Below are 896,011 nucleotides of genomic sequence, written 5' to 3'. Positions count from 1 at the left end.
TGTCATGAAGCTCGATGGTATGCTCAAGGAGCGCATCGAACGCTCGCAGACCGAGGTCGCGATCGCTGAGGAGGCAGTCCGTCGGTCGAGGCGAAAACTGACAGATCGTCCCGGCATTTCGCCCGAAATGATCGTGCAGTTCTCTGACATGTTTCGTCAGCGCGTCACCAAGGGTGCAGTGACCCTGCGCAAAGCCTACCTGCGATCAGTAGTTGATCGAATCGTTGTTTCCGAAGACGCTATTCGGATTGTAGGACCGACGTCGCGACTCCGTGACGAGGTACTCGCCACAGGTCAACAATCAGTGCCCAGTTCTGTTCATGATTGGCGCACCCGACAGGATTCGAACCTGTGACCTCTGCCTTCGGAGGGCAGCACTCTATCCAGCTGAGCTACGGGTGCGCGCCGCGAGAACGTGGTTCCCGCATCGGCCCGGGCCGCGAGGAAGCGACTTGGGCAAGGGCTTCATAGCCGAAGCGGCGCGCCGCTTCAACAGCCGATGTCGGTTCTAGCTCACCGGGCGGCCGGCGCGTTCGGGGGAGACGCCGCGGGGTACTGCCGGGCGGTCGGCGAAGCCGAAGGCCAGCCGCAGCGGCCAGGGCAGGCGTTCGGCGGCCACCGCGATGGCCAGCGAGACGGCGACGGTGATGGCGACGACGAGGCCGAATTTCGTCCAGGCGCCGGCCTCGATGGGCAGCACGTGATAGAGCGCCCAGACGATGACGGTCTGGTGGACGATGTAGAGCGCGAAGACCTTGCCGTTCAGCCAGGCGAGTGCGGCGCTGCGGCGGTCGAGATGGCGGGCGGCGAAGCCGATGCAGGCCAGGATCATCGTCCAGGCGAGCGCGAAGTCGAGCGCCTTGAAGGCCGGCGTCTGATTCTCCCAGGAGCCGAGCGAGGCGGCCGCATCGGCGGCAGGCAGGAAGCAGAAGGCGTAGAGCGCGGCGGTGAGGCCCGCCGCCAGCACGGCGCTGGTCCAGCGGCGGGCGACGACGGAGCCGATGATCTCCGCATGGTGGCGGGCAAACAGGAAGCCGAAGCCGAACCAGGACGCCCAGACCGCGAACCAGGCGCCGTCATTGTAGAGCGCGTTGGTCTGGCGCGGGAAGACGGGCGTCAGCGCCAGGTTGAGCGCCAGCGGCACCAGGAAGAGCAGGAAGACGAAGGGCGAGCGCACGAAGGCGGCGAAGGCGCGCGACAGGACCACGCCCCGCGGCGACTGCAGGAAGCGGAAGACCGGGAACAGGCCGACGGCCATGACCAGCAGATAGGCCACGAACCACATGTGGGCCCAGGTGATGTTGCCGGACGGGTATTTTCCCTCGGTGAAGTAGCGCTCGATCCAGAAGGTGACGAGCGAGCCCTGGTAGCCCTCCTCCATCACCCGCTCGAGCCAGACCTGCGGCACCACCACGACGGCCATGGCGAAGAGCAGCGGCACCAGCAGCCGCAGCGTGCGGTCGCGCAGGAAGGTCAAGCCCGGCGCGGAGCGGAAGGCGAACCAGGTGCCCATGCCGGAGACGAAGAAGAGCAGCGCCAGCCGCCAGGCACGCGGGAAATCCATCGCCCATGACAGGACCTGGCTCGTCTCGCCGCTCTTCACCAGCCAGGACATGTCGGGGAAGAAGGCGACCGAGCAGTGGTAGACAATGAGCAGGCCGAAGGCCAGAACCCGGAGCCAGTCGACGTAATGGAGCCTGCCTGTCGTCACGATCATGATCCCGTTCGACGCCGCCGCGCGACGCCCGCGGGAAGAAGGCTAGCATGACAACCTTAACGACCCTGCCTCCCGCCACGGAAAGTCTTATCGATCGGCAGGTTCGACTGCCGGCTGCCCTCCTGCCGTGCAGGCCGGCCGCCGGCGGCCGTGGCGCGGACGGTCAGTTGCCGCCCGTCGGCGGGGACGGCGCCGCGCCGGGATTCATCACCTGGCCGGGCTTCCTCGGCTGTGACAGCGGGGCGGGCGTCGGGGCGTTGCCCTTGAGGAGGCCGGTGCCGGCATACATGCCTCCGGTGAGCTGCATCTCCAGCCGCTCGGCGTCGCGCCGGCGCACGTCCTGCATGATCTCGGCGGCCTCGGCCTCGTCGAGGCCGAGCGTCTTCAGCGTGGTCTCGCCGAAGGCGAAGGCGGATTCCACCGTCTCGCGGATCTGGAAGTCGACGCCGGCGTGGATCAGGTCGAGCGCGGTACCGCGGTCCCAGGCGCGTGCCAGCACCGGCACCAGCGGGAACTCGGCCTTCAGGTGCTCGACGATGCGGATGGCCGCCTCGGCCTTGTCGACGCAGACCAGCACCGCGCGCGCCCGCCCGGCGCCGGCGGCATGCAGGATGTCGAGCCGGGCGCCGTCGCCGTAATAGACCTTGAAGCCGAAGGTGGCGGCGACCTTGATCATCTCGACGTCGTTGTCGATGATCGACACGTCGATGCCGCGCAGCAGCAGCGGCTGGGCGGCGACCTGGCCGAAGCGGCCGAAGCCGATGACCAGGACGCTGCCGTCGAGCCCGTCGGCCAGATCGACGCCGTCCATGTCTTCCGCCGGGCGCGGCATCATCCGGCGCAGGCCGAGAATGGCGAGCGGCGTCAGCACCATGGAGATGATGACGATGGCGGTGAGGACGGCGTTGGTGGTGCCGTCGATCAGGCCGACGCCCGCCGCCGCCGAATAGAGCACGAAGGCGAACTCGCCGCCCTGTGCCATCACCACGGCGCGCTCCAGCGCCTGACCGTGGCCGTGGCGCAGCAGGCGCGCCACCGCATAGATGCCGGCCGCCTTGACGGCCATGTAGACCACGACCGACAGCGCGACGATCGCCCAGTTCCCGGCCACCACGGCGAGATCGAGCGACATGCCGACGGCAAGGAAGAACAGGCCGAGCAGGATGCCGCGGAAGGGCTCGACATCGGCCTCGAGCTGGTGGCGGAAGCTCGATTCCGACAGGAGAACGCCGGCGAGGAAGGCCCCCATGGCCATCGACAGGCCGCCGAGCTGCATGGCGAGCGCGGAGCCCAGCACGACGAGCAGGGCGGCGGCCGTCATCACCTCGCGCGCATGGGCGTCGGCCAGGATGCGAAACATCGGATTGAGCAGCCAGCGCCCGGCGACGAGCAGGCCGAGAATCGCGCCGACGCCGATGCCGACGTCGGCGAGGCGGCCGGCGAGCGTGGCCTCCTCGCCGCCCGGCGCCAGGAAGGCGATGAGCGCCAGCAGCGGCACGATCATCAGGTCCTCGAACAGCAGGATCGAGACCATGCGCTGGCCGGCCGCGGTGGCGATGTCGCCGCGCTCCTCGAGCAGCTGCATGACGATCGCGGTCGAGGTGAGCACGAAGCCGGAGCCGGCGACGAAGGCGACCATGGGGGAAAGGCCGAGCGCGACGCCGACGCCGGTCAGAAGTGCGGCGCAGGCCGCGACCTGCAGCAGGCCGAGACCGAAGATCTCCCTGCGCAGACCCCAGAGCCGGGACGGCCGCATCTCCAGCCCGATGATGAAGAGGAACATGACGACGCCGAGTTCGGCGACGTGCAGGATCGCTTCCGGATCGTCGAAGAGGCCGAAGCCGAAGGGGCCGATGGTCAGGCCGGCGGCGAGATAGCCGAGGATCGAGCCGAGGCCGAGGCGCTTGAAGATCGGCACGGCCACGACGCCCGCGGCCAGCAGCGCCACCACCTGGACCAGTTCGTTGCCGCCCGCCTCTGCCGCCATGCCGGTTCCCCTGCTCTGAGCCCTCGATACACCACAGTTGCGCGACGGGCGGTAGCACCCCGCCGCGCGGCAGGCATCACGAAGCGGTCAGAGTGTGTGGATCGACCGAGGATGCGAAAGAACGCTCCCTGAAATCCTGGCGCTTCCCGGCCTGGGCAGGCATACGGGCATTCCGTCCCATCCCCTCAGCCGCCGTCGGCCGTGGCGATCGCGCCGTAGAGATCGGGGCGGCGGTCGCGGAACAGGCCCCAGGCGGCGCGCTGGCGGGCGAGTGCGGCGCGGTCGAAACGCGCGGTCAGAACCGCCTCGCCGTCGCGGCCGGCCTCGGCCAGGAGTTCGCCCGCAGCACCCGCGATGAAGGAGGAGCCGTAATAGGTCTGGGTCTTGCCGCCGACGGTCTCGGCGCCGATGCGGTTGGCGGCGGCCACGGGCATCAGGTTGGCCGCCGCATGGCCGCGCATGGTGATGCGCCAGTGCTCCATGGAATCGAAGTCCGGCCGGCCGGGCTCGGAGCCGATGGCGGTCGGATAGAGCAGCATCTCCGCACCCGTCAGCGCCATCGCGCGGGCCGCCTCGGGAAACCACTGATCCCAGCAGATGCCGACGCCGATGGCGCCGAAGCGGGTCTGCCAGACCCTGAAGCCGGTGTCGCCGGGCCTGAAGTAGAATTTCTCCTCGTAGCCCGGACCGTCGGGAATGTGCGACTTGCGGTAGACGCCGAGCACTGTTCCCGTGTCGTCGACCATGGCGACGGAGTTGAAGAAGGCCTGGTTGCGGCGCTCGAAGAAGGAGACCGGGATCACCACCCCGAGTTCGCGCGCGAGATCCGCGAAGGCGGCGATCGTCAAATGCCCCTCCAGCGGCCGGGCGCGGTCGAAATGGACGGCCTCCTCCTCCTGGCAGAAATAGAGGCCCTCGAAGAGTTCCTGCACCAGCACGACATTGGCGCCGCGCGCGGCCGCGTCGCGCACCAGACGCGAGGCGGTCGCGACGTTTTCGGCCACGTCGTCCGAACAGGCGAACTGGACGACGCCGAGGGTGACGATCCCGCTCACGCGTTGCCCTCCTCGAAGCCCGTGAGCACGCCGACCGCGTTGACGCCGATCTCCTCGACGGCGTAGCCGCCCTCCATGACGAACAGCGTCGGCAGGCCGAGCGCCGCGATGCGGCGGCCGATCCTGGGATAGTCCTCGGTGACGAGCTTGAACTTGGAGATCGGGTCGCGCTCGAACGTGTCCACGCCGAGCGACACGACGACCACGTCGGGACCGAACGCCACCAGCTTCAGGCAGGCGTCGACCAGAGCCGCGCCCCAGCCGTCCCAGCCGGTGCCCCAGGGCAGCGGGTAGTTGTGGTTGAAGCCTTCGCCCTCCCCCTCCCCGCGCTCGTCGGCATAGCCGAGGAAGTAGGGGTACTCCATCTTCGGGTCGCCGTGGAGGTTGAGCACCTGGACGTCGCTCCGCGCGTAGAAGATCTCCTGCGTGCCGTTGCCGTGATGGTAGTCGACGTCGAGAATCGAGACCTTCTGGGCGCCGTTGTCGAGCAGCCATTGCGCGGCGATGGAGGCGTTGTTCAGGTAGCAGTAGCCGCCCATGAAGGCACGGCCGGCGTGATGGCCGGGCGGCCGGCAGAGCGCGAAGGCGGCGCGTTCGCCGCCGGAGACGAGGCTGGCGGCCGTCAACGCCACGTCGTGCGACGATTTGATGGCCTCCCAGGTGCCTTCGACGAAGCCGGCGCCGGCGTCGATCGAATAGTAGCCGAGCTGGGCCTCGATGACGTCCGGCACGACGTCACCGCGCAGGCCGCGGGTCGGCCAGGTGTAGGGCAGCGCGGTGCCGTCGAAGCCCGCCGCGGTCCAGCGCTCCCAGACCGTCGGCATGAAGTCGACGAAGGCCGGATCGTGGACCCGCCGGGCAGTGTCGAGGTCGAACGGGTCGGGCGGCAGGATCGGGCCGAGGCCGACCTCCTGCGCCCGCGCGCGGATGAACTCGGCGCGCGAGGGCATCTCGAAGGCCGGCATGATCCTGCCCGTCATCAGCTCGACATTGCCGGCATGGCCGGCGTGCTTCGGCGAATAGATGGTCTTCATGCGTCCCCCGCTGCGCGATCGTCTCTCCGGAAGAAACCCTAAAGCAGACTTGCGCGGCTCCGCCAACGCCGGACTCGACGCAAGTCCCGAAGACACCGGGGTTTTCGGGAGGAAAACCCGCGCTACCGTTCTGCGGAAATCCCCGGGCGCCTGCCAGTGAGGCAGGCGGAGAATCGGCTGGGCCAAAAAAAAGCGCCGGCGGGCGGGTCTGGCGCCGCTTCGCTGGTCGGTGCTAGCCTTGCTTCCAAACAGGAGAACGAGATCCATCATGCCGATGCCTGCCGACCTCATCGTCACCAATGCCCGCGTGCTGACCATGGACGAGGCGAACCCTCGCGCCGAAGCGCTGGCCTCGAAGGATGGCGAGATCGTCTTCGTCGGCAGCGCGTCCGACGCGGCGGCCTGGGCGGGGCCGGACACGCGGACGATCGACGCCAGGGGCGGCTCGGTGCTGCCGGGCTTCATCGAGAGCCACGTCCACCTGTTCATGGGGGCGGCGGAACTCGTTCACCTGCAGCTCTTCGGCGTGCATGGCTTCGAGGCGCTGAGCGCGGCGCTCAAGGCCTATGCCGCGCAGCGGCCCGGCGACAAGGTGCTGTTCGGCCAGTCCTGCGACTACACGATCCTCGGCGTGGGCGCGCCGCTGACGCGCCACCACCTCGACCGCATCGTCGCAGACCGGCCGGTGGCGCTGGTGGCGCCCGACCACCACACGATGTGGGCGAACACGAAGGCGCTGGAGATGGCCGGGCTGTTGAACGGCAAGGAGTGCAATCCGGGCAACGAGGTGGTCATGGGCGCCGACGGGCTCGCCACGGGCGAACTGCGCGAATCCGAGGCGATGACGCCGGTGGTGCATCTCGCGGGCGAAAGCCGGGTCCGCCTCGGCATCCAGACCGGCGGCGAGCCGGAACGCCGGCCGACGCCGGAAGAATGGGAGGCCGACAAGGCGATCATGCGCCGCGGCCTGGACTATGCCGCGAGCCACGGCATCACTTCGTTCCAGAACATGGACGGAAATCTCTACCAGCTCGAGATCCTGGCCGAGATCGAGAAGGAGGGAGGGCTGCTCTGCCGCGCGCAGGTTCCCTTCCACTTCAAGCCGTTCATGACGCTGGCCGACCTCGAGAAGGCCTCGCGGATGGCCGAGACCTACCGGTCCGAATGGGTGTCGTCGGGCATGGTCAAGGTGTTCATGGACGGCGTGCTCGATTCGGGCACTGCCCACATGATCGAGCCCTATGGCGACACGCCGGACTGGCGCGGCGAGCCCTATTTTTCGGATGCCGAATTCGCCGCACTCGCCACCGAGATCGACCGGCGGGGGCTGCAGATCGCGGTCCATGCGATCGGCGACGCGGCGGTGCGGACGGTGCTCGACGGCTACGAGGCGGCGCGGGACGCGAACGGGCCGCGCGACAGCCGGCACCGCATCGAGCATATCGAGGTGACGACCGACGCCGACATTCCGCGTTTCGCCGACCTCGGCGTCATCGCCTCGATGCAGCCGCCGCACCCCCCGGGGTCGATGGGCTTGCCGCTCGAACCCACGGTGTCGAAGATCGGGCGCGACCGCTGGCGGCTGTCCTATGCCTGGCGGACGATCAAGGAGACCGGGGCGCACGTCGTCTTCGCATCCGACTGGCCGGTGTCGCCGATCGACCCGATCGCGGGCATTCAGGCGGCGGTGGTGCGCAAGCGATGGGCAGACGACCTGCCGGACCAGGCCTTCACCCTGCACGAAGCCATCGCCGGCTATACCGTGGAAGGCGCCTATGCCGAGTTCATGGAGCACCGCAAGGGCCGGCTGAAGCCGGGCTACATGGCCGACATCGTGGTGCTGTCGGGCGACGTCGAGGCCGTTCCCGCGGAAAGCCTGCACGAGATCCGGCCGGTGGCCACGATCTGCGGCGGTCGCGTCACCTACCGGGCCTGACGCCGGCCAGCGGACCGGCACGCTCCTTGCGTCGCAAGCGCGACAGCGCGCGGCGCAGCGGACAGGTTGCCAAGGCCCCGGCCATGTGGTGACATCAGCAGATCGGTGCGAGACCGGTCGCCGCATGGCGGGCGGAGCAGCTGAGAGAGGTGCAGATTGCCGGACACACCGGATCAGGTCGCCATCGACGTCAGGCACGTCACGAAAGTGTTCGGCTTCGGACCGGATCGGGTCTTCGCTCTCAAAGACGTCTCCGTGGCCATCCGCGAGAACGAGTTCTTCACGCTGCTCGGCCCCTCCGGCTGCGGCAAGACCACGCTGCTGCGGCTGATCGCCGGGTTCGATTTTCCGACCGATGGCGAAATCCTGCTGCACGGACAGGACATCGCACCGCTGCCGCCCTACAGGCGACCGGTCAACACCGTCTTCCAGAGCTATGCCCTGTTCCCGCACCTGACGGTGGCGCAGAACATCGCCTTCGGGCTCGAGATGCTCGGCCGGCCGAAGGCGGAAATCGACGCGCGCGTGACCCAGATGCTGAAGCTCGTGCGCATGGAAGAGCTGCGCAACCGCTCGACGGCGCAGATCTCGGGCGGCCAGCAGCAGCGCGTCGCGCTCGCCCGCGCGCTGGCGCCGCAGCCAAAGGTGCTCCTGCTCGACGAGCCGCTCTCGGCGCTCGACTACAAGCTGCGCAAGGAAATGCAGATCGAGCTGAAGCGCCTGCAGCACGAGACCGGCATCACCTTCATCTTCGTCACGCACGACCAGGAAGAAGCGCTGACGATGTCGGACCGGATCGCCGTGATGTCGGCGGGCGACATCCTGCAGGTGGGGTCGCCCTCTGACATCTACGACAAGCCCGCGGTCCGCTTCGTGGCCGATTTCATCGGCGAGACGAACTTCCTGACGGCCGGCATCAGCGCCGTCGCCGAAGGAAGGGCGACCGCGACACTGTCGTCGGGAAAAACCCTGCCGGCGACCGTCGCCGACGGCCTTGCGCCGTCCGACCGCGCCACCATCGTGGTGCGCCCGGAGCATGCCCGCCTGCAGACCGGGTCGGGGCATCTCGACGGAAAGATCGAGAACATCGTCTATTTCGGCACGGACACCAACATCCACGTCCGCCTCGACGACGGGGATCTGTTCATCGTGCGCCAGCAGAACCGGCGCAGCGCCGACTGCGGCTTCCAGACCGGAGACAGGGTCGGCGTCGTCATCGCGGACGACGCCGCCCAGGTGCTGAGGGACTGACCGGATGGCCGGCGCCGCAGAGACCGCCCGCAGGGCCGAGCGCGCCGACATCCGCAGACGATGGCTGCTGTCGGCTCCCGCGCTGCTGATCATCTTCTTCGCCGCGGTCGGTCCGCTCGGCATCGTGGTGATCTACTCGTTCCTCGAGCCGGGCTCGTACGGCGACGTGCGCTGGACCTTCTCGACCGACGCCTGGGTAAGCGTCATCCTGCAGCGCGACATCTTCGACGAGACGCTGTCGATCGCGGATGCCCATGTGGCGATCTTCTGGCGGTCGGTCGTGCTGTCGCTCGCGACCACGGTCTTTGCCTTCCTCTTCGGCTTTCCCACGGCCTATTTCATCGCCACGCGGCCGGAGCGCACGCGGGCGCTCTGGCTGTTCCTGATCACGATTCCGTTCTGGACCAACCTCCTGATCCGCACCTTCGCGATCCAGGAGGTGATCCGCAACGAAGGCCTGCTCAACGTCGCGCTGATGAAGCTCGGGCTGATCTCGAGCCCGATCCAGATCATCTACACCGACACCGCCATCATGATCGGCATGCTCTACGTCTACCTGCCGCTGATGGTCCTGCCGCTCTACGCCTCGATGGAGAAGCTGGACTTCCGGCTGGTCGAGGCCGGCTACGACCTCTACGCCACCCGCTTCCAGGTGCTGCGGCGGATCATCCTGCCGATGGTGAAGCCCGGCATCGTCGCCGGCTCGATCCTGGTCTTCATCCCCTCGCTCGGCGCCTACGTCACGCCGCGCATCCTCGGCGGCGGGCGCAACCTCATGCTGGGCAACCTGATCGAGCTGCAGTTCGGACAGGGACGGAACTGGCCGCTCGGCGCGTCGCTGTCGATCACCCTCCTCGTCATCGTGATGGCGGCGCTGCTCGTCTACATCCGCTATGCCGGCACCGGAGGGCGCAACCATGGCTAGCCGGTTCGACGTCCGCCGCCAGACCGGTTTCCCGACGGTGGCGCTGTTCTGCTTCTTCCTGCTCTACCTGCCGCTGTCGGTGGTGGTGATCTTCGCCTTCAACGCCGGCACGTCGATCGCGGTGTGGGAAGGCTTCTCGTTGCGCTGGTTCGTCCAGGCCTGGAGCAACCAGCAGGTGGTCGACGCATCGATCCGGTCGGTGCAGATCGCAGCCGTGGCTGCCGTGTTGGCGACCGTGGCGGCCACGATGGCGGCACTCGCCACCACCCGGACACGGCCCTATCGCGGGCTCACCTTCAAATACGCCTTCATCAACCAGCCGCTGATGGTGCCGGAGATCGTCACCGCGGTGGCGCTCCTGATCTTCTTCTCGCGCATCAAGATCGCCACCGGCTATTCGGGCCTCGGCTACCTGATGATCGCGCATGCGGCCTTCTGCATCCCCTTCGCCTACCTGCCGATCCGGGCACGGCTCGAGAGCATGGACACCGCTCTGGAGACGGCCGCCGCCGACCTCTACGCTACGCCGTGGCAGGCCTTCCGGCGCGTGACGCTGCCCCTGCTCTGGCCCGGCATCATCGCCGGCCTGATGCTGGCCTTCGTGATCTCGCTCGACGACGTCGTCATCACCGAGTTCGTGAAATCGGCCGGTCAGGATACACTGCCCACCTACATGCTCGGGCAACTGCGTCGCGTCGTGACGCCCGAGATCAACGCGATATCGACCGCCTTCCTCGTGATCTCGGTCGCCATCGTCACCGTCTTCTTCCTGATCAGCCGGAGGAAGACATGAACGACAACGCAACGACGCAGGACAATGGGAGAACGACGATGCACTGGAAACTGACAGCGACCGCCGTCAGCCTCGCGATGCTGGCAACCACCGGCCTCGCCAGCGCCGCAGGCGAACTCAACATCTACAACTGGGGCAACTACACCAGTCCCGAGCTGATCAAGAAGTTCGAGGAGACACACGACGTCAAGGTGACGCTCACCGACTATGACTCGAACGACACGGCACTGGCCAAGATCCGCCAGGGCGGGCACGGGTTCGACATCGTCGTGCCGTCCGCCAGCGTGATCCCGATCTGGATCAACGAGGGGCTGCTGCTCGAAACCAACCCGAACGCGATGGAGAACTTCAAGAACGTCGCGGAACGCTGGAAGGACGTGCCGTTCGATCCGGGCCGCAAGTACACCGTGCCGTGGCAGTGGGGCACGGTCGGCCTGTCGGTGAACACCGCCGACTACAAGGGCGACATCAACACCTCGGCCATCTTCCTCGATCCGCCGCCGGAGCTCGAAGGCAAGATCAACGTCATCCCGGAAATGGCCGACGTGATGCACCTCGCCATCACCTACATGGGCGGCGAGCCCTGCACGGCTGACAAGACGATCCTGAAGAAGGTGCGCGACAAGCTGCTGGAAGCCAAGCCGAAGTGGATCTCGATGAACTACGGCAACATCGAAGCCATGACCAAGCGCGACTTCCTGGCGACGGTGAACTGGAACGGCGCGTCGCTGCGCATGCGCGAGCAGGACCCGAACATCAAGTACGGCTATCCGAAGGAAGGCTACCCGATCTGGATGGACAACGTCGCGGTGCTGAAGGACGCCAAGAACGTCGAGAACGCCAAGCTGTTCATGAACTTCATCATGGATCCGGAGAACGCGGCCATGATCTCGGCCTTCGCGAAATATGCGAACGGTATCGACGGCTCGGAAGCGTTCATGCCAGCCAGCATGAGCGATGCGCCGGAGATCGTGGTTCCGGAGGACCTGCAGGCTGCCGGCACCGTCGCCCAGACCTGCCCGGAAGAAGCCCGCAACCTCTACACCGCGATCTGGACCGAACTGCAGAAGTAGCAGCCGGATCAAGGCCAGACGGGAGCCCCGGCGCGCCGCGCCGGGGTTTTTTCGCACTCAAACCATTTGAATTCCACCTGTGTACGGTATCGTTCATATTTGATTAAGCATCGTTAAACCTTTGTCCCCGATGCTGCGGATCGTGCGGCGATTCGCAAGGCGGACGCGATGCCTCGCGACCGGGATCTGCCGCAAGGCACCAAGGGGGTGGAACATGAAGATTCTTGCAGCGTCGGCCTTGTCGGCCGTCATCTGGGCGAGCGCGTTCGGCGGACAGGCCCTGGCACAGGATCACGTCGGCCCGATCACCGACTACGTGAAGGCGAACGTGGCGACATGGCTGTCCGATCCGGTGGTGATCGGCGCGATCAACGAGCAGAACGCAGCCCATGCCGGCTTGTCTCAGGCCGACATCGACACGCTCGACAAGCAGTGGCGCGCCGAGGTCGAGGCCGGAAGCAAGCCGATGATCGACAAGGTGCTCGGCAACGCCCTGTCGAAGTTCCTCGCCGCCCGACAGGCAGAAGCCGGCGGGATGATCACCGAAGCCTTCGTCATGGACAACAAGGGCCTCAACGTCGGCCAGAGCGACATCACGTCCGACTACTGGCAGGGCGACGAGGCGAAATGGCAGAAATCCTTCGGCGCGGGCGCCGGCGCCATCTTCGTCGACGAGGTTGAGAAGGACGAATCCACCCAGACGCTGCAGTCGCAGGTGAGCGTGGCGATCAGCGATCCGGCCACGGGCCAGGTCATCGGCGCCATCACGCTCGGCATCGACGTCGAAGGCCTCTGAGGCCTTCGCGGGACGCGTCGCATCGAGCAATGAGTACGGGGGTGGTGTCTGGAATGTTCGGGAAAAGGTCGATCACGTTCAAGCTCGTCGTGGCGGCGCTCGGCGTCAGCCTCGCCGGGCTCGGCGCCTCCGTGGCCCTCATCGACAGGACGGCGCAGGCCAGCCTCTACGATCTCGCAACCGACGCCTGGGTGATCCAGACCGGCCAGATCGCCACCGCCGCAGCCGGCGGCATCAAATGGAAGAAGCCGGAGGTCGTGGCGGACGCCTGGGCGGGTTACCTCGACAACGAGGACCGGATCCTGTCGCGCGCCATCGCCTTCGATCCCACGGGCAACGTGATCGCCGAGTTCACGGCGCCGGGCGTCGCCGCCGGCGGGATCGACGCCTCTCTTCGCCGCCTGCTCGCCGCGCCGCGCGACGGCACGGCGGTCGAGGCGATCGACGGCAACGTGCTCATGGTCGCGCCGTCCGGGACGAGTGCCGAGGGCAAGCCGCTCGGCTACGTCGCCGTCGCCTGGAACACCGGGCCGGTCGAGGATGCCCGGTCCTCGCTGCGGCTGGGCGCGTCCGGCGTGCAGGCCGTCTCGGCGCTGCTTCTCATGGCCCTGCTCTTCCTCAGCATCCGCTTCGTGATCGGCCGTCCCATGGAGGCCATCACGTCGCGCATCGAGAAGCTCTCGAACGGCGACCTGCAGTCGGCCGTGCCGCACCTCGACCGCTCCGACGAGGTCGGGATCATCGCACGGTCGCTGGAGGGCTTCCGCACCGCCTCGCTGGAAAAGCTCGAGGCCGACCGCGAACTCGACGCACAGCGGCGCCAGATGGAGGAGCAGCGCGACGAGAACGACGCCTCGCGCGCCTCCGCCGCCAAGCTGCAGGCCGCCGTCGTGAAGCTGATCGGCGCCGCGCTCGCGCGTCTCGCCGACGGGGACCTGACGACGCGCCTCAAGGTCGACTTCCCGCCGGACTACCGCAAGATCAAGGAAGACTTCAACACGGCGATGGACCGTCTGCAGGACGCCATGCAGCAGATCGCCGCGACGGGCCGGCAGCTCGAACTGGGCACGGACGAGATCAGCCGTGCCGCAGACGAACTGGCCCGCCGAAGCGAAAGGCAGGCCGCGACGATCGAGGAAACCGTGGCAGCCGTCGGCGAGATCACGCGTTCCGTCTCGGCGACCGCCGCCGGTGCCGGACAGGCCCGAGCCGCAGTGGTGGAGATGACCACCGACACCGGCCACAGCGACAAGGTGGTGGGCGCGGCGATCGCCGCCATGGGCGGCATCGAGAAATCGTCGGAGGAAATCTCCAAGATCATCGGCGTCATCGACGAGATCGCCTTCCAGACCAACCTGCTGGCGCTCAACGCGGGCGTGGAGGCGGCGCGCGCGGGCGAGGCCGGCCGCGGCTTCGCGGTCGTCGCCCAGGAGGTGCGCGGCCTGGCGCAGCGGTCGGCCGATGCCGCGCGCGAGATCAAGCAGCTCATCCAGGCCTCCGCGACCCAGGTCAAGACCGGCGCCAAGCTCGTCGGCGAAACCGGCGACGTCATCGGGCGGATCGCGGCGCGGGTGGAGAGCATCAGCGGGTTCGTGACCGAGATCGCGCGCGGCGCCGAGGAACAGGCCGCGACGCTGCGGGGAATCAACTCCGCCATGAACGGCATCGACACCGCCACCCAGCAGGGCGCGGCGATGGCGCAGCAGTTCACGTCGACGAGCCGCAGCCTCGCCCGCGACGGCGAGGAGCTCAATCGGCTGATGGCGCATTTCCGCGGGGCCGAGAGCCGTGACGGTGATCGTGCCGCCGCTCCGCCCGCTCCCGTCCGCCGTGCGCCGTCGCTTGCGGCCGTCGCAACCGCGCGCCGGCCCGAACCGGCGAATGCCTGGCGGGAGCCGGCGCGTGCGCGTGCGGCCACCCATGGCGCCACCGCGCTCGACATAGAGGCAGAGGCCGACGGCTGGGAAGAGTTCTGAGGCGCGAGCCGGCGGGTCAGAACCCCTCGGCTGCGTCCTCGACGATCTCTTCGAGCAGGGCGTTGACGTCGTCGCGCCCCGAACCGGCCGGCAGGCGCCGGAAACCGACCACCACAATGCCTGGTTCCGCTTCCGCCTCGTAGGCGAAAAGGACATAGGGACAGAAGGCGATGTTGCCGATATCGGCTTCCATGGCCCTGCGCGAGACGACCGCCGAACAGAACTGCAGGAACTCCGCCTCCCGGTAGAGAGGCCCCGCAGCGCCGACATCGCCTGCCGTCCGCTTCAGCATCTCGCCGATATGGCCGTGATAGTCGATCTTGTAGCCACGGTTCACCGCCGCGTCTTCGAGATCGGCGATCACGTCGGCAAAGGGCGCCGCCGTCTCCCGCGTGGTGACGGCTTCTTCCGCCAGCGCCGGGCCCGGCAGCCAGACGAGTGCGGCCAGAGCCGCCGGCAATCCGCATCCGCGCATCTTTTCCTCCCTTCGGGCTCAATGCCCCTCGACAAGCATAGCCGAGTTCTCATAAATATGCAAAAAATAATATGTTTGCATGGGAGGACGACATGCCTGCAAGGCGCGTTTCACTGCCGGCCCTCGACCGCCGGCGATTTCTCGCGGCGAGCGGCTCGACCGCCCTCGTCGCGCTTGCCGGCGGGCTCGCCGGGACACGCGCCGTCCGCGCGCAGACGCTGTCGACCGGCGCCGCGGAGATGATTGTCGTCAGCGACGGCCATCTCGTGCTGCCGATGGGCTTCGCCTATCCGGAGGCGCCGGCGGACGACCTGGCGGCGCTTCTCGCCGAGAACGCCATGCCCGCCGATGCGCTCCTGCCCGACTGCAACGTGACGCTGGCGAGGATCGGCGACCGTCTGGTCATCTTCGACGTCGGGGCCGGCGCCAATTTCATGCCGACCGCCGGCAAGCTCGCCGACGGCCTCGCCGCGGCGGGGATCGATCCCGCCGACGTGACCGACGTCGTGTTCACGCATGCACATCCCGATCATCTTTGGGGACTGACCGACGATTTCGACGAACTGGTGTTCGCCAACGCGCAGTACCGGATCGGCCGGGCGGAATGGGACTTCTGGTCGGCGCCGGACGCGCTCTCCAAGGTTCCCGCGGACCGCCAGACCTTCGTGATCGGGGCACAGAACCGCTTCGCGGCAATCGAGGACCGCGTGATCTTCATCGACGACGGGCAGGAGGTGCTGCCGGGCATCGAGGCAGTGGCGACGCCGGGCCACACGCCGGGACACCTGTCGTTCATGATCCAGGGCGCGGAGCCGGTTCTGATCGTCGGCGACGCGATCTCCAATGCGGTGATCTCGTTCGCGCGGCCCGACTGGCCGTCGGGCAGCGACCAGGATGCGACGCTCGGCGCGCGGACGCGGCTGGCGCTGCTCGACCGGCTGGCCGGCGACCGGGCCCGCGCGATCGGCTTCCACTTCCCGCATCCGGGCGCGGGGCACGTCGAACGCAAGGACGGCGGCTACCGCTACGTTCCGGTCTGATCACTCGGCGGGAGCGCTCGCGGCGCGGAAGGCGCCGAAGGGCGAGCCCTCGATGAGATAGGCCAGCCCCATGCGCGCGCCGAGGAAGATCGAGGCCAGAACGACCGGCGCCGAGATCGCCAGCGCCGAGACGGCGGTGACGCCCTGGCCGATGGTGCAGCCCATGGCGAAGACGCCGCCCACCCCCATCAGCAGGCCGCCCGCCAGATGGCGGCCGAGTTCGCGGGCGTCGTCGCAGGCCTCCCAGCGCACGTCACGCTTCCACAGGGCGCAGCCGGCGGCGCCGAGCACCACGCCGACGACGAGCCCGACGCCATAGTCCGGCAGGACGCCGGTGAAGGTGACGAACTGCAGGATCGTGTCGGAGACCGGGACGACGAAGGACCCCGCCTCGATCTGGACGATCTCGAAGGATTGTGCCGCCGCGAGGCTGGTCGCCCACCAGCCGAAGGCGATGACGAGGCCGACGGTGGCGCCCGTCGCCATCGATCCGAAGCGGCGGCGATAGTCGGCCGAGGCGAAGATCCACGCCAGCATGGCAAGGGCGACGAGCGCGGTGACGGCCAGGGTGAGGTCCGTGCCGGCCAAATGTCCGGCGATGGCGCCGAGCGACTGGCCGCCGACGCCGGAGAGATCGATGGCGAAATCGTCGGACAGCGCCACCCTGCCCTGGGCGATGACGCCCTTCTGCGCCGACATGGCGGAGAGACCGAGCACGATCAGCACGATCAGCGAACGGAGGCTGCCGCCGCCGAGCCGCACCAGCGCGCCGAAACCGCAGGTGCCGACGAGCGCCATGCCGAAACCGAAGGCGATTCCGCCGGCGATGGCGCCGATCCAGGCGAAATCGGAGCGGATGTAGAAGCTGTCGGCCGTCTCGACATGGCCGGTCGCCTGGAGCGTCTGGGTCGCGACCAGCGCGACCACGGCCGCCAGCATCCAGGTTCGCAGCCCGCGCCCGTCACCGGCGTACCAGTAGCGTTCGAGCCCGGACATGGTGCAGAAATGATTGGCCCGGGCGGCGAAGCCGAGCACAGCGCCGGCGCACAGGCCGGCCGCCGGAAGAAACCACGCATAGGTGGCCAGGCTCATCTTTCCCTCCCGCGGGCTCGCGCCCGACGGCAGGTCTCCAGCCTGCCGCCTTCAGTCGGCGCCGTTTGCCGCCGTCTGTCGGCGCCGTTTGCCGCCGTCAGTCGGCGCCGTTTGCCGACGCGACGCCCTTGTCGTTTCCCTCCGGTTTCCGCACCGGAGCGCAGAAGAGATTGTACAGGGTTTCGATCACGGAGGACACTTCCTTGCTGGCGATCGAATAGTAGATGACGCGGCCGTCACGGCGCGTGTTCACCAGCCGGTCGAAGCGCAGGCGCGCCAGCTGCTGCGACACCGCCGCCTGCGGCAGGCGCATCGCCTCCTCGAGCTCGGAAACCGACTTCTCGCCTTCCGAAAGCAGGCACAGGATCAGCAGGCGTCCTTCATGGGCGAGCGCCTTCAAGAGTTCGCTGGCTTCGCGCGCCTGCGCCAGCAGTTCGTCGAACTGCTCAGGCGTCTGCGCATCCTTGATGTTGGGCAAGCTCATGAGAACGGACAGCACCCTTGGTCTCTTCGGCGTCGTTGGACATGGCGCGAAGCGTGCCAAATGTCCAGATCGTGCAGCATGATCCAGGTCAAGCGATCAGCAATTCCCGGCCCCAAGGGCGGAAATCAGGGACGGACCGGCAGCAGCGCCAGCAACTCTCCGATACGATACCAGAAGAATTCGTCGCCGACATAGCCCCGGATGCGGCCGATCTCGCGGCCGTCGTCCATCAGGACGAAGGTAGGCGTGAACCGCTCCTTCGCAACCCCCGCGAGGTCGGAGGGCCACGGCCTGGTGATGTCGACGCGCCTGAGCGGCGCCAGGCGTCCCTCCGGCGTCTTCGGCCAGGCGGGCGCGATCTGCGCGTCGAACTGCGCGCACCAGACGCAGCCCGGCTGTTCCAGCATCAGCAGTTCCGCCGCCTGCGCTCTTGCCGACAGTGCCAGGATTCCCGCCGCGACGAGGCCCCACCGGGCCAATCCTGCACGCTTCATGGTCCAATGCTCCCTCATCGCATATAAATATAGCATTCTTTGAATGCTTCTGCCAAGGTGATGCCGGACCGGGTGGCGTTGGGAGGAACGATGCTGGATGTCAGTCTTGGGGGAGCGCTGCTGGCGGGGCTCCTGTCCTTCGTCTCGCCCTGCATCCTGCCGATCGTGCCGCCCTACCTGGCGTGGCTGGCGGGGGTCAGCTTCGACGAGCTGAAGGACACGGAGCCGGGCGCCGAACAGCGCCGCCGCGTGGTCGTCGCCGCCATCGCCTTCGTGCTCGGCTTCGCCACGGTGTTCATCGCGCTCGGCGCGACGGCGAGCGTCGTCGGCAAGACCATCGCGCAGTATTTCGACACGCTGTCGGTCGTCGCCGGCATCATCATCATCGTCATGGGCCTGCACTTCCTCGGCGTCTTCCGGATCGGCATGCTGTATCGCGAAGCCCGCGTCCAGGTGGCGAGAAAGCCGGCCGGCATGGTCGGCGCCTATGTCATCGGGCTCGCCTTCGCCTTCGGCTGGACGCCCTGCGTCGGGCCCGTGCTCGCGGCCATCCTGTTCATCGCCGGCAGCGAGGGAAGTGCGGCGCAGGGCGCGCTGCTGCTTGCCGCCTATTCGCTGGGGATCGGCATTCCCTTCGTGCTCGCCGCGGTCTTCGCCAGCCGCTTCCTCGGCTGGGCCTCGCGCTTCAAGCGCCACATGCACAAGGTGGAGATGGCGATGGGCGGGCTGCTGGTGGTGACCGGCATCCTGTTCATCACCGGCCAGATGTCCATCATCTCGTTCTGGCTCCTCGAAACGTTCCCGATCTTCCATACCATCGGATAGGAGGTCATCATGTCCCGGATCGCATCGTTCGTTATCGCCGTTCTTGCCGTCTTCATCGCCCTGCCCGCCATGGCCGTCGAGGTGGGCGAGGACGGGCTCCACAAGCAGGCCTGGTTCACGATGACCTTCCGCGACATGGCGGAGGACATCGAACAGGCCCGCAGCGAGGGCAAGCGGCTGGCCATCACCTTCGAGCAGCGCGGCTGCATCTATTGCCGCGCGATGCACGAGAAGCTTCTCTCCGACCCGGAGGTGCGCGACTACATCCGCGAGCATTTCATGGTCGTGCAGTACAACATGTTCGGCGACGAGGAGGTCACCGATCTCGACGGAGAGGTGCTGACGGAGAAGACGGCGGCCCGGAAATGGGGTTACGTCTTCACGCCGACCATCGTGTTCCTCCCGGACGTGGCACCCGAAAGCGGCACGGTGGCGCAGGCCGCGGTGGCGACGATGCCGGGGGCCTTCGGCAAGTGGACCTTCCTCAACATGTTCCGATGGGTCAACGAGAAGGGCTACGAGAGCGGCGAGCACTTCCAGCACTACCACGCCCGGATCATCGCCGAACTGCGCGCGCAAGGCCGGCTCGGCGAGGCGGAGGACTGACCGCCGCCGGTCCGGGCGAAGCCCCTCAGCGGTTGGCTGCGGGCTCGCCAAACCAATATATGCAGAAATTCATATTTTTGTATTGATTAGCGCAGCGTGCCGATCTATCGTCGCAAATGGAGGAACGGAGCGCCCCGGCGATCCGACAGGTTGGAGGGAAGACACCATGAGGCGCATCATCGCGGGCGCGGCCTGTGCCGCAGCGCTGACCGTCCATCCGCTGGCGGCAATGGCGGGCGAGATCGCCCCGGGCGACGTCGCCTTCGAGGACATGAAGGTGACGACTTCGCTGACGGGCGTACCCGGCAATCCCGACGAAGGCGCCAAGACGCTCGCCAACCGCGGCCTCGGCAACTGCCTCGCCTGCCATGCCGTCACGGCGCTCTCGAAGGAGCAGTTCCACGGCGACGTGGCGCCTGCCCTCGACGGCGCGGCGGACCGCTGGTCGGTCGAGGAGCTGCGCGCCATCGTCGTGGATTCGAAGCAGGTCTTCACGAAGGACACCATGATGCCGGCCTTCTACAGCCTGAACGTCGGCATCAACGTGCGCAAGGATCTGGTCGGCAAGACGATCCTGACGGCGCAGCAGGTCGAGGACGTCGTGGCCTTCCTGGCCACGCTCAAGGAATAGCACGAGAGGAGGTTCGCATGACACTGTCCAGGCGTCGTGTGCTGATGCTGGCCGCCGGAGCGGCGGCCATTCCCGCATTGCAGCTGTTTCCGGGCGCGGCCTTCGCCGCGGCCGAGGACGTTGCCAAGATGATGGCGGACTTTTCGGGCGGCAAGGAGCCGCAGACCGGCAAGATCACGCTGACGGCCCCCGAGATCGCCGAGAACGGCAATACGGTTCCGATCTCGGTCGACGTCGACAGCGCCATGGACGGCGCCGACATGGTGGACGCGGTGATGATCCTGGCCGACGGCAATCCGAGGCCGGAGGTCGCCACCTTCCACTTCACCGCGATGAGCGGGAGTGCGGCCGCGACCACGCGCATGCGCCTCGCCCGGACCCAGAACGTGATCGCGCTGGCCCGGATGGCGGACGGTTCGGTCTACATGGACAAGAAGGAAGTGAAGGTCACCATCGGCGGCTGCGGCGGCTGAGGCGGCGAACTCCGGAGGAACGACGACATGGCATCTGCTCCCAAGCCTCGGGTCAAGGTACCCAAGACCGCATCCGCCGGCGAGGTGATCGTCATCAAGACGCTCATCAGCCACGAGATGGAGTCCGGTCAGCGCAAGGACAAGGACGGCAACCCGATCCCGCGCAAGATCATCAACAAGTTCTCGTGCGCATTCAACGGCCAGCCGGTCTTTTCCTGCGACCTCGACCCGGCCGTTTCGGCCAACCCCTATTTCGAGTTCAGCTCCAGGGTGCCCGAAAGCGGAACCTTCACGTTCACCTGGGTGGACGACGACGGCTCCGTCTACACCGACGAGCAATCCATCAAGGTCGAATAGGCCAGAACCGCGGCGCAGCGGCCGCGGTGCAGCGGGAGGACGAACGTGGACAGGATTTCACTGGCGGCCGGTACGGCCCTGTGTCTGCTCTTGACCGGACTGGCCGTCGGGAAGGCCTTCGGTGACCCGGTGGACGACACGCTCGAGATCGACGGCGTGCCGATGATCACCCGGGCACCGGCGCCGGAGGGGCATCCCTTCGACGAGGTGCTGTCGGGCTGGCTGTTCCGCGAGGCGGAAACGCGGGCGACGGAAGCCGATTCCTTCGAGAACCCCGGCATGCTCGCCGTGGAGCGCGGCGCCGAGATCTGGGAGACGGTCGAGGGAACGGCGGGCAAGTCCTGCGCGTCCTGCCACGACGACGCGGCTGTTTCGATGAAGGGCGTCGGGGCGGCCTATCCCAAATGGGATGCGGACGCGAAGCGGCCGATCAACGTCGAACTGCAGATCGACAAGTGCCGCGTCGAGAACATGGGCGCGGAGGCCTACAAGTTCGACGACGAAGACCAGAAGGCGCTCACCACCTTCATCAAGCACCAGTCGCTCGGCGCGCCGATGAGCGTCGACCTCTCGCAGGGCGACCTGCAGGCGTGGTGGGACAAGGGCAAGGACCTGTACTACACGCGCACCGGCCAGCTCGATTTCGCCTGCGCCTCGTGCCACGAGGCCTCGATGGGCAAGTACATCCGGGCCGATCATCTGAGCCAGGGCCAGGTGAACGGCTTCCCGACCTACCGCTTCAACACCGCCGGCATGGTGTCGCTGCACAACCGTTTCCGCGGCTGCATCCGCGACACCCGCGCGGAGATGCCGAAGGCGTTCTCGGACGAACTGATGGCGCTCGAGGTCTACGTGACCTGGCGCGGCACCGGCCTGTCGGTCGAGACGCCGGCCGTCCGCCAGTAGGCGCGCGGCCCCGCACCGGCCGCACCCGGCGGGATCCGTCCGCCGGGCCTGAAACGCACATCCCGGCGCCGGCCACAGGACTGACGATGAGCCACACAAGACGCGACTTCCTCCAGTTCGCCCTCAATGCGAGCGTCGCGCTCGGCGCGGCCGGCTATGCGGCCAACCCGCTGCGGGCACTCGCCCAGCAGAAGCTGACGCAGGACGACCTGCTGCGCTTTGACGCGAAGGGCCAGGTGACGCTGCTGCACTTCACCGACGTGCACGCCCAGCTGCTGCCGGTCTATTTCCGCCCGCCGGACACCAACATCGGCGTCGGCGCCTTCGCCGGCATTCCGCCGCATCTGGTCGGCGAGGCCTTCCTGAAGGAATTCGGCATCGCGCGCGGCAGCGCCTATGCCTATGCGCACACCTTCCTCGACTATGTCGATCTCGCGCGCAGCTACGGCCGGCTCGGCGGCCTCGACCGCACGGCCACCCTCGTCAAGGCGATCCGCGCCGACCGGGGCGACGACAAGGTGCTGTTCCTCGACGGCGGCGACACCTGGCAGGGCTCCTACACCTCGCTCAGGACCGCCGGCCAGGACATGGTCGACTGCATGGCGCTGCTGAAGCCGGACGCGATGACCGGCCACTGGGAGTTCACCTTCGGCGAGGACCGCTTCACCGAGATCGTCGAGAGCCAGTCCTACCCGTTCCTCGCCTCCAACATCTTCGATGCCGAATGGGACGAGCCGGTGTTCGAGCACACGAAGATGGTCGAGAAGGGCGGCGTGCAGGTCGCGGTCATCGGCCAGGCGATGCCCTACACGCCGATCGCCAATCCGCGCTGGATGTTCCCGCGATGGTCGTTCGGCATCCGCCCCGACGTGCTGCAGGCCAATGTCGACGCCGCCCGCGCGGCGGGCGCCGAGGTCGTGGTGCTGATCTCGCACAACGGCTTCGACGTCGACCGCAAGCTCGCCACCGTTGTCTCCGGTATCGACGTGATCCTGACCGGGCACACGCATGACGCCGTGCCGGAGGCCGTGCGGGTGGGCGGGACGCTGATCCTGTCGTCGGGCTCGCACGGAAAATATCTCGGCCGCGTCGACCTCGAAGTGTCCGACGGGAAGGTCACGGGATCGAGCTCGAAGCTGATCCCGGTCTTTTCCGACGTCGTCGCATCGGATCCCGAAATGGCGGCGAAGATCGCCGAGGTGCGGGCGCCCTACGCGGCCGAGACCGCCGAGGTGCTGGGCCGCACCGAAACGCTGCTCTACCGGCGCGGCAATTTCAACGGCACCTGGGACGACCTGATCTGCCAGGGGATCATCGAGCAGCGCGACACGCAGATCGCTCTGTCGCCCGGCTTCCGCTGGGGTACGACGCTGCTTCCCGGACAGGACATCACCCGCGACGACCTCTACACCGAGACGTCGATGAGCTACCCGGCGGTCTATCGCAACGAGATGACCGGCCAGCAGCTGAAGGAGGTGCTGGAGGACGTCTGCGACAACCTCTTCAATCCCGATCCCTTCCTGCAGCAGGGCGGCGACATGGTGCGCGTCGGCGGCATGACCTACAGCTGCGCCGTCAACGGCACGATCGGAAACCGCATCTCCGACATGCGGCTTTCGGCGACCGGGGAGCCGATCGACCCCACCCGGACCTATGTCGTGGGCGGCTGGGCCTCGGTGAACGAGGGCGTCGAGGGCCCGGCCATCTACGACCTGATGGAAGACCATATCCGTGGCAAGGGAACGGTGCGCGTTCCCGACGAGAGGACCGTCAGGATCGTGATGTGACGGATCCGGGCGCGGCCGCACAAGTCGCGGCGGCGGATCGTCCGGCAGGTGCCGAACAAACCGATTGACTGTCGCGCCAATACATATAAAAATTCATATGTAACTATCTTCTGGTATCTGGGAGGAGCCGATGACATCGAATGCGCGTCCGGGCGCGTCGCGCCGCGCCGTTCTGAAGGGCGGGCTCATGGGCGCAGCCGCATTGGCGGGCGGTGCAGCAGCCAGCCGCGCGGCCGCCGGCGAAAGCGTGATCACCGAGATCCAGGACTGGAACCGCTATCCCGGCGACGGCGTCGATGCGCGGCCCTATGGCACGCCGTCGCAGTTCGAGGCGCATGTGGTGCGCAAGAACGTGCCCTGGCTGACGTCGGACACGATCTCCTCGATCAACTTCACGCCGCTGCACGAACTGGACGGCATCATCACCCCGAGCGGGCTCTGCTTCGAGCGCCATCACTCGGGTGTCGCCGAGATCGCCCCGGCCGATCATCGCCTGATGATCCATGGGCTGGTGGAACGGCCCCTGGTCTTCACCATGGCCGACCTGAAGCGCTTCCCGCGCGAGAACCGGGTCTATTTCCTCGAATGCGCGGCCAACACCGGCATGGAATGGCGCGGCGCGCAGCTCAACGGCTGCCAGTTCACGCATGGCATGCTGCACTGCCTGATGTACACCGGCGTGCGGCTGAAGCACCTGCTGGACGAGGCAGGCGTGAAGACGGAGGGCAAGTGGCTGCTGGCCGAAGGCGCGGATGCGTCCGGCATGAGCCGGTCGATCCCGCTCGACAAGGCGATGGACGACTGCCTGGTGGCCTTCGGCATGAACGGCGAGGCGCTGCGGCCCGAACAGGGCTATCCGATCCGCCTGGTGGTTCCCGGCTGGGAAGGCAACATGTGGGTCAAGTGGCTGCGCCGGCTCGAGATCGGCGACCAGCCCTGGCAGCACCGCGAGGAGACCTCGAAATACACCGACCTGATGGCCAACGGGAAGGCGCGGCGCTTCACCTTCGAGATGGACGTGAAGTCGGTGATCACCAATCCGAGCCCGCAGGCGCCGATCCTGCACGGACGCGGACCGCTGGTGCTGTCGGGCCTGGCCTGGTCGGGCAAGGGGCGCATCAGCCGCGTCGACGTGACGACCGACGGCGGACGCAACTGGACGACGGCGCGGCTCGACGGACCGAGCCTGCCCAAGGCGCTGCACCGCTTCTACCACGAGTTCGACTGGGACGGTTCGGAGCTGTTCCTGCAGTCGCGGGCGATCGACGAACACGGTTTCTTGCAGCCGACGAAGGACCAGCTGCGCTCCGTGCGCGGCGCGAATTCGATCTATCACAACAACGGCATCCAGACCTGGCACGTCAATTCCGACGGAGTGATCGAGAATGTGGAAATCTCCTAAATCCATCCTTCTGGCCGCATCCGTCGTCGCCGGCGCCGTCGGCGGGGCCGAGGCGCAGGACATTGCCGCAGGCGAGAAGGTGTTCGGCAAGTGCAAGGCCTGCCACATGGTCGGCGACGCCGCGAAGAACCGCGTCGGACCCGTCCTGAACGGCATCGTCGGCCGCGCCGCCGGGAGCGTCGAAGGCTTCAAGTACTCGCCCGCCATGACCAAGGCGGGAGCCGAGGGCCTCGTCTGGGACGAGGCCAGCCTGACCGGCTATCTGCACGACCCGAAAGGCTACCTGAAGGGCAACAAGATGGCCTTCGCGGGGCTCAAGAAGGACGAGGACGTCGTCAACGTCATCGCCTATCTCGCGAGCTTCGACGCCGACGGGAAGCCGGCCGTCCCGGGCAAGCAGTCGGCTGCGCCCGCACCCGATGCGACGCAGACGGCAACGGCCGAACCCGCCGCGCCCTCGCCGGAGACGACGGGGAGCGTCGCCGACGGCGGGCTGGGGCTCGGTCGTGCGGCCACGCCCGAGGAGATCGCCGCCTGGGACACCGACGTGCGGCCGGATGGCGTGGGGCTTCCCGAAGGGTCGGGCACCGTGGCACACGGCATGGAGATCTACGACGAGCGCTGCGCCACCTGCCATGGCGATTTCGGCGAGGCGGTCGGCCGCTGGCCCGTGCTCGCCGGCGGCCAGGGCACGCTGCAGGCCGAGCGGCCGGAAAAGACCATCGGCTCCTACTGGCCCTACCTGTCCACCGTCTTCGACTACGTGCACCGGGCCATGCCGTTCGGCGACGCGCGCTCGCTGAGCAATGACGACGTCTACGCGCTGACCGCCTACCTGCTCTATCTGAACGACATCGTCGACGACGAGGATTTCGAGCTGTCGAAGGACAATTTCACCTCGATCCGGCTGCCGAACGAGGAGAATTTCTTCGACGACGACCGGGCGCAGGAGCCGTTCTACGCCGACAAGTCGGAGCCCTGCATGACCGACTGCAAGCCGGGCGCTGCCGCCATCACCATGCATGCAGCCGTGCTGGACGTGACGCCGGAGGACGGCGGCGAAGAGAACGCATCCGGGGGCGGCATCGACTGACGATCCCGCCGGCCCGGGCCTTTGGGAGGAGCGCCTGGTGAACCGACACGGCATGCCGGCCCGGCCGGGCAGCGCCATCGCCCGGATGGCCTGGCGCCGCGCGACCGTCGTCGCTGCCGTCGCGGTTCTGGCGTTGCCTGCATCGGCGAGGGCTTCCGACGATGCGGCGCTGGCGCTCGAGGTCGAGCACGCGGTGACGCGGGTCCTCGCCATCAATGGCGATGCGGCCTACGGGGAGTATCTCGGCGGCGCGTGCGTGACCTGCCACCAGGCGTCGGGTGCCGCGAGCGGCATTCCGCCGATCCGCGGGCTGCCGTTCGACTACGCCGTGCAGGCGATGGTCGAGTACAAGCTCGGCGCCCGTCCAAACCCCGTCATGAAGCTGATGACCGCCCGGCTCTCCGACGAGGAGATCGCGGCATTGGCCGTCTACATCGCCGGCATGGAAGACTGATCCGAAACGGCTCACCCGGGAGGAAACCATGAGCACGACAAGAACGGGCCCGATCTCGAGACGGAGCTTCGGACGGCTCGCGGGCGCGGGGGTCGCGTCGCTTGCCCTGCCCACCTATCTGCGCGCGCAGGGCAAGCCGCGCGTCGTCATCGTCGGCGGCGGCGCCGGCGGCGCGACCGCGGCCAAATATGTCGCGAAGGATTCGAAGGGCGCGATCGACGTGACGCTGATCGAGGACAGCGACACGTTCACGACCTGCTTCTTCTCCAATCTCTATCTCGGCGGCTACCGCGACTTCGCCTCGATCACCCACGGCTACGACACGCTCGTCTCCGCCTATGGCGTCCGCAAGATCACCGGCATGGCGATGGCGGTCGACCGCGCGGCCAGGACCGTCACCATGGCCGACGGCGCCGTCGTGCCCTACGACCGGCTGGTGCTCTCCCCCGGCATCGACATCGTCTACGACTCGGTGCCTGGCTATTCCGAAGAGGCAGCGCAGATTGCGCCGCATGCCTGGAAGGCCGGGCCGCAGACCGAACTCCTGAAGGCCAGGCTCGATGCGCTGACGGACGGGCAGACCATCGTCATGATCGCTCCGCCCAACCCCTATCGCTGCCCGCCCGGCCCCTACGAACGGGTGTCGATGATGGCGCATGTGCTGAAAGCGAAGGGGTTCGCGAATTCGAAGATCTTCGTCATCGACCCCAAGGACAAGTTCTCCAAGCAGGGCCTGTTCCAGGAGGGCTGGGACAGGCACTACCCCGGCATGGTCGAATGGTACGGCCCCGACGTCCATGGCGGCATCAAGTCCGTGGACGTCGCGGCCGGCACGGTGGAAACGGACCTCGACACCTTCGCGGGCGCGCTTCTCAACGTCATCCCCGCCCAGAAGGCCGGCGCGATCGCCGCGGCGGCAGGCGTCGCGGGCGACAGCGGCTTCTGCCCGATCGACGCGGCCTCGATGCGCTCGACCATGGACGAGGCGATCTTCGTCATCGGCGATGCGTCGATCGCCGGCGACATGCCGAAGTCCGGCTTCTCGGCCAACAGCCAGGCCAAGGTGGCGGCCATGATCATCCGGGCCGACCTGACCGGGTCGAAGGCCTTCCCGGCGAAATACGCTAACACCTGCTGGTCGCTGATCGACACGGACGACGGTGTCAAGGTCGGCGCGCAGTACGAGCCGAAGGACGGCAGGATCGCCTCCGTCGAAGGCTTCGTCTCGCAGACGGGCGAGGACGCGGCGCTGCGCAAGGCGACCTACGAGGAATCGATCGGCTGGTACGACGGCATCGTGGCCGACATGTTCGGCTGACACCAGCCCATGATCGGAGCCGGGCGGCTGCGCCGCCCGGAAGCCCTCACAGCCGGGCCAGCCACACCGAGATCGGCGGGAAGGCGACGAGGATGGCGAGCGCCACGACCATGGCGAAGACGAAGGGCAGCGTGCCGCGGAAGATCTCGCCGACCTTCAGCGTCGGATCGTCGATCGCCGACTTGATGGTGTAGACCGACAGGCCGAAGGGGGGTGTCAGCAGGCCGATCTCGACCGCGACCACGGTCAGCACGCCGAACCAGATCAGGTCGAATCCCGCCGCCTTCGCCACCGGCAGCGCGATCGGCAAGAGGATCAGCATGATCGAGATGGAATCGATCAGGCAGCCCATCAGGATGATCAGGCCGATGAATATCACCAGGAAGCCGTAAGGCCCGATCGAACTGTCGAGCAGGGTCTCCGCCAGCATCGCCGGCAGGCCGGACATGGCCAGCATCCGCGAGAAGAAGGTCGCGGCCATGATCAGGAACAGCACCGAGACGGTGACCTGACCGGTCTCGACCAGCAGCGACCACATCCTGCCGCCGCCGAGCGACCGGCGCGCCAGCGCGATGACGAGGGCCCCCAGCGCGCCGATGGCGCCGGCCTCGGTCGGATTGAGAAAACCGCCATAGAGCCCGCCCAGCACCAGGGCCACCAGCGCGATGATCGGCGTTCCCTTCGACAGGACGAAGACGCCCAGCGGACGATCGTCCGCCACGGGGGCGTCGACGTCGGGCGATCGTTCGAAGACGCTGTCCTTCCGGAAGGTCGCCATGATGACGATGGTGGCCGAGAAGAGCAAAGCGAGCAGGATGCCGGGCCCGATTCCGGCCAGGAACATGCGCCCCACCGATTCTTCCGCCAGCACCGCATAGACGATCATCAGCAGCGACGGCGGGATGAGCATGCCGAGCACCGAGCTGCCCGCGACGACGCCGGTGGAGAAGCTGCGCCGGTAGCCGTGGCGGGTCATCTCGGGCACCGCAACGCGCGAGAAGACCGATGCGGAGGCGATCGAGATGCCGGTGATGGAGGCGAAGACGGCGTTGGCGAAGACGGTCGCGACGCCGAGCCCGGCGCGGACGCGCCGTAGCAGCCGCTCGAAGAGGTCGAACGTGTCCTTGCCGACGCCGGATACCGTGACGAGCAGCCCCATCAGCACGAACAGCGGCACCACCGCGAAGAGATATTCCTCCAGGCTGTCGTTGGCGACCGATCCCATCATGCGCATGGCGACGGTCTCGTTGCGGATCAGGGTCACGCCGGCGAAGGAGACGACGATCATGCCGATACCGATCGGCATGCCGAGCGAGATCAGCAGGATCAGGGCTGCCACGCAGATCATGCCGATCTCGATGCCGGTCATGCCCGTTCCCCCGGCCGGCGTGCGGCGGTCGCGAAGGAGCGCGCTGCCTGGACGGTGAACTGAACGGCGGCGACGGCCGCACCGATCAGGATCAGGGCCCGGAAGGGCCAGGTCTGCAGAGTGGCCACGCCGGTGACGCCGATATACTCGCCGTGGTCGAAATCCTTGGCGAGAATGCCCCAGGTCGACCAGGCGATCCCGGCGCAGACGGCGATGCCGAACAGGTCCCACAGGCCGGAGACGAAAGCGGCCATGCGCGGACTGCGCCCTTCCATGAGCGTGAAGAAGAAGTCGGTCCGCGCCAGCCGCTCGTTGCGGATGGTCGTGCCGAGCTGGAGATAGACGATCATCACGAGCGTGAGCGCGCCGAGCTCGGAGACCAGCGGCAGCGACGCGCCCATCATGTTCCGCGCGACGACGTCGCAGGCGATCATGGCCATGAGCACGAGGATCATCACCGTGCCCAGCGCCGCAAGGCCGTCCACCGAGCGGCCCCAGAGCCGTGCGACCGCGGAGGGCGGGCGCCGCCCGGCGGCGGCGCCTCCCTTGTTCCTGCCCTCGTCCATGGCGATCGCCCCGTCGTCGACGACTTACTGCTTGTCCCAGTCGCGGGCGGGCTTTTCGCCGCGCGCACGCAGGCCTTCCATGTAGGCCGCCAGGAAGGCCTTGCCGGGCAGGCCGCGCGCTTCGGCATCGGCCGCCCATTCGCCGGCGATGTCCGGCAGGCCGTCGACCCAGGCCTGACGATCGGCCGCCGACATCTGCGAGATGGTGACGGGCGGGTTCTGGCCGGCGCCGATCTCCTGCATCTTGGCGAAGGCCGCCTCGTGCCGCTCGAGCAGGTCCTTGCCGTGCGCCTCGGTGTAGAACTTGCCGGCCGCGACCATGGCGTTCTGCACTTCTTCGGGCAGATCGTTCCAGGAGTCGCGGTTGATCGCCACCGCGCCGGAGAAGGCCGTGCCGATGTCGACGCGGGTGATGTAGGGCGCGACCTCGTAGAGCTTGGCCGGCAGCACACCGAGGGCCAGGGACAGGACGCCGTCGGAGACGCCGGTCTGGATGTCGGTGTAGAAGGTGGTCAGCGCCCCGTCGACCGCGTTGGCGCCCGTGCCGCGCAGCCAGTTGGCGAGAACGCCCGGTGCCGACAGCTTCATGCCGTTCAGGTCCGCCAGGCCGGCGATCGGCTTCTTGGTGTAGACGTCGTAGCTGTCGGTGCCGGTCAGGCCGAGAACCTTGAGATTGTACTGCTCCCACTCCTTCTTGAAGGACTCATTGGTCTCGAGCAGTTCGCCCATCACGGCCAGCTGGACCGGCGGATTGGCGGTGGCGAAGGGCGCGTAGCTCGACACCTGGCTCAGCGGCAGCTTGGCGGCTTCCAGGAAGGAGAACACCCAGCCGATGTCGGTGACGCCTTCCTCGACGGAGGTCAGCGTGGCATTGGCCTTGTAGAGCTGGCCGCCGAAGGCCTCCTGCCATTCGATCTTGTAGTTGCCCTTCTCGGCCAGGAGACGGTCGGTCTCCGCCATGAAGTGCGACTTGATCATGCCGACCCACGGAATGACGAGCGGGTGGCTCGAGGCGACCGTGAGTTTGATCGTCTCCTGGGCGAACGCGGCGCCCGGAAAGGCGATGGCGCCGGCAAGCAGCAGTCCGGTAAGCGTCTTCATGTCGTTTCCTCCCTTGAAACCTAGACTATCGAAAAGGTCTGGCTCGACATGTCGAGCCGGACCGTCACCGTTCCCTCGTTGATCATCCACGGCCTGACCGTGAATGCGCGCGCGCCGCTGCGATGCATCGGGTCGCGCTCGGCTATGGCGATCGCCTCGCTGCGCGAGCCGGCGCGGACCACCACGAGACCCTCGCCGTCCCAGCTCTTCTCGTCGTCGGACCACATCGGACCGGCGGCATAGAGGATGCCCTCCTTCTCAAGCGAGACCTGGAAGGCCAGATGCTCCTCCATCCCGGCCAGGATCGCCTCGATGGCACCCGTCGGACGGGTGAAGATGGCGTAGAGCTGTTTCTGCAGCATGGCGCTGCTGGCCTGCATCACGCCTTCGACGGGTATGCCCATGGTCTCCTCCCCCCTTCGCCGGCGTCAGCCGGCCCTGCGCCGTGACAGTTCGGCCCTGATCTCGTCGCCATGCTCGTCGAGCGTGGGCGGCGGAAGGACGTCGAGATCCGGCTCACCGTCGAAGCTGTAGGGTGCACGCACGGTCCTGAAGGCGCCCATCGTCGGGTGCTCGGCATCCACCGCGATGTGGAGATGGCGGGCCTGCGGATCCTCCAGCGCCTCGTTGGAATCATAGGCGGGAGAGTGGGGCACCTCGTTGGCGAGCAGGATCGCGCACCAGTCGTCGCGGGTCTTTCCGGCGAAGATCGGCGTCATGATGTCGATCAGATCCTGCTGGTGCCGGATCCGGTCGAGCCTGTCCTCGAAACGCGGGTCGAAGCGCAGTTCCTCGCGGCCGATCGACTTGGTGAGCCCCTCCCAGAACTTCTGCGGCGAGGACAGATGGATCGCGATCCATTTTTCGTCCGAACAGGGGAAGGTGTAGGATTGCGAGACCATCGGCCGGCTCAGCGGCCCCATCACTTCGCCCATCGAGAAGTAGTGGGTAAAGGAATCGAGGTTGAAGTGGCACATCGCCTCGAGCATCGAGATGTCGAGCCGGCGCCCCTTGCCGGTGGTCGACCGCTCCAGCAGGGCCGCCACGATGCCGAGGGCGGCATAATGGCCGGTCACGGAATCGGCGATGGCCGGGCCGATGACACGGGGATTGGTCGGCGGGGTGAGAAGCCGCAGGTAGCCGCTGGCGGCCTGCGCGACCGTGTCGAAGGCCGGCCGGTCGCGGGCCGGTCCCGTCTGGCCGAAACCGGTGATGGCGCAGTAGACGAGGCGCGGATTGATGCGCTGCAGTTCCTCGGCGCCGGCGCCCAGACGGTCGGCGACGCCGGGGCGGAAATTCTGGATGAAGACGTCCGCGCCCGCGATCAGCTCGTGGAAGACGGCGCGGTCGCCGCCTTTCGCGGTGTCGAGGGCGATCGAGCGCTTGTTGCGGTTGTAGGTCTGGAAGTGCGGCGAGTAGAGACCGCCCTTGAAGGCGCGGAACGGGTCGCCGCCGTCCGGCCGCTCGACCTTCACGACGTCGGCACCGAGATCGGCCAGATGCATCCCGGCCGCAGGCCCGGTGATGTAGGTCCCCATCTCGATGACGCGAATGTCCTTGAGTATCTTGGTCATAGGGCGATCCTCACGCGGTCTTTCCACCGGCCCCATGCGCGGCGGGTCCGTCGTAGGCGATCGCCTGGTCCGCCTTGTGGGACATGATGAAGCCGATGGAGCGCTGCGATTCCTCGTAGAGATGCGCGACGAGGCCTGCTGCGCGCGCGAGCAGCGGGATGCCTTTCATCGCCTCGATCGGCCAGCCGGCGTCGAGCATCAGCGCCGGGATCGCGCCGGAGACGTTGATCGGCAGCGGCAGGTTCATGATGCCCGGCGCCTCCGCGCCGAGCGCCCGCAGGCAGGCGACGTGGTCGCCCGAGACGCCGCGTTCGTCGGCGAAGGCGAGAAGCACGTTGGCGCGCGGGTCGCCGGCGCTGTGCTGCGGATGGCCGAGGCCCGGCACCTTGGCGCGCTGCGCCTTCAGCCCTTCGAGGCTGCGGCGGGCGGCAGAGTTCAGGTCGACGCCGTCGCGGCGGGCGTCCGCGACCACCTCGACGAGGTATCGCCCGGCGATCTCCGAACTGCCGGCGACCACGCTGCCCATGCCGAGAAGTCCCGCCGCCATGGCGCCCTGCCAGGCCTCGGGCGCGGCGGCCAGCGTCATCCGCGCGGCCTGGACGCTCGGCACGAGCCCATGCTCGGCGATGGCCACCATGCAGGCATCGGCAACCGCGCGCTGGGTGTCGGTCGGCCTGCGTCCAAGAACGAGAAGCCAGAAATAGTCGGTGAAATCGATCTTGCCGATCAGGTCGGCGCAGAGGTCATGCCCCCTCACCGTGATCGAATGCGCGTCGGAGGTCGCTATCGCGGTGAACGCGCCCTCCTGCTTGCCGATCCGCATCGTGCCTCCCAGATGATTTTTCGCATTCCGAAAATTTTTTCTCTTGTCGGAAAGTACGGGCGGCCTTACGCTTCTGTCAAGTGCCGGCGTCCCGTTGCGGACGCCGCGCGTCCGTCGAAGATGAGGGGAGGACCAGCGCCGATGGCCGACATCAACCAGTTCACGATCACCGAGGCCGTGAAGAAGAGCTTCCGGACGCAGGAGGGATCGCGCTTCGAGTTCCTGCTGCGGTCGCTGATCGACCACGTGCACGACTTCGCGCGCGAAACGAACATGACGCACGAGGAATGGATGCGGATGCTGACCTTCCTCTACGACTGCGGCAAGATCTCCACGCCGGAGCGGCACGAGTTCATCCTGCTGTCGGACGTGCTCGGGCTGTCGGCGCTGGTCGACATGATCAACACGCGCGGCGGGGCGACGGAGGGCAGCAATCTCGGGCCGTTCTATCTCGACAATGCGCCGCGCAAGGCGCTGGGTGCCGATCTCGCCGGGCCGCGCGAGGGCGTGTCGGTGCTGTGCCACGGCATCGTGCGCGATTCGCTCGGCCATCCGCTGCCGGGCGCCATCGTCGACACCTGGCAGGCCGACGGGTCGGGCACCTATCCGATCCAGGAGGCCGGCCAGGACAAGTACGACCTGCGCGGCATCTTCGAGGCCGACGACCAGGGCCGCTACTACTATACGACCGTCTTGCCCAAGCCGTACACCGTGCCCTATGACGGCCCGGTCGGCGAACTGCTCAGGGCGGGCGACCGGCATGCCTGGCGTCCGGCGCACCTGCACTACATGATCCGGTCCCCCGGCATGCGGTCGATCACGACGGAAGTCTTCTTCGCGAACACCGAATATGTCGACAATGACGCTGTCTTCGGTGTCCGCAAGTCGCTGCTTGCCAAGATCGTGCCCTACAAGGCAGAGATGGCAGGCGACCTGCCTCTGGAACGCAAGCCGGACGCGATGCTGAAGTTCGACTTCGTACTGGCCCCCGGGGACTGAGAAGACATTCGATGCTCGAAGACAATCCGGACGCGGCCCGGCCGGCGGAGTTCGTCGAGGCGCTGGCCAAGGGGCTGTCGATCCTCGAAAGCTTCGATTCCGAGCATCCCGAGATGACGCTGAGCGACGTCGCGCGGCGCGTGGGGCTCAGCCCCGCCGCCGCCCGGCGCAGCCTGATCACGCTGCAGGCGCTGGGCTATGTCGGCCAGACCAACAAGCGCTTCCACCTGCGGCCGAAGGTTATGAGCCTCGGCTCTGCCTTCTATTTCTCGGCGCGCGTGGACGAGATCCTGCAGCCGGAACTGCGTCATCTCGTGGGGACCTTCGGGGACGCGTCGTCGGTGGCGACGCTCGAAGGCCACGACGTGCTCTACATCGCGCACTATTCGGAGCAGCGGGCGCGGCGGCCGACCGCCGTCGTCGGCGCGCGCTATCCCGCGCATGCCACCTCGCTCGGCCGGGTGCTTCTGGCGGGGCTTCCCGATGCCGCCTTCGATCGCTACCTGCGCGAGGTGGAGCCCGTGGCGCTCACCAAGAAGACGGTCGTCGACAAGGCGGCGCTGAAGGACATCGTCCTCGAGGTGCGCGAGAAGAACTACTCGACCTCGACGGACCAACTCGACTACGGCATCACGGCACTCGCCGTGCCGATCCGCGGCGCGTCGGGCCGTCCGATCGCCGCGCTCAACACCTCCGGCTATACCGGCCTCGTGACCGCCGAGGACCTCGTCGAGAAGCGGCTCCAGCCGCTGCGGGCATCGGCCGCCCGCCTCGCGCATACGCTGTCGCGCTACCCGGTGCTGGAATCGATCATCGGCACGCGCTGAAGTCGGCGTCATCCAAACCATCACCGCGGCCGAAACGGTCGTTGACAGAAGTTCACGCTGCGGCATACACTTTCCGAAAATATTTTCGCATAGCGAAAATTCGACGCAGGACCGCCAGCCCGAGGGGGAGAAGCGCCGCCTGCCACTGAAACGGTTTCGTCTCGGGAGGAGAGAACATGTGCAGGATGTGTGATCAGGGCCGTCCGCCGGTCGACTGCGAGTCGCGGCGCGACTTCCTCAAGGCGTCGCTGGTGGCGGGCGCCGCGGCCGCAGGCGTGTTCGCGGCGACCGGCGTCGCGTCCGCGCAGGAGACGCCGCAAGGCACCGGCGAGGAGGGGCGGCGCGTCCTCATCCGGGGCGGCCACGTGCTGAGCATGGACCCGGAGGTAGGGGACTTCGCCGAGGCCGACGTTCTGGTGGTCGGCAAGCGGATCGAAGGCATCGGCCCGAACCTCGACGCCGGGGACGCGGAGATCATCGACGCCAGCGGCATGATCGTCATGCCGGGCTTCATCGACACCCACCATCACCAGTTCGAGACGGCGCTGCGGAGCTTCCTGGCGGACGGCATTCTCGTCAACGACGGCAAGCCCGAGAACGCCATCAACTACTACGAATACATCCTGCAGAAGTTCTCCATGGTCTACCGGCCGGAGGACGTCTACATCAACGAGCTGTTCGGCGGCATCGCCCAGCTCGACGCGGGCGTGACCACGGTGATGGACGTCTCGCAGATCCACCACTCGCCCGAGCATTCGGACGCGGTGGTGAAGGCGCTGCAGGACGCCGGGCGCCGCGCCGTCTTCGGCTATTTCGAGGGCTGGGGCGACCGGGCGAAGTATCCGGCCGACGCGCGCCGCCTGAAAGAGCAGTACTTCTCCTCCGACGACCAGCTGCTGACGATGGTCATGGGTGGAGAGATCTACATTCCGGGCTACGAGGAGTCCTGGAAGATCGGCCGCGAACTCGGCATTCCGGTCGCGCTGCACGTGGTCGGGACCTTCGGCATGCGCCCGACCTTCGACCAGATGGCGGAGGCCGGCATGTTCGGCCCCGACAACATCTTCATCCACATGACCGGCATGTCCGACATGGCCTGGCAGAAGGCGGCGGACGCGGGCAGCCACGTGTCGCTCGCGGTGCCGATCGAGATGGCGATGCGCCACGGCATGCCGCCGATCCAGAAGGCGCTCGACCTGGGCATGCAGCCGTCGCTGTCGTCGGACGTCGAATGCACCATGACGGCCGATCCGTTCACCCAGATGCGCTCGGCCTTCACCCTGCAGCGCGCCTTCGCCAACGAGAAGGCGCTCGCCGGCGACACCGACGTGCCGCGGCTCCTGACTTCGCGCGACGTGATCCGCTTCGCCACGCTGGAGGGCGCGAAGGGTCTGAAGCTCGGTTCCCGCACGGGGTCGTTGACGCCGGGCAAGGAAGCCGACATCGTGCTGCTCGACGCAGGCGCCATCAACGTGACGCCGCTGAACCACGTGCCGGGTGCCGTCGTGACCCTCATGGAGCGGTCGAACGTCGACAGCGTCATGGTGGCCGGCAAGCTGCGCAAGTGGAAGGGAAAACTGCTCGACGTCGACCTGCCGAAGCTGAAGCGCGAGCTGGAGGCCAGCCGCGACCATCTCTTCTCGGCGGCGGGCGTGGAGCAGGATCTCTTCCGAGCCTGATCGCTACCCGGCGGCGCGAGGAGGCGCCGCCGGCACGGCCTTTGCAAGGGAGGACTTCGATGGCCCGGACTCTGCCGCTTCTGCCGACGTCGCTCGTCGGTTCCTACGCCCAGCCCGAATGGCTGATCGACCGCGGCAAACTCGCCGGGCGTTTTCCCCCGCGGGTGCGGGCGCGCGAACTCTGGCGCGTCGCGCCGGAGTTCCTGGAGGAGGCGCAGAACGACGCGACGCTGCTTGCGATCCGCGACCAGGAGCGTGCCGGGCTCGACATCATCACCGACGGCGAGATGCGGCGCGAGAGCTATTCGAACCGCTTCGCCACCGCGCTCGACGGCGTCGACATCGACAATCCCGGTTCCGCGCTCGACCGCTCCGGGCACCCGAACCCGGTGCCGCGCGTGGTGGGCAAGATCGCGCGGCGCCATGCCGTGGAGGCGGGCGACGTGAGGTTCCTGCGGGCCAACACCGACCGGACGATCAAGATCACCGTGCCCGGCCCCTTCACCATGTCGCAGCAGGCGCAGAACGACTATTATGACGACCCGGCCGAGATGGCGCTCGACTACGCGGCGGCGGTGAACGCGGAGATCCGCGACCTCTTCGCCGCGGGCGCCGACATCGTCCAGATCGACGAGCCCTACATGCAGGCGCGGCCGGAGCCGGCGCGGCAGTACGGGCTGGCCGCGCTGAACCGGGCGCTGGACGGGATCGAGGGCGAGACGGCCGTGCACATCTGCTTCGGCTATGCCGCCATCATCCACCATCGGCCGGAAGGCTATTCCTTCCTGCCGGAATTCTCGGGCTGCTCGTGCAAGGCGGTGTCGATCGAGACGGCGCAGTCGAACCTCGACACCTCGGTGCTGAAGACCCTGCCGGACAAGAAGATCATCCTCGGCGTGCTCGATCTCTCCACGCACGAGATCGAGACGCCGGAGATCGTGGCGGCGCGCATCCGCCGCGCGCTGCCGAACGTCGATGCGGCGCGGATCGTGATCGCGCCGGACTGCGGCCTGAAATACCTGCCGCGCGAGGTCGCCTTCGGCAAGATGAAGGCGATGGCCGACGGTGCGGCGATCGTAAGGCGCGAGCTGCAATAGGCCCCGTACCCCGACGGTACGGCTACCGGCGGAGGCCCGGACGGCCTCCCTCCCGACTCCTGCGTATCGCCGCTCGCCTGGCGCAGCGACGCCGCGGCTAGGCCTGTGGCGTGTCTGCGGGAGCCTTCGCCTTGCGCGAGAACATCCTCACTAGCCCACCCGGCTGCAGGATGATGAACAGCACCAGCAGCAGGCCGAGGCCGATGTTGCGGTAGTCGGACAGTTCCTTCATGCCCTCGTCGGCCAGCATCAGCACCGCGGCGCCGAGCAGCGGTCCCCAGATGGTGCCGAGCCCGCCGACCACGATCATCGCGATCAGGAACAGGAGCAGCTGGAACGAGAACACCGTCGGGCCGACGACGCGGAACTGCACGGCGTAGAAGCCGCCGGCGACGCCCGTCAGGAAGGCCGAGACCGCGAAGATCCAGAGCTGGTACTTGAAGCGGCTGATGCCGCGCGAGACGGCGTAGCCCGGATTGTCGCGCAGCGCGCGGAAGGCGAGGCCGAGCGGGCCGCGGATGATGACGATCGACGTCGCCACCGCCACGACCAGAAGGCCGAGCGCGACGAAATAATGCGCGACGTGCCAGGTCTTCGGCATCAGCGCGCGGAAGCCGAGGTCGCCGAACTGGCCGATGCCGCGCACGCCGCCGAAGAGCGGCATGCAGCCGCCGGTCGTGGTGAAGCAGGCGGTGTCGTTGACGATCAGCACGTACATGACCTGCGCGATGGCGAGCGTCAGGAGCGCGACGTAGGGGCCGCGCAGGCGCAGGCAGGCGAGCCCGATCAGCATGCCGACGGCCACCGTGACGACGCCGGAAAGCGGGATCGCCGCCAGCATCGGCACCTTCCAGTAGAAGCCCATCATCGCGGTGGCGTAGGCGCCGGTGGCAAACAGCGCCATCTGCGCCAGCGAGAAGATACCGCCGACGCCGAGCACCAGGTTCCACTGCACCACGACGACCGCCCAGACGAAGAACAGCGTCGCCTGGGTGACGACGTAGCGCCCCGGAAACAGGAAGGGCAGCGCGCAGGCGGCCGCGACGAGGACGAGGCCGACGAGGATGTCGCGTTTCACGGGAGTCACAGCCGCACCACCTGGGTCCGCCCGAAGAGCCCGTAGGGCCGCCAGATGAGAACGAGGATGACGATGAGGAGCAGTGTCGCGAAGCTCCAGCGGACGCCGAGGATGTACTGCGTGGCGGCTTCCAGCAGACCGAGCGCGATGGCGGCGACCACCGCGCCGTAGACGTTGCCGAGGCCGGCGACGACGCAGACGATGAAGGCCTTCAGCATCGGGTCGCCGCCCATCACTGGCGAGAGCGTGGCGATCGACGAGATCATGACGCCCGAGACTGCCGCCAGCGCGCCGGAGACGGCGAGCACCTGGGCATAGACGCGGCCGACCCGGACGCCCATCAGTTGCGCGGCTTCGCGGTTCATCGAGGTGGCTCGGATGGCGCGGCCGGTGCGGGTGCGCTCCAGCACGAAGGCGACGGCCGCCATCAGCACGACCGCGACGCCGAGGATGAAGAGGTTCTGCAACGGAACGTGGACGTTGCCGAGGACGACGTGGCCCGGCACCGCGAGCGGCTGCGGGATCGGGTAGGGACCGAAGCCCTTGAGCATCAGGTTCTCGAGGATCGAACCGATGCCGATGGTGGCGATGAAGACGTTGGTCTCGAAGCCCTCGGCGCGCAGCAGCGGCAGCGCCGCACCGAGATAGATCAGAAGCCCGACCACCGCGCAGAGCGCCGCCGCGCCGGCCAGCGCCAGGGCCGGGTGCAGCCCGAGGTGCTGGATGCCGGCATAGCAGAGATAGCCGCCGAGCGTCAGGATCGCACCATGCGCCATGTTGAGCATGTTGAGCGAGCCATAGACCAGGGACAGGCCGACGGTGGCCACCGCGTACATGGCGCCGAGGGTGAGGCCGGAAGCGACGATCTGGATGAAGACGTCCAACGGTCAGGCTCCGAGATAGGCTTCGACGATCTCGGGACGCGCCATCAATTCGGCGCCGATCCCGGACCAGACGAAACGGCCATTGTCGAGAAGGTGGATGCTGTCGGCGCGCTCGGTGATGCGCTGCGCGTTCTCCTCGACGAGCAGGATGGTGCGGCCGGCGGCGCAGAGGTCGAAGATGACGTCGTAGATCTGGTCGATGACGATGGGCGCGAGACCGAGCGACGGCTCGTCGAGCATCAGGAGCCCGTCGCCCGCCATCAGTCCGCGGCCGATGCCGCACATGCGCCGCTCGCCGCCCGACAGCGTGCCGGCGATCTGCCGGCGACGCTCCTTCAGCTTGGGCAGGAGGGAGAACACGGTTTCGAGACGGGCGGCTGCGTCGCGTGCGGCATCCCGCCGGTAGGCACCCATCAGGAGGTTGTCGAGCACGGTCATGCCGGGGAAGAGCAGGTCGCCCTGCGGCACCTGGATGACGCCGCGCTCGACGATCTGGTCGGGCCGCAGACCGTCGATCCGCTCGCCGCGCAGGGCGATCGTTCCGCCGGAGATGCGGACGAGGCCTGAGATGGCCTTGAGCAGCGTCGACTTGCCGTGGCCGTTGGGGCCGATGATGGCGGTCAGCCTGCCGGCCGGGACCACGAGGTCGACCCCGTCGAGGACGCGCCGCCCGTCATAGCCCGCAGCGAGACCGCGGATCGCCAGCACCGGCTCAGCCATGCGCCGTCTCCCGCGATCCCATGAAGCTCTTCAGCCGGTCGGAAGCCCCCTGCCCCAGGTAGACGTCGATGACCGTGCGGTCCTCGACCAGCCTGGAGGGCTCGCCCTCGAAGATCTTCTCGCCGTGATGCATGATGAGGACGCGGTCGGAGAGCTGGACGAGAAAGCGCATGACGTGCTCGATCAGGATGATGGTCACGCCCGTCGCCCTGATCGCCCGTACGGCCTCCATGACGCGGTCGACTTCCTTCGCGGTCAGCCCGCCGACCGGCTCGTCCATCAGGAGGAGCTTCGGCCGCGTCGCCAGCGCGCTCGCCATCATCAGGAGCTTGCGGTCGAGCACGGGCAGCTGGCCGGTGATCCGGTCGGCCCTGTCTGCGATACCGAGCAGGGCCATGGCCTCGTCGGCGGCGCGCTGCGTCTCGCGGCCGGCCCGGAGGGTAGGCATTCCCCGGTTCTCGCGGCCGAAATAGGCGCCGACCAGCACGTTCTCGCGCGCCGTCATCGTCTCGAAGCCGGCGTTGAGCTGGAAGGTGCGGGCGATGCCGGCATGGCAGATGCGTTCGGGCGCCATGCGGGTGATGTCGGTCCCGTCGAGCAGGATCGAGCCCGCCGTCGCGGGGTTGAGACCCGAGATCACCTCGAACAGCGTCGTCTTGCCGGCGCCGTTGGGGCCTCCGATGCCGAGCACCTCGCCGGGCTCGACATCGAAGGTGAGGTCATGGACGGCCGTCAGGGCGCCGAACGACTTGCCGACACCGCGGCACGACAGGAGCGGCATCGTTCGGCGTCCCCTGTCCGTCAGGCCTTGATCCAGGGCGGCATCATGAACTTCGTGGTGCCGTAGGGCGCGGGCGCGATCAGGCCCGGACCTTTGGTGTAGTCCTGGATCTGCAGGAACTGGTGCGGCATTCCGAGCGAGGAGTCGTTGGTCTCGGTCGGGTAGGTGTAGGCGGCGTTCTCCAGCGGCTTGAAGCGGGTGGTGCCGGTGACGCCGCGCCAGATCATCGCGCTCATCCGGGCCGCGACCTTGCGGTTCTGGTCGAACTCGCCGGGCTCCGCGGTCCCGCCCGCTAGCGCCGCCGCGGTCGCCCAGACATAGGCGCCGTCATAGGGCTGCGCGCCGGAATTGTGCCCGGCATTCTCGCCGAAGCGCGCCTTGTAGCGCTGCTCGAAGGCGGTGCCGATCTCGTCCTGCAGGGCGCCGACGAGGGTGGCGTAGATGATGCCGTTGGCGGCTTCTTTCGCGATGTCGCGGAAGGCGGGGATCGACGGGCCGTACTGCATGTAGATCAGGCTCGGCGTCGGGTTCGGCGCGAACTGGACGCAGAACTGGCCGAGGTCGGCGGGCAGGAAGTGGGTGATGCAGATCACCGCCGGCGGGTCCTGGCGGATCTTGGCCAGCGTCGGCCCCCATTCCGAGGCCGGCACGCTCACCGTCTCGAACAGGCTGATCTCCCAGCCATAGGTCGCGGCCTGCTCCTTGACCGCGTTGGCGATGTTGGAGGCGTAGACGCCGGCGGACAGGATGACCGCCATCTTGTTGTTCGGCCGCGTCCAGTCCTTGTTCGCCTCGAGATCCTGCAGGAACTTCAGGAAGCCGGGGCCGTACCAGTACTCGGCCGGATCGCCCTGGAAGGAGCCCCAGTAGCGGTCGGGATTGGATTTGACGAGATCGTTGTGGCCGATCGTGGTGTCGTAGTGGACGTAGACGATGCCGGCATCGGCGGCGACCTCCTGGATCGCGGCGCCCGAGCCGATGTTGTATCCGTTGATGATCGCGTGAACGCCGTAGCGGTCGACGAGGCGCTGCGCCGCCTGGACGTTGGTGGCGTCGCCCATCTGGGCGGTATCCTCGAAGGAGGGTTCGAGCGGACGGCCGAGGATGCCGCCGAGGGCGTTGATCTCCTCGCAGGCGAGCGTCAGCCCGTTCTTGAACTCGATGCCGTCGGGTGCGGCGAAATCGGTCGTCGGGCCGCACTGGCCGACGGGGATCGGCTCGCCCTGGGCGCGGGCCTCGCCGTTCATCGACAGAAGCATCGCCGGCATGCCGGTGAGCGCGGCGGCGCTGGTGAGACCGCCCTTGATCAGGAAATTGCGCCGGGTTCCGGCGATGACGTTCGGCTTTTGCAGTTTCTGGTCACGATCCATTGCTGTTCCCCTTGTCGTTATGGCTGGCGAATGTTCTGGACGAGTCTCGCGGCGCGGTCGATGACCGCGGTCTGGTGCGGCTGGACGTCCATGCCGCCCCATTGCTGCATCAGCCGGTCCCACGGATCGGGTATGGCGGTGTAGTGCCCGCACATCTCCTCGATAACCGCAAGGCCGCAATAGGGCACGTACATCTCCGAGTAGCCGCCTTCGTGCGTCATCACGATCCTGCCCCCGGTCAGCTCCTTCGCCGCGCCGAGCAGCATCTTGGTCAGCGCCCGGTAGCCCGAGGAATTGACCATCATGCGGCCCATCGGGTCTACGCCCGAGCCGTCGAAGCCGGACGGAACCACGATGAGGTCCGGCCGGTAGCGGTGGAGCGCGGGCAGCACGACCTTCTCGAAGGCTTCGACATAGGCGCCGGGACCGGAGCCGGGCGGCAGCGGCACGTTGATGTTGTAGCCTTCGCCGGCGCCCGCGCCGTTCTCCTCGACGGCGCCCGAGGCTGCCGGAAAGAGGTTGTCCTGGTGCAGCGACATCGTCAGCACGCTCGGATCGTCGTAGAAGATCGACTGCGTGCCGTTGCCATGGTGGACGTCCCAGTCGACGGTGGCGACCCGGCCGACGCCGAGCGCCTGCTGGGCGTGGCGGATGGCCACCGCCGCGTTGGAAAACAGGCAGAAGCCCATGCCGACGTCGGCCGTCGCATGGTGCCCCGGCGGGCGTACCAGAGCATAGGCATTGTCGACCTTTCCGGCCATCACGGCAGCGACCGCCTCGATGGCGCCGCCGGCCGCCAGCAGCGCGATCTCGTAGCTGCCGGCGCCCATCGGCGTCAGCGTGCTGGCGTCGCCATAGCCGCGGTCGCTGATCTCCCTGATCCTGGCGACATGGCCGGGCGTGTGGACGCGCAGGAGCTCGTCCACGGTCGCCGGCCGCGGCTTGATGGGGACGAGGTGATCGAGGATGCCGCTCACCTCCATGAGGTTGCGCAGGCGCCGCTTGGTCTCGGGATTCTCGGCGTGGGTGCCGGGCTGGATGGTCAGGCCGGGCGGAAACACCTGGTTCCAGTTCCAGGTGTTGTGCCACAGATAGAGTTCATGGAAGACGAAACCCGTCGTCATCACGCCTCACGCCCCATTGCCGCGATGCCGGGAATGTTCGCGCAGCCGGGCGCCCCTGTCCCGCCACTTTCGGGTAAGGGGTAGTCTTTTTCACCCTACCCGTTCGGGTGGGGTCGTCGCATGCCTGGGCGGGGGTGGCATCGGCGCGGGGTCGATGCCGATCTCGCGCAGCCGCAGCACCGCCTCGGTGCGGTTCGCGACGCCGAGCTTGCCGAAGATGTTCTTCAGGTGCCACTTCACCGTGTCCGGCGCCATCGCCAGGGTCTCTGCCAGCTGACGGTTGGTGCAGGCGCACATCAGCAGCGTCGCCACCTCCATTTCCTTGCGGCTCAAAAGGTCGCGTCCCGGGCGGGGAAAGAGAGCACCGCCCAGCGACCGGTCGATGCCGCAGCGACCGAAGGCGCGGAACAGCGTCTCGACGAAGACGGCGGTTTCAGAGGTACCCGACCAGGCCGGGATACGGGTACGGGCGAAATCGAGCACCTGCAGCATCGGCGCGCCCTCGTCGACCAGCGAGCGCACGGCCTGCTGCTGCTGCGCCAGCGTGACCGTATCGACCGCGGCGGCGAGCGCCAGCAGCGGCTCGCCTGCCCGACGCGCGGCGACCGCCACCAGAGCGCGGACCTGCATGAAGCCGCGCATGCGGCCGTCGCTGCGCATGCGCGCGGCAACCCGCTCCAGCAGCGCCACCGCCTCCTTCGGCCGATCCTCGGCGATCAGCAGGCGGGCGGCGCCGATGCGCAGGTTCTCCTCCATCGGATGGATCGGCCCCGACAGCGCTCCCGGCGAGACCTCGATGCCGCGCGAGCGCAGGGCGAGCCGCGCCGCGCGAACGTCGCCCAGCGCCAGCAGCATGCGCACGCGCTCGTTGAGCGCACTGGCCGTCAGCCGCCTGTAGCGCTTCTCGATGCCGAGCCGCTCGGCCGCTTCGAGGTGGATCAGCGCGTCATCGTGGCGTCCGCGCGCCGCGGCGAGCCGCGCCAGGTGCAGCTTGCAGGCCATCTCGTGCACGACGAGGCCGCACTCCTCGATCAGCTGGCGATGCTGGTGCAGGATGCGCTCGGCGCCCTGCAGATCGTTCCATTCATAGGCGAGTTCGACGAGGAAGATCGCCGACATGGCTTCCGCGTAGGAGCCCTGGCCGAGCCGCTCGCGGGCGAGGCGGCAGGCACGGTCGAGATGCTCGTGCGCACCGCACAGGTCTCCGGCGGCGATGTCCACCAGCCCGAGCAGCAGGTCTGAATAGACGACGCCGAAGACCGAGCCCGACATGGAATGGTAGTCGCGCGCCTTGAGGCTGAGCAAGCGGGACGCATCGAGTTCGCCGAGCGAGTAGTGCGAGAAGGCGGCGATGTTGGCGAGCGTCCCGCGCGCGAAAGGCTCGTCCTCGGGAAAATCCGGCAGCCAGCGCGCCGCTGCGCGGGTGGCCGAACGCGAGCGGTCGCTGGCGCTGATGACACCGGCCGTCAGGGTGCGCAGTTCCGCCTTGAGCGACCGGGCGACCGCCGGTCCGAGCCGGTCGTCGGCAGCCAGCCGCTCGATCAGGTCCTTGGCCTGCTTGAGGATGCGCACGGCCTGTCGCGGCCGGCTCATGTGGAACTGCGCCCAGACGCGCGCGAGAAGAAGGCGGGGGCGTCCGGAGACGAGTTCCTCCGGCAGCTGGTTCAGCCATTCGGTCAGGCGCGGGATGTGCCCCTGCATGATGAGCGGCATGGCGCAGGTCTCGACCAGCCTCGCCGCGAAATCCGTATCCCCGGCCATGAGCGCGTGGCCGACGGCATCCGATACGTGATCATGGGCCGCGAGCCACGACGCGGCCGCCGCATGCAGCCGCGCACGGTCTCCCGCCGCGCGGGCGTCGAGCTTGTTGCGCAGGAATTCGCCGAACAGATGGTGGTAGCGGAACCACTGGCCCGAATTGTCGAGCGCGATCAGGAACAGGTTCGACCGTTCGACCGTCTCCAGCGCCGCCGCACAGTCGATGTCGGGGCAGAGCGCGCGGGAAAGCCCCAGGCAGAAGCGGTCGAGAACCGACGTCCGAAGCAGGAACTCCTGGATCTCGGGTCTCTGGCGCGCCAGCACGTCATGCGCGAGGAAGGTCGCGACGTCGCGCTGGCTGCCGGAGAACTCGGCGATGAAGGCCTCCGGCGAGGCTTCGTGGGCCAGCGCCAGCGCCGCGAGCTGCAGGCCGGCCGGCCAGCCCTCCGTCTTGCGGTGCAGCGACACGATCGCCGGGATCGCCAGATCGAGGCCGCAGACGTTGAGAAGATAGTCCTCGCTCTCCTCCAGCGAAAAGCGGAGATCGCCATCGCCGAGACTGACCACCTGACCCTTCATCTTCATGCCCGCCAGTTCGATCGGCAGGTCGCCGCGGGTGGCGAGCACCACGTGGAACGCCGGAGGCGCATAGGCGACGAGAGCGTTGAGAAAGGCCGCGATTTCCTGCGACACGATCAGGTGCGCGTCGTCGAGCACGAGGAAGATCGGCTCCGCGGCGCGGGAAAGATCGTTGATGATGCTGGTGAGCAGCGAGTCGACCGGCGTCACGGGGCTGGAATCGATCAGGGATCCCGCATTCTCGGCGATTTCGGGATCCACCCGGTGGAGGGTGCCGGCCAGATACTTCAGGAAGCGCGCGAGATCGTTGTCGAGCCGGTCGATCGACAGCCAGGCGACGCGGCCGCCCTCGACCGACTGCGCCCATTGCGCAAGCAGCGTCGACTTGCCGAAGCCAGCCGGCGAGGAGACGATGGTGAGCTTTCCTTCGGCGGCCTGGCCGAGCAGCCGCAGGAGGCGCGCCCGCTCGATCAGTGCGGCGCGCAGATGGGGCGGATGCATCTTCGTGCCGATCATGGAAGCGCCATCCCGTCGAGGCATGCGGTCGAACCCGGCGGAACCGCGCTCAGGCGGGCGAGCCGGACGGCCGTCGGTGCAGTGTGACCGAAAGCCGGAGGCTCGCGCAAGGGAAGACGCGACGCCCGTCCCTGCGGCGGCCGGCGTCGCTGCGTCTGCAACCCTTGATGGCGCCGTCCGCCGATCGACGTGATAAATTTTCCTGATTGCGCCGATCTTGCGATTGAATTGGACCAACTCCCCGTTTTCTGTTCCTATTTGTCGATCAACAGGGAGTAAGGACCTATGTCCGAGCGCAAGCTCTACATCAAGTTTCTCGAAGCCAACGTGACCGGCATCATCTCTCTTTATGAGGACGTGGCGCCGAAGACGTGCGACGCGATCTGGGGGGCGCTGCACCAGCCGATCCAGTGGCCGGCGCTGCATGCGTCCTTCACCGGACCGGAGATCATGATGGGCCTGCCCGAGAGCGCCCAGACCTTCGACCCCCGCTCGCTCGGACCGGAGAACATCACCAGCTTCCCGGCCGCAGGCGAGCTCCTTTGGTTCTACCAGCCCAAGAACTACTTCAAGATGGATCCGGACGAGTTTTGGGAAATCGGCCTCGTCTACGGCGAGGGCGCCCGTACCGCAGGCCCGACCGGATGGACCGCGCCGAACTTCTGGGGCAAGGTCACCGAGAACTTCGACGCCGTCGTCGAGCAGTGCCGTGTGATCCGCCGCAAGGGCGAGCGCATGGTCGAACTGGGCCGGGTGAAGTAGCCGGCCTGCGCCTCGCGCCGCCCGGAACATTGAGACGCAAGAGTCGCTTCAACGAAAAATCAGAACGAGGGAACCGAGATGTCCGCTACTGCTCGTATTGCAATTGCAGCCTCGCTCTGCGCCGTCGCCGCTCCGGCGCTGGCGCAGGAGATCACCATCAACTCCTTCGGCGGTGCCTATGAAGAGGCCCACCGCAAGTGCGTCATCGACCCGTTCACGGCCGAAACCGGCGCGAAGGTGAACATCGTCACCGCCTATTCGGCCGACGCCTTCGCACAGCTGCGTGCCCAGAAGGACGCGCCGCAGTACGACGTGATCCACTTCTCCGGCGGCCAGGAGATCGTCGCGGCATCCGAGGGCCTGCTCGTTCCGGTCACCGAGGAACTCGTGCCGGCCCTGGCCGACCTCTACGACTTCGCCAAGGCGGGTGTCGCCAAGGGCGAGGGACCGGCCTACCAGATCGCCGCCGTCGGCCTGGTCGTCGCGTCCGACAAGGTCCCCAGCGAGCCCACCAAGTGGGCCGACCTGATGAAGCCCGAATATGCCGAGCATCTGGTGCTGACCGACATCAGCAACGGCTACGGCATGATCGGCCTGCTGATGCTCAACCAGGTCGCGGGCGGCACGCTGGAGAACATCCAGCCCGGCCTCGACGCCGTCGGCAAGCTGCTCGACGCCGGCGCGGTGGTCGTCTCGAAGTCGCCCGAGATCCAGGCCGAGTTCGCGCAGAACGACGCGTGGATCGCGCCCTACGCCTCCGACTACGCCTTCACGCTGAAGAAGGCCGGGCTGAACGTGAAGTTCATCCAGGGCGAGGAAGGCACGCCGGCGAGCTTCATCACGGCGAACCTCGTGGCCGGCCGCGACAATGTCGAGCTGGCGTCGAAGTTCATCGCCAAGGAGCTTTCGCCGGAAGCCCAGGCCTGCTTCTCCGAAGCGCTGCGCTACACGCCGACCAACGCCAAGACCGAGCTGTCGGACGAGGTCGCGGCCGACGTGGTCTACGGTGCGGACGCCGCCAAGGGCCTGATGCGCTTCGATCCGCGCGTGATCGAGGCCAATCGTTCGGCCTGGACCGAAGCCTTCGCCAAGACGATCGCCCGCTGATCGAGGCGACCGGCCCGCGCCATCCGCGCGGGCCGGGGCCGCAGCGCGATTGCACCACATGACAGACCGCCGCGAAACCTGGCTCCTCCTGCTTCCCGGGCTTGCTCTCCTGGTCCTGGGCTTCGTCCTGCCCATCGCCCGCATGCTGGTCCTGTCGGCACAGGGTCCGGATGGCTACACCACCGAGCATTTCGCGCGGTTCTTCCAGGACTCCTTCTATCCCTCCGTGCTCTGGCGGACCGTCTATCTGTCGGCGCTCATCACCGCCGTCTGCGCGGTCGTCGGTTTCCCGCTGGCCTACATCATGGCGCGCAGCGGGCCGCGCGTCCGGCTATGGCTGGTGATCATGGTCATCCTGCCGCTGATGACCTCCGTCGTGGTGCGCACCTTCGGCTGGATGGTGCTCCTGGCGCGCAGCGGACCGATATCCTCGACGCTGCGCGATTTCGGCCTCGTCGGCCGCAGCTTCCAGCTCATGCACACCGAGACCGCCATCGTCCTCGGCATGGTGCAGGTGCTGCTGCCCTTCATGGTGCTGTCCCTGCTCGGCGTCATCATCCGCCTCGACCCCAGGCTGGAAGAGGCAGCCCGCACGATGGGATGCAGCTTCCTCCAGACGATGCGCAGGGTGGTGCTGCCGCTCGCCGCACCCGGCCTGCTTGCCGGCTCCATCCTCGTCTTCACGCTCTCGGCCTCGTCCTTCGTGACGCCGGCGCTTCTCGGCGGCCCGCGGATCGAGATGCTGGCGGGATCGATCTACAAGAACGTCACGCAGACGCTGGACTGGAACTTCGCGGCGGCGCAGGCGGTGATCCTGTTCGCCGGCATCGCGCTTCTGCTGATCCCCTACCTCCGGCTGGGGAGGCGCGCGCATGGTTAGGGCGGTTCCCGGCTGGCTGCGGATCGCGGCTTTCGTCTTCGTCCTGCTGGCGGCGGTCTTCATGCTGGCGCCGCTCGTGGTCGTCATGGGCGTCTCGGTGTCGGAGAGCCAGTTCGTCGCCTTCCCGCCGCAGGGCTTCACGTTCCGCTGGTACGGGAACGCGCTGGGTTCCCCGGCCTATCTCGGCGCCTTCTGGCTGTCGCTGAACCTCGCCGTCCTGGTGACCGTCTCGGCCACGCTGATCGGCGGTGCGGCCGCGATCGGGCTCTCGCGCGGCCGGCGATCGGGCGGAGCGGCCGAGACCTTCTTCCTCTCGCCCCTCGTGCTGCCCTCCATCGTCTTCGCCATCGGCCTTCTGATGCTGTGGAGCGCCGTCTTCGGTGCCACTTCGTTCAACGCGCTCTGGCTTGCGCACACCGTGGTAGCCATCCCCTACGTGATCCGCACGACGCTCGCCGTTCTGGCGGAGCGCGACCCGTTCCTGGAGGAGGCTGCCCGCACCATGGGTGCCACGCGGCTGAAGCGGCTCTGGTTCGTCACCCTGCCGCAATGCCGGCCGGGGCTGCTGGCCGGGGCCTTCTTCGCCTTCAACATCTCGTTCGACGAGGCGGTGCTGTCGCTCTTCCTGCGCAATCCCAACCTCACCACCCTGCCCGTGCAGATCTACGGCCAGCTCGAGTTCTCGCCCGATCCGACGGTCGCGGCCGTCTCGACGCTGATGATCCTGATCACGGTCGCGCTCATGCTGATCCTTGAGCGGATGCTGGGCCTCACCCGTTTCGCGAGTGGCTGAATGTCCGATCTGACGCTGACCAACATCACCAAGTTCTTCGGCAAGGTCGAGGTCCTGCGCGGCATCGACCTGACGATCCGCTCCGGCGAGTTCGTGTCGCTGCTCGGCGCGTCGGGCTGCGGCAAGACCACCCTGCTGCGGATCGTCGCCGGACTGGAGGGCGTCAGTTCAGGCAAGGTCGAGATCGCGGGAACGGACGTCACCGGCCTGCCGCCGGAGAAGCGCGACATCGCGATGATGTTCCAGAGCTACGCGCTGCTGCCGCACATGAGCGTGGCGGAGAACGTGCGCTTTCCGCTCCGGATGCGCCGCGTCGGCACGCGCGAGGAGCAGGACGCCAGGGTGAAGGCCGCGCTGGAGACGGTGCAGCTCACGCATCTGGCCGACCGCGCGCCGCGCCAGCTGTCGGGCGGACAGCAGCAGCGCGTCGCACTCGCCCGCGCCATCGTCTCCAAACCGAAGGTGCTGCTGCTCGACGAGCCGCTGTCCAACCTCGACGCCCGCCTGCGCGAGGAGATGCAGGTGGAACTGATCGAGATCCACCGCCGGATCGGACTGACCACGCTCTTCGTCACCCATGACCAGGACGAGGCGCTGTCGCTGTCGGACCGGGTGGTGCTGATGAATGCCGGCGCGATCGAGCAGCAGGCGCCGCCGCGCGAGATCTACGACGCGCCGGCGACGGCCTATGCGTCGTCCTTCCTGGGCGCCGCCAACCTCGTGCCGGCCCGGATCACGGACGGCACGGCGCGGCTTGCCGACGGACAGGCGCTTCCGGTCGCGGCCGGTTCACCCCACGGCAAGGCCACGCTCGCGCTTCGGCAGGAGAATGTCGACTTCCTCGACGAGGGCGGCCTGATCGCGACGGTGATCACCCGGGTCTATCTCGGATCGCGCAACCGCTACATCCTCGATCTCGCCGGCCAGACGATCAGCGTGCTGGCGCCGGCGTCGGTGATGCTGGAGCCGGGATCCCAGGCCCGCATCGGCATCGCGCCCGATCGCATCCGGATCCTGCCGGGATGAGCGAGGAGGAGCGGCCGCCCACCCGTGCCGGCCGCGGCCTGCAGGTCCGCAGCGTCGACCTGCGCAGCTTCGTCGTCCTGTCGCGGACACGGCATTTCCGCCGGGCGGCGGAGGAACTGGCCACCAGCCAGCCCGCGATCTCCGCCCGTATCGCCGCCCTGGAGGAGGAGCTGGGCTGCCGGCTGATCGAACGCGGCGACGGCGCGTTCCGGCTGACGGAGGCCGGCGAGCGGGCGCTGGAAACCTTCGAGACCGTGCTCGCAGAGCTCGACCGGCTGGCGGCACGGCTGCGGCGCGAACCGGAACCGGTGGCGGCGACCCTGCGCATCGGCGCGATCGACACCGTGGCGGCGACGTGGCTGCCCGGCCTCATTGAGACTCTGCACGCCCGCTACCCGCACCTGCGGGTGGAACTGACGGTCGACGGCACCAAAGCCCTGGCGCTAGGGCTGAAGAAGGGCTTCTTCGACATCATCTTCGCCATTCAGCCCGTGGTCGACGAGGGGTTCCGCAGCTTCACGGCCTGCGTGCTGCAGATGGGCTGGGTCGGCTCGCCGCGGCTGATCAACCCCGACCGCACCTACACGCCGCAGGATCTCGCGGCGATGCCGATCATCTCCTTCCCGAAGGACTCGCCGCCGTTCCAGATGGTGGCGCCGTATTTCCACGACGAGCAGGTGCTGGCGTCGAAGCTGACCTCCTGCAACTCGCTCTACGCCATCGTCAGCCTGATCCTCGACGGCTTCGGCGTGGCTGCGCTGCCGTCGGTGGCGATCCGCCGCGAACTCGCCAACGGCCGGCTGGTGTCGATGAAGGTGACGAAGCACTTCCCGTCGATGCCGGTGGTCGCGAGCTATCAGGCACTGACGCACCACCAGTTCATCCGCGCCGTCGTCGACGAGAGCCGGCGCGCGGCCGCGCTCTTCTGCGCGGCGGCGAAACCCGGCACGGCCTGGGTGGAGTGAATCCGGCGGCCAGACCGGCCCGCCGTGTCAGCCGACCGCGCCGCGCTCCGCCGCGGCAGCAACCAGCGCCTCCCCGGTCTGCTCGGGAGACACGCCCCAGCCATAGATGCGGCCGAAGATCTCGTGGCCGACCAGGCGCGTGCGCATTGCCCCGTCCGCCGCGCAAAGGCCGACGATCCGCTCCGTCTCGGCCCGGCTCCAGGCCATCAGATCCCGCAATGCGCCGCTCCTCAACGTCGATTCGGTTCCCGCGAAATAGTCGCTCGACACCGGGAAGCCCTTTTTCCGCGCCAGGATGTTCTCGCGCGGAAGGTATTTCGAGGCCACCTCCTTCAGCAGCCATTTGCCCCGACCCTGCCTGCGCTTGAAGTCCGGATGGAGGTTGAGGGCGAAGTCGATGACGGCGTTCTCCAGGAACGGCACCCGCAGTTCGACGGAGGAGGCCATGGAGATCCGGTCATGGCGGTGGATGATGCACCCCATGTGCCCATAGAGGTCGAAGATCCCGTTGCCGGCGAACACCTGCGCATAGACCGGAGACACCGTCGAGAGCGCCTCGAGGATCGCCTCGGGCGCCAGGATGTGCTGCGCGAAGAGCGAGGCCGACAGGATCCGATGCTCGACCGTGCCGGAACCGGCGAAGGCGTTGGCGAACGGCATCGTGGCGATCCGCCTCCTGCGGCGTTCGCGGGCGCGGCGCGTCGGACCGAAGGCGGCGAGGACGTTCGCCCACCGGGCACGGCCGGCGGAGACGGCATGCCAGCCGTATCCGCCGAAGAGTTCGTCGGATCCCTCGCCCGTCAGCAGCACCTTGACGCCGTCCTGCCTGCATTGCCGCGTCATGGCCAGCAACGCCGCGGTGGAGTTGCTGAGGTTCCCGTTCTCGACGTGGTAGATGGCCGTCGCGAGATTGCGCAGGTAGGTCTCGCGGTCGAAACCGACCCGCTGCAGGGGAACTCGGAGGCGGTCGCACGTCCGCTGCGCGCCCTGCGCTTCGCTCACGCCCGTGTCGGGCGCCACGACATAGGCGTGGAAGGGATCGACGAATTCCCGGCTCAGTGCCGTGACGAGCCCCGAATCGACCCCGCTGGAGCAGGCGGTGGCGAGCCTGACGTCGGAGACGCAGTGAAGCCCGACGCTGGCGCGCAGGAGGTTCTCCAGTTCCACCTTCGCCTCTGCGACGGGCCGATGCCGGTCGCCGAGGCGTTCCGTCTCGATGGCGGCGAGGGCATTCCAGAAGCTGCCCTCGCGAATACCCTCGCCGTCGACGCGCCAGCAGGCGCCCGGCGGCAGCCGGCGGACGTCGGCGAAGGACGAGAGGTGCGCGTCGACGTCCTGGAGCGCAAGCGACAGCGTGACCGTCCGCGTGTCGATCCGCGTGCCCACTCCGGATGCGCGCAGCAGCGCCTTGTCTTCCGAGGCAAACAGCAACCGGTCGCCCCTGCGGACGACGGAGAGGCCCTTGATTCCCAGCCGGTCCCTGCACAGCCAGAGCACCCGTTCGCGGCGGTCGAAATAGGCGAAGGCGAACATGCCGGTGAACCGCCGGACGGCCGTTTCCACGCCCCATTCGTGCAGCGCCCGCAGCACCACCTCCGTATCGGTCCCGCTGAGGAAGCGGCCGCCGGCGTCCTCGAGTTCCCGGCGAAGTTCCCGGAAGTTGTAGACCTCGCCATTGTAGGCGAGCACGCCGGAGCCGTCGGCGGTGACGGCCGGCTGGAGACCGCGGTCGGAGGTGTCGATGATCGCGAGACGGCAGTGCCCGAGCATAAGGCTGTCGCCCGACCAGTAGCCCTCGCCATCCGGGCCGCGGTGCCGGATCGCCGCGATCATGGTCCGAACGTCGTCGTCGTCGACATCCTGCGTTCGCTCGGCAAAGCGCCAGACGCCGGCAATCCCGCACATCGATGCTCTCCCCCGTGTCCAATCGTCAAAACATCCGCATTTCCGTCAGGATTGCGCGCTTGGCTTCCGTGTCCAGCAGCGGCACCGCGCTCTGGAGAACGTCGATACCGGGAAGCGTATTGATCTCGACCACGGTGATCCCATCGTCGCGGATCGCGACGTCCCATCCGGCGATGCCTGCGCACGGGAGGATCGCGGCGAGACCGGCGACCGTATCGCGCAGCAGGCCCCAGTGAGGCAGCGTCTCGCCCGCCACCGGTGCTCCGCTCTCCGGGTGGCGGTCGCTGAGCGTGCGTTCGAACCGGTCCTCGTCGAAGCCGACGCAGGGGCCGACCGTCCCCGTGGTGAGATCGATCGACGATGTCGTTCCGCCGCGACCGCTCTGAAAATTGTCGGTCGGCGCCGTCCGGCTGGTGGCGCATTTCAGGACCGCGCCGAGGACGACCGCCCTGCGGTCGACGAAGGAGGTCGCGGTCATGATGCGAACGGTGCTGACGGCACCCGGAAAGATCCGGCGCGTCCAGGCCGACTGCTCGATCACGCCCGACACCGTGAACGCGATCGGCTGTTCCGCCAGCCAGGCCCGGAAGCCTTCGTGATCGACCCGCACCCCGTTGATCATCACGCCGTCGCCATCCTGGGCGAGATGGAAGGCGCCCACTCCCTGTCCGGCATCGGCTGGCTTGACGAAGAGCGGCCGGCCCGGCTGCAGCAGGGACGGGATTTCTGCACGCGTCCGCTGGGGCCGATCCGGGCCGCCGATCTGCACCAGCCGCTCGCCGGCGACGTAGTGGGTCATCGGCGGGGCAGCCTCGGGACAGACCCTGTCCAGCCAGAGCTTCTGCGAGATCTTGTTGTGGAGCGCGGCGTAGAGCATGCGGTTGTAGTAGGCGCGCCGGCGATAGAAGCGCGTCTGGCGCAGATAGGCTCCCGACGCGCGAACCTCGGGCGGGAGCAGCGCGATCGATCGCGATGGGTGACCGCTCGCCAGCGCGCGCAGGCGCCAGAGGGGACCGGGGACCGTCCGCCGGAACTCCTCCGCCACCAGATCCGACAACGAACGAAGTCGCCCCGCTATCCCCATGGCGGCATCTGATCACAACGGCTGAAACCCCGCAATCATCGCCGGGCGCCGCGAACCCTTCCCGGAATGGTGATTGGTGGAACTGCCCCGACATAGTATCAGGGTCATCGCACCTGGAGGATCGTCATCCGGCCGCCGCATGAGAAGCACCCGTACCCTGACCCTTGCCTATGCTGCGCCCTCTCCCGCAGCTGCGATCGATGGCTCGGCGCTCGCCGTGCGGCTGAGATGCGGGGGATACGACGCGGCGATCCGCTTCGAGGCGGCCGGCGCGAGGCTCGCGGCGTCGGGGGACGCCCTCCTGTGCCTCGGCCTCGTTCCGGCGATGGAACTCGGCGTCGACCTGCGCATCGACGACGAGGTCGACGAGGAACTCCTCGACCACGCCAGCGAGATCCAGTCGCTGTTGTGCACCTGGTATCCCGGCTACGGCAGGATCGCGGTGGACGCCCGGCCGGTCCGGCGATCCCATCCCGCCGGTCGCGAAACCGGGCTGTTCTTCTCGGGCGGCGTCGATTCGGGCTATTCGCTCGCCACCGCGCGCGAGCGGATCTCGGCACTGGTGACGCTTGTCGGAGCAGACGTCGACCCGGCGGACCAGCCCCGCGTCACGCGACTGAAGACGGTCGTCACGGACGTCGCAGACCAATTCGGTATGGGTCGCATCGTCGTCACCACCGACATCCGCTCGGTGTCCGATCGGCTGATAGGCTGGGTCGAGTATCACGGTGCGGTGCTGGCGGCGGTGCGGCACATGCTGGCGCACCGGTTCGAGAACCAGATCATCGCCTCCTCGGCCGACGAGTCCTCCTGGACCCGGCGCTGGGGCTCTCATCCGGCACTGGACGTCCTGTGGGGCACCGCCGGGGCGCGCGTGGAGCATCACGGCCTCGTGCACCGGCTCGCCAAGGTGCAACGGATCGCATGCGAGCCCGTCCTGATGGAGCATCTGCGCGTCTGCAACCGCCGCTTCGAGCATTGCGGCGTCTGCCACAGCTGCCAGTTCATGCTCGCCGCACTCGACGTGCTCGACATGCGCGACAGGGCGCCGACCTACCGGCACCTGACGTCGAGGAAGCGGTCGCTGAAGGTGACGGGCGAAGGCTCGCAGTCCGACATGCGCAACTTGAGGGCAGCGGCGCAAACTCATGGCGACGACGACATCGTCGCGGCCATCGACGGGGCACTGAAGCGGTACCGTCGCGAAAAGCTGCTCAACCGGATCCTCCCGCTGACCGAAATCGCCCGCCGGTTCAAGCGGTTCAAGCGGCAGCGGCGATTCATGGCGCGGGTGGGCCGCCCGTCCCCATGACACCGCCGACGCTCGATGCGCTCTTCCCGCCCGGCACCTTCCTCGCCCCCCGACGCGAGGACGACGGCCCGGCATGGGCGCCGGTCGAGCCGCACATGACGGAGTTCATGACGGCAAATCTCGTCGCCTGCGCGGGCGGGCTGCCGATGCTGGTCCAGAAAGCCGCCATGTCGCCCACCGGACTTGCGGCCATGGAGCGCTGCGGCGTGCGCGTCGGCTCGGCCATCGAGGTCTACGGCTCGCCGGACGACTACCGGCGTGCCGTCGGACGGCGCCAGCGGCGCGGCGAGACCGCCGCCTACGTGCATGGTCCGGCAGGCGGACCAACCCAGGAGGGGCCGACGCTCGTGGCGCCCGAACTGCTCGCGTTCCTGAACGACAAGCGCAACGTCGCGCAGCTGGCCGGTCCGGAAAACGTTCCTGCACGCAGGCTCGTCGATCTGACCGATCCGGTCGCGCGCGCGGGGCTCAGGCGCCCGATCGTGCTGAAGGTGGCGACGGGCGGCCCGAGTGCGGGCGGGACGGACGTCGCCATCTGCCGGAGCCGGCGGCATCTGCGGCGCGGGCTGTCGCGCTTCGCCGGCGCCGAGGCCGCCATCGCCGAAAGCCTCGTCGACGCTGCCCAGAACTGGTGCCTCCAATATGCGGTGATGGCCGACGGGACCGTGCTCGACATCGGGGCCTCGGAGCAGATCTGCCTGCGCAACGGCGTCCACGCCGGCAATCTCCTCGACGGCGACGTCTCCCCTCCGCCCGCAGCGACGGCGCTCGGGCGGGCGATCGCGGCGAAGGGAAGCCAGCTCGGATTCCGCGGCATCTGCGGCTTCGACATTCTGGTCGATCGTGGCGGGAAGCCGTTCGCTATCGATCTCAACTTCCGGCCGGTGTCCAGCACGGCCTTCGTCCACGAGATGCTCCGCCGGAAGGAGCACCCGGGCGCGGAGCGCATCGCCCGGCTTGCCTTCTGCAGGGCGAACACGTCGCTCGCGACCATGATGGAGCGGTGCGAACCGGGATTGCGCGACGGCTGGCTGGTGCCGCTCGCCACGTTCGATCCGGAGCATGGCGGACTGGGCCCTGGGCCTGCACGGCTGCGCGTGGCGATCATGGCTGCCGACAGGCGCACGCTGCACGGCCGCGAGGCCTCGCTGGCCGCCTGCGGGATCGAGTTCTTCCGCACGCCTGCTCGCCTGGACGGGTTCCTGGCGAGACTTCGCGCACTCTTCTGACATGGAAAGCGGCATGCGCGTTCCCGGGGGCATCGGGTGGGAGATCGTCAGCGACGAAGGGGGGCTCGACCGGCTCGCCGCCGAATGGGAGGCCCTCGACGCCCGGTGCGCGTCGGAAGGCTTCTTCACGCGGATGGAAATACTGCGCGCGAACTGGGAGAGGTACAGGAAGGATGGCCGCACCGCCCTGCACGTCGCCGCCATCCGCGACCGCGGGCGCCTTGTCATGGGAATGCCCATGATCAGGCGCCGCGAGCTGTTCGGCACGCATTCGCTGCTCTGGCTGGATTCCAGGACGCCCTTCTATGACGGGCTGCTTCTCGATCCCGCGATGGAGACGGCCGCCGCGGCCGCGGTGCTGCTCGATGTCCTCCATGCGTCGCTCGCGACGCGGATCTTCAAGGTCGGCTTCGTCCACGAGGGCACGGCGCTCCACCGCGTCCTCGACGCGGCCGGCATGCCCCTGGTCCGCAAGGCGGAAGCGGCCAGCCTCGACATCGCCGGCTACCCGACCTTCGAGGCCCATCTTGCCGCGATGCCCGCCAGGCGCCGCCAGCAGATCGGCAATTTCGGCCGCCGCCTGAGGAAGGCAGGTGCCGGACCGGTCCATGCGGTCACCGACCCGCAGGAGCGGTCGGCCGAGATCGCGCGCCTGTTCGCGCGCAAGCGGCAGTGGGTCGAGGAGGAGGGATTGTCGGACTGGATCGTGCCGGCCGCGACCGAAGCCTGGTTCCAGCGCATCGCTGCCCGGGAGGACGCACGCAACCGGACCCACCTCCTGCGACTGGCTTCCGGGGAAGACTGGATCGCGAGCATCCTCGCCTTCGAGCGCGACGGGACGCTCTACCTGTCGAAGATGGCACACAACCCCGCCTGGGAGCGGTTCTCCCCCGGCTGGGTCCTGCTCGCCGAGGTGGTGCGCTTCGCGATCGAACGGAGGCTGGGCAGCATCGACTTCATGATCGGCAGCAGCGCCTGGAAGAACCGGCTGGCAGACCGGCATCGCGCCGTCTTCGGCTGCCGCGCGAACCTCCTGCCCTGGCGCCGGCGCCGCGGTTGAAGCAAGTCTCCCGACAGCGGGCACCGGTTTCGGGCGAAAGACATGCGCGAACACCAGGATCTGACGCCTGCGGAGCGAATCCGAAAGAGCGCGAAATGCTTCATACCAGCGGTCTTTTCGATTGACCCACGGCGCTGCCCCTCATCCGCCTGCCGGCACCTTCTCCCCCCAAGCGGGGAGAAGGAGGCACGGCCGCGACATCGGCACCAGGTAGGCGACCTTTGCGACCCGCGAAGCCGTCGGTGACGGCGTTCTTCTCCCCGTGTTACGGGGAGAAGGTGCCGGCAGGCGGATGAGGGGCGGCGCGAGGGTCGAAGGTAAAGGCCAGTAGTATCAGGTGGAGCCCCGCGGCGACCCGAACATGCTGCGGCCGAGATTGCCCATCACCAGGTATTGTTCAGGCGCGCGGCGGACGTGCTCGAAGAGATGGTCGCGGGCGGTCAGCGCCAGTGCGGCCATGCGGGCGTAGTCCCGCTTCGCCGCGCTGCTTCGGGCGCCGTCGGACGTGCCGTCGGAGATCGGCCGGATGGCTGCTTCGAACCGGCCGAAGGGTTCGGTCTCCACGATGGCCATCGAGAAGAACGGCGTGGCGCGGCGCGCGACGATCGAAAGCGGCGCAGTCGGCATGCTGACGTGGCCGCGGGCGCCGATCGGCATCTCGAGGAACATCGCTCCGGCGTGGACGTTGTTGGTCAGGAGGATCAGCTCGCCCTGGTCGAGAAGCCCGACGATCTTGCGCGTGACGGCCGCGCCGCTCTCGCGGTCGAAGATGATCCGGCCCTTGAGATAGCGGTCCTCGGCGCGCCTCAGCACCGGATTGTGGGTGAGGTTGCCGACACGGGTGCTGGTGAAGCCGTGATAGGGATCGCTGATCTGGATCGCTTTGAAACCCTGCTCCCACAGCGCGCGCTTGCCGGCAAGCGTCTGGAACGCGAATTGAGACGCCCAGACGATCGCCCCCCTCCCTCGGTCGAGCGCCTGGCGGAGTTGCTCGCTGCCCGACACGTCGATCGGCGAATTCCTCCGCGGCGCGACATGATCGAGCGCCAAGCCGAAGCGGCGTCGCGCCATCACGTCGAGGTGCGATCGGAAGGAAGCCTCGACGATCGCGTCGTCGTCCACTCTGAGGACCGCGGCCATGGCACGGGCGTAGTCGGCATAGTGCTTCCTGCGCTTGCGCTCGTAGCGGAGCCCCGATGAGAAGCGGCAGATCGAGGGCCAGGATCGTGCCGGAAGTAGTGCGGCCGCTGCAGCGGCACCGAGCCCGAGGAGTTCCCGGACGTCCTGTTCCGAAAACCGGCGGATCCCTGCATCCTCCAGACGCGTTCTCTTGTAGAAAACCACCTGCGATCCATGTTCGCCGGACTGGATTTCTTCCATGGCTTCGTAGGAGAAATAGCGATCCGCCATCGTTACTGGCCTGGCAGCTTCTTCTGGTTTCAACTACTCGTCGTTTCGGATCGGTGTTGCAAGAAACGGTCTGTCTCGAATGGACATGGACATGATGCGAGACATGAGCGAAGCCATCGTCTGCCCTTTCCTGCCTGCGATCACGGACGCGACCGCTTCCAAGACGGCACTGCTTTCGCCGGGCCGTCAAGCCTGCTCGCACCAGCATCTCGCAGCCGCGGTCGCCGGCACGGCGGCACGCCTTGCCGCAGCCGGCGTGAAACGCGGCGACGTCGTGGCACTGTCCATGCCCAACGGACCCGAAACGGCGATCCTCTTCCTGGCTGTCGCCACCATCGCGACTGCGGCGCCGCTGAACCCCGCCTATCGGGAAGCGGAACTCGCCTTCTTTCTCGACGATCTCGGCGCGAAGCTCCTCATCTGCCCGCGTGAGGGTTTCGAGGCTGCCAAATCCGTGGCGCAGGCCCGCGGGATAGGGATCGCGGAAGTCGTGTTCGACGGCGGCGCCTGCGACGCGCTCTCCGTCGATCTGCCTCCGGCGACGCCGGGCACGACCGCGGACCGCAACGGGACGGATGACGTCGTTCTCCTTCTGCATACGTCGGGGACGACGGCCCGGCCCAAGCTCGTCGGGCTGACCCGTGCCAACATCGAGGCGTCGATCCGCAACATCGTGGCGACGCTGCGCCTCGGCGAAGACGACGTCGGCCTGTCGATCCTGCCGCTGTTCCACATCCACGGGCTCGTCGCCACGCTCTGCGCGCCGCTCAGGGCCGGTGGCGCAGTCGTCTGCACCGAGGGATTCGACGCCATGAAGTTCTTCCGCTGGCTCGGCGACTTCTCTCCGACCTGGTATTCCGCCGTGCCGTCCATGCACCAGGCGATCCTGCAGCGCGCACGACGCAACGCCGCGGTCGCTTCGGCGACGCGCCTGCGCTTCGTGCGATCGTCTTCGGCCGCACTCGCGCCGGCCACGCTGGAGGGGCTGGAGCAGACCTTCGGCTGCCCGGTGGTCGAGGCCTACGGGATGACGGAGGCTGCGCACCAGATCACCAGCAACGGCCTCGACCATCGCAGGCCGGGCTCGGTGGGAAACATGACGGGAACTGGGGTGCGGATCGTCGACGCGGCATGGGAGGACCTTCCCGCCGGATCGGTGGGCGCGATCGTCATCCGCGGCGACAACGTGCACCGCGCCTACATGAACGCACCCGCCGCCAACGAGGCGTCGTTCCGCAACGGCTGGTTCGACACGGGCGACCAGGGCTTTCTCGACGCCTCGGGGTGCCTGACCATCACCGGCCGGACCAAGGAGATCATAAACCGCGGCGGCGAGAAGATCGCGCCGCTGGAAATCGACGCCGTGCTGGCGCGCGACCGGCGCATCGCCGAGGCGATCGCCTTCGCGGTGCCGCACCGGTCGCTGGGAGAGGACGTCGCCGTGGCGGTGGTTCCGGCGGAGGGAGAGACGCTGAACGCGCAGGATGTCCGGTCGGCGCTCGGCGAGGTGCTGGCGCCGCACAAGGTGCCGCGTACGGTCGTCTTCCTCGATGCCATCCCGAAGGGTCCGACCGGGAAGATCCAGCGCCTGAAGCTCGCCGAGCTGCTCGGCCTCGCCGGCGATCCTGCCGCCACTCCGGACGGCGGCGAGGCGGACCCCGCTCCGGCGGTGTCCCGGTGACCCGTCAGCAGCGCTATCGCGGCCGGACCGACGGCATCCTCGCAACGCTCGTCCCGCGCGATGCTGCGGTTCGGCGCGCCATCCGTTTCGTGCGGACGAAATGGCGGCTTCCGCTGGCAAACCTGCTGCGGCGGAGAGCCCGGTTCGACGCGGTGATCGGCGTGACCGGCAGCGCGGGCAAGTCGACGACGTGCCGTCTGGTCGCTTCGGTGCTGGCAAAGGCCGACACCGTTCACCTCGGCGTCGGCATCAACACCCCCGACGGCATCCGCCGGCGCTTCCTCCAGGCCCCTTCCGGGGCGCGATACTGGGTGCAGGAGATCAGCGGCCACGAGCACGAGGCCATGCGTTCCTCGCTCGCCTTCGTGCGCCCGACCCTCGGTGTCGTCACGACGATCGGCATGGACCACATCGCCCACCACAAGTCGATCGAGGCCATCGCCGAGGCCAAGGTGCAACTGGTCGAGGTCCTGCCGCCCGACGGCATCGCGATCCTGAACGCCGACGATCCGCTGGTCGCGGCCATGGCGGCGCGCACGAGGGCCAGGGTGATCACCTACGGGCGGCGGGAGGGGGCCGACGTCCGGCTCGTGTCGCGTTCGAGCGGCTATCCGAGGCGCCTCGCCATGCAGCTGCGCGTCGACGGCGAGGACATCCAGGTTCCGACGCGGTTCGTCGGTGCGCGCTGGGAGACGAGCGTGCTGGCCGCGATGGCTGCGGCGCATGCGCTCGGCGTCGACCTGCAGGCGGCGGCCGCGGCGATCGGCGCGGTGGAGCCTGAACCCTTCAAGGATCAGGTGGAGGTTCATGCGGGGGTGACCTACATCGTCGACGCGCTCAAGGCCCCCTACTGGACGATCGCGTCGAGCATCGAAATCCTCGCATCGGCCGAGGCGGAGCGGAAGCTCATGCTCTTCGGCACGATCTCCGACTATCGCGGCACGGCCCGGACGAAATACGTCACGGCTGCGAAGGAGGCGCTGGCCGAGGCCGAGATCGTGATCTTCTACGGTCCCCATGCCGAACGCGTGAGCCGCCTGAAGCCGACCTATCCCGGCCGGCTGTTCACCTTCGATGACTTCAACGTCCTGATGGCCTTCCTGGACGAGACCCTGCGTCCGGGCGATCTGCTCTCGATCAAGTCGTCCGGCGCGGACCATCTCGAGCGCGTCGCGCTCGATCGGTCGAAGCCGGTCGCCTGCCGCCTGTCGGATTGCCGGCGACTGTTTTCGTGCGGTCACTGCAAGCACCTCTACCGGGAGCCGCGCCGCAATGTCTTCTGACCGGACGACGTGGCGCGCGTCCCGCCCGGGCGGGAGAGTTCATTCCACCCGGCCGGTTGCGGCGACGCCCGCCGCCGATCCGCGATCGCCTGTCGAAACGGCGGGGAGACCCGGTCCGGCATGCGGGAGGTCGCTTCCATGAAGACGCCGGCCGCCCCCGCCTACTTCATCAACCTCGATCGCCATCCCGAGCGGCGCGAGGCGACCGCAGCGCAGCTTCGGGCGGTGGGGATCCGTCACACTCGGATCTCGGGGATCGACTATCGCGACCTCGACGGCGAGACGATCCGCCGGGCGGTCGATCCGGCTCCGCCGCTGCCGTTCAAGCGGGTGCTCAGTCCGGGAGAAGTCGCCTGCTTCCTGTCGCACCTGAAGGTCTGGCGCCTGATCGCAGACGGGACCGACGAGCTGGCCTTCGTCTTCGAGGACGACGTGTCGTTCACCGCGGGTGCGTCGGATGCCCTGGTGGCGATCGAGGAGGGACCGCGCGACTGGGACATGGTGCGGCTGTTCTGTCCCAGGCCGGTCCGGTCCGAGGACGTCCGGACGCTGCACGGCCGGTTCAGGACGGTGCTGTCGCGCAAGTACCCGATGTCGACAATCGCCTACGCCGTCACCCGGCAGGCTGCAGCGCGTCTCGCTGCGACCATGGTTCCCTTCGGTCAGCCGGTGGACATGGCGCTCAAGTGCTGGTGGGTGCACGGCCTGTGCACGCGCATCGTCGTTCCCTCCGCCTGCGAACCGCGGACCGACCCTTTCTCCGCCAGCACGCTGGACAGCAACCGCGAGACGCACAGCCGGACGGGTCCGGTCGCCCGATTCGCGGCGAACCTGCGCTACCAGTTCGCCATTGCACGGATGCGACGGCTGCATGCGGGCGACTTCCCGCGGCGCAGCCGACTGCAGCGATGAACGGTCAGGCCCGATCGGCGCCGATCGAGACCCGCGGCAGGATTTCCGCCCACGTCTCGACATAGGAGCCGACCTTGCCGGTGGCATTGTCGCGGGCAAGGACGGTCCGGCCCATCGTGGAGGCGAGAATGACGCCGTGCAGCCGATCGGTCACGACGGTCCTGCCGCGTCCGAGCAGATCGCAGGCCAGGACGACCTTGCGGCGGGCGATGCCGTCGAAAGCGGCGAGCCGCAGCCGGTGAAACGGAATGATGGGCGCAGCCTTGCCGATCCGGTTGATCCACCGCAGCGACCCGTCGTCGCTCCAGTCGAACGATGGTTCCCCGGCGGGCTGGCCGTCGGACGCGCCGCGGCGGGCCTCGCCGTCGCGGCGCCTCAGCGCGATGGTCTCCCGAACCGGCTGGACGGCGGGCGGCGTCAGGCCATGGGCGGTGTCCGGGCACAGGCCTGCCTCGATGCCGTACGCCTGCGCCAGCACCGTCCGGCTGTGATGCTCCCGCGCGAGGACCGTCAGACGCGCGCAGCGCCGCAATACGCTCCCCGCCTGCGCCGACAGGTCTCGATCCGCCGCCGGGTCGGCAGCATCGGCGACGCTCAGCGGCAGGAGGACGATCGTTTCGTCCCGCAGTGCGTCGAGAGCGCGCAGCCGCAGGCGGTGGTGGCGCGCATAGAGCGATCCGAAATTGCCGCCGCCCAGGAAGAAGATCGTGCCGCCCGCGACGGCCTCGCGGCAGCGGGCGGCGTCGAGATGGCGCAAGGTGGAGACGTAGGACGGCGGGCGACCCGTGAGTTCCGCGAGCAGCGTACGCGCGCCGCACCAGATCGCGGCGTCGCCGGGATTGGCATAGCCGGGATAGTCGACGATGGCATAGCGGCCGTCCGGGACGTGATCGCCGAGCACTCGTCGAAGAACGTCCTTCGCGGACTCCGTCATCGGCTCATCCGTTCCCCGGCGACGGCTTCGCGGGCCTCTCCTGCGGGTCGACGGATTTTGTCGGTCTGCTCGTGATCCGGTTTAATGGTGGAGCCAAGGGGAGTCGAACCCCTGACCTCTTGAATGCCATTCAAGCGCTCTCCCAACTGAGCTATGGCCCCACGCTCCGGCTTTCGCCGGGACCCGCCCTTTCGGGGGGAAGACTGCGCCGGAAGGGACCGGCGCCGAACGTGTTGGCGGCTTCTATATCCGCCCGTTTGCAAGATCAAGCCCGTACCGTTCGCTTTTTTTCGGTCGGGCTCGAAAGGGTCGATCAGACCTCGTCGTCGTCCTCACCGCCGACGCCGATGATGTCGGCGACGTCGTCGTCCTCTTCCTCGTCGTCGGCCAGGAAGGTGTCGTCGTCATCGCCGAGATCGACGTCCTCGTCGTCGTCGAGATCCGGGAGGTCGCCGCCCTTGGTTTCCTCGTCGGCATCCTCCAGCGACACGATCTCGGCGCCCTCCTCGGCATCGAGCTCCTTCGTCTCGACTTCCTCTTCCTCCTCGCGGACGGCCGAGCCACCCTCGAAATAGGACCGCGCATAGGTCATTCCCGTGTAGGGCGACACGATCGGGTCCTTGTTGAGGTCGTAGAACTTCCGCCCGGTCTCGGGGCAGATTCGCTTGGTGCCAAGTTCGGGTTTCGCCACGGCCTAGCCTCGTCGGGTGGTGGAGCCGTACCGACCGGCGGGCGCGCCGCAAGCCGCCGGGTACGGGCGTTGCTTCCTTGAAAGATCGGTCCCCATAAACACAGATCATCGTCCTGTCAAAGGCTAATCAGAAGTCTTCCGCAGCGTGTTTTCGGGCTCGAAGCAAGCAAGATGCGGCACGGGTGACCATGGGCGGAAGCCGTGCTAGGGAAGCCCGCGACACGCTGGCGCGGCGCGGTGCGGATCGCGACCGGCGGAACGCCCGGAGGGAGACGCTGCCATGTCCGCCAAAGTCGCCATGATCGTCGCCGGCGGGTCCGGCATGGGGGCCGCCGCCGCGCGCAGGCTCGCCGCAGACGGTTACGCCGTCGCCATCCTGTCCTCGTCGGGCAGGGGAGAGGCGCTGGCGGCCGAACTCGGCGGGCTCGGCTTTACCGGCTCCAACCGCGAGCCCGACGACCTGAAGCGTTTCGTCGACCTGACGCTCGACCGCTTCGGCCGGATCGACGCCGTGGTCAACGGCGCCGGGCACGGGCCCAAGGGGCCGCTGCTCGACATCTCCGACGCCGACTGGCAGCTGGGCATGGAATACTACCTGCTCAACGTGATCCGCATGACGCGACTGGTGACGCCTGTGATGCAGGCGCAGAAGACCGGCGCGATCGTCAACATCGCCACCTATGCGCTTTTCGAGCCCGAGGCGCTGTTTCCCACCTCCGGCGTCTTCCGCGCCGGCCTCGCCGCCTTCACCAAGCTCTTCGCCGACCGGTACGCCGCCGACAACGTCCGGATGAACAACGTGCTCCCCGGCTTCATCGATTCCCTGCCCGAGAAGGAAGACCGCCGCGCCCGCATTCCGATGGGCCGCTACGGGACGGTGGACGAGGTGGCCGAACTGATCCTGTTCCTGGCGACGGAGCGGTCGAGCTACATCACCGGGCAGAACCTGCGGATCGACGGGGGGATCACGCGGAGCGTATGAACGCCGATCCGGTGACGACGGTCCGCGACGACGTGCAGCCCTCGGAAGGCCGCACGCGGCGCGGTTTCACCGATCGCGCACGCGGCCGGAGAGCCGCGGCACGGGCGTCAGCCTGGGCTCATCGGATCTTGTCGCTGCATCGGAAGAACAGGTCGAGCGCCCGGTTGGTGCCATCGAGCGGCGTCTCGAGGATGATGTTGTCACCGACGAACGCGACCTGAGGCGCATTGGGAATGGCATCGTCCAGGAAGCCCGGCCCGTCGCTGCGGCCTTCGGAGATGCGGGCCCACTTGTCGCCGTCCCGGCCCTCGATGATCTCGACCTCCGTTTCGCTCCACGAACTGCCCGGCCCGAACAGAAGCCGGATCGGTTTGCGCTCGCCGAGATCGCCCATGTACCCGCCATCCCGGAAATCGATGTAGGAGTTGTCGCGATCGATCTCGAAACGGAGATTCGGATTCTGTGACGGGTCGAGGGCTTCGCACGCGACTGTCTGCCGGCCGTCCCGGATCTCGTTGACGACCCAGCTGCCGGCCTTGCCGAAACGGACGGTGTCGCTGGCGCCCGGCTCCGGCTGTGGCGCCGCGGCCGGTCCCCCACCGCCCGCCTGCTCCACGCATTCCTGGACCTTCAGCGTGGCCGCCGTCGCGCCGGACAAGGAGAAATCGTAGTCGCGCTTGCCGACCCCGAGGACGGCGTCGCCCCCCCGGCGGATGCCGTCGAGTTCGGCCTCCCCGAGCCAGGCGATGGTCCACTCGGCGTTCGCGGTGCCGGAAATTGAATCGCCCCCCTTGCCATAGCCCTGCCCGGATCCGGCACCGTCGATCTGGAGGGTACCCTCCCAGTCCGGCCGCGTCCGGAGCGGCACCGCGAGCTGCCACTGCATGCCGTCCCAGCCGAGCCGGTGGGACGTCCCGTTGCTCTGATCCGTATCGGCAAAGCAGTAGGCGAATGCCGCACCATCCCTGGCCGCGAAGATGCGCCATCCGCGGGTATCGGCGTAGAAATATTCGCCTTGGCGCTGGCTGACGATGTCGTAGCCGCCATAGTCGTTCGTCTGGGCGAGAGCCGGCAGAGCCGCGGCCGTCGCGAGCGTGGCGAAAGCGACGATGCGCAAGTTCGACATGGTGTTCCCCTCATGATTCAGGTGCAGAGTAACGGAAGATCGAAATCCGGAAGTTCCCGGCCCGTCCGAACTCTCCGGTCTAGGCGCGTGCCGGAAGCGGGAAGGCGACGGCCGGCGTCAGCAGGGAGACGCCGCAGGCCAGCACACCGATGGACCTGTTCGTCATGAGGCTCCCGCCGCCCATCGTCCAGCTGCATCCTTTCATTGCGCTCGACGTCTTCTGCCGTTCCGGCGCGGCCGGTTCCGTCTGGGCGCTCCCCCGAGAAAACGAGGGCGTTCGCCGGCGGCACGGGAACCGAAGCATGGTGAGGCGCGCGTCACCGATGAAAGTCGTCGTCGGTCCTCTGCTGCCTCAACGAACATCATCCCTAAGCTATTCCATCTCGTGCCATGATCGCAACGAATATCCCTCCCGTCGCGGGAGGCACGCTAAGGATTTCCGAGTATTCGCGCATACCCAAATTTGGGTATGCGTCGTCGTTTGCTGCATCCGGCATTCCTTTCCGTCACAACCTCCATACGGTTCTTGGATGAGCCCGACCGGGTCTCTGATGACCGCCCCCGTTCGACGTCGTCGATGGTTTCGATGGTTTCGATGGACGATCCTGCAGCGGAGATCGATCGGCGAGATTTCCCGAAACACGGCAGCAGTCGGGAGTTCGGGCATTGCCCTGCGCGAAACGCATTTTCCAGGCAGGACCGCGAACGGGTGGACGGTGCTTCGTGTGACCTGATCCGCCGCGCCCGGACGATGCGGCGACCGACCTCCTCCCTGCCCAGTTCACGGAGTCTCGCCGGACAGGAACCGCTCGACCGGCGGAAGGGATCCCCGTGGGTCCTCCTCGAACGGAAGATGACCTGCATCCGGCAGGCGCACCAGGACGGCATTCGGCATCAGCCGCAGGTAGTCGGCCGCATTCGAGATCGGGATCATCCGGTCCATCTCGCCCCACAGGAGAAGGGTCGGCGTCCGGATGCTCGAGAGTGCCGGCCCGGGGTCGAACAGGATCGTCTGCTCCAGGCGGGCAAGGATCGCCTTTCGGACGCCTGGTGCCAGCATCATGTCGCGATAGCGGGTCACCACCCGCTCGCTCAGCGCTTCCGGCCGGGCGTAGGCGGCCGCCAGATTGGCCTTCAGCAGGCCGCGCGGCGCGACGTAGGGCAGAGCCCGCATCACCACGGGCACGCCGGCGGCCTCGCCGTAGGCGAAGCCCGGGCTGGCGAAACCGTCCGGCGAGATCAGGACGAGGCGCGAGACACGATCGGGATGACGGGCAGCGAAGCTCCAGGCGATGCGTCCGCCGAGCGAACTGCCGACGATTCCGGCGCGATCGATGCCGAGGTCATCCAGCAGACCGAGCAGGATCCTGATCGCCCTCGCGTCGGAATAGTCGCCTGTCGGGTCGGGGCCGGTCAGGCCGAAGCCCGGCAGATCGAACCGGACCACCCGGAAACGCGACGACAGGCCTTGCGCCCAGGCGTCCCAGGTGTCGAGACTGGCGCCGAACCCGTGCAGCAGGATCACCGCCGGAGCGTCACGCGGACCGGTGTCCCGCAAACGCAGCCGCACCCCCTCCACCGTGCGGTAGTCGGCAGGGTAGGCCACGTCCAGCACGGCGCGGGACTTGTCGGGCGCATGGAGGAGGACGGCCGACACGACGATCGCAAGTGCGGCCAGGCCCGCCAGCCAGGCAAGGATTCTCGTCGTCCTCTTCATTCTCCCGGCCAACTCCGTCACCGCGTCCGATCGATTGGTTTCGCAAAGGGGCAACGCCAGCCTGGCGTCCGGCGAAGCGATCGCAGGCAGGCCCCCGTCCCCGCGGCGCTCGTCGCTTCCGCGCCTCCTCAGAAGACGGCGTGGTCCCCCCGGTCCGGCATGCGGCCGCCGCCAAGCACCGCGCGGTAGAAGTCGAACAGCGTCTCGGTTCCCGTCGAGGGCGTGGCGTCGGCATCGTACGAGCCCGTCCGCGGGTTCAGCACCAGCATGGATTCCGTCGCATAATATCGCCCGATGCGGGCGAGTTCGGCTTTCGCGGCCAGCGGGGGCAGGATGCGGCCCACCGCCCCGAGCCCGGCCACAATGACGTCGAGCAGTTGCGGGGGAACCGACCGGAACCGTGCCGGGCGCCCCAGCAGTTGAAACAGCGTTTCGCCCTGCTGCCGCGGCGTGATCGCCGGTCCCGGCCCACCGATCGGCAGGATGCGGTTCCAGCGGCTCTCCTCGTCGAGGCAGCCCGCGATGTATTCGGCCAGATCGGCGTCACTGATCGGCTTGCACGCCGTCAGCGTCCCGTCCCCGAAAATCAGGTAGGGGCGGCCGCCGCGGACACGCTCGATCTGACCCGACAGCGACTTGAAGAAGGCGGTCGGCCGGACGATGGAATAGCGCATACCCGATGTGGTCAGCGCCTCCTCGAAGGCCAGCTTGGCATGCTGGAAGGCGAGGAGCGGCTTCTGCACGCAGATGGCGGAGAGCAGCACGAAGTGCCCGACGCCCGACTGCTTCGCCGCGTCGAGTATGTTCATATGCGCGCGAAAATCGACTGCCCAGGCGTCCTTCGGCGCGCCGGTGCGGGAGGCCATGCATGACAGGACGGCGTCGAAACGCCCGCCATCGAAGACGCCGCGGCGCAGCGACGCGGGATCGGCAGGGTCCACGACCCTGACGGCGGCGCCGTGGAGGAGGTGTACGGTGTCTGCCGGCGCCGACGATCCGCCGATGCCCGCGCGGGCTCTGACGAGACAGACCACTTCATGTCCCCGCTGCACGAGTGCACCGACCGTGGCGCGGCCAATGGTCCCCGTGGCGCCCAGCACGCAGATCCGCCTGCGCGAAGGACCTCTTGTGGATGACGGATCGGTTGCGGCCGGAGAATGCATGAGGATCAGGACCCCTGGTCAGGATTGCCCTGAACAGATGCTCAGGCATTTGCGCATGGCGGCGGGTACGGACATTCCTTGCGGCATAGGATGCAATCCCCGGGAACCCGATCATGGAACGGATGACCAGACAGTTCCAGTTCTTTGCGCCACCGATGTCGCGCGTCACTCCGTGATCGGGTCGGCATCCCGGCCGGGTCGAAAGCGGCCGGGCTCGTCCGGGCCCCGAACTGCGATGCCCGCGCGCGTCAAAGCGCGCAACGCGCGTCCTGCCTCCCCTCGCCCCTTGCCTCCCCGCCCGAATCCCGCTTCAACGCCGGCCATGAGCAAACCCATCGTCATCGCCGTCGACGGACCGGCCGCTTCGGGCAAGGGCACGCTGTCGCGGCGGCTCGCCACGCAGTACGGGCTGCGCCATCTCGACACCGGGCTGTCCTACCGGGCGGTGGCGCAGGCGCTGATGGCAGCGGGCCGGCCTCTCGACGACGAGGCACTGGCAACGGAGGCGGCCAGGGCGGTCGATTTCTCCGCCTTCGATGCCGCGGCGTTGTCTGCCCACGCCGTGGGCGACGCGGCGTCGCGGGTCAGCGTCTTTCCGCCGGTGCGCCGGGTGCTCGTGGAGAAGCAGCGTGCCTTCGCGTCGCAGCCGCCGGGGGCGGTGCTCGACGGCCGGGACATCGGTACGGTGGTCTGCCCGCACGCCGACGTGAAGCTCTACGTGACCGCGAGCCCCGCTGTCCGCGCGGGCCGGCGGCACCGCGAGATCCTGCGGCTCGGCGGCCAGGCCGACTACGCGGCGATCCTCGCCGACATCGAGCGGCGCGACGCGCGCGACATGGAGCGGGCGGATTCGCCGCTCAGGCCGGCGGCCGACGCACACTTGCTCGACACGTCGCAAATGAGTATAGAAGCCGCGTTCCTCGCCGCCTGCGCGATCATCGACGATGCGCTGGGGGGGCGGAACTGACCGGAAGCAGCGGCGGCGGACCTTTCCTTTCGCGAGCGAATGGAAGTCCCTCCGCCCTTTTGCGTTCCGGGTGAACGATGCCTGCCCGCATTCAGACTGCACCGGACCGGCCGCCACAGCGGCCAAACGCTCGAGACGAGCGGATTGCGGGTCCAGGCGAACCGAAACACGAACCACCGGTGCCGCCCCGCCGCCCGCGAGGCCGGGGCATCCAGGAGAACCAATGTCGCAATTCAATCCATCCCGTGACGATTTCGCGAGCCTGCTCGAAGAGTCCTTCTCCGAAAGCCATTCCGCCGAGGGCTCGGTCGTCAAGGGCGTCATCACGGCCATCGAAAAGGACATGGCCATCATCGACGTCGGCCTGAAGGTCGAGGGCCGCGTGCCGCTGAAGGAATTCGGCGCCAAGGCCAAGGACGGCCAGATGAAGGTCGGCGACACCGTCGAGGTCTATGTCGAGCGCATCGAGAACGCGCTGGGCGAGGCCATGCTGTCGCGCGAGAAGGCTCGCCGCGAGGAGAGCTGGGTCCGCCTCGAGGAGAAGTTCTCCAAGGGCGAGCGCGTGGAAGGCGTCATCTTCAACCAGGTCAAGGGCGGCTTCACGGTCGATCTCGACGGCGCCGTGGCGTTCCTGCCGCGCAGCCAGGTCGACATCCGCCCGATCCGCGACGTCACGCCGCTGATGCACAATCCGCAGCCCTTCGAGATCCTCAAGATGGATCGCCGCCGCGGCAACATCGTCGTGTCGCGCCGCACCGTGCTGGAAGAGAGCCGCGCCGAGCAGCGTTCGGAGATCGTCCAGAACCTCGAGGAGGGCCAGGTGGTCGAAGGCGTGGTCAAGAACATCACCGACTACGGTGCGTTCGTCGACCTCGGCGGCATCGACGGCCTGCTGCACGTCACCGACATGGCCTGGCGCCGCGTCAACCATCCGACCGAGATCCTCAACATCGGCCAGACGGTCAAGGTGCAGATCATCCGCATCAACCAGGAAACGCACCGCATCTCGCTCGGCATGAAGCAGCTCGAGGCGGATCCGTGGTCGGAAATCGGCACCAAGTTCCCGCTCGGCAAGAAGATCACCGGCACGGTCACCAACATCACCGACTACGGCGCGTTCGTCGAGCTGGAGCCGGGCATCGAGGGCCTCATCCACGTTTCGGAAATGTCGTGGACCAAGAAGAACGTGCATCCGGGCAAGATCCTGTCGACCACCCAGCAGGTGGACGTCGTGGTGCTCGAGGTGGACCCGCAGAAGCGCCGCATCTCGCTCGGCCTCAAGCAGACGCTCGAGAACCCGTGGGAGGCCTTCGCCCGCAACCATCCGACCGGTTCGGTGGTCGAGGGCGAGGTCAAGAACAAGACCGAGTTCGGTCTGTTCATCGGCCTCGAGGGCGACGTCGACGGCATGGTGCACCTCTCCGACCTCGACTGGAACCGTCCGGGCGAGCAGGTCATCGAGGAGTTCAACCGCGGCGACGTGGTGAAGGCCCAGGTGCTCGACGTCGACATCGACAAGGAGCGCATCTCGCTCGGCATCAAGCAGCTCGGCCGCGACGCGGTCGGCGAGGCGGCTGCCTCGGGCGATCTGCGCAAGAACGCGGTCGTCACCTGCGAGGTCACGGCGGTCAAGGATGGCGGCCTGGAAGTGCGTCTCGTCGACCACGACATGGACACCTTCATCCGCCGCTCGGACCTGTCGCGCGACCGCGACGAGCAGCGCCCCGAGCGTTTCTCGGTCGGCCAGAAGGTCGATGCCCGCGTGACGCAGTTCGACAAGAAGACCCGCCGCATCAACGTCTCCATCAAGGCGCTCGAAATCGCCGAGGAGAAGGAAGCGGTGGCGCAGTTCGGGTCGACCGACTCCGGCGCCTCGCTGGGCGACATCCTGGGTGCCGCGCTGAAGAAGCAGGGCAACTCCTGAGCCCGCCCGGCCCTGCGGGCCGGACGCTAAGACCGGCCGGAGCGATCCGGCAGACCCCGCCGGAGCGATCCGGCGGGGTTTTTCTTGGCCTTCCGCAACGTCATTGCGGAAGCGGAACCCGGCGGCGGCGAACGGCGTTTTCATCTGGAACGGACGACAGACCGTCGTCTGCCAACCAAGGAGATCCGCCATGAACCGCAATCAGATCGAAGGCAACTGGGAGCAGATCAAGGGCAAGGTGCAGTCGCAGTGGGGCAAGCTCACCGACGACGACCTGCAGGTGATCGAGGGCGATCGCAAGCAGCTTTCGGGCCGTCTCCAGGAGCGCTACGGCAAGGCCCAGGACGAGGCCGACCGCGAGATCGACGAGTGGCTCGGCCGCTGAGCGGCAGCCTTCGTCCCGCAGAAGAAGGGCGCGGCCGGCGAGGCCGCGCCCTTCTTCGCATCTGAAGACCGGGTGGTGCGTCGCGACCAGCCCGCATGCCCGCAGATACGCGACCATTGCCCCGTCATACTCACGACGTTCTTGACCCGCACTGTCTATACCGTCAGGCTCAGTCACTTCCGGCCAACTCGTCATGTGGGCGCGCGGCATGTTCAACATCTCGACTCGACGTGCAGCGGATGGACTTCGCCTCGCCGCCGCGGCTGCGCTTGCCGCATTCGTCGCGGCCGCGCCGCTGCCCGCCTCCGCGGCCGATCCGTTGCTGGGCGTCGCCCTGTCGCAGAGGCTCGCCGCCGACGATCCCGACGGCGCAATCGCGCTGCTGTCGGCCGCGCTCGCCGAGGAGGCTGACACCCGCAACCGCCGCGACCTGCTGGAGCAGAAGGCCGAAATCGAGGCCGAGGCCGGGCGGCCTGCGCAGGCCGCCGCGACCCGGCTGTCACTCGCCGAACTGATCGCTGCCGAAGACGGGAAGAATGCGCCCGACCTCATCCTGGTGCTGGACGCCGCGGCGGGCGACCTGATCGCGGCGGGCCGCGCAGGCGAGGCCGTCGACGCGCTGGAACGGGCGCTCGCCGTCGCGCGGGCGGCCGGCCTCGCCGGCACGGTCCAGCCGCTCCTCGACAGGCTCGCCGCGATCGGCGACCCGGAGGCGGCCGAGCGCGCCCGTGCGGTCGCCGAGGACCATGCCCGGGAGACCGACCGCCTCGCGGAGACGGGCCGCAGCTTCGACCTCGACCCGGACGCCGGCTATTCGACCGTCAGGATCTTCTACGCGACCGACCGGGCGCGCACCGGGGAAACGCTGCCGGCGAAGGTCTATGGCGGGGAGCGCGGCGAGCTGGAGCTCGGGACTGCGACAGTCAGCATTCCCGAGGCTCACAAGCCGGGTCGGATCGAGAAGCCGTCGATATGGACCTTCGACTTCCGCGAGGATCCGGAGCGCCACATCGTGCTGCTGTCGGTGACGCCGGCGGCGGACGAGGCGGTGTTCGCCGAGATGCGCGCACAGGTCGCGGAGACCGGCAAGGCGGAGGCCTTCGTCTTCGTCCACGGCTTCAACGTGCCGTTCCACGAGGCAGCTCAACGCACGGCGCAGATGGCCTACGACATGAATTTCGACGGCCTGCCGATCCTCTACTCCTGGCCGTCCCGCTCCTCGCTGCTGTCCTACATCGCCGACACGGCGGTGGTGAACCTCAGCGGCCGCCGGCTCAGCCGGTTCCTGGAGGACGTGGTGGCGAAGTCGGGCGCGCAGCGCATCCATCTGATCGCGCACTCGATGGGCAACCGGGCCCTGACCGACGCGCTGGAGCTCTTCGCGCTGCGCTACAAAGGCGCGCAGCCCGCCTTCGACCAGGTGCTGTTCACCGCGCCCGACCTCGATGCCGGGCTCTTCGCCGAGATGATGAAGACCATCCGTGTGGCGGCGCGCCGCATCACGCTCTATGCTTCCAACAAGGACTGGGCGCTTGCGGTGTCGCGGCGGCTGCATGGCGATTCGCCGCGCGCCGGACAGGGTGGACGCGGCATCCTGCACGTGGCCGATGTGGACAGCATCGACATGACCGAGATTGGCGAAGACATGCTGAAGCACAGCTACTACGCCAACAACCCTTCGGCGCTGACGGACATCCTGTCGCTGTTCTGGCGGGACGCACCGCCCGGCCAGCGCTGCGGGATGAAGCAGGCGCAGGGCGAGCAGGGGTCATACTGGCAGTATTCCCCCGCGGAATGCGACGGCGACGCGCTGCTGTCGACGCTGTCGCTGCTGCGGCAGGGCGCGGTCACCTCCGCCAGCGACGCCCGGCTGTTCATGAACCGCTTCATCATGCCGCCGACGATCGACCGCGAGGAGCGGAGCAGGCTCGAGGCCGCGCTGCAGAAGCTGTTCGGCGGCAACTGACGGTCCGGCCTGCGCCGGACCGCACCCTCGCCCCCGGACCTTCAGGGACGGGCGGGAATGTTCAGCGCCGCCTGGCTCGCGGGACGCGCCATGCAGCGCTCGAGCCAGGCGAGCACGTTGACCGAGGTGTCGAGCCCGGTGACTGCGCCGGCCCCGTAGAACTCCTTGACCGTCCGAACCCAGGGGAAGATCGCCAGGTCGGCGATCGTATAGTCGTCGCCCATGATCCAGGTCCGGCCGTCCAGCCGCGTCTCGAGCACGCCCATCAGGCGCTTGCTCTCGGCGACGTACCGCTCCAGCGGGCGCTTGTCCTCGATGGCGGTGCCGGCGAACTTGAAGAAGTAGCCGAGCTGGCCGAACATCGGCCCCAGGCCGCCCATCTGGAAAAACACCCACTGCATGGTCTCGTAGCGGCCGGCCGGGTCCTGCGGCATCAGCCTGCCGGTTTTCTCGGCCAGATAGACCAGGATCGCACCGGACTCGAACAAAGGCAGCGGCTTGCCGCCCGGACCGGCGGGATCGATGATCGCGGGGATCTTGCCGTTGGGGTTGAGCGCCAGGAAGTCGGGCGTCCAGGTCTCGTTCTTCATGATGTTGACGAGGTGCGGCTCGTACGGGAGGCCGATCTCCTCCAGCATGGCCGAAACCTTGATGCCGTTCGGGGTCGGGAAGGAGTAGAGTTGCAGTCGATCAGGATGCTGCGCGGGATAGGCGCGGGAGATCGCGAACGCAGACAGGTCGGTCATGAGGGTCTCCGGAAAGAGAAAGGGGACGTCGGCCGTCGATGGCGGAGATCATGCCCGGGTGCGTGCGCCGGAGCAATGACGGCCGCGGCGCCCGTTGATGAACAGTCCGGCACCGCCGTGCCGGTCAGCCGCCGAAGGCCTTTACCGCCACGACGGCATTGGTGCCGCCGAAGGCAAAGGAATTGCTGACCGCCGCACGGACCGGCCGGCGGCGCGCCTCGTTCGGCGTCACGTCGAGCGGACAGTCGGGATCGGCGACACGGTAGCCCATGGTGGGCGGGATGACGCCTTCGCGGACGGCGTTGACGCAGGCGATCAGCTCGAGAGCGCCCGAGGCCCCAAGACAATGTGCGTGCATGGACTTGGTCGACGAGACCGCGATTGCGGGAAGGTGATCGCCGAAGACTGTCTGAAGAGCCTTCGTCTCCGTCGCGTCGTTCATCCTGGTGGCCGTGCCATGCGCGTTGATGTAGTCGACGTCCTGCGGCGCCAGCCCGGCATCGTCGAGGCAGGAGCGGATGGCGAAGGCCTGTCCGTCGACCGTCGGCGAGACGATGTCGGAGGCGTCGGCCGACATGCCGCCGCCGGCGAGTTCGGCCAGGATCGTGGCGCCGCGCGCCTGCGCATGCTCGAGCGTCTCCAGGACGGCGATCGCCGAGCCTTCGCCGAGCACCAGACCGTCGCGATCGGCCGAGAACGGCCGGCAGGCCTCCTTCGCCAGCACGCGGAGCGATTCCCAGGCCTTCATGACGCCCCAGATGATGGGCGCGTCGGTACCGCCGGCCAGCATGACGTCGGCACGGCCGGAGCGGAGCTGGTCCATCGCGGCGATGAAGGCGTGGTTTGACGAGGAGCAGGCCGACGTCACGCCGAACACCGGTCCGCGCATGCCGTGAACCAGCGACACCTGCCCCGCCGGCGCGCCCGGCATCACCCGCGGCACGGTGAAGATGCCGGCGCGGGGCTTGTTCTCGAGCAGCAGCGCCCGGTAGTTCTCCTCGATGGCCTCCCAGCCGCAGACGCCGGTCCCGACGACCGCGCCGATCCGCGTCGCGTTCTGCGCGGTGACCTCGAGCCCGGACTGGCGGATGGCTTCGCCCGCCGCGATGGCCGCCAGCAGGCTGAAGCGGTCCATCGTCGTCATCTGCCGGTGGTCGATGCCGTGGTACGGCAGAGCCTTGATCTCGGCTCCGATCGTGACCTTGAGATCGCGCATCGGCACCGTGGTGATCGGCCCGATGCCGACGACGCCCTGCTTCATGGCCGTCCAGATGGACGCTGCGTCGGTTCCCAGCGAGCAGAGCCCGCCAAGGCCGGTGATGACGATGCGCGGCCTGCTCATGCTGTCTTTTTTGCCTCGACGAGGCCGCGGACCGCTTCGACGATGTCGCCGACGTTGCGCAGGTTGCTCCATGCATCGGCCGTGTTCATCTCGACCTCGATTCCGTAGTCGTCCTCGATGTCGAAAATGATTTCCGTCAGTTCGAGCGAATGAATGCCGAGCGCGGAAAGCTCCGTGTCCAGCGTGATCTCGCCCGCATCCGGCTGCGCATGCGAGGCAATGCGGCCGATGATGCGGCTGGAAATATCGTCACTCATTGGCTCCATCCCGTTTTCCATACCCCGATCCTCCTCGCTCCCGGTCGAGTTCTAGCCGCTCGACACGGCATGTACAACGCCGCAGCTTCCGGAAGCCGCGCCTGGAACATCCGGCGACCCGGCTCGACAGGCCCGGCGCAATCGCTATCGTGCGTTCCGACGGAGGGGCCGGATGTCGTTCGAAGGCGCAATCGGGGCCGCACTGGCCGAACAGAGGGTCGATGCCCGCGGGGCGCTGCACGTGCGCCGGCGCGTCGGCCGCACGCGCATCGAACGGCTGTTCCAGGAGGGTGCCGCCAAGATCAGGCTGCCGCAGGGCGCCGGCGACCCGCTCGAGGCCGTGCTCATCAACACGGCCGGCGGTCTGACGGGCGGTGACCGTCTGGCGTGGACGGTCACGGTGGCAGACGGAGCGCATGCGTCGGTGACCACGCAGGCCTGCGAGAAGGTGTACCGCTCCTGTGGCGGCGATGCCACCTCGACCATCGCGCTCGACGTCGGCGCCGGGGCGAGCCTCGCCTGGCTGCCGCAGGAAACGATCCTGTTCGACGGCTCGGCCTTCCGGCGCACGATCTCTGCCGACTTCGCCGTCGGCGCGCGCGGGCTGATCGTGGAATCGACACTGTTCGGCCGTCTCACCATGGGAGAGACGCTGCGGCGCGGCCTGTTTCGCGACCGCTGGCGCATCCGCAGCGGCGGGCGTCTCGTCCATGCCGAGGACTTCGCCATCGGCCCCGACGTGCCCGGCCGGCTGGCGCCGCACGCGGGGACCGGCGGGGCCTGCGCCGTCGCGACCGTGCTGGTGCTGCGCGACGATGCCGAAGACCTCCTCGACCGGGTCCGCACCCTCGTCGGCCCGACGGGCGGGGCCAGCGCCTGGCGGGTGGGCGAGACTGGCAAGCTTCTTGCGAGACTGATCGCCGAGGACGGATACGGCCTTCGCAAGCGGCTGATACCGCTGCTCCATATGCTCAACGGAGCGGCAGGGCTGCCCAAAGTGTGGTCAATCTAGGGACGGATGCATGATTCTGACGCCGCGTGAAAAGGACAAGCTTCTCGTTTCGATGGCGGCGATGGTGGCGCGCCGACGCCTCGAGCGCGGCGTCAAGCTCAACCATCCCGAAGCCATCGCGCTGATCACCGACTTCGTCGTGGAAGGCGCGCGGGACGGGCGTTCGGTCGCCGAGCTGATGGAGGCCGGCGCCCACGTCGTCACCCGGGAGCAGGTGATGGAGGGCATCGCCGAGATGATCCACGACGTGCAGGTGGAGGCGACGTTCCCGGACGGCACCAAGCTCGTCACCGTGCACGAGCCCATTCGGTAGGACCGCCGGCCGACAGGAGCGCGCGATGCTGGAACTGAGACCCAACTGCGAATGCTGCGACCGGGATCTGCCGCCCGATGCCGCCGACGCCATGATCTGCAGCTTCGAATGCACCTTCTGTGCCGACTGCGCTCATGGCGTTCTCGCGGACGCCTGCCCCAACTGCGGCGGCGGCTTCGTGCCGCGGCCGATCCGGCCGGCCCGGCTCCTGTCGAAATACCCGCCATCCGCCGCCCGCATTCTCAAGGCCGAAGGCTGCGCGCCTGCCGGCCGCGCCGCCTGACGCCACCGACCAGACCGAAGAGGGACCCATGATCCGGAAACTTGCCGCAACCGCCGCCCTGCTCGGCCTGACCGCCTCGCCGGCCTTCGCTCACCTCGATCCTGTGGCCCACGGCTCCTTCGCCGCCGGTTTCTCGCATCCCCTGTTCGGGACCGATCACATCCTGGCGATGGTAGCGGTCGGCCTGTGGGCGGCGCTGCTCGCGCAGGCGACCGACCGGCGCGCGCTCTGGCTGGTGCCTTCCGCCTTCGTCGGCACGATGATCCTGGGATTCGCCGCCGCGATGCTGGACCTGCCGCTGCCCTTCGTGGAACCAGTGATCCTGGCGTCCGTCGTCGTGATCGGACTGCTCGCCGCCGTCGCGCTGAACGTCCGGACGGTGCTGGCGATGGCCATGGTCGGCTTCTTCGCCTTCTTCCACGGCCATGCCCATGGCGGCGAGATCGGCGAGGCCGGCGCCTGGTCCTACGCCGTGGGCTTCGCCGTCGCCACGGCGCTGCTGCACGCGGCGGGCGTGGCCGCCGGTCTGCTGCTGGGCAAGGCCTTCGGCACGGCGAGCGGGCGTCTGGCGACCCGGCTTGCCGGCGGTGCCGCCGCTCTGGGCGGCATCTGGCTGGCGCTGGCCGGCTGAGGAGTGGCGCCATGATCCCCGGAGAGATCATCACCGCCGCCGGCGAGATCGAACTCAACGCCGGCCGGCCGACCGTGACGCTGAAGGTCGCCAACACCGGCGACCGGCCGATCCAGGTCGGCAGCCACTATCATTTCTTCGAGACGAATGAAGGCCTGCGCTTCGACCGCGAGAAGGCGCGCGGGATGCGGCTCGACATCGCATCGGGCACAGCGGTGCGGTTCGAGCCCGGACAAGAGCGCGACGTCACGCTGGTGCCCCTGTCGGGCGGACGCACCGTGTACGGCTTCCAGCAGAAGGTGATGGGGAAGCTCTGAATGGGGCAGGCGGGCGCAGCCAGCGGCGGTCACGCCCGAGACCCGTCAGCTGGCGGGCCTCGCGGCGGCGTAGATCACCGCACCGCGGTCGTCGTCGAACTCGATGCCCAGCACGTCCTGGGGAAGGATGTTCCGCGAATCGATGGCATGGAACAGCATGGCGTTGCCGGTAAGCTCGCGCCGCAGCGTCTCGATATCTTCGCCATGCTCGGCCAGCTTCTCGGCGATCTCGGGCGGCGGCCCGCCTTCGGTCGCCGCGGCGTCCGCCAGAAAGACGATGTCGAGCCGGTCGAGCACGGTCACCTTGCGCACGTCGCTGGCCGACTGCCCCGCCTTCTCGATCGCCGCGATCACCTTGGCGGCATCGGCGCCGGCCTCGGCCTCTTCCTCGTGAACGTCGGACTGGACGATCGAATCGATTGCCTCGGGCGCGTCGAGCCCCTGGGCTGCGGCCGGGAACGTCGTCAGCCCGGCCGCAAGCGATGCCGCAAGCGCCATCCGCGCAAAGCGCGTTCCTGGATCGTATCGGGTCAAGCCGTTCTCCTTCGCTGGGACGGTCGAGAGATCCCGCGAGCACAGGGCACGGGAGCCTCGGACCCGAACGAGGGAACCCGCCGGATGGTTCCCGGCGGGTCCGGAAGCGACCCGAAGACCGGACTACTGCGCGTCGGGCAGCGGCGGCAGGCTGCGCAGATAGAGCACGATGGCGTCGAGATCCTCCGCCGACATGCGGGCGAGCAGGCCGTAGGGCATGGGCGGGAACATCGGCGTGCCGTCGGGCCGCACGCCCTTGGTGATCATCGCCTTCAGTTCATCGTCGGAGTAGCCGGCGATACCGTCCTCGTGGGGCGTGATGTTGGCCGCCACGGACGTACCCCACGGACCATGGAACTCGAAGCCGCCCTGGCCGAGCGAGGTCTCGAGCAGCAGGCCCTGCGGACCCATCGGCGTGTGGCACTCCATGCAGTGGGCAACCGGACCAGCCAGATATTCGCCATAGGCGGCCGTGACGCCGCGTTCCGGCGCGGTCACGCTTTCGACCGGAGGACCATAGGCCGGGGGCAGCGGGATGCGGTAGGTGGATGCGGGAACGGTATTGTCGACGGCCGGCAGCGTGCGCAGGAACGCCACGATGGCATTGAGATCGTCGTCGCCGAGCCCGCGATACATGGTGAACGGCATCGGCGGGCCGATCAGGCTGCCATCCGGGCGGATGCCCTCGCGGATCGCGCGGGCCAGTTCCTCGTCCGACCAGTGCGCGATGCGGCCGGCGGGCGTGATGTTCGGGGCGTAGGCGGTGAAGAGCGGGTTGTCCTCGACGAGTCGGCCGGCGAGTTCCTGCTGCATGACGAAGCCGTCCGGTCCCATCGGCGTGTGGCAGTTGCCGCAACCGGCGATGCCTCGGACCAGGTATTCGCCGCGTTCCACCGGGGTCTCGGCCTGCGCGGCCGCGGCGCCGCCGATCGCGATCAGTATCGCGGTGATTGTCCTCGTGTACACTTTTTCCTCCGGTGGCTTGAACGCGCGGCGGGATTTCCCGCATTACGTGCATTTCTGGCTGCTGACGTGCGCAACTATGCCGCACCTTACCTCTGCGTCAATCGGACCGGGAGAAATCTCTCCGGCTCCTCACCGTTCTGAAGGGACCGACCATGCCCGCACGCATCATCCGTTCCGCCTATGCCCAGATGTTCGGCCCCACCACGGGCGACAGGGTGCGGCTGGCCGACACCGAACTGTTCATCGAAGTCGAGAAGGATCTGACCGTCTACGGCGAGGAGGTGAAGTTCGGCGGCGGCAAGGTGATCCGCGACGGGATGGGCCAGAGCCAGGTGACGCGCGCGGCGGGCGCCGTCGACACCGTCATCACCAACGCGCTGATCTTCGACCACACCGGGATCTACAAGGCCGACATCGGCCTGCGCGACGGCCGCATCCACGCCATCGGCAAGGCCGGCAACCCCGACACCCAGCCGGGCGTCAGCATCATCGTCGGTCCGGGCACGGAGGCCATTGCCGGCGAGGGCAAGATCGTCACGGCCGGCGGCTTCGACGCGCACATCCACTTCATCTGCCCGCAGCAGATCGAGGAGGCGCTGATGGCGGGACTGACCACCATGCTCGGCGGCGGCACCGGCCCGGCCCATGGCACGCTCGCCACCACCTGCACGCCCGGCCCCTGGCACATCGGCCGCATGATCCAGTCCTTCGACGCCTTCCCGATGAACATCGGTCTGTCGGCCAAGGGCAATGCCTCCCTGCCTGCGGCGCTGGAGGAGATGGTGCTCGGCGGCGCCTGCGCCCTGAAGCTGCACGAAGACTGGGGCACGACGCCGGCCGCCATCGACTGCTGCCTGTCGGTGGCCGACGCCTACGACGTGCAGGTCATGATCCACACCGACACGCTGAACGAAAGCGGCTTCGTGGAGAATACGGTGGCCGCCATCAAGGGCCGCACCATCCACGCCTTCCACACCGAAGGTGCCGGCGGCGGCCACGCGCCCGACATCATCAAGGTCTGCGGGCTGCCCAACGTCATTCCGTCCTCGACCAATCCGACGCGGCCCTACACGGTCAACACCATCGCCGAGCATCTCGACATGCTGATGGTCTGCCACCACCTGTCGCCGTCGATCCCCGAGGACATCGCCTTCGCCGAAAGCCGCATCCGCAAGGAGACGATCGCAGCGGAAGACATCCTGCACGACATGGGCGCCTTCTCCATCATCTCGTCGGACAGCCAGGCCATGGGCCGCATCGGCGAGGTGATCATCCGCACATGGCAGACCGCCGACAAGATGAAGCGCCAGCGCGGGCGGCTGAAGGAGGAGACCGGAGAAAACGACAATCTCCGCGCCCGCCGCTACATTGCCAAGTATACGATCAATCCGGCCATCGCGCACGGCCTGTCCAAGGAGATCGGCTCCCTCGAGGTCGGCAAGCGTGCCGACATCGTCATCTGGAACCCGGCCTTCTTCGGCGTGAAGCCCGACATGGTGCTGATCGGCGGGTCGATCGCGGCTGCCCCCATGGGCGACCCCAACGCCTCGATCCCCACCCCGCAGCCCGTCCACATGCGGCCGATGTTCGGCGCCTTCGGCAAGGCGATCACCAACTCCTCCGTCACCTTCGTCTCGAAGGCCGCGCTCGACGCCGGTCTGAAGCAGCGGCTCGGCGTCGACAAGGCCATGGTCGCGGTCGAAAACACCCGCGGCGGCATCGGCAAGCGCTCGATGATCCTCAACGACGCCATGCCGCACATCGAAGTGGATTCGGAAACCTACGAGGTGCGCGCCGACGGCGAACTGCTGACCTGCCCGCCGGCAACCGTGCTGCCGATGGCGCAGCGGTATTTCCTGTTCTAAGGTAATCTTGGAACCGTGAGGTCGGCTTGGATAGTTTCGAGAACCTAACCTCAGCTGTGCTGGCGGCGCTGGCGCGAGGACCCGTCTACAATATACGGGATCGCGGCAAGAACCTGTACGAAGGCGGTGAGGTAGCACGGTCCCTTCAGTTCTGGATCGACGACAATAAAATAACGACGTCGGAGGCCGCAAAACGGCTTGGAATGAGCCCCAGCACTATCAAAGCGATCCTCGCGGGCGAACGGATAAGTGACAGTATGTTGGCACGAATGCTGGCTCCATTCGGAGACAGCATTCGGCTGAGGTCACGATGGAGAGACGTTACTGCCGAAGATGTTCAGGAAACGATTTCACAAGTTTCTACTCGCCTTATCCGACTGAGAGACCTGATACGCGGCAGCAACTCGCTAAATGGTGAAAATTCGCCACTTGATCCCATCATAACTTCTCAAATAATCGCTCTACTTGAAGCCACTTTAGCCTCGATAAAAGCTCCGTATGTCGAGGAACCACAAACTAAAGGATTTTTTTCTTGGTTGAAACGAGTCGGGAAAAAAGCAGTAGAGAAAGGCGTCGAGAAAGAGATTACCGACGCCATAGGGAGTGCCGGAGATTCAGGAGCCGAATTGCTCAAGAAACTGTCCGATTTGCCCGGCATCAGCGATCTCGACAAAATTCTTTGATATTCAGCCGAATCAAGTTGAGAGGACAGCTCCATGATCTACGTCGTCGCCACGCTCACCATCAAGCCGGGCTCGCTGGAGGCGCTGCGCGCGCCGGCCGCTGCCTGCATCGCCGAGACCGTTAAGGAGAACGGGTGCATCGCCTACGAGCTGTTCGAAAGCCTGTCGGATCCGCAGAAGCTGATCTTCGTGGAGAAATGGGAGACGCGCGAGGACCTGACGGCGCATTCGAAGCAGCCGCATCTGGCGGTGTGGCGCGAGGCGAGCGGTCCGCACCTCGTCTCGCGGACGATCGAGATCGTGCATCCGGACAAGGTGGAGACCTATTGACCATGGCGCGCCGCCCCGCTTCGTACTAGATTTCGAGGATGGGCAAGACACTCGCCAAGACCCCCGACACGCTCTACGAGCGGGATTTCCACGCCTGGCTGATGGACCAGGCGGAGAACCTGCGCGCGCGCTCCCACAACGACATCGACTGGGACAACCTCGCAGAGGAGGTCGAAAGCGTGGGACGCAGCCAGAAGCGCGAAATCGTGAACAGGCTCGCCCTGCTTATCCAGCATCTACTGGAATGGCAGTTCCAACCGGGGCGCAGGAGCGAAAGCTGGCGGATCACGATCAGCGAGCAGAGAACGTTCATTCCCGGTATCCTGAAGGACAGCCCAAGCCTGAAGCGCTATCCGGGTCAGGTCTTCAAGAATGCCTACGAGGACGGTCGCCGCCGTGCGATCGACGAAACGGGCCTTCAGCCAAGTGCATTCCCTGCCGAGCCGCCGTTCACGGTCGAGCAAGCGCTGGATTCGCGCTTTTTCCCGGGAGAGCCTTTCGAGCAGTGGATGATTATCCGCGACTAAATAGCCTGGGAAGAGATCGCATGTACCAAGCCGTCGGATCGCCCGGCTCTCGCCTGACCCGCGTCACCTGGATGCTGGAGGAACTCGGAGAGCCCTACGAGATCGTCAAGACAAAGCAGCATTCGCAGACGATGCGGCGCTACAACCCGACCGGCAAGATGCCGGCGCTGGTCGACGGCGACTTCGTCCTGACGGATTCGGCGGCGATCTGCAGCTATCTGGCGAAGAAGCATGCCGACAAGGGGTTCGGCCCGCAGCCCGGCCTGCGCGGCGAGGCCGAGATGGAGGCCTGGATGCAGTTCGCCCAGTCGGAGTTCGAGGCGCCGCTGTGGAACAAGCTGCGCCACAGGTTCATCCTGCCGGAGCCCTGCCGGGCCGACGTCGGCGCCGCCACCGCGCATGATTTCGCAAGCGAGGTCACGGCGCTGGAGGCCAAGCTCGGCGATCGGCTCTATGCCCTCGGCGACCGTTTCACCGCCGTCGACGTGATCCTCGGCCATTGCGGCCAGTGGGCGCGCGGCAGCAAGTTCGCCATCGAATCGGAAGCGGTGAACGCCTACATGGATCGCGTGCTGTCGCGGCCCGCCCTGGCGCGGGCCCGCGAACGGGAAAAGGAAGCCGCCGCCGCATGAAGCTCAATCTCAACACCGATTTCACCAAGCTGCCGCGCGCCGGGCGCATCCTGCGCGCCGCCGAACTGGAGCCCGCGGCCGACCGGCCGCAACCCTTCGACCTCGTCGTGCTCGCCCATGACGAGCGCCATCTGCGCCGCCGCGTCCTGACGCTGGTGCATGGCGACAAGGTGCTGGTCGACCTGCCCGAACCCGTCTCGCTCGACCATGGCGACGTGCTGGTGCTCGACGACGGCCGCCGCGCCGAGATCATCGCGGCCGAGGAAGAGGTCTACGACATCCGCGCCCGCGGACCGGTGCACCTGTCCGAACTCGCCTGGCACATCGGCAACCGCCACCTCGCCGCGCAGATCGAGGCGGACCGCATCCTCATCCTGCGCGACCACGTCATCCGGGACATGCTGGAGGGCCTCGGCGCGGCGGTGACGGAGGTGTCCGAGCCGTTCCAGCCGGTGCGCGGCGCCTATTCCGGCCACGGACATGCGCATGGTCATGACCACGGGCATGGGCATGGGCATGGGCATCATCACGACGACGGCCACCACCACGGCGACCGCGACCGCTTCGGGCGCCTGCCGGGCGATCCGCACTACGGACACAACCATGCCTGAGCGGCGCGACGGCCATGCCGCGCTGCTGCGCCTGATGGCATGGCTGTCGCCCGCCTTCCCGGTCGGCTCGTTCACCTACAGCCATGGCCTGGAACGGGCGGTTCATGACGGGCTCGTCGAGGGACGCGAGGGACTGAAGGCCTGGATCGAGGCGCTTCTCGACCATGGCTCGGCCTGGAACGACGCGGTGCTGTTTGCCGAGAGCTGGCGGCGCGGCACGGCGGCCGAAGACGCCGGGGACATGGCCGAACTCGCCGAAGCCATGGCCGGCTCGCGCGAGCGGCACATGGAATCGACGCTGCAGGGGGAGGCCTTCATGACCGCTGCCGGCGCCTGGGGCGCGGATGCGGCCGCCCTGCCCTACTGCGTCGCCGTCGGCTCCACTGCCGGCCGTCACGGCGTTTCGCTGGAAGCCGCGCTCGGCGCCTGGCTCCAGGCCTTCGCCTCCAATCAGCTGCAGGCAGCGATCCGGCTCTCCGTGATCGGCCAGACCGGCGCGGTCGGCCTGCTCGCCGCACTGGAGCCGCTGGTGCTCGAGACCGCCGCCCGCGCCGCCCGCTCGACGCCCGACGATCTCGGCTCCTGCACGGTCGCCGCAGAGATCGCCGCCATGAACCACGAAACGCAATATTCGAGGCTGTTCAGATCATGACCAAGGGCACGGGACCGCTGCGCGTCGGCATCGGAGGACCGGTCGGCTCCGGCAAGACGACGCTGACCGAAAAGCTCTGCAAGGCGATGCGCGAGGATTTCTCCATCGCCGTCGTCACCAACGACATCTACACCAAGGAAGACGCGATGATCCTCGCCCGTCTCCAGGCGCTGCCGGAGGAGCGCATCATGGGGGTGGAGACCGGCGGCTGCCCGCACACCGCCATCCGCGAGGATGCCTCGATCAATCTCCAGGCGATCGCCGAGATGAACCGCAAGTTCCCCGATCTCGACATCGTCTTCATCGAATCGGGCGGCGACAACCTCGCCGCCACCTTCTCACCCGACCTCGCCGACCTGACGCTCTATGTCATCTCCGTCTGCCAGGGCGAGGAGATCCCGCGCAAGGGCGGTCCCGGCATCACGCGCTCGGACTTCCTCGTCATCAACAAGTCCGACCTCGCGCCCTACGTCAACGTCAACCTGGACGTGATGGAGCGCGATGCTGCCCGCCAGCGCGGCCAGCGCCCCTTCGGCTTCACCGACCTGTCGCGCGGCAAGGGCCTGGACGAGGTGGTGCGCTATATCGTCGAAATGGGTGGGCTGGCCTCCAGCCGCCCGGCCGCGTGAGGCGCAGCGATGGCCGCGACGACGCTGACCGGACCCTATCGGGTCCACAATCGGTCTCATCTGGAAAAACGGGCAAGGAAGACGGCCGATCCGCGATACGTGTTCTATGTCGGCCTGCTTCGCAACACGTCCTATGACGCCTATCTCGCCGAGTTGGGGACAAGGCTCATCGACGTTCCCGGGTTCAAGAACAGCCCGGTCAGCGGTCGCACAGAGATTCTCTACTGTCGCCGCAGTGGCTGGATCGCGGACGGGCCGTAGGCACCTGCGACTTCGCCGCCGTGGCCGGCGCGGCTTGACCGCGCGCGTCCGCGGGAGGATATCGCGGACTCGCGCCCTCCCCTTCCGGATTCGCTGAGACATGACCGCCACAGGCCGCCACTACCACGCCATCCCCGGTCCTTCGGTCATTCCCGACCGCGTCCTCAACGCCATGCACCGCGCCTCGCCCGACATCTATGGTGGCGAACTGCACGAGATGATGACCGGCCTCTACGAGGATCTGAAACGGCTGGCGCGGACGAAGCACCATGTCGCCGTCTACATCGCCAACGGCCACGGCGCCTGGGAGGCGGCCACCACCAATCTCTTCAGTCCCGGCGACCACGCGCTGGCGCTGGTCACCGGCCGCTTCGGCGAAGGCTGGGCACAGGCGGCCGAGGCGCTCGGCGTGACGGTGCAGCGCCTCGACTTCGGCCGCCGCGACCCGGTCGATCCCGATGCCGTGGCGAAGGCCCTGGCCGAAGACCGTGGCGGGACGATCAAGGTCGTGCTGATGTCGCATGTCGACACCACCACCTCGGTGCGCAACGACCCGGCTGCCGTCAGGGCCGCGATCGACCGGGTCGGGCATCCGGCCATTCTCGCCGTCGACTGCATCGCCTCGCTCGGCTGCGACGTCTTCGAGATGGACGCCTGGGGCGTCGACGTGATGGTCTGCGCCAGCCAGAAGGGCATGATGACGCCGCCGGGGCTCGGCTTCGTCTGGCTCAACGACCGCGCGCTGCAGGCCGGCGCCGGTGCGCGCTGGCGCACGCCCTACTGGGACTGGACGCTACGGATCGAGGCGAAGCAGTTCTACCACCGCTTCGGCGGCACCGCCCCGACGCACCATCTGTTCGGGCTGCGCGCGGCGCTCGACATGCTGATCCACGAGGAGGGCATCGAGGCGGCCTGGCGGCGGCACGAGCGGCTGGCGCGCGCCGTCTGGACCGCCTTCGACGCCTGGGGCGAGGACGCCGGCAAGGCGTCGGGCATCGGGCTCAACGTCGCCGACCCGGCGTGCCGCTCGCATGCGGTCACCAGCGTGCGCTTCGCCGCTCCGCTCGCCACCGACATCCGCCGCTGGACGCAGGCCCATGCCGGCGTGACGCTGGGCATCGGGCTCGGCATGGCGCCCGAGGGCGATCCGGCAGCCGACGGCTTCATGCGCGTCGCGCACATGGGCCACGTCAACACGCACATGACGCTCGGCGTGCTGGGCGCGATCGAAACCGCCATGGCCGCCCTCGCCATCCCGCACGGGACCGGAGCGTTGTCGCGCGCGGCCGCCGTCCTCGCCTGACGGGGCGCGGCCGGCCGTCCTGGAGCCGCTTCGCAGGCACGATTCCTCGCGCCTTGCACATCGGGGCGCGTCGGGTCAGGATGATCCGCCGCAGGAGGATCCCATGACCGTCACAGCGCTCGCAGACCGCCGCCCCAACCTCCCCCACTACGAAGAGCGGGTCGACCTCGCCGCCGCCTTCCGCTGGACGGCGCGGCTCAACATGCACGAGGCCGTGGCCAACCACTTCTCGCTCGCCGTCGACGAGGCGGGCACGCGGTTCCTCATCAACCCCAACATGATGCATTTCTCGCGCATCCGGGCGAGCGACCTCCTGCTGATCGACGCCGACGACCCGACGACGATGGAGCGGCCCGACGCGCCCGACCCCACGGCCTGGGGCCTGCACGGAGCGCTGCACCGCCGCGTGCCGCATGCGCGCTGCGCCATGCACGTCCATTCCATCCATGCCACCGTGCTCGCCTCGCTCGCCGATTCCACCCTGCCGCCGATCGACCAGAACTCGGCGATGTTCTTCGAGCGGGTGGTGATCGACGACGGCTATGGCGGCCTCGCTTTCGAGGAGGAGGGCGAGCGCTGCGCGTCGCTGTTCGCAGACCCGAAGGTCAAGGTCATGGTGATGGGCAATCACGGCGTGCTGGTCATCGGCCAGAGCGTCGCCGACACGTTCGACCGGCTCTATTACTTCGAGCGGGCCTGCGAGACCTACATCAAGGCGTTGTGGACCGGACAGCCGCTGCGCCGCCTCTCCGACGAGGTGGCGCGGACGGTGGCGCGGCAGATCGACGACTATCCCGTCTCGATGGGCGGCCGGCATCTCGCGGAGCTCAAGGCGATCCTCGACGAGGAGGGGTCGACGTTCCGGAACTGACCGAGCCGATTTCAGCCGCGGCTGCATCGATTGCCGCGGCGCGCCGCGCAGGCTAGGAATGCACGGTGCGGCGACGGGGGCGTTGCCGCGGGGGCCTTCCATGAGCAGTCTGCGCGCTCGCGCCTACCGGAACCTGGAGCCGACGGCCTGGCCGCACCGGGGCCTGTCGCCGCTGAACAAGGCGCTGGCCGCGCTGATCGTGGTCGCCGTTTTCTTCGCCGTGATCGAGACGGAACCGACCATCGTCGAGCGCCGCTTCGCCTTCCTGACCGCCATCGAGGCGGTCTTCACGCTGGTCTTCCTCGCCGAGTATCTGGTCCGGATCTGGATCGCGCCCGAGAAACCCCGCTATGCCGGCCGCTTCGGGCGGCTGCGCTACATGGTCTCCGTGCCGGCGCTGATCGACCTCCTGGCCATCCTGCCCGGCCTCTTCGTCTTCATCGGCAGCGAGGCCTTCGTCGTGCGGCTGTTCCGGCTGCTGCGCATCCTGCGGCTGGCGCGCCTCGGGCGCTTCTCGCGGGCGATCGATGCCATCACGACGGCGGTGAACTCGCGCCGCTACGAACTGCTGATGAGCCTGACGATCGCCGGCATCCTGCTTCTGGTCTCCTCGACGCTGCTCTACCTGATCGAGGGCACCGTCCAGCCTGACCGGTTCGGCAGCATCCCGCGCGCCATGTGGTGGTCGATCGCCACGCTGACGACCGTCGGCTATGGCGACGTCTTCCCGGTCACCCCGCTCGGCCGCATCCTCGCCGGCATCACCGCCATCACCGGCATCGGCCTCATCGCCATGCCCACCGGCATCCTCGCCGCCGCCTTCTCCGACGCCATCCAGATGCAGCGCAAGGCCGAGGAAGAGGGGCAGGCGCGGAGCGAGGCGGAGTAGGCGATGGGGAGGTCCGCTTCCGCCTAGGGTCGGACCAAGCTATCGAAGGAGAGATCGAAGCGGGCCAGGTACTTCCGCAGTCGATCGGCATCGTTGCTGCTGGATTTTTGAAGCCGGGATACGGCAAACAGCTCGCGCCCTGCCGAACTGAGCGAGTTGGATCGCCTGCAAACCGCCACGACGGTGGCGAGTTGTGCCCGGTCGAACGGATCGATCTCCTTCAGCCTTTCAGCGCCGAAGAGACCGGCGAGCATGGCTTCCGGCTCGTCGGCGGCAAGCGAGCCCGCCCAGAGCCGCCGCAACCTCGCGATCTCCTCGCGGACCGTTTCCTCGTTGATTCGGCCTTGCGGCGCCAGAGTCGCCATTCGGGTCACGGAGGCCGAGAGGTCACGGAAATTGGCGCGCCACGCTGCCTCCGGTGCCATGGAGAACCGGATGTAGGTCTCCCGCGCTTCCCTGTTGAACGTGACGTTGCGTCCCTCCTTCTCGCTGAAGCGGCGCAGTTCGAATTCGAGGTTCGGCTCGATGTCCTCCTTCCGATCCCTCAGGGCCGGGAGGGTGAAGGTCCAGAGATTCAGCCGGGCGAACAGGTCCTCGCGGAACCGGCCTTCCCTGACGCTGGCGGAGAGGTCGCGATTCGTGCCGGCCAGCAGCTGGAAGTCCGACGTCGTGTCGCGGTCGGCGCCCACCGGCAGGAATCGCCGTTCCTCGATGGCACGCAGACACATCGCCTGCTCGTCCAGTCCCAGTTCGCCGATCTCGTCAAGAAACAAAACGCCCTTGTCGGCCGACCTCATCAGGCCAGCGCGCTCGGACTGCGCGCCGGTGAAGGCCCCCTTCACATGGCCGAACAGGGTCGACATCGCCTGATCGCCGCGCAGCGTCGCGCAGTTCACCTCGATGAAATCGCCGGAGATCTGGCGCTGCGCCTTCTTGAGTTCGTAGATGCGCCTGGCGAGTTGCGACTTGCCGGCGCCAGTCGGCCCGGTCAGCAGGACGGGCGCGCGCGAGCGGATCGCAACTTTCTCGATCTGATCGATCATCCGGTTGAAAGCCGGGTTCTTCGTTTCGATGCCGGACTTCAGAAACGACGTCGCCTCGTCGCGCTCGGCGGCGAAGCGCGTGGCGATGGCGTCGTATCGGGACAGGTCGAGATCGATAATGGAATGGCTGCCGGTGACGTCGATCGGATCGTCCGGCGATCTCCGCCGCGGCGGCGGCGAGAGCTGCAGCAGCCGGGCAGGAATGAAGCGGGCCTCGGTCAGCAGGAACCAGCAGATCTGAGCGACATGCGTGCCGGTGGTGATATTGACGAGATAGTCCTCGCGCTCCGTGTCGAACTCATATGCCCGGGCGAAGTCACGCAGGCTGGTATAGACCTCACTGAAATCCCAGTGGTCGCGCATGTTCATGACGTTCTGACGCACCTCGGTGCCTGGCGATACCTCCTCGATGTCGCGAATGATCTGCTTTGCCAGTCCCGTCGCGGCCGCTCCGTGAATAAGTTCGAGCCGGTCGATGAAGAGGTTCGGCTGCAGGCAAAGCGAGACAGTCGGACGCCAGCGCTTCCAGCGATCGTCGCGACCTCCGACATCCAGGGTGGTTCCGAGAATGCTGATGGCCACACACCGCTTCATTCTTATCTCATTCGATATGAATCTATACCGTGGGATTATTTCACCTGTCTCCACCCAACGTCAACATTCCCCGCAACATCGTTGGTCGGAAGATTTGTATGCAATGATATCAGAGGCTTGAAGGAAGAGAGGGACGCCTCCCTCTGCCTGGAACTCGACTTGGCATGCCTCTTGAAAGGCTTGTCGCGGGAACGAGAAGGAAGACAGAGATGGCAAACAAATCCGTGTTTGCGGCGATCAGGGGAAAGCTGCTCCCGCGTACCGACGCGACGAACCACGAGGGCGCTCCGGCCTACCGGCTGGCGCCGCATCAGGCTCTCGCGCAGCTGGCCGCGACGGGAACGTTCAACGCCACCTTCTACGCGGATGCGCGGGAGCAGCTCGACGAGGTGCTGAAGCTTGCCTGGCAGGTCGAACCGGAATTCCTGGCCAAGACCGCCGTGCATGCTTTCGAGCAGGGCTACATGAAGGATATGCCGGCATTCCTGCTGGCGATCCTCTCGCAGATGCAGGGCGACCAGTTCGAGCGAGCGTTCAGCCGGGTCGTGAAGAACGGCAAGATGCTGCGCACCTTCGTGCAGGTCATGCGGTCGGGCGCCACGGGGCGCAAGTCGCTGGGGACGCGTCCCAAGCGGCTGGTACTCGGATGGCTGGAGAAGGCCTCGGACGTCGAACTCATGCGGGCGGCGGTCGGCAACGACCCCTCGCTGGCGGATGTCGTGAAGATGGTTCACCCGAAGCCGGTCTCGGCGTCGCGTGAGGCGCTTTACGGCTATCTGCTCGGCAAACCGCACGATGTGAACGCCCTGCCGGTGCAGGTTACGGCGTTCGAGGCGTTCAAGCGCGACCCGTCGCTGCCGGTGCCGAACGTGCCGTTCCAGATGCTCACCGCACTGCCCCTGACGAAGGAGCATTGGGCAGAGATCGCCGAGACGGCCGGCTGGCAGATGCTGCGGCAGAACCTGAACACCTTCGCACGCCACGGCGTGTTCGAGGTGGAGGGATTTGCCGAGCGGCTTGCCCGTCGCCTGGCCGACCCCGCCGAGGTGAAGCGCTCGCGCGTTTTCCCCTACCAGCTGTTGGTGGCGTACATGAACGTCGATCCAGCCGTGCCGCCGGTGGTCCGGGACTCGTTGCAGGATGCGATGGAGGTGGCACTCGCCAACGTGCCGTCCTTCGGCAGAAACGTCGTCGTCTGCCCGGACGTTTCGGGGTCGATGGGGTCGTCGGTGACCGGCCACCGCAAGGGGTCGACGTCGACGGTCCGCTGTATCGACGTCGCTGCGCTCGTGGCGGCGTCGGTTCTGCGGCGCAACCCGACGGCGCGGGTCCTGCCGTTCGAGAACGACGTGGTGGAAGTCCACCTCAACGCCCGCGACACGGTGATGACCAATGCGGCGAAGCTGGCCGCGATCGGTGGCGGCGGAACGAACTGTTCGGCTCCGCTGGCGCGGCTGGTGAAGGAGCGGGCAAAGGTCGACCTGGTTCTGTTCGTTTCGGACAACCAGTCCTGGTTGGACGCTACGGCGCATCCGCATCAGGGGACCGGAACGATGCAGGAGTGGCGGAAGCTGAAGGCGTTGAACCCGAAGGCGAAGCTGGTCTGCGTCGACATCCAGCCCCATGCGACGACGCAGGCGAAGGGCGACGGCGACGTGCTGAACGTCGGCGGCTTCTCGGACCGTGTGTTCGACGTGGTGGCAAGCTTCGTTTCGAGCGGCAACGACCCGGATCACTGGGTCCGCGCCATCGATGCGACAGCGCTTTGAAGACGGCTCCCGGCGGTGCACCCGCCGGGAGCCACACCGAAAGCGCATGACGAATGCCGATGGAACTACAGGCTGTCACCCTCCAGGTCGCGGGTTCGAATCCCGCCGGGTCCACCACTGCGGGCCCGTAGCTCAGCGGTAGAGCAGGTGTCCGCCGCAAGGCGGGCGACGTTTCATCACCCTTGTCGTCATGACGACGTCGGGTGCCAACAGGACTGAAAGAAGGAGTAGCGAGAAGAGCGTGACGAATGACAGCGGAACTACATCCAACCTTCGTGTCGCGGGTTCAAGTCCCGCCGGTCCCGCCAATCGGGGCCGTAGCTCAGCGGTTAGAGCAGAAGAACGTTTCGCGACGAAATTGTCGTCACACCCCAATACGATCGCGGCGAATGCCGACGGAACTACAGCACAATACAGGGATGACCCGTGGGGTTCGACTCCTCACCCTTGCGGGCGCTCACTGGCACGAGCGGGGCTTCCGGGGTTTCGTCATTTCTGGCGCCGCGATCATCGATGCCTGGCGAATGCGGGCAGGACTACAGGTAGCGCGCTCGCCCCAAGGCGAGAGGTCGGGTGTTCAAATCACTCCATCGCCGCAAGGCGATGTGGCGCAGTCAAAGCTGTCCTGCCAACCCTTGCCGCCAAGCATCGAGGGCGAATGCAGTCGGGACTACAGGATAGAGCACCCGGCACATGTCGGGAGGTCGGGCGTTCAAGTCGCCCCTCGCACCCGCAAGGACGCGAAGTAGCTCAGAAACGTCCTGGCGCGTTTTGTCGCCAGACCGGAAGGACGAATGAATGCAGGACTACATCGGTACTGGCGGTTCGAATCCGCCCGATGGACCGGAAGGTTCGTCGATGGTCTTGCAGCCCCTTGTCGTCCGACCGCCGAACCCGGCGCCGCAAGCCGGCTGAACAATTGGCAGACGCAGCCCCAATGGGTTCGCGAAGAGATGAATAGGGATGGACGACATGGTCGACGTACTGAGCGGACAGGATCTCATCGACGCCGGACTGGCGCAGGGAAAGTGGTTTCGCGACGCGCTCGCCGCCGGCAACACGGTGCTCGCGCGCGGCGGGTCGCATGCGGACGCGGTCGCGGCCGCGCGCGCTTTCGAGCCGCCGCCAGCGGTGCCGCTGCTGGCGCAGGATACGATTCCGTTCCACGTCAACATCAAGGCGGAGAACGAGCACGAGGCCTCGAATGTCGAAGCGGTGAGCAACTCGATGCGGATGCTGATGCGCACGCCGGTGGTGCGCGCCGGCGCGATCATGCCCGACGCGTGCCCGGCGGGCCCGTCTGGCACGATCCCGGTCGGCGGCGTGGTGGTTTCCGAGGCGATCCATCCCGACATGCATTCGGCCGACATCTGCTGCTCGATGGCGATCTCGACCTTCCCGGGCGTATCGCCGGCCGCGTTGCTCGACGCGGTCCATGCGGTGACGCATTTCGGACCGGGCGGGCGCCCGCGCGGGCAACAGATCCGCCCGCCGGCAGAAGTCGCCGCGCGCATCGACGCCAATCCCTGTCTGCGCGACAATATGAGCGCGGCGATCGAGCACTTCGGCACGCAGGGCGACGGCAACCACTTCGCCTTCGTCGGCACGCTGAAATCGACCGGCGAGACGGCGCTCGTGACCCATCACGGGTCGCGCGCGCCGGGCGCCCGGCTCTATTCCCGCGGCATGAAGATCGCCGAGAGTTTCCGCAAACGGCTGTCGCCGGCGACGCTGCCCCAGAACGCCTGGATCCCCGCCGACACGCGGGAAGGCGACGACTATTGGGACGCGCTGCAGACCATCCGCGCCTGGACGAAGGCGAACCACGAACTCATCCACGACCTCACGGCGGAACGCCTCTCCGCCAAGGTGGGCGACCGGTTCTGGAACGAGCACAACTTCGTCTTCCGGCGCTCGGACGGTCTGTTTTATCACGGCAAGGGAGCGACGCCCGCCTTCGACGACTGGGCGGACGACGCAACCGACCTGACGCTGATTCCGCTCAACATGGCGGAACCGGTGCTGATTGCGCGCGGCAGGAACGCGGCTCACGGGCTGGGCTTCTCGCCGCATGGCGCGGGGCGCAACTTCTCACGCACTCAGCACAAGCGGCTCAAGGGCGATCGTCCCGTCGAGGACATCGTCGCCGAGGAGACGAAGGGTATCGACGCGCGGTTCTTCTCGGGTGTCACGGACATCTCGGAACTGCCGAGCGCCTACAAGAGCGCATCCACCGTCCGCCGCCAGATCGAGGATTTCGGCCTCGCCGAGATCGTCGACGAGGTGCTGCCCTACGGCTGCATCATGGCTGGCGACTGGGAAGCCAACGCGCCCTGGCGGAAGAAGCGGCAGGGCCGCGTCTGAGCCGGCGACGGAAGGCGCCGAAGGAGGCGCTCCGGGTAGGCCTCCTCCGCTGCCCGTCGCCGGCCGCCACGCCTCCCGCGAATGCGGGCGACGAAGCGGCCGCCCCTCAGATATCCAGGTTCGCCACGGAGAGCGCGTTGTCCTGGATGAACTCGCGGCGCGGTTCCACTTCGTCGCCCATCAGGCGCGAGAACAGGGAGTCGGCGTCGGTGGCGTCGGCCACCTTCACCTGCAGCAGCGAGCGGACGTTCGGGTCGAGCGTCGTCTCCCAGAGCTGCTCGGCGTTCATTTCGCCGAGGCCCTTGTAGCGCTGCATCGACAGGCCGCGGCGGCCGGTGGCGAAGACGCCTTCGAGAAGCTGCATCGGACCGGCGATCGGCTCTGACTTGTCCTTGCGGCGCAGCAGCGGCGGCTCGCCGTAGATCTCGGCCAGCCGGGAGGCGTAGCGGTCGAGCTGGCGCGCGTCGGCCGAGCCGATCAGGCCGGCGTCCAGCGTCACGCTCTCCTTCACGCCGCGCACCGTGCGCTCCAGCACGTAGCCGCCGGGACCCTCGTTGGAGATCGCGGTGCGGCCGGTCCAGCCGCGTTCGGTCTCCTCGGCGATGATGTCGAGCCGCTCGGCGATGCTCTGCGCCATGGCATTGGCGCGGCCGAGGTCGTCGAAGGCGTTGGCCGTCAGCGCGCCGGCGATCGCCGCCTGCTCCACCACGGACCGGTCGTAGCGCGTGTGCAGGCCGGAAATCAGCGTGCGCACGGCCAGCGCGTCGTCGATGACGGCGCGCAGGTCCTGCCCGGCGCGGACCTCGCCGGAGGCGAGCTGCAGCGAGGCCTCGTCCAGGCCAGAATTGATCAGGTATTCCTCGAAGGCCTGCTCGTCCTTCAGGTACTGGGAGCTCTTGCCGCGCGTCACCTTGTAGAGCGGCGGCTGAGCGATGTAGAGGTGCCCGCGCTCGATCAGTTCCGGCATCTGGCGGAAGAAGAAGGTGAGCAGCAGGGTGCGGATGTGGGCGCCGTCGACGTCGGCGTCCGTCATGATGATGATCTTGTGGTAGCGCAGCTTGTCGGCGTTGAACTCGTCCTTGCCGATCGAGGTGCCGAGCGCCGTGATCAGCGTGCCGATCATGTCGGACGAGAGCATGCGATCGAAGCGGGCACGCTCGACGTTCAGGATCTTGCCGCGCAGCGGCAGGATCGCCTGGTTCTGGCGCGAGCGCCCGCCCTTGGCCGAGCCGCCGGCCGAGTCGCCCTCGACGATGAAGATCTCGGACTTCGCGGGATCGCGTTCCTGGCAGTCGGCGAGCTTGCCGGGCAGCGAGGTGATGTCGAGCACGCCCTTGCGGCGGGTCAGCTCGCGCGCCTTGCGGGCCGCCTCGCGCGCGGCGGCGGCCTCCACGACCTTGGCGACGAGGACCTTCGATTCGGCAGGATGCTCCTCGAACCAGGTGCCGAGCGCCTCGTTGACGAGACCCTCGACGACCGGACGCACCTCCGAGGAGACCAGCTTGTCCTTGGTCTGGGAGGAGAATTTCGGGTCCGGCACCTTGACCGAGAGAACCGCCGTCAGGCCCTCACGGCAGTCGTCGCCGGTCAGCGTCACCTTCTCCTTCTTGGTCACGCCGGAGGCTTCGGCATAGCCCGTCACCTGGCGCGTCAGCGCGCCGCGGAAGCCGGCGAGATGGGTGCCGCCGTCGCGCTGCGGGATGTTGTTGGTGAAGGCGAGCACGTTCTCGTGGTAGCTGTCGTTCCACCACATCGCCACCTCGACCGTGATGCCGTCGCGCTCGGCGCTGATGGCGATCGGCTTGTCGATCAGGGGCTTCTTGGCGCGGTCGAGATACTTCACGAACTCCTCGAGCCCGCCCTCGTAGAGCAGTTCCACCTGCTTGACGTCGGCGGGGCGCCGGTCGGTCAGGATGATGCGCACGCCCGAATTGAGGAAGGCGAGTTCGCGCAGACGATGCTCCAGCGTGCCATAGTCGAAATTGACCATGGTGAAGGTGTCCGACGATGGCAGGAAGGTGACCTCGGTGCCGGTCTCGCTGCCGGCGTCGCCGGTCTCCACCAGCGGCCCGTCGGCGACGCCGTGGGTGAAGGACATCTCGTGGATGCGGCCCTTGCGGCGGATCTTCAGCTTCAGCCAGACGGAGAGCGCGTTGACGACGGAGACGCCGACGCCGTGCAGGCCGCCGGAGACCTTGTAGGAGTTCTGGTCGAACTTGCCGCCCGCATGCAGCTGGGTCATGATGACCTCGGCCGCCGAGACGCCCTCGCCCTTGTGGATGTCGGTCGGGATGCCGCGACCGTTGTCGGTCACCGTGCAGGAACCGTCGGCGTTCAGCGTGACCGTCACCCTGGTGGCATGTCCGGCCAGCGCCTCGTCGATGGCGTTGTCCACCACCTCGTAGACCATGTGGTGCAGGCCCGAGCCGTCGTCGGTGTCGCCGATATACATGCCCGGCCGCTTGCGCACGGCGTCCAACCCCTTGAGAACCCTGATGGACTCGGCGCCGTACTCGGCCTGTTCGCCGGGGATCGGTTCGGGCGTTTCGGTCATGGAGTTCCGTTCTTTCAAACTGTCTCGCGGCGCCACGCGGGAGGGCGGCGAATCGCATCGGCCACAGGCTTCCTTCATATAGGTTTTCAAGCCGCCATTCCAAAGGAATGGGCCGATTTATCCACCTTTGCGCGGTCGCCGGGGCAGCAATCCGCTGCAATGGGGCCGCGCGGCTCCACCAGCGGGGTGCCCTTGCGGCCCGATGGCCGACTGCGGGGAACGGCGCCCGCGCATGCCGCGTTGCCGCACGCAGCCCCTGCCCCGCAAGCCGCCTGTGCGACGGGAGTCTTGAGCTGTATGATCGCGTCAACAGGACCACCGCCCATGGACGCCCAACCTGCCCCTTTCGTCCCGCCCGCCCCGAAGCCGCGCACACGGCCGCCCTCGGCACTGCAGATGCTGCGGATCGTCTATCGCAATCCGCTCGAACTGTGGGGCGAGCCATCCTACAACGAGCCATGGGTCTCGCTGAAGGGCGGCATCGGCGGGCCGCTGCTCGTTGCCAACGATCCGGGCCTCATCCGCCACGTGCTCGTCGACAACGTCCGCAACTACCGCATGGGCCGGGTACGGCAGAAGATCCTGCGGCCGATCCTGCGCGACGGGCTGCTGACGGCCGAGGGCGAGACCTGGAAGCGTTCCCGCAAGGCGATGGCGCCCGTCTTCACGCCGCGCCACATTCACGGCTTCGCGGAGCCGATGCTGAAGAGCGCGCAGGCGTTCGCGGATCGATATGCCGGGCACACCGGAGCGATCGATCTGGCGCACGACATGACGATGCTCACCTACGACATCCTCGCCGAAACGCTGTTCTCGGGCGAGATCGCCGGCGAGCCCGGAACCTTCGCACGGCAGGTCGATCATCTCTTCGAGACCATGGGACGGGTCGATCCGCTCGACCTCCTCGGCGCGCCGGACTGGCTGCCGCGCTTCACCCGCATCCGCGGACGCAAGACCATGGCCTTCTTCCGCAGGCTGGTCGACGACACGGCGCAGCTGCGGCGAGGGAAGCTGGCGCGCGATCCCGACGGCGCGCCGAACGACTTCCTGACGCTGCTCCTCAGGGCGGAGGGGCCGCAGGGACTTTCCGGCGACGAGATCGCCGACAACATCATCACCTTCATCGGTGCCGGCCACGAGACGACGGCGCGGGCGCTCGGCTGGACGCTCTACTGCCTGGCCGAAGCGCCCTGGGAACGCGTGAAGGTCGAGCAGGAGATCGATACGGTCCTGCCGGCAGAGCCCGACCCCGTGAAATGGCTCGACGCCATGCCGGTCACCCGCGCCGCTTTCGAGGAGGCGATGCGGCTCTATCCGCCGGCGGCTTCGATCAGCCGCGAGGCGATCGAGGACGACGCCTACGGCGACCTCGTCATTCAGAAGGGTACCCAGGTCCAGATCATGCCCTGGACGGTGCACCGCCATCGCAAGCTGTGGGACAATCCGGAAGCTTTCCTTCCGGCGCGGTTCCTGCCCGGCAACCGCGACCGGATCGACCGCTACCAGTACCTGCCCTTCGGCGCCGGGCCGCGCATCTGCATCGGCGCGAGCTTCGCCATGCAGGAGGCGGTCATCGCGCTCGGAACGCTGATGTCGCGCTTCCGCTTCGACACGCTGCCGACGACGAAACCCTGGCCGGTGCAGAAGCTCACGACGCAGCCGGGCGGCGGCCTGCCGATGACGGTGACGCCGCGCGGCTGAGCGCGGGCCGTCTGGAGATACGGGGACAGTTACCGAGTTCGGCCTCTCGGCGCCGCGATGAGGGTTACACCAGCGGTCTTTTCGATTGACCCACGGCGCTGCCCCTCATCCGCCTGCCGGCACCTTCTCCCCGCAAGCGGGGAGAAGGGGGCACGGCCGCGACATCGGCACCAGGTAGGCGACCTTTGCGACCGGCGAAGCCGTCGGTGACGGCGTCCTTCTCCCCGTGTTACGGGGAGAAGGTGCCGGCAGGCGGATGAGGGGCGGCGCGAAGGTCGAAGGTAAAGGCCAGTCGTATTGCAGGGCGACCGAATTCGGGAAACTGTCCCCGTACTTCCCGTTCGCCCGCGTCAGGCCGCCGTCCGGATCAGCTCCGCCGCCTTCTCCGCGATCATGATCGTCGGCGCATTGGTGTTGCCGCCGATCAGCGTCGGCATCACCGAGGCGTCGACCACGCGCAGGCCGTCGATGCCGCGCACGCGCAGCTGCGGATCGGTGACGGCCTCGTCGTCGACGCCCATCCGGCAGGTGCCGACCGGGTGGTAGATCGTGTCGGCGCGGGCGCGGATGTGCTGCATCAGTTCGGCGTCGGAGACCGGCCCGTCCAGGTAGAGCTCCTTGTGGCGGAACGGCGCCAATGGCTCGGCGGCGAGGATCGCGCGCATCAGCCGGGCGCCGTTCAGGAGCAGCTCGGCATCGCGCTCGTCCGACAGGAAGGCCGGATCGATACGCGGGGCCGACAGCGGGTCTGCGTCGAGGAGCCCGACGGTGCCGCGCGAGAAGGGCCTGAGCACGCAAACGTGGCTGGAGAAGCCGAAGCCGAGACGGATCTTGCGCGTGTGGTCGTCGACGATACCGGCGCAGAAATGCAGCTGCAGGTCGGGCCGGTCGAGATCGGGCCGCGACTTCACGAAGGCGCCCGCCTCGGCGATGGGCGAGGCGAGAGGACCCGAGCCGTCGCGGCGCCAGGCGCCGACCTGTCCGGCGAGTGCCAGGCCGCCGCGCAGCCCGATGCCGAAGAGATCGGTCCGGCGCGATTTCCACGTCAGCACGAAGTCGAGATGGTCCTGCAGGTTGCGGCCGACGCCCGGCAGCTCGTGCACGACCGGCAGGCCATGGCTCTTCAGCTCGTCGGCCGGGCCGATGCCGGAAAGAAGAAGCAGCTGCGGCGAACCGAAGGCGCCGGCCGAGACGATCACCTCGCGCGAAGCCTCCACGACGTGCTCCTCCCTGCCCCGCCGGTAGCGAAGGCCGGTCGCCCGCCGTCCGTCGAGGGCGATCTTCGTGACGTGCGCGCCGGTGATCACGGTCAGGTTCGGCCGGTCCATGACCGGATGGAGATAGGCGGCCGCCGCCGAACAGCGTTCGCCGCGATGCGGGCCGTCGAAGAACTGCGTGACCTGGTAGAGCCCGGCACCCTCCTGTTCGGGTCCATTGAAGTCGTCGTTGCGGCGGATCTGCAGGCGCCCGCAGGCTTCAACGAAGGCCTCGCTGACCGCGCGCGGGCTCGCCTGATCACGCACCTTCAGCGGCCCGTCGGCGCCATGGCGGTCGTCGGCGCCGCGGCTGTTGCCCTCGGATTTCCGGAAGAACGGAAGGACGTCGTTCCAGCTCCAGCCCTCGCAGCCGAGATTGGCCCACTCGTCATAGTCGGATGGATGGCCGCGCACGTAGAGCATGGCGTTGATGGCGCTCGATCCGCCGAGCGCCTTGCCGCGGGGCTGGTAGCCCCTGCGGCCGCCGAGCCCCGGCTGCGGCACGGTCTCGAAGCACCAGTTGTTGATCTTCGCCGGCCGTCCCGGCAGCATCGCCGCCACGCCGACGGGCACGCGCACCAGGAGGTCGCGCCCCTCGCCCCCGGCCTCGATCAGGCAGACGCTGACGGACGGGTCTTCGGACAGGCGCGCGGCGAGCGTCGAACCGGCCGATCCGCCGCCGGCGATCACATAGTCGAACGTCATCCTCGTTCCCCCCGCCGCGGCCTCCCTGCGGCAGGGAAAGACAAGCGCCCCGCGAGGCGCTTGTCCAGAGGGATCGTCGGCGTCAGGCCATGCCGAAGACGCGCGACGGCCCGCCCGTACCGCCACGCACCTTGGGCGCGCCGACGACGATCGTTCCGCCAGAAGCCGGCATGGATTCGAGGTTGGCGATGCACTCCAGGCCCCAGCGTCCGGACGGCAGCCAAGCGTAGTGCACCGCGAAGTCGGGCGACATGCCGAAGTCCAGCGAGAGCGTGTCGACGGCGATGCCCTTCACCCCGGAGGCGGACTCCATCAGCATCTGCGCGGCCTCGATGTGGAAGCCGGGGAAATGCATGGTCTTGCCGTCGGCGCCGACGTTGCGGAACTTCTCCGTCGCGACATGCTGGCCCCAGCCCGACAGCATGGCCACGCAGGCACCGGCCGGCAGGTCGCCGTTCGCCGCCGTCCAGGCCTTGATGTCGTCCGGCGTCACCTGCGCGTCAGCGTCGGCCGCCGCCTTTTCCCGGATGTCGATGACGACGAGCGGGCAGACCAGATCGACCACCGGGATCTCGGCCACCGACTTGCCGTCCGCCGAGAAATGCAGCGGCGCGTCGATGTGGGTGCCGGTGTGCTCGTTCACGCGCAGTTCGAAAAGATTGAACTTGTGCTGCGCATAGTTGAACTTCTGGTCGTAGAAGAGCTGCTGCTCGCCGAAGAAGGTCGGGAACATGTCGTAGAGTTCGTGGGTGAGGTCCTCGGCCCGGGTCGGCTTCGCCGCCTGGGCGAACAGCGGCTGCGGCGCAGCCGCGGCACCGATCGCCGCAGCGCCGGCGGCGACCGCCGCACCCCGGAACAGGTCACGCCGCGACAGCATGCTCTTCTTCACGCCGTCGATCACGCAATGATGGCACATCTCGAATACTCCGCAGGTTATTGATTAGCCGCATCAGGAGCAGCATGAGCCTGTGCGAAACTGTGCGCAAGGCTCAGCTTCGTCCCTGGAAGGCGTTCTCGACATGCACCGGCCAGCGCCGCGGCAGCACCGCGACGATGTCGAAGCGCAGAGACAGGCGGGCGTGGTCGCGCTGCTTCGAAAGCCAGAGGTCGGCCGCGCCTTCGATGCGGCGCTGCGCCTCGTGGCCGACGGCATCCATGGCCTGGACGAGCGTCGGCCGTGCCTTCACCTCGACGATGGCGACAAGATCGCCGCGCCGGGCGATCAGATCGATCTCGCCGAGCTTCGTGCGATGGCGCCGGGCGACGATGCGGTAGCCCTTGAGCATCAGGGCGAGCGCGGCCAGCCACTCGCCGCGGTGGCCCTTGCGATAGGCGCGGAAGCGCCGGTCGCGCGCTTCAGCCGGCACCGCCCTCCTCCTTCAGCTCCAGAAGCCGCCGGTAGAGCGCCTGCTTGGGCTGGCCAGTCATGCGGGCGGCTTCGCCCGCGGCCTTCGACGTCGGCATCTCGGCGGCGAGCGACAGGAGCAGCCGGTCGACGTCCTCCGGCGAGTCCTCCCCCGCTTCGCCGGGCGGCGCGACGCAGACGACGATCTCGCCCTTCGGCGTCGGCGCCGCCTCGTAATGGTCTGCCAGCGCGACGAGGCTGCCGCGCCGCATCTCCTCGAAGGTCTTGGTCAGTTCGCGGCCGACGGCGGCCTCGCGCTCGCCGCCCAGCACGTCGCGCATGGCGGCGAGGCTGTCGGCCACCCGGTTCGGCGATTCGTAGAAGATCAGCGTGCCCGGCACCGCCTTCACCGCCTCGAGCCGCGTGCGCCGCTGCCCGTCCTTCACCGGCAGGAAGCCCGCGAAGAAGAAGGCGTCGGACGGCAGGCCGCTCGCCGTCAGCGCCGCGAGCACCGCCGAGGCGCCGGGGATCGGCACGACGCGGTGGCCTGCGGCGATCGCCTCGCCGACCAGCCGGTAGCCGGGATCGGAGACCAGCGGCGTGCCGGCGTCGGAGATCAGCGCCACCGCCTTTCCATCGGCGAGATCGGCCAGCAGCCGCGGCCCCGCCGCCTGCGCATTGTGCTCGTGATAGGCGGTCAGCTTCTGGCGGATGCCGTAGCGATCCAGCAGCACGCGGCTGACGCGGGTGTCCTCGCAGGCGACGACGTCGACGGCCGCCAGCGTCTCCAGCGCCCGAAGCGTGACGTCGCCCAGATTGCCGATCGGCGTCGCCACGAGATAGAGCGCCGGCTCCAGCGGACGGGCGGGGATGGCGGTCTGGTGGACGAGGAAGGTGGGATGGCGCGGCTCTGTCACGGGGTTCCCCACGGGTTGACGACACGGTCCCCCAGAAAGGCGAAATCACGGATGTTTCTCGTCACGACCGTCAAACCGCGAACGAGCGCCGTCGCTGCCAGGAACCCGTCCATGACGCCGAGCCCACGGCCTTCGGAACGGCGGGCAACCATGATATCGGACCAGCGATCGGCCACCTCGGCGTCGACGGGAATGATCCGGCCCGCGAACCGGTCCCGCAGTTCCCCGTCGATCCAGGACATGAGCGAGTCGCGGCGACGTCCCGGCGCGAGAATCAACGCTCCGCGACGCAGTTCGGCGACCGTGATGACGCTTACGAAGCCGCGGTCCTCGTCCAGCTCGGCAAGCCATCGCATGACGTCGGGCGACGGCTGCGGCCGAGATGATTCCGACAGGACGTTGGTGTCCAGCAGATAGTTCAAAGGTCGAGTTCGCGAGGCGGTTCGTCCACGCGCTCGACGTCGAGATCGAGCCCCCGGAGCGGCGAGGCAAGAAGGAACTCGGCCAGGTTGCCCTTCCGGTCCGTCTTCCGCTTCCATTCTTCGGCCGAGACGATCACCACCGCGGGTCTGCCGTTCCGGGTGACCATCTGTGGAACGTCCTGCGCGCGATCCACGACTTCCGACAGGCGGGCCTTGGCATTGGCCAGCGTCCAGACGTCCAGATCCTTGTTCGCAGACTTGCTCACTCGATCGCCCACGGCTCCCGCACCGCCGGTACGCCGGCATGACCATACTGACTATAGTGACCATTCCGGGTGGCCGCAACGCTCCCCCTCACCGCGCCAGGTCCGCCACCACCGCGTCGAGCACGATCATGCCGGCGGGCGTCGCGCGCAGGCGGGAATTGCCGATCGGGGCGACGAGGCCCTCCTGCTGCAGGATCGCGATGCGGTCCTGCGGCAGCGGGCGGCCGGCGAGTTCGGCGTAGCGCACGAGGTCGAGGCCTTCGACGAGCCGGAGACCCATCAGCAGGAACTCGTCGGCCTCCTGGTCGCGCGTCAGTTCCTCGCCGTCGGCCACGCCGTGTCCCTGCTGCTCGACCAGCGCCAGCCAGCGCTCGGGATGGCGCTCGGCCATCGTGACGGTGCGCGTGCCCTCGGTGATGAAGCGGCCATGCGCGCCGGGACCGACGCCGACGTATTCGCCGTAGCGCCAGTAGGTCAGGTTGTGGCGGCTCTCCGCTCCCGGCCGGGCGTGGTTGGAAATCTCGTAGGCCGGCAGCCCGTGCGCCGCCGTCACCTCCTGCGTCAGCTGGTAGAGGTCGGCCGCGAGATCGGCATCCGGGATGGCGAACTTTTTGGCGGCATGCAGCGCGAAGAAGGGCGTGCCCTCCTCGATGGTCAGCTGGTAGAGCGACAGATGGTCGGCGGCATGGCCGATCGCCTGGCGCAGTTCGGCCTCCCAGCCCTCCGGAGTCTGGCCGGGACGGGCGTAGATCAGGTCGAAGGAGAGGCGCGGGAAGGTCGCGCGGGCAAGCTCGATCGCCTTCAGCGCTTCCTCGACATTGTGCAGCCGACCGAGGAACTTGAGGTCACGATCGTTCAGCGCCTGGACGCCGAGCGAGACGCGGTTGACGCCGGCCGCGCGATAGCCGCGAAAGCGCTCCGCCTCGACCGACGACGGATTGGCCTCCAGCGTCACCTCGATGCCGGCCGGCACCGTCCAGTTCGCTGCGATCGCGTCGAGGATGGTGCCGACCGTTCCGGGCTCCATCAGCGACGGCGTGCCGCCGCCGAGGAAGACGCTGGTGACCGTGCGCGGCCCGGACTGCGCGCGCATCGAGGCGAGTTCGGTCTCGAAGGCGCGGGCGAAGCGCACCTGGTCCGGCGGCTGGTGGCGGACATGCGAGTTGAAGTCGCAATAGGGGCACTTGGCCGCGCAGAAGGGCCAGTGCACGTAGATGCCGAAGCCGGGCGACCGGTCGTCCGCGAGCAACGTTCCGCCGTCCGGCGTGGCACGAAAGCCCAGCACCGTCATGCCGACCCCAGCTTCGCCCGGGCGAACTTCTGGAAGGCGCGGGCGCGGTGCGAGAGCGCCGTCTCCTGCCCGGGTTTCCAGCCATGCTTCTCTTCGGCCGTCATCTCGCCGAAGGTGATCTCGAAGCCGTGCGGCTGGAAAACGGGATCATAACCGAAGCCGTCGCTGCCGCGCGGCGGCCAGACCAGCGTCCCTTCCGCCTCGCCGCGGAAATATTCGGCCGTTCCGTCGGGCTCGCACAGGCACAGCACCGCCACGAAGCGGCCGGTCCGCTGCGCGGGCTCCATGGCGCCCTTCGCGGCCAGCAGCGACTGCGTCTTCTCCATCGCCATCATGAAGTCGCGCGTACCGTCGGGGCGGGTCGCCCAGTCGGCGGTGTAGACCCCCGGCGCGCCGTCCAGCGCGTCGACGCAGAGCCCGGAATCGTCCGACATCGCCGGCAGGCCGGTCGCCTTCGCCGCAGCGAAGGCCTTGAGGTAGGCGTTTTCCTCGAACGTCGTGCCAGTCTCCTCCGGCTCGGGCAGGCCGTAGTCCTTTGCCGATTTCGCCTCGATGCCGAAGGGCGCCATCAGATCCGCGAATTCGCGCAGCTTGCCGGCATTGTGGCTGGCGACGACGATCTTCCGCCCTGCGAGAGAATTCATGCGATGCCCCAGATGCGCGGTTCGGCGAATTCCAGCGAATTGCCGGACGGATCGCGGAAATAGATGGACCGGCCGCCCTGCGGCCATTCGAAATCGGCCTCGACGGCTATGCCGCGGGCCAGGAGATGCGCCTTCCAGCCGTCGATCTCGCCCGCCGAGGCAGAGAAGCAGAGGTGGCCCCGGCCGCGTGCGCCATGCGGCGGCACCGGCAGCCTGGCATCCGGCGCCGGCGGAATGACCGTCGCCTCCGGCTGGAAGAGCAGCAGGACGCCCGGGCCGCAACGAAAGAAGACATGACGCCCGTCCACCTTCGCGATCCGCTCCAGTCCCAGGACCTCGGCGTAGAAGGCCTCGGCCGCGTCGAGATCGGCCACGTAGAGCGCGGATTCGAGGATCGACGCTGGCGTCATGTCCGGTTTCCCGACTGTTCGCGGCCGCGGCCGGCCTCAGGCGACCGCCATCTTCTGCAGGTCGACGAGGCGCGCGATGCCTTTCCTGGCCAGTGCCATCAGCTCGGCGAACTGCGCCTCCGAGAAGGCGTCGCCCTCGGCCGTGCCCTGGATCTCGACGATGCCGCCCTTGCCGGTCATGACGAAGTTGGCGTCGGCGCCGGCGGACGAATCTTCGACATAGTCGAGGTCGATAACGCAGGTGCCGCCATGGATGCCGCAGGAGATCGCCGCGACGTGGTCCTTGAGCACCTTGCTCACCGTCAGCATCTTGCGCGCTTCCATCCAGGCCAGGCAGTCGTAGAGCGCGACGAAGCCGCCTGTGATGGAGGCCGTGCGCGTGCCGCCGTCGGCCTGGATCACGTCGCAGTCGACCGTGATCTGCACCTCGCCCAGCGCTTCCAGATCGACGACCGCGCGCAGCGAGCGGCCGATCAGCCGCTGGATCTCCAGGGTGCGGCCGCCCTGCTTGCCGGCGGAGGCTTCGCGGCGCATCCGGTCGCCGGTGGCGCGCGGCAGCATGCCGTATTCGGCCGTCACCCAGCCCTTGCCGCTGTTGCGCAGCCATGGCGGCACGCGCTCCTCGAGGCTTGCCGTGCAGAGCACGTGCGTGTCGCCGAACTTGACGAGGCAGGAGCCCTCGGCATGCTTGGAGACGCCGCGTTCGAAGCTGACGGCGCGCATCTCGTCTGGCTGGCGCTTGGAAGGACGCATCGGGGTTCCTCGGTCTCTGTAAAGGGCGGCTTTTAGCCCCTGCCGGGCAGCGACGCAAAGGGAAAGGAGCCGTGATCGGCGTTGTGTTCGTGCCGCTCCGGATTATATGGTTCTTTCCGGAGTTCCGCCCCCATGACGAAGCCGATCACCGACCCGACCCTTCAGTCCCTCGACGTCCGTTCCCGCGAGATCTTCAGGCTCATCGCCGATTCCTACATGCGCGACGGCGAGCCGGTGGGCTCGCGCAACCTCGCCCGCCTGCTACCCTCGTCGCTGTCGCCGGCCACGGTGCGCAACGTGATGAGCGACCTCGAGCATCTCGGCCTGATCTATTCGCCGCACGTGTCGGCCGGCCGGCTGCCGACGCAGAAGGGGCTGCGCTTCTTCGTGGACGCCTTCATGGAGATCGGCGACCTGTCGGAAGAGGAGCGCCGCAGCATCGACGCGCAGGTCAGGGCCTCGGGCCGCGGCGCCTCGCTGGAGCACATGCTGACCGAGGCGAGCACCATGCTGTCGGGCATGTCGCGCGGCGCGGGCGTCGTGCTCGCCGGCAAGACGGAGACGGCGCTGAAGCACATCGAGTTCATCCAGCTCGAGCCGGACAAGGCGCTGGCGGTTCTGGTGTCGCATTCGGGCGATGTCGAGAACCGCGTCATCGACCTGCCGGCCGGCGTCACGCTCTCGCAGCTGCACGAGGCCTCCAACTACCTGAACGCCCATATCCGCGGCCGGACGCTGGCCGAGGCGCGTGCCGAGATCGCCCGGCTGCGCGAGGAGACCCGCCAGGCACTCGACAGCCTGTCGCAGGACCTCGTCGAGAAGGGCCTCGCCGTCTGGGGCGGCACCGAGACCGGGACGCCGTCGCGCCTCATCGTGCGCGGCCGCGCCAACCTGCTCGAGAACGTCACCGCGCAGGCCGACATCGAGATGCTCAAGCACCTTTTCGAGGATCTCGAGACCAAGGAGGGCCTGATCCAGCTGCTCGAACTCGCCGAGCAGGGGCCGGGCGTGCGCATCTTCATCGGCTCCGAGAACAAGCTCTTTTCCCTGTCGGGCTCCTCTCTGGTCGTCGCCCCCTACCGCGACAAGGACGCACGCGTCATCGGCGCGCTCGGCGTCATCGGCCCGACGCGGCTCAACTATGCCCGCATCGTGCCGATGGTCGACTACACCGCCCAGATGATCTCGCGGATGCTTGGGTGAGTTGCCGGCCCCTTGATTTTTGCCCCCCGAGCCTCGATATCGGGCGCAACCCACCGACCGGAATTCGAGCATACGGGATCAAGCGATGAGCGACCATCCGAACCAGGAACGCGCCCCCGACATGGATGCGGCGAAGCCCGAGGCCGGCAGCCCGGCCACCGACGGCCAGCCGGCCGATGCGCAAGCCGGCGAAGCCGCCCAGGCAGCCGATTTCGAAGCCTTCATGCGGCTGGCGAAGGAAAACGAGGAGCTGAAGGACAAGGCGCTCAGGCTTGCCGCCGAGATGGAGAACCTGCGCCGCCGCACCGCCCGCGACGTTCACGACGCCCGCGCCTACGCGATCGCCAACTTCGCCCGCGACATGCTGACCGTCTCCGACAACCTCCAGCGCGCGCTGGCCGCCGTGCCCGCCGAGGCGAAGGAGAAGGGCGAAGCCGGATTCGCGGCGCTGCTCGAAGGCGTCGAGATGACCGAACGCGGCATGCTGTCGACGCTGGAACGCCACGGCGTGAAGAAGATCGAACCCGAGGGCGAGCGCTTCGACCCGAACTTCCACCAGGCGATGTTCGAGGTGCCGAACCCGGATCTGCCGGCCAACACCGTGGTCCAGGTCGTGCAGACCGGCTACGTCATCGGCGAACGCATGCTGCGCCCCGCCATGGTCGGCGTGTCGAAGGGTGGCCCCAAGGGCGCACCGGCCGCCGAAGCTGCTCCGGCGGAAGACGCGAAGGGCTGAGCGGGAGGCATCCCGGCGCTTTGCCCCTCGGCGGCCTGCTCGGCCGCCGGTGCCTTGCAAGCTCGCGCTCCACGACACCCCCCTCTGCCTGCCGGCATCTCCCCCTCAAGGGGGGAGATCGGCGGTTTCGTCCTGCAACGCAGGCAATGTGCGCGCGAAGCCCGCGGAGCGTGTGCTCCGCAAGTCTTCGACGTGGCAGGGAGAGCGGCGCCGCCGACGCTGCCGATCTCCCCCCGTGAGGGGGAGATGCCGGCAGGCAGAGGGGGGTGCCGCAGAGCGCGACCTTCAGACGGGCGGCGGGATCGACGCTGCAGACGATCCGATCCCCTCTCCGATCCCCCGTCTGGCGCAGCCGCCTCCATCCGCGCTAAGCCTGTCGCAGGAGGCCCGCCATGATCCCGATCCTCGCATTCGACTATGCCGGCGTGGCCGTGTTCGCCGCGACCGGCGCGCTGGCGGCCTCGCGCAAGGAGCTCGACATCATCGGCTTCGTCTTCATGGCCTGCGTGACGGGCACCGGCGGCGGCACGCTGCGCGACCTGATCCTCGGCGTGCCGGTGTTCTGGACCGTCAACCAGGACTACATCCTGGTCTGCGCGGCGGTCGCCGTCATCGTCTACTTCACCGCCCATCTGCTGGAGTCGCGCTACAAGCTGCTGCTCTGGCTCGACGCCGTCGGGCTCGCCGCCTACTGCGTCTTCGGCGCCTACAAGGGCCTGATCGTCACCGGCTCGGCCACCATCGCCATCGTCATGGGCGTGATGACCGCGACCTTCGGCGGCATCGTCCGCGACATCGCCGCACAGGAACCCTCGGTGCTGCTGCGCCCCGAAATCTACGTCACCGCCGCGCTCTCCGGCGCCGCCACCTTCACGCTGCTCGCCATCCTCGGCCTGACCATGCCGCTCGCCGCGGTCCTCGGGGCGCTGGCCGCCTTCGCGGTGCGCGGCGGCGCATTGTGGTTCGGCTGGACCTTCCCGCCCTACCGGAGCCGGCCGGGGCGGCGGCCGGAGGACATCGTCTGAAAGGCTGCGGCGGGATGCCGTCCTTCGTCTTCCGCAGCGATGCAAGTGGAAGACCGTCCCGCCCCGCGACTTCGCACAAATTCGCGTCAAATGTCGCAACCCTCATCATTCTTGTCTTAATTTGCCTCGGGCAAAGAATGTTTCGGGACAAGATTGTTCAAGGGGGTACCCGAATGTTCAACACTGCCACGGTGCGCGCTGCGGCCGCGCTCGCCACCTCGCTCGCCCTGATCTCGACCGCCACAGCGGGCGAAGTCTGTGCCGGTTACGGCCCGCAGGCCCCACGCGACATTTCAAGCCTTGCCGGGACCAATTCTCGCGTCTTCGCCGCCGCACCGGCGCCGGAGGCGATGAACCTCTGCAACATCCACACCCATGCCAATGCCGAGCACAAGGGGCCGGGCTTCTCGATCAGCGCCGGTGCCGGCGAGCATGGCGGCTTCCGCTGCAACGATGCGGACAGCCTGACGCCCGCCGAACGCGAGAAGCCCGAACATGTCGAGCACGGCTTCCACGGCGTGGAGCCCGGCGACACGATCGAGGTCCACTGGGTCTACAGCTCCTGCGACGTCGCGCCCGGCGAGGGCCTCGGCGCCTGCATGAGCGAGACCTGCACCAACCCGCAGCTGCGGGTGGAATCGCAGGTGTTCCTGCTGGTGAACGACGCGCGTGCGCTCGACTTCGCCGATTTCGCCGAAACCGTGCGCCAGGGCGACGGCCACCATCAGCCGAAGGCGCTGCCGCGCGGCACCGGCACGCCGGTCGTCTTCGCCGGCTCCACGACCGGCCCGAAATACACCGAGAGCGCCTGCTCGCCGCTCCAGGTGACCTGGAGCGTCCGCCCCGACTGCGCCCGCCTCGACATCGGCTCGCTGCATGCCTGGGCGGCAAAGGGCAACGTCTTCAAGGAAGAGCACGCCCACGGCGTGCGGCAGCTGGTCACGACCTCCGAACTGCTCGCCCCCATCCGCTGAGCAAGCCCCCGGAGCCGCGACCGCCAAGCGCTCGCGGCGCCGTTGCCCTGTCCGTCGGGCCCGGGGATGGCGGCGGCGCGACGCCGGCGTGACGGGCGCCATGACATCGACCATCGGCGGCCTCGTCCGCGCATCGCCGCGCATGAGGCCGCCGCGCTTCTTCGCTCCAGAACGCGTTTCACCGTCGTCCTCGGAGCACGCGCGGTTTCGGCTGGACGTTTCCGACGCCCGACCTCACCAGCCAGAAGGCGACCGCCGGCACGCTCCGCACCGTGCGACATCTTGAGGCCGTGACGTTGGCGAGGCGTGCCCCATATCCCGGGTCATGGCCACGCTCACCATCTGGTTCGACGGTTCCTGCCCGCTCTGCACGCGCGAGATCATGCTGATGAAGCGCCTCGACCGCCGCGGCGCCATCGACTTCATCGACGTCGCGGCATCCAGCGTCGCGGACTGCCCCATCGACCGCGCCGAACTGCTCGCCCGGTTTCACGCCCGGGAGAACGGCGTGCTCGTGTCGGGCGCCGGCGCCTTCGCAGCCATGTGGCGGGCAATCCCGCTTCTGCGCCCCCTCGGCGTGCTGGCCCGCATCCCGCTCGTGCTGGCCGTGCTGGAGCGCTGCTACGTGGCCTTCCTGCGCGTCCGGCCGCGGCTGCAGCGCCTCGCCCGCCGGTCGGCGCCGGCATGATGCGCCGCGGCGATCCGGTCGGGCCCGGCCAGGAAAGCGTGTGGTCCTATCCGCGCCCGGCCATCGCCGAGCCGAGCCCCTGCCACATCGTCATCGAACATGGCGGGCGACGGATCGCCGAGACCCGGTCGGCCGTGCGGACGCTCGAGACCAGCCACCCGCCATCCTGGTACATCCCGCCGGCCGACATCGCGCCGGGCGTGCTGCGCAGGGCGGCGGGAACCTCGCTCTGCGAATGGAAAGGCACTGCCGTCTACTGGGACGTCCTAGTGGGAGACACCGTGCTGCCCCGGGTCGGCTGGAGCTACCCCAACCCGACGCCGGCCTTCGCGCTCCTGCGCGACCACGTCGCCTTCTATGCCGGGCCCTTCGACCGGTGCACGGTGGACGGCGAAACCGTGACGCCCCAGCCCGGCCGCTTCTACGGCGGATGGATCACCAGCCGGGTCGTCGGCCCGTTCAAGGGCGGGCCGGGGACGATGGGATGGTAGGCCGCAGGCAGGAGAAGCGGCCTCCGGAATGGTACTGAGACGTCGTCCGCAGATCAGCCCGCGATGAAGGTGGGGTACGCGGCACTGAAAGCGGCGCCCCCTCACCCCAACCCCACCTGCTCCGCCGCCTCGCGCAAACTCCGCATCGGCCGCGGCCCCACCTGCTGGATGACGATGCCGGCCGCCAGCGAGCCGAGCTTGCCGCAGTCGGCGAGCGAGCGGCCGGTGGTGTAGCCGTGGAGGAAGCCGGCGGCGTAGAGGTCGCCGGCGCCGGTGGTGTCGACGAGCTCGGCGATCTCGATGGCGTCGACCTGCACCGTCTCGTGCCCGCGCACGATCACCGAGCCGCGCTCGGAGCGGGTGATGGCGGCGAGCCGGCAGTCCTTGCGGATCGCCTCGAGGCCGGCCTCGAAGGACGAGGTCTGGTAGAGCGACTTCATCTCGCTCTCGTTGGCGAAGACGATGTCGACCGTGCCCGAGCGCATCAGGTCGAGGAATTCGTCGCGGTAGCGGTCGACGCAGAAGGGGTCGGAGAGCGTCATCGACACCTCGCGCCCGGCGGCGTGCGCCAGTGCGGCCGTACGGCGGATCGCCTGCTTGGCCAGCGGCGGGTCCCAGAGATAGCCCTCGAAATAGGTGACCTTGGCGCCCTGCGCCTTTTCTTCCTCGACGTCGTCCGGCCCCAGTTCCACGCACGCGCCGAGATAGGTGTTCATGGAGCGCTCGCCGTCGGGCGTGACGAAGATCATCGAGCGGGCGGTGGGCGGAAAGCCCGTCAGCGGCTGCGTGTCGAAGGCCACCCCTTGAGCGCGGATGTCGTGGGCGAAGAGGCCGCCGAGCGGGTCGTTCGAGACCTTGCCGAAATAGGCGGCGCGGCCGCCGAAGCTCGCGACGCCCGCCGCGGTGTTGCCGGCGCTGCCGCCGGACGCCTCCACGGCCGGCCCCATGCGGGCATAGAGGAGTTCCGCGCGCTCGGCGTCGATCAGGTTCATCGCACCCTTGATGATGCCGTTGTCGACGAGGAAGGCCTCGTCGCAGCGCGCGATGATGTCGACGATGGCGTTGCCGATGCACAGGACATCGTAGGTCGGATCGGTTGGCACGGGGAGGAGAGCCTTTGTTGCGAGCGGGCGGTGCGACCGGTTTAGCCGATCCGCCCGACTTTGCAACGGCGCGGCGCGCGGCACGGTCGGGCTGGCCGGTGCGGCGGCGCGGCGGCGGCGGCACGCTTGTTTCGCCGCGCGGCCGTGCCTATCTGCGCGCCGACAAGGAAAGACCCAGCGATGATCCTCGACGCCGCCGGCCGCGCCGCCGGCCAGCTCCTCTCCCCCGCCTTCCGAACCGTCTTCTTCAAGACGCTGGGGCTGACGCTGCTCGCGCTGGTGGCGCTGTGGTTCGCCCTGACGCAGGGCTTCGCCTGGCTCGCCCTGCCGGTGCTGGAAGGCTTCGTGCCCGCGATGCCCGACTGGGCCGGGTGGCTCGGGCTGATCGCCGCCATCGTCGCCGGCCTGGCGCTGGCACTGGGGCTGGCGCTGCTCGTCGCGCCGGTTTCGGCGCTGATCGCCGGCCTGTTCCTCGACGACGTCGCCGAACTGGTCGAGAAGAGCGACTATCCTGCCGATCCGCCCGGCCGCGCCATGCCGCCGGTGCAGGCGCTGTGGCTGTCGCTTAAGTTCTTCGCCATCGTCATCCTCGGCAATCTCGTCGCGCTGCTGCTGCTGCTGGTCCCCGGCGTCAACCTCGTCGCCTTCTTCGTCGTCAACGGCTACCTGCTCGGCCGCGAGTTCTTCGAGTTCGCCGCCATGCGCTTCCGCGACGAGGCGGAGGCCAAGGCCCTGCGGCGGCGGCATGCCGGCACCGTGTTCCTCGCCGGCCTCGTGATCGCCGGTTTCCTGGCGATCCCGCTGGTCAACCTTCTGACGCCGCTGTTCGCGGCCGCCATGATGGTGCATCTGCACAAGGCGATCTCGCTGCGCCACGGCGCCGCCGCGCGCATGCGCTGACGGTCATGCCCGACGGTCTGGCGTCCGCGCCGCGGGACTGGTATTGAAGATCGTGGCGGCCTGAGCCGTCGAGAGGCTTCGTTGAACATCCTCAACCGTTTCACGGCACGCTGGCTGGTCGGGCTCCTGGTGGTCCTGACGGTGCTGTCGCACGTCTCGGATGCCGGCCGCGTCGCGCGGTCCGGTTTCGACCTCGGACACCCTGTCCTGTCGTCGGGAGACCTGCAGCAGCCGGCGCTGGCGTCGGAAGCGCCGCAGGGCGAGATCCGCTTCGCCGCCGGCGACCGCCAGCCGCATGTCGGCGGCAAGCCGGCCGGCGATGCCATCCTTCCGTCCGCGCGGCTGCCCCTGCCGCAGGGCGCGGTGCTGGCCGCCGCAGCCCGCGAGGTACCCGCCTCCGTCCGCAGCGCCACCTTCGCGCCGGGCCAGCGCGCGCCGCCGACCCTTTCCCGGAACGTCTGATCCCCGCCAGCCGCGGACGCTCGCGCGCCGTGCCGGAAATTCCGACGCGCGCGATCGCCGGCCGGCCATCCGGAATCCCCCATCCTGGAGAACTCCCATGGAACTGGTCATGGGTCTCGTGCTTCTCGCCGTCTGCTTCGCGCTGGTCCGCTATGCACGGCCGAACGCCGCCGGCATCGTCCGTGCGCCTTTCGACAACGAGTTTGCGGCGACGGCGGCCATCATGGTCGTCACGGTGCTCGGCTCCTTCGGCATCCTGCTGATGATCTTCGAAGTGACCGGCATCCGCTTCGGCGGCTGACGCCCCCATCCGCCATCCCCCTCTTCCCCGCCCCGGTGCCAGGCACCGTTCGGGCGCATTCTTCTATGGAAAGACATATGAAACAGATAGATCAAACCCTCTCCGCCCCGTCCCGGCGTATCGTCACGCCCGCCACGCTGCTCGGCATGGCGGCGGTGTCGACGCTGATCGCCAGCCAGTTCGTCACCGTCGGGGGCGTCTTCGTCTATTCGCTGATCGTGCTCCTGCACCTGTCGCAGACCGTCGCCACCGTGCTCTACGGCATCTTCGGCATCGCCGCCCTCTGGGGCATCGCGGTCATCCTGCGCCTCGCCTACGAGGCGGAGACCGATCCCGCGAACAACTGAACCGGCTGCGGCCGGTCCGTCGCGCGCCGCGGCGCGGCGGGACGGCCGCGGAGCCATCGGCCGGATCTGCCGTGCGCCGGCCGTCACTGGCAATCGTCGCCTGCTCGCCTATATGAGGCCTCGGCATTCGCCGTCCCTCCTCCATCGAGCCACCGGAGCCGATCGCTTGACAACCTTCCTCCTGCTGCTCGGCGGCCTCGTCCTGCTCGTCCTCGGCGGCGAACTGCTCGTTCGCGGGTCGGTCAACGTCGCCAGCCGCCTCGGCGTGTCGCCGCTGGTGATCGGCCTCACGCTGGTCGGCTTCGGCACCTCGACGCCCGAACTCGTGACCTCGGTACAGGCGGCGCTGGCCGGCGCGCCGGGCATCGCCTACGGCAACATCGTCGGCTCCAACATCGCCAACATCCTGCTGATTCTCGGCGTCGCGACGATCATCCTGCCGATCGCCGTCGAATCGAGCACGCTGAAGCGTGACGGCGTGGTGATGATCGGCGTCACGCTGGCTTTCGCCGCCATGGCAGCCACCATGCCGGCCGGCCGTCTGGTCGGGGCGGTCTTCGTGGCCGCACTGTGCCTCTACATCTACGTCGCCTTCCGGCAGGAAAGCCGGGCCGGCGCCGAGCATGGCGCGGTCTATGACAAGAGCCTCGCCGCGCAGGAGGCCGATGCCGGCCTGGTGCCTGCCGCCCGGTCGAAGGGCTCGCTGCTCTGGCCGCTGCTGATGGCGCTGGCCGGTCTCGGCATCGTCGTCTACGGCGGCAACCTTCTCGTCACCGGCGCGGTCGGCCTCGCCCGCTCCTTCGGCATCTCGGAGACGGTGATCGGCCTCACCATCGTGGCGGTCGGAACCTCGATGCCGGAACTGGTCACCTCGGTCATGGCCGCGCTGCGCAGGCAGACCGACGTCGCCTTCGGCAACATCGTCGGCTCCAACATCTACAACATCCTCGGCATCGGCGGCGCCACCGCGCTGATGTCGCCCACCACGGTGCCGCAGGAGATCGTCTCCTTCGACAATCTCGTGATGATCGGCGTGTCGCTGCTGGTGCTCGTCTTCGCCTGGACCGGCCGCCGGATCAGCCGCTGGGAAGGCGCCGTCCTGCTCACGGGCTACGGCGTCTACGTCTGGTCGATCTGGCCGTAGGCGGGCGGCGGTCGGGAGTTGGGCAGCCGAGGCTGAGGATCGTGGGTGTGATCGCCCTCCTGGACGATCGCACTCCATGGCGCCCGCAGGTGCGACCCTGAAAGCCTCGCAAATTCTGTTTCCATATTTCCCGAAATACCGTTTGACCTCCGCGCGGGCCCGGCCTAAGCCGTGCCCATGACGATCGAAACCGTCGCCCGCCAGTTGGAGGCGCTCGGCAGTCCGATGCGGCTCAGGATCTACCGGATCCTGGTGCGCGCCGGTGCCGAGGGGCTTGCCGTGGGGCGCATCCAGGAGAAGCTCGACATTCCTGCCTCGACCCTGTCGCACCATTGCCGACGTCTGGTGGAGACCGGACTCGTCAGCCAGGAGCGGCAGGGCACGACGCTGATCTGTCGCGCGGTCTATGCCGAGATGGAGGCGCTGATCGGGTTCCTCTCCGAAGAGTGCTGCGCCGACGGCTCGTTTCCGCCGGGCGAAGCGTCGCCGCCCGGCTAGGCTCGCGTCGCCCGCCGGCCTCAGCCTTCCCGCCCGCCGATCCTTGCCCCCACCCGGACCCGCCGATGCCGCATTCCGATTCCAAGGCGCCTCCCGCCGTCATCTGGGGGCTGGGGCTGACGCAGGTGGTGGGATACGGCACGCTGTTCTATTCCTTCCCCATCCTCGCGCCGGCCATCGCCGCGGAATTTGCGGTGCCGGAACACCTCGCTTTCGCGGCGCTGTCGGCGGCGCTGTTCTTCGGCAGCCTGTTTGCCCCGCTGGCGGGGCGGCTGGCCGACAGGCACGGCGCCGGCCGCGTCATGTCGGCGGGCTCGGCGATTGCCGCACTCGCGCTCGTCGCCTGCGCGCTGGCGCCGGGACGGGCAAGCTTCGTCATCGCGCTTCTGGCGATGGAATTCGCGGCCTGCTTCGTCCTCTATTCGACCGCCTTCGTGGCGATCGTCCAGACCGGCACGGTCGGGGCGCAGCGGTCGATCACGCTGCTCACGCTGATCGCGGGCTTCGCCTCGACGCTGTTCTGGCCGCTGACCTCGGCACTGCATGCGACGCTGACCTGGCGCGAGGTCTATCTCGTCTTCGCCGGCATGAACCTGATGCTCTGCCTGCCCGTGCATGGCTGGATCGCGCGGCTCGCGAAGCGCCGCGCGCTCGCTGCGCCGGCGGCCGTCGCGGCCACGGTCGCGGCTGCCGACGGCATCGGCCTTGCGCCCATCCGGCTGCGCGCCGTGTTCCTGCTGATGCTCGCCGGTTTCGCCTTCGCCGGCTTCGTGCAGGCGGCCATCCTGCTGCACATGGTGCCGCTGCTCACCGGCATGGGCCTCGGCACCGCGGGCGTTCTGGTCTCGACCTTCTTCGGGCCGGCGCAGGTGGCCAGCCGGCTGATCAACATGGTCTTCGGCGGGAGGCTGAGGCAGTCCTGGCTCGCCATCCTCGCAGGCCTGTTCCTGACGTCCGGCGTCGTGCTGCTTGCGCTCGTCGCCCCCAGCGTGCCGGGCATCGCGGCGGCCGTCATCCTCTTCGGCCTCGGCTCGGGCCTGTTCTCGATCGTCGGCGGCACGCTGCCGCTCGAGGTGTTCGGGCGGGCGGCCTACGGCGCGCATGTCGGCTGGATGAGCGCGGCGCGGCAGGTCTCGACGGCGATCGCCCCCTTCGCCTTCGCGCTGGTCATGGCGCGCGCCTCGTCGATGACCGCGCTGGCGATGGTGGCTGTGGTGGGCGCGGCAGCCGTCGCGGGCTATTGCGCGGTCGCACTGATGGCGCGCGGTTCGCGTCCCGCCGCGCCGCCGGCCTGACGCGGGTCTCTCACTCCGCCGGCTTGCGACGCCAGGAGTACTTGCCCTCGGCCTCCCCGCCCTTCGCCGCCGGCTGGTAGTAGAGCGGCAGCCCGCCGGCGCGGCCTTCCTCCAGCCGCTTCAGCGCGACCGGATGGGACACTTCCAGCTCGTCGAAGCCGGTGCGGATCATATGCGGAATCTGGTCGGGCAGCACCTGGCCGCAGGCGCGCACGGCGCCCGTATAGCCGTGGCGGCTGCGCAGCAGCTCGGCCTTGGAGAAGCTGCGGCCGTCGTTGAAGGCCGGGAAGGACAGCGCCACCAGCGGCAGGCCGGGCAACGCCTCGACGATGGCGTCGAGCGGCTCGCCCGGCGCCAGAAGCACGCCGATGCGGTCACGGTTGGCGGCCTTCGTGTCCGCATCCAGCGCCTGCCAGACGGGCAGCGGCAGGATGACGGCGGCGTTGCCCTCCAGCGCCTCGGCGCTCTCGGCATGGGTCCAGGTATCCTCGCGGAAACCGTCCGGGGTCCAGAGCCGTGGTGCGTCGGGGGTGGATTGGGTCATGATCGCCTGTCGAATGGTCGCGGAAAACCGTCGGCCGCGGCGGTCCTGCCGCCGCGGCCGACGGGCGCAGTGTCTATATCAGAGCGAGGAGGCCGTGAGCGAGTCGTCGAGGCCCGAAAGATGGATGCCGCACTCGGTCTTCGCCTGGCCCGCCCAGCGGCCGGCGCGCGGGTCGTCGCCCTCCTTCACCGGCTGCGTGCAGGGGAAGCAGCCGATCGACAGATAGCCGTAGGCCACGAGCGGGTTCTCGCGCAGCTGATGCTCGCGCATGTAGGCGGCGAGATCGGCGGTCGTCCATTTGGCAAGGGGGTTGATGCGGATGCGCTCGCCCACCGCCTCGAACACCGGCAGGCCGGCCCGCGTCGCCGCCTGGTGGCGCTTGCGGCCGGTGAACCAGGCCTCGAAGGGCGCCACGGCGCGCGCCATCGGCTCGACCTTGCGCACGTCGCAGCAGCCGTCCGTGTCGCGCTGGTGCAGCGTCCCGTCCGGATCGCGGACCGCCAGGAGTTCCGGGCGCGGCGCGACGATACGCAGGTCGCGCAGGCCGAAATCGGCGACCAGCGCGTCGCGATATTGCAGCGTCTCGCCGAAATGCTTGCCCGTCTCCAGGAAGAGCACCGGCAGCGCCGGATCGATGCGCGCGATCATGTGCAGAAGCACGGCCGAATCCGCCCCGAAGGACGAGACCGCCGCGATCGCACCCGGCCGGAACCGCCCGATCGACAGCGCGATCAGGTCACGCGCGTCGAGATCGCCGAAACGCTCCTCCAGCGCGGCGGCTTCCGCCTCCGCGTCGTGCGCCGCCTCAAGCGGCCTTAGCTTCGCCAGCATAGAGCGCCTCCTTGAAGGGTGCCGCGCCCAGCCTGCGATAGGCGTCGATGAAACGCTCCGAGGCGTCGAGGCGCAGTGCCAGGTAGGTGTCGACGATCGTCTCGATCGCGTCGGTCAGTTCCTCCGGCGGAAAACCGCGACCAACGATCTCGCCGATCGAGGTGTTCTCGTCGCCCGAGCCGCCGAGCGTGATCTGGTAGAGCTCGGCGCCCTTCTTCTCGACGCCGAGGATGCCGATATGGCCGACGTGGTGGTGGCCGCAGGCATTGATGCAGCCGGAGATCTTGAGCTTCAGCTCGCCGATCTCGCGCTGCCGCTCCAGCGAGGCGAAGCGGCGCGAGATGTCCTGCGCCACCGGGATGGAGCGGGCATTGGCGAGCGCGCAGTAGTCGAGGCCCGGGCAGGCGATGATGTCGCTGATCAGGTTCGAGTTCGCCGTGGCCAGCCCGATCTCCACCAGCCGGTCGTAGACCGCCTTCAGGTCGGCGCGCGCGACATGCGGCAGGATCAGGTTCTGCTCGTGGCTGACGCGGATCTCGTCGAAGGCGTAGCGCTCGGCGAGATCGGCGACGGCATCCATCTGCGCATCGGTCGCGTCGCCGGGCACCTCGCCGATCCCCTTGAGCGAGATCGTCACCGCGGCGTAGTCGGGGTGACGGTGCGTGGTCACGTTCTGGCCGAGCCAGTCGGCGAAGCCGCGCGAGTCGAGCCGCGCCTGCGTGACCGACGCGTCGCCCTCCGGCCGCGCGACCAGCGCGGGCGGGGCGAAATAGGCCTGGATGGCAGCGATGTCGGCCTCGGGCAGCGTCAGCGCGCCATCCTTCAGATGCGCGAACTCCGCCTCCACCTGGCGCGTCAGCTCCTCGGTGCCGGTCTCGTGGACGAGGATCTTGATGCGCGCCTTGTACTTGTTGTCGCGCCGGCCGTTGAGATTGTAGACGCGCAGGATCGCCGTGCAGTAGGCGAGGAGATCGGCCTCCGGCAGGAAGTCGCGGATCTTCTTGGCGATCATCGGCGTGCGCCCCTGGCCGCCGCCGACGTAGACGGCAAAGCCCAGGGCGCCCGAGGCATCCTTCTTCAGATGCAGGCCGATGTCGTGCACCTGGATCGCGGCGCGGTCGCGCTCCGCCCCCGTCACGGCGATCTTGAACTTGCGCGGGAGGTAGGAGAACTCGGGATGCACCGAGGACCACTGCCGCAGGATCTCGGCATAGGGCCGCGGATCGGCGACCTCGTCGGCGGCAGCGCCCGCGAAATGGTCGGCCGTCACGTTGCGGATGCAGTTGCCGCTCGTCTGGATGGCGTGCATCTCGACGCTCGCCAGGTCATCCAGGATCGCCGGAATGTCGGCCAGCGCCGGCCAGTTGTACTGGATGTTCTGGCGCGTGGTGAAATGGCCGTAGCCCTTGTCGTAGGTGCGGGCGATGTGGGCGAGCATCCGCATCTGGCGGCCGCTCAGCGTGCCGTAGGGGATCGCCACCCGCAGCATGTACGCATGCAGCTGCAGATAGACGCCGTTCATCAGCCGCAGCGGCTTGAACTGGTCCTCGGTAATCTCGCCGGCCAGCCGGCGCTCCACCTGATCGCGCAGCTCGGCCACGCGGGCCTGCACGAAGGTGTGGTCGAATTCGTCGTAGCGGTACATTCTCGTCTTCCCTGCTCGTACGGCGTGTCTTGCTGTGCCGGTTCAGGCGGCCGGCGCGAAATCGGGCCGCGCCTGCTTGCCGTGGTGGCGGTGGTTCGTCGGCCCAGCGGCGCGGATACGCTCGCGCAGGCGCGTCGGCACGATGCGGTCGCCCGCGAGCTCGACGTCGATCAGGTCGACGTCGACGACGAGGTTGGCGGCCAGCGCCGCCTTGCCGATCGCCTGCAGCATCTCCTCGCCGGCCTTGTCGCGGGCGATGCGGGCGCCGTCGATCAGCTCGATCCAGGCCTCGCCCGTCCCGTACCAGACCACTTCGCCGTCGATCAGCCGGTTGGCGGTAAGCACTTTCATGATATGGCCCTCCTCAGGCCGCGACCGGCAGCCGCGCATGCACGGCGAGCGGGGTGGACAAGGCGAAATTGGCGCCGGCGACGGCGTCGCCGATGATGGTCATCACCGGACCGTCGAGCTCGCTGCGGTCTTCCAGCGCCGGCAGGTCGGCCAGCGTGCCGTGGAACAGGCGTCGCGCCACGAGGCTTGCATTCTCCACCACGGCGACGCCGGTATCGGGCGACAGGCCCGCCTCGATCAGACGTCCCGCCACCTGCGCGGCGATGGTGCGGCCCATGTAGACGGCGACGGTCGCGCCCGAAACGGCGAGCCGCGCCCAGTCGGGCAGCGCGCCGCCCTTCAGGTCGTGGCCGGTGGTGAAGACCATCGACGAGGCGACGCCGCGCAGCGTCAGCGGCAGCTCGAAATCGGCGGCGGCGGCGAAGGCGGCGGTCACGCCCGGGACGATCTCGTAGGAAATGCCGGCCTCGCGCAGCGCCGCGATCTCCTCGCCGGCGCGGCCGTAGACCAGCGGATCGCCCGACTTCAGCCGCACCACGCGCTTGCCCTCGCGGGCGAGCTCGACGATCAGGCCGTTGATCTCTTCCTGCTTCTTCGAATGGCAGCCCTTGCGCTTGCCGACGGAGATCCGCTCGGCGTCGCGGCGGCCCATGGCGACGACCGCCTCGGGCACCAGCGCGTCGAACAGGATCACGTCGGCCTGCATCAGGAGCCGCTGCGCGCGGATGGTGATCAGGTCCTCCGCGCCCGGCCCAGCGCCGACGAGAGCCACATGGCCGCGCGCCTCGGTGCGGCGCTGCATCAGTTCGGCCGCCGCCTCGCGCGCCTCCTCGATGTGGCCGATCTCCATGGCTCGCGCCGGCGCGCCCTCGAAGAAGTCGCTCCAGAAGGCGCGGCGGGCATTGCCGCGCGGAACCAGCCGCTCGACCGTGTCGCGCAGGCTGGCAGCGAGGCTGGCCAGGGGCCCGAGTGCGGGCGACAGCATACGGTCGACCCTGGCGCGGATCATCTGGGCGAGCACGGGCCCGGCACCCTCCGTGCCGATCGCGACGGCGACCGGCGCGCGGTTGACCAGCGCGGGCGTGAAGAAGTCGCAGAGATGCGGGCGGTCGACGGCGTTGGCCGGAATGCCGCGCGCCTTGGCGTCGGCGACGACGCGACCGTCGAGCGCCTCCTCCCCGGTGGCGGCGAAGACGAGGCAGGCGCCGTCGATCAGATCCGGCCGGTAGGCCTGCTCGACCAGCTCCATGCCCGCCTCGCGGGCATAGGCGGCGAGTTCGGCCTCCGGCTCGTCGGCGACGATGCGGATCTCGGCCGAGGACTGGCCGATCAGGCGCGCCTTGGCCAGCGCCTCGTCGCCAGAGCCGACGATCACGACGGTCCGCTTCTCCACCTTCATGAAGACCGGGAAAGCGTTCAGTTTTGCAGTTGCGGCAGCCATGGGCGCACGTCTCCACCTTTGGGCTGCATTGTCGGTCCGTTGCTCGGCGATCTGAAGGCACACCGTCCTGCCGGGTCGGGGTGGCCGCAACGGGTTTTCCGCGGCGTCGGCGCAGGACGGAAAACCATTCCGATCGCCGTCGGACCGCCCGCCCGCGTGGTCCGCCACGCGGCGCCTGGCGCCGCCGTCCGCTCCGGAACGGCCGGCCACGCGGGACGTTCTCCCACCGATGACGGCCGCGGGCCGGCCTTGATCCCGATCAAGGCGATCGGCGCCGCCCGGGCGTGTCATCCAGTGGAACAGGATTGGAGTTCGAAATGTCCGCCATCAAGCTCGAACACGACATGTGGGTTCTCGTCGCCGACGGCGAGAAGGCGCTCTTCCTTCGCAACGAAGGCGACGCGCAATATCCGAACCTGCAGGTGATGCGCGAGGACCATCACGACAACCCGCCGACGCGCGAGCAGGGCACCGATCGGCCGGGCCGTCTCCACGACGCTTCCGACAACCACCGCAGCGCGGTCGCCGACACGGACTGGCACCGGATCGAGAAGGACCGCTTCGCCGACGAGATCGCCGCGCAGCTCTACAAGATGGCGCACAAGGGCACCTTCAAGAAGCTCGTCCTGGTGGCGCAGCCCCAGGTGCTCGGCGAGATGCGCAAGAAGCTGCACAAGGAGGTGGCCGACAAGGTCACCGGCGAGGTGGCGAAGACGCTGACCAACCACAGCGTCTCGGAGATCGAGAAGGTGCTGGCAGGAAGCTAGGACCTGCGGCCGGCGCGGCAGGACGGTCCGAGAGGATCACTCCGCCGCGTCGGGCACCCGGGCAGGACGCGGGGCGTCGCGCCAGGCGCCTGCACACGACCCCGCGCCTCTGAGACCGAACGACTTTGAACGTGCGAATCTGCTGATGGCGTAAGCGGGAAAGAGGCGATCGCGCGCGTTGAGTGTTGGAAGAACCCCCACCCCTCCCCTCAAGGGGGAGGGGGCCGCCGACGTCTCACGTCCCCCTCCCCCTTGAGGGGAGGGGTAAGGGGTGGGGGTCCCCGCACCGACCTTGCGAAGGCGACCTCGCGAAACCGAACCGCGCCGCCGCTACCCCAGAAACTCCCGCAGCATCTTGATCTCGCCCGCGCTGGCCAGCGTCGGCGCATGGCCGCAGCCGGGCATCGTCACCAGCTTCGGTTTCGGGCCGCGGCGGGTCATCGCCTCGGCGGTCGAGGCGGAGAGCACGTCGGAAGCCTCGCCGCGCAGCAGCAGCGTCTTCGCCGTCACCGCGTCATACTTGTCCCAGACGTCGAGGTCGCCCTTGTGCAGGGTGAACTGGGTGACGATCAGCGGGTCGTAATGCACCGTCACCTTGCCGGCGTCGGTGCGACGCGCCGAGGTGTCGGCCATGCGGCGCCAGAAGGCCTCGCTGTTCTGCCCGAAGGGCGCATAGTTCGTCCGCAGCCAGCCCTCCAGCTCGGCCACCGTGTCGTAGACCGGCGGGTTGCCGACATAGGAGGCGATGCGGCCGGTACCGGCCTCGGGGATGTCGGGGCCGATGTCGTTGATGACGAGATGGGTGATGCGGTCCTTGAGCGCCCCGGCCGCCAGCGTCACGCCGAGCAGTCCGCCCATCGAGGTGCCGATCCAGCGCAGATCGCCGATGCCGTAGAAGTCGAGGATGGCGAGTGCGGTCTCCCCGAAGCTCGCATAGGAATAGTCGGCCCCGCCGGGGGCCGACCAGCTCGACAGGCCGCGCCCCAGCGTGTCGGGGCAGATCACGAAATAGCTGTCCGCAAGGGCTGCCGCCGCCTCGTCGAAATCGCGCCCCGTGCGCGCCAGGCCGTGCCACATCACCAGCGCCGGCCGGCCCCGCTCGCCCCATTCGGTGACGTGCATCTCGTGCCGCCCGGCGGGCACATAGGTCGAGCGCGGGATCATTTGTGGCTTCCCTTGTTCATGAGCGTGCCCGCGATGCCGGCGGGGAAGAAATAGACGAGCAGGATGAAGAGCACGCCGAGCCAGAGCAGCCAGCGGTCCGGATTGAGCAGGTCCGGCAGCAGCGGGATGCCGGCGGTGGCCTCGGCCGCCACCTCCATCAGGTCCTTCAGGTAGAACTGGGCGAGGCTCATCACCACGACGCCGATGACGGCGCCGACGATGGTGCCCATGCCGCCGATCACCACCATCAGCAGGATGTCGATCATGATGTGGAAGGACAGCGCCACTTCCGGCCCGGTGTATTTCAGCCAGACCGCGCGCACCACGCCGATCGTGGCCGCGATGACCGCCGCGATGCAGAAGATCGCGGTGCGGTAGGCGACCACCTTGTAGCCGATCGCCTCGGCCCGCATCTCGTTCTCGCGGATTGCCTCCAGCACCGTGCCCATCGGCGAGGCGACGATGCGCAGCATCAGGAGGAACAGCACGAGGCTCGACAGGAAGACGAAGTAATAGGCCGCCACCTTGCCGTTCAGCGCCACGTCGAACAGCCGCAGCACCTTGCCGTCGGCGTCCTCGAACAGCTTGAAGGCCGGAGAGAAGAGCCGCGGCGCCTGGTAGGTGAAGCCGTCCTCGCCGCCGGTGATGTCGGAGAGCTGGCTCGCCAGCACCAGCATCACGGAAGCCGCCGCCAGCGTCACCATGGCGAAAAAGATCGCCTTGACCCTGAGTGACAGGAGCCCGATCAGCACCGCCAGCACCAGCGCGGCGAGGATCCCCGCGCCGCCGCCGATCAGGATCGCATCCCAGCCCGGTCCCCAGGCCTTCAGCGCGATCGCCGCGCCGTAGGCGCCGAGGCCGAAGAACATCGTGTGGGCGAAGGAGACGATGCCGGTGTAGCCGATCAAAAGGTCGTAGCTCGCCACCAGCACGATGAAGATGCAGATCCGCGCCGCCACCTCTGCCGCCCGCACGTCGGTGAAGAGAAACGGCGCGAAGGCGAGGCAGAGTCCGATGGCGAAGACGATGCCGTAGACGGCGAGGCGCCCGGCGGGAACGCGGCGGGCGGGGGTGGAGGGGATGGAGGAAGCGGTCATCGGCGGACGTCCCCGGCACGCCGGCAGGCTGGTTTGCGACGCAAGCCACCACGGACGCCGTCATCCTCGGGCTTGTCCCGAGGATCTGCTGCCGCCCGAGCGAAGAGCGTCACCGGCTGCCACATACCGTCATCGACGCCGAGCCTCGATCGCGAAGCGAAGCAGATCCTCGGGACAAGCCCGAGGATGACGGCGGAGCTGGGGGTATCACACGCGCCATGCATCCCCATCACCCCTTCACCGCCGGCCGCAGCCCATAGGGCCGCCAGAGCAGCACCGCCATCATCAAGAGCATGTTGGAGGCCAGCGCCAGCTTGGGAAACAGGAAGGCGACGTAGTTGGTCATCAGCCCGACCAGGATGGCGCCGAGCAGCGAGCCCTGGATCGATCCCAGCCCGCCGATGATGACGACGATGAAGACGATGATCATCAGTTCCTGGCCGAGTGCCGGCGTGATCAGGCTCTGGTAGCCCGCCCACATCGCCCCGCCCATGGCCGCCAGCGCGGAACCCGCCATGAAGACGCCGATGAACAGCCGGTCGACGCGGAAGCCGAGCGATTCCACCATTTCGCGGTTCTCGACGCCGGCCCGGATCAGCAGACCGATGCGGGTGCGGTTGAGCGCGAGATACATGGCGACGTAGACCGCCAGACCGAGCAGCAGCGCGAAGATGCGATAGGCCTCGATCGCCACGTCGCCGATGATGATCGATCCGGTCAGGAAGGCCGGCCGCGCCACCGCCATCGGCGTGCCGCCCCAGATGGCGAGCAGCAGCTGTTCGGCCACGATCAGCGCGCCCATGGTGATCAGGATCTGGCGCAGATGGTCCCTGTAGACCGGCTTGACGATCACCCGCTCGAAGCCCCAGCCGGCCAGCGCCCCGAAGGCGGTCGCAGCCGCGATGGCGGCCATCAGCGCGGCGATGTTGAGAAGCACGCTGTCGGCCGCGAGCCAGACGCCGAGAGCGGCCAGCACCGAGGCGGCGATGAAGGCGCCGAAGGAGACGAAGGCCGAGTGGCCGAAATTCAGGACGTCCATCAGCCCGAAGATCAGCGACAGGCCCGACGCCATCAGGAAGATCATCATCCCCATCGCCAGGCCCGCCGCCGTCAGCGTCACCCAGGTCGAGGTGGAGCCGATGGCCGCGAAGGCGAGGATCGCGAGGATCACCGGCAGGGCATAGACGCCGCCGACGCGGTCGAGGGCGGCGTTCATGGACGGGCTCCGGGGTGGGTGCGCGCGCCTTCCTGGACGGTCGGTGCTCTATGGCGCCCCCCTCTGGCCTGCCGGCCATCTCCCCCACGAGGGGGGAGATCGGCAGCTTCGGCGCGCGATCTCCCCCTGCGCCGCTGGCGATGGGCCGAGACGGCGGCGACGGCCGATCTCCCCCCTCGTGGGGGAGATGCCGGCAGGCAGAGGGGGGCGCCGTAGAGCGCGACGGCCATGTCGATCTCCTACTGATGATCCGCCAGCGACAGGCTCAAGAGCCGCGTCTGCAGCGCTTCATCCGCCGCCAGCGCCGCCATGTCGCCGTGATGCACGATGCGGCCGTCGTCGATCACCGCCACGCCGCGGCCGAGCGAGCGGGCGAAGAGGAAGTTCTGCTCGACGAGCAGGATCGTCGTCTCCTGCGCGATCTCGCGGAAGGCGCCGATCATGGCGCGGATGATGGCGGGTGCCAGGCCCTTGGTCGGTTCGTCGATCAGGATCAGCTCGCGCCGCTCGACGATGGCGCGCGAGATGGCGAGCATCTGCTTCTGGCCGCCGGAAAGCCCGCTCGCCTGGCGGGTCCAGAACTTCTCCATCGCCGGGAACAGCGCGAAGATGCGCCCCAGCCGGTCGTCGTCGAAACGGCCGGTGGTGGAAGCGAGCCGCATGTTCTCCTCCACCGTCAGACCGCCGAAGATGCCCATGTTCTCGGGCACGTAGGCGATGCCGAGGCGGGCGATGTCGGGGGTGGGCATGGCCGTGATGTCGTGGTGGCGGAAGACGATCGCGCCCTTGCGCGCCCGCCACAGGCCCATGATGGTCCGGAGCGTCGTCGTCTTGCCTGCGCCGTTGCGGCCGAGCAGCACGTGGACGCCGCCCTCGGGCACGTTCAGCGAGATGCCGTGCAGGATGTGGTACTGGCCGATGTCGGTGTGGACGTCGTCGAGCCTCAGGATGGCGCCGCTCATGCGTCCTCCTCCGCGCCGACGCCGAGATAGATCTCGCGCACCGTGGGCAGCGCCATCACCTCGTCGGGGCGGCCGTCGGCGACCATCTCGCCATTGTGCAGAACGACGATCCGGTCGGCCAGCGCCCGCACCACGTCCATCTTGTGCTCGACCAGCAGGATCGTCTTCGACGCATCCTTCTTGATGCCGGCGATCAGGTCGAGGATCACCGGCGCCTCGTCCACCGACATGCCGGCGGTCGGCTCGTCGAACATGAAGACGTCCGGCTGCATGGCGATCAGCATGGCGACCTCCAGCTTGCGCTGGTCGCCATGCGGCAGCGCCGACGCCGGATAGGCAGAGACGTCGGCCAGGCGGGCGCGTTCGAGATGGCCCATCGCCTCGTCGCGGATGCCGGTCAGCGCCGCCGCACGCGACAGGGTCCGCGGCCCGGCGCCGCTGCGCGCCTGGACCACCAGCCGTACGTTCTCCAGCACCGAGAGCTTGGGAAAAAGATTGGTCAGCTGGAAGGCGCGGCCGATGCCCGCCTTCGCACGCGCCGAGGGAGACAGGCCGGTGATGTCGCGCCCGTCCTTGAACACCTTGCCCTCGCTCGGCCGCAACTGTCCCGAGACGAGGTTGAACCACGTCGTCTTGCCCGCCCCGTTCGGCCCGACGATCACCGTCAGCTCGCCCGGCCGGAAAGCGCAGGTCACCCGGTTCACCGCCACGTGGCCGCCGAAGCGGATGGTCAGGTTCTCGGTGCGGAGGGAGGGGGTCATGGGCGGAGCGGTTCGGTTTTTGTAGTGGAGGCAGTGGGCAGTGGGCAGTCGGGATCAGGCAGCGGCGAAGGACGACGAGGCCATCACGAAAGCCCCCGCCATTCCACCCCGACTGCCGACTGCCGACTGCCTACTCCCGCAACCTCACTGCTGGTTGTTCCGCCCCACCGGAATGTCCATCTCCTCCGGCTTGATCTCGCGCACCAGCTCCGGAACGGCCCAGTCGACGCCCTCCTTCACCGCAATCTTGAAGTGGTACATGGACTGCAGCGCCTGGTGGTCCTCCGGACGGAAGGTCATGGTGCCCTTCGGGGTCTCCCAGGACATGCCCTCCATGGTCTTGATCAGCGTCTCGGTCTCCCAGTCGTCGGCCGTCTCCAGCGCCTTGACGATGGCGAGAGCCGCGGCCATGCCGCCGGCGGTGAAGAAGTCGGGCGGCGAGCCGTACTTCTCCTGGTGCTTCTCGACCAGCCAGTCGTTGATCTCGTTCTTCGGGGCCTCGTAGTAGTAGTAGATGGCGCCTTCCATGCCCGGCACCTTCTTGTAGGACGCCATCGCCGGCAGGATGTTGCCGCCGGTGGAGAGCTCGATGCCGTAGCGGGCCGGGTCGGCGGCGGCCAGCGGCGTCATGGCGTCGATGCCGGCGACGTACATGACGATGACCTTGCGGCCTTCCTTGTCCTTCAGCGCGCCGAACAGACGCTCGATGGTGGCGGTGAAGTCGGTCGTCTGCTGCGGCACGTATTCCTCGGCGACGAGGTTGGCGCCGGTGCCCTCGAGCGCCTTCTTGAAGGCGGCGATGCCGTCGCGGCCGAAGGCATAGTCCTGCGCCAGGGTGGCGACGAAGAGCTTGTCGTCGGGCTGCAGCGCCAGCGCCTGCGCCTGCATGTCCATGGAGGAGTTGCGCGAGGTCTTGAAGACGTAGCGGTTGGAATCCGGGCCGGTGAGCGAATCCGCCACGGCGGGTTCGACGAGCAGGATCTTCTCGTATTCCGCGGCGATCGGCAGCATGGCGGTGGTGACGCCCGACGACGTGCCGCCGACGGCGATCAGCACCTCGTCGTCGCCATAGGCCTCGGCCAGCACCGAGCGGGCGACGTCGGGCTTGAACTGGGTGTCCTTCTCGATCACCTCGATCTTGCGGCCCTTGATCTCCATCGTGCCCTTGGTGGCGTATTCGAGGCCGAGGTTGAAGCCGGCGGTGGTCTGCTTGGAATAGGCTTCCAGCGGCGAGCCGGAAAGGCCGTGCACCAGCGCGATCTTGACCGGGTCCTCCTGCGTGAAGCCCGTCGAGAGGCCGCCTGCCGCGAGAACCGCAGCGATGGCGACCGTCGAGATCAGTCTCTTCATGTCGTCTCCTCCTTCTTGAGCGTGTCGTTCACTGGGCGGTCCAGCCGCCATCCACCGGGATCGCGGTCCCGGTGACGTTGTGGGCCGGTCTCTGGCAGAGCCAGACGGCAAGCGCGCCGATCTCGGCCGGATCCGACGTCCGACGGCTCGGCTGCTTCTCCGACAGCAGACTGGCGATGCCGGCGTCGCGATCGCCGCCATGGGCCGCGGCGCGGGCATCGACCTGCGGGCCGATGATCGCCGTCTCGGTCCAGCCGGGACAGATGCAGTTGACGGTGACGCCGCCCGTCTCGCGCGAGCCGCAGGCCGCATATTCGAGCGCGGCGACCTTGCTCAGCCCGACGAGGCCGAACTTGGACGCGACGTAGGGCGACTTGTCCCTGGAGGCGACCAGCCCGTGGACGGAAGCGATGTTGATCACCCGGCCGAAGCCGCGCTCGCCCATGCCGGGCATGGCGAGCCGCATGGTGTGGAAGGCGGCCGACAGGTTGACTGCCAGGATGTCGTTCCAGGTCGCCGCCGTCGCCTCGGACAGCGGTGCCGTGCGCTGGATGCCGGCATTGTTGACGAGCACGTCGACCGGTCCCCAGACGGCGGCGCGTGCCATCATGGCCTCGATCGCGTCGACGTCGCGCAGGTCGGCGTCGAGGAACACCGTGTCCGGCGCGCCGTCCGACCGCAGCTGCGCCTCGACGGCGGCGGCCTGCCCGGGCGCCGCCAGCCCGTGCACCGCGACGCGGGCGCCTTCGGCGGCCAGAGAACGCGCGATCGCGAGCCCGATGCCCTGCACGGAGCCGGTGACGAGCGCGGCCCGGCCGCTCAGCGTCGCTCCGCTCATCGTGCGGTCTCGCCGGACGCGGCCGCGACGGACGCCATGTGCGCGCGAACGGTGGCGTGGAAGCCCGACCATGCGGGCCCATCGGACAATGCGGTGCCACCGGGACGCGAGCCCGCGACGATGGCCAACCCCTCGGCCAGCTTCATGAAAGCAGTCCTCCCGCGCGCAAGGAATGTTTTCGAGGATTCTTGTGTTGCGATCCTGCGCGCCTTGGTACTATCCGTCCCGGGCACTTTCTCATCAATATCGTACAAATACGCATGGATGACCGGGACACGACGCTAGAGGCACTGGCCTTCGAACACGCTCCGGTCGGGATCGTGCTGACGGAGAACCGGATCATCAGGGCCTGCAACCTGACCTTCGCGCTGATCTTCCGCTACGACAGGGCGGAGCTGATCGACCAGTCCTTCGCCTTCCTCTATCCCACCTACGAGGAGTTCGAGCGGATCCGCGACGTCGGCGTCGAGCCGCTCCGACGTTCCAACGAGTATTCCGACGAACGCATCATGGCGCGCAAGGACGGGGCGCTGTTCTGGTGCCGCGTGCGCGGCCATTCCTTCACCCGCGACAATCCGCTGGCGCGGGCGGTGTGGTCCTTCGCCGACCTGTCGGCCTATCGGCCGGTGATGCAGCTCACCACGCGCGAGCGACAGATCGTGATGCATCTCGGGGAAGGCCGCACGAGCAAGGAGATCGCCCGCCTGCTCGACCTCTCGCCGCGCACGGTGGAAGCGCACCGCGCCCGCCTTCTCAAGAAATACTGCGCCAGCAACGTGGCCGAACTGCTCGCCTCGCTGTCGGGCATGCCCGGCTAAGCCGGCGGGGGCGATCGTCGCCCGCTCAGACGTGCTGGCCGCCATTGATGTGGATTTCGGAGCCGGAGACGTAGGAGGCCTGCGGGGAGCAGAGGAAATAGATGATGTCGGCCACCTCCGCCGTTTCGCCGAGCCGGCGCAGCGGAATGGCCTCGACGATCTTGTCGGTGCCGGGCGACAGGATGGCGGTGTCGATCTCGCCGGGCGCGATGGCGTTGACGCGGATGCCGTGCGGGCCGAAGTCGGCGGCCATCTCCCGCGTCAGCGAGCCGAGCGCGGCCTTCGACGTGGCATAGGCGGTGCCCGCGAAAGGGTGCACCCGGGTGCCGGCGATGGAGGTGACGTTGACGATCGAGCCGCGGGCGGCGGCAAGCTCCTTGAACAGGCCGCGCGCCAGCATGATCGGCGCGAAGAAGTTGACCTGGAACACGTCGCGCCACACGTGCATCGGCGTGTCGATCGAATTCATCCGGCCGCCCTCGGCGAGCTTCGGCGATATGCCCGCGTTGTTGACCAGCGCCTCCAGCCTGCCGCCGAGCGCCTGCAGCCGGTGGCGGATCTCGGAGACCGCCTGGCCGACGTCCTCCGGATCGGTAAGGTCGACGCGGATGTGGTCCTCCGCGCCCTGCGGCCAGGGACAATCCTCCGAAAAGGCCTGCCTGGAGCAGGTGATGACACGCCAGCCCTCGCGCGAGAAGCGCTTCACGGTCGCGTGGCCGATGCCGCGGCTCGCGCCCGTCAGCACGATGGTCTTGCGGGAATCTGGATTCGTCATGGGGGGGTCTCCGGCTGCCTATGTAGGCGCGCGGGACCGTCCTGGCGAGGGGCGGCGTCCGATCATGGGCCGGAAGGCGGGCTGAAGCATGTCTCCCGAACGTGGGCACCGGTTTCGGGCGACGGACATGCGTGAAAACGAAGGGCCGAAGCGTTCGGAGCGAAGCCGAACGTTCGCGGCACGCTTCAGCGTCCGAGGATGATGTCCATGATGGAGCCGCGCGGCCCCGAATCCTCCCCGACGTCCGCGCTCGGGCGCCGAATCGAGGCGGTGGTCTCGTCGCGCCGGATCGGCGCGCCCGAAATCGCCGGAGCCTCGTCCTCCGGCGAGCCGACGGGGAGCGACGGCCTGCGCACGGGCTCGTCGGCGGGCAGGGTGCGGCGCCAGCCGGCGCCGGGCAGCGCCACCACGGGCACGCCCTCATGCGCCGCCGTCATGAAGTCCTTCCAGGCCAGCGCCGGCAGGGAGCCGCCGGTCACGCCCTTCATCGGGGTCGCGTCGTCGTTTCCGAACCAGACCGCGGTGGTCAGATTCGCGGTGAAGCCGACGAACCAGGCGTCGCGCGCGTTCTGGCTGGTCCCCGTCTTGCCTGCGGCCGGCCAGCCGAAGTCGGCCTTGCGGGCGGTGCCGGTGCGGATCGTCTCGGCCATCATCGCATTCATCATGGCCACGATCTGCGGATTGATGACGCGCGGAATGCCGCCCTGCGGGTGCTCGTAGAGCACCTTGCCGGAGGCGGCACTCTTCACCCGCTGCACGAAATGCGTCTGCGGCCGGTAACCGCCATTGGCGAAGGGCACGTAGGCGGCCGTCAGCTCGAGCGGCGTCACCTCAGACGTGCCCAGCGCGATCGACGTGTTGGCAGCGAGCGGGGATTCGATGCCGAGCCGGTGCGCCACCTCCACCACCGCCTTCGGCCCCGCCTCCATGGCGAGCTGCGCGGCGACGGAATTGAGCGATTTCGACAGGGCGGCGGTCAGCGTCACCTCGCCGTAGTACTTGCCGTTGTAGTTTTCCGGCGTCCATTTGCCGATCCTGACCGGGGCGTCGTTGCGGATGCTCTCGGGCGTCCGGCCCTGCTCGAGGGCTGCGAGGAACACGAAGGGCTTGAAGGCCGAACCCGGCTGGCGGCGGGCTTCCGAGGCGCGATCGAACTGGCTGTTGGCATAGTCGGCGCCACCGATCATCGCACGCACCGCGCCCGAACCGTCGATCGACACCAGGGCGCCCTGGGTCACGGCGAGCTTCTCCCGGTTCTCGGCGATCAGCCTGCGGATCGAGGCCTCGCCGAGCTTCTGCAGCGTCAGGTCGATCGTCGTCTCCACCACCACGTCGCCGCGGACGTCGCCGATCAGGCCGGGCAGCTCCTCCATCACGCGGTCGGCGACGTAGTGCTCCGAACCGGTCCAGTAGGCGGCGGCGCGGGTGGCCGGGGCACTGATGGCGGCGGTCATCTCGCTGCCGCCGATCATGCCCTGCTCGGCCATGGCCGACAGGACCAGCTGCGCCCGCGCCTCGGCAGCCTTTGGATCGCGTGCCGGCGACAGCCGCGACGGCGCCTTCAGCAGGCCCGCCAGCAGCGCCGCCTCCGACAGGGTCACGTCACGTGCGGACTTGCCGAAATAGCGCCGCGAGGCGGCTTCGACGCCATAGGCGCCCGAGCCGAAATAGACGCGGTTGAGATACATCTCGAGAATCTGGGCCTTGGTGTGCTTCTGCTCCAGCCAGAGCGACAGAAGCACCTCCTGCACCTTGCGCTCGATCGTGCGGTCGGCGTTGAGGAACAGGTTCTTGGCCAGCTGCTGCGTCAGCGTCGACCCCCCCTGCACCAGCCGCCCCTCGAAGAGGTTCGCGGCCATGGCGCGCGCGAGCCCGATCGGGTCGACGCCGAAATGGGAGTAGAACCGCCGGTCCTCGATGGCGATGACGGCCTGCGGGATGTGCGGCGACATCTCGTGCAGTCCGATCGCCTCGCCGCCGGTCATGCCGCGGTTGGCGAGCAGCTGGCCGTCGGCCGAGACGATGCGCACGTTGGGGGGGCGGTCGGGTACGGACCAGGTGGTGGCCGACGGCATGCGCGCGCCGTAGAAGGCGATCATCACCGCGCCGGCGATGCCGATCCAGATCGAGGCCACCAGTGCCCAGTACGCACCGCCGCGCAGGAGACCGAAGACGGAGAAGCCGCTTCGGCGCGGCGCGCGCCTGCGGCCCGCGGCGGGCTTCCGCCCTGTGCCGCGGGAGGCCTTGCTGCCGCCCGGTGCCGCGCGTCGCCCCGGCTGGACGACGCGGTCCTCCTCGCTCGCCGTCAGGTCGCCCGCGCTGCGCGCCGGACGCGCATCATCGAAGCGCGGCTCGATCCGGACGTTCCTGTTGCGCTTGGCCATCGTGCTGCCTGTCGTCGGGGGCCTCGACCGGCCGTCCCCCTGGAGGCTAAAGATGGCGGTTTAAAGGGAGATTAATTTCAAGTGACTGATATCTTTAGGAAGCGTTAGCGTCTGGCGGTGCCACGAGCAGGCAGAAGACAAGACCGCTGCCGAAGCGTCGATCAAGCTCGGCGCCAGTGCATCCGCCGGACTGCCGTGGTCGTCGACCGGATGCGGATCAGGAACGACCGGCCGCCGGCTCTCCGAAAGACCAGTTCCGGTGGCGCAGCGCCGCGTCCCCGGCATACCGGTACACCCCGGAATGGCTGGCGGCCGAGCGCCGGTGTATCTCGGCGAAGTACGGCTCCAGCAGGGCATTGCGCTGCTCCACCAGCCCGTGGGCCTCCAGATAGGCAGGCACCCTGTCGCGGATCTCGGCGAACAGGGCGTCCTCGTCGAAGCGCGTCATGCGCCGATCGCGCATCACCACCTCGCCCGCCACGATCGCGGTCCGCACGTTCGAACCGTTGGCGGCATAGACGAGGTGCCGGGCGACGTCGTTCAGCGGCAGGAAGGCGCAGTCGTCGAGATCGATCAGGATCATGTCGGCGGCCTTGCCGGGTTCCAGCGAACCGCAGACGTCGTCGAGCATGGCGCTGCGCGCGCCGCCGAGAGTCGCCGCGCGCAGCAGTTCGGCCGCGGAGAGCCAGGTGCCGGCATCGGGCCCGCTGGCGCCGTGCAGGAGACCCGCGACCCGCATGACGTCGAAAATGCTCGCCGTGTCGTTGGACGAGACGCCGTCGGTGCCCAGCGCCAGGGTGACGCCGGCCTCGATCAGCCTTCGCACGGGTGCTACGCCTGCACCGAGCTTGAGGTTGGAGACCGCGTTGTGCACCACGCTGACGCCGGCCCTTCCCATCAGCGCCATGTCGGCATCGTCCACCCAGACGGAGTGGGCGATCGTGGTGTTGCGCCCCAGCACGCCGAGGTCGCCCATGTAGCGGACGAGGCTGCCGCCGTAGAGCTCCCGCCCTGTCACGGCCTGCGTCACGGTCTCCAGGACATGGCAGTGGAACGGCAGCCCGTGCGTTCGCGCCAGGTCGAAGCAGCCCGTCAGCAGATCGGGCGTGCAGCGCTGCGGGGCGGACGGCGCGATCTGGAAGTTCAGCCGGCCGGCGCGGCCGTGGAAGGCCGCGATGGCGGCCCGGCAGAAGTCGAGATAGGCCGGCGCGCCGATCATCGGCCCGAAGTCGATCAGCTGCCGGATGTCCGGGGGAAAGACGTCACCGGCGAAGGGCAGTGCCTCCAGCGTCGGGATGTTGATGACGTCGCTCGACACGGTGGCGCGGATCCCCGCGAGCTCGTAGGCGGAAAACACGATGCCGAGCCGGTCGAGGTCGTGCGCCGGCGGGTCGAAGAAGCAGTCGGTCATCGCGGTGACGCCGGCCTTCAGCGATTCCGTCGCCAGCAGCAGCGAGCGCATGTGCAGGAGCTCGCCGTCGATGACCGGCCCCATCAGCAGCGGGTAGGCGTAGAGCAGCCAGACTTCGAGCGGCATCTTCTCGTAGCGCCCGCGAAAGAAGGTCTCGCTGGAGTGCGTGTGCGCATTGACGAGGCCCGGCATGAGGAGCTTGCCCCGTCCGTCGATCACCTCCACCCCCGGTCCGGCCTCCAGCCCGACGCCGACGGCGGCGATACGGGTCCCCTCGACCAGCACGTCTCCCTGGAACGGCGTGGTCCCCCGGCGCGGATCCAGGGTCAGGATCATGGCGTCGCGAACGAGCAGGCCGCTCATGGCAGGCGTCCCAGGCATTCGAGGAGAAGCGAATAGTAGCGGTCGGGATCGCCGTCGCGCACCCAGAACGCGTTCTTCCGACGGTCGGTGATGCCCCACCAGTCCACGACGGTCATGCCCTGCGTCAGCGTGCCGGCCCGTTCGACCGACACGTTGACCTCCCGGCCCGAGAAGATGCCCGGGTCGAGCATGAAGGCCGGAACGCAGGGGCCATGCAGCGGCGCGCCGTCCCAGCCGTACTTCCGGAGGTCGAAGCTCTCGGAGAATTCGAGCATCTGCGCGGTCGCGATCCCGCAGCGATTGGCGAGCCCCCGCATCGCATCCAGCCGCTGTCGCGTCGACAGCATGCGATGGGTGACGTCCAGCGGCAGCAGCGTGGTCGGGATGCCGGCGCCGAGCACGATCTCGGCCGCCTCCGGATCGACGTAGACGTTGAATTCGGCGGAGGGGGTGATGTTGCCGACCTCGAAATAGGCTCCCGCCATCGCCACGATCTCCCGGATGCGCGGCGCGATGTCCGGCGCCTTGACCAGCGCCATGGCGAGGTTGGTGAGAGGCGAGAGGGAGCAGATCGTCACCGAGCCGGGCTCCGACGATCGTATCGTGTCCACGATGAAGTCGACCCCGTGCACTGTCGACGCGGCGATCCGCGGCTCCGTGAGGTCGGGACCGTCGAGGCCCGTCGGGCCGTGGACATGCACGGCCGTGACGAGATCGCGCGTCATCGGCCGCGGACATCCCGCAAAGACCGGGATGTCGGGCCGCCCGGCCAGTTCCAGCAGCTTCAGGCAGTTGGCGACGGTGTGGCGCAGGTCGATGTTGCCGGCGGTGGCGACGAGGCCCAGCACCTCGAAGGCGTCGGCCGCGCCGAGAATCATCAGGATCGCCGCCGCCTGGTCCTGGCCGGGATCGGTGAGGATGATCAGTTTTCGCTTCATCGGTTCAGTTGTCCCGCAGTTCGCCGAAGCCGCCGGCCGCCGCCTTGGCGCCGCCGCGCAGGCGCGCCGACAGCCAGACGCCGAACACCGTGGCGATGTAGGGCAGGCCGAGCAGCAGGTCGTGCGGGACCCGGTCGCCGAAGACGAGCTGGGCGCGGATGCCGAGTGCGCCGACGACGGCGAAGAACAATGCGGCACAGGTCGCCCACAGCGGGTGGCCGGCGCCGAAGATCACGGCGGCGAAGCCCATGAAACCCCGACCCGCGGTCATGTTCTGCGAGAATATCTGCAGGCTGCCGGCCGCGAGTTCGGCGCCCGCCAGCGCGCAGAGCACGCCGCCGATCATCAGGGCGGCGAGCCGCATGGCGGACGGGTTCACGCCGACGCTGCGGGCAGCGAAGGGATGTTCGCCCGAGGCGGAGAGCCTGAGGCCGAAGCGGCTGCGGCACAGAAGCAGCCAGCACAGGAAGACGGCGAGCGGCATCAAGAGCACGAGCACCGACAGCACCCCGTAGGCTCCGAATGCCGCACCGATGCGCGGCAGGCCGGCGGGAGCGCTGACCGCCGCCTGGCTTCCGAAGATCGACTGGATGGCGAGCGACGTGCCACCGAGGCCGAGGCCGGTCAGGCCGAGGCCGGCGATGATCTGGTTGGCCCTGAGCTTCTCCACCACGAACCAGAACAGGATCGAACCGACCACGCAGATCAGGACCGCGATGGACAGAGCCGTCCCCACGGAGCCGGTCAGCACCGTGCCGACCACGGTGGCGCAGGCGCCGGTGATCATCAGGCCTTCGAGGCCGAGATGCCAGATGCCCGCGCGCTGGGCGATCACGCCGGCGAGCGTCACGTAGACCAGCGGCGTTCCCGAACGCAGGATGGCGATTACGACGTCGTCCATGGTCGCCTCCAGACCTTCGTCACCGTATCGATGAAACGCGAGCGGGCCGTGATGAAGAGTGCGATCGCCGCGTTGATGATGTCGATGGCCGCCGAGGGCAGGCCGGCCATGACGGGGAGGTAGAGTGCCGCGGAAGCGAGGCCGCCGAAGAAGAAGGCGACGATCGCCGCCCCCGTGATCGACAGTCCGGCCACCAGCGCGATGAGGATGGCGGTGAAACCGTGAGCGGGCAGGAAGCCGCCGGCCAGTCTGCCGTTCGGCCCCATCAGTTCGATGGTGCCGGCGAGACCGGCGAGTGCGCCGCTGACGAGGAAGCTCGCAAGGCCGATCTTCCAGGTGCTGGCGCCCTGCCACCGGACCATGGTGGGGTTGCGTCCGCTGAGCCCCGACAGCACGCCGAAGGCGGTGCGGTTGACGAGCCACCACAGGGCGACGCCGACGAGGACGGCGATGCCGATGATGGTCGGCGAGACCCCGCTCGACGTGCTGATCCGATAGGCCGCCTCCAGCGGACGGCTCGACGCCTGCTGGCCGGAGCCGGAAGGATCCTTCAGGGGACCCGCCGTCACGTAGACGAGCAGCAGGCCGGCGAGGAAGTTGCCCATCAGCGTGGTGATCACCTCGTCGGCGCCCGACCGAAGCCGCAGGAGACCGGGCCAGAGCGCCCAGAGAGCGCCGCCCGTCATGCCTGCCGCGAAGCACAGCGGGATCACCATCGCGGCCGGATATCCGCGAAGCCATTCGGCGACGAAGGCCGCGCAGATGGCTCCGACGTAGAACTGGCCCTGCGCGCCGATGTTGAAGTAGCCGGCGCGGAAGGAGATGACCACGCCCGTGGCCGTGATGAAGAGCGGCAGCGCCCAGCGCAGCGCATGTTCCAGCGCGTTGCGGCGCAGGAAGGCGCCGTCGACGATGGACTGGAACATCTGCGGCGCGGAATAGCCCGCGAACTCGAAGATGACCCCGCACATGGCAAGCGCCAGCAGGATGAAGAGGATCGCGCGAACGATCGCGGCCAGGCTGTCGCTCATGCGCGTGCTCCCGTCATCGCCGCTCCGACACGTTCGAGATCGAAAGGCGGGCGGAACTCGGCGACGATGCGACCGGAGAGCATGACGACCACGCGGTCGGCAAGGTCGAAGATCTCGTCCAGATCGGACGACACGAAGATCACGCCGCATCCCCGCCCGCGCGCCTTGCGCAGCGCCTCCCACACGAAGGCGGTCGCGCCGATGTCGAGGCCGCGCGTTGGCTGCGCGGCGATGACCAGCCGTCCGGCTTCGTCCATCTCCCGCGACAGGATGACCTTCTGTGCGTTGCCGCCGGACAGCGAGCCTGCCGGCTGCCCGACATGGGCGTAGCGCACGTCCCAGGCATCGAGCGCGGTCTTGCAATCGCGCCGCAGGCCGGCCGGACTGATGGCGGAAAGGAGCGGCCGGGCGAGCAGCCTCCCGGCGGACCAGTTCTCCCAGAGGGGGCTCGTCAGGCTCAGACCCTCGACGTTGCGCTCGAACGGGATCACCCGAAGTCCTGCCTCGCGCCGCTCTGCCAGCGTGGCGCGCGAGACGTCGGCGCCGTCGAGTTCCACCGAACCGGCATCGACCTCCGCGAGGCCGCAGATGGCGCGCACCAGCGTGCGCTGGCCATTTCCTTCCACGCCGGCGATGCCGACGATCTCGCCCTGGCGGACCACGAGATCGACCGACTGCAGCGCCATGCCGTCCTCGTCCGGACGGGTATTCACGCTTTGCAGCCTTGCCACCGGCTGCCGCTCGGCCGCCGCGGCCTGGGCTTCGCCAGACGGAACCGCCGTGCCCGTCAACGCCGCGCGATCCTCGCCCGCGAGCGTCCGCGCGGACGATCCGATGATCATGGAGGCGAGCCTGTCGCCGTCCATTCCCTCCGTCGACAGCGGCCCGTCGACCAGCCGTCCGCCGCGCAGCACCGAAACCGTGTCGGCGACGGCCAGGACCTCCCGTATCTTGTGCAGGATGAGCAGCACGGTCACGCCCCGCTCCTTGAGCCTGCGGACGCGCTCGAACAGCTTGCTCGCTCCCTCGGGCGACAGGACCGCCGTCGGCTCGTCGAGAATGAGCAGACGGGCATCGCTCACCAGCGCGCGCGCGATCTCCACCGCCTGCTGCTGCTCCACCGTCAGCGTGCGGATCCGGGCCTGCGCCGAGACCTTGACGTCGAGAGCGTCGAGATGCGCCTGCCAGCGGCGCTCCAGCCTGCCGCGGGTGTAGAGCGTGCCGCCGGAGGCGCCGAACTGCATCGCTTCCGCCACCGTGAAGGATGGCGGAAGCGCGAAGCTCTGGTGGACGAGTTCGACGCCCGCCTGGCGGGCGTCGTTGACGCTGCCGCCCGCGAGCCGGGCGCCGCCGATCTCGACCGACCCCTTCTGCGCCCGGACGAGACCCGAGACGACACGGGCGAACGTGGTCTTGCCCGCGCCGTTCTGCCCGACGACGGCGTGGATCAGGCCGCGCCGGAAAGAGATCGAGACGTCATCGAGCGCCACCACGTCGCCGTAACGCACGGCGACGTCCTGGCAGGCGAGGATGATGTTGTCGTTTCCCTTCATCGTGGCATGCCCCGTCCGCCGCCCTCGCTCAGAGCGTCGTATTGAACGGCACCTTGATCGATCCGTCGAGGATGCCGGCCTTCGCCTTCTCGATCTCGGCCCAGGCCTCCTTCGACTTCGCGACCGTTTCCGCGTCCCCTTCCTGCTGGAAGAGCGGCGACAGGATGAAGTCGATCACGCCGGTGCCGAGGCCCGTGTTGACGTGGGAGCCGCCGGCCCAGCCGTCGCCGAGCGCCTTGGAGGTCTCGTTGTAGAGCGAGACGCCGAAGTCGAGGCCGACGATCGAGATCAGCGACTTCGGTCCGAGCTTGAACTGCGCCGGGTCGAGCGCGCTGACATGGCGGCCCGGGGCCTCGTTGGCTGCGGCGATGATGCCGAAATCGGTCGCGGCGGCGTCCGTCTGGATGTAGTCGATGCCGTCGGAGAACATCTGCGTGGCGATCTCCTGGCCCTTGGCGGGGTCCTGGAAGGAACCCGCGAAGGCCGCCGTCACGGTGGCGTCGGGGCGCACGGACAGCACGCCCGCCTTGAGCGCATTGAAGTCGGCGTTGAGCGGCGGGATCGAGATGCCGCCGATGAAGCCGATCTTGCCGGTCTTGCTGATGCGCCCGGCGAAGATGCCGGACAGGTAGCAGCCGAGATAGTAGTCGTAGGAGACCGTCACAACGTTCGGAATCGCCGGTTCGAACGGATCCCCGAACAGCTGGATCCATTTGGTATCCGGATAGGACGGCGCCACCGCCTTGAAGGGTTCGGCCACCTCGTTGAACGTCGACACCACCACCGCGGCGCCCGCGTCGCCCAGGGTCCGGAAGATCGTTTCGTAGGTCGCGGGGTCCTGCGCATAGATGGCGCGGTGCTCCAGCCCCTTCTCCTCGGACAGCTGCTTGAGCTTGGCGATCATGGAATCGACCGGTCCGGCATCGCCGGCCGCCTGCGTGTGGACGAGGGCGATCAGTCCGCCCTGCGCCTGCGCGACCGCCGCCGTCAGGGCGCCGGTCATGGTGATCGCGGCCGTTCCGGCCGCCGTCTTCAGGAAGGATCGGCGGTCGAAGGACGACCGCAGGAACGAGAGAGTGGTCTGCTTGCTGGTCATGTGTCTTTTCTCCTCTGGATGTTGCCGTTGGCCGGTCTTGTCGATGGGTTGCTCGGACTGCTGCGTTCGATCAGGCTCCAGGCGAAAACGAGGCCGGGTTCATGATCATCACGTTCTGGCTCTGGATCGCGTTCAGCGACCAGACGCCGGAAATGAAGGACTGCCATTCGGGATCGGCATACATGGCCGCGCGCCGCGCCTCGCGGTCGGCGAGGCTGTCGTAGCTCCAGATCAGCACGGTGGTGTGCAGCGCGCCGATCTCGCTGACGAAGAGACCGATGAAGCGACCGAGATGGCGCTTCTGGATCGGGAGCCCCTCGGTCTCGTATTTCCTCAGCCAGCCGTCGACCGTGCCGGGCCGGAAGGTGTAGGTGCGGTGCTCCACGATCATGCGCTGGTCTCCCCGAGGATGAAGTCCGACGCCCGCTCGCCGATCATGATGGCGGGCGCGTTGGTGTTGCCGCTGGAAATGATCGGCATGATCGAGGCGTCGGCGACGCGCAGTCCCTCGATGCCGCGCACCCTGAGCCGCGGGTCGACGACGGCCATCGCGTCGATGCCCATCTTGCAGGTGCCGACCGGGTGGAACGTCGTCATCGCCGTCGCCCGCAGCCACGTCTCCAGCTCGGCATCGCTGCCGACACCCGGGCCGGGAGCGAGTTCCTTGCCGCGGAAGGGGTCGAACGCCTTCTGGGCGATGATCTCGCGCGTCATGCGAATGCCGGAGATCATGGTGCGGAGGTCGAAGTCCGACTGAAGGTAATTGGCGCGGATACGCGGCTTTTCGGCGGGATCGGCCGACGCCAGCGTGATCTCGCCGCGGCTCTCCGGGTTCACCGGCCCGACCCTGAGCGTGAAGCCGTGGTCGGCCTCGATCGCGCGCCGGCGCCGGAACGGATTGGGGAAGTGCAGGTTCGCCGTCTTCTCCAGGGCCGGCATGAAATGCAGCTGGATGTCGGGCGCCAGCAGGTCCGGCCGCGACTTGAGGAAAGCCCCCGCCTCGTAGGGGAAGGTGGTGACGACGCCGGTTCCGAACAGCATCCCCTGCACGACCGACCAGACCAGCTTGTCGGCGCGCAGATCGCCATGCAGCGTGACCGGCTGCCGGCATTCCCAGGACATCACGCAGTCGACATGGTCCTGCAGGTTCTTGCCGACGCCCGGCAGGTCGTGGACCACCTCGATGCCGTGCGCGGCGAGTTGGTCCGCCGGTCCGATGCCCGACAGCATGAGGATCTGCGGCGAATTGACGGTGCCGCAGGCCAGCACGACCTCCCGCTCGGCCCGCACCTCGTGCACCGCCCCGCCCTTGCTATAGCGGACGCCCACGGCGCGGCCGTTCTCGATGAGCACGCGTTCGGTCAGCGCCTCGGTCTCGACCGACAGGTTCGGGCGCGACAGCACCGGGCGCAGGAACGCGAAGGAGGTGGACCAGCGCTTGCCGTCCCTGATGGTGAAGTCGAACTTGCCGACGCCGTCCTGCTCGGCCCCGTTGAAGTCGTCGTTGGCGGCGTGGCCCGCCTGCGTGCCCGCCTCGACGAAGACGTCGTGCAGCGGACTCGTGCTGCGGGCCCGGCAGACCGTGAGCTCGCCTTGCGAACCGTGGAAATCATCCCGGCGCTGGATGTGTCCCTCGGAGCGGCGGAACGCAGGCAGCACGTCCTCGTAGGACCAGCCCGGCGAGCCGAGCTGCGCCCAGCGATCGTAGTCGTGGCGATTGCCGCGCACGTAGATCATGCCGTTGATGGTGGAGGAGCCGCCCAGCACCTTGCCGCGCGGCCAGTAGAGCGACCGTCCGTCGAGGTGCGGCTCGGGCTCGGTGTGGTAGTGCCAGTTGTAGATCCCGGACTGGAAGAGCTTCCCCATCAGCATGGGGAGGCGAAACAGCGGATTGCGGTCGCGGCCGCCGGCCTCCAGCAGGAGCACCCGGTTGTTCCGGTCGGCCGAGAGCCGGTTGGCGAGCACGCAGCCGGCGGAGCCGGCGCCGACGATGATGTAGTCCCAGGTCTTTGTCTTCGTCTTCGTCATGGCGTCACCAGCCGATGGGCCGCAGGCCGGCAGCCGCCAGATGGCGGTTGCAGGCGACGAACGGGTTTTCGAGGGAGAACAGATCGTCGGCGAAGGCCGGATGGGGGCGCTGGAACGTCGCCTGCGGATCCCGCGGCGTGTCGAGGCCCGCGAGCCGCAGGTTCTCCGCGGCGGCGTCGCCGAAGCCGAGATAGACGATCGGCCGGCCGGATGCCGCGAGATGGCGCAGGACCGCCTGGATCAGCGGACGCCAGACCGGCAGGTGGCCGCGCGACTGGTGGGGATCGACCTCGACCCGGAAGCGCGAGAGGGTGAGCGAGGAGTTGAGCAGCAGCACGCCTTCCCTCACCCACCGGTCCGCGATCTCGCCCGGCGGCTCGATCCGCACCGAGCCGGCTTCGATCTCGCTCAAGAGTCCCGGCCAGTCGCCGAAGGAGCGCGCGAGTTCGGGACGCCCGGTCCGCGCGGCGCAGATCTGCTGCATGTAGGCGCGCACGCTTCTGGAAAACATCTTGTCGAGCTCCCGCCAGGCCGCGACGTTGCCTGCCTCGAAGGCGCGGCCGGTCGCGAAGCCCGGCTCCGGATAGGGATCCTGCCCGAGGACCACGCAGCGCACCGCGTCCGGATCGATGCCGTCGAAGGCGCGCAGCATGTGGGCCCCGGCGGGAGCGCCGGGAAACCCGCGCGCCCTGCGGGACGGGAAGATCGGCTCCCAGGCCTCGAAGTCGAGCGAGGGGTCGCATCCGTCGAAGCCGAGTTCCACCTGGCGAAGCACCGGGATCCACGACGCGGGAACGTCGTCCTGCCAGCCGGCGAGGACGTCACGCAGTGCATCGACCAATCTTGCAGCCATGTCCGCCGACGCTCCCCTCACGCTCCGCAATGAATCCAAAAGTTGACCAGAAAGTCAACTTCCTGGAACGCATTTCCTGACCGGAACGTCAGATTCTTGGGATAGGCCGGAGAAGGCCGTTGGAAGCGCGTCCGGCGGGATGTAAGACGGGGATCAAGGAGGATCAGGAATGGAGCAGAGCAGCGCGACGCCGAAGCGCAGGGCCACCAGGGCGCCGGAGGAGCGGATCCGCGCGCGCAACGAGGCCAGAATCCTGAAGGCCGCGGTCGAGCTGTTCGCGCGCAAGGGATTCGACGGGACGCGGATCGCGGAGATCGCCGAGGCGAGCGGCCTGCCCAAGGCGAACGTGTACTACTATTTCGAGACCAAGGAATCGATCTACGGCGTCCTGATCGAACGCCTGCTGCAGGGCTGGGATCAGGCGCTGGAGCACATCCGGGCAGACCGGGAGCCGAGCGAGGCGATCGCCGGCTACATCGCGGCGAAGCTCGACTACTCCCGGCGCCATCCGACCCAGTCGCGCTTCTTCGCCAACGAGATGATGCGCGGCGGCGGCTTCCTGTCGCGGGCGCAGCGCCGTCACATGCAGGACATCACCCGCGAGCGGGTGGAGGTGGTGGAAGACTGGATCCGGCAGGGGAAGTTGCGCCCGCTGGCGGCGAAGCACTTCTTCATCATGCTGTGGGCCTCGACGCAGTTCTACGCGGATTTCGCGGAGGTCGCCGCCATGACGCTCGAAAAGCCGAAGCTCCGGCCTGCCGACTACGTCGAAGCGCGCGACACGATCGTGAAGCTGATCCTGGACGGATGCCTTCCTGCGACGACGGATGCCGAGGCCGGCGGCCGATAGCCGCCTCGACGTCCCGCGGACGGGTTCCATCGCGCATGATCTGCACGCGATGATGACGGGTGCGGCGAAGACCGGCTCTCCCCCGGCGGCGTGCCGCTCCTGACGAGCCGAGGACGCCCGTGCCTTGTTCCACCCCACGTCGCCGGCGGCCGGCGCCGGATCACGCTTGCGTGAGCAGCGCTGGGCTTAAGCCTTTGGTTGCACCGTCGGCGTAGGGGTGTGCCCGGGGCCGGCCGAGCCGGCGAAGGGATGCGACGGAATGACGGAGAGGGAACGGGCGGAGGGCCGGGTCGACTGGGTGGACGCCGCCAAGGGGCTGTGCATCATCCTGGTGGTGATGGTGCATGCCACGATCGGCGTCGAGATCGCCATGGCCGAAGAAGGCTTCATGCACGCCGTCGTCGCCTTCGCGCGGCCGTTCCGCATGCCCGACTTCTTCCTCATCTCCGGTCTCTTCCTGGCGCTCACCATCGACCGGCCCTGGCGGCGCTATCTCGACCGAAAGGTGGTGCATTTCCTCTACTTCTACCTTCTGTGGCTGACCATCCAGTTCGCCTTCAAGGCGCCGGAGATGGCGGCCGCGGCCGGCGGCTGGAACGCGCCGCTGTCGGGCTGGCTGCAGGCGCTGTGGCAGCCCTTCGGCACGCTGTGGTTCATCTACGTGCTGCCGGTGTTCTTCCTGTTCACGCGCCTGGTGCGCGGGCTGCCCGTCTGGTTCGTGCTCGCCTGGGCGGCGGTGCTGGAAGCGCTGCCGGTGCATACCGGATGGGTGGTGTTCGACGAGTTCGCGCAGCGCTACGTCTTCTTCTTCGCCGGCTACGCCTTGGCCCCGCATGTCTTCGCCTTCGCTGCGGCGGCGGCCCGGCGGCAGGGCCTGGCACTCGCGGGGCTCGTGGCCTTCGGACTCGTCAACGGGCTCCTCGTCTTCACGCCGACACCCGAAGCGCTCGGCTTCCTGATCCAGGGCGAGAGCGGCGACACGGGGGCGACCGGCGGCCTGTCGGAACTGCCGGGCGTCTCGCTCGCGCTCGGCCTCGCCGGCGCGCTCGGCATCGTCGCCGTCGCCGCGCTGCTGGCCCGCGCGCCATGGGCCTCCTGGCTGCGCTGGCTTGGCGCGCACTCGATCGTCGTCTACCTCGCCTTCTTCCTGCCCATGGCAGCGACCCGCGTCGCGCTCGTCTCGACCGGGCTGATCCCCGACGTCGGCCTGATGGCGCTGATCACCACCATCGCCGGGATCGCCGGACCGGTGGTGCTCTACGGGATCGTGCAGTGGAGCGGCCGCGGGCGCTTCCTGTTCGAACGGCCGGCCTGGGCCTCGATCGACCGGATGCAGCCGACGTCCCGGGCGCGTCGAACGGCGTGACCGCGGCCGCGAAGCAACCGGCGATCGCGGCATAAGATCATCCGCAGCGCCGGTGATCAGTCGCCTGAAGGAGCCGCCTGCCCGATTCTCGAAAGCAGGCTGACGAGTTGCGGCTGCCGGTTGGTACCGGTCTTGCGGAAGATTGCGCGGAGATGACTGCGGACGGTCTCCCGCCCCACGCGCAGATCGATCGCCACGGCGTCGATGCTCTTTCCGGCCGACAGTGCCGCAGCGACCCTCGTCTCGACCGGCGTGAGATCGAACAGACCGGACAGGAGCCCGAGATCGGGCGGGCTTCCTTCGCCGACGGGGGTGACGACCAGGATCGCGGCGCATCGCGCCAGGACGTCCCTGGCACGGCGCCGGACCGGGACCACGTGGAGGATGAGCGGGGGGATGACGCCCTCCTCCGTCCCATCGGCGGACGGGATGGGTATGGACTGCACCGGTGCGCCGCGGTTGCCGAGCGTCCGCTTCAACGCCTCGGAGAACAGTTGCGAGGCTTGTCTGCTTGCGATGTGCACGCGGTCGAACGCCTTGATCTCGATCTGCGGAGAAAGCGCATCGAACATCTCGTTGCATGCCAGGACGTTCCCGCGGTCGCCGAGAACGGCCCCCGGCAGGCCCACGAGCGCCAAGGCATTGGCCACCGTCTGAGCATGCCGCTGGCTGAGCCGCGCCGTCATGAAGGCGGCGCGCGCGAGATCGGGCTTGAGGGCGTTCATGCGGTCGACCGCACGCGGGTCGAACGGCCCGTCTTCGGAGCGTCGCAACTGGCTGAAGACGAACATCGAACCTGACGGCTCGCGAAATACGGCTCCCATCTCCCAGGCCAAGCCGAGCGGCTTCAGCAGTTCATTGTAGATCGGGCACGAAGCGATTTCTTCCGGCGAGAGAAAATCGATGTCCCGCATGAACGCGCCCGGTGCGATCGTGAGGGCGATCTGCGGTCGCCTGGCGCGGCCGGCCAGCCCGCTCCTTTCGTAGATTTCCATGGACTCCGTGACGTGGGGGCTCGACGTCCAGCGCATGGACTCACCCGGGGCGAAGGTTATCAGCGCCGTCGAGTAGCCGTCGATCATGCCGCTTATCGCATCACATGCACGGGGCCAGAGATCGGGCACGATCGCAGCCTCGTAGACGAGGTCGACAAGTTCGGAAGTCTCCATTCCGCCCCCATGATCCAGGCGCCGCGGCACCCGCATTCCACCTCGGACTCCGGAACGGCAAGCCCTGCGGCGCGCCGTCGTTCCACGGTGATCGCCGATCGCATGGAACCTGCCCCTCGGCCGCCGCGCCCGCGCAGGCCGTCCGCGAGCACCCGCCTCCTTCCGTCTCACCCGAACGGGTGAAGACGCTGCCCTGATTTTGGATCTAGTTGACCGTGTAGATTTTGTGAAGGGCATCCAATGAACGGCAGTTTTCACGCAGCTTCGAAGCACGTCGGCGCTTTCGATGATCTGGGTTTCGACCCAAAGTTGCTGGACGGAGAGGGACTCGCGCAGCATCTCGAGAAGCGGGTCCAGCAGACGCTGGAAGAAGTTCTGTCGTCGAACGTCTGGCGGACGCTCTCGGACCCCGCCAGCGACCTGCGGCTGATCACGGAAATCCTGAAGGAAGTCTACCTCGAGATCTCCATGTACCAGCCCGATTCCATCGAGGCTGCGATCGCCTCGATCGGCCAGTTCCCGCGCTCCATGCCGGTCGCACTCATCGAGGAGATGCTGCACCACCAGGTCGAGGAGTTCGACCATGGCGAGATGGCCTTGCGGGACTATCTCAAATTCGGTGGAGACGAAGCCTACGCCCGATCGAGGACGCAGTCGCCCAGTGCCTTCGCGGTCGCTGCCATGTGGCGAAACATCACCCACAAGCGGGATCCGTTTCTCTACCTCGGCGCCGTCTATCTGTTCGACGGTCTCACGCCGATCGCGACGAAGATCGTCATGGACATGATGGCGCAGCGCAGCGGCGCCGGTGAGGGACTGGAGTTCATACGCCACCACGCGACCGCCGATCTCGAACACACCCGCCAGATCCGGGCGCTGATCGTGGAGGTCGCCGACCTCTACCCCCACTCGAAGGCCGCGATCGCCTACGGCTACGAGTACTTCAAACACGTCTACCCGCTCCCGGTCTGGGAAGCGGCCTGCACGCGGGCCGTGCGACGCTTGGGCCGGGAAGAATCCGCGGCGGCCGCGTAGGAGCAGGTTCTGTGTCTCCGGTGACCATCATTCTCGCCGACAGCGACGTGCTGCTAGAGTGCGCGTACCGGTTCCGCTACGACGTCTATGTCAAAGGGATGGGCCGGCGCCAGATCTACGCCGACCATGCCGGCGAGCGTATCGTCGAGCCGCAGGACGAGCACGGTCGAACCCACATCGCCCTCGACCAACACGGGCACGTCGTGGCCACCGTGCGCAGCAATCGCGCCGATGATCCCGCCATGCTCTACTACCGCAGCGTCTACAAGCTGGGCCTGTTCGACTTCCCCGACCTGTCGAAGATACAGATCACGACCAAGCTCATCGTGCATCCCGACCACAGGAACACGCCGATAACGTACCGGCTCATCCGGGATTTCGCGGTGGACGGGTACAGGCGGGGCGTCCAGGTCAATTTCATCGACTGCAACCGGCACCTGATCCCGTTCTTCGAGCGGCTGGGATACTTCTCCTACTGCGGGTGGCGCTTCCACAAGGAGTACGGCAGCGTGATGCCGATGTTCCATGCCGTCGATGCGGTGTCCTATCTGGAGCAGACGGGATCCTTCCTGTGGAAGGCGGCGGCCGAGCATCTGAAGGACAACCAGTTCGGCGGGTACGACCTGATCAGGCGTTTCGCCACGCGCCCGAAAGCCCTCTGCACCCGGGTTTCGTCCGTTCCCGACAGGGTCGCCTCGTGATCGTCATCCTCTACGCGTCGACCTCAGGTGCGACCAGGACCGTTGCGCAGGCTTTTTCCGCCCGTCTGGGCGGAGCGGTGACCGTCGACATCGGTGGAGACGCCAGGGTCGACGCGATGCATCATGGGGCCGACCTGCTCCTCATGGGCAGCCCGACCTACGGACACGGTGACTGGCACCACGCATGGAGCAGTCGCTTCGAGGCCCTGCTGCCGGTCCTGGGGAGTGCGCGCGCGATCGCGCTTTTCGGCCTTGGCGACGCGAGGTTCCATTCCGACACCTTCTGCGGAGCGCTCGGCCGGCTCCACGACGCCCTCGACCAGACGGGCTTGCGGCCCATCGGCACCTCGCAAGCCGGCTGCTACCCCTACCGATCGACTCCTTCACTGCGGCAGGGAGCGTTCCCGGGCTTCGTGCTCGACTACCGCCAGGATCGCCGTTCCATCGACGGCAGGATCGCCGAATGGCTTCTGCACCTCCGCGACTGCCGACCCGAGCCGCGGAATGACAGCCCTCCGGCGGTTGCAGTCTGACCGATCGCGCGGGGCTCGCCGGCTTTCGCGGCGGCTGCCGCTCAGGGTTCGATCTCGATCGTCTCGCCCTTGCCCGGGCCGAGGGCGCAGATGTGGCAGCAGTCGCGGCATTCGAGGTCGCGGTCGGGGCCGACGCCCCACACGGTGCGGTCGTCGCCGTTGCGCCAGGCACCGTAGCAGATGCGCGCGCCGCCGGTGCAGTCGATCGCCACCGACTTGCTCTCGCCCTTCTCCAGAAGATAGATCCGCTCGCCGCCCGGCCAGACCTTGCCCGACGCGACATCGGAGAACTCGATCACCACGCCGTAGGGCGCCCGGTTCATGACGAAGAACGTCATTTCCTCCGCCCGCGCCGGGAGGGCGGCTGCGAGCATGGCGAGCGCGAGGAGGAGGCCGCGAATCATGGCCGCGATACTCGGGCCGCGCGGCGCGCGGATCAAGAGGGCGCATGCGGTCCGGGAACCGGGCGGAAAGGGCCGCCGTTCACCCCCTGTCGCTGTCGAGCCAGATCGTCACCGGCCCGTCATTGACCAGCGACACCGCCATGTCGGCACCGAAGACGCCGGTCGAGACGGGAACGCCATGGGCGGCGAGCGCGGCGGCGACCTGCTCGTAGAGCCGGCGACCCTCGTCGGGGGGCGCGGCGGAGGAGAAGCCCGGCCGGTTGCCCTTGGTCTCGGCCGCCAGCGTGAACTGGCTGACAACCAGCGCCGCCCCGCCGACATCGACGAGCGATCTGTTCATCCGGCCGGCGTCGTCCCTGAAGATGCGCAGATTGGCGATCTTCCGCGCCATCCACCCCGCCTGCGCCTCCCCGTCGCCCTGCATGGCGCAGACGAGCACGACCAGGCCCGGACCGATGGCCGCGACGGTGGTGCCGTCGACGGTGACGGAGGCGGCGGTGGTGCGTTGGATGAGGGCGCGCATGAGACGAGGTCTAGGCGATCGGCGACGGTGGGAAAAGCCCCGGCCTTGGTCATCGGTTCTGCTGTATAGGTATGTCGCCAAGTTCGTCGAGGCTCCCCTTCGACAAGCTCAGGGCCGCGTCCGAATGGGGACCGTCAGGGTAACGGCACCGCTTGGCCATGCCCCCCGCCCTACCTTCGTCATCCCGGAACGGCGTCGGAGCGAAGCGAAGGACGACGTATCCGGGATCCATGCCTCGCCGTCCATGCCCGCAGTCCGGTGCAGGAGGAACCACGGGCCGCCGCCATGCGACCACAGCGGCCATCTTCTTCTGTACCGTCCCGCCTTCGTCCCCTGCCGAGGCATGGATCCCGGGTCTGCGCCTGCGCTCCGCTCCGGCTTCGCCCGGGATGACGAAGGTGAAGGGTCTGAAGCAGAGGCGAAGCAGGCGGACGCAACGCGTCCCGGGCGCTCCCCATCCCCGCCCCGTCATCCGCGTAAGAGCCTCAGTCGGAGCAGGACTGTGCGGATCAGGCGGCCTTGCCGAGGGCGTCGGAGGGAAGCTGGGCGCGGGCGTCGAGTAGCTCGATGCCGACGATGCGACCTTCGGCGTCGTAGTCGAAGACGACGTCGGGAGAGACTTCCTCGCTCTCCAGCACCTTTGCGCTGGAGAGCCGGATGTAGGCGGCGTTGTCCTCGGGTCGATACGTTATGCTCGGCGTCATGACGGCGGTCGTGCCCTGCGGTCGAAAAACACGGTCAGTATACGGATTTCGAACGGGGTTTCAAAGCAGGCCACCCGCAGCACCCGATCGCCGAACTCCGGGATGGCCCGAAAGCGGCGTTCCACGCCCGCGCGGTGCGGGTCCGGATGTCGCCACTCGGGCGCGCGCACCGCACGTTCGATCCAGCCGTGGTCGATCTCGCGTTCCTCCACCGCGTCCCGCGCATGCTGCGTCAGGACGAGCGGCTTCGGGACGGTCATGGGACCCTCAGCTCTCGCCCATCTTCAGCGCCTCGATGAAGGCGGCCTGCGGGATTTCGACCTTGCCGAACTGCCGCATGCGCTTCTTGCCCTCCTTCTGCTTCTCGAGCAGCTTGCGCTTGCGGGTGGCGTCGCCGCCGTAGCATTTGGCTGTGACGTCCTTGCGCAGCGCCGAGATGGTCTCGCGGGCGATGACCTTGCCGCCGATGGCGGCCTGGATCGGAATCTTGAACATGTGCTTGGGGATCAGGTCCTTCAGCTTCTCGCACATGGCGCGGCCGCGCTTGTCGGCGGCCGAGCGGTGGACCAGCATCGACAGCGCGTCGACCGGCTCGTCGTTGACGAGGATCGACATCTTGACGAGGTCGCCCTCCTTGTAGTCCCTCAGCTGGTAGTCGAACGAGGCGTAGCCCTTGGAGATGGACTTCAGCCGGTCGTAGAAGTCGAACACCACCTCGTTGAGCGGCAGCTCATACGTCGCCATGGCGCGCTTGCCGACATAGGAGAGGTCGATCTGCACGCCGCGGCGCTCCTGGCAGAGCTTCAGGATCGCACCGAGATAGTCGTCCGGCGTCAGGATGGTGGCGCGGATCCACGGCTCCTCGATCTCGGCGATCTTCACCACGTCGGGCATGTCGGCCGGGTTGTGCAGTTCCTTCATCGTGCCGTCGGTCATCTTCAGGTGGTAGACGACCGAGGGTGCCGTGGCGATCAGGTCGAGGTCGAACTCGCGCTCGAGCCGCTCCTGGATGATCTCGAGATGCAAGAGCCCCAGGAAGCCGCAGCGGAAGCCGAAGCCGAGCGCGGCCGAGGTCTCCATCTCGAAGGAGAAGGAGGCGTCGTTGAGGCGAAGCTTGCCCATGGCCGCCCGCAGGTCCTCGAAGTCGGCGGCGTCGACCGGGAACAGGCCGCAGAACACGACCGGCTGCGCCGGCTTGAAGCCCGGCAGCATCTCGGCGGTCGGGCGCCTGTCCTCGGTGATGGTATCGCCGACGCGGGTGTCGGCCACCTCCTTGATCGAGGCGGTGATGAAGCCGATCTCGCCCGGCCCGAGCGCCTCGACCGTCACCATCTTGGGCGTGATGACGCCGACGCGATCCACGGAGTATTTCGCCCCGGTGCCCATCATGCGGATGTTCTGGCCGCGCTTCAGCTCGCCGTCGATGACCCGCACCAGCACGATGACGCCGAGATAGGCGTCGTACCACGAGTCCACCAGCATGGCCTTCAGCGGCGCGTCGCGGTCGCCCTCCTTGGGGGCCGGCAGGCGCTTGACGATCGCTTCCAGCACCTCGTCGACGCCGAGCCCCGTCTTGGCCGAGATCAGCACGGCGTCGGAGGCGTCGAGGCCGATCACCTCCTCCACCTGCTCGCGGATGCGGTCGGGCTCGGCGGCCGGCAGGTCCACCTTGTTCAGAACCACGACGATCTCGTGGTCGGCGTCGAGCGCCTGGTAGACGTTGGCGAGCGTCTGCGCCTCCACGCCCTGGGAGGCGTCGACGACCAGCAGCGACCCTTCGCAAGCGCGCAGCGACCGCGACACCTCGTAGGCGAAGTCGACGTGGCCGGGCGTGTCGATCAGGTTCAGCACGTAGTCGACCCCGTCCCGGCCCTTGTACTCGAGCCGGACGGTGTTGGCCTTGATGGTGATGCCGCGCTCGCGCTCGATGTCCATGGCATCGAGCACCTGCTCCTTCATCTCGCGCTCCTCCAGGGAGCCGGTCATCTGGATCAGGCGGTCGGCGAGCGTCGACTTGCCATGGTCGATATGGGCGACGATCGAGAAGTTGCGGATGTTCTTCAAAGGGGTCATGGGCCGGCCGTATAGAGCATTCCGGTGCAAAACGCCAAACCGGATTTCAGCGCCGAACATGCCGCGCGGGCCGCGGAATTCAAGCGGCCGTGGCCGTTCAGCCGGCCCGAGCGCGCCATCCCGCGCGCCTCTCCCCCAGGATCAACCCCCGGTGGAAGTTCAGGTGGTCGGCGCCCCCTTCTTGACTTATGGTTGCATTTCATACACGATGCTCTCGGAGGTTGCGACATGCCGACGGAGCCGATCGAGACGGGAGCAGTTCGCCGTATCACCGTGGCGGTTCTGGACGGCCCGGTCGATCTCGGGCACCCCTGCTTCTCGGGCGCGTCGATCGAATTGCCTCACGGACAGCCGGCACCCGATCCCGCTTCGCCGGCGACGCGGCACGGCACGCATGTGGCGAGCCTGCTGTTCGGCCAGCCTGGCAGCGAGGTGGAAGGACTGGCGGCCCATTGCCGCGGCCTCGTCATACCGATCTTCCAGGACCGCGGCGGCCGGCTCGCCGCCTCCCAGCTCGATCTCGCGCGCGCGATCCTCGCGGCGGTGGAGAACGGTGCGGACTTCATCAACATCAGCGGCGGCCAGCTCTCGCCGTCCGGCGCACCGGAGCCATTTCTCGCGGATGCGATCGCACGGTGCGCGACGCGCAACGTTCTCATCGTGGCGGCAGCGGGAAACGACGGCTGCGAATGCCTGCACGTACCGGCTGCGGCTCCCGGCGTGCTCGCCGTCGGCGCGATGGACGAGACCGGCACGCCGCTGCCGTCCAGCAACTGGGGCGCCCTCTACGGGCGGCAGGGCCTTCTGGCCCCCGGCAAGGACATCATGGGGGCGCTCGCCGGCGGCGGAACCGCCAGCCGAAGCGGAACCAGCTACGCGGCGCCCCACGTGACCGGCCATGCGGCGCGGCTCGCGGCCCTGCAGGTCGGCGCGGGCCGGGCGCCCGATCCGCACGGCATCGCCGGCGCGCTGCTGGCTACGGCCGCTCCATGTCCCGACCAGGCACAGGAGGGCTGCGCGCGGTTCCTCGCCGGTCGCATCGACGTCATTGCAGCAACCGCCAAGGTCCAAGGGGGACTCGTCATGTCGGAATACCTCGAGCAGCCAAGCCCCGATCCCATCGTCCGCGCGGATCAGGCAGCTCCTTTCCTCTCCGTGCGAGGGGCGGCCGGCGGCGAGCCGCGCGCATCCATCCATCCGCCACAGGGTGATGGGTCGACGATCCCGACCGGCACCCGTGCGGCGAGGTCCGGTGCCGATCCCGTCCGTTCCGTCCTGGCCGCGGGCATCGAACCTTCCGACTGCGGGTGCGGTTGCGGCGGCAAGGGCAAGAGCGAAGCAGGATGCGGATGCGGTGGCAGCGGTGGACCGGCGAAGCCGCAGCTCGTCTATGCGCTGGGCCGGATCGGCTACGACTTCGGCTCCGAGGCACGCCGCGACTCGATCGCCCAGGCCATGGGCGGAAATCCGATGGCCGCCGAGCCCTGGCTCGGATATCTCGACGGGGCGCCCTACGAGGCCCCCTCCGCGATCTGGACGCTCAGCCTCGACGCGACGCCGATCTATGCCGTACAGCCCGCCGGCCCTTATGCGGAGAAGGGGTACGAGATGCTGCGCGATGCCCTGGCAGCGCAGGAGCGCGAGGGCGCGGATCTCGTCTCGGTCCCGGGACTGATCGCCGGGACGCGCACTCTGGAATCCGGTCAGGTGGTGCCGCTGATCGTCCCCGCGCTGCGCGGGATCTACTGCTGGAAGCCGGCCGCGCTCGTGCAGAGCGTGCTCGGTGCCCGGCCGCAGGCCGCAGCGGAGCAGGAAACCTACGACAGGTTCTCGAGCGGGCTCGGGAACTTCCTCAGTCGGGTCTATTACGATCTGCGCAACCTCGGCGTCACCGGCGAGGAGCGTGCGCTGAACTATTCGGCCACCAATGCGGTCCAGATCGCCGCAGTAATCGAAAACACCACCCGGCAGTCGCTCGATCTCGACACCATCATGGTCAAGAAGAGCCCCGTCTGCCGCCCGGACTCCGACTGCTACGACGTCGAGATCGCGTTCTTCAACCCCGACAACACCAACGTCGCCAGCCGTATCTACCGCTTCACGGTCGACGTGAGCGACGTCGTGCCCGTCACGATCGGCACGGTGCGCAGCTGGACCCGGAGGGTGTGACGATGGCCGCGCGATCGAAACGTGGCCGGCCCCGGAGCCTGCTTCGCCTGCCGAACCAGGCCGAGCCCCTGCCCCGCACCGTGTCGTCGAGCCGCATGCGCGCGCGGCCCGGCCTGTCGCAGCAGGACTGCGCGGGTTGCCTTTCCGGCTGCGATCGTCTGAGCGGGCATCTGCGCGAGGCCTGTCGAACGCTCTGTGCCCAGACCTGCAGACGCTGACCACCCTTTGCCGGAGGCGGCAAGGGACCGCGCCCGGCCAACCAGAAGGAACACCGGATCATGAGACTTCCCGTCCAGAGCCCGTCCATCGCCCGCCGGTCGGGCACCGCAGCCCTCGCACCGGGGGTGACGCCGTCCGGCTGCAACGTCTTCAAGAAGGTCGCCTGTGCCGCGGCGGTGGCGGCCTGTGCCGCGACGTGCCTTGCCGGACCGGCCGCCTGCATCTCGTGCTTCGGCGCGCTCGGCGCCGGTTCCTGCATCGACTGCCTGTGAAGGACTTCGCCGCCTCGGGGGCGGCGGGCCGTGGCCGGCGGCTCCACCGGCTGCCTCGAGACCGCGCGTCCCGGGCCGGTCGCATGAAAGGAAAGCGAAGATGAGACTTCCAACCCCGTCCCTCCCCGTCACGCGTGGCCACGCCAGGGGAATCGACCGCAGCGCCGTGCTGGCGCCTTCCGAGTGCTGTCCCGGCGGGACCTGTATCGGCGCCTGTCTCCCCATCGTCGGCTGCGTGGGCGTGTGTCTGCCCATCGCACTCTGACGGCCGGAGAGGCGAGCCGCCCGGCTCGGCCGCACCACCGGATCCGCCCATCGGGCGCAGGATGCGTCGCCAGCCGTCCGTCTGACGGACTCCCGAATTGACCGCGCCGCCGCGGGGGCGGCGCGTGCCGACCGCCTCGCCAGCGAGACGGCCCTCTCACACCGTGCGTCCCGGGCCGGTTCCGCAAAAGGAAACGAACATGAGACTCCCGACCATGTCCCTCCCCGTCGCCCGCGGCCACGCGAGGAGCCCCGACCGCAGCGCCGTGCTGGCGCCTTCGGACTGCTGCGGCGCCGGCCGATGCTGCGTCGGCGCCTGCCTGCCCTTCGGCGGCGGCTGCGCCGGCATCTGCGTCCCCAACATCGGCCAGTGCTGAAACAGGCACCGGCCGAACATCCCGGCGCCGGTGCCCGGAGCCGGGCGACGTCGCCGGGGCGGACCCCGGCTCAGATCGCCCGCGCCGCCCAGACGATGAGCCAGGCTGCCGGCAGGAGCAGCGCCTGCGCCAGCAGCGTGCCGGCCAGGCGGCTTGCGACCATCCAGATGATGGCGCGGCGGAAGTCGGCTTCGCTGGCGCGGCCGTCCACCACGTCGTCGGTCAGTCCCGACAGGTAGGGGTCGATGACGACGAACATCAGGATCGTCGCCACGCCGTTGACGAGCGCCGAGAGCGTGGCGGCGGTGACGCGGAAATCGGGCTCGAGCGCGCCGGCATGGATCGACGCCAGGACACCGACCGTCCAGAGCGCGGTTGCGGCGACGTTGAGGAGAACGATGCCCGCCGGAACCGCGCCGCCGAGGCGCAGCTGCCCGACATTGGCGAGCCGCGGGACGCTCGCCGACTCCACCAGCACCGAGAGGCCGCGCGGCGTCGCGGCCCGCAGCATCAGCCGCGGCACCGATCGCCGGCGGCGGAAGGCGGCGACCGCGACCGTCGAATAGCGCTGGAAGGTCGGGATCAGCAGACCGCCGAGCAGGGTGGCCAGCGACGCCGCGGCCAGCACCAGCGAGAAGTCGCGCGCCAGGTGATGCAGCGCCGGTTCGAGGATCGCCGTCTCGACCCGCTTGGCGAGGAAAGGTCCCTGGAAGGCGTTGGAGATGCGGGAGACGAGCACGAGCACGTTGAACAGGGAGAAGGCGATGGCGACGTTGCCGGTGCGAATGCCGGCGATCCGGAAGGCATAGGCCAGCGTGCCGATGAGGTGGATGACGAAGGTGAAGCCGAGAATCAGGGCAAGCTGGATGTCCATGGGTCTCTCCCGGCGGTCGACCGGCCCGCGCGCACCTGCTCTACGCCCGCAGCGCCGCGAAGGCGAGCCCCGAAGACGGCTGCGGTCCGCAGGGTCCAGCGGACGGGTCTGGACGGCGCGCGCGCGGCGCCGTATCCCGGACGGATGAAAGCGACCAGCTCCGCCGAGACCGACCGCTTCGACCGTCTCCGCGAAATCCTGCGCGGGCTCTATTACGGGCGCAGCCGGGCAGCGCTGCGGTTCCAGATTTCCGTGCTCGCGGTCGATCTCGCCATCATCGCCTTCTTCGTCGCCTCGCCGGTGCTGCGCGACCGCCCGGGCTTCCTGTGGGTGGACTACGGCATCGCCGCCCTGCTGGCAGCCGACGTCGCGGCGCGCGGACTGGCGAGCACCAGCCTCGCCGGCTGGGCGCGGCGGCCGACCGTGTGGGTCGACATCTTCATCCTCGTCACCCTGCTGTTCCCGCTATGGCTCGCCAATCTGGGCTTCCTGCGCATCCTGCGGCTCTGGTCGCTGTCGCGCAGCGGCTTCATCTGGCAGCCGCTGGAGCGCCGCGGCCGGGGCGAGTGGCGGGAAGTGCTGGAGGACATCGTCAACCTCGTGACCTTCCTCCTGGTCACGACCGGCTTCGTCTACACCTTCTTCTTCCGCGCCGGCTCGGGCATCGAAGGCTATGTCGACGCCTTCTACTTCACCGTCGCGACGGTGACGACGACGGGCTTCGGCGACATCGTGCTGCCGGGCATCTGGGGCAAGCTCACCTCGATCGCCATCATGATCGTCGGCATCTCGCTGTTCGTGAAGCTGGCGCAGGCGCTGTTCAAGCAGCACAAGGTGCTGTTTCCCTGCCCGCGCTGCGCGCTCCAGCGGCACGACCCGGACGCCGTGCACTGCAAGGCCTGCGGGTATCTCCTGAAGATTCCCGACGATGGCGACTGAGGCGATGCGGCGCCTGCCTTGACCGCGCAATGGTTCGGGCCGACAAGCGCGTTCTGCTTCCCCGTCTCAAGGACATCCGCTTGACCGTCTTCGGCTTCGCCCAGCTCTGCGCCTCGACCGTGATCTTCATCCTCGCCGCCAGCGCCGCCAAGGCGTGGACCGTGGCGCCGGGCTACGGCAAGCTCGCCCTGACGCTCGCGCTCTACACGCTGGGCAACCTGATCATGCTGCGGCTGATCCGCGATTTCGGCCTGGGCGTGGCGATCTCGCTGTCGGCGGTGATCCAGCTCATCGCGGTCAACCTCGTCGCCTTCGCCTTCTTCGGCGAACGCGTGGATCTCGTGCAGGGCGCGGGCATTCTCATCGCCATTCTCGCCGTGGTGCTGGTGACGGCGGGGCCCTACATCGCGGGCCGCGGGTGACGACATACGGGCAGAGCATCATTCATGATGCTTGAAACATGAATTTCTATCGTCTATCCTTGCACCATGCCCTCTGAAGCGAGGCTCTCTTGATCACAGCGGCCCAGATGCGCGCCGCGCGCGCGCTCGCCGGCATCGACCAGAAGACGCTGGCGGAACGCGCCGGCGTGTCGCTGCCCACCATCCAGCGGATGGAGGCGAGCGACGGGCAGGTGCGCGGCGTCGTCGACACGCTGGTCAAGGTGATCCAGGCGCTCGAGCAGTCCGGCGTCGAGCTGATCGGCGAGGATCAGGCGAGCGAGCGCGGCGGCCGCGGCGTGCGGCTGAAGTCTTCGGGAGGCTGAAACCGCATCGGCGTTCCACGACGCCGGGGCAGATCGAACGAGCGTGACCGACGGCATGCCGGGGCGCGCGCAGCAACCGTGTCGCGACGGCGACCGCCGACCTTCGGACCCTGCCCTCCTCCCGGGCACCGTCCCGCCGACGATCCCGCCGCCTTCGCAAAGGGGATGTTCCCCGGGAGGCCAGGCCAGAATGCAATCCAAGACCGCCCCGCTGCCGGCGCCCGGACCCGGTTTCGCCGAACTCTACACGCCCAAGCTCGTGACCGTCCTGCGCGAGGGCTACGGCCTTGCCGGCCTCAGGGCCGACGCGATCGCCGGACTGACGGTGGCGATCGTGGCGCTGCCCCTGTCGATGGCCATCGCCATCGCTTCGGGCGTGTCGCCGGAACGCGGCCTGTTCACCGCGGTCGTCGGCGGCTTTCTCGTCTCGCTGCTCGGCGGCAGCCGCTTCCAGATCGGCGGCCCGGCGGGCGCCTTCATCGTTCTGGTGGCCGCGACCGTCGGCCGCCACGGCCTCGACGGGCTGCTGCTCGCCACCATGATGTCGGGCGTCTTCCTGCTCGCCATCGGCTATCTGCGGCTCGGCACCTACATCAAGTACATCCCCTTCCCCGTCACCGTGGGCTTCACCGCGGGCATCGCCGTCATCATCTTCTCCAGCCAGATCCGCGACCTGTTCGGCCTGACGCCGACGGGTCCGGAGCCGGGCGATCTCATCGAGAAGCTGCCGTTCCTGTGGGAGGCTGCCGGCACGGCGAGCGCTGCGGCGATGGCCATCGCGGGCGCGACGATCGCTCTCATCGTGGGGCTGAAGCGCTACCGGCCCGGATGGCCAGGCATGCTGTTCGCCGTGGTGCTGACCTCGGCGCTCGTGGTGGCGCTGGACCTGCCGGTGGAGACGATCGGCACGCGCTTCGGCGGCATTCCGCGCACGCTGCCGCTGCCGGCGCTGCCGTCGGTCAGCCGGGAACTGGCGATCGCGGTGCTGCCCGACGCCATCGCCTTCGCCCTGCTCGGCTCGATCGAATCGCTGCTTTCGGCGGTGGTGGCCGACGGGATGACCGGGCGGCGGCACCGCTCCAACTGCGAACTGGTGGCGCAGGGCTTCGCCAATATCGGCTCGGCGCTGTTCGGCGGCATCTGCGTCACCGGCACGATCGCCCGCACGGCGACCAACGTCCGGGCCGGCGCGCGCGGGCCCGTGGCAGGCATGCTGCACTCGGTGTTCCTGCTCGCCTTCATGCTGCTGGCCGCGCCACTGGCCGCCTACATTCCGCTTGCGGCGCTTGCCGGCGTGCTGGCGACGGTGGCCTGGAACATGATCGAGAAGCCCGCCTTCGCCGCCATCCTGCGCACCTCGCGCGCCGACACGGCCGTCCTCCTCGTGACGCTGGCACTGGTGATCTTCCGCGACCTGACGGAAGGCATCGTCGTCGGCTTCCTGCTCGGCGCGATCCTGTTCATCGACCGGATGGCGAAGTCCGTCGCCACGGAGGCGCATGCACCGCTGGTGGAAGAGGACGTGGCCGACGCCGTCGGCGGCAAGGCCTACGACCCGACCATGGCCAGCGACCCCGATACCGTGGTCTACCGCATCTCCGGCGCCTTCTTCTTCGGGACGGCGGCGACGGTCGGCGCCGTGCTCGACCGCATCGCCGACCAGCGGAAGAACTTCATCCTCGACTGCTCGGCCGTGCCCTTCCTGGATTCCACCGCCGCCAACGTCATCGAAGGCGCGGCGCGCAAGGCGCATCGCGCCGGCGTGCGCTTCGTCGTCGCGGGCGCGTCTCCCGAGGTGCGGCGCAGCCTGGAGGGCCACGGGGTACGGGCGCCGGAGGTGGACTATGCGGTGAGCGTGGCGGAGGCGCGGGGGTCGGTTGCGAAGAGGTAGAGCGGGTCAACAGTCGGGCGTCAACCAGACGCTGTCAGACAGGCCTGCGATCACGGAAGAGCAGGTGGGTCGAAAGCAGCAACCGCGAGGAACGGTCGAGGGCATCGAGCGCTGATACCGTCCGACGCGCCTGCGCGAGAAGCTGCTGCGCTTCCTCGACGGGAAACATGACCGCGTCCGGCGGCATGTCGTCGGCTCTGTGCCGTTCCTGCTGCAATCTGACGACAGCAGTCCCGATCTCCTCGAATTTCCCGCCATCCTTCAACGGACTCTGTCCGAAGGCAGCGCGCAACGGACCGTGATCGAGTGCTCGATAGATTTTGGCATAACCCTGCGGATCCTTCGACCATCCGCCAGGCAGCAGGCACTCCGCGCAAAGCTTCGCCAATGCATGGAACACCGCATAGTAGGCGGTGCTGACGGCCCGCCTGCGAAAGGCTGCGCTTCTGGGTCTCGATCGCATGAGTTGATCGGCCGCATCGAGCATCCGATCGACCATGGCCGCCGAACCCATGATCAGCCCTCGTCATCCTGATCGTCGTCGCCGGGAGCAGCGGGAAGCCGTGTGACAAGGAACACGAACCGATCCTCGCCTTTAGGACGCAGCAGCGCCCTCAGTTCCGCGTTGGTGTCAGCGAGATATTCGGCCGGCACCCTGCTTTCTAGGTCTGCGACGATGCGTATGGCGGTACCGCCGTAGAACAATTCCTCGTTGATGACGGTGGCCCCTTTGAATCCATACCGGCCAAGGCGCTTTCGAAGCACGGGAACGGCGAGAGCACGAACTTCGTCTGGATGCAGAACCTCGGCCTGAAGACTGGTCATCAGAATGCTCCTTGCGGCTCCGCGTGAAGATTGCTGCTACGCCATGCGGAATTCAAGTGCTCATCCGATCAATGCAGCCAAGTCCACGAGACACAGGTCCGAGCGCAGGCCCGTGCCAGTCGTTCAAGCCTCTCGCGAAGGTAGCTCTTGACCGCCTTTTTGCCGACCACATCAGCAGCGTCGGTATCGCCTCAGCTGCTCAGCCCTCCGAACAGCGTGGGCAGGTCCAGCGGGCGGAAGCCGTAGTGCTGGAGCCAGCGGACGTCGGCGTCGAAGAAGGCGCGCAGGTCGGGCATGCCGTATTTCAGCATGGCGATGCGGTCGATGCCCATCCCCCAGGCGAAGCCCTGGTACTCGTCGGGATCGAGGCCGGACATGCGCAGCACGTTCGGGTGCACCATGCCGCAGCCGAGGATCTCCATCCAGTCCCTGCCCTCGCCGAAGCGCACCTCGCCCGGGCGCGAGCGGTCGCACTGGATGTCGACCTCGAGGCTCGGCTCCGTGAACGGGAAGAAGGACGGGCGGAAGCGCATGTCGACCTTCGGCACCTCGAAGAAGGCCTTGCAGAATTCCTCCAGCACCCACTTCATGTTGGCGACGTTGGCCGTCCTGTCGATGACGAGACCCTCGAGCTGGTGGAACATCGGCGAGTGGGTAGCGTCGGAATCCTGGCGGTAGGTTTTCCCCGGGATGACGATGCGGATGGGCGGCTTCTGGCTCTGCATGGTGCGCACCTGCACCGGCGAGGTGTGGGTGCGCAGGAGCTTGCGCTCGCCGTCCGGACCGGGGCGGAAGAAGAAGGTATCGTGCATCTCGCGGGCGGGGTGGCCGACCGGGAAGTTGAGCGCCGTAAAATTGTAGTAGTCGGTCTCGATGTCCGGCCCTTCCGCGATCGCGAAGCCGAGATCGCCGAAGATGGCGGCGATCTCGTCGATGACCTGGCTGATGGGATGGATGCGGCCGCGCTCGGCGGGGGCGGCGCGCACCGGCAGCGTCACGTCGAGCCTCTCGGCGGCGAGGCGGGCATCGATGGCGGCATCGCGCAGCGCGGTTCGGCGCGCGCCCAGCGCATCCGTCACGCGGGTCTTCAGGCCGTTGATCGCCGGGCCCATGGTCTGGCGCTCTTCCGGCGTCATCGATCCCAGGGTCTTCAGCCGCTCCGAGACCGAGCCCTTCTTGCCGAGAGCCGCTATGCGCACGGCCTCCAGGGCGGCCTCGTCGCCTGCTGCCGCGATGTCGGCGAGGAGGGTCTGTTCCAGTTGGTCGAGATTGTCGGTCACTGCCTGACTCCGGAGCTTGCGATACCCCCACCCCTGGCCCCTCCCCACCGCGGGGAGGAGGACCCGGAGACGCTCGCGCCCGGCCGGGCGAGACGGCGCCGGGGCCGACGTCCCCCTCCCCCTTGTGGGGAGGGGTAAGGGGTGGGGGTCGCAGGCAAAATGCTCATCGCTGTTTCATGTGTAAGAGAAAACCCGCGCCAGCAAGGCCGGCGCGGGTTTCCCAAATCAGAAAATCGAACGATTGGGAAGCGCCGGCCTCAGGCCACGGCCGCTTCGAACTCGTTCGGCATGCCGTCCTTCAGGTAGACGAGCGCGTCCTTGGCCTTGGCGACCAGCACGGCGAAGGCCTGCGGCTCGTGGATGGCCATGTCGGAGAGAACCTTGCGGTCGATCTCGATGCCCGCCTTGTTCAGGCCGTCGATGAAGCGGCCATAGGTCAGGCCGTGCTCGCGGGCGGCGGCATTGATGCGCTGCACCCACAGGGCGCGGAAGTTGCGCTTGCGGTTCTTGCGGTCGCGGTAGGCGTACTGCAGCGACTTCTCGACCGCCTGCTTGGCGATGCGGATGGTGTTCTTGCGGCGGCCGTAGAAGCCCTTGGCGGCCTTCAGGACCTTCTTGTGCTTGGCGTGGGCGGTGACGCCTCTCTTGACGCGTGCCATGTCATGATCTCCTTAGATTGTCGGGCGCTTGTCGTCGGGCGCGGCTCAGAGGCCGCCGCCGTTCGGCAGGAAGTTCTTGACGACCTTCTTGGCATCGGCCTCGTGCAGGACCATGGTGCCGCGAGCGTCGCGGATGAACTTGTTGGAGCGCTTGATCATGCCGTGGCGCTTGCCGGCCGCAGCCGACAGGACCTTGCCCGTCGCAGTGATCTTGAACCGCTTCTTGGCGGCAGACTTGGTCTTCATCTTGGGCATTTTGCTTCTCCTTCTGTCGTTGCGCTCGCGCCGGCCGCCTGCGCGACCGGTCCCGCAGGAGCCGGGTGTCCGGCGTCACGGCCGACAGGCCGCGTCCCGCAGTCCTCGAAGACCATTCGAGTGAGCTGTCAGCATTGGAAACCGCCACGGCATGCCCTGCCGGGCGGTTCTCTGAACGCCGCGTCTATACAGGCGCAGCGCGGCCGGCGCAACGGGTGTTTTCGGGACGGCCCCAGGTAAACGGAAGAGAAGGTTCGGGCGATCCGGCGAATTGCCGCCATGCCGCGGCGGTTCACGCCCTGGCTCGCCCAACGCAGAACCCCCGTGCGTTGACGCAGCGGGGGTTCGAAACGACGTGCGGCCCTTGACGTGCCGATCGTGTCCCGCGTTACGTCCGGCAGGGACCGTCGACGCGGGATTCGTCAATCTGGAGCCGTCCGCCCTCCGCCTCAGCGCGGCGCCAGCACCATCATCATCTGGCGGCCTTCGAGCTTCGGCTCGGCTTCGACCTTGGCGATCGTCGACACTTCATCGCGCACGCGATTGAGCAACGCCATGCCGAGTTCCATGTGCGCCATCTCGCGACCGCGGAAGCGCAGCGTCAGCTTGACCTTGTCGCCTTCCTCGAAGAAGCGCCGCACGGCCTTCATCTTGGTCTCGTAGTCGTGCGTGTCGATGTTCGGGCGCATCTTGATCTCCTTGATCTCGATGACCTTCTGATTCTTGCGTGCCTCGGCGGCCTTCTTCTGGCTCTGGTACTTGAGCTTCCCGAGATCGGTGATCTTGCAGACCGGCGGCTCGGCGTTGGGCGAGATCTCGACGAGATCGAGGCCCTTGTCCTCCGCGATCTGCAAAGCCTCCTGAATGGCGACGACGCCGCGGTTCGAGCCGTCGAAATCGATCAACTGCACCCGGGGCGCCCGGATCTCGTTGTTTGCGCGCGGCCCTTCCTTCACGGGCGCTGCGGCTTTGAACGGTCTGCGAATGGTCGTGTACTCCTTGTTCCGATGACGTTCGGGGTGATTTGCGTGCTTCCTCCCGGCCGCCTATGTCGGGTCGGCAGGAATTCTGTCAATAGCACGAAGCCGCGCGGAAATCACGTCATACGAACGGTTTTACGCGAAGAACGACGCCGGGTTCCATTCCGCCGGCTCAATGCGGCGACGGCGATCGCGAAGGAGGACGACATGGACGAAGAAGCACCGGTCGAGTTCGTCGACGTCGCGGGTGCGCCGATCGCCGTGCGGCAGCAGTCGGGGCGCGCGCCGGGTGTCGTCTGGCTGGGCGGCTACAGGTCCGACATGGCCGGCACCAAGGCGGAGCGACTGGCCGGGTGGGCGCGGCAGCACGGCAATGCCTGCCTGCGGCACGACTACTCCGGACACGGTCTCTCGGGCGGCGCCTTCGCCGACGGCACGATCTCGCGATGGCTCGGGGAGAGCCTGGCGGTGTTCGACCGCTTCTGCGATGGCCCGCAGATTCTCGTCGGCTCGTCCATGGGCGCATGGATCGCGCTGCGGATGGCGCAGGAGCTTTCCCGCGACGGCAGGCGCGGCCGGATCGCGGGGATGGTGCTGATCGCACCCGCGCCCGATTTCACGGTCGACCTCATCGAACCGTCGCTGACGCCGGCCCAGAAGCGCGATCTGGAAACGAAGGGACATTTCGAGGAGCCGTCGCAATACGGTCCCGAGCCCAATGTCTACACCCGCGCCCTGATCGAGGACGGGAGGCGCAATCGTGTTCTGAACGGGCTGATCGAGACCCATTGTCCGGTGATCGTCCTGCAGGGCATGAAGGATCCCGACGTTCCCTACGCGCATGCGCAGAAGCTGGTGGAGCACCTGCCTGCCGACGATGTGACGCTGACGCTGATCCCCGACGGCGACCACCGCCTGTCGCGGGAAGAAGACATCGCGCTGATGCTGAGGGCGGTGCAGGAACTGGTGGCGCGCGCGCGCTAGCGCCGAAGGCCCGGCCCGGTCGGCTTCGCACAACTTTACATTTCGGATGCTTGAATCGCCCATTTCCTGTTCCCATTTCGAAGCCATGCAGCCCGGTTCGGCTGCCCCCTACGGAAGGAACGGGAAACGATGAACACGACTGCACTGATCCGTCCGGCCTGGACGCCGGCGACGATTGCGCTGATGGTGATCGGCTTCATGGTGTTCTGGCCGCTCGGCCTGGCCATGCTGGCCTACATCATCTGGGGCGACCGGCTTGACGGGTTCAAGCGCGACGTCAACCAGGCCACGGACGGCTTCTTCGCCTCCTGCAAGGGCCGGGGCCGCCAGGCGCGCGGCCGTCACCGCGGCTTCGGCCGTACCGGCAACGTCGCCTTCGACGACTGGCGCGACGCCGAGATGACCCGCATCGAGGAAGAGCGCCGCAAGCTCGACGAGATGCGCGAGGAGTTCGACGGCTACCTGCGCGAACTGCGCCGCGCCAAGGACCAGGAAGAATTCGACCGCTTCATGTCCGAGCGCAAGCGCCAGCGTGACGCCGGCGAGCCGACCAACGGCGCGCCGAAGAGCGGGCCGACCCTGCTCGACGACTGACGCGACCGCTCCAAGGGGTCCATTCCGGCGGCGCCGTGGCGACACGGCGCCGCTTCCGTTTGCGGCATCCCGCAGACGGGTCGACGAAGGAGCCGGTCAGACGGGCGGCGTCCCGTTCTCGCGGAGAACGTCGCCCATCAGATAGAGCGAACCGCAGATCAGGATGCGCGGCGCAGGCTCGTCGCCGTGCCACGTGTCGCGCAGCAGCGCGAGCGCGTCGGCGACCGAGCTGATCGGCTCCGCCGACAATCCAGCCTCGGCTGCACGGTTGGCGAGCTGGTCGGGGGGAACGCCCGCATCGCTTCCCGCCACCGGCACCGTGAAGACATGGCGGGCCATGCCCTGGAAGGCGGCGAAGAAGCCGGTCTGGTCCTTGGTCGAGATCATGCCGCAGATCAGGAACAGCGGCCGCGCGAAACGATCCTCCTGCTCCCCCAGCGCTTCGGCGATGACGGCACCGGCGCCCGGATTGTGGCCGCCGTCGATCCAGATCTCCGCGCCCTCCGGTGCGAGTGCCGCCAGTCGTCCATGGCTCAGGCGCTGCATGCGGCCCGGCCACTCCACAGTCGTCATGGCCTTCTCGGCCGCCCGCATGGGGAGGGCGAAGCCCGCGGCCTTGATCGCCGCGATGGCGGCGGCGGCATTGGCGAGCTGATGGCGGCCGGGCAGGCGCGGCAGCGGCAGATCCAGAAGCCCGTCGTCGTCCTGATAGGTCATGCGGCCGTTTTCGGAAAACGACAGGAAGTCCTGCCCGTAGACGAGCGCCGGGCACTCCAGCCGATCAGCCGTGTCGATCAGGACGTCGCGGGCTACGTCGGACTCCTGCTGGCCGATGACGACCGGAGCACCCCGCTTCATGATGCCCGCCTTCTCGGCCGCGATCAGCTCGACGCGGTCGCCGAGATAGGCCTGATGGTCGAGCGAGATCGGCATGACGACCGCAACCGCAGGCCGGGCGATCACGTTGGTGGCGTCGAAGCGGCCGCCGAGGCCGACTTCGAGGATCACAGCGTCGGCGGGATGCTCGGAAAACAGCACGAAGCCGACGGCAGTCAGGATCTCGAAGACCGTGATCGTCTCGCCGCGGTTCGCCTCCGCCACACGGCCGATCGCATCGGCGAAGACCTCGTCGCTGACGAAACGTCCGCCGCCGGGCGCCGCCATGCGGTAGCGTTCGTGCCAGGAGACGAGGTGCGGCGAGGTGTGGACGTGCACGGCATGTCCCGCAGCCTCCAGCAGCGCCCGCGAGAAGGCGGCCGTCGAGCCCTTGCCGTTCGTTCCGGCGATGTGGATGACGGGCGGCAGCCGATCCTGCGGATCGCCCAGCCGGGCCAGCAGCCGCCGGATCCGATCCAGCGACAGGTCGAAGCCCTTGGGATGCAGCGTCATCAACCGCGCGATCTCGCGGTCGGCCCTTGAAGTCGTCACGAACATGCCCCTGTGCCCGCCTCCGTGCCGTTGCTGCCCGGTCGAGCCCGGTTGTCTACGCCGGCTGATGCGATTCGGCCTCTTCGGCCTGCGTCTCCGGCGTTTCCGTTTGCGCCGCGGCGGGCAGCGGCAGCGGGGTGTTCAGGAAGATCTTCATCAATCGGGCGATGGTGGATTTGAGTTCGGTGCGCGGCACCACCATGTCGACCATGCCGTGCTCCATCAGGTACTCGGCGCGCTGGAACCCTTCCGGCAGCTTCTCGCGGATGGTCTGCTCGATGACGCGCGGGCCGGCGAAGCCGATCAGCGCCCCCGGCTCGGCGATGTGGACGTCGCCCAGCATGGCGTAGGAGGCCGTCACGCCGCCCGTCGTCGGGTTGGTGAGGACCACGAAATAGGGCAGGCCGGCCTCCTTCAGCCGGTCGACGCCGACCGTGGTGCGCGGCAGCTGCATCAGCGACAGGATGCCTTCCTGCATGCGCGCCCCGCCGGAGGCAGCGAAAAGGACGAGCGGCAGGCGCCGCTTCAGCGCGGTCTCGAAGGCGTGCACGATGGCCTCGCCGGCGGCGAGGCCGAGCGAGCCGCCCATGAAGGCGAAGTCCTGGACGGTCGCCATCACCTCCAGCCCGTCGATCGTGCCGACGGCGTTGAGGATCGCGTCCTCCATCCCGGTCTTCGTGCGGGCGTCGCGCAGGCGGTCGGTGTAGCGCTTCTCGTCGCGGAACTTCAGCGGGTCGATCGCGACCTTCGGGTTCTCCAGAAGCTCGTAGCGGCCCTCGTCGAAGAAGAAGCGCAGCCGGTCCTTGCCGGAGATACGCATGTGGTGGCCCGACGCCGGGATGACCCACTGGTTCTCCTCGAGATCCTTGTGGAACACCATCTCGCCGGTCTCGGGACACTTGATCCAGAGATTTTCCGGCATGTCGCGCCGGCCGAGCATGGAATTGATCTTCGGGCGAACGTAGTTCGTGATCCAGTTCATCGGAGGGTCTCCTTCCGCGGGGGCTCGGGGCGGCCCCTTGTCCCCTAGATGGGGCGATTATTCGGCGGCAGCAAGGCGGGCCTGACGCACGCCCTGGGCGAGGCCGGCGACCAGCGTGGCGACGGCCTCGGCCGGATCGGCCGTCATTTCGCCCTTCGGTCCCAGCACATTGGCGACCGCGTTGACGATGGCGGTGCCGACAACAACCCCGTCGGCCGAGGCGCCGATGGCGCGGGCCTGTTCCGCGGTCTTGACGCCGAAGCCGACGCAGACCGGCAGGTCGGTGTGGCCCTTGATGCGGCGGACCGCCTCGCCGACCTTGCCCGTGTCGGCGAGCGCAGAGCCGGTGATGCCGGTCATCGAGACGTAGTAGACGAAGCCCGAGGTGTTCTCGAGCACCTTGGGCAGGCGCCTGTCGTCGGTGGTCGGCGTGGCGAGCCGGATGAAGTTGATGCCGGCGCGCACGGCCGGGATGCAGAGCTCCTCGTCCATCTCCGGCGGCAGGTCGACGACGATCAGGCCGTCGATGCCGGACGCGATGGCATCGGCGAGAAAGCGCTCGACGCCGTAGACGTAGATCGGGTTGTAGTAGCCCATCATGACGATCGGCGTCTCGTCGTCGGTCCTGCGGAAGTCTGCTGCCATGGCGAGCGTCTTCTTCAGCGTCTGGCCGGATTTCAGCGCGCGCAGGCCGGCGGCCTGGATCGCCGGGCCGTCGGCCATGGGGTCGGAGAACGGCATGCCCAGCTCGATCACGTCGCTGCCGGCTTTCGGCAGCGCCTTCATGATCGACAGCGACGTGTCGTAGTCCGGGTCGCCGCCCATGAAATAGGTGACGAGGGCGGGCCGGCCTTCGGCCTTGAGCTTCGCCATGCGGCGGTCGATGCGGGTGTCGGTCATTCTAGGACGGCAGCCTCTTCGTGTAGTTCGAGCAGTTCGGGGTCTGCGCGTTGATCCCATATCCGGATGATTTCAACGCGATCATCGAAAACCTCGTAGACGATCGCGAAGGGCGTCTTGCGGACCGGGAATTTCCGCAAACCCTCCATCCCGACCTGCCGGCCGATGTACGGGTTGAAGACGATGTTGTCGATGGCCTTCACATATTGTCGGCGCGCCGCGCCGGCCCCCTCGGGGAATATCTTTTCGTAGTAGGTTCGAAACCACTCCAGGTCGGGCTTCGTCGACGCCAGGAAGACGAGTTTCATCGGCGTCGTGGCGGAAGGAAGACATCCGGTTCAGGCGGCGGCAGCTCTTCGTCGGTATCCCAACTCTCCATCCAGCGCATCATCGCCTCGCTCGAGATGAAGACCCCCTTGTCGGCCTCGGCGAGCCTCTCCTTGAGGATCGCGCGCTCGCGGGCGGGGATTTCGAGGTAGGAGGCGATCGCCCGCTCGGCGATCTCGGCGACCGAGACGTTCAGCTGCCGCGCATGCTCCTCGAGTTCCCGCTTGGTCTCTGCGGTCACGTGAAGCGAAAGCGGTACCTCGCCCATCGGTTCGTCTCCGTCAGTGCTGAAGCCGCAGTCTACCACGACCGGCGCACGTCCCCAATCCGGATGGCTACAGTTCCACACCCAGGATCTTGCCCACCGTGAAGATGTCCTTGTCGCCGCGGCCGCAGAGGTTCATCACGATGATCTGGTCCTTCCCCATGGTCGGCGCGCGCTTGATCACCTCGGCCAGCGCGTGGGCTGGCTCCAGCGCCGGGATGATGCCTTCGAGCTTCGTCAGCAGCTGGAACGCCTCCAGCGCCTCCTGGTCCATGATCGGCACGTATTCGACGCGTCCGCTGTCCTTCAGCCAGGAATGCTCCGGACCGATGCCGGGATAGTCGAGGCCGGCAGAGATGGAATGGCCGTCCTTGATCTGGCCGTCCGCATTCTGCAGCAGATAGGTGCGGTTGCCGTGCAGCACGCCGGGCGAGCCGGCCGTCAGCGAGGCGCAGTGCTCCTCGCCCGACAGGCCCTTGCCGCCGGCCTCGACGCCGACGATCCGCACGTCCTTGTCGTCGAGGAAGGGATGGAACAGGCCGATCGCGTTCGAGCCGCCGCCGACGGCGGCCACCAGCATGTCGGGCAGGCGGCCTTCGGCGGCCAGCATCTGCTCCTTCGTCTCCCGGCCGATGACGGACTGGAATTCGCGCACCAGCTCCGGATAGGGGTGCGGGCCGGCGGCGGTGCCGATGATGTAGTAGGTGTCCTCGACGTTGGTGACCCAATCCCGAAGTGCTTCGTTCATCGCGTCCTTCAGCGTGCCATGGCCCGAGGTCACCGGCCGCACCTCCGCGCCGAGCAGCTTCATGCGGAAGACGTTCGGCGCCTGACGCTGCACGTCGGTGGCGCCCATGTACACGATGCAGGGGAAGCCGAAGCGCGCCGCCACCGTGGCCGAGGCGACGCCGTGCTGGCCCGCTCCGGTCTCGGCGATGATGCGCGTCTTGCCCATGCGCTTGGCGAGCAGGATCTGGCCGAGGCAGTTGTTGATCTTGTGCGAGCCGGTGTGGTTCAGTTCGTCGCGCTTGAAATAGATCTTGGCGCCGCCGAGATGCTCGGTCAGCCGTTCCGCGAAGTAGAGCGGCGAGGGCCGGCCGGTGTAGTGGGTGTTGAGGTTCTCCAGCTCCGCCTTGAAGGCCGGGTCGTTTCGCGCCTCGGTCCAGTGCTTCTCGAGGTCGAGGATCAGCGGCATCAGCGTCTCGGCGACGAAGCGTCCGCCGAAGATGCCGAACATGCCCTGCTCGTCGGGTCCCGTGCGGAACGAATTCGGTGCGGCCTGCTGGTTCATTGCGCTCTCCTCGCCTGCCGGGCCAAGCCGGCGGCCTCCGTTGGCTTCCGCATATCGCGTCGGAGCGCCGAAAGGCAACGGGGAAGCGCTCGGAGTGCGCGAATCAGTCGAGGATGCGAAAGAATTCCCACTGAAACCCTTGAGGTTTCTGGCTTCAGCCGCGCGGAAGCGGGTATTCTTTCACATCCTCTCAGGCGCCGCGCACCGCGCGGAAGAAATCGGCCATCATCCGGACGTCCTTCACCCCCGGCGCGCTCTCGACACCCGAAGAGACGTCGAGGCCGGGCGGCGCGACGAGGCGGAGCGCCTCGGCGACGTTGCCCGCGTTGAGCCCCCCCGAGAGCATGTAGTCGATCGAGGGATCGAGCCCGGCGAGCACCGTCCAGTCGAAGGAGACGCCGTTGCCGCCGGGAAGCTCCGCGCCCTTCGGCGGCTTGGCGTCGAACAGGAAGCGATCGGCCACGCCGCGAAACGGCGCGATCTTCTCGAGATCGGCCTTCTCGGCGACCGAAAACGCCTTCATCACCGGCAGGCCGTGGCGCGCCTTGACCTCGGCAACGCGCGCGGGCGTCTCCTTGCCGTGAAGTTGCAGCATGTCGGGAGCCATCTCGGCGACGATCGCGTCGAGAAAAGCGCCGTCGGCATCGACGGTCACGGCCACCGCCTGCGCCCTCCCCTGCGCCGCCTGCCGCAGCCGGCCGGCTTCGGCGGGCATCAGGTTGCGCGGGCTTTTGGCAAAGAAGATGAAACCGACATGCGTCGCCCCACCGTCGAGCGCGGCGGACAGGGTGTCTGGCGTGGAGAGGCCGCAGATCTTGATGTCGAGGGGCATGGGTGCCGAAATCGCACGGAACGGCGGCGATGTCGAGGCGAGCGTCCTTGCAGCGTCGGCGGGCACGTATTACTCTCCCAAGGATAGTATTACCTCAGGCCCCCCCATGAGCACCGTCACCGTGAAGGGTCAGGTGACGATCCCGAAGGCCGTGCGCGATCATCTCGGATTGAAGCCAGGGAGCCAGATGCGGTTCCGGCGCGCTACCGACGGCAGCATCGTCCTCGAAGCGGCCACGAAAACGGCGCACGCCGGTCGTTTCGAGAGGCTACGCGGCCACGCCGGCAAGGGCCTGTCCACCGACGAGATCATGGCGCTGACGCGCGGCGACACGTGACGCTCGTCGATTCGAACGTTCTGCTCGACCTCGCCACGGACGATCCCATGTGGGCATCGTGGTCGTTGGCCGCGCTCCAGGACGCTTCGCTGCAAGGCGAACTGATCATCATCGACGCGGTTTATGCGGAGATTTCGACCCGGTATGGCCGGATCGAGGATGTCGACACCTTCGTTACCGCTGCCGGGCTCCGTCACGTCGCGATTCCTCCATCCGCGCTTTTTTCATCGCGGCAAAGGCATTCACAAGCTACCGGCGCCACGGCGGACAGCGCGGCGGCGTGCTGCCCGACTTCTTCATCGGGGCGCATGCCGCCGTTCTCGACTGCGCCCTTCTGACGTGCGACACGGGCCGGTATCGCACCTACTTTCCGACTGTCCGGCTCATGACGCCCGGTGAGACCTGATCAGAACCCGATCGCGTGCAGCGCCGCGCCGTTGCGCTTGAGCCAGGCCTTGGCCTCGTCGGTGCGGGGGTTGAGCGTGCGGCAGAGCTTCCAGAATTTCGGCCCGTGGTTCATCTCCTTCAGATGCGCCACCTCGTGGGCGACGAGGTAGTCGATCACCACCGGCGGGGCCATCATGATGCGCCAGGAGAAGGAGAGGTTGCCGTCGGACGAACACGAGCCCCAGCGGCTGGTGGTGTCCTTGAAGCGAACGGCCTTGGCCTTGCGGCCGACGGCGGCCGTATGCTTCGCCACCAGCGGCTCGATGTCGCGTTTCGCCTCTCGCTTGAGGAAGTCGGCGAGGCGGCGCGGCAGATGGGCGCGGTCGCCATGGACGATCAGCGCCGGCATCCCGTCGACCGTGTCGACCGAGACGCTGCCGCGCGCCGAAGGCTCGTGCACGATCAGGTGCGGCACGCCGCGCAGCGGCAGCTTCGCGCCGGGGCGCAGCTGCGGCCGGTCGGGCAGCTTGCCGAGCTTCTCCTCCAGCCAGCCGTGGTGCCGGTCGAGGAAGCGGTCGACCTCGCGCTCCGGCAGGCCCGGCGGCACGGTGACCCGCAGGCCGCGTCCCCCGACGTCGATCCGGAGCGTCAGCCGCTTCGCCCGGGCGTTCTCGACGACGCGCAGCGGCAGTTCGCGTCCGGCGACGACATGCGTCCGCTCCTCCGGCTCGGCGGGCGGCGGCGGAAGGCGGACGGGTCGCTTGAGGAAACCGGGCAGCATGGGTGAGAAGGATAGACGATTCGGGGTGGGGATGAAGCGGGGATGCAACGACAAGGAAATGTCGGCGCTCCGCGATACCCCCCTCTGCCTGCCGGCATCTCCCCCTCAAGGGGGGAGATCGGCAGCTTCGTCTTGGCGCCCGTTCTGCAACGATGGCACTTGGGCGCAATCGGCGGTGACATCGATCTCCCCCCTTGAGGGGGAGATGCCGGCAGGCAGAGGGGGGTGTGAAGGAACGCGGACACTCAATTCTATGCAAATGTCACACCTCAACGAAAAAGCCCGGCGCGAAGGCCGGGCTCGTCTCGATGCTGCGATCAGCCGATCAGACGTTGCCGCCGATCCAGGCCGAGAGCGCGGTTTTGGGCGAGGCGCCGACCTTCATGTCGGCGACCTGACCGCCCTTGAACAGCATCAGCGTCGGGATGGAGCGGATGCCGTACTGGGCGGCGATCTCGGGGTTCTCGTCGATGTTGACCTTGGCGATCTTCACCTTGCCGGCCATCTCGTTGGAAATCTCCTCGAGCGACGGGGCGATCATCTTGCAGGGGCCGCACCACTCGGCCCAGAAATCGACGACCACCGGCTCGGCTGCGTCGAGCACTTCGGCCTGGAAGCTGTTCTTGTCGGCTTTGACGGTGGACATCCGGTGTCTCCTCGGCGGGGGCTGCGGCACTCGGCCGGTCCCGCAACAGATTACGTTCCGCGCATATGTGGTCGGCCGGGCGGCCGCGTTCAAGGCGTGTTCTGTCACGCTGCCGTGAGTCGGACAAGGGCGGCGTCGAGCAGCGTCTGCGGCAGCACGACGAGATGCGGCCCCTCGGTGAAGAGCAGCGCCGCCTCAACCCGCTTCCCAGGATAGAGCGGGACGAGCAGCGCCTGGTAGAGCGCGAGCTGGGCGACATATGTGTCGGGCACCGCATCGAGGTCTCGCGGCGGCGGGCGGTTGGTCTTGTAGTCGACGATCAGAACCGCGTCGCCGGTGACGGCAAGGCGGTCGATCTTGCCGGAGACCGCGCGCGGGCGCCCGGCCACCTCCAGCGTGCCCATGACCGAGACCTCGGCGCGCGAGCCCGGCGAAAAGACCGGCGCGAAGGCGGGCTCACGCAGCACGGCGTCGACCGATTGCCACAGCGCCTCGCGCTCGACCGCGCTCCAGCCATTGCACGCACGGTCGAGGTAGCGGCCGGCAGCCGCCTCGCGATCGGCCGGCGTCACATCGGGCAGGCTCTGTAGCAGCCGGTGGACGGCGGTGCCGCGCGCCGCCGCGAAGGAGGTGCCCGAGACGGCGGCGAGCACGGGTGAGGCCGAGAGCGGGCCGATGTCCTCGCCCTCGCCGATCAGCGCGCCGGCGCCGGAGGGCGCCAGCGGCCGCGGGAAGGCGCGGGAGCGCGCGAGCCGTTCCGTCAGGCGCGGCGGCAGGGCGTCCGGCGCGGGTTGAACGGCCGCCCCGTCTTCCGCCGGCGCCAGCGGCCGGTCGGGCGTGATGCGGAAGCGGCGGATGCGCAGGCCGGTCTGCGGATGGCGGACCTCTTCCACCGCGGCCCTCGAGAAGCCCGCTTCGACGAGGCGATGCCAGATGCCCTCCTGCGGCTCGCGCATGCCGCGATAGCCGCAGACGATCAGCCTGTCCTCCGCCCGCGTCATGCCGACGTAGAGCAGGCGGCGGTACTCCTCCTTCGCCTTTTCGCCGATCGCCCGGCCGATGCCGCGCGACAGGCGGTTCTGGACGTCGGAGGACGACCGCCAGACGAAGCCGTCGCCGGGCCACAGACCCTTCCTCGACGGGATCGGCAGGAGGCGCGGCAGGTGCGTGTCGGAAAAGGGCGCGCTGCCATTGTCGACGAGGAAGACCAGCGGCGCCTCAAGTCCTTTCGACGCATGCACGGTCATGATGCGCACCTCGTCGCGCGTCTGGTCCATCTCGCGCTTGATGTCCGGCCCCGCGTTTTCCAGCGCGGCCAGGAAAGACTCGAGCCCGGCCGGGCCCGCCTTTTCGGCGGCGAGGCAGAAGCCGAGGAACTCGTCGAGGATTTCTCCGGCCTCGTGGCCGAGCCGGGCGATCATCGCGCGGCGCACGCCGTCGCGGCCGAGGATGGCGGCGTAGAACTCGAACACCGGGCGGCCGTCGGCCTCGTCGCGCCATCGATGCAGAGCGTCCGCCACGGGCCGCCAGAGCGGATCGCCGGTCGCGGCGCGGCCCTCCAGCACGTCCCACAGCGACCGGCGGCCACGCGCATGGGCGAGCGCGTACAGGTCGTCCTCCGACCGGCCGAAGACCGGGCTCTTCAGCAGGGCGGCCAGCGACAGGTCGTCATTGGGCTGCAGCACGAAGCGGCCGAGCGCGATCAGGTCCTTCACCGCGATGTGGGCGCGCAGGTTGAGCCGGTCGGCGCCCGCCACCGGAATGCCCCGGTTCTTGAGGCCGCGGGCGAGCGCGTGGATGAAGCGGTCGCGCTTGCGCACCAGCACCAGCACGTCGCCCGGTCGCACCAGCCGGCCCTTGCCGGGCAGAGGCTCGCCCGCCTTCAGCCAGCCGTCGATGGTGCGCGCCATGGTCTCGGCCAGCTGGACCGCGGGTGCGGAGGCATGGTCCACCGGCTCGGTCCAGTCCTCGGGCGCCTCGACGGCTTCCGGTGCGATCTGGTCCCAGAGTTCGACCACCCCAGGCTCGCCCGCGCGGATCGCCCTGTGCTCGATGCCCTCGGGATCGACGGTCAGCCCCGCGCGCGCCTCGTCGCCGGAGAAGACGAGGTCGACGGCCCTGAGCACGTCCTCGGTCGAGCGGAAGGAATGGGTGAGGCGCACACGGGCGAAACTCGCCTGCGCCGCCTCGACCTTCTCCCGGAAGACATGGCCATGATCGCCGAAGGCCCGGGGCTCGGCGCCCTGGAAGGAGTAGATCGACTGCTTCTCGTCGCCGACGGCGAAGATGGTGCGATGGGCATTGTCACGCGCGCCGGCACCGGTGAAGAACTCCTCGGCCAGCCGCGCCACGACCTGCCACTGGTCGGGGCTGGTGTCCTGCGCCTCGTCGACCAGGATGTGGTCGATCCCCTGGTCGAGCTTGTACTGGATCCACGGCCCGACATCCGCACGCGACAGGAGCCGCACGGTGCGGGTGATCAGGTCGTTGAAGTCGAGGAATCCGCGCGCGCTCTTCAGCCTCTCGTAGCGTGCGATCAGCCAGTCGGCGATGGTCAGCGCGGCACGCGTCGCCTTGAGCATGCGGAAGGCGGCGAGCCGGTCGCAGGCGTCGATGAGGGCCGTGCAGGCGCGGGCATGCTCGTCGGCAAAGGCGGGAAAGTGTTCGGCAACGCCCTTCGAGAGCACCTGCTTGACCGTTTTCGGCTCCCAGTCGGGCTTGCCCTTCTTCAGGAAGAGGTCGCGGGCGGCGATGAGGGCGGCGGCCGGGTCGGGAGTGCCGCAGGCGGCAGCCAGTTCGGCTGCGAACTCGGCCGCCTTCGCCTTGCCGGCCGCGTCGGCGCGCTCGCCGAGGGTCCGCGCCAGCGCCGCGGTGAAATAGGCATCGGGCCAGGCCGTCCGGGCGATCGCCGCCTCGGTCTCGTCGCCGGAAAAGCCGAACTCCTCGAAGAGTGCAGCGAAGCCGGAGGAGACGCCGCCGACATGGTCGATGAAGGCGCGCAGCCGGTCGCGCTTGCCGACGATCTCCGACAAGAGCGCGTCCAGTCCCGCCTCGCCACCCGCCTGCAGCACCGAGGCGAAGGCATCGGCGAGCACCGCGTCGCGCCCTTCCGAAGCGCCCGAGAGAAGGTCCCGTCGGGCCTCGGCGACGAGCGCCTGTTCCATCTGGCCGTCGAGCATCTCGAAATGGCCGGCGATGTTGGCCTCCAGGGGGAAGCGGTGCAGCACGGCCTCGCAGAAGGCGTGGATGGTCTGGATCTTCAGCCCGCCAGGCGTTTCCAGCGCGCGGGCGAAGAGCCGGCGGGCGAGGTCGCGCTTGGCACGCGAGGGCCGGCCGCCCTCGATCTTCGCGATCTCGGAAGACAGCGTCTCGTCGTCGAGGGTCGCCCAGCGGCCGAGGTCGCGGAAGACGCGGGTGGCCATGTTGGCGGCGGCGGCCTTGGTGTAGGTGAGGCAGAGGATGCGGGCGGGGTCGGCGCCGTCCAGCAGCAGCCGCACCACGCGCAGCGACAGGACGTGGGTCTTGCCGGAACCGGCATTGGCCGACACCCAGGCCGACGTCTGCGGGTCGGAGGCCCGCGCCTGGCTGCGCTGCGTTTCCTCGGGGACGAAGAACGGCTTCTTCATGCCTCGCCCTCCCCGCCGCCGGCCTCGTCGGCGCCCGCCGACCATTCGAGCACGCGGGCGAGATGATCGTAGTCGCCGTCCGTGTCCCCCTCGCGAAAGGGCAGCGCGCGCGACAGGTAGCCGGTCGAGGGGCGCTGGTAGTGCGCGACCAGCTTCTCCAGCCGTGCCCAGGCTTCCTCGGAAAGCTCGGCGGCAGAGCGGAGTTCGCGCTTGAACTCCAGAATCGAATCGGGGACCACCTGCCCGTCCGGCTTCAGGCGGACGTAGAGCAGGTCGGCCGGCTCGGCCTTGCCGGCGCCGGCGAAGGCGCCGCGGCGGAGCAGGGCGCCTTCGAGGGCGAGCTGCGGCGACAGCAAGGTATGCGCCTGACCCTTCGAGGGGTTGGAGCCCGTCTTGTAGTCGAGGATGTCGGCGAGCCCGCCGCCGCGCAGGTCGATGCGGTCGGCGTAGCCCGAAAGCGTCACGCCCGTCGCGCCGATGGCCGTGGCACCGGCGCGATCCTCGGCGTGGCGCGCTCGGATGCCGGGTGCACGCTCGCGCTCGAAGGCCAGGATGTGCGGCGCCATGGCCATGAATCGCGGCCACCACACCGCCTCGACGTCGACGGGCAGCGCCAGCGCGTCGAAGGCCGCGCGGGCGATGTCGACCAGCACGCCCAGCGCAGAGTCGGCCGCCGGATCGACGCCGGACACCGTGAAGCGGTGCAGGATGTCGTGGAACAGCGTGCCGCGCTCGGCGGCACCCGGATCGCGCACCAGCGGGTCGAGCGGCTTCAGATCGAGGATGCGGCGCGCATAGATCGCGTAGGGGTCGCGGCGCAGCGTCTCGACCTCTGTGACGGAAAATCCCGTCGGCCGCGACTCCAGGGGCGGCACGGGGCGCGGCCGTTCGACGAAGGGAACGTCCGGGCCGGCGTCGAGCTGGCGCGCCCAGGCGAGATAGCGGTCGCCGCGCGCCCGCATCGCCTTGGCCGGCGCCTCGCCCACCAGGGTCGTCAGGCGCTGCAGCCAGCGGGACGGGACGGCCGGCGCATCGCCCGCACGAGCGGCGCGGGTGAGGACCAGGCGCGCCGCCCCCATCGCCATCATGAAGTCATGGGCGGCCAGGCCGATGCGGCGTTCCGGCGGCTCGAGATCGATACCGGTCTTCATCATGCGCGACATGAAGCGATCGGCCTCGGCCTTGCGCGGCCAGGTACCTTCGTTGAGGCCGCCGACGACCAGCAGGTCGGCGCTCAGCAGGCGGGCTTCCAGCGCGCCCCAGATCGAGACGCGCGGGTCGCTGCCGGCCGACGGCTTGACGGTGTCGCCGGAGAGCAGCGCCGCGACGATGGCTTCCCATTCGCGCGGCTCGACGACCATGTCGCCGGCGGCCGCGGCGAGGTTGCGCAGGAAGCCGACCAGCCCCTCTCCCGCATCGCCGTCATAGAGCCTGCCGAGCCCGCCGTCGTCGGCCCGGCCGATCGCTTCCAGAGCGGTGACGGTGGCGGCGACCAGGTCGGCCATCGGCACCCCCGAGCGGCTGCGCAGCACGATCAGCGGCGCGGTCGCCTCGCCGAACGCGGCGATCAGGTCGCGGCAGGCGGCGATATCGTTCTCCGTCAGGCGCCTCAGCCAGAAGGGCTTGCGCTGCTCGTCGGCGAGCTCGGCCAGCCTGCGGTCGAAAAGTTCGCCGAGCGCGGCGACGTCGGGCCGCCCGGTGCCGCCGCGCAGCGCGACGAGTTCGATCCATTCGACGGTGTCACGGACGAGGGCGCGCCTGCGGCCGAGGCAGAACAGCGGATGCTTCAGCAACGCGAGCAGCGGTACGGGATCGCCGGGCGTGAAGACGGCGGCCAGCAGTTGAACGAGCAGCAGGCCCGGTCGCGTGCGGGCGAGCGGCGTGCCGCCGGAATCGTCGGCGTGAATGCCGAAGCGCAGCAGTTCGGAGGCGACGCGGCGGGCGAGTTCGCGGTCGGACGTGACGAGCGCCACGTGGCTGTCGTCGCCCGCGATGGCGTCGCGCAGCGCCACCGCGATGGCGATGGCCTCCTCGCGCTCGTTGGCCGCTTCCACCAGGGCGACGCCGTCGAGCGCGCCGACGGCCAGAGCATCGCCGACATCGGCCGAAGCCTCTACCCAGCGCTCGGTCGTCTCGGCCGGGCGCAAGGCTTCCGAGACGACGAGGCTGCGCGCCGACAGGGGCGCCGGCGGCAGTGCCAGATCCTGGATGTCGGCACGGGCGATGCCGAGGGTGGCGATCAGCTTCTTCAGTCCATATTGCGGATGGCCGAAGGCCGAGGCCGGCTGCGTCGAATGGCCGATCAGGTCCCATGACGGCTCGTCGAGCCGCCGGTCCAGGCCAGGCAGGATCACCGCGCCCGAAGGCAGGCGGGCGATGGCCGCGAGAAGCCGCGCGGTGGCGGGAATCGAGCCCGTCGAGCCGGCGGCGATCACGGGGCCGGACGGCGGATGCCGGGCGAGCCGCGCCGCCTCGGCGTCGATCATGGCCGAGCGGTGGGCGGCCGGATTCGACCGGTCGATCGCCTCCAGCACCTGCGGCCAGACGGTGGTGACGATCGACAGGAACTCCAGCGTCACCTGCCACCAGTTGGCGAGATCCTCCCGGACGAGCCCCTGCAGGCCGGCCCAGCCGACGCCCTCGGTCTCGATCTCGTCCATCAGGGCGGCGAGGTCGCGGGCGAGCCAGATCGCGTCGGCGAGCGAGGACGGCACCACCACCTCCTCGGCGAAGAGCTGCGCGACATGGGCGGGCAGCCTTCGCTTCCAGGCCTGCACCAGCGGCGCCAGCGCCATCAGCCGCTCCATCGGCGCGATCGGCGGCGCGAGGTCGAGCGAGGCGGGCGCGCCGTCCTGGAACAGCACGGCATCCTCGTCGAAATCGCCGAGCGGCCGGATCACCGGCAGGATGGCGGATGCGGCACCGGCCTTGCTGCCGACCCGGGCGGCGAAGACGGCGCGCAGTTCGCGCGCGGAGCGGCGGGTCGGCACGAAGATCGTCGCGTCGGCGAGCGTCAGCGGATCGCCGTTCCAGGCGTAGCCGGGCACGAGCCGTCCGGCCAGCAGGGCATCTGCGAGCGTTTCGAGGAAGGGGGCGCCCGCCGGGATCGAAAACACCCGGGGCGCGGCATGGGCGCTCATGGCCGTCCTGCCGCGGCCCTCGCGACGGCGTCCTCGGCGGCAGGGATCGCGTCGGGCGTGCCCACGGTGATCCAGGAGCCGCGCATCCGGTGGCCGAACAGCCGGCCGGCGGCGATGGCGCGGTCGAAATAGAGGTTCAGCGAATGCGGCTCAGGCTTCGCGCCGTCGAAGATGCGCGGGTGCAGGATGATGGCGCCGGCATAGATGACGCCGTCGGCGGCGCCCTTCGCGCGGGCGAGCCGGCCCTCTGCGTCGACCGTGAAATCGATCCCGCCGGAATGGCCGGTGGCATCCGCGAGACCGGCGGTGAGCAGCAGCATGTCCATGGCCGCAGGATCCCATGCGTCGGCCATCGCGGCAAGGTTGTGCGTGTCCGCCGCGTCGATCCAGAACGTGTCGGCGTTGAGCACGAGGAAAGGTTCTGCGCCGAGCAGCGGCAGCGCCCTGACGATGCCGCCGGCCGAATCGAGCAGGCCGGCCGTCTCGTCGGAGATCGTGATCGCCGGGCTCGCGCGGCTCGCGACGTGGCGCACGATCTGGTCCGCCAGATGATGGACGTTGACGACGGCGCGCTTTACGCCCGCGCGCTCCAGCGTGTCGAGACCGCGGTCGAGCAGGGTCCGCCCCGCGATCTCGACCAGCGGCTTCGGCCTCGTGTCGGTGATTGGCCGCATGCGCGTGCCGAGCCCGGCGGCGAGCACCATTGCGGTTTCCGGAACCGCACTCATGGCGTTGCGTGGTCGAGCAGGCCGGCATCCCGGCAGAAGGCGGCGACCGGCTCGAGCGCCGGATGCGCGAGCGCCCGGGCGAAATAGGCGCGGATGCGCGGCAGGTGCTTGAGGTAGGCCGGCTTGCCGTCGCGCCTGTCGAGCCGCACGAAGATGCCGAGGATCTTGGCGTTCCGCTGCGCGGCCATGATGGCATAGGCAGCGTCGAAGCCGGCTCGGTCGAAGGCGCCGACCGCCGTCCGCGCCTCGGCATAGGCCTCGATCGTCGCACGCTCCATCTGCGGCGGGACGGTGACGCGGGCGTCCATCGCCAGCGAGGCGAGGTCGTAGGCGGCGGGGCCGATCATGGCGTCCTGGAAATCGACGAGGCCGAGCCGGTCGAGCCCCTGCCGCTCGTCGCGCCAGACGATGTTGGGCGAGTGGTAGTCGCGCAGGACGAGGCTCTTCTCGGCAGTCTCCAGCCGGTCGAAGACACGGTTCCAGGCCGCCACATAGGCCGCCTTCGCTTCGGCGGACACCGGCCTGCCGGTCGTGTAGGGCATGTACCAGTCGGTCAGGAGCTCGACCTCGATCGTCATCGCGCCGCGATCATAGGCCGGCACGCGATGCACGACACCCTGGCTGGTGGTGATGGTCTGCGGCCAGACCTGGCCATGCAGCGCCGCCAGCAGGCGCCCGGCCTCGGCATAGCGCTCGGCGACGGGCGAGCCGTCGTCGGCGAGGAAATTGCCGGTCCCGAGGTGCTCGACCAGCAGGAGGCCGGCTTCGATATCGACGGCGAGGATTTCGGGTGCCGCGAAGCCCGCACCCTTCAGCACCTCGCCGATCGCCACGAAGGGCAGAACGTCCTCGGCGAGATGGGCGATCTGGCTGTAGGGCTTGCCGTCGCGGATGATCGGGCCGTCCGGCTGGCGCGGCGCGTTCATCAGGACGCGCCGCGTGCCGGCCTTTTCGACGATCTCGTAGGCGCGGGTCGAGGCGTCGCCGAACATGAAGCGGCGCGTGGCGTCGCCCCAGCCCGCTCCCGCCAGGAAGGCGCGGACGGCGCGCGAGCGGGCCAGTCGCGCCAGCGCCGGCGCCGCGCCCGCAATTTGGGCCCGCCGGCCCTCTCCCTCGTGCTCCAGCCTCAGCGTCAGGGCGGCGGGCGGCAGGCGATCGGCGGCCCGTTCCGGCCACTCGACCAGCACGATGCCCGACGCGGCCATCTCCTCGACCCCCAGTTCGTCGATCTCGTCCGCGGTGCCGAGACGGTAGAGGTCGAGATGATGCACGGGGATGCGAAGCTCGTAGCTCTGGACGAGCGTGAAAGTGGGGCTCGGCACCTCGAGGTCCGGGTCGCCGGCCATGGCGCGGACCAGGGCGCGGGCGAGCGTCGTCTTGCCCGCCCCGAGGTCACCCTCCAGCCGCACGAGATCGCCCGGCCGCAGCGCGAGCGCGAGGTCCTCGCCCAGCTGCCGGGTCGCGGCCTCGTCGGCCAGACCGATGTCGAAGGATCCGTCGTGCATCGAGCCCGTTCCTACTCCGCCGCCTTGGCCTCGCGCGGCGCGGCGGGAAAGCGGCAGAGCACGGTGGTGCCGCGGGACCGGCCGGAGTCGATTTCGACCGTTCCGCCATGCAGTTCCACGAAGCTCTTCACGATGGCGAGGCCGAGGCCGGCGCCCCGCTTGCGTCCGCCATTGGCCCGCGGCTCGAACCGCTTGAAGGCGGCGTCGAGGATTTCGGGCGGCATTCCGGGTCCGTCGTCGTGGACGAGGAACTCGATGCGGTCGTCCTTCTGCCGGCAGGACAGGACGATGGTCGAGTGCTCGGGCGCGTAGTTGGCGGCGTTGCTCAGAAGGTTGAACAGGATCTGCCGCAGCCGCTGCCCGTCGGCCTGGAAGGCGGCCGGGGCGGCGGCGAGGTCGATCCGCAGCGCGATGTCGTGCTCGCGCAGCTTCTCGGCGACGAGTTCGGCGGTCTCGTTGACGGTCCGCGCAACGGGCACTTCGCCGATCTCCAGTTCCATGATGCCGGCATCGACGGTGGCGAGATCCAGGATGTCGTTGACGATGGTCAGCAGCACCGAGGAGGACGAGGCGATGTGGTCGAGATAGTCCTGCTGGCGGGGGCTCATGGGGCCGGTGTCGGGCTGCTGCAGCAGCTCGGTAAAGCCGATGATGTTGGTCAGCGGCGAGCGCAGTTCGTAGGAGACGTGCTGCACGAAGTCGTTCTTCAGCTGGTCGGCCTTCTGCAGCGCCTCGTTCTTCTCCTGCAGGGCGCGCTCGAAGTTCACGCTGTCGGTGACGTCGACGAAGGTCGTCATCACCTGGCCGTTGGGCAGCGGGATCACGGCGTGGCTGAGGATCGAGCCGTCGACGAGCTCGACCTTCCCGTGCGTCTCGCGGCGCTCCTCGTCGAAGCCGGTGACGGCGGCGACGAAATCCGGCCAGGGGCTCTGCACGCAGGCGCGCTCGCAGGCCTTGCGGATGACGGCGATGTGGATGCCGACGCCGACCTCGTCGCCGCCGAGCCGCCACAGCCGGGCGAAGGCGGGGTTGAAGAGCCGCACCCGGCCGTCCGGACCGAACACGGCCACGCCTTCGGCGAGATTGTCCAGCGTCTCCCCCTGGACGCGGACGGCGGTGTTGTAGCGGCTTTCGAGGTCGAAGCGCTCCGTCAGGTTCTCGAACACCCAGGTGACGCCGCCGCGCGGGCTCGGATTGCCGACGACGCGGATCGTGCGCCCGTCCGGTAGGTGCCACCAATGCTCCTGCGGGTCGACGGAACGGTAGGCAGAGAGGAGGTTCTCCTTCCAGCGGCGCCATTCGGGCTGCTCGGCCAGTTTGCCGGCGCTGCGCAGGCGGTCGAGCATCAGCGTGTTGTCGGGAGCGCTCTCCAGGAAGCCGGGCTCGAACTGCCAGAGCTTCTGGAAGGCCTGGTTGAAGAAGCGCAGCTTCTGCTCCGCGTCGAAGGTGGCGACGGCGGTGTTGAGCTGGTCGAGCGTCTCGGAGTGGCTGCGCATCATCCGCTCGAACTCGCCGCGCAGCGTCTCGACTTCGCTGCGGTCGACGGCCAGCCCGGCCGCGCCGAAACCGGTTGCCACGTCGGTGACCGCAAACAGCCTTCGGTCGCCGCCGATGACCGCCGAAACGGTCTGTTGGTATACCGGATCGGTGGCGTGGTGGCGCGTGACCGCCTCTCGCGCCTGGGTGCCCAGAAGCTCGCGGCCTTCGGCGATGGCCTGGCCCGGCGTCTCCGCCTCGACGGCGATCGCATAGGCCTCGTTGGCGTGCTGAAGCCGGCCGGCGGAGTCGCGCACCCAGAAGGGCATTTCGAGCGCGTTCAGCAGCTTCAGGACGAGGTCGTGCTCCGCAGCGACGGAGGCATGCTCGGCGCGCAGCCGGGCATGCTCGCGCTGCCGCTCGGTGAGCGACTGGAAGCGAACGATCGAATGGCTCCCTGCCTTCCGGCCCTGAACCTCGAGCACGATACCGCTGCGGGTCTCGGCGACCAGATCGAACGGCTCGCCGGCGTTGCGCAGGGACGAGATCGCGTTCTCGATCGCCGTGGCGGAGCCCGCCGTGAGCCAGCGCCCGAAGGCGAGGAATGCGCTGCGCTCGTCCGGCACGCCGGGCGACGTCGGCAGGGAGCCCAGGATCTCCGGCCGCCGGTGCTCGCTCGACCAGACCACGGTGCGCTGGTCGCGCACGCTGGCCAGCGCATCCGACCGCTGCACGGACGCATTGAGCTCGGCGATGCGCTCGCGCAGCTGCAGGTTCTCGGCGGCGATGCGACCGCGCTCGCGGATCAGCCAGACTGCGGAGACGAGGGCCGCGCCGAGCACGCCGGCGAAGGTGGCGAACTGGATCACCTCGAATGCGCCGAAGCCGCCCAGGACGCGGGCGCCCGCGACGCCGACGCGCTCCTGCGCGGCGCCAGGCGTGGCGAGGCAGAGCGATCCTGCAAGCGAAGCGACGCCGGCAGCGCCCGCGCGAAGCGTCTCGCGAACGGCCTTCGTCCGCGCCGCGCGGGTCGCAAAACACGACCCGCCGATCCCCGAATCCCGCGGGCGCACCAACTGCATCCTTCCGTCCTCTCCGCCGCTCGACAGCCGGCCGCCCCGGCCGCGCTCCCGATTACGCATCCCCGCTCCGAGACCGCATCCCATGGCGAATCAGGTCACTGTACCGGTCGAGGGAATCGACGTGAAGAAGCCAGCCGGACAAAAAAAAGGCCGGGCGGAAATGGCTCCGCCCAGCCTCAAGATGTTGTGTCCGGCAGTAGAAAGATCAGTAGCGGTAGTGTTCCGGTTTGAACGGCCCCTGCGGCGTGACGCCGATGTAGGCGGCCTGTTCACTCGACAGTTCGGTCAGCCGCGCATTGAGCTTGCCGAGATGCAGGCGCGCGACCTTCTCGTCGAGATGCTTGGGCAGGACGTAGACCTCGTTCTTGTAGCTCGAGCCCTTCGTGTAGAGCTCGATCTGGGCCAGCACCTGGTTGGTGAACGAGGCCGACATGACGAAGCTCGGATGTCCGGTCGCGTTGCCGAGGTTGAGCAGCCGGCCTTCCGACAGGAGCAGGATGCGCTTGCCGTCCGGGAACCGGACCATGTCGACCTGCGGCTTGACGTTGGTCCATTTCAGGTTGCGCATCGCCGCGACCTGGATCTCGTTGTCGAAGTGGCCGATGTTGCCCAGGATCACCATGTCCTTCATGGCGCGCATGTGGTCGAGCGTGACCACGTCCTTGTTGCCGGTCGCGGTGATGATGATGTCGGCGGTCGGCGCCGCCTCGTCGAGGGTGACGACCTCGAAGCCGTCCATGGCGGCCTGCAGCGCGCAGATCGGATCGGCCTCGGTGACCTTGACGCGGGCGCCGGCGCCGGCGAGCGAGGCGGCCGAGCCCTTGCCGACGTCGCCATAGCCGCAGATGACCGCGACCTTGCCGGCCATCATGACGTCGGTGGCGCGGCGGATGCCGTCGACCAGCGATTCCTTGCAGCCGTACTTGTTGTCGAACTTCGACTTGGTGACGCTGTCGTTGACGTTGATGGCCGGGAAGGGCAGCAGACCCTTCTTCTGCAGCTGGTAGAGCCGGTTCACGCCGGTGGTGGTCTCTTCGGACACGCCGCGGATGGCGTCCTTCTGGCGCTTGAAGAAGCCGGGCGTCGCGGCGAGGCGCTTCTTGATCTGCGCGAAGAGGATTTCCTCTTCCTCGCTGCCCGGATTCGACAGCACGTCCTCGCCCGCCTCGGCGCGCGCGCCGATCAGGATGTACATGGTGGCGTCGCCGCCATCGTCGAGGATCATGTTGGACGGCTGGCCGTCCGGCCACTGGAAGATCCGGTCGGTGTAGTCCCAGTAGTCCTCGAGCGTCTCGCCCTTGACGGCGAAGACGGCGGTGCCGGAGGCCGCGATGGCGGCGGCGGCATGGTCCTGCGTGGAGAAGATGTTGCACGACGCCCAGCGGACGTCGGCGCCGAGCGCCTTCAGCGTCTCGATCAGGACCGCGGTCTGGATCGTCATGTGCAGCGAGCCGGTGATGCGCGCGCCCGAGAGCGGCTTCGTCTCGCCGAACTCCTCGCGGCAGGCCATCAGCCCCGGCATCTCGGTTTCGGCGATCTCGATCTCCTTGCGGCCCCAGTCCGCAAGAGCGATGTCCCTGACGACGTAGTCCTGGCTGGCGGCCATTGCGCATCTCCATGTCATGACGAAGGACCGGAGCGGCACGTCGGCCGCCCGGTCGGATCGCGCGTCCCTAGCAGATCGCGCCATCGGTCACAATGGGATATAAAGAAATCCTTATCCGTCTATGTCGACAGCGTTAAGGCCTCATTACACGCCCTCGCCGAAACGGTCGGCGACGAGTGCGGCGATGGCCTCGACCGCGGCGGCCGCGTCCGGTCCGGCAGCGGAGACGCGGATACAGCAGCCGGGGCTCGCTGCCAGCATCATCAGGCCCATGATCGAGGTGCCACCGACGGTCATGCCGTCCTTCTCGACCGTGATCTCGGCCTCGAAAGCACCGGCGACCTGAACGAACCTGGCGGAAGCACGGGCGTGGAGGCCGCGCTGGTTGACGATCTCGAGGTCGCGCACCACCGCGTTCCCGGCCCTGCCGTCCATGCTCATTTCGCGGTCAGGACCTGGCTGGCGACGTTGATGTACTTGCGGCCCGCATTCTGCGCGCCTTCGAGTGCGGCCGCCATGTCGTCGCCGGAGCGGACGCTGGTCAGCTTGATCAGCATCGGCAGGTTCATGCCGGCGATCACCTCCACGCGGCCCGTCTCCATCACGGAGATCGCGAGGTTGGAGGGCGTGCCGCCGAACATGTCGGTCAGGATGATCACGCCGGCGCCGCCATCGGCGCGCGCCACGGCGTCGACGATCTCGCGGCGACGTTCTTCCATATCGTCGTCGGCGCCGATCGAGACCGTCTCAAAGCTCTGCTGGGGGCCGACCACGTGCTCCACCGCGTGGCGGAATTCCTCGGCCAGCCGACCGTGCGTGACGAGCACGAGTCCGATCATGAATGACTTACTCCCGACATCGCCCGGCTCGGCGTTCCTGTCCGTCCTGCCGCTGGGGCCCCGGCCGGCAGGAGCGCTATCTTGTCGAGCCGGATCGCCTTGACAAGCCCAAATCGAACCGGGCGCCGGTCATTTCGCCGCGCCCGTCGTCGCATGCGCATGGCGGCCGGGCGCCATCCAGGCGAGCACGGCATGGGCGGCAGCGTCGGCGCCACGCTCCGGAAGGTCCAGCCGCGCAAGGCTCACGCCTTCGATCGAAACCGCCTCGCCGGCCGAAATCCGCGGCGCCTCGCCCGCCGGCACGAGGCGCACCACGAGATCGACCGTCATCGCCGGCTCGGACGCGACGACGGACGGGCCGAGGCCCGCGACCTCCACCAGTCCCGCGATCGCGGGCGCGGCGCGGGCGAGCAGCCGCCCGCCCCTCGCCTCCACCAGCACCTGGTCGTCGCAGACGAGCCGGGCGAAGCCGCCGGCCGCGTCGGCACGGGCGAGCAGTTCGAGCGCCAGCGTGGTCTTGCCGCTGCCCGAACGCCCCGTCAGCAGGACACCCCGGTCGCCGAGGATCACGCCGGTGGCGTGGATGTTGCGCAATCGCGTCAGGCCTCTGCGGGCAGCTTCATGACGAAGCGTGCACCGCGGACGTCGCCGGGCTTGCCGCCCACGATGTTCTCCGCCGTCAGCTGGCCGCCATGCGCCTCGACGATCTGCCGGCTGATCGACAGGCCGAGGCCGGAATTCTGTCCGAAAGCCTCCGAGGACGGGCGGTCCGTATAGAAGCGCTCGAAGATCCGCTCGATGTTCTCGGCACGGATGCCCGGCCCGTTGTCCTCCACCGTCACCAGGACGTGGTTGGTGGTGCGGCCGACGCCCACGACGATGCGGCCGCCTTCGTCGGGCACGAAGGACCGCGCATTGTCGACCAGGTTGGTGATGACCTGGCCGAGCCGCAGGTCGTAGCCCGAAACGCGGAAGCCGCGGCCGTTGTCCTTGCCCACCTTCATGTCGATGGCGACGGTCTTCTTGTAGCGTGTCTGCTCGCGCGACAGGTCGACGATGTCGGCGACGAGCTTCTTCAGGTCGACCGGCGAGGCATCCTCGCGGGCAAGCTCGGCATCCAGGCGCGAGGCGTCGGAGATGTCGGTGATGAGCCGGTCGAGGCGGTGCACGTCGTGCATGATGATCTCGAGCAGGCGGGCGCGGTTGGCCTCGTTGCGGGCGAGCGGCAAGGTCTCCACGGCGCTCCGCAGCGAGGTCAGCGGGTTCTTCAGCTCGTGCGAGACGTCGGCCGCGAAGCTCTCGATGGCATCGATGCGGGCGTAGAGGGCGTTGGTCATGTCGCGCAGCGCGACCGACAGGTTGCCGATCTCGTCCTGACGGTCCGAGAAGTCCGGGATCTCCTCGCGGCTGCGCACGCCGCGCCGGACGCGGACGGCCGCGGCCGACAGCCGGCGCAGCGGATTGGCGATGGTGGAGGCGAGCAGGAGCGACAGTGTGGCGGTGACGAGGGCCGCCACGCCGAAGACGCGGAAGATGGCCTTGCGCTCGTCGGCGACGATCTTGTCGATGTCGCCGCCCTGGGTGGACAGCAGCAGCACGCCCAGCACGGCGCGGAACCGCTGCACGGGCACGGCCACGGAGACGATCATGTCGCCCTGTTCGGAGATGCGCACGATGAAGCCCGGGCTGCCGATGAGCGCGTTGACGACCTCCGGATAGGCCGCGCCGTTGCCGCCGGGCTGTTCGCGGTAGAGCGGAAGGTCCTTGCGCTGGAAGAAGCCGTAGACGAAGTCCTCCACCCGGTCGAGAAAGTCGGGCTCCGCCTCGTCGAGCGGCGGCAGGTCGTAGCGCAGGATCTGGCCGCGCGAATAGAGATGGCGGGAGTCGAGCAGCAGGTTGGCGTCGCGGTCGTAGATGCGCGCGCGCGTGCGGGTCGGCGAGATCAGCCGGCGCAGCAGCGGCGCGACGCGCTCCGGATTGATCGGGAAGTCGAGGCTGTCGAGCTGATCGGACCCCGGTGCCAGGCTCTCGCCGGCCTGCAGCTCGAGCAGCTTCTCGGGATCGATGGTGATGGCGTCCGTCTCGACCGTGGCCGATGCCGCGATGGCCGCCGCGATGATCTCGCCCTGCGTCATCAGGCTCTCGACGCGCGCCTCGATGAGCCCGTCGCGGAACTGGTTCAGGTAGAGGATGCCGAGCACCAGCACGCCCAGCCCCGCGAGGTTGAGATACAGGATCCGGCGGGTGAGCGAGGAGAAGACGTGGTGGCCGAAGAAGCGGCGCAGCGGCAGCGTGAACCAGCGCAGCGCGGCCGGCATGCGCCGCCCCGTCGTCGTCCTCGTCTCGGCGGGAGTCGTTTCGGCTACCATGTCCTGCCGGGCTCCACTCCGCCACGAGGCCGAAGCGTCGAGCGCCTAGATCTCGCGGAAGCGATAGCCCACCCCGTAGAGCGTTTCGATCATGTCGAAGTCGTCGTCGACGGCCTTGAACTTCTTTCTCAGCCGCTTGATGTGGCTGTCGATCGTCCGGTCGTCAACGTAAACCTGCTCGTCATAGGCCGAGTCCATCAGCGAATCGCGGCTCTTGACGACCCCCGGCCGCTGCGCGAGCGAATGCAGGATCAGGAATTCCGTCACGGTGAGCGTCACCGGTTCGCCCTTCCAGGTGCAGGTGTGGCGCTCCTGGTCCATGACCAGCTGGCCGCGCTCGAGGGATCGCGACTGCGGCGTCGGCGACTTGGCCGCCGCCTCGCGGGCATTGGCCCGGCGCAGCACCGCCTTGACGCGCTCGACGAGCAGGCGCTGGGAGAACGGCTTGCGGATGAAATCGTCGGCGCCCATCTTGAGACCGAAGAGTTCGTCGATCTCGTCGTCCTTCGAGGTCAGGAAAATGACCGGAAGGTCGCTCTTCTGACGCAGGCGGCGCAGCAGTTCCATGCCGTCCATCCGCGGCATCTTGATGTCGAGCACGGCCAGGGTCGGCGGGCGGGCGGCGAAGCCCTCGAGCGCGGAAGCCCCGTCGGTATAGGTCTCGACCCGGTAGCCCTCCGATTCCAGAGCGATGGAGACGGAGGTCAGGATGTTGCGGTCATCGTCGACGAGCGCGATCGTTGCCATATCGAGCGTATCCCTCATGAGCGGGCGTCCCTTCCTGCTGCGAGAGAAGGGTATAGGCGGACAAATTGGGTACAAAATGTGGCACAGCCACCGCGCCATAGCACACTCGCGCGCGCCATGACACCGCCGGCAGGTCGAAACCTCCGCACCCGGTTTCGATGGAACGCGCGAGCGCGGTTCGGGTTCGTTTGGTTTTCGGGATCGGTTCTTTAAACGATTTAAAAAAATTTCAAATCTTTAAATCGATTAATGATTTGAAATCATAGAACTTTTCTGTTTCTCCCCTGTTCGGGCGTCAGCGAGGGTCGATCCGATCGCGCCTGCCGTCGGTCGTGCGAGCGCGTAGCGAGATGCAGGGAGTGATTGGAATGCAGGAAATCGGCGAGCGTAATCCCGCGTGCGGGATCGAGGTTGCGGGACTGACGGGCACCGGCAAGGTGTTTTACAACCTCGGCGCGGCCGACCTCTACGAGGAGTCGATTCGGCGGGGCGAGGCGAGGCTGACGGCGCAGGGCGCGCTGGTCGCGCTCACCGGGCAGCACACCGGACGCTCGCCAAAGGACAAGTTCATCGTGCGCGACGCCAACACCGAGGCGCGGGTGTGGTGGGACAACAACAAGCCGATGACGCCGCAGCACTTCGACAACCTGCTGGCCGACTTCCTCGAGCACGCCAGGGGGCGCGAACTGTTCGTGCAGGATCTGATCGGCGGCGCGGACCCCGAGAACAGCCTGCCGTCGCGTGTCATCACCGAATATGCCTGGCACTCGCTGTTCATCCGCAACCTGCTGATCCGGCCCGAGCGCAGCGCGCTGCCGGCCTTCGAGCCGAAGCTGACGATCATCGACCTGCCGTCGTTCAAGGCCGACACCGGCCGCCACGGCGCGCGCACCGAAACCATCATCGCCGTCGACTTCACCCGGATGATCGTGCTGATCGGCGGCACGTCCTATGCCGGCGAGATGAAGAAGTCGGTCTTCACGGCGCTGAACTACCTGCTGCCCGAGAACAGGGTCATGCCGATGCACTGCTCGGCCAATGTCGGCCCGTCCGGCGACGCCGCGGTGTTCTTCGGCCTGTCTGGCACCGGAAAGACGACGCTGTCGGCCGATCCCTCGCGCACGCTGGTGGGCGACGACGAGCATGGCTGGGGCGAGGACGGCATCTTCAACTTCGAGGGCGGCTGCTACGCCAAGACGATCCGCCTGTCGGCCGAGGCCGAGCCGGAAATCTTCGCAACCACGCAGCGCTTCGGCACGGTGCTGGAGAACGTCGTGCTCGACGAGAACCGCGAGCCCGACTTCGACGACGGCTCGCTGACGGAGAACACGCGCTGCGCCTATCCGCTGCATTTCATTCCAAACGCGAGCGATACCGGGCTCGCGCCGCATCCGCAGAACATCATCATGCTGACGGCCGATGCCTTCGGCGTCATGCCGCCCATCGCCAAGCTGACGCCGGCGCAGGCCATGTACCACTTCCTGTCGGGCTATACCGCCAAGGTGGCGGGCACCGAGAAGGGCGTGACCGAGCCGGAAGCGACGTTTTCGACCTGCTTCGGCGCGCCTTTCATGCCGCGGCATCCGTCGGAATACGGCAATCTGCTGCGCGAGCTGATCGCGCGCCACGGCGTCGACTGCTGGCTGGTCAACACCGGCTGGACAGGAGGCGCCTACGGCACGGGCCGGCGCATGCCGATCAAGGCGACGCGCGCGCTCCTGACGGCGGCGCTCGACGGCTCGCTGAACCAGGCGGAGTTCCGCACCGATCCGAACTTCGGCTTCGCCGTGCCGGTGGCCGTGCCGGGTGTCGACGCTTCCATCCTCGACCCGCGCTCGACCTGGGCCGACAGGGCGGCCTACGACGCGCAGGCGCGCCGGCTGGTCGGCATGTTCGTCGACAATTTCGGCAAGTTCGAAACCCATGTCGATTCCGCCGTGATGGGTGCGGCGCCGCGGGTGCAGGAGGCCGCCGAGTAGGCCACCGCTTCGAAACGACAGGCCGTTGCGAGGCCCGGCGAACCCGCCGGGCCTTTTCCTTTGGCGCCCGCCGGGGCATAGAAGCCGGATGGTGCCGCCGCCGGAGGCGGCCGCCGGACCGCGGCCGGCGAGGAGGATGCATGGACCAGAGAGCAGAGATACCGCTCGCCTTCCGACCGCTGCCGGAGGACGAGATGCAGTCCCGCGCCGCATCTTTCCGGGCGCTCATGGCAGCGCGCCGCACGGTCCGGGACTTCTCCGACCGGCCGGTGCCCCGCGCGCTGATCGAGGACTGCGTGATGGCGGCCGCGAGCGCCCCGTCCGGCGCGAACCAGCAGCCCTGGACCTTCGCCTGCATCAGCAATCCCGACGTCAAGCGCCGGATCCGCGCGGCGGCCGAGGAGGAGGAACGCAGCTTCTATGCCGGACGCGCCTCCGACGAGTGGCTGCGGGCGCTGGCGCCGCTCGGCACGGACGCCGACAAGCCGTTCCTCGAGACCGCCCCCTGGCTGATCGCGGTCTTCGGCCAGCGATGGGGCGTGGCGCCCGACGGCAGCCGGGTGAAGCACTACTACATGCCCGAGTCCGTCGGCATCGCCACCGGCTTCCTGATCGCCGCGCTGCACGGGGCGGGGCTGGCCACGCTCACCCATACGCCCTCCCCCATGGGGTTCCTGAATGCCATCTGCGGACGGCCCGACAACGAGAAGGCGCTGATCCTGCTGGTCGCCGGCTATCCCGCGGAGGGAGCGACGGTGCCCGACATCCGCCGCAAGGCCCTCGACGACGTGACGGTCTGGATCTGATGGCCGCCGTCACCTTCGACATCGCTCCTGGGGCGCGCATCGGCGAGGGAGAACTCGAGGAGAGTTTCATCCGCGCCTCGGGGCCGGGCGGCCAGAACGTCAACAAGGTCGCGACGGCGGTGCAGTTGCGCTTCGACGCGGCGCGGTCGCCCGGATTGTCCGAGCGCGTGCGCGAGCGGACGATCAAGCTCGCCGGGCAGCGCGCGACCAAGGACGGCGTGATCGTGATCGAGGCCGGCCGCTTCCGCACGCAGGAGCGCAACCGCCAGGATGCGCGCGAGCGGCTCTTCGCCCTCGTCGCCAGGGCAGCCGAGCCGCCGCCGCCGCCGCGCAAGAAGACGAAGCCCTCGCGCGGCGCCGTCGAGCGGAGGCTGAAGGAGAAGTCCGGCCGTGCCACCGTCAAGAAGATGCGCGGCAGGATCGAGCGCGAGTGACGCGGCATCGGCGCCGGGCCGGCCGGCTGCCTGCCGCCGGGCAGCCCGCCGTCGCAGCTGGCCGGCCCGGTCCCCTCTTGCGCCTTGGGAGCGCCGCGATCCGGCCTTGACGATCTGCGGGACGCGCCGATTTCCCCTCCGTGACGGAATTGTGTCGTCAGGGGCACGGCGGTAACCATAAATCCTTCCCGTCGGGCATTGCCGATTGACACGAATCGGTATCGCACTTTAACTTTTTGTTAACGACGAGACGCCGTGGCGGGGTGCAGTGCGAATGGTTTCCAAGTTCAGGCTGGCGGGCGCGACCCTCGCACTCGCAGCGTTCACCGGCCTCGGCATCGCGCAGTCCGGCGTCGCATCCGCCCAGTCGCTCGGCACAGGCGGGCTGACGTCGCAGCCGATCGGCCACTACGAGTTCTGCAAGTCCAGCCCGTCCGAATGCAGCACGGCCACTCCCGACAGGGGTCCCGTCCGGATGACGAGCGCCCTGTGGACCCGCATCACCGGCATCAACGCCAAGGTGAACGGCGACATCCGGCCGATGTCCGACATCGACGTCTTCGGCAAGGACGAGGTCTGGGCCTACCCGACCGACGGGGTGGGCGACTGCGAGGACTACGTTCTCGAGAAGCGCCGCCAGCTCTCGCGGTCCATCCCGCTCTCCAACCTGCTCATCACCGTGGTGCGCAAGAAGAACGGCGAGGGCCATGCGGTGCTGACGGTGCGTGCGGACCAGGGCGACTTCATCCTCGACAACCTCACCGACGAGGTGAAGACCTGGGACAAGACCGGCTATCGCTTCCTCAAACGGCAGGCGAGCAGCCACACCGGCCGCTGGGTCAGCCTCGTCGACGACCAGAACATGATGGTCGGATCGGTCCAGCAGTAGCAGGGCCGGAAGACGGAGCCGTCCGCGAAGATCGCGACTCCTTCCCGAGGCGGCATTCTTGCGGCATGAGTCGCGCGGCGGCGGGCACCCGCTTCAGGCCGCGGCGGGACAAGAATGCGTGAGCCTGCGGCCAGCGAGGGACCGCAGCGAACGAACGCCTGACCCGCAGACGTTTCCTCTCAACGCAGCATGCCCAACCTCATGGTGCCCGCACGCCGTTCTTCACGGCAGCGTCCGGCCAGACGACAGGCGTCGTCAGCGCACCGGAGCCGTCGGCACCGAGCGGCGCGGACCCATGCGTCACCGGCCCAGCCTCCATGACTGCCCCAAACGGCAGCGCCCGGCCAAGCGACAGGCGTCGTCAGCGCGCCGGAGCCGTCGGCACTGGGCAGCGCGGACCCAATGCGTCACCGGCCCAGCCTCCATGACTGCCCCAGTTTGCAGAATTTGGCGCACACGACCCCGCCGCATCGGCTGATCGCCAGAAGCCGAAGCGGTCACATCGCGGAGTGGCGGAGAAACGCCGCTCCGCGCGCTCGGCGCACCTCTCCCCCGGCACACCCAGGCCGTCGGCGCCCGCCTGCGCCCGCCCCATGCGCCACCGGCCCAGCACGACCCGTCCACCGGCACAACCGGCCGGACCGCCGAAGCGAAGCCGGTCTGGCGGCGAGGCGGACCACGCCGCCCGCCGCGTCGGCCGCATAGCCAGGAACCGGAGCAGCCACACCCCGGACTGGCGGGGAAACGTCGCGCTGCAAGCGCGGCGGATCTTTCCCTCGGCACTCCGGCGCGTCGGTGCCGGCCTGCGCCCCGTCCCATGCGCCACCGGCCCACGTACAGCCGGCCGGGCCGCCGCAGCGAGGCCCCATCTGCCGGTCATGCGAACGGGGCAGCCCGCCGCCTCGACCCCATCGCCAGGCGCCGGCGCGGTTGCACCACCGACCGGCGGGCATCCCCGCCCGGTGGCGCGCACATTCCCCTGACGGCCGCGATCGCGCGCCATGCTGCTCATCGCCGCCGCGCGTCGGATTGCCGTCTCGGCCCCGCGTCAGGCGGCCTGTCGCAGCCGCGGCGCGTCAGGCGGCCTGTCGCAGCGGCCCCGCGTCAGGCGGCCTGACGCGCGGCGGCGTGTCAGGCCGCCTGTCGCGCCTGCATGTCCGCGCCCATGCGGTAGGAAATGGCCTCCGCAAGATGGATGCGTCCCACGGTCTCGACGCCGTCGAGATCGGCGAGCGTGCGCGCCACCTTGAGGACGCGGTGATAGGCCCGCGCCGAAAAGCCCATCTTCTCCGATGCTTCCCGGAGCAGGGCGAGGCCCGCCGCGTCCGGCGCGGCGATCTCCTCGATCAGCGACGGCCCGCACTGGGCATTGGTGCCGATCCCCGGCATGCCGCGCTCGTCGAAGCGGTCCCGCTGGATACGCCGTGCGGCGGCGACGCGCGCGGCGACTTCCGCGCTGGTCTCGGCGCGGCCGGGGCGGATCAGGTCGGCGGCCGACACCGAGGGCACCTCGATCCGCAGGTCGATGCGGTCGAGCAGCGGGCCGGAAATGCGGGCCTGGTAGTCGGACTGGCAGCGCGGGCCGCGCGCGCAGCGGTGGCCGGGCTCGCCGGCCATGCCGCAGCGGCACGGGTTCATCGCCGCGACGAGCTGGACCCGCGCCGGGTAGGTGACGCGCGCATTGGCCCTGGCGATCACGCATTCGCCGGTTTCGAGCGGCTGGCGCAGCGAATCGAGCACCGGCGCGCCGAATTCGGGCAGTTCGTCGAGGAACAGCACGCCGTGATGGGCGAGCGAGGCCTCGCCCGGCTTCACCCGCAGTCCGCCACCCACCAGCGCGGCGATCGAAGCGGAGTGGTGCGGCGCGCGGAAGGGACGGCGGTCGGACAGCTTGCCGCCGGCCAGTTCGCCGGCGATCGAGGCGATCATCGACACTTCGAGCAGTTCGCGCGGCGACAGCGGCGGCAGGATCGACGGCAGGCGCTGCGCGAGCATCGACTTTCCCGAGCCCGGCGGTCCGCTCATCAGAAGGTTGTGTCCGCCGGCCGCTGCAACCTCCAGCGCCCGCTTGGCGCTCTCCTGGCCCTTGATGTCGGCGAGATCGGGCAGGTTCGACGCCGGCGGGCGGATCTGCGCCTGCGGCCGCGACAGCACCTGCGTGCCGCGGAAATGGTTGGCGATGGCGATCAGGCTGCGCGGCGCGAGGATCTCCACCTCAGCGCCCGCCCAGGCGGCTTCCGGACCCGAGGCATGCGGGCAGATCAGCCCCTTGCCGAGGGCATTGGCGCCGATGGCCGCCGGCAGCGCGCCGTCCACGGGCGTCGTCGTCCCGTCGAGCGACAGTTCCCCGAGCACGACGAAGCCCGCCAGCGCGTCGCCCGGCACCGCCCCGAGCGCCGCCATCAGGCCGAGCGCGATCGGCAGGTCGTAATGGCTGCCTTCCTTCGGCAGGTCGGCCGGGGCGAGGTTCACCGTCACCTTCTTGGCCGGCAGCGACAGGCCCGATGCGTGCAGCGCGGCCTGCACGCGCTCCCGGCTCTCGGCGACGGCCTTGTCCGGGAGTCCGACGATCTGCATGCCGACCTTGCCCGGCGCGATCATCACCTGCACGTCCACCGGCACCGCCTCTATCCCCTGGAAGGCGACCGTGCTCACACGTGAAACCATCGGACCATCCCCGCGCGCTGGCCGCGGCGGGAGCGTTCGCATCGCCGTCCCGCCGACGATGCGCCATTCATGCACGGATCAAGGAACATTACAAGAACGTTCTGCAGCCTATCCGCGCATTCCGGTCGATACCCGCCTGACGGGCAGCGACCATGCCGGCCGGAGACGCTCCGGGCGCTAGCTCGAGCGCTTCGTCTCCACCGCGTCCCAGAACAGCGCCGCGATGTCGGCGCCGCCGAACTTCTGCACCTCGCGCACGCCGGTGGGGGACGTCACGTTGATCTCCGTCAGGTAGCCGCCGATCACGTCGATGCCGACGAGCAGGAAGCCGCGCTCGCGCAGCGCCGGCCCGATGCGGGCGCAGATCTCGTGCTCGCGGTTGGTCAGTTCGGTCGCCTCGGCGCGGCCGCCGACATGCATGTTCGATCGGGAGTCGGTCTCCGACGGCACGCGGTTGATGGCGCCCACGGGCTCGCCGTCGATCAGGATGATCCGCTTGTCGCCCTTGCGCACGTCCTTCAGGTAGCGCTGGACGATGTAGGGCTCGCGGAACATCTGGCCGAACATCTCCAGCAGCGAGGCGAGGTTCCGGTCCGCCTCGGCCAGATGGAAGATGCCGGCGCCGCCGTTGCCGTAGAGCGGCTTGACGATGATGTCGCCGAATTCCCTGCGGAAGGCGGCGACCTCGCGCGGGTCCTTCGTGATCAGCGTCTCCGGCATCAGGTCGGGGAACTCGGTGACGAAGATCTTTTCGGGGCTGTTCCTCACCCAGGCGGGGTCGTTGACGACCAGCGTCCTGGGGTGGATGCGCTCCAGGATGTGGGTGGTGGTGATGTAGTTCATGTCGAAGGGCGGGTCCTGGCGCAGCAGGACCACGTCCACCTCGGTCAGGTCGAGGCGCTCCTGTTCGCCGAGCGTGTAGTGGTCGCCGCGGACGTCGCGCACCTGCATCGGTTCGGCCCAGGCGAAGGCCCTGCCGTCGCGCAGCGAGAGCTTGTCGGGCGTGTAGTGGAACAGCTCGTGGCCGCGCCGCTGCGCTTCCAGCGACAGGGCGAAGGTGGTGTCGCCCGCGATCGAGACGGTTGCGACATGGTCCATCTGCACGGCTATTCTGAGCGACATGGAGCATCCTCCGACAGGGGCTTCAGGGTCTGCCATGTAGACAAATGCCGCGGGGATGCCAATGCGCAAGCGGCGCTGGTCCAAAGGGTAGCGCGCGGGCCGGTGCGCTACACGCTTCCTAAACGGTTCTCGTCCATCCTTCGCCCCAGTCGCGGAACGGCCCCTGATCGGATGAGAACGGCAGCACTTGGCATCGCAAGACCGGAGGAGACGTCGGAGGCCGGGCTGACGGACCTGCTGACGGGTCTCGGCAACAGCCGGCGCTTCCTGGCGAAGATCCGGCGGCTCATCGCCGACCGCGCATCGGATCCGGCGCCCTTCGTCGTCGGTATCGTCGACCTCGACGGCTTCAAGCCGGTGAACGATCTCTTCGGGATGGCGTCGGGCGACGAGATCCTGTGCCAGGCGGCGATGCGGCTCAGGGCAGCGCTCGATCCGCGCTGCACCATCGTGCGGCTGGGCGCCGACGAGTTCGGCTTCCTGCTGCCCCTGACGTTCAGCGAGGCGGCGGCGGGCGAGCAGGCGCGGATCCTGATCGAGGTGCTGTCGGCGCCCTACGATCTCGGCGAGCGCAGCGCGCGCCTCTCGGCCTCGGTCGGCTGCGCGCTGTACTTCACCGCCGCCGAAGGGGCCGAGGACCTGATCCGCAAGGCCGAGACGGCGCTCTACGACGCCAAGCGGGCCGGCCGCGGCAGGGTGGTGGTCTATTCACAGGAGATCGAGGACAAGGCGCGGCGCGTCACCCTGATCGAACAGGCGCTGCGGCGCGCGGTGGCGGCAGGCGAGGTGGAGCCGTGGTTCCAGCCGATCGTCTGCCTTTCCTCCCGGCGGGTGCTCGGCTGCGAGGCGCTGGCACGCTGGACCGACCGCGACCTCGGCGTCGTCTCGCCGGGCGAGTTCATCCCGATCGCCGAGGAGCGCGGGATCATCGGGCAGCTCTCGCAGGTGCTGCTGCGCAAGGCGGCACTTGCCGCGGCGGACTGGCCGGAGGAGGTCTACCTGTCCTTCAACCTCTCGCCGTCGCAACTCGTCGACCAGAACACCAGCGACCACGTCCTGTCGATCCTGGCGGAGACCGGACTGCCGCCCGGCCGCCTGCAGATCGAGATCACCGAAACCGGCATGATGTGCGAGCCGGCATCGGCCGAGCGGATCGTCGAAGACCTGCGCTCGGCCGGCATCCGCACCGCGCTCGACGATTTCGGCACGGGTCAGTCGAGCCTCGGGCGGCTGCGGCAGCTGCATTTCGACACGATCAAGATCGACCAGTCCTTCGTCGCCGCCATGCTCACCGACCCGCCCACGCAGCACATCGTGCGCGCCATCCTGGCGATGTGCGACGGGCTGGAGAAGGACGTCGTGGCCGAAGGCATCGAGTGCGAGGAACAGGCCGCGCGGCTCGCCTTCTTCGGCTGCCAGAAGGGCCAGGGCTACTTCTTCGGGCGGCCGATGCGGGCCGAGGCCACCGCCGCCCATGTCCACGGCTATGCCGCGAGCGCCCGGCCGGCCGGCACATAGCGTCGGCGCAGGGTCCGGCCGGCGCGGTGCCGGCGACCCGGGAAGCCGATCGTGCAAGCGGGTCGGCGCGGTGCCGGCCCCCTCGGCGCGCCGCAAGCTTGTCGCGGTTGTGGTTCCCGCCGGGCCGGAGCAGCCTCGTCCGTCAGCGCGAAAGAGCTTCGGGAAGGAGGATTCGCCGGACGACGTCGCGCGCCCCGACGACCAGGCCGGGAGGGGCGCCCGCCGCTGTCCGCCGCCTCCCGCGCGCCGGCCGGCCCGCGCCCTCACCGCCCCCTTCCGCACCGCGCCGGTCGCGCCTGCGGAAGGGAGCGAAGCCCGAACGGAGAGTGAACGAATGATGGCTTTTTTTCACAAAAATCGTGGCGAAAAAAATCTTTGGAATCGCCCCTTGCAAGCTGCTGAAAACATGAGGATAAATCGAGGGGATCAGTCTGGGCTTTTCCCCGTTTGAGAGGGGATTGAAACCTCACCGCGCAGAATACCCTTCAGCCCGCGTCTGGGCTTTTCCCCGTTTGAGAGGGGATTGAAACCCTGCTCGGTCTCGGTGCGGTTCCAGAAGTAGGTCTGGGCTTTTCCCCGTTTGAGAGGGGATTGAAACCTTGGCGCCACGAGGTGATCGCAGGACCCGTCTGGGCTTTTCCCCGTTTGAGAGGGGATTGAAACAACGTCCGCACATCCTCAATCGAGATCGGCGGTCTGGGCTTTTCCCCGTTTGAGAGGGGATTGAAACTCGAAGGGGACGCTGCTCGTCCGTTCCGCTGGGTCTGGGCTTTTCCCCGTTTGAGAGGGGATTGAAACCGTTGCCCGAGGCGGAGTAGGAGAAAAATCCGTCTGGGCTTTTCCCCGTTTGAGAGGGGATTGAAACGGCGCCCCAGGCGGCCGTTACCGTCGCGAGCGTCTGGGCTTTTCCCCGTTTGAGAGGGGATTGAAACTGGGGCGTCGAGGGCTTCGAGGAACTGACGATGTCTGGGCTTTTCCCCGTTTGAGAGGGGATTGAAACTCCGAAGGGCAGCCCCAGCCCGTCTTGTAGGTGTCTGGGCTTTTCCCCGTTTGAGAGGGGATTGAAACACGGCCCGCGAAGAACCCCGGCCGCCGGAGGGGTCTGGGCTTTTCCCCGTTTGAGAGGGGATTGAAACTTCATGGAGATTTCCTTTCTTTTCCATGATGGTCTGGGCTTTTCCCCGTTTGAGAGGGGATTGAAACCAGCGCATGCCGGTAATGCGCGGCCGGATTCGTCTGGGCTTTTCCCCGTTTGAGAGGGGATTGAAACGGCGGCGATGAGCAGGATGACGGCCATAAGGTCTGGGCTTTTCCCCGTTTGAGAGGGGATTGAAACGCGGCGAGCTTGGTCAACGTCATTTTTTCAGCCCGTCTGGGCTTTTCCCCGTTTGAGAGGGGATTGAAACGGCCAGACGATGGCATCCTTGGAGTTCGCGGTCTGGGCTTTTCCCCGTTTGAGAGGGGATTGAAACCACCACGTCAGTGCGATATCGCACCCTGTCAGTGTCTGGGCTTTTCCCCGTTTGAGAGGGGATTGAAACTCGTAGAGCGGCGTACCGCCGCCCATGTGCAGGTCTGGGCTTTTCCCCGTTTGAGAGGGGATTGAAACTCGTGGGTGGGGTAGCCGCCCCAGTACGCCGTCTAGGCTTTTCCCCGTTTGAGAGGGGATTGAAACGCTGGCGCACCATGCCCCATCGCTTGGTGTAGGTCTGGGCTTTTCCCCGTTTGAGAGGGGATTGAAACACGCCGTTGGCACCGACCTGCTCGTGCGGCTGGGTCTGGGCTTTTCCCCGTTTGAGAGGGGATTGAAACCCAGCCTCCGCATCCCCACCGCCATGCACGCGTCTGGGCTTTTCCCCGTTTGAGGGGGGATTGAAACCGCACCGGGGCCGACGGCGACGGCCCCGGCGACCGATCCCCGCAGCCGGTTCGGCGGGGCACGGTCGCGCGGGGTCTTGCCGCTGCGGCCGCGATCCCGCATAGGATTGCGGCAGGCAGGCGGGAGGAGGCCGGCATGACGGCGGACGTGCGTTTTCCGGACCTTTCGGACGCGTCGGTCCTGATCACGGGCGGCGGCACCGGAATCGGCGCCTGCCTGACGGAGGGATTCCTGCGCCAGGGCGCGCGGGTCGCCTTCATCGACATCGCCGACGGTCCCAGCCGCGACCTCTGCCGCCGCCTGGAGGCCGAGACCGGACGCGAACCGCTGTTCCTGCAGGCCGATCTGCGGGATGCCGAAGCCCTGCGGCAGGCCGCCGGGACCGCGGCCCGGCGGAACGGGCCGGTGGGCGTGCTGGTCAACAACGCCGCGCTCGACACCCGCCATGCCATCGAGGACGTGACGCCGCAGTTCTGGGACGACAACCAGGCGATCAACCTGCGCCACCAGTTCTTCGCCGTGCAGGCCGTGACGCCGGCCATGAAGGCGGCCGGCAGGGGCGCCATCGTCAACTTCACGTCGACCGCCTTCATGATCAATGGCGGCGGGTTCCCGTCCTACACGGCCGCCAAGGGCGGCGTGGTGGGGTTGACGAAGGGTCTCGCCGGCGCGCTCGGCCCATTCGGCATCCGCGTCAACGCCATCGCACCCGGCTGGGTGCTGACCGAGCGGCAGCGCGCGCTCTGGGTCACGGAGGAAGCGCTGAAGGCCCATATCGACCGGCAGTGCCTGAAGATCGAGATCCAGCCGGAGGACATGGTCGGCCCCTGCCTCTTCCTCGCGTCGGACGCGTCGCGGGCGATGACGGCGCAGACCCTGATCGTCGACGCCGGAAGCGTCTGACGGCAGGCCGGCGCAAGAGGCGGGACACCATGACGGAGGAGGACGAGCATTCCATGGACGACGGCGGCTACTCCGTCCTGTGCGACATCGCCTGCACGCTCGGCGAAGGACCATCCTTCGATCCGGCGAGCGGCAGGCTCTTCTGGTTCGACATCGAGGGCCGCAGGCTTCTCGAAAGGGCCTTTCCCGACGGGCCCACGGTGGTCCACGCCCTGCCCTTCATGGCCAGCGCGATCGGCTTCGTCGGCGACGGGCGGCAACTCATCGTCGCCGAGGACGGGCTCTACCTGCGCGAAGGGGACGGCGGAGCGCTGACGCTGCACACGCCGCTCGAGGCCGGGGACGAGACGACGCGGTCGAACGATTCGCGCGTCCATCCGTCAGGCGCCTTCTGGATCGGCACCATGTCGAAGCGCGAGGAGAAGGGCGCCGGTGCGATCTACTGGTTCTTCAGGGGCGAGCTCCGCCGGCTCTATGGCGGCATCACGGTGCCGAACTCGATCTGCTTCTCGCCCGACGGGACGATCGCCCATTTCATCGACACGCCGACCGGGCTCCTGATGAAGGTCGCCTGCGATCCAGCCAACGGCCTGCCGTGCGGCGAGCCGGAAGTCTTCATCGACTGGCGCGGCCGCGACGGCTACATCGACGGGTCCGTGATCGATGCCGACGGCGTGTTGTGGAACGCCCGCTGGGCGGCGGGTGCGGTCGACGCCTGGAGCCCGCGCGGCGAGCGGCTGAAGACCATCGCCCTGCCCGCGCGGCAGTCCACCTGCCCGGCCTTCGCCGGCCCGAAGGGCGAGCGGATGATCGTCACCTCCGCGGCCCGGGGCCGCGACCTCGCCCGCGAGCCGCTGGCCGGACAGACGTTCCTGCTCGATCTGCCGGTGCGCGGCCGGTTCGATCCGCGTGTGGTGCTGGCCTGACCGCCACCGGCGGACGGACCCGTGGAAGATGGTTTTTCTTGCTGTGGCACCCTCGCCGGAATTGCGCATCCGTGCGCTTTGTCGATAGTCTCCGGCGACCGGTCTCGCCGCCTCGCGCGGTCCGGTCGTCCGACCAGACACATCGAAGGCTTCGGGCGGCGCCGGCCACCCGAGCGGGGGTTCCATGCGCAAGACGCCGATCCTGAAACTCGTCTATGAACCCGAGCAGGCCTGCCGCTCGCGGCTCGAGGCGCAGGGCTTCCCGCCGCAGCGGGCGCTCGAGATCTCGTCCTACCTGGCGCAGGCGACCGACATCGCGCCGGAGTTCGACGCGATCGAGTCCGCCTGCCGGCTGCGCGGGATCGGCTTCGTTCCCCTCGCGCTCGACGACCTGCCGCGACTGATGGGCGCCTGCGACATCGATGCCACTCTCGTCTGGACGCTCACCGACGGCATAGCCTATTTCCGCGGCGGTGCCGCACCCGCGCTGGCCCGTCTGGAGAGCCTGCAGGTGTTCGGTGCCGACGACTCCCTCTTCGGCCTTTGCCAGGACAAGTTCAGGTCCGGCGCGGTGCTGCGGGCGCTCGGCATGCCGGTTCCGGAGGCCGGACTGGCCCGGAACGGCACCTGGGTCGTGCCGCCGCCGGCAGCCGGGGGCGGCGGCTACTTCGTCAAGCCGAACCGGCTCGGCGCCAAGATCGGCATCTGGCCGGATTCGCATTGCCGCTCGCAGGAGGAGGCGCTGGAGATCAGCCGGCGCATCCACGACCACTACCGCGACGATGCGATCGTGCAGCGCTACGTGGCGGGACGCAACGTGCGGGCGAGTTTCCTGGCGGTCGAGCCGGGGGCCGGCGCGGAGGCCGTCGGCGTGGTCTTCGTCGATTCCGGCGGCGACTTCCAGACGATGACGGACAGTCTCGCGCTCTATGGCGACACCGGCAGCGCCGCGCGCGCCGACGGGCGCTACGTCGAGCCGCGACTCGTCGGGGTCGCCAGCCGACAGCCCGGTGCGGACGCCGCGATCCGCGCCATCTGCACGCGGCTGACGGGTCACCTCGGATTGCGCGACGTGTTCTCCGCCGATTTCCGCGTCGAGGCGGACGACACCGTCCACCTGCTGGAATTCGAGGTCTGCCCCGGCCTGCCCTGCTTCGACTTCAGGGATTATTGCGGCCGGCAGTGGAACCTGTCGCTTGCGGAGGCGATCGCCGAGACGGCCGCCCGGCGCTTCAGCTGACCTTGGCGATGCAGACGGGCGTGTGACCCGACCGGATGAAGCCGAGCTTCTGCGCGGCGGCTTTCGACAGGTCGAGCACCCGGCCCCGCGCGAAGGGTCCGCGGTCGTTGATGCGCACGACCACGGACTTGCCGTTGGCCTTGTTCACGACCTTGATCTTGGTGCCGAAGGGAAGGGAGCGGTGGGCGGCGGTCATGGCCGCGGGGTTCATGCGCTCGCCCGACGCGGTCTTGGACGTCAGCGCATACCAGGAAGCGGCGCCGCACTGGGCGGAAGCGGTTCCGGTGGAGAAAGACAAGGCGAGGGATGCCGCAATCATGGCTGCGGCGGCGTTCAGTCGATGTCCCATGCGTCGGGGATGCTCCGGTCGTTTCGATGGGTCGGCTCGCTATAGCCTGATTGTGGCCGACGATGGCCGAGCGGCAGACCTGTCGGTCACTCTTGGAGTCTTCACGTAATACTACGTCCCGTCATCCGTCTCTTTTCGCGCCGAATCGGCACACCCGGGCGGCGAACGGGCAATGCTTTAGCGGCAAGGAAAACAACCTCGGGATGCGCCCCGCGCCGCTCCCGGCGGATGGGAAAATTCATCATACGACTTTGTGAACTTGTATTGACACCTTGCCGCCGCCTGCCCTACCAAGGGCGGCAAGAGGCGCCGGCGACAGGCGCCCGAGACGTCCAGGGAGGACCGTCAACCGTGGCAGCGCTGCTCGACGACGACCGGCTGTTCCCGCTCGATTCCGCTGCACGGGATCTGGCGCGCGCGCTCTACGGAAGCGTCCGCGATCTGCCGATCGTCAGCCCGCATGGCCATACCGATCCGCGCTGGTTCGCCGAGAACGCGGCCTTTTCCGACCCCGCCCAGCTTCTCGTCGTTCCCGACCACTACATCTTCCGCATGCTGGTCAGCCAGGGCGTCGGGCTCGACGCGCTCGGCGTGCCGCGCGCCGACGGCAGCGTTGTGCAGACCGACGGGCGGGCGATCTGGCGTCTCTTCGCCGCGAACTATCACCTGTTCCGGGGCACGCCGACGCGGCTGTGGCTCGACCACACCTTCGAGACCCTGTTCGGGATGGAGGTCCGGCTGTCCTCCCAGACCGCCGATCTCTACTACGACCGCATCGCCGAGTGCCTGGCGACGGATGCCTACCGGCCCCGCGCCCTCTTCGAGCGCTTCAACATCGAAACCATCGCCACCACCGAAGGCGCGCTCGATCCGCTCGACTGGCACCGGCAGATCCGGGAGTCGGGCTGGACCGGCCGCGTGATCACGACCTACCGTCCGGACGCGGTGGTCGACCCGGACTTCGAGGGCTTCGGGGCGAACCTCGTCCGGCTCGGCGAAATCACCGGCTGCGACACCGCCACGTGGTCCGGCTACCTCGAGGCGCACCGGCGCCGGCGCGCCTTCTTCCGCGAGCTCGGGGCCACCGCGACCGATCACGGCCACCCCAGCGCCGACACCGCCAGCCTGTCGCGGGCCGAGGCCGCAGCCCTGTTCGCCCGCGTGGCGAAGGGCGGCGCGAGCCCGGCCGACGCCAACCTGTTCCGCGCCCAGATGCTGACCGAGATGGCCAGGATGAGCGTCGAGGACGGCATGGTCATGCAGATCCATGCCGGGTCCTGGCGCAACCATTCGGCTTCGGTCTTCGCCAGCCACGGCCGCGACAAGGGCTTCGACATCCCGCGCCGCACCTCCTATGTCGACGCGCTGAAGCCGATGCTCGACGTGGTGGGCATGGAGCCCGGCCTCACGATCATCCTCTTCACGCTCGACGAGACGGTCTATTCGCGCGAGCTCGCGCCGCTCGCCGGCGTCTATCCCTGCCTGCGGCTCGGGCCTGCCTGGTGGTTCTTCGACAGCGTGGAGGGCATGAAGCGCTTCCGCGCCGCCGCCACCGAGACCGCCGGCTTCTACAACACCGTCGGCTTCAACGACGACACGCGAGCCTTCCCGTCCATTCCCGCGCGCCACGACGTGGCGCGGCGGGTGGACTGCGGTTTCCTCGCCGAGCAGGTCCGCGCGGGCCTGCTCGTGGAGGAGGAGGCGGCCGAACTCGCGCACGATCTCGCATACCGGCTGGCGAAGACCGCCTACCGGCTCTGAGGAAACGTCAGGAAACAGGGAGGAAACCATGAACCTGATGAGGACACTGACCGCTGCGGCGGCCTTCTCCGTCGCCATGCTCGGCGCGGCCCATGCCCAGGTGGTGCTGAAGTCGTCCGACACGCACCCCGACGGCTATCCGACGGTCGAGGGCGTCAAGTACTTCGGCGAACTGGTCAAGCAGCGCACCGACGGCCGCTATTCCGTGGAGGTCTACCATTCCGCGCAGCTCGGCCAGGAGAAGGACACGATCGAGCAGGTGCGCTCCGGCGTCATCGAGCTCAACCGCGTCTCCATGGCGCCCTTCAACGGCACCGTGAAGGAGACCATCGTTCCGGCGCTGCCCTACATCTTCCGCTCGGAAGACCACATGCACAAGGTCATGGACGGCCCGATCGGCGACCAGATCAAGGCGGCCTTCGAGCCGGCCGGCCTCGTCGCTCTCGCCTTCTACGACGCCGGTGCGCGCTCCTTCTACAATTCCAAGAAGCCGATCAATTCGGTCGAGGACCTGAAGGGGATGAAGTTCCGCGTCATCCAGTCCGACATCTTCGTCGACATGGTCGCCGCGCTCGGCGCCAACGCCACGCCGATGCCGTATGGCGAGGTCTATTCCGGCATCGAGACGGGCGTCATCGACGGCGCGGAGAACAATTACCCGAGCTACGACACCGCCAAGCACTTCGAGGTGGCCAAGCACTACTCGCTCGACGAGCACACCATCCTCCCCGAGGTCTTCGTGATGAACAAGGCCGCCTGGGACAAGCTGACGCCGGAAGACCAGGCGATCTTCAAGGAAGCCGCCAAGGAGAGCGTGGCCAAGCAGCGCGAGCTGTGGTCGGCCAAGGTCGAGGAGTCCAAGGCCAAGGTCGTCGCGGCCGGTTCCATGATCACCACGCCGGAGAAGCAGGGCTTCATCGACGCCATGGCGCCCGTCTACGCCAAGCACGTCACCGATCCGGTGCTGCAGAAGATGGTCGAGGACGTCAAGGCCACCAAGTAGGCCGGAGCCGTCGATCCCGCCCGGCGCACGGCCGGGCGGGCATTCCCGCATCCATGGGGGGCCGCCGTGTCCGCTTCATCCCACGAAAGACTGGCAGGCGTGGCGCGCCTTCTCGGACTGCTCAGCAAGGCCGCGCTCTGGGCCGCAGGCGCCGGGCTGGTCGCCATGACCGGTTTCGTGGCCTGGCAGGTCTACTGTCGCTACGTGCTCAACGATTCGCCCAGCTGGACGGAGCCGGGCGCGGTCATGATCATGAGCTGGTTCATCTTCCTCGGCGCGGCCGTCGGCGTGCGCGAGAACTTCCACCTCGGCTTCGACGTGCTGCTCTACGTGCTGCCGAAGGGCGGCAAGCGCGTGCTGCGCATGATCTCGGACGTCGTCATCCTCACCTTCGGCATCGGCATGGTCTGGTACGGCTCGCAGCTCGTGGCGCTGACCTGGAACACCACCCTGCCCTCGCTCGGCATCACCGGCGCGCACGACTATTTCCCGGTCGTCGGCGGCGGCATCCTGATCGTCATCTTCGCGGCCGAGCGCATCGCGAAGCGGCTGGCGGGCGTGCCGCTGGACGATATCGACGAGGTGCCGGCGGAGGTCGCCGCCGAGATCGACAACGCCGACATTTCCGCAAGCACCAGGGCCTGAGACGATGGAACTGTGGATCCTCTTCGGCGTCTTCGCCACGCTGATGCTGACCGGCACGCCGATCGCGTTCTGCCTCGGCGTCGCCAGCTTCGCGACCGTGCTCTACATGGGCCTGCCGCCGCTGGTCGTCTTCCAGCGCCTGAATTCCGGCATGAGCGTCTTCTCGCTGCTCGCCATCCCCTTCTTCATCTATGCCGGCGACCTGATGGTGCGCGGCGGCATCGCCCAGAAGATCGTCGCCTTCGCGGCGTCCCTGATCGGCCACGTCCGCGGCGGTCTCGGCCAGGTCAACATCGTGACGGCGACGCTTTTCGGCGGCATCTCCGGATCGGCGGTCGCCGAGGCGGCGGCGGTCGGCGGGCTGATGATCCCGCAGATGAAGGCGCGCGGCTACGGCGCCGACTACGCCGTCAACGTCACCTCGATGTCGGCCCTGATCGCGCTGCTCATCCCGCCCTCGCACAACATGATCATCTATTCGATCTCGGCCGGCGGCCAGATCTCGATCGCCGACCTGTTCACGGCCGGCATCATCCCCGGCATGCTGCTGGCGCTGGCGCTGATGCTGACCGCCTATGTCGTGGCGCGGCGGCGCGGCTATCCGACGGAACCCTTCCCCGGCTTCGCGATGGCGCTGCATCTCTTCGCCGTCGCCCTGCCCGGACTGCTGCTCATCGCGATCATCTTCGGCGGCGTCCGCTCGGGCGTCTTCACCGCCACCGAGAGTTCGTGCATCGCAGTGCTCTATGCGCTGCTGGTCACCGTGCTGGTCTACAGGCAGATGACCTGGGAAGGCTTCGTCCACGCCACGATGGGCGCCGTGCGCACCACCGCGATGGTGCTGGTGATCATCGGCATGGCCGCCGCCTTCTCCTGGCTCATGGCCTTCCTGCGCGTGCCGGCTGCGCTCGTCGCCTCGATGAACGCGGTCTCGGAGAACCCGCTGATCATCCTGCTGCTGCTCAACCTGATCCTGCTCGTCCTCGGCACCTTCATGGACATGGGGCCGACCATCATCATCGTCACGCCGATCTTCCTGCCGGTCGCGCAGGCCTACGGCATCGACCCGGTGCATTTCGGCGTCATCCTGATCCTCAACCTCGGCATCGGCCTGAACACACCACCCGTAGGCGCGGTGCAGTTCGTGGCCTGCGCCGTCGGCAAGATCAGCGTGTGGGAGGCGATGCGCTCGATCTGGCCGTTCTACGGCGCCGGGCTCGTCGTGCTCGGTCTCGTCACCTACGTCCCGGCGCTGTCGCTGTGGCTGCCCGCCGTGTTCAAGTGAGGGGGCGATGAGCGAGCCCCTCCTCCAGGACGGCCGGCCGGAGAGAAGGCCAAAACTCGCCGACCGGGTGGTGGCCGAACTGCGCCAGCAGCTCATCGCCGGCGCGCTGGCGCCGGGCCAGAAACTTCCCACGGAAAGCCGTCTGACACAGACCTACGGCGTCAGCCGGACCGTCGTGCGCGAGGCGATCGCCGCGCTCGCGGCCGACGGGCTGGTCGAGCCGCGCCAGGGCGCCGGCGTCTTCGTCGTGGAACAGCCGGCGAGCGCCTTCAGCCTGATCTCGGCGGAGGTCGGCAACAAGATCAGCCATGCGCTCAACGTGCTGGAAGTGCGCATGGGTATCGAGATCGAGTCCGCCGGGCTCGCCGCGCAGCGCCGCAACAGCGCGCAGGAGGCCCGCATCTACGAGGCCTATGCCGAGTTCGACCGGCAGCTCGCAGCGCGGCTGGCGACCGGCAAGTCGGACTTCGCCATCCACCGCGCCATCGCGGCCGCCACCAACAACCCCTTCTACGTCGAGGTGCTGGACGCACTCGGCAGCCGCACCATCCCCTGCGACGTCGCCTCGCCCTGGGGCACCGAAAGCGTGCTCACCGTGGAGTATCAGGTCGGACTGCAGCGCGAGCACTGGAAGATCATCAAGGCCATCTCCGCCGGAGACGGCCAGGCGGCCCGCGACGCCATGCGCGCGCACCTGACCGCCAGCCAGCAACGCTACCGGGAGCGTCTCGCCGGCTTCGATCCGGCGACGATCGCCTCCGCCGCCCGCCCCCGCCGGTCGTGACTCACGCGACCCGGCCAGCACGAGAGAGTTCATGACACAGTCCCTCCGCAACACCGAGTTTTCGTCGCGCTTCGCGATCGACCCCGCCACGGGCGCCGCGATGGGCACCGACGAGCTGCGGCACAATTTCCACATCTCCGACCTGTTCAGGCCCGGCCTCGTGTCGCTGACCTACACCCACTACGACCGGATGATCGTCGGCGGCGCGCTGCCGACGGACACGTCGCTCGTCCTGGAGGCCATCAAGCCGACCGGCACGAAGGCCTTCCTCGACCGGCGCGAGCTGATCGCCGTCAACATCGGCGGTGCCGGCACGGTCACCGTCGACGGCGAGCGTTTCGCGCTCGGCGCGCGCGACATGATCTATGTCGGCATGGGCGCACAGGACGTCGCCTTCGCCTCGGACGACGCGAACGCGCCCGCGAAATATTACCTGCTCAGCGCGCCGGCGCACCAGACGCATCCCACCCGGACGATCCAGATCGGCGACGCCAGGCGGCTCGACCTCGGCAGCCGCGAGACCTCCAACGAACGCTCGATCTTCCAGTTCGTGCATCCGGAGGGCGCGAAGACCTGCCAGCTCGTCGTCGGCATGACGCAGCTCGCGACCGGCTCGGTCTGGAACACCATGCCCTGCCACGTGCACGACCGGCGCTCCGAGGCCTATCTCTATTTCGGCCTGGCCGAGAACGCCTGCGTCTTCCACTTCATGGGCGAGCCGGACGAGACGCGGCACCTCGTGGTGCGCAACGAGGAGGCGATCCTGTCGCCCGGCTGGTCGATCCATTCCGGCGCCGGCACATCCAATTATGCCTTCATCTGGGCGATGGCCGGCGACAATGTCGACTACACCGACGTCGACCCCGTCGGCATGGGAGACCTCCGTTGACGAACGTCTTCGACCTGACGGGGCGCCGGGCCATGGTGACCGGTGCCAACACCGGCATCGGCCAGGGCATCGCGATCTCGCTGGCAAAGGCGGGCGCGGAGATCCTGGCGGTCGGCCGGTCCTCGATGGCGGGCACCCGGGCAGCGGTGGAGGCCGCGGGCGGGACGCTGTCTGAGATTTCCGCCGATCTCGCCGAGACGGCCGGAGTGGCAACGATGTTCGACACGGCCTGGGACGCGCAGGGGCCGATCGACATCCTGGTCAACAATGCCGGCATCATCCGCCGCGCCGACGCCGTCGATTTCACCGAGGCCGACTGGGACGCGGTGATGGACGTCAACCTGAAGTCGGTCTTCCTGCTCTGCCAGGCCTTCGCGCGGAAAACCTTCGCCGCCGGGCGGTCGGGACGCATCGTCAACGTCGCCTCGCTGCTCTCCTTCCAGGGCGGCATCCGCGTCGCGTCCTACACGGCGTCGAAGAGCGGGCTGGCCGGCCTGACGAAGCTGCTCGCCAACGAATGGGCGGCGAAAGGCATCAACGTCAACGCCATCGCGCCCGGCTACATCGAGACCAACAACACCGAAGCGCTGCGCGCCGACCCGGTGCGGCGCGAGGACATCCTCAAACGCATCCCCGCCGGCCGCTGGGGCCAGCCGTCCGACATCGGCGGGACGGCCGTGTTCCTCGCCAGCGACGCCGCGACATACATCCACGGCGCCGTGATCCCGGTCGATGGCGGCTGGCTGGCACGATAGGAGACACAGGACGATGGACAGCGACCTCTTCATCCGCCCGACCGACGACCAGTGGACGCCGACCGATCCCGGCGTGCGCCGGCGCATCCTCACCCACAACGACCAGCTGATGATCGTGGAATTCGCCTTCGAGACGGATGCGGTGGGCAAGCTTCACAACCACCCGCACATCCAGGCCTCCTACGTCGCCGAGGGCCGCTTCGAGGTGACGATCGCGGGCGTGACGGAGGTGCTGTCGAAGGGCCAGAGCTTCATCGTGCCGTCGAACGCGGTCCACGGGGTGCGGGCGCTGGAGCCGGGGCTCCTGATCGACAGTTTCACGCCTGCCCGCCAGGACTTCCTCCCGGCGACCTCGTGACCCTCTTGCGGCGGAACAATGGGACGGCCCGGGAATTTGAACTCCGGCAACCACGAGTGCCGCGACGGCCGACGGACCGGGCTCCAGCCCGGTTCCGTCGGACGCAGCGGGACGGCGCGGGCCAGCACTCCAGTCCGGGATGAGACGACATGCCTGCGAGGGCCGAGGCAGCAGCGAGCGCGGAACGCAAGACAGGCGAGCCGGGGCATGCGCGGCTGCTCGCACGCGCCTTCGCGGACGGTTCCACGGGAGAGATCGCCCATGCGCTGGGCATCATCGCGCGGGCACGCGGGATGACCGAGGTGGCGCGGCGATCCGGCCTCGCGCGCGAGGCTCTCTACCGGACGCTGAGCCGGGAGGGCGATCCCAAGCTGTCGACGCTGCTGCGCGTCACCCAGGCCCTCGACATCCGGCTGGACGTGGAGATCGGCGAAGGCGGCAAGACCGGCAGCGGGCTCGGCCGCATCCGTTGACCGCGTAGCGGGACCGGTCCATCATTTCGATCTGTCGCCCGACCTCCCACCACTCCCGGACCAGACACGCATCATGCAGCAGGCGGAAATCGGACTGATCGGGCTCGGCGTCATGGGCTCGAATCTCGCCCTCAACATCGCCGAGCATGGCTACCGCATCGCGGTCTGGAACCGCACGACGGAGAAGACGCAGGCCTTCGCCGCGACCGCAGGCGCGCTTTCCGACCATGTGGTGCCCTGCGAGACGCTCGAAGACCTCGTCGCGGCGATCCGGCCGCCGCGGCCGATCATCCTGATGGTGCAGGCCGGGGCTGCCGTCGACGAGCAGATCGCGGCGCTGCGGCCGCTGCTGTCGGCCGAGGACATCGTCATCGACGCCGGCAACGCCAATTTCCGCGACACGATGCGCCGCTTCGCCGCGCTGGAAGGCTCGAGCCTGACCTTCATCGGCATGGGTGTCTCGGGCGGCGAGGAAGGCGCCCGGCACGGGCCGTCCATCATGGTCGGCGGGACGCAGGCCTCCTGGCTGCGCGTCAGGGACGTGCTGGTCGCGATCTCGGCGAAATACCGCGACGAGCCCTGCGTGGCCTGGCTCGGCCGCAACGGTGCCGGCCATTTCGTCAAGACCATCCACAACGGCATCGAATATGCCGACATGCAGATGATCGCGGAGATCTACGGTATCCTGCGCGACGGCGCGCGGCTCGACACGGCCGCCATGGCGCGGCTGTTCGAGCAGTGGAACGGCGGGCGGCTCGAATCCTACCTGATCGAGATCACGGCCAAGGTTCTCGCGGCGACCGACCCCGACACCGGCCGACCCATGGTGGACGTGATCGTCGACAGCGCCGGCCAGAAGGGCACCGGCCGCTGGTCGGTCATTGAGGCCCAGATGATGGGCGTACCGGCGACCGCGATCGAGGCCGCGGTGGCCGCGCGCGGATTGTCGGCGCTGAAGGCCGAGCGCGAGGCTGCGCAAGGGCTCTACGGCGTCCCGGTGACAGCCTTCGACCGGGCTGATCTTCGCGACGCCGTCGACGACCTGGAACTGGCGCTCTTCGCCGGCAAGATCGCCGCCTACGCCCAGGGCTTCGCCGTGATGCAGGCCGCCTCGAAGGAGTTCGACTGGAACCTGCCGATGGCCACCATCGCACGCATCTGGCGCGCCGGCTGCATCATCCGCTCGCAGTTCCTGGACAGGATCGCCGAGGCCTTCGAGGACGGAGCGCCTGCGAACCTTCTGGCCGCGCCCCGCTTCGTCGGCCTGATGACCGAGGCCGTGCCGGCGCTCCGCCGCACCGTGGCGCGCGCCGCGCTCGCCGGCATCGCGGTGCCGGCGCTGTCGGCCGCACTCGGCTATTTCGAGGCCTACCGCGCCGCGCGCGGCACGGCGAACCTGGTGCAGGCGCAGCGCGACTTCTTCGGCGCGCACGGGTTCGAACGGATCGACCGGCCGGGTGCGCATCACGGCCCGTGGGGCGGCTGAGCCGCCCGGCCCTTTTCGCAGATCTGAGGGAGGAGGCCGCATGGCCCAGTGGACACCGGCGGACGACCGCTACGAGACGATGACCTACAACCGCTGCGGCCGCTCCGGGCTGAAACTGCCGGCGCTGTCGCTCGGGCTGTGGCACAATTTCGGCGAGGACACGCCGCACGCGACGAAGCGGGCGATCTGCCGCAAGGCCTTCGACCTCGGCATCACCCATTTCGACCTCGCCAACAATTACGGCCCGCCGCCCGGTGCCGCCGAGACCGCCTTCGGCGAGATCCTGCGCACAGACTTTGCCCGCTGGCGCGACGAACTGGTCATCTCGACCAAGGCCGGCTACGGCATGTGGCCCGGACCCTATGGCGAGTGGGGCAGCCGCAAGTACCTGCTCTCCTCGCTCGACCGGAGCCTGCAGCGCCTCGGCGTCGACTATGTCGACATCTTCTATTCGCATCGCTTCGATCCGGAGACGCCGCTGGAGGAGACCATGGGGGCGCTCGACCAGGCGGTGCGCTCCGGCAAGGCGCTCTATGCCGGCATCTCCTCCTACAATTCGCAACGCACGCGGCAGGCTGCCGCGATCCTGAAGGACCTCGGCACGCCCTGCCTGATCCACCAGCCGAGCTATTCGATGATCAACCGCTGGGTGGAGGAGGACGGGCTGCTCGACACCGTCCACGAACTCGGCATCGGCACCATCGTGTTCTCGCCGCTGGCGCAGGGCATGCTGACGTCGAAATATCTCGACGGCATTCCCGAGGGCAGCCGGGCGACCCAGGGTAAGTCGCTGCGCCAGGCCTTCCTCAACGAGCAGACGATTGAGAACATCCGCGCGCTCGACGCCATCGCGAAGCGGCGTGGCCAGACGCTGGCGCAGATGGCCGTCGCCTGGGTGTTGCGCGCCCAGAACTCGGGGAGCCGCGTGACGACGGCGCTCATCGGCGCCAGCCGTCCCGAGCAGGTGGAGGACAGCGTCGGCGCGCTGAAGAACCCGCATTTCAGCGAAGCGGAACTGGCCGAGATCGACCTCTATGCGCGCGAGGGCGACATCAACATCTGGGCCGCTTCGGCGGAGCGGCAGGGGCCGGCGCGAAAGTAACGGGCCAAGCCGTCGCTCACCTTTCCCTTTTTCGTCCCGTTTCTGTAACGTTACAGGAAATCGTCCGGCCTTCTGGAGGAGAAGCCTTTTCATGATCCGCAACCCGATCCTGCCGGGCTTCAACCCGGATCCGTCGATCTGCCGCGTCGGCAACGACGTCTACATCGCCACTTCCACCTTCGAGTGGTATCCGGGCGTGCAGATCCACCATTCGACCGACCTCGTGAACTGGCGGCTGGTCGCGCGACCGCTGACGCGCGCGAGCCAGCTCGACATGCGCGGCAACCCGGATTCCGGCGGCATCTGGGCGCCCTGCCTCAGCCATGCCGATGGGCTGTTCTGGCTGGTCTACACCGACGTGAAGCGGCTGGAGGGCAACTTCAAGGACGCGCACAACTACATCGTCACCGCGCCGTCGATCGATGGGCCGTGGTCGGACCCGATCTACGTCAATTCGAGCGGCTTCGATCCCTCGCTGTTCCACGACGAGGACGGCCGCAAGTGGTTCCTCAACATGCAGTGGTGCCACGTCTCGTCGGGCGTCGGCGGCAGCCCGAAGCACCCGTCCTTCGACGGCATCCTGCTGCAGGAGTGGGACGCGGCCTCCGGCAGGCTCGTCGGGCCGATCCGCAACGTCTTCGCCGGCAGCCCGCACGGGCTGGTCGAGGGCCCGCATCTCTTCAAGCGCGACGGCTGGTACTATCTCACCACCGCCGAGGGCGGCACCGGCTACGACCACGCGGTCACCATGGCGCGGTCGCGCGACATCGCCGGTCCCTACGAACTTCATCCCGACACCCACCTGATGACGTCGAAGGACGCGCCCGACGCGCCGCTGCAGCGGGCCGGACACGGCCAGATCGTCGAGATGCCGGACGGCACGGTCTATCACACCCATCTCTGCTCGCGGCCGCTGCCCGGCACCCGCCGGTCGCCGCTCGGGCGCGAGACCGCGATCCAGAAATGCGTCTGGGGCGAGGACGGCTGGCTGCGGCTCGCCCATGGCGGCCCGGTTCCCGCCCTCGAGGTCGAGGCGCCCGCCGGTGCCGCGGCCCCGCATCCGCCGGAGGCCGTCCGCTACGCCTTCGACGAGCCGGCCCTGCCGCTCGATTTCCAGTGGCTGCGCACGCCGCTGCGCGAGCGGCTGTTCTCGCTCGCGGATCGGCCAGGGCACCTGCGCCTGTTCGGCCGCGAATCCATCGGCAGCTGGTTCGAGCAGGCGCTCGTCGCGCGCCGCCAGGAGCACTGGGACTTCGACGCCGAGACCGTCGTCGATTTTTCGCCCGAAACCTACCAGCAGGCGGCCGGCCTCGTGCACTACTACAACCGCCACAAGTTCCATTTCCTCGCGGTGACATGGCATCCGGGCAAGGGTCGCGTGCTGCAGGTCATGTCCTGCCTCGGCGACTGGCAGAACGGCCGCCTCACCTTCGGGCTGGACGAACCGCTGGCGATCGGCGACGACGGGCCGCTCGGCCTCGCCGCCGAGGTGCGCGGGGCGGAACTGCGCTTCCGCTGGCGCCTCGCCGGCGGCGCCTGGACCGACATCGGCGACGTCCTCGACGCCAGCCTGATCTCCGACGAGGGCGGGCGCGGCGAGCACGCCTCCTTCACCGGCGCCTTCGTCGGCATGGCGGCCTTCGACACCAGCGGCCGGGGCAAGGCGTCCGATTTCGACGGCTTCCTCTACGCGCCACGATAGGTTGATTCACCGCGCCGGGCACTTCCGCTTGAACTGTCGCACGATCGGGGTAACCTGTCGTCGTACGAGTTGGGAGGCATCGCGTTGAAACGGATCATCCTGGCAGCCTGGCTGGCGATCGCCTTCGCCGGCCCGACATTCGCCCAGCTGGCGGACGAGATGACCTGCAAGCAGGCCATCGCCTATTACGAGAAGCACGGAGTCATCCAGGTGCTTGCCAACGGCAAGTTCGCCGTGCCGGTCCGTGTCGGCGTGCCCGTCTCCAAAGCCTCCACGCTGCAGTGCGAAGGCGAGGGCCAGCAGCCGCGGGCCTATACCGTCAGCACGAAGGACGCCTGGCGCTGCGCCATTTCCGTGACCTGCTGAACCGGCCGCCGACCGGCGCGCCGTCGGCAGGACCTTGCCGGCGCGGTTGATAGTTACATTTTCGATGGTTACGAACGCAACGAATTGATCGACAGGCGACCCCGGTCGCATGCCGGGGACCCGGTCGCCATACCGGCGACCCGGTCGCCATGCCGGCGACCCGTCCGCCCACGAGGGAGGCCATCGTGACCTATGCCTACATGCCCGGCTTCGGGAACGATTTCGAGACGGAGACGCTGGCCGGCGCACTGCCGCAGGGCCGCAACTCGCCGCAGCGCCCCGCCTACGGGCTCTATGCCGAACAGCTGTCCGGCTCGCCCTTCACCGCGCCGCGCGGCACCAACGAACGCTCCTGGCTCTACCGCATCCGCCCATCGGTGAAACATCACGGCCGCTTCGCCGCGGCGAGCTATCCGCTCTGGAAATCCGCGCCGAACGCCGGCGACCACGACCTGCCGCTCGGCCAGCTGCGCTGGAACCCGGTGCCGATGCCGACCGAGCCGACCGACTTCATCGCCGGGGTCCGCACCATGACGACGGCGGGCGACGTGTTCGGCCAGGCCGGCATGGCGGCCCATGTCTATGTCGCCAATGTCGACATGGTCGACGACCACTTCTTCAATGCCGACGGCGAACTGATGGTCGTGCCGCAGGTGGGCGGCTTGCGCTTCGTCACCGAGATGGGCGTGATGGAGGTGTTGCCGGGCGAGATCTGCGTCCTGCCGCGCGGGCTGACCTTCAAGGTCGAGCTGATGGACGGTCCGGTGCGCGGTTACATGTGCGAGAATTACGGCGCCAAGTTCACCTTGCCCGACCGCGGCCCGATCGGCGCCAACTGCCTCGCCAACCCGCGCGACTTCAAGACGCCGGTCGCCTGGTACGAGGAGAAGGAGACGCCCTGCCGGCTAATCGTGAAATGGTGCGGCGGCTTCCATGTCACCGGGATGGGTCATTCGCCGCTCGACGTGGTGGCCTGGCACGGCAACTACGCGCCCTACAAATACGACCTGTCGACCTTCTCGCCGGTCGGCGCGATCCTGTTCGACCATCCCGATCCGTCGATCTTCACCGTGCTCACCGCGCCGTCGGGCGAGGAAGGCACCGCCAACATCGACTTCGTCATCTTCCCGCCGCGCTGGATGGTGGCGGAGAACACCTTCCGCCCGCCCTGGTACCACCGCAACATCATGAGCGAGTTCATGGGGCTGATCCACGGCAAGTACGACGCCAAGGAGGAAGGCTTCGTGCCCGGCGGCATGAGCCTGCACAACATGATGCTGGCGCACGGCCCCGACGCCGACGGCTTCGACAAGGCCTCGCGCGCCGAGCTGAAGCCGGTGAAGCTCGACCACACGATGGCCTTCATGTTCGAGACGCGCTACCCGCAGCTGCTGACCCGGTATGCGGCCGAACTCGACACGCTGCAGGACAATTACGTCGACTGCTGGGACGGGCTGAAGAAGCGCTTCAACGGCACGATCGAGGGCGACTGGAGCTGATCCGCCGAGATGCGGTGTGCCCGCACCTCGGGCTGAGGACCGCCGGGCGCCGCCGCCACGAAAGACGAACGGCGGTGCCGGCAGCGGAGCGGCCGCGGACACGAAACGCGGGAGGTCGGCACCGACCTCCCTCCTCCTGGGGTGCGAGCCCGCACGACGCCTGCCATCGGGCGCCGAACATTCGAAGGGCGAGCCTCGAAGGGGGCACGACCCGAACGACAACAAGGGAAGAGACATGGCCAAGCAGTTCGCCTCCGCCGGAGACATGACCGAGAAGGAGATCTCGTTCACCGAGATCGGCCGCGACCTCTGGGCCTTCACGGCCCAGGGCGACCCCAACACCGGCGTCGTCATCGGCGACGACTCGGTGATGATCGTCGATGCGCAGGCGACGCCGCGGTTGGCAAACAAGGTGATCGAGAAGATCCGCTCCGTCACCGACAAGCCGATCAAATACGTGGTGCTGACGCATTACCATGCCGTGCGCGTGCTCGGCGCCTCGGCCTATGGCGCGTCGGAGACGATCATGTCGGCCAGGGCGCGCGCCATGGTGGTGGAGCGCGGGCAGGAGGACTGGGATTCGGAATTCGGCCGATTCCCGCGCCTGTTCCAGGGTCATGAATCGATCCCGGGCCTGACCTGGCCGACCATGACCTTCGGCGACTCGATGACGCTCTACATGGGCAAGCGGCGCGTCGACCTGAGATTCCTCGGCCGCGGCCACACCGCCGGCGACATCGTCGCCCACGTTCCGGACGCCAACGTCATGTTTACCGGCGACCTCGTCGAATACCACTCGGCCTGCTACTGCGGCGACGCGCATTTCGCCGACTGGCCGGCGACGCTGGAGGCGATTCGCGGCTACGGTCTCGACGCCATCGCGCCCGGCCGCGGCGACGCGCTGGTCGGCGAAGAGATGGTCAACGCGGCGCTCGACAACACCGCCGACTTCGTCGCCTCGACCTACCGGCCGATCGCGCGCGTCGCGCAGGGCGGCGGCTCGATGAAGGAGGCCTGGGACGCCTGCCGCGCCGCCTGCGACCCGAAATTCGCCTCCTATGCGATCTACGAGCACTGCCTGCCCTTCAACGTGGCCCGCGCCTATGACGAGGCGCTCGGCATCGACACGCCGCGCATCTGGACCGCCGAGCGCGACCGCGACATGTGGGAGCGCCTGCAGGGCTGAGGCTCGCTCGGGGAGGAGGCGGGATGGGCGGGGGATCGCACTGCGGAACGTTGGGTGACGGGGTCGGCAGGACCGACCGCGTCGGCAGGACTGGCAGCGTCGGCAAGACTCAGTGCGGCGTCATTCCACCCCGCACCGTCATCCTCGGGCTTGTCCCGAGGATCTACCGCCCGTCGCCACCAGCATCCGTCTTCCGGCGCGTCGCCCGCCCTGGACGTCCGCTGCGCGGTGACGCCTCGACCTACCTTGGCTCGTCGGCAGATCCTCGGGACAAGCCCGAGGATGACGGCGCGGACGGTTGGGGCAAGTACTCAGCCCATTCGGGATCGATTTCGTCGAAATCCGGTGCGATCCAGATTTCGCCCTCCATGGCGCATCACATCTGCCCGCGCGCAGCGAGCCCTTCCGCCGCCGCCAGCTCAACCGCCGGCCTGCCGTCGTACTCGTCCCATTCGGGACCGAGTTCATCCCAATCGTCCGACATGGTCAGCTTCACATGGCTGAACGCGCCCACCCGCGGCAGCTTCGGCGCAGCGGGCACCTCGGCCGCAGCCAGTTCCACCACCGGCCTGCCGTCGCGCGTGACCTCGATGTGCTCGCCGGCCTCGGCGCGGCGCAGCAGTTCGCCGATCCGCGCCTCCGCTTCCTCCACCGTCACGCGGACCGCGCCTGCCTGCCGTGCATGCTCGTTCATGGCGGATACCCCGTTTCCGGACAGTCTAAGCCAATCGGGACCGGCCGACAAATCCGCCGCCCTCCAGCCAGGATGCCTTTCATGACCCGCATCTTCGAGACGCCGCTCTATCCCTACAGGCGTTCGCCCGACCAGGACGCGGCCTCGCCCGTGCGCCATCCGGTGATCGTCGTCGGCGCCGGCCCGGTCGGGCTCGCGGCCGCCATCGACCTCGCGATGAAGGACGTGCCGGTGGTCGTGCTCGACGACAACGACAAGGTCTCGTTCGGCTCGCGCGCCATCTGCTTTTCCAAGCGCACGCTGGAAATCCTCGACCGGCTGGGCGTCGATCCGGGCATCGTCGACAAGGGCGTGACCTGGAACCTCGGCAAGGTGTTCTTCGGCGACCGCCAGGTCTACGGCTTCAACCTGCTACCCGAGGCGGGCCACCGGCGGCCGGCCTTCATCAATCTGCAGCAGTACCATTTCGAGAAATATCTGGTCGATCGGGTCGCCGAACTGGCCGCCGAGGGCAGGCCGATCGAGATCCGCGGCCGCAGCCGGGTGACGGCGGTCGTGCCGACGCAGAACGGCGTGTCGCTGTCGGTCGAGACGCCGGACGGCCCCTACCGGCTGGAGGCCGACTGGCTGATCGCCTGCGACGGCGCCAATTCGCCGATCCGGGCGATGCTCGGGCTCGATTTCGTCGGCCGGGTGTTCGAGGACAACTTCCTGATCGCCGACGTGAAGATGGAGGCGGAGTTTCCGACCGAGCGCTGGTTCTGGTTCGACCCGCCCTTCAACAAGGGCCAGTCGGCGCTCCTCCACAAGCAGCCCGACGGCGTCTGGCGCATCGATCTCCAGCTCGGCTGGAACATCGACAAGGACGAGGAGAAGAAGCCGGAGAACGTCATCCCGCGGCTGAAGGCGATGCTCGGCGACGACGTCGCCTTCGAGCTCGAATGGGTGTCGATCTACACCTTCCAGTGCCGGCGCATGGAGCGCTTCCGCCACGGACACGTGCTGTTCGCCGGCGATTCGGCCCACCAGGTGTCGCCCTTCGGCGCGCGCGGCGCGAATTCCGGCATCCAGGACACGGACAACCTCGCCTGGAAGCTGAAGCTCGTCATCGACGGCGCAGCCCCCGCGAGCCTGCTCGACAGCTACGACGCCGAGCGCGTGCACGGCGCCGACGAGAACATCCTCAACTCCTCGCGCTCGACCGATTTCATCACGCCGAAATCGGACACCAGCCGGCTGTTCCGCGACGCCGTGCTCGACCTGTCGGAGCGCTATGAATTCGCCCGCCCGCTGGTGAATTCGGGTCGACTGTCGGTGCCCTGCGCCTATGACGGCCTGCCGCTCAACGGGCCGGACGCCGAGGGCCTGCCCGCGCGCACGCGGCCGGGCACGCCTGCCGCCGACGCGCCGGTCGGCGGGGGCTGGCTCCTCGACCGCCTGAACGGCGGCTTCCGGTTGATGACGATCGACGCGGATGCGCCGGACCGGCTGGAGATCGGCGGCGTCGCCGTCGAGCGGCTCGCCCTGTCGGCGGCCGACGACCCGAGCGGCATGCTCGCCGCGCGCTATCTCGGCGACGCCGCCGGCGCGGTCTACCTGATGCGGCCCGACCAGCACGTCGCCGCCCGCTGGACAGCCTTCGACGAAGCCGCCGTTTCGGCAGCGCTGGCCCGCGCCACCGGACGCGCCTGAGGACCATGGACATGACCACGCTCGTCACCACCCCCAACATCCCCCGCCCGGACGATTTCTATGCCGAGCTGCTTTCCCTGCACGAGGGCCTGACGAAGGCGCAGAGCGACGCGGTCAACGCGCGGCTGATCCTGCTGCTCGCCAACCACATCGGCGACCGCGCCGTCCTGTCGGAAGCGATGGCCGCGGCGAAGGCCGGCTGACCGTCTCCACGTGGCCGCCTGCGAGACCCTTCGCCGCGCTTTGCCTTTGCGGCGAAACGGATTATGAGGACGCAGGCATCCGGCCCCGGCGCGGCGCGTCGGCGCGGGCAGAGTGAGACGAGGAAGGTTCGATGGCGCTGATCGCATCCACGCCCAGGCTGGTCACCGTGTTCGGAGGCTCCGGCTTCGTCGGCCGGCACATCGTGCGGGCGCTGGCCAAGCGCGGCTACCTCGTGCGCGTCGCCTGCCGTCGCCCCGATCTCGCCGGCCATCTCCAGCCGCTCGGCAATGTCGGCCAGATCCAGCCGATCCAGGCCAATCTGCGCTATCGCTGGTCGATCGAGCGGGCTCTCGACGGGGCCGACTACGCGATCAACTGCGTCGGCATCCTGCACGAGGGCGGGCGCCAGCGCTTCTCGTCCGTTCAGGCCTTCGGCGCCCAGGCGATCGCCGAGGTCTGCCGCGCCAACGGCATCTCGATGACCCAGATCAGCGCGATCGGCGCGGACGCTCAGTCGCAGTCCGAATACGCCCGCAGCAAGGCCGCCGGCGTCGCGGCCGTGCTCGACGCCGTCCCCGACGCGGTGATCCTGCGCCCCTCGATCGTCTTCGGACCCGAGGATTCCTTCTTCAACCGCTTCGCCGAGATGGCGCGCTTCTCGCCCGTGCTGCCGCTGATCGGCGGCGGCACGACGAAGTTCCAGCCGGTCTATGTCGGCGACGTCGCCGAAGTGGCCGCGCGTGCGGCCGACGGAAAGATCGCCGGCGGCGCGAGCTACGATCTCGGCGGCCCGCAGGTGCTCACCTTCCGCGAATGCATGGAGACGATGCTCGAGGTCATCGAGCGCAAGCGCTGGCTGGTCAGCGTTCCCTGGCCCGTGGCGCGCCTGCAGGCGTCGGTGCTCGAGATGCTGCCGAACCCGCTCCTGACCACCGACCAGCTGAAGCAGCTCGCCGTCGACAACGTCGTCTCGGAGGCAGCGATCCGCGACGGCCGCACGCTGCAGGGCCTCGGCATCCGGCCGCAGTCGCTGGAGGCGATCCTGCCGACCTATCTCTGGCGCTTCCGCCGCACCGGCCAGTATTCGACCGGCACCGTCACGCACTGACCGCCGACCGCTGCCGCTCCCGCGCCGTCATCCCGGGCCTGTCCCGAGGATCTGCTGCGCTTGCGGGTCGCGCAGCTCCCGTGGGCACATCGACGGTTCGAAAGCGCCAACTTTTCAGGACGGAGCAGATCCTCGGGACAAGCCCGAGGATGACGGCGGTTCGACGTTCCAACCGCCTCCTCGGTGCTGAAACGCGGGCGAAGATGCGTCCGGGGGCCTGACGAAGCCACACGCCGTCATCCTCGGGCTTGTCCCGAGGATCTGCTGCGCATCCCGGTCGCGCAGCTCCCGTGGTCGCATCGACGGTTCGGACGCCAACTTTTCAGGGCGATGCAGATCCTCGGGACAAGCCCGAGGATGACGGCGGTTCGACGTTCCAACCGCCTGTTCGGTGCTGAAAAGCGGGCGAAGATGCGACCGGAGAGGCCGGACGTCGCCCTCCCGCCTCAGCCCCAGATCATCAGCGCTGCAAGCCCGACCGTGCCGACCACGAGGCGCCACCAGCCGAACAGCGCGTAGCCGCGCTTCGACACGAAGTCGAGCAGCGAGCGGACCACGAACACCGCCACGACGAAGGAGGCCACGAAGCCGACGCCGATGAGCAGCAGGTCGTCGGTGGAGAGGATGTCGCGGTTCTTGTAGAGGTCGTAGGCGAAGGCGCCGGCCATGGTGGGCATGGCGAGGAAGAACGAGAACTCCGCCGCCGAGCGCTTGTCGGTCCCCATCAGGAGCGCGCCGACGATGGTGGCGCCGGAGCGCGAGGTGCCGGGGATCATCGCCAGGCACTGGAACAGGCCGATCTTCAGGCACAGTCCGAGCGGATAGTCCATCACGTCGGTGTAGCGCGGCTTCAGCGCCCAGCGGTCCACCCACAGGAGGATGATGCCGCCGAGGATCAGCATGACGCAGATCAGCATCGGCGTCTCGAACAGCACCGCCTTGATGAAGCCGTGCGCCATCGCGCCGATGACGGCGGCGGGCAGGAAGGCGATCAGGATGCCGAGGACGAAGCGCCGCGCCCGCGCATCGGCGGGCAGCGCGATCAGCAGGTTCCACAGCCGGCCGAAATAGACCGTCAGGATGGCGAGGATCGCGCCGAGCTGGATCAGCACCTCGAAGGACTTGCCGGCCGATTCGAAGCCGAGGAAGTGGCCGGCGAGCAGGATGTGGCCGGTCGAGGAGACGGGGATGAACTCCGTCAGCCCCTCCAGCAGGCCGAGAAGGAGGGCTCCGACGATGCTCTGGCTGTCCATCCGGGAATTCCGTTCGAGTGTGCGATTGAACGCGGCTTGCTTGTCATGATGCCCGCATGCCCCTATAGCACGGGCCTTGCTCGCGACCGGGCTGCGGGACGCTTCGGAGCGCCGGTCGCTCTTAGCGCCGCAGCCGCGAAAACGCCACAGGGTTGTATCCAGTCCGCCTCATGCTGACTTTGTTCCATCATCCGCTCGACGCCTCCTGCCGCTTCGTCCGCCTCGCCTTCGGCGAATACGGCGAGGAACTGGCCCTCATCGAGGAGAAGCCCTGGGTCCGGCGCAAGGAGTTCCTGGCGCTGAACCCGGCCGGCAGCCTGCCGGTGCTGCTGGCCGAAGGCGACGCCGCGATCGTCGGGGCGACCGTGATCGCCGAATACATCGACGAGACGCGCGGCGCCATCAAGCGCGAACGGCGGCTCTTCGCCGAAAACCCCTTCGCGCGGGCCGAAGCCCGCCGGCTGGTCGACTGGTATCTCGGCAAGACGGAGGCCGAGGTGACGAAGCACCTCGCCCGCGAGCGCGCCTTCAAGCCGCTGATGCCGCGCGAGCAGGGCGGCGGTTCGCCGGACGCGCAGGCGATCCGGGTGGCCCGGTCCAACCTGAAGCCGCACATGAAATACACCAACTGGCTGGCCGGCACCCGCGACTGGCTGGCGGGCGACACGATGAGCTATGCCGATCTCGCCGCCGCCGGGTCGCTGTCGGTGCTCGACTATCTGGGCGAGATCGACTGGAGCGACTATCCCGCGGCCCGCGACTGGTACGTCCGCATCAAGTCGCGGCCCTCGTTCCGGCCGCTGCTGGCCGACCGGATGTCAGGCCTGCCGCCGGTGTCGCACTACGCGGATCTCGACTTCTGATGAGCGGCGGCGCCGCACGGCCCGACGGGAGCCGGCTGCGGGCCTTTCTCGACGCGGCCGCCCGCGACGCCGGCTTCGACGTGCTGCGGGTGACGACCCCCGATGCCGCCCCCCATGCCGCTGCAAGGCTGGCCGAATTCGTCCGCCAGGGGCGTCACGGCACCATGGACTGGATCCCCGAGACCCTGGAGCGGCGGAGTTCGCCGCGCCGGCTCTGGGGCGAGGTGCGCAGCGTCGTCATGCTCGGCATGAATTACGGGCCGGAGCACGACCCGCTGGCGGTGCTTCAGCAGCGCTCCCGCGCGGCGATTTCGGTCTATGCGCAGAACCGCGACTATCACGACGTCATGAAGGGCCGGCTCAAGATTGTCGCCGGCCGGTTCGCGGCCCGCGCCGGCGCGGACGTGAAGGTGTTCGTCGACACCGCCCCGGTGATGGAAAAGCCGCTCGCCGCCGCGGCCGGCCTCGGCTGGCAGGGCAGGCACACCAACCTCGTCAGCCGCGACTTCGGCTCCTGGCTGTTCCTGGGCTCGATCTTCACGACGGCCGACCTTGCCCCCGACGAGCCCGAGCGGGACCATTGCGGCTCGTGCCGCGCCTGCCTCGACATCTGCCCGACCGACGCCTTCCCGGCGCCCTACCAGCTCGATGCGCGGCGCTGCATCTCCTACCTGACCATCGAGCACAAGGGACCGATCCCGCTCGAATTCCGCGGGAGGATCGGCAACCGCATCTATGGCTGCGACGACTGCCTGGCCGCCTGCCCCTGGAACAAGTTCGCCCGCACCGCCTCCGAAGCCAGGCTCGCCGCGCGCGACGACCGCCGCGCGCCGCCGCTCGCCGACCTGCTCGGCCTCGACGACGCGGGCTTCCGCGAAGCCTTCTCCGGCTCGCCGATCAAGCGCATCGGCCGCGACCGCTTCCTCCGCAACGTGCTGATCGCGGCCGGAAACTCCGGCGACGCCGCGCTCGGCCGGCGCTGCGCCGATCTCGTCGGCGACCCCTCGCCGCTGGTGCGCGGCGCAGCGATCTGGGCTGCAGCCCGTCTCCTGGGACCGGACGACCTGCGCCGCCTGCACGCCGCGCACGGCACAGATCCCGAGACCGCCGACGAATGGCGCGCCGCGCTCGCAACCACCGACCAGCACGAGGACGTCACCGCATGAGGATCTTCATCTTCGGCGCCGGCTATTCCGGCCGGGCCTTCGCGAGGCGCATGGCCGGCAGGGCCGAATGGATCGCCGGCACCACCCGTTCGGAGGGCAAGCTCGACGCGCTGTCGCGCGACGGCATGCGGCCGGTGCTCTTCGACGGCGCGGCGCCGTCGCCCGAGGCGCAGGCGCTTCTCGCCGGGACCACGCATCTCGTCGTGTCGGCCGGCCCGCAGAACGGCGAGGACCCCGTGCTGGCCGCGGCGCGGGAGACGATTCTCGCCGCCATGCCGGCGCTCGAATGGATCGGCTATCTCTCGACCGTCGGCGTCTATGGCGACCATGACGGCGCCTGGGTGACCGAGGACGGCGAATGCCGGCCGAGCGCCCAGCGCTCCACCGAACGGCTGAAGGCGGAGGCCGGCTGGCTCGACCTCGGCCGCGAACGCGGCGTGCCGGTGGCCGTGCTGCGGCTGTCGGGCATCTACGGCCCCGGCCGCAATGCGCTGGTGAACCTTGCCGGCGGCACGGCGAAGCGGGTCATCCGCGAGGGCCAGGTGTTCAACCGCATCCACGTCGCCGACATCGCCGCGGCGCTCGAGCATCTCGGCACGCGCGGTCTCGGCGGCATCTACAACGTCACCGACGACCGCCCCTGCCCGCCGCAGGACGTGATCACCTTCGCCGCGTCGCTGATGGGCGTCGCGCCGCCGCCGGAAGTCCCCTTCGAGGAGGCGGCGCTGTCGCCGATGGCCCTGTCCTTCTGGGGCGAGAACAAGCGCGTCTCCAACGCGAAGATCCGCCAGACCGGCTTCGACTTCGGCTATCCCGACTACGAGACGGCGCTGACGCGCATGTGGCGCGAGGACGACTGGCGCGGCGAACCGGACGAGATTCGGACGACGCGGCGAAAGCTGGTATGATTCGCATTCGAGCGGCCGCGTTAAGGTTTCGGTAACCGGAGCGCCACAGGCTGCGGCCATGGAGAGACCGGCGGAAACGACCCGGCGCGGTCTCGAAAAGGCCACCAACGGCGGAGATCGTCCGGCGATGAGACAGACGGCTTACCTGATGCGTGCCGCGGCGCTCGCGGCAGCCCTTGCCGGAGCGATCCTCTCGCCGGCACCGGCCGTCGCCGCCGAGCCGCTGGCCAAGACGCTGTTCGGCGCGCAGAAGCTGCCGGCGGCCACGGCGCCCGAATCCTACGGCTTCTATTCCAAGGGCTGCTTCGCCGGCGGCATGGCGATCGCCGTCGACGGCCCCAACTGGCAGGCCATGCGCCTGTCGCGCAACCGCCGCTGGGGCCACCCCGCGATGATCTCGCTGCTCGAACGCTTCGCGCGCGACGCGGCGAAGGACGGCTGGAACGGGCTGCTCGTCGGCGACATCTCGCAGCCGCGCGGCGGACCGATGCTGTCGGGCCATGCCTCGCACCAGATCGGCCTCGACGCCGACATCTGGTTCACGCCGATGCCGGACCGGCGGCTCTCCGAACAGGAGCGCGAGACCGTGTCCTCCCGCTCGATGATCAAGGACGGCACGCTGCTGGTCGACGACAGGGCCTGGACCCCGGCGCATGTCGCGGTGCTGAAGCGCGCGGCGAGCTATGGCGAGGTCGAGCGCATCCTCGTCCATCCGGGCATCAAGAAGAAGCTCTGCGACACCGTGAAGGGCGACCGCACCTGGCTTCGCAAGGTGCGGCCGTTCTGGGGCCATGATTCGCATTTCCACATCCGCATCGGCTGCCAGCCGGGCTCGGAAGGCTGCAAGGGCCAGCAGGCCGTGCCGGCGAGCGAGGGCTGCGACAAGTCGCTCGCCTGGTGGTTCACCGAGGAACCGTGGCGGCCCAACAAGAACCCCGACGCGCCGAAGGCACGCGACATCATGACGATGGCCGCCCTGCCCGCGGCCTGCCGCGCCGTGCTGAAGGCGCCCTCGCCGCCGTCGGAGGCCGCCGTGACGGTCGACGGTTCCGGCCGGCCGGCGGTGGCCTCGGTCTCCGTCACGGTCGCCGCCAGCGCTGCGGCACCCGTGCCGTCTGGAGACATTCCCGTTCCGACGCCCCGTCCGCAGCCCTGACGCCCAGGGCAGACGGGGTCCACTTCGTTGCAATCGGTGCTAAATCGGTTTAGGTGCAGGCGATGGCCCGACCGGAGAGGACCAGAGGACCGTGGCGGAAAGACTGCGTCTCGCGCTGATCGCGCACGACCAGAAGAAGGACGACCTCGTCGCCTTCGCGCAGGCGCATGCCGGTTTCCTCGCCGGCTGCGACCTCGTGGCCACGGGCACGACCGGCGGCCGGATCGTCGAGGCCTGCCCGGCGCTGACGGTGACCCGCATGAAGAGCGGTCCGCTCGGCGGCGACCAGCAGATCGGCGCGCTGATCGCGGAGGGCCGGATCGACGTGCTGGTCTTCTTCGTCGATCCGCTCACCCCGCTGCCGCACGACGTCGACGTAAAGGCGCTGATGCGGCTCGCCACGGTCTATGATATCCCGATGGCGCTGAACCGGGCGACGGCCGAGATCGTTCTGTCGGCGGCAAACACTCTCAGGCGGACCGGAGCCGGCGCTCCGGGCCAGAACGGTTGAAGACGAAATGGCCCAGTCGATCGACACCACCCACGTGCTGAAGTTCCCGGTGCTGATCGGCGACATCGGCGGGACCAACGCGCGCTTCGCGCTGCTGGTCGATTCCTATGCCGAGCCGAAGGAATTCCCCATCGTCCAGACGGCGGATTTCGCCAACATCGACGAGGCCATCCAGGCCTCGATCCTCGACCGCACCTCGATCATGCCGCGCTCGGCGGTGCTCGCCGTCGCCGGGCCGATCGACGGCGACGAGGTCGACCTGACCAATTGCGACTGGGTCGTGCGGCCGCTGGAGATGCGCCGGACGCTCGGGCTCGAGGACATCGTCCTCCTCAACGATTTCGAGGCGCAGGCGCTTGCCGTGGTGGCGCTGGGCGAGGAGCACATGGTCAAGATCGGCGCCGGCGAGGCCGAGCCGGACGCCAGCCGCGTCGTGCTCGGACCCGGCACCGGCCTCGGCGTGGCAGGGCTGATCCATGCCTGCCGCACCTGGATCCCGGTTCCGGGCGAAGGCGGCCACATGGACATGGGTCCGCGCACCCCGCGCGACTTCGAGGTCTTCCCGCACATCGAGCGGATCGAGGGGCGGATCTCCGGCGAGCAGCTGCTCTGCGGCCGCGGCCTCGTCAACGTCTACCGCGCCATCGCCCGCGCGGACGCGAAGGAAGCGCCCTTCACGACGCCGGCCGAGATCACCACCGCCGGCCTCGCCGGCAGCGACGCGATCGCCGTCGAGGCGCTCGAGATGTTCGTGACCTGCCTCGGGCGCATCGCCGGCGATCTCGCGCTGGTGTTCATGAGCCGCGGCGGCGTCTATCTCACCGGCGGCATCGCGCAGAAGATCGTCGCGGCGCTGAAGCATCCCCGCTTCCGCGAGGCCTTCGAGGACAAGGCGCCGCACAGCGCGCTTCTGAAGGCGATCCCGATCTACGTCATCACCCATCCGCTGGCGGCGCTGACCGGGCTCGCCGCCTATGCCCGCACGCCCGCCCGTTTCGGCGTCGAGACGCGCGGCCGGCGCTGGCCGGCGCGCTGACGCGCCGTGGCCGGGCGCGATCCGGTGCGGCCGCCGCGACCGCAGGCCGCGCGGGGCGTGGAACAGGGCGGTTCCCAACGCCGGGGAAAGGCTCTAAAGGGAGCCGGACTTTTTGGTTCCCGTCCGCCGCTCGCCGCGCCGCGGGACAATGCGAGGATCGGATCCCACTTTGGCTCTTGACGAGACCGCGACCCGGCGGGTGAGGCAGGACGAGATCGTCTCGCTGCTCGTCCGCATCTTCCGCGAGAACGGGCGGGAATATGTCGGCACCTATTCGATCGCGGTGGCCTGCCTGCTCGCCGTCGCCGCCACGACCGCCTTCTCCGCCTGGATCATGAACGACGTCGTCAACTCGATCTTCTACGAGCGGCGCTACGACCTCATCATGATCATCTCGGGCTCGATCGCGGCGGCCTTCGTCGTGCGCGGTTTCGCCACCTATCTGCAGTCGGTCCTGCTGGCGAAGGTCGGCAACAACCTCGTCGCGCGCTACCAGCGGCGGATGTTCGACCATCTGATGCGGCTCGGCATCGACTTCTTCGCCGACACCCGCTCGGCCGAACTCGCGGCGCGGATCAACCAGAACGTCGGCGGCATCCGCGATCTGCTCAACATGACCATCACTTCGATCGCCCGCGACGCGATCTCGCTGATCGCGCTGGTGGGCGTCATGGTGTTCCAGGATCCGCTGCTGTCGCTGTTCGCGCTGCTGATCGGCCCGCCGATGATCTTCGCCGTCAACTACCTGATGCGGCGCGTGCGCGTCATCACGCGCGAATCGATCGAGTACAATTCGCGGCTGATCGGCGCCGTGCAGGAGGCCACGCAGGGCATCGCCATCGTCAAGGCCTTCACGATGGAGGACCAGCTGCGCGGCAAGCTCGACCAGCTGATCACCATCGCCGAGCACAAGGCCAACAAGATCGCCCGCGTGTCGGAGCGCATGACGCCGATCTCGGAGGTGCTGGCGGGCTTCGCCATCGCCGGCGTCATCGCCTATGCCGGCTACCGCGCGTCGGTGGCGGGCGAGCCGCCCGGCGCCGTCTTCTCCTTCATCGCCGCGCTGCTGCTCGCCTACGATCCGGCGCGGCGGCTGGCGCGGGTGCAGGTCAACCTCGAGCGCTCGCTCGTCAATGCGCGCATGATCTACGAGATCCTCGACGTCGAGCCGCTGCAGCGCGACGCCGCCGACGCCGCCGAGCTTTCGCCCGCAGCCGGCGAGATCCGCTTCGACCGCGTCGTGTTCGGCTATGCACCGGGCCAGCCGGTGCTGAACGGGGTGAGCTTCACGGCGGCCGCCGGCCGCACCACCGCCATCGTCGGCACCTCGGGGGCCGGCAAGTCCACCATCATCGCGCTGATGCAGCGCTTCTACGACGTGTGGGACGGCGCCATCACCATCGACGGGCAGAACATCGCCGGCGTCACCAAGCAGTCGCTGCGCCGCTCCATCGCCTATGTCTCGCAGCAGCCCTATCTCTTCGAAGGCACGATCCGCGACAACATCCGCTACGGCCGTCCCGACGCCACCGACGCGGAGGTGGAGGAAGCGGCACGGCTGGCCCAGGCCGACGACTTCGTGCGCGCCCTGCCGCGCGGCTACGACACGCCGGTCGGCGAGAACGGCATGACCTTCTCGGGCGGCCAGCGCCAGCGCCTGTCGATCGCCCGCGCCATCGTGCGCAAGGCGCCGATCCTGCTGCTCGACGAGGCGACCTCGGCGCTCGACAACGAATCCGAAGCGAAGGTGCAGAAGGCGCTGGAGACGGTGATGGTGGGCCGCACCACGATCGTCATCGCGCACCGGCTGTCGACCGTGGTCAATGCCGACCGCATCCTGGTGCTGGAGGCCGGCCACCTGATCGAGGAAGGCACCCACGAGGAATTGCTGGCCGACGAGTTCGGCATCTATCATCGCTTCTACCAGATGCAGAGCCGGGTGAACTTCGACATCGTGCGCGACATTCCCGCGCCGGAGCCGGTCACCCTCGGCCGGCGGGGCAGGCGGAGGAAGGCATGAGCGACATGAGGCTGGTGGTGGTCGGCGCCGGCGGGCGCATGGGCCAGGCGCTGGTGCGGGCCATCCACGCCATCGACGGCGTTTCGGTGGCAGCCGCGGTCGAGCGTCCCGGCTCGCCGCATCTCGGCCGCGACGCCGGCGAACTGGCGGGCGTCGGCCCGCTCGGGGTCCCGATCGGCGACGACCCGCTGCCCGCCTTCGCGGCGGCCGACGGCGTGCTCGACTTCACCTCGCCGAAGGCCTCCGTCGAGTTCGCCGGCTATGCCGCGCAGGCGCGCATCGTCCACGTCATCGGCACCACCGGCTGCGGACCGGACGAGGACGCGGCCATCGCGGCGGCCGCCCGCCACGCCACCATCGTCAAGTCGGGCAACATGAGCCTCGGCGTCAACCTGCTCGGCGCGCTGGTGCGCCAGGCGGCGCGCGCGCTCGGCCCCGATTTCGACATCGAGATCCTCGAGATGCACCACCGCCACAAGGTCGACGCGCCCTCGGGCACCGCGCTGCTGCTCGGCGCGCAGGCTGCCGAAGGGCGCGGCATCGATCTCGCCGAACACGCCGTGCGCAGCCGCGACGGCCACACGGGGCCGCGGCCGGAAGGCTCGATCGGCTTCGCCACGCTGCGCGGCGGCTCGGTGATCGGCGAGCATTCGGTGGTCTTCGCGGGCGAGGGCGAACGCATCGTGCTCTCCCACATCGCCGAGAACCGCACCATCTTCGCCCGCGGCGCCGTGCGCGCGGCACTCTGGGCACGCGGCCGCAAGCCCGGCCTGTTCTCGATGCTCGACGTGCTCGGGATCGCCTGACCATGGCCCCCTGCCCGGCCGCCGGGCGCCGCGCCCGCCCCGCCTCTTCCCTCAAGAACCTGCAAGCATAGGAGCCGCCCATGTCCGGAACGCTGGTGCTCGTCCGTCACGGCCAGAGCGAATGGAACCTGAAGAACCTGTTCACGGGCTGGCGCGACCCGGGCCTGACCGAGAAGGGCCACGAGGAGGCGAAGGCCGCCGGCCGGGCGCTGAAGGCGCGCGGCCTCTCCTTCGACATCGCCTATACCTCCGCGCTCTCGCGCGCCCAGGTCACCTGCGCCCACATCCTGGACGCCGTCGGCCAGCCCGGCCTCGAGACCATCCGCGACCAGGCGCTGAACGAGCGCGACTATGGCGACCTGTCGGGCCTCAACAAGGACGACGCGCGGGCGAAATGGGGCGAGGAGCAGGTCCATGTCTGGCGCCGCTCCTACGACATCGCGCCGCCCGGCGGCGAGAGCCTGAAGGACACCGGCGCCCGCGTCTGGCCCTATTACCTGCACGACATCCAGCCGCACGTGCTGCGCGGGCAGACCGTGCTCGTCGCCGCCCACGGCAATTCGCTGCGCGCCCTGATCATGGCGCTCGACGGCCTGTCGAAGGACGAGGTGGTGAAGATGGAACTCGGCACCGGCGTGCCGGTGATCTACCGCCTCAACGCCGATTCCACCGTGGCCTCGAAGGACATCCTCGGCTGAGGCAAGGCGCGGGCGGCAGCGCGCGACGGCAAGACTTGGCGGCGCCGGCGGGGGCTGACGGCCGCCGGCCTCCTCCCTTCCCGATCCGCATCCCCCCGAAGAACCTCCCCGGCCCGCCAACGGCGGGCCGATCGACGGTCGGCGCCAATCGCGGCGATAGGCACGGGCACCCGTCGGCGGTCGCCGCCGGCCGCCTTCCGCAGCGACACCCGCCCCGCCCGCACGCCCCCGCGCACGACGTTGAAAATAAGCTCGATTTCTCCCCACTCCCGCATTGACACCACCCGGCGCCCCGCATAAACGAAGCCTCGCACCTGCCCAGGTGGCGGAATTGGTAGACGCGCACGGTTCAGGTCCGTGTGCCGCAAGGCGTGGAGGTTCGAGTCCTCTCCTGGGCACCAAGGCTTCCCTAAGCCATTGAAACCCTGATATCTAAGGATTTTCAGCCCGCGCACTGGGTCACAGGAGCGGGTCACAATGGTACTTCGGATGCCGAGACCGACGACGCGGGAAAATTCGTCCTTCCTTCAGTTCAGGTGCCGCGTCCCGGCGGATATCGCGCAAGTCGCTCGCGGCAAGCTGGTCCTTGTCGAGCTACCGGCGGCAAGTACCGAACCGCCGGTCACGGTGTCTGCGACGGCCGGCACTTTCATCAAGTTCAGCCTCCGCACCCGCGACCCGAACGTCGCGAAGGTCCGCAGCGCCGCCGCGAACACTCAGGTGAACCAGCAGTTCGCAGCGTGGAGAAGCGGTCCCGCGTCGCTGTCGCAGCGGCAGCTCGTGGGCTTGTCGGGCGAGGTCTATCGGCTGGTCGTCGAGAAGTTCGAGGAGAACCCCGGCACTCCCGAAAACTGGGCCGCGTTCAAGGCGTTCAATCGCGCGGCCAAGGAAGGGCGGCTGCTCAATGTTCCGCTGTTCGACGCCGCCCGCCTTCCGGCTCCCGGCGATGCGTACGCCGCATTCGGCGAAGAGCTGACTTCGGGGGTGAACACGCTGCCGAGGACGGTCGAACCGATCGAGGCGCTGGAACGGCGCTTCGGGTGGCTGACCAACTGGGTCCTCCAGAAGCACGGCCTTGCAGTCGATCCGGAGACCCGCGCCCGCCTCCTGGCGCAGGTCGAGCAGGCCGCGACGGACGCCGGCTGGGCTCTGAAGCGGAATGCTTCCGGTGACTACTCTCCCGACCCCAAGGCGAGCCGGTTCCCTCCCGTGGCCGTTGGTTCGATAGGCACGGCCATTTCGCTGGACGATCTCTTCGACCGCTGGAGCAAGGAGGCGATGCCTGCCGCCAGCACGCGCTCGACGTGGTCGGGTAACGTGCGTTTCCTGAAGGAGCATCTTGGCTCCAAGGCGAACGACATCCGGCGCATAACCAGCGACGATATCGTGGCGTGGAAGGACGCGGCAGTGGCGCGGGGCCGCAGCGCCAAGACGATCAACGACAGCTACCTCGGTTCGGCCAAGGCGCTGCTCAACTACGCGGTCAGCAACAAGCTGCTCACGGACAATCCCGCCGAAGGCGTCCGCGTGATCGTCCGGAACCGCGCCGGCACCGGGCAGCAGCCCTACAGCGATCAGGAGGTCGCCCGGCTGCTTGCCCTAGCTGATAAGGAGAGCGACCAGGCCCGTCGCTGGCTGCCGTGGCTCCTTGCCGGGACAGGTGCCCGCGTGGGCGAGATCGTGCAGCTCTGGGGAAGCCGCATCAGGGAAGTCGAGGGGCATTGGGTTATGGTCATCGCCCCGGCAGAGGACGGCGGAAGCCTGAAGAACGAGGGCAGCGAACGAACCGTGCCGCTGCACCCCGCACTTGTCGAAGCCGGGTTTCTGGACTTCGTCCGGGAGCGCGGGCAAGGTCCGCTCTTCTACCGCCGATCATCCGGGAGGGCGTCCCGGCGACACGCCAGCAAGGGTGTTTCGAACCGGCTGTCGACGTGGATACGCGCGGCGGGCTTCACCGACCCGCGCAAAGCCCCTGCCCACGCCTTCCGCCACTGGTTCAAGAGCGCCGCCTCCCGGCGAGGCGTCTCGGACAGCCTAGCGGATGCCATCCAAGGACACGCCGCCGCATCCGTCGCCGCGCGGTACCGGCATTTCGACGTGAAAGATATGGCAGCGGCCATCGCCGCGATCCCGCTGCCGCCGTTGGCGGTGTGACGTTCATTCCCGCACTTGTTCTTGTGCGGGAGCTAGCTGAGCCGGTCAGCACGTAGCGATTCGCTGCAATGGGCAAGGTGGCACGGAAAAGCAGCCTCCGCGTTGTCGGCGCGAGAAGGACTCTCTCGGTCGCGCCCGCAGCGATCGTGCCGGGGATGACTTAGAGCATGATGGAATGCGGACATTCTGCCGCTGGGCGAGCTTAGTAGAAAGCATACGGGCCTACTTCGGCGCTTTCGGCGCCGGCAACAGAATTTTGCTGATTTCCTTCTTGGGGGAATCGAAAGCGAAACTTGTGTGTAACACGGCGCGGCTCTTGTCTGCTCCCGATTCTGGATGCTCTAATTTCGGTGGAGGATTTCATGGCGCGGCTTTCTGAATATCAAGATCAGCTTAATCGGCTACTGGATCTTGCGCATCATCAAGTGCATTTTGCGGAGGCGAAGAACGGTGCTCTGATAACTCTAAACTTCGCCCTCATAGTGGGCATGGCGGCGATATCGGGCGAAGAAATTGCATGGCAATGGCGTGTCTATATGTTTAGCGTTGGCGCCACTCTGGGCTTGGCGGGCATTGTAGCTATGTTATCCTTCTTGCCCCGACTGACCCCTATCCCGGATGAGGTTCGCAAAATTGGGGGCAACGTCGCTTTTACTGGCGACATTGCGATGATGGGTTCAGGATCTCTGCTTCTGGCGCTGAAATCGAAGATGGTGCTGACAGATGACCCGACGCCTTACTGCCGTGACCTCGCCGAACAAACCTACGTAAACGCTCGCATTGCTGCGACGAAGTTTCGTCGGTTCCGCCTTGCTATGTGGCTGACTGTTGGGGGGTTCTTGTTTCCGACGGTGTGGATTGCTTCACAAGCCGTAACCGGCGCATTGACCCTCTGGAGTTGAGATGGCTTGGAAGGAAGACTTGGAGATTTGGGTAGATGGTCATTTTGGTTCATCATTCGATGTTCGCGACGGAACGGTCGTACCGACCACGGACAGTGTCAGCAAAAATCAAGCAGTTAACCTTGATGCCTCTTTTTTGTACGCAGATTTAGCAGGATCTTCAGAGCTAGCCCGTCATTGCCCATGGGAGACAACCGCAAAGATAATACGGGCATTCTTAGATACCTCAACTCGTCTAATTCGGGCATATCGAGGCGAGATACGTAGCTTTGATGGCGACCGCGTTATGGGCGTTTTTGTCGGGGACATGTCGCAGACAAACGCCACCAAATGCGCAAGAGAAATATTTTACACGGTGGAAAATATACTCGGGCCAAAGGCTTATAAAAAGTTCACATCAATCTCAAAAAACGGAATTAAGCTCAAGTGCGGCGTCGGAGTCGACTATGGAACAAGTAGAACAGTTCGAGCTGGAATCCGAAACAACAACGACCTAATTTGGATAGGCAGACCACCAAACATGGCTGCGAAATTGTCTGACGTTCGAAAATATCCTTATTCCGTTATGATACACAAGGACGTCTACACATCACTTCCGGATATTGAGAAATACAATGATGGGAAAGATATTTGGGAGTCTCGAAGCTTCAAGCTTTCTGGCGCAACCCACACTATCTATCGAACAAGGTGGCCGAAATACCCATAGCTATTCGGAAACCATCAAACATCCAAGTGTGCCCCTCTTAGGTGCCATCAAGTCCGGCACTCCAGAAAACCTTACCGTCTGAGGCACATGTCTGGGGGGCTGCAACCGCTCCAGCCGTGGCGGCTCCCGGTTATGTGAAATGCCTTGAAGGGCCGTAATGGGCAACTTATTCAACGGTCCGACCGCATAGCAGTGAGGATTGTGGGCAGCTTAGAGCCGCCGGGACCCGTGCAAAATGCACCCCCATGGGCTGCACAGGTCCCGGCTTAGAAGCCGCCTAGAAGTCTGTGTCCTCGTCCTCGTCCTGATCCGCGCTCATTGAGCCGGCTGTCCGGGGAGGATCGAAGTCCGTCCACTCATCGACGTCGCCATAGAGGTACTCGGCCATGTTCCGCAGGCGTCTGCCGAACGCGGCCTGAAGAATTTCCGCAACGAGGTTTTCGTCGTGCCGGGCGGTCCGCCCGACAACGTCGAGAATGGCTTTGGACAGCTCCTTTATCTTCCTGTCCCTCGCGGCGCCCTCCAGCTCCCTTTCCGGGGTCCAGTCGGCCGTGAGGTCTCGTCGGTCTCTACCCCAGCTTCCGGTCGGTTCTCGTCCTTCCTCCTTCATCTGCCGCCAGCGGCTCCGCATGGTCGCCACGGTGCGGAGCGAGACCGTCGTGGCCGAAGCAATCTCCGGCTTCGAGTAACGGGCGTCGTCCTGCCGCACCAGCCGCCAAGCCATGTCCGCCTTCTCGGAGTAGTGCAGCGGAAGCTTGTCCTTGGAGTTCGCCGCCGCCGCGATCAGCAACGCTGTCCGCCGATCACACAGCGCGACACGGACGAGGATGCCTCCCTCCCGCTTGACGGCCCAGTACGCCCCCAGTCGGTGCGCCCCATCGAGCAGCACGAGGGCACCGTCGGTGCGCGAAGGGTCCTGCCAGACGCAGAGCGGGTCGAGCTGCCCCCCGCCGGTCAAAGCGCTCGCGAGAACCCGCACATGAGCCCGGTCCAGGTCGCCCTGACGAGCGCGGAAGAGTTCGTCGACGATGATCTCCCCGCGCCCCACCGATCGATCTTCCCAGACTGCCGCCCAGTGTCCTGCCTTCACGTCCATCCTCATCAGCGGTTGTCCCTTGCGACGGCGTCCGCGATCATGCGGTCGAGGATTGCCGCCTCGCGCCGCCGCGTGGCCCAGCCGCGCTTTGCAGCCTTCCTATTGTCGGCCTTCATGCGCTCCCGTACCTCCCTCGCCTCCTTCGTAGAGCCGAGCGGCCGGCCCGGACGCGGGTCGTATCCGAGGTCGTTCTCCATCGTCTTCCTCGTGGTCTTCGTGTCGTGGTTCATTTCAGTTCCTTGATCGCTTGGTTGATGTCTTCGACGGTCTGGCGTACTCGCTCCCGCTCCCGTTCCTCCAGCATGGCGAGCTGAAGGCCGGCACCGCCGAATGCGAGTGCGAGCTTGTGGCCGAGGATCGCCCCGGCCTTCGGGGTCATCTCCCGATAGACGCGCTTCTGTGTCCCCGTCTGGTGGTCGTAGCGGAGCCCGGAATGCCGCCCCGAAAGCGCCCTGACCCGCCGCGCCAGTTGCAGGCGGAAGGCTCTGTCGGAGCGGAAGCAGGTCGGCCGTTCCCGCCACAGGATGAACATCGCCAGGACGACGACGACGATTTCCTGCGCGGAGCAGTCGGCGTCGATGTTCATCACTTCGGCCGCTGCAGCGCGTTCATGCCGGCTGCACACGGCGCTGAAGGCGACCGCCCTCGCCTCCTCCGCGATAACCCTCCAGCGGTCCTCCAGGTGCCCCCAGAGCGGACTGTCGGGGTTTCTGACGATCCTCCGCCGGACGAGCCGGACGAAGGGCGCCAGTTCGGTGATCCGGATGGCCGCTTGATCCGGATCGCCCTGACGCCGAAGCACGCTCTTGTGCCGGCGACAGTGAGGCGAGTACCGGGACGCGGCCGGTGCGCCGCAGTCGCGGACCTTGCAGATGCGCGTCATCCGGCCGGAGACACTTCCGGGTCCCAGACCATGCACGTCTCCTCCCGGAGAAGGTCGACCGTGTCGAATGCCGCGATCAGCCGAGGGAGCGTATCGACGTGGCCGATCGGTGTGCCCGTTGCGGCCTTGCGGGCGAACAGGAGCAGGTCCTGCGCCGCCGTCAGCGCCGTCTGGATCAGATGGACTTTCCCCTCGTCATCTTCGGCCGTAGTCAGCCATGCATCCGTCATGACTTCCTGTTCGATCAATTCGACCTTCTCAACGAACGCGGCCTCTTCCTTCTCGGCGGCCGTCAGCAGCTTCTTGTCGGTGGTGTTGTTCATGTCATTTGTCCTTTCTGTATCCGCCCCAAGGCACGCAGGGACGGAACCATGATCTGTGAATCGGCATGCAATTTTGACCCCCTAGACGGGAGGATCGGCGTCCAATTTTGACCCCCCTCGTGAAGTCGATCTGCGACCATCCGTTCGTTTTGGCGAGCGGGTGGAGAGGGGATGAAGACAGTGGACACGATTGCCCGGGTTCGGCGTGCCTTTCATGTGCAGGGGTGGTCGCTCAAGCGGATCTGCCGCGAGCTGCACGTGTCGCGCAACACGGTCCGCAAGATCCTCAGGTCCGACGAGACCTCGTTCTCCTACGAGCGCGAGCTGCAACCGAAGCCGAAGATCGGACCGTGGAAGGATCAACTCGACGGGCTCCTGAACGGCAATCTCGGCAAGGCGGCGCGCGAGCAACTGACGCTGATCCGGATCTATGAGGAACTGCGCGCGCTTGGTTATGAGGGCGGCTACGACGCGGTGCGCCGGTATGCGAAGAGCTGGGCGAAGACGAGAGGATCGGCGACGGCCGAGGCCTACGTGCCGCTGCTCTTCGCGCCGGGCGAAGCCTACCAGTTCGACTGGAGCCACGAGATCGTCCTGCTCGCCGGCGTGACGGTGACCGTGAAGGTCGCCCACGTCCGGCTCTGCCACAGCCGCATGATGTTCGTGCGGGCCTATCCGCGCGAGACGCAGGAGATGGTGTTCGACGCCCACGACCGGGCCTTCGCCTTCTTCGGCGGCGCCTGCACGCGCGGCATCTACGACAACATGAAGACGGCGGTGGAGACGGTCTTCGTCGGCAAGGAGCGGCAGTACAACCGTCGCTTCCTGCAGATGTGCAGCCACTATCTGGTCCAGCCGGTTGCCTGCACGCCGGCCTCGGGCTGGGAGAAGGGGCAGGTCGAGAACCAAGTTGGCCTGGTGAGGGAGCGCTTCTTCACGCCTCGGCTGCGCTTCAGGAGCTACGAGGAGCTGAACGCCTGGTTGCTCGACAAGTGCGTGGCCTACGCCAAGGCCCATCGCCATGTCGACCAGCCGGAGCGCACCATCTGGGACGTGTTCGAGGAGGAGCGCGGCAAGCTGGTCGAGTATCGCGGCCGTTTCGACGGCTTCCACACGGTTCCCGCCTCGGTCACGAAGACCTGCACCGTGCGGTTCGACAACAACAAATACTCGGTGCTCTCGACCGCAGTCGGCCGCCCAGTCGAGATCCAGGCCTATGCCGATCGCATCGTCGTGCGCCAGGACGGCACGATCGTGGGCGAGCATGCCCGTTCGTTCGGTCGCAACCAGACGGTCTACGATCCGTGGCACTACGTCCCTGTGCTGGCGCGCAAGCCCGGCGCGCTGCGCAACGGTGCGCCGTTCCAGGGCTGGGAACTGCCATCGGCGATGGAGCGGGTCAGGCGCCGGCTGAAGGCTGCCGACGACGGCGACCGGCAGATGGTGTCGATCCTGACGGCGGTGCTGTCGGATGGGCTCGATGCCGTCGAGATCGCCTGCCAGCAGGCGCTTGCCGAGAACGTCTGCTCGTCCGCCGTCATTCTCAACATCCTGGCCCGCCGGCGCGATCCGGCGCCGGCCGTGACCATCCTCACACCCGACGCGCTGCGCTTGGCGATCGAGCCGCAGGCCGACTGCGCCCGTTACGACAGCCTCAGGAGGGCAAGCTGATGGAACGCACCCAGGTTCTGGACCTGATGGGAACGCTGAAGCTCTACGGCATGCGCAGCGCCTACGATGAGATCATGACGACCGCCATCAAGCGTCAGCACGAGCCGCCGAGGGTCGTCGGCGATCTGCTGTCGGTCGAGATCGCCGAGAAGCAGGCGCGCTCCATCAAGTACCAGCTCACCGTCGCCAAGCTGCCGCTGGCCAAGGACATCGACGACTTCGACTTCGCCGGCACGCCCGTCAACGAGACGCTCGTGCGCGACCTCGCCACCGGCGCCTTCGTCGCCGACCAGCGCAACGCCGTGCTCATCGGCGGCACCGGCACGGGCAAGTCGCATCTGGCCATCGCGATCGCCCGCGCCCTCATACGCAGTGGCGCCCGCGGCCGCTTCTTCAACGTCGTCGATCTGGTCAACCGGCTGGAGACCGAGCACCGCTCCGGCAAGCAGGGACGCATCGCCGACTACCTCACCCGGCTCGACTTCGTTGTGCTCGACGAACTCGGCTATCTCCCCTTCGCCCAGGCGGGCGGCCAGCTCCTCTTCCACCTGATCAGCCGGCTCTACGAGCGGACCTCCATCATCGTGACCACCAACCTCGCCTTCGGGGAATGGCCTGCCGTCTTTGGCGACGCCAAGATGACCACCGCTCTGCTCGACCGCCTCACCCACCACTGCGAGATCATCGAGACCGGCAACGAATCCTGGCGCTTCAAGAACCGCACTCAAAGCTAAAGCCGGAAAGCCTCTCCGACACGCCCGACCGGGCTGCGCAACCCAGACCAGCTCCACCCGGTCGGGCGCTCACCGTCGCGCACTACGAGGGGGTCAATATTGGACGCCGATCCGGGGTCAACTTTGCGCGCCGATTGACAGGCACTCGACACTGGGATACCTGAGCCCCGTCGAGTTCGAGGAACAAGCTATGTTAGCTTAACCTCGTGTCCGAAAAACCGGCAGCAGGCCACCATGCTCTTTTCCGGCAAGTCGGAGCGCCTCGCCCTGCATGCGGATCTTGCCCACGACGAGCTTCTGCCAGAGCTGCTTGACCAGCGGGCGGTTCGCAGAAAGCTGCGCGCGCATACGCGCTGCCTGGGCATGATGACCTTCGAGCGGCCAGACGCAGGCGACAGGGCGGTGGTTGCTGCCGCAGACCACGATCGGCACGGCGCGCTCGGAGAGACGCACCATCACCGAGTTCGACCAGGTCGTGCCATGTGCATGAACGATCAGGGCTCCGATGTCGTCCAGCGCAACGCGACCGCGTTCCTCACCCGCCTCACTCACGGTCAAAAAACCGCGATGAACAGCGAGATGAAGTCCATCGGACGTAATGTCGACAATGCGTTCCATCTGCACATTGTCGCTTTATACAGAGATTCTACAAAGTAGAATTACGTATTAACATTAACGAGGTTCATTTCGCGGACTTTTTTTATTTTTGTCGCGAGGGCCGGGATCAAAGATACGTCCGGCTTCATCGACCCGAACCTGTCTTAAGCCGATCTTCCTCAACCCCCCGGCGGTCGGAGAGTAGTATTTGAACGGATCGAATGCCACCCGGCCATCCTGATCCGGCTCGGCGCCCCGCGCCAGTGCCTCCTCTGCACTGTTGGGAAGCGCGTCGCGGTTCTTGAGTTCACCGGCCTCTTTATGCGCCACCAGCGTTATTTGGCCGTTCTGGCCGAACTTGACCACGATGCCGATGGTCGGGCCGCCGCGCGGATCGTCATAGGCGACCATGTCGTTCTGCTTGAGCGACAGCACCTTGCGGGCGGCAGGGTGAGGGCGACGCTTCTGCCAGTCGATGTCCGGCCGATGGGCGTCGAACATGGTGATCACGTCGGCGATCCATCTGCCGTCAGGAAGTTCCCAGACGTCGTATCGGAAGTTGGCGTCACCCTTGTAACCCTTGTAGGCGCGGCCATCCTTGTCCCGGATGGAAATGACCGAAAGGCCCTCCACCACGCGCACACGGCGAATTCCGCGATAGTGATGGCCCGCCGCCTGGCGAAACTTTATCAGGGCTGCCGTGAAGTCCCTTCCGCCGAAGCCGTGAGTGGCGTTCTCCAGCGCCGCCCTCAGTCTCAGATCGCGGACGGCATGCAGGTCCTTCGGCTGTAGCGACAGGAAGGGCTTGCGCCGGACGACGATCGGATTGCCACGCGCGTCGACCTCGCCGGTCAGGCCATAGGCGGTATCGTTGTGCAGCTGCCCCGCCGAACGCCCGGTCTCGCCCGGCTTCGGCAAGGTGCCGTGGTCTGGCTTGTGGCTGACCACGATGCGATCGACCACGACCTTGAGATCGTCCCGGAACGAGAGCCAGGGCGGCGACAGCGTCCGGATCGCGTCTTCCGCGCCCTGCGTCTCGCCGTCGCGGGCAGCATCGGCAACGCGCTTCAGGAGGCTGCGCGAGGTCACCCCGATGACGGCAGCGTCGATCGCGTGATGACGATGGTCTTTCCGGTTCTTGGTCTTGGTCGGGTCGGCGAAATTGTGATCGGGCAGAATTCCGTTCAATCCCCACTTGCGGCGCAGCATCTCCGTCATCCGGCCCGTCACAACGACGACGTGATTGCGCTTCTTCACCACCCCGTCGCCGTCCGCCTCCTCGTCCGGAAACAGCGCGCCAAGATAATCGTGCGCCAGCCGAGCCAGATACTGCGTGTCGGTCAACTGACGGTCGAGAAAGTCGCGATCCTTCTCGAAGCGCTCCATCGCATCGAGAGCGAAACGCCACCGCTTGTTCGGCGGCAGCCGCTGCGCCCGTTCCAGAATGTCGTCATAGTGGTCCCCCCACGCGGGAACTTCGGCCGGAGCAAAGTTCCGCTTCTCGCGGTTGGCCTCGCGGGTGCAGAGAATGCGGTTGGTCGCGCCGTCATCGAGCGTGCGAGACCAGGGCAGGATGTGGTCGATGTCGACGGCACCGGAGAAGAGCATGGTCGGCGTGATCACCGTGCCGGAGTAGATGCAGCGCCGGTCGAGCGGATCTCCCGGATTGAGTTCCTCCCACTGTTTCAGGAGCTGTCGGTTGAAGCCGTTGTCGGGCTGCCCGAATTCCGTCAGAATGGCGGATCGCCGTTCGGCGTCGCGCCGGTTTCTGGCGTTGCGGGCCGTCGCCTCGCGTTTCTGGTCCTCGCTCTGGTTCAGTTCGCGCGCGAGCTCGATGTGGATGCGCTCGGGCCTGCCGTGGCGGGCGATCAGGCGGTTGGTGACCACCTGCAGCTGGTTGAGGGCGATGTGGACGGTGGGATTGGTGATGCGCCCCTTTTGGATGTCGTACTCGTCGTCGAGGTCGCCGGTGCCCGGGGGAATGCGGCGCTCCAGGATTTCCTGGTACTTGGGCAACCTCTCGACGGCTTCGCCATGGCGCGCAAGGGCGTGGTCGTAGCCGGCACGGCGCGCGGCCTCGGCCTCCGTGATGACGTCTGCCTTCAGCTCTTCCAACATAGTCGCAAGAGCGGTTCGTCCGAGTCGCCCGTAACCTTCGGGGAGCTTCGCATCCGCCGCCTTTTCGGCCGCCTCGTCGGACAGTCCGGCTTGCTCGACGAGCCACCGATGAAGGGCGAGAGGATCGTTCTCCTCGCGCAGCCTTTCGACGGTTTCCCACTGTCGGTCCATCGGCATCGCAGCCCATCGATTGCCGAAAAGCGCCTTATCGGACATGGCCGCGTGGATCTCGTCGCCGAGGAGCTTCTCGCGACCTTCGTGCTCCTTGTTGAAGCGGGTCCCCCGTTCGGAGAGTTTCAGCGTCTTGCGCAAAGCCGGAAAGCCCGCGCTGCGGACGCCGCGCAAATGGATCACGAGGGCGTCGCGCTCGTCCTTCGTCAGTTTCCGCTGTGACTGGTCCGGCATCACCAGTTCGAGTTCGTTCACCTCCTTGTAGAGGCGAAACGTCTGGAAGAGCGGGTGCGCCTTCGCCAGCCGCATTTCGGACGGATTGAAGCTGCATTTGCCGACGACCGGCGGCTTCAGCGGCCGCTGGTAGAACATGACGCGGAACAGATGCCGTCTGCGATCGTCCGTCAGGACTTCGGGCCAGAACTCGGCCTGCCTGGCCCATATCTGGTCGAACTCGTCTTCCAGCATCGCACGAACAGGATAGAAATCGTAGCCGGGCTTTTCGCGCCGTCCTTCTCCTTCCGACGAAGCAGCAGCGTCGATGCGCACGCGCACACCGCCTCGCCCGAGCGGATCGGTTCCGCGCCGCCCGGCCAGGAATTCGCCCAGGGTGCGCGCGCCGGCTTCATGCATGGCGGTGCGCAGGCGATCCTCGCCGATCGCGATGGCGCCCTTCTCGTTGTCATTCGACCGGCGATCGGCCTTGCGGTTGCTCTTGAACCCGCGCCGCTGCTGAAGGTGAAACAAGGCGCGGCCGAGATGGTGGAGCGGCAGTCTCTCGTCCAGCCCACGCGCACGCAGCGCATAGACGTCGTTCGCCGGCCGATCCCGTCGCGCATCATTGGTCTCGGCCACCAGCGCCGCACGCGCCCCCGGATCCGACGGCATCAGACCGTACTCCGTCAACGTCCGCAGCACGGCCTTTCGGCGGCGCTTGTAGCGGTCGCGCCGGCGGGCCATGCCGCGCACCATCCGGCGACCCTCCGCCAACGAGTTTCCCGATTTGGGCTCGCGACCATCGGAGAAGATGCGGACACCCGCATCGACGATCGCGATCGGCTCATTGCTCGGACCAAGATTGAAGACGCACCAGCCGATACTGTTGGTGCCCATGTCGAACGAGAACAGCTTCTTCCGCATCCCGGTGCCTCCCCATCGTTTGTTGGCCACACCAGTGACTATAAATCAAGAGGACTGCCGCTCCATTAGGAGCAGCTGTCCTTTCGCGCAATTCAGAAACGCGGTCCAGCGGCAACTACGGGACTAACATTTTTCAACGCGAATGCGATGTCCGTAGTGCGCAAAAACGCGATACTGGTTTGGGCCACAGCATCTCTGCTAGACTGCTATCCGTCTCACCGGAACGCGCCACCATCGACGTTCAATCGCATGTCGGTCCCTGCGGGACAGAGTGTCAGATTCTGTATGCACACCGGAAAGCCTTGCTCATTCGCTTCCGGGACGGTATATTAGACGGATAGCAGCAGTTCAGAAAACGCGGTCTGGCTGTTAACAAGCCTCGACGGCACCAAATAAGGCCCTCGCCACGGCGGGGGCTTTTCTGTTGGGAGCTGCTTCAGAACAACCCGCTGCTCAGTCTTTGGTCCTGGCCAACGGTTCGCTCGGTGAAGCGAGAAGCCTCCTTCTGAATGAAATCAGTGGGGAGCTTTTTCATCCTCTTGTCGGCGCGAACGGCAGCTCCTTGGTGAAGGAAAGGCTGCGGCTCCCGCGCGGCCATTGGCTTGCACTCGCATTCCACTCGTACCCCTGTGGAAACTCCGGCGGCATCACCACCCGACCGACTGCAAGGCGTTCCCGACCTCTCTTCTTTTGACCAGGTTCTGATTGAGAAACACTGCCAGAGAGGGTGCAGCGTGAAAAACGCCATTGATTCAAGGAATCCGCTGCTTGTGGGTGAAGCACTTTCCATTGACAGTGTATTGCAGGATTTCCCCACGGCTGGAAAACCTCATCCACCGCGTCTTCGGTGCCGCCCCGCCTGGAGTTCGAGATTGAGGATCGATTCGGCCAGCCGGTCATCCCATGTGAGTGGTTCCTCGTCCCGCTCTTCGTGTTGCGCGAAGCGATCGACCGCATCAAGAACCGGGCTTTTTATTGTCTGGCCTCAGGAGAGGTCGAGGATCGGTCGTCGGGTGGGGGCGTCGATGTGGTGCGGAAGCGCTGTGGTCGAGCTGGAGGTCTCCGCCGTTTCGGCGCGGACCTTGCCGCCGCGGGGACGTTGGTGCGCCCGTTTCTTCGCCATTGCGTTCCGCGCACCAACGGCTAGGGTCGCCCCATGGGGGACAGGATCACAGACGAGCGGGCGGCGGACGCGCTCATCGCGGAGGCCTCGCCATCCGGGGGACCGGAAGCCGCGCACGACCGGCTCGTCCTGATCGGGCGGGAGGTAGCGGTCAGGCGCGGCAGGCACGGACCGGGCAGAAAGCCGAAGACACGGCGCACCGGAGCCGGGGCGGCCCCGGCGGCCCGGACCGGTCCCGCAGGGCGGGTCCGATCGACGGCCACCGGGAAGCGCGAAGACGTCGGGCGGGGCCGGACGGGCCTGCAGCGGTGGGGTTTCTCACGCTTCGCCGTTCGCGAGGCACCCCTGGGACGCGGCGGGGAGAGGCCGGCATGAGCGACGGCCGGCAGGCGCCTGGGAGACGCAGCCGTCGTCCGCTTCTCGTCCGGGCCGTGCTGGCCGGCTTGGCGGCGGCAGCGATCGGCGGGAGCCGGCCCGCGGGGGCACAGGCCCGGCAGGTCGACGGGAACCTCGCGGTCATTCTCGTGCGGGATGCGATCGCCGCGTTGAACCAGGCGAATCTGACGGGCAACTATACCGTGCTCCGCGACTACGCGTCGCCCAACTTCGCCGCCGTCAACGATCCGGCGAAGCTTGCCGGGATCTTCGCGCCCCTTCGCAGCCAGGATCTCAACCTCGCCCCCACGTTGATCCTCGCGCCGCAGTTCACGCGGGCGGAAATGACCGACGACGGCAGCAAGCTCAGGCTCACCGGCATTTTTCCGAGCCGGCCGAAACAGGTCAACTTCGATCTGGTCTTCGAGCCGATCGGCGGACGCTGGCGCCTGTTCGGGATCTCGGTCGCAGCCCCCGAGCCGAGGCAGGAGGTCATCCAGGTTCCGGCGCCGGCGGCGCCCCCGACCGCCGCCGCGCCCGCGCCGTCGACCGTTCCGATCCCCATGCCCCGCCCGCTCGACTGACGGTCCGGCCGTTCCGCAAGACGACCGCCGATCCCGGCTCCAGAGCCCGACGGGCCGGCAAGGCGCGAGGGAAAGCCCTGGCTCCGCCGACGCGCGCGACGGGGCTTGTCATCCGTTAACCAAAGTGTAAGCTGTTCGTGAACCCGGCTCGAACAGTTTCCATCGAAAGCCGGGCAAGAGGCCGGAATACGACCGGCCCGCGTAACAGTAATCACCTGCAATACAAGGTTTAGTCGCTCGAAACGCAGCCGTGAGCTGGGGGCTCGATGCACGATCGGAATTGGATTCCCGGCATTGCCGGCGCGGTCTTTTCTTTTGCGGCCCTGAGCCAGGCCACGACACCCGCGTCGGCGCAGTACATCGCGTCGACCCCCGGCAAACCGGATGTCGATCCGCCGTCCTTCGTCGTGACGTCCGTGCTGGGCGGCTCGCCCACGCTCGATCTCTCGACTGAACTCGACGCCTACAAGGCTGCGGCGGAGACCGAGACGAATCTGCGCCAGAATCCGCCGGACGACGGCAGCGGCGGTTCGCCGTGCGACCCCGACGCCCCCACCTGCGTCTGGGATGCGAACTATCCCACGCAGGTGGCCAATGCGAAGGCGGCCCGCGAGGCCGCGCTGAACGCCATCCAGACCTCGGTCGACAATGCCGGCGATCCCAACACGCTGGCCGCGACCGCGTCCTGTGCCGAACAGCTGGAGCCTTTCCGCTACGCGTTCGACGCGGCGGGCGTCGCCACCGAAGCGGCCGGCGTGACGTCGGAAATCCTCACGTCGCTGGATTTCACGGGGCTGAGCGAATCGGCGTCGAACGCCGTCCAGGCCGTGGGCGTCGGCCTGCAGGCGGGCAGCCTGATCTTCGACGGCGTCCAGACGTTCGCCTTGCCGAGCTGCGAGGGCGAGTTCACCGGCAGCCTGATGACCCATGCGAACGTGATCGCGCAGATGGGCGTGTCGGCGCATGACGGACGCGTCACGCTCGGCTATTTCGGCAACCCCGATTTCGATGCCGATGCGGACGTGCCCGTCGAATACTCCTTCGACGGCATCACCATCGGCGGCGGCGGGGTCGGAGGCGCCGGCTTCGGCGGAGCCAATGCCTTCACGGCCCACGTCAGCGCGATCGCCATCGGAAACGGCGCGCAGGCGCTCTCCCCGGACGCGATCGCGATCGGCGACGCCGCCTATGCGGAGGGCACGAATGCGACGGCGGTCGGCGCCGACTCGCGGGCTGCGGGCACCAACACCACGGCCTTCGGCGCCGACGCGCGCGCCACCGGTACCAATGCGTCGGCGCTCGGCCAGAATGCCCTTGCCGACGGGACGAACGTGACCGCCGTCGGGACCGATGCGCAGGCGCAAGGGAGCCAGACCGCCGCGTTCGGTTCAGGCGCGATCGCCGCCGGGACCCGGAACACGGCAATCGGCGACGGCGCGCAGGCATTCGACCCCACCACCGGCAATTTCCTGAATGGCGAGAACATGACCGCCGTCGGGCAGCTCGCCTCGGCAGTCGCCGACGACACGACGGCCGTCGGGCAGGGCGCGCTGGCGTTCGACGAGGGAGCGAGCGCGTTCGGTCAGTTCGCGGTGGCCTATGGTGCCTCGTCCACGGCGCTGGGCAGGGACTCCTATGCCGAGCTGGATGCTTCGACAGCGATCGGCGAGTCCGCCCTTGCGCTCGGTTCACGGTCGACGGCCACCGGCCAGAACGCAATGGCATCCGGGACCAGTGCCACCGCGATGGGCCAGGCGTCCGTCGCCTCCGGCAATTCCGCAACCGCCGTGGGCGCACAGGCCCAGGCGGCTCACGCAGGCTCGGCGGCGTTCGGTGCCGGGGCCACGACGACCCTGGAGCGCCAGCAGGTCTTCGGCGTCGCATCCAACACCTACACCATGCCCGGCTTGACCTCCTACACGAGCACGATGCGGCAGGTCGGTCCGAAATCGCTCGTGACGACCGACGCGAGCGGGAACCTGGCTGCCGATCGCGGGCTCTACGACCAGATCGGGGAGAACCGGCAGGGCGTGGCCATGGCCCTCGCGCTCGGGAACTTCTGGGTTCCGGACGGCAAGACGTTCGCCGTCGGCATGAACACCTCGAGCTTCGACGGCACCTATGCGATGGGGTTCAACATGGGAGGCAAACTGAACGAGAGCCTCCATGTGACCGGAGGCATGGCGGTCAGCGCCACGGGCATGATCAGCGCGCGCGCCGGCGGAATCCTCGCCTGGTAGGCGGGCACGCGGCCGTCGCCCGCGGCGGCCGGTTCCGACGCATCCGGCGGCCGGCAGTGGCGCGGAGCGACGGCGCCGGCGTCCCGGCCGAAGCGGCCTGCCGACCGGACCGGTGCGTTCGAGGACGCCATCCTCTTCCTGGCCTGCGGTTCTGCGGTGTGCAGCAGGTTCCCTTCGTCGAGAGTGTCTTGCCTTGCGTGGTGCCCTTGCCCTGCTGCTGTCGGTCGCCGTTCACGCGGTCATCGTGGGAATGGTGGTTTTCGCCGGTGTCGCCGGCACCGGCTGGAGCGTGACCGGGCGGCTGGAGGAGATGCTGGCATCGAGGCGCGACCAGATCGTCCCTGCCCCGCCGCCCGGGAGCCCGGGGCCGGACGCCGGTGCTGGCCGTTCGGCGGCGGCCGCGCAGCCGTCGGCCTCGGCATCGGCATCGGCCGGGGAGCCGGCTGCGGATCGCTTCACCAGCTTCGGCGACTGGCGCTATGGCTGCTCCCGGGAGGAGGCCGGCAAGCCGTCCGTCTGTTCCATATCGCAGCGTCTGGTCGGTGCCGGTTCGAAGACGCCCCTGCTCGTCTGGCAACTCCTCCAGGACGGGAAAGGCGGTATCGTTTCGCTCATCCGGACGCCGACGGACATCGCCTTCGATCGCGGCGTCGTGCTGGTGCTCACGCCCGGCACCGAACACGTCGTCCCCTATTCCGCCTGCTTCACCGGCGGCTGCATCGCGCGGGCCGATCTGGCTCCGGAAACGCGGAAGGCCCTCTCGCAGGCCGAGCACATCGCGCTGATGGTCTTCTCCGCCGATGGACGGGGCGTCCCGTTCGCCATCAGCACGAAGGGACTGGCGGAGGGCCTGGCGGCGCTTCCGGACCGGACCGGCGGCGGGACGTGACGTCGCGGACCCGTCTCGCGGTTCGGCTGCAGCCCGACCGGGATCGCGGGACTGCAGGCCATCGCCGCCCGACCCGCGGCCGGGAGCGTCCTGCTGCGGCCCGCGTCGACGAGAGGTTGCCGACCGACCGCGATGCGGCCGGCATCCCGGTTCCGCGGCGGGCGCTCACGATCCGGCGCGTCGGGCGCCGGCGTCTCCTGCGGCCAGCCGCGCCTCCATCGCGGCGGCGTCGACCGGCCTGCCCAGGAGGTAGCCCTGGCCGAAGCGGCAGCCGAGCGAGCGGATGATGTCGCGCTGCGCGGGCGTCTCGATGCCTTCGGCCACCACCTCCAGGTCGAGCGAGCGCGCCAGCTCGATGACAGAGGCGGTGATCGCCTTCTTGCGGCTCTGCCGGTCGAGCCCCGTCACGAAGCTGCGATCGATCTTGATGATGTCGACGGGAAAGTCGCACAGATGGGTCAGCGACGCGTAACCCGTGCCGAAGTCGTCGAAGGCGACCTTGACGCCCGCCCGGCGCAGCGTGTCGATCGATTCGACCGCGCGGGAGAACCTGTTCGACAGCAGCACCTCCTCGGTGATTTCCACCTGCAGGCAGCGCGCCGGAATGCCGGCCTCGCCGATGCCGTGCAGGATGACGTCCGCCAGGTCCTGGTCGCGAAACTGCAGCGCGCTGAGGTTGATGGCGATCGAGCCGAAGGGAAGCCCGCACGCATGCCATCGCGACGCGGCCGCCAGGGCCTGCGTCAGCACGTGGGTGCCGATCCGGTCGGACAGCGCGGTGTCGTGAAACGCATCCTTGAAGGCACCGGGGCCCAGAACCGTGCCGTCCGCGCGCTGCCAGCGCAGCAGGGCCTCCAGCCCGGCGATCCGCCCGGTCCGGAGATCGACCTTCGGCTGGTAGTGGAGCACGACGTCGCCGCCGGCGCGCAGCGCACGGCGGAAGTCGTGCAGCACCTCCATGCGGCGGTCGGCCTCCTCGCGCATGGTCTCGTCATAGAAGCGATAGCCGTTGCGGCCCGACTGCTTGGCGGCATAGAGGGCGAGGTCCGCGTAGCGGATCAGATCGTCCAGCCCGGCCGGAGCGCCCTCGAGATGCGCGATCCCGACGGAGGTCGTCAGTTCGAAGGTCCGTGCACCCCAGAGCCAGGGGCGCCGGATCTCCGCGCACAGCCATTCCGCGAGAATCGCCATCTCGAGACGGTCGGTGTGCGGCAGGCAGAGCGCGAACTCGTCTCCGCCCAGGCGTGCGGCCACGACGGAATCGAGGGGGAACCGCCGGAGCCGCCGCGCGATCTCCACCAGGAAGGCGTCTCCCAGCGCGTGGCCGTAGCTGTCGTTGATGTCCTTGAAGCCGTCGAGGTCGAACAGCACCACGGCCGGATTCACTCCCGCCGCCAGCTGCTCGGCGACGTGGTCCTTGAAGCGGTTGCGGTTGAGGAGGCCGGTCAGCGGATCCCGCTCCGCCAGGTCGATCAGCTTCTGCCGCGCCGCATGTTCCTCCGTGATGTCCTGCTTCCAGCCGTAGCGGCGGACAGGCACCCCGTTCGCCAGTTCCACGCGGCTCAGGATGCGGACGACCTTACGCGTTCCGTCGGCGGCATCCATCTGCCCCTCGAACTTGAACTCGCCGTTCGTCCGGGTGGCATGCTCGATCGCGTCCTGCAGCCGCCGGCGCTCGTGCTCGGGGTACAGGCGGTGCACGCTCTCCAGCGTCAGCGGATGGTCCCGCGGCAATCCGTGGAGGACGTACATGCTGTCGCTCCAGCTGTACTGGCCGGTCTGGAGGTCGAACTCCCATGCGCCCATGTTCGCCAGCTGGCTGCCCGCGTCGACCACCCGCTTCTGCAGTTCGAGCCGTTCCTTCTGGCGCTCGATCTCGGCGTGGCGCGCGCGCAGTTCCTCCGCCACCTTCTCCATCTTGCGCGCGTTCATGTGGCCGAGCAGCAGCATGCGGGCGACGTCGGCGAGGCGGCGCAGCGTCGACCGGCCGATCGCGGACAGGCGGCGCGGCTTGTCGTCGAGGACGCACAGAGAGCCGACGGCAACGCCCGGCCGCACCGACAGCGGCACGCCCGCATAGAACCGGATGAAGGGCCGTCCGCGCACGAGCGGGTTGTCGCGGAAGCGCTCGTCCAGCAGCGCGTCTTCCACCACCAGCGGGTCGTCGCTCATGATCGCGTGGCTGCAGAAGGCGTCCGCGCGCGACGTCTCCTGCATGTCGGTGCCGCAGCCGGCCTTGATCCACTGCCTGTCCCGGTCGACGATGGACAGGAGGCCCATCTTCATTCCGAGCATTTCGACGGCCAGTTCGACGAGCGCGTCGAAGGACGGCTCCCGCGGCGAGTCCAGAATGTCCAGTTCGACGACCTCCGCCAGCCGCTCGGCCTCGTTCAGGGGAATTGGACGTGTCATGGCGCCACCGGCTGCACGAGGAGGTCGTACCCGGTCACGGCTATCATAGAACTTCCTAATATAATATTTCGGGCAACCCGGGGCTGCCGGAGGCCGGCGCCCGCCACCGTCCGGACCATGCGGCGGCCGGTGATCCCGCCGCGCCGTGACGTCAGGCCGGATCCGAGGCCGCACCGGCGATCAGCGTCTCCAGCCGGAAGAAGGCCAGGTTCCGCTCTTCGCAGGTGATCGCCAGGATGGTGCCGGTGGCGTCGATGTCCAACCCCTTGGGACCTCCCTCGGCGGGGTTCGAGCGCCCTCTCATGTAGGTCTCGTCGTCGAGCACGCGCATGACGGCCGCTGGTTCCTGCTCGCCCTGCCAGCGTCCCGCCGCGCGGCGGTAGAGCAGGACCACCGGCCGGCCGGCATCGGCCACGACCAGGAAGCGGCCGTCCGGCGTGAAACGCAGACCGTGCGGATAGGCCGTCCCCCGCAGGATCGCCGCCGGTTCCGACTCCGGCGACAAGGCCACCGTGTTGTCGAAGATGAAGACGGACCCTGTGCCGTGGTTGCTGACCGCGAGCCAGGCGCGATCCTGGCTGATCGCAATTCCGTCGGGAATGGACATCCCCTTCTTCAGCAGGACCGAATTGCGGGGAAGACCGAAAGATCCGCCGGCCGAAACGTCGTGGCGCGAGACGAGATCGGCATAATTGTTGCACACGTAGAGCGTCGCGCGCCGCCCGTCCGCCTTCGCGACGCAGAGCGAGCCCGGTGACCGAACCTTCCCGCGCAACCCGATGCGCCGGATCGTCCGGACCGGATCGAGCCGGTGCAGCCGCTCGCCCGTGCCGGCGGCGGGAAGCCGGAAGATGGTGACGTCGCCGGCGCGGTTGGCGACCGCCAGCGTCTGCTCGTCGATGAAGTCGAAGCCGTGCGGCTCCTTCAGCGAGGAGGAGCGGATCTCCAGATGGTCCGTCAGCGTCACGGCCGGCCCGGCCCCGCCCCGTCCGATCGCCACGTCGAAGACGAAGCAGGAATTCTCCAGATAGCCGGCGATGGCGATCCTCCGGTTCGCCGGCGAGAAGCGGACGTCCTCGGTCCTGCCGAGCCGCGGCAACGCCTCGGCCGCCGCATCCAGCACCTGCACGTCGAGTCTCGCCGCCAGACCGTCGATCATCGTCCCTCCCTGGCCTGACGGCCGCAAGCGCCCCCGTTCGCCGACGTCCTCGTCACGTCCGCGCGCGCCGGATCGCGGTTCTCCGCAGAAGACCGGCGGGGTCGCGACGCAGAGCCTCTCGCGGATCAGCAGGGCCGACGATGCCTCAACATATTAGTGAACTACGAATTAGTGACACACGAACCATCCGCATGATAACCCTTGCCGGCAGTTGCGACGCCGGTCGTCGTCGCAAAAGTTGTGAAGAAGTGCGACATGAAGGCCTGCGCGGGTGCTCGAGCGGTCGATCCCGCCGGTCGACAGGGGGTTGCGGTGCCGGTGCGCGTGAAACGGAATTGCCGGAATCGCTCCCGGGCGGTCGACGTGCCGCCGGATGATCCGCCCCCGGCGGGCGCATGTCGGCGGGCGGAGGCGGGGCGGCGACACCGGCGCCGGAGACACCATGATTGAGTGGCTGCGCTACGTCTACGACATCTGCACGAGTGCCCCTCCTCCCGCCCACTGGCGCGAGATCACCGTTCTGGCGAATCTCGGCACCGCGCTCGCCTATTTCTGGATTCCCGCCGTCATGGCTGCGGTCTTCACCCGCTGGCGCGAGGAACTGCCCTATCGCTGGCTCTGGATCGGGTTCGTCCTCTTCATCACGGCCTGCGGGCTCAGCCACGTGGTCCATGCCCTGCATGCCCTGACGGATGCGAGCCCGCATGGCTGGTTGGGGCTCGCCGTCGTCGTCGGCACCGCGATCGTCTCGCTCGCCACGGCAGCGGGCTTCACCTACCTGTTGCCGACCATCCTCCAGCTGGCGTCGCCGGCGGCGGCCCGGCGCACGCTGGAGGAGGCCGTGGAGCGGGCCACCGCCGATCTGCAGCAGGCGCTGGAGCACGAGCGGCTGCTGCTGCTCGAGGTGCACCACCGCGTGAAGAACAATCTCCAGGTGACCGCGAGCCTCGTCAATCTCCACGTCCGGCGATCGGCCGGCCCCGTCGGAGAGCTCGAAGCCCTCAGGGACCGCATCACCGCCATGGCCGCCGTCCACGAGCAGCTGCAGGAGGTCGGCAGCACGACGCTGCGGGCGCGGCCCTTCGTGGAATCGCTCGTCCGCTCCATGAAGGACGCGAAGGGCGTTCCGGACGTCGTGGTCGAGGTCACCGGCCCGGATTTCGAGGTGCAGCTGGATCACGCGGCCTCCTTCGCCCTCATCCTTCACGAGGTGCTCGCGAACGCGCTGCAGCATGCGTTTCCGGAGCGGCGGGACGGCGTGCTGACCATCGCGCTCGCCCGGGACGGGGCCGGGAAGTCGGTGACCGTCTCGGACGACGGAATGGGGATGGCGGACGGGCCCGACGGTGTCGGGAAGACCCTGATCAAGGCGCTCGCCGTCCAGCTGCATGGACAGGTCTCCTGGCAGCCCCGCGCGGGCGGAGGCGTCGTCTTCCGGATGGCGTTCGGCCAACCCGCCGACCGCGAAGCGGCGGTCGCGCAGCCAGCCGGGCCGGCGGTCGCCGCCGCGGACCCGCGGAGCGGGCGGGACGGAACGGCGGACGCGGAGATGGCGGCCGGGCGGGCCTGAACCGCCTGCTCGCGGGCTCGCAGGGCAGTGGCATCCGCTCGCCATGCGCGCCCTCCGCCCCGCGTCGCGTGGTCCCCTTCCCCCGCGACGGAGGGGAGGATCCAAGGCCGCGGCGCCGACATCCTCCCCTGCGAAGCGCGGGGCCGCAGGCCCGGCGAGACCGGCGGCTGGCCCCGGCAGGGGACCACGGAGTGGCGGAGGGGGCGCAGCCGGTCCGAAAGCGACGGCCCTGCGCGGGATCGGCCGCCCGGCGGTTGCGGACGCCGGGGGTCCTCGCCGTCGCTGCCGAAGGGAAGCCGCCGGCTCGCCGTGCGGGAAGTCACCGCGGGCCAAGCCTTGTGCCACCGGCCGTTCGGGGAAGACGGGGCGAGCCTGCTCGGCTATCCCCTCCCAGGCCCTGCTTCGGCGGCGGCCGGGCAGTGGCGCCGGAAGACGCCGGCGAAGCGACCAGGGAGGACGAGGCGTGGAGGAAACGCGGCAGAACAGGCTGACCGGCATCGTCCTGATGATCCTCGGCGTCGCCTGTCTCAGCGTTAACGACGCGCTCGCCAAGGCGCTGACGGCGAGCTATTCGCCCGTGCAGGTCCTCTTCCTGCGCAACATGATCGCCCTGCCCTTCGCGGTGGCGCTCGCCTGGAGGATGGGAGGGGCGGGCGCCCTGCGCTCCCGCCGGCCGGTCGCCCACCTGGCGCGCGGCGTGCTCTGGCTCGGCGCCGCCGTCCTGTTCTTCACCAGCATCATGCATCTGCAGCTCGCCGAGGCCACCGCGCTCATCTTCGTGGCCCCGCTCTTCATCACCGCCTTGTCGGCGGCGTTTCTCGCCGAGCAGGTCGGCTGGCGCCGCTGGGCGGCGGTGCTCGCCGGCTTCGCGGGCGTGCTCATCGTCATCCGCCCCGGCGGGGCGAGCTTCCAGGCGGTCTCGCTGCTGCCGGTCGCCACCGCCTTCGTCTATGCGCTGCTGATGCTGAGCGCACGCTGGCTCGATCCGCGCGAGAGCGTGTGGACGCTGCTGCTCTGGCTGACCGGCGCCGGCGCCCTGCTGTCGGCGCTTGCCGCCCCCTTCGTCTGGCGCGAGGTCCAGGCGGACCATCTCTGGCTCTTCGTCGCGATCTCGATCGCGGGAACGGCGGGCATGACCATGATGACCCAGGCCTTCCGCTTCGCCCCCGCCGCCCTGGTGGCCCCGCTCGACTACACCGCTCTCGTCTGGGCGACCGCCCTCGGCTGGCTGGTCTGGAACGAAATCCCCGACACCGCCACCTTCGTCGGCGCTGCAATCATCATCGCCAGCGGCGTCGTCGTCATCCTGCGGGAGTACGCGGCGAAGGAGTGACGGAGACGTCCGCATCCGCCTCCGGCCCCGGCGGCTCAGACGCCCTCACCGCGCCGCGCTGCAGATCCGGCATCACCGCGTTGCCGGCAGGTCGCGGCAAACCGCGACATGACGATCGCAGGCAGGATCCGGGCGGGAACGACGGGCAAGGCGGGCTCCTTCGCCTGGCGCTGCGCCCCGGGCAGCGCGGCGCGGACGCCGAGGCAGGAGGCAAGGCGCGGAGCGTCCCGGGCGGCGGCGAGGTAGCGCGGGTCGAGCAGCCGAAAAAGCCTCGAAGCGATACGACCCGGCAGATATCTGCAGCAGCAGACAGCCAAGATCACCGCCGCGTCGACGGCGCGCAGCCAGGTCCGTCCGAGGCGGTGCGGTGCACCCAAGGCCGCGCCGCGGCCCTCCCCGCCTGCGCCCACCTCACCGGTCGAACACGATCTCCGGAAGCACCGCTTCCCAGACGTCCCGCTGAAGGTGCGGCCGGAATTCTTCCGTGCTGTCGGCCCTGCGCCGGCGCATGATGGCGCCGATCTCGGCACGGCGGATGGCGAGGCCGTCCGGCGGCGACCAGCTTCTGGCCATGCGGCCGAGCGCCCGGCCCTGTGCGTCCCGCATCATCCAGGCGTCGCCCTCAGCAACGATGCGCAGCGGGTCGCCGGCCTTCGCTTCCCCGATGGCGCCGAGCGATGCGTGGCCCGGCCTCAGGCGGCCGGCCCAGGACAGGTCGACGACCCTGAGGTTCGGCACCTGATAGAGCGCGGTCGAACGAACGCTCCCGGCCGCGGCCGGCGGCGTGGCCCGGCGCAGCATATGGTCTCCGCCGGCCGGCACGAGCGGATGCGGCCCGGCGGCAAGGATCGTCAGGCTGCGCCGCGCACGCGTCATGGCGACGTAGAACAGGCGGCGCGGCGCGTCGGGGTCCTCGCCCTGCGAGGCCCTGTCCCAGCCGCCGTTCAGGATGACGACGTCGTCAAACTCTAGTCCCTTCGACCGGTGCGCGGTCGACAGCAGCAGCCCGCGCTGGTCGCCGCGGGCATCCTGCGCCCACTCGGCGAACCATTCGATCAGGTCCGGCACGGGCATGGTCTTGCTGGCGAGTTCTCGCGCCAGCGCGGCGATGCCTTCGGCGACGAGTTCTGTCCAGCGGCTGGACGGGATCGTGTTCAGCACGTCGATCAGGTCGCGCACGCCGAGCAGGCGGCCCGCGTCGCTTCGCAGCGCGTCGACGAAGCGCTGCATCTCGCGCAGACGCCAGATGCTGGGGAGGCTCTCGTTGGCCATCTCGACCGGGATACCCAGCGTCTCGGCATAGGCCCGCACGGGCGCCAGCCGGCGCCAGTCGCGGGCGATGATGGCGGTGCGGGTCCAGCTCCACTCTGGATCGAGGTGCGAGAGCCGGACCAACTCGTCGACCGCCGCGACTGCCTGATCCACGTCGCCGGGCGCCGCGTCGAGCACCTGCACCCGGCCCTGGCCGACGGGATCGAGCGATGCGAGATCGCCGCCGGCCGGGTCCTTGCCGCGCCTGCGGTCGATGCGGATGTCGTGGCGGGCCTTCATGCGGTCGGCGGCCGGCGCGATCACTGCGTTGCCTGCGGCGATGATGTGTGCCGTCGAGCGGTAGTTCTCGACCAGATATTCCGGCCGCGCGCCGTAGTCTGTCTCGAACTGGCGGATGAAGCGGATCGAGGCGCCGGTGAAGGCGTAGATGTTCTGGTCGTCGTCGCCTACTGCAAACAGGCTGAGCCGCGCATCCCGATCGGCGAGCGAGCGGCCGGCGATGGCCGAGATCAGCGCATATTCCTCCGGGCCGATATCCTGGTACTCGTCCACCAGCATCCAGCGATAGCCCTGGATCAGCGTCTCGCGCTGCGCTTCCGCCTCCAGGCGGCTCAGGCCCTCGCCGTTCAGTTGCCGCACCGCCTCGAGGAGAATCCCGTCGAAATCGTGCTTCGTCTCGCTGGCGACACCAGCGAAGCTCGCGCCGACCAGCCGCATCGCCAGCGCATGGCAGGTCGAGATGGTGACGGCATTGGCCGCCTCACCGATCAGGTGGCGCAGCCGAATGCGGATTTCGGCGGCGGCGTGGCGGTTGTAGGTCAGGACGAGGATGCCGCGCGGATCCTCCCGCCGGACGCGGATCAGATAGGCGATGCGGTGGACGAGCACCCGCGTCTTGCCCGAACCGGGACCGGCCAGCACCAGCACGCTGGTCTGCTCGCGGTCGTCCGCGACGATCTTCTGCTGGACCGGGTTGTCCAGCACCTCGACGATCTTCTTCCAGGAGGCACCCGTCGTCTGGCGCCGCAGTTCCGCGCCGCGCCCCGGCAGCCACCGGCGCAGGAAGGCGTCCCGGGCAAGCACGAAGTAGTCCTCCGACAGCCGCAGCGCCTGGTCCATCGCCGCCAGGCCCCGCTCGGCATAAGCCGCCATCACGTGAGTCTGGACGGTCTGCTCGGCGTAGTGCTCCTCGAGTGGCACGAAGTCCTTCGTCGTGAACTGGCCGCCCGTGGGGTTGAGGTGGATCGTCATCGCCTGACGGAACACCGTCAAGCCCTTGCCCAGTGTCACAACCCCCTGCTCGTGCAGCCACAGCAGCGCACGGTCCATCAGCTTCGTCATGTCCTGGATGCCGCTGCCGCGCAACAACGCATCACCGTTCAGGGCGGCGAGCAGATCGCCGATCGTCGTCTCGACCTGGATGTCCTTGCCGCGGCTTCCCTTGGGCAGCCTGCCGAGGAGATGCGACAGCAGCAGCTCGGCACCCTGCCGCCTCAGCCCGGCGGTCTGCTCGAGCGCCTGCCAGGACCGCTGCAGCGAGACGGCCAGCGTGTTCCGCGACGCCTTGCGCAGCCTGAGATTTCCCTTGCCACCGTCCTGGTCGCGGCCGTCGCGGCCCATTCCGCGCAGGAGCTTTTCCACGACGTCGGGGCTCACGGCGCCATGGCCCTGGTTGCGCAGCACCTGGCAGGTTTCGGCGAGATGGAGCGGAATGTGCCCGGCGCCCTCCGCGTCCGGGGCAAGCTCGCGCATCGCAGCGATCAGCGCCGTCTCGAGCGCGGCAGCCTGTGCCAGGCGCTGCTGCGAATGGCCTTCGACGGCGGCGTGGACGAAGACGGTGACGGCGACGTCGTTGCGGGCGATGCCGAGCGTCTCGAGATCGGCCAGTGCCTTCAGCAGCAGACGGCCGGTCAATCCGCTGGCGCCTGCCAGTTCGTCGGTGGAGATGCCCTGGTCGGGCGGGGCATTCATCAGGTGACGTGTGATGTCGATCAGCTGGCTGCGGTGCGTGCCGGTGATCGCGGCCCTGGCCAGCATCGCCTCTGCCTCGTCGAGGGTGCGGATCCTGAGCGAGGAGGGGAAGACCTGAACACGGTTTTCCTCGCGGCTGAGCAGCTTCGCCTCCTCCAGCCAGGAGACGGCGGTCTTCACTCGCGTGTCGTCGGTGGCGCTGTCGCGCTCGAAATCCCGTTCCTGTTCCGCTTTCACCACCTCACCCGGGGTTGCGACCACCGGGCCTGACTTCTTCATCCGCTCGTCCAGCCGCCGCAGCGCCTTCAGGATGGCGCCGATTTCGTGCCGGGCGAGCCGCGAGCGCGCCGACAGCGCGAACTGCCGCTCGACGTCGTCGGCGCAGAAGAGGAGCACGCAGTCGGCGCTGGCCCGGTCGCGGCCCGCCCGCCCGGCTTCCTGCAGGTAATTCTCGAGCGATCCCGGGATGTCGCCATGCACCACCAGCCGGATGTCGGGCTTGTCGATGCCCATGCCGAAGGCGTTGGTCGCGGCGATGACGCGCAGCTCGCCGGTACGGAACGCCTCCTGTATCCCCCGCTTCTCCTCCGACGTCAGTCCGGCATGGAAGCGATCGGCCGCGAGACCCTGCTGCCGCAGGAATTCGGCCACGCGCTCGGTCTCGCCGCGCGTCGCGCAATAGACCACCGCACCCGAGGCGCCCTCCTTTGGCAGCCTGGCCTCGATCACGTCGAGGATGTCGACGAGCTTGGTCGCGCGCTGCGTGGCGCGCACCTCGAAGCGGAGGTTTCCCCGGGTTGCGCCGCCGTCGAGCAGGATCAGTTCGCGGTCGAGGCGCGACCTGAAGTGGTCGCTGATGTCGCGCACCACCTCGGGCCGGGCGGTCGCCGTGAGGCAGAGCAGCGGCGGGGCCTGCTCGTCTCCCGCGGTCTCCTTGATGAAGCGGCTGACGTATCGGTAGTCCGGCCGGAAATCATGGCCCCATTTCGAGACGCAATGCGCCTCGTCCAGCACCCAGAGCCCGATCTCGCGCTGCGCGAGGACCGAGCGGACGGAATTGCTGCGCAGCTGTTCGGGCGAGATCAGCAGCATCGCCGCCTCGCCCAACCGCACGCGGTCCAGCGCATCCTGCCGTTCGGGCATCGACAGCATGCCGTTGACGGTGACGGAGGAGGCGATCCCTGCCCGTTCCATGCCCTGCACCTGATCGGCCATCAGCGCGACCAGTGGCGAGATCACCACCGTCAGCGCGCCGGTCTTGTCGAACCTCGACAATGCAGGCACCTGGTAGCAGACGGACTTGCCGGTGCCGGTCGGCAGAATGCCGAGGACTGAGGCGCCGCGCATCGCCTCCTCGACGATCCGCTCCTGAAGCGGGCGGCCCTCGTCGTCCACCGGCTCGGCGCGGAAGGCCGGAAAGCCAAACCAGCGCGACAAGGCGCGGACCGGATCGTTTCGCTCGGTGCACCAGGCGCAGCCGGAATTGTCGCAATTGGTGTCGCGCAAGTGCCGGACGATGAGCGAGGCCTCGCGAAACTGCGCCCGAACCCAGGGCGGCATGACCGAATCGCCGCCGGCCACCAGGATCCAGGACAAAGCATAGGCCATGGGCCATCCGAGCTGCGGGCTGGCGAGACGGTCGAGCGTCTGCTCGAGGCGCAGATCGCAGGCGCGGACGGCCAGCAGCCGGACGATCGCGTCCCTGGCCGCCGGCGCATCGGGCGCCCCGGCCCTTCGCACCGCACGGAACACCGCGTCGAACCCGTCCGGGTTCTCCATCCGCGTGGTGAGAAAGTGAAAGGCGGCCAGCGCGTCCGGTTGCGCGGCGTTCTGCTCGGAGAAGGCGGCGAGCTGGTTGCGCAGCACCTGGAACACCAGCCGCGCATCGCGTTCGGGATCGTTGACGTGGCCGGCCTGCAGGCGCCCGTCCTGATAGTGCTTGACCAGATGGTGATAGGGGTTGCGCGGGAAGGCCAGCGGATTGAGCCACAAGGTGTCGATCGGCGACTGAAACAGTTTCGCCAGCCCGAGCCGCGTCGCGGCGAGATGCGGCAGGTCGTGACGGAGGATGTTGTGGCCGAGGACATGGCCGACGCCGGTCGCCTGGGCCTCCAGCCGATCCAGCGCGGCAACGAGATCCCGCTTCCCCGCCAGGATCGGCGGGCGGGTATCGTCGCGCACCGCCGCGAAAGCGAAGATCGTGGCGGTCGCCGGATCCACTTCCAGATCGAGCGAAACACATCGCTGCAGCAGATCTTGAAACGGCTCGGTCATGCAGCGGCGACATCAGGCACGGGATGAAAAGCTCTGCAACGAAGATCCCGCGCCGGAGAAACGAACAACAACTGCGGCGACACTGAACAATCCCGGTCGCCAGTTTACAAGCCCGCACCTCCGAAAAAACAGTTCCGGATGGACTTGCCAACAGCCCCGCCCGCTGCTGTGCGGCGATCGGCGCCGCAATCCCCCGCCCCGCGCGCCTGCTGCCCTCTTTGCCGGCGGACCCGGCGCATCATCGCGAAAGAGCCAGCTTACCAATCACACGCAAGGGTTTCAGTCGCCCGCGGCTCCTGATATCGTTGCTTGGAGGGATGGTCTTCGTCAGACGAGATCAAAGAGTTGCTGCCGACATTATTTGTAGTTCGCGTCATTCCACTGATGTGGAGAACCGGGGGGACACTTCATGCGCGAAGCCGAGTTCCGTGCCTGGCTGGGAGCACGGCAGTGGAAAGGCATACCCCTGGCACATAAGGCCAGGAACAGCCGATACCGGCGGTGCCAGAGGGTCGAGCGCGGCCTGCCCGGACTGGGCTTCGCAGAAAGGACGCTCGAAGAGGTGTTCCATGCGGGACGGTGGCCCGATCTCCTGTCGCGCCTGGCGGACCTGAGGAGGGATCCCGCTGCTGATCCCGAGGCGGTCCGGTCGGTCGTTCCGCAGTCCGAAAACCCGAAGGGTCAACTCGGCAACCTGCACGCAGCGCTCACCCAGTACGGCTACTTTCTGGCCGACCGCGATCCGAACTACGGGGCAGCCGACGACCCCGCAGCCGACGATGACGACGGTGACGACGAGGACCTGCTCGCCCGGTTCGACGGCGACCCCGAATTCTATGACGCGCGCAAGATCTGGTCCGAAGACCAGCGTGCCGCATTCTGCCGGATGGCGCGTGCCGTGCATGATGCCGGTCTCGACTGGTACCATACCAAAATTCCGGAGATCCGTTTCGGCCGGAAGAGGCCCGAGGATGACAGGGCACCAGGCACACTCGGCAATCTCGAGATCGGACGGGATGGCGCCTTCCTCAAGTTCAGCCATCAGAACAAACGTGTAGGTCTTGAAGGCAGCTATCCGTTCGATTCCGGATCCGCCGATGCGTTCGTGGCAGCCATCGACCGTGCGCAGGACACCATCCGCTCATGGCGGCCGCCGCAGCCGCCACGCCCCGGCTACTGGCCGGACGAAGGGGGCGCCGGTGCGTCCGAGGCGCAGCCATCTGTAGGATCGGCAGGAGCAAACGAAGTGCCCGGGACAAAACCAGATCCGAAGAACATCATCCTTTATGGCCCGCCCGGTACGGGAAAAACCTATCGCACCGCGTACGAAGCCGTGTTGCTCTGCGACCTCGGCACAGACGTTCCGGACACGGTCGAAGGGAGGGCGGCGCTGATGAAGCGCTACCGCGAACTGGTCGACCAGAAGCGGATTGCCTTCGTCACCTTCCATCAGAACTACGATTACGAGACCTTCGTCGAAGGCCTTCGACCCGAAACGGGCGAGAGCGAAGGCGCGTCGGCCGGCTTCCGGCTCGAAGCCCGCGCCGGGCTCTTCCGCGAAATCTGCGCGCTCGCCGATCTGGCCCGCACGCGAAACGTTCCTCCTCCCGGAGCACCTGCATTCGATTTCTCGGGTCGCCGCTTCTGGAAGATGGGACAGGGGGCCATCGGCACGGAAGACGACGTCTACGAAGCCGCTGTCGCCGGCAACTACGTCGCCCTCGGCTGGGGTGGCTCCATCGACTGGAGCCCGGCGCGCTTTTCCACGCCCGAAGCGATCAAGGCGGAATGGATGGCACGGAACCCGGGCGACGCCACGCCGAGCAACTGGACCCAGACGGCGCAGTTTCGCTGTGACATGCGGGTGGGCGACATCGTCATCGTGCCTCACGGCAACACGGCCTTCAGGGCCATCGCCGAGGTGACGGGCGAGTATCAGTTCGAACCTTCGGCCGCGGGCTACTACGCGCATCGCCGCGATGTCCGCTGGCTCCTGACGCTCGACGAACCATTGCCCCTCGACACCATCATCGACGGCAGGTTCACCATGCGCACGCTGTACCAGCTCCAGGCGAATCGCCTGAAACTGCCCGCACTCGGCCGACTGGTCGCCGGCAGCGCCGATGGTGACGGCGACACCGGCACCGTCCGCGCTGGCCTGCCCGACCAGCACGTGCTCGTCATCGACGAGATCAACCGCGCCAACATCTCCAAGGTCTTCGGCGAACTCATCACTCTCATCGAGCCGGACAAGCGGCTCGGAATGCCCAACGAACTGACTCTGACGCTGCCCTATTCGAAGAAGCCGAACTTCGGCGTTCCGGCCAATCTCCACATCATCGGCACGATGAACACCGCGGACCGCTCCATCGCACTGCTCGACACCGCGCTGCGCCGGCGTTTCGTCTTCCGGGAGATGGAGCCGATACCCGATCTTCTCGCGGATGCGAGCAAACGGACCGGGGTCGATCTCGTCGGCGTCCTGACGGCCATCAACCGGCGCATCGAATACCTGATCGATCGCGAACACCGCATCGGCCACGCCTTCTTCATGGGCTGCGCGACCGTCGCGGACGTCGATGCCGTCATGCGGGACAAGGTCATCCCGCTGCTCCAGGAATACTTCTTCGAGGACTGGAGCCGGCTCCATGCGGTGCTCGGGGACGGCTTCATCCGGAAGACAGAGATCGACCCGCCTCCCGGTATCGACGGTGATCGGTTGCCGAGCTGGTCTGTCCGCACGCCGTTCGAGCCGGGAGCCTATGCCCGATTGACCGGGAAGGCGGCTGTCGCGGTGGAGCCAGGCGCGTGATCGGGCACTCGCTCCCGACCGTGCGCCTCCGGCCATGACGCATCTGACGGTCCGCGAGTGGGGGCGCGTCGGCGTGCATGGCGGCGCCGGCCCCCAGCCTGAGAACACCTACTCCCGAAGCGAGGCGGACGCCCTCCTGCGCGCCGCCTGGCGGCATCCACTGGCCACCGGACAGGGGACGAACATCCTCGTCCACGGTCGCAACGAACTGATCGCGCAGCAGGTCGTCGGCGTCATCGCAGCACCGGGGTGCAGTCTCGAAATCCTGCCCAAGATCGACAATGCCGCCGACGACAAGGACGAGACGATCCGCGCCCGCCTCGTCTCCATGCTCGACGTCGCGCTCGGCCTCGAGCTCGGACATGGACCGGCACTGGCGATGGCGCGCCAGAAGGAAACCCTGCTCGACATCCTGATCCGTCTCTTCGCCGACCGGCTCCTGGCTGAATCCCGCCGCGGCCTTCCCCGCGCCTATCAGGCCCGGCAGGAGGACCTGCTCACGCTCCGCGGCCGGCTCGACGTCGTCCGGCAGTTCACCCATCACGCGGTGCGCCCGGACCGACTTGCCTGCCGTTTCGATTCCCTGGCGCCGGACACCCCTCTCCTGCGCATCATGAAGGCCTGCGTCTCGATGCTGCGCCGCCATGCCCGCGCAGTGGAAACCCAGCGCCGCCTCGACGAACTGCGGTTTCTCCTGGCGGACGTGAGCGACGTTCCCGCAGGCGCCCTTCCCTGGAGCGACGTTCGCATCGACCGGACCAATCGTCGCTGGGAAAGGCTCCTGGATCTGGCGAGGCTCTTCCTGAAGCGCGAATGGCAGCGCACCGACCACCATGCGAAGGGCGGAGAGGGAATCACCTTGCTCTTTGCCATGAACGACCTGTTCGAGGCCTACATCGCCACCCTCGCGCGTCGGGCGCTGCGAGACACGCCCATGACAGTGCGCGCGCAGAGCGGTCTTCGCTCCTGTCTCGTGGAGGAGGGGTCCGGCAGCGAGCGCTTCCGCACGAGGCCCGACATTCTCGTCACGCGGAATGGCGAGACGGTCATGCTGATCGACACGAAGTGGAAGCTGGTCGGGCGAAATCCCGAAGACGGGAAGCGCGGTGTGTCGCAGGCCGACGTCTATCAGATGATGGCCTATGCCCGGTTGTACGATTGCCGGGACGTGATGCTGCTCTATCCCCATCATGCCGGACTCGGGCCTGAGGCGCTGGAGGTCGGATACACGATCCAGAGCGGCGGCGAACGGCTGCGGGTCGCCAGCGTCGATCTCCTGCCGGGCACGGCGGCGGTCGTGCAGAGACTAACCGACCTGACGGCGCCGTCAGCCGCGCGTCGTGGTGCCGGCGCCTGATCCGCCGCTGGGTCCTCCACCGGTCGCGACGCGTCGACGCCCTCCCGCTTGTGGACCGTCTGCCGGCGCGGCTTGATCGTCCGGCGGGCATCGGCGAACCTGCAACCTGGTAGCGCGCCGGGAGCGGCGACCTATTCTCATGCGGGAAAGCACGCGGGTCGTGCGGGGGCGGGAGGCGTCTGGCGCGATGGATGTTCTGGATCAGGGCCGCGGCCCCCGGCGGAGCGCGGTCGCGGCCGAGCGGCTGGAGCGGCTGCGCACCAAGCTGCTCGACCTGTCGACGACCAACAAGATGCTGAGCTTCCGGCATCCGCGCGCCTCGTGCCTGCGGGTCGTCGACGAGCTTCCGGAGGTGCTCTTCGCGGGCCTGCTCGACGGTGATCCCTTCACCTTCGAGGCGGTTCCGGAGCCCTCGCGGCGGGAACTCGACGAGTGGCACGCGCGGCACGACGCGGTTCCCCGCGCCGGCGAGGCGCCGGAGCCGAAACGCCCGGAGGCTGCGGTCTGGGCACGCCATCTCGGGATCGGCACCGACCACGACCTGCCGGTCGAGACCGACAGTTTCCTCCGGTCCGAGCGGCACGCCGACCGGAAGATCCAGACCCTGCACTATCCCGACGAGCTCGACGCGCGGCTGCGCAAGATCCGCTCCTCCGCCCGCACGGCCATCGAGGAGAGCGGCGCCAACATGCTCTACATGGCGTTCGGCTTCCTCGAATGGCGCGACCAGGCGACGTCGAAGGCCCACCAGGCGCCGCTCCTCCTGCTGCCGGTCGAGCTCGAACGCGAGCAGACGCGTGGCGGCCGCTACCGCACGCGCGTCCGCTGGACCGGGGAAGAGCTGCAGCCCAACCTGTCGCTGCAGAAGAAGCTCGACGAGTTCGCCATCAGCCTGCCCGCCCTCCGGGACGGCCAGACGATCGCGGACTTCCTTGCCGAGGTGGGGCGCGCCGTCCGCCACAGGTCGGACTGGATCGTTCGCCGCTACGTCACGCTCGGCCTGTTCGAGTTCGGCAAGATCCTGCTCTATCTCGACCTCGATCCGGAGCGGTGGCCCGGGCACGCGCCGATCGACGGCCATCCGCTGGTGCGCACCATCCTGGAGGGCGACGAGGCCGAGACGGGCGCGCCGCCGCGGTCCTTCGCCGGGGTCGACCCGTCGCCCGAGGCGGCGCAGGCGCGCGATCTGGCGCTCGACCTCGTCGACCGGGCGGACGGATCGCAGTGCGAGGCGCTGCAGACCGCGCTCGCCGGGCGCAACCTCGTCATCGAGGGACCGCCCGGCACCGGCAAGTCGCAGACCATCACCAATCTCGTCGCCGCGGCGCTCGCCGACGGCAGGACGGTGCTCTTCGTGGCGGAGAAGCTGGCGGCGCTGGAGGTCGTGCGCCGCAGGCTGCGCGAGCTCGGGCTCGGCGACTTCTGCCTCGAGCTGCACAGCCACAAGACCCGCAAGACGGAGGTGCTGGACGACATCGGCGACCGCGTGAAGCTCGCGGGACGGACCCGCCCGTCGCGGGACCTCGAGGCGGCGCTGTCGCGCCTTGCCGACCGGCGCCGGAAGCTGTCGGATTATGTCGAGACCATCGGCGGTCCCGCCGGCGCGTTCCGTGACCTGACCGTGGGCGAGGCCCTGATGCGGGCGGGCCGGGCGCGGCGCCGGCTCGGGCCGAGCCTCGCGGCGCTGGAAGCGAGCGGCAGCCAGGTCGAGAAGCCGGAGGCGCTCGGCTGGGCCGACCTCGCCGACGCCAGGGGGCGGCTCGGCCACCTCGCCTCCGCCTACCGGGATCTCGGCGTCGCGGGTGCGGCGCACGAACATCCCTGGGCCGGGGTCTCCGCCCTGGCGGTGCTGCCGCACGACCGCGACCGCGTCGCCGCGCTGGTCTCGGGCTGGGCCGATGCGGCCCACTCCTGCGCCTCTGCCCTCAGCGGCGCGGGGCTGCCCGAGATGGAGCCCTCAGCCATCGTCGTGGCGCCCGACCGCCTGCAGGCTCTCGATGCGCTGCGCGTACCCGCGCTGCAGGCCGAGGCGGTCGCGGCGGAGGTGGAGGCCGTGACGGGCAAGGCCCTCCCTCGGTCCGCGACGGGCCTGGCGGTTCTCGCAACCCTGCTGCCGGCGGCCCGCGCCGTTCCGTCCGAGGGGCTCGCGCGGCGCAACGCGTTCCTCCTGTCGCCGGAGGCCGTGGCTTGGGTCCGGGCGCAGGCCGAGCGGATGTCGCGCCTCGACCGGACGCAGACCGGGCTGCGCGAGGTCTTCCGGAGCGACGCCTTCTCGGCCGCCCCCGACGATCTCGAGGAATGGTCGGCCGCGCTCGGCCAGAGGGGCTTCTTCGCCCGCTTCGGCCGGCGCTGGCGTGCGGCCGCCGCGCGGTGGGAACAGCTCGCGCGCCCGGCGCATCTCAGGGCGAAGGCGGCGGAGCGGTCGGCGCGGCTGGCGGAGCTGCGGACGCTCCTGCTCGACCTGGAGGCCCTGCGGGCCGACCGCATCGTGGACGAGCGGCTGGGCGACGGCGCGCGCGAGGCCTCCTTCGACTTCCGCCCCGTCCTGGCGGTTGCCGAATGGGCGGCCAGCGTCCGCTCGGCCCTGCCCGGACCGATCGGCGGCGTCCTCGTGCGCCTCGGCGAGGACGCGCTGGCGCGCCTCGGCCGGCTGTGCACCGACGAGACCATGGCGGCGCTCGACGAACTGCGCCGGTCTCCGCCCGGATCGAGGAGCGGCCCGACCTTCTGGGAGTCGCTGGTGGCCGCGGCGGAGCTCGGCTCGCTGGAGGCGCTCGCGGCCGCGGCAGCCGAGGACGGCGCCTGGACCCGCCTGCGCTCGCAGGTCGGTGCCTGCGCCGATGCCGCGCAGGCCTGCATGGCGGCGGAAGCGGCAGTCGTGGCCGACACCGGCCTCGACGCGGCGCTCTGGTTCGGCGGTCCGGCACCGGCGCTTGCGGACGTGGCGGCGCGGGCACGCCGGGCGGCCGCACGCCCGGAACTCCTGCCGCAATGGCTCGATTTCGACCGGTTCCGCCGCGCCTGCGAACAGGGGCCCGAACGCGACCTGGCGCGCGCGGCGGGGGCCGGATCGCTCGACGCCGGGCTTCTGCCGCTGTGCCTCGACTTCCTCGTCTTCGACGCGCTGGCGCGCCGGGCCTTCGCGGAGGCGCCGTCCCTCCACGCCGCCTCCGGCAAGACCCTCGACGCGCTGCGCGACGAGTACCGCGCGATCGACGCGCAGGTCATGGAACTGCGCCGCTCCGCCATCGCCGCCCGGCTCGTCGAACGGCAGCCGCCGGCGGGAAAGTCGTCGGGACGCGTTTCGGAGCGGACCGACATGGCGCTGGTCACCCACGAGATCGGCAAGCAGAAGGGCCACATCCCGATCCGCCAGCTCGTCCATCGCGCGGGACGGGCCGTCCAGGCCCTGAAGCCCTGCTTCATGATGGGGCCGCTGTCGGTCGCCCAGTACATCGCGCCGGGCACGCTGACGTTCGATCTGGTGATCATGGACGAGGCCTCGCAGATGCGGCCGGAAGATGCCATCGGCGCGCTCGCGCGCGGCGGCCAGGCCATCGTCGTCGGCGACCCGAAGCAGTTGCCTCCCACCTCCTTCTTCGACCGGATCGCCGACCGCGCCGACGAGGAGGAGGACGAGGAGGTCACGCTGGCCGAGGACAGCAAGAGCATCCTCGAACTCGCATCCGCCATCTTCGAGCGGCGCATGCTGAAATGGCACTACCGTTCGCGCCACGAGGCGCTGATCGCCTTCTCCAACCGGCAGTTCTACAAGGACGAGCTGATCGTCTTCCCGTCGCCCGCCGGCCAGGCCGGGCGCTTCGGCATCGGCTGGACCTTCCTCCCCGACGGCGTGACGACGAAGGGCGTGAACGCGCAGGAGGCGCGTGCCGTGGCGCAGGCGGCGGCGCGCTTCCTCGTGGAGAACCGGAGCCGCAGCCTCGGCGTCGTGGCGATGAACATCAAGCAGACGCAGCGCATCGCCGACGAACTCGCCGCGCTGGCCGATGCCGATCCGAACCTCGCCAAGGTGCTCGCCGAGGCCGAGAGCGGGTCGGGCGCCGAGCCGTTCTTCGTCAAGAACCTCGAGAACGTCCAGGGCGACGAGCGAGACGTCATCATGATCTCCATGACCTACGGCCCCGCTTCGGCCGGCGGCCGGACGCCGCAGCGTTTCGGGCCGATAAACCAGGAGACGGGCTGGCGCCGTCTCAACGTGCTCTTCACCCGCGCCAAGGAAAGGATGGAGATCTTCAGCTCGATGCGCGCCTCCGACGTGGTGCCGAAGGAAGGCGCCGACCGTGGCCTGCGCGCGCTGAAGCAGTTCCTCGACTATGCCGAGACCGGCCGGCTCGGCGGCGAGCCCCGCGTCGCGCCGAAGGACCCCGACAGCGATTTCGAGGACGCCGTCCTCGAAGGCCTTCGCGAGAGGGGCTGGGACTGCGTGCCGCAAGTGGGCGTCGCCAACTTCTTCATCGACATCGGCGTGCGCGACCCCGACGTTCCCGGCGAGTTCGTCGCGGCGGTGGAATGCGACGGCGCGGCCTACCACTCCGAGATGTCGGCCCGCGACCGCGACCGCCTGCGCCAGGAAATCCTGGAGAACCTCGGCTGGAACATGATCCGGGTCTGGTCGACCGACTGGTTCCGCGATCCCGACGCGGAACTCGCCCGTGTCTGCCGAGAGCTGGAGCGGCTCGTGGCGGCGCGGCGGCAGGCCCGGGACAGACGGCTCGGAAAGAGGCCGGACGCGCCGGCCGGCGAGCCGGAGGCCGCCGGCCCATCCCGCGACGAGGTCGCGGCGGAAGCGGCCGCGGCGGTGACGGGCGAGGCAGGCGAGGCCGGACCGTCCGACCAGCCGGCCGGCCCTGCCCAGGGCACGCTCTTCGGTGACGAAGCGCCGGCGGCACCGGCGTCGGGTGGCATTTCGGTCGATCAGGCCCGCGCCCGGCTCATCGACCTGCGCGAGCGCAGGATCAAGCTCCTTTTTCCGGACGCCGATCCGACGACCGGCCTGCTGCGCAAGAGCATGCTGGACGAACTCCTGAAGAAGCGGCCCACGGACATGGACGAGTTCCGGGCGCTGGTTCGCCTCGACCTGCGGCAGAACACCGATGGCGCCCAGCTCAAGGAGTTCGGCAGCCGGGTCTTCGACATCCTAACCGAGATCGAACCCTGACCGGCGGCCGGTCGCTCAAGGCAGCCGTGTGGAGAAGACGTAGGGACGGGTCGCGATCTGCAGGTGCCGCGTCGAACGGTCGTCGCGGACGAGGTCCAGCCGGCCGAGACGGATCCGCGTCAGCGTCGCGAGCGCCACCGCGCCGATCCGCGCATGCGCCCGCAGGGACGCCGTGTTGCGCGTCTCGACGACGCTGACCATGCGCACGTAGCCCTGGTCGAGAAAGGCGCGGGCGGCGAAGCCCTTGATGTCGGCAAGCAGATGCCGGCCGCGATGCTCCGGCACCACCAGGCCGCCCATCGCCAGGACCTCCCGGCCCTGCGCCAGTTCGACGGTGAGCCATGGGTAGACCCGGAGCGCGCCGGCGGCCAGATAGACGTTCTGCCCGATGACCCGCCCGTCCTCCTCCGCGACGGCCACCCGGGCGATGGCGCTTTCCCTGAACGCGCTGTCCACCATCGCAGGCCCGGCTCCCGCGGCGACGAGGGCGTCGCGGTCGGCCGGGCCGCCCCAGCGAATCCCGCCCGTCGCCCGGGTCGTCGCGGCGATCACGGTCAGTTCGGCGGAGAAGACGACGATCCGGGCCATCGCGGCAGGATAGCGGCGGCACCCGGGCCGCTCAACGGCAGGCCCCCGGCACGGCGGGAACCCGGGCGGCGGGCGCGCCGGCAGGGCCGAAATCGTCGTTGACGCCGCGCCTCCGGCACGCCCATGCTGGGCCGCGACGACGTGGAGGAGACGATGGAGAGCGAGACCGAGGCTGGCGAAACCCTGCGCCTGCCTGCGAACGACGGCGTCGCCGTGACGGTGCGGCCTGCCGCCTCGGGGGCGCGGCCGAAACCAGGGCGGCCAGGACATGGATCGATCCCCATCCGGATCGGAGCCGCGACGTGACGACGCCCCGTTTCGCGGCCCGGCTCAACGCCTTCCGGATCGGCATCGCGGACAAGTGGCCCGGCCGCAACCGCATCACCACGCTCGACCTTCTCGAGCGCGCGAGCCTCGTGCCCGGCCTCAACGCCGCTGACCTGAACTATCCCGACCATGTCGACGGTCTCGATCCGGCCGACGTCGCCGCGGCGCTCGAGCGGCACGGGATCGCGCTGAACGGGCTCGCCATGCGCTACTACACCGAGCCGGAGTTCAAGCTGGGCGCCTTTACCCATCCGGACCCGCGCATCCGCCGCGCCGCCATCGACGTGACGAAACGCGGCATCGATGCCGGCCGCGCGCTCGGCAGCCGGCTGATGACCCTCTGGATGGGCCAGGACGGCTTCGACACCTCCTTCCAGGCCGACTACGGACGGCTGTGGGACTGGACGATCGAGGCCCTGCGGGAAGTCGCCGCGCACGACCCGGAAACAGACGTCGCCATCGAGTACAAGCCGAACGAGCCGCGCGCCTTCGCGCTGATGCCCGACGTCGGCACGACGCTGCTGGCCATCCGCGAGGCGGGCTGCGCCAATCTGGGCGTCACGCTGGACTTCGCGCACGTCCTCTATGCCGACGAGATGCCGGCGCATGCCGCCCATCTCGTCGCCCGCCATTCGAGGCTGCTCGGCGTGCACCTGAACGACGGCTATGGCAAACGCGACGACGGGCTGATGGTGGGCACGGTGCATCCGGTGCAGACGGTCGAGCTGCTGGTCGAGCTGAAGCGCCAGCGCTATGGCGGGGCGATCTACTTCGACACCTTCCCCGACCATTCCGGCATCGACCCGGAGGCGGAGTGCGCCGCCAACATCGCGGTGGTCCGGCGGCTCGGGGAGGTCGCGTCGCTGCTGGTGGACGACCCGGCGCTGGCCGCGGCCGTCGCCCGCCAGGATTCGCCCGCCTCCCACCGCATCGTCTCCCGCGCCCTGTTCGGAGCCTGAGGCATGGGGTCGGTGCTGGTGGTCGGCGCGCTGCATCACGACGTCATCGTCACCGCGCAGCGCCTGCCCGTGCTCGACGAGACGCTGCCCGGGACCGGCGTGACCTATGCGCTCGGCGGCAAGGGCGGCAACCAGGCGCTCGCCGCCGCGCGCCTCGGGGCGTCCGTCGCCTTCGCCGGGCGAGTCGGCCGCGACGAGGCGGGAGCCGCCATGACCGCGCAGCTTGCCGCCGGCGGCGTCGACGTGAGCCGCATCGCGGTCGACCCGGCGCTCGCCTCCGGCATGAGCGTGGCGATCGTCACGCAGGGCGGCGACTACGGCGCCGTCATCGTGTCGGCGGCGAACGGGGCGATCGACGGCGGTTCCATCGCGCTGCCTCACGACTGCGGCCTCGTCCTGCTGCAGAACGAAGTGCCGGAGGCCGCCAATCTCGCCGTGGCGCGCAAGGCCGCCGCTACGGGTGCGCGCGTCGTTCTCAACGCCGCGCCCGCGCGCGCGGTCCCACGGGAACTGCTGTCGCTGACGGACGTGCTCGTCGTCAACCGCGTCGAAGCGGAGATGATCGGGCGCGGCCTCGACGGCTTCCGCGGTACACTGATCGAGACGCGCGGCGATGAGGGCTGCATCCTGCGAAGCCCGGGCGAAGCCACGCGCCATGTCGCGGCCTTTCCGGTCGGCGTCGTCTCCACCCACGGCGCCGGCGACTGCTTCACGGGGGCGCTGGCGGCCCGGCTGGCGGCCGGCGGCGATCTCGGCGGAGCGGTCTCCTTCGCCGCCGCCGCAGCCGCGCTCCACGTCTCGATGCCGGTCGCGCGCCGCGGCACCCTCACGGCCGCCGACGTCACCCGTCTTTCGGAGAGCGGCCCGGCCGGCCGGACGCTGCCATAGTCCGCAGGACGCCGGTCTAAGACCTATTGCGCCATCAGCGTCTTCGTCCGTGCATAGAGGTCCCGGAAGATCCGGTTCCTGCCGGCATGGAGGTCCGCCACGGCCGGATCGGGCACGATCTCGCCCTCCACGGGATTCCAGCGCCGGATGTCGTCCGGCTTCACGTCGCCCACGGCGAGCGCGGCCAGGAAGGCGTTGCCATAGGATGCGCCGATGGACTTCGCGCACAGGCTCTGCGTCACCTGGCAGGCATCGGACGTCGCCTGCGCCCAGAGCGCGTTCTTCGTGCCGCCGCCGACGGCGCGGATGGCGCGGGGTGGGGCTCCCGCCTCGCGGAAGGTGTCGATCACATGCGCCGTGCCGAGCGCGATGCCCTCGATCACGGCGCGGTAGACGTCGCCGCGGGTATGGGTGAGGTTCAGCCCGAAGATGACTCCTTTCGCGTCGGGGTCGTGGATGGGCGTCCGCTCGCCGGAGAAGTAGGGCAGCACGATCAGACCCCTCGCGCCTGGCGGAGAGGCCTGCGCCTCCTCTGCCAGCGCGGCGAAGGCGGTCTCGGGGTCGAGGTCGCGGGCGAACTGGTCGCGGAACCAGTGGGTCAGCGTGCCGGAGGTGGCGAGTCCCGCCATCGCCGCGCTCCGGCCCGGAAACAGCCACGGCGCATGCCAGAGCCGGGAATCGGCGACGCGGCCTTCCGTCGGCATGATGATGAAGATGGTCGAACCATACATCATCATCATCTCGCCCGGCTCCAGCACGCCGACGGAGACGGCCTCGGCCGCCGCGTCGATCGTGCCGCAGGTCACCGGCGTGCCTTCGGCGAGGCCGGTCTCGGCGGCCGCGGCGGCCGTCACATGGCCCGCGATCTCCGTCGACCACATCAGTTCGGGCATCTGCTCGCGGCGGACGACGTCGGGCGCGAGGTCGAAGCACCAGTCGAGCGCGGCGACGTCGTAGAAGGGCGTCGCGTTGGACGCGGTGTAGTGGTCGATGACCCTGCGGCCGGTCAGCTTCATGACGAGGAAGCTCGTCGACGTCATGAAGGTGGCGGTCCGGGCGAAGACCTCCGGCCGCTGGTTCCTCGTCCACAGGATCTTCGGCCCGACCGACTGCGAGGTCAGCGTGTTGCCGCAGCGCGCCAGGATGCGGTCGGCACCTGCGAGCGCGTTCAGTTCCTCGATCTCGCGCGCGGCCCGCGTGTCGACGCCGTATAGCACGCCGTTCATCAGCGCGCGGCCCCCGGCATCCACCGGCAGCATGCAGGGGCCGATGGCGGAGGCGGCGACGGCGCGGATCGAGCGCGGATCGATGCGGCTCTCGGCCAGCATCGTGCGGGTGACGTGCACGAAGTCGCCCCACCAGTCTTCGTCGGGGCGATGCTCGGCCCAGCCGGGCTGCGGCACCAGCATGCGGTGCGGCCGCGCGGCCTGCGCCACGATGCGTCCGTCCGCGTCGGCGATGACGCCCTTGGTCTCGAAGGTGCCGACGTCGATGCCGAGCGTGTGTCTCATCCCGTTGCGTCCGGATCGAGCGGGAAGCCGGGGCCGATGCCGTGCAGGGCTGCGACGATCAGCCGGGCGAGCGCGTCGAGGTCGGCGGGGTCGACCACTTCGTTCGCCGAATGCGAGGCCCGCATCGGGAAGCCGACGTCGAGGCAGGCGACGCCCGTCCCGGCGATCTGGACGTAGCTGGTCTCGGTCAGCGCCCCGATATGGACCGAGCGCTGCAGCGGCAGTCCCGCCGCGGCGGCCGTCCGCTCGAACAGCCCGGTCAGGGCCGGATGCGGGATGAGGCCGTTCAGCGTGCCCCGCCCATGGAACGAGTAGAGCCCCATCGCCGGACCGCCGCCCAGGCGCACGTCGCCGCGCGCGGCCATGTCGGGCGTGTCGGTCGCGAGCACCAGGTCGATCTGGATGGCGATGGCGGGCTTCAGCGCATGGACGGCCGGCAGCACGCCGCGCAGGTTGAACTCCTCCTGCACCGAGAAGGCGAGATGGACCGTGGGCCGCCGCCCCTCCCCCGTCGCGAGCGCGCGCGCCACGGCGAGCATGACGGCACAGCCGGCGCGGTCGTCGACGGACGTGCCGGCAAGCAGCCCGTTGGCGAGGCGCCGCACGGCGGGCGCGTAGACCACCGGCGTACCGATGCGGATGCCGGCCGCCTCCACCTCGTCGGCCGAGCGGAAGCCGGCGTCGAGATAGATCTCAGGATAGGGCACGACCGCGTATTTCTCGTCCGGCGTGGTGGCGTGATGGGCCTTGTTGGCGACGATCCCGGTCACGTCCCGGCCTTCGCCGACGCAGATCAGCATCGGCTGCGCCGCCAGCGCCCGCTCGGGCACGCCGCCGACGCGTTCGAGCCGGAGGAAGCCGTCCTTCTCGATCCGGCGGACCATGAAGCCCAGCTGGTCCATGTGGGCGATCAGCATGACCGACGGCGCCTCCGGATCCCCGGGCAGGGTCGTGGTCAGGTTGCCGAGCACGTCGGTCGCATGCGCAAGGCCGATCGCGTCGAGCTCCCGCCGGATGCGGGCGCGCACGCGGCCCTCGTGGCCGCACAGGCCCGGGATCGTCATCAGCTCGGCGGTCAGCGCGGCGACGTCCACGGCTCAGCGACCCTTCGCCAGGGCGACGAACTCGCGGGCGCGGTCCGCATCGACGGCGTTCCAGGTGTCGCCGTCCACCTTCAGCGCGGAACCGACGATGCAGCCGTCGGCCACCGCCAGCACGTCGCGCACGGTCGCATGCCTGACGCCGGTGTTGGCCAGCACCGGCATCGCCGGAAGCGCCGCCTTGACGCTTTCCAGATGGTGCATCGGCGCCGCCTCGCCGGTGATCGGCCCCGAAACGAGGATGGCGTCGGGGATCGACGAGAACACCGCCGAGCGCGCGCGCTCGGCCAGCGGCCGCGCGTCGAGCGAATGGGCGAACTCGGCCGAGACGTTGTAGAGCAGCGGCATGTCGCTGCGGCCGAGCCGGTCGCGGTAGCGCATCGCCTTGCCGGCATCCGGCGTCCAGGGACCCATGTCGGAGGCGTAGGTGCCGGTGAAGATCTCGCGCACGAAGGACGCGCCGGTCGCCGCGGCGACCGCGATCGAGCTCATCGGGTCCCAGAGCACGTTGACGCCGAAGGGGACGGTGATGCGCGCACGCAGCCGCCCGATCACATAGGCCATGGCCGCGCTCGACGCCGTGTCGACCGAAAACTCGTAAGGGCGGTCGTTCTCGTTGCCGAACATCACCGCGTCGAAGCCGGCCGCGCAGAGCGCGTCGAGATCGCGTCCGGCCGCCTCGACGAGCCCCTCGACGCCCGCATCATCGTCGAAGAGCGGGCTGCCGGGCAGTGCCCCCAGATGCACCATGGCGATCAGCGGCTTGCCGTCGCCGAACACACGGCGGAACTTCGCGGTCATGTCGATGCAGGCCCTCCCAAGCGCTGCCGTCCAAGCTAGCCAGCCCCGTGGCCGGGTGCAATCCGTCGACCGGCCGGCACGACGGATTCCGTCTCCGTCACACGTGAAACCGCAGAGGCAGGAAGGGCGAACGCGTCGCCTCCGCCCGAAGACGCCTCCCCAACCGCCCGATCCATGCTAGTCTGCCGTGCGATCGGCGTTGGGAGGCGCGGCGTTCAGCCATGAAGACACGGCATTTCGACCGCCTGGGAAATGGCGGCATCACCTTCACCGAACTCGGCTTCGGCACGGCGCCGATGGCCAATCTCTACCGCGCGGTCAGCGAGCCGGAGGCGCAGGGTGCGCTCGAAGCCGCCTGGGAGACCGGCTGCCGCTACTTCGACACCGCGCCGCTCTACGGGCTCGGCCTCGCCGAGACGCGGCTCAACACCTTCCTGCGCGGGCGCCGCCGCGACGACTACGTGCTATCCACCAAGGTCGGCCGCCTGCTGCAGCGCTGCGCTCCGGAAGAGCGCACCGGCATCGGCAAGTTCTTCGACGTGCCGAGCCGCCGCGAGGTCTACGATTTCACCCATGACGGCGTGATGCGCTCCTTCGAGGCCTCGCTGGAGCGCCTCGGCATCGACCGGGTCGACATCCTCTTCGCCCACGACCTCGACATCTTCAACCACGGCACGCAGGAGACGCTCGACCATTATCTGTCCCAGTTCATGGCCGGCGGCTACCATGCGCTCCTGTCGCTGCGCGACCAGGGCGTGATCAGGGCCTTCGGCGCCGGCGTCAACGAGTGGCAGCCGTGCCAGTGGCTGCTGGAACGGGGCGATTTCGACCTCTTCCTGCTCGCCGGCCGCTACACGCTGCTCGAGCAGGACTCGCTCGCCTCCTTCCTGCCGCTGTGCGAGGCGCGCGGCGTCGGCATCGTGCTCGGCGGACCCTACAATTCCGGCATCCTGGCGACCGGGCCGAAGCCCGGCGCCTGGTACAACTACAATCCCGCGCCGCCGGAGGTGCTCGACCGGGTCGCGCGCATCGAGGCGGTCTGCGTCCGCCACGGCGTGCGGCTGATCGAGGCGGCGCTGAACTTCCCGCTCACCCACCCGGCCGTCGTATCGCTCATTCCCGGCGGACAGGTCGCCGCCGAGGTCAGGGCCAATCTCGACATCCTGTCGGCCGGAATTCCCGCAGCGCTCTGGGCCGACCTCAAGCGCGAGGGTCTGATGCGCGACGACGCGCCGACGCCCGCGTGAGGCCGGCCATGCTCGTCGATGCCCATCAGCATTACTGGAACCCGGCGCGCGGTGACTATTTCTGGATGCCGAAGGGAGACCCGGTTCTCGACCGGATCTACAGGCCGCACGATCTCGATCCGCAGCTGAAGGCCGCGGGCATCGACAAGACCGTGCTCGTACAGGCGGCGCCGACGGTCGCCGAGACGGAATACCTGCTCGGCATCGCCGACGCGTCCGACAGCGTCGCCAAGGTCGTCGGCTGGGTGGATTTCGAGAACCGCGCCGACCTGCGCCACCTCGAGCGGCTGAAGGCGCATCCGAAGTTCGCCGGGGTCCGCCCGATGATCCAGGACATCCCGGATGTCGACTGGATGCTGCGCCCCGACGTGCGGTGGGCCTTCGACGCCCTCGTCGACCTCGACCTGACCTTCGACGCGCTCGGCTTCTCGCGCCATCTCGACAATTTCCTCACGCTGTTCGCCCGCCACCCGGGGCTGCGCGTCGTCGTCGACCACTGCATGAAGCCGCAGATCCGCGACCACGCGACGGCGGCGGACGAGTTCGCGCGCTGGTCGGCCGGGATGAGGCGCATCGCCCGGGAGACGCCGGCGCTCTGCAAGCTCTCCGGGCTCGTCACCGAGGACGGCGAGGGCTGGACAGCCGCGCGGCTGCGGCCCTATGCCGAGCTCGTCCTCGACGCCTTCGGCCCGCGGCGCGTGATGTGGGGCTCGGACTGGCCGGTGTGCCGGCTGCGCTGCGAGCACGGCACCTGGCTCGCCACGGCCCGGACGCTTACGGCCGACCTCGCGCCCGCCGAGCGGGCGGACATCTTCGGCGGCACGGCGGCGCGCTTCTACGGCATGACCTGACCGCCCGTCACTTCACCGCGCCGGCCGTCATGCCCTTGATGATGTAGCGTTCCAGCGCGATCGCCACGACGATCAGCGGCAGGATCGCCGCCGTCGACAGCGCCGCCATGGACCACCAGGAGATGCCTTGGCTGCCGGTCTGGCTCGCCACCATCACCGGCAGGGTGGAGGAGTTGGTGGAAGCGAGCAACGCGGCGAAGAAATACTCGTTCCAGCACAGGATCATCGACAAGACGAAGGCCGCCACCATGCCCGGCAGCGCGATCGGCAGCACGATGGCGAAGAAGGCCCCCCAGGTCGACAGCCCGTCGACCAGCGCCGCCTCCTCCAGCTCCACGGGAATCGCGTCGAACTGGTCGCGCATGATCCAGATGACGATCGGCAGCACCATCAGCGTGTAGAGCATGACGAGCCCCGCCAGCGTGTCGCGCAGGTCGAGCTCCCGGTAGAGCACCAGGAACGGCAGCGCCAGCACGACCGGCGGCAGGATCATCTGCGACAGGAAGAAGAACGAGATGTCGGCGTTGCGCAGCCACAGCCAGCGGTACCGGAAGCGCGTCAGGCCGTAGGCGGCGAGCGAGCCGATGACGATCGCCAGCGCCGAGGCGCCGAGCGACACGACGAGCGAGTTCATGAACCGCTTCATGAACTCGTCGCGCACCGTCGACGTCTGGAAGATCGTGTCCGGCGACAGGCCGATCGAGCGCCAGCCGCGCCAGTCGATGGCATAGTCGAGCCACGGGACGAGGTCGCCCCGCATCACGTTCGGCGCCGCCTTGAACGAGGTCGTCAGCGTCCAGTAGATCGGAAACAGGCAGACGACGGTCCAGACGATCAGGGCCGTGTAGATCGCCGTGCGCCCGAGCCACCAGCGGGCGCGCTCGCCGGCCGGCATGGCGGGCGCCTCGGGGCCGGCGGCGTTTCGCGCGGCGGTCATGCGAAGCTCCTGCGCCAGCGGTTCACGAGCTTCAGCAGCAGCGTGATGAACAGGATGATGAGGATGAGATAGGTCATCGCCAGCATGGTGCCGTAGCCGACGTTGGAGCGGTCGCGATACTCGCGGAAGATGAAGCTCGTGACGCTGTCGGTCGCGCCGCCCGGCCCGCCCGCGGTGACGTTGATGATGATGTCGGCGATCTTCAGCTTGAAGATGATGCGCAGCACGATGGCGGTGATGGAGACCGGGATCATCAGCGGGAAGGTGACGCCCCAGAAGGTCTGCCAGGCGTTGGCGCCGTCCACCTGCGCCGCTTCGGTGACGTCCTTGGGCAGCGCCTGCAGTCCCGCCAGAAGCATGATCATCATGAAGGGGATGAAGGTCCAGGCGTCCATGGCCTGGATCGACAGCTTGGCGATCCAGGGACTGCCGAAGAAGGACGGCGACTCGACCCCGAGCCACTTCAGGAAATTGGCGAGCGGGCCGAAGCGGACCTCCATCATCGACTTGCCGATCATCCAGGACACCGCGACCGGCGACAGCATCAGCGGCAGCAGGAAGGCGACGCGGAAGAACTTGCGGGCGCGGATCTGGGCGTTGAGCAGCAGCGCCAGGCCGAAGGCGATCACGTATTCGACGAGCACCATGGCGACGTAGAACACCATGTTGCCGAGCGCGTTGCGGAAGAAGGGGTCGGCGAGCATCTGCCGGACATTGGCGAGCCCGTTGAACCGCATGCCGTCCTGGCTGGCGAGGTTCCAGTCGGTGAGCGCGATGTAGAAGCCGAACAGGGTCGGGAAGATGACCATGGCGACGGTGAACAGCACCGCCGGCAGGATGAACAGCGCGCGCTTGCCCTGCTCGCCATGGGCCACGACCTGGGCCACGCCGAGTGCCACGCCCCACAGGCCGTAGGCGTAGAGCACCGGGCGCCACGACGCGAAGCCCGAACTCGTGGCGCCGAGCGCGAAGAGGGTCTGGTAGAGCGCCGTGAGCGTAAGCAGCGCGGTCGCGCCCCAGACGATGGAACGGCCGAGCCGCCTGCGGCCGGGCGTCGTCTCGCCGTAGTTGAGGACAGGGTTCTCGGCCACCGGTCACCATTTTCGAAGGCATGCGGGACCGGCGGCGCTGGGCGCCGCCGGCAGTGCTGTCGAGCGTCCCGGCTCACATGCCGAGCGAGGCCTTGTAGAGCGCGATCTGGCTGTCGCGGCCGATCTGGTCGGTCAGCTTCTCCCAGGCCGCCGCGATCGCGTCGGCGGTCTCCTGCGCCGACTTGTACTGGCCCGCATAGCCCTTCGCCAGTTCGTCCTCGGCGATCGAGTAGTACTGGAAGATGCCGGGGATGCGCGGCTCGATGGCGGCGTTCGGGTGGTTGTAGCTGTCGGCGTTCGAGCCGAGATAGTCCTCGACATAGGCACGGTCGTAGCCGGCCGCCTCCCACTCCGCGAAGTCGAAATGCGAATTGCGGTAGGGCTGGAAGCCGGACGGATAGGCAGCCGTCCACAAGGAGAGGTCCTTGCCGCCGAGATGCGCGGCGGCCGACCAGGCGGCCTTGCGCCTCTTCTCGTCACCGGAGACCCGCGACGTCACGTAGATGCCCCAGCCGATATAGGCCATGTTCGGGGCCTCGTTGTACTTGTCCTCCCAGGCGCCGGTCCTGGAATTGTAGACCTGGTTGGCGCCAGGCAGGATGCCGAAGCCGGTGACGTCGCCCACCACCGAGGTGTCGGAGGTGCGGGCCGACGAGCCGACGTCGCCCCACCAGGTCAGCATCGAGCCGGTGCCGGCGAGGAACTGCGAGAAGGCGGTCGTGCCCGGATCGGCGTTGATCTGGTCGGCCGGATAGGCGCCCGGCGTCGCGATCAGGTCCATGACCTCCTGGATGGCGCGGACGAAGGCCGGGTTGTTGACGCGCGGCTTCATCGTCTCGGGATCGAACAGCCAGGCCGGATCGTCCGGATGCTTGGCATAGGCGGTCGCGCGATCCTCCAGGAAGTAGAAGCCGAAGCCGCCCCAGCCCTTCAGCGGGTCGAGGAAGCCGTGCGCGGGCTGGCCGGTCAGCGGGTCGGTCTTGCCGACGAGCGCCTTCGAGGCGGCGTTGACCTCCTCCCAGGTCTTGGGCGGATTGGCCATGCCCGAGATCGAGCCCTCGCCGAAATAGTCCTTGCGGTAGGCGAAGGTGTGGCAGTCGCCGTCGATGGTGATGCGGTAGCTCTTGCCCGCCCAGGTGCCGACCGGCGCCTTGAGGTAGTTCACGAGGTCGTCGGCCTCGATCAGGGCCGGCACCCAGTCGGGCATCTCGTCGAGCAGGCCCTTGCCGGCGGTGTCGCCCTCGAAGGGCGCGCCCATCTCCAGGATGTCGAAATCGACCGTGCCGGTCGCGATCGACTGCTGCAGGCGCGCATTGTAGTCGGCCTGGGCGAGGTCGATCCAGTTGATCTTGGCGCCGGTATAGGCCTCCCAAGGCCGCAGGAAGCCGCGGAACAGGAAATTGTGCAGGTTCTGGTTGTTGAGCCCCATGAAGGTCAGCTCGACGCCCGCGAACTCACCTTCCTTCACCGACGCCTTGGTGGCGGCGAGGCAGAGCTCGCCGACCTTCTGCCAGTCCGCGTCCGTCGGCGAGCCCTTGCCGACGCCGGGAATGGCGAGAATCTGCTTGCGGAGATCGGCCTGGGCGCGCGCCTGCGGCGTCGTCGCCGCAAGCATCGACGGCGACAGGGCCGCCACGGCGGCCGTGCTGGCCAGGCCGCGAAGGATCGACCGACGGCTCGCGTGGCGCGCCATCAGCTCGGCATAGACTTCCACTCTCATTGATCTTCCTCCCATGTGCGCCCGGCGGGCGCGCGCAAGCGCCGGGAATGCGAGGGCGATCATGCCGGACGTTGCGAACGACCGCAGGCCGGACCCCGGCCTCTCTCCCGTGCGGAACCGCTCGCGCCGGACACGAAACCGTTCGAATTCGGAGCGCGCGAGAGCCTAGGGCCGACGAAGGATGGCTGTCAATCGGACGGAAAAAACACTTCGCCGTCCTCATGGACAGTCCCTTCGGCGTCCGATACGTCTGTCGCGGGAGAAGCATTCCGCGGCTTGGGAGGGCCGATGGCCAAGGTTGTCGTCCGCGACGTTCGCAAGGCGTACGAGGCACTCGAAGTCCTCCACGGCGTGTCCATCGACATCCCCGACGGCGAGTTCGTCGTCCTCGTCGGTCCGTCGGGCTGCGGCAAGTCCACGCTCCTGCGCATGATCGCGGGGCTGGAGGGCATCACCTCCGGCACCATCGAGATCGGCGGCCGCGTGGTCAACCATCTCGCGCCGGCCGAGCGCGACATCGCGATGGTGTTCCAGAACTACGCGCTCTACCCGCACAAGACCGTGCGCCAGAACATGGCCTTCGCCCTGAAGCTGCGCCGGCTCGACCGCGCCGAGATCGCCGCGCGGGTGAACCGGGCGGCGGCGATCCTCGGCCTCGAGCCGTATCTCGACCGCTATCCGCGCCAGCTGTCGGGCGGCCAGCGCCAGCGCGTGGCCATGGGCCGCGCCATCGTGCGCGACCCGCAGGTGTTCCTGTTCGACGAGCCGCTGTCGAACCTCGACGCCAAGCTGCGCGTCAACATGCGCACCGAGATCAAGGAACTGCACCAGCGGCTCAAGGTCACCACCGTCTACGTGACGCACGACCAGGTCGAGGCCATGACCATGGCCGACCGGATCGTCGTCATGCAGGGCGGCCATGTCGAGCAGATCGGCGCGCCGCTCGACCTGTTCGACCGTCCCGTCAACACCTTCGTCGCCGGCTTCCTCGGCTCGCCCGCCATGAACCTGCTCGACGGCGTGGCCTCGGGCGCGGGCGTGACGGTCGGCGACCTCGCGCTGCCGGTGCCGGCGGGGACCGCACTCGCGGCGGGCCGCAAGGTCACCTGCGGCGTCCGTCCCGAACATTTCGACCTTTCGCCGGACGGCTTCGAGGCGACGGTCTCCGTGGTCGAGCCGACCGGCTCGGAGACGCTCGTCTTCGTGCGCCACGGCGCGACCGAACTCACGGCCCTGTTCCGCGAGCGCCACGTCATCCGTCCGGGCGACGTGATCCGCCTCAGGCCGCGGGCCGAGCTGGTGCACGTGTTCGATCGCGAGACGGGCCGGCGCATCTGAGGCACCCATCGAAAGCCATGCCGGAGGACAGACCATGCTGAAGGGTATCGACCCGCTTCTCAATGCCGACGTGCTTCGCGCCCTGCGCGCGATGGGGCACGGCGACGACCTGATCGTCGCCGACACCAACTTCCCCTCCGATTCCGTCGCGCGGCAGACGGTCCTCGGCACGGTGCTGCGCATCGACGCGCCGGCCGCCCGCGCCGTGCGGGCGATCCTGTCGGTCTATCCGCTCGACACCTTCGTCGACGATGCCGCCGCCCGCATGGAGGTGGTCGGCGCGCCGGCCGAGATCCTGCCCGTCGCCGCCGAGGTCCAGGCCGAGATCGACGCCGCCGAGGGCAGGTCCTGGCCGATGATCTCGGTCGAGCGCTACGCCTTCTACGAACGGGCCAAGAAGGCCTACTGCGTCATCCAGACCCACGAACGCCGCTTCTACGGCTGCTTCGCCTTCCGCAAGGGCGTGATCGCGCCGGACGCCTGAGAGGATGTGAAAGAATGCCCGCTTCCGCGCAGCTTGAGCCAGGATTCTCGAGGATTTCCGTGGGCACGATTTCGCATCCTCGATTGATCCACACGGTCTGAGGTCGGACGCCATGAAACCCATCGTCGTCCTCGGCGTCTTCGTCGCCGACACCGCCTACCGCGCCGCCCGCCAGCCGCGCCTGGGCGAGACCATCCTCGGCAGCGGCTTCTCGCTCGGGCCCGGCGGCAAGGGCTCCAACCAGGCCGTGGCCATCGGCAAGCTCGGGGCTCCCGTCACGATGCTGACGCGCCTCGGCGCCGACGATTTCGCGGCCATGGCGATGAACACCTGGGAGGCGGCCGGCGTCACGCCGCGCGTCATCGTCACGCCGGAGAGCTACACCGGCGCCGCCTACATCTTCCTGGAGGAGGCGACCGGCAACAACGCCATCATCGTCAGCCCCGGCGCCGCGCGGCTGATCTCGCCGGCCGACATCGCGGCCAACCGCGACCTGATCGAGGGCGCGTCCGTCTTCGTCACCCAGCTCGAGCAGCCCATCGAGGCGGCGCATGCCGCACTCGCCGTCGCGAAGGGCGCGGGCGTCGTCACCATCCTCAACACCGCGCCCGCCGCGCCGCTGCCCGATGCGATCTACCCGCTCTGCGACTACATGACCCCCAACGAGACCGAGGCCGGGGACATGACGGGCATCGCGGTCGTCACGCTCGACGATGCGCGCCGGGCCGGCGACGTGCTCCTGGCGCGCGGCGTCGGCATGGCGGCGATCACGCTCGGCGAGCGCGGCGCGCTCGTGCACGGCAAGGGCGTTTCCGAAGTCGTCCCGGCCTATTCCGCAGGGCCGGTGCTGGAGACGACCGGGGCGGGCGACGCCTTCAACGGCGGCTTCGCCGTCGGTCTGGCGCGCGGCCTGCCGCCGGTCGAGGCCGCCCGCTTCGGCTGCGCCGTTGCCGGCATCTCCGTCACCCGCCGTGGGACGGCACCCGCCATGCCGTCTCTCGACGAGGCCGAAGCGCTCTACGGGTCCCGCCTGCCCCGCTGAGCCTGCCCGGACCGGCGTCCGCTCCCCTGGGCGGGGAAACACCCGGCTTCGGCGCGAAGCGACGCTGCGGGAACGGGCGCGGCTCCGACAACCGCGCTCCGGTCAGGGCCGGTCCCCGGCCGGAGCGCGGTCGTCCGTGCCGCTCGCCGGCCCGGCCGCCGCATCGACGCCGACCAGTTCCCGCATGGCCGTGATCGCGATGCCATAGCCGCTCGGTCCCAGCCCGGCGATCACGGCGGTGGCGACACGGGAGACCAGCGAGCGGTGGTAGATCTCCTCACGGCGGTGGATGTTGGAGATGTGCAGCTCGATGATCGGGCGCGGAAACATCTTCAGCGCATCGAGGATGGCGATCGAGGTAAAGCTGAACGCCGCCGGGTTGATGACGATGCCGGCCGCGGGGCGGTCGATCGCCTCATGCACCCAGTCGATGATGTCGCCTTCCCGGTTCGACTGCCGGAATTCCACGGGCATGCCACCCGCCGCCGCGCGGCACATGGCCTCGACCTGCGCCAGCGTTGTCCTGCCGTAGATCTCGGGCTCGCGGGTGCCCAGGCGGTTGAGGTTGGGGCCGTTGAGGACGAAGACTGGTGCGGTCGTCATGTTCGGCCCCTTGCTTGCGGCGGCATGCCGGACGGGTTGAGACGCCCCGTTCCGACAAAAGACTGGCCCGGCATCGCGGACTGCGGTAAACGCGAAAACTAACATACAGTACCCTAGATTTCACCGCGACGGCAAGGAGATGTCATGGCGCTTTTGGGTGACGGCTTTCTGGTGATGTGGCACGACATCGTCCCGGACATGCAGAGTGAGTACACCGAGTGGCACACGCGCGAGCATATGCCGGAGCGCCTCTCGATCCCGGGCTTCCTGGTCGGCAAGCGCCTCATGAACCACGACCTCGACCGCTATCGGTACGGAACGATCTATACCGGTCGCGATGTCGAGGTGTTTCGCTCACCGGCCTATCTGGCGCGGCTCAACGACCCGACGCCCTGGAGCAACAGGCTGCAGCCGGCCTTCCGCAACTTCCTGCGCGTGGCGTGCGAACGCGTCGCCTCGGCAGGGCGCGGTGACGGGGGGGCCGTCGCCACGACGCGGCTCGTCTTCGCGGAGGGAGCGGGCGATCCGGTCGCGCGCGGCGGTGCGCAGGCGCTGGTCGAGAGCATCCTCGCGATCAAGGGCGTCTGCGGAGCCCATGTCGGCCTGGCGCGCACCGAGGTTTCGGGCGTGCGAACCCGCGAGACGGAACTGAGGCCCGAGATGGCCGAGCGCGGTTTCGATGCGGTGGTCATCACCGAGGGCAGCGGCCGGATGGAGCTCGAATCGGCGATCGGCGGGATCGAGGCTGCGATCGCGGCGAGTGCCTGCGGCTTCATCGAGCCGCGCAGCATCACCTACAGCCTTGCCTACGAGTTGACGTCGCACGACATGGGCCAGGCCTGACGGTGCTGTCCGGACGGGGCAGGCCGGCGCGTGAGGTCTATGCGCCAGCGCGGTTCCAGCCGCGATGAGCGTCGCCGAAGCCTTCGCACCCCTCCGGCGTCACCGCGACGGTGTCCTCGAGCTTCAGGAAGCCGAGGCGCGGATGCTGCCATATGGTCTCGATCGACAGCACCATGCCTGCCGCCAGCGGCCGGTCGCGATGCGCCGCGGGATAGGGAATCGGCCCGTCGGCCATCAGGCGCGGCGCCTCGTGGCTGACGAGGCCCATGCCATGCGCAACGAAGCTCAGCGCGCCCTCTCGCGGTGTCGCCAGGCGGCCGGCGACCGCGGCGAAGACGTCCGCGCCCTGCCGGCCGGCGGCGACCGCGGCGCGCGCCGCCTGCTGGATGTCGTCGATACGGTCCAGCGCGTCGACGAGCTCCGCCGTCGGCTCGCCGAGGATGCCCATGCGGCAGATGTCGCCGATGTAGCCGCCGAGATTGCCGCCCGAATCGAGCGACAGGATGTCGCCGTCGCCGATCGTGTCGGCCGAAGGCGCGCGGTTCAGGCTGCGGCCCGTGGTGATCAGGCAGTAGTCGAACACCAGCCCGTTCGCCACCTCGCGCTGCCGCAGGGTCTCGGCGATCCGTGCCTTGGTCTGTCCCGGCGCGACGGACGCGAACGTCTCCAGCATCGACCGCTCGATGCGCTCGGACGCCGATCGGAGAAGGGCGAGCTCGGCGGGCGTCTTGACCGCGCGCAGGCTCTCCATCACCTCCACGCAGTCGCCGAGCGTCGCGGAACCGAGGTCGCGCGCCATCAGCGCCCAGGCGTCGGCCGGCAGGAAGCCGGCCTCGACGCCGATGCGGCCCCGGTCCGCCCCGATGGCGCGCAGATGGTCGATGCAGAAACGCATCGCGTCGGTCGTGCCGCGCGCCCGGGCAATGATCGTCGCAGGCCAGAAGCCGCGGCTTTCCTGCTCGTAGCGCTCGTTCGGATTGGCGATGTAGGCGGCCTTGTCGGGCGCGCCCCTGGGGTAGACCAGGATGGGGAGATAGCGGCTGAGTCCGATGGCATCCATGGTGTCGAACATGAAGAAGCGGTAGCCGCCGAGCAGATACTGCACATTGTGCTTCGACGTCACGACGAGCACGTCGAGCCTGGCATCGTCCATCAGCGCGTCGAGCAGCGCGGCGTCGAAGGGCAGCCGCGTCGGCGCCACGACCGGGTTGGTCTCCATGAGCAGGCTCCCTCGCAGTCCCTCCGGATCTAGGCCGGATGCCGTGCTGGCTGTTGGCGGGCGGCATCGAAACGCCTCATCGCGTCGCGCGAGACGTCGAGCGTGCGGCGCGCCCATTCCCGTGCACCGAGAGAAGCGATGCGGGCGTGGCTCGGAATCTCGACGCTGACGATCAGCCCCGCCGGCAGGGCCGCGACCTGCTCCTCGATGTCGACGCCGCCCTCGCCGGGCAGCAGGCGCTCCTGCCGGGCGGTGAACAGCAGTTCCTCGCGGCTTGCCGGAATACCGGCCGGCGCGTCGCATATCTGGACGTAGCTCATGCGCGAGGCCGGGATGGCCCGAAGGTCGGCGAGCGTCGTCGCGGAGCGGGCGACGTGGATGGTGTCGATCAGCACCTCCGCATTGTCCGCGCCGGACGCCTCGACCACCTCGAGCGCCATCCGCGCGTCGCACAGCGCCGTCCAGGGCGTGAATTCCAGGTTCACCGTCAGCCCGAAGCGCGCCGCCGCGGCGCAGAGCACGGCGAAGGTGTCGGTCATGCGCGAACGCTGCGGATCGTCGCCGGCCGCGATCACGGTCCGGGCACCGACGCGGGCCGCGGCCTCGAGCATCGGCAGCCAGTCCTCCACGCTGTTGCGCCCGTCGATGCGCGCGATCTCGACGTCCAGGATGCCGACGCCGGTGTCGCGGGATCGTGCGATCGTGTCGGACAGCAACCCCGGTTCGGCAAACAGCGGGAACGCGCGGCCGCCGTCCACGGCCGGGATCATCCGGACCCCGGCGAGGTCGTACCCCGCCGCCGCGGCATGCTCGACCGTCTCGACCGGACCGCACTCAAGCGTAAGATAGGAAAGGGAAAAAAGTCTCTTCATCGGCCATTCACCGCCTGCGTCCCGGATCGGTCCTGTCGAACCTTATTGACATACAGTACCTCATTTGCCAAGCATGGGGACGGGATTGTGCCGCGAGTGAGGCAGCAGACCGGTCGTCGCGTCGACGGCGGGCAGACGCAATCCGACCCGCACTGGAGGAGAGACATGCGTTCCATTTCGAGAAGAGTTTTCGTGGCTGCCCTGTCGGCAGGCATCGCGCTTGCGGCCGGTTCCGCCATGGCGCAGGACAAGATCGTCATGCGCATCGCGCACAATATGCCGGAGGCGCACAGCTACGCGCTCTGGCTCGGCAAGTTCAAGGAAGTGCTCGAGGAGAAGCTGCCGGGCCGGTTCGACGTCAAGGTGTTCCCCGCGGCCCAGCTGGGCACGGAAACCGAGTATCTCGAATCCATGCAGATCGGCACGCTGGACGGCGCGATCCTGGGTCGCCACGGCCAGATCGACCAGCGCCTCGACGTCCTGAACCTGCCGATGATCTATCGCGACGACGCGCATGTCGACGCCGTGCTGCACAGCGGCAGCGACGTGCAGAAGCGCCTCGACGACATCCTGTTCGAGCGCGGCTACAAGGTCCTCGCCTGGGGCGAACTCGGTTTCCGCTACATCACCACCAACGGCAAGGAAATCCGCAACGCCTCCGACCTGCAGGGCCTCGACATCCGCGTGCCCAACGTCCAGCCCTGGCTGACCGCCTTCAAGGCCTGGGGCGCCAACCCGACCCCGCTGCCGTTCGAGGAGGTCTACTCCGCGCTGCAGCAGGGCGTCGTCAGCGCTCAGGAGAATCCGCCGGAGAACATCTGGACCTCGAAGTTCTACGAGGTGCAGAAGACGATGAGCCTCACCGGCCACGCCAACATCCCGACCGAGTTCGTGCTGGCGCGCAGCTACTGGGAAAAACTGCCGGAAGACACCCGCGAAATCGTGCTCGAGGCGGCACGGGCGGGAAGCCTGATCCAGGTCGCCGCGGCACGCCAGGCCAACGCGGATCTGGTCGGCAAGCTCGAGGCCAGCGGTCTGAAGATCATCCGCGACATCGACAAGGAATCGTTCCGCGCCGGCGCCGAGGAGTCCTACAAGGCCTCCGAAGCCACCATCGGACGCGACCTGATCGACGCCGTTCTGCAGGCGAAGTAATCACGTGCGGCGCGTCAACACGATCCTGCGCGCGGTCATTGGACTGCTCATCGCCACGCTGGTCTCCAGCGTGGCGCTGGGCGTCTTCTACCGCTACGTCCTCAAGGAATCGCTGTACTGGGCAACCGAGGTGCCCAACGTGCTGCTCATCTGGATCGTCTTCCTGGGCAGCGTGGTGGCCTTCTACGAGAAGCGGCACATCGCCTTCTCGGTGCTCGCCGAAGCACTGCCCGCGCCGCTGTCGCGCATCCTGTGCATCGTCGCGGAAATCATCGTCCTCGGCTTCTTCGTCGTCATGATCGTCTATGGCTGGCAGATCGTCACCCAGGCGATGAACAGCCTGTCCGACGCGCTGAAGATCCCGCGCGGCTACTTCTATCTCTGCCTGCCGATCTCGGCGGCGCTGATGGCGGCCTGCAGCGTCGAGAACCTCTTCAGGCTCATCAGGCCCACCGCATCCGGACGCCCGTCATGATCCTCACGATCTTCGTCGTCTTCTTCATCTGCCTGTTCATCGGCGTGCCGATCGCCATCGCGATCGGTTCGGCGGCGGTGGCCGCCTTCTATTTCGACGGCACCTTCCCGATCGCCCAGATCCCGCACAAGATGGTCAACGGCGTCTACTCCTTCCCGCTGGTCGCGGTGCCGCTGTTCATCCTCGCGGGGTCGCTCGCCGGAGAAACCTCCATCGCGCAGCGTCTGGTGCGGCTGGCCTCGGCGCTGGTCGGCCACATCCGCGGCGGCCTCGGACACGTCAACGTCGCCTCGTCGATGTTCTTCGGCGGCATTTCGGGATCGGCGGTCGCGGATACGGCCGCGGTCGGCAGCCTGATGATCCCGGCCATGGAAAAGCAGGGCTACTCGCGCGAGGACGCGGGCGCCATCACCATCTGCTCCTCGACCATCGGCATCCTCATCCCGCCCAGCATTCCCATGGTGCTCTATGGCGTCACCGTCGGCACGTCCATCGGCGCGCTGTTCCTCGCAGGTCTCGTGCCGGGCATCCTGGTCGGCCTCCTGCTGATGGTGACGGTCTACGTCATGGCGAAGCGAAAGGGCTGGCCGCAATCGGAACGGCGGGCTCCCGTGGGCGAATTGTGGGCTGCCTTCAAGGGCGCCATCCTGTCGCTGCTGCTGCCGGTCTTCCTGCTCGGCGCCATCGTCACGGGCCTGACGACCGCCACCGAGGCCGGCGTCATCGGCGTCGTCTACGCGCTGTTTCTCGCAGGCGTCGTCTACCGCGAGTACTCGTTCCGCCAGCTGTTCTGGATCACGGTCGAATCGGCGGTGAACACCGCCGTGCCCCTTTTCGTGGTGGCGACCACATCGGTCGTCGCGTGGGTGGTGGCGATCGAACAGTTTCCAGCCGCGCTCGTCTCCTTCTTTACCGAACTCGACATCGGACCCGTCTTCGTCCTTCTGTTGATGAACCTGTTCCTGCTGGTGGTCGGGATGTTCATCGATCTCGTTCCGGCGCTGATCCTGTTCGCGCCGATCCTGCTGCCCGTCGCGGTGGCGTCGGGGATGGATCCGATCCAGTTCGGCACCATGATGGTGGTCAATCTCGGTGTCGGTCTCGTCACCCCGCCCGTCGGCAACTGCCTCTATGTCGGCGCGGCCATCGCCAAGGTGGATCTCTGGAAGCTGGTGCGCGCATCGTTGCCCTTCCTGCTGGTCAACGTGTTCGTGCTCATGCTGGTGACCTACGTGCCGGCCGTCAGCACCTTCCTGCCGTCGCTGTTCTTCTAGGCCGAGAGAATCCACGCATGAAAGCGCTCGTCTACCTGGGCAAGGAGTCGCTCGATTATCGCGATTTCCCGGAGCCGGTCGCGGGTCCGGGCGAAGCGGTGGTCCGGGTCGACAGCTGCGGCATCTGCGGCTCGGACATGCACGGCTATCACGGCCATGATCCGCGCCGCGTCCCGCCGATGGTCATGGGCCACGAGGCGGCCGGCGTGGTCGAGACGGGCGCCCTTGCCGGACGCCGCGTCGCGGTCAACCCGTTCCTGTTCTGCGGCCGCTGCGCCAATTGCCAGACCGGCGCCCAGCACCTGTGCCTGAACCAGCGCAACATCGGCCTGCCGCCGCATGCCGGCGCCTTCGCCGACCGGGTCGTGGTGCCCGAGGAAAACCTGGTCGAGATCCCGGATTCGATGGCGATGGAGACGGCCGCGCTCGCCGAGCCGCTGGCGGTCTCCTATCACGCGGTGCAACTGGCCGCCCGCCTGATGCGCCGTCCGCTGCCCGCCGCGCGCGCCGTCGTGCTGGGCGGCGGCGCGATCGGCCTCGGCACCGCGCTGGCGCTCGCCATTTCCGGGACGGGACGCATCGCCATCGCCGAGCCGCATCCGGGACGCCGCGCCACGGCGGCGCGGGCCGATCCCGCCTTCCACGTCTACGATCCCGCCGCGGAGGAACCGCAGGCCCAGAGCGTCGACGTCGTCTTCGACGCCGTCGGTGCCCGCAGCACGCGCGAGGCCGCCTTCCGGATGGCCGCGCGCGGCGCCGTCGTCATCCATCTCGGCCTGCTGCCCGGCTCCGAAGGGGTCGACGTCCGGCGCATGACGCTCGGCGAGATCATCTTCGCCGGCTCCTACTGCTACTCGATGCCCGATTTCCGCGAGACGGTCGCGCTCCTCGCCCACGGCCGCTTCGGCGACCTCTCCTGGACCGAGCAGCGCCCCATGCGCGAGGGCGCGCAGGCCTTCGGCGATCTCGACACCGGGCGCACCGCCTCCGCCAAGATCATCCTCAGGAACTGAAACCGGAGCCGGACGATGAAGAACAGGATGATCAAGGGCGTGTCCGTGCCCGCCATCGGCCTCGGAACCTTCGAGCTGACGGGGGCCGACGGCATCCGCGCGATCCGGGCCGCAATCGAGGCCGGCTATCGCCACATCGATACCGCGATCCGCTACGGCAACGAGCGCGAGGTCGGCCAGGCGATCCGCGACAGCGGCATCGCGCGCGACGAGCTCTTCGTGACGACGAAAATCTGGTTCGACAACCTCGCGCCGGAGAAGGTCGCCGCCCGCACCGCCGAAAGCCTGGAGCGCCTCCAGCTTGATCATGTCGACCTGCTTCTCGTGCACTGGCCGAGCCGCGAGACGCCGCTCGGCGAGACGCTCGCAGCCTTCGCGGAGCAACGCGCCGGAGGCCGCACCCGGCTGATCGGCGTCAGCAATTTCACCACGGCGCTGCTCGACGAGGCGATCCGGATCCACGGCGCCGACCTCTTCGCCAATCAGGTCGAGTACCATCCGTTCATGGCCCAGCCCCGGGTCATGAAGGCGGTCCGCGACGCCGGCATGCTGATGACGGCCTACCTCCCGCTCGCCCGCGGCGCCGTCTTCCAGTCGGAGCTGCTGCGCGCCATCGGCGCCCGCCACGGCAAGTCCGCCGGGCAGGTGGCGCTGCGCTGGCTGATCCAGCAGGACGGAGTCGCCGCGATCCCGCGCTCCTCCAGGATCGAGAACATCCGGGCCAATCTCGACGTGTTCGACTTCGAGCTCGATCCCGAGGAGATGCGCCGCATCGCGGGCCTCGACGAGCATCGGCGGCTCTGCGACTTCGCCTGGTCGCCCGCCTGGGACCCGGCCTGATCCGTCAGGCCCGGTTCTCGCGCCACCAGACGTAGAGGCCGCTGGCCATCAGGATCGCGGTGCCGGCCACCATCGTCGGGGCGAGCGGGTCGCCGAACCAGTACCAGCTGTAGAGAGCGGCAAAGACCACCTGGCCGTAGAGGAAGGGCGACAGCAGCGACGCCGAGGCGTGGGCGAAGCCGCGCAGCAGCATGAAATGCCCGACGGTCGCCAGCGCGCCGAGAAGCACCAGCAGTGCGGCATCGACGAGGCCGGGCGTGACCCAGGACGGGATCACCACCAGCGTCAGGATCACCGCCCCTGCCGCGGTGGTGTGGAACTGCGCCGCCTCGCGTTCGCCGGGCTCGGCCAGCTGGCGCGTCAGCAGGATGTAGACCGCGTTCGCGACGGCGGCCGCGAGCGCCAGGACATGATGGATGCCCGTGTCGCCGAAACCCGGCCGGATGATCAGCATCACGCCCGCCATGCCGCAGACCAGGGCGGCGATGCGGTGCAGGCCGATGCGCTCCTTCAGGAAGATCACCGACAGCAGCGTGATGACGAAGGGCGAGAAGAAGACGATCGAGGTGACGTCGGCGATCGGAACATGCGCCAGCGCGGCGTAGGCGCAGACGCTCGCGGTCAGCAGCGCCATTCCGCGCAGGACGTGCAGCAGCGGCCGGCGCGTCCGCAGGAAGCGAGGCCCCGTGATCGCGACCAGATAGCCGGTCGAAAGCAGCGTGTGCACGGCATAGCGCGCCCAGAGCACCTGCAGCACGGGAAGCGTCGCCATCATCTGCTTGCCGAGGCTGTCCAGCGTGGCGAAGGTGAGGCCGGCGGCGAGGATCAGCACGATGCCGGTCGTCAGCGACCCGCCCTGTCCCGTCTTCATCGTTTCACCGCCGCCGCCATGGGTTCGTCCCTGTTCTCGCCGACGCGCCCGTCCGGTCTCCTCAATAGGTCGCCCGGCCGCCGGAGACGTCGAAGGTGAAGCCGGTCGCGAAGGAGCATTCGGGGCTGGCCGCGAAGGCAGCCGCGGTCGCGACCTCCTCCGCCGTGATGAAGCGTCCGAGCGGGATCCTGTTCCGGCTCTCCTCGACGAAGCGTGGCGTCATCTGCTTCAGGAGATCGGTCTCCACCATGGCCGGCGCGATGCAGTTTGCCAATACGCCGCTGCCGGCGAGTTCGCGCGCGATGGACTTGGTGAAGCCGATCACGCCAGCCTTGGCCGCGCCGTAGGCGCAGATACCCGGCACCGGCTCCTTGCCGCCGATCGAGGCGACGTTGACGATGCGGCCGTAGCCGCGTTCCTTCATGGGCGGGATGCAGGCGCGGCAGCACAGGAAGACGGCGGTGAGATCGAGCTCCAGGACGCGCATCCAGTCCTCGAGTTCGTAGTGCTCGACGGGAACCACCGGCCCGGTGATGCCGGCATTGTTGACCATGATGTCGAGCTGCCCGAACCTCGACACGAGGTCTGCCATCGCCGCCGCCACTGCCGCGGGCTGGGTCACGTCGACGGTGACGGCCGCGGTCGGCCGGAAGCCCGCATCCCGGGGATCGAGCGCCCCGACGTCCACGTCCCAGACGATCACGGAGGCGCCTTCGCAGGCAAGCCGGCGGGAGATCGCCAGGCCGAGCCCCCGCGCGCCGCCGGTCACCACCGCGACCTGCCCGGCGAAGCGGCCGGTCATCATTCCTGCCCGCGATAGAAGTCGATCGTCGCGCGAAGACCGTCCTCGACGCTGATCGGGCGCCAGTCCGGAAAGAGCCGGTCGAGAGTCGCGTCGCTGGTTGGGCAGGCGATCGGCAGCGGATCGCCGGCACGGTCGATCCGCGCGCCCGGCACGGCCCGCCCGATCGCCGCGACGACGTCGTCCGCCGTCGTCGGGTGCCCCAGAAGGTTGACGACATGCGCATCGTCGAGCGGCATCCGCACTGCCGCCAGGAAGGCGGCCGCCACGTCGGCGACGTGGATCATGTCGAACGGTCCGGTGATCGGCATCGTGTAGGCCTCGCCGCGCGCCGCCGCGCGACAGGCAAGCGTCGGCCCGGCCGAAAGCCCGCCGTCGCGGCCGGGACCGTAGACGACATAGGGCCGGAAGCCGATCGAAGCGATGCCGTGGTCCTCGCGAAACGCGCGGGCGGAATGTTCCGACGCCAGCTTGTAGGCGCCGTAGAGCGTGGTCGGGTGCGGTTCCGGGCCGCCGTCCGGGCCGAAGACGCCCGCGCTGCTCATGTAGATCACCGACGGCATGCCGTGTGCGCGCGCCGCCAGGAAGGCGTTCAGCGTGCCGATCAGATTGACCTGCGCGCCGAGCACCGGGTCGGCCTTGCAGGCCGGCGTCAGCAGTCCGGCGAGGTGGACGATCCGCTCGCAGCCGCGCGCGGCATCGACCACGGCGCGGGTGTCGGCGATGTCGGCCGTCACCCATTCCAGGCTGTCCGCGAAATCGCGGCCGGCGATCTCGCGGACCTTCGATCTGTCCTCGGCGCGGTCGAGCACGACGGGCGTGAATCCCTCCTGCGCCAGCGCCCGGAGGATCCAGGCGCCGATGAAGCCGCCGCCGCCGGTGACGAGTGTTCTCATGGACTGTCTCCTCCCCTGCGCCCGATGCCGCCGGCTACCGGGCGTCGTCCGGCACGATGACGTGCTGGACCTGGTAGAGCGTGGCGATCGCGCCCGTCGCCGCCGCGCCGAGCCGGTCGAGCGTCGCTGCGAGCGCGATGCCGGCCGCGCGATGATCGTAGGCATCGATCAGGATGGCTGCCGCCACCGTGCGGTCGGCCGCGCCGCGGCTCTCGCGGAATGCCTTCTCCGCCGTCGGCTGCTGGCCGAGGTTCGTGTCGCCGTCGAGGACATGGGCTCCGAGGACCCCTTGGATCCCGGCGATCGCCGGCAGCCAGTCGACCGGCCCGAGCGGGGCGGCGAACTGCACGGTCGCGTTCCAGCCTCCGACCCCGCGTCCGATGCTCTGCCGCACCCGGCAGACCGTGCGCGACGGCGCCACGTAGGCCGACAGGATTCGCCGCGTCCACGGCGTCGGATCGTTCAGCCGCGCCAGATAGGGCGGCGAGACGAAGACGTCCGCCGATTCGGCCTCGTACATCATGAAGTACTTCTGGTCGTCGCTGGTGCCGTCCACGCCGATCGCGCGCCGGCCGCGCCTGAACCCGGGCACGGAAAGGCGCTCCGGCATGTGCTCCATGCTGTGCCATGCATTGTAGTCGTCTTCCTGCTCGGCGACGACGCCGCCCCAGTTCACCAGCACCCCAAGTCCCAGCAGTCCCGTCACGCAAGCCTCCGTCCGATCATCCTCCGCTATTTGCCTTTTGAGGTACTGTATGTCAATCATCGGGCGCGGGACACGGAGGCTGGACCATGGGGCGAATTCATCTAGAGTCTGCATCTGGTATGTCAGACGGAGGGGACACGGACGATGCTGTTGAAGGCGAACAAGAACGTCAACCCGATGAAGAAGAGCCCGATCAACCGGCCGCAGTCGCTGGCCATGACGGTCGCCGAGCGATTGAAGGCCGCCATCCTCAAGCGCGAGCTTTCGCTGGGCGAGGCCCTGTCGGAGGAAAAGATCGCCGCGGCGATGGACGTCAGCCGCACGCCCGTGCGCGAGGCGCTGACGATCCTGCAGCTGCAGGGCCTGATCACCATCCTGCCGCGCCGCGGCAGCTTCGTCTTCCGGCCCGAGAAGGAGGACCTGCACGCGATCGTGGAATACCGGCTGCGGCTGGAGCTCCTGGCCGGCGAACTGGCGCTGGAACGGGCGCCCGACGCCCTGCTCAGGTCGCTGACCAGAACCATCGAGACGATGGAGAAGGCGCGCGACAATGACGACACGCTGGCCTACGCCAATGCCGACACGCGTTTCCACAACGCCTTCTTCGACCATTGCGGCAACCACTTCTTCGTCGAGGCCTACGACATCGTCGCCGGCCGGATCGCCGCGCTGCGCGCCCACATGTCGGCCCAGCTCGGGCTGCATCGGCAGCGGACGTTCCAGGAGCATCTGGAGATCGTCGAGGCGGTGGAGAAGCGCGACCTCGCGGCGCTGCAGGCCGTCCTCCGGACCCACATCGCGGAGATGGAGCCCAATTACGCGAACGCGCTGCAGCTGGTCTGACGCGCACCGGCCGACCACCCGGACCCGGGTCGGCAGCCCGACGAGCCACGCCCTCCCCGCCCGCGGGGCAGGCGGCGCACGTCTGGGCGGGCGGAGGATCGGATGATGCGCAGCGACCGTTTCGTCGCCGCGATGGCCGACGATGCCGTCTACGACGTCGCGGTGCTGGGCGCCGGCGCTGCCGGCCTCGCCTGCGCGGCGACAGCGGCGCGTCTGGGCTGCCGCGTCCTCCTCGTCGAGCGCACCGCCCATGTCGGCGGCACGTCGGCCTATTCGGCAGGCACGCTGTGGGTGCCGAACACGCGCCACGCGCAGGCGCTGAACGCCGACGACGACACCGCCAGGGCCGCCGGCTACCTCGACCGAGCCGTCGGCAACCGTTCGCCCAGGGCCCTGCGCGACCGCTTCCTGGCGGCGGGTCCGGAGGCGGTCGCGTTCCTCGAGGACGAGGCCGGCGTGCGGCTGCGTGCGCGGCCGTTCCACCCCGACTATCTCTCCGACATCGAGGGCTCGACGCGTTTCGGCCGCGCGCTGGAGCCGGTTCCGTTCGACGGCCGGCTGCTCGGCGCCGACTTCGACCTCGTCCGGCCGCCGATCCCCGAATTCACCCTCCTCGGCGGCATGATGGTCGACCGCGACGACATCGCCAGCCTGTTGACGATGACGCGCTCCGCCCGGGCCTTCGCGCACGCGCTGAAGCTCGTCGGGCGCCACGCCGCCGACCGGCTGCGCCATCGTCGCGGCACGCGGCTGGTGATGGGCAACGCGCTCGTCGGCCACCTGCTGCTGGCCGCGCGCCGGGCCGGGGTCGACATCGCCACCGACGCGCGCGTCGACGAGATCCTCGCGACGGACGGCACGGTCGACGGCCTCGTCGTCACGCAGGGCGACGCGACGCGCCGCGTCCGCGTGACGCGCGGCGTCGTCCTGGCCAGCGGCGGTTTCGCCGGAAACGAGGCGATGCGCGCGCGCTATGTCCCGGCGTCGGTCCCGGGCTTCGGCCCGGGCGCACCGGGGCCGAAGGGCGAGTTGCACGCGATGGCGATGGAACTCGGCGGGTTCCACGGCCGCGACGCCTGGCAGTCCTGCTTCTGGGCGCCCTGTTCGGTGAACCGCCGCGCCGACGGGTCGCTGGCGGTATTCCCGCATTTCGTCTTCGACCGCGCCAAACCGGGGACGGTCTGCGTCGGGCGAGACGGTCGGCGCTTCGTCAACGAGAGCATCTCGTATCATCTGTTCGGAGCGACGATGATCGAGCGCGACGAAAACGGCTCCACCATCCCGGCCTTCCTGATCGCCGACAGCACCGCCATGCGGAAATATGGTCTCGGCATGGTGCGGCCCGGCGCGCGCGGGCTGAAACGCTACCTCGCCTCGGGCTATGTCGTGGCGGGCCGCACGCCGCGCGAGTTGGCGGAGCGCCTGGGCATCGACGCCGCGACCCTCGAGCAGACCCTGGCGCGGATGAAGGACCATGCGGCGAGCGGCGTCGACAGCGAATTCGGCCGCGGCTCGACCGTCTACCAGCGCGCCAACGGCGACGCCTCGCATGGCCCCAACCCGACGCTGGGTCCCATCGAGACGCCGCCCTTCTACGCCGTCAGGCTCTATCCCTGCGACATCGGCAGCGCCCAGGGCTTCGTCACCGATGCCGAGGCGCGGGTGCTGCGCGAGGACGGCACGCCGGTGGAGAACCTCTATGCCGTCGGCAACGACATGCAGTCGATCATGGGCGGCGTCTATCCGGGGCCAGGCATCACGATCGGCCCGGGCATCGTCTTCGGCTACGTCGCGGCCACCCATGCGGCGCGCAAGGCTCCGCCCGGCTCCGGTCGTATTCTGCCGCCAGCGCCGCGGCCGGCGTCTCAGGACACGGCGTAGACGTCGATGACGATCCGCCCGGCAGCGGGGTCCGGCGCGAGGCTCGCCACGAACAGGCGGTCGCGCAGCCAGGCGTGCGGTCCGTCGGGCACGTCGAATCGCGGAGCCGAGCGGAAGTAGTACTCTTCGGGTCCGACGGCCTCGCCGGCCCGCAGCCGCGCCAGCACCTCCGGCGCCGAGGCCCGCAGCCCGGCGTTGCGCACCAGGATCGGCGTGCCGTCGTCGGCCACGACCGTGTAGGTCGCCTCGATCTCGCTCGTCCCGTCCGGCCGGATCAGCGGCCAGTCGGAGCCGCCGGGCCGGATGGTGCCGGAAAGCTTGGGCCCGGCCACCGTGCCGCCGAGGATCGGGATGTGCAGCCGCTCCCCCGCGGCGGACCGGCCGCCGGAGAGCGGCTTGCCGATCTCCGCCGCGATGGTGAAGACGTGTTCCAGCGCGGGCGTCGCGGGCGTCATCGCGTCAGGCCCGGTTGCGCGCGTCGAGCCAGGCGCACATGGCCGCGAGGGCGTCGCGGCTGGCGGTGCAATAGTCCATCGCCCGCAGGTAGCCGTGGATCAGGCCCGTGCCGCGGTGCAGGACGACCGGCACGCCCGCCGCCTCCAGCGCTTCGGCGTAGGCGACGCCGTCGTCGCGCAGCGGGTCGTGCTCGGCCACCGCCACGAAGGCCGGCGGCAGGCCCGAATGGTCCTTCGCCTTCAGGGGTGCCGCGAGCGGGTCGACCCGGTCGGCCGCGTTGGGCATGTACATGGCGTTCACGGCCGGCATGCCGGCCGTCGTCAGCAGCGGACCGTTCGCGTTTTCCGTGAAGGACGGCCGCGCCTGTTCGAACTCGACGGCCGGGTAGATCAGCAGCTGCGCATGCAGCGGGCAGTCCGAGCCGCGGAACTTGAGCGCCGTGGCCGCGGCGAGGTTGCCGCCGGCGCTGTCGCCGCCGATGGCGATGCGCGATGCGTCGAGACCGAGCGCGCCGGCGTTGGCGAAGGCCCATTCCACCACCGCGCCGCACTGCACGACGGCGGCGGGAAAGGGATGCTCGGGCGCGAGCGCATAGTCGACGCTGATCACCGTCTGGCGGTTGGCGGCGGCGATGCGGGCGGTGATGTCCCAGTGCGTCTCGGGGCTGCCCTGCATCCAGGCGCCGCCATGCATGTAGATCAGGCAGGGCTGCGGGCCGTCGCCGTCGTGGCGGAAGATGCGCACGCGAACGGCGCCGGCGGGCGTTTCGATCCACTCCACGTGGTCGGTCGAGACGCCGTCGGGCGTCGGCAGCCGCATTTCGGCGGCCACCACCTCGAAATGCGCGCGGCGGTCCTGCGGCGTCGCGTTCGGCGGCAGTTTCGCCCATTGCCGCTGCCATTCGTCGAGAAACGGCTTCAGTTCGGGATCGAGCATCGATCGTCCTTTCGCATTCCGGTTTTCGGTCAGGCCCTGACGAAGCGCATGACCATTTCGACGGCGTGGCCGCGCAGCGTCTTCTGGCCCGCGGCGCCGAACAGCGCCGGGCCGAAGATGCGCGAGAAGGTCGGCCGGTTGGAGACGTTGAAGAAGGAGAGCGCGCTGATCATCCAGTGCAGTTCCAGCGGCTCGATCTCCGAGCGGAACAGCCCCGCCGCGCGGCCGCGGGCGCAGATGTCCTCCAGCTTGCGGATCGCCCCCTCGTTGAGGGTCGCGATCAGGTCGGACTGCTCGAGATAGGCGCCGTGATGGATGTTCTCGATCATCACGATGCGGATGAAGTCGGGATTGGAACTGTGATGGTCGAAGGTGAACTCGACCAGCCTCGCCAGCGCGGCGTCCGGGGCCAGATGCTCGAGGTCGAGCGCCTGCTCGCCGCTGCGGACCTTGCGGTAGGCTTCCTCCAGGACAGTGCGGTAGAGCCCCTCCTTGTCGCCGAAATAGTAGTAGATCATCCGCTTGGAGGTCAGCGTCTTGGCCGCGATCTCGTCGATGCGCGCGCCCGACAGCCCGTTCTGCGCGAACTCCGCCATCGCCACCGCGACGATGTTGCTGCGCACGCCCTCCGGGTCCTGCTTCCACCCGCCGCGGCCGGGTTTCTCCACCGGACCGATGCCCTCGCCCATGCCTGTCTCCTCCCGTCGCAGCAGACGCATACACCAATTAACCGCCTCGTACAAAGCCCTTGACAGAATTAACCGTCCCGTACATTGTCTACGCACAATCACCCGGCGGCGGACGATGGAGGTCGTCCGCGACGTGCCGGATCAGGGAGGATTTGCGTGGGTCATCGCGTCGGGAACGCCGTCGACACCGGTCCGGTCGCTGCCGAAGCGTCAGGGCGGACGGTCCTCGTCGGCCTTCTCGGCAAAGGCATCCAGCTCTCGCGCACGCCGGCCATGCACGAGGCCGAGGGCAAGGCGCTGGGCATTCCCTACGTCTACCGGCTGCTCGACACCGACCGGATGGGTGGAGCGACGGGCGACGTGACGTCGATCGTCCGCTTCGCCGAGGATTTCGGCTTCTCCGGCCTGAACGTCACCTTCCCTTACAAGCAGGTCGTCCTGCCGCTGCTCGACGAACTGTCGCCGGCAGCGCGGTCGATCGGCGCGGTCAACACGATCGTCTTCCGCGACGGCCGGCGCTTCGGCCACAATACCGACATGTGGGGCTTCGCCGAAAGCTTCCGGCGCGGCCTGCCCGGCGCCGCGCGCGGGCACGTCCTGCTGCTGGGCGCGGGCGGGGCCGGCGCAGCCGTCGCGCACGCGCTGCTGGAGAATGGCGTCGAGCGCCTGTCGATCGCCGATCCCGAAGCCGAACGGGCGCAGGCGCTCGCCGGCCGGCTCTGCGGCTTCTTCGGCGAAGAACGCTGTGTCGCGGCAGAGGCGTCGTCCGCGGCCGGGACGGCCGACGGCATCGTCAACGCGACGCCGGTCGGCATGGCCAAGCTTCCCGGCACGCCGATCGATCCCGCGCTGATCCGCTCCGGCAGCTGGGTGGCCGACATCATCTATTTCCCGCTGGAGACGGAGCTCCTGCGCCTGGCGCGGCAGAAGGGCTGCCGCACGCTGCCGGGCGACGGCATGGCGCTGTTCCAGGCGGTGCGGGCCTTCGAACTCTTCTCCGGCGTCAGGCCCGACACCAATCGAATGAGGGCGGCGTTCGTCGCCTTCGGCGAGGCAGCCGGCGGGTGAGCCGCCGCGGCAGACGGACCGGCGCAGGCCGGGAGGACACAGACCCGTGCGGCCGCGGCCGCCCGGAACAACGCGAAAGGGAGGAACTCACATGCATTCGTTGACGACACGGCTCATGGGCGGCGCGGCCGCACTCGCCATCGCGCTCTCCGCCACGGCGGCGGTCGCGCAGGACAAGGTGCAGCTCGTCTATTCCGACACAGTCCAGGACGCCGACATCCGCTCGAAGCTGCTCCGCGAGGAGTTCGGGGGCTGCCTCGGCGACCAGTTCGACTTCAAGCCCTATCACGGCGCCACCCTGTTCAAGCAGGGCACCGAGCTGACCGCCATGCAGCGCGGCAATCTCGACATGGCGAACCTCGCCATCTTCGATTTCTACAACCAGGTGCCGCAGACCAGCATCCTGGGCACCGCCTACCTGTTCCGCGACTATGCTCACATGCGCAAGGTCATGAGCCCCGAGCCGCTCGCCGATCTCTGGAAGCAGGTCGAGGAGCAGGCGAAGGTCAAGGTGCTGGCCAATCCCTACATCGGCACGCGCCACCTGAACCTGCGCGGCGACAAGAAGATCATGGAGCCGGCGGACCTCGCTGGCGTGAAGCTGCGCATGCCGGGCGGCGAGGGCTGGCAGTTCGTCGGCGAGGCGCTGGGCGCCAATCCCACCCCGATGGCCTTCACCGAGGTCTATACCGGCCTGCAGACTGGCGCGATCGACGCGCAGGACAATCCCCTGCCCGCCAACAAGTCGATGAAGTTCTACGAGGTCACCGACCAGATCGTGCTGACCGGACACCTGATCGCCAACAACCAGTTCACGATCTCGATGTCGAAGTGGGAAAGCATGACGGCCGAGCAGCAGGCCAAGGTGCAGGAATGCGCCCTGAACTTCCAGGCGGCGCTGGACGAGGAGACGCTGCGCCAGGAAGCCGAACTCGTCGCCTTCTTCAAGGGCGAAGGCCTCGAGGTCTACGAGCCCAACAAGGAAGCGTTCCGCAACCACGTGCTCGAGAAGTACAAGGCTTCCAAGTTCTCGGCCGACTGGCCCGAAGGCCTGCTCGACAAGATCAACGCACTCTGACGCGGCGGACCACGACCGCACCGGCTCCCTGTTGCCGGTGCGGTCGCGAGCGGGGACACGAGATGGACAAGCTCCAGGGCATCGGACGGTGGCTCGCACGGCGCGCGGAGAACATCCTCGCGCTGCTGCTCGGCAGCATGTTCGCCGCCTTCATCGTGCAGATCGTCTTCCGCTATTTCCTGAACCTGCCGCTCGGCTGGACGGTCGAATACGTCACCATCGCCTGGCTGTGGGGCATCTTCTTCGGCTACACTTTCGTGGTGAAGGCCGACGACGCGATCCGGCTCGACATCGTCTACCAGCTGCTTCCGCTGCCTGCGCGACGCGTCATGGACGTCGTGGCCGGGCTCGCCTGTGCCGGCATCTTCGCCTGGTCGATCCCGAAGGCCTGGGACTTCGTCACCTTCATGGCGATCGAGCGGACCTCCTTCCTGCGCATCCGCTTCGACATCGTCTTCGCGGTCTACATTCCCTTTGCCGTCGCCGTGGTTCTGCGCTCGCTCCTGTCGGTCTGGCGGGCACTGTCGGGCCGTCCGGGCCATCACGACCCTCTCGAGGCACCGGTGTCCGATGAGCATGCTTGACCCGCTGGGCGCCTCGCTCGCGCTGATCCTCGTGCTGGCCGTCTTCGCCCTGCCCATCGGCGAGGCGATGATCTGCGGCACGATCCTCTATCTGGCGCTCGCCGGCTTCGACACCTCGATCGCCGCCGAGACCATGCTGCAGGGCCTGTTCAACAGCTACACGCTGCTGGCCATCCCGCTGTTCATCCTCGCCGCCGACATCATGAACGTCGGCAGCCTCGCCGACCGCCTGCTGCGGTTCTCGCAGGCACTGGTCGGCCGGTTCCGCGGCGGGCTCGGCCACGTCAACGTGGTCTCCAGCCTGATCTTTTCGGGCATGTCCGGATCGGCGCTCGCAGACGCCGTCGGCATGGGCCGCATCATCATCAACATGATGACCAAGGATGGCAAATACACGCCGAGCTACGCGGCGGCCATCACGGCGGCCTCCGCCACGATCGGCCCGATCATTCCGCCCTCGATCCCGATGGTGCTCTACGCCCTCGTCTCCGACACCTCGATCGGCTATCTCTTCGCGGGCGGCATGATCCCGGGGCTGCTGATCGGCCTCGTGCTCATCCTCATGAACGCCTGGCTCGCGCGCCGGCGGGCCTTCCCGGTCGACGAAGCCGTGCCGCTCAGCGACTTCCCCCGCATCACCTTCCGCGCCTTTCCGGCGCTGATGCTGCCCGTCATCCTGCTCGGCGGCATCTACGGCGGCGTCATGACGCCGACGGAGGCGGCCGCCGCGGCCGCGGCCTATGCGCTGCTCGTCTCGGTGATCTTCTACCGCTCCGTCAATTTCGGCCAGTTCTACGGCGCGCTGCTGTCCAGCGGCCGGTCGACCGCCAACATCGGCATCCTGATCGCCGGCTCGCTCGCCTTCAACTACGTGATCACGCGCGAGAACGTGCCCGAAATGCTGGCAGGCTGGCTGCAGCAGTTCGAGCTGTCGCAGATCGGCTTCCTGATCGTCATCAATCTCCTGCTTCTCGCGCTCGGATGCGTGCTGGAGGGCGGCGCGATCCTCCTGATCATCGTGCCGATCTTCATCCCGACCGTCCAGGCGCTCGGCATCGACCCGGTGCATTTCGGCGTCGTCGTCGTGGTCAATTCGATGATCGGCCTCGTGACCCCGCCCTACGGACTGCTGCTCTTCGTCGTCCAGAACATCACGAAGGCGCCGCTGTCCTCGATCATCCGCGACCTGATGCCGTTCCTCTACGCCCTGTTCGCCGCACTGGCGATCATCACCTTCGTCCCGGACCTCGTGCTCTTCCTGCCGCGGCTGCTGGGCTATCAGGGATAGGCGGGCGATGAAGGATCGGACGGTCACCATCGACGTGGCGGTCGCCGGGCAGGACCAGCTCGGCGAGACGCCGCTCTGGTGCGACCGCACGCAGAAACTCTGGTGGGTCGACATCGAGCGCCCCAGACTGCGCTGGTTCGATCCCGCCACCGGAGCCGACGGGCAGTCTCCGCTGCCGGGCACCTTCGCCGGCACGCAGGCGCTGGCGGCCGACGGGCGGCGGCTGCTGGCCGAGGACCTCGTCCTCTACGCGCTCGACCTCGAGACCGGTGCGCGCGCCGACATCGCCTCGGTCGAACCCGGCCTCGACAACCGGCTGAACGACGGCCGCGTCGACGCGCGCGGCCGCTTCTGGGTCGGCACGATGGACAACCAGCTGCATCGCCCGGCCGGCAGCCTCTACCGGATCGATCCCGACGGCACCACGACCGCGATGGCGGGCGACGTCATCGTCTCCAACGGCATCGCGTTTTCGCCCGACGGGCGCACGCTCTACTTCACCGACACCCGCCGGCACCTGAGCTTCGCCTACGATCTCGACCTCGACGACGGGACCATCGGCAGCCGGCGCGTCCTTGCCGACCACACCGCCACCGGCGACCGCCCGGACGGCGCCTGCGTCGACGTCGACGGCTGCGTCTGGATGGCCTTCTTCGCCGGCGGCCGGATCGTGCGGCATCGTCCCGACGGGCGCATCGACCGGACGATCCCGCTGCCGGTCACCAATCCGACCTGCCTGTGCTTCGGCGGCGACGACCTGAAGACGCTCTTCGTCACGAGCGCGACGAAGTTCCTCACGCCGGCGCAACGCGCCGCCGAGCCGATGGCCGGCGCGCTGTTTGCCATCCACGGCGCGGGACAGGGGCTGCCGGAACACCGGTTCGGCCCGACCAACGACATCGCAACGACACCACCATCGGGAGGAAAGACATGACGTTCCACGCCATCAGGTCCATCGCCACGGGCGCGCTGCTGCTCGCCGGCGTAGCCGCCGCCTCGGCACAATCGAAGATCGAGCTGATCTTCCCGGACGTGAATTCGCCCGACGTGCCGCGTTCGGTCGCCATGACCGAGATCTTCGCCAAGGAGATCGGCGACGCCTTCGACTTCAAGCCCTATTTCAACGGCACGCTGTTCAAGCAGGGCACGGAACTCACCGCCGTGCAGCGGGGCAACGCGCAGATGGCGCTGCTGCCGCCGTCGGACTTTGCCAAGCAGGCGCCGGAATTCGACATCCTCGGCGCAGCCTACGTGATCCGCGACGCGGCGCACCTGAAGGCTGTCTTCGAGAGCGAGGTCGGCGACCAGTTCCGTCAGATCGCGCGCGAGAAGCTCGGCGTCGAGCTCCTGGCGCCCGCCTATTACGGCACGCGCCACCTCAACCTGCGCGGCGACAAGCGGATCGACACGCCAGCCGACATGGCCGGCATCAAGCTGCGCATGCCGGGCGGCGAGAGCTGGCAGTTCCTCGGCGCGGCCCTCGGCGCCAATCCGGTGCCGATCGCCTACAGCGAACTCTACACCTCGCTGCAGACGGGCGTGGTCGATGCGCAGGACAATCCGCTGCCCAACAACAAGGCGATGAAGTTCCACGAGGTCACCGACCAGATCGTCCTGACCGGTCACAATGTCGGCTTCGGCATCCTGATCGTCAGCTCGAAGGTCTTCGACAGCCTGACGCCGGAACAGCAGGAGAGCATGCGCATGGCGGCGGCGAAGGCCTTCGATTCGAGCAATGCCGAGTATCTGAAGCAGGAAGCCGAGCTCGTCGCCTTCTTCGAGGGCGAAGGCCTCGAGGTCTATACGCCGAACGTCAAGGCCTTCCAGGAGTTCGCCCAGAAGAAGTACAGGGAATCGCCGCTGTCGGCCTCCTGGCCCGAGGGCGCACTCGACAGGATCAACGCGCTCTGAGCGTTTCGGGCTGCACCGGCTCGCGCGGCAGCCGATCGGGCAGGAGGGGATGGTGTTCCTGCGCGGATCAGGGCGCGATGCCTCCGGCGGCGCTGGCGGCGACGGTTCTCTCCCCTTCCGGAAGGACCGCATGCGCGCGCCGCGGCGCGAAGGCCGAATGGGGCGACGGCCAGGAGCCGACGAGAGACGTCGCGGCCACCAGCCGGGTGGTCGTGCGGCCGTCGGCGAGGGCGCCGAACGGGCTGACGTCGTCGCATGGCCGGCCCTCGGCGATGGGGCTGCCGAGGAAGAGCGACCGTGCCGTCCGGCGGGCCGGGCCGGCCCGCGCGACCAGATCGACCGCCGGCGCGGCGGACGGAGCGGGCTTTTCCACCTCCTGACGGAACGTCGCCGACGACTGGAGGTGCATCGTGTCCGGCCAGTAGTCGGCACTGAACGCATGGCTTCCCTCGGCCAGTCCCCCGACGGTCAGCGTCGCCTTTCCGCCGGCCAGGGGCAGGAGGCGGTCGATCGTCGCCGAGCGCAGGCGGACATGGCCGAGCGGAACCGCCGAGGCGCCCTGCGAGGCCACCGTCACCGTCAGTTCGACGTCGGCGCCCGGGCGGCTCGGCGACCCGCTCGAGGTCACCGACACGGAGCTGGCAAACAGCAGCATCCCGGCGTCGTGCGCGGTCCCGCCCAGATGCGCCGCGTCGCCGGCATAGACGGCCTCGACGGCGAAGGGGCCGGGAACCGCGGGGAAACCGACGCGCGCCGTGGCAGACGAGCCGGTTCCCGCCGCCGGCGACAGCCTCAGGCTCTGTTCGACGACGCTTTCGCCCGCCATGCGGATCGTCAGATCCACCGTGCCGCTCGGTGCGGCCCCGCCGTCGTCGGACTGGACCGCGACGGTGAGGAACTGCGTGCTGCCGGCGCGCAGCATGGACCCGGGGGTCACGATCGACACCGTCACCGGCGCCTGTCCGGCGGCATCCGCGCCGGTGGGCGGGTGACCGGCCGCTGCGAACCCCAGGGCGAAGACGAGCAGGATACGCATCGCGCGCGCTGGCAGGCGCATGGCGGCAAACGTCTTCATTCCCTACTCCTGCGGTTGCAGCACGGGGCATTCCCCCACGGCGCCCCCTCGGCGACGATACAACCTGGACGGGTTTTCATGCATCCCCGGATTTGGGTATGTCCCCGATTTTTTTCGAGGCTTCGCGACGACCGGCCTCCGCCCGCGGCCGGCGGGCCGCAGGCGGACGTGACCGGAGGACGAAGCGTCAGGGCTTGGGGCGATAGCCCAGGTTGCGCGAGATCTGCTCGGCTGCGGCCACCACCTCGCGCACCTGCTCGGGCGTCGGCGATTCCGGGATGAACTGGACGGAATCGGTGATCGCCACGGCCCCGACATAGGCGCCGAGTGCGTCGAAGATCGGCGCGGCCAGCGCGCTCAGCCCGATCACCGCCTCGTTGCAGGCCGTCGCCCAGCCCCTCCGGCGGATCGCGGCGATCTCGGCGCGCAGGCGTTCGGGGTCGGAGATGGTGTAGGCGGTCAGCATGGGGATGCCGTCGTCGATCAGCTTCGGCAGCAGGCTCTGGTCGCCGAAGGCGAGCGTCAGCTTGCCCTGCGCGCTCGACGCGAAGCCGAGGATCGAGCCCGGCTTGACGCTGATGTCGATGTTCGAGCGGTTGGGCATGATCAGCAGGATGCGGTTGCCGTCGCGCTCGGGCTGGCTGATGGCCACGGCGTGGCCGAGCCTGTCGCGCAGTTCGCGCGCGCTCTGCCGTGCCGCCGAGGCGAGTTCGAAGCTTTCGGAAACCGCATGCCCCAGCACCATCAGGCGGGCGCTGATCGAATAGCGTTCGCTTTCGTCGTTGCGCAGCAGATAGCCGGCCGAGACCAAGGTCTGCAGGTGCCGGTGGATCCGGCTCTTCGGCGTGCCGAAGGCACGGGCGAGTTCGCTCACCCCCACCGACGTCTGGCACTGGGCCACGTATTCGAGGATTTCGAGCGCGAAGACGACCGCCTGGACGCCGCCTTCGCCACGCCGCGCAGCCGGGGCGGCCGCCGCGCCTTTCGCCTCGATCCCGTCCTGCCCGCTCGGCATGCCCGCTCCCGCTCGTCCCGTTCCCGGCCCAATATAGGGGCCGGATCGCCTCGTTTCAGTCCTGTACCACGAGCGGCGGCGTCAGGCGTCGGCCGGCATCGGGTATTCGTCGGCATTCAGCACCCAGCCCGGCTGGCGCGAGAAGTCGAAGCGCGGCGGCGCGAAGAGATCGACCAGCTGGTTCAGCCCCGCCTCCATGCCGCGCGAGGTGTGGATAGCGGGCGGCGGAATGACGATCAGCGACGGCGAGGCGAGATGCGGATGCTCGTCCTCGCGCCAGACGTTGAGGTTGGTCGTCCAGGGCCAGCGCAGATGATGGGTGAAGGAGCCGTCGAGCGCGAGCGACCCCTGCTCGAAATCGTCGTGATGGTGCGGCGACAGTTTTTCGATGTCGCGCGGCCCGTGCTGCGGGTCGAGATAGTTCACCATCACCGTGGTGCAGCGGAAGATGCGGCCGAAGCGGCCCGTCTGCGGCGGCACGTCGAGGCCGTAGGCGCGGATCCTGAAGCCGCCGACCGGGTCCGGCCATTGCCTGAACGGCGGGATGCGCGGATGCTCGGCCGCGAACGAGGAGGCATTGGCGCAGGCGGCGTTGAGGTCTGGGGACTGCGCCGAGAACACCCGCGTGACGCGCCCGCCCGCCGGCAGCACGATACGGCTGTCGCCCGGCGGCAGGATGACCAGCGAGAAGCCGGCGACCGACATATGCTCCCCGTTCGCCTCGACCTCCGCGCCCTTGTCGCGGTCCGGCAGCAGCAGCACGTATTCGTCGACCTGGCCGTTGCGCTCCAGCACGGCGCCCGGTTCGGCTTCGCTGTAGGCCACCACCATGGCCTGGCCGCGGGTCATCCACGTCTTCGACCGTTCCGCCACCAGTTGCGGCGCGTCCTCGTAGTAGCGGCCGATCTCGGCCGGCGTGAAGGCACCTGCCGCCGTCACCGTCGGCACCGCCGCGGCGAGGCGGGATCTGGGGTCGCTCGTGTCGTACATGGTGGGCCTCCTCCGGTCCAGTATATACGTTCCGTATGACGGAACAGCGTTCTGCAATTTCAGGATTCGCCCGCGGGAATGTCAAGCCAAGAATTCCTGACGTGCGTTCTTGACAGCAGCGATCGGTCATCGGATCATTATCAGAACGTCGTTCTGCACTACGAAACAGACGTGGGAGGAGAGGAAATGCCTATGGTTACCCGACGGGACGTCTTCGGTTACGCGGCCGGCATCGGCGCATCGCTGGCGATGCCCGCCATCGCGCGCGCCGCGCCGGTCAACATGCGGCTCGCCCATGCCGCCAACGAGATCCACCCCGGCCACATCGCCGCCCTGGAGTTCAAGAAGGCGATCGAGGCGCTGCTGCCCGGCGCGACCAACATCACCATCTTCCCGAACCGGCAGCTCGGCGACGACAAGCAGAACCTCGAATCGGCTGTCGCCGGCACCAACGAGCTGTGCGGCACCTCGGGCGTGCTGTTCCCGCTCGTCACGGGGCGCCCCGCGCTCGACGCCTATCAGCTGCCTTTCCTGATCCGGGACTACGACCACTTCCAGAAGCTCGCCACCAGCGACATCGGCCAGAAGGTCCTCGACGACCTCGCCCCCGGCGGGCTGGTCGGGCTGCAGACCACCGACATCGGCCAGAGGCACTTCCTCTCCGCCGGCAAGCCGGTGACCTCGGTGGCGGACTTCGCGGGCCTGAAGACGCGCATCGTGCCCGTGCCGCTGCACAAGGCGATCTGGGAGACGGTCGGCACCGCGCCCGTCGGCCTGCCCTACGGCGAGGTCTACGGCGCGCTGGAGACCAAGGTCATCGACGCGGTGGAGATCAACGTCTCCTCGATGCTCGGCGAAAATCTCTGGGAGGTCGGCAAGAACTTCACGCTGACCGGCCACTACCCGTGGCACAACGTCATTGCCGTCAACAAGGCCTTCTTCGACGGGCTGCCGGCCGAGATCCAGCAGGCGATGCGCCAGGCCGGCCGCGACTCGATCGCGCCGACCCTTGCCTACACCAAGAACCAGGATCTCACCGGCCGCGACGAACTGCGCGCCAAGGGCGTCGAGATCCACGAGCTGGCGAGCCTCGCCGAGATGCAGGACAAGGTCGCGCCGATCGTCGAGCAGTGGAGCGCCAAGTCTCCTCTCATCGCCGAGTTCGTGGCGGCGGCACGCGCCTCCGCCTAGCCGTACCGCCGACCGCACCCGACCCGTTGGCCGGCGCTTCAGCGCCGGCCGCTCCGTCCCGCGCGCCCAGGAACAGGTCCAGGAACAGGCATGACCGAGCACCCCGCCGCCGCGCGTACCGGCCCCGTCGGCTGGTACATGCGCGCCATGCGCTTCCTCGCGGGCACGTCCATGCTGACGATCGTCGTCATCATGACGGCGCAGGTTGCCGCACGTTACCTCTTCAACGCCTCGCTGATCTGGGCGGAAGAACTCTGCCGCGTGCTTCTGGTCTGGCAGACCTTCCTCTTCGTCGGGCTGGCCTACCAGCGCGGCGAACTCGTCGCCGTCGACGTCCTGCCCGAACTGCTCACGCCGAAGCTGCGCCTCGCCCTGAAGATCCTGGTCAGCATCCCGGTGCTCGCCTTTCTCGGGCTGATGGCCGTCAACGGCTACGACTATGCCTCGCGCTTCCAGAACCAGGTGATCCCGGCGGTGGATTTCATCTGGATGTCGGTCACCGGCGACGGGCTCGGCGTCTCGGTCTTCTGGGTCTACGTCTCCGTCTGCGTCGGCTCGGCGCTGCTTGGCCTGCACGTGGTCGCCTCGATCGTCGGCGACGCGCTCGACATCCGGGCCGGCCGTGCGGCGCCCTCCACCCTTCATCCGCACGGGGAGTAGCGCCATGGGCAGCTTTTTCGGCGCTTTCTTCCTGCTCCTCGTCACCGGTGTTCCCATCGCGCTGGCGCTCGGCATCGGGGGCGTCGGCTATCTCTATCTTTCCGGCAATGGCGGCGTGATCCTCGCGCTGCCGCAGCGCATGATGGCCGGCGTCGACCAGTTCATCCTGCTGACGATCCCGCTCTTCCTGCTCGCCGGCATGCTGATGAACGTCGGCGGCATCACCGACCGCATCGTCGGCTTCGCCCGCGCCATGGTCGGGCACCGCAAGGGCGGCATGTCGTCGGTGACGGTTCTGTCGGCCGGCTTCTTCGCCGGCATCTCGGGCAGCGCGACGGCGGAAGCCTCGGCGCTCGGTTCCATCCTCATCCCCGCCATGCGGCGCCAGGGCATCCCGCCCGCCTACGCGGCCGCGCTCATCGGCGTCAGCGCCGTGGTCGGCCCGATCATCCCGCCCTCGATCACCATGATCGTCTACGGCGTGCTGTCGGGCGCCTCGATCGGCCAGCTCTTCCTGGCCGGCGTCGCGCCGGGCATCCTCATCGTGCTCGGCCTGCTGATCTATGCCAGCTGGCGCGCCCGGCGCGACGGGTTCCCGGTGACGGAAAAGATGGACTGGGCGGAGCGGCGCGCTGCGACGCTGCGGACGTTGCCCGCGCTCATCCTGCCGCTGATCATCGTCGTCGGCATCAAGGCCGGCATCTTCACACCGACCGAGGCGGCCGCGGTCGCCGTCATCTACGCGCTCCTGATCGGCTTCATCTACCGCGATCTCACCGTCTCGCGGGTCTGGGAGGCGATGATCGCCACCACGATCGCCAGTTCCGCGATCCTGTTCATCACCGCGATGGCCAGCATCGTCGCCTTCGTCTTCACGCTCGAGCAGGTTCCGACGACGATCGCCTCCGCGGTGCTGTCGATCAGCGACGATCCGATCGTCATCCTGATCCTGCTGAACATCGTGCTCCTGATCCTCGGCATGTTCCTCGAGCCGATCTCGATCCTCATCCTGACCATGCCGATCCTGATGCAGTTCCTGAAGATCATCGGCATGGACCCCGTGCAGTTCGGCGTGATGGTGGTGCTCAACGTGGTGATCGGCATGGCGACGCCGCCGGTCGGCATCCTGCTGTTCATCGTCTGCGCCACCTCGGGGCAGCCGCTGACGGCGGTGGCGAAGGAGGCGATGCCGCTGATCGGCATCTGCCTGTTCGTGCTCTTCCTCGTCGCCGCCATCCCCATGATCTCGCTCGCCCTGCCGCACGCCATGCTGCCGTGAGCCTCCAATGACCGTCCGAACCGCGAAAGACATGCCATGACCGCCGCCCCCGCCCCGAACCCGAGCTTCCGCCAGCGCTTCCTCGCCGGCGAACTGCTGGTCGGCACCTTCATCAAGACGCCCGCGACCCATCCGGTCGAAATCCTCGGCCAGATCGGCTTCGAATTCGTCATCCTCGACGAGGAGCATGCGCCCTGGGACCGGGTGACGATCGACGGCGCGCTGCTGGCCGCGCGCGCCTCCGGCACCGCCGGCATCGTGCGGGTGGCCGAGCCGACGCCGTCGAAGATCCTCGCCGTCCTCGACGACGGCGCCACCGGCGTGATGGTGCCGCACGTCTCGTCCGCCGCCAAGGCGCGCGAGATCGCCGCCGCATGCCGCTATCGCGGCGGGAAGCGCGGCTTCTCCAACACCACGCGGGCGGGCGGCTTCGGCGCCGTCGGCCTGTGGGACCATGTCGACCGGCAGGACCGGTCCGTCACCTTCATCGCCATGATCGAGGATCGGGAGGCGCTCGACGACATCGACGCGATCGTCGGCACCGAAGGCCTCGACGGCGTCTTCATCGGGCGCGGCGACCTGACCGTGGCGCTGGGCGCCGCGTCGATGGATGCGCCGGACGTCCGCGATGCCTGCGACCGGATTCTCGCCGCGGCGAAGAAGGCCGGCAAGCCGGTCGCCGTGATGGTGGCCAGTCCGCAGGAAGCCGCCGGCTTCCGCGAGCGCGGCGCGACCACCTTCATCGTCGCCTCCGACCAGGGTTTCATGCGCCAGGCCGCATCGCGCCTCTATGGCGACATGCGGGCGCTCGGCGCCTGACGAGAACGACACGAGGAAAGGAACTCAGACCATGGCCGACAGCACCACCGCCTATCCCACGATCGTCCCGCTCGAGCCGATGGCGCCTGCACGTGCGGCGGAAGTCGCCGAACTTCTCGTCGACGCCGTCGACCTGCACTGCCACTCCGGCCCCGCCGCCATGCCGCGCATCCTCGGCCACCACGAGGCCTTCCAGATGGCGCTCGACGCGGGCTTCAAGGCGCTTCTCTACAAGGACCATTACTACGTCGGCATGCCGCATTGCGCGGTGCTGAAGGAGATCTATCCCGACGCGCCGATCGAGCTCTATTCCGGCGTGGCCTTGAACAACGCCTCGGGCGGCATCAATCCGCATGCCGTCGACCATTCCATCAAGCTCGGCGGCAAGATCGTCTGGTTCCCAACCTTCGCGGCGAAGAACCACATCGAGGCCTATGCGGCCAAGAGTTTCCCGAAGACCGCCAAGCCGATGCTGCCGCCGATCCCGCTCAGCGTGCTCGACGCCAACGGCCGGCTGATCGACGAGGCCAAGCAGATCTGCGACCTGATCGCCGAGGGCGACATCATCCTGGCCGGCGGCCATCTGCACGTCTCGGAACTCTTCATCCTGTTCGAGGAGGCGAAGCGGCGCGGCGTCACCAAGATGCTGGTCAACCATCCGAGCTACATCATCGGCTGTTCCGACGAAGACATCCGCGGCCTGGTCTCGCTCGGCGCCTACATGGAGCATTCGATCTGCATGTTCGTGCCGAGCCGCGCCAAGCAGCACGAGACCGCCGACCTGATCCACATGATGGAAGTCGCCGGCGTCGACCGCACCGTGCTCGGCTCCGATCTCGGCCTCACCCAGGCGCCGAAGCCGGTCGACGGCTATCGCCAGATCGTCTCCGACCTGCTCGACCACCAGGTGCCGAAGGCCGACATCAAGACGATCATCTCCACCAACGCGTCGAAGCTGCTCAACCTCGCGGCCTGAGCCGCGAACCCAAGGAGGCCCGCCATGGCGAGACGCAAGGTCATCATCACCTGCGCGGTGACGGGATCGATCCACACCCCGTCGATGTCGCCGCACCTGCCGGTCACCGCGCAGGAGATCGCCGATGCGGCGATCGGCGCGGCGGAGGCGGGCGCGGCCATCGTGCACCTGCACGCGCGCGACCCCGAAACCGGCCTGCCGGACCAGTCGCCGGCCGCCTTCGAGCCGTTCCTCAAGGTGATCAAGCAGCGCTCCGACTGCGTGGTGAACATCACCACCGGCGGCGCCTCGACGATGACGATCGAGGAGCGGCTGCAGCCGGTCGCCAGCTTCAAGCCGGAGGTGGCCTCGCTCAACATGGGCTCGATGAACTTCGGCCTCTACCCGATGCTCGGCCGCTTCACGGAATTCCGGCACGACTGGGAGCGGCCCTACCTGGAAGGCTCGCGCGACCGCATCTTCAGGAACACCTTCGCCGACATCGAGAACATCCTGACCACCTGCGCGGAGAACGGCACCCGCTTCGAGATCGAGTGCTACGACATCGGCCACCTCTATACGCTCGCCCATTTCGTCGACCGCGGCCTGGTGAAGCCGCCCTTCTTCGTCCAGAGCGTGTTCGGCATCCTCGGCGGCATCGGCGCCCATGCCGAGGACGTGGCGCACATGAAGCGCACGGCCGACCGGCTGTTCGGCGACCAGTATTCCTGGTCGGTGCTGGGCGCCGGTGCCAACCAGATGCGGATCGCGGCGCAGTCCATCGCCATGGGCGGCAACGTGCGCGTCGGGCTGGAGGATTCGCTGTGGGCCGGTCCCGGCCGCATGGCCACCTCGAACGCCGAGCAGGTGCGCATCGTGCGCGGCCTCGTCGAAGGGCTCGGACTGGAGGTCGCGACGCCGGCGGACGCGCGCGACATCCTCCAGCTCAAGGGCGCCGACAAGGTCGCGTTCTAGCAGGCAGGCCCGGGAAACCCGCATGACCAACGTCCTGATCGTCTACGCCCATCCGGAGCCGACATCCTTCAACGCCGCGCTGTGCGCCCGCGCAGCCTCCGCGCTGACGGCGGCCGGCCACGACGTGACCGTGTCGGATCTCTATGCCGACGGCTTCAATCCCGTGGCCGGCCGGCACGATTTCACCGCCGTCGCCGACGCCGGCCGCTTCCACTACCAGACCGAACAGGCGCATGCCGCGCGCCATGGCGGCTTCTGCGCCGAGCTCGCGCGGGAACAGGCCCGCGTCGACGCCGCCGATCTCGTCATCCTGCAGTTCCCGCTCTGGTGGGGCGGCGTGCCGGCGATCCTGAAGGGCTGGGGCGAGCGGGTCTTCGCCTACGGCGTCGGCTATGCCGACGGGCTGCGCTTCGAGACCGGCGTGTTCCGCGGCCGGCGCGCCATGGTGTCGATGACCACCGGCGGAACGACCGCCCGCTTCGGCGCCGGCGCGGTCTATGGCGATCTGGAGCGCCAGGTGCTGTGGCAGATCCAGCATCTCGGGCTCGAATACATGGGCTACGAGGTCGAGGAGCCTTTCGTCGCCTATGGCGCGCCGCGCGTCGACGCGGCCGGGCGCGCCGCCTATCTCGACGACCTCGAGCGGCGCGTGCTGGCGGCGGCGGCGAAGCCGGTGGACCGAAGCCTCAAGACCGCCGATCCGCTCGCCGTCGTTCCGGGCAACGCATGGGCGGGCGCACGATGAATTCCGGGAGAGCATCCGCATGAGCGAACGATCCTTCGAAGGCAAGGCCGTGCTCGTCACCGGCGGGTCGCGCGGCATCGGCGCGGCGGTCGCGCGGCGCTTCGGCAGCCTCGGCGCGCATGTGGCGGTCGGCTACCGCTCCGGCAGGGACGCCGCCGAGGCGCTGTGCGCGGAGATCGGGGCGGCGGGCGGAACGGCCGTGGCGGTGGCCGGCGACGTCGCGGTCCCGGCGCAGGCGCAGGCGATGGTCGGCCGCGCGCATGATGCCTTCGGCCGGCTCGACGTCCTGGTCAACGCCGCGGGCGTCGGCCCCTATTTGCCGCTGGCCGAAATCGACGAGGCGCACTGCCGCGCGATCTTCGACACCAACGTGCTCGGCACCATCATGCTGACGCAGGCGGCAGCGCCCCTCCTGCCCTCGCCCGGCGGGCGCATCGTCCACTTCGCCTCGCGGCTGGCCTTCAACCCGCTCCCGACGAGTTCGGTCTATTCGGCCTCGAAGGCGGCCGTCGTGACGCTGGTGCACGGCTTCGCCCGCGAGCTCGGCCCGCGCGGCATCACCGTCAACGCGGTGGCGCCCGGCGTCATCGAGACCGACATGACGGCCGACATCCTGCGCGAGCGCGGCGAGCAGATCCTCGCCGCCACGCCGCTGCGCCGCATCGGCCAGCCCGACGACGTCGCCGGCGTGGTCACCTTCCTCGCCTCGGCGGACGCCGGCTGGGTGACGGGCCGCACCATCATCGCCGATGGCGGGCTGAACTGACGATCCCGGTCCCCGCCCGGGGCTATCCCCGCGGCATGCCCTTCGGGCGCATGCGGCGCTTCTGCGCGGCGATGCGGAAGGGCGCATTGGGGCCGCCATAGCCGTCATAGACGCTGCGCCGTTCCACGATCTCGAAGAAGAACCCTTCGCCGACGATCGGGCTGTAGATCTGGAAGTACTCTCCCGTCTCGTCGCGGTCGTAGAGGATGTTCTCGTCGCGCAGCCGGTCGGCGAAGTCGGGATCGAGGCCGAAGCGCGCCTCGAGGTCGTCGTAATAGTTCTGCGAGATCGCCAGCGGCTCGAGCCCGTTGGCGCGCAGGGCGGCGGCGGCGGCGAAGATGTCGCCGGTGGCGAAGGCGATGTGCTGGATCGCCGAGCCGAAGGTCTCGGCGATGAAATGGCCGGCCAGCGTGCGGCGGTTCTCCGCCCCGTTCAGCGTCAGCCGCAGCGAACCCTCGGCATTGCCGATCGCCTGGCTGCGCACCAGCCCGGCCGGATCGACGATGTCCACCATCGGCGTCTTCTTCATCCGGAAGATGGAGGTGTAGAACAGCCCCCAGCTCAGCATCTCGTCATAGTCCATGGTCTGCGCCACGTGGTCCACGCGCGTCAGCCCGACGTCGGCGGCAGGCGGATCGCCGGCGACCGGATCGAACTCGATGTCCCAGACCCGCGCGAGATCCGACGTGCCGTCGATGAAGTAGAGGATGCCGCCGCCGAGGCCGTGGATGGCCGGAATGGCGAGTTCGCCCGGCCCCGGCGCCTGCTCGAAGATCTCCGCTCCCAGCGCCTTCGCGCGCGCCACGGTCGCACTGGCGTCGCCGACCTTCAGCCCGAGCGCATAGGCCGAGGTGCCGCGCACGAGGAAGGAGGAATGGGCGAACCCCTCGCGCTCGGTGTTGACGACGAGGTTGATGCCGCCCTGCCGGTACAGCGTGACCGCCTTGGACTTGTGCCTGCCCGCGACGCGGAAGCCGAGCGCGGAAAAGAGCGCGCCGAGGCGCGCCGCCTCGTCGGCATCGGCGGCGAACTCGACGAACTCGACGCCTTCGGCCGCGATGCGGTCGGGGATGTCGGGCGTCGCGATGGCGACATCGGGCTCCAGCCGCCGCACCTGGTCCATCAGCGCGACGAGGGAGCGCCGGCCGTCGACGGCGATCGAGCGCGGCGAGCCGCCGCGGAACTGGTCGTTGAAGACCTCGAGCGACAGCGTGCCCGCATAGCCGGTCGCAGCCACCGCGCGCATGAAGTCGGTGACCGGCAGGTCGCCCTCGCCCGGCATGTTGCGGAAATGCCGGCTCCAGTAGAGCAGGTCCATCTCGATCTGCGGCGCGTCGGCCAGCTGGACGATGAAGATGCGGTCGCCGGGGATGGAACGGATCGAATTCGGATCGATGCGGCGGGCGAGCGTGTGGAAGGAATCGAGGATCAGGCCGATGTTGCGGTGGTCGGCGCGGCGCACGATCTCCCAGGCGTCGCGATGGTCGCTGACGTGGCGGCCCCAGGCCAGCGCCTCGTAGCCGACGCGCAGGCCCCGCTTCGCCGCCCGCTCGCCGAGTTCGCGGAAATCGGCCGCGGCCCGGTCGATGCCGCCCAGCGAAAGGGGCGAGACGTTGGAGCAGACCAGCATCAGGTCGGTGCCGAGCTCGGCCATCAGGTCGAACTTGCGCTCGGCCCGGTCGAAGGTGCGCGTCCGCTGCGGCTCCGGCATGCCCTCGAAGTCGCGGAACGGCTGGAACAGCGTGATCTCCAGCCCGTGGTCGCGCACCATGCGTCCGACGTCGGCCGGCGAGCCGTCGAAGGCGAGGAAATCGTTCTCGAAGATCTCGACCCCGTCGAAGCCGGCAGCGGCGATGGCGGCGAGCTTCTCGCGCAGGTCGCCGCTGATCGAAACGGTGGCGATGGAGGTCTTCATGTCGGGTCTCCTTCCGGCGCACGGGTCTGGTCCGCCCTCAGGCCGGGACGGCTCGTCTGCAACGGAAGCCGCAGACCCGCCATGCCGTTGCCTGTCCGTACCGCGGTCCCGGCCGGATCCGGCGAAAGCGGGCAGCTGCGTCGGCGACATCGGCGCGGGCGCCGGTCCGCGCAAACCGCATGGGCGGAAATCGCAGGTTCGCAATCATAACGCAAATACCAAGGATGCGATGGGAGATAACGGGATGTTATGTTCCAGCCTGGTCGGCGGAAAGACGTGCTCCGGCTCGGGCGACGCTCGCGGCTATGGCGGGATTGGCCATCCCGCGGAGCGCGGCGCCGTGCCTGTTCCGCCGCTGCAGCGATGACGCGTCACCACCCATGGAGGACCGCTGCCGTTCCTCGTGCCGACTGTTCTGCAAAGGTGCTCAGTCGAGCGCGAGCCGCACCAGCGTGATGTGGGAGCGACCGCCGGCGGCAGCGGTCGAGCCCGCCAGCACCAGGCGCCCGTCGCCGTCGAACACCATGCCGTTCGCCTCGTCGCCGCCCGCGCCGAGCGAGACGTCGAGGACGGCGGCGGGCGCGCCGGCAGCCGTGTAGCGAACCACCGCCATGCCGGTGCGGTCGCCGTCCTGACGGTAGCCCCCGACGAAGACGGTGCCGTCGGCTCCCAGCGCCAGCGCGGTCGCCAGGTCGTCGACGCCGCCGAGCGGGGTGGTGACGAACCCGTCCGCCGTGCCGTCGGCGCCTTCGCCGGCGCCGAATCCGATGTCCGGCGTGCCGTCGGCATTCAGCCGCGCCACGACGAGGCTGGAGCTCCCGTCCCCGGCGACGGTGGTGCCGGCAACGACGATCTTTCCGTCCGGAGCGATGGCGATGGCGCTGGCCGTCTTGTCGCCGTCGCCCGCCGGTACCGCGACCACACCGGCTGAATTGCCGTCCCGCGCCGTTCCGAAGCCCGCATCCAGGGCGCCCGACGCCGTCAGGCGAGCGACGACGATGCCGGCGCCGTCGTCGGCGACATGCGACCCCGCCACGAGGATCGATCCGTCGGGCGCGAGCGCCAGCGCGTCGGCGCGGTCGTCGCCGGCGCCGAGATCGATGGCGACGAATCCGTCCGGCATGCCGTCGGCGTCGCCATCGGCACCGAAGCCTGCGTCGGGCGTACCGTCGGAGGCGAAGCGGGCCACGACGATGTCGGCGTCGTCGCCGCGCAGGCTGTCGCCGGCGACCACGATGGTGCCGTCGGCCGCCACGGCCACGCCGCGCAGCACGTCGTCGCCTTCTCCCAGCGAGACGGAGAGGACGCCATTGCCTGCCGCGCCGAAACCGGCGTCCGGCAGGCCTGCGGCATCGAGCCGGAGAAGGAACATGTCGCTGCTGGCGCGTTCGACGTGATGACCGGCGACCAGGATCTTTCCGTCCGGCTGCACCGCGACCGCCGTGGCGACATCGTCACCATCGCCCAGCGAGACGTCGACCACGCCGTCGGGCGTGCCGTCCGCGTCGCCATCGGCCCCGAAGGCGCGGTCGGGCGTGCCGTCGGGCTCGTAGCGGAGAACGACGATGTGCTGCGCGCCGCCGGCATCATGGTTGCCGACCACGACCAGCTTGCCGTCGGCGGTCCGGGCGATCGCCGCCGCCATGGCATTGCCTTCGCCGAGCGACGGAGAGACCGTACCGACACCGAAGCGGACGCCGATCCAGCCCTGTCCCTGCAGCGCGCTGGCCGGGCCCGATGGGCAGGCGGAGACGAGTGCCGCGGCGCATGCGCCGGCCAGCACGACCCGGCGGGCCGGCAGGCGGAGCGGACGCCGGCGCGTGTGGCGCCCCGCCGCCGGGCACTCCGCCGCCGCGTCGCCGCATCCGATGATTGCACGTCCGTCGACCATTGGCGGGGGTCCCCGTATTCGCTAGGATCGGCGGGGCAGGTACTTCGGGCAGGCGAAGCAGGCGACACAAATAACATACGGGATTATAAGCGGAATCTCCGGACCATGGATGATGCTTCCCTTGCGGCTCGACTTCGCAGATGGCGCCGCGCCAACGGCATCAAGCAAACTGCACTCGCCGCAACCCTGAATGTATCGCAGGCTGCCGTTTCTCGCTGGGAGAACGGCATCGACTGTCCCTCCATGGCCGTCCTGCACAAGATTACTGATCTGATCGCCGACGGCATCCGTGACGAACTGGCGACCGAGCGCCGTTTCATCGAGAGACTGTCCTCCGCCGAAGCCATCTTCGATCTGGACGGGATCCGCCTGGAGGCCACCTCCGCCGGACTGAAGCGCCTCTGGCCGGAGTTTTCGCGGCTGGTCGGCCTCAGGATCGCCGACCGGCTGATCGCGGAGACCAGAATCATCCTCGACGATACGAGCCTGCGAAGGGACATCCTGCGCGGCGAGGTCACCATCGTGTCCGGCATCACCACCCGGCACACCGACATCGAGCTCGACCACGTGGCCCGGCATCGCTGGATGTCGCGCATCTGCATCGACGGCCCCCGGGCCTACGCCAGGATGGTCTTCGAACCCTGCGATCCTGACCTTCCGGATGGAATCGCGGATATCTTCCGCCCGGACGACGTCGCGGCGCGGTAGAACGACAGGGCTCAGGGCCCGGGCCGGCCGCCGGCTACCGCCCGTCACGCCCGCGCCACGGTCTCCACCATGATCCGGCGCAGCGAGGCGATCAGGCTTTCGGCGAAGCTGGACAGGGCGACGTCGCTGCGGCGGGCGATGTAGGTCTGGAACTCCGTCTGCTCGGCGATCGGCACCACGGCGACGTCGCGCCGGTCGACGTCGGCCACGGTGAAGACGTCGATCACCGCGGTGCCGAGCTTCTGCTTGACCAGCGCCACCACCGTGGTGCCGAAGCGGGCGCGGATGGCGATCTGGTAGGGGAGCTTGTCGCGCGCGAAGATGCCCGCCATGATGCCGCCATAGGGGTCGGCCGGATCGATGCCGATCAGCGGACAGGCGGCGATTTCTTCTGCCGTCACGAAGGGCCGGGCCGCGAAGGGATGGTCGGGCGCCACGATGCAGACCAGGTGTCCCTTCGCCAGCGGCTCGAACAGGATCGAGGGGTGGTCGAAGCGATAGCTCATCACCACGAACTCGCCGCGACCGAGCATCACGTAGTCGACGGCGTCCTCGATCTTGAGGATGTCGATGTCGAGGCGGATGTCGGGATAGCGCCGCTTGATGTCGGCCACCGCGCGCGGCACCATCACGTTGGCGATGCTCGGCACGGAGCCGAAGGACAGTTCGACGCCCCGCCCGCGCTCCAGCTGGCCGAGGGAGAACTGCAGGTCCTCGATCTTCTTGTGCACCTCGTGGATCTGCTCGAAGATGCCGACCGCCTCCGGCGACGGCACGTAGCGGCCGCCCTTGCGCAGGAAGAGCTTGATCCCGAGCTGGTCCTCCAGGTGCTTCATCGTGCGGCTGATGCCCGGCTGCGCGACGGCGAGCAGCCGCGCCGCGCCGGCGATGCTGCCGGCCACCATCACCGCGCGAACGACTTCGATCTGCCTGAGCGTCAGCATTCCGGCCGGCCCTCCCGTCGCGCAGAGGGCCATGCCGGCGCGACACGGTCAATGGATCTCGTCGCGCCGTTTCGCGGTCCTTGACCTTCCAGCGACGGGAAGCCCTACATGGTGACCAACAGGATCGGAGATCCCCATGGCTCACCATCATCACCCCCACTCCGGCGACGGCGGCTGCTGTGCCGGCACGGGCGCCGCGCAGGCACCGGCGCTGCTGCGCGACCCCGTCTGCGGCATGACCGTCGACCCGTCGAAGAACAAGCCGACCGCGGAGCACGATGGCCACACCATCCACTTCTGCTGCGAGGGCTGCCGCACCAAGTTCCTCGCCGATCCCGCGGCCTACGCGACCGCGACCGATCCGGTCTGCGGCATGAACGTCCGCCGCGCCGACGCGCCGCATTTCGCCCGCCACGAGGGGCAGAAGTTCTGGTTCTGCTCGGCCCGCTGCAAGGAGAAGTTCGAGGCCGATCCGCAGACCTGTCTGGATGGCGTTCCGGCACCCGAGCCCATGCCCGAAGGCACGAAGTACACCTGCCCGATGCATCCGGAGGTGATCAGCGACAAGCCGGACTCCTGCCCCAAATGCGGCATGGCGCTCGAACCGATGGGCGTACCGACGGGCGAAGAAGGCCCCAATCCGGAACTCGTCGACTTCACGCGCCGCTTCTTCATCAGCGCCGCGCTGGCGCTGCCCCTCCTCGTCATCGCCATGGGGCCGATGGTCGGCCTGCCGGTGCGCTCGTGGATCGGCGAGCCGGCCGCCACCTGGATCGAGATGCTGCTGGCGGCCCCGGTCGTGCTGTGGGCGGCGATTCCGTTCTTCCACCGCGGCTGGCAGTCGCTCGTCCATCGCAGCCCGAACATGTGGACGCTGATCGCCATCGGCGTCGGCGCGGCCTTCCTGTACAGCGTCGCGGCAACGGTGGCGCCGGGCCTGTTCCCGCCGCAGTTCCGTGGCCATCACGGCACCGTCCCGGTCTATTTCGAGGCCTCGGCGGTGATCGTGGCGCTGGTCTTCCTCGGACAGGTGCTGGAACTGAAGGCGCGCGAGCGCACCGGCTCGGCCATCCGCGCGCTGCTCGACCTGGCGCCGAAGACCGCGCGGCGCATCGCGGCCGACGGCGCGGAGGAAGACGTGCCGCTTTCCGAGGTGAAGACCGGCGACCGGCTGCGCATCCGGCCGGGCGAATCCGTGCCGGTCGACGGCACCGTCGTCGAGGGCCGCTCCTCGGTCGACGAATCCATGATCACCGGCGAGCCGCTGCCGATCGAGAAGATCGAGGGCGCCCCCCTCACCGGCGGCACGCTCAACCGCAACGGCTCGCTGGTCATGCGCGCCGAAACCGTCGGTGCCGACACCGTGCTGTCGCGCATCGTCGCGATGGTGGCCACCGCGCAGCGCTCCCGCGCACCGATCCAGGGGCTGGCCGACCGTGTCGCGGCCTGGTTCGTGCCCGCCGTCGTGGCTTCCGCGATCCTCGCCTTCGTCGTCTGGTCGCTGGTCGGCCCGCAGCCGGCGATGGTCTTCGCCCTCGTCTCGGCGGTGTCCGTGCTGATCATCGCCTGCCCCTGCGCACTCGGGCTCGCCACGCCGATGTCGATCATGACGGCGACGGGACGCGGCGCGCAGGCCGGCGTCCTGATCCGCGACGCCGAGGCACTGGAGCGCTTCGCCGGCGTCGATACGCTGATCGTCGACAAGACCGGCACCCTGACGGAAGGCAGGCCGACGCTCACGGACGTCCTCCCCGCCCCCGGCTTCGGCGAGGACGAGGTTCTCTCGCTCGCAGCCAGCCTCGAGCGCGGCTCGGAGCATCCGCTCGCCGAGGCGATCGTCGGCGGTGCTTCCGCGCGAGGCATCGCGCTTCCGCCGGCCGGAAACTTCGAGGCCGTCACCGGCAAGGGCGTGTCCGGCACCGTCGGTGGTCGGCGGGTGCTGCTCGGCAATGCGGCCATGATGGCCGATGCCGGCATCGAGGTCTCGGCGCTCGCGGCCCGCGCCGACGCGCTGGCCGGTGAGGGAAAGACCGCGATGTTCGTCGCCGTCGACGGCCGGGCCGCCGGCCTCGTCGCCGTCGCCGACGCCATCAAGCCCACCACCGCCGAAGCGATCCGCGCGCTGCACGCCAGCGGGCTTTCGATCATCATGGCGACCGGCGACAGCGAACGCACCGCCCGCGCCGTGGCCGCCCGCCTCGGCATCGACGACGTGCGCGCCGGCCTCCTGCCCGAGGGCAAGCAGGCGCTGATCGCCGAACTGCAGGCGCGCGGCGCGAAGGTCGCCATGGCCGGCGACGGCGTCAACGACGCGCCGGCGCTGGCCGCAGCCGACGTCGGCATCGCCATGGGCACGGGCGCCGACGTTGCCATGGAGAGTGCCGGCATCACCCTGGTCAAGGGCGACCTCGGCGGCATCGTGCGGGCGCGCCGGCTCGCCCGGGCGACGATCCGCAACATCCGGCAGAACCTGTTCTTCGCCTTCGTCTACAACGCGCTCGGCGTGCCGATCGCCGCGGGCGTGCTCTACCCCGTCTTCGGCACGCTGCTCTCGCCCATGTTCGCCGCCGCCGCGATGAGCCTGTCGTCGGTCTCGGTGATCGGCAACGCGCTCAGGCTGCGCTCGCTGAAGCTCTGAGCCGGAAGGGGGAACGACGCCATGAACATCGGAACCGCCGCGGATCGCTCCGGCCTGCCGGCCAAGACGATCCGCTACTACGAGGAGATCGGGCTGCTCAAGCCCGACCGCACCGGCAACGGCTACCGCGACTATTCCGCCGCCGACATCCACAAGCTGCGCTTCCTGCAGCGCTCGCGCAGCCTCGGCTTCTCGGTCGAGGAATGCCGCCAGCTGCTGTCGCTCTACGACGACAAGCAGCGCGAGAGCGCCGACGTGAAGGCCATCGCGCAGGCCAAGCTCGCCGAGATCGACCGCAAGCTCGCCGAACTCGCCGGCCTGCGCGACATGCTGCGCCACCTCGTCGCCAACTGCCACGGCGACGACCGCCCCGACTGCCCGATCATCGACGGGCTGTCGGGCGAAGCCGTGCTCGCCCCGGTGGGCGACTGCCACCATAAGGAGGAACCACGATGATGAACGACATGATGTCGGGCGGCGGCCTGTGGGGCATGGGGATCGGCGGGCTCGCGATGCTGCTGATCGTTGTGCTCGTGATCGCCGCCCTCGTGAAATACGTCTTCTTCCGATAGGAGCCGGACCATGACGAAAAACCGATCCTTCTCCCTGCGCGGCGCGGCCTTCGCGCTGGGGATGCTCGCCGCCGGCGCCGCGCAGGCCGCCGGCCCCATCGAGGTGCTGAAGACGGCGAGCTGCGGCTGCTGTCATGCCTGGGTCGAGTACATGGCCGGGAACGGCTTCGACGTTTCGGCCCGCGACCTGCCGATGGCGGCGCTGATGAGCCGCAAGGCCGAGGCGGGCCTGAGGCCCGGCCAGACCTCCTGCCACACCGCCTTCGTCGAGGGCTACGTGATCGAGGGCCACGTGCCGGCCCGCGAAGTCCGCCGCCTGCTTTCGGAGCGCCCGGACGCGATCGGCCTGTCGGTGCCCGACATGCCCTACGGCTCTCCCGGCATGGGCGAGCCCGGCCCGGACGCCGACCCCTACGACGTCCTGCTCATCCGGCGCGACGGCACCACGGACGTCTTCGCCCGCTATCCATAGCGGACGACCCGCCGTCGGGCCGTGGCGGCCGATAGGGTCCTTACAGGGCAGCCTCGCCCGGCTTGGCACCCTCCTCCTTCGTCATCCCCGAACGACGTCCGAGCGCAGCGAAGGACGCCGTGTCCGGGATCCATGCCTCGCCATCCGTCCCCGCGATCCGGTCCACGACGAGACACGCGCCGCCGGTCATCGCCGTCCAATCGGCCGGCCGTGCCCGCCGCCGGCCGTCGGCGCTCCCCCCTCCTTCGTCATCCCGGAACGACGTCCGAGCGCAGCGCAGGACGCCGTATCCGGGATCCATGCCGCGCCGTCCATGCCCGCGATCCGGTGCACAACGAGGCCTGCCGCCAGCGTCGCCGACGTCCCTGTCGCCTCCACCATCTCCGCCGTCTCCGCCTTATTCCGCGCCGCCGTCCTTCCGCCGCCCCCGCTTCACCGTCGCCTCCGCATCCTCCACCGTCGTGCCCCCCCTCCGTCGTCGCTTCGCGACGCCACCTCCGCCCCCACTTCGTGGGGTGGAGGACAGAGCGCCCCAAGCGCCGACGCCCATCCTCCACCCCACGCAGTGGGGGGAGGTGCCGAGCGCAGCGAGGCGGAGGGGGGGATCCCGCCGCCCCGAGACGGTAACCCCACAGGCCTGCCTCGCCCGGCTTGGCACCCTCCGCCTTCGTCATCAACTCTGAGCCGATTGTGCGTCTCTGAGCCTTGCATTGAGGGTGACGATGATCTTTCGCATGACTGCGGCGATTGCGACGATGGGGCGTTTTCCGTTGTCGACGAGGCGTTTGTAGAAGGATGCGAACTCGCCTCTGCCGGCGGCTGCGCGCAGTGCCGGCATGAACAGGGCTGTTCTGATCTGCGGCCTGCCGCCGCGTTGCCGCCGCCGGCCGGTTGCGGTTCCGCTCTCGTTGGGGTGGGGAGCTGTCCCGGCCAGGGCGGCGGCCTGCCTGCGCTGGAGGGAGCCGAGTTCGGGCATCTGGGCGATGAGGGTTGCGGCGCATGTGAGGCCGATGCCGTTCATGGCGGTGCACACGGCGATGCGTTGGCGCAGGCTCTGGCTGCGTGCGACGAGGGCGGCGATCGCCGCGTCGAGCTTGTCGATCTGTTGCTCGATGGCGGCCAGCATGGCCTTGAAGGAGGCTGCGAGTGCCTTGGCGCCGGGCGCCCTGGAGCGGTTGCGCTCGGCGACCCTGAAGGCGACGAGGTCGGCCCTACGCCGCACCAGGACCTGCAACTGCCTCTCGTCGGCGTCTTGCGCCTGCCACAAAGACAGCTTGGCCCAGCGCTCGCGCGCATAGGCGGCCATTTGGGCGGCGTCGATGGCATCGCTCTTGCCGAGCGTGCCAAAGGAGCGGATGAAGCTCTTGAGCTTCAGGGTGTCGGCACGGTGGCAGGCGATTCCGGCCTTGAGGCATTCCTCCAGAAGCAGCAGTTCGTAGCCGCCGGTAGGCTCGCAGACGACGAGGTCGGGCCGGGCTTTCTTGAGCATGGCGCGAATGGCGGATCGGCTGTTGTCGATGGTCGCGGCGGCCTGGCGGCCGTTGCTGACGGTGAGACTGTCCTTGGCGACATCGACGCCGAGGCAGCAGGCGGGCGGGTGGTGCAGAAAGGCCATGAGGGTGCTATCCTTTGCGGGCTTCGGATTGTTTGCGGGCGTGACGGCGCGTCAGGGGCCCGATCAACTCTCCAAGCGGTGGTGCAAAGGCGGCAGGGAGCCTTGATGACGTCGGGTGTCGGCCCGATCCCGGAAACGGTCGCCTGCCGCCGAGGCTGCGGGTGTTCGAGCCCGCAGCCTCATCCAACACTACCCCGTTCGGCTCAAACAATCCCGGAACGACGTCCGAGCGCAGCGAAGGACGACGTATCCGGGATCCATGCCTCGCCGGACATGCCCGCGATCCGGTCCACGACGAGGCCCGTGGCGCCGCCGCCCCTGCCGTCGTCCGCCGCCCCTTCCCCCCTCCGTCGTCGCTGCGCGACGCCACCCGACGTGGAAGGAGCGCCGCCGCCGCCATGGCCGATCTCCCCCCTTGAGGGGGAGATGCCGACAGGCAGAGGGGGGTGTCGCAGGGCGCTGCCGCCGAATGGTTGGCCCATCGCCCCAGTGTTCCGCGCAGAAAAACCGAAAGGCGGCCCTTCGCTCCGACAGTGGACCGCGCCGGGAGGCTGCGGCAAACTCTCCGGGACGCCATTGCCGAGGAGAAGTCCATGGCCCAGCCCGACCCCCGCATCGAAGACTTCTTCGCGGATGCGCCCCGGTGGCGCGCGGAGCTCGCGGCGCTGCGGGCGATCCTGCTCGGTGCCGGCCTGACCGAAGAATGGAAATGGCGGTCGCCCTGCTACACCGCGGGCGGCGCCAACGTCGCGCTGCTCTGGGGGTTCAAGGAGGAGTGCCGGCTCGGCTTCTTCAAGGGCGTGCTGCTGCAGGACCCCAGGGGCATCCTCGTCGCGCCGGGCGAGAATTCGCGCTCCTCGCGGACCCTGAATTTCACCAGCCTCGCCGAGATCCGGCAGCTGGAGGGCGTGATCCGCGACTATGTCGGGGAAGCGATCGACCTGGAGAAGGCCGGCCGCAAGGTCGAACTGCCGAAGGACGACCTCGCCCCGCCGCCCGAACTCGTCGCCATCCTCGAAGTGGACGCCACGCTCAAGCAGGCCTTCGAGGCCCTGACGCCCGGCCGGCGGCGCGGCTGGATCCTGCATTTCGCGCAGCCGAAACAGCCGGCCACGCGCAGGTCGCGCATCGAGAAGGCGGCGCCGCGGATCCTCGCCGGCAAGGGCATGCACGACCGCTGAACGGCGGGACGCGCGGCGGACCGCCGCGCCGGGAGGACCGCCGCGCCTGCCTGCCGGACGAGCGGCTACTTCCGGATGATCCCCTTCTGCATCTCCTCCATCGCGTCCTTGATGCGGCCGCGCAGGATCTCGATGGCTTCGGTGGAGGACCGGCTGATCACCTCGCCGATGTCGGACGCGTTCTTCACCGCCGTCTCGAACGAGCGCCTGGCGAGCTCGGCCTGGCGGTCCATCAGTTCCTTCGGCGTGCCGGGCACCACCATCTTCGCAGCCATGTCGCGCACGTCGCTGAGCGTCTGCTCGAGGATCTCGCGCTGCCTTGCGAAGACGTCGGTGGCGCCGCTGGCGGCCGAGCGCGAGGCCTTTTCCAGCGCCTCGAGGTTCTTGCGGTGGTGGTCGAGAATGCGGTCGACGTCGACCTGCGGCATCTTCAGGTCGCGTCCGAGGCTGGCGAACATGTCGACGAAGTGATCGGCTTCCGGTTTCCTGGCCATGATGTTCCTCTCGCTGGTCCGGCTCGTCCTGTCCGGTTGCGGAAGAGAGTAGTGTGTTTCGCCCGGCGGACAAGCAGGGCCGTGCGGCCTGCGTCACTCGCCAAGGATCAGCACGCTGCCGGTGTGCAGCAGAAGCCCGGCGATGCCGCCGATGATCATGCCGTTGAAGCGGATGTACTGCAGGTCGCGGCCGACATTGAGTTCGATCAGCCGGGTCAGCTGGCCGAGGTCCCAGCTCTTGACCTGGTCGGCGATGAAGGCCGAGACGCCGCTCTTCTGGCGTTCGACGAAGGCGGCGAGCGCCACGACGAAGCCCTGGTTCATGTCGGCGCGCACTCGGGGATCCTCCGCGAGCTGGCGGCCGATGTCGACGAACAGGCCGGCCAGGTGAGTGCGGATCGCCGAATCGGGCGACCGCGCGTCCTGCTCCACGAAGGCGCCGACGCTCTCCCACATGTTGGCGATCATGGTCGCCAGTTCGGGGCGGGCGAGGAAGTCGCGCTTCAGCGTCTCGGCCCGCTCGGCATAGTCGGGCGAGGCGCGCAGCTTGTCGATGAAGCCGGCGACGAAGCCGTCGAACTCCGCCCGCAGCGGGTGGTCGGGGTCGGCCCGCACCTCCTCCAGCAGTGATCCGGCCGAGGAGACGATCCGCTTCAGCAGATAGGCGTCGGCGCGGAAGAAGCGGGCGAGCGAGGGCAGCTCGTCGCGGATCCGGTCGCGCATCATGGCCAGCGCCTGCTCGTCGTTGAGGAGCTTGCCCAGGGTGCGGATCAGCTCGTCGAACAGCCGCTGGTGGCGCCGGTCATGCGTGAAGGAGGAGAGCAGGTCGGCCGCGAGCGGCGCGATCTTCACCTTGTCCATCTGCTCGGCAAAGCGCTGGCCGGCGAAGTCCCTGAGGCCCGAATCGCCGATCGCCTTCAGCGCCTGCGGCACCAGCCTCACGACGAAGCCGGACAGGCCGGCCGCGCGGCGCGGCTCCGACAGCCAGTCGGCCACCAGCGCGGCGAAATCCACCTCGCGCAGCTTCTCGCGCACCGGGCCGGCGGCCAGGAAGTTGACCTCGATGAAGCGGCCGAGATTGTCGGCGATGCGGGCCTGGTTGGCGGGGATGATCGCCGTGTGCGGGATCGGCAGGCCGAGCGGCCGGCGAAACAGCGCCACCACCGCATACCAGTCGGCGATGCCGCCGATGGCGGCCGCCTCGGCGAAGGCGGCCACGAAGGCCAGCACCGGATAGTCGCCCTTGAAGATCGTCGCCACGGCATAGACCGCGATGCAGGCCACCAGCGCGCCGGTGGCCACCGCCTTGACGCGGTCGAGCGAGGCCTGCTTGGCCGCATCCTCGGGCGTCATCGCGGCCGGGCCTGGTGCTGCGCCGTGCCTCTCGTCTGTCGCTGCCATGGATCGGCTCCGGTTGGATCGGTCGACCGCCCTGATATCGGGCCGCCGGGCGACGGGCGCCAGTCCCCGCAACGATGGTCCGGCGATTGCGTTGCGCGATCGTCGGTCGGTGGTCCTGACTTGCGGAGCGGAGGAAAGCCCCTCGATGTGCAATGCACCATTCGTCTATGTTGCACTGCACAATATTCGTTCCTATATGTCGGTCATGCCCCGGGCCGAGCGGACGGGGCGCACCATGGCTTCGAAACGAGAATGGAGAACCCGACATGACTGCCAAGTCCAGCAAGACCGCCACTCCCGAGATGCCCGACGTCTTCGCCCCCTTCGCCAAGGGCTTCGAGGAGCTTCAGGCACGCTTCGGCTTTCAATCCAGCGGCCGCGACATCGCGCTCAAGGGCATCGCCACGACGCGCGAGCACGTCGACAGTGCCCGCAAGGCTTTCGGCGAGACGGCGGGCAACGCCGAGAAGATCGCGGGCGAGGCCGGCATGGCCTTTGCCGGCGCCGCCCGCCAGATGGCCGAGGCCGGCTTCGCGAATGCCGATCTGGCGCTCGACGCCTTCGAGAGGATGCTGACGGCCGCGACGCCCGCCGAGGCCTTCAAGGCGCAGACGGACTATGTCCAGACCGCCGCGGCGGCCAATGCCGACCGCCTGCGCAAGGCCGCCGAGACCGCGACCCAGACCATGTCGGCCGGTGTCGAGCAGATCCGCGGCGAGTTCGAGAAGCTCAGCCCGCTCGGCCGCAAGGCCGCCTGAGCGTCGGTCCCGTATGAATGGAAAGGCCCGGTCATGCGCCGGGCCTTTCGCTGTCTGCCTTCGCCCGGCCGGCGGCACGATCTCAGCGGCGCGCCAGCCCCGCAGCGCCGCGCTCTGCCGACAGGTCCGGCCTCGCCAGCGCCTCGACCATGATCTGCGCGGCCGGCGGCAGCGCACCCGAAAGATCGATCACCCCGGCAGCGTCGATGCTGGCGAAGCAGAGCGTCGCGCCGAACTTGCGCGCGAGCGCCTTCATCGCGACGTTCTGCGCATGCGTCGTCACGTGCAGCACCCGGCAGCCCGCCGCGCGGGCGCGCGCGATCAGGCTGGCGAAGAGCGTGGCGCCGACGCCGCGCTGCTGCAGCCCGTCCTCGACGCTGAAGGCGATCTCGGCGGCTGCATGGCTGCCCGGCCGGCAATCATGCAGTTCGGCCGCACCGCGAACGACGCCGTCGACGACATAGGCAAGCACCACCGCGCCGCCCGAAAAGCACCGTGCGGCGTAGGAGGCCAGGAAGGCGTCATCGGTGAAGCCGTTGAAGCGGTCGTGGCGGCTGGCGGGGCTCAGCCTGAGCAGGTGATCGCGGAAAAGCGCGAGATCGGTTGCCGTCAGTTCCCGGACGTCGCCCGCCGGCGGGGGAAACAAGCGCTCTGCAGTACCCATTCGTCAAACAGTCTCGGTTCGTCCTCCCCGAGTCGTCGACCCTTGCGGTTGCGCATATTGTGCATTGCAGCATGACAATCAACCGTGAACGGGCTTCGATCCGGTCGTCCGCGTGCATTGCAGCTTTGTCCGGAACGCAGGGCTGCCGCAAACGGCGCTCAGGCTCCGAAAGCCCGCGCGGGCACGCGCCGCTCGTTCCGCCGGGCGCCGCAGGCAAAGCGCCGGACCGGAACCGGAGGCGTCCGTCAGAACTCGAACTTCAGGCTCGATCCCGCAAACAGGCGGCGGAAGGGATCATGCGGCGGATCTGAATGCAGCGCGCCGTGGAAGGGCGAGCCGTCGGCCTGGCCCTGACGGTCGCGCCTGTCGGCCTTGCGACCGGCGGCGACGCCCTCGCCCGTCGCGTCGCGGCGGCCGGTATCCTTCTCGCGGTCAGGCATCGCATTCTCCGAACTCGTCTCGCCGCGCGACGAATCGCTGCGCGGTCCGGTTGCGGAACCTAGTCGAACTGGCCGGTCGATGGCGTCACGATTGGTGACCGCGCGTTACGCCCCGTCCGCCCGGCCGACGGCCGGCACCGCCTCGATCAGACGCCTGGCATCCTCGCTGTGCCATTCGGCGGGGCCGTTCATGTTGGCGAGCAGGCAGCCGTCGCCGTCGATCAGCAGCGTCACCGGCAGGCCGAGCGCCAGCCCGCGCTTCTTCAGATCGTTGAAGAGCCGCAGCGTGCTGTCCCGGTAGTAGCCCAGCGCCGCCACCTCGATCTCGGCGAGGAACGCCTTCGGCTTGGTGTCGTCGCCGGTGTCGACATTGACCGCCACGACCTCGAAATCCGCGCCGCCCATCTCCTTCTGCAGCGCGTCGAGCGCCGGCATCTCGGCGCGGCAGGGCGCGCACCAGGTGGCCCACAGGTTCATCAGCACCGTCCTGCCCGACAGGTCGCGCAGCGTCATCGGCTGGCCGTCGGGACCGTTGAAGGCGAGGTCCGACAGCGACTGCGGAGGACTGGCCGCCATCATGGCAGCCACTTCGCCGCTCGCGGCCGCGCCGACGGCGTCGGCCGCTTCCTGGCGCGCCTGGCACGTCGCGGCCTCCGCGGCGGCGACCTCGGATTCGCCATTGTTGCCATCGGCGCCGTTCGTCACGTATACGGCGAGCGCTCCGACGAGAATGCCCGCGGCCGCGGCCAGAGCGATCAGACGCGACGCCGGCAGGTGCATGTTCTTGGGTGCCATTCTTCTACTCCAGCGTCCGGTTACCACCATGAGCGATGAAAAGACCAGCAACCAGATGTGGGGCGGACGTTTTGCCTCGGGTCCGGCCGCGGTCATGGAAGCGATCAACGCCTCGATCGGCTTCGACAGGAAGCTCTATTCCCAGGATATCCGCGGATCGATCGCGCACAGCGAGATGCTGGCGGAGAAAGGCATAATTTCGGCCGAGGATCAAAAGGCGATCGCTCACGGCCTGAACACGATCCTGCGAGAGATCGAGGACGGCAGCTTCGCCTTCTCCACCCGGCTGGAAGACATCCACATGAACGTGGAGGCAAGGCTGGCCGCGCTGATCGGCCCGGCCGCCGGGCGGTTGCACACCGCCCGCTCGCGCAACGACCAGGTGGCGGTCGACTTCCGCCTCTGGGTCAAGGAGGAGGCGCAGCGCACCGCGCAGGCGCTGAAGCGGCTGATCGGCGTCTTCCTCGACCGCGCAGAGGAGCATTCCGCAACGGTGATGCCCGGCTTCACCCATCTCCAGAGCGCCCAGCCCGTCACCTTCGGCCATCACTGCATGGCCTATGTCGAGATGTTCTCGCGCGACCTGTCGCGGGTGAACGACGCGATCGAGCGCATGGACGAGAGCCCGCTCGGTGCCGCGGCGCTCGCCGGCACCGGCTTCCCGATCGACCGCCACATGACGGCGGCAGCCCTCGGCTTCCGCGAGCCGACGCGCAATTCCATCGACAGCGTGTCCGACCGCGATTTCGCGCTGGAGTTCCTCTCCGTCGCGTCGATCTGCGGCATCCATCTGTCGCGGCTGGCCGAGGAGATCGTCATCTGGTCGACGCCGCAGTTCGGCTTCGTGCGGCTTTCGGACCAGTTCTCAACCGGCTCCTCGATCATGCCGCAGAAGAAGAACCCGGATGCGGCCGAGCTGATCCGCGCCAAGACGGGCCGCGTCAACGGCCACCTGATCGGCCTGCTCACCGTCATGAAGGGCCTGCCGCTCGCCTATTCCAAGGACATGCAGGAAGACAAGGAAGCGGTGTTCGACGCCGCCGAATCGCTCGACCTGATGCTCGCCGCCATGACCGGCATGATGGCCGACATGACGATCAACGCCGAGGCGATGAAGAAGGCCGCCGGCTCCGGCTATTCCACGGCGACCGACCTCGCCGACTGGCTGGTGCGGGTGCTCGGCCTGCCCTTCCGCGAGGCGCACCACGTGACGGGCCGCGCGGTGGCGATGGCGGAGGACCGCAAGGTGGCGCTGGAGAAGCTGTCGCTGGAGGATCTCCGCTCGATCCATCCCGGCATCACCGACGACGTGTTCTCCGTGCTGACGGTGCAGAAGTCGGTGCGCAGCCGCACGTCCTTCGGCGGCACGGCGCCGGCAGAGGTTCGCCGGCAGATCCGCGCCTGGCGCAGGCGGCTTGCGAAGGCGTGACGGAAACGGGTGCAAGACGCGGAAAACTCCGCTAAAGACATGCCTCAGAGAACGGGGATTTCAATGAGCGTCCGCAAGTTTGCCGTCCTGCTGGTCCTCCTGGTGAGCGCCGGATCCGTCCTGTCGGGCTGCGGCCGGCGCGGCGATCCGATCTCGCCGTCCCAGGCCGCGCGCGACATGCGCGCCGACCGCCAGAAGATGGGCGGAACCGTGCCGGCCGAGCCGGAAAAACCGGTCGAGGACAAGCCCTTCATCCTCGATGGCCTCCTCTGACCAATCCCGCACCGACGCGGGCGGTCCATTCCGGTAAAGCGACGTGAACCATTTCCAGTACCGCGACGGCGTGCTCTTCGCCGAGGACGTGTCCGTACCCGAGATCGCCCGGGCGGTCGGCACGCCCTTCTACTGCTATTCCACGGCCACCCTGGTGCGCCATTTCCGCGTCTTCTCGCAGGCCTTCGCCGGCATGGACGCGCTGGTCTGCTACGCCATGAAGGCGAACTCGAACCAGGCGGTGCTGAAGACGCTCGCCGCCGAGGGCGCCGGCGCCGACGTGGTGTCGGAAGGCGAACTGCGCCGGGCGCTCGCCGCCGGCATCCCGGCATCGAAGATCGTGTTCTCAGGCGTCGGCAAGACGGCGGCGGAGATGGACTTCGCGCTCGCCGCCGGCATCCACTGCTTCAACGTCGAGTCCGAACCCGAGCTCGAACTCTTGTCCGCCCGCGCAGTCGCGGCGGGCAGGACGGCGCCGGTGTCGCTGCGCATCAATCCCGACGTCGACGCGAAGACGCACCGCAAGATCTCCACCGGCAAGGCCGAGAACAAGTTCGGCATCGCCTGGCAGCGCGCGCGCGCCGTCTACCGCCGTGCCGCCGAGCTTCCGGGCCTGCGCGCCGTCGGCATCGACATGCACATCGGCAGCCAGATCACCGAGCTGCAGCCCTTCGACGACGCCTTCCTGCTTCTGGCGGAACTCACCGAGACGCTGCGTGCGGACGGGCATGCCATCGAGCATGTCGATCTCGGCGGCGGTCTCGGCATTCCCTATCGCGAGGACAACAACCCGCCGCCCGACCCGCAGGCCTATGCCGCCATCGTGCGCAAGCACATGGAAAAGCTCGGGCTGAAGGCGATCTTCGAGCCGGGCCGGCTTCTCGTCGGCAATGCCGGCATCCTGGTCACCTCGGTCGTCTACCTCAAGGAGGGCGACGCCAAGAACTTCGTCATCGTCGACGCGGCGATGAACGACCTGATCCGCCCGACGCTCTACGACGCCTTCCACACCATCAAGCCGGTGGTGATCGGCGCCGAAGGCGGGCCGCGCATCACGGCAGACATCGTCGGCCCGGTCTGCGAGACCGGCGACTATCTCGGCCACGACCGCGAACTGCCGCGCCTGTCGCGCGGCGACCTCTTGTCGGTCGGCACCGCCGGCGCCTATGGCGCCGTGCAGGCGGGCACCTACAACACCCGCCTGCTGGTGCCCGAAGTGCTGGTCAACGGCGATCGCTTCCACGTCGTGCGACCCCGGCCGACCTACGAGGAACTGATCGGGCTGGATTCGATCCCGGACTGGCTGGACTGACCGCTCGTCAATCCTGAATTTCGATGCGATCACGATTTGGTTGATCGCCTCGCCTTCGCCTGCTTTTCCGCTATCCTGCGTCGGATACCGTGATCGTCGCGCAGCCGCGCGGATCGGGCCAGCATCGGGATTGAGACATGGCGGCATCCGGACCGGGCAGACTGGAACGACTGGCGGGAACCCGCTTCGCGACCCGGCTGGCGATGGTCGCCGAGCGGCTCTGGCCGCTGGTTCTGCCGGTCCTGCTGGTCGCGGGGCTCTTCCTCGCCGCCTCCTGGTTCGGCCTGTTCCGACTGCTTCCGGACACCGTGCGCCTCGGCGCGCTCTCCGCCTTCGGGCTGGCCGCGCTGGCCGCACTCTATCCGCTGCGGTTCTTCCGGCTGCCCACGGACCGGCAGGTCGACCGCCGCATCGAGACCGCCAACACGCTCCAGCATGCGCCGGTCTCCACCCAGACCGACCGGCTCGTCGGCGCGGATGACGCCTTCTCCGGCGCGCTGTGGCGCGAGCACCAGCGGCGGATGGCCGCAAAGCTCGGGCACCTCGCGTCCGACATGCCGCGCGCCCGCGTTCCGGAGCGCGATCCGTGGGGACTGCGTGCGGTCGTGCCGCTGCTCCTGGTCGTTGCCTTCGCCTTCTCGTCGAGCCCCTATGGCGGCAGCGTTTCGGACGGCTTCCGTTCGCATGCCGCAAGCGACGTGCCGCCGGTGCGCATCGACGCCTGGGTGACGCCGCCGGCCTATACCGGCCGGGCGCCGATCTTCCTGACCGCCGAGGCCAACCGCGACCAGACCGCCTTCTCCGTTCCCGAGGGCAGCGCGGTGTCGCTGCGCGTCACCGGTGGTCATGGCGACGAGGCGCTCACCTTCACCGGTGAGGACGGCGTGGCCGCCGCGATCGATCCGGAAGGAACCGTGGCGGCGACCACCGAGCAAGCGGGCGCCGCGCCGCTGCGGCCGGCCGGCACCCGCCAGTTCGCGCACACGCTTGACGGTAATGGCGCGCTGGTGCTGAGGTCGGGCGAGTCCGAACTCGGCGGCTGGACCTTCTCGGTCACCCCCGACAACCCGCCCGTCATCGCCTTTGCCGACGAGCCGAAGCGCGCCGTCAACGGCACGCTGGAACTCGCCTACACGATCGAGGACGACTACGGCGCCGCCTCCGCGCGCGCCGTCATCGAAAGGCGCGACGATCCCGCCCCCGACGCGCGGCCGCTCTATCCGGCACCCGAGATGGGCCTGTCGCTGCCGCGGCGCAATGCGCGCGAGGCCAGGACCTCGCAGGACCTGACCGAACATCCCTGGGCGGGCGTCGACACGGGGCTCCGGCTCGCCGCGGTGGACGCCGCCGGCCAGGAGGCGTTCAGCGAGGAGAAGCGGCTGAAGCTCCCGGAGCGGCCGTTCTCGAACCCGCTCGCCCGCGCGGTCGTCGAGCAGCGGCGGGTGCTGGCGCTCGACGCCAACCGCAAGCCGCGCGTGCTCGACCTGATGGACGCCATCACCATCCGGCCCGAAGACACCTTCACCAACATGAGCCACTATCTGGCGATCCGCAGCGCCCGCAGCCGGCTCGCGCAGGCCGAGAGCGACGAGCAGCTGCGCGGGGTGGTGGACTATCTGTGGGAAATCGCACTCGGCATCGAGGAAGGCGACCTCTCGGATGCCGAGAAGCGCCTGCGGGCCGCGCAGGAGGCGTTGAAGAACGCCATCGAGAACGGCGCGTCCGACGAGGAGATCGAACGGCTGATGGCGGAGCTGCGCGAGGCGATGCAGGAGTTCCTGCGCGAATTCGCCGAGCGCGCCGCGCGCGATCCGAACATGGCCATGCAGCAGATGCCGATGGACGGCCAGGAACTGCGCCAGAGCGACATCGACCGCATGCTCGACCAGATCGAGGAGATGGCGAAGTCGGGCATGCGCGACCAGGCGCAGCAGCTGCTGTCGCAACTGCAGGACATGATGAACAACCTGCAGGCCGGCCGCCAGCAACAGCAGCAGCAGGGCGGCCAGCAGAGCGAGATGCGCCAGCAGATGGACCAGCTCGGCGAGCTGATGCGGCGCCAGCAGGAGATGATGAACGAGACGCACCGGCTCGACCAGATGCAGCGCGGCCAGCGCCAGCGCGGGCAAAACCGCGGCGAACAGCGTGGCGAGCAGGGCCAGGGCCAGCAGCCCGGGCAAGGCCAGCAGCCCGGCCAGGGCCAGGGCATGAGCCCGCAGGAATTCGCGGAGGCGCTGCGGCAGCTCCAGGAAGGGCAGGGACAGCTGCAGGGCCAGCTCGAACAGCTGATGGAAGGCCTGCGCGGCATGGGCATCGAGCCCGGCGAGGGTTTCGGCGAGGCGGGCGACGCCATGGGCGAGGCCGGCAGCGCGCTCGGCCAGGCGCAGGGCGAGCGGGCCGTCGGCGAGCAGGGCCGTGCTCTGGAGGCGCTGCGCCGCGGCGCGCAGGACATGATGCAGCAGATGCAGCAGGCCCAGCAGGGCGACCAGGGCGGCTCCGGCGAGGGCGGCCGGCAGCAGAGCTCCGAGCGCGACCCGCTCGGCCGGCCGAAGGCGACCACGGGTCCGGATTTCGGCGAGTCGGTGCAGGTGCCGGACGAGATCGACGTGCAGCGCGCCCGCGAGATCCTGGAGGCGATCCGCAAGCGGCTGGGCGACGCGCTCAGCCCGGATCTCGAGCGCCAGTATCTGGAGCGGCTGCTCGACATCCAGTGATACGACTGGGCTTTACCTTCGACCCTCGCGCCGCCCCTCATCCGCCTGCCGGCACCTTCTCCCCGTAACACGGGGAGAAGAACGCTGTCACCGACGGCTTCGCCGGTCGCAAAGGTCGCCTACCTGGTGCCGATGTCGCGGCCGTGCACCCTTCTCCCCGCTTGCGGGGCGAAGGTGCCGGCAGGCGGATGAGGGGCAGCGCCGTGGGTCAATCGAAAAGACCGCTGGTATGACGCGGGTTCGTCCGCGCGGCGGCGCGGTGCTGCCGTGCCACGGAGCGCTGCTGCTCAGGCTCTCAGGAAGGTCAGGTAGGCCGGGGTGCGGCCCTCGCGCAGCGCCTTGGCCTCGTAGCGGGTGCCGGGCCAGGCCTCGTAGGGTGTGCGCCAGTCGTCGGCGGACGCAGCCTGCCAGTCGAAAGCGCCGTGGGCGCGGCAGGCGAGCAGGGTCCAGTTGACGTAGTGCTCGATGTCGGACGCGAAGCGGAAGCGGCCGCCCGGCCGCAGCACGCGGGCAAAGCGATCGAGATTGGCCCGGTTCACGAAGCGCCGCTTCCAGTGCCGCTTCTTCGGCCAGGGATCGGGATAGAACAGGTCGATGCCGGCGAGGCTCGCATCGGGCAGCCAGTCGAGAAGCTGCGTGGCGTCGTCGTCATGAATGCGGATGTTGCGAGGCGCCGTCTCGGCCAGCGCCATGACGAACTTCGCCATGCCCGCCACGAAGGGCTCCACCCCGATGAAGCCCGTCGCGGGAAAGCGGGCGCACTCGTGCAGCAGATGCTCGCCGCCGCCGAAGCCGATCTCGACGCGGACATCCTCGACCGGCGCCGCAAACAGGCTGCGCAGGTCGGACGGCGCGGGCTGCGTCAGGTCGACGGCGAAGGCCGGCCGCGTCTCGTCCATGGCCGCGGACTGGCGCGGTCGCAGCGGCTTGCCGCGCCGGCGTCCGAAAAAGGCTTCCGTGGCCCGCGAGGGGCGATCGTCAGACATGATGGGCCCGCCGGGGCCGCCGCGATCAGGCCGCGACGGCCTCCTTGATTGCCTTCACGAGGTCGGTGCGCTCCCAGGAGAAGCCGCCGTCGCGGCCGGCCTTGCGGCCGAAATGGCCGTAAGAGGACGTCCGCGCATAGATCGGCTTGTTCAGGTCGAGATGCCTGCGGATGCCCGAGGGCGACAGGTCCATCACCTTGCGCAGCGCGTTCTCGACCGCAGCCTCGTCCACCTTGCCCGTGCCGTGCAGGTCCACATAGACGGACAGCGGCTGCGCGACGCCGATGGCGTAGGAGAGCTGGATGGTGCAGCGGTCGGCGAGCTTGGCCGCGACGACGTTCTTGGCGAGGTAGCGCGCGGCATAGGCGGCCGAGCGGTCGACCTTGGTGGTGTCCTTGCCCGAGAAGGCGCCGCCGCCATGCGGGGCGGCCCCGCCATAGGTGTCGACGATGATCTTGCGCCCGGTGAGGCCCGCATCGCCGTCCGGACCGCCGATGACGAACTTGCCGGTGGGGTTGATGTACCAGTTGCAGTCGGCCGCGACCGGCAGGTCGCCGAGGGCCTCGCGGATATAGGGCTCGACCACCTCGCGCACCTTGGCCGACGTCCAGGACGCGTCCATGTGCTGGGTGGAGAGCACGATCTGGGTCACCTCGGCGGCCTTGCCGTCGACATACTTCACCGTGACCTGGCTCTTGGCGTCCGGGCCGAGCCGCCCGGCCTCGCCTTCGCCCTTGTGGCGGGCGGCGGCCAGCAGTTCGAGGATCTTGTGGCTGTAGTAGATCGGCGCCGGCATCAGGTCGGGCGTCTCGCGGCAGGCATAGCCGAACATGATGCCCTGGTCGCCGGCACCTTCCTCGCCCTGCCGGTCGGCGGCGTTGTCGACACCCTGGCCGATGTCGGGGGACTGGCCGTGCAGCAGGACGTCGATCCTGGCCGTCTTCCAGTGAAAGCCGTCCTGCTCGTAGCCGATCGCGCGGATCGCCTTGCGGGCCACCGACTTGAATTTGGCAGGATTGACCACCGGGGCGCCGGACTTGTCGATGAGGACGTTGCCGTCCTTGTCCTTCTTCAGAAGCGTGTGCGGCACGCGCACCTCGCCGGCGATGACGACACGGTTGGTGGTGGCGAGCGTCTCGCAGGCCACGCGCACCTTCCAGGGATCGGAGACCGCCACCGCGGCGTAGCGGGCGGCGTCTTCGGCCGAGACCTTGCGCGTCTCGCGGTAGACGAGATCGACGATCTCGTCGGAGATGCGGTCGCAGACCTTGTCGGGATGGCCTTCCGAAACGGATTCGCTGGTAAACAGATAGTTCTGCCGCGCCACGGGTGTCCCCTCAAGAAAAACGCGAAACGACACGATCGCCGCTTCGCGCGCGCCCTTGTTACCGAAGCGGCCGGAGGCGCGTCAAGCGGCAGGTTCGCGCCGCCGGTTGCCCCACCGGCGGCGGCCGCCCGACACGCGGGAACGGAGGATCGGCGGGCCGCGCTCCGGCTCAGCTCTCGTCGTCGGCCAGCGCCTTGACGAGGTCGACGACGCGGCGGCGGACCTTGGCGTCGGCAATCCTGACGAAGGCGCGATTGAGCTGCAGGCCTTCCGCGCTGTTGAGGAAGTCGACCACGTAGGACGTGGCGTTGTCCTCGCGGAAGCCGCCGGCAGCGGCGGACGGCATATCCGGCGCATCCTCGAAGAAGAAGGAAACGGGCACGCCCAGGATCGTGGCGATCGCCTGGAGGCGGCTGGCGCCGACGCGGTTCGTCCCCTTCTCGTACTTCTGGATCTGCTGGAACGTGATGCCCAGGCTCTCCCCCAGTTTTTCCTGGCTCATGCCAAGCATGTTGCGGCGCAGGCGGACGCGGCTGCCTACGTGGATGTCGATCGGGTTCGGTTTTTTCTTGTTTTCGGTCATGATTTCCTCGCCACTCGAAACGGGCGCTCGATGATTGGTTCCGTTCCTCTCCCCCACCCTCGCCCCTTAACGCTGCGGGTGCGGGATGACGACGGCGCGTCTCGCCTGCGCGTAAACGGCCGCCGTCTCAGCTGGAACGTAGCCTCGCGAGGACGGTCATACCACACGCGATGATTGCAAGCAGCAACATTGTTAAAACGCCAATCATTTTAGGCGCCACAGAAATGTGAGTTTTCTCGACAGGTATTTGAAGTTCCACATCGAGGGCCCCGATCGCGTCGAGGGCGAAGGCATCGATAACCCGCCCTTTCCGGTCGACGAATCCGGATATGCCATTGTTGGCGCTGCGCACCAGCGGCAGCCCCGCCTCGACCGCCCGCAGCTGCGCCTGGCGGAAGTGCTGGTAGGGTCCCGGGGTGTTCCCGAACCACGCGTCGTTGGTCAGGTTGAGAATGAGGTCCGCCTCCGGGAGTGCAACCTCACCGGGAAAGATCACCTCGTAGCAGATCATCGGATCGGCCTTGATGCCGGAGGTCAGCAGGAGCGTTCGCCTCTGCACGCCAGACGAGAATCCGCCAACTGTATCCGCAACCGCACGTAGTCCGACCCGCCGAAAGAGCCATTCGAACGGCAAGTATTCGCCGAACGGTACAAGATGTACCTTGTCGATCGCGTCGACGATTTCGCCACGGTCGTCGATCGCAACCGTTGCGTTGTAATACCGGATGGGCTCGCCCTCCGCGCTTCCCGTCTCGGACCGCACCGCGCCGAGCACCAGCAACTGGCCCTCGGAAAGCATCGCACCGATCGCGGCGAGCGCATCGGGCCGCTCGGTCAGGAGAAAGGGCAAGGCGGTCTCCGGCCAGACGATCAATTCCGGCGTTCCGCCCTTGGTCGTAGGACGTCTGGACAAATCGATCAGTCGCGCGAGGATTTCGTCCCGCATGGCGGGGTCCCACTTGCCGCCTTGGGGTACCGACGGTTGGACGATCCGAATCGACAACCCCCGCGTGTTTTCGTCGGGAGTTGCAAGCGTCCAGGCGCCGTAGCCGGCATGGGCAGCGGCCAGGAGAGCGGCGGCAGACAGGGTAACGCGGCGGTGCCGGCCTGACCCCAGGACGGCTGGCGCAGCGAAGACGAAGACGGCGAGCGCATTGATCCCGAAGAGGCCGACGAGATGGGCCGACTGCATCAGCAGAGGGATCGGCATGGCGGCGTAGCCGATGGCGTTCCAGGGGAAGCCCGTGAGGACGGTCGCGCGCAACCACTCGGCGAGTCCGAAACCGCAGCCAAGTGCGACAATTCGTCCCACCCCGTCCGACCAGCACGATCGCGCAACGGCGCAGGCCACTCCATAGAAGACGGCGAGGCCCGCGGGCAGGCCGAGCATCGCCAGCGGAAGCGCCCAGGCGAACGAATCGGCGTCCACGAGCAGTGCCTGTCCGACCCACCACAGGCCGAACAGAAAGTAGCCGAAACCGAACCACCAGCCGATGCCGAAGACGGTGGCGTACCGTCGGAGCAGACCGTCGCCCCGCTCGCCCGAGGCGCCGTCGAGAAGCCAGACGAGGACCGGGAAGGAGACGAGACAGACGGGAAAGAAATCGTAGGGCGCCTGCGACAGCACGGCGAGCGCCCCCGCGAGGAACGCGACGAGCGACCGCCTCCAACCCCAGAGCAGAATGATTCTGGCGGCAAGGCTTTGCATGGAATCCTTTCGAAGCCGAATCACGACGGGATCGTCACGCCCAAGCCTTAGTCGGATTCGGCCCCGAGAGCACCGAAGCTGCGACGTCCGGCAGGCCCGCGTGGCCGGCGCGGGGCATCCGGACGGCGCTGTCTCGCGAAGAATGACGACGAAGGGAGCCGGAGGCCACCCGCCTCCCGCACGACGCCGACGCGATCAGCCGGCGACGTATCGGCGCCAGTCGTGCCGTTCGGCGAACCCGAGCACCTGCCGAATCTTGCGGTTGGAGAACAGCGCCTCGTTCTCGCCCATCGGGCGGGTCACCGGCACGCCGGGGAAGAAGCGTGCGGCGAGTTCCGCGGTGGGGATGTTCATCCCGTTGGTGTCGTTGCCGGCGTTGAACACCTGGTAGCCGAGACCGTCCTTCTCCAGGCATAGATCGACGATCTGGCCGAGATCGCGCGCGTCGATGTAGCAGAAGGCGTTGCGGCGGCGGGTCTCGGGCCGCTCGAACCAGCGCGGAAACAGCGTCGCATATTCGTGCGGTTCGATGACGTTGCCGATACGCAGCGCGTAGATGTCGAAGCCGGACCGCTTCTGGAAGGCTCGCGCGGTCCGTTCGTTGACCACCTTCGACAGGCCGTAGCTGTCCATTGGATCGACGTCGCAGTCCTCGTCGAGCGGCAGCGAGGCGGGATCGGCACGGCCGTCGGCGAAGCAGATGCCGTAGGTCGTCTCCGACGACGCGATGACGATCTTGCGGATGCCGAGCTTCACCGCCGCCTCGATGACGTTGTAGGTGCCGACGGCATTCACGCGGAAGGTCTCGTTGTCCGGCTCGATCAGGATCCGCGGGATGGCAGCGAAATGCACCACCGCGTCGAAGCGCGGCACGCCGGTCCCGGGCTCCATCTCGTCGAAGCCGGCATAGGACGTCATGGCGTTGAACATCTGGCCGGAATCGGTGATGTCGGCGCGCAGGTTGTCGACGCCGGGGTGATCGAGCGGCTTCAAGTCGACGTTGACGACCCTGTGGCCACGGTCGAGCAGCCAGGGAATCACATGACGCCCGGCCTTGCCGGCGCCGCCCGTGAACAGCACGCGCTTGTTTCTGGCCATGATCGGTCCTCCATCAGTGCATGCGGCGGCGCCGTCTTCGGAAAGCGGCGGGCGGCGCCGTCAGGCCGCCTTGTCCTTGGGCGGGCGACCGCGGCGCGCCGGGGAGCGCCCCTGGACGATGCGCACCCGCTTCACGCGGCGCGGATCGGCGTCGAGGACGTGGAACTCGAAGCCGGGTATCGCCTGCACCACTTCTCCCCTGGCCGGCACGCGGCCGAGCGCGTTGAAGATGATGCCGCCGATGGTGTCGACATACTCGCCGTGCTCGCCGGCGGCGAAGCCTTCGCCGATGACCTTCGCCACTTCCTCGATCTCGGCCTTGGCGTCGACGATGAAGATGCCGTCGCCGACCTTGGTGATCAGCGGTTCGTCCTCGTCGTGCTCGTCCTCGATGTCGCCGACGACCATCTCCACGATGTCCTCGAGCGAGACCAGTCCGTCGGTGCCGCCATATTCGTCGATCACCAGAGCCATCTGGATGCGTCCGGCCTGCATGCGGCTCATGAGGTCCGACGCCAGCATCGACGGCGGCACGAACAGCACCGGCCGCATCAGGTTCAGGTCCTCCACCGTCCGGTCGAGATCGACGTTGGAGAGGTCGAGACCCGCGGGCTTCGGCGCAGGCGCAGGCACGGGGGCTTCGGCGCCGGCCGCCGCCTTGCGGAGGCTGCGGCGCCTGCGCGAGCGCGCGGTGCGGGTGATGTGGGCGACCACGTCCCGGATATGGACCATGCCGCGCGGGTCGTCGAGGGATTCGGCATAGACCGGCATGCGCGAATGGCCGGATTCCTCGAACAGCGTCAGCAGGTCGCCGAGCTTCGTGGAGATGTCGATGGCCTCGATGTCGGCACGCGGAATCATCACGTCTTCGACGCGAACCTCGCGCAGACGCAGGATGTTGTTGAGCATCGCCCGCTCGCCTGGCGAGAAGGTCGCGCCGTGCTCCTCGCCGCCGGCCAGCGCATCGGCGAGATCCTCGCGCAGCGTCGAGCCGTTGCGGAAGCGGAACAGGCCCTGGACGCGGCTGATCAGCGAAGGACGGGGCGCCTGGAGGCGTTGCGGGGGCGTGCCGGGCTCGGTGGCCGGCGCGGGACTACTCTGGCCTTCGTCGGCGGATGCGGACGTCTCGACCGGAGCGCCGGCGTCATGGGCCGGAGGCGTGGTCGGGGCGGCTGTCGGGGTGTCGTTCATCGTCTCGTTGCTGGTTCAGGATCTTCAGATAGCGCATAGGGGTCGGGAATCGCAAGCGATGCGAGAACACGCCTCTCCGCCCCTTCCATCTCCTCCGCCTCGTCGTCGGTCTCGTGATCGTAGCCGAGAAGGTGAAGGAGCCCGTGCGCCACCAGATGCGTCAGATGGTGATCGAAGGGCTTTCCGTCCAGTGCGGCCTCGCGTTCGATCGTCTCGCGGGCGAGCACGATGTCGCCCAGCATCGGCGGAACGGCCTCGCCGCCTTCGGGAAAGGCCGGAAAGGACAGGACGTTGGTGGGCTTGTCCTGCCCCCGCCATTGCGCGTTCAGCGCCCGGATCGCGGCGTCGTCGGTGAAGGTGACGCCGAGTTCGGTGGGATCGGACGATTGCAGCGCAAGCTCGGCCACGACCGCCTCCACGGCGCGGCGCACGAGACGGTCGAGTTCGGCCTCGTCCGGCCAGCCGGGCGCTTCGACCGCCAGCGCGATCTCGACGGCGAGGGCTTTCGCGCTCATGGCGCCGGCCAGGCGAGGCTCATACCTTCGCCTCGTTGCGGCCGCCGCTGCCGAAGCGGTCGTAGGCGCGCACGATCTCGGCCACCAGCGGATGGCGCACGACGTCCTTGTCCTCGAAGCGGACGGTGACGATGCCCGGCACGCCTTCGAGCACGTGCAGCGCTTCCACCAGACCGGACTTGACGTTGTGCGGCAGGTCGATCTGCGTCGGATCGCCGGTGACGATCATGCGCGCGTTCTCGCCGAGCCGGGTCAGGAACATCTTCATCTGCATGGCGGTGGTGTTCTGCGCCTCGTCGAGGATCACCGCCGAATGCGCCAGCGTCCGGCCGCGCATGAAGGCCAGCGGCGCGACCTCGATGACGCCCGCCGCCAGCGCGCGCTCGACCTTGTCGGCCGGGATCATGTCGTAGAGCGCGTCGTAGAGCGGCCGCAGGTAGGGATCGACCTTCTCCTTCATGTCGCCGGGCAGGAAGCCGAGCCGCTCGCCCGCCTCGACCGCCGGGCGCGACAGGATGATGCGCTCGACGAGACCGCGCTCCAGGAGCATGGCCGCGTGAGCCACGGCCAGGTAGGTCTTGCCGGTACCGGCCGGCCCGATGCCGAAGACGAGCTCCGCCCGGTCCAGCGCGCGCATGTAGGCGTCCTGGTTGGGCGTGCGGGCGAAGATGGTGCGCTTGCGCGTCGAGATCTGGGCAGCGGCCATGCGGCCCTTCTTTTCGAGGGTGGGCAGCGTCAGCTGGTCGTCGGCGGCGACCGCCATCCGCACCGCGCCGTCGACCTCCGAGCCCGAGAGAACGGCGCCCTTGCGGGCGAGGTCGTAGAGATAGTCGAGTGCCCGGCGGGTCTGCTCGGCGGCCTGCGGCGTGCCCTTGATGGAGAGCTGGTTGCCCTTGGAGCGGATGTCGACGCCGAGCTGCTGCTCCACACGGGCGAGATTCTCGTCGAACTGGCCGTAGACGGCGCTGGCATGCTTGTTGTTGTCGAAGGTCAGGACGATGTGGGCCATGTCGGACGCCCCGGAGGGGCTGAGTTTCACATCTGTCGCCGCGTTCAACCTCGTCTCCCGATCCTGCCCGCCGCCGACGTCATAGCGCTTCGGCGTGGAGGCTGTTGGTTCCCGTCCGCGTGATTCGAACGTCGACAATGTCGCCGATTTCCCCGGGCTTTTCATCCAGAATCACCGGCATCAGCCAAGGCGATCGGCCGACCCACTGGCCCGGTCCGCGGCCCGGCTTCTCGATCAGCACGTCGGTGCGGCGGCCGACGAGGCCGTCGGCGAAATTCCGCTGCTGTCGCACCAGAAGAGCCTGCAAGCGCTGGAGCCTCTCGTCCTTGACGCCTTCCTCGACGTGAAACGCCATCTCGGCACCCGGTGTTCCTGGGCGCGGAGAATATTTGAACGAGTAAGCCTGCACGAATGTGACGTCGCGGACGATGCGCAGCGTTTCCTCGAAATCGGCGTCGGTCTCGCCGGGGAAACCGACGATGAAGTCGCCCGACAGCGCGATGTCGGGCCGCGCGGCGCGGATGCGGTCGACGAGCCGTCGATAGTCGTCGGCGCTGTGGCGGCGGTTCATCGCCTTGAGGATCGCGTCGGAACCCGCCTGCACGGGCAGGTGCAGGTAGGGCATGAGGGCGGGAAGATCGCGATGGGCGGCGATCAGCGCGTCGTTCATGTCGCGCGGGTGGCTCGTCGTGTAGCGCAGGCGTCCGATGCCGGGGATCTCGGCCAGGCGAAACAAAAGCTCGCCGAGGCCCCAGGTCCGGCCATCCGGGCCGTCGCCATGCCAGGCGTTGACGTTCTGGCCGAGCAGCGTCAGCTCGCGCACGCCGGACGCCGCCAGCCGCTCGGCCTCGGCGACGATCTGCGCCACGGGGCGCGAGACTTCGGAGCCGCGGGTGTAGGGCACCACGCAGAAGGTGCAGAACTTGTCGCAGCCCTCCTGCACGGTCAGGAAGGCGGTGACGCCGCGGCTCCTCACGGCACCCGGCTTCGGCTGCGGCAGGTGCTCGAACTTGTCCTCCAGCGCATAGTCGGTCTCGATCACGCGGCCGCCGGCGCGGGCCTTGCGCACCGCGTCCGGCAGACGGTGGTACGTCTGCGGCCCGATGACGATGTCGACCGCGGGCGCGCGGCGCATGATCTCCTCGCCCTCGGCCTGCGCCACGCAGCCGGCGACGCCGATCACCATCTCGCGCCCGCGGCCGGCGCGCTCGGCCTTGATGGCGCGAATCCGTCCGAGCTCGGAATAGACCTTTTCGGCCGCCTTCTCGCGAATGTGGCAGGTGTTGAGGAGCACGAGGTCGGCGTCTGCGATCTCGGCCGTCGGCGCGTAGCCGTCGGCGGCCAGCGCATCGGCCATGCGCTGGGAATCGTAGACGTTCATCTGGCAGCCATAGGTCTTGACGAAGACCTTCTTCGTCTGCGCCTGGCCATCCTGCGGCGTCAGGGCGGTCTCGCCGCCCAGCAGTGCGGTCTCGGTCATTCCCGGCTCTTAGCGGTTTTGGCCGAGGCCTGACAAGGGCAAGCTGCGGCTCGCGGCGTCGCCGCCCGCTGCGAAGCCGGTCCGCCGCCGGGTCGGCGGGTCTAGAATTCCTCCCAGCCGCCGGCGTCGGCCGAGGGCGCGGCGGCGGCGGACTGGCCCCGGCCGCCGGCGGTGCGCAGCTGCGTGACGGGCGCCGCGGGACGCCGCGCCGGCTGGGCGCTTCGATAGGAGGGCGCGGCGGCGCCGCGCGCCTCGCCGGTGCGGAAGCGGGAGACGAGCACGGCCAGCTGCTCGGCCTCGCGGGCGAGCGAGTGGCTGGCGGCGGTGGATTCCTCCACCATGGCGGCGTTCTGCTGGGTGACCTGGTCCATCTGGCCGACGGCGGTGTTGACCTCGGCGAGCCCGGTCGACTGCTCCTGCGCGGATTCCGCGATTCTCTGCACGAGGCCCGACATCTCGGCGACCTGCCCCGCGATCAGTTCGAGGACCTCGCCGGTCTGCCCGACCAGCCCCACACCCTCGTTGACCTGCGCGGTCGACGTCGAGATCAGGGCCTTGATCTCCTTGGCCGCCTCCGCCGAGCGCTGCGCGAGCGCCCGCACTTCCTGGGCGACCACGGCGAAGCCCTTGCCGGCCTCGCCGGCGCGGGCCGCCTCGACGCCGGCGTTGAGCGCGAGCAGGTTGGTCTGGAAGGCGATCTCGTCGATGACGCCGATGATCTGGCCGATCTCCTCGGACGACTTCTCGATCTGCGACATGGCGCGGACCGCCTGGCGCACGACCTCCGACGAGCGGTCGGCGCCGCCCTTGGCATCGCGCGAGACCTCGGCTGCCTTGCGGGCGCCTGCGGCCGTCTTGCGCACGGTCGTGGTGATCTCGTCGAGCGCGGCGGCGGTCTCCTCGAGCGAGGCCGCCTGCTGTTCGGTGCGGCGCGCCAGATCGTCGGCCGCCTGGCTGATCTCGGACGTTCCGGTGCGCATCGCCGCGATCGCGCCGGCGATGCCCGACATCGTATCCTGCAGCTGCGCCATGGCGGCGTTGAAGTCGTCCTTCAGCTGCTGCGTCTTCGGCGCGAACTGCACCTCGATGCGGTGCGTCAGGTCGCCCCGGGCGAGGCTGGCCAGGCCGGAGGCCAGCGCGGTGACGGCGGCGTGGTCCTCCTGCGCCTCGCGCGCCTTCTCCGCCTCGCTCCTGGCGCGGTCGGCCTCGGCGCTGTCGCGCATGTCGACCGCCTGCGCCTCCAGCCGGATCTTCTCCAGCGCGGCGTCCTTGAACACCTGCACCGCCTGCGCCATCTGGCCGATCTCGTCGCCGCGATCGATGGACGGGATGGCGACGGAGTTGTCGCCGGCCGCGAGCCTTCCCATGGTTCCGGTCAGCTCGCCGACGGGTCGCGCGATGCTGCGGGCAATCAGGAAGCTGAGCGGCACGAGGATGCAGAGACCGATCAGGAGGACGATGCCGTATTCGAGCATGTTGCTCATGAACAGGGCGTCGAGATCGTCGACGTAGACGCCCGTGCCGACGAACCACCCCCACGGCGCGAAAGCCTTGACGTGGGCGAATTTCTCCGCCGGTACGTCCGCACCCGGTTTCGGCCACTCGTAGTCGACGAAGCCGGCCCCGTCCTCCTTCACCTTCTTCAGCATCTCGACGGCGACCAGCCGTCCCTGGCTGTCCTTCAGTCCGGACTGATCGGTTCCGTTCAGCGATGGCGCGATCGGATGCATGAGCATGATCAGGTCCATGTTCTGGATGAAGAAGTAGCCGTTGCCCTGGTAGCGCATGGCGCCGATCGCGCTCATTGCCCGGGACTGCGCCTCCTTCTGCGAGAGCTCGCCGCTCAGTTCGAGCTTGTGGTAGGCGTCGAAGACGCTGACGGCGTTCTCGTTCATGGCGGCGAGCATCGCTCGGCGCTCGTTCTCCACCTGGTCCTGGGTCTTGAAGAGCATCGCCGCGGTCAGCGCGACGGAGAGCAGGAAGCCTAGTCCGACGAGCGCATAGAGACGCGCCGAAATGCTGAGGTTCTTCATCTGGTGGCCTTCGAGGAACGCCGGCCCGTCCCGCGTCCATCCGCGCATGACCGTCCTGCTGGAGACGGGCATGTCACGGCAGCGTGTCGAGACGGTCGGACTTCATTGCCGGAAATTGCTCTATTGTATAATCTTGAGAAATTAAACCGAAGTTAAGCGATCTTTACTGGGCTCACATCTGCACTGCGTCCCGGCCGGGCGGCGGTCGACGTCGGTCGCGCGCGGCCCGGCCTGGACATGACGGGAGCCTCATCGAAAAAGGCCGCACCCTTGCGGATGCGGCCTTTCTTCCCGATGCGTGTCGGACAGTCGCGCTCAGAATTCTTCCCAGCCGTCTGCGTCGGCAGCCGGAGCCCGTGCGGCGGACTGGCCGCGGCCTCCGACGGTGCGCATCTGCGCCACCGGCGCCGGAGACGGGCGATGGGCCGGTGCGGCGTGGGCCGGCCGGGCGGCCGATCCGCGCGACGAGCCGAGATTGAAGCGGGAGATCAGCCCGGCCAGCTGCTCGGCCTCGCGGGCGAGCGAGTGGCTGGCGGCGGTCGATTCCTCCACCATGGCGGCGTTCTGCTGGGTGACCTGGTCCATCTGGCCGACCGCGGTGTTGACCTCGGCGAGGCCGGTCGACTGTTCCTGCGCGGATTCGGAGATCTTCTGCACCAGCCCGGACATTTCGGTGACCTGGCTGGCGATCAGCTCGAGCACCTCGCCGGTCTGGCCCACGAGGCCCACGCCTTCGTTCACCTGCACCGTGGAGGTCGAGATGAGCGACTTGATCTCCTTGGCGGCTTCGGCAGAACGCTGCGCCAGCGCCCGCACTTCCTGGGCCACGACCGCGAAGCCGCGTCCCGCCTCGCCGGCACGCGCCGCCTCGACGCCCGCATTCAGCGCGAGCAGGTTGGTCTGGAAGGCGATCTCGTCGATGACGCCGATGATCTGGCCGATCTCGTCGGACGACTTCTCGATCTGCGACATGGCGCGGACCGCCTGACGCACGACCTCCGACGACTTCTCCGCGCCGGAGCGGGCCTGCTTCGACACGTCGGCGGCCTTGCGGGCGCCTTCGGCGGTCTGGCGCACGGTGGACGTGATCTCGTCCAGCGCGGCCGCGGTCTCTTCCAGCGAGGCGGCCTGCTGCTCGGTGCGGCGCGACAGGTCGTCTGCCGCCTGGCTGATCTCGCCGGTGCCGGTCTTCATCGCGGCGATGGCCGAGGAGATGCCGGTCATGGTGTCCTGCAGCTGTGCCATCGCGGCGTTGAAGTCGTCCTTCAGCTGCTGCGTCTTCGGCGCGAACTGCGCCTCGATGCGGTGCGTCAGGTCGCCCTTGGCGAGGCTGGCGAGGCCGGAGGCCAGCGCGGTGACGGCGATGTGGTCCTCTTCGGCCATGCGCTGCTTCTCGGCTTCGACCCGCGCCCGTTCAGCCTCGCTCGAAGAGCGCAGGTCCAGCGCCTGCGCCTCGACGCGGAGCTTCTCGATGGCGGCGTTCTTGAACACCTGGACGGCCTGCGCCATCTGGCCGATCTCGTCGCGGCGCTCCACGGCCGGGATGTCGACGGAGTTGTCGCCGGCCGCCAGCTTGCCCATCGTCCCGGTGAGGGAGCGGATCGGGGTGGCGATCATGCGCGACAGCAGGACGCCGAGGCCGGCCGCCATGACGACGGCAATGGCGAGCCCGATCCAGAGCGCGGTCTGGGCCAGGCCGACGTCGTCACTCAGGACGGCGGAGGCCTGCGAGTTCGCCGCGGTCTCCTCGGCGATCATGGCGTCGATGCCGTCCTCGATCGGGGTGATCAGCTCGTCGGCGAGGCCGTCCGGCCCGACCATGCGGATGGCTTCGTTGCGGCGCATCGGATCGGCCGCGAGCGGCTTGCCGGCCTCGATGACCTCCGCGCGATAGCGCGACATGGCTGACAGGATCGCATCCACTTCGGCGACCTTGGCGGTGTTGGCTGCCTCGATCTGCCGCAGCTCGTTCATCCGGTCGCGCATCGCGCCTTCGTGCTTGTCGACGCGTCCGAGATAGTAGTCGTCGTTGGACAGGAGGAAGCCGCGCCAGGAGTTCTCGACACGGGCGAGGCTCAGCCGCGCACTCATCGCGATGGCGGCCCGTCCCTTGGTCGCTTCCGCCTGGGTGTTCTCATGGTCGATCCGTGCAAGGTTCCAGAGCGCTGCCGCGCTCATCGCCACGATGATCAGGACGACCGTCGCGAAAGCGGTCGCGAGCTTGGTCGAGATCGATAGGTTCTTCAAGTTCATGTCGTACCCCTCGGCGGCGCCGGCCGCCCCCCAAAGTAACCGGAGGTTGCTCCGCGATTCCTACTTTGACGGGAATCGTGGAGACCCAAAATGGTTGGCTCATCAACAGCTATCGCGGGGAAATGAAAAACGGGTTAAGGTCGTCGCCCGGAAGCACCGGTTCGGCGCCGCCGGGTCACCGCGCGGAGGACGGGCGCGGCCGGCGCAGGGACAGCGACATGCTGCGGCGGACCTCGGCCTCGGTCAGGCGGGCGATCTCCTTGCGATTGCTGCCGCGGTTGAAGGGGATCGGGTCGCCGAAGCGCACCTCCACATCCATCCCGCCCTCGCGCAGCAGCCCGCCGATGTGCGGCACGAGGTCCATGTCGCCGATCCAGGCGGCATGGGTGCGGTGAAAGCGGCCCATCGGCATGCCGTGCAGACGCGTGTAGGCGATCGAGACCGGCTGGACGTGGACGGTCTCCAGGCCCGGCTGGCCGGCCAGCGCCGCCTGCGCGGCGCCGAAGAGCGTGCTCTTGAAGGGGCCGACCGCGTTGCCGTCATAGGTCGTGCCCTCGGCGAACAGAACCAGCGCCTCGCCGGCGCCGAGCCGGTCGCCGAGTTCCCTGGCCTGGAGGTGGGAGGCGCGCGTGCGCTCGCGCTCGACGAAGACCGAGCGCTGCAGGCGGGCGAGCAGGCCGAAGACAGGCCATGCCGCCATGTCTGCCTTCGCCACGAAGGAAAAGGCGCCGAGCGAGCCGAGCACGCAGATATCGCTCCACGAGACGTGGTTGGCCACGATCAGCAGCGGCCGGCCGGCGGCCGGAACGCCCTCGACATGGACGCGGATGCCGAGCAGCCGCAGCGCGAAGCGGTGCCAGAGCCTCGGCAGCGTGCCGGGATGCATGAGGCGGGTGCGCAGGACGGCCATCTGCAGCAGGATCGCGCCCGGCGTCACCGCGACCACCAGCGCCAGCATCACCGCGATCCGCAACCGGCCGATCATGCCTCTGTCCATTCCCCCGGCGAGCGCGGCCTCGCGCCCTGCGACCGCAGCGGCTAGCGAAGATCGCGGCGCATGACAAGCGCGGCGGTCGGTCGGGTCCCGGCATGCTCGTAATAGGCGGGGCGGCGCCCGACCTCGCGGAAGCCGAGCCGGCGGTAGAGCGTCAGCGCCGGCAGGTTGGTCTCGTCGACCTCCAGGAACAGCGCCTCGGCCCGTTCGGCATAGAGTTCGCGCAGCACCGCGTCCATCAGCGCCCAGCCGAGGCCGCCGCGGCGGGCCGCCCGCGCCACCGCGATGGTCAGGATCTCGCCTTCGCCGGCCGCCTGGCGGGCGAGCACGAAGCCCGACGGCTGGACGCCGGGCCGGCCGACCTCGCGCGCGGCGAAGCCGAACACCGGCTCCTGGTCGAGCAGGCTCGCGAATTCGACATGGCTCCAGGGCCGCGCGAAATCCTCCCTGTGCAGCGTCTCGAGCGCCATCACGTCGCCCGCACCGAGGCGGTCGACGACGAAGTCGCGCTTGCGGCCGGAGAGGAAGGGAACCCGCATCAGGCGCCGCTCCGCGGCAGCGCGAAGCCGTCCTGCGGCCGCGCGTCAGGCCCCCGCAGATAGAGCGGGCGCGGCCTCTCGCCGCCGAAGCCGATCCGGGCGGCGAGCCGCGCGAAACTCTCGATGCCGGCGGTGCGCCGGTCGGTCAGCGCGGTGGCGTCCGGGTCGAGGCCGGCCGCCTCTGCGGCCTGTCGCGCGCCGGAACCGACGATCAGCGGCTTCATCAGCCCCGCGAGCGCGGCGACGGCCCTGAGGTCGAGGATCGCCGGCGCCGCATGCACCGCCCCGCCCGGGCCGTAGAGCGCGGCGTAGAATTCCTCGCGCCGGGCGTCCAGCACGGCCAGCACCGGCCGTCCCCGCGCCAGCGGCTCGGCTTCGAAGGCAAGAGCGTCCAACGTGCCGACGCCGGTCGCGGGTACCTTCAGCGCCAGAGCGAGGCCGCGCGCGGTGGCGACGCCGATCCGCACGCCGGTGAAGGAGCCGGGTCCGACCGAGACGGCGATGGCCCCGACGTCAGGATAAGAAGCGCCTGCCCGGTCGAGCGCCGCGCCGATCACGCCCATCAGCGCCTCGGCGTGCCCCTTGCCGATGTCGCGCGCCTCGGAGCCGAGGAGGCGGCCGGAGCCGTCGTCCCAGAGGCAGGCGGCGCACCATTCGGCCGCCGTGTCGATGGCGAGAATCTTCATCGCACGAGGCATAGGCAATGCCGGGCGCGGCGACAAGCGACGCCGCCGCGCGCCGTGCCGGTGTCTCAGCCGGCGCGGTCGCGCGCCTTCAGTTCCAGCCGGCGGGCATGCAGCACCGGCTCGGTGTAGCCGTTCGGCTGCTGGCGGCCCTTGAAGACGAGGTCGCAGGCGGCCTGGAAGGCGATCGAGCCGTCATAGTCGGCGGCCATCGGCCGGTAGAGCGGGTCGCCGGCGTTCTGCCGGTCGACGATCGCGGCCATGCGCTTCATCGTCTCCATCACCTGCTCCTGGCTGCAGACGCCGTGGCGCAGCCAGTTGGCGATGTGCTGCGAGGAGATGCGCAGCGTGGCGCGGTCCTCCATCAGGCCGACGTCGTTGATGTCGGGCACCTTGGAGCAGCCGACGCCCTGGTCGATCCAGCGCACGACGTAGCCGAGGATCCCCTGCGCGTTGTTGTCGAGCTCCTTCTGGACGTCCTGCGGCGACCAGTTCGGCCGCGTCGCCACCGGCACCGACAGGATGTCGTCGAGCTTCGCCCGCGGCCGGCTCTTCAGCGTCGCCTGCACCGCCGTCACGTCCACCGTGTGATAATGCGTGGCATGCAGGGTCGCCGCCGTCGGCGAGGGCACCCAGGCGGTGTTGGCGCCGGCCTTGGGATGGCCGATCTTCTGCTCCAGCATGGCCGCCATCAGGTCGGGCATGGCCCACATGCCCTTGCCGATCTGCGCGTGGCCGGCGAGCCCGCATTCCAGCCCGATGTCGACGTTCCAGTTCTCGTAGGCCTGGATCCAGGCGGCCTGCTTCATGTCGCCCTTGCGGATCATCGGGCCCGCCTCCATCGAGGTGTGCATCTCGTCCCCGGTGCGGTCGAGGAAGCCCGTGTTGATGAAGACGACGCGCTCGCGGGCGGCGCGGATGCATTCCTTGAGGTTCACCGTGGTGCGGCGCTCCTCGTCCATGATGCCCATCTTGATCGTGTTGCGGGCCATGCCGATCGCGTCCTCGACGCGCGAGAACAGCTCCACCGCGAAGGCCACTTCCTCGGGGCCGTGCATCTTCGGCTTGACGACGTACATCGAGCCGGCGCGGCTGTTCCTGCGCCGGCCGCCCGCGCCGACGTCGTGCAGCGCGATCGCCGCCGTCAGCATCGCGTCCATGATGCCCTCGGGGATCTCCCTGCCGTCCGACAGCAGGATGGCCGGGTTGGTCATCAGGTGGCCGACGTTGCGGACCAGCATCAGCGAGCGGCCCGGCAGGACGAGCGCCGCGCCGTCGGCCGCCACGTATTCGCGGTCGGGGTTGAGCCTGCGGGTGAAGGTCGAGCCGCCCTTGGCCACCTCCTCGGTCAGGTCGCCCTTCATCAGGCCGAGCCAGTTGCGATAGACGACCACCTTGTCCTCGGCGTCCACCGCCGCGATCGAATCCTCGCAGTCCATGATCGCGGTGAGCGCCGATTCCAGCCAGACGTCGGAGATTTGCGCCGGGTCGTCGCGGCCGATCGCCGAGGTGGCGTCGATCACGATCTCGACATGCAGGCCGTTCTTCTTCAGCAGGATCTTCGACGGCGCAGCCGCGTCGCCGACATGGCCGGCGAACTGCGTGCCGTCGGCGAGGCCGGTCATCGTCCCGTCGGCGAGCGTCACCACGAGGCGGCCATGCGCCACGTCGAAGCCCTTCGCATCGCTCCACGAGGCGCGGTCGAGCGGCGCGCTCTCGTCGAGGAAGCGGCGTGCCCAGGCGATCACCTTCGCCCCGCGCTTCGGATTGTAGCCTTTGCCCTTCTCCGCCCCGTCGGCCTCCGCGATCGCGTCGGTGCCGTAGAGCGCGTCGTAGAGCGAGCCCCAGCGGGCATTCGCCGCGTTCAGCGCATAGCGCGCGTTCATCACCGGGACCACGAGCTGCGGCCCCGCGACGGTGGCGATCTCGGGATCGACGTTCCCGGTCGTCACCGAAAAGGCTTCGCCCTCGGGCAGCAGGTAGCCGATCTCCGACAGGAACGCCTTGTAGGCGGCAAGGTCCGATGGCGCGCCATTCTGGCGATGCCATGCATCGATCTTGTCCTGCATTTCGTCGCGCGTCGCGAGCAGCGCGCGGTTCTTCGGCGCCAGATCGTGCGCGATGGCGGCGAAGGCGGACCAGAACGCGGCCGCGTCGAGCCCGGTCCCCGGCAGCGCCTCCGCGACCACGAAGTCGTGCAGTTCGCGCGCGATGCTCAGGCCGTCGATCTCGATGCGGTCGGTCATGAAAGGTCTCTCCCGGTTGGTCGCGTCGCGCGCTTGGCCGCGCATCGTCCTCGCAGAGCGTTCACCACAGGGGAACCGGCGCGTCAATCGCACGAAGGTCGTGCAGATCGATTCGTCCTGGCCGCTATTCGGGAGAAGGCAGGGGCACGCGGTCGCGTCATTCCGGAAGACGCGCCGCGCGGAGCGCGGAGCGTCTGTCCGGAACGACGCGCCGCGGGCGTGCCGGCCGCCACGCCCGCCGCGGGCCGTGGCGGTTGACCTCCGCCCTTCCCGCGCCTACTTTAGAACTATTCTAAACAAGAGGCATCCGCTCATGTTGACCAGCGTCTTCGGCCTGTCGCGCCGCTCCTTCGATTCGCTGTCGGAGCAGGAGATCCTGGCGCTCGCCATCTCCTCGGAGGAAGACGACGCCCGCATCTACCGCGCCTATGCCGACGGGCTGCACGAGGCGTTCCCGCGCTCGGCGAAGGTGTTCGAGGGCATGGCGGAGGAGGAGGACGGCCACCGCGCCGCGCTGATCGAGCTGCACCGCGCCCGTTTCGGCGAGCGCATCCCGCTGATCCGGCGCGAGCACGTGCGCGGCTTCTACCAGCGCAGGCCCGACTGGCTGGTGCGGCCGCTCGGCATCGACAAGGTGCGCGGACAGGCCGAGGAGATGGAGCGGCAGGCCGAGCGCTTCTACCGCGAGGCGATGAAGCGCACCTCCGACGCCGGCACGCGCAAGCTGCTCGGCGACCTCGCGGCGGCGGAATCCGGCCATGGCGAACGGGCGCACGAGCTCGAGGCCGAGCATGTGCCCGACAGCGCCAAGCGCGAGGAAGTGTCGACCGAGCGGCGCCAGTTCATCCTCACCTACGTCCAGCCGGGGCTCGCCGGGCTGATGGACGGCTCGGTCTCGACGCTGGCGCCGATCTTCGCCGCCGCCTTCGCCACCGGCGACACCTGGCAGACCTTCCTCGTCGGCCTCTCCGCCTCGGTCGGCGCCGGCATCTCGATGGGCTTCACCGAGGCCGCGCATGACGACGGCAAGCTGTCGGGCCGTGGATCGCCGGTCAAGCGCGGGCTCGCCTCCGGCATCATGACGGCTGTCGGCGGCCTCGGCCACGCCCTGCCCTACCTGATCCCGCATTTCTGGACCGCGACCGTCATCGCCGCCATCGTCGTCTTCGTCGAGCTCTGGGCCATCGCCTTCATCCAGAACCGCTACATGGAAACGCCCTTCCTGCGCGCGGCCCTGCAGGTGGTGCTCGGCGGCTCGCTCGTGCTCGCGGCAGGCGTGCTGATCGGCAATGCCTGACCATCCACGGAAAAAGGCCGGCCCGGCGATACCGGACCGGCCTTTCCCTGGCCCAAACCGGGCTTGCGGCCCGGCCGGTGGCCGCTCTATTCGGCGGCGGCCTTCCTGTTGACGCCGCTCTCGGCGAGCCGCGTCAGCTTCTCGTCGGTGGCCCGCTCCTCATCGAGCGTCTGCTGCAGCACGGCGGCGCAATCCTCCCGTCCGAGCTGGCGCGCCCAGGCGACCAGCGTGCCGTAGCGCGTCATCTCGTAATGTTCGACGGCCTGCGCGGAGGCGATCAGCGCGGCGTCCAGCACCTGCTTGTCGGCGATCTCGCCGGCGACCTCGTTGGTCTCCTTGACGATGCCGTCGATGGCCGGGCAGTCCACCGCCTTCGGCTCGGCGCCATGCATCCTGAAGACCCGCTCCAGGCGCTCCACCTGGCCTTCCGTCTCGGTCAGATGCTGCTTGAACCCGGCCTTCAGTTCGGGGCTGGTCGCCTTGTCGATCATCTTCGGCAGCGCCTTCAGGATCTGCTTCTCGGCATAGTAGACGTCCTGCAGCTGGTGCACGAACAGATCGTCCATGGTCTTGATGTCACGGGTGAAGAGTCCCATCGGATTCTCCCTTCCTGGTTGGTGTTGCGGACGGCGGTACGTCCCGCCGTGTCTGCGAACAACTCCGCCGGAAGCCGTGTGTTCCTGGAAAAGCGACGATCCCCCGCCGCCCTTTCGGCGCCCCCCGCCGCAAGCGCACCGGCGCTCGGCGGGGCCGCGACCTCCGTCCTCCTCGCGCCGGCCCTCCGCCTTCGTCATCAACTCTGCCTTGCCGGAGCGTCTGCAGGCTGGCATCGAAGGTCAGCCGTGCGGTCTCGATCATCGGCGTCATTCCGGGGCCGCGCGGCGGAACCCGGAAACCAGAGCGTCGGCGCCCCAAGGCAGGGGCTCGATCGCCGCGCATATCCGCCTCGGTAGCCATTCTGGATTCCGGGTTCCGCTGCGCGGCGCCGGAATGACGTGGCGCGCGGGGTGGCCACATCGAGACGGTGGCCGAGGCCTCAAGGGCTGAAGATCGCCACCCACACCTTCGTCATCCCGGAACGGCGTCCAAGCGCAGCGCAGGACGACGTGTCCGGAATCCATGCCTCGCCGGACATGCCTGCGATCCGGTGCAGGACGAGGCTCAATCCGCCAACCGTCGGCGCAGTCGTCGCCGGCGCCGTCCCTCCGCCGCCGCCGTCGTCACGGTCGTCGTCGTATCCTCCAGCGTCGTCCCCCCCTCCGTCGTCGCTGCGCGACGCCACCTCCGCCCCCACTGCGTGGGGTGGAGGATAGCCCGCCACCCTCGCGCCGCCTCCCTTCCTTCGTCATCCCGGAACGGCGTCCAAGCGCAGCGCAGGACGCCGTATCCGGGATCCATGCCTCGCCGGCCGCGCCCCGCGATCCGGCGCACGACGAGGCACGCGCCGCCGACCGCCGGCGCCGTCCCTCTGTCGGCGCCGTCCACGGTCGTCGCCGTGGTCACGATCGCCGCCGCATCCACCAGCGTCGCCGCCCCCCCTCCGTCGTCGCTTCGCGACGCCACCTCCGCCCCCACTGCGTGGGGTGGAGGACCGACCGCCGCCAGCGCTGCCGCCCATCCTCCAACCCCACGCAGTGGGGGGGAGGTGCCGAGCGCAGCGAGGCGGAGGGGGGGACCCCGCCGGACCAGTCCGGGACGGTCGACGTCCGGCACGACGGACGTGGCGTGCAGGAAGAAACGTCCGCGTCACCGCCAGCGAAATCAACCGCTTGCACGAAATTTCGCCGTCTCTTTCCACACCCCCGATCCCCGGCTCCATACTGCCCCTCGGTCGAAGGAGGACGAGAGCGTGGGCGGGTCGCGGGGGGATGGACGGAAGCTGAGGAGGATCATCGCGACGCTGGTCGCGCTGGCCGGCCTCGCCGATGCCGCCGCCTGCCGCGCCCATCCGGTGCGCTGGCTGGTGCTGTTCTTCCTGCGCCGCGGCGAACGCGTCGCGCTCGACCACGTCGCCTGGGAACTCGGCATCAAGCCGGCTGTTCTGGCGGCCGAACTCGCGCCCGCGGCCGGCCCCGGCGACGCCGGCCCGATGGATGCCGTCCTGATGGCCTGGCGCCTGCGCTGGCTCGCCATGGTGCTCGGCGCCGTGCTGGAACGCTCCGGCGGCCGCGACCGGGTGCCCGACAGGACCGCCTGCGGCCCGGGTACCGGCGCGCTCACGCTCGAACGCGCCCCCGTCCTGCCGCCGCGGGCGCCCGACACGTCGTAAGGCGAGCCGTGCCGCCGCGGGCGCCCGACACGTCCTTGCGCCGGCCGCGCCGCGGCCGTGGCCATGACCGTCCCTGCGCCGGCAGCCCCGCAGATCCCCGCACCCCGACAGGCCGGGCGGCAGAGCCGCCTCCCGGCCCGCAGGTGTTGGCGCTGAACGACAGGACGCTGGCGGAAATACGGGGACGGTTTACCCAGTTCGGGGGCCCTCCGGTCGACACGGCGGAGCGGGTCACCCGAATTCGGGGCCGCTCTGGTCGAAATGGCAGCACCCTTCGCCAGAATTCGGGAAACCGTCCCTGCGTTTCCCCGTCGGTTCAGCGCCGCCCGGAACGCCCGGGCAGCGCCGGGCGAAGCGCCCGCACCCTTCGCCGGAATTCGGTCAACCGTCCCCGCATTTCCCGGCGGTTCGGTGTCGTCCGAGTTCAGGCGCTGCGCCCGCCGCAATCCCGGCAGGCCGTGTCGCCCGTGCCGTTGGCGCGGCTCGGGCGAGGCGCTATGGATCGGCGACGCGATCTCTCTGCAGGACGGGCGGCATCCACCGGCCATCCCGCATCCTCCCGACCCGAACCCATCCGGCATCCATGGCACCCGACCCGCAGACGCTCTTCCTCGGCATCGACACCGGCGGCACCTACACCGACGCGGTGCTGTGGTCGCCCTCCGCAGGCGTGGTGGCCAAGGCGAAGGCGCTGACGACGCGACACGACCTCGCCGAAGGCATCTCGGGCGCGGTCGACGCGGTGCTGGCGCAGGCGGCGGTCGATCCGGCCGCGATCAAGCTCGTCTCCATGTCGACGACGCTCGCCACCAATGCGCTGGTGGAGGGCCAGGGCGGGCGGGTGGCGCTAGTGATGATCGGCTTCAGGCCGGAGGATCTGGCGCGCGACGGGCTTTCGGCCGCGCTCGGAGGCGACCCGCTGGTCGAGTGCCCGGGCGGACACGACGTGCACGGCAATGCGGCGCGGCTCGACCTGTCGGAGCTCGAGGCGCGGCTGCCCGACCTCGCGGGCAGCGTGTCGGGCTTCGCGGTCGCCGCCTATTTCTCCACCCGCAATCCCGCCCACGAGATCGCCGCGCGCGACATGATCCGCGCCCGCACCGGGCTGCCGGTGACGGCGAGCCACGAACTGTCGTCGAAGCTCGGCGGGCCGCGCCGGGCGCTGACGACGCTGCTCAACGCCCGCCTGATCTCGATGATCGACCGGCTGGTGGCCGCGACCGAGGGCTTTCTCGCCCGCCGCGGCATCGCGGCGCCGCTGATGGTGGTGCGCGGCGACGGTGCGCTGGTCTCGGCCGCCTTCGCCCGCACGCGGCCGATCGAGACCATCCTCTCCGGTCCGGCGGCGAGCCTCGTCGGCGCGCGGCACATGACCGGGCTCGACGAAGCGGTCGTCTCCGACATCGGCGGCACCACCACCGACGTCGCGGTGCTCGACCGCGGCCGGCCGCGGCTGGACCCGGAGGGCGCCACCGTCGGCGGCTTCCGCACCATGGTGGAGGCCGTGGCGATGCGCACCTTCGGCCTCGGCGGCGATTCGGAGATCGCCTTGGAGGACGGCGGGCTGGAACCGGCGCTGAAGCTCGGGCCGCGCCGGCTGGTACCGCTCTCGCTCGCCGGCATGCGGCACGGCGCGGTCGTGCGCGAGCATCTGGAGCGGCAGCTGCGGGCGCCGAACCCCGGCCGCCTGGACGGCCGCTTCGCGCTGCGCACCGGCGTGCCGGCGCATCTGGAGGCGGGGCTGTCGGCGCCGGAGGCCAAGCTCTTCGCCACCATCACCGCCGAGCCGCAGCCGCTCGACCGGCTGCTCGCCTCGACCGCGCAGGCGGCGACGCTGAACCGGCTGGTGGCGCGCGGCCTCGTCCATGTCTGCGGCTTCACGCCGTCGGACGCCGCCCACGTGCTTTCGCTGCAGTCGAACTGGGACGCAGCGACCGCCCGCATGGGCGCCGAGCTCTTCGCGCGGCGGCGCGACGGGCGCGGCCAGCCGATCGCCGCCTCGCCCGAGGCGATGGCGCAGCGCGTGCTGTCGGCGCTCACCCGGCGCTCGGCCGAGGTGATCCTGGAGACCGGCTTCGCCGAGGACGGGCTCGATGGGGCGGCGACCGTCGCCCATCCGCTGGTGCAGCGCGCGATGGACGCCAGGGGTGGCATCTCGGGGATCGCGGTGGCGCTCGACCGGCCGGTGGTCGGGCTCGGCGCCTCGGCGTCGCTGCACTATGCCGGCCTGCCGCCGCTGGTCGGCAACGACTGCGTGCTGCCGCCCGATGCCGACGTCGCCAATGCCCTCGGCGCCGTGGTCGGCCAGGTGCGGGTGACGGCGGAGGCCCGCGTCAGCCAGCCGAAGGAAGGGCTGTTCAGGATGAGTGCCGGCGAGACGATGCGCGACTTCCTGTCGGAAGAAGAGGCCATGGCCGCCGCCGAAGTGGAGATCGCACGGCTCGCCGCCGAGCGGGCGGAAGCGGCCGGCGCGCAGGACGCGCAGGTGACGATCGAGCGCGAGGTGAAGGCGGCGACGGTCGAGGGCAGCCGCAGCTTCGTCGAGGCGCTGCTCGTCGCCACCGCCAGCGGCCGCCCGCGGGTCGCGGCCTGAGTCAGTCCAGCGTGCGCCGGAAGCGGGCGAGCGCCAGCCCGCCGAAGACGACCACGAAGCCGGCGAGCCAGGCGACCTCGGTCGCGATGGCGGCGAAGTCCGCGCCCTTCAGCATGACGGCGCGGATGACGCGCAGGAAATGGGTGAGCGGCAGGATCTCGCCGAGCACCTGCGCCCAGTCCGGCATGCCGCGATAGGGGAACATGAAGCCCGAGAGCAGGATCGACGGCAGGAAGAAGAAGAAGGTCAGCTGCATGGCCTGCATCTGCGTCCGCGCCACGGTGGAGATGGTGTAGCCGAGCAGCACCAGCGCCAGCACGAAGACGAGGATGGCGGCGAGCAGCAGCGGCATCGAGCCGACGAAGGGGACGCCGAAAAGGCCCTTGGCCGCGACCAGCACGACCGTCACCTGCACCGAACCCACGGCGAGGAAGGGCAGCACCTTGCCCAGCATGATCTCGACCGGGCTCGCCGGCATGGCGAGCAGGTTCTCCATGGTGCCGCGCTCGGTCTCGCGGGTGAGCGCCATCGAGGTCATCATCACCATGGTCATCTGCAGGATGACGCCGAGCAGGCCCGGCACGATGTTGTATTGCGAGATGCCTTCCGGATTGTAGCGGCGGTGGACGACGACCTCGAGGTTCGCCTTCGCGCTCTCGGCCGCATGATGCTCCAGCCCGCGCTCGCGCAGCAGGGCGCGCGCCGCCAGCGTCGACAGGGTGGAGATCGCGCCGGAGGAGGCGGAGGGGTCGGTGGCGTCGGCCTCGACCAGGATCTGCGGGCTCTCGCCGCGGTCGACGCGGCGGGCGAAATCGGCCGGGATGGTCACCACGAAGGAGACCTTGCCCGCGGCCATCAGCGCCTCGGCCTCCGCGGCGCTGCCCGCCACGTGGTCGAAGCGGTAGTAGTCCGTGACCTGCAGCGCCGAGACGATGGCGCGGGTGTAGCGGTCGCCCGACATCGCCACCAGCGCGGCGGGCAGGCTCCTCGGATCGTTGTTGATGGCGTAGCCGAACAGGACGAGCTGCATCAGCGGCACGCCCAGCATCATGGCGAAGGTCAGCCGGTCGCGCCGCATCTGGATGAACTCCTTGGCGAGCAGCGCACCCAGCCGGCCGAAGGAGAAGACCGCGTTCATGCCATGTTGTCCTTCGAGCCGGCCATGAACTGGATGAAGACGTCCTCGAGGCTGGTCTCGCCGCGCGTGATGGTCACCGCACTGCCGGCAGCGACGTCGTCGAGCGTGGCCCGCAGCGCGGCGGCGTCCCGGCCGACGACGTGCAGCATGGCGCCGAAGGGGGCGACCTGCTCGACGCCGGACTTCCCGCGCAGGGCTTCCGCCACGCGGTGGAGATCGGGACCCGAGACGAGGAAGGTCGTCAGCCCGGCATCGCGCACCACGTCGGCCACCGTGCCGGCGGCGAGCATCCGGCCGTAGGAGATATAGGCGATGCGGTGGCAGCGCTCGGCCTCGTCCATGTAGTGGGTGGAGACCAGCACGGTGAGCCCGCCGCGGGCGAGCCGGTGGATCTCGTCCCAGAACTCGCGGCGGGCCTTCGGGTCGACGCCGGCCGTCGGCTCGTCGAGCAGCAGCAGCTTCGGCTGGTGCATGATGCAGGCGGCGAGCGCCAGCCGCTGCTTCCACCCACCCGACAGGGTGCCGGCGAGCTGGTCGCGGCGCGAGGCGAGGCCGAGTTCGTCGAGCGTGCGGCCGACATGCTCGCTGACGGGCCGCAGGCCGTAGAGGCGGGCGACGAATTCGAGGTTCTCGGCGATCGTCAGGTCCTCGTAGAAGGAGAACTTCTGCGTCATGTAGCCGACCTGCCGCTTGATCTTCAGGCCCTCGGTGCGGATGTCGTGGCCGAGCACGCGGCCCTCGCCCGCGTCGGGCGTGAGCAGGCCGCACATGATGCGGATCGTGGTGGTCTTGCCGGAACCGTTGGGGCCGAGGAAGCCGACGATTTCTCCTTCGGCGACCGTCATCGAAACGTGGTCGACGACGGTCTTCGACCCGAAGCGCTTGACGAGACCCGAGACCTCGATGGCGTTCATGGCGCTCCGCCTCCCCCCGCCGCGGCTAGCGCGCCAGCTCGACGTCGACGATCTGACCCGGCTGGAGACGGTCGGCGCCGTCCTCCGGCCGCGCCTCGACGAGGTAGACCAGCTTCTGGCGGGTCTCGAGCGAATAAATGACCGGCGGGGTGAACTCCGGGTCCGGCGAGACGTAGGAGACGCGCGCCGTCAGTCCGTCGGGACAGCCGTCGCAGCGGACGGCGAGGCGGTCGCCGACGCTCACGGCGTGGAAGGCGGGCTCGGGCAGGTAGACCTTCAGCCTGACCGCGCCGTCCGGCAGCATCGCGACGACGGGCGCGGACGGGCCGGCTATGTCGCCGGGATTGCGGATGACGTCGGAGACGCGGCCCGCGGCCGGCGCCCCGATGGTCCGCTGGGAGAGGCGCCAGCGCGCATCGTCGAGTGCGGCCTGCGCCTGGCTGACCTGGCCCTCGGCCGCCCGGATCGCCTCCGGCCGGGCGGCGAGGCCGGCGACGGCGAGGTTGGCCTCGGCCTGTCCGCGTGCCGCCTCGGCGATCTCGGCTGCGGTGGAGGCTTCGTCGAGCTGCGCCTGCGTGGCGATGCCGCGGGCGAAGAGATCGCGGACGCGGGCAAGGCCGCGCGCGGCTTCGGCGACCTCGGCGCGCGCCGACCGAAGGGCCGCCTCGAGCACCGCGACCTCTTCGGGGCGCTTGCCGAGCCGCAGGTCGGCGAGCTGCGCGTCGGCCTGCGCCAGCGCGGCTTCGGCCTGCGCGACCGCGATGGTCGCGTCGGCGTCCTCCAGCCGCGCGATCGGCGTTCCGGCCGCGACACGGTCGCCGCGGCGGACCGCCAGGCCCTTGACCTGCGCCACCTCGATCGGCGCCAGCATGACGTATTCGCCCTCGACGTAGCCGACCGCCAGCGGCGCGGGCGCGGCACAGGCGCCGAGGAGCTGCGCGGCGAAGGGAAGGGCGCAGAACCAGGGCATGAGCGATCACTCCTTACGGGCTGCCGCCACCATGGCGTCGATGTTGGCGCAGACGGCCGCGGCGATGGCCTTGCCCTCGGCCGCGCCGATGTCGGCCCAGCCCATGCGCCGCGTGACCGCTTCGCGGGCGATGCGGAAATACATGACCTGGCCGACGATGGTGAACACGGTGAGCATCGTCTGCCGCGAATCGGCCGGCTGGCCGGTCGCCTTCTCCCACAGCAGGCAGAAGCGCTTGTGGTTGGGCTCAAAGACGCCGTCGTAGATCCGCTCGAGGGCGATCGTCGGCTGCGACAGTTCGCGCAGCACGAACTGGACGAAGGGGACGGCCTGCGGGTTGCCGACGACGGTCATGACGAAGCGCTCGGCGACGGCATGCAGGATGGCGCGCGCCGTCTCGCGGTCCATAGGTCCCGCCAGAGCGCCGGCGGCCGGACCGATCGCCTGCGCGGCGATGGCGCCCACCGCCTCGACGATGTGCTCGGCGCAGGCGGAGCGAAGCCCTTCCTTGCCGCCGAAATGATAGGCGATCGAACCGATGTTGGCCCGGGCGGCCGTCGCGATCTCCCGCGTCGAGGTGCCGTCGAAGCCCTTCTCGCCGAACAGCTTCAGCGCCGCCTGGATCAGCGCGAAACGCGTCTGGTCGGCCCCGCTGGGGTCGCGGCTGGCTTCGGAGGCGGCGGAGGACATGATCATCTTCATAATTTAATCATTCGTTTGATTATCGTCAACGGTGCGGGCCGCGACGTCGGACCGGGCGCGCGACACCCTCGTGCCGCCAGGCTCTGACCGCGTGCCGGGCTCCCGGGCGCGACAGGCGCCGTCACGTCGCGGGGCGCTTCCGGAAAAGCGATTCGGAGATGAAAAGATGCACCGTCGCGAGCAGAACCGCGAGCATTCCCGCCAGTCCCAGCCAGTCGAGCCCGAGATTCTCGGCGACGACGCCGCCGAGGGCCGAGCCGAGCGAGGCGCCGACATAGATGCAGGCCGCGTTGAGGGACAGCACCACCGCCTGGCGCTGCGGCGCCTGACGCATGAGGCGGGTCTGCTGCGGCACGAGGAAGGACCAGCCGAACATGGCCCAGAGGAAGGTGACGAGCAGCAGCACGGGCAGCGGAACAGGAAGGAAAGAGAAGACCGGCATCAGAAGCACCTGCGCGGCCAGGACCCCGTAGATGGTGCCGAGCGGACCGAAGCGATCCGTCCAGATGCCGGCCGCCCAGCTTCCCGCCACGGCCCCGGCGCCGTAGGCCAGCAGCACGAGCGCGACGCCGTCGCGCCCGAATCCCATCCGCGCCTCGAGCAGCGGCGTGACGAAGGTGTAGACGAAGTAGGGTGCGGCCATGATGGTGGCCGTCACCAGGATCGAGACGAGGCTGCGCCAGTCGGCCAGCGCCTCGACCAGCGTGCGCAGGGAGTTGGGCTGGAACGCCACGCGGCGCGGCACGGTGCGCAGCACGAGCAGCAGGGTCGCGAGGCTGAGCACCAGGACGATGGCGAAGGCGGCGCGCCAGCCGAAGGTGTAGCCGACGAAGCTGCCGAGCGGGATTCCCAGCGCCTGGGCGAGCGTCATGCCGAGGAAGACGCGGGCGAGCGCCCTGCCCCGCGCTTCCGGTGGGCTGGCCGAGAAGGCGACGCTCGCGGCCACGGGCGTGAACAGGCCGCCGCCGACGGCTGCAAGGATGCGCGCCGCATAGAGAGCCGGCCCGTTCCAGGCGACGACCGCGAGCAGCGCGGACAGGGCGAAGATCGCGAGCCCGAGGGCGAGCACGGCGCGGCGGCCGAGGCGACCGGTGGCGGCGACCAGCAGGGGCGACAGCACGGCATAGGCGACGGCGTAGATGGTCATGACCAGGCCGGCGCCGGTCTTCGAGAGGCCGAGGTCGGCGGCGAGCGGCGACAGGACGCCGATGACCACGAAGGCGCCCATGCCGATGGCGAAATTGCCGGCGGCGAGCGTGGCGATCATCAGCCAGTGCCCCGCCGTGCCGGGTGGTGGCGCCGCTGGCGCGACGGTCGTCAAGCTTGTGCCCGGGTGGCGAGGATGCGCGGTGCGGCGTCGATGCGGTTCATGCGGTCCTTGTCTTCTCCGGCCGGCGCGACGACGCCGGGCCCGGTCGTCACCTTAGGCTTCCCGTGCGGGCGGGCAAGACTGCGGCCGGGTCGCAAGACAGGTGAGCCAAGCGAAGGCCGCCGCTGGGCCAGTGGGGGCCGGCGGCGCCGGGAACCGGCAGGCGGGGGCTTGCGCGAAGACCCCGCAGAGCCGAAGACCGTTTCGACCGCATGCCGCTCCCCCGAGAGGGGAAAACGAGACGCCGATGAAACGATATCCGCCGCAACGCATCGTCTGCCTGACCGAGGAGACGGTCGAGACGCTCTATCTGCTCGGCGAGGACGCCCGCATCGTCGGCGTGTCCGGCTATGCGGTGCGGCCGGCCCGGGTGCGCCGGGAGAAGCCGCGCGTGTCGGCCTTCACCTCGGCCGACATCCCGAAGATCCTGGCGCTGGAGCCGGATCTCGTCTTCACCTTCTCGGACCTGCAGGCCGACATCGCCGCGGAACTGATCCGCGCCGGCATCGCGGTGCATGCCTTCAACCAGCGCGACGTCGCCGGCATCCTGGCCATGATCCGCACCGTCGGCGCCCTCGTCGGCGCGGCGGAGAAGGCCGAGGCGCTGGCGAGGCGCTACGAGGCGCGGCTGGCCGACATCGCCCGGGCAGCCGCCGGTCGTGCCCGACCGCGCGTCTTCTTCGAGGAATGGGACGAGCCGCTGATCAGCGGCATCGGCTGGGTGTCGGAACTGGTCTCGATCGCCGGCGGCGACGACGTCTTTCCCGGGCTGGCCGGGGAAAAGGCGGCGAAGGACCGCCTCGTCGCGCCGGAGCTTGTGATCGCGGCCGCACCGGACGTGATCCTGGCCTCCTGGTGCGGCAAGAAGGTGCGTCCGGAGAAGATCGCTGCGCGGCCGGGCTGGCAGGAGATCCCCGCCGTGCGCGACGGGCGCATCGTCGAGATCAAGTCGCCACTGATCCTGCAGCCGGGTCCCGCCGCCCTGACCGACGGGCTCGACGCGATCGTGGCGGCGCTGCGGGGCTGAGCAGGTGCGGCGCCGCAGGACGTTTTTTGCATTGCAGCGAAACGCGGAACGCGCAAACTAGCGGCGCATGAAGCCCGCCGCCCTCCGCATCCTGATCATCGACGAGAACCGCATCCGCGCGGCGGTGATCGAGGAGGGACTGCGCGAGGCCGGGCACACGGCCGTGACCCTGGTACACGACGTCAGCGGGATCGCGCGGCGGATCACCGAGGTGAACCCCGACGTCATCGTGATCGACCTGGAAAACCCCAACCGCGACATGCTGGAGAACATGTTCCAGCTGTCGCGCGCGGTGAAGCGGCCGATCGCCATGTTCGTCGACCGCGCCGACACGGCCTCGATCGAGGCCGCGGTCGATGCCGGCGTCTCGGCCTATATCGTCGACGGGCTGCGCAAGGAGCGCGTCAAGCCGATCCTGCAGATGGCGATCAGCCGGTTCAACGCCTTCTCGCGCATGGCGCGGGAACTGGAGGAGGCGCGCGGCGAACTGGAGGGCCGCAAGCTGATCGAGCGGGCCAAGGGCATTCTCATGAAGTCGCGCGGGATGAGCGAGGAGGACGCCTACGCCTTGCTGCGCAAGACGGCCATGAACCAGAACCGCAAGCTCGCCGACGTGGCGCAGAGCCTCGTGACGGCCGCCGACCTGCTCGGGCCAGGAGGTCCATGACGATGAACGAGCACCAGATCGACGCCGGCTTCATGCCGCTCTTCGACTGCGCGATCCTGATCGTCGCCCGCGAGCTGGGCTTTGCCGAACGCGAGGGCGTCGAACTGCGGCTGTTCCGCGAGACGTCGTGGGCCAACATCCGCGACCGCATCGCGATCGGCCATTTCGACGTGGCGCACATGCTGGGGCCGATGCCGCTGGCCTGCAACCTCGGGCTGACGCCGCTTGACTCGAACACGATCGTGCCGTTCTCCTTCGGGCTCGGCGGCAACTGCGTGACCGTGTCGAACATGGTCTGGGAGGGCATGGCCGCGCACGGCGCGCTGCCCGATCTCGACCCGACGCGCAACGGCGGCGCGCTGCGCGCCTTCATCCGGGCGCGCGGGGCGGCGGGCGCGCCGATGCTGCGCTTCGCGGTGACCCACCCGCATTCGGGGCACAATTACGAACTGCGCTACTGGCTCGCCGGCTGCGGTATCGACCCTTCCCGCGAGATCGAGATCGTCATCGTGCCGCCGCCCTTCATGGCGGATGCGCTCGCGGCCGGCCGCATCGACGGCTATTGCGTCGGCGAGCCGTGGAACAGCGTCTCGGTGGTCGCGGGCACCGGCCATATCGCCACCGTCAAGGCGGCGATCTGGCGCAACAGCCCCGAGAAGGTGCTGGGCGTGCGCGCCGCCTGGGCGAAGGACCATCCCGAGGCGCTGGCGGCGCTGCTACGCGCCATGCACCACGCGGCGCGCTGGTGCCAGGACCCCATGAACCACCCGGCGCTCACCGAGCTGATGGCGCAGCCCGTCTATCTCGGCCAGCCGGCGGACATCCAGATGCGGGCGCTGACCGGCCGGCTCGATCCCGGCGCAGGGACGATCCGGCAGATCGAGGATTTCTACCTGCCCTTCGACAAGGCGGCGAACTTCCCGTGGAAGAGCCATTCGCTGTGGTTCTATACCCAGATGGTGCGCTGGGGCGACGTCGCGCACACGCCGGCCAACGTGGCGATCGCGCTCGACTGCTATCGCCCCGACCTCTACCGCAGCGCGCTGAAGCCGCTCGGCGTCGCGCTCCCGGGCGCCAATGCGAAGGTCGAAGGCGCGCTGACGGCGGCCACCCCGGTCGGCTCGGCGGGCGCCAGCCTCGTGCTCGGCCCGGACGGCTTCTTCGACGGCCGGATCTTCGACCCGCATGCGCTCGACGCCTATGTGGAGGCGCAGGCGGGCGCCTGAGGGGCTGCGCATGCGAGCCCACGGATTGTGCAATGCACAAGTTTTAGGCCGACTCCTGCCCGGCATTTGACGCGCGCGCGCCCGTCAGCCACGCCAGCTTTACCGAACGAACCGGCATCGAGCCAAGGATAACAACGGTTTGGGCGAGTTTGCCCAAATTGGCACGGTTCCTGCTTCTTCCTGAGCGAGGCCATTCGTGGCCAAGACATCATGGCGTCCAAGGACGGGCGCCCCAGGCAAAGCTGCCGATCAGGACTGCCGCGATCCCGGATGGACGGACGCGGTGGACCGGATCGGCAGTTTTTTTTTGGCCAACCGACGGCGCGGGCCGTCACCACTGGAGACGACGATGAGCGAAAAATCCGATCCGACCACCCTCCTCCCGGCGACGCGCCGAAGCTTCATCAAGGGCGTGGCCGCCACGACCGCCCTGCTGGGCGCGGCGAAGACCCTGCTGCCCTACGGCGCCCATGCCGCGCCGGCACAGCCGGAAGTGACCGGCGCCAAGCTCGGCTATATCGCGCTCACCGATGCCGGTCCGCTGTTCGTGGCCAAGGAGAAGGGCTTCTTCGCCAAGCACGGCATGCCGGACGTCGAGGTTCTCAAGCAGTCGTCCTGGGGTACCACGCGCGACAACCTGGTGCTCGGCGCGGCCGGCAACGGCATCGACGGCGCCCACATCCTGACGCCGATGCCCTACCTGATCTCGTCCGGCGCGATGACCCAGAACAACCAGCCGACGCCGATCATGATCCTCGCCCGGCTGAACGTGGCCGGCCAGTGCATCTCCGTCGGCCAGGAATATGCCGACCTGAAGCTCGGCACCGACGCGGCGCCGTTCAAGGCCGCGCTCGCCGCCAAGAAGGCGTCCGGCAAGGAGGTCAAGGCCGCGATGACCTTCCCGGGCGGCACGCACGACCTGTGGATCCGCTACTGGCTGGCGGCCGGCGGCATCGATCCGAACTCCGACATTTCCACCATCGTGGTGCCGCCGGCGCAGATGGTGGCCAACATGAAGGTCGGCACCATGGACTGCTTCTGCGTCTGCGAGCCGTGGAACGAGCAGCTGAAGAACCAGCAGATCGGCTACACCGCGCTCACCACCGGCGAGCTCTGGGACAAGCATCCCGAGAAGGCCTTCGCGATGCGCGCCGACTTCGTCGAGGCCTATCCCAACGCCACCAAGGCGCTGCTGATGGCGGTGATGGAAGCCCAGCAATGGTGCGAGGACATGGCCAACAAGGAGGAGCTCGCGCAGATCTGCGCCAAGCGCAACTGGATCAACGCTCCCTTCACCGACGTCGTCGAACGGATGCGCGGCAATTTCGACTACGGCAACGGCAAGGTGGTCGAGAACAGCCCGTTCATCATGCACTACTGGGCGCACCACGCCTCCTACCCGTTCCGCAGCCACGACCTGTGGTTCCTGACCGAGGACATCCGCTGGGGCTACCTGCCCGAAACCACCGACACGAAGGCGCTGATCGACAAGGTCAACCGCGAGGACCTGTGGCGCGCGGCGGCGGCCGAACTGGGCGTCACCGACATTCCGACCTCCACCTCGCGCGGCCCCGAGACCTTCTTCGACGGCAAGGTCTTCGACCCCGAAAACCCCTCCGCCTACCTCGAGAGCCTGACCATCAAGCGCATGGCGTGAGCCGGACGCCGCCGTCCCGCCGACCGGCGCGGCGGACGGCGGCGCCCCGACCATCCATCGGACAGAAAGGAACGACGACATGACAGCCACGGCGGCAAAGACGCTCCAGCCCGCGACGACACCGGCCCGGCCGGCCGCGACGATCCTCACGCTTCCCGTGCAGGCCAGACCGAATCCGGGGCGGCTGGCCGACATGGCGCGCGGCGCCGCTGCCACGCTGCTGCCGCCGCTGGTCGTGCTGGCGATGCTGGTCGGGCTGTGGGAGGTGCTGTGCTCCAGCCCGACCTCCGCGCTGCCGCCGCCCTCGCAGGTGGTCACCGACACCTGGGAACTCATCGTCAGCCCGTTCTACGACAATGGCGGCAACGACAAGGGCATGGGCTGGCAATTGCTGGCGAGCCTGCAGCGCGTGGCGCTCGGCTATCTGCTGGCGGCGGTGGCCGGGATCGGCCTCGGCGTGCTGGTGGGCCAGTCGAGCCTCGCCATGCGCGGCCTCGACCCGATCTTCCAGGTGCTGCGCACCGTGCCGCCGCTGGCCTGGCTGCCGCTGTCGCTGGCGGCGTTCCGCGACGGCGAGCCGTCGGCGATCTTCGTCATCTTCATCACCGCCATCTGGCCGATCATCATCAACACGGCCGTCGGCATCCGCAACATCCCGTCGGACTATCGCAACGTCGCGCGGGTGCTCCGGCTCAACGGCTTCGAATACTTCGCCAAGATCATGCTGCCGGCGGCGGCACCCTACATCTTCACGGGCCTCAGGATCGGCATCGGCCTGTCCTGGCTGGCGATCGTGGCCGCCGAGATGCTGATCGGCGGCGTCGGCATCGGCTTCTTCATCTGGGACGCGTGGAACTCGTCCCTGATCAGCGACATCATCCTGGCCCTGATCTATGTCGGCCTCGTCGGCTTCGTGCTCGACAGGATCGTGGCCTTCATCGGCAACCGCGTCACCCGCGGCACCGCGGCATCCTGAGGAGCGGGACCATGGCCAACCACTATCTCTCCATCGAGGGCATCGGAAAGACCTTCACCCGCGACCGTGCCACCACCGAGGTGCTGCGCGACGTGACGCTCGGCGTCGAGAAGGGCGAGTACATCTCCATCATCGGCCATTCCGGCTGCGGAAAGTCGACGCTGCTCAACATCGTCGCCGGCCTGACGCCGTCGACCGTCGGCGCGGTGCTGCTCGACGGCAAGGCGGTCGACGATCCGGGGCCGGACCGGGCGGTGGTGTTCCAGAACCACTCGCTGCTGCCCTGGCTGACCGTCTACGAGAACGTCGCGCTGGCGGTCGACAAGGTGTTCGGCGCCACGAAGTCGGCCGCCGAGCGGGCCGAGTGGACGAAGTACAATCTCGACCTCGTCCACATGGGGCACGCCCGCGACAAGCGGCCCTCGGAAATCTCGGGCGGCATGAAGCAGCGCGTCGGCATCGCACGCGCGCTGTCGATGGAGCCCAAGGTGCTGCTGCTCGACGAGCCGTTCGGCGCGCTCGACGCGCTGACGCGGGCGCATCTGCAGGACCAGGTGATGCAGATCCACCAGGCGCTCGGCAATACGGTGCTGATGATCACGCACGACGTCGACGAGGCGGTGCTTCTGTCCGACCGGATCGTGATGATGACCAACGGGCCGGCGGCGCGGATCGGCGAGGTGCTCGACGTGCCGCTGGAGCGGCCGCGCAACCGGATCGCGCTGGCCTCGGACCGCACCTATCTGCGCTGCCGCGAGGCGGTGCTGAAGTTCCTCTACGAGCGGCATCGCTTCGTGGAAGCGGCGGAGTAGGCGCGATGGCCGAAAGACTCGTCATCGTCGGCAACGGCATGGCGCCCGGGCGGATGCTGGAGCATCTTCTGGACGCCGCGCCGGACCGCTACGCCGTCACGATCTTCAACGCCGAGCCGCGGGTCAACTACGACCGCATCATGCTGTCGCCGGTGCTGTCGGGCGAGAAGAGCTTCGAGGAGATCGTCATCCATGGCGACGGCTGGTATGCCGCCAACGGCATCACGCTGCACAAGGGCCACAGGATCGTCGCGATCGACCGCGACGCGAAGACGGTCACGTCGGACCGCGGCGTGACGGCACCCTACGACAGGCTCGTCGTCGCCACCGGCTCGGTGCCGTTCGTCATTCCGGTGCCCGGCAGGGACCTGACCGGCGTCGTGAGCTACCGCGATCTCGACGACGTCGACGCCATGCTCGCGGCGGCGCGATCGGGGAAGAAGGCGGTGGTGATCGGCGGCGGGCTGCTCGGCCTCGAAGCCGCGGCCGGGCTGAAGCAGCAGGGCATGGACGTGACGGTGCTGCACGTCATGCCGACGCTGATGGAACGCCAGCTCGATCCCGCCGCCGGCTATCTGCTGCAGCGAGCGATCGAGGCGCGCGGGATCAAGGTCCGGACGAAGGCCAACACGAAGCGGATCGTCGGCGAGAGCAGGGTCGAGAGCGTCGAGCTGGACGACGGGACCGCCATACCGGCGACGCTGGTGGTCATGGCGGTCGGGATCCGTCCCAACGTCGCGCTGGCCAGGGAGGCCGGTCTCACGGTCAATCGCGGCATCGTCACCGACGAACGCATGGTCACCTCCGATCCGGACATTCTGGCCGTCGGCGAATGCGCCGAGGTGGGCGGCATGGTCTACGGTCTCGTCGCGCCGCTCTACCAGATGGCGAAGGTCGCCGCCGACACGCTGGCCGGCACGGGCGCGGCGCGCTTCGTCCATGCCGAGACGCCGACCAAGCTGAAGGTGACCGGCATCGACCTCTATTCGCTGGGCGACTTCGCCGACGGCGACGACCGCGAGGAAATCGTGCTGCGCGACGCGTCGGCGGGCGTCTACAAGCGCCTGGTGCTGAAGGGCGACCGCATCGTCGGAACGGTGCTGTTCGGCGAGACGGCCGACGGTGCCTGGTTCGCCGACCTGCAGAGGAAGCAGGCCGACATCGCGGCCATGCGCGACACGCTGATCTTCGGCCAGGCCTATCAGGGAGGCGCCTCCGCGGACCCTCTGGCGGCCGTTGCAGCGCTGGCGGATGACGCCGAAATCTGCGGCTGCAACGGCGTCTGCAAGGGCAGGATCGTCTCGACCATCACCGCCAAGGGTCTGACGACGCTGGACGGCGTGCGCGCCCACACCAAGGCGTCGGCGTCGTGCGGCACCTGCACCGGGCTGGTGGAGAAGCTGATGACGCTGACCATCGGCGACAGCTACAATCCGGCCGCCATCCAGCCGATGTGCACCTGCACCGACCTCGGCCACGATGAGGTTCGCCGCCTGATCAAGGCGAAGTCGCTGAAGACCATTCCCGCCGTCATGCAGGAACTGGAGTGGAAGACCTCCTGCGGCTGCTCGAAGTGCCGGCCGGCGCTCAATTACTATCTCGTCGCCGACTGGCCCAACGAATATGCCGACGACTACCAGTCGCGCTTCGTCAACGAGCGCGTGCACGCCAACATCCAGCGGGACGGCACCTATTCGGTGGTGCCGCGCATGTGGGGCGGGATGACCAATGCGAAGGAGCTGCGCGCCATCGCCGACGTGGTCGACAAGTTCGCCATCCCCGCCGTGAAGGTGACGGGCGGGCAGCGCATCGACATGCTGGGCGTGAAGAAGGAGGACCTGCCGGCGGTCTGGGCCGACCTCGGCAAGGCCGGCTTCGTCTCGGGCCACGCCTATGCCAAGGGCCTGCGCACGGTGAAGACCTGCGTGGGCACCGACTGGTGCCGCTTCGGCACCCAGGATTCCACCGGCCTCGGCATCCGCATCGAGAAGTTCATGTGGGGATCCTGGACGCCTGCCAAGGTGAAGATGGGCGTCTCGGGCTGCCCGCGCAATTGTGCGGAAGCGACCTGCAAGGACGTCGGCGTGATCTGCGTGGACTCGGGCTACGAGATTCACTTCGCGGGTGCCGCCGGCCTCGACATCAAGGGCACCGAAGTGCTCGGCCTGTTGAAGACCGAGGACGAGGCGCTGGAGGTGATCGTGGCGCTGACGCAGATGTATCGCGAGCAGGCCCGATACCTCGAGCGCATCTACAAATGGGCCAAACGCATCGGCGTGGCCGAGATCAGACGGCAGGTGCTCGACGACCGCGACCGCCGGAAGGCCTATTTCGACCGCTTCGTGTTCAGCCAGAGATTCGCGCAGGTGGACCCGTGGTCGGAGCGGGTGTCGGGCAAGGACAAGCACGAGTTCCGGCCGATGGCGGCCCTTCCCTTCCGACAAGCTGCGGAGTGACGCGATGAAGTGGCACGACATCGGCACGATCGACGACATTCCGCCGCGCGGCGCGCGGTGCGTGGCGACGCCGCAGGGCAGGATCGGCGTGTTTCGCACCGTCGACGACCGGATCTATGCGATCGAGGATCATTGTCCGCATCGCGGCGGACCGCTGAGCGAAGGGATCGTGCACGGCACGGCCGTGACCTGCCCGCTGCACAACTGGGTGTTCTCGCTGGAGACCGGGCTGGCGCAGGGTGCCGACGAGGGCGCGGTGAAGACCATCCCGGTCCGGGTGATCGACCGGCGGATCGCGCTCGGCCTCGATCTCGCGCTCATGGCGGCCGAGTGACCGCGATGGGGGACGCGCCGGCGACCGGGGTGCGGACGGCCTGCCCCTATTGCGGCGTCGGCTGCGGCGTCGTGGCAAACGTCGCCGACGACGGCGCGGTGACCGTACGCGGCGACGCGGACCATCCGGCGAATTTCGGCCGGCTCTGCTCCAAGGGCGCGGCGCTCGGCGAGACGACGGGGCTCGACGGGCGGCTGCTCGCGCCCGAGATCGGCGGACGGCAGGCGTCGTGGGACGAGGCTCTCGACCTGGTGGCGCGCCGCTTCGAGCAGACCATCGCGACGCACGGTCCCGATTCGGTGGCCTTCTATGTGTCCGGGCAGCTGCTGACCGAGGATTACTACGTCGCCAACAAGCTGATGAAGGGCTTCATCGGCTCGGGCAACATCGACACCAATTCGCGCCTCTGCATGGCCTCGTCGGTGGCAGGGCACCGGCGCGCCTTCGGCGAGGACATCGTGCCGGGGGTGTACGCGGACCTGGAGCAGGCCGAACTCGTGGTGCTCACCGGCTCGAACCTCGCCTGGTGCCATCCGATCCTGCACCAGCGGCTGCTTGCGGCGCGCCACACGCGCGGCACGCGGATCGTGGTCGTCGACCCGCGCCGCACGGCGACGGCCGACGACTGCGACCTGCATCTGGCGATCGATCCGGGCACGGACTTGACGCTGTTCAACGGCCTGCTGGCGCATCTGGAACGCGCCGGCGCGGTAGATCGCGGCTTCGTCACAGCCTCGACGGCAGGGTTCGCCGAGGCGGTCGTGGCCGCCCGCGCGGATGCGCCATCGACGGCCGCGGTGGCGACCGCCTGCGGCGTCGCGGAAGTGGATCTGCGCCTGTTCTACGATCTCTTCGCCGCCACGGAGCGCAGCGTCACGGTCTACAGCCAGGGCGTCAACCAGTCGACGCAGGGCACCGACAAGGTCAACGCCATCGTCAACTGCCATCTGGCGACGGGTCGCATCGGCCGGCCCGGCATGGGGCCGCTCTCGGTGACCGGTCAGCCGAACGCCATGGGCGGCCGCGAGGTGGGCGGGCTCGCCAACCAGCTCGCCGCGCATATGGGCTTCGACGTCCCGGACGACGTCGACCGCGTCGCCCGGTTCTGGAATGCGCCGTCCATCGCAAGAAGGCCGGGGCTGAAGGCGGTCGACCTGTTCCGCGCCGTCGGCGACGGTCGGGTCAGGGCGCTGTGGATCATGGGCACCAATCCGGCCGTGTCGATGCCGGATGCCGGCCGGGTGCGGGCCGCGCTGCGGGCCTGCGACTTCGTCGTGGTCTCCGACGTGACCCGCACCGACACGACGCGCCATGCCGACGTGCTGCTGCCTGCCGCCGCCTGGGGCGAGAAGAGCGGCATGGTGACGAATTCCGAGCGGCGGATGTCGCGCCAGCGGTCGTTCATGGCGCCCCCGGGAGACGCGCGGCCGGACTGGCGGATCGTCTGCGACGTCGCGCAGCGGATGGGGTTCGGCGAGGCGTTCGGCTTCGACGGACCGGCGGCGATCTTCCGCGAGCATGCCACGCTCTCCGCCTTCGAGAACGACGGCGGCCGGCTGTTCGACATCGGGGCGCTCGCCACCATGGGTGATGCGGACTACGAGCGGTTCGCGCCGGCGCACTGGCCGCAGCCCCGACGGGGCGAGGCTTCGCAGCGCTTGCTCGGCGGCGGCCGGTTCCCGACGCCCGACGGGCGGGCGCGCTTCGTGGCCGTTCGCCAGGAAGGACTTGCGCCGGCCGTCGACGCGGCGCGACCGATCGCGCTCAACACCGGCCGCGCGCGCGACCAGTGGCACACGATGACGCGCACCGGCAGGGTCCCCCGGCTGATGGCGAACGCGCCCGAGCCGGTGGTCGAGATGGCACCGGAGGACGCCGCCCGGCAGGGGCTGGCCGAGGGCGACCTGGCGCTTGTCTCGAGCCGCCACGGCTTCGCGCGCGCCCGGGTCGGGCTGTCGAAGGGCCAGAAGCCGGGCACCGCCTTCCTGCCGATGCACTGGAGCGGGTCGTTCGCCGCGCAGTCCGGCGCGGGTTCGCTCTCCTCGCCGCTGACCGACCCTCATTCCGGCCAGCCGGGACTGAAGAACGTGCCGGTCGCGATCCGCCGCGAGGCGGTGGCCTGGACCGGCGTGCTGATGACCCGCCGCGACCTGCGGCCGACCGGCTTCGTCCACTGGAGCCGCAGGCCAGTCGAGGGCGGCTGGGTCTACGAGCTGTGCGGGACGGAGACGCCGGACCAGGGCATCCTCCTGGCGCGGAGCCTGCTCGGTGCGGTCGCGCGGGACCAGCTGGTGGAATATACCGACCGGCGCGGCCTGACCTACCGCGCGGCGATGCTGGATCCCGTCGGCGCGCTCGCGGAGGCGCTGCTGGTCGCGCCGCCGGGCCAGGTGCCTGCGCGCGACTGGCTGGTGTCGCTGCTCGCCTCGCGCGCACCGCTGCGACCGACCGAGCGCATGGCGCTGCTGTCGGGCCGCTCGCCGGTGCCGATGCCGGCCGTCGGCCGCATCGTCTGCTCCTGCCACACGGTCGGCGTCGACCAGATCGCCGCGGCGGTGGCGGGCGGCTGCCGCAGTCTCGAAGCGGTCGGCGACGCCACCCGCGCGGGCACCAATTGCGGCTCGTGCCGCTCCGAAATCAGGACCATCATCGATGACGCCCGTCTCCAGGCCGCGGAATGACACCCCCTCGCGCATCGGGGCGCTGAGCGTCCTGCCGGTCTTCCTCGACCTCGCGGGGAAGCGCGCGGTGGTGGCCGGCGGCAGTGCGGCGGCGGCCTGGAAGGCGGAGCTGCTCTGCGCGGCGGGCGCGGAGGTCGAGGTCTTCGCAGCACCGGAGAGCCTCGGCAAGGAGATGGCGGCGCTGACCGCACGCGAGCCGACGCTGACGCTTTCGGCGCGCGTCTGGCGGGCGGGCGATCTGGCCGATGCCGCCGTCGCCATCGCGGATGCGGGCTCGGACGAGGACGCCACGGCCTTCGCCATGGCGGCGCGTGCCGCGGGCGTCCCCTGCAACGTCATCGACCGGCCCGACCATTGCCAGTTCCAGTTCGGCACCATCGTCAACCGATCGCCGGTGGTGGTGGGCATCTCCACGTCCGGCGCGGCGCCGATCCTCGGCCAGGCCATCCGCCGACGCATCGAGACGCTGCTGCCGCCGTCGCTCGCCGCCTGGGCGGCGCTCGCCCTGCGCCTGCGCGACCGCGTCGCCCAGAGCTGGCAGCCGGGGCCGGCGCGGCGGGCGTTCTGGGAGCGCTTCGTCGACCGCGCCTTCGGACCTGCACCCGATGCGCAGGCCGCCGATGCGCTGTTCAGCGCTGCCACGGACGGCGACCGCCGCGGCCATGTCAGCTTCGTCGGCGCCGGTCCGGGCGACGGCGAACTGCTGACGCTGAAGGCCGTGCGCGCGCTGCAGGCCGCCGACGTCGTCCTGTTCGACGATCTCGTGTCCGACGAGGTGCTCGAGCTCGCGCGGCGCGAAGCCAAGCGCATCCTCGTGGGGAAACGGGCCGGCCGCCCGGGCTGCAAGCAGCACGAGATCAACGACATGATGATCTCGCTGGCGAAAGCCGGGCGGCGGGTGGTGCGGCTGAAATCCGGGGATCCGATGATCTTCGGCCGCGCCGGCGAGGAGATCGCGGCTCTGGAAGCGGAAGGCATCGGCTACGACGTGGTGCCGGGCGTGACCGCGGGGCTGGCGATGGCGGCGAGGCTCGGCGTCTCGCTGACGCATCGCGACCACGCGCAGTCGGTGCGCTTCGTCACCGGCCATTCGAAGTCCGGCGGGCTTCCCCGGGACGTCGACTGGCGCGCGATCGCGGACCGGACGGCGACGACGATCTTCTACATGGGCGGCCGCACGGCGGCATCGATCTCCGCAACCCTGATGGCGCACGGCATGCCGGCCGACACGCCGGCCGTCGTCGGGATGGACATCGGCCGGACCGGCGAGGCGATCCACCGGACCGACCTCGCCGGGCTGCCCGCTGTCGCCGCAGCGGCCGGCGCGGGGCAGGCCGTGCTGATCGGCATCGGGAGCGTGTTCGCCCGCAAGTCGGCCTCGGCGCGCCGGGGGACGCCGGCCGGCGCGGCGGAGGCGTGGACGCGCCTCACGCCGCGGGCCGCTGCCGCAGCGGGCTGAGACCGTGGCGGCCGGGCGGCGCGAGCCGCGTCAGCCCCAGGATCGGTCGGTTGCCTGGCTTGCGCGCCGTGCCAGAAGGTCGGGGCCGAGAGCGGAAAGATCCGGCGCGCCGAGCAGGACCAGCGTTCGGGTCAGATCGTCCCTGAACAAGGAAAGGCACCGGTCGACGCCGGCCTCGCCATCGGCAGCCAGGGCGTAGAGCGCGGCGCGGCCGAGGCCTGCCATCCGCGCGCCGAGACAGAGGCCCTTGATCACCTCCTCGCCGCAGCGGATGCCGCCGTCGAAGAAGACCGGAATGTCGAGCCGTGCAGCGGCCGCCTCGACCGTCTCGAAGCCGGTGACCGCACCGTCGACCTGCCGGCCGCCATGGTTGGACATCACGACCGCGTCGACGCCGATGGCGGCGCAGGCGGCCGCGTCGTCGGCGCGCAGCAGCCCCTTGACGATCAGCGGTCGGGGCCAGAGATCACGCAGCCATCTGAGCGCCTCGAAATCGAAGCCGGCATCCATGCGGCGGCTGAGCAGGGCCGCCTGCGCCTCGAGGTTCATGGCGCCGTCGGCCTCCATGTTGCGCATCCGCGGCGCGCCGTTGCGCAAGTAGGCGAGGCTCCAGCCCGGCCGCAGCGCGCCGTCGAGGACCAGCTTCGGCGTGACTTTCACGGGGACGGAAAAGCCGTTGCGGATGTCCCGCTCGCGATAGCCGTTGACCGGCACGTCGACGGTGAGGATCAGGGCGGCGTAGTCGGCGGCGAGCGCGCGTTCGACCAGCGACCGGGCGAGATCGCGCTGGATGACGTAGAGCTGGAACCACTTCTCGCCGTCGCCGGCCCGCGCGGCGTCCTCGATGCTCATGTTGGCGGCCGTGGACAGGGCGAAGGGGATGCCGGCCCGCGCCGCCGCACGGGCGAGCATCGCGTCGCCGTCATGCCGAAGCATTCCGTTCAGCCCGGTGGGCGACAGGTAGACGGGCATGGCATGCGACCGGCCCCAGAGCGACACGGCCGTGGACGGACGGCTGACGTCGACGAGGCGGCGCGGCAGGAAGCCGAATTCGCCATAGGCTTCGCGGTTGCGCTTCAGGCCGGCCTCGGACCCGGCTCCGCCCTCCAGATAGTCGAAGACGAAGCGCGGCAGGCGGCGCGCGGCGCTCCTGCGGAAATCGGCGACAGAGACGTGCTGGGCGGTCATTTCCCCTCCTGACTGGCGCGGCTTCCCCGGTGCGGACCGCCGCCTATCCGGCCGGACGTCGCGCGTCCGCGGCAGCCATAGCATGCCCGCGAGCGGGCCGGCGCGTCCGACCCGGCATTGACGCGCTTCCGGATCGTAAGCATACATATCATACGGGTTCCGCAGCCATCTCGACGGCAACGGGTCCTGCCGACGATGCAAGGAGGTGCATCCCGTCTCCACGTCCCGACACATTCTGCCCGCACGCCCCTGACGGCGGAAGCCGTGCGCGGCCGTTTCGCGGCACGGATGCCCGCCTGCCGACCACCACCCATACCCGACTGGAAAGACTCCGAAATGCCGCAACGCCTGTTCAGCTCTCCCGACTATCCGACCGTGCCGACCGCCGACGGCGCGCTCTATCCGGTCCACCGCATCTTCTGCGTGGGCCGCAACTATGCCGAACATGCCAAGGAGATGGGCTATGAGGTGGACCGCGAGGCGCCGTTCTATTTCCTGAAAGACGCGCAGGCGATCGTGCACACGGGAGCAACGATCCCCTACCCGCCAGGCACCGAGAACTACCACTACGAGATGGAGTTCGTGATCGCGATCGGCGCTCCGGCGTTCCGGGCGACGGACGACGAGGCGGCCGCCGCGATCTGGGGCTATGGCTGCGGGCTCGACATGACCCGCCGCGACCTGCAGCTGTCCTCCCGCGCCAAGCAGCGCCCGTGGGACCTGGGCAAGAACTTCGAGCAGTCGGCCGTGATCGCGCCGCTGACGCCTGCGGCAGCCTTCGGCGCAGCGGGACCGCAGCGCATCATGCTTTCCGTCAACGGCGAGACCAAGCAGGACGCGCGTCTGGCCGACCTCGTCTGGTCGCCGGTCGAGCTGGTGGTGCACCTGTCGCGCTTCTATCATCTCGCGCCGGGCGACCTGATCTACACCGGCACGCCGGCCGGCGTGGGGCCGGTGGTGGCCGGCGACGTCATCCATGGGGAGATCGACGGGCTGGCGCCGGTGGACCTCGTCATCGGAGCCGCGCAATGAAGTATTACGGCTATTTCCGCTCCTCGGCGGCCTACCGGCTGCGGATCGCGTTCGGGCTGAAGGGGCTTTCGCCGGATTTCATCCCGATCCACCTCACCCGCGACGGCGGGCAGCAGAAGCAGGAGGCCTATCGGTCCGTGAACCCGCAGGGGCTGGTTCCCTCGCTGGTGACCGACGGCGGCGACGTGCTGACGCAGTCGCTCGCCATCCTGGAGTGGCTGGACGAGACGGTGCCGGAGGCACCGCTTCTGCCGGCCGATCCGGCCGGCCGCGCGCGGGTCCGCGCCTTCGCCGACGTCATCTGCTGCGACATCCATCCGCTGCAGAATCTGCGGGTGCTGCAATACCTGCGCACGGAGTACGGGCAGGACCAGGCCGGTGTGGAAGCCTGGTGCCGGCGGTGGCTCTCGGACGGGCTCGCCGCCTGCGAGGCGCTGGTGGCGCGGGGCGGCGAACACCGGTTCTGCTTCGGCGAGACGCCGGGGCTCGCCGACGTCTGCCTGGTGCCGCAGCTGTTCTCGGCCGACCGTTTCGGCGTCGATCTCGGCGCGATGCCGCATCTGCGCGCGGTGCGGGCGGAATGCGAGGCGCTGCCGGCCTTCGCAGCCGCGCATCCGTCGCGGCAGCCCGACACGGAGGCCTGAACGACCGGCCTGCCGGCCCGGCAGCTCAGTGCTTGTCCTGGCGCAGGTAGACCCGGCCGAGGAAGGACGGCTCGCCCGAGGCGCGGCCGGCCATCGCGCTCGCCACCAGGACGGCGAGCGTCAGCAGGTAGGGCAGCATCATCGCGAGATAGACCGGGATGTCGGCGCCGATCGCCTGCAGGCGCGGGACGAGGGCGTCGGCGCTGCCGAAGACGAGGGCGCCGACGAGCGCGCGCGCGGGGTTCCAGCGCGCGAAGATGACGAGCGCGACGGCGACCCAGCCGCGCGCGGCGACCATGCCCTCAACCCAGACATGGCTGGTGGCGACGCAGAGATAGGCGCCGGCCAGCCCGCAGAGCAGGCCCGAGACGAGCACCGCGCCGAACTGCGCGACCTGGACGTCGATGCCGGCGACGTCGGCGGCGGCCGGGTTCTCGCCCACCGCGCGCAGCCGGAGCCCGCTGCCGCTCCGCATCAGCCACCACCACAGGAGCGCGACGAGGACCGGCATGGCGAGCGTGACGGGATCCTGCACCGCGAGGATGCGGCCGAGTGCCGAGCTTCGCTCGATGCCGAACAGCTCGCCGAAATTGGCGATGCCGGGAAAGGTCTTCTGCATGTAGGGGCGGCCGACGACGCCGGTGACGCCGAGCCCGATCGCGACGACGGCGAGGCCCGACAGCGTGTGGTCGGCGCGCATGACCACCGTGGCGATGCCGAACAGCAGGGCGAGCGCGGTGCCCGCGGCGGCGCCGGCCGCGAGGGCCGCCCATGGATCGAAACCCGACAGGACGGCGACGGCCCCGGTCATGGCGCCCACCGCCATCAGGCCCTCGGCGCCGAGGTTGAGGATGCCGGCCCGCTCGCAGACGATGAGGCCGAGGCTGGCGAGCAGCAGCGGCGTCGCGTAGCTCGGGACGATGGCGATCCAGCCGACCAGGAAATCCATGCGACTTGCTCCCTCAGCCCGGCCGGCTCAACGAATAGGTGCTGAAGAACTGCGCCATGAGGATGGAGATCAGCACGGTTCCCTGCACCAGCACGATCATGCCTTCGGAGATGCCGTAGAACACCTTGAGCACGCTGCCGGCGGTGAAGACGGCCCCCAGCGCCAGCGACACGACGACGACCCAGAGCGGTCTCGCCCGCGCGAGATAGGCGATGACGATGGCGCTGAAGAGATAGCCGCTGCCGACCGACTGGTTGAGCCGGTGCTCGGTGCCGGCCACGATGATCATGCCGGCGAGCCCGGACAGGGCTCCCGACAGGAGAACGAGGCCGACGATCGTGGCGGAGACCGGCAGACCGGTCGCGCGCGCGCCCTTCGGGTTGAGGCCGACGGCATCGGCGTAGAACCCGACGCGGGTGTGCCCGAGCATGAACCAGACGAGGACCGCTGCGATCATCACGACGAAGAGCCCGCCATGCAGCTGGCCCCAGCCGAGGGAGCCGAAGCGGGCGGCCTCCGCGAAGGCGGTCGTGACCGGGAAGCCGGTGGCGGGATCGCGCCAGGCGCCGAACAGGGCGTGCTGCACGAGAAGGAAGGCGACGCTGCCGAGAAGCAGCGTCGAGATCACCTCGCTGACGCCGAATCTGATCTTGAGAGCGAGCGGGAGGGCAATCCAGGCGGCGCCGACGACGGCGGACAGCAGCAGCATCGACGGGAGCCGCAACGCATCCGGACCGGTGCCGTCGATCCCGATCCAGGTGGCGGCCAGGGCGCCGAGCCAGAGCTGGCCCTCGACGCCGATGTTCCAGAACCGCACCCGCATGGCGACCGCCGAGGCCAGCCCGACGAGCACCAGCGGCAGCGCTGCCGTCAGCGTCTGGGCGAGGCCGTCCGAGGTGAGGAAGGTGGCGATCAGGAACTCGTCGACCAGCGCGCCCGCGGGAACGCCCGCCTGGACGAGCAGGGCCGCGGAGACGGCGAGACCGAAGGCCAGGCCGCCGGCATAGCAGAGGCTCGAGAGAAGGAGGCCGGGCGCCTGGCGGCGGACGAGGAAGGCGGCGTCAAGCATGGCCGGCCAGCAAGGCTCCGATCCATTCCGGGGTGACGTCGTCGATGCCGCGGCAGCCGGCGATGGCGCCGCGGTTCATGACGGCGACGCGGTGCGACAGCGACAGCACCTCCTGCAGGTCCTCCGAGATCAGCAGGCAGGCCGCGCCGGCCTCGACCGCCCGGCGGATGGCGGTGCGGACGAACTGCGTCGCCTTCATGTCGAGGCCACGCGAGGGCGAATGGGCGACGAGGACGGTCATGCCGGCGTCGAGCTCTCGCGCGAGCAGGACCTTCTGCGCGTTGCCGCCCGACAGAAGCCGGGTCCGGCGCGCCGGCGCGGCGCCGCGGATGTCGAAGGCGTCGATCGCGTCCGCCGCGGCCTGCCGCATGCGGGCACGGCGCAGCAACAGCGGCCCGCCGAACGCGCCCTCGGCGACGCGGCTCAGGGCCAGATTGTCGGCGATGGCGAAGTCGCGGATGAGGCCGCTGTCGAAGCGGTCGGAGGGAATGACGCGCAGCCCCGCGCGCCGCCGGTCGCGCGGCGAGGCGGTGGTGACGTCGCGTCCCGCGAGCAGAATCGTGCCCCCCTCAGGCCTCGCGAGGCCGATCAGGCAGGAGACCAGTTCCTCCTGGCCGTTGCCGCCGACGCCGGCCATGCCCAGCACCTCGCCGGCGCGAAGCTCGAAGCCGACCGCGGCGAGCCCCTGCCCCTGCGAACCGGCTGCAAGCGTCAGGTCCGAGACGGCGAGGCTGACGGCGCCGGGCGTCGAGGCCGGCCGGCCGCCGGTGACCAGCGTCTCGCCGACCATCAGCCGCGCGACCTCCGCCTCGTCGAGACCGGCGACCGCGGCCCCGGCGAGCACGGTGCGACCGTGGCGCATGATGGTGACGCGGTCGCAGAAGCCGGCGACCTCGCGGTACTTGTGGGTGATGAGCACGACGGCATGGCCCTGCCCCGCCAGCCGCCGCACGAAGGAGAGCAGCGCCTTCGCCTCCTCCTCGGTGAGAACCGCCGTCGGCTCGTCGAGGACGAGGATGCGCGCGCCGAGCAGGAGCACGCGGACGATCTCGGCGCGCTGCCGCTCCGCCGTCGACAGGTCTGCGACGATGCGGGCCGGATCGACCGGCAGGCCGATCTCGGCGGCCTTCGCCGCGACCGCGGCGCCGGCCTGCGCGACCGTGCGCACCGCGCCGCGGCGGCCGAGGCTCAGGAGCACGTTCTCGGCGACGCTGAAGCTCTCCACCAGACGGAAATGCTGGTGGACCATGCCGAGACCGGCGGCCGTCGCCTCCATGGGGCTGCGCGGGCTGGCGGCGACGCCATCGATCCTCTGCTCGCCTTCGTCCGCGGCATAGACGCCAGCGGCGACGTTCATCAGCGTGGACTTCCCGGCGCCGTTCTCGCCGACGATCGCATGCACCTCGCCCCAGGCGAGGGAAAAGCCGGCGTCGACGAGCGCCGGCCGCCCGTCGAACGCCTTGCCGATTCCCTCGAGATCGAGCGCCGGCGGCTCGCCGGGCGAACTGCGCTCGCGGGCCGCCATGTCGCCGGCCGCAGCGGTCATTGGGCGGCGGGCATGGTGCCGGTGATGCCTTCGACGAAATAGTCCATCGACCAGAGGGCGCCGTCGTCCAGCTTGTCGCCGGTCTCGACGGCGACGGTCCCGTCCTGCTTCTTCAGCGGCCCCTGGAAGGGATCGAGCGTGCCGGCGACGATGGCAAGCCTGGCGGCCTCGACCTTCGCCTTCGCCTCGTCGGAGACGGAGGGGCCGAAAGGCGCGAGTTCCACGACGCCGGCATCCATGCCCTCGAAGGCGCCGTATTCCTCCGGCTGCCAGGTGCCGTCGATGATCTCCCTGATCGTCGGCACCAGGTATTTTTCCCAGCGGAAGACGACGGAGGTCTGGATGGTCTTCGGCGCCGCGTGCGACATGTCGAGCTGGAAGCCGAAGGACGGAACGCCCGCCTTCTCGGCGACGTCGAGCGCCGAGGTCGCGGAGAGATTGGTGGCGAGCACGTCGGCATTGTGGTCGAGGATGGCCTGCGCCACCTGGCCCTCCTTCACCGGATCCCACCAGGAGTTGGTGAAGACGGCGACGGTCTCGATCGACGGATCGACGGAGCGGGCGCCGAGCGCGAAGCTGTTGATGTCCCAGTTGACGACGCTGACGGGGAAGCCGGCGAGGATGCCGATCTTCTTCGTCTTCGTCGCCTGGCCGGCGGCGACGCCGGCGAGATACCAGCCCTGGTAGGTGCGGGCGTAGAAGCTCTCCATGTTGGGACCGTTCTCGGTGCCCGAGGCGCTGAGGAAGGCGACATTGGGATAGGCCTTGGCGGCCTCGGCCATCGGCACGCTGTAGCCATAGGTGGTGCCGACGATGATGTTGAAGCCGCGCTTCACGTAGAGGTCGATGGCGGCGCGGAGCTTTGTGGCCTCTTCGGGAATGTTCTCCGTCACCGCGACCTCGAGACCGAGCTGCTCCTCCACGGCCTTGCGGCCGGCTTCCAGCGCCTCGTTCCAGCCACCGTCGAGTGCGGCGCTGCCGTAGATGAAGGCGACCTTGGGCGGGCCGTCGAGGGTGAAGGCGAAGGCGGCGGTGGAGGCGAGAAGCGCCGCGGCGAGGGCCGCGAGACCGGTGAGCCCGGTCCGTCCGGAAGCGATGTTCGTCATGTCGAGTTCCCCTGTCTGGTCTTGTTTCGGCAAGCTTCCCATGGCGGCGCGCCGCGCTCGCACCACGGCGAAGCGTCGCTGCCGACCTCGGGAACCGGCTCTTCCTGCAAGAGTGGATTGGCCCCTTGTGCAGTGCATCAAAGCCGATTACCGTCGTCCATGCAATGAAAATAATCATGCCCAATAAACGGGCATATCGTACAGAATCATGGACGATCACGGGTGAACACGGAAGCGCTGGCCTCCTTCGTCAAGGTTGCGGAAATGCGGTCGCTGTCGGCTGCGGCAAAGCTCTACGGCCTGCCGAAATCGACGCTCAGCCTGCATGTACGGCAGCTTTCGGCCGACCTGAACGTGGAGCTGTTCGAGCGGTCCGGGCGCAGCATGCTCCTGACCGACGCCGGGCGGACGCTGCTCACCCATGCCCGCCAGATCCTCGGCAGCTGCGACGCAGCGCGGGCGGCGCTGACGGAACTCAGCGACGACGTGGCCGGGACGCTGCGCATCGGCGCCACGGGCGAGTTCGGCACCGCCTTCTACGCCCAGATGATGATCGCCTTCCGGAGGCTCTATCCGAAGGTGGAGATCGAGCTGACCTTCTTCTCGCCGCACGTGCTCTATGCCTCGGAAAGCTTCGACCAGCTGGACGCCGTGGTGTCGTGGGACGAGGGCGAGACCGAAGGCGAGACGCTGTGGACGGCGCGGTTCGCGCTGTTCGCCAGTCGGAGCTACCTCGACCGGGCCGGCACGCCCCGCACGCCAGCCGACCTCGCCGACCACCAGGGAATCGTCTACCGGACGCCGGCCGGGCTGCAGCACTGGCGGCTGCAGAAGGGAGCGGCGCAGGAGAGCATCCTGCCGCGGTCGAGCCTGATCGCCAATGAGTACTGGACGGTGAAGTATTTCGCCGCGGCCGGCGAAGGCATCGCCTACCTGCCGCGCTTCTTCACCGACATCGAATGCGAGCGCGGCCATCTCGTGCCGCTGCTCGCCGACTGGGAATCGGCGGAGAAGCGGGTGAGCATCCGGCTGACGCGGCCGCAGGCCGCCTCGCGCAAGATGGCGGCCTTCATGGACACCTGCCGCCGCTATTTCTCGCCCGGCTTCGAATTCGAGGGGCCGCGCTACTTCGTGGAGACCATCCACGATCCGCAACGACCAGAAGAGGGAACACGACCATGAAAGCAGTGGAAACGGGGAACGGCGTCCGCGTCCTCAAGGGGGGCGGGCTCGATCCGCAGCGCATCAGCTTCGACAGCATCCCGATCATCGATCTCGAGCCGATGTTCAGCGGCGACGCGGCGGCGAAGGAAAAGCTCGCTGCGGAGTTGCGCAAGGCCTGTACCGAGGTCGGCTTCCTCTACATCCGGAACCACCACGTGCCGAAGGCGGTGATCGACGAGACCTTCGCGGTGGCAGAGACCTACTTCGCGCTGCCCGACGACGTGAAGATGGCAAACCACGTGTCGAAGTCGAAGAACAACCGCGGCTATGCGGCGATGCTGGAGGAGAACACCGACCCGACGGGGCGCGGCGACCTGCACCAGTCCTTCGACATCGCGCTGGACGTGCCGGCCGACGATCCGGACGTGCTCGCCGGCAAGGTGCTCTACGGCCCCAACCAGTGGCCGGAAGGCCAGCCGGCGTTTCGCGCGGCGATGGAGGCCTACCATGCCGAGATGCTGAAGCTCAGCGGCCGGCTGCTGCACGCCTTCGCGCTGGCGCTGGGGCTGGACGAGACCTATTTCGACGGCATGGTGGACAAGCCGCTGGCGACGCTGCGGGTGCTGCATTATCCGCCGCAGTTCGGCGAGATCGACGACCGGCAGATCGGCATCGGCGCGCATTCCGACTACGAGTGCTTCACCATCCTGGCGCAGAAGGAGGGCATCTCGGCGCTGCAGGTGCTGAATGCGTCCGGCGAGTGGATCGCCGCCGACCCGATCCCCGGCTGCTTCGTGGTCAACATCGGCGACCAGATGGCGCGCTGGACGAACGATCTCTTCGCCTCCACCGTCCACCGGGCGATCAACCGCTCGGGCAAGGAGCGCTACTCGATCCCGTTCTTCTTCGGCCCCAACTACGACACGGTGGTGGAGGCGCTGCCGAGCTGCGTCGACGCGGATCACCCGGCCAAATACGCTCCGGTTACCTCCGGCGACTACGTCAACGGCCGCTTCGCGGCGACGTTCGCGCATTATGCGGAGGCGCAGAAGCAGGAGGCGGGAGCGACCTGAGGGGCGGGCGAACGAGGATCGCGGAAGGGGGCCGGCCGGGGGTCGGCTCCCCGCGCCTGGGAGAAGTGCGCAGAGCGGCGGTGCGGCGTGGCGGGCGTTCAACCGCTCCACCCGAGGGCGAGGCCGACGACTACCGCTAAGCGGCAAGCGCTTCCGCTCTCACCGTCGCGTGAACATGCCGTCGAACAGGGTTTTGTACGTGAATGGCGCGCCCGAAAGGATTCGAACCTCTGACCCCCAGATTCGTAGTCTGGTGCTCTATCCAGCTGAGCTACGGGCGCGCATCGGCGAATGGATCGCCGGTCGGGGACTGGACGGAACCGGTCGCCGAGCGAGTTGGTACCTAATGAAGCCGGCGGGGAAAAGCAAGCGGGTTCGGGGAAGTTTTTCGAGGACGGTGCGGCCGCATGTCGCCGCACCGGGCGCGCGGCGGGATGCCAGCGCGGGGACGGACAGCGGATGGCGCCGGACCGTGGGGAAACGCGCGGACAGCTGCCTCAATTCCTGGACGTCCGACTGTTTCCGATCCTGCTTCCCCTGGATCACGTAAACTGCCCCCGCATTTCAGAGGCCTCGACGGGGCTCCCCGCGCGAGGGGCGCGGCGGGCCGGGACATGCGCTCGCCGACCGGGCGATGGGTGCGCGGCTTGCCGGATCAGGCTTCGCGGGCGGGGCGGTGGAGGGTGCGGCGGGCGTCCTTCAGGCTGACGGGCTGGTCGGGGATGGCGATGGCGAAGACCGTGCGGCCGCCGATGCTCTCGACGAGATCGATGGTGCCGCCATGGGCCCGCACGAGCTCGTGGGCGATGGCGAGGCCGAGGCCGGTGCCGCCGCTGCGCGCGGCGCCGCGGAACGCCGCGAAGAGGTTCTCGCGCGCCTTGGCCGGAAGACCGGGTCCGGTGTCCTCGACGAAGATGCGCGTGACCGATCCCTGGCGGTCGGCCGAAACGGTGAGGCGCCGGACGACGGCGTCGTCCATGTCGGCCGACATGGCCTGCACGGCGTTGCGGGCGAGGTTGGTGAGGATGCGGAACAGCTGCTCGGAATCGGCGTCGACCTCGAGATCGGGATCGACGGCGTTGACGCATTCGACCGCGCCCGACGCGTCGAGGCCGAGCATCGAAAAGACGTCGTCGACGAGGCGCGAGAGCCGGAGGATGCGCCGCGCCGGCGGCGGCTCCTGCGCCCGGCCATAGGCCAGCACGCCCTCGGTATAGCTGACGGCGCGGTCGATGGCACGGAGCAGCTTGGGCGCGATCATCTGCACCGATGGGTCGTCGACCGATTGCAGGCGGTCCGACATCAGCTGCGCGGAGGCGAGGATGTTGCGCATGTCGTGGTTGATCTTGGAGACCGCGAGGCCGAGGTCGGCGAGATGCTTCTGTTCGCCGAGCGTGCGCTGAAGCTGCGCCTGCATGAGCGACAGTCCCTGCTCGGCCACGCCGAGCTCGTCGCGCCGGCCGCCGGGGCGCAGCACGCGCGTCGGATCGTCGGGCGCGGCGGCGAAGGCCACCATCGAGTTCCGCAGCGCGCGGATGGGCTTGATCATGATGGTGTGGATGGCGAAGAAGACGAGGCCGGCGGTGATGAGCGAGATCAGCAGCGACAGGATCGCCACGTTGCGCGCATAGACCAGCATGGCGTTGCGCAGTCCCTTGTCGGGGATGATCAGCTCGAACTCCATCTCGCTCTCGCCGACGCGGCCGAAGACCCGCAGCATCCGGTCGCCGCCCGACACCAGCGTGTCGAGGGCGCCGAGCATGGCGGGCAGCGGCCCCACCTTCATCGGCTGGATGTGCTCGTCGACCTGCGGCGGCATGTCGGAGACGACGAGGAGGCTGGAGATGCCTCCGGTGCGCACCGCGATGGCCTTGGCGCCCAGCGCCATCAGCACGTCCTCGCGCAGGCTCGGCGACAGTTCGCCGGCCTCGCCCTGGACCAGCACGACGCTGGCCGCGGCAGCGGTTGCCAGCCGCTCCTCCAGCCAGCGCAGGCGGAAATTGGCGATCGACGGGATGAAGATCAGGACTTCGGCGATCATGACGAAGAGGATCGTGAGGCCGAGCAGCTTGGTGGAGAGTCTGCGGGGCCACGGAACGGCGCCGAAATCGGCCTTCGCCGCCGCCCCGCCCCTCTCGTCGCCCTTGCCGACGGCCATTCCCGATGCCTCCGCGTCGCCGCCCCGAAGCGGCCGATCACGAACCTGCATCAGCCGAAGAGCCGCAGGAAGCCGATCAGACGCCGCACCAGCGGCTTGCGCGCCGCACTGCCAAAGTAGGACATCGCGGCGCGTTTGCCAATTTCGCTCATGGTCGGGTAGGGAGGCACGTAACCGGCGACGTCGCGGACGGAGAGCTTCTTCGACACCGCCAGCGCCCAGAGGTTGATCATCTCGCCGGCATTCGCTCCGACGATCGAGGCGCCGAGGATGCGGCCGCGCGCGTCGGTCACGAGCTTGATGAAACCCGTCGTGGCGCGCTCCGCCTGGGCGCGGTCGTTCTCGGCATAGGTCCAGCGCAGCACGTGGAAGCGCCCGCCGCGCTTCTTCGCCTCCGCCTCCGTCAGGCCGACATGGGCGAGTTCCGGATCGGTGAAGGTGACCCAGGGAATGACGTCGCGGTTCTCGGCGGCGCGCAGCCGGAACAGGATGGCGCGGATGGCGAGGCCCGCGTGGTAGCCGGCGACATGGGTGAACTGCAGCCCGCCCGCGACGTCGCCGATGGCATAGACGCGGCGGTTGGTGGTGCGCATCGCCGGCGTCACCTTGATGCCGCGCCGGTCGTAGGCGATACCGGCCTCGTCGAGCCCCAGGCCGGCGACGTTGGCCGCGCGGCCGGCGGCGACCAGCAGATGGGTGCCTTCGACCGTGTCGGGACCATCTTCGCCCTCCACGCGCAGGCGCACGCCGCCGGTTTCCGGCCTCTCGACGCCGACGACCTTCGTCTTCTCGCGGATGACCACGCCTTCGGCGCGCAGCCTCTCCAGGACGACGGCGGTGAGCTCGGGATCGTCCTTGCCGAGCGCCGACGCGCCTTCCACCACCGTGACCTCGGCCCCGAGCCTTCGGTGCGCCTGGGCGAGTTCCATGCCGATCGGGCCGCCGCCGATGACGACGAGATGGCCAGGCCGTTCGACGCGGTCGAAGATGGTCTCGTTGGTGAAGTGTTCGACCTGGTCGAGGCCGGGGATCGGCGGCACCAGCGGCGAGGAGCCGGTGGCCACGACGAAGCGGCGCGCGCGGATTTCGTAGTCGCCGGCCACCACGGTGTCGGCGTCCCTGAAGCGCGCGGCGTCCTGGATGACGCGGACGCCGAGGCCGGTGAAGCGTTCGACGCTGTCATGCGGCGCGATGGCGGCGATCACGGCGTGGATGTGGTCGTGGACGGCGGAGAAATCGACCGCCGGCTCGACGGGCGCGATGCCGAAGGCGGCGGAATGGCGCATGTGATGGGCGTGCTTGGCCGCGGCGATCATCGCCTTGGAGGGAACGCAGCCATAGTTCAGGCAGTCGCCGCCCATCCGGCCCTTCTCGATCAGCACGACGGGCACGCCGAAGGCGGCTGCCGCGGCCGCCACGGACAGACCGCCGGAACCGCCGCCGATGACGCAGATGTCTGGTTCGAGGATCGTCGTCATGATGGCCTTCCGCGGTCGCTCAATCGGCCGCCCGGTTGCGATATGCCCTGATTGCCGTCGGGATCGCCGCAACGAGGGCGAGCGCGGCGAAAGCGATCGTGATCTGCGGCGTCACCAGATCGCCGAGCGAGATGGCGCGGCCGGATTCGCGGGCGGCGTCCAGCACGCTGTCGAGACCGGTTCCGAGATAGGCGTAGGCGAAAGTCCCGGGCAGGATGCCGATGAAGGTGGCGGCGACGTAGGTGCGGACCGGCACGCTGAACAGCGCGGGCGCGATGTTGATGACCCAGAAGGGGAAGACCGGCGCCAGCCGCAGGACGAGGAGGTAGCCGAACGCATCCTTCTCGAACCCCTCCGCGAGGCGCGCGACCCGTTCGCCGAGCTTGCGGTGCAGGACGTCGCCGAAGGCGCTGCGCGCGGCCAGGAACAGCGCCGTGGCGCCGAGGGTCGCCGCCAGGGCCACGACGACGCCGGCGACCGCCCAGCCGAAGAACAGGCCCGCGACGATGGTCAGCACCGAGGCCGCCGGGAAGGAGAAGGCCGTCGCCAGCACGTAGACGACGAACAGGCCGGCGAGCGCGAGCGCGTAGTTGGACTCGATGAAGCCGCCGAGATCGGCGCGGCTCTCGGCCAGATAGGACAGCGACAGGAAGCGGTGCCAGCCCATGGCATAGCCGAAGCAGAGCCCGAGCAGGATGACGCCGAGCGGCAGGAAGCGCAGGAGGGTCCTGCCTGCACCCTTTTCCTTTTCTGGAATGGCCCTGTCGGCCATCGTCACACTCCGGTTCATCGCCCCTGCTCCACCGTAGCGGTCCGCGGGCCGTTGTCGAACGGTCTGCGCCCGCAAACCTCCTGACCGTGGCTCCGGGTCCGTCTCGCACCCGGCGGCAGGTTCCTCCAAGGACATGAGCCATCGCGGGCGCTGCCACAAGCACCGGTCGTGCGACCTCACCGGCAATTGACGCGCCCTGCCGCCACGCTCACCCCTTCGTGACAGCCGTCGGGCGCCGGAACGGCCAGCCGGCCGGATTTGACTCCGGGCGCCGACCTGCCTATAAGCCGCGCACGTTCGGGTCCACGGCCCGGCGCGGCATTTGCCGTGTCCGTGACCCTTGCGCCAGCTCCTGCTCGACAGAGTTCAGAATCAAGAAGGGCCGCACTCCGCGGTATCAAAAGAAATGAAGCGCACCTACCAACCCTCCAAGCTCGTCCGCAAGCGCCGGCACGGCTTCCGTGCCCGCATGGCGACCAAGGGCGGCCGCGGCGTCGTCGCAGCCCGCCGCAACCGCGGCCGCAAGCGGCTGTCGGCATAGCCGAAACCGGCCGCACCGCGATGTCGAGCGTCGCCGAGAGCGGACGCCCGCCCGTGCGGCTGAAGAAACGCGCGGATTTCGTCGCAACCCAGCGCGGCGAGAAGCGACGCGGACGGCTGTTTCTGCTGGAAGTCCGGGACCGTGGGGATGCCGATGCGCCCCGCGTCGGGTTCACCGTGACCAAGAAGACGGGAAATTCCGTCGTCCGGAACCGGGTCCGCCGCCGCCTCAAGGAGGCGGTGCGCGTGCATGCCGCTGGTGACATGGCGTCCGGCAAGGATTATGTGATCGTCGGGCGTCGCGAGATCCTCGCCGCCCCTTTCGAGGCCTTGAAGGCCGAGCTTTCCCGACGAATTCGCGGAACCGCCCCTGATGGAAAACAACCGTAACTTCTTCATCACGATCGCCCTGTCGATCCTGATCCTGACGGTGTGGCAGGTGTTCTACATGAACCCGCGCATCGAACGGGACCGGGAGGTTGCCCGCATCGAGCAGGAGCGCCTGGCCCAGGAAGAGGCGGCGAAGACGCCGGGCGGAGAAGGGGCAGCGATCCCCGGCGCGCCGGCCGGCGCCGCTCCGGGCGTGCCGGGGGCCAATGTCCCGGGCGGCGGCGCGGCCGCGGGCGCGGCCGACCGAGACGGCATCCTGGCGGCCGGCGGCCGCGTGCGCATCGACACGCCGAGCCTGACGGGCTCGATCAACCTCACCGGCGCGCGGATCGACGACCTGCTGCTCAAGGACTACCGGGTGACGGTCGAGAAGGACTCGCCGATCATCGACCTCCTGAACCCCGCCGCCCTGCCCACCGGCTATTTCGCCGAGATCGGCTATACGGGCGGCGCGACGCCGCAGGACTTTCCCGGACCCGACGCAGTGTGGAGCGTCGAGGGCCAGCCGGTGCTCACCCCCGACAGCCCGGTGACGCTGACCTATGAAAGCCCGGCCGGCCTCGTCTTCAAGCGGACGGTGGCGGTGGATCGCGACTACATGTTCACCTTCACCGATGCCATCGCCAATCAGGGCGGAGAGGCGGTGACGCTGGCCAATTACGGTCGGGTCACCCGCTTCTCCAAGCCCAGCCATGCCAGCATCTACGTGCTGCACGAGGGGTTGATCGGCGTCACCGGAACCGAGGGGCTGCAGGAGATCAAGTACTCCACCATCGAGGAGGATCTGACGATCACCCCCTCGAAATCGAGCGACGGCTGGCTCGGCATCACCGACAAGTACTGGGCCGTGGCGCTGGTGCCGCAGGCCGGCCAGGCGTTCCAGCCGCGCTACACCTATCTGACCGACCAGCGCGCACGCTATCAGGCCGACTACCTGACCGACGCGATCACCCTGGCGCCGGGCGCCACGCAGACCGTCGAGACCAAGCTGTTCGCCGGCGCCAAGGAAGTGGCGCTGATCAACGGCTACGAGGAGCGCGAGCAGATCCGCCGCTTCGACCTCCTGATCGACTGGGGATGGTTCTACTTCATCACCAAGCCGATGTTCTGGCTGATCGATTCGCTGTTCCGGGTGCTCGGCAATTTCGGCCTGGCGATCCTCGCCACGACGGTCGTGGTCAAGGCGATCTTCTTTCCTCTCGCCAACAAGTCCTACAAGTCGATGGCGAACATGAAGAAGGTTCAGCCGAAGCTGCTCGAGATCCGCGAGAAGTACGCGGACGACAAGATGAAGCAGCAGCAGGCCATGATGGAGCTCTACAAGACGGAGAAGATCAACCCGATCGCCGGCTGCTGGCCGATCCTGATCCAGATCCCGGTCTTCTTCGCGCTCTACAAGGTGCTGTACGTGACGATCGAGATGCGGCACGCGCCGTTCTTCGGCTGGATCCAGGATCTGGCGGCACCGGATCCGACCTCGATCTTCAACCTGTTCGGGCTGCTGCCCTACGACGTGCCGTCCTTCCTGATGATCGGCGTCTGGCCGCTGATCATGGGCGTGACCATGTTCCTGCAGATGCGCATGAACCCGACCCCCCCGGACCCGACGCAGGCGATGATCTTCAACTGGATGCCGGTGGTGTTCACCTTTATGCTGGCGACCTTCCCGGCGGGCCTCGTGATCTACTGGGCCTGGAACAACTCGCTGTCGATCCTGCAGCAGGGCATCATCATGAAGCGCCAGGGCGCCAAGATCGAGCTCTGGGACAATCTGGCGGGGCTGTTCAAGAAGAAACCGAAACAGCCGGCCGAGTAGGCCCCGGCCGCTACCTTCCGGGCCCGCCTCGTGCGGGCCCTTCGCGTTTCCAGACCCGTCAAGGAGGGCGGCATGCACGGACCCGATCCTCTCGACCCGCATCCGATGCACGGCTTTCCACGCGTCGGCTTCCTGAAGCCGCTCGTCGATCGCCCCAACATCGAGATCGGCGACTACACCTATTACGACGATCCGGCCGGCCCGGAGCATTTCGCCGAGAAATGCGTGCTCCACCATTACGACTTCGTCGGAGACCGGCTGGTGATCGGCCGCTTCTGCGCCATCGCGGAAGGCGTCACCTTCATCATGAACGGGGCCAACCACGCGACCGGCGGGTTCTCGACCTACCCGTTCAACATCTTCGGCCGGGGCTGGGAGGCGGGGTTCGATCCGCAGACCTGGGCCGACGAGATGCGCGGCGACACGCGCGTCGGCAACGACGTCTGGATCGGGATGGAGGCGACGATCCTGCCCGGCGTGACGATCGGCGACGGCGCGATCGTGGCGGCGAAGGCCGTCGTCAGCGCCGACGTGCCGCCATACGCCGTCGTGGCCGGCAATCCGGCGCGGGTGGTCAGGATGCGCTTCGACGACGACACGATCGGGCGGCTCCTCGCCGTCGCCTGGTGGAACTGGCCTGCGGAGCGCGTCACCCGGCATCTCGACGCGATCCGCGCGGCGGACATCGACAGGCTGGAACGCGCTGCGCAGGGCTCCTGACCGCCGGCCGTTGCAACGGCGGCGGCGACGGACTACGCCTGCGTCACAAGCCCCGGAAAGGGACCCGCATGACCTCTCCAAGCGCGCCGACGCCGCTCGAGACCGCACTCTTCGCCAAGCCCTGGGTGTTCATCCGCGGCGTGCCGTCGATGCAATTCCTGCCGCCGGAGGGTCCGCCGGAAATCGCCTTCGCCGGCCGTTCCAACGTCGGCAAGTCGTCTCTGATCAACGCCCTGGTGGGCCAGAAGGGGCTGGCGCGCACCTCCAACACGCCGGGCCGGACGCAGGAGCTCAACTATTTCGTTCCCGACGGCCATTCGGGCACGGATGGCGATCTGCCGCCGATGGCGCTGGTGGACATGCCCGGCTACGGCTACGCCCAGGCCCCGAAGGACCTCGTGGACGCCTGGACCACCCTCGTCTTCGACTATCTGCGCGGCCGGGTGACGCTGAAGCGCGTCTATCTGCTGATCGATGCACGGCACGGCATCAAGGCGATCGACGGCGAAGTGATGGGACTGCTCGACAAGGCGGCCGTCTCCTACCAGGTGGTGCTGACCAAGGCCGACAAGATCAAGCCGCCGGCCGTGGCGAGGCTGATCGGCGAGACGCTGGAGAAGATCCGCAGGCGGCCTGCCGCCTATCCGGAAGTGATCGCCACCTCCTCGGAGAAGAGCGCGGGTCTGGACGACCTTCGCGGCGCCATCATCCGCGCCGTCACGGGCCGCTGACGGCGCCACCGGCGAGCGGAAGCCGAAAGCGGACGCAGAGCCCGCCCGTCGGCATCTGCGAGAAGTCGAGGGTCGATCCGTAGGCGGACAGTATCTCGGACACGATGGCGAGGCCGAGGCCGGCGCCGCCACGCTCGTCGAGGCGCGCACCGCGCGCGATCATGCGCTGCATGGTCGCCGGATCGGCGCCCTCCCCGTCATCCGAAACCTCGACCAGAACGACGCCACCCGCGACGGAGGCAGCCACCCGGACCACGCTCAGCGCCGCGCGCGCGGCATTCTCCATCAGATTGCCGAACAGGTCGTGCAGATCGTGGTCGTCGACCGCCGTACAAAGTCCGGGGGCGAGGTCGATCTCGAAACGGATCGCCTCGCCGGCCGGCGTGCGCTGCAGGGTGCGCACGATCGCTTCGGCCACCGGGCGGACGGGCGCTCCCGCCGCGCCATCCGGCCGCATGCGGGCGCGGGCCATTTCGCGCTCGATGACCCGGCGCATGGCTTCGGCGGTCGAGGCGACGCTCTCGGCCAGGTCGGCCTGCCCGCCGGCGCGCAGCCGCTCCGCATCGCCGGCAAGGGCCGTGAGCGGCGTCTTCAGGCCATGCGCCAGGTCGGCGGCGCGGTTGCGCGCCCTCTCGGTCTCCTGCGCACGCTCGACCAGGAGCCCGTTGATCTCCGCTACCAGCGGCGCGATTTCAGCCGGGACCGCCTCCGGCAGGAGCGGCGCCTCTCCCGAACGGATGCGCCGCAGCCCACCCCGCACGCCGGCGAGAGGCGCGAGGCCCGCCTGCACCTGAAGCCAGGCGCCGGCGAGGATGACGAGGCCGAAGGCCGCGAGCGCCGGCAGGAGGTCGAGCGCGAAGCCGCGCTTCAGCGCGTCGAGTTCCGCGGTCGCGATGGCCACGGCGATGCGGACCTGACGGTCGCGACCGCCATCGCCGACGATGACGGTGGTCTCCCGCAGCAGCAGCGGTTCGCCATCCGGCGCGACCGCGCGCGCGAGCGTCGATCGGCCCGGCTCGACGGCCTGCGGCGCGACGTCCAGGGCAGCGTCCCAGAGCGAGACGGAACGCGCGGCGGGCGGCTCTCCCGGCTGCGACACCTGCCAGTAGCGCCCGGACAGCGGCGTGCGATAGGCGGGGTCCGACGGTTCGCGCGCCAGGGCGAGCGTGCCGTCCGCCGAAAACGCGACGTTGCCGGCGAGCACGGCGACGGTGCCATCCAGTTCCTGCGCGGCGCGCCGCTCGACGTGCCGGCCGAACAGGGTGACGAGGCCGAAGCCGGCGATCGCGAGCGCCAGTAGCACGCCGGCGAATGCGAGAAGCAGCAGTCTGAGCCGGATCGAACGCGGGTTCACGTCAGTCACCGCCGACGAGATAGCCGAAACCGCGCCGTGTCTCGATGAAGCCGCCGCCGAGCTTGCGCCTGACGCGGCCGACCAGCACTTCGACGGCGTTCGACTCGCGCTCGTAGTGCTCGGCCTGGAGGTGCTCGGCCAGTTCCTGCTGGGAGACCACGCGCCCCGCATTGTGCATCAGATAGGAGACCAGCCGATACTCCTGCGGCGACAGGGACAGAGCCGTGCCGCCGCGCGTGACCCGCATCTGACGGGGGTCGAGCACGACGTCGCCAATGGCGATCTCGGCGGCCGCATGACCACCGCGCCGGCGCAGGACCGCCCGCAGACGCGCCAGCAGTTCCTCCATCGCGAAAGGCTTCGGCAGGTAATCGTCGGCGCCCGCGTCGATACCCTCGACCCGCTCGCGCCAGGTGCCGCGCGCGGTGAGGATGAGCACCGGAAAGCCCCGGCCCTCGGCCCGCCAGCGCTTCAGCAGGCTCATGCCGTCGAGCCCGGGCAGGCCGAGATCGAGGACGACGGCGGCGTAGTCCTCCGTCGAGCCGCGAAACCAGGCGTCCTCTCCATCGCCGACCGCCTCGACGACGTAACCGGCGCCCGCGAGCGCCGACTGCACGTCCTGGCGGATTCGTCGGTCGTCCTCCACCAGCAGGATGCGCATCAGTCGTCCTCGTCCACGTCGAGGATGCGCCCCGTTCGCGCGTCCAGTTCCACCTCGACGACCCGGCCGTCCGGCCGCAGAATGCGGATCTCGTAGAGGACGCGGCCGTCGTCCTCGTCCAGTTCGGCCTCGACGATCTTGCCCGGATAGCGGTCCAGTGCCGTCCGGGCCAGGCGCGCGAAGGGCAGGAACTCGCCTGCGCGCGCGCCGCGCGAGGCCCGTTCGGCGTCGTCGCGGTCGTCGTCGGCGAAGGCCGGGCCCGGAAGGACCAGCAGCAGAAGGACGACGGCGGCGCGCAGGAACGGCATGTCCCGTCCTGCCGCACTGCGGATGACAGAACGCTGACAGCCGCGATCAGCCATCGGTCATGCCGGCTCTGCGAGAAGGGAGAGGCAGACGGCGGCACGGGGTCGCCGGACCGGAAAGGGAACCATCATGTCAGGAACAAGAACGTCGCTCGCCGCCATCGCCTTCCTCTCGCTCGCCGCAGGCCCGGCGCTTGCCGATGACGACCGGGACGACGATCGCTGCCGCGCCGGCAACACGGGCTGGATGAGCATCGCCGAGATCAACGAAAAGGCCAAGGCCGCGGGCTACACCGCCTTCGAGATCGAGCGCGACGACGGCTGCTACGAGATCAAGGGTACCGCGCAGGACGGCAGCTGGGTGAAGGTGAAGATGCACCCGTCGACGGGTGCCGTAGTGCAGACCCGCAGCCGCGACGACGACGACAATCGCGACGACGGCTGATCACGCCATCCAGACACGGGGAACGTCGCCGGACGGGTTCCGGCGACGTTGCGTTCAGGCAGCTGCCGCCGGCCGGAAGGTGAGCGACACACCGTTGATGCAGTGGCGCTTGCCGGTGGGCGGCGGGCCGTCGTCGAAGACGTGCCCGAAATGTCCGCCGCAGCGCCGGCAATGGACCTCGGTGCGCACCATGAAGAAGGACCGGTCGCTCTTGGTACCGACCGCGTCGGGAAGCGATTCCCAGAAGCTCGGCCATCCGGTTCCGGAATCGAACTTGGTTTCCGACGAGTAGGCGGGCAGATCGCAGCCGGCGCAATGAAACACGCCCTTGCGCTTCTCGTCGTTGAGGGGGCTGGTGAAGGCGCGCTCGGTGGCTTCCTCGCGCAGCACGGCATATTGCTGCGGGGACAGCATGGCGCGCCACTCGGCCTCGGTGCGGGTCACTTCGAAGTTGCCCTCGCTGCTGGCTCTGGCGTCCGTTCCGAAACCGAAGATACGCATCTGCGATACTCCTGTGACCGTCGCCGCCGCTGCAGCGACGGAGGTGGCGAGAAAGGTGCGACGTTTCATGGCGTTTCTCCTCTGCTGCGGGATGTAGGCTTTGCCGCGGTCACGGCAAAATCAACTCGGCTTGAAACCGTCGTCGATACGGATGCTCTCCCGCCTGAAAGAAACATCCCGCGCCGGTGAGGGCGCGGGATGCGGGCATGTGCCCCGGTCGATGAACCGCAATGCGGTCCGGATGCGCGCCGATCAGGAGGCCGGCAGCAGGACCTTGTCGATGACGTGGATGACGCCGTTCGACGCGTCGAGGTCCACCGCCGTGACCGTGGCGACGCCGCCGGCCGGATCGGTCAGGGTGACCTTGTCGCCGTCCAGCTTAGCCTGGAGCGTGCAGCCGCCCAGCGTCTCGACGTTCGCCGTGCCGCCGCCGTCGCTGATGAGCTTGGCGACCGCGGAGGACATGACCTCGGCACCGACCACGTGGCAGGTGAGGATCTTGGTGAGCTGATCCTTGTTCTCGGGCTTCAGGAGCGTATCGACGGTGCCGGCCGGCAGGGCGGCGAAGGCGTCGTTGACCGGAGCGAAGACGGTGAAGGGGCCGGGACCCGAAAGCGTCTCGGCAAGGCCGGCCGCCTGGACCGCGGCGACGAGGGTGGTGTGAGCCTCCGAACCGACGGCGATCTCGACGACGGTCTTGTCCTGAGCGAAGGCCGACGCGGAGAACGCGAGGGTGCCGGCGAGAAGAGTTGCGGTGAACATACGCATGAGCTTCAGTCTCCCTGATTGAACCACTCCGCCGTCGCTGGCGAAGCTGCGGGAGACACGAGACCGGCGGACGGGAAGTTTCACCTCGCTGCGATCACGAAAACGTCAGGATCGGGTGCAGGGCGCGCGTCGTCTTCAGATGTCGCGCAGATCGCCTGCGGCGACGACGGGGCCGGTCGGCTGGCCCGTCGGGGAACCACCCCGAGGCTCCAGGCTGATGGCGAAGACGGCGCCCTGCTCGATCTTCTCGCGCAGCGCCCGGTCGACCGCCAGATGAACCGTCGACCCGTCCGGGATGATGCCCAGGGAGGCCGGAGACTGGCCGTTCTCGATCACCCAGAGCTCGAAGTCGCGGCCGCCCTGGCGTTCGCCGGTGACGTGCGAAAGGCCGATGTCTGCCGTGCGGGCATCGTAGACGACGAAATAGTGCACGTCGCTCTCGCGCGGCGCGAGCGAGGCGACCAGCCGGGCCGCCTGCGGTTCCGGCGTTTCGATGACATAGGGGCGCGCCGCGAGGACCGCGACGGCGAGGACGGCTGCGGCAGCGAGGCTGCGCCAGACCGCGAGGCTGTTCCAGAAGCCGCCCGCGGGAGTCCCGGCGGCGGCGGAGGTCGCCGAAAACAGCCGCTCGTCGAGCGCGCGCTTCACGGAAGCCGGCGCCTCGACGGGCGCAAAACCGTCCTGCATGGGCGACAGGTCTTGTTCCCAGCGTTCCACGATGCGCGCGAAGGCGGGATCGCGCTCGATGCGGGACGCGATCGATCGACGCTCCTCGGCGGAGAGGGCGCCCACGACGTATTCGGCGGCGAGAATGTCGTCGCCACCGCCGTCCGCTTCGAAATCCCCGCTGCGCGTCATGCTTCGAGGCAATCCCTCAGTTTCAGCAGGCTGCGTCGCAGCCAGGTTCGCATCGTGTTGAGCGGCACGCCGAAGCGTTCCGCGAGTTCGGCATAGGACTCGCCCGTCAGATAGGCACCGCGCACGGCATCGGCGCGGTCCTTCTCCAGCGTCTCCATGCACTGGAAGATACGCACCCGTTCGCTCCCCGCAAGGGCCAGCGCCTCCGGTCCCGGGCGCGGATCGGCGACGTCGGCCGCCTCGTCGAGATCGGCAGCCGCAGCCTTGCGGGCCCTGATGCGGTCGATGGCATGGTTGCGCGCGATCGCGACCAGCCAGGAAATCGGGCTGAGATCGGACACCGCGAAGCGATCGGCCTTGGTCCAGATCTTGACGTACACTTCCTGCAGCGCCTCTTCCGCCTCGGGCCGATCGCGGAGGATACGAAGGCAGACTCCGAAAAGTTTCGCGCTGGTCTGGCGGTAGAGAAGATCGAAGGCGTCGCGGTCCTTCATCGAGGTGCGGACGATGAGCTTGGTGATATCGTGCGGCGTCATGTCCCTCATCCTCGCCCTACGGGAGGCCAGTGCATTCAGTGCGGCAGCGTTCGGCACAATCGTCATAATGCAGGTTACGCAGGAAAGACGCATATGGATTTCGTGATCGCCCTGGGATGGGGCCTGTTCGGCGGCAGTTCGCTGCTGGTCGGAGCGGCGCTCGGCTGGCTCGCGCGGCCGTCGGCGAGGGTCACGGCGGCCGTCATGGCGTTCGGATCGGGCGTGCTGGTCTCGGCCATCGCCTTCGACCTGATGGACGAAGCACTGGCGACCGGCGGCATGGCGGCCGCGGCGGCGGGCTTCGCGGCCGGAGCGATCGGATTCACGCTCGGGGCGCTGGTGCTGGCCCGCGCGGGCGCGCACGGCCGGAAGCGGTCGAGCGACCAGAAGAGCGCGGCAGCGCAGGCGGCGCTGGCGATCGCGCTGGGCTCGGTCTTCGACGGCATCCCCGAATCGATCGTCATCGGGCTCAGCCTGCTCGACGGCGAGGGCGTCTCGCTGCCGATCATCGCTGCGATCTTCCTGTCCAACGTGCCGGAAGGCATGTCGAGCGCCGCGGGCATGAAGGCGAGCGGGCTGTCGAAGCGGTACGTGTTCGGGCTGTGGAGCGGTATCGCAGTTCTGTGCGGGCTGGGCTCGCTGGCGGGTTTCGGCCTCTTCCGCGACGCGGCGCCCGAATACATCGCGGTGACGCAGGGCGTCGCCGCCGGCGCGATGCTGGCGATGATCGCCGACACGATGATCCCCGAAGCCTTCGACGAGGCGCATGACGCCGCGGGGCTGATCACCGCTGCGGGCTTCCTGGTCGCCTTCGTGCTGTCGCATCTGTTCGGGTGACCGGCCGCCGCATTGCCACCGCCCCCCGGCGGGTCTAGCCTTCGTGGCGGGACAAGGAGGGCGGATGGACGCGTTCGAGACGGTGCTGTGGGAGAACGACGCGACCGGTCTCGCCGCGCTGGTACGGTCGGGCGAGATCGCGCCGGCCGAACTCGTCGACGCCGCGATCGGCCGAGCGCAGGCGACGAGCCACGACATCAATGCCATCGCCGAGCCGTTGTTCGACCGCGCTCGCCAGGCGGCCAGGACCGTCGACCGGTCGCTGCCCTTCGCCGGCGTGCCTTTCGCGGTGAAGGACCTGGCGATGGGGATCGCCGGCGTGCCGATGCACGCGGGCAGCCGCGCGCCGGTCTTCGTCCCGGAGTCCAACTCGACGCTGGTCGACCGGCAGATCGCCGCCGGCCTGATCCCGATCGCGACGTCGACGACGCCGGAATACGGGCTGCGGCTGGTGACGGAATCGGCCCGCTTCGGCATCACCCGCAATCCGTGGAACACCGGCCACGTCACCGGCGGATCGTCGGGCGGCGCAGCCGCGCTGGTGGCGGCCGGCGTGGTGCCTATGGCGCATGCGTCGGACGGCGGCGGGTCGATCCGGGTGCCGGCCGCCTGTTGCGGGCTCGTCGGTCTCAAGACCGCGCGCGGGCGCACGCCGGTCGGGCCGCTGTTTTCGGAGACCTGGTTCGGCTTCGTGGTGGAACACGCCGTCACCCGTTCGGTGCGCGACAGCGCGATGCTCCTCGATCTGACGCACGGCCCCGACGGCACCGCGCCCTATGCCGCGCGGGCGCCGAAGGATACTTTCGCCGCGGCTGCCGCGCGCGACCCCGGCCGGCTGGCAATCGGCGTGTATCGTGGCTCGCCGCTGGGTCTCGGCATCTCGGCCGAGACCATGCAGGCGCTGGACATCGCGGTGGCGCTGGCGAAGGACGGCGGCCATACGGTGGCCGAGATCGACCTGCCGATGATCGACCGCGCCTTCATGGGCGATTTCGCCCGGACGGTCGCAGCCTCCATCGCCGGCCTGATGCGGCTGGAGACCGTCCGCAACGGCCGCCCGATCCTCGGCGACGTGGAGCGCGCGACGCGTGTGCTCGCCCGTTTCGGCGAGGTGATGTCGGCGGGCGAACTCCACGCGGGTATCGAGCGGCTGCATGCCGCATCGCGTGCGCTGATCGCCCATGCGGCGCGTTTCGACGCCGTGCTGATGCCCGTGATCGCGCACCCGCCGGTGCCCGTCGGCGGCATGGACGCCAAAGGCGCGGACGAGATGATCGAGACCCTGCTCGACAAGGCACGGCTGACCCGCCTGCTCGCGATCGACACCATCTTCTCCCAGCTGATGGACAAGAGCCTCTGGTTCACACACTGGCCGGCGATCCAGAACGTCACCGGGCAACCCGCCATCGCCATGCCCGTCCACGTGACCAAGGATGGATTGCCGCTCGGCATCCAGGCGGCCGGGCGGCCGGGCGACGAGGAGACGCTGCTGTCCTTCGCCGCGCAGATGGAGAAGCTGTCCGGCTGGACGACGCGCCGCGCGCCGCTGCGCCGGCCGGCCTGACGTCTCAGTCCGCCTCGTCGCGGGCGGCGTCGAGGAAGGTGCGGATCTCGGTCAGGCGGGGCACGAGGTCGTCGATGACACCGGCGGGGAAACGCTCGGCGAAGGCTTCCATGGTGGGCACCAGAAGGCTGATCGCCTCGTCGCGGAAGCGGCGCCCTTCGGCCGTCAGCCAGACCCGCTTGGAGCGCTTGTCCTTCGGGTTGGGCCGCGTCTCGACGAAGCCGCGGGCCTCGAGGCCCGCGAGCGTGTTGGTCATCGAGGTCTTCGGTACCTGGAAGGCGCGGGCGAGTTCGAGCGGGGTGCGGCCGTCGGCCACGCGGATGAGGTGGTTCAGCACCGAGAAATGCGGCAGCGTCACGCCGTCCGGAAGCCGCGCCTCGAAGGCGGCGCGGCTCAGCTGCGCGATGATGCCAATCTCGTTGAAGAAGGCGAAGTAGAGGGGAACCCTATCCATTCATGATCCGCGTTTCGACCGGCCAGCGCGGCGACGGCCTTGTCGTGGGACCGTAGCCGAGGCGACCCAGCATCTGCACGGTATGGCCCGGTGCGGCAAGCAGATCGTGCACGCGGGCGCGGGTCTCCGCCATCTCCGGAAACTCCTGCAGCGCCTGGCTGACGGGATGGAGCGAGAGACCCATGCCCGTCGCGGCGAGATTGAGCCGCAGCCAGCGGCGGCCTGCCTCGATCTGATCGATCCGGTCGTTGCCGCCGGATGTCAGAACGGCGTAGGCCGGCGTCGCGGCCAGCATGGCGCGGTACATCCGGACCCCTTCGGCGAAGGCCGTCGAGGCGGGATCGAGCTGGCTCTCCCGGGTGAGCAGCCGGGCCATCATGAGGCCCTCCAGGAAGGCGCCGCCGAGGTCGATCCCGTCCGGGCTGGCCTCGATCTCGGCCTTGCCGAAACGCATCAGGTCGACGCTTTCCCGGAAGGTGCGCGGCGTCAGGGCCTCGATCTCCCAGGCCTGCCACGTGAGATCCTTCAGCCGGGCGACGGCGTCGGGCGCGTCGATCACGGTCGCGTGCGCGGCGAGCTCCTTCACGAGGCTTGCGGGCACAGCGCGATCCTCGAAAGGCTCCTTGCAGGAGCGACGTTCGAGGACATGGGCAAAGAGCGGGTCCGGCACGCCGCCATCGGCGAAGCTGGCGACCGCAACGGGACCGTCCTCGCCTTCGGGGAAGAAGTCGAAACGGACGTCATGACCGTCCTGCCCCGCCGCAAGCGCCAGGAGTTCGACGAAACAGCCCATGCCGATGGTCAGCTGCCTGTCGAAGGGGTCGGTCTGCGGAAGGTTCCGCGCGCGGTCGCGGTGGATGACGATCCGGTCCGGCTGGCGCAGATCGGCCAGCCAGGGCTGCCGGTTGTGCGGGTTGGGCGCCAGGATGGCGAAGGACAGGGCGCGGCGGCGGGGATCGGCGTCGCGGCCGGCGAGCGACCAGGGCGCGAGGGCTCGGCCGGGCGTGCGGGTGGCGGCGAAACCGATGGTGGCGCCGGCGGCTGCGAGGACGACGCCTCCGCCGATGAGGGCGATGGCGCTGCGGCGGGAAATCGACATGCGCTGGATACTCCATTTTGGTTCGACTTCGTACTTTATAGTGCGATTTCGAACTTATTGCAAGGCCGCGCGATCGGCTGCGCTCACCCCGCGCGATTGCCCCTGCGGCGCTTTCCCGCTAAGACCGCCGCCGAACGCAATCCAGGCGCGGGACGAGATTTCGATGACCAGCGAGAACGCCGCCACCGCGGCAGAACAGGCACGGCTGCTCTCGGCCGCGCTGCCTTACATGCAGCGCTACGAGAACAGGACGGTGGTGGTGAAATATGGCGGCCACGCCATGGGCGACGCCGAACTCGGCCGCGCCTTCGCCCGCGACATCGCGCTGCTGAAGCAATCGGGCGTCAACCCGATCGTCGTGCATGGCGGCGGCCCGCAGATCGGCGCGATGCTGACCAAGATGGGCATCGAATCGCGGTTCGAGGGCGGGCTGCGCGTCACCGACCAGAAGACGGTCGAGATCGTCGAGATGGTGCTGGCCGGCTCGATCAACAAGGAGATCGTGGCGCTGATCAACGCCGAGGGCGAATGGGCGATCGGGCTGTGCGGCAAGGACGGCAACATGGTCTTCGCCGAGAAGGCGAAGAAGACCGTCACCGATCCCGATTCCAACATCGAGCGCGTGCTCGATCTCGGCTTCGTCGGCGAACCGGTGGAGGTCGACCGCACGCTGCTCGACCTTCTGGCGCGGTCCGAGATGATCCCGGTCATCGCGCCGGTGGCGCCCGGCCGCGACGGGCACACCTACAACATCAACGCCGACACCTTCGCGGGCGCGATCGCCGGCGCGCTCGGCGCCTCGCGGCTGCTCTTCCTCACCGACGTGCCGGGCGTGCTCGACAAGGACAAGAAGTTGATCGACGAGCTGACCGTCTCGCAGGCGAAGGCGCTGATCCGGGACGGCACGATTTCCGGCGGCATGATCCCCAAGGTCGAGACCTGCATCGAGGCGATCGAGCGCGGCGTGCACGGCGTGGTCATCCTCAACGGCAAGACGCCGCACTCGGTGCTGCTGGAACTGTTCACCGAACACGGGGCCGGCACGCTGATCGTGCCGTAGCGCCTTCATGCCCGTCGTCTTTCGCCACCGGGGATATCGTTTTCACTTCTATGCGAACGAGGGCGATCCGCGGGAGCCCATGCATATCCACGTCGTCAAGGACGGGGTAGACGCGAAGTTCTGGCTTTCGTCCCACGTCTCCCTGGCATACAATGATGGCTTCAGTGCTCGGGTTCTACGAGAATTCATGATATCGTTCGCAACCGTCGCGCAGAAATAGAGGGCGCCTGGCATGCGTTCTTTGGTGAGACCGAGTAACGTCCGGTTCGACGAGGACAGCCTCGGGGTGGAACTTTCCGACGGGCGGATCCTCGGCGTGCCCCTGGCCTGGTTCCCCAAGCTCCTTGACGCGACGCCTGACGAACGCGCGCGGGTCTCGATCAGCACGCGCGGTCTTCACTGGGACCACCTCGACGAGGACATCTCGATCGCCGGCCTCCTCGCGGGTCACGGCGATCTCACGCGGGCGGGACGGGGACGAGCCGCGGCGTGAGTTCGGTCAACACCGAGGCTCGCCTGATATGCGCTCACCGGACTTCGACGTAGGCGGACCCGGCTTCTCTCGCAGACGTCCGCTGCGGCATCAGGCCTTGGCGGGGCCGGCGGCGGCGACACGCCCCAGGTGGTCGCCCAGCCGCAGCGCCAGCGCGGTGATGGTGGTGGTGGGCGTGCACTGGCCGCTGGTGGCGAAGACCGACGAGCCGGCGACGTAGAGATTGGCCATGCCGTGGACCTTGCAGTCGCCGTCGACGACGCTGGTCGACGGGTCGGTGCCCATGCGCGTGCCGCCCATGTGGTGGTTGCCCGCGATCTCCATGTCCTCCGGCCAGTCGCCGCCGTCGCGCGCCCAGTCGCTGATCCGCACGCGTCCGAGATCCTTCCGCGCGAAGGATTCGCCGAACAGCCGGATACCTTCCAGCATGGTGCGCCGGTCGAGGTCGTCCTTCTTCCAGTGCAGCTCGATGCGCGGGATGCCGGCTGCGTCGCGCTCGGTCGCCGAGAGCGCGACGCGGTTGTGCGCGCGCGGCGGCTGCTCCCAGGCCATGTGCAGGCGCGCAGAGCATTGCAGGCGCAGACCCAATGCGCCGGCCACCCATTCCGTGGTCTCGGGGGCAAGGCAGGCGGTGTCGGCGATGAACTTCTTGACGCCGCGATAGGGCATGGATTCCACCTGGACGTGGAAGTTGAGAACCTCGCGCGCAGCCATGGCCTCGACGCTGGGCATGAAGAAGGCGTCGCCCTCGTGGTCGAACGCCATCGCGTCGACGTCGGTGACGAAGCCGGCACCCACTTCGAACATCGGATGTTCCATCCAGTAGCGGCCGAGCGCGGCGGCATGGGGCACGACACCGCCGCCGGAACGTTCGTTCGACCACAGCAGCAGCCGCGAATTCTCCAGACCGCCCGTCGCCACGACGACGTAGGGCACCGCGAGTTCACCGGCCGGGGCGCCGCGCGAGCGGATCTTCGCCGACGTCACCGCGACGCCGTCGCCTGCCAGTTCGTCGACCTGGGTGTTCAGCACGAGCGCGATCAGCGGGCTTCGTGCGAGCGGCTCGGCGAACTTCTCGCGGAACCGGACGGGCTGCGACTTCCGCATCTCGAACCAGCGGAACTCGTCCGAGACGGCACGATCGGGGATGAACGGCGCAAGGCCCAGCACGTCGCGGGTCTCGTCGAGGAAGGGCTCGATGTCGGTCCGGCGGATCGGCCAGCCGGTGTGCTCGACATAGGCCTTGGGCTCGAAATCATGGCTGTCGAGGACCCGGCACCAGCCGGCCCAGTGATTGGACGATCCGCCGAAGTAGCGCAGGCGCGTGACGTCGAGATCGAAGTAGTGATCGCCTAGGACCTCGCCCCGGTAGACGTCCTGCGATTCCTCCGTCCATTCGTCCGATCCTGCCTCGAGGATGACGCAGGGTACCCGCGCCGCGGCGAGCTTGAGTGCGACGGAGATGCCCGCCGGCCCCGAGCCGATGATGCAGACCCGGGGAGAAAAGCCCGATGCCCGGAATTCGGAGGCGTCCTGGAAGATCATGCCCGGTCTCCCTCGACGTCGCCGCGCTTCAGAATCCAGCCGTCCATCTCGACGATGTCCACGGAGGCGGTCGGGCGGATGACGCGGCGCAGAAGAGCGAACGCCGGAAGGGCGAACAGCGCGGCGAGGATCGTGCGCCGCTCGAATGAAATGGGGTGATGCTGTCTCATCGTGAAACTCCAGCCGGTTCTGCGGCGTGTTCTCGGATCGGCACGCCTGCCCAGCAGAAGCCAGAAGCATGCCATGAGAGGCCGAATCGTGGGCTAACGGTCGGCACTCCCTCGAATCGCAGTTACCAATCGGTTACCAGCGAACCGCGGTTGCGCGACCGGCTCAACCCAGGATGAGAAGGAGCAGGATGCCGGCGACGATCAGCGCGCAGCCGAGCGTCTCCATGGCGTTGATCTTTTCCCGGAAGAAGAAGACCGAAGAGGCGAAGGTGAAGATCATCTCGACCTGCGCCAGCGCCTTCACCACCGCGGCCTGTTCCAGCGTCATGGCCATGAACCATCCGAAGGATGCGCAGGCACCCGCCACGCCGACGACCAGCGAAGGCTTCCATGCGCGGCCGATGCGGGCGATCTCGGCGCGGTCGCGCCAGAGCATCCAGACCCCCATCAGCACTGTCTGGAAGAGGATGACGAAGGCCAGCGTGACCGCCGCCTGCATCATGAAGTTCGGTCCGCCGAGCGCCATGGAGGCAGCACGATAGGAGACCGCCGAAACGCCGAACAGCGTTCCGGACGCGAGACCGATCAGAGCGGTGCGGCTCACGGTCGACAGGAAGAGCGCTCGCCAGGTCAGTGGCACGCGCGCGACGGAGATCAGCATGACCCCGAAGACGCTGACGGCGATGGCGGCGAGCGTGCCCGCCGTGATGCGCTCGCCGAGAAAGACGAGGCCGAACAGGGCGGCCTGTGCCGGCTCGGTGCGCGAGTAGGCGGTGCCGACGGCGAAGTTCCTGAAAGAGAACAGGTGCACGAGCAGGAAGGTCGCGGCGATCTGCGACAGACCGCCGAGCGCCATCCATGCGAAGAAGGGACCGTTCGGCCGCGGCAGTTCGTATCCGGCGAACACGTGCAGGCCGAACACGAAGACGAGCGCGAACGGAACGCCGAAACCGAAGCGCACGAAGGTGGCGCCGGTCGTTCCCATGACCCCCTTCAAATGCTTCTGCACCGCCGAGCGAAGGTTCTGCAGGAAGGCGGCGACCAGCGTGATCGGGATCCAGAGTTCCATGTCCGGCGGCGTGGTCTCGCGAAAGGAGGCGGGACACCTCGGGTAGGACAAGGACACCGCGGCCGCAAGCCCGGGCTGCGGCCGGCACGGGTCCGGCAATTGGTCCAGACCGGGCCGCGGCACCGCCCCCGAAGGACCGGTCACAGCCCGCGTGGTGGAGCAGCGCACCTCCGCGACCGGGCGGAGCGGGCGTCGTCATGCCCGGCAAGGCCGGTCTCCGTCGAGACCGTGGTCGAGGCCGCTCGTGCTCATGATCGTTCCGCCAAGGCCGAAAGGCGGGAGGGGAAACGTTCGGGACCCGTTTCGCCGCTCACGCGGCCGCCGGCCCCGACGCGTCCCGGGCGCGCCGGGACCGTCCCGCGGCTGTGCCGCCCGAACGGGCGCGCCGGCGGTCAGGCGTCCATCGGCGCCGGGGCACGTCCGGCACCGTCCCTCCCGGCAGGCGCACGTTTCAGGAAGGCGAGAAGGACGATGACCAGCGCGAAGGCCGCAATCTCATAGAGAAGTGCGTTGCCCAGGCTCACGACGTAGGCCTCCCGCAAGGCCATGCCGGACCCGAGGTTCGAGCCCAGCGAGGCAAAGAAGATCTGCCCGGTGATGGCGATGCCGACGGCGGCGCCGATCTGCTGGAACGACTGGGTGGCGCCGGAGCCGGAGCCGGCATCCTGCGGCGCAACGTGCGCCAGCACCGTCTGGAACAGCGAGGAAATCGCCGTCCCCATCCCGAACCCGCTGATCAGGAGCGGCAGGACGAAACGCCAGTGGTCGACCGCATCGCCGACCGTGGCCACGACGAAGGACAGGACTGCCATACCGAGGATCAGGGCGGCCGCGCCACCGGCGATCCGCGCCCGCGGCCAGCGGCCGGCGAAGCGGCCCGAGGCGATGGAAGCGAGGAGGACGCCCACCGGAAACGGCACCGTCGTGAGGCCCGATTCGAGCGGGCTCAGCCCGAAGCCGGTCTGGAGGAAGACGGCGAGCACGATGAAGAAGCCGGCGACGCCGGAGAAGAAGACGGTGACCATCGTCAGGCCGAGCAGGAAGCCCCTGTTGCCGAGCAGGGTCACGGGCAGGAGCTGGCTGAGACCGGCCCGTGCACGGGCGGCTTCGTGGCGGTGGAAGGCCACGGCGGACACGACGGCGAGGCCGAGCATGGCGAAGATCCAGAGCGGCCAGCCGAGGCTGTGCCCTTCGATCAGGGGAAAGACCAGGAGGAAGACGGTCATCGCGGCGAGCACGATGCCGCCGACATCGTGCCGCAGGTCCGGATTGGCGGGCGTCTGCGGCACCAGCATGGCCGTGGCCACGACCGTGACGATCCCGAGCGGAATGTTGACGAGGAAGATCGGCCGCCAGTCGAGACCGTAGATGTCGGCACCGATCATCAGCCCGCCCGTCAGCGGGCCCGCGACCGAGGCGAGACCGGCCGTCAGGCCGAAGAGCGAGAAGGCGGCGCCCCGTTCCTGAGGCGGAAACATGAGCTGGGCGATGGCGAGCACCTGAGGCATCATCATCGCCCCCGCCAGCCCCTGGAAGACACGCGCGACGATCAGGGTCTGCATGGTCGGCGCCATGCCGCAGACCGCGGAAAAGAGCGTGAAGAGCACGACGCCGGCCTGGAACATGCGCTTGCGGCCGATCGTGTCGCCCAGCCGGCCGAACGGCAGAAGGCCGAGGGCGAAGGCGAGGACATAGGCGGCCACCACCCACTCGATCTCGGTGCTGGTCGCGCCGAGGCTCTCCTGCAGCCGCGGAAGCGCGACGTTGACGATGGTCACGTCGATCAGGTTCATGAAGGCGGCCAGCAGCAGAACGAACATCGCCAGCCAGCGGCGGGGATAGGCGCCGGTTTCGGTGCCGGGGGAGGATTGCGGAGCAGGCATCGGATGTACCTTCAGGTCTTGATGATGGCGCGCCGGAGCTGCGCGAACACGGAATCGAGGTGATCGAGGCCGCGCCCGGGCTGGCGCAGACAGGCAATCATGGAACCGATGACGATCGTGGCCGTCGCCGCAGGATCGATGTCGGGATGGAAGATGCCTTCGGCACGCCCCTGCGCGAGAAGCGTCTCGATCTGGTCATGCCAGCCGGCCTGCATGGGCAGGATTTCGGCGGCGACCTCTTCGTCGCGCGTGGCGCGCAGCGCGAGTTCCGCCATGACCGCGGGCAGCTGCCTGCCGGTCGCGAAAAGTTCACGGAAATCGGCGAATTCGAGATCCAGGCGCTCCACCGCCGAAAGCGGCCCGCGGGGCCGGCGTGCGTGCTGGGCCATGAAGTCCTCGCGCAGCGACTGCGCGACGAGGCGAACGAGGGCCTGCTTGGTGGGGACGTGATAATGCAGGGTCGCGACGTTGATGCCGACCCTTTCGGCGATGTCACGCGTGCGCAGGCCCTCGAAGCCGCGCTCGGCGATGAGAGCACGCGCGGCCACGGCGATCGCCTTCTGGCGATCCTCGGTCGAGGCACGAGCGACATCCTGTTCGAGCATTCTCAATCAACTGATTGATTGGCTGCCGGATGTCAAGCCATTGCATCGGCTGCAGACGTGGCAGCGCATGACGAACGTCTCCGGAGAACCGGAAAAGACGGACAACCGCGCCCGGCGGGGCGCCCCGCAGGTCAGGCTGCGCAGCCGACGCCGTGCGACGCTTCGACGACGACGGTGTTTCGCCCGCCGCCCTTGGCTGCGTAGAGACGCTTGTCGGCCAGCCGCAGGACGCTTTCCGACCGCCACCCGGGGAGAGAATCTGGCGCCGCCGACCGAAACGGAGAGCGCGACCGGTCGCCCCCCCCCGAGCCACGCAGGTGGATCGAGGCGACTTCGGCGCGGATCGCCTCGGCGACGGCGGCAACCGAGCGGCCGTGGCCTTCCCAAGCAAGGTTTAAAAACAGGATATCGATCATCGTCGAGGAACGCAGAAGGTCCCGCCGGCGCGATCCGCATGGCCAAGCGGGAGCGTCCGTGCGATAAGCGGCCATGACGAATCGACCAGATCCGGCGCGTTTCGCAGGCATCACCGACTGGGTGTTCGACCTCGACAACACGCTCTACCCGCACCACACGAACCTCTTCGCGCAGATCGACGTGAAGATGACGGCCTATGTGTCCGAGCTGCTGCAGCTGCCGCGCGAGGAGGCCCGGGTGGTGCAGAAACAGCTCTACAAGGACTATGGAACGACGCTGAACGGATTGATGCACCGGCACGGGATCGATCCGGACGACTTCCTGCAGAAGGTGCACGACATCGACTATTCCTGGGTCGCTGCCGACCCCGCGCTCGGCGACGAGATCAAGGCGCTGCCGGGGCGCAAGTTCATCTTCACCAATGGCGATCGCGGTCATGCCGAGCGCACGGCGCGGCAGCTCGGGATTCTCGATCATTTCGACGACATCTTCGACATCGTCGCGGCGGGACTGGTGCCCAAGCCGGCGCGCGAAACCTATGACAAGTTCGCCTCGCTGCACCGGGTCGCCGGCCCGAACGCGGCGATGTTCGAGGATCTGGCGCGCAACCTCGCAGCGCCCAAGGCGCTCGGCATGACCACCGTGCTGATCGTGCCGCGCAATTTCGAGCCGACCTTCTCGGAGATCTGGGAGAGCGATCCCGACGAGGCGGACGACGTGGACTTCGTCACGGACGATCTTGCCGGCTTTCTTCGGCAGATCAACGGCGCCCGCGCGGCGGCGGCCTGAAAGCGGCTTCTCCGCCACAATTGCGCTGCGTGGCGCTTCCTGGCCGCCAATCCCGGCGGCGCATATCATTTTTGAACGCCGCAGCGCGCGAAGCCCAATAGAAGCGTCCAATCCGACCCGTTCGGAGCCCTTCCCGCTCGGAGGCGACATGGACAGCGCAACTCCCGCACCGCTCCTTGCGGTGCTGGACCGGAAAGAGACGATCACGCAGAAGGCGCGCGCCGTGCTCGCGTCGCTGCCCTGGCGGACCCAGACGGTCGACGACGGGCGCGAGATCATCCCCGAGGGCTCCCGGGCGAGCGAGTGCTGCCTGCTTCTGGAGGGCATGGCGGCGAACATGCGTTACCTCGCCAACGGCGACCGGCAGCTGACGACGCTGCATGTCCCCGGGGATTTCCTGGACCTGCACGGCCTGTTCCTCAAGGTGCTCGACCATGGCGTGCTGGCGCTGACCGATTGCCAGGTCGCCGCCGTGCGTCACGACGATCTTCGTCGCGCGGCTTTGGAGCACCCCGAGATCTCCGACCTGATCGGCACCCGGATCGCAAGGGGATCGGCGATCCAGTCGATGTGGATCGTCTGCATGGGCCGCAAGGACCCGGTGCGACGGATCGGGCATCTCGTCTGCGAGATCTGCCTGCGGCTCGGCGCGCCGCGCCTCGGCGATGGGTACCGCTTCGAGTTTCCGGTAACCCAGGCGGAGCTCGCCGATCTCGCCGGCCTCTCGGTCGTGCACACGAACCGCGCGCTGCAGGAACTGCGCTCCACCGGGTTCGTCGCCTGGCAGGGTGCCAACGTCATCATCCGAAACTGGTCGTCGCTCGCCAGTTTCGCGGGGTTCGACCAGACCTATCTCGGCCTCGGTCGCGGCACGGCCTGACGCAGGGCGCCCGGCTTCAGATGCGGTAGAAGCGCCGGATGCAGTCCCATGCCTCTCCGGCGGTATCGGCATAGTCGATGATGTGCTGGTCGCCGGGCGAGATCGTGCCCTGCTCGGCGAGGAAATCGACGTCGATGGCCCGCTCCCAGAAGGCGCGTCCGAACAGGATGACCGGGACGCGCTCCATGCGGCCGGTCTGGATCAGCGTCAGCGTCTCGAACAGCTCGTCCATGGTGCCGAAGCCGCCGGGAAAGATGGCCACGGCCTTGGCCCGCATGATGAAGTGCATCTTGCGGATGGCAAAATAATGGAAGTTGAAGCAGAGCTCGGGCGTGACGTAGAGGTTGGGCGCCTGCTCGTGCGGCAGGACAATGTTGAGGCCGATCGACGGCGCGCCGACATCGGCGGCACCGCGGTTGCCGGCTTCCATGACGCCGGGGCCGCCGCCGGTGACGATGACGAATTCGCGGTAGAGCGATGCGGCCGAATGCTCCGAGCACAGACGGGCGAAGGCGCGCGCCTCCTCGTAGTAGACGCTGTTTGCCTCGAGGTTCTTGCGCTGGGTCTCGTTCTTGGCCGCCCAGGCCTCCCCGCCGGGCTCGGGGATGCGGGCGCCACCGAACAGGATGACGGTCGAGCGGATGCCGCGTTCGGCCAGCATCATCTCCGGCTTCATCAGCTCGAGCTGCAGCCGCACCCCGCGCATCTCGCGCTGCGTGAGGAAGTCGGGATCGTCCCAGGCAAGCCTGTAGGCCGGCGACTGCGTCTGCGGGGTCTGCGGGACGCTGCGCGCCCGCTGCAGGTCCTCACCCGAGTGCGGCAGCGGCGTCCAGTCCTGCTTCGTCTTGTCGTCCATGTCGATCCCGTCCCTGCCCCATTGTCATTGCGCCGTCCCGGGCGCCATCGCGATTGACCCCCCATGAGGCATGACATAGGTTCCGCGCGACTTCCCGGGAGCCTATGGCCTCGCCCCTTAACAGCACGTGTAACGGAGCCACCGCATGCCCAAGCAGGATCTCGCCTCGCTCGAGCGGACAATCGAGAAGGCGTTCGAGGAACGCGACGGCATCAACACGGGGACTCGCGGCGAGGTCCGCGAGGCGGTCGAGGCGTCGCTGCAACTGCTCGATCGCGGCGAGGCGCGCGTGGCCGTGCGCGGAGAGACGGGGGAGTGGCGTGTCCACCAGTGGCTCAAGAAGGCCGTTCTCCTGTCCTTCCGCCTCAATCCGATGGAAATCGTCAGGGGCGGTCCCGGCGAGGCGGTCTGGTGGGACAAGGTGGCCTCCAAGTTCGACGGCTGGAGCGCCAACGAGTTCGAGAAGGCCGGGTTCCGCGCCGTGCCGAACTGCGTGGTGCGCCGCTCCGCCCATATCGGCAAGGGCGTGATCCTGATGCCGTCCTTCGTCAATCTCGGCGCCTATGTCGACGACGGGACGATGGTCGACACCTGGGCGACCGTCGGGTCCTGCGCCCAGATCGGCAAGAACGTGCACCTGTCGGGCGGCGTGGGCATCGGCGGCGTGCTGGAGCCGATGCAGGCCGGCCCGACCATCATCGAGGACAACTGCTTCATCGGCGCCCGCTCGGAGGTGGTCGAAGGCTGCATCGTGCGCGAGGGCGCGGTGCTGGGCATGGGCGTCTTCATCGGCAAGTCGACCAAGATCGTCGACCGGGAGACCGGCGAGATCATGTACGGCGAGGTTCCGCCCTATTCGGTGGTGGTGGCCGGCACGATGCCGGGCAAGCCCTTGCCGAACGGCCAGCCGGGGCCGAGCCTCTACTGCGCCGTCATCGTCAAGCGGGTCGACGAAAAGACCCGTTCCAAGACGTCGATCAACGAGCTGCTGCGCGACTGAGCCGCGGCCTCACTGCACCAGAAAGGGCGGGCAGAGATTGCCGGACCTCGGGACGATCAGCTGGTTCTTCTTCGGGTACTCCGGGCGGGTGGGGCGTCAGTCCTACGCGCTCGGCGGCATCCTGCTGTACATGGCGCGGCTTTTCCCCGTCTACAGGATCTTCGTGGCGCCCGACGAGGCGGCCCAGACCTACTGGAGCGGCGTCCTGCTCGTCGTCATCTGCGCCACGCTGGTGGCGCACGTCGCGCTGTCGGCCAAGCGCCTGCACGACATGGGCCGGTCAGGCTGGTTCGCCGTCTTCTTCGTGATCGGCGATATCCTGATGTTCCTGTTCCTCTGCATCCCACCCGGCACGCCGGGACCGAACCGGTATGGGTCGCAGACGGATTCGCCACGTTAGGGCTGCGCCTCCGCGTCAGAGAGACTGGCCAAGGACGCCGACCGGCGGCGCCGTCCGGAGCCTGTCCGCGACGCGTTCCATCCCGCGCACCAGCAAAGCGTTGGAGTGGGCGATGCCGTTCGGACCGGTGCTCAGGCTGCGCCTCCGGGGATCATAATACACGTGTGTGAAGCCGTGGCTGCCGAAGAGCCCTGCGACCGCATCGGTGAACAGCCGACGGCACGTCGGCCGCGGTCAGGCTGCGAGGGCGCAGGGGATGATGTCGACGCGGTCGCGGCCGGCATTCTTCGCGGCGTAGAGGCGCTGGTCTGCCATGCGGTAGAGGTCGGCGAAGGTCGCGCGGCGATCGAAGGTCGCGCCGCCGACGCTGATGGACAACGGGTGCGGCCGTCCATGCGGCGCGAAGACGGCGGCGCGAACCGCTGCGCGGATGCGTTCGGCGACCAGTCCGGCGCGGACCGGATCGAGATCGGGAAGGAACACGCCGAACTCCTCGCCGCCGAGACGGCCGACGAGGTCGATCTCGCGCACCGATGCCTTGATCGTGTCGGCGACCAGCCGAAGGGCCCGGTCGCCCAGATCATGGCCGAAGCCGTCGTTCACAGCCTTGAAGTGATCGATGTCGAGCACGAGCAGGGCGCCGCCGGTGTTTTCCTGCTGCTGCCCGACCCGCTCCAGGTACCCCTCCACCAGAGCGGTGAAGGCGCGGCGGTTGAGGCATGCGGTCAAGGCGTCAGTGGAGGCGACATTCAGCAGTTCGGCGTGAGCGATCGACAGTTCCCGCAGCTTGCTCAGCAGGAAGAACAGCAGCGGCGGCGCGAGCATCAACGGGATGACGACGTTGTTGAGCGGTTCGTCGCCCCAGCGCCAGGTTCCCGTCTCGAAGGAATAGCTGTCGATGGCGAAGGCTGCGAGGACGCAGAAAAGCGTGCCCACGGCCGTCAGCAGATAGACGCGTGGCTTGCCGCGTGAGGAAAGATCCAGGCGTTGGCACGGCATCGACACGGGCCTCCGATTCCGGTGAGCATGAGCCATCCGGGTTAAGGGTCTCTGAAGGGTCGGCGCCACGTTCTTCGGAATCGCGGCGGCTCGATGCCATCGTGACAGGTGCCGCGGTTTGCACTAACCGTCGTGCCATGAGCATGCCAACCGATCCCGTCGCCAATCTCGCCGCCCTCATCCGCTGCCCGTCGGTGACGCCCGCCGAAGGCGGGGCACTGACGGCGCTGGAGGCGATGGTGCGGCCGCTGGGGTTTTCGGTCGAGCGGCCGGTTTTCTCCGAGCCCGGCACGCCCGACGTCGAGAACCTGTATGCCCGGCTTTCGGGCAACGGGCCGCATCTGATGTTCGCCGGCCATACGGACGTGGTGCCGGTGGGGGACGAGGCAGCCTGGACCCACAAGCCTTTCGGCGCAGAGATCGCCGGCGGCTTCCTCTACGGGCGCGGCGCAGTGGACATGAAGGGCGGCATCGCCTGCTTCGTGGCGGCGGTCGCGCGGCACATTCAGAAGTCCGGTCCGCCGGCCGGCTCCGTCTCTCTGCTGATCACGGGCGACGAGGAAGGACCCGCCATCAACGGCACGACGCGGCTGCTCGACTGGGCGGCTGCCAAGGGCGAGACCTGGGACGCGGCGCTGGTGGGCGAGCCGACCAATCCGGACGCGCTGGGCGACATGATCAAGATCGGCCGCCGCGGCTCGATCTCGGGCACGATCACGGTGCATGGTCGGCAGGGCCACGTCGCCTATCCGCATCTCGCCGACAATCCGGTGCGCGGGGCCGTCATGGCGGCCGAGGCCCTGATGCATCCGGCCTTCGACGACGGCAGCGCCGACTTCCAGCCCACGAACCTCGAAGTGACGTCGATCGACGTCGGCAACCCCGCGAGCAACGTGATCCCGGCGCGCGCGACGCTGACCTTCAACGTGCGCTTCAACGACCTCTGGACGGTCGAGACGATCCAGGCCGAGATCCACAACCGGCTCGACCGGGCGGTAGCACGGCGGCGGCTGCGGCCCGGTCGCGATGCGCCCGCCGCCTACGACATCGACTGGGGCGTGCGGCCGAGCCACGTGTTCCTCACCCGCGACGACCGGCTGATCGGGACGCTGGGTTCGTCGATCGAAGCCGTCACCGGCCGCCGGCCAGGCCTGTCGACCTCGGGCGGCACGTCCGACGCCCGGTTCATCAAGGATTTCTGCCCCGTGGTGGAGTTCGGCCTCGTCGGCCAGACCATGCACATGGTGGACGAGCGCGTCGCGCTTGCCGATCTGGAGACGCTGACGGCCATCTACGAGCGGTTTCTTGCGGACTGGTTTGCGGGGAGCTGAGCCGTGCCGTCCGCCGAGCAGATCCACGTGCAGCTCACCGGTGCCTGGCGCATGATGCTCGGTCGCGCCGACGGCCTGCGCATGCTCGACCTGTCGGCCGACGGTTTCTGGACCTCGTTCTTCGCCATCGTGGTGGCGCTGCCGGCGCTGTTCGCCGGCTGGGTGTCGATCGCCAACGGGATGGCTGCTCTCGATCCGGACGGTCCGGGGCGGCTGTCGCTCATCCTCCGGCTCGCCGTCATCGACCTCTCGTCGTGGATCCTGCCGCTCGTGGCGCTGGCATTGGCCGCCAGACGCGCGGGCATCGGCGACCGGTACGTCCCCTACGTCGTGGCATCCAACTGGGCCACCGCGATCGTGGTGTGGATCATGCTGCCGCCGAGCATCCTGCGCCTCGCCATGCCGGACGCCGCCGACCTGTCGGCGCTCGTCTCGCTCGGGCTCTTCTTCCTGACGCTGGTCTTCTCCTGGCGCCTGACCAACATCGCCATCGGCAAGGGCGCCGCGGTCGCGACCGGGGTCTTCGCCGCGATGGTGGGAATGTCGCTGTTCGTGCTGTTCGGGATGCAGGATCTGCTGGGGCTGGCGGGGTAGGCGGTCGGCAGTCGGCAGTCGGCAGTCGGCAGTCGGCAGTCGGCAGTCGGCAGTCGGCAGTCGGCAGTCGGCAGTCGGCAGTCGGCAGTCGGAAAAAGGGATCGATGCGACGCGCCGTGTCAAGTCGGTTAGGAACTATCCGTCTGCCCTACTCCCTACTCCCTACTCCCTACTGCCTACTGCCTACTGCCGACTGCCTACTGCCGACTGCCGACTGCCCATTGCCAACTCACCATCGCCCGCGACTTCCGCGTACTCCACCCCCACCAGATACAATCCGTCCGGTGGCGCGACGGGGCCGCAGGCGCGGCGGTCGCGGGCGTCGAGTGCGGCGCGCATGTCGGCGGGTGTCCAGGCGCCTTCGCCGACCCGCTTCAGCGAGCCGACCATGGAGCGCACCTGATTGTGCAGGAAGGACCGTGCGGAGGCGCGGATCTCGATCGCATCGCCGGCCTGCTCGACGTCGAAGCGGGCCAGCGTGCGCAGCGGACTGTTCGCCTGGCACTGGACCGAGCGGAAGGTGGTGAAGTCGTGCCGGCCGAGCAGAAGTTGCGCGGCGGCATGCATCGCCGGTGCGTCGAGCCGCTTCGCCACCCACCAGGCATGACCCCGCTCCAGCGCCAGCGGCGCGCGCCGGTTGACGATCCGGTAGAGATAGTGCCGCGCGGTGGCGGAGAAACGGGCGTCGAAAGCGTCGGCGACCTCTGTCGCACGGATGATCGCCACGCGTTCGCCGGCCAGCTGCAGATGGGCATTGACGGCATCGCGTACCGTGTCGCCAGGCCAGGCCTTCGCCAGGTCGACATGCGCGACCTGGCCGGTCGCATGGACGCCGGCGTCGGTGCGGCCAGCCCCGCGCAGGGTCAGATCCTCGCCGCAGAAGGCGCGGATGGCCTGCTCGATCGCCGCCTGCACGGAATGCTGGCCGGCCTGGCGCTGCCAGCCGGCATATCCCGCGCCGTCGTACTCGATGTCGAGCCGGTAGCGCGGCATCAGAGGCTCGCGAAGGCGCGGGGACAGACGAGCCGGCCGGTCCGCGGCGCGTCGCCGAAGGCGAACGCCTGCAGTGCCTCGCCCTGCCTGTCGCGTTCGAAACCCGCCGCGCGTTCGTCGACGGCGCGGGTCGCGGCGCGGTGTTCCTGTCCGGCCGGCCGGATGACGGAAGCGCTCATGTCAGGTGGTCTCCCGGAACGAGCTTTGCGCCACGGAGGAACTCGCCCGCCGCGAGCGGCCGGCCCCCGGCACGCTGGACCTCGACGAGGCGTACCGCGCCAGCGCCGCAGGCGACCGTCAGGCGGTCGTCGAGGATGGCACCGGGTGAGCCGGTCCCTTCCGCGAGCACGGAGCGGAGCAGCTTCAGCCGCTCGGCCTTGCCGCCGATCCTCACCTCGCACCAGGCGCCCGGAAAGGGAGAGAGGCCGCGGATGTGGCGGTCGACGCGCGCCGCGGGAAGGCCCCAGTCCACGCGCGTCTCCGACTTGTCGATCTTGCGGGCATAGGTGACGCCATCGGCGGGCTGCGGTGAGAGCACGAGCGCTCCGGCTTCGAGGGCGGCCAGAGCCTCGACCATCAGGCCGGCGCCCTCCTCCATCAACAGGTCGTGCAGGTCGCCGGCTGTCATGTCCGCACCGATCGGTACCATGCGGGACAGTGCAACCGGGCCCGTGTCGAGGCCCTCCTCCATCTTCATGATCATCATCGCGGTTGCCTCGTCGCCTGCCATGATGGCGCGCTGGATGGGAGCCGCGCCCCGCCAGCGCGGCAGCGCGGAAGCGTGGCCGTTGAAGCAGCCGAGGCGCGGCGCCTCCAGGATGGGGCGCGGAAGAAGGAGGCCGTAGGCAACGACCACGGCGACGTCCGCCCGCAGGGCGCTGAACGCCTCCTGCTCGGGCTCTCCCTTCAGGCTCTTCGGGGTGCGGACCTCCAGTCCGAGCCGTTCGGCCTCGACGTGGACGGGCGACTTCGTCAGTTCCAGTCCGCGGCGGCCGGCGGCGCGCGGCGGCTGCGTATAGACGGCCACGACCTCGTGCCCGGCCTGGACGATGGTCCGCAGCGTGGCGACGGAGAAGTCGGGCGTGCCCATGAAGACGATGCGAAGCGGCATGACGGCGGTCCGGAGCTGTGGCGAGCGGCTCGAAGGCCGAGCGCCTGTCGGACGCTCATGCCCCGCTTCAAACGGGTTTACGACGGCGAGGTCAAGTCACCTGGCATTGCGAAAGCGACCGCTGCCATGCCGACACGACGGGCCAAGGACGCTTTCCCGCATGCGCGAGCTATTTCCGCAGCCTCCGCTCCATGGCCGAGGCAACGTCCTCGTGGCCCGACGCCCTGATGCCCGCGACGGCGCCGGAATAATCGCGCTCCTCGCGGTTCTGGCTGAGCTTCGACTTGGCGAGCACCCGCGTCACCTCGATTCGGAACGCGACGATGCTGCCGAGCATCTGCGTCATGTAGTCCGCCGGCGCGTCGGCCATCCGCCAGGCGCCTGCCCCGTTCAGCCGCCGCTCATGGGTCCGCGTCAGAAGCCCGACCACCGCGCGCTTGGCCTGCTCGTCGTGCCGGAAGGCGATGGTGCCGTAGACGTGGACGACCTGATAGTTCCAGGTGGGGACGTGGCGGTGATGTTCCGGCTTCGACGGATAGAAGTTCGGCGAAACGTAGGCGTCGGCAGCGCGGAAGATCGCCAGCACCTCCTGCCCGTCGGCGACCAGCCGGTGCATGTCGTTGGCGAGCGCCACGTGCCCGATCAGCGTGCCGTCGGGAGCGGACAGCATCGGGATGTGATTGGCGACAAGCCCCTCCGTCGTCTGCGCGACGACGCAGGCCAGCGGTGCCGTCTCGATGACGGCCCGGATCTCGTGGGGATCGATCTCCTGGAAATGCGGGGGGATGTACATGTCGGGTTCCGGATAGGCTCTGGGTGCGGCTTTACCCGCCCGCTTCGAAGGGATTTACCAGCGCGAGGTCGATTCCTTCGAAATCCCGCACGTTGCGGGTGGCGAGCGTCGCGTCGTGGACGCGACAGATGGCGGCGATCATGGCGGATCGCGCTATCACCCCACCAGGGGGCCCGCCTTGTCCCTCGCCAGCTTCTTGAACTTGCGCACCACCATGTCGCGCTTCAGGCGCGAGATGTGGTCGATAAAGAGAATGCCGTTCAGGTGGTCGATCTCGTGCTGCAGGCAGGTCGCCATCAGGCCGTCCGCTTCCATCTCCCGCTCGGCGCCTTGCCGGTCGAGATAGCGCAGGCGGATCGTGGCCGGCCGCTCGACCTCGGCATAGTAGTCGGGGATCGACAGGCACCCTTCTTCGTGGACGTTGCGGGCATCCGAAGAGGACAGGATCTGCGGATTGATCACGACGTGCGGGTCGCGCTCCTCGCCTTCCTTGGACAGGTCGACCACGAGCATGCGCAGCGGCACGCCGACCTGGATCGCAGCCAGACCGATGCCGGGCGCGTCATACATCGTCTCCAGCATGTCGTCGGCCAGACGGGCGACGTCGCCGTCCACCCGTTCGACGGGACGGGAGACCTCGCGCAGGATCGGGTCGGGCAGGATGACGAGAGGCTTGATCGGCATGGCCTTCAGGTAATCGCTGGTCGCGAGAGCGTCAACCGCGCGTGCGGTTTCCGTTCATGTTTTGATCTTATGGTCGACCCACGAATCGCATAGGGCTCGACGATGACGGATTTTCCCACCTTTCTCTCGGCCCCGCTCGGCCAGATCGGCGCCACGACCGTGACGCCTGGACACGCGCTGGCCGGTACCGCAGCGCTGGTGGTGCTGATGTTCGCGTGGCTGGCGCTCGGGTTGCGGCGGATGGCGCGCTTGCGGGCGCAAGCGGCCGAAGACGCCGCGCAGGCGGCGCGGGAGGCGCAGGCAAGACTGGCGGAACTGACGCGGGTGCAGTCGGAAATGCAGGGGCGCATGGCGACCATCGCGGAGGTGTTCGGCTCGCGGCAGAACGAGCTGAACAGGGCGATCTCGGAGCGGCTCGACACGATGACCGGGCGGCTCGGCCAGACCATGACCGAGCAGACGAGATCGACGCATGAGAGTCTGGCGAAGCTGCAGGAGCGGCTCGCCGTCATCGACACCGCGCAAGGCAATATCCAGACGCTGGCCGGCCAGGTGGTGCAGCTGCAGCATATCCTGTCGAACAAGCAGACACGGGGGGCCTTCGGACAGTCGCGGATGGAGGCGATCGTCGCCGACGGGCTGCCGCACGGCGGTTACGAGTTCCAGGCGACGCTGTCGAACGGCAACCGGCCCGACTGCCTGGTGCGGATGCCGAACGGCGCGCCGGCGCTGGTGATCGACGCCAAGTTTCCGCTGGAGGCCTGGAACGCGATCCGCGCCGCGGCAGAAGGCGACGGGGTCGAGGGGCAGAAGGCGGCAGCCCAGGCCTTTCGCCGCGACATCGAGGTCCACATCAAGGCGATCGCCGAGAAGTACCTGATCAGCGGCGAGACGCAGGAGACGGCCTTCATGTTCGTGCCGTCGGAATCGATCTTCGCCGATATTCACGAGAAGTACGAGGCACTGGTGCAGCGCGCCCATCGTGCCCGGATCGTCATCGTTTCGCCCTCGCTGCTGATGCTGTCGATCCAGGTGATCCAGGCGGTGCTGAAGGACGCACGGATGCGCGAGCAGGCGCACCTGATCCAGGGCGAGGTGATCCGCCTGATGGAGGACGTGGGCCGCCTCGACGAGCGGGTGCGCAAGCTGCAGGGCCATTTCGCGATGACCCAGCGCGACGTCGAGCAGATCCTGACGTCGACGGAGAAGGTGACGAAGCGCAGCCAGAAGATCGAGGCGCTGGAATTCGGTGGCGACCATCCGGCCGATGCGGCGACCGCCCCGGCCGAGGTGGCGTCGCGGACCGGTTCGCTGCGGCTTCGGGTGGTCGACGGAGACGACTGACGCCGAGGATCAGGCGACCTTCGCCGTTCCGTCGCCGTGATGAAGCGCCTCGGCCGGGCGCAGCACGATGCGGTTGCGCCCGGCGCGTTTTGCTTCGTACAGGGCGACATCCGCCCTGGCGGTCGCGGAAGACAGATTGTCGCCGGCCGCGACCACATGCCCGCCGATGGAGGTGGTGACCCGGATCTCGGCCCCGTCGGAAAGCACGATGCCGGAACCGCGCAGCGCGTCCAGCAGACGCCTGCCCGTCTCCATGACGGCATCGGCGCCGCCGCGGACGAGAACCACGAACTCGTCGCCGCCCCAGCGCGCGCACAAGGTGCGGTCCTCCACGACGGTCGCTATCCGCCGCGCCACTTCCACGATGACCTCGTCGCCCGCCTGATGGCCACGTGAATCGTTGATCGACTTGAACAGGTCGACGTCCAGCAGAAGCAGACCGATCGATTCGCCCTTTGCTCGCACTGCGGCATGCTCGACGCCGAACGTGGCGGCGAAACCGCGGCGGTTGGCGATTCCCGTCATCGAGTCCAGAAAGGCGAGGCGCTCCAGTTCCTCGGTGCGCTCGCGGACGGTGCCCTCGAGCCTCTCGGTGTTCTCGCGCACCGCCCGCGCCATCCGGTCGAGCGCGATGGTCAGGCGGTCGATCTCGTCGGCGTCACGCGCCGCGACGGGGCGTGCGAACTCCCCACTCCGGAAGCGCTGCAGCGAACCCTCGGTCTCTTCGAGCCGATCGAGCACGCTGCGCTTGAAGAGCAGCATGATCAGCACGGCCGCCGCCACGATGGCGAGCGCAAGCAGTACTCCGAGCGGGGCGAACAGCCCCCGGCCGACGATCGCATCGACGTCCATCACGGTGACGTTGAACCAGCCCAGGCGGTCGAGATGCCCCACGCCGACCAGCATGGTGCGGCCGCCGATGTCGAGGAAGGCGGTGACGGCCTCGCTGCGGCCGGTCCGAAGATCGGCCATCATGGTCGCGAGGCGGGAGCGGTGCTCGGCCCGGTCGAGAAGCTGGAACACCGTCTTTCGCTCGGCGACCTCCTTGGTGAGACTGGCGAAGTCGATCTGGCCACGATCCCGTACGGCCTGGATCGCTCCCGAGCCGTCGACGAAGAGCGTCTCGACGCCCTCCTGGCCCGTGTTCACGACGTCAGCGACGAAGGACGACAGGTCGAGGCCGGTACCGATGACGGCGACCGGACCGTCGGGCGACTGCACGACGCAGTTGATCCAGACTTTCGTGACGGCCAGCGCGCGGTCGTTGTTGACGTTGAGACGACATCCCGGCCCGAGCGCGAGGGTTTTGTAGAACCAGGCGTCGGCTTCGTTCTCGCGCGACAGCGCGTAGCGCGGACGGCCATTCTGCGCGCCCGATCTGCCGTCGCCGTAGTAGTAGTTTCCCGAGACTGCGTGGACGAGGAAGTAGCTCCCATCGGCGAAGGCTGAACGAAAATGCTCGAGTGCGGTGAGACCGCGTGCCTTCTTTCCCGCGTGTTCCTCGTCGGCTGCCCATTCGAGGATGGTGGGTGAACGTGCCAGCGTCTCGGCCAGTGCCACTTCCCGGGTGAGGGGCTCGAGGCCGCGGTAGCGGTCGTAGAGAACCTGTCGCTCGGCGAAGAGCGTCGACAGCCGTTCCGACGACGTGTCGACGATCCAGAGGAATGCTCCGAAGGCCGGAAGCGCCACCCCCACGAAGACAGCGAGCGTGGAGGCCAGCACTCGCAGGCGCAGGTTGCGCGCGAAGGCGGCGGTCCATCGGCCGGAAAGACGTCGTAGAAGGGACATGTCCAGCGTTCTGCACCCTGCAATGGTAAGATTGGCCGACCCGGTCAGGTTGCAAGGCTACCGGCCACGGGTGTACGTCGCGTTAAGCCGGCGAGCGTGGATGCACTGTTCACAGCCCGGCTCTCGCATGCGCCCGGCGCACCGCCTATCTTGCCGATACGAGAACAGGAGACGAAGATGGAACTCGGCCTCTACACCTTCGGCGACGTCGGAACCGACCCGGTATCCGGGGCGAGGATCGATCCGGCCCAGCGCATCCGCAATCTCATCGAGGAGATCGAGCTCGCCGACCAGCTCGGCCTGGACGTCTTCGCGCTCGGCGAGCATCACCGCCCGGACTACGTCGTGTCTTCGCCCGCGACCATTCTGGCCGCTGCCGCCGCCCGGACCAGGAACATCCGCCTGTCGAGCGCCGTGACGGTTCTCTCGTCGGAAGATCCGGTCCGCGTGTTCCAGCAATATGCGACGCTCGACCTGATCTCGCAGGGGCGGGCCGAAATGATGGCCGGGCGCGGCTCCTTCATCGAGTCCTTCCCGCTGTTCGGTTACGACCTGAAGGACTACGACACGCTCTTCGCCGAGAAGCTGGAGATGCTGATCGCCCTGCGCAAGGACGAGCGCATCTCCTGGCCGGGCGGCAAGCACACGGCCAGGATCGACGACCGCGGCGTCTATCCGCGTCCGATCCAGGACCCGCTGCCGCTGTGGATCGCCATCGGCGGCACGCCGCAATCGGCTGCGCGTGCCGGCATGTACGGCCTGCCGCTGGCGCTGGCCATCATCGGAGGCGAACCGGCGCGCTTCGCGCCGTTCTTCGAGATCTACCGCAAGGCGGCGCGACAGTTCGGGCACGACCCCGACACGCTCGCGACCAGCATCAACGTGCACGGCTTCGTGGGCGAGACGACCCAGGAAGCGGCCGATACCTTCTTCCCGCCGGTGACCGAAGTGATGAACCGCATCGGCCGCGAGCGCGGCTGGGGGCCGAGCGGACGGCGCGAGTTCGACGCTTCGCGCAGCCCGCGCGGAGCGCTGTTCGTCGGCAGCCCGGCGGAGGTGACCGACAAGATCCTCGCAAACCACGCGATTTTCGGCAACACGCGCTTCCTGATCCAGATGGCGATCGGCGTGATGCCGCACGCCACGCTGATGAAGGCGATCGAGCTGTTCGGCACCAGGGTCGCGCCGGAGGTGCGCAAGGCTGTGGCGCAGCGCAAGGCTGCGGCCGCGTAGTCGCACCAAGGGTCTTCGCGCCGGTGTTTTCGCCACGGTTTCTGCGCTAGACAGGCGCCATGTCGAAGCGAATCGTCGGCCCCGAGATCGAACGCCTCATCCAGCTGCTCGCCAAGGTGCCGGGGCTCGGCCCCCGGTCGGCGCGGCGGGCGGCGCTGCACCTGATCAAGAAGAAGGAGCAGTTGCTCGGCCCGCTGACCGCTGCGATGGGCGAGGCGCTGGACACGGTGCGCGTCTGCTCGACCTGCGGCAACGTCGACACGTCCGACCCCTGCACGATCTGCACCGACCCTCGCCGCGACGGGGGCACGATCATCGTGGTCGAGGACGTGGCCGACCTGTGGGCCCTGGAGCGGGCCGGCGCGATGAACGCGCGCTACCACGTGCTCGGCGGCACGCTTTCGCCGCTCGACGGCGTTGGGCCGGACGATCTGAACATCCGCAGCCTGGTGGACCGCGTGGCGAAGGGCGGGGTCGGCGAACTCATCCTGGCCGTCAACGCCACCGTGGAAGGCCAGACCACGGCGCACTACATCACCGACCAGCTCGACGGGCTCGGCGTGAAGATCACCCGGCTCGCCCATGGGGTGCCGGTGGGCGGGGAGCTCGACTATCTCGACGAAGGCACGCTGTCGGCGGCACTGAAGGCCAGGACGGCGTTTTGAGGGGAGTTGCAGGCCCGATGAGCCGAGTTGCCTCGCTTGCCCTGCCGATGCGCCGGCTGGCATGGAGCCTCGCCACCTGCGCAATGCTCCTGGCGCTCGTCCCCCTGCCCGCAACAGCACAGTCGATCGACCGGCAGTTCCGCTCCTGGCTGGAGGCGGACCTCTGGCCGTCGGCGAAGGCGGGCGGCGTTTCACGGGCGACCTTCGATGCCGCCTTCGACGGCATCACGCCCAACCTGAAGTTGCCCGATCTCGTGCTGCCCGGACAGAAACCGCAGACGCCGAAGACGCAGCATCAGGCGGAATTCGGGTCGCCGGGCGCCTATTTCGCCGAGAACACGGTGCGCGGCGTCACCGCGGGCGGGCGCAGCCGGGCGGGCACGCATGCCCGGACGCTGGCGGCGCTGGAGAAGGCGACGGGTGTGCCGCCCGGCATCGTACTGGCGATCTGGGGGCGCGAATCGGGTTTCGGCCGAGCCAGGATTCCCTACGATGCCTTCGAGGTGCTCGGCACCAAAGCTTTCCTGGCCAGCCGAAAGGAAATGTTCCGGGAGGAGGTGCTGGCGGCCCTGGTGATGGCGGAGCGCGGCAGGATTCCGCCGCGCTCGATGAAATCCTCCTGGGCGGGCGCGCTGGGCCAGCCGCAGTTCATGCCGACGAGCTATCTGAAAAACGCGGCGGACGGCGACGGCGACGGGCGCGCCGACATCTGGAATTCGGAGCCCGACACGCTGGCCTCGATCGCAAATTATCTGAAGGCGCATGGTTGGGTGCGGGGCCGCGACTGGGGCTTCGAGGTGACGGTGCCGGAAGCCGTCTCCTGCGCTCTGGAGGGCCCGGACCGCGGCAAGCCGATCGCCGACTGGGCGCGGATGGGCGTGGCGCGCATCGGCGGCAAGCCGTTCCCGGCGCACGAGATGAAGGGCGAAGGCTATCTGATGATGCCCGCCGGCCGAAACGGTCCGGCCTTCCTGGTCACGCCGAACTTCTACGTGCTGAAGGACTACAACGAGAGCGACCTCTACGCGCTGTTCGTCGGCCATGCCGCGGATCGGATCCAGTACGGCGACCGGACGTTTACGGGCGCGTGGGGCAGTGTCGGCGGCCTCTATCGGTCCGACGTCGCCGCCATGCAGCGCGGGCTGGAAAAGCTCGGCTACGACGTCGGCGGCGCGGACGGCCTGCCGGGGTTCCGGACGCGCCGCTCGATCGGTGACTGGCAGGCGCGGAACGGTCTGGCGCCGACCTGCTTTCCGGATGCGGCGCTGGTGAAGCGGCTGCGCTGACGCGTGGAGAGTTGCGGGGACAGTCTACTTCATTCGCAACTCATCCGCTTGCAGTGAGCGGGTCATGCAATCGGAATCAAGGAGACTGTCACCGCAATTCGGCCGGAGCGCCGAGGCCCAGTTCCAGGAACCGCGCGTCGAATCGACCGGGCTCCGGCACCTCGATGCCGAAATCGGCCGACAGCGTGGCGCGGAGTTCGGCGGGGGTGGCGAAGTGGACCTGCCGCGACGGCCCGCCGGTCTCGTGGACCGTCATCCGGTCGTTCCTGAGTGCCAGCCGACCGGTCGGCAGGGCGCGTGCGGCCATGATCGTGGTGACGAACTGTGACGCGGGCCAGGTGGAGACGAAATGGCTCGACACCACGTAGTCGACGTCGACATGTTCGGTCATGTCGAAACGGAAGACGGTGCGCCATTCGCCGCCGATCTGCACCTGCAGGCGATAGTGATCCGCGGTCTCGATCACCCTGCACGGCTCGTGCGGCGTCTCCTGCACGGCGCCCGGCGCCAGCAGCAGCGGCGCGGTCTGGGTGACGCCGCCGAAGCCGACATCGGCCAGCCAGGTCGCACCGTCGATCTCGACGCGCAGCAGCATGTGGCTGCGGGGATTGAGCGTGTCCTCCGGCTGGTTCCACAAAACGCGTGCGGCGAGGCCCGACACCTCGAAGCCGAGCGCGGCCAGCACCTTCCAGAACAGCGTGTTCTGCTCGAAGCAGTAGCCGCCCCGCCGTGCATGGACGAGCTTGTCCTCCAGCGAAGGGAGGTCGAGACGCACGGGCCGACCGAGGAAGGAATCGAGGTTCTCGAAGGCGATCGCCAGGGGGTGAAGGGCGTGGAGGCGCTGCAGGACGGAGAGGCTGGGCTCTCGCGGGCCGCGGTAGCCTATACGCAGGAAGTAGGCGTCGAGATCGGGGCCGCTCTGCGTCTGGTCCATGGTGGAGTTCCTCCCGTCCGCGACGCACTAGTCGGATTCAGCGGCCGGCGGAAGGCCTGAATGCGTTCAGTGATCGGGCTCGCGCACGTCCTGAGCGCCGAGAAAGTTGCCGATCGCACCCAGACCGTCGAAGTGGTCGCAGAAGACCTTGGCGATGACGAGGATGGGCACGGCGAGCAGGGCGCCCGCGAAGCCCCAGAGCCACGACCAGAACGCGATGGCGATGAAGATCGCGACCGCGTTGAGCTCCAGCCGGCGGCCGAGGATCAGCGGCGTGACGAATTGGCCTTCCAGCACCGTGAAGCCGGCATAGAGCAGCGGTGCGAGGGCGGCGGAGGCGAGCGTGTCGAAGGTGACGATCGAGATGACGCCGACGAGGATGATGCCGATGAGGCTGCCGACATAGGGCAGGAAGTTCAGGAGCGCGGCTGCGACCCCCCACAGCAACGCATCGGGCAGTCCGAGAAGCCAGCAGGAGAGGCCAACCGCGACGCCGAGCCCGGAATTGATCAGCGCCACGGTCAGCAGATAGCGCGAAATCTCGCGTTCCACGTCGTAGACGATCCGCAGCGCACGCTTCTTGTCGCTCATCAGATCGAAGGTCTGGACCATCTTTTCGTAGAACATGCTGCCCGAGGCGAGCAGGAACAGCGACAGGACGAGCATGATGGCGATGGTGGTTCCGACGGAGAGAAGGTTTCCGGCGGCACGCGAGACGATGCCCGGCTGCGCGATGACCACCTTCTGCACGTCCGGCTCGCTGGCGGTCTCGGTGACGCTCTCGATCTGGTCACCGGCCTGAAGGATGCGGGACATCGGGCCCTTCACCTCCGACAACCGCTCCTGCAACTCGCGCCCGATCTTGGGCGCGTCCTCGACCAGGGCAACGATCGGCCCGCTGAGGACGAAGCCGATGGCCGCGACGCCACAGAACGACAGGAAGACGAGAAGCGTCGCCGAGAGGGGCGCCGGGATACCGCGCCAGGCGAGCGTCCGCACGATCGGCGACAGGGTGAGCGCCAGCAGGAAGGCGAGCACCACGGGAAGGAAGAAGTCCTTGGCGAAATACAGGGCATAGACGAAGAGGATGATGAAGATGCCCATCAGCACGCCGAAAAGGCTGCGCTGCGGCTTGGCCGCGGCAGCCGCTGCCGGCGCGGTGGTTTCGTCCTGCGATGTGGCCATGGTCACCCCGTCCGCGCGCGAATCGGCGGAAGCCCATCAACGGGCGAGCCGCACGATGGTTCCGGCTCTGGAGGCTTTTCGGATGCGGAAGAAACTTTGGTCGCCGCGATGCGTTGCGGGCATCAGACGAGGCTCGGGTCCACGGCCCGAAGGAGGCCGATGATGAAGGTCCTGTCGCTCAGGAACACGGTCGTGCTTTTTTCCCTGCTGATCGTCTCGTCCTGCACGGTCGTGGTCGCCGAACCGCCATCCGTCAGCCCGGGACCGCCGCAGGTCTGTCCGCGCATCTACGAGCCGGTCTGCGGTCGCAGCGGTCCGGACCGCCAGACCTTCGGCAATGCCTGCGAGGCCAGGGCCGCGGGCTATCGCGTCCTCCATCCGGGTCAGTGTCGGCGCGGTGGTCCCGTACCCCGCCCCGAGCCCCGCTTCTGCACGCAGCAGTACGAGCCGGTCTGTGCGCGGCGCGGCGGCAGCGTCCGGACCTTCGGAAACGCCTGCGAGGCCAGGAACGCGGGCCATCGCATCCTCTACGACGCGCCCTGCCGCTGACCGGGGCGCCGAAGACGATCCTCCTGCGGCCGGACGTGCCGCGCTGCGAGCATCCGCGCCGCCCGGCGGCGGGGCAGCCATTGGGTCACGCGGCCCGGGAAAGCTCCCGGTGCGCGTCGGCCAGGATTTCGTAGGACCGTAGCCGGGCGGAGTGGTCGAAGATGTGGCCGGTGACCATCAGTTCGTCGGCGCCGGTGCGGCGGGCGAATTCGGCGACGCCGCGCCGCACCGTCGCGGGAGACCCGACGACGGCGCAGGAGAGAGTCTGGTCCAGCATGGCCCGTGCCATCGGCTCAAGGCTCTCGTAGTAGCCCGGCTGCGGCGGCGGGAGCTTGCCGGGGCGCCCGGTGCGGATGTTGACGAAGGACTGCTGCTGCGAAGTGAACAGGAGCCGCGCCTCTTCGTCGGTCTCGGCCGCGATGACGCTGAGCCCCAGCATCACGTAAGGCCGGTCCAGCTGTTCCGACGGCTCGAAGCGCTCGCGGTAGATCGCCACTGCATGTTCCAGATCGGCCGGGGCGAAATGCGAGGCGAAGGCATAGGGCAGGCCGAGCATCGCCGCGAGCTGGGCGCCGTAGAGGCTGGAGCCGAGGATCCAGACCGGTACGTCCAGACCGGCGCCCGGCACGGCCTGCACGCGCTGGCCTTCCTCGACCGGCTTGAAGTAGGACATCAGCTCGACGACGTCGCGCGGGAACTGGTCGACGTCGCCGGACAGATTGCGGCGCAGCGCACGCGCGGTCAGCATGTCGGTCCCCGGCGCGCGACCGAGGCCGAGATCGATGCGGCCGGGGTGCAGGGCGGCCAGGGTGCCGAAGGCTTCGGCCACCATGAGCGGCGAATGGTTGGGCAGCATGATGCCGCCGGCGCCGACGCGAATGCTCGAGGTGCCGGCGGCGACATGGCCGATGACCACCGCGGTTGCGGCGCTGGCGATGCCCGGCATGTTGTGATGCTCGGCCAGCCAGTAGCGGCGGTATCCCCATCGCTCCGCATGGCGGGCGAGATCGAGCGTATTGCGCAGCGAGGCACCGGCATCGGTGCCTTCCGGGACGGGCGAAAGATCGAGAACGGAAATCGGTGTCATGGCGACAATGTAGGCGCAGCCGGCCGATTTCCAATCCCGAAACGCATGGTCCAGGCGCAGCGGGACCGGGAGGAACCCGCCGCTGATCGTCCGGAGCGGCTCAGAACGGCATCTTGAAGCCGGGCGGGATCGGCAGGCCGGCGGTCAGTTCCTGCGTCTTCTTCTGCATGACCGCTTCGACCTTTCCCTTGGCATCGGCGTGAGCGGCGAGGATCAGATCCTCGAGAATCTCGACGTCGTCCTCCTTGAAGAGCGAAGGATCGATCTTCAGGCTCTTCATCTCGCCCTTTCCCGACAGCACGACGGTGACGAGGCCGCCGCCCGACTGGCCGGAGGCTTCGATCTGCGCGATCTCCTCCTGCATGGTCTGGAACTTCGCCTGCATCTCCTTGGCCTTGCCCATCAGGCCCATGAGGTCCTTCATGATGTCTTCCTTCCGTTGATCTCAAAGTTCGTCGTCGTCATCGTCGGCGACCGGATCGATCGGCAGCGACGTCTCGTCGCCCTCCGCCACGTCCTGTGCCGCCGCATCGGGGATGCGCACGTCGATGATCCTGGCGCCGGGAAAGCGGGCGAGAATGGCCGCGACGGCCGGGTCGGCACGGGCGTCCATGAGCGCGCTCTCGCGGCGGCCGGCCTCGACTTCGGCAAGGGTCTGACTGCCCTCCTCGCGCGAGACCGAAACGAACCAGTTGCGGCCCGTCCAGGCCTTCAGCCGGGTCGTCATGTCGTTGAGGAGCACCTTGGGCGCGTCGGGCGTCAGGCTGACCTCGATGCGGCCCGGCTCGATGGCGACCAGGCGCACGCAGCTCTTGAGCTTGACCTTGAAGGCGATGTCCCGGTTGGCGTCGGCGAGCGCCGCGATATCCTCGAGCGAGCGCAGCGGCACCGAAGGCGCCTCCTCGACCGGGACGGGTGACGGCAGCACGGCTGCCTGGGCCTGGGGCACAGGTTCGACCAGCCGCATCGCCGGGCCGCCGGCGCCTGCGGGCATCCGCGCCTGCGCGACCGCCGCTACACCACCGCCGTTCCCCACGGGTGCGGAGGGGCGATCGGCTGCAGGGCTCGCTGCGGACCGGGGCGCTCCGCCGGGTTGGAGGGCCGGAACCCCACCGCTCTCGATTGCCTTCAGGGCCTCGTCCAGGGTGGGCAGAGCGGCGGCGTGGGCGATGCGGATCAGCACCATCTCGGCGGCGCTCACCGGGCGATTGGAGCCCTGCACCTCGGCTATGCCCTTGAGCAGCATCTGCCAGGTCCGCGACAGCACGCGAACGGAGAGCTGGCCTGCGAAATCGGCGCCGCGCAGCCGCTCGTCCTCGGTGAGCGAGCCGTCGCGCACGGCTTCCGGAACGAAACGCAGACGCGTGACGAGATGATTGAACTCGGCGAGATCCGTCAGGACCACCGCCGGATCGGCGCCGCTGTCGTACTGGGCGCGGAACTCGGTCAGCGCCGCAGCGACGTCGCCGCGCATCAGGTGCTCGAAGAGATCGACGACGCGGGCACGATCCGCCAGGCCCAGCATGGCGCGCACAGCCTCGGCGGTGACGCTACCCGCACCATGGGCGATCGCCTGATCGAAGATGGAGAGAGCGTCGCGGGCAGAGCCCTCGGCGGCACGGGCCACCATGGCCAGCGCCTCGTCCTCGACGACGATGCCCTCCTTGCCGGCGATACCGCGAAGATGCCCGACCAGCAGGCCGGCGTCGATGCGGCGGAGGTCGAATCGCTGGCAGCGCGACAGCACCGTGATCGGCACCTTGCGGATTTCGGTGGTCGCGAAGATGAACTTGACGTGCGGCGGCGGCTCTTCGAGCGTCTTCAGCAGGCCGTTGAAGGCCTGCGTCGAGAGCATGTGCACCTCGTCGATGATGTAGACCTTGTAGCGCGCCGAGACCGGCGCGTACCGCACCTGCTCGATGATCTCGCGTATGTCGTCGATGCCGGTGTGGCTGGCGGCATCCATTTCGATCACGTCGACATGGCGCCCCTCCATGATCGCCTTGCAGTGCTCGCCCGGGAGGGCAAGGTCGATAGTGGGGCGATCGATATCGGCGGTCTTGTAGTTGAGCGCCCGCGCGAGGATGCGGGCCGTCGTTGTCTTGCCGACGCCGCGCACCCCGGTCAGCATCCAGGCCTGGGCGATGCGGTCGGCTGCAAATGCGTTGGTGAGCGTACGGACCATCGGCTCCTGGCCGATCAGGTCGGAAAAATCGCTCGGCCGATACTTGCGGGCGAGGACGCGATACGCCCTGTTCCCGGTCGCGTCGGTGCCGCCGGCCTCGCTCATTGGACGGTTCGCCTCCGTATCGCGGCTCGGACTGTCGTGTTTCGCCGCCGAGACGCCGCAGCGTCGATGCCCGATCCGGACCACGTCCGGCTCCGCATCCGGACCGGCGCGAGCGGATGGAAAAGGTGGGAGGCTGGCACGGCGACCCGTGCCGGAGCTCGTTAGGGCTGCTTCCTTCCGGACCTGACCCGGTTGGCGAGTGGCTCGTCCACCACCAACCTCCCGTCCCTCATATCGGCAATCGCGCCGGCAAATGCAAGGGAGTAATCGGCGAGCCGCCAGGATGCAGGCGGGTGCGCCGGCACAGCGGCGGAACCATCCCCGACATGGTGGATTTCCTCCCTGACGAAAGGAGGCCAGCGATGCCGGGAACGCGCTACATGAACGCCGTGATGGGCGTCACGATCGGTCTGGCCGTCGGTGCCGTGCTCGGCGTTTCGGTGCTCGAAAACATCATTCTCGGGATCGTGCTGGGTGTCTTCATCGGCGCGGGGATCGGCAGCAGCCTGCCCGCGAACCGCTGAGTCCGCAGAATGACGACCTTCCTCATCAGAACGGCCATCGGCGTGATCGTGGGAATCGGCCTCGGCGCCGTGCTGGGCAAGGTGCTGTTCGGCGATCCGGCGCTCGGCATAGGGCTCGGGGTGACCGCCGGCGCCGCGGTCGGGCTCGTTCTCGCGATGGTCCTGCGGTGAGCCGGCGGACGGCCGGACATCAGTTCATCAGGTTGCGACCACTGTCGGCAAGTGTGGTCTCCATGAGGTGAGTCAGCCACTTCGAGGTAGGGATGTCGTGCGGACGGGTGCGAAATTCCCCGACCGCCCTCTCGAGCGTCTTCTCGACCAGGCGGTCGGCGGCCAGGGCGTCGCCCAGCATCAGCCTCGCCGAGAGCCGCAACTTCGGCAGAACGACGATCATGTCCTGCCGCGAAACCGAAAACGGATCCCGTGCCCTGCCGTCCAGTTCGTTGACCAGCACGTCGACGACGCTGTGCCAGCTGACGGGTTTCGGAAGACTGCCGACGAAGCGGAAACGTTCGGGCACCGACGCGGCATCCATCCCGCTGAAGAAGACGAAGGGCACGCGGCGCAGGAAGAGTTCGTCGGCGATCGGGAAGACGGTACCGTCCTTCAGGTTGATGTCGAGGACGGCGGCGTCCGCCTGGTCGAGATGCGCCCGCGCTGCGGCCACGCCGGGCGCGGGGCCGAGCACCGTCGCGCCCACGCTCGCGAAGAATTGTGCGAGATCGTCCGCCAGCAAGAATTCATCCTCCACGATGAGGATCCGCATGCCCGCAAGGGTGGAAAGCTTGTCATCCATGGACAGTCAATGGCCCCGCCGGACGGAAGTTCCGGCCCGTGCCGCAGCAAGAACCGCGAACGCAGCCGCCGGGGAGGGCTTTTCCTGATTCGGAATGCGTGCGTGACGGGCAGGCTTAATTTTTGGTAACAACTTGAATGCATGATGAAGCCATGATTGAGTTTGCCGGGGTAGCCGGCCGGGTTCGGTCGCGCGGGGCGGCACGACCAGTGAGAGTGAAGAGTCGCGTTGAACCGTAGCCAGAATCCCAGGGGCCACGCCGTGCGGGTGGCGATGATGATTGCGGCGCTGTCGGTGACGGGCGCCCAACCTGCGCATTCCTTCGAGCTGTTCGGCATCAAGCTGTTCGGCCGCGACAAGGAGGCGGACGCCGCCGACGTGATCGGCGAGCCGCAGCCCTACACCATCGATTTCCAGGTGACGGGCGACGACCTGGAGGACCAGCTCAAGGGTGCCTCCAGCCTGTGGTCCGATCGCGACGAGCCTGCCTCGGGCGCCGCCGGCCTGATCGCCAAGGCGCGGCAGGACTACCGGCGGATGCTCGCGGCGCTCTACGCGGACGGTCGCTATGGCGGCTCGATCAGCATCCTGATCGACGGGCGCGAGGCGGCGGACCTGCCGCCCGATACCGAACTGCCCGACCCGGCCCGCGTGGACGTGGTCGTGGTGCCGGGGCCGGTGTTCCTGTTCGGAAAGGCGCTCATCACCAATGAGGCGCCGCCTGCCGTCGACCGGCGCGATCAGGTCGAACGGCCGGCCGCCAGGGGATTCGCAACCGGCGAAGTGGCGCGGTCGGGGACGATCCTCACCGCCGAGCGGCTCGCGGTCGAAGCCTGGCGCCAGCAGGGGCATGCCAAGGCGAGCATCGCGGAGCGGCGGGTCGAAGCCCGGCACACGCAGGACGTCGTGGACGCGACGCTTGCCGTGGAACCGGGGCGGCGTGCCGTCTACGGGTTCACCAAAGCCGAGGGCACGGAGCGCATGGATCCGGGCTTCGTGGCCTGGATGGCGGGGCTCGAGCCCGGCGCGGAATTCGACCCGGACGACATCGAGCGGGCCCGCAAGAGGCTGGCGCGCCTCGACGTGTTCCGCTCGCTGCGTCTCGTCGAGGCCGACGAGATCGGGCCGGACGGCGTGCTGCCGATCACGGTCGTCGTGCAGGAGCGCGCCCTGCGACGGATCGGTGTCGGCGGCACCTATTCGACGATCGACGGCCTCGGCCTGGAAGCCTACTGGCTGCACCGCAACCTGTTCGGACATGCCGAAAGGTTGCGCATCGAGGGCAAGGTCGGCGGCATCAACGGCGTGGATCCCAAAGACTTCACCTATCGTCTCGGCGCCACCTTCACACGGCCTGGCGTGTTCACCCCAGACACCGACTTCGTTGCGTCCCTGTTCGGCGACCGCGAGGTGCTGGAACCCTACACGCGTACCGGCGTGACCGGACAGGCGGGTTTCACCCACGTCGTCACCGACCGCATCTCCGGCCGCGTCTTCGCAAATGCCCGCCATGCCGAGTTCGAGGACAACGTCTTCGGCAAGCGTACCTTCTCGAGCCTGGGCGTGCTGGGAGGCCTCGTCTACGACAGCCGCGACGATGCTGCCAACGCGACGGAGGGATATTATGCCGAGGTGACCGCGGAGCCCTTCTTCGAGTTCCAGTACGGCAATCCAGCCGCGGCATTCACGGCGGAAGGCCGCGCCTATTACGGTTTCGGCGAGAAAAACAGGATCGTCGCGGCCGGACGGATCAAGGTCGGGAGTCTCGTCGGCCCCCCGATCGCGGAAACCGCGCCGGACAAGCTGTTCTTCGCCGGTGGCGGCGGATCCGTGCGGGGCTATGCCTATCGCAACATCGGAGTGCCGGTCGGCAACAACGTCATCGGAGGCCGGTCGCTGGTCGAGGCTTCGGCCGAACTGCGCGTCGCCGTCACCGACACGATCGGGCTCGTCGGCTTCGTCGACGCCGGCTATGTCGGGGCGGATTCCATCCCCGACTTCTCGGCGCCGTTCCGCATCGGCACGGGCGTGGGGCTGCGCTATCTCACCGGCCTCGGACCGATCCGGCTGGACGTCGGCTTCCCCCTCGATCCGGGGCCGGGCGATCCCAGCGCCGCCTTCTACGTCGGAATAGGACAGGCATTTTGACCCGCTTCGTCGCAGCCCTCCTTTCGCTGTTGCTGGCGTTCCCCGTTCTGGCGCAGGACACGCCGGACGAAGAGCGCGGCTTCTTCATCGACTTCGTCGAGAACCAGCTGTCCTCGCCGAACCGGCAGATCAGGATCGACGGCATTCAGGGCATCCTGTCGTCGGAGGCGACGATCGCTTCCATCACCATCGCCGACCGCGAGGGCGTATGGCTCAGAATCTCCAATGCCGGAATCGACTGGAACCGATCCGCGCTGCTGCGCGGGCGGCTGGACATCGAGACACTGCGCGCCGATTCCATCGAGGTGCTGCGCCAGCCGGTGCCGGAAGAAGGCCTGCCGTCGCCGGAGGCGACGCCTTTCCAGCTGCCCGACCTGCCACTCGCCATCAGCCTGCGCAACCTCGAGATCGCGCGGCTGCGATTCGGCCAGGACGTCTTCGGGCTGGCTTCGGAACTGAGCGCGACCGGCAACTTCGAACTTGCCGACGGGTCGCTGCAGACCGCCCTGGAGATGCAGCGCCTCGACGGGCCGGGCGGAAGCCTGTCGCTCACGGCAAGCTATGCCAACGAGACGGAGGTGCTGGACGTGCGGCTCGGGCTGAGTGAGCCGGCCAACGGTATCGTGGCGAACCTGCTCAACATCGAGGGGCGCCCGCCGGTGGAACTCGCCCTTTCCGGGTCCGGCCCGATCGGCGACCTGGCGCTGGAACTGGCGCTCGACGCCGACGGTTCCCGCGTCCTGACCGGCACGACCCGGCTCGACCGCACAGACCTCGGCCTCGCCTTTTCGGCCGACCTGCGCGGTCCGATCTCGCGACTGGTGGCACCCGCATTCCGCGCCTTCTTCGGGGAGGAGACGGCGCTGACCGTCAACGGCACCGTCCGGGATGCGGGCGGCGTCGCGATCGACCGTCTGACCGTCGACAGCGCAGCGGTCGATGTCGAGGCGACGGCACAGACGGGAGCCGACGGTTTCCTGCGGTCGCTCAAGCTCGATGCAAAGGTGGGAACGGGTGACGGACAGCCCGTCGTCCTGCCGGTGCCGGGCGGGACGACGACGCTCCGCAGCGGCGTGGTCAACCTCGCATTCGGCGACACGCCGGACGGCCGCTGGTCGGGGACGTTGTCGATCGACGATCTGAACAGTCCGCAATTCGCCATCGACACCGTAGCGCTGGATCTCGGCGGTCTCGTCTCCAACCTGGACGACCCGACGAACCGGCGTATCACCTTCGACGTGACCGGGCAGGCGGACGGTATCGAGGCGGCGCGCGAGGACATCGCGGATGCGTTGGGCAGCAGGATCGCGCTTGCGATCAGCGGCGCATGGAGCGCCGGGCAGCCGGTGCGGATCGAGCGGGCTTCGGTCGACGGCCGTGCTCTCGCCCTGTCTGCCACCGGAATGTTCATCGATGGCGCCTTCAACGGCGACCTCGGGATCGAAGCCTCCAGCATCGCCCCCTTTTCCGGCCTCGCCGGCCGGGACCTCGGCGGCGGCGCCCGGCTGACGGCGCGCGGCGAGGTGCGCCCGGCGTCGGGGGCCTTCGACCTGACGCTCGACGGACAGGCGACCGAACTTAGGATCGACGACGCGACCGCCGACAATCTGCTGTCGGGTACGACCACCATCTCGGGCCGCGTCGCCCGTGGCGAGGCCGGTCTCGTCGCCGACGCCTTCCGGCTCGAGAACCCGCAGGCGACCCTGACCGCCGACGGCCGGATCGCCACCGGCAGCGCGGATTTCCGCTTCGATCTTGCGGTTACCGAACTCTCCGAGATCCACGAGGAGCTGGGCGGCCGCCTCACCGCGTCGGGCACGGCGCAAGGCGCCGACGGCGTGATAGCGCTCGCCTTCGCGGCGCGCGTCCCCGTGGGCACCCTCTCCGACCGGGCGCTGCGGGACGCCGCGATCGTCTTCGACGGCACGCTCAGCGAAGGCGCGCTCGCCGGCAACGTCACCGGCGATGCCTTCCTCGACGGCACGCGTGTCAGCCTGCGGTCGCGGGTCGCTTCGGCGAATGGCGAGCGGAGCCTGGGCGATCTCCGTTTCGAGACGGCCGGCGCGATGCTGACCGGCAACGTCATGCAGACGGAAGCGGGACTGTTTTCGGGCGCGCTCGAACTGGACGCGCCGAACGTGTCGACCGCGGCGGCTCTGGCACTCGCCGAGGCGAGCGGCGCGATCCGGGCCAGCATCGATCTGGCGATCGTCGATGGGCGCCAGGCCGCGACAGTCGATGCGCGGGTCGACGGTCTCGTCTACGAAGACACCCGCATCGGCGCTGCGACGGCACAGGCGCAGGTGGCAGACCTGTTCGGCGTTCCCGCCGTGCAGGGGCGGATCGACGCGCGCGACGTGACGGCGGCGGGAGTGGATATCGCGACCGTCACCGCCAATGCGCAGCGCGATGGTGACTCCACCGGCTTTTCCGCGCAGGCGCGGCTCGACAATGGCACCACGATCGATACGACCGGCGCGCTCGCGCCGGAGGGTGGAGGGTTCCGGCTGACGCTTGAACAGGCGAACCTCGCCTGGCGGGATCTCACCGCGCGGCTGTCACAGACGGCATCGCTGCGCGTCGTGGGCCAGGACCTGACCGTCGATTCCTTCGCCATGAACGTCGGAGGCGGTACGATCAGCGCTACGGGCACGGTGGCGGAGCGCATCGACATCTCGGCGCGCCTGGAACAGGTGCCGCTGTCGATCGCCAACGCGATCCGGCCGGACCTCGGGCTCGGCGGAACGATCGACGGCACCGCGGTCGTGGGCGGCTCACGTTCGGCGCCGAACGTCCGCTTCGACGTAGCCGGGCGCCGGCTGACCGCCACAGCCCTGCGCGAGGCGGGCCTGACGACGCTTTCGATCGACGCGCGGGGTACGACCAGCGGCAACAGGCTCGAGGTCGACGCCTCGGTTTCGGGTCCCGAGGGATTCCGCGCCCAGGCGAGCGGCGGCGTTCCGCTCGGCGACGGATCACTTGCGCTCGACGTCGCGCTGCAGAGCTTCCCGCTGGCCACCCTGAACCCGATGCTGCCAGGGCAGTCGTTGTCGGGGATCGTCACGGGCAATGCGACGGTCACCGGTCCGCTGGCCGATCCGGCCGCGCGTTTCGACCTGACGGGAAGCAATCTCGCGTCGACGCAACTGGTGGACCTGGGCGTCGCGCCACTGGGGCTCACGGCTTCCGGTCGCTACGGAAATGGAACGATCACGCTTTCCTCGGCGGCGGCCAGCGGTCCGCGCGGGCTGTCGGTGACGGCGAGCGGCACCGTGCCGCTGTCGGGTCTCGGACTGGCGGTCTCGGCCAACGGGCAGGTCCCGCTCGAACTCGCCAACCGGTTCCTGATCGACCGGGGAACGCAGGTGAGCGGGACGCTGGTGCTCGACATCCGCGTCGCCGGCAGCCTGTCGGATCCGGTCGTCACCGGCGCCATCACGACGACCGGAGCATCCGCCATCGACCCGGAAGCCAACGTGCGGCTGAACGACATCGCGCTGTCGGCAAGGCTCGACGCGCAGTCGGTGACCATCACGCAGCTCGCCGCCTCGGTGGCCGGCGGCGGGCGCGTGGTGGCCAGCGGCACGATCTCGCTCGCCGACGGCTTCCCTGCCGATCTCACGCTCCAGCTGCTGGATGCGCGCTACACAGACGGCGAGCTCGTGGTTGCGACGGTGGATGCGTCCCTCTCGGTTTTCGGCGCACTGGCGCGCGATCCGCTGATTTCGGGCCAGGTCTCGGTCGAGCGGGCGGAGATCTCGATTGCAGGCGACATCGGCGGCGGGCCGACCTCGATCGACGTCATCCACGTCAATCCGCCGCCCGCGGTGCGCGCCACGCTGGAGCGCGCACGCGCCAACGACGGCACGCCGATGCCTTCGGCGAGGCCGAGCGTCGCGCGGCTGGACGTGACGGTGAGCGCGCCGAACCAGATCTTCGTGCGCGGGCGGGGCCTCGATGCCGAACTCGGCGGACAGGTGCGGCTCACCGGCCCGGTCACCGACATCCAGCCGGTCGGCGGCTTCAACCTGATCCGCGGCCGGCTCTCGATTCTCGGACAGCGGATCACGTTCGACGAGGGCAGCGTGTCGCTGGTCGGGGATCTCGATCCGTTCATCGACTTCGTGGCGCGCAGCACGAGCGGCGACATCACGGTCTTCGTCACGGTGCGCGGCCGGGTGTCGGACCCGCAGGTCTCGTTCTCGTCGCAGCCGGAACTCCCACAGGACGAGGTGCTGGCGCGGCTGATCTTCAACCGCTCCATCTCGGAACTGTCCGCCCTGCAGATCGCCCAGCTCGCAGCGGCGGCAGCGGAACTCGCCGGAGGGTCGAACACGTCGCTTGTCGGCAGCCTGCGCGATGCGACGGGCCTCGACGACCTCGACATCATCACCGACAGCGAGGGCAACACGGCGGTGCGCGCTGGGCGGTACATCCGCGACAACGTCTATCTCGGCGTGGAAGCCGGAGCGGCCGGATCGACCCGCGGCACGATCAACCTCGACATCACGGAGGACCTGAAGGCCCGCGGTTCGGTGGGGTCGGATGGCGATTCGAGCCTCGGGCTCTTCTACGAGCGGGACTACTGACGCGTCCCCCGAAGCACGGCCTCCGGCACATGGCGGAAGGCCGGTCGATGCTGCGCCAATGCGTCTCCATGCGACCGCGCCGCAACTTCTCGCCTGCGGAGGCCGCTTCCGCAGGAGCGACCGGAACCGGGGGCCGGTCGCCGGCATTCTCCCGCGATCAGGAGAACCACATGATCGACGACAGCAATCCGAAAGTCGCGGACGAGTCCAACACCCGCAAGGATCCGGACGACTGGGTCAGCGGCGACGAGCCCATGACGGGCGCGCAGCGCTCATACCTCAAGACATTGTCGGAACAGGCACACGATCCCGAGAGCTACGAGGAGGGGCTGACAAAGGCCGAAGCCTCCCGACGGATCGACGCGCTGAAGGACAAACTCAGGCTCTGACAGGGAGCGGAACGCCTTCCTTCCGGATGATCGAGCGCGCCATCGGGTATCGCCGCGGACGCGCTGATCCGGGACGAGCTTCTCGATCCGGCGTGATGCGAGGCCGGTGTGCCCTCGCGTCAGAGGCAGGACGGGGCCGGCGGCGGCGTCGAGGACGGGAGGAGCGCGCCGCCGGCCCCTGGCGCCGTGGGAGGAACGAGCGCCCTTCCACAACCCGCCGCGGGGCGAAAGGTTCGCCGATCTCCTAACATTTGTTAATCGGAGCTTCCTGCAGCAGGGAAAGAACGGCGGCAGCCGCCGCAGTCACGAAACACCGGCCACGCCGAGCACCACCGCAGGGACGGCGAACCCCGCCTGACCGCCGAGGAAGAAGGCCCTGCGCGGCGGGGTGCGCGGGATGGTGCCGCCCTGCCCGACCTTCCGGCCGCTGAACACGCACTGCCGTTCGTGGCGATGGTCGGCACTCCGACTTCCCGTGTTCACCGGCGGGAAGGACGGCGCGCTATTGGCGGATGACGCCGCACGCGATCCGGTCGCCGGACTCGCCGGAGGGCTGAGTGGTGTAGTCGTCGGGGCCGGAATGGACCACCACCGCCGAACCATCCTCGTCCATCAGCGGGTTCTCGCCGTCGCCCAGGGAGAGACGATCGGTGAAGAACTCGACCTTGACGACACCGTTCTCGGCAACGTGGATGTTGGGGAAGTCGCCAGGATGCGGACCGTCCTCGCTCTCGACTCCGTGGCTCGCATCGGCGGCATAGTGGCCACCGGCGGATGCGAATGAATCGGCAATCGCACAGTCTCCGGTCTCGTGGACATGGAAGCCGAGAGTGCCGGGCGGCAGATCCGTCAGTTCGACGATCACGCGCAGCATGCCGGAGCGCGTGCTCTGGAACGTGACGGTTCCCACCTCCCGTTCTTCGAGGTCGATCATGTTCGCGGAAGCGGAGACAGCCTGCGCGTGAGCCGCTGAAACGGCGCATCCACCGGCGAGGAGAAGGGCGAGAAGGGTCTTCGTCATCAGGGTACCTTTCCTTTCGTCAGCCTACGCAACGATGCAGGACGCCGATTGTTCAGGCAACCGCCCGACATTCCGGAACCTTCCCGAGGAGCCCCGACTTACAAAGAGACGTCCGCCGAGGAAGGAAATGCCATGTCCAGCCCCCGCTACTTCAAGCCCTCCATCCCGCCTGCCGGGACCCGCGGAACGGAACCGATCCCGATGCCGGGTCCGACGCCGCCGCCCGGCCCCCTGCCGCCCGACCCGGTACCACAGCCAGGCCCGTCGCCCATCCCGACCCGGCGCATGGCGGGCAGGGCAAGGCCGTGACGGGCACATTCGAACGTCCGGTCAGACTTTCCGGACCGGAGGGGCCCCTGGACGTGCGTTCGGCGCAGCAGGCCTTCGAGGTCCTGTCGCGCCCGGACTGGCCGGTGCGGGGGATCGAGCACGCGCAGGCCGTCGATGCGGCGCTGAAGGTGGTCGACGGACACCGGTCGGCCGTCGATGCGCGCGACGCACTCGTCCGCGCTGCACGCGAAGCGGGGACGCTCGTGGAGAATTGAAGTCAGATTGCGGCCCCCCCCGCACACAAGGCCGGGCGAACGGCCGTCGGCTTCGCCTCCCTTGCCCCAGTTCCGGAACATGATCCCCGCGGAGCCGTTAAGTCGCATGCGCAACAGGAGCCCGAAGATGATCCGCCTTGGAAACTTTGTCGCGGGCGGCTTTGCAGTCGCTTTCCTTGCTGCCGTCACTCCCGTGTCGGGCCAACAGACGCAGACACCCGAGGCGCCCGCGGTTGCGCCAGGGCTCGAGGCAGAGGCCGAACCGTGTGCGATCGATCCCGACGCCAAAGCGGCCCAGTCTCCCGGAGGGGAGGAGCGGGACGAGGACGGCGCAGCGGATTCGTCGCTCTCGGCCACGCTCGACCGCTGTGGCGGCGTCCTGAAGCCGCCTGCGGTCGGCGATCCGGATATGGTGGAGCCGGCGCCGGACGCGGGCGTGACGCCCATCATTCCGCCGTCCGCGGTGCCGGAGGACGAATGACCGAGCGGTCTCGGGGCACCCTTTCGTGAACCGGCTCAGGATCGTCACCTACAACGTCCATCGTTGTCTCGGCGTCGACGGCAGGCTTTCGCCCGCGCGCATCGCGGAAGTGATCGCGGAGACGCGGGCCGATGTCGTGGCACTGCAGGAGCTGGACGTCCGTCGCCCGCGCAGCGGCGGAATAGATCAGGCCGAGGCGATCGCGCTCGAACTCGGCATGGGCAACGTCCACTTTCATCCGGCGCTGAAGATCATGGAGGAGGAGTACGGCGACGCCATCATCACCGCACTACCCTCTCGTGTCATCCAGGCCGGGGCGCTGCCAGGGCTCGAGCGCAAGCCGCGCATAGAGCCGCGCGGCGCGATCTGGGCCCGGATCGAGCTGGAGGGCGGCCCCATCGACATCATCAACACGCATTTCGGCCTCCGCCGCTGGGAGCGGCGCGCGCAGGCGCGCTGCCTGCTGGGTCGGGAGTGGCTCGGCCGTGCGGACCCGGACGTGCCGATGGTGCTGGCAGGGGACTTCAATTCGTTTCCGCACGGCTCGGTCTGCGGCATGATCCGAAAGCACCTGCGCGATGCGCACCAGATCGGCTCGCCGAAGCGCCGGCGACCGCGCCGCACCTACCCGTCCGGGTTCCCCGTCTTCCGGATCGACCACATCTTCGTCAGCCGTCATTTCTCCGTCAAATCGGCCGATACCCATCGCAGCGTGCTGAGCCGCGCCGCATCCGATCACCTGCCGCTCGTCGCCGACCTGATCATCGAAGGACGGAACGATCCTCCCTTCATGGAATCCCACCTCGTTCCGGATCATCCGGCGCGGCAGGGCGTCGACACGGCTCCAACGAAGGCCTGCCCGTGACCGATACCGCCGCGCCGCCGCTTGCAGAGACATCCGGGAACGACCGAAAGGACGCGCGCCCGGGCGCCCGGCAACCGCTCGGGCTGTCCTGGTCGACCTGGATCACGATCGCTGCCGTCATCCTCGCCGCCTATCTGCTGTACCGAACCCTTTCCGGCTACAGCTACGCGGAGATCGTCGCGTCGGTGACCAGCATCCCCGGTGCACGGCTTGCAGGGGCAGTCGGCTTCATGGCCGCGAGCTACCTGACGCTGACGATGTTCGACCATCTGGGGCTGCGCTATGCGGGGCACCGTCTTCCGTGGCGCAAGGCGGCACTGGCTTCCTTCACGGCGCTGTCGCTCGGCCACTCGATCGGCTTCGCCGGCATCTCCAGCGGCGCGATCCGGTACCGCTTCTATGCGCGGTGGGGACTGAGCGTCGAGGACGTCGCCAAGGTCGTGCTGTTTTCCGGGCTGACGGTGTCGCTCGGCCTGATGACGCTCGGCGGCGTCGCCCTCCTGGCCCGGCCCGACGGCGCGGCGCAGCTGACCGGGCTCGATTCCGGCCTGATCCTGGCCGCCGGAGCGGGGCTGCTTCTGCTCGTCGCCGGCTATGTCCTGGCCGCAGCCTTCGTCACGCGCACCATCACGATACGCAGATGGGCGTTCCGCCTGCCGGGACTGCGGCTTGCCCTTTCCCAGGTCTGCGTCGGCGCGCTGAACTTCGCGCTCGTGGCCGCCTGCCTGCACCAGGCCGTCGCCGGCTTTGCGGATGTCGCCTACGTGACGGTGGCGACCGCCTACGTCACCGCCAACACGGCCGCACTGCTGGCGCATGTTCCAGGCGGGCTGGGTGTGATCGAGGCCACAGTGCTGCACATGATCCCGGGAGCGGGTCTCATCGGCGCGGTGCTGATCTTCCGTTTCGTCTATTTCCTGCTGCCGCTGCCGATCGGTGCGGCGAGCCTGATCGCGTGCGAGTTCATCGTGCGCAGACGGTGAGAACGGATGAAACGGGAGAAAAGGGGTCGCAAGCCGGTCATGCCTGCGCCCCTGTCACCGGGTCTCAGCGACCGAGCTTGCGCCTGCGCCAGAAACGATCCCAAAGCCGCAGGATGCGATAGGGACGTGACGGATCGAGCAGGCGAGTGCCGGGCACCGGATGCGAAGGCCCCTCGTCGGACATCGCCTCGAAGGGCAAGAGCCGGCACTTGCCGCCGCCGAGCGCCTCGATCGCCGCGACCAGCGAGCCGCGCCGCTCCATCTCCAGAGCAAAACGTTCGGCCGTCACGCCGATGTGTTCGGCGACGAGGCGGTCGCGCAGACGCGTTACCGCGCGCGCCTGGGCACCGTTCTTCGCCTCGATCGCCACGTCGCATTCGGTGTCGAGGCCGATCGAGCGATTGTTGAGATTCGACGAGCCGATCCGCATGAAGCGATCGTCGATGACCACCACCTTCGAATGGACGAAGACCTGGGTCGTCTCTCCGCCATCGGCAATGGCGGGATAGAGGATGCGCAGCCGCCCGTACCGGTCAGCCTGGCGCAGGCGGCGGATCAGGCGGTCCCGGTTGGTGCCCATCACCCATTTCTCGATGATGCCGTGGCACTCATGCGCCATGACCACCACGATTTCCGGCCCGTCCAGGGCGCGCAGCCGCTTCTCAATGACGTCGCCGAGGAGCGAAGACGTCATGTACTGGGCCTCGATGTAGATGGTGTCACGGGCGCTTTCGATCGCGTCGATGGTCAGGTCGACTGCCTCGTGAACCGGTTCGGTATCGAGATACTCCGGAAGCGTGCGGGCGACCGCCACGTCGACGTCGACGAAGTCGGGGACCAGACCTTCCGGCCAGTAGTCGTGACTGCAGTCGCAGTCGAGCGGCGCACCGCCGCCGGTGGCATTGCGCCAGCGATCCTTCGCGACCTCGGCCAGCACGCATGCGGCATCGCCGTCGACCAGCATCTGCACGTCATGGACGGCAGGGTAGGCCTTGCCGTCCGGATCGATCCGCAGCGGATCATGCACCCGATGCGGCGTGCGGTCCCAGCGGCCGACCGTCAGATCCATGCCGCCCGAGAAGGCGAGACAGTCGTCTATCGTGACGATCTTCTGGTGATGGGCCGCATAGATCGGATGATAGGTGTCGAGCTTGACCTTTATGCGGGCGTGCTCCTGCCACGCCGCCCCGAACAGCATCTCCTTCGTCGAGCCCGGCGTGTGGACGATCGACTCGCTCCAGACGAGGATGTTCACCTCGAGTTCGGGATTGGCTTCGACCTGGGCGCGCAGCAGCTGCCCGAGCGGCGGCGATTCGCGCTCGTCCGCGTCCGGACGCAGCCGGATGCGGCCGTCGAAATCCCAGCCGAGAATGACGATGGAGCGGGTGGCGGTCCGGATCGCCTTCTCCAGGGCCGCGAAATAGTCGGCGCCATCGACGAGAACGGAGGCACGCTTCGCCCTTGCCAGCTTCCAGCAGTTTCGCCCGGGACGCAGGATAGGGCCGCCGCGAGGACGTATGCCGCCGCGGTCGCGCGCAGCCTCCTCCACGACCGACAGCCCACCGGGAATGACGCGCAGACTGGCCTGGTCGGCTCGGGACATGCTGAACCCTCCTGAAAACACTGTCTAAACGCCGCCGATCCACGGCAGTTCCCATTCCCGGTTGGCAGCGACGAACCTTTCGCGCGGCCATTCGTTCTGGGCAGTCGCGTGGCGAACCGGTTCGCGGTGCCACGCCAGAGGAAAAGGAGATTGGACGATGCCAGCGACATCGAAGGCTCAGCAGAAGGCGGCCGGCGCCGCGCTTTCGGCCAAACGCGGGGAGACGAAGAAGAGCGACCTGAAGGGTGCCTCCAAGAGCATGGAGAAGTCGATGTCCGAGAAGGAACTGTCGGACATGGCTTCCACCAGGCGCGAGGGCAAGCCGGAACACAAGTCGGACGCCTGAGCGGCCGGACGACCGGACCACACTCACGAGACGACGAGGACATGCAATGGATACGAGACGGGTCGAACCCTTCCGCGGAAAAGTCAACGTGATGTTCCGGGATGCCATGGTGGCGTCGACGGACGCCGCGCTGAAGGTCAGCGAAGCCGGACGGCGGGACATCTACTTCATCCCGCTTCGGCACATCTATCTCGAGTTTCTGCACGAGCATCCGGACGAAGGCGAGGATGGCAGCCATCGGACGCGGTACTGGCGGGTGAGCGCGGTCGGCGAGGCCGCCGACAGGGCGATGTGGGCGTACGACGCGCCACCCGTGGAACTCGGCGAATTGCGCGGTCATGCGGCCTTCGACCCGGAGATCGTGACCGTGGAGGCCATGGAGACCCCCGATCCCGAGCACAAGGTGCACTGGCCCGCGTGAGGGCCCGACGTCCGGGGTCGACGGCACGCGGCCGCGCCCGCCGTCGCCCGCGGCGACGGCCGCGGTCCGTTACTTCTGATGATGAAGGCGAAGCCAGCGAAGGACCAGGGATTCGTCGTCGTCGAGCCCCTGCAGAGGCTTGCGGCTCCGGCGGCGGATCCGGGCGAGCTCTTCGCCGATTGCGCCCTGCTCCCACGTCTCCATGACCAGGGGATGGATGTAGCAGCGGCGGCACACCGCACGCGTGTTGTGCAGCCGGCCGGCCACCTGATCGACCACCTCGTTGGTGACCCGGGCGAACTCTCGCTTCGTCTGGGGTGGTTCGGTCCCGGCAAACCGCACCGCCGCAGCTGTTGTCGCAGCCCATGTGCGGAAGTGCTTCGAGGTGAACTGCGGACCGGCGGTCTCGCGCAGATAGGCGTTGACGTCGTGCGAATGGACCGGCCGGCGTTCTCCGTCCGCGTCCAGATACTGGAAGAGGTGCTGGCCCGGCAATTCCTCGATGGTGCCGACGATCCGGGCGATGCGGCGATCGGACAGCTTGAGCTTCCACTCCTGGCCGGACTTGCCGATGAAGGAGAAACGGATCTGCTGGCCCTCGATCCTGACGTGCCGATGGCGGAGCGTGGTCAGCCCGAAACTCTCGTTCTGGCGCGTGTAGACGTCGTTGCCGATGCGGATGAGCGTGCGGTCGAGAAGCCAGACGACGGAGGCAAGCACCCTCTCGCGCGGCACGCCGGGTCGGCGCAGGTCATGGTCGATACGGTCGCGGATCTTCGGCAGGACAGAGGCGAAGGCGACCAGCGAGGAGAACTTTGCCTCGTCGCGGCAGGCGGTCCAGCCCGGATGATAGCGATACTGCTTGCGCCCCTTCTGGTCGCGGCCCGTGGCCTGGATGTGGCCATCGGGATCGGGCGAAATCCAAACGTCGGTCCAGGCCGGCGGGATCGCCAGCGTGCGGATGCGCTCGCGGGCCGCGGCATCCTCGAGCTTGCCGCCGCCCGGCTCGAAATAGGCGAATCCCTTTCCGGCGCGACGGCGGCGGATGCCCGGACCGGTGTCGGTGACATAGGCCAGATCGGCGCGCGCCGCCGACGTTTCCGCCGTAGCAGCCATGATGGGTGTCGCCCCGACGCCGCGCAGCTCAGTCGCCTCCGAAGGTGGGTTTGGCGGAAGAGGTGGCGCGGCGAGCGACCTGCGGGTGCCACCATGCGGCCAGGGAGGCTGCAACCATCCGCATCGATACTGCACGCTTCACCACGGCCACTCCCGGTTTGCCGGCGCACGTCTGCCGCGGCCGTTCGATCGTGATCCTCTAAATTCGCGCCGGGGCGGCTTGTTCCCCGGTTCGACACCGGATGCTACGGAATGATCCCGTCGGCAGAAGTCCGCCGCACGGCGCTGCCGAGGGCGGCCGAGGAGCAGATGACGATGGAGGGCCGGGAGTTGACACAGTTTCTGGACCGACCGGCGCAGGAGGTGGCCGCGGCGCTGATCGGCGCGATGCTGACCCATGACGGCGTCGGCGGAATGGTGGTGGAGACCGAAGCCTATGCCGCCGACGATCCGGCCTCGCACAGCTTCTCCGGTCCGACCGCACGCAACGCGGCGATGTTCGGCCCCGCCGGGCATGCATACGTCTATCGCTCCTACGGCATCCACTGGTGCTTCAACGTGGTCTGCGCACCCGGTTCGGCCGTGCTGGTGCGGGCACTCGAGCCGAAGGCCGGGCTCGCTGCGATGGTGCGGCGGCGGGGGCTCGAGGAGGTTCGGTCGCTCTGCTCCGGGCCCGGCAAGCTCTGCCAGGCGCTGGCGATCAGCCAGTCCCAGAACGGCATGCCGATCGGCCATGGGGCATTGCAGCTCGCGCCCGTTTCGCGGCGGCCGGATGTGGTCGCGGGACCGCGGATCGGCATCAGCAAGGCAGTCGACCTGCCCTGGCGGTTCGGCCTGTCCGGCTCGCGCTTCCTGTCGCGGCCTTTTCCGCGCGATCGGTAGCTTCCAAGCCCGACGGCACGCCGGCCGCGAGGTTCAGTCCGGGTCGGCGACGCCGGTGTCCGGACGATCGTCACCGTCTTCCTCTTCCTCGTGCCAGCGGCCCTGCGGGTCCTGATATTCGATATGCTCGTCAGAACCCGCCAGACGATGGCTGGCGGCGGCCTGCTCTGCCGCCGCGTGGGCCTCCCCGCGGGTCGCGAAAGTCTCCGAATAGACGTCGCCGACCCTGTAGGCCCAGGCTTCGTCGTGTTGCACCACTTCGTAGAGGAGGCGAGGCATGGCTGCTTTTCCCGATTTCGGTTCTTCCCGCAACACGGCGGGCATCCGAAAGGTTCCTGCGCGGGACGAGCTTGCGGAACATCGGCCGGCAGCGGACGTTGTGCCCCGGCAAAAAGGAAGGACGCCGTGGCGAGAGCCGTCTGGAAAGGCCACCTGCAGGTTGCCGAGCTGAGTTGCGGCGTGGCGCTCCACGCGGCCGCGTCGACGGCGGAGCGGGTATCGTTCAACATCCTCAACCGCAAGACCGGGAACCGGGTCCAGCGCCAGTATGTCGACGAGGAGACCGGCAAGCCGGTGGAACGCGACGATATCGTGAAGGGCTACGAACTCGCCTCCGGGCAGTACGTCCTCCTGGATCCGGACGAGATCGCGGAGGCAGTGCCGCAGAGCGACAAGACGCTGCGGATCGAGGCCTTTCTGTCCTGCCCGAACATCGAGACGGTGTATCTGGACAAGCCGTATCATGTTGCGCCATCCGATGCCGTGTCGGAGACGGCCTTTGCCGTGATCCGTGAGGGGATGCGGACGAAAAACGTCGCGGCGATCGCCCGAACGGTGCTGTTCCGCCGCGTCCGGACCGTGCTCCTGCGAGCGCAGGGCGCCGGGCTGATCGCGAACACGCTCAATTTCGACTACGAGGTGCGGTCCGCGCGCGACGCCTTTGCCGATGTGCCCGACCTGGCCATCAAGGGCGAAATGCTCGACCTGGCGAAGTACATCATCGAAACGAAGAAGGGAGCGTTCCACCCGTCCGACTACGACGACCGCTACGACGCCGCTCTGGCCGAACTCGTGAAGGCGAAGATGGAAGGCCGTGCGATCAAACCCGCCAAGCCGAAGCCGCAGGCCAAGGTGGTGGACCTGATGGAGGCTCTGCGGCGCAGCGCGGAAGCGGGCAAGGCGACGGGAAAGCAGGCAAAGCCGCGGAAGACGGGGGCGAAACCTTCGTCGGCGAAGGCGCCGCGACGGAAGGCGGGCTGAGATGGCGCTCGACACCTATCGCAGGAAGCGCGACTTCAGGAAGACCGCCGAGCCTGAAGGCACGGCGACACCAGAGGCCGGCGGACGCTCCTTCGTGATCCAGAAGCACGCAGCGCGGCGGCTGCATTACGACTTCCGCATGGAGGTGGACGGCGTGCTGCGCAGCTGGGCGGTGACGCGCGGGCCGAGCCTCCTGCCGGGAGAGAAGCGTCTGGCGGTGCATGTCGAGGATCACCCGCTCGAGTACGGCGATTTCGAAGGAACGATCCCGAAAGGCGAGTATGGTGGCGGCACCGTGATCGTCTGGGATCGCGGCACCTGGGCGCCGATCGGCGACGCGGAGAAGGGCTACAGGAAAGGACACCTCGATTTCGAGCTGAAGGGCGAAAAGCTCGGCGGCCGCTGGCATCTGGTGCGCATGGCCGGCAAGCCGCGCGAGAAGCGCGAGAACTGGCTTCTGATCAAGGGCGACGACGAATTCGCCCGGGGTGCCGATGACCCCGACATCCTGGAGGAACGGCCGGAATCGCTAAAGACCGGACGCGTCATCGCGGACGTGGAGGACGAGACGCCGGGATGGTCGTCGAAGACCGGGAAGATCGACAGGACCTCCGAAGAGGCGTCATCGGCCCCCGCGCCCACCGCGGCCCGGAGCGGCAAGACGAAGACTGCGCAGCGGCAAAAGAACGCGCGGCAGGACGATGCCGTGGCGGACCCATCCGGCGAGAAGGCGGTGAAGGGCAGTCGCAAGGCAGCGATGCCGGACTTCATCGAGCCGCAACTGGCGACCCTGCGCGCCGAGGCTCCCTCGGGAGACCGGTGGATCCACGAGATCAAATTCGACGGTTACCGCCTGCAGGCGCATGTCTCGGACGGTCATGTCAGACTCCTGACCCGGAGCGGCCTCGACTGGTCCGACCGGTTCGGCACCGCGATCGCCAGGGCGCTTGCAGCGCTGCCGCTGACGGAAGCGGTGATCGACGGCGAACTGGTCGTCGAGGGTGGTGGCGGCGCCTCCGATTTCTCCGCGCTGCAGGCCGATCTGTCCGAGGGGCGGACCGATCGCTTCGTGTACTACGCCTTCGACCTGATGCATCTCGACGGGCGCGACCTGACAGGGGCGGCGCTGACCGAACGCAAGGCGGTGCTCGGCCGGATGCTTGCGGGTGCGCCGTCGGTGCTGCGATTCAGCGACCACTTCGACGAGGACGGCGAGATGATCCTCCGGCATGCCTGCCGGCTCAGCCTCGAAGGCGTCATCTCCAAGCTTCGCGACGGCAAGTACAGGCCGGGACGCGGACGGGACTGGATCAAGTCGAAATGTTCGGAGCGGCAGGAATTCGTCATTGCCGGCTACGTGCCGTCGACCACGTCGGACAAGGCGATCGGGTCGCTGGTTCTCGGTCATCACGACGGCGGCAGCTTCGTTCACGCGGGCCGGGTCGGCACCGGTTTCTCGAGACGCATGGCGCAGGATCTCTACGCACGGCTGAAGCCGCTGGCACGGGAGGACTCACCATTCGATGCTGCGCTGTCGGCCGAAGCCCGCCGCGGCGTCCGCTTCGTCGAGCCGACGCTGGTGGCCGAGGTGGAGTTCCGCGCCTGGACGGGCGACGGGGTGCTGCGCCATGCCTCGTTTCGCGGACTGCGGGAGGACAAGTCCGCGGAGGCCGTCATACGGGAGGATGCAGGCCCCGCGAAGAGCAGCACCAAGCTGCCGCACTGGACGGTCAAGCTCACCCACCCCGACCGGATCTACTGGAAGGACGTCGGCGTGACCAAGCAGGGGCTCGCGGCCTACTACAGCGAGGCCTGGCGGTTCATGGCGCCGCATGTCGTGCACCGTCCCCTGGCGCTGCTGCGCTGTCCCGGAGGCGTCGGCGGACAGTGCTTCTTCCAGAAGCACGCGTGGAAAGGGATGAATGCCAAGATCCTCACGCTGCATGATCCGCAGGACGAGCCCGGCGAGGCAATCGTGGGCATCGACGGGTTCGACGGGCTGATCGGCCTCGTCCAGGGCGGCGTGCTGGAAATCCATCCATGGCAGGCGTCGCTCGACGATCTGGAGAAGCCCGACCAGATCGTCATGGACCTCGACCCCGGCGAGGGCGTGACGTGGGAGGCGATGATGGCCGCGGCACGCGAGGTGCGCGAGCGGCTGGAGGCGGAAGGTCTGGCCTGCTTCCTGAAGACCTCCGGCGGCAAGGGATTGCACGTCGTCAGCCCGCTGGAGCCGATGGCGGGCTGGGACGAAGTGAAAGGCTTCGCCAAACGGGTCGCCGACGAAATGTCGGCAGACAGCCCGGAGCGCTTCGTCGCGACGGTGTCGAAGGCGAAGCGGAAGGGCAAGATTCTCGTGGACTATCTGCGCAACGGACGCGGGGCGACCGCAGTGGCCCCCTATTCGACGCGCGCGCGCGACGGAGCTGCGGTCTCGATGCCGATCGAATGGGACGAACTGGGCCCCGAAATCGGTCCCGCCGGCTTCACGGTCATGAACGCCGCCGCGCGGCTCGCCAATCTTCCCGCCGATCCATGGGCCGATTTCGGAAAGGCGCGTACGCCGATCGGGACGAGTACAAAGCCGGCTAACAAGACACGGAAACGGAAGACATCCGCAGCCTGACCAGCCGGGATGCCGTCCTCATGGCCTGGAGCGGACGCTTCCGGACGACGCACGGCGGGTCGTCACTTTTTTTTCGGCCCTTTCTTCTCCTGCTCCACGCTGCGGCGGAGCGCGTCCATGATCGAGACGACGTTGCCCTGGGTTTCGGGCGCCGGTTCAGGCGCAGCCTTGGCCTTGGCCGGCTTGCGCTTCTTTCGCTTGGTCTCGATGAGCTCGAGCAGCCTGCCCTGCACCGGGTCCTCCACCATCGAGGGGTCCCAGTCCTTGGTGCGCTCGTCGATCAGCGTCTTGACCAGCCGCATCAGACGGGCTTCGGGCTTGTCCTGAGCGGGCCGGGCAACCTCGGCCTCGCGCACCTCGTCTCCGAAACGCAGGGTCCAAGCGAGGATGCCCTTGCCGCAGGCCTCCAGCATCACCGCGCGCTCCCGCCTGAAGAGAACGACGCGGGAGATGCCGACCATGCCCGTCGTGCGCATGGCATCCCGGATCACTGCGAAGGCTTCCTCGCCCACCTTGTCGTCCGGCGCCAGGAAGTAGGGCTTGTCGTGCCAGATCCAGCCGATCGTGTCGCGCGGGACGAAGGTGTCGATGTCGATCGTATGGGTGCTTTCGAGCGCGATCGAGTCCAGTTCCTCATCCTCGATGACGACGTAGTCACCGTCGCCCTTCGGGAAGCCGTGAACCCGGTCTTCGTCGCGGACGATCTTTCCCGTTTCGGAATCGACATAGCGGTTTCGCACCCGGTTGCCCGTGGCACGGTTGAGGGAGTGGAAACTGACCTTCTCGCTTTCGCTGGTTGCAGGGGTCATCTGCACGGGGCACGTGACCAGCGACAGCTTCAGATAGCCCTTCCAGAAGCTGCGCGGCGCCATGTTCCAACCCCGGTTCAATCCGTCGTGAACGCCGAAGCAGCGGGAGCGTTCCGCAACGGCGTGGCATGACCGCGGCGACGCGCCACCCTCCCTGGCGTGATGCCAGCACCCTGGATGCGCATTGCCCGGGAATTCCAGCCGCGTCGCCTCCGCGTCTCCTTCTCCGTCCGGGCGCCGACCGCGACCGCCGGCCGCCGTCGCGAGAGCAGGAAGCAGCCGCTTCGCCCGTCTGCCGGGGGTCGCCCAGCGCCGGCGACCGACCGTTCGCATGGCACCATACCGCCCCTGCGTCACTTTCGCCGATTGATCGATTGTCTAGCCTGCATAATTTTCAGGAAATTCTGAAACTTCAGGAAATACCGATGAACCTGCCTCCCCTGTGCGAAGCCTTCGTCCTGCATTTCGGCGAAATGGGAAGCCGCTGGGGCATCAACCGGACGGTCGGCCAGATCTATGCCGTTCTCTTCATCGCGGACAGACCGCTGTGCGCCGACGACATCGTCGAGCGCCTGGAGATCTCCCGCTCCAACGTCTCCATGGGGCTGAAGGAACTGCAGAGCTGGAACCTGCTCCAGCACCGCTCGATGCCCGGCGACCGCCGCGACTTCTTCGTCACCCCGGCCGACATCTACGCCATCGTCCGGACGCTGGTCGACGAACGCAAGAAGCGCGAGATAGACCCGACGCTGTCGGTGCTGCGCGAACTGCTGATGCGCAAGCCCGACAGCGAGCCCGAGCGGCACGCGCAGGACCGGATGCGCGACATGCACGAGCTGATCGAACTCCTGACCAGCTGGTACGGCGACGTCCAGAAACTCGAGACGGAGCGACTGATCCAGCTCCTCAGCCTCGGCGCCAAGGTCGTGAAGGTTCTCGAGATGAAGGACCGGCTGCTCGCACTTCCCGGCGGAAAATCCCGATCCGTCACCGGCAAGAGCAAGGAGTAGCCTCGATGGATCCGATCGTCCTCGCCCGCATCCAGTTCGCGGCGAACATCTCCTTCCACATCCTGTTCCCGACGATCACCATCGCGCTCGGCTGGGTGCTCCTGTTCTTCAAGCTGCGGTTCAACGCCACCGGCGAGGCCAGGTGGATGGAGGCTTACCGCTTCTTCGTGAAGATCTTCGCGCTCACTTTCGCACTCGGTGTCGTGTCCGGCATCACCATGAGCTTCCAGTTCGGCACCAACTGGCCCGGCTTCATGAATCATGTCGGCAACATCGCGGGGCCGTTGCTCGCCTATGAAGTTCTCACCGCCTTCTTCCTGGAAGCGACCTTCCTCGGCATCATGCTGTTCGGCTTCAATAAGGTGCCGAACTGGATCCATACCGGTGCGACGGTTCTCGTCGCACTGGGCACGACGATGTCGGCCTTCTGGATCCTGGTGCTGAATTCGTGGATGCACACGCCGGCGGGCTTCGAGATGCGCGACGGCGTCGCACACGCCACCGACTGGATGGCGATCGTCTTCAACCCGTCGATGCCCTACCGCCTGGCGCACATGCTGATCGCGTCCGGCCTGACCTGTGCCTTCCTCATCGCGGGCCTCGCCGCCTGGCGATGGCTGCGCGACGATCGCGGGCCGGACGTCCTGACGGCGATGCGCACCGGCGTCTACCTCGCCGCCACGCTCATCCCGATCCAGATCCTCGTCGGCGATCTGCACGGCCTGAACACGCTCGAGCATCAGCCTGCCAAGGTGGCCGCCATGGAAGGAAACTGGGAAACGCGCGGCAACGTGCCGCTCGTGCTCTTCGCGGTCCCGAACGAGGCCGAACGGCGGAACGATTTCGAGATCGCCGTGCCGAACGGTGCCAGCCTGATCCTCAAGCACGATCCCGCGGGGGTGGTTCCGGGCCTCGACGCGTTCGAGGGCAGACACCCGCCGGTCGCGCCCGTGTTCTACGCCTTCCGCATCATGGTCGGGATGGGCGTGCTGATGCTGCTCGTATCCTGGGCCGCCGCATGGGCTCTCAAGCGGCAGGGCGACATCACGAGGCCGCTGGCGCTGGCGCTGGTCGGAATGACCTTTTCCGGGTGGGTTGCGACGCTGGCAGGCTGGTACGTCACCGAAATCGGTCGCCAGCCCTGGCTCGTCACCGGCGTGCTGACGACGGCGCAGGCAGCGTCCGACGTGCCGGCGGCCATGATCGGGACCACCCTCGTTCTCTATCTGGCCACCTATGCGGCCCTGATCGTCGCCTATGTCGGCGTGATCTATCATCTCGCCGGCAAAGGGCGGGCGGGGTTCGCTCCTGAAGACCCGGGCGCGTCATCGGTTCTTCCGATGGGCTCGGTCACCCGGGAGGCATGACATGTCCGACATACTGCTGAACGGCTCGATCCTGCCATACACCTTCGCCGCGCTCATGGGGATCGCCATCCTCGCCTACGTCATCCTCGACGGATACGACCTCGGCATCGGCATGCTCATGGCGGACGCCGACCGGGCCGAGCGAGACCGCATGATCGCAACGATCGGTCCATTCTGGGACGCCAACGAAACGTGGCTCGTGCTCGGCATCGGACTTCTGCTCGTCGCCTTCCCGATGGCGCACGGCATGGTGCTTTCCGCGCTCTACCTTCCCGTCGCCATGATGCTGCTCGGTCTCACCATGCGGGGCGTCGCCTTCGAGTTCCGCGTCAAGGCGCCGGTTCCCCACCAGGCATGGTGGGACCGAACCTTCGTGGCCGGCTCGACGCTCGCGGCGCTGATGCAGGGCTACATGCTGGGGAAGTACGTCATGGGTTTCGGCGGCGGCTGGGAATCGGAAGCGTTCGCAGTTCTATCGGCAGGAGGTCTGGCAAGTGCTTACATGTTCGTCGGCGCGACATGGCTCATCGCCAAGACCGATGGGGCGCTGCAGGCCCTGGCCGTCGGCTGGGCGCGGATCACGCTCGTCCTGACCGTGGCGGGAATGGTCGTCGTCTCTGTCGCGACGCCACTGGTTTCGGCCCGCATCTTCGAACGCTGGTTCTCCTTCCCCAATCTGATCATGCTGGCACCGATCCCGTTGATGACCGCAGCCCTGTTCATTGCGCTGCGCGTGTTCCTGGCACGCATGCCGCGCAAGGACCACAGCCTCGACCTGGTGCCGTTCCTCGGCGCCACCAGCCTGTTCGTTCTCGGCTTCTGCGGCCTCGCCTACTCGTTCTATCCATATGTCGTGCCCGAACGGCTGACGATCGCAGAGGCGGCAGCGGCACCGGAAAGTCTTCTGATCATCCTCTTCGGAGCTGTCTTCGTGCTGCCGTTTATCGTCGCCTACACCGCCTTCAGCTATTTCGTGTTCCGCGGCAAGGCGACCGAACTGCGCTACTACTGACCGGGCGAGAGGGCGCGGGACGAACCTTCCCGTCGCCGAGTCCGGGCAGGAAGTGGCCACCGCCGCCCTTCGCGACGCCCTGAACCCGGTCTTCGTCGCGCACCATTTTTCCGGTCCCGGAATCGACATAGGGGTCTCTCACCCGGTTGCCCGCGGCACGGTTGAGGGAGTGGAAACTGATCTTCTCGCTTTCGCTGGTTGCAGGGGTGATCTGGACGGGGCACGTGACAAGCGACAGCTCCAGATAGCGCTTCCTGGCGCTGCGCGGCGCCATGTCGGTTCATTCACCGGTCTTCGTTCCAAACCGCGAGGAACGTCGCGGCGGCACGAGCGTTCCGGGAGCAGGCGGAAGTCCAGAAGGCGGTCGTCTTCTCCGATGCGGGGTTGCGTGGCCACGGGCCGGGCGGGCGCGCGCGGTCGCACCTCGAATGGGTCCGATGCCGGGACAGGTGTTCATGTGGGAATGGCTCAAAGACAATCACGGGGTGGTCAGCGCCCTTTCCGGCATCCTGACACTGGTCATCTGGACGCTCTACTTCCATCTGCTCTACAGCAATTACCGGCGGCTGCGCCGCCCCCGCATTCTCATCAATCGCGGCGCGGGCCACACGGTCGAGGCCCGGTGCATCGTCGCCAACATGAGCGCGGAGGCGATCTACATCGAGGCGGTACTGATTTCGTTAGGCGGCGGCAACGACGAGGACGAACCGATGGTCTGTTCGCTGAGCGAACTCGACACCGCGCGCGCCAAGGACGATGAAGACCCTCGCCGCGGCTGGCTGCAGGGTCCCCTTCAGAGCGGAGAGCTGATCGACATCGGGACCTACCAGGACCTGATCGACAAGGCAGCCGGCGGGCCGGGCGACGGAGAGGCGAGTCATTCCCCCCAGAGGGACCGCTCCCAGCTGACGATCACCATCGCTGCCACCTACCTGTCGCAAGACGGTCTCGTGGCCGCAGAGCGCGAATTCGAACTCGACCGTGCGGTGACCCCCACCCGATTGAGACCCCGCGCCACGTATGCCCGCCAGATCCGCTCGGCGAGCGCACGCCGCTCCATCGAGCGCCTCATGATGAGGCGCAACCTGCAGCAGCGCTCCTGCAACGGAGAAAAAGGACGTCTTTCGCGTTGACCGCGAGCGACAGGCTGGAACTTACCCGCGATGGACGCATTGAGAGACTGGGGCTCGGGGGGAGCATCAATACATGTATCAGTCGAGCCATGAAGCGAACCGCGCATGGCTCACGAGGGTGGAGCGCAATGTCACCGGACAACGAGATCGTCAGTCTGATCCCCGCCCTGCGCGCCTTTGCCCGAACCTTCTACCGCGATCCCAGCGATGCGGACGACCTCGTGCAGGAAACGCTCACGAAGGCATTGGCCAAAATTCACCAGTTCGCGGAAGGCACGAGCATGAAGTCGTGGCTGTTCACGATCATGCGCAACACATTCTACACGCGGATCCGACTCGCGAACCGGGAGGCTCCCGGTGCCGCCGACGATGCCGCCGCCAGACCCGCCATCGACGCCACGCAGGAATGGTCGGCGCGGCGACATGAAATCGCGATGGCGCTGTCGCGTCTGTCGGACCAGCAGCGAGAGGTGCTGGTGCTCATCGGCGTGCTCGGCATGAGCTATGACGAGGCAGCCGACATCTGCGGCTGCGCGATGGGTACCATCAAGAGCAGGCTGAACCGCGCGCGCCTGCGCCTTCTCGAAGAGCTCGGGGAAACATCCAGCCGCTCGACGGTGGAGCGCGCACAGGTGCATCCCGTGGCATCCATGTTCTCTTCCGGGAAGATGGGCTGAAGGCGGAGCCGCGAGAGCGGGCGCCGCTTCCGGCGCCACGTCGCCGCTCCCTCGAAGGCGCCGGGGCGCGCCGCTCGAAGCGACTGCCCCTCCAGGTCATCGCCGCCGGGAAGCACGCGGCGAAGGCGCTGCCTTCGACCGCGTCTTCATGGGTCAGCGTGCGATGAGCTGGTGGAAGCTCTCGCGCAGGCCTGCGATCTCCCGCGACACGACGAGACCGAGCTGGCGCTCGTCGAAAAGCCCAAACCACTCCTCCCATTCGACGATCTCCGGCCGACCGAGGTCCGTCGGCCGGTCTGCACCCTGGTCCTGATCCTCGTAGGACTGCTGGTCGAAGACGATCATCAGCACGGGGTCGTTGTTGCCGATCGACGGCGCCGCCGGACGGATCGCCGGCGAGCCCATGCGTGCGGCCGCCCATTCGCGGATCTCCTGGTGATCGGTCAGTACCCTTGTCTCGGCCATCGTCTACTCCTTCCGAACCTTCCGCGCGCGGATCGCGCGGCTTCAAACTTTCTTCTTGCGTGGAGCGGCGGATTTGCCGGCGCTCCGGGCTGCCCGTTTCGCAGTGCCGTCGGTACCACCGCCGGCGGCAGGCTCCGCCGCCGGCGCCTTGCGGCGTGCACGGGACGGAGCCGCGGCGTCCTCCGGTGCGGTGACCGGCTGCTCGTCGGCGAGTTCACGTTCGGCGCGTGCCCAGTGCTCCGCCTCCCGGCCTTCGGGCCGCCCTTCGGCTTCCCAGATGCGGTAGGCGCGCTGTCGCAGTTGCTCGTCTCGATGCGTGTTCATCGGTGCAGATCCCTTCCTAACGTCCGGTTCGACGACGCCCTGTTGAGAACCGGCAGGCGACGGGGATGTCGGCGTCTGGCCGTCCGGCAGCACAGACTACCATCGTACCGGGCGTCGTTCCATCTTCAGGCGAACCCCACGGCGATCGCGAACGGCGGCAGTTCGACCGCATCGACGAGCGTCACCACCGTTTCGACGGGATCGGCATGGAGCAGCGGCACGTCCAGTGCCGGCGCACGGCGCGGTCCGTTCGACAGATTGACCCGCATCTGAAGCTGCGCCTTCCCGAGCGTCCAGTCGACGGCCACGAGACCATCGGCTGCTGCCCGGATGATTCCGCTGTTGCCGGAGGCAGAGGCGAGAGCGGGCACGATCGCTTCCCGGCGAAGCGCGAGGAGACGCCTCACAAGATCGAACCGCAGCCGCCCGCTGCCGAGGCCAGGCTTCGTCCAATCGAGTTTGGAGGCCGCAAAGGTCGCCGGGTCGTTCGGATCGGGTATCTTCCGGGTGCCGTCGCCGAACGCGGCGAAGCGCGCGAATTCCCGCCGCCGCCCCTCCGTCACGGCTTTCGCCAGCTCGCCATGGAAATCGGTGAAGAAGAGGAACGGGCGATCCTCGGCGAATTCCTCGCCCATGAACAGCAGCGGGATATGCGGAGACAGCAGCAGCACAGAGGTGAGCACGCGCAACATGTCGGGAGAGGCAAGGGCAGGCAACCGCTCGCCGAACGCGCGATTGCCGACCTGGTCGTGGTTCTGGAGGAAATCCACGAAGGCCGTCGGGGGCAGATGTGCGCTCGGTTCTCCGCGCGGTCGTTCCCATTGCGGCGAGACTTCGCCCTGATAGGCGAACCCCTCCGCCAGCGCACGGGCGAGCTTCCCGGTCGGGTCATCCTTGAAGTCGGCAAAGTAACCGTCGGTCTCGCCGGTGGCGATGACGTGCGCGATGGAGTGGAAGTCGTCGTTCCATTCGGCGGTGTAGGCGGTGACGGTGCCGTCCCCGCCGCGCTCGTGCAGGACGGTGACGTTGCGGTTGTCCTCCGTCGTCAAGTGGACATGCCGGTCAGGAAATCGCGCCCGCACCCGTTGCCCGATCTCCGCGAGGAGATCATCGGCGACATGGTCGATTGCGTCGAGCCGAAGGCCGTCCAGCCTGTACTCTTCGAGCCAGCAGAGCGCGTTCTCGGTGAAGAAGCGCCGGACGGGCTCGGCATCGAAAGCGATGGCGGCGCCCCAGGGCGTATGGTCCTGCGGGCGGAAGAAGTCGGGCGCATAGAGCGAGATGTAGTTCCCGTCGGGACCGAAGTGGTTGTAGACGACGTCGAGGAGCACCATCAGGCCGCGCTGGTGGGCGGCATCGACGAAACGCTTCAGACCATCGGGCCCGCCATAGGCGCTGTGGGGAGCATAGGGCAGGACGCCGTCGTACCCCCAGCCGCGATTGCCGGAGAACTGTGCGACAGGCATGACTTCCACGGCCGTGACGCCGAGTGCCACCAGATGGTCGAGCTTGCCGATGGCTGCCGCGAACGTGCCCTCTTCGGTGAAGGTGCCGACATGCAGTTCGTAGATGACGGCCTCTTCCCAGGGACGGCCGGTCCAGTCGCGCGCCGTCCAGTCGTGAGCGGCCGGGTCGACGACGAGCGACGGCCCGTGCACGTCGCCGGCCTGTGCGCGCGAGGCCGGATCGGGAACGGCCCTGCCATCAGGCAACACGAAGAGGTACTCCGCGCCCGGCGACACGTCATCGGCCACCAGCTCGAACCAGCCATCGGCATCGCGCCGCATCGGCCGGTCGCTGCCGCCGAGCCGGAGAGCTAGGGCCTTCACACCCGGCGCCCAGAGACGGAACCGCACCCTGCCGCCGCCGAGGACCTTTGCACCCCACGAAGGCGAGGACGGATCGGGCCGCCGGGCCGCGGTCACGCCCTGGTCTCCAGCAGCATCAGCGTCCGGCCGCGCGCCGCCGCCGGACCAGCCACCGGATCGCCGGATACATCCGGATCGGCAGTGTCGAGGAGCCGCCGCCAGCCCGAGGGATAGGCTTCCGGAAGGGCGAAGTCGATGTCCTCGTAATGGGCGTTGAAGACGATCAGCAGCTTCCGGGCATCGGTGAACAGAAGCATGGCGAAGGCGCGCGTGTGCGGCTGGAGCCAGTCCTCGTCGCTCATCTGCTGGCCGTCGGCGCGCAGCCAGCGAACGCCGCTCGCGCCGTTCGGCCGCGGTTCGCCATGCAGGAAAAAGCGCTGGCGCAGGAGGGGCTGGTCGAGACGCAGCGCGATCAGCTTGCGCATGAAATCGAAGAAGGCCCGGTCGCGTTCGTCGATCCCCTCTCCCCACTTCAGCCAGTTCATCTCCGTGTCCTGGCAGTAGGAGTTGTTGTTGCCGCCCTGGCTGCGGCCGAGTTCGTCGCCCATCAGGATCATCGGGGTGCCCTGGGACAGAAGCACGGTCGCGGCGAGATTGCGTCGCATGCGGTCTCGAAGATCGAGAATCTCCGGATCGTCGGTCGGGCCCTCAGCACCGCAGTTCCACGACAGGTTGTGAGAATGGCCGTCGCGGTTCTCCTCGCCATTGGCCTCGTTGTGCTTGTCGTTGTAGCTGACGAGGTCCATCAGCGTGAAACCGTCATGCGCAGTCGCGAAGTTGACGCTCGCCCACGGACGGCGCCCACGCTTCTCGAAGTCGCCCGCAGAACCGAGGAGTCTGCCTGCGAGGTCGGAGGCGATGCCGTCGTCGCCCTTCCAGAAGGCGCGCGTGGTGTCGCGATACTGGTCGTTCCACTCTGCCCACATCGGGGGGAAGTTGCCGAGCTGGTAGCCGTCGTTTCCGGTATCCCAGGGTTCCGCGATCAGCTTGACCATCGACAGGACCGGATCCTGCCGCACGGCGTCGAGGAAGACGGCGTTCTGGTCGAAGCTGTCGCGGTCGCGACCGAGCGAGCTGGCGAGATCGAAGCGGAAGCCATCGACATGGCAGTCCTGCACCCAGTAGCGCAGCGAATCCATGACCATCTGCAGCACGCGCTGATTGCGCAGATTGACGGTGTTGCCGCAGCCCGTCGTATCGAAGTAGTAGCGCGGATCGTCGCCGAGGAGGTAGTAGCTGGCATTGTCGATGCCGCGAAACGACAGCGTCGGCCCCATCTGGTTGCCTTCGGCGGTGTGATTGTAGACCACGTCGAGGATGACCTCGATGCCGGCCTCGTGCAGGCGGCGAACCATCAGCTTGAAATCGTGGATACCGGCGCCGGGTGCGATGAACCGGGTGGCCGGTGCGAAGAAGCCGATGGTGTTGTAGCCCCAGTAGTTGGACAGACCGCGCTCGATGAGATGGCGATCGTCGAAGAAGGCCTGCGTGGGCATCAGTTCGATCGCCGTGACGCCGAGCTTGACGAGGTGATCGATGGTGCGCGGATCCGCCAGGCCGGCAAAGGTGCCGCGATACTGTTCGGGCAGCTCCTGGTTGAGCGCCGTCATGCCCTTCACGTGTGCCTCATAGATGATCGTCTCGTCCCATGGGCGGCCGGGGCGCATGTCGTTGCCCCAGGTGACGGCCGGGTCGACGACGACGCATTTCGGCATGACGAATGCCGAGTCGCGGCGATCGAAGGAGAGATCCTCACGGGGATGACCGATCCGGTAGCCGAAGACGGCGTCATGCCAGCGGATCTCGCCGCGCAGCTCGAGAGCGTAAGGGTCGAGCAGGAGCTTGTTGGGGTTGAACCGATGCCCGGCGGACGGCTCGTAGGGTCCGTGCACGCGATAGCCGTAGAGCTGACCGGGCCTCACGTCGGGCAGGTATCCGTGCCAGACCTCGTGCGTGAATTCCGGCAGTAGCACCCGCTCGATCTCGCGGCGACCGGTGCCGTCGAAGAGGCAGAGTTCCACCTTGGTGGCATTGGCGGAAAAGAGGGCGAAATTGACGCCCGAGCCGTCCCAGTGCGCCCCGAGCGGGAAGGGCGAGCCAGGCTTGATCTGTCCGTTGCGGCGCATGCTGCTCCTAGGGGCTTGGAGCGAGGACCACCACTGCGAGCGGGGGCAGGTCGAGCTCCAGCGAATGTGGCCTGCCGTGCCAAGAAACGGCGCCGGCCATCACAGGTTCCGTGGTACCACTGCCCGAGCCGCCATATTGCTGCGCGTCGCTGTTGAGGCGAACCAACCAGTTCCCCCCTTGCGGAGCACCGACCCGGTAACCCGGACGCGGCACGGGCGTCATGTTGCAGACGACGACGACGGGCTCGCCGCCGCGGCCGCGACGGACGAAGGAATAGACGCTGTTTTCGGCGTCGTCGGAGCCCAGCCATTCGAACCCCTGCGGATCGCAGTCGAGGTCGTGAAGCGCGGCGCTCGACCTGTAGAGCGCGTTCAGGTCACGAACCAGCGCCTTCAGGCCGGCGTGCATGGGATCGTCGAGCAGATGCCAGTCGAGGGACTGGTCGTGGTTCCACTCCCTCTCCTGACCGAACTCGCAGCCCATGAAGAGCAGCTTCTTGCCCGGATGGGTCCACATGAAGGACAGGTAGGCGCGGAGATTGGCGAAGCGCTGCCAGCGGTCGCCCGGCATCTTGCCCAGAAGCGAGCCCTTGCCGTGCACCACCTCGTCATGGCTGATCGGCAGGACGAACTTCTCGGAATAGGCGTAGACCATGCCGAAGGTCATCTGGTGGTGATGGTGCCGCCGGTGGATCGGATCGAGGCTCATATAGGCGAGCGTGTCGTGCATCCAGCCCATGTTCCATTTGTAGTCGAAGCCCAGTCCTCCATCCGCGACCGGCCTGCTCACGCCCGGCCAGGCCGTCGATTCCTCGGCGATGGTCAGCGCACCGGGGTGGCGCTCGAGGATGCGCTGGTTGGTCTCGCGAAGGAAGGCGATGGCGTCGAGGTTCTCGTTGCCGCCGTGGCGATTGGGGATCCACTCGCCGTCCTTGCGGCTGTAGTCCAGATAGAGCATCGAGGCGACGGCATCGACGCGCAGGGCATCGACGTGGAACTGGTCGAGCCAGTAGAGCGCGCTGGCCTGAAGAAAGTTCGAAACCTCCGTCCGGCCGAAATTGTAGATCAGGGTGTTCCAGTCCTGGTGGAAGCCGAGGCGCGGATCCTCGTGTTCATAGAGCGCAGTGCCGTCGAAACGGGCGAGCCCATGCTGGTCGGACGGAAAGTGCGCAGGCACCCAGTCGACGATGACGCCGATGCCGGCCTGGTGCAGGCGGTCGACCATCTGCGCGAAGGCCTTCGGGGATCCGAACCGGCTCGTCGGCGCGAACAGTCCGATCGGCTGATAGCCCCAGGAGCCCGTGAACGGATGCTCGCTGACGGGCAGGAACTCGACGTGAGTGAAGCCCATCTCCTGGACGTAGGGGATCAGAAGATCCGCCAGGGCATCGTAGTCCAGAACCTCGTTGGCGGCGCCTCGACGCCAGCTGCCGAGGTGGACCTCGTAAATCGAAACAGGCTGGTTGGTCGCGTGGCGGACCTCGCGCTGGCTCATCCAGCCGCCATCGCCCCATTCGTGGCGGGGCAGGCCGCAGACGATCGAGGCTGTGGCCGGCGGCTGTTCCGCGGCAAAACCGACCGGATCGGCCTTGAGCGGCAGAACATCCCCATGCACGCCGAGCACCTCGTACTTGTAGGTGGTGCCGATCTCCAGCCCGGGGATGAAGAGCTCCCAGACGCCAATGCCGACCCGCTTGCGCATCGGGTGGCGGCGGCCGTCCCAGTTGTTGAAGGGACCCACCACGCTGACACGACGGGCGTTCGGCGCCCAGACGCAGAAGACGGCCCCGCGGATGCCGTTCACCTCCGCCGGGTGGGCGCCCAGGCGCTTGTAGAGTTCGGCGTGCCGGCCCTCGCCCATCAGGTGCTCATCCAGTTCGCCGAGGATGGGGCCGAAGGAATAGGGGTCGTCGATCGTCCAGCTGCGCTCGCCCGCGGCAAGCCGCAAACGGTAGTCGAACCGACCGGTCCGACCGTCGAGCGTGGAGGAAAAGAAGCCATCGGAATGGACACGCTCGAGCACAGCCGCCACGGCGCCCGTAGCGCGGTCGACGACGGCAACCTCACCGGCCTCCGGAGCGAAGACGTTCACGACAAGGGGCGCGCCGTCGCCGCCGTGCATGCCCAGGACGACGAAGGGATTTCCGTGACGCGCCCCGACGACCGCCTGGATGTCGGAGTCGGAGGGGGCAGACGGATTGGCATTCGCCATGATCATGCTTCGGCTCCCGTGGCTTCGAGGAGATCGAGCAACCCGCGCAGCGGGATGTCGACCCAGGTCGGCCGGTTGGCGAGTTCGTAGCTGACCTCGTAGGCCGCTTTCTGGATCTGGAACAGGGCGAGCAGGTCGCGCTGGAAGCTCTCGTCCTCGACATGGGTGGGGCAGCCGGCGATCGCCTCGCGATAGGCGTCGAGGAACGCAAGGCTGGTTTCCCTGCGCCACCGCATCGCCCGCGCCCGAGCCCGTTCATCCGCGGGGATCGCGAGAGGTCCGCGCAGCCTCACCACATCGGCCGCGAGATAGTCGATCGACCGCAGCATGCCGGCGACGTCCACGAGCGGAGAGGACTTCGCGCGCCGCTCCTCGATGGTTCGGCGCGGTTCGCCCTCGAAGTCGATGATGACGACATCGTCCGCCGCGATCAGCACCTGGCCGAGATGGTAATCGCCATGGACCCGCGAGCGGGCACCGCCAGGCGCATGCTTCAGGCAGGCGGTCAGCCGCTTCTCGAAGTGCTTCCTCCGCGACAGGACGGTTTCGATCATCTCGCCGGCTTCGCCGTGGCGATCTGCCCCTTCCAGGGCTTGAAGCGCCTCGTCCAGATCGGCACGCGCGGCCGCGACCCAGCCTTCGACATCCGTTTTCGACGTGGGTTCCACGCGGAATGCCTCGTCGTCGGTATCGGTGGCGAGCGCCCGGTGCAGTCCGGCGGTGCGCCTGCCGAGCAGACCGCCGAGATTGAGGGGGAAGAAGAAGGGCTCCTCCTCGCCGTCGCTCGCCGAGGCGGGCGACGAGATCATGTCCTCATTCTCGAGGTCGCGCTGGAGCGCGGCCGAAAGGATGTCCCAGGCATCGCCCTGGTTGCGCACGAACTCGAAGGCCGTCGCCAGGACCGTCTGTTCCGCGCCGTCGGCCTGATGCTCGATCGAGCCGAGATAGGCCGGCATGTGGGCGAACCCGCCGACATTGGTGAGGAAGCGCGCCATCTCGACCTCGGGTTGGACGCCGTCGCGCAGCCTTCGGTAGATCTTGAAGATGATGGAATCGCCGAAGGCAACGGAGACGTTGGACTGTTCCACGCCGAGCGGACGCGCCGTGCCCGCATCCGCATAGACGTCCGGGCGCCCGTTGTTGTCGAAACGGACGGTGCCGCCGGCAACGGAGATGTCCTTGCCGTCCTTCATCGCGCCCAGCACCGCCTGGCCGAAGCCGTCGTCATGGGCGGCATCGACGAGGGCCCCGAGACGCGGCCCCTGACGGAGCTTGGCAAGCGTATAGGACAGGGTCGGCGCGCCGAAGGCGATGTTGTCCTCACCCCAGCGGGCGGAGAGCGGCATGAAGTAGCGCTGGATCTCCCCGCCGAAGTCGACACGGCATTCCGCCAGCAGGTGACGGCCGCCTTCGATCTCGGCGATCGGCTGGAGGGTGGCCGAACTGATCGTCCGGTCCTTGCCGGCGAACCAGCGCTGCAAGCGAAGAAACTGCGGCAGGGTTTCGGATTCGAGCAGCCGTCCGCCCGAGCCGGTGAGCGCCGTGGAGACGCGACCATCCCGCGTGGTGAGAGTGACGAAGTCCGGGAGCATCTCGGGAACCTGCTGGTGCCAGCGCGGCGCCTCCGCCTCGTCGGCCAGCAGCAGCCAGTAGAAGCCGAAGGCCGGGAGGGTGAACAGATAGGGCAGGTCGCCGATCGGCGGGAAGGGCGAGCGGCCGTTGAGTTCGATCGGCACCGCCCCCTTGAAGCGCGACAGATCGAGTTCGACGGCCTGTGCCTGACGCGAAAGGTTCGCCACGCACAGGATGCGATCATCCCCATGCTCGCGAACATAGGCGAGAATCTTGCGGTTGCGCGGATAGAGCAGGGTCATGGTGCCGCGCCCGAAGGCGGTGTGCTGCTTGCGCACCTGGATCAGCTTGCGCATCCAGTTGAGCAGCGAAGACGGGTCCCGCTGCTGGCTCTCGGCGTTGACCGCCTGATAGCCATAGATCGGATCCATGATGACCGGCAGGAAGAGCTGCTGCGGGTTGGCCCGCGAGAAGCCGGCGTTGAGATCGGGCGACCACTGCATCGGCGTGCGGACGCCGTCGCGATCGCCGAGGTAATAGTTGTCGCCCATGCCGAGTTCGTCGCCATAATAGACGATCGGCGTGCCCGGCATGGACATCAGCAGCGAGTTCAGGAGCTCGATCTTGCGTCGGTCGTTCTGCAGGAGCGGCGCAAGCCGGCGGCGGATGCCGAGGTTGATGCGGGCCCGGCGATCCTCCGCGTAGGTCCGCCAGAGATAGTCGCGCTCCTGGTCGCTCACCATTTCGAGCGTCAGCTCGTCGTGGTTGCGCAGGAAGATGCCCCACTGGCAGCCTTCCGGAATCTCCGGCGTCTGCCGGATGATGTCCGAGATCGGGTACCGGTCTTCCTGCGCCAGCGCCATGTAGATGCGGGGCATCAGCGGGAAGTGGAATCCCATGTGGCATTCGTCGCCATCGCCGAAGTAGGGCCGAGTGTCTTCCGGCCACTGGTTGGCCTCGGCCAGCAGCATCCGGTCCGTGTAGTGGGCGTCGAGTTCGGCGCGAATCTTCTTCAGGACCTCATGCGTCTCGGGCAGGTTCTCGTTGTTGGTGCCCTCGCGTTCCACCAGATAGGGAATCGCGTCGAGCCGCAGGCCGTCGACCCCCATGTCGAGCCACATGTGCATGACCTTCAGCACCTCCCGCAGGACGCGCGGGTTGTCGAAGTTTAGGTCGGGCTGGTGCGAGTAGAAGCGATGCCAGTAGAAGGCCCCGGCGACCGGATCCCAGGTCCAGTTGGATTTCTCGGTATCGAGGAAGATGATGCGGGTCTCGGGGAACTTGGCGTCGGTGTCGCTCCAGACGTAGAAGTCCCGCGCCGCGGAGCCCGGCCTGGCCTGCCGCGCCTTCTGGAACCACGGATGCTGGTCGGAGGTGTGGTTGATCACGAGTTCGGTGATCACCCGAAGCCCACGCCGGTGGGCCTCCGCCACGAAGGCCCGAAAGTCCCGCATGGTGCCGTAGGACGGATTGATCGAACGATAGTCGGCGATGTCGTAGCCATCGTCGCGCAGCGGCGAGGGGTAGAACGGCAGCAGCCAAATCGCGGTTACGCCCAGTTCCTGGATGTAGTCGAGGCGCTTCATCAGGCCGGCGAAATCGCCCATCCCGTCGCCATCGGAATCCTGGAAGGCCTTCACATGGACCTGGTAGATGATTGCGTCGCGATACCAGTCCTGCTGGCTGCGATCGATCGCGCCATCCATCGAGTTGTTGCCGTTCTTCATCAAGTGCTCACCGGTCCAAGGATGCGCCAGACCGCATAGGGCCGGGCATGGGGGTCGAGGGTCAGCCTGTGGTTCTTGCCATACCAGGCGAAGCTGTTGCCGTGCACGAGATCCTGGACCTCCACGGCTCCATCGTCCGGCAGACCGAACTCCCAGAGCGGGACTTCGAAATCGAAGTCATGCGGATTGTGGGGGTCCAGGTTGACGTGGAACAGGAGGTAGCTGCCCGATTCAGGCGAGCCCTTCGAATAGGACAGGACGTTCTCATTCGTGGTCCTGTGGAACCGCAGGGACGTGAAGTCGCGCAGCGCCGGGTGCTCCCGCCGCAACCGGTTCACCAGACGGATGTCGTCCTTGATGTGTCCGGGACGGTCGAGGTCCCAGTCGCGCAGCTGATACTTCTCCGAATCCAGATATTCCTCCTTGCCCGGCAATGCGGCAGCCTCGCAGATCTCATAGCCGTTGTAGATGCCATAATTTCCGGCAAGCGTCGCGGCCATGAGCAGTCTCGTGCGGAATCCCGGTCGTCCGGAGGTCTGGAGATAGAAGGGATTGATGTCGGGCGTGTTGGCGAAGAAGTTCGGCCGCATGTAGTGACGGCATTCTTCCCGGGTCAGTTCGGTCAGATACTGTTCGAGCTCCCAACCGAGGTTGCGCCAGGTGTAGTAGGTGTAGGACTGGGTGAACCCGGCCTTGGCCAGGCGCTTCATCACCTTGGGTCGCGTGAACGCCTCGGACAGGAAGATCACGTCGGGGTGCCGGCTCCTGATCTCGCCGATCACCCACTCCCAGAACGGGAAAGGCTTGGTGTGAGGGTTGTCGACCCGGAAGATCTTCACCCCATGACCGATCCAGTAGAGGAGGACATCGCGGAGCGCCTCCCACAGGGACGGTATGGATTCGCGATAGAAGTGGACGTTGACGATGTCCTCGTATTTCTTCGGCGGATTTTCGGCGAACTTGATCGTCCCGTCGGGCCGCCAGTCGAACCATTCCGGATGCTCCCGGATCCAGGGATGGTCGGGAGCGCACTGGATCGCGAAATCGAGCGCGATCTCGATCCCCTGGGCGGCGGCCGCCCGTACCAGCCGATCGAAATCGTCGATGGTGCCGAGTTCGGGATGGATGGCATCATGGCCGCCCTCGTCCGAGCCGATCGCATAGGGGCTGCCCGGGTCGGCGCCCGTCGGGGTGAGCGTGTTGTTGGGACCTTTTCGGTTGATCCGGCCGATCGGGTGGATCGGCGTGAAGTAAAGCACGTCGAAGCCGAGATCCTTCACGTAGGGAAGCCGCTCGATGACGTCCGCAAAGGTTCCATGGCGCCCGGGCGCGGAGGATTGGGACCGCGGCATCATCTCGTACCAGGCACCGAACACAGCCCGCTCGCGATCGACGATGACGTCGAGCACGCGCTCGTACCAGGTGAGGCTGTTTCGCGGCGCGAAGGCCCTCATCCGGCTCGCGGTCTCGTCGCTCAGAAGTAGCGCGAGGCGGCGCGCCTCATCCGCCTCCGCTTCGAGCGAGGCCGCCAGCTCACGCAACGCCTCCGCACCGGCAGGATCGCGCGGTTCACCTGCGGCCTCCCGCACGAGCGCTGCCCCCTCCAGCACTTCGAGGCTGACGGCCTGGCCGGCCTGGAGCTTCTTTTCCACGTCGCGGCGCCAGCCGGCAAACAGATCGCGCCAGCCGATGACGGTGTATTCGTGATCGCCGATGTCCGGAAACTCGATCCTGCCTTGCCAGCGGTCGTTGACGTCGAACTCGAGCGGCGCCTCCGTCCACTGGTTCGAACCCTTGCGACGCCACAGCAAGGCTGCGTCCACGACGTCGTGCCCTTCGCCGAAGACGTCCGCCTCCACCAGAAACGGATGGCCCTGTGCCGCCTTCGCCGGGAACCGACCTCCGTCGATCTCCGGGTCGATCCCCTCGATCGCAATGCGGCGGTCAGCGAGATCACGGAGACGCGGGTCCATCGCGTTCCGGACGCCCCTGGCCGACGATCCAAGCGATTTACGTTGCGCGGATCTGGACATCGAGGTCACCATCCCCTCGACCGGTATGCCGCACGGGTGCGGCGGACGAACATCCAGCCTGCACCGCCGCAAGCCTGTGTCCCCGGGATGCATTCTTCTGCAACGCCCAGGCGGTCGATGGGGCGGGAAACGATTGCGCTCATGAAACAGTACCCTCCGTCCGGCAGACGTTGCCCAACCCCAACGGTCCCGAAAGGTTCCCGGCGCCCCGGTGCAAAGGCCGGCACTGCAACCGGAATTCCGTCGCAACCCCTGGAACAAAGTCCCACGGGAACGCGTTCCCGTATCGCGCGCAGTGCGCCGTCACGAGGAGGAACCGATGCCTGGACAAACCAGCCCTTCAGCCGAACCCCCGACGGGGGAACGCCCGAGTGAAGGCACGCCGATCTGCTTCGTTACGGAAGATGGATCGACTGTCTCGATCATGCTCGATCCTGCTCAGGCGCATGCAAATCCGGCAGAGGCGCTGATCAAGGCGAAGGACGTCGTCCGTTGCCTTGCGGATGCCTTCGGCCGCGCCGAAAGGCGCGTGTCGCTTCGTCCGGATGAGGCAGGGGCAGTATTCCGATCCTGGGCCTATCGATCCTGACCAAGACAGCGAACCGGCGCGGCCTGCGCGGAGCAATCCCCTCACGCCGTGCCGGTATCGCGCCCGTCGGATCCATGGGTATCCGCCTCGGTTTCCGACGCGGCACGGCTCAAACCGGCGGAAGGCGACCCCACCGATCCGCTCCGCGGCTGATCGATGCGACTGTCGCCTGCATCGGCCACAAGGCGCGCCAGGATCGCCCGGGCGGCGTCGAGGACGGTCTGCCGGTCAGGGTCGCCGCCGGCACTTGCAAGATGCAGTTCCACCGTGACCGTCTCGCCGTCGCCGCCCAGGAAGCGGACGGAGTAGTGCGGCGCAGCGGCGTCGCCGTGGCGGACGACCTCAGATGTGAAACGCGGCATTCGGCACCTCCTGCGGAACTCGGCAAGAACCCGCCCGCCGACCGGATGTTCCGACGAAGGCGCCAAATCGCATCGCAACAGGAGTGGCGGAGAGTTGCCTGAAGACCTGACCGAGTTGAACCTTCCGCCGGAGGAGACGGCGTTCTTCTTCGACTTCGATGGCACGCTCGCGGAGATCGTCGAGGATCCGGCCGCCGTCGCGATCGACGCCACGGTCCGCCACGCTCTCCACGCCTTGTTCGCCTTGTCCGGGGGCGCGGTCGCGATCGTTTCGGGCCGCGAGATCGACACGCTCGATGGTTTTCTGGCGCCCCTGCGTCTGCCGCTCGGCGGCGCCCATGGATCCGAGCGGCGCGATTCTTCCGGCCGGCTCCACAGGGTTGAAGCCGACGAACCGGCCATCGAGCGGCTGGCCGCGGAACTGGAGGACGTGGCGCGACGCCATGATGGTCTCCTCGTCGAACGCAAGCGCCTGTCGGTCGCCCTCCACTACCGCCGCCGGCCCGACCTGGAGAGCACATGCCGTGCCGCGGCCCGGGCAGCCGCCTCTCCGGGCGTGACGCTGCTCGAGGGGAAGATGGTCGTCGAACTGAAACTCAGCGGCCGCACCAAGGGCGATCTCATCGCGGACTTCATGGCGGAGGAGCCCTTCCGCGGTCGGCGGCCGATCTTCTTCGGCGACGACGTCACCGACGAGGATGGGTTCCGGGCCTTGCCGCAGTGGCAGGGAATCGGCGTGAAAGTCGGGCAAGGACAGACCGCGGCGGCACACCGGATCGCGGACCCCGCCGCCCTGCGCGCGTGGCTCCAGCGGTTCGCAGACCGGAACGGAACACGGCGGGTGGAGTTAGCGTCGTGAAGCGGACACAGGAAAAGAGGGGCGACATCGTGCGGGACGTGGAAGAATGAGCCGGTTGGTCGTGGTGTCCAATCGGGTCGCGGATCTGCGCAAGGCGACCCAGTCCGGCGGGCTTGCCGTGGCCATTGCCGACGCTTTGAAGGCCAGGGGCGGCGTGTGGTTCGGCTGGGACGGCAATACGCTTGAGGACGAGACGGAGAAGCTCGGGGTCGACCGGGTGGGCGACGTCGACGTGATCTCCTCGCCGCTGACGGTCGAGGACTACAGCCAGTACTACATCGGCTATGCCAACAGCGTGCTGTGGCCGCTCTTCCACTATCGCATCGATCTCGTGGACTACCGTCCGCAATATTTCGAGGGCTACATGCGGGTGAACGACAAGTTCGCCTCGCTGCTGAAGCCATTCCTCAAGCAACGGGACATGGTCTGGGTCCACGACTATCACCTCATCCCGTTCGCCGAACGGCTGCGGGCACTCGGCTGCCGCCAGAAGACAGGCTTCTTCCTCCACATCCCTTTTCCGCCGCCGGACATCCTCGCGGCCTCGCCGAACCACGCCTATCTGGTGGAGGCGCTGCTTTCCTACGACGTGGTCGGGTTCCAGACGTCCACCGACCTCAACAATTTCAACCGCTATGTCGAAGAGAACATGCCTGACTCGATGGGTCCCGACGGCGTGATCATGCATGGCGGCCGCACCGTGCGGGCGATACGCCTGCCGATCGGCATCGACGTGGCCCAGTTCACCGAACTGGCGGAGAAGACCTTCGAGGATATCAACATCGATCATATGCGGCGGGCGATCCTGGGCCAGCGGCAGATCGTCGGGGTGGACCGGCTCGACTATTCGAAGGGCATCCCCGAACGTTTCGAAGCCTTTTCGCGCATGCTCTACCTGCACCCGGAACTGGAGAAGTCGGTGACGTTCCTGCAGATCGCGCCGCCGACCCGCGAGGACGTGACCGCCTATTCGGAAATCCGCATGAAGCTGGAGGGCCTCGCCGGCTCCATCAACGGCAAGTTCGGCGACATCGACTGGGTCCCGATCCGCTACATCCATCGGCCCGTGCCGAGGCCGCGCCTTGCCGCGATGTTCCGGTCGAGCGAGGTCGGGCTGGTAACGCCGCTCCGGGACGGGATGAACCTCGTCGCCAAGGAGTACGTCGCCGCCCAGAATCCCGCCGACCCGGGCGTGCTGGTGCTGTCGCAGTTCGCCGGCGCGGCGGAGGAACTCGGCGATGCCCTGATCGTCAATCCGCACGACACCGAGGAGATGGGCGAGAAGATGGAACTGGCGCTGCGAATGCCGCTGGAGGAGCGACAGAACCGTCACGCCAGCCTGCTGAAACGCGTGAAAGAAAGCGACGTCGGCATCTGGATGTCGAGCTTCATCGACGAGCTCGAAGCCGCGGAGGCACAAGGCGGCGCGGCAAGCTGACACCCAGCGTTCGGCACGGACCCGCGGACGCGGCGCAGGGCCGCCTCGAACGCAATCGTGCGCCTTGACTTACCAATCCGGCGCGCAAGTCGGAAGATGGCCAAGAAATGGCGAAAGTTCGCGCCAGCCATGGAACAGGTGTCGCCTCCGCAGGTTTTTGGTGAGGTAGCAGTACCAGCCAATAACGGAGATCACGTACCATGCATTCCATCATTTATGTCATCGGTTTGATCGTCGTGGTCCTGGCCGTCCTTTCCCTTCTGGGTCTGGCGTAAGGAGAGCGATCGATGATTGACCATACCAGCAATACACCAAGCCCCGCAGCGGACGCAGACGCGGCGCGCGCGCGGCTCAGGCAGGAACAGGAAGCCGCGGGCCGCCAGTTCGAAAAGGGTCGCGATGCGCTCAAGGAGCAGGCAACCACCCTGGCCGAGGATGCCAAGGAGGAGGTTCGCGAAAGGAGCGAGGCCCTCAAGGGGCAGGCGGCAGACGGGCTGAAGACCTTTGCGGATGCGATCCGCAGCGCACGCGACGAACTGGACAAGAAGGACATGGGTCCGATCTCCGGCCTCGTCGGCCAGGCCGCCGAAGGTCTGGAGAGCCTGTCGCGCAGCATGCAGAACGCGTCGGCCGGCGAAATGCTCGACACGGTGCGTGACTTCGGTCGCCGCAACCCGGTAAGCTTCATCGCTGCCAGCGTCCTTGCCGGGATCGCCATCGGCCGGTTCGCCGGCGCGTCCGCCCAGCACCAGCACGACCGCACCGCGTCCACCACCCCACGCGCACCGCAGCCGCCGCGGCCTGCACCCTCCCCGCGTCCCTATTCCGCAGGGGACGCCGCCGGCGCGCCGACAAGCACTGGAGACTTCACATGAGCATGGATCAGGATCATCGACCGCTCGGCACGCTGGTGACGGACCTCGTCAACCAGATGGCCGAACTGGTGCGCACCGAGGCACGCCTCCTGCGGGCCGAGATGCAGGAAAAGATGAGCAAGGCCGGCACCGGCGCGATGGAAGTCGCAGCCGGGGTGGTGATGCTGCTGGCGGCGCTCCTGGTGCTTCTCCAGGCACTGGTGGTCGCCCTCGCCAATCTCGGGCTCGGGGCCGGCTGGGCCTCGCTGCTCGTCGGGCTGGTCGTGGCAGCCGTCGGCTACATGCTCGTCCGCCGCGGCACGACGAACATGTCGCCTTCGGAACTGGCACCGGAAAAATCCATGGCGCAGGTCCGCCGCGATATCGACGTTGCAAAGGAGCAGGTGCGATGACAACTTCGACCGAACATGAACGCCACGCGGAGGAGGTGCGCGCCCGCATGGCCGGAACCGCCGAGCAGATCCGGGACCGCATGTCGCCGGGCCAGCTGGTGGACGAGGTCTTCCACTACATGCGCGACTCGAACGGATCGGCCGCTGTGAACAATCTCGGCCGCCAGGTCCGCGACAATCCCCTCAGCCTCGCGCTGATCGGTGCCGGCGTCGCCTGGCTTTTCGCGGGGCCGCGGCCCGTGCGCCGCGAGTACTACCCCTATCCGGACGACGGCTTCGGGTACGACGGCGACAGCACCTTCTATCCCGAGCCCGGCATCGACGACGACGTCATCGGCAACTCCCCGCTTCGCGGCGCCGGCGCGCAGACCGGCGCCGGCGGTCTGGGCTATCTGGAGACGCACGACGACGGCAAGGACCCCGAAAGCTCATGGTCCGAGCGTGCCGGAAGCGCGGCCCACCGGGTTTCCGATGCGGGGAGCTCCGTCGCCGGAGCGGCTTCCCGGCTGGGCTCGAATGCCGCGGGCGCGGCCAGGCAGGCCGGCAGCCGCGCGGGCGCCTATGCCTCCGAGGCGGGCCACTATGCTGCCGATGCGGGGCGACAGGCCGCCCGGGCGGGACGCAGGGTGGGACGCAGTGCGGAACGCGCCGCCAATCAGGCGCGCGACGGCCTGATGGATGCGCTCGACCGGGAGCCGCTGATCGTCGGCGCCCTCGGCCTGGCGCTGGGTGCGGCCATCGGCGCCATGCTGCCGAAGACGCGGATCGAGGACGAGACCTTCGGCCAGACCCGCGACGACCTGAAGGACGAGGCGATGCGGGCGATGCGCCGCGGCTATGAGGGCGCCAAGGATGTGGCGGCCGAAGGCTATGCCGCGGCACGCAAGTCGGCGGACGAGGAGGGCCTCACGTCCTCCGACGGCACGCCTCTGGCCGAGAAGGTCGGGCACGTCGCATCCGCCGCCGGCAAGGCAGTGGGCGAGAAGGCTCGCGAGATGACCGGCGAGACCGGGAAGCCGGCTTCGTCCGGACCGGGTACGACCGGCGCTTCGGCTTCCGGAACGCCGTCGTCCCCCGCTTCCGGAACCGGGCCGTTCGGCACGTCCGACAAGCCCGCCGGCGTCTCGCCGGCTCCGGGCAGCGGCAAGACGGTCTGACGGAAGAGGCGACGATCGACACGACAAAGGGCGGGCTCCTCCGTGGAGCCCGCCCTTTTCTCGTCGACGGGTCGGGCGGACGCGATCCGGCAGTCGCCGGACCGGTCCCGCGTTACTCAATCCGCCATCGGCTTGCCCAGCGTGTCGGCGACCGTGGCGCCACGCTCGCCCATGGGCCGCTCCTCCCCGGTCGTCGTGTCGCGTGCGGTCTGGTGCTCCATCTCGGCATTCAGCTCGGCGCCGACGATCAGGATAACCGCCGAGAGCCAGATCCAGAGCATGAAGCCGATGACTGCGCCGAGCGAACCATAGGTGGCATTGTAGTCGGCGAAGTTCTGCAGATAGTAGGAGAAGCCGATCGACGCCATCAACCAGACCAGCGTCGCCATGATGCTCCCCCAGTTGATCCACCGCCATTTCGCAGGCTCGCGACTCGGCCCGAAGCGGTAGAGAAGCGAGATACCGATGATCATCATCCCCAGCACGAGGACCCACCGGCCCACGGCGATGACGATCTGGGAGAGGCCTCCGAGATTGAGGATGGCCAGAACGGCGGGCACGACACCGATCGCCGCGATCATCACGATCATGGCGACCATGAAGCCGAGGGTGAAGGCGAATGCAACGAGATTGAGCTTTACGAACGAGCGCTTCTCTTCCTCCTCATAGGCGATGTTCAGCGCCTCGAAGAGTGTCTTGACGCCGTTGTTGGCGCTCCAGAGCGAGACGGCGAGCGTAATTGCCAGCCCGATGCTGAGAGCGCTCGGATCCTGGCTGGTCAGACTCTCCAGCTGGCTGTAGATCAGATCGAGTCCCCCCGACGGCAGAACACCCTGAAGGAACTGGATCTGGCCGGCAATGGAAGTCGGATCCGCCACGAAGCCGTAGATCGACACGAAGGCGCCAAGAGCCGGGAAGATGGCCAGCATCAGGTAGAAGGCCGCGCCCGCAGCGACCAGCGTGACGCGGTCCTCGAGGACCTGCTGGTAGACGCGCCACAGAACGTCCTTCCACCCCCGTGCGGGTATCTCAGATGGCCAGTCCGCCTCGCGGCCTCGACCGGCTTCCGTTCGCTCGTCTGCAGGCATACCCGGATCTCCCTTCAACAATGGTGTCGGAAGGAAACCCTTCGTGCGAGGTGTTGTTCCTGTTGATGGAGTCTGCAGGCGTGGCGCGAAGGCCTAACGTCGCGCCGCGGGCGTCCCGTGCTTGCGAGGCGGTCGCTCATCCTGCCAGTCGTTTTCCCCGTTCGAACGCGGTTCGAGGTCAACCGACCTGATCCCACGCACGCCCAGGGATCCGCCGGGCGGAACGTCGGTGTCGGAGATGACCTTCGTCGCCTCGTCGTTACGTCGCTTTCCCGTCTTGCCGTCCGGTTCGTGAACCATCGTCCGATCTCCCTGTTCTTCGTTTGCGCGAAACACCCGCGTGGGGAACATGCGCGGCGGGCCGATTGTTCCTGAAGGACCGGAGAGACGCGGGCTGCAGGAGAAAACGTGATGGGTTCCTACTGGAAGAGCATGGCCGCGGAGGTGCTGCCGTCCTGGCTGAAGAGCCTTCGGGCTCGAAGGAAACAGACCCGCATGGAGGCACCTGCGGGACAAGGCCCCGACGTCGCGCCCCCGGCCGGCCGGGGCGACGGCGCGGCTGCGACCGGAGTGGACCCCGACCTTCGCCCTGGGGCTGGAACCCTCGAACACAAGGAACGTTGAGCAGCCGACGGCAACCGAGGGAGCACGCGCATGGAAACGGAAAACATCCTCTGGCTCCTGGTGGTAGCGGGCGGCCCGGTGCTGATCGCCATCCTGATCGGCTTCGCGCTCATGCGGAAGCGGCGCCTGAGCCGCACGGAACGCGCTGCTCAGGCGCGCGGCACGCGAGACGTCTTCGACGAGCGGCCGTAGCCGCTCGCCGCTTCGTCCGTGCACCGCGGGATGTCAGTCGATCGTGTGTTCCGCCTCGGCAACCGGATCGTCGGGCGCGATCCAGACACCATACATTTCCGCCAGCGCCCATGCACCCATCGCCAGCACGAGGCCGATGACGAGAACGAGCAGAATGGGAAATCCCTGCCTCCCCTGACGGGCGCGGGTTCCTGTGGTTTCGGTGTGGTGGTCCGGTTCGTGGGCCAATATCATCTCCGTGCAATGGTGCCGAGGGACCGGGAAGAAGCCCGGCCGTTCCTTCGTGGAACTCACGGCGCCGCATTCCGGTTCCGTGGCGGCCCCACCGGCGCGTAGAGGACGGCGACGGGCATACCGCCGCAATTCGTGAACGGTGCATCGACTGCGGCGGCTGTTCGCACGCGAGCGCGGCGTGTTAAACAGCCGGCGAACCGCTCACGAGATCCGCCATGACCCTCCCGGCGCGCCTGCGCACCCCAGAAGCGACGCAGTTGCTGCCCGGCGAGGTCGACCACCTGCTGATCGACGCGCTGGTCGCCTGGATGATCGACGGCGCGCGGCCGAGCGGTGACGCCAGCGCCATCATCGACGCCATCTGCCGGCGTGTCGTGGAAGCCGGCGTGCCGGTCGACCGGTTCGCGCTGTTCATGAACACCCTGCACCCCAACATCGCGGCACGTCGCTTCCGCTGGACGCAGTCCGGCGGGGTGGAAGTGAACGAGGTCCAGCTCGACATCTTCTCGCAGCAGGAATACTGGCAGAATCCGCTCCCGCGCGTCACGACGGAGGGCGTCTCGATCCGTCGGCGGCTGACCGATCCGCAGGCGCTCAGCGAATTCCTGATCCTCGCCGAACTGCGCGCCGAAGGGTTCACCGACTATCTCGCACAACCCCTGATCTTCACGACGGGAGAAACGCACGCCTCGACCTGGTCGACGAAGCACCCGCTGGGCTTCTCGCTCGAACAGATCGACGCGCTCGACGTCCTGCGTCGACCGCTTGCACGGCTTGCCGAAGCCTACCTGCTGCGGCTGAACGCAGCCTCCATCCTGTCGACCTACATCGGACGCGGCGGCGGAGAGCAGATCCTGCAGGGTCGGGTGCATCGCGGCGACGGAGAGGAAATCGATGCCGCCATCCTCTTCACGGACCTGAAGGATTTCACGCAGCTGTCGAACACGCTGTCAGGGCCGCAGATGGTGGCGATCCTCAACGACGCGTTCGACATCATGGTCCCGCCGGTAGAGGCGAACGGCGGCGAGATCCTGAAGTTTCTCGGCGACGGTTTCTTCGCGATCTTTCCGTATGGCGGAGATCGCACGATGGCGGATGCCGTCAAGGCGGCAAGCCGAACCATCATGGAGGGCGAGGCGCGGCTGGCCGAAACGGAACTCGGCAGGACGGTCTCGTTCCGTTCGGCGCTGCATGCGGGCCGGTTCCACTATGGCAACATCGGCGGTGCGAACCGTCTCGACTTCACCGCGATCGGTCGTCCGATCAACTACGCCGCCCGGCTGCTGACCTGCGCCTCGGACCTTTCGCTGCACAGGGTGGCGTCGGCCGAAGTGGCCCAGCACCTGTGCTGCGCCCCGCGCGTGGCCACCGAGGTGCCGTTCAAGGGCTTCGAGGGGCTGCAGAAGATCTACGTCTACTGATGCGCCGCGAGACGATCGTCGGTGCCGTCATCGCCGGCGGACTGTCGCGGCGGATGGGCGGCGGCGACAAGCCGTTGCAGTTGCTCGGCGGTCGAAGCATCCTCGACCATGTGCTGGACCGGTTCGCGCCGCAGTGCGACGCCGTGGTGATCAACGCCAACGGCGACGCCCGGCGACTGGAAAGTTACCGCCTGCCGGTCGTGGCAGATCCGGTGGCGGGCTTCGCGGGTCCGCTGGCCGGGCTTCTCGCCGCGCTCGAGTGGGCGTCCGCCAACCGGCCCGACGCGGTTCTGGTGGCTACCGTGCCCGGGGACTGCCCTTTCCTGCCGCGCGACCTCGTCGAGCGACTCTCTGCCGCTCGCCGGTCCGCAGGCGCCGAGATGGCGCTGGCATCGTCGGACGGACGGCCCCATCCCGTGGCCGGGCTGTGGTCCCCGGCCCTGCGCACCGACCTCAGGCAGGCACTGGAAGAGGAGAACCTGCGCAAGGTCGCCGCGTGGACGGAGAGGCATTCCATCGCGCGAGCGGACTGGCCGGTCGAGCCGATCGATCCCTTCTTCAACGTCAATACCCCCGGAGACCTCGCGCAGGCGGAGAGCCTGCTGCGTCTCATGCCTGACTGAGCGCCGGCGCGCACGATCGGATCGTCGCGCTGTTGCGGAGCAACGGAGCAAGCAGGCATAGAGAACCTCTCGCGGGGCTGCCTTTCACCCCGCCGACCGGCACCAGCCGCAAGGAGTATCCCGATGATCCCCTCGTTCAGATCGCACGGCCGCCTGGTCGTCGTCCTGCTGACCGCCCTGGTATTCTCGGCCAGTCTCGGCGCGGCTTCGGCCCTGGAGACGGTGCGCGTCGGCGTGCTGAAGTTCGGCACCGTGAACTGGGAACTCGATGCGATGAAGGAGGCGGGGCTCGACCGTTCGGCCGGCGTCGACGTGGAGATCGTGCCTTTCGCCGGGGAGGACGCGAGCAACGTGGCGCTTCAGGCCGGGGACGTCGACGTGATCGTCTCCGACTGGCTGTGGGTGTCGCGGCTGCGCACCGACGGCGCCGACTACACCTTCGTGCCCTACTCCTCGTCGGTCGGCGCGATCATGGTGCCGCAGGACTCGGCTCTGCGTTCGCTCGGCGACCTGAAGGGCCGCAAGCTCGGAGTGGCAGGCGGGCCACTCGACAAGAGCTGGCTGCTGATCCAGGGACTGGCCAGGCGCGATCACGGGGTCGACCTGGCGGCGGAGAACGACATCGTCTACGGCGCGCCGCCGCTGCTTTCCGAAAAGGCCAGGCAGGGCGAGCTCGATGCCGTGCTGAACTACTGGCACTACAATGCAAGGCTGGAGGCGAAGGGCTTTCGATCGCTGGTGGGTGCGGATGAAGCTGCGCGCGCACTCGGCGCATCCGGTCCGGTCTCGGCGCTCGGCTGGGTGTTCCCGGAGCGGTGGGCAGATGCCCATCCGCAGGCGGCCCGGGGCTTCGTGGAAGCTTCGCGTGCCACCAAGGCGTTGCTCGCCTCTTCGGATGCCGCATGGGAGCGTCTCGCGCCGCTGGTTCGTGCGGAAGGGGCGGAACTTCTGGCCCTGCGCGACCGATACCGGGACGGGATACCCCGGCGGCCGGCCGCGGAGGAGGAGGCCGATGCCCGGCTGCTCCATGGCGTGCTGGCCGAGCTCGGCGGAGAGAAACTGGTCGGCCGGTCGGCCGCGATGGCGCCGGGCACCTACTGGCCGCGCCTCGTCGGCGGTTTCTGACCGCCGGTGCGCCGCCGATCTCCCATCTTCTGGACCGCCTCATCGCTGGTGGGGCTTCTGGCACTCTGGTGGCTTCTGGCGCTGCCGGCCGATCCGCGCGTCTTTCCAGCTCCGCCCGCAGTACTGGAAGCCTTGCTGCGGGAAGCGATGTCGGGCGATCTCGCCCGCCACCTCGGCATCACGCTCGCCCGCGTGGCGGCAGCCTTCGTGCTCGCACTCTCCATCGGCAGCGGCATCGGCATCGCGCTCGGCACGAACAGGGGTCTCGACCGGCTGTTCGATCCCTGGGTGGTGCTGTTCCTCAACCTGCCGGCGCTCGTCGTCATCGTCCTGGCCTATGTCTGGTTCGGGCTGAACGAGGCAGCGGCGATCGGCGCGGTGGCCGTGAACAAGATTCCGAACGTCATCGTGACCCTGAGAGAAGGGGCGCGTGCGTTCGACCGCACCTATTCGGAACTCGCCACAGTCTACCGCTTCTCGTTTTCCAGCCGGATCCGAAACGTGGTGCTGCCCCAGCTGCAGCCTTACCTCGCAGCCGCCAGCCGGTCGGGGATCGCGCTGATCTGGAAGATCGTGCTGGTGGTGGAACTGCTCGGGCGGTCGAACGGAGTCGGATTCCAGATCCACTTGCATTTCCAGTTGTTCGACGTGGCCACCATCCTCGCCTACGCGCTCGCCTTCGTGGCGGTGATGCTCATGGTGGAGGTCCTTCTGCTGCGGCCGTACGACCGGCATGCGACACGCTGGCGGCGATCGGATGCTTGAGATCGAGATTGCGTCGAAAACCTACCGGACAAGCGGCGGACAGCCCTTGCTGGCCATCCAGGACCTGCAGTTCGCAATCGCCGACGGCGAGTTCGCCTGCCTCGTCGGCCCGTCCGGCTGCGGCAAGACGACATGCCTGCGCATCCTGCTCGGACTGGAGCACGACTACGACGGACGCGTCGAACGCGTCGGCGGGGATGCGCGCATCGGCGTCGCATTCCAGGAGCCCCGTCTGCTGCCGTGGCGGACGGTCACGGAGAACGTCCGTATCGCCCAGCCCGCGGAACTGCGCGAACGGCCGCTGGACGAGCTCTTCAGCCGGATGGGCCTTGCCGGATTCGAGCACTTCTACCCCGGCGAACTCTCGCTCGGACTCGCGCGGCGGGCGGCGCTGGCGCGCGCCTTCGCCGTCCAGCCCGGCCTGCTTCTGCTCGACGAGCCGTTCGTATCCCTGGACGAAGCGACGGCGTCCGACCTGCGCAAGCTGCTCATCGACGTCTGGCAGTCACGGCCAACGACGGCCCTGATGGTCACGCACAATTTGCGCGAGGCGGTGCAGCTCGCCGACAGGATCATCGTGATGTCGGCCCGGCCCGGTCGGGTTCTCGGTGAATATCCAGTCACGACAGAACGTGCGAAACGCTCGCCCGACCTGGTCGCAGCCATGAGCGCCGACCTCGCGTCGCGTTTTTCGGTTCTCGCCTGACGCCCCACGCCCCTCGTTCGGACATGCGAAAGGCCCCCGGCTGGACGCCGGGAGCCTTTCCACCGAAAGCCGGAGGGCGGATCCGCAAACGCCCCCGGCCTTCGATCACTTCACCCGTTGCTACTCCGCGCCGGTGCCACCGTCTGGAACCTGCGTCGCCGTATTGCCGGCGGTGGCGTCCTCGCCCGCGGCCCCGTCGGGACCGGACGTCAGCGTGGAGCCGGAGCCGGTCTCGGTGAGTCCGACCGTATCCGGTCCGCCCACCAGCTTGCTGCCGCTCTTGGCGGCGTAGTCCTCCCGGCTGATCCGTCCGGTGCCGCCGGTGTCGTAGAGGCCGAACAGAGCGAGGTGGAACTCCGTGAACTGCATCCCCTCGAGGCCGGTGCCCTCGATCGCATCCGTCTCGCTCATCACGCGCACGAAATCGTCCGCAGAGACGGTCGCGTTCCCGCCGAGGCTCTGAAAGGGCGCGGGGTCGGCGAACCAGGTACTGGACCCCGTCGCGTATTCCTCCTCATCGAGCGAACCGTTCTGGTCCGTGTCCCAGGAGACGAAGATGCCCCGGTAGAGTTCGTCGTCGCTCAGCCTCTGGTCCGCATCCGCATCCCAACTGCGGAAGACCGCGCGGCTTACCTGCTCGAATTCGTCCTGCGACACCTCCCCGCTCCCATCGGCATCGATATCGGCGAAGGCCCACTCGGCGGCCGCCACTGCGGGGCCGGCTCCCAGCGCGAGGACCAGCGCGAGGGCGACCGATCTCTTCGTGTGACTCATCCTGTCTTCCTTTCAGAGGTTCTCGATGTAGTGGAACCCGCAGTGCAAAGCGTTGTTCCAGAGAGATGACCAAGCCTCACGCCTCACGCCTCTTCTCCCGTCTCTCCGGCCTGCACCAGTTGGCGGCCCGCGAATGGCCGATCCTCCTTGGCCTCATGGTGCCGGCCGCCGCTGTCTGGGTCCTGCTCGAACTGGCGGACGAAGTGCGGGAAGGGAGTACGGACGCGCTCGACGAGGCGCTGCTTCTTCTGTTGCGCAATCCCGCGGATCACGCCGATCCTCTGGGGCCGCCGTGGCTGCAGGAGATGATGCGCGACTTCACCGCGCTCGGCGGCGTCGGTGTTCTGTCCCTGATCGCGCTCGGCGCCTGCGGCTATCTTCTTCTCGTGCGGAAACGACGCGCGGCGCTGGCGGTGCTGGTGGCGGTCGCGGGCGGCGTCCTGATCAGCCAGATGATCAAGGCAGGCATCGACCGGCCCCGGCCGGACCTCGTTCCGCACGGCTCCTACGTCTCGACCGCGAGCTTCCCGAGCGGCCACTCCATGATGGCGGCCACGGTGTATCTGACGCTGGCGGCGATGCTGGCCCGCGTCCAGCCGCGCTGGCGCAGCCGCTCCTACCTGATCGGGTGCGCGATCTTCATCGTCGTGCTCGTCGGGATCAGCCGGGTCTATCTCGGCGTCCACTGGCCGACGGACGTGCTCGCGGGCTGGAGCGTGGGGGCCGGATGGGCGATCGGTTGCTGGGTAGTCACCCTTTGGTTGCAGCGGCGCGGAACGGTCGAGGGCGAGGACGAGATGCCCGCTGCAACCGACGCGCCGCCGCGATGACGATCGGCGCTACTGCGCCGGCAACGGAGCCGGCGCGGGCGTCGCGGCATCGTCGGCGCCGGGTACGGTCCGGTTCGCAGGCATCTGCTCGTCGGTGACGGCGCCATCCGTCGTATCGGAGCCTTCACCCTCGTCCACCGGTGAATAGCCCGGAATCTCGCCACCGGTCGTCGCCTGCGGCGTCGGATCGGTATCGACCTGCTCCGGGGGTCCCACGCCTTCGATCAGACGATCCTCGGTGCGGTTCGGCAGCAAGGTGGATTCGGGAGCATCGGTCGGCGCGTCTTCCCCGCATGCCGCGAGCGGCAACAGGAGGGCGAGCGCGATCATGGCGCCTGGAATACGGTGCTTCGGTTTCATGCCTGGATCCTCGCGTATCAGCTCACCCGCTTTCGGGTTGCCCGCCCAACGGGGCCGCAGAGGACATGGTTCCCGCCTCGGGCGCGTGGATATGGGGCGCGTGGATATGGGAGGAACAAACGCAGTGCCGAGCCGTTTCCCGGCACCAACCACCCCCAACCGCGGAGACGACGAGATGGCCGAACAAGGCGACGCGAAACATGTCTGGGACATGATGGAGAACATTGGACTGTGCATGCTGGCCACTGCGGACGGACAGGACATACGTTCCCGTCCGATGGCGGCCTATGTCGACCATGACGAGCGGATGGTCTACTTCCTGACCGACGCGGCGAGCCACAAGGACGACGAGATCGCCCGCGATCCCGCCGTCTGCCTCGCCTTCGCGGATCCCAAAGCCAACAGCTACGTGTCCGTGAGCGGGCATGCGGAGATCAGCAACGACCGCGGCAAGATCAAGGAGCTTTTCTCGACACCCGCCAAGGCGTGGTGGGACGACGCCGAAGATCCGGCCATACGGGTGCTGAAGGTCCGGCCGAAAGACGCCCAGTACTGGGACGGACCCGGCCGGGCCGTCAGCTTCGCCAAGATGCTGGTTGCCGCAGCGAGCGATTCGAGGCCCGACATGGGCGACAACGCGAAGGTGCGGATGTAGACCGCATCGACGGGCGGCTGCGACGAAGCGGCCGCCCGTGGACCTCACCCGTTCAGGCAGTGGCGCGCCGGCGATCCCGGAAGTTCACCCTGCATTGCGTGCCACTTGCGCCGCCAATCGGGAGAAGGACGCGCCGCTCGACCCGTTGGCCTCCCGCAGGAAGCGGATGGGAAAGAGCACGGCGGCCACGTTCGCCGGCGACACCAGATCCGATCGGCCCGGATCCGACCCGGCGACCGCCTCCGCCCTTCCAAGCGCTGCATCGATCTCTGCCTCAGACAGGAGGTGCTTGTCCTTCAGCGCCTCGGCTATCGCCGAGACCGCGAGAAGCAGACCCTCAAGCTGGAGATTGGCTGTGTTCATGCGAAGTCCTCCGTTGCGTTGGGCGTCCCGTTTCGCTCTGCGCGTCGACGATGCGCAGGTGCGGCAGCGCCTCCGGGTGGTTCTCCTGCAGCCAGGCGACGATGGCCTCGCGGACGATGCAGCGCAGGGTGAAGGCGTCACCGGCATTCCGGGCACTGGCGAGCACGCGCAGTTCCATCACCTGCTCGCGGAAATCGGTGACCTGCACGGCGACCGTGTTTCCATCCCATAGCCTTGACCCGCGGACGATCCGCTCGACCTCCCTGCGGATCGCCTCCACCGGAGCGCGATAATCGAGGTAGATCATCACCACGCCCAGGAGGTTCGCCTCCTCCCGCGTCCAGTTCTGGAAGGGTTTCTCGATGAAGTAGGACAGGGGCACGATCAGCCGCCGCAGGTCCCAGATCCGCACCACCACGTAGGTGGAGGTGATCTCCTCGACATTGCCCCACTCTCCCTCGACGATCACCGCATCGTCGATCCGGATCGGCTGCGTGATCGCAAGCTGGATGCCGGCGAAGAGGTTCTTGAGCACCGGCTGCAGGGCGAGGCCGACGACGATGCCTGCCGCGCCGGCCGAGGCGAGCAGGCTGACGCCGTACTGGCGGATGCCTTCGAAGGTCATCATGACGGCACCGAGCGCGACGACGATGATCGCCGTGTCCGCCACCCTGAGCAGAATGCGCATCTGCGTGACGTGCTTGCGGGCGAGCAGATTGTCGTCGGTGTCGATCCTGAAGCGCTTGAGATGGGCGCGCAGCCAGAGATCCAGCACAACCCGGGCCGTCCAGGAGACGAGCAGGATGAAGCCGATCAGAAGCACGTGGCGGACGATGTCGACGCTGCGCTCTGTCAGCGGCGACAGCGTGGCGGCCAATGCGAGTGCGCCCATGAGAAGGGCGAGGCCGACAGGCCCCCGGACCCGCTGCAGCGCGGTGCGAACGAACAGGGATTGCGGGTCGAGGAAACGCAGGCCCCGACGCACGATGAGGACCCTGAAGGCCCAGGACAGGAGAAACGCGACGCCGAAAAGGATGAGGACGACTGCCCAGTCGGGCAGTGCTCCGATGTCGTGCGTTCCTCGGTCCAGTATGTCCACGCCCGCTCCTGTCGCCGCCCACGGGAAGACAAGCGGCATCCGCACTGCTCCCGCTGCCAGCGGTCAGTCGTCACTCCAACGTGGCGAGGCCATCGAGGTTCCTCCGCAGGTGGAACCTTTGCGGCGCTGGAGGGTTTGCCGGCAGATGCCCAATCGGCTGAAGGCGCCCTCCCAGCGATCCCGGAGATCAAGGCAAGCATGAAGTCCGCGCCAGAGAGCTCCGCCTGGTCCAGTTCCTCCGGCCACAGCTGTCATATGCCCGAATGGCTGGCGGACACGCGCGTCTGGGGCATTTCACTGCAGCTCTACGAGTTGCGGTCGCGCCGCAACTGGGGGATCGGCGACTTCGCAGATCTCGCTACGTTCTGCGACATCGCTGCGGAGGCCGGGGCCGATTTCGTCGGGCTCAACCCGCTGCACGCGCTGTTCCTTGCCGAACCACACCGTTGCAGCCCGTTTTCTCCTTCGAACCGGCGATTTCTCAACCCGCTGTACATCGCTGTGGACGCGGTCGCCGGTTACCAGCCGTCAGGCCCGGTGGCGGCCAAGGCACGCGCGCTCTCGGCGCTTCCCACCGTCGACTACACGCAGGTGGCGGCGCTCAAGATCACTGCCCTGCGCCAGATCTGGTCGCGCGACGGCTGGCGAGACGACGGCGGCGCGTCCGCGGCATTCGATCGCTACTGTGCCCGTCGCGGCGAAGCGCTGCGGATGCACGCCCTGTTCGAGGCCATTTCCGAGGAAATGGTCTCGCAGGGCTTCGGCTGCGGCTGGCGCGGTTGGCCCGAGGCCTTCGCCGATCCGCGCTCCGCCGCCGTCGCCGCCTTCGCCAGGGACAACGCCGACGAGGTTCGCTTCCAGTGCTGGCTGCAGTGGCTGTGCGAGGCACAGTTGGAGAAGGCCGCGGCCATCGCTCGCAGCGCCGGCATGCGGATCGGCCTCTACCTCGACTTCGCAGTCGGCGAGGCACCGGACGGATCTGCCACGTGGACGGACCGCGACGCCTATGTGGTGGGCCAGTCGGTCGGCGCGCCGCCGGACTACTTCAGTGCCCATGGCCAGGACTGGGGCCTGACGCCTCTGTCGCCGAAGACCCTCGCCAGCACCGGATGCGCGGCTTTCGCAGAGCCGGTGGAGCTTGCCATGCAGTTCTGCGGTGCGCTGCGGATCGATCATGTGATGGCTCTCGAGCGGCTGTTCTTCGTTCCCGAAGGTCACGCGCCCGCCGACGGCGCCTATGTCGACTATCCGACGGGAGAATTGATGGACGTGCTCGCACGGCTGTCCCGCGAGCACGGCTCGCTGGTGATCGGCGAAGATTTGGGTGTCGTGCCGGAGGGTTTCCGCGACCGAATGGCCTCCCGGGGCATCCTGTCGTACCGCATCGCCTATTTCGAGAAGGAAGACTTCCGCTTCAAGCCCGCCCAGGCCTATCCGGAACTCGCGATCGCCTGCCTGTCGACACACGATCTCGCGCCTTTGCGGGCCTGGTGGCGCGGCGACGACATTCGCCTGCGCCATGGCATCGGCGCCATCGATACCGAGATGGCAGCCGTCCAGACGGAGGAGCGGGCGGCGGAACGGATGGCGCTGGTCGAGGCGCTCGAGCTGTCCGATGCACTGGCGCCGGAGGAGGCAAGACGGTACGCCGCAGCAGCGGAAGAGCCCGGCGACCATCTCCCGGCCGGCTTTGCAGCCGCCATGCACCGCTTCATCGCGCTCACGCCTTGCAAGCTGGCGGCAACGCGACTGGCGGATCTTTCCGGCGACGACCGACCGACGAACCTGCCCGGTACCGTCGACGCCTATCCCAACTGGCGGTTCAAATGTCCGGTCCCGCTCGAGGACCTTCCGCAGGACGAGCGGTTCGGCCGGATCACCGGCGCGCTCGCCGCCATTCGCCCAAGACCCTGACGGCCAGCGGCCGAGAAACGGCATCGACCCCAATGACGCTGCCCCGCGCGACCTATCGCCTGCAGTTCCGCAACGGCATGACCTTCGACGGGGCGGCCGCGCTGGCGCCCTACCTCGCCCGTCTCGGCATCAGCCATCTCTATGCCTCGCCGATCTTCACGGCAGCGCCGGGCTCCACCCACGGCTACGACGTCGCCGACCACGGCGCCTTCGATCCGGTCCTCGGCGGAAGAGAGGGTTTCGACCGCATGGTGAAGGCGCTTCGCGCGCAGGACATCGGCCTCATCCTCGACATCGTGCCGAACCACATGGCTGCGGACCTCGCCAATCCCTGGTGGCTGAGCGTGGTGGAATGGGGCCGGCAGTCGCCATGGTCGGGCCATTTCGACGTCGACTGGAGCGAGCGGCTGACGCTGCCGATGCTGGGCAGGCCCTATGCCGAAGCACTGGAGGCCGGAGAGGTACGGCTGGGCATCGACGTGACGAACGGGTGGATCGGGCTCGCACTCGGCACTCTGGTGATTCCGCTGCATCCGGCGAGCTACGAGAGCGTTCTGGCGCAGTTCCCTGCGGCAGCAGCGCGGAGGATCGTGGAGGAGGCAGGTCGGGCGACACCCGACGGTGGCACGGCCTTCCATGAGCGGATGCAGCTTCTCCTGTCGGACGCTGACGAATTCGCGGGCCAGATGGCGACGGCCTCCCGCGATCCCGGCTTCGTGGACTGGGTCCACGGCCAACAGCCCTACCAGCTGACGTACTGGAAGGACGCGCGGCGACATCTCAGCTACCGGCGCTTCTTCGAGATCACCGGACTGGTCGGCGTTCGCGTCGAAGACGATGCGGTGTTCGACGACGTCCACCGGCTTGTGCTGGACCTGGTGCAAAAGGGGCTGGTGGACGGACTGCGGATCGACCATGTCGACGGGCTCGCCGACCCGGCCGGCTATCTGAAGCGGCTGCGGGCCGCCATCGGGCCGGATGTGTACTTCGTGGTCGAGAAGATCCTCGAGGGGGACGAGACGCTGCCGCCGGACTGGCCGGTGGACGGAACGACCGGTTACGAGTTCATCGACAGTCTCGTCGACCTCTTCGTCGACGAGACTGGGACCACGGCGCTCGATGACGCGCACGCACGCACGCTCGGCGAAAGGCCCGACGCCGAGGCAATGATCCAGGCAGCGCGGCAGCGGACGCTCACCCACAATTTCGCAGGCGAGCTCGCGACGCTCGCCCGCCTTGCCAGCAAGACGATCGCACAGGCCGGAGAGCGTATCGCGGAGGAGGTGTTCGGCGAAGCGATTGCGGCGGTCATCGTCGCCATCCGCGTCTATCGCACCTACGGCACGCGAGACGGCATGGCTCCCCAGGATCGGGACATCGTGCATCGGGCCGCCCGGGAAGCGATCGACAGACTCGGTGCCGGCCGGCGACGGCCGGTGGAACTGGTGGAGCGGCTGCTGGTCGGCGACGTGACGCCCGGAACGGAAGAGACGGCCCGGATCTTCCGCGAGAAACTGCAGCAACTGTCGGGACCGGTGATGGCGAAGGCGGTCGAGGATACCGTGTTCTATCGCTACAACAGGCTGATCGCCGTCAACGAGGTCGGCTGCGATCCCGTTCGGCGGTCCGGCAGCATCGCGCGGTTCCACGCGCGGCTCGGCCGCGCAGCCGAGCGCGGCGACCAGTCGCTGCTGGGGACCGCGACCCACGATACCAAGCGCGGCGAGGACGCCCGTGCGCGGCTCTACGCCCTGTCGGAAGCACCCGCGGCGTGGGGAGAGGCGGTGGACCGCTGGCGCGGCCTGCACCGTGACGCCGTCGTCGTGCTTCCTGACGGCCCTGCGCCGGAGCCGGCGACGGAATGGCTGGTCTATCAGGCGCTGGCCGGCGTCTGGCCGGGTGACGGGCTGACGCCGTCGGCGGAAGCACTCGGCTCCCTCCAGACTCGTTTCCTTCCCTATCTGGAGAAATCCCTGCGCGAGGCCAAGACCCGCACCTCCTGGACGGACGAGCAGACCGATTACGAGGCGGCGGTCGCGGCCTATGCGCAACGGCTGCTCGATCCCGCCAATCGCAGCTTCCACGACGACTTCACCACCACCCTCCACCCCTTTGCCGCCGCCGGGCGCATCAACAGCCTGAGCCAGACGCTGGTCAAGCTGACGGCGCCCGGGGTGCCGGACGTCTACCAGGGCAGCGAATGCGGCGACTTCAGCCTCGTCGACCCGGACAACCGTCAGCCTGTCGATTTCTCGACCCTCGCCGACAGGCTTGATCAGCGGGATGCGGATGGAGCTGCCGCCGGGGCGCAGCCCAGCGCTTTCGAACGGGAGAAACAGGACCTGATCGCGGCCGTTCTCCGGTGGCGCGGCCAGCGGCCGGATCTCTTCTCGAGCGGCCGCTACATCCCGCTGGCGATCGAGGGCGCGCGCGCGCGCCACGCGGTGGCCTTCGCGCGGCAGGCCGGCGAGAGCATCGCAGTCACCGTGGCGTCTCGACTGGTGCTCGGCGGCATCGATCCCAGCACGGGTCGGGTGCCTTCGTCATGGTGGGGCGATACCCGGGTCTCCCCCGCCCCCGGCATCTCCGGCGTGCACCTGCACGACATTCTCTCGGGAGGGAACCACTCCGCAGATGGCCTGACGCTCCGCGCGCTCCTGGCGCACCGACCGGTCGCGCTCCTGGCGCGCTGATCTCTCACGGCCGGCCCCGACGCCCGGAGCGGCACGAAGGGAACCCGCGACGTCCGCCGCCGTTCGACTTCAGAACCACAGGAGATGCACATGGCCGACGAACGCAAGGAACGCAAACCCGCAGACCTTTCCGAGGTAGACCTGGCGCAGGACCGGATGGGGCGGAACAGCCTGCAGGGCGACGATCAGGGCAATGTGCGCAACCAGCGGCATGCCATGCCCGAAGGCAAGCGAGACCCCGACGTCAGCGTGAAAGAGAGCTTCCGGAAGATGGACAAGGAGGTTCGCGCCGAGAGCGAGATGAACAAGGGCGCGACCCGCGGCAAGGACTGATGCCGCAGGAACAATCTGTCATTTGAGGTGTTGAGCCCATGGACCGGCGCTGGAAAGCGGTGCCGGCAATCACGGTTTCTTGCTGCCCGGGAGGTGGCGAAACTGCCGGGTAGCGACGAGGGAGAAGACGATGGCCAGGCACGAGACTTCATCGGGACGAGGGTTCGGCTACTGGTACACCGTCGTCCTGGGTGTGGTCCTCGCTCTGCTCGGCCTCGTGCTCGCAGCGGGCGGAACGTGGCTCGCGACGCTCGGCGGCTCCTGGTACTACCTCTTCGCCGGCATCGGGCTCATCGTGTCCGGCCTGCTTCTCGCGCGCCAGTCGCTGGCGGGGGTATCGGCCTATCTCGTGACCTGGGTCGCTACGCTGATCTGGGCATTCTGGGAGGTCGGGGTCGACTGGTGGGCGCAGGTGCCCCGCATCGTGGCGCCGACCGTGCTTCTCATCCTCGTGCTCCTCTGCCTGCCGGTCCTGTTCAAGCGGGACCGGCGGCTGCACCGCCATCACGCGGGGGTGCGCGGCGCAGCCGCAGCGATGCTCGTGGGCCTCGCCGCCGCCGCCGCGTGGCCATTGAGCGGCCCAGCTCCGGCCGCCGCGCAGGACGACACCGGCCCGCTGCCACCGCCCGATCAGGCCCAGGAGGGAACGCCCTCGCCGATCGCTCCCGCCGATCCCCAGGAACAGGCACCGATCACTTCGGGTACGCTTCCTGCCGTGCCGGCCGCTCCCGCCACGAACGAAACCGAGGGGCAGGCCGGGCCGGCGCCGGGCGACACGGCGGGCCCGACGGATGCTGTGGAGGGCGAAGCAGAGGATTCCGTCGGCGGTGCCGGCGAGGGAGAGGCGACCGCGGCGGCGCGCGACCCCATGACGATGCTGGAAACGGGCGAGAACTGGCCTGCCTACGGGGGCACGCACGAAGCCCAGCGCTATTCGCCGCTCGACCAGATCACGAAGGAGAACGTCTCGCAGCTGGAGCAGGTGTGGGAATATCATACGGGCGCCCTGCCCCGGGAGGGTGACGGCAGTGAAGGCGCCTACGCAGCGGAAACGACACCGCTCGTCATCGACGGCACCATGTATCTCTGCTCGGCCATGAACGACCTGATCGCGCTCGATGCCGATACCGGCCGCGAAATCTGGCGCTTCGACGCGGGAGTATCGACGGATGCAATCCCCTATAGCGCGAGTTGCCGCGGTGTCGCCTATTACGCCATCCCCGGCGAAAGGCCCGAACAGGCCTGTGCGACGCGCGTGATCGAGGGAACCCTGGATGCTCGCCTCGTGGCGGTGGATGCACAGACCGGCCTGCCCTGCCAGGATTTCGGCGAACAGGGACAGGTGAACCTCCTCGAAGGGATCGGCGATTCGGTGCCGGGCTTCTTCTCGGTCACCTCGCCACCGACCATCGTTCGCGGGGTCGTCGTCATCGGCCACCAGGTTCTCGACAACCAGCACCGCGATGCCCCTTCAGGCGTCGTGAGGGGCTACGATGCCGTGACGGGGGAACTGCGCTGGGCGTGGGACCTCGCCAATCCGAACCTCGACGGCCTGCCGCCGGAAGGAGAGACCTATACGCGCGGCACACCCAACATGTGGACGATCGCCAGCGGCGACGACGAGCTGGGCCTCGTCTACCTGCCGCTCGGCAACTCGGCGGTGGACTACTACGGCGCGGACCGCCGTGATCTCTCGAACGAATATGCCACGTCCCTGGTGGCGCTGGACGTGACCACCGGCAAACCGGCGTGGCATTTCCAGACCGTGCGCTACGATGTCTGGGACTACGATCTCGGCTCGCAGGGCACGCTCGTCGATCTGCCGGCGGGTGACCGCACCGTGCCCGCGATCGTGCTGCCGTCGAAGCAGGGCGACATGTACGTGCTGAACCGGGAGACCGGCGAAACGCTCTTCCCGGTGGAGGAGCGGCCGGTGCCCGCCGGAGGCGTCGAACCCGAGAATCTCTCTCCCACACAGCCGTTTTCGGCCTACCACACCCTGGCGAAGCGCGACCTGACCGAGCGCGACATGTGGGGCATGTCGCCGCTCGACCAGCTGTGGTGCCGCATCCAGTTCCGCCGGGCGAACTATGACGGCATCTACACGCCCCCCTCCGTGGATCGCCCCTGGATCCAGTACCCCGGCTACAATGGCGGCTCCGACTGGGGCGGCATCGCAGTCGATCCGGTGCGCGGGATGATCATCGCCAACTACAACGACATGCCGAACTACAACCAGCTCGTTCCACGCGAGCGGATCGAGGAACTCGGCGTCCGTCCGATCTCGGCGGCCGAGGAGACCGATCCGGACGCGCCGGACAGCCTGTCGCCGCAGGGCGGCGTGCCCTACGGCATCGACGTCAATGCCGGCTGGCGCGTGCCCTTCACCGGCATGATGTGCAAGCAGCCGCCCTATGGCGGAATCCGGGCGATCGACCTCGCCACCGGCGAGACGATCTGGGATCGACCCTTCGGTACCGCCCGCTCGAATGGTCCTTTCGGCATTCCGTCGCGCCTGCCCTTCGTGATCGGCACGCCGAACAACGCCGGGGGCGTCATCACGGCCGGAGGCCTGATGTTCATCGCCGCGACCACGGACAACCTGTTCAAGGCGATCGACGTGGAAACCGGAGAGACGCTGTGGGACACGGTTCTTCCCGCGGGCGGGCAGGCCACGCCGATCACCTATGCCGTCGATGGTGTCCAGTACGTCGCCATCATGGCGGGCGGGCACCATTTCATGGAGACGCCCATCGGCGACTCGGTGATGGCCTGGTCGCTGCCGGCCGGCAACAGACAGCCGTGACGGCACGAGGTGAAACCGCGAAGAAAAAGAACCGGCCTGCGTGAAGGCCGGTTCGACGTATGCCGGGGTGTCCGTGTTTCGTGCTTCAGCGCGCGACGAACTTGTTGAACCGGCTGGTCTTCCCTCCCTTCACCTCGTCCTGGCAAAGGAAGGCGAGATCATTCTCCTCGAATATCCGGAAGAACTCGTCCCACTCGATCTGCTCGAGGCCATCTTCCGGCTCGCCGAAATCGATGCGCAGGATGCCACCCTTCCCCTTCGTTTCGACCATCGCCGGGTGACCGTCGCGTGCTTCCGCCCATTCGCGGATTTCGTCGTGACTGGTGGTCGTCCTTGCTTCGCTCATGGCAGGTGCTCCATCTGGTTGCGGCTCCAGAACCACGCACGCCGCGACCTGTTCCATCCGGCGGTCCGGAGTTCGACAGAACCGGTCAGGCGCGACGACTTCCCCATCACCCGGCGAACGAATCACGTCCGGCTTCGTTAGCACCCGGACCAAGGAGGTCGAACATGCAGATCATCGACATCAGGATCACGCCGGCCGCCGGGGCGGAGGACGTGTCTCTCGTCCGCTTCATTGGCGAAGGCGGCGACGAGGTGGCGGTCACCATCGCCCATCATCACGATGGCGGCGCGACGATCGAGCAGGAACTCGTCGCGAAAGCCAAGGTCATGCTGCTGCACGCGGCCGCCGCACGGTTGAAGGACGCGACGGAGGTGGAGCCGCAGATCCTCCCTGCGGCGGAGGTCACCGGGGAAAGCGGGGAGATCGAGGGTCTCCAGTCGCTCGAGGAAGAGCAGGACAACCCTTTTCAGTACCCCGATGAAGCGCTTCCCGATGACGAGGCCGAACGTGCGATCGACGAAGGGATGGATCGCACGCGTGGCCGCTTCGGGGACTAGTCAGGCCGCCGGTTCCGGACTGGAAACATCGCGCCGGTCCCGAAGCTTCTCCTGGAGCCGGATGGCCAGATCCAGAAGCTTTTCCGGGACAGGCTCCCCTTCGATCTCTTCCAGGAGTGCCCGCAACTCCTCCGGCAGTCCGGAAGCATCCGGGTTCTGGTCCGCTGGCTTCATTTCACCCGATCCCGTCATAGGGGCACGATTCCCGCCGTCTCCCTATTGTCATTTGATAGGGATGCAATCGAAAACCCATCACTTTCGCGAGATCGCCCTGATCCGCAAAAGCGTTTTGCCTGCGGCATGTCGTTTGGTCGCAACACAGGACACCCGTGTGGGGGAAAAAACCGGATGACCCGGCAGACACGCGCCGATCATCCCGTGAGCGCGACGATGGTCTCGGAGCGCGGCGCGAGGCTCCTGCTCGGCAGCGGGCTACTCCTGCTCGCGATGCTGTGGCTCGGACCGCTGCCCGAAATGGCGCGTCGCGCCTTTTCCCCGCACATGGTCCTGCACCTGGGGGTCACGGTGGTGGCCGCTCCGCTGATTGCGCTGGGGTTGATCGGGCTATCGCGCGACAGGGCGGTCCGTCATCCGGTCGCCTGGGCGCTCGGCGCTTCCTTGTTCGAGATGCTGGTCGTCTGGGGCTGGCACGCACCCGTGCTGCACGAGGCCGCGGCGGCGCGGCTTCCCGCCTTCGTGGCCCAGCAGGCGAGCTTCTTCTGTGCAGGCCTGCTGATCTGGGTGACCGCCCTTGCCGGCAGAAGCCGTGCGATGGCCGGCGTCAGCGTCTTTGCCATGCTCTTCACCTTCATGCACATGGCCATGCTGGGTCTGCTTCTGTCGCTTGCACCCGGTCTTCTCTACGACCCCGCCTACTGCCTGGGTGCGTGGGGGTTCGACCCGCTGGACGACCAGCGGCTGGGGGGAGCCCTGATGGCGGTTCTGGGCGGATTGCCCTACCTTGCGGGCGGGCTGGCGCTGACCTGGCGAATGCTCGACGATTGATCGCCCCCCGGCGCCCGGTCAGGCCCCGGGCGCGCCTCAGCGAAAGTTGGAGGCGTGGGAGCGGAGGGACGACAGGAGGGATCTCAGGAGCCGCGGCGGCCGTTCCGGATCGAGCGCATCGCTCTCGGCCAGTTTCTCCTCGGCAGCGTTGATCGGCGCGGGCTCGAAAGGCTGCAGCGTGCGTCCGCTGCCGCGCAACGCATCGATGGCTGCGATAAGCGACCCGTTCCTGTCGAGGCGGGCCTTCCGGACGACCTGCGGTTCGCAGCCGAGATGCTCTGCCAGAAGATCGTCCGCAACGTCTGCGATCCGCCGGCGCAGATCGGCGTCCTCCGGCGCGGCTTCGATCACGAGGTCGCATTCCGTGTCGAATCCCATCGACCGGTTGTTCAGGTTGGACGATCCGATCCTGAACAGGACGTCGTCGACGACGAGGATCTTGGCGTGCACGTAGATCGGTCGGCCCCCTTCGGCCACTGGCGTGAAGATGCGGAACCGCTCGTACATGTCCGCCTGCCGGACGATATCGAACATCTGCGCGCGCGACGAATCCATCACCTCGGCCTCGAGGAAACCGTCAGCCGACAGGGGATTGATGATGACGATCTCGGGGCCGTCCTTCTCGACGAGGCGGGAGGCGATGGCCTCTGCGACGGCCCTCGACGCGAAGTACTGGCTCTCGCAATAGATGGTGTGTCGGGCGGCGCGCACCGCGTCGAGCGTCAGCCGCTCGACCTCCCGCACGTCATCGGTATCGTCGTCCCCGGGCATGGTTCGCGCGATGCCCAGCGTCACGTTGCGGAACGTCGGTTCGATGCGGGCCGGCCAGATCGCCGCCTGGCTCGGCGGCGGTGGTTCGAGTTCCTCGCCGGTCGCCCGCCGCCAGCGCTCCCGAGCAAGATCGCCCAGTGCGCGAGCGGCGCCATCGTCGACGGCCGCAGTCGCGTCATGCCACGGACCGTAGGACCGCCCGCTCGGCCGCACCCGTCTGGGATCCTCGTCGAGGTGCTCACGGGTGTCCCAACGGTCCGCGGTCATGTCGATGCCGCCACAGAAGGCGAGGACATCGTCCACGACGACGATCTTCTGGTGGTGCGCCGCACCAGGCGGATGCATCCGGTCCAGCTTGAAGTGCAGCCGCCGATTCGTCGTCCAGCCGAGAAGCGCGAAAGGGGTGGTGCCGCGTCCGAGGGCAAAGAGTGTACCGAGGTCCCACTTCAGGATGTAGACGTTGAGATCCGGCCGATGTTTCACCAGCCAGCGGAGACATGGTCCCAACTGGTTCGGCCCTTCCAGCTCCGCGCCTTCAGGTTCGAAGCTGATGCGGGTGTCGAAGTCCCAGCCTATCAGATAGATGGAATGGCGCGCCTTGAGGAACGCATCCTTGACTGCGCGGAAATAGTCCGCCGCGTCGACGATGAGCGCCGCGCGGTCGGCATGGGCCACCCGCCAGCAGTTGCTGCCGGCAGACAGAAGCGGCGTGTTTCCTTGCGAAAGCGAGGGTTTCATCATCGCAACAACAGGCCTGGGGGCGACGGGTTCCATCGATACCGGCCAAGGGGTTTCCGTCCGAGCGGAAAGGACGCTTGTCAGATGACGCTGATCGTCCCATCGCTTTCGAGAATGACGGCTCGTGTCGCCTCCACCCCCCGAACTCCATTCGAACGAACGGCACTCGTCACCTCTTCCTCGGTGATCCGCTGGCGGAGCATCGTGTCGCGGCAGAAACGGCCATCGCGGGCGAGCAGCGTCGGCTCGGAGCGGACGAAGCGGGCAAAGCCGCTCGCCCGGACGGAGAGGAAGGTGACGAGATACTGCATCAGGATGAGCAGCCCGATCGCTGTCGCGCCCCTGGCGAGGCCGAGGGACTGCTGCAACAGGATCGAAGACAGGGTGGAGCCGAGCGCGACCGTCACGACCAGATCGAAGGCGTTGAGCTTCGCCAGGGTGCGCTTGCCCGAGATGCGGAGGAACAGCACCAGGCAGGCGTAGGCCAGCATGCCCACGACGATCGTGCGGACGATTCCTTCCCACCCCTGGAAGAACATCTGCGACCAATCCATCCGGACCTCCCTTCACACCGCACCGCCTCTCGCGTCGCAGCCGACATCAAAGAGAACCGGAGGCCGCGGACGGCCTCCGGCATGTTTCAGGCTCGAGCCGACCACACGGGATCAGGACTCGAAGATGTCGACCTCGTCGTTCTCGCCGAGCTCCTGGCTGTTGCCGGCGTTCCAGCGCGGCATGGCCTCGAGGTCTTCCTCGCTCAGCCCCTGAAGGACCAGCTGCTCGTCACCACGGATGGAGGAGACCCGGTCCAGCGGCAGAGCGACTTCCCGCTCGCCCATGCCCAGAAAGCCGCCTTCCGAAAGGATCAGATAGGTGCGGTTGCCATTGGCGACGACGCGCTCGACCTGGCCGAGCTGCTCGCCGCGGGCGTTCACCACCTGGCGGTCAACCAGCTCGCTGACGCGGATGGTGGTCGCCGCGCCCTGTATCCGGGCATCACCGCGCAGAGCGTCGTAGGCCTGCTCCGGTATCCGGTCCCGCTGGATCGAGGCGGTGCGATCATCGTCCTGCTGATCCTGCATCGCCTGCTGGTTTGCCTGCGACTGACGATCCCGTCCGGACTGCTCGTCCTGCTGATTCGCCGCCTGATCGCCCATCCGCTCGACGCGGACGTTCGGCTCGCCGGTGCGGTTGTAGGTCACCTGCGGCTCACCTTCCATCTCGAACTCGATGTTGGGCTCGGCGCGCTCGTAGCGAACCTGAGGCTGGGCGCGCTCGATCTGTACCCGGGCCTGCTGTTCGGCGCCCTCGCGACGGACGACGGCCTGGCCGCGTTCGACCTGCACCTGGGCCTGGTCCTGATCCTGGACGTTGACCTCGGGCTGCTCCATCTGCACCGAAACCTCCGGCTCAGGCTGGTTCACGCGAACCTCCGGCTGCGACTGGGAGACGTTGAACCGGGGTTCCGGCACGTCCACGGTCACGTTCGGCTCCGGCAGGCGGACGATGATCTCCGGCTCGGCCTGCGTGATCGTGATCTGCGGACGCGGCATCTGGACCCGCACCGTCGGCTCGGCCTGACGCACGATGATCTGCGGTGCGGCCTGCTCGACCCGGGCCTGCGCGGGATCCTGCGAGTAGGTGATCTCGGGAGCGTCCTGCTCGACGAGCACACGCGGCTCCGGCTGGCTCACGACGATGCGGCCGCCATCGACGTCCGTGTCGGCCTGAGCGGCATTCCCCTGACGGTTCTGGTTCGCAGCCGTGCCGGCCTGATCGGCGGACGCCTGGCCGGTTCCTGCCTGCAGCTGACCGCCCTGGCCCTGCTGCTGAGCCATCCGGTCGCGGCGCTCGAGTTCGTCGATCGCCTGTTCGGCCTGCGCCACATATTGCGCACATTCGAGGCGCCCGTCGCTGGAGATCACGTCATTGGCGCGATCGATCCACTCGTCGCGGAAGCGGCCGTCGTACTCCTGCACGATCTGCGTCAGACGCTGGCAGGCCTGGACGGCTGCATTCTGGTTGGCCTCCTGTGCCAAGGCGGCCGGGGCAGCGGTGCCGCACATCAGGCCCGCAGCAAGGAGAAGTTTCGTTGGGTTCTTCATCTCGTGTCCTCTCGTTGGATTCGAAGTGTTCTTCTGGGGATGCGAGAGAGCGCTGACCGCCCGCGGAGGGAGGGGTCGCCGCGGCCCGGGTCGTTTCACCCCGGCGCGGCACGCTGCTCCCTTGGCAAACTGCCCGATCCACCAACTGTTCCCGGCCGATGCGATTTAGTTTGTCGGTCCTGCGGCAGGACCGTGGCCGAAAACGGCGGACTGGCGGGCCGTCGGCCTCATTTGCTTGAAGCCGCAGGTCCGGCACGCTACAAGGCCGCGCGCCGGGACGCGCAAAGAAGCAGCGCGGGCGGCACGCCTCTGAACGACATGACCGGAACGAGGCCTTCCGGCGGAGCGGAACGACCATGCAGGCGGAACCGATCGTGACCGTTTCCCACACCGGCGGATGCCGCTGCGGAGCCGTGCGCTTCGAGGCCTCCGACGAGCCGCACCACATCAGCTACTGCCACTGCACCGACTGCCGCCGCGCCACCGGTGCGCCCGTTTCCGCCTTCGTCGGCTTTGCGGCCGACAACGTGCGATTTACCATCGGCGACCCGCGCCTGTTCGAGAACGGTGCGGCCAGCCGGAGCTTCTGCGCGACCTGCGGCTCGCCCATTGCCTATGCCGACGCACGACTGGAGAACCAGATCTGGTTCATGCTCGGCGCGATGGACCGCCCGGAAGACTATGTACCGACCCTGCACGCCTATGTGTGCGAACAACTGCGCTACGTGCACATGCCCGACGACCTGCCGCGGCTGGTGCGGTCGAGCGTGGAGAGATCAGGATCCCCGCAATGAAATTCACCCTGTCCTGGCTGAAGGATCACCTCGAGACCGAGGCGTCCCTCGCCGAAATCTGCGAACGGCTGACGATGATCGGCCTCGAGGTCGAGCATGTCGACGACAAGGCGGCGCTGAAGCCCTTCGTCATCGCCAAGGTGCTGACGGCTGAGAAACACCCCGACGCCGACAAACTGCGGGTTCTGACGGTGGACACCGGCGCTGGCCAGCCGATTCAGGTGGTGTGCGGCGCGCCCAATGCGCGCGCCGGGCTGATCGGCGCCTTCGCCGCGCCGGGAACCTACGTGCCCGGCATCGACGTGACGCTCTCGGTCGGCAAGATCCGCGGCGTGGAGAGCCGAGGCATGATGTGCTCGGAGCGCGAGCTGATGCTGTCGGACGAGCATGACGGCATCATCGACCTGCCGGACGACGCGCCGGTGGGCCAGTCCTTCGCCGCCTGGGCGAAGCTCGACGATCCCGTCATCGAGATCAACCTGACGCCCAACCGGCCGGACGCGACCGGCGTGCACGGCATCGCGCGCGACCTTGCAGCGGCAGGCCTCGGCACGCTCAGGACCGGCGCGGTCGAGCCCGTCGGCGGTGCCGGCGACTGCCCGGTGAAGGTGACGATCGAAGCGGACGACCTCTGCCCCGGCTTCGCTCTGCGGCTGGTGCGCGGCGTCAGGAACGGGCCGTCGCCGAAGTGGATGCAGCAGCGGCTGATGGCGATCGGCCTGCGCCCGATCAACGCGCTGGTGGACATCACAAACTACATCACCTTCGACCGCGGCCGGCCGCTGCACGTCTTCGACGCCGCCAAGGTGAAGGGCGACCTCGTGGTGCGGCGCGCCCGCGACGGCGAAAAAGTGCTGGCGCTCGACGGGCGCCAGTACACGCTGACACCGGAAATGTGCGTCATCGCCGACGACAATGGCGTTGAGTCCATCGCCGGCATCATGGGCGGCGAGCATTCGGGCTGCGACGAGACCACCACCGACGTGCTGATCGAATCGGCGCTTTGGAATCCGCTCAACATTGCGCGCACCGGCCGCGAGCTCGGCATCATCACCGATGCACGCTACCGCTTCGAGCGCGGCGTCGACCACGAATTCATGGGTGCAGGCCTGGAACTCGCCACCCGCATGGTTCTGGATCTCTGCGGCGGCGAGGCATCGACGGAGCGGGTCGTCGGCTACGCGGGCCATACCGCGAAGACGATCGCCTTCCCGGTTTCGGAAGTGACTCGGCTGACCGGCATAGAGGTGCCGGCCGAGGAGGCGCGCGACATCCTGGAGCGACTCGGTTTCGGCGTGGCCGACGTGTTCGGCATGGATATCTCCGACGGTCCGCGCAACGCCGGCTCGACGCTGAGCTACCTGTCGGCCGACAACATGCGCAACGTTCGCCGCAAGGGCGCATTCGAGGTGACGGTCCCGTCCTGGCGGCCGGACGTGGAGGGCAAGGCGGATCTCGTCGAGGAGGTGATGCGCATCCACGGCGTCGAGAAGATCGCGCCGCAGCCGATGGTGTCGCACGACGCCGTCAACGGCCGCATCCTGACCACGCTGCAGGTCCGCACCCGCGCGGCGCGGCGGGCGCTCGCGGTGCGCGGGATGATGGAGGCCGTCACCTGGTCATTCATTCCCGCCAGGCACGCCGAATTGTTCGGTGGCGGACAGGAGGCGCTGAAGCTCGCCAACCCGATCGCCGCCGACATGTCGGACATGCGGCCCTCGCTGCTGCCCGGCCTGCTCGCGGCGGCGCAGCGCAATGCCGATCGCGGCTTCGCCGACGTGGCGCTGTTCGAGGTGTCGGGCACCTACGAGGGCGACGGCGCCAACCAGCAGCGGCGCGTGGCGGCCGGCGTGCGCCGCGGCACCGCGCGCGTGGACGGCTCCGGCCGCGCCTGGTCCGGCCATGCGGCGGCCGTCGGTGTGTTCGACGCCAAGGCAGACGCGCTGGCCGCGCTGGAAGCCTGCGGCGCGCCGGTGGACAAGCTGCAGGTCGAGCCCGGCGGACCGGCCTGGTATCACCCCGGCCGCTCCGGCACGATCAAGCTCGGCCCGAAGGTGGTGCTCGCCACCTTCGGCGAGTTCCACCCGCGCACGCTGGAGGCGCTCGACGTGTCGGGGCCGCTCTGCGGCTTCGAGGTTTACGTCGACGCCGTTCCGGAGCCGAAGGCGCGCGCCACCCGCACCAAGCCGCGTCTGGATCTGTCGCCCTTCCAGGCGGTGCGTCGCGACTTCGCCTTCGTGGTGGACAAGGCCGTGGAGGCCGGCACGCTGACCAAGGCGGCGCTCGCGGCCGACAGGAAGCTGATCACCGGCGTGACGGTGTTCGACGTGTTCGAAGGCGCCTCGCTCGGCGAGGGCCGCAAGTCGATCGCCATCGAGGTATCGATCCAGCCGGTCGACAAGACGCTGACCGACGAGGATTTCGAGGCGCTCGCCGGCCGGATCGTCGAGAACGTGAAGAAGCAGACCGGCGGCGTGCTGCGGGGATGAGGCAAACGTCGCCGCGGCCACCGCGGCGACGTTTGCCGGCTTCCGGCCGTCCCCAGTGTCCGCACGCAGGCCATTGACAAGAGCCCGGCCTTCGGAGGAAGGGTCTGCGCAGAAGGGAGCCGGATGCGCTCCCGCGCGTTAGGCTGGCAGTCAGCCGACAGGAGTTCCAGGACATGTTCACGCTCGAAATCGACGGCGTTGCCGTCGCAATGACCGATGCCGACGAGGCTGAAGCCCGGGAAATCTTCGACAGCGAGGATTTCAAGGCCGATCTCGCGGAGTTCACGACCGACGGCAAGCCGGTTTGGAACGGCAAGTCGCCCTTCACCATCCGCCCGGCGACCGAGGACGAGGAAGACCTCTTCGACGACAGCCTCGAAGCGGACGAGGATGACGAGGACGAGGACGGCGCGAGTGTCGTCTTCCTGGTGATGGTCGACCAGTTCGACGACGAGTTCGACGACGAAGACGAATGAGCTCTTCCGGGGGCGCGCGCGACGCGCGCCCCCGGCTGCGGCGTTCCGCACCCCGTCCAGCCTCGGTGTCGGGCCGGCGGATCACCTCCCTCCCGCCTCGATTGGCCAGATGGAGTTGCATCATGACCCCGATCGCCCGAACCACCCTTCCCTGCGGAGAAACCTTGCCCGTGCTCGGCCAGGGAACGTGGATGATGGGAGAAGACCAGGGCAGCCGGTCCGCCGAGGTGTCGGCGCTTCGGACCGGGATCGACCTTGGCATGACGCTGATCGACACCGCGGAGATGTATGCCGCGGGCGGAGCCGAGACGGTCGTTGCCGAAGCCATCGCCGGCAGGCGCGACGACCTGTTCCTCGTCTCGAAGGTGCTTCCGTCCAACGCCTCCCGCACGGCCACGATGCGCGCCTGCGAGGCAAGCCTGCGGCGGCTGGGAACGGATCGCATCGACCTCTATCTGCTGCACTGGCGCGGAAACATACCTCTGGCCGAAACGGTGGAGGCCTTCGAGGCGCTGAAGGCGGCAGGCAAGATCCGCCACTGGGGCGTCAGCAACTTCGACGCTGACGACATGGACGAGCTCGCCGGCGTGCCCGCTGGCAGTGCCGTGCAGACCAACCAGGTGCTCTACAACCTCGCCACACGCGGCATCGAGTTCGACCTCCTGCCGCAGGCTCGGGCAGCCGGACTTCCCATCATGGCTTACTCACCGGTGGCGCAGGGTGACCTTGCGGCAGACCGACGGCTTTCTGCCCTCGCGGAGCGGCATGGCGCGACGGCGGCGCAGGTGGCGCTGGCCTTCGTGCTGTCGCGTCCCGGCGTCATCGCCATTCCCAAGGCCACGCAGCAACGGCATGTCCGCGCCAACCGCGCCGCCGCCGACCTCGTGCTGTCGGCGGCCGATCTTGCCGAACTGGATCGCCTGTTCCCGCCGCCGCGCCGGAAGATGGCGCTGCAGATGATCTGACCGCCGCCGCGGGACCCCTGCGTGGAGCCGGGGCAACCACGCCAGCGCGCGGTGCCGTCTTGCATCCTGATGCGCCCTGCACCATATCCTCGTCTGCGGGCCGGGCCCCTCTGGCGATCGTCACCCACGGTCGCGATGTCGGATCGCACACTCAACGGGCCCGCCGAGCATTCCACCAACGAGCGGGCAGATGGAGGAACCCATTCCATGCTGCGCATGCGCGGTCTCACCTTCTTCGCCCTCTTCGCGGCGCTCTTCGTGTCCTTCACGCTGGTCTCGACGGATTTCGCCGAGGCACGGCGCGGCGGCAGCTTCGGCAGCCGCGGATCGCGCACCTTCCAGGCGCCACCTCCCACCCGCACCGCTCCGGCCCAGACCGCACCCGTCGAGCGCTCGATGACGCCGGCACCGGCGCCGGGCGCCACCCGCCAGCAGCAGACGGGCGCGCAGCAGGCGGCCGGCCCGCAGCGGCCCGGGATGTTCGGCGGCGGCCTCGGCGGGTCGCTGATGCGCGGCATCCTGATCGGCGGCCTGTTCGGCATGCTGCTCGGCTACGGCTTCGGCGGCATGGCCGGCGCGCTCGGCTTCCTGATCCAGCTCCTGCTGGTCGGAGCTTTGATCTGGCTGGCAATGGCCTTCTTCCGCTCGCGCCGGACTCCGGCCATGGCCGGCGGCGCGCCCTCGGGCGGCCACGGCTTCGGCCGCGAACCGACGCGGCGAGACGCGGCGCCTTCCGGCGACACACGCAGGGCTGGCGGTTTCACCGTTCCCTCGATCGGTGGCGGGGCGGCGGCCCAGGTCGAAAGCGAGCCTGAGATCGAGCACATCCGGCTCGATCAGGCCGACCTCGACACGTTCCAGCAGCGGCTGACCGAGGTGCAGGAGGCCTTCTCGCGCGAAGATCATGCAGCGCTGCGCCGGCTGTCGACGCCCGAGATGGTGTCGTTCTTCTCCGAGGAACTCGCCCAGAACGCCACGCGCGGCGTGGTGAACGCGGTCTCGGGCGTGCATCTCCTGCAGGCCGACATCGCCGAGGCATGGCGCGAACACGACCGCGACTATGCCACCGCGGCGCTGCGCTACGAGGCCGTCGACGTGCTGCGTGACCGCGCCACGGGCGCGCTCGCCGGCGGCTCGGAGGAGCCCAGCGAGACGGTCGAACTCTGGACCTTCGTGCGCGAGCGTGGCGGCGCGTGGAAGCTGTCGGCGATTCAGGAGGCGTGAGGGGGGCAGGGCGGTGTCCGGCGCAATGTGCGCCGGGCTCAATCTTCGGATCGCCGCAGGATGGTCCTGAGGCTCCGACTGTCGTAGGCGCGGCTTCGGTGCGCGCGATAGATGACGAGCACGCGCTGGCCATTCCTGTCCTCGACACGGCAGACAAGCCGGTAGTCGCCGACGCGCAGCTTCCAGTGGCCTTTCAGATCGCCCGAATAGGGGACGAGGCGCTGCCGCGCATCGGGCGCGGCGAGGAGATCGTCCAGCGCCGCCTTGATTCGGCGCTGGTCGGCGGTCCCGATGCGCGCAAGGTCTGCAACCGCATCCGGATGCCACTCAATCCTCAAGGCCGAGCCGCCGCCAGACCTCTTCGTTTGGCACCGGCTGGAATGGCGCCGTCGTGCGAGCCTTCACGACGTAAAGGTCTTCCAACTCCTCCAGCTTCTCGACGATCGCCTCGCGCATGAGGCGCTGGCTGTCGAGGCCGTGCGCTTCGGCGAGTTCGTCCCAGCGCGTCTTGACGTCGTCGTCGATGCGGATGCTCAAGGTTTTCATGACGTCTCGATCCCGGGTCGATGAACGGGGCGGACCATACCGCGGCCTCGACCTACCGGAGTGGTGGATCGTCTCGGGCGCGCTTTACAATACCGTCCGGAACACGCTCACGGGGCGGCTCTCCGGCCATGGCGTCAAGGACGTCGACCTGTTCTACTTCGATGCCGCCGACCTGTCGTGGGAGGGGGAGGACGCGGTGATCCGCCGTGCCGCGCCATCCTTCGCCGCGCTTCCGGTGCCGGTCGAAATCCGCAATCAGGCGCGAGTGCATCTCTGGTATGAGAGCCATTTCGGCCAGCCCTACCCGCCGCTCGGCTCGTCGCGGGAAGGCATCGACCGCTTCGCCTGCACGACCCATTCGGTCGGCGTGCGGCTCGACGCCGATGATCGCCTCAACCTCCATGCACCTTTCGGGCTCGACGACATCTTCTCGTTCCGGCTGGTGCCCAACCGGGTGCTCGACAACCGCGCCACGCATGATAGCAAAGCGGCACGGGCGCTTCCCCTTTGGCCGGAGTTGACGGTCGTACCCTGGTAACTGCTTTCCCGGTTCCCTCCTCGCCCGTCACGCAGTAGTGTCGCCCCGATATTTTTCGAGGAGGAAAGAAAATGTTTCGCTGGGGTATCCTGTCCACCGCCAAGATCGGCCGCGAGCACGTCATCCCGGCGCTGAACGACAGCGAGAACGGGCTCGTCACCGCCGTCGCCAGCCGCGACCTGTCGCGCGCGCAGGCGCTGGCCGGGCGGATCGGCGCGCCGCATGCCTTCGGCTCCTACGAGGAGATGCTGGCGTCTGACACGGTCGACGGCGTCTATATACCGTTGCCGACCTCGGAGCACGTCGAATGGGCGATCAAGGCGGCCGATGCAGGCAAGCACGTGCTGGTGGAGAAGCCGCTGGCGCTGAACGCCGAAGACATCGCCCCGGTGATCGCCGCGCGCGACCGGAACCGCGTGCTGGTCTGCGAGGCCTTCATGGTGGCCTACCATCCGCAATGGCACAAGGTGCGCGACCTGATCGCGGACGGCGCGATCGGCCGGCTGCGCCACGTGCAGGGCGCCTTCACCTATTTCAACGTCGATCCCGTCAACATGCGCAATCGGCCGGAACTCGGCGGCGGCGGCCTGCCCGACATCGGCGTCTATCCGACCGTGGCGATGCGGCTGTCGACGGGCAGGGAGCCGCTGAAGATCCGCGCCCGCGTCGAGCGCGACCCGGCCTTCGGCACGGACATCTATTCGCACGTCACCGCCGACTGCGGCGATTTCGACATGACCTTCTACGTCTCGACGCAGATGGCGGCGCGGCAGGGCATGGTGTTCCACGGCGAGGCCGGCTTCATCGAGGTGGCGACGCCGTTCAACGCCCGCATCTATGGCGACGACACGGTGACGCTTCACAACCACAACCACACGGAGGCCACCGTCTACCGCTTCCCCGACACAAGGCAGTACCGGCTGCAGGCGGAGGCCTTCGTGAAGGCCGCACGCGGGGAGAAGGTGGACGTGTTCCCGCTGGAGAGCTCGGTGAAGAACCAGAAGGTGATCGACGCGATCTTCCGGGCGGGCGAGAGCGGCGGGTGGGAAGAGGTGTAGGGACGGCGGGCGCGGAGAGTCGCGCTCGACGATACCCCCCTCTGTCCTGCCGGACATCTCCCCCACGAGGGGGAAGATCGGCAGCTTCGGCGGCGGCGCTCCTTCTACGCCGATGGACGTTGGCGACGGCGGCCGCGACCGCCGATCTCCCCCCTTGTGGGGGGGGCAGAGGGGCGCGCGACGGAGCGGGGCGTGTCAGGCCAATGCGACGGTCCGACCGCCTATGCGGCCGCCCCCTACGCTCCCTCCACCCGTGCCCGCGCGAACGCCCGCCCGTCCGCCCCGAAGATGTGCAGATCCTCCGGCGCCGCCGTCAGGCGGATGGTCGAGCGGCGCTTGACCTCGGCGCCGCCGGGCATCTTGGCGACCAGCGGCACGCCCTCGCGGCCGAGGTCGACGTAGACAAGCTGCACCTCCCCGAGTTGTTCGACGAAGTCGACGGTGCCCTCGAACAGGAATTCCTCGCCGGACGTCACCACCAGATCCTCCGGGCGCACGCCGAAGGAGATCTCGCGGCCGGCCGCGTCCGCCGGCGTCGCCACCGGCACCGTGACGCCGCCGTGCCCGGCGATGGAGACGGCGGTGCGCGAGCCCGCCTGCTCGATCGTCGCAGGCACGATGTTCATGGCTGGTGAGCCGATGAACTGGGCGACGAAGAGGTTGCCCGGATGCCGGTAGAGCTCCATCGGCGAGCCGACCTGCTCGATGTGGCCGTCCTTCAGCACCACGATGCGGTCGGCGAGCGTCATCGCCTCGACCTGATCGTGGGTGACGTAGATCATGGTCGTGTTCGGCATGCTCTCCTTGAGCTTCGCGATCTCGATGCGGGTGGCGACGCGAAGTGCCGCGTCGAGGTTCGATAGCGGTTCGTCGAACAGGAAGACCTTCGGATCGCGCACGATGGCACGCCCGATGGCGACGCGCTGCCGCTGGCCGCCCGAAAGCGCCCTGGGCAGGCGGTCGAGATATTTCGTCAGCTGCAGGATCTCGGCGGCGTTCCTCACACGCCTGTCGATCTCTTCCCGACCGGCGCGGGCGATCTTCATGCTGAAAGCCATATTGTCGTAGACCGTCATGTGCGGGTAGAGCGCGTAGGACTGGAACACCATGGCGATGCCGCGCTTCGACGGCGGTACGTCGTTGACCACCTGCCCGTCGATCTCGAGGGTGCCCGACGAGATGTCCTCCAGGCCGGCGATGGTGCGCAGCAGCGTGGACTTGCCGCAGCCGGACGGCCCGACGAAGACGATGAACTCCCCGGATCGGATCTCGAGATCGATTCCGTGCAGGATCTCGACGGCGCCATAGGCCTTGCGCACGTCCTTCAGGTGAAGATCAGCCATGGTGCCCTCCTGCTCCCGCCGTAACCGGCGACTCCCGTCGCATCATCGCCATGCCGCGCCTCAACCGCCCTTGACCGAGCCGGCCAGCAGGCCGCGGACGAAGTAGCGCTGCAGCGAGAAGAACACGATCAGCGGCACGATGATGGTGACGAAGGCCGATGTCGTGAGGATCTCCCAGTCGCCGCCGCGCGAGCCCAGCAGGGCGTTGAGCTTGCCGGTCAGCACGAGCTGGTCGCGGCCCGTGCCGAGGAACACCATCGCCACGAGAAGGTCGTTCCAGACCCACAGGAACTGGAAGATGGCGAAGGAGGCGAGCACGGGAAAGGAGAGCGGCAGCACGATCCTGACGAAAATCTCGAAGTCGGACGCCCCGTCGATGCGTGCCGATTCCATGATCTCGCGCGGCAGGCCGGCGATATAGCTCCTGAGCAGGAAGATCGCGAAGGGCAGGCCGAAGCCCGTGTGGGCGAGCCAGATGCCGAGATAGGTCTTGGCCGGGACGCCGAAGAAGGCGCCGACGCCGTTGTAGAGCTTCAGGAGCGGAATCAGCGACATCTGCAGGGGCACGACCAGCAGGCCGATGATCACCGCGATGAGGATCGCGCGGCCGGGAAAGCGCATCCAGGCCAGCGCGTAGGCAGCGAAGGCGGCAATGAGAATCGGGATGATCGTGGCGGGGATCGTCACCGTCAGCGAATTGATGAAGGATCGGCCGATGCCTTCCGACAAGAGCACGGTCTCGTAGTTTTCGGTCGTGAAGCGCGGCGGCGAGAGTGCGGAGAAGTAGACGCGCTGGCCGCGACGGCCTTCGAAGGCGACCGGCGATGACAGGACGTAGGACGAATCCGGTGCGACGGTCAGGGTCACGCCGTCGCCGAGATCGGCTTGCGTACCCGCATCCCAGGCATCCGGTTCGGTCGCACGCGTGCCGAAGGCCACGACGTTGCGCGTGTCGCCCTCCCCGAAGAGCCGGCCCTCAATGAAGAAGCCCCCGTCGCGCTCGACCTGGGTGGAGGCATCCCCGAGCCGGGCGGCCTCGGTCTGCTCCGAGCCCGACAGCGCCGTCCACCAGCCCGACACGATGATCTGGTCGCGATCGCGCAGCGAACTCACCAGGATGCCCAGCGTCGGCAGGGTCCAGACGACGACGATGGCCAGCACCGCCAGATGCACGCCCCAGCGGCCAAGAGAGCTTCGTCCGGCCTTGCCTGCCATCTCAGCCTCCATCCGCTTCGCGGTTGGCCTGGCGGATGTTCCAGATCATGATCGGGATGACGGCCAGCATGATGACGATCGCGATGGTGGCGCCCCGGCCGAAATCGCCGCCGCCGCGGAACATCCAGTCGAACATGAGATTGGCCAGCACCTGGGTGTTCCACTGGCCGTTGGTCATGGTCAGCACGATGTCGAAGACCTTCAGCACCAGGATGGTGATCGTGGTCCAGACCACGGCGATGGTGCCCCATATCTGCGGGATCATGATCTTCCAGAAGATCTGGAAGCCGTTCGCACCATCGATCACCGCGGCCTCGATCGTCTCGTCGGGAATGCCGCGCAGCGCGGCCGAGAGGATCACCATCGCGAAGCCGGTCTGGATCCAGACCAGGATGACCATCAGGAAGAAATTGTTCCAGAAGGGGATCGAGATCCACACCTGCGGCTCGAAGCCGAGCCAGGTGACGAGGGCGTTGAGCAGGCCGATCTGGGTCTGGTCGGCGGCGCGGTACTCGTAGATGAACTTCCAGATCACGCTGGCGCCGACGAAGGAGATGGCGAGCGGCATGAAGACCAGGCTCTTGGCGATGGTGCCCCACCAGATGCGGTCGGTGAGCACGGCGATCACCAGCCCGAAGAAGGTGCAGATCGCGGGTACCACCGCGAGCCAGAGCAGGTTGTTGAGGATGGACGCGCGGAATTCGCGGTCGCCGATCGCCCAGAGGTAGTTGTCCAGCCCGACGAAATCCTGGCCACTGCGGTCGAGGAAGGACAGCCGGAAGGTCTCCACCACGGGATAGATGAGGTAGATCGTCAGGATCAGCAGCGCCGGGCCGATGAAAAGCCAGGGCCGGATGAAGCCCTGCCGGCGGAGGTTGTCGATGGCGGCTTCACCGCTCACGCCCCGCGCCGGCAGCGCCAGTTCGAGCAGGCGGTTGGCGCCCCAGAAATAGGCCACGCAGCCGCCGACGCCGACGATGATGACGATGATCGCCGACAGGATCTGGGTTGCCATGATGTCTCCTCCCCGGACGGTGCGATCGCGACAGCCGGTGCGGACCGTTCGGGCGACGAGCCCGGCCGATGGCCCGCCCGCGCCGTCACGGCACCGCCGCCGCTCTACTTGATCGCGTCCCAGGCGCTCTGGATCTCGGCTGCGACCTGGTCGGCCGGCTTGCCGCCGACGAGATCGATCATGCCGGTCCAGAACGCGCCCGCGCCGATCTTGCCGGGCATCAGGTCCGAACCGTCGAAGCGGAAGGTGTCGGCGTTGACGAGGATGTCGCCCTGCTTCTTCAGCGCCTCGTTGGCATAGGCTTCCGGATTGGCCGTCTTGAGCGGCGTCAGAAAGCCGGACTGCGCCATCCAGATCTCATGCGCCAGCGGGGTCTGCAGAAAATCGATGAAAGCCTGCGCCGCCGGCGAATCCCTGGTGATGGTGAACAGCGTTCCGCCGCCTAGCACCGGCTTGCCGAGGTTCTTGTCCGTCATCTCCGGCAGATAGAAGAAGTCGGCGTCGAGGCCGATTTCCGTCCCGTCCGGGAAGAAGGAGGAGATGAAGGAGGCCTGTCGGTGCATGTAGCACTTGGGCGGCAGATCGAAGAGGCCTTTGGGACTGTCGCGGAAATCGGTCGCCGCGACCGCCGCCGCTCCGCCCGAGACGTTCTCGCCAACGGTCGCGATGTCGGCGAAGATCTGCATCGCGCCGACGACACGCTCGTCGGTGAAGGGGATCCCGTTCGAGGTCCACTGGTCGTAGACTTCCGGCGGCTGCGTGCGCAGCATGATGTCCTCGACCCAGTCGGTGGCCGGCCAGCCTGTCGCGCCGCCCGATCCGAGGCCGATGCACCAGGGCGTTCCCCCGTCCTCGACGATCTGCTTCTGCAGCGCCATCAGCTCGTCCCAGGTGGTCGGCACCTCGTAGCCGGCCTCCTCGAAATTCTCCGGCACGTACCAGACCAGGGACTTCAGATCGGCCTTGTAGGGGAAGCCGTAGAAATGCTCTTCACCGTCGGCGCCCCGGAACGTACCGAGATCGACCCAGGATTGGCCTGCGCCGTAATTGTCGCGCACGAAGGCGGCCGCATCCTCGCCGAGCGGCGTCAGGAGCCCCTTGGAGGCCAGGTCCTGGATCAGGCCGGGCTGCGGCAAAACGGCAACGTTGGGCGGGCTGCCGGCCTGCGTGTCGATCACGATCTGCTGCTCGTAGTTCTCCGACGAGGAGTAGGTGAGATCGACGCCCGTCGCCTCCGAGAAGTAGGCGAGCACCGAGCGCACCAGCGCCTCGTCCTCGCCGCGCCAGGGGCCGAAGACGGACAGGGTCTGGCCCTTCAGGTCGATCTTCTGGAGGTTCTCATAGTCCTCCCAGTTGAAGCGGTCATCTTCGCCAGGTGCGAATTTCAGCTGTGCCGATGCCGGTGTGGCAAGGGCCAGAGCCAGCAACGCCGCGCTGGCGAACCATGTGTGCTTCATCGTTTTCCTCCCGATGGCAACGGCTACTTCGGTGTCTGTCCTCCCCCCGCAACGAGAACAGAGTGTCCCGGATCGGCGCGCCTTGCAACCTTCGAAGGCCAGAAACTCGCCGAAGGTCCCGATTGCAGCGGCGCCGGGAAAACCACGCGCCCGGCCGCCGACACGAGCGGAAGGCTGCGGATCGACGTTGACGGCATGGGGGCTCGTCCGTATTCGATGGACAACGGGTGGTTCGACTTGGCCGGCCGGTCTCCACGGGAGGATCTCATGCGCATCGTCGTGACCGGGGCGGGCGGCTTCATCGGACGGGAACTGGTGCGGCGGCTGGCTGCCGAGGGGCTCGCCGGAACCTCGCCCGAAGCGAAGATCGTCGCCATCGACGAGACGCTGCCGCCGGAGAGCCTGCCGCTCGGCATCCGGCCGGTGATCGGCGACATCGGCGATCCGGATTTCCTCGACGCGATCACGGCCGAGCCGATCGACGTGGTGTTCCACCTCGCGGCCGTTCCCGGCGGGGCTTCCGAGGGAGACTTCGCGCTCGGCTGGCGGGTCAACGCTCAGGCCACCCTGGCTCTCGTGGAGCGACTGGCGCGGCAAGCGAGGCCGGCGCGGTTCGTCTTCTCCTCCACCATCGCCGTGTTCGGCGTGCCTCTTCCGGCCGACGCGGTGACCGACGAGACGCTGCCGCTGCCGACGCTCAGCTACGGCGCGCAGAAGCTGATGATGGAGACGCTTCTGACCGACCATGCCCGACGCGGCACGGTGGACGCGGTTGCGCTGCGCCTTCCCGGCATCGTGGCGCGGCCGCGGCGCCCGGGCGGTCACCATTCTGCTTACATGAGCGACATCTTCACCACCCTGGCGGCCGGCGAGCCCTTCGTCTGTCCGGTCGCGCCCGAATCGACATCCTGGCTGATGTCGCGGGCTTGCTGCGTGGACAACCTCATCCACGCCGCGATGCTGCCGCGGGAACGGCTGGACGCACGGCGCGCCTTCACCTTGCCCGCCCTCCGGCTGTCGATGGGCGAGGTGGTGGAGGCGCTCGCCGAACGGTTCGGCCCCGGCGTGCGTGACCGCGTGACCTTCGCGCCCGATCCGGTGCTGCAGGCGCAATACGGGTCCTATCCGCCGCTCACCACGGCCATCGCCGAGAGCCTCGGCTTCCGCCACGACGGCGATGCGGGAGCGCTGCTGGCGCGGGCGCTGGAATATGGTGGCTGAGGCCCTCAGGCGCGACGGCGCCGGTCTTCGCGCAGCAGCGATGACGTGGCGGCTGCCGGAACTGCCGGGCTGAAGTGGAAGCCCTGTCCCTGGTCGCAGCCGATGGCGCGAAGCGATACGGCCTGCGATTCGCTTTCGATCCCCTCGGCCGTGGTGGTGAGGCCAAGCCGCCGGCCGAGCCCGACGATCGCCTGCACGATCATCTCCTGCTTCTCCTCCACCTCGAAGCGTCCGACGAAGCTGCGGTCGATCTTGATCTTCTCGAAGGGGAAGCGCGACAACTGAGCCAGGCTCGAGAAGCCGGTGCCGAAATCGTCGATGACGATGCGAATGCCGGCCCCGACGAGATCCGCAATCACCAGCTCGGCCATCTCGACATGCTGGATGATGGCGCTTTCGGTGACCTCGATCTCCAGCCTGTCGGGCGTGAGGCCGGTCTCGCCGAGGATGCGCAGGATCCGCAGCCCGAGGAGCTTGTCCGTCATTTGCGCAGGCGAGACGTTGAAGGCGAGCGAGACGTGGTGCGGCCAGTCCGACGCCGCGATGCAGGCCTTGCGCAGCATCTGCTCCGATAGCTCGGTGATCAGACCGGTGTCCTCGGCGAGCGGGATGAATTCGTCCGGGGCGACGGTCCGTCCGTCGGGCGTGCACCACCGCGCTAGGGCCTCGAACCCGACGATCTCGCGTGTCCGCAGGTCGACGAGAGGCTGGAAATGGGGCTCGACCGCGCCGTCCTTGAGCGCCTGACGGAGGTCGCGTTCCAACCGGTTGCGGCGGGTCTGGGCCTCGCCCATGGCCGCGTCGTAGCGCGCAACGCGGCTGGTGCGGAGACGCTTGGCGGCGTACATGGCGAGGTCGGCAAGCTTGATCAGCGAAGCCGCGTCGTCTGCGTCTTCCGGCGCCGTGGCGACGCCGACGCTGGCGCTCATGTCGGCCGTCACCCCGCCGAGCAGGTAGGGTTCGGAGAGCGACGCGACGATTTCCTCGGCGAGGTGCATCACGCAGGGAGTTCGGGCGACGTGCTGCAGGACGAGGAATTCGTCTCCGCCGACACGGAAGATCGCCTCCTGCGGGAACAGGTGCCGCAGACGATCTGCGACCGCCACCAGGGCCTCGTCGCCGGCCTGGTGCCCGAACAGGTCGTTCAGCTTCTTGAAGCCGTCGAGATCGATCGCATAGGCGACCAGCAGTCGGGACGCGTGCGGCTCAGCGGCCAGTTCACGCAGCCGTTCTTCCAGGCCGCGCCGATTGGGCAGACGGGTGAGAGGATCGTGCCGCGCGATCCAGACGACATCCCGTTCGGCGCGATCCCGGCGCTCGATCTCCTCGGAGAGGTCACGCAGCCGCCAGCCGCTGAAGATGAGCCCGCCGAGACCGGTCAGCATGACGGCGAAGAAGACCTCGTCGATCTCCCAGTCCTCGTGCTCGTGGATGAAGCGATCGACCGTGTCGAAGAGGTCGGCGGCGAGCGCGCTCATCCAGATGGCGACACCCGCTAAGACGAGGAACACGGCCTGACGGTACGCCTTGTTCCGGCGCAACGCTGCGATCACCTTCATGCCGGTCCCCTCGCTGGCCCCGCCTGCGGCGCGCCCGCGCATTCTCCTGCCTGGCCGCGTCGCCGTCCGTCCCTGCAAACCCCACTGCCGCCGACCTTATGAATGGTGCCCTAATTGTTTGCTAACGAACCAACATGACCCGAATAGTGTACGCACACGCACGCGACGACCGACGATCAAAGAAGACGTTGCGCATCGCGGCGCATCGTGTGAGGGACGATTCGGACCACGTCAGTACCAGATGCCGCCGCGCCGGATGCGGATGCGCGGCCGTCCATCGGGAACGGCGAGCGAGGAGGGATGGGCGGGGCCTTCGCGCCGGTCGGGCGAAAGTGGATGCTCGGCGGCGAGCAGCGACGCCATCGCGCGATAGTCGACGGGCCTGTGGCGTCCGACAGCCGGGATGAAGCTCCGGCGGCGGCGCATCCCGCCCTCCACCGCCTCCACCACCGGCGTCGCCTCCGTCAGGCCGCGGGCGGTCTTCAGGGTCTGCAGCCGCGCGATTCGCTCCTCCGTGACGGGATGGCTGCGCAGCACGGAGGCGTCGGGCGTTCGCCCGCCCGGCAGCATCAGCCGCTCCCAGAGTCCGCGCTGCTGACGCTCCAGCTTCGCCAGTGCCGAGGCGAGTCCATCCGGGTCGCCGGTGAGGATCGCTGCGCCGAGATCGGCATCGAACTCCCGGGTGCGCGACAGGGCGAGCTGCAGCAGGCCGCCGATGGTCGGCGAGGCCATCAGCACCAGCACCGCCAACCAGGGCACCTGCGCCTCGTAACCTCCGGCGAAGCCGAGCGCATTGAGCACCAGCGAGAACAGTCCGACCGTCGCCATGGTGGAGGTGAAGCGCGAGACCATGTCGGCGAAGGCCATCACCTTCACGTCCTCGTTGGCGACGTGGCTGATCTCGTGGGCCAGCACGCCGGCGAGTTCGCGCGCGCTCATGGCGCGCACCAGCGCGTCGGTGACGGCGATGGCAGCATCGTCGCGCCGGCCGACGGCAAAGGCATTCATCACCGCCGACGGCACGACATGCAGCTTCGGCACCGAAGGCAGGCCGGCACGGCGCGACAGTTCCTCGACCAGTTCCGCGCCGAGCGGAAACTCGCGGCTGGAGACCGGACGGGCGTCGTACATCGACAGCACCATGGCAGGGCTCACGCGCAGCGCCGTGACCATCGTCACCGCGCCGAAGACCAGCGCGAAGACAATGCCGGTGGCGCCGGCAAAAGCATAGGCGCTGACGGCGAGCAGGACGAGGCTGCCGGCGCCGAGGAGCCAGGTGTGGACGGTGTTCAGCACGCGGTGGCGGCGCTGCTCGAACAGGTCGATGCTCGGAGAGTGGTTCATGTCGGAAGATATGGGGTGCCCCGAAGCACTTGCCGAGCCCGAGGGTTCACCGTGACGCCCTTCCGCATCGCGCGCCAGCCTCACCCTCACCGACCCCGGCCGGTCTCCACGCCCGGTGAAGCCGAGCGGCAACCAAGGCGCCAGGCGCCACCCTCCGGATCGTTGCGATGTCGTGGCGGCACGGGCCGCAGAACCGCGAGCGGGTCGCCGAAGTACCACAGTAGCGCGAGGCGGTGCACGACGACTCTCCATTGTTATTATGCATGCAGCATACATATAATAGCGCAATCCGTCAACGGGAAGGGACCGCTCGAATCCATAGGCTCGGAGAAAGCGGGGCGGCTCAGCCCACCGGTATTTCGCGATGGTCGATGGGGCAGCGCGCCGGAATGCAGCTCCCCTCGTCGCAGATTCGGCAGACGATGTCCGAATCGTCGCCGGGATCGACCAGTGCAGGCAGGATCTTGCCGATCAGGGCGTCGAGGAGGCGCTTGTCCTCTGGAGTGAGGGTCCGGGTGGCGCGGGCGAGAACGTCGCGCCGCGCAGCAAGGCTGCGCTGGAAGGCCGCCTCGCCCTCGGCGGTAAGGACGAGGGCCCGCGCGCGTCGGTCGACGGCGCCGGCGCCGGCGCCGGCGGTCTCGCGCATCACCAGGCCGGCGGCCGCGAGCTGGTCGACGAGCCGCACCGTCGCCGAGTGCGACAGCGCCAGCATCCGGCGCAGCCGTTCGATCGACAGTCCCGGCTCGGTACCGATCCGGATGATGGCCGCCGTTGCGCTGGGGCCACGACCGCCGGCGGCGAGAAAGGCCCGCTCCATCTTGTCCACGCAGGCGAGGCTCATCGCTCCGAAGGCGTTTTCGAGCCGGGCCGTTTCGGAATCGTCCAGCATCAAGCGCTTCCCGGGCAGCCCGCACATATGCAACGTACATATAAAGGGGTCGCGCATGACACACAAGCAGAACTGCCCGGGGCATCCCGCTTGCGTGAGAAAACTCCCCTACTTATATACGCCGCGACGCTCCGAAGACGTGCCGATCGCGCATGGGGACGGAGCAGATTCCTGAAAACAGGGGCTGCCGTGCGGAACGCCGGTACGGGTCCTGGCAGCCTGCTAAAGCGGAGAGCATAGACATGGCTAAAGTAATCGGTATCGACCTCGGAACGACCAATTCCTGCGTCGCCGTCATGGACGGCAAGGACGCCAAGGTCATCGAGAATGCGGAAGGTGCTCGCACCACGCCGTCGATCGTGGCCTTCACCGACGGCGACGAGCGTCTCGTGGGTCAGCCGGCGAAGCGTCAGGCCGTCACCAACCCCGAGGGAACCATCTTCGCGGTCAAGCGCCTGATCGGCCGCCGCTATGACGACCCGGTCACCGAGAAGGACAAGAAGCTCGTCCCCTACAGGATCGTTCGCGCGGACAATGGCGATGCGTGGGTCGAAGCGCAGGGTTCGAAGTACTCGCCCTCGCAGATCTCGGCGATGACGCTTCAGAAGATGAAGGAGACGGCGGAGTCCTATCTCGGCGAGAAGGTGGAGAAGGCGGTCATCACCGTCCCGGCCTATTTCAACGATGCCCAGCGTCAGGCGACCAAGGATGCCGGCAAGATCGCGGGCCTCGAGGTTCTGCGCATCATCAACGAGCCGACGGCGGCCGCGCTGGCCTATGGCCTGGACAAGAAGAAGGCGGGCACGATCGCGGTCTACGACCTCGGCGGCGGCACCTTCGACATCTCGATCCTCGAGATCGGCGACGGCGTGTTCGAGGTGAAGTCGACCAACGGCGACACCTTCCTCGGCGGCGAAGACTTCGACATGCGTCTGGTCGAGTACCTGGCGGCGGAGTTCAAGAAGGAACAGGGCATCGACCTGAAGAACGACAAGCTCGCCCTCCAGCGGCTCAAGGAAGCCGCCGAGAAGGCCAAGATCGAGCTGTCGTCCTCGGCCCAGACCGAAATCAACCTGCCCTTCATCACCGCCGACGCGTCGGGACCGAAGCACCTGACGATGAAGCTCACCCGCGCGAAGTTCGAGGCGCTGGTGGACGATCTGGTTCAGCGCACCATCGAGCCCTGCAAGGCCGCGCTCAAGGATGCCGGCGTTAAGGCAGCCGAGATCGACGAGGTGGTTCTGGTCGGCGGCATGACCCGCATGCCCAAGATCCAGGAAGTGGTGAAGCAGTTCTTCGGCAAGGACCCGCACAAGGGCGTCAATCCGGACGAAGTGGTCGCCATGGGTGCCGCCATCCAGGCCGGCGTGCTGCAGGGCGACGTCAAGGACGTTCTGCTGCTCGACGTGACCCCGCTGTCGCTCGGCATCGAGACGCTCGGCGGCGTCTTCACCCGGCTGATCGATCGCAACACGACGATCCCGACCAAGAAGAGCCAGGTGTTCTCCACGGCCGAGGATTCGCAGTCGGCGGTGACCATCCGGGTCTTCCAGGGCGAGCGCGAGATGGCGGCCGACAACAAGATGCTCGGCCAGTTCGATCTGGTCGGCATTCCGCCGGCACCGCGCGGCGTGCCGCAGATCGAGGTCACCTTCGACATCGACGCCAACGGCATTGTCAACGTCTCGGCGAAGGACAAGGGCACCGGCAAGGAGCACCAGATCCGCATCCAGGCCTCGGGCGGCCTGTCCGACTCCGAGATCGAGAAGATGGTGAAGGACGCCGAGGCGAACGCCGAGGGTGACAAGAAGCGCCGCGCGCTCGTGGAAGCGAAGAATCAGGGCGAGGCGCTGGTCCATTCGGCCGAGAAGTCGCTTAAGGACTATGGCGACAAGGTGTCCGAAGGTGATCGCACCGCGATTTCCAACGCCATCGCTGCCCTGAAGACCTCGCTCGAAGGCGACAACCTGGAGGAGATCCAGTCGAGGAGCACGGCGCTGACCGAAGCGTCGATGAAGCTCGGCCAGGCGATGTACGAGGCCAGCCAGGCCGAGGCTGCGGCGGCCGACGCCAAGGCCGACGCGCAGAAGGCCGGCGAGGACGTGGTCGACGCCGATTTCGAAGAGATCGACGACGACAAGAAGAAGTCGGCCTGATCGAAGATCGTCCTCCGTCCAGACGGTGACGGCCGGTGCCAGACATGGCACCGGCCTTTTTCTTTGGCCGCGACACGCGCGCGTGGCGACCACCACGACGCGTTAAGCTTAACCGGTGGTTAAGCTCGACCCCGCCTTCGCCGCCTCCTATTGATCGAGGGTGGGTAGCGCGAACGGTCGCGCGGGGTGACGGGCGTCCATGCACTATCGCATCTTCGAAACATGGAGACTGATCGCCGCGCTTTCGATCATGGTGTGGCATTTCCTGCGTTTCGCCCCGCCCGGCCATGAGGAAATCGGCGCCTATCTCTATCGGCTTCTGGCCGTGATGGAGATGTTCTTCATGATCTCCGGCTACCTGATCATGGAACGCTACGGCGACGACCTGCTCCGCGCGCCGGGAAGTTACCGCGCCTTCCTGGTGCGGCGGCTCGCGCGTTTCTACCCGCTCTACCTCGCCACCCTGCTCTTCTTCTGCGGCGTCGCGCTCGCGATCCATTTCGGGGTCGTCCGCACGGACGATCCCGGCCGCTATGCCTGGAGCGTCCTTCCGGCGAACCTGCTGCTCGTCCAGGCCTGGGGCCTGACCGAGCAACTCACGTTCAACTACGTGGCATGGTGTCTTTCGGCGGAATGGTTCTGCTACCTCCTCCTGCCGCTCGTCGTTCTGGCGTATCGCCTCGGTGGTCCTGCCGGCATAGCCGTCCTCGCCGGTGGTCTGGTGCTTGCACTGGAGGCCGCGGTTGCACGCGGGGTGATCCCGTTCGAGAGCTGGCTGCGCGCAGATACCTGGGGCGCCTACCGGGCCTTCGCCGACTTCACCATCGGCGCTCTCGTGTCCGTCGCCGTCCGCCGGAGCAGCTTTCGCCTGGCGGCGCACTGGCCGGCGTGGACGCTGTTTGCGCTTTCGCTTGCCGCCATGGCCACGCGCCAGCACGCGGCCCTGATCGTCGCTTTGCTGGCAGCCGGCATGTATTTCGCTGCCCTGGCCGAGCGAAACGATCCAGACGCTTCGCGTTACCTCGCCTTCCTGCACCCCATCGGCAAGGTCTCGCTCGGCATCTACCTGCTGCATCCGGTCGTCGAGGCCGTGTTCTTCTCCGTCCTGTGGCGCAAGGTGATCGCACCGACGGAGACGATCGGCTTCTATGCCTACGCCCTCCTGCCGTGTGCCGTCACGATCGCGCTGGCGGTCGTTTCCGAGCGATACTTCGAGCGGCCGGTCGGACGCTACATGGTCGGACGGCTGACCCCGGACCGCCCGAGCCCCCAGCGTACGCCGCAGCCGGTCGGATAGGTGACGGACGCATCGCGAATCGCCCTTGGCGGATGGTCCGTCGGCAAAAAAAGGCGGTCCTGTGGCGAACCGGCTATGGCGCATGCCCGCCGGCTTTACTAAATCGGTGCCAGCGGTAGGCGCCCCTGGCGCGCCGGCCAACCCGACAGGCAGCAGGAATATCCGCGAGCACCATGAAGGCTGATTTCTACGAGACGCTGGGCGTCGAGAAGAGCGCATCGGAAAAGGACCTGAAAGCTGCATTCCGCAAGCTCGCCATGCAGTGCCATCCGGACCGCAATCCCGGCGACGCCGACGCGGAACGGCGCTTCAAGGAAATCAACGAAGCCTACGAGACGCTCAAGGACCCCCAGAAGCGCGCCGCCTACGATCGTTTCGGACACGCCGCCTTCGAGAACGGCGGGATGGGCGGTGCGGGTGCCGGCTTCGCCGGAGCCGGCGGATTTGCCGACATCTTCGAGGACATCTTCGGCGAGATGATGGGCGGCGGACGGCGGCGCTCGTCCGGCGGACGGGAGCGCGGGGCCGACCTGCGCTACAACATGGAGATCACGCTGGAGGAAGCCTTCAACGGCAAGACGGCGCAGATCCACGTCCCCAGTTCGATCACGTGCAGCGAGTGCTCCGGCTCGGGGGCCAAGCCCGGAACCCAGCCCGTCACCTGCTCGATGTGTGGCGGTGCCGGCCGCGTGCGCGCTCAGACCGGCGGCTTCTTCTCCATCGAACGCACCTGCCCGGCCTGCCATGGCCGCGGCCAGACCATCAAGGACCCCTGCCCGAAGTGCGACGGCCAGGGACGCGTGACCGAGGAGCGCACGCTGTCGGTGAATATTCCGGCAGGCATCGAAGACGGGACGCGGATCCGCCTGTCGGGCGAGGGGGAGGCGGGCACGCGCGGCGGACCCTCGGGCGACCTCTACATCTTCCTCTCCGTTTCGCCGCACGAGTTCTTCCAGCGCGAAGCGGAGAACCTCTACTGCACGGCGCCGATCTCGATGACGACGGCTGCGCTCGGCGGCTCGTTCGAGGTGGCGACGCTCGACGGCACGCAGACCCGCGTGAAGATCCCCGAAGGGACGCAGAACGGCCGCAAGTTCCGCGTCAAGGGCAAGGGCATGCCGGTCATGCGCCAGAACATGGTCGGCGACCTGATCATCCAGGTCTCGGTGGAGACGCCGCAGAACCTGTCACGCCGGCAGCGCGAGCTGCTGGAGGAGTTCGACAAGCTGTCCTCCACCGAGAACAGCCCGCAGTCGACCGGTTTCTTCAACCGCATGAAGGACTTCTTCGAGTCGTTCGGGAACTGACGGCGGACATTCCACGCGCCTTCGCCGTGAACCGGACCGCGTTTGGACACAGTCTGCAGGCAAGGATCCGCACGGTCGAAGACCGTCCTCGCCAGGAGAGCAGAGCATGCAGCGCAGTGTCAGAGCCGTCCGCAGAACCCTCGCCGGCCATTTCGAGGACGAGTTGCGCTTCCTGCGCGGCTGGATCGAGACGCCCCGCGCCGTGGGCGCCATCCTGCCGACCAGTGCCGCCGTTTCCCAGCTCATGGCCTCCGTCATCGACACCGCATCCGGCCGACCGGTGCTGGAACTCGGTGCCGGCACGGGCGTGATAACGAAGGCGATCCTGGCGCGGGGAATCGCACCCCAGAAGCTTCATCTGGTCGAATACTCGGCCGATTTCGTCGACCACCTCAGGCGGAGCTTTCCCGGCGTCAACGTCATCCGGGGTGACGCTTTCGACCTTGACACGACGCTGGGCGAAGGCGGGAGCATGCAGTTCGACGCCGTGATCTCCGGCGTACCGCTGCTGAACTTCCCGCTCGCGCAGCGCATCGCCTATGTCGACGACCTGCTCGATCGGCTTCCCCCCGGCCGCCCGGTGGTGCAGTTCACCTATGGACCGTTCTCGCCGGTGCCCGCCCGCGGCGGCAACTACACGGTCGAGCATCTCGGCTTCGTCCTGCGCAACCTGCCGCCGGCGCAGCTGTGGATCTATCGCCGCCCCAGCGCCCGCTGATCGGGCGCGGGGCCGGTCGCGGCTTCAGTTCTGCGTCCAGTCGAGATAGTCAGCCAGTTCGTTGGCCCGACGCGCCGTCGTTTCGTTGAGACATGCCGCCGAGATCGGCCCGGAGATGGTTCCACCCTCGAAGAAGACGGCCGGCCATTCGCATTTGGAATCACGATAGGCGATCCACTTCAGCTGCGTGTCGCGCAGCGCCCGGACTCCGGCTTCCGGCATCCCGTCCTTCAAGGCCCCGTAATTGTCGTTGAGCATGACGTCCCAGACCGCCAGTTCGCGAGCGTAGCACGCCATCATGCCATAAGTGGACTGCCCCTCGTCCGTCTCGAGGCAGGGCTTGGCGACGGTACCGATGCATTCGTCGCGGCTGGCCTCTCCACCAGGCTCGGCGGAGGAATTGTATTCGCGCACGCCTTCGATGCAGGACTGGACCTCTACGGTGTCCTGCGGGAGCGCCTCGTCCGCCCAGGCCGGTCGTACAATCGATGCCACCAGAGCCAACGCCATGGCTGCCATCGCCATCTGCTTCATTTCCATCGTCCCTTCACGAATGCGGTTGCCTGCTGCGGCGCAAGCCATATAACCCTCTGCAGTCTGGCAGATCGGATCTCCAATGGCAGCAAGAATCCTCGTCTTCGCAGGCTCCAGCCGGAAGGGCGCCTACAGCGGCAGGACTGCCGATGCAGCCATGAAAGAACTGGCGCTGCAGGGGGCGGAAGTGACGCGGCTTTCGCTGGCCGACTATCCGCTGCCGATCATGGACGAGGATTACGAAAAGGAGCGGGGCATCCCGGAGAACGCCGTCCAGCTCGCCCGCCAGATCGCGGCGCATGACGCCGTGCTGATCTGCACGCCCGAGTACAACGGTTCGGTGCCGCCGCTGCTCAAGAACGCGATCGACTGGGTCAGCCGCGTGAAGAGCGATGGAAACCGCGCTCTGCGGCCCTACCCCGGCAAGGTCGTCGGTATCTGCTCGTCATCGAACGGACATTTCGCCGGCATTCGTGCCGCCAATCATCTCCGGGCCATCCTGGCCCATATCGGCATGGAACTGGTCTCGGCTCAGGTTTCGGTTCCCAACGCGGCGGAGGCGTTCGAGGCCGACGGTGCGTTCAGGGACGAGCGGCTGACGAAGGGCATGACGCGGCTGTGCGAAAGCCTGATCGATCGTGCCCGGGCATTCTCCACCCGGGCCTGAGCGGAACGGGCGGCGTTCGGGGCGAGCGAGGCAGGGCCTGCAACGTTCTCCCGGGCGCAGATGCGTTTGGGACTTTCCGGCCGGGTGTTCCTGTGCGACTGGACTGGAACGAAGCATTTCGGCAGAATCGACCATGACCAATGACACCGACATGCGCGACCGGCTGATCGTCGGCCTCGACCTGCCCGACGTGGCGACCGCCGAGGCGGTGGTGCGCGAACTCGATGGCGTCGCACGCTTCTACAAGATCGGCTACCGGCTGGCCTTCGCCGGCGGGCTGGATTTCGCCCGCGACCTCGTCGCCGACGGCAAGAAGGTCTTCCTCGACATGAAGCTTCTCGACATCGACAACACGGTGGCAGAGGGCGTCGAGAGCATCGCGAGGATGGGCGTCACCATGCTGACGCTGCACGCCTATCCCAAGGCGATGCGCGCGGCGGTGGCGGCCGCGCGGGGCAGCGACATCTGCCTGCTGGCCGTGACCGTGCTGACCTCCATGGACGAGCAGGACCTGATCGACGCGGGGTACGAGTACGATCCGCACACGTTGGTGATGCGGCGCGCGGAGCAGGCGAGGCTCTGCGGGATGGGCGGCATCGTCTGCTCGGCCGCCGAAGCGGCTGCGGTGCGCAGGATCGTCGGCCCGGACATGGCGGTCGTGACGCCGGGAATCCGGCCGGCCGGTGCTGCCCTGGGAGACCAGAAGCGCGTGATGACGCCGGCCGATGCGATCCGCGCCGGTTCCAGCCATCTGGTGGTCGCGCGTCCGATCGTCGGCGCACCGGACCGGCGCGCGGCGGCGGAGGCGATCATCGCGGAAATGCAGTCGGCCGCCTGACGGCCGGCCTCTACCAGGGGAGAGAAAACCATGCCCAAGGCCTACTGGATCGCCCATGTCGACGTGCGCGACCCCGAACGCTACAAGGACTACGTGGCCACCGCCAAACCGGCATTCGAGCGTTTCGGCGCGCGGTTCCTCGCCCGCGGGGGCGCCTACAATGCCATGGAAGGCACTGCGCGCGGTCGCAACGTGGTGATCGAGTTTCCCTCCATGCAGGCGGCGACCGACTGCTACAATTCGGCCGAGTACCAGGCGGCGAAGGCCATCCGCCAGACCGTCGCGGACGCCGAGATGGTGATCGTGGAAGGATTCGACGCCTGACGGGATGTCCCCGCGGGTTCATCCGATCCGTGGTCCACGATCCGGAGAGATCGAACGCCTGATCGAGATCGAGACGGCGGCGGGAATGCTCCTCGCCGGCCATGGCTACCCGTCGCTCGCCGTGGAACCGCCTGCGACGCCGCCGCAATTTGCGGCAAGGCTGCGCGGTCGCCGGCTTCTGCTCGCCACCGACAGCCTGGACGAACCGATCGGTTTCGCCCTCACGGAACGCCTGGGCCGGACCGAGTGGCTATGCGAACTCTCCGTCCATCCCGCCCACGGCCGTCGCGGCGTCGGTGCGGCACTGGTCGAGGCGGTTGCGAAGGCAGCACGTGAGCGCGGCTGCGACCAGATCGGGCTTTCGACCTTTCGCACCGTTCCCTTCAATGCGCCGTTCTACGCCAGTCATGGCTTCGTGGAACTGCCGCCCGAGACGGCCGGACCCGTGCTTGCACGCCGGTTCCGGGACGAGGTTCCGCCGGGCATCGACCCGAACGAGCGCCTCATGATGGTGCGGATGCTGACGCGCGATCTCCATCCTTGACGGGGAGAGTCGGCGACGGCTGTCCTATTGCATTGCAACAGAAACGGTCTACCGTGCGTTAACGGCTAATTAACGCGTGCGGCGGGATGCTGGCTTCGCGGGAGCGGGGAAGGTTAGCGGATGTTCTACCATATCTACGAACTGAGCCATGCGGCCATGCAGCCGTATCGCGCACTGGCCGACGCGACGAAGCTGTTCTATTCGAATCCTCTGAACCCGCTCTCCATGACCCCCTTCGGGCGATCCGCCGCCGCCGCCGCCGAACTCTTCGAGCGCACGACGCGGCGCTACGCGAAACCGAGCTTCGGCCTCGAGAGCACCGTGGTGGACTGGAAGAAGGTGGGCGTACAGGAAAGGATCGTCTGGAAGAAGCCGTTCTGCCAGCTGATCCACTTCCAGCGCGACCTTCCCGCCGGTCGCCGGGCCGATCCGAAGCTTCTGATCGTCGCGCCGATGTCCGGCCACTACGCGACCCTGCTGCGCGGTACGGTCGAGGCGCTGATGCCTTATGCCGAGGTCTATATCACGGACTGGACGGACGCCCGGATGGTGCCCCTGGCCGATGGGCGCTTCGACCTCGACGACTACATCGACTACGTGATCGAGATGCTGCACCATCTCGGGCCAGACACCCACGTGATGGGCGTCTGTCAGCCCTCGGTACCCGTTCTGGCCGCAGTGGCGTTGATGGAAGCCAAGGGGGATGCCATGGCACCATCGACGATGACGCTGATGGGCGGACCCATCGACACCCGCCGCAACCCGACTGCCGTCAACAAGCTCGCGCAGGAAAAGGGCATCGACTGGTTCCGCGACAACGTGATCATGCGCGTGCCGTGGCCTGAGCCCGGCTTCATGCGCGACGTCTATCCCGGGTTCCTGCAGTTGTCCGGGTTCATGAGCATGAACCTCGACCGTCACATCACCGCCCACAAGGATTTCTTCCGCCACCTCGTCAAGAATGACGGCGATTCGGCCGAGAAGCACCGCGACTTCTACGACGAGTATCTGGCGGTGATGGACCTGACGGCGGAGTTCTACCTGCAGACGGTGGATACGGTCTTCGTGCGGCACGACCTGCCGAAGGGCAGGATGACCCACCGCGGCACGCCGGTCGACCTCACTGCGATCCGCAACACCGCGCTGCTGACGGTTGAAGGCGAAAACGACGATATCTCCGGCATCGGCCAGACCAAGGCGGCCCAGGATCTGTGCATCAATATCCCCGACGACTACCGGGTGCATTACATGCAGCCGGCCGTGGGTCACTACGGCGTTTTCAACGGTTCGCGTTTCCGCGCGGAAATCGTCCCGCGTATCGTCGACTTCATCAGCAGCTACGGCAAGGCCGCTCGCAGACAGACGCAGACGCGGATCACCAGGGCCAGCAAGACCAAGGCCTGATCTCGCTGCTCCGCCGCGTGGATCTTTTTCCTGTCGCGGGAACCGGGACGGCGGAAATATCCATCGCCGCCCGGTCTTCGTACAGCTGCCGCGACGAAAAAGCCCTCGGGCTGGATCACGACAGCCGATCGAATCGTTCAGTTGACGCCAGCCGCTGCCGATGATGGTGCGGGGCGCATGCCCGGGCGCGGCGCGCGGGGTTTCTTCTTCGGCGCGGCGATCAACCCTTCGCGCTGGGCAAGTTTCCGGGCCGCCTTGCGCGACCGCCGGACTGCCTCGGATTTCTCGCGTGCCCGACGTTCCGAGGGCTTCTCGTAGGAGCGGCGGGCCTTCATCTCGCGGAAGAGCCCTTCCCGCTGCATCTTCTTCTTCAGCACCTTCAGTGCCTGGTCGACATTGTTGTCTCTTACGTGAACCTGCAATGTTCTTCCTTCGTCTGTGGGCCGGCTTCACCGGCTCTTGCGATTTCAAGCGTCCGACCGGACGCCGGCGAGACGCCGGTGTAACGCATGGCCACCATCAATGACACCCCTTGACCGCAAGAAAGCCCGGATCGGGGCCAGCGGCACGCGGCCTTCCAGGGGTTAAGACGGGATTTAATTCAATGTTTACGTTGTTCAAGGCTTCATGGCTTCGTGGTTCCCCCCAAGCCGGAACCTTGGCCTGACGGGAGGGTTCTGGTCCCGACGCTCGAACGAAGTAACGGAGAGACAAGATGGCTCCGCGAGAAAGCCGAAAAGAAGACAATGCGGGAAGGATGATCCGCCGCGAGCTCCATTCCAAGGAGAACGCAAGATTTTTGCACTCGCTGCCGACGTTCAAGCTGGATGGCGGGCTGCCGAAAAGGCTGACATCGCTGCTGGACGACCTGCGCCTTGCGGAAAGCAGTCGCGGGGTCGGCGGCAACTCGTCCGGCCTGCAGCGCCGATAGACCAGCCACCCGGCCGCCTCCCGGGGCGGCCGATCCTACGCCTCGACCGAAACCACAGGCACAAGCGGCGCCGGCACCGCGCTGGTCTTCGCCGCCGCCCTGCACAGATCCGCGATCACACAGCGCTCGCACTCCGGCCTGCGCGCCTTGCAGACATAGCGTCCGTGAAGGATGAGCCAGTGATGGGCGTGCAGCATGTATTCCGACGGAATCTGCTCGACCAGTCGTCTCTCCACCTCGTCCGGTGTCTTGCCCGGGGCCAGACCGATCCGGTTACCGATGCGCATGATGTGCGTGTCGACCGCCATGGTGGGCTGACCGAAGGCCATGTTGAGCACGACGTTGGCGGTCTTGCGTCCGACGCCAGGCAGTTTCGTCAGGAGATCGCGGTCGCCTGGAACCTCGCTGCCATGGTCCCTGATCAGGGCTTCCGAAAGGGCGATGACGTTCTTCGCCTTGTTGCGCCAAAGCCCGATGGTCCGGATGTAGCCGCCCACCCTCTCCTCGCCCAGGGCCAGCATCTTCTCGGGCGTGTCAGCGACCGCGAACAGCGCGCGCGTGGCCTTGTTGACGCCCGCATCGTTGGCCTGCGCCGAAAGCACCACGGCCACGAGAAGCGTGAACGGGTTGACATGCTCCAGCTCTCCCTTCGGCTCCGGCCGCTGGATGGAAAAGCGGCGGAAAATCTCGGCGACCTCGGCCGGTGAATAGACAGACTTCGGCCGTCGCCGGGTTCTGGCGCGGGGACCAGCGGGACGTGCGGCGTTTTTGACCTTGGGCTTTTCCATCCCGCCTCTATAATTCCTCCGATGCCCGAGACAAAGGATGCCGACGAGCCGATCTTCAGCGCCCTGCTCACCCCGCACCGGTCGCTGGGGCGGATGGGCTTTGCCGTCCTCATGGGCATTCTGAGCCTGATATCTCTCTTCGTCTGCCTGCTGTTCTGGTCGATCGGAGCCTGGCCGATCGTCGGATTCTTCGGGTTCGACGTCCTCCTTCTCTATGGTGCGTTCAGGCTGAACTATCGCGCGGCCCGCGTGCGCGAGGAGGTGACGGTGTCACGGACCCGGCTCGACATCCGCAAATACGCACCGTCCGGCCGGGCCGAAAACCACCTGTTCAATCCTTTCTGGACGAAGTTCGCCATCGCCCGCCACGAGGAGATCGGCATCACGTCGATGGCGGTGGAGGGTCAGGGGCGCAGCGTGCCGATCGGTTCCTTTCTCAACCCCGAGGACCGCGAGAGCTTCGCCACCGCTTTCGGCCGCGCCCTTGCGACCGCGAAGGCGGGGTAGAGCCCTCGCCGGGCGGCCTGCGTCGGGATCGCGGAGCGTGCGCCCGTACCACGGTCGAAGCGGGGCGGATCCACCGCACATGTGCATTCACACCCGTCCTGCAGGTTTCGGGTGGGAATGGCAGCGTCGAACGACGATAGTCGCGGTCCAGGAGATTTCGCCATGCACGCACAACAGGCCATCCTCGAACGCGACGTGACGCCCGCGCCCGGCACGCCGCACGCCACCGACTACGAGATCGTCCGCAAGGTGATCGAGACCATAAGCCTCGACTTCCGTCACCAGCCCTCGCTGGATGAACTGGCCGAGACGGCCGGCCTGACGGCGACGGCGCTGCAGAAGCTGTTCACCCGCTGGGCCGGTCTGTCGCCGAAGGCTTTCCTGCAGGCCGTGACGCTCGACCATGCGCGCCGCCTGCTCGACCAGGGCATGCCCTTGCTGGAAACGTCGCTGGAAGTGGGGATGTCCGGCCCCGGACGGCTGCACGATCTCTTCGTGACGCACGAGGCGATGTCACCCGGCGACTACAAGAGCCGCGGCGCAGGCCTGGTCATGCGCCACGGATTTCACGCCTGTCCTTTCGGCATCGCCCTGGTGATGACGACCGACCGAGGCCTGGCCGGCCTGGCCTTCTGCGATCCGGGCGGAGAGCGGGCGGCACTGGAGGACATGACGGGCCGCTGGCCGAACGCGAGCCACGTCGAGGATACGGCCGCTACGGCGCCCTACGCAGCGCGCATCTTCGACCCTGGCCGCTGGCGAGACGAGGAGCCGTTGCGGGTGGTGCTCATCGGCACCGACTTTCAGGTGCGGGTGTGGGAAGCGCTGCTCAGGATTCCGCTCGGACGGGCCAAGCCCTATTCGACGATCGCCGCCGAGATCGGCGCGCCGAAGGCCAGCCGTGCGGTCGGCGCGGCGATCGGAGCCAATCCGGTCTCCTTCGTGGTTCCCTGCCATCGCGCCGTGGGCAAGAACGGCGCCCTCACCGGCTATCATTGGGGGCTCACACGCAAGCGGGCGATGCTCGGCTGGGAAGCGGGCCAGGCCGTCGCCTGAGGGCGATTCCCTTCCGCGCCGCGAGCGGATAGGGTCGCGCCGTTCCGCACAAGGGGAGGCAGGCTTGGTCATCGTGATCGGCTCCATCAATCTCGACATGATCACCACGGTCGGAAGCCTGCCCGGGCCCGGCGAAACGGTGCGCGGCGACCGCTTCGCGACGGCGCCCGGGGGCAAGGGCGCCAATCAGGCCCTTGCTGCGGCGCGCGCCGGAGCGTCCGTGCGGATGATCGGTGCGGTGGGCACCGATCCCTTCGCGTCGGAAGCGCTGGCCCTGCTTGCGGCCGGCGGCATCGACCTCTCCGGAGTGAAGAGCGCGGCCGAGCCGACCGGCGTAGCGCTGATCCTGGTCGGCGCCGACGGCGAAAACATGATCGCGGTGGCGCCTGGCGCCAACAATGCCGTGACGCCTGACGACGTCGCGGGCACCGAATTTGCGGAGGGCGATGTTCTGCTGCTTCAGCACGAAATCCCGCTGGAGACGGTGACGGCAGCGCTGGACGCGGCGCGGGCTGCAGGCGCGCTCTCGGTGCTCAACATCGCTCCCTTCGCGGCGGAAGCCGTCGGGTTCGTCGGCAAGGCCGACGTGATCGTGGCAAACGAGACCGAGTTCGACATGTGCGCAGCCGCCATGTCGCTCGCCGGGGCCGACCGGGCAGGCCGGATGCGCAGCTTCGTCGGAAGGACGGGCCGGGCGATCGTCGTGACGCTCGGTGCGGAAGGAGTGCTGGCCGCCACCGTCGTCGGAGACCTCGCGGTTCCGACGATTCCCGTAAAACCGGTCGATACGGTGGGCGCGGGCGACACCTTCTGCGGCTATCTCGGCGCGGGCCTGGCGCAAGGGCTGCCGCTGGAGACGGCCCTGGGCCGGGCCGCAGCGGCGGGAGCGCTCGCCTGCCTGCGGCATGGAGCACAGCCGGCAATCCCCCTGCGCGCAGACGTGGAGGATGCTGTGGCGAAGGCAGGCAGCTGAAGCTGTCCGCCCCGGTCGCCTCACAGTCGACCCGATCGCCTCAGAGGCGACCCAGACGCTCCGTCAAGAGCGCGAAGAAGCCGTCGGAATCGATGTCGCGCATCACCATCGCGTTCTTCGGCCTGTCCGTCACGCCCCACCAGTCGATCACGGTCATTCCCATGGTGACCTCGGAAGAGGTCTCGATGGCAACGTTGCAAAGCCTGCCCCGGAAGAGTTCCGGCCTCAGGAGATAGGCGATCACGCAGGGGTCATGCAGCGGTCCACCGTCGCTTCCGTACTTTTCCTCGTCGAATCGCTCGAAGAATTCCAGCATCTCGGCCGTGGCGATACCCACCCTGCTACCGAGTTCACGGAAAGCGGCGACGCGGCTCGCCGTCGTCAGCGCCTTGTGCGTCACGTCGAGCGGCATCATCACGATCGGAACGCCGGAAGAGAACACGATCTCGGCAGCATGCGGATCAACGTAGATGTTGAACTCGGCCGCCGGCGTGACGTTGCCGCCCTCGAAGAAGCCTCCGCCCATCAGCACGATCTCGCGGATGCGGCCAGCGATTGCGGGCGCGCGGTTGAGCGCTTCGGCGATGTTGGTCAGCGGGCCGAGCGGACACAGCGTCACCGTCCCCGGTTCCTCGGCCATCAGAGTATCGACGATGAAGTCGACCGCGTGCTTCTGCTGCAGCGGCATCGTCGGTTCGGGCAGTTGCGGACCGTCGAGCCCGGTACGGCCATGCACGTGCTCGGCCGTCACGAGGCGCCGCACCAGCGGACGGACCGCCCCTGCATGGACACGGACGTCATGGCGGCCGGCGAGTTCGCAGATCATACGTGCATTCTTCTGGGTGAGCGCGAGCGGTACGTTGCCGGCGACCGCCGTGATCCCCATCACTTCGAGCTCGGGACTGGCGAGCGCGAGCAGGATGGCGACCGCGTCATCCTGGCCCGGGTCCGTGTCGATGATGATCCTGCGACCCGCGTCCATCCGCAACTCCCTGCACTCACTTGAACTTCATGAGGTTGCGGACCATATCAGCAGCACGCGCCGGAACGCCACCCGGGTTCCAGCGCTTTCCACGTCGCTCTTTAGAGGACATGAGACCCATGACGCGCCTGACGCCCTTCTCGAATCCGCTGCTTCTCGGGTTCGACACCATGGAGAAGACGCTCGAACGCGTGTCGAAATCCGGAGACGGATATCCGCCGTACAATATCGAGCGGCTGAAGCCGGCCGGGTGCGGCAGCGAGCGGCTCCGCATCACGCTGGCGGTGGCGGGTTTCACGGACGACGATCTCGACGTCACGACCGAAGAGAACCAGCTTGTCATCCGCGGCAAGCAGAGCGAAGACGCTGAACGGGACTACCTGCACCGCGGGATCGCAGCGCGGCAGTTCCAAAGGGTCTTCGTACTTGCGGATGGCATGCGGGTCGTCGGCGCGGAATTGAAGAACGGGCTCCTGTCAGTGGATCTGGACCGTCCCCAGCCGGAAAAGCTGGTACGGAAAATAAACATCTCGGTGAAAGACTGATCGGAACCCATGGCTCGAACGCGGGTTGGCCTGAGCCAGGCAGCCCTCGGCAAGGAGGCTAAGATGACTGACGATCCTCACATTCTGACGATGACCGCCGACCAGTTCGCCCATCTCGGCGAGGGCGCGCTCGCCTACCTGCGCAAGGTGAAGAGCGAAGATCTGACGGGACGTTTCCCCGGCATGCCGGCGATCGCTCCGGGTCTCGAGCTATGGGCCCTGTTTGCGGCCAATGGCCGCCCCATCCTCCTGACGGATGAACGCGACAGCGCCATCGGCGCAGCGATGCAGAACCAGTTGACCCCCGTCAGCATTCACTGACGCGCGCCGACGGCGCACGCCGTCTCAGGCAGCATGCGACGCCGGTGCCGTGGCCAGGAACGTGTAGATGGCCGCGGCATCGCGCGTCCCGCGTATCTTGGCCACCGTTTCGGAATCCCGCAGCACGCGCGCGATTCGCGACAGCGCCTTGAGGTGATCGGCCCCGGCGCCTTCCGGGGCCAGCAGCAGGAACACGAGGTCCACGGGCTGGTCGTCGAGAGATTCGAACTCGACGGGATGATCCAGTCGGGCGAAGACGCCGGTGATGGCCTTGATTCCCGGCAGCTTGCCATGCGGAATGGCGATGCCATTGCCCACGCCGGTCGATCCCAGGCGTTCGCGCTGGAGGATCGTGTCGAATATCTCACGCTCCGGAAGGCCGGTGACGGCGCTCGCCTTTTCGGCGAGAAGCTGAAGGAGTTGCTTCTTCGAATTCGCCTTCAAGGCCGGCATGATGGCCGGTACCTCGATAAGATCGCTGAGATCCATGCTTGTTCGCGTCCCCTGGTTGTTCCCGGCGGAGTGTCGATCCCGAGCGGCAAGATCTGCGGACGGAGCCTCAGGCTCCGTCAGCTGCCACCGCGGACGGATCGATCCACCCGATGTTACCGTCGGAGCGACGATAGACGATGTTGACCTTCCCCGTGCCCGCATTGCGGAACACCTGTACGGGGCTCTCCTTCGTATCGAGTTCGATCACGGCACCGGCGACGCTCATGGTCTTGAGCGTCAGCGAGGTCTCGGCCACGATGGCCGGCGCATAGTCCTCCGGCACCTCCTCGTCTTCTTCGGCAGCGGGAGCCATGACCCTGTAGGGGACGTCGGTCCAGACCGCGTCCGCGGGCGATACCGACTGGTGCGACTTGAGCCGGCGCTTGTAGCGACGCAGCCGCTTCTCGATTCGTTCGGCCGCAGCATCGAATGCCAGCTGCGGATCCATCGCACGCCCTTCGGCCTGAAGTTCCATCCCCGTGTCGAGGTGGATGCGGCAGTCCGCGGAGTAGCGCGCGCCGGCCTTCTCGACCGTGACGTGTCCGGAAAAACCACCGTCGAAATACTTCGAGACGGCTTCCTCGATGCGTTGATCGATCCGGGTGCGGAACGATTCACCCATCTCCATCTGCTTACCGGAAATTCGCAGGCCCATCTGAAAACTGACCCTTTCTTGCTCGGATGACTCCGCTTCCGAGTTTATACCCGCCATCGTCGCGCACAAGGTTGCGCATCTGGTGATACCGAGGTTTCGGCGCGGGTTCAGGACACGGGACAGTGACGCGAGCGGATGCGCCACCCCCTTGGGTGCGCGGCTTCTAGGGATTTGCCCCGCCTTTGTCAACGCGCCCATATCCAACGCCCCGCTGCCGAGGAGCAAGGCCGGCACTCAGGCCTCCATTCCCGCCATCGCCCGCTTCTCGCGCCGACGCTGAACCGACGAGGGAATGTTCATGCCTTCCCGATACTTGGCCACCGTGCGCCGGGCGATCTCCACACCATCCTTGCGCAGGATGTCGACGATGGCGTCGTCGGACAGCACGTTGGACGCATCTTCCTCGTCGATCATCTGGCGGATGCGATGGCGCACCGCCTGAGCGGAATGCGCATCGCCCCCCTCGGCGGAAGCGATCGACGCCGTGAAGAAGAAGCGCAGCTCGTAAACGCCGCGCGGCGTCTGCATGTATTTGTTGGCCGTGACGCGGCTTACGGTCGATTCGTGCATCTGGATCGCATCGGCCACGGTCTTGAGGTTCAGCGGTCTCAAATGCCGGATGCCATGGACGAGAAAACCGTCCTGCTGGCGCACGATCTCGGACGTGACCTTGAGGATGGTCCGCGCCCGCTGATCGAGGCTGCGGGTCAGCCAGTTGGCGCTCTGCATGCAGTCGGAGAGGAAATCGCGTTCAGCCGGGCTCCTGGTGTGCGAACTGACATGCGCGAAGTAGGCCTGATCGACGAGAACGCGTGGCAGCGTGTCCGGATTGAGCTCGACGGTCCAGCTCCCGTCCGGTGCCGGCTTCACCACGACGTCCGGAACAACGGTCTCGGCGATGCTGGATTCGAAGCCGGCGCCGGGTTTGGGGTCGAGGGCGCGGATCTCGCCAAGCATGTCGACGAGGTCGCTTTCGTCCACCCGGCAGATACGGCGCAATGCAGCGAAATCGCGCTTCGCCAGGAGGTCGAGATGGGCGATCAGTGCGGCCATGGCGGGATCGTAGCGATCACGGCGACGAAGCTGCAACGCCAAGCACTCGCGCAGGTCACGAGCGAAGATTCCGGCGGGATCGAAGCCCTGGCAGGTCTCCAGCACCGCATCGACCGCATCACGGTCGACACCGAGCCTCGAAGCGATCTCGCAGAGATCGCCGCGCATGTAGCCGGTGTCGTCGAGCGCGTCGGCGAGTTCGCGCGCGATGAGAGCGTCCGTTCTGCGCTGAAAGGCGAAGGCGATCTGCTCGTCGACCATGTCGCGCAGCGTAACGGCGGCGGCGGCCATATCCTCGAAATCGATCGAGCCATCCCCCATGCCACCTGCCGCCGACTTCCATGTCAGCGACAAGTCGGGTCCCAATCGGTCCTGCGTGCCCGGATCGTCGGGGAAGACGTTTTCCAGCGAGGTATCGAGCCGGGCGGCGAGGGTTTCGGAAGAGGCGTCGAGGCCGGATTCAAACCAGTCGGTCTCGCCCTCAGCGTCGTGCGGCGCCTCGGGCCGGTCGCCCTCGATCGCGTCATTCACCGCGTCCTGGCGCTCGAGCAGCGGGTTTCGCTCGATCTCTTCGTCCACGAACCGCTCGAGTTCGGTATGCGTGAACTGCAGCAACCGGATCGACTGCATCAGCTGCGGCGTCATGACGAGCGCCTGCGACTGTCGAAGCTGCAACTTCGCCGAGAGCGCCATGCCTGCTACCCCGTACCTCCGCAGACGGCCCGCCGGACCGCGTCCCCCACCGCGCCAAAAAACTGGCGCGGCTTTTGCTTGTCAAGCGAAACCTAGCGCAATAGGCTTTCGAAACCGTTCCAGGGACGGACAAACACCCGAAACCGGGCGCCGATCAGAGCGTAAACCCCTCGCCGAGGTAGAGCCGCCGGACATCGGGGTTCTCGACGATTTCGGCAGCAGGCCCGTGGGTGAGGACCTGGCCGGCGTGCAGGATGTAGGCGCGGTCGATCAGCCCGAGCGTCTCGCGCACGTTGTGGTCGGTGATCAGCACGCCGATGCCGCGCGCGGTGAGATGACGCACGAGCTGCTGGATGTCGGATACGGCGATCGGATCGATGCCCGCAAACGGCTCGTCGAGCAACATGAAGCTCGGATTGGAAGCGAGCGCCCGCGCAATCTCCAGGCGTCTGCGCTCGCCGCCGGACAATGCGATGGCAGCGGACTTGCGCAGATGAGGAATGTGGAACTCCTCGAGAAGTTCGTCGAGCCTCTCCTCGCGGCGCCGACGGTTCTTCTCGACGACCTCGAGCACGGCGCGGATGTTCTGCTCGACGGTGAGGCCCCTGAAGATCGAGGCCTCCTGCGGAAGATAGCCTATGCCAAGCCGCGCGCGCCGATACATCGGCATGTCGGTGACGTCGAAACCGTCGATCTCGATCGTGCCCGCGTCGACGGGCACCAGTCCGGTCACCATGTAGAAGCAGGTGGTCTTGCCGGCGCCGTTCGGCCCGAGCAGCCCCACCGCCTCGCCGGCCCTGAGACCGATCGAAACGCCGTCGACCACGGAGCGACCGCGATAGCTCTTGGACAGACCACGCGCGATGAGCGTGCCCTTCAGTCGCTCGCGATGGACCGGAGCGACCTCCTTCACCCGGTTCGATCCGATCAGTCTGGAAAGGAGGGACAAGTGACGGCCTACTGCGCTGCCTTCGGCTGCAGCAGCATCTTCACGCGGCCGCCCTTCTCCTGCTGGCCGGCGCCGCAGCCGTCGAGCGTTGCCTCGCCGGTGGTCATGCGGATGGTGAGCTTGCAGCCGACGATGACGTTGGGTCCGTCCGTGAGCACGACCTCCTTGCCGGTCATGACCAGGATTTCCGTGCCCATGTCGAACGTCGCCTGATCGGCGGTCGCGATCTGCGCGTCCGACTTGACATACACCTTGCCGTCCACTTCGAGGCGGTCGATATTGCCCGAGCCCGGTGTCGCGGAAGCAGACGCGGCGGCCCCCTCGGTACGGGCGTAGTAGACCGTCATGCGGCCCGCCTTCATGAGCGTCGGCCCCTGCACGACGTTGACGTTGCCGGTGAAGATGGCCACACCGTCGGTGTCACGCACCTCCAGCTTGTCGCTCTCGATCTCGATGGGCTTGTCGCCATCGATCTTCAAGCCCCCGAAGTTGCTCTTGGTCTGCTGGGCGGCGACCGGAGCCGCTGCAAGCAGCGTCACCGCCGCGACATAGAGTGCCTTGCGCATCGCCGTCATTTCACTGCCCCGCGTTTCCGTTGCCGGCGCCTTCGCTCGTTCCCCGGACCGTCCGCGGATCGATCTGCACCCTCACCTTGTCCTCGAACACGAAGACCGTTCCCTTGTCGAGTACTTCCAAGCCGTTCGCGGTGATCGTCGCACCGTTCTGCTGTATGCGTATGGGGCTCGGCGACCGCATCTTGCCCTGCGAGATGTCGACTTCGGACGGCCCCAGAGACGCCGTCAGCCCGTCCGAGGTTTCGATCGTCATCGGGCTGGTGATGCGCAGCGAGTTGGACTCGTCGTCGTAGATTCCCGTCTTCGCCACGATCTTCGCCCACTTGCCGGCATCGATCGGGATTTTCGCGTCGATCTCCTCCAGTTCGATGCCGCCGGTCCGCGACAGTTCCTGCACCGCCCTTGCTGCGTTCATCGCATAGGGAAGGTTGTCGCTCGTGAAGCCGGTCATCTTGGGGTTGGCCATGACGATCTTGCCATCGCGAACAGCGGAACTGTCGACCACGATCGCGACACTCGTCGGCGAAAGCAGCCAGGAGTATCCCGCAAATCCGGCTGCGATCGCGACGGAAAGGAGGGGTAGCGCAATCTTGAAGAAGCGGACCCGGCGCGAATGACGCATAGCACCGGCGAATTGTTCGTCGCGCTGGTCCTGCGGGCTCAATGAAGCGCGCCCGGCATCATGATGTGCAGCACTGATCGCCATCCTTAGACCGGTCGGTTCCGTTCCTGTCCGTTTCGGAAGTAGCACGACGACCCGGCGCGAAAAGATGTCGCGGCGCCGTACCTCGCCACATTGCATCGCAATATGGTTATTTTTGGGTGAACTTCCAGCCGCGCAGGGCGCCGGTCGGCACGGATCGACGCGATTCCGGTCCGGTTGCCCGAGGGTCATCGGTGATTCGATGTTGGTCCGTTTCGCTCGTCCCGCGATTTGGCTAGAAACGTCGCGCGCAGCAGCATACGAGGGTCCACCATGGCGCCGAGAGCCGACGACATCATCGATCGCCGAAGAATCAGGCGCAAACTGACCTTCTGGCGGGTCGCCACCCTGCTCGTGGCCGCAGCTGCGATCGCAGCCTTCGGCGCCTGGAGCATGCGCGAGACCTGGCCGGGCCAGGGCCGCGATCATATCGCGCAGGTGCGTATCGAAGGCACGATCACCGAGGACGAGGAACTGCTCGAGCGACTGGAGCGGATCGCGGAGACCGACACCGTCCGGGGCGTCATCCTCACCATCGATTCCCCCGGCGGCACCACAGCAGGAGGCGAAGCGGTCTATGAGGCGGTCCGCCGGATCGCCGAGAAGAAGCCGGTGGTGGCACAGGTCGGTACTCTGGCGGCCTCTGCGGGCTACATGATCGCGAGCGCCAGCGATCATATCGTGGCGCGAAAATCGTCCATCGTCGGATCGATCGGCGTTCTGGTGCAGTTCCCGGACCTCACGGGACTGATGGACAAGGTCGGCATCAAGCTGGAGGAGGTGAAGTCGTCACCGCTGAAGGCGGAGCCGTCACCCTTCAATCCCACCACCGACGAGGAGCGCGCGATGATCCGCGCCATGATCATGGACTCCTACGACTGGTTCGTGGGCCTCGTCACCGAAAGACGCCCGCTTTCGCGCGCCGAAGTGCTGGCACTGGCCGACGGCTCCGTCTTCACGGGACGCCAGGCGCTGGAGCGCAAGCTGGTCGATGCGCTCGGCGGAGAGGAACAGGCGGTCGAGTGGCTGAAGAGCAAGGGCGTGGACGCCGAACTGGAGGTGCGGGAATGGAAGCCGGCAAACACCGGCGGCTTCCTGATCGGCCAGTCGTTCGCCAGAATCGTGGCGGACGCGATCGGACTTCCCGCGAGTGGCAGCGACGTCCTGCGCGAGCTTGGCGGAGAGCGCTTGTTCCTTGACGGTCTCCTGTCGGTCTGGCACCCTTCTCCGCGTGCGACCGGGGAAAAATAGGGGACGCTGAACAAATACTTCCGGGCACGAGAGGGAATGCCGCAATGATCAAATCCGAGCTTGTGCAGACGATCGCCAATCGTAATCCGCACCTCTTCCTTCGGGACGTCGAAAACATCGTCAACGCCATTTTCGAGGAAATCACCGATGCCCTCGCCGAAGGCAACCGCGTCGAGCTTCGCGGTTTCGGCGCCTTCTCGGTCAAGAATCGCCCCGCGCGCATCGGACGCAACCCGAGGACGGGCGAAGCCGTTGACGTCGAGGAGAAATGGATCCCCTTCTTCAAGACGGGCAAGGAACTGCGCGAACGGCTCAATGCCGAGAAGTGAGGGTCCGGCTGAGGAGCAGAAACGGGCAAGGGCATGCTGAATCGCATCATCGTCGTCGTCATACTCGTTCCCGTCGCGGTCGTGCTTATCGCGCTCGCAGTCGCGAACCGGCAACCGGCGAGCTTCACGCTCGATCCGTTCAATCCGGGGAACGCGGCACTGACCCTCCAACTGCCGCTTTTCGTCATGTTGTTCCTCGCGCTCATCATCGGGATGGTGATCGGGGGCGGGGCGGCCTGGCTGAAGCAGGGGCGCTATCGCAAGGAAGCGCGGGCCAAACGCCGCGAGGTCCAGAACCTGCTGCAGCAGAAGCAGCCCGTCTCGGCGACGCGCGGACCGTCGGCGGGCGTGCCTGCGCTGCACGGCTGATCAGCATCCAACTCTCGCGGAGCCCCTTTCCGGAAGCCCCGCGTGCGCCAATGGGGGATCTTTCGTGCGCATGATCGATGCTGCGGCCGTCGACCGGTCGCTCACCTATACGGGGCTGGTGGCGACCTTGCGCGCGGCCTTCCGCGACGGTGCAGTGCAGCCGGTCCGGCACCACCATACGATCGACCGGCCTGACGGAGCGGCGTCCACGCTGCTCTTGATGCCGGCATGGAGCGATTTCGAGCGGGCGGGAACGTCCGACGGCGGTTTCGTCGGCATCAAGATCGTCACCGTCTCTCCCGACAACAATGCCATCGGCAAGCCGGCCGTGATGGGCCTTTACCTGCTTCTGGAAGGGCGCACCGGCGAGCCGCTCGCGCTGATGGACGGACAGCGCCTGACCCAGTGGCGGACGGCCTGCGCGTCTGCCCTGGCAGCCTCATTCCTGGCGCGCGAGAATGCAGCGTCGCTGCTCGTGATCGGTGCGGGCGCGCTGTCGTCCTTCCTTGCGCGCGCGCACTGCGCGGTGCGACCGATCCGCAGGATACGGATATGGAACCGGTCGCCAGCCAATGCACAAAAGGTGGTGGCCGGGCTTTCGGATCTGGGTCTGGACATATCCGTCGCATCTGATCTCGACGCGGCCCTGGCGGAGGCCGACGTGATCTCGTCCTGCACGATCTCGGCCGATCCGCTGGTCAAGGGGGCGCTGCTCAGGCCGGGGACCCATGTCGATCTCGTCGGCGGCTTCACGCCCTCGATGCGCGAGGCAGACGACGACACCGTGCGTCGCGCCCGCGTCTATGTCGACACGTTGGCCGGCGCGACGAAGGAAGCAGGCGACATCGTCCAGCCCCTCGCATCGGGCGCGCTGTCGCGCGAGGCGATCTGCGGCGACCTCTTCGGGCTCACGCGCGGCGACGTCGCGGGACGCGGGAGCCCGGACGACATCACGCTGTTCAAGTCTGTGGGTGCAGCCATCGAGGATCTGGCGGCCGCAATGTCGGTGTACAAGTCCGTGTCCGGCTGAGCGTCCGTGTTCGTGCATGGATCGCCGATACAAGGGCTTCGTGTTGCGCCTCTTCAGGCACTGTGGCAGAAGCGCCCGCATGGTTCCCGAAAGCCCTGCCTCGTGAAGACACAGCGCGACAAGCGCCGCGCACAGCGGCCGCGCGGCCAGAGCGCCTCCGAAAATCCGCTGCGTGACCCGGCGCCGATCCGCAATGACGGACAGTCGCGGGAGGAAACGCGGGGCGGGGAAGCGGAGCCTGGTTCGCGTTCCGCCGTCCGGCGCCAGCGCCGCACGGGAACGCTGCCGGCGGAGCGCGTACCGCTGATCCTCGAGGTCGCCCCCGGAACAGACTACGCGCTGATCGATTCCGGCGACGGCGAGAAACTCGAGCAGTACGGTCCGTACCGCATCGTGCGGCCGGAGGGACAGGCGGTCTGGGCGCGCGCGCTCGGCGAGGCGCAATGGGCAGACGTCGACGCCGTCTTCACGGGCGACACGGACGAGGAAGGCATGGGTCGCTGGCGGTTCCCGAAGGCCGTGCTGGGCGAGACCTGGCCGATGAAGCATGACGGTATCGACTATCTCGGCCGATTCACCTCCTTTCGTCATGTCGGCGTGTTCCCCGAGCAGGCGCCGCACTGGCGCCACATGGAGACGCTGATCAGAGAGGCGAAGCGCCCGGTAAAGGTGCTGAACCTCTTCGGTTATACGGGGCTTGCGTCCCTCGTGGCGGCGCGTGCGGGTGCCGAGGTCACCCATGTCGACGCATCGAAGAAGGCGATCGGCTGGGCTCGCGAGAACCAGGAGATGGCGAAGCTCGGCGACAGGCCGATCCGCTGGATCTGCGAAGACGCGATGAAGTTCGTCGAGCGCGAGGACCGTCGCGGAAGCCGCTACGACATCATCCTGCTCGATCCGCCGGCGTATGGCCGCGGGCCGAAGGGAGAGGTCTGGCAATTGTTCGAGGATCTTCCGGCCATGGTCGATCTCACCCGCGCCATTCTCTCCGACAGGCCACTGTCGGTGGTGCTCACGGCCTACTCCATCCGCGCTTCCTTCTTCGCCATTCATGCGCTGATGCGGGACGCCTTCGCCGGCATGGGCGGCGCCGTGGAATCGGGCGAGCTGGTCATTCGCGAGAAAGCGGGCGGGCGCGCGCTGTCGACCTCGCTGTTCTCTCGATGGGTCGCGGCATGACCGTCATGCGCGAAGGCCGGGTCGGGCAGGTCAAGGAGGTCACCAGCCTCGCCAATCCGATCGTCAAGGACATCAAGGCGCTCGCCCTGAAGAAGTTCCGCGACCAGCAGAACGCCTTCATGGCGGAGGGGCTGAAGCTCGTCATCGACGCGCTCGACCTCGGCTGGACGATCCGCATCCTCGTCTTCTCGAAATCCGGGCTCGGCAACGCGTCGGTCGAGAAGGTCGCGGCGCGCACGGTCGCGGCGGGCGGATTGGTGCTGGAAGTGAACGACAAGGTGCTCGCCGCGATCACCAGGCGGGAGAATCCGCAGATGGTGGTCGGCGTGTTCGAACAGCGCTGGACGGCGCTGGCAGACGTGAAGCCCTCGGGCAACGACGTCTGGGTGGCGCTCGACCGGGTGCGCGATCCCGGCAATCTGGGAACGGCGATACGGACCATCGACGCCGTCGGAGCCAGGGGCCTCGTCCTCGTCGGCGATACGACCGATCCTTTCGCCGTGGAGACGGTTCGTGCCACGATGGGTTCGATATTTGCGGTGCCGGTGGCGCGGACGGACGAAGCGGCCTTCCTGTCGTGGCGCAAGACCTTTCGCGGGCTCGTCGTCGGCACGCATCTCAAGGGCTCGGTCGACTACCGCACCATCGACTACGGCGGCCGTCCAGTCCTCCTGATGATGGGCAACGAGCAGCAGGGTCTGCCGCAGCAACTGGCGGCGACCTGCGACAGGCTGGTGAGAATCCCGCAGGCAGGCCGCGCGGATTCGCTCAATCTCGCGGTCGCGACGGGCGTGATGCTGTACGAGGTACGGCGCTCGGCTCTGTCACTGGAGACATCTGCTCCATGAGGTTGCCAGCCTTCCTGGCCGTCATCGTGGCGGGTATCGGCATCGACCAGTGGATCAAGCATCTGGTCGAGACGCGCATGGCCATGCACGAACTGATCGACGTCCTGCCGTTCCTCGGCCTGTTCCGGATCCACAACACCGGGATCGCCTTCTCGATGTTCTCGGGGCTCGACCGGATGCTGCTGATCGGCCTGGCCGTCGCGGTCATGATCTTCGTGGGCTGGCTGGCAGCCCGCACGGATCCGGCGCACGTCCTTGCGCGACTGGGCTTCGCACTGATCCTGTCCGGGGCGTTCTCGAACAACCTGATCGACCGGCTCCTGCTCGGCTACGTCGTGGACTACATCCTGTTCCATACCCCGACATGGTCATTCGCCGTCTTCAACCTGGCCGACGCCTTCATCTCGGTCGGCGCTGGTCTGGTCATCCTCGACGAGGTCATCCTCTGGCGAAGGCACGCCCGGCAAGGCGCCAAGGGACCGGGCCCGGGTGGCGGTTGACCGGGCGCTGCGAGCGCAGCAAAGTCCCGGCCGCAGCGCGTTCCAGCAGGTCGGGCATGACGGAGCCGAGGCGGACGGAGCCTTCACGCTGGATCGCCTGCGAGTCAGCAGTTCAGGGAGAAGACGGTGGAAACGTTCAGGGCAATCGTGGTGTCGCGCGGCGAGGACAAGAAGCAGTCTGTCGCCGTAACCGAACTGTCCATGGCGGATCTCATGGAAGGCGACGTCACGGTCGCAGTCGAGGCCACCACCGTCAATTACAAGGACGGGCTGGCGATCACCGGCCTCGCGCCCGTCATCCGGCGTTTTCCGCTGGTGCCCGGCATCGATTTCGCGGGAACCGTCACGGAGTCCTCCGATCCGCGCTGGAAGGCCGGGGATAAGGTCATCCTCAACGGCTGGGGCGTGGGCGAGACCCATTGCGGAGCCTATGCCGGTCTGGCCCGCGTCAGAGGTGACTGGCTGGTGCGGCTGCCCGACGGCATGACGGCGTTCGACGCGATGGCGATCGGCACGGCCGGCTACACCGCGATGCTCTGCGTCATGGCGCTGCAGCGGCACGGGATCGTGCCCGCGCGCGGGCCGGTCGTGGTAACGGGTGCCGCCGGCGGCGTCGGCTCGGTCGCCATATCGCTGCTCTCCCGGCTGGGCTACCACGTGATCGCCTCCACGGGGCGCACGTCCGAGGAGGACTACCTGAAGGACCTCGGTGCGGCCGAGATCATCGCGCGCGACGAACTGAGCGGTCCTGCCCGCCCCCTCGGGAAGGAGCGGTGGGCGGGCGGGATCGACGCCGTCGGCAGCCACACGCTCGCCAACGTTCTCTCGATGACGTCCTACGGCGGTGCGGTGGCCGCCTGCGGTCTCGCCGGCGGAATGGACCTTCCGTCCAGTGTCGCGCCATTCATCCTGCGCGGCGTCTCGCTGCTCGGCGTCGATTCGGTCATGGCGCCCCGGACGCTGCGCGAAGAGGCCTGGTCGAGGCTCGCCGGCGAACTCGACCGGAGCAAGCTCGCCGCCCTCTCCGCCACGATCGGCTTCGGCGGCATCATCGACGCGGCGAAGGCCATCGTCGAGGGCAAGGTGCGGGGTCGGGTGGTGGTCGACATGGGCCGCTGACGCAACGAACCCGCTAACTTCGATAAAGTTTTAGCGCCGGCACAAAAGCTTCCCTAAGCCGTTCCCGCTACGGTCCCGCCATGACGTCGGACAAAGCGGCACAGAAGGGACATGGCGCGCGGCCACTGTCCGGGGCGGGCTTCCCGGGCCGCTTCAGCCGCGTCGCGTCCGCTCTCAAGGCATCGCGCAGCCGTCTTGCCGCTGCCGAACTGGCGCTCCTGAGCGCCATCCTGGTCTTCTGCGGCTATTCCTTCCTGTCGGGGGCTCCGCACCTGCTCAGCTACGGCCTGCTCGCGACCGGCCTGCTGGGCTTCGTGCTGCTCGGCCGGATGTCCATCGACGATGCCCGGTTCGAGCGCATCGCAGAGGAAAGCGTCACCCGGACACGCGAGGAAATCGAGACGCTCGCCGACCGGATGTGGGAACTCCACGAGAGCGAGGAACGCTTCCGCGGCCTGATCGATGCGCTGGGCGACCTCGTGGTTCACCGCGATCGGGACGGCCGGATCGTCTTTGCGAATTCCGTGTTCGCGGACCTCTTCGGCCGTCAGCCGCGCGAATTGCTGGGGAGGACGCTGTCCGAACTGGGGGTGGACGTCGGGGTGGTACCTGATGCAGCCTTCGCCGACGGCGAGTATCTGAGTTCGACCGACGTCGCCGTGCATACCAGCGAAGGCGTTCGCTGGTTCTCCTGGATAGAGCTTTCGGTCCGGGACGAAACCACCGGCACGGTGTCCCACCGCACCATCGCGCGCGACATCACGGCCCGCAAACGTGCCGAGTCGGCGATGATCGCGGCGCGCGAACGCGCCGAGTTCGCAAGCCAGGCGAAGTCCCGGTTCCTCGCTACCGTCAGCCACGAGATCCGCACGCCGATGAACGGCATCATGGGCATGGCCAAGCTTCTGGCAGACACCGACCTGACGCCCGAGCAGCGGACCTATGTGGGAGCCGTTTCGACATCGGCCAACGCGCTGCTGGCGCTGATCGAGGATCTGCTCGACTTCTCCAAGATCGAGGCCGGCCGGTTCGAACTGGAGCCGCAGCCGATGTCGCCGCGCGAACTGGTGGAGAACGTGGTGGAACTGATGGCCGCCCGCGCCTACGCAAAGGGCATAGGCCTCGGCTGCCACATCGCGCCCGAAGTCCCCGCGCTGATCGAGGCGGATCCGGGACGGCTGCGGCAGGTGATGCTCAATCTCGTCGGCAACGCCGTGAAGTTCACCGAAGAAGGGGGTGTCCTGGTTCGGGTCAGCGCCGGGCGGGAGGACGAGGCGCCGACGTTGCGCTTCTCGGTCTGCGACAGCGGGCCGGGCCTGTCGCGCGCCGATATCGGGCGCATCTTCCGCGAGTTCGAGCAGGCGGACGGGACTTCGACGCGCCGGCACGGCGGTGCGGGACTGGGGCTCGCCATATCGAAGCGTATCGTCGACGCGATGGGCGGGCGCATCATCGTCGAGAGCGAGGTCGGCCGGGGATCGGACTTCGTCTTCGAGATGCCGCTTGCGAAACACCCCCTGCCCGACACCGACCGCTATTTCGCCCTTCGCGGCCGATCGGTGCTGATCGTTTCGGAAAACGCCGTGGAAGCCGAGGCCATGGCGCTCACCATCCGTTCGCACGGCGGCATCGCCAGCATGGCACGCAGCGCGGCGGACGCGGAGCGGTCGATGGCGGAACCGCGCGCCACTTTCGAGACAGTCCTGATCGACGCCGCCATCGAGAGCCCCGACGGTGCGACATTGACGATGCTGCGCGCAGCATGCCGCAGACCGTTCCAGTCGGTCATCCTGATCGCGCCCACCGACCGAGGCCGCCTGTTCCAGTTCCGCAATGCCGGGTACCCTTCGTTCCTGGCCCGGCCCGTGCGGGGCGCCACCATGATGCGGATCCTGACCGACGGCCGGCTCGAACTGTCGCAGTCGCCCGTGGTCCACCGCCTCGGACTAAAGCGACAGCAGAGCCGCCGGCCGGCTCCGCGCGGACTGAAGATCCTGATCGCCGAGGACAACGAGATCAACGCGCTGCTCGCACGCTCCGTGCTGGAGAAGATGGGTCACAGGGTGGAGCATGTCCCGGACGGACGTTCGGCCGTCGAGGCCGTGAAGGCCGCGAAGATCGAAGAACGGCCGGACCTCGTGCTGATGGACCTCCACATGCCGGTCATGGACGGTCTCGACGCCATCGCCCTCATCCGCAAGCACGAGGAGGAAAAGGGCCTGCCGACGTTACCGATCATGGTTCTGTCGGCGGACAGCCAGGAGTCGACGCGGCACACGGTGCTGGCGCACGGCGCCACCGGTTTCGTGACCAAGCCGCTCGACCCGCAGGCGCTCGCGGACGCCGTGCAGCATCAGGTCGCCGCCTGATCGATCCGGCGTGAACGTCACGCGCTTGCCGCCATCCCCCTGTCATCCTATTGTATCATGGTCTTCGTAGACGGCCGTGAACGCCTGGCGACGAGGGAGAATCACTATGCAGGCATCGACCCTAGCGACGAGTGCCGCCTCAGCCCCCCCGATGGCCGCGGTCGGCGGGTTGGCGCACCAGGCGGGCGCCACGCTCGGCCGGATCGGCAATCTCCAGGCGCGTCTCGCCCGCAACTCTTCCGAAGTGGCCGCTGCCCAGAAGGTCCGCTTCCGGGTCTTCTACGACGAACTCGGCGCCAAACGAAACTTCGTCCATGCGCTGGAACAGCGCGATGCAGACCGCTTCGATGCCATCTGCGACCATCTGCTCGTCCTCGACACGACGATCCCCGGCCCCGAGCACCATCAGATCGTCGGTACGTACCGGCTGCTGCGGCAGGAGAGCGCGCTGGCCGCCGGCGGCTTCTACTCCGACGAGGAGTTCGAACTCGAGTCGCTGATGGCCCGACATGCCGACCGCCGCTTCCTCGAACTCGGCCGCTCCTGCGTGCTGCCCGAATACCGCTCCAAGCGCACGGTCGAGCTGCTCTGGCAAGGCATCTGGGCCTATTGCCGCATCCACGGCATCGACGTCATGACCGGCTGCGCCTCCTTCCACGGGACGGTGCCGGCTGCCCATGCCGAAGCACTGTCGTTGCTGGCCCACAATTTCCGCCCCGAACCGGAATGGGACGTCCGGGCGGTCGCATCCCGCTACCGCCCGATGGACCTGATGCCCGCCGAGGCAGTGGACGTGCGTCGCGCGCTCGCCGCCATGCCACCGCTGATCAAGGGCTACCTGCGCATCGGAGCGCGCTTCGGCGACGGGTGTGTGGTCGATGATGACTTCGGCACGACCGACGTCTTCGTCATCCTGTCCACCGACTGGATCGCCAACCGCTACATCAATTACTACGGCGCCGACGCCGAGCGCTTCGCAGCCTGACACCGTCTCGGGGAAACGCGAGACGAGAGGACGGGCTCGCCGGACCCCGTCCGTGCAGGCGGTTGATCCAGGTCAAGGCATGCGGGCCGGGCGCCCTCCATCAATGATGCCGTCATCGATGGAGGAAACCATGCCAACCGATACCCTGATCGTCATCGCCAGCGTCGTCGGCGCCTTCGCCTTCTTCACCGTCGCAGTCGTGTTCGTCGACATGACCTGGAGCGGCACCAGGAGATGATCGGTCTCCGGGCCGCATCGGTTCAGGCCCCGGCGTTGTAGGCGGCGATCGCCGCCATGTTGACGATGTCCGAATCCTTCGCGTTGAGAGACACGATCTGCACCGGCTTGTTCAGGCCGACCAGCAGAGGCCCGATGACGGTCGAGCCGCCCAGTTCCTGAAGCATCTTGGTCGAGATCGAGGCGGAGTGGAAGGCGGGCATGACCAGCACGTTCGCCGGCCCCGACAGCCGGCAGAACGGATATTGCTGCATCAGGTTCGGGTTCAGCGCCACGTCGGCGGCCATCTCGCCGTCATACTCGAAGTCGACCCGGCGCTTGTCGAGGATCTTCACCGCCTCCTGCACCCGCTCCGAGCGCTCGCCGGCCGGATGGCCGAAAGTCGAGTAGGCGAGAAGCGCCACGCGCGGCTCATAGCCCATGCGCCGCGCCATGCCTGCCGCCTCCTCGGCGATGTCTGCGATCTCCACCGAGTTCGGCATGTCGTGCACCGCCGTGTCGGCCACGATCACGGTGCGGCCGCGCGCCAGCACGATCGACGCACCGATGACGCGATGGCCGGGCTTGGCGTCGATCACGCGGCGGACGTCGTCGAGCGCGGTCGAATAGTTGCGCGTCACACCCGTCACCAGAGCATCGGCATCGCCGAGCGCCACCATCGTGGCCGCGAAGTGGTTGCGATCGTTGTTGATCAGACGCTGGGCATCGCGGAAGAGGTAGCCCTTCCGCTGCAGGCGTTCATACAGATAGTCGGCATAGACCGTATTGCGGCGCGACAGCCGCGCATTGATGATCTCGATGCCCGGCCGGTTGAGGTCGACGCCCGCATTGCGCGCCGTCTCCTTGATCTGATCGTCGCGGCCGACGAGGATGGCCGTACCGAGCCGCTGGTTCACGTAGGAGACGGCGGCGCGCATCACCTGCTCCTCCTCGCCCTCGGCGAAGACCACGCGCTTGGGCTGGCGGCGGACACGGTCGTAGATGCGCTGCAGCGTCGAGGCGATCGGATCTCGCCGCGCGGAAAGCTCCTGCGCATACTTCTCCATGTCGAGGATCGGGCGCCGCGCGACGCCCGAATCCATGGCCGCCCTGGCAACGGCCACCGGAATTGCGGAGATCAGGCGCGGATCGAAGGGGACCGGAATGATGTAGTTGACCCCGAATTTCGGCCGGTTGCCCTGATAGGCTGCAGCAACGTCGTCCGGCACGTCCTGCCGGGCGAGCGCGGCCAGAGCCTCGGCAGCCGCCACCTTCATGGCATCGTTGATCGTGGTCGCGCGAACGTCGAGCGCGCCGCGGAAGATGTAGGGAAAGCCGAGCACGTTGTTGACCTGGTTCGGATAGTCCGACCGGCCGGTCGCCATGATGGCGTCGGTCCGGATTTCGGCCACCTCCTCCGGCGTGATCTCCGGATCGGGATTGGCCATGGCGAAGATGATCGGGTTCTTGGCCATGGACTGGATCATGGCGTTGGTGAAGGCGCCGCGTGCCGAGAGGCCGAAGACGATATCGGCACCGTCCATCGCGTCAGCCAACGTCCGGGCGTCGGTCCTGGCCGCGTGTGCCGACTTCCACTGGTTCATGCCCTCTTCACGGCCCTGGTAGACGACCCCCTTGGTGTCGCAGAGGATGACGTTCTCCGGCGAGAACCCCATCGCCTTGACGAGTTCGATGCAGGCGATGCCGGCGGCACCCGCGCCGTTGCAGACGAGCTTCGCCGTCTTCATGTCACGACCGGTGATCGCCAGCGCGTTGATCAGGCCGGCGGCGGCGATGATGGCCGTCCCGTGCTGGTCGTCGTGGAAGACCGGGATGTCCATCAGCTCGCGCAGCCGCTGCTCGATGATGAAGCACTCGGGCGCCTTGATGTCCTCCAGATTGATGCCGCCGAAGGAAGGCCCGAGGAAGCGCACGCAGTTGATGAATTCGTCCGCGTCTTCGGTATCGACCTCCAGGTCGATGGAATCGACGTCGGCGAAACGCTTGAACAGCACCGCCTTGCCTTCCATCACGGGCTTGGACGCAAGCGCGCCCAGATTGCCGAGACCGAGGATGGCCGTGCCGTTGGAGATGACCGCCACCATGTTCCCGCGCGTGGTGTAGTCGAAGGCACGGCTGGGATCCTCCGCGATGGCCTTCACCGGAACCGCGACACCCGGCGAATAGGCGAGCGAGAGGTCGCGCTGGGTCGCCATGGGCTTGGTCGGGTTGATCTCCAGCTTGCCCGGCCGCCCCATGGAGTGGAAGTCGAGAGCCTCCTGGGCGCTCACCGACGGCCCCTGTTCGTTCCGGTCCTTGACGGGCATGTGCTGCTTCCCTCCCAGGCCGCGCCGACCGGGCGCGGGCATGCTTCTTTTGTGGAGCAACCGGATTAAGGCTACACAGGAGCCGCGTAAAGCGCCAAGCAAAGGTGGAACGCCGGATTTCCGTGCGCCACCGCTCCACAGACCAGCCACGGCAGCGCCTTGAACCAGGAACGACCCATCCGATCCGATGCCGCCTCCGCGCCGACGCCGATGATGGAGCAGTTCATCGAGATCAAGGCGGCGAATCCGGACTCCCTGCTGTTCTACAGGATGGGCGACTTCTACGAACTGTTCTTCGAGGACGCGGAGGTGGCCAGCCGGGCGCTCGGCATCACGCTCACCAAGCGCGGCAAGCATCTCGGCGAGGACATTCCGATGTGCGGCGTGCCGGTCCATGCTGCCGACGACTATCTGCAGAAGCTGATCGGACTGGGCCACCGCGTCGCCGTCTGCGAGCAGATCGAAGACCCGGCCGAGGCGAAGAAGCGCGGCTCCAAGTCGGTGGTGAAGCGCGACGTGGTCCGCCTCGTCACGCCGGGGACGATCACAGAGGAGAAACTCCTGGCGCCGTCCGAGGCCAACTACCTCATGGCCCTCGGCCGCGTGCGCGGCGAAGACGAGCTGGCGCTGGCCTGGATCGACATTTCGACCGGAAGCTTCCTGGTCTCGGCGACGTCGCGCGACCGGCTGCTCGCCGAGATCATGCGCGTCGACCCGCGCGAACTGATCGTCGCCGAGGCGGTGTTCCACGACCCGGAGTTTCGCGCCGCCTTCGACATGCTCGGCCGGGCGGTGACGCCGCTGCCACCGAGCCTGTTCGATTCGTCCGCGTGCGCCGAGCGCGCAAGCCGATTCTTCGGCGTGGCGACGCTCGACGGCTTCGGCCGCTTCTCGCGCGCCGAGCTTTCCGCCATCGGCGCTGCCATCGGCTATGTCGAGCGGACGCAGAAGGCGGAGCGACCGCCGCTCACCCCGCCGCAGCGGCAGGACGGAGCCACGACGCTGTTCATCGACCCGGCGACCCGGGTGCATCTCGAACTGGTGCGCACTCTTTCCGGCAGCCGGTCGGGAACCCTTTTCGAGGCGATCGACCGCACCCGCACGGGCGGCGGCGCGCGGCTGCTGGCCGAAAGGCTGACGTCCCCCTCCACCGATCCCGGCGAGATCGGCCGGCGGCTCGATTCCGTGTCCTTCTTCCGCAGCGAGCCGGCACTGCGCGATAGTCTCCGGGCCGCCCTGAAAGGCGCGCCCGACATGCCGCGTGCGCTGTCGCGGCTGGCGCTCAACCGCGGCGGCCCGCGCGACCTCGCCGCGTTGCGCGCCGGCATGACCGTGGCCGCCGACGTGGCCGCACTGCTTTCCGGCGCGGGGGTTCCCGAAGAGGTTTCCGATGCGCTGACCGGAATCGCTGGACTTCCGGCAGCCTTCCTCGACCATCTGCGCCGGGCGCTCGACGAGGAGATGCCGCTGCTGAAGCGCGACGGCGGCTTCGTCCGGGCCGGCTACGACGCCGAACTCGACGAGGTGCGCGGACTGCGCGACCAGGCACGCCGCATCATCGCGGAGATGGAGGCGGGGCTGATCGAAGAGACGGGCATCCGCTCGCTCAAGATACGCCACAACAACGTCCTCGGATACTACATCGAGGTCACCGCCAACCATCAGGCGGTCATGACGGGCAACGATGCAGCCAGGGCACGCTTCATCCACCGCCAGACCATGGCCAATGCCATGCGCTTCACCACGACGGAGCTCGCCGGGCTGGAAACGAGGATCGCCAACGCGGCTGAACGCGCGCTCGCGATCGAACTGGGCGTTTTCGACCGGCTTGTTCTGGAGGCGGTCGCCGCCGCCGGAGCATTGCGCGGCGGCGCCGAGGCGATGTCGGCGCTCGATGTCTCGGCGGCGCTCGCCGTCCTGGCCGAGGAGGAGGACTACTGCCGCCCGACGATCGACCTGTCCCTCGAGTTCAGGATCGAGTGCGGCCGCCACCCGGTGGTCGAGCAGGCGCTGCGCCGGCAGGGCGCCGAGCCGTTCGTCGCCAACGACTGCGACCTTTCGCCGGCCCCGGGCGGAAAGGCCGGTGCGATCTGGCTGCTCACCGGACCCAACATGGGCGGCAAGTCGACTTTCCTGCGCCAGAACGCGCTGATCGCCATCATGGCGCAGATGGGCAGCCACGTCCCCGCGGAAAAGGTTCATATCGGCGTCGTCGACCGGCTGTTCTCGCGCGTCGGCGCCTCGGACGATCTGGCGCGCGGACGATCCACCTTCATGGTCGAAATGGTGGAGACGGCCGCCATCCTGAACCAGGCCGGCGAGCGCTCGCTCGTGATCCTCGACGAAATCGGCCGCGGAACCGCGACCTTCGACGGGCTCTCGATCGCATGGGCCGCGGTGGAATATCTGCACGAGCACAACCGGTGCCGCGCGATCTTCGCCACCCATTTCCACGAGATGACGGCACTGGCCGGCAAGCTCACGCGGCTGCACAACGTCACCATGCGGGTGAAGGAATGGGACGGAGACGTCGTGTTCCTGCACGAAGTCGGAAAAGGAGCCGCCGACCGGTCCTACGGGGTACAGGTCGCCCGGCTCGCCGGCCTGCCCGATCCCGTCGTGGCCCGGGCCCGGGAAGTACTGGAGCAGCTCGAAACCGGAGAGGCTGCCGGCAGCAAGGCCGGCCGGCTCGTCGACGATCTGCCGCTGTTCTCGGTCGCCCTGCGTCGCGAAGCGGCGAAACCTGCGCGCCCCGATCCGCTTGCCGCGGCCGTGGCTGCACTTCGCCCCGACGAAATGACGCCGAAGGACGCCCTCGATGCGCTCTACCGGCTCCGGGACCTGCTGCGGCAGGCCACCTGACGTCGAGGCCTTGCCGGCCGTCGATAGGCAAACATCCTCAGATTGTACAGGGACCCTAAGGCAAACTTAAACAGTGCCGGCTATGTTCGCGCAGGACGGGAACGATACAGAGGCACATCGGGCTTTGGATCGGGGATTGAGGTTGAACCTGGGGATCTGCCTCCGGTCGCTGCTGCGGCCAGGACGGGCTTCTTTGGTCGTCGCCCTCGCGGTGATCTGCGGTACGGTCATGCTCGTCGAGCACCGCACGAGAGCCCTGCACGACAAGGAACTGCGCGCCGACGTCTACAACCGGGTGACCTATATCCGTTCGCGGCTGGAAGGCGTCGTCAACGGCGACCTCCAGCTGATCCGGGGGCTCGCGGCCGCCATCGCGGCCGATCCGACGATGTCGCAGGAACAGTTCTCCGCCTTTGCCGCGCACCTGATGCAAACGAGTGACCGGCTCAGCCACGTCGCGGCGGCGCCGGACATGGTCGTCTCCCTCATCCATCCGCTCGCCGGCCACGAACAGGCGCTCGGCCTCGACTATCTCGCGATGCCGGCCCAGCGCGAAGCCGTGCTGAAGGCACGCGATACCGGAAAGCTCGTGCTCACGGGTCCTGTCGATCTGGTCCAGGGCGGCAAGGGACTGGTGGGACGTTATCCGGTCTTCGTGGAGGAGAACGGCGGTCGCCGGTTCTGGGGGGTCGTTTCCGCCGTAATCGACCTGGAAGCCGTCTATGTCGACAGCGGGCTTTCGGGAACGGATCTGCCGATCGAGATTGCGATCAGTGCGCGCGATGCGCCGGCTCCCGATGCCGTCTTCCTGGGCTCGCCGCACGTGCTCAGGCACGATCCCGTCGTCGTCGAAGCCAGCTTCCCGTCGACGTCATGGCGGCTTCACGCCATACCGGCCAGTGGCTGGAACCAGCCCTATCCCTACGTCTGGCAGATACGGGGCTTCCTGCTTGCGACGTCGATCGTGCTTCTCCTCCCGATCGTCGCGACAGGGAGACTGATCGAGGAGCGTCAGCGCAACATCGGCGAACTCTCGCGGCGCGAGAAGCAGTTGTCGCGGCTCTCCCGGCGCCTGCGGCTCGCGCTCGACACATCGCAGGTCGGCGTCTGGGAGATGGAGATCGACAGCAAGGACCTGTTCTGGGACGACCGCATGAACGAGCTGTACGGCTACCCGGCCGACGGACGTCTGCGGGACTACACCTTCTGGAGCCGGCGCATCCATCCGGAAGACATGGCACGCGCGGAACGCGAATTCCGCATCGCGATGGACGAGACCGGGCGCTACCACTCCGAGTACCGTCTGCTCCTGCCGAGCGGCACGGTCCGGCACATCCGCTCCATCGGCACGGTCTACCGGGATTTCGGCGAGCCTGCGCGCATCGTCGGCGTCAACTGGGATGTCTCCGCCGACATCGCTCTCAACGAGGATCTGAAGCGCGCGAAGGCGCTGACCGACGCCCGCAACCACGAACTGGAATCGGCCAAGGAGCGCATCGAGTTCATCGCGCTGCACGATTCGCTGACGGGCCTGCCCAACCGGCGGTACCTCGACCAGATGCTGGCGGAGCACGTCGAACGGTTCGCGAAGGGGGAAGAAACGGCCGGTCTGCTCCATATCGACCTCGACCGCTTCAAGCAGATCAACGACACGCTGGGACACGCGGCCGGCGACGCGATGCTCGCCCATACCGCCCGGATCCTGCGCGCCACCGCCCGGACCGGAGACTTCGTCGCGCGCGTCGGCGGCGACGAGTTCGTCGTGCTTTGCCGGCGTCCGCGCGGCAGCGATGAGGAAGGGTTCTCCTATCTCACCGAATTCGCCGAACGCGTGATCGAGCAGATCCAGCAACCGGTGAGCCATGGCGGGCATGAATGCCGGATCGGCGTCAGCATCGGCATCGCGAGCGACAAGGATGCGGTCGCCGACCCCAGACAGCTTCTCGTCCATGCGGACATCGCGCTCTACCGCGCGAAGAACCGCGGCCGCAACCGGTACCAGATCTTCAACGACGTGCTGCGGCGCGAGATCGTCATCCAAAAGAACACCGCCGACGAAATCCTGACGGCGATCGAACAGGGCCAGTTCCTGGCCCACTACCAGCCGCAATTCGACGCCACCACGCTCGAGATCGTCGGGATCGAGGCGCTGGCGAGATGGGACCATCCGTCGAAGGGACTTCTGCTGCCCGCCGCCTTCATGAAGATTGCCGAGGAGATCAACGTCGTCGACGTGATCGATCGCGTCATCCTCGAACAGACCCTGGCGGATCTGGAGCGTTGGGACGCGCAGGGCATCGACATCCCCAAGGTTTCGGTCAACGTGTCCGCCCGCCGGCTGAACGACGACGAACTCATCGGATCGCTTCGCCGGCTGCCGCTTTCCAGGGGCCGAATTTCGTTCGAACTCGTGGAATCGATCTTTCTCGACGAGCAGGACGAGTCGATCGCCTGGAACGTCGACCTGATCAAGGATCTGGGGATCGCCATCGAGATCGATGATTTTGGCACCGGCTATGCCTCCATCGTCAGCCTGATGAAGCTGAAGCCCAGCCGGCTGAAGATCGACCGGCAGCTCGTGATGCCGATCGTGCAGTCGATCCCCCAGCGACACCTCGTGCAGTCGATCATCGACATCGGCAAGTCATTGGGCATCGAGGTGCTGGCCGAAGGCGTCGAGACGATGGATCACGCCCGCGTCCTGAAGACGCTCGGCTGCGACGCGCTTCAGGGTTATGCTTTCGCCAAGCCAATGTCGGCCGCCGACGTGACGGTCTTCGCCCGCGAACGGCGCTGGCGCGAAGCAGGCTGAGGCCCTGCGGGCCGCTTCTACTTCAGCCCGGGCCTTTAACCAGTAAGAAAACTTTCCGCCATAAAACGATCCCCGGGGGTCCGGCATGGCGGGTATTTCTGCACTTTTCGTCTCTGCTCGAAGCCTGCGCGCCCTGGGGATCGTGGTGTGGTTCGTGGCCGCGCTGCTCTTCGCCGGGGTCTTCGCCCTGGCCGTCGCTGTCCAGGGACGGGAAGCGATCCGGGTGAGCGTCGCCCACGGCATCGACGACGTCGATCGCCTCGTCCGGAACATCGACACCGCCTTCGACGAACTCGACCGTTCGGTCACCTCTGCTCCGTGCAGCGACCTCTACATGCGCCAGCTGCGGCAGATCGCCTATCTGCCCGACGGGTTGAGCGAGTTCTTCCACGTCGAAGAAGGTCGTGTGATCTGTACCCTCTCGGCCGAACGACTGGCGGACGCGCATGTTCTCGGGTCGCCCGATTTCGTTCGGGATGGGACGGTGCCGACCACATTCTGGATGGACCGGGACCTCGGTTTCACGGGGCTGGCAGGGATGTCGGGAACCATCGTGCAGCGAGGCAACTTCGCGACCGTCATCCCGCCCGAGCGCATATCGCTCAACCTGCCGGGCTGGATCGACGCGGAAGTGGTGGTGATCACCCCCGACGGCCGCTGGTGGCATCGGGGAGGCAAGGAGCGTGTTCATCAGGACGTCCTGATCGCCGGGGCAGGTATGGACTGGACAGGCGCCGGCGGCCCGGCGCTTCGCAGCAAGACCTGCAGCGCAGAGGGGCACTACTGCATCTCGACACGGGCCTATCTGGTGGACGTGGCCGCCTCCAACCCCGCGATGATGCTGCTCGTCGTCGTCTTCGCAGGTCTCGGCGCCAGTTGGGCTACCCGCTTCACGCTCGGCCTGATCCGGCGGTACTGGTCGTTCGAGGCCCGCTTCCTGCGCAACCTCGACGCCAAGTCGCTGATCTGTGCCTACCAGCCGATACTGGAAGTGGCCACCGGTCGTATCGCCGGCTGCGAGGTGCTGGTGCGCTGGCGCGACATCGACGATACCGTCGTCTATCCCGACGCCTTCCTGCCGATCGTGGCGCGCCACGACATGATGCGCCAGCTCACCACGCTGATCGTCAGACGGGCAGCGGTGGAGCTCGCCGAAAGGCTGCCGTCGGAGGCACGGCTCCAGGTCAACATCAATGTCTTTCCCAGCGAAATCGACGCGCACAGGATCAACGAAGTCTTCAAGCCCCTGCGGGACCTCTCCGATCGCTTCACGATCGCGCTGGAGATCATCGAGAGCGACGCGCTGCCGCTCGAACTCGTGCAGGCCGAAATCGAGAGGCTGCGGCAGGAAGGCTACCTGATCTATCTCGACGATTTCGGCACGGGCTACTCGACCATCCGCCACGTCGCGGCACTGGACATCGACGGCATCAAGCTCGACAAGGCCTTCGCGATGGCGCCCGACGGCAGCGTCATGGCCGAGATGCTGCATCATGCGATCGGCATGGTCCGATCGGCCGGACGCAAAGTGGTCGTCGAGGGCGTCGAGACCGCGGCAAGACTGGCGCAGCTCCGGGAGCGGGCGGATCGCGTCGACTTCCTCCAGGGCTACCAGATCTCCCGTCCGCTCGACATCGACGGCTTCGCCGCCTTCGTTCGGGAGCGCGCGCCTGCCGCGGCGGCTGCCGAACGGAAGGCCGCCTGAAGCCGGCGCCGCCCGTAGGCAGGCAACGGCAATCGCGCTAAGAGTGCGCGGCAACGACGCGGACAGACCCGGCGCCCATGGCGAAGATTCCCCTGAAGCTCGACGAAATGATCGATGGTACCGCGCTTCGCCGCGATCTGACGGCGCTGACGGCCGTCACCGGCGGAGACGGGTCAGGCCCCGAGGCGCGTTCGGCCGCTCTCCATGTCCTGCGCGAGCGGCTGACAGCGGGGCGCAAGCGCGCAGAGGAAATGCTGACGGAGGATGGCGGCGGTACCGTCTGCGCCGTCCGGATCTCGCACCTCATGGACGAGATCATCCGCGCCCTCTACGACTTTGCCGTCACGCACGTCTATCGGTCCAAGAATCCGTCGTCGGGCGAGCGTATGGCGATCATCGCCGTCGGCGGCTACGGGCGCGGCACGCTGGCACCCGGTTCCGACCTCGATCTCCTCTTCCTGCTGCCCTACAAGCAGACACCGTGGGGGGAGCAGGTGGTGGAGTACCTGCTCTACATGCTCTGGGACCTCGGGCTGAAGGTCGGCCACGCCACGCGCAACATCGACGAATGCATCCGCCTGTCGCGGACCGACATCACGATCCGCACCGCCGTGCTCGAAGCGCGTTTCCTGTGGGGCGAGGAAAAGCTGTACGACGAGCTCATGATGCGGTTCGACCAGGAGGTCGTGCGCTCCACGGGTCCCGAATATGTCCAGGCGAAGCTCGCGGAACGCGACGAACGGCATCGCAAGGCAGGCGCCAGCCGCTACCTCGTCGAACCGCACGTCAAGGACGGCAAGGGCGGTCTGCGGGACCTGCACACGCTGTTCTGGATCGCCAAGTACTTCTACCGGGTCCGCACCGGCGAGGAGCTCGTCGAGAAGGGCGTCTTCACGCGCGAAGAGTACCTGCAGTTCGTCAAGGCCGAAGACTTCCTGTGGGCAGTACGCTGCCACCTGCACTTCCAGACCAGCAAGGCGGAAGAACGCCTGCACTTCGACATCCAGCGCGACATCGCGGAGCGGCTGGGCTACACGAGCCACCCCGGGCTGTCGGCGGTCGAACGCTTCATGAAGCACTACTTCCTGGTGGCCAAGGAGGTGGGCGATCTGACCCGCATCTTCTGTGCCGCGCTCGAGGAGGAGCAGGCCAAGCACGTGCCGGGCTTCAACCGCTTCCTGCAGACGTTCCAGCGTCGCCGCCGCAAGCTTGCCGGCACGTCCGACTTCATCATCGACAACGACCGGATAACCGTGGCCGACGAGGGGGTGTTCGAACGCGATCCGGTCAACCTGCTCAGGCTGTTCTGGTTCGCGGACAAGCACGGGCTGGAGTTTCATCCGGATGCGCTGAAGCTCGTGACGCGGTCGCTGAAGCTGATCGATCGCACCTTGCGCCGCAATCCGGAGGCCAACCAGCTTTTCATGGACGTCCTCACGTCGAACCGCAACCCGGAGCTGAACCTGCGCCGCATGAACGAGGCGGGCGTGCTCGGCAGGCTCATCCCGGACTTCGGCAAGATCGTCGCGATGATGCAGTTCTCGATGTATCACCACTATACCGTGGACGAGCACCTGCTGCGCTGCATCGGAGTGATGGCGGAGATCGAGCGTGGAGAGAACGACAAGGCGCACCCGCTCGCGCACAAGCTCATACCGGGGCTGAAGCCGCAGCGTGAGGTGCTCTACACGGCCATCCTCCTGCACGACATCGCCAAGGGACGTCCGGAGGATCATTCCGAAGCCGGCGGCCGCATCGCCCGGCGTATCTGTCCGCACATGGGGTTCTCGCCGTCCGAGACCGAGACCATCGCCTGGCTGGTGGAGAACCATCTGGTCATGTCGATGACGGCACAGACGCGCGACCTGAACGACCGCAAGACGATCGACGACTTCGCCTCGGTCGTGCAGTCGGTCGAGCGCCTGAAGATGCTGCTCGTGCTGACCATCTGCGACATCCGCGGCGTGGGGCCCGGCGTCTGGAACGGCTGGAAGGGACAGCTGCTGCGCACGCTCTACTACGAGACGGAACTGCTCTTGACGGGCGGCTTCTCGGAGGTGTCGCGGGCCAAGCGTGCGGAACATGCGCGCGAGCAGCTCTCGACCGCACTGACGGGCTGGCCGGAGCGCGACCGCAGGCGTATCCTCAAGCTGCATTACGACAACTATCTCCTGATCGTCGACGCGCGGGACCAGGTCCGCCATGCGCAGCTCATCCGCGAGGCCGACGCGGCACAGAAGGTCTTCACGACCGCCGTCACCATGCATGCGTTCGAGGCGGTCACCGAGATAACGGTCCTGACGCCCGACCACCCCCGGCTCCTGTCGGTGGTTGCCGGAGCCTGCGCTGCGGCCGGGGCCAACATCGTCGACGCGCAGATCTTCACCACCACGGACGGGCGGGCACTGGACACGATCCTGATCAGCCGGGAGTTCGAACGGGACGAAGACGAGCTGCGCCGCGCCCAGCGTGTCGGCAAGCTGATCGAGGACGTGCTGTCGGGTCGCATGCGTCTGCCCGACATGATCGAGAAGCGCACGAAGCCCAAGCGGGGGCAGAAGGTGTTCCGGCTGGAGCCGCGCGCGGAGGTTCGCAACACGCTGTCGAACCGCTTTTCCGTCATCGAGGTCGAGGGACTCGATCGTCCCGGGCTGCTCTCGGAGATCACGGGGGCCATCTCGGACCTGTCGCTCGACATCGCCTCCGCGCATATCACGACCTTCGGCGAGAAGGTGATCGATACGTTCTATGTCACGGATCTGACCGGACAGAAGGTCGAGAATCCGACCCGCCAGGCCGCCATCCGCGCCCGACTGATCGAGACGCTCTCGGGCGGTCCCGTCCGGGGCCAGAAGCTCAAGGCGGCGGCGGAGTAGCCAGAAATGAAGAGGGAGCTTTCCGCCGTCGACCGGTTCGCGCCGGCGGTCCGCCAGCCGGACCGCCGCAACCCTTCCTCCCGCTGCCTCGGTGCCGCATGAGCCTCATCGGCAAGTTCGCGAGCGTCGGCGGCGCCACCATGGCCAGCCGCATCTTCGGCTTCGTGCGCGAGGCGCTGATCGGCGCCGCGCTCGGGGCGGGACCGGTCGCCGACGCCTTCTACGCCGCCTTCCGGTTTCCCAACCTGTTCCGCCGGCTCTTCGCCGAGGGCGCCTTCAACACGGCCTTCATCCCGCTCTTCGCGAAGGAACTGGAGGGCGACGGCATGGCCGGCGCACGCCGCTTCGCGGAGGAGGTGCTGTCGGTGCTGGTCGTCGCACTGCTCGTCCTGTCGGTGCTGGCGATCGTCTTCATGCCCTTTCTCGTCGGCACGGTCATAGCGCCCGCCTTCGCCGACACGCCCGACAAGTTCGACCTCACGGTCCTCATGACCAGGATCATGTTCCCCTACCTGTTCTGCATGTCGCTGGTCGCCATGCTGTCGGGGATCCTCAATTCGATGCGGCGCTACTTCCTCGCCGCGATCGTGCCGGTGCTGCTCAACGTCATCCTCATCTGCGTGCTCGTGGCGGCGATGACCATCGGGGTCGAAGCGCGCATCACCGGCCTGTGGCTCGCCTGGGGCGTCTTCGCTTCCGGCATCGCACAGCTCCTCTTCCTGATGTGGGGTACGCACCGCCAGGGCTATTCGATGCGCCTGCGGCGCCCCCGGATAACGCCCGCGGTGCGGCGGCTGCTTGTGCTGATGGGGCCCGCCCTGCTGACGGGCGGGGTCACGCAGATCAACCTGCTCGTCGGGCAGATCATCGCCTCGGCTCAGGACGGCGCGATCGCACTGCTCAACTATGCCGACCGCATCAACCAGCTGCCGCTCGGTGTCATCGGAATCGCCGTCGGCGTCGTGCTCCTGCCTGAACTCGCCCGTTCGCTGAAGGCCGGGGACGAGGCCGACGCGCAGCATCTGCAGAACCGCTCGCTGGAGTTCGCGCTGGGGCTGACCTTTCCCGCCGCGGTCGGGCTCGTGGTCATGCCCGCGCCGATCGTGGCCCTGCTCTACGAGCGCGGCGCCTTCACGGCCGAAACCACGGACCTGACTGCCGCGGCACTGGCGGCCTTCGCCGTCGGCCTGCCCGCCTACGTCCTGATCAAGGTGTTCTCGCCGGGCTTCTTCGCGCGCGAGGACATGAAGACGCCGATGTGGTTCTCGATGGTAGCGGTCGTGGTCAACATCGTCGGCGCTCTCGCCCTCTTCCCGGTCCTCGGCCATGTCGGCCTGGCGCTCGCCACCTCCATCGCCGCCTGGATCAACGTCGTCCTGCTGGCGGGCACGCTGTGGGCGCGCGACGCCTTCCGCCCGTCGCCGGCAACGCTCCGGCGCGTCGCATTGATCCTGTTCGCCGGCGCGGTGATGGGTGGCGCCCTCTGGGCGCTCCAGGTCGTGTCCGCGGCGTGGCTCGCCGGGCCGAAGCTGCTGCGTCTGGTCACCGTGCTCGGGATCATCGGCCTCGCGGCCGTTCTCTATTTCGGGCTCGTCATCGCCACAGGGGCGCTGGACCGCGCGCAGCTGATGCGCCTGCTGCGGAGGCGAAAGCGGGTCAAGGATGCACCTCCAGGTCCGTGAAGCGGAACTCGTCGGCAATCGACAGAATCGGGGCGCCGCCGTGCTTGGCGCATGCATAATGGAAGCAGTCGGCAAGGTTGAGACGCTGGCGACCTGATCGATATCGATGTGCGGCGTCCGTTGAGAGCTCGACGGTTGCCGCAGGCGGAGGAAGCTGGCGTAATTCGATGCCGTTTTCCTGCAGGAACCGTTCGACCATCTTCGCACTATCCATTGGGGAAAGACCGAGATGGTCCGCTCTCGCGAGCGCAACCGTCGCCTCCCAAACGGCAATAGGGGATGTGAACGGTCGGGAATAGGCCAGAATGCCAGCAGCACAACGCTTGGCCTCGGGCTCGTTGCCGAGGATCGCGACGATGGCAGCGGCATCGACGAAAATCATCTGGCCTCGCCTTCTTCGGGAGAGAACCCAGGCTCCTCACCGGACATTTCGTCCCATACAGAGCGAGGCAAGGGCTTCCGCATCTCACCTGTCGATGGGATCCCGAACTCGGCACGAAGCCGCTCGGCGCTCTCCATCGGATCGCCTCTGCGACGCTGCAACGCTTCGCTCACCGCGATGATGACAGCGTCCGTCAGTCCCACGCCCTCGATCTCCGCGAGCCTGCGGGTGAGACGGTCGGCTTCCTTGTTAGTGATGTTGATGGTCATTGTCTTTACCCACCTGCAGAGGAGAATTTGTAGAGGCTCGGCCCACCAGTCAATGCCATCGAACCGCCCCTTGCGCCCTCTGCGCCCTTGCGCCATAAGCCCGCTCGACTTTCGCCGCGCGCGAAACGGCCCTCCACAAGCCACCCCACGAGGATCTCGATGTCCAGCTTCAAGCCGCTCGTCTTCTCCGGCGTCCAGCCGACAGGCAACCTGCATCTCGGCAATTATCTCGGCGCCATCCGCAAGTTCGTCGCGCTGCAGGAGACGCATGACTGCATCTACTGCGTCGTCGACCTGCACTCGATCACCGCGCAACTGGTGCACGAGGATCTCGCCGAGCAGACGCGCTCCATCACCGCCGCCTTCCTCGCCTCGGGCATCGATCCGAAGAAGCACATCGTCTTCAATCAGGCGCGGGTGCCGCAGCATGCGGAACTCGCCTGGGTGTTCAACTGCGTGGCGCGGATCGGCTGGATGAACCGCATGACGCAGTTCAAGGACAAGGCCGGCAAGGATCGCGAGAACGCGTCGCTCGGGCTGCTCGCCTATCCGAGCCTGATGGCGGCCGACATTCTCGTCTATCGCGCCACCCACGTGCCGGTCGGCGACGACCAGAAGCAGCACCTGGAGCTGACGCGCGACATCGCCATCAAGTTCAACAACGACTTCTCCGGCAGGATCGGCGCGCTCGGCCTCGGCGTCGAGATGCAGATGGGCGAGGAAACCGTCAACGGCTTCTTCCCGCTCACCGAGCCGCTGATCGAGGGGCCGGCGACGCGGGTGATGAGCCTGCGCGACGGTTCGAAGAAGATGTCGAAGTCGGATCCGTCGGACCTGTCGCGCATCAACCTGACCGACGACGCCGACACGATCTCCAAGAAGATCCGCAAGGCCAAGACCGACCCGGAGGCACTGCCGTCCGACGTGGAGGGGCTCAAGGGGCGCCCGGAGGCCGAAAACCTCGTCGGCATCTATGCGGCTCTCGCCGAATGCCCGCGCGAGCAGGTGATCCGCGATTTCGGTGGCCAGCAGTTCTCCGCGTTCAAGCCCGCCCTGGCCGATCTGGCGGTCGAGAAGCTCGCTCCGATCGCAGCCGAGATGCGGCGTATCTCCGCCGACCGCGCCTATGTCGATTCCGTCCTGCGCGACGGTGGCGAGCGCGCCGGCGCGCAGGCCGAGGCGACGATGAAGGGCGTGCGCGAGATCATCGGACTGCTGACGGACTGAAGCGTGTCGCGATCTTTCGGATTCGCTCCGCACGGGTCGGATCTCTGTTTCCGCGCATGTCTTTCCCCCGGAACCGGCTCCCGGTTTCGGGAGACATGGTTTCAACGCGGGACCTTCACCTGCCCCGTGGCTTGCGGCGCGGCTGCGGGGGTGGCAGATTGCGCGCGATCAACGGAGCACAAGGACTGAATGGTCTCCAAGCGACTGAGCCGGGAAGCCGGCCATCGGCGAAAGTTCCTCGCGGTCGTCGACGACACACCGGAGTGCGAGCGCGCCGTCGCCTATGCCTCCCGACGTGCGCTCACCACCGGCGGCGCCCTCGTTCTCCTGTTCGTGATCGAACCCTCCGACTTCCAGCAGTGGATGGGCGTCGAAAAGATCATGCGCGAGGAAGCGAGCGCCACCGCGAGCGCCGCGCTCGACCAGGCGGCCGCCAAGGTGCGCGAGCGCTCCGGCATCGAGCCGGAGCTGGTGGTCCGCGAGGGAGAGGCTGCGGAAGAGATTCGCAAGCTGATCGAGGAGGACCAGGACATCGCCATCCTGATCCTCGCCGCCGGCATTTCGAAGGAAGGACCCGGGCCGCTGGTGTCGTCGATTTCGGGAAAGGGCGCCACCGGGTTCCAGATCCCCGTCACCGTCGTTCCCGCCAATCTCACGGACGAAGACATAGAAGCCCTCGCCTGACGAGGACCGGCACGTCGAGCTTTCGGCGGGCAACCGCTTGAACGGACGGCTCAAGACGCCTATTTAGAATTATTCAAAACTAACGGCAGGAGAACCCGCCATGTTCATCCAGACGGAAGCCACGCCCAACCCCGCGACGCTCAAGTTCCTCCCGGGCAAAGTGGTGATGAACGAGGGCACCGCCGACTTTCGGGACCCCGGCACCGCAGGCGCCTCCTCGGCGCTCGCCGGACGCCTCTTCGACATCCCGGGCGTGACCGGCGTCTTCTTCGGCTACGATTTCATCACCGTCACCAAGGACGGACCGGAATGGCAGCATCTGAAGCCTGCCATTCTCGGCACGATCATGGAGCACTTCATGTCCGGCGCGCCCGTGATGGCCACGGCCACGTCGGAAGGCGACGCCGAGAGCGGAGAGGAGTTCTTCGACAAGGCGGACGAGGAGATCGTGCTGACGATCAAGGAACTGCTCGACACCCGCGTGCGGCCGGCGGTGGCGCAGGACGGCGGCGACATCACCTTTCGCGGCTTCGAGAACGGCACGGTCTTCCTGCACATGAAGGGCGCCTGCGCCGGCTGCCCCTCCTCCACCGCGACGCTGAAGCATGGCATCCAGAACCTGCTCCGCCACTTCGTGCCGGAAGTCCAGCAGGTCGAACAGGTGATGTAGCGGCGGAACCGGAAGCCGAAATCCGGCCGTCCCGAAATCCGACGACAAAAAACCGGGCCTCGCAGCCCGGTTTTTCGTTGCATCGACGTCCGTGTTGCCTGGACGGTTCGCGGCAGATCTACATCACGATGACCTTCGCGCCGTTCTCGGCCCGGTTGTAGAGATCGATGATGTCCTGGTTGATGAGGCGGATGCAACCGGACGACATCGCGTGGCCGATCGAGTTCCATTCCGGGGTTCCGTGCAGGCGGTACCCGGAATCGCCGTTCTTGTTGTAGAGGTAGAGCGCGCGGGCGCCGAGCGGGTTCATCAGGCCGCCCGGCATGCCGCCGCGCCACTTGGCGAGTTCGGGCTGGCGGCCGATCATCGCGGCGGGCGGTGTCCAGACCGGCCATTCCCGCTTCATGGCGATGCGGGCGGTGCCCTTCCACTCGAAGCCCTCGCGGCCGACGCCGATGCCGTAGCGCATGGCCTTGCCCTCGGGCATGACGAAGTAGAGGAACTTCTGGTTGGTGTCGACGACGATGGTGCCGGGTTTCTCCTTCGTCTCGTAGCGCACCATCTGGCGGTGATACTTGCTCGGCACCTTCGAAATGGGAATGGCGGGCAGCTGGTAGCCGGCATCCTTCTTGGAGCCGTAGCCCGACGAGAACATCGTGACCGAACCGTCCGTGGAACAGCCCGTCAGGGCCGTGGCCAGTGCCAGGCTCGCGGCAATCAGAAAAGTCCTTGCGTTCATTGTGCCTTCCCAGTGTTCCGGGACGTTGCCGTCCGCCTTATCCGAGACATGCTTAGGTCCAAATCGTTAACGCAGCTTTACCATACGAGTCCAAGCAGAACCTTGCCTCCAGTCCGGATGCGGGACACCTTTGCGCCACATTTATTGCAATTCGGCAACAATTTCTCGCGCCTGCGCTGAGGCATGGCCACGGGACGCCGCCGCAGTTGCACCCGGCCGGGTTTCCCGCGCCTCCCCGAAATGGCATTGTGCGGTCATGCCGATCGTCTCGCCGATTCCCGTCAACCCGCTCGCCGATGGCCGCCAGTCGGACAGGGCCCTCGTCATCCGCCGCGGCGTGCAGCGGATGCTCCTGCAGATGAGCGCGCACGTTCTGCCGGAACTCTCCCTCGCGGGCGGCCGGCGTGCCGATCTCGTCGCGCTCACCAGAGGCGGCGAGATCTGGATCATCGAGATCAAGTCGTCGATCGAGGACTTCCGCGTCGACCGCAAATGGCCTGACTACCGGCTGCACTCCGACCGCTTCTTCTTCGCCACGCACCCCGAGGTTCCAGCCTCGATCTTTCCCGCCGAATGCGGGTTCATCCTGTCGGACGGCTACGGCGCGGAGATCCTGCGGGAAGCGCCCAAGCACCGGCTGGCAGCCGCCACCCGCAAGGCGCTGCTGCTGCGCTTCGCGCGTGCAGGCGCGGCACGGCTCACCGCCGCGGAGATGGCCGGGGTATCGGTTCCATCCATCGAGGGAGAGAGCGACTGATGCCGGGTCGTCCGACAGGATGTCGCGCCGACGAGCGCTGGAAAGGGAACCGCGCCCGCGGTAGGAATGCTGCGGTCCGGCACGCGTATTGATCTCGCGGCCGGGAAATAATATATCCCTGTCTTGGGTTTGCGCCGGCCCATGGCGACCGGCGGACAGCGGCAGGGCCCCGATGGGGCATGGTGGAAGGACATGATGCGCGAGGCGTCATCCGTGGTGATGGAGAAAGTGCGGGAGGCGGGGCTGCGGCCGACACGCCAGCGCATTGCGCTCGCCAGCCTTCTCTTCGCCAAGGGCGACCGCCATGTTTCGGCCGAGGAACTGCACGAAGAGGCGCTGAACGCCGACGTGCCGGTATCGCTGGCCACCGTCTACAACACGCTGCACCAGTTCACGGATGCCGGCATGCTGCGCATCCTGGCGGTCGAGGGCGCCAAGACCTATTTCGACACCAACACGTCGGACCATCATCATTTCTTCGTCGAGGGCGAGAACACCGTGCTCGACATCGACACCGGCTCGGTGACGGTGCACAATCTTCCCGAGCCGCCGGAGGGCATGGAGATCGTCAACGTCGACATCGTCGTGCGACTGCGTCCGAAACGCTGAGCGGCAACCTCGCCGTCGACCTATGGGGCCGCCCTCGGGCGGCTTTTTCATGAACGGAGCGTGCTGCAGCCGGGCTGCATCGGCCCCCGGCACGTCGGGAGGCGCTGAGGGCAGTGTGGCCGTCAGTCGGCGATCTGCTCGCCGGGATAGACGCCCCAGACCAGCGACTGCTCGAGCCAGCCGGTGTGGCCGTCGAAGTCCATGCGGCACCACTCGCCGTTGCAGGACTTGACCGTTCCCATCACGCCCGGCTCCAGGCGAGCCACCACGCGCGCATCCGCATTCGGATCACGGCGCAGCGCGATCTCCTCGACGCGGCCGCGTTGCCAGGGCGCGGCGAGCGCGGTGCGCCTGCCCGACAGCAGCGACTGGTTGATCCAGCCTTCGGAGCCTTCCGAATCGCGCACGCGGCGCCAGTTGTCGTATTCCTGGACGATCTCCATCGGCAGGCCGGGCTTCATGTACATCCAGTCGACCGAGTAGTTCAGGCCGGGTCCGATGCGCAGATTGACCCGCCCCGACTTGAGACTGACGAAGCGCGGCAGCGGCAGGCCGCTCGGCCCCACCGGCTGGGCGCTCGCCGCCCCCTGTGCGCGGGCCACGGGAACGGGCGACGCTGCGATCACGACGGCGAGCGCCGCGAGGGCAGCCGCCAGGCCAGGCCATCTGGAAACGGACACGGTACGACCTCGTCTTCCACGGTTCGCCGGTCCGGCAGGCGGACCTGCGACGATCCTGTTTTTCTTTGTCATCCCCCCGGGCTGTTGGTACACAGAAGCCGGGCCGGGGATGCTTCCGACTATCGCCCGTCTTGGTTAAAGAGGTCTCAACAGGACCCGGATTCGAGGAAACAATGGCGGGCAGAAAGAAGCCTCTCGTCGTCATCACGCGCAAGCTTCCCGATCCGGTCGAGACGCGCATGCGCGAGCTGTTCGACGCGCGGCTGAACCTCGACGACAGGGCGATGTCGCAGCCCGAGCTGGTGGCGGCCGTGCGCGAGGCGGACGTGATCGTGCCCACCATCACCGACCGCATCGACGCCGCGCTGATCGCCCAGGCCGGGCCGAACCTGAAGCTGATCGCCAATTTCGGCAACGGCGTGGAGCATATCGACGTCGAGGCGGCGGCCGCGCGCGGCATTACCGTCACCAACACGCCGAACGTGCTCACCGAAGACACGGCCGACATGACCATGGGCCTCATCCTCACCGTGCCGCGCCGGCTGATCGAGGGCGCCTCGATGCTGCGCGGCGACGGCAAGTGGGCCGGCTGGTCGCCCACCTGGATGCTCGGGCGGCGCATCTGGGGCAAGCGGCTCGGCATCGTCGGCATGGGCCGCATCGGCACGGCGGTGGCGCGCCGCGCCAAGGCCTTCGGCCTGTCGATCCACTACCACAACCGCAAGCGGGTGGCGCCGGCCATCGAGGACCAGCTGGAGGCGACCTACTGGGAGAGCCTCGACCAGATGCTGGCCCGCATGGACATCATCTCGGTCAACTGCCCGTCGACGCCCGCCACCTTCCACCTGCTCTCGGCGCGCCGGCTGGCGCTGATGCAGCCCACCGCCTTCATCGTCAACACGGCGCGCGGCGACATCATCGACGAGGCCGCGCTGATCCAGATGATCCAGGACGGCCGCCTCGCCGGCGCCGGCCTCGACGTCTTCGAGCACGAGCCGGCGGTCAACCCCAAGCTCGTGAAACTCGCCGCCCAGGACAAGATCGTGCTGTTGCCCCACATGGGCTCGGCCACCGTCGAGGGCCGCATCGACATGGGCGACAAGGTGGTCATCAACATCCGCGTCTGGGCGGATGGGCATCGGCCGCCCGACCGGGTGCTGCCGCAGCGGGTGTGAGGGAGGGCTCCCGTCCTCTCCAGCCGGAACGGGGTGCCTGGGATAGTGAGGCGCATTCGAAAGACCGAGCCCTCGCCCGCTTCCTCGCGCCTGCGCTGCCTAAAGGTGTGCAGTGTATCCGTAGGCTTCCAAGCGCGCTTTCGCCTTGGCGATTTCTTCGGCCGTGAAAAGATCATGCCATTTCGGGTTCCCGAGCACCCGTGCCTCGACCGTCAGGTCGAGGCGTCCGCGTTCATAAAGGCGCGTGTAGCCTTCCGATGGTTGCGTCGCGTTGATGAGGTGTTTCGCGGTTGCCAATCCTCCTCTCTGATTCAGCATCTGCAGGAACAGCTTCGCGTTATAACCCGCGTCCTTCTTGGCGATGACATAGATGTCGTGCATCGCCTTTTCGAAGTCGGGAGGCCCCTTCATCGCTTCGCCTCCCGCATGGCATCCGTGATCGCCACCGTCTCCACGCTCACCCGCGTCACGCGCATTAGCAGGTCCACGACCTTTTCCTTGTAGTCGGCGAAGCGATACGTATTGAACTTCTCCCGGATGGTCGGATCCTTCGGCGTCTTTTCCCTGTACTGGTCGAGAATCCAGTCCAGCCCGGAGCGGTTGCCGAGCCGGTAATCCCACGCCTGTTTCGGAATGCCCGAGAGGGTGGTCTCGCTGTCGAGCCGGATCATGCCATTGTCCCGGTCGGCCTTGAGCATCGCCTTGGGTGCCACGCCCGCCTCCCGCGCCTTCTCGTCGGGCGTGTCGGCGCGCGTCAGCGGCCAGGGCTCCACCGCCTCGTAGCCGATGTGTAGCGTCATCAGCCGCTCGCCCCACGCCGCCCAGCGCCAGAAATCGGAGTAGAAGGGAATGCGCGGAAATTCGCGCTTCAGGTTGATCGCATACCTCTCGCGGTACACCGGGTCGTGCAGCACGGCATAGACGTATTGGAAGATGTCGTCCTTCCCGATGGCGCGGGCTTTCCGCGATTTGCCGATCTCCCTCCTTGAGGACGCGGCGGCGGAGCGCCCGATCTCCCCCCTTGTGGGGGAGATCGCAGCCTCCGCGCCGCGCCCGTCCTTGCCATAGGCCTCGCGGAACTGCTTCAGCGCCCAGTCGGTGATGTTGTCGATGCGTTCGAGGGTGGAGGTGTAGCGGTAGCGGGGTAGGCCCTGAAAACCGTCCGAACTTGCGGCCAAATGAAACTCCGCCGGCAGATCGCTCGCTAAAGGACTGAATGGAGCTCTTGCTCCCGGATCGTTGAAGAAAATCGCGAGGTTGGGACCCGGTTCAAAGAACGCCGGCATCTTGTTTGGCATCTCGACGAGGTTACTACCGAAATAGACCTGGCGACGGACGAACGGTCTATATAGCGTTTTGCGAAAGGCTCCGGCTTCGAAATCCAGTTTTCGTCCACTCTCAATGATACGCAGCAATGTTCGTGACCACTTAATGTCTGTAGAGCCGCGGTCGGTCAAATCAGATAGGTTTACGGTGTTTATCAGCTGCCTGACCCGTGGTTCAATCTCGGTGTTGTCCTCCCCCACAACCCACTGGTCACGGGCTGTGATATATCCCATCGAGTAATCGACAAATATACTTTTTGCAGTTCGTAAATTTCCGCTCGTCTTGAATCTCTTGTCCGCGACTTGGATTAGCTGGTCCCAGTCGTTCTCCGTCAAATTCACCCAGTTGGCGTTCCTGTCCGGCTCCACCCGCTGCCACGCCAGCCCCGAAGCCGGGGAACTGGCCAGAAAGCTCAACTTGTCCTCGGCCGTGTCCAGCTCCGGCCGCCGCGCGTAGAAGATCCGGCACCCCTTCTGCTTGTGGCGCTTGACCATGAAGGAGATCGCCACGCCGGTCTGAATGCCGAAGACGTTGTTCTTCGTGCCCGACAGCTTCGGGTTGGCGCGCACGTCGCCGCCGAGGTCCATAACGTAGATTTCGTTGAACTCGTTAGCCACCGCCCGGCGGAACCCGTCAAAGGTGCGGCTGTCGATGAAGGAGCGATTGGTGACGAAGGCCAGCACGCCGTCGTCGTGTAGGCGGTCGGAGGCCCAGCGGAAAAACCGCGCATACATGTCGTAGACCTTGGTCTTCTGCGCGGTAGACAGCTTGATGTAGCTGCCCTTGATCAGTTGGTCTACGTGCGGATAGGCCCGGTTATTGTTGTTCTCGTTCTCGTTCTGCTGGTTGGCATTGTACGGCGGATTGCCGATCACGACGCTGATCTTGCGCGCGTTCTGCCGCTTCACACGCTCGACGTTCTCTTCCGACAGCGCGCCAAACAGGTCGCCCACATGCTGGCCGGTCTTGATCCCGAGCGCGTGGACATTGTCAAGCGTGTCCACAAAGCACAGGTTCGAGAACTCGGCGAACTGGCCCGAGATCGCGGCATAGGTCGCCTCGATGTTCAGGTTCGCGACGTAGTAGGGCAGGATCGCCACTTCGTTGGCGTGCAGCTCGCTCTTGTACTTGTGGGCGAGCTTTTGCGGCTGGCCGCGAAAATGCTCCAGCAGTTCGCAGATGAAGGTGCCGGTGCCCGTCGCGGGGTCGAGGATCTCGACGTGCTCGTCGATCAGCGCCTTGCCAAAATGCTTCTGGCACAGCCAGTCCGCGCCCTCGATCATGAACTTCACGATCTCGTTGGGCGTGTAGACCACCCCCAGCCGGTCGGCCGCCTTGGGATTGTAGACCTTGTAGAAATTCTCGTAGACCACCTTCAGGAAGGTCTGCTTTTCGTGATGGCTGGTGATCTGCGCCGCGTTGGCGCGGATCGCGGCATAGTATGTCTCCAGCGCCTTCAGCGTCTCGCGTTTCACCTGCCCGGTGAAGAATTTTCCTTCCAGCGCGTAGAGCTCTTTCGCGATGTTGTTCTCGCGGTGGAAATCGCCCTGGTCGAAGACGTGGTTGAAGATTTCCTCGGTCAGGATGTGCTGGATCAGCATCTCCCGCACGTCGGCCTCGCCGAGTGTCGGGTTGATCGTGTCCTTGCAGTGTTCGAGGAACTTCTGGGCCGCTGCGCGGAATGCGGAGTCGCGGTCGTAAGCGGCATCGATCCGCTCGCGCAGCGCGTCGAGCACGGCCGGCAGGTCGTCCCTGAACTTCTGCACCGCCTTTCGGAACTCGGCGATCTCCTGCCGCTCGTAGCCGAAGAACAGATTGAGCAGCTTCAGCAGCGCCTCGGTGTCGACCATCGAACACCGCGTCACCTCCTGCCGGTTCTGGATCAGGACCGCGGTTTCGGAGTTCTCGAACAGGATGTTGTCCTGCGGGTAGCCCTTGACGAACTTCTTGCGGATTTCCTCGTCGAGATCGTCTCTCGTGTCCTTGGCCTCCCAGTAGCCGAGCGGCACGCGAATGTCGTGCAGGATGGTGGCGTCCGGATAGACGGTCGTCTTCTGCGTCGTCGGGAAGGGAAACTCCTCCAGGAAAACGAGGCGCTGCGCCGTCGCCCAATGGTCGAGCAGCCGCCGAAAGGCCGGCCGCAGCACCTGCTCATTGACTACCCCCGAATACTTCCGGATGCGGTCGATCTCGTTAAGATAGTTCTGGACGAGCAATTGACTCATGGTTCCCCCAAGGCGCCGCATAGGAGCAGATTGCAACGGAGGATGGAAGAACCACGCCGGAAGCGTGGATAAGCCCGCCATCGTGCCGGCCAAGTGCCTGCGGCATCATGACGGCGGGCAACACCGGACCAGCCATGGCCAGCAGGAACCAGCTCGACCTCTTCGGCGCCGACCAGCCCGAACACTTCGACGAGGATGCGCCGCCCGTCTACTATCACGGCGATCCTGACCGCGTGCGCGCGCGGCTGCACCGGCTGATCGCCGAGGCGCGGGCGGCGGAGACCGTGCCGTGGAACGACGACGATCTCAGGCTCTATCGCAAGATCGTGCAGCAGATGTTCTGTGGCTGCCGGAAGACGAAGCGCGCCAGCTCTGCTTCGACTTCGACTTCGACTTCGACTTCGACTTCGAGGAAGAGGTATGGCGGCTGCTCGCGCCATAGTCCCCGTGGATAAATCCCCCACCCCCGCGAAAACATTCTCTCGCCTGTTCACGCCCCACCTCTCGCCGCCGCCGCATAATCCCTCCCGCAGCTTGCCGCGGGAACGGAACGCACGACCGAGCGTCCAGGCAGGTGTAGCGCCGAGCCTCGACCGCGAACGATGACAGGACGGGTCCCTCCCCGCCCCACGTTCAGCCGCCGACCGACGGTTTCGGCGCGCTCCCGGCGCCGCGCGGCAGGGCCCGCCCGGCGCTGCCCGGCCGGGCGCGGAGCAACGCTCCGACCTTGCGGTTCGGCCTGCATCACAGGAGCCCCCCCCATGACCACCCATTTCACCGATAAAGCCCGCGACATCTTCATCGTCGGGCTGCGCAACGCCCATGCGATGGAAAACCAGGCGCTCGCGATCATGAAGCCGCAGGCCGAGCGCATCGAGAGCTATCCGCAGGTGCTCGACCGGCTGCGCCGGCACATCGCCGAGACGGAGACCCAGATCCAGCGCCTCGACACGGTGCTCGCCGGCTTCGACGAGAGCGCCTCGGCGCTGAAGGACGCCTACACCTCGCTGATAACGCTGGCCGAGGCTGGCGGCTTCGCGGAAGCGCAATCGCTGCTGCGCCAGAACCTCGACGAGGAGCGCGCGATGGCCAGCTGGGTCGAGGACAACCTTCCCGCCGTCACCCTGCAGCACGCCGAACTGCGCGCCGCCGGCGCCAGCGCCAAGGTCTGACGCAAACGCGGCGGCGGAGAGAAAGGCGCCACCCCTCTTCTCCGCCGCCGCCATTTTTTACTTTTATTCCGACGGCCCTCGTATTCGAGCCTCGGCGCTGCCCCTCACACCCCCTGCCGGAACCTTCTCCCCGTTACACAGGGGCTTGCCACGACGTCGGCGTCGGTCCTGCGACCATGGCGATAGGCGAAGCCGCCGACGAAGGTTTTCTTCTCCCCGTTCGACGGGGAGAAGGTCCCGGCAGGGGGATGAGGGGCATCGCCGACGGTCGTTCGAAAGGCCCGCGATATTGCACGGTTTGCGGCCGCGCCAGCCGGCCGCTACTCCGCGGCCCTGCCCATCTCGGGGCGGCCGTTGCCCATGCGGCCGAGCACCTCCTCGGCGGTGGCGCGGCGGTTCGTCACCGAGCTCGTCCACTGGCCCCAGACGGCGGGATCGATCGTGTCGCCGTTGCGGCCGAGGTCGGCGAGGCGCTTCTCGTCCTCGCCCGTCAGCACCTGGCCGGGCAGCTTGCCGAGGCCGCGCACGTCCTCGGCCGAGATGCCCAGCCGCTCGCCGACGCAGCGGCCATAGTCGTCGTGCACCATGAAGAAGTGCCAGACCATGCGCTCCTGCACGTCGCGCTCGCAATCCGAGAGCAGCGTGCCCAGGTTGGCGACGAGGTCGTCGCGCTCCCAGTCCATCATGGTGCAGAAGCGGCCGCGTGCCTGGACGTAGTCGTTGCGCCGCTCCAGCACCGCCCGCGTCAGCCGGCCGGCGATCTCGGGAGGGTTGTCCGGCCGGCGCTCGGCCTCCGTCAGCCCGCCATGGATCGAAGGCTCGTAGTTGACGTGCGGGTTCTGGCCCCTGCCGGCGTCGCGGTAGAACGACATCTGCCCGCCCGACTGGTTGGTGGCCACCGCGGCGTTCCTCGGCTGGTTGACCGGCAGCTGCAGGTAGTTCGGCCCGACGCGGTAGCGCTGCGTGTCCGAATAGGAGAAGGTGCGGCCGACCAGCATCTTGTCGTCGGAGAAGTCGAGCCCGTCGACCAGCACGCCGGTGCCCATGGCGATCTGCTCGTTCTCGTTGAAGAAGTCCTCGACGTTGCGGTTCAGCGTCATGGTGCCGACATGGCGCAGCGGAAAGTCCTTCTCGGGCCAGATCTTGGTGTCGTCCAGCGGATCCCAGTCGAGCTCGGGATGCTCGTGGTCCTCCATGATCTGGACGTACATGTCCCACTGCGGGTAGTCACCCGTCTCGATGGCGGTGAAAAGGTCCTTGGAGGCCGAGCCGAGGTCCTGGCCCTGCACCTTCGCCGCCTCCTCGGCGGTCAGGGAGGCGACGCCCTGACGCGGGTGGAAGTGGTACTTCACCAGCACCGTGTCGCCGGCGGCGTCGACCATCTTGTAGGTGTTAACCCCGAAGCCCTCCATGTGGCGGTAGCTCGCCGGAATGCCGCGCGGCGAGAACAGGTGGGTCAGCATGTGCATCGCCTCCGGCGTCTGGCTCATGAAGTCGAAGATGCGGTTCGGCTCCTGGCGGAAGGTCACCGGATCCGGCTTCAGCGAATGGATGACGTCGGGAAACTTGATCGCGTCGCGAATGAAGAAGACGGCGAGGTTGTTGCCGACGAGGTCCCAGTTGCCGTCCTCGGTGTAGAACTTGACCGCGAAGCCGCGCGGGTCGCGCGCCGTCTCGGAGGAGTCGCGCCCGCCGATGACGGTGGAGAAGCGGATCGCCAGCGGCGTCTTCCTGCCCTTGTCCTGGAACAGCTTCGCGCGGGTGTAGGTCGAGGCCGGCTCCTCGCCGATCATGCCGGTGGCCTCGAACTCGCCGTAGCAGACGAAGCCGCGCGCATGAACGACGCGCTCGGGAATGCGCTCCCGGTCGAAATGACTGATCTTCTCCAGGAACTGATAATTCTCCAGCGTCGCCGGCCCGCGGCTGCCGACGGTGCGGCTCGACTGGTTGTTGGAGACCGGGTGGCCCTGGCGATTGGTCAGCGTGCCCTGCGAGGCACGCGGGGCGGCCGCCGCGTTCTTCGGCTCGTCGTGATGCATGGTCGATCTCCCTGTCCGGTGTGCCTTCCGCGAAGGCCGATGTGCGGGTCGCGCCGGGCGGCGCCCGGAGCCCAACCATCCAGCGGGCAGCATGTTCGGGAAAAGATGCGGCAATCGACGGAGCCCGGCCGCGAGCGGAGTCAGGTGCCTGCCGTACCGGCCGCGATCCGCAGTGTCCCCGGTGCTGCCGCCTCTGCCGCCCCATCGACGGTCACCGTATGGCCGCGGAAGGCGCGGTGGCGCTCCCGCGCGAGGCGCAGCGCCACAGGCGTCCGCCAGCCCATCTCGCGGGCGACGATCAGCCCGAGCAGCAGGATGGCGTCCGGCTCGTGGAGCACCAGAGCCGCCGGCGCGCGGCCGGCGTGGACGAGTTCCAGAAGCACGGCCGACGCCGAAGACGACCCGATCGTGCCGGGCAGGACCAGAACCGTTCCGGCGACGCTTTCGCCGCATTGCGGGTGCCGGACGTCGGCGATGCGGCCCGTGGCGGGATCGACGCCGCCCCAGAAGCTGATCGGCGCGTCGAGGACGAGCGCGCGGCCGCGGCCGCCCTCCCCGGGAACCAGCACCTCCGCGACCGGCGTGGATGCGGCTTCCCCTGCAGGCGGGCCGCCTTCGCCCCTGGCCGGGGCACCGCGGCCCGCGGCCGGCTCGCCGGTCCGGGCGGACGGACTCATCGGGCGGCCTCCGTCAGAACGGGCCGGCCGGCCACGGCGCTCTCCACGCAATCGGCCAGTGCCGCATAGAGCACCTCATAGCCGGTGTTGCCCGGTGCGTAGTGGGCGAACTTGCCCGAATTGGTCATCAGCACTCCGCCGGCCCGGTCGGGGAGAATCGGCGTCACCACCACGCATGTATCGGCCACCAGGACGACGCCCGCCCGTTCCAGCGCCGCGCGGCGGCCGTCCCGGTCGAGAACGCCGAGTGCGTGGCGGCCGGTGCAGGCATAGAGCGGCACGGCGAGCCGGCGGCCGGCGACCAGCCGCTCCAGCGCGTCGAGCTCACCCGCCGACAGATGCGGGCTGCCGATGGCCACCGCATCGATGCGGCTGACCGGCCCTGCGGTCGACAGCCGCCGCTGCGCGTCGTGCGCCATCTCGGCAGTCACGCGGATCGTCCGCTCGGGTTCGGCGCCGCCGGTGGCCGCCTCGAGATCCGGGGCCTCCGGCGTGACGCCCGCCACGTGGAACAGTCCGACCGCGCCGGAAGACGCGGCCGCCGCGCCGAAGGCCTTCAGCGCATCCTCGCCGGGGTGGCCGGCGACGCCCGTCACCACGCCGACCGCGTTCCCAAGCTCCCGCCCGTAGAGGCTGCCCAGCACCGGCCAGGCGATTTCGGAGGCGAGGAAGCCGTGCGACAGGCCCGAAACGTCGAAGACGATCGTCGCGCGGCGGTTCTCGGGCAGGTGCAGCCCTGTCAGCGGCGCGCGGCCGGCGATGGCGCAGGCGATGTCGAGAAAGTCGCCATAGCGGTTGGTGCGGGCGCCGAGCACCGAATTGCAGAACACGACCGCGTTGGACTCGCCCCAGGCCACGTCGCTGCCGCGCGCAGGCCGGTGGCCGGCCTGGTAGGGCGCGCAGGTCCAGGAAGGCTCGCAGCCAAGCGCGCGGTAGGCCTGCATCATCCGCCGCGCCATGTCGCGACGGGCCCCGTCGAGCCGTACCCGGCAGCTTCCGGTCAGGTCGAGCGCGCCCACGTTGAGGGTGGCGCGAACGGCGACCCGGGCGGCGCCCTCCACCAGCCTTTCGGCGAACAGCGTGCCGGAATCGCCGTGATACAGCGCTCCGTCGATGTGAGCCGAAGCGACGGGGATCAGCCGCGGCGCACCGAGCAGGCGCGCGCTGTCGGCAACGATTCGCATCGCCATCGCCGCGCCGGCACCGTCCCGCCCCTCGGCGATCGCCCGTTCCTCGGCGGTCAGCTGGAGCATCGTCGAGGCTACTCCGCGGCCTGCTGGCGCGCCTTGTAGCGCATGACGTCGAAGCGGGCACCGAGCGCGTCGTAGAGCAGGATGCGGCCGACCAGCGGCTCGCCGATTCCGGCGACCAGCTTGATCGCCTCCATCGCCTGCAGGGTTCCCATGACGCCGGTCAAGGCACCGAGCACGCCGGCCTCGGCGCAGGACGGCACCAGGCCGGCGGGCGGCGGTTCGGGAAAGAGGTCGCGGTAGGACGGGTAGGCAGCACCGTCCGCCCCCGTTTCGTAGGGCTTGAGCACCGTCAGCGACCCGTCGAAGCGGCCGACCGCCGCAGCGACCAGCGGCCTCGCGGCGGCCGCGCAGGCGTCGGCGACGGTGTAGCGGGTGTCGAAATTGTCGGACCCGTCGATCACGACGTCGTAGGCCGCGACCAGACTGGCCGCGTTGCCGGCATCGAGGCGCATCCGGTGGATCTCGACCGCGACGTGCGGATTGATCCTGCCGATCGTGTCGGCGGCGCTCTCGACCTTCGGCCGCCCGACCGACGCCGTTTCGTGGATGACCTGCCGCTGCAGGTTGGACAGCGAGACGGTATCGTCGTCGACGATTCCGAGCGTTCCGACGCCGGCGGCGGCGAGATACTGGAGAACCGGAGCGCCGAGCCCGCCGGCTCCGACGACGAGCACACGGGCGCGCTTCAGCTTCTGCTGTCCCGGCCCGCCGATTTCCGGCAGCACGATGTGGCGCGCGTATCTCTGCAGTTCTTCCGTCGACAGCGGCGGGGGTGACGATGAGGTCATCCCTCGATCATAGGATGGCACGCGCCCCTTGTCAGCCTGTCGAGACGGCACCTGCTGACACCGACAGGAACTGGGCGCGTCGGTCGATCGCGGAGAAGAGCTCGCGCTCGGTGCCGGTCATGAAGACCTGGCCGCCGAGATCGTCGAGGATGCCGAAGAGGGCGGCCCGGCGACGGTGGTCGAAATGGGCGGCAATCTCGTCGAGCAGCAGGATCGGAGCCATGCCCGACAGGTCGCCGGTCAGCCGGGCATGCGACAGCACCAGCCCCACCAGCAGCGCCTTCTGCTCGCCGGTCGAGCAGAGTTCGGCAGGCATGTCCTTCGGCCGGTGGCGCACCAGCAGGTCCGAGCGGTGCGGCCCCTCCAGGGTCCGCCCGGCAGCGCGGTCGCGCTCCCGGCCGCGGGCAAGTCGTTCCCGGAATTCCTCCTCCGCATCGAGTGCGGCACCCGAGGCGAGGCCTGCCTCCAGGACGCCCGAGAGCGCCAGATCCGCTCTGGGGAACGGGCCGTTGTCGGGGGTACGTTCGCTCATGGCCTTCAGCAGCCGAACCATCTCGACGCGGGCGGCCGCGATCGCCGCGCCCGTCTCGGCCATCTGAGTCTCGATCGCCCCGAACCAGGCGTCGTTCCGCGAGCCCTCGGCCAGCAGGCGGTTGCGGCCGCGCATCGCCTTCTCGTAGTCGAGCGCGCGGCGGCCATGGCCCGGATCGATCGTCAGCACCAGCCGGTCTAGGAAGCGGCGGCGGTCCGACGCCGGGCCGGTGAAGAGGCCGTCCATCGCCGGCGTGAGCCACATCACCCGCAGCCACTCCAGCATGTCGTCGGCCGAACGGGCCGGAGCGCCGTTGATGCGCACCTTGCGGATGCCGGCCTCGGTCTCCGGATCCCCTCCGCCCGCGCCGGTGCCGATCTCCGTCTCGCCGTGTCGGCCAGCGATACGCGCATGCACGACGAAACCGCCCGGCGCGCCTGCGCGCGCCATTTCCGCATAGGTCGCGCGGCGCAGGCCCCGACCCGGCGAGAACAGGGATATGGCTTCGAGGAGGTTTGTCTTGCCGGCGCCGTTGTCGCCCGTCAGGACGACCGCCCCCGGCGACAGATCGACGGTTAGCGCGGCGTAGTTGCGAAAATCGGTCAGCTTCAGCCTGCCGATGTTCACCGCGGGCGGTCGGCCCCGGTCGGTCGCATCGCCCGGCACGGAGGTCAGACGCGCATCGGCATCAGGACATAGAGGGTCTGCTGGTCGGCGGTGTCGTTGATGAGGGTGGGCGAACCCGCATCCGCCAGCATGAACTGCGCATGGGCACCGCCGAGCTGGGCGGCCACGTCCAGCAGATAGCGGGCGTTGAAGCCGATCTCGATGGGGTCGGATTCGTAGTCGGCCGCGATTTCCTCGACCGCACTGCCGGAATCGGGATTGTTGACCGTCAGGGTCACCTGCCCGTCGGCGATCGCCAGCTTCACCGCTCGCCCGCGTTCCGACGAGATGGTGGAGACGCGGTCCACCGCCGCCGCGAAGCTCTGGCGATCGATGATCAGGCGCTTGTCGTTGCCGGACGGGATCACGCGCTGGTAATCCGGGAAGGTACCGTCGATCAGCTTCGACGTCAGCACGACGCTGCCGATGGTGAAGCGGATCTTGGTGTCCGAGAGTTCGACCACGACCTTGATGTCGGGATTGTCGACGAGCTTCTGCAACTCGCTCACGGTCTTGCGCGGAATGATGACGCCCGGCATGCCTTCCGACCCGGCCGGCGCCTCGATCTCGGCACGCGCGAGCCGGTGGCCGTCGGTGGCGACCGAGCGCAGCATCAGCTTTCCGCCGGATTCATGGGCGTGCAGGAATATGCCGTTCAGATAGTAGCGGGTCTCCTCGGTGGAGATGGCGAACTGCGTCTTGTCGACGAGCCCCTTCAGGGCCGGCGCATCGAGCCGGAAGATGTGCGAGAAGGAGCCCGCAGTGAGTTCCGGGAAATCCGATTGCGGCAGGCACTGCAGCTTGAAGCTCGAGCGGCCGGAGGTGACCGTCATGGAGTGGCCGTCGGCATCGGTGCGCAGCATCACCTCCGAACCGTCAGGCAGCTTGCGCACGATGTCGTAGAGCAGATGAGCCGGCACCGTCGTCGCCCCCGCCTGCTCGACCTGCGCCGGTGTCGCCTCCGTCACCTCGAGGTCGAGATCGGTGGCCTTCATCTCGAGGACGGCACCACCTTCGGCCTTGAGCAGCACGTTGGAGAGGATCGGGATCGTGTTGCGCCGCTCCACCACGCGATGCACGTGGTTGAGGGACTTCAGGAGGTTGGTACGTTCGAGGGTGACGCGCATGACGGACTGGTCTCGTGGTCGGGGCTGCTTCGGCGGGAAGCACAGAAACGAACGGCCCGCGTTCCGGGCCGGCAAGAATGGCAAAATGACAGGAAAAACGACATGAAGGCAAGCCCGCGCGGCAGGCCGGCCCCCGCTGCGCAGGCTTTCCCCGGGATTCTCCCCCGAGGGAGTACCACTCGGGGGGCGGTAACCGGCTCAGGCCTGGTCGTTGATCAGCCTGCGCAGGAGTTCCAGTTCCTGCTCCAGCTTCTCGTCGGTGCCCGACAGGGTCTCGATCTTGCGCACGGCGTGAAGAACCGTCGTGTGATCCCTGCCCCCGAACCGGCGGCCGATCTCGGGCAGAGAGCGCGGCGTCATGACCTTTGCGAGGTACATGGCGACCTGCCGCGGCTTCACGATGGTGCGCGTGCGGCGGTTGGACAGCAACTCGGTCTTCGACACGTTGTAGTGGCGCGCCACGATGCGCTGGATGTCCTCGATGCGGATGCGCTTCGGATCCCCGGTGCGGAACATGTGTCCCAGCAGTTCGTCGATGCGGTCGATCGACAGGTCGGGCTCGAAGGACTGCCGGAACAGCAGCTGGTTGAAGGCTCCTTCCAGTTCGCGGCCGCTGCCGGTCACCGTGCGGGCGACGTGCTCCAGGATCTCCTCGGAGATGGAGAGCGACGGATCGTCCTGGCGTGCCGCATCCAGGCGCTGCCTGAGCATGGAGAGACGCATCGGCATGTCCGGCGCAGACATCTCGAGCGAGACTCCGCCCTGCAGCCGCGAGCGGACCCGGGGTTCCAGCGATTCCAGCTCGGAGGCGGGACGATCGGCCGCCACGACCACCTGCTTGGCGCTGTCGAGCAGCATGTTGATGAGATGGCAGAACTCGTGCTGGATCGACTTGCCCTGCAGGAACTGCATGTCGTCGATGATGAGGAGGTCGATGTCGCGAAGCTGTTCCTTGAGGGTCAGCGCGTTGTTGTCGCGGATCGCGGTCGCGAAGCGCCACATGAAGTACTCGGCGGTGAGGTAGACCACGCGCGAGGCAGGACGCCGCGCCAGCGATTCCGCCGCGATCGCCTGCAGGAGATGGGTCTTGCCGAGACCGACGGAGGCGTGGACGAAGAGCGGATTGAAGCGCACCGACCCGGTCGCGTTCTCTGCCACCGTGCGGGCGGCGGCGAAGGCGACCCGGTTGGACGGCCCGTCGACGAAAGACTCGAAGGTGTAACGTCCGTCGAGAGGCGAACCGAGGATGTTCTGCCGGGCGGATGCCTCCGGTGCCGACCGCGGCTGCGCGGGCCGAGACGGGTTCACCGTGCCGGACAGGAGCGCAGCCTGTGACGCGCGCGGCGGTGTCCTGGGCTTCACGTCCTCCACGTCCATCGCGCCGCGGGAGGCCCGCGTGGCGCTCCGGACGATGATCTCGAGGCGCAACAGGCCCTCGTCTTCAGCCTTCCAGATCTCGGTGATGAGAGAGAGATAGTGGTTGTTGATCCAGGACCGCAGGAACGCCGTCGGAACCGACAGCCGGACCACACCGCGCGAAGCCTCCGCAAGCTTCATGCGCCCGAACCAGCTGGAGTAGACGTCCGCGCCAAGCCGGGCCTGCAGTTGGGCACGGAGCTTCTCGAAGATCGAGCCGGCTTCCGACCCCGCGTCGTCCATCACCGGTTCTCCGCCACTTTCTGGAATGAACGGAAGCGCCGCCTCGGCTCCCGTCTCAATGCCGCCAAACATGTCCTCGTTCCTTCTCATCGTCGTCTTCATCGCAACAGCGTACCCCTCGCGCACCGCATGGCCATGCGCGTGTTCCTCGTATTTCCGCGGCGTACTGCCGCTTTGCGTGTTACACGACCCCTGCCGATCTCGAAGCGACCGACGTACCCACTCGTACCCGGCAATGCCGGTCCCCGTACCGCTCCCAGCACGAAGCTCCGCGAAGACCGCCGGAACTACTCCCGGACGTCCCCATCCTCGCCTGACCTCGTGGCGACGGCAAACGCCGCATCGAAGAGGAAAATTCTCCCGTGCACCGGATCGCTCCGGCGTTCTGCATCGGTTCAAATTTCCTGGGATTTTGGGCCTCCGGGCCCGCCCCTTTCGATGTCCGGACCTTAGAAAAATGGCCTTGCGAGAGCAAGTCCGAGTTTCACGGTTTTTTAAGCACGGAGCCCTTGCAGAGGGCCGATTCGCGGGCGCGGAAACCCGAGTCCCTCGTTATCTCATTTGGAATCAACCCCTTTTGCCGGGACTGGAAAATCGGTCGCGAGCCTTAAAATTTTTCGCAACTTTCAGCTTGACACGGGTTATTCCCGGAGGCTGTCGCCGATGGCTTGACAACCTGTGGACAACCTCCCGCAACTATTTGTTTTATATGTGTTTTCCACGACGGAAAAATCAATGCGGCCCGATGGACCGGACGATCGGCGGGAAGGTTTGCGGGGGCGCCGGCAAAGCATAGCCGGTTCCCCTGCGGAAGAGAGGAAAACGCCACCGACAAGTTTGACGGCAAACAAAAAACCCGGCCTTGCGACCGGGTTTGGCAGATCGAGCCGATGGATCGGCCGACGACGTGAGATCAGGCCTCGAGCGCCTTCAGGCGCTGCGCCAGACGAGACACCTTCCGCGACGCCGTGTTGCGATGGAGGACACCCTTGGTCGCGGCACGCATGAGCTCGGGCTGCGCGGCACGAAACGCATCCTCGGCAGCCGAACGGTCGCCGGCAGCCAGAGCCTCCTCGACCTTGCGCACGAAAGTCCTGACCCGCGAACGGCGGTTCTTGTTGATGGCCGTGCGGCTCGCGATCTTGCGCGTTGCCTTCTTGGCCGAGCTCGTATTGGCCATATCGCCTCTCTCATTCTTCAGACGGACACGCTGCACGACAGCCGGCAGGCGCGAAAACAATCGGGCGGCCGGGAGGGCCGCCTCAGTGGTGGCGGCTTATAGTCGAGCTTTCCGGCGCCGTCAACGGGGCTGAGACGTCTTCCGGGATCGGCCGAACCGCTGCAGCCGTCCTCCATCGACCGCTCATCGTTGGCCACGCTTGAAATGAACCGGCGCCTCCTGTATATCAAGGGTCAATTCTTGGTCGATGGAACAAGAGTGGGCCCTCCCGGACCCGCTCTTTTTTGTTACCCATGCGACCGCAGCGAGAGCACTCCGAAGCATGACAGACATCGAGCCTCAGACAGACGACCGCATCATCCGCGAAGCCGGAATCGATGCGCGCATCGCGCTGCTGATCGGGCCGCTGCTCGGCACCATGGGTTACAGGCTCGTGCGGGTGCGGCTGTCGGGTCAGAACGGCTTGACGCTCCAGATCATGGCGGAGCGCGCCGATGGAACCATGACGGTTCAGGACTGCGAGGAACTGAGCAAGGCCGTGTCGCCGCTGCTCGACGTCGAGGACGTCATCGACAAGGCCTACCACCTCGAAGTCTCGTCGCCGGGTATCGACCGCCCCCTGGTCCGCAAGGCGGACTTCGCGCAGTGGGTCGGGCATCTGGTCAAGATGGAGACGTCGATGCCCGTGGCGGAACGCAAGCGCTTCCGAGGCAAGATCGCCGAAACCTCCGAGGACGCCGTCGTGATCGAGCGGGACGTGGCGAGCTATGGCGACGAGCCGGTGGTCCGCATCCCGTTCGACCTCATCTCGGACGCACGGCTCATCCTGACCGACGATCTCGTGCGCGATGCGCTGCGCAAGGACAAGAAGGCGCGCCAGGAACAGAAGAAGCGCCGAGGCGAAGAGCCCGACGGCGAAGCGGACTTTCATACCGAAGACTGAGATCGCCGGCGGGCCGCGCGACGGCCGGGGCGATGCAAGGGAGACCACGACATGGCAGTCAGTGCAAACAGGCTCGAGCTTCTCCAGATCGCTGACGCGGTCGCACGGGAGAAGTCGATCGACAAGTCGATCGTCATCGCTGCGATGGCGGACGCCATCCAGAAGGCCGCGCGCTCGCGCTACGGCCAGGAGACCAACATCCGCGCCGACATCAACCCGAGCACCGGCGAGATGAAGCTGCAGCGGCTGATGGAGGTCGTCGAGCACGTGGACGAGTTCGCCCGTCAGATCTCGCTGCGGGACGCGCGCGACCGCAATCCCGATGCGCAGGTCGGAGACTTCATCGCCGAGCAGCTCCCGCCGATGGACTTCGGCCGCATCGCCGCCCAGTCGGCCAAGCAGGTCATCGTCCAGAAGGTTCGCGAGGCCGAACGCGACCGGCAGTACGACGAATACAAGGACCGCATCGGCGAGATCATCAACGGCACCGTCAAGCGCGTGGAATACGGCAACGTGATCGTCGACCTCGGCCGTGGCGAGGCGATCATCCGTCGCGACGAGCTGATCCCCCGCGAGAACTTCAAGTACGGCGACCGCGTCCGCGCCTATGTCTACGACGTGCGCCGGGAGCAGCGCGGGCCGCAGATCTTCCTGTCGCGCACCCACCCGCAGTTCATGGCCAAGCTCTTCCAGATGGAAGTGCCGGAAATCTACGACGGCATCATCGAGATCAAGTCGGTGGCGCGCGATCCGGGCTCCCGCGCCAAGATCGCGGTCATCTCGCGCGATTCCTCGATCGATCCCGTCGGCGCCTGCGTGGGCATGCGCGGCAGCCGCGTCCAGGCCGTCGTCGGCGAGCTTCAGGGCGAGAAGATCGACATCATTCCCTGGTCGCACGACGCTGCCTCCTTCATCGTCAACGCGCTGCAGCCGGCGGAAGTCGCGAAGGTCGTCCTCGACGAGGACGCCGAGCGTATTGAAGTCGTGGTCCCGGATGACCAATTGTCGCTTGCGATCGGCCGTCGCGGACAGAACGTGCGGCTCGCCTCGCAGCTGACCGGCTGGGACATCGACATCCTGACCGAGGAAGAAGAGTCGCAGCGCCGCCAGAAGGAGTTCGTCGAGCGGTCCACCCTGTTCATGGACGCGCTGAACGTCGACGAAATGGTCGGTCAGGTGCTGGCGTCGGAAGGTTTCACGTCGGTGGAAGAAGTCGCCTACGTGGATGCCGACGAGATCGCGTCGATCGACGGGTTCGATGAGGACACGGCGTCGGAGATCCAGGCCCGGGCACGCGAATACCTCGATCGCATCGAGGCCGAGCAGGATGCGAAGCGCCGGGAGCTGGGCGTGGCTGACCAGCTTCGCGAGATTCCGGGGGTGACCACCGCCATGATGGTCACGCTCGGCGAAGACGGCGTGAAGACGGTCGACGATTTCGCCGGTTACGCCGTCGACGATCTCGTCGGCTGGAAGGAGCGCAAGGACGGCGAAACGAAGATGTTCCCGGGTGTTCTGGCGGCCCACGGCGTGAGCAGGGCCGATGCGGAACAGATGGTGCTCTCGGCGCGCCTGCTGGCTGGCTGGATTTCGCAGGACGATCTGGCCGAGGACGACGTCGAGGCGGAAGCGGCGGAAGCCTGAGGCGGCTGCCGGCCGGCAGGGAGACGCCCTTGGACGAGATGGTGGAGCGGACCTGCATCGTGACCCGCCGCGTCGGCGAGCCGGACGAGATGATCCGTTTCGTGGCGGGACCGGATCTGTCCGTGGTGCCGGACCTGAAGCGGAAGCTTCCGGGCCGGGGCTGCTGGGTAACGGCCGAGCGGCGGCATGTGGACGAGGCCGTTCGCAGAAAGCTGTTTCGTCGCGCCCTCAAGGCCGAGGTGACGGCGGCTGAGGACCTGGGGGCTCTCGTCGACGCGCTGATGGTCAAGGCCCTGTGCGGCGGCCTTGGCCTTGCGCGCAAGGCGGGCGCTGTGGCATTGGGCTCGGCAAAAGTCGATGCCGCGATCCGGTCGGGAAAGGCGCTCGCCGTTTTCCATGCCTTCGAGGCGGCAGAGGACGGCGTTCGGAAAATGACGCAGGCGCGCACTGCAACCGTCCATCTGGGCGGTCCGGACATACCCGCATACAAACTCCTTTCGGAAGCCGAAATGGGTTTGGCAATGGGGGGGACAAATGTGATACATGCTGCCGTGCTCGCGCAGGACGCAGGCAAGGCGGCATTCAGGCGCGCGGTTGCGCTTGACCGTTACCGGGGCGGACCCCCGGATGGCCGCGCGGCGGTTGAAGGTGTCCCGGGAACGACGACGCCTCATAAGGATACGGAATGACGGATACGAAATCAGGCGACGACAAGACGCTGACCGTGAACACGAAGAAGACGCTGACACTGAAGCGCCCGGGCGTCGAGCAGGGTACGGTGCGTCAGAACTTCTCGCACGGGCGCACGAAGTCTGTCGTCGTCGAGACGAAGAAGCGCAAGTTCTCCGTCCCCGGAGAACGGACCGAAGGCACCAGCCAGCCGGTCACGCTCGCGCCGCGGCCACAGCCGCAGGCGCCGCGTCCGGTCGCGCCGACGCAGCAGCTGCAGTCCGACCGGGTCCGTCCGCCGCTGCAGACCGAACGCACCGGAATGGTGCTGAACGATCTGTCCGGCGAGGAGATGGAAGCCCGCCGCCGCGCACTCGAAGGCGCGCGTGGTCGCGAGGCCGAGGAGCGGAGGCGCGCCCAGGAAGAAGCGCAGCGTCGCGCGGAGGAAGAGGAGCGCCGCCGCAAGGAGCGCGAGGATTCCGCCCGCCGACAGGCGGAAGAGGAAGCGCGTCTGGCCGCAGAGGCCGAAGCGCGCCGCCGATCGGAGGAGGAGGCCAGGCGCCGCGCTCCGCAGATCGACGTCGAGCCGGCAGCCGAAGAGACCGAGACGACGAAGAGCAAGTCGCGTCCGGCGGTGGCACCCAAGCGTGCCCCGGCCGTCGAGGTCGCCCGTCCCGCCAAGACGACGCGCGACGAAGATCGCCGCCGCGGCAAGCTGACGCTGACCAGCGCGCTGTCGGGCGACGAGGCGCGCGGCCGGTCGCTGTCGTCGATGCGTCGCCGCCAGGAGAAGTTCAAGCGGGCGATGCACCAGGAACCGCGCGAGAAGATCTCGCGTGAGGTGACCATCCCCGAGACCATCACCATCCAGGAACTCGCCGGCCGCATGGCCGAGCGTGCCGTGGACGTGGTCAAGTTCTTCATGAAGCAGGGCCAGATCCTGAAGCCGGGCGACGTCATCGACGCCGACACGGCGGAACTGGTGGCGAGCGAGTTCGGCCACACGGTCAAGCGCGTCGCCGAATCCGACATCGAGGAAGGCCTCTTCAACATCGCCGACAAGCCGGAGAACCAGGCGCCGCGCCCGCCGGTGGTGACGATCATGGGGCATGTCGACCACGGCAAGACGTCGCTGCTGGACGCCATCCGCGAAGCCAACGTGGTCTCGGGCGAAGCGGGCGGCATCACGCAGCACATCGGCGCCTATCAGGTCGAGAAGAACGGCCAGAAGATCACCTTCATCGACACGCCCGGCCACGCCGCCTTCACGGCGATGCGCGCCCGCGGCGCGCAGGCGACCGACATCGCGGTGCTTGTCGTCGCGGCCGATGACAGCGTGATGCCCCAGACGATCGAATCGATCAGCCATGCCAAGGCGGCAGGTGTCCCGATCATCGTCGCCATCAACAAGATCGACAAGCCGGATGCCGACCCGCAGAAGGTCCGCACCCAGTTGCTCCAGCACGAGGTTTTCGTCGAATCGATGGGCGGCGAGGTGCTCGACGTCGAAGTGTCGGCGACCAAGAAGATCAACCTCGACAAGCTGCTCGAGGCGATCCTGCTGCAGGCGGAGCTGCTCGATCTTCGGGCCGATCCGGAACGCACCTCCGAAGGCGTCGTCATCGAGGCGAAGCTGGACAAGGGCCGGGGGCCGGTCGCGACCGTCCTCGTGCAGACCGGCATGCTGCTTCCCGGCGACATCATCGTCGCCGGCGATCAGTGGGGCCGCGTCCGCGCGCTGATCGACGATCGCGGCGAGCAGATCAAGGATGCCGGCCCCTCGACCCCGGTCGAGGTGCTCGGTCTTCAGGGCACGCCGCGGGCGGGCGACCGCTTCGCCACCGTGGAGAACGAGGCCCGGGCCCGCGAGATCACCGAGTATCGCCAGCGTCTGGCCCGCGACAAGGCGGTGGCCAAGCATGCCGGCCAGCGCGGCTCGCTCGAGCAGATGATGTCGCAGCTGCAGACCTCGGGCATGAAGGAGTTCCCGCTGGTCATCAAGGGCGACGTGCAGGGCTCCATCGAGGCGATCACCGTGGCGCTGGAGAAGCTCGGCACGGACGAAGTGCGCGCGCGCATCGTGCATTCGGGCGCCGGCGGCATCACCGAGACCGACGTGTCGCTGGCCGAGACGTCGAACGCGGCGATCATCGGCTTCAACGTGCGTGCCAACAAGCAGGCCCAGCTGGCCGCCGAGAAGGCAGGCGTCGAGATCCGCTACTACAACATCATCTACAATCTCGTGGATGACGTGAAGCAGGCGATGTCGGGGCTCCTCTCGCCGGAGCGCCGCGAGACCTTCCTCGGCAATGCCGAGATCCTCGAGGTCTTCCACATCACGAAGGTCGGCAAGGTCGCGGGCTGCCGCGTCACCGATGGCCGTGTGGAGCGCGGTGCGGGCGTGCGCCTCATCCGCGACGACGTGGTGATCCACGAAGGCACGCTGAAGACGCTGAAGCGCTTCAAGGACGAGGTTCCGGAAGTGCCGGCCGGCCAGGAGTGCGGCATGGCGTTCCAGAACTACGAGGACATCCGCGCGGGCGACATCATCGAGTGCTTCCGCGTCGAGATGGTCACGCGGACGCTGTAGTCGTCGTCGAGACCTCCTTCGGAAATGGGGCGGCACCTTGCCGCCCCATCGGCTTTCGAGACGTGCGGTGCGGTTCGATCCCGTGCCGGCGATCCAGGATTTGAGATCATGTCCTCTTCAACCTCCGGCCCATCCCAGCGCATGCTTCGCGTCGGCGAGCAGGTGCGCCATGCCCTTTCCGACGTGCTCCAGCGTGGGGAAGTCCGCGACGACCTCATCGAGAAGACGGTGATCTCGATTTCCGAGGTGCGCATGTCGCCGGACCTGAAGATCGCAACCGCCTTCGTCACGCCCCTCGGCGTCGCGGATGGCGAAGCCGTCATCAAGGCGCTGGCCCAGAACGCGAAGTTCATCCGCGGCCGTGTCTCGGGCGCGCTGCGGCAGATGAAGTACATGCCGGAGTTCCGGTTCCGGCTCGACACCAGCTACGACAACATGAGCAAGATCGACCGGTTGCTGCGTTCGCCCGAAGTGGCCCGCGACCTCGATCACGACGGCGAGAAGGACGAGGACTGATGGCGCGGCGCGGAAAGAAGAAGGGGCGTCCTATCTCCGGCTGGGTCGTGTTCGACAAGCCGCACGGGATGGGCTCCACCGACGCGGTGGCGAAGATCAAATGGCTGTTCAAGGCCGACAAGGCCGGGCATGCCGGAACGCTCGATCCGCTGGCCTCCGGCATGCTGCCGATCGCCCTCGGCGAGGCGACGAAGACCGTGCCCTACGTCATGGACGGAGCCAAGGTCTATCGCTTCACCGTCACATGGGGCGAAGAGCGCTCGACCGACGATCTCGAAGGGGTTGCGACGAAGACGTCCGACCTGCGTCCGTCCGACGAACAGGTCCGGGCGCTGATGCCGAAGTACACGGGCGTGATCATGCAGACGCCACCGCAGTTCTCGGCGATCAAGATAGCGGGCGAGCGCGCCTATGACCTTGCCCGCGAGGGCGAAGCGGTCGACATCCCCGAGCGCGAAGTCGAGATCGGGCGCCTCGATCTCGTCGAATGGCTCGACGAGCGGCGGACGGTCTTCGAAGTGGAATGCGGCAAGGGCACCTATGTCCGTTCGCTGGCACGCGACATGGGCCGGGATCTCGGCTGCTTCGGACACATCTCGGAACTGCGCCGCGTCGAGGTGGAGCCCTTCACGCCCGACGAGCTCGTGACGCTGGAAGAACTCGAGGCAGCGGCAGCGCTGGCTGCGCCGGCCGGCGAAACCGGCGAGGACGGCCGGATCGTCGACCCGCGCAGCGAGCGCGAGCGGTTCGCGACGCTCGATGCCCTCGTGGTCGACACCGGCGCGGCTCTGGACTGTCTGCCGCAGGTCGCCGTGTCCGACGATGCGGCAACGAAGATCCGGCTCGGCAATCCGGTGATCGTTCGCGGTCGCGATGCGCCTGCCGAGGCAGACGAGGCCTGCGTCACCGCGCGCGGCCGGCTCGTCGCGATCGGGGCGATCGAGGCCGGCATGTTCAAGCCCAAGCGGGTATTCGCCGGTCGCTAACGGGCGTCCCCCACCGCCATCATCCCTTGAGCAGGTTTTCCTGGTCGATCGCTGCCTCGTCACCGAGTCGTCCCGGACGCGCCTCTCTCGTTTCGCTCGCCAGATCGCCCTCGCCGACCGTCGCGGCTTCGCCATCGGAGGGCGGTACCGGGTCTTCGCGCGGCAGGGCGGCCGGACGGGGACGGGAAGCGCGATCGGCGCGCCGGATGGGGACGCCTTTCGGGAACACGACTTCACGAGCCGTATCGGGCATCTCTATGCCGCCGGCCATCAAGGCATTCTTCGAAAGGCGCAAGAGCGCCGAATTGATCTTGGCGGGAGAATAGGTCGCGCTGTCGAACCAGTACTGTACCCTCAGGTCGACCGTTGCGGCTCCCAGCTGGTCAACCAGCACCAGCGGCTCCGGCTGCGCGAGGACGGCAGGGTGCTTTGCGAGAACCCCGGCGATGATGGCCTGGGCCGCCGCGGTGGACGAGTCATAGCCGATGCCGATCATGAATTCGGCCCGCCGGCTCGGAATGCTCGAGTAGTTCTTGATGATGCTCTTGTAGACGGTGGCGTTCGGAATCTGCACGTGGTTTCCGTCCAGCGTCAGCAGCACGGTACTGCGCGTATTCAGGTTCTGAACTATGCCGACATGCCCGGCCACGTCGATCAGATCCCCCGAGCGGAACGGATTCCGGACGCTGAGGAGCACGCTCGCCAGAAAGTTCTCAGCGATGTCGCGGAACGCGAACCCTATGACGATCCCGATGAGCCCGGTTCCACCCAGAACGGTAACCGCCAGGTTCGTCAGACCCGCTACCTGCAGGACGAAGTAGATCCCGAGCAGGAAGACCGGTACGCTCAGCGCCCGTGCGATGACCGAACGGAGCAGGGGAGAGGCGATCCGCGGCGTGAGAAAGGCAGAGGACGCCCGGTTGACGATGACCGCCACGATCCAGGTCGCGAAGGCAATCACGACCGCCAGCAGGATCAGCGGCCAAGCCTGAACGACGCGCTTGTACAGCCGCGCCGATTCCTCTCCTGCGCGCAGAAACGTGTCGCCGACGTCTCCGGGAAGTTCGATGCGGTTGACGACCGCGATGACGCCCGGGAAGTTCGCCGCCAGTTCGCCCGCCCACCGCCGTTGCTCCTCTCCGCCGGTTTCGCCCTCGAGAAACGCCACCCCATCGTGCACGGACACGCTCGAGCGGGCGAACCAGCGGGTGGAGTCGAGAATCTCCTTGAGCCTTCTGGCCGTACCGAGGTCTCCGGCGGAAGGTCCGGCGGTCTCCAGTTGCATCGGCGAGCGCCCGTCCGCCGGAACGGCCGTCTCCTGCGAGACCGCGAAAGATGACGGTACGATCGTTAGCCAAACGAGCATTGCCATGCAGGACAAGGGATTGAGCCGCGGCCATGCGAGCGGGGAACTCCCGGTGCGTGTCGTCATTGTGGCGCAACGCCGTGACCGGTCGTGCCGTTCCTAGCGGCAGAGGTCGGCGGAGGACTGGCGCAGTCTTGACATTCTTCCTTCGTCATCCAACTAGGGCGGGTCGTCAACGGAGACCCCCAATGTCCGACATGCGCAAGACGACCATCGATCCTGCCGAAGTCGACCGCTTCTCGCGGATGGCCGCTGAATGGTGGGACCCGACGGGCAAGTTCAAGCCGCTGCATAAGTTCAATCCCGTCAGGCTGGCCTATATCCGGGACCGCGTGGCGGAACGGTTCGGCCGCGACCCGCGCTCGAGCCGGCCTTTCGACGGGCTCCGGTTCCTGGACATAGGCTGCGGCGGAGGGCTCCTGTGCGAGCCCATGGCCCGACTCGGCGCGACCGTCGTCGGCGCCGATGCGTCCGAGACCAACATCGAGGTGGCGCGCCTCCACGCCGCTCAGAGCGGCGTCTCCATCGACTACCGCGCCACCACCGCCGAAGACCTGGCGGATGCGGGCGAGCAGTTCGACGTCATCCTCAACATGGAGGTGGTGGAACACGTCTCGGACGTGCCTCTCTACATTTCCAAATGCGCCGAGATGGTGAAACCCGGCGGCATCATGTTCGTTGCCACCATCAATCGCACCCTGAAGGCGCTGGGGCTGGCGATCGTGGGGGCGGAGTACGTGCTTCGCTGGCTGCCGCGCGGTACCCATCAGTACGAGAAGCTGGTGCGGCCCGACGAACTCGAGCGCGCGCTTTCCGATTCCGGAATGACGATCGCCGATCGCACAGGGGTCACCTACAACCTGCTCGCGGATCGCTGGCAGAAGTCGCGGGATCTCGACGTCAACTACATGGTGATGGCGCAGAAATCCTCTCTGTCCTGAGGAACGGGAGGCAGAAGCTCCCTCGTCACGCGGACCGGGACTGGGCCCGCGTGGTCATGGCCACTCCGACCGCGATGATGGCGGCTCCGATCCAGGTCAGCAGCGCGTAGTGTTCACCGAGGAACAGCGTTCCCGAGACCAGGCCGATGGCGGCGGCGACGTAGCCCATCTGGCTCAAATACACCGGCCCCCCCACGACCTGGAGACGGAAGAAGAAGACGAACATGCCGGCCGAGGAGAGGACCTGGGCCAGCGTCTCCAGCGGAACGACGCCAAGCGGTGAAGGATCGAAGCCCCAGGGCGACCAGAAGCCGACCATCAGAAGGACGACGGCGGCCGCGAAGTGGCTGCCATAGGCCAGTTCCAGCGCCCCCGCGTGACCCGGCCAGTCCATCGTCCTGTAGATGTTTCCGGACGCCAGAGCGACGGGAATGAGCAATCCCAGCCCGATCCACAACGGCGACGCAGGCTGACCGAGTTCACCGCGGGTCGTCGCGACCAGAAGTGCGCCGACGAAACCCACGGCGATGCCGGCGATGCCCAGTCCGTTGGGTCGCCGCAGCTTGAGCAGCATGGAGAGGCAGAGCGTGATGACGGGCGACAGCGTGAACATGATCGCCGTAAAGCCGGCGCCGAGCTGCGGGATCGCCGCGAAGACGATCATGTTGGGGATGCAGTAGGAGATGGTCCCCGCCAGGATGAAGTAGCGAAGACGGTGCGCGTCAGGACGGCGCAATCCACCGCGCACCGCATCGACTGCAAAAAGCGTGGTCGCCACGCCGAACGAGATGACGAAGGACCAGATCACCGGCGAAACACCGGCCTCGCCGGCCACCTTCCCGAGCGGAAAGATCATGCCGAGCAGGCCGCCGGTGATCATCAGCAATGCCGACGCCGAATCCCACACCGGTTTCATGACTGACTGCCCAGAATCATCGGAACGACGACGGCGCCCTGCGCCGTCTCAGTTCCTGTCGTCAGGGAAGACGGGGATGGGCATGAACTCCACGCCATCTTCGATCAGAGCCCGAGCCTCTTCCGGAGTGGCCCGGCCATAGATGCCTCGCGCCTCCGTCTCGCCGAAATGGATCTTGCGCGCCTCCTCGGCAAACCTGTCGCCGACGTCGTCGGCCTCCCGCCTCACCTTCTCGGCCAGTTCCTTCAGCTGGATCAGGGCACGCTTCTGCTCCTCGCCCATGGCAAGTGCAATCTGCTCCCGTTTGCGTCCGGTCGAGACGGACGGTGCCATCAGCGCCTTCTTGACGCTGCTCGAGCCGCAATGGGGGCATTCCACGAGGCGCCGGTCGCTTTGTCTCTCGAAGTCTTCACTGTTGCGAAACCATGCGTCGAAGGAATGGTCGCCGTCGCATCGCAGGGAGAAACGGATCACGAGGCGGCTCTCCCTGCAGCCACCGGCGAGACGACCTCGTCCAGCTCGAACTCGCGCGCGTTCTTCAGATTGGGCACCTTCCGTCGCGCCGCCGAGGATGCCGCGATGTCGACCTCGGCAATCAAGACCGCCGGTTCGTCATGCGCAGCCTCGGCGAGAACACGTCCCCACGGGTCCACCACCATGGAGTGGCCGAAGGTCTCGCGCCCATCCTCATGCCGGCCGCCCTGGGCGGCGGCGATCACGAAGGCGCCATTCTCGATCGCGCGGGCGCGCAGCAGCACGTGCCAGTGCGCCTCCCCAGTCTGCCGGGTGAAGGCGGCAGGTACCGTCAGGATCTCCGCCCCGGCCAGCGCCTGGGCCCGGAAAAGATGCGGGAACCGAAGGTCGTAGCAAACGGCAAGGCCAAGGCGGACCTCTCCCAGCGGAGCCACCACGGCACGACCGCCCGGCTGGTAGGTGGCGGACTCGCGCCAGCTCTCGCCATTGTCGAGATCGACGTCGAACATGTGGATCTTGTCGTAGGTGGTGACCAGCGTCCCGTCGGGCGCGAACAGGAAGCCACGGTTCGCGATCCGTCCGTCGGCGAGCGCGATGGCCGTCGAGCCGATGTGGATCGCAATCCCAAGGTCCGCCGCAAGCCTGGCCGCGGTCCCCACGATGACGTCTTCGGCCTCGGACTTCACCATCGAGAGAAGTGCTTCGCGGTTGCGGACGAGCCCTCCCGTCATCTCTGGCGACTGGACGTAACGGGCCCCTCGGGCCGCGGCTTCACGCACCATCGTCTCGAATGTCGCAGCATTGGCGGACGGATCCATCCCGGATCGCATCTGCAGTACCGCCACCTTGAACATGCTCATCGCCGGTTTCCTCAGGCGTTGCCGGACAGAAGCTTGTCGAGGCGGCCGCTCTCTTCCGCCTCATGCAGGTCGTCGCAGCCGCCGACATGCACGTCACCGACAAAGATCTGCGGGAACGTGCTGCGTCCCGAACGCTCGGTCATCTGCCTGCGCAGTTCGGGGGAAAAACTGGCGTCGTGCTCCGTGTAGGACACGCCCTTGCGATCCAGAAGCCGCTTTGCAGCGCTGCAGTAGCCGCACATCATGCGGGTGTAGATGGTCACTTCGGGCATGGCTTCGTTCCGGCTGGGATTCCTATATAGGGTCACTTTCGGCGTCGAGAAAGTCCTCCGACAGCACGCGGGCAAAGGTCAAGACATCGACCCCGCCGGCTCCCGCGCGCCGCAGCGAACGTGCCACCGCAGAAACCGTCGCCCCGGTCGTGAAAACGTCGTCGACAACCAGAATGCGCCGGTCGCGGACGACATTGCGCGCCTTCTTCTCCACGACGAAGGCGCCCCTTACGTTCTCGTCGCGATCGTTCCGGGCGAGACCGACCTGCCGACGGGTATTGCGATGGCGGGTGACGAGTTCGGGTTCGAAGCGAAGGCGGGCCGCCGCGGCGACCGCACGACCAAGTTCAGCCGACTGGTTGAAACGACGCCACAGAAAGCGGCGTCGGTGCAGCGGCACGGGAACCACGATGTCGGCTTCGGCGATCAGTTCGCGACCGGCCCGCAGCATCCAGACCGCCATCCAGGGTGCGAGATCGGTTCGGTCGTTGAACTTGAGCGCCTGCGCCATGCGCCGCGCGACGCCCGTGTAGGAAACGGCCGATCGCGCGCGATCGAAGGCGGGCGGATCGGCGATCGCGGCGGGCGACACCGCTCCGTCACCCATATCGTACTGGAACGGCGTGCCGAGGATCTCGCACCAGGGACGCTCGATCAGCCTCAACTCGCTCCAGCACGCACCACAGAGCGAGCCGGGGATGCTCACGATGGTGCGGCAGCCACCGCACAGCGGCGGAAACAGGATGCGCGCGGCACTCCCCGCCAACGCGGCTACTCCACGCTTGATCTCGCGAGACAGATCGGCCACGACGCTCTCCACTGTGCCGAGCCTACCAGACTGTTCGGGGCAAGCCTATCGATCCCCAACGGGATCGAGAAAGGGATCCATCATGGACATGCTGTTCGAACCCGGGCTCTTGATGCAGCGGCGGAAGCGCGCACGCTTGCAGGCGACGGCCGATGCCGACTTCCTCTTGCGACGCGTGGTGGAGGATCTTGCCGACCGCCTTTCGACCGTGGATCGGCGATTCGCCCGGGCTGCCGTGGTGAACGGCTGGGTTCCGGTGGTGGCCGAGGCCCTGGCCGCCTCCGGACAGATCGGCGAGGTGCTGCGGGTCGAGGCCGACCCGTTCTTCCTCGGCGACGACGAGGGCATCGTCGCCCCTGGCGACCAGCTGCCGTTCGAGCCCGCAAGCATCGACCTGGTCGTCTCGCTGCTCAACCTGCAGGATGCGAACGACCTGCCGGGACAGCTGGTCCAGATGCGCCGAGCCCTCAGGCCGGACGGGCTCCTGATGGCCTGCCTCGCGGGCGCGGGTACGCTGGCCGAGCTGCGAGACTGCCTGCTTGCCGCAGAAATGGAAATCACAGGCGGCGTGAGCCCGCGGATCATCCCGTTCGCCGATGTGCGCGACATCGGCGGTCTGCTGCAGCGCGCCGGATTCGCACTTCCCGTGGCAGACGTGGAGACGGTTACCGTTCGCTATGGCGACATGTTCGGCCTGATGCGGGACCTGAGGTCGATGGGCGCGACCAACACGCTGCTTGGTCGGCTGAGACATCCCAGCCGGCGGGCCATTTTCCTGCGGGCCGCACGACACTATGCCGACCGATTTGCGGATCCGGATGGCCGCGTGCGGGCGACGTTCAATCTCGTCTGGCTGTCCGGCTGGGCACCGCACGCTTCGCAGCAGAAGCCGCTCAAGCCCGGATCGGCCCAGGTTTCGCTCGCTGAGGCGCTGAAGCCGAGGGAGGGGTCGTAAACGCCGTCAGTTCAGGGAGCCGCTCAGGGCAGACGTCGGTTCGGCGAAGAGATACTCGATGGCGCTGTAGACCTTGCCGATGCCCGCGATGATCGCGAGAGACAGAAAGGTGGCAATGAGGCCGTATTCCACGACCGTCGCACCACTTTCATCGATCCAGAATTTCGCGAGCATAGGCAGGCGTACTCCTCCTTCGGCAGGTGGAACACTAACCTTCAGGTCTGCAAGATTCCCTTAACCGGAACGGTTAATCGGTGCTTACAGGTCCTGCCTCGCGGGCATGCGCGCAGCTATCGGCAGTCGCCGCTCTGGACCCCGTCCGAACGGATGATGCAGACCGACTCGGGAGTCGCCTGCAGAACGCTGCGGCGGATCGTGTAGCTGCGGTCCACGCCGACCGAACCCGTCGACATGAAGTCGAGGCCTCCGGCATCAGCCGTGCCGGCCACCAGTTCTTCCGCGAGCGGTGCGATGGCGAGACCCAGGGCTACGGCTATCACGCCGAAAACCAGTGTGATGCGGATCGTGCCGCCGGTTGCGGTGCCAGAGTGCGGGCCATTCCAGTCGTCGTCCAATCGCATCGCCGATCCCCGTCGCCATACGGAGTGAAGTGCCCCGCACGCCCCATGGATCAGCTTCGCACGTCGCGCTGAACGCTCCGTTAACGCTGATGACGGCGTGGCGGAGCGACCGGCAGGTGCGGCTGCACTTCAAAGGAGATCGATGAGAAACGGTATCAGCGGCTCGTCGGCGGGCGGCATCGGGTAGTCGCGCATGTCGCGCGGGCGAACCCATTTCAATCTCTGGCCCTCCAGGCCGCGTGCTACCCCTTCATACCGACGGCACACGAAGAGCGGCATCAGCAGGTGGAAGTCGTCATAGGTGTGGCTGGCGAAGGTGAGAGGTGCAAGACATGCCGCCTTGGTCTCGATGCCGACTTCCTCGCGCAGTTCGCGGATCAGCGTTTCTTCCGGCGTCTCACCGGGTTCGACCTTCCCGCCGGGAAACTCCCAGAGCCCGGCCATGGCCTTTCCTCGCGGGCGTTCGGCGAGCAGCACGCGGCCGTCGGCATCCACGAGCGCGCAGGCAGCAACGAGAAGAATGCGCCGTCCCGCATCGGTCATCGTCAGGCACCCGGCGGACGGCGATAGTGGTAGCGGTACACTTCAGCAAAGCCGAGCGAACGGTAGAGCGCAAGTGCAGGCTCGTTGTCTGCCTCAACCTGCAGCCATGCTTCGCGGGCGCCGCGATGGCGAGCCCACTTGAGCGCCGACAGCACCACCTGCCGACCATGGCCATTGCCGCGCCGGCCAGACAGAGTGGCCACTTCGAACAGCCCGGCCAGATCCCGATCCTGGACGCAGATCGCAGTCGCGACCGGTTCGTCCGCCTCCTCGGCCACGAACAGACCGGCCTCGGGCTCGATGGACCCTATGACCTCGGACAGCCCCGGCCGCATGGCCTGTTCCATGCCGTGTACGCGCAGAGCCGCGCCAACGAAGCGACCGATGTCCTTCAGCGGGATCTGGTCCATGACGCCGTCGAGGCGAGCCCCATCGAGGTCCATCCGCATGACGATCGATTCCGAGAGGCGCAGCCAATCCTCCCGGTCCAGAAGGTTTGGAAGCGAACGGCCGGCGAGCGGCGAAATCCGGAAGGTCAAGGGCCGGCCATAGGCGTCGAACCGACGTGCCGCCCTGGCGATGCGGTCGGGGATATTGGAATGGTCGCCCGGATCAAGAGGATTGATCGAGTTGAGCCGCTTTGCCGGCAGGCCGGCCGTCAACCGGATCACCCAGGTTCCGTCATACTGGACGAAGGATGCCGGCCACGCCCGGAAACCGGCGGCTTCGTAGCGCCTCACCATCGCCAGTTCCGGCATCTTGCCCAGTCCCGTCCGCACGCGACCCCCGACCTAGCTGCGGTAGTCCCCATTGATGGCGACGTATTCCTTGGTGAGATCGCAGGTCCAGACCGTAGCCTTGCCGCGCCCCATGCCGAGATCAACGCCGATGCGGATGCGATCGTTCTTCATATAGCCGGATACCTCCGCCTCCGAATAGGAGGGATCGCGCTCGCCCTGATGGGCGACGCGGATGTCGCCGAACCAGATCGCCAGGCTGTCGCGATCGGCCGGCTCGCCAGCCTTGCCGACAGCCATCACCACCCTGCCCCAGTTCGCATCCTCGCCCGCTACGGCAGTCTTGACGAGGGGAGAGTTGGCGATCGACAAGGCAATGCGCTTCGCCGAGCGCGCCGACTTCGCACCTGAGACCGAGATCTCGATCTCCTTGCGGGCACCTTCGCCGTCACGGACCACCTGCAGGGCGAGGTTCTTGAGCAGCCTGTTCAGCGCCCGCTTGAAAGGCACGAGTTTGGGATCGCCTTCGGATACGATCCGTGGCGCACCGCGTTCGGCGGCTTTGCCGGTGGCGAAGAAAAGGAGCGTGTCGCTGGTCGACGTATCGCTGTCGACGGTCACGGCGTTGAAGGTCGAATCGGCGCCCCGCTTCAGGAGCTTCTGCAGGACGGCTGCCTCGATCGGTGCATCGGTGGCGACGAATGACAGCATCGTCGCCATGTCCGGAGCGATCATTCCCGCGCCCTTGGCGATGCCGTTGATCGTGACGTCGACATCCCCAAGCCTCACCGTCGCGGTGGCGTACTTGGGATAGGTATCGGTGGTCATGATCGCCTTGCCGGCATCTGCCCAGCGATCGGCGACCGCATCCGCCGCCAGTCTTTCGAGGAGATGAGCGAAACGGCCGGCATCCAGCGGTTCACCGATGACGCCGGTGGAGGCGAGATAAATCTCGTCCTGATCGCAGCCGGTGGCAGCCGCCGCGGCGGCGGCGGTCATGGCCGTCGTCTGTCGTCCCTTCTTGCCCGTAAAGGCATTCGCATTGCCGGAGTTGACGACGAGAACGCGGGCTCGACCGGTGGGGAGATTCTGCCGACAGAAGTCCACGGGCGCAGACGGGCACTTCGAACGCGTGAGAACGCCGGCAACAGTCGTTCCGGGTTCGAAGGTCATCACCAGAAGATCAGTGCGGCCCTTGTACTTGATGCCCGCTTCGGCGGTCGCGATGCGCACGCCTTCTATCGGAGGCAGGACGGGATGCTTGCGCGGTGCGAGCGGCGAGACGGTGCTGGACATGATGAAGGTGACCGCGTGTCGTTCAGATGCTACTGCGCTTTCTCTTCCTCGCCGAGCGCCGCCTTGAGTGCCGGATCCTGCACGTCGACGGTTGCGGCATCGCGCAGCACCTGGACCGCAGCGAAGTAGGTCTCACGGAATAGAAGCGTGCGAACCTGTTCCTTGACCTGCTCGAAGGCCGGCGGCTGCTGGGTCCGCTTATCCTCGACCTTGATCACGTGGAAGCCGAACTGCGTCTGGACCGGCTGCTTGGAAAACTGCCCGACCTCGAGAGCGAATGCGGCCTCCTCGAAAGGCGGAACCATCTGACCCGGGCCGAAATAGCCCAGATCGCCGCCCTGCGAGGCGGCGCCGTCGGTCGACTTCTCCTTGGCGATCGCCTCGAAGTCGCCGCCCGCCTCCAGTTGCGCGATGATGGCATCCGCCTCTTCCTTGGTCGCGACGAGGATATGGCGTGCACGAATTTCGTTGGCGGGCGGCGTTGCCGCCACTTCCTTGTCGTAGCGGGCCCGAACCGCTTCCTCCGTCACCTCGGCCGCGACCTTGCTCTCCACGAAGGCGCTGTGCAGAGCGCGCTGACGAAGGAACTCCATCCGGTCGCCGAACGCCTCGGTATCGTCGAGACCCTCCTCCTCGGCTTTGGCAGCCAGCAGCCGGATCTCAATGGCGGCACTCAGCGCGGCGGCGCGCTTCTGTTCGTCGGGAAGCTGCGCGAACTGCGGACCGAGGTCGCCCTGCGCCATCTCCAGGTCGTACTCCGTGATCGGCGACCCGTTCACCGTGGCGACGACGGTTTTATTCGGCGCCTTGTCCTGTGCGAAGACGCCGGCGGGTGCCGCCAAGACGAGCCCGAGTGCAAGGCCGCATGCGGCAAGCGAGCGGAAGGGGACGGTTGGACGCATCGGACATCTCCAGGCGGAAGCGGGGGCGCAGCCTTTCGCGCCGGAATAAGGCGAAATTTGGCGTTCGGAGGCTCCGGCGGCGAACGTTGACATCGCCAGCGCCCCCTCTTATCTGTCCTTCGTCTTGGCGTCCAGAACCGTTTTCCGGACGCTTTTTTGATTGGGAACGGCGCCGGAAAATCCCTCCACGGTGCGATCCCGCCGGCCCATGCCGGAACGGTTTCTTTTGAAAGGACCATTGAATGGTCAGTCTCGGTGGCCTCGCCCGCAAGATCTTCGGTTCGGCCAATGACAGACGCATCAAGTCGCTGCGACCGCGGGTCGCCGCGATCAATGCGCTGGAAGGCGAAATGAAGGCGCTCTCCGACGAAGCGCTGCGTGGCAAGACCGACGAGTTTCGGGCCGAGATCGCGAATGGACGCGACCTCGACGATCTGCTGGTCCCGGCTTTCGCCGTTGCCCGCGAGGCCGCGCGCCGGGCAATCGGCCTTCGGCCATTCGACGTGCAGCTGATCGGCGGCATGGTCCTGCACGATGGCGGCATCTCCGAAATGCGCACCGGCGAGGGCAAGACCCTGGTCGCGACGCTTCCGGTCTACCTGAACGCGCTCAGCGGCAAGGGTGTGCATGTCGTCACGGTGAACGACTATCTGGCACGCCGCGACTCCGAGTGGATGGGGCGCGTCTACGGCTTTCTGGGGCTGACGACCGGCGTGATCGTTCACGGCATCAGCGACGAGCAGCGCAAGGCCGCCTATGCCTGCGATGTCACCTACGGAACCAACAACGAGCTCGGCTTCGACTATCTGCGCGACAACATGAAGTACGAGCGGTCGCAGATGGTCCAGCGCGGCCACAACTACGCCATCGTCGACGAAGTGGATTCCATCCTGATCGACGAGGCGCGCACGCCGCTGATCATATCTGGCCCGCTCGACGACCGGTCGGAACTCTACAACCAGATCGACACGTTCATTCCCCAGCTCGTCGCCTCGGATTTCGAGATCGACGAGAAGCAGCGTACGGCGACCTTCACCGAGGAGGGCACCGAAAAGCTGGAGAACCTCCTGCGGCAGGCCGGCCTCTTGAAGGGTGCCTCGCTCTACGACGTCGAGAACGTGGCGATCGTCCACCATGTCAACAATGCCCTCAAGGCGCACCGGCTGTTCCAGCGCGACAAGGACTACATCGTCCGCAACGACGAGATCGTGATCATCGACGAGTTCACCGGCCGCATGATGCCCGGCCGGCGCTATTCCGAGGGCCTTCACCAGGCGCTCGAGGCAAAAGAGCACGTGCGGGTCCAGCCCGAGAACCAGACTCTCGCCTCAATCACCTTCCAGAACTATTTCCGCATGTACGGGAAGCTGGCCGGCATGACCGGAACGGCCTCGACGGAGGCCGAGGAATTCGGCAACATATACGGCCTCGGCGTTTCCGAGATCCCAACCAACGTTCCCGTCGCCCGCATCGACGAGGACGACGAGGTGTACCGGACGGTCGAGGAGAAGTACAAGGCGATCGTCCGCGAGATCAAGGAAGCGGCTGCCAAGCGTCAGCCGATCCTGGTCGGAACGACGTCCATCGAGAAGTCGGAATTCCTGGCCGAAAGGCTGCGCCGCGACGGTATCACCAATTTCGAGATCCTCAATGCCCGCCACCACGAGCGGGAGGCGCAGATCGTCGCGCAGGCCGGCAAGCCTGGAGCCATCACGATCGCCACCAACATGGCCGGTCGCGGCACCGACATCCAGCTCGGCGGCAATGCCGACATGCGCATCGCGCAGGAACTCGAAGGTGTCCCGGAGGGGCCGGACCGCGACGCGCGTGAGAAGGCCATCCGCGAGGACGTGCAACGCCTGAAGCAGGAGGCGCTGTCGGCCGGCGGGCTCTACGTGCTGGCCACCGAGCGCCACGAATCGCGCCGCATCGACAATCAGCTGCGCGGGCGTTCCGGCCGCCAGGGCGATCCCGGCCGGTCGAAGTTCTTCCTGTCGCTGCAGGACGACCTGATGCGGATCTTCGGATCGGAGCGGATGGACGGCATGCTGCAGAAGCTCGGCCTCAAGGAGGACGAAGCCATCATCCATCCCTGGATCAACAAGGCGCTGGAGAAGGCTCAGAAGAAGGTCGAGGCGAGGAACTTCGACATTCGCAAGAACCTGCTCAAGTACGACGACGTCATGAACGACCAGCGCAAGGTGGTCTTCGAGCAGCGCAAGGAGCTGATGGACGGCGAGAACCTTTCCGAGACCGTCGCCGAAATGCGTGAAGACGTCGTCGAGGAACTCGTCTCGAAGCACATTCCCGAGAACGCCTATGCCGAGCAGTGGGACACCAAGGGCCTTCAGGAAGGCGTGCGGACCTATCTGAATCTCGATCTGCCCGTCGAGGCCTGGGCCCGGGAAGAGGGCATCGACGAGGAGCAGATCACCGATCGTCTGAAACAGGCCGCCGACGCCATGGCGAAAGATCGAGCTGAGCGGTTCGGTCCCGAGATCATGACCTATGTGGAGAAGTCGATCCTCCTGCAGACCCTCGACCATCTCTGGCGCGAGCATCTCGTCAACCTCGATCACCTTCGCTCGGTCGTCGGCTTCCGAGGCTATGCGCAGCGCGACCCGCTCAACGAGTACAAGTCGGAAGCCTTCGAGCTCTTCCAGGCGATGCTGGGCAATCTGCGTCAGGCCGTGACGTCCCAGCTGATGCGTGTCGAACTCGTGCGCGAAGCCGCCGAGGCACCGCCGCCCGCAGCGCCGCGTGCCGTCGGGCACCATCTGGACGCGACGACGGGAGAAGACGAGTTCGCTGACGACGAGGTGATGGTCGCGACATACGAGCAGAGCGTGGTCCCGCCGGAACAGCGCGATCCCGAAGATCCGTCGACCTGGGGGAAGATCGGGCGCAACGAAGCCTGTCCATGCGGGTCGGGCAAGAAGTACAAGCACTGCCACGGCGCGTTCGTCTGACGACCGCGGAAGCGCGGGCCGCACCGATCGCGGCTTCGCCCCCTCCCTGTTCCATGGCAAGGAGCCGCTGCACCGGCTTCGCTTGTCGCGGCCGATACGTCCACCGAACCGTTTCTTAAGCTGTCAGTGATACGCCTCGGACCGTCGCATTGACGCGTTCGGGGTATGGGTACGGTGCGTTTTTCAGCCGCAACGACTGCGGACAGGGTGCTGCCCGGTCGCCTGGCGGCGGCAGCGCGGCCGCTCCTCAGGCGTGCCGATGCGCTGCTCGACGGTCGCGACGAGGCGAGCGAAGCCGGACGGGTGTCGCTGATCGCCTTCGCCATCCGCATCGTCAACGCCATCATCGCCTTCGTCAGCCAGGTCCTGCTGGCGCGCTGGATGGGCCCCTTCGAATACGGCATCTTCGTGCTCGTCTGGGTGACGATGGTGATCGCGGGCAACCTGTCCTGCCTCGGTTTCCATACCTCGGTGATCCGCTTCGTTTCGGAGTATCGCGAGAATGCCCGCACGGCCGAATTGCGCGGCCTCCTTCTGACGAGCCGTGTCTTCGCCATAGCGTCTTCGACACTCATCGCCGCCATCGGCTTCGCGGGGCTGTGGTGGTTCGAAGACGCGGTGGAAAGCTACTATGTGGTTCCGTTCTATCTCGGCATCATATGCCTGCCGATGATCGCGCTCTCGGATCTGCTGCAGGGCATATCGAGGGCTCATGCCTGGGCGTTTTCGGCGCTTTCGCCTACCTATCTCGTGCGCCCCGTGCTCATCCTGCTCTGCATGGCGGGCGCCCTGGCTGCCGGACATGCACCCACGGCGCAGACCGCGATGATCTGCGCGATCCTGGCCACGTACGCCACGACCATCTGGCAGCTCGTCACCGTCTCGGGCAGCGCCGACCGCCTTGCAGGCGACGGTCCTCGGCAGATCCTCTTCCGCACATGGATGCTGGTGTCGATGCCGATCTTCCTGGTGGAGAGCTTCTTCTACCTGCTGACCAACGCCGACGTCCTGATGGTGGGCCGCTATCTGCCGCCGGACGACGTCGCGCTCTATTTCGCCACGGTCAAGGTTCTGGCGCTGGTTCATTTCGTCTACTTCGCGGTGAAGACCGGCGTCGCGCAACGCTATGCCTCGATCTGGCATGGCGGCGACCGCCAAGCCTTCCGACGATTCGCGCAAGCCACCGTCGGCTGGACCTTCTGGCCTTCACTGGCAATGGCAGTCATCGTCCTGGTGGTGGGGCAGCCGATGCTGGCCCTGTTCGGTCCACATTTCGACCAGGGATATCCTCTTCTGTTCGTGCTGGTCCTGGGCGTGGTCGCACGCGCTGCCGTCGGACCGGCCGAAAGCCTGCTCACCATGAGCGGCAACCAGAACATCTGCGCGGGCGTCTACGCCCTGACGCTTTCGATCAACATCGCCCTCAACGTTCTGCTCATCCCGCTCTACGGGCTCTGGGGCGCTGCACTGGCGACGGCAGTCGCGATGAGCTTCGAGGCCTTCGCCCTCTCCTTCACCGTATGGCGGCGGCTGGGGATCGTGATGATGGTCTTCCTGCCTTCGAACCTGTCCAGGGAACCCTGATCATGGCGGCAGTTCCGATCCTCGAAGAGATGAGCGGCAGCCCGGCGGGCGCGATGATCGCCAGCCTGGCCGGCCTCACAGGCCAGTCCCTCGATCCCGAAAACGCGCAGATGGTGCTTTCGAACGGCAAGGATCGACGGCTCGCGCTCTACGCTGCGTCGGCTGGCTTCGACCTCGTGGACGAACTCGATTTCCTGTGTCTTCGCACGGTGGAACCCAACGTCTTCTTCAATCCCCGCTTCCTCGCGCCGGCGATGCCCCGACTGGAAGATCGCGAGGTGCGACTGGCGGTGATTCGCGACGGGGACGAGGAGAGGAACCGCCTTCGGATGCTCGTCCCCTTCTCCGTGGAACGCCCGTCGGTGCCGATCGGCGTGCCGATCATGCGCACCTGGTCCAGTCCCTTCGGGCCGGTGGGGACTCCTCTGATCGACCGCGACGACCCGGTGGGGGTGATCGACGATTTCCTTTCGATGATCGCCAGACCGCATCTGAAACTGCCCGGTGTCCTCGTGCTGCCGGACATGCGCCTCGAGGGTGCCGCCGCCCGCGTGATCCGCACGGCCGCACTTGGTCGAAACCTCTCCGTGATCGAGACCGATCGCGTCAGCCGCCCCTTCCTCGAAAGCGACCTCGACGGGCAGGCGTATCTCAAGGAGACGCTTCGGGCTCACCACGTGCGCGAGTTCCGACGCCTGAAGAGGCGTCTCGGCGAACATGGAGTGGTCGAGCACGTCGTTGCGCGCCAGCCCGAGGAGGTGCGGCTCGCCCTCGAAGAGTTCCTCACGCTCGAAGCCTCGGGATGGAAAGGGCGCGAGCGCTCGGCGCTGGCGGCGGACCGGTTCCGCGCGCCCTTCGCGCGAGAGGCGATCCACCGGCTGGCGCAGCGCGACCTGTGCCGCATTCATTCGCTCACGCTGGACGGCAGGACCATCGCGAGCCTCGTCGTCTTCGTCGAGCAGGGCATCGCCTACACGTGGAAGACCGCTTACGACGAGGCCTATGCCGCCTACTCGCCGGGCACGCTCCTCGTCATCGAGATCACCCACCAGCATCTCGACGATCCCAACATCGCGGCCACCGATTCCTGTGCGGTTCCGGACCACCCCGTCATGAGCCGGCTGTGGCGGGAGCGTCGGGAGACGGGGACGCTCGTGATCGGCCTTACGCCGGGTGCCGACAAGCTCGCCCGGCAGGCGGCGGGACAGATTCATCTCTACCGCGAGACGCGCAACCTCGCCCGCATCGTTCGGACGCGGCTGCGCGGACTCCTGAAGCGCCGCTGAGGCAGGTCAGACGTCCCGGTCCGGACGCTCCTCGGCCTCGCGTCGGGCGCGGTCGCGAAAAATGCGGCGGATGACCTTCCCCGTCGTCGTCAAGGGCATCGAGTCGACGAACTCCACCTCACGCGGATATTCGTGTGCCGAAAGGCGCTCGCGAACCCAGTCGCGGATTTCGTCACGCAGGCCTTCCGAACGGGGAATACCGTCCTTCAGAACGACGTATGCCTTGACGATCTCCGTGCGCAGGGCATCCGGCTTGCCGACAACGGCAGCCAGCGCGACGGAACCATGGCCCGTCAGGCAATCCTCGATCTCGCCCGGGCCGATGCGATAGCCTGCCGACGTGATGACGTCGTCGTCTCGCCCGAAGAAGTGGATGTAGCCGTCGCGATCGGCGATCCCCTGGTCACCGGTCGTCATCCAGTCACCGACGAACTTCTGCGCCGTCGCCTCGGGGCTGTTCCAATACTCCAGGAACATCACCGGATCGGGGCGGCGGACCGCGATCTGCCCGGGTTCGCCCGGGGGAACCGGCCGGCCCTCGGCATCGATCAGCGCCACGTCGTGGCCCGGCACCGGCTTTCCAGTGGAGCCGGCCCGGCTCACGCCGATCGCCGCACAGGATCCCAGCACGAGATTGCATTCCGTCTGGCCGTAAATCTCGTTGACCGTCAGGCCGAGTTCGGACTTCGCCCACTCGAAGGTCTCGCGGCCGAGCGCCTCGCCGGCGGAGGCTACGGTCCGCAGGCCACCGGGGAAAAGGCGCCCGATGTCCGGCTGCGATTTCATCATCCTCAACGCCGTCGGGGGAATGAAGGAATTCCGCACGCCCGTCTCGCGCATCAGGACGCATGCGCTCGCCGGGTCGAATTTCTCCGACCGGGACGAAACCACGGGCACCCCGAAGTAGAGGGAGGGCAACAGGGCGTTGAGAAGGCCGCCGGCCCATGCCCAGTCGGCGGGTGTCCAGAAGCAGTCGCCCGGCAGGGGAATGAACTCGTGAGCCATCTGCATGCCTGGCAGATGACCGAGCAGCACCCGGTGTCCATGCAGCGCGCCCTTCGGCGGCCCGGTCGTGCCGGACGTGAAGATCATCATTGCCGGATCGTCCGGAGTGGTGGCGACCGGCTGGAAGCCGGGCTTCGCCTCGGCGATCATCCGCTCGAAGCCGATGGCGTCGCCAGCATCGCCCTCGATCAGGACCACGATTTGCAGATCGACCAGACGCGCGCGTATCCGTGCCAGTTTCAATGCTCCGGCGGCATTCGTCACCACCGCCTTCACACCCGCCGTCGCCAGGCGGTACTCGATCGCCTCCACACCGAAGAGGAGCGCGAGGGGTACCGCAATCGCTCCGATCTTGTAGATCGCGACGTGGCTGATGGCGGTCTCGAAGCTCTGCGGGAGGAGCAGTGCAATCCGGTCGCCCCGGCCGATGCCGCGCGCGACGAGGGCCGATGCGAACGCCGAGGATCGTACCGACAGATCGGAGAAACTGATGGTTTCCGGCGCGCCGTCGGGCCGCCATTCGATCAGGGCCGTGCGTGCGGGATCACGTGCGGCCCAGGCATCCGAAACGGCCACGCCGATGTTGAATCTCTTGGGAATCGACCAGCGGAAACCGGAGCGGAGAGTATCGTAGTCGCCGCGGCGTTCGAGCATGGAGGCAAGATCTCCCCTCCTCCGCGAGTGAGAACGATGCCCGCCTCCCGCGAGCGCCGTGAAAGCTGTTACGCAATGCCGCAGCGCGTGGCAAGCCCCGGGGAAGCGAGGTGTCTGGTCTGGTTCAGCCCCGGCCCGTCCCTTCCGTTCAACTCCGGCAGCTTGCGAACCTCGTCGACACCGCTATCGTGCGCCGACGCGCCGGACTTTTCCGGCGTCCGACCGGCAGATGCGCACGATGGAACTGACCTGTTACGTGGAGGGTGATGGCGGCGGCTTCGAGATCAGACCCGCCCCATCGAGACGCGCATGGATGGACACCGCACAGGGCCGCAACCCCTATCGCTGTCTCCCGCTGGTCGTCGCAAACGGCTATGGATGGGAAATCCTGTGCCCGGTCGGCTTCTCTGCCATCTGGAACGGCGGCCCGCATCGGGACGGGCTGGTCATCATGGAAGATCCTGGCACTTCGCCACCTGCCCACAGCCATTTCGGCGAGGGCATCCTGACGTTCAAGATGCCTCTCGTGTTCCGGACCGATCCTGAAACGGACCTGTTCGTGCAAGGACCGATCAACTGTCCGAAGGACGCGATCGCCCCGTTGACAGGGCTGGTGGAAAGCGACTGGGGGCCGTTCAACTTCACGATGAACTGGAAGTTCACCCGCGCCCGGACTGCCATCCGGTTCCGCGCCGGCGAACCCTTCTGTCACATCTTCCCGGTCGCCCGCGGCGTGCTGGAGCAGATCGTCCCGCGTATGGCGCCCCTTTCCGAAGCGCCTGATCTCGAGCAAAGCCATCGAGAATGGAGCGCAGCCAGAAAGCAGTTCAACCATGACCTGAAAGTGGAGGGCAGCGAGGCGCGCAAGGCCGGATGGCAGAAGCACTATCAGCGCGGCACGGACTTCCACGGCAACCCCGGCCCGGATTCTCATCGAACCCGATCGAATGCCCGACGCTTCACCAAGTCCAGCCCCTGATCGGGGAGGACCGTCTGGTGCCCCTGGCCGGGTTCGAACCAGCACTCCTTTCGGAACTCGATTTTGAGTCGAGCGCGTCTACCAATTCCACCACAGGGGCCCGCGGAGGGGCCGGCACAGGCCGGACGGCTGCGGACTATACGGGCGCGCGGCGGCCCGTCAAACGCTTTCTGGCGCGACGGCCCGCCGGATGGGCCCGATTGCACCGCCCGGGTTGCCTTCAGCACGGAGGCCGGCCTGCAGCCAGCGCGAATCGAGCAGTGGTACTCGCTTCCCCGCTTCCAACCGTCGGCGAAAGGCACTAGACATCCCGCGTCAACCGGAAACCCTCCATGCTTCGCAGGCTCTACGACTGGACGATGTCGCTTGCTGCAACGCGCCATGCCGAACGTGCGCTGGCGGGAGTATCCTTCGTCGAAAGCTCCGTCTTCCCCATACCGCCGGACGTGCTGCTGATTCCGATGGTGCTGTCGGATCGATCGAAGTGGTTCCGCTATGGCCTCGTCTGCACCATCGCCTCGGTCCTGGGCGCCCTGCTCGGCTACGCGATCGGCGCCTTCCTTTTCGACGCGATAGGGCAGCCGATCCTCAAGCTCTACAATGCCGAACAGTCGTTTGCGCAGATCAAGGACTGGTACGACGCCTGGGGTGGGTGGGGCGTGCTGTTTGCCGCCATAACACCCTTCCCCTACAAGGTGCTGACGCTCTTCTCCGGATTCGCCGGCCTCGACCTCTTCACGTTCGTCCTCGTTTCGGTGATCGGGCGCGGGTTTCGATTCTTCCTCGTGGCGTGGCTGCTGAACCGCTTCGGTGCGCCGATCCGTCTTTTCATCGAAAAGAACCTCGGTCTTCTTTTCACCCTCTTCATGGTGCTGCTGGTCGGCGGATTCGTCGCCCTCCGCTACGTGTTCTGACAGGTTCTGACCATGCGCCTCAACGCCCCTGCAGGTCGCCGACAGGTGCTCGCCGCATCCTTCCTCGCCATCGCGATGGCAGGAGTCGTCGGCTCCGCGCTGCTGTTCGAGCACGTCGGCGGATACATCCCCTGCAAGCTCTGCCTGGAGCAGCGGATGCCCTACTACATCGGGGCACCTGTCATGATTGCCGCCGCGCTCGCGGCCGCACTTCGCCTGCCGGGCGTCGTCACACGCGGACTGATCCTGCTCGGCGCGCTGCTGATGACCTGGGGGCTGGCCATGGGCATCTACCATTCCGGCGTGGAATGGGCGTGGTGGCCGGGACCGACGGACTGCGGCGTCGTGGCCGGGGCGCCTGCCGGCGGCAACCTCCTCGACTCCTTGAACACGGTGATACCGCCGTCCTGCGATGAAGCGGCGCTGCGGATTCTCGGGCTGTCGCTCGCCGGCTGGAATGCCATCGCCAGCCTGATCCTCGCCGCCATCGGATACCGCGCAGCCTTCGGGAAGGCCTGAACGGCCGGGGGATCAGGGTTCCAGTTCCACGTCCCAGTAGAGGTAGTCCATCCAGCTTTCATGCAGATGGTTCGGCGGGAACAGTCTGCCGTTGTTGTGAAGATCGTGGACGGTCGGATGGAACGGCTTCTGCATCGGCCACATGCGCGCCTGCGCCGGCAGCATACCGCCCTTCTTCAGGTTGCAGGGAGAGCAGGCGGCGACGACGTTTTCCCAGGTCGTCGCGCCGCCACAGCGGCGGGGGATGACGTGGTCGAAGGTGAGATCCTCGTGCGTCCCGCAGTACTGGCACTGAAAGCGGTCGCGCAGGAAGACGTTGAAGCGCGTGAAGGCGGGATTGCGCGACGGCTTCACATAGGCCTTCAGGCACACCACGCTCGGGATCCGCATCGAGAAGGAAGGAGACGACACGGCGTGATCGTATTCCGCCACGATGTTCACTCTGTCGAGGAACACTGCCTTGATGGCGTCCTGCCACGACCAGAGTGACAGCGGATAGTAACTGAGCGGCCGATAGTCCGCGTTCAAGACGAGCGCGGGGAGGCTGCCCGGCGAGACGGAAACCGTCACTTCGATCCACTCCTTATGTCCGAGAACGGAACGGCGCGGATACTGTAAGCCACAGATGTCAGGAATGTGAAGCGGCCAAATGGCTTCAGCTGCCGGTTTGGGCGGTGGCGCCGGATACGGCCTTTCAAGGGGTTGGACCGTCCGGGACCATCGGGGCACCATCCCTGGCCTTCATCGAGCGGTAGTATGCCCAGAAGAGGCGGGCCGCAGTGCCGCGGTGCGGTGCCCATGATTCGGCCAGCCTGGAAAGGGATGCGGCATCAGGCCGCCGATCGAGGCCGAGCGCATGACCGACCGCGCTCTGCAGCGCGACGTCCCGGGCCGGAAACATATCCGGATGGCCGGCCGCAAACAGGAGATAGATCTCGGCGGTCCATGGGCCGACACCATGGACGGCGGTCATGCGCCTCACCGCCTCCCCGGCGTCCATGAGGCACAGCGCCTCGAGGTCGAGATTTCCCGTCAGGACGGCCGCGGCGACGGCACGAAGCGTCTTCTGCTTGGGGCGCGAAAGTCCGGCCTGCCGGAACAGATCGTCATCCGCGGCGGCGATCACCGGCGGGGAGATGGGAGTGCACAGCCGTTCCAGGCGCGCGAGAATGGCAGCGGCGCTCGCCACGGAAACCTGCTGCGAAACGACGATCGACACGAGACTGGCGAAGCCCGGCTTCGTGCGGCGCAATGGCACGCGACCCGCGCGTTCGCGAACCGCCACCAGCCGTGAATCGGCAGCGCAGAGCGCTTTCAGTTCCGCTTCGACGTCGGCGTCGGTCTCGATCCGGCGCATGCCCTTCCCCTTTCGACGCCTCGACAGTAGCAATCGGATCCCGACCGATCCAATCTGCCGAGCGCCGATGACCGCACCCACCTTCCGCTTCGCGCCGAGTCCCAATGGCGAGTTGCATCTCGGCCACGCCTACTCCGCCCTGCTGAATGCAAGGATGGCGGGAGAGGTGGGCGGGCGGCTCCTGCTGCGCATCGAGGATATCGATGGCGAACGCTGTACGCCGGACTTCGAACGCAGCATTCTCGCCGACCTGGCATGGCTCGGTCTCGAGTGGGAGCGCCCCGTGCGGCGGCAGTCGGAGCATTTCGACGACTACGCGGAAGCCCTGAGGCGCCTGATCGATGCCGGCCTCGTCTATCCCGCCTTCATGAGCAGAGGCGAGGTGCGTGCATGGCTGACCGACGACGCTCCCGCCGGCTGGCCGCGTGATCCGGACGGCGTGCCGCTCTATCCGCCCCGCGATCGTCTGATGTCGATGGGCGAGCGGGAGGCGCGCCTGTCTCGTGGAGAAAGCCATTCATGGAGGCTCGACGTAGAGGCCGCGCTGGCGCGCCTCGCCCGGCGCCCGTTCTGGACCGAGACCGGCACGGGACCCGGCGGCGAGACGGGACCGATCGCAGCAGATCCGGCCGCCTGGGGCGACGTGGTCCTCGCGCGAAAGGACGTTCCGGCCAGCTACCATCTCTGCGTCGTCGTGGACGACGCGCTCCAGGGAGTGACCAACGTGGTGCGTGGCCGCGACCTCTTCGCGGCCACTGCCGTCCACCGCCTGCTGCAGGAACTGCTCGGCCTGCCGGTACCCTCATACCATCACCATGACCTGATTCTCGGCGAAGACGGTCGAAAGCTCTCGAAGAGCCGTGGGGACACCGGTTTGCGCGCCCTGCGGGAAAAGGGGTACACGCCTGCGGACATCGTCCGGATGACCGGACCCTGACCCGAACGGCTTCAGGGTCTGTTGAGTGCAGACTTGAGGACGAGCACCGTCATCAGGACGATGAAAGCTCCCACCAGACCGGCAAAGGAAGCTTCCTGCAGGTTCGATAGCCTGACCCCGTAGATGTTGAGCAAGTAGATCGATCCGAAGAAGCCGGCGGTGATGATCATCGTCATGGACGTCGGGCCGACCCCTTCGCGCCCGATGATCGCGTTCAGTCCCATGGACAGAATGAAGGACAGGATCGTCACCACCGAGACGGCCATGAACAGCCACCAGACGCTCAGGTTCCAGATCACGATATCGCGCCTCGCCATTCCGGCCAGATGCCCCTGGCACTCACAATAGTCCGCCGTGGACACTATTCCGCAATCCTTTCCCTTTGCTTAGTCCGGCCTTTGCCGGACGGAACCACGGACAGCCATGCCCATCACCCGATTCGCTCCCGCCGTCTTCGTCGTTCTTTGGGCCACGGGCTTCATCGGCGCCCGCTATGCCATGCCATGGTCGGAACCGTTCAGCTTCCTCGCCGTCCGTTTCGCGATCGCCTTCGCGTTGCTGGGCGTCCTGATGCTGGTGCTGAAGACGGCCAGGGCCGGGTGGCGCGAAGCGGCGCATGCGGCCTTCGCGGGAATGCTCATGCACGGGATCTACCTCGGCGGTGTCTTCTGGGCGATCCGGCACGGCATGCCGGCCGGATTGTCGGCGCTGATCATCGGGCTGCAGCCTCTGATCACGGCCGTCATGGCCGGACTGGTTCTGGGCGAGAAGATCATGCCCCGGCACTGGACGGGGCTGGCCGTCGGCTTCGCGGGCGTCGCCATCGTGCTCGGACCGAAGCTCGGCACCATCGCAAGCGGCGTCAGCGCGGCCACGCTGACCGCCTCCGTCATTTCGGTCGTCGGAATGAGCGCCGGCACGATATGGCAGAAGCGTTTCATCACCGGCGTCGATCTGGTGACGGTCACGCTCTTCCAGTACCTCGGCGCAACCTTCCTGATGGCGCTGGGTTCGGCTGCGACGGAAACGCGCAGCTTCGTGCCCACCGCGGAACTGTTTCTGGCGATGGCGTGGTCCGTCCTCGTCCTTTCGATCGGAGCCATCCTGCTGCTGATGTACCTCATCCGCCATGGCGAGATGGCAAAGGTGGCTTCCCTGTTCTATCTCGTGCCCGCCTGCACGGCGGTGATGGCCTGGCTCCTGTTCGGGGAGGAGCTTTCGCCGGTTCAGATCCTCGGTATGGCGATCGCGACGATCGGTGTCGGGATGGCGACGGCTCAGCGGCCGATATGGGCCCGGGCCTCGCGATAGCGACGGATCGCTGCGTTGAACTCGCCACCGAGGATGAAAATCACCGAGACGATGTACAGGAAGACGACGGCGATCATGATCGAGGCAAGGCCGGCATAGGTCGTGACGTAGGTCGAGAACTGCTCCAGGTAGGCCGCAAACAGCGCCGAGCCGGCGATCCAGCCGACGACCGTCAGCGCGATGCCCGGAAAGATGTCGAGGAGCGACCTTCTTCCCGCGGGCAGCCAGAAATGCACGCAGACAAGGCCGACCAGGATGACGGTCGACGCGATTGCATAACGCCAGAGGGTGATCGTGCCCATGTAGGGCGTGATCCATTCGAAGTGGCGCTCTGCGATACGCCCCACGAGCGGCGCCAGCACGAGCAGGACGCTGATCGCCAGGAAGCCGAGGGTCGCAATCAGCACGAAGGCGAGGCTCTGCAGCCGCCGGAAGAGAAAGGAGCGCGATTCCGTCACCCGGTAGGCCCGGTTGAGCGAGACACGCAGCGCCTCGATCCCGTTGGACGCGAATATTCCTGCCGCGACGATGCCGAAAGTCAGAACGTCGGTCCGCTGGACGGTCAGGACGTTCGTCACCTCGCGCGCGATCGGTTCCGCGATGTCCTGCGGCCAGGTGTCGAACACGAGATGAACGGCGGTGTCGGCGAAGGCATTCGCTCCCAGGAAACTCGCGAGCGTCGTGGCGAAGATCAGAAAAGGGAAGACGGCCAGCAGCGCCGACAGGGCGAGGTGGCTGGCCATCGACCATCCGTCATCCGTGTCGAAGTGACCGAGAGCATCGGCCATGATGCGCCGCGCCGCGGTCGTCCCTCGCATGAATCCTCCTCGTGATCGTACCGCCCGACGGACTATGTGAAGTGGCGTCCTGGCATTGGCAACCCACCGTCCCGAACGAACCATCGGTCGTCGCTGCGATTTCCGACCGTCAGCCGATGGCAGGGATTCGTCAGGGAGTGCTGACATCGGATGCCGGACGCCCTAGATCTGCCGGACTGCTCACCGTCTCAAAGCTCCGGGTCCTCGCCATGTCCACCGTTTTCAACATCATCGCCGTCGTCGTCATGGTGGCCGTGGTGATCGTCCTCATCCGCGGCCTCATCAACATGTTGCGGGGCGGATCCGGCAACACCTCCAACAAGCTGATGCAGGCGCGCGTGATGCTGCAGTTCGTGGCACTCGTCTTCATCATGCTGGCGCTGTGGTACAGCCGCAGCGGAACGCCGGGCTGATCCGGCCGAAGGGGCGCGTCATGGTAAAGCTGAACAAGATATACACCCGCACGGGGGATGACGGCACGACCGGCCTCGTGAACGGTGAGCGCCGGGCCAAGTCGGACCTGCGCATCGAGGCGTTCGGGACGGTCGACGAGGCAAACGCCTGCATCGGGCTGGCGCGCCTTCACACGACAACCGATCACCCGGAGATCGACCGGATGCTGGAGCGCATCCAGAACGATCTCTTCGACCTTGGTGCCGATCTCGCGACTCCGCCCGACACGAGGATCGAGGGGTACGAGCCGCTGCGGATCGTCGCCAGCCAGGTGGCGCGCGTGGAGGCAGAGATCGACGGGCTCAACGCCGGGCTTCAACCGCTGCGGTCGTTCGTGCTTCCGGGCGGTTCGCCGGCTGCCGCGGCGCTCCACCTCGCGAGGACTGTGGCGCGCCGCGCGGAACGCGCGATGGTTGCCGCCCGCGACGTCGGGGGCCAGGATATCGGGCCCGAAGCGATGCGGTACATCAACCGCGTGTCGGACTTCCTGTTCGTCGCCGCGAGAGCGGTCAATGGATTGGGCTCCAACGACGTGTTATGGGTGCCCGGAGCCAATCGCTGATTCGCGGGGAGTGAGGCGATGTTCATACCGCTTCACGACGCCAACAGCCTGAAGCATATCCGCCTCCAGTACATCACGCTCGCCATCTTGCTGGCCAACGTCGTCATCTTCATCATGATGGCGGCAGACGCGGGTTCCCAGGCGACCGTCTACGGCCTCGGCTATGTTCCGGCGGTGGTCCACGATGTGGCGGAACTCCCGCCGCACCTGGTGATCCTTCCCGAAGGCTTCACCTATGTGACCTACGCCTTCCTGCATGGCGATTTTTTCCATCTCGCCGGAAACATGCTGTTTCTTTGGGTCTTCGGCGACAACGTCGAGGATGCGCTGGGCCATTTCCGGTTCCTGTTGTTCTATTGTGCCTGTGCGGCGGCGGGAGCGGCTTTTCACGGGATGCTTGCGCCCGGTTCGGAAATCCCCCTGGTGGGCGCTTCGGGCGCCATCGCCGGTATCGTGGCCGCCTACCTGATCCTGCATCCGCGCGTGAAGGTGTGGGTCCTGGCGTTCGGCCGCATCCCGCTGCGCATCCCGGCCTTCGTCCCGCTGATCCTCTGGGTCGGCTTCCAGGTGCTGATGCTCAGCGTCGGCGACGACAGCAACATCTCCTGGGCGACCCATGTCGGCGGGATACTCTGCGGCGCCCTCCTCATCGTGATCCTGAAACGGCCGGAGGTTCCGCTCTTCGATCGCCGCATCGTCATGCCGGCAGCCGTCGAAACCGGCGAGGTCGAGACGTCGCCTCCGCAAAAGCGTTCGCCGCGGTGGGGGCGGCAATAGAGCGCAGGACGGCACGCGCGCTACCTTCTGCCGCAAGCCGGCGCCCGATATTGACGTAAACGTCAATCGAAAATAGGGTCCGCGGGTCGTCCGACAGCGGCGCGCACGGCCGTTTTTCGAAGCATGATGTCGGCCTGGGACTAGCCGCGACCGCCGGGCAGATGTTAAACGCCGCGCAATTCGAGTCCAAGGAGAGGTTCCGCGCCCATGAAAGTTCTCGTCCCTGTGAAGCGGGTGGTCGACTACAACGTCAAGATCCGCGTCAAGTCGGATGGCTCGGGCGTCGAGCTCGCGAACGTCAAGATGTCGATGAACCCGTTCGACGAGATCGCCGTCGAAGAGGCGATCCGTCTCAAGGAGGCGGGCAAGGCGACCGAGATCATCGCGGTGTCGGTCGGCCCGCAGCAGGCACAGGAGACGATCCGCACGGCGCTGGCGATGGGGGCCGACCGCGGCATTCTGATCAAGGTCGACGAGATCGTCGAGCCGCTGACGGTGGCGAAGCTGCTCAAGGGGGTCGTGGAGGCCGAGGGTCCCGAACTCGTCATCCTCGGCAAGCAGGCCATCGACGACGATGCCAACCAGACCGGCCAGATGCTGTCGGCCCTGCTCGGCTGGAGCCAGGGCACCTTCGCTTCCAAGCTCGAGATCAATGGCGGAACGGCTCGTATCACGCGCGAGATCGACGGCGGACTGCAGGTCCTCGACCTGACGATGCCGGCCATCGTGACGACGGACCTGCGGCTGAACCAGCCGCGATACGCCTCGCTGCCCAACATCATGAAGGCCAAGAAGAAGCCGCTCGACGAGAAGAGCCCGGCCGATTACGGCGTGGAGGTCAAGCCGCGCCTGAAGGTTCTGAAGACCGAGGAGCCGGGCGGCCGCCAGGCGGGCGTCAAGGTGAAGACGGTCGAAGAGCTGGTCCAGAAGCTCAAGAACGAAGCCGGCGTGCTTTGATCGCAGCGTCAGGAAAGGAATAGAACCATGGCCATTCTTCTCGTCGCAGAACACGACAACGCGACCGTATCCGACCAGACCGCCAAGGCGCTTTCCGCGGCCCTCAAGATCGGCACCGACGTGCACGTGCTGATCGCGGGCAACGGCGCGAAGGGCGCCGCCGAGGGCGCGGCGCGGCTGCAGGGCGTCGGCAAGGTACTGCTTGCAGAGTCCGAAGAGCTGGCAGAGCGCCTCGCCGAGCCGCTGGCCGCCCTGATCGTCAGCATCGCCGACGGCTACGACACCATTCTCGCGCCGGCCACCACGATGGGCAAGAACGTCATGCCGCGCGTCGCAGCCCTGCTCGACGTGATGCAGGTGTCCGACGTGATCGAGGTCGTTTCGGCCGATACGTTCAAGCGTCCGATCTATGCCGGCAATGCCATCCAGACGGTGCAGGCGACGGATCCAAGGAAGGTCGTCACGATCCGCACCGCCACCTTCCCGGTTGCCGGGGAGGGCGGTTCGGCGTCGATCGAGAGCATACAGGCGGCCGCGAACCCCGGGCTGTCGTCCTTCGTCGAAAACCGCATCGCGACGAGCGACCGTCCGGAACTGACCTCCGCGCGGATCATCATCTCCGGCGGGCGGGCTCTGGGCTCCGCCGAGAAGTTCCAGGAGGTCATCACGCCGGTGGCCGACAAGCTGGGCGCCGCGATCGGCGCCAGCCGGGCAGCTGTCGATGCCGGCTACGCGCCCAACGACTGGCAGGTGGGACAGACCGGCAAGGTCGTCGCCCCCGAGCTCTACATCGCGGTCGGCATCTCGGGAGCCATCCAGCATCTCGCAGGCATGAAGGACTCGAAGATCATCGTCGCCATCAACAAGGACGAAGAGGCGCCGATCTTCCAGGTTGCCGACTACGGCCTCGTCGGCGACCTTTTCGCCATCCTGCCGGAACTCGAAAAGGCCCTTTGACGCCGCTTAGACAGCGCATAAGATCGCGAACGCCGCTTCGGGACACGAGTGCGGCGTTCGTCGCGTCTGGACGACGGCGCAGCATCGGCAAAGTCATCCAGGGGATCTGACATGGCAATTCGAACGGTCGGAATCATCGGAGCGGGCCAGATGGGCAGCGGCATCGCCCATGTCACCGCGCTCGCCGGTTATCATGTCCTTCTGCACGACATCTCGCGCGACAGGATCGAGAAGGGCATTGCCACGATCAACGGAAACCTCGCGCGGCAGACGGCATCCGGAAAGCTGCCCGATGCGGAGCGCGCAGCCGTGGTCGGCCGTATCGGCGTCGCCGAGAAAATCGAGGATCTTGCCGCGGCCGATCTCGTGATCGAGGCAGCGACGGAAGACGAGACGATCAAGAGGAAGATCTTCGCCCAGCTCTGCCCGGTGCTCAACCCGGAAGCCCTGCTGGCCACCAATACGTCATCGATTTCGATCACGCGTATGGCAGCCCAGACCGACAGGCCGGAACGCTTCATCGGCATTCACTTCATGAACCCGGTGCCGCTGATGAAGCTCGTCGAGCTGGTGCGCGGGATTGCCACCGAGGACACGACTTTCGAGACGGCGAAGGCGTTCGTGACGAGCCTCGAGAAGACGGTGACGGTGGCGGAGGATTTCCCGGCCTTCATCGTCAATCGCATCCTTCTGCCGATGATCAACGAAGCGATCTACACGCTCTACGAGGGGGTCGGCTCGGTGGAGGCGATCGACACCGCCATGAAACTCGGCGCAAACCACCCGATGGGTCCGCTGCAGCTCGCGGATTTCATCGGGCTCGACACCTGCCTGTCGATCATGCAGGTCCTGCATGACGGGCTGTCCGACTCGAAGTATCGGCCGTGCCCACTTCTGGTGAAATATGTCGAAGCCGGCTGGTTGGGTCGCAAGACCGGCCGCGGCTTCTACGACTATCGCGGCGAACATCCCGTCCCCACCCGCTGATCACGCGTCCGGCCCCTACGCGGGTGCAGCGGCTTGGCCTGCGGCGGGCGGTACCGGCCCGGGGGGCCGAATGACTTCCAACGCCCACGTCAACCGTCATTTCCCAGCTGCGCGGAACCGGCACGGGGTTGGGGCCGCGCTGCTGCTCGGCGTCATTCGCCCTTGTAGAGCAGCCAGTTCTTTGAACTCTTGAGGTCGGGCAACGCAGAGAACTGCGTCGACTGGTTTCGACCGTTCGCCTTGGACATGTAGAGCGCGCGGTCGGCCTTCGCGTAGAGATCGTCGGCACTGTCGGCGAGAGACGCCATGCAGGCGCCGATCGAAACCGTCACGGCGCCGGCCTGCGAACCGGCATGGCCGTTGAACGGCACGAGACGCTCGACGGCCTTGCGGATCGTCTCGGCCAGGTCGGTGACCGCTGCTTCCTTCATGCCGTGTATGATGACGGCGAACTCCTCGCCGCCGGTTCGCGCCACGACCATATCCGCCGAAGCCGTCGCGCGGATGATGCTGGCGACATGCTGGATGATCTTGTCCCCGACAGGGTGACCGAAGCGATCGTTGATCTGCTTGAAGCGATCGATGTCGGCGAGAATCAGGGCGCCGTACATGACCTTCTTCGGGTCGTCGTAGAGATGGGCGATCGATCGATCGAAGGCGCGCCGGTTGCAGAGTTGCGTCATCGGGTCGGTATCGGCGAGCTTCTTGTATTCCTCGAGCTTGGATTTCACCTCCTCGAGTTCCGCCGACTTGTCGATCATATGCGTGACGAACTGCTTGCCCTGCTCGATCTTCGAGTCGGTGGCAGACGCCATGATGCCCGAGATCCGCTGCAGGATCTCCTTGGTGACGATCTCGCGCTTCTTGAGCCCGTCCGAGCTCTGGCTGAGGATGGAGCCGTAACGTTCCAGCTGAATCCGCTCGCGCTCGAACAGGATCATCACCTCCTCGACCTTGTTGGCGATCTGTTCGCGGACGTTGTCGACGAAGAGCTGATTGCTGGTCTGAATGAAGTACTTGACGCTCAAGCGATCCAGGTCTTCCTGGCGGGGCCTGCTTCCCAGCGCGCCGAGTTCCGCGTTGAGCTCCTGATTGGATCCGGCAAAGACCTCGTAGTAGATTTCATAGTTGCGGGGTGTCCCCATCACGCCCATGGCGCGCATGGCGAGTGCGATCTTCGTTGCAATGTCGGACGCGTTCTTGGAGCCTGGCGCTGACGACGCCGCGGGAGCCGCAGTAACCACCATCTCTTTGCCCAGCCCGCTCCCACATTCCATGCGGTTTGCGGGACCGCCGGCGACGCCGCCGCGGTCCGACCCCACTCCCGCCCCTTCGCGGGCGTACCGACAAAGGCACCGACCCGCAGCTTCCGTTCACGTTAACCCGGCGGGACTAATTGTCCGTTAAACCCGCCTGGGAGCGAAGCATTCGGCCTACACCCGCAGAGGTTTAGAGATCCGGTCCTGGCTGCCGAAGATGCCGATGTAGCGGGCAATCTCATGAGGATCCCCCGTCGCCTTTTCGGGATTGTCGGAGAGCTTGACGGCGGGACGGCCGTTGGCTTCGCTGACCTTGCAGACGATCGAGATCGGCTTCAGGCCATCCCGCTCGATCGGAGAGCAACCCTCGAAATCGTTGGTGAGATTCGTTCCCCAGCCGAAGGTCATCCTGACCCTGCCATGGAAGTGACGATAGGCGAGTTCGATCGAATCGACGTCCAGCCCGTCCGAAAAAATGAGAAGTTTCTCCTTCGGGTCGCGGCCTCGTTCCTTCCACCAGTCGATGATCTTCTCCCCTCCCTCGATCGGCGGCGCGCTGTCGGGGCGGAACCCTGTCCAGTCGGCGACCCAGTCGGGGGCACGGCGCAAGAAGGACGCCGTCCCGAACGTATCGGGCAGAACGATCAGCAGATTGCCGCCGTAGTACCGGTTCCAGTCCTGCAGCACCTTGTAGGGCGCCGCAACGAGGGCTTCCTCATCCTGGGCCAGGGCCGCAAGAACCATCGGCAATTCGTGCGCATTCGTGCCCAGGGCCTCCAGATCGGTATCCATCGCGAGCTTGACGTTGCTCGTCCCCGTCAAGGCGTTGCCGATCCCCTCCTTCAGCGCCTCCACGCACCATCGCTGCCAGAGAAAGGAATGGCGGCGCCGCGTGCCGAAATCCGAGATGCGAAGGTCAGGCAGCTTGCGCAGCCGCTCCACCTTCGACCACATGCGCGCCTTGGCTCGGGCATAGAGCACGTCGAGGGTGAACGGTCCGAGCGACTTCATCGCAGAACGCGAACGCAGCTCGTTGATGATGGCCAGAGCGGGTATCTCCCACATGCTGGTCTCCTTCCAGCGTCCGTGAAAGCGCAGCTCGTACTGGCCGTCATGGCGGCTGAGCTCGTACTCGGGCAACTGAAAATCGGCGAGCCAGGAGAGGAAGTCAGGCTGGAAGATCTGCCTGCTTCCGTAGAAGGTGTTCCCGGCTAGCCAGATCATCTCCTTCTTCGACATCTTGAGCGTGCGCGCATGGTCGAGTTGCTCGCGCAGTTCGCCCTCGCTGATCTCGTCGGCAAGCCGAACGGACGTCGTGCGGTTGATCAGCGAGAAGGTCGCGTCGACGTCCGGATAGAGCCCCCAGATCATCTGCAGCATCAGGAGCTTGTAGAAGTCGGTGTCGAGAAGGCTCCGGATGATCGGGTCCAGTTTCCAGGTATGATCGTGGACCCGCTTGGCGATGTCGGTCTTCGTCATGTCCACCCTCCTGACGGGGTCGGATCCGCCTGGTCCCGACGGCGCAACGGTCTAGGACGAATAGACTGCGTCGGCAAGCGCCGCGCCCGGCGTGTATTGGGCCAGCCATCAGGCGGCGTGCTGGCGAACCTTGGTGCGGAACTGATCGAGCGTGAACGGTTTCGGCAGAACCTCACGGATGATGCTTCTGAGTTCCTCGGCCTGCTCGCGCATGTCGGCATATCCCGTCATCAGCATGATCCGCAGGCCAGGGAACAGCGCGGCCGCAGCTTTCGCCATCTCGATACCGTCCATCGCCGGCATTCGGATATCGGAAACGACGAGATCGTAGCCGCCGTTGCACCCGCGGATCCGGTCGAGGCCTGCCTCACCGTCCTCGGCGGTGTCGACCACGTGTCCGTCACGCTGGAGCGCGCGAACCGCCAGGGTCCGAACGGGTTCGTCGTCCTCGACGATCAGGATCTTGCTCATCCCGTGGTGTTCCACGCTGGGGTTGTACATCCGCCGCCACCTCGCCGTCGGGACGGGTCAGGCGTCGCCCTTCACCACGCCCACGAAGGGCAGTTCGCGGAAGGCATGTGCGACATCCATACCATAGCCCACCACGAAGTAATCCGGGCAATCGAAGCCGACATAATCGGCGGTCAGCTCCGTCTGGCGCTTGCTGTGCTTGTCGAGCAGGACAGCGATGGAAACGCTGCGCGCGCCGCGGCCGAGCATGAGTTCGCGGGTGAACTTCAGCGTCTTGCCGGACTCCAGGATGTCGTCGATCAGCAGGATGTCGCGACCTCGGACGTCGTTGTCGATGTCGCGCAGAACGCGGACCTCGCCGCTCGTCGTGCCGGCGCCATAGCTCGAAATGAAGATGAACTCGACCTCCGGCGACGCCCCGGCATCGTGCATCGCGCGTATCAGATCGGCTGCGAAAATGAACGAGCCCTTCAGGATGGAGATCACCAGCAGGTCGTTGTAGTCTCGCGAGGCGATTTCTTTCGCGAGTTCGAGATTGCGTCTCGCAATCGTCGACGCGCTGAACAGAACCTCGATCTCCTTGCCGCGCACCACAGGCATCAATCGTTCCTCTCGGCCATCTTGACGGACACCCCTGCCACCACGCCCATGGGAGCGTTCACGCGACTGGAGAACCGGTAGTGCTCGCCCGGTTCGACGAGTGCTCCCGCAGAGCCGAGTGTGTAGCGGGTCACACGGCCTGCGTCACTCATAACTTCGATGGCGAGCGTCGGCGCAATTCCGGCGGAGGAAGCAGTGTTCTCGACACTGCCGTCGACGACCACGAGCCGCCGGCCATTCCGCTCCTCCACGCCCGACGTGAGATTCGCGATGCGCATGGGCTTTTCGGCGGGCGCAGGCAGGAACGCCAACAGAGTGCCCGATAACGAATGTCCTCCCGATATCCAGAACGAGGCGGCAGCCAGCACCACTCCGAAGACCCAGAACAGCGGCCCCGCCCGCTCGCGTGGAAGGGGCGCCCCCCCGATCCGGCTCTTCAGTATGTCCATGCCTTCGGGCCGACGGGTGCTTTCGGCCCATTCGCGCTCCACGAAATGATCCGTGCGGGAAGGAATGACTTCCGACAGATGAAGGACTTCGAACTCCGCGTCCTCGATTTCATCGATCCCGTCGGCGAGGGACGGGCGGGACGACCGGATGCGATCATCCGTCATGATTTCGCCCGAGATCGGGCGGAGGTATCGCACGTCGAACATCGGGCCCGGTGGTCCTTGTGGAAACCCTTCCATGGGTTACGCGCCAATGGTTAATGTTTCGCTGCCGGATGGCAGCCTTGCCGCTTCGGCATGCAATTCCTTAACCGGCCGTTAACCATCCCGGCAGGAACGTCCCACGTTCCCCCTTGGTCCCAACCATCAAGGCTCCAGAGACAGTGATTCGGTTCGAGAACGTCGGCTTGAGGTATGGGATGGGGCCCGAGATATTGCGGGACATATCCTTCCAGATTCCGCGAGGGTCCTTCCAATTCCTCTGCGGACCGTCGGGGGCGGGCAAGACGACGCTGCTGCGACTTCTGTTCCTGTCGCTGGCGCCGACCAGAGGTCTCATAAACGTTTTCGGGAAGGATCGGACGAAAATCCTGCGAGCCGAACTACCGCTCATCCGGCGCAAGATCGGCATCGTGTTCCAGGATTTCCGTCTTCTGGACCATATGACAACCTACGAGAACGTCGCGCTTCCACTGCGCGTGCGCGGGCGCGAGGAGGCGAGTTACCGCAACGACGTCGTGGAACTGCTGAAATGGGTCGGTCTCGGGGACAGGCTGCACGTTCTGCCGCCGGTCCTGTCGGGAGGAGAAAAGCAGCGGGCCGCCATCGCGCGGGCGCTGATCGAACAGCCCGAAATACTGCTTGCCGACGAGCCGACCGGCAACGTCGATCCGACGCTCGCGCGCCGGCTCCTGCGGCTCTTCATCGAACTGAACCGATCCGGCACCGCGGTGGTCATCGCCACGCACGACCTCCACCTGATGGATCAAGTGGAAGCTCGCCGGATGGTGCTTGCGGAGGGCCGGCTCGATGTCCATGACTGACGCGCCGCCGGCCATCCCGCGCAACGGGACGAGCGCCAGGACCTGGCGCCGCGCGACATCCATCGTTCCTCCGCGGAGCGTGGCCGGTCACGCGCTGGTCATCGTGATCGCGATCATGACCTTTCTTTCCTGCCTGACCCTCGGCGCCGTCACGCTGGTGCGCGACACGGCGAGTGTATGGCAGACCCAGATCGCCCGCGAGGCGACCATCCAGATCAAGCCCGACGACGGATTCGACATGGATACGGCGCTGACGCAGGCTCAGGCGATTGCCAGCGGCTTCGGCGGGGTGAGGTCCGCCTCGATCGTCGACAGCGCCGCAACGGCCAGACTTCTCGAACCCTGGCTCGGAGCGGGATTGGACATCGCGGAACTGCCCGTACCGCGGCTCGTCATCGTCACCATCGACGAGGACGCGCCGCCGGATTTCGCAGCGATGCGCCAGGCACTGCGCGCGGCCATTCCGAACGTCAGCCTGGACGACCACCGCAACTGGGTCGACCGTCTGGTCTCGATGGCGCGCACGACGGTGCTCATCGGCATCGCCATTCTGGTGCTGATGCTCTCTGCCACCGTTCTCACGGTCGTCTTCGCTACCCGCGGCGCCATGGCAGGCAACGGGCCCGTCATCGAAGTGCTGCATTTCGTGGGGGCGGAGTCGCAGTTCATCGCGGCCGAGTTCCGTCGCCACTTCCTCTGGATCGGGCTCAAGGGGGCGGCCGCGGGAGGCCTCGCAGCCATCATCGTCTTCGTGATGTTCGCCTGGTGGTCGTCGCGCAACATGGCGACGCCGGAGGCCGATCAGGCGACGGCGCTTTTCGGCAACTTCGTCATCGGCACGACGGGATATGTCGGCGTCCTGTTCATCCTGGCGCTGGTCGCCGGACTGACGGCGGCTACCACTCACGTCACCGTCGTGGCGCGGCTGAACAGCATCGATATCGGCCGGACCGACCATGACTAGACCGGAGCCTCGCTCGCCGACGAGCGATGCCAGCGCGGCTCGGAACCTCAAGGGGGTCGCCTCTCTATCGATCGCCCCAATTGCAGGATATGAAAGATCATCGCGCGACGACGGAAAGGGTGGCGGCGACTGCGCAATGAATTCGGATCGGGCCGACAAACGCGAATTCCGGCTTGCCCGGCTCGGCTGGCTGAGCCGAACGATCTTCGCTGTCTCCGCGGTAGCCGGCCTCGCCTTCGTGGCCGGATTCGGCCTGTTCGCCGACCGGATCGGTCGTCTCGAAACGCCGAGCGATCCGCCCGGAGCCGATGCCATCATCGTGCTGACCGGCGGCCAGTTCCGCCTCGACGCCGCCGTGGAGCTGCTTCGATCCGGAAAGGGCCAGCGCCTGCTCATCAGCGGGGTCAATCCGGTCGCTCGTGACTCCGAGCTCAAGGCGGTGATGGGCGCAGACGATCGACTGTTCTCCTGCTGCATCGACATCGACCGGGCGGCCATAGATACGGTCGGCAATGCTGCCGAGAGCGCCAAGTGGGTGAACGAGCACGCCTACACGTCCATCATTCTCGTCACCAACAACTACCATATGCCGCGCAGCCTGCTGGAGATGCGGCGACTGCTGAAGACCACCGATGTACGCCCGTATCCGGTGGTGAACAGCCGCCTCGACGACGGGAGCTGGCTGGTCAAGCCCGACGCCGTCCGCGTGCTGTTCACCGAGTACACGAAATTCCTCACGGCGCTCGCCCGCAGCCCCTTCGCCGGGGGACCCGAGCAGGCCGCTCAGACCCGCAGTGCGAACGCACGCTGAGCCCGCCGGACGCTGTCGAGGTTTCCCTTTCCCGGACCCGGTGCTAGGTACGGCCGCTCAACCTTGCGCGGCGCCCCCTGATGCTCGTTCTCCGATCGTTTGCCTACAACGTCGTCTTCTACGTCAACCTGATCGTCCAGATGCTGTTCTGGACGCCGTTCTACTTCCTGGCACCGCGCCATCTCGCCTGGTTCGTCCCGAAATTCTGGTCGCGGTCGAGCCTGTGGCTGCAGACGGCGATCGTCGGGACCCGTTTCGAGATCACAGGGTTGGAGAACCTTCCGGACGGCCCGTTCATCCTCGCACCGAAGCACCAGTCGTTCTGGGACGCGATCGCGTTCTTCCCCTACCTTCGCGATCCGCTCTACATCCTGAAGCGGGAACTGATGTGGATCCCCTTCTTCGGCTGGTACGTCGCGAAGATGCGCATGGTACCGGTGAACCGCGGAAAACGGTCGGCAGCGCTGAAGGCCGTGGTGGCGCGCACGCGCAAGGAGATGGAACAGGATCGGCAGCTGATCATCTATCCCGAGGGAACACGCAGGGCCCCCGGTGCCGCTCCCGAGTACAAATGGGGCATCGTGGAGCTCTACACCCAGCTGGGTATGCCGGTGGTTCCCGTGGCGCATGTCGCAGGGCTCTACTGGCCCCGCCGCAAGTTCATGCGCTATCCCGGCACCATCAAGGCACGCTTCCTGCCGCCCATTCCGCCGGGCCTGCCCAAGGAGGAATTCATGCGCCGCCTGATCGCCGAGACCGAGACGGTGGTCGACGAACTGCTCGTGGATGCCGCTTCCGGACCCGATGCGCCGGATCTGCCCGAGTCCGCGCGCGAGCGCCTCGCCGCGCTCGGCCATCCGGTGGCCAGAAGCGCCCGCTAGGCCGCACAGGATGTCCTCCTCGCGCCGCCTGACCACCGTCGGTTTCGATGCGGACGACACGCTCTGGCAGAACGAACGTTTCTTCCGGATCACGGAACGCCATTTCGCGGAACTGCTGTCCGACCATGCGGATCACGATCACCTGTCCGAGCGCCTGCTCGAGGCAGAGAAGCGAAACCTCCGGCTCTATGGCTTCGGGGTCAAGGGCTTCACTCTGTCGATGATCGAGACGGCGATCGAGGTGACCGAGGGGCGCGTTCCGGCCCGCACCATCGAGTTGATCCTCCAGGCAGGACGCGACATGCTCTCGCATCCGGTGGAGACCTTGCCCGGCGTTCGCGAGACGCTGGAGCGCATCGCCGGCACGCACACGATCCTCCTGATCACCAAGGGCGATCTGTTCGACCAGGAGCGAAAGCTGGCGCAGTCGGGGCTCGGCGAACTGTTCGACGGCGTGGAGATCGTCAGCGACAAGACGCGGACGACCTACGAGCGCATCTTCGCGCAGCATGGCGACGGTGCCGCACGGGCCATGATGGTCGGCAATTCGCTGAAGTCCGACGTCGTGCCCGCAATCGATGCGGGCGGCTGGGGCGTGCACGTTCCACACGAGCTGACCTGGGTGCTGGAGCATGTCGAGCCGCCGACGGAACACCCGCGCTTCCTCGCCATCGATCATCTCGGAGAACTCTCGGCGATCGTGGAAGCGATCGGCTGATCGAGCCGGGCGGGAGGCTCAGGTTCTGCCGAGACGCTCTGCCACATCCTCGAGCCAGTGATCCCGGATGCCGAGCGCGCGCAGATGCGCCACGGTGTTCAGGACGTACTCCTCGTTGGGTCCCGACTTCCCCACGGCGCCACGGACATGCGCGGCCGCCTCCTCGGGATGCAGTGCGCAGGCATATTGCTCGTGCCTTCGATCGACGACGTAAGACACGGCTTCAACCCGCTCGCCTGAGGAGAGGCTGATCGGCAGGAGCCTCTCACGGTAGACATGGGTGACCAGTTCGCGTTCGCGCAGATAGTCCATGACCTCGCCGCGCAGTTCTCCCGGCACCTGAAACGCAAGGCCGATGCAGGAGCCGCCGCGGTCGAGGCCCAGGACCAGGCCGGGCCGTTCCGGCGTTCCGCGGTGGACGAAGGAGCGGACGCAGAGCGCGCGCCTGAAGCCGTGGACGCGTGCACGGACAGTGCGGATGTGGGCAAAACCGGGCCGCCATATCAGCGAACCATAGCCGAACACCCAAAAATCGCCCATATGGAAAGCCTATTCGAGGAGCGAGCCGATTGTCGCCGGCGGCGAGGGGTAACGAGGTCGACCACATGACGTCAAGTGAATCGCCGGAGCGTGGCAGCCGCAAGTTCCTCTGGCTCAGCCTGGGCATCGTCGTGGCGATCGCGGCCTATAGCGCAGGCTGGTTCTACGTCGGCGGCCGGATCGAGCGCAGCGTCGACGAAACGGTTCGGCAGGCGATCGCCGACGGCGGCGAGGCCACCTGCACCGGGCGCGAGGCACGCGGCTTCCCCTTCCGTTTCGGTCTGTTCTGCGACACCGTCACTTTCTCCGATGCCCCCGGCGGTGTGATCGTCGAGGGGAGCGGACTGCGTACGGCCTCGCAGGTCTATGATCCCTGGCGGATCGTCGGAGAACTCGACGACCTCAAGCTGCGCCTCGCCGGCGACAGCGGCAGCCTCGGCGTCACCGGCAATGACGTCCGCTTTTCCGCGTCGCTGGACGACCCGCTGCCGCAACGCGCGTCCATGACGCTGGCAGATCTGAGCGTCGAAGCTCCGTTCGCGGGCGAGAAGGTATCGACCGTACTCAAAGCGCTCGCCGGAGAGGCGCACATGCGCCAGCGCGAAGGCGACCTCGACCTGTTCATCCAGGGGCGCACTCTACGCGTGTCTCCACCCGGACTCGGCACCGGCCTAGACCTGTCGCGGGTCGAACTCGATCTGACCGTGCAGGATGGCGTTCGCCTTGCCGACGCTTCTTCCGAGAGCCTTCGGGGCGCCAGTTTCGTCCTGCGGTCGGCATCCGCCTTCTTTACCGAGGAGGCCCGGATCAGCCTGTCGGGACCGCTCGCGATCGGACAAGACGGACTGATCGACGCCAGGCTGGAAGTCGAAATGAACCGGCCGGCGGAGGTCGGCGAAGCGCTGGCGGCGGCGATGCCCGATCAGGCCGACCAGATCCGTTCCGCCATGGCGGGGCTCGCAATGCTCGGGAACGCGGCTGCACTTCCGCTGCGGATCGAGAAGGGCCGGGCGCGCATCGCCTTCATCCAGCTCGGCCAGTTGCCGGCTCTCGACTGACCCGTCGCTCGCCGGGCGCGCCCATTCAGCCTTTTTCCGAATGCGCCACGACCTGGCGGCCGAAATCCGGTGCGTCGACTTCCTGACCTGCCTCGATGATCGAGCGGCGGATGGCACGGGTGCGGGTGAAGAGATCGAAGAGCTTGTCTCCATCCCCCCACCGTACCGCCCGTTGCAGCGAGGCGAGATCCTCCGAGAACCGTGCCAGCATCTCGAGGATGGCGTCACGGTTGTGCAGGCAGACGTCGCGCCACATCGTGGGGTCCGAGGCAGCCAGGCGGGTGAAGTCGCGAAAGCCCGACGCCGAGTACTTGATCACTTCCGACTTCGTCACCGTTTCCAGATCGTCGGCAGTGCCGACGATGTTGTAGGCGATGATGTGCGGCAGGTGCGACACGATCGCCAGCACCATGTCGTGGTGATTGGGGTCCATCGTGTCGATGTTCGAACCGCAACGGCGCCAGAAGGCGGCGAGTCGTGCAACCGCTGCCTCGTCCGTGCCGGGCAGCGGCGTCAGGATGCACCACCGGTTCTCGAAAAGCGAGGCGAAGCCCGCGTCGGGACCGGAGCGCTCCGTGCCCGCGATCGGATGACCGGGAATGAAATGCACGTTGGCCGGAACCTCCGGCGCCATCTGGGCGATCACCGACGCCTTCGTCGAACCGACATCGGTGAGGATCGCTCCCGGCTTCAAAACCGGGCCGATCGTCTTCGCAACGTCGCCGGAGGAACCGACCGGGACCGAAACGACGACGAGATCGGCGTCTGCGACCGCGTCTCGCGGATCGAGGTGGTACGCGTCACCCAGTCCAAGCTCGCGTGCCCGCTCCAGGGTCGCAGGACTGCGGGTCGAGATCGCGAGGCTCCCGGCCAGGCCTTCGCGTCGGACGACGCGGGCGAGCGAAGAACCGATCAGGCCGATACCGATCAGCGCTACGCGTTCAAACAGGGGTTCGGCCATGGTCAGGTCTTCAGGAACTCGGCGAGAGCGGCCACGACGCCGCGATTGGCCTCTTCCGTCCCGATGGTCATGCGCAGGGCGTTGGGGAAACCGTAGCCGGTGACACGGCGCAGGATGTAGCCACGCTGCGTCAAATACTCGTCCGCCGCCGCGGCCGAATGGCGATCGCCGTCGTTGAAATGGACGAGCACGAAATTGCCGACGCTGGGGGTGACGCGCAGGCCGAGCCCGGTCAGTTCCTGCGTCACCCAGGCAAGCCACCGGTCATTGTGGGCGACGGCCGCCTCGACATGGGCTCGGTCCTTCATCGCCGCGACGCCCGCCTCCAGGGCGGCCGCGTTGACGTTGAACGGGCCGCGCACCCGGTTCAGCGCGTCGATGATTTCGGCCGGAGCATAGATCCAGCCGATCCGGGCACCGCCGAGTCCGTGGATCTTCGAGAAGGTGCGCGTCATGACGACGTTGTGCGAGGACGAGACGAGTTCGATGCCGGACTCGTAGTCGTTGCGCCGGACATATTCGGCGTAGGCCGCATCGAGCACCAGCAGCACGTGCTTCGGCAGGCCGGCATGCAGCCGCCGCACCTCGTCGAAGGGAATGTAGGTGCCGGTGGGGTTGTTCGGATTGGCCAGGAAGACGATCTTCGTCTTCGGCGTCACCGCCGCCAGGATGGCGTCGACGTCGGCGGTCTCGCCCGTCTCCTTCACCGAGACCGGAACCGCGCTCGCAGCCTGGGTGTAGATGCGGTAGACGAGGAATCCGTGTTCCGTGAAGATCGCCTCGTCGCCTGGCTGGAGATAGGTCAGCGCGAGCAGGCCCAGCACCTCGTCGGAACCGTTCGAGCACAGGATGTTGGCCGGGTTCAGCCCATGCGCTTCGGCGATGGCCTCACGCAGCTTCGTCGAGGAGCCGTCCGGATAGTATTCGAGCCGTGCGGCGACATCGCGAACGGCCTCGATCGCCTTCGGCGACGGACCAAGCGGACTTTCATTGGAAGAGAGCTTGTGCACCTTGGCCACGCCCGCCGGAGCAGCGCTCTTGCCCGGTACATAAGCCGCTATGTCCAACACGCCGGGTTTGGGCTGCGGGCGCTGAAGCTCGGTCATGATCGGGTGTCCTGTAGGCTTGGGGCGATCGCCCCGGAATGCGCGGCCTGCTCTAGCAAAGCTTTGTCATTGACGCAAAGGCCTGCGAGGGATATTGAGCCACCACGTCGTGGTGATTTGGCCGGTCGGCTTGCAGCCACGTTAAACAACTCGCTAAAGGGCCGATTGCGCGTCTCGTGACCGGCCTTGCACCCCGCAACGCCGGTTTTTTGTCGTGCGGAGCCCGACCGGGGAAAGAAGGGACCATGGCCGCCGAGCGCGCCCGCATCGCGAACAACGAAGCCAACGAACCGTCGAGCAAGGTCGTCCGGTTCGGTGAGGACATGCCGCTGAAGCTCGATTCCGGAAAGGTGCTGTCGCCCTTCCAGATCGCCTACCAGACCTACGGCGAACTCAACGCCGCCCGGTCGAACGCGGTCCTGATCTGCCACGCGCTGACCGGCGACCAGCACGTCGCCAACGACAATCCCGTGACGGGCAAGCCCGGCTGGTGGGAGGTCCTGATCGGCCCCGGCAAGGTGATCGACACCAACCGCTTCTTCGTCATCTGCTCCAACGTGCTCGGCGGCTGCCTCGGCTCGACGGGACCGGCGACGATCAATCCCCACACCGGCCGGCCCTGGGGCCTCGACATGCCGGTGGTCACCATCGGCGACATGGTGCGCGCACAGGTCATGCTGGTCGACCATCTCGGCATCGACCGGCTGTTTTCCGTGATCGGCGGGTCCATGGGCGGCATGCAGGTGCTGCAGTGGGCGTCGAGCCATCCCGAGCGCGTCCACACCGCATTGCCGATCGCCACCGGGGCGCGCCATTCCTCTCAGAACATCGCTTTCCACGAGGTCGGTCGCCAGGCCGTGATGGCCGATCCCGACTGGCGCGGCGGGCGTTACATCGAGGCGGGCACGCGTCCCGAAAAGGGGCTCGCAGTGGCCCGCATGGCCGCGCACATCACCTATCTTTCCGAGGCCGCGCTGCACCGCAAGTTCGGGCGCAACCTTCAGGATCGCGCCGCCCTGACCTTCGGCTTCGATGCCGACTTCCAGATCGAAAGCTACCTGCGCCACCAGGGCATGAGCTTCGTCGACCGCTTCGACGCGAACTCCTACCTCTACATGACCCGGGCGATGGACTATTTCGACCTCGCCGCCGACCATGGCGGGCGCCTGGCCGATGCCTTCCGCGGCACGAGCACGCGCTTCTGCCTCGTCTCCTTCACGAGCGACTGGCTGTTTCCGACCGAGGAAAGCCGGTCGATCGTCCATGCGCTCAACGCCGCCGGTGCTTCGGTGTCGTTCGTCGAGATCGAGACCGACCGCGGCCACGACGCTTTCCTGCTCGACGAGCCGGAACTCTTCTCGGCCATCGACGGCTTCCTGCGCTCTGCCGCCCGCGCGCGCGGACTGGAGGAACTTTCCTGATGAGCGTCAACAGCAACGGACCGCGCATCGACCTCCAGCTGATCGCAGGCTTCATCAGACCGAGAGCGCGCGTGCTCGACGTCGGCTGCGGCGACGGCGAATTGCTCGCCTATCTGGAGCAGGACAAGCAGGTCGACGGACGCGGCGTGGAGATTTCCCAGCGCGGCGTCAACGAATGCGTGGCACGCGGCCTGTCGGCCATCCAGGGAGATGCGGACACCGACCTCGTCTTCTACCCGGACAAAGGATTTGACTACGTGATCCTGTCGCAGACGCTGCAGGCGACCCGCAACCCGCGCGAGGTGCTGAAACAGCTTCTGCGGATCGGCGAGCGCGCCATCGTGTCCTTCCCGAACTTCGGCTACTGGAGGGTCCGGTTTTCGCTCCTGTTTCGCGGCCGGATGCCGGTCACGCGCGACCTGCCCTACAGCTGGTACGACACGCCGAACATCCATTTCTGCACGATCCGGGATTTCGTGGCGCTTTGCCAGGAGGTGGGCGCGACTGTCGAGAGCGCCATGGCACTCGATCGCGACGGCCATCCGATCGGTGTCTCGATGCCCTGGTGGTTCTGGAATCTGTTCGGCCAGCAGGCCGTGTTCGTGCTGAAGCGTTAGCTTCGTCAGGCTGCCCGGCGGGATGGCTGGACTGCGCCGTCCACCTCCAGGAAGCACTCGTGCAGGAGGTCGAGGTCGACCGGGACGATCTGGCTCAGCTTCACGTCGAGTTCGTCGAGACAGTAGCCCCCGGCGACGAGTTCGCGCACCAGCTGGCGCAGCAGCGTCGGGTCGTCCAGTCGCGTGATTTCGTTCGTCTTCGCCATGCCCCACCCCCGTCGGATGATGCCGGGACTGTGCGCCTTCACGGTAAATTCCCGGTTAAGGTCGGCCCTCTGGCAGCCCCCTGCGGCGCGAGAACCGGAACGAAGACGCGGCGCGAAGCGCGCTGCGCGACCGGCAGGCCCTGGTAGAGCCGCTTCTGTGCCTCCACGATCAGGACGCCGCAGAACATTGGCCAGAAGCGCCGTCCGGTGCGCTCGATGATCTGGTGAGCCCGCAGCACCCAGCGGCTGCGCGACGGCGGAAACAGAAGCGCCTCCGCCCAGGAGGCCGGCGTGAAGTTGGTCTCCCGCAGCAACGAGAGCAGCTGGCCCCGTGACCAGGGGCGTCCGGTGCCGAAAGGTGTATGCTCGAAGCGGGCCCAGACGCCACGGCGGTTGGGCACCACGATGATCAGCCGCCCGCCCGGTGCCAGCACCCGCCAGATTTCCATCAGTGTCTCGCGCGGGTTTTCGGCATGCTCGAGCGCGTGTACCAGAAGCATGCGGTCGATGGAGGAATCGAACAGCGGCAACTCCTCGTCGAAGACGAGCGCGGTTGCCGACGGGCCGTGCGGCGGCCAGTTAATCGCTCCCTGGGCTGCGGGCATGAAGGAGAAGACCCGCTCCGCCTCGGTGCCGAAACGATCGAGCCACGGCAAGGTGTAGCCGAGGCCGACCAGACGCTCGTTCGGCAGCGTCGACCAGATGCTGGACAGCGCCATGGCGATCGACCGCTCCGCCAGCCGACCGAGGGTCGTCGAGTAGAAGGCGCGGAGATCGACGATGTCGGTGTGCATGGCGCGCACGCTAGTCGTACCGCCGCGACATCGCAAGGAAAGGGTGGCGAAGCCCTGCGCGGCGCCCTATCGTGTCTGCGCAGCACGAATGAGGTAGGGAATGACCCTGGAAATCGAACAGTTCATGTGCCGGAGCGACAATTTCGGCGTGCTCGCGCGCGATCCGTCGACCGGCGAGACTGCCATCATCGATGCGCCGGAGGTCGGCCCCATTCTTGCGGCCATCGAGCGGACCGGCTGGACACCGACGGTCATCCTGACGACCCACCACCACCCGGACCACGTCGAGGGCAACCTGGCGCTCAAGGAGAAGTTCGGGCTGACGATCATCGGCCCCGAATCGGAAGCGGCCCGCATTCCCGGCATCGATCGCACGGTTCGGGACGGCGAGACATTCCGGTTCGGCAGCGGGACGGTCGGAGTCATCGAGACTCCAGGCCATACGGCTGGTCATGTCTGCTATAATTTTGCGGACTCCCACGTCGCGTTCACCGGCGACACGCTGTTCTCGCTCGGCTGCGGGCGCCTGTTCGAGCGAAAGGCACCGGACATGTTCGCCTCGCTGAAGAAGCTCACGGCACTGCCACTGGAGACGATCGTCTATTGCGGCCACGAATACACGCAGTCGAATGCGCGCTTCGCGCTCGGCATCGATCCCACCAATTCCGCGCTGAAGACACGCGCGGCAGAGGTCGACCGGCTCCGGGCGCTTGGCCTGCCGACCTTGCCGACGACGTTGATGCAGGAGATGGCCACGAACCCCTTCCTGCGGGCGCACGACCCGGTCATACGCCGCAACCTCGGGATGGAAGCAGCAACCGACGAGGCTGTTTTCGCCGAGATCCGCAAGCGCAAGGACATCGCATGAGCGGCCGCGGCAGCGAGGCGGGTCGGATCATCGAGGCGCTCGGCCTACAGCCGCATCCCGAAGGCGGATGGTACGCGGAGACGTTTCGCGATTCGGCGGGCGGGCCGCGCGGACACTCGACCGCGATCTATTTCCTGCTGGAGCGCGGACAGGTTTCCCACTGGCATCTGGTGAAGGATGCCGTCGAGGTCTGGCACTACCATGCTGGCGCACCGCTCGAACTGTCGATCTCGGTCGACGGCGCCAACGTCGAGCGGATGACGCTCGGCCCGGACATCCTGTCCGGCCAGCGACCGCAGGGCATCGTCCCGGCCGCCGTCTGGCAGTCGGCACGGAGCCTCGGCGACTGGACGCTCGTGGGATGTACCGTCGCCCCCGGCTTCGACTTCGCTTCGTTCCAACTGGCACCGCCCGGTTGGGCGCCCCGGCGGTAGCCGCCGTCGGGAGATCAGGCGGCCCCCCGCCGGTGGCTCGTCAGTGACGGAGGGCGCTCGCCGCTGCTCGGAAAAGCGAACCCCGAAACTTCACAGGATCCGAGCACAATCACGGTCCGCCAGGAACTCAGATGGGCCCCGAATGACGACGGACACGAAAACCTGGGCTGGAGCGGGGGACCAGGGGACCGCCCGCGCAAGGCTCCTCAGGGCGGCGACGGGCCAGTCGCATAGCCGGCTGGACCAGGCAATCACAGACAAGCAACCTTTCCGCAACGTGGAGCGGTACGGCCGCCTTCTCTTGATGCAGCATGCATTTCACCGCTCGATCGAGCCACTCTACGACGACGCCCGCCTGAACGTGCTTCTGCCCGGGCTGAGAGAAAGACGGCGGCTCCCGATGATCCTGCTGGATATGGCGGATCTCCGTGTTCGACAGCCGGACGGTGGCCAGTATCCGGCCGTTGCGAACGCAGCGCCCGCCGATGTCGCCACCGCGCTCGGCTGGCTCTACGTGGCGGAAGGATCCAACCTCGGCGCAGCGGTGCTGCTCAAGGAGGCGGCGAAGCTGGGCCTCTCGGAAAGGTTCGGCGCGCGGCATCTGGCCGACACCGCTGACGGTCGCGGCCGACACTGGCGGATCTTCACGACCGCACTCGACGCGGTACATCTCACCGACGGTGAAGAGGCTCTCGTGATCGCGGGTGCGCAGGCGGCCTTCGAGCGGGTGCACGGTCTCGTGATGGACATGTTCGCGTGACACTGCGGCGCACGGTCCGCGCTGCCAAAGGTTGCGCCTCACCGGTCGAGGAGAAACCCCAGCGTGATCGCTGCCTGGGCGGCATAGTAGAGCACCCAGACGGCAGGCGCGACGACGGACTGGCGCGGTGACTCCGCCGGGATGAGGAAGCGGCCGGCGGCGAGGACGGCGTCGGAGGCCATGAAGAGGAGCGCGCCCGCGATCACCGCGACGGACGAGAGCGTGGCGGCGGCGAGCCCCATGGCCAGGATGGCAGCGACGTAGACACCGACCGGGAGGACGAGTTCGCGGGGCAGCGCCGGCCGGAGCCGAAGGTATGTGCCGATCGCGAAGGCCGCGATCGTCGCCGCCAGGACGAGGCGCAGCGGCTCGTCCGCGAAGGCGTCGAGACCGCTTCCGGCCATGCCGAACAGGACGACGTAGACGAGATGCGCGACCAGGAAGGCGGCGAGGCCGGCAAGGAAGGCCCGATCGCCGTCCTCCGCCAGGAAGAGGTCGCCGAGCGCGGACAGAAACAGCGCGGCCGCCAGCAGCGCCGGGCCCTCCGCGACCAGCACCAGAACGCCGAGGAGCGCGACCGACGCGGTCTTCACCGTCGTCCGCCTGAACGAGGGCGGGCGCCTCGCCATCGCGAGATAGAGCGCGGCCGCGATCGCCGACAGCACGAGCGTGCCGTTCTGGGTCGCCTCGATGCCGCCCGGGAACGGCATCATTCGGCGGACGCCTTCGGACGCGACAGGATCATGTTCTTGGCAGCGAGCGCGGCACCGGCCGTGATCAGCAGACAGGCCGCCAGGATGGACAGCGTCGGCTCGGCGAAGCCGAAGACGATCAGCACCAGCGTCGAAAGCAGCGGCGCCGCGTAGCTTGCGGCTCCGAGCACCTGGATGTTGCCGCGCTTGACGCCGTGGTCCCATGCGTAAAAGGCGGCACCGACCGGCAGAAGGCCGAGGCCGATCACCGCGAGCCACTCGCCCGCGCCTTGCGGCCAGACCGTCTCCTCCATCGCCAGATGACAGAGAAGCGACAGAACCGCCGTCGCGGCGCAGAACCAGGTGACCGTGCGGGTCGGGACAGACTGGAAGCGGCGCGACAGCAGCGAGTAGGACGACCACAGCAGCGCGCAGACGCCGGCCATGCCATAGCCATAGGCGTAGCGCACGTCGAATTCGAAGCCGCCGCCCCGGCTGACGATCAGTGCCGTGCCGGCAAGGCCCATCAGGGCGCCCGCCAGATGGTGCCAGCCCAGCCTCTCCCCCGGCATCAGCGCCGATCCGAGCACGATCAGGAGGGGCCAGAGATAGGCGATCAGGCTCGCCTCCACCGCGGGCGCGTTGCGGAGCGCCGTGAAGTAGAAGAAGTGGTAGCCGAAGAGGCCGCCGATCCCGACCAACCAGACGACCGGTGGTATCGATACGCGCTCGACGGGCGTCGCCGACAGGCCGCGAGCGGCGAAGCCGACCGCCGCACCGATGGCGAAGGTCATGGCCGAGAGCTGGAAGGGGGGCACAGCACCCGAGGCGTCGGTGAAGAGCGCGAGCAGCGCCCACATCATCACCGCCGAAAAGCCGATCAACGTCGCCCGCGCCATTCCCGCCGCTCCCCGCCGGAAGCAAGCGTCGCTTCCGGCTGCTACTTCACCATCTCGAAACGGACTGCCTGGACCTTGATCGTTCCGACCTGGGTGCCGACCGTCGCCTCGACGGGGGCGTATACACCCGAGGTGCCGACCTGCGCAAAGGCGATCGCGATGTCCGAGGTCCTGCGCATGTAGGCGATCGACTTGTTGTTGCTGCGGTAGCCGGCGACCGGTTCGAACCGCACCGTGCATTTCACCGTTTCGCCCTTGTAGCCGGAGACGGAGGCCGTGCCGAAACCGGCCGGCGCGAGGTGAAGATCCGCGCGCAGGGCGCCGTCGAAGACGCGGATCGTGCGGTTGCAGACCTCGGCGGGCGAGGCGGCGCGGACCAGCGCGGCCGAGATCGGATCGACGACGCCCGCCAGGTGCTTCTGCTCGACCTTGATCCAGTCCTTGCGGTTGGTACGCACGGGCGGCGTGTTGTCGGCGCGCACCACCGTTCCGTCGGCAAAGGCGATGGTGGTCTTCTTTTTCTTGTCGCCCGAGGTGTAGTCGACGTCATAGCTGCGCGGAAGCGGACCGTCCGTTCCGAGGCGTCCGCTCGCCCGCGCATTGGCGCGAGTGTCGTCGAAGACCTTGGCGACACCCGAACTCGACAGCCGGCCGCTGATCTCGAAGCCGTCCCTGGCGATCCGGCTCTCGAAGGTGGAGCGCGCGAGCACGATGCCGTAGAGCGACGTCGCGTATTCTGACCGAAAGGAGGTGCTCTCTGCCGCCGGGGCCGCTGCCGGCACGATCGAGGCGGCGAGAATGACCGCGATGCGCAGGGGATTGGATAGGCGTTGCACTGTCTGGTCCTCGCATGAAGCCGGTCGGCGGCTCGGTGCCGAAACCGATCATGTGGCGGAAAGTTTCGGCCGATCTGTGGCAGCGGCATTCCGGCACGGATCGAGACGCCGGAGTCGTTTGCGCGGGCGCTGCGCTTGACGATCGGTCCGTTTCCCACTAAGGAACCCCGACTTTTTCCCACGAGGCCGCCTGACAAAGCCCGCGCGCCATACGGTCTGGTGCGGGTCGGTCGATTGGTCCGACGAGAACCGAAGGTAGAGAACCATGTCCCGCGCTTGCGAACTGACCGCCAAGGCCGTCCTGTACGGCAACAATGTGAGCCACGCCAACAACAAGACGCGTCGCCGCTTCCTGCCCAACCTCGTCAACGTGACGCTGATGTCGGAGGCGCTCAACCAGAGCGTCCGCCTTCGCGTCTCCGCGAACGCGCTGCGCTCGGTCGAGCATCGCGGCGGGCTCGATGCCTTCCTGCTCAAGGCCGACGTGGCCGAGCTGTCGCAGCGTGCGCGTCTCCTGAAGAAGCAGATCACCAAGAAGCTGGCCGACCAGCCGGCCGCCTGATCCGCGTTCGGCCTTCGTCCGGACATCATCGCAAGGCGGGCTTACGGCCCGCCTTTCTGGTTCCATCACCCAGGATAAAAAAATGACCAGCAGCCTGCGCGTCCTGCCGTTCGTCGCGGCCATGGCGATCATCGTCGCCTTGTCGAACGTCCTCGTCCAGTATCCCTTCGAGCATCTCGGACTGGGCGAACTCCTCACCTGGGGCGCCTTCACCTATCCGGCAGCCTTCCTCGTCAACGACCTGACCAACCGCCGCTTCGGCGCAAGCGCCGCGCGCCGGGTGGTCCTGGCGGGTTTCGTCATCGCCGTGGCGCTGTCGGTCTGGCTCGCCACGCCGCGCATAGCGATCGCCTCCGGCTCGGCCTTCCTCGCAGCCCAGCTCCTCGACACGGCCGTGTTCGACCGTCTGCGCGGCAGGGCCTGGTGGCAGGCGCCCTTTCTCTCGACGCTGATCGGCTCCGCGCTCGACACGGTCCTCTTCTTCGGCCTCGCCTTCTCGGGAACCTTCGCCGGCATCGACGCCGCCTTCGGCATGGAGGACGGCTCGCTCGCCTTCGCGGTCCCCTTCCTCGGCGGACAGGCGCCGCTGTGGGTGTCGCTGGCGCTCGGCGATTTCGCCGTCAAGATCCTGATCGGGGTCGCCATGCTCGCGCCCTATGGGGCGCTGCTGTCGGTCCTGAAGCCGGTGCCGGCCCTTCGCTGAAACCCGCGGCGAGCGATGGGCGTGCCCTATTCTTCGTGCAGCACGAACTCCAGATACAGGTTGCGCTGCAGGATCGAGTGGTTGTCGTCGGAGATCAGCGACACCATGAGCGCGCCGTCGGCGCGGCGCCAGACGTCGAGCCCCTCCATGTTGTCGATCTGATAGGTCATGCCGGCTTCGAACAGGATCTCTCCGTCGGCCACCGCGCCCTTGCGAATGTCGGCTGACGGGATGCGACGCAGCCGCATGCCCACACCGCGCGAGATGGCGTAGCTGCGTTCGAGAAGGAGCAGGTCGCCATCCGGCAGGAAGGCACCGTCGGTGATGTCGAACTCGCCGCGGCGAGCGACCGTGAACACGCCCTGCCCCGGTCCTTCGATGATCGCGGCGAAGATGTTGCCGTTCCGGTCGAGGCTCTTTTCCGATACGACCACGCGGGCGCCGGCCAGCGCCCCGTCCTTCGGCGCATAGGCGATCGTCTCGAGGCCCCGGTTGTTGCGCATCTCCCGCGGCGGGATGACGTAGCCCAAGTCGCGGATCTGGCTCTTCATGTCCGCCGGATCCAGCCTGTATTCGGAAACCCGGTGCGCGCGCTCGAAACTCGCGGTCGCGATGCCGTCACGCACCGCCAGACCCTCGGCGTCCGTCAGCCCCTTGTCGCCGATGACCTTTCCGCGCGGCCCGACCATCTGCTGCATGGTGAAATCGGCCATGCCCGACGGCCTTCCCTCCGCATCGCGTTCAAGCCTGCCGAAGAACCAGAAGCCCGTGTCGGCGACCCCGACGATCCGTCCACCCGGATCCAGGAAGCGGAAGGCGGACAGGGCGCCGAAGTCGCGGTCGGCCGAGGCCATTTCGAGGCCGCCGACGAATTCCAGCGGTCCGAAGCGCGTCTGGGCGGAACCGATCCGGAAGGACCGGATCGGCCAGCTGCGGATCTCGACCCGCTCGACCGCGGCATCCGCTGAATGCGCCTGTACGACGCTCCAGGCCGCTGCCGCCGGGACCAGCGCGGCAGCCGTCAGGACCGCACCCAGCACCGCGCCGCGGACGCCACCGCGGCTGGACGGGACGCCCTCCGGGGCACCGCGGTCCGGAGCCAATCCGGTCAGCCCGCGCGGCGCCGCGCGCCGCCGCGCCTGCCGGGAGCGGCACGATCAGCGAAGAGCGAGGCGAGCTGCTCGGTCATGGCGCCGGCGAGTTCCTCGGCGTCCACGATGGTCACGGCGCGGCGGTAATAGCGCGTGACGTCGTGACCGATGCCGATGGCGATGAGTTCCACCGGCGAGCGTGTCTCGATCAGGTCGATCACCGCGCGCAGATGGCGCTCCAGATAGTTGCCGGGGTTAACCGAGAGCGTCGAGTCGTCGACCGGTGCGCCGTCCGAGATCATCATCAGGATCTTGCGCTGCTCGCGCCGCGCCACGAGACGATTGTGCGCCCACAGCAGCGCCTCGCCGTCGATGTTCTCCTTCAGGAGCCCCTCGCGCATCATCAGTCCGAGATTGCGCCGGGCCCGGCGCCAGGGCGCATCGGCGGACTTGTAGATGATGTGGCGCAGGTCGTTCAGGCGGCCGGGCCCAGCGGGCTTGCCCTCCTTCAGCCACTTCTCGCGCGACTGGCCACCCTTCCAGGCGCGCGTGGTGAAGCCGAGGATCTCGACGGAGACGCCGCAGCGCTCGAGCGTGCGCGCCAGGATGTCGGCGCAGGTCGCCGCGACGGTGATCGGACGGCCACGCATCGAGCCCGAATTGTCGAGCAGCAGGGTGACGACCGTATCGCGAAAGTCGGTGTCGCGTTCCTGCTTGAAGGAGAGCGGCTGCATGGGGTCGATGACCACGCGCACGAGCCGCGCCGGATCGAGATAGCCTTCTTCAAGATCGAAGTCCCAGGAGCGGTTCTGCTGCGCCATCAGGCGCCGCTGCAGCCGGTTGGCGAGCCGGCCGACGACGCCCTGCAGGTTCGCGAGCTGCTTGTCGAGGAAGGCGCGCAGGCGGTCGAGTTCCTCCTCGTCGCAGAGTTCCTCGGCGCCCACCATCTCGTCGAAGGCGGTCGTGAAGACCTTGTAGTCGAAATCGGGCGGCAGGTTCGTATAGGGGAAATCCGGGCGCTTGGCCTCGCCCGGCGTCTCGGCGTCGACGTCCTCGTCATCGGAGACCTCGTCGGCGTCGGCATCGCTGGATTCGCTTTCGCCGGCGTCCTGGTCCTCGCTCGAATCGTCTGACTCGTCGGATTCGGCCTGCTCGCCGCCCTGGTCCTGCTCACCGCCGTCGTCGCTGTCCTCCTCGCCCTCCGGCTGGTCCTCGCTCTCTTCGGCCTCCTCGGACTGCTCCTCCTCGCCGAGTTCCTCGGCCATGTCCATGGACGCGAGCATGTTGCGCACGACCCGGGCAAAGGCATTCTGGTCGTCGAGCTTGCCGGTCAGGCCCTCGATGTCGGCGCCGGCCTTGTCCTCGATCCAGTCGCGCCAGAGATCGACCATGCGCTCGCCGCTCTTCGGCGCCTTGCGACCGGTCAGGCGCTCGCGCACGACCATGGCGACCGCTTCCTCGAGCGGCGCATCGGCCTGCTCGGTGACGCCGGCGAGGTTCGCCTTCTGGTACTTGTCCTCCAGCATGGAGGCGAGATTGTCGGCCACACCGGCCATGCGGTTGGCGCCGATGGCCTCGACGCGTGCCTGTTCGACGGCATCGAAGATCGCGCGGGCCTGCTTGCCCTCGGGCGCGAGCCGGGTATGGATCGAACTGTCGTGGCAGGCGCGGCGCAATGCCATGGAATCGCCGAGGCCGCGCGTGACGGAAACCTCCGCCTTCGTCGGCCGCTTGCCAAGTTCCGGCAGGCGTGCGCGGTTGCCGGCGAGCGCCGGCTTGTCCTTGGCGAAGGAAACTTCGAGGTCGTTCTCGCCCGCGATGGCGCGCATGGTGACGGTCATGGCGCGCTTGAAGGCTTCGCCCTCCCCGCCCGTCTTCGGCTTGCCGCCGCGCTGGTTGTCGCCCGGAGATGCCATTGTCTACTCGGCTGCCAGAGGATTGCGGCTCGCCGGCGCGGGAATGGGGTCGCCATCGGCCGCCGCCGCAGATGCCCACTCCCACGCGGCCAGGCGGACGTCCTCGATCGCTTCCATTTCGGTTTCACCGTCACCGGTGCAGCCTGGAAGTCGGGGGATGACGGCCAGCCAACCGCCGCCCTCGGAGGCGTGGAGCGGACGCAGGTTGACCTCGTAGCCGCCAGGATCGAAGAGCGATCCGTCGGAAACGAGTATCTTCGCTCTCTCGATCATCATCTGCCTATCTCGTCGAGGAACTTGACCAGCAACGCAATGTAGACCGGCTTGATGGGACGCCGTGCCGGAATCGTCAGGCGTCGGCCGCCATGGGGATCTCCTACCTTGAAGTGTGACCCGCCAGACGGCTTCATGCAAGCGACGCCAGCTTCCGCGCAGGCCCGTTCGACATCGGCGATCTGCCAGTCCGCCCTCGGGTCGGAACGCATCCGCTCGATCGTCTTACCCATAGAAGCGGTTCCGTGGCTGCACCTCAGCCCAGAACCACGTTCGCCGCGCTCTCCTTCAATTCCTCACCGAAGACGCGCTGGTAGAACTCGGCCACGAGGGCGCGCTCGAGCTCGTCGCACTTGTTGAGGAAGGTGAGGCGGAAGGCATGGCCGACGTCGCCGAAGATCTCGGCGTTCTCGGCCCAGGTGATGACCGTGCGCGGGCTCATCACGGTGGCGAGGTCGCCGTTGACGAAGGCCGAACGGGTCATGTCGGCGACGCGCACCATGCGGTCGACGACGACGCGGCCCTTGTCGTTGCGGTAATGCTTGGCCTTCGCCAGCACGATGTCGACTTCCTTGTCGTGCGGAAGGTAGTTCAGCGTGGTGACGATGGACCAGCGGTCCATCTGCGCCTGGTTGATCTGCTGGGTGCCGTGGTAGAGGCCGGTCGTGTCGCCGAGGCCGACCGTGTTGGCGGTGGCGAACAGGCGGAAGGCGGGATGCGGCCGGATGACGCGGCTCTGGTCGAGCAGCGTCAGACGGCCGGCGGATTCAAGCACGCGCTGGATCACGAACATCACGTCCGGGCGACCGGCATCGTATTCGTCGAAGCAAAGCGCGACGTTGTGCTGGTAGGCCCAGGGCAGGATGCCGTCGCGGAACTCCGTGACCTGCTTGCCCTCCTTCAGCACGATCGCATCCTTGCCGACGAGGTCGATGCGGCTGACGTGGCTGTCGAGGTTGACGCGCACCATCGGCCAGTTCAGCCGCGCCGCGACCTGCTCGATGTGGGTGGACTTGCCGGTGCCGTGGTAGCCGGAGATCATCACCCGTCGGTTGAAGGCAAAGCCGGCCAGGATGGCGAGCGTGGTGTCGCGATCGAAGAGATAGTCCGGGTCGACGTCCGGAACGTGCGGGTCGCTGGCGGAGTAGGCCGGCACGATCATGCGCGACTCGAAGCCGAAGACGTCCTTCACCGACACCGTGGTGTCGGGCAGGTTGGAGATGTCGCGATCGATCTTGTTCATCATGCCTCCAGCGCCGGGCCGTTCGGGCCGCCGCCATTCGTCCAGTCACAGCTTTTCGGGGGCAGTCCTTAGCAGACGCGGCGCTCAACAAAAACCCGATTGTTTGAGCACACGGTAGGCCTGGAGCACGTCGCGGAACCGGTCTTCCGAACCCCGGTCGCCGCCATTCGCATCGGGATGGTGGCGCTTCACCAGTTCCTTATAGCGCGCCTTTATGTCCGCGCCAGTCGCTTTCTCGTCCAGGCCCAGCGTTTCCAGCGCCTTGGCCTCCAGCGGACGGGCCTTGCGCTGCGGCTGCTGACGCGGCTTGTCGTCGCCGAACAGGTTGAACGGATCACGGACGCGGCTGTAGTAGCCTGCCCGGCCCGAGCGCTTCGACGCGATGTCCGGGCTCGATCGGGCCGACCCGTTGATGCCCAACACCCATGTGGGGCGGTGCCCCGTCAACGCCTCTTTCTGGAAGCGGGCGATGTCGGTGTCGGCGAGGCCGGAGAAGTAGTTGTAGCCCTTGTTGTAGGCCCGCACGTGGTCGATGCAGAAGCGGAAGTACTCGCCTTCCTTCATGCGCCCGACCGGCGCCCGGTGCAGCCCCGGCTCGGCGCAGCCGTCCCACTGGCAGCGCGGCGCGCGCGACTTCGCCTCCGCTTCCGGGTCGGGGCGGACGCGAATCCGGTCGAAGATCTTCGAGTTGGCGTTCATCGTGCAGCGATTATGGGTGCTTCGCACCGCGATACAAGAATTGACATTTGGGGAAGGATGTCCCTAACCCCTGATTTGCATGACCTTTGGCGTCGGAGCGGCGCATATGGTGGGAGAATGCGCGCATGTCCATCCAGTCCCGTATCGAAGTCAAGCTGCGCCAGCGTTTCGCGCCGGAGCGACTCGAAGTCGTCAACGAGAGCCATCTTCATGCCGGCCATCATCATTCCGGCTCGGGCCATCACGGCGCCTTCGACGGCGAAGGCGAGACGCACTTCCGTGTCCGCATCGTCGCACCGGCCTTCGCCGGGCTGAGCCGCGTCGACCGGCACCGCGCCATCAACGAACTCCTGGCCGAGGAACTGGCCGGCAGCGTCCACGCCCTGGCGCTGGAGCCCGCCGCGCCGGGCGAGAAGACGCGCTGGTGACGGACTGCCCGTCGCGTTCCCGGCTTGCCGGAAGCGCCCGTCCTATCCGACGTCCAGAGGCTTGATCCGCAGCTTTACGATGCGGTTCTTGTTGCGCTTCATGACGATGAAGCGCTTGCCATGGAAGGTGAAGGCCTGCTTCTCCTCGGGGATCATCTGCGCCTCGTGGATGACGAGCCCCGCGATCGTGGTGGCCTCGTCGTCGGGAAGGGTCCAGTCGAGCGCGCGGTTCAGGTCGCGGATCGGCACGCCGCCGTCGACGACGATCGATCCGTCTGCCTCCTGCTTGACGCCCTGGATGTCGACGTCGTGCTCGTCGGCGATCTCGCCCACGATCTCCTCGATGATGTCCTCCAGAGTGACGAGGCCTTCGACTTCGCCATACTCGTCCACCACGATGGCGAAATGCGCCTTGCGCCTCAGGAAGGCGTTCAGCTGGTCGCGCAGGGTGGTCGTGTCCGGCACGAACCAGGGTTTCGTCGCCACCTTCATGATGTCGACCTGCGCGGGGTCGTTGCCCACCTCGTGCAGCGCCCGCAGCAGGTCCTTGGCGTGCACGACGCCGACGATGTTGTCGGTCTCGTCGCGATAGAGCGGCATGCGGGTGTAGGGGCTCTGCAGGATCTCGCGCACGACGACGTCGGGAGCATCGCCGGCATTGACGAGCTTCATCGCCGTGCGGTGGATCATGATGTCGGAGACTTCGAGCTCGGCCAGGTCGAGCAGGCCGCCGACCCGATCCCGGTCCTGCTTCACGAAGGCGCCTTCGCGGTGCAGGACCTCGACCGCGCCCCGGATCTCCTCATGCGCCGAAACCATGTTCGCATCGCTCGACAGGTTGACGCCGAAGAGGTGGAGGATACCGCGGACGATGAAGTTGGCGGCGCCGGAGATCGGCCCGAACACGAAGACGACCACCCGTGCGAACGGCGACACGAAGAGGGCGAACTGCTCGGGTCGGAACAGAGCGAGCGACTTCGGCAGGATCTCCGAGAAAATCACCAGCAGAACCGTCATGCCGATCGTGGCGTAGACGACGCCGCTGTCGCCGAAGATCGACAGGAGCACGCTGGTCGCGAGCGACGAGGCGAGGATGTTGACGAGATTGTTGCCGATCAGCAGCGCGCCGACGAGGCGGTCCTTGCGCTCGATCAGGCGCTCCACCACCGAGGCGCGCTTGTCGCCGCCCGCTGCAATGGAATGGAGCCTTGCCCGCGAGGCCGCCGTCATGCCGGTTTCGGTTCCGGAGAAGAGGAACGAGAAACAGATCAGGATCAGGATGATCCCGGCGATCACCCACAATTCGGTCGTCATCCGGGATGGTTCTCCTCGATGAAGGACAGGACTTCCGACGCCGGTACGTCCTTCGCGATGAAGGACCTGCCGACGCCATGCGTCAGGATGAAGGTGAGCGCGCCGCGCGAGACCTTCTTGTCCTGTGCGATATAGGCCAGAAGACGCGCGGCGTCAGGGAGCGTGCCCGGAATGTCGCCCATCCGGGTCGGAAGGCCGACCGCCTTCAGATGCGCCTCGACACGCGCCGCGTCGTCCGGACTGCACTGGTTGAGCCGGGCCGAGAAGCGATGCGCCAGCACCATGCCGATCGCCACGCCCTCGCCGTGGACCAGCCGGGCGCCGTCATAAGCTACGGCCGATTCCAAAGCGTGGCCGAAGGTGTGGCCGAGGTTGAGCAGGGCGCGGTCGCCGGTCTCGAATTCGTCGCGAGCCACGATCGCGGCCTTCGAGCGGCACGACTCCGCGATGGCGTGCGTCCGCGCCGCGCCGCCCGCGAACACGTCCCGCCAGTTCGCCTCGAGCCAGGCGAAGAAGTCGGGCCGGTCGATCAGGCCGTACTTCGCCACCTCGGCATAGCCTGCACGGAACTCGCGCAGCGGCAGCGTGTCGAGGACGTCGGTGTCGGCGAGCACGAGGCCGGGCTGGTGGAACAGGCCGACCAGGTTCTTGCCGTGGCCGGTGTTGATCCCGGTCTTGCCACCGACCGAGGAATCGACCTGCGCCAGAAGAGAGGTCGGCACCTGCACGAAGCGCATACCGCGCCGCACGATGCCGGCGGCGAAACCGGTCAGGTCTCCGACCACCCCGCCGCCGAGCGCCACGACCACGTCCCGACGCTCCAGCCGGGCGCCGAGCACGGCATCGACGACCCGCTCCAGGTGCTCGAAGCTCTTGGTGCGTTCCCCCGCTGGCAGCACGACCGGCGTCGTCGCGATGCCTGCCGCCGCGAGACTTGCCTCGAAGGCCGGCAGGTGGATGGCTGCCACGTTATCGTCCGTCACGACCGCCGCGCGCACGCCCGGCATCCTGGCTGCGATTTCCGCACCGGCGCGGGCGAGCAGTCCACCGCCGATCAGGATGTCGTAGGCGCGGTCGCCGAGGCCGACATCCACCCGCACCGGTTCGTCAGTTGCTGGCACGTCCATCCCCGAGGTTCTTTCCCGATTCCTGCGCGTCGAGCCAGCGATCCAGGGCCTGAACCGCTTCCGACGCAATGATCTCCTTGGTCTCGTCGCGCGTCACAACCGTGACGTCGGCCAGCGCATAGACCGGATACCGCTCGCGCATGAGGCGCTGCATGACACCACGGGGATCGTCGTTCTTGAGCAGCGGGCGGTTCCTGTTCTTGACGACCCGCTGCATCAGGATGTCGATGTCGGCCTTCAGCCAGATCGACACGCCATGCGCGGCGACGGCACGGCGGGTCTCCTCGCTCATGAAGGCGCCGCCGCCGGTGGAGATGACCCGCTCTCCCTCCTCCAGCAGTCGGGTGATCACCCGGCGTTCGAGGGCGCGGAACTCGGGCTCGCCGTAGCGTTCGAAGAGGTCGGGAATCGTCATGCGCGAGACGGTCTCGATCTCCTGGTCGCTGTCCACGAAGGGCAGGTCGAGCATCTGTGCGACCCGGCGGCCAATCGCGGTTTTCCCGGCACCCATCAACCCGACGAAGACGATGGCGCGCCCTGCGAGCTTGTCGCGCAGCGTCCGTTCGTCGACCTGGGTCAAGGCGTTCATCGATGTCTTCCCTCGGCGAGCCGTATGCGCATGAAAAGGCGCGGCGCGTCAAGCAATCGCCATGGTCCGGGTGGACGTTGGCGGTCGCGGCGGCCTGCCCGACGGACCGTCGCGGGGTTGAAGTCGCCTCTTTGGCGACGCATAAGGACGCTGGCGGACGACCCCGAGGAAACTGCAGGACAAATGCCCACGCTTTTCCGTCTCCTGACGACGATCGCCATCCTCGCCGGCATCGTCTACGGCGCGATGTTCGCGCTCGTCGCCTTCGTGGAGCCGCGAACGGGTGAGATGACGGTGCGCATTCCCGCCGAGAAGCTCAACCCCCGCAACTGATCCGCAACGGCATGAACACCGCGTCCGCGATCGAGGCCTTCCTGGAGATGATGAGCGCGGAGCGCGGCGCGAGCCGCAACACGCTCGAGGCCTATCGCCGCGACCTCGAGGACGCGCATCGTTCCCTCGCGGGCAAGGCCGGGCTCGCCGACGCGGACTCAGCCGACCTCGCATGGCTGATGGAACGCATCGCAGCCGAAGGTTTCGCAGCGACCACGCAGGCGCGCAAGCTCTCGGCGCTGCGGCAGTTCTTCCGATTCCTCTACGCCGAGGGTCTGCGCGGCGACGACCCGACCGGAACGGCCGAGAGCCCGAAGAAGCCGCGGAGCCTGCCCGGCGTGCTGTCGGAGGCCGAGACCGGCCGGCTGCTCGACCGCGCTGCGGTCGAGGCCTCCGCCCCCCCGCCCGGCCTCTCGCGGGAAGCGGCCGTGCGCCTCCACGCGCTGGTGGAGGTGCTTTATGCCACCGGGTTGCGCGTCTCGGAACTCGTCGGCCTGCCGGTCTCGGTGGCGCTGCGCGACGAGCGCTTCTTCGTGGTGCGCGGCAAGGGGAACAAGGAGCGCATGGTGCCGCTCTCGGGCAAGGCGCGCGAGGCGATGGGCGCCTGGCTGGCGGTGCGGTCGACCGACGCGGCATGCGCGGACAGCCCCTTCCTCTTCCCGGCGCGTTCGGATACCGGGTTTCTGCCCCGCCAGGTGTTCGCGCGCGACCTGAAAGCGCTCGCCGTGCGGGCCGGCCTTCCCGCCTCGGCGGTCTCGCCGCATGTGCTCCGGCACGCCTTCGCGAGCCACCTGCTTCAGAACGGCGCGGACCTGCGTGCGGTGCAGATGCTGCTCGGACATTCGGACATCTCGACGACGCAGATCTATACCCACGTGCTGGAGGAGCGGCTGATGAAGCTGGTCAACGAACATCATCCGCTTGCCGACTAGGCGCTGGATCGATATGGGAGAGCAACTTTTCAGCGCCGAAGGGCGTTCAAAGAGCAGTTCCGCACCCGAAACGACGCCTCTCGCGCGTCCCCCCGGCACAGCAGCGAATGTACAACTATCTCGAATTCGAAAAGCCCGTCGCTGACCTGGAAGGCAAGATCCTGGAGCTGAAGACGCTCTCGGAAGGCGGCGAGGCAGTCGACGTCGCCGAGGAGATCGCGCGGCTCGAGAAGCGATCCGGCGAGGCGTTGCGCGAGATATACAGGCAACTCCAGCCCTGGCAGAAGGCGCAGGTCGCGCGCCATCCCGATCGGCCGCACTGCCTCGACTATGTCGGGCGCCTGTTCACCGACTTCACCCCTCTGGCCGGTGACCGCCTCTACGGAGAGGACAACGCCATCATCGGCGGCTTCGCCCGATTCCGCGGTGAGCCGGTGGCCATTCTCGGCCAGGAAAAGGGCGCCGACACCAAGACCCGCCTGAAGCACAATTTCGGGATGGCGCGGCCCGAAGGCTATCGCAAGGCCGTGCGCATCATGGAACTCGCGGACCGCTTCGGCGTGCGCCTGGTGACACTGGTCGACACGGCAGGCGCCTATCCCGGCATCGGCGCGGAAGAGCGCGGCCAGGCCGAGGCCATCGCGCGCTCGACCTCCGTGTCGCTGGGCCTCAAGGTGCCCGTCGTCTCCGTCATCATCGGCGAGGGCGGCTCCGGCGGAGCCATCGCGATCGCCACCGCGAACAAGGTCTACATGCTGGAGCACGCGATCTATTCGGTGATCTCGCCGGAGGGTGCGGCCTCGATCCTGTGGCGCGATCCCACCCGCGCCCGCGACGCCGCGACGTCGATGAAGATCACGGCGAAGGACCTGCTGGAGATGAAGGTCATCGACGGCATCATCCCGGAGCCGCCGGGCGGGGCGCATCGCGGTGCGGAAGCAGCCATCGACGCCGCGGGCGACCAGATCGCCGCCGCGTTCGCGGACCTCGCCGCCCAGAACGTGGATTGCCGCGAGCACCGGCGCGAGAAGTTCCTGGCGATCGGCCGCGGCCTCTGAAAGCCCTGCGGCCGCCCGGCATTTCCGCGCCCGGGATCGCCGCCGACCGCACGCGGCGGCCTTGGCCTCCGCGACGGAGTTCGAGCCGCGCGCCACGCCCGCCACACTGTCGCCACGGCTTGCCCGCAATGAACTTGTGGTGAAAACGGGAGCACCTGCCTTGCGGTAAGGGATTGGCAAGGTTAACGCCCGTAGAGGTTTTCCGGTGTGATCGCGCGACGGCCTTCCTGGCGCCGCGCTCCGGACAGGATCCAGTTGCTTGACGATGCTTTCGAAATTCACCCGGATCGGTCTTCTCGCGGCGACGGTCGCGCTGGCGGGCTGCACGGAATCGGCGCTCGAATCGGCCGTGGGCGCCAAGGCCAGCAAGCAGCTTCCCGAGCGCATCGTCACGCAGATGAAGGCCAAGGGCATGCCGAAGTCCTCGCCGGTCATGGCGCGGGTCTTCAAGGAGGAGGGTAAGCTCGAGATCTGGAAGCAGAAGTCGAATGGCCGCTACGACCTCATCGCCTCCTACGACATCTGCAAGTGGTCCGGCCAGCTCGGCCCCAAATTCATCGAGGGCGACCGTCAGGCGCCGGAAGGCTTCTACACCGTCGGACCGGGCCAGTTGAACCCGCGCTCCAGCTATCACCTCGCCTTCAACATGGGCTATCCCAACGCCTACGACCGGGCGCACGGCCGCACCGGCTCGAACCTGATGGTGCATGGCGGCTGCTCGTCGTCTGGCTGCTATTCCATGACCGACGCACAGGTGGAGGAGATCTATGCCTTCGCGCGCGACGCCTTCGCCGGCGGGCAGCGCGAATTCCAGATCCAAGCCTTCCCCTTCCGCATGACGCCCGAGAACATGGCGCGCTACCGCAACGACCCGAACTACGCCTTCTGGTCGATGCTGAAGGAAGGCTACGATCACTTCGAGATCACCAAGGTGCCGCCGAAGGTGGACGTCTGCGAGAAGCGTTACGTCTTCAACCAGGTGCCGGAGGGCAGCGCCACCTTCTCCCCGACCGGCAAGTGCCCGCCGATGTCGCAGCCCGAGACCCTGATCTCGGCCTACCAGTCACAGAAGACGAGCTTCGACGCCGCCATCGCGACCTATTCCGACAAGACGCTGCCGGCGCCGCGCGATTCCATCGCCGGCATCGCCGAGGCGAAGCTCGTCGCCGACTGGACCAAGCGCCGCTCCCGCGGCGAGCGCGTGCCCCTGGAGCCGCCGGCGATGCTCGGCGACGGCGCCATCGTCGCCTCCACCGAGCGCATGGGCCGGATCGATTCGCCAGCTGGAAGACGCCAGGCGGCGCTCGATGCCGCCGCGGCCGAGAAGAAGCGGCTGGAGGAGGAGAAGGCAGCAGCGGCGGCTCAGGCGCGCGCAGAGAAGGAAGCCGCCAGGATCGCAGCCGCCCAGGCGAAAGAGCAGGCCGAACAGGCCGCAGCCGCGCCGGTGGCCGCCGCGACGGCTCCGGCCGTCGCCGTCGAGGAGAGCAATGCCGGCGGCGGGTTGTTCGGTGCGGTCCGCAAGCGCGCCGGCGCCATCGGCAACCTGTTCGGCGGTTGACGGGTCCGTGGGCGACGAGGCCCTCGATACGCAGGAGACCCGAGCCGAAGCCGGGCCCCTCGCCTCGCCCGCGGTACTGGACGATGCTGAAGCCCTGCGCGCCGACGTCTACGACCTGCGCGGCCTGAACTGCCCGCTGCCGGTTCTGAAGACCCGCCGCAGGCTCGCCGCGCTGCCGGCCGGCAGTCGCCTCTGGATCGAGACCACCGATCCACTGGCCGTCATCGACATTCCCGCCTTCTGCAACGACGCCGGGCACCGGCTTTTGGCCAGCGAAAGCGTGCCGGGCGGGCATCGGTTCCTGATAGCACGGGGCGGGTGAGAACTGACGGGGACGCGGTAGCTCCCCTACTCCCCGCTCCCCTCACCCCCGCCATCCGCCGGCGATCGCCAGCGGGTTGTCTTCCAGCGCCGCCCTGTCCGGCATGTCGATTCGGGGCTGGCCCGCGAAGGCCGAAAACAGGCGTTCGACGTAGTCGGCGGGCATGTCGAAGGTGATCATGACGATGCGCACGCCGCGCGGGCCGTCGGGCCACTTCGCCAGCCGCACAGGCGGGTGCAGCACCTTCTGCACCCCATGGATCACGAGCGGTCGCTCGCGGTCTTCCAGCGTCTCGACGATGCCCTTCATGCGCAGCATCCGCTCGCCATGGGTGGAGCGCAGCAGGTCGAGGAAGTTCTCCACCGTCGAGAGCGGCAGCGGCCGGTCGAGCACCAGCGAGACGGTACGGATGCGGCCGTCGTCGTGATGATGATGGTGGTGTTCGTGATGGCCGTCGTGGTCGTGGCCGTCATGGTGCTCATGATCGTGGCCGTGCGCGTGATCGTGGCGCTGGCCGTGCCCATGATCGTGCCGCGCCTCGTCGCGCAGCCAGCGGGCGACGTCGATGCTCTTGGTCGACGGATCGTAGAGGCCGCAGTCGAGCAGCGCCGCCGGCGCGGCGGTCGCGGCGTCTTCGAGCGGCGCACGGGGGTTCAGCGCCTTCAGACGCGCCTCGACGTCGCGCACCGCGGCTGCGGACGCCATGTCGCGCTTGGACAGCACCAGCCGGTCGGCCATCGCAACCTGTCGGACCGCCTCCTCGTGGGCGTCGAGCGTGGCGGCGCCGTTGACGGAATCGACCAGCGTCACCACGCCGTCGAGCCGATAGGCCGCCACGATCGCCGGATGCGCCATCAGCGACTGCAGCACCGGCGCCGGGTCGGCCAGCCCGGTGGTCTCCACCACGACGCGCTTCAGCGGCGGAATGCGGCCGGTCTGCATGCGGTCGGCGAGATCGGCGAGCGTGTCGACCAGTTCGCCGCGCACCGTGCAGCACAGGCAGCCGTCGGAGAGCTGGATGATGCCGTCGGAGGACTGCTCGACGAGCAGATGGTCGATCGCGACGTCGCCGAACTCGTTGATGATGACGGCGGTGTCCGCCAGCGCGGGGTCCTTCAGGAGCCGGTTGAGGAGCGTCGTCTTGCCCGCGCCGAGGAAACCGGTGAGGACCGTGACGGGAACGGGCGGCTGCATGATGTCGTCCTCCGCCGTTACCGCACCGCCGTCGCCGACACCGGCCGGTAGTCGGGCCGGGGCGTCGGGATGGGCACGTCGGCATATTCGATCTCGTCGGCGGCATGCGGCGACCGGGGGCCGGTGGCGCCGCCGAGACCGACCGCCACCAGAACCGGCTCGCGCGCCGGCTTCTCGGCCAGATGCGGCGAACTGACGATGACGCGGCCCCGGCTGTCGATCTCGCCGGCATCGAGGCGCGCCTTGTAGGCAGCCTTGGTGCAGATGCGGTCGCGCATGTTGGTGGTCCTGTCGAGGCCTTCGCCCGAAGGCGTCATCGACGCGAGCGTCACTGCGCCGGCGGCACTCCTGCCGAAGCCTGCGGCAAGAAGGTCGGCGGCCTTGACCGCACGTTCCTCCGACGAGCGCTCGCCGATGACGACGGCCAGCAGCGTGCGCCCGCCGCGGGTCGCCGAGGCGACGAGGTTGAAGCCCGCCGGGCAGGTGTAGCCGGTCTTCATGCCGTCGGCGCCCTCGAAGCGACCGATCAGATCGTTGTGGTTGGTCATCTTCGATTTGCCGTCGACGATGCCCTCCAGATTGAAGTAGCTCGCGTGCTGCGGGAAATCGCGGCGGATGGCTGCCGCCAGCACCGCGAGATCGTGCGCCGTGGTGTACTGGCGCTCGTCATGCAGGCCATGCGCGTTCACCCAGTGCGAGCCGGTCATGCCGAGGCGCTTCGATTCGGCGTTCATGCGCGCGGCGAAATCCTTCTCGGAGCCGGCGATGCTCTCGCCGATCGCGGTGGCGACGTCGTTGGCCGACTTCACCATGATGATCTTCAGCGCGCTGTCCAGCGTCATCACCGAGCCGACCGGATAGCCCATCTTGCTCGGCGGTTCCTTGGCGGCGTTCTTCGTGATGCGAACCGGCGAGGTCAGCGTCACCTCGCCCGCCGCGACTGCGCGGAACGCCACATAGGCGGTCAGCAGCTTGGTCAGCGAGGCCGGATACCAGCGCTGGAAGGCATCCTCCTGCGACAGCACGCGTCCGCCGTCGAGGTCGATGACAAGCGAAGGGCCGGCGGCCGCGGGGGTTGCCGTCAGGCTGAGCGCAGACAGGACGCAGGCGGTCAGCGTCGGGAGGACACGGTTCAAATTCACTTTCGCCTCGAGCGGGAATTGCGCTACGGTTGCGGAAGAAGGCCGTTCGGCCCCTCCCCGGAGCTGCTACTTACCGCATGTGGCGCGGGAATGGCAAAACCATGCCGATCACGATCGCGCGGGGCGGCCGGACAGCCAGCGAAAAGGAGCAGGGTTCCCTACATGCCGATCCTCAATCGTGCCGCCGAAATGCAGCAGGAAGTCGCCGCCTGGCGTCGCCACCTCCATACCACACCTGAACTCGGCTTCGACCTTCACGAGACATCGGCCTTCGTCGCCGCGAAGCTCAGGGAGTTCGGCGTCGATGAAGTCGTCACCGGGATCGCAAAGACCGGGATCGTCGGAATCATCAGCGGGCGGCTTGGCGAAGGTGCGACGATCGGCCTGCGAGCGGACATGGATGCGCTCCCGATCACGGAAGCGAGCGGCGTCGCGCACATGTCGGCGAACGCCGGCAAGATGCATGCCTGCGGCCATGATGGACACACCGCCATGCTGCTCGGTGCGGCAAAGTATCTCGCGGAGACGCGCAACTTCGCCGGCCGCGTCGCGGTCATCTTCCAGCCGGCGGAGGAAGGCGGCGGCGGCGGGGCGGTCATGGTCCGGGAGGGCATGATGGAACGTTTCGGAATCAGCCGCGTCTTCGGCATGCACAACGAGCCTGGCCTGCCGGTCGGGCAATTCGCAACCCGTCCTGGCCCGATCATGGCCGCGACCGCGGAGTTCACGATAACGATCAAGGGAAAGGGCGGACATGCCGCATTCCCCCACCAGAACGTCGATCCGATCGTCATTGCCGCCCAGATCGTCGGCGCGCTTCAGACGATCGTCTCGCGCAGCGCAGATCCGCTGGAGGCACTCGTCGTCTCGGTGACCAAGTTTCACGCAGGCGAAGCCTACAACATCATCCCGGAGACGGCCGAGATCGCAGGCACCGTCCGGACGCTGCGCAAGGACGTCGCCGCGCTCGCCGAAAAGCGGATGAAGGCGATCGTGCAGGGCATTGCCGAGGCCGGGGGCGCGACGGCCCATGTCGTCTACGACGCCAATTATCCGGTGACCTTCAACCATCCCCATGAAACCGATTTCGCCGTGAAGATCGCCGCCGAGGTGGCCGGCGCACAGAACGTCGAGCCGAACATGCCGGCCGTGATGGGCGGCGAGGACTTCTCCTACATGCTGGAGGCGCGGCCGGGCTCTTTCGTCTTCATCGGCAACGGAGATACCGCCAACCTGCACCACCCCGGCTACGACTTCAACGACGAGGCGATCCCGCACGGGATCTCCTACTGGGTGCGCCTGACCGAGACGGCGCTCGCCGCCTGACGATCCGGTTCCTTTGCCCCTCTTGCGCGCGTGCCGTCCGAGTCCGCGCGACACCCTTGGCCTGCGCCCCCGAAGCCGCTATACCGGGCGCGCGTGGTCCCGTAGCTCAGTAGGATAGAGCATCAGATTCCTAATCTGAGGGTCACAGGTTCGAATCCTGTCGGGATCACCAATAAGATCAATGGCTTAGTGCCAACCCTGCCCCGGCCCATGCCGCTCTATGCTGCAACCCGTTACCGCTGATTTCCAAGGGATTCCGTGGGGCTCGCGCGACTCCATGCGGCATGGAATGCAACATGAGGACCGTCGGAGACAGCTAGTCCAGCCACGGTAGCAGCCGATGTTGTTCCGCTCTTCGCGGATAAGTGAATGCCATCGAATGAGGGGCCTAACAGCCGTATGATGTTTGTAACGAAGGAGGCGAGTTGGTTCGACCATCCCTCCAGGCCGCAAAATCAGGAAATCTCACTATTTTGCTGAGTTCACAATGGAATCTTGGCTGTCTCCTATTCCTTCCCCAACTCGCGAACGTGTTGCGCTGTCTGTCGCTGCTCCTGACATAGTCGGTGCGCGCATGTGGCGCGACAAGGTTTCAGCAAGGTGAGCGGCAGCGGCTGGACACTCTCCCGGCTCCTACAAGCGCGGATGAACGTCCGGGCCTACTGTGAAGCTCGCGGGTGCGGCCACAATCGGCAGGTGGATCTTGCCTTGCTTATGGACCGGCTAGGGCCGGATGCGCCCGCAATGGCTTTTGATCTAGCGCCACGGTTCAAATGCGCCGTCTGCGGTAGTCGGAAGGCGAGCCTCATCTATTCGCCTGATACGCGCCCGTCCGGGTGGCAATGGGAGGCGGTCTAGGCGCCCGCTTTCTTATAGCGTCCGCTTATCCCGCGTCCTACTGCTCCCGGTGATTGTGGGAAAATCATCGCGCGCCTTGAGGGGCCCCCAAATTCCGTCTGTTTCGCGCCTGTTTTCAGCGGGCAGGACGGGGGCGAGGTGGCGGCATAAGTCGGCTGCGTCTCGTCGCTCTACCGGTCCTGGCGGGATCGGAGCTTTGTAGGGTCAGGGATGTCCGAGAGATCGATCTCACTGATCGGCCGCTGCCACCCTGCGATCCGCGGCGATGCCAGGTTCGACCAGATGTTGAAACCAGTTAGGTCGATTCGTTGCGACTGCTCTTGAGCCCACCCCTCGTGGAACGTGCACCAGCACCGGACTTCGAGACCAGTCTCGCCACTTGCCAAAGCGTCCCGCATCCCTTCCCGGAGTGCGAGGGCAATTGAGTGGTCAGGGTCATTCAGCACCACCCGCAGAACCGGCAGGTGCACCACCGTTCCCAGGTAGTTTACGGCCATCTGGTAATCGAAAGCCACCACGCCCATTCCCTCTGTGTGTTCGAATGTCAATTCCATATGGACGTGCTGAGGTAGGTGCGGGACGAAACCGGTGCCGATGACTTCAATCGTCCCATTTTCCCAGGCCCTGTTCGGCCTAGCGCCAAAGCGCCGCCGCACTTCAAGGTGGGTCAGGTGCAGCGAAATGCGCTCCTTCTGTTCGCCGATCTTAGCGAGCGTCGCCGAATCCCAAGGATTGCCATCGTCGGCCGCCGGCTTCGGCCTCCGACTTGCGGTCCGCTTCTCCCTTTGGAACATCAGCGTGCCTCCCTCTCCTCTACACTCGCCGTTCGCCACCCCAGTTGATCCATGGCTTATAGCTCATCCATTGTCTGCGGGCATAGACGAGCGAGGGCCGCGACTGCCGCGCGTGGTGACTGCCGGAAAATCTTCGGGCGCCTTCGGCGTCGCGCAATCCCGCCGGCGCCTGTTTTCAGCGGCTAACGCTATGGCCCCGGAAAAGATGTCACCAAAGCGTTTGCGTGGCCCGCTCCTTATGGCGTCGCAAAACTCGCCTCGGCGTGTGGAGTAGCCGTCCAGACGGTCCCGTGAGCGCGGCATTTTCTGGACCGACAAAACTAAGATTGTGCCGCCGAAGATCCATCGCCTATAGTCAATGTAACGTTATCATATAACAATCGAATTTCGCTCTAACTCGTCTGCCAGAATGCCCGCTGTGGCCTGCTGCCGGTTTCGTGGACACCGAGATAAGGTGTTTAACGGAACTGGAGAGTGGGAATGCAACGAAGGAAGTTCAGCCGCGAGTTCAAGCTCGAGGCGGTTAGGCTGGTGAGGGATCGGGGCGTTGCTGTTGCCCAGGCTGCCCGCGATCTGGATCTCCATGAGAATGTGTTGCGCAAATGGGTGCGCGAGCTGTCGACCGATCCGCAGCATGCCTTTCCCGGCCATGGGCAGATGAAGCCGGAGCAGCAGGAGATTGACCGGCTGCGCAAGGAAGTGGCGAAGCTGAAGGCGGAGCGCGACATCCTAAAAAAGGCCGCAGCCTACTTCGCGAGGGAAGTGACATGAGGTTCGCTTTCATCGCGAAGCACCGGAACGTCTGGCCGGTGGCATGGCTGTGCGAGGCGCTGGATGTCTCCCGCTCGGGCTTCCATGCCTGGCTCAAACGCAGCCCCAGCGCTCGCGCTCGGGACGATGAGGTTCTCATCTCCCGGATCGACCGCAGCTTCAAGAACAGCGACCGCACCTATGGCGCCCGGCGGGTCTGGCGCGACGTTCTGGCCGAGGGTCTTTCCTGTGGCCTTCATCGTGTCGAGCGGCTCATGCGGGAGAACGGGTTGCGTGCCCGGCCGCGGCGCCGTGGGTTGCCAAAGGACACCGGCGAGCGAGCAACAGTGTCCGGCAACCTCCTCGACCGCGCCTTCGAAGCGTCGGCGCCGAACCAGAAGTGGGTAGCCGACTTCACCTACATCTGGACCGCCGAAGGATGGCTCTACGTTGCCGCCGTCGTCGACCTCTTCTCTCGGCGCGTCGTCGGCTGGGCGATGAAGGCGGAGATGACGGCGCAGCTCGTCACAGACGCCCTCATCATGGCGATCTGGCGCCGAGGCAAGCCGGACAGCCTGCTGCACCACTCCGACCAGGGATCGCAATACACCAGCGAGCAGTTCCAGCGCCTGATGGCCGACCACGGCATCACGTGTTCGATGAGCCGGTCGGGTAACGTCTGGGACAATGCTGCGATGGAAAGCTTCTTCTCGTCGCTGAAAACCGAGCGCACGGCACGCAAGGTCTACAGGACGAGAGATGACGCCAGGGCCGACGTGTTCGACTACATCGAGCGCTTCTACAACCCTCGGCGACGGCACTCGACACTGGGATACCTGAGCCCCGTCGAGTTCGAGGAACAAGCTATGTTAGCTTAACCTCGTGTCCGAAAAACCGGCAGCAGGCCACTGAATTCCTGCTAGCCTTCCTGCTTTCCGACGTCCTGCTACTGCTGCTTTGGCTATGGGTGCGCAGGTACAAAAGCATCATCCGGAAGACGGTTTCCCGCCCCCCGGATGCGAAAGTGTAGGATGGCCGGGAGGTTCTGAGCCCCCCGGCTTGGTCAGTTCGAAGCCCTCCCTTCCTCGCGCATGGACCGCAGAAGCGCCGTGAGGCCGAAGTCTTCATCCAAGCCGAGCGTTCCCGATCCGTAGCGCCCGACGCGCTGGAGGAGGTATTCCCCTTTCATGTAGCGGTCGGCGCCGGAGCGGCACCGGTAGTGCACCACGGCCATCAGCGCGCGGTCGGCCGCATGCATGGCGTCGAGGTAGTGGTTGACCGCGTCGTCCGTGAAGGGAACGCCGTTCTCGCTGCACCAGACTTCATCCTGCGCATTGACGGCGGCGTCCTCATTCTCGGATGCGGCCTTGTGAGCGTTGATGAGTTCCCGAAGCTTCGGCGACACTCCGGCCGGGGCGGCGACCGCGTTGGCGGGACCGGGGACAGCGATAGCGGCGGACGCCAGCACGGCGGGTGCAGAGGCAAGCACGGCACGGCGGTTGATGGTTGCAGACATATCGAGTTCTCCCGTTTCTATTGGTGGACGTCAGGCGGCACTTGCGGTCGTGCGCAGCGTTTCGGGGCCAAGGCGGTATGTGAAGCCGAGATATCCCGGCACGTCGGCGCCATCGGCGTGATGGAAGAGCGCGCGGACAGTCAAAGTCCCGTCGCGGTGGACGGTCTCGACGCTGGCGCGGATGGTGAAGGACTTGCCCCACGGCGTGTAGAAGACCGTCTGGCGCTTGGCGTAGGAGTGCACCTCCGTTCCTCCCGTTAGGCCGCGAGCGTGGCGAGTTCGGCGGAAAGGCGGGCGCGGACGGCATCCACGTTCACGCGGGCGGCCTTGTAGGGCAGGCGGGCGATTTCCTCGCGGATGCGCTCGGCGCGGATGGCCGGGGCGGACATGGCCGCTTCCTTCGCCATCCGCCACGCGGCGGCGAGGTAAACCGAAAAGTCCGAGCGGTTGAACTTGAAGGAGCGGTTACGGCCGGCGAACCACTCGCGGTACATGGCCCAGGCGCTGCGGAGGATGGCGGCACGGTCGTACATTGGTTTCGCTCCATTGATACAATGCGCTTGTGGTGATAGATTTAGATCACCATGCATTAATGTCAATAGGAAACGATCATTGTGAGCGGAAAAGATCAGGTACGGGGACGGCAGATTGCAGCAGCGCGCGCACTCTTGGGTATGGGTCAGGGCGAGCTAGCGGCAGCGGCGAACGTATCAATTCCAACGCTTCGAAGGATGGAGGCGAGCGAGGGGCTGGCGACAGGAATGGCAAACAACATTGCCGCCGTTCGGCGGGCGTTGGAAGCGGCTGGCGTTGTCTTCATCGCCGAGAACGGCGGGGGCGCAGGTGTCCGCATGGCGAAACCTGATGGCAGCGCCGCGTGATTACTCACCGGCTGGCGCTCGCTGCCATGGTCGGTCTCGGTCTTACCGCAACCGCATATGCGGAGACCGTCACCGGCCGCGCCTCGGTGGTCGATGGAGACACGATTGAAATTGCTGGCGAGCGGATCCGACTTCACGGCGTAGACGCGCCGGAGGGCGGCCAGCGGTGCCAGGACAAGTTCGGGCGGGAGTATCGGTGCGGACAGGTAGCAGCGAACGCCTTGGACGCCTTCCTTGCTCAGTCCAGGCCAACGTCATGCAGGTTCGTCGAGCGCGACCGCTACCGGCGCTTTGTGGGCGACTGCTTCCGCGCCGACGGCAAGAGTGTGGCGGCGTGGATGGTCCGCAACGGGTATGCGCTCGACTGGCCTCGGTACAGCCGTGGCGCCTATGCGGCGGACCAAGCCGAAGCTCGGCGGGCTGGCGCCGGCATCTGGCAGGGGCGCTTCGTGGAGCCATGGGAGTTGAGGCGAGGCGGTCAGTGAGAGCCACATGTTGCCTAACGCTTCAGCAAGGCTACGAGCCATGCGCGAGGCTGGCTAGGTTCGGAACGTGACGGACGCGAAGAGGAATTTGTTACGGGAACGAAGATAGCTTTGCCTTGCCGAATCGGGCAATGCTCCCACCATGAGCATTCTCAATCATCCTCAGATCGGGACTATACTCCGCGTTGATTTGAACGAAGGTTTTAGGCCGCCTGAGATGCGGAAGAGGCGGCCAGCAATTGTGATTTCGCCAAAGCTTGCTGGCCGAGACCAACTCTGTACCATTGTCCCGCTAAGCACAACAGAACCGAACCCACCGCAGACCTACAACTGCCTTTTGGAGTTGGACCCGCCCTTGCCTTTTCCATACGATTCCCCCCGAATGTGGGTAAAGGCGGATATGGTGATGTGCGTGGCCTTCCACCGTCTAAAGCTGCTTGATCGTGGGCGGGACGCAACCGGCGAACGAGTTTACGACGTTCGTGTGCTGAGCCCCGAAAAGATGGCTGAAATTAAGGAATGCATTAAGCACTCACTTGGTATGCGAGATTGACTTTAGGGGCGAACGGCCCCATTTCTTGGAAGGCCCCGGAGATATCCGGGATTTAAGTCCCGAAAGGGCCGTTGCAACCGGCGAAGCCAAGCTAATTGCAGCGTCAGAATGAGGCCCCGCCTTGTGCGGGGCCTTTCTTTTTACTTCGGCCCGCTGCCAATACCCCACCCAAACACGCGACACCGGATGATGGAGCGATCCGCCGAGCAGTGCCCCAGCGTTGAAACCCGCCCTTCTGGTAGCGGACAAACCCTCCAGGAAGGTCGCGCGGCTTTAGGCCTGGCTCCGTCCGGCGAAGGCGCACCCTCTCTTGGACGCCTCCCCGACTGCACCTGACAGTTGATCGGCCGCGCCGGCCGTAGCAGGATGCCAAGATGTGCAACCTGTACAACATCTCCAAGGGCCCGCAGGCCATTCTCGACTTCACGCGAGCGATGCGCAGCGAGGCTGGCAACCTGGAGCCGGGAAGCGTTTACCCGGACTACTCCGCCCCGATTGTTCGCAACAGCGACGGTGGCCGTGTACTCGCCCGCGCCAGATGGGGTCTGCCGTCGTCGCGCAAGGCTCTGATGGATGCGGCATCGAGGCGGGCCGACAAGTTGCGGGCCAAAGGCAAGGAAGTTGATTTCGACCAGATTCTGAAGATGGAACCGGACGGCGGCACGACGAACGTGCGCAACACGGCAAGCCGGCACTGGAAGCCTTGGCTTGGCGTCGAGAACCGTTGCCTGGTGCCGTTCACCTCCTTTGCCGAGCCTGATCCTGCCAACCAGCCGGTAGGCGGTCGTACTCCCAACGCGTGGTTTTCCATTGGCCCTGACTATCCGCTCGCTTTCTTCGCCGGCATCTGGGTTTCGCAATGGGAAAGCGTGCGAAAGGTCCGCGACGGACTGGTGACGGCCGACCTCTACGGGTTCCTGACGACGGAACCTAACGCGGTTGTGGCACCCGTGCATCCGAAAGCCATGCCCGTCATCCTGACCACGGCCGGCGAGGTCGACACCTGGCTCTCCGCGCCATGGGAGGAAGCGAAGGCGCTACAGCGTCCGGTAGATGATGAACTACTGACGATTGTGCCGAAGCCAGAGGCTACCGATGGAGCCTGACGAATATTTTGCCGAGATGCAGCGCAGGAACCGACGGTCGCTCCTGGCGGGTGTTGCTGTGGGTGTCCTCCTGATGTTCGCCCTCTGGCTTCTTGGAATGGTTCTCGTAGACCAAGCCTTCAGCTTCTCTCTGATCCAAGCGATGTGAATAGACAGCTCCCGCCTGCCGGAGTATGCCGCCTCGCCGAACCGCGAGGGACCGATGGCTGATACGAGACAACCACACCTGATCGACGAATCCGTGGGCAGTCGGATTCGCGCCCGACGCCTCAACATGAGACTGAGCCAGGAGAAGCTCGCCGACAGGATTGGCGTCACCTTTCAGCAAGTCCAAAAGTATGAAAACGGCGCCAACCGTGTGAGCGCCAGCCGGCTGCAGGCTATCGCCAACGCCCTTGACGTGCGACCTTCTTTCTTCTTCGAGGAAGCGGAGAAGGCTCTCAATTCTACGAAGAGCCGGGTGGAGGGCGACGATTCCACCGGTGGCCTGATCGAATTCCTCAGCAGCGCCGAGGGCCTCGCCCTCAACCTCGCGTTTGGGAAGATCGGCGATGCCAAGATTCGCCGGCGCGTTGTTGACCTTGTGAAGGCACTGGGTCCTGAGGATTAGCAGTCGGCTTTCGCCTCGGCTGCCTTGGCTCGCTTGCAGAGAGGGTTCAAGGTCAGCCGTTGCGTGGCGCGGCCGCAGAGTCGTGCGCTTTCGACTTCCGCCCACGCCAGTACTTTGACGATGCGCGCGACCGGGCCGCCGCGTAGTGGGGAGCCACCATTGGATAGTCCGCAGCAAGGCCCCACTTCGTGCGATAATCGTCCGGCGTCAGACCGTATTTGGCCATAAGGTGATGCTTCAGCGATGGTTTCGTGGGCCGACCACAAAGACCTCACGTCGCGGTCGTGCTGAGGCAGACATCAACGCACGGATTCCGCAGCACCGCCCCCCGACGGAATGCGGTCGCTGTTCGGGGGAGCGGAAACTGCAGAAACGACAGGAGGTCAATTCAATTGCTTAACCGTGCCATCAATAATCGAAAAACCCGACACGTTCCATTTGCAGGAGGTAGCGTCATAGGTGAATTCCGTCTGTGCATTGAAGGAGAGGTCTTGGCCCATGCAATCCATGGATTGCCGCGACTGGTCATGCGCATAGCACCGCATGAAAATCTCGTTCTTGCACGACGCCTTTCCTGATGTTGGATTCGTGCAGGTGCCGCTCCCCCCTAAGAACGCTAGGGTTCGTAGACCTACTCCTAATAATGACGCCCGGCACACGTCCACGGATATCTCGAACTGGGTGAACTGGCCAAGGCGGGTCAGATAGTTGAACTTGTTCCCTTTGCAGATTGCGAATGCAGCCGCTTGCCGGGCCTGAACCTCTACCTCATGATCGAATGGAGGCTCCTTCGGACGCTCGGGACGGCAATTTAGAAGCGCTGCATTAACGTACTGCCGTTGGGTTTCGTCTGCTCCCTTGGAAATGCCGCCTCCTATCTCGCGGCTACTAGAACTAAGGCAGTCCCAACTCCCATCAACAATACGTAGCGTAAGACTCTTTCTGTCATTGCCGTTGATCATGACTTCTGGAACAGAATCGGCACCCTTCTCGACAAAAGCTCGAGATTTAAACTCCGATTGATGGAAACCATCATTCCCTCTTGGCTCAACATCAACTATGAAAATTATGTCTTTTGCAAGTTGCTTTTGAAACTTCCATTTTCTTAGTTCAATTCGAGCTGATAACTTACCGTCGACTTGAATTAGGTACAGATCTGCGATGTTGGGTCGGTCGTCCCCGCATTCGAGATTGAATTTCCACATTCCCACTGTATCGTTCGTGATTGCAAAGGCAGTGGCTGGCTGCAGAGAAATCAGGCTAATCACCAATAGGACAAAACGCACCACCTCAAAGCACCTCCTCTAATTGGGCTAGCGATGGTAGCGAATTTAGCAGGCCTACGAACTCTGATAAATCGCAAAAAGTCCACCCAGAATTGTGTCTCTTGCGCAGTCCAGCCGAAGGAGCATAGCCTGAAAAGCCCTTCCTGCAGCCGCAGTTTCGAGGTGTACAAGACAGACCCTCACCTATCGTGATGGCGTCAGCATCGTCGTATTCGGCCACACACCTCCGGTCGCACAGGCTGCCCTTAGTACCGCGACCGGGCAAATGCCGCGCTCGATGGCGAAGCACCGGCATCGAGCGGGTGTCATCCGGACCGAACACGCGTCGCGAAATCTTGATTTAGCGCAATGCGATTTCCGGGAGGCGACCTATAGTAGGCATCGTGGGCGGCGGGAAACGGCGGCGGCGCTAGCCGAACCGAAAGGCTAAGGTTTGAGCCGCCGCCTTTTTGGCTTTGCGAGGAAAGCCTTTGCCTTGGCTTCCTGCCTCTCAATCCGCATCTCGCAAAAATCATGTACCCAAACTGCGGATGTTGTCGCCGTGGATCTGCTGCGCTGGGCTTCATCGGCCTGGCGGCGTCTCGATTCAACGAACTGCTTAACGTCTGCCGGGTCGTAGCGGCGCGCCTCGCGTTTGGTCCCCAGCCCGATGTTGATGTACGGGATTGCGCCGGACACAGTCAGGGCGCGAAGTTGGCGGTCAGAGATTCCAAGCCGCTCGGCGGCTTCCGCCGGGGACAGTAGCGCGAGCGATGTTGTCATGGGTGCCTCCGCAGACGTTCCGTTCAACCCGGAACTTTATCTTCGCGTTGAGTTTGCCATAGAAGCTGAAGCGCCGATTAAGCCAACAGCGGGCTAGCACGGGGCGTTGTAGACGTAGTTGCACTGCTCGCATCGGAACCTACCTCCGTTGGGAGGGCTCTCGATCGGGGTCATTGCGACATTTCTCCGGGCCGCAAGCCAGCAGCTTGGGCATTGTAGATCCCCTTCAAGTTCAGGTTGGAAGCTGTCGAACCTGCCCACGGAAAGCCGAACCATATCAAGCTGCGTCTGTAACTGGAGCCGGCGGAAGTCCATATACTCAATCTCCCTCTCTAGGCTGCGGCAGCGGCTGTTGTATCCCTCCAGCAGCTCGAAGGCTGCGTTAACAAGACCCATAACCTGATCCAAGATAGTGTCCCTCCCACTCCTGGAGGGAAGCAAAGCACCCCGGTCAGACATGCGCAACTTCATATCTTAACAACCGTCGCTGCATCTTCGGCGTCTGTCATCTCTCGGGTTGCGAAAGAATCCGATAAGCCCAACGACCTGCATTCAACATCCGGAATGCGTGACGCGGGACTTCTCAATGTTGATGGTCTTGGGAGGCGAGCCTCGCAAGCACGTTGGAGAGGACGTCGTGCGCGAGCGTGTGAAGCATCTCGCCGGGTCTTGTCGCTCCCGATCGGGTTGAGGCCGCCGCCTGGCTCGCCGAGACTCCATCCGCGGCTCCGACGCTGAGCAATCACGACGCAGGCTGTCCCTTCACGCAATGCGGCCGGTCGACTTGTCGCCGTGCAGTACGCAACGTGACTGCCGGTCAGGGGAGCCGCTTGCATGGGTTTCCCAGGAGCTTCGGCCGAGCGTCATGAAGCATCGCCGTCTTTAGACGAAGAAGGCCCGCGTCTGTTTTGAGGCTTGCGTTTTGGTCGGTTTGGCTTTGCGGCCCGTCGTCGCGCGCGTTCGTCTGCGGCTCGCTGCTTCCGGTATTCCTCTCGGAGACGCTCCAGTTCGCGAATGCCATCAGACATATCGCTTCTGCCCCGACTTTCCTGTGTGAGTTGGCCCACTAGGCGCGAGGCGGCCACCTGGAGGGCTCCTCGAACAACATCCTCCTCGTAGTGCCGACGTTCCCAGTCACTACTATCCGTATCGTAACTTCTACGGATGGAGAGCGCTCGTTCAAATTCCCAACTGGTCGGCCACTGGCCGACTTGGTCGCGGTATTCCCGGAGCGAGTTCAGGAACTCGATGCACTGGTCGCCAATCTCGTGCGAGCGACCGGCCCCGCGAACGACGCGGATGATGTTCGCGGCTAACTCGCGCAATGCCTGTTCTACCTTCTGGCGCGCCCATTCCCGCTCAACCTCGTGCTGAGAGTTCTCAGAGGCGAGGCGAAGATGGGACCCGGTTTCCTTTTCGCTCATCAGGCTTTCGTCTCCCAAAGGTCGAGATACTGCGGCGTTGAAACCGATGTGACAAGTTTGGATTTGCCAAATTCCGGGCGCGGCCGGTACCGCTTGACTATTTCCGCGCTCCAGCATTCTGCCGTTCTTCAGGAGCGCGGTGATGCGCGTCACCCGGAAAAGCCACAGCCTCCCCGTTAACCCTAAATTAAGGATGACTTTGCGCCGCCAATGGCCGGAGAATAGGGTTGCTTCCGTGACTGAGAATGGTCTGGGCGCGGCGACCGACCCGAACCGGGGGACGGGAACATGGGATACGTCGAGCGCGGCTTACCGGCCGCAATGCCGAGTCTGTACGAGTCAGCCGCCGCGAAGACGGCCTTGAAATTCGTTTCGGTATGCGTGACCACGCATCTGGTATTCTTCTTGTTGTGGCGCGGCCTGGAAGGCAACTCAGCCGCTCAATTATTTGTGTTCGACGAGGAACGGCTGGTTGAGAATCTGTCAGCCGCCATTTTCCTTGGAGGGGGTTTCTACGCCGCCAGGCTCTGGTGGACGGACACTGGTTCTGCCCCTCTCGACCGTCTGGCGCTTGCAGGAATCGGCGTGCTCGGAGCGATCGGTTTTTTGGATGAGATCAGCTTCGGCGAACGGATCTTGCATTACGAGGTCTACGAAATCATGGGCATCCGCGTAGACGGGATGCACGACCTCGTTGAGGTGGTAAACACAGTCCGACGAGAATGGTTCGGCCCTATAGGCTTTTTCGAGAAGGTCTTTCTTGCCGCGCTGGCTTCTTCCTTCTTTATCGGGGCGCTTGTGCTCTGGTTGGTAGCGATATCCGGCCGCAGAACTCCCAGATGCCTGCAGTTGCCCGCTTTGGCGCTCGCCTGTGCGTTCCTGTTCGAATTCGGTCTGTCGTCAGTAGTTGACATCCGCGTCTTCTCTTTTGACGGAGATCAGGCGATGGAGGAGGTCGGCGAGATGAACATGGCTATCCTGCTGGCAGGGCTAGCGAGAATCGTCAGCCAACGGCTTGTGGACCACCGTCGGCGGTCTCATCGACCAATTCACCCCGGCTGAATGCACCAATTACTCCAGGGCTGCAGGATATGAACCGGATAAGCGGACGTGCTCTAGACGTGACAGCGCGCCAGCTAGTCGCACTGTTGCGGGGCGCCGAAAAGTCCGGCTGTCGGGTGGAATTGGAGATCAGCGGTATCACCATTCGCTTCGCCCCGGATCCAAATGCGAAGCCTGCAAAACGGCCAGCGCGGCCGGACGCTGATGAATAGCCGGCGACCGAAAGCCACTGGCTGACCTATCTCCGCCTACTTTAGACGCCCCCCGCTATGACCGCCTGACAAAAATGCGGACCGTATCGGCCAAGTCATTGTTTGAAAGAGGCAAAGCGATTTTACCCCGGAGGCTCGATTGCTTGAATTGCCTTGATTGATTTCATCCCTCCACGCTTGGCGGGGAAGGGAGAATTTTCGGCCCCTAGTTTATTGATGAAGCGCCACCCGAAAAGGTCTCGGAAGCGATACCGGTCGCGCCTTCAAGCGCACTAATCGCATGTTCCAGCATAGCGGACATCGCGCGCATCAACATGACGTTCTGAGCGGTCGCCGCGTCGTCGGCATCGGTCGCTCCTTGCGCGACTTCAATGGCTATCCGGCTGAGACCGTGTGCGGTCGTCACAAGCGCGAGCACGTCCGCCGGGGACGTCGCCTGAGCCATGATGAGGCGGGCCAGCCCGAACAATACCGCATCGTCTGCCTTTCCGAAGTCGCGCGCCTGCCGGATGACTTCCGACAATCCGAGACCGGCCGAAACCGCGTCTTCCGTCTGCATTGGCTTTGCTCCATAGTGCGGGCCATGCAACTTGCCCTGAAACTGTTCTTCGGATTCCTCGCGACCGCGATAATCGTTGCCGTCTATCAAGGTGCGGGCGTTCTTTACGATGCGGTATCCCGCGACTTTGCCCATGGGATGGTCGTCGGTGCAGGTGGCGTCATGTTGTGGCTTGCCCTCATGAATTGGATAGACAACCGCCGGTCACGGTCGGCCGGTCCCCTGAGAGATGAGCAACGCCCGCGTAATCGCGTCGATCTGTGACGGGTTCGCGAAGCGTGGCGGGTTCATTCCGAGCAATGCGTTGGCTATCTCGTCACGGCCGGTGACACCTCGCGCAAGAGAAGCGTTGTTCGCCTCCCGGCTTCCCTGCGTGAGAGCCTGGGCAATTCGTTCGATGCTCCGCAGTCCGGCCGATCGAACGGCGCCAGGAGTGCCGCCCGACATATACCCTTCCCGAACGCCAAAGCCCTGTTGACGCGGGCCATTGAGCGCGCGGACGGCTTCGGTGCGGGCGGCGGTTGCACTGTTGCGCGTGACGAAATCGCCCGTCTCGGCAAAGGCCCGCTCATTGTCCAGAACCTTGATGATGCGGTCCGCCTTGTCCTGCCCGAACAGGGTCGCGAGCCGCTGGCGGTTCCAATCGCCATCGCCCTTAACGATCCGCTGAAGCGCCACGCGGTCGTTTGCGTTGGTGCCTACGATGCGGTCTATTTCGGCCCGTGCGCCCTCCCTGAGGCGAAGCGGGACGGCAGACGGTCCAACCATCTCCCCGCGCGGCAAAGCGCCCTGCCGGAACTCGCTGGCAAGCTCCTGAGGCCGGGGAGCCGTGCGGCCACTGTCGAGAAAGGTTTGACCACGCTCAAGGGCTTCGCGCTGGCGGGCAAGCTCTGCAAATTTCGCGTCGACACCCTTGATGCCAGGAACCGACTGCCGCAGCGTTTCGTCAATCTGTTGGCGCGCGCCGGACAAGGCCCGCCGAACGTTGCCATCTGTCGCGCCGTCCAACATCCCGTCGATTGCCTGCCGCACCTGAAACAACGTGTAGGGGTTCGGGTCGAGTTGATCCGTGCCCGTGACGTTGAGCATTCGGCGAACGCCCTGGACTGCGCTTTGCGCCTCCCCGCGAAGGTTCACGGCCAGGCTGTCGAGGGTGTCGGCAATTGGTTGCGTCTCGACGCGGCGGGCGTTGGCAAAGGCCGCCTCATATTCGGGCGATAGCGCCCGCTGCCCTGACCGAATGGTGTCGTCGATCTGCGAAGGAATCCCCGCCGGTCCTAGCGTGTCGTCCAGCGCCGAGAGAATGCGCCGATTTGCGCCCGCGTCCCGGCCTCGGATTGCGCCCTGCACGATGGCACGGGAAGGGCCAGGAGCCGCCACAAGCCCCGCCGCCGTCTGCTGAAGGTTCGGGCCTAGATCCGCCATCATGGCGTCTGGCCCCATCTCTGCAAGCCGCTGCCGGGCCGCTGCCGGGGAGATGCCGTCTGCGTCCATCGCCCGCACAAGGTCAGACACGGCCTTAGGCGTCATCCCTGCGAGCCTGGAGACGCCGCGACGTGCGAGCCAGTCGGAAGCAGCACGATAGGCCGCGCCTGCCGCTTGCCCCGCTGCCGGGGCCACTAGGCCGCCTGCCCCGCCCATCATTGCGCCCCGCCCGACGTCGCCACCGCGTGCCGCAGCATCTGCCCCGCCGAGAGCCGCGCCGGACAAGCCGCTTACAAGCGACCTGGCACCAAGGCCAGCGCCACCCATACCAAAGGCGGCCGGCGCCGCAGCAATCATCGGCATTGTCCCCATAACAGCGCCGGTCACGCCTCCCGCAAGAGCCGCCCCGGGGTTGTCCTGCCGAACCTGATTTGAAGCGCGGGACATGCTGTCGCGGATTTCCGTTAGGCTGCGGTCCGAGAACGGGGCCGCTGCCAATGCCGCAATGTCCTGAGTCACGTTGAGGAACGAAGGCCCGACGATTGGCAGGCTGTCCAGCGCGTTAATCGAGAATGCGCCGACCTTGTCCACAAGGCCGCCGCCGCGCGGACGGTCCACCATACCCGTTGCCGGGTCGTAGCCGGGAATGCCGGAACCGTCGAATTCCGGGTGGCGTGGCCGTGCGGGATTCGTGCGGGATGGCGGGTCGAACCTGTCGAAAGGGTTTCCGGTGCTCTTGGCGTCGAATTGATCGAATGGGTTCGGCATCTCACTGCCCCCCCAGGATGCGAGCCGCCGCGCCTGCCCCGTACTTTTCATCGAATTGCGCAGCGAGGCCGGGATTGCTGCGAAGCATCTCGACGGCGCCGGCCGGGGCCGCGAGGGCGGGAGCTGGCGTCGCCGTTACCGCACCTTGCGGACGTCGAGGGCCGACATTGAGCCGGACGCCGCCACCTTCGCGAACAATCAACGGATTCTGATCGATGTAGCTTGCCCACTGCCTTTCGAAGCCGTCGAGCGTGCCGCCGTTCTGCTGCCGGTAGGTTTCCATGGCGGAAGCGCGTTCCACCTGCCTATCGGCGACGGCCTCAATCATGTCGAGCAAGGCAGCGTTACCCTGTGGCGTGTTCTGGAGGCCAGGAGCCGCCGCCATGAATAGCGCCATCTCCGCATTTGAGATTGCGCCCTTGGTCTTCTGCACCTGAGACAACGCAACATCGAGGCCACCCGAAGTCATAACCGCCCGATCGGCAGAATTGCCCGGAAGCGAGAACGGCGCGCCCATGCCTTCAAGCGCGTTGTCTAAGCCGCCATAGATGCCAGCGCCGGGACCGGAATAGCCAACGCCCCGGCTCGCCTCGCGAAGCATTCCCACTGTCTGCCGCAGGCTCGTGCCGGCCGCTGCCGCTTCCTGCTCCTCGGTGACGCGGTTCGCCACGTTCTTCGCGTCCGTCTTGTCAAAGGCACCCTGCTGCACCGTGGTGCCATCCGGGAGCGTGATGGATAGGCCGCCGTTGCGGTCGGCCTTGCTGTTGCCGACCGGCTCCCACTTCATGGCCTCGTCGTTCCACTGCGCTTTGTACTCGCGCCCCTGCTCGTCATAGAACGTCTGGACGGTCGGGGCCTTCGTGCTCGCGCCGCCCTTCGCAATCGGGTTGCCTTGTGCGTCGAAACGGATCTGGCCTTCGCCGAGCGTGAACGGATCGCCCTGCGGCTTGCGCATCTGCTCCAACTGCGTTCGCTTTAGGTCCATGTCCAACTGATAGGCCGGGTCTTGCTGGCGCATCTGGTTTTGGAGCAATGCACTGGCAACCTGCTTCTGAGAATCCGACAGATACGGATTGTTCAGCAGCCCCATAAGGCTTTGCGCGTTGGGCTGTCCGCCGCCGGCTTGCACGGGTGGTGCGCCCATGGTCATGCTGTTCTGCGCGTCCGCCTGTGCCATCTGGACAGGCGCACGGCCCATCTGCATCGAACCGCCCACCGGAAGGCTTTCAAGCGCGGCCTGCTGCGGAATCTGAATGCCACGCGCGATTGATCCAACCGACTGCGAATAGTTCGGGTCTGTGGCGTACCCAGACGCCTGCAATGCCTGCAACTGCGCATCGAGGCCCTGAGCCTGCATCAGCGGCTTGTATCGCGGGTTCTGAAGGATGAAATCTGCATAACCGGCCACGCTGTCTGCCGGGTCTTGGAACGTGCGGAAACTGTCCGACACGTTGACGCGCTGCCCGTTGACGTACTCGTGCGTCTTGAGCGTCTGTCCGCCACCCTGCCCGTGGCTTTTGATGCCAAAGTAGTTGTTTCCCGGCGCACTCTTGCCCCATCCTGTTTCTTGCGCGGCCTGAGCCACGATGATGCGAGGATCAATGCCAGTCCGTTTCGATGCTTCAACGGCGGCCGGCATGAGCATCTGGACGAAATCTTGCTGCGAACCAGTAAACCCCTTCGGCTCATCTCCACCCACGGCGTAAGGCGCCGCGCCAGGAGCCGCAGGAGCAGGCGGGAAGTCACCGCCGGCACCACCCCCGCCAAAGACGTCAGCCCATGCGCTCGCCGCGTTCGCCTGTCCGGCCTTCTCTGCCTTGTCGGCATTGCCCATCATAGACCGGTACACGAAGGCGTTGCCGATCGACTGGAGGCCCTCGCCAACGTTCCGGGGCGCAGTTGCGACCGTCCCGGCCAGAGCCTCGGCAATCCTGCGCTTGCGCGCGATGCTTTCCGGGGTTTCGCGGTTGCCGTCGAAAATGTAACTCATGGCGCGTGCCCGTCCCTCATTTGACCGCTACGACGACCAACCGGCGCAAGCTGGTTGCCGACGAAAGGGTGCCGCCTACTGTCAACGTCGGCCCCGAACCGGTCTTCGCGAGGATGGCGAAGGATTCGAAGTCGCTGAAGCTGGGGACGGCATCAGCGCCCGTCCAAGAAATCGTCCTGTTGCTGCCCCATCTGGCGCCTGCCAAGAGGTAGCCGCGCGAGAACTTGTCGACCGTGGCCGAAAGGTCCGTGCCGCTGCTAATGTCGCTGAACTGGCCTGCATTGGTGGATGTCAGGCTAACGTCGCTGTAGAAGACATAACAGATACCCGCGTTGATGCTGCCGCTCCAATTCAGAGCTACGGGGCCAGAGGCCGCCGCCGTCTCGGCGTGGTAAATCTCGACATTGGAACCGGCCGCGACGTCGATAGCGCGACCGGCTCGCGTCGCCGCGACGCCATTAATCTCGACGTCATTGAGCGTCCGGTTATTGCTTGCCGACCATGAGACACCAAGCCAAACGCGCTTTGCTTCGGCCGGGCCGAAATCCACGCCCGTTAGTGTTGTCGGGTCGCCAGTGAAAACAGAAGTCGGCCCCACGGGGTGAAGGCGGGTCGGGAATGTGCCTAGTAGCGGCGGAACGAAGAAAGCGACCATTCAGCCGCGCCCATCGGTCGTGGCGACCATGGTCGCGGCTTCGCGCATGAACGCCGAAAGCGTCTGGCCGCGCTGCCGAGCGGCCGACCTAAGCCTGCGCTTGTCGTCGTCTGAAACGCGGACGAAAAGCTTGTTCTCTTTCCGCTGCCGAATATCCATCTGATTTGTCTTCCGTTTCCGATGTGCGCACACTAGAAGGCATGTCAAGGCGATGGAAACCGGGGGCACATATTCCACAATCTCCACAATTTCCACATTGCGAAGACTTAGGTGAGTCGGGCGCCAGCTTCGAACCGGGCCGCGACATAAGGCTTAGCCGCGTCGTCACCGAGACGGCCCGCCTTGATGGCCGCGAGCGCTGGCCTGTCGTTCGCCAGTAGGGCCAGGAGGCAAGGAGCGGACACGCGCCACGGGCCGCGCCCGCCCGGTTGAACTCCGATGCCATCGGAGATGCACCAACGGCGGATTGTCTCGCCGCTGACGTTTGCCACCTTGGCGGCTTGCCCTACGCTTATCGCGAACGATGGAAGAAAAGGCGAGTTCATTGACGAGCATCGACCTTGCGTCTCTTTGGCGACGTCGCAAGTCACGCCGCACCATCGCGAGCCGAATGGCGCAACTCGTTCTGCACGGCATTGAAGAGCGCCCGGAGTTGTTCGTCGGCCGCGTCGCCTTCAATGCCGATCCGGGCCATGCTCTTCCGCTGCTTCTGTACGACGAGCCGCCAATAGGCCGTAGCGGAGTCGCCGCTCTTGCCCGACAGCTTGTCGGCAATCTCGCGCACGCGACCGACGCGGCGATGCCAAGGGAAGAAGACCACGCTTGTCATGCAGCCAACCTCATTTCCATCTGTTCACGAACCATGGCGCGCGTCAGTTGCCCCGCCTTTAGCTTGATGGCGAAATAGGCCACGACCGCCTCAGACAACCCGAGTTCGCGAAACTCGTTCAGGGCACTTTCGAGTTCGGCTTCAGTCTCCGGCGGGTCGATAGGCTCATCAGGTTCAGGTTCGGGGATTTGACCATACCCAACAGCAGGAGTGTCATTCCCTTCAGTGCTAGAAACTCCAAGGTATACTCCAAGGTAGTTGGGGACGTTCAGCGCCCCCACGTCGCCGCGCCCAGCGACCCCACACACTGTTTCCGTGGTGTCGTTCGACGGCCCCACGGCATGGCGCTTCGACCTCCGACGCTCTTCAGCACGTTCAACAGCCTGCTTCTCCTGAAGGTATTCCGTGGCTTCCCGCACGTGGTCTTCCACCACCGCCTTGCGAGGATTCCGAAGAAAGAACTTGAGGCTTCCTTCCTTTGTCTTCGTTCCCGAGAAAACGAGATAGCCGTGTTTGACGAGCAGCGCGCGAGCCTTCTTGCCGCTGGTCTCCTTCACGCCCCCCCTCGCCTCCAGCGTAATCGCGGATGCGTATGCGGCGGTTGGTTCAAGCGTCTTCGGATCGATGGTCACAAAGTGCGAGTAGACGATAATCATCTGCACGCAGGGAGACGACCGAAGCCGGCTGTCCTCATCGATTCGAAGCGCCGGGTCGGCCGCGACCGTCTGGAACAATTCGAACTTGAACGCGGCCAGTTCCCTTTTCGCTGCCTCATAACGTCGTGGCCAATCCGGGTCGGTCTCCGGAGGCTGGACCGCCTCCGGAGGGTCGTAGCGCCCGCCGCTCATTCTGCCGCCCCACTGTCAATGACTGTGACCGGCGTCCTCAGAACGTAGCGGGCATGTGTGCCGGCAAAAGGTCCGTCGTGCGCCTCGTGGACTGTCTCGACTACAAAACCAGCTTTGCGGATCTTGAACGTGTAGGCTGACCAGCGTGGGGCAGGATTGTCGATCGGCGTGCACCCACGCTCACCAGCGCGCACCAGTTCGCACATGGCCCAGGCGTCGCGCCCGTCGAGTTGCACTATCCGACCGTCCGGCTCAATGCGGACCTTGATCGAAAAGCGCGGCGCGCGCTTCGTGGCAGGCTCTTTTTCCGGTCGAAGGCTATGGCGTACGGTAACGCCGTTTGCTAAGGCTGACATGCTGTTCCTTTCGGAATGTCTGGGAGGATTTTTCGAGAAATGCGGAACAGTTCGGGGAATAGGCGGTCCTGTCTGGACAACTGCGACCGCTCGTTCCCCGTCTTCCCGCGCAGTGAAAACCCGGAAGACGCTGTACTCCAAACGCAAATGAAGCCCGCGCTGCGGGTTGCAGCCGGGCCGTCAACTGATGGGTGGGTGGCGGCGCTCAGTTCGAGCCGCCTTCGACGTCAGGCTTCATGAAGAAGCGCGTCAGTTGTCCCCGTTCAGCCACCCAGCGGCCGGAAACCTTCCGGGCTGGAATCTCCTTCTTTTCCAGCAGGTGGAACGTCGCGCGCGGCGTGCGGCCGATAAAAGCCGCGATAGCTTCCGCGCCCCAGACCAATTCAATCTGCCCGTTTGTCATCATGCAGGTGGACCCTTTCTGTTCATGGATGCGAGTTGCATCATTGCCCTAGGTCTACAGTATTTTCCCGCAGGTGCAAGTAGCACCCTTGCGGTTCATGATGGCAACTGGCACTTATCCCCGGGAAAGTTCCCGAGGCAGAAAAATGACCGACCGCGAGAAGTACCCAAGCGAGGCCGCCGAACGTTTCCAAGTCCGGATGCCGCCCGGCTTGCGAGACCGCATCAAAGCCGCCGCCGACGCCAACAGCCGCTCCATGAACACGGAAATTGTTGCCACGTTAGATGAAAAGTACCCGGCCACGATCGAGTTGGATCAAGACGAGTTTGCAGAAAGATGGCTCTTCCCGATAATCCAGACGCCGGATGAAGACGTTGAGAGACGCGCTGCATTGATCGCCAAGGCGAACGCAGCGGCAGCAGAAATACATCCCAACCTTGGCGTCTGGGAGCGATTTGTCCGCAATCGGATTGAATTGATATTCGGCATCCGAGACCCTTCCCTTGTTTCGCCCGAGGTACGGAACATGATCCAGCGTGTCATCATGAGCCCCAAGGCGAGGCCCTAAATGTCCGTCCGCAAGCGCACTTGGACCAGCCCGTCCGGCGACGAGAAAACAGCTTGGATAGTTGACTATCGAGACGCAGCGGGAGCGCGAAGGCAGAAAACCTTTGCGCGGAAAAAGGAAGCCGACGCCTACCGCGCGACAGCGACCGTGGAAGTCCGCGAAGGCGTCCACGTAGCCGATTCCCAAAGCGCCACCGTCGCGAAGGCCGGCGACCTATGGATTGCCAGCGCCGTTAACAATGAACTGGAGCGGGCGACCTTGCTTCAGTATCGCCAGCACCTGAAGCTTCATATCCTGCCGTTCATTGGCGGGTCGCGGCTATCCGAACTCAACATTCCGACCGTGCGCGCTTTCGAAGAACGCTTGCGAGAGGAAGGCCGGTCGCCCTCGATGATACGCAAGGTCTTGGTCAGCCTCGGTTCGCTCCTGTCCGACGCTCAGGAACGCGGGCTATGCGCGCGCAACGTCGTGCGCGACATGCGCGGCAAGCGTAAGGGCAAGGAAGCGCGTCTATTGAAGCGCCAGAAGGTCAAGAAACAGGCGGGCATTAACATACCGGCGAACGCGGAAATCAAAGCCATCGTCGCGGCGCTGGAGGGGCGTTGGCGTCCGTTGCTGTTGGTGGCGATATTCACCGGCCTGCGTGCATCGGAATTGCGCGGACTGCGATGGGCCGACGTCGATCTTGATGAGCGCAAGCTGCACGTTCGCCAGCGCGCCGACCGATACAACACCATCGGTTCGCCGAAGTCAGAGGCAGGCGCCCGCGCCGTCCCCTTGCCCCCCATTGTCTTGAACACCCTCAAGGAATGGAAGCTGCGCAGCGGCGGCGGCGAACTCGCTTTCCCCAATGGGAAGGGAAACGTTGAGTCATTGTCGAACATCATCAAGCGAGGCTTCCATCCAGCGCAGATCAAGGCAGGCGTCACGCGCGAGACGGGCGAACTCGACAAGGAAGGCAAGCCGATCCTGGCCGCCAAGTACACCGGGCTGCACTCGCTTCGCCATTTCTTCGCAAGTTGGCTCATTAATCCGCCGGATCGCGGCGGGCTTGGATTGCCGCCAAAAGTGGTGCAGGAGCGCATGGGACATTCGACCATCGCCATGACCATGGACACTTATGGTTCGCTGTTTCCCCCCGGGGATGACGCCGGCAAGCTCGCGGATGCCGAGCGCGCGTTGCTGTCTTGATGCGACACAGACGCAGCACCGCGAACAATTATTTAATCTTTTCAACGACTGGATGAAGATTCCTAATCTGAGGGTCACAGGTTCGAATCCTGTCGGGATCACCATTCGCGTCGTGCGCCGGGTCCGGTCGCGGGGGAGAGGGTCCGCGTTAGGTCGGCGGCTTCGACGACCACATCCTCATGGCCGGCCGGTTTCGTGGCATCGCGCCGGCCCTGCTTCGCCCCCTAGCGGTCGAGAACTGCAACCCTGCGGTCACCGATCTCATGCACCGCAATCTCCATGTCGTAGATGCCGCACAGGATCCGATCAGACATGAAGTCGCGCGCGGTCCCGTGGAAGACGACGCGTCCGCTCTTCATCGCCACGACCCGGTCGGCATAGGCGGCGGCGGCGTTGATGTCGTGCAGGACGACGACGACCGCCTTGCCCAGGTCGTCGACGGCTCGGCGCAGCAGCCGCATCGTCTCGACCGCATGACGCATGTCGAGGCCGTTCAACGGCTCGTCGAGCAGCAGGTAATCCGTGTCCTGGCACAGTACCATCGCCATGAAGGCGCGCTGGCGCTGACCTCCGGAAAGTTCGTCAAGGAAGCGGTGTTCCAGCCCCTCGAGGTCGAGGAAGGCGATCGATGCCGCGATCCGGTCCCTGTCCATCTGGGTCGGTCGGCCGCCGTTGTGGGGGTAGCGACCGAAGCCGACCAGTTCCCCGACCGTCAGCCGCGCGGTCATGACGTTGTCCTGCCGCAGGATGGCGAGACGGCGGGCGAGCAGATCGCTTCTGGCGGTCGCCACGTCCATGCCCCCGATCCGGACGCTGCCGGAATCGGCTGCCGAGAGCCGCGCCATGATCGACAGCAGCGTGGTCTTGCCGGCGCCGTTGGGACCCACGATGGCCGTCAGGCCTGGCGCCGGCAGGTGGAGCGAGACGTCGGCGACGACCGTCGCCCCGCCATAGGCCTTGGTGACGTTCCGGACTTCGATCATCGATGGATCCCGCGCATCAGGAGGACGATGAAGGCGATTCCGCCGACGAACTCGATGACCACGCCCAGCACACCGCCCAGCTTCAGTGCGTGTTCGAGAACGGCCTGGCCGCCGACGACGGCGACGACGGCGATCAGCGCGGACGCGACCAGCGCCGGCCGGTGGCGATGGCCCACGGCCAGGTAGGCGAGGTTGGCGACGAGCAGGCCGAAGAAGGCGATCGGCCCGACCAGAGCGGTCGATGCGGAAACGAGCACTGCAACGACGAACAGCAGGCGTGTTACCAGCCGCGCGTGCGGCACGCCGAGGCCGACCGCCGCGTCGCGGCCCAGCGACAGGACGTCGAGCGTGCGGTGGATGGACAGGAGCCAGGCGCAGCAGACGCCGGACGCAAGGCCGGTCACCCCGAGCAGGCCCGCGTCGATGGTATTGAAGCTCGCGAACAGGAGGTCCTGCAGCGCAGAGAACTCGTTCGGATCGAGCACCCGCTGCAGCATCGAGGCGAGGCTGCGGAAGAGCATGCCGAAGACCACGCCGGTGAGCACCAGGAGATGGATGCCGCGGCCGTGCTCGGACAGCAGCCAGCGGAACAGGACGACGGAAAAACCGACCATTGCCGAGGTTTCGCCGATGAAGCGCCAGTCGGCATCGAGCGTGGCGAGAACGCGGGAACCGAAAACGAAGACCAGCGCGGTCTGGATCGCGACATAGAGTGAATCGAATCCCATGATCGCAGGGGTGAGGATGCGGTTCCGCGTTACGGTCTGGAAAACGACCGTCGAGAACGCGACCGCGACGGCGACGACGACCATCCCGGCGAGTTTGGGAGCCCGGAACGGCAGGACGAAGGCCCAGCCGCCCCGCACGCCGATGGTCATGTAGAGGACGGCGCAGGCGAGCGCGGCCGCCGCAAGGCCGGCGAGCACGATGGTTTCCCGGCGGGCGGACCGGTCCGGCGCGGCGTCAGCCAAGACGCGTCCCCGGGCGGAGAAGGAGCATCAGGAAGAGCGCCGAGCCGAGAACGCCGGCGACGGTCCCGACGGGGATCTCGTAGGGATGGCGGATCAGGCGGCCTGCGAGGTCGCAGGCCAGGAGGAAGGCCGCGCCGGACACAGCGATCCAGGGCAGCGTGCGCCGCAGATTGTCGCCCATGACGAGACTGCCGACATTGGCGACGATCAGGCCGAGAAAGGGGATGGTGCCGACCGTCACGACGCTGGCGGAGGTCACGAGAGAGACGATGACGAGGCCGGTGGCGACGATGCGCCGGTGGTCGAGGCCGAGATTCGCGGCGAAGCTCTCGCCCATGCCGGCCACCGTGAAGCGGTCGGCGACCCAGTAGGCTCCGGCCGCCACGGCGAATCCGATCCAGAGGAGTTCGTAACGGCCGCGCAGCACGCCCGAGAAGTCCCCGTTCGTCCAGGTCGCGAGCGACTGGAGGAGGTCGAAGCGCAGCGCCAGGAAGACAGTCACAGCCTGGATGACGCCGCCGAGCATCAGCCCGGCCAGCGGCACGATCAGACCCGAACGGGCGGGAATGCGCTCCACCAGCCGCAGGAAGAGGACCGTCGCCACCAGCGCGACCGATGCGGCCGCCGCCATCCTCGCCAGGATTGGCAGTCCGGGAGCCAGGATCGCCACGAGGACGAGGCCGAGGCTCGCGGCTTCCACCGTGCCGGCGGTCGTCGGCTCGACGAACCGGTTGCGGAACAGCATCTGCATGATCACGGCCGCGATGGTGATGGCCATCCCGCTCAGGATGATGGCGGCCGTCCGAGGAACACGGCTCACGAGCAGCAGTCGCAGCGTGTCCGGGTCGGCACGGCCGGAGAGCAGGGCCGCGACATCGACGTGACCGACGCCGACGAGAACGCTGGCCAGAGACAGGACGACCAGCGCGATCACCGTGCCGGCAGGGACGAGCCATCCCCGTCCGGCGCCCGACGATTCTACGGCCGACTGCATTCAGCGCGACTTTCCGAGCGCGGCGGCGATCTCGTCGATCACCGTCCGGACTGCCGCGATGCCGGGACCGACGAGATACCAGCGGACGGTGTCCACATAGACGATACGGCCATTCCGCGCCGCCTTCGTCGCGGCGACGAGATCGTTGTCGAGCGTGGCGGCCGCGGAGGCGCCGGCGCTGCCGATCGCCGAATCGCGGTCGACGACGAACAGCCAGTCCGGATTGATCTGGAGGAGATACTCGAACGAAACCGCCTCGCCATGCGTGGCGGCGACGACCTCCGTCGCGGCGGGGGCGAAGCCGATGTCGTCGTGGATCCAGCCGAAGCGCGAACCCGGTCCGTAGGCCGTCACCTTTCCTCCGTTCGTCATGATCACGAGGACGCCGCCTGCCGGCCGTGCGGCTTCTTGCAGCGACGCGACGGCGGCATCGAGACCGGCGACGAGGTTCCCGGCTTCCGCTTCCTTGCCGAAGATGAGGCCCAGCAAGGCGGCATTCGCCTTGGCCCCCTGGAGATAGGCGTCGGGCGCGACGGTGAGGTCGATGGTCGGCGCGATCCGTGACAGTTCGGCATATCGCGGCGACGATCGCCCTGCGACGATGACGAGGTCCGGTTCGGCCGCGGCTATGGCCTCGAAGTCCGGCTCGAAGAGCGAACCGATCTTCAGGTATTCCTCGCCGCGATATCTGCCGAGATAGTCCGGAACGTTCGAGCCGGGGACGCCCGCGACCGCGACGCCGAGCGCGTCGAGCGTATCCAGCGCCGCCAGGTCGAAGGTGAACACCCGGGCGGGACGCGCCGGCAGCACCGTCTCGCCCTGGGCATGGCGAACCCGGATCTCTTCGGAGGCAGCCGGTCCGCCGGACATGACGAGGCCCACGAAGAGCAGGATCGCCGCGAGGAAGCGGGGGGAACGGTCGGGTATGGTCACGTCGAACCTCTCGATCGGGCAGCGCCTGCGCGGGGGTCCGGTACCACCGCAACGCCTCCGCCGATCCGCCGGCGACCGAGGCCTCGGATGCCCTATCAAACATGAACGACGTAATCAACTTATGGAAGTCGATCGAATATCGGGAACGAGCGGCCGCCTGCGGCGAGACCGGCCCGGCAGAGCGATGTGCGCCACCACAGCGGTCACAGCGCCGAGGAGACGCGCCGGACTGCCGCCACGCGGTTCGCCGGAAAAGCGGCGCCGGATCTACTCGCTCATGGCGCGCAGCGTGTCCCACTTCAGGATGCGCACGCGGCGCAGGCTCGGCAGGCGGACGATGCCCTTGTCCTTCATCCGGGAGAACACGCGCGAGATGGTCTCGATCGTCAGCCCGAGATAGTCGGCGACGTCGCCGCGCGACATCGGCAGGTCGAATTCCTCGAGATCCCCCTGGCGGGCGGCCATGTCGAGAAGAAAGGCGGCCACGCGCTCCGCAGCGTGCTGGCGACCGAGCACCAGGAGATGCTCCTGGGCCTTGACCAGCCCCTGAAGGACCAGGGGCAGGAGTTCATGCGAGCGGTCGGCGCCGTGGCCGGCGCGGATCACCCGGATGCCGGTGGCGCCGATCGCCTCGGCGAAGAAGTGATGCGTGCCGCCGGCCTCGAAGCCGAACACCTCGCCCGCGAGATGGAAGGACGAGATCTGGCGGCGGCCGTCGGCCAGAAGCCGGTAGACCCGCACGGCGCCGAATTCGATCTGGTAGAGGTCGCCGGCCTTCTCTCCCTGAGCATAGATTTCCGAACCGGCGGAGTAGAGCGCAGCGGGCTGCAGGGCGCCGCGGTCGAACAGGCCTTCCGCTCCCAGGTCCGGGGTGGCGGCCTGGACGGAGGCGCTGCGGAACTCGCGGGGATGGATGGTCATGGCTGTCTCCGACGGTTTTCGTTCTGTCGGAGGCAACCTCGTCTATTTCGGACGTCGCTTGTATTCGTTCATGTCCCTACGGGTTTCTACGTAGCACGGCCGCGCCGCCTACCTGGGCAGGATGGCGCTGATCAGCGCAGGGCCGAGGAGGGGCTTGCGGAGAAGCTGGAACGGAACGGCAGGGGACAGCGCCGCGGTCTTGTCCACGAGCACGACCACCGGCCGCTCGTCGCCCGCAATGCGGGCGAACTCGACCAGATTCCGCTGCCGGGCGTCGACGGCGTCCTCGTCGACGACGGCGCAATCGAAGCCGTTGAACTTGTGGGAAGCGAAGACGGTGGGAAAGCCCGCATGCGACTCGACCTCATAGCCTTCCGCCTCGACCGTGAATTCGATCGACCGACGAAGTTCGTCGTTCGGAACCACAACGAGAACCTTCCGGCCATGCTTCAAGAACGTGGTCTCCAACGCGCCTCGCCGGCCGAGAGCACCGCGGCCGCACCGAGAGCGTTTAGGACCTTGCCGGAAAACGCGCATTGCGCCAGGTCAAATTTGGCGGCAAGCGCAAGATTGTCCTACTTCGGAACGAAACCGGCCGTGATCGCCATCCGGACCAGTTCCGGGAGGCTCTTCGCCTCCATCTTGGTCATGACGTTGGCACGGTGGACCTCGACCGTGCGCGGGCTGATGTCGAGGTCGTAGGCGATGGTCTTGTTGGCGTGACCTGCCACCACCCCGGCCAGCACCTCCCGCTCCCGATCGGTCAACTGGGCGAGGCGCTGCAGGATGGCGGCCGAATCCTGGGCGGCGGCATGTCGGTCGAGCTCTGCAGCCGCGCGCGTGATCGCGCCGATCAGCACCTCGTCCTCGAAGGGCTTCTCGATGAAGTCGAGGGCTCCCGCCTTCATCGCCTCCACGGCCATCGGCACGTCGCCGTGGCCGGTGATGACGATCGAGGGCACCTGGACCGCCATGTCGCGCAGACGCCGGATGAGGTCGACCCCGCTGATCTCGGGCATGCGCAGGTCCGTGACGAGGCATGCGTTGCGCAGGCCGGGAGCGGCGGCCAGGAACGCCGCCGCGGACTCGTGCAGCCGCACCGGAAAGCCGGCGATCGTCAGCATGAAGGCCAGCGACTTGCGGACCGGCTCCTCGTCGTCGACGATATGGACGACATAGTCACCTATTTCCATCGGTGGCCTCTCTGTCGATGGCGGGAAGGGTGAATCGGAACAGCGCGCCACCCTTGTCCGTCCGCTGCGCCTCCATGGTGCCGCCATGCGATTCGATGATTCGCTTCGAAATGGACAGACCTATGCCCATGCCACCGGCCTTGGAGGTGACGAAGGGCTGAAAGAGGCGGGCGGCGACCTCATCGGAAATGCCGGGGCCGGTGTCGGACACTTCCACCGCCGCCATACCGTCGCCGACCGGCAGGGTGCGAACCGTGAGTTCGCGGGTCTCGCAGTCGCTCATCGCCTCCATGGCGTTGCGCATGAGATTGATCAGGACCTGCTGGATCTGGACGCGGTCCGCCAGCACGAAGTCGGCGCCCGGCCGGAAGTCGAAGACGGATCGTACGCCGCGCTCGCGCGACCCGACGAGCGCCAGCGCTCCCGCCTCCTCCACCATCTTGCGGATGTCCTCGGCCTGCTTGTCGGTGTCGCCGCGCATGACGAACTCGCGCAGGTGGCGGATGATCTGACCGGCCCGCAGCGACTGCCGGGCGATCTCGTCGAGCGCCTCGCGCACGCGCAGAGACGGCCCGTCCTCCGCACTGCGCAGCAGGCGGGTGCATCCCTGCGCGTAGTTGGCGATCGCCGACAGCGGCTGGTTCAGTTCGTGGGCGAGTGTGGAAGCCATCTCGCCCAGTTCATTGAGGCGGGCCAGACGAGCCAGTTCGCCTTGAACCTCCTGCAGGCGGGCGGCAGATTCCTCGCGCTCGGTGAGGTCCCGGACGAAACCCGTGAAGTAGAGACGGTCGCCGCTCTTCATCTCGCCGACGGCCAGCTTCATGGGGAAAGTCGAGCCGTCCTTGCGGCGGCCGACGACAACGCGGTCCGTACCGATGATCCGCCTTTCGCCGGTCGCCATGTAGCGCTGCATATAGCCGTCGTGCTGCGCCTGGTAGGGCTCCGGCATCAGGATGCGGACGTTCCGGCCGACCACCTCGCCGGCCGAATAACCGAACTGGCGGACGGCGGCCGTGTTGAAGGAAACGATCGTCCCTTGCCGGTCGATGACGATCGTGGCGTCGAGCACCGTGTCCAGGATCGACGAAAGATGGGCTTCTCTCTCCTCCAGGATCGCTCCGGTTCGCTCGGCGGCGAGGCGCGAACGATTGACGATCTCACCCATGGCGATCGTCAGCAGCCCGGTGAAGGCATAAAGCGTCATCTCGACCGTGGCGACCGCCTGCCCAGGCTGCAAATCGTGAATGTACCAGGCCCCGGAAATCGACAGCCCGAAGGCGAAGAGGGCGGGCCCCAGGCCGCAGAAGCCGGACACGATCAGGATGGCTGGCAGGAACGGGACGAAGATGCCATGTCCGTCGAGGGAACCGTCGAGGGCCAGGCGGGCCGTGAAGGCGATCGCGACGACGAGGACGGCCACTGCATAGCCCCAAGGTCCGGAACACCGGCGGATCACCGCTTTCTTCAGAAGCCGGTTCTCCGCACGCGGGACTGTATCGTGGAAGCCCATGACGATCAGGTTCGCAGCCGTGCCACGTGCGGCACGGATCGCCGCAGCCGCGCATCCCCACGGGCTGCGCGGCTCGTTTCGGCGAATTTCCACGTCAAGGCACGCTGATCACCATGCATGACGCCATATCGCAGGATCGACTTCCACCGGTCAACCGCTGCAGAACCCCGGGCAGGACAGCCGGCACGCTCCGACGGCCGGCAATTCGGGGCGGCGTCTCCGCGCGCGCCTCCGGCAACCCATGCGATCGCAGCCGGCGGACTGCCTTAACGGCGCGGCCCGCCGGGTCACGGCCTCTCGACGCGCGCGACCTGATAGGTATGCAACGATCCTTCAGACCTCACCGAGACGTACTCGCCGGTGACGAAGCGTTCCGCGCCGAAACGGAAACCCACTTCATCGTCGCGGTCGCCTTCGTCGTAGTCGAAGTACCAGGCGCCTCCCGGCTTGCGGCGAAGCCGCCCGATGCGATCCTGTTCGCCGTGCCGGAAGTGCCGGACGCGGCAGTGGTCCTGGTGCTTCTTCCATTCCGCTGCGTCGAGATGTCCATCGGGCTGCAGTGGAGCGAGTATGTCGTAACCCTCGTCTCTCTCGCCGGCAGGATGGCCCTTCTCGCGGGCGAGAAGCAGGCGCACGTGGCGGAAGCCGGGGGACAGATCCTTCAATTGCGTCATAGGGTTTTCCTTCCTTTGGCGAAACCCTATCCCGCGCGCTCCCCCGCGCCTTGATCGGCATCAAGCACGCGATCACGCCGGCAGCGGTATCGGCGGCAGCAGAAGATGGACCGCTGCCCCCGCCAGCGCGGCGACGACGGTGGCCGCAGCCAGCGGCAGCAGGAACCGGACCGGACCGGATACCGCCGCCAGGAACAGCCGGCCGACCGCATTGGCCACCAGCGCCAGCAGCACCGCCCGTGCCGCGCTCGCCGGCGCGACGCCCTGCTCGACGAGGCGAAGCGAACTCAGCACGGCCACATCGACGTCGAACGTCCCGGAGACGGCCGAGGTGATGAGCAGGCCGCTCTCGTCGAGCACCCCCGACAGGACCGCGCTCGCGGTTGAGACCACAGCGAGAAGCGCTGCGAAGCCCAGAAGCGGGGCAAGATCGAACGGGTTGCGCGCCGCCGGCTGCATCGGCAAGGGTCCGCCGCCGCGCACGAGCAGCGCGCCCGCCGCCGCCAGCACGAGCGCGGCCGCCGCGATCGGCAGTCCAGCATGGACGACGACCGACGGCCGCACCGCACCGACGACGGCACCGACCCGCAGGACGGAGACCATCGCGGCGAGCGCGGCCGCGCCCGCGAGCGGCTCGATTCCCTGGCAGCCCCGCGCCATTCTGGCCAGCACCAGGATCACGGCCGTCGACGAGACGACGGCACCGGCCAGGGCGCTGACCAGTACCCCGCGCGTCTCGCCGAACAGACGGGACATGACGTAGCCGGCAAAGGAAATCGCCGCGATGAGCACTGTGAAGACCCAGATCTCATGCGGATTGACGCCGCCCCAGGGGTCGATCGTCCGGTCCGGCAGGACTGGAAGGACGATGACGGTCATGGCGGCGAGCACCAGGGCCGACCGCAGCTCCGCCCACGTTAGCCGCCGCAACAGCCCGTGCAGCACCTCTCGGCTGGCGAGGATGGCGGCCAGCGCGGTGCCGCCGGCTGCCGCGGCGACGTAATCCCCTGCCACCGCCAGGGCCCCAAGGGCGAAGACCGCCATGCCGGCGATCACGCCGGTGACGCTGAAGTCCTCGTCATGCGTGGCCTCGCGCAGTTTGAACCCGGCAAAGACGGCAGTGAACGTCACGAAACCCACCGCCAGGATCGCCATGGATCCCACTGCCTCGCCAAGCGCGGCCAGGAGGCCGCCGACAAGCCCGGCAATCCCGTAGGTGCGAATCCCGGCCGTGCGGCTGCGGTCGGGCGCGTCGCGTTCGCGCCACCCGCGCTCGAGCCCGACCAGCAGGCCGATCGCCAGAGCCAGCCCCAGGCGCGGAAGGAGAGGATCCATCCGGCGGGGTTCAGGCGCTCGTCAGGCGCAGACGGTCGCGCGCCCAGGAAACGATCTGCGTTGCGCTGAGCGCCCCCGACGTCCTGGCGAGTTCATTGCCGCCGCGAAAGAGGATCATGGTCGGGATGCTGCGGATTCCGAGCCGGCCGGCGAGCGCCTGTTCTTCGTCGGAGTTGAGCTTGATCAGACGCACCATGGGCTCCAGTTCGCGGGCGGCCGTCTCGAAAGCCGGTGCCATCATCCTGCAGGGTCCGCACCACGGCGCCCAGACGTCGACCAGCACCGGCACCGTGCCGCGTGAGACGTGTTTCTCGAAAGCCGCGGCGCTGACGTTTTCCGGGTGGCCCGAAAACAGCGGCGCGTGGCATTTGCCGCACTTGCCTTCGCTCGCGGGCTTGCCGGCCAGGAGCCGGTTCACCGCCGCGCAGTTGCCGCAGACGACAAGCGTTTCCTCGTTCATCCGTGTTCTCCCGTCATCGTGCCGGCAATGCCGGTCATTCCTGGATGCTCTCCATATAGGTCACGAGATCGTCCGCCTGTCGCGCATCGGGCTCGAAATCCGGCATCGCAGCGTGGCGCAGGAACAGGTCGCCCGTCATTTCGCCCCGCAGCGTGGCAAGGTTGCGCCGCAGCGCCATCTGGCGGAAGGGCGGCGCCGCCGGATCGAGGCTCTGGTCGACCTGCGCTATGGCGTGGCATTCGGCGCAGTTCGCCTCAGCCAGACGCTTGCCGCGAAAGGCGCTCTCCGGATCGGCCGCAATGGCCGATCCGGAGAGCGCGAGCGAAGCCAGAATCATCCATGGCATTCTCGTCGGCATGTCGATCCGTCCTCTCTCTGCAGGAGAGCATCCTTCCGCTTCCTCAGGCAAGCCACCTTGATCGCGGTCAAGGCCGGGCGTACGGAAGCGGAACATCCCTGCGAGGCGCGGACGCCGCGCCTCCCGCGAGGCTGCGCAGAGCGTTCAGGATGACGGCCACATCGATGGCTTCCTGTGCGATCGCGCCGGCGACGGGCGTCAGATAGCCGAGGGCGGCGAAGACGATCGCCAGGCCGGAAAGGCCTATGCCGGCCACGATGCTCTGAAGCGCGATGGCGCGCGTCCGCCGGGCGATGGCGACGGCCGCGGCAATCGGCGACAGCCGGTCGGTCAGCACCACGACGTCGGCCGCCTCCGACGAGGCCGTCGCGCCTCGCGCGCCCATCGCGATCCCGACGCTGGCCGTCGCCAGCGCCGGCGCATCGTTGATGCCGTCACCCACCATCAGCGTCGGCGCCCTCCCGCGCTCCTCCGCCACGGCGGCGACCTTCGCGGCCGGGTCGGCGCCAGCCAGAATACGGTCGAGCGGAAGCGACTCCCCGATGCGCGATGCGGCCTGCGCATCGTCGCCCGTCAGCATGACGATCCGGTCGATGCCGGCCGTCCGCAGGTCGAGCAGGGTGTCCAGTGCATCGCCGCGGAGCGCGTCGCCGAAGACGAACACCGCGGCCAGCCGCCCGTCGATGGCGAGATAGACCATCAGCACCGGCTGCCCGCCATAGCGCGTCGCGGTCCGCTCTGCCCAGAGCGGCAGTTCCGCGTCCGCAAGCACGTTCCTCCGCGAGCCGGCCTTCAGATGCAGATCCCCGACAGTGCCCTCGATTCCGGCGCCGCGATGCTCGCGAATGTCGGCAGGCGGGGAAAGAGGCAAGGCGCGTGCCCGGGCAATCTCGACGACGGCGGCGGCCAGAACGTGATGGGAGGCCTGTTCGATCGATGCGAGCAGCCGCAGGCATTCACCCGGGTCCCGGCCGGGCGCGGCTTCGGTCGCGATCAGTTCGGCGCCGCCATGCGTGAGCGTGCCGGTCTTGTCGAAGATCGCGGTGCGGGCCTGCGCCAGCCCTTCGAGCGCGGCGCTGCCCTTCATGAGGACGCCCGCCCGCGCCGCCCGCGACACGCCGCCGATGAAGGCGACGGGAGCGGCGAGGATCAACGGACAGGGCGTCGCCACGACCAGAACGGCCAGCCCGCGAACCGGGTCGCCCGAAAGCCACCAGGCGAGCCCCGCAACGAGCAACGTGACCGGAAGCAGCCAGAGCGCGAACCTGTCCGCCATGCGGATGAAAGGAGCCTTGGCCGTCTGCGCCGCCTCCACCATTCGAACGATACCGGCGTAAGTACTGGCGTCAGCGGGAGCAACCGCCCGCATCCGTATCGTCTCGCCGGCATTGACGGTGCCGCTGAACAGCCGGTCACCCCGGCGGCGGTTCCGCGGCAGGGGTTCCCCCGTCACGGCCGACTCGTCGATCGATGCGGCCTCGTCCAGAAGGGCTCCATCCACGGGAAGAAGTTCGCCTGCGCGCACGAGCAGTTCGTCGCCCACCGCGACCTGTACGACCGGGACGTCGTCGATCCGCCCATCGATGCTTCGATGAGCCGTCCGCGGAGAGCGGTCGGACAGTGCACGCAGTTCGCGTTCGGCGCGACCGCGTGCGAAATCCTCCAGGACGCTGCCGCCGGCGTACATGACAGCAACGACAACTGCGGCCAGCGGCTGACCGAGGAGCAGTGCAGCCGACATGGACACGAGCGCGATCGCGTCGACTCCGAACCGGCCGATCAGGAAATCCCGCAGGATCGAGACCGCCAGCATCGCGATCACCGGCAGGGTCGCCAAAGTCCAGGCGGATTCCGCCGACCACCCTCTTCCGGGAAAGCCACCCAGGAGACCCACCACCAGACCTCCGATGGCGCCCAGGAACAGCAGCCTTCGCATGACCCCTTCGATCAATGCCTTCTCTCCCGGACTGGGGCTGGCGCGTCCTCTAGAGCGAATCGATCACGTCCGACAGCATCTGGCGGACCTTGGCCGCTGTCTCGCCGAGTGACGGGTTCTGGATCGCCGACATCGAGGCTACGGGGTCGACGGCAGCAACTTCGACCGTGCCTGGCGCAGATTCCGTGACGATCACGTTGCAGGGCAGCATCGTGCCGATCTTGTCCTCGGCCTGCAGGGCGCTCAAGGCGAGCCTGGGATTGCATGCGCCGAGGATCGTGTAGGGCTTGAAGTCGACGTCCAGCTTCTTCTTCATCGTAGCCTTCACGTCGATCGTCGTCAGAACGCCGAAGCCCTTTGCCGCCAGCGCTTCGGTAACGTGGATGATGGCCGTGTCGAACGGCATGTCGAGAGTCTTGGTGAAATAGTAGCTCATTCTGGTTCCTCCTTATCGAGACCGGGCCGAAGGCGAACTCGTCTCAAACCGGTCCGGCGCCGGAGAACTGTCGCATTGGGGTGCAACAGTAGAACCGAGCCGCCGAAGCCGCTTTGATCCACCGCAACGATCGGGCAGGGCAAAGGTCGCAGAAAAAGCCCGATCAATGATGGAGATAGGCGCGTGACGATCCGAAACCTCGAGTTTGCAGCCCGCCCCCGTTCGATTGCCGTGATCGGCGCCTCGCCGCGCGAGCGGTCGGTCGGCAGCGTGGTGCTGCACAACATCGTCGCTGGCGGCTTCGAGGGCGCGATCTGGCCGGTCAATCCGAAATATCCCGAGATCGCCGGACTGACCTGCTATCCGGACCCCGCCAGCCTGCCGGAGGCGCCGGATCTCGCGGTGATCGTCACGCCGCCAGCGACCGTGCCGGGGCTGATCCGCGACCTCGGCGACAAGGGCACGCGGGCCGCCGTCGTCATCACCGCGGGCCTGACGGCGGGCAACGGGTTGCGACAGGCCATGCTCGACGCGGCGCGGCCCTATCTCTTCCGCATCATCGGACCCAACACGGTCGGCCTGATGGTGCCCCCGGCCAAGCTGAATGCGAGCTTCGTGCACATGACGCCGCAGGCCGGCGGCATCGCACTCCTCTCGCAGTCGGGTGCCATCGCGACCGCGCTGGTCGACTGGGCGGCCGAGAACAATCTCGGCTTCTCGCACATCGTGTCGCTCGGCGACATGGCCGACGTCGACGTGGGCGACTACCTCGACATGCTGGCCGGCGACGGGCGCACGAAGTCGATCATCATGTATCTGGAATCGATCCCCAACCCGCGCAAGTTCATGTCGGCTGCGCGCGCGGCCGCGCGCATCAAGCCGGTGATCGCCATCAAGGCCGGCCGCCACGAACAGGCGGCGGCTGCCGCCGCCACGCATACCGGCGCGCTGTCGGGCGCGGACCGGGTCGTGGAGGCGGCGCTGTCGCGCGCGGGCATCCTGCGCGTCGACGGCCTCGGCGAACTCTTCGACGCCGCCGAGATCACCGCGCGCTTCCAGCCGCTGCGGCGCGCGCGCGTGGCGATCGTGACGAACGGCGGCGGCGCGGGCGTGCTGGCGGTCGACCGGATCATCGATTGCGAGGGCGAACTGGCGGAGCTTTCTCCGGAAACGATCGCCAGGCTCGACGGCGCCCTCCCGCCCACCTGGTCGCGGGCGAATCCGGTCGACATCATCGGCGACGCGCCGGCCGAGCGCTACGTCGCGGCCGTCGAGGCGGTGGCGGCCGATCCGGGCACCGATGCGCTGATCGTGATGAACTGTCCGACCGGTCTCGCATCCCCGGTGGAATCGGCCCGCGCCGTGGCCGACCTGACCAAGAAGGGAATGATCAACGGCAAGCCAGTTCTGACCTGCTGGCTGGGCGAGCGGACCGCGCGCGAGGGACGCCAGATCCTGCACGAGGCCGGCGTGGCGAGCTTCTCGACGCCGTCCGACACCGCATCCGCACTATCCTATCTCGCCGACTGGTCGAAGGCCCAGGCGGCCCTGGCGCGTGTTCCGGAAAGCCGGGGCGAGGACATCGAGGTGGATCGCGAGGCGGTTCTCGCGATCTTCCGGAAGGTCGCAGCCGAGGGCCGCGCCATGCTCACCGAGCCGGAGGCGAAGGCTGCCGTCGCCGCCTACGGCATCCCGGCGCCTGAAACGATCATCGCTGCGTCTCCGCTCAATGCCGGACAGGCCGCCGAACGGCTGCTCCGCAATTGGGACAAGGTGGTCGTGAAGCTTCTGTCGAAGACGATCACCCACAAGTCGGACGTCGGCGGCGTCGTGCTCGACATCGACAGCGCCGATGGCGCACGCGCCGCGGCCGAAGAGATCGTCCGGAAGGTCGGGAAGCTGGCGCCGGAGGGCGATGTCGAAGGGTTCGCGGTCCAGCCGATGGTGACCCGCCATCAGGCGCAGGAACTGATCCTGGGAATGAGCCGCGATCCGATCTTCGGGCCGGTGATCCTGTTCGGGGCAGGCGGCATCGCCGTCGAGGTCATGAACGACACCGCCGTCGCGCTGCCGCCGCTCGACGACGTGCTGGCCGGCGACCTCATCGACCGAACGCGGGTCGGCCGGCTGCTCGCCGGCTTCCGCGACCGACCCCCGGCTGATCGGGCGGCGATCGCGCGCGCGCTCAACGGCCTGTCACAGATGGCGGTCGACTTCCCCTGCATGGTTTCCGTCGACGTCAATCCGCTGCTCGCGGACGCAGACGGTGCGGTGGCGCTCGATGCGCGCATCCAGATCGATCCCAAGGCCGTCGGCGAGACCGGACCGAACCCGGCGCTCGTCATACGGCCCTATCCCTCCGGGCTGGAAAGCGTTTTCGACAGTGGTGAGTCGCGATACCGGATCCGGCCGATCCGCCCGGCCGACATCGCCCTCTATCCGGCGTTCCTCGCCAGGACGTCACCCTCCGACATCCGCTTCCGCTTCCTCGCGCCGCGCAAGAATTTTCCGGACGAGATGCTGAAGCGGCTGACCCAGCTCGACTACGAGCGCGACATGGCCTTCGTCGCGCTGGAGGACGTGACGGGCGATCTGGCCGGCATCGGCCGCCTGTCCAGCGATCCGGACCGCGAAACGGCGGAGTATGCGCTGCTGATCCGCACCGACGTGCAGGGCCAGGGCCTCGGCTTCGCCCTGCTCTCCCGGCTGATCGAGCATGCGCGGCGGGAGGGGATCGGGCGGATCGAGGGGATCGTGCTCGCCGACAACCGCAAGATGCTCGCGATGTGCCGCGACTTCGGCTTCGCCATCGAACATCATCCGCAGGAGCAGGGCGTCTATCTGGCGGTGCTGAGATTGCGCTAGCCGGAGAGCCTTCTGCAGTCCGTCGGGGCCCGCGGGAGCTTCTCAGCCAACTTCGCCCGCGAGTGCCGCCGCGATCGCCGCGGCCTCGCCGGAGGCATCGACCGTCTCCCAGTCGTCGCAGACGGCCTTGCGGGCGAGCTGGCGCGACAGGACGTCCACGGTGGCATCCGACGGGCCACCCCTGCGGTCGCGCACACGCTCCCAGAGCAGTGCCGGATCGGCTTCGAGCCAGATCCCTCGAAAAGGCACGGACCGCGCCGCCGCGATAGCGGCGATGCGGTCCCGGTCCGCCCGGCGGTCGAAGACCGCATCGGCGACAACCGTGCCATCCTCGGACAGGATCAGCCCCGTCCGCCAGGCCATTTCCGAATAGACGCGCTCCGACGTCTCGGGTGTGTAGGCCTTCGGCGGAAGCCGGGTCTCCGCAGGCACGCCATGCATCGCCTTGCGGACCCGGTCGCTCTCGACGATGCGGGCGCCGGGCGGCGTTCCGACCAAGGGCGCGAGCGCCTCCGCGACGGTCGTCTTGCCGGTGCCGCTCAGGCCACCGATCGCCACCAGCCGGTTCGGACAGGGTCGAAGCAGGCGGGCGGCGAGATCGAAATAGGATCGCGCCTCGGCAGCGAGCCGCCCGTCGGGATCGCTGCCCTCGTCGATCCGGGTGGCGGTGACATGCGCGCGCACCGCTGCCCGCATCGCCATGAAGAAGGGCAGGAGCGGGAAGCCGTCCTCGTCGTCGGCCTCGTCCAGATAGCGGTTCACCACGCGATTGGCGTAGGCCTCGAAGCCGCGGTGCCACAGGTCCATCAGCAGGAAGGCGAGGTCGTAGAGCGTGTCGATCGTGGCGATGGCGTCGTTGAACTCGATGCAGTCGAACAGGCGCGGTGTACCGTCGACGAGCACGATGTTGCGCAGGTGCAGGTCGCCGTGGCAGCGGCGCACCTTGCCGGCCGCCTCGCGTCGGTCGAGCAGAGCCGCATGCCGCTCGAGTGCCTGCCGGAAGACGCGGCTCAGCGGCGCGATCTCGTCTGCCCGGAAGGTTCGGCTCCCGGCGAAGGCGGATTCGTTGATGTCGAGTACGGCCGCGACGTTGGCCGCCCCCCCTCCGGCGCGCACCACCGGCGCGGCGCGGTGGACGTGCACGATCATGCGCGCCGTCTCGGACATCAGGTCCGGGGTCAGTCGTCCCGACAGCGCCATTCGGTCGAAGAGCGATTCCTGGTCGAAACGCTTCATCTCGACCACCGCGTCGACGAGTTCTCCGCCTCCGTCGAGGGCGAGGCGGCCATCCTCGCCGCGTGTCACGGCACGAACGCCGATATAGAGTTCGGGCGCAGTCGCGGCGTTGAACGCCACTTCCCTCCGGCACGCCTCGAGCCGCCGATCGGCGGTGGAGAAGTCGACGTAGGGCAGCTTCACCGCCCGCTTCATCTTGAAGACGCGGTCGCCGGCGAGGAAGATCCGGGAGATGTGCGTTTCCATCGTGTCGACCGGCGCGATTTTGCCATAGGTCGCGGGATCGGACAGGAAGGCCACGGTGCCGGTCTGGTCCTCGACGATCATGGCCGGGCTCCCTTCCTGGTGCGGCCTTCAGCGCTGCAGGCTCTCGATGTAACGCGTCAGCTCGTGGATCCGTTCGGTCGTGATCAGTTCGCCGCCATGCTTGCCGAACATGCGGGCGTCCTCCTCGATGAACTGGCGACCCCAAACGGGCATCTCCCGTTCGCCGTGTCCCTGCACCAGATACCGTCCGTCGATGACGGCGAAGACGCGGTAATAGGGGAAGGCGCCGTCATTGCCGCGCGTCAGCAGCGTCAGGTCCGCAGGCGGCTTCAGCAGATCGCCGGCGATCGGTCCCCTGCCGCGTCCGTCTTCGCCATGGCAGGCCGCGCAGGAATTCAGGAACTCCGCCTGGCCGTAGGGCATCTCCACGGGCGCATCCTCAACCGCTCCCGCGCCGGAGCCTTCTTCTGCCGCGCCATGGCTGGACACGGCGAAGGCGGCGATGATCGCCACGACCGCCGCCGACGTGCACTTCTTCATCTCGACCTCCGGAAACGCATGTCATGCAGGCTAGCGGACCGCCTCCCCGTCGCCTTGATCCGGGTCAAGATGGTCCGGGTCCAGGCGCCGCAAGTTGATTCAACGCAAGGCTTCGCGCCCGCGTCCGCCCTAAGGTCTGTTTCAGAACGGCTCTGCCTGGCAGGAAAAGGATACGACCATGACCCTGAAGACAATTCTGGCGATCACCGGCACGGCCGCCGGGGACGGCGATCTCGATATCGCGACGACCCTCTGCGAGGAGGCGAGCCTGCATCTGTCGGTGCTTGTCCTGGAACCCGCTCCGCCTCCCCCGACCGGCGAGTTCGCGGCGATGGTGTCGGACGGGTGGATAGCGCAGAGGCAGGACGGCCAGAAGCGGCTCGACGACCGCGCCGCCGCCGTGACCGCGAAGCTCGCCGCCACCGCCCTGTCGGCCGACGTCGCGACGGCCTATCCGGAACCGGCCTGGGCCGACGAGATCGTGGGGCGGCGCGCCCGCTATGCCGACATGACGCTGGTCGGACCCGGCCTGCCGCGGGAGGACGCGCTGGGTTCGAGGGTGATCCACGGTGCCCTGTTCTCGTCCGGCACGCCGCTAATGATCGTCCCGGCCGGCGCCCAGCCGACCGTCGCGCCGAAGCGCGTGCTCCTCGCCTGGGATGCGGGAGTGGAGGCGGCGCGTGCCATGCACGCCGCGCTCGACCTCCTGTCGGCGGCAGAGGCCGTGCACCTGACGCTGGTCGATCCGGTCGAAGGCGAGAACGGGCATGGCGCGGAACCGGGGGCCGACGCCGCGACCTACCTCGCGCGCCACGGCTGCAGGGTCAGCGTCGACCGCCTCCCCTCCGGAGGCAAACCGGTCTCGTCGGTGCTGCGCCAGCATGCGATCGACGTCGCGGCGGACCTGATCGTCATGGGCGCCTATGGCCATTCGCGGCTGCGCGAGCGGATGTTCGGCGGCACCACGAAATCGATGATCGAGGACGCCCCCGTTCCGGTCCTTTTCGCCCGCTGACCGGGCGCGTCCCGGCGATGCGCCCTTGATCCGGATCAACCGGCGGTCGGCCGGCTTGCCTTATGACTCGGCAGTCTCGTCGGACCATGGCGGGCGACCGATCCGCCGCTCTCTGCAGGTCCGGGCGACGCGCGACTGCACGGGCCGGGCTGATCCGGCCCCGGAAACCGTCCACGACAGGAGCACCGTCATGATGAATGCCATGGATCCCTTCGCCATGAAGATCCTCACCGGCGCAGCGCCGGGTACCGCGAACCTGCAGAAGTTCTGGATGTCCGTCGCCAGGCTGCAGGCGAACGCGATGAGGGCAGCGTTGCGGTACAACGTCGAGGCGCTCGATTTCGCGAAGCGCCGCGTCGAGCAGGACATCAAGCTCTTCGACGACCTGTCCTCCTCCGATGGGATGAAGGACGCCTTCGACGTCTGTGCCGGCTTCATGGAAGGTGCCGTCGCCCAGTACTCCCGCGAGACCAGCAGGTTCGCAAGCCTCGGCTCGAAGATCGCCAGCGAGACCGCCGACGAGGTGCGCCGCGAAGCGAAGGCCGTGGTCGACGACATGGCTGCCGGAACGCTGGCGTAAGGCGTCTGCGATCCGGACGGGAGCCGCCTCGATGACCGATCGTCAGACTGGCAGGATGCGCCGCGCGCGGCGCGGTATCGCGGGACTTGCCTCTCTCGCGCCGGTCGCCGTCACGCGCAGGCGGGTGACGGCGGAAGCATCCGCCGGTTCTGCTGTGCCGGGTCCGCTCCGCGAAGCGGGTGCGACCGACGCTTCGCGCAGCGCCGGCAGCGCCTCGGCCGGTCGCGACGTCTTCCGCGACGTCGACCGGTTCCACCACGCGATGCTGGCCGGTGCCTTCATGGGGCTTTCACCCATCAGCCTGCTCGGCGCCTGGCAGGACTGGCTGCTGCACCTGTCGCTCGCGCCCGGCAAGCAGGCTGAGCTCGCACTGAAGGGACTGGAGAAGATCCAGCGCTTCCGCGGCTTCCTCGCATCCGCCGCGGCCGATCCCGCCGGCCGCGCCGCCTGCATCACGCCATTGCCGCAGGACCGCCGGTTCGATCATCCGGGCTGGCAGTCGCTGCCCTTCAGCGCCATGAGCCAGTCCTTCCTGCTCTGGCAGCAATGGTGGCACAACGCCACGACCGGCATCCCCGGCGTCTCGCGCAAGCACGAGCGGCTGGTCGAGTTCTACGCCCGCCAGCTGCTCGACATGGTCTCGCCGTCGAACTTCGCTGCGACCAATCCCGAGGTCATCGAGCGGACGATGAAGGAGGGCGGCGCGAATTTCGCCGCCGGCCTGCAGAACCTCCTCGCGGATCTCGCCGACCAGTCGGACGGGCGCGCCGACGCCATGACCGAGGCGTTCCGGCCCGGGCGGGAGGTCGCCGTCACGCCCGGCGACGTGATCTTCCGCAACGAGCTGATCGAGCTCATCCAGTACCGGCCGGCGACGGGGGCGGTGAAGGCGGAGCCGGTCCTCATTGTCCCCGCCTGGATCATGAAGTACTACATCCTAGACCTCTCGCCGCAGAACTCGCTGATCCGCCACCTGGTCGGCCAGGGCTTCACCGTCTTCTGCATCTCCTGGCGCAACCCCGGCCGCGAGCAGCGCGAGGTCTCCTTCGACGACTATCGGCAGATGGGTCCGATGGCGGCGCTCGACGCCGTACAGGCGATCACCGGGTCCGCCAGGGTCCACGCCGTCGGCTACTGCCTCGGCGGCACGCTCCTGTCCGTCGCGGCCGCGGCGATGGCGCGGGACGGCGACGACCGGCTCGCCACCCTGACGCTGTTCGCCGCGCAGGTGGATTTCGACGAGCCGGGGGAACTCGGGCTGTTCATCGACGAGAGCCAGCTCACGCTGCTCGAGGACGTCATGTGGAGCGAAGGCTATCTCGACCAGCGCCGCATGGCCGGGGCGTTCCAGATGCTGCGGTCGCGCGACCTCGTCTGGTCGCGCATCGTCGCCAGCTACCTGCTCGGCGACAGGCCGGAGGTCAACGACCTCATGGCGTGGAACGCCGACGCGACGCGCATGCCCTATCGCATGCATTCGGAATATCTGCGCCGGTTCTTCCTCGACAACGACCTGGCGCAGGGCCGTTTCAGGGTCGGCGGCCGGGCCGTGCATCTCGAAGACGTCCGCGTGCCGGTCTTCGCGGTGGCGACCGAGACCGATCACGTCGCGCCGTGGCGGTCGGTGTTCAAGCTGGTCCACCTGCTCGACACCGACGTGGATTTCGTGCTGACCAATGGCGGCCACAATGCCGGGATCGTCTCCGAGCCGGGCCATCCCCACCGCGCCTTCCGCCTGCTCGGCCACCGCGACGGCCAGCCGCATCCCGATCCGGACGGCTGGATGGCGGAGACGCCGAAGCAGCCGGGTTCGTGGTGGCCGGCCTGGACCGGCTGGCTTTCGGCGCATTCCGCCGGCCCGGTCGCGCCGCCGCCCGTCGGACGGGAAGACGCAGGTTATCCGCCGCTCTGCGATGCGCCCGGCCTCTACGTGCTGCAGCCCTGAAACCCGGGGCCGGTCCGCATCGACGGCCTGTCAGAAATGGAGCCCGATCATGAAGACGCCGCATCCCCGCCTCGCCATCTCGCTTGCCGGTACGCTGCTCGCCTGCCTTGCGGCCGGCGGCGCGTTCGCCGAAGACGCCGGCACGGCCTACGGGCGGCAGCTGGTCGAGGCGAACTGCGCGCGCTGCCATGCGATCGGCACGGACGACGAGAGCGCCCATCCCGAGGCGCCGGCCTTTCGAACGCTGACCGAGCGTTATCCGCTCGACGCGCTGGAGGAAGCCTTCGTCGAGGGAATCGCGACAGGGCACCCCGACATGCCCGAGTTCATCGCCTCGCCCGAACAGATCGGTGCCATCCTCTCGTTCCTCGACACGCTGCAGCCCTGACAGGGAAGGCGGCCGCCGACGATGTCGGGCGTCAGATCGAGCGCTGGTTCACCCGCTTCGACAGGGCTTCCGCACTTTCGACGCGTTCCGAGTAGCGGTCCGTCAGATAGGACGAGCGGTCGCGCAGGAGCAGCGTGAACTTCATCAGTTCCTCCATCACGTCGACGATGCGGTCGTAATAGGGCGACGGCCGCATCCGCCCGGCCTCGTCGAACTCGTTGAAGGCCTTCGGAACGGACGATTGGTTGGGGATCGTGACCATGCGCATCCAGCGGCCGAGCACGCGCAGCTGGTTGACGGCGTTGAAGCTCTGGGAACCTCCGCAGACCTGCATGACTGCCAGCGTGCGGCCCTGCGTTGGTCGGATGCTGCCCGCCGACAGAGGCAGCCAGTCGATCTGCGCCTTCATGATGCCGGTCATGGCGCCGTGCCGTTCGGGCGAGCACCAGACCTGACCCTCCGACCAGAGCGACAGGTCGCGCAGCTCCTTCACCTTGGGATGGTCCGGCGTCGTCGAGTCCGGCAGCGGCAGCCCGGACGGATCGAAGATCCGGACCTCCGCGCCGAACCGGCGCAGAATGCGGGCCGCCTCCTCGGTGGCGAGGCGCGAGTATGATCGCTCGCGCAGCGATCCGTAGAGCATCAGGATGCGCGGCGGATGAGCCGATCGCGGAACATCGAACAGCGCCGCCTCGTCGATGGGCCGGAACTGCGCCTCGTCGACGTTGGGAAGGCTGTTCATTGTGGTGGCCTGGTCGGTCATCGCGGCTCCTGTCGGCACGGTCGGGTGTGACGCGCCATAATTCGACAATCTTCGAAATAACAGTTAGGTAACGAGCCGGGAACCGTCAACACCTATTTCGACGAAGATCGAAATTACCTCAGCCGTCTCCCGTCCGCGTTGATGACCACCTCGCCGTCGTCCTTGGTGAAGGGACCGATGTTCGGGTTGGGCAGGATGTCGAGCACTTCTTCCGACGGCCGGCAGAGCCTGGTGCCGAGCGGCGTCACCACGATCGGCCGGTTGATGAGGATCGGATGCGCCATCATCTGGTCGATCAGTTCGTCGTCGGTCCATTTCGGATCGGCCAGCCCCAGCTCGGCGAAAGGCGTGCCCTTCTCGCGCAGCAGGGCGCGCGGCGCGATCCCCATCGCGGCGATCAGTTCGACGAGGCGCTCGCGCGACGGCGGCGTCTTCAGGTACTCGACGATCTCCGGCTCCTCGCCGGATTGGCGGATCATCGCCAGCGTGTTGCGTGAGGTACCGCAGGCGGGGTTGTGGTAGATCGTGATCTTCATGCCGTTCATGCCTTGGGGAACCAGTGCTGCGTCCGATTGGCGAAGGCGACCAGCGAAAGCATGACCGGCACTTCCACCAGGACACCGACGACGGTGGCGAGCGCAGCGCCCGAATTCAGCCCGAACAGGCTGATCGCCACGGCCACCGCCAGTTCGAAGAAGTTCGACGTGCCGATCAGCGCACAGGGTGCCGCAACGTCGTAAGGGACCTTCCACGCCCGTGCGGCGAGGTAGGCGATGAAGAAGATGCCGTAGGACTGGATCAGCAGCGGCACGGCGATCAGCACGATCAGCAGCGGATTCCCGGTGATGACGCCACCCTGGAAGCCGAACAGCAGCACGACCGTCGCCAGAAGGCCGATGACCGAAACGGGCTTCAGCCGCGACGTGAAGAGGGATACGGCATCATGCGCGTGCGGGCCGCTGCCTGCGCGGTCCAGCAGCCGCTTGCGGGTGATGGCGCCCGCGACCAGCGGGATGACGACATAGAGAGCGACCGAGAGCAGAAGTGTCTCCCAGGGCACGACGATGTCGGTGACGCCGAGCAGCAGCGCCACCAGCGGCGCGAAGGCGAAGATCATGATGACGTCGTTCACCGAGACCTGGACCAGCGTGTAGTTCGGATCTCCCTTCGTCATCTGGCTCCAGACGAACACCATGGCCGTGCACGGAGCGGCGCCCAGCAGGATCAGCCCCGCGATGTACTGCTGTGCGTCGGCCGGCTCGATCAGCGACGCAAACAGATGTTCGAAGAAGAAGACGCCGAGAACGGCCATGGTGAAGGGCTTCACCAGCCAGTTGATCACGATGGTCAACACGAGCCCTTTCGGCCGCTCGCCGACATGGGTCAGGCTGCGGAAATCGACGTTGACCATCATCGGAAAGACCATGGCCCAGATGAGCACGGCCACCACGAGGTTGACCGAGGCATACTCGAGTGCGGCGAGCGCGCCGAACACGCGCGGCATCAGGTTGCCCAGAACGATGCCGGCGACGATGCACAGCGCCACCCAGACCGAAAGCCATTTCTCGAAGAACCCAATCCCGCCCGCCAAGGGTGCGGGTCGGCCGAATGCGTGATCCGTCATCGCATTCCCCTTTTTCGATTCAGCCGGCCTTCGGCAGTTGCCGGCCGATCTCGTCGAGACGCTTCTGGAGCGCCAGCCTGTCGATCGTCTGCATCGGAAGGCTGACGAAGATGGAGATGCGGTTGTTGAGCATGCGGTAGGCGTCGGCGAAGGCCAGGCGCTTCTCCGCCTCCGTGCCCTCCGCGGCCGCCGGATCGGGGATTCCCCAATGCGCCGTCATCGGCTGGCCGGGCCAGACCGGGCAGGATTCGTTGGCGGCGCTGTCGCAGACCGTGAACACGAAGTTCATCTCCGGCGCGCCGGGCCTTGCGAACTCTTCCCAGTTCTTCGAACGTGCGAAGGCGGTGTCGTGATTGAGACTCTTCAGGAGGTCGATCGTATACGGATGAACCTCCCCCTTCGGCTGCGAGCCTGCGGAATAGGCACGGAACCGCCCCTGACCCAGCCGGTTGAGGATTGCCTCCCCCAGGATCGACCGGGCCGAGTTGCCGGTGCACAGGAACAGCACGTTGAAGACCCGATCGTCCATTTTCCCCTCCAGGCGGCTCTGCCGCGCCTTCAGCAATTGCAGGTGACGGCCTCGATGACGGGACGGCAGAGCTCCGGCGAGCCGTTGCAGCAGTCCTCCATCAGGTAGGCCAGAAGATCGCGGAAACCGGTCATGTCGGCGACGTAGCGAACCGTGCGTCCGTCGCGCTCGGCGCGCACGAGCCCGGCCTGGTCCAGAATCCGCAGATGCGACGACATGGTGTTCTGAACCGCCCCGAGACGCTGGGCGATCTCGCCCGCCGGCACACCTGCCGGACCCGCCTTCACCAGAAGCCGGAACACCTCGAGTCTGGTCTCCTGGCCGAGGGCCGACAGACCCGCCAGTGCCGACTTCCTATCCATATATCTGTTTTTCTCGATTCATCGATACGCTTCTACAGCGGCCGGCATGCGGTGTCAACGACCCACGTCCTGCCGGTCATCGGGGACGACGAAGCAGGCGGAAGGGCGGCAGGACGAGAATGCCGGTACGAAGAGGTGGGAATGTGGGAGCGGGAGTGGCGGGGCTTCCACCGGCAGCGATGCCGGACGGCCTCGAAGCGGCGTGACGCGGCCGCGCGACCCGCCGGGACGCCCGTGGGCGCCGCGGCAGTGTCTTCAGTTGATCGTCATCACGACGACGTCGTCGTCACGATCCAGGCGATGGTCGCGACGGAAAACATCGAGCCTGCCGAAGAAATGGTGCTCGTCCAGCGGGCGGCCGGCCTTCATCGCCTCGCAGGCAGCGCGCGCCGCCTCGTAGGCGCTGTAAGGGATTTGTTCACGAAGCTTCGTCATCTTCGAGTCCTCCAGTGCCGATACTCAAGCGCCAGAAATTGTCCTAATTCTGGCGGGAGCGTCTTTTCCGCCATCCTTGGCGATGGCCAGCAGGCAATTCGGGGTCTCGCGGCCCCAGACCTGTCCCTCGCAGGCCAGATCGATCTCGCTCCTCACGGGCTTTGCGGGAGCGGCGGGCTCGGCGCGCGGCGCCACGGCATCCGGCGCCAGGAAGGCGCTCGCAGCCTGCCACGGCGCCGACACCGACAGCACCGCGACCGTTGCGACGACGGTGAAGAGGGCCATCGGGTGCTCCGTTGCGCGGCGGCGCATTGCCGGGATGGAGATGGTGGACAGGCCCGTCGTGGCCTCGGTGCCTGCGGCTTGATGCTGGGTCATCGTCACTGCCTCGGTTTGTCTTTCGATGCGGCCGTTCAAGCACGGAGCCGTTCCCGCCGACTGCCGAAAAATTCACAGAACCATTTCGCCCTGTAATGCCCGGGGGGCCGTGCGGGTTGCAGACCTCTGGCGGCGCGCGCGACGGCAACACCCGGGAATTCCAGCATTTTTCCGCCCAGACCGAACGACCGCGACCCGTCATTTCGACTAAAGCATTGCAAACGATGGCGTTTTGTGATTTTATTGAATGAACGTTCAACAATTGGGAGACGGCGCGTGAACCGCCCTCTGCGCGATTCGGCCATTCCGAACGGATGGGACAGGCGTGGCCTGCCCGGATGGACCTATCACAGTCCCAGCCTCCTGGAGCTCGAGAAAGAGCAAGTCTTCCGCAATCACTGGCAGATCGTCGGCCATGTTTCGGACATTCCGGAGCCCGGCGACTATCTGACGATGGACGTGGTCGGCGAGCGGGCGCTGGTGGTGCGCGGCAAGGACGGCGTGGTGCGGGCCTTCCACAACATGTGCCGCCACCGCGGCAGCCGGGTCGTCGCCGACAGCCAGGGAAGCTGCAAGGGCGCGCTGGTCTGTCCGTTCCACGGCTGGGTCTACAATCTCGACGGAACGCTGCGCGGCGCGGCGCGGCCGCTCACCTTCCCCGAACTCGACAAGGTGGAATTCGGGCTGAAGCCGATCGATCTCGAGATCTGGATGGGTTTCGTCTTCGTCCGCTTCCGGCAGGGACCGCAGCCATCGGTCGCCGAACTCATGCGCTCGATCGAACAGGAGATCAGCCACTACCGGATCGGCGACATGGTGCCGTCCTGGGGTATCTGGACGCAGACCTCGCAGGTCAACTGGAAGTCGGTCCGCGACGTCGACAACGAGGGGTACCACGTCGCCATGGCGCATCCGGCGCTGCAGGACCTCTATGGCGCGACCTATTTCGACGAACCCTTCGTCAACGGCGTGTCCCGCTCCTGGGCGACCTACAATCCCCATGCCGGGCGCCGCTGGAGCGTGCGCAACTACGTCCGCATCGCACCGCGGCCGCCGCATCTGCCGGAGGAGTTGCGCACGGCCTGGATCTATTACGGCATCTTCCCGAACGCCGTGATCGCGGTGACCCCGGAGTCGGCACAGTTCTACCAGGAGTTCCCGCTGTCGACCGGCGAGACGATGCTGCGCGGTGCCATCTACCGCTATGCCGACGAGAGCCGGGAGCAGGCGGCCGCGCGCTACCTCGCCTTCCGCATCGACCGCGACACGATGGCGGAGGACGTCCGGCTTTCCGAATGGTCGAACGAATCGATGCTGTCCAACGCCTTCGAGGGCTTCTACCTCTCCGATCTCGAATACGGCGTCCGCACGCATCACGACCACCTGCGCCGGATGCTGCCCGTGATGTCCCTGGAGACCGCACCCGAGGAGAAGGACGTCTGGAACCTCAACGACGCGCTGCTCAGCCGCGGCTGAACGGCGCATCGGCGAGGCGCAGGTCGGGAGGGCGCGGATCAACCCCGGCCCGGCGCTCGCCCGACATAGCGGGCGCGGGGCCGGATCAGCGTCTCGGTCTCCAGCTGCTCGATCGCATGGGCGATCCAGCCGGCCGTGCGGGCGATGGCGAAGAGCACGGTCTCGCTGCCGGCCGGCAGCTTGAGCGTGCGCACCATCACCGCCAGCGCGAAATCGATGTTCGGATGGAGACCCGTCGCCTCCGTGAGCAGCGCCGGCGCCTCGACCGCGAGCCGCCGGTCCGCACCGGCGCGCGCCAGCGCGCGCAGCAGCGCGTCGGCGCGGGGATCGCCGTCGCGGTAGATGGTGTGACCGAAGCCGGGCACCGAGGTTCCGAGCGAGACGCGGTGCCTGATCCCGGTGCCGAGGTCGCCCGCGGCCAGTTCCGACACCATCAGGGAGGCCAGCGGCCCGGCGCCGCCATGCTTCGGCCCCTTGAGAGCCGCCAGTCCCGCGATCGTGGCGTCGTAGAGGTGGATGCCGGTTGAGACGGCGCAGCGGACCGTAAAGGACGAGGCATTGAGTTCGTGGTCGGCGAGCAGCACCAGCGCGCGACGGAGGAGGTCGCGGGCGCGGGGATCGCCCGGCGCCAGGGCCTGCGCCACCTGCTCGTGCAGCGGCCGGGCGGACGGCTCGACGTCCAGAATCGACGCCGCGACGAGCCGCATGACGCGGGCGCCGGTGCGGGCGCGGCCGAGGGGTGCCCGGTTGAAGGCGCGCGGATCCGCCTCCCCGGCGAGTGCCAGAACCGCGATCGCCCGGGACAGCGGCCCCGCCGTCCGTGCCGCCTGCCGCACGATGCGCATCGCCTCGTCGACGACGGGGAGGTTGTCGGACGAGAAGGGGTCGGTGGCGTCGATGCCCCAGAGCAGGGTGGCGGCCTGTTCGAGACTTCCTTCCTCCGCGAGCGCCAGCGCCGGCACGCCGCGATAGATCGGGCCTGCATCGGTGATCGTGGAGACGGCCGAATCGAGCACCGCCGCGTCGGCCTCGCCGGCACGCCCACCGGCAGGGCCCGGCCGTCGGACTTTCAGCGCGCGCACGTCGTCCGCACGGTAGCGCCGCGCCCGGGTGTCGGCGACCGGCTCGGAGCGGACGAGGCCTCGGCTCACATAGGCGTAGAGCGTGGCGGTCGAGACCCCGAGTTCGCCCGCCGCCTCGCGAGCCGACAGATAGAGAGGCTGATCGGAATTTTTCATATTGATCAGCATAATCAAGATTGATCAATATTGGAACCGGCTCCACCTTCGCCCCGAACGTCAAGAAGGAGCCTGACCATGACCCTCCACACCAGAACCCCCGCCGGGCTCGACGGCGTCGTCGCCGCGGCCACGGCGCTGTCGCATATCGACGGCGAGCGCGGCGAGCTGATCATCGCCGGCGAGCGCGTGGACGACCTCGCCGGACGCGTGCGCTTCGAGGCGCTGACGGCGCGGCTGTGGTCCCTCGCCTCGGGCACCGCGGTCGAGGAGACCGAGACGCGGATCGCCCTGGGCGAAGCGCGCGTGAAGGCGTTCCGGCTGGTGCCGGCTGTGCTCGACGCGACGCAGGATCTGCCGGTGACGGCCGCGTTCCGCGTCGCGGTGGCGGCGCTCCGGCCCGTGGAGGGGCTGACCGGCGCGGCCGTCCTGGCGGGCGGCATGCCGGTGCTCGCGGCGGCGCTGATGCGTCGCGCGCGCGGCGAGGCGCCGGTCGCGCCCGACCCGGCGCGGGGCCAGGCGGACGACACGCTGCGCATGCTGCGGGCCGAGACGCCCTCGGCGGCGGAGGCGGCAGCGCTCGACGCCTATCTGGTGACGGCGAGCGACCACGGCATGAACGCCTCCACCTTCACCGCGCGCGTGGTCGCCTCGACCCAGGCCGACCCCTTCATGGCCGTGACCGCCGCCTACTGCGCACTGACCGGGCCCCTCCACGGGGGCGCACCGGGGCCGGTGCTCGACATGCTGGACGCGATCGGCACGCGCGATCGCATCCGGTCGTGGATCGCCGAGGCGCTGGTCCGCGGCGACCGGCTGATGGGCTTCGGCCACCGCGTCTACCGCGTCCGGGACCCGCGCGCCGACGTGCTGCGCAAGGCGGTCGCTTCGCTCGGACGGACCGCAATTGACCTCGGACTCGCGGCGGAAGTGGAGAGCGAAGCGCGGGCGGCGCTCGCACGCGCCAAGCCCGACCGGCCGCTCGACACGAATGTCGAGTTCTACACCGCGATCCTGCTCGACGCGCTGGCGATCCCGCGCGAGGCCTTCACACCGATCTTCGCCGCGGCGCGCGTGGCGGGCTGGACGGCACATGCGATGGAGCAGCAGCGCACCGGCCGGCTGCTCAGACCGGATTCCGTCTATGTGGGCGTCATGCCCGCCAGTCCGGGGGAATGATCGGCCGGCCAGTTGTCTCGTTACTCGGGACGCCGGGTGCTCTCCTTCGGACGGACCGCCGAGACTCACGTGGAACACTAGCCAGCGAGCAGGCTTGTGCGGTGGCGTGCCCCGCCTGCCGGCGCCCTAGACCTCGCTGGCGCGCTCCGACCCACGGGCATCGTCGCGGTCGCGCTCGTATCGCTGCATCCAGGGAAACGGCGGCAGCCAGGATTCGCGTCGCACGACCCAGCTTTCGTAGGTCGGCGTCAGCTGGTCAGGCGCGTCGAGCGACCCGAGATGCACTTCGATCTCGTCCCCGCTGCGGGCGAAGACCGAGGAGCCGCAGCGGGGACAGAAGTTGCGCCCCGCATAGTCCCGCGTCTCGCCTTCGATCGTCACCGATTCCGCTGCGAAGATCGCGGCGGCGTAGAAAAGCGCTCCGTGATGCTTGCGGCAATCGAGACAATGGCAGATGCCGATCCGACCGGGCCGGCCGGACGCCACGAAGCGGACGTCGCCGCACAGGCAACCGCCGGTGAACCCCTCCATGCGACATCTCCTCCGAAGCCGTTCGCGGAACGAAAACGCGCCCGCCCTGCGGGGTCAAGTCCGCGGGACGACGTCTCCCCCGACCGTTCCGCCCGGGAAGACGTTCACCCCCGCCACAGCCCTTCGCGTCGCAAATCGTCCATCGTGCGTGCGATGCCTTCGCGCAGGATGGCGACCATGTCGTCGATCTGGTCGCGGGTGATGACCAGCGGCGGGCTCATCACGCACATGTTGATCAGCGGCCGAACCAGCAGCCCGAGCTCGTGGCAATGGGCGTCGATGCGCCTGCCGACCGCGTTGTCCAGCGCCAGCGGGTTCCTGCTCTCGCGATCGGCGACGCACTCGACGCAGGCCATCAGTCCGGCACCGCGTACCTCGCCCACCAGCGGCAGGTCCTCCAGCGTCTTCAGCCGCGCCTGGAAATAGGGCGCGACCGCGCGCGCGTGGTCGAGCCCGCCGTCCTCCAGCAGGTCGAGATTCTTGAGCGCCACGGCGCAGCCGATCGGATGGCTGGAATAGGTATAGCCGTGGCCGAACATGGCCTGCGGATGGTTGGACCGCCGCAGGTCCTCGGTCAGCCGCGCCGAAATCATCACGCCGCCAAGCGGAAAATAGCCGGAGGTCACGCCCTTGGCGAAGGTGATCATGTCCGGCTCGATGCCGAACAGGTCGCCCGAGGCGAACACCTCGCCCAGCCTCCCGAAGGCGGTCACGACCTCGTCGGAGACGTAGAGGATGTCGTTGTCGCGGCAGAGATCGCGAATGCGCGGAAGATAGCCCGGCGGCGGCACGATCACCCCGCCGGACGCCTGGATCGGCTCGGCGACGAAGGCGCCTATGCGGTCCCCGCCGATCCGGTCGATCGTATCGCTGAACTCGTCGACGAGGAAGTTGGTGAAGCCGGCGAGCGTCATCCCCGCCGGCCGGCGGAAGGGATCGGGGCAGGACAGCTTGACGACGAGGTCGTCTGCTCCGTCCATCCAGTCGCGGTCGCGCGGTCGGCCGTTCAGCGAGGCGGAGAGGTAGGTCGAACCGTGATAGGCGCCGCCGCGCGACAGGATCATCTTCTTGTCCGGCCGGCCGCGAACGTTGTTGTAGAACTGCGTGAAGCGCAGTGCCGTCTCGACGGCGGAGGAACCACCCGTCGTGAAGAACACATGCTCGAGGTCGCCCGGCGCATGGGCGGCCAGCCGCTTCGCGAGCACGACGGAGGGATCACTCATCGTGTACCAGGGCGTGTTGTAGGAGAGTTCCATCGCCTGCTCCGCCATGACGCGGGCGAGTTCCTCGCGGCGGTGACCGAGATTGACGCACCACATCCCGGCCGGGCCGTCGATCAGCCGGCGCCCCTGGCCGTCGGTGATGTAGACGCCGTCTGCGCTGCGGATGGGAGTACGCGCCTCGTTGCCGATCGTGCCGGCGAAGGGCCAGGGCTGGATCAGGTGGCGCTCGGCATCCTGGAAGCGGCCGGGCGCCGGATCGCCCGCCTGGTCAGCCGGCTTCTTGATCGCCGCCATTTTTCGTCCTCGCTGTCCGTTCGTCCCGATCCCGCCGGACAGTCTGCCCAACGCCCCGGAACCGCGACGGTTTTCGTCGCTGTTCTGAATGTCCGTTCAATCAATATCCCAGAATTAGCGCTTGATTTCAATCCGGCCATGAGCGCATGTTCTGAGACGGGTACCGGCGACAGGGACCGGTGCGATCCGCGGGTGGACAGACGGGTGGACAAGTGACGACACGTCCCGCGCCCTTGCCGGACGGCCGGACCGGAGCACAGCGATGAGCGTCGCAGTGGACGGTGCGCCTTCGACCCGCCCGGCCATCCTGAGCACGGAGCAGCGCCAGGGTCTCGCGCTGATGAGCCCGACCTTCCTGTTCGCGCTGGTGATGCTGGCAGCGCCGATCATCGTCGTGGTCGCGCATTCCTTCTGGACCCAGGACTACCTGACGATCGACCGGACCTTCACGCTCGACAACTACCGCATTGCGCTAACCGAGCCGATCTATCGCGACCTTCTGATGCGGTCGCTGGCACTGTCGATGAGCGTGGCCTTCCTGACGATGGTGCTGGCCTATCCCGTGGCCTACTACATTTCCTTCCACGGCGGACGCTACAAGGGCCTGCTGCTGTTCCTGATCACCATTCCGGCCTGGACCAGCTACCTGCTCAGGGTCATGTCGTGGAAGGTGATCCTCGGCTACAACGGCGTGCTCAACACGGCGCTGCTCGGGGCAGGCATCATCGACGAGCCGTCGACCGCCTTCCTCTATAATTCGAACGCCGTCCTGATCACGCTCACCCATGCCTGGGCGGTCTTCGCGATCCTGCCGATCTACGTGTCCCTGGAAAAGGTCGACCGGACGCTCATCGAGGCGGCCACCGACCTCGGCGACGGGCCGCTGCGCCGCTTCCTGCGGGTGACGCTGCCGCTCACCGTTCCCGGCATCGTCGCTGCTCTGATCATCGTGATGATCCCGACGGTCGGAGACTACGTCACGCCGCGCCTGGTCGGCGGCAAGGACGGGGTCATGATCGCCGGCGCCATCGAGGTGCAGTTCAAGAAGGGCGCCAACTGGCCGCTCGGCGCCGCGCTGTCGGTGACGACGATGATCGTCATCACCACGGTCGCTGTTTCCTGCGTCGGGCTGCTGCGCTGGGCGGCGGGGCGGATCCGATGAGGGGTGGGCGTCGCTTCCTCGGCGTGAACTGGCTGGCCGCCTACGTCGCCCTCTACGTCACGTTCCTGTATCTGCCGGTCCTGCTGCTGCCGCTGTTTTCCTTCAACGATTCCGCCGTTCCCAACTTCCCGCTCTCAGGCTTTACCTGGAAATGGTACTCGGGCCTGTTCGCCACACCGGCCATGCTGGATGCTGCGAAGAACAGCGCCATGGTCGGCCTTGCGGCAGCCGTCACCTCGACGCTCCTCGGCATCTGCGCCGCACGCGCCATCACGCGCTACCGGTTCCGCGGGCAGAAGGCGATGAGCGGGCTGATCATGGCGCCGCTCGTCCTGCCGGAGATCATCATCGCGGTCGCGCTGCTCCTCGTGATGCTGCGGCTCGGGCTCGAACTCTCGCTGCTCTCCGTCGTTCTCGGCCATGTGCTGATCTGCGTGCCCTATTCGGTCACCGTCCTCATCGCCGGCTTCGAAGGCTTCGACCGCAGCCTGGAGGAGGCTTCGGCGGATCTGGGGGAAACGGCGTTCGGAACGTTCCGCCGTGTCACGCTGCCGATGGTGGCGCCGGCCATCGTGTCGAGCCTGCTCGTCTCCTTCATCATCTCGCTCGACGAGTTCATCCTCGCCTTCTTCCTGACGGGCACCGAATCGACGCTCCCGGTCTACATCTGGGGCCAGTTGCGCTTCGCCGCGCGGCTTCCGGGCGTGCTGGCGCTCGGCACCATCATGCTCATCCTGTCCTTCATCCTGCTGACGATCGCCGAGATCTACCGCCGCCGCGCCGCGCGGCGGGCCAACGTCGACGGAGGAATCCTTGCCTGACAGGCCGATGATCGAGATCGCCAGCGTCACGCGGGCCTATGGCGAGTTCAAGGCGCTCGACGATGCGAGCCTCTCCATCCGCGCAGGCGAGTTCTTTTCGCTGCTCGGCCCGTCCGGCTGCGGAAAGACGACCCTCCTGCGCATGATCGGCGGGTTCGACGCCCCCACCAGCGGCACCATCGCCATCGACGGACAGCCGATGCTCGGCATTCCCGCCAACCGCCGGCCCACCAACATGGTGTTCCAGAGCTATGCGATCTTCCCCCACCTCGACGTCGAGCAGAACGTCGCCTACGGGCTGAAGCGGCTGAAGCTTGGCAGGGCCGAGGAGGAACGCCGCATCGAAGAGGCCTTGGCGCAGGTCTCCCTGAAGGGCCTCGGCAAGCGGCGCTCCACCGAACTGTCCGGTGGCCAGCGGCAGCGCGTGGCGCTGGCGCGTGCCCTCGTCATGCGCCCGAAGGTGCTGCTGCTCGACGAGCCGCTCTCCGCACTCGACAAGAAGCTGCGCGAGCAGATGCAGGTGGAGCTGCGCAGCCTGCAGAAGGCGGTCGGCATCACCTTCGTCCTCGTCACGCACGACCAGTACGAGGCTCTGGCCATGTCCGACCGGATCGCGGTGATGTTCGGCGGCAGGATCGCCCAGGTGGCAGCGCCGAAGGACATCTACCAGCGTCCGGTGAACCGCCAGGTCGCCGATTTCCTCGGCGGCATGAACTTCATCGAAGCCCGGCTCGTCGCCGAGACCGGAACCGCGATCGAGGTCGAGACCACGGGCTTCGGCCGCGTGACGACGCAGCGGCCGGCGCACTGGTCGGGCAAGGGCGGCTCCGTGACGATCGGCATCCGGCCCGAAAGGCTGCGCGTCCTCTGGGATGGGGAAACCGCACGGCATGAACTGACCGGCACGGTCGTCGACAGGCATTACTTCGGCGAGATCACCCACCTCGTCGTCGGCATTCCCGGCATGGACGCGCCGCTGTCGGTGACGGAGACCAATGACTTCGGCGCCGACGACATCCCCGTCGGCGCGGCGATCCGCATCGCCTTCGAACCCGACGCGCTGGTGGCGATGGCCGACTGAGAAGCGTTTCGCTGCCCGCGACCCCACGCCCCCGTCGACTGCACCGCGCCGGCTCTGCTTAACCGGCTAATTTCGTGCGGCACCGATCCCGATCAGACCATATCCTCCGGCAGCGTGAAGCTCGGCGATCGCGTGGTCAACGAGATCGACCCGGCCGAACGCGACATCGCCATGGTGTTCCAGAACCATGCGCTCTATCCGCACATGACGGTCTACGAGGATCTCTCCTATGGCCTGCGCAACCGCGGCATGAAGCGCGACGAGATCGACATGCGGGTCAGGAAGGCGGCGGAGATCCTGGAGATCGGCGCCCTGCTCGACCGCAAGCCGCGCGCGCTCTCCGGCGGCCAGCGCCAGCGTGTCGCCATGGGCCGGGCGATCGTGCGCAGCCCGAAGGTCTTCCTGTTCGACGAGCCGCTGTCGAATCTCGACGCCAAGCTTCGCGGCCAGATGCGCGTCGAGATCAAGGCGCTGCAGCGCTCGCTCGGCGTGACCTCGGTCTATGTGACGCACGACCAGCTGGAGGCCATGACGTTTGCCGACACGCTCGTGGTCATGAACGGCGGACTGGTCGAGCAGATCGGCGCGCCGCTCGACGTTTACGAGGAGCCCGCCAGCACCTTCGTGGCGAGCTTCATCGGCGCGCCTCCGATGAATCTCCTCCCGCTCACCCCTTCGGCCGACGGCTACCGGCTTCCCGACGGATCGGCCCTGCCGGCCGGTCGCCTTCCGCGGGACAAGGCGGCGAAGCTCGGTTTCCGGCCCGAAGACGTGGTGATCGGGGGCACTGACGCCCTCGACCTGGATTTCGACGTGGTCGTCGTCGAGCGGGTCGGTGCGGAGAGCTTCCTGCATGGCAGGGCGGGCGGTGCCGGTATCGTCGTGCGCGTGCAGGGACGTGCGACCGCCCTGCCGGGGGACCGCATCCGCATCGGCGTGCCGGGCGAACGTCTCCACGTCTTCGGCGCCGACGGCCGGCGCATGGAGCACGCCGACGGCGCCGTGCGTGGGCCGTCGACAGAGGTCCCGGCGGCCCTGGCCGGAGCCTGAGCCCCGGCCTCCGGCGGTCAGTAGCCGGCCTTGATCTTCTCGAACTCGTCGATCATGCGCAGCTTCAGTTCTGGCGGCACCGGCGACTGGAACAGCGTCTTGTCGACGAACTTCTCCACGTCCTCATAGCCCTTCGCCGCCAGCACCGCGGGATCGACGGCGGCCATCGACTTCGCATTGGCGTGGCCGTAGCCCCAGTCGTTGACGATGTACTTCGCGACTTCGGGGTCGGCGTTGACGGCACTCAGGAAGTCGTAGGCCTTGTCGATACTGCCGGGCGCGTCCTTCAGCAGGACGTAGCCGCAGACCCAGGTCGTGATGCCCTCGGCCGTATCCTTGTTCGACGCGATCGGCTGGCCCTCGGCGGCGAGCTGCGTGGAGGCGTCGTTCCAGGCCCAGGCGAGATCGACCTCGCCGCCGCCCAGAGCCTGGACGATCTCGGTCGAATCCGTCCAGTACAGGCGGACGTTCTTGTGCACCTCGCGCAGGAAAGCCGCCGCCTCCGCGAACTGCTCGTCGGTCATCTGCGTCCAGTCCTTGAGCCCGATCACCAGCGCGGCCAGCGCGAAGGCATCGTCGACATTGATGGGCAGCGAAACGCGGTCCTTGAATTTCGGGTCGGCGAAGGCCTTCAGAGAGGTGACGTCCTCGGCCGCGATCTTCTCGGTGTTGTAGGTGAGCGAGGTGTTACCCCAGTCCCAGGGCATGAACCAGGCGGTTCCGTCCGCCGTGGTCGCCAGGTCCTTCATCGCCATGATGCCCGGCAACAAATCGTTCCAGCCTTCGATACGGGACGTGTCGAGCGGCTGCAGGAGGCCGGCGTCGCGCCACTTGACCACGCTCTGGGAGCAGGGATGGCCGAGATCCGCCTTGAAGCCGGAGCGCAGCTTCTCGAAGGCTTCGTCTTCGTCGCCGAAGAAGGTGAAGGTCGGCGAATCGCCGTGCTTCTCGACGTAGCGCGGGTGGAAGGCCGGCTCCTCGTAGCCCGACCAGTCGAAGACGACGAGATCACCGTCCTCCGCGAAAGCCGGCGCGGCGGAGAGTCCCGCCACCGCTCCGACGAGCGCCATGGCGACGGTCCGTTGCAAGATTTGCCTGAATGTCTTCATGACTGCGTGCTCCCATCGTTTTCTCATCGTCATGCCTTCGTGATCGTGCCGCCCGTGCCCCGCACGAAGTGCCGCGGAAACAGCGCCGCCAGCAATTCGGCCGCCGAAGCGAAGGCGGTGTCGCGCGACACCTCGTCGGCGGCGAGCATGAGGCGCAGCCACAAGCCTTCCAGCAGGGCGTTGATGGCCAGCGCGCTCGCCTGCGGATCGATCGGATAGCGCCCCTCGGCCTTCAGCCGCGTGCAGACGTCCACCATCACGTCGTGATAGGCTTGGTCGCGACCGCCGCACAGTGCCTGGTAGGTCGGGCGCGACTTCGCCTCTCCCCAGAAGGCGCACCAGGCGGCCAGCTTGCGCTTGTTGCAGATGGCGCGGTCGAAATCGGCCGCACACAATGCCCACAGCTGGCTGGCGGGATCGTCGCCCGCCTTGTCCAGCGCGCCGCGCCAGTGTGCGGCATACTCCTCCGCCATGAACTGCAGCGTGGCGACGAGGAGCTTCTCCTTGCTCTCGAAATGGAAGTTGACGATGCCGCGCGAGAGGCCTGCCCCGTCGGCGACGTCGGCCAGCGTCGTCTCGGCATAGCCGCGGCGCGCGAGCGAATCGATGGTCGCGTCGACGAGTTGCTGGCGGCGGACTTCGCGCGAGGCCTTGCGGCCCTTCCGGTCGCCGTCGGGTCCCCGATCGGCGATGACGCTTTCGGACATGAGAACCGTTTTCTCCCGTGGAAGATCCAGCACTATCCCGGCTTCCTTCCCCGCAGATGAGTGGGACGGTGTTCGCCCGAGTCAAGAACCTTCTGCATGGCTTCCCAGGTGCGGATGTTCCTGTCGACATAGGCCTCGCCCACCGCCGCGGCGCAGCGCGCGTAGAGCGGTCCCTTCAGGCGCTCCAGTTCCGTTCGGGCAACCTCGCGGTACCAGGGGTTCCGGTCGACGGTGTAGACGTCGACGAACCCGGCCTTCTCCATCGCCGCGCGGGTCCGGGCGGGCGAGACCATGGCGAAGCTCAGTCCCTCGGCCGCGACATAGGCCTTCATGTCGTCGCTCGGCTCGCCGTCATGTCCGATCATCCAGTCGCTGGCGGCCAGCTGGCCGCCCGGCTTCAGCACGCGCCAGAGATCGGAAAACAGCGCGTCCTTGTCGGGCACGTGCAGCAGCGCGTCCTTGGAAAAAACGACGTCGAAGCTCTCGTCGCGGAACGGCAGGCGACCCGGCGGCGCCTGGACGAAGTCGACGCGCTGCGACAGTCCGCGCTCCCAGGCGCGCCGGCGCGCCGCGAGGATGACCGGGGCCTCGACGTCGAAGCCCGTGGCATGCGACGCGCCATGCCGCTCGACCAGATGCAGGGTGATGCCGCCGGAGCCGCAGCCGACGTCCAGCACTGTCCGCCCCATGAGCGAGAGGCCGGACAGAACGCGGTCGACCTCCTCGGGTCCGCCCGGCGACAGATAGCCTTCGCCCCAGAGCGCTTCGAGGAAGCGGATGGCGGCGTCGTCATATTCTGGTCCGCCGTGCGGTTCGTCTTCGCGGGCGCCGTGCATCGTCAGCCTTTCCGAGCGCGCGGATGTCACCCGGCCGTTCGTGGCCGGCGACGGAAAGCGTAACGAACATCGGCAGAAACGCAACCTCGTTTGTTGAACATTCATTCAGAATGGCTGGACAGGCGCGCGGAGCCCGTGCCAGATTTGGCGGCAGCCGGACATGCCGGAGGCGACGACGCGGGACCGACCGAATGAAGCGCTGGGACGCCATCGTGATAGGAGCCGGACACAACGGCCTCGTCAACGCGTGCTACCTCCAGCGCGCGGGCCTCGACGTGCTGGTGCTCGAGAAGAACGAATGGGTCGGCGGCGCGGCCGTCAGCCGCTCGCTGACGCCGGGCTACACCTATTCCAACTGTTCCTATGTCTGCTCGCTGTTCCGGCCGGAAATCATGCGCGACCTCGACCTGCCGCGCCACGGCCTGCAGGTCATCGCCTACGAGGGCGGCGCTGTGCTGACGCAGGACGGCGACTTCCTCGGCAATTACCGCGACCACGAGGCGCACCGGCGCGAGTTCGCGCGCTTTTCTCCCCGAGATGCCGAGGCCTATGACCGCTATTCGCGCGACGTGACGCGGCAGTGCCGCTTCATCCAGCCGCTCCTGATGCGCACCGCGCCCGACCCGACGAGCCTGAAGCCGCGCGACCTGGGCGAACTCCTCTATCTCGGCCGCAAGTTCGCGGACCTCGGTCCGGCCGAGATGGCCCAGACCATCCGCTTCTGGACCATGTCGATCGCGGACTTCCTCGACGAGTATTTCGAGACCGACGTCATCAAGGCCTATTTCGCCCTGTCGGGGATCATCGGCACGGCGCTCGGGCCGATGTCGCCCGGCACCGCCTACATCCTGCTGCACCACTACATGGGCGAGGTGGACGGGTCCGTCGGTGCCTGGGGCTATGCCCGCGGCGGCATGGGCGCCGTGACGCAGGCGCTGGCATCGTCTTTCCAGGCGAGTGGCGGCACGATACGGACCGGTGCAGCGGTCGACCACGTGCTGGTCCGCTCCGGCAAGGCCGAGGGCGTGGTGCTGGCGGGCGGCGAGGAGGTGCGCGGCCGCATGGTCGTCTCCAACGCCGACGTCAAGCGCACCTTCCTGACGCTCGTCGACGAAAAGGACCTGCCTGAGACGTTCCTGCGCCGGGTCCGCAACTTCAAGATCCGCGGCTCCTCGGGCAAGGTCAACATCGCGCTGGACTCGATGCCGGAATTCCCCGCCTTGCCGAAGGACTCGCCCTGCCTTCGCGGCGACCTGCACTTCACCGATTCCGTCGAGCGCATGGAGCGCGGCTACGACGACTGGAAGGCCGGACGCTGGTCGGCCGACCCCTTCCTCGACGTCGTCATCCCCACCACGCTCGACCCGACCATGACCTCGCCCGGCACGCATTTCATGAGCTGTTTCGTGCAGTACTGCCCGCCCAAGGTCGAGGGGCGCGACTGGACCGACGCCGACCGCGACGCCTTCGGCGAAACGGTGATCTCCCAGATCGCGGACTATTCGCCCGGCTTCCGCGACCGCATCGTGCACATGGAGGTGCGCACGCCGCGCGAACTGGAGGAGGAGGTCGGCCTGACGGAGGGCAACATCTTCCAGGGGGAACTGACCTTCGACCAGTTGCTGTTCAACCGGCCGGTGCCCGGATACGCGCAGTACAGGTCGCCGATCGGCGGGCTCTACATGTGCGGCTCGTCCACGCATCCCGGCGGCGGCGTCATGGGCGCGCCCGGCCGCAACGCCGCCGCCGAGATCCTGCGCGACCTGAAGCGCGGCACCCGCCACATGAGTCCGGCCCATGACGTCATCTGAAACCGCGCGGTGGGATGTCGTCATCATCGGCGGCGGCCACAACGGCCTCGCCTGCGCGGCGGCGCTGGGGCGTACGGGCCGCAAGGTGCTGGTGCTGGAGGCCGCAGCGTCCGTCGGCGGCACGGCGGGCACGCACGAATTCGCCCCCGGCTTTCGGACCCCGAGCCTCGCGCATGTCGTCAACCGGCTGCACCCGGACATGGTGCGGGGCCTCGACCTCGGCAGCCATGGCCTCGCCTTCGCGCCCGGCCCGATGGCAAGCGTGGCGCTGTCGGCGGCGGGCGAACCGCTGGTGCTCGACGGCGCCTATGGCGAGCGGCTCGACGGCAGCATCGCCGCCGCCGACCGGGCCGGCTGGGCGGAACTGCGGTCGCTGCTGCTGCGTCAGGCGGGCATCCTGAAGCCCTTCCTGTCGCGCCGGCCGCCGGACCTCGGCGGCATGTCCTTGTCTCAGGCCACGATGCTCGGCGGCGCTGCCCTGTCGCTGCGCCGCCTCGGCAGGGAAGACATGCGCGAATTCCTCCGCATGGTGCTGATGAACGTCGCCGACGTGCTCGACGAGCATCTGTCCGACGACCGGCTCAAGGGCCTCGTCGCCTTCGACGCGACGCTCGGCGCCCATCTCGGTCCCCGTTCGCCCACCTCGCTGCTCGGGCTCTACTACCGGCTGACCGGCGAGATCGACGGCGTGGCCGGCGCACAGGCGGTGCCGACGGGCGGAATGGGCGCGGTCGCCACGGCACTCGCGCGCGCGGCCGAAGCCGCCGGCTGCGCGCTGCGGACGGGCGCGGTCGTGCGGCGCGTCCTCGTCGAGAAGGGCCGCGTCTGCGCCGTCGTGCTCGCCGACGGCAGCGAGATCGGCGCCCGGACGGTCGTCTCGGCGATCAATCCCGTCGCCACCTTCCTCGATCTCGTCGGCCCGCGCCACGTCGATACCGGCTTCGTTCGCCGGCTCCGCGCCATCCGCATGAAGGGCGATGCGGCGAAGCTTCATCTCGCGCTCGCCGCGCCACCGCGCTTCTGCGGCCTCGCCGACGCCGCGCATCGCGGTCGTCTCGTCATCGCGCCGTCGGTCGACCATGTCGAGCGGGCCTTCAATCCGGCGAAGTACGGCGAGTTCTCGCCCGAGCCGGTCCTGGAAATCACGTTGCCCAGCCTCACGGACCCGTCGCTGGCGCCGGACGGGGCCTGCGTGCTCTCGGCGATCGTCCAGTTCGCGCCCTATGCGCTGAAAGAGGGCTGGGAGACCGGCCGGCCGAAGCTGCTCGCCGCGATCATGGCCGTGCTGGAGCGCCACGCGCCCGGCATTGGCCGCAGCGTGCGCCACGCCGAACTCCTGACGCCCGCCGACATCGAGACGCGCTTCCGCATGCCCGGCGGTCATTGGCACCATGGCGAGCTGCAGGTCGACCAGATGCTGGTGAACCGGCCCGTCCACGGCGCCGACGGCTACGACACACCGGTCGACGGCCTGTTCCTCGCCGGCGCCGGCTCCCATCCGGGCGGCGGTATCTCCGGCGCACCGGGCTGGAACGCGGCGAGGCGGGTCGTGGAAATGCGGGGATGAGGATGGCCTGCGGTTCGGACGCCTTCACCTGTCCCACCCCCCTCTGCCCTGCCGGGCACCTCCCCCTCGAGGGGGAGATGCCCGGCAGGGCAGAGGGGGGTGCCTCGCGCTGTCCTTTGCCTGTCAAGGGAAGGGTTCATTCATGATTTCTGCCATCTCCGGCGAAGACATCACCCCCCGCCGCGCGCTGCAGGACCACTGGCGCGTCATGCGCCGCGAGACCCCGTTCCACCCGCGCCTCGCCGCGCTCGACTTCCGCAACGACTGGTATGCCTGGGCCGGCTGCAAGGCACCGCATTCGCTGTGGGACGAGGAACTCGAGTACTTCGCGATCCGCAGCCAGGCGGCCCTGTTCGACATCTCGCCGATGATCAAGTACCGCATCGAGGGGCCGGACGCCGAGGCCTTCTGCGAGCGCGTCTTCGTGCGAAGCGTCGCGAAGCTCAAGCCCGGTCGCGTCCATTACACCGCCTGGTGCGACGACGAGGGCAACGTGCTCGACGACGGCACGCTGTTCCGGCTGTCGGCGACGCGCTTCCGCCTCTGCTGCCAGGAGCGGCACCTGCCTTGGCTACTCGACAGCGCGGTCGGCTACGACGTGACCGTCGCCGACGAGACGGAGGCCGTGGCCGGGCTCGCGCTGCAGGGACCGACCTCCTGCGCGCTGCTGAAGGATGCGGGCTTCGAGGGTATCGAACGGCTGAAGCCCTTCGACATCGCCGACTTTGCGCGGGATGACGGCACGGTCACCGTCTCGCGCACCGGCTTCACCGGCGATCTCGGCTACGAACTCTTCGTCGATGCGGGGCTGGCTCTCCCGCTCTGGGACCGGCTGTGGGAGGCCGGCCGCCTGCGCGGCCTGCGCGCGATCGGCTACGGCGCCCTCAACCGGGCGCGGATCGAGGCAGGGTTCATCGTGGCCAATGCCGACTTCATCACCGCCGAACATGCGATCCGCGCCGACCGCGTGCGCATGCCCGACGAGATCGGTCTCGGCTGGATGGTCGATCCGGACAAGCCTCATTTCAACGGCCGGCGCGCCATCCTCGAGGCGCGGCGCAGGGGCACGCTGCGGCACGTTCTCGTGGGACTGGAGGTCGAGGGCAACGTGCCGGCCGACCATGCGCTGGTCTATCATGCGCGGAAGAAGGAGGTCGGGCTCGTCAGCGCTGCCATCTGGTCGCCGATGACGAAGCGCAACATCGCCATCGCCAGCCTGACGCGGCCCTATGGAGACATGCGCTCGGACGATCTCTGGGTCGAGATATACGCCCTCCGCGAAGGCCAGTATTCAAAGCTCATGAAGCGCGCGACGGTGGTTCCGCGCCCCTTCATGACGCTCGGCCGGCGCACCGCGACCCCGCCGGCGGACTGCTGATGACCGGGACGGAGGAGAACGCGGCCGACGATGCCGAGAACTGGGCGCTGGTCGACACGCCGCTCGGCGAGGCATGGTCCGGCCGTGCCCGCTACGCCGCGGCGATGCACTTTTACCGACGCGGCGTCATGAATGCCGAGACCCTCGAAGTCTACCGGCTCTGTTCGCGCCTGGACGACCAGGACCCGCTCCCGCTCCTGCGTGAACGCGGCGTCGGCCGCGACTGGATCGCGCTCGTGACGGCGCGCCGGAGTCGCTGAGGCCGGACGCGAGCACGGCGGTCCCCCGTGCGGTGTCGTCGGCCGGTTGCTTCACGTGAATCCGCGCCGCAGCGTCAGCCCGTGGCGCCGACGTGGCGCAGCACCGCCTTGCGGCGCGGCGGCCGTCTGTCGCCCAACGCATAGGCCCCCTGAACCGCCGCGATCGCCGCAGCGGCCGAGGCTTCATCGCGCGCGTGCACCATGGCGATCGGGTCGCCCGACCGGAGTTCGGCCGCGACCGTTGCGAGCCCGCTGATGCCGACGGCGGGATCGACCGCGTCGCCAGGCCGCACCCGCCCGCCGCCGAGTGCCACGACGGCGACGCCCACCGCGCGGGTATCGATGCCGGTGACATAGCCATCCGCCCGCGCGGGCACCGCGCGAACGACGGGCGCCTCGGGCAGGTGCCGGCGGCAGGCCGAGACGAAATCATGGGGGCCGCCGAGCGCGGCGACCATGCGCCCGAATACCTCCGCCGCCTTGCCCGAGTCGAGCGCCTGGCGGGCCGAAGCCTCGCCCTCGACCGGCGAGCCCGCGAGCCGGGCAGCGACGAGCATCTCGGCGGCGAGCGCCAGCGTCACCTCGAGCAGGCGCGGGTCGCGCATCCGCCCGGTGAGGAAGTCGACGGCATTGACGACTTCGAGCGCGTTCCCCGCCGCCGAGGCCAGCGGCTCGTTCATGTCGGTAATCAGCGCCGTCGTCGCCATGCCGGCACCGTTGGCGACCTCGACCAGGCTCTTCGCCAGGGCCGCGGCGTCGCGGCTCTTCGCCATGAAGGCGCCGTTGCCGGCCTTGACGTCGAGCACCAGCGCCTGCAGGCCCGCCGCCAGCTTCTTCGACAGGATCGAGGCGGTGATCAGCGGGATCGACTCCACCGTCGCCGTCACGTCGCGGATGGCGTAGAAGCGCCGGTCGGCCGGCGCGAGGTTTCCCGTCTGCCCGATGATGGCGCATCCGACGCTCTTCACGACATCTCGGAACAGGTCGTTAGCCGGCTGACTGACATAGCCGGGGATCGAATCCATCTTGTCCAGCGTCCCGCCGGTATGGCCGAGCCCCCGTCCCGAAATCATCGGCACGTAGGCGCCGCAGGCGGCAACGATCGGCGCCAGCATCAGCGAGACGTTGTCGCCGACGCCGCCGGTGGAATGCTTGTCGACGACCGGCCCAGGCAGATCCCACGACAGGACGTCGCCCGAGTCGCGCATGGCGAGCGTCACCGCCACGGCCTCCTCCCGGCTCATGCCGTTGAAGAACACCGCCATCGCCAGCGCCGCGACCTGTCCCTCGGTGACGGTCTCGTTCGCGAGGCCGTCGACGAAGAAGGCGATCTCGGCGGCCGACAGAGACCTGCCGTCGCGCTTCTTGCGGATGATTTCCTGGGGCAGCATCAACTGGCCTCGAATAGTCGGCGGTGGCGCTCCGTCGCGCCCCCCTCTGTCCTGCCGGACATCTCCCCCACGAGGGGGGAGATTATTCGCTCGGCCGGCTTCGCCAATCGCCCAGGTCGCAGGAGGAACGCGGCGGCCGAACCTGCCGATCTCCCCCCTCGTGGGGGAGATGCCGGCAGGCAGAGGGGGGCGCCGTAGGGCGTATCCATCATGAGCGAACCAGCCACCCTCACACCCCGAACGGCGTCCAGATCGACTTGATCCGCGTCGCCCGGAACAGGAACGCCTCGCCCTGCCCCTGCGCCGGATCGAACCAGTCGCGCGCCTTGCCGTGGTTGACCCAGGTGGCCTTGAGGTTGCCGGCCGAGTCGCGCTCCACCGTGGCGCTGCCCTCCGCCGATCCGACATACCAGCAGGCGGCGACGTCGTCGTGCCTGGCCATCACGCTCGCCAGCTGGTCGCGGTCGCCGGTGATGATGTTGACCACACCGTCCGGCACGTCGGAGGTGTCGAGCACCTGATAGAGGTCACAGGCCGCCAGCGGATGGTGCTGCGAGGGCGTCACGACGACGCGGTTGCCCATGGCGATCGCCGGCGCCACCAGCGACACGAAACCCAGCAGCGGCGCCTCGTGGGGGCACGAGATGCCGATCACCTCGAAGGGTTCGGGCAGGGCCAGCGCCAGCATCCGGCCCTGCGGCGCCCGGACGCGTCCGTCATACTTGTCGGCCCAGGCCGCGTAGTGGACGATGCGGGCGACGGAGGCGGCCACCTCGCGCGCCGCCTGCTTGCCGCCGACGCCGGTCATCCGGTCGATGCGGGCGGCGAACTCCGCCGATCGCAGTTCGAGATTTTCGGCTAGGAACCACAGCACCTGCGCGCGGGCATGTCCCGTCATCTCGGACCAGGCGTCGGCCTTCCGCGCGGCCTCGACCGCGTTGCGGATGTCCTTGCGGTTGCCGTAGCCGGCCTCGGTGATCAGCCGGCCCTTCGGGTCGAGCACCGGATAGGAATAGCCTGAATCCGGACGCACCTGGCGGCCGCCGACATAGAGCTTCACGGTCCGGTCGAGCGCGCCGGAGCCCGCGCCGGGGCCGGCATCGCCGTCGACCGGCACCGGAGCCGGCAGCGCCGCGCCCGCTGGCAGCATGCGCGCCTTCTTCTCCCAGGCCGCCACCAGATATTCGAGCATGCCTTCCCGGCCGCCCTCCCGGCCGAAGCCGCTCTCCTTGTATCCGCCGAAACCGACGGCGGCGTCGAAGAGATTGGTCGAGTTGATCCAGACCACGCCGGCCTTCACCTTGCGCGCGGCGTCGAAGGCGACGTCGAGATTCTGCGACCAGATCGACGCCGCCAGCCCGTAGCGGCTGTTGTTGGCGAGCGTGATCGCTTCGCCGGGCGTGCGGAACGTCATCGACACCAGCACCGGGCCGAAAATCTCCTCCTGCGCCAGCGCCGAAGCCGGCGAGACGCCGGTGAAGAGGCTCGGCGGGAAGAAGCAGCCTCCTTCAGTCGCCTTCGCGAATGCCTCGTCGGCCCAGGAGGGCTGCCACAACGTCGCGCCCTCCGCGACGCCGGCCTCGACCTTCGCCCGGATCGACGCGATCTGCACCGGCGCGACGACGGCGCCGACGTCGGTCGACTTGTCGAGCGGCGGGCCGACGCGCAGCGTCTCCATGCGGGCGCGCAGCTTGGCGTGGAACCGGTCGGCGATGCCTTCCTGCACCAGCGCGCGCGAGCCGGCGCAGCAGACCTCGCCCTGGTTGAACCAGATGGCGTCGACGACGCCCTCGACCGCGGCATCGATGTCGGCGGTGTCGAAGACGACGAAGGGCGACTTGCCACCGAGTTCCAGCGACAGCTTCTTCCCCGTGCCCGCGGTCTGGCGCCTGAGCAGGCGGCCGACCTCGGTCGATCCGGTGAAGGCGAGCTTGGCCAGCCCCGGATGTCCCGCCACCAGCGCGCCGGTCGTTCCGCCGCCGTTGACGAGGTTGAAGACGCCCGCCGGCAGTCCCGCCTCGGCGCAGAGTTCGGCGAAGGCGAGGGCGGTGAGCGGGGTGTGCTCGGCCGACTTCAGCACCACGGTACAGCCGGCGGCGAGTGCCGGCGCCACTTTCCAGGCCAGCATCAGCAGCGGGAAGTTCCAGGGAATGATCTGGCCGCAGACGCCCGCAGGAACATGGCCGGGGAATTCGGAATCGCGCAGTTCGGCCCAGCCGGCATGATGGTAGAAGTGCCGCGCCACCAGCGGCACGTCGATGTCGCGCGTCTCGCGGATGGGCTTGCCGTTGTCGAGCGTCTCCAGCACCGCCAGGAAACGGGCGTGCTTCTGCACCTGGCGGGCGATCGCGTAGAGATGCCGCGCGCGCTCGGTGCCCGACAGCGCGGACCAGGACTTGAAGGCGGACGCGGCGGACTTGACCGCGGCATCCACGTCCTTCTCGTCCGCCTCGGCCACGTCGGCCAGCAGTTCGCCGTCGGCGGGGTTGCGCACCTCGAACGTCGCCTCGCCGGGCCTCGTGAAGCGGCCGCCGACGAAATGCCCGAAACGGCCGCCATGGCGCTTCAGCCAGGCACGGACATGGCCGTCCTCCTCCGGCGAGGGGCCGTAGTCCATGCTGTCGAGAATGGTCACGATCTTGTTCATTCCGTTGGCCTCACGCCATGCCGTGCCGATCGGCGGACGCGTACCGGCCGGTGACGAAGTGTTCGAGCTGCCGCTCGATGTCGGAGAGCAGCGCGCTGGCGCCGAAGCGGAACATGTCGGGCTCCAGCCAGTCGCGGCCCAGCTCCTCCTTCATCAGGATCAGCCAGGCCAGCGCGTCCTTGGCGGCGCGGATGCCGCCGGCCGGCTTGAAGCCGACGCGCTGGCCGGTCCGCTCCAGGAAGTCGCGGATGGCGCGCACCATCACGAGGCTCACCGGCAGCGTGGCGTTGACGCCCTCCATGCCGGTGGAGGTCTTGATGAAGTCGGAGCCGGCCATCATCGCCACCATCGACGCGCGGTAGACGTTGGTCAGCGTCTTCAGTTCGCCGGTGGCGAGGATGGCCTTCATGTGGGCCTCGCCGCAGGCCTCGCGCATGACGCTGATCTCGTCATAGAGCGCCTGCCAGTTCCCCGTCAGCGCATGGGCGCGGGTGATCACGATGTCGATCTCCCTCGCGCCCTCGCCGACCGCGTAGCGGATTTCGGCCAGCCGCTGCTCCAGCGGCGTCAGGCCGGCGGGAAAGCCCGTGGCCACCGAGGCGACCGGAATGCCCGAGCCTTCGAGCGCCTTCACGGCCGTGCGCACCATCGTCGGATAGACGCAGACCGCGCCCGTCGTCAGCCGCCGCCCGGACAGGCCCAGCGCCTCGACGAGATCGTCGCGCAGCGGATGCCTCGCCTTGGCGCAGAGCCGCTCGACGCGCCCGGGCGTGTCGTCGCCGGCCAGCGTCGTCAGGTCGATGCACTGGATCGCCTTCACCTGCCAGGCCGCCTGCCATTCCTTCTTCACCGAGCGGCGGGCGCCGAGCGTGGCGGTCCGGCGCTCGACCGCCGACAGGTTCACGTCGACCGCGTCGAACCAGTCGGCCTGGAAGGGCACGCCCTCGACGCGGGCATGCGGTTGCTCGATCCTGACGAGTCCGGTGGCGGAAGCGCCCGTCGGCTCGGCCGTTCTCGCGTTCATCACAATTCTCCGATCGCCCAGCGCAGGATCGCCGCCAGACGCGTGCCGCCCAGCGGCGCCATGTCCTTGGTCTCCTGATGCGAAAGCTCCTGGCCGGTCATGCCGGCCGCGAGGTTGGTGATCACCGAGCAGGCGGCGACCCTGAGGCCCAGGAAGCGGGCGAGGATCACCTCCGGTACGGTGGACATGCCCACCGCGTCCGCCCCGACGATCCGGGCCATGCGGATTTCGGCCGGCGTCTCGAAGGAGGGGCCGGAGAACCACATGTAGACGCCCTCGTGCAGCGGCGTGCCGGTCGCGGCGGCGGCAGCCTTCAGCGCCGCGCGGATGCCGGCGTCGTAGGCTTCGGTCAGGCCCACGAAGCGGCGGTCCGTCGGTTCGCCGAAAAGCGGGTTGGAGCCGGAAAAGTTGATGTGGTCGGTGATCAGCATCACCGAGCCCGGCCCCATCTCCGGGCGCAGCGAGCCGGCGGCATTGGTCAGGAGCAGCTTGGTCACGCCGATCCCGGCCAGCGTCTCCAGCACGGGACGCATCGCGGCGGCATTGCCGTGCTCGTAGTAATGGGCGCGGCCGGCGAGCATCAGCACCGGCACGCCGCCGAAGCGGCCGGCGACCACCTGGCCGGCGTGACCGGACACGCCGCTGACGGGAAAGCCCGGCAGGTCGCCATAGGGGATGCGCACCGCATCCTCGACTTCGTCGACGAGGGCGCCCAGGCCCGAGCCGAGCACGAGCGCGGTATCGGCGGTCCGCCCGGCCAGCCGTTCGACGAGATGATCGACCGCAGTCTTCATTTGAGCACGTCTCCCTGGAAGCCCAGGGGAAGCATGGCCCCGAGGGTCGTCGTCTCCACTATACCGCTTTCGTCGCACAGATGCAGCTTCGTGTCGGGCCGGCCGAACTCCGCCAGGCGCTGCCGGCAGCCGCCGCAGGGCGTGATCCGGGCCATGCGCTCCGCCACCACGGCCACCTCCATGATGTCGCCGCCGCCGGCCATCACGTAGTGGCCGAGCATCGTCGTCTCGGCGCACCAGCCCTCCGGATAGGACGCGATCTCGATGTTGGCGCCCGAAAAGACCCGCCCCTCCGCGGTTCGCAGCGCTGCCCCCACCGGAAACTTCGAATAGGGCGCATGCGCCTTCGCCATGGCGTCACGGGCGGCGAGGAAGAGATCGTGGGACATGGGGGCTCCGGAAGAGTGTGGCAGTCGGCAGTCGGCAGTCGGCAGTCGAGATGGTTTCGTTCTCATTCGAAGGCAACGATGGTTCTGGCGGTCGTCGTCCGGACCCACCTGGTCCCGACTGCCGACTGCCGACTGCCCAATCCCGCCCCTCACCTCTCCTTCACATACGCCACCCCGCCCGCCTTCGGCGGAATGGCGCGGCCGATGAAGCCGGCGAGCAGGATGACGGTGAGCACGAAGGGCAGGGCGTTGATGAGCTGCACCGGCACGCGGCCGACCAGCGGCCAGTCCATGCCCTGGAAGCGGATCGAGGAGGCTTCCAGGAAGCCGAACAGCAGGCAGGCGAACATCGCCGGCACCGGCTTCCACTTGGCGAAGATCAGCGCCGCCAGCGCGATGAAGCCCTTTCCGGCCGTCATGTCCTTCACGAAGCCGGCGTTCTGCGCGACGGACAGATAGGCGCCGGCGACCCCGGTGAGCACGCCGGTAATGATCACCGCCCGGTAGCGCAGCCAGGTCACCGAGATGCCGGCAGTATCGACGGCGGCCGGATTCTCGCCCACCGCGCGCAGCCGCAGGCCGAAGCGGGTGCGGAACAACGCCCACCAGGTGAAGGGAACCATGAAGAAGGCGAAATAGACCAGGATGGAGTGGCCGGAGACGATGTCGGAGTAGATCGGCCCGAGCACCGGCACGTCCTTTACCGCCTCGGCCCCGTAGAGTTCGATCGGCTCGAACCGAGCGTCGCCGGCGAGCGATGGGGTGCGCCCTCCCTGCCGGAACCAGGCCTGGCCGAGGATGATGGTCGAGCCTGCCGCGACGAAATTGATCGCCACGCCGGAAACGATCTGGTTGCCGCGATGCGTGATCGACGCGAAGCCGTGCACGAGCGCGAGAAACACGGCGACGAGGATGGCGGCCGAGAGACCGATCCAGGCGGATCCCGACGCGGCGGCGGCGGCGGCGCCGGCGAAGGCGCCGGCGAGCATCTTGCCTTCGAGCCCGATGTCGAAGACGCCCGAACGCTCCGAATAGAGCCCGGCGAGACAGGCGAGCAGCAGCGGCACGGAGACGCGAACCGTCGCATCGAGCAGCTGGACCAGCGTATCCATCTCAGGCTCCTTCCCGCTTCGCCGCGTTCATGCCCATCGATTTCGGCGCCAGGCTCGCCAGCACCGCCTGCAGGCTCGGCCGGAACATGTGCTCCAGGGCGCCCGCAAACAGGATCACCAGGCCCTGGATGATAACGATCATGTCGCGCGAGATGTTGGGCATGACGAAGGAGATTTCCGCTCCGCCCTGGTAGAGCATGCCGAACAGGATCGCCGCCGGCACGATGCCGGCCGGATGCGAGCGGCCCATCAGCGCCACCGCGATGCCGACGAATCCCGCCCCGGTGACGAAGTCGAGCTGCAGCCGGTGCTGGTCTCCCATGACCGGGTTCAGCGCCATCATGCCGGCCAGCGCGCCGGAGATCATCATGGTGACGACGATGATGCGCGCCTCGCCGATGCCGGCATACTTCGCAGCCTTGGGGCTGAAGCCGTAGGTGCGGATCTCGTAGCCGAGCTTCGTGCGCCAGATCAGCACCCAGACGACCACGGCCATCACCAGCGCGAGCAGGAAGGACAGGTTGAGCGGCGTCGAGCGGATCGTGGCGCCGAACAGTTCGAGCAACCAGTCGAGCTTGGGCAGCCAGGCGTCCTGCGCGAAGGTGCGAGTCTGCGGCGCCATCGAGTTCATCGGCTTCAGCGGCCCGACCAGCAGGTAGACCATGAGACTGGCGGCGATGAAGTTGAACATGATCGTGGTGATGACGATGTGGCTGCCGCGCTTGGCCTGCAGGATGGCCGGGATCATCGCCCAGAAGGCGCCGATCGCCGCGCTTCCGAGGATGGCGAGCGGGAAGTTCACCCACCAGGGAAAGACGCCGTCGAAGGACAGGCAGACGATGGCGACGCCGAGCCCGCCGATATAGGCCTGTCCCTCGCCGCCGATGTTGAAGAGGCCGCAATGAAAGGCCACCGCCACGGCGAGGCCCGTGAAGATGAAGCTCGTCGCGTAGTAGAGCGTGTAGCCGATGCCCGCACCCGATCCGAAGGCGCCCTTGAGGAGCAGCGTCGCGGCCTGGACCGGGCTTTCGCCGACGAGCAGCACGACCAGCCCGGCGACGGCGAAGGCGACGGCGAGGTTGATCAGCGGGATCAGGCCGTAGTCGGCCCAGGCCGGCAGCTTGGCATAGGGCGTAGCCATTATTCAGCAGCCTCCCGGGTTTCCACGCCGGCCATCAGCAGGCCGAGCTCGCCTTCCGTTGCATCGGGGCCGCGCTCGCCCACCACGCGGCCGTCGAACATCACCAGGATGCGGTCCGACAGAGAGCGGATCTCGTCGAGTTCGACGGAGACGAGGAGGACGGCCTTGCCGCGGTCGCGCATGGCGATCAGCTGCTTGTGGATGAACTCGATCGCACCGACGTCGACGCCGCGGGTCGGCTGGCCGACGATCAGCACGCCCGGATCGTGCTCCATCTCGCGCGCCAGCACGATCTTCTGCTGGTTGCCGCCGGAAAAATTCGCCGTCTTCAGGCGGCAGTCGGCAGGGCGGATGTCGTACTTCTGGATCTTGTCGCGCGCGTCGGCGCGTATGGCGTCGATGTTCAGGAACGGACCATTCAGGAACTTGGGATCGTCGTGGTAGCCGAGCATCGCGTTCTCGTTCTCCTCGAAGGGCAGGACGAGACCGACGTGATGGCGGTCTTCCGGCACGTGGGCGAGACCGCGGTCGCGCAGCTCGCCGGGATCGGCGGCACCGGTCACGTCGATCGGCGTGCCGTCGAGCAGGACGCTGCCGGAGACGGCCTTGCGGATGCCGGCGATCGTCTCGATCAGCTCGGACTGGCCGTTGCCCGCAACCCCTGCGATGCCCACGATCTCGCCCGCGCGCACGTCGAACGACACGTTCTCGACCATGGTCACGCCGCGGGAATCCCTCACCGTCAGGCCTTGCACCGACAGCTTGACCGCAGCCGGCTTCGGCTCGCCCTTGTCGACGCGCAGGAGCACGCGACGGCCGACCATCAGTTCGGCCAGTTCCTCGACCGTCGTCTCGGCGGTCCTGCGGGTGGCGACGATCGTCCCCTGCCGCATGACGGAGACGTTGTCCGTGACGGCCATGATCTCGCGCAGCTTGTGTGTGATCAGGACGACGGTCTTGCCCTCGTCCTTCAGCATGCGCAGGATGCGGAACAGGTGATCTGCCTCGGCCGGCGTCAGCACCCCGGTCGGCTCGTCGAGGATCAGGATCTCGGCGCCGCGGTACAGCGCCTTCAGAATCTCGACCCGCTGCTGAAGGCCGACCGCGAGTTCCTCGATCACGGCGTCGGGGTCGACCTCCAGTCCGTAGTCCTTCTCGAGCCTGTGCAGTTCCGCGCGCGCCCGCGCGATGCCCGCATTGAGCAGCTGCGATCCTTCGGCTCCGAGAATTATGTTTTCCAGAACCGTGAAATTCTCGACGAGCATGAAGTGCTGGTGGACCATGCCGATGCCGGCCGCGATGGCGTCGTTGGGAGTCCTGATCTCGGCCCTGGCGCCATCGACGAAGATTGCGCCGCTGTCTGCCTGGTAGAAGCCGTAGAGAATCGACATCAGCGTCGACTTTCCGGCGCCGTTCTCGCCGATGATGCCGTGGATCGTTCCTTTCGGAATCTCGATATGGATGTCGCGGTTGGCATGGACCGCGCCGAAACTCTTGTTGATGCCCTTGAGTTCGATTGCAGCTGGCGCCATGCAACCGTATCCCCTCATTTTTTATCGTTTGATCAAAGTTGCTAACACGCCGCGCCGTGGTTGCCAATCGACCGCCGGCCACTCTCGACAAAAGGCTCCCGGCTTGTCAATTTCCGCGCCATGACAAATCCGGCATTCCCCTCCTTCACCTTCAACACCACTCCTTCCATCGTCTTCGAGAACGGCGCCGCCAGACGGCTCGCTGCGATCGCGGGCAGACGGCTCGGGCCGTCGGTCCTGTTCGTGACCGATCCCGGCCTGCGGAGACTCGGCCTCTGCGACCCGGCCCTCTCCTCCCTCCACGAGGCCGGGCTGTCGGTCACGGTCTTCGATCAGGTCGAGGCCGATCCCTCCCTCGCCACGCTCATGACCGCGGTGGAGGCCGGACGGTCCGCCGGTGCGACCGGCGTGGTCGGCTTCGGCGGCGGTTCGTCCCTCGACGTCGCCAAGCTCGCCGCGTTGCTGATCGGCTCGGACGAGGAACTCGACGGCGCCTGGGGCGTGGGCAACGCGAAGGGGCCGCGCCTGCCTCTGGTCCTCGTCCCCACGACGGCCGGCACGGGCTCTGAAGTGACCCCGGTCTCCATCATCACCGTCGGCGACGAGGAGAAGCGCGGCGTCTCCTCGCCCGTCATCCTGCCCGACGTCGCCGTGCTCGACGCGGAGCTGACGCTCGGCCTGCCGCCCGCGATCACCGCTGCGACCGGCATCGACGCCATGGTCCATGCCATCGAAGCCTTTGCCTCGAAGAACGCGAACAACAACCCGCTGTCGCGCAGCCTGGCGAAGCAGGCGCTGCAGCTCCTGGGGGCCAACATCGAGACGGCGGTGAACGACGGCCGCAACATCGCCGCGCGCGGCGCCATGCTGCTCGGTTCGATGCTCGCCGGACAGGCCTTCGCCAACTCCCCCGTCGCCGCCGTGCACGCGCTCGCCTATCCGATCGGCGGGACGTTCCACATCCCGCACGGGCTGTCGAACGCGCTCGTGCTGCCGCACGTGCTGCGCTTCAACGCGCCGGACGCCGCGCACCTCTATGCGGAGATCGCATGCGATGCCTTCCCGGACCTGACCCGGGAGGAAGGCGTGCAGGGCCGCTGCGCCGCCTTCATCGAGGCGCTCGCCGCGCTGTCGGCCCGGGTCGGGCTGCAGCCGCGCCTGCGCGACGTCGGCATCGGCGAGGAACACCTGGCGAAGATGGCGTCCGACGCCATGAAGCAGCAGCGGCTGCTCGTCAACAATCCGCGACCGGTGAGCGAAGCGGACGCGCTGGCCATCTACCGCGCGGCCTGGTGATGGAGCGCCCGACCGCCGGCATCCGCGCCGCATACCGTGCGTTCCGATCCATCCCGACGCGGTGGATGGACAACGACGTCTACGGCCACATGAACAACGTGGTGCATTATTCGCTGTTCGACACGGCGGTGAACGGCTGGCTGATCGAGCAGGGGGTGCTCGACTTCCACGGCGGCGACCAGATCGGCCTCGTCGTGGAGACCGGCTGCCGGTATTTTTCGGAGATGGCGTTTCCCGACGTCGTGACGGCCGGCCTGCGCGTCGCGCGGATCGGGTCGAGTTCCGTGCGCTACGAGGTCGGGCTGTTCCGCAACGACGAGGAGACGGCGGCCGCGGAGGGCTTCTTCATCCATGTCTACGTGAACCGCGAAAGCCGCCGGCCGCAGCCGCTGAGTGGGCCGCTGCGCGCGGCGCTCGAGGGGATTGCGGCGTGACGGATGACGACCGCATCGCCCGGCTCGAAGCGATCCTGGCCGAGCAGGAGCGGACCATCGAGGAGCTCTCCGGTCAGCTCGCGGAACAATGGACCGTCGTCGACAGGCTGCGCCGGAAGCTCGACGTGCTCACGGAGCGCTTCCTCGCGGTCGAGGAGCAAAGCGGCGCGGACGTTCCGGTGACCAAACCGCCGCACTGGTAGCGTCGACGCCGAGACGGTCGCCCGATCCGCGGTTCCGCCGGGAGCCCGGATGCGTTATGCTTGCAGCGTCCCGGGAGGACCGGTTTCGGAACGGACGGCATGAGCGGCGACGGCGATCGACACGGGCGGGCGGGAGACTACGTCATGGGCCGGATGGCCCCGGCCGAGCGCGAGCGCGCGGAGCGCGACCTCGAACGCGATCCGAAGTTCCGCGAGGCGGTGCTTCGGCTTTCGGAGCGCATCAGGCGCAGCGACGCCATTGCCGATCGTGACCTGTGGCGCGCCGTCGAGGCCGGCTTGGGCAGCCTGCCGCAGATGCGCGCGGCGGTGCCGACGGCTTCTGCCGAGCGGACGCGCCGCCGCGCCGGCGCCGCTGCCTCGCAGGCACAGCCAGGCTGGAAGGGCGCGCTGCTCCTCGCTTGCGCGGCCGCGGCCTGCGGCGCGAGCTACGTGGCGGGCGAGAGGCAGGCGCGATCCGTGACGCCCGATCTCGTCGTCACTCTTGCCGACCCGCAGGGCGGCGTCGGTGGCATCCTCGAAATCGGCCGGGAGAACATGATCCGCTTCGTGCCCTTGGATCTCGGCACCGCGTCCGACGGTTCGCCGCTCCAGCTCTGGACGATCTATGACGACGCGATCGGCTTCGTGGCGCTCGGCGCGCTCGGCCCCGCCGGGGTGACGCGCTGGCGCGGACCCGAGCTTCCTCCTCCGCGAGCAGGGCAGCGCTATGTGGCCGCCGCGGGAGACGGCACGGCGTCGCTCCGGACCGGCCCGTTCCCGTTCGAGGGCACCGCGCGTCCCGTCGCCGGCCGCTGACAGCGCAGGCTCAGACCGCCGGCCGGGCAGCGCGCAGCATCGGGGCGAGGCACAGCGCGCCGAGCAGTGACACGACGGCCAGGAACCAGCCGAAGCCCGGCCAGGCGAATTCGGAGATGACGTAGCCGGCGAGCGGCGGCCCGATCAGCGTGCCGAGCCCGCCGGATTGCGCCACGAGACCGATGCCCACCGCCACCGAGCCTCCGGCCGGAACCACCGAGGGGATGCTGGCGAACAGCGCCGAGGCGACGATGCCCCCCGCGATCGCGAACACGACCGCGGCGGCTGTCGCGACCACCGGATCGGGCGAAGAGAAGAAGGGCACCGCCGAGGCCGCGCCGGCGAGGAATCCGGCGACGGTCAGCCAGGCGATGAAACGCGCGCTCCGTCCTTCGACGAGGACGCCGGCCAGCACGTTGCCGAAGGGCACGAGCAGTGCCACGAAACCGGCCGACAGCAGGATCGCGCTTGTGCCGTCGCCGGCGAAGCTGGGCAGGAACGAGAAGAAGCCGAGCGACAGCACGACGTAGGCGCCGAAGGCCGCAGCCACCGCGCCCACGGGGACGGTGAAGGTGGAACCAATGGTCGCCGGGACCCGGTCGGCCGCCGGATCGCCGCCCACAGGCCTCAGGCCGAGCGCCAGCACTGCCGCTGCGGCCGCGCTGGCGGCGAAGCAGAGAGCCACGATCATCAGATAGGTCGGCGGGGAAACAGCCGGCAGCAGCGCGGCGGCCGCGAAATCCGCGAAGGCGTAGCCGAGGGGCACGAAGCCGCCCCAGACGGCCAGCGCCGGCGCCTTCAGCCGCTCGGGCGCGAGCGCGGCGAGCAGGGCCGGCGTGGCGATCACGATCACCAGGTATCCCAGCGCTTCGACGAGCCGGCCCGACAGCACGGCGGCCGGCGTCTCGAAGCTCGCCAGCATCACGCCGCCGAGCGCCAGCGCCGCGGACGAGCCTACGAAGGAGGCGTACATGCCGGCGCGGTCGATGGCGAAGGCGGCAGGCAGCGCGGCGAGGGCGACGAAGAGGCCGAGCGTCGAGGTCAGCCAGCCGATCGTGACCAGCGAATAGCCGGCCTCCCGCTGATACCACTCGACCAGCGGCGCGATCTTGGCCAGCTGTGCGCCGGCGAGGATGCCTGCGAGCAACAGCATGACGAGGGCCGCGATGCGGCGGGCGCTTCCGTTCGATGTCATGATCCGGCTCACTCATGTCGGCCGAATCGAAGGCGGCCCTGACGATGATCCAAACTACAAGGCAGCGGCCGGCCGCCACAACTGGTGACACGGGCGGGGTCCAAAACAAAACCGCCGGGCACGAGGCCCGGCGGCGCAAACGGATCGCGATCCGTAATCAGTAGGGGCAGGAATTGTCCGACATGTAGTCGTGCACCTGGACGGTGCCGGCGATGATGTCGGCCTTGGCCTTCTCCACCGCTTCCAGCATTTCCTGGCTGACGAGTTCCTTGTTGTTCTCGTCCATGGCGTAGCCGACGCCGTCCTCGGCGAGGCCGAGAACGTTGAAGCCGTAGGTGAACTGGCCGTTCTTGGCGTCGTTGAAGGCGTTATAGACGGCGACGTCGACGCGCTTCAGCATCGAGGTGAGTACCTTGCCCGGCTGCAGGCCGTTCTGGTTCGAATCGACGCCGATGCCGAGCTTGCCCGCGTCCGCCGCCGCCTGGAGCACGCCCACGCCGGTACCGCCGGCGGCCGCGTAGATCACGTCCGCGCCCTGGTCCATCTGCGCCTTGGCGATCTCGCCGCCCTTGGTCGGGTCGTTCCAGGCAGCCGGCGTGTCGCCGGTCATGTTCTGGAACACGTCCGTCGCGCCAGCCGCCTTGGCGCCGCCGACATAGCCGCAGCCGAACTTGCGGATCAGCGGGATGTCCATGCCGCCGATGAAGCCCACCTTCTTGGACTCCGATGCCATCGCGGCCATGACGCCGACCAGGTAGGAGCCCTCGTGCTCCTTGTAGACCACCGAGCGGACGTTCGGCGCGTCGACGACCATGTCGATGATGGCGAAGTTGGTCTCGGGATACTCGGCCGCCACCTTCTCCAGCGCCGCCGCCCAGGAGAAGCCCGCCATCACGATCGGGTTGCGGCCGTCGTCGGCGAAGCGCTGCAGCGCCTGCTCGCGCTGGGCATCGTTGGAAATCTCGAACTCGACGTACTCGATGCCGCTTTCGGCCTTGAACTTCTCGGCGCCGTTATAGGCGGCTTCGTTGAACGACTTGTCGAACTTGCCGCCCAGATCGTAGATGATCGCGGGTGCGATGTCGGCCGCGAAAGCCGGCAGGGACAGTGCAGTTGCGGCCATCAGGCCAAGGACGAGACGCTTCATGTGATCCACACCCTGTTGGTTTTTCCAATCGGTTTCTTGTCAGGCCCGTCTGCGCCGGTCGTCACCCGCGCATGAGGTCCGGCAGGGGCTCGCGGCCCCCGCTCTTCCTCACTCTTGCACGGCCCATGGCAAAACTCACGCGGATTTTTTGACCTTCCGGAAAAGGCCCCGAGTGTCGCGGCGCCCGATCATTCGGCCGCGACGCCCGGGATCGGGCATGACACGCCCGTCCCGCGCAGGCCGCAATATCCGCCGGGATTCTTGCTCAGATACTGCTGGTGCTCGGTCTCGGCATAGTAGAACTCCGGAGCCTGCGCGATCTCCGTCGTGACCTTGCCACGGCCGGCACGGCGCAGTTCCCGCTCGTAGGCGTCGCGCGAGGCGAGCGCCTGGTCGAGCTGTTCCGCCGTGGTCGCGTAGATGGTCGAGCGGTAGGTCGTGCCGACGTCGTTGCCCTGGCGCATGCCCTGCGTCGGATCGTGGCTCTCCCAGAAGATCTTCAGGAGATCGGCGAAGGAGACCTCGGCCGGATCGTAGACCACCTTCACCACCTCGGCATGGCCGGTCATGCCGGTGCAGGTCTCCGGATAGGTCGGGTTCGGCGTGTAGCCGCCCTGGTAGCCGACGGCCGTCACCCAGACGCCCGGCGTCTGCCAGAACAGCCGCTCCGCGCCCCAGAAGCAGCCCATCCCGAAATAGGCCGTTTCGAGCCCCCCCGGATAGGGTCCTTTCAGCGGACGCCCGTTGACGTCGTGCACCCGCGCCGTCGGCAGCGGCGCGTCGCGGCCGCGCAGAGCGCTTTCGGGGGTGGGCATGGTCTGCTTCTTGTTGAGGAGATCACCGAGAAAGAACATTTCATCTCTCCGAAGGACTGGACATGGTCGGCTCAGGCACGAACGCGCCCGGAGCGGTGTTGGGGCCGGCGTCCGATCGCATAGAACAGCAACGCCATGGCGAGGAACGCGACGAAACCGGGCAGGTTCAGGACGGACACGATCACGGGATCCCACAGCCCGGCCAGCACGTAGCGCTGGATCACCGCCTGCGCGAGATTGAGCGTTTCCGGAGAGACGGCGAACCAGCTCGTTCCCAGGGGCGTCAGGACGAGTTCCGACGCCGCGATCGAACGCGTCGCATCAGCGACCGCGAGTATGACCGCAGCAGCCAGCGACACCACCGCAACAAACCGAAAAAGGAAACGTATCACACCTGTCGCCTCGGGAGATTGCCGCGGCCAAGTCTAGCGTTGCCGCGGAAGTATGGCCATGGCTGCCGTGCTTCAATCGATACACGCGAAAGTGAGATCCGGACCGAAGGTCATGTGGCAGAGCCCGTCCCGGCGCGGCGGATCCGCTTCATGGCGGCCACGATGCCTGCCACGAAACCGGCGAGGACGAGGAGGAGGCCGACCGCAGCGGCAAAGTAACCGCAGCCGCCTTCGAAACAGGAGATCCCAAGACGTTCGGCGAGGAACGCGCCGAAAGGGAACCCGACGATGCCGCCGAGCACGGCGCCGGCGACGCCGCCGAGGAGCGCCCCAAGGACGGTGCCTGCGGTCGAGGCCGGACGGGTTGCGGCCGGCGGGGACGGCGCCGCGTCATCGGGCGCGGTCGTATCGGGCAGCCGCAGCGCGTGGACGATCAGCGCGATGCCGACGACGAACTCGACGCCTGGAAGGATCAGCCCCGCCGCCGTCGTGACGAAGTTGCCGTAGAGGGTCGCAAAGCCGACGGAGGCCGCGATCGCAACGAGGTTAAAGGACTGCCAGCCGAGGAAGCCGCGTCGCAGCGCACGCGACCGGGACCGCGCCGCGAGCATGACCCAGCCACCCCATAACAGGTTGACCACCGCCACCGCGATGCCAGCCTGGAGATAGGCCGTCACCGCGGGCGGCAGCGATGCATCCGAGGCGATCGGAAGCATGGAGTAGAGCCCGCGGAGCGACAACAGCATGGTCAGTGCCACCCAGGCGATCTGCGGTGTCCAGCCCCATCCTCCGCCGCCCCGCGCGCCCGCGCGTGTCGCATCCGTTCCGTTCATCGGCCGATCCCACCCTCGGCCTTAAGCGAACGCCAGCGGCGATGCGCTGTCAAGCGCGGCCGGCCTGCGGGAATGCGCCCGGAACGAGCTCAGGCTGCGGCCTTGCGCCCACGGACACGGCCTCGCGCATTGACCCCCGGTCGGCATCGCGATAAGCGCAGGCGACGATTTCGCGGCGGGACGTGCAAATCCCGACCTGATCGGCAGGAAGCCGGCGACGAATGGGGAAGGAACAGATGGCGGAGCAGAAATCAAGCTACGGCTACGAGGACCTGCTGGCTTGCGCCCGGGGCGAACTGTTCGGACCTGGCAATGCGCAATTGCCCGCTCCGCCGATGCTGATGTTCGACCGCATCACCGACATCAGCGAGACCGGCGGCGAGCATGGCAAGGGGTACATCCGCGCCGAATTCGACATCCGGCCCGACCTGTGGTTCTTCCCCTGTCACTTCATCGGCAACCCGATCATGCCCGGCTGCCTCGGTCTCGACGCCATGTGGCAGCTGACGGGCTTTTACCTCGGCTGGTTGGGCGAGCCGGGCAAGGGCATGGCACTTTCGACCGGCGAGGTGAAGTTCAAGGGCATGGTGACGCCGTCGGTGAAGCTCGTCCAATACGGCGTGGACTTCAAGCGCGTCATGCGCGGCCGTCTCGTGCTCGGCATCGCCGACGGCTGGCTGAAGGCTGATGGCGAGACCATATACCATGCGTCCGACCTGAAGGTCGGTCTGTCCAAGCAGGGCGCAGCCTGACACGATCGCTGTTCGTCGGTCGCATGCGCGACTCCCGGGCGGCACAGCGGAGAGGAGCTCCATCATGAGACGAGTGGTCGTGACCGGGCTGGGGATCGTATCCTCGATCGGCAACGATGCGGCGGAAGTCGAGGCCTCGCTGCGCGACGCCCGGTCCGGCATCAGCTTTTCGGAATCCTTTGCGGAGCATGGTTTCCGCTGCCAGGTCTGGGGACGCCCCACACTCGACCCGACGGAGCTGGTCGACCGCCGCGCGATGCGCTTCCTGTCGAAGGGCGGCGCATGGAACCACGTCGCGATGGACCAGGCGATCCGCGATTCCGGACTCGAACAGGGCGACATCACCAACGAGCGGACCGGTATCGTGATGGGCTCCGGCGGCCCCTCGACGCGCACCATCGTCGAAGCCGCCGAGATCACCAACAAGAACAATTCACCCAAGCGGATCGGCCCCTTCGCCGTGCCGAAGGCGATGTCCTCGACCGCTTCGGCCACGCTTGCCACCTGGTTCAAGATCCACGGCGTCAACTATTCCATCTCCTCGGCCTGCTCGACCTCGGCGCACTGCATCGGCAATGCCTACGAGCTGATCCAGTGGGGCAAGCAGGACGTCATGTTCGCGGGCGGCCATGAGGATCTCGAATGGTCGATGTCGAACCTGTTCGACGCCATGGGCGCCATGTCGTCCAAGTTCAACGATCGCGCCGCCGTGGCGAGCCGCGCCTATGACGTCGACCGCGACGGTTTCGTCATCGCCGGCGGCGCCGGCGTGCTCGTCCTCGAGGAACTCGAGCACGCCAGGGCGCGTGGCGCGAAGATCTATGCCGAGGTCGTCGGCTACGGCGCCACGTCCGACGGATACGACATGGTCGCGCCGTCGGGCGAGGGCGCGGTGCGCTGCATGAAGCAGGCGATCGCCACCGTCGACGGGCCGGTCGACTACATCAACACGCACGGCACCTCGACCCCGGTCGGTGACCAGCGCGAGATCGGCGCCATCCGCGAGGTGTTCGGCGACAGGATCCCGCACATCTCCTCGACCAAGTCGCTCACGGGCCATTCGCTCGGGGCCGCCGGCGTCCAGGAATCGATCTACTCGATCCTGATGATGCAGGCGGGGTTCATCGGCAAGAGCGCGCATATCGACACGCTCGACCCGGAATTCGAGGACGTGCCGATCGTGCGGGAGCGGATCGACGGCGCGAAGCTCGACACGGTCCTGTCCAACTCCTTCGGCTTCGGCGGCACCAACGCCACCCTCGTCTTTCAGCGGCACGCATAGGGCAGACCGGTCATGCAGGACCTGATGAAGGGCAAGCGCGGGCTCGTGATGGGCGTCGCCAACGACCATTCCATCGCGTGGGGAATAGCCAAGCGGCTCGCCGGACAGGGCGCCGAACTCGCCTTCACCTATCAGGGCGAGGCGTTCGGCCGGCGGGTCAAGCCGCTCGCGGACTCGCTCGGCGCCGGGCTCGTCCTGCCCTGCGACGTCGAAGACACCGCCTCGATGGATGCCGTCTTCACTCGCCTTTCGGACGCGTGGGGCGGGATCGACTTCCTCGTCCACGCCATCGGCTTCTCCGACAAGAACGAGCTCAAGGGCCGGTACGCCGACACCACGCGCGACAATTTCGTGCGCACGATGGTCATCTCGTGCTTCTCCTTCACAGAGGTCGCGCGCCGCGCCGCGGCACTGATGACGACGGGCGGATCGCTGCTGACGCTGACCTATGCGGGGTCGGTGCGCGTCATGCCCAACTACAACGTCATGGGCGTCGCCAAGGCGGGGCTGGAGGCGAGCGTCCGATACCTCGCCAATGATTTCGGTCCCGCCGGCATCCGCGTGAACGCGCTGTCGGCCGGTCCGGTGCGGACGCTCGCGGGCGCCGGCATTGCCGATGCGCGGCACATGTTCGCCTACCAGGCGCGCAATGCGCCGCTGCGCCGGACGGTGGACATCGACGAGATCGGCGGTTCCGCGCTCTACCTCCTGTCCGATCTCTCCTCCGGCGTGACCGGGGAGATCCACTATGTCGACAGCGGCTACCACATCGTCTCGATGCCGGCGCTGGAAGAACTCAAGAAGGGCGAGTGATTCCGCCATCTACCGATAAATCCGGGCATCGCTAAAGCTTTACGCATCGCCTGCACCAAAATTTCAGCGGACCCGGCCTAGGGTGCTCCGGAATTGGGGAACTCGGCATGGCAGCGGTAAGCAATCCGAACAGGACACCGGTCTTCAGGCTGATCACGATCGCAGCCGCGGGCCTCGGAAGCCTGTTGCTCGGTATCTGGGCCCTGAAGTTCGGTCTGCTCGAGAACGTCACCCGGCTGGAGCCTGCGGTGCTCGGCGGCGTCATCGCGGCGCTCTGCGCTCTGGCGGCCGCCGGTACGGCCCTGTCATTCTTCGCCGGCGTCGACGAATCGGCGAGCTACGTGTTCCAGGAGACCCAGATCGACAAGCTGACGGGCTTCCATTCGCGCAACGCCATGATCGGCAAGATCGCCGAGGCCGCAGCCAGCACGGCGCGGACCGGCGACCCGGTCTACATGATCGACCTCGACATCGACCGCTTCAAGCAGATCAACGACGCGATCGGCTACAGCCAGGGCGACCAGCTGATCCGCGCCTTCGCACGGCGGCTGAAGAAGAACCTCCCCGAGGGGCTCGAGATCGGCCGCATCGGCGCGGGCGAGTTCGCGGTGCTCGTGCCCGAGAGCAAGGTCGCCGAACGCATCGACCGGATGGTGGAGGCGCTGCTCGAGGAACTGGCCAAGCCCTACAAGCTCGCCACGCACCAGCAGACGGTCAACCTGTCGGCCGGTCTCGTGGCCCTGCCCAAGGACGGGCGGGATCCGATCATCCTGCTGCGCCGCTCCAACCTGGCGCTTCAGAACGCCCGCGCGGCCGGGGTGGGCAACTGGGCGGTGTTCCAGGACACGATGGGGCAGGTGGCAGAGTATCGCCAGTGGCTCGAATCGGAGCTCCACGTCGCCTTCCAGCGTGGCGACTTCGACCTGCACTACCAGCCGCAGATGGACCTGATGAAGGGCCGCGTCGTCGGCTACGAGGCGCTCCTGCGCTGGAATCATCCCGAGCGCGGCTCCATCCCGCCGATGGAGTTCGTCCCGATCGCCGAGGAGACCGGCATGATCGGGCCGATCGGCGAGTGGGTGCTGCACAAGGCTTGCGCCGACGCGCATTCCCTCCCCGACGACTGCTTCGTCGCCGTCAACATCTCGCCCGTCCAGTTCATGACGAAGGACTTCGTCCGCTTCGTGAAGTCGGTGCTCGACAAGACCGGGCTCGACCCGAAGCGGCTCGAGCTCGAGGTCACCGAGACGGCGATGATGCAGGACAAGGAGCGCGCCGCCGCGATGCTGCGCCAGCTTTCGGCGCTCGGCATCTCGGTCGCGGTCGACGATTTCGGCACCGGCTATTCCAACCTGTCCTACCTGATCGACTTCCAGTTCCAGAAGCTGAAGATCGACAAGTCCTTCGTCAGCCGCATCGAGAAGGACAATGGCGGCGCCGTCGTCTCCACGATCGTCGGCCTGTCACGGGCGCTCGGGGTGCACACCATCGCGGAAGGCGTGGAAACCGAGAACCAGGCCGCGCTGCTGCGCGCCGCCGGCTGCGAGGTCTTCCAGGGCTATCTCTACGGTCGCCCGGGGCCGCTGGTCATCCACGACGGCAAGCCGATCGAACTGCCGTCCGCCGCCATCCACTGACACCGGCGGCGGCGCCTATCTCCGGGCCCACAGAACCTTGAAGCGGTCGTCGCGGCAGGCCTCTCCCGTCGCCCCGAAGGCTGACGCGAGGGTCGCCTCGTAGGGCAGCCCGCGGTTGGCGACCATCAGCAGTCGGCCGCCGGGCTTCAGCGCCGCCGATGCGGCGCGGATCATGCCCTGCCCGATTGCGGGGTCGGCGGCGCGGCCTTCGTGGAAGGGCGGGTTCATCACGATCAGGTCATACTGCCGCGCCACCGACTCCTGCAGCAGGTCGCGCCAGTGGAAGCCGAGCGGCACGTCCCCGGCCAGCGGCGCGAGGTTTTGCTTCGCGGCCTCGAGCGAGTCCCAGTCGGCCTCGTGCAGGTCGAGCGCGGTGATGCCGGCATTCCGCTTCAGGACCTCCGAGGAGAGGTAGCCCCAGCCGGCGCCGAAATCCGCCACACGTCCCTTGATCGCAGCCGGCAGATCGTCCGCCAGCAGCCGCGAGGCCGGATCGATGCGGTCGTGCGAGAACATGCCCGGAGCGGTACGGAAGCGGCCGTCGACGCGGCTGGCCGCCTCGCCTCGCATGAAGGGCTCCGCCGCGAGGTCGGCATCGGACGGCCGGTCGAACCAGAAGACGACGCCGTGGTGCTTCGGCAGATGGCCGGCAGGCGCGAGCACGCCCGCGAAACGCCTGCGCAGGCTGTCGGCGCCGTCCGCCTTGCCGCCGGCGGCGACCACCAACCCACCCTCCCGGGTGCGTGCGAAGGCCTCGCGGAGCCAGGCCTCGTTCTGGCCGCGATGGCGGCCGAGCAGCACGAGCGCGAGGTCGAAGGCTTCCCCTTCAGCGCGAGGCTTCACTGCAAATCCGGCCTTCTCGAGTGCGAGCACGTCGGGGCGGAAGCCCTGCACGGCGAGGAGATCGACGTCCAGCGACCGCGGCAGCCGCAGGCCCGCCCGCGGACCGAGGAACAGCGCCCTGCGGCCCGGCGCCGCGATGAGCTCCGCTTCGAAGGGGTGCAGCAGGGTCTTCAGCGCATCGTTCGTCATCATGTCGTCGCCCGCCCCGGAACGTCGCTGCTTGCCGCACAGGGCACGCGGCGCGACGACCATGCAAAAACGGGCGCGACCCGGAGGCGCGCCCGTCGAGTTTCTTCGATCGAGAAGGGTCAGGCGGCGGTCTCTTCGTCGCCGTCCTGCTTCTTCTCGCGGACGATCTCCTTGCCGGTCGTCTGGTCGACGACCTTCATGGAGAGGCGGACCTTGCCGCGCTCGTCGAAGCCCATCAGCTTGACGAAGACCTTCTGGCCTTCCTTGACCACGTCCGTCGTCTTCTGGACCCGCTCGGAAGCGAGCTGCGAGATGTGGACGAGGCCGTCCTTCGGGCCGAAGAAGTTGACGAAGGCGCCGAAGTCGGCGGTCTTGACGACCGTGCCCTCGTAGATCTCGCCCACTTCCGGCTCGGCCACGATGGTGTGGATCCACTTCTTCGCCGCCTCGATCTCCTTGGCGTTCGAAGAGGCGATCTTGACCGTGCCGTCGTCCTCGATGTTGATCTTGGCGCCGGTCTTCTCGACGATCTCGCGGATCACCTTGCCGCCGGAGCCGATGACGTCGCGGATCTTGTCGGTCGGGATCTGCATGACCTCGATGCGCGGGGCGAACTCACCCAGCTCCGACCGGCCCTTGGTGATGGCCTTGGCCATCTCGCCGAGGATGTGGGTGCGGCCGCCCCTGGCCTGATCGAGCGCGACGCGCATGATCTCCTCGGTGATGCCGGCGATCTTGATGTCCATCTGCAGCGACGTGATGCCGTCCTGCGTGCCGGCCACCTTGAAGTCCATGTCGCCGAGATGGTCCTCGTCGCCCAGGATGTCGGAGAGCACCGCGAAGCGCTCGCCTTCGAGGATCAGGCCCATGGCGATGCCGGCCACCGGCTTGGCGAGCGGCACGCCCGCGTCCATCAGGGCCAGCGAGGTGCCGCAGACCGTCGCCATCGAGGACGAGCCGTTCGACTCGGTGATCTCGGAGACGACGCGCAGCGTGTAGGGGAACTGGTCGGCGGCGGGCAGCATCGGGTGGATGGCGCGCCAGGCGAGCTTGCCGTGGCCGATCTCGCGGCGCCCGGGCGAACCCATGCGGCCGGTCTCGCCGACCGAATAGGGCGGGAAGTTGTAGTGCAGGAGGAAGGTCTCCTTGCGCGTGCCGGTCAGTTCGTCGACGAACTGCTCGTCCTCACCGGTGCCGAGCGTGGCGACCACGATCGCCTGCGTCTCGCCGCGGGTGAACAGGGCCGAGCCGTGGGTACGCGGCAGGATGCCGACTTCCGAGACGATCGGGCGAACCGTCTGCAGGTCGCGGCCGTCGATGCGCGAGCCGGTGTCGAGGATGTTCCAGCGCACGATCTTGGCCTGGAGCTCCTTGAACACGGTGCCGATCTGTTCGGAGGTCCACTTCGCCTCCTCGCCCTCGGCGGGTGCGAAGGCGGCCTTGACCTTGGCCTTCACGGCGTCGACCGCGGCGTAGCGGGCCTGCTTGTCGGTGTTCTTGTAGGCGGCGCGCAGCTCGCCTTCGACCATCTTCAGCATCTCGGCTTCGAGCGCGGAGTAGTCCGGCGCGGTGAAATCGCGCGGGTCCTTGGCGGCCACTTCGGCGAGCTTGATGATGGCGTCGATGACCGGCTGGAAGGCCTTGTGGCCGAACATCACGGCGCCGAGCATCACGTCCTCGGAGAGTTCGTGGGCTTCGGACTCCACCATCATCACGGCATCGGTGGTACCGGCGACGACGAGGTCGAGCTTGGACTCCGGCATCTCGTCGATGTGCGGGTTCAGCACGTATTCTCCGCCGATGTAGCCGACGCGCGCGGCGCCGATCGGACCCATGAAGGGCACGCCCGACAGCGTCAGCGCCGCGGAGGTCGCGACCATCGACAGGATGTCCGGATCGTTCTCGAGGTCGTGCTGGACGACGGTCACGACGATCTGGGTGTCGTTGCGGTAGCCTTCGGCGAAGAGCGGGCGGATCGGGCGGTCGATGAGGCGCGAGGTCAGCGTCTCCTTCTCGCTCGGCCGGCCTTCACGCTTGAAGAAGCCACCGGGGATCTTGCCGGCGGCAAAGGTCTTCTCCTGGTAGTTGACGGTCAGCGGGAAGAAGTCGAGGCCCGGCTTCGGCTCCTTCATGGAGACGACGGTCGCGAGCACGACGGTCTCGCCGTAGGTGGCGAGCACGGCGCCGTCGGCCTGGCGGGCGATCTTGCCCGTCTCGAGGATGAGCGGGCGGCCGCCCCACTCGATTTCCACTTTGTGGTGATTGAACATGTTTCGTCTTTCTGTGCGGAAAGGTGCCGCGCAGTCCGCGCGGACAGCCTTTCGCCTGTGGCTTCGTTCGGCCGAGCCACGGGCAAGACAACGGGAGGCTCGTGGGTGAGGCGCGGCTTGCGCGCGAGCGTCCGGCAATCCTGCCCCATGACCTGGCCATGGGCGATCTCCGCATTCGCCTTCTCGCGGCGGAGATCCGTGCGGGGCGGGCAGCGTGCCCGGCCCGAAGAACCGGCCGGCGGCACCCGATGGCGCCGCCGGCCGGGCATTCGTCAGCGACGCAGGCCGAGCTTCTCGATCAGCGTCTTGTAGCGGGCCTCGTCCTTCCCCTTCAGATAGTCGAGGAGGCTGCGGCGCTGCGACACCATCTTGAGAAGGCCGCGGCGGGAATGGTTGTCCTTCGCGTGGCCCTTGAAATGCTCGGTCAGGTTCTTGATGCGCTCGGAGAGAACGGCAACCTGGACTTCCGGAGAACCGGTGTCGCCCTGCTTGGTCGCGAATTCCTTGACAAGCTCCTGCTTGCGCTCGGCAGTGATCGACATCGTACTGTTCCTTTCTGTTGAATGATCAGGAAATCGGGTCGCCCGCGGCCGGGATGTCGTCCAGCAGGGGCCATGTGCACATGCGCATAAGGCGCGATGTGCGGCGCATATAGTGCAAAACAGGTTTGATTGCCAGCGCAATTTCCCCCGGCGCCGGGCGCGCGGACCGATGCCGGACCCGCGCGCCGCGGACCCGCCTACTGCTCGAGCAGCAGCTTGCCGCGCTCGACGCGGTAGGTGGACAGCCGGTTGAGGAAACTCATGCCGATCAGCGTCTGCTTCAGCGCCTTGTCCTCCAGCACCACGGCCTGAACGCCGTCGATGCTGATACGGCCGATCTGCAGCGTGTCGATGACGCCTGCGGCGGCGAGCGTCGGGCCGTTGGCAGTGTCGACCTTGTACTTGAAATCCTTGGCGGTCAGGGTCAGGCCGATCCGCGCGGCCGTACTGCGGTTGATCGCCACCAGTGTGGCGCCGGTATCGATCATGGCGTCGATGCGCGTGCCGTTGACCCGGAACGCACCGGAAAAATGACCGCGATCGTCCATCGCAACCTCGACGCGCCGCCCGGTCAGCTGCCGCACGCCGGGCTCCGGCGCCGGTGCTGCCATGACCACGGGGACAGGCTCGGGCTCGGCGGGGCGCAGGGCCCACGACGCCATGTCGTGGAACCGCTCCGGGTCGGACTGGTAGACGAGCGGAACCGACACGGCGGAACCGACGATCACGGCCAGGGCGAGCAACTGCTTCTTCATCGGAAACCTCCCGCTCGACTATGGGAAGTCTCGGTTGCAGGCGGTTTAAGATGAGGGCGAGCCGGCCACTCGCTTCGTCCTTTGGTTAACGACGCGTTACCGGCAGGGACTATTTGGTGCCGTACATGCGGTCGCCGGCGTCGCCCAGCCCGGGCACGATGTAGCCCTTCTCGTTGAGCCTTTCGTCGATCGAGGCGGTGAAGACCGGAACGTCGGGATGCGCCGCGGTGAAGCGTGCGATCCCCTCGGGCGCGGCCAGCAGGCACAGGAAGCGCAGGTTGGTGGCGCCGCGCTCCTTCAGCTTGTCGATTGCGGCGATGGCGGAATTGGCTGTGGCCAGCATCGGGTCCACGACGATGACGAGGCGGTCGCCGAGATCGCTCGGCGCCTTGAAGAAATATTCCACCGCCTCGAGCGTCTCGTGGTCGCGATAGAGCCCGACATGGGCGACACGGGCGGCAGGCACGAGGTCGAGCAGGCCCTCGAGCAGGCCGTTGCCGGCACGCAGCACCGAGGCGAAGACCAGTTTCTTGCCCTCCAGAGTCGGCGCTTCCATCGTCTGCAGCGGCGTCTCGATGGTCGTCGTGGTCAGTTCCAGTTCGCGCGTCACCTCGTAGCCCAGCAGAAGCGAGATCTCGCGCAGCAGGCGGCGGAAGCTGGCCGTCGAGGTCTCCTTCTTTCGCATGATGGTCAGCTTGTGCTGGACAAGCGGATGAGTGACGACGGTGACGCCTTTCATGGGGGTGGCTCCTCGGACTGCGCGCGCGCTTTTTTCGGTCTCGTCCCTTAGCGCATCGGCAGCGGCGGGGGAACGCGGGCCGTGGTCTCGTCCCGGCTAAAGTTCACCCGTGCAGCGGCGACCTTTCAGTGCCCCTGCCGCTCCAGCCCCTCGATCACCTTGTCGAGCGTCGCCGGCAGGTCGCGCACAGGCACGCCCGTGGCGTTGTGGATGGCGTTCACCACGGCCGCCGCAGCGCCGCAGATACCGAGTTCGCCGATGCCCTTCGCCTGCAGCGGGTTGGCCCAGGCGTCACGCTCCTCGAGCAGCACCACGTCGATCTGCGGCACGTCCGCATTCACCGGCAGGTGGTATTCGGCGAAATCGCGGTTGACGATGTGGCCGTCGCGCGGGTCGTGGAAGACCTCCTCGGTCAGCGCCATCCCGATGCCGAAGGTCATGCCGCCGAGGCACTGCGACCGCGCCGTCTTGGCGTTGAGGATGCGGCCTGCCGCGAACACGCCGAGCATGCGGCGCACCCGCGTCTCGCCGGTGACGGCGTTCACGCCGACCTCGGCGAAATAGCTGCCATAGGTCGCCTGCCGCACCTTGTCCTCCGCATCGCCCGGTTCGGCATGGCCTTCCGCGACCAAGTCATGACCGCCGAGGACTTCGGCCAGCGGGACGCTGCGGTTGCCGGCGATGGCGCGGCCATCCTTCAGCGTCAGGTCGGCGGTCTCGCAGCCGAACCGCTCGCAGATCATGCGCCGGATCTCCTCGCAGGCCATGAAGACCGCGGTTCCGTTCGATGCCGCGCCGAAGGAACCGCCCGAGCCGGAGCCTGGCGGAAGATCGGTATCGCCGAGGCGGGTTTCGACGCGGTCCATCGGCAGGCCGAGCATCTCGGCGGCGATCTGGGTCAGAATGGCATAGGTGCCCGTGCCGATGTCGGTCATGTCGGTCTCGACCAGAGCATGCCCGCCCGAAGACAGCACTACCCGCGCCTTCGACTCGACCAGCATGTTGACCCGCACAGCGGAGGCCATGCCCATGCCGACCAGCCATTCGCCTTCGCGCCTCTGGCCGGGCTCCGCGCAGCGACGGTCCCAGCCGAAGCGCGCGGCGCCGGTGCGCAGCGCCTCCGCCAGTTTGTTGGACGAAAAAGGAATCTTCTGCGTCGGATCCTCATCGGGGATATTGCGCAGCCTCAGTTCGACCGGATCGATGCCGCTGACTGCGGCAAGTTCGTCCATCGCGATCTCTAGCATGGTCACGCCGACCGCTTCGCCCGGCGCGCGGACCGAGCCCGCGCAGGGTCGGTTCAGCCGGGCGATGCGGTGGCCGATCACCCGGTTCTCGCCGCGATAGAGGAACGGCGTCGCCTGTGTGACCGGCTCCGAGAATGTTTCGCCCGGCAGGTTGGACACCAGCGCCTCGTGGCCGATGCCGGTGAGGCGGCCGTCCGCGCCGGCGGCGAGTCGGATGCGCTGCGTCGACTCGGACCTCCGCATGACGCCCTCGAAGACCTGCTGGCGCGACATCGGCACCGCAACCGGCACGCCGAGCTTCTTGGCGGCGATCGCCGCCGCCACCGCCTCTGGCGCGATGCCGAGCTTGGAGCCGAAGCCGCCGCCGACGAAGGGCGAGAGGATGCGCACGTTCTTCTCGTCCATGCCGAGTGCATCGGCGAGTTCGGCACGGTTGAAGCGCAGCATCTGGTAGCTGCCGTGCAGCGTGAGCCGATCGCCGTCCCACTCGGCGATCGAGGCATGCGGTTCCATCGCGGCGCTGGCGTGAACCGGCGTGGTGTAGGTCTGGTCGACGCTGAAGGCGGCATCCCGCATCGAGGCGTCGAGATCGCCGCTGGCCTGCTGCTTCTTCTCCGGCGTCTCGATTTCGACGCCCGCATCGTCGGGACCGACGACCGCGTCCGCAGTCTTCTCAAGGCGCAGCGCCAAGGCATTGGCGCCGTGCCGCGCCTGTTCGAAGCTCCCTGCCACCACAAGTGCCACCGGCTGGCCGAAATAGGCGATGTCGTGCGGGTCCTGCACCGGCGCCTTGCCGGCCATGCCTTGCGCGGGATTGCGGAGCATTCGCGCGTCGACGATGACGGCGCGCACCCCGGGCAGTGCCTCGACCGCTGCAGAATCGACGCCCGCCAGCCGTCCGGCGGTGATCGTCGCCCGAACGAGCACGCCGAAGCAGGCGCCCTCGGGCAGCGAATCCATGGCGTAGGGCGCCGTGCCGGAAGCCTTGCGTCCCCCGTCCGGCCGGTCGAGCGGCTTGCCGACGACACCCTGGGCCATGTCCTCGAGGCGGTCGGCCTCGACCCTGTCGTCCATCCTGATGTGCACGGTCATGGCTCAGCCTTCCGTCAATTCGCGCAGCACCGCCTGCAGCGTGCGCCGCAACAGCGGGATCTTGAAGGCGTTGCCGCCCTGCGGTTCGGCCTCCGCCACCAGCCTGGCAGCCGCTTCGGCGAAAAGTTCGGCCGACGGCGCCTCGCCCTCCAGCAGCGTCTCGATCGCGTGGTTGCGCCACGGCATGTGCGCGACGCCGCCGAAGGCGAGCGCCGGGCGGACGATCCGCCCGTCCTCGACGTCGAGGGCGGCGGCAACCGACACCAGCGCGAAGGCGTAGGAGGCCCGATCACGAACCTTGCGGTAAATCTGACGCGCGCCGGCGGGCGTCGGCAGCAGCACGGCGGTGATCAGATCGCCCGGCGCCAGAACGGTCTCGACGTGCGGCGTGTCGCCCGGCAGGCGGTAGAACTCGCCGAGCGGCAGCAGGCGGGTGACGCCGCCCCGCGTCTTTATCTCCACGCGGGCGTCGAGCGCGCGCAGCGCCACCGCCATGTCGCTCGGATGCGTGGCGATGCAGTGCTCGCTCGCGCCGAACAGCGCGTGCAGCCGCGTGATGCCGCCGATCGCCTGGCAGCCGCTGCCGGGCTCGCGCTTGTTGCAGGGCATGGCCGTGTCGTAGAAATAATAGCAGCGCGTGCGCTGCAATAGGTTGCCGCCGGTGGTGGCCTTGTTGCGAAGCTGGCCGCTGGCACCCGCCAGCAGAGCCTCGGCGAGAACCGGGTACGCGTCGCGCACGCGGCGGTCCGCGGCGAGGTCGCTGTTGCGCACGAGCGCCCCGATGCGCAGCCCGCCTCCCTCGGCTTCCTCGATGCCGCCGAGGTCGAGCCGGTTGATGTCGACCAGAGCGCCCGGGGCCATCACCTCGAGTTTCATGAGGTCGAGCAGGTTGGTGCCGCCCGCGATGATGGTCGCGCCCTCGCCCGCGAGCCGCATGGCATCGGCGGCGGTCTCGGCGCGGATGAAATCGAAGGGTCTCACGCGCGCCCCCTGCCCGCGATCTCCATGATCGCGTCGACGATGTTGGGATAGGCCGAGCAGCGGCAGAGATTGCCGCTCATCCGCTCCGACACCTCCTCGACCGTGAGCGCCGGCGTGCCGGCGACGTCGGGGGTGACGTGGCTCGGCCAGCCTGCCTGGATCTCCTCCAGCATGGCGGTCGCCGAACAGATCTGCCCCGGCGTACAGAAGCCGCACTGGAAGCCGTCGTGCCGAATGAAGGCTTCCTGGAGCGCCGACAGCGCCTCGGGTGTCCCGATACCCTCGATGGTGAGGATTTCATCTCCATCGTGCATGCAGGCGAGCGAGAGACAGGAATTGATCCGTCGCCCGCCGACGATCACCGTGCAGGCGCCGCACTGGCCATGGTCGCAGCCCTTCTTGGTACCCGTCAGCTTCAGATGGTGGCGGAGGGCGTCGAGAAGGGTCGTGCGCGGGTCGGCCTCGATGGTTCGGGACTGACCGTTGACCGTCAGGTCGGTTCTCATGCGGGCGTTCCTTGCGCGGGGGCTGGGTTCGGCGAGCGCGAAGCGCGTCTGCCGGTAATCCAGCGGGCGAAGGATTGTTCCGCCTGGGATCGGTCGGTGGAAACGGATGGTGGCCGTGACCGGAACGCGAAGGACAGACGACTCAGCGCCGGCCGCTGTCCAGCCTCGCCAGCAGCGCGGTCTTCGTCTTCCGGTCGACGAAAGCGGCTTCGACGGCGGTGCGGGTGATCGCCGAGAGGGCTTTGTCGTCGAGCCCGAAATGCGTCCGCGCCTCGTCGTATTCGCGCTTCAGCGTCGTCCAGAAATAGGGCGGGTCGTCCGAGTTGAGCGTAACCTTACAGCCGGCGGCACGGAGCCTCGGGAATGGGTGCTCGGCAAAACCTGGAAAAACCTTCAGCGCCACGTTGGAACACGGGCAGCACTCCAGCACGATCCCCTCGGCCGCCACGCGGGCGACGAGGTCGGGATTCTCGATGGCGCGCACGCCGTGGCCGATGCGCGCGGGACGGAAATGGTCGAGCGCGGACTGCACGCTTTCCCAACCCGCCAGTTCCCCTGCATGGACGGTGATGCCGAGGCCCGCCTCGCGGGCAATCTCGAAGGCACGGACATAATCCTCCGGATCGCCGAAACGCTCCTCTCCCGCCATGCCGAAGCCGGTGACCAGCGGCTCGCCGCAGCGCGCCGCGAAGCGCGCCGCCGCCTCGACCGATTCGACGCCGAAGTGCCTGACCCCGGTGACGATCATGCGGCTCTCGATGCCGGTCTTGGCCTTGGCCCGGCGCATGCCTTCGGCAAGCCCGGCCGTATAGGCGGCCGGCGACAGGCCCGAACGCTCGGCATGGTCCGGAGAGGTGAAGAATTCGGAATAGATGCAGCCGTCGCGGGCGAGGCTGGACAGGTAGGTCTCGGCGAGCAGCGCATAGTCGCGCTCGGTGCGGAACAGCGAGGCCGCCCCGTCATAGGCTGCGAGGAAGCTGGTGAAGTCGTCCCATACGAACTGGCCGTCGCGGATGAAGCCGGACACGTCGGCGCCATACTTCGCCGCTTGCGCCACGACGAGCGCAGGCGAGGCGGCCCCCTCGATGTGGCAGTGGATTTCGGCCTTCAGGACCATATGTCTATCCCCGAATCGCGCGTCCCGGCGCGTCGCTTCACCACAATCTTGAAGAATAGCGCCCGCCTGCGCCATCGGCTATGGTCCGGCCGCTCAACTGGATCGAGAAATGCCCGAACACAGAACGACCGCCCAGGGCGGGATGGAACAGTCCTTCGGCTTCCGCACGGTGGACGCCGGCACCAAGCAGCCGCTGGTGGACGAGGTGTTCCACAAGGTGGCGCGGCGCTACGACCTGATGAACGACATCATGTCGGCGGGCATGCACCGCGTGTGGAAGGACGCCATGGTGGCTGCGCTGAACCCGCCGCGGCGGGCCGGCTGGACCTCGCTCGACGTGGCCGGCGGCACCGGCGACGTCGCCTTCCGGATCGTCGAGGCGTCGCAGCGGGCCGCCCACGTCACCGTGCTCGACATCAACGGCTCGATGCTGGAGGTGGGCCGCGAACGAGCGCAGAAGCGGGGGCTGATCGACAATCTCGATTTCGTCGAGGCCAATGCCGAAGCCCTGCCCTTCGAGGACGACCGCTTCGACGCCTACACGATCGCCTTCGGCATTCGCAACGTGCCGCGCATCGACGTGGCGCTGGCGGAGGCCCATCGTGTCCTGAAGCCCGGTGGCCGGTTCCTGTGCCTCGAATTTTCCGAGGTCGAGATGCCGCTGCTCGACCGGGCCTACGAGGCCTGGTCGTTCAACGCCATTCCGGCGATCGGCAAGATGGTGGCAGGCGACGGTGAGCCCTATCGCTACCTGGTCGAGTCGATCGCGAAGTTTCCCCGGCAGGCCGATTTCGCGGCGATGATCGGTCGCGCCGGCTTCGAACGGGTGAGCTTCCGCAACTTCACCGGCGGGATCGCCGCGCTGCATTCCGGCTGGAAGTTGTGAGGGCTCGCCGCCGATGAGCACGCCCGCCGCCTATCTCCGGCTCGTCAGGGCCGGCTGGATCATGGTTCGCGAGGGCGTCGTGGCGGCGCTGCCCGGCGACCAGCTCTCCGGCCTGCCCCGGCTCGGCTGGCGCATCGGCACGGCGCTCGCCCGCCGCCGCTCGGCCGGAAGCGATCGCTCCGAACGCTTCGCGCGCGCCGCGACCCGGCTCGGCCCGTCCTACGTCAAACTCGGCCAGTTCCTTGCAACACGCCCGGACGTCGTCGGCACGGAGGTCGCTCTCGATCTCGCCAACCTGCAGGACCGGATGGAGACCTTTCCCCGTTCCGAGGCCGTGGCGGCGATCGTCGGCTCGCTCGGCCGCCCCCTCGACGACCTCTACGAAAGCCTCGGCGAACCCGTGGCTGCGGCCTCGATCGCGCAGGTGCATCCGGCCACGCTCGCCGGCACCGGCCGGCGGGTCGCGGTCAAGGTGATCCGCCCCGGTGTGCGGCGGCGTTTCCTCAACGATCTTGAGAGCTATTTCGCGGCCGCGCATCTCCAGGAGCGCTTCATCCCGGCGACCCGCCGCCTGCGCCCGGTCCAGGTCACCGAGACGCTGGCGCAGACCACGAAGATCGAGATGGACCTGCGGCTGGAGGCGGCGGCGCTGTCGGAGATCGGCGAGAACACCCGCGACGACCCCGGCTTCCGCGTCCCTTCCGTCGACTGGGAGCGCACGGGCCGCGACGTGCTGACGATGGAATGGATCGACGGCATCAAGATGTCGAACATCGACGGCCTGCGCACCGCCGGCCACGACCTGCCGGCGCTGGCCGCCAACCTGATCCAGAACTTCCTGCGCCACACGCTACGCGACGGCTTCTTCCACGGCGACATGCATCCCGGCAACCTGTTCGTCGAGGCGGACGGGACGATCGTGGCCGTCGACTTCGGCATCACCGGCCGGCTCGGCCGGAAGGAAAGGCGCTTCCTCGCCGAGATCCTCTACGGCTTCATCACCCGCGACTACCGGCGTGTCGCCGAGGTGCATTTCGAGGCCGGCTACGTCCCGGCCAGGCACGACGTCGCGGCCTTCGCCCAGGCGATCCGGGCGATCGGCGAGCCGATCCACGGGCAGCCGGCCGAGACGATCTCGATGGCCAAGCTGCTGACGCTGCTGTTCGAGGTGACCGAGCTCTTCGACATGGCCGCGAGGCCGGAACTGGTGCTGCTGCAGAAGACCATGGTAGTGGTGGAAGGCGTCGCCCGCACGCTCGACCCGCATTTCAACATGTGGAAGACCGCCGAGCCCGTCGTCGGCTCCTGGATCGCCGCCAATCTCGGCCCTCGCGGAATCCTGACCGACGCGCGCGAGGGGGTGAACGCGCTCGTCTCGCTCGCCCGGCAGGCGCCGGACCTTGCCGCCCGCACGGAGCGCCTGTCGCGCGAGATCGACGCCATGGCCGAGAACGGCCTGCGCTTCGACGCCGAGACGGCGAAAGCGATCGGCAAGGCCGAAGCGCGCTACGCCCGGTCGGGCCGGATCGCGCTCTGGGTGATTGCGCTGACTCTGGTGTGGATCGCGGTGGAACTCGGGTGACAGCAACGACAGCATTGACTGCAAGACCTCGCCTCCCTATCGTCAAGGCTCTCAGGAGAGGATGCCCATGGCAACCCTGACGATCCGGAACCTGGACGATGAGACGAAGCGGAGCCTTCGTCTAAGAGCAGCTCGACATGGCGTTTCCATGGAGCAGGAAGCACGCCTTCTTCTCGCGAAGGCCGTCCGTTCGCCAGAGCACGACCCCATGGAGCGGGCCGACGGGGCGGCATGGTACAGGTCGATCCGCGACCTCGTCGACACATACGGCCCGGGCGATCTCGAGATTCCGCCGCGCAACCGCATGATGCGCGATCCCCCGGGATTCGACTGATGTTCGTCCTCGACACCAACGTCGTGTCGGAGCTCTTCCGGCCGACACCTGCCGACGAGGTCGTCGACTGGATCGGGCGAACCGACCCGGCCAACCTGTACGTGACGGCCATCAGCAAGGCCGAGATCCTTCTCGGCCTGGCCATCATGCTCCCCGGACGTCGCCGGGACGGCCTCGAGCATGTTCTGCGCCTGTTCTTCGCCGAAAAGCTGCGAACTGCCATTCTGGCGTTCGGCGACCGGGAATCCACTCTTTTCGCTGAACTCGTCGCGCATCGGCGGGGCATCGGCAGGCCAATCGGCGAGTTCGACGCCCAGATCGCAGCGATCGCCCGCGCGCGCGGCTTCTCGGTCGTCACACGCAACGTCCGCGACTTCGATGACTGCGGCGTCGGCGTCGTCAACCCGTGGAGTGCGTCGTGACCCTTTCCGACAGACGCATCCTGCTCATCATCGGCGGCGGCATCGCCGCCTACAAGTGCCTCGACCTGATCCGCCGCCTGCGCGAGCGGGGGGCGAAGGTGCGCTGCGTCATGACGGCTGCGGCGCAGCAGTTCGTCACGCAGCTCGCCGTCGGCGCGCTCTCCGCCGACCACGTCTTCACCGAACTCTTCGACCGGCAGGACGAGCACGACGTAAGACACATCCGGCTGTCGCGCGAGGCCGACCTGATCGTGGTGGCGCCGGCAACCGCCGACCTCATGGCCAAGATGGCCAACGGCCACGCAGACGATCTCGCCTCGACGGTGCTGATGGCGACGGACAAGCCCGTGCTGATCGCGCCCGCGATGAACCCGCGCATGTGGAACCACGCCGCGACCATGCGCAACCGCGCGACGCTCGAAGCCGACGGCATCGCCTTCGTCGGGCCGGGCCGAGGCGAGATGGCGGAGAGCGGCGAAGCCGGGGAAGGCCGCATGGCCGAGCCGCTCGAGATCGTCGCGGCGGTCGAAAGTCTGCTCGACGAGCGGCCGAAGCCGCTGGCGGGCAGGCACGTCGTCGTCACCTCCGGCCCCACGCACGAGCCGATCGATCCGGTGCGCTACATCGCCAACCGCTCGTCGGGCAAACAGGGCCATGCGATCGCGGCGGCGCTCGCGCGGCTGGGCGCGGACGTTACCCTCGTCTCCGGGCCGGTGACGATCGCCGATCCGCGCGGCGTCCGGACTGTGCATGTGGAGACCGCGCGGCAGATGCTCGCGGCCGTCGAGGCGGCACTGCCTGCCGACGCCGCGATCTTCGTCGCGGCGGTCGCGGACTGGCGCATGGCGGATGCGGCAGGCGAGAAGATCAAGAAGGTCGCAGGCGAAGGCCCGCCTGCGCTGCAGATGGTGGAAAACCCCGACATCCTGGCGACGATCGGCCACGCGGCGCGCCGGCCTCCGTTCGTCGTCGGCTTCGCCGCCGAGACGCAGGATCTCGACGGCAACGCCCGCGCCAAGCTCGCAAGGAAAGGCGCCGACCTGATCGTGGCCAACGACGTCTCGCACGGCTCCGGCATCGGTCCGGCGGGCGTGATGGGCGGTGATCGCAACCGGGTCCGCATCGTGACGCATGACGGGATCGAGGACTGGCCCGAAATGACGAAGGCCGACGTGGCCGAGCGTCTGGCGTCGCTGATCGCGACGCGGCTGACCGGCATCTGATCGCCCGCGCGGAAGGAAGCGCCATGCCAGTGCCCGCGTTCCCCATCGCTCCGGTCGTCGAGACCGAGCGCCTGATCCTGCGGCCCCACCGGCCGGCGGACCACGAGGCCTATGCCCGCCTGTGGGCCGACCCCGTCACCGTGCGCTTCATCGGCGGACGCCCCTTCTCGCGCTCGGAAAGCTGGGGCCGCATCCTGCGGCAGATCGGCCACTGGCGGGTGCAGGGCTTCGGCTTCTGGGCCCTGGAGGAGAAGGCGAGCGGCGCGCTCGTCGGCGAAGCCGGCTTCCACGACCTGCGCCGCGACGTCGTGCCCGCCTTCGACGGCGTGCCGGAAGCCGGCTGGGCGCTAGCGCCCGGCTTCCACGGCCGCGGCCTCGCCCGCGAGGCCGTCGAGGCGATCCACAGCTGGGGCGACCGGCACCTCGGCACGGAGCGGTGCGTCTGCATCATCGAGCCGGAGAACCACGCCTCGCTGCGCATCGCCCGGGCCATCGGCTATGCCGATCCGGTGGAGACGACCCATGCCGGCACGCCGATCCTGCTGCTGACGCGGCCCGTGCCGCGCTGACCTCGACCGGCGAAGCCAGCCGCCCGCGCGGCCGGATCGCCGCGTCAGGCGCCGGGCTGCCTCGTCTTGCGCAGGTAGGGCAGGATCGTGTCGAAGGAACCGAAGCGCTTCACCGCGTCCTCGTTCGAGACGGCGGCGGTGATGATCACGTCGTCGCCCTGCTTCCAGTCGGCCGGCGTGGCGACCTGGTGCTTCGCCGTCAGCTGGATCGAATCGATGGCGCGCAGGATCTCCGCGAAGTTGCGGCCCGTGGTCATCGGGTAGCTCAGCGTCAGCTTGATCTTCTTGTCGGGACCGATGACGAAGACGGAGCGGACGGTCTGGTTGTCGGCAGGCGTGCGGCCCTCCGAACTGCTCCCGGCCGAGGCCGGCAGCATGTCGTAGAGCTTGGCCACTTCGAGGTTCTTGTCGGCGATCAGCGGGTAGTCGACCGCATGCCCGGTGGCGATCCTTATGTCTTCCTTCCACTTGTGATGGCTCTCGACCGGATCGACGGAGATGCCGATGATCTTGACGTTGCGCCGTGCGAACTCGGGTGCATATCCGGCCATGGTGCCGAGTTCGGTCGTGCAGACCGGCGTGAAGTCCTTCGGATGCGAGAACATCACGGCCCACCCGTCTCCGATCCAGTCGTGGAAGCGAATCACGCCCTGCGTCGTCTCGGCGGTGAAATCCGGCGCAATGTCGTTGATGCGAAGGCTCATCTGGGTCTCCCTGTGCTGTTGCCGTGCCGGCCGGCCGGCGGCCCGCCTGCGTCAGGCTGCCATCATAGCCGCTTCCGGCCCGGTTTCGAGGCAGGCGCGGGCGCATTTCGCCGCAGCCCGGAACGGAAACGCGCGCAGAGCGGGGATGGTGGAAAACCGTTCCGCGCGGCGGGAAGCGGACGCGTTCACCAGCCGAACTGGAAGGTCGCGCCGGTGCCGCCGTTGCCGGTCTGGGCGACATGGCCGCTGGTGTTGCGGCCGAACTGGAAGAGGCCGTGACTGTTGCCGTTGCCGTTCTGCTGGAGGGTGCCGTCGTGGCCCCGCCCCTCCTGGTGAACGATGCCGAGGTTGCCGGTGCCGTTCTGGACGAGACCGGCGCTGTTGCCGGTGCCCCGCTGACGGATCCCACCGTTCCTGATGCCGTTGTAGAGGGCGTAGAGACCCAGGCCGGCGCGCATCGCCTTCTCCTGCTTCGCATTGGCGGGGGCCACCGAAATGGAAACCGAGCCGCCGGCCGCGGCGGGCGTGACGAGGCCGGCCGTGCCGATCGAAACAGCGACGAAGGCGGCGGCCAGGGTGTTCAGGCTCTTGGTCATGATCTGTCTCCGAGGGTCGAGGGTTGAAGCGGGTCCGGGTGGTTCGGGTCCAGCGATGGGGGGATCATGAAGCCCGGCCGCTGAACCGAGACGGAACCGCGCGTTCAGGAGGCGTTCAGCGGAGCGAACTGTGCAGCCCGGAAACGAAGAAGGCTCCGGACGCGCCGGAGCCTTCGTCTTTCGATGCGGATCCCGGACTTCAGGTGCCGCCGATCCGCTCGTCGCATCGCCAGGTCCGGCCGGCCGCCCTGACGACGAGGGTGGCATCGTAGGTGGCGCCGGCGCCGCCCAGCATGACCTGGCCGATCTCGGCCGGACGACGGGCGTCCGCCGAGAAGGGACCACCCTGGGCGATGTCGGTGCTGCCCGACCGCCCGGCGCCGCGGACGCGGAAGGTATATTCGCCGTCGAGCGCCTTGGCGGCATGGTAGAGGCCGATGATGCTGACGCCGGCGCCGTGCTTTTCCGCCACGATCTCGCAGCGGGCCGCCTCCGGCGAGGGGCCGGCAGTGGCGACGGCGACACCGGCGCCTGCGCCGGCCCCGATCACGAGAGCCGCGGCGGCGACAGCGAAAGGCTTGCTGACTGTGGGCATGGACTTGCTCCTCGATTTCGGTTGCTTGCCGGGACGCGTCGCGCGCCCCGGCCATGGACGTCCGGCTGTCACCGTCAGTTGCAGGTCTGCACGAAGGCAGCGACGTTGCCGCGGCCGGCCTGCGTGACGTTGGCATCGCAGCCATTGCCGACCTGCACGCCCGCGGCGATGTTGCGGTTGCCGTCCTGCGTCAGGATGGCGGTGTGGTTGGTGCCGAACTGGCCGATGCCGGCGGCGTTGTCGCGGCCGCGCTGCCAGGTGTCGGCGAAGTTGTTGACGCCTTCCTGCCCGATGGCGGCCTGGTTGCGGCGGCCGGTCTGGTTGGCGACGGCCTGGTTCCAGCGGCCCGTCTGATAGACGCCGATCCTGTTGGACGTGCCGGTCTGTGCGCCGCCGGCGGTGTGGCCGAGGCCCCACTGCTGGATCTTGACCTGGTTGGCCATGGCCGGTGCGGTGGCGATGCCGAACGAAGCGGCGACGAGGGCGGTGGCGAGGATCTTGCGGAGCATGGCTGTCTTCCTTTGTTGCGGGGTTTCGGCGGGGGCGCCGGTGTCTGACGGTCCCGGTTGTAGAGGCCCGGTCTGGAACCGGGCCTGAACCGCGCGTTCAGCGGGCATTCAGGACCGGAACGGACGCCGCGATCGCCTGGACCGACTTCGGCCCCACCCGCGCCAGGCTCATGCTATAGGAGGTCGGAAGGGCCGCGCCGGAGTGGCGGCGGCGATGCAGGAGGGACGATGGCCAATCACATGTTCGACGCGATCCGCGCAGCTGCAGCCGCGGGCGAGCGTCCCTTCATCGAGACGCCCGAAGGCCGGCTCTGGACGTATCGTGACATGCTGGAGCTGTCGGGCCGGCTTGCGCGGCGGCTGGTCGAGCGCGGCGTGATGCCCGGCGACCGCGTGGCCGTGCAGGTGGAGAAGAGCGCAGAGGCGCTGATGCTCTATCTCGCCTGCCTGCGCGCCGGCGCCGTCTACCTGCCGCTCAACACCGCCTATACGCTGGCGGAGCTCGACTATTTCGTCGGCGACTCCGAACCGAGGCTCCTCGTGGTCCCGCCGGCCCGCGCGGACGCGGCGCGGACGGTCGCGGAGCGGCACGGAGCGCGGATCGAGACGCTGGACGAGACCGGCGGCGGCAGCCTGACCGAGAGCCTTGCAGCGCTGCCGCCGGACTTCGACGACGTGACGCGCGGGGCGGCGGACCTCGCGGCGATCCTCTACACCTCGGGCACGACCGGGCGTTCCAAGGGCGCCATGCTGACGCATGACAACCTGCTCTCCAACGCGCTGACGCTGGTCGACTTCTGGCGCTTCACCGCCGCCGACCGGCTGATCCATGCGCTGCCGATCTTCCACACGCACGGGCTGTTCGTCGCCTCGAACGTGGTGCTTCTGTCAGGCGGGTCGATGGTGTTCCTGTCGAAATTCGATCCGGACGCGATCCTGCGTCTCATGCCCTCCTGCACCGCCATGATGGGCGTGCCGACCTTCTACACCCGGCTCCTTCAGCATCCCGGACTGACGCGCGAGGCCGCGGCCGGCATGCGGCTGTTCACGTCGGGCTCGGCGCCGCTGCTGGCCGAGACGCACCGGCAGTTCGCCGAACGGACCGGACATGCGATCCTCGAGCGCTACGGCATGACCGAGACCAACATGAACACGTCGAACCCTTATGACGGAGACCGCATCGCCGGCACCGTGGGACCGGCCCTGCCGGGCGTCGACGTCCGTGTCGTCGAAACCGAGAGCGGCACGCCGCTGGCCGCCGGCGAAACGGGCATGATCGAGGTGCGCGGTCCGAATGTGTTTTCCGGCTACTGGCGGATGCCGGAGAAGACGGCGGCCGAGTTCCGGCCGGATGGCTTCTTCATCACCGGCGACCTCGGGCTGATCGACGCGCGCGGATACGTCCAGATCGTCGGGCGCGGCAAGGACCTCGTCATCTCGGGCGGGTTCAACATCTATCCCAAGGAGGTCGAAACCGAGATCGACCAGCTGCCCGGCGTCGTCGAGAGCGCGGTAATCGGCATCGCCCATCCGGATTTCGGCGAGGGGGTCACGGCCGTCGTGGTGCGGGAGACGGGCGCGACGATCGACGAGGCGGCGGTCATGACGGGACTGGCCGACCGGCTCGCCCGCTTCAAGCAGCCGAAGCGGGTGATCTTCGTCGACGAACTGCCGCGCAACACCATGGGCAAGGTGCAGAAGAACGTGCTGCGCGACAGCTACAAGGGGCTCTACGGCTGACGACGGCATACGGCAGTCACCCGACCTGAAAGGAAGCAGACATGCTCGCACCGCCCATGATCCACCGCTGCATCGAATGCGGCCGCCCCTCGACCGACCCGCTGTTCCGCTTCCACTACGGGCGGGTGGAGAACGGGCCGGCCTACTACTGCGACCGCGGCGCGCTGTGCACGCCGGAATGTTCGCTGGCGCATACCCGGCGGCGAATGGCGGAAGGCACGCGGCCCGAGAAATCGACCGCGTTGCCCTGACAGCGACTGGTCTGGCTCAGCGGCCGTTCTCGCGCTCGATCGCGCGCCAGCCGATGTCGCGACGGCAGAAGCCCCCCGGCCAGTCGATGCGGTCGACGGCCGCGTAGGCGCGGGCCTGCGCCTCGGCGACCGTTCGCCCGGTGGCCGTGACGTTGAGGACGCGGCCGCCGCTGGCGACAAGGCGGCCATCCGACCGGGCTGTGCCGGCGTGGAAGATCTCGACGCCATCGGCGGCAGCCTCGTCGAGGCCGGCGATGACGCTGCCCTTCTCGGGCGCAGCCGGGTAGCCCGTCGCCGCCATCACCACCGTCAATGCCGCCTCGTCGCGCCAGCGCACGGAGACGTGGCCGAGCTGCCCGTCGGCGGCGGCCTTGAGCAGCACCAGAAGATCGTCCTTCAGGCGCATCATCAGGACCTGGCATTCCGGATCGCCGAAGCGGACGTTGTATTCGATCAGCTGCGGGCCGTCCTTCGTCAGCATCAGGCCGGCGAAGAGCACGCCGGAGAAGGGCGCGCCGGCCTCGGCCATGCCGCGCATGGTGGGCTCGACGATCTCGCGCATCGTGCGTTCGACGAGGTCGGGCGTCATCACGGCGGCCGGCGAATAGGCGCCCATGCCGCCGGTGTTGGGTCCGGTATCGCCGTCGCCGACGCGCTTGTGGTCCTGCGCGGTGCCGAAGGGCAGTGCGGTGGAGCCGTCGCAGAGGCAGAAGAAGCTCACTTCCTCGCCTTCGAGGAAGGCTTCGACGACGACCTCGGCACCGGCGCCGCCGAAGGCGCCTTCGAAGCAGGCGTCGACGGCCTCCAGTGCTTCCTCCAGCGTCATGGCCACGACGACGCCCTTGCCGGCGGCAAGCCCGTCCGCCTTGACCACGACGGGCGCCCCGACCTGACGGAGATAGGCCTTCGCCTTCGGCGCGTTGTTGAAGCGGCCATAGGCGGCCGTGGGGATGCCCATGCGGGCGCAGAGGTCCTTGGTGAAGCCCTTCGAGCCTTCGAGCTGCGCGGCCCTCTCGGACGGGCCGAAGACGGCGATGCCGGCGGCGCGCAGGTCGTCGGCGAGGCCCGCGACCAGCGGCGCCTCCGGGCCGACGACGACGAGGTCGACGGCATTGTCGAGACAGAAACCGGCGACGGCGGCGTGGTCGGCGAGGTCGAGCGGCACGCAGGTCGCCTCGCCGGCGATGCCGGGATTGCCGGGCGCGGCCCAGAGCTTCGTCAGCATCGGCGAGGCGGCGAGCTTCCAGGCGAGCGCATGCTCGCGGCCGCCCGAGCCGATCAAGAGAACCCGCATCGCCTGCACCCTTTCGTGGCCGTATCCGAGGCGGTCCGCCTAGGCCGCGGCGACGGGCGGGTCAAGGTGCCGATCGCGTCGCGTCGGCAGGGGCGTGACGGGTTTCCCCAGCGGACGGACCTAGCGCGGCGCGCGCTTGGCGAGGATGCGCTGCAGCGTGCGGCGGTGCATGTTGAGCCGGCGGGCCGTCTCGGAGACGTTGCGCTCGCACATCTCGTAGACCCGCTGGATGTGCTCCCAGCGAACGCGGTCGGCCGACATCGGGTTTTCCGGCGGCTCGATCCGGTCGGCGCGCGTGCGCGTCAGGGCGGCATAGATGTCGTCGGCGTCGGCGGGCTTGGCGAGGTAGTCGATCGCGCCGAGCTTCACGGCGGTCACCGCGGTGGCGATGTTGCCGTAGCCGGTCAGAATGATCGCGCGGCAGTCCTCCCGCCTCTCGCGGATGGCGGAGACGACGTCGAGGCCGTTGCCGTCGCCGAGCCGCATGTCGACGACCGCATAGGCCGGCGCGGTGGATTTCGTCTTGGCCAGCGCCTCCTCGACGCTCTCCGCGGTGTCGACGAGGAAACCCCGCGTCTCCATCGCCCGGGCCAGCCGGGTGAGAAAGGGCTTGTCGTCGTCGACGATCAGCAAGGTGCGATCGTCTCCGAGAGCGTCGTGCGGGTCTGTGTCCATCTTTTCTTCTTTCGGGCGCTATTCGACCCTTATGTATTCAAAAAGTCGGGCATGTCCATTCGACCTGCGTCAACCGGCCGCTTCCAGCACCCCGCTCCGGCGCAGGAAAACCTCCCGCGGCCAGGTGACGATCACCTGGGCGCCCTGTCCGGGCGCGCCGGCGTTGCGAAAGGACACGTCCGCTCCGGAGCGTTCGAGCAGCGTCTTGGCGATGAACAGCCCAAGCCCGAGGCCGCCGCCGCTCGACTGGCCCGAGCCGCGCGTGGTCATGTAGGGTTCGCCGATACGGTCGATGATCTCGGGCGGAAAACCCGGGCCATCGTCGGTGACGCCGATGGAGACGCGCTCGGCATCCCAGTTCCAGCGGACCGAGACCTTCTCGCGGGCGAAGTCGACGGCGTTCTCGACCAGATTGCCGAGGCCGTAGATGACGCCCGGATTGCGCTGGCCCACCGGCTCCGGGCCGGCGGCAGCACCCGGCTCCAGGCTGATCTCGACGCCGAAATCGCGGTGCGGCGCGATGACGTCCTCGATCAGCGAAGTGAGCGGCAGCCGCGCGAAATGCTCCTCGCTCTGCGAGGAGAGGCTGGTCAGGCGTTTCAGAATCTCCTTGCAGCGCTCGCTCTGGGAGCGCAGCAGCACGAGGTCCTCCTTGAGCTTGGGATCGTCGCCGATGGCGCGCTGCATCTCCTTGGCGACGAGGGCGATGGTGGCGAGCGGCGTGCCGAGTTCGTGCGCGGCGGCGGCGGCGAGACCATCGAGGGCGGAGAGATGCTGCTCGCGCTGCAGAACGAGCTCCGTCGCGGTCAACGCGGCCGCCAGCTGACGCGCCTCCTCCGCCACCCGCCAGACGTAGACGGCTGTGAAGGCCGTGGTGGAGACCACCGCCATCCAGATGCCGACGACGTAGAGGAAGGGCATCGCGAGGCCGGCGTCGTCGAACCAGGGCAGCGGGAAATGATGGAGGGCAAGCACGGTGGCCGCGACCGTGACGAGGAGGCCGAGGACGGCGGTGAACTGCAGCGGCAGCGCGGTCGCCGAAATGACCACGGGGACGGCCATGAGGATCGCGAAGGGATTGGTCAGCCCGCCGGTGAGATAGAGAAGCCCGGCCATCTGGATCGAATCGACCACCAGGATGGCAAGCGCGGCCGGCGGCTGGAGCCGGTGGGTGGCCGGGAAGCGGAAGGCGAGATAGAGGTTGATCCAGGCCGAGCAGGCGATGAGGGCGAAGCAGAGCCCGATCGGGGTGGCGAACTCGAACCAGTAGTCGACGACGACGATGGCGGCGCTCTGGCCGACGATCGCCAGCCAGCGAAGGCGGATCAACGTGTTCAGCCTGAGCTGGCGGCTTTCCTGATAGTCGAGAATGCGGAGATCTTTCTGCATGGACGAGCCATATCCCCTTTCGGAACGGCTTTGAAGGCGCCGAGCCGCTTCAGGTCCCGCGCGGCTTGGCGCGCGCCGTCGCCTGCGCCTCGAGCGGATTCTCCGGCCAGAAATGGCGCGGATAGCGGCCGCGCATGTCCGAGCGCACGTCGGCCCAGGACCCGCGCCAGAAGCCCGGAAGGTCGCGGGTCGTCTGGATCGGACGGTGCGCGGGCGAGAGGAGTTCCAGCGTCAGCGGCACGGATCCCCCGGCAATCGCGGGATGGGTCGCGAGGCCGAACAGTTCCTGGACGCGGATGGCCAGCACCGGCCGTTCGCCGCCGTAGTCGATCGGCACGTGGCTGCCCGACGGAGCGGAAAAATGCGTCGGCGCCAGGTCGTCGATGCGGCGATGGAGATCATGGGGCACCAGCGAGCGCAGCCCGTCGACGAGCGCCTGCTCGGGCAGGGCCGCCAGCGACGGATCGCCGCGCAGGAAGGGCGCGAGCCAGTCGTCGAGGGTGGCGGCCAGCGCATCGTCCGACACGTCGGGCCAGGGGTCGCCGAGCCCGGTGCGCAGCCAGGCGAGGCGGTGGCGCAGGACCGTAGACGCCTTGCCCCAGGGCAGGATGCCGACACCGTGCCGGCGCAGCGCCTCGAGGATCGCCCGATCGGCAGCCTCGCCCCGCGGGGCGGGCAGCGTCCGCTCCGCCAGCGTGACGGCGCCGATCCTGGTCGTCTCCCGCACCCGCACGGCAGCGCGGTCGGCGTCGTACCGGACCTCGGTCGTCGTCTCGATTCGATGCCCCAGCTTGGCGCGCACCTCCTCCTCCGACACGGCAGCGGCCGAGACGATGCGCGGGTTCTGCGCCTTGCCCTGGAGATCGGCGACGACGAGGAAGGGATGCCGGGCGAGCGGATCGGTCTCCTCGACCATCGCGCCGCGGCCATTGGCGAGCACGAAACGTCCCGGCGCACCGCGCGCCCTGGCGACGCGATCGGGCCAGGCGTCGATGAGGAGCGAGCCCGCGGTTTCGGGTTCTGCGACGATCCGAGCGCGGGAGGACTTCGCCTGCGACGCAGCCGTGGCGGCAAGCCGTCGCGCCAGGCCGCGCGCGGCGTCGGCGCGGGGGCCGCGCTCGTTGCGAAAGCGCGACGACCGGGCTTCGAGATCGGCGCTCGTGCCGCCGAGCCCGCGCTCGGTCATCAGCACGGCGAGTTCGGCGGCGGCGGCCTCGTTTCCGGTCCGGGCGGCGCGGGCGACCATGTGGGCAAAACGTACCGGAAGCGCGAGGCGACGCATCGCCTCTCCGTCAACCGTCAGCCGCCCGTCGGGGCCGATGGCGCCGAGGTCGGCAAGCAGCGCGCGCGCCTCCGACAGGGCCGGTGCCGGCGGTGGGTCGAGGAAGACGAGCGTCGAAGGGTCGGCGACGCCGAAGGCCGCGCAGTCGAGCAGAAGGCCGGAGAGATCGGCCTCCACGATCTCCGGCGGGGAGAAGGCCGGCAGGGCCGCCGTCTGCTCCGCGCGCCAGAGGCGGATCGCGACGCCGGGCTCGGTGCGGCCCGCCCGGCCCGCGCGCTGATCGGCCGAAGCACGCGACACGCGCACCGTCTCCAGCCGCGTCAGACCCGTCGCCGGCTCGTAGCGCGGCTGGCGCGACAGGCCTGAATCGATCACCACCCGCACGCCGTCGATGGTGATCGAGGTTTCGGCGATCGAGGTGGCGAGCACGACCTTGCGATGGCCGGCGGCGGGCGGCCGGATCGCCGCGTCCTGCGCCCTGCCGTCCATTGCCCCATAGAGGGGGATGACGTCGACATTGGCCGGGACCGCCCCTTCCAGCCGCTCGGCAGTCCGCTCGATCTCGCGCTGGCCCGGCAGGAAGGCGAGCACGCTTCCGGGCTCACAGGCGAGCGCCGAGCGTATGGCCCGCGCCATGGCATCCTCGATGGCGGAGTCGGCCGGACGCTCCTCGTGGCGGATCTCGATCGGGAAGCCGCGGCCGGCGCTTTCGATCACGGGAGCGTCGCCAAGCAGGCGCGCCACCCGCGCGCCGTCCAGCGTCGCCGACATGACGAGAAGGCGCAGGTCCGGCCGCAGCGCGCCCTGAACGTCGAGCGCCAGCGCGAGGCCGAAATCGCCGTCGAGCGAACGTTCGTGGAACTCGTCGAAGAGAATCGCCGCGATGCCCGGCAGATCGGGGTCGTCGAGGATCATGCGGGCCAGAACGCCCTCGGTGACGACGAGGATACGCGTGCCGGCCGAGGTCCGGTTCTCCATGCGCATGGCATAGCCGACGGTGGCGCCTACCTCCTCGCCGAGCAGGGATGCCATGCGGCGGGCGGCGGCGCGAGCGGCGAGGCGGCGCGGCTCCAGCAGGAGGATCGTGCCGCCGCCGCGCCACGCCTGATCCATGAGCGCGATCGGGACGAGCGTGGTCTTGCCGGCGCCGGGCGGCGCGACGAGAACGGCCGCGTTGCCGGCCGACAGCGCTTCCAGCAGCGCCGGCAGGACCTCGGTGACGGGAAGCGGCGGCAGGTCGGGCATCGTCATGCGCCGATCCGCACGATCGGTCCGCCAGCCGCGTCGGCGTCGGCTTCGTCATGGGTGACGAGGATGACCGGGAGTCCGCCGTCGCGGGCTTTCGAGAAAACGAGCTGACGCATCTGGAGGCGCAGCTCGGCGTCCAGCTTGGAGAAGGGCTCGTCGAGAAGGAGCACGCGCGGCGCCGACACCAGCACGCGGGCGAGCGCGACGCGGGCCTTCTGGCCGCCTGACAGCGTGTCTGGATCGCGCGCGCCCATGCCGGCGAGATCGACGCCCGCGAGCGCCTCCTCGGCAAGCGCCTCGCGCGCGGCGCGTCCCTTCAGCGACTGCGGGATGGCGAAGAGAAGATTGCCGGCGACGCTCATGTGGGGAAAGAGCAGCGGGTCCTGGAACAGGAGGCCGACATGGCGCTCCTGCGGCGGCAGGGCGGTCAGGTCGACATCGCCTGCGAACACGCGGCCGGAGGCGGTGAAGGCCTTGTCCAGAAAGCCTCCGACATAGGCGAGCAGGGTCGACTTGCCGGAGCCCGATGGCCCCATGACGGTCAGCACCTCGCCCGGCGCGACGGCATGGCTGATGGCGATCAGCGTGCGCGTCCCGAGCGCGATCCGCACGCCGTCCAGTCTCAGCCCCCGATGGTCCATGGCCCGCCCGTCACACCCGCATGGCGCGGAAGCGCCGGAATAACAGCGCCGGGACGAGGGTGGCAACGGCAAAGCCGGCGAGCGGGAGAAGCAACTGCAGGAAGGCGTAGACGCCGATGACGCGCCTGTTCCCGCCCGAGGCGAGCGCGACCGCTTCGGTCGTGATGGTGGTGAGACGTCCGGCACCGATCAGCACGGTGGGCAGATAGAGGCCGACCGAGACCGCAAAGCCGACCGCGCAGGCGGTGAGCACCGGCCGCGCCAGCATCGGCAGGCGGACGCGCCAGAGGGTTTCGAAGCGCGACTTGCCGAGGCCGGCGGCGATGGCATCGTAGCGGCGGTCGAAGGCCCGCCAGGGATCGGACAACGCCAGGAAGACATAGGGCATGACGAAGACGAGATGGACCAAGACCAGCGCCCACAGGCTTGCCTCGAAGCCGCCGAGCAGGAACAGAAGGTGCAGGCCGAACAGGAAGGCCGCCTGCGGAACGATCAGCGGCAGGTAGATGAGGCCAGCCGTGCGCCGCGCGCGCCGGCCGGTCTCGTCCTCGCGCAAGAGGCAGAGCAGGGTCAGCACCAGCGCCACCGCGGTCGAGATCAGACCCGCGGCGAGCGTGGTGGCGAGAGGCCCGCCCACCCGCGGCGCGGTCGCCACCCAGGTCTTGAGCGAGACGCTGCGCGGGACTACGTCGGGGAACTGCCAAAGCCCTGCCACCGACCAGAGCGCCAGCCCCGCGAGGCCGACGAACACGGCGAGGGCGCTCACGAGCATCAGCCCCAGAGCGGTCCAGCGCATCGCTGCATCCCGGCGCAGGCGCCGGCCATGGACGCAGAGGGTCCGAAGCACGACGGCGCCTATCCGTTCGAGGAGAAGCCACGCCAGGATCGCCGTCGCCGTCACGCCGAGCTGGAGCAAGGCTCCTGCCGAGGCGAGGAAGCGCATGGAGAGTTCGGGGTCGTTCATCCAGCCCACCAAACGAACGGCCAGCGTCGGCGGCGTGGAGGGTCCGAGGATGACGGCGACGTCGACCACGGATGAGGCAAAGGCGATGACGGCGAAGACCGGCAGTCGTATCTGCCGGTAGATCAGCGGCCAGAGGCAGTACAGGAAGCCCGCGATGCGCCCGTAGCCCAGCGACGCGGCGAGCTGGCGGGTGCGGGTCAACGGCACCTGCGGCAGAGCGGCCAGTGTGACGAGAAGAAGGAAAGGAATCTCCTTCGCGACCAGACCGGCGATCAGCGAGAGCCCCATGGGGTCGTTGACGACGAGCAGGTCGGGCGGGCGCTGCCAGCCCGTGAGTTCGGGCGAGACGAGGCGGGCGAGCAATCCGCTGGGGGCGAGAAGGAAGGCGAAGCCGAAGGCGGCGGCCGCGTGGGGTACCGAAAGGAGCGGCGAGATCAGGTGCTGGACGCGCGAGAACGCCGACGTGCCGGCCCAGGCGGCGACGAAGAGCATGACGACGCCGAGCGACAATGCGGCCGAAGCGAGCCCGGCCTGCAGGCTGAGCATCGCGGAGCCGCCGATGCCGGGCGTGGCGGCGAGCCTGCTGAGCGGCTCCAGCGAGAGGGCCTCGCCGCCGAGCGCTGGAAGATAGCCGAAGGCCGGAAGAATCGTGCCGGCCAGACCGGCGAGGATCGGGCCCGACAGGAGAAGGACGGCAGCCGGCGGCCCGAGGCGCGGAAGCATCGAACGCGCCCTATCCGGGCCGGGAGCAGCCGTACCGCATCAGTTCGCCACGCCGTAGCGGCGCTTCCACTCTCCTTCCAGACGGTCCATCCAGGTCGGATGCGGCTCGTCGATCGCAGGACCGAGCTCGTCGGGCTTCAGCGTGGCGATGCCGAGATCGAGCGCGTCGAAGCGGGCGCGGTCGTTCGCAGACAGCTTGTCCATGGCGAGCACGGTCGGATCGCCCCACAGTTTCGGATCCTGCTTGCGGGCCTGTGCCTCGGGCGAGATCAGAAAATCCGCCGCGACCAGCGCGCCGGCGGCAGACGTCGCGTTGTAGGGGATCGCGACGAAGTGCGTGTTCGCGAGCGTGCCGCCCGGGAAGGTGAAGGAGCGCACCGTGTCGGGCAGCTCGCCATTGGCGATGGCGCTCGAGGCCTCGGACGGGTTGAAGGCGAAGATGATGTCGAGTTCGTCGTCGGCGAGCAGCTGCTTCATGGCCGGGTAGTTCGCGGGATAGGCGCGGCCCGAACGCCACATCACCGGGTGCAGTTCGTCGAGATAGGCGAAGAGCGGGGCGACCGTCGCATCGAAACGCGCCTCATCGACGGGCGCGAGAAGGACGGATGGGTCCTCGACAAGCTCGGACAGGACCTGCTTCAGAAAGGACGAACCGACGAAATCCGGCGGTTGCGGGTATGAGAAACGGCCGGGATTGGCCCTGGCCCATTCGAGCAGCGAGCGCGCGTCCGTCGGCAGCGCGGCGGCGTCCGTCCGCGCTCCGTCGTAGAAGAAGACGAGCTTGGCCATGCCCCAGGGGCTTTCCAGTCCTTCGACGGGAATGGTGAAGTCGGTGCGGATGGTCGGCTTGTTCTCGACGTCGACATAGGCCCAGTTCGGCAGGTCCTCGGCCCAGCCGGGCGACAGGAGCAGGCCCTGGCGCTTCATCGAAGCAAAGTTCTCGCCGTTGATCCAGATGAGGTCGACGGACCCACCTGCATCCTTGCCCGCCGCCTTCTCGGCCACGACCTTGGCGACGGCATTGGCGGTGTCATCCAGCTTGACGTGGACGAGGGTGATCCCGTGGCGCGCCTTCAGCTCTGCGCCTGCCCATTCGATGTAGGCATTGATGTTCTCGGATCCGCCCCATGCGTTCCAGTAGACGGTCTCGCCGCGCGCGTCGGCCAGCACGGCATCCCAGTCCTTCGGATCGGGACCGGCCGCGGCGCCGAACGCCGTTGCGGCGAGCACCAGCGCGGTCAGGGCGAGTTTTCTCATCCGGCTCTCCATCGGCAGGGCATCTGTCGCGACCGATTGAGCATGGCGCGGCGAAGAGGGTCAACCGAGCGCGCCGACACAATCGTCTCACTTAGGCGTGAGACTTCCGTGACGGGCGGAATCATGCGAGGCATCGCAAGCGCGCAGGCGTGGCATTGGCGCGATCGGGAGGAGGCGGACGGATGGCGAAAGCAGGCGACACGTTCTTCCGGCCGCTCTGGCGGCGGGTCGCGATCGTTCTCGTCTGCGCGGGATGGACGGTCGTCGAATGGGTCCATGGCGATCAGACCTGGACCCTGATCGCGGCGGCGGTGACCGTCTACGGCGCCTGGAGCATGCTCTACGCCTACAAGGCGCCGCCGCGCGACGAGGAACGCGAAAGCTGATGCGGACTACTCGGCGACCGCCAGTTCGACGCGGTCGGCCGCGAAGCGCGTCTCGGAGAACTGGATCGGCCGACCCTCGACGTCGACGTTGACCGCCACGGCGACCAGCACGATGGCACCGGGCGCCAGACGGAGCGCGGCGAGATCGTCGGCATCGGCATGGCGCGCGGAGATGACGGTCGACTGGCGGAAATAGTCCTCCACGCCATGGCGGCGGTAGGCCAGCGTGATCGAGCCGGTCTCCCCGATGGCTTCGCCGATGCCGTCGAAGCGAACGGCGTCGAACCAGCTCGTGGCCCGCGAGACGGGGCGGCCGTCGGCCTCGCTCATGGTATCCACCCGCAGGACCGGCGCGCCCGGATCCAGCCTCAGTGCCGCCGCCACGCGGGCGTCGGCCTCCTCGCGCGCCTGGCTGAGCAGATGGCCGCGACGGTCCTGGGCCTGATCGCGCAGACCCTCCGAAAAGCGCGTGCGCCGGGCAATCGGGTAGGAAAGGCGCCGGCGCCGTTCGACGAAGGTGCCCCGCCCCTGCTCCGCACGCAGCACGCCCTCCTGCACGAGCGCGGCGATGGCACCGCGAACGGTATGGCGGTTGACGCCGAATCGCTCCGCCAGCGCCGTCTCCGGCGGCAGGCGGCTGCCCTCGCCAAAGTCGCCGGCCGCGATGCCGTGACGAAGACGGTCGGCGATCTGGCGCCAGAGGGCGACGCCCGTCTTTCGCTCCATGCCTTTCGATGCCCTGGCAGCCATCCCGCACCTCCTGTCACGTACCCGTCATGGACAACGCCTAAGAAACGTCATATGCTGTACACTTGTCTATATCAATAGACGAATCCACCGGGAAACGGAGGGCCGCCGCGTGGCAAGCGGATCCAGGGATCGCCTGCGCGATCAGGAAGAGAAAGCCAGTCGCAAGGCGGCCATGGCCGCGCTGGCTGCGGCGCCGGAGGGTGACCTGCAGGCGCTCTGGCGCGACGCGGACATGGCCGTCCAGGCCACGCTGCTGCGGGGTCCGGAAACGGGGCTGGTGACGCTGCGCGGCCGCATCGGCGGCGGCGGCGCCCCCTTCAATTTCGGCGAGGCGACGGTGACGCGCGCCACGGTGAAGCTCGCCTCGGGCGAGATCGGCCACGCCTACGCCCTCGGTCGCGACCGCGAGAAGGCCCGCATTTCCGCCACGATCGATGCGCTGTGGCAGCGGGCGGACATGCGCGCGGCCGTCGAGGACAGGATCCTCGCGCCGCTGCGGACTCGCGCGGCCGAGGCCGACGCGCGTCGTCGCGCCGAGACGGCGGCGACGCGGGTCGATTTCTTCACCATGGTACGCGGGGAGGATTGACATGGGCGGCTTCCCGACGAGCGCTCCCATCGAAGGCGGTTTCGCGAATCCCCCGATGGCCGCGCAGTCCGTGTTCCGGGCGCTGATGGATGCGATGGCGCGACCCGGCACCGTTCACCCGGTGGCGCCGCTCGTCCAGCCGCCCGCCCCGCTGACGCCGTCGGCCGCGGCCGTCGCGCTGACGCTCTGCGACCATGACACGCCGCTTTGGCTCGACCCGCGGCTCGAGACCTCGGGCGACGTGCGCGGCTGGCTCGGCTTCCACTGCGGCGCCCCGCTGACGACCATTGCCGCCGATGCGCATTTCGTGCTGGCCTCCAGCCCCGGCGAGCTGATGGCGCTGGAGAACTTCGCCCAGGGATCGCAGGAATACCCCGACCGCTCGACGACGCTGATCCTGCAGGTGGAGACCTTGACCAAGGGACGCGTGCTGCATCTCGAAGGACCGGGGATAGCGACGGGCGCCGCCCTCGCGCCCTTCCCGATGCCGCGGCATTTCGGTGCGCAATGGCTGCAGAACCGGGCCCGCTTTCCGCGCGGCGTCGACCTGATCCTCGCCGCGCCCGACGCGATCGCCTGCCTGCCGCGCACGACGCGCATCTTCGAGACGGAGGCCTGAGCCATGTATGTCGCGGTAAAGGGCGGCGAGGCCGCCATCGACAATGCCCATCGCCTGCTGGCGGACCGCCGCCGCGGCGACCGGGAGGTCCCGGCGCTTCGGCTCGACCAGATCGTCGAGCAACTGGCGCTGGCGGTCGACCGCGTCATGGCGGAAGGGTCGCTCTACGACCGCGAACTGGCCGCGCTCGCCATCCGGCAGGCGCGCGGCGACATGATCGAGGCGATCTTCCTCACCCGCGCCTACCGGACCACGCTGCCGCGCTTCGGCTATTCGCGACCGGTCGAGACGGGCGCCATGCAGGTCGAGCGGCGCGTGTCGGCGACCTACAAGGACCTGCCCGGCGGGCAGTTGCTGGGGCCGACCTTCGACTACACGCACCGGCTGCTCGACCCGGACCTGGCCGGCGACAACCCCGTCGAGGCGCCGCGGCTGCGTCCGGAAGCGCCCGAACCGATGCCGCGCGTGACCGAGATCCTGAAGCAGGAGGGCCTGATCGAGCCGGACGGCGCGGCGGTCGGGCCCGAGCCGGGCGACATCACCCGCCAGCCGGCCGAATATCCGATGGATCGCGACGTGCGCCTGCAGGCGCTGTCGCGCGGGGACGAGGGCTTCCTGCTGGCGCTCGCCTATTCGACGCAGCGCGGCTACGGCCGCACGCATCCCTTCGTCGGCGAAATCCGCATCGGCGAAGTCGAGATCGAACTCGACGTTCCCGAACTGCCGTTTCCGGTACCGCTCGGCCGTATCCGGGTGACCGAATGCCAGATGGTCAACCAGTTCAAGGGCTCGATGAAGGCGCCGCCGCAGTTCACCCGCGGCTACGGCCTGGTCATGGGCCAGTCGGAACGCAAGGCGATGGCGATGTCGCTGTGCGACCGGGCGCTGCGGTCGGCCGAGTTCGGCGAGGATCTCGTCGCGCCGGCGCAGGATCAGGAATTCGTCATTGCCCATTCCGACAACGTGCAGGCGACGGGCTTCGTCGAGCACCTGAAGCTGCCGCACTACGTCGATTTCCAGGCGGAGCTCGACCTCGTGCGCCGCATGCGCGGCGAATTCGAGGAGCGGCGGCTTGCCGGCCCGGAGCACAAGGAGGCCGCGGAATGACCGCCGCCGCACACGACGTTGCCACGTACAACTTCGCCTATCTGGACGAGCAGACGAAGCGCATGATCCGGCGGGCGATCCTGAAGGGCATCGCGATCCCGGGCTATCAGGTCCCGTTCGCCAGCCGCGAGATGCCGATGCCCTATGGCTGGGGGACCGGCGGCGTGCAGGTGACGGCGTCGATCATCGGACCCGACGACGTCCTGAAGGTGATCGACCAGGGCGCCGACGACACGACGAATGCCGTCTCCATCCGCGCCTTCTTCCGCAAGGTCGCCAAGGTGGAGACCACCACGGAGACCGCGAAGGCGTCGATCATCCAGACCCGCCACCGCATCCCGGAGCAGCCGCTCAGCGAGGGCCAGACGCTGGTCTACCAGGTGCCGATCCCCGAACCGCTGCGCTTCCTCGAGCCCCGTGAGACGGAGACGCGAAAGATGCATGCCCTGGAGGAGTACGGGCTCATGCACGTCAAGCTGTACGAGGACATCGCCAAGAACGGCCGCATCGCCACGACCTATGCCTATCCGGTCAAGGTGGAGGGGCGCTACGTGATGGATCCCTCGCCGACGCCGAAGTTCGACAATCCGAAGATGCACATGTCGGCGGCGCTGCAGCTCTTCGGCGCCGGACGGGAGCAGCGCATCTATGCGATCCCCCCCTACACGAACGTCGTCAGCCTCGATTTCGAGGACCATCCCTTCGAGGTCCAGACCTTCGACCGGCCCTGCGCGCTGTGCGGCGCCGAGCAGGTCTACCTGGACGAGGTGATTCTGGACGATCGCGGCGGACGGATGTTCGTCTGCTCGGATACCGATTTCTGCGAAACGCGACGTGCGGCGGGACATGTCGGCGAACTCGGCGGGGCCATGGAACGCCCGGAGGAGGCGCGATGAGCGGCCCTGCCGACACCCGACCTGACGACCAGCCGCTGCTGCGCGTTTCGTCCGTCTCGAAATCCTACGGCGCCCGCACGGGCTGCGAAGGCGTCTCCTTCGACCTGTGGCCCGGCGAAGTGCTGGCAGTCGTCGGCGAATCCGGTTCCGGCAAGACGACGCTGCTCAACTGCATCTCGTCGCGGCTCCTTCCCACCTCGGGCAGCGTCTCCTACCGCATGCGCGACGAGACGTGGCGCGAACTCTACCGCATGAGCGAAGCCGAGCGCCGGTTCCTGATGCGCACCGACTGGGGCTTCGTGCACCAGAACCCGGCCGATGGCCTGCGGATGACGGTTTCGGCCGGAGCCAATGTCGGCGAGCGGCTGATGGCGATCGGCGACCGGCACTACGGCACCATCCGTTCGACCGCGATCGACTGGCTCGGCCGCGTCGAGATCGGCTCGGACCGCATCGACGACGAACCGCGGGCCTTCTCGGGCGGCATGCGGCAGCGGCTGCAGATCGCGCGCAACCTCGTCACGTCGCCGCGGCTGATCTTCATGGACGAGCCGACCGGCGGGCTCGACGTGTCGGTCCAGGCAAGGCTGCTCGACCTGCTGCGCGGGCTTGTGGCCGACCTCGGGCTCGCGGCGATCGTGGTCACGCACGATCTCGCCGTCGCGCGGCTTTTGTCGCACCGCATGATGGTCATGAAGGACGGCCGCGTCATCGAGACGGGGCTGACGGACCGCGTGCTCGACGATCCACGCGAAGCCTACACGCAATTGCTCGTCTCCTCGATCCTGCAGGTGTGATGATGGCCACGCCCCTCGTCGTCTCGGAAGTCGCCAAGAGTTTCGTCATGCATCTGCGCGGCGGGCTGACGCTGCCGGTCGTGGAAGACGTCTCTTTCTCACTGACAGCCAGGTGCTGCGCCGTGCTGGGCGGACCCTCGGGCGCCGGCAAGAGCTCGATCCTGAAGATGCTCTACGGCAACTACGCCGTGGACTCCGGCCAGATCATCGTCCAGCACCGCGGCGCGCTGGTGGATCTCGCGCGCGCGGCCCCAAGGATGGTGCTGTCGGTGCGGCGCGAGACGATCGGATACGTCAGCCAGTTCCTGCGCACGGTGCCGCGGGTGACGGCCCTCGACGTGGTGGCCGAACCCCTCACGGCGGCGGGGGTCGACCGGGACGAGGCGCGCGAGAGGGCGGCCATCCTGCTCGCCCGGCTGAACCTGCCGAAGACCCTGTGGTCGCTGCCGCCGGCCACGTTCTCGGGCGGCGAGCAGCAGCGCGTCAACATCGCCCGCGGCTTCATCACCAGCCATCCGATCCTGCTGCTCGACGAACCGACGGCGTCGCTCGACGCGGTGAACCGGCAGGTCGTCATCGACCTGATCGCGGAAAAGAAGCGGGCCGGCGTCGCCCTGCTCGGCATCTTCCACGATCAGGACGTGCGCGAGGCCGTCGCCGACACGATCATCGACGTGACCCGCTTCGCGCCCAGGCGGGTGGCCGCATGAGCGTGACCAAGCTCTCGCCCGAGCCGCTCGTTCACCCGACGGCGGAGGTCTCGAACGCGACGCTCGGGCGCTACACCGAGGTCGCCGAGCGCTGCCGCATCGCCGAGGCGGTCATCGGCGACTACTCCTACATCATGCAGGACGGCTCGGTGTGGTGCGCCGAGATCGGCAAGTTCGCCAACATCGCCGCGGCCTGCCGGATCAACGCCACCAATCACCCGACCTGGCGACCGACGCTGCATCATTTCACCTACCGCTCCGCCGACTACTGGCCGGACGCCGAGAACGACGAGAGCTTCTTCGGCTGGCGGCGCGAGAACCGGGTCACGATTGGCCACGATACCTGGCTCGGCCATGGCGCGACCATCCTGCCCGGCGTGACGGTCGGCGACGGCGCGGTGGTCGGCGCGGGCGCCGTCGTGTCGAAGGACGTCTCGCCCTACACGATCGTCGGCGGCGTGCCGGCGAAACCCATCCGGGAGCGCTTCGACCGCAGGACGGCCGATCGGTACCAGGCGCTGGCCTGGTGGGACTGGGACCACGATCGGATCCGGGAGGCTCTCGCCGATTTCCGCGCGCTCTCGGCGGAGGAATTCCTCGAGAAGCACGAGGCGTCCGCCGGGTGACGGGACGCCGTCGGGACGACCGACGCGACGCGCCGCATTTCTTTTGCCGGCTTCTCACGCGCACCATGGTGGATGGTAACAAAACCGTCACGGACCCGACATCCGGCCTTCATCGAACTCCGGTACCCGGTTCTCCCGACGCGAGAAAAAAGCGCGACAGGGAGTTCCATGCTCGAGATCCTGAAGGTGACGCGCCGCTTCGGTACGAACGTCGCCGTCGACGCCGTGGACGTTGTCGTCCCCGAAGGCCAGATGGTCGGGGTCATCGGCCGGTCGGGTGCGGGCAAGTCCACGCTCCTGCGCATGATCAACCGCCTCGTCGACCCGTCGGCCGGCGCCATTCGCTTCGGCGGAACCGAGGTCTCGGCGCTGCGCGGTGCGGCGCTGCGGTCCTGGCAGCGCGACTGCGCCATGATCTTCCAGCAGTTCAACCTCGTGCCGCGGCTCGACGTCGTGTCGAACGTGCTGCACGGGACGTTGAACCGCCGCTCGACGCTGGCCACGGTGTTCAACCTCTTCCCGCGCGAGGACATCCACAAGGCGATCGACATCCTCGACCGCCTCGGAATCGCCAGCCATGCGTCCAAGCGTGTCGAGGCCCTGTCGGGCGGCCAGCAGCAGCGCGTCGCCATCGCCCGCGCGCTGATGCAGGATCCCAGGATCATCCTGGCCGACGAGCCGATTGCTTCGCTCGACCCGATGAACGCGCAGGTGGTCATGGATGCGCTGCGCCGCATCCATGACGAGGACGGCCGCATGATCGTGTGCAATCTGCACACCCTCGACACCGCCCGGCGCTACTGCGACCGCGTGATCGGCATGCGCGACGGCCGGATCGTCTTCGACGGCTCGCCGGACGAGCTCAGCACCCGCGTCGCCCGCGACATCTACGGTGCCGACGAGAGTTTTTCGGAGGAGACCACCTCCACCTCGATCGAGGCGTTGCCGCGGCCGGCCCCGTCGCTCGAACCGGCCTACGCGCTCTGATTTCACCCATCCGACGACCGTCGGTCGCGGACCATCCGTCCAAAGGAGAGACCCCATGAAGAAACTGCTCGCAGCGCTGCTCGCGACCGCCGCCCTGGCCGCCCCGGCCCTGGCACAGGACAAGATCAGCGAGTTCCGCATCGGCATCCTCGGCGGCGAGAACGCGCAGGATCGCCTGACCTCCAACGAATGCGTCCGCGCCTACACGGAGGAAGCGCTGGGCGTGGCCACAAAGCTGTTCACGCCGGCGGACTACGACGGCGTGATCCAGGGCCTGCTGGGCGGCACCCTGGACATGGCCTGGCTCGGCGCGTCGGCCTACGCCAAGATCTATCTGACGAACCCGGAAGCCGTCGACGTCGTGCTGGTCAAGACCAATCTCGACGGCTCGTTCGCCTATCACTCGATCGGCTTCGCGCGGAAGGACTCCGCAATCACCTCGCTCGCCGACATGAAGGGCAAGAAGTTCGGTTTCGGCGACCCGAACTCGACCTCCGGCTACCTGATCCCCTCGGTCGAGATCCCGCAGGAGACGGGCGCCTCGATGAAGCCCGGCGACTATTTCGGTGACGTCGTCTTCACCGGCGGCCACGAGCAGACGATCGTCGCCGTGGTCAACGGCGACGTCGACGCCGGCGTGACCTGGGCCGACGGCCAGGGCGCCTGGGAAGACGGCTACAATTCGGGCGCGCTGCGCAAGGCGGTCGACTCCGGCATCGTCGACATGAACGACATCGTCGAGATCTGGAAGTCGAAGCCGATTCCGGAGGGTCCGATCGTCCTGCGCAAGGGGCTGCCGGCAGACGTCAAGACCAAGATGGTCGACCTCATCCAGGGCCTGCACGCCAAGGACAAGGACTGCGCCTACAAGATGGCTGCCGGCGAGACCGCCGGGTTCAAGCCGATCACGCACGACGCCTACCAGACCATGATCGAGTTGCGCAAAGCCAAGACCAACTGATCAGGTTCACATCGACGGACGGGCTCGCGAGAGCCCGTCCGTTCGCATTGGAAGGGCAGGGGCATGGCAAACGCGACGCTCGGCGGATCGGCGACCGACATCAAGGCCGGCTACATGGCGCTGGTGCAGCGCAAGCGGGTCTATTCGGGTATCGTGCTGATCGTCTTCGTGGCGATGCTGGCGGCCGGTTTCGATCTCGCTGACGAGCGCAATGCCGGCGGGTTCTGGTCGGGCCTGAGCCGCGTCTTCGACTTCCCGGCGGAACTGGTGCGGGAAGCTATCGAGAAGGCCCCGGCGATGCCGGGCAACCTCGTGAAGTACTTCCCGGCGCTGATCGAGACCATCAACATCGCCGCCGTCTCGACGCTGATCGGCGCGATGGGCGCGATCCTGCTGTCCCTCCTGTCGACACGCGGGCTCGCGCGCTGGCCGCGCCTGATCGGCGTCTTCCGCCGCATGATGGACGTCATGCGCGCGCTGCCGGAAGTCGTGATCGCTCTCGTGCTGATCTTCGTTCTCGGCGGCGGACCGGTGCCGGCAATGATCGCCATCACCTTCCATACCGCCGGCGCGCTCGGCAAGCTGTTCTCCGAGGTCAACGAGAACGCGGACCTGAAGCCGGTCGAAGGGCTGACGTCGGTCGGCGCATCCTGGCTGCAGCGGATGTGGCTCGGCGTGATGCCGCAGGTCGCGCCCAACTACCTCTCCTACGCACTGCTGCGCTTCGAGATCAACGTGCGCGCCTCGGCCATCCTGGGCTTCGTGGGGGCCGGCGGCATCGGTTCCGAGCTGAGGATCGCCATCTCGTGGGGGACGGGCCGCTACGACGCCGCCGCGGCGATCTTCATCCTGCTCTTCCTGACGATCGTGGTGATCGACCAGACGTCGAGCCACTTCAGAAACAAGCTCGTGAGGGGATTCTGATGGCGATTGCCGATTCCGGATACGATCCGGCTCTGGCCCGCGCGTCGGCCACCGGTCTTTTTCGCCGCAAGCGCATGATCGCATTCGGCGTTCCGGCCGTCATCCTCCTCTATCTCGTCTACGTGTTCTTCGCCTTCGACATTCCCGGCCTCGCGGAAAGGGCGAGGCTGGACAATGCCCGGATCCTGCTCGCCGACACCTACAGCCACAAGGTCCACGTCACCCTGGACAATCGTTCCGGCGAGACGAGCGTGGCGATCGAAGGCGAGAACAAGGGGCTCTACCCGCCGGACGCCTGGCCGGACTGGGTCAAGCGCGACGGACAGTCGGTGGTGATCGCGCTGGAGGACGGCGAGAGCGTGCGCTTTAATCCGGACGGGGTGCGCTATGCGGTTCCCGGCTACGGGCTGGTGACGATCCATCGTACCGAGGACGGCATCACGCTCGACACGCCCTCCGGCGACGTCCCGGGCTGGATCAATGCCTCGAGCACGCGCGTCTCGATCACACGGCCGGCCGGGCGCGTGTCGGTCACGCGCAACCGCACGGAAGCGCTGCGGTACTTCAACGGGTGGGAGTTGTTCTTCTTCACGCTCGACAGCCCCTTCTCGGGCAAATCGTGGGGCCAGCTGGCAGAGCTCGCCGTCAGCGGAGAGCAGGTGCGGCCCGGATCCTCGAATGTCGGCGCCATGGCGTCGGATTTCTGGAACAACGCCATGTGGCGCCACAAGGACGTGGTCTGGGCGATCTTCGAGACGGTTCTGATGGCCTTCCTGGGCACGATGGGCGCTTTCCTGATCGCCTTTCCGCTGGCGTTCCTCGCGGCGACGAACTTCTCACCGAACATCCTCGTCCGCTTCGGCATCCGCCGCCTGTTCGACTTCCTGCGCGGCGTCGACGGGCTGATCTGGACGATCATCCTCAGCCGTGCCTTCGGGCCGGGGCCGCTGACCGGGGCGCTGGCAATCCTGACGACCGATTCCGGCACCTTCGGCAAGCTGTTTTCCGAAGCGCTCGAGAACGTGGACGGCAAACAGATCGACGGATTGCGCTCGACAGGCGCCAACGCGCTGCAGCGCAACCGCTTCGGCGTCATCCCGCAAGTCGCACCGGTGATCCTCAGCCAGGTGCTCTACTACCTGGAGTCCAACACCCGCAGCGCCACGGTGATCGGCGCCATCGTCGGCGGCGGCATCGGGCTCCTGCTCACCCAGGCGATCCAGACGCAGAAGGACTGGGAAGAGGTGAGCTACTACATCATCCTGACGCTTCTGATGGTCAGCGCGATGGACATCCTGTCGGGATGGCTGCGCCAGCGCCTGATCGGCAGGTCCACGTCGCCCGCCAATTCCTGACGCTGGCAAGGGGGGCAGGTCGACGCGATGTCCGTTTTCGACCAGCCCGGAACGGCGGGCAGCCATGACGCGCAGCGCCTGATGTGCTATGCAAATGCTGCCCGTCTTCGTCATTCTGTCACGAAAATCACCTATGCCATCGCCTCCGGCGAGGATGATCCCATGCGATACGCCATTTATTTCACGCCGCCTCACGGCGATCCGCTGACGATGGCGGCTTCGCGCTGGCTCGGGCGCGACGCCTTCACGGGCGAAGCCGTCACGCGCCCGGACGTCCCCGGCCTGACGCGGGAGGAGCTCGCCTATTTCACGGCGTCGGCTCGCCGCTACGGGTTCCACGCGACGCTGAAGGCGCCCTTCGAACTCGCGCCCAGCGAGACGGAAGGCAGCCTCCTCGGCGCCTTCGACGCCTTCGCCGAAGCTCTCTCTCCCGTGGCGCTGCCCGCGATCCGGCTGTCGCAGATCGACAGGTTCTTCGCGCTGACGCCTGCCCAGCGAAGCGAGGCGCTGGATGGCCTCGCGAGCGACATCGTCGTCGCCTTCGACCGGTTTCGCGCGCCGATGTCGGAGGCCGACATCGCGCGCCGCAACCCCGAGAAACTGACGCCCGCCCAGTTGAAGTATCTGCACCAGTGGGGCTATCCCTACGTGTTCGAGGCTTTTCGCTTCCACATGACCCTGTCGGGTCAGGTGCCGGCGGCGGAGTCGCAACGATTCCGCGGGTCGATCGAATCCTATTTCGGGTCTCTGCTCGACGGGCCGCTGATCGTCGATTCGATCGCCCTCTTCGCCGAGCCGGAGCCCGGCGCGCCCTTCACCGTCCTGGCGCACCGCGCGCTCGGCCGGCTGCCGAAACGAAAGACCGCATGACATGCCGACGGAACTGATCCTCACCAACGCCCGAATCGTGCTGGCCGACGAGATCGTCGAGGGTACGGTCGCCGTCCGGGACGGACTGATCGCCGACATTTCGCACGGGGTCGTTCGGGTCGGAGAAGACTTCGGCGGCGACTACCTGATTCCCGGGCTCGTCGAACTGCATACGGACCATCTGGAGGGTCACTACGCGCCGCGTCCGAAAGTTCGCTGGAACCCGCTGGCAGCCGTGCTGGCGCATGATGCACAGGTGGCGACCTCGGGTATCACCACCGTCTTCGACGCTCTGCGGGTCGGCATGGACGAGGACCCGGACATCACGGCCCAGGACATGCGCAGGCTCGCCGACGCGATCGAGGACGGTGTCGCCAACGACAGGCTGCGGGCCGATCACTTCATCCACCTGCGCTGCGAGGTCTCGGCCGACGACTGTCTCGAAGGCTTCGCGCATTTCGACGGCGACGCGCGCGTGCGGCTCGCATCCCTGATGGACCATGCGCCCGGCCAGCGCCAGTTCGTCAACCTCGAGACCTACTCCTACTATTATCAACGTAAGCTTAAACTTACGGATGAAGAGTTCATCCGCTTCTGCGAGAAGCGCATGGCGCAGTCGGACCGCAACTCCCGGAGCAATCGCGTCGCGATCGCGAGGGCGTGCCAGGATCGCGGGATCGTGCTGGCAAGCCATGACGACGCGACTACCGCGCATGTTGAAGAGGCGGTCGAACAGGGAATCAAGGTGGCGGAGTTTCCGACCACGCTGGCCGCCGCGGCGGCATCCAAGGATGCGGGCATGGGCGTCCTGATGGGCGCGCCGAACGTCGTGCGCGGCGGGTCGCACTCGGGCAACGTGTCGGCGCGGGAACTCGCCGAACACGGCTGCCTCGACATCCTGTCGTCCGACTACATCCCCTACAGTCTGATCCAGTCGGCGTTCTTCCTCGGCGACGTCGTCGACTCCGTCTCGCTGCCCCAGGCCGTGGCGATGGTGTCGAAGAATCCGGCCGCGGCGACCGGGCTCACCGATCGCGGCGAGATCGCGCCGGGAAAGCGCGCCGATCTCGTCCGCGTCCGGGTGGACGAGCACATTCCCGTCGTGCGCTCGGTCTGGCGCGAAGGCCGCCGCGTCGCCTGATGGGACCCGAGCGGGAGATGTCGTCGCGCCAGGTCGACCGGCGCGAGTGCCAGGGAGCGTTCGTGGCCGTGGTGGGGCCGAGCGGCGTCGGCAAGGATACCCTGCTTGCCTATGCCAGGGCCCGGCTTGACACTTGCGATGGGACTCCCGTGCATTTCGTGCGGCGCGTGATCACGCGGCCGGCGGACGGATCGACCGAAGATCATGACACGCTTTCGCCGGACGCTTTCGAGTGCGCGCTGGCGGACGGGGCATTCGCGCTGTCGTGGCAGGCGCACGGTCTCCGGTACGGGTTGCCGGAGAGCGTGAATCGCCACATCGCGGCGGGCGATACGGTCGTTGCCAATCTCTCCCGGTCCGCCCTCGACGCGGTCAGGGCGCGCTACAGGCATGTCTGCGTCGTGGCCATCGCCGCCAGCCCGCAGACGCTGGCGAAGCGGCTCGCGGCGCGCGGCCGCGAAAACGCCGAAGAGGTTTCGGCCCGGCTCGCCCGGGCCTCGGCATCTGCCGACGGGCTCGGCGGCGCCGTCGTTTCGATCGTCAATGACGGGCTGGTGGAAGACGCCGGCGACGCCCTTGTCGCGGCGATCCGGACGGCCGGCGCGATGGCGGCCTCTGCCGTCGACCCTTGATGGCGCGGATGGCCCGAAGGCTCGCCGCCCCCGGCGCCGGCATCAGCCGATCCTGAGAATGTGGTTGTCCCAGACATAGCCGGGCAGCGTCGCGTCCTCGCCCGAGGCAGGGACGATGCGCCCCTCGCCCGTCGTGGCGAAATAGCCGTCGCGATCGGCGGCGAGACCGCAGACTTCCGTCAGCACCAGGTCCCCGACGAGCATCCCCGTCTCCGTATCGATGACGGCCAGCCGGTTTCCCTGCGGAGACGAGACCGCGACCGTCCCTGCCGCCGGATTTGCCGCGACGGAGCCGACGTAGTTTCGCAAACCCGCGAGCACGTCGTCCGGCATGTCGAGCAGCGCAATCCCGCTTCCGGGCTGCACGCGACCCACGAGCGACGGGCGATCCAGCGCGGGTCCCTCATACTGGCAGCCGAACCAGACGCGGCCACGGGCATCGAGATCCATGTGGCGGATCGAAAGCTGGTGAAGGGCGGGCGCCAGTTCGTGGCTTTCGACCAGCGACCCGGTGTGACGGTCGAGAAAGACGAGCGATGGCTTCATGGTGGAGAGGTTGAGCTTGGCGCGGCCGAAGTCCGGATGGGTCTCGATGCCGCCATTGGCAACGGCCAGGGTTCGGCCGTCCGGCATCAGCAGGAGTTCGTGCGGGTCCATGCCGTGGGTCTGGAACTCGCCGATGCGGGCAAAGCCGGCGGTCGCATCGTAGACGCCAATCAGACCGGCGGCGGCGTCGATGTCGTTCTCCGTCGCATAGAGAAGCCGGCCGTCCGGCGAGAAGACGCCGTGACCGAAGAAGTGGCGCCCTGGCGCGGCCGCGATGGTCGATGGCGCGGTCATGCCGGTCCGGTCGAAGACGACCGCGAACGTGCCCGGGCGGCGTGCGAATGCCACGGCACGACCGGTCAGGGGATCGAAGGCGACGTCGTGACCCCGATCCGGCAGCGGCTGGGTGTGGACGAGATGCCCCTCTTCCGAGAGAAGGGCGATGCCGTAGCTTCCCTCCCGGTCGACATAGGCGGTGGCGAAGACGGCGTCGGCGGCAAGCATGGCCGCGGCGGCGTCCGGCGCCAGGCCGGCCAGGAACGCAGCCCCCGCGGCCTTCAGGAAGACACGTCGGTCGACGACCGATATAGCCCGGCCGGATCGCATCCTCAGTCTCCGTCGAGCGACGAGAAGCCCACGGTCAGGCCGAACTCGCCGCTCAGCTGGCGGCCGATCACGTCGGACAGGCTCGTGGTGACGAGCCGGGCGTAGTCGAGCCTTGCGCGCCGGTCGGGGTCTGCGAGGATATCGCCGATCGGCAGTCCCTCGAGCCCGGACAGAGCGCGGTCGGCATTGGCGAGTTCGAACCGCGCGGAGCCGACGATCCAGCGGCGATCCTCGGGCAGGCTGGCGGTCATGTCCGAGGCCTCCAGCAGCCCGGCGATCGATGCCAGGTTGCCGCGGAGAGCGGCGATGGTCTCTTCCGAGCGCCAGAACAGCGCCTGCTTCGGCTTGTCGCCGGAAGCCGCGTCGCCCATGAAACCGTCGATGCGGACGTCGCGGACGAGTTCGAGTCCGTGGATCATCGTATCCAGCAATTCGCCCAGGGCTTCCCCGCCGTCGCGGTAGAGCGGGTTGTCCGGGCCCGGCGCCGCCCAGAGGCCGGCGGCGGCCTCGCCCGTCGACCAGGCCGTGTCGAGCCGGGCTGCGATCGACCCGAGATTGGCGGAAATCGCGGCCCCATAGGCGCAGCGGAAGCCGGCTGCGGTCGCCAGATCGTCGCTGCCGGTGCCGAACAGCACGAATTCCAGCGCACCCAGTCCCTGCACGGCCACACTCTTGCCGGCGAGCGATTCCGGCACGACGGCGCCAGCATCCCTGTCCGCGAGAATCGCCTGCACCTGCTTCAGACCGGTCGAGCGCCGGTCCGGCCAGTACAAGATCCGTTCCAGGCGGTTGTCGTCCATCACCGGCCCGAACCGCACGAGCTCGACGCGCGACCAGGCATCGACGATCGCGCCGAACGCGCTGCGGGCCATCCCGAGATGCGTCGGAGAGGGCTCGCGACACAGAGCGTCGACGGCGCCGCCAAGGACGCCGGCAGTCGATGCGAACGACGCATAGGCCGGCCGGATGTAGCCTTCGATCGCATCCTGCACCATCGCCGCGGCACCGGGCGGTTCGATGGCGCCGGCCGGGACGACGGCGACCGGTTGCGCCAGGCAGGCGGCGGCGAGGATCAGGCGTCGCAGGACCATCACAGCGATTCCAGGAAGCGGACCAGTGCGTCGCGGTCGGCTTTCGGAAGGGCCTTGAACCCCTCCGTCACGGCTTCGGCCTCGCCGCCATGCCAGAGGATGGCCTCCACGAGATTTCGCGCGCGACCGTCATGGAGGAAGAAGGTGTGCCCGCTGACCGTCTGCGTCAGGCCGATCCCCCAGAGCGGCTGCGTGCGCCATTCGCCGCCGCGCGCATCCCCCACCGGCTGCCAGTCGGCCATCCCCGGCCCGAGATCGTGGAGCAGGAGGTCCGAATAGGGCCATATCAGCTGGAAGGCGAGCGTCTTGTCGGGCGCGTCCTTGCGGGTCACGTATTTGGGCGTGTGGCAGGCGGCGCAGCCGATGGAATGGAAAATCTCCTTGCCGCGCAGGACCTGCGGATCATCGACGTCGCGCCGGGCGGGCACGGCCAAATGCTGCGAATAGAAGGTGACGAGATCGAGCACGGGGTCGGGGGCTTCCGTCTCGCCCAGCCGCGACTGCGCGCCATGCGGGGCGGTGCGACAATCGGCCTGCACATCGGTGCAGTCACCCCAGTTGTCGGGATGGTCCGGATTGGAAATACCGATGTCGCCCGAAAAGGCACCCGCGGACTGCGCGCGGATCGTGGGGTTCTGTGCCTTCCAGCCGAAGCGCCCGAGCACGAGTTCGCCGGTCGCCGGATCGCGCACGATGCTGGCGCGGCCGGATATGCCGTCGCCATTCGCGTCGTCGGGATCGGCGCGCGCCAGGATGTCGGCGGGGTGGATCTGCTCGATCAGGCCAAGTCCGATCATCGCCGGGGTCACCCGGGGCGACAGGGTGGTGGTCACGTCCAGAGGTCCGTAGGCCAGGTCGGTGACGGAGTAGGACGGACGCCGCATCGGGACCTCCGTGCCATCGCCGAGGGCGATGGTGAAATCCTCATAGTCGATGGCCATGCGGCCTTCGGCCTTCATGCCGGGGACGGCGAGATCCTGCAGCTGGCCGCCATAGATGGGATCGGGCAGGTTGAGGATCGCCTTCGACCTGATGAGTTCCTGTTCCTGCGGCGTCCGCGGCGCACGTGACAGGCGCAGGAACATCGACGTCGCGTCGGCGGCGCCCTCGGGCGGGTGGCCGCGGCCGTCCTTCAGGTGGCAGCTCTGGCAGGCCCGCGCGTTGAAGAGGGGGCCGAGCCCGTCGGACGCCTGCGTGGAGGAGGGCGACGAGACCCAGAGCTTGCGAAACAGCGCGTTGCCGAGCTTGAAGGTCTCTTCCTGCTCGAAACTGAGATTGGCGGAGAAGTTCGAGAAGGCGTCCTGATTGACGAGCTTTCGCGACGTGCTCGCGCCGCCCTGCATGACCTCGAACGCCTCCGGCTTCGAGAAATCGACGGCGGGCGCCGTCACGGACGCGACGCGATCCCGCTCGGCCGGCGACAGGTCGTCGCGCGCGGTCGGCAAGCCGGATGCCCCGGCGACCGCGCATGCGACGAGCACCGTCGAGATCGTCACCGGGGCGCGCATGCGGAGCGCCAGACGCGAGGGCCGCATGCGCATCGCGTCTCAGTCGTCGCCGTCCGCCGAGGCGGCGTTCAGGAGACCATACTTCTCCTCGCCGATCGACTTCATGAGTTCGAGCTGCGTTTCGAGGAAATCGATGTGGCCTTCCTCGTCCTTCAGGAGCTCTTCGAAGAGCTGCATGGTGACGTAGTCTCCGACCTGATGGCAGATCTCGCGCGACTTCTTGTAGGAGGTGCGCGCATCGTACTCGCCGGCCAGATCCGCCTCGAGCACTTCCTTGACGTTCTCGCCGATCCGCAGCGCACCGATCGACTGCAGGTTCGGGTGCCCTTCCAGGAAGATGATCCGCTCGATGATCTTGTCGGCGTGATGCATCTCCTCGATCGACTCCTCGCGCTCCTTCTTGGCGAGCTTGGCATAACCCCAGTCGTCGAGAAGACGATAGTGGAGCCAGTACTGGTTGACGGCGCCGAGCTCCAGGAAGAGAGCCTCGTTAAGCCGCTCGATGACTTGTGGTTCGCCCTTCATGGCGCCTGCTCCCATATTGACCGCGCAGACTGCGCACGCGGTCCAGGTGTGAAACGATCTCCACGGCGCTCGCCTCCGAACGCGCGTGGTACTCCTCGGTGACCCGGATGATCGTTTCCACCACATTTGGGAAACAGCCGCAACAGCGACCTCGCTTGGAGAGGGCGTGGTAAACCTTCGCAGGCACGATGAGCTGCCACGGGTCGGCATCGAGCAGGTCGACGATGGTCCGCTCGATCTCGCTCTGCTTGATCATGTTGCACTGGCAGACAAGCATGTCACACTTCGTCCCGGCTGGTGGCCCGTCAGGCCATTGGCTGGATGCGGGGTCGACCCGCGCTCACTGGAAGACAGCATTCGGATTGTCGAGGCTGTCCGACCCTTCGAATTCGACGGCGTCGAGCTTCAGCGCCGCGACCGCCCGCTCGATCGAGCGCGTCTGATCGATGAGGCCGTCGATCCCGGCCTGGACGGCTGCGTTGCCCGCCGCGTTCCCCTCCCCGATCATCTGGTCATAGGCTTCGCCGGCCTCGACACGTGCGGCCATCGCCTCCATCGCAGCCACGGTGGCGTCGAGCTTGGCGGAAAGCTCCGCATCGAGCGCCGGATCGGCCTCCTTCACGAGGTCCGCAATCGAGGGGCCCTCGACGACGGAACCGTCGATCCGGGTGTAGCTGCCGTGATAGACGTTGCGGATGCCGACGGCATCGTACAGGTGCGAGACGTGGGTGTTGTCGGAGAAACAGTCGTGCTCCTCCTCGGGATCGTGCAGGAGCAGCCCGAGCTTCATCCGCTCGCCTGCCAGTTCTCCGTAGGAGAGCGAGCCGAGCCCGGTGAGGATGGCAGCGAGACCGGCTCTGGGCTCCCCCTCGAGCAGGTTCGCGCGAGCCGCGCCACCCGCACGCCAGTTGCCGACCATCTCCTCCAGGTCGGCGACGAGGAGGTCGGTCGCCGCGCCGAGATATTCCGCACGCCGGTCGCAGTTGCCGCCGGTGCAGTTGGCCGCGTCAAAGTCGGTGAAGGGGCGGTCGCCGGCACCGGGTCCGGTGCCGTTGAGGTCCTGCCCCCAGAGCAGGAACTCGATCGCGTGATACCCGGTCGCGACGTTCGCCTCGATGCCGCCGGCCTCCTGGAGCGTCTCCGCCAGGAAGGCCGGTGTGATCGCCGATGCGTCGACCGTGCTGCCGTTGATCTCGATGGCGGGGTTGGCGATGACGTTGGCGGTGTAGAGCGTGTTGTCGTCGGACTCGCTGCCGTAGCTCGCATCGACGTAGTCGATCAAACCCTCGTCGAGCGGCCACGCATTCACGCGGCCCTCCCAGTCGTCGACGATCGGATTCCCGAAGCGATAGGCCTCGGTCTGCTGGTAGGGGATGCGCGCCTCCTTCCAGGCAGCTCTCGCCGTGGCGAGCGTCGCCTCTGAAGGTGCAGCCAGGAACGCCTCGACGGCCGCGTCGAGCGCCTTCGCCGTGGCGAGCGCGTCCTCGTACTTGGCGAGAGCGATGTCGGAATAGGTGGCGAGAACCGCCGCCGGATCGGTTTGCGCGCGCGCCGCCGTGCCCAGGAAGACGGCGCCGATGGCGAGCAGCATAGCGTTGGTTCGGATGATCTTTCCCGGCACTGTCCAGTTCCTCGCAAGTCGGTTCCGGGGCAGGAAGCGCAGCCAAAACACGAAGCCCTGCGCGGTCGGCGCAACCCCAGTCTCGCCCCATAAAGACTCCGGGAGAGACCGCTGTCAACAGACCGCGGAGGAAAAGTCCTTTTAGATCAATGTTTTAGAACTGTTCTAAAGTGGACTTGATGGACAAGGTCATGTTTTCTCTCGGATTCCGAGATGGCGCGGCGCGCTGCCGCACCATCGACGAGACCGCCATTGTGCTTCGTCAGGCGACGATGAGGAGTGCCAGGGTTTCCGCGATCAGGGCGGGGCGCGGCTCGTTCTCGATTTCGACGATGTTGGAGCACTTCATCAGGTATTGCCCCGGCGCCTTGGCTTCCAACGACACCAACGTGCTGCGCATGCGCACGCGGCTGCCGGCCTTCACGGGAGACAGGAAACGAACCTTGTCGAGGCCGTAATTGAGTGTCACGCCGACATCGCCGGGAACGGCACCGATGTCGTAGCTCATGACCGCGACGAGCGACAGCGTCAGGTAGCCGTGGGCGACCGTGGCACCAAAGGGGCTCTCGCGGCGGGCACGCTCCACATCGACGTGGATCCACTGATGATCGCGCGTGGTGGCTGCGAACTGATCGATCATCGCCTGGTCGACGGTGATCCAGGAGGAAACGCCGATTTCGTTCCCGACCTGACCAGCGAGTTTCTCCAGGGGGTTGACCGGTTCCGCCATCTTCTCGCCTTCCTTCGGGTGTGGTGCATGCTGCACTGCAACGGACGCATTCATACGGCGATCAACGCCGCCAGGGAAGCGATGCCGAAGCAGCGCGGTGGCGTTTACGAACCGGAAACCATGCGATGCTCTCCGACGCGCGGCGTGAAGAAATTCACCGAGCATTCATGAAGGTCTGATATCGTACGCAACCATTCGGAAGGGACAGTCCGAAGGACGGGAATCGGTATCATGGCGTTCTGGAGCAGCATCATCGGTTGCGCTGCGGCAATCCGCGACTTTTTCGCACCACGCTACAGGCCGGAGCGGCACTACATGCGCGGGCCGGGACCGGCCTGCGCGCGCCAGCGCGACGTGGTCTCCACCGGCGCGCGCATCACCTTCAACTAGCGGCCGCTCTCAGCCGAGGCCATCGAAAAGCGCCGTCGACAGATAACGTTCGGCGAACGACGGAATGATCACGACGATCGTCTTGCCCGCATTCTCGGGACGAGAGCCGACCACGGTGGCTGCCTGAAGCGCCGCACCCGACGAGATGCCGACCGGAACGCCTTCCAGCCTCGCCAGAAGGCGCGCATTGGCGAAAGCATCCTCGTTGGAAACAGCCACGACCTCGTCGTAGACCGACGTGTCGAGAATCTTCGGTGCGAAACCCGCGCCGATCCCCTGGATCTTGTGCGGCCCCGGCTGGCCGCCTGAAAGCACCGGCGAAGCTTCGGGCTCCACCGCCACGACCTGCAGTCCGGGCTTGCGCTGCTTCAGGACCTGCCCGACGCCGGTGATGGTGCCGCCCGTGCCGATGCCGGAGACGAAGATGTCGACGGTACCCGCGGTGTCGTTCCAGATCTCCTCCGCCGTGGTGCGGCGGTGAATGTCCGGATTGGCCGGGTTCTCGAACTGCTGCGGAATGACGGCGCCGGGAATGGTCGCAACCAGTTCCTCGGCCTTGGCGATGGCGCCCTTCATCCCCTTGGCACCTTCCGTCAGCACCAGTTCGGCACCGAGCAGCGCCAGCATCTTGCGGCGCTCGACCGACATGGTTTCCGGCATGGTGAGGATGAGGCGATAGCCTTTGGCCGCGGCGGCGAAGGCAAGGGCGATCCCGGTGTTGCCCGACGTCGGCTCGACGAGTGTCGTCTCGCCCGGTCGTATGCGCCCGTCCGCTTCCATCGCCGCGATCATGGCGACGCCGATGCGATCCTTGACGCTGGCGATCGGATTGAAGAACTCGAGCTTGGCCAGAAGGTGGGCAACGATGCCCTTCTCCCTGGCGAACTTGTCGAGGCGAACGATCGGCGTGTCGCCGATGGTCTCCACGATGGAGTCGTAGACGCGGCCGCGGCCGGGTTTCTTCTCGCTCATCAATTCTCTCCCTTCGATCCGCCCGCAGGCGGGAGTTCACGTCCTTGTCGGCGCATATAGGACCGCCGCTTTGCGCTTGCGATGCGTCAGACGACGAGAAAGCCCCGGCCCAGTTCGTCGTCCTCCTCGACCACGAAGCTCGACTTCCCGGAATAGTGGGACCGGCCCGAGACACGTGCGACGATCGCGGCATGGTCGCCGGCGTGCGTGGTGCGTTCGACCGCTCCCGTGAAGCGGGAACCGACGATGGATTCGAACAGGCGGGCCTCGCCGAGGGCGACCCCACCCCTCGCATGCATGGCGGCGAGCCGCGCGGTCACGCCCGACCCCGTCGGCGACCGGTCGACCTGCGCGTCGGCGAAGACGCAGACGTTGCGGGTCGCGACGCCGCCTGCCCCGTCGCCGCCGTCGGTGAGGATCGAGCCATAGAGAAACGCCAGATCGGGACTGTCGGGATGGGACAGCGGCACCGACCGAGAGACCGCCCCGGTCAGCGCGGTGGCGGCGTCCACGAAGGCCCGGGCGGGACTCCGGCCGAAGACGAGGCCGAACTGCGCCGCATCGGCCAGCGCGTAGAAGGCACCGCCATAGGCGACGTCGAAGCGGATGGCGCCGAAGCCCGGCACCTGCACGGTCCGGTCGGCGGCGAAGAGGAAGGAGGGCACGCTCTCGAACGACACCGCCCCTGCCTTGCCGTCCAGCACCTCGACCGTCGCCACCACCATCCCGCAGGGGCATTCGATGTTGACGGTCGTCATCGGCTCCTTCGCCGAGACCAGCCCCTGGTCGACCGCATACCGCCCGAGTGCGATGACGGCGTGGCCGCACATCGTGGAATACCCTTCGTTGTGCATGAAGAGCACGGCGATGTCGGCGCCGGGGAGGTTCGGCTCGACGAGCAGCGCGCCGTACATGTCGGAATGGCCGCGCGGCTCGAACATCAGCATGCGACGCAGATGGTCGAGGTGGTCGCGGACGTAGGCCCGCTTTTCCAGGATGCCGCCGCTCGGCAGATCCGGATAGCCGGACACGACGATCCGGACCGGTTCGCCGCCGGTGTGCATGTCGACGACTTCGAACGTTTCCATGGCCCCTCCCTCCCAAGCCGAGTGGAGCGGGCCGGACGGACGGTGTCAACCGTCCGTCTCGAAGTCCATAGACTGCGAAGACGGACGGACGGCTGCCGCGCTCGCGGATCGCCCCTATTCCGCCGCCTGGCGTGTGGATGCCCCGTCTTCCACCATCTCGACGATGGCCGCCACGAAGGCATCGAGATCGCCCGGGTTGCGCGACGTGACGATGTGCCCGTCGCGGACCACGCTCTCATCGGTCCATGTCGCGCCGGCGTTGATCACGTCCGTCCGGATCGAAGGGTAGGAGGTGGCGCGGCGGCCCTCCAGCAGGCCCGCCTCGACGAGCAGCCAGGGCGCGTGGCAGATCGCGGCGATCGGCTTGCCTGCGCCGTCGAAGCTCTTGATGAAGTCGATGGCATCCTTCTCGACGCGCAGCAGATCGGGGTTGATCTGGCCGCCCGGCAGGACGAGCGCGTCATAGTCCGCCGGCATCGTATCGGCGAGCACGCGATCGACGGCCACGGCTGCGCCCCAGTCCTTCTCGTCCCAGCCCTTGATCTCTCCGGCCTCGAGCGAAATCACGTCGACGGTCGCGCCGTTCTCGCGCAGCTTCTGCAACGGCACTTCGAGTTCGGACTGCTCGAAGCCGTGGGTGGCGAGGATGGCGATACGGGATTGTGCGATGGCGGGCATGACGGTCTCCTTGTTGGGAATGAGCCACCGCAACGTCGAACGACAGGTTTGGTTCGCCCGGCGCCCCGGATGTGACCGCAACATCACGGCATTCAGGTCCGGTTCAGCCGCATCGCGGCAAGACGAGGTCACGTCGACACGATCGCCAACAGCGAGGGACCCACCATGAAGCTTCCGCAACTCGCCGCCGTCTTCCTGACCCTCGGGGTGGGCATCGCCGGTGTCATGGCGGTCGAGGCCTCGGCGGAGCGAGCCCGTGTGGTCCCACCACCTGCCCCGACCGCTTTCCTCCTCGCTGCGGCGACGACGACCGAACGAGTGATGGGCGTGGACGAGGCCGTCGCGGGTTCCTGGCGCGTCGTCGGCGCGGCGGGCGTAGCGAGCGGCGGCTACGTCCCCTTCGGGCGCGCCCTGGCGGCCGCCGCCATTCTTGACATCGCCGCCGACGGCGGCGCGCAGGCGACGGCCGGCTGCAACCGGATCCGGACGACTGTCTCGCAGTCGGGTTCCAGATGGTATGCAGGACCGGCGATGATGACACGGATGGCCTGCTCCGACCCGGCCGTGATGGCGGCGGAACAGGCGATCGCGCGGGCGCTCGCCGACGCGGTTGCGATCACGCTCGAAGCCGACCGGGGAACGCTCTCGGACGCGGCCGGCGTCACGCTGCTGGTCATCGCACGCCGGTGAAACGGCGGGCGCGGCCTCCGCGTCAGGCGGAAAACAGCGCCTGCAGCGTCGCGAAGGACGTGCCTTTGCGCGCATACTCGAACGTGCCCTGGTCGAGCATCTCACGTGCGGCGGCTTCCACGGCGCCGAAGGCGGCTGTGGTGAGTTTGGAGCCGAGCGAGACGCGGCTGACGCCGGCTTCGACGAGGGCGGACATCGCGAAGCCCGGAATCGCCAGCACGTTCACCGGCTTCGTCATCGCGGAGCAGACCGTCTTCACCTGCTCGATGGTCGACAGGCCGGGCGCATAGAGCACATCGGCGCCGGCCTTCTCGAAAGCCTGCAGGCGCCGGATGGTGTCGTCGAGGTCGGGTCTGCCATGCAGGAAGTTTTCCGCACGGGCTGTCAGAACGAAGTCGCGCCTCAGCGCCCGGGCCGCATCCGCAGCCGCTGCAATGCGCTCCACCGCCAGACCGAAGTCGTAGATCGCATCCGCCTCGTCACCGGAAAAGTCTTCGATCGAGCACCCGGCGAGCCCCGCCGCTTCGGCAGCGAAGACGGTCTCGGCGGCCGAATCGGGCGTATCGCCCTTCCCCTTCTCGAGATCGGCCGAGACGGGCAGATCGACGGCCGCGACCAATTCCCTGCAATGAGCCATCATCTCGTCGAACGGCACGCCGCCATCGGGCCGGCCGCGCGAGAAGGCATAGCCGGCGCTGGTGGTGGCGATCGCCTCGAAACCCAGGGCGGCCAGGAATTTGGCCGTGCCGACGTCCCAGGGGTTGGGAATGAGGAAGGCGCCCGCCCGTTCGTGCAGCGCCCGGAAGACCGCGCCCTTGTCGTCCCGCATGATGTGCCTCCATCGAACGATCGTCGGAAGCAGACTATGCGCGTTCCACGGTGCCCGCAAAGGGGTGGGTCTGGCCCAGACCGATCATTCCAGCCAGCTCCCGCATGTCGTCGAACAGCTCGCCGCCGGCCGCAGCGAGACCATCCCGGTCTCCCTGCGGGTCGCCACAATAGGAGAGCACGCGCATGCCGGCGGCAATGCCGGCGATGGTGCCGGGCACGCTGTCCTCGATGACGACGCAGTCTCCGGGCGCGAATCCCATGGTCGCGGCTGCGTGCAGGAAAAGATCTGGGAAGGGCTTGCCACGCTCGACCATCGAGGCGCTGAACAGCACGCCCTCGAAGAGCGGCAGCAGCCCCGTCGCGCCGAGGGTGAGATGCATCTTGGTGATGCGCGCGGAGGAGGCGACGCAGTAGGGCATTCCGGCGCGGCGGAGCGCCTCCACCTGACTGCGGACGTGCGGGATCGGCTGGACGCGGTCCGCGAAGAGGTCCGCCAGCCCCGCGTTCCAGCGTTCGACGAAATCGTCGCCGAGCAGGACGCCGGAGGCCTCCACCTCCTCCTTCACCGAACGCATCGAACGGCCGACGAACTGCCGCCTGCAGCGTTCATAGGTCGTGTCGTAGCCGGCCGCGCACAGCCATTCGGCCAGGCGGCGGTTGGAGAGCGTCTCGGTGTCGACCAGGACCCCGTCGCAGTCGAAGATGACGAGGCCGGGCCGCATCGTCATCCGGTTCCGGTGGAGCCGAAGCCGCCTGAACCGCGCGGCGTCGAGCCGGCGAGGCTGCGTTCCTCGACCCTTGCGCGCGCGACGGCAGCAATAACCAGCTGGGCGATACGCATGCCCCGCGTGATGGCGAAGTCCTCGTCGCCGAGATTGACCAGCAACACCTGCACCTCGCCGCGATAATCGCTGTCGATCGTGCCGGGTGTGTTCAGGCAGGTGATGCCGTGCTTCAGCGCGAGGCCGGAGCGCGGGCGAACCTGACCCTCATACCCCTCCGGCAGTTCGAGAACGAGGCCGGTCGGCACGAGCACGCGGCGCCCGGGCAGGAGGATCAGCTTGCGGTCCTCGGCGATAGCGGCGCGCAGGTCGAGCCCGGCGGAGCCGGCAGTTTCATAAGCGGGCAGGTCGAGGCCCTGCGCATGGGGCATGCGAACGATGGGAAGGGTGATGAGCATGCGCTCCTTTGTCCTCAGGTGCGAAGGCCGTCAAGGCCATCGGTCGATGCTTCCTCATGACGGACCGAAGCGGATGGGACCTTTGTCCCGCCCCGCCGCGATCGAGTGGCCGGCCCTCGGAAGGAGGCACGTGCCTTTTTGCATCTCTGGCATGAGCAAGCTGCATGCCCGCGGACGGCTTCCGCCCTTGTTTTCATAAGCATGCTTATAATATATCTTGCTTATGACAACCGACGGACATCACAGCCTGGGCTTCCTGATCCACGACATCGCGCGGTTGCTGCGCAAGCGATTCGACGCCCGCGCGGCCGGGACGGGCTTGTCCTCCGCGCAATGGCGGCTGCTCTTCCGCCTCATCCGAGACGAGGGCGTGCCGCAGGCGCGGCTGGCGGAAATTCTCGACATCGAGCCGATCAGCGTCTCACGGCTGCTCGACCGGATGGAGGAGGGCGGCTGGATCGAGCGCCGTCCCCATGCCACCGACCGCCGCGTGCGGGTGATTTACGCGACCGGCAAGGCGCGCGACGCCTTCGGCGAGGTGAAGGGCATGGTCGAGGACATCTATGAAGAGGCAATGGCGGGCCTGTCACCCGAAGCGCGGCAGCAGTTGCTCGCGTCGCTGGAGCAGGTCCGCACCAACGTCGCCGATGGCGAACCCGGCTGCCTGTCCGGCACCGTCGACCCCCGCCGGACGACGCCTGTTTTCGAAAGCTCCGAAAGTACCAGACCATGAACGCCCGAACTGATTCTACCCCGGCCGCAGCGACGATCGACATGACGATGAAGGACGCGAGCCGACCGGCTCCCGCGGCGGCGCCAGCTCCGCCCAGGCGGCGACGCGGCCTGCGCACGCTGCTGATGCTCTCGGTGCCGCTGGCCCTGATCGGCGGAGGAGGCTACGTCTGGGTCACCGGCGGTCGCTTCCAGGAGACCGAGAACGCCAGTCTGCGCCAGCCCCGCGTGACGGTGGCGGCGGAGATCGCCGGACGGGTGACCGAGGTGAAGGTGGTCGAGAACATGGCGGTCACTTCAGGCGAGACGCTGTTCGTCATCGACCCCGAGCCCTACCGCATCGCGCTCGACCAGGCGAATGCCGCGCTGGAAGGTGCGCGCCTGCAGGTGGAACAGCTGCGCGCCGCCTATGGCCAGGCAATTACGCAGGAGGCGATCGCGCGGGATTCCGTCGTCTATCTGCAGAGCGAGCTCGACCGCAAGAAGGCGCTGACCGACAAGGGCATCGGCACGCAGTCTGCCCTCGACACCGCCCGGCACGATCTGGCCACCGCGCGTGAGCAGCAGGCGGCAGCCGGCCAGGGCATCGCCAGCGCCCGCGCCGCGCTGGGTGGCGATCCGAACATCGAGACCGACCGCCACCCGACGGTGCTGGCCGCGCTGGCGGCGCGCGACAAGGCGGCCTGGCAGCTCGGCCTCACCACCGTGCGTGCGCCAGCGGACGGCGTCGTCTCGCAGGCCTCCTCGTTCAAGCCGGGGCAGATGGTCTCGCCCGGCACGTCCCTGTTCACGCTCGTGGAAACGGACGACCCCTGGATCGAGGCGAACTTCAAGGAGACGCAGCTGACGCACATGCGGGTCGGCCAGGCGGCCGAGGTTCGTATCGACGCCTTCCCCGACGTACCGCTGCATGCGACCGTCCAATCGATCGGGGCCGGGACCGGGGCGGAGTTTTCGCTGCTGCCGGCGCAGAACGCGACCGGCAACTGGGTGAAGGTGACCCAGCGCGTTCCCGTGCGACTTGAACTGGAGGACGATGAAATCGCAGGCCGGCTGCGCACCGGCATGAGCGCCACGGTGGAAGTGGACACCCGCGTCGAGCGCGGTCTGCCCGCCTTCGCCTCCCTGTTCGGTACCGTCCACGCAGCCGAGTAGCGGCACGGCCGTCGCACTCTCTTCCGCTGCGTCGTAGCGGAAAGACGCTGCGGCGCGGCCGGGAAAGACTTCGCCATGAGCACGAAATTCACCGAGGTGCCGCATCGCGGCCTGATCACCCTGTCGATCATGCTGGCGACGATCATGCAGGTGCTCGACACCACCATCGCCAACGTCGCCCTGCCCACCATGACCGGCGACCTCGGCGCGAGCCAGGACACGATCACCTGGGTGCTCACCTCCTACATCGTCGCGGCCGCGATCATGACGCCGGTCACCGGCTGGCTGTCGGACCGGCTCGGCCGGCGAGAGCTGTTCCTCACGGCGATCGTCGGCTTCACCGTCACGTCGATGGCCTGCGGCCTGTCGTGGAACCTCGAATCCATGGTGTTCTTCCGCCTGCTGCAGGGCCTGTTCGGTGCGGCGATCGTGCCGCTGTCGCAGACCTTCCTGCTCGACATCAACCCGAAGGAGCGGCACGGCTCGGCCATGGCGATGTGGGGCGCCGGCATCATGGTCGGCCCGATCATCGGCCCGACGCTCGGTGGCTGGCTGACCGAGACGCTCGACTGGCGCTGGGTGTTCTTCATCAACCTGCCGGTCGGCATCGTCGCCTTCCTCGGCTGCGCTGCCTACCTCCCCCGGATCGCGCAGCGGCTGCGCCGCTTCGACTTCTTCGGATTCGCCATGCTCGCGCTCGGCGTCGGCGCGCTGCAGCTGATGCTCGACCGCGGCGGCGAGGTGGACTGGTTCTCCTCTCCCGAGATCTGGATCGAGCTCGGCCTCGCCATCACCGGCTTCTGGGTCTTCGCCATCCACCTGATGACCGGACGCGACACCTTCATCGACCCCGCGATCTTCACCGACCGCAACTTCGTGGCCGGCCTGGTCTTCATCTTCGTCGTCGGGATCATCCTGCTGGCCAGCCTGGCACTGCTGCCGCCGATGCTGTCGAACCTGTTCAACCATTCGACGATCCTGACCGGGCTCGTGATGGCGCCGCGCGGCGTCGGCACCATGATCTCGATGATCCTCGTCGGTCGGCTCGTACGGCTGGTCGACGCGCGGCTCCTGGTGGTGACCGGCCTGGCGCTGACGGCGTGGTCGCTGCACGACATGACTCAGTTCTCGCCGCAGATGGACGATCACCTCGTCATCCTGTCGGGCGTGATCCAGGGCCTCGGCCTCGGGCTGGTCTTCGTGCCGCTCTCCACGGTCGCCTTCGCGACGCTCGCGCCGCACCAGCGCACCGACGCGGCAAGCCTGTTCAGCCTCGTCCGCAACATCGGCTCCTCGATCGGCATCTCGATCGTGACGGTGATGCTGACGCGCAACGTCCAGATCAACCATGTCGAACTGTCGGCCGGCATCAACCCGTTCAACCCGGTGCTCGGAACGCTCTATCCGGCCGCCGCCGCCGGCAACCCTGCCGCCCTCTCCCAGGTCGACAAGCTGGTCAACGCGCAGGCACTGATGATCGCCTATGTCGACGACTTCAAGCTGATGATGATCGTCACGCTCTGCGCCATCCCGCTGGTGGTCTTCCTGCGCAAACCGCCTTCCGCCGGTGCCGCCGCGCCCGCTGCCGCCCACATGGACTGAGCAGGCGGAGTCAGCGCAGCAGCACGGGCAGCTCGGTGGTGTCGCGGATCTCTTCCATCACGAAGGAGGCCGAGACGTCGCTGAGCGGTACCTTCGCGATCAGGCGCTGGTAGAGCCGGTCGTAAGCCTTCACGTCGGCGACGCGGGCGCGCAGGACGTAGTCGAGGTCACCCGACATCCGGTAGACGCCGGTGATTTCCGGCAGCGAGGTCACCGCTTCGCGGAACTGTCTCAGCCAGTCCGGCTCATGGCGCGAGGTGCGCACCAGGATGAACACCGAGAGGCCGAACCCGAGCTTCTCCGGATCGACGAGCGCGACGCGGGCGCGGATCACGCCGCGCTCCTCCAGGAGCTTGACGCGGCGCCAGCAGGCATTGCGCGACAGGTGCACGCGCTCCGCGAGCTGTTCGACCGACAGCGAAGCGTCGACCTGCAGCTCGGCGAGTATCCGTCGATCGGTCGTATCGATATCATCCGCCATCTTGGGATTTTCTCCCAAGGTAGCCTCTGATGCAATGGCAGATTGGGATGAATTCCGCTGCATCGAAGGATACAAGGTCCATGCCCGACTGCACGGAGGAACACATGTCGACCCGCCTTGCGAATTTCTTCACCGCGCATCCGGCCACCGTCGGAGAGAGCTATCTCGGCCACTTGGGTTTCGCCGCATGGTTCGCCTCGCGCCTGTTCCTGGCCGGCGGTGCCGCGCTCGTTCACGCATTCTTACCCTTCTTTTTCGAAACTACGGCCAGCCGAATCGTCCGCGAGCTCCACCAGCGGATCGACAAACGAAAGTAGACCGACGATGTGCCGCTGGGCCGCCTATCTGGGCGAAGAAGTCTTTCTCGAGGAGATCGTCACCGCGCCCTGCCATTCGCTCATCGCCCAGAGCCACAGCGCGCAGGAGGCAAAGACCGCCACGAACGGCGACGGCTTCGGGCTTGCCTGGTATGGTGAACGGCCGGAACCCGGCCTCTACCGCGACATTCTGCCCGCCTGGTCCGACCCCAATCTCAAGAGTCTCTGCCGGCAGATCCGCTCCGGTCTCTTCCTCGCCCACGTTCGTGCCGCGACGGGCGGCGCCACCAGCCGCGCCAACTGCCACCCCTTCGTGCACGGACGCTGGTCCTTCATGCACAACGGCCAGATCGGCGGCTTCGAGCGGCTGCGGCGATCCCTCGAGACGCGCCTGTCCGACGAGGCCTATGGAGCCCTGGAGGGCTCGACGGACTCGGAACTCTTCTTCCTCCTGATGGTCGAGGAGGGCCTCGATCACGACCCGCTCGGGGCGACCCGTCGCGCGGTGCTCGCTGTGCGCGAGGCCGCAGCCCGGGCGGGAATCGATCCGATGATCCGTCTGACTGCCGCCTTCTCCGACGGTCGCCGGCTTTATGCGGTACGCTTTGCGACCGACGCTCATGCGCCCACGCTCTACACGGCGCCGTTCCGGACCGGCGGACGCTGCCTTGTGTCGGAGCCTTTCGACCGGGCGTGCGCCGACTGGCAGGCGATCCCCTCGGACAGCTTCGTCGAAGCCGCGCCGGACGGTATCAGCGTCACTCCTTTCACAGTCGAGCCAGCGGCGCTCGCACTTGTGTTCCCGCGAGCCGGCGCGCTTCTTCCGCAGCGACGCCGTTCGGTGTAAGTACGGACAGAAGCGTCCGGAACCGCCGGCGCCTGCCGGAACCGGAGCCTTGACCATGTCGACACCGGAAATGCCTCGCTTTGTCGGCCGGACCGGTGCCTGCGGTCTTTCCGGCGTCGCCGTCATCCTGCTCCTTGCCGTCTGGGCCTTGCTGCCGGCTCTCGCTGCCATCACGCCCGCGAAGGCCGCCGACTGCCGCAGTCAGCCCGCACCCGGGGCGGATTGGCAGGATTGCAACAAGAGCAACATCGTGATCCGCGGCGCCAATCTTTCGGGCGCGAACCTGACCGGGACGGATCTGTCGATGACCGACCTCCGATCGACGACGCTCACCAATGCGAAGCTGCAGAAGGCGACGCTGATCCGGTCCTCGCTGGCAGGCGCGGACGCGACGGGCAGCGACTTCTCCCGGGTGGAAGCGTATCGCACGAGCTTCGCCGGCATCGTGGCCCCGGGGACGACCTTCTCCAGCGCCGAACTGCAGCGGGCTGACTTCAAGGGCGCCGAACTCACCAATGCGGATTTCGAGAAGGCCGAACTCGGCCGCGCGGACTTCGATGGCGCTTCGATCGGCGGTGCGCGGTTTGCCTATGCCAATCTCTCGCGCGCCCAGTTCACCGGCGCGATCGTCGACGCTCCCGCCGACTTCGCCGGAGCCTTCATGTTCCTCACCCGCATCGAAGGCGTCGACCTCTCGGCCGCGACCGGCCTTGCACAGGCTCAGGTGGACCTTGCGTGTGGCGACGCGGCGACCAGATTGCCCGCCGGCCTCAGCATGCCTTCCACCTGGCCCTGCACATTCGACTAGGCGGAACGGCGCGCTCCCGGGCTTCGCGCGGTGCCCCAACGTGTTCCTTCACGTTTTGTTGGGTTGCACAGGTGGAACTGGGCTGGTGCGGCGCGGTTGGCAGGGGGACTCGAAGGAGACCCCCTATGCACGCAACCGAAAGACCCCTGGCTCTCGTCACCGGTGCCTCGAGCGGGATCGGACGAGAACTTGCTCGCCAGTTCGGCCTGAACGGGCACGACGTGATCATGGCAGCAGACGGGCGTGAGAAGCTCGAGGAGGCGCGCATGCGCCTCCAGGGAGACGTGCCTGCAGCCCGCTTCGAGACATTGGTCGCCGACCTCTCGACCCGCGAAGGCGTGGATCGTCTGTATCGTTCGCTGGGCGCGCGACCGATCGCCGTTCTGGCGGCGAATGCCGGCGGCGGTGTCGCCGGCAGGTTCTCCGAGACCGATCTCGATGATGAGCTGTCGGTGATCCAGCTCAACGTCTCCGGGCAGGTTCATCTCGTCAAGCTCGTGCTGCGAGACATGCTGGCGCGCGGAGAAGGCCGGATTCTCATCACGTCCTCGCTGGTGTCGCTGTCCCCTGGTCCATTCATGGCAATCTACGCCGCGACGAAGGCTTTCCTCCGGTCCTTCGGACTCGCGATCCGCAACGAGCTCGAACACGCCCCCGTGACGGTGACGGTCCTGATGCCTGGCGCCACCGAAACGGACTTTTTCGAGAGCGCCGACATGGAGGACACCAATATCGCCCAGGGCGCCAAGGACGATCCGGCCGACGTGGCGAAGGAGGCATACGAAGCCCTCATGAAGGGCTCCGCGCAGGTGGTGAGCGGGACGGCCAACAAGCTGCGCGCCGCCGCCGCCCGGATCACACCCGATACGGCGCTGGCTCAGATCAACCGCGACCAGGCACGCAGCGAAGACGGCCGGCAGGATTGAACGGTCCCCGTCGCGCGAGCACGTTCCGCGCCTCGAAACCGTGCGCGGCGTGATGGTGACGGCCGGCGTCACCGGTCTTGCGGTTCTCGACCGTGGGGATGGAATGCCCTCAGTCGATTGCGCGGCGCACGAACGGGCGCGCCATGTCCGCCTGCGGTGCAGACCCGTCAGTCGAGGTTCTTGCGGATGAAGGCTCCGGTCGCTGCAATCAGTTCGTCCACCTGCTCCACGCCTGCGAAGGCGTTGAAGACGTGGTCCATCTCGCGCACGAACAGTTCCTCGTCACCGGTATGGTAGTCGAGCAGGACCTGTCCCGATACGGGCTGCGGGTACACCACGTCGTCCTTCGTGCCGACGGCGACGAAAAGTGGTCCCGAGTAGCGGGTGATCTCGGCGACGGGATCGACCGCATAGAGGCTCTCGAAGAAGCCCGACTTGAGGGCGATCTCGGCGCCCCAGGGCAGCGTCACCGTCACCGGCTGATCCTTCGCGGCCAGCCCTTCCTTGAACTTCTCCGCCCCGAACATGAGCGCGATGGCCGAGGCCATGTTCGTTCCGGGCGCCCAGAGCGCGACGGCGTCGAGGGTCTCGCCGGCGCGCGCCGCCACGGCGGCTCCGACCGCACCGCCCATGCTCCAGCCGACCAGGCCCAGCCGGCTGGGATCGACGCGGCCGCTACGCGCCAGCCAGTCCAGCGCGGCGAGGCCGTCGGCGATATGCGCCTCGAGGGTGGAATCGGCGAACTCGCCGTCGCTGTCGCCATTGTACCGGTAGTCGATCCGCAGGCTGGCGATGCCCTCGGCCGACCACAGACGCGCCGCGCGGGCATAGATGCCTTCCTTCACGGACGGAATCTCCAGTTCGTCGCGGCTTCCCGTGAAGCCGTGAAGCAGGAGGACCGCCGGCGGGTTCGCGACTCCCTCCGGCATGTTCAGCGTTCCGACCACGGTCATGCCGCCGACGGAGAAGGTCACGCGCTCCTCCGCTGCCCGGGCGAACACGGGAACGGACAAGAGAGCGGCGGTCAGAACGAGGCGTGCGAGCATGGCGATTCTCCGGAGTTCGACGATCTGGTCCGCGCTAGCGGCGATGCAACTGTCTGCGCATCCGCAGGCGGCGTAAAGATCGAACTTGACCGTCCGGCGTCCAGCAGAGGAATCGACGAATCGCGACCGGATAAGCCGAGACCTGGCGACGCCGAGAAATTCCCGTTCGACACCCCGGTGCTGCGCGGCTATAAGCCCGCGCATCAACGGACATCCTCATTCATGGCAGACAGCATCGAACAGGCGGTGGCTCGCCGCCGCACCTTCGCGATCATCGCGCATCCGGACGCCGGCAAGACCACCCTCACTGAGAAGCTGCTCCTGTTCGGCGGCGCGATCCAGCTCGCCGGCGAGGTGAAGGCGAAAAAGGACAAGATCCAGACCCGGTCGGACTGGATGAAGATAGAGCGCGAGCGCGGCATTTCGGTCGTCACCTCGGTGATGACGTTCGAATATGGCGACAACGTCTTCAACCTGCTCGACACGCCCGGACACGAAGATTTCGCCGACGACACCTATCGCACGCTGTCGGCGGTCGACAGCGCGGTGATGGTCATCGATGCGGCCAAGGGCATCGAGCCGCGGACGCTGAAGCTGTTCGAGGTCTGCCGCCTGCGCGACATTCCGATCGTCACCTTCGTCAACAAGATGGACCGCGAGGCGCGCAACACCTTCGAGATTCTGGACGAAATCGAGGAAAAGCTGGCGCTCGACACCGCCCCCATCACCTGGCCGATCGGCCAGGGCAAGACCTTCTCCGGAACCTACCATCTGGCGCAGAACGCCATCCGCCACGGCGACGCTGAAGCAGAGCGCACCAAGGTCAACGGCCCCGACTCCAACCGCGTTGCCGGGCTGCTTCCAGAGAACGAGCGCGAAGCCTTCATCGAGGAACTGGAGCTTGCCCGCGAAGCCTGCCGGCCCTTCGACCTCGCCGCCTTCCGGGAAGGCCACCTCACCCCGGTCTTCTTCGGTTCGGCGCTGCGCAATTTCGGGGTGCGCGACCTGATCGAAGCGCTGGGCGACTGGGCGCCGCCGCCGCGGGCGCAGGAGGCCGATACGCGCACGGTCGAGGCGACGGAACCGGCCATGAGCGCCTTCGTCTTCAAGATCCAGGCCAACATGGATCCGAACCACCGCGACCGCATCGCCTTCGTCCGGGTCTGCTCGGGCGAGCTGAAGCGCGGCATGAAGGCGAAGCTCGTGCGCACGGGAAAGCCCATGAGCTTGTCCGCCCCGCAGTTCTTCTTCGCGCGCTCGCGCATCACCGCGGACGAGGCCTATGCCGGCGACGTGGTGGGCATTCCCAACCACGGCACGCTGCGGATCGGCGATACGCTGACCGAGGGCGAGGAATTCCTGTTTCGGGGCGTGCCCAACTTCGCACCCGAGATCCTCCGCCGCGTCCGGCTCGGCGACCCGATGAAGGCCAAGAAGCTGAAGGACGCGCTGCAGCAGATGGCCGAGGAAGGCGTGGTGCAGCTGTTCTCGCCCGAGGACGGATCGCCCGCGATCGTCGGCGTCGTCGGTGCGCTGCAGATCGACGTGCTGAAGGAGCGGCTCAACGCCGAATACGGGCTGCCCGTCGAGTTCGAAATGGCGCGCTTCTCGGTCTGCCGCTGGATTTCCGCCGACACCAAGGCCGACCTCGAGCGCTTCGTGGAGAGCCATCGCGGCGACATCGCCCGCGATCTCGACAACGACCCGGTCTTTCTCGCCCCGCACGAGTTCGGGCTCCGATACGAGGCCGAGCGCTGGAAGCAGATCCGTTTCGCCTCGATCAAGGACTACCAGGTGCGCGACGCGGCGTGAGGCGGGCAGGCCTCAGCCGGTGACGACCAGGGCCAGACCCGGCACGCGCTTGATGAGACTCCTGTCCTTGACGAGGATGTATTCGAGATTGTGGCGGGCCGTGCGGGCGTGCTCCCGGGCGAGCGCCTCGGCGCGGGAGCCTTCGCGGGCGGCAATCGCCGACACGATCGCGCGGTGCTGTTCCTGCGCGCCGGTCAGCGACCGGCGGAAGGCATCGATGTCGGCGCGGTTGGGCAGGAAGGCCGAAGGCGAGGCGAAGGGAAGGCGCGACGCCCGCTCGACTTCGCGACGAACGGTCTCGCTGCCGCAGAGCGCGGCGAGTTCGCGGTGGAAACGGGCGTTCAGCGTTTCGTAGGCGTCGAAGTCGACATGGCCCGGACCCGCGCCGAAGCAAGCATCGAGAAGCCGCACGCATTCGGTGATGCTCTCCAGCGCATCCGGCTCGACTCCGCGTTCGGCCGCCAGCCGTGCCGCCGTGCCCTCCATCACGCCGCGCAGTTCGATCGCGTCGATGACGTCCGACATCGCAAAGGAGCGAACGATGAAACCGCCGCCGCGCACGCGGTCGAGCAGTCCCTCCTCGGCCAGCCTCGACATGGCTTCGCGAACGGGCGTGCGCGAGATCTTCAGATCCTCGGCCAGCGGCACTTCGAACAGGCGCATGCCCCCCGGCAGGTCGCCCGAAATGATCTTCTTGCGCAGTTCGATGAGCGCCCGGGTGGCGTGTGTGTTGGCCGACTGGTCCATCTTATCCCCTCGTTCAGAGGCAGAATGTATACACCACGCCGCCCGCAAGCGCCATTTGGTCTCGCCAGTGGCAGTCCGTGGCGATTGACCGGCATCAATGTGAAGACCTTCGCCGGGTGCTCCTCTTGCACCGAAACGGAGGATCTTTCCCATGAGCTACCGCAGCATCCTCGTCCAGATCGATATCGACGGGGCGAACGAACCCCGAATACGCTTCGCCAGGGAGATCGCGCGCCGTTTCGATGCGGCCTTGATCGGCTTCAGCGCCGCGCAGCCTCATCCGGCAGTCGCGCCCATGGACGGTGCGATCGTTGCCGGCGAGCTCGTCCGGCGCGAGACCGAGGAGATACAGGCGCGTCTCGACGAAACGGCACGTGTCTTCGCGGAAACTGCCGGTATCGACGCTCCCTTCCACGGGCTGGTTGGCGACCCGACACGCAGCCTGACCGAAATGGCACGACGGGGCGACCTGATCGTGACCGGTCCCCGCGACGACCGGTACGGGCGCGATGGCTATCGCGCGGTCGATCTCGGTGCACTCATCCTGTCCGCCGGTCGGCCGGTGCTCGTCGCGACCAGGAACCACGCTGCCCTGAAGGGAGACCGGGTCCTGGTGGCCTGGAAGGACACACGCGAAGCGAGGCGCGCGGTCGTTGACGCGATGCCCTTCCTGAAGACGGCGCGCGAAGTGGCGGTCGTCACCGTTGAGGAAGACGACCGGCATCACGCCCGACAGAGCCTTGCCGATGTCGTGGCCTTCCTCGCGGCGCATGGCGTGACCGCCCGCGCGGATTGCCTCATGCCTGCCGACGAGGAGTTCGGCGACACGCTCTCGACGGCCGCCTTCGAGATGGGCGCCGATCTCGTGGTTTCGGGTGGTTATGGTCACAGCCGGTTGCGTGAATGGGCCTTCGGCGGCGTAACGCGGCGCCTTATCGAGGCCAGCTCGACCAACCGGCTGTTCTCGAACTGATCGGCGCCGGCCGACTCACCTACGGACGAATCGCCGGTGCGGACGCTCGGCACCTCGCTCAGCAGGCTCGATAGGCGGCGATGACGAAGTGGGTCGGAGAATCCGGCAGATCGTCATTGGCGATGGCAGGCAAGTCGGTTGTCCGGGGCAGGTCCGGCCGGTCCGGCCCGGTCGGGATGCCGGGATTGCTGAAGCTCGCCAGTTCGGCTTCCAGTGAGTCGAGAACGTCGTCGAGGGCGGTCGCCGGCGAAATCATCATGTCCGCTCCATCCATCCCAAACGGAGCCACCTGCACCGGTGGCGACGTCCGGTATAGTACAGAAGCCTTTCGGGATCATTGACGCAGCGTCACGTCACGTCAATTCGTCACCCGTCCGGTTCCGTGGACGCTCCTGACGAAAAACCCGCACGGATGTCGTTCTAAAGAAAGGGCAATCCCATCAGCAGGGACATCTGCGGATTTGTCGTGGGTACGGCTCGCGGACGCAGATTCCCCGCGCCTGCTTCGATGATGCGGATTGCCCGCCGCGGGCTTTCGACTTCGGTCCGAAATCCGGGAGGCGGCGTCGGAGACCTCACAGCAGAGCGCATACGGTCTTGGTCTCCAGATAGTTTTCGAGACCCTGCGCGCCGTTCTCGTACCCCCAGCCGGACTGCTTGTGGCCACCCTTGGGCAGTTCTGGCGAAAAATAGGAATGACAGTTGATCCACACGGTTCCGGCGCGGATGCGGGCAGCGGTCAGGTGTGCAGCCGACAGATCACGGGTCCAGACGCTTGCAGCCAAGCCGTAGGGCGTGTCGTTGGCCAGTGACAGGGCTTCATCGACCGTGTCGAAGGGGGTGACGGCAACCACCGGGCCGAAGATCTCTTCCCGCATCATGCGCATGGAAGCCGTCGCGCCGGTGACGACCGTGGGCGTGAAGAAAGCACCGTCCTGGACGCCGCCCGAAACGATCTCGGCCCCTTCGGCCGATCCGTCGGCGACATAGGCGGCGACACGCGCGGCCTGTCCGGTGCTGACGAGCGGCCCCAGGTCTGTATCGGCATGGAGGCCGTGGCCGAGCCGGAGCGCACGGGCTTCCTTGACCAGACCCTCGACGAGGCGGTTGCAGACGGAGCGATGGGCATAGACGCGCGAGCCGGCGACGCAGACCTGACCGGCATTGGCAAAAATGCCTCGCGCAATGCCGGGAACCGCCAGTTCCATCTCCGCGTCCGGCAGCACGATCGCCGGCGACTTGCCGCCGAGTTCCAGCGTCAGCTTCTTCAGGTTGCCGCGCGCCGCGCCGACGATGAGCTTCCCGACCTCGGTCGAGCCGGTGAAGGCGACCTTGTCGACACCCGGATGCGCCGTCAGCGCCGCACCGACGGTTTCGCCGAGGCCGGTCAGGATGTTGACGACGCCTGCGGGCAGCCCTGCCTCGACGAGGATTTCGCCGAGCCGCAGGGCCGTCAGCGAGGTTTCCTCGGCAGGCTTGAGCACGACGGTGCAGCCCGCGGCCAGCGCCGGCGCGAGTTTCATGGCGGCCATCAGCAGAGGCGAGTTCCAGGGCGTGATCGCCGCAACCACGCCGATCGGTTCACGACTGGTATAGGCGAAGATTTTCCGGCCAGCCGGCTGATGCGCGATCGACGTGGGGATCGTCGAGCCGAGTATCTTGTTCGCATAACCGGCAAAATACCGGAACTGATCGGCCGATGCCGGTATCTCTCCCAGCCGCGCCGTCTTCAACGGCTTGCCCTGGTCGAGCACCTCGAGCTCGGCGAGTTCATCCGCATGGCGGTCGATCAGGTCTGCGATGCGCCAGAGCAGCTTCCCGCGCGAAGAGGGCGTCATGCCACGCCATGCATCGCTCTCGAAGGCTGCGCGGGCGGCGGCGACAGCGTCGTCGACGTCCGTCTCGGTCGCCTGCGCCAGCCGTGCCAAGAAAGCACCGTTCGCCGGATCGAAGGTCTCGAAGCGCCCTTTGTCCGACGCGTCGCGCCATGCGCCGCCGATGAGGATCTGTTTGTCGGCCCGGTCGAGAAACGCCCGCGCCGCATCTCCTGGCTGCGCCGGCTGTACGTGGACGTTCATGCGGATTCTCCGGTGGGATCGGCACGTGCGGCGTGCAGCGCCTCTGCGGCTCTGCGCGCGCCCCTGATGATGGAATGATAGCCGGTGCAACGGCAGATGTTGCCTTCGAGCCCCGCGCGGATGTCGGCGTCGCTGGCGAGGGGATCGCGGCGCAGCAGCGCCAGCAGCGCCATGACGAACCCCGGCGCGCAGTACCCGCACTGAAACGCGTTCTCGGCCGCGAGCGCCTCGCGGAGAATGACCGCATCCTCGTCCGCATCGAGCCCCTCCGGCGTGACGACGTCGCGCGCGTCGAGTTGCCAGAGCATCAGCAGGCAGGCATTGGCAGGTTCGCCGTCGAGCAGCACGGTACAGGCACCGCAGCGTCCGACCGCGCAGCCCTTCTTGGCGCCGACGAGGGCCAGATCGTCGCGCAGACAGTCGATCAGCCGCCTGTCGGCCGGCGCGAGGAGATTTCGCGGCTCGCCGTTGAGACGAATGGTGACGGCGATGTCGTCCAGCCCGCTCATCGCGCATCTCCCAGCCGGTCCAGCATCCACTCCGGATCGAACGGCGCCACGGCCGGCCAGTGGCCTGTCGCATCCGCCACCGCATTGGCGATGGCTGGGGAAACGGCAGCGAGTCCCAGTTCGCCGGTGCCGCGCGGGCCGAACGGATCGCCGGGATCGAGATCCTCCAGAGCGAAACACGCCATGGTTTCGGGCGCATCGGCTATGCCGGGCATCATGTAGCCGTCGAGATTCGTGGCGTCATGCCGGCCTCCCCGCATCGTCGCATCCTCGGTCAGCGTGAAGCCCAGCGCCTGGACGCCTCCCCCTTCCAGCTGACCGAGATAGGCCGCCAGATCGAGCATCGGACCGGCCGCGGTATGCTGGTTCAGGTCGAGGACACGCACCTGGCCGGTGATCCGGTTCACCGCGACACGCGCGACCACCGCGCCGTTGGCGAAGATCAACCGGGCGTTGCCGGTAAAGACGTCGGACTTCGGAAATTCGAAGCTGGTGCCGGCGAAGGGCAGGTCTTCGGCGGGCAGGGCGCGGGCGAGGTCGGCAAAGGAGATGGCGAGTTCGCCGCTGTTCGATCCGCGTTCGGCGATGCCGCCTGGCGCCACGGCGAGCGACGACGGGTCTCGCCCGAGCAGCCGGCCCGCGGCACGGCAGAGCGCCTCGGCCAGCGGCTTCGCCGTCGTCTCGGCGACGCGCCAGACGACATAGGTGCCGCGGCTCGCCGTGGTGGAACCGGAGTCGGGTGCTGCTCCGGTATCGCCGGTCACCGGCCGCACGTCGGCGCGCGCGCAGCCCAGCGCCTGCGCCACCGCGCCCTGGATCGACGTCAGCAGGCCCTGGCCCATCTCGTCGAGCCCGTAGAGCGCCTCGATCGCCCCGTCGGGCGAAAGCCTCAGCGCCCCGCCGGCCGGGTCAGGCGGCAGCGTGCCGAGGCCGTTGCCCTGGTAGGCGAGCGCCCAGCCGGTGCCGACGACCTCGGCCCCGTCCGCCGACGGCCCTCGCGGCTTGCTCCAGAGCGGATCGGCCATCGCCGCCGCCAGCATCTCGTCGAGCCGCTCCGACCCGGACACCGTCTGGCCGAGATAGCCCTTCATGCCGGGGCGGCGCATGTTGCGGGCGCGGATCGCGAAGGGATCCAGGTCGGCCGCCGCCGCCAGCCGGTCCATCTGGCATTCGACGGCATAGGTCATCTGGTTCGCGCCGAAGCCGCGGAAGGCGCCGCAGACGCCGTTGTTGGTGTAGGCGAGCCGGCCGCGGGTACGCACATTGTCGACGAGATAGGGACCGCAGGCATGTTCGAGCGCGGTCTCGAGCACGCCGGGTCCAAGCGAGGCATAGGCGCCGGCGTCGGCCAGCACCTCGACCTCCTGCGCGACCAGTCGCCCCTCGGCGTCACAGCCCGTGCGCATGCGGATCGTCATCGGGTTGCGCTTCTGGCCGGCGAGCACGCTTTCGGCGCGGTCGAGCTGGATGCGCACCGGCTTTCCCGTCTTCAACGCGAGCAGCGCCAGCGCCGGCTGGACGGAGAGTTCGTCCTTGCCGCCGAAGGCGCCGCCGGTCGGCGAGGTGACGACACGGATCGTCTCCTCCGGCCGGCCGAGGATGCGCGCGAGCTGCATGCGGTCGCGGGCACCGTGCTGGCCGCCGGCCGCCACGAAAAGCGTGCCGTCGGGCTCCACCGTCGCGAAGCCGCCCTCGGTCTCCATGAAGCCGTGCATCTGGCGCGGCGTCACGTAGACGTCCTCGACCACATGCGCCGCCATCCGGAAACCGGCCTCGACGTCGCCGCGCGTCAGGCCCAAGTCCGTGCGCAGATTGCCGCCGGCGTGCACCGTCGGCGCGTCGTCCTGCAGGGCGGCCTTCGGATCGTCGACCAGCGGAAGCGGCTCGTAGGCCACTTCGATCAGGTCGAGCGCGCGGGCGGCGGTCTCGGCGTCGATGGCGGCGACCGCTGCCACCGCGTCGCCGACGTGACGCACCGTGTCGAAGCACAGCGCCGGCTGGTCCTGCATCACGATGCCGAAGGCATTCTGCCCGGCGACGTCGCGGTGGGTGACGACGGCGGCGACGCCCGGCAAAGCCTCGGCCGCCGCCGTATCGATCGACAGGATGCGGGCGTGCGGAAGGCCGGCGCGCTTGATCCGGGCCACCAGCATGCCCGGTTCGCGGCGGTCGGTCAGGTAGTGCAGGCGGCCGGCGATCTTGTCCGGACCGTCGGGTCGGACCTGCCACCGGTCACCTGCCTGCGCGCGCGAAAGCTGCAGCTCGCCTGAAGGCGCCACCCTTTTTGTAAGTGAATACTGACGTTTTTCTGCAGGCGTCGCTGACGCGTCAGGACCATGCAGCCCATGGACCAGAGCCTTCGCGGCCACCATCCTGCGATAGCGGGCCGACCGGAAGGCATCTCCGGGCGCATCGATGGATTCGACCAGCACGTCATGGAGTTCCGTCCAGTCGATATCGTCGAGCCGGGCGTTCTGGAGAATCGATTCCGACTGCGACAGGCGCGATGGCGCGACGATGCCGCTGCCGACGGCGAGCCTCGCCGCGACCACACGACCGTCCGGCACGTCGAGCAGGCCTGCCGCAGAAATGATTCCGGGGCTGAATGCCGCGCGCAGGCCGATCTTGCGCCAGATCCAGCGGTTCCCCCGAGGCTGCGCCGGAACCGACAGCGCCTGCAGCAGGACGGGTCCAGTGAAGGGCCGACGCAGGAAGGAGGCCAGCGGCAGCATGGACGATCCCGCCTCGGTGGCGACGCAGGCGTGGGCATCGAGCGCGAGCAAGGCCGGTATGAGGCACCCGGTGCCGCTGGCGACATTGCCGCCGATGGTGGCGAGCGTGCGCACCGCCGGTCCGGCCGTCGTACGGATCGCTGCGGCCAGAAGAGGAAGACAGGCGCCGACCGTCGCATCCCGCAGGAGATGGGCGAGCGGCGTCAGGGCGCCGATCCGCAGGCGCGCACCGTCGGACGACACACCGCGCAGGTCTGCCAAGGCGCCGAGATCGATCATGCGGGAGGGCTTCGGCTCGCCCCGCGCCCATTCGAGCTGAAGCGACGTGCCGCCGGCGACGCAGCGCGCGCCCGGCTCCGCTGCCATGACGAGCGCCTCTTCGGTCGTTCGCGGACGACGCAGGCCGGGTGCAGGGAGGACGGCGAGCGTCACGCGGCACCCGCCGTCGTGCCGAAGCGGAGGCCTTTCTCCTTCAGCCAGCGGCGATAGGCGATCGAGGAGGAGTCGGCGCGTGTCGGGATTTCCGCCCGGGGCTCCAGCGGCAGGAGCAGCGGCCGCTGGTTTTCCACGATGATGCGGTCCTGCAGGAAGATCACCTGTTCGAAGCGCAGCAGGGCGGTCTGGGTGGAGACGGAATCGACGAGGTACATCACCGGCTGGGCACGGCAGAGATCTTCCTCCAGCGGCTGGATGAACAGCGCGATGGCATCGAGCCGATCGGGCGCGGTTGGGCAGACGCGGTAGAGCATCACCACGAAAGGACTCGGCACCCGATAGGTCAGGTGCACGTAGTCGCCCTTGTCCTCGGTGGCGGCGATGCGCGGCTGGAAGAAGGTGCAGTTGGTCGCCCAGACCTCGTCGACGTCGCGGCGGATCTCGCTCAGATAGTGCGGCACCTCGGTGTGCGGTTCGGAACCGAGAATGTCGGTGTGGACGAAGGGGAAATGCGCCATGTCGAGAAAGTTCTCGACCACGCGCAGGCCGGAGGCGCGCATCGTCACCCAGCCGCAGGGCACGAAGCGGCGGTCCGGCTCGGCCGCCTCGGCGATCTCGACGATGCCGCGGTTCGGACGGCCGAGCGTGGTGAAGACGCAGCCATAACGCTCCTCGACCGGCAACGCCGGGCCGCGGCCGCCGTCGTCGAGGATCTCGCGGATCACGGGCGCGCCGGCTGCGTCGCGAAACAGCTCGATGTCCTGCCCCAGCAGGCGCGTACGCACCGGTGTTGCGGTCAGGTCGGCAGCCGTCTCCACGGCGTACCAGTCGTCGAGGGCTGCCCTGTCGGTGGTCTTCATGGTGTGGCGCTCCGGTTCAGCTCTCCTTGGTCCACTGTCTGGTGCCCTCGGCGTGATCGGCAAGCCATGCGGCGCGACGGGCGAAGAGGCCCGGCGCGACGGCGTGGATCTCGGCCAGGATCTCGGTCATCGAGGCGGTCTTCAGTTCGCCGTCCTCGACCAGGATCCGTCCGTCGACCATGGTCATCGACACGTCGCCGCCGCGCACGGCGTGGACGAGATTGTGCTGCAGGTTGAAATACGGTCCCTCCGGGAAGAACGGCGTCATGCGCGGGGTGTCGGTCCGCACGGCGATGATGTCGGCGCGTTTGCCGACCTCGATCGAGCCGATCTCGTGATCGAGGCCGACGGCCTTCGCGCCGAGGATGGTTCCCATGCGCAGCACCTGCCAACTGTCCATCGCCGCGGCGTCGAGATGCTTCAGCTTGCCCAGCAGCGAAGCCACCTTCATCTCCTCGAACATGTCGAAATTGTTGTTCTCCTTCTCGCCGTCGGTGCCGATGCCGACCGGTACGCCCACGGCCAGCATCTCGGCGATGGGCGCGATGCCGCTGGCGAGCTTCATGTTGGAGACCGGATTGTGGGCGACCGAGACTGGCCGCCCTGCGATCAGATCCACTTCCGCCTGGTCGAGCCAGACGGCATGGGCGATCATGGCGCGCGGGGTCTCGAAGAAGCCGAGATCGTCGAGCACGAACATCGGCCGCTTGCCGTAGCGCTTCTGGAACTCGGCGAGCTCGATCTCGGCCTCGCTGCAATGGGTGTGGAAGCCGGTGCCGTGGCGCTTCGCCATCTCGACCGCCCGCCGCTGCGCGGCTTCGTCGGCGTAGAAGAGATGCTCCAGCCCGACCCAGACGTTGACGCGCCCGCCGGCCTTGCGGTGCCAGCCCTCGATCAGCGCCTCGTTCATGTCGAGCGTGTCGAAATAGTCATAGTCCGGGTGCTCGCCGACATAGGGAACGGCCACCAGCCGGTTGCCGATCGCCTCGGCGGCCCTCGCACTGCCGTTCATGAAGCGCCACATGTCCACCACCGTGGTCGTGCCGCCGAGCACGGACTCGGCATAGCAGAGCCAGGACGCGGCTTGCGCCTCGTGCGGCTGCAGCATGCGGTGCATCGGGTTGATGTGCAGCGTCAGCCAGTCCCACACCGGCAGGTGCTCGGCCGTGCCGCGCAGGAAGCCGGAATGGGCGTGGGCGTTGACGAGGCCGGGCATCAGCACCGTTTTCGGCAGCGGTTTCACCGCGACGTGCGGGTGCGCGGCAACGAGCGCGTCGCGCGTGCCGACCGCCGCGATGCGCCCGTCTTCGACCAGCACGGCGCCGCCGACGACGACGCGGTCCTGCGCATCCATGGTGAGCAGCGCGTCCGCTGCCAGGATGAGTGCCTGCATCATGGGCGTCGGTCCTCTGGTCTGCCGGCGCATCGCCAGCCGGTTTCGAAAAAAGCAAGCCTCATGCCAGCCCCAGCACGAAGCTCGCCGCGCGCTCGCCGATCATGGTCGTCGGCGCGTGGGTGTTGCAGGTGGGGATGACCGGGATGACCGAGGCGTCGGCGACCGTCAGGCCGTCGAGCCCGCGCAGCGACAGCCGGCTGTCCACAACGGCGAGATCGTCCTCGCCCATCCGGCAGGTGCCGCAAGTGTGGAAGAAGGTCGAGCAGGCCTCCTTCAGAAAGGTCTCCGCCTCTGCGCGGGAGAGCCGCCGGTCGGGCGCGGCGAAACCGTCGAAGAGATGCGCGTTCACGGGCGCGGCGGCCATGTCCATCACTTGCTCGAGGGCGGCGAGCATCGCTTCGCGATCCTCGGGCTCGGCCAGGTAATTCGGCTGGATCTCCAGCGCGCCGCCGGGCCGGCCCTCGAGCAGGCGCAGATGGCCGACGCTCTTCGAGCGCATCAGCCCGAAACCGAAGGAGAAGACGTCGCCGGACAGGTCGTAGCGGGCGCGCAGCGGCGGCTCGGCGCTGTTGCCCTGCACCGGAAAGGCGTGCAGATCGGGCTGCGGCAGGCCGGGCCGCGATTTCCAGTTCACCATCGAGCCGCCGCCATTGCCGGTGACCGGCCCGAGCGGTCGTTTCGAGCGGACGACGCAGGCCTGCGCCAGCGGATGGTCCTGCAGGTTGCGCCCGACGCCGGGCAGGGCATGGACAAGGGGAAGGCCGAGGCGGGCGAGTTCGGCCGGATCGCCGATGCCCGACAGCATCAGGAGCCGCGGCGTGTCGATCGCGCCCGCGGCCAGCACCACGCGATCGTGCGCACGGGTCTCGACCACCTTGCCATCGACCAGGTGTCGGACGCCCACGCAACGACCGTTCTCGATCAGCAGCGAGATGGCAAGCGATTCCGTCACCACCGTCAGGTTCGGGCGGTCGAGAATCGGCCAGAGATAGCCGGTCGCAGAACTCCAGCGCCGTCCGCCAGCGATGTTGAAGTTGGAGCGCGCGGCGCCTTCGTTGTCGGGGCCGTTCGGGTCGTCGATCACCGGGATGCCGATCGCCGCTGCGCCGTCGATCAGCGCCTGAGCGACGGGATGAATCTCCGTCTCGCGTTCGATACGAAGCGGACCGCCGGCGCCGCGAAATTCGGTCTCGCCGTCCTCCCAGTCCTCGCACTTTCGAAAGTACGGGAGGCAGTCGGCAAAGCTCCAGCCCGCCGCTCCGGCCGCCTCCCAGATGTCGTAGTCCATCGGGTGGCCGCGATACCACATCATCGCGTTGATCGCCGTCGAGCCGCCGAGCACCCGCCCGCGCGGAATTCCGATGACGCGGCCATCGACGTGCGGCGCAGGGGCGTAGTCGTAGCCCCAGTCCCAGCGGCTGCGCATCAGCGGCACCCACTGCGCGGGATCCTCGATCTCTTCGACGCCGATGCCCGCCGGTCCCGCCTCGACCAGCAGTACCGCGACGCCGGCATCGACCAGCCGCCGCGTCACCGCCGCGCCGCCGGAACCGGAGCCGACGACGATCACGTCGTAGCCCCCGGCAAGCGGTTTCATCGGGAGGAGGGGCAAAGCGGTCATGTCATCGCCTGCCCGGTCAGTTGTGCTCGCTCGGACCCATGATCACAATGCCTTCCGTCGCTTCGACATGGCGCACGAAGATGTACTTGTCCTCTCGGCCGTCGGAATGCTTGCGCTTGATGCCGGGCTGCAAGATGCCGTCGACCTTGGCGACGACGACATAGGGCACGTCGGCCTTCAGTCCGGCCTCGCAATGGGCATCGAAATCCTCGACGGTGCGCACCGTGTAGGCGTGCTCGACGCCCGCGCCGCGGGCGATGGCGGCGAGGTCGACGCGGCCGAAGGCGGTGTGGGTGGGCGGGCCGCCGATCGACTGGTAGCGCTCGTTGTCCCAGACCACGACGAAGAGGTTCTTCGGCTGCTCGTTGCCGAGCGTGGCGAGGATGCCGAGGTTGAACAGCAGCCCGCCATCGGTGTCGAGCGAGACGATGCGCCGGTGCGGCAGGCCGGCCGCCAGCCCGAAGGCCTGCGGCGTGACGCAGCCGAGCTGCTGCTGGAAGAGGCTCGCCTCGCGCATGTGCGGCGCGGCGTTGTACCATTCGTCCACCGAGCCGCCGAGCGACAGGATGACCAGCTCGTCCTTGAGGCGCTTGCCTAGCGCCGTCATGCAGTCGTAGCGCTTCATCGCACCACCTCTCCGCCGAGCGCGATCGCCGAATGATAGTAGGAAGCGTAGGACCAGGCGTAGGCATCGACGATCGCGCGCTCGATCGCCTCCTCCTCGCGCACCACCCGGTAGGGAATGCGCAGCGCGTCGAGCACAGGCTCCATGGTGATGCCGTGCGGGATAGCCCACCAGTTGTTCTCGCCGAGCTCGCCGCGATAGCTCATCAGCATCACCACGGGGATGCCGGCGCCGAGCCCCATGCGGGCGAGCGGCTCCACCGAGGCGCGGAGGCCGGAGTTCTCCATCACCAGCGCCGCCCGTTTGCCCGACAGGAAGACGCCGCCGCAGATCGCCGCGCCCTCGCCCTCGTTGGTGACGCGGATGGTGCGGATGTCCGGATCGGCGTCGAGCGCCGGATAGAGTTCCTTGAACAGGGAATCCGGCAGGTAGCAGACGATCGACACGCCCGCCTTCTTCAGTCCCCTGATCACCGCGTCGACGGCGCTCTGCTTCATGTCCGGTTCTCCATGCGCGATGACGCTCGCAAATAGGACTTGTTCTGAATAGACTGATTTTCTGCGTTCAATTGATGCGTATAACGCAACAACTATTCCTCCAGTCGCTCGACTGCCCGCGCGAGCACCGCAGCGAAGGCCGAGGCCGCCTCCGACATCTCGCGCTCGCCGCGGGTGAGCAGCATCAGTCGCCGCGGAGGCACCTTGGGATCGCGCAGCGGCACGAAGATCAGACTTCCTTCGGCCAGTTCCCGCTCGACGCCGAGACGCGTCTGCAGCGCCGTGCCGAGGTTGCGGCGGGCAAGGTCGCCCATTAGCGCGATCGAGTTGGTGCGGGTGCGGCGGGTGAGATCGATGATGGAGCGGTTGATCGCCTCGTTGACCGAGAGTCCGAGCGCAAGGCTCGCGTCCGACAGGATCACCTGCTCGCCCGAGAGATCGAACAGCTTCAGCTCCTTGCGATCCGCGAAACGGCTGGACGGATGTGCGACGACACCGACCGGCAGCAATGCCGTCGCAAGTCGGCGCACGGTGCGGGGGACGCGGATGTCGAAGGCGATGGCGGCATCGCATTCCCCGTCGGCCACCGCGTCGCAGGCCTGTTGCGAACTCGCAACCCGTACGTCGACGGTGATCAGCGGATGCTTCGACCAGAACGCCTCCAGCGCATCCGGCATCAGCCCGCGCGCGGCGCTTTCCACCACCGCCACCGTCAGCGCGCCGCGATTGAGGCCGCGCAGGTCGTTGATCTCCGACCAGGCGCGCGACAGTTCCGACGTGCTCAGCCGCGCATGGTAGAGCAGCAGTTCGCCGGCGCTGGTGAGCTTCAGGCGCTGGCGCACCCGCTCGAACAGCGGCGTGCCGATCTCGTCCTCTAGCCCCTTGATCACCCGGCTGATCGAGGACGGCGCGACGTTGAGCACCTGGGCCGTCTGGCGCACCGAACCGAGCCGCGCCACCAGCTGGAAGTAGTGGAGGCGCGGCGAAACCAGCCCGGAGCGGAAGAGGTCCATCAGGCCGGTTCCACCAGCGGCACGATCTCCATCTGCGGTACCAGCACGAGGCCCTTGTCGGTGATGCGGATCTCGGGGATGACCGACAGCGGGATCAGGTTGAAGCCCATGTAGGGGATGGTGCAGCCGGCGGCATCCCACTGCGTCTTCATCAGCTTCACCTCCTCGGCCACCTCCGTCACGCGCTTGTCGGAGAGCAGACCCGCGATCGGCAGCTCGACCATGGCGGTCACCTCGCCGTCGACCACCACGCAGACGCCGCCCTGCGTCTTCTCCAGCGCGCGCAGCGCCACCTGCATGTCTGCCTCGCTGACGCCGGCCAGGATGATGTTGTGGCTGTCGTGGCCGACCGAGGAGGCGACGGCGCCGCGGGTCAGGCCGAAATTCGACAGCAGCCCGTGCGCGACGTTGCCGTCCGATTTGCCGTGCCGCTCCACCACGGTGACGAAGCACAGGCCGTGCCGCTCGAAATGCGCCTGCCAGTCGTTCGCCGGCTCCAGCGCGATCTTCTGGTGGCCGAGCGTGATGCCGGGCAGTTCGGTGCGGATGGCATTGACCGTGACCGGACCCGTCGGCAGGTCGGGCACGAGCCTGATCTCCTTCGGCAGCCTGACGGTGTGGTAGGCGGCTTCGGGGTAGCGGTAGCGCGCCGAAAGCGCGGCATCGAGCACCGGCGTGATCGCGCGATTCTCCACCACCAGCTCGCCGCCATACCAGGTGCTGACCGGCTTCATGCCGTCGTCGAGCAGGACGAGGTCGGCGCGCCGGCCGCCGCCCATGCCGCCCACCTCGACCTCGACGCCGAAGCGGGTCGCGCCGTGCAGCGAGCCCATGCTCCAGGCCTGCTCTGGGCTCATCCCGGCCTTGATCGCCTCGCGAACCACCCAGTCCTGGCCGAACAGCAGCAGGTCGTCGGCGTCGCGGTCGTCGGTGCAGACCGCGATGCGCTTGTGCGAGGCGCCGAGCTCGGTCACCGTGCGGATCGCCTGCGGCAGCGAGTGCCAGGGCGTGGTCGGCGGCCCGCCGCGCAGGAACAGCCAGATGCCCGCCTCCAGCATGTCGTCGGCGATCTCGCGGTCGATCGCCTCGTGCGTGTCGGTGACGCCGGACGCGGCATAGGCGGAGACGAATTCGCGGCCATAGACGTGGCCGGACACCGGACGCCCGCGCTGCAGCGCCGCGGCGAGGATGGCGTGGCTGCGCTCGTCGCCCATCGCCACCTGCACGAAATCCATCTTCTCGCCGAGCGCCAGCGCCTCCGGCCATTTGTCGAACAGCGCGCCGATCTTGTCGGCGGTCAGGTCGCCGCCCGCCGTCTCGAGCGCGGCCGAGGTGGCCGGCACGGTGGACGGCACGGTGAGGAAGATCGACAGCGGCGCCTGGCGCGCGTCCTCCAGCATCGCCTCGACGCCGGCCACGTCCATGACGTTGCCGATCTCGTGGCTGTCGCAGAAGATCGTGGTCGTGCCGTTGAGCAGCGCTGCCTCGGCATAGGCGCAGGCCGTCACCATCGAGGATTCGATGTGGATGTGCGGGTCGACCAGTCCGGGCGCGACGATGCCGCCCTTCGCGTCGTAGCGCTTCGCGCCGCCCTTGTGGCTGCCGGCCGGCTTGACGGCGGCGATGCGGCCGCCGGCGATCCAGACCTCGCGCTCGGGCAGGATGCGCTCCGAATAGGTCGACAGCACGCGCGCCCCGGCGATGACGAGGTCGGGATCCGCCCGTCCAGAGGCGACGGCGGCGAGGTGGCGCGTCATCATGTGCAGCGGCGCGACGGAGAAGCGGGTGAGCGGAGCCATGGTGATCCTCGTGTCTGTCGTTGCGACCGGCCGCGCCGGCTGGCTTTCAGTGGTAGTCCGGAATGCCCGGCATGGTCAGGAAGCCGGGGATCGCCCGGAAGCGGCGCGCCCATTTGCGCAGCGCCGGATAGGCGTCATGGTCGATGCCGAAATCGCGGCTGAGCGCGAAAGCGGGAAAAAGGGCGACGTCGGCGACGGTCGGCGCAGGACCTGCGAACCAGTCCTGCCCGGCGAAGCCGTTCACGGTCATCGCGTCCTCCATCGCGCCGATCGCCCGGCGCGCCCCTGCCCGCAGCGCCGCCTCGTCGCCCGGCGTTCCGAACAGCGCATGGGCACGGGCCCGCGATGCAACGGACAGATCGCCGGCCGCGAAGACCAGCCACTGCATCACGTGCGCGAAGCCTGCGCCGTCGACCGGCAACCATCGGCCTGAACCATCATGCGTCCGCGCGAGATGGGCGAGGATCGCCTCGGCGCCGAACAGCGTCAGGTCGCCGTCCCTCAGGATCGGCAGCGTGCCCATCGGGTTCATGGCGAGGAAGGGCGGCGTCTCCTGCTCCTTGCCGGGGAAGGCGTTGACGGCCACCGTTTCGTGCCCGACCTGAAGCATGGAGAGCGCGAGACGCACCTTGTAGCTGTTCTCGTCGAGATCGTAATTGAAGAGCACCAGCGCCATCACACCGCCTCCGCCATCGCCGCCGCGGAACGCGCGCCAGCGTCTGTTACCGCGCCCAGCCGGTGCCGAAGCGCGCGGAACCACGCAAACCAGTGCGCCTGCCCCGCGCCTGCGTAGACCGCTTCGCTGCCCTCGATCGCGACATGCAGCGCCGAGCGCGCCTCCCCCAGCCGCTGCACTCCGAGCAACAGCGTGTCGCCGCCGACCGTCAGGCGCCAGAGGGTTTCGGCAACCGGTGCCAGATCGAAACCGGCCGCGTCTGCCACGAAGGGCTGAGCAGGTGCCGCGCGCACGGCGTCGATGAGGGTCTCGGTTCGGCACGCCGCCTGCAGGCTCGCAACGGGCACCGTATCGCCTGAACCGGACGGCGGCGCGGCGCGGTCGGCCTCGGCGTCCTTGGTCGTCCAGATCATGCCGCAGGCCTCCGCCGTGGCGAAGACCGGAACGGTGATCGTCGCCGGCACCTCCAGGTCCGGATGGGCGGGAATGTAGCGGCAGCGCCCGGCGGTGTCGTACTGCCAGCCGTGGTAGAGACAGGCGATGTGGTCTCCGCGCACGAAGCCGAAGGAGAGCTTCATGCCGCGATGCGGGCAGCGATCCTCCCAGACATGGGCGGCGCCGGAATTGTCGCGCCAGACCACGTATTCGCGGCCGTCGAGATGCGTTCCGGCCGAGGTTCCGGGGTCGATGGAGCCCGAAAGGGCGACGGGGTGCCATCCAGGTGCCAAACTCATCGGTCGCTCGTCTCCATCTCCGACACGGCCGTCGCCGTGCTCCTGCAGTCCAGAACCAGGCAGTCGAGGGGGCCGAGGCTGCAGGCCATCTCGAAAGCGTCGATCAGGTCGCGCTGTCCCGTGACGTCGAGGGCAATGACGCGGTCGTCAGCCCGCAGCACCCGGGCATCGAGGTCGAGGCGCGCCGCGCGTCGTGCCGCGAAGTCCACGAAACTCGAAACGACGAAGCGGCCCTCGAAGCGGAGCCGGACAGTTCGGGTCAAAACCATGTGGGCGCCGAATTCCTGATCACCGCGAGCCTGCTTTTCAGCCTTTCTGCCTATTTTTAAGGCGCCGTATCGATCTGTCTAATTAGACATCATTTTGGGGCTTGTGCAAGCCCCGGAGGCCTGCATATTGTTGCGCTCAGATCATCAAATCGGTGCATGAGTGGGCGAAATGTCGAACAAGTCGAAGACCGACCTGCGGCCTGTCCGGCCTTTCGGACCGTGCTGCGCCACCGTCCGGCGCGGATAGAACGATGGCGATGGAGGATTTCGTCCGCGCATTGCCGAAGGTGGAGCTGCACCTGCACCTCGAAGGCGCCGTGTCGACGGCAACGTTCGCTGATCTCGCCGCGAAGAACGGCGTGGCGCTGCCCGCGGGCAAGCGGACGAGCGATCTCTACAGCTACGGCAACCTCCCGGACTTCCTGGCGATCTACGACCTCGTCTGCGCTTCGATCCGCGACAGCGGCGATTTCTCGCGCGTGACCTTCGAGGCGCTGGAGCGCTGCGCGCTGGCCGGTGCCCGCTACGTCGAGCTGTTCTTCAGCCCGCACGCGCATCTCGCGTACGGCGTTGCCTACGCCACCATGCTCGAAGGCATCCTCGACGGCTTTCGCCGTGCAAGGCAGGATTACGGCCTCGTCGCCAGGCTGATCCCGGCGCACAGCCGCGAACTCGGGCCGGAGCGCGGCGACCGCTTCCTCGACATGGTGCTCGCCGAACGGCCGGCCGAGGTGATCGGCATCGGCCTCGACTACAACGAGGCGCCGTTCCCGCCCGGACCCTTCGCCGGGACGTGGGAACGCGCCCGCGCGGCAGGCCTCAACGTCACCGCCCATGCCGGTGAATCCGGACCCGCAGCCTTCGTTCGCGACAGCATCGACCTGCTGGGCGTCTCGCGCATCGACCATGGCTACCACGTGGTCGACGACGCTGACCTGGTCGCGCGCTGCCGCGAGAGCCGCATCCCCTTCACCTGCTGCCCGAGCACGACGCTCGCCACGACCGTCTGGCGCGATCTCGCTTCGCCCGACCACGCGATCCGCCGGATGATCGAGGCGGGGCTCAACATCACCATCCATTCCGACGATCCGCCGATGTTCGGCACGACGCTCGACCGCGAATATGCGCTGATCGCCCGGAACTTCGCCCTTCCGCCGGAAGCGCTCGGCCGGATCGCGCTCGCCGGCCTCGAGGCCACCTGGCTCGACCCGGACACGAAACGGAACTGGATGGCCGACTGGTCGGCCGAAATCGACCGGCTCGTCGCCGACCACGCCTCTCCCGCCTGAACTGCCGCAACCCGCAAAGGACGCATCATGATCAAGATAAGAGACCTGACCCGCCGGGGCTTCCTCAACATCGGCGCCGCCGCCGGCGCCTCGCTGCTGCTGCCGAAGAGCGGCCTGATTTCGCCCGCCCGCGCCGCGGCACCGCTGCCGGCGGTCGCCGAGGAGGATGCCGTGATCGCCTGGGGCTATGTCGGCCCGACCGCAGACGAAGGCTGGACCTATGCGCACGATCTCGGCCGCCAGGCCGTCGCCGCAGCCTTCCCGAAGGCCAAGACGCTCTACGTCGAGAACGTGCCCTATTCGGCCGACGCCAGCCGCATCTTCCGCCAGTTCGCCTCGGAAGGCGCCAACATGATCATCGCCAACTCCAACTACGGCGACTTCATCTACGACGTCGCCAAGCGCACGCCGGAGGTGGCCTTCTACGAATGCGACGGCCGCAACCCGCTCGACAATCTCGGCACCTACTACGTCGCCCACTGGTACCCGTCCTACATCGCCGGCGTCGCCGCCGGCCTGATGTCGAAGTCGGGCAAGCTCGGCTACGTCGCTTCCTTCCCGGTGCCGTCGGTCTATTCCGGCACCAACGCCTTCCTGATGGGCGCCCGGACGGTGAAGCCGGATGCGACGCTGCAGGCGATCGTCATCAATTCGTGGTTCGATCCGCAGGCGGCCGCCCAGGCCGGCACGGCGCTCATCGACAACGGCGCCGACGTTCTCTTCGGCATCATGGACGAGGCTGCCTATCTGCAGGTCGCCGAGCAGCGCGGCGCCAAGGCCGTGATGTGGAACACCGACATCCGCCGCTACGGGCCGCAGGCCTACATCTCCTCGATCGTGGTCGACTTCAGCGCCTGGTATGTCGAGCAGGTGCGCCGCCGCATCGCCGGCGAATGGACTCCGACCGAGGACATCCTGCCGATCGGCAAGGGCGTCGACCGCGACGCCTGGGGCGAGACCGTGCCGGCCGAAGCCGCCGCGCAGGCCGACGCCATCCGCGACAAGATCATGGGCGGCTGGAGCCCGTTCGAGGGCGAGATCAAGGATGCCAAGGGCAACGTCAAGGTCGCGGCCGGCCAGCGCATGACCGAGGTCGAGCTCTACAACTGGGACTGGTCGATCGAAGGCGTCACCGGCCTCTGATCGAAGACGACGATGAACGCCCCAGAGCCGCCCGTGCCGTCGACCAGCCGTTTCGTGCCCTTGCCCGGAACGGCACCCATCGTGCAGCTCAGGGGAATCGCCAAATACTTTCCCGGCGTCACCGCCAACGAGGACGTGGACCTCGACGTGATGCCGGGCGAGATTCACGCCCTTCTGGGCGAGAACGGCGCCGGCAAGTCGACGCTGATGAACATCCTGACCGGCATCTACCAGCCGGACGCTGGCGAGATCGTCATCGACGGCTACCCGAAGAGCTTCGCTTCGCCGGTCGAGGCGATCGCCGCCGGCATCGGGATGGTCCACCAGCACTTCAAGCTGGTGAAGGCGTTCACCGTGGCGGAGAACATCCATCTCGGCTGGAGCGAGACGCCGAAGGCCGTCAGCGCGGCGGTGCTCGAAAAGCGCACGGCGGAGCTGTCGCGCGCGCTCAACCTCGCCGTCGATCCGGCCGCCCGGGTCGCCGAACTGTCGACCGGCGAACAGCAGCGTGTCGAGATCCTGCGCGTCCTGACCCGCAAGGCCCGAGTGCTGATCCTCGACGAGCCGACGGCGGTGCTGACGCCGGCCGAGGCGCACGAGCTGTTCCGCGCGCTGAAGGATTTCGTCGCGCGCGGCAACGCCGTCATCTTCATCAGCCACAAGCTGGACGAGGTGCTGGAGATCTCCGACCGCGTCACGGTGCTGCGCGCCGGACGAAAGGTGGCGACCGAGCAGACCGCCGACTGCACCGAGACCTCGCTCGCGCGACTTATGGTCGGACGCGAGATCGTGCTGTCCGACATGCGCGCGCGCGGATCCGGGGCCGCGCCCATCGGCGCCACAGTCTTGGCGCTCGAGGACGTTCGCTTCGAGGACGGCCAGGGCCATGCGGTGCTCGACGGCCTGTCGCTCTCGCTGCGCGCCGGCGAGATTCTCGGCATCGCGGGCGTCGCCGGCAACGGCCAGAAGGAGCTGACGCAGATCATCACCGGCATGCGCCGCGCGACTTCCGGCCGCATCCTGGTCGATGGGCGGGACTTCACCGCGAAGAGCGCCGCCGACTTTGCCGATTTCGGCGTCGGCCATATCCCGGAAGACCGGCTGCACAGCGGGCTGGCGCCCGCGCTGTCGATCACCGACAATTCCGTCCTCCGCGAATACGACCGGCCGCCGCTGTCGAACGGCTTCCGCTACAGCGGGCGCGCCGCCACTGCGCTCGCGCGGCAGATCGCCGAAGCCGCCTCCGTCGCCGTCCCGGACTTCGGCATGCCGGTGCGCAACCTGTCGGGCGGCAACCAGCAGCGCCTCGTCGCGCGACGCGAGATGCGCATCGCCTCGCGGGTGCTCGTCGCCGGCTATCCGAGCCGCGGCCTCGACGTCGGCGCGATCAACCTGATGATGCAGTACCTCGTAGAGCTGCGCGACAAGGGCGTCGCCGTGCTCTTCATCTCCGAGGAACTCGAGGAACTCCTCAACCTGTCCGACCGGATCGCCGTCGTGTTCCACGGCCAGGTCATGGGCATCGTCGACAGCGCGCAGGCCGACATCGACACGATCGGACTGATGATGGGCGGCAAGCGGCTCGCCGCCGACGTCCGCAAGGGACACTGAGGCATGGCCTACCGCATCCAGCGCATTCCCTCCGCGCCGCCCTCGGTGGCCTTCGCCGCCCGCGGCGCGGCCATCGTGCTCGCATTGGTGACGGCCGGCATCGTGCTCGCCGCGCTCGGCTTCAACCCGCTGGCGCTCGGCTGGCAGGTGCTGCGCACCACCTTCGGCTCCAGCTACGGGCTGGAAGACGTCGGGCTGCTGGTGATCCCGCTGATCTTCACCGGCCTGTCGGTCGCGGTCGGGCAGAAGATCGGGGCGCAGAACATCGGCGCCGAGGGCCAGTTCTATGCCGGCGCCTTCGCGGCGACGGGCGTCGCGCTCTTCGTCCCCGGACCGACCGCGCTGATCCTGCCCTTGATGTTCGTCGCCGGCGCGGTGGGCGGCCTCGTCTGGATCCTGGTGCCGACCCTGGCCCGCGCCTATGCCGACGTCAACGAGCTGATCACGACGCTGCTCCTCAACTTCGTGGCGACGCTGATGGTCTACTGGGTGGCGACCGGCCCCTGGCTCGATCCGAGCGGCCGTGCGCTCGCCACCACGGCGCGGCTGCCGCACGAGGTGCCGGAGTTCTGGGGCATCGTGCACTGGGGCCTGCCGGTGGCGGTGGTGGTGGTGCTCCTCGTCGCCGCCCTCTTCGCCTTCACCCGCTGGGGCTACGAGGTGCGCGTCGCCGGCTCCAACCCGCAGGCCGCGCGCTATGCCGGCATGCCGTTCCGCCGCCATTTGATCGTCGTGATGCTCCTGTCCGGCGCCATCGCCGGGCTTGCCGGCATGTTCGAGGTGGCCGGCACGGTGCACCGGCTGCAGGGCGGCATCTCCAACAATTTCGGCTATCTCGGCATCATGGTCGCGGTGCTCGCGCGCTCCTCGCCGATCGGCGTCCTGCCTGCGGCGGCGCTGATGGCGGTGATCCTCAATTCCGGCATCGTGCTGCAGACGCAGGGCATCACGGTCTCGACCGTGCTCGCCATCACCGGCCTGATCCTGTTCTACACCGCCATCGGCGACGAGCTCGCCCGCTACCGCATCGTGAGGGGCTGATCCTGATGGACATCATTGCGGGCATCATCCAGACCTCGATCCTGGCCGGCGGCGTTCTCGCGCTGGCGGCACTCGGCGAAGTGCTCGCCGAACGCGTCGGCGTGGTCAATCTCGGGGTCGAGGGGCTGATGGCGCTCGGCGCCGTCACCGGTATCGCCACCGTGGTCGCGACGCCCAACCCGATGCTCGGCTTCGCGCTGGCGATGGTCGTCGGCTTCTTCTTCGGCATGGTCTTCGCCGCCACGACCGTCTACCTGCGCGCCAACCAGGTGCTGTGCGGCCTGGCGCTCACGCTGATGGGAACGGGCATGGCGGCGACCATCGGGCGCGCCTATTCCGGCACGCCGGCGCCTGCCACCTTCCCGCCGATCGCGATCCCCTATCTCAGCGACATCCCGCTGCTCGGGCGCGCACTGTTCACCCAGAACATCCTCGTCTACCTGATCTACATCATCCTGCCGGTGGCGCTGCACTGGCTGATGTTCCGCACGAAGCACGGGCTCGACATGCGCGCCGTCGGCGAGAACCCGGCGGCAGCGGACGCGGCCGGCATCCCGGTCAACGCGATGCGCTTCTGGTACGTCTCGGCGGGCGCGGCGCTGGCGGCCGGCGCGGGCGCCTACCTGACGCTCGCCTTCGTGCCGTCCTGGTCGGAAGGCGTGGTGGCCGGACGGGGCTGGATCGCGGTGTCGCTCGTCATCTTCGCCGGCTACCGGCCGATCAATGCGGTCGCCGCCGCCCTGCTCTTCGGCATCATCACCTCGCTCGGCTTCGTCGGCCAGGCGCGCAACTGGCCGATTCCCTCGCCGATCCTGTCGATGCTGCCCTATCTCGGTACCATCGCCATGATCATCGTGCCCGTCCTCGCCTGGCAGAGGATGCGCCGCCTGATGGCCGCGCCCGCGGCCCTCGGCGAGCCCTATTTCCGCGACGTGCGCTAGGAGATCCCCGATGGCCCGGCTCCTGGTGAAGAACGTCGACCTGCTCGCCACCTTCGACGACGCGCGCCGGGAGATCGCGGACGGCGCCATGCTCGTCGACGGCAACGTCATCGCCGCCGTCGGCACCACGGCCGAGCTTTCCGGGCTGAAGGCGGACGAGGTGCTCGACCTGTCCGGTCACGTGGTCATGCCCGGCATGGTCAACACCCATCACCACATGTACCAGAACCTCACCCGGGTGATGGTGCAGGACGACGAGCTGCTGGTCTGGTTGAAGACGCTCTACCCGATCTGGGCGCGGCTCGACGACGACGCCATCCGCATCTCGGCGAAGGTGGCGATGGCTGAGCTCATCCATTCCGGCTGCACGACCAGTTCCGACCACCTCTATATCCTGCCCAACGACTGCACGCTCGATTCCACCATCGAGGCGGCGCGGGAGATCGGCTTGCGCTTCCATGCGGCACGCGGTGCCATGTCGCGCGGCGAGAGCCAGGGCGGCCTGCCGCCGGACAGCTGTGTCGAGAACGAGGACGCGGTCCTGAAGGACGCCGAGCGGCTGATCGGCCGCTACCACGACGCTTCGCGGCACTCGATGAGCCGCATCGTGCTCGCCCCTTGCTCGCCCTTCTCGGTGACGCCGGACCTGATGCGCAATGCCGCCGCACTGGCGCGCAGCCATCCCGGCGTGCGGCTCCATTCGCATCTCGCAGAGGAGCTTTTCGAAGAGACCTATTGCCACGACATCTACGGCATGCGGCCGGTGGAGTTCGCCGAATCGGTCGGCTGGCTCGGCGACGACGTCTGGTTCGCGCATTCGATCTTCATGACCAGCGCCGAGATCGACCGCTTTGCCGCCACAGGCACGGGCGTGGCGCACTGCCCCTCGGCCAACATGCGCTGCGGCCAGGGCATCGCCAAGGTGCGCGAGATGCTCGACAAGGGCGTCAAGGTCGGCCTCGGCGTCGACGGCTCGGCCTCGAACGACACGTCGAACCTGTTCATGGAGGCGCGGCTGGCGCTGATGCTGCAGCGCGTGGCGCCGCACCAGTATCTCTCGGAGGCGCCGGGCGGGCGCGGCGGCTTCGGCGGCACGCCCTCGGCGCTGTCGGCGCGCGAGGCGCTGACGATGGCCACGCGCGGCGGCGCGGCCCTGCTCGGCCGCGACGACATCGGATATCTCGCGCCGGGCATGAGCGCCGACTTCATCGCCGTGAAGCGCAGCCAGCTCGGCCTGTCGGGCACTGAGCGCGACCCGCTGGCAGCACTCGTCCTGTGCGGACCGTTCAAGGTCGACCATTCCTTCATCGACGGGCGGCAGGTCGTCGCCAGGGGCGAGTTCGTCAGCTTCGACGTCGAGGCCGCCCTTGCCGAACACGCCGCCACGATGGATCGTGTCTACGATGCCTGAGCAAGGGAGCGCCGCCATGACCCTGAAGCCCGCCGAGAAAGCCGCCCTCGACCAGTGGTACTGCATCGACGCCGTCGCCGACATTCCGCCGGGGCCGAGCACCAACCGCCTGCTCGGCTACGATCTCGCCGTGACGCGCAAGGGTGAGGACTTCGCCGTGACGCGCACCGACACCGCCGCGGCACTGCCCACGCGGTTGCGCTACGGCTATCTCTGGACGACGCTTGGAGAGCCCGCGCGCGACGTGCTGCCGATCCCCGAAGCCGACGAGGAGGATCGCCGGCTGGTGGTCTGCGGCGCGATCTCGGTGAAGTCGTCGGCGCCGCGCGTGGTCGAGAACTTCCTCGACATGGCGCACTTCCCCTTCGTGCACACCGACATCCTGGGCTCGGAACCGCACACCGAGGTGCTGCACTACACCACCGAAATCCGCCGCGACATCGACGAGGTCTGGGCCACCAACTGCCAGTTCTTCCAGCCGCAGGCAGCGCTTTCGGCCAAGGAAGGCATCATGACGCAGTACCAGTACCGCGTCGCCGATCCTTTCGCGGTGCTGCTCTACAAGACCTGTCCCAACTCGACCAACCGCTGGGACGTGATCTGCCTCTTCGTGCAGCCGGTCGACCCGGAATTCTGCCGCGCCCACCCGGTGATGTTCCTGATCGACGAGGTCTCGACGGTGACGGAGCTCGTCGCCTTCCAGCAGGTGATCTTCCTGCAGGACCGCATCATCCTGGAAAACCAGCGGCCGCTGCTGCTGCCGCTCGAGCCGCGCGCCGAGATCCCGACGCGCGCGGACGCCTCCTCGGTCGCCTACCGGCGCTGGCTCAAGGAGAAGGGCATCGTCTACGGCACGACGGCGCAGGCGGCATGAACGGGCCGGCTCGCGGCCCCGACATCGCCATCGTCGATGCCACCATCCTGCCGATGGGCGGGGCGGGCAAGATCGCGCGCGGCACGCTGACGATCCGCGGCAACGCCATCGAGGCGGTCGGCCCCGCCGGCACGATCGACGTCTCTGGGGCTGCAAAGACCATCGACGCCCGCGGTCGGGTGGTGATGCCGGGCTTCGTCAACTGCCACACCCACATCGCCTCCAACATGCTGCTGCGCGGCCTCCTGGAAGACGTGCAGCTGTTCGAATGGCTGTCGACCATGTGGCGGCTGAAGCGCAACTTCGATCCCGACACACTCTACTGGGCGAGCCTGGCGGGCCTCGCGGAAATGGCCAAGGCCGGCATCACCACCTTCAACGAGCATTTCGACGCCTATGCGGTCGAGCCGGAGATCGAGGCGCTGCAGCGCATCCCGCTGCGCGCCACGCTCGGCTACGGCTTCGCGGACCGGGGCATCTATGCCTCGATCACCGACTGGTCGTGGAAGACGCTGGAGAATTTCGGCGACCTCGCGTCGAAGCACCACCGCTCGGGCGGCGACCGCATCCATCTGGCGCTGTCGCCGCACGCGCCCTATTCCTGCGGCGCCGACATGTTCCGCCTGGTGCGCGCGGTGGCCGACGCGCACGAGGTGGCGATCCACACCCACCTCGCCGAGGGGCCGCAGGAGGTCGCCTATGTCGCCGATACCTACGGCACGACGCCTGTGCAATGGGTCCATTCGCTGGGCTTCCTCGGTCCCGACGTGACGGCCGCGCACTGCACGCAGCTCACCGACGACGACATCGCGATCATGGCCGAAACCGGCACCCGCATCGGCCATTGCCCGTGCTGCAACGCCAAGCTCAATTCCGGCACGATGCGCCTGCGCGACGTGCGGGCCGCGGGCATACCGGTCGGGCTCGCGACCGACGGGCCGGCGAGCCACAACACGCTCGACATGTTCCAGGAGATGAAGTTCGCCGGCATGATCCACAAGGACAGGACCGGCGACGTCGAGTTCCTGAAGACCGGCGAACTGCTCGAGATGGCGACGGCGGGCGCGGCCATCGCCATGAACCGTCCCGAGACCGGCGTGCTGGCGCCAGGCCGCAAGGCCGACGTCATCATCATCGACCTCGACCGCCTGCACTGCCTGCCGGTCTATGACGAGGCCGCGGCGCTGGTCTATTCGGCGCGCGCCGACGACGTGGCGACGACCATCGCCGACGGCAGGATCGTGATGGAGGAGCGCGTGCTCGCAGGCGTGGACGAAGCGGAGATCCGCGCGAAGTTCCGCGAGAAGGCGCTGGCGCTGCGCGACCGCAGCCTCCAGGCAGGCGCATGACCGACAGGCCCGACCTTCGCGGACGCACGCTGCTGGCCTCCGGCTTCCACGCGCCGGCGCGCGGCACGATCGAAGAGCTCGACGATGCGCTGATCGCCATCGGCGACGACGGTACGATCATCTCCGTCACGCGACCCGGCGACCCCGGCTACGACGATGCGAAGCGGGAGGCGTCCCGGGCAGGCAGGCTGGCGACGCTGCCGGCCGGCACGATCCTCCTGCCCGGCTTCGTCGATCTCCACATCCACGCGCCGCAATATGCCCAGCTTGGCCGCGGGCTCGACGTGCCGCTGGAGGTCTGGCTGCATCGCTACACCTTTCCGCTGGAGGCGAAGTACGCCGACACGGCCTTCGCGGCCCGTGTCTACCGCCGGCTGGTCGACGACCTTCTGGCCAACGGCACGACGACCGCGCTCTACTTCGCCACCGCCCATATCGAGGCGAGCAATCTGCTCGCCGAAATCTGCCTCGAGCGCGGCCAGCGCGCGCTGGTCGGCAAGGTGGCGATGGACGATCCGGCCGGCTGCCCCGCCTACTACCGCGACGCCTCGCCCGAAGCTGCCGTGGAGGGGACGCGCGCGGTGATCGAGCACATCCGCGCCATGCCCGGCAATGGCGGCGGGCGGGTGCTGCCGGTGGTGACGCCGCGCTTCATCCCCGCCTGCACCGATGCCGCCCTGCAGGGCCTCGGCGACCTCGCGCGTGCCTGTGGCTGCCGCGTGCAGACGCATGTCTCGGAGAGCGACTGGGCGCATGGCCACGTGCTCGCACGCCACGGCATGACGGATGCGGCGAGCCTCGACCGGTTCGGCCTGCTGACCGAGGGTGGCGTCGTGGCGCATGCCAATTTCCTCACCCCGGACGACATGGACCTTCTCGCCGCGCGCGGCACCGCGGTGGCGCACTGCCCGGTCTCCAACGCCTATTTCGCCGGCGCGGTATTCCCGCTTAAGGCGGCCCTGGAAAAAGGCGTCCGCGTCGGGCTCGGCACCGACATCTCCGGCGGGCCGATCGCCACGATCCTCGACGCCATGCGCGGCGCCGTGATGGTCTCGCGCATGCTGGAGAGCGGCGTCGATCCCGACCTTGCTCCGGGAAGCCGCAGCCGCCATGGCGGAACGCGGATCGACTTCCGCGACGCCTTCCATCTCGCCACCGCCGGCGGCGGCGCCGCACTCGGCCTGCCGGTCGGCCGTTTCGAGTCCGGCTGTCCCTTCGACGCCCTCGCGGTCGACTGCGAGGCGGCCGACGGCGGCATCCGCCTGTGGGGCGGGGAGGCCGGCGACGATCTTCTGCAGACCATCCTCTACACCGCCACGCGATCCAACCTTGCCCGCGTCTGGGTCGGTGGTGCGCCGGTGCGCTGAGGATCCTGTCATCGAGAGGTTCGCACGCAAAGGCGGGCAGGTCCCCTCGTGGCCGGCTCTGCCGTTGACGAAACCAGACACTGCGTTACATCGCAATCGATCCAATTGCCTTTGATGATAGGATTCGTCATGCCAGCCAAGGTCGTCTACAGCACCAGCGCAACTGCCACCGGCGGACGGGATGGACGTGCCACGACCGCCGATGGGGCGCTCGACGTCAGGCTGGTGGTGCCGAAGGAACTTGGCGGGCCGGGTGGAGAAGGCGCCAACCCCGAGCAGCTTTTCGCGGCCGGATATTCGGCGTGCTTTCTCGGTGCACTCAAGTTCTATGCAGGCCAGAAGAAGGTGAAGGTGCCCGAAGACGCGAAGGTGACGGTCACGGTCGGCATCGGCCCGCGGGAGGACGCCGGCTTCGGGCTCGATGTGAAGATCGCGGTCGAACTTCCTGGTATCGAGCGGTCGGTCGCCGAAGATCTGGTGGCCGGTGCGCATCACGTCTGCCCCTACTCACACGCGACGAAGGGGGCTCTTTCCATCACCCCTTCGGTGGTGTGAGTTCCGGCTCGGCGACTTCCGTATCTTTCGGTGAGGACCCGAATCGCTCAACGCCGTTCGAGTTCCGCGATGAGCGACTTCATCTCCGCGATCTCGTTGCGCTGCGCCTCGATGATACCGTCCGCGAGTTCACGAACCCGGGGATCGGAAATATGCGCGCGCGTGCTCGTTAGTATCGCGATCGAGTGATGCGGTATCATCGCCTTCATGTAGTCGACGTCGTCAACCGTCTCCTGGCTGCGGACCAGCCACAGCGACCCCGCAAAGACGATGAAGGCCGTCGCCATGATCGCCAGATTGACTGTCGTACGGGCGTACATCGACCACATCCATCCGAGCATGACGACCGCCATCGCAGCTCCCATCAGCAGAGCCATCCATGCCCGTGTCTCGCTCCAGAAGATGTGATCTAGAGCCCATGTATTCAGATACATGAGGCCGTACATGACGATTGTCGAACTTGCGATCATCGCACCGAAGCGCCCATAGCTCATGGCAGACCCTTTCTGACGCGTCATCCTTTTCAGTCTGGCGATCGACGCCCGTTGATTGCACAACCGACGGCCGGCCGGTCTGTTCCCGCGACGCTGGTCTACCAGGGAAGGCGTTCGCCGGTCCGGTCGAAGAACCCTCCGCTGTCGCTGGCGGTCAGGCGATCGAGGCAGGCCAGGATGGAGACTGCCGCCGATTCTGAGTCAGCCACGGCCAGTCCAGCCTTCGCGAAGGGAGACGACAGGCGCGTGTCGACGGTTCCGGGGTGGATCGCGACGCAGAGCGCTTCCGGCCTGTGACGGGCCAGTTCGATGGCGGCGGTGCGGACCAGCTGGTTCAGCGCGGCCTTCGATGCCCTGTAGGCGTACCAGCCGCCCAGCCGGTTGTCGCCGATGCTTCCGACCTTCGCCGAGAGAACCGCAAGCACGCTGCGGCCTCGGCGCGGCAGCCGCGGGAGGATATGCTTCATCACCAGGGCTGGCCCGATCGCGTTGACGGAGAAGGACCTCGCCAGCGCCGCCGGGTCAATGTCACGGATGGCTTTTTCCGGTCGGATCCCCTCCCCATGAAGCAGACCGGTTGCGACCAGGCACAGGCGGATATCCCCGCAAGCCGCCGCGCGGATCGCAGCCGCCTCGACCGATGCCTCGTTCTCGACGTCCAGCGCGGGCTCGCTGCTGCGGGACAGGGAGAGCACATGCCTATACCGGCCCGATGCTTCGGCCGCCCCGACCAGCGCAGAGCCGATCCCGCCGCGTGCACCCACGACCACAGCAATCCCCTTGTCCGTGGATGTCGCCATGGAGGGATCGTCGCCCGGGGTCGTCATGCCGTCGCTCGTCGAACGACGGTCGCGGTGTCATCGGCATCCGCTTCTTCGTCGCCTCTCCGCATCCTCCACCCCATCCTCGCCGGAGAACGGCCGGCTACGTCACAACCTAGGTCTGCCCGGCGCTCCGTCCAGAACCATCGTTTCGGCAGCGGTGATCCGCCGTCGACCTGCTCGCGTATCTGCCGAGGTTCCATTGGAGGCAGGACATGAAAGCTGTGATCGCTGCGGCCGGCCTGGCCGCGACCCTCGTGACCGCCAACGCTGCGGCATCCGAGCCGGTTTCCGGGTCGAAGCTGGTCGATCTGGTGAGCGGAAAGCGCGTCTATCTCGCGGTCCCGCTGGGCGGCGAGTTTCCGCTGCACTACAAGCCGGGCGGCCTCGTGACAGGGGACGGTACCCGGGTGGGACTGGGCCGCTTCTTCGCGCCGAAGGAGACCGGCCGCTGGTGGGTCGACGGAAAGCGCCTCTGCCAGAAGTGGCCGACCTGGTACAAGGGTCAGACGTCCTGTTTCACGATCGTTCCGACGGGGCCCGGTCGCATCAGCTGGACGCGCGACGACGGGACGACTGGCAAGGCGCGGATCGAAGGCTGAAGCCGCTCGCGATCCAGCGCTGCACCAAGCTCGCTGCGAGAGGGCGGGCCTGGTGATTGCGGATCCTGCCGGCAGGCGAGCGCTGTTGCGCGTCAGGACGTGGTTCCGATCACGACCGGATGGGGATCGGCGCCTCCGGCCCCTTTACAACACCGCAGGAAGCGCGCGACAGGATTGCGTCCATCTTCGGAGGCATCGGGCTCATGACGGCGGCAAGTCCTGCGGTGACGGCGAACATGGCCGCAGGCCTCGTGCCGAAGGGTCGTATCGGTTGCCTGGGCGGCGCGGTGCTCGACCGGAAGTATCACGCCCGGAACCCGCTGATTGCGGCCACCTCGAATCCGGCACGCGGTTCGCGCAGCTTCGGGGGCGTCGCACGCAACGTGGCGGAGAACCTGGCGCGGCTCGGCGTCGAGACCTGCTTCGTGTCGGTCGTCGGCGATGACGAGGGGGGACGCGCGCTGCTGAGCCAGTTGCGAGACCTCGGCGTCGACGTGAGCAGCGTCGGGCTCATCGACGGTCACCCGACCGCCGAATACGTCGCCATACTCGGACCGGACAACGATCTGGCGCTCGGGATAGCCGACATGGACGTCTTCGAGGCGTTCGGACCCGAGATGCTCGACCGTATCTGGGAAGCGCTGGCCGCCTGCGACTGGGTCTTCATCGACTGCAACCTGCCGGCCGAGACCATCGCGGCATTGATGGCGCGCAAGAGCGAGGCCCGCTTCCGGTTGGCCGTCGACACCGTTTCGTCGCCGAAGGCGCTTCGCCTGCCCGAAAACCTCGCAGCCATCGACCTGCTCTTCACCAATGTGGACGAGGCGAACACCTTGCTTGGCCTCGACCCGGCCGCTCGGCTGAGCGCCACCGAGGCCGCAGTGGCGTTGCGCGGACGCGGGGCGGCCGATGTGGTGGTGACCATGGGAGCGCGAGGGTCGGCGATCGTCACGGAAGCGGGCGCACGGTTTCAGGATGCCTTCCCCGCCCGACCGGTGGATATAACAGGCGCTGGCGACGCGATGATCGCCGGTACGCTGTTTGCACTTGTGGCCGGCGCGTCTCTCGACGATGCCGCCCGGACCGGGGCGCTGGTCGCGGCGATGACGGTCGAGAGTCCGTTCAGTGTCCGGCCGGACCTGTCACCTGACATGCTCGCGGATCTGCCGGTCCCCCCGTCCGCTCGATAGAACGGTCCATCGGCTCGCAGCGACGATCTACCCGCTCTCTGGTCGATCCTTCGTATCTGCAGCTTCGCCTTCCCTCCCGCACGTTGACAACGTCGTTCGCCAACAACAAGATGGTTAGCGGATGGTTAACGGGCAGTCTCGGAGGGGGATCCATGAAAGCACTCGCGTCATTATCGACATTGGCCGGCCTCGTCATGGCGACGCCGCTCCATGCTCAGCCGGTTGAATACGTACGGATCTGCGATGCATATGGGGCGGGCTATTTCTACATCCCCGGGACGGAGACCTGCGTACACGCGAGCACCGGCCAGACCCGTCGCGAGACGATGGATGGCACGGAGTTCGGCGAGACGGATCTCGCACGCCGTCTTTCTTCGCTCGAAGAGCGCATGGGGATCGAGACATTCTCCCAGATCGCGATTTCCAACGCACTCCAGAGCCCGAATCTGGTCGCCGGAGAGACGTTCGGGCTCAGGCTCAACTGGGGCACGGCGGAGGAAAGTCATGCCTTCGGCCTGTCGGGTGCGGTGTCCTTCGGAGACGGTCTCTTTGCCGACGGCCGGGGCCGCATGAGCGGCTATGGTGGCGTCGCCTTCAGCGGCGATTCCGTCGGCGGCAATGCGGGGCTGCAGCTCAGCTGGTAGCGCCCGGAAAGCCGCCCACGTCATCAGTGCAGAATCGACCCCGGCAGTTCCAGGATGGGGATCCTGTCCCGGCAGCCTCGGGGGACCGGTCGAAGTCCTTCTACCCGATCATCCAGAGGCTGATCTGCGGGAAGGCGATCAGCAGCAGCAAGGCAAGAAGCTGCAGCAGGACGAAGGGGATGATGCCGCGGTAGATCGTTCCGATCGAAATTCCCCCGGCTACGCCGCGCAGGTAGAACAGGGCATAGCCGAAGGGCGGGGTGAGAAACGACGTCTGCATGTTGACGGCGAGCGCGATGGCGAACCACGTCAGCGTCTCGTTCTGCGTCATCCCGAAATCCAGGCTGGCGACCACCGGAGCCACCAGCGGCACGACGACGAGCGCGATCTCTACCCAGTCGAGGAAGAAGCCCAGCAGGAAGACCAGCGCCATGATGGCGAAGAGCACGACATAGGGACCCGTTCCCAGCGCGTCGAAGGCATGGATGACCATCTGGTCGCCGCCGAGCCTGCGGAAGATGACGGAGAAAATCGTCGCTCCGATCATCACGAAGACGATCATCGCCGTGGTCTTGGTGGTGTCGCGCAGCGCGGTCCGCAGCGTGTCGAAGTTGAGGTTCCCGGACAGGAGCGCGAGCAGCATCGCGCCGGCTGCGCCGATGGCGGCGGCTTCTGTCGGCGTCGCGATCCCGGTGATGATGGTTCCGAGCACGGATGCGATCAGCAGGATCGGGGCAAGGAGATCGCGTGCAAGGCCGGTCATCGCCGCCATGCGGCTTTGCGCATGGACATGCTCGGCCGGAGGCATGCGGTGCGGCTGGAAGACCGCGACCGCGATCAGATAGAGGACGTAGAGCGCAGCCAGCAGAAGGCCCGGACCGATCGCGCCCACGAAGAGGTCGCCGACGGAGATGCGCAATTGGTCGCCGAGCACGATCAGCATGATCGACGGCGGGATGAGGATGCCGAGGGTTCCGGACGCGGCGATGAGGCCCGTCGAAATGCGCGGATCGTAACGGGCCTGGGTCATCGCGGGCAGCGCCATCATGCCCATCAGAACGACCGACGCTCCGATGATGCCGGTGGAGGCCGCCACGACGATGCCGATGATGGCCACCGCGAAGGCGTAGCCGCCGGGCAACCGTCCGAACAACGCCGCGAGCGATCGCAGGAGGCGTTCGGCAACGCCCGACCGTTCCAGCATCAGCCCCATGAAGACGAAGAGCGGGATCGCGATCAGCAGCCAGTTGGTGAGGATGCCGGAAAAGATCCGCGAGACGCCGGTGGACAGGAAGATCATCGGCACGCCTGCCGCGACCGCGAACACGATGCCGATGCCCGACAGCACGAAGCCCACCGGATAGCCCGAGAAGACGCCGAGTATCAGCGCGACCAGCATCGCCATCGGCCAGAAGTACTCGATCATCGGTCGTCGCCAGACAGTGCCCCGGGCGAGGGCTGCAGAAGGGAATGGAACGTGGCAGCCGCTCGGACGAGCGCGCCTATGCCGAGAAGCGCGAAGCCTGCCGGAATGATCGCCTTGATGAGCCAGCGATCCATCAGGCCGCCATAGCTCGAGCCCTCGCCGGAATTGAAGGCCGACAGCGTGAAGCTCCACCCATACCAGACGATGATGACGCAGAAGGGAAGGAGGAAGACGAGGTCGCCGAGGAGGGACAGGCCAAGACGGACACTGCGGGGGAGCCCTGCGGAGAAGACGTCGACGCTGACGTGCTGGTCGTCGCGGAAGGCATAGACCCCGCCGAAGATCGCAATGATCGCGAAGATGTACCATTGCAGGTCGGCCAGCGAGTTCACGGTGATCGCGTTGCCGAGGACGGGGATGGCGCTTTCCCATCGCAGGAAGGCGTTCCACCCCGTCTGGGCGGCCAGGACCGTCAGCAGCACGGAGGCGATCAGCGGCAGGATCAGCCAGCCGACGAGTTCGCCCGGCTTCACGAGGGCACGAAACACCGCATCTGTGAACCGTTTCAAGACCACCTCCCAGATCGCGCACGTCCAGGAGACGCGCGGCCATGCGCCGTCCGCGCGACGGGGCCCGGCGAGCCGGGCCCGCCCGTTCCTTAGCGCGGAAGAGCCTGAAGTTCAGCCCAGCGCGCGGTACGATCGATGTAAGCGGTCAGCGACTCGTAGGCCTCCTTGAAGATCGGATCCTTCGCGGCCTCCTCCCGCATCACCTCCGACGCCGCGGTCCGCATGGCGGCAAGCACTTCGTCGGGGAAGCGCTTGACGGTGGCGCCGGCGGCCTCGATCTCCTCGATGGCGGCGACCTGCGCGTTCAGCTGGTCGGCCATGTTTTCGGTGATGTTGGCCTTGCAGGCCTCGACCATGATCTTCTGCTGATCCTCGGAGAATCCCTTCCAGACATCCATGTTGATGATGATGGAGTCCCAGCTGGAGGGCTGGTGCCAGCCGGGGAAGTAGTAGTTCTTGACGATCTTCTGGAAACCGAAACCCTTGTCGAGTTGCGGTGCGGAGAACTCCGCTGCGTCGATGCGGCCGGTCTCCAGCGACACGTAGATCTCGCCCGCGGGAACGAGCTGGGTGTTGGCGCCGAGCTTCGCCAGCGCCTTGCCGCCGAGGCCGGCGATGCGCATGTTGAGACCCTTCAGATCGTCGGCGCTGTTGATGTCCTTGTTGAACCAGCCGCCGGCTTCCGGCACGACCAGGTGGCAGGGAATGATCTTCACGCCGTGCGGGTCGTAGGCCTTCTGGATGATTTCCAGCCCGCCGCCGTTGAACATCCAGCCGAGCGCGATTTCGGGCGAGGGTCCGAAAGGCATGGAGCCGATGAGGTTGGCGACGGGAATGGTGCCCGCCCAGTAGCCGATCCAGTCGAAGCCCATCGGGATCGCGCCGGTGGAGACCGCGCCGAAGACCTCGAACGGAGGCACGAAGTCGCCCGCTCCATGCACCTTGATGTCGACCGCGCCGGCCGTCATCAGCCGCACCTTCTCGGCCCAGTTGACGGGGCTCGGACCGATCGACGGCACGTTGAGACCGAACACGCTCTGAAGATCGAAGCTCTGGGCCATGGCCGACCCGGTGAATGCAACGGACGCCGCCAGGGCGGCGGCAACGACGTAATGTCTCATCTCTTCCTCCCAATAGCCGCGCGACGGCGGCGCTTCGCCTGCGGGGAACGAAGGGGCATCGCCACCGACGTCCTCCCGGAGCAGTCGCTATCTTGCAAATTCCGCAGCTTGGCTCAATAAGAAAATTCGCTATAGTCAAACGCATTTGCAGATAACGAATATCCGGGAGGGTGCATGCAAGGGATAGAAGGCGTGGTCGCCGTGGTGACAGGGGCTGCACAAGGCAACGGCCGGGCCATCGCCCGCGGCTTGGCGAGAGCCGGAGCCCGTGTCTGCGTCTGCGACGTCAATGGCCCCGCCGTCGAGGCGACGGCGGCGGCCATTCGCGACGAAGGCGGCGAGTCGTTCGCCTTCGAAAGCGATGTCGCCGACCGTGCCTCGGTCGACCGCTTCGCCGCGGCGTCGCGCGAGGCATTCGGACCCGCAGCCATCCTCGTCAACAACGCAGGCATCATCCGGCGCACGCCCGTGGACGACGCGCGATTCGACGAGGACTGGACGGACATCTTCCGGGTGAACGTCGACGGCGTACGCAACATGGTGCGCGCCTTCCTGCCGCAGTTGCGCGAGACGCGCGGCAGGATCGTCAATCTCGGATCGATCATGTCGGTCTCGGCCGGGCCCGGGCTCGGCGCCTACGCCGCAAGCAAGGGCGCCGTGCTGCAGCTGACCCGCGCACTCGCCCACGACCTTGCGCCCGACGGCATCCGCGTCAACGCCATTGCCCCCGGGGTCATCGCCACGCCGATGACGAAGGTGACCCGTGAAACGCCGGAGGCGATCGGCCGCTTCATGGCGCATACGCCTCTCCGGCGGGTCGGCGAGCCGGAGGAACTCGTCGGTCCGGTCCTGTTCCTCGCCTCCGACCTCTCCACCTACGTCACCGGAGCGCTGCTGCCCGTCGATGGCGGTTACCTCGCCGCCTGACACAAGCGAACCAGATGATGGACCTGTCGAACATGCAGATGAAGAAACACGAATGCGACGTGCTGGTGGTCGGATCGGGCGCCGGCGGTCTCGCCACGGCCGTTTCGGCCGTGCACCGGCGGCTGGACGTGCTCGTGGTGGAAAAGGAACCGGTGTTCGGCGGCACGACGGCCCGCTCGGGCGGCTGGATGTGGATTCCCTGCAACGGCCCCGCCAGACGCGCGGGGATCGACGATACCATCGACAAGGCACGCACCTACATGCGCCACGAGACCGGAGAACACTTCGACGAGCGGCGGGTGGAAGCCTTCCTCGAGGCGGGGCCGAAGGCGGTCGAATTCTACGAGCAGAACACGGCGCTGCAGTTCGATCTCGGCCCGACCTTCGCCGACTATCATCCCACCGCGCCGGGCGGCATGGATGCCGGACGGTCGATCGTGGCGCGTCCGTTCGACGGACGTGAACTCGGTCCCGAGATCAGGCGGCTGCGTCCGCCGCTGGCCGAGATCACCTTCCTCGGCATGATGATCGGCTCGGGCAAGGAACTGCTCCACTTCTTCAACGTCATGCGCTCGCCGGTATCGGCCTTCTACGTCGGCAAGCTGTTCGTGAAATTCCTGCGCGACATGGCCTTCCACGGCCGTCCGATGCGGCTGATGAACGGCAACGCGCTGGTGGCGCGGCTGGCGAAGTCCTGTTTCGACAAGGGCGTGCCCATCTGGACGCGCTCGCCGGTGCGCGAACTGGTCAAGGACGAGCGCGGCAGGGTCACCGGCGCCATCGTTGACACGGCCGAAGGACCGGTCGAGATCCTGGCGCGCAAGGGCGTGGTGCTCGCGGCCGGCGGCTTCCCGCAGGATCCGGTGCGACGGAAGGCGATGTTCCCGCATGCGCCGACCGGATACGAGCATGCCTCGCCGGCCCCTCCCGGCAACACCGGCGACGGATTGCGCCTCGGAGAGGCCGCGGGCGCAACCGTCGAGACGAGCCTGCCCCACGCCGCCGCCTGGGTGCCGATCTCGCGACCGGTGAAGCCGGACGGGACGCTCGGAACCTTTCCGCATTTCGTCGACCGCTCGAAGCCCGGCGTCATCGCCGTCACCCGCTCCGGCCGGCGCTTCGTCAACGAAGCCGATTCCTATCACGACTTCTGCCAAGCGATGGTGGCGCGCTGCCGCGCGGAAGACGGCGAGATCTGCGCCTTCTTCATCGCCGACCATCACGTTCTGCGCAAATACGGCCTCGGCTACGTCAAGCCGGCGCCCGTGCCCTTCCGGCAGCACGTGAAATCCGGCTATCTGATCGAAGGCGCGACGCTGCCGGAGCTGGCCGGAAAGATCGGCGCCGATCCCGCCATGCTGCGGCGGACGGTGGAGACCTACAACATCCACGCCGTCCGCGGGGAGGACCCCGAATTCGGCAAGGGCTCGACCTCCTACAACCGCTCGCTCGGGGATCCGGAGCACAAGCCCAACCCCTGCGTCGCCCCGATCGGCAAAGGACCCTATTATGCCGTCAAGCTGGTCGTCGGCGATCTCGGCACCTTCGCGGGCCTGCGCTGCAACGAGAACGCCCAGGTGCTCGACGAAGCGGGATGGCCGATCGCAGGGCTCTACTCCGTGGGCAATGACGCGGCGAGCATCATGGGCGGGAACTATCCGGGCGGCGGCATCACGCTCGGCCCCGCCGTCACCTTCGGCTACATCGCCGCGCGGCACATGTCTGGCGGCAATGATTGACGGACATGCGCGAAACGTCCGAGGTGGCGCCGCCGGGTGTCATGCGCCGGCGCCGGCGTCTCCGCGGTAGCCGAGTTCGTTCGACAGCCTGCGCGTGAAGCCCAGCAGCCCGCGGACGGCCGGCCCGTCGTCCGCGAGGTCGATCATGCCGGTCGGACCGATCGCGGTCAGTGCGAGCTGCATCTGGCCCGTATGATCGAAGACCGGCGCAGCGACGGCGCTGACGCCGGGAATCGGCAGGTCCCGCGTGACCGCATGGCCCCTCATGCCCACGTCGCCCACCTCCGCCCAGTAGCGGTTCTCGTCGAACTCGAAGGGTCCGCGCTCCAGCAGGGACCTGTCCGAGCGCTCCTGCCGGATCATCGGCTGGGTCACGGCGCGGGGCAGCCAGGCGGCGAAGACCTTGCCGGTGGCGGTCGCCGTCATCATGAAGATGTTGCCGACCTGAACGTTGGCGTGGATCCGGGCCGATGACTCCTGGACGTACACGATCGTCGGCCCGTGCAGTCCCCAAACCGTGACCGCGATCATGAGCTGCAGGTCGTCGGCAAGCGCGGCGACACGGCGAACGGTCTCGCGGTAGGCATTCTGGTTGCGAAGCCGCGTCAGTCCGAGATGCAGCGCGAAGAACCCGAGCTGGTAGTGCCCCGCTTCCGTCTGCTCGACCATCCCCATCTTGCGGAAGGAGACGAGATAGGGATGAAGCTGAGCGGCGGCCATGCCCGTCTGTTCGGCGAGATCGCGCAGTTTCAGCGGTCCCGCTGCCCGAGCGAGAGCCCCGAGCACGACGCCGCCCGTGTCGATCGACTGAACGCCGCGCGAGCCGTTCTTCTTTTCCGTTGCCGCCATGGACGCTGACCCGTTTCACTGGAGGTATCCCACGCGGGCGCGAATCTCAACGTCGTGTTCGGCCGCATCTTCCGTGGCCGCGACCTCCCCTGCTGGCTGTAGCCGCCAGCCGATCCACACGGGCAGGGCGACAAGTTTCCGTTAGCAATGTTCTGCAATCGTGCCGCTGCGTCAAATACCGTACATAAAGCCGCTTCCTGCCGCGAAAGGGCCTTCATGTCTCTCCGAATCTGGCAAGTCGTCATCGCAATCGCAGCCGTCGTGGGCGTCGGAATCGGCGTCACGGTTGGAATCCAGAACCATGCTCTCAGGACCCTGCAGGTGAACGGGCCTCTCTACGGGCAGATCGTCGGGGGCAAGGATCTGATAGCCGACATCCTGCCGCCGCCGATGTTTCTCGTCGAGTCGTACCTTCTGGCCAACGAGGCCGTGGTTCATCCCGAACTGGTCGACCGGAACCTCGCCCGGATCGCTGACCTCCGGCGCGAAGATGCGACGCGGCGCGGTTACTGGAAAGACTTCGCCTTGCGCGACGACCTACGCAGGCAGCTCGAAGCAGAGGTGCTCCCACGGTCGGACGCGCTCTGGGCGACGATCGAGGGGCCCTTCCGCTCGGCCGTGCAGAACGGCGGAAACGTAGGGCCGATCATGGACACGCTGCGCGACCAGTTCAGCGGACATCGAGAGGCGGTCGTGAAGCTCGTCGAGATGTCGACGACCTTCCTTGCCGACAAGGAAAGCGAGGCGGCAGCCAGCGAGAAGTCGCTGGGGGGCCTTTCCCTTCTGGCCGGCGTCCTTACTCTCCTCGGCTGCATCGTCGGTGCCTGGCTGGTCTGGATCCGTGCCCTGGTGCCGCTCGACCGCATGTCACGCTACATGCTTCGGCTTGCGGAAGGCGACTTTTCGACGGAAGCCCCCTATGCCGGACGCCGGGACGAGATCGGCGACATGGCCGGCAGTCTGGTCGTGTTCCGGCAGGCCGGGCTCGACAACATCCGGCTGGCGGAAGACAACCGGCTGGCGCAGCAGTGGACGGAGCAGGAGCGTGCGTCGAGGCTCGCCGAGCGCGAGATGGAAGCGGCGGCGCTCGCCCGCGTGGTCGCCGACCTTGGCGCGGGGCTCGCGCGACTCGCCGACTGCAACATCCGCATGACGATCGATCTGCCCTTCGCCGAGCAGTTCGAGCCGCTGCGCCGCGACTTCAACAATTCGATCGGACTGTTCCAGTCGGTGCTGGAGCAGGTCATGGAGAAGACGCGGGCACTCCATGCCGGCGGAGCGGAGATGCACGCATCGGCAGAAGGCCTGGCGCAGCGCACCCAGCAGCAGGCGGCGGCTCTCGAACAGGCATCGGCGGCGCTGGAACAGATCACCGCATCCGTCCGCTCTTCCTCCGACAAGATCAGGCAGACCCGCACCCAAGCGAGCGATGCCCGCGACGCGGCGGACGAATCGCACAGAGTGATGCACAACGCGGTCGAGGCGATGCACCGGATCGAAGCGGGCTCGGAGAAGATCGCGACGGTCGTCTCCGTCATCGACGAGATCGCGTTCCAGACCAACCTTCTCGCCCTCAATGCGGGCGTCGAGGCTGCTCGTGCCGGCGAGGCAGGCAGAGGCTTCGCCGTCGTCGCGCAGGAGGTGCGCGAACTCGCGCAGCGCTCCGCCTTCGCCGCCAAGGAGATCGGCGAGATCATCCGCAAGTCGAAGACGGAGGTGGAGGCAGGCGTTCGGTTCGTCGGCGCGACCGGCGACGCCCTGACCCGGATCACCGGCTACGTGACCACCATCGACGCGAACGTGGGCGAGATAGACCGCGCCGCCGGAGAGCAGACGACCGGACTGGAGCAGATCAGTCTTTCCGTCAGCGAGCTGGACCGGATGACGCAGCAGAATGCGGGGATGGTCGAGGAGACGACTTCCGTCTCCGCGATGCTCGCTGAGAACGCACGCATCCTGGCGGAGCTGGTCGCTCGGTTCAAGCTGAACCGCCGCAAGCAGATCCGGGAGGTCGCTCCGTCGGCCCATGCCGAGCCGATGCGCAAGGCCGCATAGGCGACCGCGACCGCGCGAGGCCGACCGTCGCCGCCCCCGTGAACCGGCTAAGGGACAGGCCAGCGCGGAGAAACCGCGCGGCCTGCGCCATCCTGCCAAAGCACGTCTCCCGAAAGGGAGAACCGGTTTTCGGGCAAAGACGAGCTCGAAAGCAGAGACCTGAAGCGTGCGGAGCGAATCTCGAAGATTGCGGCACGCTTCAGCGAAGGACGGCGGCGATGTTGCCCCCGTCGACCGTCGTCACGTCGCCGGTGGTGCGCTCGGCAAGCGCATGATGCAGGAAGGCCTGCGCCACGTGGTCTGCGGTGACTTCAAGACCGAGCAGGTTCCCGCTCATGTAGTCCTTCTCCGAAAGTCCGCGTGCCTTCGAGCGGCTGTTGATCATGTCGTCCGTCAGGAGACCGGAACGGATCCGGTCGGCGTTCACGGCATTCGACCGCACGCCGATCGCCCCGTATTCGAGCGCATACTGGCGCGACAGGAACAGGGTTGCCGCCTTGGGCAGGCCATAGGCGCCGAATTTCGGGCCGGGGTTCACCGCCTGCTTGGACGTGTTGAACAGCAGTGCCCCGCCGGTCTTCTGCTCCTTGAAGAGGCGTACGGCGTTCTGGGCCACCGTCTGGTGCGCAAAGAAGTTGAGTTCGAAGCTCCTGCGCAGCAATGCGTCGTCGATCTCGCCGATGCCGCCCTCCCAGGCCGCGCCGGCATTGGAGACCACGATGTCGACGCCGCCATAGATCGCGACGGCCTGATCGAAGGCCGCGCGAACGTCATCCGGTTTCGTCACGTCGGCGCCGACACCGATCGAGGCATTGCCGGCGGCCTTCGCGGTCTCGGCAGCCTTCGCCGCGTCGAGATCCACGACGACCACATGCGCGCCGTTCGCCGCGAAGAGCCCGGCCGTCGCCGCGCCGATCGCGCCTGCGCCGCCGGTGATCAGCGCCACCTGCCCGGTGAGCGGCTTCGGCTTGTTGCCGGCGAGCTTGGCCTGCTCCAGCGACCAGTATTCGAGCTCGAACAGATCCGACTTCGCCAGCGGGCGGAAGTCGCCGATCGCTTCGGCGCCGGACACCGCCTCGATCCACATCTCCCCGACGTCGGACGCGATGCGGGCGTCCTTCAGCGTGCGGCCGTGGCCGAACATGCCGAGGCCCGGCACCAGCGACAGGCGCGGCATCGGGTCCAGCATGGTGCGCCTGACGTCGTCGCGCGCATCATTTTCCGTGAAGTAGCGCTCGTAGTCGCGGACATAGTCGGCAATCGCCCCCTCGACTGCGGCACGATAGCCCGCGAGGTCGGCGGCATCGGGCGCCGGCAGCACGACCGGGCCGGTCTTGATGCGGATCGAGAGGTCGGGCGTGGAGACGCCGCGCGCGGCGAGCCGGTCGAGATCGGCGCGGGCAAGGAAATCGAGGATTGCGGGCGAGGTGCGGAAATCCGATACCATGCGCTCGATCCGGCCTTCCGCGTAGCGTGCCGCGACCGCGCCGCGCAGCATCGGCGCGATGGCGGCCGGGTCGGCCAGGCTTGCCGGAAGCGTGGCACGCGCAGCGGCGGGCTTGCGGTTGGCAGCGACGTAGTCCTCGGCGACCGTCACCCAGTGGATCATCCGGTCATAGGCCTCCTTCGCGCTCTCGGCGAAGGTGAAGATGCCGTGCTTGTCGAGAATCAGTCCCTCGACCGACGGATCGCGCTCGAAGATTTCGGCTGCTGCCTTGGCGAGGTCGAAGCCCGGCTTGATGTAGGGCACGTAGCCCATCTTCGGACCGAACACCGCCGCGATCAGCGCCTCGCTTTCATCGCCCTGGTCGACGATGGCGAGCACGGCCGTCGAATGGGTGTGATCGACGAACTTGTGCGGCAGGAAGGCATGCAGCAGCGTTTCGACCGAGGGATTGGGCGAGCCCGGATCGATCAGATTGGCACGCTGGAGCGCGACCATGTCCTCGTCCGACAGTTTCTCCAGCGCCCGCGCCTTGAGAAGGGGCGCGAGCTTGACCGCCGGCAGGCCCGCCGGCTCGATCACAGCCATGTCCCAGCCCGAGCCCTTGACGCAGAGCACGTCCCAGCGGTCGCCGATGAGATCGGTGGCGGTGAGCTTCACGGAGGTGTTTCCGCCGCCGTGCAGGACGAGGCGGGGATCGCCGCCGAGCAGCCGCGTCGTGTAGACGCGCAGCGCAAGGTCGCGGTCGACGCCCTTGGCGGCGTAGGCCGCGACCATGGCTTCGGCGTCGGTATCAGTCCAGAGGTTCTTCATGTTGGCGGTCCGTGTCAGGTTGGCTTAGCCGGCCTCGCCGGCCGGGGAATCGATCAACGCCTGCGCGATGGTGCGCGACAGGACGAGATGGGTCGCGAAGCGGCCGGCGAGCGCGGCGCGCAGCGGTTCGAGCTTGGCCTCTTCCTGCACCACCATCAGCCGCTTCGGGATCGCGCGAAAGTCGGTCAGGTCGGCCGAGATGCAGCGGCGGTTGTATTCGCAGTCGACCGGCGCGCCGTGCGCATCGATCATCTGCCCGGCGATGACGCCGACCGCTCCCTGCCGCCGCAGCGCGCGCAGTTCCGCGGCGGTGACCGCGCCGCACTTGACGACATGCGCATCCTCGTCGGCGAAGCCGACGGAAAACAGGGCGATGTCGCATTCGCCCACGCCTGCCAGTTGCTCGCGGATGACGGGCTCCGCGCGCAGGGCGGTGGCGAGGGCTTCGGTGGACAGGATCAGCGGCGCATAGAAGTTCAGGCCCCTGGCGTTGAGCCGGCGCGCGATCTCCATCGTGCACTGGTCCGGCCTGTAGGAATAGGGGGCGCCGAGATTGCCGCAGAGCTGGACGACGGTGACGTCCTTCAGGTCCGCGAAAGTCATGGCGTCGGCGATGGCGTAAACGGTGCGCCCCCACGCCACGCCGACGCGCTGGCCGCTGCCGACCATCGACAGGAAGACGCTGGCCGCCAGCGAGGGCACCTCGGCTTCGGGATCGGGATAGGCGCTGCCGTCGGCGATCCAGACCGCGTCGAGTCCGAAGCGGTCCTCGATCCGGCGGGACAGGACGTCGGAGGCGAAGAGTTCGGTGGAGGCCGCGATGGTGACGATGCCCGTCTCACGCGCCTTGCGCAGATACATGGCCACCGACGCCCGCGAAATGTCGAGCCGCCGGGCAATCTCGTCCTGGCGCAGGCCGTGCGTGTAGTAGAGCCACGCCGCCTTGTGCACGATCTGGTCGCCGGGCCGCAACGCCATGGCATCTCCTCCTGCCTGACATTATTCAAAGCTATTGAAAAAAGTCAATGCGACGACGCCCCGGAATCTGTCCCCCCGCCGCGCCATCGAGCTGAGGCCTCTGCCGCACCGGGTCGAACCGCACTGGATCCGGAAACGAAAAGGGGCGGCCGAAGCCGCCCCCAGGGTCGCCCGAGCGCGCGTCACTCGTTCGGGTTGGGCATCCAGGCCGGCATCGCGACGTCGGCATGCGCGAACTGCGGCAGCTTGGCCGACAGCTCTTCCATGTTCTTGATGTCGTTGTCGTTGAGCTGCTGCTGGGTGATCAGCGTCGGCGGCACGATCACCTGCTTGCCCGGGTTCTCGCCCGCGAGGAGCATGGCGAGGGCGCGCACCGAGACCTGGCCGACCACGGCCGGGTTGGTGGCGGCCGTGGCGACCCAGGCGCTGCCGGGCTCGCGCATAGCGGCGATGTCGGCGGTCGAGATGTCGGCGGAGTAGATCTTCACCGAATCCGTCAGTCCGGCCTCGTCGACCGCGATCTTCACGCCCTTGGCGAACTCGTCATAGGGCGCGAACATCACCTGGATGTCCGGATTGGCCGTGACCACCGAACGCGCCTGGTTGGCGACGGAGTTGGCGATCGGGTTGTCGAGGGTGCCGAACATGGCCACCTCGTTGATTCCCGGATATTTCGCCTTGAACTCGCGCCAGGTCTCGTCGCGGCGGTCGAGCGGAGCGATGCCGGCGACGTAGACGTAGCCGGCCTTCCAGGCCTCGCCATTGTCCTTGACCGCCTGCTCGAGCGCCAGGCGCGCGAGGTCGCGGTCGGACTGCTCGATCTGCGGAATCGCCTCGTTCTCGACGTTGACGTCGAAGGCCACGACCTTGATGCCGGCGTCGACCGCGCGCTGGGCGGCTTCCTTCATCGATTCGGTCAGGCCGTGCTGGATGATGATCCCCTGCACGCCGAGCGCGATCGCCTGGTCGACCATGTCGGCCTGGAGGGCGGCATCCTGCCGGCTGTCGAGCACCTGCAGCTGGACGCCCAGCGCCTTGGCCTGCGCCTCGACGCCGGCGAGATAGGCCTGGAAGAAGTCGCCCGTCGACAGATAGCGCACCAGCGCGATCTTGACGTCGCCCGGCTTGTCGAACGGCGCCGGACGGTCCTGCGCCATGGCGGGAAGCGAGAAGAGGGCGGTGGCGGCCAGCGCCATGCCCGAGAATGCCCTGCGTGTGAACCTCATGATGGTCTCCTCCATGTTTCCGCAGCCCCTGCCGGGCTAGCGCCTGCCCTGGTTCGAGAGGGCAAAGGTGAAAATGAGCGCGACGACGAGCACCGCGCCCTTGACGAAATCCTGGGTGTAGTAGGGCACGTTCATCATCGTCAGCCCCTGCAGGAGCACGCCGACGAACAGGGCCCCGACCGCCGTGCCGAAGGCGTTCGGCTTGGCGGCGCCGAGCACCGCGAAGCCGATCAGCGCCGCGGCGACGGCGTCCAGGAGAAGATTGTTACCCGAGGCGATGTCGCCGCGTCCAAGCCGCGCCGCGAGAAGAATCCCGCCGATGGAGGCGAACATTCCAGAAATCACATAGGCCCAGATCTTGTATGCCTTGACGGGCGCGCCCGCGAGTTCGGCCGCCCTGGCGTTGGAGCCGACGGCATACATCATGCGTCCGAAGCGGGTGTATTCGAGGAAGAACCAGATCAGCACCGCGAGCACGATCAGCACCACGACCGACACCGGCACGAGGTTCGGCAGGATGAAGTCGAATCGGTGCCGGCCGAGCGCCAGGAAGGACGGCGAGAACACGCCGGCCGCGGTCGAGCCGTCCGGCATGGTCATGCCGGCGGCGATCGACCGGCCTTCGGTCGGGATGCGCTGCAGCCCGAGCAGCAGGAACATCATGCCGAGCGTGGCGAGCAGGTCCGGCACCCGCATGTAGACGATGATCAGGCCGTTCACGAGCCCGACCACCGCGCCGATCGCCAGGCAGAACAGGACGGCCACGACGGCATTCTGCTCGAGCACGATCATGGCATAGGCCGCGGCCATCATGGCGCTCGTCGCAACCGACCCGATCGACAGGTCGAAGCCGCCGACGACGAGGGTCGCGGTGACTCCCAGCGCCAGGATGCCGGTGATCGCCACCGACTGGAAGATGAAGACGGCGGCCTGCGGCGAGGCGAAGCCGCTGGTCGACAGGGTGAAGAAGACGCACAGCCCGACCAGCAGGACGAGGAACCCGTAGCGGATGACGAGATCGCGCAAAGTCATGATGAAACGTGATCCTTGAAGATGCGTTCGCTCAGGTGAGCGCAGTCGTCCCGCTGCGCCGCGCCCGGGGCGGGAACGACCGGCAGGCCCATGCCCCCCATCACGCCGCTCCCGCGAGTGGCTGCCCGGCGATCTCCGCCAGCAACCGGTCCATGTCGACCTCTGTATTGCGATGCTCGCCGACGATCGTGTGCTCCGACATCACCAGGATGCGGTCGGCCGTCTCCAGCGCCTCGTCGATCTCGGTCAGGAAGAGGAGCGTCGCCCGGCCGGCTGCACTGGCGCGGAGCTTGGCGGCAATGTCGCGGCGAGCGGCAATGTCCACGCCCTGGAACGGCTCGTCGAGAATGAACAGGCGCGAGGGCTGCGCCATCCAGCGCGCCACCATCACCTTCTGCTGGTTGCCGCCCGACAGAGTCTGCATCATGTCGCGCTCGCCGCGGCAGACGATCGAAAGATTGTCGATCTGCGCGCGCGCGGCATCGCGCTCCGCGCGGCTGCGGGTCACCCCCAGCCTGGAAAAGCGGTCGAGGAACGGAAGCGAGACGTTCCGGTACAGATTGAAGTCGCCGACGATGCCGCTTTCGGCGCGATCCTTGGCCACGAGGAAAACGCCGGCGTCGATCGCGTCAGCGGCGCTCCTGGGAGCATAGGTGCGTCCATCGAGGCGCATCGACCCCGCGATCAGCCGGCGGACGCCGAACAGCGTCTCGGCGAGCTGCGTCTTGCCGACGCCGACGAGACCGGTGATCGCCACCACCTCGCCATTGCCGAGCGACAGCGAGAAGGGCTGCGACTGCGGCTTCAGGCGCATGCCGGCGGCTTCGAAGATCGGTTCGCCGCCATCGCGGACGGCCACGGCGTCGATGTCGACAGAACGGCCGAGCATGGCGTTGACCGCACCTTCGTAGTCGAGCGGCTTCGTCTCGAACGTGCCGGTGATGCGCCCGTCGCGAAGTGACATGATGCGGTCGGCGATGCGTCGGATGTCGGACATGCGGTGCGAGATGTAGAGGATCGCGACGCCCTGCGCGCGCAGTCGCTCGATGGTGGCGAAGAGCCGGTCCGCCTCGGCGCTCGACAGCGAGGAGGTCGGCTCGTCGAGGATCATCACCTTCGGCTCGTGCGACATGGCACGCGCGATGCCGACCATTTGTCGGTCGGCGAGCGAGAGCGAGCCGATGTCGGCCCTGAGATCGAGGTCGAGGTCGAGCCGCGCGGCCACCTCGGCGGCCTCACGCCGCATCCGGCGCGGGCTGACGAACAGGCGCGCGCCCTTGCCGGAGAGGCGGTCGAGCGTCAGGTTCGTCGCGACGTCGAGCGCGCCGACGACACCGTCGTTGATGTTCTGGTGCACGGTCACCACCCCGGCGCGAATGGCCTCCGCCGGGCTCGACGGAGAAAAGCGCCCGCCGGCGAGAGTCATCGTCCCGGTGCTCGGCTGGTGGACGCCGCTCATCACCTTGACCAGCGTCGACTTTCCCGCGCCGTTGGCGCCCATCAGGACGGTCACCTGGCCAGGAAACAGGTCGAGCGAAACCCCGTCCAGAACCCTGTTGGGTCCGAACGACTTCCCCAGTCCCTCGATGCGGAACATGGCTGCCATGGCTGGCATTCTCCTCCCTTCCCGGAATGCTACGGCGCGGCATGCACAATTGTCAACTTGATTGACATTTGCCAGATCGCTGGACTACCGTTTGCCGAAGGCGAAGACGGCGCGCGAGGCGCTGCGGGAGGAGACGATGGCAGGCTCGGCCTACGAGGCTCTGACGGTGGAGACGCTTGCCGCGCGGCTGGGCAGCGTGGCGGCAATGCGCGGAACGCTGGGCGATCCGGCCGGCTGGCGCGTGCGCGAGGTCGGCGACGGCAATCTCAATCTGGTCTTCATCGTCGAGGCCGGCAATGCCGGGCTGATCGTCAAGCAGGCGCTGCCCTATGTGCGGCTCGTCGGCGAGAGCTGGCCGCTGCCGCTGAAGCGTAGCTTTTTCGAATACCACGCCCTGACCCGCCAGGCGGCCCGCGATCCCGGCCGCGTCCCGGCCGTGCTGCATTTCGACGAGGCTCAATCGCTGATCGTCATGGAGTTCCTGACGCCGCACGTCATCCTGCGCCGCGCCCTGATCGAGGGTCGGATGCCGCCGAAGATCGCCCGCGATCTCGGCCTGTTCATGGCGCGCACCCTGTTCCGCGGCTCGGACCTGTCGATGGCGACGCGCGAACGCAAGGCGGATCTCGCGCTCTTCGCCGACAATGTCGAGCTCTGCGACATCACCGAGAACCTCGTCTTCTCCGACCCCTATTTCGAGGCGGAACTCAACGCCCACACCACACCGCAGCTCGACGCGATGGTGGCGGAGCTGCGCACCGACCGCGACATGAAGGTTGCCGCGCAGCAGATGAAGCATCTCTTCGCCGCGAAGGCCGAGACGCTCGTGCATGGCGACCTGCACACGGGCTCGATCATGGTCACCGACGAGGACACCCGCGTCATCGACCCCGAATTCGCTTTCTATGCACCGATGGCCTTCGACGTCGGCATGCTCTTCGCCAATTTCTGGATGGCCTACTTCTCGCAGGACGGCCACGAAACAGGCGGTTCGCGCGATGCGATGCGGGCCTTCCTGATCGACACGACGGAAGACTGCTGGAGCACCTTCCGCGGCGAGTTTTCGCGCCTGTGGCGGTCGGAGCGCACCGGCATCCTCTACCAGCGCAGCCTGTTCGAGGATCGCGGCGACGCGCTCGGCAGCGAGCAGGCGCTCGACCGTATCCTGCACGACATCTGGGTGGACATGCTGGGCTTCGCCGGTGTCGAGATCCACCGCCGCATCCTCGGCCTCGCCCACAATGCGGATTTCGAGAGCATCGAGGATCGCGACCTGCGGGCGGCCTGCGAGACGAAGGCGCTCAAGTTCGGGCGCCAGATCGCCGTAAACCGCGCCTCGATTCATGGCCTGGCCGAGGTCAACGGGCTGGCACGCCGCCTCCAGTCGGGAGAAGTCGCTTGAAGGTTGCAGACCGCCACTACCGCACGATCTGGCCGGCCGCGAACGGCCGGTCGGTCGAGATCATCGACCAGCGCTGGCTGCCGCACGAGTTCCGCGTGGTGACGCTTTCGACGATGGCCGACGTCGCCACCGCCATTCGCGACATGTGGGTGCGCGGCGCGCCGCTGATCGGCGTCACCGCAGCCTATGGCATGGCGATCGCCATGCTGGAGGATTCGTCCGACGCCGGGCTCGACCACGCCTGGGAGGTGCTCCACGAAACCCGCCCGACCGCGATCAACCTGCGCTGGGCGCTCGACGACATGCGCCGGCTGCTGGCGCCGATGCCTGCCGCGCAGCGCGCCGACGCGGCGTTCGCCCGCGCTGCCGCGATCGCCGACGAGGACGTGGAACTCAACCGCAATATCGGAAAGCATGGCCTGGACATCATCCGCAGGATCGCGGCGGGCAAGCAGCCGGGCGAGCCGGTGCGCATCCTCACCCATTGCAATGCCGGCTGGCTGGCTACCGTCGACTACGGCACGGCCACGTCGCCCATCTACCTCGCCACAGAGGAAGGCATTCCGGTCCACGTCTATGTCGACGAGACGCGGCCCCGCAACCAGGGCGCGCAGTTGACGGCCTGGGAGATGGTCGGACAGGGCGTGCCGCACACGCTGCTGGTCGACAATGCCGGCGGCCATCTGATGCAGCACGGCATGGTCGACATGGTGATCGTCGGCACCGACCGCACGACGCGCAATGGCGACGTCTGCAACAAGATCGGCACCTATCTGAAGGCGCTGGCCGCCCACGACAACGGCGTGCCTTTCTACGTGGCGCTGCCCTCGCCGACGATCGACTGGACGGTCGGCGACGGCGTGCGCGAGATTCCGATCGAGGAACGGTCCGGCGACGAGGTCTCGCTCGTGTGGGGCCGGGCAGCCGACGGCACGGTGGTGCAGGTGCGCATCTCGCCCGACGGGACCAGCGCCGCGAACCCGGCCTTCGACGTGACGCCGGCGCGGCTCGTCACCGGGCTGATCACCGAGCGCGGCGTCGCCGAAGCATCAGAGACCGGCCTGCGGGGCCTCTTCCCGGCGAGCTGAGCGAAGCGGGCAGGGCTGCAGCGGATCCGGCGGCGTTCCTATCTCCGCCGGCCGGCGGCGCTGATGCCGACCGCCGCGACGATGATCAGGCCGGTCGTCAGATCCTTGTAGAAGGGATCGGCGTTCAGGATGTTGAAGCCGTTGTTGATCAGCGCCAGCATGAAGACGCCCGCCACCGAGCGCCAGACGGCGCCCTGGCCGCCATAGATCGACGTGCCGCCGATGATGACGGCGGCGATCGCCTCGAGCTCCATGCCGGTGCCGGCCGTCGCCTGGCCGAGCGAGATGCGCGAGGTGGCGATGGCGGCTGCCAGTCCCGCCGCGAAACCGTTGATCGAGAAGGCGACGATCTTGATGCGCGTGGTGCGGATGCCCGACAGGATCGCCGCCTCCTCGTTGCCGCCGACGGCGAGGATCTTGCGTCCGATCGTCGAGCGGTTGAGGAGGATGGTCAGCGCCACGGCGAAGACGACGAGCACGATCACGGCATAGTAGACCGCGCCGATCCGGCCGCGGCCGAGCCAGGTGAAATCGTCGAGCCGCACCGGCAGGAGCGTTCCGCCGGTGATCAGGATGGCGATCCCGCGATAGACCAGTCCCGTCGCCAGCGTCGCCAGGAAGGAGTGGATGTTCAGCGTGGTGATCGTCAGCCCGTTGACGAAGCCGAGCAGCATGCCGACCAGCGGCGCGGCCATCAGCCCCGCATAGGGGTGGACGTTGAGCGCCAGCCAGGCCGCCGTCACGCTTGCGACGGCGAAGATCGCGCCGACCGACAGATCGAAGCCGCCGCAGATGATCACCAGCGTCATCGCCGCCGCCATGATGGCGAGGGGCGTGTTCTGGTTCAGGATGTTGATCAGGTTCTGGACGGTGAGGAAGGAATCGCTCGACAGCGAAAGCAGGACCATCAGAACGAGGATCATGGCCGCGACGGCATAGGTCTGGAGCAGCCTCAGGGCGGCCGCGCCGCCGAACCCCCGTCCCGTCTCGCGCGCGCTCGCCGTCATGCCGTTGCCCCTGCCTTTTCGGCGCCCTGTTCGTGGAACAGCCGCCAGATGACCTCGTCCACCGTCGTTCCGGCGGGTACGAACCCGCCGGTGACGCGCCCACCGGAGACCGTGTAAGCACGGTGCGCCAGCCCCATCACCTCCTCGATCTCCGACGAGATGAGCAGGATCGCCGCGCCGCGCCGCGCGGTTTCGCCGACGAATTCATGAATGCGGCGGCGGGCGCCTACGTCGACGCCGCGGCTCGGTTCGTCGAGGATGACGATGCGGGGGTCGCCGAGGATCCACTTGCCCATCACCACCTTCTGCTGGTTGCCACCCGAATAGGTGGCGACCGCGCCGTCGACATGACCGGGCTGGACGCCGAAATAATCGATCAGCCGGCGCGCCTCGGCCCGCTCGCCGCCGGTCCGGACCAGTCCGAATCGGGCGAAGGCCGACAGGTGCGGCAGCGTCATGTTCGGGCGCACGGTCTGCGTCAGCACGAGCCCCTGCTTGCGGCGATCCTCCGGAACCATGGCGATGCCGCGCTCGACAGAGGACCGCGGCGATCGGAGATCGTAGGCTTCCCCGCCGATCGAGACGGTGCCCGCCGTGGAGGGGTCGGCGCCGAAGATGGCCCGCGCGATCTCGGTGCGGCCGCTGCCGACGAGGCCGACGAGGCCGACGATCTCGCCGGGCCAGAGGTCGATGTCGGCGGAGCGCACCCCGGTTGCCGTGGCCAGGCCGCGCACGGACAGTAGCGGCGTGCCGGTGCGGTCCGGCTCCGGCGGCAGCGGCGGATAGGCGACATCGGCGGCCGGGCGGCCGATCATCGCCGCAATCAGCGAGGCCTTGGTCTCCGCCGCAGCCTTTTCCGTGCGGATGACGGCGCCGTCGCGCATGACCGTGACGGTGTCGCAGACGTCGAGAACGTGATCGAGAAAATGCGAGACGTAGATGATGGTGCAGCCGCGGTCGCGCAGCTTGCGCATGACGCCGTGCAGCCGCTCCGCCTCGTCATGGGTCAGCGAGGAGGTCGGCTCGTCCATGACGATGACACGGGCCTCGCGGGCAAGCGCCCGCATGATTTCGACCTTCTGCTGGTCGGCGATCGACAGAGCGCCTGCGGGCGCTTTTGGATCGAGGTCGAAGCCGGCGAAAGCGGCGATGTCCGCCAGCCGCCGCTCCTCGTCGCCGACGAGGAGGCCGGCGCGGCCGTGTTCGATGCCGAGGAAGACGTTCTCGGCGACCGACAGCGCCGGCACCAGCTGCAGTTCCTGGTGCATCATGGCGACGCCGCGGGCCAGCGCCAGCGGTGGATCCCATTGCGTGACGCTCTCGCCGAAGACGACGAGGTCACCCGACGATCGCGAATAATAGCCGCCGACGATCTTGCCGACCGTCGATTTGCCGGCGCCGTTTTCCCCGATCAGCCCGTGGATCTCGCCGGGCATGAAGTCGATGGAAACGACGCGCAGGACCTCGACGCCGGAAAAGGACTTGGAGATGCCGGAGAGGCTGATGCAGGGCGCAGCCGCATCGGCTCGCGCCGCCTGCCCTGTCAAGTCCCCGGTTCCAGCCGCCATCTCGTGCCTTTCCTGCCCGCCGCCGGCCTTTCCGTCGTCAGGCCCGCCTTTCGGTGCGGGCGGCATCGACCGTCAGGTCGGGGTTGATGGCGACACCATACTGCGAAAGCGCGGCGTCGCGCGACACCGCCCCGGAGACGACGTCGTGCAGCACCTCGTCGACCGGCCTCGCCTTGGGGTTGCCATTGCCGCCGCCGCCGCCGGTGCGGGTGACGAACAGCGTGCCCTTGGAGAAGCGCCTGGCGCGCATCTTGAGCGGCTTCTCCACCTGGCCGTCCGGGTGGACGATGTCGTTGTCGGGACCCTGTCCGTCGAGGCCCCCGTTGATGCCCCAGGCCGGCGTGCGCGAGCGTTCGAACCAGAGCGCGCCGTAGCAGTCCTCGAGCAGGCGGTAGCTGCGCACCACCCCCATGCCGCCGCGCCAGCGCCCGGGCCCGCCGGAATCCCGGCGCAGCGAGAACTCCTCGACCCGCACCGGGAACTTGGTCTCGTAGACCTCGGCCGGCAGGTTGCGGAAGCCTCCGTTGACGAGGTTGATCAGCGCGCTTTCGCCGTCCGAACCCTTGGCGCCGCCCCAGCCGCCGGCCGTCGGCTCAACCGAGATCCACTGGCCGCGCTTCGGATCCATGTCGAAGAAGGCCGCGACCATGGAGTCGCCATAGTGCGCGGCGGTGGCCTTCTCGGGCATCGCCTCGCCGAGGCAGGAGATCATCAGGTCAGCGAGCAGGCCGAGCCCGGTGAAGTACCATTCGCAGGCGGCAGGTTCGCGGGCGTTGAAGATGCACTCGTCCGGGATGCGCACCTCCATGGTCGAGAAGGAGCCGCCGGTGATCGCGCGGTCGGGGTTGATCATGGTCTTGTAGGCGAGCCGCAGCAGCGACTCGGTCTGGACGGCGCCGCAGTTGATCGAGCCCTGGACAGGCCCCGACGAGCCTTCGAGGTCGATGATCATCCGCTCGCCTTCGATGGTGAGCCGGAGCGCCACCTTGACCGGGTCGGTGGTGACGCCGTCGTCGTCGAGATAGCCCTCGCGGTAGTAGCTGCCGTCCTGCAGCCTGCCGATGGCTTCGCGGTCGAGCAGCCGGGCCTGTTCGAAGATGTTGGCGCAGGCGGAACGGTAGGTGTCGGCGCCGATGCGGTCGAGTATCTGCGACAGACGCTTCTCCCCCGTGCGGATCGACGTGATCTGAGCGTTCAGATCGCCGATCGTCATGTCCTTGAGCCGCGTGTTGCGGGTCAGCAGATCGAACCACTCGGGAATCCGCTTCGACTTCGACACGATGCGGGTGGGTCCGAGCCGCAGGCCCTCGTGAAAGATCGAGGTCGAGCCCATGGTCGAGCCGGGGTCGATGGCGCCGATGTCCTGCCAGTGCGCGCGCGCCGCGCCGAAGCCGACCAGTTCGTCCTTGTAGAACAGCGGCCCGATGGCGGTGACGTCGTGCAGGTGGGTTCCCTGCAGGTAGGAATCGTTGAGGATGAAGATGTCGCCTGGGTGGATGTCCTCGCCGTAGCGCTCCAGCACCAGCTTCACGCAGGCGTCGATGGCGCCGACGAACAGCGGAACGCCGGTCGACTGGCCGAGCATGTTGCCCTTCTCGTCGAGCAGCGCGACCGCGCTGTCGCGGCCCTCGTAGATGATCGCCGAGAAGGCCGAACGCCAGAGCGCGGCGTTCATGTCCTTGGCACAGGAAATGACGAAGTTGCGGACGACTTCGGTGGTGATCGGATCGGCGATAGCCATGGTCGATGTCCTTCTCAGCGTCGCGTCAGGAGAAGCTGGCCGCCGGTGATCACCTCGGCACGCCAGTCAGGCGGCAGGATCGTCGTCGCGGTGGCCTCCTCGATGATCGCGGGACCCTCGATCGCCTCGCCCTTGGCGAATTCGTCGCGGTTGAGGACGGCCGCGTCATGCTCGATGCCGTCGAAGTAGACGCGGCGGCCACGCGGCGCGGTGCGCCCCAGCACCGCCGGGTCCGGAATGCCGGGGCGGGCGAGCGTGCCGAGCGCCGCCACGCGCAGGTTGGCCACCTCGACCTGTGCCTCGGGGCTCGAATGGCCGTACTGACGATCATAGGCCTCGTCGAAGGAGGCGCGCACCGCCGCCATGTCGATGGTGCCCGCCGGCACGGGGATGGTCAGCACGTATTCCTGACCGTGATAACGGAAGTCGGCGAAGCGCTCGAAGGAGATATCCGTATCGGAGAAGCCTTCCTTCTGCAGATAGCCGGTTCCTTCGGCCTCCAGCGCCAGGAACTTCTCCGCAAGGTCGGCGGCATCGATCTGGTGCCAGAAGCCGTAATAGGTCATCTTGAAGTCGTGCCGGACGTCGGTCTGGAGCATGCCCCAGGCGGAGAAGGCGCCCGGCATCACCGGGATCACCACTTCGCGGATGTCGAGTTGCTGGGCGAGCGCCACCGCCTGCGCCGGCCCCGCGCCGCCATAGGCAACGAGCGCGAAGTCGCGCGGATCGATGCCCCGGCGGATGGTGATGGTGCGGATGGCATCGGCCATCTTGGCATTGATGATGTCGATGATGCCCTGCGCCATGGCTTCGGTGGACAGGCCGAAGCGGGCGCCGAGCGCGCCGACGGCCTCGCGCGCCTTCCCCTTGTCCAGCGTCATCGAGCCGCCGGCGAAATTGGACGAATCGAGCCGTCCGAGCACGAGATTGGCGTCGCTGACGGTCGGCTCGGTGCCGCCGCGCCCGTAGCAGGCGGGACCGGGCACGGAGCCGGCCGATTTCGGGCCGACACGCACGGCGCCGGCCTCTTCCCAGGCGATCGAGCCGCCGCCGGCGCCGATGACGTGGATGTCGACCACCGACATCTGGATCGGCAGGCCTTCGAGTTCCGCCTCGTTGGAGGCGGACGGCTTACCGTCGATGATCAGGCTGGCGTCGAAGGACGTGCCGCCCATGTCGACGCAGATCAGGTTCGGCTTGCCGATCTCCGCAGCCAGCGTCTGGCCGCCGATGGCGCCGCCCACGGGGCCAGACAAGAGCGTCTGCAGCGGCATGTCGGTCGCTGCGGCCGCCGTCATGGCGCCGCCGTTCGACTTCATGACGTGCAGTTGGCGGCCGCTGGGAAGGCGCGACGAGAGCTGCGTCACCAGCGTGTCGAGATAGCGCCGCACCACCGGCGCGGCGTAGGCGTCCATCGCGGTCGTGGAGGTACGGGCATATTCGCGCCACTCGGGAGAAACGCGGTGCGACAGGGTGATCGGAACGTCGGGAAGCCTCTCCCGGAGATAGGCCTCGACGGCGAGTTCATGGGCGGGGTTCTTGAACGAGAAGAGGAGGCAGACGGCGATGGCCTCATAGCCTTTCGTCCGGACCGCCTCGACCACCGCGTCCAGTTCGGAGACGTCGAGCGGCGTCTCGATCTCGCCCTTCGCGTTGATGCGCTCGGCCACCGTGTAGGTGTCCGGTATCTCCACCAGAGGCCGCGGCTTGCGCCAGTGGATCGAGAAGATCTCGCCGCGGTCATTGCCCTGGATGGTGTAGACGTCGCGGTAGTTCTTCGTGGTGACGAGAGCGACCCTCGCGCCGCGGCGGGTCAGCACCGCGTTCAAGCCGACCGTGGTGCCGTGAACGAAGAAGTCGACGGCGGAGCCCTCCGGAAGGTGCCTCTCCACGCCCTCGATGACGGCGAGCGCCGGGTTGTGCGGCGTCGACAGGACCTTGAAGGCCTCGCACACGCCGGTCTCGGCATCCTGGAACACGAGATCGGTGAACGTACCGCCAATATCGGCCGACACGCGATAGGACCTGCCTGTCACGTCAATTCTCCCGCTAGCAACTCTTGTCGAAGGGGCCGGCCCCGATGCCCCTCGGGGCCGGCGGTGTCGATCGGGTCGTCTTGTTGTTCTACTGGGCCCATTCGCCCTTGAAGTCCGGGTTCGCGGCCAGGACCTCGGCATTGATCATCGCCGGCACGGGACCGACTTCGTCCATGTTGACGAAGGACGGCGCATCCTTCCCCTCGAGCGTCTTCACCACCGCGTCGAGCGCGTAGACGCCCATCGAGAAGGGGAAGGCGGCGAGCGTCACGTCCCAGCGCCCTTCACGGATCGCGTCGATGGCCACCGAAGCGGCACCGCCGCCGGACAGGTACATCGCCTTGACGTCGCGGCCGGCCGCCTCGATGGCGATCTCGGCGCCGATCAGATGCTGGTCGGCATTGGACAGAACGACGTCGATGTCGGCATTGGCCTGCAGGATGTCCTGCATCACGGTCAGCGACTTGTCGGGGTCGTAATTGCCCTCGCCGGTGGCCACGATCTTGATGTTGGGATGCTTGCCCAGCACCTCGACGTAGCTCTCGTAGCGCAGATTGTCGAAGGGATAGATGCGCTGGCCGATGAGGATCGCGACGTTGCACGGATCCTTGCCCTCGCAGAACTTGACGACGTCCTCGGCCTGGGCTCGCGCCCCGGCGGCCGGCGGACCTGCGACCGTGGTGGTCACGCCCGGAACCTGGGGTTCGAGCTTGGAAAGATCCGGCCCGATCGGAAAGAGCGCCGTGGCGAGCGGCTTTCCAGCCTTGCCCACCTCTTCGACGGCGCCGGCGATGCCGACCGTGTCGTTGGGGACGACGATGAAGGCGTCGAACTGGCCGCCGGCCAGCACGTCCTCGATCTGGCTGTACTGCAGCGCGGCATCGAACTGGCCGTCATAGATGGACGTCTCGACGTTGCCGAGTTCCTTCGCCTTCGCCTCGACGCCGGCATAGATCGCCTGGTTGAAGCCGTTCTGGGCCGACGAGGCGAAGACGGCGACCTTCCAGTCCTTGGCGAAAGCCGTTCCGGTCAGCGCGGCCGCGACCAGCGCGGTCGTCGCTGCGAGACGGCAGATTCCTTTCAGCATCACGGTTCTCCTCTTGTCGGCGTTATGTCGCCATTCCCTCTGGACAACAGGATCGTAGGCATAATACAAACTTTATGCAACTGGAATTTCCGCTGCGGAATTTGGCTTTGCCGACCGTGCCAGGTCGGCTAAGCAGCCTCGGGGCGAAGCACACGGGGAAGTCGGGAGGACACGGGAATTGGCGACCGGCGCGCGACAGGCATCGACCACGGGCATGGCAGACGACGACGCTCCGGACCCCGGCGCCGTCAGGCGCGGCCGCGGCTCGACGGCTGTCTACGAGGAACTCCGGGAGGACATCCTGTCATTGCGCATGGCCCAGGGCTCCGCGCTGGACGAGGTCGCGCTCGCCGCGCGCTTCGGGCTGTCCCGCACCCCGATCCGCGAGGCGCTGCTGATGCTGCAGCGCGAGGACCTGGTCACCTTCCTGCCGGGCCGCAGCGCCATCGTCACGCCGCACACGATGAGCAATGCGCACGAGTACATGGACACGCTGATGCTGCTCTCGCGCGCCATCATCCGGCTCGCCGCCGAGATGCGCACGCCGGAGTCGCTGGAACGGATCCGCGTCCGCCATGCGGACTACGCTGCCGCCGTCGCCGCCGGCGGTATCGACGCGATCGTGGCCGCCGACCTCGCCTTCCACAACGCCATATCGGCGGCCAGCGGCAACACCTTTCTCGGCAGCTTCTACAAGCTCACGCTCGACTATGGGCGCCGCATGCATCTGCTGCACTACTACCCGCTCTTCGACGCCGAGGAGGCCGCGCGCTGCGTCGATCAGCACGCGGCGATGCTCGCCGCCATCGAGGACGGAGACGCCGCCCGTTCCGAGGAACTGGCGAGCGACCACGTGATGTCGGAACTGCGCGTCGTGCAGCGTTCCCTCGAACCGAAAGTCGGCATCAAATTCTCACTCGCGAACGGAACTGGAAGCGACCGATGATCGAGCCCGGCCTGAAGGAAACGCGCAGGCAGAAGCTGCTCGCGGCCATGGAGACGAGCGACGCCGAGGCGGTCGCGATCGTGCCCGGTGCCAATTTCTACCACCTCACCGGCGCGCATTTCCATCTGATGGAGCGCCCGACGGTGCTCTTCGTCACCCGCACAGGCGCGCTCCATGCCGTCATTCCCGAGCTCGAGAAGGCGCGCTGGCAGGCGCTCGCCCCGGAGGTCGAGACCGACTACTGGCAAGATTCCGACGGCTTCGACGCCGCCTTCGCTTCGGTCGCGCGCCGGCTCAATGCCTCGCGCATCGGTGTCGAGGGCCAGCGCATGCGCGTCTTCGAGGCCGAGGCGCTGCGCCGCGCCTTCCGCGAGACGCCGGTGCTGGATTGCCACGCCGCCATCTCCTCGATCCGCCTGCACAAGGACGACGCCGAGATCGCCGCCATGGAGAAGGCGATCGCCATCAGCGAGACGGCGCTGGCCAGCACCCTGGAGAGCGTCCGGCCGGGCATGAGCGAGTGGGACGTGCGCGGCCGCCTGATCGCCGCCATGCTGGCGGAGGGCGCCGATGGCCCGGCCTTCGATCCGATCGTGCTTTCCGGCGGCGCGGCCGCCGATCCGCACGGGTCCCCCACCGCAGACAGGGTCCTGAAGGCGGGCGATCCGCTGCTGATCGACTTCGGCGCGGCCTGGGGCGGCTACAATGCCGACATCACCCGCACCGTCTTCGTCGGCGAGGCCAGCGCGCGGCATCGCGACGTCTACGCCGCCGTTCTGGCCGCGAACGCGAAAGGTCGCGCCATCGCTCGGCCCGGCCTCACCATGGACGAACTCGACCGCACCGTCACCGGCGTGCTGGTCGAGGCCGGCTTTGCCGATCTGGTGGTGCACAAGACCGGGCACGGCCTCGGACAGGAGGTTCACGAGGCGCCGCAGGTGATGAAGGGCAATCTGCAGCCGGCGGAACCCGGCATGGTCGTCACGATCGAACCGGGGCTCTACCGGACCGACGACGTCGGCGTGCGCATCGAGGACGACGTTCTGATCACCGGCGACGGCTGCCGCTCGCTTTCGGCCTTTCCCCGCGAGCTGACCATCGTCGGGGAGAGCATACGATGACGCCGGCCCTGCCGGGCGCCTCGCTCGCCGACGCCTTGCCGCGCGGTTCGGTGGCGATCTTCGACGTTCTTGCCGAACGCATCCGCAGGAACGTCGGCAGCCGTCTGGTGACCGTCCTGGTTCCCTCCAGCGACGCGCCCTTCCTGGTGCGCGTCTTTTCCAACAATCTCGAACAGTACCCTCTCGGGCGAGCGGATCCGGTCGAGGACAGCATCTGGTTCCGCAGGCTCTTCTCGGAGCGGGAAGCGATCGTGGCCAACGATTCAGATGCCATCGGGACCTGGCTGCCGGGGTTCGATTCCTACCTCGAACAGGGATACGGCTCGCTCGCCAACGTTCCCATCGTCGTCGCCGGAACCACGATCGGCCTCCTGAACCTCATGGACGAGGCCGGACATTTCACCGCCGAAAGGCTTGCGGTCCTGCGCGACGAACTGCCCCTCGCCGCGTTGGCGATCCTCGCGGAGCGCAGGTAGGCGGCGCGCTCCCGGGAACACCGTCCGATCTCCGAACGCGACGGATGACCCCGCAGAGAAGGCCGACGGAGGCGGGTCCGGCCGTTCTCCAAAGCGCAGCGGAGGACCGAGGTTGCTCGGCTCCGTCGTATCGGCGGCTTCGAATCGACATCGGCTCCTCTTGCGGGTAAACCGCTGGCTGAACCATCCGTCCGGTGAGGCAAGCGTCTTTTCCTCCGCAGCGCCGCGACGTCGCATGCCGGAGCAGGACGGGAAATGGCGAGTGTAACGGGATGGGAAGCGCCATGACCGCGGATCCGAGCGCGAGGCTCGCGACCTTCGCCGCAGGATTGACCCACGCCGACGTCCCGCCGGCGGTCATGGCGCGGATGGAGGATCTCTTCGTCGACTGGCTCGGTTCCGCCCTGGCCGGCAGGTTCGCGGAGCCCGTGCAGACGATCGCCGCCTTCGCCCGGCGCATGGGACCCTCCGAGGGATCAAGCGAAATCCTCATCGACCGCTCGTCGAGTTCCCCCCTGTTCGCCGCGCTCGTCAACGGCGCATCCTCGCACGTCGCAGAGCAGGACGACGTCCACAACGGCTCGGTTTTCCACCCGGCGGCCGTGGTGTTCCCCGCCGCGCTGGCGGTGGCGCAGGACGTCGGCGCATCGGGGAAGGCGTTCCTTGCGGCGAGCGTCGCCGGCTACGAGGTCGGCATCCGTGTCGGAGAGTTCCTCGGCCGGTCGCACTACAAGGTCTTCCACACCACCGGAACCGCCGGCACGCTGGCCGCCGCAGCCGCTGCCGGACGGCTTCTCGAACTGTCGCCCGAGGCGATGCTCCACGCCTTCGGCTCGGCGGGCACCCAGGCCGCCGGTCTGTGGGAATTCCTGCGCGACGCTGCCGACTCCAAGCCCCTGCACACCGCCAAGGCCGCCGCCAACGGGCTGATCGCCGCCTATCTGGCGAGGGATGGCTTCACCGGCGCGCGGCAGGTTCTCGAGGGCGCCAAAGGCATGGCAGCCGGCATGTCCAGCGATGCCGATCCGGCGAAGCTGACCGATGGTCTAGGCACGCGCTGGGCCACCGCCGAGACTTCGTTCAAGTACCATGCCTCCTGCCGCCACACCCATCCGGCGGCGGACGCGCTGCAGAAGGCGATGCGCGAGAACGGGCTGAAGGCCGGTGACATCGAACGCGTCGTCACCCGGGTGCACCAGGGTGCGATCGACGTGCTGGGGCCGGTAACGAACCCAGCGACGGTGCATCAGGCCAAATTCTCGATGGGGACGACTCTCGGGCTCATCGCCGTGACCGGCAAGGCCGGCATGGTGGAATTCGACGAGGGATTCCGGAACCCGGCCGTGGTCGATTTTCGTGATCGCGTGAGCATGGAACTCGACCCGGAGGTGGACGGCGCCTATCCCACGCGCTGGATCGGCAAGGCGACGGTGATCACCCGCGACGGCCGGGTATGCGAGGCACGCGTCGACGAACCCAAGGGCGATCCGGGCAACACGCTTTCCCGTGCGGAGATCGAAGCGAAGGTGAGCGGGCTCGCGCTCTACGGCAAGGCGGCCGGCAAAGCCGAGATGCAGCGCCTGTTCCCGCGTCTCTGGTCGGTGGCAGAACGCAATGCCATCGGCCGGCTCATGGACTGACGGGGCGCCCATGCATCTGCCACGCCGCTTCGAGACGGGACGGGACGAATGGACCTGAAGGATCTGCCGCAGGGCGAGGAGATCGCCAGCATCCGCGAAAGCGTGCGCAGGCTGTGCGCCACCTTTCCGCCCGAATACTGGCGGCGGCTCGACCGTGAGAGCGCCTATCCGACGGAGTTCGTGCGGGCTCTGTCGGATGCCGGCTACCTGTCGGTCCTGATCCCGGAGGCCTATGGCGGCTCCGGCCTGCCGCTTTCGGCGGCTGCCGCCATTCTGGAGGAGGTGCAGCGCGCCGGCGCCAACGGCGCGGCCTGCCACGCGCAGATGTACATCATGGGCGCCCTGCTCCGGCATGGCAGCGAGGCCCAGAAGCAGGCCTACCTGCCCGCCATCGCCGCCGGCGAACTCCGGCTGCAGGCCTTCGGCGTGACCGAACCCACCAGCGGCACCGACACGTCGTCGATCCGCACCTTCGCGCGACGCGACGGCGACCACTACGTCGTCAGCGGCCAGAAGGTCTGGACCTCGCGTGCCGAACATTCCGACCTGATGCTCCTGCTCGCCCGCACGACGCCGAAGGAAGACGTCGCCAAGCGAACCGACGGGCTGTCGGTCTTCATCGTCGACATGCGCCAGGCGCTGACGGCCGGCATGAGCATCAAGCCGATCCGCACGATGATGAACCACTCGACCACGGAGGTCTTCCTCGACAACGTCCGCATCCCGGTCGCGAACCTCGTCGGCGAAGAGGGCAAGGGTTTTCGCTACATCCTCTCGGGAATGAACGCCGAGCGCATCCTGATCGCGGCCGAATGCATCGGCGACGCGAAATGGTTCATCGAGAAGGCTTCCGCCTATGCCGGCGAACGCAAGGTGTTCGGCCGGCCGATCGGCCAGAACCAGGGCGTCCAGTTCCCGATCGCCCGCGCCTACGCGCAGATGCGCGCGGCCGAACTGATGGTGCACCACGCGGCCGCGCTGTTCGAGGCAGGGCAGGACTGCGGCGAACAGGCCAACATGGCCAAGATGCTGGCGGCGGAAGCGTCGTGGGCCGCAGCCGAAGCCTGCGTCCAGACGCATGGCGGCTTCGGCTTCGCCGAAGAGTACGACGTCGAGCGCAAGTTCCGCGAGACGCGCCTCTACCAGGTCGCGCCGATCTCCACCAATCTGATCCTGAGCTACATTGCCGAGCACGTGCTCGGCATGCCGCGCTCCTACTGAAGGGGTCGCTCGCTCCCGGCGCCGGCGCGGGACGCGGGCTGCAGGCGCCGCAGGCAAGGAGAAGATCGCATGGACGAGAACGAGGTCGAGACGCTGCGGACCTGGATCGGCCGCGAGGAGAGAAAGTCGGAGCTCCTGACGGCGGCTCTCGTCGAGCGTTTCGATGCGACGGTCGGCCGGTCGCTCGCCCGCATCGACGGCGAGGCACCGCTCGGGATCCACTGGTGCATGACCCAGCCGGCAGTCGCCGCGGAGGGTCTCGGCGCCGACGGCCATCCGGCGCGCGGGGGTTTCCTGCCGCCCGTGGCCTTGCCGCGGCGAATGTGGGCCGGCGGTGGTCTCTCCTTCCTCCAGCCTCTGCGGGTCGGCGAAGAGGTCGTCCGCATCTCGCGCATCGCGGAAATCGTCCACAAGCGGGGCCGCAGCGGCGAACTCGTCTTCGTCACCGTCGAGCACGACATCCTTTGCGCGGATGCGCTGGCGATACGGGAGCGTCAGGACATCGTCTATCGGGCCGCACCGGTGCCTGAATCGGCCGATACCGGCGGAGCGCGACCGCCCGTGGGCGTCCCGGAACCGCGCCGAGCGGAGCGCAGCGAGACTGTCGACGCCACGGCGACGCTGCTCTTTCGTTACTCGGCACTTACATTCAACGGCCATCGCATCCACTACGACCTCGAATACGCGCGCCGCGATGAAGGGTATCGGGGCCTGGTCGTGCACGGCCCCCTGCAGGCGACCCTCATGCTGCACATGGCCGCGCGGATGCTGGGCGGGAAGGCGCCCGCGCGCTTCGACTATCGCGGCATCGCTCCCCTCGTCCACGGCGGCAGCTTCACCGTGAATGCGATGGAACGTGCCGGTGCGATCGATCTCTGGACAGCCGCAGATGACGGCGCGCCGCGCATGACGGCGACGGCGACCGCCTAGATCGCGCACTTCACGTCCCTGCGGTCGTGCGCAGATGGTCGAGCAAGGCGATGTGGCGGGCCGACGGGAATGCGCCGGCAGGCCGTGCGAGGCCGAAGACGGTCGGCGGGAGGCTCTCTTCGATCTCCAGCACAACGACCGGCTGCCCATCATAGGTCATCACCGGTGCCGGCCTCTGGAACAGGACCGAATAGCCGAGCCTGCGGCCGACCAGGCAGCGGGCGAGTTCGAAGTTCGTCGTGACGTGCCCGATGCGCGGCTTGACGTCGATCGAAGCGAAGATCTGCTCCGTGTTCCGGCGCGCCGGATGCATGTCGAGCAGGATCAGCGGTTCTGCCGAGAGATCGGCCAGCCGCACGCTTCGCCGATGAGCGAGGGGGTGCCCCGCCCCCAGCAGGACATAGGGGCGGTATGCGTGCACGGGATCGAATACGAGCTGGCGCGAGACGTCGACGCTGTAGAGCAGTGCCACGTCGATGCGTCCTTGAAGCAGCATGTCGTCCAGGTCCGGGGCCGATGCTTCCGCGACCTCGAGGACCAGATCGGGATGGCTGCGCTGGAAGCGATCCATGATGCCGGGCAGCAGGAAGGGCGCGAGCGTGGAGAAGCAGCCGATGGCGAAGCGCCCGGTCAGGCTGCTGGCTTCCTCCGTCGCCTGGTCCGCCAGTGCTTCGGCCTGCGCAAGCAAGGCACGCGCGGTCGCCAGGAGCCGCGTGCCGGCGGAGGTCAGCGTGACGCCTCTGCCCTTGCGGCGCACGAACAGCTGCTGGGCGAGGTGATGCTCGAGTTCGTCGAGCGCCAGCGCCAGCGCCGATGCGCTGACGTGGCACCGCTCTGCCGCCGCCGCGAGGGACCCGCCGCTGGCGATGGCATCGAAATATTCCAGTTGCCGCAGCGTGAAGGGAAGGGTGCCCATAACGCAGTCTAGCTTGCGTGTTACGTCTTTAAAACATGTTTTACATCGGACCGCGCGCCATCCAGATTTGACGCTGCCGACGAAGACGTTCGGAATTGGGAGGAGTTATCCATGGCGCAGAATCTCGAAGAAGCGATTGCTCAGGCGGGGAGCCCGGTGAAGCTGCTGTGGGAATCACAGACGCCGCCGGCGGTCGTGCCGCGCCTGGT

865 protein-coding genes, 7 tRNA genes, 1 other RNA gene, 6 pseudogenes, 1 CRISPR repeat array and 1 riboswitch (2 of these 881 running past the window's edge) are annotated in these 896,011 nt (G+C 67.7%); of the genes and pseudogenes, 440 read left to right on the top strand and 439 right to left on the bottom strand.

Annotation, left to right across the window (positions count from 1 at the left end):
- Positions 1-355 carry the 3' end of a recombinase family protein gene (locus IAI54_RS25440; protein ID WP_187969837.1) on the top strand. It extends 1,241 nt beyond the left edge of the window, so the window shows 355 of its 1,596 coding nt (coding positions 1,242-1,596); its start codon lies beyond the left edge, outside the window; its stop codon occupies positions 353-355.
- On the opposite strand, the gene IAI54_RS25435 is transcribed toward IAI54_RS25440, so the two are convergent.
- From IAI54_RS25435 to IAI54_RS25415, 5 genes are all read right to left on the bottom strand, one after another.
- Positions 326-402: transfer RNA gene (locus IAI54_RS25435), tRNA-Arg, on the bottom strand. The genes IAI54_RS25440 and IAI54_RS25435 overlap by 30 nt on opposite strands.
- Positions 403-508: 106 nt before the next feature.
- On the bottom strand, positions 509-1,717 hold the full coding sequence (locus tag IAI54_RS25430) for an acyltransferase family protein (protein ID WP_187969836.1): 1,209 nt from the start codon (positions 1,715-1,717) through the stop codon (positions 509-511).
- A 163-nt stretch (positions 1,718-1,880) separates the two neighbouring features.
- Entirely contained in the window at positions 1,881-3,704 is a 1,824-nt protein-coding gene (locus IAI54_RS25425; RefSeq protein ID WP_187969835.1) for a monovalent cation:proton antiporter-2 (CPA2) family protein, read from the bottom strand.
- 185 nt (positions 3,705-3,889) lie between these two features.
- Complete coding sequence (gene aguB / locus IAI54_RS25420; protein ID WP_187969834.1) at positions 3,890-4,759, bottom strand: N-carbamoylputrescine amidase; 870 nt, start codon at positions 4,757-4,759, stop codon at positions 3,890-3,892.
- Positions 4,756-5,793 carry a histone deacetylase family protein gene (locus tag IAI54_RS25415; protein WP_187969833.1) on the bottom strand — a complete coding sequence of 346 codons (1,038 nt, stop codon included), beginning with the start codon at positions 5,791-5,793 and terminating at the stop codon, positions 4,756-4,758. Before IAI54_RS25415 ends, aguB begins: the two co-directional genes overlap by 4 nt.
- 268 nt (positions 5,794-6,061) lie before the next feature.
- Here IAI54_RS25415 and IAI54_RS25410 point away from each other — a divergent pair, with 268 nt between their 5' ends.
- From IAI54_RS25410 to IAI54_RS25380, 7 genes are all read left to right on the top strand, one after another.
- Positions 6,062-7,729, top strand: coding sequence for an amidohydrolase (locus IAI54_RS25410; RefSeq protein ID WP_187969832.1), 1,668 nt, complete (start codon positions 6,062-6,064; stop codon positions 7,727-7,729).
- A 156-nt stretch (positions 7,730-7,885) separates the two neighbouring features.
- Complete coding sequence (locus IAI54_RS25405) at positions 7,886-8,980, top strand: ABC transporter ATP-binding protein (protein ID WP_187969831.1); 1,095 nt, start codon at positions 7,886-7,888, stop codon at positions 8,978-8,980.
- Positions 8,981-8,984: 4 nt separating this feature from the next.
- Entirely contained in the window at positions 8,985-9,905 is a 921-nt protein-coding gene (locus tag IAI54_RS25400) for an ABC transporter permease (RefSeq protein WP_187969830.1), read from the top strand.
- Positions 9,898-10,698 carry an ABC transporter permease gene (locus tag IAI54_RS25395; protein WP_187969829.1) on the top strand — a complete coding sequence of 267 codons (801 nt, stop codon included), beginning with the start codon at positions 9,898-9,900 and terminating at the stop codon, positions 10,696-10,698. Before IAI54_RS25400 ends, IAI54_RS25395 begins: the two co-directional genes overlap by 8 nt.
- 38 nt (positions 10,699-10,736) lie before the next feature.
- Positions 10,737-11,771: an extracellular solute-binding protein gene (locus tag IAI54_RS25390; RefSeq protein ID WP_187973347.1), complete on the top strand. Its 1,035-nt coding sequence runs from the start codon at positions 10,737-10,739 to the stop codon at positions 11,769-11,771.
- A gap of 214 nt (positions 11,772-11,985) precedes the next feature.
- On the top strand, positions 11,986-12,567 hold the full coding sequence (locus IAI54_RS25385; RefSeq protein WP_187969828.1) for a hypothetical protein: 582 nt from the start codon (positions 11,986-11,988) through the stop codon (positions 12,565-12,567).
- Between the two features lie 53 nt (positions 12,568-12,620).
- The gene (locus tag IAI54_RS25380) at positions 12,621-14,543 is read left to right on the top strand and encodes a methyl-accepting chemotaxis protein (protein WP_187969827.1); all 1,923 of its coding nucleotides are present in this window, start codon (positions 12,621-12,623) and stop codon (positions 14,541-14,543) included.
- A 16-nt stretch (positions 14,544-14,559) separates the two neighbouring features.
- On the opposite strand, the gene IAI54_RS25375 is transcribed toward IAI54_RS25380, so the two are convergent.
- The gene (locus IAI54_RS25375; protein WP_187969826.1) at positions 14,560-15,018 is read right to left on the bottom strand and encodes a DUF302 domain-containing protein; all 459 of its coding nucleotides are present in this window, start codon (positions 15,016-15,018) and stop codon (positions 14,560-14,562) included.
- A gap of 92 nt (positions 15,019-15,110) precedes the next feature.
- Between IAI54_RS25375 and IAI54_RS25370 the strand changes: the two genes are divergently transcribed.
- Positions 15,111-16,058 (top strand): MBL fold metallo-hydrolase, encoded by a 948-nt coding sequence (locus IAI54_RS25370; RefSeq protein ID WP_187969825.1) that lies wholly within the window; start codon positions 15,111-15,113, stop codon positions 16,056-16,058.
- Here IAI54_RS25370 and IAI54_RS25365 read toward each other — a convergent pair whose 3' ends face one another.
- From IAI54_RS25365 to IAI54_RS25355, 3 genes are all read right to left on the bottom strand, one after another.
- Positions 16,059-17,150 (bottom strand): YeeE/YedE family protein, encoded by a 1,092-nt coding sequence (locus IAI54_RS25365; RefSeq protein WP_187969824.1) that lies wholly within the window; start codon positions 17,148-17,150, stop codon positions 16,059-16,061. It abuts the gene before it with no gap.
- A gap of 97 nt (positions 17,151-17,247) precedes the next feature.
- Positions 17,248-17,634 (bottom strand): ArsR/SmtB family transcription factor, encoded by a 387-nt coding sequence (locus IAI54_RS25360; protein WP_187973346.1) that lies wholly within the window; start codon positions 17,632-17,634, stop codon positions 17,248-17,250.
- A 125-nt stretch (positions 17,635-17,759) separates the two neighbouring features.
- Positions 17,760-18,128: a thioredoxin domain-containing protein gene (locus IAI54_RS25355; protein WP_187969823.1), complete on the bottom strand. Its 369-nt coding sequence runs from the start codon at positions 18,126-18,128 to the stop codon at positions 17,760-17,762.
- 90 nt (positions 18,129-18,218) lie between these two features.
- On the opposite strand from IAI54_RS25355, the gene IAI54_RS25350 reads away from it, so the two are divergent.
- The 11 genes from IAI54_RS25350 (at position 18,219) to IAI54_RS25300 (ending at position 27,980) form a co-directional block, all read left to right on the top strand.
- Positions 18,219-18,953 (top strand): cytochrome c biogenesis CcdA family protein, encoded by a 735-nt coding sequence (locus IAI54_RS25350; RefSeq protein WP_187969822.1) that lies wholly within the window; start codon positions 18,219-18,221, stop codon positions 18,951-18,953.
- A 9-nt stretch (positions 18,954-18,962) separates the two neighbouring features.
- A complete protein-coding gene (locus IAI54_RS25345; RefSeq protein WP_187969821.1) occupies positions 18,963-19,559 on the top strand; it encodes a thioredoxin family protein in 597 nt (198 codons plus the stop codon).
- A gap of 166 nt (positions 19,560-19,725) precedes the next feature.
- Entirely contained in the window at positions 19,726-20,190 is a 465-nt protein-coding gene (gene soxX, locus IAI54_RS25340; RefSeq protein ID WP_187969820.1) for a sulfur oxidation c-type cytochrome SoxX, read from the top strand.
- A gap of 17 nt (positions 20,191-20,207) precedes the next feature.
- Positions 20,208-20,663 (top strand): thiosulfate oxidation carrier protein SoxY, encoded by a 456-nt coding sequence (soxY, locus tag IAI54_RS25335; protein ID WP_187969819.1) that lies wholly within the window; start codon positions 20,208-20,210, stop codon positions 20,661-20,663.
- Between the two features lie 27 nt (positions 20,664-20,690).
- Positions 20,691-21,020, top strand: a complete 330-nt coding sequence (soxZ, locus tag IAI54_RS25330) for a thiosulfate oxidation carrier complex protein SoxZ (RefSeq protein WP_187969818.1) — start codon at positions 20,691-20,693, stop codon at positions 21,018-21,020.
- 54 nt (positions 21,021-21,074) lie between these two features.
- The gene (gene soxA / locus IAI54_RS25325) at positions 21,075-21,926 is read left to right on the top strand and encodes a sulfur oxidation c-type cytochrome SoxA (protein ID WP_420838322.1); all 852 of its coding nucleotides are present in this window, start codon (positions 21,075-21,077) and stop codon (positions 21,924-21,926) included.
- 86 nt (positions 21,927-22,012) lie between these two features.
- Positions 22,013-23,713, top strand: coding sequence for a thiosulfohydrolase SoxB (soxB, locus tag IAI54_RS25320; RefSeq protein WP_187969817.1), 1,701 nt, complete (start codon positions 22,013-22,015; stop codon positions 23,711-23,713).
- 130 nt (positions 23,714-23,843) lie between these two features.
- Entirely contained in the window at positions 23,844-25,115 is a 1,272-nt protein-coding gene (gene soxC / locus IAI54_RS25315; RefSeq protein ID WP_187969816.1) for a sulfite dehydrogenase, read from the top strand.
- Entirely contained in the window at positions 25,099-26,208 is a 1,110-nt protein-coding gene (locus IAI54_RS25310) for a c-type cytochrome (RefSeq protein WP_187969815.1), read from the top strand. Before soxC ends, IAI54_RS25310 begins: the two co-directional genes overlap by 17 nt.
- A 37-nt stretch (positions 26,209-26,245) precedes the next feature.
- Entirely contained in the window at positions 26,246-26,662 is a 417-nt protein-coding gene (locus tag IAI54_RS25305; RefSeq protein WP_187969814.1) for a c-type cytochrome, read from the top strand.
- A 28-nt stretch (positions 26,663-26,690) separates the two neighbouring features.
- Positions 26,691-27,980 carry an NAD(P)/FAD-dependent oxidoreductase gene (locus tag IAI54_RS25300; RefSeq protein WP_187969813.1) on the top strand — a complete coding sequence of 430 codons (1,290 nt, stop codon included), beginning with the start codon at positions 26,691-26,693 and terminating at the stop codon, positions 27,978-27,980.
- A 46-nt stretch (positions 27,981-28,026) separates the two neighbouring features.
- Here the strand turns inward: IAI54_RS25300 and IAI54_RS25295 are convergent, their stop codons facing one another.
- Genes IAI54_RS25295 through IAI54_RS25270 form a run of 6 tightly spaced genes read right to left on the bottom strand, consistent with a single transcriptional unit; the run spans position 28,027 to position 33,413 of the window.
- Positions 28,027-29,349, bottom strand: coding sequence for a TRAP transporter large permease (locus IAI54_RS25295; protein ID WP_187969812.1), 1,323 nt, complete (start codon positions 29,347-29,349; stop codon positions 28,027-28,029).
- A complete protein-coding gene (locus IAI54_RS25290) occupies positions 29,346-29,915 on the bottom strand; it encodes a TRAP transporter small permease (RefSeq protein WP_187969811.1) in 570 nt (189 codons plus the stop codon). The genes IAI54_RS25295 and IAI54_RS25290 overlap by 4 nt, the downstream gene beginning before the upstream one ends.
- 24 nt (positions 29,916-29,939) lie before the next feature.
- Positions 29,940-31,016: a C4-dicarboxylate TRAP transporter substrate-binding protein gene (locus IAI54_RS25285; RefSeq protein ID WP_187969810.1), complete on the bottom strand. Its 1,077-nt coding sequence runs from the start codon at positions 31,014-31,016 to the stop codon at positions 29,940-29,942.
- A 20-nt stretch (positions 31,017-31,036) separates the two neighbouring features.
- A complete protein-coding gene (locus IAI54_RS25280) occupies positions 31,037-31,420 on the bottom strand; it encodes a YciI family protein (RefSeq protein WP_235679171.1) in 384 nt (127 codons plus the stop codon).
- A 24-nt stretch (positions 31,421-31,444) separates the two neighbouring features.
- Complete coding sequence (locus IAI54_RS25275) at positions 31,445-32,590, bottom strand: CaiB/BaiF CoA transferase family protein (RefSeq protein ID WP_187969809.1); 1,146 nt, start codon at positions 32,588-32,590, stop codon at positions 31,445-31,447.
- Positions 32,591-32,600: 10 nt separating this feature from the next.
- A complete protein-coding gene (locus IAI54_RS25270) occupies positions 32,601-33,413 on the bottom strand; it encodes a citryl-CoA lyase (protein ID WP_187969808.1) in 813 nt (270 codons plus the stop codon).
- Between the two features lie 141 nt (positions 33,414-33,554).
- On the opposite strand from IAI54_RS25270, the gene IAI54_RS25265 reads away from it, so the two are divergent.
- The 4 genes from IAI54_RS25265 (at position 33,555) to IAI54_RS25250 (ending at position 38,015) form a co-directional block, all read left to right on the top strand.
- Positions 33,555-34,412, top strand: coding sequence for a dioxygenase family protein (locus IAI54_RS25265; RefSeq protein WP_187969807.1), 858 nt, complete (start codon positions 33,555-33,557; stop codon positions 34,410-34,412).
- Between the two features lie 11 nt (positions 34,413-34,423).
- Positions 34,424-35,239: an IclR family transcriptional regulator domain-containing protein gene (locus IAI54_RS25260; protein ID WP_187969806.1), complete on the top strand. Its 816-nt coding sequence runs from the start codon at positions 34,424-34,426 to the stop codon at positions 35,237-35,239.
- A 176-nt stretch (positions 35,240-35,415) separates the two neighbouring features.
- Entirely contained in the window at positions 35,416-36,918 is a 1,503-nt protein-coding gene (locus IAI54_RS25255) for an amidohydrolase family protein (protein WP_187969805.1), read from the top strand.
- A gap of 59 nt (positions 36,919-36,977) precedes the next feature.
- On the top strand, positions 36,978-38,015 hold the full coding sequence (locus IAI54_RS25250; protein ID WP_187969804.1) for a uroporphyrinogen decarboxylase family protein: 1,038 nt from the start codon (positions 36,978-36,980) through the stop codon (positions 38,013-38,015).
- 97 nt (positions 38,016-38,112) lie between these two features.
- Here IAI54_RS25250 and IAI54_RS25245 read toward each other — a convergent pair whose 3' ends face one another.
- From IAI54_RS25245 to IAI54_RS25215, 7 genes are all read right to left on the bottom strand, one after another.
- Positions 38,113-39,093: a branched-chain amino acid ABC transporter permease gene (locus tag IAI54_RS25245; RefSeq protein WP_210321173.1), complete on the bottom strand. Its 981-nt coding sequence runs from the start codon at positions 39,091-39,093 to the stop codon at positions 38,113-38,115.
- A gap of 5 nt (positions 39,094-39,098) precedes the next feature.
- A complete protein-coding gene (locus IAI54_RS25240) occupies positions 39,099-39,977 on the bottom strand; it encodes a branched-chain amino acid ABC transporter permease (RefSeq protein ID WP_187969802.1) in 879 nt (292 codons plus the stop codon).
- Positions 39,978-39,980: 3 nt separating this feature from the next.
- Positions 39,981-40,697: an ABC transporter ATP-binding protein gene (locus tag IAI54_RS25235; protein WP_187969801.1), complete on the bottom strand. Its 717-nt coding sequence runs from the start codon at positions 40,695-40,697 to the stop codon at positions 39,981-39,983.
- On the bottom strand, positions 40,690-41,478 hold the full coding sequence (locus IAI54_RS25230; protein WP_187969800.1) for an ABC transporter ATP-binding protein: 789 nt from the start codon (positions 41,476-41,478) through the stop codon (positions 40,690-40,692). The genes IAI54_RS25235 and IAI54_RS25230 overlap by 8 nt, the downstream gene beginning before the upstream one ends.
- 20 nt (positions 41,479-41,498) lie before the next feature.
- A complete protein-coding gene (locus IAI54_RS25225) occupies positions 41,499-42,848 on the bottom strand; it encodes an ABC transporter substrate-binding protein (RefSeq protein ID WP_210321172.1) in 1,350 nt (449 codons plus the stop codon).
- A gap of 17 nt (positions 42,849-42,865) precedes the next feature.
- On the bottom strand, positions 42,866-43,972 hold the full coding sequence (locus IAI54_RS25220; RefSeq protein ID WP_187969799.1) for a class II histone deacetylase: 1,107 nt from the start codon (positions 43,970-43,972) through the stop codon (positions 42,866-42,868).
- 90 nt (positions 43,973-44,062) lie between these two features.
- Positions 44,063-46,825, bottom strand: coding sequence for a winged helix-turn-helix domain-containing protein (locus tag IAI54_RS25215; protein WP_187969798.1), 2,763 nt, complete (start codon positions 46,823-46,825; stop codon positions 44,063-44,065).
- Positions 46,826-47,110: 285 nt separating this feature from the next.
- Here IAI54_RS25215 and IAI54_RS25210 point away from each other — a divergent pair, with 285 nt between their 5' ends.
- From IAI54_RS25210 to IAI54_RS25185, 6 genes are all read left to right on the top strand, one after another.
- A complete protein-coding gene (locus IAI54_RS25210; RefSeq protein WP_187969797.1) occupies positions 47,111-47,587 on the top strand; it encodes a DUF3830 family protein in 477 nt (158 codons plus the stop codon).
- Between the two features lie 78 nt (positions 47,588-47,665).
- The gene (locus IAI54_RS25205; RefSeq protein WP_187969796.1) at positions 47,666-48,694 is read left to right on the top strand and encodes an ABC transporter substrate-binding protein; all 1,029 of its coding nucleotides are present in this window, start codon (positions 47,666-47,668) and stop codon (positions 48,692-48,694) included.
- Positions 48,695-48,752: 58 nt separating this feature from the next.
- On the top strand, positions 48,753-49,574 hold the full coding sequence (locus IAI54_RS25200) for an ABC transporter permease (protein WP_187969795.1): 822 nt from the start codon (positions 48,753-48,755) through the stop codon (positions 49,572-49,574).
- The gene (locus IAI54_RS25195) at positions 49,567-50,367 is read left to right on the top strand and encodes an ABC transporter permease (protein ID WP_187969794.1); all 801 of its coding nucleotides are present in this window, start codon (positions 49,567-49,569) and stop codon (positions 50,365-50,367) included. Before IAI54_RS25200 ends, IAI54_RS25195 begins: the two co-directional genes overlap by 8 nt.
- Positions 50,368-51,393, top strand: coding sequence for an ABC transporter ATP-binding protein (locus tag IAI54_RS25190; protein ID WP_187969793.1), 1,026 nt, complete (start codon positions 50,368-50,370; stop codon positions 51,391-51,393).
- The gene (locus IAI54_RS25185) at positions 51,390-52,358 is read left to right on the top strand and encodes a LysR family transcriptional regulator (RefSeq protein WP_187969792.1); all 969 of its coding nucleotides are present in this window, start codon (positions 51,390-51,392) and stop codon (positions 52,356-52,358) included. Before IAI54_RS25190 ends, IAI54_RS25185 begins: the two co-directional genes overlap by 4 nt.
- A 27-nt stretch (positions 52,359-52,385) precedes the next feature.
- On the opposite strand, the gene asnB is transcribed toward IAI54_RS25185, so the two are convergent.
- Positions 52,386-54,263, bottom strand: a complete 1,878-nt coding sequence (gene asnB / locus IAI54_RS25180) for an asparagine synthase (glutamine-hydrolyzing) (protein WP_187969791.1) — start codon at positions 54,261-54,263, stop codon at positions 52,386-52,388.
- Positions 54,264-54,288: 25 nt separating this feature from the next.
- Positions 54,289-55,320 (bottom strand): sugar-transfer associated ATP-grasp domain-containing protein, encoded by a 1,032-nt coding sequence (locus IAI54_RS25175; RefSeq protein WP_187969790.1) that lies wholly within the window; start codon positions 55,318-55,320, stop codon positions 54,289-54,291.
- A gap of 166 nt (positions 55,321-55,486) precedes the next feature.
- On the opposite strand from IAI54_RS25175, the gene IAI54_RS25170 reads away from it, so the two are divergent.
- From IAI54_RS25170 to IAI54_RS25160, 3 genes are read left to right on the top strand one after another with little or no spacing between them, the layout of a single operon-like run.
- Complete coding sequence (locus tag IAI54_RS25170) at positions 55,487-56,659, top strand: hypothetical protein (protein WP_187969789.1); 1,173 nt, start codon at positions 55,487-55,489, stop codon at positions 56,657-56,659.
- Complete coding sequence (locus IAI54_RS25165; protein ID WP_187969788.1) at positions 56,656-57,888, top strand: ATP-grasp domain-containing protein; 1,233 nt, start codon at positions 56,656-56,658, stop codon at positions 57,886-57,888. Before IAI54_RS25170 ends, IAI54_RS25165 begins: the two co-directional genes overlap by 4 nt.
- 13 nt (positions 57,889-57,901) lie before the next feature.
- Complete coding sequence (locus IAI54_RS25160; protein ID WP_187969787.1) at positions 57,902-58,948, top strand: GNAT family N-acetyltransferase; 1,047 nt, start codon at positions 57,902-57,904, stop codon at positions 58,946-58,948.
- Positions 58,949-59,281: 333 nt separating this feature from the next.
- On the opposite strand, the gene IAI54_RS25155 is transcribed toward IAI54_RS25160, so the two are convergent.
- On the bottom strand, positions 59,282-60,358 hold the full coding sequence (locus tag IAI54_RS25155) for a hypothetical protein (RefSeq protein ID WP_187969786.1): 1,077 nt from the start codon (positions 60,356-60,358) through the stop codon (positions 59,282-59,284).
- A gap of 103 nt (positions 60,359-60,461) precedes the next feature.
- Here IAI54_RS25155 and IAI54_RS25150 point away from each other — a divergent pair, with 103 nt between their 5' ends.
- The 3 genes from IAI54_RS25150 to IAI54_RS25140 all read left to right on the top strand — a co-directional run bounded on the left by IAI54_RS25150 (position 60,462) and on the right by IAI54_RS25140 (position 64,234).
- Positions 60,462-62,039, top strand: a complete 1,578-nt coding sequence (locus IAI54_RS25150) for an AMP-binding protein (protein WP_210321171.1) — start codon at positions 60,462-60,464, stop codon at positions 62,037-62,039.
- On the top strand, positions 62,036-63,322 hold the full coding sequence (locus IAI54_RS25145) for a Mur ligase family protein (RefSeq protein WP_187969784.1): 1,287 nt from the start codon (positions 62,036-62,038) through the stop codon (positions 63,320-63,322). Before IAI54_RS25150 ends, IAI54_RS25145 begins: the two co-directional genes overlap by 4 nt.
- A gap of 138 nt (positions 63,323-63,460) precedes the next feature.
- Entirely contained in the window at positions 63,461-64,234 is a 774-nt protein-coding gene (locus tag IAI54_RS25140) for a glycosyltransferase family 25 protein (protein WP_187969783.1), read from the top strand.
- 4 nt (positions 64,235-64,238) lie between these two features.
- Here IAI54_RS25140 and IAI54_RS25135 read toward each other — a convergent pair whose 3' ends face one another.
- From IAI54_RS25135 to IAI54_RS25125, 3 genes are all read right to left on the bottom strand, one after another.
- Entirely contained in the window at positions 64,239-65,168 is a 930-nt protein-coding gene (locus IAI54_RS25135; RefSeq protein ID WP_187969782.1) for a polysaccharide pyruvyl transferase family protein, read from the bottom strand.
- An 85-nt stretch (positions 65,169-65,253) separates the two neighbouring features.
- A tRNA-Ala gene (locus tag IAI54_RS25130) sits at positions 65,254-65,329 on the bottom strand.
- Positions 65,330-65,481: 152 nt separating this feature from the next.
- Complete coding sequence (locus IAI54_RS25125; RefSeq protein WP_187969781.1) at positions 65,482-65,859, bottom strand: TIGR02300 family protein; 378 nt, start codon at positions 65,857-65,859, stop codon at positions 65,482-65,484.
- A 280-nt stretch (positions 65,860-66,139) separates the two neighbouring features.
- Between IAI54_RS25125 and IAI54_RS25120 the strand changes: the two genes are divergently transcribed.
- Positions 66,140-66,841, top strand: coding sequence for an SDR family oxidoreductase (locus tag IAI54_RS25120; RefSeq protein WP_187969780.1), 702 nt, complete (start codon positions 66,140-66,142; stop codon positions 66,839-66,841).
- Positions 66,842-66,959: 118 nt separating this feature from the next.
- Here IAI54_RS25120 and IAI54_RS25115 read toward each other — a convergent pair whose 3' ends face one another.
- The 3 genes from IAI54_RS25115 to IAI54_RS25105 all read right to left on the bottom strand — a co-directional run bounded on the left by IAI54_RS25115 (position 66,960) and on the right by IAI54_RS25105 (position 70,784).
- Positions 66,960-67,967 (bottom strand): hypothetical protein, encoded by a 1,008-nt coding sequence (locus IAI54_RS25115; RefSeq protein ID WP_187969779.1) that lies wholly within the window; start codon positions 67,965-67,967, stop codon positions 66,960-66,962.
- 781 nt (positions 67,968-68,748) lie between these two features.
- Positions 68,749-69,684 (bottom strand): alpha/beta fold hydrolase, encoded by a 936-nt coding sequence (locus tag IAI54_RS25110; RefSeq protein WP_187969778.1) that lies wholly within the window; start codon positions 69,682-69,684, stop codon positions 68,749-68,751.
- A 128-nt stretch (positions 69,685-69,812) separates the two neighbouring features.
- Complete coding sequence (locus IAI54_RS25105; RefSeq protein WP_275403591.1) at positions 69,813-70,784, bottom strand: NAD(P)H-binding protein; 972 nt, start codon at positions 70,782-70,784, stop codon at positions 69,813-69,815.
- Positions 70,785-71,169: 385 nt separating this feature from the next.
- Here IAI54_RS25105 and cmk point away from each other — a divergent pair, with 385 nt between their 5' ends.
- The 4 genes from cmk (at position 71,170) to IAI54_RS25085 (ending at position 76,089) form a co-directional block, all read left to right on the top strand.
- Positions 71,170-71,814 (top strand): (d)CMP kinase, encoded by a 645-nt coding sequence (gene cmk / locus IAI54_RS25100; RefSeq protein ID WP_187969776.1) that lies wholly within the window; start codon positions 71,170-71,172, stop codon positions 71,812-71,814.
- A 223-nt stretch (positions 71,815-72,037) separates the two neighbouring features.
- Positions 72,038-73,738, top strand: a complete 1,701-nt coding sequence (rpsA, locus tag IAI54_RS25095; protein WP_187969775.1) for a 30S ribosomal protein S1 — start codon at positions 72,038-72,040, stop codon at positions 73,736-73,738.
- Positions 73,739-73,928: 190 nt separating this feature from the next.
- Complete coding sequence (locus tag IAI54_RS25090; protein WP_187969774.1) at positions 73,929-74,123, top strand: CsbD family protein; 195 nt, start codon at positions 73,929-73,931, stop codon at positions 74,121-74,123.
- Positions 74,124-74,331: 208 nt separating this feature from the next.
- Complete coding sequence (locus IAI54_RS25085; protein ID WP_187969773.1) at positions 74,332-76,089, top strand: alpha/beta hydrolase; 1,758 nt, start codon at positions 74,332-74,334, stop codon at positions 76,087-76,089.
- A 41-nt stretch (positions 76,090-76,130) separates the two neighbouring features.
- On the opposite strand, the gene IAI54_RS25080 is transcribed toward IAI54_RS25085, so the two are convergent.
- From IAI54_RS25080 to IAI54_RS25070, 3 genes are all read right to left on the bottom strand, one after another.
- Complete coding sequence (locus tag IAI54_RS25080; protein ID WP_187969772.1) at positions 76,131-76,835, bottom strand: glutathione S-transferase N-terminal domain-containing protein; 705 nt, start codon at positions 76,833-76,835, stop codon at positions 76,131-76,133.
- Between the two features lie 124 nt (positions 76,836-76,959).
- Entirely contained in the window at positions 76,960-78,177 is a 1,218-nt protein-coding gene (locus IAI54_RS25075) for a beta-ketoacyl-[acyl-carrier-protein] synthase family protein (RefSeq protein ID WP_187969771.1), read from the bottom strand.
- Positions 78,174-78,434 (bottom strand): acyl carrier protein, encoded by a 261-nt coding sequence (locus tag IAI54_RS25070; protein ID WP_187973342.1) that lies wholly within the window; start codon positions 78,432-78,434, stop codon positions 78,174-78,176. Before IAI54_RS25070 ends, IAI54_RS25075 begins: the two co-directional genes overlap by 4 nt.
- Before the next feature lie 172 nt (positions 78,435-78,606).
- Between IAI54_RS25070 and IAI54_RS25065 the strand changes: the two genes are divergently transcribed.
- The 5 genes from IAI54_RS25065 to IAI54_RS25045 are packed head-to-tail and all read left to right on the top strand — an operon-like array spanning position 78,607 to position 80,990.
- Positions 78,607-79,446, top strand: a complete 840-nt coding sequence (locus IAI54_RS25065) for an urease accessory protein UreD (RefSeq protein WP_187969770.1) — start codon at positions 78,607-78,609, stop codon at positions 79,444-79,446.
- A gap of 10 nt (positions 79,447-79,456) precedes the next feature.
- Entirely contained in the window at positions 79,457-79,759 is a 303-nt protein-coding gene (locus tag IAI54_RS25060; protein WP_187969769.1) for an urease subunit gamma, read from the top strand.
- A 25-nt stretch (positions 79,760-79,784) separates the two neighbouring features.
- On the top strand, positions 79,785-80,042 hold the full coding sequence (locus IAI54_RS25055; protein ID WP_187969768.1) for a DUF1272 domain-containing protein: 258 nt from the start codon (positions 79,785-79,787) through the stop codon (positions 80,040-80,042).
- A 28-nt stretch (positions 80,043-80,070) separates the two neighbouring features.
- Positions 80,071-80,673 carry a HupE/UreJ family protein gene (locus IAI54_RS25050; protein ID WP_187969767.1) on the top strand — a complete coding sequence of 201 codons (603 nt, stop codon included), beginning with the start codon at positions 80,071-80,073 and terminating at the stop codon, positions 80,671-80,673.
- Positions 80,674-80,684: 11 nt separating this feature from the next.
- Positions 80,685-80,990 carry an urease subunit beta gene (locus tag IAI54_RS25045; RefSeq protein WP_187969766.1) on the top strand — a complete coding sequence of 102 codons (306 nt, stop codon included), beginning with the start codon at positions 80,685-80,687 and terminating at the stop codon, positions 80,988-80,990.
- A 45-nt stretch (positions 80,991-81,035) separates the two neighbouring features.
- On the opposite strand, the gene IAI54_RS25040 is transcribed toward IAI54_RS25045, so the two are convergent.
- Together IAI54_RS25040 and IAI54_RS25035 are read right to left on the bottom strand one after the other, a co-directional pair.
- Positions 81,036-81,524 (bottom strand): hypothetical protein, encoded by a 489-nt coding sequence (locus IAI54_RS25040; RefSeq protein WP_187969765.1) that lies wholly within the window; start codon positions 81,522-81,524, stop codon positions 81,036-81,038.
- Between the two features lie 123 nt (positions 81,525-81,647).
- Complete coding sequence (locus tag IAI54_RS25035) at positions 81,648-82,490, bottom strand: c-type cytochrome (protein WP_210321170.1); 843 nt, start codon at positions 82,488-82,490, stop codon at positions 81,648-81,650.
- A gap of 152 nt (positions 82,491-82,642) precedes the next feature.
- Here IAI54_RS25035 and ureC point away from each other — a divergent pair, with 152 nt between their 5' ends.
- The 12 genes from ureC (at position 82,643) to IAI54_RS24975 (ending at position 91,743) form a co-directional block, all read left to right on the top strand.
- Positions 82,643-84,355 carry an urease subunit alpha gene (gene ureC / locus IAI54_RS25030; RefSeq protein ID WP_187969764.1) on the top strand — a complete coding sequence of 571 codons (1,713 nt, stop codon included), beginning with the start codon at positions 82,643-82,645 and terminating at the stop codon, positions 84,353-84,355.
- 26 nt (positions 84,356-84,381) lie between these two features.
- Positions 84,382-85,038 (top strand): helix-turn-helix domain-containing protein, encoded by a 657-nt coding sequence (locus tag IAI54_RS25025; RefSeq protein WP_187969763.1) that lies wholly within the window; start codon positions 84,382-84,384, stop codon positions 85,036-85,038.
- A 33-nt stretch (positions 85,039-85,071) separates the two neighbouring features.
- A complete protein-coding gene (locus IAI54_RS25020; protein WP_187969762.1) occupies positions 85,072-85,368 on the top strand; it encodes a putative quinol monooxygenase in 297 nt (98 codons plus the stop codon).
- 38 nt (positions 85,369-85,406) lie between these two features.
- The gene (locus IAI54_RS25015) at positions 85,407-85,895 is read left to right on the top strand and encodes a DUF29 domain-containing protein (protein ID WP_187969761.1); all 489 of its coding nucleotides are present in this window, start codon (positions 85,407-85,409) and stop codon (positions 85,893-85,895) included.
- A gap of 20 nt (positions 85,896-85,915) precedes the next feature.
- Positions 85,916-86,527, top strand: a complete 612-nt coding sequence (locus IAI54_RS25010; RefSeq protein WP_187969760.1) for a glutathione S-transferase family protein — start codon at positions 85,916-85,918, stop codon at positions 86,525-86,527.
- Positions 86,524-87,138 carry an urease accessory protein UreE gene (locus IAI54_RS25005; protein ID WP_187969759.1) on the top strand — a complete coding sequence of 205 codons (615 nt, stop codon included), beginning with the start codon at positions 86,524-86,526 and terminating at the stop codon, positions 87,136-87,138. The genes IAI54_RS25010 and IAI54_RS25005 overlap by 4 nt, the downstream gene beginning before the upstream one ends.
- Positions 87,131-87,790, top strand: coding sequence for an urease accessory protein UreF (locus IAI54_RS25000; RefSeq protein WP_187973340.1), 660 nt, complete (start codon positions 87,131-87,133; stop codon positions 87,788-87,790). Before IAI54_RS25005 ends, IAI54_RS25000 begins: the two co-directional genes overlap by 8 nt.
- Positions 87,787-88,419 carry an urease accessory protein UreG gene (gene ureG, locus IAI54_RS24995; RefSeq protein ID WP_187969758.1) on the top strand — a complete coding sequence of 211 codons (633 nt, stop codon included), beginning with the start codon at positions 87,787-87,789 and terminating at the stop codon, positions 88,417-88,419. The genes IAI54_RS25000 and ureG overlap by 4 nt, the downstream gene beginning before the upstream one ends.
- A 9-nt stretch (positions 88,420-88,428) precedes the next feature.
- Complete coding sequence (locus tag IAI54_RS24990) at positions 88,429-88,680, top strand: hypothetical protein (protein WP_187969757.1); 252 nt, start codon at positions 88,429-88,431, stop codon at positions 88,678-88,680.
- Between the two features lie 100 nt (positions 88,681-88,780).
- Entirely contained in the window at positions 88,781-89,983 is a 1,203-nt protein-coding gene (locus IAI54_RS24985) for a pyridoxal-phosphate-dependent aminotransferase family protein (protein ID WP_187969756.1), read from the top strand.
- Between the two features lie 103 nt (positions 89,984-90,086).
- On the top strand, positions 90,087-90,854 hold the full coding sequence (locus IAI54_RS24980; RefSeq protein ID WP_187969755.1) for a class II aldolase and adducin N-terminal domain-containing protein: 768 nt from the start codon (positions 90,087-90,089) through the stop codon (positions 90,852-90,854).
- Between the two features lie 100 nt (positions 90,855-90,954).
- On the top strand, positions 90,955-91,743 hold the full coding sequence (locus tag IAI54_RS24975; protein WP_187969754.1) for a potassium channel family protein: 789 nt from the start codon (positions 90,955-90,957) through the stop codon (positions 91,741-91,743).
- 23 nt (positions 91,744-91,766) lie between these two features.
- Here IAI54_RS24975 and rtcR read toward each other — a convergent pair whose 3' ends face one another.
- Entirely contained in the window at positions 91,767-93,380 is a 1,614-nt protein-coding gene (rtcR, locus tag IAI54_RS24970) for an RNA repair transcriptional activator RtcR (protein ID WP_187973339.1), read from the bottom strand.
- A 209-nt stretch (positions 93,381-93,589) separates the two neighbouring features.
- Here rtcR and IAI54_RS24965 point away from each other — a divergent pair, with 209 nt between their 5' ends.
- The 3 genes from IAI54_RS24965 to IAI54_RS24955 all read left to right on the top strand — a co-directional run bounded on the left by IAI54_RS24965 (position 93,590) and on the right by IAI54_RS24955 (position 97,513).
- Positions 93,590-95,149, top strand: coding sequence for a vWA domain-containing protein (locus IAI54_RS24965; RefSeq protein ID WP_187969753.1), 1,560 nt, complete (start codon positions 93,590-93,592; stop codon positions 95,147-95,149).
- Positions 95,150-95,668: 519 nt separating this feature from the next.
- A tRNA-Trp gene (locus IAI54_RS24960) sits at positions 95,669-95,745 on the top strand.
- 376 nt (positions 95,746-96,121) lie between these two features.
- Positions 96,122-97,513, top strand: coding sequence for an RtcB family protein (locus IAI54_RS24955; protein ID WP_187969752.1), 1,392 nt, complete (start codon positions 96,122-96,124; stop codon positions 97,511-97,513).
- A gap of 106 nt (positions 97,514-97,619) precedes the next feature.
- On the opposite strand, the gene gyrB is transcribed toward IAI54_RS24955, so the two are convergent.
- The gene (gyrB, locus tag IAI54_RS24950) at positions 97,620-100,067 is read right to left on the bottom strand and encodes a DNA topoisomerase (ATP-hydrolyzing) subunit B (protein WP_187969751.1); all 2,448 of its coding nucleotides are present in this window, start codon (positions 100,065-100,067) and stop codon (positions 97,620-97,622) included.
- A gap of 324 nt (positions 100,068-100,391) precedes the next feature.
- Here gyrB and IAI54_RS24945 point away from each other — a divergent pair, with 324 nt between their 5' ends.
- Positions 100,392-101,768 (top strand): cytochrome P450, encoded by a 1,377-nt coding sequence (locus tag IAI54_RS24945; protein WP_187969750.1) that lies wholly within the window; start codon positions 100,392-100,394, stop codon positions 101,766-101,768.
- A 350-nt stretch (positions 101,769-102,118) separates the two neighbouring features.
- Here IAI54_RS24945 and IAI54_RS24940 read toward each other — a convergent pair whose 3' ends face one another.
- The 10 genes from IAI54_RS24940 to rph all read right to left on the bottom strand — a co-directional run bounded on the left by IAI54_RS24940 (position 102,119) and on the right by rph (position 109,777).
- Positions 102,119-103,729 carry a GMC family oxidoreductase gene (locus IAI54_RS24940; protein ID WP_187969749.1) on the bottom strand — a complete coding sequence of 537 codons (1,611 nt, stop codon included), beginning with the start codon at positions 103,727-103,729 and terminating at the stop codon, positions 102,119-102,121.
- 82 nt (positions 103,730-103,811) lie between these two features.
- Positions 103,812-104,645, bottom strand: a complete 834-nt coding sequence (locus IAI54_RS24935; RefSeq protein WP_187969748.1) for a cyclase family protein — start codon at positions 104,643-104,645, stop codon at positions 103,812-103,814.
- Between the two features lie 73 nt (positions 104,646-104,718).
- Positions 104,719-105,096 carry a YraN family protein gene (locus IAI54_RS24930; RefSeq protein ID WP_187969747.1) on the bottom strand — a complete coding sequence of 126 codons (378 nt, stop codon included), beginning with the start codon at positions 105,094-105,096 and terminating at the stop codon, positions 104,719-104,721.
- Positions 105,086-105,991 carry a 16S rRNA (cytidine(1402)-2'-O)-methyltransferase gene (gene rsmI, locus IAI54_RS24925; RefSeq protein WP_187969746.1) on the bottom strand — a complete coding sequence of 302 codons (906 nt, stop codon included), beginning with the start codon at positions 105,989-105,991 and terminating at the stop codon, positions 105,086-105,088. The genes IAI54_RS24930 and rsmI overlap by 11 nt, the downstream gene beginning before the upstream one ends.
- Positions 105,988-106,413 (bottom strand): type II toxin-antitoxin system VapC family toxin, encoded by a 426-nt coding sequence (locus IAI54_RS24920; RefSeq protein WP_187969745.1) that lies wholly within the window; start codon positions 106,411-106,413, stop codon positions 105,988-105,990. The genes rsmI and IAI54_RS24920 overlap by 4 nt, the downstream gene beginning before the upstream one ends.
- The gene (locus IAI54_RS24915) at positions 106,410-106,679 is read right to left on the bottom strand and encodes a type II toxin-antitoxin system Phd/YefM family antitoxin (RefSeq protein WP_187969744.1); all 270 of its coding nucleotides are present in this window, start codon (positions 106,677-106,679) and stop codon (positions 106,410-106,412) included. The genes IAI54_RS24920 and IAI54_RS24915 overlap by 4 nt, the downstream gene beginning before the upstream one ends.
- A gap of 88 nt (positions 106,680-106,767) precedes the next feature.
- On the bottom strand, positions 106,768-107,970 hold the full coding sequence (gene hemW, locus IAI54_RS24910) for a radical SAM family heme chaperone HemW (protein WP_187969743.1): 1,203 nt from the start codon (positions 107,968-107,970) through the stop codon (positions 106,768-106,770).
- Positions 107,967-108,614, bottom strand: coding sequence for an RdgB/HAM1 family non-canonical purine NTP pyrophosphatase (rdgB, locus tag IAI54_RS24905; protein ID WP_187969742.1), 648 nt, complete (start codon positions 108,612-108,614; stop codon positions 107,967-107,969). The genes hemW and rdgB overlap by 4 nt, the downstream gene beginning before the upstream one ends.
- The gene (locus tag IAI54_RS24900; protein WP_187969741.1) at positions 108,611-109,024 is read right to left on the bottom strand and encodes a VOC family protein; all 414 of its coding nucleotides are present in this window, start codon (positions 109,022-109,024) and stop codon (positions 108,611-108,613) included. The genes rdgB and IAI54_RS24900 overlap by 4 nt, the downstream gene beginning before the upstream one ends.
- Positions 109,025-109,060: 36 nt before the next feature.
- Complete coding sequence (gene rph / locus IAI54_RS24895; protein WP_187969740.1) at positions 109,061-109,777, bottom strand: ribonuclease PH; 717 nt, start codon at positions 109,775-109,777, stop codon at positions 109,061-109,063.
- A gap of 132 nt (positions 109,778-109,909) precedes the next feature.
- Between rph and hrcA the strand changes: the two genes are divergently transcribed.
- From hrcA to IAI54_RS24865, 6 genes are all read left to right on the top strand, one after another.
- Entirely contained in the window at positions 109,910-110,980 is a 1,071-nt protein-coding gene (hrcA, locus tag IAI54_RS24890) for a heat-inducible transcriptional repressor HrcA (protein ID WP_187969739.1), read from the top strand.
- A gap of 85 nt (positions 110,981-111,065) precedes the next feature.
- Positions 111,066-111,716, top strand: a complete 651-nt coding sequence (gene grpE / locus IAI54_RS24885; protein ID WP_187969738.1) for a nucleotide exchange factor GrpE — start codon at positions 111,066-111,068, stop codon at positions 111,714-111,716.
- Between the two features lie 392 nt (positions 111,717-112,108).
- Positions 112,109-112,741, top strand: a complete 633-nt coding sequence (locus tag IAI54_RS24880; RefSeq protein WP_187969737.1) for a trimeric intracellular cation channel family protein — start codon at positions 112,109-112,111, stop codon at positions 112,739-112,741.
- 173 nt (positions 112,742-112,914) lie between these two features.
- The gene (locus IAI54_RS24875) at positions 112,915-113,715 is read left to right on the top strand and encodes a delta-class carbonic anhydrase (RefSeq protein WP_187969736.1); all 801 of its coding nucleotides are present in this window, start codon (positions 112,915-112,917) and stop codon (positions 113,713-113,715) included.
- Between the two features lie 325 nt (positions 113,716-114,040).
- Positions 114,041-114,403: a thiol-disulfide oxidoreductase DCC family protein gene (locus IAI54_RS24870; RefSeq protein WP_187969735.1), complete on the top strand. Its 363-nt coding sequence runs from the start codon at positions 114,041-114,043 to the stop codon at positions 114,401-114,403.
- Positions 114,400-114,894, top strand: a complete 495-nt coding sequence (locus tag IAI54_RS24865; protein ID WP_187969734.1) for a DUF427 domain-containing protein — start codon at positions 114,400-114,402, stop codon at positions 114,892-114,894. The genes IAI54_RS24870 and IAI54_RS24865 overlap by 4 nt, the downstream gene beginning before the upstream one ends.
- A gap of 101 nt (positions 114,895-114,995) precedes the next feature.
- Here the strand turns inward: IAI54_RS24865 and IAI54_RS24860 are convergent, their stop codons facing one another.
- The gene (locus tag IAI54_RS24860) at positions 114,996-115,997 is read right to left on the bottom strand and encodes an adenosine kinase (RefSeq protein WP_187969733.1); all 1,002 of its coding nucleotides are present in this window, start codon (positions 115,995-115,997) and stop codon (positions 114,996-114,998) included.
- Positions 115,998-116,177: 180 nt separating this feature from the next.
- On the opposite strand from IAI54_RS24860, the gene IAI54_RS24855 reads away from it, so the two are divergent.
- The 7 genes from IAI54_RS24855 (at position 116,178) to arsK (ending at position 120,944) form a co-directional block, all read left to right on the top strand.
- Entirely contained in the window at positions 116,178-116,897 is a 720-nt protein-coding gene (locus tag IAI54_RS24855) for a sulfate transporter family protein (RefSeq protein WP_187969732.1), read from the top strand.
- Positions 116,898-116,978: 81 nt separating this feature from the next.
- Positions 116,979-117,359 (top strand): hypothetical protein, encoded by a 381-nt coding sequence (locus IAI54_RS24850; protein WP_187969731.1) that lies wholly within the window; start codon positions 116,979-116,981, stop codon positions 117,357-117,359.
- Positions 117,360-117,456: 97 nt separating this feature from the next.
- Positions 117,457-117,660, top strand: a complete 204-nt coding sequence (locus IAI54_RS24845) for a hypothetical protein (protein WP_187969730.1) — start codon at positions 117,457-117,459, stop codon at positions 117,658-117,660.
- A gap of 77 nt (positions 117,661-117,737) precedes the next feature.
- Positions 117,738-118,007 (top strand): hypothetical protein, encoded by a 270-nt coding sequence (locus tag IAI54_RS24840; RefSeq protein WP_187969729.1) that lies wholly within the window; start codon positions 117,738-117,740, stop codon positions 118,005-118,007.
- Between the two features lie 166 nt (positions 118,008-118,173).
- Positions 118,174-119,151 carry a calcium/sodium antiporter gene (locus IAI54_RS24835; protein ID WP_235679170.1) on the top strand — a complete coding sequence of 326 codons (978 nt, stop codon included), beginning with the start codon at positions 118,174-118,176 and terminating at the stop codon, positions 119,149-119,151.
- Positions 119,152-119,328: 177 nt separating this feature from the next.
- Positions 119,329-119,649 carry an ArsR/SmtB family transcription factor gene (locus IAI54_RS24830; RefSeq protein WP_187969727.1) on the top strand — a complete coding sequence of 107 codons (321 nt, stop codon included), beginning with the start codon at positions 119,329-119,331 and terminating at the stop codon, positions 119,647-119,649.
- A 65-nt stretch (positions 119,650-119,714) separates the two neighbouring features.
- Positions 119,715-120,944, top strand: a complete 1,230-nt coding sequence (gene arsK, locus IAI54_RS24825) for an arsenite efflux MFS transporter ArsK (protein WP_187969726.1) — start codon at positions 119,715-119,717, stop codon at positions 120,942-120,944.
- Positions 120,945-120,954: 10 nt separating this feature from the next.
- Here the strand turns inward: arsK and IAI54_RS24820 are convergent, their stop codons facing one another.
- The 5 genes from IAI54_RS24820 to cysG (IAI54_RS24800) form a co-directional block, all read right to left on the bottom strand.
- A complete protein-coding gene (locus IAI54_RS24820; RefSeq protein ID WP_187969725.1) occupies positions 120,955-121,488 on the bottom strand; it encodes a DUF934 domain-containing protein in 534 nt (177 codons plus the stop codon).
- 78 nt (positions 121,489-121,566) lie between these two features.
- Positions 121,567-122,319 carry a phosphoadenylyl-sulfate reductase gene (locus tag IAI54_RS24815; RefSeq protein WP_187969724.1) on the bottom strand — a complete coding sequence of 251 codons (753 nt, stop codon included), beginning with the start codon at positions 122,317-122,319 and terminating at the stop codon, positions 121,567-121,569.
- Positions 122,294-123,964: a nitrite/sulfite reductase gene (locus tag IAI54_RS24810; RefSeq protein WP_187969723.1), complete on the bottom strand. Its 1,671-nt coding sequence runs from the start codon at positions 123,962-123,964 to the stop codon at positions 122,294-122,296. Before IAI54_RS24810 ends, IAI54_RS24815 begins: the two co-directional genes overlap by 26 nt.
- A gap of 42 nt (positions 123,965-124,006) precedes the next feature.
- Entirely contained in the window at positions 124,007-124,315 is a 309-nt protein-coding gene (locus IAI54_RS24805; RefSeq protein ID WP_187969722.1) for a DUF2849 domain-containing protein, read from the bottom strand.
- Between the two features lie 13 nt (positions 124,316-124,328).
- Positions 124,329-125,756: a siroheme synthase CysG gene (gene cysG / locus IAI54_RS24800; RefSeq protein WP_187969721.1), complete on the bottom strand. Its 1,428-nt coding sequence runs from the start codon at positions 125,754-125,756 to the stop codon at positions 124,329-124,331.
- A 317-nt stretch (positions 125,757-126,073) separates the two neighbouring features.
- On the opposite strand from cysG (IAI54_RS24800), the gene IAI54_RS24795 reads away from it, so the two are divergent.
- Positions 126,074-126,523, top strand: a complete 450-nt coding sequence (locus IAI54_RS24795; RefSeq protein WP_187969720.1) for a baeRF12 domain-containing protein — start codon at positions 126,074-126,076, stop codon at positions 126,521-126,523.
- Between the two features lie 330 nt (positions 126,524-126,853).
- Here the strand turns inward: IAI54_RS24795 and IAI54_RS24790 are convergent, their stop codons facing one another.
- The 8 genes from IAI54_RS24790 to IAI54_RS24755 all read right to left on the bottom strand — a co-directional run bounded on the left by IAI54_RS24790 (position 126,854) and on the right by IAI54_RS24755 (position 134,057).
- The gene (locus IAI54_RS24790) at positions 126,854-127,687 is read right to left on the bottom strand and encodes an alpha/beta fold hydrolase (protein ID WP_187969719.1); all 834 of its coding nucleotides are present in this window, start codon (positions 127,685-127,687) and stop codon (positions 126,854-126,856) included.
- A complete protein-coding gene (locus IAI54_RS24785; protein WP_187969718.1) occupies positions 127,684-128,784 on the bottom strand; it encodes a branched-chain amino acid ABC transporter permease in 1,101 nt (366 codons plus the stop codon). The genes IAI54_RS24790 and IAI54_RS24785 overlap by 4 nt, the downstream gene beginning before the upstream one ends.
- A 229-nt stretch (positions 128,785-129,013) precedes the next feature.
- Positions 129,014-130,000, bottom strand: a complete 987-nt coding sequence (locus tag IAI54_RS24780) for a branched-chain amino acid ABC transporter permease (RefSeq protein ID WP_187969717.1) — start codon at positions 129,998-130,000, stop codon at positions 129,014-129,016.
- A 239-nt stretch (positions 130,001-130,239) separates the two neighbouring features.
- A complete protein-coding gene (locus IAI54_RS24775; protein WP_187969716.1) occupies positions 130,240-130,962 on the bottom strand; it encodes an ABC transporter ATP-binding protein in 723 nt (240 codons plus the stop codon).
- Positions 130,959-131,723 carry an ABC transporter ATP-binding protein gene (locus IAI54_RS24770; protein WP_187969715.1) on the bottom strand — a complete coding sequence of 255 codons (765 nt, stop codon included), beginning with the start codon at positions 131,721-131,723 and terminating at the stop codon, positions 130,959-130,961. The genes IAI54_RS24775 and IAI54_RS24770 overlap by 4 nt, the downstream gene beginning before the upstream one ends.
- Positions 131,724-131,867: 144 nt before the next feature.
- Positions 131,868-133,073 carry a substrate-binding domain-containing protein gene (locus IAI54_RS24765; RefSeq protein WP_187969714.1) on the bottom strand — a complete coding sequence of 402 codons (1,206 nt, stop codon included), beginning with the start codon at positions 133,071-133,073 and terminating at the stop codon, positions 131,868-131,870.
- 28 nt (positions 133,074-133,101) lie between these two features.
- Positions 133,102-133,911: a 3-hydroxybutyrate dehydrogenase gene (locus tag IAI54_RS24760; protein WP_187969713.1), complete on the bottom strand. Its 810-nt coding sequence runs from the start codon at positions 133,909-133,911 to the stop codon at positions 133,102-133,104.
- Positions 133,908-134,057, bottom strand: coding sequence for a hypothetical protein (locus IAI54_RS24755; RefSeq protein ID WP_187969712.1), 150 nt, complete (start codon positions 134,055-134,057; stop codon positions 133,908-133,910). Before IAI54_RS24755 ends, IAI54_RS24760 begins: the two co-directional genes overlap by 4 nt.
- 114 nt (positions 134,058-134,171) lie before the next feature.
- On the opposite strand from IAI54_RS24755, the gene IAI54_RS24750 reads away from it, so the two are divergent.
- On the top strand, positions 134,172-134,729 hold the full coding sequence (locus IAI54_RS24750) for a PAS and helix-turn-helix domain-containing protein (protein ID WP_187969711.1): 558 nt from the start codon (positions 134,172-134,174) through the stop codon (positions 134,727-134,729).
- Between the two features lie 25 nt (positions 134,730-134,754).
- Here the strand turns inward: IAI54_RS24750 and IAI54_RS24745 are convergent, their stop codons facing one another.
- The 11 genes from IAI54_RS24745 to IAI54_RS24695 all read right to left on the bottom strand — a co-directional run bounded on the left by IAI54_RS24745 (position 134,755) and on the right by IAI54_RS24695 (position 148,062).
- Complete coding sequence (locus IAI54_RS24745) at positions 134,755-135,504, bottom strand: SDR family NAD(P)-dependent oxidoreductase (RefSeq protein WP_187969710.1); 750 nt, start codon at positions 135,502-135,504, stop codon at positions 134,755-134,757.
- Between the two features lie 185 nt (positions 135,505-135,689).
- Entirely contained in the window at positions 135,690-137,888 is a 2,199-nt protein-coding gene (locus tag IAI54_RS24740) for a transglycosylase domain-containing protein (protein WP_187969709.1), read from the bottom strand.
- Between the two features lie 217 nt (positions 137,889-138,105).
- A complete protein-coding gene (locus IAI54_RS24735; RefSeq protein ID WP_187969708.1) occupies positions 138,106-139,662 on the bottom strand; it encodes an amidohydrolase family protein in 1,557 nt (518 codons plus the stop codon).
- A complete protein-coding gene (locus IAI54_RS24730; protein WP_187969707.1) occupies positions 139,659-140,600 on the bottom strand; it encodes a nucleoside hydrolase in 942 nt (313 codons plus the stop codon). Before IAI54_RS24730 ends, IAI54_RS24735 begins: the two co-directional genes overlap by 4 nt.
- 4 nt (positions 140,601-140,604) lie before the next feature.
- A complete protein-coding gene (locus tag IAI54_RS24725) occupies positions 140,605-141,501 on the bottom strand; it encodes an ABC transporter permease (protein ID WP_187969706.1) in 897 nt (298 codons plus the stop codon).
- The gene (locus IAI54_RS24720; RefSeq protein WP_187969705.1) at positions 141,486-142,532 is read right to left on the bottom strand and encodes an ABC transporter permease; all 1,047 of its coding nucleotides are present in this window, start codon (positions 142,530-142,532) and stop codon (positions 141,486-141,488) included. Before IAI54_RS24720 ends, IAI54_RS24725 begins: the two co-directional genes overlap by 16 nt.
- Entirely contained in the window at positions 142,529-144,085 is a 1,557-nt protein-coding gene (locus tag IAI54_RS24715) for an ABC transporter ATP-binding protein (protein ID WP_187969704.1), read from the bottom strand. The genes IAI54_RS24720 and IAI54_RS24715 overlap by 4 nt, the downstream gene beginning before the upstream one ends.
- 28 nt (positions 144,086-144,113) lie before the next feature.
- A complete protein-coding gene (locus IAI54_RS24710) occupies positions 144,114-145,181 on the bottom strand; it encodes a BMP family ABC transporter substrate-binding protein (protein ID WP_187969703.1) in 1,068 nt (355 codons plus the stop codon).
- 70 nt (positions 145,182-145,251) lie between these two features.
- Positions 145,252-145,572 carry an NIPSNAP family protein gene (locus IAI54_RS24705; RefSeq protein ID WP_187969702.1) on the bottom strand — a complete coding sequence of 107 codons (321 nt, stop codon included), beginning with the start codon at positions 145,570-145,572 and terminating at the stop codon, positions 145,252-145,254.
- Positions 145,569-147,209 carry a GMC family oxidoreductase gene (locus IAI54_RS24700; protein WP_187969701.1) on the bottom strand — a complete coding sequence of 547 codons (1,641 nt, stop codon included), beginning with the start codon at positions 147,207-147,209 and terminating at the stop codon, positions 145,569-145,571. The genes IAI54_RS24705 and IAI54_RS24700 overlap by 4 nt, the downstream gene beginning before the upstream one ends.
- Before the next feature lie 4 nt (positions 147,210-147,213).
- Positions 147,214-148,062: a uracil-DNA glycosylase family protein gene (locus IAI54_RS24695; protein ID WP_235679169.1), complete on the bottom strand. Its 849-nt coding sequence runs from the start codon at positions 148,060-148,062 to the stop codon at positions 147,214-147,216.
- Between the two features lie 169 nt (positions 148,063-148,231).
- Here IAI54_RS24695 and IAI54_RS24690 point away from each other — a divergent pair, with 169 nt between their 5' ends.
- Together IAI54_RS24690 and IAI54_RS24685 are read left to right on the top strand one after the other, a co-directional pair.
- A complete protein-coding gene (locus tag IAI54_RS24690; protein ID WP_187969700.1) occupies positions 148,232-148,912 on the top strand; it encodes a TetR/AcrR family transcriptional regulator in 681 nt (226 codons plus the stop codon).
- Positions 148,913-149,171: 259 nt separating this feature from the next.
- The gene (locus IAI54_RS24685; protein ID WP_187969699.1) at positions 149,172-150,278 is read left to right on the top strand and encodes an acyltransferase family protein; all 1,107 of its coding nucleotides are present in this window, start codon (positions 149,172-149,174) and stop codon (positions 150,276-150,278) included.
- Positions 150,279-150,334: 56 nt separating this feature from the next.
- On the opposite strand, the gene IAI54_RS24680 is transcribed toward IAI54_RS24685, so the two are convergent.
- Positions 150,335-151,786 (bottom strand): helix-turn-helix transcriptional regulator, encoded by a 1,452-nt coding sequence (locus tag IAI54_RS24680; protein WP_187969698.1) that lies wholly within the window; start codon positions 151,784-151,786, stop codon positions 150,335-150,337.
- Between IAI54_RS24680 and IAI54_RS24675 the strand changes: the two genes are divergently transcribed.
- The 3 genes from IAI54_RS24675 to IAI54_RS24665 are packed head-to-tail and all read left to right on the top strand — an operon-like array spanning position 151,757 to position 153,716.
- Positions 151,757-152,482, top strand: a complete 726-nt coding sequence (locus IAI54_RS24675; protein ID WP_187969697.1) for an iron-containing redox enzyme family protein — start codon at positions 151,757-151,759, stop codon at positions 152,480-152,482. The two genes, IAI54_RS24680 and IAI54_RS24675, sit on opposite strands and share 30 nt — an antisense overlap.
- Before the next feature lie 11 nt (positions 152,483-152,493).
- A complete protein-coding gene (locus IAI54_RS24670) occupies positions 152,494-153,183 on the top strand; it encodes an N-acyl amino acid synthase FeeM domain-containing protein (RefSeq protein WP_210321169.1) in 690 nt (229 codons plus the stop codon).
- Complete coding sequence (locus tag IAI54_RS24665) at positions 153,180-153,716, top strand: flavodoxin domain-containing protein (RefSeq protein WP_187969695.1); 537 nt, start codon at positions 153,180-153,182, stop codon at positions 153,714-153,716. The genes IAI54_RS24670 and IAI54_RS24665 overlap by 4 nt, the downstream gene beginning before the upstream one ends.
- A 41-nt stretch (positions 153,717-153,757) precedes the next feature.
- Here IAI54_RS24665 and IAI54_RS24660 read toward each other — a convergent pair whose 3' ends face one another.
- The 5 genes from IAI54_RS24660 to lepA all read right to left on the bottom strand — a co-directional run bounded on the left by IAI54_RS24660 (position 153,758) and on the right by lepA (position 157,420).
- Positions 153,758-154,120, bottom strand: a complete 363-nt coding sequence (locus tag IAI54_RS24660; RefSeq protein WP_187969694.1) for a hypothetical protein — start codon at positions 154,118-154,120, stop codon at positions 153,758-153,760.
- A gap of 79 nt (positions 154,121-154,199) precedes the next feature.
- Positions 154,200-154,643 (bottom strand): D-aminoacyl-tRNA deacylase, encoded by a 444-nt coding sequence (gene dtd / locus IAI54_RS24655; protein ID WP_187969693.1) that lies wholly within the window; start codon positions 154,641-154,643, stop codon positions 154,200-154,202.
- Between the two features lie 509 nt (positions 154,644-155,152).
- A complete protein-coding gene (locus IAI54_RS24650) occupies positions 155,153-155,347 on the bottom strand; it encodes a DUF2283 domain-containing protein (RefSeq protein WP_187969692.1) in 195 nt (64 codons plus the stop codon).
- Entirely contained in the window at positions 155,344-155,607 is a 264-nt protein-coding gene (locus IAI54_RS24645; protein WP_187969691.1) for a DUF4258 domain-containing protein, read from the bottom strand. Before IAI54_RS24645 ends, IAI54_RS24650 begins: the two co-directional genes overlap by 4 nt.
- Positions 155,608-155,614: 7 nt before the next feature.
- Positions 155,615-157,420: a translation elongation factor 4 gene (gene lepA, locus IAI54_RS24640; RefSeq protein ID WP_187969690.1), complete on the bottom strand. Its 1,806-nt coding sequence runs from the start codon at positions 157,418-157,420 to the stop codon at positions 155,615-155,617.
- Positions 157,421-157,648: 228 nt separating this feature from the next.
- Between lepA and IAI54_RS24635 the strand changes: the two genes are divergently transcribed.
- The 3 genes from IAI54_RS24635 to IAI54_RS24625 all read left to right on the top strand — a co-directional run bounded on the left by IAI54_RS24635 (position 157,649) and on the right by IAI54_RS24625 (position 160,721).
- Entirely contained in the window at positions 157,649-159,589 is a 1,941-nt protein-coding gene (locus IAI54_RS24635) for a PatA/PatG family cyanobactin maturation protease (RefSeq protein WP_187969689.1), read from the top strand.
- A gap of 278 nt (positions 159,590-159,867) precedes the next feature.
- On the top strand, positions 159,868-160,080 hold the full coding sequence (locus IAI54_RS24630; protein ID WP_187969688.1) for a hypothetical protein: 213 nt from the start codon (positions 159,868-159,870) through the stop codon (positions 160,078-160,080).
- 464 nt (positions 160,081-160,544) lie between these two features.
- A complete protein-coding gene (locus tag IAI54_RS24625) occupies positions 160,545-160,721 on the top strand; it encodes a hypothetical protein (protein ID WP_187969687.1) in 177 nt (58 codons plus the stop codon).
- A 70-nt stretch (positions 160,722-160,791) separates the two neighbouring features.
- Here IAI54_RS24625 and IAI54_RS24620 read toward each other — a convergent pair whose 3' ends face one another.
- On the bottom strand, positions 160,792-161,595 hold the full coding sequence (locus IAI54_RS24620) for a lipid II flippase family protein (protein WP_187969686.1): 804 nt from the start codon (positions 161,593-161,595) through the stop codon (positions 160,792-160,794).
- Positions 161,596-161,739: 144 nt separating this feature from the next.
- Between IAI54_RS24620 and IAI54_RS24615 the strand changes: the two genes are divergently transcribed.
- The 4 genes from IAI54_RS24615 to IAI54_RS24600 all read left to right on the top strand — a co-directional run bounded on the left by IAI54_RS24615 (position 161,740) and on the right by IAI54_RS24600 (position 165,191).
- A complete protein-coding gene (locus IAI54_RS24615; RefSeq protein WP_187969685.1) occupies positions 161,740-162,534 on the top strand; it encodes a potassium channel family protein in 795 nt (264 codons plus the stop codon).
- Positions 162,535-162,614: 80 nt separating this feature from the next.
- Positions 162,615-162,956 carry a hypothetical protein gene (locus IAI54_RS24610; protein WP_187969684.1) on the top strand — a complete coding sequence of 114 codons (342 nt, stop codon included), beginning with the start codon at positions 162,615-162,617 and terminating at the stop codon, positions 162,954-162,956.
- A gap of 89 nt (positions 162,957-163,045) precedes the next feature.
- The gene (locus IAI54_RS24605) at positions 163,046-163,300 is read left to right on the top strand and encodes a helix-turn-helix domain-containing protein (protein ID WP_187969683.1); all 255 of its coding nucleotides are present in this window, start codon (positions 163,046-163,048) and stop codon (positions 163,298-163,300) included.
- 190 nt (positions 163,301-163,490) lie between these two features.
- On the top strand, positions 163,491-165,191 hold the full coding sequence (locus tag IAI54_RS24600; RefSeq protein WP_187969682.1) for a SulP family inorganic anion transporter: 1,701 nt from the start codon (positions 163,491-163,493) through the stop codon (positions 165,189-165,191).
- A 34-nt stretch (positions 165,192-165,225) separates the two neighbouring features.
- Here the strand turns inward: IAI54_RS24600 and IAI54_RS24595 are convergent, their stop codons facing one another.
- The 6 genes from IAI54_RS24595 to infC form a co-directional block, all read right to left on the bottom strand.
- Complete coding sequence (locus tag IAI54_RS24595) at positions 165,226-165,705, bottom strand: hypothetical protein (RefSeq protein WP_187969681.1); 480 nt, start codon at positions 165,703-165,705, stop codon at positions 165,226-165,228.
- Positions 165,706-165,707: 2 nt separating this feature from the next.
- On the bottom strand, positions 165,708-166,016 hold the full coding sequence (locus IAI54_RS24590) for a hypothetical protein (protein WP_187969680.1): 309 nt from the start codon (positions 166,014-166,016) through the stop codon (positions 165,708-165,710).
- A gap of 191 nt (positions 166,017-166,207) precedes the next feature.
- Positions 166,208-167,296, bottom strand: a complete 1,089-nt coding sequence (gene pheS, locus IAI54_RS24585) for a phenylalanine--tRNA ligase subunit alpha (RefSeq protein WP_187969679.1) — start codon at positions 167,294-167,296, stop codon at positions 166,208-166,210.
- A gap of 257 nt (positions 167,297-167,553) precedes the next feature.
- Positions 167,554-167,955, bottom strand: coding sequence for a 50S ribosomal protein L20 (rplT, locus tag IAI54_RS24580; protein ID WP_187969678.1), 402 nt, complete (start codon positions 167,953-167,955; stop codon positions 167,554-167,556).
- Positions 167,956-168,000: 45 nt separating this feature from the next.
- On the bottom strand, positions 168,001-168,210 hold the full coding sequence (rpmI, locus tag IAI54_RS24575) for a 50S ribosomal protein L35 (protein ID WP_187969677.1): 210 nt from the start codon (positions 168,208-168,210) through the stop codon (positions 168,001-168,003).
- Between the two features lie 449 nt (positions 168,211-168,659).
- Positions 168,660-169,196 (bottom strand): translation initiation factor IF-3, encoded by a 537-nt coding sequence (gene infC, locus IAI54_RS24570; protein ID WP_187973337.1) that lies wholly within the window; start codon positions 169,194-169,196, stop codon positions 168,660-168,662.
- Between the two features lie 201 nt (positions 169,197-169,397).
- Here infC and IAI54_RS24565 point away from each other — a divergent pair, with 201 nt between their 5' ends.
- Positions 169,398-170,174 (top strand): alpha/beta hydrolase, encoded by a 777-nt coding sequence (locus IAI54_RS24565; protein ID WP_187969676.1) that lies wholly within the window; start codon positions 169,398-169,400, stop codon positions 170,172-170,174.
- Between the two features lie 129 nt (positions 170,175-170,303).
- Complete coding sequence (locus IAI54_RS24560) at positions 170,304-170,768, top strand: DUF2852 domain-containing protein (protein WP_187969675.1); 465 nt, start codon at positions 170,304-170,306, stop codon at positions 170,766-170,768.
- Between the two features lie 96 nt (positions 170,769-170,864).
- Here the strand turns inward: IAI54_RS24560 and IAI54_RS24555 are convergent, their stop codons facing one another.
- The 7 genes from IAI54_RS24555 to IAI54_RS24525 all read right to left on the bottom strand — a co-directional run bounded on the left by IAI54_RS24555 (position 170,865) and on the right by IAI54_RS24525 (position 176,793).
- Complete coding sequence (locus tag IAI54_RS24555) at positions 170,865-172,196, bottom strand: bifunctional folylpolyglutamate synthase/dihydrofolate synthase (RefSeq protein WP_187969674.1); 1,332 nt, start codon at positions 172,194-172,196, stop codon at positions 170,865-170,867.
- Between the two features lie 55 nt (positions 172,197-172,251).
- Positions 172,252-173,178, bottom strand: coding sequence for an acetyl-CoA carboxylase, carboxyltransferase subunit beta (gene accD, locus IAI54_RS24550; protein WP_187969673.1), 927 nt, complete (start codon positions 173,176-173,178; stop codon positions 172,252-172,254).
- Positions 173,179-173,235: 57 nt separating this feature from the next.
- Positions 173,236-174,078: a tryptophan synthase subunit alpha gene (trpA, locus tag IAI54_RS24545; protein WP_187969672.1), complete on the bottom strand. Its 843-nt coding sequence runs from the start codon at positions 174,076-174,078 to the stop codon at positions 173,236-173,238.
- Positions 174,075-174,386: a type II toxin-antitoxin system RelE/ParE family toxin gene (locus IAI54_RS24540; RefSeq protein ID WP_187969671.1), complete on the bottom strand. Its 312-nt coding sequence runs from the start codon at positions 174,384-174,386 to the stop codon at positions 174,075-174,077. Before IAI54_RS24540 ends, trpA begins: the two co-directional genes overlap by 4 nt.
- Positions 174,383-174,673, bottom strand: a complete 291-nt coding sequence (locus tag IAI54_RS24535; RefSeq protein WP_187969670.1) for a CopG family ribbon-helix-helix protein — start codon at positions 174,671-174,673, stop codon at positions 174,383-174,385. The genes IAI54_RS24540 and IAI54_RS24535 overlap by 4 nt, the downstream gene beginning before the upstream one ends.
- Positions 174,674-174,740: 67 nt before the next feature.
- Positions 174,741-175,961, bottom strand: a complete 1,221-nt coding sequence (gene trpB / locus IAI54_RS24530) for a tryptophan synthase subunit beta (protein ID WP_187969669.1) — start codon at positions 175,959-175,961, stop codon at positions 174,741-174,743.
- 190 nt (positions 175,962-176,151) lie between these two features.
- Positions 176,152-176,793, bottom strand: a complete 642-nt coding sequence (locus tag IAI54_RS24525; RefSeq protein ID WP_187969668.1) for a phosphoribosylanthranilate isomerase — start codon at positions 176,791-176,793, stop codon at positions 176,152-176,154.
- Between the two features lie 106 nt (positions 176,794-176,899).
- On the opposite strand from IAI54_RS24525, the gene IAI54_RS24520 reads away from it, so the two are divergent.
- Entirely contained in the window at positions 176,900-177,130 is a 231-nt protein-coding gene (locus IAI54_RS24520; protein ID WP_187973336.1) for an AbrB/MazE/SpoVT family DNA-binding domain-containing protein, read from the top strand.
- Positions 177,127-177,536, top strand: a pseudogene (locus IAI54_RS24515) (type II toxin-antitoxin system VapC family toxin). Before IAI54_RS24520 ends, IAI54_RS24515 begins: the two are co-directional and overlap by 4 nt.
- On the opposite strand, the gene IAI54_RS24510 reads toward IAI54_RS24515, so the two are convergent.
- From IAI54_RS24510 to IAI54_RS24450, 13 genes are all read right to left on the bottom strand, one after another.
- Positions 177,537-178,298, bottom strand: a complete 762-nt coding sequence (locus IAI54_RS24510; RefSeq protein WP_187969667.1) for a M48 family metallopeptidase — start codon at positions 178,296-178,298, stop codon at positions 177,537-177,539. It abuts the pseudogene before it with no gap.
- Positions 178,299-178,623: 325 nt separating this feature from the next.
- Positions 178,624-178,944, bottom strand: a complete 321-nt coding sequence (gene trxA, locus IAI54_RS24505; protein ID WP_187969666.1) for a thioredoxin — start codon at positions 178,942-178,944, stop codon at positions 178,624-178,626.
- 104 nt (positions 178,945-179,048) lie between these two features.
- A complete protein-coding gene (gene addA / locus IAI54_RS24500; protein ID WP_187969665.1) occupies positions 179,049-182,570 on the bottom strand; it encodes a double-strand break repair helicase AddA in 3,522 nt (1,173 codons plus the stop codon).
- Complete coding sequence (addB, locus tag IAI54_RS24495; protein ID WP_187969664.1) at positions 182,567-185,710, bottom strand: double-strand break repair protein AddB; 3,144 nt, start codon at positions 185,708-185,710, stop codon at positions 182,567-182,569. Before addB ends, addA begins: the two co-directional genes overlap by 4 nt.
- Positions 185,707-186,438, bottom strand: a complete 732-nt coding sequence (locus tag IAI54_RS24490; RefSeq protein WP_187969663.1) for a nucleotidyltransferase family protein — start codon at positions 186,436-186,438, stop codon at positions 185,707-185,709. The genes addB and IAI54_RS24490 overlap by 4 nt, the downstream gene beginning before the upstream one ends.
- The gene (gene tsaE, locus IAI54_RS24485) at positions 186,435-187,943 is read right to left on the bottom strand and encodes a tRNA (adenosine(37)-N6)-threonylcarbamoyltransferase complex ATPase subunit type 1 TsaE (protein WP_187969662.1); all 1,509 of its coding nucleotides are present in this window, start codon (positions 187,941-187,943) and stop codon (positions 186,435-186,437) included. The genes IAI54_RS24490 and tsaE overlap by 4 nt, the downstream gene beginning before the upstream one ends.
- 11 nt (positions 187,944-187,954) lie before the next feature.
- Entirely contained in the window at positions 187,955-190,501 is a 2,547-nt protein-coding gene (locus tag IAI54_RS24480) for a sensor histidine kinase (RefSeq protein WP_187969661.1), read from the bottom strand.
- A gap of 205 nt (positions 190,502-190,706) precedes the next feature.
- Positions 190,707-192,107: an adenosylhomocysteinase gene (ahcY, locus tag IAI54_RS24475; protein WP_187969660.1), complete on the bottom strand. Its 1,401-nt coding sequence runs from the start codon at positions 192,105-192,107 to the stop codon at positions 190,707-190,709.
- A 144-nt stretch (positions 192,108-192,251) separates the two neighbouring features.
- The gene (locus IAI54_RS24470) at positions 192,252-192,548 is read right to left on the bottom strand and encodes an HPr family phosphocarrier protein (RefSeq protein WP_187969659.1); all 297 of its coding nucleotides are present in this window, start codon (positions 192,546-192,548) and stop codon (positions 192,252-192,254) included.
- Positions 192,545-192,946: a PTS sugar transporter subunit IIA gene (locus IAI54_RS24465; RefSeq protein ID WP_187969658.1), complete on the bottom strand. Its 402-nt coding sequence runs from the start codon at positions 192,944-192,946 to the stop codon at positions 192,545-192,547. Before IAI54_RS24465 ends, IAI54_RS24470 begins: the two co-directional genes overlap by 4 nt.
- 129 nt (positions 192,947-193,075) lie before the next feature.
- The gene (locus tag IAI54_RS24460) at positions 193,076-193,540 is read right to left on the bottom strand and encodes an HPr kinase/phosphorylase (protein WP_187969657.1); all 465 of its coding nucleotides are present in this window, start codon (positions 193,538-193,540) and stop codon (positions 193,076-193,078) included.
- 5 nt (positions 193,541-193,545) lie between these two features.
- Positions 193,546-195,264: a sensor histidine kinase gene (locus IAI54_RS24455; protein ID WP_235679450.1), complete on the bottom strand. Its 1,719-nt coding sequence runs from the start codon at positions 195,262-195,264 to the stop codon at positions 193,546-193,548.
- A 96-nt stretch (positions 195,265-195,360) separates the two neighbouring features.
- On the bottom strand, positions 195,361-196,062 hold the full coding sequence (locus IAI54_RS24450; protein WP_187969655.1) for a response regulator transcription factor: 702 nt from the start codon (positions 196,060-196,062) through the stop codon (positions 195,361-195,363).
- Between the two features lie 368 nt (positions 196,063-196,430).
- Between IAI54_RS24450 and IAI54_RS24445 the strand changes: the two genes are divergently transcribed.
- From IAI54_RS24445 to IAI54_RS24430, 4 genes are all read left to right on the top strand, one after another.
- Positions 196,431-198,041, top strand: coding sequence for a phosphoenolpyruvate carboxykinase (locus IAI54_RS24445; RefSeq protein ID WP_187969654.1), 1,611 nt, complete (start codon positions 196,431-196,433; stop codon positions 198,039-198,041).
- Positions 198,042-198,181: 140 nt separating this feature from the next.
- The gene (locus IAI54_RS24440; protein WP_187969653.1) at positions 198,182-198,847 is read left to right on the top strand and encodes a nitroreductase family protein; all 666 of its coding nucleotides are present in this window, start codon (positions 198,182-198,184) and stop codon (positions 198,845-198,847) included.
- Complete coding sequence (gene arfB, locus IAI54_RS24435) at positions 198,847-199,281, top strand: alternative ribosome rescue aminoacyl-tRNA hydrolase ArfB (protein WP_187969652.1); 435 nt, start codon at positions 198,847-198,849, stop codon at positions 199,279-199,281. The genes IAI54_RS24440 and arfB overlap by 1 nt, the downstream gene beginning before the upstream one ends.
- 274 nt (positions 199,282-199,555) lie before the next feature.
- Positions 199,556-200,170: a transglutaminase-like cysteine peptidase gene (locus IAI54_RS24430; RefSeq protein ID WP_187969651.1), complete on the top strand. Its 615-nt coding sequence runs from the start codon at positions 199,556-199,558 to the stop codon at positions 200,168-200,170.
- A gap of 1,131 nt (positions 200,171-201,301) precedes the next feature.
- Here the strand turns inward: IAI54_RS24430 and IAI54_RS24425 are convergent.
- Together IAI54_RS24425 and gshB are read right to left on the bottom strand one after the other, a co-directional pair.
- Entirely contained in the window at positions 201,302-202,837 is a 1,536-nt protein-coding gene (locus IAI54_RS24425; protein ID WP_187969650.1) for a YifB family Mg chelatase-like AAA ATPase, read from the bottom strand.
- A 177-nt stretch (positions 202,838-203,014) separates the two neighbouring features.
- On the bottom strand, positions 203,015-203,959 hold the full coding sequence (gene gshB, locus IAI54_RS24420; protein WP_187969649.1) for a glutathione synthase: 945 nt from the start codon (positions 203,957-203,959) through the stop codon (positions 203,015-203,017).
- Between the two features lie 171 nt (positions 203,960-204,130).
- On the opposite strand from gshB, the gene IAI54_RS24415 reads away from it, so the two are divergent.
- The 4 genes from IAI54_RS24415 (at position 204,131) to IAI54_RS24400 (ending at position 210,425) form a co-directional block, all read left to right on the top strand.
- On the top strand, positions 204,131-205,477 hold the full coding sequence (locus IAI54_RS24415) for a putative bifunctional diguanylate cyclase/phosphodiesterase (protein ID WP_187969648.1): 1,347 nt from the start codon (positions 204,131-204,133) through the stop codon (positions 205,475-205,477).
- Between the two features lie 429 nt (positions 205,478-205,906).
- Positions 205,907-207,356: a CRISPR direct-repeat array (repeat unit 36 nt; unit sequence GTCTGGGCTTTTCCCCGTTTGAGAGGGGATTGAAAC).
- Positions 207,357-207,491: 135 nt separating this feature from the next.
- Positions 207,492-208,259, top strand: coding sequence for an SDR family NAD(P)-dependent oxidoreductase (locus IAI54_RS24410; protein WP_187969647.1), 768 nt, complete (start codon positions 207,492-207,494; stop codon positions 208,257-208,259).
- A gap of 53 nt (positions 208,260-208,312) precedes the next feature.
- A complete protein-coding gene (locus tag IAI54_RS24405) occupies positions 208,313-209,185 on the top strand; it encodes an SMP-30/gluconolactonase/LRE family protein (protein ID WP_187973335.1) in 873 nt (290 codons plus the stop codon).
- Positions 209,186-209,369: 184 nt separating this feature from the next.
- Positions 209,370-210,425 (top strand): D-alanine--D-alanine ligase family protein, encoded by a 1,056-nt coding sequence (locus IAI54_RS24400; RefSeq protein ID WP_187969646.1) that lies wholly within the window; start codon positions 209,370-209,372, stop codon positions 210,423-210,425.
- On the opposite strand, the gene IAI54_RS24395 is transcribed toward IAI54_RS24400, so the two are convergent.
- Positions 210,418-210,774 (bottom strand): septal ring lytic transglycosylase RlpA family protein, encoded by a 357-nt coding sequence (locus IAI54_RS24395; protein WP_187969645.1) that lies wholly within the window; start codon positions 210,772-210,774, stop codon positions 210,418-210,420. The two genes, IAI54_RS24400 and IAI54_RS24395, sit on opposite strands and share 8 nt — an antisense overlap.
- Before the next feature lie 351 nt (positions 210,775-211,125).
- Here IAI54_RS24395 and uxaC point away from each other — a divergent pair, with 351 nt between their 5' ends.
- The 15 genes from uxaC to IAI54_RS24320 all read left to right on the top strand — a co-directional run bounded on the left by uxaC (position 211,126) and on the right by IAI54_RS24320 (position 226,068).
- Positions 211,126-212,535, top strand: a complete 1,410-nt coding sequence (gene uxaC / locus IAI54_RS24390) for a glucuronate isomerase (RefSeq protein WP_235679168.1) — start codon at positions 211,126-211,128, stop codon at positions 212,533-212,535.
- A 28-nt stretch (positions 212,536-212,563) separates the two neighbouring features.
- Positions 212,564-213,538, top strand: coding sequence for a TRAP transporter substrate-binding protein (locus IAI54_RS24385; protein ID WP_187969643.1), 975 nt, complete (start codon positions 212,564-212,566; stop codon positions 213,536-213,538).
- 99 nt (positions 213,539-213,637) lie between these two features.
- Positions 213,638-214,183, top strand: a complete 546-nt coding sequence (locus IAI54_RS24380; protein WP_235679167.1) for a TRAP transporter small permease — start codon at positions 213,638-213,640, stop codon at positions 214,181-214,183.
- 4 nt (positions 214,184-214,187) lie between these two features.
- The gene (locus tag IAI54_RS24375) at positions 214,188-215,468 is read left to right on the top strand and encodes a TRAP transporter large permease (protein ID WP_187969642.1); all 1,281 of its coding nucleotides are present in this window, start codon (positions 214,188-214,190) and stop codon (positions 215,466-215,468) included.
- A 7-nt stretch (positions 215,469-215,475) separates the two neighbouring features.
- Positions 215,476-216,252 carry a FadR/GntR family transcriptional regulator gene (locus IAI54_RS24370; protein WP_187969641.1) on the top strand — a complete coding sequence of 259 codons (777 nt, stop codon included), beginning with the start codon at positions 215,476-215,478 and terminating at the stop codon, positions 216,250-216,252.
- A gap of 31 nt (positions 216,253-216,283) precedes the next feature.
- Positions 216,284-217,141, top strand: a complete 858-nt coding sequence (kduI, locus tag IAI54_RS24365) for a 5-dehydro-4-deoxy-D-glucuronate isomerase (protein WP_187969640.1) — start codon at positions 216,284-216,286, stop codon at positions 217,139-217,141.
- A gap of 32 nt (positions 217,142-217,173) precedes the next feature.
- The gene (gene kduD, locus IAI54_RS24360; protein ID WP_420838321.1) at positions 217,174-217,896 is read left to right on the top strand and encodes a 2-dehydro-3-deoxy-D-gluconate 5-dehydrogenase KduD; all 723 of its coding nucleotides are present in this window, start codon (positions 217,174-217,176) and stop codon (positions 217,894-217,896) included.
- Between the two features lie 13 nt (positions 217,897-217,909).
- Positions 217,910-218,254 carry a cupin domain-containing protein gene (locus IAI54_RS24355; protein WP_187969638.1) on the top strand — a complete coding sequence of 115 codons (345 nt, stop codon included), beginning with the start codon at positions 217,910-217,912 and terminating at the stop codon, positions 218,252-218,254.
- A gap of 149 nt (positions 218,255-218,403) precedes the next feature.
- Positions 218,404-218,727 carry an addiction module antidote protein gene (locus IAI54_RS24350; RefSeq protein WP_187969637.1) on the top strand — a complete coding sequence of 108 codons (324 nt, stop codon included), beginning with the start codon at positions 218,404-218,406 and terminating at the stop codon, positions 218,725-218,727.
- Between the two features lie 73 nt (positions 218,728-218,800).
- Positions 218,801-220,213, top strand: coding sequence for an NADP-dependent phosphogluconate dehydrogenase (gndA, locus tag IAI54_RS24345; RefSeq protein ID WP_187969636.1), 1,413 nt, complete (start codon positions 218,801-218,803; stop codon positions 220,211-220,213).
- A 40-nt stretch (positions 220,214-220,253) separates the two neighbouring features.
- The gene (gene mgrA / locus IAI54_RS24340) at positions 220,254-221,315 is read left to right on the top strand and encodes an L-glyceraldehyde 3-phosphate reductase (protein WP_187969635.1); all 1,062 of its coding nucleotides are present in this window, start codon (positions 220,254-220,256) and stop codon (positions 221,313-221,315) included.
- Between the two features lie 91 nt (positions 221,316-221,406).
- A complete protein-coding gene (locus tag IAI54_RS24335; protein ID WP_187969634.1) occupies positions 221,407-223,017 on the top strand; it encodes a glycoside hydrolase family 43 protein in 1,611 nt (536 codons plus the stop codon).
- A gap of 84 nt (positions 223,018-223,101) precedes the next feature.
- A complete protein-coding gene (locus IAI54_RS24330; RefSeq protein ID WP_187969633.1) occupies positions 223,102-223,383 on the top strand; it encodes a hypothetical protein in 282 nt (93 codons plus the stop codon).
- Positions 223,384-223,568: 185 nt separating this feature from the next.
- On the top strand, positions 223,569-224,882 hold the full coding sequence (gene hmgA / locus IAI54_RS24325; RefSeq protein WP_187969632.1) for a homogentisate 1,2-dioxygenase: 1,314 nt from the start codon (positions 223,569-223,571) through the stop codon (positions 224,880-224,882).
- Positions 224,883-225,117: 235 nt separating this feature from the next.
- Positions 225,118-226,068, top strand: coding sequence for an MBL fold metallo-hydrolase (locus tag IAI54_RS24320; RefSeq protein WP_187969631.1), 951 nt, complete (start codon positions 225,118-225,120; stop codon positions 226,066-226,068).
- A 376-nt stretch (positions 226,069-226,444) separates the two neighbouring features.
- Here IAI54_RS24320 and IAI54_RS24315 read toward each other — a convergent pair whose 3' ends face one another.
- A complete protein-coding gene (locus IAI54_RS24315) occupies positions 226,445-226,762 on the bottom strand; it encodes a type II toxin-antitoxin system Phd/YefM family antitoxin (protein ID WP_187969630.1) in 318 nt (105 codons plus the stop codon).
- Between the two features lie 81 nt (positions 226,763-226,843).
- On the opposite strand from IAI54_RS24315, the gene IAI54_RS24310 reads away from it, so the two are divergent.
- The 3 genes from IAI54_RS24310 to IAI54_RS24300 all read left to right on the top strand — a co-directional run bounded on the left by IAI54_RS24310 (position 226,844) and on the right by IAI54_RS24300 (position 229,766).
- A complete protein-coding gene (locus IAI54_RS24310; protein ID WP_187969629.1) occupies positions 226,844-228,454 on the top strand; it encodes an FAD-dependent oxidoreductase in 1,611 nt (536 codons plus the stop codon).
- Positions 228,455-228,465: 11 nt separating this feature from the next.
- Positions 228,466-228,657 carry a DUF2783 domain-containing protein gene (locus IAI54_RS24305; protein ID WP_187969628.1) on the top strand — a complete coding sequence of 64 codons (192 nt, stop codon included), beginning with the start codon at positions 228,466-228,468 and terminating at the stop codon, positions 228,655-228,657.
- A gap of 131 nt (positions 228,658-228,788) precedes the next feature.
- A complete protein-coding gene (locus IAI54_RS24300) occupies positions 228,789-229,766 on the top strand; it encodes a complex I NDUFA9 subunit family protein (RefSeq protein WP_187969627.1) in 978 nt (325 codons plus the stop codon).
- A gap of 446 nt (positions 229,767-230,212) precedes the next feature.
- On the opposite strand, the gene IAI54_RS24295 is transcribed toward IAI54_RS24300, so the two are convergent.
- Complete coding sequence (locus tag IAI54_RS24295; protein ID WP_187969626.1) at positions 230,213-231,019, bottom strand: undecaprenyl-diphosphate phosphatase; 807 nt, start codon at positions 231,017-231,019, stop codon at positions 230,213-230,215.
- A 170-nt stretch (positions 231,020-231,189) separates the two neighbouring features.
- On the opposite strand from IAI54_RS24295, the gene IAI54_RS24290 reads away from it, so the two are divergent.
- The 13 genes from IAI54_RS24290 to IAI54_RS24230 all read left to right on the top strand — a co-directional run bounded on the left by IAI54_RS24290 (position 231,190) and on the right by IAI54_RS24230 (position 243,945).
- Complete coding sequence (locus IAI54_RS24290) at positions 231,190-231,882, top strand: glutathione S-transferase family protein (protein ID WP_187969625.1); 693 nt, start codon at positions 231,190-231,192, stop codon at positions 231,880-231,882.
- Complete coding sequence (gene queG, locus IAI54_RS24285) at positions 231,882-233,048, top strand: tRNA epoxyqueuosine(34) reductase QueG (protein ID WP_187969624.1); 1,167 nt, start codon at positions 231,882-231,884, stop codon at positions 233,046-233,048. The genes IAI54_RS24290 and queG overlap by 1 nt, the downstream gene beginning before the upstream one ends.
- A complete protein-coding gene (locus tag IAI54_RS24280) occupies positions 233,045-233,956 on the top strand; it encodes an SDR family oxidoreductase (RefSeq protein ID WP_187969623.1) in 912 nt (303 codons plus the stop codon). Before queG ends, IAI54_RS24280 begins: the two co-directional genes overlap by 4 nt.
- Positions 233,957-234,083: 127 nt before the next feature.
- Positions 234,084-235,112, top strand: coding sequence for a penicillin-insensitive murein endopeptidase (mepA, locus tag IAI54_RS24275; RefSeq protein ID WP_187969622.1), 1,029 nt, complete (start codon positions 234,084-234,086; stop codon positions 235,110-235,112).
- Between the two features lie 91 nt (positions 235,113-235,203).
- On the top strand, positions 235,204-235,623 hold the full coding sequence (locus IAI54_RS24270) for a methylglyoxal synthase (protein WP_187969621.1): 420 nt from the start codon (positions 235,204-235,206) through the stop codon (positions 235,621-235,623).
- A 7-nt stretch (positions 235,624-235,630) separates the two neighbouring features.
- A complete protein-coding gene (locus IAI54_RS24265; RefSeq protein WP_187969620.1) occupies positions 235,631-236,659 on the top strand; it encodes a glucokinase in 1,029 nt (342 codons plus the stop codon).
- Positions 236,660-236,807: 148 nt separating this feature from the next.
- Complete coding sequence (locus tag IAI54_RS24260; RefSeq protein WP_187969619.1) at positions 236,808-238,679, top strand: ABC transporter ATP-binding protein; 1,872 nt, start codon at positions 236,808-236,810, stop codon at positions 238,677-238,679.
- Positions 238,676-239,485, top strand: a complete 810-nt coding sequence (dapB, locus tag IAI54_RS24255) for a 4-hydroxy-tetrahydrodipicolinate reductase (RefSeq protein ID WP_187969618.1) — start codon at positions 238,676-238,678, stop codon at positions 239,483-239,485. Before IAI54_RS24260 ends, dapB begins: the two co-directional genes overlap by 4 nt.
- A gap of 80 nt (positions 239,486-239,565) precedes the next feature.
- Entirely contained in the window at positions 239,566-240,183 is a 618-nt protein-coding gene (locus IAI54_RS24250) for a 2,3-bisphosphoglycerate-dependent phosphoglycerate mutase (protein WP_187969617.1), read from the top strand.
- Between the two features lie 316 nt (positions 240,184-240,499).
- Positions 240,500-240,584: transfer RNA gene (locus IAI54_RS24245), tRNA-Leu, on the top strand.
- A 76-nt stretch (positions 240,585-240,660) separates the two neighbouring features.
- Positions 240,661-242,337 carry a tyrosine-type recombinase/integrase gene (locus tag IAI54_RS24240; protein WP_187969616.1) on the top strand — a complete coding sequence of 559 codons (1,677 nt, stop codon included), beginning with the start codon at positions 240,661-240,663 and terminating at the stop codon, positions 242,335-242,337.
- A gap of 362 nt (positions 242,338-242,699) precedes the next feature.
- The gene (locus tag IAI54_RS24235) at positions 242,700-243,239 is read left to right on the top strand and encodes a Pycsar system effector family protein (RefSeq protein ID WP_187969615.1); all 540 of its coding nucleotides are present in this window, start codon (positions 242,700-242,702) and stop codon (positions 243,237-243,239) included.
- Between the two features lies 1 nt (position 243,240).
- Positions 243,241-243,945 (top strand): adenylate/guanylate cyclase domain-containing protein, encoded by a 705-nt coding sequence (locus IAI54_RS24230; RefSeq protein WP_187969614.1) that lies wholly within the window; start codon positions 243,241-243,243, stop codon positions 243,943-243,945.
- Between the two features lie 277 nt (positions 243,946-244,222).
- Here IAI54_RS24230 and IAI54_RS24225 read toward each other — a convergent pair whose 3' ends face one another.
- From IAI54_RS24225 to IAI54_RS24210, 4 genes are all read right to left on the bottom strand, one after another.
- Positions 244,223-245,047: a ParB N-terminal domain-containing protein gene (locus IAI54_RS24225; protein ID WP_187969613.1), complete on the bottom strand. Its 825-nt coding sequence runs from the start codon at positions 245,045-245,047 to the stop codon at positions 244,223-244,225.
- Positions 245,047-245,271 (bottom strand): hypothetical protein, encoded by a 225-nt coding sequence (locus IAI54_RS24220; RefSeq protein WP_187969612.1) that lies wholly within the window; start codon positions 245,269-245,271, stop codon positions 245,047-245,049. Before IAI54_RS24220 ends, IAI54_RS24225 begins: the two co-directional genes overlap by 1 nt.
- Positions 245,268-245,843, bottom strand: coding sequence for a hypothetical protein (locus tag IAI54_RS24215; RefSeq protein WP_187969611.1), 576 nt, complete (start codon positions 245,841-245,843; stop codon positions 245,268-245,270). Before IAI54_RS24215 ends, IAI54_RS24220 begins: the two co-directional genes overlap by 4 nt.
- Positions 245,844-245,920: 77 nt before the next feature.
- A complete protein-coding gene (locus tag IAI54_RS24210) occupies positions 245,921-246,247 on the bottom strand; it encodes a hypothetical protein (protein ID WP_187969610.1) in 327 nt (108 codons plus the stop codon).
- Positions 246,248-246,418: 171 nt separating this feature from the next.
- Here IAI54_RS24210 and istA point away from each other — a divergent pair.
- A pseudogene (istA, locus tag IAI54_RS24205) lies at positions 246,419-247,988 on the top strand (IS21 family transposase).
- A complete protein-coding gene (gene istB / locus IAI54_RS24200) occupies positions 247,918-248,652 on the top strand; it encodes an IS21-like element helper ATPase IstB (RefSeq protein WP_187969608.1) in 735 nt (244 codons plus the stop codon). Before istA ends, istB begins: the two are co-directional and overlap by 71 nt.
- Positions 248,653-248,850: 198 nt before the next feature.
- Here istB and IAI54_RS24195 read toward each other — a convergent pair whose 3' ends face one another.
- Positions 248,851-249,270: a CRISPR-associated endonuclease Cas1 gene (locus IAI54_RS24195; RefSeq protein ID WP_187969607.1), complete on the bottom strand. Its 420-nt coding sequence runs from the start codon at positions 249,268-249,270 to the stop codon at positions 248,851-248,853.
- 54 nt (positions 249,271-249,324) lie between these two features.
- Positions 249,325-252,678 carry a type II CRISPR RNA-guided endonuclease Cas9 gene (gene cas9, locus IAI54_RS24190; protein ID WP_187969606.1) on the bottom strand — a complete coding sequence of 1,118 codons (3,354 nt, stop codon included), beginning with the start codon at positions 252,676-252,678 and terminating at the stop codon, positions 249,325-249,327.
- A 1,566-nt stretch (positions 252,679-254,244) separates the two neighbouring features.
- Here cas9 and IAI54_RS24185 point away from each other — a divergent pair.
- The 3 genes from IAI54_RS24185 (at position 254,245) to IAI54_RS24175 (ending at position 257,889) form a co-directional block, all read left to right on the top strand.
- Positions 254,245-254,760, top strand: a complete 516-nt coding sequence (locus tag IAI54_RS24185) for a hypothetical protein (RefSeq protein WP_187969605.1) — start codon at positions 254,245-254,247, stop codon at positions 254,758-254,760.
- A gap of 266 nt (positions 254,761-255,026) precedes the next feature.
- A complete protein-coding gene (locus tag IAI54_RS24180; protein WP_187969604.1) occupies positions 255,027-257,000 on the top strand; it encodes a hypothetical protein in 1,974 nt (657 codons plus the stop codon).
- Between the two features lie 193 nt (positions 257,001-257,193).
- Positions 257,194-257,889, top strand: coding sequence for an invasion associated locus B family protein (locus IAI54_RS24175; protein ID WP_187969603.1), 696 nt, complete (start codon positions 257,194-257,196; stop codon positions 257,887-257,889).
- A 165-nt stretch (positions 257,890-258,054) separates the two neighbouring features.
- Here IAI54_RS24175 and IAI54_RS24170 read toward each other — a convergent pair whose 3' ends face one another.
- Both IAI54_RS24170 and IAI54_RS24165 read right to left on the bottom strand, forming a co-directional pair.
- The gene (locus IAI54_RS24170; RefSeq protein WP_187969602.1) at positions 258,055-260,301 is read right to left on the bottom strand and encodes a putative bifunctional diguanylate cyclase/phosphodiesterase; all 2,247 of its coding nucleotides are present in this window, start codon (positions 260,299-260,301) and stop codon (positions 258,055-258,057) included.
- Between the two features lie 151 nt (positions 260,302-260,452).
- Complete coding sequence (locus IAI54_RS24165; protein ID WP_187969601.1) at positions 260,453-261,460, bottom strand: lactonase family protein; 1,008 nt, start codon at positions 261,458-261,460, stop codon at positions 260,453-260,455.
- 442 nt (positions 261,461-261,902) lie between these two features.
- Between IAI54_RS24165 and IAI54_RS24160 the strand changes: the two genes are divergently transcribed.
- Positions 261,903-263,030, top strand: a complete 1,128-nt coding sequence (locus IAI54_RS24160) for a sensor histidine kinase (RefSeq protein ID WP_187969600.1) — start codon at positions 261,903-261,905, stop codon at positions 263,028-263,030.
- 463 nt (positions 263,031-263,493) lie between these two features.
- Positions 263,494-264,363, top strand: coding sequence for a DMT family transporter (locus tag IAI54_RS24155; RefSeq protein WP_235679166.1), 870 nt, complete (start codon positions 263,494-263,496; stop codon positions 264,361-264,363).
- A 411-nt stretch (positions 264,364-264,774) separates the two neighbouring features.
- Here IAI54_RS24155 and IAI54_RS24150 read toward each other — a convergent pair whose 3' ends face one another.
- The gene (locus IAI54_RS24150) at positions 264,775-269,880 is read right to left on the bottom strand and encodes a RecQ family ATP-dependent DNA helicase (RefSeq protein WP_187969599.1); all 5,106 of its coding nucleotides are present in this window, start codon (positions 269,878-269,880) and stop codon (positions 264,775-264,777) included.
- Between the two features lie 409 nt (positions 269,881-270,289).
- Between IAI54_RS24150 and IAI54_RS24145 the strand changes: the two genes are divergently transcribed.
- From IAI54_RS24145 to IAI54_RS24135, 3 genes are all read left to right on the top strand, one after another.
- Positions 270,290-272,692: an AAA family ATPase gene (locus IAI54_RS24145; protein WP_235679165.1), complete on the top strand. Its 2,403-nt coding sequence runs from the start codon at positions 270,290-270,292 to the stop codon at positions 272,690-272,692.
- 34 nt (positions 272,693-272,726) lie between these two features.
- The gene (locus tag IAI54_RS24140) at positions 272,727-274,049 is read left to right on the top strand and encodes an McrC family protein (RefSeq protein WP_187969598.1); all 1,323 of its coding nucleotides are present in this window, start codon (positions 272,727-272,729) and stop codon (positions 274,047-274,049) included.
- Positions 274,050-274,236: 187 nt separating this feature from the next.
- A complete protein-coding gene (locus IAI54_RS24135; protein WP_187969597.1) occupies positions 274,237-279,228 on the top strand; it encodes a DUF4011 domain-containing protein in 4,992 nt (1,663 codons plus the stop codon).
- 15 nt (positions 279,229-279,243) lie between these two features.
- Here IAI54_RS24135 and IAI54_RS24130 read toward each other — a convergent pair whose 3' ends face one another.
- The gene (locus IAI54_RS24130; protein WP_187969596.1) at positions 279,244-279,816 is read right to left on the bottom strand and encodes a GNAT family N-acetyltransferase; all 573 of its coding nucleotides are present in this window, start codon (positions 279,814-279,816) and stop codon (positions 279,244-279,246) included.
- Between the two features lie 302 nt (positions 279,817-280,118).
- Here IAI54_RS24130 and IAI54_RS24125 point away from each other — a divergent pair, with 302 nt between their 5' ends.
- Together IAI54_RS24125 and IAI54_RS24120 are read left to right on the top strand one after the other, a co-directional pair.
- A complete protein-coding gene (locus tag IAI54_RS24125) occupies positions 280,119-281,102 on the top strand; it encodes a TIM barrel protein (protein WP_187969595.1) in 984 nt (327 codons plus the stop codon).
- Between the two features lie 3 nt (positions 281,103-281,105).
- Positions 281,106-281,990 carry a PfkB family carbohydrate kinase gene (locus IAI54_RS24120; protein WP_187969594.1) on the top strand — a complete coding sequence of 295 codons (885 nt, stop codon included), beginning with the start codon at positions 281,106-281,108 and terminating at the stop codon, positions 281,988-281,990.
- A gap of 23 nt (positions 281,991-282,013) precedes the next feature.
- On the opposite strand, the gene IAI54_RS24115 is transcribed toward IAI54_RS24120, so the two are convergent.
- The 3 genes from IAI54_RS24115 to IAI54_RS24105 are packed head-to-tail and all read right to left on the bottom strand — an operon-like array spanning position 282,014 to position 285,402.
- Positions 282,014-283,501: an FGGY-family carbohydrate kinase gene (locus IAI54_RS24115; protein ID WP_187969593.1), complete on the bottom strand. Its 1,488-nt coding sequence runs from the start codon at positions 283,499-283,501 to the stop codon at positions 282,014-282,016.
- The gene (locus IAI54_RS24110) at positions 283,498-284,595 is read right to left on the bottom strand and encodes a M42 family metallopeptidase (RefSeq protein ID WP_235679164.1); all 1,098 of its coding nucleotides are present in this window, start codon (positions 284,593-284,595) and stop codon (positions 283,498-283,500) included. Before IAI54_RS24110 ends, IAI54_RS24115 begins: the two co-directional genes overlap by 4 nt.
- 3 nt (positions 284,596-284,598) lie before the next feature.
- Positions 284,599-285,402, bottom strand: coding sequence for a BtpA family protein (locus IAI54_RS24105; protein ID WP_187969592.1), 804 nt, complete (start codon positions 285,400-285,402; stop codon positions 284,599-284,601).
- Positions 285,403-285,623: 221 nt separating this feature from the next.
- On the opposite strand from IAI54_RS24105, the gene IAI54_RS24100 reads away from it, so the two are divergent.
- Positions 285,624-286,649 carry an aldo/keto reductase gene (locus IAI54_RS24100; protein ID WP_187969591.1) on the top strand — a complete coding sequence of 342 codons (1,026 nt, stop codon included), beginning with the start codon at positions 285,624-285,626 and terminating at the stop codon, positions 286,647-286,649.
- An 8-nt stretch (positions 286,650-286,657) separates the two neighbouring features.
- The gene (locus tag IAI54_RS24095; RefSeq protein ID WP_187969590.1) at positions 286,658-287,500 is read left to right on the top strand and encodes an amidohydrolase family protein; all 843 of its coding nucleotides are present in this window, start codon (positions 286,658-286,660) and stop codon (positions 287,498-287,500) included.
- Between the two features lie 7 nt (positions 287,501-287,507).
- Here IAI54_RS24095 and IAI54_RS24090 read toward each other — a convergent pair whose 3' ends face one another.
- The 3 genes from IAI54_RS24090 to IAI54_RS24080 form a co-directional block, all read right to left on the bottom strand.
- Positions 287,508-288,395 (bottom strand): carbohydrate ABC transporter permease, encoded by an 888-nt coding sequence (locus IAI54_RS24090; RefSeq protein WP_187973330.1) that lies wholly within the window; start codon positions 288,393-288,395, stop codon positions 287,508-287,510.
- A 38-nt stretch (positions 288,396-288,433) separates the two neighbouring features.
- On the bottom strand, positions 288,434-289,528 hold the full coding sequence (locus IAI54_RS24085; RefSeq protein WP_187969589.1) for a carbohydrate ABC transporter permease: 1,095 nt from the start codon (positions 289,526-289,528) through the stop codon (positions 288,434-288,436).
- A gap of 73 nt (positions 289,529-289,601) precedes the next feature.
- On the bottom strand, positions 289,602-291,248 hold the full coding sequence (locus IAI54_RS24080; RefSeq protein WP_187969588.1) for an extracellular solute-binding protein: 1,647 nt from the start codon (positions 291,246-291,248) through the stop codon (positions 289,602-289,604).
- Between the two features lie 288 nt (positions 291,249-291,536).
- On the opposite strand from IAI54_RS24080, the gene IAI54_RS24075 reads away from it, so the two are divergent.
- The 3 genes from IAI54_RS24075 (at position 291,537) to IAI54_RS24065 (ending at position 294,112) form a co-directional block, all read left to right on the top strand.
- Positions 291,537-292,586, top strand: coding sequence for an ABC transporter ATP-binding protein (locus tag IAI54_RS24075; RefSeq protein ID WP_187969587.1), 1,050 nt, complete (start codon positions 291,537-291,539; stop codon positions 292,584-292,586).
- Between the two features lie 34 nt (positions 292,587-292,620).
- Positions 292,621-293,070 carry an RbsD/FucU family protein gene (locus IAI54_RS24070; protein WP_187969586.1) on the top strand — a complete coding sequence of 150 codons (450 nt, stop codon included), beginning with the start codon at positions 292,621-292,623 and terminating at the stop codon, positions 293,068-293,070.
- Positions 293,071-293,182: 112 nt separating this feature from the next.
- Positions 293,183-294,112 carry a ribokinase gene (locus IAI54_RS24065; protein ID WP_187969585.1) on the top strand — a complete coding sequence of 310 codons (930 nt, stop codon included), beginning with the start codon at positions 293,183-293,185 and terminating at the stop codon, positions 294,110-294,112.
- A gap of 102 nt (positions 294,113-294,214) precedes the next feature.
- Here the strand turns inward: IAI54_RS24065 and IAI54_RS24060 are convergent, their stop codons facing one another.
- Positions 294,215-294,715, bottom strand: coding sequence for a type II 3-dehydroquinate dehydratase (locus tag IAI54_RS24060; RefSeq protein WP_187969584.1), 501 nt, complete (start codon positions 294,713-294,715; stop codon positions 294,215-294,217).
- Between the two features lie 144 nt (positions 294,716-294,859).
- Here IAI54_RS24060 and IAI54_RS24055 point away from each other — a divergent pair, with 144 nt between their 5' ends.
- Positions 294,860-295,558 carry a hypothetical protein gene (locus IAI54_RS24055; protein WP_187969583.1) on the top strand — a complete coding sequence of 233 codons (699 nt, stop codon included), beginning with the start codon at positions 294,860-294,862 and terminating at the stop codon, positions 295,556-295,558.
- Between the two features lie 37 nt (positions 295,559-295,595).
- On the opposite strand, the gene IAI54_RS24050 is transcribed toward IAI54_RS24055, so the two are convergent.
- Both IAI54_RS24050 and IAI54_RS24045 read right to left on the bottom strand, forming a co-directional pair.
- Positions 295,596-296,777 (bottom strand): M24 family metallopeptidase, encoded by a 1,182-nt coding sequence (locus tag IAI54_RS24050; RefSeq protein ID WP_187969582.1) that lies wholly within the window; start codon positions 296,775-296,777, stop codon positions 295,596-295,598.
- Positions 296,778-296,806: 29 nt separating this feature from the next.
- Positions 296,807-297,649 carry a sugar phosphate isomerase/epimerase family protein gene (locus tag IAI54_RS24045; RefSeq protein WP_187969581.1) on the bottom strand — a complete coding sequence of 281 codons (843 nt, stop codon included), beginning with the start codon at positions 297,647-297,649 and terminating at the stop codon, positions 296,807-296,809.
- Between the two features lie 192 nt (positions 297,650-297,841).
- On the opposite strand from IAI54_RS24045, the gene IAI54_RS24040 reads away from it, so the two are divergent.
- Genes IAI54_RS24040 through IAI54_RS24020 form a run of 5 tightly spaced genes read left to right on the top strand, consistent with a single transcriptional unit; the run spans position 297,842 to position 302,406 of the window.
- Positions 297,842-298,804 (top strand): TRAP transporter substrate-binding protein, encoded by a 963-nt coding sequence (locus tag IAI54_RS24040; protein ID WP_187969580.1) that lies wholly within the window; start codon positions 297,842-297,844, stop codon positions 298,802-298,804.
- A gap of 4 nt (positions 298,805-298,808) precedes the next feature.
- On the top strand, positions 298,809-299,279 hold the full coding sequence (locus IAI54_RS24035) for a TRAP transporter small permease (protein ID WP_187969579.1): 471 nt from the start codon (positions 298,809-298,811) through the stop codon (positions 299,277-299,279).
- A complete protein-coding gene (locus tag IAI54_RS24030) occupies positions 299,276-300,553 on the top strand; it encodes a TRAP transporter large permease (protein WP_187969578.1) in 1,278 nt (425 codons plus the stop codon). Before IAI54_RS24035 ends, IAI54_RS24030 begins: the two co-directional genes overlap by 4 nt.
- Before the next feature lie 17 nt (positions 300,554-300,570).
- On the top strand, positions 300,571-301,566 hold the full coding sequence (locus IAI54_RS24025) for a zinc-dependent alcohol dehydrogenase (RefSeq protein ID WP_187969577.1): 996 nt from the start codon (positions 300,571-300,573) through the stop codon (positions 301,564-301,566).
- 15 nt (positions 301,567-301,581) lie between these two features.
- Positions 301,582-302,406 (top strand): aldo/keto reductase, encoded by an 825-nt coding sequence (locus IAI54_RS24020; protein ID WP_187969576.1) that lies wholly within the window; start codon positions 301,582-301,584, stop codon positions 302,404-302,406.
- A 4-nt stretch (positions 302,407-302,410) separates the two neighbouring features.
- Here the strand turns inward: IAI54_RS24020 and IAI54_RS24015 are convergent, their stop codons facing one another.
- From IAI54_RS24015 to IAI54_RS24000, 4 genes are all read right to left on the bottom strand, one after another.
- The gene (locus tag IAI54_RS24015) at positions 302,411-303,277 is read right to left on the bottom strand and encodes a DMT family transporter (protein WP_187969575.1); all 867 of its coding nucleotides are present in this window, start codon (positions 303,275-303,277) and stop codon (positions 302,411-302,413) included.
- A 61-nt stretch (positions 303,278-303,338) separates the two neighbouring features.
- On the bottom strand, positions 303,339-304,079 hold the full coding sequence (locus IAI54_RS24010; protein WP_187973329.1) for an SDR family NAD(P)-dependent oxidoreductase: 741 nt from the start codon (positions 304,077-304,079) through the stop codon (positions 303,339-303,341).
- A complete protein-coding gene (locus tag IAI54_RS24005) occupies positions 304,079-304,975 on the bottom strand; it encodes an NAD-dependent epimerase/dehydratase family protein (RefSeq protein WP_187969574.1) in 897 nt (298 codons plus the stop codon). Before IAI54_RS24005 ends, IAI54_RS24010 begins: the two co-directional genes overlap by 1 nt.
- 34 nt (positions 304,976-305,009) lie before the next feature.
- Positions 305,010-305,681 (bottom strand): hypothetical protein, encoded by a 672-nt coding sequence (locus tag IAI54_RS24000; RefSeq protein ID WP_187969573.1) that lies wholly within the window; start codon positions 305,679-305,681, stop codon positions 305,010-305,012.
- Positions 305,682-305,825: 144 nt separating this feature from the next.
- On the opposite strand from IAI54_RS24000, the gene IAI54_RS23995 reads away from it, so the two are divergent.
- Positions 305,826-306,524, top strand: a complete 699-nt coding sequence (locus tag IAI54_RS23995) for a GntR family transcriptional regulator (RefSeq protein WP_187969572.1) — start codon at positions 305,826-305,828, stop codon at positions 306,522-306,524.
- Positions 306,525-306,626: 102 nt separating this feature from the next.
- A complete protein-coding gene (locus IAI54_RS23990) occupies positions 306,627-308,405 on the top strand; it encodes an FAD-dependent oxidoreductase (RefSeq protein WP_187969571.1) in 1,779 nt (592 codons plus the stop codon).
- Here the strand turns inward: IAI54_RS23990 and IAI54_RS23985 are convergent.
- From IAI54_RS23985 to IAI54_RS23975, 3 genes are read right to left on the bottom strand one after another with little or no spacing between them, the layout of a single operon-like run.
- Positions 308,390-308,860 carry a DUF3237 domain-containing protein gene (locus tag IAI54_RS23985; RefSeq protein ID WP_187969570.1) on the bottom strand — a complete coding sequence of 157 codons (471 nt, stop codon included), beginning with the start codon at positions 308,858-308,860 and terminating at the stop codon, positions 308,390-308,392. The genes IAI54_RS23990 and IAI54_RS23985 overlap by 16 nt on opposite strands.
- Positions 308,861-308,864: 4 nt before the next feature.
- The gene (locus tag IAI54_RS23980; protein WP_187969569.1) at positions 308,865-309,797 is read right to left on the bottom strand and encodes an alpha/beta hydrolase; all 933 of its coding nucleotides are present in this window, start codon (positions 309,795-309,797) and stop codon (positions 308,865-308,867) included.
- A gap of 29 nt (positions 309,798-309,826) precedes the next feature.
- A complete protein-coding gene (locus tag IAI54_RS23975) occupies positions 309,827-310,486 on the bottom strand; it encodes a TetR/AcrR family transcriptional regulator (RefSeq protein WP_187969568.1) in 660 nt (219 codons plus the stop codon).
- A gap of 156 nt (positions 310,487-310,642) precedes the next feature.
- On the opposite strand from IAI54_RS23975, the gene IAI54_RS23970 reads away from it, so the two are divergent.
- From IAI54_RS23970 to IAI54_RS23945, 6 genes are all read left to right on the top strand, one after another.
- Positions 310,643-311,554 (top strand): shikimate dehydrogenase, encoded by a 912-nt coding sequence (locus IAI54_RS23970; RefSeq protein ID WP_187969567.1) that lies wholly within the window; start codon positions 310,643-310,645, stop codon positions 311,552-311,554.
- A gap of 91 nt (positions 311,555-311,645) precedes the next feature.
- Positions 311,646-312,632 (top strand): TRAP transporter substrate-binding protein DctP, encoded by a 987-nt coding sequence (dctP, locus tag IAI54_RS23965; protein ID WP_187969566.1) that lies wholly within the window; start codon positions 311,646-311,648, stop codon positions 312,630-312,632.
- A gap of 62 nt (positions 312,633-312,694) precedes the next feature.
- Positions 312,695-313,216, top strand: a complete 522-nt coding sequence (locus IAI54_RS23960; RefSeq protein ID WP_187969565.1) for a TRAP transporter small permease — start codon at positions 312,695-312,697, stop codon at positions 313,214-313,216.
- Complete coding sequence (locus IAI54_RS23955) at positions 313,203-314,504, top strand: TRAP transporter large permease (RefSeq protein ID WP_187969564.1); 1,302 nt, start codon at positions 313,203-313,205, stop codon at positions 314,502-314,504. The genes IAI54_RS23960 and IAI54_RS23955 overlap by 14 nt, the downstream gene beginning before the upstream one ends.
- Positions 314,505-314,511: 7 nt before the next feature.
- On the top strand, positions 314,512-315,438 hold the full coding sequence (locus IAI54_RS23950) for an SMP-30/gluconolactonase/LRE family protein (RefSeq protein ID WP_187969563.1): 927 nt from the start codon (positions 314,512-314,514) through the stop codon (positions 315,436-315,438).
- Entirely contained in the window at positions 315,435-316,415 is a 981-nt protein-coding gene (locus IAI54_RS23945; protein WP_187969562.1) for a sialic acid TRAP transporter substrate-binding protein SiaP, read from the top strand. The genes IAI54_RS23950 and IAI54_RS23945 overlap by 4 nt, the downstream gene beginning before the upstream one ends.
- Before the next feature lie 67 nt (positions 316,416-316,482).
- Here IAI54_RS23945 and IAI54_RS23940 read toward each other — a convergent pair whose 3' ends face one another.
- The 3 genes from IAI54_RS23940 to IAI54_RS23930 form a co-directional block, all read right to left on the bottom strand.
- Positions 316,483-317,490 carry an Ig-like domain-containing protein gene (locus IAI54_RS23940; RefSeq protein ID WP_187969561.1) on the bottom strand — a complete coding sequence of 336 codons (1,008 nt, stop codon included), beginning with the start codon at positions 317,488-317,490 and terminating at the stop codon, positions 316,483-316,485.
- A 187-nt stretch (positions 317,491-317,677) separates the two neighbouring features.
- Positions 317,678-318,505: an IclR family transcriptional regulator gene (locus IAI54_RS23935; protein WP_187969560.1), complete on the bottom strand. Its 828-nt coding sequence runs from the start codon at positions 318,503-318,505 to the stop codon at positions 317,678-317,680.
- A gap of 81 nt (positions 318,506-318,586) precedes the next feature.
- Positions 318,587-319,495 carry a cupin domain-containing protein gene (locus tag IAI54_RS23930; protein WP_187969559.1) on the bottom strand — a complete coding sequence of 303 codons (909 nt, stop codon included), beginning with the start codon at positions 319,493-319,495 and terminating at the stop codon, positions 318,587-318,589.
- Positions 319,496-319,687: 192 nt separating this feature from the next.
- On the opposite strand from IAI54_RS23930, the gene IAI54_RS23925 reads away from it, so the two are divergent.
- The 8 genes from IAI54_RS23925 to IAI54_RS23890 all read left to right on the top strand — a co-directional run bounded on the left by IAI54_RS23925 (position 319,688) and on the right by IAI54_RS23890 (position 326,885).
- A complete protein-coding gene (locus IAI54_RS23925; RefSeq protein ID WP_187969558.1) occupies positions 319,688-320,686 on the top strand; it encodes a TRAP transporter substrate-binding protein in 999 nt (332 codons plus the stop codon).
- 90 nt (positions 320,687-320,776) lie between these two features.
- Positions 320,777-321,346: a TRAP transporter small permease gene (locus IAI54_RS23920; protein ID WP_187969557.1), complete on the top strand. Its 570-nt coding sequence runs from the start codon at positions 320,777-320,779 to the stop codon at positions 321,344-321,346.
- 4 nt (positions 321,347-321,350) lie between these two features.
- The gene (locus IAI54_RS23915) at positions 321,351-322,625 is read left to right on the top strand and encodes a TRAP transporter large permease (RefSeq protein WP_187969556.1); all 1,275 of its coding nucleotides are present in this window, start codon (positions 321,351-321,353) and stop codon (positions 322,623-322,625) included.
- Positions 322,626-322,661: 36 nt separating this feature from the next.
- Positions 322,662-323,444 carry an HpcH/HpaI aldolase family protein gene (locus IAI54_RS23910; protein WP_187969555.1) on the top strand — a complete coding sequence of 261 codons (783 nt, stop codon included), beginning with the start codon at positions 322,662-322,664 and terminating at the stop codon, positions 323,442-323,444.
- A 31-nt stretch (positions 323,445-323,475) separates the two neighbouring features.
- Positions 323,476-324,420, top strand: a complete 945-nt coding sequence (locus tag IAI54_RS23905; RefSeq protein ID WP_235679163.1) for a DUF6282 family protein — start codon at positions 323,476-323,478, stop codon at positions 324,418-324,420.
- A gap of 24 nt (positions 324,421-324,444) precedes the next feature.
- Positions 324,445-325,374: a 3,5-dioxohexanoate:acetyl-CoA acetone transferase gene (gene kce / locus IAI54_RS23900; protein ID WP_187969554.1), complete on the top strand. Its 930-nt coding sequence runs from the start codon at positions 324,445-324,447 to the stop codon at positions 325,372-325,374.
- Between the two features lie 22 nt (positions 325,375-325,396).
- A complete protein-coding gene (locus IAI54_RS23895) occupies positions 325,397-326,119 on the top strand; it encodes an NAD(P)H-dependent oxidoreductase (protein ID WP_187969553.1) in 723 nt (240 codons plus the stop codon).
- 19 nt (positions 326,120-326,138) lie between these two features.
- Positions 326,139-326,885, top strand: coding sequence for an SDR family NAD(P)-dependent oxidoreductase (locus IAI54_RS23890; RefSeq protein WP_187969552.1), 747 nt, complete (start codon positions 326,139-326,141; stop codon positions 326,883-326,885).
- A 22-nt stretch (positions 326,886-326,907) separates the two neighbouring features.
- Here IAI54_RS23890 and IAI54_RS23885 read toward each other — a convergent pair whose 3' ends face one another.
- Positions 326,908-328,800 carry a bifunctional sugar phosphate isomerase/epimerase/4-hydroxyphenylpyruvate dioxygenase family protein gene (locus IAI54_RS23885; protein ID WP_187969551.1) on the bottom strand — a complete coding sequence of 631 codons (1,893 nt, stop codon included), beginning with the start codon at positions 328,798-328,800 and terminating at the stop codon, positions 326,908-326,910.
- Positions 328,801-329,227: 427 nt separating this feature from the next.
- Positions 329,228-330,691, bottom strand: coding sequence for a hypothetical protein (locus tag IAI54_RS23880; RefSeq protein ID WP_187969550.1), 1,464 nt, complete (start codon positions 330,689-330,691; stop codon positions 329,228-329,230).
- 105 nt (positions 330,692-330,796) lie between these two features.
- On the opposite strand from IAI54_RS23880, the gene IAI54_RS23875 reads away from it, so the two are divergent.
- Positions 330,797-331,399, top strand: a complete 603-nt coding sequence (locus IAI54_RS23875; RefSeq protein WP_187969549.1) for a helix-turn-helix domain-containing protein — start codon at positions 330,797-330,799, stop codon at positions 331,397-331,399.
- A gap of 44 nt (positions 331,400-331,443) precedes the next feature.
- Here IAI54_RS23875 and IAI54_RS23870 read toward each other — a convergent pair whose 3' ends face one another.
- Positions 331,444-332,343 (bottom strand): LysR family transcriptional regulator, encoded by a 900-nt coding sequence (locus tag IAI54_RS23870; RefSeq protein ID WP_187969548.1) that lies wholly within the window; start codon positions 332,341-332,343, stop codon positions 331,444-331,446.
- A gap of 136 nt (positions 332,344-332,479) precedes the next feature.
- Between IAI54_RS23870 and IAI54_RS23865 the strand changes: the two genes are divergently transcribed.
- The 3 genes from IAI54_RS23865 to IAI54_RS23855 all read left to right on the top strand — a co-directional run bounded on the left by IAI54_RS23865 (position 332,480) and on the right by IAI54_RS23855 (position 336,025).
- On the top strand, positions 332,480-334,981 hold the full coding sequence (locus tag IAI54_RS23865; RefSeq protein ID WP_187969547.1) for a heavy metal translocating P-type ATPase: 2,502 nt from the start codon (positions 332,480-332,482) through the stop codon (positions 334,979-334,981).
- A gap of 21 nt (positions 334,982-335,002) precedes the next feature.
- On the top strand, positions 335,003-335,437 hold the full coding sequence (gene cueR, locus IAI54_RS23860; protein WP_187969546.1) for a Cu(I)-responsive transcriptional regulator: 435 nt from the start codon (positions 335,003-335,005) through the stop codon (positions 335,435-335,437).
- A gap of 126 nt (positions 335,438-335,563) precedes the next feature.
- A complete protein-coding gene (locus IAI54_RS23855; RefSeq protein ID WP_187969545.1) occupies positions 335,564-336,025 on the top strand; it encodes a DUF411 domain-containing protein in 462 nt (153 codons plus the stop codon).
- A 673-nt stretch (positions 336,026-336,698) separates the two neighbouring features.
- Here the strand turns inward: IAI54_RS23855 and IAI54_RS23850 are convergent.
- Positions 336,699-337,640, bottom strand: coding sequence for an IS110 family RNA-guided transposase (locus IAI54_RS23850; RefSeq protein ID WP_187968756.1), 942 nt, complete (start codon positions 337,638-337,640; stop codon positions 336,699-336,701).
- Between the two features lie 593 nt (positions 337,641-338,233).
- Here IAI54_RS23850 and IAI54_RS23845 point away from each other — a divergent pair.
- Positions 338,234-338,821: a YdeI/OmpD-associated family protein gene (locus IAI54_RS23845; protein WP_187969544.1), complete on the top strand. Its 588-nt coding sequence runs from the start codon at positions 338,234-338,236 to the stop codon at positions 338,819-338,821.
- A 65-nt stretch (positions 338,822-338,886) separates the two neighbouring features.
- Here IAI54_RS23845 and IAI54_RS23840 read toward each other — a convergent pair whose 3' ends face one another.
- Together IAI54_RS23840 and IAI54_RS23835 are read right to left on the bottom strand one after the other, a co-directional pair.
- Positions 338,887-339,315 carry a phasin family protein gene (locus tag IAI54_RS23840; RefSeq protein WP_187969543.1) on the bottom strand — a complete coding sequence of 143 codons (429 nt, stop codon included), beginning with the start codon at positions 339,313-339,315 and terminating at the stop codon, positions 338,887-338,889.
- Positions 339,316-339,408: 93 nt separating this feature from the next.
- On the bottom strand, positions 339,409-340,716 hold the full coding sequence (locus IAI54_RS23835) for a DUF445 domain-containing protein (RefSeq protein WP_420838249.1): 1,308 nt from the start codon (positions 340,714-340,716) through the stop codon (positions 339,409-339,411).
- Between the two features lie 266 nt (positions 340,717-340,982).
- Here IAI54_RS23835 and IAI54_RS23830 point away from each other — a divergent pair, with 266 nt between their 5' ends.
- Positions 340,983-341,474: a hypothetical protein gene (locus tag IAI54_RS23830; protein WP_187969542.1), complete on the top strand. Its 492-nt coding sequence runs from the start codon at positions 340,983-340,985 to the stop codon at positions 341,472-341,474.
- Between the two features lie 82 nt (positions 341,475-341,556).
- Here IAI54_RS23830 and IAI54_RS23825 read toward each other — a convergent pair whose 3' ends face one another.
- From IAI54_RS23825 to tlpA, 3 genes are all read right to left on the bottom strand, one after another.
- Positions 341,557-342,138, bottom strand: a complete 582-nt coding sequence (locus tag IAI54_RS23825) for a GNAT family N-acetyltransferase (protein WP_210321168.1) — start codon at positions 342,136-342,138, stop codon at positions 341,557-341,559.
- A gap of 245 nt (positions 342,139-342,383) precedes the next feature.
- On the bottom strand, positions 342,384-342,578 hold the full coding sequence (locus IAI54_RS23820) for a hypothetical protein (protein ID WP_187969540.1): 195 nt from the start codon (positions 342,576-342,578) through the stop codon (positions 342,384-342,386).
- A gap of 105 nt (positions 342,579-342,683) precedes the next feature.
- Positions 342,684-343,373: a thiol:disulfide interchange protein TlpA gene (tlpA, locus tag IAI54_RS23815; protein WP_187969539.1), complete on the bottom strand. Its 690-nt coding sequence runs from the start codon at positions 343,371-343,373 to the stop codon at positions 342,684-342,686.
- A gap of 28 nt (positions 343,374-343,401) precedes the next feature.
- Here tlpA and argH point away from each other — a divergent pair, with 28 nt between their 5' ends.
- The 4 genes from argH (at position 343,402) to IAI54_RS23795 (ending at position 349,101) form a co-directional block, all read left to right on the top strand.
- Entirely contained in the window at positions 343,402-344,802 is a 1,401-nt protein-coding gene (gene argH, locus IAI54_RS23810) for an argininosuccinate lyase (RefSeq protein ID WP_187969538.1), read from the top strand.
- 63 nt (positions 344,803-344,865) lie between these two features.
- Complete coding sequence (locus IAI54_RS23805) at positions 344,866-345,075, top strand: lipoprotein (protein ID WP_235679162.1); 210 nt, start codon at positions 344,866-344,868, stop codon at positions 345,073-345,075.
- A gap of 43 nt (positions 345,076-345,118) precedes the next feature.
- On the top strand, positions 345,119-346,387 hold the full coding sequence (gene lysA / locus IAI54_RS23800; RefSeq protein WP_187969536.1) for a diaminopimelate decarboxylase: 1,269 nt from the start codon (positions 345,119-345,121) through the stop codon (positions 346,385-346,387).
- Between the two features lie 137 nt (positions 346,388-346,524).
- Positions 346,525-349,101, top strand: coding sequence for a TIGR02302 family protein (locus tag IAI54_RS23795; RefSeq protein ID WP_187969535.1), 2,577 nt, complete (start codon positions 346,525-346,527; stop codon positions 349,099-349,101).
- Positions 349,102-349,388: 287 nt separating this feature from the next.
- Here IAI54_RS23795 and trmB read toward each other — a convergent pair whose 3' ends face one another.
- From trmB to IAI54_RS23720, 15 genes are all read right to left on the bottom strand, one after another.
- Positions 349,389-350,087 (bottom strand): tRNA (guanine(46)-N(7))-methyltransferase TrmB, encoded by a 699-nt coding sequence (gene trmB / locus IAI54_RS23790; protein WP_187969534.1) that lies wholly within the window; start codon positions 350,085-350,087, stop codon positions 349,389-349,391.
- 25 nt (positions 350,088-350,112) lie between these two features.
- Positions 350,113-351,414 (bottom strand): methionine adenosyltransferase, encoded by a 1,302-nt coding sequence (gene metK / locus IAI54_RS23785; RefSeq protein WP_187969533.1) that lies wholly within the window; start codon positions 351,412-351,414, stop codon positions 350,113-350,115.
- A gap of 169 nt (positions 351,415-351,583) precedes the next feature.
- Positions 351,584-351,997, bottom strand: coding sequence for a helix-turn-helix domain-containing protein (locus IAI54_RS23780; RefSeq protein WP_187969532.1), 414 nt, complete (start codon positions 351,995-351,997; stop codon positions 351,584-351,586).
- A 127-nt stretch (positions 351,998-352,124) separates the two neighbouring features.
- On the bottom strand, positions 352,125-353,705 hold the full coding sequence (gene lnt / locus IAI54_RS23775) for an apolipoprotein N-acyltransferase (protein ID WP_187969531.1): 1,581 nt from the start codon (positions 353,703-353,705) through the stop codon (positions 352,125-352,127).
- Positions 353,706-353,900: 195 nt separating this feature from the next.
- The gene (locus IAI54_RS23770) at positions 353,901-354,803 is read right to left on the bottom strand and encodes an NAD-dependent epimerase/dehydratase family protein (protein ID WP_187969530.1); all 903 of its coding nucleotides are present in this window, start codon (positions 354,801-354,803) and stop codon (positions 353,901-353,903) included.
- 60 nt (positions 354,804-354,863) lie between these two features.
- Positions 354,864-355,994: a hemolysin family protein gene (locus IAI54_RS23765; protein WP_187969529.1), complete on the bottom strand. Its 1,131-nt coding sequence runs from the start codon at positions 355,992-355,994 to the stop codon at positions 354,864-354,866.
- Positions 355,991-356,509 carry an rRNA maturation RNase YbeY gene (gene ybeY / locus IAI54_RS23760; RefSeq protein WP_187969528.1) on the bottom strand — a complete coding sequence of 173 codons (519 nt, stop codon included), beginning with the start codon at positions 356,507-356,509 and terminating at the stop codon, positions 355,991-355,993. Before ybeY ends, IAI54_RS23765 begins: the two co-directional genes overlap by 4 nt.
- A 19-nt stretch (positions 356,510-356,528) precedes the next feature.
- Positions 356,529-357,518, bottom strand: a complete 990-nt coding sequence (locus IAI54_RS23755; protein ID WP_187969527.1) for a PhoH family protein — start codon at positions 357,516-357,518, stop codon at positions 356,529-356,531.
- Positions 357,519-357,597: 79 nt separating this feature from the next.
- A complete protein-coding gene (gene miaB / locus IAI54_RS23750) occupies positions 357,598-358,998 on the bottom strand; it encodes a tRNA (N6-isopentenyl adenosine(37)-C2)-methylthiotransferase MiaB (protein ID WP_187969526.1) in 1,401 nt (466 codons plus the stop codon).
- 101 nt (positions 358,999-359,099) lie between these two features.
- Positions 359,100-361,031 (bottom strand): methyl-accepting chemotaxis protein, encoded by a 1,932-nt coding sequence (locus IAI54_RS23745; RefSeq protein WP_187969525.1) that lies wholly within the window; start codon positions 361,029-361,031, stop codon positions 359,100-359,102.
- 315 nt (positions 361,032-361,346) lie between these two features.
- Positions 361,347-363,284, bottom strand: coding sequence for a methyl-accepting chemotaxis protein (locus IAI54_RS23740; RefSeq protein WP_187969524.1), 1,938 nt, complete (start codon positions 363,282-363,284; stop codon positions 361,347-361,349).
- Positions 363,285-363,459: 175 nt separating this feature from the next.
- Positions 363,460-364,269 (bottom strand): lyso-ornithine lipid O-acyltransferase, encoded by an 810-nt coding sequence (olsA, locus tag IAI54_RS23735; RefSeq protein ID WP_187969523.1) that lies wholly within the window; start codon positions 364,267-364,269, stop codon positions 363,460-363,462.
- Between the two features lie 53 nt (positions 364,270-364,322).
- The gene (locus tag IAI54_RS23730) at positions 364,323-364,817 is read right to left on the bottom strand and encodes a GNAT family N-acetyltransferase (protein ID WP_187969522.1); all 495 of its coding nucleotides are present in this window, start codon (positions 364,815-364,817) and stop codon (positions 364,323-364,325) included.
- Positions 364,817-365,503, bottom strand: coding sequence for a tRNA (adenosine(37)-N6)-threonylcarbamoyltransferase complex dimerization subunit type 1 TsaB (gene tsaB / locus IAI54_RS23725; RefSeq protein ID WP_187969521.1), 687 nt, complete (start codon positions 365,501-365,503; stop codon positions 364,817-364,819). Before tsaB ends, IAI54_RS23730 begins: the two co-directional genes overlap by 1 nt.
- 65 nt (positions 365,504-365,568) lie before the next feature.
- Positions 365,569-367,746: a malate synthase G gene (locus IAI54_RS23720; RefSeq protein ID WP_187969520.1), complete on the bottom strand. Its 2,178-nt coding sequence runs from the start codon at positions 367,744-367,746 to the stop codon at positions 365,569-365,571.
- Between the two features lie 313 nt (positions 367,747-368,059).
- On the opposite strand from IAI54_RS23720, the gene mbfA reads away from it, so the two are divergent.
- Positions 368,060-369,043 (top strand): iron exporter MbfA, encoded by a 984-nt coding sequence (gene mbfA, locus IAI54_RS23715; protein ID WP_187969519.1) that lies wholly within the window; start codon positions 368,060-368,062, stop codon positions 369,041-369,043.
- Positions 369,044-369,129: 86 nt separating this feature from the next.
- Here mbfA and IAI54_RS23710 read toward each other — a convergent pair whose 3' ends face one another.
- A complete protein-coding gene (locus IAI54_RS23710) occupies positions 369,130-369,639 on the bottom strand; it encodes a YciE/YciF ferroxidase family protein (RefSeq protein ID WP_187969518.1) in 510 nt (169 codons plus the stop codon).
- Between the two features lie 1,253 nt (positions 369,640-370,892).
- On the opposite strand from IAI54_RS23710, the gene IAI54_RS23705 reads away from it, so the two are divergent.
- Positions 370,893-371,312 (top strand): hypothetical protein, encoded by a 420-nt coding sequence (locus IAI54_RS23705; protein WP_187969517.1) that lies wholly within the window; start codon positions 370,893-370,895, stop codon positions 371,310-371,312.
- A 583-nt stretch (positions 371,313-371,895) separates the two neighbouring features.
- Positions 371,896-373,905: a hydantoinase/oxoprolinase N-terminal domain-containing protein gene (locus IAI54_RS23700; protein WP_187969516.1), complete on the top strand. Its 2,010-nt coding sequence runs from the start codon at positions 371,896-371,898 to the stop codon at positions 373,903-373,905.
- A 1-nt stretch (position 373,906) separates the two neighbouring features.
- Here IAI54_RS23700 and IAI54_RS23695 read toward each other — a convergent pair whose 3' ends face one another.
- The 5 genes from IAI54_RS23695 to IAI54_RS23675 all read right to left on the bottom strand — a co-directional run bounded on the left by IAI54_RS23695 (position 373,907) and on the right by IAI54_RS23675 (position 378,950).
- Entirely contained in the window at positions 373,907-375,043 is a 1,137-nt protein-coding gene (locus IAI54_RS23695) for an ABC transporter permease (protein ID WP_187969515.1), read from the bottom strand.
- Complete coding sequence (locus IAI54_RS23690; protein WP_187969514.1) at positions 375,040-375,957, bottom strand: ABC transporter ATP-binding protein; 918 nt, start codon at positions 375,955-375,957, stop codon at positions 375,040-375,042. The genes IAI54_RS23695 and IAI54_RS23690 overlap by 4 nt, the downstream gene beginning before the upstream one ends.
- A 25-nt stretch (positions 375,958-375,982) precedes the next feature.
- Positions 375,983-376,927, bottom strand: coding sequence for an HlyD family secretion protein (locus IAI54_RS23685; RefSeq protein WP_187969513.1), 945 nt, complete (start codon positions 376,925-376,927; stop codon positions 375,983-375,985).
- Positions 376,928-376,933: 6 nt separating this feature from the next.
- A complete protein-coding gene (locus IAI54_RS23680) occupies positions 376,934-377,623 on the bottom strand; it encodes a CerR family C-terminal domain-containing protein (protein WP_420838320.1) in 690 nt (229 codons plus the stop codon).
- 127 nt (positions 377,624-377,750) lie between these two features.
- Positions 377,751-378,950, bottom strand: coding sequence for an MFS transporter (locus IAI54_RS23675; RefSeq protein ID WP_187969511.1), 1,200 nt, complete (start codon positions 378,948-378,950; stop codon positions 377,751-377,753).
- Between the two features lie 295 nt (positions 378,951-379,245).
- On the opposite strand from IAI54_RS23675, the gene IAI54_RS23670 reads away from it, so the two are divergent.
- From IAI54_RS23670 to cysG (IAI54_RS23625), 10 genes are all read left to right on the top strand, one after another.
- A complete protein-coding gene (locus IAI54_RS23670; RefSeq protein ID WP_187969510.1) occupies positions 379,246-380,025 on the top strand; it encodes a cobalamin-binding protein in 780 nt (259 codons plus the stop codon).
- A gap of 67 nt (positions 380,026-380,092) precedes the next feature.
- Complete coding sequence (locus IAI54_RS23665) at positions 380,093-380,692, top strand: ANTAR domain-containing response regulator (protein WP_187969509.1); 600 nt, start codon at positions 380,093-380,095, stop codon at positions 380,690-380,692.
- Positions 380,689-381,918 carry a CmpA/NrtA family ABC transporter substrate-binding protein gene (locus tag IAI54_RS23660; protein WP_187969508.1) on the top strand — a complete coding sequence of 410 codons (1,230 nt, stop codon included), beginning with the start codon at positions 380,689-380,691 and terminating at the stop codon, positions 381,916-381,918. Before IAI54_RS23665 ends, IAI54_RS23660 begins: the two co-directional genes overlap by 4 nt.
- Positions 381,919-382,267: 349 nt before the next feature.
- Positions 382,268-383,575, top strand: a complete 1,308-nt coding sequence (locus IAI54_RS23655) for a CmpA/NrtA family ABC transporter substrate-binding protein (protein WP_187969507.1) — start codon at positions 382,268-382,270, stop codon at positions 383,573-383,575.
- 79 nt (positions 383,576-383,654) lie between these two features.
- Positions 383,655-384,551 (top strand): nitrate ABC transporter permease, encoded by an 897-nt coding sequence (ntrB, locus tag IAI54_RS23650; protein ID WP_187969506.1) that lies wholly within the window; start codon positions 383,655-383,657, stop codon positions 384,549-384,551.
- Positions 384,552-384,562: 11 nt separating this feature from the next.
- Positions 384,563-385,363, top strand: coding sequence for an ABC transporter ATP-binding protein (locus IAI54_RS23645; RefSeq protein WP_187969505.1), 801 nt, complete (start codon positions 384,563-384,565; stop codon positions 385,361-385,363).
- A gap of 5 nt (positions 385,364-385,368) precedes the next feature.
- A complete protein-coding gene (gene nirB / locus IAI54_RS23640; protein WP_187969504.1) occupies positions 385,369-387,819 on the top strand; it encodes a nitrite reductase large subunit NirB in 2,451 nt (816 codons plus the stop codon).
- A 4-nt stretch (positions 387,820-387,823) separates the two neighbouring features.
- Complete coding sequence (nirD, locus tag IAI54_RS23635) at positions 387,824-388,153, top strand: nitrite reductase small subunit NirD (RefSeq protein WP_187969503.1); 330 nt, start codon at positions 387,824-387,826, stop codon at positions 388,151-388,153.
- A 5-nt stretch (positions 388,154-388,158) separates the two neighbouring features.
- Positions 388,159-390,834 (top strand): nitrate reductase, encoded by a 2,676-nt coding sequence (locus IAI54_RS23630; protein ID WP_187969502.1) that lies wholly within the window; start codon positions 388,159-388,161, stop codon positions 390,832-390,834.
- Positions 390,806-392,293: a siroheme synthase CysG gene (gene cysG, locus IAI54_RS23625; protein ID WP_187969501.1), complete on the top strand. Its 1,488-nt coding sequence runs from the start codon at positions 390,806-390,808 to the stop codon at positions 392,291-392,293. The genes IAI54_RS23630 and cysG (IAI54_RS23625) overlap by 29 nt, the downstream gene beginning before the upstream one ends.
- A gap of 30 nt (positions 392,294-392,323) precedes the next feature.
- Here the strand turns inward: cysG (IAI54_RS23625) and IAI54_RS23620 are convergent, their stop codons facing one another.
- Positions 392,324-393,481 (bottom strand): alpha-hydroxy-acid oxidizing protein, encoded by a 1,158-nt coding sequence (locus IAI54_RS23620; RefSeq protein WP_187969500.1) that lies wholly within the window; start codon positions 393,479-393,481, stop codon positions 392,324-392,326.
- A gap of 336 nt (positions 393,482-393,817) precedes the next feature.
- Here IAI54_RS23620 and IAI54_RS23615 point away from each other — a divergent pair, with 336 nt between their 5' ends.
- Both IAI54_RS23615 and maiA read left to right on the top strand, forming a co-directional pair.
- Positions 393,818-394,513 carry a fumarylacetoacetate hydrolase family protein gene (locus IAI54_RS23615; protein WP_187969499.1) on the top strand — a complete coding sequence of 232 codons (696 nt, stop codon included), beginning with the start codon at positions 393,818-393,820 and terminating at the stop codon, positions 394,511-394,513.
- Entirely contained in the window at positions 394,510-395,157 is a 648-nt protein-coding gene (gene maiA, locus IAI54_RS23610; RefSeq protein ID WP_187969498.1) for a maleylacetoacetate isomerase, read from the top strand. The genes IAI54_RS23615 and maiA overlap by 4 nt, the downstream gene beginning before the upstream one ends.
- Positions 395,158-395,182: 25 nt before the next feature.
- On the opposite strand, the gene IAI54_RS23605 is transcribed toward maiA, so the two are convergent.
- Genes IAI54_RS23605 through IAI54_RS23590 form a run of 4 tightly spaced genes read right to left on the bottom strand, consistent with a single transcriptional unit; the run spans position 395,183 to position 399,827 of the window.
- Positions 395,183-396,106, bottom strand: a complete 924-nt coding sequence (locus IAI54_RS23605; RefSeq protein ID WP_187969497.1) for an ABC transporter permease — start codon at positions 396,104-396,106, stop codon at positions 395,183-395,185.
- A 13-nt stretch (positions 396,107-396,119) separates the two neighbouring features.
- Positions 396,120-397,175: an ABC transporter permease gene (locus tag IAI54_RS23600; RefSeq protein WP_187969496.1), complete on the bottom strand. Its 1,056-nt coding sequence runs from the start codon at positions 397,173-397,175 to the stop codon at positions 396,120-396,122.
- Positions 397,168-398,721, bottom strand: a complete 1,554-nt coding sequence (locus tag IAI54_RS23595; RefSeq protein ID WP_187969495.1) for an ABC transporter ATP-binding protein — start codon at positions 398,719-398,721, stop codon at positions 397,168-397,170. The genes IAI54_RS23600 and IAI54_RS23595 overlap by 8 nt, the downstream gene beginning before the upstream one ends.
- On the bottom strand, positions 398,718-399,827 hold the full coding sequence (locus tag IAI54_RS23590) for a BMP family ABC transporter substrate-binding protein (RefSeq protein WP_187969494.1): 1,110 nt from the start codon (positions 399,825-399,827) through the stop codon (positions 398,718-398,720). The genes IAI54_RS23595 and IAI54_RS23590 overlap by 4 nt, the downstream gene beginning before the upstream one ends.
- Positions 399,828-400,049: 222 nt before the next feature.
- On the opposite strand from IAI54_RS23590, the gene IAI54_RS23585 reads away from it, so the two are divergent.
- A complete protein-coding gene (locus IAI54_RS23585) occupies positions 400,050-401,009 on the top strand; it encodes a LysR family transcriptional regulator (protein WP_187969493.1) in 960 nt (319 codons plus the stop codon).
- Complete coding sequence (locus IAI54_RS23580; RefSeq protein ID WP_187969492.1) at positions 401,006-402,064, top strand: isopenicillin N synthase family dioxygenase; 1,059 nt, start codon at positions 401,006-401,008, stop codon at positions 402,062-402,064. The genes IAI54_RS23585 and IAI54_RS23580 overlap by 4 nt, the downstream gene beginning before the upstream one ends.
- A 204-nt stretch (positions 402,065-402,268) precedes the next feature.
- On the opposite strand, the gene IAI54_RS23575 is transcribed toward IAI54_RS23580, so the two are convergent.
- The 4 genes from IAI54_RS23575 to IAI54_RS23560 all read right to left on the bottom strand — a co-directional run bounded on the left by IAI54_RS23575 (position 402,269) and on the right by IAI54_RS23560 (position 406,490).
- Positions 402,269-402,345: transfer RNA gene (locus tag IAI54_RS23575), tRNA-Arg, on the bottom strand.
- A 374-nt stretch (positions 402,346-402,719) separates the two neighbouring features.
- A complete protein-coding gene (locus IAI54_RS23570; protein ID WP_420838248.1) occupies positions 402,720-404,273 on the bottom strand; it encodes a sensor histidine kinase in 1,554 nt (517 codons plus the stop codon).
- Positions 404,273-405,700 carry a dihydrolipoyl dehydrogenase family protein gene (locus IAI54_RS23565; protein WP_187969490.1) on the bottom strand — a complete coding sequence of 476 codons (1,428 nt, stop codon included), beginning with the start codon at positions 405,698-405,700 and terminating at the stop codon, positions 404,273-404,275. The genes IAI54_RS23570 and IAI54_RS23565 overlap by 1 nt, the downstream gene beginning before the upstream one ends.
- A 19-nt stretch (positions 405,701-405,719) precedes the next feature.
- Positions 405,720-406,490 carry a TVP38/TMEM64 family protein gene (locus IAI54_RS23560; protein WP_235679160.1) on the bottom strand — a complete coding sequence of 257 codons (771 nt, stop codon included), beginning with the start codon at positions 406,488-406,490 and terminating at the stop codon, positions 405,720-405,722.
- 388 nt (positions 406,491-406,878) lie between these two features.
- Here IAI54_RS23560 and rpmH point away from each other — a divergent pair, with 388 nt between their 5' ends.
- The 5 genes from rpmH (at position 406,879) to yihA (ending at position 410,669) form a co-directional block, all read left to right on the top strand.
- On the top strand, positions 406,879-407,013 hold the full coding sequence (rpmH, locus tag IAI54_RS23555; RefSeq protein WP_008833937.1) for a 50S ribosomal protein L34: 135 nt from the start codon (positions 406,879-406,881) through the stop codon (positions 407,011-407,013).
- 20 nt (positions 407,014-407,033) lie between these two features.
- The gene (gene rnpA, locus IAI54_RS23550; RefSeq protein WP_187969489.1) at positions 407,034-407,402 is read left to right on the top strand and encodes a ribonuclease P protein component; all 369 of its coding nucleotides are present in this window, start codon (positions 407,034-407,036) and stop codon (positions 407,400-407,402) included.
- Positions 407,386-409,218, top strand: a complete 1,833-nt coding sequence (gene yidC / locus IAI54_RS23545; protein ID WP_187969488.1) for a membrane protein insertase YidC — start codon at positions 407,386-407,388, stop codon at positions 409,216-409,218. Before rnpA ends, yidC begins: the two co-directional genes overlap by 17 nt.
- Before the next feature lie 72 nt (positions 409,219-409,290).
- Complete coding sequence (locus tag IAI54_RS23540) at positions 409,291-409,938, top strand: CatB-related O-acetyltransferase (protein WP_187969487.1); 648 nt, start codon at positions 409,291-409,293, stop codon at positions 409,936-409,938.
- A 68-nt stretch (positions 409,939-410,006) separates the two neighbouring features.
- Positions 410,007-410,669 (top strand): ribosome biogenesis GTP-binding protein YihA/YsxC, encoded by a 663-nt coding sequence (gene yihA / locus IAI54_RS23535; RefSeq protein WP_187969486.1) that lies wholly within the window; start codon positions 410,007-410,009, stop codon positions 410,667-410,669.
- Here yihA and IAI54_RS23530 read toward each other — a convergent pair.
- Genes IAI54_RS23530 through IAI54_RS23520 form a run of 3 tightly spaced genes read right to left on the bottom strand, consistent with a single transcriptional unit; the run spans position 410,656 to position 412,992 of the window.
- Entirely contained in the window at positions 410,656-412,023 is a 1,368-nt protein-coding gene (locus IAI54_RS23530; RefSeq protein ID WP_187969485.1) for a sensor histidine kinase, read from the bottom strand. The two genes, yihA and IAI54_RS23530, sit on opposite strands and share 14 nt — an antisense overlap.
- Before the next feature lies 1 nt (position 412,024).
- Positions 412,025-412,684, bottom strand: coding sequence for a response regulator transcription factor (locus tag IAI54_RS23525; RefSeq protein ID WP_187969484.1), 660 nt, complete (start codon positions 412,682-412,684; stop codon positions 412,025-412,027).
- Positions 412,684-412,992, bottom strand: a complete 309-nt coding sequence (locus tag IAI54_RS23520; protein ID WP_187969483.1) for a PepSY domain-containing protein — start codon at positions 412,990-412,992, stop codon at positions 412,684-412,686. The genes IAI54_RS23525 and IAI54_RS23520 overlap by 1 nt, the downstream gene beginning before the upstream one ends.
- 127 nt (positions 412,993-413,119) lie before the next feature.
- On the opposite strand from IAI54_RS23520, the gene IAI54_RS23515 reads away from it, so the two are divergent.
- A complete protein-coding gene (locus IAI54_RS23515) occupies positions 413,120-413,434 on the top strand; it encodes a PepSY domain-containing protein (RefSeq protein ID WP_187969482.1) in 315 nt (104 codons plus the stop codon).
- 54 nt (positions 413,435-413,488) lie between these two features.
- Here IAI54_RS23515 and msrB read toward each other — a convergent pair whose 3' ends face one another.
- From msrB to IAI54_RS23495, 4 genes are all read right to left on the bottom strand, one after another.
- Positions 413,489-414,004 carry a peptide-methionine (R)-S-oxide reductase MsrB gene (gene msrB, locus IAI54_RS23510; protein ID WP_187969481.1) on the bottom strand — a complete coding sequence of 172 codons (516 nt, stop codon included), beginning with the start codon at positions 414,002-414,004 and terminating at the stop codon, positions 413,489-413,491.
- 183 nt (positions 414,005-414,187) lie between these two features.
- A complete protein-coding gene (locus tag IAI54_RS23505) occupies positions 414,188-414,703 on the bottom strand; it encodes a fasciclin domain-containing protein (protein ID WP_187969480.1) in 516 nt (171 codons plus the stop codon).
- A gap of 135 nt (positions 414,704-414,838) precedes the next feature.
- The gene (locus IAI54_RS23500) at positions 414,839-415,561 is read right to left on the bottom strand and encodes an anti-sigma factor (RefSeq protein WP_187969479.1); all 723 of its coding nucleotides are present in this window, start codon (positions 415,559-415,561) and stop codon (positions 414,839-414,841) included.
- The gene (locus IAI54_RS23495) at positions 415,558-416,097 is read right to left on the bottom strand and encodes a sigma-70 family RNA polymerase sigma factor (RefSeq protein ID WP_187969478.1); all 540 of its coding nucleotides are present in this window, start codon (positions 416,095-416,097) and stop codon (positions 415,558-415,560) included. Before IAI54_RS23495 ends, IAI54_RS23500 begins: the two co-directional genes overlap by 4 nt.
- 93 nt (positions 416,098-416,190) lie before the next feature.
- On the opposite strand from IAI54_RS23495, the gene IAI54_RS23490 reads away from it, so the two are divergent.
- Together IAI54_RS23490 and IAI54_RS23485 are read left to right on the top strand one after the other, a co-directional pair.
- Positions 416,191-416,934: a ZIP family metal transporter gene (locus IAI54_RS23490; protein WP_187969477.1), complete on the top strand. Its 744-nt coding sequence runs from the start codon at positions 416,191-416,193 to the stop codon at positions 416,932-416,934.
- 64 nt (positions 416,935-416,998) lie between these two features.
- Positions 416,999-418,498 (top strand): amidase, encoded by a 1,500-nt coding sequence (locus IAI54_RS23485; RefSeq protein WP_187969476.1) that lies wholly within the window; start codon positions 416,999-417,001, stop codon positions 418,496-418,498.
- Positions 418,499-418,502: 4 nt separating this feature from the next.
- Here IAI54_RS23485 and IAI54_RS23480 read toward each other — a convergent pair whose 3' ends face one another.
- Entirely contained in the window at positions 418,503-418,952 is a 450-nt protein-coding gene (locus IAI54_RS23480) for a MarR family winged helix-turn-helix transcriptional regulator (RefSeq protein ID WP_187969475.1), read from the bottom strand.
- The gene (locus tag IAI54_RS23475; protein ID WP_187969474.1) at positions 418,945-420,051 is read right to left on the bottom strand and encodes an Acg family FMN-binding oxidoreductase; all 1,107 of its coding nucleotides are present in this window, start codon (positions 420,049-420,051) and stop codon (positions 418,945-418,947) included. The genes IAI54_RS23480 and IAI54_RS23475 overlap by 8 nt, the downstream gene beginning before the upstream one ends.
- A 163-nt stretch (positions 420,052-420,214) precedes the next feature.
- Here IAI54_RS23475 and argB point away from each other — a divergent pair, with 163 nt between their 5' ends.
- Genes argB through IAI54_RS23460 form a run of 3 tightly spaced genes read left to right on the top strand, consistent with a single transcriptional unit; the run spans position 420,215 to position 421,604 of the window.
- Positions 420,215-421,111: an acetylglutamate kinase gene (gene argB / locus IAI54_RS23470; protein ID WP_187969473.1), complete on the top strand. Its 897-nt coding sequence runs from the start codon at positions 420,215-420,217 to the stop codon at positions 421,109-421,111.
- 7 nt (positions 421,112-421,118) lie between these two features.
- Positions 421,119-421,331, top strand: coding sequence for a DUF4160 domain-containing protein (locus tag IAI54_RS29040; protein WP_187969472.1), 213 nt, complete (start codon positions 421,119-421,121; stop codon positions 421,329-421,331).
- A gap of 24 nt (positions 421,332-421,355) precedes the next feature.
- Entirely contained in the window at positions 421,356-421,604 is a 249-nt protein-coding gene (locus IAI54_RS23460; protein WP_235679159.1) for a DUF2442 domain-containing protein, read from the top strand.
- A gap of 90 nt (positions 421,605-421,694) precedes the next feature.
- Here IAI54_RS23460 and IAI54_RS23455 read toward each other — a convergent pair whose 3' ends face one another.
- The 6 genes from IAI54_RS23455 to IAI54_RS23430 form a co-directional block, all read right to left on the bottom strand.
- Positions 421,695-423,149, bottom strand: a complete 1,455-nt coding sequence (locus tag IAI54_RS23455) for a GMC oxidoreductase (protein ID WP_187969470.1) — start codon at positions 423,147-423,149, stop codon at positions 421,695-421,697.
- A complete protein-coding gene (locus IAI54_RS23450; RefSeq protein WP_187969469.1) occupies positions 423,146-423,319 on the bottom strand; it encodes a hypothetical protein in 174 nt (57 codons plus the stop codon). The genes IAI54_RS23455 and IAI54_RS23450 overlap by 4 nt, the downstream gene beginning before the upstream one ends.
- Before the next feature lie 163 nt (positions 423,320-423,482).
- Positions 423,483-424,388, bottom strand: a complete 906-nt coding sequence (locus IAI54_RS23445; RefSeq protein WP_187969468.1) for a DMT family transporter — start codon at positions 424,386-424,388, stop codon at positions 423,483-423,485.
- 392 nt (positions 424,389-424,780) lie between these two features.
- Positions 424,781-426,271 (bottom strand): MFS transporter, encoded by a 1,491-nt coding sequence (locus IAI54_RS23440; protein ID WP_235679158.1) that lies wholly within the window; start codon positions 426,269-426,271, stop codon positions 424,781-424,783.
- Between the two features lie 11 nt (positions 426,272-426,282).
- Complete coding sequence (locus IAI54_RS23435; RefSeq protein WP_187969467.1) at positions 426,283-426,876, bottom strand: TetR/AcrR family transcriptional regulator; 594 nt, start codon at positions 426,874-426,876, stop codon at positions 426,283-426,285.
- A 131-nt stretch (positions 426,877-427,007) separates the two neighbouring features.
- Entirely contained in the window at positions 427,008-427,292 is a 285-nt protein-coding gene (locus IAI54_RS23430; RefSeq protein ID WP_187969466.1) for a nucleotidyl cyclase domain-containing protein, read from the bottom strand.
- A 73-nt stretch (positions 427,293-427,365) separates the two neighbouring features.
- Here IAI54_RS23430 and IAI54_RS23425 point away from each other — a divergent pair, with 73 nt between their 5' ends.
- Both IAI54_RS23425 and IAI54_RS23420 read left to right on the top strand, forming a co-directional pair.
- On the top strand, positions 427,366-428,082 hold the full coding sequence (locus IAI54_RS23425; RefSeq protein WP_187969465.1) for a pyrimidine 5'-nucleotidase: 717 nt from the start codon (positions 427,366-427,368) through the stop codon (positions 428,080-428,082).
- Positions 428,083-428,230: 148 nt separating this feature from the next.
- Positions 428,231-428,962: a Crp/Fnr family transcriptional regulator gene (locus IAI54_RS23420; RefSeq protein ID WP_187969464.1), complete on the top strand. Its 732-nt coding sequence runs from the start codon at positions 428,231-428,233 to the stop codon at positions 428,960-428,962.
- Positions 428,963-428,978: 16 nt separating this feature from the next.
- Here IAI54_RS23420 and IAI54_RS23415 read toward each other — a convergent pair whose 3' ends face one another.
- The gene (locus IAI54_RS23415; RefSeq protein ID WP_187969463.1) at positions 428,979-429,818 is read right to left on the bottom strand and encodes an LOG family protein; all 840 of its coding nucleotides are present in this window, start codon (positions 429,816-429,818) and stop codon (positions 428,979-428,981) included.
- A 145-nt stretch (positions 429,819-429,963) separates the two neighbouring features.
- Between IAI54_RS23415 and dapD the strand changes: the two genes are divergently transcribed.
- Entirely contained in the window at positions 429,964-430,818 is an 855-nt protein-coding gene (gene dapD, locus IAI54_RS23410; RefSeq protein ID WP_187969462.1) for a 2,3,4,5-tetrahydropyridine-2,6-dicarboxylate N-succinyltransferase, read from the top strand.
- Positions 430,819-430,855: 37 nt separating this feature from the next.
- Positions 430,856-431,218, top strand: coding sequence for a DUF805 domain-containing protein (locus tag IAI54_RS23405; RefSeq protein WP_187969461.1), 363 nt, complete (start codon positions 430,856-430,858; stop codon positions 431,216-431,218).
- A 234-nt stretch (positions 431,219-431,452) separates the two neighbouring features.
- Here the strand turns inward: IAI54_RS23405 and IAI54_RS23400 are convergent, their stop codons facing one another.
- Positions 431,453-432,217 (bottom strand): GGDEF domain-containing protein, encoded by a 765-nt coding sequence (locus IAI54_RS23400; protein ID WP_187969460.1) that lies wholly within the window; start codon positions 432,215-432,217, stop codon positions 431,453-431,455.
- Positions 432,218-432,354: 137 nt separating this feature from the next.
- Here IAI54_RS23400 and dapE point away from each other — a divergent pair, with 137 nt between their 5' ends.
- Positions 432,355-433,548, top strand: a complete 1,194-nt coding sequence (gene dapE / locus IAI54_RS23395; protein ID WP_187969459.1) for a succinyl-diaminopimelate desuccinylase — start codon at positions 432,355-432,357, stop codon at positions 433,546-433,548.
- A gap of 3 nt (positions 433,549-433,551) precedes the next feature.
- Positions 433,552-434,142: a transporter gene (locus IAI54_RS23390; RefSeq protein ID WP_187969458.1), complete on the top strand. Its 591-nt coding sequence runs from the start codon at positions 433,552-433,554 to the stop codon at positions 434,140-434,142.
- A 183-nt stretch (positions 434,143-434,325) separates the two neighbouring features.
- Here the strand turns inward: IAI54_RS23390 and truA are convergent, their stop codons facing one another.
- From truA to def, 6 genes and pseudogenes are all read right to left on the bottom strand, one after another.
- The gene (gene truA, locus IAI54_RS23385) at positions 434,326-435,135 is read right to left on the bottom strand and encodes a tRNA pseudouridine(38-40) synthase TruA (RefSeq protein ID WP_187969457.1); all 810 of its coding nucleotides are present in this window, start codon (positions 435,133-435,135) and stop codon (positions 434,326-434,328) included.
- A complete protein-coding gene (locus IAI54_RS23380; RefSeq protein ID WP_187969456.1) occupies positions 435,135-435,314 on the bottom strand; it encodes a hypothetical protein in 180 nt (59 codons plus the stop codon). Before IAI54_RS23380 ends, truA begins: the two co-directional genes overlap by 1 nt.
- Positions 435,311-436,246 (bottom strand): methionyl-tRNA formyltransferase, encoded by a 936-nt coding sequence (fmt, locus tag IAI54_RS23375; protein ID WP_187969455.1) that lies wholly within the window; start codon positions 436,244-436,246, stop codon positions 435,311-435,313. Before fmt ends, IAI54_RS23380 begins: the two co-directional genes overlap by 4 nt.
- Before the next feature lie 169 nt (positions 436,247-436,415).
- Positions 436,416-437,039, bottom strand: a complete 624-nt coding sequence (locus IAI54_RS23370) for an FMN-binding negative transcriptional regulator (RefSeq protein ID WP_187969454.1) — start codon at positions 437,037-437,039, stop codon at positions 436,416-436,418.
- A 31-nt stretch (positions 437,040-437,070) separates the two neighbouring features.
- A pseudogene (locus tag IAI54_RS23365) lies at positions 437,071-437,190 on the bottom strand (type II toxin-antitoxin system VapC family toxin); the annotation flags it as partial.
- A 5-nt stretch (positions 437,191-437,195) separates the two neighbouring features.
- Positions 437,196-437,723 carry a peptide deformylase gene (gene def, locus IAI54_RS23360; protein ID WP_187969453.1) on the bottom strand — a complete coding sequence of 176 codons (528 nt, stop codon included), beginning with the start codon at positions 437,721-437,723 and terminating at the stop codon, positions 437,196-437,198.
- Positions 437,724-437,825: 102 nt separating this feature from the next.
- Here def and IAI54_RS23355 point away from each other — a divergent pair, with 102 nt between their 5' ends.
- Positions 437,826-439,067: a DNA recombination protein RmuC gene (locus tag IAI54_RS23355; protein ID WP_187969452.1), complete on the top strand. Its 1,242-nt coding sequence runs from the start codon at positions 437,826-437,828 to the stop codon at positions 439,065-439,067.
- Positions 439,068-439,076: 9 nt separating this feature from the next.
- Here the strand turns inward: IAI54_RS23355 and IAI54_RS23350 are convergent, their stop codons facing one another.
- Positions 439,077-440,855, bottom strand: a complete 1,779-nt coding sequence (locus IAI54_RS23350) for a diguanylate cyclase domain-containing protein (RefSeq protein ID WP_187969451.1) — start codon at positions 440,853-440,855, stop codon at positions 439,077-439,079.
- Between the two features lie 177 nt (positions 440,856-441,032).
- Between IAI54_RS23350 and IAI54_RS23345 the strand changes: the two genes are divergently transcribed.
- The 3 genes from IAI54_RS23345 to IAI54_RS23335 all read left to right on the top strand — a co-directional run bounded on the left by IAI54_RS23345 (position 441,033) and on the right by IAI54_RS23335 (position 444,039).
- Entirely contained in the window at positions 441,033-442,088 is a 1,056-nt protein-coding gene (locus IAI54_RS23345) for an LLM class flavin-dependent oxidoreductase (RefSeq protein WP_187969450.1), read from the top strand.
- 59 nt (positions 442,089-442,147) lie between these two features.
- On the top strand, positions 442,148-442,753 hold the full coding sequence (gene recR, locus IAI54_RS23340; RefSeq protein WP_187969449.1) for a recombination mediator RecR: 606 nt from the start codon (positions 442,148-442,150) through the stop codon (positions 442,751-442,753).
- Between the two features lie 83 nt (positions 442,754-442,836).
- Positions 442,837-444,039, top strand: a complete 1,203-nt coding sequence (locus IAI54_RS23335) for a lytic murein transglycosylase (RefSeq protein ID WP_187973324.1) — start codon at positions 442,837-442,839, stop codon at positions 444,037-444,039.
- A gap of 88 nt (positions 444,040-444,127) precedes the next feature.
- Here the strand turns inward: IAI54_RS23335 and IAI54_RS23330 are convergent, their stop codons facing one another.
- Positions 444,128-444,973 carry an arylamine N-acetyltransferase family protein gene (locus tag IAI54_RS23330; protein ID WP_187969448.1) on the bottom strand — a complete coding sequence of 282 codons (846 nt, stop codon included), beginning with the start codon at positions 444,971-444,973 and terminating at the stop codon, positions 444,128-444,130.
- A 66-nt stretch (positions 444,974-445,039) separates the two neighbouring features.
- Complete coding sequence (locus IAI54_RS23325; protein ID WP_187969447.1) at positions 445,040-446,158, bottom strand: AI-2E family transporter; 1,119 nt, start codon at positions 446,156-446,158, stop codon at positions 445,040-445,042.
- Between the two features lie 159 nt (positions 446,159-446,317).
- On the opposite strand from IAI54_RS23325, the gene IAI54_RS23320 reads away from it, so the two are divergent.
- The gene (locus IAI54_RS23320; RefSeq protein ID WP_187969446.1) at positions 446,318-446,707 is read left to right on the top strand and encodes a Kazal-type serine protease inhibitor family protein; all 390 of its coding nucleotides are present in this window, start codon (positions 446,318-446,320) and stop codon (positions 446,705-446,707) included.
- 85 nt (positions 446,708-446,792) lie between these two features.
- Here IAI54_RS23320 and IAI54_RS23315 read toward each other — a convergent pair whose 3' ends face one another.
- From IAI54_RS23315 to ffs, 4 genes are all read right to left on the bottom strand, one after another.
- Positions 446,793-447,794 (bottom strand): LLM class flavin-dependent oxidoreductase, encoded by a 1,002-nt coding sequence (locus IAI54_RS23315; protein ID WP_187969445.1) that lies wholly within the window; start codon positions 447,792-447,794, stop codon positions 446,793-446,795.
- A 100-nt stretch (positions 447,795-447,894) separates the two neighbouring features.
- Positions 447,895-448,218 carry a YbaB/EbfC family nucleoid-associated protein gene (locus IAI54_RS23310; RefSeq protein ID WP_187969444.1) on the bottom strand — a complete coding sequence of 108 codons (324 nt, stop codon included), beginning with the start codon at positions 448,216-448,218 and terminating at the stop codon, positions 447,895-447,897.
- Between the two features lie 21 nt (positions 448,219-448,239).
- Complete coding sequence (locus tag IAI54_RS23305; protein WP_187969443.1) at positions 448,240-450,084, bottom strand: DNA polymerase III subunit gamma/tau; 1,845 nt, start codon at positions 450,082-450,084, stop codon at positions 448,240-448,242.
- Between the two features lie 125 nt (positions 450,085-450,209).
- Positions 450,210-450,307, bottom strand: an RNA gene (gene ffs / locus IAI54_RS23300) — signal recognition particle sRNA small type.
- Positions 450,308-450,464: 157 nt separating this feature from the next.
- On the opposite strand from ffs, the gene IAI54_RS23295 reads away from it, so the two are divergent.
- Positions 450,465-450,608, top strand: coding sequence for a hypothetical protein (locus tag IAI54_RS23295; RefSeq protein WP_187969442.1), 144 nt, complete (start codon positions 450,465-450,467; stop codon positions 450,606-450,608).
- Positions 450,609-450,617: 9 nt separating this feature from the next.
- A complete protein-coding gene (locus IAI54_RS23290) occupies positions 450,618-450,779 on the top strand; it encodes a hypothetical protein (protein ID WP_187973406.1) in 162 nt (53 codons plus the stop codon).
- A 19-nt stretch (positions 450,780-450,798) separates the two neighbouring features.
- Here the strand turns inward: IAI54_RS23290 and IAI54_RS23285 are convergent, their stop codons facing one another.
- Complete coding sequence (locus tag IAI54_RS23285; protein ID WP_187969441.1) at positions 450,799-451,404, bottom strand: response regulator; 606 nt, start codon at positions 451,402-451,404, stop codon at positions 450,799-450,801.
- 273 nt (positions 451,405-451,677) lie between these two features.
- On the opposite strand from IAI54_RS23285, the gene IAI54_RS23280 reads away from it, so the two are divergent.
- The 3 genes from IAI54_RS23280 to IAI54_RS23270 all read left to right on the top strand — a co-directional run bounded on the left by IAI54_RS23280 (position 451,678) and on the right by IAI54_RS23270 (position 458,530).
- Entirely contained in the window at positions 451,678-453,552 is a 1,875-nt protein-coding gene (locus tag IAI54_RS23280) for an autotransporter assembly complex protein TamA (RefSeq protein WP_187973323.1), read from the top strand.
- Positions 453,549-458,141: a translocation/assembly module TamB domain-containing protein gene (locus IAI54_RS23275; RefSeq protein ID WP_187969440.1), complete on the top strand. Its 4,593-nt coding sequence runs from the start codon at positions 453,549-453,551 to the stop codon at positions 458,139-458,141. Before IAI54_RS23280 ends, IAI54_RS23275 begins: the two co-directional genes overlap by 4 nt.
- A 170-nt stretch (positions 458,142-458,311) precedes the next feature.
- Positions 458,312-458,530: a DUF3072 domain-containing protein gene (locus tag IAI54_RS23270; RefSeq protein ID WP_187969439.1), complete on the top strand. Its 219-nt coding sequence runs from the start codon at positions 458,312-458,314 to the stop codon at positions 458,528-458,530.
- A 303-nt stretch (positions 458,531-458,833) separates the two neighbouring features.
- Here the strand turns inward: IAI54_RS23270 and IAI54_RS29185 are convergent, their stop codons facing one another.
- Together IAI54_RS29185 and IAI54_RS23265 are read right to left on the bottom strand one after the other, a co-directional pair.
- On the bottom strand, positions 458,834-458,965 hold the full coding sequence (locus tag IAI54_RS29185) for a hypothetical protein (RefSeq protein ID WP_275403590.1): 132 nt from the start codon (positions 458,963-458,965) through the stop codon (positions 458,834-458,836).
- 67 nt (positions 458,966-459,032) lie between these two features.
- A complete protein-coding gene (locus IAI54_RS23265; RefSeq protein ID WP_187969438.1) occupies positions 459,033-459,551 on the bottom strand; it encodes a superoxide dismutase family protein in 519 nt (172 codons plus the stop codon).
- 362 nt (positions 459,552-459,913) lie between these two features.
- Between IAI54_RS23265 and IAI54_RS23260 the strand changes: the two genes are divergently transcribed.
- The 4 genes from IAI54_RS23260 (at position 459,914) to IAI54_RS23245 (ending at position 462,425) form a co-directional block, all read left to right on the top strand.
- Complete coding sequence (locus tag IAI54_RS23260; RefSeq protein WP_235679157.1) at positions 459,914-460,096, top strand: DUF982 domain-containing protein; 183 nt, start codon at positions 459,914-459,916, stop codon at positions 460,094-460,096.
- Between the two features lie 127 nt (positions 460,097-460,223).
- Positions 460,224-460,577 (top strand): hypothetical protein, encoded by a 354-nt coding sequence (locus IAI54_RS23255; RefSeq protein ID WP_187969436.1) that lies wholly within the window; start codon positions 460,224-460,226, stop codon positions 460,575-460,577.
- A 25-nt stretch (positions 460,578-460,602) separates the two neighbouring features.
- On the top strand, positions 460,603-461,442 hold the full coding sequence (locus IAI54_RS23250; protein ID WP_187969435.1) for an endonuclease/exonuclease/phosphatase family protein: 840 nt from the start codon (positions 460,603-460,605) through the stop codon (positions 461,440-461,442).
- On the top strand, positions 461,439-462,425 hold the full coding sequence (locus IAI54_RS23245; protein WP_235679156.1) for a lysylphosphatidylglycerol synthase domain-containing protein: 987 nt from the start codon (positions 461,439-461,441) through the stop codon (positions 462,423-462,425). Before IAI54_RS23250 ends, IAI54_RS23245 begins: the two co-directional genes overlap by 4 nt.
- Positions 462,426-462,489: 64 nt before the next feature.
- Here the strand turns inward: IAI54_RS23245 and IAI54_RS23240 are convergent, their stop codons facing one another.
- Positions 462,490-464,028: a phospholipase D-like domain-containing protein gene (locus IAI54_RS23240; RefSeq protein WP_187969434.1), complete on the bottom strand. Its 1,539-nt coding sequence runs from the start codon at positions 464,026-464,028 to the stop codon at positions 462,490-462,492.
- 157 nt (positions 464,029-464,185) lie between these two features.
- Between IAI54_RS23240 and IAI54_RS23235 the strand changes: the two genes are divergently transcribed.
- Positions 464,186-464,374, top strand: a complete 189-nt coding sequence (locus IAI54_RS23235; RefSeq protein WP_187969433.1) for a DUF3008 family protein — start codon at positions 464,186-464,188, stop codon at positions 464,372-464,374.
- Positions 464,375-464,465: 91 nt separating this feature from the next.
- Entirely contained in the window at positions 464,466-464,795 is a 330-nt protein-coding gene (locus tag IAI54_RS23230; protein WP_235679444.1) for a DUF427 domain-containing protein, read from the top strand.
- A 69-nt stretch (positions 464,796-464,864) separates the two neighbouring features.
- Here IAI54_RS23230 and IAI54_RS23225 read toward each other — a convergent pair whose 3' ends face one another.
- The gene (locus IAI54_RS23225; protein WP_187969431.1) at positions 464,865-465,911 is read right to left on the bottom strand and encodes a DNA topoisomerase IB; all 1,047 of its coding nucleotides are present in this window, start codon (positions 465,909-465,911) and stop codon (positions 464,865-464,867) included.
- A 309-nt stretch (positions 465,912-466,220) separates the two neighbouring features.
- Between IAI54_RS23225 and IAI54_RS23220 the strand changes: the two genes are divergently transcribed.
- Positions 466,221-466,793: a DNA-3-methyladenine glycosylase gene (locus tag IAI54_RS23220; RefSeq protein ID WP_210321303.1), complete on the top strand. Its 573-nt coding sequence runs from the start codon at positions 466,221-466,223 to the stop codon at positions 466,791-466,793.
- Positions 466,794-466,826: 33 nt separating this feature from the next.
- Here IAI54_RS23220 and IAI54_RS23215 read toward each other — a convergent pair whose 3' ends face one another.
- Positions 466,827-467,072 (bottom strand): DUF2188 domain-containing protein, encoded by a 246-nt coding sequence (locus IAI54_RS23215; protein ID WP_187973320.1) that lies wholly within the window; start codon positions 467,070-467,072, stop codon positions 466,827-466,829.
- 126 nt (positions 467,073-467,198) lie between these two features.
- Between IAI54_RS23215 and ku (IAI54_RS23210) the strand changes: the two genes are divergently transcribed.
- Together ku (IAI54_RS23210) and ligD are read left to right on the top strand one after the other, a co-directional pair.
- Positions 467,199-468,053 (top strand): non-homologous end joining protein Ku, encoded by an 855-nt coding sequence (gene ku / locus IAI54_RS23210; protein ID WP_187969430.1) that lies wholly within the window; start codon positions 467,199-467,201, stop codon positions 468,051-468,053.
- A 1-nt stretch (position 468,054) separates the two neighbouring features.
- Positions 468,055-470,679 (top strand): DNA ligase D, encoded by a 2,625-nt coding sequence (ligD, locus tag IAI54_RS23205; protein WP_187969429.1) that lies wholly within the window; start codon positions 468,055-468,057, stop codon positions 470,677-470,679.
- A gap of 62 nt (positions 470,680-470,741) precedes the next feature.
- Here ligD and ku (IAI54_RS23200) read toward each other — a convergent pair whose 3' ends face one another.
- Entirely contained in the window at positions 470,742-471,551 is an 810-nt protein-coding gene (gene ku / locus IAI54_RS23200) for a non-homologous end joining protein Ku (protein ID WP_187969428.1), read from the bottom strand.
- A 362-nt stretch (positions 471,552-471,913) separates the two neighbouring features.
- On the opposite strand from ku (IAI54_RS23200), the gene IAI54_RS23195 reads away from it, so the two are divergent.
- The 3 genes from IAI54_RS23195 to IAI54_RS23185 are packed head-to-tail and all read left to right on the top strand — an operon-like array spanning position 471,914 to position 474,877.
- Complete coding sequence (locus IAI54_RS23195) at positions 471,914-472,498, top strand: GbsR/MarR family transcriptional regulator (RefSeq protein WP_187969427.1); 585 nt, start codon at positions 471,914-471,916, stop codon at positions 472,496-472,498.
- A gap of 5 nt (positions 472,499-472,503) precedes the next feature.
- Positions 472,504-473,865 carry a cytochrome ubiquinol oxidase subunit I gene (locus IAI54_RS23190; protein WP_187969426.1) on the top strand — a complete coding sequence of 454 codons (1,362 nt, stop codon included), beginning with the start codon at positions 472,504-472,506 and terminating at the stop codon, positions 473,863-473,865.
- A 1-nt stretch (position 473,866) separates the two neighbouring features.
- Positions 473,867-474,877, top strand: a complete 1,011-nt coding sequence (locus IAI54_RS23185) for a cytochrome d ubiquinol oxidase subunit II (RefSeq protein ID WP_187969425.1) — start codon at positions 473,867-473,869, stop codon at positions 474,875-474,877.
- A gap of 64 nt (positions 474,878-474,941) precedes the next feature.
- Here IAI54_RS23185 and IAI54_RS29035 read toward each other — a convergent pair.
- Positions 474,942-475,151 (bottom strand): annotated as a pseudogene (locus IAI54_RS29035) (Ku protein); the annotation flags it as partial.
- Positions 475,152-475,314: 163 nt separating this feature from the next.
- Between IAI54_RS29035 and IAI54_RS23175 the strand changes: the two are divergent.
- Positions 475,315-476,010 (top strand): hypothetical protein, encoded by a 696-nt coding sequence (locus IAI54_RS23175; RefSeq protein WP_210321167.1) that lies wholly within the window; start codon positions 475,315-475,317, stop codon positions 476,008-476,010.
- Between the two features lie 128 nt (positions 476,011-476,138).
- Entirely contained in the window at positions 476,139-476,687 is a 549-nt protein-coding gene (locus IAI54_RS23170) for a sigma-70 family RNA polymerase sigma factor (RefSeq protein WP_187969422.1), read from the top strand.
- Between the two features lie 153 nt (positions 476,688-476,840).
- Here IAI54_RS23170 and IAI54_RS23165 read toward each other — a convergent pair whose 3' ends face one another.
- The 7 genes from IAI54_RS23165 to IAI54_RS23135 form a co-directional block, all read right to left on the bottom strand.
- The gene (locus IAI54_RS23165; protein WP_187969421.1) at positions 476,841-477,152 is read right to left on the bottom strand and encodes a hypothetical protein; all 312 of its coding nucleotides are present in this window, start codon (positions 477,150-477,152) and stop codon (positions 476,841-476,843) included.
- Positions 477,153-477,194: 42 nt separating this feature from the next.
- Positions 477,195-477,476, bottom strand: coding sequence for a DUF2934 domain-containing protein (locus IAI54_RS23160; RefSeq protein ID WP_187969420.1), 282 nt, complete (start codon positions 477,474-477,476; stop codon positions 477,195-477,197).
- Positions 477,477-477,601: 125 nt separating this feature from the next.
- The gene (treZ, locus tag IAI54_RS23155) at positions 477,602-479,401 is read right to left on the bottom strand and encodes a malto-oligosyltrehalose trehalohydrolase (protein ID WP_187969419.1); all 1,800 of its coding nucleotides are present in this window, start codon (positions 479,399-479,401) and stop codon (positions 477,602-477,604) included.
- A complete protein-coding gene (gene glgX, locus IAI54_RS23150; RefSeq protein WP_187969418.1) occupies positions 479,398-481,470 on the bottom strand; it encodes a glycogen debranching protein GlgX in 2,073 nt (690 codons plus the stop codon). Before glgX ends, treZ begins: the two co-directional genes overlap by 4 nt.
- A 7-nt stretch (positions 481,471-481,477) precedes the next feature.
- The gene (glgB, locus tag IAI54_RS23145; protein ID WP_420838319.1) at positions 481,478-483,682 is read right to left on the bottom strand and encodes a 1,4-alpha-glucan branching protein GlgB; all 2,205 of its coding nucleotides are present in this window, start codon (positions 483,680-483,682) and stop codon (positions 481,478-481,480) included.
- Between the two features lie 2 nt (positions 483,683-483,684).
- Positions 483,685-486,981 (bottom strand): maltose alpha-D-glucosyltransferase, encoded by a 3,297-nt coding sequence (treS, locus tag IAI54_RS23140; protein ID WP_187969416.1) that lies wholly within the window; start codon positions 486,979-486,981, stop codon positions 483,685-483,687.
- On the bottom strand, positions 486,981-488,954 hold the full coding sequence (locus IAI54_RS23135; protein WP_235679155.1) for an alpha-1,4-glucan--maltose-1-phosphate maltosyltransferase: 1,974 nt from the start codon (positions 488,952-488,954) through the stop codon (positions 486,981-486,983). The genes treS and IAI54_RS23135 overlap by 1 nt, the downstream gene beginning before the upstream one ends.
- Before the next feature lie 379 nt (positions 488,955-489,333).
- On the opposite strand from IAI54_RS23135, the gene IAI54_RS23130 reads away from it, so the two are divergent.
- The gene (locus IAI54_RS23130; RefSeq protein ID WP_187969414.1) at positions 489,334-489,603 is read left to right on the top strand and encodes a hypothetical protein; all 270 of its coding nucleotides are present in this window, start codon (positions 489,334-489,336) and stop codon (positions 489,601-489,603) included.
- 41 nt (positions 489,604-489,644) lie between these two features.
- Here IAI54_RS23130 and IAI54_RS23125 read toward each other — a convergent pair whose 3' ends face one another.
- Positions 489,645-489,965 (bottom strand): hypothetical protein, encoded by a 321-nt coding sequence (locus IAI54_RS23125; RefSeq protein WP_187969413.1) that lies wholly within the window; start codon positions 489,963-489,965, stop codon positions 489,645-489,647.
- 94 nt (positions 489,966-490,059) lie between these two features.
- Here IAI54_RS23125 and otsB point away from each other — a divergent pair, with 94 nt between their 5' ends.
- From otsB to IAI54_RS23100, 5 genes are all read left to right on the top strand, one after another.
- Positions 490,060-490,824 carry a trehalose-phosphatase gene (gene otsB, locus IAI54_RS23120; RefSeq protein WP_187969412.1) on the top strand — a complete coding sequence of 255 codons (765 nt, stop codon included), beginning with the start codon at positions 490,060-490,062 and terminating at the stop codon, positions 490,822-490,824.
- A gap of 46 nt (positions 490,825-490,870) precedes the next feature.
- Positions 490,871-492,262, top strand: coding sequence for an alpha,alpha-trehalose-phosphate synthase (UDP-forming) (locus tag IAI54_RS23115; protein ID WP_187969411.1), 1,392 nt, complete (start codon positions 490,871-490,873; stop codon positions 492,260-492,262).
- Between the two features lie 287 nt (positions 492,263-492,549).
- Positions 492,550-493,137: a hypothetical protein gene (locus IAI54_RS23110; RefSeq protein ID WP_187969410.1), complete on the top strand. Its 588-nt coding sequence runs from the start codon at positions 492,550-492,552 to the stop codon at positions 493,135-493,137.
- Positions 493,134-493,529, top strand: coding sequence for a phage holin family protein (locus IAI54_RS23105; protein ID WP_187969409.1), 396 nt, complete (start codon positions 493,134-493,136; stop codon positions 493,527-493,529). Before IAI54_RS23110 ends, IAI54_RS23105 begins: the two co-directional genes overlap by 4 nt.
- Positions 493,526-494,686 (top strand): DUF3618 domain-containing protein, encoded by a 1,161-nt coding sequence (locus tag IAI54_RS23100; protein ID WP_187969408.1) that lies wholly within the window; start codon positions 493,526-493,528, stop codon positions 494,684-494,686. Before IAI54_RS23105 ends, IAI54_RS23100 begins: the two co-directional genes overlap by 4 nt.
- A 116-nt stretch (positions 494,687-494,802) precedes the next feature.
- Here the strand turns inward: IAI54_RS23100 and IAI54_RS23095 are convergent, their stop codons facing one another.
- Positions 494,803-495,774, bottom strand: a complete 972-nt coding sequence (locus IAI54_RS23095) for a YihY/virulence factor BrkB family protein (RefSeq protein WP_187969407.1) — start codon at positions 495,772-495,774, stop codon at positions 494,803-494,805.
- A 654-nt stretch (positions 495,775-496,428) separates the two neighbouring features.
- Between IAI54_RS23095 and IAI54_RS23090 the strand changes: the two genes are divergently transcribed.
- Positions 496,429-496,590 carry a hypothetical protein gene (locus IAI54_RS23090; RefSeq protein WP_187969406.1) on the top strand — a complete coding sequence of 54 codons (162 nt, stop codon included), beginning with the start codon at positions 496,429-496,431 and terminating at the stop codon, positions 496,588-496,590.
- A 33-nt stretch (positions 496,591-496,623) separates the two neighbouring features.
- On the opposite strand, the gene IAI54_RS23085 is transcribed toward IAI54_RS23090, so the two are convergent.
- Complete coding sequence (locus tag IAI54_RS23085; RefSeq protein ID WP_235679154.1) at positions 496,624-496,818, bottom strand: hypothetical protein; 195 nt, start codon at positions 496,816-496,818, stop codon at positions 496,624-496,626.
- A 221-nt stretch (positions 496,819-497,039) separates the two neighbouring features.
- Between IAI54_RS23085 and IAI54_RS23080 the strand changes: the two genes are divergently transcribed.
- The 5 genes from IAI54_RS23080 to IAI54_RS23060 all read left to right on the top strand — a co-directional run bounded on the left by IAI54_RS23080 (position 497,040) and on the right by IAI54_RS23060 (position 501,464).
- Positions 497,040-498,245, top strand: coding sequence for an adenylate/guanylate cyclase domain-containing protein (locus IAI54_RS23080; protein ID WP_187969405.1), 1,206 nt, complete (start codon positions 497,040-497,042; stop codon positions 498,243-498,245).
- Positions 498,245-498,868 carry a molybdenum cofactor guanylyltransferase MobA gene (gene mobA, locus IAI54_RS23075; RefSeq protein WP_187969404.1) on the top strand — a complete coding sequence of 208 codons (624 nt, stop codon included), beginning with the start codon at positions 498,245-498,247 and terminating at the stop codon, positions 498,866-498,868. The genes IAI54_RS23080 and mobA overlap by 1 nt, the downstream gene beginning before the upstream one ends.
- 123 nt (positions 498,869-498,991) lie before the next feature.
- Positions 498,992-499,993: an ABC transporter substrate-binding protein gene (locus IAI54_RS23070; RefSeq protein ID WP_187969403.1), complete on the top strand. Its 1,002-nt coding sequence runs from the start codon at positions 498,992-498,994 to the stop codon at positions 499,991-499,993.
- Positions 499,994-500,041: 48 nt separating this feature from the next.
- Positions 500,042-500,758, top strand: a complete 717-nt coding sequence (locus IAI54_RS23065; protein WP_420838247.1) for an ABC transporter permease — start codon at positions 500,042-500,044, stop codon at positions 500,756-500,758.
- A gap of 46 nt (positions 500,759-500,804) precedes the next feature.
- Positions 500,805-501,464, top strand: coding sequence for an ABC transporter ATP-binding protein (locus IAI54_RS23060; RefSeq protein ID WP_235679153.1), 660 nt, complete (start codon positions 500,805-500,807; stop codon positions 501,462-501,464).
- Positions 501,465-501,584: 120 nt separating this feature from the next.
- Here the strand turns inward: IAI54_RS23060 and IAI54_RS23055 are convergent, their stop codons facing one another.
- Positions 501,585-502,238: an EF-hand domain-containing protein gene (locus IAI54_RS23055; protein ID WP_187969400.1), complete on the bottom strand. Its 654-nt coding sequence runs from the start codon at positions 502,236-502,238 to the stop codon at positions 501,585-501,587.
- A gap of 65 nt (positions 502,239-502,303) precedes the next feature.
- Between IAI54_RS23055 and IAI54_RS23050 the strand changes: the two genes are divergently transcribed.
- Positions 502,304-503,068 (top strand): phosphatase PAP2 family protein, encoded by a 765-nt coding sequence (locus IAI54_RS23050; RefSeq protein ID WP_187969399.1) that lies wholly within the window; start codon positions 502,304-502,306, stop codon positions 503,066-503,068.
- A 9-nt stretch (positions 503,069-503,077) separates the two neighbouring features.
- On the opposite strand, the gene IAI54_RS23045 is transcribed toward IAI54_RS23050, so the two are convergent.
- A complete protein-coding gene (locus IAI54_RS23045) occupies positions 503,078-503,428 on the bottom strand; it encodes a hypothetical protein (protein ID WP_187969398.1) in 351 nt (116 codons plus the stop codon).
- A gap of 175 nt (positions 503,429-503,603) precedes the next feature.
- On the opposite strand from IAI54_RS23045, the gene IAI54_RS23040 reads away from it, so the two are divergent.
- Complete coding sequence (locus tag IAI54_RS23040; RefSeq protein WP_187969397.1) at positions 503,604-504,083, top strand: pyridoxamine 5'-phosphate oxidase family protein; 480 nt, start codon at positions 503,604-503,606, stop codon at positions 504,081-504,083.
- A gap of 84 nt (positions 504,084-504,167) precedes the next feature.
- Here the strand turns inward: IAI54_RS23040 and IAI54_RS23035 are convergent, their stop codons facing one another.
- Entirely contained in the window at positions 504,168-504,446 is a 279-nt protein-coding gene (locus IAI54_RS23035; protein WP_187969396.1) for a hypothetical protein, read from the bottom strand.
- Complete coding sequence (locus tag IAI54_RS23030; protein ID WP_235679152.1) at positions 504,421-505,323, bottom strand: mechanosensitive ion channel family protein; 903 nt, start codon at positions 505,321-505,323, stop codon at positions 504,421-504,423. Before IAI54_RS23030 ends, IAI54_RS23035 begins: the two co-directional genes overlap by 26 nt.
- Here IAI54_RS23030 and malQ point away from each other — a divergent pair.
- From malQ to IAI54_RS23010, 4 genes are all read left to right on the top strand, one after another.
- Entirely contained in the window at positions 505,270-507,459 is a 2,190-nt protein-coding gene (gene malQ / locus IAI54_RS23025; protein ID WP_235679151.1) for a 4-alpha-glucanotransferase, read from the top strand. The two genes, IAI54_RS23030 and malQ, sit on opposite strands and share 54 nt — an antisense overlap.
- 32 nt (positions 507,460-507,491) lie before the next feature.
- Positions 507,492-510,152, top strand: a complete 2,661-nt coding sequence (gene treY / locus IAI54_RS23020) for a malto-oligosyltrehalose synthase (RefSeq protein WP_187969393.1) — start codon at positions 507,492-507,494, stop codon at positions 510,150-510,152.
- 90 nt (positions 510,153-510,242) lie between these two features.
- Entirely contained in the window at positions 510,243-510,485 is a 243-nt protein-coding gene (locus IAI54_RS23015) for a hypothetical protein (RefSeq protein ID WP_187969392.1), read from the top strand.
- A gap of 130 nt (positions 510,486-510,615) precedes the next feature.
- A complete protein-coding gene (locus IAI54_RS23010; protein WP_187969391.1) occupies positions 510,616-513,291 on the top strand; it encodes a membrane-bound PQQ-dependent dehydrogenase, glucose/quinate/shikimate family in 2,676 nt (891 codons plus the stop codon).
- An 85-nt stretch (positions 513,292-513,376) separates the two neighbouring features.
- On the opposite strand, the gene IAI54_RS23005 is transcribed toward IAI54_RS23010, so the two are convergent.
- Complete coding sequence (locus IAI54_RS23005; RefSeq protein ID WP_187973318.1) at positions 513,377-513,637, bottom strand: hypothetical protein; 261 nt, start codon at positions 513,635-513,637, stop codon at positions 513,377-513,379.
- Between the two features lie 164 nt (positions 513,638-513,801).
- Between IAI54_RS23005 and IAI54_RS23000 the strand changes: the two genes are divergently transcribed.
- Entirely contained in the window at positions 513,802-514,194 is a 393-nt protein-coding gene (locus tag IAI54_RS23000) for a hypothetical protein (protein ID WP_187969390.1), read from the top strand.
- Here IAI54_RS23000 and IAI54_RS22995 read toward each other — a convergent pair whose 3' ends face one another.
- On the bottom strand, positions 514,195-514,386 hold the full coding sequence (locus IAI54_RS22995) for a hypothetical protein (protein WP_187973405.1): 192 nt from the start codon (positions 514,384-514,386) through the stop codon (positions 514,195-514,197). It lies immediately after the preceding gene.
- 156 nt (positions 514,387-514,542) lie between these two features.
- On the opposite strand from IAI54_RS22995, the gene IAI54_RS22990 reads away from it, so the two are divergent.
- On the top strand, positions 514,543-515,199 hold the full coding sequence (locus tag IAI54_RS22990; protein ID WP_210321166.1) for a cytochrome c oxidase assembly protein: 657 nt from the start codon (positions 514,543-514,545) through the stop codon (positions 515,197-515,199).
- A gap of 36 nt (positions 515,200-515,235) precedes the next feature.
- Here the strand turns inward: IAI54_RS22990 and IAI54_RS22985 are convergent, their stop codons facing one another.
- From IAI54_RS22985 to IAI54_RS22975, 3 genes are all read right to left on the bottom strand, one after another.
- Positions 515,236-516,711, bottom strand: coding sequence for a phospholipase D-like domain-containing protein (locus tag IAI54_RS22985; protein ID WP_235679150.1), 1,476 nt, complete (start codon positions 516,709-516,711; stop codon positions 515,236-515,238).
- Between the two features lie 77 nt (positions 516,712-516,788).
- Positions 516,789-517,262: a DUF421 domain-containing protein gene (locus IAI54_RS22980; protein WP_187969389.1), complete on the bottom strand. Its 474-nt coding sequence runs from the start codon at positions 517,260-517,262 to the stop codon at positions 516,789-516,791.
- Positions 517,263-517,373: 111 nt separating this feature from the next.
- Positions 517,374-518,912 carry a PRC-barrel domain-containing protein gene (locus IAI54_RS22975; protein WP_210321165.1) on the bottom strand — a complete coding sequence of 513 codons (1,539 nt, stop codon included), beginning with the start codon at positions 518,910-518,912 and terminating at the stop codon, positions 517,374-517,376.
- A 257-nt stretch (positions 518,913-519,169) separates the two neighbouring features.
- Here IAI54_RS22975 and IAI54_RS22970 point away from each other — a divergent pair, with 257 nt between their 5' ends.
- The 5 genes from IAI54_RS22970 (at position 519,170) to IAI54_RS22950 (ending at position 524,761) form a co-directional block, all read left to right on the top strand.
- Positions 519,170-519,607, top strand: coding sequence for a GFA family protein (locus IAI54_RS22970; RefSeq protein WP_420838246.1), 438 nt, complete (start codon positions 519,170-519,172; stop codon positions 519,605-519,607).
- Positions 519,604-522,096 carry a phenylalanine--tRNA ligase subunit beta gene (gene pheT / locus IAI54_RS22965; protein WP_187969387.1) on the top strand — a complete coding sequence of 831 codons (2,493 nt, stop codon included), beginning with the start codon at positions 519,604-519,606 and terminating at the stop codon, positions 522,094-522,096. Before IAI54_RS22970 ends, pheT begins: the two co-directional genes overlap by 4 nt.
- 173 nt (positions 522,097-522,269) lie before the next feature.
- Positions 522,270-522,572 carry a hypothetical protein gene (locus IAI54_RS22960; RefSeq protein WP_187969386.1) on the top strand — a complete coding sequence of 101 codons (303 nt, stop codon included), beginning with the start codon at positions 522,270-522,272 and terminating at the stop codon, positions 522,570-522,572.
- A gap of 119 nt (positions 522,573-522,691) precedes the next feature.
- On the top strand, positions 522,692-523,537 hold the full coding sequence (locus IAI54_RS22955) for an aldo/keto reductase (RefSeq protein ID WP_420838318.1): 846 nt from the start codon (positions 522,692-522,694) through the stop codon (positions 523,535-523,537).
- 207 nt (positions 523,538-523,744) lie between these two features.
- Entirely contained in the window at positions 523,745-524,761 is a 1,017-nt protein-coding gene (locus tag IAI54_RS22950; protein ID WP_235679149.1) for a Tim44 domain-containing protein, read from the top strand.
- Between the two features lie 38 nt (positions 524,762-524,799).
- Here IAI54_RS22950 and IAI54_RS22945 read toward each other — a convergent pair whose 3' ends face one another.
- Together IAI54_RS22945 and relB are read right to left on the bottom strand one after the other, a co-directional pair.
- Positions 524,800-525,099, bottom strand: coding sequence for a type II toxin-antitoxin system RelE family toxin (locus IAI54_RS22945; protein WP_187969384.1), 300 nt, complete (start codon positions 525,097-525,099; stop codon positions 524,800-524,802).
- Entirely contained in the window at positions 525,089-525,298 is a 210-nt protein-coding gene (relB, locus tag IAI54_RS22940) for a type II toxin-antitoxin system RelB family antitoxin (RefSeq protein ID WP_210321164.1), read from the bottom strand. The genes IAI54_RS22945 and relB overlap by 11 nt, the downstream gene beginning before the upstream one ends.
- Positions 525,299-525,305: 7 nt before the next feature.
- Between relB and IAI54_RS22935 the strand changes: the two genes are divergently transcribed.
- Together IAI54_RS22935 and IAI54_RS22930 are read left to right on the top strand one after the other, a co-directional pair.
- The gene (locus IAI54_RS22935; protein WP_235679148.1) at positions 525,306-525,845 is read left to right on the top strand and encodes a nucleotidyltransferase family protein; all 540 of its coding nucleotides are present in this window, start codon (positions 525,306-525,308) and stop codon (positions 525,843-525,845) included.
- Between the two features lie 71 nt (positions 525,846-525,916).
- The gene (locus IAI54_RS22930) at positions 525,917-526,903 is read left to right on the top strand and encodes a Gfo/Idh/MocA family protein (RefSeq protein ID WP_187969382.1); all 987 of its coding nucleotides are present in this window, start codon (positions 525,917-525,919) and stop codon (positions 526,901-526,903) included.
- Positions 526,904-527,139: 236 nt separating this feature from the next.
- Here IAI54_RS22930 and IAI54_RS22925 read toward each other — a convergent pair whose 3' ends face one another.
- From IAI54_RS22925 to IAI54_RS22910, 4 genes are all read right to left on the bottom strand, one after another.
- Positions 527,140-528,246 (bottom strand): ABC transporter ATP-binding protein, encoded by a 1,107-nt coding sequence (locus IAI54_RS22925; protein WP_187969381.1) that lies wholly within the window; start codon positions 528,244-528,246, stop codon positions 527,140-527,142.
- Positions 528,247-528,306: 60 nt separating this feature from the next.
- On the bottom strand, positions 528,307-529,461 hold the full coding sequence (locus IAI54_RS22920) for a carbohydrate ABC transporter permease (protein ID WP_187969380.1): 1,155 nt from the start codon (positions 529,459-529,461) through the stop codon (positions 528,307-528,309).
- Between the two features lies 1 nt (position 529,462).
- Entirely contained in the window at positions 529,463-530,476 is a 1,014-nt protein-coding gene (locus tag IAI54_RS22915) for a carbohydrate ABC transporter permease (protein WP_187969379.1), read from the bottom strand.
- Positions 530,477-530,580: 104 nt separating this feature from the next.
- Entirely contained in the window at positions 530,581-531,933 is a 1,353-nt protein-coding gene (locus IAI54_RS22910; RefSeq protein WP_187969378.1) for an ABC transporter substrate-binding protein, read from the bottom strand.
- A gap of 267 nt (positions 531,934-532,200) precedes the next feature.
- On the opposite strand from IAI54_RS22910, the gene IAI54_RS22905 reads away from it, so the two are divergent.
- Positions 532,201-533,154, top strand: coding sequence for an NAD-dependent epimerase/dehydratase family protein (locus IAI54_RS22905; protein WP_187969377.1), 954 nt, complete (start codon positions 532,201-532,203; stop codon positions 533,152-533,154).
- Between the two features lie 5 nt (positions 533,155-533,159).
- Here IAI54_RS22905 and IAI54_RS22900 read toward each other — a convergent pair whose 3' ends face one another.
- From IAI54_RS22900 to IAI54_RS22890, 3 genes are all read right to left on the bottom strand, one after another.
- The gene (locus IAI54_RS22900) at positions 533,160-534,713 is read right to left on the bottom strand and encodes a putative bifunctional diguanylate cyclase/phosphodiesterase (RefSeq protein WP_187969376.1); all 1,554 of its coding nucleotides are present in this window, start codon (positions 534,711-534,713) and stop codon (positions 533,160-533,162) included.
- Positions 534,714-534,944: 231 nt separating this feature from the next.
- Positions 534,945-536,057 carry a zinc metalloprotease HtpX gene (locus IAI54_RS22895; RefSeq protein WP_187969375.1) on the bottom strand — a complete coding sequence of 371 codons (1,113 nt, stop codon included), beginning with the start codon at positions 536,055-536,057 and terminating at the stop codon, positions 534,945-534,947.
- A 343-nt stretch (positions 536,058-536,400) separates the two neighbouring features.
- The gene (locus tag IAI54_RS22890) at positions 536,401-536,946 is read right to left on the bottom strand and encodes a MarR family winged helix-turn-helix transcriptional regulator (RefSeq protein ID WP_187969374.1); all 546 of its coding nucleotides are present in this window, start codon (positions 536,944-536,946) and stop codon (positions 536,401-536,403) included.
- A gap of 242 nt (positions 536,947-537,188) precedes the next feature.
- Between IAI54_RS22890 and dnaK the strand changes: the two genes are divergently transcribed.
- The 4 genes from dnaK (at position 537,189) to pmtA (ending at position 542,424) form a co-directional block, all read left to right on the top strand.
- A complete protein-coding gene (gene dnaK, locus IAI54_RS22885) occupies positions 537,189-539,102 on the top strand; it encodes a molecular chaperone DnaK (RefSeq protein ID WP_187969373.1) in 1,914 nt (637 codons plus the stop codon).
- A gap of 199 nt (positions 539,103-539,301) precedes the next feature.
- Positions 539,302-540,399 (top strand): acyltransferase family protein, encoded by a 1,098-nt coding sequence (locus tag IAI54_RS22880; RefSeq protein WP_187969372.1) that lies wholly within the window; start codon positions 539,302-539,304, stop codon positions 540,397-540,399.
- Positions 540,400-540,572: 173 nt separating this feature from the next.
- Positions 540,573-541,706, top strand: coding sequence for a molecular chaperone DnaJ (gene dnaJ, locus IAI54_RS22875; protein WP_187969371.1), 1,134 nt, complete (start codon positions 540,573-540,575; stop codon positions 541,704-541,706).
- A gap of 106 nt (positions 541,707-541,812) precedes the next feature.
- A complete protein-coding gene (pmtA, locus tag IAI54_RS22870; RefSeq protein WP_187969370.1) occupies positions 541,813-542,424 on the top strand; it encodes a phospholipid N-methyltransferase PmtA in 612 nt (203 codons plus the stop codon).
- A gap of 24 nt (positions 542,425-542,448) precedes the next feature.
- On the opposite strand, the gene IAI54_RS22865 is transcribed toward pmtA, so the two are convergent.
- The gene (locus tag IAI54_RS22865; protein WP_210321163.1) at positions 542,449-542,958 is read right to left on the bottom strand and encodes a lysozyme inhibitor LprI family protein; all 510 of its coding nucleotides are present in this window, start codon (positions 542,956-542,958) and stop codon (positions 542,449-542,451) included.
- Between the two features lie 82 nt (positions 542,959-543,040).
- Between IAI54_RS22865 and IAI54_RS22860 the strand changes: the two genes are divergently transcribed.
- From IAI54_RS22860 to IAI54_RS22840, 5 genes are all read left to right on the top strand, one after another.
- Complete coding sequence (locus tag IAI54_RS22860; RefSeq protein ID WP_187969368.1) at positions 543,041-543,625, top strand: NADPH-dependent FMN reductase; 585 nt, start codon at positions 543,041-543,043, stop codon at positions 543,623-543,625.
- 133 nt (positions 543,626-543,758) lie between these two features.
- Positions 543,759-544,463: an orotidine-5'-phosphate decarboxylase gene (gene pyrF, locus IAI54_RS22855; protein WP_187969367.1), complete on the top strand. Its 705-nt coding sequence runs from the start codon at positions 543,759-543,761 to the stop codon at positions 544,461-544,463.
- Between the two features lie 30 nt (positions 544,464-544,493).
- Positions 544,494-544,787 carry a DUF1330 domain-containing protein gene (locus tag IAI54_RS22850; RefSeq protein ID WP_187969366.1) on the top strand — a complete coding sequence of 98 codons (294 nt, stop codon included), beginning with the start codon at positions 544,494-544,496 and terminating at the stop codon, positions 544,785-544,787.
- 4 nt (positions 544,788-544,791) lie between these two features.
- Complete coding sequence (locus tag IAI54_RS22845; RefSeq protein ID WP_187969365.1) at positions 544,792-545,331, top strand: GNAT family N-acetyltransferase; 540 nt, start codon at positions 544,792-544,794, stop codon at positions 545,329-545,331.
- A 120-nt stretch (positions 545,332-545,451) separates the two neighbouring features.
- Positions 545,452-546,735: a polyhydroxyalkanoate depolymerase gene (locus IAI54_RS22840; RefSeq protein WP_187969364.1), complete on the top strand. Its 1,284-nt coding sequence runs from the start codon at positions 545,452-545,454 to the stop codon at positions 546,733-546,735.
- A 137-nt stretch (positions 546,736-546,872) separates the two neighbouring features.
- Here IAI54_RS22840 and rpsU read toward each other — a convergent pair whose 3' ends face one another.
- Positions 546,873-547,157 carry a 30S ribosomal protein S21 gene (rpsU, locus tag IAI54_RS22835; RefSeq protein WP_187969363.1) on the bottom strand — a complete coding sequence of 95 codons (285 nt, stop codon included), beginning with the start codon at positions 547,155-547,157 and terminating at the stop codon, positions 546,873-546,875.
- A gap of 293 nt (positions 547,158-547,450) precedes the next feature.
- Between rpsU and IAI54_RS22830 the strand changes: the two genes are divergently transcribed.
- Positions 547,451-547,666, top strand: a complete 216-nt coding sequence (locus IAI54_RS22830; protein ID WP_187969362.1) for a hypothetical protein — start codon at positions 547,451-547,453, stop codon at positions 547,664-547,666.
- A 35-nt stretch (positions 547,667-547,701) separates the two neighbouring features.
- Here the strand turns inward: IAI54_RS22830 and nth are convergent, their stop codons facing one another.
- Positions 547,702-548,454: an endonuclease III gene (gene nth, locus IAI54_RS22825; RefSeq protein WP_187969361.1), complete on the bottom strand. Its 753-nt coding sequence runs from the start codon at positions 548,452-548,454 to the stop codon at positions 547,702-547,704.
- A gap of 21 nt (positions 548,455-548,475) precedes the next feature.
- Here nth and IAI54_RS22820 point away from each other — a divergent pair, with 21 nt between their 5' ends.
- From IAI54_RS22820 to IAI54_RS22810, 3 genes are all read left to right on the top strand, one after another.
- Positions 548,476-548,961 (top strand): DUF2244 domain-containing protein, encoded by a 486-nt coding sequence (locus IAI54_RS22820; protein WP_187969360.1) that lies wholly within the window; start codon positions 548,476-548,478, stop codon positions 548,959-548,961.
- 162 nt (positions 548,962-549,123) lie between these two features.
- On the top strand, positions 549,124-550,017 hold the full coding sequence (locus IAI54_RS22815; protein ID WP_187969359.1) for a methylated-DNA--[protein]-cysteine S-methyltransferase: 894 nt from the start codon (positions 549,124-549,126) through the stop codon (positions 550,015-550,017).
- Between the two features lie 64 nt (positions 550,018-550,081).
- Complete coding sequence (locus tag IAI54_RS22810; protein WP_187969358.1) at positions 550,082-550,990, top strand: ribokinase; 909 nt, start codon at positions 550,082-550,084, stop codon at positions 550,988-550,990.
- Positions 550,991-551,030: 40 nt separating this feature from the next.
- Here the strand turns inward: IAI54_RS22810 and IAI54_RS22805 are convergent, their stop codons facing one another.
- A complete protein-coding gene (locus IAI54_RS22805; protein ID WP_187969357.1) occupies positions 551,031-551,972 on the bottom strand; it encodes a nucleoside hydrolase in 942 nt (313 codons plus the stop codon).
- Positions 551,973-552,091: 119 nt separating this feature from the next.
- Between IAI54_RS22805 and IAI54_RS22800 the strand changes: the two genes are divergently transcribed.
- Both IAI54_RS22800 and IAI54_RS22795 read left to right on the top strand, forming a co-directional pair.
- On the top strand, positions 552,092-552,517 hold the full coding sequence (locus IAI54_RS22800) for an Hsp20 family protein (protein WP_187969356.1): 426 nt from the start codon (positions 552,092-552,094) through the stop codon (positions 552,515-552,517).
- A 63-nt stretch (positions 552,518-552,580) separates the two neighbouring features.
- Positions 552,581-552,838: a BQ00720 family protein gene (locus IAI54_RS22795; protein ID WP_187969355.1), complete on the top strand. Its 258-nt coding sequence runs from the start codon at positions 552,581-552,583 to the stop codon at positions 552,836-552,838.
- Positions 552,839-552,862: 24 nt separating this feature from the next.
- On the opposite strand, the gene ptsN is transcribed toward IAI54_RS22795, so the two are convergent.
- The 6 genes from ptsN to lptC form a co-directional block, all read right to left on the bottom strand.
- Positions 552,863-553,327 carry a PTS IIA-like nitrogen regulatory protein PtsN gene (ptsN, locus tag IAI54_RS22790; protein WP_187969354.1) on the bottom strand — a complete coding sequence of 155 codons (465 nt, stop codon included), beginning with the start codon at positions 553,325-553,327 and terminating at the stop codon, positions 552,863-552,865.
- Between the two features lie 70 nt (positions 553,328-553,397).
- Complete coding sequence (gene hpf, locus IAI54_RS22785) at positions 553,398-553,985, bottom strand: ribosome hibernation-promoting factor, HPF/YfiA family (RefSeq protein ID WP_187973313.1); 588 nt, start codon at positions 553,983-553,985, stop codon at positions 553,398-553,400.
- 234 nt (positions 553,986-554,219) lie between these two features.
- Positions 554,220-555,731, bottom strand: coding sequence for an RNA polymerase factor sigma-54 (rpoN, locus tag IAI54_RS22780; protein ID WP_187969353.1), 1,512 nt, complete (start codon positions 555,729-555,731; stop codon positions 554,220-554,222).
- Positions 555,732-555,885: 154 nt separating this feature from the next.
- Positions 555,886-556,680 carry an LPS export ABC transporter ATP-binding protein gene (gene lptB / locus IAI54_RS22775; protein WP_187969352.1) on the bottom strand — a complete coding sequence of 265 codons (795 nt, stop codon included), beginning with the start codon at positions 556,678-556,680 and terminating at the stop codon, positions 555,886-555,888.
- 8 nt (positions 556,681-556,688) lie between these two features.
- Complete coding sequence (locus tag IAI54_RS22770; protein ID WP_187969351.1) at positions 556,689-557,255, bottom strand: LptA/OstA family protein; 567 nt, start codon at positions 557,253-557,255, stop codon at positions 556,689-556,691.
- A gap of 1 nt (position 557,256) precedes the next feature.
- Positions 557,257-558,150, bottom strand: a complete 894-nt coding sequence (lptC, locus tag IAI54_RS22765) for an LPS export ABC transporter periplasmic protein LptC (RefSeq protein WP_187969350.1) — start codon at positions 558,148-558,150, stop codon at positions 557,257-557,259.
- Positions 558,151-558,231: 81 nt separating this feature from the next.
- Between lptC and sppA the strand changes: the two genes are divergently transcribed.
- From sppA to olsB, 10 genes are all read left to right on the top strand, one after another.
- On the top strand, positions 558,232-559,209 hold the full coding sequence (sppA, locus tag IAI54_RS22760; protein WP_187969349.1) for a signal peptide peptidase SppA: 978 nt from the start codon (positions 558,232-558,234) through the stop codon (positions 559,207-559,209).
- A gap of 44 nt (positions 559,210-559,253) precedes the next feature.
- Entirely contained in the window at positions 559,254-559,538 is a 285-nt protein-coding gene (locus IAI54_RS22755) for an integration host factor subunit beta (protein WP_187969348.1), read from the top strand.
- A gap of 33 nt (positions 559,539-559,571) precedes the next feature.
- Positions 559,572-559,907 (top strand): LapA family protein, encoded by a 336-nt coding sequence (locus IAI54_RS22750; protein WP_187969347.1) that lies wholly within the window; start codon positions 559,572-559,574, stop codon positions 559,905-559,907.
- Between the two features lie 64 nt (positions 559,908-559,971).
- The gene (gene lhpI / locus IAI54_RS22745; RefSeq protein ID WP_187969346.1) at positions 559,972-560,937 is read left to right on the top strand and encodes a bifunctional Delta(1)-pyrroline-2-carboxylate/Delta(1)-piperideine-2-carboxylate reductase; all 966 of its coding nucleotides are present in this window, start codon (positions 559,972-559,974) and stop codon (positions 560,935-560,937) included.
- Positions 560,938-561,039: 102 nt separating this feature from the next.
- A complete protein-coding gene (locus IAI54_RS22740; protein ID WP_187969345.1) occupies positions 561,040-562,116 on the top strand; it encodes an RsmD family RNA methyltransferase in 1,077 nt (358 codons plus the stop codon).
- Between the two features lie 5 nt (positions 562,117-562,121).
- A complete protein-coding gene (locus tag IAI54_RS22735) occupies positions 562,122-562,964 on the top strand; it encodes a TrmH family RNA methyltransferase (protein ID WP_420838317.1) in 843 nt (280 codons plus the stop codon).
- Complete coding sequence (gene lspA / locus IAI54_RS22730) at positions 562,961-563,464, top strand: signal peptidase II (RefSeq protein WP_187969343.1); 504 nt, start codon at positions 562,961-562,963, stop codon at positions 563,462-563,464. The genes IAI54_RS22735 and lspA overlap by 4 nt, the downstream gene beginning before the upstream one ends.
- 126 nt (positions 563,465-563,590) lie before the next feature.
- Entirely contained in the window at positions 563,591-564,583 is a 993-nt protein-coding gene (gene acuI / locus IAI54_RS22725; protein WP_187969342.1) for an acrylyl-CoA reductase (NADPH), read from the top strand.
- An 80-nt stretch (positions 564,584-564,663) separates the two neighbouring features.
- Positions 564,664-566,952, top strand: a complete 2,289-nt coding sequence (locus IAI54_RS22720; RefSeq protein WP_187969341.1) for a PAS domain-containing hybrid sensor histidine kinase/response regulator — start codon at positions 564,664-564,666, stop codon at positions 566,950-566,952.
- 151 nt (positions 566,953-567,103) lie between these two features.
- Positions 567,104-567,937: a l-ornithine N(alpha)-acyltransferase gene (olsB, locus tag IAI54_RS22715; RefSeq protein WP_235679441.1), complete on the top strand. Its 834-nt coding sequence runs from the start codon at positions 567,104-567,106 to the stop codon at positions 567,935-567,937.
- 260 nt (positions 567,938-568,197) lie between these two features.
- Here the strand turns inward: olsB and IAI54_RS22710 are convergent, their stop codons facing one another.
- Positions 568,198-570,480 carry an NADP-dependent malic enzyme gene (locus IAI54_RS22710; RefSeq protein ID WP_187969339.1) on the bottom strand — a complete coding sequence of 761 codons (2,283 nt, stop codon included), beginning with the start codon at positions 570,478-570,480 and terminating at the stop codon, positions 568,198-568,200.
- 159 nt (positions 570,481-570,639) lie between these two features.
- Between IAI54_RS22710 and mutS the strand changes: the two genes are divergently transcribed.
- The 5 genes from mutS to murJ all read left to right on the top strand — a co-directional run bounded on the left by mutS (position 570,640) and on the right by murJ (position 582,417).
- Positions 570,640-573,342, top strand: coding sequence for a DNA mismatch repair protein MutS (mutS, locus tag IAI54_RS22705; RefSeq protein WP_420838245.1), 2,703 nt, complete (start codon positions 570,640-570,642; stop codon positions 573,340-573,342).
- A 193-nt stretch (positions 573,343-573,535) separates the two neighbouring features.
- A complete protein-coding gene (locus IAI54_RS22700; RefSeq protein ID WP_235679147.1) occupies positions 573,536-576,154 on the top strand; it encodes a bifunctional diguanylate cyclase/phosphodiesterase in 2,619 nt (872 codons plus the stop codon).
- An 85-nt stretch (positions 576,155-576,239) separates the two neighbouring features.
- On the top strand, positions 576,240-577,859 hold the full coding sequence (locus IAI54_RS22695) for an EAL domain-containing protein (protein WP_187969338.1): 1,620 nt from the start codon (positions 576,240-576,242) through the stop codon (positions 577,857-577,859).
- Between the two features lie 77 nt (positions 577,860-577,936).
- Positions 577,937-580,735, top strand: a complete 2,799-nt coding sequence (locus IAI54_RS22690; RefSeq protein WP_187969337.1) for a [protein-PII] uridylyltransferase — start codon at positions 577,937-577,939, stop codon at positions 580,733-580,735.
- Between the two features lie 98 nt (positions 580,736-580,833).
- Complete coding sequence (gene murJ, locus IAI54_RS22685) at positions 580,834-582,417, top strand: murein biosynthesis integral membrane protein MurJ (RefSeq protein ID WP_187969336.1); 1,584 nt, start codon at positions 580,834-580,836, stop codon at positions 582,415-582,417.
- Here murJ and IAI54_RS22680 read toward each other — a convergent pair.
- Both IAI54_RS22680 and IAI54_RS22675 read right to left on the bottom strand, forming a co-directional pair.
- Positions 582,392-582,799: a type II toxin-antitoxin system VapC family toxin gene (locus tag IAI54_RS22680; RefSeq protein WP_338021475.1), complete on the bottom strand. Its 408-nt coding sequence runs from the start codon at positions 582,797-582,799 to the stop codon at positions 582,392-582,394. The two genes, murJ and IAI54_RS22680, sit on opposite strands and share 26 nt — an antisense overlap.
- Positions 582,796-583,068 carry a type II toxin-antitoxin system VapB family antitoxin gene (locus IAI54_RS22675; RefSeq protein WP_187969335.1) on the bottom strand — a complete coding sequence of 91 codons (273 nt, stop codon included), beginning with the start codon at positions 583,066-583,068 and terminating at the stop codon, positions 582,796-582,798. Before IAI54_RS22675 ends, IAI54_RS22680 begins: the two co-directional genes overlap by 4 nt.
- 159 nt (positions 583,069-583,227) lie before the next feature.
- Between IAI54_RS22675 and trpS the strand changes: the two genes are divergently transcribed.
- The 3 genes from trpS (at position 583,228) to IAI54_RS22660 (ending at position 585,649) form a co-directional block, all read left to right on the top strand.
- On the top strand, positions 583,228-584,295 hold the full coding sequence (gene trpS, locus IAI54_RS22670; RefSeq protein WP_187969334.1) for a tryptophan--tRNA ligase: 1,068 nt from the start codon (positions 583,228-583,230) through the stop codon (positions 584,293-584,295).
- A gap of 189 nt (positions 584,296-584,484) precedes the next feature.
- Positions 584,485-584,979, top strand: coding sequence for a universal stress protein (locus IAI54_RS22665; RefSeq protein WP_187969333.1), 495 nt, complete (start codon positions 584,485-584,487; stop codon positions 584,977-584,979).
- Positions 584,980-585,079: 100 nt separating this feature from the next.
- A complete protein-coding gene (locus tag IAI54_RS22660) occupies positions 585,080-585,649 on the top strand; it encodes a NifU family protein (RefSeq protein WP_187969332.1) in 570 nt (189 codons plus the stop codon).
- Between the two features lie 118 nt (positions 585,650-585,767).
- On the opposite strand, the gene IAI54_RS22655 is transcribed toward IAI54_RS22660, so the two are convergent.
- Positions 585,768-586,388 (bottom strand): L,D-transpeptidase, encoded by a 621-nt coding sequence (locus IAI54_RS22655; protein ID WP_187969331.1) that lies wholly within the window; start codon positions 586,386-586,388, stop codon positions 585,768-585,770.
- A gap of 256 nt (positions 586,389-586,644) precedes the next feature.
- On the opposite strand from IAI54_RS22655, the gene IAI54_RS22650 reads away from it, so the two are divergent.
- Both IAI54_RS22650 and irrA read left to right on the top strand, forming a co-directional pair.
- Complete coding sequence (locus IAI54_RS22650) at positions 586,645-587,145, top strand: MmcB family DNA repair protein (protein WP_187969330.1); 501 nt, start codon at positions 586,645-586,647, stop codon at positions 587,143-587,145.
- Between the two features lie 195 nt (positions 587,146-587,340).
- On the top strand, positions 587,341-587,754 hold the full coding sequence (irrA, locus tag IAI54_RS22645) for an iron response transcriptional regulator IrrA (RefSeq protein WP_275403589.1): 414 nt from the start codon (positions 587,341-587,343) through the stop codon (positions 587,752-587,754).
- Between the two features lie 122 nt (positions 587,755-587,876).
- On the opposite strand, the gene IAI54_RS22640 is transcribed toward irrA, so the two are convergent.
- Complete coding sequence (locus tag IAI54_RS22640) at positions 587,877-588,434, bottom strand: SH3 domain-containing protein (protein WP_420838244.1); 558 nt, start codon at positions 588,432-588,434, stop codon at positions 587,877-587,879.
- 173 nt (positions 588,435-588,607) lie between these two features.
- On the opposite strand from IAI54_RS22640, the gene IAI54_RS22635 reads away from it, so the two are divergent.
- Entirely contained in the window at positions 588,608-589,609 is a 1,002-nt protein-coding gene (locus IAI54_RS22635; protein ID WP_187969327.1) for a 2-hydroxyacid dehydrogenase, read from the top strand.
- Positions 589,610-589,708: 99 nt separating this feature from the next.
- On the opposite strand, the gene IAI54_RS22630 is transcribed toward IAI54_RS22635, so the two are convergent.
- Both IAI54_RS22630 and IAI54_RS22625 read right to left on the bottom strand, forming a co-directional pair.
- On the bottom strand, positions 589,709-590,020 hold the full coding sequence (locus IAI54_RS22630; protein ID WP_187969326.1) for a hypothetical protein: 312 nt from the start codon (positions 590,018-590,020) through the stop codon (positions 589,709-589,711).
- Positions 590,017-593,160 (bottom strand): type ISP restriction/modification enzyme, encoded by a 3,144-nt coding sequence (locus tag IAI54_RS22625; RefSeq protein ID WP_187969325.1) that lies wholly within the window; start codon positions 593,158-593,160, stop codon positions 590,017-590,019. The genes IAI54_RS22630 and IAI54_RS22625 overlap by 4 nt, the downstream gene beginning before the upstream one ends.
- Before the next feature lie 134 nt (positions 593,161-593,294).
- On the opposite strand from IAI54_RS22625, the gene IAI54_RS22620 reads away from it, so the two are divergent.
- Both IAI54_RS22620 and IAI54_RS22615 read left to right on the top strand, forming a co-directional pair.
- On the top strand, positions 593,295-593,615 hold the full coding sequence (locus IAI54_RS22620) for a hypothetical protein (RefSeq protein WP_187969324.1): 321 nt from the start codon (positions 593,295-593,297) through the stop codon (positions 593,613-593,615).
- A gap of 306 nt (positions 593,616-593,921) precedes the next feature.
- Positions 593,922-594,332: a DUF892 family protein gene (locus IAI54_RS22615; protein WP_187969323.1), complete on the top strand. Its 411-nt coding sequence runs from the start codon at positions 593,922-593,924 to the stop codon at positions 594,330-594,332.
- A gap of 320 nt (positions 594,333-594,652) precedes the next feature.
- Here the strand turns inward: IAI54_RS22615 and IAI54_RS22610 are convergent, their stop codons facing one another.
- From IAI54_RS22610 to rpsT, 8 genes are all read right to left on the bottom strand, one after another.
- On the bottom strand, positions 594,653-596,371 hold the full coding sequence (locus tag IAI54_RS22610) for a catalase (RefSeq protein ID WP_187969322.1): 1,719 nt from the start codon (positions 596,369-596,371) through the stop codon (positions 594,653-594,655).
- A 140-nt stretch (positions 596,372-596,511) separates the two neighbouring features.
- Positions 596,512-597,048 (bottom strand): aconitase X swivel domain-containing protein, encoded by a 537-nt coding sequence (locus tag IAI54_RS22605; protein WP_187969321.1) that lies wholly within the window; start codon positions 597,046-597,048, stop codon positions 596,512-596,514.
- Positions 597,045-598,301, bottom strand: coding sequence for an aconitase X (locus IAI54_RS22600; RefSeq protein WP_187969320.1), 1,257 nt, complete (start codon positions 598,299-598,301; stop codon positions 597,045-597,047). Before IAI54_RS22600 ends, IAI54_RS22605 begins: the two co-directional genes overlap by 4 nt.
- An 8-nt stretch (positions 598,302-598,309) precedes the next feature.
- Complete coding sequence (locus IAI54_RS22595; protein ID WP_187969319.1) at positions 598,310-599,089, bottom strand: molybdopterin-synthase adenylyltransferase MoeB; 780 nt, start codon at positions 599,087-599,089, stop codon at positions 598,310-598,312.
- A 31-nt stretch (positions 599,090-599,120) separates the two neighbouring features.
- Complete coding sequence (gene recF, locus IAI54_RS22590) at positions 599,121-600,248, bottom strand: DNA replication/repair protein RecF (RefSeq protein ID WP_187969318.1); 1,128 nt, start codon at positions 600,246-600,248, stop codon at positions 599,121-599,123.
- 44 nt (positions 600,249-600,292) lie between these two features.
- The gene (dnaN, locus tag IAI54_RS22585) at positions 600,293-601,414 is read right to left on the bottom strand and encodes a DNA polymerase III subunit beta (RefSeq protein WP_187969317.1); all 1,122 of its coding nucleotides are present in this window, start codon (positions 601,412-601,414) and stop codon (positions 600,293-600,295) included.
- A gap of 198 nt (positions 601,415-601,612) precedes the next feature.
- Positions 601,613-603,073 carry a chromosomal replication initiator protein DnaA gene (gene dnaA / locus IAI54_RS22580; RefSeq protein WP_235679146.1) on the bottom strand — a complete coding sequence of 487 codons (1,461 nt, stop codon included), beginning with the start codon at positions 603,071-603,073 and terminating at the stop codon, positions 601,613-601,615.
- Positions 603,074-603,986: 913 nt separating this feature from the next.
- The gene (rpsT, locus tag IAI54_RS22575) at positions 603,987-604,253 is read right to left on the bottom strand and encodes a 30S ribosomal protein S20 (protein ID WP_187969315.1); all 267 of its coding nucleotides are present in this window, start codon (positions 604,251-604,253) and stop codon (positions 603,987-603,989) included.
- 322 nt (positions 604,254-604,575) lie between these two features.
- Between rpsT and rimP the strand changes: the two genes are divergently transcribed.
- The 6 genes from rimP to truB all read left to right on the top strand — a co-directional run bounded on the left by rimP (position 604,576) and on the right by truB (position 611,601).
- Positions 604,576-605,196 (top strand): ribosome maturation factor RimP, encoded by a 621-nt coding sequence (gene rimP / locus IAI54_RS22570; protein ID WP_187969314.1) that lies wholly within the window; start codon positions 604,576-604,578, stop codon positions 605,194-605,196.
- Positions 605,197-605,247: 51 nt separating this feature from the next.
- Positions 605,248-606,840, top strand: a complete 1,593-nt coding sequence (gene nusA, locus IAI54_RS22565; RefSeq protein ID WP_187969313.1) for a transcription termination factor NusA — start codon at positions 605,248-605,250, stop codon at positions 606,838-606,840.
- Positions 606,841-606,878: 38 nt separating this feature from the next.
- A complete protein-coding gene (locus tag IAI54_RS22560; protein WP_187973309.1) occupies positions 606,879-607,529 on the top strand; it encodes an RNA-binding protein in 651 nt (216 codons plus the stop codon).
- Positions 607,526-610,099 carry a translation initiation factor IF-2 gene (gene infB / locus IAI54_RS22555; protein WP_187969312.1) on the top strand — a complete coding sequence of 858 codons (2,574 nt, stop codon included), beginning with the start codon at positions 607,526-607,528 and terminating at the stop codon, positions 610,097-610,099. The genes IAI54_RS22560 and infB overlap by 4 nt, the downstream gene beginning before the upstream one ends.
- Before the next feature lie 108 nt (positions 610,100-610,207).
- Positions 610,208-610,615: a 30S ribosome-binding factor RbfA gene (gene rbfA, locus IAI54_RS22550; protein ID WP_187969311.1), complete on the top strand. Its 408-nt coding sequence runs from the start codon at positions 610,208-610,210 to the stop codon at positions 610,613-610,615.
- Positions 610,615-611,601: a tRNA pseudouridine(55) synthase TruB gene (gene truB, locus IAI54_RS22545; protein ID WP_187969310.1), complete on the top strand. Its 987-nt coding sequence runs from the start codon at positions 610,615-610,617 to the stop codon at positions 611,599-611,601. Before rbfA ends, truB begins: the two co-directional genes overlap by 1 nt.
- Before the next feature lie 19 nt (positions 611,602-611,620).
- Here the strand turns inward: truB and IAI54_RS22540 are convergent, their stop codons facing one another.
- Complete coding sequence (locus tag IAI54_RS22540; RefSeq protein ID WP_235679145.1) at positions 611,621-612,886, bottom strand: mechanosensitive ion channel family protein; 1,266 nt, start codon at positions 612,884-612,886, stop codon at positions 611,621-611,623.
- Positions 612,887-613,155: 269 nt separating this feature from the next.
- Between IAI54_RS22540 and ubiG the strand changes: the two genes are divergently transcribed.
- Positions 613,156-613,908: a bifunctional 2-polyprenyl-6-hydroxyphenol methylase/3-demethylubiquinol 3-O-methyltransferase UbiG gene (ubiG, locus tag IAI54_RS22535; protein WP_187969308.1), complete on the top strand. Its 753-nt coding sequence runs from the start codon at positions 613,156-613,158 to the stop codon at positions 613,906-613,908.
- A gap of 25 nt (positions 613,909-613,933) precedes the next feature.
- Here the strand turns inward: ubiG and IAI54_RS22530 are convergent, their stop codons facing one another.
- The 5 genes from IAI54_RS22530 to IAI54_RS22510 are packed head-to-tail and all read right to left on the bottom strand — an operon-like array spanning position 613,934 to position 617,238.
- On the bottom strand, positions 613,934-614,824 hold the full coding sequence (locus IAI54_RS22530) for a DMT family transporter (protein ID WP_187969307.1): 891 nt from the start codon (positions 614,822-614,824) through the stop codon (positions 613,934-613,936).
- A gap of 48 nt (positions 614,825-614,872) precedes the next feature.
- Positions 614,873-615,298 (bottom strand): DUF1178 family protein, encoded by a 426-nt coding sequence (locus IAI54_RS22525; RefSeq protein WP_187969306.1) that lies wholly within the window; start codon positions 615,296-615,298, stop codon positions 614,873-614,875.
- Positions 615,295-616,158, bottom strand: a complete 864-nt coding sequence (locus IAI54_RS22520; RefSeq protein ID WP_187969305.1) for a carbon-nitrogen hydrolase family protein — start codon at positions 616,156-616,158, stop codon at positions 615,295-615,297. Before IAI54_RS22520 ends, IAI54_RS22525 begins: the two co-directional genes overlap by 4 nt.
- Positions 616,159-616,169: 11 nt before the next feature.
- On the bottom strand, positions 616,170-616,430 hold the full coding sequence (gene grxC / locus IAI54_RS22515) for a glutaredoxin 3 (protein WP_187969304.1): 261 nt from the start codon (positions 616,428-616,430) through the stop codon (positions 616,170-616,172).
- Between the two features lie 22 nt (positions 616,431-616,452).
- On the bottom strand, positions 616,453-617,238 hold the full coding sequence (locus IAI54_RS22510; protein ID WP_187969303.1) for a ComF family protein: 786 nt from the start codon (positions 617,236-617,238) through the stop codon (positions 616,453-616,455).
- Between the two features lie 82 nt (positions 617,239-617,320).
- On the opposite strand from IAI54_RS22510, the gene IAI54_RS22505 reads away from it, so the two are divergent.
- Entirely contained in the window at positions 617,321-618,193 is an 873-nt protein-coding gene (locus IAI54_RS22505; RefSeq protein WP_187969302.1) for a methyltransferase domain-containing protein, read from the top strand.
- A 6-nt stretch (positions 618,194-618,199) separates the two neighbouring features.
- Here IAI54_RS22505 and IAI54_RS22500 read toward each other — a convergent pair whose 3' ends face one another.
- The 6 genes from IAI54_RS22500 to IAI54_RS22475 form a co-directional block, all read right to left on the bottom strand.
- Positions 618,200-618,367, bottom strand: a complete 168-nt coding sequence (locus IAI54_RS22500; protein ID WP_187969301.1) for a Flp family type IVb pilin — start codon at positions 618,365-618,367, stop codon at positions 618,200-618,202.
- Positions 618,368-618,483: 116 nt separating this feature from the next.
- Positions 618,484-618,774: a hypothetical protein gene (locus IAI54_RS22495; RefSeq protein ID WP_187969300.1), complete on the bottom strand. Its 291-nt coding sequence runs from the start codon at positions 618,772-618,774 to the stop codon at positions 618,484-618,486.
- 129 nt (positions 618,775-618,903) lie between these two features.
- Entirely contained in the window at positions 618,904-619,317 is a 414-nt protein-coding gene (locus IAI54_RS22490) for a (deoxy)nucleoside triphosphate pyrophosphohydrolase (RefSeq protein ID WP_187969299.1), read from the bottom strand.
- 2 nt (positions 619,318-619,319) lie between these two features.
- Entirely contained in the window at positions 619,320-620,075 is a 756-nt protein-coding gene (locus IAI54_RS22485) for a GNAT family N-acetyltransferase (RefSeq protein WP_187969298.1), read from the bottom strand.
- A gap of 33 nt (positions 620,076-620,108) precedes the next feature.
- The gene (argJ, locus tag IAI54_RS22480) at positions 620,109-621,350 is read right to left on the bottom strand and encodes a bifunctional glutamate N-acetyltransferase/amino-acid acetyltransferase ArgJ (RefSeq protein WP_187969297.1); all 1,242 of its coding nucleotides are present in this window, start codon (positions 621,348-621,350) and stop codon (positions 620,109-620,111) included.
- A gap of 29 nt (positions 621,351-621,379) precedes the next feature.
- The gene (locus IAI54_RS22475) at positions 621,380-622,252 is read right to left on the bottom strand and encodes a peptidylprolyl isomerase (RefSeq protein WP_187973308.1); all 873 of its coding nucleotides are present in this window, start codon (positions 622,250-622,252) and stop codon (positions 621,380-621,382) included.
- A gap of 242 nt (positions 622,253-622,494) precedes the next feature.
- On the opposite strand from IAI54_RS22475, the gene secA reads away from it, so the two are divergent.
- From secA to IAI54_RS22460, 3 genes are all read left to right on the top strand, one after another.
- Positions 622,495-625,221: a preprotein translocase subunit SecA gene (gene secA / locus IAI54_RS22470; RefSeq protein WP_187969296.1), complete on the top strand. Its 2,727-nt coding sequence runs from the start codon at positions 622,495-622,497 to the stop codon at positions 625,219-625,221.
- Positions 625,222-625,395: 174 nt separating this feature from the next.
- On the top strand, positions 625,396-626,805 hold the full coding sequence (locus IAI54_RS22465) for a lipopolysaccharide biosynthesis protein (protein WP_187969295.1): 1,410 nt from the start codon (positions 625,396-625,398) through the stop codon (positions 626,803-626,805).
- 2 nt (positions 626,806-626,807) lie between these two features.
- Entirely contained in the window at positions 626,808-628,091 is a 1,284-nt protein-coding gene (locus tag IAI54_RS22460; RefSeq protein ID WP_187969294.1) for a GNAT family N-acetyltransferase, read from the top strand.
- A gap of 6 nt (positions 628,092-628,097) precedes the next feature.
- Here IAI54_RS22460 and IAI54_RS22455 read toward each other — a convergent pair whose 3' ends face one another.
- Positions 628,098-629,750, bottom strand: coding sequence for an AMP-binding protein (locus IAI54_RS22455; protein ID WP_187969293.1), 1,653 nt, complete (start codon positions 629,748-629,750; stop codon positions 628,098-628,100).
- Positions 629,751-629,988: 238 nt separating this feature from the next.
- Between IAI54_RS22455 and IAI54_RS22450 the strand changes: the two genes are divergently transcribed.
- A complete protein-coding gene (locus IAI54_RS22450; RefSeq protein WP_235679143.1) occupies positions 629,989-630,729 on the top strand; it encodes a DUF6065 family protein in 741 nt (246 codons plus the stop codon).
- A gap of 15 nt (positions 630,730-630,744) precedes the next feature.
- Here the strand turns inward: IAI54_RS22450 and IAI54_RS22445 are convergent.
- Positions 630,745-630,829 (bottom strand) — tRNA-Leu (locus IAI54_RS22445).
- A 232-nt stretch (positions 630,830-631,061) separates the two neighbouring features.
- Here IAI54_RS22445 and IAI54_RS22440 point away from each other — a divergent pair.
- Together IAI54_RS22440 and IAI54_RS22435 are read left to right on the top strand one after the other, a co-directional pair.
- Positions 631,062-631,643: a YqaA family protein gene (locus IAI54_RS22440; protein ID WP_187969291.1), complete on the top strand. Its 582-nt coding sequence runs from the start codon at positions 631,062-631,064 to the stop codon at positions 631,641-631,643.
- A 6-nt stretch (positions 631,644-631,649) separates the two neighbouring features.
- Complete coding sequence (locus tag IAI54_RS22435) at positions 631,650-632,162, top strand: disulfide bond formation protein B (protein ID WP_420838316.1); 513 nt, start codon at positions 631,650-631,652, stop codon at positions 632,160-632,162.
- 12 nt (positions 632,163-632,174) lie between these two features.
- Here IAI54_RS22435 and IAI54_RS22430 read toward each other — a convergent pair whose 3' ends face one another.
- Both IAI54_RS22430 and IAI54_RS22425 read right to left on the bottom strand, forming a co-directional pair.
- Positions 632,175-632,732: an HNH endonuclease gene (locus IAI54_RS22430; protein WP_187969289.1), complete on the bottom strand. Its 558-nt coding sequence runs from the start codon at positions 632,730-632,732 to the stop codon at positions 632,175-632,177.
- A gap of 124 nt (positions 632,733-632,856) precedes the next feature.
- Positions 632,857-633,519, bottom strand: coding sequence for a DNA-3-methyladenine glycosylase family protein (locus tag IAI54_RS22425; protein ID WP_187973307.1), 663 nt, complete (start codon positions 633,517-633,519; stop codon positions 632,857-632,859).
- A gap of 67 nt (positions 633,520-633,586) precedes the next feature.
- Here IAI54_RS22425 and gluQRS point away from each other — a divergent pair, with 67 nt between their 5' ends.
- The gene (gene gluQRS, locus IAI54_RS22420; protein WP_187969288.1) at positions 633,587-634,456 is read left to right on the top strand and encodes a tRNA glutamyl-Q(34) synthetase GluQRS; all 870 of its coding nucleotides are present in this window, start codon (positions 633,587-633,589) and stop codon (positions 634,454-634,456) included.
- An 11-nt stretch (positions 634,457-634,467) separates the two neighbouring features.
- Here gluQRS and IAI54_RS22415 read toward each other — a convergent pair whose 3' ends face one another.
- Positions 634,468-634,773: a hypothetical protein gene (locus IAI54_RS22415; RefSeq protein ID WP_187969287.1), complete on the bottom strand. Its 306-nt coding sequence runs from the start codon at positions 634,771-634,773 to the stop codon at positions 634,468-634,470.
- A gap of 106 nt (positions 634,774-634,879) precedes the next feature.
- Here IAI54_RS22415 and IAI54_RS22410 point away from each other — a divergent pair, with 106 nt between their 5' ends.
- Positions 634,880-635,767, top strand: a complete 888-nt coding sequence (locus IAI54_RS22410) for a DMT family transporter (RefSeq protein ID WP_187969286.1) — start codon at positions 634,880-634,882, stop codon at positions 635,765-635,767.
- Here the strand turns inward: IAI54_RS22410 and IAI54_RS22405 are convergent.
- On the bottom strand, positions 635,734-636,585 hold the full coding sequence (locus IAI54_RS22405) for a YihY/virulence factor BrkB family protein (protein ID WP_187969285.1): 852 nt from the start codon (positions 636,583-636,585) through the stop codon (positions 635,734-635,736). The two genes, IAI54_RS22410 and IAI54_RS22405, sit on opposite strands and share 34 nt — an antisense overlap.
- A 209-nt stretch (positions 636,586-636,794) precedes the next feature.
- On the opposite strand from IAI54_RS22405, the gene IAI54_RS22400 reads away from it, so the two are divergent.
- The 6 genes from IAI54_RS22400 to IAI54_RS22375 all read left to right on the top strand — a co-directional run bounded on the left by IAI54_RS22400 (position 636,795) and on the right by IAI54_RS22375 (position 641,278).
- The gene (locus IAI54_RS22400; RefSeq protein WP_187969284.1) at positions 636,795-636,998 is read left to right on the top strand and encodes a twin transmembrane helix small protein; all 204 of its coding nucleotides are present in this window, start codon (positions 636,795-636,797) and stop codon (positions 636,996-636,998) included.
- Positions 636,999-637,018: 20 nt separating this feature from the next.
- On the top strand, positions 637,019-637,600 hold the full coding sequence (locus IAI54_RS22395; protein WP_187969283.1) for a cob(I)yrinic acid a,c-diamide adenosyltransferase: 582 nt from the start codon (positions 637,019-637,021) through the stop codon (positions 637,598-637,600).
- An 18-nt stretch (positions 637,601-637,618) separates the two neighbouring features.
- A complete protein-coding gene (locus tag IAI54_RS22390; RefSeq protein ID WP_187969282.1) occupies positions 637,619-638,377 on the top strand; it encodes a rhomboid family intramembrane serine protease in 759 nt (252 codons plus the stop codon).
- Between the two features lie 207 nt (positions 638,378-638,584).
- Positions 638,585-639,334, top strand: coding sequence for an electron transfer flavoprotein subunit beta/FixA family protein (locus tag IAI54_RS22385; protein WP_187969281.1), 750 nt, complete (start codon positions 638,585-638,587; stop codon positions 639,332-639,334).
- Between the two features lie 27 nt (positions 639,335-639,361).
- Positions 639,362-640,291: an electron transfer flavoprotein subunit alpha/FixB family protein gene (locus IAI54_RS22380; RefSeq protein WP_187969280.1), complete on the top strand. Its 930-nt coding sequence runs from the start codon at positions 639,362-639,364 to the stop codon at positions 640,289-640,291.
- A gap of 111 nt (positions 640,292-640,402) precedes the next feature.
- A complete protein-coding gene (locus IAI54_RS22375) occupies positions 640,403-641,278 on the top strand; it encodes a 3-hydroxybutyryl-CoA dehydrogenase (protein ID WP_187969279.1) in 876 nt (291 codons plus the stop codon).
- Between the two features lie 152 nt (positions 641,279-641,430).
- Here the strand turns inward: IAI54_RS22375 and IAI54_RS22370 are convergent, their stop codons facing one another.
- The 5 genes from IAI54_RS22370 to IAI54_RS22350 form a co-directional block, all read right to left on the bottom strand.
- The gene (locus tag IAI54_RS22370; RefSeq protein WP_235679142.1) at positions 641,431-642,441 is read right to left on the bottom strand and encodes a GGDEF domain-containing protein; all 1,011 of its coding nucleotides are present in this window, start codon (positions 642,439-642,441) and stop codon (positions 641,431-641,433) included.
- Positions 642,442-642,711: 270 nt separating this feature from the next.
- Entirely contained in the window at positions 642,712-644,016 is a 1,305-nt protein-coding gene (gene pncB, locus IAI54_RS22365) for a nicotinate phosphoribosyltransferase (RefSeq protein ID WP_187969277.1), read from the bottom strand.
- Between the two features lie 108 nt (positions 644,017-644,124).
- A complete protein-coding gene (locus tag IAI54_RS22360) occupies positions 644,125-644,487 on the bottom strand; it encodes a response regulator (protein WP_187969276.1) in 363 nt (120 codons plus the stop codon).
- 57 nt (positions 644,488-644,544) lie between these two features.
- Positions 644,545-645,087 (bottom strand): hypoxanthine phosphoribosyltransferase, encoded by a 543-nt coding sequence (gene hpt, locus IAI54_RS22355; RefSeq protein ID WP_187969275.1) that lies wholly within the window; start codon positions 645,085-645,087, stop codon positions 644,545-644,547.
- Positions 645,087-645,743: a hypothetical protein gene (locus IAI54_RS22350; RefSeq protein WP_187969274.1), complete on the bottom strand. Its 657-nt coding sequence runs from the start codon at positions 645,741-645,743 to the stop codon at positions 645,087-645,089. The genes hpt and IAI54_RS22350 overlap by 1 nt, the downstream gene beginning before the upstream one ends.
- Positions 645,744-645,919: 176 nt before the next feature.
- Here IAI54_RS22350 and ftsE point away from each other — a divergent pair, with 176 nt between their 5' ends.
- From ftsE to IAI54_RS22325, 5 genes are all read left to right on the top strand, one after another.
- On the top strand, positions 645,920-646,579 hold the full coding sequence (ftsE, locus tag IAI54_RS22345; RefSeq protein WP_187973306.1) for a cell division ATP-binding protein FtsE: 660 nt from the start codon (positions 645,920-645,922) through the stop codon (positions 646,577-646,579).
- Positions 646,572-647,543 carry a cell division protein FtsX gene (locus tag IAI54_RS22340; RefSeq protein ID WP_420838315.1) on the top strand — a complete coding sequence of 324 codons (972 nt, stop codon included), beginning with the start codon at positions 646,572-646,574 and terminating at the stop codon, positions 647,541-647,543. Before ftsE ends, IAI54_RS22340 begins: the two co-directional genes overlap by 8 nt.
- 136 nt (positions 647,544-647,679) lie before the next feature.
- Entirely contained in the window at positions 647,680-648,354 is a 675-nt protein-coding gene (locus IAI54_RS22335) for a YdcF family protein (protein WP_187973305.1), read from the top strand.
- 80 nt (positions 648,355-648,434) lie between these two features.
- Positions 648,435-649,235 carry a lysophospholipid acyltransferase family protein gene (locus IAI54_RS22330; protein ID WP_187969272.1) on the top strand — a complete coding sequence of 267 codons (801 nt, stop codon included), beginning with the start codon at positions 648,435-648,437 and terminating at the stop codon, positions 649,233-649,235.
- Positions 649,236-649,245: 10 nt separating this feature from the next.
- Positions 649,246-649,953, top strand: a complete 708-nt coding sequence (locus IAI54_RS22325; RefSeq protein WP_187969271.1) for an HAD family hydrolase — start codon at positions 649,246-649,248, stop codon at positions 649,951-649,953.
- 18 nt (positions 649,954-649,971) lie between these two features.
- Here the strand turns inward: IAI54_RS22325 and IAI54_RS22320 are convergent, their stop codons facing one another.
- Positions 649,972-650,493, bottom strand: a complete 522-nt coding sequence (locus tag IAI54_RS22320) for a gamma-glutamylcyclotransferase (protein ID WP_187969270.1) — start codon at positions 650,491-650,493, stop codon at positions 649,972-649,974.
- Positions 650,494-650,558: 65 nt separating this feature from the next.
- On the opposite strand from IAI54_RS22320, the gene IAI54_RS22315 reads away from it, so the two are divergent.
- Positions 650,559-651,551, top strand: coding sequence for a DUF2125 domain-containing protein (locus tag IAI54_RS22315; protein ID WP_187969269.1), 993 nt, complete (start codon positions 650,559-650,561; stop codon positions 651,549-651,551).
- A 25-nt stretch (positions 651,552-651,576) separates the two neighbouring features.
- Here IAI54_RS22315 and IAI54_RS22310 read toward each other — a convergent pair whose 3' ends face one another.
- The gene (locus IAI54_RS22310) at positions 651,577-652,512 is read right to left on the bottom strand and encodes a prephenate/arogenate dehydrogenase family protein (RefSeq protein WP_187969268.1); all 936 of its coding nucleotides are present in this window, start codon (positions 652,510-652,512) and stop codon (positions 651,577-651,579) included.
- A 2-nt stretch (positions 652,513-652,514) separates the two neighbouring features.
- Positions 652,515-653,618 carry a histidinol-phosphate transaminase gene (gene hisC, locus IAI54_RS22305; protein WP_187969267.1) on the bottom strand — a complete coding sequence of 368 codons (1,104 nt, stop codon included), beginning with the start codon at positions 653,616-653,618 and terminating at the stop codon, positions 652,515-652,517.
- A gap of 99 nt (positions 653,619-653,717) precedes the next feature.
- A riboswitch (SAM riboswitch) is annotated at positions 653,718-653,795 on the top strand.
- A gap of 68 nt (positions 653,796-653,863) precedes the next feature.
- On the opposite strand from hisC, the gene metX reads away from it, so the two are divergent.
- Both metX and metW read left to right on the top strand, forming a co-directional pair.
- Entirely contained in the window at positions 653,864-655,039 is a 1,176-nt protein-coding gene (gene metX / locus IAI54_RS22300) for a homoserine O-acetyltransferase MetX (protein ID WP_187969266.1), read from the top strand.
- Positions 655,039-655,656 carry a methionine biosynthesis protein MetW gene (gene metW / locus IAI54_RS22295; protein WP_187969265.1) on the top strand — a complete coding sequence of 206 codons (618 nt, stop codon included), beginning with the start codon at positions 655,039-655,041 and terminating at the stop codon, positions 655,654-655,656. Before metX ends, metW begins: the two co-directional genes overlap by 1 nt.
- 5 nt (positions 655,657-655,661) lie before the next feature.
- Here metW and IAI54_RS22290 read toward each other — a convergent pair whose 3' ends face one another.
- Together IAI54_RS22290 and IAI54_RS22285 are read right to left on the bottom strand one after the other, a co-directional pair.
- Positions 655,662-655,862 carry a hypothetical protein gene (locus IAI54_RS22290; protein ID WP_187969264.1) on the bottom strand — a complete coding sequence of 67 codons (201 nt, stop codon included), beginning with the start codon at positions 655,860-655,862 and terminating at the stop codon, positions 655,662-655,664.
- Between the two features lie 38 nt (positions 655,863-655,900).
- Positions 655,901-656,656: a class I SAM-dependent methyltransferase gene (locus tag IAI54_RS22285; protein WP_187969263.1), complete on the bottom strand. Its 756-nt coding sequence runs from the start codon at positions 656,654-656,656 to the stop codon at positions 655,901-655,903.
- Between the two features lie 100 nt (positions 656,657-656,756).
- Here IAI54_RS22285 and gloB point away from each other — a divergent pair, with 100 nt between their 5' ends.
- From gloB to IAI54_RS22270, 3 genes are all read left to right on the top strand, one after another.
- Positions 656,757-657,524: a hydroxyacylglutathione hydrolase gene (gene gloB, locus IAI54_RS22280; protein WP_187969262.1), complete on the top strand. Its 768-nt coding sequence runs from the start codon at positions 656,757-656,759 to the stop codon at positions 657,522-657,524.
- A complete protein-coding gene (locus IAI54_RS22275; protein ID WP_187969261.1) occupies positions 657,521-657,958 on the top strand; it encodes a cupin domain-containing protein in 438 nt (145 codons plus the stop codon). The genes gloB and IAI54_RS22275 overlap by 4 nt, the downstream gene beginning before the upstream one ends.
- 142 nt (positions 657,959-658,100) lie before the next feature.
- Entirely contained in the window at positions 658,101-658,718 is a 618-nt protein-coding gene (locus IAI54_RS22270) for a biliverdin-producing heme oxygenase (RefSeq protein WP_187969260.1), read from the top strand.
- Positions 658,719-658,756: 38 nt separating this feature from the next.
- On the opposite strand, the gene IAI54_RS22265 is transcribed toward IAI54_RS22270, so the two are convergent.
- From IAI54_RS22265 to IAI54_RS22255, 3 genes are read right to left on the bottom strand one after another with little or no spacing between them, the layout of a single operon-like run.
- The gene (locus tag IAI54_RS22265; RefSeq protein ID WP_187969259.1) at positions 658,757-659,431 is read right to left on the bottom strand and encodes a lysoplasmalogenase family protein; all 675 of its coding nucleotides are present in this window, start codon (positions 659,429-659,431) and stop codon (positions 658,757-658,759) included.
- On the bottom strand, positions 659,428-660,309 hold the full coding sequence (yddG, locus tag IAI54_RS22260; RefSeq protein WP_187969258.1) for an aromatic amino acid exporter YddG: 882 nt from the start codon (positions 660,307-660,309) through the stop codon (positions 659,428-659,430). Before yddG ends, IAI54_RS22265 begins: the two co-directional genes overlap by 4 nt.
- Before the next feature lie 41 nt (positions 660,310-660,350).
- Entirely contained in the window at positions 660,351-661,145 is a 795-nt protein-coding gene (locus IAI54_RS22255) for a DUF3108 domain-containing protein (protein ID WP_235679141.1), read from the bottom strand.
- Positions 661,146-661,410: 265 nt separating this feature from the next.
- On the opposite strand from IAI54_RS22255, the gene rpmB reads away from it, so the two are divergent.
- On the top strand, positions 661,411-661,707 hold the full coding sequence (rpmB, locus tag IAI54_RS22250; protein ID WP_187969257.1) for a 50S ribosomal protein L28: 297 nt from the start codon (positions 661,411-661,413) through the stop codon (positions 661,705-661,707).
- Positions 661,708-661,789: 82 nt separating this feature from the next.
- Positions 661,790-662,410: a VUT family protein gene (locus tag IAI54_RS22245; RefSeq protein WP_187969256.1), complete on the top strand. Its 621-nt coding sequence runs from the start codon at positions 661,790-661,792 to the stop codon at positions 662,408-662,410.
- Positions 662,411-662,436: 26 nt separating this feature from the next.
- Here IAI54_RS22245 and IAI54_RS22240 read toward each other — a convergent pair whose 3' ends face one another.
- From IAI54_RS22240 to IAI54_RS22215, 6 genes are all read right to left on the bottom strand, one after another.
- On the bottom strand, positions 662,437-663,513 hold the full coding sequence (locus tag IAI54_RS22240) for an esterase-like activity of phytase family protein (protein WP_420838243.1): 1,077 nt from the start codon (positions 663,511-663,513) through the stop codon (positions 662,437-662,439).
- A gap of 5 nt (positions 663,514-663,518) precedes the next feature.
- Positions 663,519-665,417 carry a cobaltochelatase subunit CobT gene (cobT, locus tag IAI54_RS22235; RefSeq protein ID WP_187969255.1) on the bottom strand — a complete coding sequence of 633 codons (1,899 nt, stop codon included), beginning with the start codon at positions 665,415-665,417 and terminating at the stop codon, positions 663,519-663,521.
- 3 nt (positions 665,418-665,420) lie between these two features.
- The gene (locus tag IAI54_RS22230) at positions 665,421-665,693 is read right to left on the bottom strand and encodes a type II toxin-antitoxin system HicB family antitoxin (RefSeq protein WP_187969254.1); all 273 of its coding nucleotides are present in this window, start codon (positions 665,691-665,693) and stop codon (positions 665,421-665,423) included.
- Positions 665,690-665,923, bottom strand: coding sequence for a type II toxin-antitoxin system HicA family toxin (locus IAI54_RS22225; protein WP_187969253.1), 234 nt, complete (start codon positions 665,921-665,923; stop codon positions 665,690-665,692). The genes IAI54_RS22230 and IAI54_RS22225 overlap by 4 nt, the downstream gene beginning before the upstream one ends.
- A gap of 23 nt (positions 665,924-665,946) precedes the next feature.
- Complete coding sequence (gene cobS, locus IAI54_RS22220) at positions 665,947-666,933, bottom strand: cobaltochelatase subunit CobS (protein WP_187969252.1); 987 nt, start codon at positions 666,931-666,933, stop codon at positions 665,947-665,949.
- Positions 666,934-667,017: 84 nt separating this feature from the next.
- On the bottom strand, positions 667,018-667,632 hold the full coding sequence (locus IAI54_RS22215) for a J domain-containing protein (protein WP_187969251.1): 615 nt from the start codon (positions 667,630-667,632) through the stop codon (positions 667,018-667,020).
- A 125-nt stretch (positions 667,633-667,757) separates the two neighbouring features.
- Here IAI54_RS22215 and IAI54_RS22210 point away from each other — a divergent pair, with 125 nt between their 5' ends.
- A complete protein-coding gene (locus IAI54_RS22210) occupies positions 667,758-668,060 on the top strand; it encodes a BolA family protein (RefSeq protein ID WP_187969250.1) in 303 nt (100 codons plus the stop codon).
- A 42-nt stretch (positions 668,061-668,102) separates the two neighbouring features.
- On the opposite strand, the gene IAI54_RS22205 is transcribed toward IAI54_RS22210, so the two are convergent.
- From IAI54_RS22205 to IAI54_RS22195, 3 genes are read right to left on the bottom strand one after another with little or no spacing between them, the layout of a single operon-like run.
- Entirely contained in the window at positions 668,103-669,374 is a 1,272-nt protein-coding gene (locus IAI54_RS22205) for an HlyC/CorC family transporter (RefSeq protein WP_187969249.1), read from the bottom strand.
- Positions 669,371-670,495, bottom strand: coding sequence for a 3-dehydroquinate synthase (aroB, locus tag IAI54_RS22200; protein WP_235679140.1), 1,125 nt, complete (start codon positions 670,493-670,495; stop codon positions 669,371-669,373). Before aroB ends, IAI54_RS22205 begins: the two co-directional genes overlap by 4 nt.
- Positions 670,482-671,090: a shikimate kinase gene (locus tag IAI54_RS22195; RefSeq protein ID WP_187969247.1), complete on the bottom strand. Its 609-nt coding sequence runs from the start codon at positions 671,088-671,090 to the stop codon at positions 670,482-670,484. The genes aroB and IAI54_RS22195 overlap by 14 nt, the downstream gene beginning before the upstream one ends.
- Before the next feature lie 183 nt (positions 671,091-671,273).
- Between IAI54_RS22195 and IAI54_RS22190 the strand changes: the two genes are divergently transcribed.
- The 5 genes from IAI54_RS22190 to IAI54_RS29030 all read left to right on the top strand — a co-directional run bounded on the left by IAI54_RS22190 (position 671,274) and on the right by IAI54_RS29030 (position 675,293).
- Positions 671,274-671,423, top strand: a complete 150-nt coding sequence (locus IAI54_RS22190) for a histidine kinase (protein ID WP_187969246.1) — start codon at positions 671,274-671,276, stop codon at positions 671,421-671,423.
- A gap of 11 nt (positions 671,424-671,434) precedes the next feature.
- On the top strand, positions 671,435-672,355 hold the full coding sequence (locus tag IAI54_RS22185) for a site-specific tyrosine recombinase XerD (protein ID WP_187969245.1): 921 nt from the start codon (positions 671,435-671,437) through the stop codon (positions 672,353-672,355).
- A gap of 107 nt (positions 672,356-672,462) precedes the next feature.
- Positions 672,463-673,413, top strand: a complete 951-nt coding sequence (locus IAI54_RS22180; RefSeq protein WP_187969244.1) for an acetyl-CoA carboxylase carboxyltransferase subunit alpha — start codon at positions 672,463-672,465, stop codon at positions 673,411-673,413.
- Between the two features lie 265 nt (positions 673,414-673,678).
- Positions 673,679-674,971, top strand: a complete 1,293-nt coding sequence (locus IAI54_RS22175; protein ID WP_187973302.1) for a L,D-transpeptidase family protein — start codon at positions 673,679-673,681, stop codon at positions 674,969-674,971.
- 76 nt (positions 674,972-675,047) lie between these two features.
- Positions 675,048-675,293, top strand: coding sequence for a sulfurtransferase TusA family protein (locus IAI54_RS29030; protein ID WP_420838314.1), 246 nt, complete (start codon positions 675,048-675,050; stop codon positions 675,291-675,293).
- 42 nt (positions 675,294-675,335) lie between these two features.
- Here IAI54_RS29030 and IAI54_RS22165 read toward each other — a convergent pair whose 3' ends face one another.
- Together IAI54_RS22165 and IAI54_RS22160 are read right to left on the bottom strand one after the other, a co-directional pair.
- Positions 675,336-676,487, bottom strand: coding sequence for a CobW family GTP-binding protein (locus tag IAI54_RS22165; protein ID WP_420838242.1), 1,152 nt, complete (start codon positions 676,485-676,487; stop codon positions 675,336-675,338).
- A gap of 17 nt (positions 676,488-676,504) precedes the next feature.
- Positions 676,505-677,629, bottom strand: coding sequence for a D-alanyl-D-alanine carboxypeptidase family protein (locus tag IAI54_RS22160; RefSeq protein ID WP_420838241.1), 1,125 nt, complete (start codon positions 677,627-677,629; stop codon positions 676,505-676,507).
- 162 nt (positions 677,630-677,791) lie between these two features.
- Between IAI54_RS22160 and IAI54_RS22155 the strand changes: the two genes are divergently transcribed.
- Both IAI54_RS22155 and IAI54_RS22150 read left to right on the top strand, forming a co-directional pair.
- Complete coding sequence (locus IAI54_RS22155) at positions 677,792-678,955, top strand: M20 aminoacylase family protein (RefSeq protein WP_187969241.1); 1,164 nt, start codon at positions 677,792-677,794, stop codon at positions 678,953-678,955.
- A gap of 95 nt (positions 678,956-679,050) precedes the next feature.
- Positions 679,051-679,127 (top strand) — tRNA-Arg (locus IAI54_RS22150).
- Between the two features lie 856 nt (positions 679,128-679,983).
- Here IAI54_RS22150 and IAI54_RS22145 read toward each other — a convergent pair.
- A complete protein-coding gene (locus IAI54_RS22145) occupies positions 679,984-680,607 on the bottom strand; it encodes a hypothetical protein (RefSeq protein WP_187969240.1) in 624 nt (207 codons plus the stop codon).
- A gap of 480 nt (positions 680,608-681,087) precedes the next feature.
- On the opposite strand from IAI54_RS22145, the gene IAI54_RS22140 reads away from it, so the two are divergent.
- Positions 681,088-682,235 (top strand): IS3 family transposase gene (locus IAI54_RS22140; protein ID WP_187969239.1). Its coding sequence is split into 2 segments (ribosomal slippage): positions 681,088-681,337 and positions 681,337-682,235, totalling 1,149 coding nucleotides; the frame shifts between segments, so codons are not numbered across the junction.
- 185 nt (positions 682,236-682,420) lie between these two features.
- Here the strand turns inward: IAI54_RS22140 and IAI54_RS22135 are convergent.
- Genes IAI54_RS22135 through IAI54_RS22125 form a run of 3 tightly spaced genes read right to left on the bottom strand, consistent with a single transcriptional unit; the run spans position 682,421 to position 683,406 of the window.
- Complete coding sequence (locus IAI54_RS22135; RefSeq protein ID WP_187969238.1) at positions 682,421-682,873, bottom strand: hypothetical protein; 453 nt, start codon at positions 682,871-682,873, stop codon at positions 682,421-682,423.
- A gap of 30 nt (positions 682,874-682,903) precedes the next feature.
- Positions 682,904-683,116, bottom strand: a complete 213-nt coding sequence (locus tag IAI54_RS22130) for a hypothetical protein (RefSeq protein WP_187969237.1) — start codon at positions 683,114-683,116, stop codon at positions 682,904-682,906.
- A gap of 14 nt (positions 683,117-683,130) precedes the next feature.
- Entirely contained in the window at positions 683,131-683,406 is a 276-nt protein-coding gene (locus tag IAI54_RS22125; protein WP_187969236.1) for a hypothetical protein, read from the bottom strand.
- Between the two features lie 81 nt (positions 683,407-683,487).
- Between IAI54_RS22125 and IAI54_RS22120 the strand changes: the two genes are divergently transcribed.
- The 5 genes from IAI54_RS22120 to IAI54_RS22100 all read left to right on the top strand — a co-directional run bounded on the left by IAI54_RS22120 (position 683,488) and on the right by IAI54_RS22100 (position 686,508).
- A complete protein-coding gene (locus tag IAI54_RS22120; protein WP_187969235.1) occupies positions 683,488-683,754 on the top strand; it encodes a helix-turn-helix domain-containing protein in 267 nt (88 codons plus the stop codon).
- Between the two features lie 26 nt (positions 683,755-683,780).
- Positions 683,781-684,239, top strand: coding sequence for a thermonuclease family protein (locus IAI54_RS22115; RefSeq protein ID WP_187973300.1), 459 nt, complete (start codon positions 683,781-683,783; stop codon positions 684,237-684,239).
- Positions 684,240-684,381: 142 nt separating this feature from the next.
- Positions 684,382-684,792, top strand: coding sequence for a type II toxin-antitoxin system PemK/MazF family toxin (locus IAI54_RS29340; RefSeq protein WP_187969234.1), 411 nt, complete (start codon positions 684,382-684,384; stop codon positions 684,790-684,792).
- A gap of 374 nt (positions 684,793-685,166) precedes the next feature.
- Positions 685,167-685,898 (top strand): SOS response-associated peptidase, encoded by a 732-nt coding sequence (locus tag IAI54_RS22105; protein WP_187969233.1) that lies wholly within the window; start codon positions 685,167-685,169, stop codon positions 685,896-685,898.
- Between the two features lie 202 nt (positions 685,899-686,100).
- A complete protein-coding gene (locus tag IAI54_RS22100) occupies positions 686,101-686,508 on the top strand; it encodes a helix-turn-helix domain-containing protein (protein WP_187969232.1) in 408 nt (135 codons plus the stop codon).
- Positions 686,509-686,560: 52 nt separating this feature from the next.
- On the opposite strand, the pseudogene IAI54_RS22095 reads toward IAI54_RS22100, so the two are convergent.
- The 4 genes and pseudogenes from IAI54_RS22095 to IAI54_RS22080 all read right to left on the bottom strand — a co-directional run.
- Positions 686,561-686,761, bottom strand: a pseudogene (locus IAI54_RS22095) (MucR family transcriptional regulator); the annotation flags it as partial.
- A gap of 130 nt (positions 686,762-686,891) precedes the next feature.
- Positions 686,892-687,797, bottom strand: coding sequence for a hypothetical protein (locus IAI54_RS22090; RefSeq protein ID WP_187969230.1), 906 nt, complete (start codon positions 687,795-687,797; stop codon positions 686,892-686,894).
- 423 nt (positions 687,798-688,220) lie between these two features.
- A complete protein-coding gene (locus IAI54_RS22085; RefSeq protein ID WP_187969229.1) occupies positions 688,221-688,556 on the bottom strand; it encodes a helix-turn-helix domain-containing protein in 336 nt (111 codons plus the stop codon).
- 863 nt (positions 688,557-689,419) lie between these two features.
- Entirely contained in the window at positions 689,420-690,133 is a 714-nt protein-coding gene (locus tag IAI54_RS22080) for a hypothetical protein (protein WP_187969228.1), read from the bottom strand.
- Positions 690,134-690,268: 135 nt separating this feature from the next.
- Between IAI54_RS22080 and IAI54_RS22075 the strand changes: the two genes are divergently transcribed.
- Positions 690,269-691,042: a hypothetical protein gene (locus tag IAI54_RS22075; protein WP_187969227.1), complete on the top strand. Its 774-nt coding sequence runs from the start codon at positions 690,269-690,271 to the stop codon at positions 691,040-691,042.
- Between the two features lie 417 nt (positions 691,043-691,459).
- On the opposite strand, the gene IAI54_RS22070 is transcribed toward IAI54_RS22075, so the two are convergent.
- The 9 genes from IAI54_RS22070 to IAI54_RS22030 all read right to left on the bottom strand — a co-directional run bounded on the left by IAI54_RS22070 (position 691,460) and on the right by IAI54_RS22030 (position 699,090).
- Complete coding sequence (locus IAI54_RS22070) at positions 691,460-691,948, bottom strand: hypothetical protein (protein WP_187969226.1); 489 nt, start codon at positions 691,946-691,948, stop codon at positions 691,460-691,462.
- Positions 691,949-692,017: 69 nt separating this feature from the next.
- A complete protein-coding gene (locus IAI54_RS22065) occupies positions 692,018-694,006 on the bottom strand; it encodes a hypothetical protein (protein ID WP_187969225.1) in 1,989 nt (662 codons plus the stop codon).
- Between the two features lies 1 nt (position 694,007).
- Positions 694,008-695,996 (bottom strand): glycoside hydrolase family 73 protein, encoded by a 1,989-nt coding sequence (locus IAI54_RS22060; RefSeq protein ID WP_187969224.1) that lies wholly within the window; start codon positions 695,994-695,996, stop codon positions 694,008-694,010.
- Positions 695,997-696,012: 16 nt separating this feature from the next.
- On the bottom strand, positions 696,013-696,651 hold the full coding sequence (locus tag IAI54_RS22055) for a hypothetical protein (RefSeq protein WP_187969223.1): 639 nt from the start codon (positions 696,649-696,651) through the stop codon (positions 696,013-696,015).
- A complete protein-coding gene (locus IAI54_RS22050; protein ID WP_187969222.1) occupies positions 696,652-696,810 on the bottom strand; it encodes a plasmid mobilization protein in 159 nt (52 codons plus the stop codon).
- A gap of 427 nt (positions 696,811-697,237) precedes the next feature.
- Positions 697,238-697,480, bottom strand: coding sequence for a DUF6074 family protein (locus IAI54_RS22045; RefSeq protein ID WP_187969221.1), 243 nt, complete (start codon positions 697,478-697,480; stop codon positions 697,238-697,240).
- Entirely contained in the window at positions 697,477-698,328 is an 852-nt protein-coding gene (locus tag IAI54_RS22040) for a hypothetical protein (protein WP_187969220.1), read from the bottom strand. Before IAI54_RS22040 ends, IAI54_RS22045 begins: the two co-directional genes overlap by 4 nt.
- Entirely contained in the window at positions 698,325-698,684 is a 360-nt protein-coding gene (locus tag IAI54_RS22035) for a winged helix domain-containing protein (RefSeq protein ID WP_338021474.1), read from the bottom strand. Before IAI54_RS22035 ends, IAI54_RS22040 begins: the two co-directional genes overlap by 4 nt.
- Before the next feature lie 205 nt (positions 698,685-698,889).
- Entirely contained in the window at positions 698,890-699,090 is a 201-nt protein-coding gene (locus tag IAI54_RS22030) for a DNA-binding protein (protein ID WP_338021473.1), read from the bottom strand.
- A 142-nt stretch (positions 699,091-699,232) separates the two neighbouring features.
- Between IAI54_RS22030 and IAI54_RS22025 the strand changes: the two genes are divergently transcribed.
- Positions 699,233-699,655 carry an Arc family DNA-binding protein gene (locus IAI54_RS22025; protein WP_187969219.1) on the top strand — a complete coding sequence of 141 codons (423 nt, stop codon included), beginning with the start codon at positions 699,233-699,235 and terminating at the stop codon, positions 699,653-699,655.
- Entirely contained in the window at positions 699,656-700,846 is a 1,191-nt protein-coding gene (locus tag IAI54_RS22020) for a tyrosine-type recombinase/integrase (RefSeq protein WP_187969218.1), read from the top strand. It begins immediately after the preceding gene.
- A gap of 224 nt (positions 700,847-701,070) precedes the next feature.
- Here the strand turns inward: IAI54_RS22020 and IAI54_RS22015 are convergent, their stop codons facing one another.
- The 14 genes from IAI54_RS22015 to IAI54_RS21950 form a co-directional block, all read right to left on the bottom strand.
- On the bottom strand, positions 701,071-701,829 hold the full coding sequence (locus IAI54_RS22015; RefSeq protein WP_187969217.1) for an iron ABC transporter ATP-binding protein: 759 nt from the start codon (positions 701,827-701,829) through the stop codon (positions 701,071-701,073).
- Positions 701,826-702,800: an iron chelate uptake ABC transporter family permease subunit gene (locus IAI54_RS22010; protein WP_235679139.1), complete on the bottom strand. Its 975-nt coding sequence runs from the start codon at positions 702,798-702,800 to the stop codon at positions 701,826-701,828. The genes IAI54_RS22015 and IAI54_RS22010 overlap by 4 nt, the downstream gene beginning before the upstream one ends.
- Positions 702,793-703,794 (bottom strand): ABC transporter permease, encoded by a 1,002-nt coding sequence (locus tag IAI54_RS22005; RefSeq protein ID WP_187969216.1) that lies wholly within the window; start codon positions 703,792-703,794, stop codon positions 702,793-702,795. The genes IAI54_RS22010 and IAI54_RS22005 overlap by 8 nt, the downstream gene beginning before the upstream one ends.
- Positions 703,795-704,664 (bottom strand): siderophore ABC transporter substrate-binding protein, encoded by an 870-nt coding sequence (locus tag IAI54_RS22000; protein WP_187973296.1) that lies wholly within the window; start codon positions 704,662-704,664, stop codon positions 703,795-703,797. It abuts the gene before it with no gap.
- Positions 704,665-704,994: 330 nt separating this feature from the next.
- The gene (locus IAI54_RS21995) at positions 704,995-705,648 is read right to left on the bottom strand and encodes a helix-turn-helix domain-containing protein (protein ID WP_187969215.1); all 654 of its coding nucleotides are present in this window, start codon (positions 705,646-705,648) and stop codon (positions 704,995-704,997) included.
- Between the two features lie 108 nt (positions 705,649-705,756).
- On the bottom strand, positions 705,757-706,101 hold the full coding sequence (locus tag IAI54_RS21990; protein WP_187969214.1) for an ANTAR domain-containing protein: 345 nt from the start codon (positions 706,099-706,101) through the stop codon (positions 705,757-705,759).
- 122 nt (positions 706,102-706,223) lie between these two features.
- Entirely contained in the window at positions 706,224-706,835 is a 612-nt protein-coding gene (fixJ, locus tag IAI54_RS21985) for a response regulator FixJ (protein ID WP_187973295.1), read from the bottom strand.
- Positions 706,828-708,351, bottom strand: a complete 1,524-nt coding sequence (locus tag IAI54_RS21980) for a two-component system sensor histidine kinase NtrB (protein ID WP_187973294.1) — start codon at positions 708,349-708,351, stop codon at positions 706,828-706,830. Before IAI54_RS21980 ends, fixJ begins: the two co-directional genes overlap by 8 nt.
- 287 nt (positions 708,352-708,638) lie before the next feature.
- Positions 708,639-709,025, bottom strand: coding sequence for a hypothetical protein (locus IAI54_RS21975; RefSeq protein WP_187969213.1), 387 nt, complete (start codon positions 709,023-709,025; stop codon positions 708,639-708,641).
- A 72-nt stretch (positions 709,026-709,097) separates the two neighbouring features.
- Positions 709,098-710,360, bottom strand: a complete 1,263-nt coding sequence (locus IAI54_RS21970) for an MgtC/SapB family protein (protein ID WP_187969212.1) — start codon at positions 710,358-710,360, stop codon at positions 709,098-709,100.
- Between the two features lie 10 nt (positions 710,361-710,370).
- Positions 710,371-710,820 carry a thioredoxin TrxC gene (gene trxC / locus IAI54_RS21965; RefSeq protein ID WP_187969211.1) on the bottom strand — a complete coding sequence of 150 codons (450 nt, stop codon included), beginning with the start codon at positions 710,818-710,820 and terminating at the stop codon, positions 710,371-710,373.
- A gap of 34 nt (positions 710,821-710,854) precedes the next feature.
- Complete coding sequence (locus tag IAI54_RS21960) at positions 710,855-711,157, bottom strand: c-type cytochrome (RefSeq protein WP_187969210.1); 303 nt, start codon at positions 711,155-711,157, stop codon at positions 710,855-710,857.
- An 88-nt stretch (positions 711,158-711,245) separates the two neighbouring features.
- Positions 711,246-713,129, bottom strand: coding sequence for a heavy metal translocating P-type ATPase (locus tag IAI54_RS21955; RefSeq protein WP_235679137.1), 1,884 nt, complete (start codon positions 713,127-713,129; stop codon positions 711,246-711,248).
- 34 nt (positions 713,130-713,163) lie between these two features.
- Complete coding sequence (locus tag IAI54_RS21950; RefSeq protein ID WP_187969209.1) at positions 713,164-713,550, bottom strand: DUF302 domain-containing protein; 387 nt, start codon at positions 713,548-713,550, stop codon at positions 713,164-713,166.
- Positions 713,551-713,733: 183 nt separating this feature from the next.
- Here IAI54_RS21950 and IAI54_RS21945 point away from each other — a divergent pair, with 183 nt between their 5' ends.
- Positions 713,734-716,415, top strand: coding sequence for a bifunctional acetate--CoA ligase family protein/GNAT family N-acetyltransferase (locus IAI54_RS21945; RefSeq protein WP_187969208.1), 2,682 nt, complete (start codon positions 713,734-713,736; stop codon positions 716,413-716,415).
- Between the two features lie 42 nt (positions 716,416-716,457).
- Here the strand turns inward: IAI54_RS21945 and IAI54_RS21940 are convergent, their stop codons facing one another.
- Both IAI54_RS21940 and IAI54_RS21935 read right to left on the bottom strand, forming a co-directional pair.
- Entirely contained in the window at positions 716,458-717,978 is a 1,521-nt protein-coding gene (locus IAI54_RS21940) for a bifunctional aminoglycoside phosphotransferase/ATP-binding protein (protein WP_187969207.1), read from the bottom strand.
- A gap of 27 nt (positions 717,979-718,005) precedes the next feature.
- A complete protein-coding gene (locus IAI54_RS21935; protein WP_187969206.1) occupies positions 718,006-718,458 on the bottom strand; it encodes a c-type cytochrome in 453 nt (150 codons plus the stop codon).
- Between the two features lie 178 nt (positions 718,459-718,636).
- On the opposite strand from IAI54_RS21935, the gene IAI54_RS21930 reads away from it, so the two are divergent.
- From IAI54_RS21930 to IAI54_RS21915, 4 genes are all read left to right on the top strand, one after another.
- On the top strand, positions 718,637-719,473 hold the full coding sequence (locus IAI54_RS21930) for a universal stress protein (RefSeq protein ID WP_187969205.1): 837 nt from the start codon (positions 718,637-718,639) through the stop codon (positions 719,471-719,473).
- A 190-nt stretch (positions 719,474-719,663) separates the two neighbouring features.
- Complete coding sequence (locus IAI54_RS21925) at positions 719,664-720,053, top strand: phasin family protein (protein ID WP_187969204.1); 390 nt, start codon at positions 719,664-719,666, stop codon at positions 720,051-720,053.
- 31 nt (positions 720,054-720,084) lie between these two features.
- On the top strand, positions 720,085-721,998 hold the full coding sequence (locus tag IAI54_RS21920; RefSeq protein ID WP_235679136.1) for a PHA/PHB synthase family protein: 1,914 nt from the start codon (positions 720,085-720,087) through the stop codon (positions 721,996-721,998).
- Positions 721,999-722,047: 49 nt separating this feature from the next.
- On the top strand, positions 722,048-722,386 hold the full coding sequence (locus tag IAI54_RS21915; RefSeq protein WP_187969203.1) for a c-type cytochrome: 339 nt from the start codon (positions 722,048-722,050) through the stop codon (positions 722,384-722,386).
- A 31-nt stretch (positions 722,387-722,417) separates the two neighbouring features.
- On the opposite strand, the gene arsH is transcribed toward IAI54_RS21915, so the two are convergent.
- The 7 genes from arsH to IAI54_RS21880 all read right to left on the bottom strand — a co-directional run bounded on the left by arsH (position 722,418) and on the right by IAI54_RS21880 (position 726,516).
- Complete coding sequence (gene arsH, locus IAI54_RS21910; protein ID WP_187969202.1) at positions 722,418-723,149, bottom strand: arsenical resistance protein ArsH; 732 nt, start codon at positions 723,147-723,149, stop codon at positions 722,418-722,420.
- A gap of 113 nt (positions 723,150-723,262) precedes the next feature.
- A complete protein-coding gene (gene arsC / locus IAI54_RS21905; protein ID WP_187969201.1) occupies positions 723,263-723,685 on the bottom strand; it encodes an arsenate reductase (glutaredoxin) in 423 nt (140 codons plus the stop codon).
- A gap of 5 nt (positions 723,686-723,690) precedes the next feature.
- A complete protein-coding gene (gene arsB, locus IAI54_RS21900; protein ID WP_187969200.1) occupies positions 723,691-724,773 on the bottom strand; it encodes an ACR3 family arsenite efflux transporter in 1,083 nt (360 codons plus the stop codon).
- 19 nt (positions 724,774-724,792) lie between these two features.
- Positions 724,793-725,302: an arsenate reductase ArsC gene (locus IAI54_RS21895; RefSeq protein ID WP_187969199.1), complete on the bottom strand. Its 510-nt coding sequence runs from the start codon at positions 725,300-725,302 to the stop codon at positions 724,793-724,795.
- 29 nt (positions 725,303-725,331) lie between these two features.
- Positions 725,332-725,664 (bottom strand): ArsR/SmtB family transcription factor, encoded by a 333-nt coding sequence (locus IAI54_RS21890; RefSeq protein WP_187969198.1) that lies wholly within the window; start codon positions 725,662-725,664, stop codon positions 725,332-725,334.
- A gap of 255 nt (positions 725,665-725,919) precedes the next feature.
- The gene (locus tag IAI54_RS21885) at positions 725,920-726,099 is read right to left on the bottom strand and encodes a hypothetical protein (protein ID WP_187969197.1); all 180 of its coding nucleotides are present in this window, start codon (positions 726,097-726,099) and stop codon (positions 725,920-725,922) included.
- A 24-nt stretch (positions 726,100-726,123) separates the two neighbouring features.
- Positions 726,124-726,516, bottom strand: a complete 393-nt coding sequence (locus IAI54_RS21880; protein WP_187969196.1) for a hypothetical protein — start codon at positions 726,514-726,516, stop codon at positions 726,124-726,126.
- A 237-nt stretch (positions 726,517-726,753) separates the two neighbouring features.
- Between IAI54_RS21880 and IAI54_RS21875 the strand changes: the two genes are divergently transcribed.
- Complete coding sequence (locus IAI54_RS21875; RefSeq protein WP_187969195.1) at positions 726,754-727,953, top strand: aromatic ring-hydroxylating oxygenase subunit alpha; 1,200 nt, start codon at positions 726,754-726,756, stop codon at positions 727,951-727,953.
- 38 nt (positions 727,954-727,991) lie between these two features.
- Here IAI54_RS21875 and IAI54_RS21870 read toward each other — a convergent pair whose 3' ends face one another.
- Positions 727,992-729,191, bottom strand: coding sequence for a citrate/2-methylcitrate synthase (locus IAI54_RS21870; protein WP_187969194.1), 1,200 nt, complete (start codon positions 729,189-729,191; stop codon positions 727,992-727,994).
- 78 nt (positions 729,192-729,269) lie between these two features.
- On the opposite strand from IAI54_RS21870, the gene IAI54_RS21865 reads away from it, so the two are divergent.
- Positions 729,270-730,370 (top strand): citrate synthase, encoded by a 1,101-nt coding sequence (locus IAI54_RS21865; RefSeq protein ID WP_187969193.1) that lies wholly within the window; start codon positions 729,270-729,272, stop codon positions 730,368-730,370.
- 126 nt (positions 730,371-730,496) lie between these two features.
- Here IAI54_RS21865 and IAI54_RS21860 read toward each other — a convergent pair whose 3' ends face one another.
- On the bottom strand, positions 730,497-730,901 hold the full coding sequence (locus tag IAI54_RS21860) for a GFA family protein (protein ID WP_187969192.1): 405 nt from the start codon (positions 730,899-730,901) through the stop codon (positions 730,497-730,499).
- Positions 730,902-731,005: 104 nt separating this feature from the next.
- Entirely contained in the window at positions 731,006-732,418 is a 1,413-nt protein-coding gene (locus IAI54_RS21855; RefSeq protein WP_187969191.1) for an aminotransferase, read from the bottom strand.
- Between the two features lie 262 nt (positions 732,419-732,680).
- Here IAI54_RS21855 and IAI54_RS21850 point away from each other — a divergent pair, with 262 nt between their 5' ends.
- The 4 genes and pseudogenes from IAI54_RS21850 to IAI54_RS21835 all read left to right on the top strand — a co-directional run.
- The gene (locus tag IAI54_RS21850) at positions 732,681-733,580 is read left to right on the top strand and encodes an ABC transporter permease (RefSeq protein WP_187969190.1); all 900 of its coding nucleotides are present in this window, start codon (positions 732,681-732,683) and stop codon (positions 733,578-733,580) included.
- Positions 733,577-734,401 (top strand): ABC transporter permease, encoded by an 825-nt coding sequence (locus IAI54_RS21845; RefSeq protein ID WP_187969189.1) that lies wholly within the window; start codon positions 733,577-733,579, stop codon positions 734,399-734,401. Before IAI54_RS21850 ends, IAI54_RS21845 begins: the two co-directional genes overlap by 4 nt.
- Before the next feature lie 7 nt (positions 734,402-734,408).
- Positions 734,409-735,482 carry an ABC transporter ATP-binding protein gene (locus tag IAI54_RS21840; protein WP_187973291.1) on the top strand — a complete coding sequence of 358 codons (1,074 nt, stop codon included), beginning with the start codon at positions 734,409-734,411 and terminating at the stop codon, positions 735,480-735,482.
- Between the two features lie 93 nt (positions 735,483-735,575).
- Positions 735,576-736,532, top strand: a pseudogene (locus tag IAI54_RS21835) (ATP-binding cassette domain-containing protein); the annotation flags it as partial.
- Positions 736,533-736,549: 17 nt separating this feature from the next.
- Here IAI54_RS21835 and IAI54_RS21830 read toward each other — a convergent pair.
- The 3 genes from IAI54_RS21830 to IAI54_RS21820 all read right to left on the bottom strand — a co-directional run bounded on the left by IAI54_RS21830 (position 736,550) and on the right by IAI54_RS21820 (position 739,184).
- The gene (locus IAI54_RS21830) at positions 736,550-737,602 is read right to left on the bottom strand and encodes an ABC transporter substrate-binding protein (protein ID WP_420838240.1); all 1,053 of its coding nucleotides are present in this window, start codon (positions 737,600-737,602) and stop codon (positions 736,550-736,552) included.
- Positions 737,603-737,670: 68 nt separating this feature from the next.
- Positions 737,671-738,348 (bottom strand): TetR family transcriptional regulator C-terminal domain-containing protein, encoded by a 678-nt coding sequence (locus IAI54_RS21825; RefSeq protein ID WP_187969187.1) that lies wholly within the window; start codon positions 738,346-738,348, stop codon positions 737,671-737,673.
- Positions 738,349-738,380: 32 nt separating this feature from the next.
- The gene (locus IAI54_RS21820; RefSeq protein ID WP_187969186.1) at positions 738,381-739,184 is read right to left on the bottom strand and encodes a class I SAM-dependent methyltransferase; all 804 of its coding nucleotides are present in this window, start codon (positions 739,182-739,184) and stop codon (positions 738,381-738,383) included.
- A 191-nt stretch (positions 739,185-739,375) separates the two neighbouring features.
- Between IAI54_RS21820 and IAI54_RS21815 the strand changes: the two genes are divergently transcribed.
- The 4 genes from IAI54_RS21815 to IAI54_RS21800 all read left to right on the top strand — a co-directional run bounded on the left by IAI54_RS21815 (position 739,376) and on the right by IAI54_RS21800 (position 744,200).
- Complete coding sequence (locus tag IAI54_RS21815; protein WP_187969185.1) at positions 739,376-740,995, top strand: phytoene desaturase family protein; 1,620 nt, start codon at positions 739,376-739,378, stop codon at positions 740,993-740,995.
- Entirely contained in the window at positions 740,982-742,562 is a 1,581-nt protein-coding gene (locus IAI54_RS21810) for a phytoene desaturase family protein (RefSeq protein WP_187969184.1), read from the top strand. Before IAI54_RS21815 ends, IAI54_RS21810 begins: the two co-directional genes overlap by 14 nt.
- 142 nt (positions 742,563-742,704) lie before the next feature.
- Entirely contained in the window at positions 742,705-743,940 is a 1,236-nt protein-coding gene (locus IAI54_RS21805; RefSeq protein WP_187969183.1) for an aminomethyl transferase family protein, read from the top strand.
- Positions 743,940-744,200: a hypothetical protein gene (locus IAI54_RS21800; RefSeq protein WP_187969182.1), complete on the top strand. Its 261-nt coding sequence runs from the start codon at positions 743,940-743,942 to the stop codon at positions 744,198-744,200. Before IAI54_RS21805 ends, IAI54_RS21800 begins: the two co-directional genes overlap by 1 nt.
- A 74-nt stretch (positions 744,201-744,274) precedes the next feature.
- Here the strand turns inward: IAI54_RS21800 and deoA are convergent, their stop codons facing one another.
- From deoA to IAI54_RS21760, 8 genes are all read right to left on the bottom strand, one after another.
- The gene (deoA, locus tag IAI54_RS21795) at positions 744,275-745,591 is read right to left on the bottom strand and encodes a thymidine phosphorylase (RefSeq protein ID WP_187969181.1); all 1,317 of its coding nucleotides are present in this window, start codon (positions 745,589-745,591) and stop codon (positions 744,275-744,277) included.
- A 229-nt stretch (positions 745,592-745,820) separates the two neighbouring features.
- Positions 745,821-748,238, bottom strand: coding sequence for an aldehyde dehydrogenase family protein (locus IAI54_RS21790; RefSeq protein WP_187969180.1), 2,418 nt, complete (start codon positions 748,236-748,238; stop codon positions 745,821-745,823).
- A gap of 10 nt (positions 748,239-748,248) precedes the next feature.
- A complete protein-coding gene (gene deoC / locus IAI54_RS21785; RefSeq protein ID WP_187969179.1) occupies positions 748,249-749,262 on the bottom strand; it encodes a deoxyribose-phosphate aldolase in 1,014 nt (337 codons plus the stop codon).
- Positions 749,262-750,056: a purine-nucleoside phosphorylase gene (locus IAI54_RS21780; RefSeq protein ID WP_187969178.1), complete on the bottom strand. Its 795-nt coding sequence runs from the start codon at positions 750,054-750,056 to the stop codon at positions 749,262-749,264. The genes deoC and IAI54_RS21780 overlap by 1 nt, the downstream gene beginning before the upstream one ends.
- Positions 750,053-750,511: a cytidine deaminase gene (cdd, locus tag IAI54_RS21775; RefSeq protein WP_187969177.1), complete on the bottom strand. Its 459-nt coding sequence runs from the start codon at positions 750,509-750,511 to the stop codon at positions 750,053-750,055. The genes IAI54_RS21780 and cdd overlap by 4 nt, the downstream gene beginning before the upstream one ends.
- An 83-nt stretch (positions 750,512-750,594) precedes the next feature.
- Positions 750,595-751,557, bottom strand: coding sequence for an ABC transporter permease (locus IAI54_RS21770; protein WP_187969176.1), 963 nt, complete (start codon positions 751,555-751,557; stop codon positions 750,595-750,597).
- A 1-nt stretch (position 751,558) separates the two neighbouring features.
- The gene (locus IAI54_RS21765) at positions 751,559-752,698 is read right to left on the bottom strand and encodes an ABC transporter permease (RefSeq protein ID WP_187969175.1); all 1,140 of its coding nucleotides are present in this window, start codon (positions 752,696-752,698) and stop codon (positions 751,559-751,561) included.
- Positions 752,698-754,230 (bottom strand): ABC transporter ATP-binding protein, encoded by a 1,533-nt coding sequence (locus IAI54_RS21760; protein ID WP_187969174.1) that lies wholly within the window; start codon positions 754,228-754,230, stop codon positions 752,698-752,700. The genes IAI54_RS21765 and IAI54_RS21760 overlap by 1 nt, the downstream gene beginning before the upstream one ends.
- A 120-nt stretch (positions 754,231-754,350) precedes the next feature.
- Between IAI54_RS21760 and IAI54_RS21755 the strand changes: the two genes are divergently transcribed.
- From IAI54_RS21755 to IAI54_RS21740, 4 genes are all read left to right on the top strand, one after another.
- The gene (locus IAI54_RS21755) at positions 754,351-755,526 is read left to right on the top strand and encodes an iron-containing alcohol dehydrogenase (protein WP_187969173.1); all 1,176 of its coding nucleotides are present in this window, start codon (positions 754,351-754,353) and stop codon (positions 755,524-755,526) included.
- Positions 755,527-755,591: 65 nt separating this feature from the next.
- Positions 755,592-755,960, top strand: a complete 369-nt coding sequence (locus IAI54_RS21750; protein WP_235679135.1) for an acyl-CoA thioesterase — start codon at positions 755,592-755,594, stop codon at positions 755,958-755,960.
- On the top strand, positions 755,957-756,163 hold the full coding sequence (locus IAI54_RS21745) for a SlyX family protein (protein WP_187969171.1): 207 nt from the start codon (positions 755,957-755,959) through the stop codon (positions 756,161-756,163). The genes IAI54_RS21750 and IAI54_RS21745 overlap by 4 nt, the downstream gene beginning before the upstream one ends.
- 99 nt (positions 756,164-756,262) lie before the next feature.
- A complete protein-coding gene (locus IAI54_RS21740) occupies positions 756,263-756,979 on the top strand; it encodes an anti-sigma factor domain-containing protein (protein WP_187969170.1) in 717 nt (238 codons plus the stop codon).
- 10 nt (positions 756,980-756,989) lie between these two features.
- Here the strand turns inward: IAI54_RS21740 and IAI54_RS21735 are convergent, their stop codons facing one another.
- The 5 genes from IAI54_RS21735 to IAI54_RS21715 all read right to left on the bottom strand — a co-directional run bounded on the left by IAI54_RS21735 (position 756,990) and on the right by IAI54_RS21715 (position 761,361).
- Positions 756,990-758,174: an MFS transporter gene (locus IAI54_RS21735; RefSeq protein WP_187969169.1), complete on the bottom strand. Its 1,185-nt coding sequence runs from the start codon at positions 758,172-758,174 to the stop codon at positions 756,990-756,992.
- A gap of 157 nt (positions 758,175-758,331) precedes the next feature.
- Entirely contained in the window at positions 758,332-759,321 is a 990-nt protein-coding gene (locus IAI54_RS21730) for a BMP family lipoprotein (protein WP_187969168.1), read from the bottom strand.
- Positions 759,322-759,509: 188 nt separating this feature from the next.
- Positions 759,510-760,175, bottom strand: coding sequence for a peptide-methionine (S)-S-oxide reductase MsrA (gene msrA, locus IAI54_RS21725; protein WP_187969167.1), 666 nt, complete (start codon positions 760,173-760,175; stop codon positions 759,510-759,512).
- Positions 760,176-760,207: 32 nt separating this feature from the next.
- Positions 760,208-760,498 (bottom strand): hypothetical protein, encoded by a 291-nt coding sequence (locus IAI54_RS21720; protein WP_338021472.1) that lies wholly within the window; start codon positions 760,496-760,498, stop codon positions 760,208-760,210.
- Between the two features lie 140 nt (positions 760,499-760,638).
- Entirely contained in the window at positions 760,639-761,361 is a 723-nt protein-coding gene (locus tag IAI54_RS21715) for a hypothetical protein (protein WP_187969165.1), read from the bottom strand.
- Between the two features lie 236 nt (positions 761,362-761,597).
- On the opposite strand from IAI54_RS21715, the gene fabA reads away from it, so the two are divergent.
- The 4 genes from fabA (at position 761,598) to IAI54_RS21695 (ending at position 765,845) form a co-directional block, all read left to right on the top strand.
- Positions 761,598-762,113: a 3-hydroxyacyl-[acyl-carrier-protein] dehydratase FabA gene (gene fabA, locus IAI54_RS21710; RefSeq protein ID WP_187973290.1), complete on the top strand. Its 516-nt coding sequence runs from the start codon at positions 761,598-761,600 to the stop codon at positions 762,111-762,113.
- Between the two features lie 64 nt (positions 762,114-762,177).
- Positions 762,178-763,395, top strand: coding sequence for a beta-ketoacyl-ACP synthase I (fabB, locus tag IAI54_RS21705; protein ID WP_187969164.1), 1,218 nt, complete (start codon positions 762,178-762,180; stop codon positions 763,393-763,395).
- A 12-nt stretch (positions 763,396-763,407) separates the two neighbouring features.
- Positions 763,408-764,208: an enoyl-ACP reductase FabI gene (fabI, locus tag IAI54_RS21700; RefSeq protein WP_187969163.1), complete on the top strand. Its 801-nt coding sequence runs from the start codon at positions 763,408-763,410 to the stop codon at positions 764,206-764,208.
- Positions 764,209-764,315: 107 nt separating this feature from the next.
- Entirely contained in the window at positions 764,316-765,845 is a 1,530-nt protein-coding gene (locus tag IAI54_RS21695; RefSeq protein WP_187969162.1) for a putative bifunctional diguanylate cyclase/phosphodiesterase, read from the top strand.
- A 15-nt stretch (positions 765,846-765,860) separates the two neighbouring features.
- Here IAI54_RS21695 and IAI54_RS21690 read toward each other — a convergent pair whose 3' ends face one another.
- The 9 genes from IAI54_RS21690 to IAI54_RS21650 all read right to left on the bottom strand — a co-directional run bounded on the left by IAI54_RS21690 (position 765,861) and on the right by IAI54_RS21650 (position 776,126).
- Entirely contained in the window at positions 765,861-766,877 is a 1,017-nt protein-coding gene (locus tag IAI54_RS21690; protein WP_187973289.1) for a class I SAM-dependent methyltransferase, read from the bottom strand.
- Between the two features lie 119 nt (positions 766,878-766,996).
- Complete coding sequence (gene pnp, locus IAI54_RS21685; RefSeq protein ID WP_187969161.1) at positions 766,997-769,147, bottom strand: polyribonucleotide nucleotidyltransferase; 2,151 nt, start codon at positions 769,145-769,147, stop codon at positions 766,997-766,999.
- 272 nt (positions 769,148-769,419) lie between these two features.
- The gene (gene rpsO / locus IAI54_RS21680; protein ID WP_275403624.1) at positions 769,420-769,800 is read right to left on the bottom strand and encodes a 30S ribosomal protein S15; all 381 of its coding nucleotides are present in this window, start codon (positions 769,798-769,800) and stop codon (positions 769,420-769,422) included.
- 86 nt (positions 769,801-769,886) lie between these two features.
- On the bottom strand, positions 769,887-770,444 hold the full coding sequence (locus IAI54_RS21675) for a TIGR02281 family clan AA aspartic protease (protein ID WP_187969159.1): 558 nt from the start codon (positions 770,442-770,444) through the stop codon (positions 769,887-769,889).
- A 109-nt stretch (positions 770,445-770,553) separates the two neighbouring features.
- The gene (upp, locus tag IAI54_RS21670) at positions 770,554-771,183 is read right to left on the bottom strand and encodes a uracil phosphoribosyltransferase (protein WP_187969158.1); all 630 of its coding nucleotides are present in this window, start codon (positions 771,181-771,183) and stop codon (positions 770,554-770,556) included.
- A gap of 125 nt (positions 771,184-771,308) precedes the next feature.
- On the bottom strand, positions 771,309-773,522 hold the full coding sequence (locus IAI54_RS21665; RefSeq protein WP_187969157.1) for a xanthine dehydrogenase family protein molybdopterin-binding subunit: 2,214 nt from the start codon (positions 773,520-773,522) through the stop codon (positions 771,309-771,311).
- Between the two features lie 3 nt (positions 773,523-773,525).
- The gene (locus tag IAI54_RS21660) at positions 773,526-774,503 is read right to left on the bottom strand and encodes an FAD binding domain-containing protein (protein ID WP_187969156.1); all 978 of its coding nucleotides are present in this window, start codon (positions 774,501-774,503) and stop codon (positions 773,526-773,528) included.
- Entirely contained in the window at positions 774,500-775,009 is a 510-nt protein-coding gene (locus IAI54_RS21655) for a 2Fe-2S iron-sulfur cluster-binding protein (protein WP_187969155.1), read from the bottom strand. Before IAI54_RS21655 ends, IAI54_RS21660 begins: the two co-directional genes overlap by 4 nt.
- 142 nt (positions 775,010-775,151) lie before the next feature.
- A complete protein-coding gene (locus IAI54_RS21650) occupies positions 775,152-776,126 on the bottom strand; it encodes an adenosine deaminase (protein ID WP_187969154.1) in 975 nt (324 codons plus the stop codon).
- Positions 776,127-776,235: 109 nt separating this feature from the next.
- Here IAI54_RS21650 and ubiE point away from each other — a divergent pair, with 109 nt between their 5' ends.
- The 6 genes from ubiE to IAI54_RS21620 all read left to right on the top strand — a co-directional run bounded on the left by ubiE (position 776,236) and on the right by IAI54_RS21620 (position 781,142).
- Positions 776,236-777,012 (top strand): bifunctional demethylmenaquinone methyltransferase/2-methoxy-6-polyprenyl-1,4-benzoquinol methylase UbiE, encoded by a 777-nt coding sequence (gene ubiE / locus IAI54_RS21645; protein ID WP_187969153.1) that lies wholly within the window; start codon positions 776,236-776,238, stop codon positions 777,010-777,012.
- A 13-nt stretch (positions 777,013-777,025) separates the two neighbouring features.
- The gene (gene ubiB / locus IAI54_RS21640) at positions 777,026-778,594 is read left to right on the top strand and encodes a 2-polyprenylphenol 6-hydroxylase (RefSeq protein WP_187969152.1); all 1,569 of its coding nucleotides are present in this window, start codon (positions 777,026-777,028) and stop codon (positions 778,592-778,594) included.
- Between the two features lie 67 nt (positions 778,595-778,661).
- Positions 778,662-778,928, top strand: a complete 267-nt coding sequence (locus IAI54_RS21635) for a FitA-like ribbon-helix-helix domain-containing protein (protein WP_187969151.1) — start codon at positions 778,662-778,664, stop codon at positions 778,926-778,928.
- On the top strand, positions 778,928-779,350 hold the full coding sequence (locus tag IAI54_RS21630; RefSeq protein ID WP_187969150.1) for a type II toxin-antitoxin system VapC family toxin: 423 nt from the start codon (positions 778,928-778,930) through the stop codon (positions 779,348-779,350). The genes IAI54_RS21635 and IAI54_RS21630 overlap by 1 nt, the downstream gene beginning before the upstream one ends.
- Positions 779,347-780,573 (top strand): bifunctional phosphopantothenoylcysteine decarboxylase/phosphopantothenate--cysteine ligase CoaBC, encoded by a 1,227-nt coding sequence (gene coaBC / locus IAI54_RS21625; RefSeq protein ID WP_187969149.1) that lies wholly within the window; start codon positions 779,347-779,349, stop codon positions 780,571-780,573. The genes IAI54_RS21630 and coaBC overlap by 4 nt, the downstream gene beginning before the upstream one ends.
- Positions 780,574-780,596: 23 nt before the next feature.
- Positions 780,597-781,142, top strand: a complete 546-nt coding sequence (locus IAI54_RS21620) for a GNAT family N-acetyltransferase (RefSeq protein ID WP_187969148.1) — start codon at positions 780,597-780,599, stop codon at positions 781,140-781,142.
- A 44-nt stretch (positions 781,143-781,186) separates the two neighbouring features.
- Here the strand turns inward: IAI54_RS21620 and IAI54_RS21615 are convergent, their stop codons facing one another.
- From IAI54_RS21615 to IAI54_RS21600, 4 genes are all read right to left on the bottom strand, one after another.
- Positions 781,187-781,846, bottom strand: a complete 660-nt coding sequence (locus IAI54_RS21615; protein WP_187969147.1) for a peroxiredoxin — start codon at positions 781,844-781,846, stop codon at positions 781,187-781,189.
- 185 nt (positions 781,847-782,031) lie between these two features.
- Positions 782,032-782,442, bottom strand: coding sequence for a curlin (locus tag IAI54_RS21610; protein ID WP_187969146.1), 411 nt, complete (start codon positions 782,440-782,442; stop codon positions 782,032-782,034).
- Between the two features lie 199 nt (positions 782,443-782,641).
- Complete coding sequence (csgH, locus tag IAI54_RS21605; RefSeq protein WP_187969145.1) at positions 782,642-783,037, bottom strand: curli-like amyloid fiber formation chaperone CsgH; 396 nt, start codon at positions 783,035-783,037, stop codon at positions 782,642-782,644.
- 74 nt (positions 783,038-783,111) lie between these two features.
- The gene (locus IAI54_RS21600) at positions 783,112-783,546 is read right to left on the bottom strand and encodes a curlin (protein WP_187969144.1); all 435 of its coding nucleotides are present in this window, start codon (positions 783,544-783,546) and stop codon (positions 783,112-783,114) included.
- A 228-nt stretch (positions 783,547-783,774) separates the two neighbouring features.
- On the opposite strand from IAI54_RS21600, the gene IAI54_RS21595 reads away from it, so the two are divergent.
- Both IAI54_RS21595 and IAI54_RS21590 read left to right on the top strand, forming a co-directional pair.
- Positions 783,775-785,286 carry a malonate--CoA ligase gene (locus IAI54_RS21595; RefSeq protein ID WP_187969143.1) on the top strand — a complete coding sequence of 504 codons (1,512 nt, stop codon included), beginning with the start codon at positions 783,775-783,777 and terminating at the stop codon, positions 785,284-785,286.
- A 41-nt stretch (positions 785,287-785,327) separates the two neighbouring features.
- The gene (locus IAI54_RS21590) at positions 785,328-785,537 is read left to right on the top strand and encodes a hypothetical protein (RefSeq protein ID WP_187969142.1); all 210 of its coding nucleotides are present in this window, start codon (positions 785,328-785,330) and stop codon (positions 785,535-785,537) included.
- Between the two features lie 16 nt (positions 785,538-785,553).
- Here the strand turns inward: IAI54_RS21590 and purD are convergent, their stop codons facing one another.
- From purD to IAI54_RS21555, 7 genes are all read right to left on the bottom strand, one after another.
- Complete coding sequence (gene purD / locus IAI54_RS21585) at positions 785,554-786,831, bottom strand: phosphoribosylamine--glycine ligase (RefSeq protein ID WP_187969141.1); 1,278 nt, start codon at positions 786,829-786,831, stop codon at positions 785,554-785,556.
- A 120-nt stretch (positions 786,832-786,951) separates the two neighbouring features.
- Positions 786,952-787,506: an ActR/PrrA/RegA family redox response regulator transcription factor gene (locus IAI54_RS21580; RefSeq protein ID WP_187969140.1), complete on the bottom strand. Its 555-nt coding sequence runs from the start codon at positions 787,504-787,506 to the stop codon at positions 786,952-786,954.
- Between the two features lie 69 nt (positions 787,507-787,575).
- Positions 787,576-788,895 (bottom strand): ActS/PrrB/RegB family redox-sensitive histidine kinase, encoded by a 1,320-nt coding sequence (locus IAI54_RS21575; protein WP_187969139.1) that lies wholly within the window; start codon positions 788,893-788,895, stop codon positions 787,576-787,578.
- 49 nt (positions 788,896-788,944) lie between these two features.
- Complete coding sequence (hrpB, locus tag IAI54_RS21570) at positions 788,945-791,428, bottom strand: ATP-dependent helicase HrpB (RefSeq protein WP_187969138.1); 2,484 nt, start codon at positions 791,426-791,428, stop codon at positions 788,945-788,947.
- Positions 791,425-792,066 (bottom strand): ATP-binding cassette domain-containing protein, encoded by a 642-nt coding sequence (locus tag IAI54_RS21565; RefSeq protein WP_187969137.1) that lies wholly within the window; start codon positions 792,064-792,066, stop codon positions 791,425-791,427. The genes hrpB and IAI54_RS21565 overlap by 4 nt, the downstream gene beginning before the upstream one ends.
- A gap of 10 nt (positions 792,067-792,076) precedes the next feature.
- Positions 792,077-793,753: an ABC transporter permease gene (locus IAI54_RS21560; protein ID WP_187969136.1), complete on the bottom strand. Its 1,677-nt coding sequence runs from the start codon at positions 793,751-793,753 to the stop codon at positions 792,077-792,079.
- A 39-nt stretch (positions 793,754-793,792) separates the two neighbouring features.
- Positions 793,793-795,022: an ABC transporter substrate-binding protein gene (locus tag IAI54_RS21555; protein ID WP_187969135.1), complete on the bottom strand. Its 1,230-nt coding sequence runs from the start codon at positions 795,020-795,022 to the stop codon at positions 793,793-793,795.
- Positions 795,023-795,192: 170 nt separating this feature from the next.
- Between IAI54_RS21555 and IAI54_RS21550 the strand changes: the two genes are divergently transcribed.
- Positions 795,193-795,396 carry a DUF3329 domain-containing protein gene (locus IAI54_RS21550; RefSeq protein WP_187969134.1) on the top strand — a complete coding sequence of 68 codons (204 nt, stop codon included), beginning with the start codon at positions 795,193-795,195 and terminating at the stop codon, positions 795,394-795,396.
- Between the two features lie 6 nt (positions 795,397-795,402).
- On the opposite strand, the gene phnF is transcribed toward IAI54_RS21550, so the two are convergent.
- A complete protein-coding gene (gene phnF / locus IAI54_RS21545; protein WP_187969133.1) occupies positions 795,403-796,146 on the bottom strand; it encodes a phosphonate metabolism transcriptional regulator PhnF in 744 nt (247 codons plus the stop codon).
- A 133-nt stretch (positions 796,147-796,279) separates the two neighbouring features.
- Here phnF and phnG point away from each other — a divergent pair, with 133 nt between their 5' ends.
- From phnG to phnN, 14 genes are all read left to right on the top strand, one after another.
- Positions 796,280-796,735 carry a phosphonate C-P lyase system protein PhnG gene (gene phnG, locus IAI54_RS21540; protein WP_187973288.1) on the top strand — a complete coding sequence of 152 codons (456 nt, stop codon included), beginning with the start codon at positions 796,280-796,282 and terminating at the stop codon, positions 796,733-796,735.
- 1 nt (position 796,736) lies between these two features.
- Positions 796,737-797,354 carry a phosphonate C-P lyase system protein PhnH gene (gene phnH, locus IAI54_RS21535; RefSeq protein WP_187969132.1) on the top strand — a complete coding sequence of 206 codons (618 nt, stop codon included), beginning with the start codon at positions 796,737-796,739 and terminating at the stop codon, positions 797,352-797,354.
- Between the two features lie 3 nt (positions 797,355-797,357).
- Positions 797,358-798,461, top strand: coding sequence for a carbon-phosphorus lyase complex subunit (locus IAI54_RS21530; protein ID WP_187969131.1), 1,104 nt, complete (start codon positions 797,358-797,360; stop codon positions 798,459-798,461).
- On the top strand, positions 798,458-799,357 hold the full coding sequence (locus IAI54_RS21525; protein ID WP_187969130.1) for an alpha-D-ribose 1-methylphosphonate 5-phosphate C-P-lyase PhnJ: 900 nt from the start codon (positions 798,458-798,460) through the stop codon (positions 799,355-799,357). Before IAI54_RS21530 ends, IAI54_RS21525 begins: the two co-directional genes overlap by 4 nt.
- A complete protein-coding gene (phnK, locus tag IAI54_RS21520) occupies positions 799,354-800,154 on the top strand; it encodes a phosphonate C-P lyase system protein PhnK (RefSeq protein WP_187969129.1) in 801 nt (266 codons plus the stop codon). The genes IAI54_RS21525 and phnK overlap by 4 nt, the downstream gene beginning before the upstream one ends.
- A 2-nt stretch (positions 800,155-800,156) precedes the next feature.
- Positions 800,157-800,864 (top strand): phosphonate C-P lyase system protein PhnL, encoded by a 708-nt coding sequence (gene phnL / locus IAI54_RS21515; RefSeq protein WP_187973287.1) that lies wholly within the window; start codon positions 800,157-800,159, stop codon positions 800,862-800,864.
- Entirely contained in the window at positions 800,861-801,490 is a 630-nt protein-coding gene (locus IAI54_RS21510; RefSeq protein WP_187969128.1) for a DapH/DapD/GlmU-related protein, read from the top strand. The genes phnL and IAI54_RS21510 overlap by 4 nt, the downstream gene beginning before the upstream one ends.
- Before the next feature lie 168 nt (positions 801,491-801,658).
- Positions 801,659-802,477, top strand: coding sequence for a phosphonate ABC transporter ATP-binding protein (gene phnC, locus IAI54_RS21505; RefSeq protein ID WP_187969127.1), 819 nt, complete (start codon positions 801,659-801,661; stop codon positions 802,475-802,477).
- Positions 802,478-802,532: 55 nt separating this feature from the next.
- The gene (phnD, locus tag IAI54_RS21500; protein ID WP_187969126.1) at positions 802,533-803,438 is read left to right on the top strand and encodes a phosphonate ABC transporter substrate-binding protein; all 906 of its coding nucleotides are present in this window, start codon (positions 802,533-802,535) and stop codon (positions 803,436-803,438) included.
- 63 nt (positions 803,439-803,501) lie between these two features.
- Positions 803,502-804,362 (top strand): phosphonate ABC transporter, permease protein PhnE, encoded by an 861-nt coding sequence (phnE, locus tag IAI54_RS21495; protein ID WP_187969125.1) that lies wholly within the window; start codon positions 803,502-803,504, stop codon positions 804,360-804,362.
- Positions 804,362-805,717, top strand: coding sequence for a phosphonate ABC transporter, permease protein PhnE (gene phnE / locus IAI54_RS21490; protein ID WP_187969124.1), 1,356 nt, complete (start codon positions 804,362-804,364; stop codon positions 805,715-805,717). Before phnE (IAI54_RS21495) ends, phnE (IAI54_RS21490) begins: the two co-directional genes overlap by 1 nt.
- 162 nt (positions 805,718-805,879) lie before the next feature.
- On the top strand, positions 805,880-806,587 hold the full coding sequence (locus tag IAI54_RS21485; RefSeq protein ID WP_187969123.1) for a DUF1045 domain-containing protein: 708 nt from the start codon (positions 805,880-805,882) through the stop codon (positions 806,585-806,587).
- 1 nt (position 806,588) lies between these two features.
- Complete coding sequence (locus IAI54_RS21480; RefSeq protein WP_187969122.1) at positions 806,589-807,728, top strand: alpha-D-ribose 1-methylphosphonate 5-triphosphate diphosphatase; 1,140 nt, start codon at positions 806,589-806,591, stop codon at positions 807,726-807,728.
- 17 nt (positions 807,729-807,745) lie between these two features.
- Positions 807,746-808,360, top strand: coding sequence for a phosphonate metabolism protein/1,5-bisphosphokinase (PRPP-forming) PhnN (gene phnN, locus IAI54_RS21475; protein ID WP_235679134.1), 615 nt, complete (start codon positions 807,746-807,748; stop codon positions 808,358-808,360).
- 42 nt (positions 808,361-808,402) lie between these two features.
- On the opposite strand, the gene IAI54_RS21470 is transcribed toward phnN, so the two are convergent.
- The 7 genes from IAI54_RS21470 to IAI54_RS21440 form a co-directional block, all read right to left on the bottom strand.
- Positions 808,403-809,512, bottom strand: a complete 1,110-nt coding sequence (locus tag IAI54_RS21470; protein WP_187969120.1) for a DUF1513 domain-containing protein — start codon at positions 809,510-809,512, stop codon at positions 808,403-808,405.
- 2 nt (positions 809,513-809,514) lie between these two features.
- On the bottom strand, positions 809,515-810,603 hold the full coding sequence (locus IAI54_RS21465; protein WP_235679133.1) for an imelysin family protein: 1,089 nt from the start codon (positions 810,601-810,603) through the stop codon (positions 809,515-809,517).
- On the bottom strand, positions 810,603-812,144 hold the full coding sequence (locus IAI54_RS21460) for a di-heme oxidoreductase family protein (RefSeq protein ID WP_187969119.1): 1,542 nt from the start codon (positions 812,142-812,144) through the stop codon (positions 810,603-810,605). The genes IAI54_RS21465 and IAI54_RS21460 overlap by 1 nt, the downstream gene beginning before the upstream one ends.
- A gap of 6 nt (positions 812,145-812,150) precedes the next feature.
- Positions 812,151-812,636 (bottom strand): bacterioferritin, encoded by a 486-nt coding sequence (gene bfr / locus IAI54_RS21455; RefSeq protein ID WP_187969118.1) that lies wholly within the window; start codon positions 812,634-812,636, stop codon positions 812,151-812,153.
- Positions 812,602-812,913 carry a (2Fe-2S)-binding protein gene (locus tag IAI54_RS21450; protein WP_187969117.1) on the bottom strand — a complete coding sequence of 104 codons (312 nt, stop codon included), beginning with the start codon at positions 812,911-812,913 and terminating at the stop codon, positions 812,602-812,604. The genes bfr and IAI54_RS21450 overlap by 35 nt, the downstream gene beginning before the upstream one ends.
- 63 nt (positions 812,914-812,976) lie before the next feature.
- Positions 812,977-814,227 carry an imelysin family protein gene (locus tag IAI54_RS21445; RefSeq protein WP_187973285.1) on the bottom strand — a complete coding sequence of 417 codons (1,251 nt, stop codon included), beginning with the start codon at positions 814,225-814,227 and terminating at the stop codon, positions 812,977-812,979.
- Between the two features lie 292 nt (positions 814,228-814,519).
- Positions 814,520-814,987: a MaoC family dehydratase gene (locus IAI54_RS21440; RefSeq protein ID WP_187969116.1), complete on the bottom strand. Its 468-nt coding sequence runs from the start codon at positions 814,985-814,987 to the stop codon at positions 814,520-814,522.
- Between the two features lie 27 nt (positions 814,988-815,014).
- Between IAI54_RS21440 and IAI54_RS21435 the strand changes: the two genes are divergently transcribed.
- On the top strand, positions 815,015-815,158 hold the full coding sequence (locus tag IAI54_RS21435) for a hypothetical protein (protein ID WP_187969115.1): 144 nt from the start codon (positions 815,015-815,017) through the stop codon (positions 815,156-815,158).
- Between the two features lie 60 nt (positions 815,159-815,218).
- Complete coding sequence (locus tag IAI54_RS21430) at positions 815,219-815,377, top strand: hypothetical protein (protein WP_187969114.1); 159 nt, start codon at positions 815,219-815,221, stop codon at positions 815,375-815,377.
- A gap of 9 nt (positions 815,378-815,386) precedes the next feature.
- On the opposite strand, the gene cysK is transcribed toward IAI54_RS21430, so the two are convergent.
- The 3 genes from cysK to IAI54_RS21415 all read right to left on the bottom strand — a co-directional run bounded on the left by cysK (position 815,387) and on the right by IAI54_RS21415 (position 818,115).
- Positions 815,387-816,349, bottom strand: coding sequence for a cysteine synthase A (cysK, locus tag IAI54_RS21425; protein ID WP_187969113.1), 963 nt, complete (start codon positions 816,347-816,349; stop codon positions 815,387-815,389).
- 86 nt (positions 816,350-816,435) lie between these two features.
- Complete coding sequence (locus IAI54_RS21420; protein ID WP_187969112.1) at positions 816,436-817,437, bottom strand: proline racemase family protein; 1,002 nt, start codon at positions 817,435-817,437, stop codon at positions 816,436-816,438.
- A gap of 114 nt (positions 817,438-817,551) precedes the next feature.
- Entirely contained in the window at positions 817,552-818,115 is a 564-nt protein-coding gene (locus IAI54_RS21415) for a type 1 glutamine amidotransferase domain-containing protein (RefSeq protein ID WP_187969111.1), read from the bottom strand.
- 165 nt (positions 818,116-818,280) lie between these two features.
- On the opposite strand from IAI54_RS21415, the gene IAI54_RS21410 reads away from it, so the two are divergent.
- Positions 818,281-818,805, top strand: coding sequence for an META domain-containing protein (locus tag IAI54_RS21410; RefSeq protein ID WP_187969110.1), 525 nt, complete (start codon positions 818,281-818,283; stop codon positions 818,803-818,805).
- A 22-nt stretch (positions 818,806-818,827) separates the two neighbouring features.
- Here the strand turns inward: IAI54_RS21410 and IAI54_RS21405 are convergent, their stop codons facing one another.
- The 3 genes from IAI54_RS21405 to dut are packed head-to-tail and all read right to left on the bottom strand — an operon-like array spanning position 818,828 to position 820,816.
- A complete protein-coding gene (locus tag IAI54_RS21405; protein ID WP_187969109.1) occupies positions 818,828-819,634 on the bottom strand; it encodes an isocitrate lyase/PEP mutase family protein in 807 nt (268 codons plus the stop codon).
- Between the two features lie 34 nt (positions 819,635-819,668).
- Positions 819,669-820,364, bottom strand: a complete 696-nt coding sequence (locus IAI54_RS21400) for an HAD family hydrolase (RefSeq protein WP_420838238.1) — start codon at positions 820,362-820,364, stop codon at positions 819,669-819,671.
- Positions 820,361-820,816, bottom strand: coding sequence for a dUTP diphosphatase (dut, locus tag IAI54_RS21395; RefSeq protein WP_187969108.1), 456 nt, complete (start codon positions 820,814-820,816; stop codon positions 820,361-820,363). Before dut ends, IAI54_RS21400 begins: the two co-directional genes overlap by 4 nt.
- A gap of 223 nt (positions 820,817-821,039) precedes the next feature.
- Between dut and IAI54_RS21390 the strand changes: the two genes are divergently transcribed.
- From IAI54_RS21390 to IAI54_RS21380, 3 genes are all read left to right on the top strand, one after another.
- Positions 821,040-821,549 carry a MarR family winged helix-turn-helix transcriptional regulator gene (locus tag IAI54_RS21390; protein ID WP_187973283.1) on the top strand — a complete coding sequence of 170 codons (510 nt, stop codon included), beginning with the start codon at positions 821,040-821,042 and terminating at the stop codon, positions 821,547-821,549.
- Positions 821,550-821,590: 41 nt separating this feature from the next.
- A complete protein-coding gene (locus IAI54_RS21385; protein ID WP_235679132.1) occupies positions 821,591-822,703 on the top strand; it encodes an HlyD family secretion protein in 1,113 nt (370 codons plus the stop codon).
- A 75-nt stretch (positions 822,704-822,778) separates the two neighbouring features.
- Entirely contained in the window at positions 822,779-824,305 is a 1,527-nt protein-coding gene (locus IAI54_RS21380) for a DHA2 family efflux MFS transporter permease subunit (protein WP_187969106.1), read from the top strand.
- A gap of 10 nt (positions 824,306-824,315) precedes the next feature.
- On the opposite strand, the gene IAI54_RS21375 is transcribed toward IAI54_RS21380, so the two are convergent.
- Positions 824,316-824,786: an Lrp/AsnC family transcriptional regulator gene (locus IAI54_RS21375; RefSeq protein ID WP_187969105.1), complete on the bottom strand. Its 471-nt coding sequence runs from the start codon at positions 824,784-824,786 to the stop codon at positions 824,316-824,318.
- Between the two features lie 104 nt (positions 824,787-824,890).
- On the opposite strand from IAI54_RS21375, the gene IAI54_RS21370 reads away from it, so the two are divergent.
- The 4 genes from IAI54_RS21370 (at position 824,891) to IAI54_RS21355 (ending at position 827,684) form a co-directional block, all read left to right on the top strand.
- The gene (locus tag IAI54_RS21370; RefSeq protein ID WP_187969104.1) at positions 824,891-825,103 is read left to right on the top strand and encodes a DUF6356 family protein; all 213 of its coding nucleotides are present in this window, start codon (positions 824,891-824,893) and stop codon (positions 825,101-825,103) included.
- Positions 825,104-825,110: 7 nt separating this feature from the next.
- Positions 825,111-825,950 carry a class II glutamine amidotransferase gene (locus IAI54_RS21365; RefSeq protein ID WP_187969103.1) on the top strand — a complete coding sequence of 280 codons (840 nt, stop codon included), beginning with the start codon at positions 825,111-825,113 and terminating at the stop codon, positions 825,948-825,950.
- Between the two features lie 70 nt (positions 825,951-826,020).
- The gene (locus IAI54_RS21360; protein ID WP_187973282.1) at positions 826,021-826,758 is read left to right on the top strand and encodes a pentapeptide repeat-containing protein; all 738 of its coding nucleotides are present in this window, start codon (positions 826,021-826,023) and stop codon (positions 826,756-826,758) included.
- 71 nt (positions 826,759-826,829) lie between these two features.
- Positions 826,830-827,684, top strand: a complete 855-nt coding sequence (locus tag IAI54_RS21355) for an SDR family NAD(P)-dependent oxidoreductase (protein ID WP_235679130.1) — start codon at positions 826,830-826,832, stop codon at positions 827,682-827,684.
- A gap of 167 nt (positions 827,685-827,851) precedes the next feature.
- Here the strand turns inward: IAI54_RS21355 and IAI54_RS21350 are convergent, their stop codons facing one another.
- Positions 827,852-828,730 carry an alpha/beta hydrolase family protein gene (locus tag IAI54_RS21350; protein WP_187969102.1) on the bottom strand — a complete coding sequence of 293 codons (879 nt, stop codon included), beginning with the start codon at positions 828,728-828,730 and terminating at the stop codon, positions 827,852-827,854.
- Between the two features lie 222 nt (positions 828,731-828,952).
- Here IAI54_RS21350 and IAI54_RS21345 point away from each other — a divergent pair, with 222 nt between their 5' ends.
- Complete coding sequence (locus IAI54_RS21345) at positions 828,953-830,542, top strand: peptide chain release factor 3 (protein ID WP_187969101.1); 1,590 nt, start codon at positions 828,953-828,955, stop codon at positions 830,540-830,542.
- A 12-nt stretch (positions 830,543-830,554) separates the two neighbouring features.
- On the opposite strand, the gene IAI54_RS21340 is transcribed toward IAI54_RS21345, so the two are convergent.
- Complete coding sequence (locus tag IAI54_RS21340; RefSeq protein WP_187969100.1) at positions 830,555-831,289, bottom strand: GntR family transcriptional regulator; 735 nt, start codon at positions 831,287-831,289, stop codon at positions 830,555-830,557.
- A gap of 151 nt (positions 831,290-831,440) precedes the next feature.
- Here IAI54_RS21340 and IAI54_RS21335 point away from each other — a divergent pair, with 151 nt between their 5' ends.
- A complete protein-coding gene (locus tag IAI54_RS21335; RefSeq protein WP_187969099.1) occupies positions 831,441-832,262 on the top strand; it encodes a universal stress protein in 822 nt (273 codons plus the stop codon).
- Positions 832,263-832,320: 58 nt separating this feature from the next.
- On the opposite strand, the gene IAI54_RS21330 is transcribed toward IAI54_RS21335, so the two are convergent.
- The 14 genes from IAI54_RS21330 to IAI54_RS21265 form a co-directional block, all read right to left on the bottom strand.
- Positions 832,321-832,521, bottom strand: a complete 201-nt coding sequence (locus IAI54_RS21330) for a hypothetical protein (protein WP_187969098.1) — start codon at positions 832,519-832,521, stop codon at positions 832,321-832,323.
- Between the two features lie 316 nt (positions 832,522-832,837).
- The gene (locus tag IAI54_RS21325; RefSeq protein ID WP_187969097.1) at positions 832,838-834,340 is read right to left on the bottom strand and encodes an aldehyde dehydrogenase family protein; all 1,503 of its coding nucleotides are present in this window, start codon (positions 834,338-834,340) and stop codon (positions 832,838-832,840) included.
- A complete protein-coding gene (locus IAI54_RS21320) occupies positions 834,337-834,849 on the bottom strand; it encodes a (2Fe-2S)-binding protein (protein WP_187969096.1) in 513 nt (170 codons plus the stop codon). Before IAI54_RS21320 ends, IAI54_RS21325 begins: the two co-directional genes overlap by 4 nt.
- Positions 834,846-837,947 carry a molybdopterin cofactor-binding domain-containing protein gene (locus IAI54_RS21315; protein WP_187969095.1) on the bottom strand — a complete coding sequence of 1,034 codons (3,102 nt, stop codon included), beginning with the start codon at positions 837,945-837,947 and terminating at the stop codon, positions 834,846-834,848. Before IAI54_RS21315 ends, IAI54_RS21320 begins: the two co-directional genes overlap by 4 nt.
- Positions 837,948-838,009: 62 nt before the next feature.
- On the bottom strand, positions 838,010-838,876 hold the full coding sequence (locus IAI54_RS21310; protein ID WP_187969094.1) for an aromatic ring-hydroxylating oxygenase subunit alpha: 867 nt from the start codon (positions 838,874-838,876) through the stop codon (positions 838,010-838,012).
- Positions 838,877-838,892: 16 nt separating this feature from the next.
- A complete protein-coding gene (locus tag IAI54_RS21305) occupies positions 838,893-840,272 on the bottom strand; it encodes an amidohydrolase family protein (protein ID WP_210321162.1) in 1,380 nt (459 codons plus the stop codon).
- Between the two features lie 58 nt (positions 840,273-840,330).
- The gene (locus IAI54_RS21300; protein ID WP_235679129.1) at positions 840,331-841,893 is read right to left on the bottom strand and encodes a GMC family oxidoreductase; all 1,563 of its coding nucleotides are present in this window, start codon (positions 841,891-841,893) and stop codon (positions 840,331-840,333) included.
- Between the two features lie 16 nt (positions 841,894-841,909).
- On the bottom strand, positions 841,910-842,518 hold the full coding sequence (locus IAI54_RS21295) for a thiamine pyrophosphate-dependent enzyme (protein WP_187969093.1): 609 nt from the start codon (positions 842,516-842,518) through the stop codon (positions 841,910-841,912).
- On the bottom strand, positions 842,515-843,015 hold the full coding sequence (locus tag IAI54_RS21290; protein WP_187969092.1) for a thiamine pyrophosphate-binding protein: 501 nt from the start codon (positions 843,013-843,015) through the stop codon (positions 842,515-842,517). Before IAI54_RS21290 ends, IAI54_RS21295 begins: the two co-directional genes overlap by 4 nt.
- A gap of 92 nt (positions 843,016-843,107) precedes the next feature.
- Positions 843,108-844,028 (bottom strand): LysR family transcriptional regulator, encoded by a 921-nt coding sequence (locus IAI54_RS21285; RefSeq protein WP_187969091.1) that lies wholly within the window; start codon positions 844,026-844,028, stop codon positions 843,108-843,110.
- A complete protein-coding gene (locus tag IAI54_RS21280; RefSeq protein WP_187969090.1) occupies positions 844,028-845,827 on the bottom strand; it encodes an adenine deaminase C-terminal domain-containing protein in 1,800 nt (599 codons plus the stop codon). The genes IAI54_RS21285 and IAI54_RS21280 overlap by 1 nt, the downstream gene beginning before the upstream one ends.
- A 46-nt stretch (positions 845,828-845,873) precedes the next feature.
- Complete coding sequence (locus IAI54_RS21275; RefSeq protein ID WP_187969089.1) at positions 845,874-846,503, bottom strand: glutathione S-transferase family protein; 630 nt, start codon at positions 846,501-846,503, stop codon at positions 845,874-845,876.
- On the bottom strand, positions 846,503-847,237 hold the full coding sequence (locus IAI54_RS21270) for a Rieske (2Fe-2S) protein (protein WP_187969088.1): 735 nt from the start codon (positions 847,235-847,237) through the stop codon (positions 846,503-846,505). The genes IAI54_RS21275 and IAI54_RS21270 overlap by 1 nt, the downstream gene beginning before the upstream one ends.
- Entirely contained in the window at positions 847,234-847,506 is a 273-nt protein-coding gene (locus IAI54_RS21265; RefSeq protein ID WP_187969087.1) for a hypothetical protein, read from the bottom strand. Before IAI54_RS21265 ends, IAI54_RS21270 begins: the two co-directional genes overlap by 4 nt.
- A gap of 251 nt (positions 847,507-847,757) precedes the next feature.
- Between IAI54_RS21265 and add the strand changes: the two genes are divergently transcribed.
- The 10 genes from add (at position 847,758) to IAI54_RS21215 (ending at position 859,087) form a co-directional block, all read left to right on the top strand.
- Entirely contained in the window at positions 847,758-848,795 is a 1,038-nt protein-coding gene (gene add, locus IAI54_RS21260) for an adenosine deaminase (RefSeq protein WP_187969086.1), read from the top strand.
- Positions 848,796-848,822: 27 nt separating this feature from the next.
- A complete protein-coding gene (locus tag IAI54_RS21255) occupies positions 848,823-849,938 on the top strand; it encodes a BMP family ABC transporter substrate-binding protein (protein WP_187969085.1) in 1,116 nt (371 codons plus the stop codon).
- 12 nt (positions 849,939-849,950) lie between these two features.
- On the top strand, positions 849,951-851,549 hold the full coding sequence (locus IAI54_RS21250; RefSeq protein ID WP_187969084.1) for an ABC transporter ATP-binding protein: 1,599 nt from the start codon (positions 849,951-849,953) through the stop codon (positions 851,547-851,549).
- A gap of 3 nt (positions 851,550-851,552) precedes the next feature.
- Entirely contained in the window at positions 851,553-852,590 is a 1,038-nt protein-coding gene (locus IAI54_RS21245) for an ABC transporter permease (RefSeq protein ID WP_187969083.1), read from the top strand.
- Between the two features lie 5 nt (positions 852,591-852,595).
- Complete coding sequence (locus IAI54_RS21240; protein ID WP_187969082.1) at positions 852,596-853,531, top strand: ABC transporter permease; 936 nt, start codon at positions 852,596-852,598, stop codon at positions 853,529-853,531.
- Positions 853,532-853,541: 10 nt separating this feature from the next.
- Entirely contained in the window at positions 853,542-854,942 is a 1,401-nt protein-coding gene (locus IAI54_RS21235) for an 8-oxoguanine deaminase (protein ID WP_187969081.1), read from the top strand.
- Positions 854,943-854,958: 16 nt separating this feature from the next.
- Positions 854,959-855,816: an aromatic ring-hydroxylating oxygenase subunit alpha gene (locus tag IAI54_RS21230; RefSeq protein ID WP_187969080.1), complete on the top strand. Its 858-nt coding sequence runs from the start codon at positions 854,959-854,961 to the stop codon at positions 855,814-855,816.
- Positions 855,813-857,165, top strand: a complete 1,353-nt coding sequence (locus tag IAI54_RS21225) for an amidohydrolase family protein (protein ID WP_235679128.1) — start codon at positions 855,813-855,815, stop codon at positions 857,163-857,165. Before IAI54_RS21230 ends, IAI54_RS21225 begins: the two co-directional genes overlap by 4 nt.
- Positions 857,162-858,532, top strand: a complete 1,371-nt coding sequence (gene guaD / locus IAI54_RS21220; RefSeq protein ID WP_187969079.1) for a guanine deaminase — start codon at positions 857,162-857,164, stop codon at positions 858,530-858,532. The genes IAI54_RS21225 and guaD overlap by 4 nt, the downstream gene beginning before the upstream one ends.
- Before the next feature lie 129 nt (positions 858,533-858,661).
- Positions 858,662-859,087, top strand: coding sequence for an organic hydroperoxide resistance protein (locus IAI54_RS21215; protein ID WP_187969078.1), 426 nt, complete (start codon positions 858,662-858,664; stop codon positions 859,085-859,087).
- 47 nt (positions 859,088-859,134) lie between these two features.
- On the opposite strand, the gene IAI54_RS21210 is transcribed toward IAI54_RS21215, so the two are convergent.
- Together IAI54_RS21210 and IAI54_RS21205 are read right to left on the bottom strand one after the other, a co-directional pair.
- Entirely contained in the window at positions 859,135-859,581 is a 447-nt protein-coding gene (locus tag IAI54_RS21210) for a DUF305 domain-containing protein (protein WP_187969077.1), read from the bottom strand.
- 98 nt (positions 859,582-859,679) lie between these two features.
- Positions 859,680-860,408, bottom strand: coding sequence for an SDR family NAD(P)-dependent oxidoreductase (locus IAI54_RS21205; RefSeq protein ID WP_235679127.1), 729 nt, complete (start codon positions 860,406-860,408; stop codon positions 859,680-859,682).
- Positions 860,409-860,617: 209 nt separating this feature from the next.
- On the opposite strand from IAI54_RS21205, the gene IAI54_RS21200 reads away from it, so the two are divergent.
- The 3 genes from IAI54_RS21200 (at position 860,618) to IAI54_RS21190 (ending at position 862,838) form a co-directional block, all read left to right on the top strand.
- On the top strand, positions 860,618-861,004 hold the full coding sequence (locus IAI54_RS21200; protein WP_187969076.1) for a hypothetical protein: 387 nt from the start codon (positions 860,618-860,620) through the stop codon (positions 861,002-861,004).
- Between the two features lie 119 nt (positions 861,005-861,123).
- The gene (locus IAI54_RS21195) at positions 861,124-862,194 is read left to right on the top strand and encodes a carbohydrate kinase family protein (RefSeq protein WP_187969075.1); all 1,071 of its coding nucleotides are present in this window, start codon (positions 861,124-861,126) and stop codon (positions 862,192-862,194) included.
- Between the two features lie 152 nt (positions 862,195-862,346).
- Positions 862,347-862,838, top strand: coding sequence for a porin (locus IAI54_RS21190; RefSeq protein WP_187969074.1), 492 nt, complete (start codon positions 862,347-862,349; stop codon positions 862,836-862,838).
- A gap of 100 nt (positions 862,839-862,938) precedes the next feature.
- Here IAI54_RS21190 and IAI54_RS21185 read toward each other — a convergent pair whose 3' ends face one another.
- The 3 genes from IAI54_RS21185 to IAI54_RS21175 all read right to left on the bottom strand — a co-directional run bounded on the left by IAI54_RS21185 (position 862,939) and on the right by IAI54_RS21175 (position 865,954).
- Complete coding sequence (locus IAI54_RS21185) at positions 862,939-864,264, bottom strand: TRAP transporter large permease (RefSeq protein WP_187969073.1); 1,326 nt, start codon at positions 864,262-864,264, stop codon at positions 862,939-862,941.
- The gene (locus tag IAI54_RS21180; RefSeq protein WP_187969072.1) at positions 864,261-864,833 is read right to left on the bottom strand and encodes a TRAP transporter small permease subunit; all 573 of its coding nucleotides are present in this window, start codon (positions 864,831-864,833) and stop codon (positions 864,261-864,263) included. The genes IAI54_RS21185 and IAI54_RS21180 overlap by 4 nt, the downstream gene beginning before the upstream one ends.
- A gap of 89 nt (positions 864,834-864,922) precedes the next feature.
- Positions 864,923-865,954, bottom strand: coding sequence for a TRAP transporter substrate-binding protein (locus IAI54_RS21175; RefSeq protein ID WP_187969071.1), 1,032 nt, complete (start codon positions 865,952-865,954; stop codon positions 864,923-864,925).
- Between the two features lie 174 nt (positions 865,955-866,128).
- On the opposite strand from IAI54_RS21175, the gene IAI54_RS21170 reads away from it, so the two are divergent.
- Positions 866,129-866,881: an SDR family NAD(P)-dependent oxidoreductase gene (locus tag IAI54_RS21170; protein ID WP_187969070.1), complete on the top strand. Its 753-nt coding sequence runs from the start codon at positions 866,129-866,131 to the stop codon at positions 866,879-866,881.
- Positions 866,882-866,895: 14 nt separating this feature from the next.
- Positions 866,896-868,620, top strand: coding sequence for an FAD-dependent oxidoreductase (locus IAI54_RS21165; protein ID WP_420838237.1), 1,725 nt, complete (start codon positions 866,896-866,898; stop codon positions 868,618-868,620).
- Between the two features lie 39 nt (positions 868,621-868,659).
- Here the strand turns inward: IAI54_RS21165 and IAI54_RS21160 are convergent, their stop codons facing one another.
- On the bottom strand, positions 868,660-869,469 hold the full coding sequence (locus tag IAI54_RS21160) for an IclR family transcriptional regulator (RefSeq protein WP_187969069.1): 810 nt from the start codon (positions 869,467-869,469) through the stop codon (positions 868,660-868,662).
- A gap of 216 nt (positions 869,470-869,685) precedes the next feature.
- Here IAI54_RS21160 and IAI54_RS21155 point away from each other — a divergent pair, with 216 nt between their 5' ends.
- Positions 869,686-871,524 carry a methyl-accepting chemotaxis protein gene (locus IAI54_RS21155; RefSeq protein WP_187969068.1) on the top strand — a complete coding sequence of 613 codons (1,839 nt, stop codon included), beginning with the start codon at positions 869,686-869,688 and terminating at the stop codon, positions 871,522-871,524.
- A 199-nt stretch (positions 871,525-871,723) separates the two neighbouring features.
- Here the strand turns inward: IAI54_RS21155 and IAI54_RS21150 are convergent, their stop codons facing one another.
- The 5 genes from IAI54_RS21150 to IAI54_RS21130 all read right to left on the bottom strand — a co-directional run bounded on the left by IAI54_RS21150 (position 871,724) and on the right by IAI54_RS21130 (position 878,623).
- Positions 871,724-873,781: a bifunctional aldolase/short-chain dehydrogenase gene (locus IAI54_RS21150; RefSeq protein WP_187969067.1), complete on the bottom strand. Its 2,058-nt coding sequence runs from the start codon at positions 873,779-873,781 to the stop codon at positions 871,724-871,726.
- A gap of 24 nt (positions 873,782-873,805) precedes the next feature.
- Positions 873,806-874,759, bottom strand: coding sequence for a sugar-binding transcriptional regulator (locus IAI54_RS21145; RefSeq protein ID WP_187969066.1), 954 nt, complete (start codon positions 874,757-874,759; stop codon positions 873,806-873,808).
- A gap of 182 nt (positions 874,760-874,941) precedes the next feature.
- The gene (locus tag IAI54_RS21140; RefSeq protein WP_420838236.1) at positions 874,942-875,985 is read right to left on the bottom strand and encodes a substrate-binding domain-containing protein; all 1,044 of its coding nucleotides are present in this window, start codon (positions 875,983-875,985) and stop codon (positions 874,942-874,944) included.
- Positions 875,986-876,021: 36 nt separating this feature from the next.
- Positions 876,022-877,017 (bottom strand): ABC transporter permease, encoded by a 996-nt coding sequence (locus IAI54_RS21135; protein WP_187969065.1) that lies wholly within the window; start codon positions 877,015-877,017, stop codon positions 876,022-876,024.
- 100 nt (positions 877,018-877,117) lie between these two features.
- Positions 877,118-878,623 (bottom strand): sugar ABC transporter ATP-binding protein, encoded by a 1,506-nt coding sequence (locus IAI54_RS21130; protein ID WP_187969064.1) that lies wholly within the window; start codon positions 878,621-878,623, stop codon positions 877,118-877,120.
- Positions 878,624-878,759: 136 nt separating this feature from the next.
- Between IAI54_RS21130 and mtnK the strand changes: the two genes are divergently transcribed.
- Both mtnK and mtnA read left to right on the top strand, forming a co-directional pair.
- Entirely contained in the window at positions 878,760-880,025 is a 1,266-nt protein-coding gene (gene mtnK, locus IAI54_RS21125; protein ID WP_187973274.1) for an S-methyl-5-thioribose kinase, read from the top strand.
- Positions 880,022-881,113, top strand: a complete 1,092-nt coding sequence (gene mtnA / locus IAI54_RS21120) for an S-methyl-5-thioribose-1-phosphate isomerase (protein ID WP_187969063.1) — start codon at positions 880,022-880,024, stop codon at positions 881,111-881,113. The genes mtnK and mtnA overlap by 4 nt, the downstream gene beginning before the upstream one ends.
- A gap of 38 nt (positions 881,114-881,151) precedes the next feature.
- Here mtnA and IAI54_RS21115 read toward each other — a convergent pair whose 3' ends face one another.
- From IAI54_RS21115 to IAI54_RS21095, 5 genes are all read right to left on the bottom strand, one after another.
- A complete protein-coding gene (locus IAI54_RS21115) occupies positions 881,152-882,120 on the bottom strand; it encodes an ABC transporter permease (protein WP_187969062.1) in 969 nt (322 codons plus the stop codon).
- A complete protein-coding gene (locus tag IAI54_RS21110) occupies positions 882,117-883,688 on the bottom strand; it encodes a sugar ABC transporter ATP-binding protein (RefSeq protein ID WP_187969061.1) in 1,572 nt (523 codons plus the stop codon). The genes IAI54_RS21115 and IAI54_RS21110 overlap by 4 nt, the downstream gene beginning before the upstream one ends.
- 37 nt (positions 883,689-883,725) lie before the next feature.
- Positions 883,726-885,429, bottom strand: a complete 1,704-nt coding sequence (locus tag IAI54_RS21105; RefSeq protein WP_187969060.1) for a hydantoinase B/oxoprolinase family protein — start codon at positions 885,427-885,429, stop codon at positions 883,726-883,728.
- A gap of 14 nt (positions 885,430-885,443) precedes the next feature.
- Positions 885,444-887,465 carry a hydantoinase/oxoprolinase family protein gene (locus IAI54_RS21100; RefSeq protein WP_210321161.1) on the bottom strand — a complete coding sequence of 674 codons (2,022 nt, stop codon included), beginning with the start codon at positions 887,463-887,465 and terminating at the stop codon, positions 885,444-885,446.
- Positions 887,466-887,553: 88 nt separating this feature from the next.
- Positions 887,554-888,552, bottom strand: a complete 999-nt coding sequence (locus tag IAI54_RS21095; RefSeq protein ID WP_187969058.1) for a sugar ABC transporter substrate-binding protein — start codon at positions 888,550-888,552, stop codon at positions 887,554-887,556.
- Between the two features lie 214 nt (positions 888,553-888,766).
- Between IAI54_RS21095 and IAI54_RS21090 the strand changes: the two genes are divergently transcribed.
- The 6 genes from IAI54_RS21090 to IAI54_RS21065 all read left to right on the top strand — a co-directional run bounded on the left by IAI54_RS21090 (position 888,767) and on the right by IAI54_RS21065 (position 894,886).
- Positions 888,767-889,498 carry a GntR family transcriptional regulator gene (locus IAI54_RS21090; RefSeq protein WP_187969057.1) on the top strand — a complete coding sequence of 244 codons (732 nt, stop codon included), beginning with the start codon at positions 888,767-888,769 and terminating at the stop codon, positions 889,496-889,498.
- A complete protein-coding gene (locus IAI54_RS21085) occupies positions 889,495-890,619 on the top strand; it encodes a M24 family metallopeptidase (RefSeq protein WP_210321160.1) in 1,125 nt (374 codons plus the stop codon). The genes IAI54_RS21090 and IAI54_RS21085 overlap by 4 nt, the downstream gene beginning before the upstream one ends.
- Positions 890,616-891,095 (top strand): GAF domain-containing protein, encoded by a 480-nt coding sequence (locus tag IAI54_RS21080; RefSeq protein ID WP_187969056.1) that lies wholly within the window; start codon positions 890,616-890,618, stop codon positions 891,093-891,095. Before IAI54_RS21085 ends, IAI54_RS21080 begins: the two co-directional genes overlap by 4 nt.
- Positions 891,096-891,379: 284 nt before the next feature.
- Positions 891,380-892,735, top strand: a complete 1,356-nt coding sequence (locus IAI54_RS21075; protein WP_187969055.1) for an MmgE/PrpD family protein — start codon at positions 891,380-891,382, stop codon at positions 892,733-892,735.
- A 48-nt stretch (positions 892,736-892,783) separates the two neighbouring features.
- Positions 892,784-893,956 carry an acyl-CoA dehydrogenase family protein gene (locus tag IAI54_RS21070; RefSeq protein ID WP_187969054.1) on the top strand — a complete coding sequence of 391 codons (1,173 nt, stop codon included), beginning with the start codon at positions 892,784-892,786 and terminating at the stop codon, positions 893,954-893,956.
- A 69-nt stretch (positions 893,957-894,025) separates the two neighbouring features.
- Complete coding sequence (locus tag IAI54_RS21065; protein ID WP_187969053.1) at positions 894,026-894,886, top strand: HTD2 family dehydratase; 861 nt, start codon at positions 894,026-894,028, stop codon at positions 894,884-894,886.
- Between the two features lie 10 nt (positions 894,887-894,896).
- Here the strand turns inward: IAI54_RS21065 and IAI54_RS21060 are convergent, their stop codons facing one another.
- Positions 894,897-895,802: a LysR family transcriptional regulator gene (locus tag IAI54_RS21060; RefSeq protein WP_187969052.1), complete on the bottom strand. Its 906-nt coding sequence runs from the start codon at positions 895,800-895,802 to the stop codon at positions 894,897-894,899.
- 111 nt (positions 895,803-895,913) lie between these two features.
- Between IAI54_RS21060 and IAI54_RS21055 the strand changes: the two genes are divergently transcribed.
- Positions 895,914-896,011: the beginning of an aminomethyl transferase family protein gene (locus IAI54_RS21055; protein WP_187969051.1), read on the top strand. Its footprint extends 1,276 nt past the window's final position; 98 of the gene's 1,374 nt are visible here — the first part of the coding sequence; its start codon is at positions 895,914-895,916; the stop codon falls past the right edge of the window.

Source organism: Aquibium microcysteis (genome assembly GCF_014495845.1).
Taxonomy (GTDB): Bacteria; Pseudomonadota; Alphaproteobacteria; order Rhizobiales; family Rhizobiaceae; genus Aquibium; species Aquibium microcysteis.
Note: the sequence above shows the minus strand (reverse complement) of the source record. Positions and strands in the feature narration are given on the sequence as shown.

What these genes read in the sequence shown, in the direction of transcription:
- mbfA (WP_187969519.1), top strand. Translation starts at nt 368,060, where the DNA reads ATGTTGACCAGCGTCTTCGGCCTGTCGCGCCGCTCCTTCGATTCGCTG.
- IAI54_RS22735 (WP_420838317.1), top strand. Translation starts at nt 562,122, where the DNA reads ATGCGCGAAGGCCGGGTCGGGCAGGTCAAGGAGGTCACCAGCCTCGCC.
- IAI54_RS23435 (WP_187969467.1), bottom strand. Translation starts at nt 426,876, where the DNA reads ATGCTCGAACAGGATGTCGCTCGTGCCTCGACCGAGGATCGCCAGAAG.
- IAI54_RS21590 (WP_187969142.1), top strand. Translation starts at nt 785,328, where the DNA reads ATGCTCGCACCGCCCATGATCCACCGCTGCATCGAATGCGGCCGCCCC.
- IAI54_RS21215 (WP_187969078.1), top strand. Translation starts at nt 858,662, where the DNA reads ATGCCAGCCAAGGTCGTCTACAGCACCAGCGCAACTGCCACCGGCGGA.
- IAI54_RS23765 (WP_187969529.1), bottom strand. Translation starts at nt 355,994, where the DNA reads ATGAACGACACCCCGACAGCCGCCCCGACCACGCCTCCGGCCCATGAC.
- IAI54_RS21110 (WP_187969061.1), bottom strand. Translation starts at nt 883,688, where the DNA reads ATGGCGGCTGGAACCGGGGACTTGACAGGGCAGGCGGCGCGAGCCGAT.
- upp (WP_187969158.1), bottom strand. Translation starts at nt 771,183, where the DNA reads ATGAAAGGCGTCACCGTCGTCACTCATCCGCTTGTCCAGCACAAGCTG.
- IAI54_RS21290 (WP_187969092.1), bottom strand. Translation starts at nt 843,015, where the DNA reads ATGAAGCAGAGCGCCGTCGACGCGGTGATCAGGGGACTGAAGAAGGCG.
- IAI54_RS21580 (WP_187969140.1), bottom strand. Translation starts at nt 787,506, where the DNA reads ATGGACACAGACCCGCACGACGCTCTCGGAGACGATCGCACCTTGCTG.
- IAI54_RS24060 (WP_187969584.1), bottom strand. Translation starts at nt 294,715, where the DNA reads ATGACGACCGCACCAGTCTTCGTCCTCAACGGCCCCAACCTCAACCGC.
- IAI54_RS21140 (WP_420838236.1), bottom strand. Translation starts at nt 875,985, where the DNA reads ATGAGGTTCACACGCAGGGCATTCTCGGGCATGGCGCTGGCCGCCACC.
- IAI54_RS24700 (WP_187969701.1), bottom strand. Translation starts at nt 147,209, where the DNA reads ATGACGAAGACGAAGACAAAGACCTGGGACTACATCATCGTCGGCGCC.
- IAI54_RS21090 (WP_187969057.1), top strand. Translation starts at nt 888,767, where the DNA reads ATGGCAGACGACGACGCTCCGGACCCCGGCGCCGTCAGGCGCGGCCGC.
- IAI54_RS25170 (WP_187969789.1), top strand. Translation starts at nt 55,487, where the DNA reads ATGAGAAGCACCCGTACCCTGACCCTTGCCTATGCTGCGCCCTCTCCC.
- IAI54_RS21240 (WP_187969082.1), top strand. Translation starts at nt 852,596, where the DNA reads ATGGACATCATTGCGGGCATCATCCAGACCTCGATCCTGGCCGGCGGC.
- IAI54_RS21280 (WP_187969090.1), bottom strand. Translation starts at nt 845,827, where the DNA reads ATGGCTCCGCTCACCCGCTTCTCCGTCGCGCCGCTGCACATGATGACG.
- lepA (WP_187969690.1), bottom strand. Translation starts at nt 157,420, where the DNA reads ATGACCCCTTTGAAGAACATCCGCAACTTCTCGATCGTCGCCCATATC.
- IAI54_RS21430 (WP_187969114.1), top strand. Translation starts at nt 815,219, where the DNA reads ATGGCGTTCTGGAGCAGCATCATCGGTTGCGCTGCGGCAATCCGCGAC.
- IAI54_RS23225 (WP_187969431.1), bottom strand. Translation starts at nt 465,911, where the DNA reads ATGGCTGCTACGGCGGAAACGTCGGCGGCGCGCGCCGATCTGGCCTAT.
- IAI54_RS24100 (WP_187969591.1), top strand. Translation starts at nt 285,624, where the DNA reads ATGAAGACACGGCATTTCGACCGCCTGGGAAATGGCGGCATCACCTTC.
- IAI54_RS21375 (WP_187969105.1), bottom strand. Translation starts at nt 824,786, where the DNA reads ATGGCGGATGATATCGATACGACCGATCGACGGATACTCGCCGAGCTG.
- IAI54_RS22440 (WP_187969291.1), top strand. Translation starts at nt 631,062, where the DNA reads ATGCTTCGCAGGCTCTACGACTGGACGATGTCGCTTGCTGCAACGCGC.
- IAI54_RS21105 (WP_187969060.1), bottom strand. Translation starts at nt 885,429, where the DNA reads ATGGCTATCGCCGATCCGATCACCACCGAAGTCGTCCGCAACTTCGTC.
- IAI54_RS23130 (WP_187969414.1), top strand. Translation starts at nt 489,334, where the DNA reads ATGCCTGGACAAACCAGCCCTTCAGCCGAACCCCCGACGGGGGAACGC.
- IAI54_RS23000 (WP_187969390.1), top strand. Translation starts at nt 513,802, where the DNA reads ATGCAGATCATCGACATCAGGATCACGCCGGCCGCCGGGGCGGAGGAC.
- IAI54_RS24115 (WP_187969593.1), bottom strand. Translation starts at nt 283,501, where the DNA reads ATGAGACACACGCTCGGCATCGACGTCGGCACCTTCGAGACCAAGGGC.
- yihA (WP_187969486.1), top strand. Translation starts at nt 410,007, where the DNA reads ATGACCTCTCCAAGCGCGCCGACGCCGCTCGAGACCGCACTCTTCGCC.
- IAI54_RS21150 (WP_187969067.1), bottom strand. Translation starts at nt 873,781, where the DNA reads ATGAAGAACCTCTGGACTGATACCGACGCCGAAGCCATGGTCGCGGCC.
- IAI54_RS24305 (WP_187969628.1), top strand. Translation starts at nt 228,466, where the DNA reads ATGACCACGCTCGTCACCACCCCCAACATCCCCCGCCCGGACGATTTC.
- IAI54_RS22895 (WP_187969375.1), bottom strand. Translation starts at nt 536,057, where the DNA reads ATGAACCACTCTCCGAGCATCGACCTGTTCGAGCAGCGCCGCCACCGC.
- IAI54_RS23350 (WP_187969451.1), bottom strand. Translation starts at nt 440,855, where the DNA reads ATGTCCCTTCTACGACGTCTTTCCGGCCGATGGACCGCCGCCTTCGCG.
- IAI54_RS25085 (WP_187969773.1), top strand. Translation starts at nt 74,332, where the DNA reads ATGTTCAACATCTCGACTCGACGTGCAGCGGATGGACTTCGCCTCGCC.
- add (WP_187969086.1), top strand. Translation starts at nt 847,758, where the DNA reads ATGGCGATGGAGGATTTCGTCCGCGCATTGCCGAAGGTGGAGCTGCAC.
- rdgB (WP_187969742.1), bottom strand. Translation starts at nt 108,614, where the DNA reads ATGAATTCTCTCGCAGGGCGGAAGATCGTCGTCGCCAGCCACAATGCC.
- IAI54_RS25410 (WP_187969832.1), top strand. Translation starts at nt 6,062, where the DNA reads ATGCCGATGCCTGCCGACCTCATCGTCACCAATGCCCGCGTGCTGACC.
- IAI54_RS21800 (WP_187969182.1), top strand. Translation starts at nt 743,940, where the DNA reads ATGACCGGGACGGAGGAGAACGCGGCCGACGATGCCGAGAACTGGGCG.
- IAI54_RS24130 (WP_187969596.1), bottom strand. Translation starts at nt 279,816, where the DNA reads ATGGCCCGGATCGTCGTCTTCTCCGCCGAACTGACCGTGATCGCCGCG.
- IAI54_RS24705 (WP_187969702.1), bottom strand. Translation starts at nt 145,572, where the DNA reads ATGATCGTGGAGCACCGCACCTACACCTTCCGGCCCGGCACGGTCGAC.
- IAI54_RS21440 (WP_187969116.1), bottom strand. Translation starts at nt 814,987, where the DNA reads ATGGCGGAACCGGTCAACCCCCTGGAGAAACTCGCTGGTCAGGTCGGG.
- IAI54_RS22325 (WP_187969271.1), top strand. Translation starts at nt 649,246, where the DNA reads ATGTCCTCCTCGCGCCGCCTGACCACCGTCGGTTTCGATGCGGACGAC.
- IAI54_RS23115 (WP_187969411.1), top strand. Translation starts at nt 490,871, where the DNA reads ATGAGCCGGTTGGTCGTGGTGTCCAATCGGGTCGCGGATCTGCGCAAG.
- IAI54_RS25060 (WP_187969769.1), top strand. Translation starts at nt 79,457, where the DNA reads ATGATTCTGACGCCGCGTGAAAAGGACAAGCTTCTCGTTTCGATGGCG.
- IAI54_RS23315 (WP_187969445.1), bottom strand. Translation starts at nt 447,794, where the DNA reads ATGACACCGATTTCCGTTCTCGATCTTTCGCCCGTCCCGGAAGGCACC.
- metX (WP_187969266.1), top strand. Translation starts at nt 653,864, where the DNA reads ATGGCCGCCGAGCGCGCCCGCATCGCGAACAACGAAGCCAACGAACCG.
- IAI54_RS22900 (WP_187969376.1), bottom strand. Translation starts at nt 534,713, where the DNA reads ATGAAGGTGATCGCAGCGTTGCGCCGGAACAAGGCGTACCGTCAGGCC.
- IAI54_RS23930 (WP_187969559.1), bottom strand. Translation starts at nt 319,495, where the DNA reads ATGTACGACACGAGCGACCCCAGATCCCGCCTCGCCGCGGCGGTGCCG.
- IAI54_RS22400 (WP_187969284.1), top strand. Translation starts at nt 636,795, where the DNA reads ATGTCCACCGTTTTCAACATCATCGCCGTCGTCGTCATGGTGGCCGTG.
- hemW (WP_187969743.1), bottom strand. Translation starts at nt 107,970, where the DNA reads ATGACGGTGCTGGGCTTTCGTGCCACGCCGGACGGCGGAACGTTGCTC.
- sppA (WP_187969349.1), top strand. Translation starts at nt 558,232, where the DNA reads ATGGCGCCGAGAGCCGACGACATCATCGATCGCCGAAGAATCAGGCGC.
- IAI54_RS25230 (WP_187969800.1), bottom strand. Translation starts at nt 41,478, where the DNA reads ATGCCGCTCCTGTCGTGCCGCGGTGTCGGCAAGTCGTTCGGCGCCCTG.
- IAI54_RS22490 (WP_187969299.1), bottom strand. Translation starts at nt 619,317, where the DNA reads ATGACCGATGCGGGACGGCGCATTCTTCTCGTTGCTGCCTGCGCGCTC.
- argB (WP_187969473.1), top strand. Translation starts at nt 420,215, where the DNA reads ATGACCAGCGAGAACGCCGCCACCGCGGCAGAACAGGCACGGCTGCTC.
- IAI54_RS23945 (WP_187969562.1), top strand. Translation starts at nt 315,435, where the DNA reads ATGACGTTCCACGCCATCAGGTCCATCGCCACGGGCGCGCTGCTGCTC.
- soxC (WP_187969816.1), top strand. Translation starts at nt 23,844, where the DNA reads ATGACATCGAATGCGCGTCCGGGCGCGTCGCGCCGCGCCGTTCTGAAG.
- IAI54_RS25350 (WP_187969822.1), top strand. Translation starts at nt 18,219, where the DNA reads ATGCTGGATGTCAGTCTTGGGGGAGCGCTGCTGGCGGGGCTCCTGTCC.
- IAI54_RS22770 (WP_187969351.1), bottom strand. Translation starts at nt 557,255, where the DNA reads ATGACGGCGATGCGCAAGGCACTCTATGTCGCGGCGGTGACGCTGCTT.
- hpf (WP_187973313.1), bottom strand. Translation starts at nt 553,985, where the DNA reads ATGGGCCTGCGAATTTCCGGTAAGCAGATGGAGATGGGTGAATCGTTC.
- IAI54_RS24400 (WP_187969646.1), top strand. Translation starts at nt 209,370, where the DNA reads ATGCGCAAGACGCCGATCCTGAAACTCGTCTATGAACCCGAGCAGGCC.
- IAI54_RS21255 (WP_187969085.1), top strand. Translation starts at nt 848,823, where the DNA reads ATGATCAAGATAAGAGACCTGACCCGCCGGGGCTTCCTCAACATCGGC.
- IAI54_RS21295 (WP_187969093.1), bottom strand. Translation starts at nt 842,518, where the DNA reads ATGAAGCGCTACGACTGCATGACGGCGCTAGGCAAGCGCCTCAAGGAC.
- IAI54_RS21385 (WP_235679132.1), top strand. Translation starts at nt 821,591, where the DNA reads ATGACGATGAAGGACGCGAGCCGACCGGCTCCCGCGGCGGCGCCAGCT.
- IAI54_RS25250 (WP_187969804.1), top strand. Translation starts at nt 36,978, where the DNA reads ATGGCCCGGACTCTGCCGCTTCTGCCGACGTCGCTCGTCGGTTCCTAC.
- IAI54_RS21480 (WP_187969122.1), top strand. Translation starts at nt 806,589, where the DNA reads ATGCCGACGGAACTGATCCTCACCAACGCCCGAATCGTGCTGGCCGAC.
- hpt (WP_187969275.1), bottom strand. Translation starts at nt 645,087, where the DNA reads ATGCCTGTGGTGCGCGGCAAGGAGATCGAGGTTCTGTTCAGCGCGTCG.
- IAI54_RS21510 (WP_187969128.1), top strand. Translation starts at nt 800,861, where the DNA reads ATGAGCGTGACCAAGCTCTCGCCCGAGCCGCTCGTTCACCCGACGGCG.
- IAI54_RS21235 (WP_187969081.1), top strand. Translation starts at nt 853,542, where the DNA reads ATGGCCCGGCTCCTGGTGAAGAACGTCGACCTGCTCGCCACCTTCGAC.
- IAI54_RS25050 (WP_187969767.1), top strand. Translation starts at nt 80,071, where the DNA reads ATGATCCGGAAACTTGCCGCAACCGCCGCCCTGCTCGGCCTGACCGCC.
- IAI54_RS25275 (WP_187969809.1), bottom strand. Translation starts at nt 32,590, where the DNA reads ATGACCAAGATACTCAAGGACATTCGCGTCATCGAGATGGGGACCTAC.
- IAI54_RS24030 (WP_187969578.1), top strand. Translation starts at nt 299,276, where the DNA reads ATGATCCTCACGATCTTCGTCGTCTTCTTCATCTGCCTGTTCATCGGC.
- dapE (WP_187969459.1), top strand. Translation starts at nt 432,355, where the DNA reads ATGAGCATGCCAACCGATCCCGTCGCCAATCTCGCCGCCCTCATCCGC.
- IAI54_RS23870 (WP_187969548.1), bottom strand. Translation starts at nt 332,343, where the DNA reads ATGCTGACGCTCAGGCAGATCGAAGTCGTTCGCGCGGTGATGGTGGCC.
- kce (WP_187969554.1), top strand. Translation starts at nt 324,445, where the DNA reads ATGGCGAGACGCAAGGTCATCATCACCTGCGCGGTGACGGGATCGATC.
- IAI54_RS25430 (WP_187969836.1), bottom strand. Translation starts at nt 1,717, where the DNA reads ATGATCGTGACGACAGGCAGGCTCCATTACGTCGACTGGCTCCGGGTT.
- kduD (WP_420838321.1), top strand. Translation starts at nt 217,174, where the DNA reads ATGGTGACCGGTGCCAACACCGGCATCGGCCAGGGCATCGCGATCTCG.
- IAI54_RS21085 (WP_210321160.1), top strand. Translation starts at nt 889,495, where the DNA reads ATGATCGAGCCCGGCCTGAAGGAAACGCGCAGGCAGAAGCTGCTCGCG.
- IAI54_RS23455 (WP_187969470.1), bottom strand. Translation starts at nt 423,149, where the DNA reads ATGATCTTCCAGGACGCCTCCGAATTCCGGGCATCGGGCTTTTCTCCC.
- IAI54_RS22990 (WP_210321166.1), top strand. Translation starts at nt 514,543, where the DNA reads ATGACCCGGCAGACACGCGCCGATCATCCCGTGAGCGCGACGATGGTC.
- pmtA (WP_187969370.1), top strand. Translation starts at nt 541,813, where the DNA reads ATGCAGCGCAGTGTCAGAGCCGTCCGCAGAACCCTCGCCGGCCATTTC.
- trpB (WP_187969669.1), bottom strand. Translation starts at nt 175,961, where the DNA reads ATGAACCAGCAGGCCGCACCGAATTCGTTCCGCACGGGACCCGACGAG.
- IAI54_RS22995 (WP_187973405.1), bottom strand. Translation starts at nt 514,386, where the DNA reads ATGACGGGATCGGGTGAAATGAAGCCAGCGGACCAGAACCCGGATGCT.
- IAI54_RS23325 (WP_187969447.1), bottom strand. Translation starts at nt 446,158, where the DNA reads ATGGCCACATCGCAGGACGAAACCACCGCGCCGGCAGCGGCTGCCGCG.
- IAI54_RS24075 (WP_187969587.1), top strand. Translation starts at nt 291,537, where the DNA reads ATGGCCAAGGTTGTCGTCCGCGACGTTCGCAAGGCGTACGAGGCACTC.
- arsH (WP_187969202.1), bottom strand. Translation starts at nt 723,149, where the DNA reads ATGACCGACCAGGCCACCACAATGAACAGCCTTCCCAACGTCGACGAG.
- treS (WP_187969416.1), bottom strand. Translation starts at nt 486,981, where the DNA reads ATGAAGAACGGCAACAACTCGATGGATGGCGCGATCGATCGCAGCCAG.
- IAI54_RS21690 (WP_187973289.1), bottom strand. Translation starts at nt 766,877, where the DNA reads ATGACGAACGATGCGCTGAAGACCCTGCTGCACCCCTTCGAAGCGGAG.
- IAI54_RS22135 (WP_187969238.1), bottom strand. Translation starts at nt 682,873, where the DNA reads ATGTCTGCAACCATCAACCGCCGTGCCGTGCTTGCCTCTGCACCCGCC.
- IAI54_RS21325 (WP_187969097.1), bottom strand. Translation starts at nt 834,340, where the DNA reads ATGAACGTCCACGTACAGCCGGCGCAGCCAGGAGATGCGGCGCGGGCG.
- IAI54_RS22320 (WP_187969270.1), bottom strand. Translation starts at nt 650,493, where the DNA reads ATGGGCGATTTTTGGGTGTTCGGCTATGGTTCGCTGATATGGCGGCCC.
- IAI54_RS21695 (WP_187969162.1), top strand. Translation starts at nt 764,316, where the DNA reads ATGGCAGCGGTAAGCAATCCGAACAGGACACCGGTCTTCAGGCTGATC.
- IAI54_RS25380 (WP_187969827.1), top strand. Translation starts at nt 12,621, where the DNA reads ATGTTCGGGAAAAGGTCGATCACGTTCAAGCTCGTCGTGGCGGCGCTC.
- IAI54_RS22265 (WP_187969259.1), bottom strand. Translation starts at nt 659,431, where the DNA reads ATGATGCCGTTCCCGGGCGGCATCGAGGCGACCCAGAACGGCACGCTC.
- IAI54_RS22165 (WP_420838242.1), bottom strand. Translation starts at nt 676,487, where the DNA reads ATGCAGCCGCCCGTTCCCGTCACGGTCCTCACCGGTTTCCTCGGCGCG.
- IAI54_RS23580 (WP_187969492.1), top strand. Translation starts at nt 401,006, where the DNA reads ATGAAAGCAGTGGAAACGGGGAACGGCGTCCGCGTCCTCAAGGGGGGC.
- IAI54_RS24940 (WP_187969749.1), bottom strand. Translation starts at nt 103,729, where the DNA reads ATGACGTTCGACTATGTGATCGCCGGCGGCGGATCGGCCGGTTCGACG.
- IAI54_RS24005 (WP_187969574.1), bottom strand. Translation starts at nt 304,975, where the DNA reads ATGAGAACACTCGTCACCGGCGGCGGCGGCTTCATCGGCGCCTGGATC.
- IAI54_RS21435 (WP_187969115.1), top strand. Translation starts at nt 815,015, where the DNA reads ATGCTGCACTGCAACGGACGCATTCATACGGCGATCAACGCCGCCAGG.
- infB (WP_187969312.1), top strand. Translation starts at nt 607,526, where the DNA reads ATGACGGATACGAAATCAGGCGACGACAAGACGCTGACCGTGAACACG.
- IAI54_RS24840 (WP_187969729.1), top strand. Translation starts at nt 117,738, where the DNA reads ATGAAACAGATAGATCAAACCCTCTCCGCCCCGTCCCGGCGTATCGTC.
- IAI54_RS24630 (WP_187969688.1), top strand. Translation starts at nt 159,868, where the DNA reads ATGAGACTTCCCGTCCAGAGCCCGTCCATCGCCCGCCGGTCGGGCACC.
- IAI54_RS24740 (WP_187969709.1), bottom strand. Translation starts at nt 137,888, where the DNA reads ATGGCCAAGCGCAACAGGAACGTCCGGATCGAGCCGCGCTTCGATGAT.
- IAI54_RS25075 (WP_187969771.1), bottom strand. Translation starts at nt 78,177, where the DNA reads ATGAGCAGGCCGCGCATCGTCATCACCGGCCTTGGCGGGCTCTGCTCG.
- IAI54_RS21275 (WP_187969089.1), bottom strand. Translation starts at nt 846,503, where the DNA reads ATGGCGCTGGTGCTCTTCAATTACGATCTCGACGAGAACAGCTACAAG.
- IAI54_RS23045 (WP_187969398.1), bottom strand. Translation starts at nt 503,428, where the DNA reads ATGAAACCGAAGCACCGTATTCCAGGCGCCATGATCGCGCTCGCCCTC.
- IAI54_RS23310 (WP_187969444.1), bottom strand. Translation starts at nt 448,218, where the DNA reads ATGAAGGACCTCATGGGCCTGATGGGCAAGGCCAAGGAGATGCAGGCG.
- IAI54_RS23125 (WP_187969413.1), bottom strand. Translation starts at nt 489,965, where the DNA reads ATGCCGCGTTTCACATCTGAGGTCGTCCGCCACGGCGACGCCGCTGCG.
- IAI54_RS24120 (WP_187969594.1), top strand. Translation starts at nt 281,106, where the DNA reads ATGGGGTCGGTGCTGGTGGTCGGCGCGCTGCATCACGACGTCATCGTC.
- IAI54_RS24260 (WP_187969619.1), top strand. Translation starts at nt 236,808, where the DNA reads ATGCGAGGATCGGATCCCACTTTGGCTCTTGACGAGACCGCGACCCGG.
- phnE (WP_187969125.1), top strand. Translation starts at nt 803,502, where the DNA reads ATGGCAAACGCGACGCTCGGCGGATCGGCGACCGACATCAAGGCCGGC.
- IAI54_RS25385 (WP_187969828.1), top strand. Translation starts at nt 11,986, where the DNA reads ATGAAGATTCTTGCAGCGTCGGCCTTGTCGGCCGTCATCTGGGCGAGC.
- IAI54_RS25120 (WP_187969780.1), top strand. Translation starts at nt 66,140, where the DNA reads ATGTCCGCCAAAGTCGCCATGATCGTCGCCGGCGGGTCCGGCATGGGG.
- olsA (WP_187969523.1), bottom strand. Translation starts at nt 364,269, where the DNA reads ATGATCGGCCGGTTGCGGATCGCGGTGATGCTGGCGCTGGTGGTCGCG.
- IAI54_RS24805 (WP_187969722.1), bottom strand. Translation starts at nt 124,315, where the DNA reads ATGAAAGTGCTTACCGCCAACCGGCTGATCGACGGCGAAGTGGTCTGG.
- IAI54_RS23525 (WP_187969484.1), bottom strand. Translation starts at nt 412,684, where the DNA reads ATGCGCATCCTGCTGGTGGAGGACGACCGACGAATCCGCCAGGACGTG.
- IAI54_RS24375 (WP_187969642.1), top strand. Translation starts at nt 214,188, where the DNA reads ATGGAACTGTGGATCCTCTTCGGCGTCTTCGCCACGCTGATGCTGACC.
- IAI54_RS24595 (WP_187969681.1), bottom strand. Translation starts at nt 165,705, where the DNA reads ATGGGTTCGGCGGCCATGGTCGATCGGATGCTCGATGCGGCCGATCAA.
- IAI54_RS24240 (WP_187969616.1), top strand. Translation starts at nt 240,661, where the DNA reads ATGGTACTTCGGATGCCGAGACCGACGACGCGGGAAAATTCGTCCTTC.
- gndA (WP_187969636.1), top strand. Translation starts at nt 218,801, where the DNA reads ATGCAGCAGGCGGAAATCGGACTGATCGGGCTCGGCGTCATGGGCTCG.
- IAI54_RS22125 (WP_187969236.1), bottom strand. Translation starts at nt 683,406, where the DNA reads ATGTACGACCGTGCCGCCATCCTCCGCAGCGCCTGGGCCATGTACCGC.
- IAI54_RS23285 (WP_187969441.1), bottom strand. Translation starts at nt 451,404, where the DNA reads ATGGATGACAAGCTTTCCACCCTTGCGGGCATGCGGATCCTCATCGTG.
- IAI54_RS22795 (WP_187969355.1), top strand. Translation starts at nt 552,581, where the DNA reads ATGACTGACGATCCTCACATTCTGACGATGACCGCCGACCAGTTCGCC.
- IAI54_RS24250 (WP_187969617.1), top strand. Translation starts at nt 239,566, where the DNA reads ATGTCCGGAACGCTGGTGCTCGTCCGTCACGGCCAGAGCGAATGGAAC.
- IAI54_RS25155 (WP_187969786.1), bottom strand. Translation starts at nt 60,358, where the DNA reads ATGGCGGATCGCTATTTCTCCTACGAAGCCATGGAAGAAATCCAGTCC.
- glgX (WP_187969418.1), bottom strand. Translation starts at nt 481,470, where the DNA reads ATGCGCCGCAACGGACAGATCAAGCCTGGCTCGCCCTTCCCGCTCGGG.
- IAI54_RS23615 (WP_187969499.1), top strand. Translation starts at nt 393,818, where the DNA reads ATGCCGCAACGCCTGTTCAGCTCTCCCGACTATCCGACCGTGCCGACC.
- IAI54_RS21860 (WP_187969192.1), bottom strand. Translation starts at nt 730,901, where the DNA reads ATGGAGGGGTTCACCGGCGGTTGCCTGTGCGGCGACGTCCGCTTCGTG.
- cueR (WP_187969546.1), top strand. Translation starts at nt 335,003, where the DNA reads ATGAACATCGGAACCGCCGCGGATCGCTCCGGCCTGCCGGCCAAGACG.
- fmt (WP_187969455.1), bottom strand. Translation starts at nt 436,246, where the DNA reads ATGCCGCTTCGCATCGTCTTCATGGGCACGCCCGACTTCTCCGTCGCC.
- IAI54_RS22970 (WP_420838246.1), top strand. Translation starts at nt 519,170, where the DNA reads ATGCAGGCGGAACCGATCGTGACCGTTTCCCACACCGGCGGATGCCGC.
- IAI54_RS22475 (WP_187973308.1), bottom strand. Translation starts at nt 622,252, where the DNA reads ATGCGTCCAACCGTCCCCTTCCGCTCGCTTGCCGCATGCGGCCTTGCA.
- IAI54_RS23380 (WP_187969456.1), bottom strand. Translation starts at nt 435,314, where the DNA reads ATGAGCGCTTCCGTCATCCGGCCGGCCGGACAGGAACACCGCGCCGCG.
- IAI54_RS21610 (WP_187969146.1), bottom strand. Translation starts at nt 782,442, where the DNA reads ATGACCAAGAGCCTGAACACCCTGGCCGCCGCCTTCGTCGCTGTTTCG.
- IAI54_RS23665 (WP_187969509.1), top strand. Translation starts at nt 380,093, where the DNA reads ATGAAGCCCGCCGCCCTCCGCATCCTGATCATCGACGAGAACCGCATC.
- dnaJ (WP_187969371.1), top strand. Translation starts at nt 540,573, where the DNA reads ATGAAGGCTGATTTCTACGAGACGCTGGGCGTCGAGAAGAGCGCATCG.
- kduI (WP_187969640.1), top strand. Translation starts at nt 216,284, where the DNA reads ATGACACAGTCCCTCCGCAACACCGAGTTTTCGTCGCGCTTCGCGATC.
- IAI54_RS23590 (WP_187969494.1), bottom strand. Translation starts at nt 399,827, where the DNA reads ATGACGAACATCGCTTCCGGACGGACCGGGCTCACCGGTCTCGCGGCC.
- IAI54_RS21750 (WP_235679135.1), top strand. Translation starts at nt 755,592, where the DNA reads ATGGACAACGACGTCTACGGCCACATGAACAACGTGGTGCATTATTCG.
- IAI54_RS21135 (WP_187969065.1), bottom strand. Translation starts at nt 877,017, where the DNA reads ATGACTTTGCGCGATCTCGTCATCCGCTACGGGTTCCTCGTCCTGCTG.
- IAI54_RS21815 (WP_187969185.1), top strand. Translation starts at nt 739,376, where the DNA reads ATGAAGCGCTGGGACGCCATCGTGATAGGAGCCGGACACAACGGCCTC.
- IAI54_RS25390 (WP_187973347.1), top strand. Translation starts at nt 10,737, where the DNA reads ATGCACTGGAAACTGACAGCGACCGCCGTCAGCCTCGCGATGCTGGCA.
- IAI54_RS21595 (WP_187969143.1), top strand. Translation starts at nt 783,775, where the DNA reads ATGGCCAATCACATGTTCGACGCGATCCGCGCAGCTGCAGCCGCGGGC.
- grxC (WP_187969304.1), bottom strand. Translation starts at nt 616,430, where the DNA reads ATGCCCGAAGTGACCATCTACACCCGCATGATGTGCGGCTACTGCAGC.
- IAI54_RS21465 (WP_235679133.1), bottom strand. Translation starts at nt 810,603, where the DNA reads ATGGTCCTGCGACGCCTGATCCTCGCCGCCGCCTGCCTGGCGCAACCG.
- IAI54_RS21245 (WP_187969083.1), top strand. Translation starts at nt 851,553, where the DNA reads ATGGCCTACCGCATCCAGCGCATTCCCTCCGCGCCGCCCTCGGTGGCC.
- IAI54_RS25115 (WP_187969779.1), bottom strand. Translation starts at nt 67,967, where the DNA reads ATGTCGAACTTGCGCATCGTCGCTTTCGCCACGCTCGCGACGGCCGCG.
- IAI54_RS21405 (WP_187969109.1), bottom strand. Translation starts at nt 819,634, where the DNA reads ATGCGGGACGACAAGGGCGCGGTCTTCCGGGCGCTGCACGAACGGGCG.
- IAI54_RS24565 (WP_187969676.1), top strand. Translation starts at nt 169,398, where the DNA reads ATGGACGAAGAAGCACCGGTCGAGTTCGTCGACGTCGCGGGTGCGCCG.
- IAI54_RS22185 (WP_187969245.1), top strand. Translation starts at nt 671,435, where the DNA reads ATGAACACCGCGTCCGCGATCGAGGCCTTCCTGGAGATGATGAGCGCG.
- trpA (WP_187969672.1), bottom strand. Translation starts at nt 174,078, where the DNA reads ATGACCGACACCCGCATCGACCGCCGCATGGCGAAGCTCAAGGCCGAA.
- IAI54_RS22630 (WP_187969326.1), bottom strand. Translation starts at nt 590,020, where the DNA reads ATGAAGGGGCCTCCCGACTTCGAAAAGGCGATGCACGACATCTATGTC.
- IAI54_RS21925 (WP_187969204.1), top strand. Translation starts at nt 719,664, where the DNA reads ATGATGAATGCCATGGATCCCTTCGCCATGAAGATCCTCACCGGCGCA.
- IAI54_RS25140 (WP_187969783.1), top strand. Translation starts at nt 63,461, where the DNA reads ATGAAGACGCCGGCCGCCCCCGCCTACTTCATCAACCTCGATCGCCAT.
- IAI54_RS24560 (WP_187969675.1), top strand. Translation starts at nt 170,304, where the DNA reads ATGAACACGACTGCACTGATCCGTCCGGCCTGGACGCCGGCGACGATT.
- IAI54_RS25215 (WP_187969798.1), bottom strand. Translation starts at nt 46,825, where the DNA reads ATGATCGGCACGAAGATGCATCCGCCCCATCTGCGCGCCGCACTGATC.
- IAI54_RS25220 (WP_187969799.1), bottom strand. Translation starts at nt 43,972, where the DNA reads ATGACGACGGGTTTCGTCTTCCATGAACTCTATCTGTGGCACAACACC.
- IAI54_RS24210 (WP_187969610.1), bottom strand. Translation starts at nt 246,247, where the DNA reads ATGAACAACACCACCGACAAGAAGCTGCTGACGGCCGCCGAGAAGGAA.
- IAI54_RS25020 (WP_187969762.1), top strand. Translation starts at nt 85,072, where the DNA reads ATGATCTACGTCGTCGCCACGCTCACCATCAAGCCGGGCTCGCTGGAG.
- IAI54_RS21960 (WP_187969210.1), bottom strand. Translation starts at nt 711,157, where the DNA reads ATGATTCTGGCTTCGCTCGCGCTCTCCGGATCGGCCATTGCGGCCGAT.
- IAI54_RS24680 (WP_187969698.1), bottom strand. Translation starts at nt 151,786, where the DNA reads ATGCTGCGCGAGTCCCTCTCCGTCCAGCAACTTTGGGTCGAAACCCAG.
- IAI54_RS23925 (WP_187969558.1), top strand. Translation starts at nt 319,688, where the DNA reads ATGGTTACCCGACGGGACGTCTTCGGTTACGCGGCCGGCATCGGCGCA.
- IAI54_RS23755 (WP_187969527.1), bottom strand. Translation starts at nt 357,518, where the DNA reads ATGGCCCACATCGTCCTGACCTTCGACAACAACAAGCATGCCAGCGCC.
- IAI54_RS25135 (WP_187969782.1), bottom strand. Translation starts at nt 65,168, where the DNA reads ATGACGGAGTCCGCGAAGGACGTTCTTCGACGAGTGCTCGGCGATCAC.
- IAI54_RS22055 (WP_187969223.1), bottom strand. Translation starts at nt 696,651, where the DNA reads ATGGTCGCTTTCTTCGTTCCGCCGCTACTAGGCACATTCCCGACCCGC.
- IAI54_RS22865 (WP_210321163.1), bottom strand. Translation starts at nt 542,958, where the DNA reads ATGAAGCAGATGGCGATGGCAGCCATGGCGTTGGCTCTGGTGGCATCG.
- fabB (WP_187969164.1), top strand. Translation starts at nt 762,178, where the DNA reads ATGAGACGAGTGGTCGTGACCGGGCTGGGGATCGTATCCTCGATCGGC.
- tsaE (WP_187969662.1), bottom strand. Translation starts at nt 187,943, where the DNA reads ATGCACGACGGATCCTTCGACATCGGTCTGGCCGACGAGGCCGCGACC.
- IAI54_RS21920 (WP_235679136.1), top strand. Translation starts at nt 720,085, where the DNA reads ATGACCGATCGTCAGACTGGCAGGATGCGCCGCGCGCGGCGCGGTATC.
- IAI54_RS23515 (WP_187969482.1), top strand. Translation starts at nt 413,120, where the DNA reads ATGTCAGGAACAAGAACGTCGCTCGCCGCCATCGCCTTCCTCTCGCTC.
- IAI54_RS21285 (WP_187969091.1), bottom strand. Translation starts at nt 844,028, where the DNA reads ATGGACCTCTTCCGCTCCGGGCTGGTTTCGCCGCGCCTCCACTACTTC.
- IAI54_RS25365 (WP_187969824.1), bottom strand. Translation starts at nt 17,150, where the DNA reads ATGAGCCTGGCCACCTATGCGTGGTTTCTTCCGGCGGCCGGCCTGTGC.
- IAI54_RS24650 (WP_187969692.1), bottom strand. Translation starts at nt 155,347, where the DNA reads ATGACGCCGAGCATAACGTATCGACCCGAGGACAACGCCGCCTACATC.
- IAI54_RS22920 (WP_187969380.1), bottom strand. Translation starts at nt 529,461, where the DNA reads ATGGCAGGCAAGGCCGGACGAAGCTCTCTTGGCCGCTGGGGCGTGCAT.
- IAI54_RS24290 (WP_187969625.1), top strand. Translation starts at nt 231,190, where the DNA reads ATGCTGACTTTGTTCCATCATCCGCTCGACGCCTCCTGCCGCTTCGTC.
- deoA (WP_187969181.1), bottom strand. Translation starts at nt 745,591, where the DNA reads ATGCTGCCCCAGGAAATCATCCGCAAGAAGCGCGACGGCAGGTCTCTG.
- IAI54_RS22375 (WP_187969279.1), top strand. Translation starts at nt 640,403, where the DNA reads ATGGCAATTCGAACGGTCGGAATCATCGGAGCGGGCCAGATGGGCAGC.
- IAI54_RS23500 (WP_187969479.1), bottom strand. Translation starts at nt 415,561, where the DNA reads ATGACGCGCAGCGGGGATTTCGAAGCGGACGGCGGTGGCGACGACATT.
- dut (WP_187969108.1), bottom strand. Translation starts at nt 820,816, where the DNA reads ATGCTCATCACCCTTCCCATCGTTCGCATGCCCCATGCGCAGGGCCTC.
- IAI54_RS21070 (WP_187969054.1), top strand. Translation starts at nt 892,784, where the DNA reads ATGGACCTGAAGGATCTGCCGCAGGGCGAGGAGATCGCCAGCATCCGC.
- IAI54_RS21250 (WP_187969084.1), top strand. Translation starts at nt 849,951, where the DNA reads ATGAACGCCCCAGAGCCGCCCGTGCCGTCGACCAGCCGTTTCGTGCCC.
- IAI54_RS25150 (WP_210321171.1), top strand. Translation starts at nt 60,462, where the DNA reads ATGAGCGAAGCCATCGTCTGCCCTTTCCTGCCTGCGATCACGGACGCG.
- IAI54_RS24050 (WP_187969582.1), bottom strand. Translation starts at nt 296,777, where the DNA reads ATGGAGACCAACCCGGTCGTGGCGCCGACGCGGCTGCCCTTCGACGCC.
- IAI54_RS23830 (WP_187969542.1), top strand. Translation starts at nt 340,983, where the DNA reads ATGACTGCCAAGTCCAGCAAGACCGCCACTCCCGAGATGCCCGACGTC.
- argH (WP_187969538.1), top strand. Translation starts at nt 343,402, where the DNA reads ATGAGCGATGAAAAGACCAGCAACCAGATGTGGGGCGGACGTTTTGCC.
- IAI54_RS21555 (WP_187969135.1), bottom strand. Translation starts at nt 795,022, where the DNA reads ATGGAGAGCCGGATGAGAAAACTCGCCCTGACCGCGCTGGTGCTCGCC.
- IAI54_RS23295 (WP_187969442.1), top strand. Translation starts at nt 450,465, where the DNA reads ATGAACGCCGTGATGGGCGTCACGATCGGTCTGGCCGTCGGTGCCGTG.
- IAI54_RS23320 (WP_187969446.1), top strand. Translation starts at nt 446,318, where the DNA reads ATGATGAAGGTCCTGTCGCTCAGGAACACGGTCGTGCTTTTTTCCCTG.
- IAI54_RS24415 (WP_187969648.1), top strand. Translation starts at nt 204,131, where the DNA reads ATGAGAACGGCAGCACTTGGCATCGCAAGACCGGAGGAGACGTCGGAG.
- IAI54_RS23430 (WP_187969466.1), bottom strand. Translation starts at nt 427,292, where the DNA reads ATGATCGATATCCTGTTTTTAAACCTTGCTTGGGAAGGCCACGGCCGC.
- IAI54_RS25235 (WP_187969801.1), bottom strand. Translation starts at nt 40,697, where the DNA reads ATGGCTGAGCCGGTGCTGGCGATCCGCGGTCTCGCTGCGGGCTATGAC.
- IAI54_RS21525 (WP_187969130.1), top strand. Translation starts at nt 798,458, where the DNA reads ATGACCGCCGCCGCACACGACGTTGCCACGTACAACTTCGCCTATCTG.
- IAI54_RS24990 (WP_187969757.1), top strand. Translation starts at nt 88,429, where the DNA reads ATGGCCGCGACGACGCTGACCGGACCCTATCGGGTCCACAATCGGTCT.
- rbfA (WP_187969311.1), top strand. Translation starts at nt 610,208, where the DNA reads ATGTCCTCTTCAACCTCCGGCCCATCCCAGCGCATGCTTCGCGTCGGC.
- IAI54_RS23990 (WP_187969571.1), top strand. Translation starts at nt 306,627, where the DNA reads ATGATGCGCAGCGACCGTTTCGTCGCCGCGATGGCCGACGATGCCGTC.
- IAI54_RS21365 (WP_187969103.1), top strand. Translation starts at nt 825,111, where the DNA reads ATGTGCCGCTGGGCCGCCTATCTGGGCGAAGAAGTCTTTCTCGAGGAG.
- mepA (WP_187969622.1), top strand. Translation starts at nt 234,084, where the DNA reads ATGAGACAGACGGCTTACCTGATGCGTGCCGCGGCGCTCGCGGCAGCC.
- IAI54_RS21420 (WP_187969112.1), bottom strand. Translation starts at nt 817,437, where the DNA reads ATGGAAACGTTCGAAGTCGTCGACATGCACACCGGCGGCGAACCGGTC.
- IAI54_RS24955 (WP_187969752.1), top strand. Translation starts at nt 96,122, where the DNA reads ATGGTCGACGTACTGAGCGGACAGGATCTCATCGACGCCGGACTGGCG.
- IAI54_RS23400 (WP_187969460.1), bottom strand. Translation starts at nt 432,217, where the DNA reads ATGCCGTGCCAACGCCTGGATCTTTCCTCACGCGGCAAGCCACGCGTC.
- IAI54_RS24725 (WP_187969706.1), bottom strand. Translation starts at nt 141,501, where the DNA reads ATGGACGACGTCGTAATCGCCATCCTGCGTTCGGGAACGCCGCTGGTC.
- cobS (WP_187969252.1), bottom strand. Translation starts at nt 666,933, where the DNA reads ATGAACAAGATCGATCGCGACATCTCCAACCTGCCCGACACCACGGTG.
- phnC (WP_187969127.1), top strand. Translation starts at nt 801,659, where the DNA reads ATGCTCGAGATCCTGAAGGTGACGCGCCGCTTCGGTACGAACGTCGCC.
- IAI54_RS23950 (WP_187969563.1), top strand. Translation starts at nt 314,512, where the DNA reads ATGAAGGATCGGACGGTCACCATCGACGTGGCGGTCGCCGGGCAGGAC.
- IAI54_RS22750 (WP_187969347.1), top strand. Translation starts at nt 559,572, where the DNA reads ATGCTGAATCGCATCATCGTCGTCGTCATACTCGTTCCCGTCGCGGTC.
- soxZ (WP_187969818.1), top strand. Translation starts at nt 20,691, where the DNA reads ATGGCATCTGCTCCCAAGCCTCGGGTCAAGGTACCCAAGACCGCATCC.
- IAI54_RS22060 (WP_187969224.1), bottom strand. Translation starts at nt 695,996, where the DNA reads ATGAGTTACATTTTCGACGGCAACCGCGAAACCCCGGAAAGCATCGCG.
- IAI54_RS21615 (WP_187969147.1), bottom strand. Translation starts at nt 781,846, where the DNA reads ATGAGCCTTCGCATCAACGACATTGCGCCGGATTTCACCGCCGAGACG.
- IAI54_RS23370 (WP_187969454.1), bottom strand. Translation starts at nt 437,039, where the DNA reads ATGTACATCCCCCCGCATTTCCAGGAGATCGATCCCCACGAGATCCGG.
- IAI54_RS24785 (WP_187969718.1), bottom strand. Translation starts at nt 128,784, where the DNA reads ATGACCGCTTCCTCCATCCCCTCCACCCCCGCCCGCCGCGTTCCCGCC.
- IAI54_RS25300 (WP_187969813.1), top strand. Translation starts at nt 26,691, where the DNA reads ATGAGCACGACAAGAACGGGCCCGATCTCGAGACGGAGCTTCGGACGG.
- IAI54_RS25070 (WP_187973342.1), bottom strand. Translation starts at nt 78,434, where the DNA reads ATGAGTGACGATATTTCCAGCCGCATCATCGGCCGCATTGCCTCGCAT.
- IAI54_RS29340 (WP_187969234.1), top strand. Translation starts at nt 684,382, where the DNA reads ATGAGCATTCTCAATCATCCTCAGATCGGGACTATACTCCGCGTTGAT.
- IAI54_RS22890 (WP_187969374.1), bottom strand. Translation starts at nt 536,946, where the DNA reads ATGCTGGACGATTCCGAAACGGCCCGGCTCGAAAACGCCTTCGGAGCG.
- IAI54_RS22560 (WP_187973309.1), top strand. Translation starts at nt 606,879, where the DNA reads ATGGTGGAGCGGACCTGCATCGTGACCCGCCGCGTCGGCGAGCCGGAC.
- IAI54_RS25090 (WP_187969774.1), top strand. Translation starts at nt 73,929, where the DNA reads ATGAACCGCAATCAGATCGAAGGCAACTGGGAGCAGATCAAGGGCAAG.
- IAI54_RS23825 (WP_210321168.1), bottom strand. Translation starts at nt 342,138, where the DNA reads ATGGGTACTGCAGAGCGCTTGTTTCCCCCGCCGGCGGGCGACGTCCGG.
- IAI54_RS23335 (WP_187973324.1), top strand. Translation starts at nt 442,837, where the DNA reads ATGCTCCTGGCGCTCGTCCCCCTGCCCGCAACAGCACAGTCGATCGAC.
- IAI54_RS23880 (WP_187969550.1), bottom strand. Translation starts at nt 330,691, where the DNA reads ATGGTCGACGGACGTGCAATCATCGGATGCGGCGACGCGGCGGCGGAG.
- IAI54_RS21370 (WP_187969104.1), top strand. Translation starts at nt 824,891, where the DNA reads ATGTCGACCCGCCTTGCGAATTTCTTCACCGCGCATCCGGCCACCGTC.
- IAI54_RS24010 (WP_187973329.1), bottom strand. Translation starts at nt 304,079, where the DNA reads ATGACCGGCCGCTTCGCCGGGCAGGTCGCGGTGGTGACCGGCGGCGCG.
- IAI54_RS24065 (WP_187969585.1), top strand. Translation starts at nt 293,183, where the DNA reads ATGAAACCCATCGTCGTCCTCGGCGTCTTCGTCGCCGACACCGCCTAC.
- IAI54_RS22335 (WP_187973305.1), top strand. Translation starts at nt 647,680, where the DNA reads ATGAATTCGGATCGGGCCGACAAACGCGAATTCCGGCTTGCCCGGCTC.
- IAI54_RS21145 (WP_187969066.1), bottom strand. Translation starts at nt 874,759, where the DNA reads ATGGCGTTGCGGCCCGGCGACCAGATCGTGCACAAGGCGGCGTGGCTC.
- IAI54_RS21850 (WP_187969190.1), top strand. Translation starts at nt 732,681, where the DNA reads ATGAGCGTCGCAGTGGACGGTGCGCCTTCGACCCGCCCGGCCATCCTG.
- IAI54_RS24810 (WP_187969723.1), bottom strand. Translation starts at nt 123,964, where the DNA reads ATGTACCGCTACGACGAATTCGACCACACCTTCGTGCAGGCCCGCGTG.
- IAI54_RS24480 (WP_187969661.1), bottom strand. Translation starts at nt 190,501, where the DNA reads ATGCAGTTGGTGCGCCCGCGGGATTCGGGGATCGGCGGGTCGTGTTTT.
- IAI54_RS25375 (WP_187969826.1), bottom strand. Translation starts at nt 15,018, where the DNA reads ATGCGCGGATGCGGATTGCCGGCGGCTCTGGCCGCACTCGTCTGGCTG.
- IAI54_RS24265 (WP_187969620.1), top strand. Translation starts at nt 235,631, where the DNA reads ATGGCCCAGTCGATCGACACCACCCACGTGCTGAAGTTCCCGGTGCTG.
- IAI54_RS25270 (WP_187969808.1), bottom strand. Translation starts at nt 33,413, where the DNA reads ATGCGGATCGGCAAGCAGGAGGGCGCGTTCACCGCGATAGCGACCTCC.
- IAI54_RS21410 (WP_187969110.1), top strand. Translation starts at nt 818,281, where the DNA reads ATGAAGCTTCCGCAACTCGCCGCCGTCTTCCTGACCCTCGGGGTGGGC.
- glgB (WP_420838319.1), bottom strand. Translation starts at nt 483,682, where the DNA reads ATGGCGAATGCCAATCCGTCTGCCCCCTCCGACTCCGACATCCAGGCG.
- IAI54_RS22635 (WP_187969327.1), top strand. Translation starts at nt 588,608, where the DNA reads ATGGCGGGCAGAAAGAAGCCTCTCGTCGTCATCACGCGCAAGCTTCCC.
- IAI54_RS22000 (WP_187973296.1), bottom strand. Translation starts at nt 704,664, where the DNA reads ATGTCCGGCGGACCGGCTGCCTCCGAAGAGATCCGGGTTCGCCATGCC.
- mtnK (WP_187973274.1), top strand. Translation starts at nt 878,760, where the DNA reads ATGGCAGGCTCGGCCTACGAGGCTCTGACGGTGGAGACGCTTGCCGCG.
- IAI54_RS22340 (WP_420838315.1), top strand. Translation starts at nt 646,572, where the DNA reads ATGACTGACGCGCCGCCGGCCATCCCGCGCAACGGGACGAGCGCCAGG.
- IAI54_RS21805 (WP_187969183.1), top strand. Translation starts at nt 742,705, where the DNA reads ATGATTTCTGCCATCTCCGGCGAAGACATCACCCCCCGCCGCGCGCTG.
- IAI54_RS24720 (WP_187969705.1), bottom strand. Translation starts at nt 142,532, where the DNA reads ATGAGCGACAGCCTGGCCGCGATCGTTCGCGCGATCCTCTTCATCCTG.
- IAI54_RS21195 (WP_187969075.1), top strand. Translation starts at nt 861,124, where the DNA reads ATGGGGATCGGCGCCTCCGGCCCCTTTACAACACCGCAGGAAGCGCGC.
- IAI54_RS25065 (WP_187969770.1), top strand. Translation starts at nt 78,607, where the DNA reads ATGTCGTTCGAAGGCGCAATCGGGGCCGCACTGGCCGAACAGAGGGTC.
- IAI54_RS22845 (WP_187969365.1), top strand. Translation starts at nt 544,792, where the DNA reads ATGTCCCCGCGGGTTCATCCGATCCGTGGTCCACGATCCGGAGAGATC.
- IAI54_RS23330 (WP_187969448.1), bottom strand. Translation starts at nt 444,973, where the DNA reads ATGGACCAGACGCAGAGCGGCCCCGATCTCGACGCCTACTTCCTGCGT.
- IAI54_RS22675 (WP_187969335.1), bottom strand. Translation starts at nt 583,068, where the DNA reads ATGACCATCAACATCACTAACAAGGAAGCCGACCGTCTCACCCGCAGG.
- IAI54_RS21560 (WP_187969136.1), bottom strand. Translation starts at nt 793,753, where the DNA reads ATGCTTCCGCGCCTCGGGCCGCCGGCTGCCGTCCTTCTCCTGTCGGGC.
- IAI54_RS24170 (WP_187969602.1), bottom strand. Translation starts at nt 260,301, where the DNA reads ATGACACGTCCAATTCCCCTGAACGAGGCCGAGCGGCTGGCGGAGGTC.
- gshB (WP_187969649.1), bottom strand. Translation starts at nt 203,959, where the DNA reads ATGTCGCTCAGAATAGCCGTGCAGATGGACCATGTCGCAACCGTCTCG.
- IAI54_RS25400 (WP_187969830.1), top strand. Translation starts at nt 8,985, where the DNA reads ATGGCCGGCGCCGCAGAGACCGCCCGCAGGGCCGAGCGCGCCGACATC.
- IAI54_RS22540 (WP_235679145.1), bottom strand. Translation starts at nt 612,886, where the DNA reads ATGCAACTGGAGACCGCCGGACCTTCCGCCGGAGACCTCGGTACGGCC.
- IAI54_RS22105 (WP_187969233.1), top strand. Translation starts at nt 685,167, where the DNA reads ATGTGCAACCTGTACAACATCTCCAAGGGCCCGCAGGCCATTCTCGAC.
- IAI54_RS25425 (WP_187969835.1), bottom strand. Translation starts at nt 3,704, where the DNA reads ATGGCGGCAGAGGCGGGCGGCAACGAACTGGTCCAGGTGGTGGCGCTG.
- IAI54_RS21975 (WP_187969213.1), bottom strand. Translation starts at nt 709,025, where the DNA reads ATGACGCAATTGAAGGATCTGTCCCCCGGCTTCCGCCACGTGCGCCTG.
- IAI54_RS25055 (WP_187969768.1), top strand. Translation starts at nt 79,785, where the DNA reads ATGCTGGAACTGAGACCCAACTGCGAATGCTGCGACCGGGATCTGCCG.
- IAI54_RS21225 (WP_235679128.1), top strand. Translation starts at nt 855,813, where the DNA reads ATGAACGGGCCGGCTCGCGGCCCCGACATCGCCATCGTCGATGCCACC.
- IAI54_RS25295 (WP_187969812.1), bottom strand. Translation starts at nt 29,349, where the DNA reads ATGACCGGCATCGAGATCGGCATGATCTGCGTGGCAGCCCTGATCCTG.
- IAI54_RS23600 (WP_187969496.1), bottom strand. Translation starts at nt 397,175, where the DNA reads ATGCTTGACGCCGCCTTCCTCGTCCGCCGCCAGGCGCCCGGCCTCCTT.
- IAI54_RS22410 (WP_187969286.1), top strand. Translation starts at nt 634,880, where the DNA reads ATGCCCATCACCCGATTCGCTCCCGCCGTCTTCGTCGTTCTTTGGGCC.
- ybeY (WP_187969528.1), bottom strand. Translation starts at nt 356,509, where the DNA reads ATGAGCGCGAAAGCCCTCGCCGTCGAGATCGCGCTGGCGGTCGAAGCG.
- IAI54_RS22040 (WP_187969220.1), bottom strand. Translation starts at nt 698,328, where the DNA reads ATGAGCGGCGGGCGCTACGACCCTCCGGAGGCGGTCCAGCCTCCGGAG.
- IAI54_RS21970 (WP_187969212.1), bottom strand. Translation starts at nt 710,360, where the DNA reads ATGGATCCTCTCCTTCCGCGCCTGGGGCTGGCTCTGGCGATCGGCCTG.
- IAI54_RS21635 (WP_187969151.1), top strand. Translation starts at nt 778,662, where the DNA reads ATGGCAACCCTGACGATCCGGAACCTGGACGATGAGACGAAGCGGAGC.
- IAI54_RS23805 (WP_235679162.1), top strand. Translation starts at nt 344,866, where the DNA reads ATGAGCGTCCGCAAGTTTGCCGTCCTGCTGGTCCTCCTGGTGAGCGCC.
- rpoN (WP_187969353.1), bottom strand. Translation starts at nt 555,731, where the DNA reads ATGGCGCTCTCGGCGAAGTTGCAGCTTCGACAGTCGCAGGCGCTCGTC.
- csgH (WP_187969145.1), bottom strand. Translation starts at nt 783,037, where the DNA reads ATGCCCACAGTCAGCAAGCCTTTCGCTGTCGCCGCCGCGGCTCTCGTG.
- IAI54_RS21470 (WP_187969120.1), bottom strand. Translation starts at nt 809,512, where the DNA reads ATGCGATCCGGCCGGGCTATATCGGTCGTCGACCGACGTGTCTTCCTG.
- IAI54_RS24775 (WP_187969716.1), bottom strand. Translation starts at nt 130,962, where the DNA reads ATGAGCGGCGCCATCCTGAGGCTCGACGACGTCCACACCGACATCGGC.
- rph (WP_187969740.1), bottom strand. Translation starts at nt 109,777, where the DNA reads ATGCGTCCTTCCAAGCGCCAGCCAGACGAGATGCGCGCCGTCAGCTTC.
- IAI54_RS23595 (WP_187969495.1), bottom strand. Translation starts at nt 398,721, where the DNA reads ATGACCGCTGCGGCCGGCGACATGGCGGCCCGCGAGCGCAGTTCGCCC.
- dapD (WP_187969462.1), top strand. Translation starts at nt 429,964, where the DNA reads ATGCCCAAGCAGGATCTCGCCTCGCTCGAGCGGACAATCGAGAAGGCG.
- IAI54_RS23100 (WP_187969408.1), top strand. Translation starts at nt 493,526, where the DNA reads ATGACAACTTCGACCGAACATGAACGCCACGCGGAGGAGGTGCGCGCC.
- IAI54_RS22980 (WP_187969389.1), bottom strand. Translation starts at nt 517,262, where the DNA reads ATGGATTGGTCGCAGATGTTCTTCCAGGGGTGGGAAGGAATCGTCCGC.
- IAI54_RS24845 (WP_187969730.1), top strand. Translation starts at nt 117,457, where the DNA reads ATGGAACTGGTCATGGGTCTCGTGCTTCTCGCCGTCTGCTTCGCGCTG.
- IAI54_RS24025 (WP_187969577.1), top strand. Translation starts at nt 300,571, where the DNA reads ATGAAAGCGCTCGTCTACCTGGGCAAGGAGTCGCTCGATTATCGCGAT.
- IAI54_RS21575 (WP_187969139.1), bottom strand. Translation starts at nt 788,895, where the DNA reads ATGCAGAAAGATCTCCGCATTCTCGACTATCAGGAAAGCCGCCAGCTC.
- IAI54_RS22495 (WP_187969300.1), bottom strand. Translation starts at nt 618,774, where the DNA reads ATGCGATTGGACGACGACTGGAATGGCCCGCACTCTGGCACCGCAACC.
- IAI54_RS22800 (WP_187969356.1), top strand. Translation starts at nt 552,092, where the DNA reads ATGACGCGCCTGACGCCCTTCTCGAATCCGCTGCTTCTCGGGTTCGAC.
- IAI54_RS24875 (WP_187969736.1), top strand. Translation starts at nt 112,915, where the DNA reads ATGTTCAACACTGCCACGGTGCGCGCTGCGGCCGCGCTCGCCACCTCG.
- IAI54_RS22215 (WP_187969251.1), bottom strand. Translation starts at nt 667,632, where the DNA reads ATGAACGCCAACTCGAAGATCTTCGACCGGATTCGCGTCCGCCCCGAC.
- IAI54_RS25280 (WP_235679171.1), bottom strand. Translation starts at nt 31,420, where the DNA reads ATGGGCATACCCGTCGAAGGCGTGATGCAGGCCAGCAGCGCCATGCTG.
- IAI54_RS22935 (WP_235679148.1), top strand. Translation starts at nt 525,306, where the DNA reads ATGACGTCTCGATCCCGGGTCGATGAACGGGGCGGACCATACCGCGGC.
- rnpA (WP_187969489.1), top strand. Translation starts at nt 407,034, where the DNA reads ATGTCGAGCGTCGCCGAGAGCGGACGCCCGCCCGTGCGGCTGAAGAAA.
- IAI54_RS23780 (WP_187969532.1), bottom strand. Translation starts at nt 351,997, where the DNA reads ATGACCGAAAACAAGAAAAAACCGAACCCGATCGACATCCACGTAGGC.
- IAI54_RS21740 (WP_187969170.1), top strand. Translation starts at nt 756,263, where the DNA reads ATGAGCGGCGACGGCGATCGACACGGGCGGGCGGGAGACTACGTCATG.
- IAI54_RS23305 (WP_187969443.1), bottom strand. Translation starts at nt 450,084, where the DNA reads ATGAGCGAGGCCGGCGGCACCGACGCGACCGGGAACAGGGCGTATCGC.
- IAI54_RS21935 (WP_187969206.1), bottom strand. Translation starts at nt 718,458, where the DNA reads ATGAAGAAGTGCACGTCGGCGGCGGTCGTGGCGATCATCGCCGCCTTC.
- phnL (WP_187973287.1), top strand. Translation starts at nt 800,157, where the DNA reads ATGGCCACGCCCCTCGTCGTCTCGGAAGTCGCCAAGAGTTTCGTCATG.
- IAI54_RS23440 (WP_235679158.1), bottom strand. Translation starts at nt 426,271, where the DNA reads ATGCCTGCTCCGCAATCCTCCCCCGGCACCGAAACCGGCGCCTATCCC.
- IAI54_RS22020 (WP_187969218.1), top strand. Translation starts at nt 699,656, where the DNA reads ATGTCCGTCCGCAAGCGCACTTGGACCAGCCCGTCCGGCGACGAGAAA.
- IAI54_RS21780 (WP_187969178.1), bottom strand. Translation starts at nt 750,056, where the DNA reads ATGAAGACTGCGGTCGATCATCTCGTCGAACGGCTGGCCGGGCGGACC.
- IAI54_RS22710 (WP_187969339.1), bottom strand. Translation starts at nt 570,480, where the DNA reads ATGCCCGTCAAGGACCGGAACGAACAGGGGCCGTCGGTGAGCGCCCAG.
- ntrB (WP_187969506.1), top strand. Translation starts at nt 383,655, where the DNA reads ATGACAGCCACGGCGGCAAAGACGCTCCAGCCCGCGACGACACCGGCC.
- IAI54_RS23720 (WP_187969520.1), bottom strand. Translation starts at nt 367,746, where the DNA reads ATGACCGACCGCATCGAGATCGACGGCCTGAGCATCGCGCGCGAACTG.
- IAI54_RS21310 (WP_187969094.1), bottom strand. Translation starts at nt 838,876, where the DNA reads ATGAAGACCACCGACAGGGCAGCCCTCGACGACTGGTACGCCGTGGAG.
- IAI54_RS24790 (WP_187969719.1), bottom strand. Translation starts at nt 127,687, where the DNA reads ATGATCCCGCGCTCGACCTATGTGCCCGCCGGGCGGCACGAGATGCAC.
- IAI54_RS24535 (WP_187969670.1), bottom strand. Translation starts at nt 174,673, where the DNA reads ATGGGCGAGGTACCGCTTTCGCTTCACGTGACCGCAGAGACCAAGCGG.
- ku (WP_187969428.1), bottom strand. Translation starts at nt 471,551, where the DNA reads ATGGCGCCGCGCAGCTTCTGGAAGGGCTATCTGAAGCTGTCGCTGGTC.
- IAI54_RS22070 (WP_187969226.1), bottom strand. Translation starts at nt 691,948, where the DNA reads ATGGGCAAAGTCGCGGGATACCGCATCGTAAAGAACGCCCGCACCTTG.
- IAI54_RS23270 (WP_187969439.1), top strand. Translation starts at nt 458,312, where the DNA reads ATGATCGACGACAGCAATCCGAAAGTCGCGGACGAGTCCAACACCCGC.
- phnE (WP_187969124.1), top strand. Translation starts at nt 804,362, where the DNA reads ATGGCGATTGCCGATTCCGGATACGATCCGGCTCTGGCCCGCGCGTCG.
- IAI54_RS22930 (WP_187969382.1), top strand. Translation starts at nt 525,917, where the DNA reads ATGTTTCGCTGGGGTATCCTGTCCACCGCCAAGATCGGCCGCGAGCAC.
- IAI54_RS24225 (WP_187969613.1), bottom strand. Translation starts at nt 245,047, where the DNA reads ATGAGGATGGACGTGAAGGCAGGACACTGGGCGGCAGTCTGGGAAGAT.
- pnp (WP_187969161.1), bottom strand. Translation starts at nt 769,147, where the DNA reads ATGTTCAATCACCACAAAGTGGAAATCGAGTGGGGCGGCCGCCCGCTC.
- soxB (WP_187969817.1), top strand. Translation starts at nt 22,013, where the DNA reads ATGAGCCACACAAGACGCGACTTCCTCCAGTTCGCCCTCAATGCGAGC.
- IAI54_RS23920 (WP_187969557.1), top strand. Translation starts at nt 320,777, where the DNA reads ATGACCGAGCACCCCGCCGCCGCGCGTACCGGCCCCGTCGGCTGGTAC.
- IAI54_RS24900 (WP_187969741.1), bottom strand. Translation starts at nt 109,024, where the DNA reads ATGACGCCAGCGTCGATCCTCGAATCCGCGCTCTACGTGGCCGATCTC.
- IAI54_RS21735 (WP_187969169.1), bottom strand. Translation starts at nt 758,174, where the DNA reads ATGACATCGAACGGAAGCGCCCGCCGCATCGCGGCCCTCGTCATGCTG.
- phnK (WP_187969129.1), top strand. Translation starts at nt 799,354, where the DNA reads ATGAGCGGCCCTGCCGACACCCGACCTGACGACCAGCCGCTGCTGCGC.
- IAI54_RS24870 (WP_187969735.1), top strand. Translation starts at nt 114,041, where the DNA reads ATGGCCACGCTCACCATCTGGTTCGACGGTTCCTGCCCGCTCTGCACG.
- IAI54_RS21400 (WP_420838238.1), bottom strand. Translation starts at nt 820,364, where the DNA reads ATGACGATGCGGCCCGGCCTCGTCATCTTCGACTGCGACGGGGTCCTG.
- rpmH (WP_008833937.1), top strand. Translation starts at nt 406,879, where the DNA reads ATGAAGCGCACCTACCAACCCTCCAAGCTCGTCCGCAAGCGCCGGCAC.
- IAI54_RS24510 (WP_187969667.1), bottom strand. Translation starts at nt 178,298, where the DNA reads ATGCTGCCCGGTTTCCTCAAGCGACCCGTCCGCCTTCCGCCGCCGCCC.
- IAI54_RS23280 (WP_187973323.1), top strand. Translation starts at nt 451,678, where the DNA reads ATGATGATTGCGGCGCTGTCGGTGACGGGCGCCCAACCTGCGCATTCC.
- IAI54_RS24425 (WP_187969650.1), bottom strand. Translation starts at nt 202,837, where the DNA reads ATGGTTTCACGTGTGAGCACGGTCGCCTTCCAGGGGATAGAGGCGGTG.
- IAI54_RS23215 (WP_187973320.1), bottom strand. Translation starts at nt 467,072, where the DNA reads ATGCCTCGCCTCCTCTACGAAGTGGTGCAACACGACGAAGCCTGGGCC.
- IAI54_RS21915 (WP_187969203.1), top strand. Translation starts at nt 722,048, where the DNA reads ATGAAGACGCCGCATCCCCGCCTCGCCATCTCGCTTGCCGGTACGCTG.
- IAI54_RS22530 (WP_187969307.1), bottom strand. Translation starts at nt 614,824, where the DNA reads ATGAAACCGGTGTGGGATTCGGCGTCGGCATTGCTGATGATCACCGGC.
- IAI54_RS23605 (WP_187969497.1), bottom strand. Translation starts at nt 396,106, where the DNA reads ATGGATTTCCTGGTCGGCTGGATCGCCATCGTCCCGAGCTACGCGACG.
- IAI54_RS24300 (WP_187969627.1), top strand. Translation starts at nt 228,789, where the DNA reads ATGGCGCTGATCGCATCCACGCCCAGGCTGGTCACCGTGTTCGGAGGC.
- IAI54_RS23495 (WP_187969478.1), bottom strand. Translation starts at nt 416,097, where the DNA reads ATGACGCCGCACGATATCACCAAGCTCATCGTCCGCACCTCGATGAAG.
- IAI54_RS25225 (WP_210321172.1), bottom strand. Translation starts at nt 42,848, where the DNA reads ATGGATCGTGACCAGAAACTGCAAAAGCCGAACGTCATCGCCGGAACC.
- IAI54_RS21825 (WP_187969187.1), bottom strand. Translation starts at nt 738,348, where the DNA reads ATGTCCGAAAGCGTCATCGCCGATCGGGGACCCGACGGCGACCGGAAG.
- IAI54_RS23730 (WP_187969522.1), bottom strand. Translation starts at nt 364,817, where the DNA reads ATGCGGGTTCCCTTCCTCTCCGGCCGCAAGCGCGACTTCGTCGTCGAC.
- IAI54_RS24625 (WP_187969687.1), top strand. Translation starts at nt 160,545, where the DNA reads ATGAGACTCCCGACCATGTCCCTCCCCGTCGCCCGCGGCCACGCGAGG.
- IAI54_RS21060 (WP_187969052.1), bottom strand. Translation starts at nt 895,802, where the DNA reads ATGGGCACCCTTCCCTTCACGCTGCGGCAACTGGAATATTTCGATGCC.
- IAI54_RS21790 (WP_187969180.1), bottom strand. Translation starts at nt 748,238, where the DNA reads ATGAACAAGATCGTGACCATTCTCGACAGCATGGACTACGGCCCCTCG.
- IAI54_RS21530 (WP_187969131.1), top strand. Translation starts at nt 797,358, where the DNA reads ATGTATGTCGCGGTAAAGGGCGGCGAGGCCGCCATCGACAATGCCCAT.
- IAI54_RS22455 (WP_187969293.1), bottom strand. Translation starts at nt 629,750, where the DNA reads ATGCTCGAACGCCGCGGCGACTACGATACTCTCCGCTCCGGTTTCCGC.
- IAI54_RS22030 (WP_338021473.1), bottom strand. Translation starts at nt 699,090, where the DNA reads ATGATGACAAACGGGCAGATTGAATTGGTCTGGGGCGCGGAAGCTATC.
- IAI54_RS23480 (WP_187969475.1), bottom strand. Translation starts at nt 418,952, where the DNA reads ATGGATAGGGTTCCCCTCTACTTCGCCTTCTTCAACGAGATTGGCATC.
- IAI54_RS23240 (WP_187969434.1), bottom strand. Translation starts at nt 464,028, where the DNA reads ATGTCCCGAGCCGACCAGGCCAGTCTGCGCGTCATTCCCGGTGGGCTG.
- msrB (WP_187969481.1), bottom strand. Translation starts at nt 414,004, where the DNA reads ATGAAACGTCGCACCTTTCTCGCCACCTCCGTCGCTGCAGCGGCGGCG.
- IAI54_RS23165 (WP_187969421.1), bottom strand. Translation starts at nt 477,152, where the DNA reads ATGGCCGAGACAAGGGTACTGACCGATCACCAGGAGATCCGCGAATGG.
- IAI54_RS23740 (WP_187969524.1), bottom strand. Translation starts at nt 363,284, where the DNA reads ATGAACTTGAAGAACCTATCGATCTCGACCAAGCTCGCGACCGCTTTC.
- IAI54_RS21065 (WP_187969053.1), top strand. Translation starts at nt 894,026, where the DNA reads ATGGACGAGAACGAGGTCGAGACGCTGCGGACCTGGATCGGCCGCGAG.
- IAI54_RS24765 (WP_187969714.1), bottom strand. Translation starts at nt 133,073, where the DNA reads ATGAAGAGACTGATCTCGACGGTCGCCATCGCTGCGGTTCTCGCGGCA.
- IAI54_RS21390 (WP_187973283.1), top strand. Translation starts at nt 821,040, where the DNA reads ATGACAACCGACGGACATCACAGCCTGGGCTTCCTGATCCACGACATC.
- IAI54_RS24830 (WP_187969727.1), top strand. Translation starts at nt 119,329, where the DNA reads ATGACGATCGAAACCGTCGCCCGCCAGTTGGAGGCGCTCGGCAGTCCG.
- pyrF (WP_187969367.1), top strand. Translation starts at nt 543,759, where the DNA reads ATGACCAATGACACCGACATGCGCGACCGGCTGATCGTCGGCCTCGAC.
- IAI54_RS23745 (WP_187969525.1), bottom strand. Translation starts at nt 361,031, where the DNA reads ATGAAGAACCTCAGCATTTCGGCGCGTCTCTATGCGCTCGTCGGACTA.
- IAI54_RS21630 (WP_187969150.1), top strand. Translation starts at nt 778,928, where the DNA reads ATGTTCGTCCTCGACACCAACGTCGTGTCGGAGCTCTTCCGGCCGACA.
- IAI54_RS25160 (WP_187969787.1), top strand. Translation starts at nt 57,902, where the DNA reads ATGCGCGTTCCCGGGGGCATCGGGTGGGAGATCGTCAGCGACGAAGGG.
- IAI54_RS24965 (WP_187969753.1), top strand. Translation starts at nt 93,590, where the DNA reads ATGGCAAACAAATCCGTGTTTGCGGCGATCAGGGGAAAGCTGCTCCCG.
- IAI54_RS23695 (WP_187969515.1), bottom strand. Translation starts at nt 375,043, where the DNA reads ATGAACGCGGTCTTCTCCTTCGGCCGGCTGGGTGCGCTGCTCGCCAAG.
- IAI54_RS22615 (WP_187969323.1), top strand. Translation starts at nt 593,922, where the DNA reads ATGACCACCCATTTCACCGATAAAGCCCGCGACATCTTCATCGTCGGG.
- IAI54_RS24455 (WP_235679450.1), bottom strand. Translation starts at nt 195,264, where the DNA reads ATGCCGGCCGCGCTGCGCTGGTTCACGCTGCCGCTGCGCCGCTTCTTC.
- IAI54_RS23105 (WP_187969409.1), top strand. Translation starts at nt 493,134, where the DNA reads ATGAGCATGGATCAGGATCATCGACCGCTCGGCACGCTGGTGACGGAC.
- IAI54_RS21755 (WP_187969173.1), top strand. Translation starts at nt 754,351, where the DNA reads ATGACAAATCCGGCATTCCCCTCCTTCACCTTCAACACCACTCCTTCC.
- IAI54_RS22270 (WP_187969260.1), top strand. Translation starts at nt 658,101, where the DNA reads ATGACGACGGACACGAAAACCTGGGCTGGAGCGGGGGACCAGGGGACC.
- IAI54_RS23680 (WP_420838320.1), bottom strand. Translation starts at nt 377,623, where the DNA reads ATGATCATGTCCTCCGCCGCCTCCGAAGCCAGCCGCGACCCCAGCGGG.
- IAI54_RS23910 (WP_187969555.1), top strand. Translation starts at nt 322,662, where the DNA reads ATGACCGCCGCCCCCGCCCCGAACCCGAGCTTCCGCCAGCGCTTCCTC.
- IAI54_RS22035 (WP_338021474.1), bottom strand. Translation starts at nt 698,684, where the DNA reads ATGTCAGCCTTAGCAAACGGCGTTACCGTACGCCATAGCCTTCGACCG.
- treY (WP_187969393.1), top strand. Translation starts at nt 507,492, where the DNA reads ATGACGCTGCCCCGCGCGACCTATCGCCTGCAGTTCCGCAACGGCATG.
- IAI54_RS23190 (WP_187969426.1), top strand. Translation starts at nt 472,504, where the DNA reads ATGGATCCGATCGTCCTCGCCCGCATCCAGTTCGCGGCGAACATCTCC.
- IAI54_RS29040 (WP_187969472.1), top strand. Translation starts at nt 421,119, where the DNA reads ATGCCCGTCGTCTTTCGCCACCGGGGATATCGTTTTCACTTCTATGCG.
- pheT (WP_187969387.1), top strand. Translation starts at nt 519,604, where the DNA reads ATGAAATTCACCCTGTCCTGGCTGAAGGATCACCTCGAGACCGAGGCG.
- IAI54_RS24590 (WP_187969680.1), bottom strand. Translation starts at nt 166,016, where the DNA reads ATGACCAGTCTTCAGGCCGAGGTTCTGCATCCAGACGAAGTTCGTGCT.
- IAI54_RS23255 (WP_187969436.1), top strand. Translation starts at nt 460,224, where the DNA reads ATGATCCGCCTTGGAAACTTTGTCGCGGGCGGCTTTGCAGTCGCTTTC.
- IAI54_RS24350 (WP_187969637.1), top strand. Translation starts at nt 218,404, where the DNA reads ATGCCTGCGAGGGCCGAGGCAGCAGCGAGCGCGGAACGCAAGACAGGC.
- IAI54_RS24660 (WP_187969694.1), bottom strand. Translation starts at nt 154,120, where the DNA reads ATGATTCGCGGCCTCCTCCTCGCGCTCGCCATGCTCGCAGCCGCCCTC.
- IAI54_RS22190 (WP_187969246.1), top strand. Translation starts at nt 671,274, where the DNA reads ATGCCCACGCTTTTCCGTCTCCTGACGACGATCGCCATCCTCGCCGGC.
- IAI54_RS23540 (WP_187969487.1), top strand. Translation starts at nt 409,291, where the DNA reads ATGCACGGACCCGATCCTCTCGACCCGCATCCGATGCACGGCTTTCCA.
- IAI54_RS22840 (WP_187969364.1), top strand. Translation starts at nt 545,452, where the DNA reads ATGTTCTACCATATCTACGAACTGAGCCATGCGGCCATGCAGCCGTAT.
- IAI54_RS24465 (WP_187969658.1), bottom strand. Translation starts at nt 192,946, where the DNA reads ATGATCGGACTCGTGCTCGTCACGCACGGTCGGCTGGCCGAGGAATTC.
- IAI54_RS24070 (WP_187969586.1), top strand. Translation starts at nt 292,621, where the DNA reads ATGCTGAAGGGTATCGACCCGCTTCTCAATGCCGACGTGCTTCGCGCC.
- hrcA (WP_187969739.1), top strand. Translation starts at nt 109,910, where the DNA reads ATGACGAAGCCGATCACCGACCCGACCCTTCAGTCCCTCGACGTCCGT.
- IAI54_RS24685 (WP_187969699.1), top strand. Translation starts at nt 149,172, where the DNA reads ATGACGGAGAGGGAACGGGCGGAGGGCCGGGTCGACTGGGTGGACGCC.
- ubiB (WP_187969152.1), top strand. Translation starts at nt 777,026, where the DNA reads ATGAGCACGCCCGCCGCCTATCTCCGGCTCGTCAGGGCCGGCTGGATC.
- arsB (WP_187969200.1), bottom strand. Translation starts at nt 724,773, where the DNA reads ATGACGGATCACGCATTCGGCCGACCCGCACCCTTGGCGGGCGGGATT.
- IAI54_RS23055 (WP_187969400.1), bottom strand. Translation starts at nt 502,238, where the DNA reads ATGAGTCACACGAAGAGATCGGTCGCCCTCGCGCTGGTCCTCGCGCTG.
- IAI54_RS21320 (WP_187969096.1), bottom strand. Translation starts at nt 834,849, where the DNA reads ATGAGCGGGCTGGACGACATCGCCGTCACCATTCGTCTCAACGGCGAG.
- fabI (WP_187969163.1), top strand. Translation starts at nt 763,408, where the DNA reads ATGCAGGACCTGATGAAGGGCAAGCGCGGGCTCGTGATGGGCGTCGCC.
- IAI54_RS23450 (WP_187969469.1), bottom strand. Translation starts at nt 423,319, where the DNA reads ATGAGACAGCATCACCCCATTTCATTCGAGCGGCGCACGATCCTCGCC.
- IAI54_RS22385 (WP_187969281.1), top strand. Translation starts at nt 638,585, where the DNA reads ATGAAAGTTCTCGTCCCTGTGAAGCGGGTGGTCGACTACAACGTCAAG.
- ptsN (WP_187969354.1), bottom strand. Translation starts at nt 553,327, where the DNA reads ATGGATCTCAGCGATCTTATCGAGGTACCGGCCATCATGCCGGCCTTG.
- tsaB (WP_187969521.1), bottom strand. Translation starts at nt 365,503, where the DNA reads ATGAAGATTCTCGCCATCGACACGGCGGCCGAATGGTGCGCCGCCTGC.
- murJ (WP_187969336.1), top strand. Translation starts at nt 580,834, where the DNA reads ATGAGCCTCATCGGCAAGTTCGCGAGCGTCGGCGGCGCCACCATGGCC.
- IAI54_RS24335 (WP_187969634.1), top strand. Translation starts at nt 221,407, where the DNA reads ATGATCCGCAACCCGATCCTGCCGGGCTTCAACCCGGATCCGTCGATC.
- IAI54_RS21620 (WP_187969148.1), top strand. Translation starts at nt 780,597, where the DNA reads ATGCCAGTGCCCGCGTTCCCCATCGCTCCGGTCGTCGAGACCGAGCGC.
- IAI54_RS23855 (WP_187969545.1), top strand. Translation starts at nt 335,564, where the DNA reads ATGACGAAAAACCGATCCTTCTCCCTGCGCGGCGCGGCCTTCGCGCTG.
- IAI54_RS22830 (WP_187969362.1), top strand. Translation starts at nt 547,451, where the DNA reads ATGGCTCCGCGAGAAAGCCGAAAAGAAGACAATGCGGGAAGGATGATC.
- IAI54_RS24165 (WP_187969601.1), bottom strand. Translation starts at nt 261,460, where the DNA reads ATGATCGACGGTCTGGCGGCGAGACTCGACGTGCAGGTGCTGGATGCG.
- IAI54_RS24815 (WP_187969724.1), bottom strand. Translation starts at nt 122,319, where the DNA reads ATGCTGGCGAAGCTAAGGCCGCTTGAGGCGGCGCACGACGCGGAGGCG.
- IAI54_RS22485 (WP_187969298.1), bottom strand. Translation starts at nt 620,075, where the DNA reads ATGCCGGAACTGGCGATGGTGAGGCGCTACGAAGCCGCCGGTTTCCGG.
- IAI54_RS21885 (WP_187969197.1), bottom strand. Translation starts at nt 726,099, where the DNA reads ATGACGAAGCTTCGTGAACAAATCCCTTACAGCGCCTACGAGGCGGCG.
- IAI54_RS23770 (WP_187969530.1), bottom strand. Translation starts at nt 354,803, where the DNA reads ATGGCCAGAAACAAGCGCGTGCTGTTCACGGGCGGCGCCGGCAAGGCC.
- IAI54_RS23795 (WP_187969535.1), top strand. Translation starts at nt 346,525, where the DNA reads ATGGCGGCATCCGGACCGGGCAGACTGGAACGACTGGCGGGAACCCGC.
- rpmB (WP_187969257.1), top strand. Translation starts at nt 661,411, where the DNA reads ATGTCCCGCGCTTGCGAACTGACCGCCAAGGCCGTCCTGTACGGCAAC.
- IAI54_RS22820 (WP_187969360.1), top strand. Translation starts at nt 548,476, where the DNA reads ATGCCCGAGACAAAGGATGCCGACGAGCCGATCTTCAGCGCCCTGCTC.
- IAI54_RS25265 (WP_187969807.1), top strand. Translation starts at nt 33,555, where the DNA reads ATGGCCGACATCAACCAGTTCACGATCACCGAGGCCGTGAAGAAGAGC.
- IAI54_RS22015 (WP_187969217.1), bottom strand. Translation starts at nt 701,829, where the DNA reads ATGATCGAAGTCCGGAACGTCACCAAGGCCTATGGCGGGGCGACGGTC.
- pncB (WP_187969277.1), bottom strand. Translation starts at nt 644,016, where the DNA reads ATGACGAAGACCGACATCGCCAAGCGGGTCCACGATCATACCTGGAAA.
- IAI54_RS24615 (WP_187969685.1), top strand. Translation starts at nt 161,740, where the DNA reads ATGAAAGCGACCAGCTCCGCCGAGACCGACCGCTTCGACCGTCTCCGC.
- IAI54_RS21820 (WP_187969186.1), bottom strand. Translation starts at nt 739,184, where the DNA reads ATGCACGGCGCCCGCGAAGACGAACCGCACGGCGGACCAGAATATGAC.
- IAI54_RS21765 (WP_187969175.1), bottom strand. Translation starts at nt 752,698, where the DNA reads ATGGCTACGCCCTATGCCAAGCTGCCGGCCTGGGCCGACTACGGCCTG.
- rpsT (WP_187969315.1), bottom strand. Translation starts at nt 604,253, where the DNA reads ATGGCCAATACGAGCTCGGCCAAGAAGGCAACGCGCAAGATCGCGAGC.
- gloB (WP_187969262.1), top strand. Translation starts at nt 656,757, where the DNA reads ATGACCCTGGAAATCGAACAGTTCATGTGCCGGAGCGACAATTTCGGC.
- IAI54_RS22910 (WP_187969378.1), bottom strand. Translation starts at nt 531,933, where the DNA reads ATGAAGCACACATGGTTCGCCAGCGCGGCGTTGCTGGCTCTGGCCCTT.
- IAI54_RS23505 (WP_187969480.1), bottom strand. Translation starts at nt 414,703, where the DNA reads ATGCGTATGTTCACCGCAACTCTTCTCGCCGGCACCCTCGCGTTCTCC.
- IAI54_RS21115 (WP_187969062.1), bottom strand. Translation starts at nt 882,120, where the DNA reads ATGACGGCGAGCGCGCGCGAGACGGGACGGGGGTTCGGCGGCGCGGCC.
- IAI54_RS23095 (WP_187969407.1), bottom strand. Translation starts at nt 495,774, where the DNA reads ATGCCTGCAGACGAGCGAACGGAAGCCGGTCGAGGCCGCGAGGCGGAC.
- IAI54_RS22915 (WP_187969379.1), bottom strand. Translation starts at nt 530,476, where the DNA reads ATGGCAACCCAGATCCTGTCGGCGATCATCGTCATCATCGTCGGCGTC.
- IAI54_RS21170 (WP_187969070.1), top strand. Translation starts at nt 866,129, where the DNA reads ATGCAAGGGATAGAAGGCGTGGTCGCCGTGGTGACAGGGGCTGCACAA.
- IAI54_RS23845 (WP_187969544.1), top strand. Translation starts at nt 338,234, where the DNA reads ATGGCCCAGCCCGACCCCCGCATCGAAGACTTCTTCGCGGATGCGCCC.
- IAI54_RS21845 (WP_187969189.1), top strand. Translation starts at nt 733,577, where the DNA reads ATGAGGGGTGGGCGTCGCTTCCTCGGCGTGAACTGGCTGGCCGCCTAC.
- IAI54_RS21840 (WP_187973291.1), top strand. Translation starts at nt 734,409, where the DNA reads ATGATCGAGATCGCCAGCGTCACGCGGGCCTATGGCGAGTTCAAGGCG.
- IAI54_RS21810 (WP_187969184.1), top strand. Translation starts at nt 740,982, where the DNA reads ATGACGTCATCTGAAACCGCGCGGTGGGATGTCGTCATCATCGGCGGC.
- IAI54_RS21205 (WP_235679127.1), bottom strand. Translation starts at nt 860,408, where the DNA reads ATGACGACCCCGGGCGACGATCCCTCCATGGCGACATCCACGGACAAG.
- IAI54_RS22460 (WP_187969294.1), top strand. Translation starts at nt 626,808, where the DNA reads ATGGCGGCAGTTCCGATCCTCGAAGAGATGAGCGGCAGCCCGGCGGGC.
- dnaA (WP_235679146.1), bottom strand. Translation starts at nt 603,073, where the DNA reads ATGGACGACGCGGGGTCGGAAGCCGGCTCGATCTTCGAGAAGCTCCGT.
- IAI54_RS22405 (WP_187969285.1), bottom strand. Translation starts at nt 636,585, where the DNA reads ATGCGAGGGACGACCGCGGCGCGGCGCATCATGGCCGATGCTCTCGGT.
- rpsA (WP_187969775.1), top strand. Translation starts at nt 72,038, where the DNA reads ATGTCGCAATTCAATCCATCCCGTGACGATTTCGCGAGCCTGCTCGAA.
- IAI54_RS22850 (WP_187969366.1), top strand. Translation starts at nt 544,494, where the DNA reads ATGCCCAAGGCCTACTGGATCGCCCATGTCGACGTGCGCGACCCCGAA.
- argJ (WP_187969297.1), bottom strand. Translation starts at nt 621,350, where the DNA reads ATGTCCAGCACCGTCTCGCCGCTCGCACCGCGCAAGCATCCCGTCCTG.
- olsB (WP_235679441.1), top strand. Translation starts at nt 567,104, where the DNA reads ATGGCCGCGGTCGGCGGGTTGGCGCACCAGGCGGGCGCCACGCTCGGC.
- IAI54_RS21890 (WP_187969198.1), bottom strand. Translation starts at nt 725,664, where the DNA reads ATGGATAGGAAGTCGGCACTGGCGGGTCTGTCGGCCCTCGGCCAGGAG.
- IAI54_RS21930 (WP_187969205.1), top strand. Translation starts at nt 718,637, where the DNA reads ATGACCCTGAAGACAATTCTGGCGATCACCGGCACGGCCGCCGGGGAC.
- IAI54_RS23565 (WP_187969490.1), bottom strand. Translation starts at nt 405,700, where the DNA reads ATGACGACGATCCTCGAACCAGACATCTGCGTCATCGGCGGCGGTTCC.
- IAI54_RS23415 (WP_187969463.1), bottom strand. Translation starts at nt 429,818, where the DNA reads ATGGACGACAAGACGAAGCAGGACTGGACGCCGCTGCCGCACTCGGGT.
- IAI54_RS21345 (WP_187969101.1), top strand. Translation starts at nt 828,953, where the DNA reads ATGGCAGACAGCATCGAACAGGCGGTGGCTCGCCGCCGCACCTTCGCG.
- IAI54_RS25310 (WP_187969815.1), top strand. Translation starts at nt 25,099, where the DNA reads ATGTGGAAATCTCCTAAATCCATCCTTCTGGCCGCATCCGTCGTCGCC.
- IAI54_RS22005 (WP_187969216.1), bottom strand. Translation starts at nt 703,794, where the DNA reads ATGCAGTCGGCCGTAGAATCGTCGGGCGCCGGACGGGGATGGCTCGTC.
- IAI54_RS23570 (WP_420838248.1), bottom strand. Translation starts at nt 404,273, where the DNA reads ATGCAGGTTCGTGATCGGCCGCTTCGGGGCGGCGACGCGGAGGCATCG.
- nth (WP_187969361.1), bottom strand. Translation starts at nt 548,454, where the DNA reads ATGGAAAAGCCCAAGGTCAAAAACGCCGCACGTCCCGCTGGTCCCCGC.
- tlpA (WP_187969539.1), bottom strand. Translation starts at nt 343,373, where the DNA reads ATGGCACCCAAGAACATGCACCTGCCGGCGTCGCGTCTGATCGCTCTG.
- IAI54_RS21265 (WP_187969087.1), bottom strand. Translation starts at nt 847,506, where the DNA reads ATGGTTTTGACCCGAACTGTCCGGCTCCGCTTCGAGGGCCGCTTCGTC.
- purD (WP_187969141.1), bottom strand. Translation starts at nt 786,831, where the DNA reads ATGCGGGTTCTCTTGATCGGCTCGGGCGGCCGCGAGCATGCGCTCGCC.
- ligD (WP_187969429.1), top strand. Translation starts at nt 468,055, where the DNA reads ATGGCGCTCGACACCTATCGCAGGAAGCGCGACTTCAGGAAGACCGCC.
- IAI54_RS22175 (WP_187973302.1), top strand. Translation starts at nt 673,679, where the DNA reads ATGCTTTCGAAATTCACCCGGATCGGTCTTCTCGCGGCGACGGTCGCG.
- IAI54_RS25205 (WP_187969796.1), top strand. Translation starts at nt 47,666, where the DNA reads ATGTCCGCTACTGCTCGTATTGCAATTGCAGCCTCGCTCTGCGCCGTC.
- IAI54_RS21415 (WP_187969111.1), bottom strand. Translation starts at nt 818,115, where the DNA reads ATGCCCGCCATCGCACAATCCCGTATCGCCATCCTCGCCACCCACGGC.
- fabA (WP_187973290.1), top strand. Translation starts at nt 761,598, where the DNA reads ATGGCGGAGCAGAAATCAAGCTACGGCTACGAGGACCTGCTGGCTTGC.
- IAI54_RS23835 (WP_420838249.1), bottom strand. Translation starts at nt 340,716, where the DNA reads ATGGCAGCGACAGACGAGAGGCACGGCGCAGCACCAGGCCCGGCCGCG.
- IAI54_RS24525 (WP_187969668.1), bottom strand. Translation starts at nt 176,793, where the DNA reads ATGCCCCTCGACATCAAGATCTGCGGCCTCTCCACGCCAGACACCCTG.
- IAI54_RS21095 (WP_187969058.1), bottom strand. Translation starts at nt 888,552, where the DNA reads ATGCTGAAAGGAATCTGCCGTCTCGCAGCGACGACCGCGCTGGTCGCG.
- nirB (WP_187969504.1), top strand. Translation starts at nt 385,369, where the DNA reads ATGGCCGAAAGACTCGTCATCGTCGGCAACGGCATGGCGCCCGGGCGG.
- IAI54_RS23655 (WP_187969507.1), top strand. Translation starts at nt 382,268, where the DNA reads ATGAGCGAAAAATCCGATCCGACCACCCTCCTCCCGGCGACGCGCCGA.
- IAI54_RS21995 (WP_187969215.1), bottom strand. Translation starts at nt 705,648, where the DNA reads ATGACCATCCATCCCCGCGAGTTCCGCAGCGCCTCCGTCCAGGCCGCC.
- IAI54_RS22085 (WP_187969229.1), bottom strand. Translation starts at nt 688,556, where the DNA reads ATGACAACATCGCTCGCGCTACTGTCCCCGGCGGAAGCCGCCGAGCGG.
- IAI54_RS24600 (WP_187969682.1), top strand. Translation starts at nt 163,491, where the DNA reads ATGCAATCCAAGACCGCCCCGCTGCCGGCGCCCGGACCCGGTTTCGCC.
- IAI54_RS24470 (WP_187969659.1), bottom strand. Translation starts at nt 192,548, where the DNA reads ATGAGCATGGACGGCAGGGCCGGGAACGCGGTGGTGCGCGACCTCGAG.
- IAI54_RS23700 (WP_187969516.1), top strand. Translation starts at nt 371,896, where the DNA reads ATGGCACCCGACCCGCAGACGCTCTTCCTCGGCATCGACACCGGCGGC.
- IAI54_RS24865 (WP_187969734.1), top strand. Translation starts at nt 114,400, where the DNA reads ATGATGCGCCGCGGCGATCCGGTCGGGCCCGGCCAGGAAAGCGTGTGG.
- nirD (WP_187969503.1), top strand. Translation starts at nt 387,824, where the DNA reads ATGAAGTGGCACGACATCGGCACGATCGACGACATTCCGCCGCGCGGC.
- IAI54_RS23915 (WP_187969556.1), top strand. Translation starts at nt 321,351, where the DNA reads ATGGGCAGCTTTTTCGGCGCTTTCTTCCTGCTCCTCGTCACCGGTGTT.
- IAI54_RS24230 (WP_187969614.1), top strand. Translation starts at nt 243,241, where the DNA reads ATGGCTTGGAAGGAAGACTTGGAGATTTGGGTAGATGGTCATTTTGGT.
- IAI54_RS24945 (WP_187969750.1), top strand. Translation starts at nt 100,392, where the DNA reads ATGGACGCCCAACCTGCCCCTTTCGTCCCGCCCGCCCCGAAGCCGCGC.
- metW (WP_187969265.1), top strand. Translation starts at nt 655,039, where the DNA reads ATGAGCGTCAACAGCAACGGACCGCGCATCGACCTCCAGCTGATCGCA.
- IAI54_RS21185 (WP_187969073.1), bottom strand. Translation starts at nt 864,264, where the DNA reads ATGATCGAGTACTTCTGGCCGATGGCGATGCTGGTCGCGCTGATACTC.
- IAI54_RS22610 (WP_187969322.1), bottom strand. Translation starts at nt 596,371, where the DNA reads ATGCATCACGACGAGCCGAAGAACGCGGCGGCCGCCCCGCGTGCCTCG.
- arsC (WP_187969201.1), bottom strand. Translation starts at nt 723,685, where the DNA reads ATGAAGATCACGATCTACCACAACCCCGCCTGCGGTACCTCACGCAAC.
- trmB (WP_187969534.1), bottom strand. Translation starts at nt 350,087, where the DNA reads ATGTCTGACGATCGCCCCTCGCGGGCCACGGAAGCCTTTTTCGGACGC.
- IAI54_RS22860 (WP_187969368.1), top strand. Translation starts at nt 543,041, where the DNA reads ATGGCAGCAAGAATCCTCGTCTTCGCAGGCTCCAGCCGGAAGGGCGCC.
- dnaK (WP_187969373.1), top strand. Translation starts at nt 537,189, where the DNA reads ATGGCTAAAGTAATCGGTATCGACCTCGGAACGACCAATTCCTGCGTC.
- IAI54_RS24020 (WP_187969576.1), top strand. Translation starts at nt 301,582, where the DNA reads ATGAAGAACAGGATGATCAAGGGCGTGTCCGTGCCCGCCATCGGCCTC.
- IAI54_RS25290 (WP_187969811.1), bottom strand. Translation starts at nt 29,915, where the DNA reads ATGGACGAGGGCAGGAACAAGGGAGGCGCCGCCGCCGGGCGGCGCCCG.
- IAI54_RS24770 (WP_187969715.1), bottom strand. Translation starts at nt 131,723, where the DNA reads ATGACCCCCTCCCTCCGCACCGAGAACCTGACCATCCGCTTCGGCGGC.
- IAI54_RS23975 (WP_187969568.1), bottom strand. Translation starts at nt 310,486, where the DNA reads ATGGGCGAGGGCATCGGTCCGGTGGAGAAACCCGGCCGCGGCGGGTGG.
- IAI54_RS24195 (WP_187969607.1), bottom strand. Translation starts at nt 249,270, where the DNA reads ATGGAACGCATTGTCGACATTACGTCCGATGGACTTCATCTCGCTGTT.
- IAI54_RS22720 (WP_187969341.1), top strand. Translation starts at nt 564,664, where the DNA reads ATGACGTCGGACAAAGCGGCACAGAAGGGACATGGCGCGCGGCCACTG.
- IAI54_RS22065 (WP_187969225.1), bottom strand. Translation starts at nt 694,006, where the DNA reads ATGCCGAACCCATTCGATCAATTCGACGCCAAGAGCACCGGAAACCCT.
- recR (WP_187969449.1), top strand. Translation starts at nt 442,148, where the DNA reads ATGTCGAAGCGAATCGTCGGCCCCGAGATCGAACGCCTCATCCAGCTG.
- dapB (WP_187969618.1), top strand. Translation starts at nt 238,676, where the DNA reads ATGAGCGACATGAGGCTGGTGGTGGTCGGCGCCGGCGGGCGCATGGGC.
- gyrB (WP_187969751.1), bottom strand. Translation starts at nt 100,067, where the DNA reads ATGACCGAAACGCCCGAACCGATCCCCGGCGAACAGGCCGAGTACGGC.
- yddG (WP_187969258.1), bottom strand. Translation starts at nt 660,309, where the DNA reads ATGGCGCGGGCGACGTTGATCGGCTTTTCGGCGGTGATGATGTGGGCG.
- phnD (WP_187969126.1), top strand. Translation starts at nt 802,533, where the DNA reads ATGAAGAAACTGCTCGCAGCGCTGCTCGCGACCGCCGCCCTGGCCGCC.
- ureC (WP_187969764.1), top strand. Translation starts at nt 82,643, where the DNA reads ATGCCCGCACGCATCATCCGTTCCGCCTATGCCCAGATGTTCGGCCCC.
- IAI54_RS25415 (WP_187969833.1), bottom strand. Translation starts at nt 5,793, where the DNA reads ATGAAGACCATCTATTCGCCGAAGCACGCCGGCCATGCCGGCAATGTC.
- grpE (WP_187969738.1), top strand. Translation starts at nt 111,066, where the DNA reads ATGAGCGACCATCCGAACCAGGAACGCGCCCCCGACATGGATGCGGCG.
- IAI54_RS21730 (WP_187969168.1), bottom strand. Translation starts at nt 759,321, where the DNA reads ATGAAGCGTCTCGTCCTTGGCCTGATGGCCGCAACTGCACTGTCCCTG.
- IAI54_RS25360 (WP_187973346.1), bottom strand. Translation starts at nt 17,634, where the DNA reads ATGAGCTTGCCCAACATCAAGGATGCGCAGACGCCTGAGCAGTTCGAC.
- rtcR (WP_187973339.1), bottom strand. Translation starts at nt 93,380, where the DNA reads ATGAAGCGGTGTGTGGCCATCAGCATTCTCGGAACCACCCTGGATGTC.
- IAI54_RS25195 (WP_187969794.1), top strand. Translation starts at nt 49,567, where the DNA reads ATGGTTAGGGCGGTTCCCGGCTGGCTGCGGATCGCGGCTTTCGTCTTC.
- IAI54_RS24620 (WP_187969686.1), bottom strand. Translation starts at nt 161,595, where the DNA reads ATGGACATCCAGCTTGCCCTGATTCTCGGCTTCACCTTCGTCATCCAC.
- IAI54_RS24745 (WP_187969710.1), bottom strand. Translation starts at nt 135,504, where the DNA reads ATGACGAATCCAGATTCCCGCAAGACCATCGTGCTGACGGGCGCGAGC.
- IAI54_RS24450 (WP_187969655.1), bottom strand. Translation starts at nt 196,062, where the DNA reads ATGGCAACGATCGCGCTCGTCGACGATGACCGCAACATCCTGACCTCC.
- IAI54_RS23345 (WP_187969450.1), top strand. Translation starts at nt 441,033, where the DNA reads ATGGAACTCGGCCTCTACACCTTCGGCGACGTCGGAACCGACCCGGTA.
- cysK (WP_187969113.1), bottom strand. Translation starts at nt 816,349, where the DNA reads ATGAGCGAGAAGAAACCCGGCCGCGGCCGCGTCTACGACTCCATCGTG.
- IAI54_RS22155 (WP_187969241.1), top strand. Translation starts at nt 677,792, where the DNA reads ATGCCGATCCTCAATCGTGCCGCCGAAATGCAGCAGGAAGTCGCCGCC.
- IAI54_RS23090 (WP_187969406.1), top strand. Translation starts at nt 496,429, where the DNA reads ATGGAAACGGAAAACATCCTCTGGCTCCTGGTGGTAGCGGGCGGCCCG.
- IAI54_RS22690 (WP_187969337.1), top strand. Translation starts at nt 577,937, where the DNA reads ATGGCGAAGATTCCCCTGAAGCTCGACGAAATGATCGATGGTACCGCG.
- IAI54_RS22680 (WP_338021475.1), bottom strand. Translation starts at nt 582,799, where the DNA reads ATGATTTTCGTCGATGCCGCTGCCATCGTCGCGATCCTCGGCAACGAG.
- rplT (WP_187969678.1), bottom strand. Translation starts at nt 167,955, where the DNA reads ATGGCACGCGTCAAGAGAGGCGTCACCGCCCACGCCAAGCACAAGAAG.
- maiA (WP_187969498.1), top strand. Translation starts at nt 394,510, where the DNA reads ATGAAGTATTACGGCTATTTCCGCTCCTCGGCGGCCTACCGGCTGCGG.
- IAI54_RS21080 (WP_187969056.1), top strand. Translation starts at nt 890,616, where the DNA reads ATGACGCCGGCCCTGCCGGGCGCCTCGCTCGCCGACGCCTTGCCGCGC.
- IAI54_RS22350 (WP_187969274.1), bottom strand. Translation starts at nt 645,743, where the DNA reads ATGTTCGACGTGCGATACCTCCGCCCGATCTCGGGCGAAATCATGACG.
- IAI54_RS22950 (WP_235679149.1), top strand. Translation starts at nt 523,745, where the DNA reads ATGCTGCGCATGCGCGGTCTCACCTTCTTCGCCCTCTTCGCGGCGCTC.
- IAI54_RS25080 (WP_187969772.1), bottom strand. Translation starts at nt 76,835, where the DNA reads ATGACCGACCTGTCTGCGTTCGCGATCTCCCGCGCCTATCCCGCGCAG.
- IAI54_RS24090 (WP_187973330.1), bottom strand. Translation starts at nt 288,395, where the DNA reads ATGCCGGCCGGCGAGCGCGCCCGCTGGTGGCTCGGGCGCACGGCGATC.
- IAI54_RS23035 (WP_187969396.1), bottom strand. Translation starts at nt 504,446, where the DNA reads ATGAACACAGCCAATCTCCAGCTTGAGGGTCTGCTTCTCGCGGTCTCG.
- IAI54_RS21715 (WP_187969165.1), bottom strand. Translation starts at nt 761,361, where the DNA reads ATGAACGGAACGGATGCGACACGCGCGGGCGCGCGGGGCGGCGGAGGA.
- IAI54_RS25395 (WP_187969829.1), top strand. Translation starts at nt 9,898, where the DNA reads ATGGCTAGCCGGTTCGACGTCCGCCGCCAGACCGGTTTCCCGACGGTG.
- IAI54_RS23985 (WP_187969570.1), bottom strand. Translation starts at nt 308,860, where the DNA reads ATGACGCCCGCGACGCCCGCGCTGGAACACGTCTTCACCATCGCGGCG.
- IAI54_RS24105 (WP_187969592.1), bottom strand. Translation starts at nt 285,402, where the DNA reads ATGACCGCGAAGTTCCGCCGTGTGTTCGGCGACGGCAAGCCGCTGATC.
- IAI54_RS24315 (WP_187969630.1), bottom strand. Translation starts at nt 226,762, where the DNA reads ATGAACGAGCATGCACGGCAGGCAGGCGCGGTCCGCGTGACGGTGGAG.
- def (WP_187969453.1), bottom strand. Translation starts at nt 437,723, where the DNA reads ATGCCGATCAAGCCTCTCGTCATCCTGCCCGACCCGATCCTGCGCGAG.
- IAI54_RS21360 (WP_187973282.1), top strand. Translation starts at nt 826,021, where the DNA reads ATGCCTCGCTTTGTCGGCCGGACCGGTGCCTGCGGTCTTTCCGGCGTC.
- IAI54_RS24405 (WP_187973335.1), top strand. Translation starts at nt 208,313, where the DNA reads ATGGACGACGGCGGCTACTCCGTCCTGTGCGACATCGCCTGCACGCTC.
- dnaN (WP_187969317.1), bottom strand. Translation starts at nt 601,414, where the DNA reads ATGCGCGTCACCCTCGAACGTACCAACCTCCTGAAGTCCCTCAACCAC.
- IAI54_RS23265 (WP_187969438.1), bottom strand. Translation starts at nt 459,551, where the DNA reads ATGACGAAGACCCTTCTCGCCCTTCTCCTCGCCGGTGGATGCGCCGTT.
- IAI54_RS22655 (WP_187969331.1), bottom strand. Translation starts at nt 586,388, where the DNA reads ATGAACGCAAGGACTTTTCTGATTGCCGCGAGCCTGGCACTGGCCACG.
- IAI54_RS24150 (WP_187969599.1), bottom strand. Translation starts at nt 269,880, where the DNA reads ATGACCGAGCCGTTTCAAGATCTGCTGCAGCGATGTGTTTCGCTCGAT.
- IAI54_RS23425 (WP_187969465.1), top strand. Translation starts at nt 427,366, where the DNA reads ATGACGAATCGACCAGATCCGGCGCGTTTCGCAGGCATCACCGACTGG.
- IAI54_RS24980 (WP_187969755.1), top strand. Translation starts at nt 90,087, where the DNA reads ATGACCGTCACAGCGCTCGCAGACCGCCGCCCCAACCTCCCCCACTAC.
- rpmI (WP_187969677.1), bottom strand. Translation starts at nt 168,210, where the DNA reads ATGCCCAAGATGAAGACCAAGTCTGCCGCCAAGAAGCGGTTCAAGATC.
- IAI54_RS21445 (WP_187973285.1), bottom strand. Translation starts at nt 814,227, where the DNA reads ATGCTGCTCGCCATCGGCGCCGTCTTCCTGGGCACGGCGGCGCGCGCG.
- lspA (WP_187969343.1), top strand. Translation starts at nt 562,961, where the DNA reads ATGAGGTTGCCAGCCTTCCTGGCCGTCATCGTGGCGGGTATCGGCATC.
- irrA (WP_275403589.1), top strand. Translation starts at nt 587,341, where the DNA reads ATGCGCGAGGCGTCATCCGTGGTGATGGAGAAAGTGCGGGAGGCGGGG.
- IAI54_RS24385 (WP_187969643.1), top strand. Translation starts at nt 212,564, where the DNA reads ATGAACCTGATGAGGACACTGACCGCTGCGGCGGCCTTCTCCGTCGCC.
- IAI54_RS21770 (WP_187969176.1), bottom strand. Translation starts at nt 751,557, where the DNA reads ATGGATACGCTGGTCCAGCTGCTCGATGCGACGGTTCGCGTCTCCGTG.
- trxC (WP_187969211.1), bottom strand. Translation starts at nt 710,820, where the DNA reads ATGAACGAGGAAACGCTTGTCGTCTGCGGCAACTGCGCGGCGGTGAAC.
- IAI54_RS21980 (WP_187973294.1), bottom strand. Translation starts at nt 708,351, where the DNA reads ATGGGCTTCCACGATACAGTCCCGCGTGCGGAGAACCGGCTTCTGAAG.
- phnH (WP_187969132.1), top strand. Translation starts at nt 796,737, where the DNA reads ATGGGCGGCTTCCCGACGAGCGCTCCCATCGAAGGCGGTTTCGCGAAT.
- IAI54_RS21130 (WP_187969064.1), bottom strand. Translation starts at nt 878,623, where the DNA reads ATGGCAGCCATGTTCCGCATCGAGGGACTGGGGAAGTCGTTCGGACCC.
- IAI54_RS22275 (WP_187969261.1), top strand. Translation starts at nt 657,521, where the DNA reads ATGAGCGGCCGCGGCAGCGAGGCGGGTCGGATCATCGAGGCGCTCGGC.
- IAI54_RS23520 (WP_187969483.1), bottom strand. Translation starts at nt 412,992, where the DNA reads ATGCCGTTCCTGCGCGCCGCCGTCGTCCTTCTGCTGCTGGTCCTTCCG.
- IAI54_RS22625 (WP_187969325.1), bottom strand. Translation starts at nt 593,160, where the DNA reads ATGAGTCAATTGCTCGTCCAGAACTATCTTAACGAGATCGACCGCATC.
- IAI54_RS21450 (WP_187969117.1), bottom strand. Translation starts at nt 812,913, where the DNA reads ATGCTTGTCTGCCAGTGCAACATGATCAAGCAGAGCGAGATCGAGCGG.
- IAI54_RS22805 (WP_187969357.1), bottom strand. Translation starts at nt 551,972, where the DNA reads ATGGACGCGGGTCGCAGGATCATCATCGACACGGACCCGGGCCAGGAT.
- msrA (WP_187969167.1), bottom strand. Translation starts at nt 760,175, where the DNA reads ATGTTCTTTCTCGGTGATCTCCTCAACAAGAAGCAGACCATGCCCACC.
- IAI54_RS21855 (WP_187969191.1), bottom strand. Translation starts at nt 732,418, where the DNA reads ATGGCGGCGATCAAGAAGCCGGCTGACCAGGCGGGCGATCCGGCGCCC.
- phnF (WP_187969133.1), bottom strand. Translation starts at nt 796,146, where the DNA reads ATGGCTGCCAGGGCATCGAAAGGCATGGAGCGAAAGACGGGCGTCGCC.
- IAI54_RS21200 (WP_187969076.1), top strand. Translation starts at nt 860,618, where the DNA reads ATGAAAGCTGTGATCGCTGCGGCCGGCCTGGCCGCGACCCTCGTGACC.
- IAI54_RS23660 (WP_187969508.1), top strand. Translation starts at nt 380,689, where the DNA reads ATGACGATGAACGAGCACCAGATCGACGCCGGCTTCATGCCGCTCTTC.
- IAI54_RS24735 (WP_187969708.1), bottom strand. Translation starts at nt 139,662, where the DNA reads ATGAGCGGCCTGCTCGTTCGCGACGCCATGATCCTGACCCTGGATCCG.
- IAI54_RS24645 (WP_187969691.1), bottom strand. Translation starts at nt 155,607, where the DNA reads ATGACCGTCCCGAAGCCGCTCGTCCTGACGCAGCATGCGCGGGACGCG.
- IAI54_RS21230 (WP_187969080.1), top strand. Translation starts at nt 854,959, where the DNA reads ATGACCCTGAAGCCCGCCGAGAAAGCCGCCCTCGACCAGTGGTACTGC.
- IAI54_RS25185 (WP_187969792.1), top strand. Translation starts at nt 51,390, where the DNA reads ATGAGCGAGGAGGAGCGGCCGCCCACCCGTGCCGGCCGCGGCCTGCAG.
- hrpB (WP_187969138.1), bottom strand. Translation starts at nt 791,428, where the DNA reads ATGACGATGCCCGACCTGCCGCCGCTTCCCGTCACCGAGGTCCTGCCG.
- IAI54_RS22755 (WP_187969348.1), top strand. Translation starts at nt 559,254, where the DNA reads ATGATCAAATCCGAGCTTGTGCAGACGATCGCCAATCGTAATCCGCAC.
- IAI54_RS23195 (WP_187969427.1), top strand. Translation starts at nt 471,914, where the DNA reads ATGAACCTGCCTCCCCTGTGCGAAGCCTTCGTCCTGCATTTCGGCGAA.
- IAI54_RS23560 (WP_235679160.1), bottom strand. Translation starts at nt 406,490, where the DNA reads ATGAACCGGAGTGTGACGATGGCCGACAGGGCCATTCCAGAAAAGGAA.
- IAI54_RS24445 (WP_187969654.1), top strand. Translation starts at nt 196,431, where the DNA reads ATGCAGGAAATCGGCGAGCGTAATCCCGCGTGCGGGATCGAGGTTGCG.
- IAI54_RS25285 (WP_187969810.1), bottom strand. Translation starts at nt 31,016, where the DNA reads ATGAAGACGCTTACCGGACTGCTGCTTGCCGGCGCCATCGCCTTTCCG.
- IAI54_RS21665 (WP_187969157.1), bottom strand. Translation starts at nt 773,522, where the DNA reads ATGACCGTGCACATCAGGATGGACGACAGGGTCGAGGCCGACCGCCTC.
- IAI54_RS22360 (WP_187969276.1), bottom strand. Translation starts at nt 644,487, where the DNA reads ATGAGCAAGATCCTGATCGTCGAGGACGACGAACCCGTTCGGACCCTG.
- IAI54_RS22880 (WP_187969372.1), top strand. Translation starts at nt 539,302, where the DNA reads ATGCACTATCGCATCTTCGAAACATGGAGACTGATCGCCGCGCTTTCG.
- IAI54_RS22245 (WP_187969256.1), top strand. Translation starts at nt 661,790, where the DNA reads ATGACCAGCAGCCTGCGCGTCCTGCCGTTCGTCGCGGCCATGGCGATC.
- IAI54_RS23890 (WP_187969552.1), top strand. Translation starts at nt 326,139, where the DNA reads ATGAGCGAACGATCCTTCGAAGGCAAGGCCGTGCTCGTCACCGGCGGG.
- IAI54_RS23955 (WP_187969564.1), top strand. Translation starts at nt 313,203, where the DNA reads ATGAGCATGCTTGACCCGCTGGGCGCCTCGCTCGCGCTGATCCTCGTG.
- IAI54_RS22310 (WP_187969268.1), bottom strand. Translation starts at nt 652,512, where the DNA reads ATGGCCGAACCCCTGTTTGAACGCGTAGCGCTGATCGGTATCGGCCTG.
- IAI54_RS23690 (WP_187969514.1), bottom strand. Translation starts at nt 375,957, where the DNA reads ATGAACGCCATCGAGGTCTCGGGTCTCGTCAAGCGCTTCGGGTCGAAG.
- IAI54_RS21305 (WP_210321162.1), bottom strand. Translation starts at nt 840,272, where the DNA reads ATGATGCAGGCACTCATCCTGGCAGCGGACGCGCTGCTCACCATGGAT.
- miaB (WP_187969526.1), bottom strand. Translation starts at nt 358,998, where the DNA reads ATGACCGAGACCGCACTGCTGGGCGGCGAGACCGCCCTGACGCCGCAG.
- IAI54_RS23490 (WP_187969477.1), top strand. Translation starts at nt 416,191, where the DNA reads ATGGATTTCGTGATCGCCCTGGGATGGGGCCTGTTCGGCGGCAGTTCG.
- IAI54_RS22425 (WP_187973307.1), bottom strand. Translation starts at nt 633,519, where the DNA reads ATGCGCCGGATCGAGACCGACGCCGACGTCGAAGCGGAACTGAAAGCG.
- IAI54_RS24540 (WP_187969671.1), bottom strand. Translation starts at nt 174,386, where the DNA reads ATGAAACTCGTCTTCCTGGCGTCGACGAAGCCCGACCTGGAGTGGTTT.
- IAI54_RS22205 (WP_187969249.1), bottom strand. Translation starts at nt 669,374, where the DNA reads ATGACGACCGAATTGTGGGTGATCGCCGGGATCATCCTGATCCTGATC.
- IAI54_RS22905 (WP_187969377.1), top strand. Translation starts at nt 532,201, where the DNA reads ATGCGCATCGTCGTGACCGGGGCGGGCGGCTTCATCGGACGGGAACTG.
- IAI54_RS24055 (WP_187969583.1), top strand. Translation starts at nt 294,860, where the DNA reads ATGGCGCTTTTGGGTGACGGCTTTCTGGTGATGTGGCACGACATCGTC.
- IAI54_RS24690 (WP_187969700.1), top strand. Translation starts at nt 148,232, where the DNA reads ATGGAGCAGAGCAGCGCGACGCCGAAGCGCAGGGCCACCAGGGCGCCG.
- IAI54_RS23175 (WP_210321167.1), top strand. Translation starts at nt 475,315, where the DNA reads ATGCCGGGACAGGTGTTCATGTGGGAATGGCTCAAAGACAATCACGGG.
- IAI54_RS22620 (WP_187969324.1), top strand. Translation starts at nt 593,295, where the DNA reads ATGGCCAGCAGGAACCAGCTCGACCTCTTCGGCGCCGACCAGCCCGAA.
- IAI54_RS25110 (WP_187969778.1), bottom strand. Translation starts at nt 69,684, where the DNA reads ATGAAGAGGACGACGAGAATCCTTGCCTGGCTGGCGGGCCTGGCCGCA.
- IAI54_RS25005 (WP_187969759.1), top strand. Translation starts at nt 86,524, where the DNA reads ATGAAGCTCAATCTCAACACCGATTTCACCAAGCTGCCGCGCGCCGGG.
- IAI54_RS24935 (WP_187969748.1), bottom strand. Translation starts at nt 104,645, where the DNA reads ATGTGCCATCATTGCGTGATCGACGGCGTGAAGAAGAGCATGCTGTCG.
- IAI54_RS22500 (WP_187969301.1), bottom strand. Translation starts at nt 618,367, where the DNA reads ATGCTCGCGAAATTCTGGATCGATGAAAGTGGTGCGACGGTCGTGGAA.
- cysG (WP_187969721.1), bottom strand. Translation starts at nt 125,756, where the DNA reads ATGGCTGCCGCAACTGCAAAACTGAACGCTTTCCCGGTCTTCATGAAG.
- IAI54_RS24220 (WP_187969612.1), bottom strand. Translation starts at nt 245,271, where the DNA reads ATGAACCACGACACGAAGACCACGAGGAAGACGATGGAGAACGACCTC.
- IAI54_RS22045 (WP_187969221.1), bottom strand. Translation starts at nt 697,480, where the DNA reads ATGACAAGCGTGGTCTTCTTCCCTTGGCATCGCCGCGTCGGTCGCGTG.
- IAI54_RS23135 (WP_235679155.1), bottom strand. Translation starts at nt 488,954, where the DNA reads ATGGACCCGCGTCTCCGTGATCTCGCTGACCGCCGCATTGCGATCGAG.
- IAI54_RS25015 (WP_187969761.1), top strand. Translation starts at nt 85,407, where the DNA reads ATGGGCAAGACACTCGCCAAGACCCCCGACACGCTCTACGAGCGGGAT.
- IAI54_RS21155 (WP_187969068.1), top strand. Translation starts at nt 869,686, where the DNA reads ATGTCTCTCCGAATCTGGCAAGTCGTCATCGCAATCGCAGCCGTCGTG.
- IAI54_RS21300 (WP_235679129.1), bottom strand. Translation starts at nt 841,893, where the DNA reads ATGACCGCTTTGCCCCTCCTCCCGATGAAACCGCTTGCCGGGGGCTAC.
- IAI54_RS23005 (WP_187973318.1), bottom strand. Translation starts at nt 513,637, where the DNA reads ATGAGCGAAGCAAGGACGACCACCAGTCACGACGAAATCCGCGAATGG.
- IAI54_RS23995 (WP_187969572.1), top strand. Translation starts at nt 305,826, where the DNA reads ATGCTGTTGAAGGCGAACAAGAACGTCAACCCGATGAAGAAGAGCCCG.
- soxY (WP_187969819.1), top strand. Translation starts at nt 20,208, where the DNA reads ATGACACTGTCCAGGCGTCGTGTGCTGATGCTGGCCGCCGGAGCGGCG.
- IAI54_RS21270 (WP_187969088.1), bottom strand. Translation starts at nt 847,237, where the DNA reads ATGAGTTTGGCACCTGGATGGCACCCCGTCGCCCTTTCGGGCTCCATC.
- istB (WP_187969608.1), top strand. Translation starts at nt 247,918, where the DNA reads ATGGAACGCACCCAGGTTCTGGACCTGATGGGAACGCTGAAGCTCTAC.
- IAI54_RS22695 (WP_187969338.1), top strand. Translation starts at nt 576,240, where the DNA reads ATGGCGGGTATTTCTGCACTTTTCGTCTCTGCTCGAAGCCTGCGCGCC.
- IAI54_RS21165 (WP_420838237.1), top strand. Translation starts at nt 866,896, where the DNA reads ATGATGGACCTGTCGAACATGCAGATGAAGAAACACGAATGCGACGTG.
- IAI54_RS22315 (WP_187969269.1), top strand. Translation starts at nt 650,559, where the DNA reads ATGACGTCAAGTGAATCGCCGGAGCGTGGCAGCCGCAAGTTCCTCTGG.
- IAI54_RS24310 (WP_187969629.1), top strand. Translation starts at nt 226,844, where the DNA reads ATGACCCGCATCTTCGAGACGCCGCTCTATCCCTACAGGCGTTCGCCC.
- IAI54_RS23170 (WP_187969422.1), top strand. Translation starts at nt 476,139, where the DNA reads ATGTCACCGGACAACGAGATCGTCAGTCTGATCCCCGCCCTGCGCGCC.
- IAI54_RS24280 (WP_187969623.1), top strand. Translation starts at nt 233,045, where the DNA reads ATGAGGATCTTCATCTTCGGCGCCGGCTATTCCGGCCGGGCCTTCGCG.
- IAI54_RS22285 (WP_187969263.1), bottom strand. Translation starts at nt 656,656, where the DNA reads ATGCACACCGACATCGTCGATCTCCGCGCCTTCTACTCGACGACCCTC.
- IAI54_RS21950 (WP_187969209.1), bottom strand. Translation starts at nt 713,550, where the DNA reads ATGAGCTACTATTTCACCAAGACTCTCGACATGCCGTTCGACACGGCC.
- IAI54_RS24180 (WP_187969604.1), top strand. Translation starts at nt 255,027, where the DNA reads ATGCACGATCGGAATTGGATTCCCGGCATTGCCGGCGCGGTCTTTTCT.
- IAI54_RS23040 (WP_187969397.1), top strand. Translation starts at nt 503,604, where the DNA reads ATGGCCGAACAAGGCGACGCGAAACATGTCTGGGACATGATGGAGAAC.
- IAI54_RS23050 (WP_187969399.1), top strand. Translation starts at nt 502,304, where the DNA reads ATGACCAAGCCTCACGCCTCACGCCTCTTCTCCCGTCTCTCCGGCCTG.
- IAI54_RS23840 (WP_187969543.1), bottom strand. Translation starts at nt 339,315, where the DNA reads ATGGCCAGGAAACCGGAAGCCGATCACTTCGTCGACATGTTCGCCAGC.
- IAI54_RS22665 (WP_187969333.1), top strand. Translation starts at nt 584,485, where the DNA reads ATGGTCTCCAAGCGACTGAGCCGGGAAGCCGGCCATCGGCGAAAGTTC.
- mgrA (WP_187969635.1), top strand. Translation starts at nt 220,254, where the DNA reads ATGGCCCAGTGGACACCGGCGGACGACCGCTACGAGACGATGACCTAC.
- IAI54_RS24095 (WP_187969590.1), top strand. Translation starts at nt 286,658, where the DNA reads ATGCTCGTCGATGCCCATCAGCATTACTGGAACCCGGCGCGCGGTGAC.
- IAI54_RS23185 (WP_187969425.1), top strand. Translation starts at nt 473,867, where the DNA reads ATGTCCGACATACTGCTGAACGGCTCGATCCTGCCATACACCTTCGCC.
- IAI54_RS22230 (WP_187969254.1), bottom strand. Translation starts at nt 665,693, where the DNA reads ATGATGATCGAGAGAGCGAAGATACTCGTTTCCGACGGATCGCTCTTC.
- IAI54_RS23355 (WP_187969452.1), top strand. Translation starts at nt 437,826, where the DNA reads ATGACGGATTTTCCCACCTTTCTCTCGGCCCCGCTCGGCCAGATCGGC.
- IAI54_RS23160 (WP_187969420.1), bottom strand. Translation starts at nt 477,476, where the DNA reads ATGAACACGCATCGAGACGAGCAACTGCGACAGCGCGCCTACCGCATC.
- IAI54_RS24160 (WP_187969600.1), top strand. Translation starts at nt 261,903, where the DNA reads ATGATTGAGTGGCTGCGCTACGTCTACGACATCTGCACGAGTGCCCCT.
- IAI54_RS24820 (WP_187969725.1), bottom strand. Translation starts at nt 121,488, where the DNA reads ATGACCCAATCCACCCCCGACGCACCACGGCTCTGGACCCCGGACGGT.
- IAI54_RS21600 (WP_187969144.1), bottom strand. Translation starts at nt 783,546, where the DNA reads ATGCTCCGCAAGATCCTCGCCACCGCCCTCGTCGCCGCTTCGTTCGGC.
- IAI54_RS21190 (WP_187969074.1), top strand. Translation starts at nt 862,347, where the DNA reads ATGAAAGCACTCGCGTCATTATCGACATTGGCCGGCCTCGTCATGGCG.
- IAI54_RS22600 (WP_187969320.1), bottom strand. Translation starts at nt 598,301, where the DNA reads ATGCTCCAGCTGACCGCCGAGGAACGGGCGATCGCCGAGGGGCGGGAC.
- IAI54_RS24715 (WP_187969704.1), bottom strand. Translation starts at nt 144,085, where the DNA reads ATGAAGGGAAACGACAACATCATCCTCGCCTGCCAGGACGTCGCCGTG.
- cdd (WP_187969177.1), bottom strand. Translation starts at nt 750,511, where the DNA reads ATGAGAACGAAACCATCTCGACTGCCGACTGCCGACTGCCGACTGCCA.
- IAI54_RS22290 (WP_187969264.1), bottom strand. Translation starts at nt 655,862, where the DNA reads ATGGCGAAGACGAACGAAATCACGCGACTGGACGACCCGACGCTGCTG.
- rimP (WP_187969314.1), top strand. Translation starts at nt 604,576, where the DNA reads ATGACAGACATCGAGCCTCAGACAGACGACCGCATCATCCGCGAAGCC.
- IAI54_RS21655 (WP_187969155.1), bottom strand. Translation starts at nt 775,009, where the DNA reads ATGAGAACCGACCTGACGGTCAACGGTCAGTCCCGAACCATCGAGGCC.
- addB (WP_187969664.1), bottom strand. Translation starts at nt 185,710, where the DNA reads ATGAGCGCCCATGCCGCGCCCCGGGTGTTTTCGATCCCGGCGGGCGCC.
- IAI54_RS24430 (WP_187969651.1), top strand. Translation starts at nt 199,556, where the DNA reads ATGGTTTCCAAGTTCAGGCTGGCGGGCGCGACCCTCGCACTCGCAGCG.
- arfB (WP_187969652.1), top strand. Translation starts at nt 198,847, where the DNA reads ATGGCCGCCGTCACCTTCGACATCGCTCCTGGGGCGCGCATCGGCGAG.
- IAI54_RS21760 (WP_187969174.1), bottom strand. Translation starts at nt 754,230, where the DNA reads ATGGCGCCAGCTGCAATCGAACTCAAGGGCATCAACAAGAGTTTCGGC.
- IAI54_RS24635 (WP_187969689.1), top strand. Translation starts at nt 157,649, where the DNA reads ATGCCGACGGAGCCGATCGAGACGGGAGCAGTTCGCCGTATCACCGTG.
- IAI54_RS25010 (WP_187969760.1), top strand. Translation starts at nt 85,916, where the DNA reads ATGTACCAAGCCGTCGGATCGCCCGGCTCTCGCCTGACCCGCGTCACC.
- IAI54_RS23015 (WP_187969392.1), top strand. Translation starts at nt 510,243, where the DNA reads ATGGCCGACGAACGCAAGGAACGCAAACCCGCAGACCTTTCCGAGGTA.
- IAI54_RS23885 (WP_187969551.1), bottom strand. Translation starts at nt 328,800, where the DNA reads ATGAAGACCTCCATCGCCACCGTTTCGATCAGCGGCGACCTGCGCGAG.
- IAI54_RS22505 (WP_187969302.1), top strand. Translation starts at nt 617,321, where the DNA reads ATGGACATGCTGTTCGAACCCGGGCTCTTGATGCAGCGGCGGAAGCGC.
- IAI54_RS24880 (WP_187969737.1), top strand. Translation starts at nt 112,109, where the DNA reads ATGATCCCGATCCTCGCATTCGACTATGCCGGCGTGGCCGTGTTCGCC.
- IAI54_RS23230 (WP_235679444.1), top strand. Translation starts at nt 464,466, where the DNA reads ATGTTCCGGGATGCCATGGTGGCGTCGACGGACGCCGCGCTGAAGGTC.
- IAI54_RS21830 (WP_420838240.1), bottom strand. Translation starts at nt 737,602, where the DNA reads ATGGCGCTCGTCGGAGCGGTGGCGGGACTCTCCGCCGCGCCGGCTTTC.
- deoC (WP_187969179.1), bottom strand. Translation starts at nt 749,262, where the DNA reads ATGAACGCGAGAACGGCCGAGCCGACGGGCGCTTCCGCCACCGGACTC.
- IAI54_RS22180 (WP_187969244.1), top strand. Translation starts at nt 672,463, where the DNA reads ATGTACAACTATCTCGAATTCGAAAAGCCCGTCGCTGACCTGGAAGGC.
- IAI54_RS24695 (WP_235679169.1), bottom strand. Translation starts at nt 148,062, where the DNA reads ATGGCTGCAAGATTGGTCGATGCACTGCGTGACGTCCTCGCCGGCTGG.
- IAI54_RS22815 (WP_187969359.1), top strand. Translation starts at nt 549,124, where the DNA reads ATGCACGCACAACAGGCCATCCTCGAACGCGACGTGACGCCCGCGCCC.
- IAI54_RS22660 (WP_187969332.1), top strand. Translation starts at nt 585,080, where the DNA reads ATGTTCATCCAGACGGAAGCCACGCCCAACCCCGCGACGCTCAAGTTC.
- IAI54_RS23620 (WP_187969500.1), bottom strand. Translation starts at nt 393,481, where the DNA reads ATGACCGCCCAGCACGTCTCTGTCGCCGATTTCCGCAGGAGCGCCGCG.
- IAI54_RS23080 (WP_187969405.1), top strand. Translation starts at nt 497,040, where the DNA reads ATGACCCTCCCGGCGCGCCTGCGCACCCCAGAAGCGACGCAGTTGCTG.
- cysG (WP_187969501.1), top strand. Translation starts at nt 390,806, where the DNA reads ATGACGCCCGTCTCCAGGCCGCGGAATGACACCCCCTCGCGCATCGGG.
- IAI54_RS24750 (WP_187969711.1), top strand. Translation starts at nt 134,172, where the DNA reads ATGGATGACCGGGACACGACGCTAGAGGCACTGGCCTTCGAACACGCT.
- IAI54_RS23895 (WP_187969553.1), top strand. Translation starts at nt 325,397, where the DNA reads ATGACCAACGTCCTGATCGTCTACGCCCATCCGGAGCCGACATCCTTC.
- IAI54_RS22595 (WP_187969319.1), bottom strand. Translation starts at nt 599,089, where the DNA reads ATGACCTCATCGTCACCCCCGCCGCTGTCGACGGAAGAACTGCAGAGA.
- bfr (WP_187969118.1), bottom strand. Translation starts at nt 812,636, where the DNA reads ATGAAGGGCGAACCACAAGTCATCGAGCGGCTTAACGAGGCTCTCTTC.
- IAI54_RS23110 (WP_187969410.1), top strand. Translation starts at nt 492,550, where the DNA reads ATGATTGACCATACCAGCAATACACCAAGCCCCGCAGCGGACGCAGAC.
- IAI54_RS23235 (WP_187969433.1), top strand. Translation starts at nt 464,186, where the DNA reads ATGCCAGCGACATCGAAGGCTCAGCAGAAGGCGGCCGGCGCCGCGCTT.
- IAI54_RS22450 (WP_235679143.1), top strand. Translation starts at nt 629,989, where the DNA reads ATGGAACTGACCTGTTACGTGGAGGGTGATGGCGGCGGCTTCGAGATC.
- IAI54_RS24320 (WP_187969631.1), top strand. Translation starts at nt 225,118, where the DNA reads ATGGCCAAGCAGTTCGCCTCCGCCGGAGACATGACCGAGAAGGAGATC.
- IAI54_RS22370 (WP_235679142.1), bottom strand. Translation starts at nt 642,441, where the DNA reads ATGCGCGCCATGGGCGTGATGGGGACACCCCGCAACTATGAAATCTAC.
- IAI54_RS22330 (WP_187969272.1), top strand. Translation starts at nt 648,435, where the DNA reads ATGCTCGTTCTCCGATCGTTTGCCTACAACGTCGTCTTCTACGTCAAC.
- soxX (WP_187969820.1), top strand. Translation starts at nt 19,726, where the DNA reads ATGAGGCGCATCATCGCGGGCGCGGCCTGTGCCGCAGCGCTGACCGTC.
- IAI54_RS23865 (WP_187969547.1), top strand. Translation starts at nt 332,480, where the DNA reads ATGGCTCACCATCATCACCCCCACTCCGGCGACGGCGGCTGCTGTGCC.
- IAI54_RS23850 (WP_187968756.1), bottom strand. Translation starts at nt 337,640, where the DNA reads ATGGCCTTTCTGCACCACCCGCCCGCCTGCTGCCTCGGCGTCGATGTC.
- IAI54_RS23420 (WP_187969464.1), top strand. Translation starts at nt 428,231, where the DNA reads ATGGACAGCGCAACTCCCGCACCGCTCCTTGCGGTGCTGGACCGGAAA.
- IAI54_RS22925 (WP_187969381.1), bottom strand. Translation starts at nt 528,246, where the DNA reads ATGGCTGATCTTCACCTGAAGGACGTGCGCAAGGCCTATGGCGCCGTC.
- secA (WP_187969296.1), top strand. Translation starts at nt 622,495, where the DNA reads ATGGTCAGTCTCGGTGGCCTCGCCCGCAAGATCTTCGGTTCGGCCAAT.
- IAI54_RS22145 (WP_187969240.1), bottom strand. Translation starts at nt 680,607, where the DNA reads ATGTTCCAAAGGGAGAAGCGGACCGCAAGTCGGAGGCCGAAGCCGGCG.
- addA (WP_187969665.1), bottom strand. Translation starts at nt 182,570, where the DNA reads ATGAAGAAGCCGTTCTTCGTCCCCGAGGAAACGCAGCGCAGCCAGGCG.
- IAI54_RS23485 (WP_187969476.1), top strand. Translation starts at nt 416,999, where the DNA reads ATGGACGCGTTCGAGACGGTGCTGTGGGAGAACGACGCGACCGGTCTC.
- IAI54_RS21340 (WP_187969100.1), bottom strand. Translation starts at nt 831,289, where the DNA reads ATGGACCAGTCGGCCAACACACACGCCACCCGGGCGCTCATCGAACTG.
- IAI54_RS24410 (WP_187969647.1), top strand. Translation starts at nt 207,492, where the DNA reads ATGACGGCGGACGTGCGTTTTCCGGACCTTTCGGACGCGTCGGTCCTG.
- IAI54_RS23685 (WP_187969513.1), bottom strand. Translation starts at nt 376,927, where the DNA reads ATGCCCTGGTTCTGCGCCCTTCCCTTCGCCGCGCAGCTCCTCGGCGCC.
- IAI54_RS21895 (WP_187969199.1), bottom strand. Translation starts at nt 725,302, where the DNA reads ATGGACGATCGGGTCTTCAACGTGCTGTTCCTGTGCACCGGCAACTCG.
- IAI54_RS25210 (WP_187969797.1), top strand. Translation starts at nt 47,111, where the DNA reads ATGTCCGAGCGCAAGCTCTACATCAAGTTTCTCGAAGCCAACGTGACC.
- IAI54_RS23980 (WP_187969569.1), bottom strand. Translation starts at nt 309,797, where the DNA reads ATGCTCGATCCCGAACTGAAGCCGTTTCTCGACGAATGGCAGCGGCAA.
- IAI54_RS25370 (WP_187969825.1), top strand. Translation starts at nt 15,111, where the DNA reads ATGCCTGCAAGGCGCGTTTCACTGCCGGCCCTCGACCGCCGGCGATTT.
- IAI54_RS24710 (WP_187969703.1), bottom strand. Translation starts at nt 145,181, where the DNA reads ATGACCAGCAAGCAGACCACTCTCTCGTTCCTGCGGTCGTCCTTCGAC.
- lnt (WP_187969531.1), bottom strand. Translation starts at nt 353,705, where the DNA reads ATGCAAAGCCTTGCCGCCAGAATCATTCTGCTCTGGGGTTGGAGGCGG.
- IAI54_RS22050 (WP_187969222.1), bottom strand. Translation starts at nt 696,810, where the DNA reads ATGGATATTCGGCAGCGGAAAGAGAACAAGCTTTTCGTCCGCGTTTCA.
- IAI54_RS22390 (WP_187969282.1), top strand. Translation starts at nt 637,619, where the DNA reads ATGTTCATACCGCTTCACGACGCCAACAGCCTGAAGCATATCCGCCTC.
- IAI54_RS24780 (WP_187969717.1), bottom strand. Translation starts at nt 130,000, where the DNA reads ATGAACGCCGCCCTCGACCGCGTCGGCGGCGTCTATGCCCTGCCGGTG.
- IAI54_RS23645 (WP_187969505.1), top strand. Translation starts at nt 384,563, where the DNA reads ATGGCCAACCACTATCTCTCCATCGAGGGCATCGGAAAGACCTTCACC.
- mobA (WP_187969404.1), top strand. Translation starts at nt 498,245, where the DNA reads ATGCGCCGCGAGACGATCGTCGGTGCCGTCATCGCCGGCGGACTGTCG.
- IAI54_RS21675 (WP_187969159.1), bottom strand. Translation starts at nt 770,444, where the DNA reads ATGAAGAAGCAGTTGCTCGCCCTGGCCGTGATCGTCGGTTCCGCCGTG.
- IAI54_RS22075 (WP_187969227.1), top strand. Translation starts at nt 690,269, where the DNA reads ATGGGATACGTCGAGCGCGGCTTACCGGCCGCAATGCCGAGTCTGTAC.
- lptC (WP_187969350.1), bottom strand. Translation starts at nt 558,150, where the DNA reads ATGACCCTCGGGCAACCGGACCGGAATCGCGTCGATCCGTGCCGACCG.
- cobT (WP_187969255.1), bottom strand. Translation starts at nt 665,417, where the DNA reads ATGGCATCTCCGGGCGACAACCAGCGCGGCGGCAAGCCGAAGACGGGC.
- IAI54_RS23475 (WP_187969474.1), bottom strand. Translation starts at nt 420,051, where the DNA reads ATGTCGATTTCCCGCCGCAGCGCCATCGCCCTCATCGGCGGAGGCGTC.
- IAI54_RS22960 (WP_187969386.1), top strand. Translation starts at nt 522,270, where the DNA reads ATGTTCACGCTCGAAATCGACGGCGTTGCCGTCGCAATGACCGATGCC.
- IAI54_RS23220 (WP_210321303.1), top strand. Translation starts at nt 466,221, where the DNA reads ATGACGATGGAGGGCCGGGAGTTGACACAGTTTCTGGACCGACCGGCG.
- truA (WP_187969457.1), bottom strand. Translation starts at nt 435,135, where the DNA reads ATGCCGCGCTACCGGCTCGACATCGAGTACGACGGCGCGGGATATGCC.
- IAI54_RS24235 (WP_187969615.1), top strand. Translation starts at nt 242,700, where the DNA reads ATGGCGCGGCTTTCTGAATATCAAGATCAGCTTAATCGGCTACTGGAT.
- IAI54_RS21380 (WP_187969106.1), top strand. Translation starts at nt 822,779, where the DNA reads ATGAGCACGAAATTCACCGAGGTGCCGCATCGCGGCCTGATCACCCTG.
- IAI54_RS21175 (WP_187969071.1), bottom strand. Translation starts at nt 865,954, where the DNA reads ATGAGACATTACGTCGTTGCCGCCGCCCTGGCGGCGTCCGTTGCATTC.
- IAI54_RS23070 (WP_187969403.1), top strand. Translation starts at nt 498,992, where the DNA reads ATGATCCCCTCGTTCAGATCGCACGGCCGCCTGGTCGTCGTCCTGCTG.
- IAI54_RS25000 (WP_187973340.1), top strand. Translation starts at nt 87,131, where the DNA reads ATGCCTGAGCGGCGCGACGGCCATGCCGCGCTGCTGCGCCTGATGGCA.
- IAI54_RS21650 (WP_187969154.1), bottom strand. Translation starts at nt 776,126, where the DNA reads ATGGTCCTGAAGGCCGAAATCCACTGCCACATCGAGGGGGCCGCCTCG.
- IAI54_RS22650 (WP_187969330.1), top strand. Translation starts at nt 586,645, where the DNA reads ATGCCGATCGTCTCGCCGATTCCCGTCAACCCGCTCGCCGATGGCCGC.
- IAI54_RS24045 (WP_187969581.1), bottom strand. Translation starts at nt 297,649, where the DNA reads ATGAAGAGACTTTTTTCCCTTTCCTATCTTACGCTTGAGTGCGGTCCG.
- IAI54_RS22520 (WP_187969305.1), bottom strand. Translation starts at nt 616,158, where the DNA reads ATGAGCATGTTCAAGGTGGCGGTACTGCAGATGCGATCCGGGATGGAT.
- accD (WP_187969673.1), bottom strand. Translation starts at nt 173,178, where the DNA reads ATGAACTGGATCACGAACTACGTTCGCCCGAAGATCAATTCCATGCTC.
- IAI54_RS24755 (WP_187969712.1), bottom strand. Translation starts at nt 134,057, where the DNA reads ATGAAGCTGGCCGAGGGGTTGGCCATCGTCGCGGGCTCGCGTCCCGGT.
- IAI54_RS23905 (WP_235679163.1), top strand. Translation starts at nt 323,476, where the DNA reads ATGGCCGACAGCACCACCGCCTATCCCACGATCGTCCCGCTCGAGCCG.
- ureG (WP_187969758.1), top strand. Translation starts at nt 87,787, where the DNA reads ATGACCAAGGGCACGGGACCGCTGCGCGTCGGCATCGGAGGACCGGTC.
- queG (WP_187969624.1), top strand. Translation starts at nt 231,882, where the DNA reads ATGAGCGGCGGCGCCGCACGGCCCGACGGGAGCCGGCTGCGGGCCTTT.
- IAI54_RS23875 (WP_187969549.1), top strand. Translation starts at nt 330,797, where the DNA reads ATGGATGATGCTTCCCTTGCGGCTCGACTTCGCAGATGGCGCCGCGCC.
- dctP (WP_187969566.1), top strand. Translation starts at nt 311,646, where the DNA reads ATGCATTCGTTGACGACACGGCTCATGGGCGGCGCGGCCGCACTCGCC.
- IAI54_RS24395 (WP_187969645.1), bottom strand. Translation starts at nt 210,774, where the DNA reads ATGGGACATCGACTGAACGCCGCCGCAGCCATGATTGCGGCATCCCTC.
- truB (WP_187969310.1), top strand. Translation starts at nt 610,615, where the DNA reads ATGGCGCGGCGCGGAAAGAAGAAGGGGCGTCCTATCTCCGGCTGGGTC.
- IAI54_RS21870 (WP_187969194.1), bottom strand. Translation starts at nt 729,191, where the DNA reads ATGAAAAATTCCGATCAGCCTCTCTATCTGTCGGCTCGCGAGGCGGCG.
- IAI54_RS21330 (WP_187969098.1), bottom strand. Translation starts at nt 832,521, where the DNA reads ATGATGATTTCGCCGGCGACCGCCCTCGACGACGTTCTCGACTCACTG.
- gluQRS (WP_187969288.1), top strand. Translation starts at nt 633,587, where the DNA reads ATGACCGCACCCACCTTCCGCTTCGCGCCGAGTCCCAATGGCGAGTTG.
- IAI54_RS25045 (WP_187969766.1), top strand. Translation starts at nt 80,685, where the DNA reads ATGATCCCCGGAGAGATCATCACCGCCGCCGGCGAGATCGAACTCAAC.
- IAI54_RS22395 (WP_187969283.1), top strand. Translation starts at nt 637,019, where the DNA reads ATGGTAAAGCTGAACAAGATATACACCCGCACGGGGGATGACGGCACG.
- IAI54_RS25200 (WP_187969795.1), top strand. Translation starts at nt 48,753, where the DNA reads ATGACAGACCGCCGCGAAACCTGGCTCCTCCTGCTTCCCGGGCTTGCT.
- IAI54_RS23670 (WP_187969510.1), top strand. Translation starts at nt 379,246, where the DNA reads ATGAAACGATATCCGCCGCAACGCATCGTCTGCCTGACCGAGGAGACG.
- IAI54_RS21460 (WP_187969119.1), bottom strand. Translation starts at nt 812,144, where the DNA reads ATGCGCATGCGGCCCTCGCGTCTGGCGCTCCGCATGCGCGCCCCGGTG.
- IAI54_RS21075 (WP_187969055.1), top strand. Translation starts at nt 891,380, where the DNA reads ATGACCGCGGATCCGAGCGCGAGGCTCGCGACCTTCGCCGCAGGATTG.
- IAI54_RS21350 (WP_187969102.1), bottom strand. Translation starts at nt 828,730, where the DNA reads ATGCTCGCACGCCTCGTTCTGACCGCCGCTCTCTTGTCCGTTCCCGTG.
- IAI54_RS24520 (WP_187973336.1), top strand. Translation starts at nt 176,900, where the DNA reads ATGAGCACCGTCACCGTGAAGGGTCAGGTGACGATCCCGAAGGCCGTG.
- IAI54_RS24295 (WP_187969626.1), bottom strand. Translation starts at nt 231,019, where the DNA reads ATGGACAGCCAGAGCATCGTCGGAGCCCTCCTTCTCGGCCTGCTGGAG.
- IAI54_RS24730 (WP_187969707.1), bottom strand. Translation starts at nt 140,600, where the DNA reads ATGAAGCGAAAACTGATCATCCTCACCGATCCCGGCCAGGACCAGGCG.
- IAI54_RS24795 (WP_187969720.1), top strand. Translation starts at nt 126,074, where the DNA reads ATGTCCGCCATCAAGCTCGAACACGACATGTGGGTTCTCGTCGCCGAC.
- IAI54_RS25260 (WP_187969806.1), top strand. Translation starts at nt 34,424, where the DNA reads ATGCTCGAAGACAATCCGGACGCGGCCCGGCCGGCGGAGTTCGTCGAG.
- IAI54_RS25165 (WP_187969788.1), top strand. Translation starts at nt 56,656, where the DNA reads ATGACACCGCCGACGCTCGATGCGCTCTTCCCGCCCGGCACCTTCCTC.
- yidC (WP_187969488.1), top strand. Translation starts at nt 407,386, where the DNA reads ATGGAAAACAACCGTAACTTCTTCATCACGATCGCCCTGTCGATCCTG.
- arsK (WP_187969726.1), top strand. Translation starts at nt 119,715, where the DNA reads ATGCCGCATTCCGATTCCAAGGCGCCTCCCGCCGTCATCTGGGGGCTG.
- ubiE (WP_187969153.1), top strand. Translation starts at nt 776,236, where the DNA reads ATGCCCGAACACAGAACGACCGCCCAGGGCGGGATGGAACAGTCCTTC.
- IAI54_RS21565 (WP_187969137.1), bottom strand. Translation starts at nt 792,066, where the DNA reads ATGGACCATCGGGGGCTGAGACTGGACGGCGTGCGGATCGCGCTCGGG.
- IAI54_RS22195 (WP_187969247.1), bottom strand. Translation starts at nt 671,090, where the DNA reads ATGAACGCCTTGACCCAGGTCGACGAACGGACGCTGCGCGACAAGCTC.
- ahcY (WP_187969660.1), bottom strand. Translation starts at nt 192,107, where the DNA reads ATGGCCGCCAGCCAGGACTACGTCGTCAGGGACATCGCTCTTGCGGAC.
- IAI54_RS21335 (WP_187969099.1), top strand. Translation starts at nt 831,441, where the DNA reads ATGAGCTACCGCAGCATCCTCGTCCAGATCGATATCGACGGGGCGAAC.
- ubiG (WP_187969308.1), top strand. Translation starts at nt 613,156, where the DNA reads ATGTCCGACATGCGCAAGACGACCATCGATCCTGCCGAAGTCGACCGC.
- IAI54_RS22985 (WP_235679150.1), bottom strand. Translation starts at nt 516,711, where the DNA reads ATGATGAAACCCTCGCTTTCGCAAGGAAACACGCCGCTTCTGTCTGCC.
- IAI54_RS22210 (WP_187969250.1), top strand. Translation starts at nt 667,758, where the DNA reads ATGTCCATCCAGTCCCGTATCGAAGTCAAGCTGCGCCAGCGTTTCGCG.
- phnN (WP_235679134.1), top strand. Translation starts at nt 807,746, where the DNA reads ATGTCGTCGCGCCAGGTCGACCGGCGCGAGTGCCAGGGAGCGTTCGTG.
- IAI54_RS22380 (WP_187969280.1), top strand. Translation starts at nt 639,362, where the DNA reads ATGGCCATTCTTCTCGTCGCAGAACACGACAACGCGACCGTATCCGAC.
- IAI54_RS21940 (WP_187969207.1), bottom strand. Translation starts at nt 717,978, where the DNA reads ATGATCGTCGAGGACCAGACCGGCACCGTGGCCTTCCTGTCCGATCCC.
- IAI54_RS24135 (WP_187969597.1), top strand. Translation starts at nt 274,237, where the DNA reads ATGGATGTTCTGGATCAGGGCCGCGGCCCCCGGCGGAGCGCGGTCGCG.
- IAI54_RS23710 (WP_187969518.1), bottom strand. Translation starts at nt 369,639, where the DNA reads ATGGGACTCTTCACCCGTGACATCAAGACCATGGACGATCTGTTCGTG.
- IAI54_RS21160 (WP_187969069.1), bottom strand. Translation starts at nt 869,469, where the DNA reads ATGGCGGCAACGGAAAAGAAGAACGGCTCGCGCGGCGTTCAGTCGATC.
- IAI54_RS25355 (WP_187969823.1), bottom strand. Translation starts at nt 18,128, where the DNA reads ATGAAGCGTGCAGGATTGGCCCGGTGGGGCCTCGTCGCGGCGGGAATC.
- IAI54_RS24855 (WP_187969732.1), top strand. Translation starts at nt 116,178, where the DNA reads ATGATCCTCGACGCCGCCGGCCGCGCCGCCGGCCAGCTCCTCTCCCCC.
- IAI54_RS21315 (WP_187969095.1), bottom strand. Translation starts at nt 837,947, where the DNA reads ATGGCAGCGGAGCCGGGCGCGCGCTGCGTCGCCGGCGGCACGTCGCTT.
- IAI54_RS24370 (WP_187969641.1), top strand. Translation starts at nt 215,476, where the DNA reads ATGAGCGAGCCCCTCCTCCAGGACGGCCGGCCGGAGAGAAGGCCAAAA.
- IAI54_RS24975 (WP_187969754.1), top strand. Translation starts at nt 90,955, where the DNA reads ATGAGCAGTCTGCGCGCTCGCGCCTACCGGAACCTGGAGCCGACGGCC.
- IAI54_RS21485 (WP_187969123.1), top strand. Translation starts at nt 805,880, where the DNA reads ATGCGATACGCCATTTATTTCACGCCGCCTCACGGCGATCCGCTGACG.
- cmk (WP_187969776.1), top strand. Translation starts at nt 71,170, where the DNA reads ATGAGCAAACCCATCGTCATCGCCGTCGACGGACCGGCCGCTTCGGGC.
- dtd (WP_187969693.1), bottom strand. Translation starts at nt 154,643, where the DNA reads ATGCGCGCCCTCATCCAACGCACCACCGCCGCCTCCGTCACCGTCGAC.
- IAI54_RS23935 (WP_187969560.1), bottom strand. Translation starts at nt 318,505, where the DNA reads ATGCCGAGCGGGCAGGACGGGATCGAGGCGAAAGGCGCGGCGGCCGCC.
- IAI54_RS24440 (WP_187969653.1), top strand. Translation starts at nt 198,182, where the DNA reads ATGGACCAGAGAGCAGAGATACCGCTCGCCTTCCGACCGCTGCCGGAG.
- IAI54_RS23445 (WP_187969468.1), bottom strand. Translation starts at nt 424,388, where the DNA reads ATGGAACTCTGGATCCCGATCACGCTGGTCGCCGCCTTCCTGCAGAAC.
- IAI54_RS25255 (WP_187969805.1), top strand. Translation starts at nt 35,416, where the DNA reads ATGTGCAGGATGTGTGATCAGGGCCGTCCGCCGGTCGACTGCGAGTCG.
- IAI54_RS23820 (WP_187969540.1), bottom strand. Translation starts at nt 342,578, where the DNA reads ATGCCTGACCGCGAGAAGGATACCGGCCGCCGCGACGCGACGGGCGAG.
- IAI54_RS24760 (WP_187969713.1), bottom strand. Translation starts at nt 133,911, where the DNA reads ATGAGCGGAGCGACGCTGAGCGGCCGGGCCGCGCTCGTCACCGGCTCC.
- nusA (WP_187969313.1), top strand. Translation starts at nt 605,248, where the DNA reads ATGGCAGTCAGTGCAAACAGGCTCGAGCTTCTCCAGATCGCTGACGCG.
- IAI54_RS23960 (WP_187969565.1), top strand. Translation starts at nt 312,695, where the DNA reads ATGGACAAGCTCCAGGGCATCGGACGGTGGCTCGCACGGCGCGCGGAG.
- trxA (WP_187969666.1), bottom strand. Translation starts at nt 178,944, where the DNA reads ATGTCCACCGTCAAAGCCGACAAGAACAGCTTCCAGGCCGAAGTGCTC.
- IAI54_RS21550 (WP_187969134.1), top strand. Translation starts at nt 795,193, where the DNA reads ATGGCGAAAGCAGGCGACACGTTCTTCCGGCCGCTCTGGCGGCGGGTC.
- trpS (WP_187969334.1), top strand. Translation starts at nt 583,228, where the DNA reads ATGTCCAGCTTCAAGCCGCTCGTCTTCTCCGGCGTCCAGCCGACAGGC.
- IAI54_RS23010 (WP_187969391.1), top strand. Translation starts at nt 510,616, where the DNA reads ATGGCCAGGCACGAGACTTCATCGGGACGAGGGTTCGGCTACTGGTAC.
- IAI54_RS24985 (WP_187969756.1), top strand. Translation starts at nt 88,781, where the DNA reads ATGACCGCCACAGGCCGCCACTACCACGCCATCCCCGGTCCTTCGGTC.
- IAI54_RS22115 (WP_187973300.1), top strand. Translation starts at nt 683,781, where the DNA reads ATGGTCGGTCTCGGTCTTACCGCAACCGCATATGCGGAGACCGTCACC.
- IAI54_RS23290 (WP_187973406.1), top strand. Translation starts at nt 450,618, where the DNA reads ATGACGACCTTCCTCATCAGAACGGCCATCGGCGTGATCGTGGGAATC.
- IAI54_RS22605 (WP_187969321.1), bottom strand. Translation starts at nt 597,048, where the DNA reads ATGAGTCCGTCCGCCCGGACCGGCGAGCCGGCCGCGGGCCGCGGTGCC.
- IAI54_RS21210 (WP_187969077.1), bottom strand. Translation starts at nt 859,581, where the DNA reads ATGAGCTATGGGCGCTTCGGTGCGATGATCGCAAGTTCGACAATCGTC.
- IAI54_RS24490 (WP_187969663.1), bottom strand. Translation starts at nt 186,438, where the DNA reads ATGAGTGCGGTTCCGGAAACCGCAATGGTGCTCGCCGCCGGGCTCGGC.
- IAI54_RS22225 (WP_187969253.1), bottom strand. Translation starts at nt 665,923, where the DNA reads ATGGGTAAGACGATCGAGCGGATGCGTTCCGACCCGAGGGCGGACTGG.
- IAI54_RS22415 (WP_187969287.1), bottom strand. Translation starts at nt 634,773, where the DNA reads ATGGCGAGGCGCGATATCGTGATCTGGAACCTGAGCGTCTGGTGGCTG.
- IAI54_RS23940 (WP_187969561.1), bottom strand. Translation starts at nt 317,490, where the DNA reads ATGAAGACGTTTGCCGCCATGCGCCTGCCAGCGCGCGCGATGCGTATC.
- hisC (WP_187969267.1), bottom strand. Translation starts at nt 653,618, where the DNA reads ATGACCGAGCTTCAGCGCCCGCAGCCCAAACCCGGCGTGTTGGACATA.
- IAI54_RS22025 (WP_187969219.1), top strand. Translation starts at nt 699,233, where the DNA reads ATGACCGACCGCGAGAAGTACCCAAGCGAGGCCGCCGAACGTTTCCAA.
- IAI54_RS21865 (WP_187969193.1), top strand. Translation starts at nt 729,270, where the DNA reads ATGACCCTCCACACCAGAACCCCCGCCGGGCTCGACGGCGTCGTCGCC.
- IAI54_RS24080 (WP_187969588.1), bottom strand. Translation starts at nt 291,248, where the DNA reads ATGAGAGTGGAAGTCTATGCCGAGCTGATGGCGCGCCACGCGAGCCGT.
- IAI54_RS24015 (WP_187969575.1), bottom strand. Translation starts at nt 303,277, where the DNA reads ATGAAGACGGGACAGGGCGGGTCGCTGACGACCGGCATCGTGCTGATC.
- IAI54_RS22100 (WP_187969232.1), top strand. Translation starts at nt 686,101, where the DNA reads ATGGCTGATACGAGACAACCACACCTGATCGACGAATCCGTGGGCAGT.
- IAI54_RS24355 (WP_187969638.1), top strand. Translation starts at nt 217,910, where the DNA reads ATGGACAGCGACCTCTTCATCCGCCCGACCGACGACCAGTGGACGCCG.
- IAI54_RS23630 (WP_187969502.1), top strand. Translation starts at nt 388,159, where the DNA reads ATGGGGGACGCGCCGGCGACCGGGGTGCGGACGGCCTGCCCCTATTGC.
- IAI54_RS25190 (WP_187969793.1), top strand. Translation starts at nt 50,368, where the DNA reads ATGTCCGATCTGACGCTGACCAACATCACCAAGTTCTTCGGCAAGGTC.
- guaD (WP_187969079.1), top strand. Translation starts at nt 857,162, where the DNA reads ATGACCGACAGGCCCGACCTTCGCGGACGCACGCTGCTGGCCTCCGGC.
- IAI54_RS24140 (WP_187969598.1), top strand. Translation starts at nt 272,727, where the DNA reads ATGACGCATCTGACGGTCCGCGAGTGGGGGCGCGTCGGCGTGCATGGC.
- asnB (WP_187969791.1), bottom strand. Translation starts at nt 54,263, where the DNA reads ATGTGCGGGATTGCCGGCGTCTGGCGCTTTGCCGAGCGAACGCAGGAT.
- IAI54_RS24145 (WP_235679165.1), top strand. Translation starts at nt 270,290, where the DNA reads ATGCGCGAAGCCGAGTTCCGTGCCTGGCTGGGAGCACGGCAGTGGAAA.
- cas9 (WP_187969606.1), bottom strand. Translation starts at nt 252,678, where the DNA reads ATGCGGAAGAAGCTGTTCTCGTTCGACATGGGCACCAACAGTATCGGC.
- IAI54_RS25345 (WP_187969821.1), top strand. Translation starts at nt 18,963, where the DNA reads ATGTCCCGGATCGCATCGTTCGTTATCGCCGTTCTTGCCGTCTTCATC.